The 922,746-nt window shown below is 45.5% G+C and carries 829 protein-coding genes, 3 tRNA genes, 1 other RNA gene, 10 pseudogenes, 3 riboswitches and 3 other annotated features (1 of these 849 cut by a window edge); of the genes and pseudogenes, 151 read left to right on the forward strand and 692 right to left on the reverse strand.

The genetic code is table 11. From position 1 onward, the window contains the following. From AOU00_RS00285 to AOU00_RS25520, 4 genes are all read left to right on the forward strand, one after another. Positions 1-36, forward strand: the final stretch of a protein-coding gene (locus AOU00_RS00285; protein ID WP_069289623.1) for a HAMP domain-containing sensor histidine kinase. The gene continues 1,353 nt to the left of window position 1, outside the view; 36 of the gene's 1,389 nt are visible here — the last part of the coding sequence; its start codon lies off the left edge, out of view; it ends in the stop codon at positions 34-36. Positions 37-680: 644 nt separating this feature from the next. Further along, complete coding sequence (locus AOU00_RS00290; protein WP_069289624.1) at positions 681-1,076, forward strand: MerR family transcriptional regulator; 396 nt, start codon at positions 681-683, stop codon at positions 1,074-1,076. A 120-nt stretch (positions 1,077-1,196) separates the two neighbouring features. Further along, entirely contained in the window at positions 1,197-1,376 is a 180-nt protein-coding gene (locus AOU00_RS26150; RefSeq protein ID WP_069289625.1) for a hypothetical protein, read from the forward strand. Continuing rightward, positions 1,333-1,542: an aldo/keto reductase gene (locus AOU00_RS25520; RefSeq protein ID WP_081330657.1), complete on the forward strand. Its 210-nt coding sequence runs from the start codon at positions 1,333-1,335 to the stop codon at positions 1,540-1,542. The genes AOU00_RS26150 and AOU00_RS25520 overlap by 44 nt, the downstream gene beginning before the upstream one ends. Positions 1,543-1,596: 54 nt before the next feature. On the opposite strand, the gene AOU00_RS00300 is transcribed toward AOU00_RS25520, so the two are convergent. Further along, positions 1,597-3,651 (reverse strand): fibronectin type III domain-containing protein, encoded by a 2,055-nt coding sequence (locus AOU00_RS00300; RefSeq protein ID WP_069289626.1) that lies wholly within the window; start codon positions 3,649-3,651, stop codon positions 1,597-1,599. A 506-nt stretch (positions 3,652-4,157) separates the two neighbouring features. Here AOU00_RS00300 and AOU00_RS00305 point away from each other — a divergent pair. Beyond that, the gene (locus AOU00_RS00305) at positions 4,158-4,487 is read left to right on the forward strand and encodes a DUF3817 domain-containing protein (RefSeq protein ID WP_061828314.1); all 330 of its coding nucleotides are present in this window, start codon (positions 4,158-4,160) and stop codon (positions 4,485-4,487) included. A gap of 206 nt (positions 4,488-4,693) precedes the next feature. Here AOU00_RS00305 and AOU00_RS00310 read toward each other — a convergent pair whose 3' ends face one another. After that, positions 4,694-4,945, reverse strand: a complete 252-nt coding sequence (locus tag AOU00_RS00310; protein WP_061828313.1) for a YolD-like family protein — start codon at positions 4,943-4,945, stop codon at positions 4,694-4,696. A gap of 201 nt (positions 4,946-5,146) precedes the next feature. After that, on the reverse strand, positions 5,147-5,716 hold the full coding sequence (locus AOU00_RS00315) for a TetR/AcrR family transcriptional regulator (RefSeq protein ID WP_069289627.1): 570 nt from the start codon (positions 5,714-5,716) through the stop codon (positions 5,147-5,149). A 136-nt stretch (positions 5,717-5,852) separates the two neighbouring features. On the opposite strand from AOU00_RS00315, the gene AOU00_RS00320 reads away from it, so the two are divergent. The 7 genes from AOU00_RS00320 (at position 5,853) to AOU00_RS00350 (ending at position 13,815) form a co-directional block, all read left to right on the forward strand. Then, positions 5,853-7,316, forward strand: a complete 1,464-nt coding sequence (locus AOU00_RS00320; RefSeq protein WP_069291982.1) for a DHA2 family efflux MFS transporter permease subunit — start codon at positions 5,853-5,855, stop codon at positions 7,314-7,316. A gap of 210 nt (positions 7,317-7,526) precedes the next feature. After that, positions 7,527-9,062 (forward strand): nickel ABC transporter substrate-binding protein, encoded by a 1,536-nt coding sequence (gene nikA, locus AOU00_RS00325; RefSeq protein WP_081330658.1) that lies wholly within the window; start codon positions 7,527-7,529, stop codon positions 9,060-9,062. Between the two features lies 1 nt (position 9,063). Beyond that, a complete protein-coding gene (gene nikB, locus AOU00_RS00330; protein ID WP_061828310.1) occupies positions 9,064-10,008 on the forward strand; it encodes a nickel ABC transporter permease in 945 nt (314 codons plus the stop codon). After that, positions 10,005-10,859: a nickel transporter permease gene (gene nikC, locus AOU00_RS00335; RefSeq protein WP_069289628.1), complete on the forward strand. Its 855-nt coding sequence runs from the start codon at positions 10,005-10,007 to the stop codon at positions 10,857-10,859. The genes nikB and nikC overlap by 4 nt, the downstream gene beginning before the upstream one ends. Positions 10,860-10,866: 7 nt before the next feature. Continuing rightward, entirely contained in the window at positions 10,867-11,703 is an 837-nt protein-coding gene (locus AOU00_RS00340) for an ATP-binding cassette domain-containing protein (RefSeq protein ID WP_081330659.1), read from the forward strand. Further along, positions 11,696-12,538 (forward strand): ABC transporter ATP-binding protein, encoded by an 843-nt coding sequence (locus AOU00_RS00345; protein ID WP_069289629.1) that lies wholly within the window; start codon positions 11,696-11,698, stop codon positions 12,536-12,538. Before AOU00_RS00340 ends, AOU00_RS00345 begins: the two co-directional genes overlap by 8 nt. Then, the gene (locus AOU00_RS00350; RefSeq protein WP_069289630.1) at positions 12,505-13,815 is read left to right on the forward strand and encodes an MATE family efflux transporter; all 1,311 of its coding nucleotides are present in this window, start codon (positions 12,505-12,507) and stop codon (positions 13,813-13,815) included. The genes AOU00_RS00345 and AOU00_RS00350 overlap by 34 nt, the downstream gene beginning before the upstream one ends. Positions 13,816-13,939: 124 nt before the next feature. Here AOU00_RS00350 and katA read toward each other — a convergent pair whose 3' ends face one another. The 5 genes from katA to AOU00_RS00375 form a co-directional block, all read right to left on the reverse strand. Next, positions 13,940-15,397: a catalase KatA gene (gene katA, locus AOU00_RS00355; RefSeq protein ID WP_069289631.1), complete on the reverse strand. Its 1,458-nt coding sequence runs from the start codon at positions 15,395-15,397 to the stop codon at positions 13,940-13,942. A gap of 290 nt (positions 15,398-15,687) precedes the next feature. Further along, entirely contained in the window at positions 15,688-16,290 is a 603-nt protein-coding gene (gene cysC, locus AOU00_RS00360) for an adenylyl-sulfate kinase (RefSeq protein WP_069289632.1), read from the reverse strand. A 61-nt stretch (positions 16,291-16,351) separates the two neighbouring features. Next, the gene (locus tag AOU00_RS00365; protein WP_069289633.1) at positions 16,352-17,251 is read right to left on the reverse strand and encodes a TIGR02452 family protein; all 900 of its coding nucleotides are present in this window, start codon (positions 17,249-17,251) and stop codon (positions 16,352-16,354) included. Positions 17,252-17,256: 5 nt separating this feature from the next. After that, entirely contained in the window at positions 17,257-17,739 is a 483-nt protein-coding gene (locus AOU00_RS00370; RefSeq protein ID WP_069289634.1) for a riboflavin biosynthesis intermediates N-glycosidase, read from the reverse strand. 28 nt (positions 17,740-17,767) lie between these two features. After that, positions 17,768-18,673, reverse strand: a complete 906-nt coding sequence (locus AOU00_RS00375) for an NUDIX hydrolase (RefSeq protein ID WP_061828302.1) — start codon at positions 18,671-18,673, stop codon at positions 17,768-17,770. 292 nt (positions 18,674-18,965) lie between these two features. On the opposite strand from AOU00_RS00375, the gene AOU00_RS00380 reads away from it, so the two are divergent. Next, the gene (locus tag AOU00_RS00380; RefSeq protein WP_069289635.1) at positions 18,966-19,268 is read left to right on the forward strand and encodes a hypothetical protein; all 303 of its coding nucleotides are present in this window, start codon (positions 18,966-18,968) and stop codon (positions 19,266-19,268) included. A 214-nt stretch (positions 19,269-19,482) separates the two neighbouring features. On the opposite strand, the gene AOU00_RS00385 is transcribed toward AOU00_RS00380, so the two are convergent. From AOU00_RS00385 to AOU00_RS00395, 3 genes are read right to left on the reverse strand one after another with little or no spacing between them, the layout of a single operon-like run. After that, positions 19,483-20,364, reverse strand: coding sequence for a glycosyltransferase family 17 protein (locus tag AOU00_RS00385; protein WP_069289636.1), 882 nt, complete (start codon positions 20,362-20,364; stop codon positions 19,483-19,485). Further along, positions 20,361-28,946, reverse strand: a complete 8,586-nt coding sequence (locus AOU00_RS00390) for a non-ribosomal peptide synthetase (protein WP_155765270.1) — start codon at positions 28,944-28,946, stop codon at positions 20,361-20,363. Before AOU00_RS00390 ends, AOU00_RS00385 begins: the two co-directional genes overlap by 4 nt. 6 nt (positions 28,947-28,952) lie before the next feature. Beyond that, on the reverse strand, positions 28,953-32,393 hold the full coding sequence (locus tag AOU00_RS00395; protein WP_237166250.1) for an amino acid adenylation domain-containing protein: 3,441 nt from the start codon (positions 32,391-32,393) through the stop codon (positions 28,953-28,955). Between the two features lie 296 nt (positions 32,394-32,689). Here AOU00_RS00395 and glsA point away from each other — a divergent pair, with 296 nt between their 5' ends. Further along, entirely contained in the window at positions 32,690-33,628 is a 939-nt protein-coding gene (gene glsA / locus AOU00_RS00400) for a glutaminase A (RefSeq protein WP_069289638.1), read from the forward strand. Between the two features lie 74 nt (positions 33,629-33,702). Here glsA and AOU00_RS00405 read toward each other — a convergent pair whose 3' ends face one another. Continuing rightward, a complete protein-coding gene (locus AOU00_RS00405) occupies positions 33,703-34,569 on the reverse strand; it encodes a VOC family protein (protein WP_069289639.1) in 867 nt (288 codons plus the stop codon). Positions 34,570-34,617: 48 nt separating this feature from the next. Then, entirely contained in the window at positions 34,618-35,031 is a 414-nt protein-coding gene (locus tag AOU00_RS00410; RefSeq protein ID WP_069289640.1) for a DoxX family protein, read from the reverse strand. A gap of 269 nt (positions 35,032-35,300) precedes the next feature. On the opposite strand from AOU00_RS00410, the gene AOU00_RS00415 reads away from it, so the two are divergent. Further along, positions 35,301-35,840, forward strand: coding sequence for a helix-turn-helix domain-containing protein (locus AOU00_RS00415; RefSeq protein WP_061828296.1), 540 nt, complete (start codon positions 35,301-35,303; stop codon positions 35,838-35,840). Between the two features lie 220 nt (positions 35,841-36,060). Here AOU00_RS00415 and AOU00_RS00420 read toward each other — a convergent pair whose 3' ends face one another. The 8 genes from AOU00_RS00420 to AOU00_RS00455 form a co-directional block, all read right to left on the reverse strand. Then, entirely contained in the window at positions 36,061-37,182 is a 1,122-nt protein-coding gene (locus tag AOU00_RS00420) for a phosphodiester glycosidase family protein (RefSeq protein ID WP_069289641.1), read from the reverse strand. 222 nt (positions 37,183-37,404) lie between these two features. Continuing rightward, positions 37,405-38,871 carry a potassium/proton antiporter gene (locus AOU00_RS00425; RefSeq protein WP_069289642.1) on the reverse strand — a complete coding sequence of 489 codons (1,467 nt, stop codon included), beginning with the start codon at positions 38,869-38,871 and terminating at the stop codon, positions 37,405-37,407. 200 nt (positions 38,872-39,071) lie between these two features. Then, positions 39,072-40,460 (reverse strand): class II fumarate hydratase, encoded by a 1,389-nt coding sequence (gene fumC, locus AOU00_RS00430; RefSeq protein WP_025722755.1) that lies wholly within the window; start codon positions 40,458-40,460, stop codon positions 39,072-39,074. A gap of 163 nt (positions 40,461-40,623) precedes the next feature. Further along, on the reverse strand, positions 40,624-42,168 hold the full coding sequence (locus tag AOU00_RS00435; protein ID WP_069289643.1) for a 2-isopropylmalate synthase: 1,545 nt from the start codon (positions 42,166-42,168) through the stop codon (positions 40,624-40,626). Between the two features lie 98 nt (positions 42,169-42,266). Further along, the gene (locus tag AOU00_RS00440) at positions 42,267-42,977 is read right to left on the reverse strand and encodes a FadR/GntR family transcriptional regulator (RefSeq protein ID WP_069289644.1); all 711 of its coding nucleotides are present in this window, start codon (positions 42,975-42,977) and stop codon (positions 42,267-42,269) included. Between the two features lie 154 nt (positions 42,978-43,131). Further along, complete coding sequence (locus tag AOU00_RS00445; protein ID WP_013310435.1) at positions 43,132-44,151, reverse strand: aldose 1-epimerase; 1,020 nt, start codon at positions 44,149-44,151, stop codon at positions 43,132-43,134. A gap of 137 nt (positions 44,152-44,288) precedes the next feature. Further along, positions 44,289-45,092, reverse strand: a complete 804-nt coding sequence (locus tag AOU00_RS00450) for an MBL fold metallo-hydrolase (RefSeq protein ID WP_069289645.1) — start codon at positions 45,090-45,092, stop codon at positions 44,289-44,291. A 126-nt stretch (positions 45,093-45,218) separates the two neighbouring features. After that, positions 45,219-45,515, reverse strand: a complete 297-nt coding sequence (locus AOU00_RS00455; protein WP_061828288.1) for a hypothetical protein — start codon at positions 45,513-45,515, stop codon at positions 45,219-45,221. A gap of 162 nt (positions 45,516-45,677) precedes the next feature. Here AOU00_RS00455 and AOU00_RS00460 point away from each other — a divergent pair, with 162 nt between their 5' ends. Next, on the forward strand, positions 45,678-46,910 hold the full coding sequence (locus AOU00_RS00460) for an aminopeptidase (RefSeq protein WP_069289646.1): 1,233 nt from the start codon (positions 45,678-45,680) through the stop codon (positions 46,908-46,910). 439 nt (positions 46,911-47,349) lie between these two features. On the opposite strand, the gene AOU00_RS00465 is transcribed toward AOU00_RS00460, so the two are convergent. The 10 genes from AOU00_RS00465 to AOU00_RS00510 all read right to left on the reverse strand — a co-directional run bounded on the left by AOU00_RS00465 (position 47,350) and on the right by AOU00_RS00510 (position 57,082). Further along, positions 47,350-48,468 carry a glycerol dehydrogenase gene (locus tag AOU00_RS00465; RefSeq protein WP_069289647.1) on the reverse strand — a complete coding sequence of 373 codons (1,119 nt, stop codon included), beginning with the start codon at positions 48,466-48,468 and terminating at the stop codon, positions 47,350-47,352. A gap of 36 nt (positions 48,469-48,504) precedes the next feature. Next, positions 48,505-49,512 (reverse strand): biotin synthase BioB, encoded by a 1,008-nt coding sequence (bioB, locus tag AOU00_RS00470; protein WP_061828285.1) that lies wholly within the window; start codon positions 49,510-49,512, stop codon positions 48,505-48,507. Between the two features lie 211 nt (positions 49,513-49,723). Beyond that, positions 49,724-51,058, reverse strand: a complete 1,335-nt coding sequence (locus tag AOU00_RS00475; RefSeq protein WP_081112386.1) for a hemolysin family protein — start codon at positions 51,056-51,058, stop codon at positions 49,724-49,726. 355 nt (positions 51,059-51,413) lie between these two features. Further along, positions 51,414-51,869 carry a spore coat protein GerQ gene (gene gerQ / locus AOU00_RS00480; protein ID WP_061828284.1) on the reverse strand — a complete coding sequence of 152 codons (456 nt, stop codon included), beginning with the start codon at positions 51,867-51,869 and terminating at the stop codon, positions 51,414-51,416. A gap of 56 nt (positions 51,870-51,925) precedes the next feature. Further along, positions 51,926-52,348: a cell wall hydrolase gene (locus tag AOU00_RS00485; RefSeq protein WP_061828283.1), complete on the reverse strand. Its 423-nt coding sequence runs from the start codon at positions 52,346-52,348 to the stop codon at positions 51,926-51,928. 120 nt (positions 52,349-52,468) lie between these two features. After that, entirely contained in the window at positions 52,469-53,218 is a 750-nt protein-coding gene (locus AOU00_RS00490) for an SDR family NAD(P)-dependent oxidoreductase (RefSeq protein WP_061828282.1), read from the reverse strand. Positions 53,219-53,354: 136 nt separating this feature from the next. After that, positions 53,355-53,750 (reverse strand): DUF2500 domain-containing protein, encoded by a 396-nt coding sequence (locus AOU00_RS00495; protein ID WP_069289648.1) that lies wholly within the window; start codon positions 53,748-53,750, stop codon positions 53,355-53,357. 189 nt (positions 53,751-53,939) lie between these two features. After that, a complete protein-coding gene (locus AOU00_RS00500; RefSeq protein ID WP_061828281.1) occupies positions 53,940-54,122 on the reverse strand; it encodes a hypothetical protein in 183 nt (60 codons plus the stop codon). Positions 54,123-54,275: 153 nt separating this feature from the next. After that, entirely contained in the window at positions 54,276-55,526 is a 1,251-nt protein-coding gene (locus AOU00_RS00505; protein WP_069289649.1) for a WD40/YVTN/BNR-like repeat-containing protein, read from the reverse strand. A 164-nt stretch (positions 55,527-55,690) separates the two neighbouring features. Then, entirely contained in the window at positions 55,691-57,082 is a 1,392-nt protein-coding gene (locus AOU00_RS00510; RefSeq protein ID WP_061828279.1) for a branched-chain amino acid transporter BcaP, read from the reverse strand. A 232-nt stretch (positions 57,083-57,314) separates the two neighbouring features. Here AOU00_RS00510 and AOU00_RS00515 point away from each other — a divergent pair, with 232 nt between their 5' ends. After that, positions 57,315-58,244: an L-lactate dehydrogenase gene (locus AOU00_RS00515; protein ID WP_029517496.1), complete on the forward strand. Its 930-nt coding sequence runs from the start codon at positions 57,315-57,317 to the stop codon at positions 58,242-58,244. A 118-nt stretch (positions 58,245-58,362) separates the two neighbouring features. On the opposite strand, the gene AOU00_RS00520 is transcribed toward AOU00_RS00515, so the two are convergent. Then, positions 58,363-59,460 (reverse strand): DUF3900 domain-containing protein, encoded by a 1,098-nt coding sequence (locus tag AOU00_RS00520; protein ID WP_069289650.1) that lies wholly within the window; start codon positions 59,458-59,460, stop codon positions 58,363-58,365. A 387-nt stretch (positions 59,461-59,847) separates the two neighbouring features. Here AOU00_RS00520 and AOU00_RS00525 point away from each other — a divergent pair, with 387 nt between their 5' ends. Next, positions 59,848-61,065: an MFS transporter gene (locus tag AOU00_RS00525; protein WP_069291985.1), complete on the forward strand. Its 1,218-nt coding sequence runs from the start codon at positions 59,848-59,850 to the stop codon at positions 61,063-61,065. Between the two features lie 732 nt (positions 61,066-61,797). Next, positions 61,798-63,759: an endonuclease MutS2 gene (locus tag AOU00_RS00530; protein WP_061828277.1), complete on the forward strand. Its 1,962-nt coding sequence runs from the start codon at positions 61,798-61,800 to the stop codon at positions 63,757-63,759. A 197-nt stretch (positions 63,760-63,956) separates the two neighbouring features. On the opposite strand, the gene AOU00_RS00535 is transcribed toward AOU00_RS00530, so the two are convergent. From AOU00_RS00535 to AOU00_RS00545, 5 genes and pseudogenes are all read right to left on the reverse strand, one after another. Then, on the reverse strand, positions 63,957-64,859 hold the full coding sequence (locus AOU00_RS00535) for an ROK family protein (protein WP_061828276.1): 903 nt from the start codon (positions 64,857-64,859) through the stop codon (positions 63,957-63,959). Between the two features lie 78 nt (positions 64,860-64,937). Continuing rightward, positions 64,938-65,102 carry an HAD family hydrolase gene (locus tag AOU00_RS25530; protein ID WP_237166251.1) on the reverse strand — a complete coding sequence of 55 codons (165 nt, stop codon included), beginning with the start codon at positions 65,100-65,102 and terminating at the stop codon, positions 64,938-64,940. A 109-nt stretch (positions 65,103-65,211) separates the two neighbouring features. Continuing rightward, positions 65,212-65,379, reverse strand: coding sequence for a hypothetical protein (locus tag AOU00_RS26460; RefSeq protein ID WP_172828244.1), 168 nt, complete (start codon positions 65,377-65,379; stop codon positions 65,212-65,214). 361 nt (positions 65,380-65,740) lie between these two features. Then, positions 65,741-66,017 (reverse strand): annotated as a pseudogene (locus AOU00_RS00540) (MFS transporter); the annotation flags it as partial. Positions 66,018-66,058: 41 nt separating this feature from the next. Further along, positions 66,059-67,060 carry an ROK family protein gene (locus tag AOU00_RS00545; RefSeq protein WP_061828274.1) on the reverse strand — a complete coding sequence of 334 codons (1,002 nt, stop codon included), beginning with the start codon at positions 67,058-67,060 and terminating at the stop codon, positions 66,059-66,061. Positions 67,061-67,261: 201 nt separating this feature from the next. Between AOU00_RS00545 and AOU00_RS00550 the strand changes: the two genes are divergently transcribed. Beyond that, positions 67,262-67,717, forward strand: coding sequence for a DinB family protein (locus tag AOU00_RS00550; RefSeq protein WP_061828273.1), 456 nt, complete (start codon positions 67,262-67,264; stop codon positions 67,715-67,717). A gap of 150 nt (positions 67,718-67,867) precedes the next feature. On the opposite strand, the gene AOU00_RS00555 is transcribed toward AOU00_RS00550, so the two are convergent. Both AOU00_RS00555 and AOU00_RS00560 read right to left on the reverse strand, forming a co-directional pair. Further along, complete coding sequence (locus AOU00_RS00555) at positions 67,868-68,824, reverse strand: tyrosine-type recombinase/integrase (protein WP_061828272.1); 957 nt, start codon at positions 68,822-68,824, stop codon at positions 67,868-67,870. Between the two features lie 392 nt (positions 68,825-69,216). Further along, complete coding sequence (locus AOU00_RS00560) at positions 69,217-69,549, reverse strand: hypothetical protein (protein ID WP_069289652.1); 333 nt, start codon at positions 69,547-69,549, stop codon at positions 69,217-69,219. A 169-nt stretch (positions 69,550-69,718) separates the two neighbouring features. Here AOU00_RS00560 and aiiA point away from each other — a divergent pair, with 169 nt between their 5' ends. Both aiiA and AOU00_RS26465 read left to right on the forward strand, forming a co-directional pair. Beyond that, positions 69,719-70,474, forward strand: coding sequence for a quorum-quenching N-acyl homoserine lactonase AiiA (gene aiiA, locus AOU00_RS00565; protein ID WP_069289653.1), 756 nt, complete (start codon positions 69,719-69,721; stop codon positions 70,472-70,474). Between the two features lie 831 nt (positions 70,475-71,305). Next, positions 71,306-71,473: a hypothetical protein gene (locus tag AOU00_RS26465; protein ID WP_007432475.1), complete on the forward strand. Its 168-nt coding sequence runs from the start codon at positions 71,306-71,308 to the stop codon at positions 71,471-71,473. Between the two features lie 116 nt (positions 71,474-71,589). Here the strand turns inward: AOU00_RS26465 and AOU00_RS00570 are convergent, their stop codons facing one another. The 11 genes from AOU00_RS00570 to AOU00_RS00620 all read right to left on the reverse strand — a co-directional run bounded on the left by AOU00_RS00570 (position 71,590) and on the right by AOU00_RS00620 (position 83,701). Beyond that, the gene (locus AOU00_RS00570) at positions 71,590-72,636 is read right to left on the reverse strand and encodes a FecCD family ABC transporter permease (protein WP_061828269.1); all 1,047 of its coding nucleotides are present in this window, start codon (positions 72,634-72,636) and stop codon (positions 71,590-71,592) included. Position 72,637: 1 nt separating this feature from the next. Next, positions 72,638-73,702, reverse strand: a complete 1,065-nt coding sequence (locus AOU00_RS00575; protein WP_061828268.1) for a FecCD family ABC transporter permease — start codon at positions 73,700-73,702, stop codon at positions 72,638-72,640. A 224-nt stretch (positions 73,703-73,926) separates the two neighbouring features. Further along, a complete protein-coding gene (locus tag AOU00_RS00580) occupies positions 73,927-74,889 on the reverse strand; it encodes an ABC transporter substrate-binding protein (protein WP_061828433.1) in 963 nt (320 codons plus the stop codon). A gap of 56 nt (positions 74,890-74,945) precedes the next feature. Beyond that, complete coding sequence (locus tag AOU00_RS00585) at positions 74,946-76,661, reverse strand: ABC transporter ATP-binding protein (RefSeq protein ID WP_025720642.1); 1,716 nt, start codon at positions 76,659-76,661, stop codon at positions 74,946-74,948. A 37-nt stretch (positions 76,662-76,698) separates the two neighbouring features. Further along, positions 76,699-77,706, reverse strand: a complete 1,008-nt coding sequence (locus AOU00_RS00590; protein ID WP_069289655.1) for an ABC transporter substrate-binding protein — start codon at positions 77,704-77,706, stop codon at positions 76,699-76,701. Between the two features lie 222 nt (positions 77,707-77,928). Beyond that, positions 77,929-78,849, reverse strand: a complete 921-nt coding sequence (gene rbsB, locus AOU00_RS00595) for a ribose ABC transporter substrate-binding protein RbsB (RefSeq protein ID WP_025720638.1) — start codon at positions 78,847-78,849, stop codon at positions 77,929-77,931. Positions 78,850-78,883: 34 nt separating this feature from the next. Next, entirely contained in the window at positions 78,884-79,852 is a 969-nt protein-coding gene (locus AOU00_RS00600; RefSeq protein WP_013310465.1) for an ABC transporter permease subunit, read from the reverse strand. A gap of 1 nt (position 79,853) precedes the next feature. Continuing rightward, positions 79,854-81,335 carry a sugar ABC transporter ATP-binding protein gene (locus tag AOU00_RS00605; RefSeq protein ID WP_029517485.1) on the reverse strand — a complete coding sequence of 494 codons (1,482 nt, stop codon included), beginning with the start codon at positions 81,333-81,335 and terminating at the stop codon, positions 79,854-79,856. A 30-nt stretch (positions 81,336-81,365) separates the two neighbouring features. Further along, positions 81,366-81,800, reverse strand: a complete 435-nt coding sequence (gene rbsD, locus AOU00_RS00610) for a D-ribose pyranase (RefSeq protein WP_069289656.1) — start codon at positions 81,798-81,800, stop codon at positions 81,366-81,368. Between the two features lies 1 nt (position 81,801). After that, positions 81,802-82,680 (reverse strand): ribokinase, encoded by an 879-nt coding sequence (gene rbsK, locus AOU00_RS00615; protein WP_061828264.1) that lies wholly within the window; start codon positions 82,678-82,680, stop codon positions 81,802-81,804. Next, a complete protein-coding gene (locus AOU00_RS00620) occupies positions 82,673-83,701 on the reverse strand; it encodes a LacI family DNA-binding transcriptional regulator (protein WP_069289657.1) in 1,029 nt (342 codons plus the stop codon). Before AOU00_RS00620 ends, rbsK begins: the two co-directional genes overlap by 8 nt. 212 nt (positions 83,702-83,913) lie before the next feature. Here AOU00_RS00620 and AOU00_RS00625 point away from each other — a divergent pair, with 212 nt between their 5' ends. Continuing rightward, positions 83,914-84,639 carry a DsbA family oxidoreductase gene (locus AOU00_RS00625; protein ID WP_039273213.1) on the forward strand — a complete coding sequence of 242 codons (726 nt, stop codon included), beginning with the start codon at positions 83,914-83,916 and terminating at the stop codon, positions 84,637-84,639. A 78-nt stretch (positions 84,640-84,717) separates the two neighbouring features. On the opposite strand, the gene AOU00_RS00630 is transcribed toward AOU00_RS00625, so the two are convergent. Continuing rightward, positions 84,718-85,506: an SDR family oxidoreductase gene (locus tag AOU00_RS00630; RefSeq protein ID WP_069289658.1), complete on the reverse strand. Its 789-nt coding sequence runs from the start codon at positions 85,504-85,506 to the stop codon at positions 84,718-84,720. 207 nt (positions 85,507-85,713) lie between these two features. Beyond that, complete coding sequence (locus AOU00_RS00635; protein ID WP_069289659.1) at positions 85,714-86,718, reverse strand: copper amine oxidase N-terminal domain-containing protein; 1,005 nt, start codon at positions 86,716-86,718, stop codon at positions 85,714-85,716. 253 nt (positions 86,719-86,971) lie between these two features. On the opposite strand from AOU00_RS00635, the gene AOU00_RS00640 reads away from it, so the two are divergent. Beyond that, complete coding sequence (locus tag AOU00_RS00640; protein ID WP_069289660.1) at positions 86,972-87,889, forward strand: AEC family transporter; 918 nt, start codon at positions 86,972-86,974, stop codon at positions 87,887-87,889. 340 nt (positions 87,890-88,229) lie between these two features. On the opposite strand, the gene AOU00_RS00645 is transcribed toward AOU00_RS00640, so the two are convergent. The 5 genes from AOU00_RS00645 to AOU00_RS00660 all read right to left on the reverse strand — a co-directional run bounded on the left by AOU00_RS00645 (position 88,230) and on the right by AOU00_RS00660 (position 94,457). Beyond that, positions 88,230-91,301, reverse strand: a complete 3,072-nt coding sequence (locus AOU00_RS00645) for a X2-like carbohydrate binding domain-containing protein (protein ID WP_069289661.1) — start codon at positions 91,299-91,301, stop codon at positions 88,230-88,232. Positions 91,302-91,782: 481 nt separating this feature from the next. Continuing rightward, entirely contained in the window at positions 91,783-92,955 is a 1,173-nt protein-coding gene (locus AOU00_RS00650; RefSeq protein ID WP_061828259.1) for a M20 metallopeptidase family protein, read from the reverse strand. A gap of 114 nt (positions 92,956-93,069) precedes the next feature. Then, positions 93,070-93,351: an oligopeptide/dipeptide ABC transporter ATP-binding protein gene (locus AOU00_RS25535; protein ID WP_231109357.1), complete on the reverse strand. Its 282-nt coding sequence runs from the start codon at positions 93,349-93,351 to the stop codon at positions 93,070-93,072. A gap of 95 nt (positions 93,352-93,446) precedes the next feature. Continuing rightward, positions 93,447-93,761 (reverse strand): ATP-binding cassette domain-containing protein, encoded by a 315-nt coding sequence (locus AOU00_RS00655; protein WP_061828258.1) that lies wholly within the window; start codon positions 93,759-93,761, stop codon positions 93,447-93,449. A gap of 186 nt (positions 93,762-93,947) precedes the next feature. Then, positions 93,948-94,457: a GNAT family N-acetyltransferase gene (locus tag AOU00_RS00660; protein ID WP_023988942.1), complete on the reverse strand. Its 510-nt coding sequence runs from the start codon at positions 94,455-94,457 to the stop codon at positions 93,948-93,950. Positions 94,458-94,573: 116 nt separating this feature from the next. Between AOU00_RS00660 and xerS the strand changes: the two genes are divergently transcribed. Continuing rightward, positions 94,574-95,674, forward strand: coding sequence for a tyrosine recombinase XerS (gene xerS, locus AOU00_RS00665; protein ID WP_069289662.1), 1,101 nt, complete (start codon positions 94,574-94,576; stop codon positions 95,672-95,674). A gap of 4 nt (positions 95,675-95,678) precedes the next feature. On the opposite strand, the gene mobB is transcribed toward xerS, so the two are convergent. From mobB to AOU00_RS00710, 11 genes are all read right to left on the reverse strand, one after another. Continuing rightward, positions 95,679-96,227 carry a molybdopterin-guanine dinucleotide biosynthesis protein B gene (gene mobB, locus AOU00_RS00670; RefSeq protein WP_069289663.1) on the reverse strand — a complete coding sequence of 183 codons (549 nt, stop codon included), beginning with the start codon at positions 96,225-96,227 and terminating at the stop codon, positions 95,679-95,681. Further along, entirely contained in the window at positions 96,224-97,501 is a 1,278-nt protein-coding gene (gene glp / locus AOU00_RS00675) for a molybdopterin molybdotransferase MoeA (RefSeq protein WP_069289664.1), read from the reverse strand. Before glp ends, mobB begins: the two co-directional genes overlap by 4 nt. Positions 97,502-97,823: 322 nt before the next feature. After that, positions 97,824-97,955 carry a hypothetical protein gene (locus AOU00_RS27415; protein ID WP_257785361.1) on the reverse strand — a complete coding sequence of 44 codons (132 nt, stop codon included), beginning with the start codon at positions 97,953-97,955 and terminating at the stop codon, positions 97,824-97,826. Further along, positions 97,928-98,476, reverse strand: coding sequence for an accessory gene regulator ArgB-like protein (locus AOU00_RS25540; protein ID WP_172828245.1), 549 nt, complete (start codon positions 98,474-98,476; stop codon positions 97,928-97,930). The genes AOU00_RS27415 and AOU00_RS25540 overlap by 28 nt, the downstream gene beginning before the upstream one ends. Beyond that, positions 98,427-99,140 carry a hypothetical protein gene (locus AOU00_RS00680; protein WP_069289665.1) on the reverse strand — a complete coding sequence of 238 codons (714 nt, stop codon included), beginning with the start codon at positions 99,138-99,140 and terminating at the stop codon, positions 98,427-98,429. The genes AOU00_RS25540 and AOU00_RS00680 overlap by 50 nt, the downstream gene beginning before the upstream one ends. A 191-nt stretch (positions 99,141-99,331) precedes the next feature. Beyond that, entirely contained in the window at positions 99,332-99,784 is a 453-nt protein-coding gene (locus tag AOU00_RS00685; RefSeq protein WP_069289666.1) for an SRPBCC family protein, read from the reverse strand. Between the two features lie 222 nt (positions 99,785-100,006). Then, positions 100,007-100,762: a DUF4247 domain-containing protein gene (locus AOU00_RS00690; RefSeq protein ID WP_069289667.1), complete on the reverse strand. Its 756-nt coding sequence runs from the start codon at positions 100,760-100,762 to the stop codon at positions 100,007-100,009. A gap of 13 nt (positions 100,763-100,775) precedes the next feature. Further along, complete coding sequence (locus AOU00_RS00695; RefSeq protein ID WP_061828250.1) at positions 100,776-101,282, reverse strand: DUF4178 domain-containing protein; 507 nt, start codon at positions 101,280-101,282, stop codon at positions 100,776-100,778. A 24-nt stretch (positions 101,283-101,306) separates the two neighbouring features. Beyond that, on the reverse strand, positions 101,307-101,714 hold the full coding sequence (locus AOU00_RS00700; RefSeq protein ID WP_013310484.1) for a DUF350 domain-containing protein: 408 nt from the start codon (positions 101,712-101,714) through the stop codon (positions 101,307-101,309). A 131-nt stretch (positions 101,715-101,845) separates the two neighbouring features. Then, positions 101,846-102,514 (reverse strand): PspA/IM30 family protein, encoded by a 669-nt coding sequence (locus tag AOU00_RS00705; protein ID WP_013310486.1) that lies wholly within the window; start codon positions 102,512-102,514, stop codon positions 101,846-101,848. Positions 102,515-102,601: 87 nt separating this feature from the next. After that, positions 102,602-103,624, reverse strand: a complete 1,023-nt coding sequence (locus AOU00_RS00710; RefSeq protein WP_081330763.1) for an NADH:flavin oxidoreductase/NADH oxidase — start codon at positions 103,622-103,624, stop codon at positions 102,602-102,604. Positions 103,625-103,930: 306 nt separating this feature from the next. On the opposite strand from AOU00_RS00710, the gene AOU00_RS00715 reads away from it, so the two are divergent. After that, positions 103,931-104,737 carry a polysaccharide deacetylase family protein gene (locus AOU00_RS00715; protein ID WP_069289669.1) on the forward strand — a complete coding sequence of 269 codons (807 nt, stop codon included), beginning with the start codon at positions 103,931-103,933 and terminating at the stop codon, positions 104,735-104,737. Positions 104,738-104,936: 199 nt separating this feature from the next. Here the strand turns inward: AOU00_RS00715 and AOU00_RS00720 are convergent, their stop codons facing one another. From AOU00_RS00720 to AOU00_RS00730, 3 genes are all read right to left on the reverse strand, one after another. Next, complete coding sequence (locus AOU00_RS00720; RefSeq protein WP_061828247.1) at positions 104,937-105,605, reverse strand: 3D domain-containing protein; 669 nt, start codon at positions 105,603-105,605, stop codon at positions 104,937-104,939. 6 nt (positions 105,606-105,611) lie between these two features. Next, a riboswitch (cyclic di-AMP (ydaO/yuaA leader) is annotated at positions 105,612-105,780 on the reverse strand. 234 nt (positions 105,781-106,014) lie between these two features. Then, complete coding sequence (locus AOU00_RS00725) at positions 106,015-106,737, reverse strand: amino acid ABC transporter ATP-binding protein (protein ID WP_061828246.1); 723 nt, start codon at positions 106,735-106,737, stop codon at positions 106,015-106,017. Then, on the reverse strand, positions 106,724-108,187 hold the full coding sequence (locus AOU00_RS00730; RefSeq protein WP_061828245.1) for an ABC transporter substrate-binding protein/permease: 1,464 nt from the start codon (positions 108,185-108,187) through the stop codon (positions 106,724-106,726). The genes AOU00_RS00725 and AOU00_RS00730 overlap by 14 nt, the downstream gene beginning before the upstream one ends. A 148-nt stretch (positions 108,188-108,335) precedes the next feature. On the opposite strand from AOU00_RS00730, the gene AOU00_RS00735 reads away from it, so the two are divergent. Then, a complete protein-coding gene (locus tag AOU00_RS00735; RefSeq protein ID WP_061828244.1) occupies positions 108,336-109,514 on the forward strand; it encodes a M20 family metallopeptidase in 1,179 nt (392 codons plus the stop codon). A 51-nt stretch (positions 109,515-109,565) separates the two neighbouring features. Beyond that, positions 109,566-110,627, forward strand: a complete 1,062-nt coding sequence (locus tag AOU00_RS00740) for a glycine-rich domain-containing protein (RefSeq protein WP_237166252.1) — start codon at positions 109,566-109,568, stop codon at positions 110,625-110,627. A gap of 86 nt (positions 110,628-110,713) precedes the next feature. Here the strand turns inward: AOU00_RS00740 and glgA are convergent, their stop codons facing one another. Continuing rightward, the gene (gene glgA, locus AOU00_RS00745) at positions 110,714-112,156 is read right to left on the reverse strand and encodes a glycogen synthase GlgA (protein WP_061828242.1); all 1,443 of its coding nucleotides are present in this window, start codon (positions 112,154-112,156) and stop codon (positions 110,714-110,716) included. 21 nt (positions 112,157-112,177) lie between these two features. Then, complete coding sequence (gene glgB / locus AOU00_RS00750; RefSeq protein ID WP_061828241.1) at positions 112,178-114,100, reverse strand: 1,4-alpha-glucan branching protein GlgB; 1,923 nt, start codon at positions 114,098-114,100, stop codon at positions 112,178-112,180. 236 nt (positions 114,101-114,336) lie between these two features. Here glgB and AOU00_RS00755 point away from each other — a divergent pair, with 236 nt between their 5' ends. Then, positions 114,337-115,563: a glucose-1-phosphate adenylyltransferase gene (locus tag AOU00_RS00755; RefSeq protein ID WP_061828240.1), complete on the forward strand. Its 1,227-nt coding sequence runs from the start codon at positions 114,337-114,339 to the stop codon at positions 115,561-115,563. 80 nt (positions 115,564-115,643) lie between these two features. On the opposite strand, the gene AOU00_RS00760 is transcribed toward AOU00_RS00755, so the two are convergent. The 5 genes from AOU00_RS00760 to AOU00_RS00780 all read right to left on the reverse strand — a co-directional run bounded on the left by AOU00_RS00760 (position 115,644) and on the right by AOU00_RS00780 (position 121,067). Continuing rightward, positions 115,644-117,074 (reverse strand): sensor histidine kinase, encoded by a 1,431-nt coding sequence (locus AOU00_RS00760; protein ID WP_061828239.1) that lies wholly within the window; start codon positions 117,072-117,074, stop codon positions 115,644-115,646. After that, entirely contained in the window at positions 117,071-117,769 is a 699-nt protein-coding gene (locus AOU00_RS00765; protein WP_023988960.1) for a response regulator transcription factor, read from the reverse strand. The genes AOU00_RS00760 and AOU00_RS00765 overlap by 4 nt, the downstream gene beginning before the upstream one ends. A 1-nt stretch (position 117,770) precedes the next feature. Then, positions 117,771-119,105, reverse strand: a complete 1,335-nt coding sequence (locus AOU00_RS00770) for a hypothetical protein (RefSeq protein WP_061828238.1) — start codon at positions 119,103-119,105, stop codon at positions 117,771-117,773. Then, positions 119,102-119,827 carry a phosphonate ABC transporter ATP-binding protein gene (locus AOU00_RS00775; protein ID WP_061828237.1) on the reverse strand — a complete coding sequence of 242 codons (726 nt, stop codon included), beginning with the start codon at positions 119,825-119,827 and terminating at the stop codon, positions 119,102-119,104. Before AOU00_RS00775 ends, AOU00_RS00770 begins: the two co-directional genes overlap by 4 nt. An 82-nt stretch (positions 119,828-119,909) precedes the next feature. Continuing rightward, entirely contained in the window at positions 119,910-121,067 is a 1,158-nt protein-coding gene (locus AOU00_RS00780) for an MFS transporter (RefSeq protein ID WP_061828236.1), read from the reverse strand. A 439-nt stretch (positions 121,068-121,506) separates the two neighbouring features. On the opposite strand from AOU00_RS00780, the gene AOU00_RS00785 reads away from it, so the two are divergent. Both AOU00_RS00785 and AOU00_RS00790 read left to right on the forward strand, forming a co-directional pair. Then, a complete protein-coding gene (locus AOU00_RS00785; protein WP_061828235.1) occupies positions 121,507-122,424 on the forward strand; it encodes a hypothetical protein in 918 nt (305 codons plus the stop codon). Positions 122,425-122,490: 66 nt separating this feature from the next. After that, entirely contained in the window at positions 122,491-123,255 is a 765-nt protein-coding gene (locus tag AOU00_RS00790; RefSeq protein WP_029517450.1) for an HAD family hydrolase, read from the forward strand. 69 nt (positions 123,256-123,324) lie between these two features. Here AOU00_RS00790 and AOU00_RS00795 read toward each other — a convergent pair whose 3' ends face one another. From AOU00_RS00795 to pdhA, 8 genes are all read right to left on the reverse strand, one after another. Beyond that, positions 123,325-125,682: a type IA DNA topoisomerase gene (locus tag AOU00_RS00795; protein WP_069289671.1), complete on the reverse strand. Its 2,358-nt coding sequence runs from the start codon at positions 125,680-125,682 to the stop codon at positions 123,325-123,327. 528 nt (positions 125,683-126,210) lie between these two features. Next, positions 126,211-127,698, reverse strand: a complete 1,488-nt coding sequence (locus AOU00_RS00800; protein WP_061831490.1) for a glutamate synthase subunit beta — start codon at positions 127,696-127,698, stop codon at positions 126,211-126,213. A 236-nt stretch (positions 127,699-127,934) separates the two neighbouring features. Next, positions 127,935-128,423 carry a dihydrofolate reductase gene (locus AOU00_RS00805; protein WP_061831491.1) on the reverse strand — a complete coding sequence of 163 codons (489 nt, stop codon included), beginning with the start codon at positions 128,421-128,423 and terminating at the stop codon, positions 127,935-127,937. A 17-nt stretch (positions 128,424-128,440) separates the two neighbouring features. After that, positions 128,441-129,235, reverse strand: coding sequence for a thymidylate synthase (gene thyA, locus AOU00_RS00810; RefSeq protein ID WP_013310507.1), 795 nt, complete (start codon positions 129,233-129,235; stop codon positions 128,441-128,443). 254 nt (positions 129,236-129,489) lie between these two features. Further along, positions 129,490-130,911: a dihydrolipoyl dehydrogenase gene (gene lpdA, locus AOU00_RS00815; protein ID WP_061831492.1), complete on the reverse strand. Its 1,422-nt coding sequence runs from the start codon at positions 130,909-130,911 to the stop codon at positions 129,490-129,492. A gap of 3 nt (positions 130,912-130,914) precedes the next feature. Further along, positions 130,915-132,528 (reverse strand): 2-oxo acid dehydrogenase subunit E2, encoded by a 1,614-nt coding sequence (locus tag AOU00_RS00820; protein ID WP_061831493.1) that lies wholly within the window; start codon positions 132,526-132,528, stop codon positions 130,915-130,917. A 34-nt stretch (positions 132,529-132,562) separates the two neighbouring features. Then, complete coding sequence (locus AOU00_RS00825; RefSeq protein ID WP_039271308.1) at positions 132,563-133,543, reverse strand: alpha-ketoacid dehydrogenase subunit beta; 981 nt, start codon at positions 133,541-133,543, stop codon at positions 132,563-132,565. Positions 133,544-133,643: 100 nt separating this feature from the next. Then, positions 133,644-134,711, reverse strand: a complete 1,068-nt coding sequence (gene pdhA / locus AOU00_RS00830; protein ID WP_013310511.1) for a pyruvate dehydrogenase (acetyl-transferring) E1 component subunit alpha — start codon at positions 134,709-134,711, stop codon at positions 133,644-133,646. 255 nt (positions 134,712-134,966) lie between these two features. On the opposite strand from pdhA, the gene AOU00_RS00835 reads away from it, so the two are divergent. Next, entirely contained in the window at positions 134,967-135,701 is a 735-nt protein-coding gene (locus AOU00_RS00835) for an alpha/beta hydrolase (RefSeq protein WP_061831494.1), read from the forward strand. A 139-nt stretch (positions 135,702-135,840) separates the two neighbouring features. On the opposite strand, the gene AOU00_RS00840 is transcribed toward AOU00_RS00835, so the two are convergent. Then, the gene (locus tag AOU00_RS00840) at positions 135,841-136,305 is read right to left on the reverse strand and encodes a low molecular weight protein-tyrosine-phosphatase (RefSeq protein ID WP_061831495.1); all 465 of its coding nucleotides are present in this window, start codon (positions 136,303-136,305) and stop codon (positions 135,841-135,843) included. Positions 136,306-136,454: 149 nt separating this feature from the next. On the opposite strand from AOU00_RS00840, the gene AOU00_RS00845 reads away from it, so the two are divergent. Both AOU00_RS00845 and AOU00_RS00850 read left to right on the forward strand, forming a co-directional pair. Next, positions 136,455-137,096, forward strand: coding sequence for a thiamine diphosphokinase (locus tag AOU00_RS00845; protein ID WP_061831527.1), 642 nt, complete (start codon positions 136,455-136,457; stop codon positions 137,094-137,096). Positions 137,097-137,376: 280 nt separating this feature from the next. Beyond that, a complete protein-coding gene (locus tag AOU00_RS00850; RefSeq protein ID WP_025724146.1) occupies positions 137,377-137,874 on the forward strand; it encodes a C40 family peptidase in 498 nt (165 codons plus the stop codon). Positions 137,875-137,940: 66 nt separating this feature from the next. On the opposite strand, the gene AOU00_RS00855 is transcribed toward AOU00_RS00850, so the two are convergent. From AOU00_RS00855 to metH, 26 genes and pseudogenes are all read right to left on the reverse strand, one after another. Beyond that, positions 137,941-138,633, reverse strand: a complete 693-nt coding sequence (locus tag AOU00_RS00855; RefSeq protein WP_069289672.1) for a response regulator transcription factor — start codon at positions 138,631-138,633, stop codon at positions 137,941-137,943. A gap of 141 nt (positions 138,634-138,774) precedes the next feature. Beyond that, positions 138,775-139,836 carry a ThiF family adenylyltransferase gene (locus AOU00_RS00860; RefSeq protein ID WP_061831497.1) on the reverse strand — a complete coding sequence of 354 codons (1,062 nt, stop codon included), beginning with the start codon at positions 139,834-139,836 and terminating at the stop codon, positions 138,775-138,777. Continuing rightward, positions 139,833-140,600, reverse strand: coding sequence for a thiazole synthase (locus tag AOU00_RS00865; protein WP_061831498.1), 768 nt, complete (start codon positions 140,598-140,600; stop codon positions 139,833-139,835). The genes AOU00_RS00860 and AOU00_RS00865 overlap by 4 nt, the downstream gene beginning before the upstream one ends. A gap of 2 nt (positions 140,601-140,602) precedes the next feature. Beyond that, positions 140,603-140,806 (reverse strand): sulfur carrier protein ThiS, encoded by a 204-nt coding sequence (gene thiS, locus AOU00_RS00870; RefSeq protein WP_061831499.1) that lies wholly within the window; start codon positions 140,804-140,806, stop codon positions 140,603-140,605. After that, entirely contained in the window at positions 140,803-141,951 is a 1,149-nt protein-coding gene (gene thiO / locus AOU00_RS00875) for a glycine oxidase ThiO (RefSeq protein WP_061831500.1), read from the reverse strand. The genes thiS and thiO overlap by 4 nt, the downstream gene beginning before the upstream one ends. Positions 141,952-142,015: 64 nt before the next feature. Then, the gene (locus AOU00_RS00880) at positions 142,016-142,609 is read right to left on the reverse strand and encodes a thiamine phosphate synthase (RefSeq protein WP_061831501.1); all 594 of its coding nucleotides are present in this window, start codon (positions 142,607-142,609) and stop codon (positions 142,016-142,018) included. Positions 142,610-142,874: 265 nt separating this feature from the next. Then, positions 142,875-142,983, reverse strand: a riboswitch (TPP riboswitch). Positions 142,984-143,075: 92 nt separating this feature from the next. Beyond that, the gene (locus AOU00_RS00885; RefSeq protein ID WP_023988981.1) at positions 143,076-144,629 is read right to left on the reverse strand and encodes an ABC-F family ATP-binding cassette domain-containing protein; all 1,554 of its coding nucleotides are present in this window, start codon (positions 144,627-144,629) and stop codon (positions 143,076-143,078) included. 184 nt (positions 144,630-144,813) lie between these two features. Beyond that, positions 144,814-145,803, reverse strand: a complete 990-nt coding sequence (locus AOU00_RS00890) for a hypothetical protein (protein ID WP_061831502.1) — start codon at positions 145,801-145,803, stop codon at positions 144,814-144,816. Beyond that, positions 145,790-146,344, reverse strand: coding sequence for a hypothetical protein (locus AOU00_RS00895; RefSeq protein WP_061831503.1), 555 nt, complete (start codon positions 146,342-146,344; stop codon positions 145,790-145,792). Before AOU00_RS00895 ends, AOU00_RS00890 begins: the two co-directional genes overlap by 14 nt. Before the next feature lies 1 nt (position 146,345). Beyond that, complete coding sequence (locus AOU00_RS00900; RefSeq protein WP_061831504.1) at positions 146,346-146,741, reverse strand: hypothetical protein; 396 nt, start codon at positions 146,739-146,741, stop codon at positions 146,346-146,348. Positions 146,742-146,780: 39 nt separating this feature from the next. Next, the gene (locus tag AOU00_RS00905) at positions 146,781-147,260 is read right to left on the reverse strand and encodes a hypothetical protein (RefSeq protein WP_023988985.1); all 480 of its coding nucleotides are present in this window, start codon (positions 147,258-147,260) and stop codon (positions 146,781-146,783) included. Between the two features lie 50 nt (positions 147,261-147,310). Further along, positions 147,311-149,395, reverse strand: a complete 2,085-nt coding sequence (locus AOU00_RS00910) for a hypothetical protein (protein WP_061831505.1) — start codon at positions 149,393-149,395, stop codon at positions 147,311-147,313. Continuing rightward, positions 149,385-151,221: pseudogene (locus AOU00_RS00915) on the reverse strand (ATPase, T2SS/T4P/T4SS family). Before AOU00_RS00915 ends, AOU00_RS00910 begins: the two are co-directional and overlap by 11 nt. Continuing rightward, complete coding sequence (locus tag AOU00_RS00920) at positions 151,222-152,079, reverse strand: hypothetical protein (protein WP_061831507.1); 858 nt, start codon at positions 152,077-152,079, stop codon at positions 151,222-151,224. Next, positions 152,076-152,789, reverse strand: a complete 714-nt coding sequence (locus AOU00_RS00925) for a hypothetical protein (RefSeq protein ID WP_061831508.1) — start codon at positions 152,787-152,789, stop codon at positions 152,076-152,078. Before AOU00_RS00925 ends, AOU00_RS00920 begins: the two co-directional genes overlap by 4 nt. Before the next feature lie 22 nt (positions 152,790-152,811). Next, entirely contained in the window at positions 152,812-153,798 is a 987-nt protein-coding gene (locus AOU00_RS00930) for an SAF domain-containing protein (RefSeq protein ID WP_061831509.1), read from the reverse strand. 41 nt (positions 153,799-153,839) lie between these two features. Then, positions 153,840-155,333 (reverse strand): serine/threonine-protein kinase, encoded by a 1,494-nt coding sequence (locus AOU00_RS00935; RefSeq protein WP_081330662.1) that lies wholly within the window; start codon positions 155,331-155,333, stop codon positions 153,840-153,842. Positions 155,334-155,513: 180 nt separating this feature from the next. Next, entirely contained in the window at positions 155,514-156,572 is a 1,059-nt protein-coding gene (locus tag AOU00_RS00940) for a 23S rRNA (cytidine(2498)-2'-O)-methyltransferase RlmM (RefSeq protein ID WP_061831511.1), read from the reverse strand. Between the two features lie 22 nt (positions 156,573-156,594). Further along, positions 156,595-157,368 (reverse strand): ABC transporter ATP-binding protein, encoded by a 774-nt coding sequence (locus tag AOU00_RS00945; protein WP_061831512.1) that lies wholly within the window; start codon positions 157,366-157,368, stop codon positions 156,595-156,597. After that, positions 157,365-157,679, reverse strand: coding sequence for a thioredoxin family protein (locus AOU00_RS00950; RefSeq protein WP_061831513.1), 315 nt, complete (start codon positions 157,677-157,679; stop codon positions 157,365-157,367). Before AOU00_RS00950 ends, AOU00_RS00945 begins: the two co-directional genes overlap by 4 nt. After that, positions 157,676-158,014 carry a cyclic-phosphate processing receiver domain-containing protein gene (locus tag AOU00_RS00955; RefSeq protein WP_061831514.1) on the reverse strand — a complete coding sequence of 113 codons (339 nt, stop codon included), beginning with the start codon at positions 158,012-158,014 and terminating at the stop codon, positions 157,676-157,678. The genes AOU00_RS00950 and AOU00_RS00955 overlap by 4 nt, the downstream gene beginning before the upstream one ends. A 71-nt stretch (positions 158,015-158,085) precedes the next feature. Continuing rightward, positions 158,086-158,934: a deoxyribonuclease IV gene (locus AOU00_RS00960; protein WP_172828323.1), complete on the reverse strand. Its 849-nt coding sequence runs from the start codon at positions 158,932-158,934 to the stop codon at positions 158,086-158,088. Next, positions 158,924-159,742, reverse strand: coding sequence for an Fpg/Nei family DNA glycosylase (locus AOU00_RS00965; RefSeq protein WP_061831515.1), 819 nt, complete (start codon positions 159,740-159,742; stop codon positions 158,924-158,926). The genes AOU00_RS00960 and AOU00_RS00965 overlap by 11 nt, the downstream gene beginning before the upstream one ends. A 69-nt stretch (positions 159,743-159,811) precedes the next feature. Then, positions 159,812-160,633 carry a TIGR01457 family HAD-type hydrolase gene (locus tag AOU00_RS00970; protein ID WP_081112503.1) on the reverse strand — a complete coding sequence of 274 codons (822 nt, stop codon included), beginning with the start codon at positions 160,631-160,633 and terminating at the stop codon, positions 159,812-159,814. Between the two features lie 491 nt (positions 160,634-161,124). Beyond that, positions 161,125-162,054, reverse strand: a complete 930-nt coding sequence (gene rnz, locus AOU00_RS00980; protein ID WP_069289675.1) for a ribonuclease Z — start codon at positions 162,052-162,054, stop codon at positions 161,125-161,127. A gap of 79 nt (positions 162,055-162,133) precedes the next feature. Next, on the reverse strand, positions 162,134-165,574 hold the full coding sequence (metH, locus tag AOU00_RS00985) for a methionine synthase (protein WP_069289676.1): 3,441 nt from the start codon (positions 165,572-165,574) through the stop codon (positions 162,134-162,136). Positions 165,575-165,855: 281 nt separating this feature from the next. On the opposite strand from metH, the gene AOU00_RS00990 reads away from it, so the two are divergent. Further along, the gene (locus tag AOU00_RS00990; protein ID WP_069289677.1) at positions 165,856-166,398 is read left to right on the forward strand and encodes a 1,2-dihydroxy-3-keto-5-methylthiopentene dioxygenase; all 543 of its coding nucleotides are present in this window, start codon (positions 165,856-165,858) and stop codon (positions 166,396-166,398) included. 101 nt (positions 166,399-166,499) lie between these two features. Here AOU00_RS00990 and AOU00_RS00995 read toward each other — a convergent pair whose 3' ends face one another. The 4 genes from AOU00_RS00995 to AOU00_RS01010 all read right to left on the reverse strand — a co-directional run bounded on the left by AOU00_RS00995 (position 166,500) and on the right by AOU00_RS01010 (position 168,763). Then, positions 166,500-167,294: an HAD family hydrolase gene (locus AOU00_RS00995; RefSeq protein ID WP_172828324.1), complete on the reverse strand. Its 795-nt coding sequence runs from the start codon at positions 167,292-167,294 to the stop codon at positions 166,500-166,502. 155 nt (positions 167,295-167,449) lie between these two features. Continuing rightward, positions 167,450-167,959, reverse strand: coding sequence for a hypothetical protein (locus tag AOU00_RS01000; protein WP_061831521.1), 510 nt, complete (start codon positions 167,957-167,959; stop codon positions 167,450-167,452). 120 nt (positions 167,960-168,079) lie between these two features. Then, the gene (locus AOU00_RS01005) at positions 168,080-168,286 is read right to left on the reverse strand and encodes a DUF896 domain-containing protein (RefSeq protein ID WP_069289679.1); all 207 of its coding nucleotides are present in this window, start codon (positions 168,284-168,286) and stop codon (positions 168,080-168,082) included. Between the two features lie 108 nt (positions 168,287-168,394). Next, on the reverse strand, positions 168,395-168,763 hold the full coding sequence (locus AOU00_RS01010; protein ID WP_069291986.1) for a LysM peptidoglycan-binding domain-containing protein: 369 nt from the start codon (positions 168,761-168,763) through the stop codon (positions 168,395-168,397). 188 nt (positions 168,764-168,951) lie between these two features. Between AOU00_RS01010 and lexA the strand changes: the two genes are divergently transcribed. The 5 genes from lexA to AOU00_RS01025 all read left to right on the forward strand — a co-directional run bounded on the left by lexA (position 168,952) and on the right by AOU00_RS01025 (position 171,506). Then, positions 168,952-169,578, forward strand: a complete 627-nt coding sequence (gene lexA, locus AOU00_RS01015) for a transcriptional repressor LexA (protein ID WP_013310545.1) — start codon at positions 168,952-168,954, stop codon at positions 169,576-169,578. 275 nt (positions 169,579-169,853) lie between these two features. Next, positions 169,854-170,156: a hypothetical protein gene (locus tag AOU00_RS01020; protein WP_069289680.1), complete on the forward strand. Its 303-nt coding sequence runs from the start codon at positions 169,854-169,856 to the stop codon at positions 170,154-170,156. Between the two features lie 232 nt (positions 170,157-170,388). Then, positions 170,389-170,553: a hypothetical protein gene (locus AOU00_RS26470; protein WP_016821950.1), complete on the forward strand. Its 165-nt coding sequence runs from the start codon at positions 170,389-170,391 to the stop codon at positions 170,551-170,553. 41 nt (positions 170,554-170,594) lie between these two features. Continuing rightward, positions 170,595-170,735, forward strand: coding sequence for a hypothetical protein (locus AOU00_RS26475; protein WP_165177052.1), 141 nt, complete (start codon positions 170,595-170,597; stop codon positions 170,733-170,735). A gap of 231 nt (positions 170,736-170,966) precedes the next feature. Then, a complete protein-coding gene (locus tag AOU00_RS01025; RefSeq protein WP_069289681.1) occupies positions 170,967-171,506 on the forward strand; it encodes a GNAT family N-acetyltransferase in 540 nt (179 codons plus the stop codon). 138 nt (positions 171,507-171,644) lie between these two features. Here the strand turns inward: AOU00_RS01025 and AOU00_RS01030 are convergent. Next, a pseudogene (locus AOU00_RS01030) lies at positions 171,645-171,917 on the reverse strand (tetracycline resistance MFS efflux pump); the annotation flags it as partial. A gap of 458 nt (positions 171,918-172,375) precedes the next feature. Between AOU00_RS01030 and AOU00_RS27425 the strand changes: the two are divergent. Both AOU00_RS27425 and AOU00_RS01035 read left to right on the forward strand, forming a co-directional pair. Then, the gene (locus AOU00_RS27425; protein WP_257785362.1) at positions 172,376-172,498 is read left to right on the forward strand and encodes a hypothetical protein; all 123 of its coding nucleotides are present in this window, start codon (positions 172,376-172,378) and stop codon (positions 172,496-172,498) included. 353 nt (positions 172,499-172,851) lie between these two features. Next, complete coding sequence (locus tag AOU00_RS01035) at positions 172,852-173,184, forward strand: hypothetical protein (protein WP_069289682.1); 333 nt, start codon at positions 172,852-172,854, stop codon at positions 173,182-173,184. 354 nt (positions 173,185-173,538) lie between these two features. On the opposite strand, the gene AOU00_RS26875 is transcribed toward AOU00_RS01035, so the two are convergent. Together AOU00_RS26875 and AOU00_RS01045 are read right to left on the reverse strand one after the other, a co-directional pair. After that, positions 173,539-173,688: a hypothetical protein gene (locus tag AOU00_RS26875; RefSeq protein ID WP_237166253.1), complete on the reverse strand. Its 150-nt coding sequence runs from the start codon at positions 173,686-173,688 to the stop codon at positions 173,539-173,541. Between the two features lie 1,276 nt (positions 173,689-174,964). Further along, a complete protein-coding gene (locus tag AOU00_RS01045) occupies positions 174,965-175,651 on the reverse strand; it encodes a BclA C-terminal domain-containing protein (protein ID WP_420488435.1) in 687 nt (228 codons plus the stop codon). Between the two features lie 316 nt (positions 175,652-175,967). Between AOU00_RS01045 and AOU00_RS01050 the strand changes: the two genes are divergently transcribed. The 3 genes from AOU00_RS01050 to AOU00_RS01065 all read left to right on the forward strand — a co-directional run bounded on the left by AOU00_RS01050 (position 175,968) and on the right by AOU00_RS01065 (position 178,157). Next, the gene (locus AOU00_RS01050) at positions 175,968-176,402 is read left to right on the forward strand and encodes a hypothetical protein (RefSeq protein ID WP_061832033.1); all 435 of its coding nucleotides are present in this window, start codon (positions 175,968-175,970) and stop codon (positions 176,400-176,402) included. Between the two features lie 118 nt (positions 176,403-176,520). Beyond that, positions 176,521-176,742, forward strand: coding sequence for a DUF6199 family natural product biosynthesis protein (locus AOU00_RS01055; protein WP_043882525.1), 222 nt, complete (start codon positions 176,521-176,523; stop codon positions 176,740-176,742). Positions 176,743-177,944: 1,202 nt separating this feature from the next. Further along, a complete protein-coding gene (locus AOU00_RS01065; protein ID WP_069289685.1) occupies positions 177,945-178,157 on the forward strand; it encodes a helix-turn-helix domain-containing protein in 213 nt (70 codons plus the stop codon). A 240-nt stretch (positions 178,158-178,397) separates the two neighbouring features. On the opposite strand, the gene AOU00_RS01070 is transcribed toward AOU00_RS01065, so the two are convergent. The 5 genes from AOU00_RS01070 to AOU00_RS01085 form a co-directional block, all read right to left on the reverse strand. Beyond that, positions 178,398-178,793 (reverse strand): LytTR family transcriptional regulator DNA-binding domain-containing protein, encoded by a 396-nt coding sequence (locus tag AOU00_RS01070; RefSeq protein WP_069289686.1) that lies wholly within the window; start codon positions 178,791-178,793, stop codon positions 178,398-178,400. A gap of 14 nt (positions 178,794-178,807) precedes the next feature. Further along, a complete protein-coding gene (locus tag AOU00_RS25555; protein WP_075154285.1) occupies positions 178,808-178,954 on the reverse strand; it encodes a cyclic lactone autoinducer peptide in 147 nt (48 codons plus the stop codon). Continuing rightward, complete coding sequence (locus AOU00_RS01075) at positions 178,932-179,486, reverse strand: accessory gene regulator ArgB-like protein (RefSeq protein WP_069289687.1); 555 nt, start codon at positions 179,484-179,486, stop codon at positions 178,932-178,934. Before AOU00_RS01075 ends, AOU00_RS25555 begins: the two co-directional genes overlap by 23 nt. Next, positions 179,464-180,096: a hypothetical protein gene (locus AOU00_RS01080; RefSeq protein ID WP_069289688.1), complete on the reverse strand. Its 633-nt coding sequence runs from the start codon at positions 180,094-180,096 to the stop codon at positions 179,464-179,466. Before AOU00_RS01080 ends, AOU00_RS01075 begins: the two co-directional genes overlap by 23 nt. A gap of 124 nt (positions 180,097-180,220) precedes the next feature. Continuing rightward, on the reverse strand, positions 180,221-180,553 hold the full coding sequence (locus AOU00_RS01085) for a YolD-like family protein (protein WP_069289689.1): 333 nt from the start codon (positions 180,551-180,553) through the stop codon (positions 180,221-180,223). A 161-nt stretch (positions 180,554-180,714) separates the two neighbouring features. Here AOU00_RS01085 and AOU00_RS26885 point away from each other — a divergent pair, with 161 nt between their 5' ends. Continuing rightward, positions 180,715-181,605: a hypothetical protein gene (locus tag AOU00_RS26885; protein ID WP_237166254.1), complete on the forward strand. Its 891-nt coding sequence runs from the start codon at positions 180,715-180,717 to the stop codon at positions 181,603-181,605. A 215-nt stretch (positions 181,606-181,820) separates the two neighbouring features. On the opposite strand, the gene AOU00_RS27655 is transcribed toward AOU00_RS26885, so the two are convergent. The 6 genes from AOU00_RS27655 to AOU00_RS01120 all read right to left on the reverse strand — a co-directional run bounded on the left by AOU00_RS27655 (position 181,821) and on the right by AOU00_RS01120 (position 186,257). Further along, positions 181,821-181,904 (reverse strand): putative holin-like toxin, encoded by an 84-nt coding sequence (locus AOU00_RS27655; protein WP_223822117.1) that lies wholly within the window; start codon positions 181,902-181,904, stop codon positions 181,821-181,823. Positions 181,905-182,046: 142 nt separating this feature from the next. After that, positions 182,047-182,316, reverse strand: a complete 270-nt coding sequence (locus AOU00_RS01095) for a CPCC family cysteine-rich protein (RefSeq protein ID WP_069289690.1) — start codon at positions 182,314-182,316, stop codon at positions 182,047-182,049. 497 nt (positions 182,317-182,813) lie between these two features. Beyond that, the gene (locus AOU00_RS26480; RefSeq protein ID WP_069291988.1) at positions 182,814-183,197 is read right to left on the reverse strand and encodes a hypothetical protein; all 384 of its coding nucleotides are present in this window, start codon (positions 183,195-183,197) and stop codon (positions 182,814-182,816) included. Positions 183,198-183,211: 14 nt separating this feature from the next. Further along, positions 183,212-184,354: a hypothetical protein gene (locus tag AOU00_RS01110; protein ID WP_069289692.1), complete on the reverse strand. Its 1,143-nt coding sequence runs from the start codon at positions 184,352-184,354 to the stop codon at positions 183,212-183,214. Between the two features lie 253 nt (positions 184,355-184,607). After that, entirely contained in the window at positions 184,608-185,654 is a 1,047-nt protein-coding gene (locus tag AOU00_RS01115) for a fibronectin type III domain-containing protein (protein ID WP_069289693.1), read from the reverse strand. A 174-nt stretch (positions 185,655-185,828) separates the two neighbouring features. After that, complete coding sequence (locus AOU00_RS01120) at positions 185,829-186,257, reverse strand: NucA/NucB deoxyribonuclease domain-containing protein (RefSeq protein WP_069289694.1); 429 nt, start codon at positions 186,255-186,257, stop codon at positions 185,829-185,831. A gap of 236 nt (positions 186,258-186,493) precedes the next feature. Here AOU00_RS01120 and AOU00_RS26890 point away from each other — a divergent pair, with 236 nt between their 5' ends. Then, positions 186,494-187,282 carry a hypothetical protein gene (locus AOU00_RS26890; RefSeq protein WP_069289695.1) on the forward strand — a complete coding sequence of 263 codons (789 nt, stop codon included), beginning with the start codon at positions 186,494-186,496 and terminating at the stop codon, positions 187,280-187,282. Positions 187,283-187,306: 24 nt separating this feature from the next. Here AOU00_RS26890 and AOU00_RS01130 read toward each other — a convergent pair whose 3' ends face one another. Beyond that, entirely contained in the window at positions 187,307-187,540 is a 234-nt protein-coding gene (locus AOU00_RS01130; protein ID WP_069289696.1) for a hypothetical protein, read from the reverse strand. A 188-nt stretch (positions 187,541-187,728) separates the two neighbouring features. After that, complete coding sequence (locus tag AOU00_RS01135) at positions 187,729-189,144, reverse strand: helix-turn-helix transcriptional regulator (RefSeq protein ID WP_069289697.1); 1,416 nt, start codon at positions 189,142-189,144, stop codon at positions 187,729-187,731. A gap of 243 nt (positions 189,145-189,387) precedes the next feature. Between AOU00_RS01135 and AOU00_RS01140 the strand changes: the two genes are divergently transcribed. Continuing rightward, positions 189,388-189,846: a hypothetical protein gene (locus AOU00_RS01140; protein ID WP_069289698.1), complete on the forward strand. Its 459-nt coding sequence runs from the start codon at positions 189,388-189,390 to the stop codon at positions 189,844-189,846. Positions 189,847-189,871: 25 nt separating this feature from the next. After that, positions 189,872-190,108: a hypothetical protein gene (locus tag AOU00_RS01145; RefSeq protein WP_069289699.1), complete on the forward strand. Its 237-nt coding sequence runs from the start codon at positions 189,872-189,874 to the stop codon at positions 190,106-190,108. A gap of 459 nt (positions 190,109-190,567) precedes the next feature. Here AOU00_RS01145 and AOU00_RS01150 read toward each other — a convergent pair whose 3' ends face one another. The 5 genes from AOU00_RS01150 to AOU00_RS25565 all read right to left on the reverse strand — a co-directional run bounded on the left by AOU00_RS01150 (position 190,568) and on the right by AOU00_RS25565 (position 193,173). Further along, positions 190,568-190,909, reverse strand: coding sequence for a phage holin (locus AOU00_RS01150; RefSeq protein WP_069289700.1), 342 nt, complete (start codon positions 190,907-190,909; stop codon positions 190,568-190,570). 2 nt (positions 190,910-190,911) lie between these two features. Continuing rightward, the gene (locus tag AOU00_RS01155; RefSeq protein WP_081330664.1) at positions 190,912-191,742 is read right to left on the reverse strand and encodes a glycoside hydrolase family 25 protein; all 831 of its coding nucleotides are present in this window, start codon (positions 191,740-191,742) and stop codon (positions 190,912-190,914) included. Then, positions 191,720-192,223: a phage holin family protein gene (locus tag AOU00_RS01160; RefSeq protein WP_069289701.1), complete on the reverse strand. Its 504-nt coding sequence runs from the start codon at positions 192,221-192,223 to the stop codon at positions 191,720-191,722. Before AOU00_RS01160 ends, AOU00_RS01155 begins: the two co-directional genes overlap by 23 nt. Continuing rightward, positions 192,198-192,398: a hypothetical protein gene (locus AOU00_RS01165; RefSeq protein ID WP_237166255.1), complete on the reverse strand. Its 201-nt coding sequence runs from the start codon at positions 192,396-192,398 to the stop codon at positions 192,198-192,200. Before AOU00_RS01165 ends, AOU00_RS01160 begins: the two co-directional genes overlap by 26 nt. 61 nt (positions 192,399-192,459) lie before the next feature. Further along, complete coding sequence (locus tag AOU00_RS25565) at positions 192,460-193,173, reverse strand: BRO family protein (protein WP_081330665.1); 714 nt, start codon at positions 193,171-193,173, stop codon at positions 192,460-192,462. Positions 193,174-193,620: 447 nt separating this feature from the next. Between AOU00_RS25565 and AOU00_RS01175 the strand changes: the two genes are divergently transcribed. Continuing rightward, positions 193,621-194,712: a tyrosinase family protein gene (locus AOU00_RS01175; protein ID WP_172828246.1), complete on the forward strand. Its 1,092-nt coding sequence runs from the start codon at positions 193,621-193,623 to the stop codon at positions 194,710-194,712. Positions 194,713-195,472: 760 nt separating this feature from the next. Here the strand turns inward: AOU00_RS01175 and AOU00_RS01180 are convergent. Next, positions 195,473-196,117, reverse strand: coding sequence for a BRO-N domain-containing protein (locus AOU00_RS01180; protein ID WP_069289703.1), 645 nt, complete (start codon positions 196,115-196,117; stop codon positions 195,473-195,475). Between the two features lie 198 nt (positions 196,118-196,315). Then, complete coding sequence (locus AOU00_RS01185) at positions 196,316-196,522, reverse strand: helix-turn-helix transcriptional regulator (RefSeq protein WP_069289704.1); 207 nt, start codon at positions 196,520-196,522, stop codon at positions 196,316-196,318. Positions 196,523-196,620: 98 nt separating this feature from the next. Here AOU00_RS01185 and AOU00_RS01190 point away from each other — a divergent pair, with 98 nt between their 5' ends. Then, on the forward strand, positions 196,621-197,187 hold the full coding sequence (locus AOU00_RS01190) for a helix-turn-helix domain-containing protein (RefSeq protein WP_069289705.1): 567 nt from the start codon (positions 196,621-196,623) through the stop codon (positions 197,185-197,187). A 216-nt stretch (positions 197,188-197,403) separates the two neighbouring features. On the opposite strand, the gene AOU00_RS01195 is transcribed toward AOU00_RS01190, so the two are convergent. The 28 genes from AOU00_RS01195 to AOU00_RS27530 all read right to left on the reverse strand — a co-directional run bounded on the left by AOU00_RS01195 (position 197,404) and on the right by AOU00_RS27530 (position 225,925). Then, entirely contained in the window at positions 197,404-198,000 is a 597-nt protein-coding gene (locus tag AOU00_RS01195; protein WP_069289706.1) for a stalk domain-containing protein, read from the reverse strand. A gap of 64 nt (positions 198,001-198,064) precedes the next feature. Next, positions 198,065-200,215 (reverse strand): phage tail protein, encoded by a 2,151-nt coding sequence (locus tag AOU00_RS01200; protein ID WP_069289707.1) that lies wholly within the window; start codon positions 200,213-200,215, stop codon positions 198,065-198,067. A gap of 8 nt (positions 200,216-200,223) precedes the next feature. Then, on the reverse strand, positions 200,224-200,862 hold the full coding sequence (locus AOU00_RS01205) for a phage distal tail protein (RefSeq protein WP_069289708.1): 639 nt from the start codon (positions 200,860-200,862) through the stop codon (positions 200,224-200,226). A gap of 16 nt (positions 200,863-200,878) precedes the next feature. After that, positions 200,879-202,246 (reverse strand): right-handed parallel beta-helix repeat-containing protein, encoded by a 1,368-nt coding sequence (locus tag AOU00_RS01210; protein WP_069289709.1) that lies wholly within the window; start codon positions 202,244-202,246, stop codon positions 200,879-200,881. Between the two features lie 9 nt (positions 202,247-202,255). Next, positions 202,256-202,666 (reverse strand): phage tail fiber protein, encoded by a 411-nt coding sequence (locus AOU00_RS01215; RefSeq protein ID WP_069289710.1) that lies wholly within the window; start codon positions 202,664-202,666, stop codon positions 202,256-202,258. 11 nt (positions 202,667-202,677) lie between these two features. Then, complete coding sequence (locus AOU00_RS01220; RefSeq protein ID WP_069289711.1) at positions 202,678-203,232, reverse strand: phage tail domain-containing protein; 555 nt, start codon at positions 203,230-203,232, stop codon at positions 202,678-202,680. Beyond that, positions 203,232-208,700, reverse strand: a complete 5,469-nt coding sequence (locus AOU00_RS01225; RefSeq protein WP_069289712.1) for a phage tail tape measure protein — start codon at positions 208,698-208,700, stop codon at positions 203,232-203,234. Before AOU00_RS01225 ends, AOU00_RS01220 begins: the two co-directional genes overlap by 1 nt. A 27-nt stretch (positions 208,701-208,727) precedes the next feature. Then, positions 208,728-208,871, reverse strand: a complete 144-nt coding sequence (locus tag AOU00_RS26485; RefSeq protein ID WP_172828247.1) for a hypothetical protein — start codon at positions 208,869-208,871, stop codon at positions 208,728-208,730. 130 nt (positions 208,872-209,001) lie between these two features. Then, entirely contained in the window at positions 209,002-209,343 is a 342-nt protein-coding gene (locus AOU00_RS01230; protein ID WP_014599920.1) for a hypothetical protein, read from the reverse strand. 59 nt (positions 209,344-209,402) lie between these two features. After that, positions 209,403-210,188 (reverse strand): hypothetical protein, encoded by a 786-nt coding sequence (locus AOU00_RS01235; RefSeq protein ID WP_061829308.1) that lies wholly within the window; start codon positions 210,186-210,188, stop codon positions 209,403-209,405. 46 nt (positions 210,189-210,234) lie between these two features. Then, positions 210,235-210,681: a hypothetical protein gene (locus tag AOU00_RS01240; RefSeq protein WP_069289713.1), complete on the reverse strand. Its 447-nt coding sequence runs from the start codon at positions 210,679-210,681 to the stop codon at positions 210,235-210,237. A 10-nt stretch (positions 210,682-210,691) separates the two neighbouring features. After that, positions 210,692-211,126: a hypothetical protein gene (locus tag AOU00_RS01245; RefSeq protein WP_069289714.1), complete on the reverse strand. Its 435-nt coding sequence runs from the start codon at positions 211,124-211,126 to the stop codon at positions 210,692-210,694. Further along, entirely contained in the window at positions 211,123-211,701 is a 579-nt protein-coding gene (locus AOU00_RS01250; RefSeq protein WP_069289715.1) for a hypothetical protein, read from the reverse strand. Before AOU00_RS01250 ends, AOU00_RS01245 begins: the two co-directional genes overlap by 4 nt. After that, positions 211,698-212,273 (reverse strand): hypothetical protein, encoded by a 576-nt coding sequence (locus AOU00_RS01255; RefSeq protein ID WP_069289716.1) that lies wholly within the window; start codon positions 212,271-212,273, stop codon positions 211,698-211,700. Before AOU00_RS01255 ends, AOU00_RS01250 begins: the two co-directional genes overlap by 4 nt. Then, positions 212,273-212,707 (reverse strand): hypothetical protein, encoded by a 435-nt coding sequence (locus AOU00_RS01260; RefSeq protein ID WP_069289717.1) that lies wholly within the window; start codon positions 212,705-212,707, stop codon positions 212,273-212,275. The genes AOU00_RS01255 and AOU00_RS01260 overlap by 1 nt, the downstream gene beginning before the upstream one ends. After that, complete coding sequence (locus AOU00_RS01265; RefSeq protein WP_069289718.1) at positions 212,697-213,086, reverse strand: hypothetical protein; 390 nt, start codon at positions 213,084-213,086, stop codon at positions 212,697-212,699. The genes AOU00_RS01260 and AOU00_RS01265 overlap by 11 nt, the downstream gene beginning before the upstream one ends. A 17-nt stretch (positions 213,087-213,103) precedes the next feature. Next, entirely contained in the window at positions 213,104-214,117 is a 1,014-nt protein-coding gene (locus tag AOU00_RS01270; protein WP_069289719.1) for a major capsid protein, read from the reverse strand. Positions 214,118-214,132: 15 nt separating this feature from the next. After that, entirely contained in the window at positions 214,133-214,513 is a 381-nt protein-coding gene (locus AOU00_RS01275; protein WP_025724057.1) for a head decoration protein, read from the reverse strand. 2 nt (positions 214,514-214,515) lie between these two features. After that, positions 214,516-215,826, reverse strand: a complete 1,311-nt coding sequence (locus AOU00_RS01280) for a hypothetical protein (RefSeq protein WP_069289720.1) — start codon at positions 215,824-215,826, stop codon at positions 214,516-214,518. Positions 215,827-215,832: 6 nt separating this feature from the next. Then, complete coding sequence (locus AOU00_RS01285) at positions 215,833-217,311, reverse strand: hypothetical protein (RefSeq protein ID WP_069289721.1); 1,479 nt, start codon at positions 217,309-217,311, stop codon at positions 215,833-215,835. 191 nt (positions 217,312-217,502) lie between these two features. Beyond that, positions 217,503-219,929, reverse strand: coding sequence for an S-layer homology domain-containing protein (locus tag AOU00_RS01290; RefSeq protein WP_069289722.1), 2,427 nt, complete (start codon positions 219,927-219,929; stop codon positions 217,503-217,505). Between the two features lie 305 nt (positions 219,930-220,234). Beyond that, positions 220,235-220,438, reverse strand: coding sequence for a hypothetical protein (locus AOU00_RS01295; RefSeq protein WP_025724053.1), 204 nt, complete (start codon positions 220,436-220,438; stop codon positions 220,235-220,237). Between the two features lie 62 nt (positions 220,439-220,500). Next, positions 220,501-221,091 carry a restriction endonuclease gene (locus AOU00_RS01300; RefSeq protein WP_025724052.1) on the reverse strand — a complete coding sequence of 197 codons (591 nt, stop codon included), beginning with the start codon at positions 221,089-221,091 and terminating at the stop codon, positions 220,501-220,503. 202 nt (positions 221,092-221,293) lie between these two features. Continuing rightward, entirely contained in the window at positions 221,294-221,578 is a 285-nt protein-coding gene (locus AOU00_RS01305; RefSeq protein ID WP_069289723.1) for a hypothetical protein, read from the reverse strand. Positions 221,579-221,801: 223 nt separating this feature from the next. Next, on the reverse strand, positions 221,802-222,626 hold the full coding sequence (locus AOU00_RS01310) for an ATP-grasp domain-containing protein (RefSeq protein ID WP_025724050.1): 825 nt from the start codon (positions 222,624-222,626) through the stop codon (positions 221,802-221,804). A 239-nt stretch (positions 222,627-222,865) separates the two neighbouring features. Next, the gene (locus AOU00_RS01315) at positions 222,866-223,213 is read right to left on the reverse strand and encodes an ArpU family phage packaging/lysis transcriptional regulator (RefSeq protein WP_081330667.1); all 348 of its coding nucleotides are present in this window, start codon (positions 223,211-223,213) and stop codon (positions 222,866-222,868) included. Between the two features lie 29 nt (positions 223,214-223,242). Continuing rightward, positions 223,243-224,700 carry a DEAD/DEAH box helicase family protein gene (locus AOU00_RS01320; protein WP_069289724.1) on the reverse strand — a complete coding sequence of 486 codons (1,458 nt, stop codon included), beginning with the start codon at positions 224,698-224,700 and terminating at the stop codon, positions 223,243-223,245. Next, positions 224,636-225,925, reverse strand: a complete 1,290-nt coding sequence (locus AOU00_RS27530) for a terminase small subunit (protein WP_069289725.1) — start codon at positions 225,923-225,925, stop codon at positions 224,636-224,638. The genes AOU00_RS01320 and AOU00_RS27530 overlap by 65 nt, the downstream gene beginning before the upstream one ends. Positions 225,926-226,198: 273 nt before the next feature. On the opposite strand from AOU00_RS27530, the gene AOU00_RS01330 reads away from it, so the two are divergent. Next, the gene (locus AOU00_RS01330; RefSeq protein WP_155765221.1) at positions 226,199-227,794 is read left to right on the forward strand and encodes a hypothetical protein; all 1,596 of its coding nucleotides are present in this window, start codon (positions 226,199-226,201) and stop codon (positions 227,792-227,794) included. 514 nt (positions 227,795-228,308) lie between these two features. Here the strand turns inward: AOU00_RS01330 and AOU00_RS01335 are convergent. The 6 genes from AOU00_RS01335 to AOU00_RS01360 all read right to left on the reverse strand — a co-directional run bounded on the left by AOU00_RS01335 (position 228,309) and on the right by AOU00_RS01360 (position 231,852). Beyond that, on the reverse strand, positions 228,309-228,563 hold the full coding sequence (locus tag AOU00_RS01335) for a hypothetical protein (RefSeq protein ID WP_069289727.1): 255 nt from the start codon (positions 228,561-228,563) through the stop codon (positions 228,309-228,311). 284 nt (positions 228,564-228,847) lie between these two features. Continuing rightward, entirely contained in the window at positions 228,848-229,756 is a 909-nt protein-coding gene (locus tag AOU00_RS01340) for an AAA family ATPase (RefSeq protein ID WP_029515791.1), read from the reverse strand. Positions 229,757-230,061: 305 nt separating this feature from the next. After that, on the reverse strand, positions 230,062-230,700 hold the full coding sequence (locus tag AOU00_RS01345) for a hypothetical protein (protein WP_069289728.1): 639 nt from the start codon (positions 230,698-230,700) through the stop codon (positions 230,062-230,064). A 124-nt stretch (positions 230,701-230,824) separates the two neighbouring features. Then, positions 230,825-231,181 carry a hypothetical protein gene (locus tag AOU00_RS01350; RefSeq protein WP_069289729.1) on the reverse strand — a complete coding sequence of 119 codons (357 nt, stop codon included), beginning with the start codon at positions 231,179-231,181 and terminating at the stop codon, positions 230,825-230,827. After that, complete coding sequence (locus AOU00_RS01355; protein WP_172828248.1) at positions 231,178-231,393, reverse strand: hypothetical protein; 216 nt, start codon at positions 231,391-231,393, stop codon at positions 231,178-231,180. Before AOU00_RS01355 ends, AOU00_RS01350 begins: the two co-directional genes overlap by 4 nt. Before the next feature lie 168 nt (positions 231,394-231,561). Next, on the reverse strand, positions 231,562-231,852 hold the full coding sequence (locus AOU00_RS01360; protein ID WP_069289731.1) for a hypothetical protein: 291 nt from the start codon (positions 231,850-231,852) through the stop codon (positions 231,562-231,564). Between the two features lie 172 nt (positions 231,853-232,024). On the opposite strand from AOU00_RS01360, the gene AOU00_RS01365 reads away from it, so the two are divergent. Then, positions 232,025-232,225, forward strand: a complete 201-nt coding sequence (locus tag AOU00_RS01365) for a hypothetical protein (protein WP_069289732.1) — start codon at positions 232,025-232,027, stop codon at positions 232,223-232,225. 86 nt (positions 232,226-232,311) lie between these two features. Here AOU00_RS01365 and AOU00_RS01370 read toward each other — a convergent pair whose 3' ends face one another. The 7 genes from AOU00_RS01370 to AOU00_RS01395 all read right to left on the reverse strand — a co-directional run bounded on the left by AOU00_RS01370 (position 232,312) and on the right by AOU00_RS01395 (position 234,841). Then, entirely contained in the window at positions 232,312-232,497 is a 186-nt protein-coding gene (locus tag AOU00_RS01370) for a hypothetical protein (protein ID WP_069289733.1), read from the reverse strand. A gap of 29 nt (positions 232,498-232,526) precedes the next feature. Next, the gene (locus tag AOU00_RS01375; RefSeq protein WP_069289734.1) at positions 232,527-232,742 is read right to left on the reverse strand and encodes a hypothetical protein; all 216 of its coding nucleotides are present in this window, start codon (positions 232,740-232,742) and stop codon (positions 232,527-232,529) included. Positions 232,743-232,771: 29 nt separating this feature from the next. Beyond that, complete coding sequence (locus AOU00_RS01380; protein WP_069291991.1) at positions 232,772-233,512, reverse strand: DNA-methyltransferase; 741 nt, start codon at positions 233,510-233,512, stop codon at positions 232,772-232,774. A gap of 4 nt (positions 233,513-233,516) precedes the next feature. Continuing rightward, on the reverse strand, positions 233,517-233,687 hold the full coding sequence (locus AOU00_RS26490) for a hypothetical protein (protein WP_172828249.1): 171 nt from the start codon (positions 233,685-233,687) through the stop codon (positions 233,517-233,519). 42 nt (positions 233,688-233,729) lie between these two features. Then, positions 233,730-234,401 carry an HNH endonuclease gene (locus AOU00_RS01385; protein ID WP_069289735.1) on the reverse strand — a complete coding sequence of 224 codons (672 nt, stop codon included), beginning with the start codon at positions 234,399-234,401 and terminating at the stop codon, positions 233,730-233,732. Between the two features lie 72 nt (positions 234,402-234,473). Further along, positions 234,474-234,656, reverse strand: a complete 183-nt coding sequence (locus tag AOU00_RS01390) for a hypothetical protein (protein ID WP_061829345.1) — start codon at positions 234,654-234,656, stop codon at positions 234,474-234,476. Continuing rightward, positions 234,653-234,841: a hypothetical protein gene (locus tag AOU00_RS01395; RefSeq protein WP_069289736.1), complete on the reverse strand. Its 189-nt coding sequence runs from the start codon at positions 234,839-234,841 to the stop codon at positions 234,653-234,655. Before AOU00_RS01395 ends, AOU00_RS01390 begins: the two co-directional genes overlap by 4 nt. A gap of 270 nt (positions 234,842-235,111) precedes the next feature. On the opposite strand from AOU00_RS01395, the gene AOU00_RS01400 reads away from it, so the two are divergent. Further along, on the forward strand, positions 235,112-235,321 hold the full coding sequence (locus AOU00_RS01400; RefSeq protein WP_061829347.1) for a helix-turn-helix domain-containing protein: 210 nt from the start codon (positions 235,112-235,114) through the stop codon (positions 235,319-235,321). Positions 235,322-235,403: 82 nt separating this feature from the next. Here the strand turns inward: AOU00_RS01400 and AOU00_RS26495 are convergent, their stop codons facing one another. The 14 genes from AOU00_RS26495 to AOU00_RS01465 form a co-directional block, all read right to left on the reverse strand. Further along, on the reverse strand, positions 235,404-235,580 hold the full coding sequence (locus AOU00_RS26495; RefSeq protein ID WP_172828250.1) for a hypothetical protein: 177 nt from the start codon (positions 235,578-235,580) through the stop codon (positions 235,404-235,406). Beyond that, on the reverse strand, positions 235,577-235,891 hold the full coding sequence (locus AOU00_RS01405; RefSeq protein ID WP_172828251.1) for a hypothetical protein: 315 nt from the start codon (positions 235,889-235,891) through the stop codon (positions 235,577-235,579). Before AOU00_RS01405 ends, AOU00_RS26495 begins: the two co-directional genes overlap by 4 nt. After that, positions 235,842-236,360 (reverse strand): DUF1064 domain-containing protein, encoded by a 519-nt coding sequence (locus AOU00_RS01410; RefSeq protein WP_069289737.1) that lies wholly within the window; start codon positions 236,358-236,360, stop codon positions 235,842-235,844. The genes AOU00_RS01405 and AOU00_RS01410 overlap by 50 nt, the downstream gene beginning before the upstream one ends. After that, positions 236,361-237,479 (reverse strand): DNA polymerase III subunit beta, encoded by a 1,119-nt coding sequence (gene dnaN / locus AOU00_RS01415; protein ID WP_069289738.1) that lies wholly within the window; start codon positions 237,477-237,479, stop codon positions 236,361-236,363. A 116-nt stretch (positions 237,480-237,595) separates the two neighbouring features. Beyond that, the gene (gene dnaI, locus AOU00_RS01420) at positions 237,596-238,552 is read right to left on the reverse strand and encodes a primosomal protein DnaI (RefSeq protein ID WP_069289739.1); all 957 of its coding nucleotides are present in this window, start codon (positions 238,550-238,552) and stop codon (positions 237,596-237,598) included. Between the two features lie 4 nt (positions 238,553-238,556). Further along, on the reverse strand, positions 238,557-239,612 hold the full coding sequence (locus AOU00_RS01425; RefSeq protein WP_069289740.1) for a replication protein: 1,056 nt from the start codon (positions 239,610-239,612) through the stop codon (positions 238,557-238,559). 27 nt (positions 239,613-239,639) lie between these two features. Next, positions 239,640-240,047, reverse strand: a complete 408-nt coding sequence (locus AOU00_RS01430; protein WP_420488436.1) for a hypothetical protein — start codon at positions 240,045-240,047, stop codon at positions 239,640-239,642. Between the two features lie 14 nt (positions 240,048-240,061). Further along, the gene (locus AOU00_RS01435; RefSeq protein WP_069289742.1) at positions 240,062-240,760 is read right to left on the reverse strand and encodes a hypothetical protein; all 699 of its coding nucleotides are present in this window, start codon (positions 240,758-240,760) and stop codon (positions 240,062-240,064) included. 60 nt (positions 240,761-240,820) lie between these two features. Then, positions 240,821-241,180, reverse strand: a complete 360-nt coding sequence (locus tag AOU00_RS01440) for a hypothetical protein (RefSeq protein WP_237166257.1) — start codon at positions 241,178-241,180, stop codon at positions 240,821-240,823. A 29-nt stretch (positions 241,181-241,209) separates the two neighbouring features. Further along, a complete protein-coding gene (locus AOU00_RS01445) occupies positions 241,210-241,569 on the reverse strand; it encodes a hypothetical protein (RefSeq protein ID WP_069289744.1) in 360 nt (119 codons plus the stop codon). 105 nt (positions 241,570-241,674) lie between these two features. Further along, complete coding sequence (locus AOU00_RS01450) at positions 241,675-242,106, reverse strand: ORF6C domain-containing protein (RefSeq protein WP_069289745.1); 432 nt, start codon at positions 242,104-242,106, stop codon at positions 241,675-241,677. Further along, positions 242,103-243,224 (reverse strand): ParB N-terminal domain-containing protein, encoded by a 1,122-nt coding sequence (locus AOU00_RS01455; protein ID WP_069289746.1) that lies wholly within the window; start codon positions 243,222-243,224, stop codon positions 242,103-242,105. Before AOU00_RS01455 ends, AOU00_RS01450 begins: the two co-directional genes overlap by 4 nt. Before the next feature lie 251 nt (positions 243,225-243,475). Further along, positions 243,476-243,742: a group-specific protein gene (locus AOU00_RS01460; RefSeq protein WP_069289747.1), complete on the reverse strand. Its 267-nt coding sequence runs from the start codon at positions 243,740-243,742 to the stop codon at positions 243,476-243,478. A 12-nt stretch (positions 243,743-243,754) separates the two neighbouring features. Then, complete coding sequence (locus AOU00_RS01465) at positions 243,755-243,967, reverse strand: helix-turn-helix domain-containing protein (protein WP_069289748.1); 213 nt, start codon at positions 243,965-243,967, stop codon at positions 243,755-243,757. Between the two features lie 230 nt (positions 243,968-244,197). Here AOU00_RS01465 and AOU00_RS01470 point away from each other — a divergent pair, with 230 nt between their 5' ends. Together AOU00_RS01470 and AOU00_RS01475 are read left to right on the forward strand one after the other, a co-directional pair. Then, a complete protein-coding gene (locus AOU00_RS01470) occupies positions 244,198-244,581 on the forward strand; it encodes a helix-turn-helix domain-containing protein (protein ID WP_069289749.1) in 384 nt (127 codons plus the stop codon). Positions 244,582-244,691: 110 nt separating this feature from the next. Next, positions 244,692-245,879 carry a site-specific integrase gene (locus AOU00_RS01475; RefSeq protein WP_069289750.1) on the forward strand — a complete coding sequence of 396 codons (1,188 nt, stop codon included), beginning with the start codon at positions 244,692-244,694 and terminating at the stop codon, positions 245,877-245,879. Positions 245,880-245,946: 67 nt separating this feature from the next. Here the strand turns inward: AOU00_RS01475 and glnA are convergent, their stop codons facing one another. The 16 genes from glnA to AOU00_RS01555 all read right to left on the reverse strand — a co-directional run bounded on the left by glnA (position 245,947) and on the right by AOU00_RS01555 (position 266,217). Further along, a complete protein-coding gene (glnA, locus tag AOU00_RS01480; RefSeq protein WP_013310575.1) occupies positions 245,947-247,275 on the reverse strand; it encodes a type I glutamate--ammonia ligase in 1,329 nt (442 codons plus the stop codon). Between the two features lie 117 nt (positions 247,276-247,392). Next, positions 247,393-247,806: a MerR family transcriptional regulator gene (locus tag AOU00_RS01485; RefSeq protein WP_007430683.1), complete on the reverse strand. Its 414-nt coding sequence runs from the start codon at positions 247,804-247,806 to the stop codon at positions 247,393-247,395. An 83-nt stretch (positions 247,807-247,889) separates the two neighbouring features. Next, complete coding sequence (locus AOU00_RS01490) at positions 247,890-249,143, reverse strand: methionine gamma-lyase family protein (protein ID WP_069289751.1); 1,254 nt, start codon at positions 249,141-249,143, stop codon at positions 247,890-247,892. Between the two features lie 111 nt (positions 249,144-249,254). After that, the gene (hflX, locus tag AOU00_RS01495) at positions 249,255-250,541 is read right to left on the reverse strand and encodes a GTPase HflX (RefSeq protein WP_013310577.1); all 1,287 of its coding nucleotides are present in this window, start codon (positions 250,539-250,541) and stop codon (positions 249,255-249,257) included. A 113-nt stretch (positions 250,542-250,654) separates the two neighbouring features. Beyond that, positions 250,655-251,638 (reverse strand): AAA family ATPase, encoded by a 984-nt coding sequence (locus AOU00_RS01500; RefSeq protein ID WP_025718768.1) that lies wholly within the window; start codon positions 251,636-251,638, stop codon positions 250,655-250,657. Positions 251,639-251,753: 115 nt separating this feature from the next. Further along, positions 251,754-252,449, reverse strand: a complete 696-nt coding sequence (locus tag AOU00_RS01505) for a YdcF family protein (protein WP_069289752.1) — start codon at positions 252,447-252,449, stop codon at positions 251,754-251,756. Continuing rightward, the gene (locus AOU00_RS01510) at positions 252,446-253,003 is read right to left on the reverse strand and encodes a ribonuclease FAU-1 family protein (protein WP_069289753.1); all 558 of its coding nucleotides are present in this window, start codon (positions 253,001-253,003) and stop codon (positions 252,446-252,448) included. The genes AOU00_RS01505 and AOU00_RS01510 overlap by 4 nt, the downstream gene beginning before the upstream one ends. Positions 253,004-253,168: 165 nt before the next feature. After that, the gene (locus tag AOU00_RS01515) at positions 253,169-255,829 is read right to left on the reverse strand and encodes a PBP1A family penicillin-binding protein (protein ID WP_069289754.1); all 2,661 of its coding nucleotides are present in this window, start codon (positions 255,827-255,829) and stop codon (positions 253,169-253,171) included. Between the two features lie 190 nt (positions 255,830-256,019). Beyond that, positions 256,020-256,265 (reverse strand): RNA chaperone Hfq, encoded by a 246-nt coding sequence (gene hfq, locus AOU00_RS01520; RefSeq protein WP_023989043.1) that lies wholly within the window; start codon positions 256,263-256,265, stop codon positions 256,020-256,022. A 20-nt stretch (positions 256,266-256,285) separates the two neighbouring features. Next, positions 256,286-257,266: a tRNA (adenosine(37)-N6)-dimethylallyltransferase MiaA gene (miaA, locus tag AOU00_RS01525; RefSeq protein WP_069289755.1), complete on the reverse strand. Its 981-nt coding sequence runs from the start codon at positions 257,264-257,266 to the stop codon at positions 256,286-256,288. Continuing rightward, a complete protein-coding gene (locus AOU00_RS01530) occupies positions 257,250-258,098 on the reverse strand; it encodes a class I SAM-dependent methyltransferase (protein WP_069289756.1) in 849 nt (282 codons plus the stop codon). Before AOU00_RS01530 ends, miaA begins: the two co-directional genes overlap by 17 nt. Positions 258,099-258,110: 12 nt before the next feature. Then, positions 258,111-260,285, reverse strand: a complete 2,175-nt coding sequence (mutL, locus tag AOU00_RS01535) for a DNA mismatch repair endonuclease MutL (RefSeq protein ID WP_069289757.1) — start codon at positions 260,283-260,285, stop codon at positions 258,111-258,113. 64 nt (positions 260,286-260,349) lie between these two features. Further along, positions 260,350-263,169 carry a DNA mismatch repair protein MutS gene (gene mutS, locus AOU00_RS01540; protein WP_061832025.1) on the reverse strand — a complete coding sequence of 940 codons (2,820 nt, stop codon included), beginning with the start codon at positions 263,167-263,169 and terminating at the stop codon, positions 260,350-260,352. A 110-nt stretch (positions 263,170-263,279) separates the two neighbouring features. After that, positions 263,280-264,512 carry a putative amidoligase domain-containing protein gene (locus tag AOU00_RS01545; RefSeq protein WP_069289758.1) on the reverse strand — a complete coding sequence of 411 codons (1,233 nt, stop codon included), beginning with the start codon at positions 264,510-264,512 and terminating at the stop codon, positions 263,280-263,282. 124 nt (positions 264,513-264,636) lie between these two features. Next, positions 264,637-265,194 (reverse strand): outer spore coat protein CotE, encoded by a 558-nt coding sequence (locus tag AOU00_RS01550; RefSeq protein ID WP_061831597.1) that lies wholly within the window; start codon positions 265,192-265,194, stop codon positions 264,637-264,639. Positions 265,195-265,320: 126 nt separating this feature from the next. Continuing rightward, positions 265,321-266,217 carry a LysR family transcriptional regulator gene (locus AOU00_RS01555; protein ID WP_069291993.1) on the reverse strand — a complete coding sequence of 299 codons (897 nt, stop codon included), beginning with the start codon at positions 266,215-266,217 and terminating at the stop codon, positions 265,321-265,323. A gap of 115 nt (positions 266,218-266,332) precedes the next feature. Here AOU00_RS01555 and AOU00_RS01560 point away from each other — a divergent pair, with 115 nt between their 5' ends. Further along, positions 266,333-267,649, forward strand: a complete 1,317-nt coding sequence (locus tag AOU00_RS01560; protein ID WP_069289759.1) for an amino acid permease — start codon at positions 266,333-266,335, stop codon at positions 267,647-267,649. A 21-nt stretch (positions 267,650-267,670) separates the two neighbouring features. On the opposite strand, the gene AOU00_RS01565 is transcribed toward AOU00_RS01560, so the two are convergent. From AOU00_RS01565 to AOU00_RS01585, 5 genes are all read right to left on the reverse strand, one after another. Beyond that, the gene (locus tag AOU00_RS01565; protein WP_023989050.1) at positions 267,671-268,627 is read right to left on the reverse strand and encodes an aromatic acid exporter family protein; all 957 of its coding nucleotides are present in this window, start codon (positions 268,625-268,627) and stop codon (positions 267,671-267,673) included. Positions 268,628-268,780: 153 nt separating this feature from the next. Continuing rightward, positions 268,781-269,614 carry an ABC transporter permease gene (locus tag AOU00_RS01570; protein WP_069289760.1) on the reverse strand — a complete coding sequence of 278 codons (834 nt, stop codon included), beginning with the start codon at positions 269,612-269,614 and terminating at the stop codon, positions 268,781-268,783. 8 nt (positions 269,615-269,622) lie between these two features. After that, positions 269,623-270,435, reverse strand: coding sequence for an ABC transporter ATP-binding protein (locus AOU00_RS01575; protein WP_069289761.1), 813 nt, complete (start codon positions 270,433-270,435; stop codon positions 269,623-269,625). Then, positions 270,432-271,523, reverse strand: coding sequence for an ABC transporter substrate-binding protein (locus AOU00_RS01580; protein WP_069289762.1), 1,092 nt, complete (start codon positions 271,521-271,523; stop codon positions 270,432-270,434). The genes AOU00_RS01575 and AOU00_RS01580 overlap by 4 nt, the downstream gene beginning before the upstream one ends. 127 nt (positions 271,524-271,650) lie before the next feature. Then, entirely contained in the window at positions 271,651-273,168 is a 1,518-nt protein-coding gene (locus AOU00_RS01585; protein WP_069289763.1) for a carboxypeptidase M32, read from the reverse strand. 173 nt (positions 273,169-273,341) lie between these two features. Between AOU00_RS01585 and AOU00_RS01590 the strand changes: the two genes are divergently transcribed. The 4 genes from AOU00_RS01590 (at position 273,342) to AOU00_RS01605 (ending at position 275,619) form a co-directional block, all read left to right on the forward strand. Continuing rightward, entirely contained in the window at positions 273,342-273,905 is a 564-nt protein-coding gene (locus AOU00_RS01590; protein WP_061831592.1) for a beta-class carbonic anhydrase, read from the forward strand. 251 nt (positions 273,906-274,156) lie between these two features. After that, a complete protein-coding gene (locus tag AOU00_RS01595; protein ID WP_061831591.1) occupies positions 274,157-274,729 on the forward strand; it encodes a PadR family transcriptional regulator in 573 nt (190 codons plus the stop codon). A 152-nt stretch (positions 274,730-274,881) separates the two neighbouring features. Continuing rightward, entirely contained in the window at positions 274,882-275,337 is a 456-nt protein-coding gene (locus AOU00_RS01600) for a hypothetical protein (protein ID WP_061831590.1), read from the forward strand. Positions 275,338-275,340: 3 nt separating this feature from the next. Then, positions 275,341-275,619 carry a YxcD family protein gene (locus tag AOU00_RS01605; RefSeq protein WP_013310599.1) on the forward strand — a complete coding sequence of 93 codons (279 nt, stop codon included), beginning with the start codon at positions 275,341-275,343 and terminating at the stop codon, positions 275,617-275,619. Between the two features lie 118 nt (positions 275,620-275,737). Here AOU00_RS01605 and AOU00_RS01610 read toward each other — a convergent pair whose 3' ends face one another. The 10 genes from AOU00_RS01610 to AOU00_RS01655 form a co-directional block, all read right to left on the reverse strand. Then, positions 275,738-276,652 (reverse strand): STM4011 family radical SAM protein, encoded by a 915-nt coding sequence (locus AOU00_RS01610; protein ID WP_069289764.1) that lies wholly within the window; start codon positions 276,650-276,652, stop codon positions 275,738-275,740. Beyond that, positions 276,649-278,067 (reverse strand): STM4012 family radical SAM protein, encoded by a 1,419-nt coding sequence (locus AOU00_RS01615; protein WP_069289765.1) that lies wholly within the window; start codon positions 278,065-278,067, stop codon positions 276,649-276,651. Before AOU00_RS01615 ends, AOU00_RS01610 begins: the two co-directional genes overlap by 4 nt. Positions 278,068-278,136: 69 nt before the next feature. Next, entirely contained in the window at positions 278,137-278,919 is a 783-nt protein-coding gene (locus AOU00_RS01620) for an STM4013/SEN3800 family hydrolase (protein WP_069289766.1), read from the reverse strand. Continuing rightward, a complete protein-coding gene (locus AOU00_RS01625; RefSeq protein ID WP_069289767.1) occupies positions 278,912-280,252 on the reverse strand; it encodes an STM4014 family protein in 1,341 nt (446 codons plus the stop codon). The genes AOU00_RS01620 and AOU00_RS01625 overlap by 8 nt, the downstream gene beginning before the upstream one ends. A 65-nt stretch (positions 280,253-280,317) precedes the next feature. Continuing rightward, positions 280,318-281,160 (reverse strand): STM4015 family protein, encoded by an 843-nt coding sequence (locus AOU00_RS01630; RefSeq protein WP_069289768.1) that lies wholly within the window; start codon positions 281,158-281,160, stop codon positions 280,318-280,320. A 235-nt stretch (positions 281,161-281,395) separates the two neighbouring features. Further along, positions 281,396-282,862 (reverse strand): efflux RND transporter periplasmic adaptor subunit, encoded by a 1,467-nt coding sequence (locus AOU00_RS01635; protein WP_069289769.1) that lies wholly within the window; start codon positions 282,860-282,862, stop codon positions 281,396-281,398. Between the two features lie 69 nt (positions 282,863-282,931). Then, positions 282,932-284,449: a DHA2 family efflux MFS transporter permease subunit gene (locus AOU00_RS01640; RefSeq protein ID WP_061831583.1), complete on the reverse strand. Its 1,518-nt coding sequence runs from the start codon at positions 284,447-284,449 to the stop codon at positions 282,932-282,934. Between the two features lie 15 nt (positions 284,450-284,464). Further along, positions 284,465-285,118: an HlyD family secretion protein gene (locus tag AOU00_RS01645; protein ID WP_061831582.1), complete on the reverse strand. Its 654-nt coding sequence runs from the start codon at positions 285,116-285,118 to the stop codon at positions 284,465-284,467. 355 nt (positions 285,119-285,473) lie between these two features. Then, entirely contained in the window at positions 285,474-286,286 is an 813-nt protein-coding gene (locus tag AOU00_RS01650; RefSeq protein ID WP_069289770.1) for a hypothetical protein, read from the reverse strand. A gap of 20 nt (positions 286,287-286,306) precedes the next feature. Then, positions 286,307-286,765, reverse strand: a complete 459-nt coding sequence (locus tag AOU00_RS01655) for a flavodoxin (protein WP_069289771.1) — start codon at positions 286,763-286,765, stop codon at positions 286,307-286,309. A 499-nt stretch (positions 286,766-287,264) separates the two neighbouring features. Here AOU00_RS01655 and AOU00_RS01660 point away from each other — a divergent pair, with 499 nt between their 5' ends. Together AOU00_RS01660 and AOU00_RS01665 are read left to right on the forward strand one after the other, a co-directional pair. Next, positions 287,265-288,128, forward strand: coding sequence for a class I SAM-dependent methyltransferase (locus tag AOU00_RS01660; protein ID WP_028540694.1), 864 nt, complete (start codon positions 287,265-287,267; stop codon positions 288,126-288,128). A 9-nt stretch (positions 288,129-288,137) separates the two neighbouring features. Then, positions 288,138-288,884, forward strand: a complete 747-nt coding sequence (locus AOU00_RS01665; RefSeq protein ID WP_061831579.1) for an RluA family pseudouridine synthase — start codon at positions 288,138-288,140, stop codon at positions 288,882-288,884. Positions 288,885-289,019: 135 nt separating this feature from the next. On the opposite strand, the gene AOU00_RS01670 is transcribed toward AOU00_RS01665, so the two are convergent. The 22 genes from AOU00_RS01670 to leuC all read right to left on the reverse strand — a co-directional run bounded on the left by AOU00_RS01670 (position 289,020) and on the right by leuC (position 318,954). Beyond that, complete coding sequence (locus tag AOU00_RS01670) at positions 289,020-290,522, reverse strand: DHA2 family efflux MFS transporter permease subunit (protein WP_061831578.1); 1,503 nt, start codon at positions 290,520-290,522, stop codon at positions 289,020-289,022. Then, positions 290,506-290,991, reverse strand: coding sequence for a MarR family winged helix-turn-helix transcriptional regulator (locus AOU00_RS01675; protein WP_069289772.1), 486 nt, complete (start codon positions 290,989-290,991; stop codon positions 290,506-290,508). Before AOU00_RS01675 ends, AOU00_RS01670 begins: the two co-directional genes overlap by 17 nt. A 265-nt stretch (positions 290,992-291,256) precedes the next feature. Then, positions 291,257-291,727 carry a MarR family winged helix-turn-helix transcriptional regulator gene (locus AOU00_RS01680; protein ID WP_061831576.1) on the reverse strand — a complete coding sequence of 157 codons (471 nt, stop codon included), beginning with the start codon at positions 291,725-291,727 and terminating at the stop codon, positions 291,257-291,259. A gap of 275 nt (positions 291,728-292,002) precedes the next feature. Continuing rightward, positions 292,003-294,465: a DNA gyrase subunit A gene (gyrA, locus tag AOU00_RS01685; protein ID WP_069289773.1), complete on the reverse strand. Its 2,463-nt coding sequence runs from the start codon at positions 294,463-294,465 to the stop codon at positions 292,003-292,005. Between the two features lie 22 nt (positions 294,466-294,487). Beyond that, positions 294,488-296,467, reverse strand: a complete 1,980-nt coding sequence (gene parE / locus AOU00_RS01690; protein WP_028540692.1) for a DNA topoisomerase IV subunit B — start codon at positions 296,465-296,467, stop codon at positions 294,488-294,490. A 98-nt stretch (positions 296,468-296,565) separates the two neighbouring features. Then, on the reverse strand, positions 296,566-297,555 hold the full coding sequence (locus tag AOU00_RS01695) for an ABC transporter permease (RefSeq protein WP_013310618.1): 990 nt from the start codon (positions 297,553-297,555) through the stop codon (positions 296,566-296,568). Beyond that, positions 297,548-298,624 carry an ABC transporter ATP-binding protein gene (locus AOU00_RS01700; protein WP_069289774.1) on the reverse strand — a complete coding sequence of 359 codons (1,077 nt, stop codon included), beginning with the start codon at positions 298,622-298,624 and terminating at the stop codon, positions 297,548-297,550. The genes AOU00_RS01695 and AOU00_RS01700 overlap by 8 nt, the downstream gene beginning before the upstream one ends. Further along, positions 298,621-299,571, reverse strand: a complete 951-nt coding sequence (locus AOU00_RS01705; RefSeq protein ID WP_069289775.1) for a GDSL-type esterase/lipase family protein — start codon at positions 299,569-299,571, stop codon at positions 298,621-298,623. Before AOU00_RS01705 ends, AOU00_RS01700 begins: the two co-directional genes overlap by 4 nt. A 175-nt stretch (positions 299,572-299,746) precedes the next feature. Further along, positions 299,747-300,427, reverse strand: coding sequence for a TIGR00266 family protein (locus tag AOU00_RS01710; protein ID WP_069289776.1), 681 nt, complete (start codon positions 300,425-300,427; stop codon positions 299,747-299,749). Positions 300,428-300,653: 226 nt separating this feature from the next. Next, positions 300,654-301,394: a CAP domain-containing protein gene (locus AOU00_RS01715; protein WP_069289777.1), complete on the reverse strand. Its 741-nt coding sequence runs from the start codon at positions 301,392-301,394 to the stop codon at positions 300,654-300,656. Between the two features lie 208 nt (positions 301,395-301,602). Further along, positions 301,603-302,064, reverse strand: coding sequence for a GNAT family N-acetyltransferase (locus AOU00_RS01720; RefSeq protein ID WP_061831569.1), 462 nt, complete (start codon positions 302,062-302,064; stop codon positions 301,603-301,605). Beyond that, positions 302,057-303,241 carry a formate-dependent phosphoribosylglycinamide formyltransferase gene (gene purT / locus AOU00_RS01725; protein ID WP_069289778.1) on the reverse strand — a complete coding sequence of 395 codons (1,185 nt, stop codon included), beginning with the start codon at positions 303,239-303,241 and terminating at the stop codon, positions 302,057-302,059. The genes AOU00_RS01720 and purT overlap by 8 nt, the downstream gene beginning before the upstream one ends. Positions 303,242-303,370: 129 nt before the next feature. Beyond that, a complete protein-coding gene (locus AOU00_RS01730) occupies positions 303,371-305,209 on the reverse strand; it encodes an ABC transporter ATP-binding protein (RefSeq protein WP_069289779.1) in 1,839 nt (612 codons plus the stop codon). Next, entirely contained in the window at positions 305,206-306,981 is a 1,776-nt protein-coding gene (locus AOU00_RS01735) for an ABC transporter ATP-binding protein (protein WP_029518158.1), read from the reverse strand. The genes AOU00_RS01730 and AOU00_RS01735 overlap by 4 nt, the downstream gene beginning before the upstream one ends. 263 nt (positions 306,982-307,244) lie before the next feature. Next, complete coding sequence (locus AOU00_RS01740) at positions 307,245-310,907, reverse strand: dynamin family protein (RefSeq protein ID WP_069289780.1); 3,663 nt, start codon at positions 310,905-310,907, stop codon at positions 307,245-307,247. A 484-nt stretch (positions 310,908-311,391) separates the two neighbouring features. Next, positions 311,392-311,664, reverse strand: a complete 273-nt coding sequence (locus AOU00_RS01745) for a hypothetical protein (protein WP_013310628.1) — start codon at positions 311,662-311,664, stop codon at positions 311,392-311,394. Between the two features lie 57 nt (positions 311,665-311,721). After that, a complete protein-coding gene (nth, locus tag AOU00_RS01750; protein ID WP_023989081.1) occupies positions 311,722-312,396 on the reverse strand; it encodes an endonuclease III in 675 nt (224 codons plus the stop codon). 213 nt (positions 312,397-312,609) lie between these two features. After that, entirely contained in the window at positions 312,610-313,260 is a 651-nt protein-coding gene (locus AOU00_RS01755) for a GerMN domain-containing protein (protein WP_069289781.1), read from the reverse strand. Between the two features lie 45 nt (positions 313,261-313,305). Continuing rightward, positions 313,306-314,805 (reverse strand): N-acetylmuramoyl-L-alanine amidase family protein, encoded by a 1,500-nt coding sequence (locus tag AOU00_RS01760; RefSeq protein ID WP_069289782.1) that lies wholly within the window; start codon positions 314,803-314,805, stop codon positions 313,306-313,308. Positions 314,806-315,099: 294 nt separating this feature from the next. Next, positions 315,100-316,674, reverse strand: a complete 1,575-nt coding sequence (locus AOU00_RS01765; RefSeq protein WP_069289783.1) for an N-acetylmuramoyl-L-alanine amidase — start codon at positions 316,672-316,674, stop codon at positions 315,100-315,102. Positions 316,675-316,906: 232 nt separating this feature from the next. After that, positions 316,907-317,509, reverse strand: coding sequence for a 3-isopropylmalate dehydratase small subunit (gene leuD / locus AOU00_RS01770; RefSeq protein ID WP_061831765.1), 603 nt, complete (start codon positions 317,507-317,509; stop codon positions 316,907-316,909). Between the two features lie 20 nt (positions 317,510-317,529). Next, complete coding sequence (leuC, locus tag AOU00_RS01775; RefSeq protein WP_069289784.1) at positions 317,530-318,954, reverse strand: 3-isopropylmalate dehydratase large subunit; 1,425 nt, start codon at positions 318,952-318,954, stop codon at positions 317,530-317,532. A 715-nt stretch (positions 318,955-319,669) separates the two neighbouring features. On the opposite strand from leuC, the gene AOU00_RS01780 reads away from it, so the two are divergent. After that, the gene (locus AOU00_RS01780) at positions 319,670-321,145 is read left to right on the forward strand and encodes an FAD-binding protein (RefSeq protein ID WP_069289785.1); all 1,476 of its coding nucleotides are present in this window, start codon (positions 319,670-319,672) and stop codon (positions 321,143-321,145) included. A gap of 299 nt (positions 321,146-321,444) precedes the next feature. Here the strand turns inward: AOU00_RS01780 and AOU00_RS26765 are convergent, their stop codons facing one another. From AOU00_RS26765 to AOU00_RS01800, 6 genes and pseudogenes are all read right to left on the reverse strand, one after another. After that, a complete protein-coding gene (locus AOU00_RS26765; RefSeq protein ID WP_196233322.1) occupies positions 321,445-321,552 on the reverse strand; it encodes a sporulation protein YjcZ in 108 nt (35 codons plus the stop codon). 133 nt (positions 321,553-321,685) lie between these two features. Beyond that, the gene (locus tag AOU00_RS01790; RefSeq protein ID WP_069289787.1) at positions 321,686-322,510 is read right to left on the reverse strand and encodes a discoidin domain-containing protein; all 825 of its coding nucleotides are present in this window, start codon (positions 322,508-322,510) and stop codon (positions 321,686-321,688) included. 169 nt (positions 322,511-322,679) lie between these two features. Beyond that, a pseudogene (locus AOU00_RS26910) lies at positions 322,680-322,999 on the reverse strand (sporulation protein); the annotation flags it as partial. Positions 323,000-323,033: 34 nt separating this feature from the next. After that, complete coding sequence (locus AOU00_RS26165) at positions 323,034-323,339, reverse strand: hypothetical protein (RefSeq protein WP_155765222.1); 306 nt, start codon at positions 323,337-323,339, stop codon at positions 323,034-323,036. A 437-nt stretch (positions 323,340-323,776) separates the two neighbouring features. After that, positions 323,777-323,911 carry a hypothetical protein gene (locus AOU00_RS27430; RefSeq protein WP_257785363.1) on the reverse strand — a complete coding sequence of 45 codons (135 nt, stop codon included), beginning with the start codon at positions 323,909-323,911 and terminating at the stop codon, positions 323,777-323,779. A 251-nt stretch (positions 323,912-324,162) separates the two neighbouring features. Continuing rightward, positions 324,163-325,581: a helix-turn-helix transcriptional regulator gene (locus AOU00_RS01800; RefSeq protein ID WP_069289789.1), complete on the reverse strand. Its 1,419-nt coding sequence runs from the start codon at positions 325,579-325,581 to the stop codon at positions 324,163-324,165. Between the two features lie 492 nt (positions 325,582-326,073). Between AOU00_RS01800 and AOU00_RS01805 the strand changes: the two genes are divergently transcribed. The 8 genes from AOU00_RS01805 (at position 326,074) to hydF (ending at position 335,353) form a co-directional block, all read left to right on the forward strand. Continuing rightward, positions 326,074-326,499 carry a MaoC/PaaZ C-terminal domain-containing protein gene (locus tag AOU00_RS01805; protein ID WP_069289790.1) on the forward strand — a complete coding sequence of 142 codons (426 nt, stop codon included), beginning with the start codon at positions 326,074-326,076 and terminating at the stop codon, positions 326,497-326,499. Positions 326,500-327,054: 555 nt separating this feature from the next. After that, positions 327,055-327,537 (forward strand): DUF2294 domain-containing protein, encoded by a 483-nt coding sequence (locus tag AOU00_RS01810; protein ID WP_235309619.1) that lies wholly within the window; start codon positions 327,055-327,057, stop codon positions 327,535-327,537. A gap of 127 nt (positions 327,538-327,664) precedes the next feature. Next, a complete protein-coding gene (gene fdhF / locus AOU00_RS01815) occupies positions 327,665-329,827 on the forward strand; it encodes a formate dehydrogenase subunit alpha (RefSeq protein ID WP_061831771.1) in 2,163 nt (720 codons plus the stop codon). Beyond that, a complete protein-coding gene (locus tag AOU00_RS27535; RefSeq protein WP_069289791.1) occupies positions 329,824-330,474 on the forward strand; it encodes a 4Fe-4S dicluster domain-containing protein in 651 nt (216 codons plus the stop codon). Before fdhF ends, AOU00_RS27535 begins: the two co-directional genes overlap by 4 nt. Before the next feature lie 71 nt (positions 330,475-330,545). Next, positions 330,546-332,012, forward strand: a complete 1,467-nt coding sequence (locus AOU00_RS01825) for a [FeFe] hydrogenase, group A (protein WP_081330764.1) — start codon at positions 330,546-330,548, stop codon at positions 332,010-332,012. 65 nt (positions 332,013-332,077) lie between these two features. Continuing rightward, positions 332,078-332,668 carry a 4Fe-4S dicluster domain-containing protein gene (locus AOU00_RS01830; RefSeq protein WP_013310648.1) on the forward strand — a complete coding sequence of 197 codons (591 nt, stop codon included), beginning with the start codon at positions 332,078-332,080 and terminating at the stop codon, positions 332,666-332,668. Next, positions 332,665-334,113 (forward strand): aspartate ammonia-lyase, encoded by a 1,449-nt coding sequence (locus AOU00_RS01835; RefSeq protein ID WP_081330668.1) that lies wholly within the window; start codon positions 332,665-332,667, stop codon positions 334,111-334,113. Before AOU00_RS01830 ends, AOU00_RS01835 begins: the two co-directional genes overlap by 4 nt. Beyond that, on the forward strand, positions 334,100-335,353 hold the full coding sequence (gene hydF / locus AOU00_RS01840) for a [FeFe] hydrogenase H-cluster maturation GTPase HydF (protein ID WP_069289793.1): 1,254 nt from the start codon (positions 334,100-334,102) through the stop codon (positions 335,351-335,353). The genes AOU00_RS01835 and hydF overlap by 14 nt, the downstream gene beginning before the upstream one ends. A gap of 147 nt (positions 335,354-335,500) precedes the next feature. Here hydF and hydG read toward each other — a convergent pair whose 3' ends face one another. The 3 genes from hydG to AOU00_RS01855 form a co-directional block, all read right to left on the reverse strand. Beyond that, positions 335,501-336,913, reverse strand: a complete 1,413-nt coding sequence (gene hydG / locus AOU00_RS01845) for a [FeFe] hydrogenase H-cluster radical SAM maturase HydG (RefSeq protein ID WP_013310651.1) — start codon at positions 336,911-336,913, stop codon at positions 335,501-335,503. 49 nt (positions 336,914-336,962) lie between these two features. Next, entirely contained in the window at positions 336,963-338,021 is a 1,059-nt protein-coding gene (gene hydE / locus AOU00_RS01850) for a [FeFe] hydrogenase H-cluster radical SAM maturase HydE (RefSeq protein WP_223822128.1), read from the reverse strand. Between the two features lie 250 nt (positions 338,022-338,271). After that, complete coding sequence (locus tag AOU00_RS01855; RefSeq protein WP_069289795.1) at positions 338,272-339,888, reverse strand: alkaline phosphatase; 1,617 nt, start codon at positions 339,886-339,888, stop codon at positions 338,272-338,274. 239 nt (positions 339,889-340,127) lie between these two features. On the opposite strand from AOU00_RS01855, the gene AOU00_RS01860 reads away from it, so the two are divergent. After that, entirely contained in the window at positions 340,128-341,045 is a 918-nt protein-coding gene (locus tag AOU00_RS01860) for a LysR family transcriptional regulator (protein WP_069289796.1), read from the forward strand. Positions 341,046-341,384: 339 nt separating this feature from the next. Here AOU00_RS01860 and AOU00_RS26500 read toward each other — a convergent pair whose 3' ends face one another. From AOU00_RS26500 to AOU00_RS01875, 4 genes are all read right to left on the reverse strand, one after another. Beyond that, positions 341,385-341,525 (reverse strand): hypothetical protein, encoded by a 141-nt coding sequence (locus AOU00_RS26500; RefSeq protein WP_023989112.1) that lies wholly within the window; start codon positions 341,523-341,525, stop codon positions 341,385-341,387. An 82-nt stretch (positions 341,526-341,607) separates the two neighbouring features. After that, the gene (locus AOU00_RS26505) at positions 341,608-341,931 is read right to left on the reverse strand and encodes a DUF3592 domain-containing protein (RefSeq protein ID WP_172828235.1); all 324 of its coding nucleotides are present in this window, start codon (positions 341,929-341,931) and stop codon (positions 341,608-341,610) included. 3 nt (positions 341,932-341,934) lie between these two features. Further along, positions 341,935-342,945 (reverse strand): XRE family transcriptional regulator, encoded by a 1,011-nt coding sequence (locus AOU00_RS01870; protein ID WP_237166258.1) that lies wholly within the window; start codon positions 342,943-342,945, stop codon positions 341,935-341,937. A 64-nt stretch (positions 342,946-343,009) separates the two neighbouring features. Further along, a complete protein-coding gene (locus tag AOU00_RS01875) occupies positions 343,010-343,828 on the reverse strand; it encodes a carbon-nitrogen family hydrolase (protein WP_069289797.1) in 819 nt (272 codons plus the stop codon). Between the two features lie 176 nt (positions 343,829-344,004). Here AOU00_RS01875 and AOU00_RS01880 point away from each other — a divergent pair, with 176 nt between their 5' ends. From AOU00_RS01880 to AOU00_RS01910, 7 genes are all read left to right on the forward strand, one after another. After that, on the forward strand, positions 344,005-345,186 hold the full coding sequence (locus tag AOU00_RS01880) for a pyridoxal phosphate-dependent aminotransferase (RefSeq protein WP_069289798.1): 1,182 nt from the start codon (positions 344,005-344,007) through the stop codon (positions 345,184-345,186). A 241-nt stretch (positions 345,187-345,427) separates the two neighbouring features. After that, positions 345,428-346,633 (forward strand): glutamate 5-kinase, encoded by a 1,206-nt coding sequence (proB, locus tag AOU00_RS01885; protein WP_069289799.1) that lies wholly within the window; start codon positions 345,428-345,430, stop codon positions 346,631-346,633. 12 nt (positions 346,634-346,645) lie between these two features. Beyond that, positions 346,646-347,938 carry a glutamate-5-semialdehyde dehydrogenase gene (locus AOU00_RS01890; protein ID WP_069289800.1) on the forward strand — a complete coding sequence of 431 codons (1,293 nt, stop codon included), beginning with the start codon at positions 346,646-346,648 and terminating at the stop codon, positions 347,936-347,938. A gap of 39 nt (positions 347,939-347,977) precedes the next feature. Next, positions 347,978-348,844, forward strand: a complete 867-nt coding sequence (gene proC / locus AOU00_RS01895; protein ID WP_028540660.1) for a pyrroline-5-carboxylate reductase — start codon at positions 347,978-347,980, stop codon at positions 348,842-348,844. After that, entirely contained in the window at positions 348,841-350,052 is a 1,212-nt protein-coding gene (locus AOU00_RS01900) for a 2,3-diketo-5-methylthiopentyl-1-phosphate enolase (RefSeq protein WP_069289801.1), read from the forward strand. The genes proC and AOU00_RS01900 overlap by 4 nt, the downstream gene beginning before the upstream one ends. Then, on the forward strand, positions 350,049-350,726 hold the full coding sequence (locus AOU00_RS01905; protein WP_069289802.1) for a 2-hydroxy-3-keto-5-methylthiopentenyl-1-phosphate phosphatase: 678 nt from the start codon (positions 350,049-350,051) through the stop codon (positions 350,724-350,726). Before AOU00_RS01900 ends, AOU00_RS01905 begins: the two co-directional genes overlap by 4 nt. Then, a complete protein-coding gene (locus tag AOU00_RS01910) occupies positions 350,727-351,395 on the forward strand; it encodes a methylthioribulose 1-phosphate dehydratase (protein WP_069289803.1) in 669 nt (222 codons plus the stop codon). Between the two features lie 154 nt (positions 351,396-351,549). Here the strand turns inward: AOU00_RS01910 and AOU00_RS01915 are convergent, their stop codons facing one another. The 27 genes from AOU00_RS01915 to AOU00_RS02045 form a co-directional block, all read right to left on the reverse strand. After that, on the reverse strand, positions 351,550-352,161 hold the full coding sequence (locus tag AOU00_RS01915) for a flavin reductase family protein (RefSeq protein ID WP_069289804.1): 612 nt from the start codon (positions 352,159-352,161) through the stop codon (positions 351,550-351,552). A 164-nt stretch (positions 352,162-352,325) separates the two neighbouring features. Next, entirely contained in the window at positions 352,326-353,108 is a 783-nt protein-coding gene (locus AOU00_RS01920; RefSeq protein ID WP_069289805.1) for a hypothetical protein, read from the reverse strand. 1 nt (position 353,109) lies between these two features. Continuing rightward, positions 353,110-354,378 (reverse strand): multi-tm2 domain protein, encoded by a 1,269-nt coding sequence (locus AOU00_RS01925; protein WP_069289806.1) that lies wholly within the window; start codon positions 354,376-354,378, stop codon positions 353,110-353,112. 97 nt (positions 354,379-354,475) lie between these two features. Beyond that, complete coding sequence (locus AOU00_RS01930) at positions 354,476-354,946, reverse strand: hypothetical protein (protein WP_061829178.1); 471 nt, start codon at positions 354,944-354,946, stop codon at positions 354,476-354,478. Continuing rightward, positions 354,943-355,578: an RNA polymerase sigma factor gene (locus AOU00_RS01935; RefSeq protein WP_069289807.1), complete on the reverse strand. Its 636-nt coding sequence runs from the start codon at positions 355,576-355,578 to the stop codon at positions 354,943-354,945. Before AOU00_RS01935 ends, AOU00_RS01930 begins: the two co-directional genes overlap by 4 nt. Positions 355,579-355,632: 54 nt before the next feature. Next, positions 355,633-356,361 (reverse strand): DnaD domain-containing protein, encoded by a 729-nt coding sequence (locus tag AOU00_RS01940; protein ID WP_069289808.1) that lies wholly within the window; start codon positions 356,359-356,361, stop codon positions 355,633-355,635. Between the two features lie 3 nt (positions 356,362-356,364). Further along, on the reverse strand, positions 356,365-357,660 hold the full coding sequence (gene asnS, locus AOU00_RS01945; protein WP_013310674.1) for an asparagine--tRNA ligase: 1,296 nt from the start codon (positions 357,658-357,660) through the stop codon (positions 356,365-356,367). A gap of 132 nt (positions 357,661-357,792) precedes the next feature. Beyond that, positions 357,793-358,989: an acetate/propionate family kinase gene (locus tag AOU00_RS01950; protein WP_013310675.1), complete on the reverse strand. Its 1,197-nt coding sequence runs from the start codon at positions 358,987-358,989 to the stop codon at positions 357,793-357,795. Then, complete coding sequence (locus tag AOU00_RS01955) at positions 358,986-359,858, reverse strand: 3-hydroxyacyl-CoA dehydrogenase family protein (protein ID WP_069289809.1); 873 nt, start codon at positions 359,856-359,858, stop codon at positions 358,986-358,988. Before AOU00_RS01955 ends, AOU00_RS01950 begins: the two co-directional genes overlap by 4 nt. 136 nt (positions 359,859-359,994) lie before the next feature. Continuing rightward, positions 359,995-361,497, reverse strand: coding sequence for an AAA family ATPase (locus tag AOU00_RS01960; RefSeq protein ID WP_069289810.1), 1,503 nt, complete (start codon positions 361,495-361,497; stop codon positions 359,995-359,997). Beyond that, positions 361,490-362,023 carry a hypothetical protein gene (locus AOU00_RS01965; protein ID WP_061829183.1) on the reverse strand — a complete coding sequence of 178 codons (534 nt, stop codon included), beginning with the start codon at positions 362,021-362,023 and terminating at the stop codon, positions 361,490-361,492. Before AOU00_RS01965 ends, AOU00_RS01960 begins: the two co-directional genes overlap by 8 nt. Positions 362,024-362,562: 539 nt before the next feature. After that, positions 362,563-363,087, reverse strand: a complete 525-nt coding sequence (locus AOU00_RS01970; protein ID WP_069289811.1) for a cell wall elongation regulator TseB-like domain-containing protein — start codon at positions 363,085-363,087, stop codon at positions 362,563-362,565. A 37-nt stretch (positions 363,088-363,124) separates the two neighbouring features. After that, the gene (locus tag AOU00_RS01975; protein WP_069289812.1) at positions 363,125-364,426 is read right to left on the reverse strand and encodes an amidohydrolase; all 1,302 of its coding nucleotides are present in this window, start codon (positions 364,424-364,426) and stop codon (positions 363,125-363,127) included. Then, a complete protein-coding gene (locus AOU00_RS01980) occupies positions 364,413-365,066 on the reverse strand; it encodes a redox-sensing transcriptional repressor Rex (RefSeq protein ID WP_023989135.1) in 654 nt (217 codons plus the stop codon). The genes AOU00_RS01975 and AOU00_RS01980 overlap by 14 nt, the downstream gene beginning before the upstream one ends. Before the next feature lie 44 nt (positions 365,067-365,110). Next, a complete protein-coding gene (gene dinG, locus AOU00_RS01985) occupies positions 365,111-367,978 on the reverse strand; it encodes an ATP-dependent DNA helicase DinG (RefSeq protein ID WP_061829187.1) in 2,868 nt (955 codons plus the stop codon). Positions 367,979-368,133: 155 nt separating this feature from the next. Then, positions 368,134-368,766 (reverse strand): tetratricopeptide repeat protein, encoded by a 633-nt coding sequence (locus AOU00_RS01990; protein WP_061829188.1) that lies wholly within the window; start codon positions 368,764-368,766, stop codon positions 368,134-368,136. 82 nt (positions 368,767-368,848) lie between these two features. Next, complete coding sequence (gene panD, locus AOU00_RS01995; RefSeq protein WP_013371641.1) at positions 368,849-369,232, reverse strand: aspartate 1-decarboxylase; 384 nt, start codon at positions 369,230-369,232, stop codon at positions 368,849-368,851. After that, on the reverse strand, positions 369,225-370,160 hold the full coding sequence (gene panC, locus AOU00_RS02000; RefSeq protein WP_069289813.1) for a pantoate--beta-alanine ligase: 936 nt from the start codon (positions 370,158-370,160) through the stop codon (positions 369,225-369,227). Before panC ends, panD begins: the two co-directional genes overlap by 8 nt. After that, a complete protein-coding gene (gene panB, locus AOU00_RS02005; RefSeq protein WP_023989139.1) occupies positions 370,157-371,056 on the reverse strand; it encodes a 3-methyl-2-oxobutanoate hydroxymethyltransferase in 900 nt (299 codons plus the stop codon). Before panB ends, panC begins: the two co-directional genes overlap by 4 nt. A gap of 345 nt (positions 371,057-371,401) precedes the next feature. After that, a complete protein-coding gene (locus tag AOU00_RS02010) occupies positions 371,402-372,376 on the reverse strand; it encodes a biotin--[acetyl-CoA-carboxylase] ligase (RefSeq protein WP_069289814.1) in 975 nt (324 codons plus the stop codon). Beyond that, positions 372,369-373,691, reverse strand: coding sequence for a CCA tRNA nucleotidyltransferase (locus tag AOU00_RS02015; protein WP_069289815.1), 1,323 nt, complete (start codon positions 373,689-373,691; stop codon positions 372,369-372,371). The genes AOU00_RS02010 and AOU00_RS02015 overlap by 8 nt, the downstream gene beginning before the upstream one ends. 55 nt (positions 373,692-373,746) lie before the next feature. Next, a complete protein-coding gene (gene bshA / locus AOU00_RS02020; RefSeq protein WP_061829193.1) occupies positions 373,747-374,910 on the reverse strand; it encodes an N-acetyl-alpha-D-glucosaminyl L-malate synthase BshA in 1,164 nt (387 codons plus the stop codon). Positions 374,911-374,995: 85 nt separating this feature from the next. Beyond that, on the reverse strand, positions 374,996-375,688 hold the full coding sequence (gene bshB1, locus AOU00_RS02025) for a bacillithiol biosynthesis deacetylase BshB1 (RefSeq protein ID WP_061829194.1): 693 nt from the start codon (positions 375,686-375,688) through the stop codon (positions 374,996-374,998). Then, positions 375,685-376,122: a methylglyoxal synthase gene (mgsA, locus tag AOU00_RS02030; RefSeq protein WP_013310694.1), complete on the reverse strand. Its 438-nt coding sequence runs from the start codon at positions 376,120-376,122 to the stop codon at positions 375,685-375,687. The genes bshB1 and mgsA overlap by 4 nt, the downstream gene beginning before the upstream one ends. Before the next feature lie 56 nt (positions 376,123-376,178). Further along, positions 376,179-376,982 carry a 4-hydroxy-tetrahydrodipicolinate reductase gene (gene dapB / locus AOU00_RS02035; protein WP_069289816.1) on the reverse strand — a complete coding sequence of 268 codons (804 nt, stop codon included), beginning with the start codon at positions 376,980-376,982 and terminating at the stop codon, positions 376,179-376,181. 31 nt (positions 376,983-377,013) lie between these two features. Continuing rightward, on the reverse strand, positions 377,014-377,532 hold the full coding sequence (locus tag AOU00_RS02040) for a tetratricopeptide repeat protein (RefSeq protein ID WP_013310696.1): 519 nt from the start codon (positions 377,530-377,532) through the stop codon (positions 377,014-377,016). 50 nt (positions 377,533-377,582) lie between these two features. After that, positions 377,583-377,912, reverse strand: a complete 330-nt coding sequence (locus AOU00_RS02045; RefSeq protein ID WP_013310697.1) for a nucleotide pyrophosphohydrolase — start codon at positions 377,910-377,912, stop codon at positions 377,583-377,585. Between the two features lie 214 nt (positions 377,913-378,126). On the opposite strand from AOU00_RS02045, the gene AOU00_RS02050 reads away from it, so the two are divergent. Then, a complete protein-coding gene (locus AOU00_RS02050; RefSeq protein ID WP_069289817.1) occupies positions 378,127-378,996 on the forward strand; it encodes a YitT family protein in 870 nt (289 codons plus the stop codon). A 77-nt stretch (positions 378,997-379,073) separates the two neighbouring features. Here AOU00_RS02050 and AOU00_RS02055 read toward each other — a convergent pair whose 3' ends face one another. The 29 genes from AOU00_RS02055 to mtrB all read right to left on the reverse strand — a co-directional run bounded on the left by AOU00_RS02055 (position 379,074) and on the right by mtrB (position 405,007). Then, a complete protein-coding gene (locus AOU00_RS02055; protein WP_069289818.1) occupies positions 379,074-379,919 on the reverse strand; it encodes a sporulation protein YpjB in 846 nt (281 codons plus the stop codon). Between the two features lie 566 nt (positions 379,920-380,485). Then, positions 380,486-381,130, reverse strand: coding sequence for a DUF1405 domain-containing protein (locus tag AOU00_RS02065; protein ID WP_069289820.1), 645 nt, complete (start codon positions 381,128-381,130; stop codon positions 380,486-380,488). A gap of 173 nt (positions 381,131-381,303) precedes the next feature. After that, positions 381,304-381,483: an IDEAL domain-containing protein gene (locus AOU00_RS02070; RefSeq protein WP_013371655.1), complete on the reverse strand. Its 180-nt coding sequence runs from the start codon at positions 381,481-381,483 to the stop codon at positions 381,304-381,306. A 22-nt stretch (positions 381,484-381,505) separates the two neighbouring features. Further along, the gene (locus AOU00_RS02075) at positions 381,506-382,012 is read right to left on the reverse strand and encodes a gamma carbonic anhydrase family protein (protein ID WP_023989153.1); all 507 of its coding nucleotides are present in this window, start codon (positions 382,010-382,012) and stop codon (positions 381,506-381,508) included. A 52-nt stretch (positions 382,013-382,064) separates the two neighbouring features. Further along, positions 382,065-383,174, reverse strand: coding sequence for a hypothetical protein (locus AOU00_RS02080; protein ID WP_069289821.1), 1,110 nt, complete (start codon positions 383,172-383,174; stop codon positions 382,065-382,067). 165 nt (positions 383,175-383,339) lie between these two features. Further along, positions 383,340-383,942 (reverse strand): histidine phosphatase family protein, encoded by a 603-nt coding sequence (locus AOU00_RS02085; protein WP_068941607.1) that lies wholly within the window; start codon positions 383,940-383,942, stop codon positions 383,340-383,342. 70 nt (positions 383,943-384,012) lie between these two features. Next, on the reverse strand, positions 384,013-384,639 hold the full coding sequence (locus AOU00_RS02090) for a hypothetical protein (RefSeq protein ID WP_061829202.1): 627 nt from the start codon (positions 384,637-384,639) through the stop codon (positions 384,013-384,015). Then, positions 384,636-385,232 (reverse strand): RNA polymerase sigma factor, encoded by a 597-nt coding sequence (locus tag AOU00_RS02095; protein WP_172828252.1) that lies wholly within the window; start codon positions 385,230-385,232, stop codon positions 384,636-384,638. The genes AOU00_RS02090 and AOU00_RS02095 overlap by 4 nt, the downstream gene beginning before the upstream one ends. An 857-nt stretch (positions 385,233-386,089) precedes the next feature. After that, positions 386,090-387,178, reverse strand: a complete 1,089-nt coding sequence (locus AOU00_RS02100; RefSeq protein ID WP_069289822.1) for a prephenate dehydrogenase — start codon at positions 387,176-387,178, stop codon at positions 386,090-386,092. Between the two features lie 26 nt (positions 387,179-387,204). Next, a complete protein-coding gene (hisC, locus tag AOU00_RS02105) occupies positions 387,205-388,308 on the reverse strand; it encodes a histidinol-phosphate transaminase (RefSeq protein ID WP_069289823.1) in 1,104 nt (367 codons plus the stop codon). A gap of 54 nt (positions 388,309-388,362) precedes the next feature. Beyond that, positions 388,363-389,169: a tryptophan synthase subunit alpha gene (gene trpA, locus AOU00_RS02110; RefSeq protein ID WP_069289824.1), complete on the reverse strand. Its 807-nt coding sequence runs from the start codon at positions 389,167-389,169 to the stop codon at positions 388,363-388,365. Next, entirely contained in the window at positions 389,166-390,362 is a 1,197-nt protein-coding gene (trpB, locus tag AOU00_RS02115) for a tryptophan synthase subunit beta (RefSeq protein WP_069289825.1), read from the reverse strand. Before trpB ends, trpA begins: the two co-directional genes overlap by 4 nt. Next, positions 390,359-391,030 (reverse strand): phosphoribosylanthranilate isomerase, encoded by a 672-nt coding sequence (locus AOU00_RS02120; protein ID WP_069289826.1) that lies wholly within the window; start codon positions 391,028-391,030, stop codon positions 390,359-390,361. Before AOU00_RS02120 ends, trpB begins: the two co-directional genes overlap by 4 nt. Then, positions 391,027-391,821, reverse strand: a complete 795-nt coding sequence (trpC, locus tag AOU00_RS02125) for an indole-3-glycerol phosphate synthase TrpC (RefSeq protein WP_069289827.1) — start codon at positions 391,819-391,821, stop codon at positions 391,027-391,029. Before trpC ends, AOU00_RS02120 begins: the two co-directional genes overlap by 4 nt. Further along, on the reverse strand, positions 391,811-392,857 hold the full coding sequence (gene trpD / locus AOU00_RS02130; RefSeq protein WP_069289828.1) for an anthranilate phosphoribosyltransferase: 1,047 nt from the start codon (positions 392,855-392,857) through the stop codon (positions 391,811-391,813). Before trpD ends, trpC begins: the two co-directional genes overlap by 11 nt. A gap of 34 nt (positions 392,858-392,891) precedes the next feature. Continuing rightward, positions 392,892-394,442, reverse strand: coding sequence for an anthranilate synthase component I (gene trpE, locus AOU00_RS02135; protein WP_061829209.1), 1,551 nt, complete (start codon positions 394,440-394,442; stop codon positions 392,892-392,894). Positions 394,443-394,827: 385 nt separating this feature from the next. Then, a complete protein-coding gene (gene aroH, locus AOU00_RS02140) occupies positions 394,828-395,202 on the reverse strand; it encodes a chorismate mutase (RefSeq protein WP_013310718.1) in 375 nt (124 codons plus the stop codon). Positions 395,203-395,204: 2 nt separating this feature from the next. Further along, entirely contained in the window at positions 395,205-396,299 is a 1,095-nt protein-coding gene (gene aroB, locus AOU00_RS02145; protein WP_061829210.1) for a 3-dehydroquinate synthase, read from the reverse strand. Between the two features lies 1 nt (position 396,300). Next, a complete protein-coding gene (gene aroC / locus AOU00_RS02150) occupies positions 396,301-397,470 on the reverse strand; it encodes a chorismate synthase (RefSeq protein WP_013310720.1) in 1,170 nt (389 codons plus the stop codon). A 229-nt stretch (positions 397,471-397,699) separates the two neighbouring features. Beyond that, on the reverse strand, positions 397,700-398,500 hold the full coding sequence (locus tag AOU00_RS02155) for a CheR family methyltransferase (protein WP_023989169.1): 801 nt from the start codon (positions 398,498-398,500) through the stop codon (positions 397,700-397,702). Between the two features lie 30 nt (positions 398,501-398,530). Further along, positions 398,531-398,974 carry a nucleoside-diphosphate kinase gene (ndk, locus tag AOU00_RS02160; protein WP_061829211.1) on the reverse strand — a complete coding sequence of 148 codons (444 nt, stop codon included), beginning with the start codon at positions 398,972-398,974 and terminating at the stop codon, positions 398,531-398,533. A 110-nt stretch (positions 398,975-399,084) separates the two neighbouring features. After that, positions 399,085-400,059 carry a polyprenyl synthetase family protein gene (locus tag AOU00_RS02165; RefSeq protein WP_061829212.1) on the reverse strand — a complete coding sequence of 325 codons (975 nt, stop codon included), beginning with the start codon at positions 400,057-400,059 and terminating at the stop codon, positions 399,085-399,087. Further along, a complete protein-coding gene (locus tag AOU00_RS02170; RefSeq protein ID WP_061829213.1) occupies positions 400,056-400,922 on the reverse strand; it encodes a menaquinone biosynthetic enzyme MqnA/MqnD family protein in 867 nt (288 codons plus the stop codon). Before AOU00_RS02170 ends, AOU00_RS02165 begins: the two co-directional genes overlap by 4 nt. Next, positions 400,879-401,538, reverse strand: coding sequence for a UbiX family flavin prenyltransferase (locus AOU00_RS02175; protein ID WP_061829214.1), 660 nt, complete (start codon positions 401,536-401,538; stop codon positions 400,879-400,881). The genes AOU00_RS02170 and AOU00_RS02175 overlap by 44 nt, the downstream gene beginning before the upstream one ends. Continuing rightward, positions 401,538-402,410, reverse strand: a complete 873-nt coding sequence (locus AOU00_RS02180) for a UbiA-like polyprenyltransferase (protein WP_061829215.1) — start codon at positions 402,408-402,410, stop codon at positions 401,538-401,540. The genes AOU00_RS02175 and AOU00_RS02180 overlap by 1 nt, the downstream gene beginning before the upstream one ends. Next, entirely contained in the window at positions 402,403-403,131 is a 729-nt protein-coding gene (locus AOU00_RS02185; protein ID WP_061829257.1) for a demethylmenaquinone methyltransferase, read from the reverse strand. Before AOU00_RS02185 ends, AOU00_RS02180 begins: the two co-directional genes overlap by 8 nt. 9 nt (positions 403,132-403,140) lie before the next feature. Then, the gene (locus tag AOU00_RS02190) at positions 403,141-404,010 is read right to left on the reverse strand and encodes a heptaprenyl diphosphate synthase component 1 (protein ID WP_061829216.1); all 870 of its coding nucleotides are present in this window, start codon (positions 404,008-404,010) and stop codon (positions 403,141-403,143) included. Between the two features lie 116 nt (positions 404,011-404,126). Continuing rightward, positions 404,127-404,678, reverse strand: coding sequence for a hypothetical protein (locus AOU00_RS02195; protein WP_061829217.1), 552 nt, complete (start codon positions 404,676-404,678; stop codon positions 404,127-404,129). Positions 404,679-404,776: 98 nt separating this feature from the next. After that, positions 404,777-405,007, reverse strand: a complete 231-nt coding sequence (gene mtrB, locus AOU00_RS02200; protein ID WP_013310730.1) for a trp RNA-binding attenuation protein MtrB — start codon at positions 405,005-405,007, stop codon at positions 404,777-404,779. A gap of 37 nt (positions 405,008-405,044) precedes the next feature. Between mtrB and AOU00_RS02205 the strand changes: the two genes are divergently transcribed. Continuing rightward, entirely contained in the window at positions 405,045-405,338 is a 294-nt protein-coding gene (locus AOU00_RS02205; RefSeq protein WP_061829218.1) for a hypothetical protein, read from the forward strand. Between the two features lie 71 nt (positions 405,339-405,409). Here AOU00_RS02205 and AOU00_RS02210 read toward each other — a convergent pair whose 3' ends face one another. The 5 genes from AOU00_RS02210 to AOU00_RS02230 form a co-directional block, all read right to left on the reverse strand. Beyond that, positions 405,410-405,682, reverse strand: coding sequence for an HU family DNA-binding protein (locus AOU00_RS02210; protein ID WP_013310732.1), 273 nt, complete (start codon positions 405,680-405,682; stop codon positions 405,410-405,412). Positions 405,683-405,929: 247 nt separating this feature from the next. Further along, positions 405,930-406,916, reverse strand: coding sequence for an ABC transporter permease (locus tag AOU00_RS02215; RefSeq protein ID WP_061829219.1), 987 nt, complete (start codon positions 406,914-406,916; stop codon positions 405,930-405,932). Further along, positions 406,913-408,430 (reverse strand): sugar ABC transporter ATP-binding protein, encoded by a 1,518-nt coding sequence (locus AOU00_RS02220; RefSeq protein WP_061829220.1) that lies wholly within the window; start codon positions 408,428-408,430, stop codon positions 406,913-406,915. The genes AOU00_RS02215 and AOU00_RS02220 overlap by 4 nt, the downstream gene beginning before the upstream one ends. Positions 408,431-408,497: 67 nt before the next feature. Beyond that, positions 408,498-409,613, reverse strand: a complete 1,116-nt coding sequence (locus AOU00_RS02225; protein WP_061829221.1) for a sugar ABC transporter substrate-binding protein — start codon at positions 409,611-409,613, stop codon at positions 408,498-408,500. A 251-nt stretch (positions 409,614-409,864) separates the two neighbouring features. Then, the gene (locus tag AOU00_RS02230; protein ID WP_069289829.1) at positions 409,865-410,797 is read right to left on the reverse strand and encodes a zinc-binding dehydrogenase; all 933 of its coding nucleotides are present in this window, start codon (positions 410,795-410,797) and stop codon (positions 409,865-409,867) included. A gap of 131 nt (positions 410,798-410,928) precedes the next feature. Here AOU00_RS02230 and AOU00_RS02235 point away from each other — a divergent pair, with 131 nt between their 5' ends. Continuing rightward, positions 410,929-411,840, forward strand: a complete 912-nt coding sequence (locus AOU00_RS02235; protein WP_061829223.1) for an MmyB family transcriptional regulator — start codon at positions 410,929-410,931, stop codon at positions 411,838-411,840. Between the two features lie 180 nt (positions 411,841-412,020). On the opposite strand, the gene spoIVA is transcribed toward AOU00_RS02235, so the two are convergent. From spoIVA to AOU00_RS02310, 16 genes are all read right to left on the reverse strand, one after another. Beyond that, a complete protein-coding gene (gene spoIVA / locus AOU00_RS02240; protein ID WP_023989182.1) occupies positions 412,021-413,499 on the reverse strand; it encodes a stage IV sporulation protein A in 1,479 nt (492 codons plus the stop codon). Positions 413,500-413,537: 38 nt separating this feature from the next. Further along, a complete protein-coding gene (locus AOU00_RS26170; protein ID WP_013371690.1) occupies positions 413,538-413,675 on the reverse strand; it encodes a hypothetical protein in 138 nt (45 codons plus the stop codon). Positions 413,676-413,920: 245 nt separating this feature from the next. After that, positions 413,921-414,271, reverse strand: coding sequence for a 2Fe-2S iron-sulfur cluster-binding protein (locus AOU00_RS02245; RefSeq protein WP_039271045.1), 351 nt, complete (start codon positions 414,269-414,271; stop codon positions 413,921-413,923). A gap of 39 nt (positions 414,272-414,310) precedes the next feature. Then, positions 414,311-414,961: a hypothetical protein gene (locus AOU00_RS02250; protein WP_061829224.1), complete on the reverse strand. Its 651-nt coding sequence runs from the start codon at positions 414,959-414,961 to the stop codon at positions 414,311-414,313. Between the two features lie 178 nt (positions 414,962-415,139). Next, a complete protein-coding gene (locus AOU00_RS02255) occupies positions 415,140-415,415 on the reverse strand; it encodes a stage VI sporulation protein F (RefSeq protein WP_013310741.1) in 276 nt (91 codons plus the stop codon). A 166-nt stretch (positions 415,416-415,581) separates the two neighbouring features. After that, the gene (locus tag AOU00_RS02260) at positions 415,582-416,622 is read right to left on the reverse strand and encodes an NAD(P)H-dependent glycerol-3-phosphate dehydrogenase (RefSeq protein ID WP_039271042.1); all 1,041 of its coding nucleotides are present in this window, start codon (positions 416,620-416,622) and stop codon (positions 415,582-415,584) included. Further along, positions 416,615-417,223, reverse strand: coding sequence for a glycerol-3-phosphate 1-O-acyltransferase PlsY (gene plsY / locus AOU00_RS02265; protein ID WP_039271041.1), 609 nt, complete (start codon positions 417,221-417,223; stop codon positions 416,615-416,617). The genes AOU00_RS02260 and plsY overlap by 8 nt, the downstream gene beginning before the upstream one ends. Before the next feature lie 11 nt (positions 417,224-417,234). Then, the gene (gene der, locus AOU00_RS02270) at positions 417,235-418,557 is read right to left on the reverse strand and encodes a ribosome biogenesis GTPase Der (protein ID WP_013310744.1); all 1,323 of its coding nucleotides are present in this window, start codon (positions 418,555-418,557) and stop codon (positions 417,235-417,237) included. A 147-nt stretch (positions 418,558-418,704) separates the two neighbouring features. Next, a complete protein-coding gene (gene rpsA / locus AOU00_RS02275; protein ID WP_013371699.1) occupies positions 418,705-419,931 on the reverse strand; it encodes a 30S ribosomal protein S1 in 1,227 nt (408 codons plus the stop codon). Between the two features lie 120 nt (positions 419,932-420,051). Further along, positions 420,052-420,645 carry a lysophospholipid acyltransferase family protein gene (locus AOU00_RS02280; RefSeq protein WP_013310746.1) on the reverse strand — a complete coding sequence of 198 codons (594 nt, stop codon included), beginning with the start codon at positions 420,643-420,645 and terminating at the stop codon, positions 420,052-420,054. Beyond that, positions 420,642-421,349, reverse strand: coding sequence for a (d)CMP kinase (cmk, locus tag AOU00_RS02285; protein WP_039271040.1), 708 nt, complete (start codon positions 421,347-421,349; stop codon positions 420,642-420,644). Before cmk ends, AOU00_RS02280 begins: the two co-directional genes overlap by 4 nt. A 129-nt stretch (positions 421,350-421,478) precedes the next feature. After that, positions 421,479-422,138, reverse strand: coding sequence for a flagellar brake protein (locus AOU00_RS02290; protein ID WP_069289830.1), 660 nt, complete (start codon positions 422,136-422,138; stop codon positions 421,479-421,481). A 165-nt stretch (positions 422,139-422,303) separates the two neighbouring features. After that, positions 422,304-423,689, reverse strand: a complete 1,386-nt coding sequence (ypeB, locus tag AOU00_RS02295; protein ID WP_061829227.1) for a germination protein YpeB — start codon at positions 423,687-423,689, stop codon at positions 422,304-422,306. A 265-nt stretch (positions 423,690-423,954) separates the two neighbouring features. Continuing rightward, positions 423,955-424,650, reverse strand: coding sequence for a glutamic-type intramembrane protease PrsW (prsW, locus tag AOU00_RS02300; RefSeq protein ID WP_069289831.1), 696 nt, complete (start codon positions 424,648-424,650; stop codon positions 423,955-423,957). Between the two features lie 86 nt (positions 424,651-424,736). After that, positions 424,737-425,351 (reverse strand): genetic competence negative regulator, encoded by a 615-nt coding sequence (locus AOU00_RS02305; RefSeq protein WP_013310751.1) that lies wholly within the window; start codon positions 425,349-425,351, stop codon positions 424,737-424,739. 197 nt (positions 425,352-425,548) lie between these two features. Continuing rightward, positions 425,549-425,926: a hypothetical protein gene (locus AOU00_RS02310; protein WP_039271033.1), complete on the reverse strand. Its 378-nt coding sequence runs from the start codon at positions 425,924-425,926 to the stop codon at positions 425,549-425,551. A gap of 94 nt (positions 425,927-426,020) precedes the next feature. Between AOU00_RS02310 and AOU00_RS02315 the strand changes: the two genes are divergently transcribed. After that, positions 426,021-426,947, forward strand: coding sequence for a polysaccharide deacetylase family protein (locus AOU00_RS02315; protein WP_069289832.1), 927 nt, complete (start codon positions 426,021-426,023; stop codon positions 426,945-426,947). A 105-nt stretch (positions 426,948-427,052) separates the two neighbouring features. On the opposite strand, the gene AOU00_RS02320 is transcribed toward AOU00_RS02315, so the two are convergent. Next, on the reverse strand, positions 427,053-427,394 hold the full coding sequence (locus AOU00_RS02320; protein ID WP_039271029.1) for a hypothetical protein: 342 nt from the start codon (positions 427,392-427,394) through the stop codon (positions 427,053-427,055). Then, complete coding sequence (locus AOU00_RS02325; protein WP_061829230.1) at positions 427,391-427,978, reverse strand: type II CAAX endopeptidase family protein; 588 nt, start codon at positions 427,976-427,978, stop codon at positions 427,391-427,393. Before AOU00_RS02325 ends, AOU00_RS02320 begins: the two co-directional genes overlap by 4 nt. Before the next feature lie 185 nt (positions 427,979-428,163). Then, positions 428,164-428,413, forward strand: a binding site (T-box leader). A gap of 261 nt (positions 428,414-428,674) precedes the next feature. Between AOU00_RS02325 and serA the strand changes: the two genes are divergently transcribed. Further along, on the forward strand, positions 428,675-430,267 hold the full coding sequence (gene serA, locus AOU00_RS02330) for a phosphoglycerate dehydrogenase (RefSeq protein ID WP_039271025.1): 1,593 nt from the start codon (positions 428,675-428,677) through the stop codon (positions 430,265-430,267). A 222-nt stretch (positions 430,268-430,489) separates the two neighbouring features. On the opposite strand, the gene AOU00_RS02335 is transcribed toward serA, so the two are convergent. The 6 genes from AOU00_RS02335 to AOU00_RS02360 form a co-directional block, all read right to left on the reverse strand. Further along, a complete protein-coding gene (locus AOU00_RS02335) occupies positions 430,490-431,932 on the reverse strand; it encodes an ATP-binding protein (protein ID WP_061829231.1) in 1,443 nt (480 codons plus the stop codon). 1 nt (position 431,933) lies between these two features. Next, positions 431,934-432,650 carry a response regulator transcription factor gene (locus tag AOU00_RS02340; RefSeq protein WP_039271023.1) on the reverse strand — a complete coding sequence of 239 codons (717 nt, stop codon included), beginning with the start codon at positions 432,648-432,650 and terminating at the stop codon, positions 431,934-431,936. A 109-nt stretch (positions 432,651-432,759) separates the two neighbouring features. Continuing rightward, positions 432,760-433,518, reverse strand: a complete 759-nt coding sequence (locus tag AOU00_RS02345) for a pseudouridine synthase (RefSeq protein ID WP_023989197.1) — start codon at positions 433,516-433,518, stop codon at positions 432,760-432,762. Positions 433,519-433,596: 78 nt separating this feature from the next. Beyond that, the gene (locus tag AOU00_RS02350) at positions 433,597-434,127 is read right to left on the reverse strand and encodes a spore maturation protein (RefSeq protein WP_013310760.1); all 531 of its coding nucleotides are present in this window, start codon (positions 434,125-434,127) and stop codon (positions 433,597-433,599) included. 7 nt (positions 434,128-434,134) lie between these two features. Beyond that, the gene (locus AOU00_RS02355; protein WP_061829232.1) at positions 434,135-434,878 is read right to left on the reverse strand and encodes a nucleoside recognition domain-containing protein; all 744 of its coding nucleotides are present in this window, start codon (positions 434,876-434,878) and stop codon (positions 434,135-434,137) included. 59 nt (positions 434,879-434,937) lie between these two features. Further along, complete coding sequence (locus AOU00_RS02360) at positions 434,938-436,200, reverse strand: D-alanyl-D-alanine carboxypeptidase family protein (RefSeq protein ID WP_061829258.1); 1,263 nt, start codon at positions 436,198-436,200, stop codon at positions 434,938-434,940. A gap of 217 nt (positions 436,201-436,417) precedes the next feature. Between AOU00_RS02360 and AOU00_RS02365 the strand changes: the two genes are divergently transcribed. Further along, a complete protein-coding gene (locus AOU00_RS02365) occupies positions 436,418-437,140 on the forward strand; it encodes a hypothetical protein (protein WP_061829233.1) in 723 nt (240 codons plus the stop codon). A gap of 92 nt (positions 437,141-437,232) precedes the next feature. Here AOU00_RS02365 and ytfJ read toward each other — a convergent pair whose 3' ends face one another. The 20 genes from ytfJ to AOU00_RS02465 all read right to left on the reverse strand — a co-directional run bounded on the left by ytfJ (position 437,233) and on the right by AOU00_RS02465 (position 456,842). After that, positions 437,233-437,724, reverse strand: a complete 492-nt coding sequence (gene ytfJ / locus AOU00_RS02370) for a GerW family sporulation protein (RefSeq protein WP_061829234.1) — start codon at positions 437,722-437,724, stop codon at positions 437,233-437,235. A gap of 166 nt (positions 437,725-437,890) precedes the next feature. Then, entirely contained in the window at positions 437,891-438,604 is a 714-nt protein-coding gene (locus AOU00_RS02375) for a DUF2953 domain-containing protein (RefSeq protein WP_061829235.1), read from the reverse strand. A gap of 167 nt (positions 438,605-438,771) precedes the next feature. Further along, positions 438,772-439,383: an SMC-Scp complex subunit ScpB gene (scpB, locus tag AOU00_RS02380; RefSeq protein WP_061829236.1), complete on the reverse strand. Its 612-nt coding sequence runs from the start codon at positions 439,381-439,383 to the stop codon at positions 438,772-438,774. Further along, positions 439,352-440,146: a segregation and condensation protein A gene (locus AOU00_RS02385; protein ID WP_029517304.1), complete on the reverse strand. Its 795-nt coding sequence runs from the start codon at positions 440,144-440,146 to the stop codon at positions 439,352-439,354. The genes scpB and AOU00_RS02385 overlap by 32 nt, the downstream gene beginning before the upstream one ends. Before the next feature lie 173 nt (positions 440,147-440,319). Further along, complete coding sequence (gene ribE, locus AOU00_RS02390; protein WP_061829237.1) at positions 440,320-440,784, reverse strand: 6,7-dimethyl-8-ribityllumazine synthase; 465 nt, start codon at positions 440,782-440,784, stop codon at positions 440,320-440,322. A 79-nt stretch (positions 440,785-440,863) separates the two neighbouring features. Beyond that, a complete protein-coding gene (gene ribB / locus AOU00_RS02395) occupies positions 440,864-441,547 on the reverse strand; it encodes a 3,4-dihydroxy-2-butanone-4-phosphate synthase (RefSeq protein ID WP_081112430.1) in 684 nt (227 codons plus the stop codon). A gap of 60 nt (positions 441,548-441,607) precedes the next feature. After that, positions 441,608-442,273, reverse strand: coding sequence for a riboflavin synthase (ribE, locus tag AOU00_RS02400; protein WP_039271010.1), 666 nt, complete (start codon positions 442,271-442,273; stop codon positions 441,608-441,610). Positions 442,274-442,603: 330 nt separating this feature from the next. Further along, positions 442,604-442,777: riboswitch (FMN riboswitch) on the reverse strand. 68 nt (positions 442,778-442,845) lie between these two features. Further along, positions 442,846-443,313, reverse strand: a complete 468-nt coding sequence (locus AOU00_RS02405; RefSeq protein WP_039271008.1) for an IDEAL domain-containing protein — start codon at positions 443,311-443,313, stop codon at positions 442,846-442,848. Between the two features lie 219 nt (positions 443,314-443,532). After that, complete coding sequence (locus AOU00_RS02410; protein ID WP_061829238.1) at positions 443,533-445,821, reverse strand: thiamine pyrophosphate-dependent enzyme; 2,289 nt, start codon at positions 445,819-445,821, stop codon at positions 443,533-443,535. Then, positions 445,821-446,834 carry a 2-oxoacid:acceptor oxidoreductase family protein gene (locus AOU00_RS02415; protein ID WP_069289833.1) on the reverse strand — a complete coding sequence of 338 codons (1,014 nt, stop codon included), beginning with the start codon at positions 446,832-446,834 and terminating at the stop codon, positions 445,821-445,823. The genes AOU00_RS02410 and AOU00_RS02415 overlap by 1 nt, the downstream gene beginning before the upstream one ends. Before the next feature lie 251 nt (positions 446,835-447,085). Beyond that, a complete protein-coding gene (locus AOU00_RS02420) occupies positions 447,086-447,520 on the reverse strand; it encodes a peptidylprolyl isomerase (RefSeq protein WP_013310775.1) in 435 nt (144 codons plus the stop codon). Positions 447,521-447,684: 164 nt separating this feature from the next. Then, on the reverse strand, positions 447,685-449,052 hold the full coding sequence (gene lysA, locus AOU00_RS02425; protein ID WP_061829240.1) for a diaminopimelate decarboxylase: 1,368 nt from the start codon (positions 449,050-449,052) through the stop codon (positions 447,685-447,687). A 110-nt stretch (positions 449,053-449,162) separates the two neighbouring features. Continuing rightward, the gene (locus tag AOU00_RS02430) at positions 449,163-450,848 is read right to left on the reverse strand and encodes a spore germination protein (protein ID WP_069289834.1); all 1,686 of its coding nucleotides are present in this window, start codon (positions 450,846-450,848) and stop codon (positions 449,163-449,165) included. Positions 450,849-450,873: 25 nt separating this feature from the next. Beyond that, complete coding sequence (locus tag AOU00_RS02435; RefSeq protein ID WP_039271000.1) at positions 450,874-451,296, reverse strand: stage V sporulation protein AB; 423 nt, start codon at positions 451,294-451,296, stop codon at positions 450,874-450,876. Further along, positions 451,293-451,946: a stage V sporulation protein AA gene (locus AOU00_RS02440; RefSeq protein WP_039270998.1), complete on the reverse strand. Its 654-nt coding sequence runs from the start codon at positions 451,944-451,946 to the stop codon at positions 451,293-451,295. Before AOU00_RS02440 ends, AOU00_RS02435 begins: the two co-directional genes overlap by 4 nt. A 176-nt stretch (positions 451,947-452,122) precedes the next feature. After that, positions 452,123-452,878 carry an RNA polymerase sporulation sigma factor SigF gene (gene sigF / locus AOU00_RS02445; RefSeq protein WP_023989213.1) on the reverse strand — a complete coding sequence of 252 codons (756 nt, stop codon included), beginning with the start codon at positions 452,876-452,878 and terminating at the stop codon, positions 452,123-452,125. An 11-nt stretch (positions 452,879-452,889) separates the two neighbouring features. After that, positions 452,890-453,345, reverse strand: a complete 456-nt coding sequence (gene spoIIAB / locus AOU00_RS02450) for an anti-sigma F factor (protein ID WP_013310781.1) — start codon at positions 453,343-453,345, stop codon at positions 452,890-452,892. Continuing rightward, positions 453,342-453,695 (reverse strand): anti-sigma F factor antagonist, encoded by a 354-nt coding sequence (gene spoIIAA, locus AOU00_RS02455; RefSeq protein WP_013310782.1) that lies wholly within the window; start codon positions 453,693-453,695, stop codon positions 453,342-453,344. The genes spoIIAB and spoIIAA overlap by 4 nt, the downstream gene beginning before the upstream one ends. 96 nt (positions 453,696-453,791) lie before the next feature. Continuing rightward, positions 453,792-454,985, reverse strand: a complete 1,194-nt coding sequence (locus tag AOU00_RS02460; protein WP_061829243.1) for a D-alanyl-D-alanine carboxypeptidase family protein — start codon at positions 454,983-454,985, stop codon at positions 453,792-453,794. 213 nt (positions 454,986-455,198) lie between these two features. Then, on the reverse strand, positions 455,199-456,842 hold the full coding sequence (locus AOU00_RS02465; protein WP_069289835.1) for a glycosyl hydrolase family 28-related protein: 1,644 nt from the start codon (positions 456,840-456,842) through the stop codon (positions 455,199-455,201). A gap of 204 nt (positions 456,843-457,046) precedes the next feature. Between AOU00_RS02465 and AOU00_RS02470 the strand changes: the two genes are divergently transcribed. Then, positions 457,047-458,258 (forward strand): O-antigen ligase family protein, encoded by a 1,212-nt coding sequence (locus AOU00_RS02470; protein ID WP_039270991.1) that lies wholly within the window; start codon positions 457,047-457,049, stop codon positions 458,256-458,258. A gap of 124 nt (positions 458,259-458,382) precedes the next feature. On the opposite strand, the gene AOU00_RS02475 is transcribed toward AOU00_RS02470, so the two are convergent. From AOU00_RS02475 to AOU00_RS02505, 7 genes are all read right to left on the reverse strand, one after another. Further along, complete coding sequence (locus tag AOU00_RS02475) at positions 458,383-459,207, reverse strand: purine-nucleoside phosphorylase (RefSeq protein ID WP_069289836.1); 825 nt, start codon at positions 459,205-459,207, stop codon at positions 458,383-458,385. 72 nt (positions 459,208-459,279) lie between these two features. Then, positions 459,280-460,224 (reverse strand): site-specific tyrosine recombinase XerD, encoded by a 945-nt coding sequence (gene xerD / locus AOU00_RS02480; protein WP_069289837.1) that lies wholly within the window; start codon positions 460,222-460,224, stop codon positions 459,280-459,282. A gap of 105 nt (positions 460,225-460,329) precedes the next feature. Further along, positions 460,330-460,572 (reverse strand): YqzK family protein, encoded by a 243-nt coding sequence (locus tag AOU00_RS02485; protein ID WP_069289838.1) that lies wholly within the window; start codon positions 460,570-460,572, stop codon positions 460,330-460,332. Positions 460,573-460,738: 166 nt separating this feature from the next. Continuing rightward, positions 460,739-461,236 (reverse strand): ferric iron uptake transcriptional regulator, encoded by a 498-nt coding sequence (locus AOU00_RS02490; protein ID WP_039270985.1) that lies wholly within the window; start codon positions 461,234-461,236, stop codon positions 460,739-460,741. 99 nt (positions 461,237-461,335) lie between these two features. Then, positions 461,336-461,989, reverse strand: a complete 654-nt coding sequence (spoIIM, locus tag AOU00_RS02495) for a stage II sporulation protein M (protein WP_023989222.1) — start codon at positions 461,987-461,989, stop codon at positions 461,336-461,338. Positions 461,990-462,177: 188 nt separating this feature from the next. Then, positions 462,178-463,374 carry an endonuclease Q family protein gene (locus tag AOU00_RS02500; RefSeq protein ID WP_069289839.1) on the reverse strand — a complete coding sequence of 399 codons (1,197 nt, stop codon included), beginning with the start codon at positions 463,372-463,374 and terminating at the stop codon, positions 462,178-462,180. A gap of 4 nt (positions 463,375-463,378) precedes the next feature. Beyond that, positions 463,379-463,990 (reverse strand): NUDIX domain-containing protein, encoded by a 612-nt coding sequence (locus tag AOU00_RS02505; protein ID WP_069289840.1) that lies wholly within the window; start codon positions 463,988-463,990, stop codon positions 463,379-463,381. Positions 463,991-464,115: 125 nt separating this feature from the next. Here AOU00_RS02505 and mciZ point away from each other — a divergent pair, with 125 nt between their 5' ends. Next, on the forward strand, positions 464,116-464,259 hold the full coding sequence (gene mciZ / locus AOU00_RS25580) for a Z-ring formation inhibitor MciZ (RefSeq protein ID WP_076159536.1): 144 nt from the start codon (positions 464,116-464,118) through the stop codon (positions 464,257-464,259). Positions 464,260-464,330: 71 nt separating this feature from the next. Here mciZ and AOU00_RS02510 read toward each other — a convergent pair whose 3' ends face one another. Then, positions 464,331-465,464, reverse strand: a complete 1,134-nt coding sequence (locus tag AOU00_RS02510; protein ID WP_039270980.1) for a tripeptidase T — start codon at positions 465,462-465,464, stop codon at positions 464,331-464,333. Between the two features lie 85 nt (positions 465,465-465,549). Between AOU00_RS02510 and prli42 the strand changes: the two genes are divergently transcribed. Next, positions 465,550-465,654 carry a stressosome-associated protein Prli42 gene (gene prli42 / locus AOU00_RS26175; RefSeq protein ID WP_023989226.1) on the forward strand — a complete coding sequence of 35 codons (105 nt, stop codon included), beginning with the start codon at positions 465,550-465,552 and terminating at the stop codon, positions 465,652-465,654. Between the two features lie 119 nt (positions 465,655-465,773). Here prli42 and lipB read toward each other — a convergent pair whose 3' ends face one another. The 6 genes from lipB to AOU00_RS02540 all read right to left on the reverse strand — a co-directional run bounded on the left by lipB (position 465,774) and on the right by AOU00_RS02540 (position 471,934). Continuing rightward, positions 465,774-466,472, reverse strand: a complete 699-nt coding sequence (gene lipB, locus AOU00_RS02515) for a lipoyl(octanoyl) transferase LipB (RefSeq protein WP_069289841.1) — start codon at positions 466,470-466,472, stop codon at positions 465,774-465,776. Positions 466,473-466,517: 45 nt separating this feature from the next. After that, positions 466,518-467,906: a dihydrolipoamide acetyltransferase family protein gene (locus AOU00_RS02520; protein ID WP_069289842.1), complete on the reverse strand. Its 1,389-nt coding sequence runs from the start codon at positions 467,904-467,906 to the stop codon at positions 466,518-466,520. Positions 467,907-467,994: 88 nt separating this feature from the next. After that, positions 467,995-468,981 carry an alpha-ketoacid dehydrogenase subunit beta gene (locus tag AOU00_RS02525; RefSeq protein ID WP_039270974.1) on the reverse strand — a complete coding sequence of 329 codons (987 nt, stop codon included), beginning with the start codon at positions 468,979-468,981 and terminating at the stop codon, positions 467,995-467,997. 2 nt (positions 468,982-468,983) lie between these two features. After that, positions 468,984-470,012: a thiamine pyrophosphate-dependent dehydrogenase E1 component subunit alpha gene (locus tag AOU00_RS02530; RefSeq protein ID WP_025723034.1), complete on the reverse strand. Its 1,029-nt coding sequence runs from the start codon at positions 470,010-470,012 to the stop codon at positions 468,984-468,986. Between the two features lie 140 nt (positions 470,013-470,152). Further along, positions 470,153-471,574 (reverse strand): dihydrolipoyl dehydrogenase, encoded by a 1,422-nt coding sequence (gene lpdA, locus AOU00_RS02535; RefSeq protein ID WP_069289843.1) that lies wholly within the window; start codon positions 471,572-471,574, stop codon positions 470,153-470,155. A 126-nt stretch (positions 471,575-471,700) separates the two neighbouring features. Continuing rightward, a complete protein-coding gene (locus AOU00_RS02540; protein WP_069289844.1) occupies positions 471,701-471,934 on the reverse strand; it encodes a hypothetical protein in 234 nt (77 codons plus the stop codon). 208 nt (positions 471,935-472,142) lie between these two features. Here AOU00_RS02540 and AOU00_RS02545 point away from each other — a divergent pair, with 208 nt between their 5' ends. Further along, positions 472,143-472,739, forward strand: coding sequence for a thymidine kinase (locus tag AOU00_RS02545; protein WP_023989232.1), 597 nt, complete (start codon positions 472,143-472,145; stop codon positions 472,737-472,739). 171 nt (positions 472,740-472,910) lie between these two features. After that, on the forward strand, positions 472,911-473,687 hold the full coding sequence (locus AOU00_RS02550) for a sporulation protein (RefSeq protein WP_039270969.1): 777 nt from the start codon (positions 472,911-472,913) through the stop codon (positions 473,685-473,687). Between the two features lie 107 nt (positions 473,688-473,794). On the opposite strand, the gene AOU00_RS02555 is transcribed toward AOU00_RS02550, so the two are convergent. From AOU00_RS02555 to AOU00_RS02715, 33 genes are all read right to left on the reverse strand, one after another. Continuing rightward, positions 473,795-474,199, reverse strand: a complete 405-nt coding sequence (locus AOU00_RS02555; protein WP_069289845.1) for a hypothetical protein — start codon at positions 474,197-474,199, stop codon at positions 473,795-473,797. 341 nt (positions 474,200-474,540) lie between these two features. Further along, positions 474,541-475,062: a hypothetical protein gene (locus AOU00_RS02560; RefSeq protein ID WP_237166259.1), complete on the reverse strand. Its 522-nt coding sequence runs from the start codon at positions 475,060-475,062 to the stop codon at positions 474,541-474,543. Positions 475,063-475,210: 148 nt separating this feature from the next. Continuing rightward, a complete protein-coding gene (locus tag AOU00_RS02565; protein ID WP_069289847.1) occupies positions 475,211-476,911 on the reverse strand; it encodes a methyl-accepting chemotaxis protein in 1,701 nt (566 codons plus the stop codon). Positions 476,912-477,201: 290 nt separating this feature from the next. Then, the gene (locus AOU00_RS02570) at positions 477,202-477,951 is read right to left on the reverse strand and encodes a class I SAM-dependent methyltransferase (protein WP_069289848.1); all 750 of its coding nucleotides are present in this window, start codon (positions 477,949-477,951) and stop codon (positions 477,202-477,204) included. A gap of 528 nt (positions 477,952-478,479) precedes the next feature. Next, positions 478,480-479,283, reverse strand: a complete 804-nt coding sequence (gene spo0A / locus AOU00_RS02575; protein ID WP_023989239.1) for a sporulation transcription factor Spo0A — start codon at positions 479,281-479,283, stop codon at positions 478,480-478,482. 216 nt (positions 479,284-479,499) lie between these two features. Then, on the reverse strand, positions 479,500-480,660 hold the full coding sequence (gene spoIVB, locus AOU00_RS02580) for a SpoIVB peptidase (protein ID WP_039270958.1): 1,161 nt from the start codon (positions 480,658-480,660) through the stop codon (positions 479,500-479,502). Between the two features lie 123 nt (positions 480,661-480,783). Continuing rightward, entirely contained in the window at positions 480,784-482,502 is a 1,719-nt protein-coding gene (recN, locus tag AOU00_RS02585; RefSeq protein ID WP_028540598.1) for a DNA repair protein RecN, read from the reverse strand. Between the two features lie 58 nt (positions 482,503-482,560). Continuing rightward, complete coding sequence (gene ahrC, locus AOU00_RS02590) at positions 482,561-483,010, reverse strand: transcriptional regulator AhrC/ArgR (RefSeq protein ID WP_013310809.1); 450 nt, start codon at positions 483,008-483,010, stop codon at positions 482,561-482,563. Positions 483,011-483,022: 12 nt separating this feature from the next. Continuing rightward, a complete protein-coding gene (locus AOU00_RS02595) occupies positions 483,023-483,499 on the reverse strand; it encodes a hypothetical protein (RefSeq protein ID WP_039270956.1) in 477 nt (158 codons plus the stop codon). Between the two features lie 155 nt (positions 483,500-483,654). Further along, positions 483,655-484,506: a TlyA family RNA methyltransferase gene (locus AOU00_RS02600; RefSeq protein ID WP_023989243.1), complete on the reverse strand. Its 852-nt coding sequence runs from the start codon at positions 484,504-484,506 to the stop codon at positions 483,655-483,657. A gap of 76 nt (positions 484,507-484,582) precedes the next feature. Beyond that, positions 484,583-486,481 (reverse strand): 1-deoxy-D-xylulose-5-phosphate synthase, encoded by a 1,899-nt coding sequence (gene dxs / locus AOU00_RS02605; RefSeq protein WP_039270954.1) that lies wholly within the window; start codon positions 486,479-486,481, stop codon positions 484,583-484,585. Between the two features lie 107 nt (positions 486,482-486,588). Beyond that, complete coding sequence (locus tag AOU00_RS02610) at positions 486,589-487,512, reverse strand: polyprenyl synthetase family protein (protein ID WP_039270952.1); 924 nt, start codon at positions 487,510-487,512, stop codon at positions 486,589-486,591. Beyond that, positions 487,484-487,744, reverse strand: coding sequence for an exodeoxyribonuclease VII small subunit (gene xseB, locus AOU00_RS02615; RefSeq protein WP_013310814.1), 261 nt, complete (start codon positions 487,742-487,744; stop codon positions 487,484-487,486). The genes AOU00_RS02610 and xseB overlap by 29 nt, the downstream gene beginning before the upstream one ends. After that, the gene (gene xseA, locus AOU00_RS02620) at positions 487,734-489,098 is read right to left on the reverse strand and encodes an exodeoxyribonuclease VII large subunit (protein WP_069289849.1); all 1,365 of its coding nucleotides are present in this window, start codon (positions 489,096-489,098) and stop codon (positions 487,734-487,736) included. The genes xseB and xseA overlap by 11 nt, the downstream gene beginning before the upstream one ends. 12 nt (positions 489,099-489,110) lie before the next feature. Further along, on the reverse strand, positions 489,111-489,968 hold the full coding sequence (folD, locus tag AOU00_RS02625; RefSeq protein WP_069289850.1) for a bifunctional methylenetetrahydrofolate dehydrogenase/methenyltetrahydrofolate cyclohydrolase FolD: 858 nt from the start codon (positions 489,966-489,968) through the stop codon (positions 489,111-489,113). 37 nt (positions 489,969-490,005) lie between these two features. Continuing rightward, on the reverse strand, positions 490,006-490,455 hold the full coding sequence (nusB, locus tag AOU00_RS02630; RefSeq protein ID WP_039270947.1) for a transcription antitermination factor NusB: 450 nt from the start codon (positions 490,453-490,455) through the stop codon (positions 490,006-490,008). Between the two features lie 135 nt (positions 490,456-490,590). Continuing rightward, the gene (locus AOU00_RS02635; protein WP_023989248.1) at positions 490,591-490,824 is read right to left on the reverse strand and encodes a DUF2273 domain-containing protein; all 234 of its coding nucleotides are present in this window, start codon (positions 490,822-490,824) and stop codon (positions 490,591-490,593) included. A gap of 15 nt (positions 490,825-490,839) precedes the next feature. Continuing rightward, on the reverse strand, positions 490,840-491,379 hold the full coding sequence (gene amaP, locus AOU00_RS02640) for an alkaline shock response membrane anchor protein AmaP (protein ID WP_013310819.1): 540 nt from the start codon (positions 491,377-491,379) through the stop codon (positions 490,840-490,842). A 73-nt stretch (positions 491,380-491,452) separates the two neighbouring features. After that, positions 491,453-491,866, reverse strand: coding sequence for an Asp23/Gls24 family envelope stress response protein (locus tag AOU00_RS02645; protein ID WP_013310820.1), 414 nt, complete (start codon positions 491,864-491,866; stop codon positions 491,453-491,455). 125 nt (positions 491,867-491,991) lie between these two features. Then, entirely contained in the window at positions 491,992-493,335 is a 1,344-nt protein-coding gene (gene accC, locus AOU00_RS02650; protein WP_039270945.1) for an acetyl-CoA carboxylase biotin carboxylase subunit, read from the reverse strand. Between the two features lie 60 nt (positions 493,336-493,395). Next, positions 493,396-493,887 (reverse strand): acetyl-CoA carboxylase biotin carboxyl carrier protein, encoded by a 492-nt coding sequence (accB, locus tag AOU00_RS02655; RefSeq protein WP_039270944.1) that lies wholly within the window; start codon positions 493,885-493,887, stop codon positions 493,396-493,398. A 138-nt stretch (positions 493,888-494,025) separates the two neighbouring features. Beyond that, positions 494,026-494,850 (reverse strand): SpoIIIAH-like family protein, encoded by an 825-nt coding sequence (locus AOU00_RS02660; protein ID WP_039270942.1) that lies wholly within the window; start codon positions 494,848-494,850, stop codon positions 494,026-494,028. A 62-nt stretch (positions 494,851-494,912) separates the two neighbouring features. Beyond that, entirely contained in the window at positions 494,913-495,554 is a 642-nt protein-coding gene (gene spoIIIAG / locus AOU00_RS02665; RefSeq protein ID WP_029517255.1) for a stage III sporulation protein AG, read from the reverse strand. 16 nt (positions 495,555-495,570) lie between these two features. After that, on the reverse strand, positions 495,571-496,341 hold the full coding sequence (locus AOU00_RS02670; protein WP_069289851.1) for a stage III sporulation protein AF: 771 nt from the start codon (positions 496,339-496,341) through the stop codon (positions 495,571-495,573). Between the two features lie 39 nt (positions 496,342-496,380). Next, entirely contained in the window at positions 496,381-497,571 is a 1,191-nt protein-coding gene (gene spoIIIAE / locus AOU00_RS02675) for a stage III sporulation protein AE (protein WP_069289852.1), read from the reverse strand. A 12-nt stretch (positions 497,572-497,583) separates the two neighbouring features. Beyond that, positions 497,584-497,973, reverse strand: coding sequence for a stage III sporulation protein AD (spoIIIAD, locus tag AOU00_RS02680; RefSeq protein ID WP_013310826.1), 390 nt, complete (start codon positions 497,971-497,973; stop codon positions 497,584-497,586). Between the two features lie 8 nt (positions 497,974-497,981). Next, a complete protein-coding gene (gene spoIIIAC, locus AOU00_RS02685) occupies positions 497,982-498,185 on the reverse strand; it encodes a stage III sporulation protein AC (RefSeq protein ID WP_010345636.1) in 204 nt (67 codons plus the stop codon). A 12-nt stretch (positions 498,186-498,197) separates the two neighbouring features. After that, positions 498,198-498,716: a stage III sporulation protein SpoIIIAB gene (spoIIIAB, locus tag AOU00_RS02690; protein ID WP_029517252.1), complete on the reverse strand. Its 519-nt coding sequence runs from the start codon at positions 498,714-498,716 to the stop codon at positions 498,198-498,200. Further along, positions 498,709-499,704: a stage III sporulation protein AA gene (gene spoIIIAA / locus AOU00_RS02695; RefSeq protein ID WP_013310828.1), complete on the reverse strand. Its 996-nt coding sequence runs from the start codon at positions 499,702-499,704 to the stop codon at positions 498,709-498,711. The genes spoIIIAB and spoIIIAA overlap by 8 nt, the downstream gene beginning before the upstream one ends. 411 nt (positions 499,705-500,115) lie before the next feature. Then, positions 500,116-501,369 (reverse strand): aspartate kinase, encoded by a 1,254-nt coding sequence (locus AOU00_RS02700; protein ID WP_028540593.1) that lies wholly within the window; start codon positions 501,367-501,369, stop codon positions 500,116-500,118. 196 nt (positions 501,370-501,565) lie between these two features. Next, positions 501,566-502,123 (reverse strand): elongation factor P, encoded by a 558-nt coding sequence (efp, locus tag AOU00_RS02705; protein ID WP_029517249.1) that lies wholly within the window; start codon positions 502,121-502,123, stop codon positions 501,566-501,568. Positions 502,124-502,156: 33 nt separating this feature from the next. Beyond that, positions 502,157-503,230 carry a M24 family metallopeptidase gene (locus tag AOU00_RS02710; RefSeq protein ID WP_061829060.1) on the reverse strand — a complete coding sequence of 358 codons (1,074 nt, stop codon included), beginning with the start codon at positions 503,228-503,230 and terminating at the stop codon, positions 502,157-502,159. Positions 503,231-503,311: 81 nt separating this feature from the next. Continuing rightward, on the reverse strand, positions 503,312-503,893 hold the full coding sequence (locus AOU00_RS02715; RefSeq protein ID WP_039270930.1) for a YqhR family membrane protein: 582 nt from the start codon (positions 503,891-503,893) through the stop codon (positions 503,312-503,314). 286 nt (positions 503,894-504,179) lie between these two features. On the opposite strand from AOU00_RS02715, the pseudogene AOU00_RS02720 reads away from it, so the two are divergent. The 3 genes and pseudogenes from AOU00_RS02720 (at position 504,180) to AOU00_RS02730 (ending at position 506,677) form a co-directional block, all read left to right on the forward strand. After that, positions 504,180-505,181: pseudogene (locus AOU00_RS02720) on the forward strand (ABC transporter substrate-binding protein). A gap of 175 nt (positions 505,182-505,356) precedes the next feature. Further along, positions 505,357-506,349, forward strand: coding sequence for a DUF1385 domain-containing protein (locus AOU00_RS02725; RefSeq protein ID WP_039270928.1), 993 nt, complete (start codon positions 505,357-505,359; stop codon positions 506,347-506,349). Between the two features lie 7 nt (positions 506,350-506,356). Further along, entirely contained in the window at positions 506,357-506,677 is a 321-nt protein-coding gene (locus tag AOU00_RS02730) for a hypothetical protein (protein WP_039270926.1), read from the forward strand. Between the two features lie 117 nt (positions 506,678-506,794). Here the strand turns inward: AOU00_RS02730 and AOU00_RS02735 are convergent, their stop codons facing one another. The 3 genes from AOU00_RS02735 to mntR all read right to left on the reverse strand — a co-directional run bounded on the left by AOU00_RS02735 (position 506,795) and on the right by mntR (position 510,184). Then, positions 506,795-507,784 (reverse strand): patatin-like phospholipase family protein, encoded by a 990-nt coding sequence (locus tag AOU00_RS02735; RefSeq protein WP_069289853.1) that lies wholly within the window; start codon positions 507,782-507,784, stop codon positions 506,795-506,797. 95 nt (positions 507,785-507,879) lie between these two features. Beyond that, the gene (locus AOU00_RS02740; RefSeq protein WP_069289854.1) at positions 507,880-509,622 is read right to left on the reverse strand and encodes a family 10 glycosylhydrolase; all 1,743 of its coding nucleotides are present in this window, start codon (positions 509,620-509,622) and stop codon (positions 507,880-507,882) included. A gap of 136 nt (positions 509,623-509,758) precedes the next feature. Then, positions 509,759-510,184: a transcriptional regulator MntR gene (gene mntR / locus AOU00_RS02745; RefSeq protein ID WP_007430946.1), complete on the reverse strand. Its 426-nt coding sequence runs from the start codon at positions 510,182-510,184 to the stop codon at positions 509,759-509,761. Between the two features lie 251 nt (positions 510,185-510,435). On the opposite strand from mntR, the gene splB reads away from it, so the two are divergent. After that, on the forward strand, positions 510,436-511,500 hold the full coding sequence (gene splB, locus AOU00_RS02750; RefSeq protein ID WP_039270921.1) for a spore photoproduct lyase: 1,065 nt from the start codon (positions 510,436-510,438) through the stop codon (positions 511,498-511,500). Here splB and AOU00_RS02755 read toward each other — a convergent pair. The 8 genes from AOU00_RS02755 to adhE all read right to left on the reverse strand — a co-directional run bounded on the left by AOU00_RS02755 (position 511,493) and on the right by adhE (position 524,299). Beyond that, positions 511,493-512,209: a cytochrome c biogenesis CcdA family protein gene (locus tag AOU00_RS02755; RefSeq protein WP_069289855.1), complete on the reverse strand. Its 717-nt coding sequence runs from the start codon at positions 512,207-512,209 to the stop codon at positions 511,493-511,495. The genes splB and AOU00_RS02755 overlap by 8 nt on opposite strands. A gap of 165 nt (positions 512,210-512,374) precedes the next feature. Next, positions 512,375-514,393, reverse strand: coding sequence for a methionine--tRNA ligase (gene metG / locus AOU00_RS02760; protein WP_069289856.1), 2,019 nt, complete (start codon positions 514,391-514,393; stop codon positions 512,375-512,377). 414 nt (positions 514,394-514,807) lie between these two features. Then, positions 514,808-515,098: a membrane protein insertion efficiency factor YidD gene (yidD, locus tag AOU00_RS02765; RefSeq protein WP_061829057.1), complete on the reverse strand. Its 291-nt coding sequence runs from the start codon at positions 515,096-515,098 to the stop codon at positions 514,808-514,810. Position 515,099: 1 nt separating this feature from the next. Continuing rightward, the gene (locus tag AOU00_RS02770; protein ID WP_013310843.1) at positions 515,100-515,591 is read right to left on the reverse strand and encodes a Fur family transcriptional regulator; all 492 of its coding nucleotides are present in this window, start codon (positions 515,589-515,591) and stop codon (positions 515,100-515,102) included. Positions 515,592-515,844: 253 nt separating this feature from the next. After that, positions 515,845-518,067: a copper amine oxidase N-terminal domain-containing protein gene (locus AOU00_RS02775; RefSeq protein ID WP_069289857.1), complete on the reverse strand. Its 2,223-nt coding sequence runs from the start codon at positions 518,065-518,067 to the stop codon at positions 515,845-515,847. A 219-nt stretch (positions 518,068-518,286) separates the two neighbouring features. Next, entirely contained in the window at positions 518,287-519,045 is a 759-nt protein-coding gene (gene pflA / locus AOU00_RS02780) for a pyruvate formate-lyase-activating protein (RefSeq protein ID WP_013310845.1), read from the reverse strand. A 51-nt stretch (positions 519,046-519,096) separates the two neighbouring features. After that, on the reverse strand, positions 519,097-521,358 hold the full coding sequence (pflB, locus tag AOU00_RS02785; protein ID WP_061829055.1) for a formate C-acetyltransferase: 2,262 nt from the start codon (positions 521,356-521,358) through the stop codon (positions 519,097-519,099). Between the two features lie 328 nt (positions 521,359-521,686). Further along, complete coding sequence (gene adhE / locus AOU00_RS02790; RefSeq protein WP_061829054.1) at positions 521,687-524,299, reverse strand: bifunctional acetaldehyde-CoA/alcohol dehydrogenase; 2,613 nt, start codon at positions 524,297-524,299, stop codon at positions 521,687-521,689. A gap of 258 nt (positions 524,300-524,557) precedes the next feature. Here adhE and AOU00_RS02795 point away from each other — a divergent pair, with 258 nt between their 5' ends. Then, the gene (locus AOU00_RS02795; protein WP_013310849.1) at positions 524,558-525,274 is read left to right on the forward strand and encodes a Crp/Fnr family transcriptional regulator; all 717 of its coding nucleotides are present in this window, start codon (positions 524,558-524,560) and stop codon (positions 525,272-525,274) included. Positions 525,275-525,413: 139 nt separating this feature from the next. Here the strand turns inward: AOU00_RS02795 and AOU00_RS02800 are convergent, their stop codons facing one another. The 8 genes and pseudogenes from AOU00_RS02800 to AOU00_RS27660 all read right to left on the reverse strand — a co-directional run. Continuing rightward, entirely contained in the window at positions 525,414-526,181 is a 768-nt protein-coding gene (locus AOU00_RS02800; protein ID WP_061829053.1) for a DODA-type extradiol aromatic ring-opening family dioxygenase, read from the reverse strand. A gap of 741 nt (positions 526,182-526,922) precedes the next feature. Then, positions 526,923-527,267, reverse strand: a complete 345-nt coding sequence (locus AOU00_RS02805) for a winged helix-turn-helix transcriptional regulator (RefSeq protein WP_034095058.1) — start codon at positions 527,265-527,267, stop codon at positions 526,923-526,925. A gap of 246 nt (positions 527,268-527,513) precedes the next feature. Then, complete coding sequence (locus AOU00_RS02810) at positions 527,514-528,245, reverse strand: ThuA domain-containing protein (RefSeq protein WP_061829052.1); 732 nt, start codon at positions 528,243-528,245, stop codon at positions 527,514-527,516. Between the two features lie 20 nt (positions 528,246-528,265). After that, a complete protein-coding gene (locus AOU00_RS02815) occupies positions 528,266-529,234 on the reverse strand; it encodes a sugar phosphate isomerase/epimerase family protein (RefSeq protein WP_061829051.1) in 969 nt (322 codons plus the stop codon). A gap of 77 nt (positions 529,235-529,311) precedes the next feature. After that, positions 529,312-530,394 (reverse strand): Gfo/Idh/MocA family protein, encoded by a 1,083-nt coding sequence (locus tag AOU00_RS02820; RefSeq protein WP_061829050.1) that lies wholly within the window; start codon positions 530,392-530,394, stop codon positions 529,312-529,314. Further along, positions 530,387-531,154: a sugar phosphate isomerase/epimerase family protein gene (locus tag AOU00_RS02825; protein WP_061829049.1), complete on the reverse strand. Its 768-nt coding sequence runs from the start codon at positions 531,152-531,154 to the stop codon at positions 530,387-530,389. The genes AOU00_RS02820 and AOU00_RS02825 overlap by 8 nt, the downstream gene beginning before the upstream one ends. A gap of 18 nt (positions 531,155-531,172) precedes the next feature. After that, the gene (locus tag AOU00_RS26925; RefSeq protein WP_231109404.1) at positions 531,173-531,343 is read right to left on the reverse strand and encodes a hypothetical protein; all 171 of its coding nucleotides are present in this window, start codon (positions 531,341-531,343) and stop codon (positions 531,173-531,175) included. Positions 531,344-531,345: 2 nt separating this feature from the next. After that, positions 531,346-531,639 (reverse strand): annotated as a pseudogene (locus AOU00_RS27660) (Gfo/Idh/MocA family protein); the annotation flags it as partial. Between the two features lie 166 nt (positions 531,640-531,805). Between AOU00_RS27660 and AOU00_RS02835 the strand changes: the two are divergent. Continuing rightward, positions 531,806-532,624, forward strand: coding sequence for an AraC family transcriptional regulator (locus tag AOU00_RS02835; RefSeq protein ID WP_061829048.1), 819 nt, complete (start codon positions 531,806-531,808; stop codon positions 532,622-532,624). 82 nt (positions 532,625-532,706) lie between these two features. On the opposite strand, the gene AOU00_RS02840 is transcribed toward AOU00_RS02835, so the two are convergent. The 5 genes from AOU00_RS02840 to AOU00_RS02860 form a co-directional block, all read right to left on the reverse strand. After that, on the reverse strand, positions 532,707-534,191 hold the full coding sequence (locus AOU00_RS02840) for an alpha-N-arabinofuranosidase (RefSeq protein WP_069289858.1): 1,485 nt from the start codon (positions 534,189-534,191) through the stop codon (positions 532,707-532,709). A gap of 319 nt (positions 534,192-534,510) precedes the next feature. Then, positions 534,511-534,789: a DUF6171 family protein gene (locus AOU00_RS02845; protein WP_029517224.1), complete on the reverse strand. Its 279-nt coding sequence runs from the start codon at positions 534,787-534,789 to the stop codon at positions 534,511-534,513. A gap of 97 nt (positions 534,790-534,886) precedes the next feature. Then, positions 534,887-535,207, reverse strand: coding sequence for a hypothetical protein (locus AOU00_RS02850; protein ID WP_061829046.1), 321 nt, complete (start codon positions 535,205-535,207; stop codon positions 534,887-534,889). Between the two features lie 72 nt (positions 535,208-535,279). Then, the gene (locus AOU00_RS02855) at positions 535,280-536,224 is read right to left on the reverse strand and encodes a Gfo/Idh/MocA family protein (RefSeq protein WP_069289859.1); all 945 of its coding nucleotides are present in this window, start codon (positions 536,222-536,224) and stop codon (positions 535,280-535,282) included. Positions 536,225-536,391: 167 nt separating this feature from the next. Beyond that, complete coding sequence (locus AOU00_RS02860) at positions 536,392-537,081, reverse strand: TerC family protein (protein ID WP_025722249.1); 690 nt, start codon at positions 537,079-537,081, stop codon at positions 536,392-536,394. Positions 537,082-537,433: 352 nt separating this feature from the next. Between AOU00_RS02860 and AOU00_RS02865 the strand changes: the two genes are divergently transcribed. Together AOU00_RS02865 and msrA are read left to right on the forward strand one after the other, a co-directional pair. Beyond that, positions 537,434-538,051, forward strand: a complete 618-nt coding sequence (locus AOU00_RS02865; RefSeq protein WP_069289860.1) for a TVP38/TMEM64 family protein — start codon at positions 537,434-537,436, stop codon at positions 538,049-538,051. A gap of 179 nt (positions 538,052-538,230) precedes the next feature. Next, the gene (msrA, locus tag AOU00_RS02870; RefSeq protein ID WP_069289861.1) at positions 538,231-539,202 is read left to right on the forward strand and encodes a peptide-methionine (S)-S-oxide reductase MsrA; all 972 of its coding nucleotides are present in this window, start codon (positions 538,231-538,233) and stop codon (positions 539,200-539,202) included. Positions 539,203-539,306: 104 nt separating this feature from the next. On the opposite strand, the gene AOU00_RS02875 is transcribed toward msrA, so the two are convergent. Then, positions 539,307-540,110 (reverse strand): lipid II flippase Amj family protein, encoded by an 804-nt coding sequence (locus AOU00_RS02875; protein WP_069289862.1) that lies wholly within the window; start codon positions 540,108-540,110, stop codon positions 539,307-539,309. A gap of 151 nt (positions 540,111-540,261) precedes the next feature. Here AOU00_RS02875 and AOU00_RS02880 point away from each other — a divergent pair, with 151 nt between their 5' ends. Further along, a complete protein-coding gene (locus AOU00_RS02880; protein ID WP_069289863.1) occupies positions 540,262-540,711 on the forward strand; it encodes a DUF2188 domain-containing protein in 450 nt (149 codons plus the stop codon). Between the two features lie 66 nt (positions 540,712-540,777). On the opposite strand, the gene AOU00_RS02885 is transcribed toward AOU00_RS02880, so the two are convergent. Both AOU00_RS02885 and AOU00_RS02890 read right to left on the reverse strand, forming a co-directional pair. Further along, complete coding sequence (locus AOU00_RS02885; RefSeq protein WP_013310869.1) at positions 540,778-541,482, reverse strand: YitT family protein; 705 nt, start codon at positions 541,480-541,482, stop codon at positions 540,778-540,780. Between the two features lie 460 nt (positions 541,483-541,942). Next, positions 541,943-542,833, reverse strand: a complete 891-nt coding sequence (locus AOU00_RS02890) for a DMT family transporter (protein WP_061829040.1) — start codon at positions 542,831-542,833, stop codon at positions 541,943-541,945. Positions 542,834-543,135: 302 nt separating this feature from the next. Here AOU00_RS02890 and AOU00_RS02895 point away from each other — a divergent pair, with 302 nt between their 5' ends. The 4 genes from AOU00_RS02895 (at position 543,136) to AOU00_RS02910 (ending at position 547,420) form a co-directional block, all read left to right on the forward strand. Next, positions 543,136-543,537, forward strand: a complete 402-nt coding sequence (locus AOU00_RS02895; protein WP_069289864.1) for a YhjD family protein — start codon at positions 543,136-543,138, stop codon at positions 543,535-543,537. A 217-nt stretch (positions 543,538-543,754) separates the two neighbouring features. Further along, entirely contained in the window at positions 543,755-545,218 is a 1,464-nt protein-coding gene (locus AOU00_RS02900; RefSeq protein ID WP_069289865.1) for a spore germination protein, read from the forward strand. Next, positions 545,211-546,302: a GerAB/ArcD/ProY family transporter gene (locus tag AOU00_RS02905; RefSeq protein WP_069289866.1), complete on the forward strand. Its 1,092-nt coding sequence runs from the start codon at positions 545,211-545,213 to the stop codon at positions 546,300-546,302. Before AOU00_RS02900 ends, AOU00_RS02905 begins: the two co-directional genes overlap by 8 nt. Beyond that, positions 546,299-547,420: a Ger(x)C family spore germination protein gene (locus AOU00_RS02910; protein WP_069289867.1), complete on the forward strand. Its 1,122-nt coding sequence runs from the start codon at positions 546,299-546,301 to the stop codon at positions 547,418-547,420. The genes AOU00_RS02905 and AOU00_RS02910 overlap by 4 nt, the downstream gene beginning before the upstream one ends. A 14-nt stretch (positions 547,421-547,434) precedes the next feature. On the opposite strand, the gene AOU00_RS02915 is transcribed toward AOU00_RS02910, so the two are convergent. Continuing rightward, a complete protein-coding gene (locus tag AOU00_RS02915; protein WP_069289868.1) occupies positions 547,435-549,960 on the reverse strand; it encodes a transglycosylase domain-containing protein in 2,526 nt (841 codons plus the stop codon). A gap of 216 nt (positions 549,961-550,176) precedes the next feature. Between AOU00_RS02915 and AOU00_RS02920 the strand changes: the two genes are divergently transcribed. Then, positions 550,177-551,445: a DNA polymerase IV gene (locus AOU00_RS02920; protein ID WP_069289869.1), complete on the forward strand. Its 1,269-nt coding sequence runs from the start codon at positions 550,177-550,179 to the stop codon at positions 551,443-551,445. A 152-nt stretch (positions 551,446-551,597) separates the two neighbouring features. Here the strand turns inward: AOU00_RS02920 and AOU00_RS02925 are convergent, their stop codons facing one another. The 4 genes from AOU00_RS02925 to AOU00_RS02940 all read right to left on the reverse strand — a co-directional run bounded on the left by AOU00_RS02925 (position 551,598) and on the right by AOU00_RS02940 (position 556,750). After that, a complete protein-coding gene (locus tag AOU00_RS02925) occupies positions 551,598-551,885 on the reverse strand; it encodes a stage VI sporulation protein F (protein ID WP_061829033.1) in 288 nt (95 codons plus the stop codon). A 111-nt stretch (positions 551,886-551,996) separates the two neighbouring features. Next, the gene (recG, locus tag AOU00_RS02930) at positions 551,997-554,045 is read right to left on the reverse strand and encodes an ATP-dependent DNA helicase RecG (RefSeq protein WP_069289870.1); all 2,049 of its coding nucleotides are present in this window, start codon (positions 554,043-554,045) and stop codon (positions 551,997-551,999) included. A 1-nt stretch (position 554,046) separates the two neighbouring features. Beyond that, a complete protein-coding gene (locus AOU00_RS02935; protein ID WP_069289871.1) occupies positions 554,047-554,916 on the reverse strand; it encodes a DegV family protein in 870 nt (289 codons plus the stop codon). Positions 554,917-554,965: 49 nt separating this feature from the next. Further along, positions 554,966-556,750 (reverse strand): DAK2 domain-containing protein, encoded by a 1,785-nt coding sequence (locus tag AOU00_RS02940; protein WP_069289872.1) that lies wholly within the window; start codon positions 556,748-556,750, stop codon positions 554,966-554,968. Between the two features lie 508 nt (positions 556,751-557,258). Here AOU00_RS02940 and rpmB point away from each other — a divergent pair. After that, positions 557,259-557,447: a 50S ribosomal protein L28 gene (gene rpmB, locus AOU00_RS02945; protein WP_013310881.1), complete on the forward strand. Its 189-nt coding sequence runs from the start codon at positions 557,259-557,261 to the stop codon at positions 557,445-557,447. A 222-nt stretch (positions 557,448-557,669) separates the two neighbouring features. Here rpmB and spoVM read toward each other — a convergent pair whose 3' ends face one another. From spoVM to AOU00_RS03040, 19 genes and pseudogenes are all read right to left on the reverse strand, one after another. Then, the gene (spoVM, locus tag AOU00_RS02950; protein WP_010345573.1) at positions 557,670-557,750 is read right to left on the reverse strand and encodes a stage V sporulation protein SpoVM; all 81 of its coding nucleotides are present in this window, start codon (positions 557,748-557,750) and stop codon (positions 557,670-557,672) included. A gap of 390 nt (positions 557,751-558,140) precedes the next feature. After that, positions 558,141-558,809, reverse strand: a complete 669-nt coding sequence (gene rpe / locus AOU00_RS02955) for a ribulose-phosphate 3-epimerase (RefSeq protein ID WP_061829029.1) — start codon at positions 558,807-558,809, stop codon at positions 558,141-558,143. Between the two features lie 4 nt (positions 558,810-558,813). Continuing rightward, positions 558,814-559,731 carry a ribosome small subunit-dependent GTPase A gene (rsgA, locus tag AOU00_RS02960; protein WP_069289873.1) on the reverse strand — a complete coding sequence of 306 codons (918 nt, stop codon included), beginning with the start codon at positions 559,729-559,731 and terminating at the stop codon, positions 558,814-558,816. A 90-nt stretch (positions 559,732-559,821) separates the two neighbouring features. Beyond that, positions 559,822-562,083, reverse strand: coding sequence for a Stk1 family PASTA domain-containing Ser/Thr kinase (pknB, locus tag AOU00_RS02965; RefSeq protein ID WP_069289874.1), 2,262 nt, complete (start codon positions 562,081-562,083; stop codon positions 559,822-559,824). Further along, entirely contained in the window at positions 562,080-562,856 is a 777-nt protein-coding gene (locus AOU00_RS02970; RefSeq protein ID WP_069289875.1) for a Stp1/IreP family PP2C-type Ser/Thr phosphatase, read from the reverse strand. The genes pknB and AOU00_RS02970 overlap by 4 nt, the downstream gene beginning before the upstream one ends. Before the next feature lie 6 nt (positions 562,857-562,862). Next, positions 562,863-563,903, reverse strand: a complete 1,041-nt coding sequence (rlmN, locus tag AOU00_RS02975; RefSeq protein WP_013310887.1) for a dual-specificity RNA methyltransferase RlmN — start codon at positions 563,901-563,903, stop codon at positions 562,863-562,865. A 187-nt stretch (positions 563,904-564,090) separates the two neighbouring features. After that, positions 564,091-565,506, reverse strand: a complete 1,416-nt coding sequence (rsmB, locus tag AOU00_RS02980) for a 16S rRNA (cytosine(967)-C(5))-methyltransferase RsmB (RefSeq protein WP_061829025.1) — start codon at positions 565,504-565,506, stop codon at positions 564,091-564,093. After that, entirely contained in the window at positions 565,503-566,462 is a 960-nt protein-coding gene (gene fmt, locus AOU00_RS02985) for a methionyl-tRNA formyltransferase (protein WP_069289876.1), read from the reverse strand. The genes rsmB and fmt overlap by 4 nt, the downstream gene beginning before the upstream one ends. 6 nt (positions 566,463-566,468) lie before the next feature. Beyond that, complete coding sequence (gene def, locus AOU00_RS02990; protein ID WP_061829023.1) at positions 566,469-566,966, reverse strand: peptide deformylase; 498 nt, start codon at positions 566,964-566,966, stop codon at positions 566,469-566,471. A gap of 132 nt (positions 566,967-567,098) precedes the next feature. Continuing rightward, positions 567,099-569,675, reverse strand: coding sequence for a primosomal protein N' (priA, locus tag AOU00_RS02995; RefSeq protein WP_069289877.1), 2,577 nt, complete (start codon positions 569,673-569,675; stop codon positions 567,099-567,101). Next, the gene (coaBC, locus tag AOU00_RS03000) at positions 569,675-570,979 is read right to left on the reverse strand and encodes a bifunctional phosphopantothenoylcysteine decarboxylase/phosphopantothenate--cysteine ligase CoaBC (protein WP_069289878.1); all 1,305 of its coding nucleotides are present in this window, start codon (positions 570,977-570,979) and stop codon (positions 569,675-569,677) included. Before coaBC ends, priA begins: the two co-directional genes overlap by 1 nt. A gap of 90 nt (positions 570,980-571,069) precedes the next feature. Further along, complete coding sequence (gene rpoZ, locus AOU00_RS03005) at positions 571,070-571,273, reverse strand: DNA-directed RNA polymerase subunit omega (RefSeq protein WP_013310893.1); 204 nt, start codon at positions 571,271-571,273, stop codon at positions 571,070-571,072. A gap of 122 nt (positions 571,274-571,395) precedes the next feature. Then, on the reverse strand, positions 571,396-571,968 hold the full coding sequence (gmk, locus tag AOU00_RS03010; RefSeq protein ID WP_061829021.1) for a guanylate kinase: 573 nt from the start codon (positions 571,966-571,968) through the stop codon (positions 571,396-571,398). 14 nt (positions 571,969-571,982) lie between these two features. Continuing rightward, positions 571,983-572,243, reverse strand: a complete 261-nt coding sequence (gene remA, locus AOU00_RS03015) for an extracellular matrix/biofilm regulator RemA (protein WP_005548256.1) — start codon at positions 572,241-572,243, stop codon at positions 571,983-571,985. Between the two features lie 56 nt (positions 572,244-572,299). Further along, entirely contained in the window at positions 572,300-573,187 is an 888-nt protein-coding gene (locus AOU00_RS03020) for a YicC/YloC family endoribonuclease (protein ID WP_069289879.1), read from the reverse strand. Positions 573,188-573,222: 35 nt separating this feature from the next. Then, positions 573,223-575,109: a bifunctional homocysteine S-methyltransferase/methylenetetrahydrofolate reductase gene (locus tag AOU00_RS03025; RefSeq protein ID WP_069289880.1), complete on the reverse strand. Its 1,887-nt coding sequence runs from the start codon at positions 575,107-575,109 to the stop codon at positions 573,223-573,225. Between the two features lie 147 nt (positions 575,110-575,256). Continuing rightward, positions 575,257-576,279, reverse strand: a complete 1,023-nt coding sequence (locus AOU00_RS03030; RefSeq protein WP_069289881.1) for a hypothetical protein — start codon at positions 576,277-576,279, stop codon at positions 575,257-575,259. Between the two features lie 206 nt (positions 576,280-576,485). After that, entirely contained in the window at positions 576,486-577,319 is an 834-nt protein-coding gene (gene dapF, locus AOU00_RS03035) for a diaminopimelate epimerase (protein ID WP_069289882.1), read from the reverse strand. Positions 577,320-577,428: 109 nt separating this feature from the next. Continuing rightward, positions 577,429-580,229, reverse strand: a pseudogene (locus AOU00_RS03040) (calcium-translocating P-type ATPase, SERCA-type). A 229-nt stretch (positions 580,230-580,458) separates the two neighbouring features. Here AOU00_RS03040 and AOU00_RS03045 point away from each other — a divergent pair. Beyond that, on the forward strand, positions 580,459-582,204 hold the full coding sequence (locus AOU00_RS03045) for an Rqc2 family fibronectin-binding protein (RefSeq protein ID WP_069289883.1): 1,746 nt from the start codon (positions 580,459-580,461) through the stop codon (positions 582,202-582,204). A gap of 93 nt (positions 582,205-582,297) precedes the next feature. Here the strand turns inward: AOU00_RS03045 and AOU00_RS03050 are convergent, their stop codons facing one another. The 9 genes from AOU00_RS03050 to AOU00_RS03090 form a co-directional block, all read right to left on the reverse strand. Continuing rightward, positions 582,298-583,167, reverse strand: a complete 870-nt coding sequence (locus AOU00_RS03050) for a PHP domain-containing protein (RefSeq protein ID WP_069289884.1) — start codon at positions 583,165-583,167, stop codon at positions 582,298-582,300. Continuing rightward, positions 583,167-584,123, reverse strand: coding sequence for a selenium metabolism-associated LysR family transcriptional regulator (locus AOU00_RS03055; protein ID WP_069289885.1), 957 nt, complete (start codon positions 584,121-584,123; stop codon positions 583,167-583,169). Before AOU00_RS03055 ends, AOU00_RS03050 begins: the two co-directional genes overlap by 1 nt. Positions 584,124-584,331: 208 nt before the next feature. Further along, entirely contained in the window at positions 584,332-584,769 is a 438-nt protein-coding gene (locus AOU00_RS03060) for a hypothetical protein (RefSeq protein ID WP_023989315.1), read from the reverse strand. 230 nt (positions 584,770-584,999) lie between these two features. After that, positions 585,000-585,260 carry a YlbG family protein gene (locus AOU00_RS03065; protein WP_069289886.1) on the reverse strand — a complete coding sequence of 87 codons (261 nt, stop codon included), beginning with the start codon at positions 585,258-585,260 and terminating at the stop codon, positions 585,000-585,002. 39 nt (positions 585,261-585,299) lie between these two features. Beyond that, positions 585,300-585,740, reverse strand: coding sequence for a YlbF/YmcA family competence regulator (locus AOU00_RS03070; protein WP_061829012.1), 441 nt, complete (start codon positions 585,738-585,740; stop codon positions 585,300-585,302). A 108-nt stretch (positions 585,741-585,848) separates the two neighbouring features. Beyond that, on the reverse strand, positions 585,849-587,873 hold the full coding sequence (locus AOU00_RS03075; protein WP_069289887.1) for a helicase-associated domain-containing protein: 2,025 nt from the start codon (positions 587,871-587,873) through the stop codon (positions 585,849-585,851). A gap of 6 nt (positions 587,874-587,879) precedes the next feature. Continuing rightward, positions 587,880-589,703 carry a DNA repair helicase XPB gene (locus AOU00_RS03080; protein ID WP_069289888.1) on the reverse strand — a complete coding sequence of 608 codons (1,824 nt, stop codon included), beginning with the start codon at positions 589,701-589,703 and terminating at the stop codon, positions 587,880-587,882. Between the two features lie 176 nt (positions 589,704-589,879). Beyond that, positions 589,880-590,308 carry a CBS domain-containing protein gene (locus AOU00_RS03085; RefSeq protein WP_023989320.1) on the reverse strand — a complete coding sequence of 143 codons (429 nt, stop codon included), beginning with the start codon at positions 590,306-590,308 and terminating at the stop codon, positions 589,880-589,882. An 84-nt stretch (positions 590,309-590,392) separates the two neighbouring features. Further along, positions 590,393-591,598: a M20 metallopeptidase family protein gene (locus AOU00_RS03090; RefSeq protein ID WP_069289889.1), complete on the reverse strand. Its 1,206-nt coding sequence runs from the start codon at positions 591,596-591,598 to the stop codon at positions 590,393-590,395. Positions 591,599-591,847: 249 nt separating this feature from the next. Here AOU00_RS03090 and ftsW point away from each other — a divergent pair, with 249 nt between their 5' ends. Beyond that, positions 591,848-593,107 carry a putative lipid II flippase FtsW gene (ftsW, locus tag AOU00_RS03095; RefSeq protein ID WP_061829008.1) on the forward strand — a complete coding sequence of 420 codons (1,260 nt, stop codon included), beginning with the start codon at positions 591,848-591,850 and terminating at the stop codon, positions 593,105-593,107. A 225-nt stretch (positions 593,108-593,332) separates the two neighbouring features. Here the strand turns inward: ftsW and AOU00_RS03100 are convergent, their stop codons facing one another. Next, positions 593,333-593,698, reverse strand: a complete 366-nt coding sequence (locus tag AOU00_RS03100; protein ID WP_013310912.1) for an Asp23/Gls24 family envelope stress response protein — start codon at positions 593,696-593,698, stop codon at positions 593,333-593,335. A gap of 195 nt (positions 593,699-593,893) precedes the next feature. Here AOU00_RS03100 and cax point away from each other — a divergent pair, with 195 nt between their 5' ends. Further along, positions 593,894-594,964 carry a calcium/proton exchanger gene (gene cax / locus AOU00_RS03105; protein ID WP_069289890.1) on the forward strand — a complete coding sequence of 357 codons (1,071 nt, stop codon included), beginning with the start codon at positions 593,894-593,896 and terminating at the stop codon, positions 594,962-594,964. A gap of 141 nt (positions 594,965-595,105) precedes the next feature. Here cax and AOU00_RS03110 read toward each other — a convergent pair whose 3' ends face one another. The 5 genes from AOU00_RS03110 to AOU00_RS03130 all read right to left on the reverse strand — a co-directional run bounded on the left by AOU00_RS03110 (position 595,106) and on the right by AOU00_RS03130 (position 600,090). Beyond that, positions 595,106-595,396, reverse strand: coding sequence for an Fpa/YlaN family protein (locus tag AOU00_RS03110; protein ID WP_007431028.1), 291 nt, complete (start codon positions 595,394-595,396; stop codon positions 595,106-595,108). Between the two features lie 141 nt (positions 595,397-595,537). Then, a complete protein-coding gene (locus tag AOU00_RS03115) occupies positions 595,538-595,780 on the reverse strand; it encodes an HPr family phosphocarrier protein (protein WP_013310915.1) in 243 nt (80 codons plus the stop codon). Between the two features lie 89 nt (positions 595,781-595,869). After that, entirely contained in the window at positions 595,870-596,985 is a 1,116-nt protein-coding gene (locus tag AOU00_RS03120; protein ID WP_069289891.1) for an aminopeptidase, read from the reverse strand. A 76-nt stretch (positions 596,986-597,061) separates the two neighbouring features. After that, positions 597,062-597,886, reverse strand: a complete 825-nt coding sequence (locus AOU00_RS03125; RefSeq protein ID WP_069289892.1) for a hypothetical protein — start codon at positions 597,884-597,886, stop codon at positions 597,062-597,064. Between the two features lie 218 nt (positions 597,887-598,104). Continuing rightward, complete coding sequence (locus AOU00_RS03130) at positions 598,105-600,090, reverse strand: sensor domain-containing diguanylate cyclase (RefSeq protein WP_069289893.1); 1,986 nt, start codon at positions 600,088-600,090, stop codon at positions 598,105-598,107. 436 nt (positions 600,091-600,526) lie between these two features. On the opposite strand from AOU00_RS03130, the gene rpsD reads away from it, so the two are divergent. Next, a complete protein-coding gene (gene rpsD, locus AOU00_RS03135; protein WP_013310919.1) occupies positions 600,527-601,126 on the forward strand; it encodes a 30S ribosomal protein S4 in 600 nt (199 codons plus the stop codon). 78 nt (positions 601,127-601,204) lie between these two features. On the opposite strand, the gene AOU00_RS03140 is transcribed toward rpsD, so the two are convergent. Then, positions 601,205-602,074 (reverse strand): AraC family transcriptional regulator, encoded by an 870-nt coding sequence (locus AOU00_RS03140; RefSeq protein WP_069289894.1) that lies wholly within the window; start codon positions 602,072-602,074, stop codon positions 601,205-601,207. A 201-nt stretch (positions 602,075-602,275) separates the two neighbouring features. Next, the gene (gene tyrS, locus AOU00_RS03145; RefSeq protein WP_069289895.1) at positions 602,276-603,529 is read right to left on the reverse strand and encodes a tyrosine--tRNA ligase; all 1,254 of its coding nucleotides are present in this window, start codon (positions 603,527-603,529) and stop codon (positions 602,276-602,278) included. Positions 603,530-603,595: 66 nt separating this feature from the next. Beyond that, positions 603,596-603,862 (reverse strand) — a binding site (T-box leader). 135 nt (positions 603,863-603,997) lie between these two features. Between tyrS and AOU00_RS03150 the strand changes: the two genes are divergently transcribed. Continuing rightward, positions 603,998-607,021: a transglycosylase domain-containing protein gene (locus AOU00_RS03150; protein WP_069289896.1), complete on the forward strand. Its 3,024-nt coding sequence runs from the start codon at positions 603,998-604,000 to the stop codon at positions 607,019-607,021. A 123-nt stretch (positions 607,022-607,144) separates the two neighbouring features. On the opposite strand, the gene acsA is transcribed toward AOU00_RS03150, so the two are convergent. After that, a complete protein-coding gene (gene acsA, locus AOU00_RS03155; protein WP_061828999.1) occupies positions 607,145-608,860 on the reverse strand; it encodes an acetate--CoA ligase in 1,716 nt (571 codons plus the stop codon). A gap of 239 nt (positions 608,861-609,099) precedes the next feature. Between acsA and AOU00_RS03160 the strand changes: the two genes are divergently transcribed. After that, positions 609,100-609,732: a GNAT family N-acetyltransferase gene (locus AOU00_RS03160; RefSeq protein ID WP_061828998.1), complete on the forward strand. Its 633-nt coding sequence runs from the start codon at positions 609,100-609,102 to the stop codon at positions 609,730-609,732. A 12-nt stretch (positions 609,733-609,744) separates the two neighbouring features. On the opposite strand, the gene AOU00_RS03165 is transcribed toward AOU00_RS03160, so the two are convergent. The 4 genes from AOU00_RS03165 to AOU00_RS03180 all read right to left on the reverse strand — a co-directional run bounded on the left by AOU00_RS03165 (position 609,745) and on the right by AOU00_RS03180 (position 612,562). Continuing rightward, a complete protein-coding gene (locus AOU00_RS03165; RefSeq protein WP_061828997.1) occupies positions 609,745-610,443 on the reverse strand; it encodes a 5'-methylthioadenosine/adenosylhomocysteine nucleosidase in 699 nt (232 codons plus the stop codon). A gap of 114 nt (positions 610,444-610,557) precedes the next feature. Further along, complete coding sequence (gene ccpA, locus AOU00_RS03170) at positions 610,558-611,565, reverse strand: catabolite control protein A (protein WP_061828996.1); 1,008 nt, start codon at positions 611,563-611,565, stop codon at positions 610,558-610,560. Between the two features lie 107 nt (positions 611,566-611,672). Continuing rightward, complete coding sequence (gene ytxJ, locus AOU00_RS03175) at positions 611,673-612,014, reverse strand: bacillithiol system redox-active protein YtxJ (protein WP_061828995.1); 342 nt, start codon at positions 612,012-612,014, stop codon at positions 611,673-611,675. A 101-nt stretch (positions 612,015-612,115) separates the two neighbouring features. After that, a complete protein-coding gene (locus AOU00_RS03180) occupies positions 612,116-612,562 on the reverse strand; it encodes a hypothetical protein (protein ID WP_061828994.1) in 447 nt (148 codons plus the stop codon). Between the two features lie 339 nt (positions 612,563-612,901). Here AOU00_RS03180 and AOU00_RS03185 point away from each other — a divergent pair, with 339 nt between their 5' ends. Then, positions 612,902-613,438, forward strand: a complete 537-nt coding sequence (locus tag AOU00_RS03185; protein WP_023989335.1) for a type 1 glutamine amidotransferase domain-containing protein — start codon at positions 612,902-612,904, stop codon at positions 613,436-613,438. 250 nt (positions 613,439-613,688) lie between these two features. Here the strand turns inward: AOU00_RS03185 and ptsP are convergent, their stop codons facing one another. The 4 genes from ptsP to aroA form a co-directional block, all read right to left on the reverse strand. Beyond that, complete coding sequence (gene ptsP / locus AOU00_RS03190) at positions 613,689-615,434, reverse strand: phosphoenolpyruvate--protein phosphotransferase (protein WP_061828993.1); 1,746 nt, start codon at positions 615,432-615,434, stop codon at positions 613,689-613,691. Then, positions 615,431-617,314, reverse strand: coding sequence for a glucose PTS transporter subunit IIA (locus tag AOU00_RS03195; RefSeq protein WP_061828992.1), 1,884 nt, complete (start codon positions 617,312-617,314; stop codon positions 615,431-615,433). The genes ptsP and AOU00_RS03195 overlap by 4 nt, the downstream gene beginning before the upstream one ends. A 304-nt stretch (positions 617,315-617,618) precedes the next feature. Then, the gene (locus AOU00_RS03200) at positions 617,619-618,053 is read right to left on the reverse strand and encodes a CoA-binding protein (protein WP_061828991.1); all 435 of its coding nucleotides are present in this window, start codon (positions 618,051-618,053) and stop codon (positions 617,619-617,621) included. A gap of 33 nt (positions 618,054-618,086) precedes the next feature. After that, the gene (aroA, locus tag AOU00_RS03205) at positions 618,087-619,379 is read right to left on the reverse strand and encodes a 3-phosphoshikimate 1-carboxyvinyltransferase (protein WP_061828990.1); all 1,293 of its coding nucleotides are present in this window, start codon (positions 619,377-619,379) and stop codon (positions 618,087-618,089) included. 270 nt (positions 619,380-619,649) lie between these two features. Between aroA and AOU00_RS03210 the strand changes: the two genes are divergently transcribed. Then, positions 619,650-619,955, forward strand: coding sequence for a rhodanese-like domain-containing protein (locus AOU00_RS03210; RefSeq protein ID WP_010345522.1), 306 nt, complete (start codon positions 619,650-619,652; stop codon positions 619,953-619,955). Between the two features lie 248 nt (positions 619,956-620,203). Here the strand turns inward: AOU00_RS03210 and gndA are convergent, their stop codons facing one another. Together gndA and AOU00_RS03220 are read right to left on the reverse strand one after the other, a co-directional pair. Further along, positions 620,204-621,610, reverse strand: coding sequence for an NADP-dependent phosphogluconate dehydrogenase (gndA, locus tag AOU00_RS03215; RefSeq protein WP_013310934.1), 1,407 nt, complete (start codon positions 621,608-621,610; stop codon positions 620,204-620,206). Positions 621,611-621,783: 173 nt separating this feature from the next. After that, positions 621,784-622,383, reverse strand: coding sequence for a hypothetical protein (locus AOU00_RS03220; protein WP_061828989.1), 600 nt, complete (start codon positions 622,381-622,383; stop codon positions 621,784-621,786). Between the two features lie 279 nt (positions 622,384-622,662). On the opposite strand from AOU00_RS03220, the gene AOU00_RS03230 reads away from it, so the two are divergent. Further along, positions 622,663-623,295, forward strand: a complete 633-nt coding sequence (locus tag AOU00_RS03230; RefSeq protein WP_061828987.1) for a YktB family protein — start codon at positions 622,663-622,665, stop codon at positions 623,293-623,295. A gap of 25 nt (positions 623,296-623,320) precedes the next feature. On the opposite strand, the gene AOU00_RS03235 is transcribed toward AOU00_RS03230, so the two are convergent. Further along, a complete protein-coding gene (locus AOU00_RS03235; protein WP_061828986.1) occupies positions 623,321-624,604 on the reverse strand; it encodes an MFS transporter in 1,284 nt (427 codons plus the stop codon). Between the two features lie 187 nt (positions 624,605-624,791). Between AOU00_RS03235 and AOU00_RS03240 the strand changes: the two genes are divergently transcribed. After that, positions 624,792-626,267 carry an aminotransferase class I/II-fold pyridoxal phosphate-dependent enzyme gene (locus tag AOU00_RS03240; RefSeq protein WP_061828985.1) on the forward strand — a complete coding sequence of 492 codons (1,476 nt, stop codon included), beginning with the start codon at positions 624,792-624,794 and terminating at the stop codon, positions 626,265-626,267. Positions 626,268-626,373: 106 nt separating this feature from the next. Here AOU00_RS03240 and AOU00_RS03245 read toward each other — a convergent pair whose 3' ends face one another. Both AOU00_RS03245 and AOU00_RS03250 read right to left on the reverse strand, forming a co-directional pair. After that, positions 626,374-626,679 (reverse strand): DUF1292 domain-containing protein, encoded by a 306-nt coding sequence (locus AOU00_RS03245; RefSeq protein ID WP_061828984.1) that lies wholly within the window; start codon positions 626,677-626,679, stop codon positions 626,374-626,376. Between the two features lie 79 nt (positions 626,680-626,758). Next, on the reverse strand, positions 626,759-627,316 hold the full coding sequence (locus tag AOU00_RS03250) for a hypothetical protein (RefSeq protein ID WP_013310940.1): 558 nt from the start codon (positions 627,314-627,316) through the stop codon (positions 626,759-626,761). A gap of 200 nt (positions 627,317-627,516) precedes the next feature. On the opposite strand from AOU00_RS03250, the gene AOU00_RS03255 reads away from it, so the two are divergent. Next, entirely contained in the window at positions 627,517-628,275 is a 759-nt protein-coding gene (locus AOU00_RS03255) for an MBL fold metallo-hydrolase (RefSeq protein WP_069289897.1), read from the forward strand. 121 nt (positions 628,276-628,396) lie between these two features. Here the strand turns inward: AOU00_RS03255 and AOU00_RS03260 are convergent, their stop codons facing one another. Both AOU00_RS03260 and AOU00_RS03265 read right to left on the reverse strand, forming a co-directional pair. After that, positions 628,397-628,633, reverse strand: a complete 237-nt coding sequence (locus AOU00_RS03260) for a DUF3892 domain-containing protein (protein WP_013371899.1) — start codon at positions 628,631-628,633, stop codon at positions 628,397-628,399. A gap of 86 nt (positions 628,634-628,719) precedes the next feature. Further along, positions 628,720-629,163, reverse strand: coding sequence for a GNAT family N-acetyltransferase (locus AOU00_RS03265; RefSeq protein ID WP_069289898.1), 444 nt, complete (start codon positions 629,161-629,163; stop codon positions 628,720-628,722). Positions 629,164-629,304: 141 nt separating this feature from the next. On the opposite strand from AOU00_RS03265, the gene AOU00_RS03270 reads away from it, so the two are divergent. Further along, positions 629,305-629,376: transfer RNA gene (locus AOU00_RS03270), tRNA-Val, on the forward strand. A 215-nt stretch (positions 629,377-629,591) separates the two neighbouring features. Here the strand turns inward: AOU00_RS03270 and nirD are convergent. Further along, positions 629,592-629,921: a nitrite reductase small subunit NirD gene (nirD, locus tag AOU00_RS03275; RefSeq protein ID WP_069289899.1), complete on the reverse strand. Its 330-nt coding sequence runs from the start codon at positions 629,919-629,921 to the stop codon at positions 629,592-629,594. 12 nt (positions 629,922-629,933) lie between these two features. Beyond that, complete coding sequence (gene nirB / locus AOU00_RS03280) at positions 629,934-632,366, reverse strand: nitrite reductase large subunit NirB (RefSeq protein ID WP_069289900.1); 2,433 nt, start codon at positions 632,364-632,366, stop codon at positions 629,934-629,936. Between the two features lie 445 nt (positions 632,367-632,811). On the opposite strand from nirB (AOU00_RS03280), the gene AOU00_RS03285 reads away from it, so the two are divergent. Beyond that, on the forward strand, positions 632,812-633,414 hold the full coding sequence (locus AOU00_RS03285; protein ID WP_069289901.1) for an ANTAR domain-containing response regulator: 603 nt from the start codon (positions 632,812-632,814) through the stop codon (positions 633,412-633,414). 19 nt (positions 633,415-633,433) lie between these two features. Continuing rightward, positions 633,434-634,507 (forward strand): anthranilate phosphoribosyltransferase, encoded by a 1,074-nt coding sequence (locus AOU00_RS03290; protein WP_069289902.1) that lies wholly within the window; start codon positions 633,434-633,436, stop codon positions 634,505-634,507. A 124-nt stretch (positions 634,508-634,631) separates the two neighbouring features. Here the strand turns inward: AOU00_RS03290 and nasC are convergent, their stop codons facing one another. Together nasC and nirB (AOU00_RS03300) are read right to left on the reverse strand one after the other, a co-directional pair. Beyond that, positions 634,632-636,812, reverse strand: a complete 2,181-nt coding sequence (nasC, locus tag AOU00_RS03295; RefSeq protein ID WP_069289903.1) for an assimilatory nitrate reductase catalytic subunit NasC — start codon at positions 636,810-636,812, stop codon at positions 634,632-634,634. Positions 636,813-636,895: 83 nt separating this feature from the next. Next, complete coding sequence (nirB, locus tag AOU00_RS03300; RefSeq protein ID WP_069289904.1) at positions 636,896-639,070, reverse strand: nitrite reductase large subunit NirB; 2,175 nt, start codon at positions 639,068-639,070, stop codon at positions 636,896-636,898. Between the two features lie 418 nt (positions 639,071-639,488). On the opposite strand from nirB (AOU00_RS03300), the gene AOU00_RS03305 reads away from it, so the two are divergent. The 4 genes from AOU00_RS03305 (at position 639,489) to AOU00_RS03320 (ending at position 645,976) form a co-directional block, all read left to right on the forward strand. Beyond that, positions 639,489-640,730, forward strand: coding sequence for a nitrate/nitrite transporter (locus AOU00_RS03305; protein WP_069289905.1), 1,242 nt, complete (start codon positions 639,489-639,491; stop codon positions 640,728-640,730). A 379-nt stretch (positions 640,731-641,109) separates the two neighbouring features. Continuing rightward, positions 641,110-642,828 (forward strand): NAD-dependent malic enzyme, encoded by a 1,719-nt coding sequence (locus AOU00_RS03310; RefSeq protein ID WP_023989354.1) that lies wholly within the window; start codon positions 641,110-641,112, stop codon positions 642,826-642,828. A 99-nt stretch (positions 642,829-642,927) separates the two neighbouring features. After that, entirely contained in the window at positions 642,928-643,887 is a 960-nt protein-coding gene (locus AOU00_RS03315; protein WP_025718424.1) for an AEC family transporter, read from the forward strand. A 325-nt stretch (positions 643,888-644,212) separates the two neighbouring features. Further along, entirely contained in the window at positions 644,213-645,976 is a 1,764-nt protein-coding gene (locus tag AOU00_RS03320; protein WP_061828450.1) for a methyl-accepting chemotaxis protein, read from the forward strand. Positions 645,977-646,071: 95 nt separating this feature from the next. Here AOU00_RS03320 and AOU00_RS03325 read toward each other — a convergent pair whose 3' ends face one another. From AOU00_RS03325 to AOU00_RS03355, 7 genes are all read right to left on the reverse strand, one after another. Further along, positions 646,072-647,124: a glycoside hydrolase family 53 protein gene (locus AOU00_RS03325; RefSeq protein ID WP_069291995.1), complete on the reverse strand. Its 1,053-nt coding sequence runs from the start codon at positions 647,122-647,124 to the stop codon at positions 646,072-646,074. Between the two features lie 103 nt (positions 647,125-647,227). Next, on the reverse strand, positions 647,228-649,315 hold the full coding sequence (locus AOU00_RS03330) for a beta-galactosidase (protein WP_069289906.1): 2,088 nt from the start codon (positions 649,313-649,315) through the stop codon (positions 647,228-647,230). Positions 649,316-649,343: 28 nt separating this feature from the next. Then, positions 649,344-650,222: a carbohydrate ABC transporter permease gene (locus tag AOU00_RS03335; protein WP_069289907.1), complete on the reverse strand. Its 879-nt coding sequence runs from the start codon at positions 650,220-650,222 to the stop codon at positions 649,344-649,346. Positions 650,223-650,249: 27 nt separating this feature from the next. Then, entirely contained in the window at positions 650,250-651,140 is an 891-nt protein-coding gene (locus AOU00_RS03340; protein WP_069289908.1) for an ABC transporter permease, read from the reverse strand. A gap of 246 nt (positions 651,141-651,386) precedes the next feature. Then, positions 651,387-653,069, reverse strand: a complete 1,683-nt coding sequence (locus tag AOU00_RS03345; protein WP_069289909.1) for a type 2 periplasmic-binding domain-containing protein — start codon at positions 653,067-653,069, stop codon at positions 651,387-651,389. Positions 653,070-653,205: 136 nt separating this feature from the next. Further along, complete coding sequence (locus AOU00_RS03350; protein ID WP_069289910.1) at positions 653,206-654,831, reverse strand: response regulator transcription factor; 1,626 nt, start codon at positions 654,829-654,831, stop codon at positions 653,206-653,208. Then, positions 654,806-656,626, reverse strand: coding sequence for a sensor histidine kinase (locus AOU00_RS03355; protein WP_069289911.1), 1,821 nt, complete (start codon positions 656,624-656,626; stop codon positions 654,806-654,808). The genes AOU00_RS03350 and AOU00_RS03355 overlap by 26 nt, the downstream gene beginning before the upstream one ends. A gap of 114 nt (positions 656,627-656,740) precedes the next feature. Between AOU00_RS03355 and AOU00_RS26510 the strand changes: the two genes are divergently transcribed. Next, complete coding sequence (locus AOU00_RS26510; RefSeq protein WP_172828254.1) at positions 656,741-656,893, forward strand: hypothetical protein; 153 nt, start codon at positions 656,741-656,743, stop codon at positions 656,891-656,893. A 5-nt stretch (positions 656,894-656,898) separates the two neighbouring features. On the opposite strand, the gene AOU00_RS03360 is transcribed toward AOU00_RS26510, so the two are convergent. Next, positions 656,899-657,336, reverse strand: coding sequence for a NucA/NucB deoxyribonuclease domain-containing protein (locus AOU00_RS03360; protein WP_069289912.1), 438 nt, complete (start codon positions 657,334-657,336; stop codon positions 656,899-656,901). Positions 657,337-657,905: 569 nt separating this feature from the next. Here AOU00_RS03360 and AOU00_RS03365 point away from each other — a divergent pair. Then, a complete protein-coding gene (locus AOU00_RS03365) occupies positions 657,906-658,208 on the forward strand; it encodes a hypothetical protein (protein WP_069289913.1) in 303 nt (100 codons plus the stop codon). Positions 658,209-658,277: 69 nt separating this feature from the next. On the opposite strand, the gene AOU00_RS03370 is transcribed toward AOU00_RS03365, so the two are convergent. The 5 genes from AOU00_RS03370 to AOU00_RS03390 form a co-directional block, all read right to left on the reverse strand. Further along, entirely contained in the window at positions 658,278-660,164 is a 1,887-nt protein-coding gene (locus AOU00_RS03370) for an Ig-like domain-containing protein (protein ID WP_069289914.1), read from the reverse strand. A 119-nt stretch (positions 660,165-660,283) separates the two neighbouring features. After that, complete coding sequence (locus tag AOU00_RS03375; RefSeq protein WP_069289915.1) at positions 660,284-660,706, reverse strand: hypothetical protein; 423 nt, start codon at positions 660,704-660,706, stop codon at positions 660,284-660,286. Positions 660,707-660,722: 16 nt separating this feature from the next. Further along, positions 660,723-661,391 (reverse strand): uracil-DNA glycosylase, encoded by a 669-nt coding sequence (locus tag AOU00_RS03380; RefSeq protein WP_013310967.1) that lies wholly within the window; start codon positions 661,389-661,391, stop codon positions 660,723-660,725. A 259-nt stretch (positions 661,392-661,650) separates the two neighbouring features. Then, a complete protein-coding gene (locus AOU00_RS03385; RefSeq protein ID WP_069289916.1) occupies positions 661,651-662,313 on the reverse strand; it encodes an S-layer homology domain-containing protein in 663 nt (220 codons plus the stop codon). 89 nt (positions 662,314-662,402) lie between these two features. After that, entirely contained in the window at positions 662,403-663,293 is an 891-nt protein-coding gene (locus AOU00_RS03390) for a LysR family transcriptional regulator (protein ID WP_069289917.1), read from the reverse strand. 140 nt (positions 663,294-663,433) lie between these two features. Between AOU00_RS03390 and AOU00_RS03395 the strand changes: the two genes are divergently transcribed. After that, positions 663,434-664,639: an MFS transporter gene (locus AOU00_RS03395; RefSeq protein WP_069289918.1), complete on the forward strand. Its 1,206-nt coding sequence runs from the start codon at positions 663,434-663,436 to the stop codon at positions 664,637-664,639. A 218-nt stretch (positions 664,640-664,857) separates the two neighbouring features. Then, positions 664,858-666,009 (forward strand): annotated as a pseudogene (locus AOU00_RS03405) (IS3 family transposase). Positions 666,010-666,106: 97 nt separating this feature from the next. Here AOU00_RS03405 and AOU00_RS03410 read toward each other — a convergent pair. Then, the gene (locus AOU00_RS03410; protein ID WP_081330670.1) at positions 666,107-668,167 is read right to left on the reverse strand and encodes a glycosyl hydrolase 115 family protein; all 2,061 of its coding nucleotides are present in this window, start codon (positions 668,165-668,167) and stop codon (positions 666,107-666,109) included. A gap of 256 nt (positions 668,168-668,423) precedes the next feature. Between AOU00_RS03410 and AOU00_RS03415 the strand changes: the two genes are divergently transcribed. Continuing rightward, positions 668,424-670,367, forward strand: a complete 1,944-nt coding sequence (locus AOU00_RS03415; protein ID WP_069289920.1) for a serine hydrolase domain-containing protein — start codon at positions 668,424-668,426, stop codon at positions 670,365-670,367. 136 nt (positions 670,368-670,503) lie between these two features. Here AOU00_RS03415 and AOU00_RS27665 read toward each other — a convergent pair whose 3' ends face one another. From AOU00_RS27665 to AOU00_RS03605, 39 genes and pseudogenes are all read right to left on the reverse strand, one after another. Further along, a complete protein-coding gene (locus AOU00_RS27665) occupies positions 670,504-670,761 on the reverse strand; it encodes an integrase core domain-containing protein (protein WP_155765223.1) in 258 nt (85 codons plus the stop codon). Beyond that, positions 670,691-671,389: an IS3 family transposase gene (locus AOU00_RS26190; RefSeq protein WP_155765224.1), complete on the reverse strand. Its 699-nt coding sequence runs from the start codon at positions 671,387-671,389 to the stop codon at positions 670,691-670,693. Before AOU00_RS26190 ends, AOU00_RS27665 begins: the two co-directional genes overlap by 71 nt. Further along, positions 671,344-671,658 carry a helix-turn-helix domain-containing protein gene (locus AOU00_RS03425; RefSeq protein WP_069289921.1) on the reverse strand — a complete coding sequence of 105 codons (315 nt, stop codon included), beginning with the start codon at positions 671,656-671,658 and terminating at the stop codon, positions 671,344-671,346. The genes AOU00_RS26190 and AOU00_RS03425 overlap by 46 nt, the downstream gene beginning before the upstream one ends. 164 nt (positions 671,659-671,822) lie before the next feature. Beyond that, the gene (gene aspS, locus AOU00_RS03430; protein WP_069289922.1) at positions 671,823-673,592 is read right to left on the reverse strand and encodes an aspartate--tRNA ligase; all 1,770 of its coding nucleotides are present in this window, start codon (positions 673,590-673,592) and stop codon (positions 671,823-671,825) included. A 65-nt stretch (positions 673,593-673,657) separates the two neighbouring features. Then, positions 673,658-675,931, reverse strand: a complete 2,274-nt coding sequence (fabD, locus tag AOU00_RS03435) for an ACP S-malonyltransferase (RefSeq protein ID WP_069289923.1) — start codon at positions 675,929-675,931, stop codon at positions 673,658-673,660. Between the two features lie 31 nt (positions 675,932-675,962). After that, positions 675,963-676,916 carry an acyltransferase domain-containing protein gene (locus AOU00_RS03440; RefSeq protein WP_069289924.1) on the reverse strand — a complete coding sequence of 318 codons (954 nt, stop codon included), beginning with the start codon at positions 676,914-676,916 and terminating at the stop codon, positions 675,963-675,965. Positions 676,917-676,977: 61 nt separating this feature from the next. Beyond that, complete coding sequence (locus tag AOU00_RS03445; protein ID WP_061828465.1) at positions 676,978-677,853, reverse strand: SDR family NAD(P)-dependent oxidoreductase; 876 nt, start codon at positions 677,851-677,853, stop codon at positions 676,978-676,980. 60 nt (positions 677,854-677,913) lie between these two features. Beyond that, a complete protein-coding gene (locus AOU00_RS03450; RefSeq protein WP_069289925.1) occupies positions 677,914-686,790 on the reverse strand; it encodes a hybrid non-ribosomal peptide synthetase/type I polyketide synthase in 8,877 nt (2,958 codons plus the stop codon). Between the two features lie 31 nt (positions 686,791-686,821). Next, a complete protein-coding gene (locus tag AOU00_RS03455; protein WP_069289926.1) occupies positions 686,822-700,222 on the reverse strand; it encodes an SDR family NAD(P)-dependent oxidoreductase in 13,401 nt (4,466 codons plus the stop codon). 50 nt (positions 700,223-700,272) lie between these two features. After that, positions 700,273-719,970, reverse strand: a complete 19,698-nt coding sequence (locus AOU00_RS03460) for an SDR family NAD(P)-dependent oxidoreductase (RefSeq protein WP_069289927.1) — start codon at positions 719,968-719,970, stop codon at positions 700,273-700,275. Then, complete coding sequence (locus AOU00_RS03465) at positions 719,954-731,095, reverse strand: hybrid non-ribosomal peptide synthetase/type I polyketide synthase (RefSeq protein ID WP_069289928.1); 11,142 nt, start codon at positions 731,093-731,095, stop codon at positions 719,954-719,956. Before AOU00_RS03465 ends, AOU00_RS03460 begins: the two co-directional genes overlap by 17 nt. Positions 731,096-731,319: 224 nt before the next feature. Beyond that, the gene (locus AOU00_RS03470; RefSeq protein ID WP_013310979.1) at positions 731,320-732,069 is read right to left on the reverse strand and encodes a polyketide synthase; all 750 of its coding nucleotides are present in this window, start codon (positions 732,067-732,069) and stop codon (positions 731,320-731,322) included. A 45-nt stretch (positions 732,070-732,114) separates the two neighbouring features. Further along, positions 732,115-732,876 carry an enoyl-CoA hydratase/isomerase gene (locus tag AOU00_RS03475; RefSeq protein ID WP_069289929.1) on the reverse strand — a complete coding sequence of 254 codons (762 nt, stop codon included), beginning with the start codon at positions 732,874-732,876 and terminating at the stop codon, positions 732,115-732,117. Further along, positions 732,873-734,135: a hydroxymethylglutaryl-CoA synthase family protein gene (locus tag AOU00_RS03480; RefSeq protein ID WP_069289930.1), complete on the reverse strand. Its 1,263-nt coding sequence runs from the start codon at positions 734,133-734,135 to the stop codon at positions 732,873-732,875. Before AOU00_RS03480 ends, AOU00_RS03475 begins: the two co-directional genes overlap by 4 nt. 15 nt (positions 734,136-734,150) lie before the next feature. Beyond that, positions 734,151-735,389 (reverse strand): beta-ketoacyl synthase N-terminal-like domain-containing protein, encoded by a 1,239-nt coding sequence (locus AOU00_RS03485; RefSeq protein WP_061828472.1) that lies wholly within the window; start codon positions 735,387-735,389, stop codon positions 734,151-734,153. Further along, a complete protein-coding gene (locus AOU00_RS03490; RefSeq protein WP_061828473.1) occupies positions 735,386-735,625 on the reverse strand; it encodes an acyl carrier protein in 240 nt (79 codons plus the stop codon). Before AOU00_RS03490 ends, AOU00_RS03485 begins: the two co-directional genes overlap by 4 nt. A gap of 47 nt (positions 735,626-735,672) precedes the next feature. Next, entirely contained in the window at positions 735,673-736,422 is a 750-nt protein-coding gene (locus AOU00_RS03495) for a 4'-phosphopantetheinyl transferase family protein (protein ID WP_237166263.1), read from the reverse strand. 144 nt (positions 736,423-736,566) lie between these two features. After that, positions 736,567-737,088 carry an antiterminator LoaP gene (gene loaP, locus AOU00_RS03500; RefSeq protein ID WP_061828474.1) on the reverse strand — a complete coding sequence of 174 codons (522 nt, stop codon included), beginning with the start codon at positions 737,086-737,088 and terminating at the stop codon, positions 736,567-736,569. A gap of 493 nt (positions 737,089-737,581) precedes the next feature. Continuing rightward, complete coding sequence (locus AOU00_RS03505; protein WP_061828475.1) at positions 737,582-738,259, reverse strand: MBL fold metallo-hydrolase; 678 nt, start codon at positions 738,257-738,259, stop codon at positions 737,582-737,584. Positions 738,260-739,612: 1,353 nt separating this feature from the next. Then, positions 739,613-739,915: a phBC6A51 family helix-turn-helix protein gene (locus AOU00_RS03510; protein WP_069289931.1), complete on the reverse strand. Its 303-nt coding sequence runs from the start codon at positions 739,913-739,915 to the stop codon at positions 739,613-739,615. 94 nt (positions 739,916-740,009) lie between these two features. Beyond that, positions 740,010-740,279, reverse strand: a complete 270-nt coding sequence (locus AOU00_RS03515) for a hypothetical protein (RefSeq protein ID WP_069289932.1) — start codon at positions 740,277-740,279, stop codon at positions 740,010-740,012. 862 nt (positions 740,280-741,141) lie between these two features. Further along, a pseudogene (locus AOU00_RS27670) lies at positions 741,142-741,267 on the reverse strand (tail fiber protein); the annotation flags it as partial. Positions 741,268-741,472: 205 nt separating this feature from the next. Next, on the reverse strand, positions 741,473-741,928 hold the full coding sequence (locus AOU00_RS03525) for a DUF2577 domain-containing protein (protein WP_069289934.1): 456 nt from the start codon (positions 741,926-741,928) through the stop codon (positions 741,473-741,475). An 18-nt stretch (positions 741,929-741,946) separates the two neighbouring features. Next, a complete protein-coding gene (locus tag AOU00_RS03530) occupies positions 741,947-743,278 on the reverse strand; it encodes a phage tail tape measure protein (protein ID WP_069289935.1) in 1,332 nt (443 codons plus the stop codon). Beyond that, positions 743,275-743,775, reverse strand: a pseudogene (locus AOU00_RS03535) (phage tail tape measure protein); the annotation flags it as partial. The gene AOU00_RS03530 and the pseudogene AOU00_RS03535, both read right to left, overlap by 4 nt. 15 nt (positions 743,776-743,790) lie before the next feature. Beyond that, the gene (locus AOU00_RS03540) at positions 743,791-743,982 is read right to left on the reverse strand and encodes a hypothetical protein (RefSeq protein WP_172828256.1); all 192 of its coding nucleotides are present in this window, start codon (positions 743,980-743,982) and stop codon (positions 743,791-743,793) included. Between the two features lie 42 nt (positions 743,983-744,024). Then, complete coding sequence (locus AOU00_RS03545) at positions 744,025-744,369, reverse strand: hypothetical protein (RefSeq protein ID WP_069289938.1); 345 nt, start codon at positions 744,367-744,369, stop codon at positions 744,025-744,027. Positions 744,370-744,426: 57 nt separating this feature from the next. Next, complete coding sequence (locus AOU00_RS03550) at positions 744,427-745,002, reverse strand: hypothetical protein (RefSeq protein ID WP_155765225.1); 576 nt, start codon at positions 745,000-745,002, stop codon at positions 744,427-744,429. Between the two features lie 100 nt (positions 745,003-745,102). Continuing rightward, positions 745,103-745,804, reverse strand: coding sequence for a hypothetical protein (locus tag AOU00_RS03555; RefSeq protein WP_069289940.1), 702 nt, complete (start codon positions 745,802-745,804; stop codon positions 745,103-745,105). 86 nt (positions 745,805-745,890) lie between these two features. Next, complete coding sequence (locus AOU00_RS03560; protein ID WP_069289941.1) at positions 745,891-746,172, reverse strand: hypothetical protein; 282 nt, start codon at positions 746,170-746,172, stop codon at positions 745,891-745,893. Beyond that, positions 746,169-746,330, reverse strand: a complete 162-nt coding sequence (locus AOU00_RS26515) for a hypothetical protein (RefSeq protein WP_172828257.1) — start codon at positions 746,328-746,330, stop codon at positions 746,169-746,171. The genes AOU00_RS03560 and AOU00_RS26515 overlap by 4 nt, the downstream gene beginning before the upstream one ends. Before the next feature lie 323 nt (positions 746,331-746,653). Continuing rightward, the gene (locus AOU00_RS03565) at positions 746,654-746,866 is read right to left on the reverse strand and encodes a hypothetical protein (protein ID WP_069289942.1); all 213 of its coding nucleotides are present in this window, start codon (positions 746,864-746,866) and stop codon (positions 746,654-746,656) included. Between the two features lie 71 nt (positions 746,867-746,937). Continuing rightward, entirely contained in the window at positions 746,938-747,435 is a 498-nt protein-coding gene (locus AOU00_RS03570) for a MarR family transcriptional regulator (protein ID WP_069289943.1), read from the reverse strand. A gap of 397 nt (positions 747,436-747,832) precedes the next feature. After that, positions 747,833-748,099 (reverse strand): helix-turn-helix domain-containing protein, encoded by a 267-nt coding sequence (locus tag AOU00_RS03580; protein WP_069289945.1) that lies wholly within the window; start codon positions 748,097-748,099, stop codon positions 747,833-747,835. Between the two features lie 187 nt (positions 748,100-748,286). After that, a complete protein-coding gene (locus tag AOU00_RS03585; protein WP_081330674.1) occupies positions 748,287-748,748 on the reverse strand; it encodes a hypothetical protein in 462 nt (153 codons plus the stop codon). A 67-nt stretch (positions 748,749-748,815) separates the two neighbouring features. Continuing rightward, positions 748,816-749,115, reverse strand: a complete 300-nt coding sequence (locus AOU00_RS03590; protein WP_069289947.1) for a hypothetical protein — start codon at positions 749,113-749,115, stop codon at positions 748,816-748,818. A 666-nt stretch (positions 749,116-749,781) separates the two neighbouring features. Continuing rightward, positions 749,782-750,333 (reverse strand): hypothetical protein, encoded by a 552-nt coding sequence (locus tag AOU00_RS03595; RefSeq protein ID WP_069289948.1) that lies wholly within the window; start codon positions 750,331-750,333, stop codon positions 749,782-749,784. Between the two features lie 2 nt (positions 750,334-750,335). After that, positions 750,336-750,536 (reverse strand): hypothetical protein, encoded by a 201-nt coding sequence (locus AOU00_RS03600; protein WP_069289949.1) that lies wholly within the window; start codon positions 750,534-750,536, stop codon positions 750,336-750,338. A gap of 93 nt (positions 750,537-750,629) precedes the next feature. After that, the gene (locus AOU00_RS03605; protein WP_069289950.1) at positions 750,630-751,118 is read right to left on the reverse strand and encodes a hypothetical protein; all 489 of its coding nucleotides are present in this window, start codon (positions 751,116-751,118) and stop codon (positions 750,630-750,632) included. A 193-nt stretch (positions 751,119-751,311) separates the two neighbouring features. Here AOU00_RS03605 and AOU00_RS03610 point away from each other — a divergent pair, with 193 nt between their 5' ends. Further along, complete coding sequence (locus AOU00_RS03610; protein ID WP_069289951.1) at positions 751,312-751,551, forward strand: helix-turn-helix domain-containing protein; 240 nt, start codon at positions 751,312-751,314, stop codon at positions 751,549-751,551. Between the two features lie 33 nt (positions 751,552-751,584). Further along, positions 751,585-752,424: a hypothetical protein gene (locus AOU00_RS03615; protein ID WP_069289952.1), complete on the forward strand. Its 840-nt coding sequence runs from the start codon at positions 751,585-751,587 to the stop codon at positions 752,422-752,424. A 363-nt stretch (positions 752,425-752,787) separates the two neighbouring features. Here AOU00_RS03615 and AOU00_RS03620 read toward each other — a convergent pair whose 3' ends face one another. From AOU00_RS03620 to AOU00_RS03640, 6 genes are all read right to left on the reverse strand, one after another. After that, on the reverse strand, positions 752,788-753,060 hold the full coding sequence (locus tag AOU00_RS03620) for a hypothetical protein (protein WP_172828258.1): 273 nt from the start codon (positions 753,058-753,060) through the stop codon (positions 752,788-752,790). A 517-nt stretch (positions 753,061-753,577) separates the two neighbouring features. Further along, complete coding sequence (locus AOU00_RS03625; RefSeq protein ID WP_069289954.1) at positions 753,578-753,850, reverse strand: type II toxin-antitoxin system HicB family antitoxin; 273 nt, start codon at positions 753,848-753,850, stop codon at positions 753,578-753,580. 15 nt (positions 753,851-753,865) lie between these two features. After that, positions 753,866-754,816, reverse strand: coding sequence for a tyrosine-type recombinase/integrase (locus tag AOU00_RS03630; protein WP_069289955.1), 951 nt, complete (start codon positions 754,814-754,816; stop codon positions 753,866-753,868). A gap of 101 nt (positions 754,817-754,917) precedes the next feature. Next, a complete protein-coding gene (locus AOU00_RS03635; protein WP_237166264.1) occupies positions 754,918-755,667 on the reverse strand; it encodes a tyrosine-type recombinase/integrase in 750 nt (249 codons plus the stop codon). An 11-nt stretch (positions 755,668-755,678) separates the two neighbouring features. Further along, a complete protein-coding gene (locus AOU00_RS26940) occupies positions 755,679-755,867 on the reverse strand; it encodes a hypothetical protein (protein ID WP_237166265.1) in 189 nt (62 codons plus the stop codon). Between the two features lie 142 nt (positions 755,868-756,009). Next, a tRNA-Leu gene (locus tag AOU00_RS03640) sits at positions 756,010-756,095 on the reverse strand. 247 nt (positions 756,096-756,342) lie between these two features. Here AOU00_RS03640 and AOU00_RS03645 point away from each other — a divergent pair. Next, complete coding sequence (locus AOU00_RS03645) at positions 756,343-756,501, forward strand: hypothetical protein (protein WP_013311032.1); 159 nt, start codon at positions 756,343-756,345, stop codon at positions 756,499-756,501. Between the two features lie 130 nt (positions 756,502-756,631). After that, complete coding sequence (locus AOU00_RS03650) at positions 756,632-756,820, forward strand: hypothetical protein (protein WP_023989396.1); 189 nt, start codon at positions 756,632-756,634, stop codon at positions 756,818-756,820. Between the two features lie 77 nt (positions 756,821-756,897). Here the strand turns inward: AOU00_RS03650 and AOU00_RS26520 are convergent, their stop codons facing one another. The 3 genes from AOU00_RS26520 to AOU00_RS03660 form a co-directional block, all read right to left on the reverse strand. Further along, the gene (locus AOU00_RS26520; RefSeq protein WP_172828259.1) at positions 756,898-757,050 is read right to left on the reverse strand and encodes a hypothetical protein; all 153 of its coding nucleotides are present in this window, start codon (positions 757,048-757,050) and stop codon (positions 756,898-756,900) included. Positions 757,051-757,145: 95 nt separating this feature from the next. After that, positions 757,146-757,472 carry a YnfA family protein gene (locus AOU00_RS03655; protein WP_069291997.1) on the reverse strand — a complete coding sequence of 109 codons (327 nt, stop codon included), beginning with the start codon at positions 757,470-757,472 and terminating at the stop codon, positions 757,146-757,148. Positions 757,473-757,524: 52 nt separating this feature from the next. Further along, complete coding sequence (locus AOU00_RS03660) at positions 757,525-757,707, reverse strand: hypothetical protein (protein ID WP_013311035.1); 183 nt, start codon at positions 757,705-757,707, stop codon at positions 757,525-757,527. A gap of 353 nt (positions 757,708-758,060) precedes the next feature. On the opposite strand from AOU00_RS03660, the gene AOU00_RS03665 reads away from it, so the two are divergent. Both AOU00_RS03665 and AOU00_RS03670 read left to right on the forward strand, forming a co-directional pair. After that, complete coding sequence (locus tag AOU00_RS03665; protein WP_069289956.1) at positions 758,061-758,339, forward strand: hypothetical protein; 279 nt, start codon at positions 758,061-758,063, stop codon at positions 758,337-758,339. A 31-nt stretch (positions 758,340-758,370) separates the two neighbouring features. Continuing rightward, positions 758,371-759,402 (forward strand): glycosyl hydrolase, encoded by a 1,032-nt coding sequence (locus AOU00_RS03670; RefSeq protein WP_039272214.1) that lies wholly within the window; start codon positions 758,371-758,373, stop codon positions 759,400-759,402. Positions 759,403-759,473: 71 nt separating this feature from the next. Here the strand turns inward: AOU00_RS03670 and AOU00_RS03675 are convergent, their stop codons facing one another. The 6 genes from AOU00_RS03675 to AOU00_RS03700 all read right to left on the reverse strand — a co-directional run bounded on the left by AOU00_RS03675 (position 759,474) and on the right by AOU00_RS03700 (position 764,074). After that, on the reverse strand, positions 759,474-759,689 hold the full coding sequence (locus AOU00_RS03675) for a hypothetical protein (RefSeq protein ID WP_069289957.1): 216 nt from the start codon (positions 759,687-759,689) through the stop codon (positions 759,474-759,476). A gap of 187 nt (positions 759,690-759,876) precedes the next feature. Beyond that, on the reverse strand, positions 759,877-760,980 hold the full coding sequence (locus AOU00_RS03680; protein ID WP_023989402.1) for a glycerol dehydrogenase: 1,104 nt from the start codon (positions 760,978-760,980) through the stop codon (positions 759,877-759,879). A 133-nt stretch (positions 760,981-761,113) separates the two neighbouring features. Beyond that, a complete protein-coding gene (locus AOU00_RS03685; protein ID WP_069289958.1) occupies positions 761,114-761,647 on the reverse strand; it encodes a GNAT family N-acetyltransferase in 534 nt (177 codons plus the stop codon). A gap of 215 nt (positions 761,648-761,862) precedes the next feature. Beyond that, positions 761,863-762,849, reverse strand: a complete 987-nt coding sequence (locus AOU00_RS03690; RefSeq protein ID WP_069289959.1) for a ketoacyl-ACP synthase III — start codon at positions 762,847-762,849, stop codon at positions 761,863-761,865. A gap of 31 nt (positions 762,850-762,880) precedes the next feature. Beyond that, the gene (locus AOU00_RS03695) at positions 762,881-763,231 is read right to left on the reverse strand and encodes a hypothetical protein (RefSeq protein WP_029517714.1); all 351 of its coding nucleotides are present in this window, start codon (positions 763,229-763,231) and stop codon (positions 762,881-762,883) included. Between the two features lie 183 nt (positions 763,232-763,414). Next, a complete protein-coding gene (locus tag AOU00_RS03700) occupies positions 763,415-764,074 on the reverse strand; it encodes a cell wall hydrolase (protein ID WP_069289960.1) in 660 nt (219 codons plus the stop codon). Positions 764,075-764,531: 457 nt separating this feature from the next. On the opposite strand from AOU00_RS03700, the gene AOU00_RS03705 reads away from it, so the two are divergent. Together AOU00_RS03705 and AOU00_RS03710 are read left to right on the forward strand one after the other, a co-directional pair. After that, a complete protein-coding gene (locus AOU00_RS03705) occupies positions 764,532-765,197 on the forward strand; it encodes a cupin domain-containing protein (RefSeq protein WP_069289961.1) in 666 nt (221 codons plus the stop codon). A gap of 112 nt (positions 765,198-765,309) precedes the next feature. After that, entirely contained in the window at positions 765,310-765,540 is a 231-nt protein-coding gene (locus AOU00_RS03710) for an LSm family protein (RefSeq protein WP_025719727.1), read from the forward strand. 187 nt (positions 765,541-765,727) lie between these two features. On the opposite strand, the gene AOU00_RS27435 is transcribed toward AOU00_RS03710, so the two are convergent. Continuing rightward, positions 765,728-765,856 carry a hypothetical protein gene (locus tag AOU00_RS27435; RefSeq protein ID WP_013371969.1) on the reverse strand — a complete coding sequence of 43 codons (129 nt, stop codon included), beginning with the start codon at positions 765,854-765,856 and terminating at the stop codon, positions 765,728-765,730. A gap of 168 nt (positions 765,857-766,024) precedes the next feature. Here AOU00_RS27435 and AOU00_RS03715 point away from each other — a divergent pair, with 168 nt between their 5' ends. Next, the gene (locus AOU00_RS03715; RefSeq protein ID WP_025719729.1) at positions 766,025-766,291 is read left to right on the forward strand and encodes a DUF2642 domain-containing protein; all 267 of its coding nucleotides are present in this window, start codon (positions 766,025-766,027) and stop codon (positions 766,289-766,291) included. A gap of 72 nt (positions 766,292-766,363) precedes the next feature. Here the strand turns inward: AOU00_RS03715 and AOU00_RS03720 are convergent, their stop codons facing one another. Both AOU00_RS03720 and AOU00_RS03725 read right to left on the reverse strand, forming a co-directional pair. Continuing rightward, positions 766,364-767,908, reverse strand: a complete 1,545-nt coding sequence (locus AOU00_RS03720) for a GH25 family lysozyme (protein ID WP_069289962.1) — start codon at positions 767,906-767,908, stop codon at positions 766,364-766,366. 240 nt (positions 767,909-768,148) lie between these two features. Further along, positions 768,149-769,174, reverse strand: a complete 1,026-nt coding sequence (locus AOU00_RS03725) for a YeiH family protein (protein WP_069289963.1) — start codon at positions 769,172-769,174, stop codon at positions 768,149-768,151. Positions 769,175-769,292: 118 nt separating this feature from the next. Here AOU00_RS03725 and AOU00_RS03730 point away from each other — a divergent pair, with 118 nt between their 5' ends. Then, entirely contained in the window at positions 769,293-770,180 is an 888-nt protein-coding gene (locus AOU00_RS03730; protein WP_069289964.1) for a LysR family transcriptional regulator, read from the forward strand. 64 nt (positions 770,181-770,244) lie between these two features. On the opposite strand, the gene AOU00_RS03735 is transcribed toward AOU00_RS03730, so the two are convergent. From AOU00_RS03735 to AOU00_RS03765, 7 genes are all read right to left on the reverse strand, one after another. Then, positions 770,245-771,822 (reverse strand): glycoside hydrolase family 43 protein, encoded by a 1,578-nt coding sequence (locus AOU00_RS03735; protein WP_069289965.1) that lies wholly within the window; start codon positions 771,820-771,822, stop codon positions 770,245-770,247. 16 nt (positions 771,823-771,838) lie between these two features. After that, on the reverse strand, positions 771,839-772,795 hold the full coding sequence (locus tag AOU00_RS03740; RefSeq protein ID WP_069289966.1) for a pectinesterase family protein: 957 nt from the start codon (positions 772,793-772,795) through the stop codon (positions 771,839-771,841). 25 nt (positions 772,796-772,820) lie between these two features. Then, positions 772,821-773,705, reverse strand: a complete 885-nt coding sequence (locus AOU00_RS03745; RefSeq protein WP_069289967.1) for a dienelactone hydrolase family protein — start codon at positions 773,703-773,705, stop codon at positions 772,821-772,823. A gap of 23 nt (positions 773,706-773,728) precedes the next feature. Beyond that, positions 773,729-775,090 (reverse strand): glycoside hydrolase family 28 protein, encoded by a 1,362-nt coding sequence (locus tag AOU00_RS03750; RefSeq protein ID WP_069289968.1) that lies wholly within the window; start codon positions 775,088-775,090, stop codon positions 773,729-773,731. A 131-nt stretch (positions 775,091-775,221) separates the two neighbouring features. Then, positions 775,222-776,742, reverse strand: a complete 1,521-nt coding sequence (locus AOU00_RS03755) for an extracellular solute-binding protein (protein ID WP_028540499.1) — start codon at positions 776,740-776,742, stop codon at positions 775,222-775,224. Between the two features lie 28 nt (positions 776,743-776,770). Further along, positions 776,771-777,394, reverse strand: a complete 624-nt coding sequence (locus tag AOU00_RS03760) for a YesL family protein (RefSeq protein ID WP_069289969.1) — start codon at positions 777,392-777,394, stop codon at positions 776,771-776,773. 21 nt (positions 777,395-777,415) lie between these two features. Continuing rightward, positions 777,416-778,375: an ABC transporter permease gene (locus AOU00_RS03765; RefSeq protein ID WP_069289970.1), complete on the reverse strand. Its 960-nt coding sequence runs from the start codon at positions 778,373-778,375 to the stop codon at positions 777,416-777,418. A gap of 269 nt (positions 778,376-778,644) precedes the next feature. Between AOU00_RS03765 and AOU00_RS03770 the strand changes: the two genes are divergently transcribed. Next, entirely contained in the window at positions 778,645-779,544 is a 900-nt protein-coding gene (locus AOU00_RS03770) for a carbohydrate ABC transporter permease (RefSeq protein WP_013311057.1), read from the forward strand. Here the strand turns inward: AOU00_RS03770 and AOU00_RS03775 are convergent. Further along, complete coding sequence (locus AOU00_RS03775; RefSeq protein ID WP_069289971.1) at positions 779,541-781,802, reverse strand: helix-turn-helix domain-containing protein; 2,262 nt, start codon at positions 781,800-781,802, stop codon at positions 779,541-779,543. The genes AOU00_RS03770 and AOU00_RS03775 overlap by 4 nt on opposite strands. Before the next feature lie 168 nt (positions 781,803-781,970). Between AOU00_RS03775 and AOU00_RS03780 the strand changes: the two genes are divergently transcribed. From AOU00_RS03780 to AOU00_RS03785, 3 genes are all read left to right on the forward strand, one after another. Then, on the forward strand, positions 781,971-783,467 hold the full coding sequence (locus AOU00_RS03780; RefSeq protein ID WP_069289972.1) for a GDSL-type esterase/lipase family protein: 1,497 nt from the start codon (positions 781,971-781,973) through the stop codon (positions 783,465-783,467). 284 nt (positions 783,468-783,751) lie between these two features. Then, positions 783,752-783,880, forward strand: coding sequence for a hypothetical protein (locus AOU00_RS27440; RefSeq protein ID WP_257785365.1), 129 nt, complete (start codon positions 783,752-783,754; stop codon positions 783,878-783,880). A 420-nt stretch (positions 783,881-784,300) separates the two neighbouring features. Then, positions 784,301-785,104, forward strand: coding sequence for a DUF4352 domain-containing protein (locus tag AOU00_RS03785; protein ID WP_069289973.1), 804 nt, complete (start codon positions 784,301-784,303; stop codon positions 785,102-785,104). Between the two features lie 263 nt (positions 785,105-785,367). On the opposite strand, the gene AOU00_RS03790 is transcribed toward AOU00_RS03785, so the two are convergent. From AOU00_RS03790 to lspA, 11 genes are all read right to left on the reverse strand, one after another. Further along, a tRNA-Ile gene (locus tag AOU00_RS03790) sits at positions 785,368-785,441 on the reverse strand. Positions 785,442-785,565: 124 nt separating this feature from the next. Beyond that, positions 785,566-785,730 carry a hypothetical protein gene (locus AOU00_RS26525; protein WP_014282411.1) on the reverse strand — a complete coding sequence of 55 codons (165 nt, stop codon included), beginning with the start codon at positions 785,728-785,730 and terminating at the stop codon, positions 785,566-785,568. Between the two features lie 146 nt (positions 785,731-785,876). Further along, positions 785,877-786,518: an orotate phosphoribosyltransferase gene (gene pyrE, locus AOU00_RS03795; protein ID WP_061828494.1), complete on the reverse strand. Its 642-nt coding sequence runs from the start codon at positions 786,516-786,518 to the stop codon at positions 785,877-785,879. Further along, positions 786,515-787,309 carry an orotidine-5'-phosphate decarboxylase gene (pyrF, locus tag AOU00_RS03800; RefSeq protein ID WP_081112405.1) on the reverse strand — a complete coding sequence of 265 codons (795 nt, stop codon included), beginning with the start codon at positions 787,307-787,309 and terminating at the stop codon, positions 786,515-786,517. The genes pyrE and pyrF overlap by 4 nt, the downstream gene beginning before the upstream one ends. Before the next feature lie 67 nt (positions 787,310-787,376). Further along, positions 787,377-790,592: a carbamoyl-phosphate synthase large subunit gene (gene carB, locus AOU00_RS03805; protein ID WP_061828496.1), complete on the reverse strand. Its 3,216-nt coding sequence runs from the start codon at positions 790,590-790,592 to the stop codon at positions 787,377-787,379. Position 790,593: 1 nt separating this feature from the next. Further along, positions 790,594-791,730 carry a glutamine-hydrolyzing carbamoyl-phosphate synthase small subunit gene (gene carA, locus AOU00_RS03810; protein WP_025718621.1) on the reverse strand — a complete coding sequence of 379 codons (1,137 nt, stop codon included), beginning with the start codon at positions 791,728-791,730 and terminating at the stop codon, positions 790,594-790,596. 62 nt (positions 791,731-791,792) lie between these two features. Further along, positions 791,793-793,115: a dihydroorotase gene (locus AOU00_RS03815; protein WP_069289974.1), complete on the reverse strand. Its 1,323-nt coding sequence runs from the start codon at positions 793,113-793,115 to the stop codon at positions 791,793-791,795. 58 nt (positions 793,116-793,173) lie between these two features. Continuing rightward, positions 793,174-794,088 (reverse strand): aspartate carbamoyltransferase catalytic subunit, encoded by a 915-nt coding sequence (locus AOU00_RS03820; protein WP_069289975.1) that lies wholly within the window; start codon positions 794,086-794,088, stop codon positions 793,174-793,176. After that, on the reverse strand, positions 794,085-794,651 hold the full coding sequence (pyrR, locus tag AOU00_RS03825) for a bifunctional pyr operon transcriptional regulator/uracil phosphoribosyltransferase PyrR (protein ID WP_023989428.1): 567 nt from the start codon (positions 794,649-794,651) through the stop codon (positions 794,085-794,087). The genes AOU00_RS03820 and pyrR overlap by 4 nt, the downstream gene beginning before the upstream one ends. 504 nt (positions 794,652-795,155) lie before the next feature. Further along, entirely contained in the window at positions 795,156-796,127 is a 972-nt protein-coding gene (locus AOU00_RS03830) for an RluA family pseudouridine synthase (protein ID WP_069289976.1), read from the reverse strand. Position 796,128: 1 nt separating this feature from the next. Further along, entirely contained in the window at positions 796,129-796,620 is a 492-nt protein-coding gene (gene lspA / locus AOU00_RS03835) for a signal peptidase II (RefSeq protein ID WP_023989430.1), read from the reverse strand. 235 nt (positions 796,621-796,855) lie between these two features. Here lspA and AOU00_RS03840 point away from each other — a divergent pair, with 235 nt between their 5' ends. Then, positions 796,856-797,590 carry a TraR/DksA C4-type zinc finger protein gene (locus AOU00_RS03840; protein WP_069289977.1) on the forward strand — a complete coding sequence of 245 codons (735 nt, stop codon included), beginning with the start codon at positions 796,856-796,858 and terminating at the stop codon, positions 797,588-797,590. A 22-nt stretch (positions 797,591-797,612) separates the two neighbouring features. On the opposite strand, the gene AOU00_RS03845 is transcribed toward AOU00_RS03840, so the two are convergent. From AOU00_RS03845 to AOU00_RS04025, 37 genes are all read right to left on the reverse strand, one after another. Further along, positions 797,613-797,960, reverse strand: a complete 348-nt coding sequence (locus AOU00_RS03845; protein ID WP_069289978.1) for a DUF5665 domain-containing protein — start codon at positions 797,958-797,960, stop codon at positions 797,613-797,615. Positions 797,961-798,144: 184 nt separating this feature from the next. Next, on the reverse strand, positions 798,145-801,234 hold the full coding sequence (gene ileS, locus AOU00_RS03850) for an isoleucine--tRNA ligase (RefSeq protein WP_069289979.1): 3,090 nt from the start codon (positions 801,232-801,234) through the stop codon (positions 798,145-798,147). A gap of 79 nt (positions 801,235-801,313) precedes the next feature. Next, positions 801,314-801,593 (reverse strand) — a binding site (T-box leader). Positions 801,594-801,755: 162 nt separating this feature from the next. Next, positions 801,756-802,265, reverse strand: a complete 510-nt coding sequence (locus tag AOU00_RS03855) for a DivIVA domain-containing protein (RefSeq protein WP_023989434.1) — start codon at positions 802,263-802,265, stop codon at positions 801,756-801,758. 172 nt (positions 802,266-802,437) lie between these two features. Beyond that, positions 802,438-803,220, reverse strand: a complete 783-nt coding sequence (locus tag AOU00_RS03860; RefSeq protein WP_069289980.1) for a YlmH family RNA-binding protein — start codon at positions 803,218-803,220, stop codon at positions 802,438-802,440. Positions 803,221-803,228: 8 nt separating this feature from the next. Then, complete coding sequence (locus tag AOU00_RS03865; RefSeq protein ID WP_023989436.1) at positions 803,229-803,486, reverse strand: YggT family protein; 258 nt, start codon at positions 803,484-803,486, stop codon at positions 803,229-803,231. A 7-nt stretch (positions 803,487-803,493) separates the two neighbouring features. Continuing rightward, positions 803,494-803,946 carry a cell division protein SepF gene (locus AOU00_RS03870; RefSeq protein WP_013311078.1) on the reverse strand — a complete coding sequence of 151 codons (453 nt, stop codon included), beginning with the start codon at positions 803,944-803,946 and terminating at the stop codon, positions 803,494-803,496. Further along, positions 803,937-804,638, reverse strand: a complete 702-nt coding sequence (locus AOU00_RS03875) for a YggS family pyridoxal phosphate-dependent enzyme (protein ID WP_069289981.1) — start codon at positions 804,636-804,638, stop codon at positions 803,937-803,939. Before AOU00_RS03875 ends, AOU00_RS03870 begins: the two co-directional genes overlap by 10 nt. A gap of 8 nt (positions 804,639-804,646) precedes the next feature. Next, entirely contained in the window at positions 804,647-805,531 is an 885-nt protein-coding gene (gene pgeF / locus AOU00_RS03880) for a peptidoglycan editing factor PgeF (protein WP_069289982.1), read from the reverse strand. Positions 805,532-805,613: 82 nt separating this feature from the next. Next, positions 805,614-805,958: a YlmC/YmxH family sporulation protein gene (locus tag AOU00_RS03885; protein WP_172828260.1), complete on the reverse strand. Its 345-nt coding sequence runs from the start codon at positions 805,956-805,958 to the stop codon at positions 805,614-805,616. A 112-nt stretch (positions 805,959-806,070) separates the two neighbouring features. Beyond that, positions 806,071-806,853, reverse strand: a complete 783-nt coding sequence (sigG, locus tag AOU00_RS03890) for an RNA polymerase sporulation sigma factor SigG (RefSeq protein ID WP_007431182.1) — start codon at positions 806,851-806,853, stop codon at positions 806,071-806,073. 96 nt (positions 806,854-806,949) lie between these two features. Beyond that, the gene (gene sigE, locus AOU00_RS03895; RefSeq protein WP_013311082.1) at positions 806,950-807,690 is read right to left on the reverse strand and encodes an RNA polymerase sporulation sigma factor SigE; all 741 of its coding nucleotides are present in this window, start codon (positions 807,688-807,690) and stop codon (positions 806,950-806,952) included. Positions 807,691-807,796: 106 nt separating this feature from the next. Continuing rightward, the gene (gene spoIIGA / locus AOU00_RS03900; protein ID WP_069289984.1) at positions 807,797-808,783 is read right to left on the reverse strand and encodes a sigma-E processing peptidase SpoIIGA; all 987 of its coding nucleotides are present in this window, start codon (positions 808,781-808,783) and stop codon (positions 807,797-807,799) included. A gap of 188 nt (positions 808,784-808,971) precedes the next feature. Then, a complete protein-coding gene (gene ftsZ / locus AOU00_RS03905; RefSeq protein WP_013311084.1) occupies positions 808,972-810,096 on the reverse strand; it encodes a cell division protein FtsZ in 1,125 nt (374 codons plus the stop codon). 67 nt (positions 810,097-810,163) lie between these two features. Continuing rightward, positions 810,164-811,438 carry a cell division protein FtsA gene (gene ftsA, locus AOU00_RS03910; RefSeq protein WP_061828509.1) on the reverse strand — a complete coding sequence of 425 codons (1,275 nt, stop codon included), beginning with the start codon at positions 811,436-811,438 and terminating at the stop codon, positions 810,164-810,166. A 199-nt stretch (positions 811,439-811,637) separates the two neighbouring features. Further along, positions 811,638-812,402 carry a cell division protein FtsQ/DivIB gene (locus AOU00_RS03915; RefSeq protein WP_061828510.1) on the reverse strand — a complete coding sequence of 255 codons (765 nt, stop codon included), beginning with the start codon at positions 812,400-812,402 and terminating at the stop codon, positions 811,638-811,640. 56 nt (positions 812,403-812,458) lie between these two features. After that, positions 812,459-813,769 (reverse strand): UDP-N-acetylglucosamine 1-carboxyvinyltransferase, encoded by a 1,311-nt coding sequence (gene murA, locus AOU00_RS03920; RefSeq protein WP_172828261.1) that lies wholly within the window; start codon positions 813,767-813,769, stop codon positions 812,459-812,461. Further along, positions 813,759-814,664, reverse strand: coding sequence for a UDP-N-acetylmuramate dehydrogenase (murB, locus tag AOU00_RS03925; protein ID WP_069289985.1), 906 nt, complete (start codon positions 814,662-814,664; stop codon positions 813,759-813,761). Before murB ends, murA begins: the two co-directional genes overlap by 11 nt. A 146-nt stretch (positions 814,665-814,810) precedes the next feature. Beyond that, positions 814,811-815,920, reverse strand: coding sequence for an undecaprenyldiphospho-muramoylpentapeptide beta-N-acetylglucosaminyltransferase (murG, locus tag AOU00_RS03930; RefSeq protein ID WP_061828512.1), 1,110 nt, complete (start codon positions 815,918-815,920; stop codon positions 814,811-814,813). A gap of 6 nt (positions 815,921-815,926) precedes the next feature. Beyond that, complete coding sequence (gene spoVE / locus AOU00_RS03935; protein WP_061828513.1) at positions 815,927-817,024, reverse strand: stage V sporulation protein E; 1,098 nt, start codon at positions 817,022-817,024, stop codon at positions 815,927-815,929. Between the two features lie 49 nt (positions 817,025-817,073). After that, positions 817,074-818,495 carry a UDP-N-acetylmuramoyl-L-alanine--D-glutamate ligase gene (gene murD / locus AOU00_RS03940; protein WP_069289986.1) on the reverse strand — a complete coding sequence of 474 codons (1,422 nt, stop codon included), beginning with the start codon at positions 818,493-818,495 and terminating at the stop codon, positions 817,074-817,076. 4 nt (positions 818,496-818,499) lie between these two features. Then, entirely contained in the window at positions 818,500-819,468 is a 969-nt protein-coding gene (mraY, locus tag AOU00_RS03945; RefSeq protein WP_069289987.1) for a phospho-N-acetylmuramoyl-pentapeptide-transferase, read from the reverse strand. 16 nt (positions 819,469-819,484) lie between these two features. Then, positions 819,485-820,894, reverse strand: a complete 1,410-nt coding sequence (locus tag AOU00_RS03950) for a UDP-N-acetylmuramoyl-tripeptide--D-alanyl-D-alanine ligase (protein WP_069289988.1) — start codon at positions 820,892-820,894, stop codon at positions 819,485-819,487. After that, on the reverse strand, positions 820,894-822,381 hold the full coding sequence (locus AOU00_RS03955; RefSeq protein ID WP_069289989.1) for a UDP-N-acetylmuramoyl-L-alanyl-D-glutamate--2,6-diaminopimelate ligase: 1,488 nt from the start codon (positions 822,379-822,381) through the stop codon (positions 820,894-820,896). The genes AOU00_RS03950 and AOU00_RS03955 overlap by 1 nt, the downstream gene beginning before the upstream one ends. A 55-nt stretch (positions 822,382-822,436) precedes the next feature. Continuing rightward, complete coding sequence (locus AOU00_RS03960; protein WP_069289990.1) at positions 822,437-824,353, reverse strand: stage V sporulation protein D; 1,917 nt, start codon at positions 824,351-824,353, stop codon at positions 822,437-822,439. Positions 824,354-824,434: 81 nt separating this feature from the next. Next, entirely contained in the window at positions 824,435-826,789 is a 2,355-nt protein-coding gene (locus AOU00_RS03965; RefSeq protein ID WP_069289991.1) for a penicillin-binding transpeptidase domain-containing protein, read from the reverse strand. 60 nt (positions 826,790-826,849) lie between these two features. Then, on the reverse strand, positions 826,850-827,230 hold the full coding sequence (locus AOU00_RS03970; RefSeq protein WP_025721604.1) for a hypothetical protein: 381 nt from the start codon (positions 827,228-827,230) through the stop codon (positions 826,850-826,852). A gap of 24 nt (positions 827,231-827,254) precedes the next feature. Next, complete coding sequence (rsmH, locus tag AOU00_RS03975; protein WP_061828520.1) at positions 827,255-828,205, reverse strand: 16S rRNA (cytosine(1402)-N(4))-methyltransferase RsmH; 951 nt, start codon at positions 828,203-828,205, stop codon at positions 827,255-827,257. Between the two features lie 17 nt (positions 828,206-828,222). Further along, entirely contained in the window at positions 828,223-828,660 is a 438-nt protein-coding gene (gene mraZ / locus AOU00_RS03980) for a division/cell wall cluster transcriptional repressor MraZ (RefSeq protein ID WP_013311099.1), read from the reverse strand. Positions 828,661-828,990: 330 nt separating this feature from the next. Continuing rightward, positions 828,991-830,256, reverse strand: a complete 1,266-nt coding sequence (locus tag AOU00_RS03985) for an adenosylhomocysteinase (RefSeq protein ID WP_013311100.1) — start codon at positions 830,254-830,256, stop codon at positions 828,991-828,993. A 63-nt stretch (positions 830,257-830,319) separates the two neighbouring features. After that, positions 830,320-831,951 (reverse strand): bacillithiol biosynthesis cysteine-adding enzyme BshC, encoded by a 1,632-nt coding sequence (gene bshC / locus AOU00_RS03990; RefSeq protein ID WP_061828521.1) that lies wholly within the window; start codon positions 831,949-831,951, stop codon positions 830,320-830,322. A gap of 122 nt (positions 831,952-832,073) precedes the next feature. After that, positions 832,074-833,012, reverse strand: a complete 939-nt coding sequence (locus tag AOU00_RS03995) for an ABC transporter ATP-binding protein (protein WP_061828522.1) — start codon at positions 833,010-833,012, stop codon at positions 832,074-832,076. A gap of 11 nt (positions 833,013-833,023) precedes the next feature. Continuing rightward, positions 833,024-833,974, reverse strand: coding sequence for an ABC transporter permease (locus AOU00_RS04000; protein WP_013311103.1), 951 nt, complete (start codon positions 833,972-833,974; stop codon positions 833,024-833,026). Positions 833,975-833,978: 4 nt separating this feature from the next. After that, on the reverse strand, positions 833,979-834,911 hold the full coding sequence (locus AOU00_RS04005) for an ABC transporter permease (RefSeq protein ID WP_023989458.1): 933 nt from the start codon (positions 834,909-834,911) through the stop codon (positions 833,979-833,981). A 197-nt stretch (positions 834,912-835,108) separates the two neighbouring features. Beyond that, entirely contained in the window at positions 835,109-836,809 is a 1,701-nt protein-coding gene (locus AOU00_RS04010; RefSeq protein WP_061828523.1) for a peptide ABC transporter substrate-binding protein, read from the reverse strand. 153 nt (positions 836,810-836,962) lie between these two features. Next, positions 836,963-837,352 carry a DUF3397 domain-containing protein gene (locus AOU00_RS04015; RefSeq protein WP_061828524.1) on the reverse strand — a complete coding sequence of 130 codons (390 nt, stop codon included), beginning with the start codon at positions 837,350-837,352 and terminating at the stop codon, positions 836,963-836,965. Between the two features lie 4 nt (positions 837,353-837,356). Continuing rightward, a complete protein-coding gene (locus AOU00_RS04020) occupies positions 837,357-838,316 on the reverse strand; it encodes a ketopantoate reductase family protein (protein WP_061828525.1) in 960 nt (319 codons plus the stop codon). 126 nt (positions 838,317-838,442) lie between these two features. Further along, complete coding sequence (locus tag AOU00_RS04025) at positions 838,443-839,093, reverse strand: RsfA family transcriptional regulator (protein WP_061828526.1); 651 nt, start codon at positions 839,091-839,093, stop codon at positions 838,443-838,445. Positions 839,094-839,389: 296 nt separating this feature from the next. On the opposite strand from AOU00_RS04025, the gene AOU00_RS04030 reads away from it, so the two are divergent. Continuing rightward, positions 839,390-840,475, forward strand: coding sequence for a coiled-coil domain-containing protein (locus AOU00_RS04030; RefSeq protein ID WP_061828527.1), 1,086 nt, complete (start codon positions 839,390-839,392; stop codon positions 840,473-840,475). A 99-nt stretch (positions 840,476-840,574) separates the two neighbouring features. Here the strand turns inward: AOU00_RS04030 and AOU00_RS04035 are convergent, their stop codons facing one another. The 5 genes from AOU00_RS04035 to AOU00_RS04055 all read right to left on the reverse strand — a co-directional run bounded on the left by AOU00_RS04035 (position 840,575) and on the right by AOU00_RS04055 (position 846,841). Beyond that, a complete protein-coding gene (locus AOU00_RS04035; protein ID WP_023989462.1) occupies positions 840,575-841,906 on the reverse strand; it encodes a PhoH family protein in 1,332 nt (443 codons plus the stop codon). 302 nt (positions 841,907-842,208) lie between these two features. Further along, positions 842,209-843,270, reverse strand: coding sequence for an LCP family protein (locus tag AOU00_RS04040; protein ID WP_061828528.1), 1,062 nt, complete (start codon positions 843,268-843,270; stop codon positions 842,209-842,211). Between the two features lie 125 nt (positions 843,271-843,395). Further along, a complete protein-coding gene (typA, locus tag AOU00_RS04045) occupies positions 843,396-845,237 on the reverse strand; it encodes a translational GTPase TypA (protein ID WP_061828529.1) in 1,842 nt (613 codons plus the stop codon). Positions 845,238-845,529: 292 nt separating this feature from the next. Next, positions 845,530-846,021: a hypothetical protein gene (locus AOU00_RS04050; RefSeq protein ID WP_061828530.1), complete on the reverse strand. Its 492-nt coding sequence runs from the start codon at positions 846,019-846,021 to the stop codon at positions 845,530-845,532. Positions 846,022-846,181: 160 nt separating this feature from the next. Then, positions 846,182-846,841 carry a TerC family protein gene (locus AOU00_RS04055; protein ID WP_013311114.1) on the reverse strand — a complete coding sequence of 220 codons (660 nt, stop codon included), beginning with the start codon at positions 846,839-846,841 and terminating at the stop codon, positions 846,182-846,184. 217 nt (positions 846,842-847,058) lie between these two features. Here AOU00_RS04055 and AOU00_RS04060 point away from each other — a divergent pair, with 217 nt between their 5' ends. Beyond that, positions 847,059-847,754, forward strand: a complete 696-nt coding sequence (locus AOU00_RS04060) for a TerC family protein (RefSeq protein ID WP_069289992.1) — start codon at positions 847,059-847,061, stop codon at positions 847,752-847,754. A 71-nt stretch (positions 847,755-847,825) separates the two neighbouring features. On the opposite strand, the gene thiI is transcribed toward AOU00_RS04060, so the two are convergent. From thiI to AOU00_RS04090, 6 genes are all read right to left on the reverse strand, one after another. Continuing rightward, a complete protein-coding gene (gene thiI / locus AOU00_RS04065; protein ID WP_069289993.1) occupies positions 847,826-849,052 on the reverse strand; it encodes a tRNA uracil 4-sulfurtransferase ThiI in 1,227 nt (408 codons plus the stop codon). A gap of 1 nt (position 849,053) precedes the next feature. Continuing rightward, entirely contained in the window at positions 849,054-850,202 is a 1,149-nt protein-coding gene (locus AOU00_RS04070; RefSeq protein ID WP_069289994.1) for a cysteine desulfurase family protein, read from the reverse strand. 157 nt (positions 850,203-850,359) lie between these two features. Further along, on the reverse strand, positions 850,360-851,052 hold the full coding sequence (locus AOU00_RS04075) for a lytic transglycosylase domain-containing protein (protein ID WP_069289995.1): 693 nt from the start codon (positions 851,050-851,052) through the stop codon (positions 850,360-850,362). 221 nt (positions 851,053-851,273) lie between these two features. Next, a complete protein-coding gene (locus AOU00_RS04080; protein WP_061828535.1) occupies positions 851,274-851,666 on the reverse strand; it encodes a hypothetical protein in 393 nt (130 codons plus the stop codon). A 44-nt stretch (positions 851,667-851,710) separates the two neighbouring features. Continuing rightward, positions 851,711-851,938, reverse strand: coding sequence for a DUF1540 domain-containing protein (locus AOU00_RS04085; RefSeq protein WP_061828536.1), 228 nt, complete (start codon positions 851,936-851,938; stop codon positions 851,711-851,713). Between the two features lie 187 nt (positions 851,939-852,125). Then, positions 852,126-852,632, reverse strand: coding sequence for a YpuI family protein (locus AOU00_RS04090; RefSeq protein ID WP_061828537.1), 507 nt, complete (start codon positions 852,630-852,632; stop codon positions 852,126-852,128). Positions 852,633-852,817: 185 nt separating this feature from the next. Between AOU00_RS04090 and AOU00_RS04095 the strand changes: the two genes are divergently transcribed. Then, positions 852,818-854,698 (forward strand): S8 family peptidase, encoded by a 1,881-nt coding sequence (locus AOU00_RS04095; RefSeq protein ID WP_069289996.1) that lies wholly within the window; start codon positions 852,818-852,820, stop codon positions 854,696-854,698. A 57-nt stretch (positions 854,699-854,755) separates the two neighbouring features. On the opposite strand, the gene AOU00_RS25620 is transcribed toward AOU00_RS04095, so the two are convergent. Together AOU00_RS25620 and AOU00_RS04105 are read right to left on the reverse strand one after the other, a co-directional pair. Next, positions 854,756-854,986, reverse strand: a complete 231-nt coding sequence (locus AOU00_RS25620) for a hypothetical protein (protein WP_081112406.1) — start codon at positions 854,984-854,986, stop codon at positions 854,756-854,758. Positions 854,987-855,074: 88 nt separating this feature from the next. Further along, on the reverse strand, positions 855,075-856,550 hold the full coding sequence (locus tag AOU00_RS04105; RefSeq protein WP_069289998.1) for a MocR-like pyridoxine biosynthesis transcription factor PdxR: 1,476 nt from the start codon (positions 856,548-856,550) through the stop codon (positions 855,075-855,077). A gap of 116 nt (positions 856,551-856,666) precedes the next feature. Between AOU00_RS04105 and AOU00_RS04110 the strand changes: the two genes are divergently transcribed. After that, the gene (locus AOU00_RS04110) at positions 856,667-857,887 is read left to right on the forward strand and encodes an aminotransferase-like domain-containing protein (protein ID WP_061828541.1); all 1,221 of its coding nucleotides are present in this window, start codon (positions 856,667-856,669) and stop codon (positions 857,885-857,887) included. A 410-nt stretch (positions 857,888-858,297) separates the two neighbouring features. Here the strand turns inward: AOU00_RS04110 and rnpB are convergent. From rnpB to AOU00_RS04265, 32 genes are all read right to left on the reverse strand, one after another. Next, an RNA gene (gene rnpB, locus AOU00_RS04115) (RNase P RNA component class A) lies at positions 858,298-858,696 on the reverse strand. Positions 858,697-858,798: 102 nt separating this feature from the next. Beyond that, a complete protein-coding gene (locus AOU00_RS04120) occupies positions 858,799-859,914 on the reverse strand; it encodes a Nif3-like dinuclear metal center hexameric protein (RefSeq protein WP_069289999.1) in 1,116 nt (371 codons plus the stop codon). Next, positions 859,890-860,651 (reverse strand): tRNA (adenine(22)-N(1))-methyltransferase, encoded by a 762-nt coding sequence (locus AOU00_RS04125; RefSeq protein WP_069290000.1) that lies wholly within the window; start codon positions 860,649-860,651, stop codon positions 859,890-859,892. The genes AOU00_RS04120 and AOU00_RS04125 overlap by 25 nt, the downstream gene beginning before the upstream one ends. Continuing rightward, positions 860,648-861,487, reverse strand: a complete 840-nt coding sequence (locus tag AOU00_RS04130; protein ID WP_069290001.1) for a hypothetical protein — start codon at positions 861,485-861,487, stop codon at positions 860,648-860,650. The genes AOU00_RS04125 and AOU00_RS04130 overlap by 4 nt, the downstream gene beginning before the upstream one ends. Before the next feature lie 87 nt (positions 861,488-861,574). Then, a complete protein-coding gene (rpoD, locus tag AOU00_RS04135) occupies positions 861,575-862,708 on the reverse strand; it encodes an RNA polymerase sigma factor RpoD (protein WP_007431230.1) in 1,134 nt (377 codons plus the stop codon). A gap of 43 nt (positions 862,709-862,751) precedes the next feature. Continuing rightward, complete coding sequence (dnaG, locus tag AOU00_RS04140; RefSeq protein WP_172828262.1) at positions 862,752-864,626, reverse strand: DNA primase; 1,875 nt, start codon at positions 864,624-864,626, stop codon at positions 862,752-862,754. Further along, positions 864,619-865,095 carry a YaiI/YqxD family protein gene (locus tag AOU00_RS04145; RefSeq protein WP_025722119.1) on the reverse strand — a complete coding sequence of 159 codons (477 nt, stop codon included), beginning with the start codon at positions 865,093-865,095 and terminating at the stop codon, positions 864,619-864,621. The genes dnaG and AOU00_RS04145 overlap by 8 nt, the downstream gene beginning before the upstream one ends. A gap of 121 nt (positions 865,096-865,216) precedes the next feature. Continuing rightward, positions 865,217-867,292, reverse strand: coding sequence for a glycine--tRNA ligase subunit beta (gene glyS, locus AOU00_RS04150; RefSeq protein WP_069290002.1), 2,076 nt, complete (start codon positions 867,290-867,292; stop codon positions 865,217-865,219). Beyond that, positions 867,285-868,172 (reverse strand): glycine--tRNA ligase subunit alpha, encoded by an 888-nt coding sequence (gene glyQ / locus AOU00_RS04155; RefSeq protein WP_023989480.1) that lies wholly within the window; start codon positions 868,170-868,172, stop codon positions 867,285-867,287. The genes glyS and glyQ overlap by 8 nt, the downstream gene beginning before the upstream one ends. A 403-nt stretch (positions 868,173-868,575) precedes the next feature. Beyond that, positions 868,576-869,328 (reverse strand): DNA repair protein RecO, encoded by a 753-nt coding sequence (gene recO / locus AOU00_RS04160; protein WP_069290003.1) that lies wholly within the window; start codon positions 869,326-869,328, stop codon positions 868,576-868,578. A gap of 42 nt (positions 869,329-869,370) precedes the next feature. Then, on the reverse strand, positions 869,371-869,508 hold the full coding sequence (locus tag AOU00_RS25625) for a YqzL family protein (protein ID WP_013372137.1): 138 nt from the start codon (positions 869,506-869,508) through the stop codon (positions 869,371-869,373). Positions 869,509-869,833: 325 nt separating this feature from the next. Then, complete coding sequence (era, locus tag AOU00_RS04165; protein WP_039272276.1) at positions 869,834-870,736, reverse strand: GTPase Era; 903 nt, start codon at positions 870,734-870,736, stop codon at positions 869,834-869,836. Between the two features lie 49 nt (positions 870,737-870,785). After that, entirely contained in the window at positions 870,786-871,160 is a 375-nt protein-coding gene (locus tag AOU00_RS04170) for a diacylglycerol kinase family protein (protein WP_025722122.1), read from the reverse strand. Next, positions 871,160-871,657, reverse strand: coding sequence for an rRNA maturation RNase YbeY (gene ybeY, locus AOU00_RS04175; RefSeq protein WP_025722123.1), 498 nt, complete (start codon positions 871,655-871,657; stop codon positions 871,160-871,162). Before ybeY ends, AOU00_RS04170 begins: the two co-directional genes overlap by 1 nt. A 55-nt stretch (positions 871,658-871,712) precedes the next feature. Continuing rightward, the gene (locus tag AOU00_RS04180) at positions 871,713-873,959 is read right to left on the reverse strand and encodes an HD family phosphohydrolase (protein ID WP_069290004.1); all 2,247 of its coding nucleotides are present in this window, start codon (positions 873,957-873,959) and stop codon (positions 871,713-871,715) included. A 96-nt stretch (positions 873,960-874,055) separates the two neighbouring features. Next, positions 874,056-875,027 (reverse strand): PhoH family protein, encoded by a 972-nt coding sequence (locus tag AOU00_RS04185; protein WP_069290005.1) that lies wholly within the window; start codon positions 875,025-875,027, stop codon positions 874,056-874,058. A 6-nt stretch (positions 875,028-875,033) separates the two neighbouring features. Next, entirely contained in the window at positions 875,034-876,227 is a 1,194-nt protein-coding gene (gene yqfD, locus AOU00_RS04190; RefSeq protein WP_069290006.1) for a sporulation protein YqfD, read from the reverse strand. Next, positions 876,224-876,517: a sporulation protein YqfC gene (gene yqfC / locus AOU00_RS04195; RefSeq protein ID WP_029517796.1), complete on the reverse strand. Its 294-nt coding sequence runs from the start codon at positions 876,515-876,517 to the stop codon at positions 876,224-876,226. Before yqfC ends, yqfD begins: the two co-directional genes overlap by 4 nt. A 379-nt stretch (positions 876,518-876,896) precedes the next feature. After that, positions 876,897-878,306 carry a branched-chain amino acid transporter BcaP gene (locus tag AOU00_RS04200; protein ID WP_069290007.1) on the reverse strand — a complete coding sequence of 470 codons (1,410 nt, stop codon included), beginning with the start codon at positions 878,304-878,306 and terminating at the stop codon, positions 876,897-876,899. A gap of 420 nt (positions 878,307-878,726) precedes the next feature. Beyond that, on the reverse strand, positions 878,727-879,305 hold the full coding sequence (locus tag AOU00_RS04205) for a hypothetical protein (protein ID WP_069290008.1): 579 nt from the start codon (positions 879,303-879,305) through the stop codon (positions 878,727-878,729). A 44-nt stretch (positions 879,306-879,349) separates the two neighbouring features. Continuing rightward, positions 879,350-880,351, reverse strand: a complete 1,002-nt coding sequence (floA, locus tag AOU00_RS04210; protein WP_039272282.1) for a flotillin-like protein FloA — start codon at positions 880,349-880,351, stop codon at positions 879,350-879,352. Positions 880,352-880,394: 43 nt separating this feature from the next. Beyond that, on the reverse strand, positions 880,395-881,762 hold the full coding sequence (locus tag AOU00_RS04215) for an NfeD family protein (RefSeq protein ID WP_039272283.1): 1,368 nt from the start codon (positions 881,760-881,762) through the stop codon (positions 880,395-880,397). A 279-nt stretch (positions 881,763-882,041) separates the two neighbouring features. Then, on the reverse strand, positions 882,042-882,485 hold the full coding sequence (locus tag AOU00_RS04220) for a GatB/YqeY domain-containing protein (RefSeq protein WP_013311146.1): 444 nt from the start codon (positions 882,483-882,485) through the stop codon (positions 882,042-882,044). Between the two features lie 16 nt (positions 882,486-882,501). Further along, positions 882,502-882,675 carry a 30S ribosomal protein S21 gene (rpsU, locus tag AOU00_RS04225; RefSeq protein ID WP_005547957.1) on the reverse strand — a complete coding sequence of 58 codons (174 nt, stop codon included), beginning with the start codon at positions 882,673-882,675 and terminating at the stop codon, positions 882,502-882,504. A gap of 171 nt (positions 882,676-882,846) precedes the next feature. Next, positions 882,847-883,206 carry a histidine triad nucleotide-binding protein gene (locus AOU00_RS04230; protein WP_025722131.1) on the reverse strand — a complete coding sequence of 120 codons (360 nt, stop codon included), beginning with the start codon at positions 883,204-883,206 and terminating at the stop codon, positions 882,847-882,849. A 162-nt stretch (positions 883,207-883,368) separates the two neighbouring features. Further along, positions 883,369-884,712 (reverse strand): aminotransferase-like domain-containing protein, encoded by a 1,344-nt coding sequence (locus tag AOU00_RS04235; RefSeq protein ID WP_069290009.1) that lies wholly within the window; start codon positions 884,710-884,712, stop codon positions 883,369-883,371. Between the two features lie 329 nt (positions 884,713-885,041). After that, on the reverse strand, positions 885,042-885,452 hold the full coding sequence (locus tag AOU00_RS04240; RefSeq protein ID WP_069290010.1) for a hypothetical protein: 411 nt from the start codon (positions 885,450-885,452) through the stop codon (positions 885,042-885,044). A 263-nt stretch (positions 885,453-885,715) separates the two neighbouring features. After that, positions 885,716-889,111, reverse strand: a complete 3,396-nt coding sequence (locus AOU00_RS04245; protein WP_069290011.1) for an AAA family ATPase — start codon at positions 889,109-889,111, stop codon at positions 885,716-885,718. After that, positions 889,108-890,292, reverse strand: a complete 1,185-nt coding sequence (locus tag AOU00_RS04250) for an exonuclease SbcCD subunit D (protein WP_069290012.1) — start codon at positions 890,290-890,292, stop codon at positions 889,108-889,110. The genes AOU00_RS04245 and AOU00_RS04250 overlap by 4 nt, the downstream gene beginning before the upstream one ends. Before the next feature lie 28 nt (positions 890,293-890,320). After that, positions 890,321-894,331, reverse strand: coding sequence for a helicase-exonuclease AddAB subunit AddA (addA, locus tag AOU00_RS04255; protein WP_069290013.1), 4,011 nt, complete (start codon positions 894,329-894,331; stop codon positions 890,321-890,323). Further along, entirely contained in the window at positions 894,328-897,894 is a 3,567-nt protein-coding gene (addB, locus tag AOU00_RS04260) for a helicase-exonuclease AddAB subunit AddB (RefSeq protein WP_069290014.1), read from the reverse strand. Before addB ends, addA begins: the two co-directional genes overlap by 4 nt. Positions 897,895-898,136: 242 nt before the next feature. Further along, complete coding sequence (locus AOU00_RS04265) at positions 898,137-899,516, reverse strand: class I SAM-dependent rRNA methyltransferase (protein WP_069290015.1); 1,380 nt, start codon at positions 899,514-899,516, stop codon at positions 898,137-898,139. A gap of 357 nt (positions 899,517-899,873) precedes the next feature. On the opposite strand from AOU00_RS04265, the gene AOU00_RS04270 reads away from it, so the two are divergent. Next, a complete protein-coding gene (locus tag AOU00_RS04270; protein WP_069290016.1) occupies positions 899,874-900,896 on the forward strand; it encodes a Na/Pi cotransporter family protein in 1,023 nt (340 codons plus the stop codon). On the opposite strand, the gene AOU00_RS04275 is transcribed toward AOU00_RS04270, so the two are convergent. From AOU00_RS04275 to prmA, 5 genes are all read right to left on the reverse strand, one after another. Beyond that, positions 900,886-901,320: an NUDIX hydrolase gene (locus AOU00_RS04275; protein ID WP_013311157.1), complete on the reverse strand. Its 435-nt coding sequence runs from the start codon at positions 901,318-901,320 to the stop codon at positions 900,886-900,888. The two genes, AOU00_RS04270 and AOU00_RS04275, sit on opposite strands and share 11 nt — an antisense overlap. Positions 901,321-901,424: 104 nt before the next feature. Next, positions 901,425-902,768 carry a tRNA (N(6)-L-threonylcarbamoyladenosine(37)-C(2))-methylthiotransferase MtaB gene (mtaB, locus tag AOU00_RS04280; protein ID WP_069290017.1) on the reverse strand — a complete coding sequence of 448 codons (1,344 nt, stop codon included), beginning with the start codon at positions 902,766-902,768 and terminating at the stop codon, positions 901,425-901,427. Position 902,769: 1 nt separating this feature from the next. Further along, a complete protein-coding gene (locus AOU00_RS04285) occupies positions 902,770-903,534 on the reverse strand; it encodes a 16S rRNA (uracil(1498)-N(3))-methyltransferase (protein ID WP_069290018.1) in 765 nt (254 codons plus the stop codon). A gap of 188 nt (positions 903,535-903,722) precedes the next feature. Continuing rightward, the gene (locus AOU00_RS04290) at positions 903,723-904,415 is read right to left on the reverse strand and encodes a site-2 protease family protein (RefSeq protein WP_023989504.1); all 693 of its coding nucleotides are present in this window, start codon (positions 904,413-904,415) and stop codon (positions 903,723-903,725) included. A gap of 2 nt (positions 904,416-904,417) precedes the next feature. Continuing rightward, complete coding sequence (prmA, locus tag AOU00_RS04295) at positions 904,418-905,383, reverse strand: 50S ribosomal protein L11 methyltransferase (protein WP_069290019.1); 966 nt, start codon at positions 905,381-905,383, stop codon at positions 904,418-904,420. A 195-nt stretch (positions 905,384-905,578) separates the two neighbouring features. Here prmA and AOU00_RS04300 point away from each other — a divergent pair, with 195 nt between their 5' ends. Then, positions 905,579-905,998, forward strand: coding sequence for a hypothetical protein (locus tag AOU00_RS04300; protein WP_039272296.1), 420 nt, complete (start codon positions 905,579-905,581; stop codon positions 905,996-905,998). 84 nt (positions 905,999-906,082) lie between these two features. On the opposite strand, the gene AOU00_RS04305 is transcribed toward AOU00_RS04300, so the two are convergent. The 10 genes from AOU00_RS04305 to hrcA all read right to left on the reverse strand — a co-directional run bounded on the left by AOU00_RS04305 (position 906,083) and on the right by hrcA (position 917,120). Continuing rightward, positions 906,083-906,268 carry a YfhD family protein gene (locus AOU00_RS04305; RefSeq protein WP_069290020.1) on the reverse strand — a complete coding sequence of 62 codons (186 nt, stop codon included), beginning with the start codon at positions 906,266-906,268 and terminating at the stop codon, positions 906,083-906,085. A 24-nt stretch (positions 906,269-906,292) separates the two neighbouring features. Next, on the reverse strand, positions 906,293-906,667 hold the full coding sequence (locus AOU00_RS04310) for a hypothetical protein (protein ID WP_013311164.1): 375 nt from the start codon (positions 906,665-906,667) through the stop codon (positions 906,293-906,295). Between the two features lie 180 nt (positions 906,668-906,847). Beyond that, the gene (locus AOU00_RS04315; RefSeq protein ID WP_069290021.1) at positions 906,848-908,044 is read right to left on the reverse strand and encodes an NAD(P)-dependent malic enzyme; all 1,197 of its coding nucleotides are present in this window, start codon (positions 908,042-908,044) and stop codon (positions 906,848-906,850) included. A gap of 63 nt (positions 908,045-908,107) precedes the next feature. Further along, positions 908,108-909,454: a 2-hydroxycarboxylate transporter family protein gene (locus AOU00_RS04320; RefSeq protein WP_069290022.1), complete on the reverse strand. Its 1,347-nt coding sequence runs from the start codon at positions 909,452-909,454 to the stop codon at positions 908,108-908,110. A 121-nt stretch (positions 909,455-909,575) separates the two neighbouring features. After that, positions 909,576-910,283: a two-component system response regulator DcuR gene (gene dcuR, locus AOU00_RS04325; RefSeq protein WP_069290023.1), complete on the reverse strand. Its 708-nt coding sequence runs from the start codon at positions 910,281-910,283 to the stop codon at positions 909,576-909,578. Continuing rightward, entirely contained in the window at positions 910,276-911,931 is a 1,656-nt protein-coding gene (gene dcuS / locus AOU00_RS04330) for a DcuS/MalK family sensor histidine kinase (protein ID WP_081330676.1), read from the reverse strand. The genes dcuR and dcuS overlap by 8 nt, the downstream gene beginning before the upstream one ends. Positions 911,932-912,086: 155 nt before the next feature. After that, positions 912,087-913,217: a molecular chaperone DnaJ gene (dnaJ, locus tag AOU00_RS04335; protein WP_069290025.1), complete on the reverse strand. Its 1,131-nt coding sequence runs from the start codon at positions 913,215-913,217 to the stop codon at positions 912,087-912,089. Between the two features lie 245 nt (positions 913,218-913,462). Beyond that, positions 913,463-915,307, reverse strand: a complete 1,845-nt coding sequence (dnaK, locus tag AOU00_RS04340; RefSeq protein WP_013311171.1) for a molecular chaperone DnaK — start codon at positions 915,305-915,307, stop codon at positions 913,463-913,465. An 87-nt stretch (positions 915,308-915,394) separates the two neighbouring features. Then, a complete protein-coding gene (gene grpE / locus AOU00_RS04345) occupies positions 915,395-915,967 on the reverse strand; it encodes a nucleotide exchange factor GrpE (protein ID WP_013311172.1) in 573 nt (190 codons plus the stop codon). A gap of 121 nt (positions 915,968-916,088) precedes the next feature. Beyond that, complete coding sequence (hrcA, locus tag AOU00_RS04350) at positions 916,089-917,120, reverse strand: heat-inducible transcriptional repressor HrcA (RefSeq protein WP_013372178.1); 1,032 nt, start codon at positions 917,118-917,120, stop codon at positions 916,089-916,091. 327 nt (positions 917,121-917,447) lie between these two features. On the opposite strand from hrcA, the gene AOU00_RS04355 reads away from it, so the two are divergent. Then, positions 917,448-918,014 (forward strand): hypothetical protein, encoded by a 567-nt coding sequence (locus AOU00_RS04355; protein WP_237166270.1) that lies wholly within the window; start codon positions 917,448-917,450, stop codon positions 918,012-918,014. Between the two features lie 82 nt (positions 918,015-918,096). On the opposite strand, the gene AOU00_RS04360 is transcribed toward AOU00_RS04355, so the two are convergent. The 4 genes from AOU00_RS04360 to AOU00_RS04375 all read right to left on the reverse strand — a co-directional run bounded on the left by AOU00_RS04360 (position 918,097) and on the right by AOU00_RS04375 (position 922,722). Continuing rightward, positions 918,097-918,573: an N-acetyltransferase gene (locus tag AOU00_RS04360; RefSeq protein ID WP_013311174.1), complete on the reverse strand. Its 477-nt coding sequence runs from the start codon at positions 918,571-918,573 to the stop codon at positions 918,097-918,099. A gap of 157 nt (positions 918,574-918,730) precedes the next feature. Continuing rightward, positions 918,731-919,918: a radical SAM family heme chaperone HemW gene (gene hemW / locus AOU00_RS04365; protein WP_039272303.1), complete on the reverse strand. Its 1,188-nt coding sequence runs from the start codon at positions 919,916-919,918 to the stop codon at positions 918,731-918,733. A 405-nt stretch (positions 919,919-920,323) separates the two neighbouring features. Next, positions 920,324-922,138 carry a translation elongation factor 4 gene (lepA, locus tag AOU00_RS04370; RefSeq protein WP_069290026.1) on the reverse strand — a complete coding sequence of 605 codons (1,815 nt, stop codon included), beginning with the start codon at positions 922,136-922,138 and terminating at the stop codon, positions 920,324-920,326. Between the two features lie 71 nt (positions 922,139-922,209). Beyond that, on the reverse strand, positions 922,210-922,722 hold the full coding sequence (locus AOU00_RS04375) for a hypothetical protein (protein WP_069290027.1): 513 nt from the start codon (positions 922,720-922,722) through the stop codon (positions 922,210-922,212). Positions 922,723-922,746 lie beyond the last annotated feature (24 nt).

Below are 922,746 nucleotides of genomic sequence, written 5' to 3' on the forward strand. Positions count from 1 at the left end.
GGACAGGTAAGCATTGAGATTCCGTCAGTTCATTAGCGACATAATGAGAAAATTACCGAAATAAATAATTTGCTCTTAAGCTTGGTTCGATTCATAAGGCACACACCTCTTCCTCGTTTGTTATTGAAACAATTTAAAACGCTACTGACATATGAAGGTCAGTAGCGTTTTATCATTTTGCCATCGGAATGAAAACACTCCTGGCACAGACTCGCGATTATTATAAGGAACATGGGTTATTGGATTACTATATGTGCTGCTGAACGGATGATGCTATAATTTTGCTTTGTACTCCTTGATCAAATACGGAACCAAGAATAGACGTTCCGATAGCCCCCGCCATAAAGCTTCCCATCATATAGATACCCATACAACTCCGGTTTGGTTGCCACTTAATGTTCGAGAAATGGTGTTTGCCATTGTAATCTGAGCAAAGGTTAATCCAGTATTCGCTAGAATTAAGATAATCGCAATCACGGCAGGATCCGCGTCCATAAAAATACCTAATATAAGGTATGCCATGACTTGGAACAGGAATGCCAACGAGAATACAAAGCGATTGTCTAGCAGAATGACCTATACAAAAACGCTACAGGATATTCGTATTCACGAGAGTTGTAGCTTACTATTAGATACTAGTTGGCGCGTTCAAACGATCGCACTTGAAGTCGTGACGAGAGATGACAACAAATTTTAAAATGAAAGAACTTATGGATCAATTCCAAATCAGTGAGGATACCTTACGGTATTATGAGAAAATGGGTCTTCTTCCTCCCGTGGCCCGCAAAAATAATGGGCACAGGATATATAACAATTCACACAAAGAGGCACTTCTAATGATCAAGTGTTTAAAAAAAGCCGGAATGTCGCTGAAGGAGTTAAAACCTATTATCCAGCTTCAATTAGATGAGAGCAACATATCAAATAATGAATGGTATGATAGGCTTTACAATTACCAAAAGAAGATAGATCAGCAGCTGCAAGAACTTCAGGAAATTAAGGATATGATTGAATTGAAATTGCAAACCGGGCAAAAATTTGGCCATAAGTTTTTGCCGCTTGAGACCCATACTTAATCGCTTAATCTTTTTTTAAAACTGAATTGCTCTGCTTGACCTAGTGTTTACACCAGGTTGTAAGATGTGCATTAGATTCCCTCCAAGGATTCCACATCATACAAAAGGGAGCTTATAAACATGAACAATACAATAGCAATAGAAAAAACAGTATTAAAAGCATTTAAACTTGGTTTTGGAGCAGGTGTGGTAGGTAATTCAATGATGTATCCAAAAGTCGATGATACTCTAAGCCGACAATTAATTAGAACTACCCTTGCAAAAGGCGCTAGCTTGGCTATTAACGCGTCCAGCCGTTGATCTAATTATTCCAGGTGCAACCAAGCCTGATCAAATCGAGTCCAATCTTCAAACTCTGGGTGTTCGACTAACAAGTGACGAGCTTAAGCAACTCGATATTCTTTTCAATCAAAATAACTTGTTTACCAGAGTAACAGATTGTTATTGTTCTACATACACTTCCTAATAGACAGAAAGGGTTCTAAAGTGAAAACTTTAGAACCCTTTTTTGCAGAAGTATTTATTTTGTAATCGTAATTTGTTTGGATGCAGTATTATAGTTCACCTGATACCCCGAAAGCTCGCTAATCACTCGTAATGGAACCAGCGTGTAGCCGTTAACAATAACCGGAGCTGTGATGTTCGTCGAATAACTCCGGGAGTTGTTCAACTCATACACGGCAAGGGTAGAATTCTTGACCTGAAGTACTACTTGTTTGCCGTCTGTAGGTCGAGTCAGAATGATCTTTTTGGTCGCTTTTTCATAATTTACCTCGTAACCTATCCGTTCACTGATAAAGCGTAGCGGGACCATCGTTGCCCCATTTATGATTCGCGGAGCCTGAGCCATCGTCGTAGCACGACCATCGACATAAGCTGATTTAGCTCCTGGTGTCAGGGTGAACGAAGTTGAATATGAGGAAACCGCATTGTTAGGGTATGAGGACGTTGTACCAGAAGTTGTTGTTGTAGTAGAACTCGTCCCGGATGATGAACTACTGGTCCCAATTGCTCTATTGCGAATAGCTTCTAACCGATCCAGCAAATCGCTTTTACGGGTTCCGCTCGGCAGATCACTGATTGCATCTCTGGCAGAACGCCAGTCGGAGGCATTCAGACTGTTTTCTGCAATTCGCATCAAATCTCTCGCTTTCTCATAGTTCGATGAACTAGATGACGAAGAAGAGTAGTAACCATCCGAATCCGTGCGTTCTGATATCTTAACGCCACTAGATTCTCTTCCATTACTATTGACAGTCACGACCTTAATCTCATACCAGCGTCCTTCTCGCAAATCCGTTATTTTATAGGACTCAGAGCTTGTAGTTCCCTCATAATCACCATCAACATATATCTTTACCTTGTCGGCTTTACTCGGCATATCGTAGGTGATTTTGATCCAGGTGTCGCTCTTACTATCTACTTCAAGATTGGACACTTCTGACGAATTGGAGGACGTACTGTCCGTTGTGGCAGTCAGTCTCACACCAGAGGACAATGCACCTGTGCTTCGCTTGGACCTAATCGTGAACGTGTAGGTCTGGCTTGCCGAAAGATTGTTGAATGTATAGGATGATCCTGTTGAATCAGTTACCAGTTGCCCATCCTTATACAGACTGACCGTATTAATTCCGCTAGGTCTTGTCCAGGAAACAGTGACGCTATAGTTATTAACTGATGTCACTGAAGCTCCTGTCACTTCGGGCACTGTATCAACGGTGAGTGCTGAGGTCGTAACCGGAATACTGATTCCTCCAGATATGTTGCCGGATTTGTCAATAGTCTTGACCAGTACTGTATAGTTTGTGGAAGCAATCAATCCACTGAATGAATAGGACGTCCCTGTAGTTCGCTGCACTTCCTTACCATTTAAATAGATGATCGCTTGGCTCAGGTCAGCATCCTTAGGCAATATGTAATTTACGGTAAAAGCGTTATATCCTACATTCGTAGCTGTCAGTCCGCTTACCTCTCCTGGAGGTGTCTTATCTACAGGGACATCAATGGAAGCCGTTTTGGCCTGTATTGGCGCACCTAGAGATTCATCTCCACTCTTATTCACCGTTTTCACGCGAAAAGTATATGTCGTGTTCGGCTGTAAACCGCTCATCATATAAGAGTTACTTCGAATGTTATCTACATATACATCGTTAGTGACATTTACCACTTTTATGTGGTCAAAATTAATGTCCGACGGATTGGTCCAGGACAAATTTACTTTTGTTGTTTCTGTAGGAACCGCTGTCAGATTGCTTACCTCTGCCAGCGCGATATTCGCAGTAACCATTTGACTCGACATTACTTTTAGCATTTGGTTAAGATAGGTGTTTTGACCGTAGCCTTTTGTTAACGTAGTCACTTTCGTGCCCGAAGTAACAGGCACATGACGGCCTTGAGCGGTTGCTAATTTGGTATGTAACTGTGCTGTATTCAGGCCTGTCGGATTTGAGTTATGCCTTTCAGTCGACAACGCGCTAGCCACTGCATCGGGTGCCAAAATGCCATATCCCGTATTCAAAATCAGTGTAGCCGTTGCGAACGGTGCCATCCATTGACGCAAACGTTTTTTATTCATAATCTATGCTCCTTGATACCAGTATGGAAATTTTATTTGTCAAAACTAATAAGTCAAGCTTACAAACCCTTCTGCTGCAATCCAGCTTTTAAAATTCACACTAAAATGTACAGACATTCATTTAACTGTTATCGGAATTTCCATACAAAATGTTTAGGCTTCACACTAGCATTTTTACAGATAGGGGTCGCGCAAACAATATATGCTAAGCCTTCAAACTACACCAGCTTAGTGTTTTCTCTTACTCCAAGCCATCTTTCTAAGCCCCCTTGTTTGTTTCAATAATTTAAACGAAATTACGATTATCGTTTCCGGGCACGCTAAGCTGTGGGACGTTGGAAGCAACAAAATGAAGCATTGGTGGGAGATACTTCAATCATGTGAAAGCTCTGACATAACCTTTGGATTCAGCTATAAATATTCGATATATCGTAACTTTCTACCGTTTAATAACATTGCATTATAGGATATATTAAATTTTAAGCAATAGGAGAAGGAGGTGTATTATGTTCAAAAATGCCTTTAAGATGTTTGGTGTTATTGGCAATATTGAAGCGATTTCATATCTGCTGCTTGTGTGTATCGCTATGCCACTTAAATACGCAGCTGGAATGCCACAAATGGTAAGCTGGGTGGGTATGATCCATGGGGTACTGTTCGTGGCCTATGTTGTAGCCACTGTGGTCATGCTGATTCTGCGAAAAATAACGCTATTGCAAAGTCTTGCAGCCTTGATTGCATCGCTGTTGCCGTTTGGTCCTTTCATTTTTGATCGTAAGGTGCTTAAGAAAGCCGAAGCACGGGCCAGTCATACCAGCCCGATAAAAGCTACATAAGCATGTACAAGGGAAAGTGCCAACACAATAACGTTGCTTTCTCTTCCCACTCATGCAGCAGTATACAAAAACAACCGATGGCTCTAAACCACTCGGTTGTTTTTGTATACGCGAATTGTAAATTGTTACTTTCCCACGCAGTAAGGGAGACTCTAACTTTGTCATTCTTTTCTTCCCTATCTGCTATATTTATGTAATCACAACAACTAATCTCTCGGGTAATTTACACTCATAATATCCATAAAAGGAACTTTATCCGTTTCTCCATTACTCTCTACATGAACCTTTCCTGTTCTCGGGTCCATTTTAACAATTTGTCCACGGGTTGTTTCTTCGCGTCCCCATACGGTCAATACAACTTCGGATTGCTCTCGTTGTGCTTCTACAAGCTGATTCCCGATTTCCTCCAGTACAAATTCATCCCGAGTAGGCCGTTTGGGTACCTTCGCTTTTGCCACTTGCTACCACCCTTCCTTCGTGCAAAATCAAAATCAAATTCATTCTATTTTACCATACTTTTCATCATTTGGTGCTGGTAATGTGAGTAAAATTACGTCTCAGAACCACAAAAAAGCCGAGTTCTCAAAACCGAAAACATCGGCTTTTTAAAGTTGCTTGTTGGAGCTCATTAGGAGCGATTGAAAATCGAAGAGACAGGATTATTTGACCAACTGTGGAATGTAATCCACGATATTATAAATAGGAGCACTGCTCTGTTGCGTAACGGCCAAAATCAATGCACCTTCGAGCATCGAAATAATAAGTACCGCCAGACTGTGTGCCTTTTCCTCTTCCCAGCCCGAATCCTGAAGGCGCTCCATATAGATGTGCTGCCAATCTGTAAACGTATTCACACAAGCATGACGTAGCGATTCACTAATACAGGAAGTTTCCGCAGCAGCCCAGAAGCCAATCGGCATGAAATCGTTAAAGCCGGTACGGTCTGCCTCCTCAGCTGTATTACGGATAAAATCCTGAATGGCTAGTACTGGATTATCATTCCCGTTCAGTGTCTGTTTTAATTTTTGCTTTATAAACTCATTCCCTCTTCTTATGCACTCCAAAGCCAATTCTTCTTTACCACGCGGAAAATAATAATAAAGTGACCCTTTCGGTGATCCACTCTCCGCAAGAATCTGATTCAGTCCGGTCGCGTGATACCCCTGATGAAAGAAGAGCTTCGATGCGGTTTGTACGATATTCTCGTATGATTCGGGTTTACCAGCCATATACAGCATCCTTCATTATATAGTAGTTATAACTTATACTTTGACAAAAAAATAACAACATGTTTATTATATATAGACCGATCGTTATAATTCAACACCATTAATTTATTGGAGGAACAAAAACAACATGAATACAATGAGTCAATCGAGTTCACCCTCTGAACCCAAAACGTTCAAGGTGCTACCTATTATGATTGCCCTGCTCCTTAGCGGCTTTATTGGGATGTTCAGTGAAACGGCACTTAACATTGCACTGAATGATTTGATGCAGATTTTGCATATTACAACTGCAACAGCCCAATGGTTGACTACCGCTTATCTGCTTACACTCGGTATTTTAGTACCTGTATCGGGATTGCTGATTCAAACCTTTACGACAAGACAGCTGTTTGTGACATCGTTGCTGTTTTCAATAGCTGGTTGTCTCGTTGCTGCACTTGCACCTACTTTTTCAGTGCTATTGATCGCACGTATTCTTCAGGCCATTGGTACAGCGTTGTTATTGCCGTTGATGTTTAACACCATCTTGATCATTTTCCCGGCTGAAAAGAGAGGCGCGGCTATGGGGATCATCGGATTGGTAATTATGTTTGCACCTGCCGTTGGACCTACCATTGCAGGACTGGTACTGCAAAATCTGTCTTGGCACTGGATCTTCTGGATTTCCCTTCCGTTCTTGGTTCTCTCGCTGATTTGCGGTATTTTATTTATGCAAAACGTTTCAGAAACGACCAAGCCTAAAATTGATCTTTTATCTATCCTCCTGTCTTCCATTGGCTTCGGCGGTGTTGTGTTTGGTTTCAGTAAATCCGGAGAAGGTGGCGAAGGTTGGGCTAGCCTGATGGTTCTGCTTCCTGTGATTGTCGGTCTGGTATCGTTGATACTGTTCTCTGTACGTCAGTTGAAGATGAAGCAGCCTATGTTGAACTTGCGTGTGTTTAAGTATCCTATGTTCGTGATCGGCGTTATTATGGTGTTCTTATGTATGATGACGATTCTTTCTACGATGCTGATTCTTCCACTCTTTTTGCAAAAAGGGCTGGCTTTGTCTGCTCTAACAGCAGGTTTGGTACTTCTGCCTGGTGGGATTATCAACGGTCTCTTGTCTCCCATTATGGGCTCCCTATTCGATAAATTCGGTCCCAAATGGCTTGTCATTCCAGGGCTAGTGATCGTGGCCGCTGTTTTATTTTTCCTGTCTGGCATTACAACAACTTCAACTCTCGTACTCATTATTGTGCTTCATAGTTGCTTGATGATCGGCATTTCCATGATTATGATGCCAGCTCAGACAAACGGACTTAACCAGCTCCCTATGGATCTATACCCAGACGGAACGGCCATTATGAGCACGCTCCAACAAGTTGCTGGTGCTATTGGTACAGCCGTAGCGGTAAGTATTCTCTCGAAAGGCATGGACAGCTATTTGAGCCAATCCAGTATGCCTGAATCCGTAAATGAAATGGCCAATGCCATGGCAATCGGATCACAAAATTCATTTTTCTTTGCGATGATCATCAGTGTGATCGGGTTGATCCTTGCGTTTTTCATCCGCAGAGTTCATGTTGAACATGGCACTGCCAAAGCACCCATGCATTAATTCATAAATTTTTAGCCATTCCAAATTAAACATATCTAAATATACTTAAAGGCTGCTAACCATCTCACTATTGGTTATGCAGCCTTTTTTTCATATGAATTTACATACACATTCATCAATTACATATTTACAAAGCTCCTTCATTTGGTTACGATATGGTTTATAAATTAAAGCGTAAAAATTACGATTACTATTAAGGAGGACTCCCTGTTGTTTAAGCTTTCGTATTTTAAACTATTTATACCTACGGTAATGGCGGTGATGATGGCAGCCTGCGCTTCATCTCCGTCAGCTTCACCCTCTCCATCTGCTGCACCACAAGATAAAAGTGTCACCTTATTGTTTAACGTGCAAAGCCCTTCTATAGACCCTCATTCAGATGTAAATTACACAGCTGTTCGTGCTGGAGTAAGTGAAACACTGATCAAAGTGAACAAGGATCTCAAGCTGGAAGCTTGGCTTGCAGAAAAATGGGATAGCAAGGACGGACAGCACTGGACTTTCAACATCCGACCAGGTGTAAACTTCCACAGCGGTAAAGCCGTCAATGCTGCTGCTGTCAAAGCCTCTTTGGAAAGAGCGTTAAAGCTCAATCCATCGGTCAAAAATGCGCTGCATATCCGTGATATTCATGCGGATGGACAGATTTTGACCATTACGACAGACAAGCCTTTCCCGGAATTTGTGTCTGAGCTGGTTCATCCGAATACGGCTATTATAGACACCACAACTACAGGTGACCTCCCATCAGGGACGGGACCGTTCAAGATTGCCAGCTTCCGTGCTGGAAGTGAACTGAATTTAGATCGCAATGAACAATATTGGAACGGTAAAGTAAAGTTGAAACATGCCAAATTCATGTTTAACGAAGACGCCAATGCGCGTCAGCTTGCTTTTCAAGCCAAAACAGCTGATATTGTGTATCGCCCGCCAATTGAAAGCTTGGAGCTATTGAAAGCTGATTCTACTGTTAAGGTTGACTCGCTTCCTAGTTTGCGAACGCATCAGCTGATTTACAATATGAACAATAACGATCTGAAAAAGACGGCTGTGCGTAAAGCATTCGATAACCTGATCAATCGGGATGAGATTGCCAGTGGTATCATGTCTGGTCAGGGAACCCCTGCTCAAGGCCCGTTCTTGTCCGACTTTCCTTTTTCACCAAAATATATTACGAAACAGTTTGATTTGAATGCTGCACGAGAAGGCTTCAAGCAAGCTGGATATACAGTGCAGAACGGAAAAGTTGCGAACCCCGACGGCAAGCCGCTTCATCTTACACTGCTAACTTACCAGTCGAGAGCGGAGCTTCCACTCATTTCCCAGCTGATTCAGGCTAACGCTAAAGAACTTGGCATTACGATTGATATCCGTCAGGTTGATAATATTGACGAATATCTCGCCGCACATCAGGATTGGGATTTAGCGACTTATAGTAGCATTACAGTCCCGCGCGGCGATGCAAGCTATTTTCTGAATGCGGCTTACATGCCTGAAGGAGCACTGAATTATGGGCGTGTGCATGTACCAGAACTCACGGGTATGATTTCACAGCTGAACACAACCGTGAATGAGGAAGAACGCAACAAGCTGGCGCTGAAGGCTGTCACACTGATTGACCAAGAAAATCTGCAATCCTTTCTGGTCCATCCTAACAACGTAGTGGCCTATCGCGATTACGTACATAACTGGGTAACTAGCCAAAGTGAATACTACTTGCTGACCCAGGACCTGGATGTGAATTAGCATGTTCAAATCCATCGCCAAAAAGTTTCTTGAACTGGTTTTGTTCTTTCTTATTCTTTCCTTTGTGAGCTTCTGTCTGCTTAAGCTTGTTCCAGGCGATCCCGTCCGGAGCATTCTCCGAGTCGATGATGTAGCTGTGTCCAATCAGCAAATTATGGATATGCGCAGCCAACTGGGGCTGGATCAATCATTGCCTGTGCAATATGGTAAGTGGTTGATTCAGTTACTTCAGTTTGATTTTGGACAATCTTATTTAACCCATCGTCCGGTATTCACAGAGTTTATGGAAAAACTGCCTTATACACTTCTGCTGACCGGAGGCTCCCTGTTCATTATGCTGCTGATAGCTCTCCCGCTCGGAACGATGGCAGCGCTCTACCGTAACCGTTGGATTGACAGAGCCAGTCGTGTGTTTGCCTTAATCGGCTCCTCGATTCCCAGCTTTTGGCTGGGGCTTTTGTTTATCGAATGGTTTGCAGTTAAATTGCGCATTTTGCCGTCTATGGGTGAAGGAACCGCTTTTCATTTGGTACTCCCTTCTCTTACCTTGGGATTGGCAATGGCGGCCGTTTATGTACGAATGATCCGCGCAAGTCTGATTGAAAGCTCGGGGCAAGACTTTATCAAAGCGGCGCAAGCGCGTGGAATCAGCCCCATCCGCATTTTTTTCAGACACATGCTTCGTCACAGTCTAGTTCCGCTTATTACGGTATTCAGTGAGAGTATAGGCAGCCTACTGGGAGGTACAGTCGTAATTGAAGTGCTATTCGCCTATCCGGGGCTGGGCAAATGGATTGTGGATGCCATCGCTGCAAGGGATTACCCCATAATTCAGGGCTATACCGTATTTATGGCTGCATTCATTGTATGTATCAATATTTTGGTAGAGCTGTCCTACCGTTGGGTCAATCCTGAAATCGCTTTGAAGGAGAAACGTTTATCATGATAAAATCCGTACATGCGGAAAACGGGCAGCTCACTAGAACACGATTGTCCAAAACATGGATCGTGTCGCTCTCCATCCTGCTCATTCTTGCAGCAATTACAGTCGTTCCGTTTCTTGCACCGCAAGATCCGTATCGCATCCAGATGGGGAATCGACTACAATCGATCAGCGCTACGCACTGGCTGGGAACGGATCATTTGGGCAGAGATGTACTATCGAGAGTCATAGCTGGACTTCGGACGACTGTCGGAACCAGTTTGTTGATTTTGGCCGTTTCGCTGGTTGTCGGGGTCCCTCTTGGTCTGCTTTCAGGATTTATTGGAGGCTGGATGGATCGTGTATTCAAGCGGGTGGTCGATGCCTTCATGACATTACCTGATTATATTTTTGCCATTGTACTGAGCGGTTTGCTCGGACCAGGCTTAGTAAATCTTATTTTCGCGGTGACTGCGGTAAAATGGGTTGGTTATGCACGTCTGGTGCGTAGTACCGTTCTGGCAGAAAAGCAAAAGGATTACATTTCGTTATCCATACTGGCGGGTACCTCCTCCCTGCGGATTGTCATGCGGCATATTCTCCCCCATGCAATTGGGAATGTTCTTGTGTTGGCTACGCTGGATATCGGCAAAATCATTTTAATGATTGCCTCCCTATCTTTTTTGGGCTTAGGTCCACAGCCGCCAATTCCCGAATGGGGTACTATGTTGAATGAAGGACGAGCGTATTTTCAAATGGCTCCCCACCTGATGCTGGTTCCAGGGATAGCTGTCGTGCTAACAGTGCTACTGGCGAACGTATTGGGAGACAAACTGCGCGACCGTTATGATGTTAAAACCCGGACAGAGGAGTGAGCTGTACATGCTGACTATTGAAGGCTTAACGATTCGGACAAATGTAAAAACGATTGTAGAGCAACTGGAGCTTGCCATTCGTCCGGGGGAATGGTGTGCTCTAGCCGGCGAAAGCGGTAGCGGCAAAAGCATGACGGCGTTCGCTATCGGCGGCCTTCTCCCCTCTTCTGTTACAGCGGAAGGAATCATTGCGTGGAAGGACAATAATTTGCTAGCCCTATCCGCTAAACAACGACGTTCTTTGCTGGGTAGTGAAATATCTTACATTTTTCAAGACTACCACGGGGCTTTCACCCCCTTTCTGCGTGTAGGCATCCAACTGGACGAGCTGATGCGCGCCCATGGCAAACAAGATCGCAAGGCGCGCAAACAGCACTGTATCGAGGTGCTGGAGCGCGTACAGCTTCCCGCCGAGCGTGTGTACCGCAGCTATCCGTTCCAGCTCAGCGGCGGTCAATTGCAACGGGCAGCTATTGCGGCTGCACTGCTTCTGGAGCCGAAGTTGCTTATTGCCGACGAGCCTACAACAGCGCTGGATACGCTCACAGCTCATCGGGTGCTCCAACTCATTGACCAAATCCGAACGGAAACGGGTATTTCCGTCTTGTGGATCACTCACGACCTGCGTCATGTACGCAAGTATGCAGATCGAATCGCAGTGATGCGCGAAGGTTCACTGGTTGAAATAGGTGACACGCAAGCGGTGCTGAACCATCCGGACCACCCGTATACTCGTCGTCTACTGGCGGCTATTCCGCCGCTGTCTCCGGGCGCTCCAGCACGTTTACCTTACAACAGCACTGAAGAACAAAACGCAATGGAAAGGAGCGCTTTACATGGATAACCAAGCCACCTGCGCTCAGCGGCAAGACACGTCTAATCCTGTCGTGACCGTCTCCGGTTTGACGAAGGCTTACGCTGGAGGCAAAACGGTGCTGCAAGATGTTGCTCTGACGATCTCCCCCCGAGAATGTCTGGGCATCGTCGGGGAAAGCGGCAGTGGGAAAAGTACACTCGCTCGCTGTATTTTGACATTGGACCCCTTTGATCAAGGTGAGCTTAGACTGGATGGACAGTCTATCCGAGGGCTAAAGCGGAGCGAATTAAAACGGATTCGCAGCAGGCTGGGTGCAGTATTTCAACATCCATCTGCGGCTTTGAACCCCAGACTAACCATCCTGCACTCCCTGCTGGAGCCACTGGACCAGCTTCAGTACTATGTTCCTTCCTTTATGGCGGGTATGTCCTCAGAACGTCGGGATATAGCAGAACATTTGCTTGATATGGTAAAGCTTCCAGCCAGCTATCTGGACAAGTTTCCACATCAGCTCAGCGGTGGGGAAAAGCAGCGTGTAACCATCGCACGTGCCATCAGCACAGAGCCGGATTTTATCGTATTGGACGAGCCAACGGCTAGTTTGGATGTGACTACACAAGCCACCGTTTTAAATCTGCTCAAGGATTTGCAGGATGAGCTAGGACTGGCTTACCTGTTTATCTCACATGATCTGGCGGCTGTGCACTTTATGAGTGATCGAATCATGGTCATGAAAGAAGGCAGTGTGGTTGAGCATTTTCCCAAAGAAGCATTATTTCATTCGGATCGCCATCCTTATACACAATCATTACTGGAGGTTTTTTCAACATGTTGCCTTCCCACCGAGCCTATCTTGCTTTAGCTATCCCTTTAATTATTTCGACGATTACAACCCCGCTGCTCGGTGCGGTGGATACAGCTGTAATCGGTCATTTGAGCCATTCCGCGTATTTAGGCGGTGTAGCGGTGGGCACTCTTATTTTCAATACTTTATATTGGCTGTTTGGCTTCCTGCGAGTCAGCACATCGGCTTTCACGGCACAAGCCGCGGGGGCACAAAATAACGACCAGAGCATAGCTGCTCTCATGCGCCCACTGGCCATTGCTCTACTCATTGGTGCGGTATTCATTGTGTTACAAAAGCCAATTCTGCTAGCTTCTCTTCAGCTAATCCATCCGGCTCAGGATGTAGCGGCGCAGGCAGCAATTTATTTTAGCATTCGTATTTGGGGAGCCCCTCTTACATTGGTGAACTATGTGCTGCTCGGCTGGCTGATGGGATTATCCCGTGTGAAGGCTACATTATTTTTGCAAATTACAATGAACGTAATCAATATGGTATTAGCTATTGTATTTACACAGATGATGCATTGGAATGTCACTGGTGTAGCAAGCGCTACTCTGATTGCGGAGGTTCTTGCATGTATATTGGGTCTAGTTCTGGTGTTCCGCTCATCGATTTGGAGAGAATGGAAGCAAAGCGGACAGATGAATTGGCGAGGTTGGTTTGGAGCCTCAGAGTTGAAAAGTGTCATGGCAACAAACCTTGATCTTATGATTCGTACAGCCTGTCTGCTGACGATGTTTAATCTGTTTACGGCGCGCAGTGCGAGCTTTGGGACCGATCAGTTGGCGGCGAACGCTATTTTGCTACAGATCCACTATATTATGGCTTACTTTTTTGATGGGTTCGCCAACGCCAGTAGCATTATGACGGGTCAGGCTCAGGGTGCCGGGGATCGTAAAATGCTGCAAAGGGTTATTCACTTGTCCTGGTTCTGGACACTGATGACCAGCGTAGTGACGGGAGGATTGTATTTCGCACTGAAAGAGCCGCTTATCTCGCTATTTACGGATAATGCTACAGTGATTAGCCTTACAGGCCCTTATAATGGATGGCTTGTGGTCTTTCCGCTGGCAGCCGGGCTGGGACTGGTGTTCTATGGTGTGTTTACAGGAATGACAGTAACGTATCCGATTCGTAATTCGATGCTGATCTCATTGCTCTGCTTTTTGATCGCTCTCTTCTGGTGCGTTCCCCATTATGGGAATCACGGACTTTGGCTGTCCTTTATCGTGTTTGCACTAGGACGGTCACTGTTTCTTGTAATCTATTTACCTCGCTTGCAGAGGATATAGCAGCACCTGATTTATATCGCTCTCAAAAACAAAGGATGTCCCATCCACCATGTACGTGGTGTTGGGACATCCTTTTATTATTTATTCATACGGGTTTATCAGATTAGAAGTTTGCAAAATCCTTTTACTCGCCTTGTGGAACGGTCAAGCCCAGACCATCCGCTACACGACGTCCATATTCAGGATCAGCTTTGTAGAAATGTCCGATCTGACGCAGTTTGATTTCATCACTTTCTACCGGCTTCATCGCATTTACGATGTTTCGGACCAGACGTACACGCTCTTCTTCACTGAGCAAACGGTACAGGTCGCCCGGCTGTGTGTAGTGATCATGATGATCGTAGGCTACACTTTGCGCTTCGCCAGACACTTCAAAAGGAGCAATTTTGTGCGCAGGTGATTCTTTGGGTCCACCGAGACTATTAGGCTCGTAATAAACAGATCCTCCGCCATTGCTGTCACTGCGTAATGCACCATCGCGTTGGTAGTTGTGTACTTCTGCATGCGGACGGTTGATCGGCAACGAATTATGATTTGCACCTACACGGTAGCGATGTGCGTCGCCGTAGGCAAACAGGCGTCCTTGCAGCATTTTATCCGGGGATGCTTCAATTCCAGGAACAAATGAACCCGGAGAGAATGTCGCCTGCTCTACCTCAGCAAAGTAGTTCTCAGGATTACGATTCAGCACCATGCGCCCAACCTCAATCAGCGGATAATCCTTTTGAGACCATACTTTTGTCACATCAAATGGATCAAAGCGATACGTATCTGCATCTTCTACGGGCATAATCTGCACATGAAGTTTCCATGCCGGAAAATCACCTTTTTTGATGGCATTAAACAAATCTTCTGTATGATAATCCGGATTTTCACCGGCAATTTTCGCAGCCAAATCCACATCAAGATTTTGCACACCTTGCTCTGTTTTAAAATGATATTTCACCCATACTGCCTGTCCTTCGGAATTTACCCACTTGAACGTGTGACTACCGAAACCATGCATATGTCTAAGTGTAGCTGGAATACCGCGGTCAGACATAAGGATACTTACCTGATGCAGCGATTCAGGAGATAAGGACCAGAAATCCCAGACCGCATTCGGGTTTTTCAGATGGGATTGGGGATGACGTTTTTGCGTATGAATAAAGTCAGGAAATTTAATGGCATCCCGAATAAAAAACACAGGTGTATTATTGCCCACGAGATCATAGTTGCCTTCTTCTGTATAAAACTTCACCGCAAAACCACGTGGGTCGCGTACAGTATCGGACGAGCCCAGCTCACCCGCCACAGTAGAAAAACGGATAAACATCGGTGTACGCTTGCCCACTTCAGACAAGAAGCTTGCTTTTGTATATGCAGACAAATCATTAGTGACTTCAAAATATCCGTGCGCCCCTGCACCTTTTGCATGAACGACACGTTCCGGCACACGCTCCCGGTTAAAATGCGCCAATTTCTCCAGCAGATGCACATCCTGAATTAGTGTGGGACCCCGTGAGCCTGCTGTGATCGAATTTTGATTATCTCCAACAGGAGCGCCCCAGCTTGTAGTCAGGTTCGTTGGTTGGTTACTCATGATTGAAATCACCTCTTGAATGAATTGGTTAACTATGTGCCTTTCACTATAAATTGTGCACAAACAAAAATCAATACTTTTTTATAATTATTATAATCTAGGATTTAGAATTAGTTTAAAATCATAAATAAAAAAGCAAGCCCCATAAGGCTTGCCGTATATGCAGTAATGTATTTATTTACCAATAGATATGTTTCAATTTTCACGTTCTGTGATGATTACTTTAATCACTTCTCGAAGTTTTGCCATTGAGGCTTTCAGACAATATTCATGTAGAATTCATCATAAAATCATAATAGTAGCTGCTCCCTGTCGAGAAAATCCAAGATATCCTGAACCGACTGGATTACCTCTCGACCTTCAGTAGATACGATTAGATCAGGTTCCAGCGGTGCTTCATAGGGAGCATCAATCCCCGTAAAATGATGAATTTCTCCGGCACGCGCTTTCTTGTACATTCCTTTTGGATCGCGTCGCTCACATTCCTCCAAGCTGCACTGTATATAAATCTCATAGCAACCTTCCTGCTGTAAAATCTCCTTTACCATTTCACGATCTTCACGATAAGGGGAAATGGTGGCGCAAATCGTTAGAACACCCGCATGTGCCATTAGCTTTGCAACTTCGGCAATACGGCGGATATTTTCTTTACGGTCAGCGGGCAGGAAACCTAGATTCTGATTTAAACCGTGCCGAACATTATCTCCATCCAAAATAAACGTGTGTATGCCTCGTGCGTATAACGCTTTTTCAAGTGTGCAGGATACCGTTGATTTTCCCGAACCAGACAGCCCTGTAAACCAAAGTACCGGACTTTTATGGCCATTCAAAAGCTGACGCGCTTGCTTATCAATATCGGACACATGCCAGGTTATATTCGAAGATGGATTCATTCAGCACCTTCCTTTTTCATGGAATATTATAGTAAAACAGTTTTTATGCACTGCCTTCACTTCAAGAAAGAACATTTTTAAAGCTATTTAAAGTATGTTGGTCTGCTTTGTGATCCAACACTGCAAAAACAATCCGGTCAAACAGCAAACCATATCCTTCATCTACAAGCACTTGCTTGAACCAGAGGGCAACCTCTTCTGGCTTATTGCGAAATACTCCGCAACCATAGGCTCCCAGCACAAGATGTTCTACGCCGTTTTGCTTAGCCATTCCAAGAACGTAACGGATCCGCTCCAGCATCACTTCCCCAATCCGATTCACCTGCTCTGGCTCCCGTTCTCGCACAACTCCAGCATTTACAGCAGTTGCGGTCAGGAAGTCGACTTGATATGGCTTCTCCAACAATGTTCCCTGATCATCCTGAAATACCGGAACTTCAGGCGAATAAATCATATAATCTGAATAAAAACAGCTCCGCAGCTTCCGATTATGTCCATACATCTCTTCCATTTGTGAAATGCAAGGATATAACGCTGACGAACGAGCCAAGCTTTCTTCTTGAGCCTGGCTGCCTCCGAGAAATCCACCTCCCGGGTTTTTAGCTGATGCAAAATTCAAACACGCCACGTGGGTCAGCTTCTCCTCTACCTGGAGTCTGTATGCCGCCTGTAACGTGCTTTCTCCCGTAATTTCCAATTTTGCAATAATCGTCTGTTCTTCTATGCGGGAAGAAGGCCCCCATATACTTTTTATTCTTTGCTCTGTTTCTTGCTTTACAGCTACCAGTTGAGAAGGTGTATATAACTTCGATCCTGTGACCGCATTTCCTATCTCTTTTGTCATATTTACTTGAACCTGTTTGATATTCATGTAATATCCATTCTCCAAAATGGATAGTGTCTCCTGCGCCATATGTGATCGTGCATCCCGGTTACTCCGGGAATTCATTGTATTTTTCATGGTGACTATTTCTCCTTTTGCAATACATCCTCACGTAAATTCGTCAATATTTCCCCAAGCCAGTTCGTACCACGCCATAGCTTGCGGTTCCGTATACGAGCATCGCTCTCAGCTAAGCCGACACCCCAAATGGTGTCGGTCGGACTAGCCTCAACCAGAGTGGTTCCTTTCGTTTTAAGCAGGTGCTTGAGCAAATTCGGATTTTGTGTAAACTTGGCGTAATTACCGTCATATACAAATTGCCGGCAATTGGCCTCCCACAAGGATTGGTCAAATCCGCGCACACTGCGGCCCCGGGCTTTTTGCTCCCTTGGGGTAGGTGCTTGCATAATTTTCAAGGCTGCCTCTTCATCCCCAAAAAGCTGTGCTTTTTTCAACATCATATATTGCTCGGCACAGTTAAACTCCAATCCATCCACGACAAAATCAGAAGGATACCATTGCGAAAATGGCGAATGACTGCGATAAAAAAATGTAAACTTTTCCATGAAGATTCCTCATTTCATATTCCTTATGCTACATAAAACGCGACCGAGGCTTAAATCGGTATAACTTGGACGGACGATGTCCAGCCGCCTTTCTATACTCATTGGTTTCTTCCACGAGATCAGCTATTTTGCGACGAAAAGCTGCGGCCAACAGCTCCTTACCTAGAATAATTTCATACACCTGCTGAAGCTCACTCAGTGTAAATAGAGCTGGCATCAGGTGAAACGCGATATCTGTGTATTCTATTTTGCTGCGCAGACGCTCTATACCGTACGCAATAATTTTGGCATGATCAAAAGCAATTCCTTGTGACTCCAGCACCTCTCGCTTGATTTCAATGGTTCTTCCCTTAAGAATTTCAGTTATTTTTACTTTGGCTGATAGATGGATGTCCCCATGCTTCAATGTGATATCAATGTCTTGTTCCCATGTGTAACCTTCCGGCTGCTTCGTCCGCGTTTCCTGAGCTACGCTGTAATCCAGCTCAAACCACTGGGCATCATCGGCATCATCCCCCGCCTGTACCTCCAAGGAATCGTGATCCACCAATGCCATGTAAGCGCAGCTGATTACCCGCATACGAGGATCACGTGCCACATCTCCCCAAGTATATAGCTGCTCCATATAAATCTGATCCACATTCGTTTCCGTTTTAAGCTCACGTCGCGCAGCCTCTTCCAGACTTTCATCTATACCTACAAACCCCCCCGGCAACGCCCATTGCCCTATATAAGGGTGCTCTCCTCTTTGGATCAAAAGAAGCTGGAGGGTCTTCTCAGGCAGCTTCCGATAATTTTGTTGGAGCTGATCCATTACCGTAAATAGCAGCATATCTACCGTTACGGATGGGCGCTCATATTCATTCGCATCATACAGGGCTAAGAACTCCTCTTCCGTCAAGCCACTGTGATTATGTTTCGATCCATCTGTCACTTGCCTCACCTACCTGTTCATATATGGGTCATTTGTCGCTTTTAATTCAAAAGTGATGAATGCTCTATGTAACTTTTAATTTGAATCAATTGATAAAAACAAAATGTTAATATCAATACAGTAATATATAAAAACTGCTTCGTCAATAGGGTGTATAGTCCTATTTTTAATCATTTGGTAGTACTATTAGACTGTTTACTGAATTTCACTTGTTGCTTATTGTCATATCATGTATGATGTTTTGGTCAATATAGGAAACACAACATACTAATCACGTAGGGAGAAGATCTAATTGTCTAACCAGTTTAATCCGCAATTCAATCAGCAAGGAGCACCATCCAGACCAGCCCCTGTTTACCCGCCTCCTGTATCATTCAAGGAGTGGATGATCAGTTTACTTCTGATGGCTATACCGGTAGTTGGACTTATTATGCTGTTTGTGTGGGCATTTAGCGGCTCGACTAATCCGAGCAAAGCTAACTATGCTAAAGCAGGCCTTCTTTGGGCCGCTATTGTAATTGTGATCTATATCATTATGGCTGTTGCTCTGTTGCCTGCTATCATAAGTTCATTGAATTCAAACAGCTACTATTGATTCTGATTACATAGCAAAATAACCTTCCGATGAATAACCTGATCATCAGAAGATCCTTAAACTAAACTGCCGATCTCGTCGGCAGTTTTATTTGATTTCTTTTCGCTTTACTCCTCCCAATTGGCGTAGCTCCCCCTTATAGCTTGAAAAAAAGCAAAAGAGAAACCCTGATCTTGTGTGAACCGGGTTTCTCAGGCAGCTAATCTAACTTCCTTTACTTATACCAAAGATCATCTGTTTCAAGTTCCTGTAGACTGCTCAAAAACGATTTTGAGTTATCAACATAAAGTTCGGTATCGATATAGTACAGCTTTTTATCATGTAAGCATTGATCAATATACTCTGCATTTAATATACTTTTATCTTCTACATTGGCAGCAAAAGCTTGCAGTTTGGGAAGCGCGGTTTTCTGATATTCAAGCCATGAATGGTGGAATCCAGCTGGCTCCTCCAGACAATAAATGTCATGATATAACGCTTCAGCAATTCCCTTCTTCCTGAGATAGTCGGGTGAGAAAGGCATACTTTTGAAGTACCGGCCGGTCATGGCGAACACGCGGTAGCTCCAATGAGGAGCACCGTGATTAGATTGGCAAAAAAGATTCAGGAAGAATACAGAATAGTGCATTTTAATTGTAATAACTTGATGTTTCTTCACTTCCGAAACAATACGATCCGCCATCCGACTGTCAATGATCTCATCAAAATCAGCCAAAATGATCACATCATCGTCTTTAACTTTATCCTGTAAGATAGAGGTACTTCTGTTTCTTTGGCAAGCCTCATTATGAAACGCACTGTTATAGCTGAGCAGACGCCAGTACCAGCGGTCAAAGTTATCTGCGCCGCAGCTATCCACATCGAAGTACAATGAGTGCTTCTCAGGTTCACGAAACAGTTGATCCGCGTGAAATGGATGATGAATCACCTTGGGACCAACATAATCTGGATTAAAGTTGCAGGGCTTATCCAAATAACTGAACGTCTTGTTGGCTTCGATCACGTGCAGCTCGTCAATCCAGCCGGCATTTTCTTTTATTTTAATATCTGCAATGCGATTTTCATTGAAAAATGGGCAAAATTCATATACTTTCATAATCTGAAGCTCCCCTCCCCTATCATGGTATATGGGCGAACACCGATGCTTTCGCACAGATGTTCGCTTATGAAGCGTATTAGTTCAGCGATCGTCTGATCCTTATAATGTAGTGAACTATAATAGCAGGTTAAACTTAATCTATCGCGTCTAAGACCTGCTGTTATATTTAGCTTGTAAGCAGAGGGATTGTCTGCGGCGTTCGTATTTCCGTAAGAAATGGATAAAGGCTCGTACAACTCATCGGCTATCCCATTCATTTCCTCTGATTGGTAATGGAAAAGCATGTGTGTTTCGTCCTTTAGTGGTTCCGTATTTGGATAAATATTCTGTATCAAATGGCGTAAAATAAAGTAATCCATGCCTTCAGATGGAATATGCCGCAACGTGTGTACGACATGTCCCAGTGCCATTTCCCAATTGTCGGACAGTTCTCCTTCCGAGATCTGAATTCGAAGGGGATATGCTCCGGCGAAAAAACCAATTGTACGATCAATCACGATACCCGGCAAAAAGGACTCACGTTGATAAGACATCACATGCAGCAGCAAATCTGATTGCTTTTTCAATTGGAAACAAGCCTGTGACAATGCCGTCAGTAAGATGCTCAGTGGCGTAGTATGGTGCTTTACAGCCAATGCTTTTAGAAGAAGAATATGCTCCTCTCCTTCAAGTAAATCATACGTTATAGTTCTCATGTGGCGATGAAGTGGCTGTATCTCCGATTCCGTGTCAACCTGTAAAGATTGGCCGCCTTCCACAACCTTACTCCAGAAAGTAGATGCTTTAGGAAAAAAGTCTTTCGCCGCATATTGGGTCAACGCCATGCACCAATCCCGATAACTGCTTCCCTCCTCCTTCGCATGTAACGCCAGATCATTCCCTTTTCCCGGCAGGAGAAGATGTCTTAACTCTTCTAAAAAAATGTTTATGGAAATCCCGTCAAAAATTAAATGATGGAACAGAAGTAATATCACCTGTTGTCTCTCTTCGCAATAATGGTCAAACAACACAACTTTCCATAAGGGTCCTTCTTTGATATCGAATTCACGCTGCACTTTCGAGCAGTATTCCGAAATGTAGGCGTCATGTGATCCCGAGACCATGTGCAAATCCACGTAAGAGACTACCTGTTCTACACTTATTTTCTGCTCAAACTGATACCATTCATCATCTTCCAGTTGAGCAAAGGATAGTCGCAAAGCCGCATGTTTGTTCAATAGTGACTCAAGCGACGTGTTCAGCAATTCTGTAGGGATGCAATTTTTGAGCCGGGCCAGGTAAGGTACATTAAACATGTTACGATTCACGAGATCTCTTTGAAAAAAACGTTTTTGTACAGCAGATAGCGGAAATCCGTCATCCGGATATGCTTTTCTTATAGACTGAATATATGGGATATCCATATTTGTACTAAGGACAGTTGTTGTATCCGTCATTGCATTGCTCAATGAGACGGCCAAACGTTCGATCGTCTGTTCGCGAAATATTTGGTTAACCGTAACCGGATATCCGCTTTTTTGCAGCAGACTGGCTATGCGTAGCGCATGGAGCGAATGTCCTCCCAACGTATGAAAGTCTTCATTTTTGCCAATGTAATCTAGCTTCAGAACCATGCCCCAAACTTCTTCTATTGTTTGTTCCAATTCAGTCTTCGATCCAGCATTTACTTCTCTATCACTACTATGGATTTCAGGTAAAGGAAGCTTTTTGCGATCGATTTTTCCGTTAGCCGTTAATGGGAACGATTTCAGCCAAACGTAACGAAACGGTATCATATAAGATGGAAGACCTTCAGCCATAAAATTATGAAGCAGCTCCACTCGTTGCTCCTCTTCCGCTGTATAGTAAGCGATCATCCGCAAATCGCCATGAACCTCCCGGACAAAGGCCAGACATTCTTTCACTACAGGATAGCTGCTAAGACGGAACTCGACTTCTCCAAGTTCGATTCGATAGCCACGTAGTTTCACCTGATCGTCAGCCCGTCCAATATACTCGATATTCCCGTCTGGTAGCCATCTCGCCCGATCTCCCGTACGGTATAGAATTAAATTTGTACCTCTTTCACCATCTTTGGCAGAGTGATATGGATTCGGTGCAAACGCTTGCTGTGTCAATTGGTTTTGCCGCCAATACCCCCTTGCAACCCCGTCTCCCCCCACGCATAATTCCCCGATTGCTCCGACAGGCTGAACACGACCCCACTTGTCCAGAATATAACAAGTTGAGTTACTAATGGGCTTGCCAATAGGAATATTCTGCTCAAAAGACTTTTCGATCCGGTAGCTCGTCGAAAAGGTGGTGTTCTCCGTAGGACCGTATACATTGAGAATCGAAAGTTCCGGATAGGCAAGCCGGATACGATTTATATGCTTAACTGACAAAATTTCCCCACCTATGAGCAGCCATTGGAGTCCAGCAAATATCTTTTCATTTTCTTCAATCCAGTGATTACACAGTGCGGAACTTAGCCATAGTGTATTAATTCTCCACTCCTTTATCCGCTGCTCCAGCACATGGATATTTAGAAGATCATCTTTTGAAACTACAAACAGCTGTCCTCCATTCAGCAATGTCCCCCAAATTTCAAACGTAGAAGCGTCAAAAACAGGCGAACCCGTATAAAGCAATCTGATATCAGAGGAAAACGGGAAATAAGAGGTGTTTTTGACCAAGCGAATGACACTGCGATGTTCCACCATAACGCCTTTCGGTTTTCCTGTCGATCCTGATGTATACATTAGATAAGCAAGGTCATTGGGAGCAATCATGTTCTCCTTCTCTTCTTGTTTCACCACTCCATTTTGGTCAAAATGCTCTGTATCAATTAATATTAAATGGATTCCCCTACTGGCTTCCGAGATACGTTCCGCTCCTTCCTGTGAAGTGAGGATGGTGTCCAGTCCAGCGTCCTTGATTAATTCATGGGTTCTTGCTGCCGGAAAATCGGGGTCAATGGGAACATAGGCATATCCCGCTTTCATGATCGCCAGGATGGAGACAATGAATTCAAGAGAGCGCGGCAAGTAAACTCCGATAAACTTTTCATGATTGTTGTCATCAGCATCATCCGTTAACATCTTGGCAATGTGCTGGGACATGAGGTTAAGGCTGTGGTAGGGCATAACCTGATTGTGCGCAATTACTGCCGGCTGCATAGGCCGTAGTTTCGCTTGCTCCTGGAATAAATCAACAATTGAACGTTCTCTGGGATATGCTGTATACGTATTGTTCCAGTCATAGACGATTCGATCATATTCATCCTTGTTCATAAAGCAAACGTCTCCGACGGTGTGATTCGGATATTCCAACACATATTGCACCGTATTTAGCAGATGCTCTGCCAGTCGGCAAACCGTTTCTTGTTTCAGTCGATCTGCATCATACATAAACTTGATGGTGATCTGTTCCCCGTCATTGGCAACGGTGATCGTCATTGGATAATTCGTTTTCTCTCGTTCCTCCATAGCTGACATCTTCAATTCATTTTCAGGCTGCCGATAGTTGTTCAAATAATTTTCGAATGCTACGATGCTGTAAAACATGACATGTCCTTGAATACCAGACCAGCTATTCAGTTCGTTCAGGCTCACATAGCTGTAGTCGTTTAGTTTCTGAATGGTTTGGTGCAGCTTTTGTACATATTCAGTGATGGTTTGCTCCACATTCCAGTGCATGACCAAAGGTAACGTATTAATCAGCATACCCGTGATCCGATCCGATTGTGCAAGATCCGATCCCCTCCCGGACACGACCATGCCAAATACGGTTGTATCCGCATCTTGATAGACTTGTAGCACTTTGCCCCATGCGAACTGCACCAACGTATTTAGCGAAACTTGTGCTGTCTGTACAAAATCAGTGATCCGCTTGGTTCGTCTCGAATCGATACAAAAAGTCTCGATCTGCTGGTTCTCAATCGGTTGATGTACATCGGGAAGTATGCCCTTCTCTATCGGCAGATGGGTCGGCTCCGTTACGTCAGCCAAATATGCCTTCCAGAATGACTCGGCCTCCGTGCGATCCTTATTGTTTAACCAACGAATATAAGTTTCAAAAGAACGGGTCAAGCTGCGCTGTGGCATCCGGTTTTGCAGGCTACAAGCATAGAGTTCATGAACCCGACTCAGTAGTAGCGGCAGGCTCCAACCGTCCAGCAAAATATGATGGTAACTCCAGATCATCGTCCATTCATTCGAAGCGGTCTGAATCAGTGTTATGCGGAACGCAGGTTGACTCAGATCAAAACGGCGATTACGATCCATAGTCATCCAGCGTTCGATACACTCCTGTTGCTGCTCTGGTTGCTCTGCTTCAAAATCCAAAAATCTCCAATCCCATTCTACATTTCGGACAATACATTGTATGGGTTTGTCCAACGCCTCCCAAATGTAGCAAGTCCGCAAGCTATCATTTTCAGAAATGATGCTGTTCCAGGCTTCCCGGTAACGATCTACCTCTAGCCTGCCATGATATTTCCAACTAACCTGCACAAAGTATTGATCGGAACTAGGATGATCTAAATAATGGAACAGCAGTCCTTCTTGTAAGGGACTTAGGTACATCATTTTATCCAAACCAAATTGCCGATGATATGTCTTTACGATCTGGTCGAGCGAATGCTGTTCCAGTGACACTGATGGAAAATCACTAGGTGTGAACTCTTGGTGTTCAGTCCGGCTGCAATGTTCGATAATAGCAAGCAAACGTGTTATAAAAGTATCTAACAACTGAGTAATGGTGGCTTCTTCATAGTGACGTTTGCTATATTTCATAAACAAATGCAGCTTGCCATGAACAATGGAACAGTTGAGTTCCAATAGGCTTGTTCCATGATTAAGCGGCGAGCTATAATCCTGTGCTGCGTCACTTGTAAACCCTAACCACTGGTTTAATTCGCTCGCATTCCCCTGATCAAACTGGCCCAAGTAATTGAAAAGAGCCTGAGGTTCAGAAGCTGATAACTCGGAACGGACTTCTGTATTCGGATGGCAGTATCTCAAAGCGCCATATGACATGCCGCGGTGAGGAATACAACGCAACTGCTCTTTGACAGATTTAATCGTCGCTCCCAAGGGGGAATTGTCCGTAATCTGAATGCATACCGGAAACATGGAGGTAAACCAACCGATGGTTCTTGTCAGATCTATATCGGATACAAAGTGCTCACGTCCATGACCTTCTAAGCGAAACGCAATCGTCTTCTGCCCAGACCAAGCGGAGAGCGCCAGGGACCAGGCTGTAAGTAGCAGGTCGTTAATCTCGGTATGGTAAGCTTGGGAGCAATGGTGCAAAAGCAGTTCCGTATCGTCTGGAGTAAGCATCGTAACCCATTCCGAAGATTCACTGCTCTTTTTACGAGCCGGGGAATGGTTCACTGGCAGCACAAATGCTGCGGTTTGATGCTGCACCTTTTTCCAATATTCAATATGGCGTAAAGTATCTTTATGTTTAGAATAACTCATCAATACAGAATGCCATTTTTTGTATGGATTTAAAACAGTAGGCAGCGCTATACCCTGATACAATTGATACAATTCCTGGACCAATATTCTCCAAGACACTCCATCAATGACTAGATGATGTATAGTCATAAACAGACGGGTTTTTCCATCAGGGTGACCTTGAATTACTCCTGCATACATCATGGCGCCCGTCTCATAATTCAATTGTCTGTTCCACGTATCACATATGCTTGAAATTTCGGATTCGGGATAATCGATTTGTTGAAGGGTGTAGCTAGCCAGTTGAATGGAAGCATCCTTTCGGTAGCGCTGCGAATACACATGTTCCTTGACTACGATCTCCATTGAAAGCTCTGGATGTAATCGAATCAATTGATTAATGGCAGTTTCCAGCTTCACAGCATCACAATCCCTGAGTACAAAAAGCTGTGATTGGTTGAAATAATGCGGCTCTACAAACTGTTGCTCGAAAAACCAGTGCTGGATCGGTGTCAAACCAAATTCGCCTGTCAAGTCAACGCTGAGATCTTCCTTTTGATCATTGTCTGTCCAAGTAACCACAGCAGCTAATTTCTGAATGGTTGGATACTCCGCAACTTGTCTTGGAGTAAGCATGATACCATGATCCCTGGCCATAGATACGACCTGAATGGCAAGAATTGAGTCTCCCCCAACCGCGTAAAAATGGTCGTTAACCCCGATATCTCCTCTTTTTAAAATCTGCCGCCAAATCCAAAGCAAGCGCTTTTCGAAACCGTCCTCGTCTGCTTCCACTACTTCATCAGCTTGAATAAATAAGTTGCCCCTCGGATCGGGGAGAGCTCCACGTTCGACTTTTCCGTTTGTATTTACTGGAAATGACTCCAGATAACAAAAATATGAAGGAACCATATAAGCTGGTAATACAGAGTTTAAGTGCTGTGTCAGATCGGCCTCTTTCAGTTCTTCTACGGCAGTATAATAGGCCACCAGTTTATGGTAGGACCCGTCTTTCCAGGCTTGAACGATACATTGACCGATGTCGGGATGTTGGCAGAGCTGATGTTCTATTTCACCCAGTTCGATACGATACCCTCTGATTTTAATTTGTTCATCACTACGGCCGATAAATACCAATTCACCACCCGGCGTCCATTTCACAATGTCCCCGGTTTTATATAACCGCTCACTGTGTGGTGGATTTTCACTGCTGATTACAACCTCTTTGTGAACGAACCGTTCCTGAGTCAGTTCTTCACGATTCAAATATCCTCTGGCAAGCCCTATACCGCCCACCCATAGTTCGCCGGGAACGCCGACAGGCACAGGACTGCCGAATGGATTCAAAACGAATAAACGTTTGTTATAGACGGGTTTGCCGATCGTAATTTCTTTCCCTGGTCTGCAGACAGAAGTAGAACAAATAATCGTCACTTCGGTCGGCCCGTAAGCGTTCACGAATCGTCTTCCTCTTCCCCAATAGTCTACAATATCAGACGTACAGGGTTCTCCAGCAGATACAATTGTCCGTAACCTTGGCAGTTCCCTATGTTTCATCGTTCGCAGCACAGATGGCGTTAGCATGGCAATGTGGATATTTTTCTCTTCAAGAATATCTGAAATGTCTGCATAAGGAGGCAGTTCCTCGTCTGACAGAACAACCACTGTTCCGCCTACTGATAGCGTGCCGATCCATTCGTAGACCGAAGCGTCGAAACTAATGGAGGCGAATTGCATGACTCTTGAATCTGAGGTGATACCAAACTTTTCAACAAGATAAGGGATCAACGTAACCAGACCAGCGTGTTCAATAAGCGTTCCCTTTGGTCTTCCAGTAGAACCGGATGTGTAGATGACATAAGCCAGATCATTATGTTTAACCTTGATCTTCAAGTTTTCGTAGGGATAGTAGCCCTGCCGTACCAAGCATTTATCCACACAAATCAGCGAATGTGCTCCCATATCCATTTGAGAAATATATGGATTCAGCCTACTTACTAATTGGCTGTGCGTTATAATCATTTGTGCCTGTGCATCTTCTAAAATAAATCGCAGCCGTTCCCCAGGATATTGGGGATCGATCGGAAGATAAGCAGCGCCCGCTTTCATAACTCCAAGCATCGACGGGATCACATCTGCGCTTCTATCCAAGACGATGGCAATCAGCGTGCCGGTCGGCAGAACGCCATGTCCCTGTATCGAATACGACTCTAAAATCATGCGGCTGATTTGATTTGCCTGGTGATTTAACTCATAGTAGGTCAGCTTCTGCTCTCCAAACTCTAAAGCGATTGCATCGGGTGTTCGGCCAGCCTGCTCCTCGATCAAATGAACCACAGTTTTATCCAAAGGATAGGACTGTTCCGTATCATTCCATTGTTGCATCTGTCTGCGTTCTCTTGTGGTCAGCATGGGGTGAAATAGTACCGTCTTCTCCGGAAGAAGGAGTGCATTTGCCAGCAGTGTTTTGAAATGGCCTGCGAATCTAGCGATTTGCCTTTTTCCCAAACGGCTGCCATCATACTGTATTGCGCACTCCAATACATCCGGGCCATAACGGTAGCAGAGCGCGATTTCTGGCTGATCTATACCATAAAGGGGAGGGGACTTTTCCGCATTTAAACTTGGAGAAGGAAAGTCATCATAAATTTCTGAGATACCCACATTGAAGAAATCCTTAATCCCCCCTAATAGAGGATCGACTTTAGTTTGCTGCGAAAAATCCTCTCTCCACTCGTCGCTACTAAGTTGTTTGTTCCATTCCATTTGTATCCTTTGTATCAAAGAGAGAAGATGATCTTCCTTCTGTATATGAATGAGTAGTGGATAATCCAGACGACATCCTTTCCCTTCTTTGTCTGATACCACGGAATATAAAACAGGCAGAGCATATTGATTGGCGTAATGGGATAACAGTACGGACCATATGGCTGTTATAAAAGAAGGCATACCCAGCTGATGATGCTGTACAAAACCCATAATCGTTTTGACCTGTCTTGTCCCCAAACGAATCTTGTAAAGCGCTTGATCATGGCCTTCGGGCTGTCCGGCATTTCCACTATGGTGAGAAAATAAAGGCAAGTAACGTCGCGGCCTATCAGAACAACTCTGATTAGATGTATTGGCTGATTCCATCACTTATTAAACCTCCCCTATCCGGGATGCCATACCTGCAGCTTGATAAAAAGCAGCCCTGACTTCCTTAACCTCTATCTCGTAACTGCATCGTATAGAAAAAATAAGGCCGTCCGTGTAGGAAGAAGCAATGCAATTGAACAGTGAATAGATCGGCAGCGGATTTGGTTGCTTTATGACAGTATCATCATAATAATTGCTGTATTTTGAGCCTGCTTTGGCACTGTTTCCTAAATAGTTAAACATGAATAAGTCTAGTTGCTCGTACTGCTTCCCAAACTGTGCAAGTGTTCTGGCACGTTTCCACTTGTCTTTGTAATCAGGACTCGTAAAAAGATGCATAAAATTAATCGTGTGGTGCTTTAATAAGTCTAGTCTGCTTCTGACAGACTGCATCATTTCATCTGGATTCTGCTTCAGTTCCATCAGCATAGGCACAAAATCGATAAATTCACCGGCCGTGTTATAATAAGCCGCCTCGTCGTACCTTCTTCCATCATATAAAAATAACAATGGTAGCTTATCCATACCTAAATAAGTTTGCAAGCCCTTTGTATAGACAGAAAGCGCAAACTCCAAAGAAGGATTTTCAGCAGGGATACTTACGTTAAACAGGTAGGCTTCTGTGCTCGTTCGAAGCTTCGGAGCTTGGAAGACGTTTTGCTTGCTTTTTTGGAACGCTTCCAGATTAAAGGCTGATATCAATTCTTGTTCCGTGATTCCTTTCGGTCCACTTTGGATTTGTTTAACATACTCCACATAGGGCTTCACTTCATCCTTAGGAAGGGGTCGATTTTGAAGCAGACTCCTGTAGTAAGCAATCAACTGTCGTTCGGCTACTTCCGAGGTCACCCGATCGCATATCGCATGATGATAAATAGTAATGACATAATGTTCACGCAAGTTTCGTTTCAGCACAAACATGTGGAACAAAGTATGTTCTCCGGCGAATCGGGTGTTCGTTACATAATCATTTATCATGCCCGTAATAGGACCACATGGATTGTAATCCGACACGTCAATGATGTTGAGCTTTGGCAAACCATCGCTACAAAGTACGTATTCCCTCCAATAAGTCCATCCATGTCTTTGGACCGGGACGCTTCTCAGTAATCCTTGACTTTGTATAAAAAGAGCGTAAGCCTGATCCAAAAAATCGTAATTCACACACTCATCTAGCCTAAATATACCTAAGCTTGGAGGTGTATGAAACGAAATTTGCATTTGTTGAATTCCACTTAGCGGATATTCTTGTGCCACTTGCCCTGTTTTAATCCACTGATCTTTTCTCAAATAATCGTCTTCCAGCCGCTTGCGTAAACTTGCCGCCTGATCCAGATCCATGCTTTTTAAGCCCAGACGCTGGAAAAACTCCTCTTCATCCATGGTCCAGTATGGATCAGCCATTTTAGCTTTTTGATGCAGTGGTACAATGTAGTGAGGCAGTAGCTCTTGAGCTATTTTCCCATCCATGATCCGCATGATATGGTTTACGTCGGCCGCCGTGTCGCAGTAAAGCACCTGAATATCTCTAACTTCGTGAATAAAATCTCTTACTTGGTATTTCACCAGCTCGTAAACACCATCTGTTTCTTGGTGAAGCCAAGACATCAACTCTTGTGTTGTTTCTATGATGCCCTGCTGCTTTTGGGACCCTATAACACTATTCTGAGTTGAACGAAGATAATCAGCGAGTGCCTGAATCGTTTTATAGTGGTAAATGTCTGTTAAAGTGGCGTGATATCCTGCACGCTCCATTCTCGACATTAATGTAAGCGCATGAATAGAATGCCCACCGAGGTCGAAGAAGCTATCTAAAACACTGAACTGCTGCACACCCAATACATCCTGCCAGATGTCCATCAGCTTCGTTTCCAGTCCCGGCTTCGGAGACACATATTCTGCACCACCATGTATATTCTCTTCAAGGGCCAACAGTGCCTTGCGGTCCAGCTTACCATTCAGTGTCAATGGCATTTGCTCTAGTTGTATATAAAAAGATGGAATCATGTAATTCGGCAGCTTTATAGAGAGAGCGGTTTTAATTTCATCTGCTGTCAGTTTTTTGGTCGCCGTAAAGTATGCTTCCAGCTGCTTTTGACCGGCCTCCTTTTCACGGGCAATAACTGCCGCTTCTTGTATATCATCTACTTTTAATAAATGCGACTCTATTTCCCCAGGCTCAATTCGAAAACCCCGTATTTTCACTTGATCGTCGATCCGGCTGATATATTCGATGTTTCCGTCCGCTTGCTCTTGCACCCAATCTCCAGTTCGATACAACCTGCCTCCAGGTACCCATGAAGACTGAATAAACCTCTCTTCTGTCAGCTCTGGACGATTCAAATAACCTTTAACTAATCCATCGCCAGCGATGTACAGTTCACCTGCAACTCCCTGCGGCAGAGGATGCTGCTCTTGATCCAAGATGTAAACCTTCGTGCTGCTGATTGGTTTGCCGATCGGTACGGTATTTGCATTTTCGTCCAAATGATCAATCGGGTAATAAGTAGCAAATACCGTGCTCTCTGTCGGTCCATAGACATGAATTAAACGGCCCGGACCTAGACGGGCAAACGCTTTACGCACATGGCTGACTGAAACCTTCTCACCACCGAATAGCAAGGTTTCAATAGTTGCAAAGCAATCGGGATCCACATCCACCAATGCATTAAAAAGTGCTGTCGTGACGAAGCATTTCGTGATCTGTTGTGTCCGTAGGACGCTTGATAGCTCACGTGCATTCATGGTTTGATCTTGTGAGTTCAATACGAGAGTGCCTCCGTTAAGCAAAGCCCCATAAATACCAAATGTAGAACCATCGAACGAAAAACTGGCCACTTGTAATATCCTATCTTTAGTCGAGAATTGGATGTAATTTGTCTTTTTAACAACACGTATAATATTGTAGTGCATCGTCAGGGCGCCCTTAGGTTCGCCGGTAGAGCCAGACGTATACATAATGCAAGCAAGAGTATCGGAACCTTGATTAGATGTGAGGTTCCCTGTTTCTTTCCCATAGTTCCGCTTGTCCAACAAATCCAGTACAACACTGGCGAGCTCTGTTTGTTGGTGGATTGGAAGCTGGGTCAGCAGGAGATTTGCACCAGAATCCGTCAGCATATAGCGTATACGTTCCTTCGGGTATTCAGGATCAATCGGCACATAGGCTCCCCCAGCTTTTAAAATCCCGAAAATTCCGATGATCATTTCCAATGAACATTCGACCATAATTCCGACAGCCTCGTCATTATCTAAACCTTTAGCCCGCAAAACATGTGCTAGTTGATTAGCCTGTTTGTTCAGATCAGCATACGTCAAGTGCTTGTCCCCAAATACAACCGCTATGTGATCCGGTGTGCGCTCAACCTGCTCTTCAAACAATTGATGAATCGTTTTCTCCCGCGGGTAATCCGCTAACGTACCGTGTAACATGTTCCACTTCATCTCCTTCTCCTATTAACTTTTTTTTAAAAATGGGAATCTTTCTTATGAGCCAACGCTAAAAAAGAGTATGGTGGCACTTAGAAGTGATTTCGGATAGGCAGTTGGATGAAGTGAATGAAGACTACAGAGGATAAACCATAATACCGATATTACATTAGGTTGGGTATTTAACTGGAGAAAAAGAAATGACATCAGAGCTTGTTTTTCAACTGAAAATTTCTTTAAAATAAGTATATAGCTACTTTTTGCTCTACAATAAAATACCACAGATTGGTTACTCGACTGGAGGAAAAGAAATGACATCGGAGTGGCAGAGATTACAGACCAAACTGCCGGAATGGGTAGAACAAAGCCGTCATGAGTATATTCATGGCAAGGTAGCAGCATATATTCCCGAACTGTCCAAAGCACCAGCCGACGCGCTGGGTATTGTAGTAATGAACGGTGCGGGTGAAACTGTGGTAGCCGGAGATACGGAAATCCAATTTACGATGCAAAGTATCTCAAAGGTATTTACGCTCATTCTGGCCTTGATGGATAATGGAGAGGACGTTGTCTTCTCTAAGGTGGGTATGGAGCCTACCGGAGACCGTTTTAATTCCATGCTAAAGCTAGAACTAGTTGAGCCGGGCATTCCGTTTAACCCACTGATTAACGCCGGAGCAATCGCAGTCTCCTCTCTGATTCGCGGGAACAGTCCAGAAGAGAGATTTGCCCGTGTTCTCCAATTTTTCCGCCTGCTTACCCACAATGACACATTGGAATATGATCAGGACGTCTACGATTCAGAATCAGCTACAGGCCATTTGAACCGTTCCCTTGCTTATTTTCTAATGGAAAAAGGAATTTTAAGAGGTCATGTGGAGGATGTGCTTGAAGTTTATTTCAGACATTGTGCTGTCAAATTGAACTGTACTGATTTAGCTCGTATGGGACTTGTATTAGCTTACAATGGTCGAGATCCAGTGACAGGTATACCGCTGATTCCCCGCCGCTATGTACAGATCGCCAAAACATTTATGACGACATGTGGCATGTATGACGCCTCAGGAGAATTCGCCATTCAAGTCGGACTACCTGCCAAAAGCGGCGTATCAGGCAGTATTATGACGATGGTACCCGGACGATATGGCATTGGACTGGTTGGACCTTCTCTGAACCGTATGGGCAACAGTACAGCTGGTGTACACTTGCTGGAGAAGATGTCTCGGGATTTGGACTGGAGCTTGTTCTAAGTATACGAAAAAAAGGGTATTCCCAGCCTTTACGGCTTAATAGGAATACCCTTTTTTGTTACGTGCCTTCTTTGTTACGAGATTTGACCGTTAATCAGTTTAATTTGAATGCGGAACGGATCAGCTACATACTTGGCGCCCTCGCGTTCTTGCACTCCATAGCCTGCTGCCTCTAAACGAGCGACAATGGCATCCAATTCCTTCTGATCTGGTACGATCAATTCAAAATAATCCAATCCGGCAGCGTGCTCAGGAGCTGGTGGGGCTCCTTCACCTGCCCATATATTCAAGCCCATATGGTGGTGGTAACCACCTGCGGAAACGAACAAGGCTGAAGAGCCATACCGACACGTAATGTCAAAGCCAAGCACATCGCAATAAAATTGCTGTGCTTTGAGCAAATTAGACACATGGAAGTGGACGTGCCCGATTACCGTTCCCTGAGGTAGTCCCTGCCAAGGTAGATTTTCGGAAATCGCAACCAAGTCTTCTGCATCCACAGGATCTGTTCCCATCATGTAAAATCCATTAGCATCCTTTTTCCATTGATCACGGGGACGATCTGCATAGATTTCAATTCCGTTATTATCGGGATCATGGATATAGAGGGCTTCACTTACATCATGATCTCCCTGTCCGATTTCAATCTCATAAGCCAGCAGATTACGTAAGGACAGGCCCAGAGCTACACGGTTTGGTAAAAGAATAGCAAAATGATATAACCCGGCAGCAGATTGACGCGGCAGAATAACTGCATTTTCAATATAGTTAAGGATCAGTAGCGCATGCTTCCCATCGACAGTCAATTCGGCGGTATTCGCCGTTTGACGCAGTAGCTGAAAACCAACCACCTCTGTATAAAATTGAATAGAACGCTCCAAGTTACTAACTTTTAATGAAACCTGCCCAATTTTGGTGTTGTCATGTATATGTGCTGTCATGAGATTTCCCTCTTTCTACATGGATTGGAGGACTAAAGCAATCAAAAATTACTTTTCTGTTGACTCACGACGCCCGAACAAAGAGTCCAGAGACAAGCGAGTCGTTGGTGCAAATACCAGATGAAGAGCTACCAGAATAAAAGCAATATCCAGCTCATAGCCAGCGCCTTGACCATTCCCCATCAACCCGCCGGTCAGTTTTGCTGTAAAAATGGCGCCGATCAAAACAATAACCAAAAGCCCAGATACATAACGAGTTAGCAATCCAAGAATCAATGCAATCCCGCCGACCAACTCAATCACCGCAACGACATAACCTAGAAATCCTGGAACGCCAATGCTGGCAAACCAGCCTGCTACATTACCCAACCCCATTTGGAATTTAGCAATTCCGTGTGCCAAAAACAAAATTCCCAGTGCCACCCGCATAATTGTAGAAATGTTTCTGCTTGCTGAACTCATGTTTATCTCTCCATTCTGTTTGTTTATTACACTCATACAAGTGAATATGAATAATTAATTTATATTACTAATAATTTGGTTAAAAAAATAATCCTGTCTGAATCTATGCCGCAACACATTAGTGTGAATCAAACTCGAATTATTAGTAATAGAAATAATTATTTTGTAATGTGAATTTATCATAAGAAACTGTAGTCTGTCAACAAATTATTTGGTATGATAAATATTAAATTAGTATACATTATATTTCCTTAAAGGAGGAACGTTCTATGAGTATAGGATGCAACATACGCGCTGCTCGTAAACGTAAAAATTTATCCATCCAGCAAATATGCGAACGAACCGGACTATCGCAAGGGTTTATGAGTCAAGTAGAAAATAATAAAACCTCCCCTTCCATCGCTACATTGGACAGTATCGCTAATGCGCTTAAGGTCCCTCTCGCTTTTCTGCTTCTTAAAGATGAGGAACGGATGCAAGTAATTCGCAAGGACGAGCGCCGTAAAACCTTATATGGTAAAAACAACCTCCAGGTTGATCATTTGGGAGGACAAGGAAACGTTAAAATGATGCTGGTGGACATGCCGCCAGGCTCGTCTACAGAAGAGGAGCATGCTCATGGGGGAGATGAGATTCATTTTATCTTGGAGGGCACGGTATACGTGGAGCAAGGCGAGGATTCAGCTACCCTGGAAGCAGGAGATTCCTTTAGCTGGAGAGCAGCTATCCCCCACTATGCCAAAAACGTAGGAGATAACAACGCCCGAATTCTGATCTCCGTGTTTCTCGAAGCAGATAATGACGCTTAATCGATATTTACGCAAGCACGAAGCAACAAAAGTACAAATTCCATTAAAAAAAGCGCGTACCGGAAGTATCTTTACTTCAGCGATCCGCGCTTTTATATTTTAACTTGCTTATTACTGCTCTTAACTTATTCCATCGCCTGCTGGGCATCTGTACGCGATTCCCACGGTAGCTTGAAGGTTTTCATAATTTGTTTGGTATCGGTCGTGAATCATTCCTGATCTATCTTTTTTTGGCTGCGTCAATGTCTCCAGGATTCAGACCTTCCCATATGTTCGGGATACTAACAGTCTCTGGATGCTCAAATACGAGAAACGCAGTCGGCAAATACCGCTCTCCGTATTCAGAAGAAGGCTTGTTTACAATGGCATTATCCTTGACGAGCACCGTTGAAGAACCTCCATCCAAATTAGCACCGATAACCGCTCCATGTTTAAGCAAAATATTTTGCATATCATACAAGTTAGCACCAATGCTGTACCCAGGCTGACGACCGTCGATGGTCACGAATATAATGGCCCCGTCTGCTCTTTGCCCCATTGCGGTACGGGGAGCAATTCCCCACCCCTCGCTTGCATTGCGAATCAGACCTTTCCCATTCACGATTAGGCGTGGTTGAAAAGTAACCGCTTCTTGCACATTCATTTTGGACAACTCGGACAACGAATAGTGACCGGCTATCATTTTTCCCTGTTGATCAATACCTACGATTTGAACAGAGGCATTTTTGCCCATATCATTGTAGTATATCTCGCCCTGGGAAATGACAACGCCAATCGGTTTAAAACCATTCCCATTCCAGTTGGGATCGGCAAAGCCACCACCATTTACGCCAGCAACAGCCCCTAAACGCTCGACCATACTAGATACCCGTTCTCCCCGGCCGACCTTGGCAGGAACCCCGAGCCGGATTTTAGTGGGGTCATGTACCGTCATAACATAGCCATGATAGTTACGGCCCGATACCTCTTCCACTTCAACCAGCGGCGTTTGTTGTACTTTGGTCGGTATCAGATCAGGCAGATTGATTGTATGTCTGTCCTTCTCCTCACCCATCGCTTCAAAACGGGCGGAATATTCAGCCACACGTTTTTTCGCCTCTGCTTCACCGATAAAGTACTTTGCCCAGTGACGATGTTGGGTCGTGATCAGCGTATCCGCAGCCAAATAGCGCATGTCCTTGCCAGATGACGTTAAGAACAACCACGCACCGCCCCCTATTCCTGCTACCAGGAATACAATAAACAGTCGCAGTATAAAACGACCGAATTTTCCTTTTCGTTTCTTTTTTCTATTTTTCTGCCTGCGAGCTACTGCACGCTTTGGCAAGACTTCCGGTTTCATTCATCATCTCTCCTGTTTATTGGTGACTTCTATCTTATTCATCACTATGGCCCATCAAATGATCCGTAACGATAGGCAGCGACATCTAACGACAATATCATAAACTAATTTTGTAGAATGATAGTGTCAATTTTTTAACAGATTCATCCACTCTGAAAAAAACACAGGAAAAAGTCCTCCACATGAATGTGAAGGACTGTAACTAAGGCTACTCTACGCTTTTTACGGAGCAGCCTCTGGTTCGAGCAGCATGAACAGTTCTTTCATCTGCTGTCGCTTGAGTTTGGGACTAAGCACATACAATGTATCGCCCGGTTCAATCACCGTCGTGCCTCTCGGGGCAATAATTTGGTCGTTCCGAATTATGGCTGTGAATAAAATATCTTCAGGCAACTGTATATCCTGAATCGCTTTGCCCGCAATAGACATCCCTTTTTGTACCTGAATGTGGTTGATTTCCGAAGTGGTTTTTCCCAGAGAAACTAATTCCAGCAGTGAAGGAGATGACGTCTCGTTAGGGTCCATCAAGCCAAGCTTCACCGCTAGCCACGAAATAGTGGTACCTTGAATAATCGCAGAAGTGAGCACGACGAAAAATACAACGTTAAAAAACAAGGGTCCTACATCCATCTCATCCAGTAAAGGATAGGTTGCTAGTACAATAGGTACCGCCCCCCGCAGTCCTGCCCAGGATAACAGTGTCTTCTCGCGCACAGAGTACCTGGAAAAAAGTAAGCTTAGGAATACGCCTATCGGACGAGCCACGAGCATGAGGATGAAGGAGAGCGCCAAGCTTTGCCACGCAATGCCCAGCAATTGATCGGGAAAGACCAATAGCCCGAGCAGGACAAACATCATAATCTGTACCATCCAGGCGAAACCATTGTTAAAATGGATAATGGATCGCTTGTAGGTCAAGTCGGAATTTCCCAAGACAATGGCCATGACATAAACCGCCAGCAATCCGCTTGCCTCCAGTAACGATGCCGCCGCATACGTCAAGACCGCAAATGCCAGCGCCATCACAGGATACAAACCGGATGAATCAAAATTCATTTTATTAATCGCATATACACCTATGCGTCCGAGTACAAAACCAACGACTAAACCGAAACCCATTTCCCATAAAAATAACAAGATATGTATCCAAATGGATTGCTCAGGGTGATGTATCAGCTCAATCAATGTTATCGTGAGAAATACAGCCATCGGGTCATTACTGCCGGATTCCGCTTCGAGCGTTGAGGTAATTCGTTTTTTGATGTTTTTACCTCCTAGAACGGAAAACACGGCTGCCGCATCGGTCGATCCGACAATAGCGCCAAACAGCATGGATTCCATCCAGCTTACGCCTAAAATAAACTTGGCACATACGCCAATAACTACGGTCGTAATGATGACCCCTAACGTTGATAATGATAACGCAGGTCGAATAACTGGTTTAACGTCTGCAAACTTTGTCTGCATCCCGCCTTCAAACAAGATTACAATGAGCGCGAGAATGCCAACTAGCTGTGTGATAAAGGCATTATCAAAATAAATAAACTGACTGAGCACCATACCTACGGCAATAAACAAAACGAGCGCAGGCATACCGAAACGGCTGGAAAATTTGGTAGTCAGCACGCCGACCAGCAGCAAGCCGGACAGCAAAAGTACAATCAAATTAATAACGGTTGTCTGTTCCATACGGCTTCTCCTATCTTGAAAATAGATGTTCAATTTTTCGCCTTCTATCTATATACCCTCAAATCACACAGAATACTAATCCTAAATAAAAAATTATATAATAAAATCAAAAAATCCAGCTCATGGTTTGTGCTAAATCGCACTCCATGAGCTGGTTTGTATATTTTTTATAAGGCTTAAGCAGAGACTATCGTCGTGCTTTAGGCTTTAGGATGAATCATATGCGCAGGTACAACATATTGATCGAACTGTTCTTCAGTCAACAGTCCGCTGCGGAGTGCCGCTTCTTTTAGGGACAGCCCTTCTGCATGAGCAAGTTTGGCGATTTTAGCGGCATTTTCATATCCGATATGTGGATTCAATGCCGTCACCAGCATCAGCGAATTATTCAAATTGTGCTCAATTTTAGCGAGATCAGGTTCGATGCCAATCGCACAGTTGTCGTTAAAAGCAATCATGGAATCGGCCAGCAAATGAACAGATTGCAAAAAATTGTAGATGATTACTGGCTTAAACACGTTCAGTTCAAAATTACCCTGACTCGCAGCAAAGCCGATAGCTGCATCATTACCCATTACTTGCGTAACGACCATCGTCAGTGCTTCACTTTGAGTCGGATTCACCTTACCTGGCATGATGGAGCTACCTGGCTCGTTAGCAGGAATCGTGATTTCGCCCAAGCCGCTACGCGGACCACTTGCCAGCCAGCGAACATCATTGGCGATTTTCATCAAATCAGCCGCGAGCGCTTTGACTGCTCCATGTACGGCCACCACTTCATCGTGGCTGGTCAGTGCATGAAATTTATTGGGTGCGGAAGTGAACGTTTTGCCAGTGAAACTAGAAATTTCCGCAGAGGTTCGGGAGCCGAACTCTGGATGAGCGTTAATTCCTGTCCCCACCGCGGTTCCGCCAATCGCCAGCTCCTTCATGTATTGCACCGTGTCAATGATAATTCGCTTGCTCTTGTCCAGCATGGCATACCAGCCGCTTATTTCCTGCCCCAGCGTCAGCGGTGTCGCATCTTGTAAATGGGTTCGTCCAATTTTTATAATATCCTTGAATTGCTCTGACTTCTGTTGAAAAGTCTCTTTCAGCTTATCAATGGCAGGCAACAAACGGTCCTCAACTGCAATGACACCCGCTACATGAAGCGCCGTAGGAAACGTATCATTTGAGCTTTGCGACATGTTTACATCATCATTGGGATGCAGCTTCGTATCTTTTCCCTGCTCTTGTAACCATTGGCTTCCCAGATGAGCAATCACTTCATTTACATTCATATTGGACTGCGTACCGCTTCCTGTCTGCCATACAACCAACGGGAAATGGTCATCAACCCGCCCTGCGAGAATTTCGTCCGCTGCATAAATAATGGCGTCCTGCTTCTCCTGTGATAGCTTACCCAGCTTATAGTTACTGATCGCCGCGCTTTTTTTAAGCACCGCGAACGCCTGTATGACCTCTAATGGCATTTTCTCAGAGCCAATCGGAAAATTTTCCTTGCTGCGCTGTGTTTGCGCTCCCCACAGACGGTCTGCCGGTACCTTGATTTCACCCAACGTATCCTTTTCGATGCGGTAGTTCAACTCATTTCCTCCTCTTGGCCTATGTAATTCAGACAAAATATGGTGCTCTCTCTTGCCTATTATACATTAAATTTCAAATGTTATCATTTATTTTGCAAGCGCTTTTTTACGATAAGGCCAGAGGAGGCGAAAGGAAATTTCATTTACAAGCTGGCTATTAGGTTCAACTAATGGTGATATTGCTTTTGCCATGAACTTCTTTTCTGCCCAGTAGCTTGTTCAGTGCATCGATGTAAGCTTTGGCGCTAGCTTCCAAAATATCAGTACTTGTGCCTCTTCCCAGAGCTGTGTACTCACCTTGCCTCAAACTAGCGTGTACTTCCCCCAACGCATCTTTGCCATATGTTACAGATTGGATCGAATAATCCTCCAACTCCACCTCTTCACCACTGGCCTTGTCTATAGCATGGAAAATCGCATCTACAGAACCGTTACCCATTGCTACTTCATCAATTGCTGTCCCATCTTGTTTACTCAACCGAATGGATGCGACTGGAACCGACTGATTGCCATAAGACACCTGAATGGAATCCAGTGTGTACATTTGAGGTAAGGCATTGCGGCTTTCGTCCATCAGGACGTGCAAATCTTCATCTAGCACCTGTTTTTTCTTATCCGTCAAGGCCTTGAATTTGCGGAACGCCTCTTGCAGCTGTTCCTCCGTCAAAGCATCAAACCCCATGTCCGCCAGTTTTTCTTTAAATGCATGTCGACCCGAGTGCTTGCCCAACACAAGTTTACTCGTCTTCAGCCCAATACGCTCAGGGGACACGATCTCATACGTTGTACGCTCTTTAAGCATTCCGTCCTGGTGTATACCGGACTCGTGAGCAAACGCATTGGCTCCAACAATGGCCTTGTTTCCCGGTACCGACATCCCCGTACGTTTGCTCACCAGTCGACTGGTGGCATACAGCTCCTCCAAAACCAGACTCGTTTGTGCACCATAAAGCTCAGTTCTGGTATCAAGGGCCAGTGCAACTTCCTCGATAGGTGTATTTCCGGCTCGCTCACCGATTCCATTGATGGTACCTTCAAATTGATCTACACCATTACGGATGGCCGCCAGCGTGTTAGCTGTTGCCATGCCAAGATCATCATGACAATGTGTGCTGAGTTGTATTTTTTCGATACCGGGCACTTGTTGCTTTACAATTCTAAACATTTCACCGAACTGATCCGGCGAGGCATATCCCACCGTATCCGGTAAATTGACGACCGTCGCTCCAGCACGAATCGCCATATCCACGACTTCACAAATAAAGTCCAGCTCGGTACGACTGGCGTCCTCTGCTGAAAATTCTACCTTGCTGAAATACTTGCGTCCATAACGAATGGCAGCAGCAGCGGTCTCTAATACTTTCGCTTTATCCATTCGCAGCTTATGTTGGCGGTGAATGGGTGAGGTAGCCAGGAACAAATGAAGACAGGTATCCTCAGCTCCTCGTAGCGCCTCTCTGACTGCATCAATATCCTGTTCTTTCGAGCGTGCAAAACCAACCAGTGTTGCTTGGGTAACCTGTTTGGCAATCTCCTGCATGCTGATAATCTCACCAGGCGAGGTTGCTGGAAAGCCGGTCTCAATCCGATCTACGCCTAATTTTTGCAGCTGAAGAGCAATTTCCACCTTTTCTGTGCTGGTTAAGCTAACTCCTGGTGATTGCTCTCCATCTCTTAACGTTGTGTCCAACACCCATATTTTGCGCATACAGATACCACCTTTGGTTTGATTTTAGGAGATGCTCAAGTAAAAGGCTCAAAGATCATCATATTCATCTGATCATCTGATGTTTAAGGATAAAAAAATTATGAACTTCCCATATGCTTTTGCAGCTCCAGCTTGGTGCCGTCCAAATGTTGAATGCTATAAAGTTCGGCAGCCTTGCCATCCTGATCCCGGATTGCTTCATATATTTTTTCATGCTGCAGAGTAAAATGATTTTGCATCGCTGGATCGGTAATGAGATTGTTCAATGCCTTGCGAATGGCCTCTACAAAGCTGCCATATACGTCTGTAAGCACCTTATTGCGTGTAGCTCCGGCAACAGCCAAGTGAAAAGTGATATCCGCATCTAGGTACCCAGTCAAATCTCCAGCGGCCAAAGTTGCAGCACGACGGTCCAACGCCGCACGCATTAAGCGTAAATCCTCGTCATTACGACGTAATGCAGCCAATCTGGCAATCTCTAGTTCCAACACACTCCGCACTTCATAAACCTCAATAATTTCAGCACGGCTTAGACGGTAATCCAATGGCTCTTGAGAAGTCGTCGGTTGGCAGACAAAAGTTCCGTGTCCTTGCTTTTTCTCTAATAGACCGGCATGCACCAGAACGCTAACCGCTTCACGTACTGTAGATCGCCCGACTCCGAATAGCTTCATGAGCTCAGGCTCGGTTGGAATCTTAGTGCCCACATTCCATTCACCAGCAGCAATTTTTCGTTGCAGCTGTTCAGCCACTTCATCGGCGATTTGCTTGCGTTTGACGGCTTGAAAAGGCACCATTTCATAATTCATCTGATCATCTCCTGTTTCGTATCATACTACGAATGCTTGTCATTCTGCAACCTTTTTCGTCCTCCTTCCCCATTGGTCCTTACCTATGCTTATATACCCAAATAAAGCCTGCACCGTTGGACACGATACAGGCCTATAAGGATAAATTTAAATGTTAGGATTTCGATTTATTAGGTGTAATACAATACAAACGGCTGGTTGCTTCAAAAATATGGCCTGGAGCCAGTGCAATCAATCCGATCTCCTCTGCTGGCAGGTCCGGACGATTCGGTGCATTGATCATGTTCATTTGCGGCTCAGGACAGATGAATTCCTTGTTCGCTTTGTTATTCCAGATCATCCAATGCTTATAAGCTGTGCCTACATCGTATACGAGGGTAGCACCTGTCTTACTGTGTGTCAGTTCCATGTAGTTGCGTCCATTTTGCGGAGCTGCCGTGTAATGATTATCCATAGAGGCAAAATAAGGACTAACTCCCGTCGTCTTCAGCAGTTCCTCTTCCGGAGATAAAGGCTGGAACTGACCTGTGGCCAACAACCGTTCCGTCAGCTCACGACGCTCACCGATTGTGACCTTAATCTTGTAATCCTCAGGCGAGCTATCGGGTACGAACGGAACTCGAATCGCTGTGTGAAAGGCAAATAAGTTGGGGATCGGTTGATCGCCCTCGTTATGGATCACATAACGCTGATGCAGGCCAAATTCGTCCAGGCTGTACGTTAACTTCATGGTAAAGGTGAAGGGTAAATAGCGGAACATGGGATGTCCTTCCCTTACATGCTGATTCATTACCACATAGCTACCTTGCTCCCCAGAACCGTAGTCCTCAACCTCCCACCGAACAGTGTGTAAAAAGCCGTGCAGATGGTTGTGGGTCGCCTCTTCATTTATCGGCAGCTCATATGTAACGCCATTCCACAGGAATTTTCCATCCTCATACCGATTCGGAGGGAACAGGAAAGGAATTCCGTAAACGGACGGGCTTTGCTTAAAAGCCTCTATGCTCTCAGCATCTGGCTCACGCAGAAAAGAATATCCCGTTTCATTGTCACGAAAAGAAATCAGATTTGCACCGTTTCCCGGCAGGGCAACTGCTTCATATCGTCCAAATTTAAGACGAATCGCCGGTATTCCATAATAAAGATCACCAATTGCAGCATGTTGTTGTGTCATCAAAAAATCCTCCTTGATGAAATGACGATGTTTAATGAAAGCGTTTAGCTTTTGGCTTGACTATACCATGCTGAGCAAAAAAATTCCACGTCCACACAAAAAACGATGCCCCGCAAGGCATCGTCCTTCACACATTACTACACATAACGGCCCTGTTTGGGTACAGCCATGTGCTCAAAATCTCCCGCCAGTCGCTCCAGCTGATCTGTCAGCTCAGCACCATGCATGTAATGACCATGTCCTGTGACTGCAATCTCAGGCTTTAACTTGGCCAGCATTTCCACCGAACGCTGCGCAGCTTGCCAATCTGTCGTAAAATACGCAGGAGGCCCATGTATTTCTTTTTCCTGTAAAATAACGGCCAGTGCCGATTCCTGTTTCACCGTAATAAAAGCGTCACCGGCCACCATTAACCTTCTTCGCTCATGAAAAAGCGATACATGACCAGGTGTATGTCCTGGCGTATGCAGCCACTTCCAACCAGGGGCACCGGGGACACTGCCATCTAGGGGCAGTGATGTGATGCGATCATCGAGATCTATAGCATCATTAGGGTATAAGAAGGAAATGCTCGACATTAAACCTCCCCCTACACTAGGGTCAGGTTTTTGATAATCCTTCATTCCCGTCAAATAAGGTAATTCCAAAGGATGTGCATAAACAGGTGTACCCCAATGCTGTACCAACTCAATAACCGAACCTACATGATCAAAATGACCATGTGTAAGCACAATAGCGATCGGAGGGCCAGTGAACCGTTCCTCTGCCAGGCGTATAATCGAGTCTGTAAATCCTGTCATCCCCGTATCCACCAGCACCCAGGAACGGCTTCCCGGCTCCCCAATAAAACACATATTTACAAACAGCGTCCGTAAGCTCAGGAGATCGGGAGCAGCCTCTTCATTTGCCGTCATTCCTTCGGTGAACAGATGATTTGCCAAAGCTTCACCCTCCTATTCACATGGAATTTCCTGTTAACATCGACCTTTAGGCTTCCCCCATGTCAGCAGATTATGCGGACACTGCTAAATATAATCCGCTTGTCACGAAAATAGACCATGTTTACATTACTCGGGTAATTTGCTCCATGCCGTATCTAGCAAATAGTCGAACAAATCATCGTTCTCTTCAATCCAGCTATCCATTTGCAGCATCTCTTCCTCCACCCGTGGCTCTCCCGCAAAATGGAGACTGTAATCCCATTCCTTTCCCCTTTTGCTGTGGAATGTGATTTCATATACAGAACTCTGTCCCTCTACTTTAAATACCACTTGGCCCAGATAAGCACCATTCTCATCTTTTGTCATTTGTGCCTGTTGAATATGTACTTCTTTCACTTCCTGAGGTGAATTTTGCTCTGTCATTCATCTATCCGCCCTTTCATTTTCACTAAATAGTACCAAAACTGATTTGTGAACCTTTTCGTTACATTGTACAATATATAAGCTATGTGTGGAATTTGCAAAAAAACTGTGCAAGTTACCCAAGCCTTGTTTAAGGCTTTTCGTGAAATGGAGGAAAGTTACATGTCAGATTTTCAACAAAAATTGCAAAAATATGCCGAGTTAGCCGTTCGGGTCGGCGCCAATGTCCATCCTGGGCAGACACTCATCGTTCATGCACCAATTTTGTCCGCCGAACTCGTGAGACTTATCGTCAAATCAGCGTATACTGCTGGGGCCAAGCTAGTTACAGTAAAATGGAGTGATGAGACTATTACTCGATTACAGTATGAACTAGCTCCTGATGAAACTTTTAATATTGCTCCCAAATGGTACGCAGCCGAAATGACTGAAGAGGTCGAAAATGGCGCAGCAGTACTGCATGTCATTGCAGAAAATCCGGATTTGCTTCAGGGAATTCCGTCCAGCCGAATTACTGCTGCCCAGCGTGTGCGGTCACATGAATTACGTCAATATCGTGAGTATCAAATGGCCGACAAATTCAGTTGGTCTCTGATTGCTTATCCTTCAGCAGAGTGGGCTGCCAAAGTATTCCCTGATCTGCCAGCTTCAGAGCAAATGGATAAACTGTGGGATGCCATTTTCAGCACCGTGCGTGTGGATCTGGATAACCCTGTGGAGGCGTGGAAAGAGCATTTGAAAACCCTTTCCAGCAAAGCTGATATTTTAAATGCCAAACGCTATAAAAAGCTGCATTATCTGGCTCCAGGCACAGACCTCACCATCGAATTGGCAAAAGATCATCTGTGGGTAGCAGCCGAAAGCGTCAACCAACAGGGACATACTTTTGTAGCCAATATGCCTACCGAGGAAGTGTTTACAGCTCCGCTCAAAACGGGAGTGAACGGTAAGGTCAGCAGCACCAAGCCACTTAGCTACAGCGGAAATATCATCGACAACTTTTCATTGACTTTTGAAAATGGACGTATTGTCGATGTACAGGCAGAAACCGGTTTGGAAACTCTTCAGCATCTAGTAGAAATGGATGAAGGTTCACACTATCTGGGGGAGGTTGCTCTCGTACCTCACAAGTCACCTATCTCTGATAAAAATATTTTATTTTATAATACGTTGTTTGATGAAAATGCCTCTAACCACTTGGCCATCGGTAATGCTTATGCATTTAACCTTAAAGGCGGCAAGGATATGACTCAAGAGCAGTTGGCTGCCAACGGCCTGAATTCCAGCCTGACTCACGTCGACTTTATGATCGGTTCAGCTGAAATGGACATTAACGGCGTTACCGAGGACGGTACTGAGGAACCTATCTTCCGTAAAGGAAATTGGGCGATCTAACACGGCAAAAAAGGCTCCCACCGCTTTATGCGTGAGAGCCTTCTTGCTTCTTCCTATAGGCTATGTTAGATCTATTTTACAACGTGTTAATCCAAGAATTCGCTGCAATTCCAAAAACAATTTGTATCACGCTGATGATGAAAAAGACAATAAGGCAATTTACAACTCTTCGATTGGTGGTTTGATGCATGGATAAAGATGATTTCACGTAAAACATGCTGCCCAATATTCCTATACACACACCGAAAATCCCCGAAAATAGCAATCCTATAACCAAGCTGACCACGACAAAAGCCCAACTCCAGCCCGGAACTTTACTCACAGGAACATAAGGTTGATCGGACCCAAGATATACACCTTATAACATAAGTTTCAAGTTAAAAAATGGAAAAAAGGTCGCTGATCAGCGACCTTTGAATCTACTTTATTTCGTATGAAGTTAGCTTTTATGTCCAATTTTTGCCTTGTAGGCAAGTGAATATTGGTCAGCCGCTAAAATCGCATCAAGCACATCATCCGCTGTGACAGCAAATGGTAGATTGTGAGCAGTTTCGCCTTCTTTGGTAGCAGCCTGGGCTACCCTGTACAAATCCTCTCGGGAAGCTTCCTGTAGCTTAATGTCTTCGAGCGTGACAGGCAGATCGAGTTTTAGATAAAAGTCAATATACCGCTCCACCTCGGACAAAGGTCTTTTTTCCAAGGCAAGCTGGACTAAGGTGCCAAAAGCTACCTTCTGACCATGTGTCAGGTGATGAATATCCCCTTCCAGAACGGTAAAACCATTGTGAATCGCATGTGCGCCTGCCAAACCGCCGCTTTCAAAGCCCAAACCACTTAGCAACGTATTGGCTTCGACTACCGCTTCAAGCGCAGGTGTGACGACTTTGCGTTTCACGGATTCATAAGCCTGCAGACCGTAATCGAAAAGAACTTCCTCACACTTGGACGCAATGGCTTCTGCCGCCAAGGTTGGCAAACCACCAGCCATTGTCGTTGCGCGAGCTTCAATGACCGCACGGACCTCAATCCACGTTGCCATGGCATCTGCAATGCCTGAGGAGAGGAACAAGGGCGGCGCTTGAGAAATGACTTTCGTGTCCACCAGGATCAGGCTTGGATTTTTACTGAAAAAGGTATACGCATCAAATGCACCCTCATCGGTGTACAAAACAGATAGTGCACTAGTAGGGGCATCTGTAGAAGCAGTCGTTGGAATAATCACAACTGAGGAACCGAGTAGTTCATTAACGGCTTTGGCCGTATCCAGCGTTTTACCACCACCTACACCAATGACAATATCGACCTGGGCGCTTCGTCCCTGATCCGCAATACGGTTGACTTCATTTTTCGATGCTTCCCCTTGAAACTCAATTTTAACCGCCGTAATATCAGCCTGTTCCAGACTTTTTACTACGCGGTCGGCTGCAATCTCCCAAACCAGCTTGTCCGCAATAACCAAGGCAGTATGACCTAATGGCTTAACATACTCACCTGTTTTATCAATCACATTTTTCCCTTGCACATATTTACCTGGACTAATAAATACTTTTTCGCTCATCATTTAACTCTCCCTTCCAAGTTTGTACAATTTCTATTATACGGTTGAAAGGGCACACATCTCAATTTCGAAACCAAGATCTTCAATCATTTGATGATCAAATGTGACCTCCTGGCCTTCTGTCGTTAAATAATCTCCTACAAAAATTGAATTCGCTGCATACAGGCATAGCGGTTGTAACGAGCGTAAATTCAACTCTCGTCCACCTGCAACGCGTATTTCTTTGGATGGACAGATGAAGCGGAACAGTGCCAGCACCTTCAAAGCTTGGATAGGTGATATTCGCTTTGCTCCTTCCAACGGGGTTCCAGGGACTGGATTCAAAAAGTTAACCGGAATAGAGTCAGCATCTAACTCCCGTAAGGCATAAGCCATTTGTACGATTTCCTCATTCGTTTCCCCCATCCCGATAATAACGCCAGAGCATGGAGACATTCCGTGAGATTGAGCCATTTTCACAGTTTCGACGCGTTGATCGTATGTATGTGTGGTTGTAATCGAAGGATAGTTGGCCTTACTTGTATTTAAATTATGATTGTATCGATGTACCCCAGCCTCTGCCAACCGCCGTGCCTGATCTCCCTTGAGAATCCCTAAGCAGGCGCAAATTTTGAGCGGCATCGTGCGATTAATTTCTTGTACTGCCTCAATCACCTGATCCAGCTCTCGATCTGTTGGACCTTTGCCGGAAGCTACGATGCAATACGTCCCTGCTCTCCGCGCTACTGCTTCCCTAGCTCCAGCCAACAGTGATTCCTTGTCCAGCATACTGTACTTGCTCACAGGCGCCGTGGATACGATAGATTGTGAGCAATAACCGCAATCCTCCGGGCACAGGCCACTTTTGGCATTGATGATCATGTTGAGCTTTACTTTTTTTTCATAAAAGTGATGCCGCACCTGAAATGCAGCTTGCATAATCGGTAATAATTCCTCATCGTCGGCTTCCAGTACCTCCATACCTTCTTCCAGCGATATACGGCTGCCTTGGATCGCTTTTTCAGCCAACAAGCCCCAATCTATAACCTCGTTTAGTAAATTCATACTTCTTGCCTCCCAAAATTTAATGATCATGTAAATGGATAAGATTTTCAACGTAGAGGAAGTTCCTTTTTTATTGTCAACCCAATCGATTATGTTTAGGTTGACAATAACACGAACATCATATCAATTCATGTCCTTTCTGTAAAGGAGGCAAATTAAAAAGCGACCCCACATCGTTCAAGGTCGCTCTCAAGATTTATTCCGTATTCCGTTATGAGACTCCTGCTTCTTCCACGATAATAGGCTGTTTTATCAGCCGAATACGTGAAATCCGCTTGTTTTCAACTTCTTCTACCGTGAACATACATCCCTCAAACAATACAGTCTGGCCAGGCTGTGGAGGAATAACCTCGACATGTGAGTATAGCCAGCCCCCTACCGTATCATAATCCTCATGATCCAGATCCAGTCCAAAGCGATCGTTCACTTCATCAATTAATAACATGCCGTCAATGGAAAATTCCTCGTCATTAATCTGCTCACAACTCGGACGTTCCTGATCGAACTCATCCTGAATTTCACCAACGATTTCTTCCATAATATCTTCCAGTGTTACCATACCCGATGTCCCGCCATATTCATCAATCAAAATGGCGATTTGCGTCTTGCTGCGCTGCATGCGTTTGAGCAGATCACTAATTTGCGTAGATTCCGGGACAGCAAGAATCGGTCGAATCATCGTACGGGTATCCAGTGTGTTCGCCCGTAGAAGGTCCTTAATATGGATAAAGCCGATAATATGGTCCTTATCTTCGGCGCAGATTGGATAACGGGTTCTCATGCTTTCCGTCGCAATCGCGAGATTTTCTTCTGTGGACTCATTACTGTATAAGCAGATCATCTCAGTTCGCGGAATCATGATTTCCCTGGCGGTCGTGTCGGTAAAATCAAATATATTATCAACAAGCGCCAATTCCGTATTATCAATTAGTCCGCTCTTATTGCTTTCTTTCATCAGAATGCGTATTTCATCTCCGGTATGCGCGGAATCGTCATTTTCAGATACCGGCTCCAGACGGAATAAACGCAGCAGGCTGTTCGCCATTCCATTTAACGCCCATATGAATGGATACATCAACTTGTAAAACCAAGTCATCAGCATGGCTGAATACAGCGTAATGGTCTCAGATTTACGAATAGCTATCGTTTTGGGCGCCAATTCACCCAACACAATATGCAGAATCGTAATAACAATAAATGCAATAACCACGGCAGTACCGTGCACATATACCGCTCCTAATCCAGCGGCTGTAAATACAGGTTCGATCAAATGTGCGATGGCCGGCTCTCCGATCCATCCTAGTCCCAACGATGCTAGTGTAATACCCAACTGGCAGGCAGACAAATAAGCGTCCAAGTTGTGTAACATATTGGCGGCGTACACGGCCTTTTTATTGCCCGCTTCCACCAATGTTTCAATACGGCTGCCTCTGACCTTCACCATGGCAAATTCCGCAGATACAAAAAAACCATTCAATAGTACTAATGCAAAAACAATAAATAAGTTAAACATACTCGGTAAAGGGTCACTCAATATGCTCCCCATCAGCCGTCATTACGGCAGACAGGCGCACCTCCTTCGGATAGTTTCATCATAGACAGAACGATAACACATCATAAGCAGCGTCAACTTCCCAACACATTCACTCCTTCCGGCTTCTAAAGCCATATTCCGCATAAATGATTAGATCATTCATCAGCTTATATTTAATTATATAACTATACTCTATACAGTCAAACCACAAGCAATGTCAGAAAAAACAGCTCCCCTATCATTTAGGTCATAAAGCTCTCGTTTTCGCCGCTTACCACTAAGAAAGCTACTATATTTGAGAAAGATTATAAACAAAATACATCCCCTGCCGTCTGGCAGAGGATGTAGACTCATATATATGAAGGCATCAGCGAACCGGGGATGCACCCGGATTCCCGATGACGCCGGGATATTGGTACAACAATGGCTCATCAAACGTTGCATAGTCCAGGTTTAGCATCAGCAGAATGGTCCGTTTGCCTGTCGCCGGATCACTAATAATAATGTGATCCCGACCTGCTGCTTCCAGAATGCCTTTGAATATTTTCGCATTCCATTCCCGGTTATTTTCATAGGTCATATAAAAGGTTCCCGTTTTGCCTAAGTTCAAGCGTAAAATATTTTCGATGTATGATTGCTCGTATTGCGGAGTCTGAACCTGCACTACGGTACCCGTTGGTGTCATAGGGCTGCCACTACTTACTTGAGGTGGAAAGCCAGTCATAGGCTGCATGGTTCCCATTGGAGCCATCCCTCTTGGCCATTCGGGATATCCGTTGCCGGAAGCATAAGATACGGGACGGTAAGCTTGCTGTGAAATCATGTAAATTCCTCCTAAAATGGTTTTAATTTAATTCTTCAAGCCATTCTGTAAAGTGTCTAATATACATTAGGACAATCCTGTACAGACGGGCTAAAAAAGCAGTGGGCTTTAAAACGCCCGGTATTGGTCTGGTCATACCAAGTGCCCGGACAGTTTCCTGCTGGTCTGAAAAACCATAATGCATTGGATGCCGGATGTAGCTTTTCTCCATTGATTACACGCTGGGCAAGTCGAATGTCCCGATCACGGGCTTTCTGATAAAAATACCCCTTCTGAGTGGCTTCAAAACCTCCGGGGCTTTGAAACACCATGTCATTCATAAGGCGTATCCCCCGGAAATCTAGGCAATTGGATAAAATTCGGTTCACACCGACATTGCCAACCATGAGCATACCCATCTCTCCTTCACCTTCAGCCTCAGCCCGCATCAGCCGGGCGAGGGTCCTTACATCTTCTGAGTTGGTCTTGATTACAGCCACCGCGTCCCCTCCTCGCTTCTCCATCACATACCCTATCGTATGGTACAAATGCCCAATGGGTGACAGTCCAGAAAAATAAAAAAATAGCCCCAAGACTGGGACTACTCATTCAGGCTTTTATTATGGCTCATAAATCATTTTACGCGTCATGCCACCATCTACTACCAGATTCGTGCCTGTTACAAAATCATTGCCAGGTTGTGTCAAATACAGACAGGCCCGTGCGATGTCCTTAGGGGTTCCTACTCGCCCAGACGGATGCTGTTGATGGTCTTCTGCACGCAGTTTCTCATAATCGCCGGCTTCAATCCACCCTGGACTGATGCAATTGACCTGAATCCCGTCCTTTCCTAGCGATATGGCCATCGCGTGTGTAAGGGCCGCAATCGCTCCTTTGGATGCCGCGTAGGCTTCTGTATCCGGCTCTGACATGAAAGCTCGTGTAGAGGTCATATTGACCACAGAGCCACCTTCTGCGTTTCGTTTCATCACCTTAGCTGCTTCCCTAGTGGCAATAAAACAGCTGCGTACGTTTGTATTCAGAATGTCATCCCATTCTGCTATCGTTAACTCATAAGGAGATTTCCATTTGGACACGCCAGCGTTGTTAATTAGCGTATGAATCGTACCGTATTCTTCTTCCGTGGCACGGATTAGCGCTACAATATCTTCTTCCTTCCGCACATCACAAGGAATAAAAATGGCCTGATAGCCCTCGTTCCGGGCCGCTGCAGCGGCTGCTGCACCCTCCTCCTCATTGTGGTCGGCAAATACAACATGGGCACCCTGAGCAGCGTAGGCAAAAGCGACTTCTTTCCCGATGCCATGCGCCGCTCCTGTTACAATAACAACTTGTCCCTCAAATGACACAAATCATTCCTCCTCTGAACTACTCTGTTCTAGTATATATGTACCAAATTGGGCTGTACAAGAAACATCTACAGCCCCCTACCCTGGCATCTCGCAGAAGGCTGTAAATGAATCCAAAAAATAATTAGACTGAATTCTACATTTTAACCTGTTCCAAGCTATAGCGATTAAGTCGCTGAAACCCGATATACCTTGTACCCTGAAAAGTAAGCCGTCCCTCATCCCCTTCAGCGCATTGACCATATTCTTCCCCAGATACCTTAAACTCCATCCGATCGCCACTTTCCACCTCGAAGGTTACGTAATAGAAAGTATGGGTACGAGTCCCTTGTTCCTCCTGTCGCCTCTGTTGGAGATGTGTCCTTCTGGCTGTAATTCGGGAACCGACCGTCAATACAGGCTGCCTTTTATTCCGACTCCATTCCATGACTTCCCTGCCTGCAGACAACACGACAATACCCAACACGACAACGAAAAATACGGGCAGTACCGTGCCCAGCCAATCGAACATCCATAATGACTCAAAACCCATGCACCGCACTCCTCTCCGCCAGGCATTTCACAGGGAAACTACCGGGCATCCTGACCTGACCTAAGCTTTCTATAACAGTATATGTATGTTCCTGCCCAAATTTGATAGCAACCCTTAAGAACGCCAAGAGCCCCCACGGAATTATCCGGGAGGGCTCAAGATATGGCGATATCAGAATGATGCATCGATTTACACATGTACAAGCTGGAGATAACGTTGTGTTTCATCCAGAACTTCATGATTTTCGTCTTCAGCGTAACGCTCTGCACACTGCTTGCAGTCCTCTTCAGTCGTGCAACCATAGGCATCCTGGCAAGTATAACAAAATTGAAGGTAGTATTGGGTTAACATATGATCCTGATTCGCTCTCATGATTATCACTCCTATCGTTGTTTACAGGTTTAGTATAACAGCGGCTTATTCGTTAGTTTGTGATTTTTTTCACATACAGTCGTATAAAATTTAAATTTTTTAAAAATAAAATGCCCTGGGAAAAACACCCCAGGGCAATCACCTTTATAGCGATTATAAAATTCTCCAGTTCGCACCGCCGTCCGTCGTTTTCAGCAGCAGTGACTTCTTGTCATCAAGGCGTTCCAAAAGAAGCCAACCCACCGAAGAAGAAGCGAAACGGAGCTTAACCGATCGTGGGTAGTCTTTTAACTTCAAAGGTAGCACTTTGTTGCCTGTGAGACTTGTCCACGTCTTCCCCCCATCCATTGTACCGCTCATTCCGGTCTCGGTTATGATCCACCCTTCCTTTTCATTTAGAAACGTACGGCCAGGGATAATAGAATTAATGTTGCTACTCAGACCCAAAGACACACCGTTCCATTGTGTCCCTGTATCGTTTGTAAACAGTCCGTTATATTTTATGGCCTTATCCCCATAGCAAAGAACCGGAATCCAGTACGAGGCACTGCTCCCTTTCAGAGACTGCTGGGCTTCTGCTTTGGCCTGAGGGCAGCCCTGTATTCTGTTAGCTACGGGAGTCCAGGTTTTCCCTTGATTCAAAGTCTTGTACAACTTAACACTGTTATCCAGATTGATCGCTACAAACCCCTGATTGTTGGAAGAAAAGCTCATCCCCGCCAGGCTGCCCCGATCGGGTAAACCTGAGCCTGATTTGTTAGATGTCATACTCGAACTTTGCGCAACTTTATTCCATGTGGCTCCCCCGTCAGTGGTGTGATACAACAGTTTTTGTTGATCCTGCTCATTCAGATTTACATATGCCATGATCCAGCCAGTAGTTGGATTTACATATTGAATCGAGCTCACATGGTCCCCGCTTGGAAGCGCTGAAACATCCCAGCTCTGTCCTCCATCTGCTGTTCTCAGAATGACGGTTGCTGTTTTGTCCAAATTTTGACGGACAACCCAACCGTGACGAGAATCAGTGAAACTGATGTCCTTTCCATATTCAAGCTTGTCTTGAAATTGGACGTTTTCGGAGGGGGAAATATTATTCCATGTCTTTCCGCCATCATGAGTATCATAAAGCCGAAGCTCATTATGGGTAACTCCCCAAACTAACCCTTTATTGTTATCAATTAAATGAAAATCCGCTATTCGCGTCTGTACTACATATTTGGCGTTGGGATCGCCCACCTTTGGAGTCACTGGTGGATTAATAGTAATCGTCTGACCCTGGTCATCAGGTTCCTCAATCGGAGGTTTAGTTAACGTATCTGGGGCTTCAGCAGAACAGGCAGTCAGTAGAATGCCCGTCAGCAACAGTACTCCCCCCAAGAGCGCACGCCAGCGCAGTTTCATATAAAAATCCTCCCTCGATGGCATGCTGTAATCACGTGCCAAAAGCTTATCTGAAACAGAATTATACCATAAACGCCTCTATGTGACACTTTTCGCGTAATGTCAAAAAAAACCGGACCCTTCACAAAAGTGCAGGATGCCGGCTTTTTTTATACTAGAATTTATTAAGATTTACGGTTCAACAAACTTTTGTGGTATCCATAGAAGAAATAGATCAACAATCCAAGCAGGAGCCACACAATGAATCCAATCCAGGTGCTAATATGAAGCTGAAGCATCAGACCGATGCAAACCAACGCACTTAAAAGTGGGAGCAACGGAACCCACGGCACGGTAAAACCTCTTTTCAAATCAGGGCGTTTCTTGCGCAGAACGATAACCCCTACTGATACCACAGCAAAAGCAAACAGGGTTCCAATACTCGTCAGATTGGTCAGTGCATGTAACGGGAACAATCCACTAGCCAATGCGATAATGCTGCCCACCAGCCAAGTGCTTCGAATTGGCGTTTGAGTTTTGGCATTTATTTTAGATAAAAAAACGGGTAAAAGGCCATCACGTGACATGGAGAAAATTAACCGCGTTTGGCCATACAAGAGCACCAATAAAACGGTCGTCATCCCCGCAATCGCACCGACTGAAATCAATCCGGCTACGAAATCCTGATGAATAAAGCGGAGAGCAAACGCAACAGGATCACTTACCCCCAACTGCGTATAAGGTACCATTCCCGTTAGTACAACTGAAACCGCAATATACAGTACTGTGCAGATCGCTAGAGAAGAAATAATGCCGATGGGCATATTCCGTTGCGGATTGCGAACCTCTTCGGCTGCAGTTGAGATGGCATCGAAACCCAGATAAGCAAAAAATACGATTGCCGCAGCACTCAAAACACCAGAAAATCCATAAGGCAAAAATGGTGTCCAGTTGTCAGGCTTAACATAAAAGGTACCGATCCCAATAAATAGCAATACAACTCCGACTTTAACACAAACCATTATTAAATTGAATCGGACCGTCTCCTTGGCTCCGAGACTCAGTAACAATGTGATGAGCATAATGATACACACGGCTGGTAGATCAATAATGGTCCCCTTGGTCGAATCGAAGGCTGCGGTTAAAGCCAGCGGTAAATGTACATCAAATCCAGCCAGCAAGCCTTGAAAGTAAGCAGACCATCCACTACTCACAGAGGCGGCCGCCACTCCATATTCCAGAATTAGGTCCCACCCCAGTACCCAGGCCAAAATTTCTCCAAATACAATATAACTATACGCATAAGCGCTCCCAGCTGCGGGAACTGTAGATGATAGCTCCGCATAACATAAGGCTGCTAGTACGCAGGCAATACCTGCAATAACAAAGGAGAGCATCAATCCAGGACCTGCATTTTCTGCTGCTGCCTTGCCAGTAATAACAAAAATCCCGGTACCGATAATACATCCTACACCTAGCATGGTGAGATCAAAGGCACCCATTGTTCTCTTTAAGTGACCTGTAGATCCGCTTTCCTCATGCGGGAGCAGTCCTGTTTTTTTTCGAAATAAGTCCATATGCCGAATCCTCTTTCCATAATTTCATGCGTCAATATCGGTGCTGCAACGCTTTAGTGCGTGTTCTTATCATTCGATTAATTATTAGCGAGCTCGCCTTTGAAGTCAAGGAAAAATGTCATATTTCTTTGCGGTGGGTTAGTATATAGGGTACACTAAGTTGGAAAGATAAATTTTTAAGTAATATCCCAAAATGAAAAGGTATACAACCCGAGAAGGAGATGAGGATTTTATGAGCTTAAAACCTTACAAACGAAGTAGAGTGGCTATTGTCGGCATGGGAGCGGTTGGCACAACAACCGGCTACACCCTGCTGCTGCGCCAACGCATGCAAGAACTTGTCTTTATTGATGTCAACGTCAAAAAGGCGAAGGGGGAAATGCTCGATATGAATCATGGGCTTCCTTTTCTCGGCGGTGTCAAAGTATGGGCGGGTGATTATGAAGACTGCCGTAATGCAGATATCATCATTGTTGCAGCGGGAGCTTCACAAAAGCCGGGAGAAACACGTATTGATCTTCTCAAGCGTAATGCCGAAATTTTTGAAAGTATTATTGATAATATCGTCAAGGTCAATACACATGGCATTTTGCTGATCGCAACCAATCCAGTGGACATTCTCTCCTACATCTCTTGGAAACGCAGTGGTTGGCCTTCAAGCAGAGTCATTGGATCAGGAACGTTGCTGGACAGCGCACGCTTCCGCTATTTGATTGGGAAGCAAAAGGGCATCGATCCACGAAGCATCCACGCCCACATTATTGGAGAACACGGTGACTCCGAGTTACCTGTATGGAGCACAGCCAACGTAGCTGGAACTCCGCTGGAACTGGGTGAAGAAACGAAAAATGAAATTTTTGAAAATACCAAGAATGCTGCCTATGAAATTATAGATGCTAAAGGCGCAACTTCTTATGCTATAGGGCTGGCTCTCGACCGAATCGTAGCCGCCATTCTCGGTGACGAGGGGTCGGTACTTAATGTGTCCACCTTGCTGGAAGATTATAACGGAGTATCTGACGTATATTTAGGTGTTCCAAGTATCGTAGATCACAATGGGGTACGTGAAATTTTGGATCTACCGCTCAATGACGAGGAACGTGCCAGGTTGCTTCAATCTGCGGACAAGCTGAAAGATCAAATTAGCAAAGTTCATATGTAGATCAGGAACATAAAAGCTAAACAAAACTGGCCTCCACAGCGGTAATATCCGTTGAGAGGCCAGTTTTTTAGTCATTATAATGTAAAAGTTCAATTGGTCGTTTTGCTTTGCATTCGAATTACCAAGGTGGCGTATCGCCATCCTCATTTTCATGCTGGCGTTTCTCTTTTAGCCGCTCAGCCACCGTTTCAAACGATTCAGGTTGGAGCAGCTCAATCGGTGAAAATCCCTTTTCAAACGTAAATGCATCGCCTTCAATAATAAGTGCATATCTATCATGAAGTTTCGTGATGTGCAGCTTGGCGCCAAAGTCGGACAGTAGCCCACGCACGGCCGTATCATCTAGTTTAAAACGAACTTCAATTTCTGGTTTCAGCTCGACAATATGCTGTGCAGCCTCTACGACCTGAAGAGGTTCCCATTTCCCTTGCAAATCCCGTTTTTCGCTAGCCGCCCACAATTCCAGATCACGCTCTTCCTGCTGTCTTTCCTCATTAGATGCATCCGGCCATTTGGTTTCTACATAGTTCTGAACGAAGCCCATGACATGCTCATTGACAATTTCGGGCATGGATTGCTCATAGGTCACGAATTTCAAAAAATCTTCAAAATACCGGGCATGCGAAGACTGGTGAATTTTAAGCTCCCACTCATCGTTCATCCCCTCCTCAAGCATGTAAGGATACATGATGGATTTCATATTACGGGCAGAAATAGCCATTTCGACCTCACTCACCAGACTGCTTTCAGTAATTCTGGCAATTTTAGGTTCAAAATCACATTTAAGCACAAAAATAAACGGATCATCCGAGTGTGTATTCAAGGTAGCCTGTACAATGATCAGCGCTCCGCCGCGTACTGCGCTCGTATCCAGATACATCCGCACCAGATCGTCACAAGCATTTTTAAAATCTTCCTTATCCTCTGCTGCCCGCAGTCGGGCGAACATATTGAAATTCGGATTACTGCTCAATTCATGCTCCGGTTCGACGATAAAGCGGCCGATTTTGGTCGGTGCCTGCTCTGTGCTGGGATTTTTTTCAACCTTCCGCTTGCTAATACGAGTAAATTCCCCGTCCAGAAATTTTTTAACATCGCTTTCGTCATAATCGTAGTCGTCCATTGTAGCGTAATGCTTATAGGACTTACCACCCTGTCCTTCTTTTCCATCTACCTGAATTACAAAAAAAGATAAAAAATCCACTTGAAAGTTCATTTATGTTCCATTCGCTCCTTTTCAGGCATGTACGCGTAATTATATCACTATGATTTTAAAAGGTACATCGGATTCAGAGCCCTATTATTAGACAAGCAATTTAGTTAACATAATATATATTATGTTAACTTTTTTTGATTAGATATTATTACCAACTCACAAGTTTAAAGTGAGTACTTTTATCACTATTCTAATTCACGTCCTTAAGGATCATTGACCTCTTTATTTCCATGCTCTACTTTCTTCTTGGTTTCAAAAAAACATTTGACTAAACAATAGTTAATTTATTATATTATCTATTATTATATAGACAAAAATAATTTTTGTTTATATAAAACGATATTACAAGGGGTTCGCGCCTTGAAAACAGGAAAGGAGAGTTTGTTGTTGTTTAAAAATCCATATATAAGGACCATTATCGCCTCCAATGCGCTGTTAAATTTGGGCATTTGGGTGCGCAACTTTGCCATACTGTTGTATGTAACAGATTTGACTCATAATGATCCCGTCTACGTATCGCTCATTTCGGTTGCTGAATTCATCCCTATTTTTCTGTTCGCTATCATTGGAGGAACATTTGCGGACCGTTGGCGGCCCAAACGGACTATGATTAGTTGCGATTTGCTATCCGCGGCCTCTATTTTTATTGTCTTGTTGGCATTATGGTACGGGTCATGGCAGATGCTTTTGCTGTCTACTTTCTTTTCGGCCATTCTATCTCAATTTTCTCAGCCGTCTGCAATGAAGATATTTAAGCAGCATGTAGCACCAGACCAGCTTCAGGGAGTGATGGCCCTTTTTCAATCTCTCATGGCATTATTTATGGTTATCGGTCCTGTTATCGGTACATTTATTTATCAACACTTTGGAATTTTCATTTCAATGTCTATAACCGGAATATTGTTTCTCGTTTCGGCACTTGTCTTGACTCGTATTCCCCAAGATGAACAAGCACTTGAGATAGATGATCAACCCACTCATTTCATTCAAGAGCTTAAAGAAGGAATACGTTATGTATGGAATAACCGCACACTTCGCACGCTTGGGGGAACATTTACTGTAATTGGACTGGCGGTTGGACTTATTCAACCATTAATGATTTTTGTTGCCATCGAGAGCCTTGGACAAAACAAGGAATTCCTGCAATGGCCATTAATGGCGAACGGAGCGGCTATGCTGGTGGGAGGCGGGCTGATTATGGGGGTTGCCAAAAAAGTACAGCCGCAATTGCTGCTGGTGGCCGGACTCTTGGTCAGCACACTGACAACCTGTGGTGTCGGATGGTCGCACAATATTGGGTTGACTATGGCACTACAAGTTTTCAGCGGCCTATTTTATCCTTGCATTCATATCGGTATCAACACGATGATGATGAAAAATGCCGAAGCTGCTTTTATCGGCCGCGTCGGTGGTGCCCTCTCTCCCCTATTCTCCGGGATGATGGTCGTCGGTATGAGTATCGGCGGAACACTCAAACACGAATCCTCCCTGAACACTGTATATACCGTGAGCGCCGGTTTGTTTTTGGTCGGAGCGATGCTGTTGTTACCATTGCTTCGTGACAGACAGCCTGTACAAGCTGTCATAGCCGATGATTCTGAATAACAGCACAAGAAACCGCCCCTGGAGAGATGATATGGCATCCTCCGGGGCGGTTTCTTAATGTTTGTATCATGATTTCATACGGATTATGACTCTCTTTCTTCATGCTCTTGATTACAATTATAAGGATCATCATTCTCATTTAAAAAACATTGATACTGGGTATACATAATATACATTATGTTAATCTTATGATCCTCATTGTATCGAATTAAAGAAGTCGGCCTTGACTTCAACGCCTGTCCAATCGTATAGTATGGTTATATCTTCAATTAAGGGAGAGATTTTGATGTCGGTGAACGTTCTTAACTAAGCAATTGCATATTCAGGGAGTAACACCAGGCGCTTGCACCCTTCGGGGACAGGTTTGTTTCTTGCTGTGTTGTTATCCTGATATTAGTTAAGAACATGCGGATATCATAAATCGCCTTCGGGATTATCTTCATCCAGGCCTTATTCCGTGCTGTGTTCAGCACGGTTTTTTGTTTTCAGATTTTGTAACTTCCCTTTTAACGTTTCCATTCGATCCAAATAGCTTAGCAAAGAGCTGTTGCGTGAATGAATTGGAAACACGGAACTCGGAACTACAAAAGCTGTATTACAGGCTTATTTGTTGATAAATTCCCTCTTTCCTTAAGGGCGGAGAATGAACGTTTTGTTCATTCTCCGCCCTTTTTTATTTTAATAGCAAGTTTTCCAAAATCCTGACTACACAACTAAAGGAGAGATTTATTCATGAACGAAACTACAATGCTGCGATTGGAATATGATCAAATTAAAACAAGAGTTTCCGAATGTGCTTTTTCTTACCTAGGTAAGCATCACGCTGCTTCTATGTGCCCAATTACTGATATCCGTACCATTAAGATTCGTCTTGACGAAACCAACGAAGCGTTACAGATCATTCGCCACGGAGCAAGCGTCCCTGTTCCTTCGTTGGAAGGAATGGAGCACATTCTTCAACTGCTCGGAACCGGGTATATGTTCAGCGAGCGTGATTTTTCTCATATGGCTCAATTCATTCGAAGCTGCATTCAACTCATAAAATATATGCATTCCAAGGCGGACGCTGCTCCAACCGTCAGCGCTTATGCATCTTCCATGTATAGCATGGAGCCACTTCTATCCGAAATCGAAAGATGTATTCATTCGGGACGTGTGACGGATATCGCCAGTAAAGAACTAGCTAAAATTCGCAAAAAAATTGCGGTTACTGAAGAACGCATCAAGAGAAAACTTGACTCTCTCACAAGCCGTCACCGATCCATTATGCAGGAAAATATGATTAGTCAGCGCAATGGCCGTTACGTGCTTCCTATCAAAAAAGAATTCCGTAAACAAGTGAAAGGCAATGTACTGGATGAATCGGGAAGTGGTCAGACGGTTTACGTTGAACCTGCCGAAATCACGAATCTGCAATTCGATCAGAGCGCAAACATGGCAGAAGAATCTAAAGAAGAAATGAAAGTGCTGGGAGACCTGACGGCAATGGCCGAGTCATACAACCGGGAACTAAGCATCAATACAGAGACTGTAGGTGTACTGGATTTTTTATTGGCAAAAGCCAAATACGCCATGACTCTGGATGCTGTCCCTGTCGAACTTAACCTTGACGGGATTATAGACATCCAAGGTGCACGTCACCCATTGATGTCCAATACCATGGTGCCGCTTGATTTCTCAATTGGTGAAGGATATTCCTCACTCATCATCACTGGACCGAACACAGGCGGAAAAACGATGGCCCTTAAAAGCGTCGGTCTATTAACACTAATGGTGCAATCTGGGCTACTGGTACCTGTTTTGCATGGTAGCCGAATGGCTGTATTCGAGGAAATTGTGGTAGATATCGGGGATGGACAAAGCATTGAACATGCTTTGAGCACCTTTTCTGCACACATCCGCAACATGATTAGCATTTTAGAAACAACAGGAAACTCTACTCTGATTCTGATTGATGAAATGGCATCCGGCACCGATCCAGGAGAAGGAGTAGGCCTCTCTATCGCGTTGCTAGAAGAATTCCATCGCCGCCGAGCGACAGTAGTGGCTACAACGCACTTTAGCGAAATCAAGCATTTTGCTGAAAACACACCGGGATTTCAGAATGCTCGTATGGAGTTTGATACCGAAACGCTACAACCTTTGTACCGACTTCGCATTGGAGAGGCCGGAGAAAGCTATGCATATGCAATTGCCTTGAAGCTGGGCATGTGGACACGTATTATCGAGCGTTCTGAGGCCATTTCTGCAGGCAGAGCGTCTCGGAATACACAGGAATCGTTTGTTATTCCCCCTTCTGTAGATGATGAAAAGTCTGATGATGCAAATAAGCCTTTCCCTAAAAAAGAGGCTTTAGACCAGACAATCACAAAAGGGGGTAAACAAGAAATCCCTCTCAAAACCAAGCCTTTTGCCCTTGGCGATAGTGTTTATGTAGGCTATCTGGATCGAACTGGAATTGTATACAAAACCGAGGATGAACGGGGTAATGTCGGGATTTTGATCCAAGGACAGAAGCTAACCATGAACAAAAAGAGGCTCGTCCTTCACATCGCTGCTACTGAATTGTATCCTGACGACTATGATCTGGATATTGTTTTAGAAACCAAGGAAAACCGCAAAAAACGAAAACTGCTGGGACGTAAGCATGTCGAAGGACTGATGATTGAATCTCCCCCGGAAAATGAAATATAGACGCATGCGTATATTCTCAACTGAAAAATAAGCTATTTTATATTGTCAGTGAAACTTGAATCTGCAAGTGGACACTTGATAAGAGTGATTCACTTGCAGATTTCACCACACTAAAAACATAATATATATTATGTAAACTATATGCTTCCTTATAGACAGGACAAGATAAATCAGACATCGAAATATAACTTTTGTTATCAATCAAGATGATAGGTTTGTTTGTAGTTATATATAGCACCTAGCAAATTCGCTTCATTGCCTAATTTACTTTGCTCAATATCTGCACGCACAAAATTTAAGATCGAATCTAGATAAAGTTTCTCTAGTTCTTCTTTAATAGTAATAACCAGTAAAGGATTTGCAGATATGCCTCCCCCAATTACAAACTTTTCAGGGTCAAGAATCGTTTGCAAATTAATAATTTGTGTTGCGATGTTCCTACAGTATTCTTGAAAAATCGCTTGGACCGTGTGATCACCTTCTTCAATGAGCTTGAATACTTTTTCACCTGTCATAGAATCTGCAGGAAGCCCTTTAGCTTTGGCAACAGTTTTAGATAATACAGAACTACTCCCTTGCATACCAAGCAAATAATCAACATTGTCTGCATACTCATTGTTAGTTCTGATGAAGGAGAATTCCCCAGCCGATAAATGATGGCCTTTCAGCAATTTACCTTGAGAGATGATTCCACCGCCCATTCCGGTTCCAACGACCAGAACAACACCATCAGCGATTCCCTGTAATGAACCACACCATGCTTCTCCCAGAGCAGCGCATTTTCCATCATTTTCAATTGCTACGGGTAAATGAAACGCTTTCTTAAAAACTTCGATCATATTTATATCATTTATATATCTTAATGAACCGCCATGCACCATGTGACCGCTTTCCGAATCCACAATACCTGGCATGCTGACAGCTATACCTTCACATTCATCTATAAACTGATTATGAATTTGCTTCAAAGCTACAAGTAGATTCTCAAGTGAGTCCAATGGAGTTTTAACTTTCCCCTTACACATAAACTCACCTTGAAAATACAAACTAAATTTAATAAAAGAGCCACCAATATCAAAAACCAGTATTTTATTTTTCATGCTACGTATAGTCCTTTCATGATGCAATTTGGGGTCTTATCAATAACGATAATTAACATTATTGCTTTTGTAAATCCATCATTTTTTTATCGTTAATAAGTCACCGTTTTCTTCGTTGGATTTAGTGATAAAACTGGCTGCATTTTTAATGTTCTCACATGCGTTTTTCATAGCAAAACTATATTTTGCTATACTCATAAGTTCCACATCATTTTTACCATCTCCAAAAGACATGGTCGACATCGAAAGTGCCACTATTATTCAGAAAAGTACCATCCAGATCACTTACCACCAGTTTAAACATATATAAATCCTCCCTTAATATATAAGCTCTTTATTAGCCAAGTTTAATTTACGGCTTTTCATTTTCTTTCCATGGATCAACATCAAAATCTCTATTAAAATCTTCAAACATTCGTGCTGCAAGCTTTTGAACATGAGGAGAATGAGCCAAACTACTGATCATGAAGTACATAATAATTAAAATTATGATACATGAGATACCTTCTATCGCCCACACAGTCGCACCTCCTTATTCCGTAAATCCAACTTAGTGCCAGAACTTGATCCATTTAATAGGTGCATTGCATATTCTGCATTCTGCACACTTATTAAATTATTTAATTAAACATGTTAATAAAGCGAGTAAAAAAAGCTTCTTTATTAAGTGGACATAGAAAGTTATTCAAAAAAATCATCGATGGAGCGGTAAGGTTTTACTTCCCTAGGCTGCCCGGATAATACTAAGCACCAATAAGTACCAACCCATATAACTGAGCAAAGTAAAATCAGTGAGATCATAAAGAGCCCTCGCTTTCTCTTTTAGGTTACACGTTTACTTTAGCTGATGAAACGCGTTTCAGGTCAAGTGATAATTTCTATTAACCCTTCAAAATTCTCTTTTTCAATGTACGATTCACTTGCTTGAAACTGAACAGCATAAAAAGAAGGAAACAATGACGGTAATCGGGGAAAATGTATGCTTGCCTGAGAAGTTATAACCCCAAAAACGGGAGGGAGTAATGTTGTTCCTGCATAAGCAACTGCCATTTGATATCCCATGAGTTTGGAAGAACTCTCTTTACCAAACCGAGTTGGCGTTTCATGAAGAAGTCCAGGGTAAATCGGTGCAAGTCCTAACCCAATAAGAATAAACCCATTTCTCTCCTCCTCTCCTCTCTTCACTACACATATATACATTATTTAAAGACAATGATCGGACGTTCCAATTCTTTTAGAGTTAACTCTCTCAACCCTGTTTTAAAATCTTCATAAAATAAATCTGAGAGTATAACGTCAGGATACAAAGGCATCTTATGCTTAGATTTGTAGGATTCTAAAAAATGAAAGAAAGACACTTCTTCTATATTCTCTCTATAGATCACAATTCGGTCAGGATCAAATACAGATTGTAATATTTGAATAATTTCACATATACTATTGAAGAAAACCTCCGTTCCCTTGCTTTCATCCCAAACTATCGACGGAAGGAATTTGATTTCACCAGCCAATCCATGTTTGCCTTTTAAAATCCCCTTTCGCAAATAAATCCCCATCCCTGGGGGAGAATTATCAGGAAAATAAATAGCCAGCACACATTGATCTTCATCTATTTGTTCTCTATAGACGTATCCACATACAGCGGCATTTACGTCATTCTCCACAATAACCGGCAAACCAAATTTGCTTTGCACATCCTCTGCCAACAGAATTCCATTTAACCTTTCATGACTGCTGACTGTAATTTCTCCATTTACAGATTGTCCCGGGATTCCTATACCAATAACTTTGATGGAGGGATAGTGAGAAATGATGTCTTGAATCGTGGAATAAAATTGTGTAGGATTAAAAATTTGAAAGGGATGCTCTTCTTTCATTAGAACGTCCTCATTTAAATTAACTACCGTGGTATTGACAACATCCGTCCCTTGTTTTTCATTAATATGTATGATCAGTGCTAGACTATACTCATAATTAAAACGATAGGTTAACGCATGCCTGCCTCCGTTTGAAGGGACAATTTCATCTTCAAATATTTCTCCATTATTAAGCAATTCCTGCATAAGCGTATTGATAGTTACCACACTTAAATCAGTTAATGCGGCTAGTTGGGGTTTTGTTGTCTTATTGATCTGTTTCAATACTTTTCGAACCAGGTTCAGATTTATTTCTTTAATTAAATTTGTATTAGCTTTTTCCATACATAGCACCTTCTTTCTATAAAATCATGAAAGCACTTCATAAACCATGTTTATAAAGCACTTTTACTAATTTTGTAGCAAAATATTACCTTAGTCAAGGCAATATCGTACTAGCCTTTATTTCACCATTGCTTTCCAGCTTATTCTGAATTATTCTAATGCTAATCATAAGACGATCGCTAAAATAAGGAGGCTAATCAATTGAAGAATGCTGTTGAAGAACTGGCAAGGATCATCGAGGATTATGAAAAAGAATTTTTTTCGATCACAGAACATGAATTTAATGCCAAACCGTTCTCGGAGAAATGGTCCAAAAAAGAAATACTGGGACATCTGTGCGACTCCGCTTCTAATAATCATCGAAGATTTATCATGATTAAGCATTCAACATCCCCTATCAAAATTGATTCGTATGCGCAAAATGATTGGGTGGCAGCTAATCAGTATCAGGAAGTGTTCTCTTACGTGGATGTCATACATCTATGGAAACTATTGAATAAGCAAATCATAAATGTATTAAACTCATGTACATCATTCGATTCTAAGAAAAGATTTCAAAAAGATGACCACTCCACCGAAACATTACAGTGGCTAGTTGACGATTATATTCAGCATTTGCGGCATCATTTGGAGCAAATCATTCAAAAACAAGACTAACGCTATGAAAAAGAATACTACGTTCATGATCGTAATGACCCAAAGCCGTCGATGTGATTTTCAAGTCAGGATGTAATTTCTGCCCAATGAGTTTACATAATAATTATTATGTAAACTAATTTTTATTTAATCTCAACTTTCATGCTATACTCACAATCCTGATATTGGTATCTGAATATCCAACTTATCCATTGCTTTTTCTTTTTCCCGATCAGTGACATGTGTATATACTGTGGTTGTCTGAATGGATGAATGCCCCAGTAGCTCCTGCACGGTACGCAGATCTGCTCCCTTACGTAATAGCATTGTCGCAAATGTATGTCTCAGCTTATGGCTGGAATATGCCTCCCGGCGTTCCATACTCTTATCTTGCTGGAATCGTTCGAACGTTTCTGTAGCGATCTGTTGAATGGTGCGCACTGCCAGACGGCGGCCTTTTTGGGATACGAACATCGCATCCTCTTTACCTCTCCACGGCGTCAATCTTTCCTCCAACGCATGCTCTACAAAATCACACACGGCTTCTGGTACCGGGAGAGTACGCCACTTACGTCCTTTACCGAACACATCTAAGGTACGTCTTTCTCGGCTGTAATCCGAGACATTCAATGAATGAACCTCCCCCACCCGCAATCCCATGTAGACCATCAGCAGAAAAATAGCCATATTACGATTTGCATATTTCCCCTCCACCGCGAGCAAAAACGGATGAATATCCTTTTCATCCAGATAGACGGGCATACGATTCTTTTCAGTCTTTGCTTTTTTAATTCCCGCTGCCGGATTTGTGCTGCATAACTCAAATTCCTGTAGCGCTTTAAAAAAACTATTCACCGCTGCATGCTTCCGGTTCCGCGTACTATCTCCGGCGCCTCCCTCCCGCGCTTTAGACAAATACGACATAACATGAATCTTCTTCACCTGATCGAGTGGTTTTTCACGCAACGTCCGTAAAAACTGCTTCACATCCCCCATATAATTTTTTTGCGTATGTATCGTATATCCCGCATCCTTCATCCAGATCAAAAAAGCTTCCAGCTCCTCAGTATATATTTCATCAATTTCTTCAGTTGTATCGAGCTCCACATGTCGCATCTCTTTTTTCATCTCGCTCGCCTCCAATTCAGTTCATATTCCGAAATATACTGTAAAACGATCATTTTCGTCTGATTTTTATCGACAATCCAATCGACATCTTATGCAGGAGGGATTCTAAAAGTCGTTTTAAACCTAAACAGCGTATAATTTATATTATACGCTGTTTTTTTAGTGCTTTTCAAGGGCAAATAGAGCGTTTTTCCTCTTGTCCAGCCTAGTATCGCCTTCAAGCAGACATTTCAAATCACTTAACGGCGTGACATAGGGTCAGAGGGGGGCGATCCCACAATGTAGACAAATTAAAACACGCTCAAGAAAAGTTCACCTAATGTAATTCATTCATATCCAAAACAAAACTAAATAGCCAATAGTCTTGCATGCGGCACCACTTCTCTACTTCATCAGCAAGCTGGGGGGCGCTGCTCTCGATCGGTAGCAGTCAAAATCGCCATAGTGGCCAAAACATGAATATCATGTGCAGCTTCCAACTCGCTATCCGGATCACCTTCCGGCGTGTGCACCATCTCCATATGATAGCCTGCTAGCTGATTGTAATTTTCACCCACTAGCAGCAGTGGATCACCAAGAATTTCACCGATTTCGAGATGATGACCGTGTGATCCAGCTTCTGGGCAAATTTCGAGCAGAGCGTAGAAACAGTCTTGTTCACAGGAAAAGCATGAACTGGCCTGCCTGACGGCAAATTTCTGCTGGACGCCTACATGCCTTTTCATTTAAACTATTAAAAAATTAATTTTCTAAAGAGTGAGATTACAACGACAGCACGAGGCTCCAGCACCCGGATCTTACAAACGAAAATACAAACATCACTTTCCGTCAGCCAAACCCTGATTAATAACTACATAATAATTATTATGTAAACTACGATTGGAGGATGATTGTATGATTAACAGATTGTACTGGTTACCGATCGGTCAGCTTGATATTGATCGTTCCTCACTCAACCATCATGCACAGCCCGGTGAACTGGTGCGCCTGCAAATCTGGTCGTATCTGCTGGAGACAGATCACGGTCCGATTCTCATTGATACCGGTATGCCGGATTCGTTTATCGACAATCCAAATTATTTTAAAAGTACACCGTTTGAAGGGCGCTTCATTCCCCATATGTCAGCCGATGATAGTATCGTGGCTGTACTGGATCGGATCGGCTATCAACCGGACGATATCCATGCCATCGTAATCTCTCATATGCATATGGATCATGCCGGAGGCAATCCGCATTTTCCAAATACACCGATTTATGTGCAGCAGACCGAAGCAGACGCTGCGATCGGTAATCTGGAGTATGCGCCACCGGAATGCGTGCAGGCGGACTTGAATTATCGACTGCTTCAAGGGGATCATGAGCTGGTTCCAGGTTTGCAACTGTTCTATACTCCGGGTCATTCGCCGGGTCATCAGTCCGCGCTGGTCACAACAAAGGAATCAGGTCCGGTCATGCTGACGATTGATGTTGCCTACACGCAGGAGAATTACGCAAACGACGTGCCGTTTGACAGCTTTAACCGTGAACAGGCACGCCAGTCAATCGCCCGCATTCAGCAGATTGTGCAGGAGGTTAAGCCGAATCTGTTGTTCTTCGGTCATGATCCTGAGCAGGTAGTCGTTCAGCCGGTATATCCACAATACAAATAATGTTGATAAAGCAGCTATTTCTCCACCATTCCGGATCTTTTCGGTCCGGGGTATGATGAAAATGGTATTATGAATGCACACAAAATAGACGTATCCGGAGCCGTACTTCATTCGGATCATGGCTTCCAGTATACGTCTATGGCCGTACAACACAGGACTTGAAAAGTTCGGCCTCAAAGGCAAGCGGTGCAGACTGGCAGAATAGTCGTAATTCGGCTAGCTCCCCTCATGATCTCAATTTCTTCATCCGATTTTTAAATAATCATTATTGTATCTCCTCTGCAGTTCTAGTTGCTCCCCTCCATAGCTTTTAGCAAACTGATAAGTGATTCCATATACATTCGCTTTAACTGGTCGGGTTCATCTATAAATTCTGTATGTAAAATGCTGATCTTCAGAAACCTAGCTAACTTTTAAGCGCACAAGTTGATTTTCTGCAAATACACAATGTGATCCTTTGTATTAACTCGCTATTAAGCCCCTGCTTGTTCAGAACAGCCTGAGATATCCAATACGCTCCTTACGGACAAATATTTCAAATGGATTAATACACTTAATCCGTTTATATCAAAAAAACAATTATATACATGAAGTTAATTACGCCTAATCCCCTGTTATCGCTAGCATCAGGAAGTATATCTAAGAACTCATGGGGTGAGTCGCTGTCGACACGGCATGGATGATGAGAAAAAGCAATTTGCTGTCTCGCTCCGTTTTCCCTTGATCATCCAGCACGATATACTTAAAGAAGTCGAAAGGCAAACTTAAATTCAGCCTATGCTCATTTCAAAAATGTAGGTTTATTCATGACAAAGGGAGTGTTCATTATTTATGAGTACCGAAATGCTGGAACGTCGAAGTGAAATTCTAAAACGAAACATCCATCAGTTGCTGGTTCAGGAAAATCAACACGGCGTGACACGTCAGGAAAATTACACGTTGCATAAAATGATCAGAGAGCTGCATCAAACCTCTCATGCCTTGAATACTTCCCGTTGAGATGAAAGGCTGCTAAATTAAATGAAACAAATAACCTTCAGCCCCACTTCCTTAGTGGTGTTGAAGGTTATTTGTTTGCGTAGCCTTTAATTGACAGGTGGTACTCTTTCGTGACGTTACCCTTTGGAGCGACTCAACAGGTATAAGAAGTATGGCGCACCAATGATGGCTACAATTAAACCTGTCGGGATTTCTTTCTGTAAAGGTAAGGATCGTGTGATCGTATCCGCTACAAGTACCAGGAGTGCTCCGACTAAAGCACAGGTTACCAGCAGCATTTTATGCTTCGGCCCCACCAGCTTTCTCGCCAAATGTGGAGCCACCAAACCGACAAAGCCGATACCGCCACTAACCGAAACACTAGAACTGGCCAATCCAACCGCAGCAGCGAGAAGGAGAATACGTTCCTTTTCGATAGCTGTACCCAACCCCGATGCCGTCTGATCTCCCAGATTAAGCACATTCATCACATTTGCTTTGTAGTATGCGAAAGGAAGCAATACAATCAGCCAAGGCAACAGAGCCATCACGAATTTCCAGTTTGAGCCCCAGATGCTTCCTGCTAACCAATTAGCTACAAACGTGTAACTTTCGGGTGTCAGCTTAAGAGTCATAATGATCATCGCAGCACTGATACCCGCCGCTACGCCAATTCCGCTCAGCAGTAGCCTTGTCGGAGAAATTCCTTCACCTTTCTTGTAAGAAAGCGCGTAGATGAGAATAGCAGCTGCTCCTGATCCAATCAGTGCAAGAGCGGGAAGTAAAAACAATGAATTCGTAGTTTGCATAGATGGAAAAAGCAATACAAACAGCATGACCATCAACCCGGCGCCTGCATTAATGCCTAGAATACCAGGGTCCGCTAGGCCGTTACGCGAAACCCCCTGCATGATGCAGCCAGAAACAGCGAGACCTGCACCGATAAGAAGGGAAATAACCATTCGTGGCAATCGGAATTCAAATAGGATTAATTCCTGCTGTGGAGTCCCTTGTCCAAACAAGGTTCTAAATAGCTCCATTGGCGAAAGCCGGATGGTTCCCGTATTCGCACTTATGGTGAACGCAGCAATGAGCAATACGAGCAGAATGACTACAACCATCCAATCATGGATTTTTTTACGATGACTAGCTTTGGCAATAGCCCCATTCGTAACGTTATTCATCTTACAGTGCCCTCCTTTCTTTACGTGCCAGATAAAGGAAGAACGGAACCCCAATTAAGGCAATAAGTACGCCCACCGGTGTTTCCTCAGGTGCGTTAATCATACGGGCTGCCAGATCGGCAAACACAATGAGTAAAGCTCCCATAATGGCCGAGCATGGAATAATCCAGCGATAATCGACGCCAACCAGCTTGCGGGTTATATGGGGAATAATCAATCCCACGAAACCTATAGAACCCACCAACGACACCGCTGCACCCGCCAAAATCAGAACAAGAATCATTCCGACTACCTTTACTACCCCAGTTCGCTGACCAAGGCTCAACGCAATTTCGTCTCCCAAACTGAGCAGCGTAATGGAGCGCGACAACATGAGAGCACCGATAAAAGCTGCCACAACCCAAGGCAAAACTATACCGAGCTGAACCCACTTGATTCCACTAAGCCCTCCGGCATACCAAAAGGCCAAATCCTGTCCAACATCAAAGTACAAACTGATCGCATCTCCTAAGGCAGACAGCAATGCCGTGACAGCTGCACCCGCCAATACAAGACGAACTGGCGTAAGACCTGATTTGGATATGGAGCTTGTACCATATACCATCACAACAGCCAGAGCTGCACCAACAAAGGAATACAACATTAACTGTAAAAAGGAAGAGCCAGGAAAAAGGGCAAAGCAAATCGCCATCGCCAAGCTGGCTCCCGAGTTCAGTCCAAGCAAGCCCGAGTCAGCAAGCGGATTTCGGGTCATTCCTTGCATAATTGCACCTGCAACAGCAAAGCAAATTCCGATTAAAACCCCACCCAGAATCCGAGGTAGACGGATTTCCCAAATAATCTGATGGTTTTGCAACTCGGGTTTAAAATGAAAAACGGCGTTCCATACCTCTTCCAGCCTAATTGAGGCTGCACCAAAAGATAGAGATAGCGCGATACCGAACGCTAAAAGTCCAAGCCCAACTGTCAGGATAAGCGAAGCCGCCCATGGTCGCGAGTGGAATTGAGTCGGCGACTGGTTATGATTACTTTGAGCGGGGCTATCCGATGATTCTGATAATTTCATAACTATTGTTCACCCTTACTGTTGAATAGTATGTAGCTATCACGAACTGTGTTGAAGATGATGTTGATAATGAGAATTATTATCATGCAATCTTTACTATTGTAAATTAATGTGGCAACGGCATCAATAGCAAATTTCGAGGAATGCCTAATACTCTGCCCTATTGTGAACAAATAAAGCCCTTTGGCATAAATACCAAAGGGCTGCCAACAACACCGAAGCGACTACTTCTGTGTGGCGTTCTCTTTATTCCGCTGGACGATCAAATCTGCGATTTCTTCAGCTTGCCCTACAATGGCAATGGGATCGAAGTACCAATATCGATCCTCCTGGAGCTCAAAAACCTTACCTTGCCGGACTGCATTCAGTGATTTCCATATGCTGTCTCCTTCGTAACCGCTCAAATCCTTGTTAACCGTCAGAAAGATATAAGAGCCCGCATATTGATTAATGACTTCTTTTGACACCGATTTCCATTGAGTCTCACCAAATAATTCTTTTTGGACAAGCGGCGGAGGTGTCAAATTCAGTCCTTTGTATACCGCCTGTCCTCCTCTGCCAAAATTATCGCCATATACATAGTATTCTTTTTCCGAAGCTTCCATTACGGTGAAAGTATCTCCAGGCTGAACAATTCCCTTTAGCTTGTCACGTGCAGCCTGCATCCGCTGATCGTATTGGGCAAGCCATGTTTTGGCTTCCTGTTCTTTTCCAAGCAGCTCACCAAAAGCTGTCAGTTCCTCATGAACATTCTTGTACGTTCCATAAGGAATGACGATGGTCGGAGCAATTTTACTATATTTTTCATATTCATGAGCATCTTTGGAACCAATCAGAATCAAGTCAGGCTCCAGAGCCAATACTTTTTCAATGGATACGCTGCCGCGGTCTCCAATGCTTGCAATGCCCTGCACAAGCTCCTTCGAAAACGGATTATCCAGATAATATTTAACACTTCCCACAGGTTTAATTCCTAGTGCTAATAAATCATTCTGGTACATATCTACTACAATCCGCTGAGGGTGAACCGGTATTTTAATATCTCCATGAATCGTTTTGACTGTTTTCATTTCCTCTGACTTTTGTTCGCTAGATATTTGATTCTGCTTTTCATCCGCTTGCTTTACATTTCCACCACAGGCGGTAAGAGCTAAAATGACTGACAGAAGCATCATTACAATCCACATTTTCTTTGTCAAACCTGTTCATTCCTCTCTCTATTTACGGTGTCATATTGGCCTATTTACGTTCCATATTGAGCTTGGTGCAGGCGGCTATATGCCCCTTTTACTGCCAATAACTCTTCATGTCTGCCTTGCTCGGCAATCCCTTGATCTGCAACTACGATAATGCGGTCAGCATTTTTGATCGTTGCCAGACGATGCGCGATAACGAGTGTCGTACGGCCTTGGGATAGCTCTGTCAGCGCTTGCTGAATCGCGGCTTCTGTCTCTGTATCCAATGCTGATGTTGCTTCATCTAAAATGAGAATTGGCGGATTTTTAAGGAACATCCGTGCAATAGACAAACGTTGCTTTTGACCACCAGAGAGCTTCACACCTCGCTCACCGATCATTGTATCCAGACCATCAGGATATGAGCGAACAAGGTCTTCAATCTGAGCTCGACGAGCAGCATCCCAGATTTCTTCTTCCGAAGCATCCAGCTTACCGTAAGCAATATTTTCACGAATCGTTCCATCAAAGAGGAATACATCCTGCTGAACAATTCCAATCATGGATCGCAGCGATTCCAGCTTCATTTCACGGATATCCATTCCATCAATAGTAATGCTACCTTCCTCGACATCGTAGAAGCGAGGCAACAAACTGCAAAGTGTCGTTTTACCTGCTCCTGAAGGACCCACAAGTGCTACGGTTTCACCCGCATGGATAGATAGGTCCACTTTGCGTAATACCTTATCTTTGTTTTCGTAACCAAACGTTACACCTGCAAATTGAATATCTCCATTAAGATGGCTAACCGCCTTGGCCCCAGGCAGATCTTCTACATCCGATTCACTTTCCAGCAAATCCAGGTACCGTCGGAAGCCAGCAATCCCTTTCGGATACGTTTCGATGACAGAATTAATTTGTTTAATCGGCCCCAGGAATACATTAGACAGCATCACAAATGCGATAAATTCCCCGTAGGTCATCTGTCCTTCGATAACAAACCATGTTCCACATACTAGCACAAACAATGAAACCAGCTTCATTAGTATAAAACTAATCGAGGAATTCCAGGCCATAATCCGGTACGCGATCAGCTTCGTTTTACGGAAACGCCCATTATTTTCAGCAAAACGTTCCATTTCATGTGCTTCGTTGGAGAACGCTTGAACAACGCGAATCCCGCTTACATTATTTTCAATACGAGCGTTATAATCCGCAATATCAGAAAACATACGATGGAATGCAGCAGACATTTTACGGCTGAAATAAAGAGACAAGTAAATCATGAGGGGTACAATGATGAAAGTCAGTACAGCCAGCTTCCAGTTAATACCGAGCATGATACCAAAGGCTCCCCCCAGTGTCATCAACGCGATGAACAAATCTTCGGGTCCGTGGTGGGCAATTTCCCCAATATCCATTAGATCGTTGGTCATACGTGAAACGAGATGCCCTGTTTTGTTATTGTCAAAAAAACGAAACGATTGCTTTTGTACCCGATCAAACAGCTTTTTACGCATGTCCGATTCGATGTTAATGCCCAGCTTGTGTCCCCAATAGGTGACCACGTAATTCAGTGCAGCACTTATGACATAAATACCGAGTAGAGCCAGACAGGCATATAAAATCCATTTCCAGTTCCCGCTGGGCAGCAAATCATCGACCACCCGGTTGACTGCAAGCGGAAAAGCCAACTCCAGCAGTGCAGCCAGCAAGGCACAAGAGAAATCAATGATGAACAAAGTCCGGTAAGGACGATAGTATTCAAAAAATCGTCTAAGCATGATTATGACTTCTCCTCTCTTATTTCAATTGAACTGATCACTTCGGATCAACGGAAAACATTTTAACAGCCTCATCGAGTGATTGGTCAACGGCTAGCGGTGAGTAGGTAAACCACGGATCGGCTTTGATGAAATACACTTTGTGGTTTTTGACAGCCGGGAGATTTCTCCACAATGCACTTTGCTCAATTTGCTTAAGCATTCCGTCCTTGCTCGCTTCATCATAAACCAGCATAATAATTCGGTCTCCGGATAGTTCAGGTAACTTTTCCATTGAAATAACATCATAGACATAATTAAATCTCGGGTCCTTCGCCAGCTTCTGACGTATGTACTCAGGAGGATTCAATTCTAGTGAACGGTAAATAACATGTCCTACATTCCGCGCTCCGTATACCCTTAACACATTCTTATCGTAGGCCATATAAATCGTAACCGTTTCATCTTTTTTGAATTTTCCAACCAGCTTCTTTCGGCCTTCCTCAGCCTTTTTGTTGAAACTAGCGATCCACTGCTCGGCTTCCTTGTCCTTACCCAGCACGGCTGCGACATTCCGCAGTTGCTCAAATACATCGCCTTCTCCAAACGAAACGACTACGGTTGGAGCAATTTTCTCTAGCTGCTCCTTCACTTCGGGCGTGGTATATTCTGTTGTGATGATCAGGTCCGGTTGTAACTCCAGCACCTTTTCTACATTTGTCGGGTTCCCAATATCCGCAACTCCGTCAATCTTGCCTTTTAAATAGTCGCCTTCCAACAAATGGGAAGCAGCGCCTGCAGGCTTAACTCCCAAGGCCAGCATAGCATCCAAATATTGTGTCGTGACAACTCGCTGTGGATTTGCAGGGATACTGATCTTATTGCCAGTGGCATCAGTATATTCGCGCATGACAACCGTCTTGGATTGCCCGGAAGGATCATTAGTGCTGGTCTTGTCGTTTGTCTGGTTGTTGCTAGCTGCGTTTCCACATGCACTCAATACAACCATCAAAAGAACCACAAGACAAAGCGTGGATTCCCATTTTAATCTGTACCTTTGTTGCACAATATACGTCCTCCTTAGATATATACAATTCATAATATGATAGTGATTCTCATTATCATACAATTGTTATTCTATCTTTTACTGTCTCTTCTTACAATACAAAAATAAAAAACTTCCATTTATGTGTATGTATCGTCATCGTAGAATAGCCAAAAAAAAAAGGACTGATGCGCATTACAGCATCAGTCCGAATAGCTTAATATGTTGGGCCAAGCGCCCTTTTTATTTCGATTGATCCACTAACTCCAGCTTAGCGGGAATTGATGTTTTCACGGTTTTACCTTGAAGTACATCCTTGGCTGCCTGCACCGCCAATTGACCAATAAGCTCGGGTTGCTGAGCTACGGTGGCTGTCAGTTTCCCTTCCTTAATTGATTTAAGCGCATCCTCGTTACCGTCAAAACCGATGACTGGAATGTTCTTACCTGAGCTTTGGATTGCTTCGATCGCACCCAACGCCATTTCATCATTGTGGGCAAATACTGCCTGAACGTCCGGGTTGCCTTGCAGCAGATTTTCCATCACGTTCAAACCTTTGGTCCGATCAAAATCGGCCGATTGTTTGGCTATGACTTTCAGATCCTTATCTGCTACTTCATGAAATCCTTTTCCGCGTTCACGGGTAGCGGATGCTCCTGGAACACCTTCCAGCTCAATCACCTTGGCACCTTTTCCAACTTGATCAATCACATATCTGGCAGCCATTCGTCCTCCCTCTACGTTGTCTGAAGCGACGAGTGCTTTTACATCGCCTTTGTCAGCAGAACGATCCAGTGTAATAACCGGGATGTTCAATGCATTCGCTGATTGTACCACAGTGGAGATGGCCGACGAATCTGTCGGATTAATGAGCAACGCGTTCACTCCCTGTTGAATCAGATCATCTACGTCATTACTTTGTTTCGCCGAATCATTTTGTGCATCCACAACAATGACCTGCATTCCTTGTTTTTTGGCCTCTGCCACAACTCCGTCTTTGAGAGATACGAAGAATGGATTATTCAGTGTTGAGATCGACAAGCCGATTTTGATGTCCTTCAGGTTCGCGGCCGCTTTAGGCTTCGCCCATTCGGGCGGTTCCAAGGAACACCCTGTCATGAGCAGGAGCAGCAATGCAGTCATTATTAATGTAAGCTTTTTCATATTTTTGTGTCTCCTTCTACGCAGATTAGGTGTATTATGCGGATTTTTTACGGTCAATCAATACTGCAATAGCGATGACTATCCCTTTTACTACCATTTGATAAAATGAGTTAACCCCCAGCAAGTTCAAGCCATTGTTTAGTGTACCGATGATAAGCACACCAATTAACGTACCTACGATTCGTCCGCGTCCTCCTGAGAGACTTGTTCCACCTAATACGACAGCCGCAATGGCGTCCAATTCATAAGAAGTACCTGCTGTCGGTTGCGCCGAGTTCAAACGTGAAGTCAAGATAGCTCCCGCCAATGCGGAGAGCATTCCAGCCAGAGAGTAAATCCAAATTTTTACACGCGGTACTTTAATACCAGATACAATCGAAGCCTTCTCGTTACCACCAATGGCATACGTTTTACGTCCGAATGGTGTTTTATGCAAAATGATCCATAGGACAGCAAAGGTAATAAGCATCGTAATCGCTGGAACCGGAATACCGAACTGATAGCCACGACCGAACAATTGAAATACCAGACTGTCCCCGAGTCCTGTAATAGGGTTACCATTGGTATAAACGAGTGTCAATCCTCTGAAAATGGTCATGGTTGCTAGTGTAGCGATGAACGGAGCCATTTTACCCTTCGTAATCATCAAGCCGTTGACCATCCCCATCACGCCACCCAATGCACAGCCGATGATAATCGCCAAAATAGGATCGAACCCGGCCAGCATCATATTTGCGACAAACGCACTGGATAGTGCTAATATGGAGCCGACTGACAAATCTATTCCGCCTGTGAGAATAACGAAGGTCATACCGAACGCAATCAACGCATTAATGGATACCTGGCGCAATAAATTCAAAATATTAAGCGGTTCCAAAAAGCTGGGATTTAAGACCGATACGATAATCACCAAAATAATGAGTCCCAACAACGGGCCAAGCTTCTGTGTGATTTGTGACATTTGAAAGCCTTTGCTGCTTTTTGATTCATTCATAGTTGTCATATTACTGTCCTCCTGTAGCTAGCGTCATAATATTTTCTTGTGTGGCTTCTTCCCTGCTCAGCTCTCCGCTGATCTTTCCCTCGTGCACCACGACAATACGATCGCTCATGCCGAGTACCTCAGGGAGTTCCGAGGATACCATGATAATCGCGACTCCACGTTCGGTCAGCTCGTTCATCAACTGGTAGATTTCCCGCTTGGCTCCTACATCCACACCTCTCGTCGGTTCGTCAAGAATGAGTACATTTGGACCAATACCTACCCATTTGGCAATAACCACCTTTTGCTGATTACCACCTGACAAACTGCGAACCGTTGTTTCACCCGATTGGGTTTTAATTTGTAAGCGCTTAATTAAAGTGTTAACAAAATCCAACTCTTTTTTACCTGAAATAAATCCTTTTGAGGTAAAGCTGAAGAGATTTGGCAGCACCATATTTTCCCGAATGGAAAAATCCAGAACCAAGCCCTCATCTTTTCGGTCTTCTGTAATAAAGCCAATCCCTAGTTTCACCGCGTCATCCGGCTTGCGAATAGTCACCTTTTTTCCACGTACATGGATCTCACCACGATCCAAAGCATCCAGTCCAAATAACGCCCTCATGATCTCGGTTCGTCCCGAGCCCATCAAGCCTGAAAAACCTACAATTTCACCAGACCGCACAGTAAAATTCACATTTTCAAACAAGCCTTTATGCGTGGCATTTTTGACCTCCAGCACCACTTCTCCCAAAGCGGGCGTTCTTACCGGATAGCGTTCAGTCAGCTCTCTACCTACCATTTTCCGTACAACTTCATCAAAATTCGTATCGGGAATCGCCTGAGTATCCACCGTTTTTCCGTCACGCATGATGGTAATCCGATCACAGATCGCGAATATCTCCTCCATCCGATGTGAAATATACACGATCGAAACACCATCTTTTTTCAAAGAAGTAATAACCTCGAACAGCTTCTGAATTTCACGTTCGGTTAAGGCGGCTGTCGGCTCATCCATCACGATAACTTTAGCATCCGTCATGAGTGCTTTGGCTATTTCAATCATCTGCTGTTGACCCACTGAACACTCGCCTGCTTCACCGTTCAATGGAAGGTTTACCGAAAGCTTGCTGAATTGCTCATTTGCTAACGCTTTCATTTTAGAGCTGTCTAGTAAGCCCCACTTGGATGTCATTTCCTTGCCGATAAACAGATTTTCCAGCACGGTCATCTCCGGCCACACATTCAGTTCCTGGTGAATAAAAGCAATTCCTTTTTGCTCCGCTTCTTTGGGGTCGGCAAAATAGGTTTCCTGGCCGTCAATGATGATCGTTCCCTCATCTCGCCGATGCAGTCCGATTAAAATATTCATCAGCGTTGATTTTCCTGCACCATTTTCACCCATGAGGGCATGTACTTCTCCTTCACGAAGATCAAAGTCAACACCACTCAGTACCTGATTGGTTCCAAAGGCTTTGTGAATTCCTTTCATTTGAATCTGCATGCTGTACCCTCCTTTTTATTCAACATTGATTTATCCAAAATGAACTCCTGCCTGCAAAATACAATTGGCAAATGGCTTAGCCTCTCCTGTACGAATGACCGCCTTCGCATAACGGGTCAGCTCCTTGAATTGTTCATGAGAGCAAAACTCAATGACGGCAGTCTGCTTATTAATCTGTGGATGTTCTAATTGCTCCCCTGCAAAGTTGCGCATAATATACTGCAATGCTTGTTCATTTTCTTGTTTGATTTCTTCGGCCAGCGTTACTTTTTCGATCACCATATCTGCTGCAATGACATCAACAACGTCCTGAAAGGATGGAACACCCAGTTTAAGGGCCAAATCAATTTTGGTAACGCCTTCAGGAACAGGTAAGCCGGCATCAGCCACGACAATATAGTCTGTGTGGCCGAGATCCGCCAGTATTTTGGATATATGACTGTTGAGGATTCCATGTTTCTTCATATTATATTTGCTCCTCCACTTCACGACGGGTTGGCATTCCACCTTGGGCTCCAAATTTGGTTACGGACAATGACGCAGCACGATTAGCAAATTTCACACTGTCGGCCAGCGATTTTCCTTCGGCCAGTGCCACTGCAAAAGCAGCGTTAAACGTATCTCCTGCACCTGTTGTATCAACGGCCTCTACTTTATAAGTAGGAACCACGACTTCCTGTTCTCCGTCGAAGAATCGTACACCGTTGCTGCCCTCAGTCACAAACAGCTTGTTGGGATATTTACGCAACGCTTCTTGCAGGCTCATATCCTTAAACATAATGGCAGCTTCATGCTCGTTTGGCGTAATGTAGGTCGCATTCGCAATTACGCTTTCTTCCACTTCACGAGCCGGGGCTGGATTCAGCAACAAGGGTATCTGGTATTTCGCACAAATCTCGCTTACGTAAACAACCGTTTCTGTTGGTATTTCCTGTTGAATTAGCACAATATCCGAACTTCGGATGACGTCAAGCGCTTCTTCCACATAGGCGGGTGTCACTTCATTATTTGCTGCTTTTACCACGACAATACTGTTATCACCTTCAGCTAGTACAATATGCGCTGTACCGCTTTCCATATGTGTAACCGGTTTCACATAGCCAGTATGAACATGATTTTCTTCAAAATTTCGTAAAATCTGTTCTCCAAAATGGTCATCCCCTACACGTCCAATCATCGTAACGTCTGCTCCGAGTCGTGCTGCGGCTACTGCCTGATTGGCTCCTTTACCTCCAGGTACGGTTGTAAAGCTTTCACCCAATACCGTTTCACCAGCACCGGGACGTTTGGACGAAGTAACTACAAGATCCATAGAACTGCTTCCGATAATCGAAATTTTAGCCATCATAATCCACCTTTCTCGTCGTTTCCCGTTCTATAAATTTGACGGGCAATTGTATGCTTGAATAGGTAAGTACTTTCGAATGAAGATTAGGTACGCTTGACTTCGTTACTTGTGACTGCTCAATCAACTGAATGAGTAGTCCTGCTGCTTCCCAGCCCATTTCATAAGCAGGTTGTCGGATCGTTGACAAAGGCGGGAATAACAAACTGCTTAATGGTATATCATCAAACCCGATAATTTGAACATCATCTGGGATTTTCTTTCCTAATCTATGTGCCTCATGCATCACCGCTGTAGCCACGATATCGTTACTTGCGATAACTCCGTCCGTATCCGGGTACTTGCTAAACAGCTCTTTGGCCCACGACTCGGCCTCCTTGAACGAAAAGGAAGTTGTCTCGACCACATGGTAAGCAATTCCGGATTGCTGAAGCTCTTCAACCGCCCCGCGAAAACGGTCTTGTGCTGGACGAATATGTGCAGGGCCCTGCATGACTGTAATTTGTTTGCTGCCGCGGGCAACCATTTCTTGAGCAGCCAAGCAACCGCCATGGGCTCCATCCGCATATACGGAGAGACTGTCACTGGAAGTTCGATCGAGAAAAACGACCGGGATCTTCAGTTTGGCGTAACAGTCGGCATCGGGATCATTGGTAGAAGAAATAACACCAACGACATTATTTTGAGCAAAAGTATCCATGTAATCCAATTCTTTTTGGCGATCTTCATCACTATTACCGAAAATAATCCGAAAATCATTTTCCTGCATTCGATCCTCCACCCCACGAGCTAACAAGGGAAAGTAAGGGTTCGTAATATCCGGCAGCAGCAGGCCGATTAATCTGGATTTCTTTTTATACAGAGAACGTGCAACTTCATTGGGCTTGTAATTTAACTTCTTCACAGCAGCCTCAACCTTTCGCCGTGTATCCTCATGTACATATCCAGTTTCATTAATAACTCTGGATACGGTCGCTACGGAAACACCTGCAAAGCTGGCGACTTCTTTAATTGTTGTCATAGTGTAGGTTCAACTCCAATGTGTAACCGGTTACACATATAAAATATCATAGCATTAATTTTTTGACAAGCATTAATTATTTGCACGTTGAATGCTTTAGCTTTATAATTCTTATTGTAACTAATGAAGTTCCACCTTTATGCACATTCTAAAGTGGGGAGCACCTCTCCCGGTTACTCAATAAAATACGTATACATGGAGGCTTTTTCCTGATGAATATTGAAGTATGGTCTGATTATATGTGCCCATTCTGTTATATTGGCAAACGCCGTTTGGAGCAAGTATTACAGCAATTTCCACATCGCAATGAGGTGCAATTGACATTCAAGAGTTTCGAATTGAACCCGGATGCTGTGAGAGATAGCGGTAAAACGATCAATGAAGAACTATCCGCTAAATATGGGGTCAGTCTGCAAGAGGCTCAGGCTATGAATGATCGAATGAACGAAAACGCACGCTCTGCGGGTCTTGATTATAATATTCATGCCATGGTGCCGACGAACTCTCTTGATGCTCACCGCTTAACACTTTGGGCTCAAACACAAGGCAAAATGCTGGAGCTGAGCGAGCGTTTATTCCAGGCTGTATTCATCGAAGGCAAGCATACAGGGGATCATGAAGTGCTGGTAGCGCTGGCTACTGAGGTTGGTTTGGATCAAAAGGAAGCGGCTGCTATATTAGCCAGTGATCGTTTTACCGACGAAGTTAGAGCTGATGAATCCGAAGGCGCTGAGTTAGGTGTTCAGGGTGTACCATTCTTTGTATTTGATCGAAAATTTGCTGTTTCTGGTGCCCAGCCGGAGGAAGTATTCCATGATGCGCTTCAAAAAGCATGGGATGAACGCTCACCTTTCACCATGATAAGCGGCAGCTCGTCCAAACAAGATGCAGGTGGTATATGTACCGATGAGGGTTGTGAGCTTCCAGGTCGTGAATGAAGATTATCTATTCCCTAGATAAATTTTAAAAAGCGTGCCAGCACCCAATTAAACCTGAGGCTGGCACGCATCTTTATTTTATAACGATTTAATCATTCCGCCATCCACAAGGATGGTGCTCCCTGTCAAATAGGATGAAGCTGAAGACGCCAGAAAAGCAACAACTTTACCGAACTCTTCAGGCTCTCCATACCGCCCCAATGGAATGCCCTCTTTTGCTTGTTTACGAACCTGATCCGTCGTTTGCTGGGTTTTCTCAGCTCGATGCTCGTCCAAGCTACGCACGCGATCGGTTGCAATTCTCCCCGGTGCTACAGTATGTACCAGAATATTATGAGGAGCTAATTCCAGAGACAATGTTTTCGCTAATCCAGCGACTCCCGTACGTAGCGTATTTGAAATGATTAACCCCGGAATTGGCTGTTTAACTGAGGAAGAAGCAATATTTAAAATCCTACCGTTTTGTTGTTTTTTCATATAAGGTAACACCTCACGGATCAACCTGATATGACTAAGTAAATTTTGTTCAAAGGCCTGTATCCACACTTCATCTGTAAAATCATCAAAGGTACCGGCAGGAGGCCCACCCGCATTGTTAACCAAAATATCAACAGTGCCAAACAAATCAGCTGTACGGCGGATGGCCTGGGAGATATGTTCTGGTTTTGTTACATCGCAAACTACATATTCAACGCGGCCACTCGCTGTTTCCAGTAATTCCGCCTGCGTCCGCTGAAGCTCTGCTTCGTTCCGTCCTGAAATGACGACATTCGCACCCTCGCGTGCCAGCTCCCGTGCGCTTGCCTTGCCGAGTCCTTTACTGGAACCTGCAACAAAGGCTATTTTTCCAGTTAATCCTAAATCCATCTATGACACTCCCTTTTCTCAGTGTTCTCTATTTAATTGTACACATGACCAGCACATAATGCGAATAGCTTGGTAGTATCATGAAGGCTATCTATCTTCTCACCATTAAAAAGAATACGAAATCATTAATTGCAAGGGTAAAACAAAAAGGCCTGACATTTAGTCAGGGGCCCTTTTTGCTTCAAAATTTTGTTTGTTTACAACACGTTATGATGTTGATGTAGTAGTTGTTGTTGGCTGCTCGTATACAACAACGGACTGGCTCTCAGGCTCCCATTTAACATTTGTCCCCAAGGCCTCTCCGATTACCCTTACAGGTACCATTGTCGTCCCATCCACTATGGATGCTGGCTGCTCGATAGAATACGGCTGACCGTTAATATATGCTTTCGGACTGTTAACAAATAATTTGACGGACACGCCGTTACGGGTGACAATAACAGCCTTTTCTTTCGGATCCCAGGAAACCTTTGCATCCAAAGCTTCGGAAGCTGTTCTAAACGGAACAAGTGTGGTCCCCTTGCGGTTAATCGGTTTGGCATCGTACTCTTCACCATTCACGAACAGCTTCATACCCGACGGCCGTCCAGCTTTCTTCGAGAATTCACCGAGCTTTTTGTAGCTGTCCAGGTCGGACACATTAGCCAGTACCGCCTCCTCCTGCATGTATACGGCATCTGTCACATTTCCGTTTTCAGCCAGTAGCTCAGCTGCTTCAGTCAGTGCTTTACCAGAATTCCGAATCAATTCAAGTTCAGCAACCTGCTCTGGAGTCAAACGGTCCGGGTATTTCGTAAGCAGCAGATTCGCAATAACAGCTCCTGCCGGCTTATCCTTTGTATTTTCTACCGCGTGAAGCAGACCCTTGTAACCGTTGCGTCCCTTGTGACCATTATGGTCTTTGGACTCCTCGTACGTATCATCCGTTACTGCAACAGGTTCGGTTTTTCTGATTTCTGCGTGTTTTTCTTTTTTACTGTTTTCATCCTTTTTACCGGATGCTTTGTCCTTTTGTTTTTTGGACTGATCATTGTCTGAGTCATGGGGATTGATTAGCTCTTCCCCGCTCTTTTCATTCCCGTCTTTAACAGACGTCTTTGCTTCCTGTTTGTTCTCCTGATCATTTCCGCGTCCCTGCTTGGCTTCAGCGGTTCCCGCTGCCAATCCCAAGACCAGTATACACGCTAGTAAAGCTGTCCAAGTGTTTCTCATGATGCGATTCCTCCTTATAGTAAAGACCGGGCTCAAATGTCCCTAGATGTATTAACGGCTTCTCTAAGCTGATTTTTTATCTTTTCTTTAACTAATGTGTGAGACACCAATATAGCCGCAGTCCAGATTGCCAAAAACCACTATAAAATTTTATTATACGCCTAACCTATTTACACAGTATAATGAGAATTACACATGCATTTTTTAAGTATCAGCCTTTACATTCGCATAATAGAAAGAAGATGAAACAGACATGTTCGGCACCATTCTTTTGGACGTTGTTTTACCTATTTTTGTACTTATCGGTTTTGGTTGTATCATGCAATATTATTTTCGACTGGATTTGTATACCTTAGCTAAAATCAATTTTTACTATATCACCCCCGCAGTTGTGTTTACGGGTCTTTATAATTCGGAAATTTCTTTAATGCTCATGGGTGAGGTTTCACTTTTTTATGCCTTGTACATAGCTATTCTGTACGTAATCAGCACTACCGTCGCCAGATCTCTGAAATACAGTCCCGGAATGCGTGGAGCTTTTACAAATAGTGTAATGCTAGATAATTCAGGAAATTATGGTCTGCCAATCAATCAGTTGGTGTTCAAAGGTGACCCTTTGGCCATTTCCGTTCAAGCTCTGATTATGACCTTTCAAAGCTTTGTCACATTTACATACGGCACTTTTGTTGTGCAAAACGGCAAGGCCAATACTCGAAAAATATTAATTAATTTTTTAAAAATGCCTGTTCCCTATGCGCTTGCGCTAGGTTTGCTCCTAAATCTGCTGCATAGTCCATTGCCTAATTTACTGGCTGAACCTTTGAATTATATTAGTCAGTCGATGGTTGCCGTGGCTCTGCTTACTTTGGGAGCACAAATTGTGCAATATCCCTTTCGTTTGCGCCGGACAGCCGTGTACATCAGTATGGTACTACGCCTGATTGCTGGTCCAATAGTCGGTTTTATGCTCGTCTTGCTGCTGGGTCTTAAGGGGATTCCCGCTCAAGCCTTGCTCATTGCATCGGGTATGCCTACCGGTGTTAATACAAGTATTTTGGCGGAAGAATATAAAAATGAACCCGATTTTGCCGCACAAACAGTATTACTTTCCACGATTGTGAATGTCATTACGATGACCCTGTTAATTTCAGCATCCCGTCATCTTGTTTGAGGTGTATGATCAATATAAAAAATGGATTAGAGACGCTTTTTGTCTAAGGACACGAGCGTTTCCTTTTCAAGATAAAAGAACATATGTTCCCATTTAGTATTTCCTTTTTCTACTTACAGTGGTGTGTTTGTTTTGTGGATATCGTATGCGAGAAAGAGTTTTTTTCTATTATGAATTTTTCATATAGTGAAATAATTATGCTCTTTGAATCTCTATTATCTGCCTGTTTTCAATTTGTCGTTGCTTTTTCCCCAAAAAAGAATGCGGGACAACAAGGTCATCAAAAATAAAGCCAGCTCACTCATTAGAGTGGCTGACTTAGGATTATCCTTATTAAGGTTTAGGGCTCAATTCCCCATTGCTTGCTTCCAGACAGGTAAGCGGTTATTTTAGCAGAATCTTGTAAACTGTTTGCTGTGGGATTAAATGAATAATCATCGGTTTGTGTGTAACTGCTCCAGTCCTCTTTGGATATCCGGGTTTGCAACTCCACACTTTGACCAGGCTCTAAAGAACCCGCAGCCGATTTAAACCCGATTTCTGCATAAGAATCTGCCCCTTGCTTCGCATTGAATAATGTTTTGAAGCTAGCAATCACATTCCCTGTACCGACGCTCGACCAATCCGTGAAGAAATTTTGTGCTTTCTCCCCGTTAATGGTGTAATAATAACGCAATGTCACATCTGCTAGGGAAATTGATGAGGTTCCCGTATTGGTTATTTTAAATTTGGAACTGATTGTATTGCTTGTGGCGGATACATTCCCATTGAAGGCTTGCACCTTCAGGACGCCCTCGCCTGTTCCCGGCTCACTTGGCGTATCCCCTTTCACCGTAATCGTGAACAACGCATCAGTGCCTGTACTAAAATGGAAGTTGAGCGTGGTCTCTCCTTTAGGAAGTTTCGATAAATACTTGTTAGTAAGAACGACCGTTTCTTCACTAACCGTATAATCTTCACCCTTGTTCAGCACCACGCTCCCCTGCTTGATCGCTTCTAGCGTATTACCGTTAAGTGTAAGCTTGACAGTAATATCGGTATTGTTGTTATCTACTCCATAGGTTGCAGTCGTTGGTGTAATACTTACTTGCCCGGTAGATGGCTGATCACCACCCACACGATCTGCCACCAGAATGCCGCGGCCATTCGTTCCCAGATAAGCACGTCCGTAAACCCGAGGGTCCCCAATAATTTTGGTCACTCGAGCATATTGATGCTTGTCATCATTAATGCGCGCCCAGTTTGCGCCAGCATCGTCCGAACGATAAAATCCACGTGTACCATCAATTTTACCAACGATAAATACCGCTGCATTCGTACGGTTCGGCGCTGCCTTACCAAAGCCTACAAAATCCGCTTCCTGCACATTAGAGAGCTTGGTGAACGTAGCGCCAGAATCCTTGGAATGCCATAAGCCATATGGCCCTCCATCCTCGGAGCCTCCGGCGAACCATACATCTCCTTCTGTTCCTCGTACAGCATCAATATCAGCATTGCCTGCTGTCGGTAAGCCAGTTACCGCTGATGGCGTAAAGGATACGCCTCCATTGGCGCTCACATATATTTTCCCGGAGGCAAATGCGTAATATTTATTAGGATTCACTCGATCAGAGACGATCTTTGCATTCGCTGGAATCCCTGTGCTTGCTGTCCATGCGTTGCCGCCAGTTTTGGAGTAGAACACACCTTTGTCCGATGTACTCCAGAGCAAGCCATTCCCATCTGCCGCTACGGCGATGCTGCCTCCTCCTGCTGTACCGGAAGGCTCGCTATTTGCCTTATACCAGTTGGCTCCGCCATCATTGGAAAAACCGATGGATTTGGCATTTGGATCTTTTTTATAATCCGCTTTACCTACCCGGGCCATAAAAGAAGGATTCAGCTCAGCATAATCGATGCTTTCGCTGCTTGTAAAGGTCGGATTATCCAGCATTTTAGCTGGAGCCTCGAATAGATCGTCATGCCTGAAACCAGAGACATCACCTACTGCGCTCACCAAAGGCGCGCCAACTGGAGGGCTCACCAAATCCAAAATCGCTGTTTCCTCTACCCCTTTAGCGGCTACCGAAATATCCAGCTTTCCACCTTTATCCCAATTGGTCAGATTTTTAGAGCCATAAATCGTAGCTCCCGTGCCGTACAGCATATGGTCTGAATTAAACGGATCTATCTCCAGATCTCCGATCATCCACCCTAGCTTGGGCGATACTTCCGGTGGAGCAGGATTGGCATTGAAAGTCAGCCAAGGCGCACCGCTTATATCCAGATTGTATTTCAGCTTGCGAGACGGATAACCATCGAATTCCCAAATAGGACTCCAGGTTGCCCCACTATCCGTGCTGCGGTAAATCGTTTCATCCGGCCACCAGGCATTCAAGGTAGCAACCATAAGTGTACCTGGCTTCTGGGCATCCACCGTCAGTCCACCATATCCAAAATGATTGTCCGCGCTGCTGCTACCAATAGGGCTAATGTTAGTCCACTGCCCGCTTGCTGTATTCAATTTCCACAGTTCACCCTTTGTTCCGTCATATGGACCAGCTCCATCGCTATAAGAAATATACAAGTTGCCGTCCGCTGATAAAACGCCGTGATGTGGCAAATAGCCCGTAGGCTGCCCCGCTATAGCAGACCAGGTTGTCCCGCCATCTGTACTGCGATAGACACTTTGCTTTTTATCTGCAACACCTACATAGATCGTCTGCGTTGCTTTACTGGAAGAGCCTGTTTTTTTGTCAAAGGTAATCCAGGCCAAACCGACAATGTCGCTGGTATATTCATTGGAAGGGTCCTGTACATACGTCCCTGGATTCGGGAAACTGCTCACCTTGCTCCAAGTTGCTCCGAAGTCAGAGCTTTTCCATAGTCCATTACCACTTCGAGCTCCAAAGAACAAAATATTATTCTTATTTGGATCAATCGTCAGACGTTCACCCATTGAACGCCCCGGCATATTGCCCCCCACCTTAAAAGGAAGCTTGGTTGTCTGCCACGTATTGCCCCTGTCGGTGGAACGCATAATCTGCCCGTTTTCTTTATCCCATGAATTAGTATACGTACCTGTAGCTATATATACACGATTCGGATCAATAGGATCGGTCGCCAGTGCATCGACACCATTTTTGTTCCAATCCTCCCAGCCCACAGAATCCGTCAGCGGAATCCAGCTCTCATTGGCAGCATTCCAGCGGTAAGCTCCTCCAATATCTGTACGGGCATAGATTAGGTCTTTTTCCGTTTCATTAAAAATAATGCCAGGTACAAAACCACCACCTCCACCCGTAACGACACTTTTCCAACTGTAATCGTCACTTGGAGCAGCATGAGCCGGTGCTATCATTCCTGTCCAGGAAGCACCCGCTACCACAAGCGCCAAACAAGCAATTCTCAACCTGTTTTTTGCCTTAGTCAATGAATTCAACCTCCTTCTTCATTATCATTTGAATATGCGAGTCATTTTGAGATCAAAGTAATCAGCCGATTCTGAATACGTTCCTATCGTTATCGTTGCTTCTCACAAATCTGACAAATGTTTTCTCAGGCTCACCCCCATTCAACCAATATATACGGTGTAATACTCGTTTTGTTAGCGCTTACATAGATGTCTTGCTCAATAGATTCGTCATCTTTTTTTCATTTCCTTGTGTGAAAAATCAAGATAATGCAATATTATCTCCTGCTCCTCAGCTTATAATATGAGGTTTGGACTTCCTTCAGAGTTAACACCTTTTATTTAATTCTATTATGAATTTTTCATATAATGAATTAATTACTTCATTTTCATTCTTTATGGATGTCAAAATACTTTGATTTACAACAAAAAACCGCGCATAGCGCGGTTCCAGCTTACATTGCTTCCGTTAATACTGTCGTCAGTCATAAACATATGCATATTATTGCAAGTATTCAAGCGCCAAAGCTAAAAATATATGTCCTGAGACGAGCAATGCTCGCTCATCAAAATCAAAGTGAGGATGGTGATGAGCAAAATGCGTTCGTTCGTCCTCATTGCGTGCACCCACATGAATGAATGCTCCCGGTCGCTGCTCCAAATAATAAGCAAAATCCTCTGCTCCCATGACCGGCTTCAAATTCAAAAAAGCGTCTGCTCCATACAGTCTGCCAATGAGCTCGCGTACACGTTCCGTTTCGGCTTCGGCATTCACCAAAGAAGGATAGCCATTCAAATAGTCAATTTCGTATCCGGCATGATAAGCCTCAGTCAACCCCTTGACGATACTGCGAATTTCATTCTCGACTTCCTTACGCACTTCCTTATTGAACGTACGTACAGTCCCTTCAATTTTGGCCTTATCTGCAATCACATTAAAGGCAGTTCCAGCTTGAAATACCCCAATCGTTAACACTGCTGATTCAATAGGGTCCACCCTGCGACTAACCACCTGCTGCAACCCGTTCACAATTTGACTGCCGATAACAATAGAGTCCACCGTCTGATGCGGTCGTGCGCCATGCCCGCCTTTACCGTTGATCTGGATCGTAAACGCGTCGACAGCCGCCATCGCAGGCCCACTCTTTAATCCAATTTTACCAAGCGGAATTTCAGAGGCGAGGTGAATACCGTATACCGCCTCTACCCCATCCAGACAGCCATCCTCAATCATAAACTTGGCTCCACCAGGCGGTTTTTCTTCTGCATGTTGAAAAATAAACACAAGCTTTCCCTTCAAGGCCTCACGGTTATGGCTCAATACGCGTGCCACTCCAAGTAACGCAGCCGTGTGACCATCATGTCCGCAGGCATGCATAACACCCGAAACGGTCGATTTATAAGGCACATCCTTTTCATCCTGAATGGGAAGCGCATCAAAATCAGCACGAAATGCAATCGTTCTACCTGGCTGACCGCCTTCTAAAAACCCGAGCACACCGTTTCCACCCACATTCGTTCTTACCTCAATGCCAAAAGAGCGCAATTGATCGGCGATAAATGCAGACGTATTCGTTTCTTCAAAAGAAAGCTCGGGATGCTGATGTAGATGTCTTCTCCACGCAATCAGCTCTTGTTCACCATCTTTTAATTCCTGAACCCATTTTTCTAGCATAATACCCTCTTTTCCTATTGAATTTATATGCTTCTATCCTTATCTTACCATGAACGGCCTGTAGAATGTAGTTCTTTTATCATGCTGATAGTAGATCAAAGGGGTGTCTTGAACCTAGGATGGGTAATGACAAGCGGCATAATGTCCTGTGCTAACCGCTGTCAGTCCTGGAACTTCTTCCTCACGGCAACGCGAGGTCGCTAGTGGACAGCGGGTATGAAAACGACAGCCGGATGGAGGCTTCGCAGGCGAAGGAATCTCACCTTGTATCGTAATTAGCTCCCGGCGGTTTTTCGGATTTGGATTAGGTATCGAGGCAACAAGCCCTCGGGTATACGGATAGGCAGGATGCCTGAAACAACTCGTCACTTGGAGCAATTCTACAAGTTCCCCCAAGTACATAACCCCTATACAGAGCAATGGCACGGGCTATCCCGATTCGTTGGCGCGTCCTCCCGAAAACTCATGCGGAAACCGCGAACCATAGCAGATCAGGACCACATCACCGGATCAAACGCCGACATCGGCTCCTGAAATACCATCGCCATCTTTTTGCCGCGAAGTGAGCTTAATTCCTGCTGCGACAAAACGGTCAAATCTATGTACTGCAACCGTATTTCTCCTTGGGCAATTCGTCCGTTTTCATAATCGGTTAGCCGCATAATCGACTTGGGGGTAATCGTTTTTCCGCTGCCGGATTCACCGTTGGGGCAGACCATTTCTCCCGTCCTGATCGTTAGTGATACGTTGTCGAGTGCTTGCAGTAAACCTTTTTTAGTGTGAAATTCGACCGTATAAATGTTCAATCTACAGCAATGATGACAAACGGACTCCCTCCTTCTATAGCATTTAAGAATAGGCTTTTTGATGCTAATTTGCATTTCTTTTCAGGTCCAACTGGTCTCTTAGAAGACTTGAATTGACAACAAAAAAGAGCCGACAGGATACTCTCCCCGACTCTTTTTCATTACTGACTTTCTATTTCGAATTTTTCAGGTATTGAAAAACTGACTTATATTCCCTCTTACCGGATGTGTCTGTTCCCTGTACTCGCCTTTCGTATAACTTCCAATCACCTTTCGCCAAAAGGATTGTGCCGGCCTATTGGTGCTCATTTGGGTCACCTTCCAACGTCCGTTAAAACGTCCAAACAGCTCATGAGCCGCCCAAGTCCCAACCCCATTATGCCGATAAGGACGAAGTACAAAGAACTCAGCCATGTAGTAGTCAGCTTCTCGATTGCTGGACATTCGATCAACGAGTGCAAAGCCCACAGGAATATCCTGTCTCCAAATCAGAAAAGGTAGCTTCTGTTCACCGCTCGTCCAATATTGATACAAGTCTGGATAAGCCGGGAATGTCCCCTTCTCAGTGACATCAATTCGAAGATAGGCTGTAAAATCGTATAAATAAAATTGCATGAGCTGTACAATAATGTCCTTTTGCGACTCCGGTACACTCTTAATAGACAGCTTCAGTTCCGATTTGATATTATACCCCATACATTCACCTCTCTTGGCGGTTCAATCTGTTCTTTAACTTCGAATTACATCCCATCCAGTGCTGTTCAAAATATGCTAAAATACATATATATTATGACCGGACGAGGTGGAACCCAATGAATATACAAAAGATCATCGACCGGCGCAAACTAGATGAAAAAATGCCGGGATTACCATGGTACGTGCAACAATTTATGGATTACAAGCTGCCCGACCTGTCCCCTTCCACGTTACTAGAATATGTGCGGGATTACGAAGCTTTCTTTTCATGGCTTCGCTCGGAAGGCTTGTCTACTGGAGAAACAAATGCCCAAGTTACACTGGAAGAATTGGAGACACTTCATATGGACAGTATTACAGGCTTTCGATTATTCCTGTCTACGAAGCGCGAAGGCTCCAACTCCCGTATTACCATTTCACGTAAGCTGTCGTCCCTGCGTTCGCTTTTTCATTATTTGAGTCAGATCGCTGAGGATGAAAATTTTTATCCATTGCTCAAACGCAACATTATGGCCAAGGTCGAAATCAAGCGCATACATAAACCCAAGGATACGGCGGCCAAGCTTAAAGGTAAAATACTGGAAGAGGAAGAACTGCTTGAATTCATCGGTTATATTTATGAAGGCTATGGTCAGGATTTGGCCGATAACAAGCAGGCGTTATACTCCTATGAACTAAATAAGGAACGGGATGCCTGCATCGCCAGCCTCATTTTGAACTCAGGCCTGCGCGTATCTGAAATCGTCAATCTGAATCTAGATGATTTAGACATAAACAATAAATTATTATATGTGTACCGCAAAGGCAATAACGACGAAACCTTTAAAACGCCGGTGTATTTCCGCGAGCAATCCAAAGATGATCTCATACTTTATTTGTCCCTGAGACATACCCGTTACCGCGCCCCAAAAAAAGAAAAAGCTCTCTTTGTCGCACGTCCTAACGGCAGTACAGAAGGCAAACGGATGACCAAAAGAGCGATTCAGGCAATGATCATCAAGTACGCCAAGCGTTTCGGCAAGCCTTACCTTACCGTGCATAAGCTTCGTCATTCCTTTGCTACTGATTATTATTTACAAAATGATATTTACAAAACAAAGGAACAACTGGGGCACGCTTCGACAGAAACAACAGAAGTGTATGCCCACCTGACTGACAAAACCATGTCCCAGGCGATCGAACGGCGGGTAGAGACTCTAACCGACTCAGCCGATTGATGTCTCACCCCTGCTTATTCCTCATTCCTTCTATCTGCTTTTGAATCTGTTCGAGTAGCCAGCGGCCTGCGGGTCCGTTGGCCTCGGCAGGAAATATCTGTATCATTTCATCTGAGTAGTGACCTTGAGCCCAATCCATTTGATGCTCCCAAACCGCTATCCCCTGCACATTTGTCAGCTTATCGGTAAGCTGAGCATCCGATTGTTCCCGCACCATGACCAGCTTTGGATAATCCTCCTGCTTGAAGCCTTCCAGCAACACACAATCATAGGCCTGAAAATGCCAGATCAGACTGGTGACAGGCTGACTATGCTCCTCTAAAATGGCTGTTCTTCCAGCCGAAACAATAGCTACGCCTTCAGCACCCGCCTGTCGGTGCTTGTACGTATCTGTACCCTCATGATCCATTTCAAATTCATGTCCATCATGCTTGATCACTGCTACGCGTAGACCTGACTTCTGCACATAACGAATCAACCCTCCGAGAAAGGTCGTTTTCCCCGTATTTTTGAATCCGACGATTTGACATACAAATGGATGTTTCGTATTCACGTTACCTGTCCACCTTGTAATACCAGTACTCGCACCTCTTCACCTTTGCGTAATCCTTCTGTTGTAGGAGGAATCACGATCAGACAGTCGCTGTCCTTAATGGTCACCATGACACTAGATTCATCTGCTCTCGCAGGAATCGCGTATACTTGCCCACCACGTATCTCCAGAGAGCTGCGTACAAAGCGTGTATAGTTGTTTACCTTCGTATAATCTGCGCCTAACTTCGCCGTCCAGGTTTGTAAATATGGATGTGCCGAAGATAACATCATTTGGATCGTCGGCCGTACAAACAGCTCACAGCCTACAAAGCACGCACCGGGGTTGCCTGAAAGCGCAAATAACAGCTTGCCGTCAATCACTGCGGCTGTGGTCACACTTCCTGGACGCATCGTAACCTTGTTGAACAGCATATTCACATCTTCCTGTCGTACCAGGTCACCCATAATATCAAAATCCCCCACCGATACTCCTCCACTCGTGACCACGATATCATAGGCAGCTATCGCTTCACGTACAGAGGTACGGGCAAGGCTCAAATCATCATGAATGGCTTGTAAAATGAACGGCTCTCCTCCTGCCTCTCTAATTTGAGAAGCCAGCATATATGTATTACTGTTTCGAATTTTCCCTGGTTGTAACGGCTCATCCACTGCAAGTAATTCCGATCCTGTAGAAAAAACGGCCACCCTTGGCTTTCTGTAAACAGGTACCTGATGTACTCCAAAAGTAGCCAGTACCGAGATGTGCCCTGCTCCCAGGCAGGTTCCCTTACTAAGCAAAAGCTGACCTTCCTGAATCTCATGACCAATCTGTGTTACATTTTTGCCAATCTCCATACGCTTCTTCAAGCCGACATATGTCTGTCCGTTTTCCTCACGCAGCTGTGTTGCTTCCAGCATGACAACTGTGTCCGCCCCTTCAGGTAATTGCGCTCCTGTCATGATACGGGCAGCCATTCCAGTCTCCACCCGCTTGTCCGATACGGTGCCACATGGAATTTCATCAATCACATGTAACCAGATTTCCTGACCGGACGAGCAGACTTCGGTGTCCGAGCCAAGGATCGCATAACCGTCCATACCTGAGCGACGAAAACGGGGATACGGGTGTGGTGCGGTCAAATCCATTGCCAAAGAACGTCCATGCGCCTGCTCCAGCTCTACGTCTTCCCTTTCACCCTGTTTAACATGACTAGCTATCCTGCTTTGCGCCTCTTCCACCTGAACTGCTTTACGCTGGAATTTTTCTGCGTTTAATGATGTATGATTCATAATTTCACTCCGTTCTTCTAAAATGCCCTCTTTCTGTTATAACGCTAAAACCGTTATCTGGCAAATCGGGGGGTGTCTAAGTATGTATGGCAATAAAAATAACCCGTGAATTCTACGGGTCATTTCTATAACTTTTTAAGTGCTTTAAGCTTATTATGAGACATAGAGCAAGTGAAGTCAGATTCTTCGAATCGTACCTCCAAATGCGTTAGACTCGATCTCACAAAACCAAGTCGTGATAGCTGAAAAGCTTCCTTGCAAGTCTGTGCGGTTAGCCCGATCGTATAAAAGCAATGCCCCAAATTGAAAACGCGGTACTTCATCAGTTCTTTTCTTTTTTCTTAAGCTCAGCCGGTATCGGTTTAGCACCAAATACTGTTTTTTCATTTTTGGTAGATTCGTTAGCGTATTTTCCCAGTCTTATATTTAAAGCTCTCGCCAATCTTTTATCCATTTTCGTTCACCTCCTTTCCATAAAGGAAGAATGCTGAATGCTTGAATAGCTAAAGCTAAACATATTATGTGGGACTGTATAAAAAAATTCACTGCGCATACCAAAACACATACAGTTTTATAATATTTGTGGTTATTGGTCTTATGAATATAAATAAAATGATTGGGTGCATAAACTAAAAACACTAATATTGAACAAGCATTAATAATCGAAATTGTTGATAAATTTAAAGAGACGAAGGGTATAGTTACACATATTGCCGTTGTAAAACAGACACAAAATGTAAGATTACTGAAGTGTGCCCCTCCTGAAAATTTTCTTACAAACATGATAGTTACTAGAGCTAATAACGCCCCCCAAAAATGCCCGGTCATCCAAGCGATAACCGCAACCATTAGTATCGACGATACTTCGGTAATTTTTATACCAAGCGCATACTCCATCACTTCTACACTTGTTGGGCCATCAGGATCAGCTTTTTTTATTTCCGTTGCGATGTACCTTGATAGCGCTTCTAGCACCCTCGTAATCTCCTCTCTCTGAAAAGAAATACGACAAACCGAAAGTAAGCAATGAAATGGATAGTAATCCTATGGTATTTGAGCTATAGAGCATATACAAAGTAATAAAAATGGTGGCAGCTGATATTAGAGCACCTAGAATCAACAGCTTATTTAGAGACGATAAGTAATTTTCAGCTCTTAAAAAATCATGTGGAGGCTGAATTATAAACGAGAATCCAAAGTTATATTTTCCCATCACAAAAGAAATAAAGTACGCAATAATAATAGAAGATAACTGAATAACGTAAATAGAAGAGCCAGAAGTATCATTAATAACACCTGGTTCTGCTACTCCGAAAAAATTTGCAAACAGAAATACAAAAAGTTGTAGGTTAATGTAGGCTGTTAGACCAGAACCAGCAGAAAAAGCTGCTAGATGGGTTTTGATCCCTAAACCGAATCTAAAAAAGATAACCATTAACAAATACTGAAGCGGCAAATCTAATTTAGGCAAGCCTATAACTTCCCTCATTAGAAAGGAAAACAAAGCTATGCCCATTGCATAGAATAATATTTTTGTGCGATATTCCCTCACGGGAAGCATATAAAGCTTTAAGACCAAAATAACAGCGGCCAAAGCATCGAATACACCAAGTAATATATATAAAAAAGCAGATAACACAGATACACCATCCTCTTATTTCGCCTGTTGTAATTGTATATTTTACTAATAGATGTGGCAATGAAATAATCTAGTAAACTGGTAATATTTGTTTTTATGTAAGGTAAATATTATTTTTGTCGTCAAAAAATATGAAAAGAACGATTTTAAAATCGTCCTCTTGTTGCAGTTTTAGCCTGTAACCTTCTGAATTATCTATCTGGCATCATCCTTTTGTCGAGCTGCTCAATTACAAGCGGCCAAGCCTGCTCATGTTGGTTCCTTGAATTCTCATCTGGAAAACCTGCATGCGTTAAGTAAAGATGCGTGCCATTACCGTGAGGTTTAAGCTCAACGGTGACCACTGTTTCAGCTCCCTTGGTGCCGCCTTCGCCAGTAACCCAAGTCAGCTCGATAAGTCTGTTTTGCTCAAGTCTTAGAAATCTTCCGTAATGTGGATGAGGCTTCCCTTCAAAATGCGTTTCGAAAAAGAAGGTCGTGTTCAATTCAGCCTCCATTAATACTGATCCTGGGGCTGCAAACCAACTGTCAAACTGCTTCGTCCACGCCTGATACAGGACATTCGGAGAACACTCCATTTTTCGTTCCACCATTAGATTAAATGGTCTTTGTGAAAGATCTGGCCAAGAAATAGATAGTACCATTTAATTTTCAATCCCTTCAATCAAACAGAGTTTTGATTATCTCTACATTATTATATCCATAAAGGTGTAGGTTGCGGCTGCTTTCCCTTATCAGTCCACTTCTACTTGATGGCTGTGCCGCTAGATGATCACCAACGTCATCTCTAAAAATAAAAAAAGGAACTGTGCATCAGTACCACAGTTCCGCGAATCTTTTGTTTTCAAATAAATTGACGATACCCGTCATCGTCGACTTCGTCGGCTGATTTTACCTGAACCGCTACGTGTTTTGGGCTTACTATAAGATCTACGCGGCGAATCAAATATGCTGGAACCACCGCTGTCGCTACGGTCACGTGAAATCGAGCCTCTGCTCGGTGAACTGCTGGACCCTCTGTCGAACAGACTTCCGCTTGATCCAACACTGGAATCCGAGTTCTTTCCTCTACGGGTAACCGAGCCTTTACGCTCCACCGTAATCGGCGGGATCGCTTTTTTCTCCTGCACCGTAGGGGCACGATATTGGCCCTGAGAAGGTCGGTATACATCTCTGCTGGAGTAGCCCCGATAGGAGCCTGAACCACGCAACGAATCAAACAGAGCATCCAGCACAGTTGCGGTTAAGTATCCTTTTAGAAAGCTTGAACTGTAATTTTGTTCGACATACTTTTTACTGTCAATTTCAATGAGTGTATCTTCCTTCTTAGCTGGATCTTGCTGCAAATGGTACCACTCATCGCTATATACCAGAAACATCCGCTCATTGCTCTGCGGTGACATTTGTTCCGGTGTACGCTGTTCTTTCAATTCCTCCGCTACTTCCGGGACTGTCTTACCAGCTGCCCGGTATACATACGAGGTCGAGTTTCCGCTGCCACTAACCGATTCCAGCGGATACGTATCTTTTACACTTGGCGCGCCGCAGCCGCTTAACACGGATACGAACAAGCTCAGCGCCACCATGATCTTTAATGCATACTGCCAGGTGCGTTTGCTCATGTGTAACCCTCTCCTAGCTTGCCCGAATAACCTTGACGTCTCCGGTAATCACTTCTTCTCCTTCATAAAGCATAAAGCGACCGTCCTGCCACTCTACCCGCAACAGATGATAATCATCAGACTGGTACTGCCAAACATGCTGCTCTCCACCCTGTCGGAAAGGAGCACGGCCCATGACGGTAACTTGCCCAGAATATTGCTCCTCCAAATGATACGTTGTATCATCCAGCTCTAAAATGGTCGGCACTTCCTCGGGGTTGTCAAGTCTGCCGTCGATGGCCTGATATAGTCCGAATTGCAGTGTTTCCCGTTCCTCAATATGAAGATAACTGACTTGATTACCATCCTGAAGCGTCAAAACAACGGCATTCCGGGCACGATTATGTACACGACCTACCACTTCATAGGTAACAAGCGACACTTCACAGATATCACCTGGATTTAAGTGAAGCATGCTTTTCTCTGCTTTTGGCGGCTCCGGCTTAGCAAATAGATTTGAAATTCGTTTCCACACACCCATGGTTATATTCCTGCCTTTCTTAGCCTAGAAGCATGCTGTAATGATCAAGGCGCCAACTAGATGCAGCGCTCCTGAAAACAGACCGAAACCAATTTTACCTTCCTGTGTACCTTTATCCAGGTCAAACTGAGCCCAGTACCGCAACAGCAGACGTACAATAACTTCCAAAACAAGCAGGATGACAAAGGCGATCACAGAATACACAAGCGCTTCGAGCAAATTATTAGCTGTAGCGATAGACCCCGACAAAATATAGCCTTGTGCAACCAGCTTCATAATCATTCGTACCGTTACGGCCATATTTCCAGCTTTCACTTCGGCAAAATCCTTATACTTCGTAAATAAAGAGTCGACATACATTAATGCGAAGATCAAAATAGCCCCCGCACCAGTCCATACAAGCATTGCTTTCATCGTTTCTAAAAAATGCATTTCATACCATCCTCCACATCTTCTTGACCTTCATATAATGTTTTGCGCCTCCAGGCAGGGAAAAGCGAAGGAGAAAACGTTTCTCCTTCGCTTCCTGAGCAATCACACTTGGTGGCATTGCTAAAATGTTCTTATTTATTTTCGTATTGCTTTAACAAAGCGGCAAGCTCATCGTCCACGGCGCTTTTCTTATCCAGCTCTTTGAACTCCTCATCCAACGATTTTTCCTTAGAGGACATTTCGTTGCTCGCTTCGGCACGTGCTTCTGCTTGCAGCATTTTTTCTTCCATACGCTTCAATCCGGCAGTTGCCGTATCAGAGCTAAAACCGTTCATAGCTTTGTTAATTTCGGTTTGCGCTTTAGCTGCATTATAACGGGCAACCAGTGTTTCGCGCTTGTTTTTCATTTCTGTCAGCTGTCTGCGCATTTCATCCAGCTTGCCACGTAGATTATCGGCTGCAGCTTTGTTCTGTTCGTAACCAGCTTTGAACTCGTTCATTTTTTGTTCAGCAGATTTCTTTTCTTCCAGCGCACGACGGGCCAGATCTACATTTTGTGCTTTTGCAGCGGTATGTGCCTGTTCTTCACGTTTCTTTACCAAAGCAGCCTGTTCTTCGTATTGCTGTTTGAACCTCTTTTCAATAGCAATTTGAGCGGCTACCGCTTTCTCTGCATCTTCCAGGTCCTCTTGCATATCACGAATGTATTGATCCGTCATTTTAATTGGATCTTCTGCCTTGTCGATAATGGCGTTAATGTTGGACATCGTAAGATCTCTTAATCGTTTGAAAATAGACATGTGAAGTTCCTCCTAGAGTTGAATGCTTAAATTTTAAGCTCTGTACACATGTTTACGCAAGCTTTGCAAAGAGGGTTTCAAAAATATCTAAAAACCGCGCAAGTAAGGCTCTGGGATGTCGGCCTGTACTTTTAGCTCCCGCGATGCATGCAGCGCCCAATAGGGATCACGCAGCATGGCACGCCCTATTGCTACCAGATCAGCTTCTTTCTGCTGAACAACCCGGCGGGCGTCCTCATAATCATCCAGTAAGCCAACAGCAATCACAGGTACATTCAGCTTTTCACGGATGGTATGAGCCAAATCCACCTGATAGCCGGCACGCGCAGACGGGCCTCCGCCAGAACCAATCGGACCCTCACCACCAGAAGAAATATGGAAAATATCCACACCTGCATCACGATATCGTTCCCCTACGCCTGTTATGTATTCCACATTATATCCATCCTCGACGTATTCTTTGGCAGATATCCGCATAAGCACAGGCATATCAGCAGGAAGAACCTCTTTAACAGCATGTATGACCTCAACACCGAACAGTGACAAATCCTGCCCATATTCATCTTCTCTGGTATTTGTTAAAGGCGAATGAAATTGATGGATCAGATAGCCGTGAGCGCCATGTATCTCAACCGTATCAAAACCGGCTTCCACCGCGCGGCGCGCGCCTTCTTTGTATGCCTGGACCAATTCCCTGACTTCAGCTGTCTTTAAGGCGTGCGGCTTTTTAAAGCGTTCGCTAAAAGGAATCGTGGACGGACCCACAGGTTGCTCAGCATCTTCAGCCTTGCGTCCAGCGTGGCCTAGTTGAATACCAATCTTGGCACCATACTTGTGGACTTCCTCTACAATCTTACGATATGCAGGAATATGTTCGTCACTCCAAATACCCAAATCACGATCCGTAATACGTCCATCTGGATGGACCGCTGTCATTTCCACAATAATAAGTCCAGTGCCTCCTACTGCCCGGCTCACATAATGGACATGATGCCAATCCGTTGGATTTCCGTCCTTGGCCTCCACGCTGTATTGGCACATCGGGGGCATGACAATCCGATTTTTTAAAGAAAGCCCCTTTAATTGATAAGGAGTAAACAAGTCGGTCACTTTTATCCATCCTTCCTTCAATTCCATGTCTGTATAATTATGAATTGCATCCCCATTATACACCAGCTGTCACAGTATACCGAATTCGTTGTAAGGCTAAAACTTGCGAAAATGCTCCTGTTTTCGGTCATGTTTAAGAGAATATGTACGTTTAGCTCCATCATCTTCATTGATAATCGTTTCATCGTGGGCTTCTTTCCAGTCGTTTATAAGCCGAACTTGGTTACCAGCATATTTTTAATAAGACAGGTACATAATAGTCGAGAGCACCACTAGGTACCACTGCACGGAAAGGGGGGGATACATATGCCGTACAGGGGAGTGTTGCCATGCTTGGCACTGTTACTAGCATTCTCAAGTTTACCCGTTCACGCGGATGCGCCTCCCAACACCGGAACGCCCCATCCCAAGGAAGCAGCTGTTGCTTCTTCTGTACATCAGAGCACAGATCGAGCAACTCCTACATTAGCAATGCTGCGTAAAAAACATGCGGACATTTTTAAAATGTGCGGCCCACACACCCGCCAAATTGCCCTAACCTTTGATGATGTGCCCGATTCTAGGTATACGCCGCAGGTTTTGGACGTATTACACGCTAATGGCATCAAAGCCACCTTTTTCATCGTCGGTCACCGTGCGGAAAAGCATCCGGGGATCATACGCCGTATTATCCGTGAAGGCCATGCTATAGGAAACCATTCCTATACTCATCCGGATTTTAGGAAGGCCACACCAGAACGCTTTCGCAACCAGATTACAAAAACAGAACGTATTTTACAAGCCAGCGCAGGTTTTCGCCCCAAGTTGATTCGTCCACCCTACGGTGAAATCACGGAGCCTCAAATCCAATGGGCACGTCGTCATGGCTATATGATTGTTAATTGGAATGTAGACTCTCTCGATTGGAAGGGATTAAGTAAAACACAAATTCAACGCAATGTGATCCCAGCTACCGGGCCTGGCTCTATTATTTTAATGCACGCAGGTGGAGGTCAAAGTTCCAACTTGCAAGGCACTGTCCAAGCTCTGCCGGGTCTAATTCACTCTCTAAAAGCTAAGGGATACAAATTTGTGACAGTCCCCCGGCTACTCCACACATCGGAACGGAAATAACCATATGTTTATGATTGAGCTACAAGCTAAAGCAACGTAAAAAGGCTGTCTTACCAGCAGAAGTTTTCTGCTCGTCAAGACAGCCTTTTTTTATGGATAAGACCTGATAAGAATCCGACCTAGTTATATGCGGTAGGATACAGGCATTAAGTTTACATAATATATATTATGTTTAATTAAACCGTATATACGTACAATGCTATTTATCAATAACGTACAGCTTCACATTTTGGAATCCAAAGTCGTTCACAAATGATTTGTTGCCAGGAATAAAGATATCAATCCGCTTTCCTGTAATGGCGCTGCCCTGATCGCGAGCGACAGCTACAAAAGAATGATCCGGCAAACCTGGGTGGGAATAGCCTGTAACCAGCACTTTCGTGCCCATCGGAATGACGTTCGGGTCTACCGCAATTGTACCTAGTTTAAGCGGATTGCCGTAGTAGTCCACTGCCCCCCATTTACCATTCTCGTCGGCTGCGGCAGAATACGCTGAAGCCTTAACATCAACTATTTTGCTATAGTTGAATGTTTTGCCCCACGCTTCAATCGTTGGCCCCTCATTCGCTGGTGCTTTCTCCGTAAGAAGCTGCGGCTTCGAATCCGAAGCTGCCTTCACTCTTTTTTCGCCAGGCACCTTAATTTGCAGACCTGCATATATATTGTTGGAGGCAATGTTTGGGTTCGCCTTCGTTAGCTCGTCTACCGATACCCCATAACGTTGAGCAAGCAAAAAGAAGGTATCGCCCTCTTTGGCAGTGTGAAGCGAAGCAGCATCCGCTACTCCAGCTGTCTGTGTCAGCCCTGCAATAGCTGCGGCAAGCACCGCAAATTTCATCGTTTTACCAATATGTTTTAGATGTTTCAAAGATATGTACCTCCTCTGTTATGCCTGCGAAGTTAGCTGTCGGATTCGGACTCAGGAGAAGCCCTATGCTTGTGCAATTCACCCCTAGGCATATTCCACATCGTCTTATGACGTATCGGAATGACTGCCGTTGTTACGTCCCCCGCACTTCCCATAGTTTGGGCCCAGCTTCAGCGGTTGTCATAACCACATGCTGTCCCGGTAAGTTTTGGCTTACTGCATAATATCACAATTTTGTAACCTTATCCGCATGAAAATGTTGGGAACCTCGAACATCATACTACACTCATTACAATTTTGTCATCAAGAAATCGATATTTGTTACGAAAGTATGGGGAAATGGTGACAAAAAGAAAAAAAGCCCTCCGTTAAACGGAGGGCTTTTTTTATAGATTATATCAGCACTTCCTTACAATACTTTGGCAAGAAAATCACGGGTGCGATCATGGCTTGGAGTACCAAATACCTGCTCTGGTGTACCTTGCTCTACAATTTGACCGTTATCCATAAAGATAATTCGATCGCCCACCTCGCGGGCAAAGCCCATTTCATGCGTCACGATTACCATTGTCATGCCGCCTTCGGCGAGCTTCTTCATTACATCCAGAACCTCTCCAACCATTTCAGGGTCCAATGCAGAAGTCGGCTCATCGAACAGCATTACATGCGGCTGCATGGCCAAAGCACGTGCAATCGCAATACGTTGCTTCTGTCCTCCGGATAGCTGGTTCGGATAGGTATTCTTCTTATCCTCAAGCCCTACGGTACGCAAGAGTTCTAGCGAAATTTTTTCCGCTTCCTTCCCTGACTGTCTTCTAACCTGTGTTGGGGCAAGTGTCAGGTTCTGCAACACTGTTTTATGCGGGAAAAGATTAAAATGCTGGAACACCATCCCCATCTTCTCCCGGGTTACATTAATATTATGGCCACGAGCTGTAATCGGCTCGCCCTCAAATAAAATCTCCCCGTCCGTAGGCTGTTCCAACAGATTCATACAACGCAAAAACGTACTCTTCCCCGAACCACTGGGGCCGATGATGACGACGACTTCACCTTTGGCGATATCTATATCAATGCCTTTTAAAATTTCATTCTTACCGAACGATTTACGCAGTTGTTTAACGGTGATCACTGGCTCTCAACTTCCTTTCCCATAAACCCAGCAGCTTAGACAAGCTGAATGTCATTACAAAATAAATAGCGGCTGCGATTATGAACGGACTTAATCCTTCGTAGGTAATGTTCTTAATGACCTGGGCCTGATACATAATATCCACCATCCCAATGGTCGAAATAATGGAGGATTCTTTAATGATCGTAATAAACTCATTACCGATAGCAGGTAAAATAGATTTAAACGCTTGCGGTAAAATGACGTGACGCATAGCTTTGCCTCTCCCCATCCCGAGCGAGCGGGCAGCTTCCATCTGTCCACGGTCCACTGCCTGGATACCTGCACGGAAAATTTCAGCCAGATACGCCGAGCTATTCAGAGACAATGTGATTATGCCAGACTGAAGTGGCGTAAAGTTGACACCCAGCGTCAAAGCAACCCCGTAATGAATGATCATAAGTTGCACCAGCATAGGTGTGCCACGCAGGATCTCTACATAAGTGGTACCTAACCATTCAATGATGCGTACTCCACTCATTCGCAGCAAGGATATGATTAGACCAATGATAAATCCGAACAATACTCCGAGCGCAGACAGCAACAGAGTGTAGCCGATACCCGTAGCGTATAAACTGCGGTATTTCCAAAAAATATCTACGATGTTATTAGAAGAAACCTGTCGATCTGCTGAGAGTGCACTTGCCTCCGTGGAAAACTTCTCAATCGACCCGTCCGCTTTTAGGCGAGCCAACGTTTTATTTACAGAGGCAAGCAATTCTGCGTTCCCCTTGCGTATACCTACAGCTGTTTCTGCTCCGGCATCCTCAGGCACCGCCTTGGCAAGTGTTACGGTACCATCTAACGTGTATCCTTTAGCAACCGTATCTTCGATCACAACAGCGTTGATACGCTGGGTCCGCAGTTGGAGTACCAGATCCGATATTTTATCCAATGACGTTACAGTGGCATTGGGCACTTTTTGAGCAATTTCTTCCTGAATACTCCCTTTTTGTGCGCCAATCTTCTCGCCTTTCAAAGCATCCATCGTAGGATATTTGTCTTTATCCTCTGGGCGTACCATAATGACTTGCTTGGAGCGATAATATACATCTGAAAAATCAATGCTCTTTCTCCGCTCATCCGTCGGTGTCATACCGGACAGTACCAAGTCTACACGACCACTTTGCAAAGCAGGCAGCAAAGAGTCAAAACTCATGTCCTCAGGGACCATCTCCGCATCCAAATCTTTGGCGATTTCCTTGGCGATATCCACATCGAACCCAACAATGGTATCCTTACCGTTAATGACTTTATGAAACTCATACGGCGGAAAATCGGCACTCATGCCCACTACAAGTTTTTTCTGTGGCTTTGCTTCCGTTCCGTATGCAGTGAGCATGGGAAGACCAGTCAACAGCAAGATAACCGCCGACAAAACCAGGGCGGTAAAACGATATGCCTTTTTCAATCTTTTTTTCTCTCCTTAAATTCTTTATAATAAATAAGATTGTGTCATTATAAATGAATATGCATGATTATGCAATGAATGTTATAGTACAATTTCAGCATACCTAACGCAGTACCTACATTACAGTTTATATAAAGGAGTTTTCAGCATGGATTTTAAGCAGACCATTCAAAAGACAATTGAGCAGCATGCCCCACGGTTTAAGGACATCTCGTTATATATTGGCGCAAATCCTGAACTTGGAAACGAGGAATTTCTGGCCGCTGCCCGTTTAAAAGAAGAACTGGTTTTTCACGGTTTTGAGGTCCAGGCACCCGTATTGGGCATAGAAACCGCCTTTATTGCAACTTACAAATCTGCAAAACCCGGACCGGTTGTCGCTTTTCTGGCAGAATATGACGCTCTGAAAGGTCTAGGACACGCCTGTGGGCACCATTTGATATGTATGATGAGTACAGGTGCTGCCGTCGGCCTCAAGTCGATCATCGACGAAACCGGTGGAGAAGTACGGGTATATGGCACACCTGCCGAAGAAACACGCGGTGCAAAGGTCCCGATGGCCGCTGCCGGGTTGTTTGATGATTGCGACATAGCACTTATGACGCATCCTTATGACCGTTACGAAAAATCAGGCAAATCGCTGGCGATTGATGCTGTACAATTCGAATTTTTTGGTCAATCCGCCCACGCGGCTGCCAGTCCGCACGAGGGCATTAACGCGCTGGACGCTGTGATTCAAACGTTCAATGGCATCAATGCGTTCCGTCAACAAGTAAAAAGTACAGTGCGTATCCATGGGATCATTAATCAGGGTGGGCAAGCAGCCAATATTATTCCTGATTACGCCTCAGCCCAATTTTATGTGAGGGCCGCTACACGTCAAGAACTGAACCCGCTGACTCGCCGTGTTATTCAAATTGCTGAAGGAGCTGCTTTACAGGCCGGGTGTCGTTTAGAGACCTCCAATTATGAGACATCTTATGATGAAATGGTCACAAACCGCGTACTTTCCGATGCCTTTACCGCAAATTTGGTGCAGGCTGGCATTTCGCAAGAAGATATAACGGAAGGTGAAGATCACGGCTCCATGGATATCGGAAATGTATCGCTTCATTGCCCTGCTATCCATCCGTACATTCAAGTTATTGACGAGAAGCATGCCTTGCATACACCAGAATTCCGCGATTTGGCGATGCAGGACCGGGCCATGGAAGGAATGCTGCTGGCTGCGAGAACCTTGGCATGGACTGCTTGCGATGTAATCACGAATCCTGAACTGCTAGCCCAAATAAAAAAAGAATTCTCTCTGCTGAATAACGAAAGCTAAATCTTAATTCCGTGTTCTTTCAGAAAGGAGCAGCCAGCCATCATGGATAGTATGAGCAGCTTTTGGACGTTGTTTATTGTGGTGGACCTCATCATTGTTTGGTTTATATTCCGTGCAATACGCAGGAACCGGGGAAACAGAAAAACACGGCGCCGGAATGCTTTTTTCCTCAGTTCCCCTTCTCCTTCGTCCCTTACACAGGAGCGTCATCCAGAGATTACAGAGCTGATGCAGCTACTGGAGCAATCCATTACCGCCTCCTATGCTCATTGCGTAAGGAGTCGTGTAATGGAAGCCCACCCAGAGCTGACGGACCAAGAATATGATTGGCGCTGGCATGAGCTAAAACGATATTTTATGCTATGCGCGATTATGAATAGAGTGCCTATGTTCAGTAGTGATGTGGATGAATTATGGCACAAAATGTTGATGTTTACCCGCGAATATCAGCAATTCTCGGAAGCTTTTTTTGGTCGTATGCTTCACCATGCGCCCCATTCCGGCGGCTCTAAGCCGATGCCTGAGGAGCGGGCGTGGTTTGACTGGTTGTATGTGGAATGCTTTGGCTGGAACCGCTATAGCGCTAGTTTGTGGGGTACTTTTTTTAATCATCCATTACCGAACGACGAGCTTTCGCGCTATTATAAACTCGCAACTTCGGCGCAGCCAGCAGGTGACCGCTGGAATACGCAGGAGAATACAGCCATTTCACAGCAGGCCCAACAAGCGGTTCATAAGATTGTACAACATCTGCGCGAGCGGGTGAATAAAGCGGTGGATGATCCTGAGGGTACGCAATTGCCTAAGGTCAACTATTTACAGGTCGACTATTTATTATTAGCTGTTGTGTGGTATTCATGGTATCAACCTGAACAATTTGCCGTACACATGCACCCGGATGCTACAGGTAATGCCGTATTAGCTAGCTCATCCGGCTGTAGCTCGGCAAGCGGTTGCTCGAACTGGGATACACATCACTCGCACCATCATTCCTCCCATGACAGTTCTCATCATGGAGGCTCTTCTCACCATGATTCAGGCGATTCTGGTAGTCATTCTTCGTGTAGCAGCGGCTCTTCATGTGGAAGCAGCTGTGGTGGCGGGGGCGACTGATCATAGCAAAAAGGGAATTCCTCAGCCAAACACTGGCTAAAGGGATTCCCTTTTTCATTAACATGACTATGGTGTTCCTACTCTGTTCAGTCCGTCTTTGTTAGCAAATGGTAAATATCCATATATGCTTTAGCTGAAATATCCCAACTATATTCTCCTGCAAAAGCCGTCTGTGTAAGTTTCGACCAATGCTCAGATTGGCGATAAAAATGAACAGCACGACGAATAGTGTTCAGCATATCATGTGCATTGTAGTTCGTGAAACTAAATCCGTTTCCTTCCCCTGTGGACTCATTGTAAGCCTGCACAGTATCGTTAAGACCCCCTGTTTCTCGCACAATAGGGATACTTCCATAACGAAGCGCCAGCAGTTGGCTGATCCCGCAAGGCTCAAACCTTGATGGCATAAGATACATATCACTTGCCGCATATATTTTTCGTGACAGAGGTTCGCTAAAAGCGAGCTGCGCCGACATTTTCAGTGGATAGCGTCCCGCTGCCTCACGAAACCAATGCTCAAAAGCCGGATCCCCTGTTCCCAGCACGACAAACTGGATATCATCATAATACAGGATTTCGTCAAGCACTCTCGTTACCAGATCTAGCCCCTTCATATCTACAAGCCGGGTTACCATGGCAATCATAGGTACGTCTGGCCGCACCGGCAGACCCAACTCTTTTTGCAGGCCAATTTTGTTTTCCTTTTTCTTTGTCAGACTCGTGCGGTACTTCGAATAAATACGATTGTCCGTGGCAGGATTGTAGCTTTTGGTGTCAATTCCGTTCACAATCCCTGTTAAGCGACCCTGATCTCCCAATTTACGAAGCAGACCCTCCAGCCCGTATCCGTAAAATTCAGTTTGAATCTCCTCTGCATAGGTTGGACTCACGGTCGTGACATGATCCGAGTACGTAAGCCCACCTTTCATAAAATTCAGTCTGCCATGATACTCCACACCCTCGGGGGTGAAATAGCTTCCATCCAGGTTGAGCAGCTCAGTTAAGACCTCATACGGAAAATCCCCTTGATACAGCAGATTATGTATCGTAAACACTGTGCGAATATCGCTGTAGAAGGGCAAATGTCGATAATCGGCATTCAGAAGCAGCGGAACCATTGCCGTATGCCAATCATGACAATGCAAAATATCCGGCCGAAAGTTCAGTTCAGGCAGCATTTCTAAAATCGCCCGGTTAAAAAAGGAAAAACGTTCGCCATCATCCATATAACCGTAAATACCGTCACGACCGAAGTAATACTCATTGTCTATAAAATAAACCTTGATTCCGTCTAATGTCAGTTCCTCTATTCCGCAATATTGATTACGCCAGCCTACGGCTACTTGCTTCACCGCTACCGGACGCAGAGACTTTTTATAAGTATCGGGAATCCCCGCATATTTAGGTAAAATGATTCGGACGTCGCACCCCGCCTGACGAAGTGCCTTCGGCAGTGCGCCAATGACATCAGCCAACCCGCCTGTTTTAATAAATGGATGTGCTTCTGCTGCCGCAAACAAAATGTTCATATGTGCTTCCTCCTTATGTGTTTAATCTGCTTTTTTAGGCCTCCGAGGCGCTTTCTTGAGTACAACGATGCTTAAGGGTGGTATGGTCACCTCCAAGCTGTGAAGCTGTCCGTGGCAAGGAATGGAGGCGGTCCGTATCACTCCGGTATTTAGCTGGCTATTTCCCCCAAAGTCCTTATGATCACTGTTCAGCAGTTCGATATAACTCCCGGCCTTTTCCAGCCCAATTCGATAGTTCTCTCTGGGCACGGGCTGAAAGTTAATTAGCACGACCAGTGTATCTCCCGGCTTTTTACCTTTACGTAAATACGTAATTACGCTCTGCCCACGGTCCTCCGCTTCAATCCACTGATATCCATCCCACGAATGATCCAGTTCCCATAACGCCTTTTCCTGAATATACAAATGATTCAGCGCTTTCGTATAAGCGTGCAGCGAACGGTGACTATCATAATCCAGCAGAAACCAGTCAAGCTGCTCTTCATCCTTCCATTCGATGAATTGGCCGAATTCCCCTCCCATAAATAAGAGCTTTTTGCCCGGTGAGGTGATTTGGTAACCGAGAAGCGCTCGAAGCCCGGCAAATTTTTGCTCATAGCTACCTGGCATTTTATCAAGCAGCGACTTCTTACCATGAACAACCTCATCGTGCGACAACGGCAGTGTAAAATTCTCGCTGTACGCATAAGCTATGGGGAATGTCAGCAAATTATGGCGCTCTGGCCTTTGATCGAAATCCGTTTCGATATAATCAAGCGTATCGTTCATCCAGCCCATATTCCACTTGTAATTAAAACCGAGTCCTCCATCGCTTACCGGGGAAGTCACCATCGGCCAGGCACTGGACTCCTCTGCCATCATCAGAGCATACGGATAATAGCGGAATACTGTTTCATTCAGTTGTTGAAGGAAGGCAATAGCCTCCTCATTTTCAATGCCTCCTTTAGAGTTAAAACGATATTGACCGTCCTGCTTTTCAAAATCCAGCCGTAGCATACTTGTCACAGCATCTACGCGCAGGCCGTCAATATGGTACACATCCATCCAGAATAGCGCATTAGAAATCAGGAAAGAACGCACCTCCGGCTTGCTGTAATCAAACGTCAGCGTTCCCCAGCCGGGCTTTTCCGCAATCAGCGGATCCGCGTATTCGAACAGGGGCGATCCGTCAAACAGCCTTAATCCATGAGCATCTTTTGCAAAATGGGCTGGCACCCAATCCATCAGCACTCCGATTCCCGCCTGATGGCAACGATCCACCAAATACATAAAATCATGCGGCTCTCCATAACGGCTTGTGAGTGCAAAATATCCGGTAAGCTGGTAGCCCCAGGAAAGATCATACGGATGTTCACTCAGCGGCATCAGCTCAATATGTGTATACCCCATATCGGTCACATAAGGCACAAGAAGCTCAGCTATTTCCCTGTATGTATAAAACGTACCATCTTCTTTTTGCTTCCAAGTGCCCAGATGAAGCTCGTATATGTGCAGAGGCTTTCCATAAGGTGCTCTACGTTTTCGGCGCCAAATCGCATCGTTCCAAGCATAACCATCTATAGAAGCTACCACAGAAGCCGTTGCCGGTCTCACTTCAGCACGTACCGCGTAAGGGTCTGCTTTCAGAAATCGTTCACCATTTGCACCCGTAATGTCGTATTTGTAAAAAATTCCTTGGGATATCCCCGGAAAAAAACGACTCCAAAAACCGGATTTGGGAACCCTATATAAGGAATCCTGTTCCCCATTCCAGTTGTTGCGATCTGTAGCAAGCCCGACATGGAGAGCATGAGGAGCCCAGACCGTAAAGCGGACGCCCTGTTCTCCGTTCTCCACAGTAAGGTGGGAACCCAAAGATCGGTAGCTGTGATAAAGCGTTCCTTCATGAAACAAATAAATATCTTCTGATGAAATAGCCTGTTGCGGAAGAGTTTGGTCTGTCATCACGTCACCACCCTTATATGTTTTGTAGGTAAAAATGTATGAATCGGTAATGCATTCGCTTTTGGGTCAAAGCTGACCTGAGTTATTACCCCATTCTAGCCACAATGAACAGAAAAATGACTAGGAAAAAAATAAACCTTAGTTTTGGGGGAATCTTATATACCTTTTGGTTTCAAGAGTACCCCATACCGTTTATGTATGTACTACACTGACAACTAAACCGGGAGGGAAACGAAATGTTTAATAAAGAATGCATTGCCATGCTGCTGGCAGGCGGAGAGGGACGCCGTCTTGCTCCCCTTACTTCAACGATTGCAAAACCCGCCGTACCTTTTGGCGGTCATTACCGGATCATCGATTTTCCTCTCAGTAACTGCGTAAATTCAGACATTGATACTGTAGGTGTCTTGACGCAATATGAGGCAGAATCCTTGCACGAACATATCGGAGATGGAACACCATGGGGTCTTACAAAAACAGATGATAAAGGAATTACCCTGCTTCCATCTTATAACACAGGTAACGCTGAATACTTAGGAACGGCAGATGCTATTCATAAGAATATCGAATATATTGACAGCCAAAATCCGGAGCATGTGCTTATTTTATCCGGTGATCATATTTACTATATGAATTATCGTGAAATGCTGAACCACCATAAGGAAAAAGGAGCTGCGGCTACCATTTCTGTCATGGAGGTACCTTGGGATGAAGCACACCGTTTTGGTGTTATGAGTGCCGATGAAGATCTGCGTGTCACAGAATTTGCAGAGAAACCGGATAAACCGGAAAGTAATTTGGCCTCTATGGGGATTTACCTTTTCAAATGGGATTACTTGAGAAATTACTTGTTAGAAGACGCACAGGATGCTCAATCCAGTCATGATTTTGGTAAAGATATCATCCCTAAAATGTTAGCGGACCAAGAATCCTTGTACGTTTATGAATTCCAGGGCTATTGGAAGGACGTAGGTACCGTTAAAAGCCTATGGGATTCACACATGGATTTGTTAGAGGATGATTGTGCTATCGACCTTCAACGCAAGGACTGGCCGATGTATACACGTGAACGCCGCACAAGGTTGAGCGCACAAAAGGTACCTAACCGTCAAACACAACCATTGGGCAGCTTGTTGCATGATTCCTGCCAAGTAGAGGGTCGAATAGAACGCTCCGTTGTATTTAGTGGTGTCGAGGTAGGTAAAGGTTCAGCCATTAAAGAAAGTATCGTTATGCCTGACACACGCATTGGACGTAACGTCCATATTGAACATGCGATTATTGGTGAAGGTGCTGTGATTCGCGATGGTGCTGTCATTAAAGGTAAACCGGGCGAAATTATGGTCATCGGACCCAATGAAACGGTATTTGGTAAAATGGCGGTACGACCGCAAACTACACGTATGCTGAAAGAAGCTTACGAGCGCAATACACGCTTACGTGCCGAAGGTTTTACTTCATAACGTTACCCCAAATTAAAAACAGCCAGCCCTCCCGATTTGAGAGGACTGGCTGTTTTTCTAATTACACCTATAAGTAGGCTTTAAATCTGTCCTTCAGTAAGTTGTGATGGTTCCACGGATTGCTCTGCTTGCAGAGCAGGTAATGAAACCGTAATGGTAGTTCCAGCCCCCAGTTCACTTCTGATGAGCATCTGACCATGATGGCGCTCGATAAACTGTTGCGAGATGGCCAATCCCAGTCCAGTACCACCGTTTTGGTGGTCTACCTGGAAAAAGCGATCTCTGACTCTGGCAAGGTTTTCAGCACTAATTCCAATCCCTGTATCTTGTACGGATATCTCGATATTGCCATCCATCCGTTGTAGAGACAGAAAAATAATCGAACTTTCATGCGAAAACTTGATAGCATTATCCACAATGTTCAAAAACACCTGTTTTAGACGGTTACCGTCTCCATGGACGAGATATGCCGTTTCCTCCGAATCCAGCTGAAGTTTTATCTGCTTCATTTCTGCTTTGGCCCATACGTTCAGCATAATTTCCTGTAAAAGCTCCCGTAGATCCACCGTTCCCATCACAAGCTTCATGGCATTTTGCTCCAGCTTGGAAAAATCGAGAATTTCCTCTACCAAGCCAATCAGCCGATCGGTCTCCTTAGAAATAATCTTCATCCCGATTTTCGTCTCTTCCGGGTCATATCCGCCAGAATTTAACGTTTCACTCCAACCCTTAATAGATGTAAGTGGAGTACGCAATTCATGAGATATGGATGAAATAAAATCATCCTTGATTTGATTTGTTCTGACAATTTCCTGTGCCATATAGTTCAGAGTCGAAGCCAGTTCACCCAACTCATAACGATAATCGCCTTCAATGCGTGCATCAAACCTCCCCTGAGCCATCTGAGCAGATACATCGCGGATATTATTAATCGGTCTAACAATAGAATTCGCGAGCCCTGTGCTGACTACAAATACAATAACCAGTACAGCTGCCATGATGCCAAGAGAAAACAGCGTAATCGTAAACAGCTTATCATTTACCAATTCCAGCGAAGTCGTATACCGAATAACATACACCTGGTCTCCGACGATATTGTCAAGTTTTTGAGATACCGCCATCACCTGCTGCCCCGTACTCGGTTGCTTTCCGATCCATTTGCCTGTATCTCCAGCTAATGCTTGTGTAACATCACTTGTTTGCACACTTAGATCTGCTGCAAAATTCGTCGAGTTATCAATTACATTTCCCTGTTCATCGAGCAATTGCAGTTCAGTGAAGGGTAGAGAAAATGTATTTAACAAATACGATTGCAAAGACTGTTCCGGCTCTTTGAATTTGGGTGCAAATTCACTTACCGATTCGATACGGCTTTCGATATGTTTGTAAATGGAGTCATAATAGTACGACCGGAGTGCAAACATAAAAATGACTTCTACTAACAGAAGCGCCAAGAACACTACGAAAAAATAGTGAAGCACAATCTGTCGGCGAATCCCCTTTTTGATCATTGAGACTGACCTTTCCATTTATATCCATGTCCCCAGACTGTTTGTAAAAAAGCTGGCTCGGATGGATTGTTTTCAATTTTCTGCCGCAGACGTCGGATGTTCACATCCACAATTTTCGGATCGCCCATATATTCCTTGCCCCATACGTGGTCAAGTAGAACATCTCGGCTGAGCGGCGTGTTTTCTTTTTCGAGAAAAAATTGAATCAGGGAAAACTCAGTCGGTGTCAACTCGATCAGCTGCCCGCTCTTCTTAAATTGCTTAGCAATCAAATCTAGCGTGAACGGTCCGGATTGGAAGGATACTTTGGCTGCTGTTTCACGATGTACATTCACCCGACGCAATAACGATTGAATACGTGCAATCAGCTCCGTCGGGCTAAAAGGCTTGCTCACATGATCATCGGCCCCTACAGACAAGGCATACACCTTATCCTGCTCCTGTACTTTCGCTGTGAGAAAAATAATGCCGATGCGCTCATTCGTTTCCCGGATTCTCCGACAGACCTCAAAACCATCCATACCGGGTACCATTACGTCGAGCAGTGCAATATCAATATCCCGCACCGTGTTCAAAATATTCAGAGCCTCATGCCCTTCCGACGCCTCCAACACCTCAAAACCGTTACGTTTCAAGTTAATGACGATAAAGCTGCGAATGGATTCCTCGTCTTCCATGATTAAAACTTTACTCACTCTACTCTACCTGCCTTTCCCCCATCTTGTTTTTAATGGTTTTACGCGGTTCCAGCTCACTGGATCGCTTAATGCCAATGACCTGCGCATTCGTTCTCCACAGTTGGCTATAACCTTCGTTGTTTCGCTCCCATTGTGACAACGAGAAAAATTTAATTTCCGCTATCGTTTTGTCTGTATCATCCAAAATGAAGCGCAAATAACTGTCCTTCTTCGAAACTTTCGGATCAATAGTCACCTTGCCATGCAGCTCTTTCGGTAATCTGAAGTAGACCTGTTCATTAGAATCACGATACTGCTGCTGCTTAAAAAGCGTCCCTTTCGCCCCGTCCCACTGATAGAACGACACAAAATATGGAACCTCATCCAGCGGCTTGTTACTCCAACCTTTAGGCTTCTCCAAATTACCAAATTCCAGAATGCCGTCACCATCCACATCACCACTGGCGATGGTCGCATCCTTGAAGGTGACATCCATAAGATTAAGCTTCCTGAGCTTGCCGTGATCCATCACAATAACATTGGAAACGGTAGTGGTCTGGGCAATTTTGGTGTCTATAATAACCCCCTGCCTACCCTCGGCTACCTTGCCAGCAACGACATTATAGACACTTAAGACCTGACTGTCCAAATCCAACGATCCGATTTCCTTAAAGGTTCCCCCACTGAATTGAAACGTTTTAACAGTAAAGAATTCATTACGTCGCAGCGTGATAATCGTCAAATCATTCAAATTATCCCCGTTCAAGTCCATCTTGTTATGGTTAAAATCATCTACGACGAAGTCCGTATAACCTGTAGCATATATTTTCTCCAGAGTTCCTCCGGTATAGGAATACACGATGAGTCCCTTCTGATCCCCGCCATCGCCACTATCTCCGCTGGAAAAACCCGCTACAATATCGAGTGTTCCATCATTCGTTAAATCCACGAGCTTAAATGACTCCAGCACAGTGCCTTCCCCATCAAACGTCAGCTTCTTTACCCACGTTCCGCCCTGATCTTCAAACAAGGCACCATGTATTTTTACGCTCTCATCTGGTGTTTCATAAAAGAGCACTGCTTCGTCTGTGCCATCATTGTTCAGATCACCCGTCCGAATTGGTGTCGGGTCATCTGGGTCATTCGGCCTTAAAGGCTGTACCGCCCCTAGCTGCGTATTCACTGCACCATTCAACTGCTGTTTCTCGTCAGACATCGTCGGTGTCTCCATCAGCGAAATGGGATCGCTAATAACATTACAGCCGCTTAAAAATCCAGCAAGGAGCAGCAAGGAACAGCAGCCAGCCACCATTCTTAACAGCATTATATTCACTTCTCTTGCCGTCCCCTTCACAATTTGTTCTTTTCTGCTTGTGTCAATCGTCTTCCCTGAATATCAAACACCAACTCACCATCATTCAACCCCCATATACGGGAAGCAAAGTGTTCAGCCATTTCCAGCGGCAATACAGTCATGATCGTCACCCGCTCGTCAGAACACAGCTTGCGAAAGGTCTCCAATACATGCGCTGCCGAAGCTGGATCAAGTCCATTTACAGGCTCATCAGCTAAAATAACTTTAGCTCCGTGCACGAGAGCACGCGCAGTCGCTACCCGCTGCCGCTCGCCACCGCTGAGCTTGTCACATTTATCATGCGCCTTATCCAGCAGACCCAGATCCTCCAGTACGTCCATCGCTCCCATATAATCGTCGGAACGCACCATACCCGTCACCATTCTCCACATTGGAGTTTGACCGGATCTGCCAATGAGCACATTTTTAAGAGCGGTTCGATTCATATTTAGATGCGGGTTTTGCTCCAGGTATGCCCATTCCCGCTTTATTTTCTTCTTGCCCGTCCACCCGGATTTCAGCACATCATTGCCACCTACAATTAAACTGCCTTCATCCCATGGCTCTTGTAAAGCAAGACAGCGAAGCAGCGTTGTTTTGCCGCTTCCACTTGGCCCCACTATGGCAATAAATTCGCCCTGATGAATTTCAGCATCAATTCCTCGAAGTAGCTGGGTCCGTTCAGGCCCCACTTGCTTGGTCAGCTTCCGAATTTTAATCATCTAAGTGATTCCCCTTTGCGCGCCATCAATACTGTTTATATTTTATAGTAAATGTGAAACAAATACCATGCAAACCGCAGTTTTAAACCGCCGTTACTCTTTTTCTGGAAACCAAACCTAACAATCCGAAAACAACGTAACTACCTCCAAGGACAAGAAACATACTGCCTTGGGTTCCAAAGTCCAGCAACCCTCCGCTAATATTAGGTCCGATCACACTTCCCAGATTAAAATGAAAGGATGCCAGTACATTCGCGGCTGCTAAAAATGATTTGGGCAGCAGATCAGCGGCATAGGCCAAACCGAGGGAGAAAAAGGAGCCTACTAAACCACCTGCTAGGGTCAGCAATATCAAAGTGAACATAAATTGATTGCCGCTCCAAGGTAGCAACATAAAGGTCATTCCCCCTGCTATACCTACGCTCATTAGCACCTTTTTACGTCCCCAACGGTCACTCAATATCCCTAGCGGTAGCTGCAGCACTAATCCTCCCAAACTGACGAACGGCAGCAAGGCGGCGATTTCATCGGTATGAAAGCCAATACGCAGGCCATAGACTGGAAAGTTACTGTTCAGGCTCGCTTCCATATAGCCGTATAGAAATGCAGGCAAAAGAGCGTACCATGCCCAGCTGTAGCTACGGCGAAATCTTTGAGTGGGACGCGCCTCGGACTCCAGCTTCTCCGGTCTGGAGTCCGGCAGCTTTATTAACACCAATAACAAAACAAGCAAACATAATAAGGCCAACGCAGCGAATGGAACCAGCATTCCATAATCGAGTAGCCATAATCCCAATGGTCCTAATGCAAAACCCAGACCGTATGACATACCATAAAAGGAAATGTTGCGGCCTCGCTTCTCTGCTGGAGTCACCAGCAATATCCATAGCTGCGCAGAGTAGTGCAATGCACTGTCACCAATACCTACTAGCAGACGCAGTATGAACCATACCCGAATATCAGGGATTAGCGGGAATAGCAGCAGCGTAACGAGCACTAGCACAAGCCCTCCGGCCATCAGCTTTTTGAACCCTAACCACCCCAATGTCCGTTCTGCCACCAACGTCATTGCGAATGAACCAATATACAGGGCAGCCGCATTCATTCCGTTTAGTGAAGATGAAACTCCCATTTGTTCCAATGAGATAGACAGAATAGGTAATAATAAACCTTGGCATAATCCGGCAACAATAATAACAGCAATTAAAATAAAATAATGAACCCGTAACGACGACGACATCCTAGCTCCTCCTGATCGGACAAATAAAATAATTAAAATCAATGTTAAGAAATGATTTGCATTTGATTCCATAATCAATAATAATTCTTATCACTATGTATTCCATGCCGTCCTGCAAAACCGGCAAATCACATATACAAATTCAGGTGTAATTAGTGTATTAAAGAATAGAAGAAAAAAATCGCCATCTGAGATGACGATTTTACGGAAAGAGCTTGTCTGGTATGTATCCGACTCCTTCGGTTAAGGAGCCTCGTATGTTCAATCCGAACCCATTCACGTCACAACGCACTATTTCATATTATAGTGGACAATCTCTGGCAGAACAAGCCATAATAAATAAGTGAGCAATTATTAAAATGCTCATGTTTTGCTTATGGACGGGCTTAATTACGTTCACCGCTCTGGGCTAGAAGACAGAATAGGAGGCATTGGTTCCATGAGTTATCAAATTAAAATAGACACTTCTCCAATTTATGAATTGCTCGGCAGCTTCATGGCCTATGTGACTAAAAAGTGGGTCCAAGATATGGACTTGGGACATGAATGGATCGACAAGGTAGATGCACGACTACAACATGAAGTTCGTACTGAGCTTGCTACAGCTCAGGATTGCCCTTTTAGCGATTATGACGCACTCTATGCCTGGGCGTTACTTCGACCGGAATCGGATGAAATATCTGATTATATCTCTTATTTGGACCACGGTCCGGATAAAGATATGTTTGAGCTGCTCGTTCCGCATATCCCTTTTTTAACCTTTGAAGAATCTTTACGCATTCGTAAGGTATACGCACCACTCCTTAGATTGTGGGATCGTGATTATTTTCGGGCCTTGGAAGGCGAACTACGTGTGTTGGCAGAAGAAGACGCTGCGGAAAAACGCATGCTGCTGAGTAAGATGGAACCGGAAGCACTGGTTGAATATGCGACAGCTGGACTAGTCGTGCCACACGTGGAAGACCTGGATACAGTAGTCCTATTTCCGGTTGTCCATAATCGCCCGATTAATTCATACTGTTTTTATACCCGCACACTTCTGATCCAGTATCCGGTAGATATCCCCGAGGAGAGCGAGGAAGAACCGCCTACGCTTCTGCTACGGCTCACTCGAGCTGTCAATGATCCGCAGCGACTGCGAATTCTACGTTATGTAGCTCAAGGTCCTAAGTCTCTCGAAGACATGCGCCACGATTTGAGCCGTTTGGAAGATACACTCATGTCTGATATGATGATTTTACGAGTGGCTGGTCTGCTCCGTATTCACATCGGACGTTATCATAAGGAAAAATTCAGCATCCGTCCCGATGGCGCGGCTGATTTACAGGTATTTTTGGAATCCTATATTGGATTGTAATTTGAATTGTACTTTTAGTTATAACCGAAGCAGCGTTAAAGCTTTGGCTTGGAAGGAGTATGCATCATGTCGTATCCGAAGCAGCACATTTTATTTGATCTTGATGACACCTTAGTCCACTGCAACAAGTATTTTGACCTTATCCTCAACCACTTTTTCGATTTGCTTCAGGAATGGTTTGCAACTCATAACCTAACGAAAAATACGATTCGTGAAAAACAAATCGAAATTGATGTGGCTGGAGTTCATCAGGTGGGCTTTGCCAGCGAGCATTTCCCACAATCTCTGATAGATACGTACCAATTTTTCTCGGAACAATTCGGACGCCGTCTCGATTCACGGGAAGAGCAGGAGCTTCGCTCTCTTGGCCGAAGTGTATACGAACAGGAAATCGAACCGTATCCAGGCATGGTCGAAACGCTGAACTCCCTCCAAAAAGCAGGGCATTCCCTTCATCTTTATACTGGTGGTGAGCAGATCATTCAAGAAAGAAAGATTGAACAAATGAAACTGGCTACCTACTTTGATGACCGCATCTACATTCGTCAGCATAAAAATGTTGAAGCACTGGAAGAAATCATCCAGATGAATCGCTTGGACCGAAGCATCACCTGGATGATCGGGAATTCTCTGCGCACTGATGTATCTCCAGCCCTTGCCGCAGGTATTCATGCTGTCTATCTCAAGCAGCCTAAGGAATGGATTTACAATATGGTTGAATTGCAAAAAAACGTGAACTCCGTGATGTATACGATACAGAAGCTGACGGAAGTACCACGGGTTATCCACGAAAGCATACAATTACATCAACAAAAAAGGACCCTCGGATAGGGTCCCTTTTTTGTATTTAAATTGTTATTCAACCTTTGTTTCAGCCAAAATAGTGGTCTAAACCCTGTCTCAGGATTCCTCTCGAACGCTAAGTTGTCCTGTACCTGGTTCATTCAGAATAATTCGCGCTTTGACGGTCGATTCATCTTTACGCTTAAAAGACAACAATTGCGTCTGTCCCTTTGTCAACAGAGACTTGAGCATCGTTTCGGTAATCTGCTTGCCAGCATATTCCTTCCAGACGACAAAACCACAGCCCTGCTTGTAGTGGCTGCACCCATACCCTTTACGCCCTTCAATAATGCTTCCGCCACAATTAGAGCATGGGCAGCTACCCAAAGCTTGCCTTTGGCTCACTGAAATGCCTGAGTGTCCGTCGGAAGAGCTGCGTGCAACGGAACCTGCTGTTCCTGCAGCACGACTTGCTGGTGGTGCTGCTTGCTCCAGCGTTGCGCTTCCAGCGTTACCACCGCGTCCTGATGTAGCACGCCCCACCCCCTTGGCGGCGGTGCGTCCACTCGCACGTGCACTACGTGCGCCTTCTTTTCCAGCCGCACGCTTCCCCCTTGCTTCCTCGCCAAAGGCATTGGCCGGAGCCGGTGGCTGCTGCCTCACCTTGTCAATGATGGACAACGTAAATCTTTTAACGTTATCCATAAATTTCTCCTGAGCCGCCTCACCCTTGGAAATTTGATGTAGACGACGTTCCCATTGACCTGTCATCTCCGGCGAGGCTAATAGATCAACCCCGGCATGACGGATCAGATCAATAGCCATCTTTCCCTTTTCCGTAATAAGAATCTTTTTGCCCTTCATTTCAATATAGCCAACCTTTTTCAATCGTTCAATTGTGGCAGCCCGTGTGGCAGGTGTGCCTAAGCCGGCATCCTTCATGACCTCACGTAATTCCTCATTCTCCATCTGTTTGCCCGCGCTTTCCATCGCCTTAAGCAATGTACCCTCCGTGTAGCTTTTGGGGGGCTGAGTTGCCTTTTCTTTCATCTCAGCGCGAACACACTCCACCGGACGCCCCGCATCAATCTCAAACTTCTTGTCCGTCCACTCGTCCGTTTCCTCTTCATCCTCTTTTTTCGATGATTTGCTCTTTTTACCTTTATCCTGGTCAACCTTACTTAAAACCACTTTCCATCCCAAGGAAAGAAGCTCTTTGATATTTGTTTTAAACAGATGCTTGTCCACCTGCGTCATTACGGTATGCATTTTATATTCAGCAGGCGGAAAAAAATGCGACAAAAACCTACGAATAACCAGGTCATATACATTTTGTTCCTCCTTGCTTAGCGTACCTGGTCTTTTTAACGTTGGCAGAATAGCATGGTGATCCTCAACACGAGATGGATTGCAGACCGATTTATTCTGTTTATGGACCAAGTTGGGGTTGGCTTGTTGTACCAGATCAGCATAAGGACCTGTCCCCAGCATCCGTAGCGCCTTGTGCATGCCGTCTATATTTTGCTCTGTTACATAGTTAGAATTAGTACGAGGGTAGGAAATGACCTTGTGACGCTCATAAAGCGCTTGTGCCACATCTAGTGTTTTTTTGGCCGAATAACCGTACTTGGCATTCGCCTCGCGTTGAAGCAACGTTAAATCGTACAATTTAAAAGGATACTCTTTTGTCTGCTTTGTGTCATATTTGGTGATTTTACCCGTTTTTCCGCGAACGGCCGCAGCGATCGCCTCAGCTTCCTCCGGCTTCGTCAGCCGATCCCCCTGCCACGCACCTTTGTACTTGATCTGATCTTGCTTGAATTCAGCCCACACATCATAGAAGGTTTGAGACTGAAATGCCTCAATTTCCTTTTCCCGGTCATGAATCAGTGCCAGCACGGGAGTCTGCACCCGTCCTACTGACAGCAGTGTATTATGACGTGTTGTGAACGCTCTGGAAGCATTCATTCCGATCAGCCAATCCGCTTCACTTCGTGCCCTTGCAGCTTGAGTCAGAAATTCAAATTCTGAAGCATCTCGCAATCGTTCAAAGCCTGTCGCAATACTCTCCGCTGTCAAATCTGAAATCCACAGTCGCTTAACTGGCTGATGCAACTTCAATTGCTGTTGAATCAACGCAAAAATATATTGCCCTTCCCGTCCAGCATCACAAGCATTTACGATGGCATTGCAGCGTTTAGCCAGTTCACCAATTATTTTCAGCTGATCCTTTGTTTTCGGATTCGGTACAATTTTGAACTGCTCAGGGATAATAGGAAGATCCTTAATATTCCATCGTTTGTACTTAGTATCGTATGCATCCGGCTCAGCCAAACCCAGCAAATGTCCGATCGCCCAGGTTACAATGTATTTCTCCCCTTCCAAATAGGTACGGTTATTTTTTGCCCGCGGCTCCATAACGGCGGCAATCGTCCGTCCCATATCTGGTTTCTCAGCAATAATCAACGTCTTCATTCATACTCCATTCCTTCCTGACGGCCTTCTGTTTCTCCTCCATGAATCATACATATACATGGAATGTTAATGAAAACACAGGTATCCCGGCCTCATGCAAAAGGAGCCTTCTCCCGACGAAAGCTCCTTTGTAAATTCATTTAGTCAAACGCTTCAACAATATACGTGTATTATACCATAGATACCATGGTTCTCTCAGGTCATGATTTTATAAAGTCAACAAAAGTTATGTAGATGTTAATTTATATTACATAAGAATCGGCTTTTATCTAATTTTCTTGTGAAATAATCCTTTTTTCTATAAAAAAATCTACACTAAACACCCCTTTTTATGTTATGATCAATTTAGATAAGAAATATATGGTGATACGATTAAATTTAAGTTATGTTATATAACATATATTTCACAATGTTTCACAGCTCAATAATCATTTATTCATTTTTCGCTTCTGGCAGACTCAGCTTGAAATACAATAAAGCCCCATCCGAAGATGGAGCTTTGACTGATCCCTAACATGAAATTTATAATTACACCAAAACGGTAGCGCCCATGAGGTATTTATCAACTTCTCGTGCAGCTTCTCGACCTTCATTAATAGCCCACACGACAAGACTTTGTCCGCGACGCATATCACCTGCAGCAAAAACCTTATCCACATTAGTAACATATTTTCCATAACGTGCTTTAACGTTGGAACGACGGTCCGTCTCCAAACCAATTTGCTCTACAATCGTTTGCTCAGGACCATCAAATCCAATGGCAATAAGAGCGATTTGTGCAGGGAATACGCGCTCCGTACCTGGAATCGGTTGATAGATTTTGCGCCCAGTTTCATCAACAATCCGTTGAATTTGAATGGTGTGTAGCTCTTTCAGATTACCGTTCTCATCACCTACAAATTTGGTCGTCATGATGGAGAACTCACGTGGATCTTCTCCGAACAACGCCTTAGCTTCTTCCTGTGCATAATCGAGAGAATACACGTTTGGAAATTGCGGCCAAGGATTGGCAATCGGGTCACGCTCCATAGGCGCTTTGGTGTGTGTGCCAAATTGAGTGACACTCCGACATCCATGACGCAAAGAAGTAGCTACACAGTCCGAACCCGTATCACCGCCACCGATTACAATAACGTCCTTACCTTGGGAAGACAAATAGTTGCCATCTTCCAGATTGGAGTCCAAGTAACTTTTGATGGTACCATTCAGATAATCCATCGCATAATGAACACCCTTTAAATCGCTACCTTCAATGTTGAATTCTCTTGGCTTCGTAGAACCACCGCATAGGACAACAGCATCATATTCAGCAATCAACTGATCGGTAGGGATATCTTTGCCAATTTCCGTATTTGTGATGAATTGAATACCTTCAGCCTCCAGCAAATCCACACGCCGCTGAACAACCTTCTTATCCAATTTCATGGACGGTATGCCATACATCAATAATCCACCCACACGATCTGCACGCTCATACACAGTCACGCTGTGCCCTGCTTTGTTAAGCTGTGCAGCCGCAGCCAAACCTGCCGGACCCGAACCGACAACAGCCACTCGTTTGCCTGTACGCTTTTCTGGCGGATTAGGGACAACCCAGCCTTCCTCAAAACCCTTTTCGATAATAGCTTCCTCAATGGTTTTAATTGTAACAGACTGTCCGATCAGGCCGACTGTACACGAACCTTCACATGGCGCAGGACAGACACGACCTGTAAATTCCGGGAAGTTATTTGTTTTGTGCAGCCGCTCTAGCGCTTCCTTCCACAAACCACGGTATACGAGATTGTTCCATTCCGGAATGAGATTATGAACCGGGCAGCCTAAAGTTGCTCCCATGATATCCATCCCCGTATGACAATAAGGAGTTCCGCAGTCCATACAACGCGCCCCTTGGGTACGCAGCTCTTCTTCAGACATATGCTTATGGAATTCTTCCCAATCCTTTATACGCTCTGCCGGGTCCCGGTCTGTAGGAAGCTGTCGTGTGTATTCCATAAATCCAGTTGGTGTAGACATGTTACGTTCCCCCATCTCTTCGCTTATGAACCCCGATCATCCATTCAGAATTTAAGTCAAATTCGAATTTGCCTGTTGTATTATGAAAGGGTCTGTTCTCGTTGAATTTGATTTATTGTATCACAATACAGCGTAAAAGTAATGAAAACTTATGCAACTTTTTGCATCAACACCAAAAGGATTTTTTATATGGTTTATTAATTTTTCAAATGAGTGGGGTCGGATACAGTCTATTCTTATTCTGTTTTCTCGTAAACAACAAAACGGTACTCATATGGATTTCTGTCATCCTTGATACCCGGAGTCTCACTAACTATATTCCAACCGTTCCAATCCAGCTCGGGGAACGTTGTATCACCTTCAAAAGTCTCCTCAATCCGAGTCACAATCAGCCGATCGGCATGTGGCCAAAACAGTGCATAAATTTCTGCTCCTCCAATGACCATTAGCTCCTCCTGTTTTGCTAATTGGAGCCCTTCTTCCAGTGAATGAATCACTTCCGCACCTTCCACCCGATAGCGCTGATCTCGAGTCAAGACGACGTTACGTCGGTTTGGCAGGCTTTTTCCTCCAAAGGATTCCCACGTCTTGCGCCCCATGAGTACCGTTTTATTAATCGTCTGCTCTTTGAAAAAGGCCATGTCTCTAGGGAGGCGCCAGGGAAGTTTGTTATCCCGGCCAATCACACCATTTTGTGCCATAGCCCATATCATTGAAATGCCCATTTTTCCACCTCCTCTAATCAGATGGCGACAGGCGCCTTAATCCCTGGATGATACTCGTAATTTTCAAAAGCAAAATCGTCATAGGTATAATCAAAAATCGAATCCGGTTTGCGCAGAATTTTTAACTGAGGCAACGGATAAGGATCACGTTCCAGCTGTGTATGCACTTGTTGCATATGATTTGAATAAATATGCACATCGCCACCTGACCAAATAAATTCGCCGGGCTCCAAACCACACTGCTGTGCAACCATATGCGTAAGCAATGCATAACTCGCGATATTGAACGGCAGCCCTAGAAAGGTATCCACAGAACGCATTGTTAGCATACAGGAAAGCTTTCCTCCAGCTACATAGAACTGAAATACAAAGTGACATGGCGGCAACTTCATGGATTCGATTTCTGCCACATTCCAAGCACTGACGATGTGTCGACGTGAGTCCGGATTGTTTTTAATAGCCTCTATGACATTCGCAATTTGATCAATATGTTGCCCGTCTGTTGTTTCCCACGAGCGCCATTGCGATCCATATACAGGCCCCAGATTCCCCTGCTCGTCCGCCCACTCATCCCAAATGGTAACTCCGTTCTCCTTGAGATAAGAAATGTTGGTATCTCCCCGCAAAAACCATAACAGCTCATGAATAACGGATTTCAAATGAACTCTTTTGGTGGTCACCAAGGGAAAGCCCTTGGCCAGATCAAAACGGAGTTGTCTTCCGAAAACAGATAGTGTCCCCGTTCCTGTACGATCCTCTTTTTTTACTCCATTCTCTAAAATATCCTCCAGCAGTTCCAAATAGTTGCGCACGTTATTCCTCTCCTTTGAGCATGAATAAAAACCTGGCATCGCCAGATTCTAATCTTTAAAATTCTTTTTCTGCACCAATATCTATATTTAGTTTATCATGTACGGTGCTTCGTTGACCATGTACTGTGTGAATTTTCATAGTAGTCCTGAAAATCCTAAAGTTTGAAAAAAAAGAGACAAAGAGCGCAGATATAGCGCTCCTTGCCTCTCTTTGTCATGTATGAAAACCAAAAACGAGATAATGAAAAATGGTATTAGCGACGTGGTGCCAATGCATGGATCGGATGACCCAGCACGACTTCCGCTGCTTCCATAACGATTTCGCCCAATGTAGGGTGAGCATGAATAGTCAAGGAGATATCTTCGAGTGTAGCACCCATTTCAATCGCCAGACCCAGCTCAGCAATAAGGTTGGAAGCTTCCAGACCTACGATTTGCGTACCCAGTACCAGACCTGTGTCAGCGTCAGCTACGATTTTCACAAAACCTTCAGCAGCGTTCAGGGAAACCGCACGACCGTTTGCTCCATAAGAGAACTTGCCAACTTTGACATTGTAGCCTTTTTCTTTGGCTTCTGTCTCTGTGTAGCCTACGCTGGAGCATTCTGGATCTGTGAAAACGACAGCTGGCATACATTTGTAATCTACTACAGACGGCTCGCCTGCGATTGCTTCAGCAGCCACTTTACCTTCGTAAGAAGCTTTGTGTGCCAGAGCAAGACCAGCTACGATATCGCCGATTGCAAAGATGTGAGGAATGCTAGTACGTCCTTGGTGATCAACTTTCACCATTCCGCGCTCATCCAGTTCTACGCCGATCAGATCCAGACCCAGTTCACCGTCTGTGTTTGGACGACGTCCAACAGTTACAAGCAGATAATCAGCAGTTACTTCTTTACTTTCGCCGTTAACGGAGAATTTCACCGTTACGTCTTTATCTGTTTGCTCTGCACTTTCCGCTTTAGCACCAGTGAAGATTTCGATACCAGTTTTCTTCATGCTTTTCGCAACGATCGAAGTCATATCTTTGTCGAAACCAGGAAGCACTGTATCCATACCTTCAATGATCGTTACTTTGGAACCGAATTTGGAGTACATTTGTCCAAGCTCTGCACCAATGTATCCACCACCGATTACGATCAGGCTTTTTGGAATTTCAGGCAGGTTCAATGCTTCTGTAGAAGACAGAATGCGTCCGCCAAATGGGAATGGTTTCAGTTCGATTGGACGGGAACCTGTTGCGATAATTGCATTTTTAAAACGGTAACGTGGTGATTCATGTTCGTTGAATACACGCGCTTCGTTTTCGTTGATGAACATGCACTCGCCATTGAAAACTTCAACTTTGTTGCCTTTGAGCAAGCCGCTTACGCCGCCTGTCATTTTTTTAACAACGCCGTTTTTGAATTCTTGTGTTTTAGCAAAGTCTACTTTTACATTTTCAGCTGTAATACCGAAGGACTCGCCATGTTTAGCTGCTTCGTATTGGTGAGCTGCAGAGATCAAAGCTTTGGATGGAATACATCCACGGTTCAGACAGACACCGCCCAGCTCAGATTTGTCTACGATCAATACGCTTTGTCCCAATTGTGCGGCACGGATGGCAGCTACATAGCCGCCAGGACCCGCACCGATAACCAATGTGTCAATATCCAGAGAAGCGTCTCCTACTACCATTGATTACACCTCCATAACAAGCAGCTCAGGGTTAGCGAGCAGCTGTTTGATATAGTTCATGAAGTTTTGAGCAGTTGCACCGTCAATAATACGGTGGTCAAAGCTCAAGGAAAGAGCCATTACTGGAGCGGCTACAATTTCACCGTTTTTCACGACTGCTTTTTCACTGATGCGGCCAGTACCCAAAATCGCAACTTCAGGGAAGTTAATGATTGGAGTAAAGAACATACCGCCTGCAGAACCGATGTTAGTGATGGAAATTGTACTTCCTCTCATTTCGTTCGCAGCCAATTTTCCATCACGACCGCGCACAGCTAGATCACGAATGGAATCAGCAATCATCCAGATACTCTTACGATCAGCATCTTTGATAACAGGAACGATCAAGCCGTTGTCTGTATCTGTAGCGATACCGATGTTGTAGTATTTTTTGTAGACAATTTCGTTTGCTTCTTCGTCGATTGTGGCATTCAGAGCCGGGAATTGACGAGAAGCAGCAACCAAAGCTTTTACGATGAATGGCAGGTATGTTACTTTTGTGCCTTTCTTCTCAGCAATTGGTTTGATACGAGTACGGAAAGCAACCAGTTCAGTTACATCTACTTCATCCATAATCGTAACGTGCGGAGCCGTATAAGCCGATTTAACCATAGCATTGGAAATAGCCTTGCGGATACCTTTAAATGGTACGCGCTCTTCCTCAGCACGTGGATCTGCTGCTGGTGCGGATGCTGCTGCAGCTTTCGCTTCTTTCTTAGCAGGCTCTTGTGCTTTTGCAGCTTCTTTCGCTACTGGTGTAGCCGCTTGGCCTCCACCATTTTTGAAAGCTTCTACATCTTCTTTGGTGATTTTACCATTTTTGCCGGAGCCACTCACTTGAGCGATGTTTACACCTTGCTCACGAGCAAATTTGCGGACGCTAGGTGTAGCTAATACATCTTTGTTAGAAGCAGCAGGAGTTGCAGCTGGTTTAGTGTTAGCTCCGCCTTGTGCAGCATCCTGTTCTTGTTTAGCAGCAGCTGGTGCTTCTTCTTGTTCAGGAAGTTCACCCTCTGCAGCGATTACAGCTACGACTTGACCTACGTTAAAGATGTCACCGTCTTTGGCAAATACTTCTTGTACTGTACCATTAACCGGACAAGGAACTTCAACTACAGCCTTATCGTTTTGTACTTCCATGATGATATCTTCATCTGTTACTTTGTCGCCGGGCTTGATGTGCATCTTGATGATTTCGCCTTCGTGAAGACCTTCACCCAGCTCTGGGAATTTATATTCAAATCTAGCTGTACCTGCAGCTCCGCTTTGTGCAGCAGCACTTGGCTCAGGGCTAGCAGCTGGTGCTTCTGGTGCTTCTTCTTGTTCAGGAAGTTCACCTTCTGCATCAATTACAGCTACGACTTGACCTACGTTAAAGATGTCACCGTCTTTGGCAAATACTTCTTGTACTGTACCATTAACCGGACAAGGAACTTCAACTACAGCCTTATCGTTTTGTACTTCCATGATGATATCTTCATCTGTTACTTTGTCGCCGGGCTTGATGTGCATCTTGATGATTTCGCCTTCGTGAAGACCTTCACCTAGCTCCGGGAATTTATATTCAAATTTAGCCACGTTTAAAACCTCCCAAATTTACGGTGTGCTTTAATTAAAATTCCAATACTTTATTAACCGCATCAATGATACGTGTTGGCGTTGGCAACCAAGTATCTTCAATTTGAGCAAAAGGATAAACGGTATCCGGGCCTGCTACACGCAGAACAGGTGCTTCCAGATGCAGGATTGCTTTTTCGTTAATTTGTGCAATAACTTCAGCAGCTACACCGGAGCTCTTTTGCGCTTCTTGAACCACGATAGCTCGGTTGGTCTTTTGAATAGAAGCAACAACGGTATCAATGTCAATCGGACTAATGGTACGCAAATCAATGATTTCCACTTTGATACCTTTTGTTTTTTCCAGCTCATCAGCAGCTTTAACCGAAGTGTGCACCATCATACCGTAAGTAATGATCGTCACATCGGAACCTTCACGAACTACGTTAGCTTTGCCCAGTTCAACTGTGTAATCATTCTCAGGAACTTCAGCGCGGAATGCATGATACAAGTTCAAATGCTCCATGAAAAATACTGGATCATTGTCGCGAATAGACGCGATCATAAGACCTTTTGCATCGTAAGGGTTGGAAGGAACAACAACCTTGATACCAGGTGTTTGAGCCAGAAGACCTTCCAAGGAATCTGTATGCAGCTCGGCTGCCTTAACACCGCCACCAAAAGGTGTACGGAATACGATTGGAGAATTGTAACGTCCACCGGAACGGTAGCGCATACGGGATGCTTGAATTGCCATTTGATCGAGTGCTTCAAAGATAAAGCCTACGAACTGGATTTCAGCTACAGGGCGGAAGCCTTGGATACCCAGACCCACAGCAAGACCTCCGATTGCGGATTCCGCCAGCGGAGTATCGAATACACGTTCTTCGCCAAATTCTTTTTGCAGACCTTCTGTAGCGCGGAATACGCCACCTACATGACCTACGTCTTCACCGAAAAGCAGGACGTTAGGGTCGCGTTTCAACTCTACGCGCAGTGCGTCACGAATCGCTTCTTTCATGTTCATTTGTGCCATTTGCTTCATTTCCTCCTTAAACATTGACAGATCAATTTCAGTTCAGGTCAATCGAAAAGCAGACCGGATCGGGTTACCGCCCGGTCTCTTTCAAGTTCAATTATTTAAAATCAGCTTTTTGTTCTTCCAAGTGCTTAGGCGTTGTTTCGAACATGCTATCGATCAGGCCAGGAATTGTCATTTTCTCTGTTTTCTCGGCTTTTTTGATCTCTTCGTTCACTTTTGCCTTAGCTTCTTCTTTTACGCGAGCTGTATCTTCTTCAGTCCAAAGGCCTTTTTTCTCAAGGTATTTCGCAAAGCGGGCAATTGGATCTTTCGCATTCCATTCGCCTTCTTCTTCTTTAGAACGATATTTTGTTGCATCATCAGAAAGGGAATGCGGACGGAAACGGTACGTTACGGCTTCAATCAAAGTAGCACCTTCACCATTACGTCCACGCTCTGCAGCTTCTTGAACGGCTTTAATAACTGCAAGCACGTCCATGCCATCAATTTTCACGCCTTTAATACCAGCAGCTACTGCTTTATGAGCAATCGAAAGAGCAGCCGTTTGTTTTGAAAATGGAGTCGTGATCGCGTAACCATTGTTTTGCACAAAGAAAATAACTGGCAACTTGTATACACCAGCATAGTTCAGGCCTTCGTAGAAATCACCTTCGGAAGAACCGCCGTCACCTGTATATGTAATGGCGACTTGTTTTTGCTTTTTCAGTTTGTAACCCATAGCAATACCCATAGCATGCAAAATTTGCGCGCCAATGATGATTTGCGGCATCAGTACATTAACACCGTCCGGCACTTGGCCGCCGTGTTGATGACCACGGGAATACAAGAAAGCTTGGTATAATGGCAGGCCATGCCAAACGATTTGCGGAATATCGCGGTAGCCTGGAGCAATAAAGTCTTCTTTTTGGAGCGCATATTCGCTACCAATCATGGTTGCTTCTTGTCCGGATACCGGAGCGTAGAAACCGAGACGTCCTTGACGACCTAAGTTAACGGCGCGGTCATCCCAAGTACGTGTAAATACCATTCGATACATAATTTCTTTCAATTGATCATCTGTAAGTTTAGGCAACATATCTTTATTGATAATTTCACCATCCGGAGAAAGTACGGACAGCGCCTCAACTTCCTCTGTGTAAACTTCATAAGGAACCTTGCTCATTTTCTTCACCTCAACAAAAAAATTTGAATATCAAGTTCCGCTGTTATAGGATTATTATACACCTGTTATATCGCTCGCGTCAAAGATTTAGTTATTTTTTTTGAGTTTACCACATTTTTGTGTGTGTAACAGGGTATGTTTTTTACTATAACAGCTTAGTACATGATTGAAATTTTAAACATCTATTGCAATCAGGGTAATCTTAACTTATTGTGATCCCGAATGCAAAATAATACCCAAGAAAGGTGACGAAAAATGACGGATTCTCGGTATTTAAAACGAACCATCCTTAAAGACGAAGTAAACAGCCGCTTTCTTAGCGAGACCAGAACTCTCCGGATATATTTGCCGCCCGGCTATAATGAAATATTGAGCTACCCGGTCGTATACTGTCAGGACGGAGAAGAATTTTTCAATTTTGGCCGCATTGCAACTCACGCCAACCGCCTCATTCTAGATGAGGGCGTCGAACCCTTCATTATTGTAGGTGTGGAAGTGAATACCAAAATCAGAACTCAGGAGTACGCTCCCTTTGGCAATCGTTTTGAGGCGTATACCACCTGTTTTGCAGAAGAGATTATTCCCTATGTGGAGCAAAAGTATCCTATAAGAAAAGATGCAGCGTCCCGCATTTTGGCGGGGGATTCACTGGGAGGCAGTGTGTCTCTGCATTTGGCTTTGATGTATCCTCAGCTGTTCAACCGCATTATCAGCCTCTCAGGTGCTTACTATGAAGCTTCGCAGGAAATCATCGCCCGTGAGAAAGATCTGTCTCATTTGCGGGTGTGGATGACGGTTGGCCTTCAGGAAGATGCATTTGAGAGTGATACTGGCATTTACAACTTTGTAGAACTTAACCGTCAATGTGCAGATTTGCTGCGCGAACGGAACGCTGAAGTTTCTTACCGTGAAAAGGATGGCAAACATTTGTGGGGCTTTTGGCAAAACGAGTTGCCTGACGCGCTAATGTATTTTTTGGATCGCGCCTGAGTAAAAATTCTTCTATAGGGAATGGAGCATTGACCTACTAGGTCATAAAGCTCCTTCCTCATTTTTCAATGCAATTTGGTTGCGCTTTCAAAAAAGTATAACGAAAAACGGCAATTATTGCCGTCATCTGTCGTTCACATTATAGCTTTTCTTCTACGATCTTGTCCAGCAAGGCGTCGCAGCCTGCGTCCATTAATCGATAGGTCTCTTCAAAATTCCCTGTAAAATATGGATCGGGTACTTCTCTTAATTTTTCTTGAGGAAGCAAATCCATAAATTTTAGAATATCAGCCTCCGCTCCACCTGCAATCTTTCGCATGTTTCGTTCATTAGAGTCATCCATGCACACAATATAATCAAACGCATCAAAATCACGGCCCGTTATTTGCCGCGCCTGTATGCCTTGTTCGCTGATTCCATGCAGTTTAAGTTGCTTTAATGTTCCCTCATGCGGGGGATTTCCGATGTGCCAGTCGCCTGTCCCGGCCGAGTCCACCCCGATTTCTTCGCCCAATCCCCGTTCCTGTGCTTTATGTCTCAGTATTGCCTCCCCCATCGGAGAGCGGCAAATATTGCCCAAACACACAAACAAAACGTTAATCATTTCGTTCTCCTTCCTATTACACGTTACACTTCCTTTTTTTCTGTTTCATTGTAGCCATGTCCTCCAAAATTGTGCAAGCCATATTTAACGCGGTATACTTAAAAACGATGGTATATATAGGATCGTATCAGGAAGAAAGGATGTTGATTATGACAAAAAAACGAGCGATTGTATTTTCAGGCGGTCGTCTTAATGAAGAAGATTTACATCAAATACAACCCGATGATTTTATTATAGGTGCAGATAAAGGTGCACTTTTCCTGATCGAGCACGGTATTACACCACATATCTCTGTAGGAGATTTTGATTCGATCACACCAGAGGAAAAAGAAAAGGTAGAATCAGCAAGCCAACGTATGATTGCGTGCGATCCAGTACTTAAAGACTTAACAGATACTGAGCTTGCTTTGGAAATCGCTATGGACGAACGGGCAGATCATGTACTGCTGCTTGGTGTGACTGGCACCCGGATGGACCACACATTGGCTAATGTTCAAATATTGGTACGTGCAATGCAGCATCATATTAGTTGCGCTATTATGGACGCACATAATTATATTGAGCTCACCGGATCAACGCTTGAGATCCAGCCTATGGGTTATACATATACATCGCTGCTTCCTATGACTGCCGAAGTAACAGGCATACAACTGGAAGGATTTATGTATCCGCTACATAATGCCACCCTCAAAATGGGACAATCACGTGCTGTCAGTAATAAGCTAACGGCTCCAAAAGGTACGATTTCCATCAAAAGTGGTCTACTACTCGTTATTCAAAGCAAGGATTAATTATGACATTGTTGTAACCATTGTTTAAATTGTTTTTTCACTCAAAACCCTTTATTCATAAGGGTTTTTCCGTTTGTAGAGATCTATGAATCGATATATTTTTAACAAATTGTAATTTTTAATCGTTTTTTAATAATCACTGTGTAAGTCTTGTCCCTCAAGCATTTGAGAGTTCTTTTCCAACTATTAGGCGGCTTCAAAACTGTTATACTCAACGCTGTCAGTTAGTTAGCAACTCAGCAAAATATTGCACAAATCAATTTCTGGAGGTATTTACAACATGAATATGCAGAAAATCATAAAAAAGGTAATTATCGCAGGAGTCGCAGCCACTATCGGCTTTGGTACTTTTGCAATTGAGGGAACAAATACGGCACAGGCTGCCACTACTACTTCTGTTGGCCAAAAAGTAATTAACTACGGTGAAAAATATATGGGCACTCCCTATAAGTTTGGAGCTTCCACAAGCACGACGCGCAATTTTGACTGTTCTTCTTTCATGAAGCACATATTCAAGAAATACGGAGTGAATTTGCCGCGTACTTCTGTTCAACAGTCCAAAGTTGGACATGCTGTATCCAAGTCCAATTTGAAAAAAGGGGACTTAGTGTTCTTTTCAAGCGGTAGCCGTGCCACGGGTCGCAACATTACCCACGTAGCAGTCTATATGGGCGGGGGTAAAATTCTACACACTTACGGCGGACCTGGCGTGACTATCTCCGATTTGAACTCTAGCAACTGGAAAAGAACATACATTAAAGCACGCCGCGTGCTGTAGTTTGAAACTTATTATGAAATATGCGAGCCGGGACGAAAAGTTCCGGCTTTTTTTATATGCCTTATGCTATTCTGATACGGTTGGTGTTCTGAGTGAATAGCCAATCCCTCGTTCCGTACGGATCATTTTAAACTTATATCCTTTATCTACTTTAACCCTCAAATGTCTGATATAGACGTCTACTACGTTCGTATCAACGATATAATCATGTTTCCAAACATCCTTCAGAATTTGCTGTCTGCTACAAACTTGGTTAAGATGTATCGCCAGATGAAGCAAAAGATCAAATTCTTTCGGAGTTAATTTCAGCTTTTGTTCCCCTCTGCTCACCATTCTGCTTGCATTGTCTATATGTAAATCACCCGCCTCGATTGCCCTTTTCACATCACGTTCAATACCAAAAATCCGCAATAAATTAGCCACTCTAGCCTGAAAAACTCTAGGATAAAAGGGCAGGACGATCACATCATGTGCTCCTTGTTCAAAGCAGGAAACAATATGGTCCTCCTCATCTGATGAAGTCATAACAAATAGCGGGACATGAGGATGGTATTGCTGCAATGTGCGAAGTAAGCCATGTGAATCCGTCGGTTCATCTTCTATATTGAGTAGTAACAAATCCACAGGATTATGGGCTACATAAGAGCTTGCATCTGTCGTATTGCAAACATGAACCACCTGATAACCTGCCTGCTCCAATGGATAAACAAATACGGGAGACGCTTCATTTACATTCACGAGTAGAATTAACGGGCTCATCTTTTCACCCACCTGGTTTGGACATAGCATTACATATTGGATACGAACAAGTTTGTGTTGTAAGCCATTAAGCATATCTATATTATTGTAACAAAAAAGCAGAAAATCATTCTTCAAAGAATGGTCTTCTGCTCTTATAGTTTAACCCAAATAGCGATGATACAGACTTCTTGCTTTTGCCACGTCCTTTGTCCCATGAATCAACGCTCTGCCATCTGCAAAAATAACCAAGCGATGCTCGCTTGTACTAAAGGAAACCAAAAACGGATTCCGCTCTACTTTTCCTTCTCCCAAAGAAGCAAATCTATCTGCTGTTTCTGCAAGATTCAGATGTGTCGGGTTTGCTGGTCTAATTTGAACGGTATCCCTACCGCACAAAACATCTGTCTTCTGCCGATGAGAGGCCGATAAATAGGGATATGTCGGTTGGCTGCCGCAAGAAGGACAGTTCTCCTTTTTAACGCTATCTACCGCTATTGCTACATACTCATTTTTCCACAAATCAAACGAAAGCAGCTTTCCTCTCAAATCTTCTGGATATCCACCAAGAAGTTTGAAAGCTTCCGTAGTTTGGTTAGCCGTGACCATCTGTACGGCCTGCGGAATAATCCCGGCGGTATCACAGGTTTCTCCACCAAACGGTACAGTTTCCAGCAGACAGTGAAGACAAGGCGTTTGACCCGGTAAGATGGTATAGGTTACACCATAGCTGCCCACACATCCCCCATAAATCCAAGGTATCCGATGCTTGAGTGCCATGTCGTTCATAAGAAGTCGGGTATCGAAATTATCAGTTGCATCCATCATGAGATCTACCCCCTGGATCAACTCTTCCAGCTCTTCCACCCCAACATCCAGTACATGTGCATGTATAACCGTTTCCGAATTAATATCCTTTAATCTTCGCTGAGCAGCTACTGCTTTGGGATATCTTTGCGCAGCATCACTTTCCTGAAAAAGCTGCTGGCGCTGCAAATTGCTCCATTCCACATAATCCCGGTCTACGAGGCTCACTGTACCTACGCCCCCGCGAACGAGCGTTTCCGCAATACCTGTACCTAACGCTCCGGCACCTATGATTAGTACGTGGGAAGAAGCAAGCCGGCGTTGTCCTGTCGGTCCAAAGGGCACGAATCTTTCCTGTCTGGAATAACGGTCACTTGGATGTGTTTCTCCTGCACCGGATTTGTCAGTTACCTTCATGCCTGAACCATACCTTCTGTCGGACTGCTTGCTGAAGCGTAACGTTTTACAGGAATCATCCCCGCCTCAAAACCATATCTTCCAGCACGAACAGCCAGTTTCATGGCCTCGGCCATTTTTACTGGGTCCTTCGCTCCTGATACGGCTGTGTTCAACAAAACAGCATCTGCCCCTAACTGCATCGCCATTGCCGCGTCACCGGGTGAGCGAATACCCGCATCGACAATAACCGGAACCTCCGCCTGTTCAATAATTAGCCCTAATGAAAACGGATTGAGCAAACCATGTCCTGTACCAATCGGTGAAGCTCCAGGCATAACGGCGTGTACTCCAAGCTCTTGTAGCCGCTTTGCTAGAATCACATCGTCCGATATGTAGGGCAGCACGATAAAGCCTTCTTCCAACAGCTTATCACTAGCTTTCAACGTTTCAAAAGGGTCAGGGAGCAGTGTCTTGCTATCCCCAATGACTTCCACCTTAATCATATCGCACAGGCCGGAGGCTTTTGCCAATTTGGCAATACGAATCGCCTCCACTGCTGTTGTAGCCCCTGCTGTGTTGGGAAGAAGTGTATACCGGCTCAAATCCAGCATATCGAGAAAATGCTGCTTATCCCGTTCCTCCAAGTTCAATCTCCGTACAGCAAACGTCAATATTTCCGTCTCAGCAGCCTCTACGGCTTGGGATTGGATATCCAGATCAGAGAATTTTCCTGTTCCCAACAACAACCTCGAGGTAAAAGATGCTTTTCCAATGGTTAACATAATCAACCGCCTCCCACAAAATGTACAATCTCTAGGCAATCTCCATCCTTCAGTACCGCTTCATCATGATCTTCACGGCTCAGTATATGCCGGTTCAGCTCCACCACTACGGTTTTCACCTTTACATCAAGCTCATGTAGCAATTGATTCACATGAGTGATTCGATTAGAAAAGGTCATGCTCTGGCCGTTAATCGTCAGCTTCATAAGCTTTTCTCCTTGAGGAGCTCAGAAGAAAAACTACTTATCCCAAGTTCTGCTGCACCAGCTCCATTAAGCATAGCTGCCATCGCACGCCCGGTAGCATCACTCAGCAGGACACCGTTGCGATAATGCCCGACCGCAGCATATACGCCCTCGACCCCAGGAACAGTACCTATAAAAGGATGACCTGATGCAGCCTGCGGCCGTAAGCCCGCCCAAGCGCGTATAAAAGAAGCTTCACGGACGCGCGGCAGCCAGGCAGAGGCACGTGCCAGCAACCCCTCCAAGCCTCCTACGGTCACTTCTTCGTCATATTGATGCGGAAGGCTCGTTGCCCCAATCCAAAGCTCGTTATTCTGTTTAGGCACGAGGTAAATATCATCAGCATAAATGGTGTATTCTAATGGGTGATCATTCAAGGAGACCGCTACCGCTTCGCCCTTGACCGGATAAAGTGGATATTCAAACCCAACCTGCGCCAGTAATTTCATGCTATCCAAGCCTCCAGCAATAATGACCTGATCGCAGGAAAAAAAGCCACTATCTGTTCGGACACCGCAAACTCGACCATCCTGTATGACCAGTTGCTCTGCCCGTGTACCAGACGATACCGTTGCTCCCAGCACCGCAGCAGCACCTGCATAAGCACGACAAAGCTGGACAGGAGCCACTTGTGTCTCCTTTGAACGATATATTGCTCCGATCGCTTGTTCATCCAAACCTGGAATTCGTCGGGCCAATTCCCTCGCATCCCACCAGATAGGACAATCATCCTCTCGCGTTTTAGCAGCTTTCCAGCGTTTTTGGCCTTCAGTTTCCGTACGGAAAGGGGTCACAAATCCTTCTGTACGGAATTCCACCGAAATACCCGACAAACGCTCCAGATCACAGACAAGCTCAGGGAATGCATCTCGACTTCTGCGAGCAAATCGTGCCAGCTCAGAGTCGGTGAACTCTTCACTTTCCGCTGCCAGCATTCCAACCGCTGCTCCTGAGGCTCCCTCACCCGGGATCAATCGTTCCAGCATGATCGTACTTCTTCCCTCCTTGGCCACATGATAAGCAATGGAACTGCCGATGACACCTCCACCTATGACCAAGCATTCAGCATGTCCTATCGCTCTTGCCTCTGTGTGTATCTTTAGCATTTGTTCCGTGTCTCCTCTCCATAAACCATTCTGCTTTCAGCTTGCCTCTACTCTCGTTTTCTCGCTACAAGCTATGAACTACAAGATCTGCCATTCGCCTATATTCCATCGCAGCTGCAACGGGCGACTCAGCCTCCCATATACCAGACATCACCGCAATTCCGCTTGCTCCGGCCATATAAAGCTCCGGGATATGGTGCGGTTGTATGCCGCCCAGCGCGATCACCGGAATGTTCGACAGCCTGCAAATATGTTCAAGCTGAGCTAAACCCCGCGGTACAATACCAGGCTTACAATGGGTCTCATATACATGACCATAAAGTACATAGTCTGCTCCTGCCTGCTCGGCAGTCTGCGCTTCCTCCAAGGAATGCACAGACACTCCACAGCGTGTACTCTTTGAAAGTAGACTTTTCACATCCACAACAGGTAACCCATTAGCTGGTAGCTGGACGGTTCCAACCAAAGTAAGTAAAGCTACATCCACACGATCATTTACTACAATTTGTTGCAAAGGAACTTCCTGCTCCACCATGCTGCGAGTCAAAGAAAGCAATGCAGAGGCACCATTCTGTTTTAAACGTGCGTGTACATAATGAACATACGGACAAATCATAGCAGCCACTCGGGCGGCTTGTGCAAAAGTGCCCTTTTCCATCGAAATTGCGTGTAATTCGATTTTGTCTTCACCTCACATTGGATTAAAGGATCTAAGCTTAGCCAGCCACGTCTACCAGCAGTAATGAAAGGGGATTGTATGTGAATCCGTCTACGGAAGCTCGAACAACTTAAAATGAACGAAACGCAAAAAAACCACTTCCCCAAGGAAGTGGTTTAACGAACGTCCAATAATCGAACGGACCATGATATCCGTATACGTGTATCGTCCCACGCACAAACAAAATAAAGATGGTGTTGCCTTGTTTGTACGGCGCTCACTTCCCTACGCTGGCATAACCCAGATCAGGTGCAAAGGGTCCGAAATCCATTTATTCCGTCTCAGCCGCATGGGCGGCTCCCCTAGTGTGACTATTTTATTGTATAAGCTAAAGATAGCTTAGCATATTTTCCTAATTCTGCAAACCCCACTTCGTGTGAAATAGCAGAACTGGATTTAACTGATTTTAGTTAACTTTACTTGACCACTCTTCCACATTCCACGTTTTGGTTACCCAATCCTCGTAAAAGTCCGGTTCGTGAGATACAAGCAATACGGTCCCTTTGTATTCCTTTAAGGCACGTTTCAGCTCATCCTTTGCTTTAACATCCAAGTGGTTGGTAGGCTCATCGAACAATACCCAGTTGCTTTCACGCATTAACAGTTTGCAAAGACGGACTTTAGCCTGTTCTCCACCACTAAGCGCAGATAGCGGACGTGTGATATGCTCATTTTTCAAACCGCAGCGCGCCAAATGCGCTCGTACTTCATGCTGGTTCAAATGCGGAAATTCATTCCACACATCGTCAATCGGTGTAATTTTCTCCGCCTTTACTTCCTGCTCAAAATAAGCGGGCTGCAAAAAATCACCTTGATAGGTTTTTCCACTGATTGGCGGAATTTTTCCCAATATGGTTTTGAGCAATGTCGATTTACCGACACCGTTGTAGCCAACAATTGCAATTTTTTCGCCACGTTCAATCGTCATGGACATTTTAGGCAAAAGGGCATGTGTATAACCAATCTCAAAATCAATACCCTCAAATACCGTCTTTCCGCTTGCACGTGCCTCTTTGAATTGAAAGGTTGGTTTTGCGGCTTCTTCAGGCTTATCAATACGTTCGATCCGATCAAGCTGCTTTTCACGGCTCTTTGCTCGGCCTGAGGTAGAAGCACGCGCTTTATTACGCTGAATAAAATCTTCCTGTTTCTTAATAAAGTCCTGTTGCTTCTCATAAGCATCAATATGCTGAGCTTTGTTCAGATCCGCCATTTCAAGAAACTTTTCATAGTTAGCTGAATAACGGGTCATCTTGGCAAATTCAAGATGGTAAATAACATTAACGACCTGGTTCATAAACTCAGTATCATGTGAAATAAGGATAAAAGCATAGGGATAATCCTTCAAATAGCGCGTAAGCCATTCAATATGCTCTACATCCAAGTAGTTGGTAGGCTCATCCAGCAGCAGGACATTCGGCTTTTCCAACAGCAATTTAGCAAGAAGCACCTTTGTCCGTTGCCCGCCGCTAAGTGCAGATACATCCCGATCCAGTCCTATGGCCGACAGACCTAGTCCATTCGCCATTTCTTCAACCTTCACATCAATGAGGTAAAAATCCCCCATATCCAGTTGCTCCTGAATTTCACCCATCTGTTCCAGCAACACTTCCAACTCTTCAGGAGAAGCATCCCCCATTTTGTCAGTAATCTGCATCATTTCCTTTTCCAATTCCAACAAAGGAAGAAAAGCGTCTTTTAATACATCACGTACCGTTTTGCCCGGTGTCAGCTTGGTGTGCTGATCCAGATAACCGTAACGTACACGTGGAGTCCATTCTACTTTACCCTCATCCTTAAGCAATTTTCCAGTGAGAATGTTCATGAGTGTCGATTTACCAACACCGTTAGCTCCTACCAAACCTACACGTTCCCCCGCAAGCAATCGAAAGGAAACATTTTTAAATAATGCGCGGTCCCCAAAGTTGTGGGATACATTTTCTACAGTCAATAAACTCATAAGCTGTTTTTGGCTCCTTATTGTCATCGGCGCTGCCGACTGTTCTTATTTCATATGCATTTCGTTTCTTTCAAAGCCTTATTGTAGCACATTCTACAACCATATCGGAATATTGAAAACAGTGAATTTTAAGGTTTTTTGGTATGGATCTGCCTAAAAAAACAAAAACCACCCATGAGGGTGATTATTTTAAGCCATTATAACAATTGTACTCAAAGTATCCCGCAGCTGCTGCAGATTTTTCATCCGTAAAACGTTCACTCGCTTTAAAGGGAGCTGGACATGAATCTCTATAAAAATATTTCATTCTAGTTTCTGGTTCTATGCCACCGATAATGTCTTGCTTTCTGACGACTCTCCCACCACCAAATCCATAGTTATTGTAATACCTGTCTCCGACCGGAATGCCTTGGATAAACGCGATCAGACCCACATCATCTATCGTGTTGTACCACTCCTCTTGCGGAATGATCGGTAGTGTGAATGTATAGGATATGCCGTTACGTGCAGCTTTTTCGTTATGGACATTAATCATTCGCGCCAGGTCCTCTTGAACGCTGCCAACAATAGTGGAACGACGTATTTGCTCAAAAGCTTCTGAATTATTCAGTAAAGATATAGGAGTCTGATCCTGAAGTTCCTTTTGAAAGCCCTCCACCCACCTGTGATTCCGCGCATCGTATGCGTGCACATAATTATCCAAGCTGAACCCCACACTGTTGCCTACTGAATCAACATAGGCATATGGCTTTTTTTCGCTCCATTTGTGGGCAATAGCAGCTTGTCCACGCTCGTCTGTATAGGCTTCTGAAGTGAACGCATAATAACCGTCATAATCCAGAATTACAATGGCTGGTATATAATCCAATAATGCACGTTGTGCTACTATATCCTCATCAATGCCTACATTAAGAAAAAGGGTATGCAGGAACGTGTTCAGCGCTGCTTCTTTATCTACACGAAAAAACTTATCCGATCCGTATCCGGCCTCGCGTTCCTGACGTTCATTCTGTGAGAGCACGACCCCTGCATCCTGAACTGCGGTACGGAGAGCCGACGTATATTTCATTTCTAGCTGCTGCACTTCACGCTGATTCTGCACCCGTAAGTCACTAACTACACCAAAGGGCAAAAACAAAAGTATAAATATGACTGCAAAATCAGTAATCTTCATTCAGAACCATGCCCCCGTAAGAAGCTGTAACTGCCGGCTTGCCGCTATCTGCCCCACCGAGAAGCCATGAATTGTACAAGTTCGCAGGAGTCCGATTCGTATTATGTAACCGGACCGTAAAATAATCCCCGGCCATCAAGGTATACCGACGTGTCTGATCTGATTTTGGCTGCTGATTGTGAGGAAACAGTACAGCCAAGATTTGCGGATTATAGTACCCATCATATACAGTTTCATAGTTGCCCAGAAAACTGTCTGGCTTCGCGGCATCTGCATAGTCCGGTACATACTTTTTGTGCATATGCTCCAAGTCAACTTCGTACGTATTGCCTGTCAATTCCAGATCACGCATAAAATCGTTATACATCGTCGGTGTAATGTAACCTTTGGTTCTTACCATATCAACAAAACGTACAGTTGAATGATATGTATTTAACCCGGATATATCATCCTGCCGGTCAGCAGCTTGAACTGCGGGTACGATGTACAAAAGCAATACAGCGAGCAGCGTCCCCAACAACTTGGATATTGTTTGAACCACTTCAGTCTTCCCCCAATTTCTCAAAACGTACAGATGTTATGTCCCCATTCCCATTACGCTGTGGATACATGGAATATAAAGAGGAAGTATCCAGGGCAGATACATCAGGCTCAAATGGTTCAGAATACACATCGTACTCTGTCCCGTCGACTTGAACCGAAATCCCCTCCTGTAAGTTCATGCGAATTGCCTGTATGACCTGTGTTCCTTTAATCCGTTCCGGCAATCCCACCCCAGCAGTACGGGCTATTCGCCCTTCAGAATGCTCCTCTTGCTGTGATCTTAATTCCAGTGCACCATCCAGCTGGCTGGACAAGTCTGCTGCCGTTACACATGCGGTTATGAACAGAATAACTGACACACCAAGCCTCAGCATACTTGAAGCGTGATCAGACATACTCCATCCCCCTTATGATTATTATCTTTGCTGTAGTGCTTAGGACTGGGTAAACAACAACCCACGGACAACGTTCGATTTGTCCTTTACGATTTCAGCCTTGAATTTGCCACTTGGATTTACGTATTCATTCTCTTTCTCATTAAGCGTATTCGTGATTTTCCCAGTCTTATCACTGCCACCATTCACTGCACCATACTGTTCACTGTCTGGGCTAATGTTCAGAGCATTACCGTACCACTGGCCTGCCATATTTTTACCGGTTTTAATCTGAATGCCGAATTGGTCCTTCCCCTGAAACTTCCGTAGCGCGTTGGTCACCTGGGAACCACTAATCGTTGTGCCGTCATATACCGTAAAAGAGGCTTGAGACAATTCGGTCTGGATATCAGCAAAATTGTTTTGTGCCGTTTTAGTCGCCTCCTGGGCTGAAATAAACAGTATAACTACAATCGTAATTAGAGCGATGGTCAAAAATATCCCAGCGGCTACCTTTAAAGCTGTTGATGCGTTATTCATATTTTTCTCTCCTCAGCTTGTTATTTTGTATTAGTCATATTAGAACTTTCTTACTGAATTTTTTGTATTTGCTCATAATAGTTATCCATTTGAACAAAACTCATGCCGATCAACGGAATCACCAAATATAAAAAGATAAGACCATACATCGGGGCAAAACCAATCATCCTTCCCCAGATAGCCTTGCTGTCTATTATTTTTTCATACTCCTGTCTTCTTTGTTCGAAATAGTAGGACATATGGGATTCCAAATCATCAAAGGCCTCACGAATCGTAATTTTACCCAAAGATAAATGGAGCTTGTCCACTAGACGCTGAAACTCCGGCAAAGGTGCCTCTTCTTTTAACAAGTCAAGAGCTGCCTCTGGCCCATGTTCATAATGAAGCAAACATTTTTGCAGAGGTCTTTTGAATATAACTGAAAATCTGTTCAGCCACTCCAATATTTCTTCGACAGACATTCGTTCCATAACCCGCAAAATGGAAATAACTGTTTGAAATTGATACACCTCGTGCCTCATATCCAACCGACGCATTTTTCGTTGCAAATATAATAAAAGCATAGGCATTTGATAGGCTACATACCCAACAATCAAACTAATCAGCACTTCCCACCACTTGATGTATTCATCATTCCAATCTTTCAGCTTTTGGAGAATACGCCGAGTATTTGTGGATAGCTGTTCAGGAGTAACAGTTCCATTGGCATTATGTTCTAAAGCAGCGTACGTTCGTTCGTATGTGCTGTCCGCTCTCATGTTCAGCAAATGCATGATTTTGCGATCAATCCCACTCTGCTTCAAAGCTTCTTTTTGCTCCATCGGACTTAAATGTCCAAACATTTGACCCGATTGTACCGGGGCGTGAAGGATATGCGTTTTCTCAGCTTCATGTAAAAAAAATATCGTACTAATACTGAGAACCAAACCTACGATAAAAAGAGCTATTCTGCGTATGTAGAGCCACTCCAGCTTTATCTCCGCACCACTTTCTTTTAATAGACGGGTTATCTGGAAATAAGAAGATATATGCTGACGCGGAATTAAAGAATCCACCACATTACGGATGATGGGAAAACGGTATAGCTTCTGTTCCCAAACCCTCCGTCCTCTACCCGCACGATATCCTGTTTCATCGGTCTGTTGAAGCTTCTGTAACAGAAAATAAGATACGATTATCACAATATAAACGGACAATTTCGTGATATAACCCAATTTTCCCTGATAAAACTCATCCATGGATGGAAAGCTGGATCTCGCCCATGTCTCGATTGGGGTGGTAAAGAAAACAGGTGCCAGTGCGATCACGTTTAGACTTTTTAATAGATAGTCCAGTTTATTTCTTCGCAGCAACTCCAACTGGATTTCGCGTGCGAGACTGCCGAGCCCCTTCAAATAAATGGAGCCCCCCTCCTCAATCCGATCACCAAACTCCATTACCATATACGAGATACCGGCAAATGCTTTTAAAAATCGATTAGGAGCCGACTCATAGTATCTTTCCAATGCTTCGTGCGGATCAACATCTGTTAGCGCCTCATGGATGAGTCGTGCGTGTCTCCCAGCCTCTGCCTCCGCCAAATCGGCCGCTTCGGATATGGCTTCCTCCACCATACCGTGCTGATGGTAATAATGACGTACATTGGCGAATAATTCGATCATCTGTGCAAGTAGCCTTTTTTCCATCCGGCTAATGGCCATATCCAAAATAAGACTGTTGATTACCACTCCGCATAAAACGGCCAATATAGCAAACTCTATTCCTGGCTTCATCATGACCAGTACAACGCCACTGCAAGCAAAAGCCCCCCAGATGAACAGTGTCATCTTCATAGTCTGTAGGCGAAGCTTGTACTCATCGTAGGCATGCTGACCAGCTAGTCGCTTACGTACACTCGTGATGTAGCCAGATAAGAAAGGGACCTTCATACATAGCGTGTACAACTTATGCAGTAAGGCTTGCAGCTCACGTTGCAGTACCGCTTTTCCCTTACGTCCTTCCTGCACAGAATAAATTCGTCCTCTGCGAACTGCATGACTACTACGCTTATGCAACCCCCACAAAACTATATATAGAAGCGCAAAGCTCCCACCTGATATAAGTAAAATCCATAATGAAATTTCTTTAAGACTCATAGTCTTCCTCCCAATAGCGGGTCAAAAAACTGCGGAAATCTCTGGCATCCTTTACATTCATCTGCTCACACATTTCTTTTGCACTTTTGGCTGTTAAGGGCTCCATCGGTATATAGCTTCCGTTCCGATATTCCATAACGTGGCGATAACTGTAGCTCAATGAAGCATTGGAGCCTGCATCCGTATGATCCGGGTCACACGGCACACATTCTGTGATCCGTTCGATGTAGCGTCGCCCCTCCGCATCACGTTTGAGATGCACATCAAAGTTAATGACATGAACTACCTGTTCCTCAGCGATGCCTTCATGCTGAAATACTCCTGTTTTGAGCAATGAATTACGAAGTGAAAACACGAGATCACGAAATGTTTTGGCATGATGAGTAAAAATGGTGAACAGACTGGCAACCTGCGACATTTGAATCATCCAAGCAGCTACTTCATCACTTGCTACTTCGCCTAGGATATTGACGGTTCCATCTGTTTTTTTCTGCAAGTCAAGCCCTTGTTTGTCCTGAAATATGGTCCGTTTCTCGAAAGGTAAGAATGTTACGGCGACTGTAAATGCTGCGCAGATGCAGTTCAAAGGCCATTTCCTGAACACGAAGCGTATACGAAGCATAAATATGCTTGACCATCGCCATTAACAACGTCGTCTTACCTGAACCCTGCGCGCCTGTAATAGCAGTAATCCGGCTGCCTTTCATTAAATAAGAAAGTAGTTGGATTGGAAAATCAGCATTCTGTCCCTTAATTAACTGTTCCAGCGATGCGCTTTGAATATCGAATTTACGAACAAAGAAAGCCCACGATTCTGAGAAAGGAGGGCGCACCACCACTACCCGTGACCCATCCTTCATTTCGTTGACCTTATAACCATTCGCTTCGGAAAGCTGGCCCGGGTAATTGTATTTGTAAATATTTTGGCACACCCTTTTAAGTTCACGCTCAGATCCGAAGGAAAGGAACGAAAGATGGATCGTTTTACCTTTATAAAAAATCCACACGCTCTCATAACCATTGGCAGTAGACGCAGATGTTTGTTCAAATGCATACCCATCCGAAGGCCAGTCTGATGATGCAGGAATCCCACCTTCCGGCATACCACTGACACCCCCACTTACACCGTCGATCCGCTGGTCACGAATATCATCAATGACGGAAAAGCCTTTGTAATGCTGATAAATGCGTTGGACAATAATATCCACTTTCTCCAAAAAGGAAAGAGGGCGGTACTCACAGTCATAGATATAACGAATATCCTCTGCGGTAACGAGATAACTTCCATCTTCTTCACCTTGCTGTGAATACCTCATTTCGGCCAAGTCATAAGTATCCAATAAACGTGATAGTGCATCAGCGCCAAACTTCTGCTGGTATTGGTAAAATATAATTTCGAATTGATCCTGTATGCTAAACAACTCAGGTCTGGAGAATGGCATAACAGTATCGACGATTTTCTCGTTCAAGCCGTAACCGTTAATCAGAAGCTCAGCCATCAGATTTTTAACAAAACGTTTATCTCCAATGCTGCCATTGGCACAGTCCTTTAACGCCCTGCGTAGTTCCGCCCTTTGATGGATACGCCGTCTATATTCCTCTTCATGCAATCCGGCATCCGCCATCTGGCTATGACTCAGTTCATGAAGTGCATTTTTGATATACTCTATTAATGTTTCGAATGTGGCATCTTCGTTCTTTTTTTCTACCCGAAGGGTTGAATGTCGCGAGTGAAGATTCCCTCGATATTTAACAATAATCAGTACGATGCACATCAGTACTATGCAGGTAAGAATCAATCCGTTGATCATTTGAGCGGACAGCATTTAAGCGCCCCTCTCCAAAGCCTTGAGTCGAAGATCGGACTCTGCCGCCTCCAGAATAGCTTTGCTGATATGTCGTATACTCTGCGCCCATCCTACGGGCATAAAAAGCTTGCGATGCTGCTCTTTTCCACTTCGTACCTCACGTTGCACATGGCCGATCACATCCCTGCGGTTCCATGCGTCCATAAATCCGGTGCTATAAGGGACTGTATACAAAGCACCTTTGTAGCCATATCTCCTGCGAATATTCGTTTCATTCACTTGAGAATGCACATCATATTTCCCAAGTACTATTAATAAGGGCAATGATGAGTAGGTAGATAACGGAGACACGGATTCAAAATAAGCATCTAATTCTCGCATATTCTGAGTGAGTGAAAGAACGGCCAGTTTGGCTCGTGCACATGCTTCATGCTGTACAGCCCCCCACCCTGCTCCACTTCCTGCATCAATCAGCGTTAAATCATAATATTGATTCGCTGTATCTATTACTGCCCGTACAAGCCCTGGAGATAGTAACGGCGGTGCAGCTCCAAAGGTGGAGGTTCCCTCAAGTACATCCAAAGTATGTTCGAGTACAGGTGTCGTATAATTACGAATATTTTCTTTAGACAGTGCCCCTCGCAGAACTAAACGTGCGGCAGCATCCCAGCCCCCTTCCTGAAGCTGTAGGGTTGGATCGTCCATACCATACTCTTGTATAGGTAATCCTGATTCAATACCGGTATATCTACGACCTAAATGTGTCAATAATAGTCTTCCTCTATATAGATTCCCTAAGGTAATTGCTATTGCTGCCGCCAAAGAGCTACTTCCACTAGCCCCCTTAATGGGGCTCCAAAACAAAATGGTACTCATGCCCTACTCCTTTCCGCACGCTTTAGCGCACGACGACTCACTTTTAATTCCCAACTCATCCATTCCCCAATACAACGGCATAATTCTTTCTTATACATTCTGGATAGCGGTTTTAGTAGTAGCTGTTTTTTATGCTCATTTTCCAGTTTCAGAGCAAGCAGCCCCTCATCCCATGGCAGAACATATGGCTCTTGCTGCCAAGAAGCCGGGAAATGGTTCATGTATTCCCACAGATACGGCTCCTCCACACCACAATCCACAGCCTGTAAAAATAGCTTGTGAAATACAAGATCTTTGGGGAATTCGGGTTGACTGAATAAATGCTCAAGCCAATTCTGTCCGTTGTGCATTAGCATACGGCTATAATCACTGACCCAAACTCGCAGTTCTGCCCCTTTCCAAACAGAAATTGGACAAAAATCAGGTAACTCTACATCCAAAATAACAATGTCATAAGCCTGCTCCGCCTTTTGATCAGTCATCATAACGGTATGCAGGTCTTCCCATGCTGTAAATCCAATTGCTACATCAAAACCACTAAACTGCGTAATGGGAAGTGGTTTGTCGAGCATCCCTATGCTATACCGATACTGTCCCCGCAGCGTAGCATCCACAAGCAGTACCTGTTGGCCGGAAGCTGCTAATATGCTGCTGATATATAACAAGGTATCGCTTTTGTCACAAAGCCCGGCAAATATCCATGTTTTCATACTTCCGTTCCTTTTCTCTCATTTATTTGGCATACGGAGCAGAGCTTTCGCCCTGCGTCAGAATCTTTGTTTGTTCTTGATGATCCTGCTCGTTCTCATATTCATTTCTTGTATCATCTATCCCGCTTGCTGGGTTTTCTATAGTAGCACCCGCATGCTGGGCTACAATTTCCTCACTCAAACTTCTTTCCACGGGTGTTGAAATCACATTGTTTGACGCATTAATTGCATTTTCAAGCGAATCCCGCAGCTGCTTGGACAGCTTTTGTTCAGCCACGCGTATCAAATTCGGATCACTATTCATTAACGCTAACACCTGCGCATTAGGCGGATAGGTCGGGATTGCCTTGGGCTGAAATTGGGGATCGACATATGTCAGGGCATAGATAGATGCTTTATGCAGATAAGCATCAACAATCGCACTCGAAAGCGATAATATTTCCTGCTCATTCAAAGTGACCCAGACAATTGGACCTTCCAGTCGAGAAATCTTCTTCTTAGATAATAGAATGTAATCCTGCCCTGTTGGAAATTGAATGCGGATATCCACTTCGTCACCCGACTTGAGGCTGTTGGGCAATACTACCACCTTTAGCTCACGGTTGCGTAAATCTTTAGGTGTGGGCTCATCAGCAGTAACCATGGCCGATGTAAGCACAGATCCCTTTTTTAGCTCAATTTTGGCTGTGGTACCAGAAACCTCACTTTTATCTGTCAGCAAATTTGATGGGGCCTGAGAACCGGGAACTTTAATTGCCTTCAAATCATTAGTTGCAATCTGTTCACCTGGAGAAATGTCACGGACAACCGCCCAACCTTTTTTCGCGGTTCGTTGCTCCTGTTCATACACTTTCCATTTCAGTTCTGCCTCTACCTCAGCCTGTTTCCTGACCTCATTCATCTGATGGATATTAACCATAAGGTAGCCAGCAAAGATAATGCCAACAATCCCTGCACCAATACATCCGGCGTATAGCTTTTGTTTACTACTTTTTCTTAGCTTGGACACACAACTTCTCCCCTGCCTCTTTTTGATATATACCGTTCTATTTAGCGCTGTCGTTTAAGGAATCCGAAACGTTTTTTTCGGGTATCTGGAATGACTCCGCGAAACAGCTCGTCCAGCACCTGATCCATCTCATCATCTTGTTCGAAGGGGTCTGAGTGGAACGGTAGAGCAAACACTTTATCGTGATCCAGCTCCTTACGAAGCCTGCGGACCGCTTCGGAGGGTGCCAATGGCAAGCAGTAATTCCATTTGTGCTGCGGGTGGCGCTGAAGAGATCGGGCTAGCCCTGCTATATCCTGAACTCTCCATTCGGCCCCTGAGCCAACGACAAGCGGATAATCGGCTCTCAAGAATTCTTCCAGTCGTTCATTGTCCTGCCCACTCCCCAGGTCCAATACTATAAATCTATAGGAACCACCCAACAAAGAAATGACATCCGCACGAGATGTTTGCCGCCAGTAGTGTACTCCATCAACTTCAAAACGCCGACTTGAACTCGATTGTCCAACGGATGTGCCTTCTACGACTTCTTGAAGTCGGGCAAATGCTTTGGCTGTGCTGTGCAGCTCAACCAAAGCTACGGAGCGGGTCCTTCGAGCCAGATAGTGGCTCACCGCAATTGCTGTATGAGTAGCACCGGAGCCGGCAGAGACACCCAATACAGCCACTACCCTTGTACCTGCATAATCCATTGAGGCATCATTAACGGATATTCCTTGTTGAGCAGGCTGAAAATCCGCACTGTGCCGCAGTTCTCCAATGACCTCCCCGGCAGATTGAAATCGTTCCTCAGGATGCTGACGCAGCAGTTTTCGAATCACCGGGATCAATTGGCGGGGCAATTCTCCGCGAATATACCCTTCTACTCCCGCAGTCCACTCGCTATATTTGCCTCCTGTACATAGATACAATAGCAGCGCTCCCAAACTGTATAAGTCTGAACGAGCATCCGTCTGACCTGCTCCATATTGCTCCGGGGCAGCGAAGCCCACTGTGCCCAGCTTTACCGTATCTTGATCCAGTTCAGCCTTATAGCTCCTCGCTATTCCAAAATCAATCAGTATAAATTCCATTTCCGGTGTCAGCATAATATTCGTCGGTTTCAGATCCCGGTAAATGACTGGCGGTTGACGGGTATGCAAATAATCCAACACATCCAGTACCTGCAAAGCGAATGGGACGATTTGCTCCTGTGGAATATAGCCTTCATAGCCCTTCATGTATGCTTCCAGCGTAATTCCTTCGATGTAATCCATGACCAGGTATACCGCACCAGATCGAGGATGCTCAAAAAAATCAACAATTCTCGGTAAACGTGGATGACTTAGCGAAATCAGCATCTCTGCCTCCGTACGTACAAGCTTCATCACTTGTGGCCCGGCAACCGACTCCTTCACCGCCCATTGCTTGCCTGGCAGTTTTAAATCCTCTGCCATGAACACGCGGCTCATTCCTCCCGAACCCAATGTGCGAACAATACGGTAACGCTCACCGACAATGGATCCGAATTCCAACTGTGATGGTTGCTTCATTATTCTCCTACCTCCTTTCTAAAGCAGACAACGCAAAAAAGGGAAAGCTGCCGCAAAATCAAATTTCCATGTCGCCATGAAAACCGTTTTCGCGGGATGCTTTCCCTTGATTTAAACATGATTATTATTTTTAAGGAACAATTTGGATTTATTATATAGCACACCTGTATCTATTGTAAAGTATTATTTTCCATACTTGATCATGTACAGGGTAATTTCATCTCGGTTATGGAATAGCTGCTTAGCTCGCTGAATCTGCATGCCGGACTCCTCAAATGAAGCAATTACATCATGAATGAGCGCCAAGGGCTTTTTATGCATTAGCTTGACCGTAACGATAGCAGTACCACCACTTCGCAAACTATATAGTAAATCAGTAACGAGCCTTGCCATTTGCTTAGGACTCCAGCTCATATCACAAACCAGCAGATCGAACGAATTCTCTTTAAATTTGACTTCACTTGCATTTTTACGCAAAAAAGTCAGATTGGCGTACTTCATCAGTGATGGCTCCATCTTTGCCGGATCAACCGCTGTAACTTTCAGTCCCCGCTCCAGTAAGAAGGAAGTCCATCCACCCGGTGCTGCCCCAATATCCAGTCCCTGACGGAAAGCGCCAAAATCTATGCCGAACGTTGCTTCTGCTTCCAATAGCTTGAATTTGGCACGAGAAATTTGTCCATCTTCTTTTTGAAAACGAACCGCGCCTCCGCTCCAATCCGATAGGTTATCCTCAGGACGTGATACACCTGCATACCACGTATCTGTATCTGCAAAAACGGACACAATAAGATCGGCACCTTGTACTGTCTGCTCCATAGGTAGATCACTTATTTGTTCACTCAAAGCCTGCTTGAGCGCACCTGCGCTTTCAGTCCAACTGCTATTAGATCCTTTGCGCACTTGTAAAGAAACACGTTGATCCATCAGTTCCTTGCGGTTACGGATGAATGCAACCAGCCGTTCCTGCACCTGAACCAGGTCCGTTCCTTCTTCCTGAAAATGAACAGGAAACAAGTGACGTAAAAACATCGGCGGCTGAGCTGTAATTGTCCTCACTGCCTCAATTTCTTCCGCAGGTAATGTAGCCAGAAAAATTTCACCAGGTAAAAGCATCGTGCTTTTTACAGAGCCAAATAATCTTCTAAGCTCCTCTTGAGCATAGGGTGCAAAACCATGATTGGCCGTACAAACAAATCTTGATGATGACAAAGTAGATTCACTTTGTTCATCTGTACTCATATATAGTTCCTCCAAAATAACATTACCCTCCAGTGCACACCCGAATCCATGGACGTTCTCCATCCCAATCCAGCTCAACCGGAACTTCATATGTGTGCATAATCAATTCTTTCGTTAAAACTTCTTTTTTCGGTCCAGCTGCTGCGACCTTACCATCACGAATCAATGCAACATGCGTAAAGAGGGGGACAATCTCCTCAATGTGGTGAGTCACATAAACCACTGATAAGTCTAGCTTGCGGAGCCGATCAATCTCGACCAGCATTTTTTCCCGCTCAAATAGATCCAACCCGGCACAAGGCTCATCCATAATTAGCAGACGAGGTTCTGCCATCAGTGAGCGGGCCAGCATCACCTTTTTACGTTCTCCTTGAGATAACGTCCCCAGTGGGTGATGAATCAAGTCGCCTAAATTCATACCCTCCAGCAAAGATATGGCCTTTTCTTTTGCCTCTGTCGGAATTTCCTGATAAAAGCGCAAAAAAGCATACGCACCTGTAGCGACAACTTCCCAAACGGGATCTTTTAGCGCCAGCTTTTCCAACAAGGTCTGGCTGATATATCCGATTTGTTTGCGAACTTCCCGCACATCACATTGACCATACATTTGCCCAAGCACTTCAACCGTTCCATGACTTGGAAACATATATCCTGTCATCATTTCCAGCAATGTTGTTTTACCGGAACCATTGCGACCCAGAATAGCCCAATGTTCACCTTCTCGTATGTCCAGGCTTACATCGTCCAAAATCCGTCTTTCTTCCCGCTGCAACGTAATGCTCTTCATGGATATCATTCCATCACGCTCCTTATTTTGCTCAGCAAGTGTTCTACAGATTCCATTTTGTAGATGATTTCAGGATTTTTGTTTTCACCATTATATATAAGAAGCGCGGGAACGCTGGATATCCGGTACTCCTGTACCAGTTCAGGAATATAGTTAATGTTGCTCTGCACCACTGCTTCTTCAGGGAGCAAATGCTCTGCTACCTCCAGCATTTTACGGGCAGCCGCGCATGTTCCGCACATGGGAGTGTACACAAACAAAGCCAGCTTGCATCCCTCCCATATGGCACGGCGCGCCTCTTTTTGTCCGATCTCTTTCATCGTTCAGACCCTTTTCTGATCTCTCGCATACGCTCTTCGGGTATGGGCCCGTTGTGTACGATGACTCCCTCTGGCTTATTCGCATAGAGTAGCTCATACATGACTCGCCGCCCCTCTGGACTGGACGAATGCAAGTAAATTTCACGTGGATATAACCGTTTCTCTGCGATAGCAGCAGCCACATCCTTTCCCGTAGGCTGACCTGGACCCAAATCATAATCTAGCGATAGTATCGAAATAGGGTATTCATGAAGCAGCAGCAGACACTCATCCGCATCTCTTGCCAACTTAAAACCCGGAGGACAAGGCCGATAATCGTCCATAAACAAATACATCAACTTCTCCTCCTTTTTCCATATATGCAAGCTCACAAGCCTCAAAGATAGTTATTATCAATCAGACCGATTTACTCCCAGCTTAGAATCATTTGAATATCCTCCTGATGTGTCCCATCAGGTCCCGTCTCACTCTCCAAAACGATAGGAATCCCTCTTACAGCCTCCTGATCTGTCATCCAATGCATGCCCTCAGTACCAATGTAGCCTTGTCCCACACGAGCATGTCTGTCTTTTTTAGAGCCATATGGGTATTTAGAATCGTTCAAATGAACTCCACACAGAGCTGACCAATAGCCGAGACGATTCCCTTTTTCGATCAAAGCCTCGTCCATTCCACCGTTCCACAATCCCGCTGCATATGCATGACAAGTGTCTAAGCAAAAGCCGATACTGTCAGGATACCGGCACAGCTGACGGATCTGCACCATTTCCTCAAGCGTGGTTCCCATGGGGCCATGATCTCCCGCCTGATTTTCGATCAATATTTTAGCATTTCCCAGCCAGCCTTCCAGCACATCATTAAAACAGTTAATGATATTACGGTAGCCCTCTAGAGGGTCTAACGAATGCATATGACCAAAATGAACGACAATCCCTTTTGACCCACAGGCTTCAGCAATATCCAGATCATTGCGTAATGAAGCAATCGTCAGCTCATAAAGTTCCTGACCACGCTCGGACCCATGAGCCGGATTAACGGGATATGGTGAATGAGCAATGGATTGAAGCTGGTGCTCTAAACAGTAAGCGTTGCAAGCAGCAGCATCAGTAGCACTCCATTCCTTCAGCCTAAGACTACGAGGATTTTTCGGGAAATATTGAAATGAACGTCCCCCCTGCTCTCGCGCACGCATAGCGGCTTTGGAAAAGCCACCACGCGTACTCACATGGGAGCCGATGAGCAATTTAGGCATCATGCTGCTGTACCGGGCAATAAAATGCTTTTTTCCCCGCCAGTTCAACCCTTACAATTTTCCCGCCACTTGGAGATTCTTCTCCTTCGCGGTCATATACTCGGCACTGATGATCAAATCCACCTGTTAGCGTGTCCCCCTCCATTAGAGGCATTTCCATGTACCCGCCTTCCGCTGTAGCTTCACGTAGTACGGATTGAGTGGCATGATATAGCTTTTCCACTTTTTCTGGCGACTGCACAATGTTCTGTACTTTGGAACCCGGTGTAAATCCGGCGATATAAGCAATTTCGTCTGAATAACAATTGCCAATACCCGAAAAAATCTGCTGATTCACCAGCGTTGTTTTCAAAATCCCCCGGCGTCCCTTCAGCCGTGCTGTAAACTTTTCCAACGTCATGCGACGGTCTAACGGATCAGGTCCCAGGTCTGACAAAGCTTCTTCTGTTTCTTTAGCCGTTAGCAGGTGCAGATAACCTAAGCGCAGTCCGATAAAATAAAGCTTTACTCCACTAAAATCTAATTCGATTTGAACTGTACGATCTGGACGCTGCTCCTCCGTTCCCAGATATAACAGTCCTCCGAGCATCAGATGAAGTACGAGCCGCCCGCCCGTGTTTAAATGAAAAATCAAATGCTTGCCTCGACGCTCTAAATATACAACGGTCGTTCCCAGCAATTGCTTCTCAAACGTTTCCACTTCAGTATTAATGGACTTTTCACGGCTAACCGTAACTCCAGTAATCGGAATGTCCAAAATTTGTTTTGATAATAAGATTCTGTAGTTTTCCATTTCAGGAAGTTCCGGCATAAAACATCTTTCCTTTCGTAGCTACATAGCTTTTAATTCTCGCAAGTTTTGTAAGACATATACTTTCTATTATTTCAGCTCTTCTTTCATCCAGTCCTGCAGTTCAGCGAGATTGTCAAACATCAGGTCAGGTTTCACTCCAACGGTACGCACATGCTCGTCCATATTAGCGCGGGTCGTCACGCCCGACAGGATCAGAGCTGTTTTACAACCTGCTGCTGCACCTGCCGCAATATCTGTAAGCATATTATCGCCCACAACCAGAGCTTCATCCGCCCTAATGTTTAAGCGGTTCAGCGCATAGTTCATCAATACGCTTGAAGGCTTGCCGATGACAATAGGCTTCACCTGTGAAGCCGCTTCAATTGCAGCTCCAATCGTACCTGCACCTGGCGTTAGCCCATCATGTGAAGGCAATTGGAGATCCGGGTTTGTCAAAATAAAAGTTGCTCCTTCCCGAATCCAGCGCATGGCAGCGGCCAGCGCATCATATGTAAATTGACGATCTATCCCCTGCACCACATAATCAGGATGGTTCTCAACAAGCTGCAAACCGGCTCCTGTGAGTGCATCGCGTAATCCTGTTTCACCAATACAAAATACACGAGCTCCAGGACTTTGCTGTGCAACATATTGTGCAGCTGCTAACGCCGAAGTATATACTTCATGGCTGGCCGCTTCAATTCCCATACCAACCAAATGCTCAGCCACCGAATCGGGTGTACGTGAAGCATTGTTTGTAACATAGGCATAAGGTATCTGGTCTGAACGCAATTGGGATATGAACAGATCCGCACCCTTGATCATCCGATTTCCATGATAAAGTGTTCCATCCAGATCAATTAGTAACGATTTTATCGCAATCCCCTCCCCTACTTCAAATCCATTCACATCATAGCATTAAAAATTATAATTCATCCCATGAACGATGTTCTCCTTCTTATTTAACCACCTTAATTATTCAGGTCATAAAATAATCGGCCGTCTCTATTCATCTCATCTATCTTAAGTCAAAAATGCTTATGAAGTCCATGAATTGCTGGTAAAACGTCCAAAATAGTGCCATTCCTCGCTAAAAGCCGTCGCTTTCCCATGACATAAGTTCACTTCTTCGTCGAAATCCATCGAAGGCGCTATTTCCTCAAAGGAAATCTCCTGTATTTCCTGGTCATGCTCAAGAAATATAATCCTTTAAATTCGATATATAGAAACTCGAATAGGACATGCCTCCATATGTGGTAGAACAAATTCATCCCCCACCACCCTGCACGGGTTCTCATCTCTTGTCGCATCCTGCGCTTTCCCGGAAAATAATTTCGGTGAAAAACAAAGGCACCGAGGCAAGCCCCGGCACCCATGCACATATCTTCTCCAATCGTTTATTAACCGATATCGGGTACCGGTAACAACACATGCTGCTCCGCAAGCAATGAATTAGGAAATATGCTTTGCGCTTCCTCCAGCAATGGCTGAAGCTGCTCCTGATCTTTATACCTAGAACTAAAATGCGTCATGATTAACTGACCCGCACCTGCGGCTTTTGCAGCTTCCGCTGCCTGAAGCGCTGTACTATGATGATACTCGTAAGCTGTATCTGCCAGTTCATGCAGAAAAGTGGCTTCATGAACGACGACAGTTGCATCTTGAGCCAGCACTACCGTATTCGGACAAGGTCTCGTATCCCCTAAAATCGTGATGATACGCCCTTTTTTCGGCGAACCCAGTACATCCTGCGGATGCAAAATAACTCCACCCTCTACCTCCACGCTTTCCCCACGCTTTAACTTACCGTACACCGGGCCAGGCTTAATACCATATCGCTCCAACAGCTCTTGGTTAAGCTTACCGGGCTTATCCATCTCTACAACTCGGTAGCCATAGCTGTCAATCCGATGAACCAGCAAAGCTGACTCTACCCGGAATTGTCCATCATCAAACAGAACCCCGCCCGTATGCTCCACAATATGTAGTTGGTAATTGATACGCGATTGGCTGATCCCTAAAGATAGCTCGATATATTGCTGGATTCCAGGTGGCCCATATACCGTCAGTGGTGTCGTTCCCCCTTGATACGCTCTGCTCGACAGCAGTCCCGGCAGTCCAAAAAGATGATCCCCATGCAAATGGGTGATAAATATTTTTTCAAGTCTGCTTAGTTTGAGCGGCGAACGCAATACCTCTTGTTGAGTGCCTTCGCCGCAGTCGAACAGCCACATGCTTCTTCGTTCTTCCAGCAAACGAAGAGCGATGGACGTTACATTTCGCTGAATCGTAGGCACCCCTGCATTTGTACCGAGAAAATAAAATTCCATAACTTTAACCTTCTTCCTGCTGACCAGCAAAAAACCTCCGAAGCTCGGAGGGTATTTGCTATCCCATCTGATAAAGGTGTTAAACCTTTTCGACGTTAAAATACTGCGCCTGAGGGTGGCTGAACACCATGGCTGATACTGAAGCCTCCGGTTCCATCATAAACCCTTCCGTCAGCTCAACGCCAATATCCTCAGGTTTTAACAACTGGAACAACGGCCCCTGATCCTCGAGATCTGGACATGCCGGATAGCCAAAGGATACCCGAATGCCTTGATATCTGGCACCGTGTCGCTGTTTCATTGTCATATCGGCAGGGTCCGGGAACCCCCAGCTATCCCTGATAATATGGTGAAGCCGTTCCGCTAACCCTTCTGCTACTTCGAGTGCTACCGCTTGAAGTGCATGCGAGCGCAGATAATCTCCTTTATCTTTCCACTGGGTAGATATCTGCTGAATCCCATGACCAGCTGTAACGACCATGAAACCTACATAGTCCATAACTCCGGATTCCACTGATTTCAAGAAATCAGCCAGACATAGATAAGGCTCTACCTGCTGGCGCGGGAATGTAAATGTGTGCAGTACCTTGCTCACATCCGAGGGATCATAGATCAGAACTTGATCTCCTTGGGACTGCGCTGGAAAGAAACGATACATAGCATGTGCCTGGATGATTCCGTCTGTCACAGCTTCAAACATGATGCTGTCCACGGTTTCCTTCAACTGAATCGCTTTCGGATCTTCCGAAGCCAGCAGCTGTTCAACATTGCCTTTTAAACCAAGATGATGCCCCATTAGCATCTGCATATTCACGTAAGGCAAAATATAATTCAGTGGATAGTTGCGTAGTACATGGCGATCCGTATCTGGTGGAATATAAACGGGCAAATCCTGAGCAATATTAGAGCGCACAGCTCGAGTGAGCTTAGGGAGCGGCTTGGCTTCCACGACGATTGCCGCTTCAGCCTCCCGCTCAGCCTCCATGTCCTCAGCCATTTTTTTGCGGGACTCAGGATTCATAAGCTTATTGGCAATATCCAGACCATCCATAGCATCCTTTGCATAGGCAACCAGACCATCATACTCAGGACGGATACGATTTTTAGTGAACTTACGTGTTAAAGCAGCTCCACCCACCATTATTGGAATATCAATATTTGCATTTTTTAAATCCTGTGCGGTCAGCACCATTTGTTGTGCCGATTTAACAAGCAGTCCGGATAAGCCAATCATATCGGCCTTTTCTTCACGGTAAGCTTCAATAATGCGTTCTGGTGGTACTTTTATACCCAGATTCACGATATGGTAACCATTGTTGGATAGAATAATCTCTACCAGATTCTTACCAATGTCATGCACATCACCTTTGACTGTAGCCAACAAAATCTTACCTTTTACTGAGGATTCATTCTTCTCCATGAACGGCTCCAAATAGGCCACGGACGCCTTCATCACTTCAGCGCTTTGCAGCACCTCTGCAACAATCAGTTCGTTATTGTTAAACAGTCGTCCTACTTCCTCCATCCCCTTCATCAGCGGGCCGTTAATAATCTCCAGCGAAGAATATTTCACGAGCGCTTGCTCCAGATCCGGAATGAGTCCCTCTTTACTTCCCTCGACTACATAGGAAGCCAGTCGTTCTTCGAGCGAAAGGTTTGATATCTTTTCTTTTTTCTCCACTTTCTTGTTACGGAAAGCTGCTACAAAAGCGGATAAAGTATCGTCATTTGTTTTATAGATCAAGTCTTCCGCAAGTTTCCGCTCATGCTCTGGAATGGATGCATAACGTTCAAGCTTCTCAGTGTTTACAATCGCATAGTCCAGACCTGCTTTGGTGCATTCATATAAATAGACGGAATTGAGCACTTCACGACCCGCTTCCGGCAAACCAAAAGATACGTTACTGATGCCCAGGATGGTATGTACCCCGGGAAGCGCTTCTTTAATAATGCGAATGCCCTCTATCGTTTCCTTAGCTGAACCGATATATTGCTCATCACCTGTTCCTACTGGAAATACGAGCGTATCAAAAATTAGATCCTCCGCTGCCAAACCGTAACGGTTCACCAACAGATCATAAGAACGTTTAGCTACCTCAAGCTTATCCTCACGTGAAATAGCCTGTCCGCGTTCATCAATGGTTCCAACAACAACAGCGGCGCCGTACTTATGAATAAGAGGAGCCATTTTCTCAAATTTCTCTTCACCATCCTCCAAATTAATGGAGTTAATAATCGCCTTACCTTGCGAATATTGAAGTGCTTTATCAATGACTTTAATATCCGTGGTATCAATCACCAAAGGTACTTTTACCTTGTTTACAACCAGTTTCAAAAACGCTTCCATATCCGTCATTTCATCGCGATCCGGGTCCTGCACACAAATATCAATGACATGCGCTCCGCTTTTTACCTGAGCGCGGGCAATTTCAGATGCCTCTTCATATTTGCCTTCCACGATCAAACGCTTGAATTTGCGGGAGCCTAGAACATTCGTTCGCTCACCAACCATATACGGACGATTGTCCTGTTCAATATATACAGGCTCAATGCCTGATACGGCAGGAGGATGATGACCTACCAGCGGACGTGGCTCAAACTGCGCCATACTTTCACTCATAACTCGAATATGCTCAGGCGTGGTACCACAACAACCCCCAGCAATATTCAGCCAGCCTTTTTCAGCGAAAGCAGCCATTTTACGTGCTAATGAATCAGGCGATTCATGGTATTGGCCATTTTCATCGGGCAAGCCCGCATTTGGATAACAGCTAATAGCTGCAGAGGACATTTCAGACAGAGAGCGAATATGATCACGCATAAACTCTGGACCTGTAGCACAATTCAATCCAATCGAAATTGGATGTAAGTGTTCAAGTGATATGCAAAAGGATTCGATATTTTGTCCGGCCAACGTCGTTCCCATAGGCTCAATCGTGCCTGAAATCATTAGCGGAAGCTCGATACCTGTCTGCTCAAAAGCCTGCCGAATTCCGATGCTTCCAGCCTTGACGTTAAGCGTATCCTGTGAGGTCTCCAAAAGGAGCACATCCACGCCGCCTTCAATAAGCGCCAAGGCCTGCTCTTGATAGCTGTCAATCAGCTCAGCAAATGTAACACCACCTGTGACAGACAAGGTTTTCGTGGTTGGACCCATAGCTCCTACTACAAAACGAGGCTTGTCCGCAGTGCTGTATTTATCCACCGCGTTACGCGCCAGTTTGGCTGCCACCAGATTAATTTCACGGGCACGTTCTGGTATATCGTAATCCGCCAAAACGACGGATGTTGCTCCAAATGTATTCGTTTCAATTAGGTCTGCCCCAGCCTTCAAGTAAGCTTCATGAATCCCTTGAATGACATCTGGTCTCGTTAAGACCAGCATTTCATTACAGCCCTCCAGCTCTTCCCCACCAAAATCATCGGGGGAAAGGTCTTCCTGTTGAATCATGGTGCCCATGGCCCCATCAAGAAGGAGTATTCTTCGTTGTAATGCATCCTGCAAGCTAACTTTATCCAAATTTCTTCACCCCCGCAAAACGTTAAATCCTAGTTTAGCAGAAACCGTATCATTTAGATAGATTGAAGTAAAAACATACGTTTTATACAGGTTGTTCTTTGTAAAAACGACTTCTCTAATCCATTTTTATAGTTTGTAGCATTACAGAACGTACTTAACCCCTGACCCTTTAGCTATAGTCATTTGCATTATAAAATGTTGAAATCCTGTATTGTACAACGTTTCAAGACATGGTATTCTTTATACAATATTAATCCAAGTGGAAAAGAGGGAATAAATATATGGCCGAAATCTTAATACGTAATACGAACGAACGAATTAGCGGTGAAGAACAAGTACGTGAATTTCTGGAGAGTCACGAGATATTGTATGAACATTGGGATACTTCCAAATTGTCCGGGGAGCTGCAAGAGAACTTTACCTTAACAGATGATCAAAAGGCCGCTGTTCTCCAAACATTTGAACCCGAAATCAAGGATTTAGCCGCACGTCGCGGATATAAAATATGGGACGTTATCACTTTATCTGAAGCAACGGCGAATTTGGACGAGCTACTGGCCAAGTTTGAGCAAATTCACACCCACACCGAGGATGAAATTCGTGCCATTGTCGCCGGTAAAGGCATCTTCATCATTAAAGGCCCTGAAGAGATCGGCTATTTTAACGTAGAGCTTTCACCGGGGGACGTTATCTCCGTACCTGAAAATATACCTCACTTCTTCACTTTAATGGAGAATCAAAAGATCGTCGCAATCCGATTGTTCATCGAAGAAAATGGCTGGATTGCCGAACCGTATGAAGACCCAACCTTCATTAAAGCATAATTACGAATTTATCCTTGTGTGAATAAAAAAACTCCCTCTGCTCTGTAACAATCGAGCGAAGGGAGTTTTTTTTATACTCGTTTCTAAAGACTCTGGATTTCTTACTTTAACGATTGAATAATTCCGCCCAATTCAGACAGATGCTTGATTTCGAACTTCGGCTTGATCTCTGTGGTATTGGTTTTAGCGTTCCGGTTCACCCACACCGAGTGTACACCTGCTGCCAACGCTCCTTGAATATCAGTCGTCAGCTTATCTCCTACCATTAAAGCATGTTCAGGCTCAATACCAAGAAGCCCCAAAGCATGCTGGAATATAGACGGATCAGGCTTGCCTCGACCAAATGAACCTGAAATGACAACATGATCAAAAAAAGGAGCTAATTGAGGAACTCCATCCAGTTTCTCCTGTTGTAGATCAGGGGAGCCATTTGTCAGCAATAACAGTTTGTAATGTCCCTTCAATTGTTCTAGAATCTCAAACGTTTCTTCATATACATGTGGACGCGCGCGTCTTTCCGAAGCAAATTGGGTAGCCAGCTTTTCCGCCAACTTCTCATTATCTATCCCTAGTTGCTGGAGTCCTCTGCGCCATGATTCCTTTCGATAAACAGGGGCCAACTGTTCCAATTGGCGGAATTCAGGTTGCTCACCTGCTGTAAAATTCGCCCACAATCCTTCAAACGGGTTAATGCCGATCATTTGAGTAAAACTAAAGGTTTCATAGGATTCATACAAAGCGCGTGCTTCCTTACGTACCGCTTCCTCCAGAGTTTTCGAATCAACGCCTGCTTCACGGGAGCCTGTTTGGCATGCTGCATCAAATGCCTCTTCTACACTACGTTCATCCCATAAAAGGGTATCATCAAGATCAAACATTACCGCCTGAATCGTCATCTGAATTATCCACTCTCTTTCCACAGTATATGTACACCTATTTGCTCGGTTAAGTATTTGAATCGTTATGTGTGCCCATATTAAGCAAGCGGCCGCAGCATGTTATATGAAATAACATCATACGGCCTTTGTTAAAGAGCTACAGGCTAAATCAGTTATTTCTTGTCCACCTGTATCTGATTGGATAGCGCAAACTTCTCAAGTCGCTCTGCAATGGCATCCGTGTCATAGCGACCTAATGATTTTGTGAAAATGAAATTACCGCCCTTACCTTTTCTTTCAACGGTTACGTAACCCTTTTCAATCTTGATGGCTTTCATGTCCCCAGCCGTCATTGGACGTTCTCTACCACCTTTCAGCATATAGAGAGTATCCTTTCCCACTTTCAGATAAGGACGACGGATGAAAAAGATAACAGCCAGCATCAAGTACAGGCCGAATACAAGCCAATCCATCCCTCGCATGCCAGTCTTAGTCAAAAAGTAACTCATAAGCATGTACAATACAGAAAGACCAGCCAGCATAATTGGCACAGTAATGTTACGGCCACGGAAAATATCCATTGCAGAACCTGCGCCGTTAATGGTTTGAATGCCTTGCTTTTTGCGCGATTTATTTAAATGCGCAGTGTTTTTGCGTACTTTTCTTTCAAATGATCGGGCCATCTCTCAATTCCTTCCCAGATATATTACAATAAAACAATTGCCTCAAAGCTGATCTATATAGATACCGAGAACGGTACCTAAAACAAAAGGCAAATTGCAGGCTTGGGCGCTTTAACAACATTAATGCTTCAGCCCGTCATTTCCCTTCGATGTATCATCGTCCACAAATTCAATTGTTTCAAGCTGCTGCCGAAAATTACGGCGAATGTTACCTAAATAAATTTCCCGAAGATTGGCGCGCTCTATGGCTTCCTCTTCCGTCAATCCCTCAGATTTTGCTTTACGCGCTAATTCATTGATGCGCTGTACTAAGCTGTCTATATCCAAATTATGTCCCCTCCATAAAAGCAAAGATATAATACACTTTGACATGTAGAAAAGAGCTTGTCAAGGCTCCCGCATTACGCTCCCTGACAAGCTCTAATTGTCTATAGATCAGAAGTGCGGAAGCTTGAGTATCTGACCTGCCTGCACTCCCCGGTCCTCCAAACCGTTAATCCGCACAATTCCTTCTATATATACCCGTGTATCCATTCGTTCCGGTTTATGATTTGCGGCAATCTCCCACAACGTATCTCCAGGTTGTACGGTCAGTTTAGTCACTTCTCCCTTGGAAACTGAGGGTGCCGCGAAAACCGTAAGTACACCTGCCCCTGCAATCCAAGCAACAATCACTAAAATAAGAAGCTTAAGTAAAAGACTATTAGTAATAATTTGCATAAAATGCGCTCTACCCTCTTTTCGGGTCTCCTGCAAATTTTCTGAATTCATCGGAAAAATACTTTGATAAGTGCTATATTTCATCATTGGCTGCGACCTCCAAACGTTTGTTCTTATGTTTTCACAATATAACACGAACATTTGTTTTGTTCAATAGAAAAGAGAACAAAAGTTCGCGATTATTTTTAGGGATTATTTAGAACTTATGTTTGTACGAACGGAGGTTCTATGCTATAATTTTCCCAAACGTTACTAAATGGGGTTGATACGGTATGTCTAAGATTTCGAGCCGCCAGCAGGCCATTCTTGAATTTATCCGCAATGAAGTGCGTCTAAAGGGATACCCCCCTTCTGTACGCGAAATAGGCGAGGCTGTCGGATTGGCCTCCAGTTCTACGGTTCACGGTCATTTGGATCGTTTAGAGAAAAAAGGACTCATTCGACGCGATCCTACAAAACCACGGGCTATTGAGTTACTCGGTCAAGACGAATCGGATAACAGCAACTTGATTAATTACTCCATTAGTCGTGTCCCCGTCGTCGGCAAAGTAACTGCTGGCCTTCCTATTACGGCGACAGAAAATATTGAAGATTACTTTCCTCTTCCCCAACACTTTGTTGGTGAGGATAAAATATTCATGTTATCTGTTGTAGGCGAAAGCATGATTGAGGCTGGGATTGCTAACGGAGACTATGTAATCGTACGTCAGCAGCAGACCGCTGATAATGGCGATATTGTTGTAGCTATGACAGATGAAGACGAAGCTACAGTTAAAACCTTCTACAAAGAAAAAGATCATATCCGGCTTCAACCTGAAAACCCAGCCTTTGAACCGCTTCGCCTGACACACGTCAGCATTTTGGGCAAGGTTGTAGGACTCTTCCGGGACTTCCACTGATTTCTCGTTCTTTCTTCCCCGTTATTCTAACCACTAATACAAAACCGGCTGCCTAGGGCAAGCCGGTTTTGTATTGTTATTATGTATCTCACAACTATTTTTTTCATTTCAGCAACCTATTCCTATTGTTTCTACTATAAAATCAGCCTCCTCATCTCAAATAATCACCGATTGATCTTGAGCAGCTATACTGTTATGGGCAAAACTAATAGATCTTTCTTTGTTTTAGATAAATATGGTATATTAATTACTCATAGCTCTGTAGGAGGAATTAAATGAAAAAAATTATAATTTCAGCGTTTGTTGTGATATTTATCGCCATAAGCTGTGTAGTACCAACAATAGATCATTTGTATGCAGAAGAGAAATCACACATAACAACCTACGATCGTATTCAGTACATACAAATACTTATCCATTTCAGGTATTTAGAAAAGCAACTCGAAGCTGTAATTTCCGAAAGAAACAATTACCCAGAAGACAGCCAAGAATATAAACTGCTCTCTGAACAACTGAATCATATTCTTGCTCAAGAGGCGTACTACGAGAAAAAACTTAACACTCTTAATAGTAAATAATTTTATACTAAACTGCATATTATTTATCTACACTATTAGACTCATGCCGAGCTGCCTGTAACATTCTCCTGCAACGTAAAGTTGAAATGGCGAAGACAGCTTCGCATGAGTTTTTTGTTAACCATTAGGAATATAGGTACCAGCTTCTTTTTGCTTTTAATAGATTTATGCTGATACATTACTATCACAATTGACATAGTATATAGCAGACCTAAGCAAAGGAGATATGCAGATGATCAGAAATAGAGTTAAAACGTATAAGCATCGCATCGGGAAAAACAGATATCTGGTCGTTAAAGTCTTTCAAGCCGCAGCTGCTAAAACAGGAAGCGGAAATGCACTAGCAACCAATGCCTTGAATATCAAAATTTCCAAGCGTAAGCATAAACACCACTAAGATTCATCCGTACCTTCATTTCCTTGAAGGGAGGTGATCATATGAGCAGAAGACATTGCAGACGTGATTTGAGAAGAAGAAGATCAAACATCCGTTCGAATCAAAGAGCCGTTGCGCGTGCAAGAGGTAACGCACTGGCTGTTAATCTGTTTAGCGTGAATGATAGACAACGCAGACGTTAATAATCGTTTTCAAGCAAAAGCAGGAAGGATTCTTCCTGCTTTTTTTTGTGTTAAACGGTACACCTAACTACTGCTATGAATCGTTGAAGCAAGCGGACGAGATCGTAGAATATCAGACATAGTTGAACAGTCGCTACAATTTTGCTCTTTTTATAAATCTAACAGACAGGAAATGGTGGCTCTCTTTTAGAATAGTGTACGTAGAGAAATTAAACCAGGAGGAGACAAGCCATGATAATTAAAATGTCACTTTCGAATATGGGAGATTTTAAGAAGTCAAATGAGAATAACGGCTTTATTGTGTCAGGGAGGATTATACCTAAATACGAGAACGATAATTGGACATATATAGAAGAAAGTTTCCCCGAACCATATTTTAAACAGTATGAGGATGATGACGTTGACATCAGTTATATTGATGAACAAGGAAAATCTATTTTTTTATATTATGATGAGAACGACTGTGTTGGGCAAATTAAACTTTGTACTAATTGGAATGGCTATGCTCTAATTGAGGATATTGCCGTCGCTAAAGACTGGAGACACAAGGGAATCGGAGCAGCCTTATTGAGTAAAGCAACCGAGTGGGCTAAGCAGAATAACCTTGTTGGTCTTATGCTTGAAACACAGGATGTGAATGTTTTAGCTTGTCGATTCTATGCTAAAAATAACTTTGTAATCGGCGGAGTTGATACTATGCTATATTCTAACTTTTCCACAGCCCATGAAAAAGCGATTTTTTGGTATTATAAGTTTAAGCATTCAAATTAGCCTAAAATCAAACTGATCAGCAAACAAAGCTCTGCCAACCAATTAAGGTTAGCAGAGCTTTTGATTTATTTAGAATATCCACTTACTTCAAACGTGAGGATGCGATCATTTTCAGCATGTAATCCTTTTCTGCTCTTATCAGGAATCTGAAACTGAACGTCTATATACAATAACAGTTAAAATCCCGCTAATTATAATGACCACTGTAAAAATCAATAACATATTGCTATATAAATAAGCAGATGGAAAATTAATGATTGGTATAAATTTTTGATGAATAAAACGTATTGATAATAAGCCTCCTACAACTGAAATCCCTGTTCCTTCTGATAAAAAGCTTATAAAATTAAGCAAGCTCATTCCTGCACCAGCTTCTTCTTGTCTTAAACTACTTGAAACAATAGTGGATATTTGTTTTAAATATAAGAAACAAACCACTCCAGAAATAAGATACATTCAAGACATGAGTGCAGCCTCCTGATATGTTATGCGCAAATTATATTCCGAGTACAAAAAATAAGCTCCATATCATTGGAGGTTTAATACAGCGCGTATTTCCATACGAGAAAATGTAATGATCTTTGGGGCACCATTCCAGCCCTCTATGATTACAATATAGAGCGTATATCGCTCTTGTTGTCCCCCTCTTCCAAAGCCAGCAGACGCGCCTTTATGTCCACTACACTGCTACCTGTTTTCAACTCCAGTTCCTTCATGTTGGGCCCACGTCATTGGTCAGTAGTATAACTGTAGAGTATTGGTAGTAGCGTTTTGATATCGGGTAACAAAGCGCTCAACTTCTTTGTTACCTGTCGTTTTCCGTATACTATACAGATCAGAACAATGAACGATAAAAGAGGATACAACTATTGCGCAACAATAGCGGATTAGACGGTTGCCAAAGCGACACTGAACTTTTGCAGAAGTTTACGATGGTGTACGTGAAGCCATGGAAAGAATATGGGGGCGATATTCCTGAGCCAGTAGGATAAGACAAGAACTAGCAGTAAACTTAATGTGTGTATTCATAAAAGCCTGTGTCGTCCAATGTCAAAAAGGGCTGCCGCAAATGTTTCCTTGAACCAGCATTGTCTTTAAAAACTTGAGCAAATGAGAAATTTACAATGAAATCCGGAGTTCACAACTCCGTTAACCCAGTCTAAACAGACGTATCTCAGCTAGTACCAGCCTCAAACAGCAGGTCATTCACCAGATTGATGCCAAGATGCCAAAGGCTGAGGATAGCTGCCACTTCCGTAAAACAGTTTCCAATTAAGCGTACAATCGCAGCACGTTAGATACATTTAAACTAATCAGGAAATTATCCAAGTAGGGGGAAATAACCATGGCATTTGAAGGTTATAGAGAAGACAAACGAGGACATTGGTTTGACTGGCCATTTCCCTTGTCGGTATCAATACTGTATGTAGATGCGGATGTAGACGTAGATGTAGATGAAACAGAAACGAAATGGTACCTCATTGTCGAAGAAGAAAAACATTTGATCCGAATTAGGGATGAAAAGCAAATTGAACTGCTTAATCACTGCATGTATGGAATCTTGTTAAATGACGAGAAGATCAACTGGATTATTGATAAAAATGGCGGTAGATTTACCTATCACGACAGTGTGCAAGATTTCATCAAATTCCAGAAAGAATACCTGGATATATTCTAAAAGCCGTGAACAGTTAAAAGCTCTGCAGACCAATTAAGGTAACAGAGCTTTTCGATTTATTTAAAGTATTCACTTACTTCAAACGTTAAGGATTTTTTAATATTTAATTATAGCTGATCCTGCTTTAGTCCACTCTTTTGATTCTAATTGAATCCATCCATATACTTTTGAATCGGAGTTGATCTTTTGTTTTATCAGAGAAAGGTTCTCATAACTACTGGAACCTTAAAGACTCCCTGTTTTTGGGGCAATTTTTACTGATAACGTATTTTCTATACTCGGTGTATTTTCGTCACTTGTCCAGACCAACCGATTATAATAATTAGCATTAAAAGGATTTTCCAAACCATTAATTTAAAATTTCACTCTTTTCACTGTAACAGATACATCTGTATATGTCGTGTCATCTTTAAATATTACTGATTGTGATAAAACTATTTCTTGATTTGAAAAATTTTTGTAAGTGTCAAGTGTTACAGTTGCTGCATCTGCAGAAGCTGACAACGGAGCAATAACTCCTCTCCTTCTTTTAATCTTCGTCAATAAACATACAGCTTAATGACTGTCAAAGTTAGGGGAGCTTTGTCTGACATGAAAAATACACATTTCATTATGTGTCCTTTTTCGTGTCTACTCTAAATCTAAACTAAAATAGCTTCCGTTTAACTTAATCGACTCAGGAGAAAACTTCTCCTGAGTACCACAATAGTCTATAACCGATATTAAATCCTCTTCCAATGGCTGAAATACATATACTCTTACCTGGCTTAACGCAGCTGCAAATAATTCGATATTCGACTTTAACATTTTATATGCGTGGTTCATGCTGATCACCTCGAATAAGCTAGGGCTATTCTGGCTAAATCGCAAAAAAATCCTTCTATAAATATTCATACCATTCCGTGATTCATTAAAAATAAGAATATTCGACACATAAATATGAAATACAACAAACAAAGACAAGGAAATAGCTGTTTACTTTGCAGGGGCACTTCATGTTTGCGGATGCTTCTTAATTTACTTTGCGAAGAAACCAAGATCAGATAGCGACTTGACCTTCTTCGGCTTTTTATTTTCCACCTTACCACCGTGGAGAATGATTTCGAATTCCCGGTTTCTGTTCTTGGCCTTCATGAGCGCTCTAATCTTTGGAATGGTCATATTAGTCCATTCTGAATCAGAAATACCATTACTCACGTATAGAGCCAAAGTTCTATCCAGTTTATTTTCCGATCATCCTCAGGAACCTCTTGGTCTTCTTCGTCGTAGGCTCATAAACTTCATCAGGTGGAAACAACTCCTTATAGAAATCGTTCTAAGAGGCCATCCAACTCCTTAATGCCCTCTTCGTCTACATTCTTGTATTCTTCCTCCGTCAGTCCTTCTACCAACACAAGGTTAAAGGCTTCCTTATGCAATGCTCAACTTTAGGCCAATCGACCTCGGCCCGTTCTTCTGTAGCTTCCATTTTTCGCGACTAATCAAAAAAGAAAATTTATATTGATTGCCGCTCATGAGTTTGTCGTACCTGACGGATCAAAGCAATAGTTCCGATTTGTCACAACAAAAAAGAAGGTGGGAGAAGTTTCCCGACCTTCTTAGCATTCATATTTCTATGTCTGAATAATATCATCTTTTTTACGTTCTCTTGCCATGCTACACAATCCCCTCATAAATGCGTCTGCTTACTATGAGTGTAATTAGACAAACTGACGATGGAAATCGTACAGTCTTTTCTAAGGCGGCTACATATAATGTTCTATATATCATTAAGAATGGCTTAAACAGTCAACTTTAATATAGTAAGAGTTGTATTGGTAAAGTTATGAAGTTGGGCTGGAGTTGCATTTGCATTTACCAATTGAATAGTTGTAGGAACGACCCCTACAGTAATAATGACTTCTGCCGAAATTGGTCCGCCACCGTTACCCGTGAAGGGAACAGGGGTAACAGGGATTCCATTTACGGTAAGGTTAAAGTTAGCATCACCTTGGTTATGAATTGTAAAATCTATTAGATAGCTCCCCGTTTCGTTGATTGTTATCGTTGTAGATGGAGGAGTGAAAGTAAATGCACCACCAACATTAGCTAAAACTCCTGTAAAGGTAATTGGTGAGTTACCCGGAACTGTGTCAGTTCCCGTACCAGGATCTGCTCGGAAAACACTTAAGAAGTCTGTTATCCCGGCGCCTGCAGGCCCTGCTACCCCCGTTGCTCCTGCTGGTCCTACCGCCCCCGCTGGACCTGCTGGACCTACCGCTCCTGCCGGTCCCACTGGTCCTGCTGGTCCTACTGCTCCTGCTGGTCCTGTTGGTCCGACAATTCCTTGAAAACCTTGTAGCCCTTGCTGGCCTTGAGCGCCTGGAACTCCCTGTGGACCCGGCAGTCCCTGCGGTCCCTGAGGTCCCTGAGGTCCTTGAGGTCCTTGAGGTCCTCGGATCCCTTTAACAATAACTTTCGGTAACACTTTGACTTTTTTAACTACACATCTTCTAAATTTTCTCCGATGCATATTCTTCTGCCAACAATAATGTCGAAACATAATTAATGGTCACCTCCAAAGTCTAGTCAAAGTAGCTTATTGTGCAATTAACCAAAAAGATTGGGCTATTGACTTCATTTCAGGAAAATAGGCATAGGTCTGACCCTATCGTGTTAGCATTATTACAGCTCATCCTTCTGAAGCTTAATACCCAGTTCAATCAACCGGTCCAAATCCTACACTGTCTGTATTTTTATATTTCCAGCTTGCAAATCCTTTACCCAAAAAGGGAGATGAGATAATGACTAGATTGTTAGATGCTCGAACATCTCAAAACGCAAGTTACGGTAATACAATCTCTATTCCCTTGCCAGCCAATACACCCGTTGCCATTGCTGAGCTTGGCTTAGATGTAACGGGCGCAGGGGAAAACATGCGTGTACAATTATCCGGGATAGCTGAGCTTGCATTTCCTACCCCTCCACCATTCGACTCCGTTATTTCTTTTTCCATTGTTAGAGGCAATTTCGATTCGCTTGTTGCTTACGCCCTTTACTCTGTAAGTGTCTCCGAAGCAAACCCAAACGCTGTACAGGTCGTCACCATAAATGCTTCCGATTACAACATCCCTCTACCACCTTCAAATGAATTGGTGTATACCTTATATCTATTTTGCACAGCAGATGCTACCCGAATAGGAATAGAAAGTTTTAATGCTGTTGCCTACTCAGATTAAAATTGAACCATCACATGGAGGGCAAAGCCCTCTTATTTTTCTTATATCTGTCCTTGAGAGACGATACTTTCCATCTGTCGTTCTTTTTTGGTATAGTTTACTTAAAGGGGCTGATCAAATGGGATTCATGCTTATTTTTATTGCGATTATTTTTTTCTCACTTGGTATTTTAAGTAAACGAAATCCCACTTGGGGATGGCGTGCAAACGAAGCCTGGAAGATCAAAGGGGACTCTGAACCAAGTGATGCTTACATTGATGACATGAAATTTAGAGGCTCTGTTTCGATACTCTTTGGGTTCTTCTTTTTAACATGTGGACTTTTAGTTATATTCCTGTAAATTCTACTATCTGTTTTCAATCCTCAAAATACCCTTATCCAAAAGACACTTGCTGTTTAGCTGAAGCTCCTAAAATATCATTTAGCATATTTTCAAAAACAGAAATCTGTCTCTTATCCATAGTTTCCAGCAATCGAACTTCCTTAATTTCAAAGACCGGCCTGCCGTTGTAATAAGTAGTAAAGATCATTTTCTCCCATTGTATTTACTCATCTAACCAGTCACCCTATAAGGAAGAACAATGCAGAAACTCGACTCGTCACTCTCGAGAGTGAATGGTTTAGAAGAGCCAGTATACCCGAGTGTAGTTACTTCGTTTTCTAAGACTTTCAAGACATCCAACACATATTTTGCAATCAACATTAGTTTAAAAATTTTCCCCTTGAAAGCGATTGGCGTTATGCTTTCTGTTCGAGCAAACGCATATATAACATCATGCGCTATTGCTACTTGAAGCTAGGGCTACAATGAAGTATGTACAGGAGAGACTTGGACATAGTAGCATCCAAATAACAGCCAACGTTTATGCACACATCTCCAAAAAAATAGAGATGAATAGCATGGAGAACTATGAGTCTGTTACTGAAAATTTATTCTGATAATAAAATTTTTGGGGGCAATTAGGGGGGCAATTATAAATAAACTTAATAAATTTTTTTACCTACCACAAACAAAAAAATCCCTCAACGCTTTGAGCGCCAAGGGATTTCCCATTTTAGTAAAGAGTCAGATATTGATCGCGTTCCCATTGATGAACCTGTGTTCTGTTTATGTACGAATTTATCGTTTCATCTTCTCCTATATTAGGATAACGATTTATAGAATATTTCATCAGAAGCGTTGTTCACAATCTATCATAACTTTTCATGAGTTGGGGGACATTTGGGGGATGCTTAGGGGGACGACTTTAAAAGCAATGTAAGGGGCAAATGGGTGTGAACCATTCTGCCCCGTTTTGCATACTACTTTACGAAAGTGAATTCATGAATCCACGAAGGGGCTTCCACTATTACAACGACCGGCAGGGTAATCCCAAATACTTGAAGCATGGATAAGGTATAAATTTCAGCATTCTCTTTTTTTATGTCCCATTTAATCTTTAATCTGTGTATTTGCATTGATGCACGTCCTTTGTCGTATTTACTGGAGTGCCTCTCAGTGATATAATTTGCACGAATAGACATCTACTGGAGGATCTCTGATTGAAAATCTCCCGTGGGAGATGCCGACTTAAGGAGTTACTCGAAGAACGTCGTATAAAACAAATCGATCTTGCTAGGCGCACAGGCTACAGCAGACATTTGATATCCAATTGGGCCAACAATCAGGATAAAATGTCGGCTGATGTTATGATTAACGTAGCCTATGCTCTCGATTGTAGAATAGAAGACTTATACGAACTGATCTTTGAGTGAGCCTGTTGGCTCTCCCTTGGATAAAAGTATGGATAAACCATACTTTTTATAAATAACTCTACTCCCCTTCCTTTTTTCTTTTCATTAGCAATTATGCCTATAATCGAACATATCTATTTTTGACATGCCTATACTACTATTAAATCCCAATATTAGGGTTTTGGCAACAAAAATTCGGGCGCTGAATGTCTCTTAACATTCGACATTATAAGACACTTATTTTCGACAAAAAAAGAGTCGCTATTTCGTAGCAACTCCTGTGAAGATTATTTTTGAATTTATGAAGCCCATTTCTTCAACAACCTCGTCAAATCGGTGGTAAGCGATTGGACACCTTTTTGATGTTTTTGTTATTTCATCTTCAAAGTAAGCATCTTTGAAAATACCATTAACGATTTTCACTTTTTCTACATTAAGAGTATTACTTCTGTCCACATTCAAAAAGCGAAATCCGTTACAATTCAAAAAGTTTTCCCAATGTCTCAAGGTACCTACCATATAGTATGTTTTATCAAATGTGTGAACCAGTATCTGATCTCGCTTTCTCCCCTTAGAAATGAAAAGAACTTTGTCCACTTGAACATTTTCGCCTTTTTCTATTCCTCCGGGATCTGCTGATACGGTTAAACTTAGCATTTAACATTCCCCGCTTACTTTAACAATTCTTTTGGTGGTTCGGGACTGTGAATCCATGACAGACTTGCCGTACTCACTGATGCAACCGCAAGTGTTGTCAACATTGCAGCAACATTGTAATACATACTTGCCTTCACTTTACTTGGTTTGGTTTTCTTCATTTTTCACACCTCCTTCTATTAGTGTTAAACTCTGAACAAAAAAACTAGCAGCTACTACCGAATAACCCAACCACAGATTTAGAGCAACAATTGCAACTCCCGTAAACTTTAGCAACGGATAGTACTGCTTTGATATACGTGTCTTCCCCTCTATCCGCGATGGCGCGTAAACCAAGATAAGTACAATACTTATTATCGACGTAATAACGATCCAATTGTAATTAAAACTTGCGAAAGATAAAGCAGTAAGTAGAACTGTAGATACAACAATACACATTATATTGCTCTTTAAATGTATCCCTCCTACAATTTGACGCAACACTGAAAAAGATATCATCGCTAACAAAGTTTCCTGCATCCTGTCCGTAAAAAACGAGATACCGATAGTCAGTAAAATAATTGAAACTGTATTGATCGCAACGGATATCCCGTGTTTTAGAACATCTATAGATGAAGGATGATCAGGGACAACTGTTTTGATGTGAGTTGCAATATTAAGAGCGATAGTGTCAAGACTTTTTATAGTAATCACGCTCCGTTTTTAATGCATAATACAAAAACATGGCAGATGCTAAGGCTATAAATAGAATACTTAAAAAGAAATTATTGACGTAAAACATAAATGCACAAGCTGCCAATACTCCTATTATTAAAATAATAACGAGTACATACTCCCACTTAAAACGTAGATTCTCATAATCTGCTGTAAAGCCTATTTTAAATTTATACAGAAACCACGAAATAGCTAACACCCACGCACTGGTAACCGCTTGCGCTAACGATCCTTCTGCAGAGGTCTGCATTTCTGTTGTTAAGGTACCAAAAAGCATTAATATAATCGCTGCTTGGAATAATGTATACAAAAATGTGCCTGTAATGGATATGATGGCTGCCCAAATAATCGGCATCCTAACAACAGTGGTTATCAATAACGTGAACAATATAATGTTTATGGTTGGAGCAAAGAAAGCTAAAGAAGTTTCTTCCCTTAAAATGAAACTTTGCAAATTCATTATCAATCCAATAAACAATGCAGGCCATACATAGTCTAAAGCCCTAACTCTGAAAATAGTTAACATTAAAACGAACGCTGCAAATGTTTCTACAATTGAGAAAAGCAAGAACCTAATAGGCTCCCACATAACACATAACCCCTTCACATAATTGGTAACAAATATGCTTTAATTCTATATTTGTTACTTGTTAGAGGCAATCCAATTACCATGTTAAATGGAAGTATTTATGTATTATGTGAGGTAATTATTTTCAGCCTGCCGATATAATATCCTCCAGCTTAATCCAGCTATAATCATCTTCCCCTCGGAACAGCTTTACTTCCCTACGCGCAGTGTTAATTGATGTAACTACACCAGTCATTTCCGTATCATCGAACGGGCTAAATACTGTCACTGTCACGGTCGTACGTGTATTGTAAGACTCTATTAAAGCCTGCTCAATCAACTGTACCTCTTGATCGTCCAGCTCGGGTTTACCGCGCCGCTGACGGTCTTTCATTAAACGTAAGTATCCTTCTTTATGCTCTGGCAAGATAATCCGCGAACTCTCCCATAAACCATTACCCTCAAGTTTCTTTCCCATGTATGTAGCCTCCTGATGTAATATGTTCAAATTATATCCCGAACATTTGTTCCTTACAAGGGCTTTTGTTTTCTACTTCTAAGACTTTTGTGCTAGAAAATTATTCCTAGGTCATATATACTAATTTCACTATAATATTACCAATAGATAGGGGTTATGTAATGACTGCAATTGCTGTGATTGCTTTGCTGGCTTTTTTTGTGTTTTTTGTTTTGTGGGCTATAGCTTTAATAAGAAAGAACGGCAAGGCTAAGAAAATGTTTCTCTTTGGTTTAGCTGCTCTCTTAGTATTTATTATTGGAATATCAGTCGCTGACACTCAGAAACCAACCGAAACTAATTCAAAATCTGTAGCTACTACGCCTGTTAAAGAGAAAGAAGTTACTACTGAATCAGTACACAAGGAACAGACTGACGCTAAAAAACCATTGATTGACACATCGCTTCCTTTTGATAAGTTTTCATCTGCACTCTTTGCATTGCCAGTATCCAAGCAAGGGGAAACATTCGACAGTGTAAGAAATCAAGTTGTTTCATGGTCAGGTGTTGTTATTGAAGCTGGATCAAGCAGCCTCTATGTCTATGGTAAACCAGCAGATTACAACGGTGAACTATGGTCAGATATTAGCGCTGAAAAGAAAAAACTCGGGGATGTTATTGTTGTAAAAGTTTCAGATCGTTCAGAATTGAATGGTCTTAATCCGGGGGATATAGTTACCTTTAAGGGTGAACTTGGTTCCCGTGGTGTTAAGGGAGAAGCCAATTGGAAACTATATAACGGAAAAATAGAGGGTCGGACAGTAGCAGAATCGCCAAACCTCGGAACCATTACCAAAGCTAAATATAACAAGATTAAAAATGGAATGACTTATGAGGAAATTGCGAAAATTATCGGTGGTCCCGGTGAGGCTCTTTCAGAGGTTGGTGAAAAAGGAGACGAATTTTATACTGTAATGTATTCGTATAAAGGTGAAGTCGGACCTGGTGCAAATGCCGTTTTCACATTCCAAGGCAACAAACTACAAGCAAAAGCACAATTTGGTCTCGAATAAAACAGCCCCGGAGCAATCCGGGGTTTTAATATTTCTATAACCATTATGACTATTGTCAACAGAGGTAATTCCATTGCCTGTATAAAATGAATATGATAACATAAGAATAGAAAAAGGGAACGGCTACCACCGCTCCCTTGTACGACTTACCGCTATAAGAGCGGTCAGCAATTGAGGTTTGATCCAGAAATAGACCGTATCCTCGCCAGGGCGGTCTATTTCCGTTTATGGAAAGAAAGTATCAGAATCACCAACGTTGCGAATTGAATCATCAACATCAGCGTGTCTTTAACTTCCATGGCGTCACCTCCCTTCCGGGAGATTAGCCGACCGCCCTTTATAGCCGTTTTGTCGCACAATCCAGATTATACCACAACCAAGCCCCAGGTAGGTCCCGAGCTTGTTTAATTAATAGAATTCAATTTTGAACTAGCGTTCTAGTTAGTTATAGGGTTCCCAGTTCGGGTCGCGTATATCTTTATCTAAGGCTTTTCTCACAAACTCTATGCATTTTTCTTCGCAAGCGCCAAATACTTTATAATTTTGCTGGCCCTGTCTTAAAGATACTATGTTTGCCCCTCCATCATAATCCGGATCTGCAAACTGAATACCATCATCTTCCCAAAAACAAATTTTACAAATATCATAGGTTCCAGGCGGTTCATCGTCTAAGGTTTTGTAACCACAGCAAGGACAAGTATATTTTCCCACCGCTATAAGACCTCTCCTTATTATGTATCTATTTTTTTGTTCCGTTAGCTAGTTATGTGATTCCTTCATTACTTGTAATTAAAGGAGATAGGAAGATATCTTTTGGATAAACCGCTTTAAACATCAATATATCGGTCTGTATATCCTGTCCGTATCTGTATCAATCACGAAACCAACCTCTGTGTCATCTTCAAAACGTAATCGATCAAAATTATGAAGTCGACAAAATATATCAGGTAAATCTCTAATATTAAGACTCAGCATTTTTGCTTGTATATACTTTTGATATAGTTCTTCTTGTGTACATAGGGGACCAGTAATCAAATTCTGAAAAAAGTAACCTTCAATTTTAATAATCATAATATCACCACTGGTGGTAACCATTCTTTATAAATTTAGAATACTTACATAACAATAGCTCAACTAAAGCGCATGTTAAGTTAACCTTTGTGAACAAGTTAAATCTCCCTTGCTACCACATTTGTTTATGATAGCTTCTATTTTTCCGTTAATTTATTAAATATCTCTCTATCATTGGAAGTGAAGTCGGAAATCCGTTTCTTTTTCACGTATGTGTTGGTACTTGAATCCAATTTAATGAAGCTATTTTCACCAACCACATATACGATATTTTTTTTTATCTTATATGACACAATATTATCAACAGCTTTTTCCAGTGGATCAGCAAGATGATTATAAAGTATTAAAGGGTCTTGCGGCCCCCCTCTCAAAATTTGAAAAGTCCCGTCACCAAAATATTCTACGGTATCTTTGCCTGATGGGTATTTATACTTCGTATTATCTCCAAAATTCACCAGGAAAATTAGAGTAGTAGTTGTAACTAGTATAGCAATCAAGATAATGATGTATCTACGCTTCATCTGCAATTCATACCTCACTTCCAAGCTTTTCTTATATCAGTTACTGTAACATACGATGTATACTCATTGAGCGTTCCCCATGATTCCATTAAATTTGTTAGATTGGCCGCAGCCCAACCAAGTTTGTTATCCCCAGTAAACATTTGTTTAAAATTATATTCGAAATTATATACATCATAATATATTGCAGTAATTTTCCATTGCCCGTGAACGTAATCTCCATTTATTTTATAATACATGTTGTGAAAAGCATTATATAAATCTCTATTACTTTCTAGCCCCTCAGATCCATTATATGAAAAACTTTTAACTTTATTAGCTTTAGCTTTTTTGACTGCGGCATTAACTATGGCGATGTGCTCTTTAGATTTTTTAACTTGCTGCGCCTCGTATGACCATTCGTTAAAGTTTAAATTTCCTGGTTTGTAATCAAGTGAATGTTTAAGTAAATTGGCTGTGATGTCCCCGTACTTTTTTCGAGCTATAGGAACAGCTACTAATGTAAATGCTTTACGATCAGGATAATGTATTACAGTGTCTGTCGAATCTTTTACCTTCTCTACGCCTCGTACCCAAGTCTTTTCTAGTTCTACCATAGGATTTTCAAACGGAAAAGTAATATTTCCTGCATATACTAACATATTCTTACTATATGCACCTTCCAGTACTTTTTGCGAGACATCAGACTGATCCTTTTCTCTTGTTTCCTTAGGTTCTAACTGAGGACTGTATTGAATTTTTCCCAATTGATCTTCTTTTTGTTTTAGAACAAGTTCAAACTCAAGGATCTCTTTACTGGTATCAATCTGTTCTTGATACTTAACTACATAAGCGTGTGTAAACGTAATATCTCGGATTGTGTTTTCATTTCTAACGATTTGGATATTACATTTGCGATAGTAATCCTCACTATCAGGTTTATATTCTGTGTTTGCCCATGTATACAGCATGTTGGAATTATCCGCATTGTCTATAACTGAAGGAAGCGAATGAAGCGGAATTTTGCTTCGAATATGTAGCGAATGAGCCAAGTTTGTAGACTTAGCTGAAAGGTTTATGGAACTATTATTCTTATAAGTAAAGCCAGTGATTTCACCTTTTACAAACTCAATTGGCTCACCACCGGATTTGCGTTCTATTCTTAATGAAATACTCATTAAAATAATCTCCTTTGTTAATTTAATCTGGTTTTGTAGGAAAAATTTATGAAAACTAATTTCCAAATATTAATATATACGAAAAATATTAAATAGTAAACATATTTTCAACGTGGTAAAGGACGACAATTGAGTTTCGTAACCTCGGCAAATTATATGAAGAAGCTAAAACGAAATATAATCCAGCCTAACACAGGCCTGTTAAAAACGATAAAAGCTCTGCCGACCAATTAAGGTTAGCAGAGCTTTTAATTTATTTAGAGTATTCACTTACTTCAAATGTTAGGATACGATCAAACAGCATATAATCCTTACGGCTGCTGAATGGGCCTTTATTGTTATCGTGCTTGTTAATAGCATATGAAGCAGATCCTGAACCTGCCTGTTTGCCCTCATACCATGAAATGAAGTCATTGACCTCTTTCATGCTCAGGTCGAATTCTTTCTCCAAACCAGTTGTCATGGTGACTACCAGAATGGCACGGTTGCCTGAAGGTTGTTCAGGATCAGGTTGTTCGCCTCCACCTCCTTGTGGAGTGGCAGAAGCCTCATTTGAGTATTCAGAATCGACGCCATTCACTTTAGCACTGACCACAAAATAATATTTTGTTCCGTTGGTCAGGCCGGGGATAACGAAGTTGCCGTATACATCTTTAGTAGCTGTGGCGGTTTCAGTGTATTTGCCTGATTCTGTTCCGTACTTGACTGTATAGCTTTCTGCGTTCTCAATTTTATCCCATTTTAAAGTAACCTGACTGTCTCCAGCTGTTGCTTTGAGATTAGTGGCAGTATTAACATCCAACAATTTTCCATTTTTATCAATATCGATTGCATCCAAATCATAGACACCGGAAAACTGTGGAACAGTAATTGTTACATTATGCCTTCCTTCTGATAGTCCTGTTTTTTCAAATGTTAGATTTTGTCTTGAAAACGGTCCACTTTGAGAAAAAACTTCATTAACATTATCTATTGTAATCTGCACATTATTTGGCCTATCTGGATATCTTGTACCAATTAGTCTCAGTTTTGTTCCATAGAATGAGAACTTAATCTGCGCTCCTGATTGGCTCGTCCATTTTGAAGTGCTGTTGTATTCATCCCCAGAATAATCATCTACCCACGATCCAAGGTACTTAATACTCTTATTCCCATCATCATAACGTTCCCATCCTTCTTCTCGTTCAGCAAGCCTTTGTCCTACTGAAGCTGCGTAAGAACTTGAGTTAAAAAACGTGATCATTACAAACAAAAGAACTCCGAACAAAATACCAAATTTTTTTGTAAAACGAATACTCACAAATATTCCCCCTAAGTAATCTCTATAACAGATACTACGGTAATATATTCCTCGAATCATGTCTAAACATAAACTTGCTAATCTATAAATATGTTCTATATTCTTGCATATTTATTTTTTATTGGATATTAAAAATGACTCATGCCAGCTTCTATACTGGTTGAGTCCTTATCTTTATTTCACTATGAATCTTACCTTAGTTCCGTCTGCATATTTATCTAACTGATGACTTACCCATGATCCTGCTCCCCGGTTATCACTAGGCGTTATGTATCGGATATCAGCACCTGCACCGCCTTCTGCACACATTGCCATCGGCCATTCATCGCGGTCATATCCTTTTTTCGTCGGATAGCCCTTGAGCGACTCCTTCCTATTTTCCTCGGCTCCATCCCTGTCAATCGTGCATACTGCGGAATGTCCGGCTGCAATGGCATCTCTAATATGTCCCCCTGTTTCAGGGTAGCGTGAACTTGGAAACTCCAACGTATACCCAGCTACTGCTTGTTGACTGATTACTGCCGGTTCAGCATAAACACCTTGAACAGAAAAAATAGCTGCCAACAAAAATACGATTAATCCTTTTGCGATTCCTTTTATCATATGACACCTCCATAGTATTTAATCTTCTCAATACTATATTGGGAGAAATGTCGAAGTATCGCGTATATTGTCACATAATAAAAAGAACTCATACCAGTTTTCGGGCAGAGCTCATTACTCCAGAAATTAAAAACCACATTTAAACTTATTTTTGTATATATAGACATTAATGTTTAGACATCCCTTTTTCAATTTTGTATGATTACTGAGCAAATAAACAAAAAGGGGACTTATACATGAAAAGAAAGCTCAATTTAATTTTATGCTTCACTTTACTTATTACTATTTTTCTCCCATTGTCATCAGTGAGTGCCTATACTGGAGGGTATGCCAACGGAAAAAATGTAGTTGCAATGGTACCTGATACTTATTTTATAGGAAGACCGCATGTAAGCAAAGCAAATACAACGCTTATAACAGATAACAATGAAGAAACAAGCTACTTACTTCCTAAAGATAAGATGATTATGATTGATTTAGGTACAGATAGAACTATTGATTCATATAAGCTTAAAAGTGATTATAAAAGTTTAAGAATTAGTTTCTACGACCGAGACACAGGCTATATAGACCAATTAGAAACCAACGTTGGTAATGGAGAACTGACGAAGCTTCCAAATGAAAAATTGTTAGAACGTGTTAGATTTGTCACTTTGTATACGCTTAGTGGCGAAGACATTAATATTAGCGAATTCGACTTCTTTTATAGTAAAGATCCAGGGTCAACTCCAGATCCTACACCTACACCCGACCCCACACCTACTCCGGGCCCAGAACAGCCAACCGGTGAACGCGCAATCTTAGTTGTCACTATGGATACTGGTCTTGAAAAAGAGTTTGACCTGAGTATGAAAGAAGTTAATGATTTTATTGCATGGTATGAGGCTAAACAAGCGGGTTCAGGCACAGCTTCTTATGCAATTAATAAACATAAAAATAACATAGGCCCTTTTAGCAGTCGCAATGATTACGTAATATTCAATAAAATCCTTACATTTGAAGTAAGCGAATACTCAACTAAATAAACAGTACGAAGGACTCCATTCTGGCTACATACCAGTGGAGTCCTTTTTCACATCTACTCTAAATTCAAATTGATTCCGTATGTAATACACCCCAGCAATCTTAACCGAATCAGGCGAAAACTTTTCTATAGTGCCACCATAGTCTATAACCGATATAAAATCCTCACCTAACGGCTGTACAACATATACTCTCACCTGGCTTAATGCAGCTGCAAATAGTTCGATATCCGACTTTAATACTTTATATGTATGGTTCATGCTATCACCTCAGTAATTCATTCGGCGCATGGTGGTAAATTCCTGCAAGTAAAAAATTCCCCGCCAAGCAATTAAGGTTAGCGGGGAATTTATTTGCTTACGCTTAAGCCCCTCCTTGTTGATCGAAAAGTACGATATTCTGATGGTGGCTATGAGTCTGAGCAGGTATAGTCACGATAAACAAAAAACTAGCTGCGACAATCAATAGCGCCATTTTTCTTAACATCAGCTATCCACACCCTTTCAATAAATTCTAAATATGCTGCCTTGGTTTCGGATACTGCATAAGCTCGATAACGCTCAAACAACACCATACATTTTATAAAATAAGTCTCATTATTTAGTGTATGATAACTTACCATTGAATACATCAAGTATTTGAAGCCATCGTCGTATGTACCTCGATATAAATGATAATAAGCTAATTCATAACTCAAACGTGCATACTGTTCTGGTATAACTTGTTTCGTATATATGTCATTAGATTGCGGAAATTGCAAAAGTGAATTAACATCCGTTTCAAAACGCTGAAGTATATCACTTACGTCTATCTGGTATCGGTTTGCCGTCATCATAATGTTCAACAGTTGGGCAACTTTATCTTGTTCAGATGTATCTGATGGTGCACCAATGTATTCAACATAATCATATAAGGCGTTTATATCTCCAGATAAAAGCTTATTTGCGACAGCGTTAGCTTGCGCCCAACCTTTGAATAAATTAATCCAATATAGTGTATCCTCGTCCATCTCTCTAACCCACTCTAAATCCGCATAGGCGTATGTATATTGTAGAGCTTGCTGATAATCGCCTTTGGCTTCACAGACACCTGCACACAGCAGGTCAGCATAAGAAATGTACACAAACAGAGGACGCGTTAGCTTGTTAGTAGATTCACATTCCCGACTCTTGTGTTCGTGTTTCAAATTATATTGAATTTCCGCTTTAGCTCTCATTAATTTAGCTATTTCGTCAACCTTGTCCCATTTACGCAAAGACCTGTACACATTAGCCAAATCCTTTAACGCATCAAGTTGTTCTAAATCATCTAGGCGCTCGACATAAGGCTCAAATAGTATAGCTGCCTTGTGATTGCGGCTTTGATCGTCTCCAACTTGAATCGTAAATATACGATATTGACAGACTGCCAATCGTTCTGAATGTTGATATTTCTCCGCTTCAGCTACCCCCTCATAGAGCAGCAATGCAGCCGCATGTCGTTCCTGCGACAACAATTCTTCTGCAATGTCAAATAGTTTGGGCGAATACAGTAGATTGTCCATGATAGCTCCCACCACTCGACGGATCGCATCCAACTTGTCCAAGTCCGCACAGCGAAACAAAAATGGCTCGATTCGCCTCATATTTGGAGGATGTTCGATGATGTAATTTTCCACGAACAAGTCGTAAAAATGGCCTTCTGGCAAACCCATAGCCTCAGTAATTCGATCCAGTTGTTTAATAGACAAAGGCTTATTTCCTGTTACAATAGCACTTACTGCTCCCCTATTCATATCCGCAATATGACCAAATTGTGTTAAACTCAATCCTTCTTGTTGTAGGTATCTGTCTAATTCTGCTCTAATCGTAGGTGTATGCTTCATATCATATCCACCTTCCACACAGAAATTCCAAAACTTTTTATTATTGCATTCTATTGTTGTCCATAATTTAGCAGTTGTCAATAAGTTTTGAAATATATGTCATGCAATACTTAAATGAAATATGTATTTTCGAATATTAATGGTTTGTTACCATTTTGTTAATAATAATGTACATTTTATTCCTTTTTCTGTGGTATGATTGGTTAGTAGTACAAATTATACCATTCGAGAGGACGGTTTTTGATGAACTTTAAAAACACAGCAATTATCCTTACAAGTGCTTTGGCTCTAATGGCAGTAGCTCCTGTAGCTGCTTCTGCCGCACCAGTTACGGGGGTTACATTCTCGAAGGATCACGGAGGTATAGTTATCCAAAAAACTGGTCCAGAGACACATGAGGTTCTTGGTGGGACAAGTCCGTTGATGGAATTTACTGTTGAAAAAGGTTATGGGCACGTAAGTATTAAAGTGAAGAATACAGGGACATCAACAATTACGTGGAGCTTGGTGCATAAAGATTCTGGGAGACAGTACATTACAAAGACCGTAGGCAAAAGAGACACATTACCATGGGATAGTCTCAATTCATTCCCAAATGGAATGCCTTCAGGAAAATACGAAGTTCAATTCAGAGCCAACGGAGACAGAGTTGAAGGCGAAGCTTGGGCTATTACTGGTCAGTACCCATCAGACATTAGCTAACCGTTACTACAAACAGGGGAGCGTCTTGGAATTAAATCCAAGGCGCTTTAATACATATGTACAAAAATCAAGTTACGTTGCTGGATTTTTATCACTTCTTTTTGCCCAAATTCCGGGTGGGCAAGGTCCTGCACTTGGGGCTGCAATTATTGGATCAGGAGCAGGAGTGCTTGCACAACTCCTTAAAGCCAAAGACAAGGGAAAAGGAATTACAGTTAACCTGATGTGGACTGGTTACTCCATTTCAACTAATTACAACTAATTATTGATTGTCTTTCTTAAACAGCCCCTTGGCGGCAAGGAAAGCTACATAATAGTAAAGGGAGCTGATATTATCTATAATTCATTTACCTCAATATTTTTTGTTGTATTGACCGCAATTTCCCTTATAACGCTTCCAAAATTGGAAGCGAGGGTAAGTAAAAGTACAATGTTAAAAGTGAGAGTTGCAATAACAGTAATAACCCTGCTTATAGGAGTCATTCTCTATATAATTGACCCTCAGTGGTGGATCATTGTTGCTTTTGCATTGTATTTCTGTATACTTCCGATAATTTTGAAATGGCGTAGAAAATCACGTCGACCTTAGTATATACCTACTATTTATTTATGAGTTGCCATACTCAGCGTCAAAACAAAGCCTTCCTTTAACGGAGGGCTTTTGTAATACATATCAACACAAAAAATACCCTACCAGCTAAATGCCAGTAGGGTATTTGCTTTATACAGATTTAATTTTATTTGGGTTAAATTCTTCCCATGCTTTTTGGACAGCCGCTTCGACCTCTTCCGGCTTGATAGATACGCCGATCTGATCCATCTTGACAGTCAGGTACTTAACAGCTTCGTGAAATTTTTCTGCACCAGCTCCAGCATAATTACGCTCTACCCATGAATAGGCGTCTTGGGCCAGTTGTCCAATTCTGTTGCGCTGCTCGATGCTGAAACGTGCTTCATAAATTGGCTTAACTTTGCGATACAAGGAGGCCGCCAGTATAAGCATACCAAGCGTACCAAGTCCAATCAGTGACAGCGTAATATTTGTGATATATTGTTCGATCATAGTTATTTATCCCCCTTGAGAATGTTTTGGCGTAGACGACTTAGAGCAGCAGCCGCTTCTTCTCGTGTGATTGGAGCGCCGGGACGCGTTCCATCAAAGTAACCATTCTTGGTCATTTCCTCCCATACATCTGCTGCCCACGGGCTAACCTTGTTAATGTCTCTCTGCTTTTCTGTCACTGTATTTTCCCCCTTCTTGTTGAACCGCGTCCGCAATTCGTCCGCCGTACCGTCAAACTCATTCAGATCCACATTTCCAGCGATGCCCTTAATCTTACCGCTATCGCTGTACTGCCAAATATCCCAACGTTTCCACGTCGCTGTGTCGCTCGGGACGCGAGTATCACTGTACCGGGCTATCCAAAGCTTGTACCCACCCAATGAGGCGTTAAAGTTAGCAGCAAAGGCATTACCTGTATAGATAATAGGCTTTCGTCCAGTGAGGCGTTCCAGCTCTAAGAGAAAGGCCAACGCTACCGCGCTAATGAGCGTTTTGGATAGATTGCCGGGATTGTTTTCATAATCCATCACTGCTGGAAGGTCCAGCGCTTTTGCGCCGCCAATCTGCTCCAGCACTTCAGCGAAATGCCTTGCTTCCGCTTTTGCAGCTTCAACGCTGGTTGCATCGACAAAATGGTATGCTCCCAGTAACACCCCGGCAGCCCTGGCCCCTTTTGCATTCGTAATAAATGTCGGATCGACATAACGTTGCCCCTGGCTGGCCTTAATGAAGGCAAATGAAATTCCGTCCGCTTTGACCACCTTCCAATCAATATTGCCCTGATAGCGAGAGACGTCTATCCCCTGCGCGTTACCTTTTTTCCTTGTCTGCATTTTCCCCGTCACCTTCCTTTTCTCCGCTTTTACTCTTTAAAACTTCCACAGCCTGCCGAATGATCGACGGGACTGGCGCACCAAGCCTGCCGCCATTTTCAACTATCGAAAGCAGCTCATTTGCCATATAAAAATAGGCAACCGCATCCCGGAATAGGTGCGAATCGCCTAAGACTCCATCAATTAGATGGGATACAGCAACCATTGCAAAAATAAAAACCTTTCGGGCAATACCGATCAGGCCGATCTTACTTTTCAAGCCGGGTCCGGTTCCCTTCTTACCCTCGGCTCCCGCCGCGAACAGCCCTGTCACATAATCAATAATGACCAGTGCAAGCAACACCCCCAATACTCCCGACCACCCACCGTAAAAATACGTCACAGCGCTGCTCCCTAAAGCAGTGCTGAACTTAAAAACCTCCCACTTATCCACCTTGCTTCCCCCGTCTCTTTGTTCAGGAAACTTTTCCTGAGCTATCATCGTCTGTTTTCTGATCCTTTTCCTCTTGGGCCTGTATCTCTGCTAATGCATTTCCTACTGCTATATCTAATCCCTCAAGTATTTCTTTACGTTTATGTGGTTGTGAAGCAATTACAGCAGAAATGACCTCAGTCAAATCCTCAACAGGTCTGGTTAGATCCAGTTGTATATCCAATGTAGATTTTATTTTTGCCACGGGTTTCATCACCTCCCTCAGACACAAAAAAAAGACACCTTTAGTTTGCAGATGCCTTTGATTGCTCCTTATTATAAATTTTCAAAAGCCATTCACGACCTAACTGTGTAAATCTACGGTGATATATCACTTTTCCGTTATCAAGAACTTCTTGTTTGATTTCAACATAGCCGCAATCCGCAAATCTGCTATACAACAACCATGTGTCATTCTGCCTGAATTGAATCTTTCGATTGCCTAAATCATGGTTAAGAGCAATTGCTGACTTAAATCCGAGTTCTTTGGCAATCTCTGTGGCAGTATAGGTTTTGTTAACATGCATTAGGATTGCATTTGTTCTTTCCGCCTGTACTCTGGCAGCACGTTCTTCCTTGAGCTTAGTCAACAGTTCAATTCCAAAGTCAGGATTATTGAGGATATTGTCAATCACATTATCCGTAGCATATATTCCATGCTTCCTGATCGACGGCAATATTTCATCAGCTACCTTGGCCTGAAATGCTTCGGCTACTTCGTTTCTTGCCTTCATTGCCAGTCGATAAAAGATGTTTTCAGGAATAAAAGTATCTTTCGACACTTCTGTCGAAAACTTCAAATCCGATATATACTGCCTCACTCTATCCCATTTGACATACTCTGCACTTTTGGATTTGTCTGTAAATCCTAATCCGCGAGCCACATCCTCCAAATTCAATTGCGGCGTGCCGTTTCCATCAATAAATCCTCTTACTCCGTGAATTGTAAGTATATCCATTACGATCTCACCTTTCTTTGTACGCAAAATAAGCCCCTGAGTTATCAGAGGCTTTCATACTTGTATCTTAAATTGATTTTGTTACTATAACGCTGCGGATTTTAAAGAGAAATATTGTTCAGTGAATATAAAGTTGTAGACTGATATTGACGTCATTAAGTTAACGGGCAGAAATGTTCAATCATTTACGTTTTACATGTACCCGGATAAATGAACAAGTTGTCAGACAGCAAGAACACAGGCGAAATGTACCCGAGTAGAACGCGGATACATACCTATTAATTTGGAAGTGTTAAAGTTTTTTCTAACATGCATAAATTATCCAACCATGTCGCATAACAATCTCATACATTATTTTATTACAAAGAAGGGGGTTAATCTTCAATGCATACAAGAAAAGAGATAAGATCGCTATCACCGGAGGAACTCCTTGCGTTTCGAAGGGCTATGATTGAATTGCAGCGGCGTGATGGAACGAATAGTTACATCGATCTTGCAGGATACCATTGGATACCACGAGAATTTTGTCCGCATGGGGAATCTATTTTCCTTCCGTGGCATAGGGTCTATATCCGCTTATTTGAACAAGCACTACAATCAATCGACCCTTCTGTTTCTTTGCCTTTTTGGGATTGGACCTCAAGCGAATCGTTAGCTCAAGGCTTGGCTCCTGCACATGGCGATGAAATGTTCGATGACGGCGGAGTACCCCGACTGAATCCTCTCTTCTCCGGTCCAATAGAGGATCGGAGTCGTCAGACTCGCCGAAATCCTCCGCAAGCTCTCAGACGTTTAAGGGAACACGCCAGCGCAGCAATTGATGCAATGAGTGATTCAAATGATTTTATGAGTTTTACTGTTGCAATCGAGGGGCCACATGGGGACATACACGGTTGGGTTGGTGGGCCCGGTGGAGATATGTCAACAATTCTACGTTCTGCATACGACCCAATATTCTGGTCTCACCATGCTAACGTTGATCGACAGTGGGCTATTTGGCAAAAGTGTAACCCACAGGGAAATCCTCCACCTGAGATAATGTCATTATCATTGGAATCCCGCGGTTTTCCGGGGTGGTCTGTGGCTGATACGCTTGATCTCTCGTCACCACGACTTGATTATACGTATGAAGGACTAGATACAGTTACTTGTCCTATACGGACTTTACATGAATTATTTGGTAAACCTCGAATTAAAGTGGAAATTAAAAATATAGTTATTACCAGGGGTTCCTTTATTGTTGATATCTACCTCCGTAGGAAGAACTCTGCTCTGGAGGAGGGCGTTTTCAGTGGATCGTTTAGCATTTTCGGGCTCCCAAGCAACGAAGGGGGACATTTTCCCGGCCATCATCATCACCATACGCCCGTAAACAGGCTTATTGATGTTACGGAAGCTTTTTACGGCATGGAACTTGGCGAGGATCAATTGCATTATGTTGATATACAACTTCAGGCAGTTAATATGGATGGTGAATCCGTAGATCCTGCTGCTCTCCCGATTGAAGGGGTAGAACTAACAATCCCCGATAGGTCATGATAAGGGTTTAAATCGTTGGTATTTGAATACTAGCGTGCCTTGAAAAGAGAACTTTGTATTAGTAAGTGTTATTGCTAAGATTTCTAGTGGGTAATCGACGATATAGTTCAATAGAACCTCGGCAGTCTAGGATTTTATTTTCTCGGCCTTGGCTGCCGTTGTTTCTATTATTGAGTGCAGTCTAATACTATTTCACCTTGAAATTCACGATTTGCTAGAGTGCAACTTGACCGATACGGATTTTCCGTATTGCTAATAATCCACCATACGCAAATTGAGGATGGTTCAATATCTAACCGTCTTGATGTTCAAGATTAACTCGGCTGAAAATTCAGCCCAGTTCAACTCAATTTTGAGGCGATTAAAAGGACTCCTAAAATTTCAGGAGTCCTGATTTACTGACCCCAAAAATGGGGTGAGTGTGTTTACCTTAATTCGATAAGACCGTCTAGTGTAGTAATAAATTCCTTGAAGGATACATCATTTAGTTCAGCAAGTTTAACTCAAGATATTGATCAGGTGAAGAATTTAATATAAAGTCCATTATCTCTTCTTCTATTATGTTTGCCTCCAGAAAAATGGGGCATACACCTCTAACAGAATCTAGGCAACAAGATAAATAATTTTGACTATAAATTATACTATTGTATAATTGTCTATGATTAGGTTAGAGGGTATAACCCTTGAATAAGGTCACCTTACTCCGGCCAAGAAGACAGGTGACAACTTTGTTGGGAGTCGCTTTGTTAAGCGGCTCTTTTTAATTTGCATGTTTATTTCTCGGGTGATCACCTAGATACTTATCATAGATAGTTCTAGAGACTGCAATGTCTAACTTGAACTTGTCCGACATTGTCATCAGGTTAACAGCATCTTCTAAAACAGCTTGTCTTTCTACAAGCATCTCGGGTGTCATTTGGTCTTTCTTGATCATCTTGGGGTGACCATGCATAGAAGAAATTGCTTTGTTTGCAATGGTATTAGCTTTAATAAAGTCAACTCTTACTGGTTGTCTTAATCCACTGCAAAGTTTACCCATGGCTTCTTTTTGATGATCTTTATCTAACATACGAAAGATTTGGAAACCTTCAAGTCCAGTAGACTGGCGAAGCTGCTTGATTATGTCGAAAACCCAATCTTGGAAAGCCTCAGCTTCTTTACGGCGTGATCTCATAATCATTCGGTAGACTGCTTTTTCAGAGATAATCGCAACTTCTTGCTTTCCCCCGAGGGTGTCGGTTAAAGCTACATCCTTTTGAGTATCAGGCAAGCGACCTACCGCATCACGATTGTTTCTTATGCCGAGTACCCTAGTGACATCCACGGCTACTGCCCACCAATCACCTAGTGTCTTCTCTACAAAACGAATTTCGTGTCCCATCCAATTCTCAATACGAATATTCATATTATTCCTCCTTTTTGGTGATACTTAAAATAGTGTACTAGGCTATAGTTAAAGTTAGATTTTTTATTTTTACCGATAGGTTTAGATAACCTTTTATTATAATTATATCCGTTTATCTAAGATGCCTACATTGTTTTTCTTATTTCTTTCCTTCTTGTCTTTTAATCCCGATATGGATTAGTATTAGACTTATAAGGATTAAACTGCTTCGGAAAATAGATCATCTAAAGAGTTCACTTTAAAGATAACTTTCAGCTTCTTTGCCATGCCAACATTAATGTTCTCTGGATTTCTCTCTAGACGCCCATAGTACGCTTGAGATATCCCTAATTCCTTGGCAACATCTTCTTGAGACATGATGTTGGTTAATCTGTAGTATGCTAACTTGTTAATTGGCTTTCTCATTTTCCCACCCCTTTAGTACTTAATGGTCTAAATAAATTCCATTGCAGTCTTAATATATGCTTGTTATAGTCTAATGTCAATACTTGGAGGTATTCATTTTGGAAGTTTTTTCTGCGCGCCTCAAATGGCTAAGAGAATCAAAGGGTTTTAGCCAGCAAGAAATGGCTGATATGCTAGATCTCTCGCAGTCCTATTACGGAAGATTCGAAAGAAATAAAGGCGAACCCAATCTAGAAACACTCGCAAAGATTTCTTCTATTCTTAAAGAAAGTGTAGATTTCTTACTAGGACTTGAAGAATTGACAATAGAAGCTAAAGAGTTACTTGAGAGATCTTTAGAACTAGCAGAATCAATTAAATCCACTAATGACAGCGTGATAAGAATGTTTGAAAATAACATGTCGGCAGCCATTGAAAGTCTTGATCCAAGATTACAGAAAGCTCTTCTTAAGAATTACCAGAAGGACTTATCTCTTTACAAAGCAAAATATAAAAAGGCAGCAACTGAATTTGCATTAATGGTAGTTAAAATTCCTTTCTCTAAGTTTTATGGAGAAGGATTAATTGATGATGAAGGTAATATTCTTTATAATCCAGAAATAGATAAAGATAATATTCTTCATGAATCAGAAAAAATAGTAGATGAGTATCTAGAATTAGATTAACTAGTTTCTTGAACTACTTAATTAATTAGTTAGATAGAATAAGAACAAAAAGGACTCCTAAAACTTAGGGAGTCCTTTTTGTTCTTATTCTATTTGAGCGATTTCTAAACAACTACTTTTCTAGTTCAGCTTTTTGCTTTTCATTTCATTCCACGAACTCATGTGGAGTGCGACTTTTAATTTGAGCAATACTGTCTTATTCCTTTTTTTCATGAGTTATTTAAGTGAAGCTATAGCTTTATCTATTTCTTCTAGTTCAGTCTTATATTTAGCTATATTTGTTTCAGCTTCTTGTAATACTTCTTCCGTGCCTTTTGTCTTGGAGTCCAGAGTGTCCATCGCCTTTTTATTTCCTGCGTATTCTTCTCTAAATTTGCTGTATTTTTCAAGAGTTTTTTGCAAGTTTTCTTTATCTTTTTCTGTATCTATTACAAATTTCTCAAGCTCCAACTTTCTATCTTCCAGTTTAGAAACAGGCCATCCTTGGTATTTATTCGAAACAGACTGTATCACATCAGCAGTTTGTTTTGAAGAAAAATTATCTGGTGATTCAATTTGAATCGTTTTTCCATCCACTTTTAAATTCGCCCCCAAAGAGTCGGTGACAGCGCGAAGCGGAACATGCGCCTTTCCGTCAACAACAATTGCGTTTTCTGATAATGAGTTGCCATTGACCTTGACTGTATATTCCCCTGCTACTGTCCGCCCAATCATGGACTTAATTTGATCCGCAAAAGCGCTACCAGCTGTGGCAATAACCGTACCGATTAGCATCCCGCTAAGTAAAACCAACAAATAAGACCATTTTTTCATGTAACGTTCCTCCTACACAGTATATATGTCCTAATATTACCATCGGTAGGAGATGCAGTAAACATTATGTTGTCGAACTGCTAGAGCTTCCACCAGCAGGAATATTAACTGTAGCCACGGTTTTGCCTTGGCTGAACAATTTTAGATTCCTGGAACCAGGGTCGAATGTTGCATTAACGATCAAACCATTAAACAAATCTCCATGTATTTTGTCAATATCGTTACGTAAATCTCTAAGTTTATTTTCGAGACCATTAATGCTCCCTACCTCTAAAGCAAGTCCACTCACAAATGCTTCGGAAAAATCCACAGGACCTTTTAAATAAGTGGCATCGTCTACAGATCGAATAATAATAGGTCCCATGTTTCCCAAATGAAATCCTTCTCTATCTCCGTAGACGCTTCCTCTTGGCGAGCTATCATCCATAAACAATAAGCCGCCACCATCATTATACTGACCTAATGAAACAGCTTCTCCACCACGAGAGTTATAAGCAGTAAGGCCAATAGAGTTTATCTCTATGCGCCTACCCTCTTTGGCTGTTCGGAATAAGGCTCCTGTAATAATACCGCCCTCGATCTCATTACCGATTAACTTACTACCACGTATTGTACTTGCATTAACTGTACTAGCCCTAATATCTGAAGCGTTCATTTCTGAATTGTCAATTTGGCCTGTGAGCTTGATTGATCTAGCTACTACATTACCCTGCATATCTACCCTGAACGGTGCAATAGTATAGTCGTCATTTCCAGCACTTATTCCGTTGGTATTGATTTTGGTTACGTTATCACCGCTACCAATAACCAAAGATACAAAGTTACCCAGTTGCCCGACAATCTGCTCAGCTACCACCCCGCGCGCTGTAATAGCCGTTCTTGCTGTTTTACCTCCATCTGTGGTTAAGACAACACCATTTGAGGTCATAATGACCTGATTCTGTGCATTGGTCTTGTCCTGTAGGATTATACCGCGCTGATCGTACTTAATTTCCGTTTTTGAGTTGTCTATATCAATGACTGCCTGCTTTGCGAAGGATTCAAAAACTTCCGTCCGGATCTTACCATTAGAAAATAGATTATTGATAATATTTTTGTTCCGCTCCAGGTCAGAAATGATATCTGCATAATCGCGTAAATTGACATTGGATATGGTAGGCTCTGAATGTTTGTCGCGACTATACGGATACTCTGTAAGTTCTGTGATTCGAGCTTTGAGTTTGTTCATATCCATAGCCGGATCAATACACATTACCGTGTCACCTAAATGTGGTTCTGGCTCTGTATTGTCAATTTTAAATAGGTCTGCCGTTGATACCGTTACCTCCAGCGTTACATTCTCCTGTTCGGCAAGAGCCTTCCGCGTAGCCTTCAACAAATCCTCCGGTTCCTCAATATCCTGCTCTATAATCTCACCATCATAAAACGGCACGGAATCACTGGCCCAATATTGAGCGTATGGCGATATTAAGTAATTCACCGCCAGCTTTCCGTTTACAATAGTTCCCGATATACTGGAAAGCAAGCTCCGCTCCTCGTCGGTCAGTTTGGACGCATCCATGCCTATGAATGTCCGTCCATCCTTCATCTGAGCAAACATGCGCGTCACTAGAGACTCGCCTTTGTCTTTGAACGAACTGGATACGATATTCTTTTTAAGCCGGTACTGTAATCCGCTGTCGGTTCCGATCTTTTTTCTAAGGTTAATAGTGAAGTTGTCTGGTTCGACCTCGCACTCATACATCTGAATGATCTTATTTAGTGCTTCAAGACAAGTGCCACGTCCGAAGTCTTTTACATCATGCAAATCGAACGTGTCATGAATAACAAACTTAAACCGTCCACCTGTAGCAACTGTAATCAGGTCTGTAAGCTGGTTAATATGGATACCATAGGCTTCTGCAATGTATGAAGCATATGGAAACTTGTAATCATTAAGTCTGAACATGATGTGGTTGCAGTAGATGTTTGCAGTCAGCTTTCGGCCTTCGCGTGACCGGCTTCGGGATTGGATAACATAAAATTGACCACGCTCATCCCGAACGTGGCCCTTGATTGCTATCTTTTCACGATAATCCTCACTGGTCATTGGAACCATGAAGGTTAATTCATAATCACTATTGATCCTGCGCCGCCGCTGAATGTCATAAGAGTCCACTAGCGTTCCAACGCGACGCATGTTTTTATCAAACACTTGCATAGTTGGAGTAGGCATAAGTCACCTCAATATAAGTATTTATCCCGGTGTGTAATGCGGAACAAAACCGTCCGGCCTGTCTCTGGGTCCGTCCAGGTCAGGTTATTATTGCCGAGATTCAAATCGAAGAAATCACCATTGTAAAGATGCGAGACGTTCTGACCATTTCTCATAATTTTGAATTTTCCTGCATCTATAGTAATGACTTCACCAGGACGGAATACGTCCGTAAACTCAATATAATCTGTATGGAATCGGCTGGCCTCGGCAGGCTGCAATCGTCCCTCTCCCGACATCGGTAAAGCTTGTAGAATAATTTCACGAGTATACTGTGCATCTGTTACGTGTCCATCGCCGGACATTGGCATAGCTTCTAAGTCATAAGACCGAACAAAATCAGATTGCGCCCGGCCTTCGCCTGAAAGTTCCACGCCTGCGGTCATATCCAAGTTAAAATCTAAAATGTATTCAATTGATACGCTGGAGTCTGGAGTATTGAAAGACATTAGATTGAATGCATTGTCAGTTTCGGCCCCGCTAATCTCTTTACGCTGGGAATACATTTGTGACTGACCGGATAAATGAGCGGACAGATCTATTACATTCCCATCCGTTGAACTGCCCGAATTAAGAGCAAGGCCATTAAATCCACCTGTATTAAACATAGACCTCCCTCCTAAATTAAGTCCTTCTTTGCCCGATACATGTAAGCCTCATCTGTGTGTTATAAACATTGTGTTCTGCCGAATCACTTTGAAAGACTTTGAATGATATTACGTCTCCTGCTGCTAGATATTGTTGATCATCCATCGTTAAAAATGTGACCAGTCCCGTACCTAGCCCAGCTCCTTGGCGAGTGGTTAAGTTGCTCCCATTTTTGTACACTGTTATATCAGCGATTTTATTATTTGGAAGGCTTTCTATCGTGACCAGTGAATTAATGTGATACCATCCACTTTTATTAATGACCACCGTGTTTCCATCGCGCATAGAATTGCTGTCTTCCATCACCGTTGTTATTGGTACATCAGCTGGTACAGAATTAGCTGGCAACGTATATCCTCCGCTACGAAGATACACAAAAGGCGTATTCCCAAATATTTGGCCTGATAATGGCGATTTTTCATCCGTTGCACCTTTTGGAACTGTGCCAGTCACGACGATAATAGAACCCAGCTGCGATTGTATACCTGTAACGTTCCCGGACCCTGTGCAATTTTCGATATAGAACCAAGAACGGGCATCAGCAGCTATGCCAATATTGCGATTAGAAATTTTACAGTTTACGATTCGTGCATTAGCGTCATAGCTACTAATACCATGCTGGCCTGTTGAAGCACCTTCAATTACAACGTTTTCAATCAAAGTTCGGTTACAGTAGACCAGAGATATACCAACCTTTTCAGTTGTTGTGATTGTCATATTGTAGATGCCTGCACGGTTTGTAAAATTGTCTAATGTGACAGATTTAACCTTGTATAAGCTAGCATCTTCTGTTTCTCCCTTTAGTTCCAGCGTCTGAGCACGCAGCTTGTGCTTCATCTCAACATCTTCATCATACGTTCCTGGTAACAGCACAATGGAGAACCGGGACAGGCTTATAGGCTTCATGACGCTCACAGCTTTGGCAATGGTCTTGAATGCCTCGGCCTTAGTCAGACCATCATTAGAGTCTGAACCGTTAACAGCATCCACGTAATATATAAAGGCATCCGTTAGCTCCATGCCTTGTAATTTATCGTCAATGGCTCCAATGTTTTTTTGTACTGCTCGCAAGTCGGACGCGGTAAAATTACGTGCCACCACAGCCCCGGATGCCCAAGCACGCGCTACACCTTCAAACCCGCGCATACAGCCTTTAAGCGTGTTATCTTCTATGCTTGTATATGTGATCGTTTCCGCTACATCCCCATTACCTACAACCGCTATACCCTCACCTTGAAGCAATACAGCAGCGTTGGTTACCTTGATTTCGGTCTGAGTCGCGTTAATGATTTCAGCCAGTTCAGTCCGTGGTGAATTTGCTACTGGAGCGTACATTTTTTCCATAATTATTCCCTACCCCTCGTCAATCGAAATCTGACCAGACATAAAACGAAGTGTGTCATTAGTTTGGACTGTACGCGGCGTTTTCACGGCTCCGTGATACATTAGATTGCCCCCTGTTGCTGCCGTGCGAATACCAATATGGGTAACCAAGCCCCAATCAGCCGTTGCAATCGGGAAAGATACATCTGCCGAACTGGCTGCAACTGCCCTACGATCCGCAATGACTGGCGCACCAAACGTTACAGCACGCCGTACATAGCCGCCTCCCATCACTTCCTGTCCTGTATCTGCATCCGTTGGATTGCTTGTGTACAGAGCTATATATACAATCTGAGGGGCAGCAAAATTTGTACCCCGTAAAGCAGCGTTTATACAAGCCGTTTTCCACCAGTTTGATTTACTAAGTAATATATCTGCCATAAAAAGACCCCCTACTCAATTTGATATTCATTTGCAATTCGAAAATTGCGTATGTCGTTTTCACCAATGTTGGTCAGGACGATAACAGGGCTGGCCCTTTCGTCTCCAACTGAAGTAACTGAAACAGTCTGCGGCGATTGTGTGATGGTGACCTCTTCAATGTTCTCGTCACTCTCGGGAAACGGATGTTCACCCATTTTGATTGGTATAGTTAACTCTCCGTCCCAAAGTATTTTTTCGATATCCAATGTTCCGGCATAGCGTCCAATATATCGCCTTCCTGGTAAGTCCGAAAACGTGAATACGATATCCCCTTTTTTGGCATTAAAAAGAGCCGCCACTTGGGCGACTCTCCTATGGTAATCAAGGGTTGTATCATCTGCCATAACGACACATTCAAGGTTAATTGTCCTCGCTCCGTAAGTACTGCCAAAGTCTAATTCCCCATCCCTCTCGGCTATTTCAAGAGAATGGTCCTTTGTTGGCGGCAGCACAGGTATATTGTGAGTTTTAAGCCCTAATCCAATGGATTTAAAGGACTTTCCATCTGCCGTAGCGTCAATCATTAAGACTTACCTCCCCTTGTCTGCAACCTCCGTACAAAGTTGTCCCGTTCGCTCCAGAACACCTTTGCTGCGGATTCGTCTTCAATATAAGTATCGCCTGATTTTATTACGAACTGGTTGCTGATTTGCTGCGGATTTGAACCGCCCGAAGCCATTGGCATAGAAAAGTCTGGCATGGAGAAATTAAGTGCTGGCATTTTGAAATTGATAATTTTGAACAAGTTGCTCTGCTGTTGATCATTCAGGTACATTTCTCCTGCGCGAGCAATGACCGGAACTTCCGCGCCCCTATCCCCCCGAACGACACCGCCTGAATGGAATTTTTGAAGCTTTCCTGTGTCCTTTTTGATACCATACTTATTCCGCAGAGTGGCATTTTCCTCGTGCAGTTTGGCCTTCTCAGCAGCGCCTGCCGAATACCATTTATCAATATTAGAATTGTATCGCGCCAAATCGCTGTCCTTTTCTGATATTGAGGAACCTGTATCCAAGGATGCAGACAATGAGGTGGCATTGATTTCAGCCATTTTCATTTGATAGTCTAAGATGAATTGATCCAACTGACGCAATATTTCTGCGTTTTTCTCAGATTCCTTTGAAATCTGAGTATTTTTCAAATCTTCAGCTTTAGATTCAACTCCATCTGAATACTCATCATATTTCTCGGATAGCTGATCATAATGTTGTTTGGCTGCTTCAATCTGGTCATTGTAGTCCTTTTCCCGTTCAGTCTTCTCGTCTTGGAGCTTCTTCTTCTGATCCTCCAATCCACGCTTAGCAAGCGTCCGGTTATGTTCCCGCTGCAAATCTTCAATATCTTTTTCAGTCTGTTTCCGTTCAGCAATACCTTCGGGACCGACAGCAGATTGTAGCAGGGCAAGGCGTGCTTGTTTTTCCGCCATTGCACGTTCATAATCCTCGTCTTCGTTAGCTGTCTGCATCTTAGCAAGCAAGTCGTCTATGGCCTTAATTTTAGCATCCTGAGCCTCAATAAAAGCATCCCGTTCCGCCTCAATACGCTTTACTTCCTCATCCCGAGTCTTTTCAAGCCCTTCCTTTTCCTTCTTGGCAGCTTCAGAAGCAGCCTTCTTCTGATCCTCCAAAAGTTGCTTCTTTAAGTCATGGACCTGTACATCAATTTCTATCCGTTGTTCTGATCCTTCTTTATAAAGAGCCTGCATTTTTGTCCATAAATTGAGTTGATCGGAAACAGATATGGCTTCCATACTCTTCTGGTAATTGATTCTTTTTTGGAAGTCTGACAAAAACTCATCTTCCAGAGCTTTACGTTTCTCGTAAATCTTCTGCTGCAACTCAAAACTCTGTTCGGCGGTACGTTCCTTTGCCTTACTCATACGCATATAAGCGTCATATTCCATTTTGAGGATAGCAATTTGGGTTTGCCCCGCCATTTCCATTTTGGAAGTTTCTTTATCAATCCATTTTTCCGAGTTTTGGTATCGAAGCTCGTTATACTTCACGGACAGATCATAAATTTGCTTTTGGATTTCACGCCTATTTGCTGGTAGCAAGTAAGATTTAGATTGTTCCTTCTTGTAAAAATCCAAGCTGGTTTTTACCATCTCAATTTCTTGTTTGTTGGCCTGCCGCATACGCTCGGTTCTTCGCTCAAGATTCTCCACGTCTTCCTGAAATCTTGAATCATTCAGTTTCTGAACATCGCGGCTCCATTGCTTCATTGCATCCTTATCTTCCAAAAGGTACTGCTTATGTCGTTGAGCCAGTTGTTTGTACCAAGCTATTTTCTGGTCTATAGACCATTCATTACGTTCTGCGATGTATTTGAAGTTGTCCATATCATCGCTGTAGGAATCCTTACGAGCATCCGCAGCTTCTTTAGCAGCTTTTTCAGCCGATTTTTCTGCATCACTCTTTCCTTTTCTTCCTTTTTTCTCTTTGCTTGATGAATCGCTAACTCCAAATTTAGGGTCTTTGTATAGCTTCGATAAAGCGTTAATCCGAGTATCAAAGGATTTTGCTTGATTTTCATATTCAGTGTATATTTCATCAAGCTTTTTTTTGTTATCCAGTTTTTTCTTATCAACATCAAGTTGATTCTTAAAAGGAGCGTTTAAAACTGATCTAATGCCAGTCATGCTATTAAGTTCAGTTTGTCTTTTCGCAACCTCCAACGAACTCTGAGCCATTACACCATTGAGAGCAGCTTTTAATTGAGCTAAATTTCTAATAGCTTCTGCTTCAATGCTATAAGCTTTTAAACGTTCATCAGTAGACACTTTTGTGTTGAATGCTGAAGCTTTCTCGGATTTCAAATCGTCGATTGCTTTCTGAATTTTTGCTTTTCGGAGAACTTCCACAGCGTCTTTTTCAAATTTCCATCCATCACTTGTCTTATATATTTCTGCTGCCAGTTGAGGATATTTTAGTATTAGGTCCGTGGCAGCAGCGGCGTTGAGAGACTGTCCTTTTGAAAGGTCGCTCAAGAGATTATTCATCTCAGATACAGCAGTGCCATTTCCTTGAATTTGCTCCCTTAAATCTGCTAATGCTTCCGCTTGAGCTTTGGCACTTTCAGCTGCTGTACCCGACTTACCTGCGAATTGATCAACCGCATCAACTGCAACTTGGCCAAGCTGCACTGCGACTTCAGCGGCAGAGGCGGAAAGTTTATGGTTCTCCTTCTCTAAGCCATTTACTTCGTCTTGGAGAAGCTGAACGGAGTTAGAAGCTTCGTCCAAACTCTTTCCGGTAAAAACGTTTTTAAAGAACTCTCCCATTTGTGAAGCTAAGCTGTCTTTAACTTTAAGGAGTTTCTCTTTTGTTTGCTCCAGCTCTTCGGTATTCTTTTTCAGCTGATTGTTAATCTCGCTTTGTTGATCAGTAAGCATATTCTTTCGTGCTTCATTTTGCTTTGCAATCAGTGTATTCAAAGCATCAACCTGTATTTGTACAGCCTTTTCACTAAAGTTTGCGGATTCAAGCTGTTTAGCCCCATCCTTACCTACTGTTATAATTAAGGCTTTTGTGACCTCTTCCAGTTGTTTCTTTATCTGAGTTTGTCTCTCAATTGAGGTACCGCTAATTTTTAGTGAATCAGAAAGCGATTTATGAGCATTAACGAGTTTGGGAAGTAAGTCGATTTGTCGCTGATACTGACTTATCATTTGTTGAGCAGCCGAATCAGCATCTTTCAAGTTTTGTGCTCTTTCACGCGCTGCTTTTTCTTCTTTTCCACTTTCCCAAATGACAAGAGCAATTGCCCCAGCCAGCAAAGTCAAACCCGCTGTTGCAGCAGCCATCATTACTGTGGATAACGCTTGCGCCCTAGTCATAGCTGTAGTTGCAATTGTTGCCTCTGCTGTTGCAGCAGTAGAGGCCTGAGTTGCTGCGCTACGTTGGACGGTAGACAATGTCGCTCCTTGAGAAGAGACAATATTCACTTCGTTGGCTGTAGTGTTTGCAGCAACAGCCACCGTTTCTGCAACCTTAGCTGTTGTAAGTACTTTCACAGCAGCTACTACATTCATAATTGGCCCGCTGAGGGCTTTATAAGCTAGAAGTAAACCTCCAATAGCTGCCGTACCCTCAAACACTCCCGACGGTACTTTGGTAAGGCCAATAAGCAGTTGGTCAATCGCGTCCAAGACGTTCTTAATCGTTCTTCTTAGCCCGTCGTCGCCTGCATTGTTAAATATTTCAAGCAAAGAGGCTTTGGTTTGAGCAGCTTTACGCTGAATGGTATCCATTTGAACCTTCAGGTATTCCATTGTCGATCCGGTTGAGCCTATAGAGGCCGCTGTACCAAGCAAAATATCCCCGGCATTAAGGGAAGCTGCCAATTTGGCATACTGATACACACCGCGTGAGATATCAGCATAAGACTTTGTAAGGTCATAGTTTTTGTCGATTACTTTGGTAGAAAGATCCAACAAAATATCTTCTGCTTTTCTCCATTGCTCTGAGCCATTAACAACTTCTTTGGTTGCAACGCCCAAACGTTCAATTTCTCCCACAGCCTTGTCGGTACGAATCGTACCCAAAACTGTCTTCCACATGTTGCCGAGATTTTCACCAGAGAGCGCTGTGTTACGTACACCGGCTGAAATAAGACCGTTCATGAAATCAAAACTTACGCCTGTTTCAGCAGCAATCTTACCTGTACGCTCGAAGGCTGCTCCCAAGTCTTTAGCTGGTGCCATCGTATCATGGGCAACTTTGGACCAAGAGTCCAGAACGCGCCCACCCAACACCATAGCGTCATTGCTGTTCTTGATTTGCACGCCATACTGAGCAAATGTAGACTCCATTGATTTTGTCGCATCTTCCAAGGATACAAGGTCAACGGTACTGAGCATTGTTGACTTACGTACCATCTCCTGAACAACACCTGCATCCTTATACATCCGGCCCCAAAGACGTGCTGATTCGGTAACGTCCATAATTTCTGAGCCAAGGTCATGAGCCGTCCGGATAAATTTGGTCGTTTGGTCATGAAGCTTTTCGGTGTTCATAACCATCTCTTTCGTGCCAGCGTTGTATTCCAAAAAATAATGCTCATTGGTCTGGATATAACCCGCCATGTTGGACTCAATGCCGACTAATCCCTCTTTGAGTGCTTCCTGTGTTTTATGCATGGCTGCATATGCCGTGTTGAATACAAGCGCATGAGTAGCCATATCACCTACTCTGCTAATCCAGTTAGGAGTTGTATTAAAAGTCTGCTTCATTTGCGCTTCGGTTTGGCTTAAAGAGCGCCGGATCTTCTGTTCTTCCTGAAGTACTTTCTCACGGACTTGTGCCTCTTTTTGCTCCCTGGCACGTAATGCATTCACCCAAAACTTTTCGTAGTCTTGTGCGTTCTTACGTGCCTGCTGTGCTTCTTTCTCTGCCAGTTGAGATATCTTCATCCGTATGGACTGTTCTTCCATTAAGACACGTTCGCGCGTCCTGTCGTCAGTACCAGCCCCTGAGGCCTTTGCCGATCTCTGACCCGCCAATGAAGCTTTATTCTGCAAAGCTTCCATACGCTTCAGGTGTTCGCGTTCCTGTTGTTCTATTGCGTCTTCACGCTTTTTTACAATGGCCTGCTGTGCTCTAAGCTTCTCGTCGGTTATCTTATTGGCCTGCTCCAATTGATTCTTCCGAGCAGTATTTAATTCTGCTTGTGCAGTGCGTTGCTTAACAAGAGCTTCGGATTCAGCGAGGATCTTCTTCCGTCTGTCTTCTGCACTCAAAGCAAACTTATCTGCACTACTGGCTAAGGATTTAAAATTCTTCTCACTTAGCCCCAGTTCAGAATTTAAAACTTTAAAGGATTCAGCATTCGCCCTTGCTCCGTTGTCTATTACTTTGAAAGCTGGTAGTATCTTGGTGGTATCCAAGCTTATACGCGCACCTACTACATCTTTACTTAAATCCGCCACTTTGCTCACCTCTTCATAGGGTTCAGGAAACTTTTCCTGCCCTGAATACAGAAAAAGAGGCATCCTGCATGATTGCGGATGCCTCTTAATTTACTTGGTGAAGAAACCAAGATCAGATAATGTCTTAACCTTCTTCGGCTTTTTGTTTTCAACATTGCCACCGTGAAGAATGATTTCAAATTCCCGGTTTCTGTTCTTAGCCTTCATGAGCGCTCTAATTTTTGGAATAGTCATATTAGGCCACTCCGAATCAGAAATACCATTGCTCACACATAAAGCCCAAAGTTCTAACCAGTCCGTTTCATGCTCATCCTCGACAGGGTTAGACTCCTCCTGTTCTGACTCTTCATCTGGAGGAAACGACTCAGAATAGAAATCGGTCTAACAAATCATCCAGTACTGCAATACCGTCCTGGTCAATCAGTTCGTACTCTTTTTCCGTTATTTCCTCAACCAGCACGAGATTAAACACCTTTTTGTACATTTCCTCCACTTTAGGCCAGTCAACTGCTTCCCGGTCTTCGGTAGCCTCCCATTTTTTCCGGCCTATCGAAAAGGAAAACTTGTGTACTACACCATCCATTTCTTCACGAACCTGACGGATCAATGCAATAGTCCCGATCTTCACATGCTTTTTGATGCCCTCTGCCAACCGAATTTCTGAACCTATATTAAGAGTTTTATCCAACTGTTTGTCTGTACTCATTAAATTTCCTCCTCAATGTATGTAACCCCCTACCTGAACGATAGGGGGTTTAGTATTGATTAGATACCGAAAATGATTTCTACTGCATATCCATTAGGATTCTCTGGCGTGATATCCGGCTCCATAATCTCCAGCGCCAATGTATTGGTGGTTGGCTTTTTGCGCTCTTGGGACACGTCCAAAGTCCCGCCCCCGAGAGCCTTCCAAATAGTGAGCTGGCAAGGGACTTCTTTACCGTTCCGATCATCGGTTAAGGAAAAGCGGTGTACCAGTTTAAATGGTTTCGGACGGCGTTTACCACTTAAGCTACTTCTTGTAGCATTCTCTTTTGACCATTTGAACGTAACGGTTATTAACTTCCCTTCGTTTGCAACATCAGATGTAATTTTACCCTCGGTAATTACATACTGTTCTGCTGTTGGAGCAGATGCTACACGAGTCAGTTCAGTGAGTTCTCCTGAGGCAGTATCTTTTAAATACACACGGTCACTCTTAGCGACAAAAGTTCCGCTATACTTTGAAGGCGCTTTTAGCTGATAACCATCCGTAGCAGTCAAGAATCCTTGCTCCACTTCGTCAAATTGAACCGTACCTTTTTCTGATTCGGCCCCTTGAGACAACTCAGCGAGGATGTCTGAATAACGAGGAACCTCCATAGAGGCTTTATCCCCTAAATCCTTAGCAGTATAGTGGAATGCATATCCACTATCGCCGCCCATTACTTTGTCCCAATCAAACTGTAATTGTAAAGTTACTTTAGTGATTTTGTCGTCTAGAAACTTGAGCCTTCCGCCTTCTTCATAAACCTGCGCTGACCCCACGCCATCAAATACTAAAGGTTGCATATAGTTTCATCCTCCTTATGTGTGAATACAAAAAGAACCGATCAGATTATTTGACCAGTTCCCATAAACGCTTATCAATCTCCGCAATTCGTCCGTACTCTTTAGTGAGCTTGTAGCCCTCTTTCGGATTCCAAACACCCATAATACCCAATCCTTTAGCAAGCGTGATTTTTTCAGCAATCAGCGTATCCCACTCGGTAGGTTCTGGTTTAGGAGGATTAGGTTGAGTCCAATTCAATTCGGCTTCATAAGTTGTACCAGCAAGAGTGACAACATTAAATTTGTACTTCTTGGTTGCATTTGCTTCGCTAAACCATAGAGTTTCCTGATCATCCGGTTCAATTTTAACCCCATCTTTTTCAATACTGGATATGTTGGTTTTAGCCAAAGAAACTCGCTTTTGTGTTGAATCCAGCAGCTCATATTCAACGTGGTTAATTCCATTATGATCACCGGATCTCCCGGTTGCTTTCCATACAGCTGCTTCTGCCATTCTGCTCACCTCAATTCATTCTCAAGTAATCAACATCGAAAATTGCTTTGTACCCCTTGGCCCCTTGGATGCCAGTAGCAAAATCTGAGTCATAGGATAGCACACAAAGATAGGACATAAACCCCTGTGCAAACAACCTTTTTTCGTGCAATGTTTTGAATGCTCTTTCAAATAGAAGCTTTGCTTCATATGCTGTCTTACCGTAAAAGTCGATACAGAACTTACCTTCGAACACCAGTGGATTAGTGGCATATCGTCCCGGCATGACATATTGGCAGATATGTGGAACTGTATCCTTAGTAACCGTTATCTCAGGCTCCATGCCTTTCGTAAATCGCTTTACGACATCAGCAGAGGGTGATGAAGGAGTAAGCTTCAGCATGCTCATAAGTTCCGAATCTGCTTTCAAAGCATTCTGAACAGCATCAATAAGTTGTAGGCTCACTCCCTCACCTCCTTGAAGTATCTGTGATACGGAAACTCAGTTATTACACGGCTAATGCCATCCAGAATACGTTTCCGGTTAGACTGAATTGCAATACGCAAAAAGTAGGTTGGCGGTGTGGCCCTGAATGAAGGATCGATGTCACCGCGCTCCGCAAGTTCCTCCAAGTCCACCCCAGCATAGCCCCCACCTGATTCCTTCATGGTTCCGTCAATCGCCCGGTACTTCCCTCTTGAGCGACCAACAATGATACGATCACCTTTGGATCTCAGTCGGTTCCATGCTTCGCTGTTCATGTAGGTTATTAAGCCGGGATTTTGGCTACTGTCTGCCATCTTGGAGCCTTTACCGAATTGCTCAAGCCATACTTGCCAGTAATGCGCTGTAATGTCGCCTGAAATCATCTGATTCGCTAGCACAAACATGTGCATTTCCAAGTGGTCCCGAACTGCCGGATAATACCGTATGCCGCTTTTAGCCGTAAGCATGACCAACTTTGTTAATCCGGTAATCTCAACAGCCAATTTATTCTCCAGATCCTTTGCGGCCCGCGCTGCATCATAGCCCGTAATCATCGACGGTCCTCCGAAAGCTGAACGTATAGCAGATTAGGGTACTTGATCTTATCTACCACATCTACCTGGTATGTCTTCCCGCCCATTACAATCCGGTCAGGCGCGGATAGACTTGAGTCTTGAGGGTCTCTTACATCGACTGTCGTCTGTAACTGCAAGATAAACACGGTACTCGGCAGCAAGCCCGGCTCCTGTTGCCGCAATTGTGCTGTGACATACTGTGCAAAGCACACAATATCAGCAGCAACAGATACAAAGTCAGGACCACCTATAGGGTTATCGTTGGCATCATAAGCTTGCTGGTATCTTTGCACCTCGATTAAAGCATTCGTTTTAATCAGAGAGCAGTACTTGTCCTTCTCAGTTGTTGTACGTAGAGTCTGTACCAAATAAGACGATTCGTTCTGAACTATATCTCCCGGCTTTACAGATGATTTCGAAGAAAACAAACCATTGTACATATACTCTTTTCCGATAACCGTTGTGGCTTTCGTTTCCCTAGACAATATAACGACATCGGGCTCACCATTGACAGTACAAGGTGAATGCCTATGAGCGAAGTCTTTAAACATTAGTGACGCCGCCTTTCTCTCGCCCGGGTCGGCCCAGCTACACCGAATACCGGAACATCTGTCCCATGCTGTACTGTTGATATGGACTCGATAAACTCATAGGCTTCATCAACAAGCTGAACAGCGTACTTTTTCCAATCAACAACCTGATTTTCAAAAGAGAAGTCAAAGTCCTTTTTAGACTTCTTGATTCTCGCTGTCATGGAAGGGGCCAGTATGGCAGCAACCATACAAACGGCTGCTGCATACACATAAGTTTGATCATCACCAGTTAACTCAGCATAATCAGGAACGGCTTTTACAATCCTCGATTCTCCAATGGGCAAAACAGAAAGAGCGTCTATGTCAGCATCGGATATTACATCCTCACCAACGCCTAGACGCCCTCTAATTTCTTCATGATATGTTTCTGTAATGAGTATCTTATTTGCCATCTGCTGCACCGCCAGCAGCACTGATAGCCTGTTTCAATTCTTCAATACTCATTTTGGTGTATCCGGGTATTTTTAATTCCTTAGCTGAGGCTTTCAATTCTTTCAACTCACCATCAGACTGAAGAATATCAATTTGCTCAAGTAATTCCGCTTCTCGCGCTTTAGACTGTTCTAATTCGGCCTGAAGTTGCAACTCCCGTTCTGAAGGAGAACCATCAACAGCCCCGTTACCATCTACAATTTCCGCAAGCAATTGTCCGGTTGCCGCATTACGAATTTCTTTCTTTGCGATATCTACAAGACCGTCAGGGGCATCTGTTACGATGTCCCCGGCATTGTATTGTCCAACAGCATCAACCAATACTTTTACAGTTGTCATAAATTGAGTTCTCCCCCTTACGCCACTGTAGCGAAGATATGCCAGTTGACGTATTTCAGCCGCGGCAGCACAGTCGCACCATTGATGACTTGCCATTGATCAGGGTCACCTTGAATCAGTTTGGTGAGAGCAAATTTCCCAGTATGGCCTGTAAAAATATCCTCATAGTTATTTGGACTTGTAACAAGATCCATAATGGAGCCTGTCATGCCTTGACCGATGATAATTACGGCATTGTCAGGAATAAACGGGTAGAACGTCCCGGTATCATCAATGTAGCCACCATCGTAAACTTCATACTGAAGCCCGCTCAAATTTTGGCTGACAATTTCAGAAAGTGAGCCATCAGTTACAACATCCTTGCCATATGTGTATCTAATCAATTCGCGAATTTTCTCATTTTGCTTCATGTAGCTGTCTACCTTTTTATTGGCCAGAATCTTAACTCCTCTTGCACCACTTCCCCGGAATAGAAGGAGCCACTCATCCAAGTTTTTCAGCGGATCAGCGGTTGCCGTATTGCTCCAGAGCACATCTGCCGTTGGCTTGTTAGTGGCAGGGACGCCGTAATCAATCGTTCTGGCAGGTTTGTTTGCTGTTGCTGGAACGATAAGGTTGCCGGTCAGGGACTGCCAACGCATCCACTCAAAACGTGTCTCAAGCCGCATATTCAAGTTGACCAGTTGATCTACCATATACTCCTCTGCCCACTGTTGCTGCAAGTTATTACCTGGCTTTCTCAAAGTGGCAATCTTTTCACGATCAATAATGGACTTTTCTCTCCATTCCTGGTTCGTGAAGTTCATATGTTTCACCACAGGAGACGTATGAATTGGTGAAGGATCATTCAGCCCAGTAGCAGGTGTCATCCCCGTGTCGTCATAAGTAACGTCATATTCGATGGTGAGTCCAAGTTCAGGTTTGAAGTCAACGCCATTTGTCAGTAGTTGAGCCCCGCGAAAACTGTTAATATCCGTCCGAATGTTCTGGACGACTTCCGTAAGGAAATATGGATCAAGTACGTTTGCCATGTATGTTTATCCCCCTTATACAAAGTAGCAAAGCTTCAGCGCTGTTTTAGCTGCTGCATCTAAGCCAGTCAATTTGGATGAATCAAAAACACCTGCAATCCACGCAGATGCGCCGATATCAGAAAGTGTTGTGTCATGATCATTATCAAGGATGCACAAAGCCACTTCGGAGCCGTTGGTTGCTGCGGAACTATAAGCTACCGCTTTATCCTTATCCGCTCCTGCTGCTGTTATCTTGCCGATAACCGTACCTTTTTTCAGTATTCCTTGCCCTTGTTTTAGCAAAATCCCTCCTGGTAGTTTAGCTTGAAGGTCGGTAGATGCTAGAACCTCCGTAAACTCTTGAGTAATAACCTGACCGGGACCAGGAGCACCATTATACTGAGATTGCATCATAATTATTTATCCTCCTTCAGCAGATTACCTCTGCCTGTATTCTTAAGTGCCGCCCGAGCTTCTTCACGAGCCAATGCTTTAAGTTGTTCTGGCGTTTTCTCGCCACCATCATTATTTTGTGAGTTAGTTGGTGGTGTTCCATTCAGCGCTCCCTCAGGAAGGTTTACATCGTCACCTTGTGTATGGCGACCACCACCGCCCAAAGCAGCTTGTGCCTGTGCTTCATACGTTGCTCCAATCTTTTCAATTTCAGATACCGGCAAATGAGAAAATGCCGTTTTCATAGCTTCTACATTAAAGGCTTCACCAAGAGCGCGGATACCAGCTCCACATGCTTGTTCAGTGACCTTCACCTTATATGTTGCTCCATCAGCGGCCTGGGCGCTCAACGATGTCAGTCTGCTCAAAATTTCAGTATCATTCTCCACACTTAGCGCCGCCCGGATTTGTCCGAGTACATTATTAGCCGCTGCCAATGCAGTAGCTTGTGTTTGTTGTGCTGCCAAAGCAGCAGCTTTTTGTTCGTCTGTCACAGTGTCATCTCCTTGGGCCAGTGTCTCGGCCTGTTCTTTTGTTTGATGCTGCTTAGATACAAAAGCATTCATACCGCCTTTGTTGCTGAAAAAATAAAAGACGCGTTCATCGCCATCAAGCGATTTCGCATCTAAAGGTAATGGTTCGTATTCAGTTTGTCGCTGCTGCTCAGCTTCAGCATGTTGTTTCACCGACAGAGATTCACGTGTTATTCCAGCACCTTCATATCCTCCATCAAATACAATGGAGTTTTCCATGATATATCCATCATCCGCGAGAACAAGACATTCTTTGTCATCGTACGTTTGCCCACGAATGTGTGAACATGCTGAGGAACCATAATAATCACTGCCACAAATGCTACACGTATGCTTCGTAGTAACAAACCCTGCCGAGGTATCAAAGATAGTTCCTGAATCAATACCGGTAGCCAGTTGATCCGTTGAGATCCCATTAGCTTCTAGCCCTTTTGCCATGTAATGATCACCGTAAAGTTCCAGTTCCCCTCCCTCTTCGATAATTCGGCTGTCAAAAGTTCTGCCATACGGGAAAGATAAGGCTTCCCACTTCTGCCACGGATGGTCAACCAGCAAGGCTACTCCCTCTTTAACTTGATCAGCCATTTTACGTAGGAAGTTTGGGGTAATCTTCATTTTGTACTTATCAATACGCTTGGTTCCAATGATTCTCGCTTGAAACACATGAGTTTGTTCATCGGTCAATGGGACTAATGCTTTTTGATTGATCTTTGCCAGTTGTTCCTGTGTAGGTTTTGCCATAATGTTTTATTCACCTCCTTCTGGTGGAGTCTGTACTTTATTTGAATCAGATTCAAGCTTTTTCATAAGCAGCGGGAGTAACTCAGCCGGAACTTTGGCATTAATACCAAGAGTCCAACGTATTTCCTCAGCAGCTTCCAACGGTGTGATGTAGAAATTCTTCTCCGCTGTGATGTAGTTATCGATCTTTGAACGTCGGTCACGTTCAATCTCATTTTCAGAGCGTAGATCAATGGGGAGGTAGTCAGCTTCAACTTTTGTTTGAGTCCCTTTTACTCTTGCGGACAACGAAAAAGCCCGCTGCCAGAAACGTTTGGTTACGCTCCGCGCGGACTCTACATTTTTGATATATATTTGAGTGTCAATTGAACTGTATGTTTCGGTTGATCCTTGATGCCTGGAAAGGATGGTGAGCAGCGTCTTGAGTGAAGTCGCCATTTGGGTATCAATAATATCGATGAGCTTTTTAATATCAATCATCGGCCCTGAATTACCGCCTTTGAGATATTCGACTTTTACAGTATCCCAGTGGACAAGGGCATCGTCTGGATTGAGTGAGTTGAAATGGTTTATCATCTCTTCCATTCGCTCTTTGAGCCATTTCTGTTGACCATCGGGATTACTTTTCAAGTTGTTCGGCATATTCTTCAGCATGATTTCTTCCAACATGGAGATATCAAGCCGTGGATATCCTTGGTTGTGCACTACTGCTTTTAGATCAGCCAGCACTTGGAGGTGGAAGAAAACTACTTGCAGCACTGGAAGCATGGGCGTTCGTCCATAAGGATCATCAGCCATCGGATCAAACTCTTCATATATGAATGTTGGTGTATCGATCTTTTTGTAATTGCCAAACCACTCTTCATTCGCGTTCCTTCGTGGGTTCTTGACATATTGCCACGGCGTGAGCCGGTTGGTATCCGGTTGCCTTCGGAACCAAATTAGAGCCGGATCAACCGGGACGATATCAATTACATCGTTACATCGCTCATTCAGTACTACTTCCCCAGCACAAGCTCCGCGAACCATGATCATCATCCGCTGGATCGTGTCTAGTTTACCTAATGACCTTCCATGCTGGTATCCCGGCGAAGGTAGCGGTGTATTAAGCATAGCTTTGAGTTCATCCAGTACCCGTTGTCCGCCCTTATCTGCATTTCCGTTTGGCTTCTTAGCTGTAAATGTTAATTCGGTATCTCCCATACGTAAGTATGTGTATAGAGCATAGGATACGTCTGGATGAACAGATATTAGAAGTTCAAGTAACTCCTCTGCCGTGTAGCTCTGCAACTTAGTAAGGTCAATATTATGAGCGTGCTGATGTTTTTTAGGCAGCCAGTTAAATATACCCCACGGGTTAGCGTTATTAGGTACTGATGCTCTGCCCACACCCATCATCTGACGCTTTACCGCTGTTGGAAGAACAGCATTAGCAAATGAATATACAGCTCTATGATACCATTTCAAGATTTCACCGCCTTTCATTGCAAACTTCTATGAATAAAGGATAACATCCTTTTTATTCGGATTTACTACTGATTTTCGAGAGGATAGGCATTATGCTTACATATATCTTTTTTTAATGCGGAATATTGGAACAAAAAAGTGGTCAGGAAAAGTTTCCTGACCACTTATAATATCGTAATGCTTAGTCCACGTACCTACGGCATTACGTTTTATTCTACAATTTCCAGATCCAAGTATTGTCCATCCCAAACATCAAGTTTATACTTTCCGGGCGGCAACTCGCCTGTAGAAATAATAACTGGTTTATTTACTTCATCATCCGTAACAATTATCTTTTTACCCCAGTTTTCTGCGACCAAATCGTCGTAGTTACCTTGGCCTCCCCAAACAAATGTATTTAGCAGATACACTTCTGAAACATCTGAAAGAGAGAATGTAATATCGCCTCCTTTTTTAACCTTTAATATATCCCCGATAGGTTGAATCATTGTAATTCTGACCGTTCTTCTATTTCCCCAGGTCTGAAATTCTTTATTGAATTCACCATTGGATGTAACCACAGCGTCTGTGACTAAACGGAAATTATAAACCAACCGATCCTCCAAATGTTTAGGCAATATAAAGACTTTATTGTCCTCAACTCTTACAGTCCCATTTTCCTTTGTGAAAGGCGTAAAAGGACTGTCACCAACAGACCACTGAACGATATCTTCTGTTGTCTTCCCGTCCGCAAGCTGTAATAAGCGATTATAATCAAAAGAGAATTGATCAAGTCTATCCTTTCTTTCAGGATATTGTACAAATATCGGTGACTGATCCAGAGGCTCGTTCTCATCCAAAACCGTTATTTCCTTGCTATGAAAGTTACTATTTTTGTCATAAACCGTCAGATCAAACTCATAGTTTTTGGGATAATTCCAATGATTAATATCATATGTCGCGAAACTGACGGTTTTATTAGCCGGAACCTCCATTTTCAAAACCTCGCCGCTTTCGACACCCAACTCAAGGGATTGGAGATTACGGTAATCTATGAATTCACTTGAAAAGTAAGCAGTGCCATCATAAGAGCTAGTAAAATAAACGGACTCTCCGACTGTTACTATTTTTTTAGGAACAGAAATGTTAGCGCCCCCATTATGCTCTGGTGCTTGAGGTGTATCATCTTTCTTGTCGTCACTTTTTTTATGATCATCTTTTTTGGAATTATCGAATTCATTAGAGTTACTAGAAGAACCCCCACCGCCACCTGATGTTGTTGGCCCCTGTAATCCCAAAGTTTTTGACGAATCGCCTATTGTGACTTTAACATCACTACTTACCTTGTCGCCATTTGTCAGAGATTTAGGTTTTGTTTGAAAAGAAACATTTTCAGCATTAACTACGGCTTTATCAACAGAACCTAATCCTATTACTTTGGCAGCAGCATTAAGAACTAACGAGAGAATAGAAGACTCTTTTGCTGTATCTATGGTTGTACCCGTAGCGTTATCAGCTACGTTTAATGCATCAATCTGTCCATTTGGGATATTTACATTAATAGCGAATGCTTCTACATTCACAGTGTGAAAATAACCTGTAAGGCTCACATTAGATTTTGCGGGGAGCTCATTTGTTAGAGTAACTCGATCAACACTTGCTCCTTGTGAGACATCGAGGGCTGCGCCCGTCTTGATTTTTACTTCGCTAATGGACGTTGCTCCTTCTGCCACCAAACGAACAGTTCCATCCACTTTGTTTACAATGATGCTAACCAGCATAGAATTGTTCAGATGAACGCTATGCTCTCCACCGCCGTAAACGTAGGTTTGACCGTGAATTTTAACATTTTTCAAGAATACGTCGCCGTTCCCGACGGCTTTCCCGATAATTAAATCACCCGCGATTTCCGTATTTTGAAGCGTTACACCCGTTGTGTTGATGATAACATTGCCTGCCTGCTTGTCGAGTCCAGTCGAAGGCCCATATGTTCCTGATTCTCCATACCAAGCACCAAAATGATTAACAGCACGATCAAGAATCGTAACCGCCTCAGCACGAGTCAACGATTTTTGTGGCTGAAATGTACCATTCTGGTAACCCTCAATAATACCGGCTGCAACTACAGCATTAACGGCCTTTTGGGACCAATTGTGCAGTGATGTGCTATCTTTAAAGGTTTTATTGGTATCAGAAGAAGAGATCTGAAGTAATTGGTTTACAGTAACAGCCGCTTCTTCTCTACTCAATACTTGCGTAGGACGAAAGCTACCATCTTCAAATCCTTTCATATATCCAGCATAAACTGCATCAGTAACGGTTGAAGCAAACCAATCATCTTTATTCACATCGGTAAAAGATGCTGCTTGTCCTGGCTGAATTTGAAATGCACGATTTAGTAAAGCAGCCCATTCACTTCTCGTAATCGGACGATTCGGTTCAAAACGAGCGTTTTCTACACCTGAAACCACACCTCGGTGGCTCCATTTTGTAACGTTATCCGTTGCCCAATGGTTCACCATATCCCCATAAGGTTGAGATACAGTAGAACTTTCTTCCTTTGTTACTTGGTGTGAACTATCGGCTGCGAATATGGGGCTAGCCCATACAGAGGTCGCTAAAATTCCAGCCGTGAAAACATTAACCCACTTCTTCATCTTTTTTGTCCTCTCATTTATGTAGTGTTAAACCAAGACTATGTACCTAATATTTTAGGTATATAGAATCACTTACCTATTATTACAAGATTAATCGATGATGTCACTACTTTTTAATTCATAAGAGGATTTTTCTTGAATAAATATCAAAAGGAAGACGTATATTCGTATACCAGTCAACATGATCACGAAACGCGTACATGCCTTCCCTGAACTCCTTACACATTTCGTTCATAAACAGAAGTAAAGCTTAAGACATACATTCAATCCTACAAAATCAAAAAAAGAGCCCCCGAAGGTTGCTCCTAATTGAGAAACAGCTTAGCCCAATAATATAAAATAACCAGAACACCTACACTTGCTAGGATTCCAGTTAATCTTTTTCCAAGTATTTTTTTAATGGGAATGCATACTACACACCAAAAGACTGAGGCTAAAATAAATATTAATAGCTTGTTTCCTCCTACAGCACCCCACATATCTACATTTGCACCTTCAAAAACATTCAAAAAGATTCCTCCCTAGTTTTTGTCTAATTCCAAAATTATATATCCACTCCCTTTCTCGCTTTTTATCCTGCTTTCCTGGTTACAGAATTCTTTTGTTTAACCTGCATAATCATTTCAATAAGCTGCTCTCGGTTAATCAAGCGAACGTTATTGGATCTTGCTAGTCTGTATGCTTGCTCAGTGTAATCGCTATTTGTCACGACCCATGCTGAAGATGCACGGTAATGTGCTACCGCACCGTAAACCTCCTGAACCGCTTTAAGCCCAACATTTTTACTGTACCGTTTCGCCTGAACTACGATACGCTGACCGTTTTTTGTAAGAACCAGATCGGCACCGTAATCTCCAGAAGCTTGTGTAACCTCAGCTTTGTATCCTTGAGCTCTGAACAGATGTCCTAAATATTTTTCGAATTGATGACCATCCATTTTATCAATTTCAGCAATTCCAGAATTACGTAGCCTTGTTGCAGCAGCCATTTGACGATAAAAGATAAATGCTATGACCATTGCTACTGCTACAAAAGATGCAAAAACAGAGGCACCGATTGAACCCGTAACTGAGTAGATAAAGAAAAACGGGGCTATTAGCGCAATCCCTGCAATAGCCTCTTCAATAGAATTTTTCTGCTTTCTTCTCCGTCTTCTAGCCATTAATAATTCCCCCTTATTCTGTATATATCGTCAATAAAGTGATTGGAATTAATAGGTAGAAGGAAAGCACGCTGCGGAATTGAACCGCGCAAGGGTTCTGACCAGGCTGTTTCATGTTTCCGCTGGTTAACTGGTTCCTTGCCGCCTGCGCGTGCCGTAAAGCCCCGGAATGATCCGGGGAGCAATGTGGGGTCATGCTTAATTACTTGAGCGCCAGAGCTGCTGCCTTAACGTGAGCTGGAATGGTGTATCCGTCCTTTTCCGTCAGGCTGCCATCAGCATGCACGGTTACTGCGAGCTGCTCGTACTCGTCGCCACTTGCTGGGATAACTGGATGATCGTATGCGTGTTGGCCTTCAAATTTAATGGCGGTACTGTACTCGCTCTTAGACTCTGCTGCTTCCTGTGTACTTTCAATGTGCAAGATTCTAAACCGATCCAAATATGCGTACCCACCGTTTCTTACTGCGCTTGCTTCTGTAGACATATTCATTTCCTCCTAATATGGTTTTATAGAGAAATCAAAAAAGGCCGGCACATTGGCCGACCTGATCACCGAGGCTCAAAAGCTAAGGTGTGTTCCTTATTTGATTTTCCATGCTATAAATTTACCACATGAAAAGTCCAGTAGCAGTTCATAAAACGGTCAATTTCCAATCAAATAGCAGTCAACAAAAAAGGAACCCATTATCAGGCTCCTTATCAAAACATTAAACTTTTAAGGCTTTTCTTAATGAATCTTTCATGTTACTAACAAAATTATCGCGTGTCTCAGGAGATAACTCCAAAAGAGAAAGATAAGGATTTAAATCCTCCAATTCAACTAATAATAGTTCTCCCGAAGGTGTACGACATGCATCAACACGTTGAATACCACAATCAAGGTTATTCCAATCAATGAATTTTTGAGCAAAGGACAAGTCTTGTTCAGTTGGTGCATATTCTTTCAATTCCCAGCGTTTATCTTTATCAGGCGCATTCATTGCATATTGAAAGTTCTTGTCAATGAAGTAAAATGATACTTCGTATTCAAAAGGAATAAACGGCTGGACCAGGATACTATGGTTCTCATTATCTATTTCATTAGTTACTTCCGCTTGAGAAATACGCTTCATGCCAATGGAATCGGCACCATCTTTTGGTTTAACAATGAAGTCTTCAACATTGGGTAGATGTTTAATATTTTCAATGGAATCTATTGTAGGTATGACAGGGAAATTCGCGTTTGTTAACTCAAGCAAATACTCTTTTCCATTCATATCTGCCTTGCCATTAAATGAATTGTAAGTATTTAATCCCTTGCCCACTATTCTTTTTCGAAAAGCTTCATACTTTTCTTTAAAGTTCGCAACAGGGCCTGCATTTCGAAAGACGATTAAATCGATAACATCCTCGAAGCTCTCTATATCCTCCGGATGGCAAATTACCAAATCAAACTCTTCTCTAAGTTGGGAAGTGAGGTAGAGGTCTTCTTCATAATAGTTCCTACCTTTAGCTGGATAGTAAAGGTCTGTTACAAATAACAACTTCTTCACGTAGGAGCACCTAACTTTCGTATTAATTTTATTAACTCATTCTTAACATATTATACGATGCTAATCTCCTATTCAAAGAAAACAAAGAAAAGGCAAAAGAGGAACGCCCGGTCATGTGCCGCCTTTTGCGGCCGTGCGCTTCATTCTCGCCCGATTTCCACAGTACAAATATATCACGTAAAAAGTCTAACGAACGGCAACAAAACGGCAAGATTCTGGCAAAAAACCGGAACCCCTTTTTACACGACTGAGCTGGCTGGAACTGAGTTTTCAACAAGGACGGTTAAGCGGAGCATTCCGGCAAGTGTGTCCAGTGCTGCCTGTTTAATCTCTCTTAACCTGCGATCACTCATGTGCAGTTCCCCCGCAATGATATAGTCAAACTCTCCCTCATTGTCCAGGTAACTCCGCTGGATAACCTCACGTTGAATGCTGGAAAGTTTACTCATCGCCAGTTCCAGTAGCTCATCCTTTGCTTGAAACTTTGCTTCCTTGTCCACATTGAATATGGCGATTTCCTCCGTCTGCTTGCTGATCGTATTGGTGGGTTGATGCTCTCTATATGAATACTCCTGTGCAACCGCTATCTTTTATCTTATAAAACCGCTCTACCACATTATCTTTTTACTGCCACACTACCTATTGAAGGAAGCATAATATGTGTATCTGGTTCCATTAAATATTCTCCGAATGTCAAAACAAAAGCGTCAGCTCTGTCTGGAGACTTAAGCCCACGCCTTTTCATATCTTTCTTACTTTCAAGCAGTATTTTCCCTTTACTGGTCATGTTCCATTTACGTGCTGTAAGTTGGGTTATAAGAACATCATCATCAGGCAATTGCAGAACGCTCACATCTCCATTTATAAAATTGCTCATATTCTGTTCTAATTGTTCCTTTATGGATGCCCACATTTCAGTAACCAGGTTCCCATAGTGCTCATCTAAAGAAGAAGAGCCATTGTTAATTGGAATGATCTCATATGGTAGCCCTTCTTCAGCTACGATTTCATTTAGTCGATCCGTTACTCCTCCACCTACACCGCTATCATCTACTCTTATTCTGATTCGATTTAAATATGGATGAGCTTTATGTAGCTCTTTAGCCAGGCTGATTACCCAACCAGCAGTAACCATTGTGTCTTTCTTGAAATGATGGTGTTCTCCTACAACTCTTGGCCCTATACCAGCAAACATTGAGGTTTCATCATCACCAAATCGTGCAACGTCAACGCCTATGGTTAGCGTATCTCCGCTGGGGTCCAGCTTCACTTCTTTAGCTGCAAATTCAGCCACTTCCAACGAAATAAATGTATCCGATTCTCCACGGGGGAATTCACCTTCAACCCGGACTCTCCATACATCACTGCCTTCACCATACTTACGCTTGAGCATAGCGATATTATCCTTGCTTGTTCTTGGACTGTCCAAGCATGAAACCTTGCGTGTCTTATAATCCGCTCTGTCCTTATTGTGCGAATCATAAAAAACACCCGACGTTTTTGTCGGGTTGCCGCACATCAATATTTTATTGAACTCACCCGACAGAGTACCTAAAATGGCTTCCATGATTGGATCAGCAACACCCGATGCCTCATCCACAATAAATAGCATGTAGTCCTCGTGAAAGCCTTGCATATTCTCAGGCTTGGTAGCTGTACGAGCTGTAGCGAACCAGCGTTCCTCGTAGTTCTTCATGTAGATTTTGGTTTTAGTCCATTTAAGGATTCTTTTCAGCACTGGGCTTTTGGACTGCCATTTATTTATCTCAGCCCATAACACGTCATGTAGCTGCTGTCTTGTAGGAGCTGTACAAATCACTTTTGGATAAGGGAAGCAGGACAGAAACCAAAGGGCTGTTGCAGCTTCCAGCCCAGTTTTTCCTACGCCTTGACCTGAACGTACTGAAACGCGCGGATTATTAGCTAAATCCATTAGAGTGCTTGCCTGCCAATCATCAGGATAGAACTTAAGCATCTCTTGGCAGAACAATGTGGGATTCTTGCGATACTCAGGAATCCGTTTCTTGAATGCTTGAAGCCTCCGTTTCGTCTCCGGTGAATCCTTCTGTTTCATCACCTACCACCGCCTCTACCCAATCGTCAATTAGATCATCCTCTGTATTGCCTTCTCCCGTAACCTTGGCCCTTTCGAGTTCAAGTTTCTCACGCTGAATCTTAAGTTTTTCGTCCTCAAGCATCCGTTTATGTTTGTCTGGGAGCAGATCCATGTATTTAGTCAGTACGTCCAAAGCCTTAGTTTTATCGTGTAGTTTAACACTTACACCATCCTTGCCCTGCTTCACCTCTGAAACCAGAGTCCCATCAATTTCATCACTATTTTTGAAAGCTACAAAATTATATCTGTACTTCTTAGTGTCTCCAGTGTCTGGATCAAAGACTGGCTCACCTTCCAGTCCTAGAATATCTTCTTCCTTTTGACCAAACTCTACGTAATCAGTAATGTCTGCAAAAGCGATCTTCATATATTCCATCAGCACACGTTGTGCATTCAACCCCACCTCGTGGATCATGGATTCCTTATGCTGTCGAATAATGTTTTGAATTTCAACTTTCTTCAACAGAGCGAAACCAATTTGATAGGCGGTTTTCTTACTGTATCCCGCCGCAATCGCTGACCTGGTAGCATTGAAGTCTCGAAGGTATTCATAAGTGAATATCCTTTGCTTAGGCGTTAATCCGTCCTCATCGGGAATTTCCGGTTCAGGTTCTTCAACAGTCGCTGGAACGCTCTGTACTTTTTTGGAACGTTCCATATTACCGGAGCGTTCCGGTATTTTTTTCGGAACGTTCCGTATTTCTGGAGCAGCGTCTTTTAGCTCTTTAGAGAGCGCATCAACTGTTAGCAGGGTAGCATATACCTCTCTTGGCTTATCACCTTGATATGTACCAACGAATTTACGCCGCTCCATTTCATCAATCAGTCGGGCCGCGCTGCTATAACCTATCCTCATTCTTCTCTGCAATAAAGAAACCGAGGCTTGTTTGGCCTCGGCTATAATTTGGACAGCTTTTAGAAAAAGCTCATCCGAATATGATGTTGGTTCTTCATCTTTATTTGGAGGTTCCTTTTTTTGATTAGTTTCATTTTCATTAGAACGTTCCGTATGTTTTCCTTCCCCAACAATCAAACTCTCCCACTTATCTTTAGCCTTCCATCCTCTTACCGTACCTTCAGATACACTAAGTTGAGAGGCTATTTCTGTGAGACGTATTTTGCCGGAACTGGCTTTGTATAAATCAAATGCTTCGTCCCGTTTCGGATCTCTCTTTCGTCCCATATCTTATTATTCACCCCTTTTGATAATGTATCTGAAGCTAAGGAAAAGTTTCCTGAACGAAGAAAAAACGCCTTATTAGACGCTGTTGTAGATGAATTTACTATATGTATAATGTATCATCTTCTCGGTTCACGTTTACTACGTATTTAGTGTTTTTTAATTTATAAAAGTGATAGAATTTACTTGGGAATTATTTCAAAGTAGTGGTGAAAAACCCACAGAGATTCATCTAAATAAAAGGCGGTGGCTAAATTGATAAACACATCTAATTACGTGAAAACCTATACCACTTTAAGTGACTTAACAGGCGGGGAAAAAAATAGTAAGGAAGAAATTATTAAAAAAATTAGTAAAGTTCCACTTGGCGGCGTATTTATAATACTGTCACAAATGAATTCTTATGGGGGAGAAAACCTTGAAATAAGAAAGATATTTCTCGATTATCTTAAAAGCATAGGAAGCAAAGATCTATCTCAAGTTTTAGGTGATAGTTCATTATATTCAGAGCAAGGACTTTTAACATTATGGAAATGGTTTTTCGTTTATGGAAATTACAACTCAATCAACGAAAGCGTAGATCCAATTATTGGAGTAAACCAGATCATTCATCTTTGTATTGCTGTTTCTGATTACCTGTGTGATGAGATATCGGAGGAGAAAGCAAATAATTATTTTTTCTCAAATTCTGTGTTTAACAATAAGTCAAATCTAGGTTCCGATTTAGCGAGGTCTTCTCTAATTTTTGGAGAAATAGCCCAAAATGAAAATAATTTTGTATCTAAGGACTTTATAGATATTAACAAGATGTTTTCTGATAAATATGGTTACTCAATACAGGATTATCTAGCTATAATTTATGGTCTTATTGCTGGTTTTCTAAATAAAGGAACTAGCAATGCCGCTATAAGATCTGATTGGAATAAATCTATTAATTATTTTGATAAAACTCATAATCCAGATTTAGGAAAGAAAATAATTGATGAAATTTCTACTTCATTTCTAGACGCAAAAATATGGGCTCAAACATCCATAAACAATCCATGGGATTATACTTTGTTTCGTCAGAAACCATTACTAAAATTAGAAAACGGAAATTTTTATCCTATAAATCTATCGCTGTTATTTGATAAAGTTTTAAGTGATTTATATTTTAAAATCAGAGAAACCTCCCCTAAAAACAGTACACAAATAATAAGTTTTTTCGGAAAATGTTTCGAAAAATACGTGGAGATAATAACCAAAGAAACACTTGGGAGCCGAAAGAACAATATTCCATATGAGTTTATTCCTGAATTTAGTTATGGAAATAAAAGATCTAATAAATCCCCTGATGCACTTATAAGAGTTAAAGACACTTTGTTAGCAGTAGAAGCAAAGGTTTATCGTTTAAAGATGGACTCACTTTTTGGAGTTAAACCTGCTATTGAGTCGGATACAAAGAGGTTTGCTATAGACCCTATAAATCAAATGCAAAACCGATTAAGCGAATTGAAGACACGATCTCATCAAATTATGAATGGTATTTCCAAAATATATCTAATATCACTTACATTCGGGTACTATCCTACGCTTAAACCTTTTGAAGAGATGATTGATCAGATGATTGATGCGTCTGATTTACCGATCAAGGGAATTATTCACATGGATATAGAAGAGTATGAATTCTTTTTAGAGTTAATTTCTAGAAAAGCCTCGTCACCTGCATCTCATTATCTTGAGAACAAAAAACAACTTGCTCCTTATACTTCTTTTAAAAATTTCTTATTTTCTAGCTCTTTGTATCCTAAAAGACCTCAATACATTAAAGATAAGATACTGGAACACAGTAATAATATGAGGGAGACATTGTTTCAAACTGCACTGCGCTAATATTACTTTGAAGGCAAATAACAAAAGCCGATGGTTCTCAGGTTCTAACACGCTCATCGAGTGTGTAACCGATCAATCCATCAGCTGCTTTTTGATGTGCTTATAACTTTGAGTACAGGCAGCATGTTATTAAGCGGTAATTTGTAACATGCTGCTACCGCTAATCCGCCATGCCTGCAATGGACCTTCAGTGGACATCCTTCTTGATCCAGGTTTATATTACCCTCTGAGTCCTGTCTCCGATTTAGTTTTAAATACGCCCTAACCCTCCGTCATGCGCTTGCCACTGCCGCCCCCATATACATGCGGTATGGTTCCCAACGGGAATTATTTCACAGCGATTACCGTCAATCGCTATAGTCCGCATTACGTGCGGAACAATCTGCCGCCCTTATTGATGGGGTGTTATTACCCTCTTTACGGCTGTCTCCAATTAGTTGTAGTTAGTTTCGATGTGGGCGAGGCGTGTATCGGGCCTTGCGTCTATTCCGCCACCACATTTAAATCTTAACGATTACAGAAGTTGACCGGCTAGTGCTTTAAGGCCACTTGGTATAGCAATTTGTTTGCCATTATCCTCATTTCCGTTTACATAAGCTGTGTCTTTGTCTGCATAATAGATTACACCTTCGCCGCCGATAACCGGAAAACCGCTTTCGTCGTAATCCAGATTTGTACCCACATACTTGCCATGCTTAACTGCTTCATCTACCAATGGATGGAGATGGAGAATTTTTTCCTTGTCCAAGTAAGCGTAACTATGTGCCATGTTTATTGCCTCCTAAAATAGTTTTAATTTGTTCCTGAATAAAGTGTAAATCCTTTCTACTCCGTACCTACTACGGATTTGCTAGTTCCTACTATCAGCAGAAAATAAAGTGGTAGACTGAGCCTAGAAATTGAAAACAGCGACAACCAAGGACGAAAAAAAGTCCTAGACTGTCGCTGTTCCATTGAACTAACGTTTCCCGTTAGCGTAATCAGCGATAAATAAATAAGCTCAAATTTTTTTAATATACGCGGCGGATATATTTTTGTTCAAATCTTGTTTCTCTACTTATTGTGTAGAAACAGCCCTTTATGCTTATTGAAAAAATCAAAGTACACTTTTGGGTTTTCTAATTCCCACCATTGCTTTATGTCGACTGGATTAGCTTCTAAATCATATATTTTTGTAAACTCCATCGCCAGTAAAAACGGTGAGTGCGTTGCAATGATAAATTGACATCCGCAATAGTGAGCCATTTCCTCTATCATTTTGACAAGTTCAAGCTGCATTTTAGGAGATAGACTGTTCTCCGGTTCATCCAAACAATATAATGTGTCATTTTTAAATTTGGAATTAAAATAACTCAGGGCTGTCTCCCCATTGCTGTTCAGTTTAATTTCGGTGCCGGCGACTCTGCGAATAAACTCCCTGCGTGAAATTGATTTTTTTCTTGAGAGCACCTGTAACCTCAATGCTTCATAATCATCCATGCTATTCATTTTCACTGTATTGCCGAATTTCAGATTTCCCCATTCCGATCTTATATCTTCTGTGCTATCCACGATTTCATCGTTGTTTGTGCGGACTGTAAGCATATAATCAAAAATATCGTCACTTGTGATTATCCTGCTTCCATTTGGAATTCGATGTTTAAATCCCTCGTCGTCAAGTCCAAGTTCAAATTTACAATGTTCAACATATGAACTGAACAATTCACTTGAATTGAATGGTGCAATACGATTTAGTTCCAATTTATTCGCTATGAGATTTAGAAGTGTGCTTTTCCCCGAGCCGTTTCCTCCATATAAAATTGTGATTTTTGAAAAGCTCAATTCGGAAAACCGATTTTTTGAGAAAATGCCACATGGGTAAGTTTCGTCGACATATCCAAACCTACCGCCATTGTATGCCATTCTTTGTTCTATCAATGAGGATTCTTCATCTATAGGCAATATGAATTTATCTAAATACATTTTCATTCCTCCGTAATTCATCTAACCTGCTCTTATGTTTTCTCTTCCGTTTCAATTTGAAGTTTTCAACTAGTAAACCTCCCTCAATAATGTGGGAGCTTCCTCTTTTAAAAGCATTGATTGCTCAATCCCCTTCCATTCATAGTCGATGTAGGTATTATAGCAGACGAAATCTACTTATCTTATCTTGGTTGTGCTAATCTGCCCGTTAGCTTAATGAAGCACCCTCAAGACTATTACTTTATTTTCAGTCTAGAACTTTAGACACCTAAAGTTAAGACCGCAAAGGCTTAAGCCCTTACGGTCTAATTTACTTCTGGCATCCTCAGTCCGATTTCACCTTCCCGGTTACGCCCTCTCCCGTAGTCTATAACCACAAGATCCAAAGTGCGATTTATTTTCAGACTGTTTGCTATATTGGCAATGGCTCTGCGCCGCTTGTCCGCAAAAGTAGTTTCTGAAATACTTGGAATATCACTGCGATAACCGTTTTTCATGTACTGTTGTGCTTTGAGATATTTCATGCCATCTAGAAACAACAGTTTGGCTATCAATCCCTCGTGCTTGTCGCGCATATTGTTTACTGCAAATTTAACGTTATTTGTGATGAATTTATAAAATTTATAGTTCACGTGACGCTGATCCTTGAGGATAACCGTATTAGCTGTCACATCTGCCGTTAATTCTTGCCCAGTTACCCGTTTAGCAACCGATCCTTCAGCCGCGAGTATATCATAGGCCGACATTCCATTTTCAATCTGTTGGAGGGAATATTCATAATTTTTTATCACATCGACTAGATCAGCGTATTTGCCCAGCAACCATTTCGTTTTTCGAATATCATCTTGTTCAAGATCATCGAAAAAATTTACCTGGATTATCTTCTGAGTATCGGCAGAATCATCTTCTTTGCTACGTATAATTACAGACTGTTCGTTATCCATATTTGTTCACTCCTTGCAAAACTAAATGTATCCGGTATAATCTGCTCAATCAACATATACCTATCTATACTGACTACACCCACATATAACAGTAATGCGCATAATATAGAGGTATAGGCTCTTATCATGGGGTGTCTCCTGTAGGATGAAGGAGAGCTCTTATCCTGGCTATCTCTGCATTAGCTTCAGTTAACTCTTTTTCAAGCCGGACACATTCTTCTGCGAGAGCATAGGTGTCTTTATCTGCTTTTTCTCGAATTTTACGAATTAATTCAAATCGTTTGGATTGCTTCAGCTCGGCTATCAGGGATTCAGATTCCTTTTGAGTATCGACGAGTACCTTTATATTATTTTTCAATATTTTATTTTCGGTTTCCAAAAAATACAGTCGTTTTGCTGCACCATCTGCCCGATTCTTTTCTTTTTCGGCTTCCAGTATCCAGTAATCCATGCGTTTTTCCCAGTCTGGTTTATCTGTCATTGTTGTTCCTCCCCAGGTTCATATTTACCGAAAGCAACATCAGCAAGAAATTTATTTGGCCTACGGTCGTGCTTTTCCTGAATCAATTTGTACAACTGCACACAAGAAGGGCAAAATTCAAATCCCGTGTAATTCGTAGCGCATTCCTTGCACATTCCGTTGTTACAAGTCTGATGCTGCCCTCCGATCATGCGACCTCTTTCATCTTTCATGCTGGTCCAACTGTACCCAATGACGAAATCGCATAGCTGGGTAGACTCTCTTTTTTTACAGAATGAACATGGATACTTTGGCATTTTAAATACTTCCGGCATACCATTCATCCTCCCTTAGTGGGTACCCAAACCATAAGGCATGAGTACCCATGTATGATGTTTTGGTTACATTCCCGATGTGAATGCCAACAGCGGTTCCCCTAGCCAACGATTATTAACGATCTCTCGGACTGTTATCATCCCAACCTTGTCTTCATCCTCATAAACCTGAAGATTCATACTGACAATTTCTACTTCTTCATCTGGGTAAAGGTCGCTGTCCTCCAGCCCGGTTAAACTCTTGTACCACTCTTTGGCTTCCTCCAACGAATAGGCGGCTACAGCGTCGCATTCGCATATCTGGTACACACGAACATCCACAAGACCCTTTGTTTCCGCTATCTGCAATTCATTCATTCTCATTCATCCTCCCTTAGTGGGTGTAGGTCCTACACCCTGTATTGGTTTAATCATCATAAGTGTTGAGTTAAAACTTCGGATCTCATATTGTCTACTACAACTTCATTTAACATATTGTTCACCTCAATTAAATCTGGTAAAATTAAATTCAAAAAATTAGGAGAAAAATATGAACCTTTTAACAGTACTTCTTATGTGTATTCCGCTTTATGCTGCATTCAGAGCTTTTATAATCACTCGTGATCCAGAAGCAAAAAAAAGAATTCCAAAAACGACACTAAAAGCTCTAACTTTTTTTGCTTATTTTATATTTATCGTTTTGGGATTTTTTATAATTACAGAAGGTATAGAATACCTCTCTCAGTTATAATTGAATTGGTAGTTGCAAGTAGTTTTATAAATCTGAAGGGATTTAGAGTACGGGGTAAAGGCTGTTATGCCTCAACCCTCTTTGATTTATCTAATATCTATGTCAATCAGCTCTAATCCCCCTAATTCCTCTATTTCTTGTGGGCTTAGGCTCATTTTGGGCTTTTCAGACCGAATCTGCGCTCCAATCTCACGTATGCTATTCCCTTCGTATTCTCCTAGATATACCAACTGTCTCACCGCTACTGTTCCATACGCTTTGTATTTCCTCATTGTTTATCTCTCCTTTATAGGTAGTAGGCTTAGGTCTCTTCCTCGTAATCATCTTCATAAGACTCAATATGCTGCACATCATCACCTTCTGAGGTTCCCATAAATTCGCCATTGATATAGTAGGTATAGGCTGTATATGGTTGCGTCTGAACGCAATCAGTGCAGTATACTTTGCCGTCAACGACGAAATGCTCTGTATCTGGCTGGATTTCATTAGGGCAGTTACTACAGACCCGCTTACTCACGTTATCTCTCCTTTGATATAGGGGATGCCCTAAAATAGTGTTAATTGCATATTCTCAATGCGCTGTATACCAGCTTCAGCAAAATCTTTGTCTCGTTCGATAACAATGTATTTACGGTTGGTACGGATAGCTGCTGCAGCCGTGACGCAGCTCCCACCGCAATTGTCCAGCACCGTTTCACCTTCATTCGTGTAGGTGCGTATAAGGTATTCACACAGCTCCACGGGCTTCTGATTGGGGTGTATTCGCTCCGGGTCGTCATTGTTAACGACTGGGAAATACAGCACGCTCCGGGGCAATCTGTCAGTCTGACCAGCTTCATTTGTCCAAGGTGTTCCGGAACCATACACAGTTGATTTATGGTTATTTGTCGCCTTGTTCATCGGCTTGTGGCCTTGTGTCATTTGCGGGTTATAAGTAGGAGGCCGCTTATAAAACACCAAGATATTTTCATGAGCCTGCAGCGGCATGCTTGCCGAGTTCAAATGCCCGGTCGCCTTATTTTTCTCCCAGATCCACTCATATCTGAATAGCTTGAGATTGCTGGCTGCCAACGTCTTATCAAATGGTGCCTTGGCGAACAGGACAATCGCTCCGTTATCCTTTATGATCCGTTCGTAATGCCGCCATAGAGGGGCAAACGGCAGGACTGCATCCCACGGGCTTTTTGTTGTGCCGAACGGTAGATCACACAGGATCATGTTCACGCTACCTGAAGGTATGCTTGGGAATACATCGAAGCAGTTGGCGTTTATTATTTGATTTAACATTGGTTCAGACATCCTCGGCTTCCCAATGTTCAACATAATCAAACGATTCCTCCGTTTCATACCGCCCTTGGTAATCCCACGTGAAGGTTCCCTTATTAAAATCAATTGATGTTACCTGTACTGGCTCCGACTGGTTGATAAGTTTTGCCTTTAGCGATTCGATATTTATTTTCATTGTGCTGTTCCCTCCTTCTTATCCCCTATGGGGCTATACTGTTTAATCCTCGAAACGTTCTCCATAACCATAAGATGGAGCCGGCTTACTAAAATTGTTCAAGGCATCAGATATCATATTTGTAAAAACAAGCATTTCTTTATCATCCATCGCTTCCAACAAACGCACTTCCCTAGCTTTCAAAGTTCGTCCTGCCGCTGAAGTAATCAGTTCAATGACTGGCTTTATGCTCTCCAAGCGTTCATTTTTATCGAATTCCACACGCTGCCGCGCCGCCAGTTTACGGTTGTGCTCTTCCCAATCCTGTTCATCGAACCAAAAGTAATCGCCGTATTTATCACGGAATGCCGATATCCAAAATTGAAGGAGTTCTTCATTTATTTGTATCCGATCATGGCAAGGCCAGCAGAGTCGTAGTCCGTTCGTCTTTACGCCACGTCCTTTCCTGCCGCGTGGGTAAACGTGATGAGTAGTTGTAGCTTCGGCAGCTTTACAGCATTCGCAGATTCCGTTTGAATCAGCAATCAGTTCCGCTATTACATCCTTCGGGAATTCTCCACGCTCCTTGGTATTAGGCCGTGACTGGTGGTGAGAGAGAATATCTTTCTTCCATTCAGGAACAGGTTTTTTATCCTTTTTCCGTTGTCCAAGGCTGCTGTAAGCCTTCTTTTGCTTGGGCTTTTTCTCCGGCTTCCAAAATGTTTGATGGGACATTCCCCTCGCCACCTTTCCGACAATTTAAATTCGTTTTTCCTTTGCTTATGCTTATATTTTGAGCCTAAACCACTACGGCTCCACTACGGATTTTAGAGGTTTGAGCAACCCCACTTCCTCTAAAACGGAATAATGTTTATACCTTTCTTCCGTTGTTACACGCACTTTATTTATCGTATGTGATGCGTAGAAAGCTACAGCCTGCTGGACCTCAACAGGCTCATCTTCGAGCTTGTTTAAATCGAGCTTTTTCACAAGCATCCCTCCCTTATGCGCCGATTATATTTTTCTTGAAAATCACCCTTTATTTTAGGCGGTAAGGTATCAATTACCTCATTCCATATGTTTAATAATTCGCTGTTAAGCGAAGCGAACTTTTGTATATTCACGTAACGTTCCACCAATGCTGTAGTGAACTCATCCATTTCTTGTTCTGTCATACACCATGCCTCCATTACGTTTTTTGGTTCCAGTACAATGTTGCTCGTTCGGATACAATGTAGAGCGTAGGAAAAGTTTCCTGAGTTGATCATTTGGCTTGTATCAATCTCGCCTGAGAATCTCGCAATGCTGTGGACTTGATACGTTATTCTGTATCGTATATCGAATTGTAGTTCTTGACCTAATAATATACGATATCGAATATAGAGTCAATGCATGTTGCTAATAAATATTCGGTATCGTATAATTCGACTGAGAGGTGAATTGCATTGCTTAAAGTGAAACCGAATTTGACGCCTTTGTTAAAAAAGAAAGGTATCATTCAAATGGAATTGTCTGAAATGACTGGAATTCCACAAGGTTCAATTAGTAGATTTGATAAAAATAGTCGCCATGAAGCCTGGCATTTATTTGCTATCGCTAAAGCGCTAGATGTTACCATTGAAGATTTGTTTATTACTGAGGAGCAAGAGGATTAATTAAGAACCCTCTATGCTCCTTTTGTTTTGCCTAAATCGGATTAAGAAGTCTTTCAAGCCGTATAACCTCTTTCTGAAGGTACTAAATTAAATCAGCTGCCTCCTCCAGCGCCATGAGCTTCCAGTCATAGGACATATCTGGTACCTGGTCTATGGTGGTTCCATACTTCTTGAGGCCTTTCTCATTTTGTTTGTCCAGCAATTCTATGATCCGTCGTGTTACTTCTGGACGTTCAATTTCATTTTGAGAGTGCTTCATTTAATCGCCTCCTCCGTCTCCGGTAGAATAAGCATATCTCCGTCATACTTCAACTCCGCCTGATTAGGGTCAATCACTGGTCCCCAATGGTTATTAGCCTGCATGATGTGGACTATATCAGCCGCATATGTTTCGTCGATGTTAACTACCAGATAGGTATTTAAAGCTGGCTTTCCATTCAGATGTCGCAACTCTTGGATCTTCCAAAGAATGCGGGACAACTCACTTTTATCCCGATCATCAAGGTATTTCTCAGCATCCTCATTTTTGATTACGGTGAATCTGACTTTTATTCCGGCCAGTTCTGACATTTTTAATCTCTCCTTCGGCTCGTTTTACTAATTTATTGATTGCTCGCTTTCGATCTGCCCGTTCTTTCTTGGCCTGCTGTGTAGGGATAAATTCGCCACGCCGCTTTACAAGTATTTCAATTGGTAAAGTCGGGTATTTTAGTAGGAAAAGCTTCAGCTTCACTCTAAAGGTAGCCGTTTCAACTCCCTTTATGTCAATTACTCGCTGGCTTCCGTCAAGATCAGTAACAAGGAAATCTGCAATGTAGGTCACCTTCGGGCTTTCCTGTAAGACGTATTTGGGCTGACAGACAAAATCCTTTATTTCCCCCAGCTGCTTCTGCAAGAGCAATTCCTGATAGTACTCACCTTCCATTTTGCTGTCGAAGCGAATACCAGTTACATCAAGGTTATATTTCTTTACCAACCATTCCTCGAATAGTGTTCCATCGGCTGTAACAATCACTTTTTTGGCATTGTATTTACTCATCTATCCAGCCACCCTATAAGGGAGTACAATGTAGAAACTAGACTCGTCACTCCGAAGAGTGAGAGGTTTTAAAGAACCAGTGTACCCGAGTGTAATTACATCGTTTTCTAAGACCTTCAATGCATCCAACACATATTTTGCATTCAACGTCAGGTTGAAATTTTCTCCGTTGAAACTGATTGGTGTTATGCTTTCTGTTGCCTTGCCCGTTTCCTTCCCCTTACCTCGAATGTTAATTTCTTTTTCTGAAACAGAGAATGTGACAGCGTTATTTTTTTCCTCTTTCGCCAGAGTGAAAATAAGCTCCAATGATTCGATCAGTTCTTTTCGGTTAACAGTTATTTCGGTAACTAATTTAATAGCCATAGCATGGGTTGTATCAGGATAAATACCTTCTAGGACACGAGAATAAAATATAAATCTTTCTGTTCGTGCGAACGCATATATCACTTCTCCGCTAGTAGACTTGGAAAAACCGAATTCTACCTCATCGTTGTCATTTACGATCTTCTGTAACTCAATTATTCCTCTAGCTTCAATAACAGCCGTGCCGATATTTCCAATATCAAATTCTCTCTCAGCATGGGCCAGTCGGTGTCGGTTCGTTGCCACCATCTGAATTTTCCCGGTCTGAAGAATAACGTTTACCCCTGTAATGATAGGCAATGATTTTCCGTCTATATCTGCCGCGAAAACTGTCTTTTTGATTAGATTTTTTAAGTCTTTTCCCTTAATCTCAACAAACTCATTTTCATTTATCTCTGGAGGAGCAGGATATTCTTCTGGAGGCATTCCAGTAATCTCAATCTCCTTATTCCGTGACTTTATGGTGACTTGATCCCCATTTTTAACTTGCAGTTCTATTTTCCCATTGATCTTCTGGAGAATATCCAATAGAACTTTGGGCAGTGCCGCGGAACCAGTCTCTTTGATGTCTATGTTTTCCTCGACAAATGATTGGATAGTTGCTCGGTCATCGGTACCAGTAACGGTTACCCTGTCCTCCGTTGCTTCGATCAAAAAGCAACTCAATATGGGGATTATTACTTTTGTTGAAATTGCCTTGCTGGCATCTTCTAAAGCCTCAGCTAATAGAGAACTGTCCACTACTATATTCATAAGGTTTGATCTCCTTTTTCGCATTAGGATTGCACTCTGGGCAAGGTCCCAGCATTACGATGGAGCCTTTGAACTGATAAGCCACCTTACTGCCGCTGCAAGTGCTACACATACCCTTAATCCCTCCGTCTATTTCTACCACCCACCGGCAGTATCTTTACAAATGGTTCTATTCGCTCAAAGATCCGGGCCGCTTTTTTGTCATTCTGTTTCTGTTCGCTCGGCTTGCTGTCTTTCACATTCGCCAAGTGCTGTTTTAACTCAATCATAGTTAGGTTTGACGTATAGATCGTCGGTAACCTCTCCATGCGCCGCTGGAGTATAGGCCCCAACACTTCATCCCTCGTCCATGTGGTAAGCGTTTCAGCTCCAATGTCGTCAAGTATGAGTACAGGCGCCGTTCTGAGAGCATCCAGTTTGCTCTCCACCGTTTCCGTCTTGGAACCGATAGCGTCCTTGACCTCTAGCAAAAAGTCGGGCACATAGACCATGAGTACATCTACATCACATTTTGCAAGCTCTTGAACAATTGCTCCGGCAATCCTGCTCTTGCCCACACCCATTTGCCCATAAAGATATAATCCTTCAACCGTTTCACCTGGAACGAACGTGCTACAGAATATTACTGCTGCCGTGATCGCAGCCAGCCTCTGCGGATCTGGCTCTATGTCATCAAAGGTAGCCTCCAGTATGTGTGATGGTATATAGTGGCTCTTGATCCTCTGTCCGATTCCCTGCTGCTTCTCATACTGCTTCAGCAAATCGCATTTCCGAAACCGGAATACCAGCTCGTCCGATTGGGTTGGACTCGGTTCCTCAACGCTCATGTGCCCCTTCTGTTCGTTTTGACATGCTTTTAAGCCGGGGCAAGCGTCGCATGCATCGCAGTATGAAAGATGCTGTGATACATCCCTGTAGTGCCTTGGACTTGTTAAATCTGCTGTCCGATCAGGGTATTTCTGTTTTAGTCGTTGGATCTCAGGGTGGTTCTCTATGTGCTGAATGGCAGCAGCTTGGCGTTCGTGAAATCGTGAAGGTACTAAAGCCTTTAATTCTTCTTGGAAGCTTCCCACATTATCAGCCTCCCTGCTTTGCTCTTAACTTAGCCAGCATTTTTTGTAAATCATCCGTGTTGTATTGCTCGTCCGATTGAAGCACAGAATCACTTTCCTGTTCACACTCAACTGTGACAGCGCTTTGATCAGCAGTTTGATGAAATGCATGCAGTGAATAAATGACCGTAGCACAGTAGCTTACACTTCTAATCTCGTCGCGCTTATGCTTGGGTTTGAAATTGTCAAATGCCTGGTCAATGCCATCTAAAACAGTTTGAAGTGGTACACCTTCTTTGATTAGCTCGTCGATCGTTTGATCATCAGCAATCGTTATTTCTAGGCCCTTCCCACGACGACGAAGATATTTATCAGCTACAGCCTGCCGATAATCAATATCCGAAGATGATATTTCATTCTGTTCAGAGTCAGTATCTGTTTCAGAAGTGGCAGGAACGGTACCTTGCCGGGAAGACGGTATCCCCTCATCTTTGGAATTGATTTCATTATCAGACGTTAAACAACAACTACTGTCTTTAATATTGTCTTTAAACATGTCTTTAGGAGTGCCTTCGTCCTTACTCCCACAAGGGTTTTCATCCTCTTTGACTTCCACTTTTCGTAAGTCGCCACTTACACTTTTCGTAACTCCTGACTTACACTTTTCGTAACTTTTCACTTCATCACCCGCCTGTTTACTTACACTTTTCGTAACTTTATATACAGCAAGATTTATTGAAATAAGTTCTTTGAATTTTTCCTCGTTCCATTCTTTAACGAGACTTACACGCCATTCATCATAATTTTTATTTAAAGAATAAATTTGCTTGCCATCCCACTCTATTACTTTGCACTGCTTCAGATAGGTAATTTCCTTCTTAGCATCCTGTATACGTACACCACACAGCTCAAAATTAGTTAGTAGAGGGATTGTTGCACTTTTCTTCTGGCATCCGTAGGAAAGCCGCAAAATGAGTTTTAATATCTTTTGCTGCCTCTCAGTAAACTTCCGGCTTATGATCTCATCCCAAATGCTGTTGGCTATTCCTATGAACCCGTCTTTTAATTGGGGACTTACCACTCACCTCACCCCGGTACTTTCTGATTACTATCTAGTTCCGCTGGCGTTGTTTCCAAACTCCGCTAGCAGAACCTTGAGGCTATATTTTAAAGAGTTTATTACCTGGTCATTACTTTCTACAGCATTACTCCAGCGGACCTTATCAGCTTCAGCATCTGCTTCTTGGTTGCGAAGTTTGATTACCGCCAACTCCGCTCGCTGCTCCCTAAGATTCTCTGCCGCAATATACGCTTCTGCATAAACACGCTTTCTCTCAGCATAGATCCGCTTATACTCTCTTACGGCATCAGCAGCCTTACGCCCCAAGATAACCTGGACTTCTGTCAACAATTCAATCTTACGAGCCAGGGTAGCAGGGTAATCATGGCTGCATTGATCCGCAAGACTATAAAGCTCTCCGAGCGTATATTGTTTTTGTAGAGACAATGCAGCCACTCCTTAACCCTCTATTAATATTCTTCGCCGTAATAAGTATCAACTTCGTCTTCATCCACGATAACCTTGGCTCCAGTCGCAAAAATTTGGAACATCAATTTTTCAAAATGGTAGAACGATGTCATAATATCTTTGTTATTGGAAAGGTTTTGACCATCAATTTTAGAGTCATAGACGTGTCCTTCTTTGTCCAAGTGGAGTTGATATTTGTATCTGTACTTTGATTTTTCAGAACCCCACGAATCTCTACTTTCGCTTTCTGGATCAAAATAGATGTGACGATACCCATCCTCCTCGCCTTCCAAAATGAAAGATATTTTTTCACCATCTCGTTCGTGGTCATCATTCTCATCTTTCTTCATTGCTTCAATCAATTCAGACAACTTGTATTCAGGTTTAATACCGACAAGCATTTGTTCCATGTTTTCTTTAATTTTTTGCACACCTTGAATATGGAGAGCCGCATTCAGCTGAGATTTAACTTCATTCAAAACCATGAGGTTATATCCGCTTATACCCAGTTTTCTCATATCGATTTGCAATTGCTCTTTTACATGATTTTCTAACTCTTTACGGAAATCTCCGTAACTGCCAAAGTAATCTTCTATCACTTTTTTGATAGTAGTCTCAAGTTGCTTTTTAATGACCTCCTCAACAAAACCGTCTTTTTGAATTGTTTGCATCGCATCATTTACTAAATTATTTAAGTTCATATTATTACGCTCCTATTTTCAATTTTTAAATTACGTGATATACTGCCGTTGAAATGTTTATTAAATGATCGTGTTGGTAGCACGATTGTTTGTCTGGGCTTCTCTGTCTTTTCTTTTGCGGTATAACTTACGGCAATAGTAATTACAGAAAAGTCCTTCTTCATTTGGAATGGGGTGTTTCTGACCTTCGAATATCTCTTTACCACAATGATCGCAGCAACCTATTCCTTTACCGGATATCTTGTATCCTGATTTCTTAGGAGCCTCTAGCCCTTCATATTCTTCATTTTTAAATTCCTCAAGTTCACTTAATTCAGCAGTAAGCAAATCTATTTGAGCATGAATTTCGTCAGTCGATAATCCGAATTTGATAGCGTCAATGCTGTCTTCATATAACTCACGTAATTGCGCTGTAAGCACTCTAGATCGTTTATGATCGTCCAACTCTCTCAGCTCCATATCTCCGCCTCAAGTTCGGATATTTTAGCCTTCAATTGCCTTTCTTGTTCCTTCAAAGGTTTCATCTTCTGAATACATACGTGATTAGGCCATGGACTATCTGTAATAGCATATTGAGTTTTATAAATGGCCTGAAGCTTTTGTTCAGTAAGTTCTTTTTCCTTTTGAAGAGAAAGCTTTTCCTTATCCTGCTCTGTTAGCTCTAGCATCTCAATATCTACTGAATGTTGACAATTCAACCAGCGATTCATGAGTAATACAGCGGCTATAAGTGAGTCTGCTGGTTGATCTAATGTAAACTTGATGCCTTCATCATCCACGATTGGAATAGAGTAAATCTTGCTGCTCATTTTGACTTGTCCTTACGCCGGATGTTACGAACGATAATGGCATGCTGTAATTCATTTTCGAACCAGATACGAGCCAGTTCCGGTAGAGTCATAATCCTTCACCTCTTAGATATAGTCTTCTGGACGAAAGTCTTTAACGAAGTAAATGGAATCATCAAAATCAATACGCCGGATGTGACTGTACTTCGCAACTGAGAACAAAACTTTCAACTTACTCCAAATCATGCGGCGATATTTTCCGACCGTTTCGTTAAATTTTTCATCTGTCTCCTTGTAACGATCTTTTGTGAGAGTAATGGACCTGATTCTTACTGCATCCTGTAACTGATAGCATTCAGCATCTGTAAGCGTCACGCTATCCCGAACCTCTTGAACCATCATCTGAACTTCTTCCACTTTTTCAGTAACATCCAAATGCATTTGCTTAATACCGTCCACAAGACCACGAATCGCCATGCCTTGAGCCTCAGTTAGTTGCATTTGCTTTTCAACTACAGACAAGAAATCTGGCTGTTGATTAGGATTAATTAGCGTCATTTTTCTACCACCTTTCTGCTGTTTACAGCTGGACGAATCTGTTCGATAAAGGCTTCCAACATGTCCAAACTTTCAGACAACCGTTTCTTTTCAGAGCTACTTGCACTGCCTATTGCACCCAACATGAATGAAGTAATTCCAACCTTTTGCAGAAACTGTTTCACATGGATACTCACTTGGATCGTATTACTGTCCGCTTCAAAGCGAAGCTTCTTCATTTGAGCAGCAGCCTCCTGTTCGTTGAAGTCGTCTGGCTGCTGGAGTTTGATAGTCTCAAGTTCTTCTTTAGCTCTTTGGTAGCCACTCTTCAATTGTTCAACCTTTAAACGTTCTTTTTCCAAATCATCATTGAGCTTGTTTTTCCAATATTCATCGCGTTGCTTGAGCTGCGCCTCTGCCTCTTTTTCTTTTTGACGAATGAAAATGCCTGTTTCTTCCTCATGACGCTCTACAGCCGCAGATACGGCATCCTCAAGTTGATCCGCAGGAATGGCATCCTTGTACTGTCTTTGCAGCTCAAGCTTGTCAAGTTCTGCTTGCTCCGCTCTCTCTTCGGCTTCACGGACAGCGGCCTCCAATCGGTTTTTTGTCTCCACGAACGCTTTATGAGTGCTAATCAATCCTTCATCAAGCTGCTGGATAATCTCCGGTGTGGCATTCTCAGCGATGAACTTCGCCTTATCGTACTGTCTACCAGAGCCGAACCCTGCTTGATCCGCTACAATGTCTCGTACTTGCCCGGTAGGTTGGTCAGGAAAATTTTCCGTACCTCCAGCCATGCGCTCTTTGGCTTTCAAACGTTCGGCCTCTTCAAGTCGCCGCGCCCATTCTACTCGTTCAGAAAAAGTGAACTCTTTACGATGTTCATTTTCAGAAATCTCAAGCTGAAGCTGATGTTCAAAGTCTTTGATTTCCATAATTCTTACTGTCACTTCTGAGCGTCCAAGGAACTGATGCGCTCTCAAACGCCGCTCTCCGGCAATAAGCTGATAATCCGGTGTTACTACAATAGGGTTAATGAGTCCGTTTTGTTCTATATCTCGGGCCAGTTCTTCAATTCCACCAAAATCTTTGCGGATACGATCACTGACCTTGATTTTGTTAATGTCAACTTGCAAGTTGATTCTCCTTTCTTTACATCCCCTCTGTGATAAAATGTAAGTTGTTGTAGCTTATCAAATCATCAAAGGAAAGAGGTGCTATTTTGTATAGATATTCTCGCTAGTTGTTGATGGAGTAGAACGTGCTTACATTCTTTATATCATTCAGTCGGTTATCCAGTTGTCATATATTGGGTATAGTCATACTATTTCTTCTTTCTTGAGTGTTTTGATTCAACTAAGTAATCGAGAGTCGGCAGCGGTAGTCGTCATTTAGGCTGATCTAGCAGCCATTGCTCCAAAAACTTCCGAGTCTCCCTCGCAGGGAAGTACCATTTGCTGCTCACTTTTCGCTTTGGAAAATCGGGATGAAAAAAAAATTGCTCTTGTATGAAATTCCAACTCATACATGTGCGACGCTTTAATTCAGCCGCATCCCAAAATACGTACTCTACATCAGCTTCTTTTAAGACCTCCGCTATCTTCGATTTGACCAGTTGAAAGGCTTCTTTTTCGTCAATGCTGACTGACAACATGTTCATCCCTCCTTAACTGTTGCTTTCTGTTAATTTTTTGGGAACCAGCTTGATCTCCAGCCCCAAAGCATCGCAAGCTTTTCTAAGCGTGGTTTCGTTCCACCGACGACTTCCATTTAGCAAATTGTGCATGTACTGCGGGGAACATCCAACTAAATGAGCTAAATCAGAAGGATTTAATCCTTTTTCATTTATAAGTGGCCTCATTTGTTCAGAAACCTTCATTTCATCACCTCCGTTGAATCAATATTAATCTATTTGATTAATTAAATCAAACGAAAAATTAATCAAATAGATTCAAATTGAAGCATTTTAGATTATTAATCATATAGATTAATATAAATGCTCTTTTTTTCGCCTATTTGCTTCTTTTTAATCTATTTGCTGTTTGTATTTTAATCTATTTGTTGATATCATTAATTCATCAATTAGTTTAAAAGGAGCGGTCACAGGACATGTCTAGTTATCCTAACCGGATAAGAGAGATTAGAAAATCAAAAAAGAAATCAGGAGTACAAGTAGCGGAATTTTTAGGAATTACCCCTCAATTTCTATACAACATTGAAAAAGGAAGCCGAACCTTAAATACTGAGGTGGCTTCAAAATTAGCCGAGTATTTTGATGTAACTGTAGATTACCTCCTTGGCCGTACAGAAGCCGATGATCTCCAGTACCCAGAGTGGGCCACATCAAAGGACATTCGAGATTTTAAAACAATACTTGAAGAAGATGTGCCGGTAATGTTCGACGGCGTACTAATCTCAGAAGATGACAAAGAAAAAATTAAACGGGTCATGGAAGCTATGTTCTGGGATGCTAAAAAGAACAAAAAAGATTAGTTGTATTTGAATAAAATAGCTTCTTTAAATATTCACTTTGCGCTTTCACCGCTGCGAGGCGGTTTAACATACACAAAAAACGGAACGCATGTTCCATTGGAGGAATAAATATGGCAAACTTTAAAAGATTAAAGAGTGGATGGCGGTATCGGTTAAAGTACACCGATCCGTTTACACAGCAGCAAAAGGAGAAATCAGAACGGGGGTTCCGTACAAAACCGGAAGCAGAGTTAGCTGCAGCAGAATTTTTAAAGAAAATAAAACAAGGCTACGAACAGATTGATATGCCTCTCGTTGATTATATAGAAAGTTGGATCATTAACTATAAAAAAGGAGATGTTAGAAAAAACACACTTAAACAACATATGAATAATCTAAAAACACACATCAAGCCTTATTTTAAACAATTAATGATAAAAGATTTAAAACCAGATATGTACCAAAAATTTTTAGATGCTTGTTTAGAAAAAAACTTAAGCCGAAGAACAGTCGAAATAATTAACTCAACAGTTTACAGTGCTTTAGAACTCGCAGTAATTCAAGGAAAGTTAGAACGTAATCCATGCATAGGATCAATTATTAAGGGAGAGAGGAAACAAAAAACTATTGATTTCATTGATTCTGAGGATATTCCTCGTTTTCTTTATACAGCAAGAGGATATGGTTATATCTACTGGATATTTTTCAAGTTACTGTTGGAGACTGGCATGCGTAAGGGTGAAGCCGCTGCTTTAAAGTGGTCTGATATTAATTTTAAGGAGAAAAAAATTCACATTAATGAAACTTTGGATTTTCAACCTGATAACGAGGACGAGCTATTCGGGGAAACAAAAACCTTTAGATCAAAACGAACAATCAGTGTAAGTACATCTCTAATCAACGATTTGAAATATCATGCTAGTTGGCAGAATCAGAATAAAATTAATCTTGGAGAAACAATGTACCGACATGATTTAAATCTCGTTCTATGCCGGAATGACGGGCGTCCTATGCCGAAGTCAACACTATTTAACGCATTTAAGCGTATCTTGAAACGTGCTAGTCTCGATGAGGTTTTACGTATCCATTCTCTTCGTCACACCTACGCAGTGCTCATGCTTGAAGCTGGAGCCGATATAAAGTTTGTCCAGGAACAGCTTGGTCATGGTAGTGTGCAGATTACATCTGATGTATACGCACACATTTCTAAAAAGTTAGAGAAACGTAACATAGATAGATATGAGGAATATACAAGCAAAATTCTCGGCTCAAACAATTTGAAGTTGGGGGACGTTTGGGGGACACCCCAGAAGAATTGATAACCTCCTCTGAAATGTCCCCCATTACAATTCCCCAAAAAACCGCATACTTACAGGATTCTATCTATTAATACAGCGTCAGATATTGATCGCGTTCCCATTGATGTACTTGGGTTCTGTACATATCCCATTCAATTTCCTTAAGCTCATAGAAGTAGGCCAGAGCATGGTCGCCCAGTGCGTCAGAGATAACTTCGCTCCGAATAAGCTCAGACAAAGCTTCTTTCAAGTCTGCTGGCAAACTTGGAATGCCTTCTTCAATCCGCTCTTCCTCAGACATTACGTAAATGTTACGATCAATCGGAGCTGGCAGAGCCAACTGACGTTTGATACCATCCAAACCTGCTCTCAGCATCACTGCCAAGGCCAAATAAGGATTCGCTGCCGGGTCAGGGTTACGAACTTCGACGCGAGTGCTCAGACCACGGGACGCGGGAATCCGAATCATTGGACTGCGATTGCTTGCAGACCAAGCCACATAACAAGGCGCTTCATAACCTGGTACGAGACGTTTGTAGGAATTTACCGTTGGATTCGTGATCGCTGCCATTGCACGTGCATGTTTAAGAATACCAGCCATATAGTGGCGGGCCGTCTGGCTTAATCCGAGTTCGTCCGTTTCATCATAAAATACGTTTTCATTGTCCTTAAACAACGATTGATTGCAGTGCATACCGGAGCCATTTACACCAAACAAAGGTTTTGGCATAAAGGTAGCATGCAACCCATGCTGACGAGCAATCGTCTTAACAACGAGCTTGAACGTTTGAATCTGGTCGGCAGCTTTAATCGCATCTGCATATTTAAAGTCAATTTCATGCTGACCAGGTGCAACTTCATGATGAGATGCTTCAATTTCGAAGCCCATCTCTTCAAGCTTAAGTACAATTTCACGACGGCAGTTTTCACCCAGATCCATCGGAGCCAGGTCAAAATACCCGCCTTGGTCATTCAGTTCTGTAGTTGGCTCGCCTTTTTCATCCGTTTTGAACAAGAAGAATTCAGGCTCTGGTCCGACATTCATCGAAGTGTATCCCAACTCTTCTGCTTCCTTAAGTACACGTTTCAAGATGCCCCGCGGGTCACCTGCAAACGGAACTCCATCCGGCTTGTAAATATCGCAGATCAAACGAGCTACACGATCCGAGGTTACCCAAGGGAATACCACCCAAGTGTCCAAATCCGGATATAAATACATATCAGATTCTTCAATACGCACATAACCTTCTATGGAAGAACCGTCAAACATCATTTTATTATCCAATGCCTTTTCCAGTTGACTAACCGGAATTTCAACGTTCTTAATAGTGCCCAGCAAATCTGTAAATTGCAAACGAATAAAACGAACATTTTCCTCTTTCGCAATCCGAAGGATATCTTCTCTGCTATAACTCACTCTAACCTCTCCCTTTCTGTAACGACTATATACGAATCTGTTGTTCTATAAATTACTTAAATGATGAGACCTGGTTTTAAAGTAAGGCGACCTTATACCAAGAGGTAAGTCAAAGCATTATCTCTTATTGAAGAACCGTGATAATTCGCCTTGGATTAGGGACACCTGTCCTGGTCTTTTGCCTGCAACAAGTTGTTGTTTCAGTAAGCGGTGAAGCTGAGTATCGGACATTTCACGGCGTTTGACTTCCGTATCTGCAGTAATAACCGTAGCTTCCTCCGATTCCTTGGTAACCGGATTCATGACTTGTTTAATTCCCGCAATGTTAACACCCTTCTCGATCAACGCCTTAATTTCAAGCAGACGCTCTACGTCATTAAAAGAAAAAAGACGTTGGTTTCCCGATGTACGGGCAGGAACTATCAAGTTATGCTGTTCATAATAACGAATCTGACGTGCTGACAAGTCCGTTAGCTTCATGACAATACCTATTGGAAATAAGGCCATATTTCTGCGAATTTCGTCGCCCATTTGTCATCAACCTTCCAGTGATCTATTATTCACCTTATTGTACATTTAGCTGATGCAAAGTGTCAATGACATGTTAGAAAAACTCACAATAATTTACGTTCTTTCATCGTTTGCAGAGCCATAAGCACTCCAAATTTAACATGAGAGTAGGTTAAGCCCCCTTGCATGTAACCAATATAAGGCTCACGAATCGGAGCATCTGCGGATAGTTCCAAACTTCCCCCTTGTATGAACGTACCTGCTGCCATGATAACTGGATGCTCATAACCAGGCATATCCCACGGCTCCGGCACCACATGGCTATCCACGGCAGCCGCACGCTGAATTCCCTGTACAAAAGCAATTAGATGTTCTGGTCCGCTAAAAGAAATAGCCTGAATCAAATCCGTACGCTCTTCATGCCAGGCAGGTTTGGTCTCAAATCCCATCTCCTCAAAGACCGCAGCTGCGAATACACTCCCTTTAACCGCTTGCCCAACCAGTGTTGGGGCAAGGAATAGTCCCTGAAATATGCCTCGTGTAGTACCTAACATGGCACCTACTTCTCCACCGATTCCAGGTGCAGTTAATCGGTAGGATGCCAGCTCTACATACTTTTGTTTGCCGCAGATATATCCACCCGTTTCAGCAATGCCACCACCGGGATTTTTAATCAACGAACCTGCCATCAAATCGACACCGACCTGAGTAGGTTCCAGCTTCTCGGTAAATTCACCGTAGCAATTGTCAACAAAGACAATGACGTCAGGTTTTATTTCCTTCACACGTGCTGTCATTTCTTCAATATCTGCTACACTAAACGAAGCTCTCCAATCATAACCGCGTGAACGCTGAATAGCGATCACTTTGGTATTGGCATGGATAGCAGCCTCCACCGCTTCCCAGTCCACTTTACCTTCCGCTGTCAGTGCGGTTTCTCCATAAGTAACGCCAAAATCTTGCAATGATCCTGTTCCGTCGCCGGGCTTACCAATCACTTTGTGCAGGGTATCATAAGGCCTCCCGGTAATGTATAACAGTTCATCCCCTGGACGCAGCACACCAAATAAAGCAGTGGCAATTGTATGAGTACCCGAAGCAAAATGCGGACGCACCAACGCTGCCTCCGCACCGAACACATCCGCATAGACTTCTTCCAGCACCTCACGTCCCCGGTCATTGTAAGCATATCCCGTAGAACCCGCAAAATGAAAATCGCTCACTTGCTTCCGCTGGAATGCCTGAATTACCTTCCACTGATTTGAATCTACAATATGATCTATGTGCTGTATACGTTCTTGTATTTTATGTTCTGCCGTTTCCTGAATTTGCTGAATTTCTGGACTAAAAACTACCATTTACCTTCTTGACCCTCTCTCTTACGCAGCCTTAGGCTATTCATGTTATATTATTGTTCACTTTGAACGATGAGCATTATCATTTTATTGACCCAAAAACATCATTACATGTTAACCTTCTGTGAACTCGCTGAGTGCATGACCATACTTTTCGTACTCGCCTCTTTGAATTTCAACCTCATAAATGACATCATTTCCATCATACTCTGTCAGCAGTACATCTCCTATTCGATAAAGCACCGAGGTTAAATCCCCACGTTCCGCAGGAATGCGGAATCTCAGCGTATCACCGCTCAAATGCTCTTGAATCAGTTCACGAATGCGCAGCAAATCGCCTTCATCAAAAGCGCTAATTTTCAAATAGCCCTCCCCAGAAGGAAGCATTTCCAGTTGCTCAGGGGTACAGGCATCTTTTTTGTTAAATAATACGATCTGAGGCTTGTCCGCAGCCCCTAGCTGCTGCAAGATCGTCTCTACAACTTTCATCTGTTCGTCTCGCATATCCGAGGAAGCATCCACGACATGCAAAATGAGATGAGCCTCATTCGCCTCCTCCAAAGTAGCCCGGAAGGAAGCAACCAAATCATGAGGAAGATTTTGGATAAAACCCACCGTATCCGTAAGAATAACTTCTTTTCCACTCGGTAGCTCCATTGTTCTGGAGGTAGGATCCAGCGTCGCAAACAGTTGATTCTCAATATATACATCGGCTGCTGTCAGTTGCTTCAACAGCGTCGATTTGCCCGCATTGGTATAGCCAACAAGTGCCACCTGTACAATGCCGCTCTTTTGCCTGCGCTCCCTGTGCAAATACCGGTGGCGGGTCACTTCCTCCAGTTGGCGTTTCAGATCACTGATTCGATCACGAATATGACGGCGGTCTGTCTCCAGCTTGCTTTCACCAGGACCACGTGTTCCGATTCCACCACCGAGACGCGAGAGATTTTTGCCATGTCCAGACAAACGTGGAAGTAAATATGACAACTGCGCCAGTTCAACCTGAATAATACCTTCCCGTGTTTTTGCACGTTGTGCAAAAATGTCCAGAATCAATTGTGTCCGGTCAATAATTTTGAGATCCAGACTTTCTTCCAGATTCCGTACTTGGGCCCCCGAGAGCTCCTGATCAAAAATAGCTGTATTCGCTCCCAATTCTTCAGCAACTGCGCGCAATTCCTCTACTTTTCCTTTGCCAATAAACCATTTTGAATCCTTAGCTTCCTTATTCTGTGTCAGGACGCTCAATACTTCAACTCCCGCTGTCTCAGCCAGTTTCACCAGCTCATCCAACGAGTATTCCGTATTGATGCCAGATCGTTTGACTTCATCCGTAATTAGACTGACCAGTACCGCCTTGTCCTGCATTTCGGTTTGTGTATCATGAGTGGAGTTCGCCATATTGTTTGCTCCTTTATATTCATGTCAACTCTCGAACAGAGACCGACCTGATGTTCAGGCCGGCCCCCGCTCGATGTCATACCATTCGATGTGATTCAGATTCCTATTATCGCCTATCTTTTGTCCATTTTCAAATCCTCTGGACGCAGCGTCATCAATTCCTGTTTGCCAGGTTGCCCGCTCCGGTACTGATTGAGCAACCTGACAGCTTGGTGCCGAATCGCTTTTTCAATCACGTTACGAACATATCGTGCATTACTAAATGCATGAAGACTGTCATTACGCTCGTTTAGCAAATGCTCCTTCATTTTAATTATGGACTGAGGCATGAGAATATAATCCCGCTCCTTGGCCATCATCTCGGAAATTTGGATAAGCTGATCCACAGTATAATCAGGAAAATCCAACTGGATTGGAAAGCGAGAAGGAAGACCAGGATTTGTTCGTAGAAAAAAGTCCATTTCCCCCGAGTATCCAGCGAGAATCAAAATAAATTGATTTTTTTGGTCTTCCATGGACTTTACCAAGGTATCAATCGCTTCTTTTCCAAAATCCTTTTCCCCTCCGCGTGCCAAACTGTAAGCCTCATCAATGAACAACACGCCGCCAAGAGATTTCTTTACCAGATCTCGCGTTTTTTGTGCCGTATGGCCAATATACTCACCGACCAGATCAGCCCTCTCTACCTCAATCAGATGACCTTTGCTCAGTACACCCATTTTTTGCAGCATTTTAGCGATAATGCGGGCTACTGTCGTTTTGCCTGTACCTGGATTTCCTTTGAAAATCATGTGATATACGTGTGCATTGCTCAATAATCCCGCATCCGTGCGCATATGGGCGATTTGCAAAAAGGCATATACCTCAAATACCAGGTCTTTGATGTTATCCAAGCCGACGAGATGATCGAGTTCTTTCTGAATTTCCTGATAAAGACTGAGATACTGCGGTAGCGCCTGTGACTTGGTTGAAGCCACTGCTTCCGTCTCGTCCACAGTCACCGAAGCTATCGGCTCCGGGCTACGCAGCACGACATTAATTTGTCTGGAAGGTCTCTCCTCCGACCGCTTGCCCGCGGCGATTCCCCGTCCGTTCATGCATCCATCACCTCAACATTTCTTCAGGCACAGCTTACCCTACTAATGTATTCGGTCTGGCATGTCCTTATTAGCATAAAAGCAACGGGAACGTGCACAAAGCCTTTTCTTTAATTCAGGCAACCCAAGTTTGAGCGCTGATCCACCACCGTTGCAGCGTCCATTTAGCGTATGCCAATACTTCTCTTGATTGATGAATTGGCATATTCAGCACTTTGGATTCCGTCAGAGCCATCTGAGGATGATCAAATTTCAAGAATTGAGCAATCTCCATCGCCCGAGGGCCATGATAGCTATGTGTGATGATCACGGTGGAGGTCCATCCATATTCATTCATGATGCGCTGGCTATAGAGCAGATTTTCGTAAGTACTGGTCGCATGGTTTTCCAACACAATATGCTGTACAGGGACCCCCCTATCTACCAAATAGCGTTGCATGCCCTCAGCCTCCGTATACGGAAAATCTGGTTTATCCAGTCCCCCACTTACAATTAGACGCTGTACCGTCCCGTTGCGGTATAAGCGCAAGGCTTCTTCCAGCCTTTCCTTCAATCCAGGACTGGGCACAGCCCCCCACATAGAAGCACCTAGTACGATTCCAATTTGCACTTGCTTGAGCGGAGTGGTAGAGGCGGCTGTATTCATGTCCCACACTCGGATACCTGCCCATACCAATCCGACCAAAATGAAAATCATCAAACAAAGTACAAGACGCTTGGATACCATAGATATCTTCTTAAGGCGACTCTGCCCGCTTTTCAACTCAGGGCGTTTGGGCCTAGTGTCTTTAATCCACTGCAAAACTTTCACCGTTCTCTCTTGAAATCACCGTTGTGAAACCATTCTGCCCGGTGTTTCAGCGACATTTTAAAATAGGGGAACACGTGGGCATCTATCTGATGTAACACATCAGCCGCTGTACGGTTAGCCAATTCTGCCTCTTGCGTTGAGATATGCCCCCGTTGTAACGCCTCCTCCAATTCATCCTCATCCACTAGGAAGATTTCACCGTTTTTAAGCACCACAACATCCAAATACAAATCGTCAAACCATGGGACTCCTTGATCGGTCACACCCTGATTTCGGCAGGTATCAATGTACCATTCAACGATTTGCTCTCGGTTGTCAAACATAGCAGTCACCACATAGTACTCACCTTTTGGATAATATTGTAGCCAGGAATATCCTTTATCGGCTATGCAAAACGTATGACCACCGTAACTTTTCCATAACGGCTCCTTGAGACTCAAAATTGTATACAGGGTCACATATCCTGTAAACGCGTCACTTTCTACATACCGGCAAGCAAACTTGCGATTGGTGATTCTGCGCCAGTTGGCCCGGTCTCCGAATTTGCGCTTCATAAATGATGTTCCTCTCCAACATTGGTAAAACCAGCTTACCATATTTAAACTGTACACTCAAAAAGAACCCCTTTACTAAAGCAAAAAAAGGTATTCTCAGACCGTGAAACGGTCCGAAAATACCTTTGATTTGAAGCAAATTCAACTTACATAAAGCAATACTTGCTAATCCCGATTGTGACGTCCACGATTGGAGTTCGAATGACCGTTAGAATTGCCTTCTTGAGTTCCATCCGTTGTGACTTCAGTCGTAGATGCATCCGTATTTTCTGGATTTACCATAGTATCTTCATCAGAAATACCTGCATCCGGTGTAGTAGTCTGACCATTTCCCTGATTTGTATCGTTTCCATTGCCGGAATTGCTATTATTGTTACCTGTGCCTCCAGCACCATTCCCACTAGTATCTCCAGGAGATGCCGGAACCTGACCTGAGCCATTATTGTTGTCGATACCGCCAGGAGCTGTATTTCCCTGATCTGTACCGTTTTGTCCGTCTGTAGCCCCGCCATTATCCGGTAAGGTTCCATTCTCGTTTGGATCAGTCCCTTGTTGTGGATCAACCGGAGTAGTCTCTGCCGGAATTTCCACACGGATCGTATTAGAAGCCTCGGATTCTTTACCATCCGCTCCATAAGCCACTACATAATATTCATACGTGTTTCCAGCTATAGGAGACGTATCTTCACCACTCGTGCCCTTCATGGCCTCCATGATTGTTGCAAAGCCTGCATCAGAAGTCCCTTTGCGATACACACGGTATTGTACATTATCCCCCGTCGCCGCAGTCCAGGACAACGATACAATTTGGGTGTCCTGACTATAAGACCCGCTCAGCCCGCTTGGAGCGGTAGCCTGAACCGGCTCTTCTGGCTTCTGCTCAACTGGTGGTTCATATCCCTTCGGCTCGCTGAATTGCGTAACCGGATGCCCCTTGAGAGCTTCACCCATGACCCTTCCGAAAAAGGCTGCCGACTGCCCACTGTAGTTTCTGAGCATATGTTTGCTGTCCGGCTTATCATAACCCATCCATACTGCTCCGGTATATTCTGGCGTATAGCCGACAAACCAGATGTCCCGGTTACCACTGTTACCGCTAATTCCACTTTGGGTCGTACCCGTTTTACCAGCTACAGGCCAGTCAATACGTGCTTTGCGACCTGTGCCGCTATTGACTACATTTTGCATCATTTGTGTCATTTCATAAGCCGTTTTTTCACTCATTACAGATTTAGATTCCTCTTCATGAGTATAAACTACCTGATCATCACTATTATTAATTTGTTTAATGGAATAAGCCTTTTGGAATTGTCCTTTATTGGCAAAAGCGCTGTAGGCCTGCGCCATTTCAAGGGTATTCGTTCCTTTGCTTAATCCACCCAATGCGATAGCAAGTGAGTGATCATTTTTGTCCATCGGAATGCCTACGCTCTCGGCAAATTGAACCCCTTTTTCCACACCGATTTGGTTCAGCAACCATACAGGCGGAATATTTTCAGACTTCGTAATGGCATCGAGCATGCTGATGGTCGACGAGTAACCATGCAAGTTTTTCGGACTGTATCCGTTAAAACTCTGGCGTTCGTTACTCAAAGGGGTATCCATCGTAAATTTACCGGATTCAAGAGCTGGCGCATAGGCTACAATCGGCTTGAAAGCCGATCCTGGCTGTCTGCGGCTCTGTGTCGCACGATTGAAGGTTCCCTTTTTATAATCTCGTCCGGGTGCCATCGCGGCAATTCCACCTGTTTGGTTGTTAATAATGACCATCGAGGCTTGAACAGGCTGATCGTCAGGACTTTTTTCGAACATGTCATCATCTGCCATCGCCTGATCCAGCGCATTTTGGGCCTGGGCATCCATTGTCGTATGAATCTTATAACCACCAATAATCAAATCATTGCCGCTAACTCCTGGCAGTGCATCCTCTGCCTCATCCATGACGTATTCCATAAAATTTTGATACTTTTGAACTTTTTCTGGTTGTTTGTAATTGTAATTTACAGCCTTGGCCTCTTCCATCTCTTGCTTTCCAATCATCCCTTGCTCAAACATCAGCTGGAGAACCACCGCACGTCGTGCCTTCGAGTTCTCCGGGTTACTGATCGGATTATACTTGGATGGCCCTTTCGGAATAGCTGCCAGTGTAGCAACCTGCCACAATTTTAATTTGTTTAAGTCTGATACACCAAAATAGCCTTCCGACGCTGCCTTAATTCCAGAATACGAGCGTCCAAACCAAATCCGGTTCAGATATAGTGTAATGATGTCTTCTTTAGTCAAATTCCGCTCCAGCGCCATTGCGATGGATACCTCGGTCGCTTTACGGAAAAAGGTTTTGTCACGTGTCAAAAACAAGTTTTTGGCTAGCTGCTGAGTTAGTGTGCTGCCGCCCTCCACTGCCGAACGAGCCACGATATCCTTTACGGCCGCCCGACCGATAGACCAAATATCAACACCTTGATGCTCATAAAACCGTTTATCCTCTGTCGCCACAAAAGCTTTTTTCAGTAGGTCTGGTATTTCTTCACTTTTAACAGGATCGCTTTTTTGCACAGACAACTCACCCATGAGCACACCGTTGCGGTCATAAACCTTCGATGTCTCGTTCACTGTAATTTTGTCTTTGTTGGCTTTGTAAATTTTTTCGCCATTAACCATGACAAATAAATATCCACCAAGTGCACAGAATATGGCTAAGGCCGCTGTAATAAATAGCGTCCACCCCACTCGCTTACCTGTTATTTTCTTTTTCTTGCCCTTCGGCTTCTCTTTAGATGTGTTTCTATTGCGATTGCCGGATCTGGACAATGAATCGTTTGGCATTCCCCTGACTCCCTTTCGCGAATAATCATATGATACCTAACATAAGCCTAAAGCTTGCTGTTGGCAGCATGAAAGTAAACGGAATGAAAAGAACAACCCTGATCAGGTTGCTCCCGGTCACATTCCTATACAGTTAGACGAGACGGACGCCTGAAAAGTTTCATGAACCCGGGCGACCGTCAAGCCGTAATCAGTTATCGCTAGCGTTATCCTGTTGCTGTACAAGCGATACATTGCGTTGCGGTGTAAAGGTGGAGATGGCATGCTTGTAAATCAGCTGTTGCTTTCCATCCGAGTCGATAACAATCGTAAAATTGTCAAATGCTTTAATCGTCCCTCGCACTTGAAATCCATTGATGAGGTATACCGTTACAGGTATAGAATCCTTGCGCAATTGATTCAGAAACGTATCTTGGATATTAATGGACTTGTTCATTTTAGCCGTACCCCCAATAATCATTTGGATTGTTTTGAAGTATATTCAAGGTCTGTCCGGAACTTTCCTGCTATAATTTCGTGTATTCGGGCTGCATGAGCAGAAAAATTTCCGAAATCAGTGACATCTACCCACTGGATATCCTTCATATGGCGAAACCACGAGAGCTGTCGCTTCGCAAAATGACGCGTATCCCGTTTTAGCCAAGTCACCGCCTCTTCCAAAGACACCTCTCCCCGCAGGTAGGAGGATATCTCTTTATAGCCTAGACCTTGCATGGAGATGGCATCGCTTCGCACTCCCCGTTCCATTAAGGAGGTTACCTCAGCAACAAGCCCTTGATCGAGCATCCCGTCAATTCGGTCTTCAATACGTTTATATAGCATTTGCCTATCCATTGTCAAACCTACGATGCAGAGTTGGTAGGGAGATTCCTTTTTTTGACTGGCAAGTTGAGAGCTAAGTGTCGTTCCGCTAACATGGTAAATTTCCAGTGCCCGAACGACACGACGACGATCATTAGGATGCAGACGAAGTGCACTTTCGGGATCAACCGCCTGTAGTCGCGCATGAAGCGCGTCAGCTCCAAACTGTTCGGCATAGTCAAGCTGTTCCTGACGAAAAGCTTCGTCAGCCCCCACCTCGGAAAACTGGTATTCATAGCAGACTGATTCTACATATAAACCTGTTCCGCCTACGATAAACGGTAGCTTTCCTCTAGATTGAATATCAGGTATGAGACGACGACAGTCTTCCTGAAATTGGGCTACTGAATATGGGTATTCAGGCTCATGAATATCAATTAAATGGTGCTTGATTCCTTCCATTTCCTGTTCGGAAATTTTGGCAGTTCCAACGTCCATATGACGGTATACCTGCATGGAATCCCCGGAAATAATTTCCGCGTCAAATTGTCGAGCCATCTCGATGCTTAGTTTCGTCTTGCCAACCGCAGTCGGGCCAACAAGAACAAGTAGTTTAGGCTTAGGTGCCACTGTCAATATCAATCACTCCGTACACTGTTTTCGTTGTGCCCCGCTGCTCTACACGGAAGCCGAGGCGGGCAAATTCCCCGCTACCCCGTTTTTCTTTTAATACAATTGTTTTTCGTGCAATCCGTTTCGCATGAACAATACTTTCCTCATTCAACGCCTCTGGATTAGCCAACCCTCTCAATGGACCGATTGCGCTGGAATCGAGCAACGGATCACGAAACATAGGGTCAAAATAAATAATATCTATACTGCGATCCGGCAAACTGCGCAAATAGTCCAAATGATGACCAAAACGAACGTCAATGTTGGAAAAAGCCTGATCTACTTCAGCGTTGCCGGAACGGTAATGCCTCATTCCATCCTTGATTAAAGCATAGACGGGGAAAGAACTCTCCACAGCCGTGACTTGTCCAGAGCTTCCCGTTCCAATTGAAAATAGAAGAGAATCCGTACCAAGTCCTGCGGTGCAATCCAGTACAGTATCACCCGGGACGAGCCGGGCAGCCGTCAACATCGGGTCAGGTTCACCCTTTAATACCCGTTTGGCGCGAATGAAGCCCATACTCGGATGAAAAACCATCGGTGATTGTTCTGGGCTGATCAGTCTCACTCCGCCCTGCACCAGAACCAATGCTTGGCGGACTCTGTGAACCGCGATTAGCTTAGCTACCGATATGCCACGACGAGGGGCATACAACACCCCTAACTCGGCTGCAAGCAGCTTCGCTCGCTCCACAACCTCAGCCGAGGGGGAATCTCCTGTCGTGACCAGTAATTCGACTTTCTTCTCCCGTAGCCTCGACCGCTCTTCTTCATGGTTTTCCCGATCCTGCAACATATATATACTCCCTTACATTACTCTTTTAAACAGCTTCTCTAAATCATATGTGGAAAAGGAAACCACAATAGGTCGCCCATGAGGGCAAGTATATGGTTGTTTGCATGCTGCCAAACGCTCTAGCAGCACGCTAGCCTGTCGGTCAGTCAGCTTCTGGTTTGCCTTAATCGAAGCCCGGCAGGAGCACATGATTGAGGCTGCTTCCCGCAGCTTTGCAAGATCAATGGCTCTTTCCTCGAGCACCCATCCGGCCATTTCCTCAATAACATCCGCTTCTTCCCCTTGGGGAAGCCAGTACGGGTAAGAGCTGACACGGAAAGTTTGACCGCCAAAATGCTCCAAATACACCCCCGCCTGCTCAAACCAGTGCAGCCTTGTTTTCAACTTTTCTGTCTCGGAAGGCGTAAAATCCAGTGTAATTGGCAGTAGCAATTCCTGCGATACTGACTCGGGATTACCGAATTTTTCATAATAAAATTCATAATTGACTCGTTCATGTGCGGCATGTTGATCAATTAAATACAAGCCCTGGTCGTTCTGTGCAATCAGATATGTCCCGTGGTGCTGACCGATTAAATTCAGTTCAGGAAAAGTGGGCAACTCTGGAACTTCTCCCGACACCGCTGCCAATTGCTCTGCATTCAGACGTTGCTGGCGAGGCTTCTGATCCGCGAAATGACGGGAATCCGTAGCGTGTCCTTCAATCGGCGGCACAGAAGATGGGTAAGCAGCAGAAGCAGCCGTTTCCTTTATCCCTCCACTGTATAAAGAAGATGTGCCTATTGCAGCATTATCTCCTTCGGACGACTGTACAGTCGCTCCATCAGGGAGCGGCACGTCCCCTCTAACTTCACTCCCGTTGTTTTCTTCCACAAAATCTGCATCCAGTTCATCATCACTAATACTTTTACCTGAAAGGTTGTTTGCCCGTCCAATGGCTGAGAGGCTATCCCTGCTCGGACGTTGCTCACGCTCCTGGCTACCTCTATTATTCTCTTCGTTTCTGTTCAAGTAATTGGATTGGCCCGGTACCTGGTTCTCCGGCGAGGTCACGGAAAGTGGCAGTGCTCCCCCCCGGTCTTTGCCGGAAGGAGCATCCCCTTCCGCACCATTTCCCTTCAAGAAGTGAAACTGCTCCTGCACAAACGAGCCACTGTCCTTGCCACCGATCTCGCGCTTGACTGCCTTCGGAATCAGCACTTGCTGCCCTAAAACAGCTTTTACCGAATCCTCGACCAACTGAAACAGTTCAGCTTCTTTGCTGAACCTTACCTCCAGCTTGGCAGGATGAACGTTAACATCCACCAAAGAAGGATGCATTTCCAGTTGGATCACAGCCAGCGGAAAACGATTGATCGGCAATAAGGTATGATACGCCTTGAGCAACGCCTGATTAAGCCCGTAGCTACGCACAAAACGTCCATTCACTACCGTCGATATCGCATTCCGATTCGATCTGGTCCACTCTGGGCGGCTGATATAGCCGCTAATTCGGTAATCGAGGCTCTCTCCTTCCAGCAGCAGCATGGACTTCGCCGCAGAAGTTCCATAAATAGCGGCAATCACCTGGAGCAAATCACCATTACCCAGCGTTTGCAACAATGTATTGCCATTATGCCGCAATGTGAAGGCAACCTCAGGGTGCGAAAGCGCCATTCGGTACAATACATCCGAAATGTGTCCCAGCTCGGTCTGGATTGTTTTCATATATTTCAGCCGTGCAGGTGTATTATAGAACAGCTCCCGTACGGTAAAATCCGTCCCTTGCCTGCTAGCGGCATCCTCGTGAAGCACCAGCTTGCCGCCCTCAATCACCAATTTACGGGCACGCCCGTCATCTCCGGCTGCTGTAAGCAGCTCTACTTTCGATACAGCCGCTATACTTGGCAACGCCTCTCCCCGAAAGCCGAGACTTGTGATCTGAAACAGGTCGCGACCATGTCCAATTTTGCTTGTCGCGTGCCGATAGAATGCCGTCTCCACATCCTCAGGCTCAATGCCACTTCCATTATCCGTCACCCGGATACTTTGCAGACCGCCTTCTTCTACCCATACGTCCACCCGCGTACCGCCTGCATCAATCGCATTTTCCACCAGCTCCTTCACGACGGAGGCTGGACGTTCCACGACCTCACCGGCAGCAATCTGGTTCGCAATATGTTCATCCAGTACCCGAATTTTAGACATCCTTTTAACCTCCTCCTGACTTCAAAGTGTGATGAAAAATAGGAATAAATGTCACTTATTTTAACTACAGGCCATTGGCCTTGTTTTTAAGATCATTTAACAGCTGCATTGCCTGTAAAGGAGTCATATTCATGACATCAGCATTTTTCACCTTGCGCAAAATTTGGCGCACAATCGGATTAGTCTCTACTGTCTCTGCATGGGGCTTGGAGGCGGCAAGCTCCTGCTCTCCGAAAATGGACAGCTGTACCACTTCGGTTGCTCCTTGCTCCAACCTGCTGGAATCCTCCACAGTCTGTAGAGTATCTTCTTTTACCAGGGTGGCCTGCTGTGATAAAGACTGAGTTGATGATGCAGTTTCTCCGCTTTCTCGCAATGTCTGGCCTGAATTATATTCGGTCAAAGAAGAAATATCTTCCGTCTCTGAAACTGTACGAAGATCAGTCCCTTCCTTCCCTCCTACTACTATCTCGGTACCTGCCGTTACTTGAGCTGCTGCCTGTTCAAAACCATTCAGCAGTCCATTCGCTCGCTCAATAATGTTATTGGGCAAGCCTGCAAGCCGAGCACAATAAATGCCATAGCTACTGCTAGCCGCTCCCGGTATGAGCTTGCGTAGGAAATTCACCTTGTCGCCGCTTTCCTGCACGGCCATAGAGTAATTTCGCAGCGAAGACAGGCCTTGCTCCAAATGCGCCAGCTCATGGAAATGCGTGGATACCAGCGCCTTACAGCCGATCGTGTCATGGACAAATTCGATGACTGCCTGTGCAATTGCCATCCCTTCACTAGTGGACGTACCTCGTCCCAGTTCATCAATAATGATCAAGCTTCGCGGAGTTGCCTTGTCCGTCATTACTTGGATATCTGCCATTTCGACCATAAACGTACTCTGCCCACCGATGAGATCATCCGCCGCGCCGATCCGTGTAAAAATGCGATCCAGCATCGGCACCTTGGCACGTGCAGCTGGGACAAAGCAGCCAATTTGAGCCATAATTGCAATAAGCGCAACCTGACGCATATACGTACTTTTCCCAGCCATGTTCGGCCCGGTGATAAGTAGAATATGCGCATCGCCTTCCTCCAACACCGTGCTGTTGGCGATAAAACCGCCATCTTTCATTACGGCTTCCACCACGGGATGGCGTCCCTGCTCCACTACGAAATCATATCCTGTAGTCAGCTCAGGTTTCACGAATCCCCGTTCCGCACTAACCGATGCCAGCGACTGATACACATCAATTTCAGCCACTTGCTCTGCCAGCTTTTGCAAACGTGGAATTTCAGCGTTCAGTTTACTGCGAAGCTCGGAGAAAAGCGTGTACTCCAGATCAACCATTTTATCCTCGGCTTCCAGAATTAGAGATTCCTTTTCCTTCAACTCAGGTGTGATATACCGTTCCGCATTCGCCAACGTCTGTTTGCGTTCATATCGACCTTCTGGTAATGAAGCCAAATTGGATTTGGTCACCTCGATATAATAACCAAATACTTTGTTGTATCCAATTTTAAGTGACCGAATGCCGGTTGCTGCACGTTCCTTGGCCTCTAGCTCAGCGATCCAACGCTTACCGTTCACACTCGCCTCGCGCAGTTCGTCCAGACGCTGATGGTAGCCTTCCTTAATAAGACCTCCATCCCTTACGGAAATTGGCGGTTCATCCGCCACCGCTTCCTCAATCAACGCACACAGGTCTGTACAGCTATCCAGCGTTTGTGCAATCCGTCTCAGCGTCTTCGAAGGAGATCCAGCACACAGCTCGCGTAAAGAAGGAATTTGGGCCAGCGACAGCTTGAGGGCGATCAGATCACGTGCATTAGCACTACCAAAGGCGATCCGCCCAACTAGACGCTCCAGATCGTAAATCTCTTTAAGCTGAGCACGTACATCCTCTCGGAAAATAAACTGGTGGTATAGCTTGTCCACCGCCTCCAAGCGTTCCTCAATAAGACTGCTGCTCAACAGTGGCTTGTCAATCCAACGACGCAACAGACGGGCTCCCATGGAAGTCTCTGTGCGGTCCAACAGCCACAGCAGCGAGCCTTTCTTGGAGCGTTCCCGTACCGTCTCCACCAGTTCCAGATTCCTGCGGGTAAATGGATCCAGAATCATAAAATGGTTTGGCTCATATACCGAGATTTGGGTCAATTGGCCTAACGATCTTTTTTGCGTTTCATTCAAATAGGAAATCAAGCGCGATACGCACCGTCTGCGTTCCTCCGTAAGCCTTGCCCACGTGGCTTCCCCAAATTGATCCCGAACCAGATCATCCTTGGATTTGTCCCAGGCCGTATACACAACACGCCGTCCAACGGGGGACATACGGGATGTCACAAAATCCAGCAGATGACCATCTCCCAACATTTCGGAAGGCTCATAAATGTTAATTTCATCTAGTAGCCATTCTTTCGAATCAGGCACAGAGGTCACATACAATTCACCTGTTGACAAGTCACACGCCGCAAGCGCCAGCATCCCGTCCGTCTCTGTGACACATACCATGTAGTTGTTGGATTTGTCACCCAGCACCTTGCCTTCCATTACCGTTCCCGGGGTCACAACGCGGACAATATCCCGCCGCACCATCCCCTTCGTAGCTGAGGCTTCCTCCATTTGCTCACAGATGGCCACCTTATAACCCTTCTCAATGAGACGCTGTATGTAATTTTCAGCTGAATGATAAGGCACGCCGCACATCGGAATTTTTTCCGTGGCGCCACCCTCACGACCCGTAAGTGTAATTTCCAGCTCCTTGGATGCAAGAATTGCATCATCGAAAAACATCTCGTAAAAATCTCCCAGACGGAAAAACAAAAATGCATCTTTAGCCTGCTCTTTTATGGATAAATACTGCTCAATCATCGGTGTATATTTGGACATACCGTTCACTAACCCCCACACTTTGTTCCGTTTAAACTTATAATTATCTCTCATTATATCAAAAATGACAGTCGATAACATGAAACCGTTCCTGGTGTCGACACTTGATTTTACGTAAGCTTCCAATATGGGCGCAAATCCCTTGATTCATCCCACTGTTTCCCCTTGCGGAGGCTGTCCAGCAATGGCGCTACATAAGCTTCATATTGCGAGTATATTTCCAGTGAAACCATATCCAAAATAAGAGGTTCCATATACTCCTTAAGCACAGATTGATTTCCTTCATAAAAGGCTCTGTGAGCCTCCTCCTGACCCAGCGGCCTACGTTGCAAACGCGGATATTGAGAAGCAATGAGAAACGCCATTCCAATCACACCTTTCGCCAGCTGTGGCGAAATAAGAAAACTGGGCAGTGTACGATATTCAAAGCCTCCATACGACTGACGGCGAAAATCACCCAAATTGCCATAATGCGGTCTGCGCCGGGCCGCACGCTTGTCTTCCAGTAGCGCCAAAGGCAGTGCCAAATAGTTATCCAGTGCCCGGAGCAAGGCACCGTTTAGCGAAACCCCGCTGAAGTGCAGGTGTCCGCCCAGCGGAAAACCCGGTTGCGGCATCCCCCCCGCCTGCCAGATGAGTGTGCGGTCAGCAATGCGCCGGGCTGCGGTTGCAAAAGCTTGACGCAGATGCTTAAGCAGATGGGCCGGATCTCCACTTGGCGCAGGACGAAGCTCAGCGACTGGATACAGTGTTCGTCCCCGGCGGGTAACAGCATCGCAGCCGGCTATGCCGAGACGACCCAAATATCTTGATGCCGGAACGACCCGTCCCTCTGGCATACGAACCAGCACAAATTCAGGGTCCATTCCGATGAGTAGTCGATCTCTCCCTCGTTCCGCTGAAAGATTCTCACCCTCAATATCCCCTTCGCGCGCAGCAATTTCATATAGCGTGGCCAAACGTCTATCGTTCAGCCATGGCTGTGCCGAGACTTCGCGCACCTGGCAGCTGCGCTCCCCCAGCGGCGTCAGTACCACCTCACCACTGTCCAAACCCAGTGTGTACAACGCACGTACAGCCAGCCGCTCCATCCGGACATAGAGCGGTGAATGTTGATCCAGCTCAGATAGATCGTGTGCGCGGACTTTGGAAGGTCCCTCGATGGCACGTCTACGAATTTCCAACACTCGCAGTTGATGGATTTGCACCGCGTAGCCTATCGCAAAATCTGCAAGGCTGCTATCCATCCACTGCACCGCTATGCCTGAACGCTCCAGTCTACGTTTTTTTTCATCATTGGACATCTGTCTGAAGCGTATGAGCGCCTGTCCCGGCTGCTGCATCGTATTCCCCCCTACGGACTACGTACGGATTTCAACCCACAACAACAAAAAAGGAGGGCCTTTGCCCCCTGCGCAGAATCAGCCGGCGCAAAGAGTAAAGCGGCCCTCTTTTTGGTTACTTCTGTCAGAGCTCGTCGTCAATGAGGTCGGGGTCGAGCTCCTCATAGTCCCCCTCTTCCGCTCCAAAATCAAAGTCTTTTTCAAAATCATCGCTGCTACCATTCGGGAATACTTCTACAACAATCTTCGTTTCCGCCACCAGCTCCACCGCAAATTCCCGCTCGACCCGGATCATTACGCTGCCACCTCCAGAAGACACACTGGCCTCGACACAACTCGGCTCCTGTGTAGCTTCGGCGGATACTTCCACTGTAGACGCCCGGTGCTTCGGATCAAGATACGAGAGCGGCACATTTTCTACGTACGACACCGTTTCCTTGGCCACATCGGTCTGCGAGTTTTTATCGTATGAGTACCAAATATTGATATCATACGTCCCGACGACCTCAATGCCGTCCCCCGCCGCCACAGCTTCATACTGGTGGTTAATAATCCATGCCCCTAAAATGCTCGTTGGATTATTCGGCGGAGTTACGGTATGGGTTACGGTAGAGAATCTGCGACCTTTACCACAGATCGCTTTGGTAATAATCTCTCTACGATTTTTATGACTTAATGCCATTCTTGAACCTCCTCCATACAATCAATCATTCCATACATATGTATGCAGGTTGTGGGCGAATGTTGAGTGAATAGGCGAAAAGGAAAAAATATTATTTGTATAAGCATATGCCGCGATGGCTTGAACTCATGCACGCCAATGTGTTACATGCTGCTCAACGATCTGTAAAAATTCGCTAAGAGCCGGAGATTTCCACTTTTTCGTGTGATAAGCGACCTGAGTAGCCACCTGCTGTTCACTGTCATCCCAGGCTAAACGCGCCATTTTACCTTCTCGCAGCTCATTTTGTACCGTTACCAGCGGAAGCAGCGCTATACCCAATCCAGCCATGACACACTGCTTGATGGCTTCAATACTCCAAAATTCTAGGCTAGGGTCTGAAAAAATTCCGTGTTTATTCAAATACTGCTCAAAAAGGATACGGTACGTACATCCTGCCTCCGTATGCAAAATGGTTTCGTCCTTCAAGTCGGCAGGCTCTACCCGGCTATAGGTAACCAGCGAATGCATAAGTGGCGCTACCAAGGCCATCGGCTCGTGAATAAGCGTGGTGACATTCAATTCTCTATCCTCCGTCTCAGGCTGAAGCAAAAAAGCCAAATCCAGCTCACCAGAACGGATCAAATCGCGTAATTCCCAGCATTCGCCGGGTTTAAGGACAATTTTAACCTTCGGATACCGTTCCCTGTATTCACGGATTAGACTCGGTAGACGAAAAGCGGCCAGAGACTCTGGTGCTCCTATTTTCAGCGTGCCCGCCAATTCTGTTTCTGAACGAAGTGCATCCTTAGCCATAGCATGCATCTTGGAAATTTCCTGCGCATAGGGCAGCAGACGTCGTCCGGCATCCGTCAGCATGATTTTTTTGCCAATGCGATCAAAAAGCGGCGTACCCAACTCTGTCTCTAGCGCTTGAATTTGAGCAGTGATACTCGACTGTGCATAATCCAGTATACGCGCTGCTCGCGTAAAACTGCCTGCCTCAACTACATTTAAAAAGGTAAACAAATGCCGCGATTCCATAATCCGCTCCTTCAATCGGTTTTTCCGATGCAAGCAATCGTTATATTCCGTTTTTCCGATAGATTGATTATCTGATAAGCTGGAGAAAATAACAAGAGAAAGAAGGCTTTTCTGCATGACAAATGAAAGTAAACTTCAATCCACCATTGGTCTTCCACAGGCCATTGCTCTCTATATCGGAGCTGTACTGGGTTCGGGGATATTGATTGTGCCTGGTCTTGCTGCCCAAATGGCGGGGCCGGCATCGCTGCTGGCATGGGGTTTTATGACCCTGCTCATCCTGCCAATGGCACTTTCCATGGGGCTTCTATCTGCCAAATTCCCGAATGCGGGAGGGGTATCGCACTTTGTCACGTTGGCCTTTTCCCCACGTGCCGGTGCTTATATCGGGTGGTTTTTTCTCATGTCGGTTCCGATCGGAGCACCTGTTGCCGCACTCACTGGAGCCGGCTATATGACCGCAGCCATGGGCTGGGGAGAGGAAAGCCGCATAATGTTAGCCGCTGCTATGCTGGCGGTGGGCCTGATCATCAACTGGATCGGCATGAAGGTCGCGGGACGTATTCAGATCGCAGTCGTCATAGCTATCGTTGCCGTCCTTATATTCGCCATTGCCGCAGCACTTCCTCAGATGAAAACAGTCCACTTCACCCCGTTTGTTCCACATGGCTGGCTCTCCATCGGTCAAGCGGCTGCGATTCTGTTTTGGTGCTTTATCGGCTGGGAGGCCGTGTCCCATATGTCAGAGGAATTCACCAATCCCCAGCGGGCGGCCGTTAGAGGTGTGACCATTGCAGCCGTCATTGTCGGTTTGCTTTATTTCTTAACTGCGCTGGCTACTGTGGGCACACAAAGTTACCTTGCGGGGGATTCGGATGCTTCACTCGTATGGGTGATTAGTCGAGCTATAGGGCCGTGGGGCGCGATAATTGCTGGCTTGACGGGTATCTTTATTTGTACCGCTACTATTATTGCTTATGTTGGTGCCGCTTCACGTGTCGCTTATGCTTTATCGCGGCAAGGACAGGCCTTTCGCTGGATGGGCAGGTTATCGCAACGTTTCCATACCCCTATCGGAGGCATTGCTTTTCTTAGCGTGTGCTTTGTGATCATTATGGTGTTGTACGGTAGTGGTGCTGTTTCACTCACTAACCTGATTCAATTCCCGAACGCCACCTTTATTCTGACCTATCTCGGCGGATGTGCAGCAGGAATTAAGCTTCTACGTGGTAGTCGCTGGGGCGTAGCCATTAGCTGGATATCGTTCATTTCTACGGCGATCGTTTTCCCCTTTGTCGGATGGGCTATGCTGTACCCTTGCCTGATCACCGCTGTCTTATGGATCACAGACCGAATTCGGCACAAACGGACTTTGAATCTTCCGACTTCTACCATTACTGAACAGGAAAAGGCTACTGTCCGTCATGGATAGTAGCCGCTCAAGGCCTTTACTCTAGTTTTTCACTGGAGTAGGGGCCTTGTCCTTTTTCGCAATTTTCAAATACTGATGAAGCTCATGTGTGAGCTGCAATAATGCCGAGCGAATCTCAAATTCCTCCCGGGTTGCGGGAAGCTCCATGGCTTTAAATTCTTCACGAACCTGCTCTAGCAGCTTCTCGGTCTGTCCCGTATAATGTCCAGCCAAAACGTCATTGCTAAGCTGGTCGAACAGCTCGGCCAGAAGCTTGGCCTGCGGCATATGCTGATACATTTGTGCGATCAACTGCATCATGTTTTGGATCGAATCCAGCTGTTCTTTTCGCATATAAAAATACACATTCCAGCCCTCTTGGGGACGAAGCATCTGATTTTCCAAGGAACGCCCCGCCTCAGTAACCCCTTTGGCTATCACGCTGTTCGCTTCAATAACTTCCTTGCCATCCCATATGTATGCTGGACTACGCAGCGTATTGGCCATATTTCTGAATATAACAGAAAATGTCCGATCCACCTCCTGCCGAATTTGCTGCATTGTATTATCAGAACCCGGCATATAGGCTAAATTGACAATCATCGCGGAACCCAGTCCAATCACTAGCAGAGCTAGCTGGGTCAGCAGTACCTCCATATCAATCACGCCGCCGCTGAATACGCGAAAAACAACGACCGAACCGGTGACGATCCCTTCTTTAAACCCCACCCGTACAATGACTGGAAACGCCGTTAAAATATATAATGCCAGTACCCAATCATGGAATCCGAATACCACAAACAAAACACAAGCAAAAAGAAGCCCCACGACGGATGCAAAAAATCTCGCCGAAATGGTACGGAGACTTCTCTTGCGTGTGACATCCACCCCCAAAATCGCTAAAAGCCCTGCTGAGGTGGCTCCATGAATGCCAAAACCCTCCGCAATAAGTACGGCCATTAATGCGGCAATAGCCGTTTTAATCGTACGAAAGCCCATGAAAAAATTCTGTCCTCTCTAGATGAAATCTGTTTCAGCATTTTGCACAATTCGAAATTTATGCATAATGCTTATTTTCATAAATTTTAAGTATTTTCATTTTTCATGGTACTTTATTTTCACGTTTTACACAAATGTTCAGAAATTTTATTATTACCGATGAGGACGATCCGAAAGCAGGCGATGCTCCACATACACGACCGCCTGATACATCAGTGTAGCTACGACAGCAATGATCAACAAACTGGACATAACCAGCGTGAAATTGAATACCTGAAAACCATAGATAATCAAATAGCCTAAGCCGTTTTTAGCCACCAGAAATTCACCAACAATCACACCAACCCATGCCATACCGACATTCACTTTCAGCGTAGAGACGATTGCAGGAAAGGATGCAGGTAAAATCACCTTTTGAAACGTATCACGGCGTGATCCGCCAAACGTGCGAACCACTTTGATCAGATTCGAATCGACTTCCTGAAAGCTGTTGTATACGACTAGTGTCGTAATGATGACCGTAATGGAGAGGGTTGTCATTAGGATAGCAGTAAATCCCGCCCCAAACATGACGATAAAAATTGGACCTAGCGCCACCTTAGGCATACTGTTGAACACGACCATATAGGGATCAAGCACCCTCGACAAAAACGGTGACCACCAAATAAGTACAGCCAGCAACGTACCTAACAGTGTACCGAGTAAAAAACCCGCCATCGTCTCTCCCACGGTGACACCTACATGTCCCCATAATTCACCACTGACCGCATCCTTGCCGATCTGGGTAAAAATTTTGCTCGGATAGCTGAATAGTAGTACATCAATCCACTTCAAACGGCCTGCAATTTCCCATAGCACAAACAAAAGCAGTAAAATAGCTGTCTGCACACCTGTCACTAACCATCGTTGCGAACGCCTGCTGCGTAAATACGCCTGATGTAGTCCTTGAATCCAACGTTGCTCAAGCTGATCCGCTTCGTCCTTCATACGTTAACTCACTCCTTTGCTCCCGAAGCCTCCAGTTCACCCCATATTTCATGAAAAAGCTCATTAAAACCCGGCTGCTCGCGTGCATAAAAAGGCTGAGCTTCTCGGATGCAATCCGGAATCTCGAAGGTACGTCGGATATGACCCGGATTTCGACCCATCACTATAATCCGGTCACTGACCGCAATGGCCTCGGCCAAATCATGTGTGACTAAAATAGCCGTCTTCCTCCGCTCGCGCAAGGTTTCCGCAATCAGATCTTCCAGCTGTAGCTTGGTTTGATAATCCAGCGCGGAGAACGGTTCATCCAGCAGCAGCAGTCCCGGATTGGTCGCCAGCGTCCGTACCAGCGCCACGCGCTGGCGCATTCCCCCAGACAACTGGGATGGATGCAAATGCTCCTTCCCTTCCAGACCCATGCCTTCCAGTAACAGCCGTGTCCGCTCACGCGCAGCTTCATCTACTCTGTTGCCTAGTTCCAGACCCAACAATGCGTTATCCATTATCGTCCGCCACGGGAACAGATAATCCTGCTGCAACATGTAACCGACCGCTGGACTCGGACCACTTACCGGCTGACCTTGCAACATAACTTGGCCTGCCGCTGGACGCAGTAGCCCCGCGATCATGGACAGAATCGTCGTTTTGCCGCAGCCGCTTGGACCAACCAAGCTGACAAACTCCCCTGTCTCTACGGAAAAATCAATATTCTCAACCGCCAGCGAAGCTTCACGATCCGTTACATAGACATGCGTCACTTGCTTCAGTCTCACCATCGGGATGGTCGCGTCCAAAGTTAGGCCACTCCGTTCCTCCATCATGACGAACCTCCGGCACCGACGCCTGCATGCGTAGATTCAGTTGTGCTCTTTTTCACAGGCGGTTCAGTATTCCCGGTAGAGCTTGACGAAATCGCTTGTTGTGCAAAGCTTGGGTTCACTAGCTTATCTAGTGCAACCGGACTTTTAAGCTCCCCTGCCGAGGTCATGACATCCTGTAAGTTCTTCCATTCCTTTTCTTCAATCATCGGGTTCAAAGCATAGGTACTCTGTTCCTTATATCGCTTGATACTACTCGTTAAAACAGCTAAATCTGTATCTTTAAAATAGGGCGTGATTGCTTCGGCAATCTGTTCAGGTGAATGCGTAGCAATCCACTGTTGTGCCCGATATACAGCATTTGTAAATTTCTGTGCAGCCTCGCTATTTGTGTTCAGGTAGCTTTGCTTAGCCATATATACCGTATACGGCAACTCGCCGCTCTCCACACCGATAGAGGCAACAACCCGCCCACGACCTTCCTTTTCAAAAATAGATGCCTGCGGCTCAAACAGCTGCACATAATCCCCTGTACCGGAGCCGAAAGCAGAGGCAACATTAGCAAAATCAATATTTTGAATCAGCTTCAGATCCTTGTGAGAATCAATGCCGTGTTTGCGAAGCGTAAATTCAAGTGACATTTGTGGCATTCCGCCCTTGCGTTGTCCCAAAAAATTTTGCCCTTTCAGCTTTTCCCAGTCAAAGCTATCCTGCGTTTGCCGAGCAAACAAAAAGGTTCCGTCCTTCTGTGTCAGCTGAGCAAAATTAATGATAGGGTCCTCTGCTCCTTGCTGATACACATAAATAGATGTTTCCGCGCCGATCAGCGCGATATCCGCCTGATTGGACAACAACGCCGTCATTGCCTTGTCACCCCCGGGAATCGTTGCCAGCTGGACATCCAGTCCCTCCTGAGCAAACATTCCCTGGCTCAAGGCTACATACTGCGGCGCATAAAAGACCGTACGGGCTACCTCGCCTAATCTGATCTCAATCGTCTGCTCCCCTCCTTTGGGGGTGCACCCACTGAGCAACAGTAATCCGAGTAGTGCCGCAGCCACCACAGCTTTGAAACGAGCGCCGTTTTTCATCCTTATTCCCTCCCCACCTTTTTACATCGGTTGACTTCATATATTGTTATGCCATTGTCGATATATTGGTTAATTGCAAAAAAAAAACCCACGTTCGCCCGGGAACGCGGGGTAGATGCTATATGATTTACAGCTTGTATATGGAGGTATATTTCTCTTCCAGATAGTCGGCGAGATAATCCGGGTTCAGATCCTCACCTGTAATGGCTACAATCAACTCGGACGGCGTCCGACTCTTGCCGTAACGGTAAATACGTTCGGTCAGCCATTGCTTGATCGGCTCAAGCTCTCCAGCAGCAATTAATTCATCCAGATTTGGCAACTCTTTGCGTAATGTCGCCAAAATTTGCGCTGCATACATATTGCCAAGCGAGTAGGAAGCAAAATAACCAAAATCACCGCCGGACCAGTGAACGTCTTGAAGTACGCCCAGTCCGTCATTCGGTGGAACAAGTCCCAAGTATTCCTTATATTTCGCATTCCACACCTCGGGGAGACGCTTCACATCCAGCTTTTCATTAAACAGCATTTTTTCAATTTCATAACGGATAATGATATGTAAATTATATGTTAGCTCATCCGCTTCAATACGAATCAGTGAATTTTCCACACGGTTGACTGCCCGGTAGAATTGCTCTGCCGTAACCTTTGCCAAACGATCAGGAAAATGCTTTTGCAAATCATCGTAATACCGATCCCAGAAAGCACGACTGCGTCCGATTTTATTCTCCCACAAGCGGGACTGGGATTCATGAATCCCCATAGAGGTTCCTCCAGACAGTAGTGATCCTGCCAGCTCTGGAGCAATATTTTGTTCGTACAGCGCATGACCTCCTTCATGCAACGAACTGAAAATAGCACTGGTTACATCATCTTGCAGATAATGAGTTGTTATACGCACATCACCTGGATTTAATCCTGTTGCGAAAGGATGTACACTCTCATCCAAACGACCTGCGTCAAAGTCATACCCCATTTGTCCTAAAATGAATAGGCTGAACTTCTCCTGCTGCTTCACATCAAACACACCATCTAAAAAGCTCTTATCCGGCTGGTTCGATGAAGCCTGAATTTTAGACAATAGGGGCACAAGGCGCTTCTTGAGACGATCAAACACAGCATCCAGCTTTTCAACCGTCATCCCCGGCTCATATTGATCCAAAAGTGTGTCATACTCTGTATCCTTAACACCCCAGTAGCCGATAAACTCACGCTTCATGTCTACGATTTTAGACAAGTACGGTTCAAATCCGGCAAAATCGCTATGTTCCTTTGCGTCCTCCCACTTGCTCTCTGCCTGTGCTGCAAGAATGCTATAATCGCGGTATCGGTCTGCCGGAACCGAACGATTCAGTTCATAATTTTTACGGCATTCCTCCACCAATCTGCGATCATTGTCCTCCAGTTGCTTCAGCTTGTCTTCTACGGCAAAAAATTGCAGCAATTGTCCCATTTCATCCGAGATCATCAGCTTGAACATTTCAGTGGACAGCATACCCAACGTCTCCGACCGAATATCAACGCCCTTGCGCGGAGCGCCAGTCCGTAAATCCCAGTGCAGCAGACCTACTGCTTCGCCATAACTACTAATTTTGTGTGCAAGCTCCTTTAAAGCCGTCAATTGATCCAACGTCTGTTGCGTCATATTTGAGGTCACCTCTTTAACTTAAAATGGTTAAAACTTTACAATACCTATACTTGATGATACTTATATTAAAAAGTATAATCAACACACAACATGTACGACCAGCTCCTAAGACCTAAAACAAACGTTGGACTGTACATATCAAACTTTTTTAGAATCTGGAGGGAACAATCGTGGATCACATCAAAGAAATTTTAGAGTACAATCGTGTTTTCGTAGAAAACAAAGAATACGAGGCCTATAGAACGGGCAAGTTCCCCAATAAAAAAATGGTCATTATCACCTGTATGGATACACGGCTAACGGAATTACTCCCAAAAGCTATGAACCTGCGCAACGGTGATGTGAAAATCATCAAAAATGCGGGTGCGATTATTTCACAGCCCTTTGGAAGCGTAATGCGCAGTGTGCTAGTCGCCTTGTATGAGCTGGGAGCAGACGAAGTCGTCGTCGTAGGCCATTATGAATGCGGTATGGCTGCATTAAATGCAGACCACATGGTCAATGAAATGCTCGATCGCGGAATTTCTCAGGAAGTGCTGAACACATTGGAAAATTCAGGCATTAAGCTAAATAAATGGTTAAAAGGTTTTGATAACATTGAAGAAGGGGTAAGAACTACCGTGAAGCTTATTAAGAATCACCCGCTTCTCCCCCCTAATGCCCCCGTTCACGGCATGGTTATTCATCCAGATACAGGAGCGTTAACGCTTGTCGTTGACGGGAATGAACAGTAAACAGGATACGCTTCGGCAGAAAGTTACCAGGGTAGTTTAAGCTCGTACATATGAGCCTAAACTACCCTTTTTTATGAAAAAAAGCGCATATACGTGGAGAATGACAGGAGCCAATTTTGGCTAACCTGTGAACGACCTGTCTGAAAGTTGTCAAACCATACAGTTTCAGTGTACACTTTTCATGAAGCAGCAGAATACCTGCCGCAGTGCTGTTACAACCGTTACTATGATGGATGAAGGAGATAAGATCTATGAATTTACTATCGTATGGTCTGTTGGGGCTTCTCGCAAGAGAGGAATCCTCCGGCTATGATCTGATGTTGCGTATTCAGCCTTTTTGGCAGGCTAAGCACAGTCAGATCTATCCGCTACTGGCCCGTATGGAGAGCAAGGAACTGCTAGCCTCTCGTTGGATCCAGCAGTCCGACAAGCCTGATAAGAAAATGTATACCATTACCGACAAGGGAATCCATATGCTTCAGCAATGGTCCCAAGAAGCGTTAGCTGCTCCGGTTACACGGGATGAATTAAGTCTTCGACTGTTCTGTCTTTGGTTGACGGACAAAAGTAGTGCCAATCGTATGCTGGAGGAACGCAAACGTCATTTTATTCAGAAAATCCAGCATCTTGAGGATATTCTGAACGACATTCCCGCAGAGAATTTACATTTTGGCAGTAAGAACTTTGGTGACTATATTTTAGTACAAAAAGGACTTTTGAATGCTAAAGCAGGTCTGGAATGGTGCCAAATGGTTCTGCGTATGCTGCTTGCCGGTGATGTCAGTACGGATACTAACCCGTTTTTACTTAAGCCGCAAAGCTGAATGCTTTTACCAATCCATGCATAGGATTTATGGGACGTTATTATTTAATTTTTAAAAATTAAAATTCTTTGAAACCCTTTTCCATGCCATTCGTATTACTGGTTAGCGGTTGTTTGACCTATAAAAAAATTTACTAAGGGGGATATATTTACATGAAAAAAACATTTACTTTGAAAAATATGATGATGCTGATGATGGCTTTTACCCTACTCATTGCTATGATCGCACCATCTACAGCTGATGCAAGGCGAGGCGGCGGGTTTAAATCCGGGCCTAAATCATACCAATCTACACCAAGCAAGGCAAATGACAGCAGTGGCGTCAATAAGTCAGATAGCGGAACCAAGTCAGGAGCAACTGCTGGGAATACAAACAGAACTGGTGGATTCCTTGGCGGTGGCGGCGGATTCCTGAAAGGTATGATGCTGGGCGGTTTGGCAGGTATGCTCTTCGGCGGATTGTTCGGCAACATGGGCGCATTGGGTAGCTTGCTTGGTCTGGCCGTTAACGTTCTCGCCATTTACGTCCTGATCATGGCCGGAGTAGGTATCTACCGTGCTATTAAAAATCGTCGCAGACCCGATGATTCCCGCGGAGGACGTTACTAAGCTATGATTTTGAGTATGGATGAAATTGTCAACGCTATTTGCTTGCATATGGCTGAACGCAAAGGTGTACAGCCCACCGATGTGACAGTAGAATTAAGCTGGGAAGAGGATACAGGTTATTCCGCAGAAGTCCATGTACAGGGTCGTAGTCAATATCTGGTGGAAGCCAACATGATTGAAGCAATTCTGAGATATCTGTATTCCGAATACAATATTCGTGCCTATCGCGAACAAATCAGATTGGATCTGGATGAAGAAATTACTGCTATTGTCCAAACTTGATTATTTCGCATAAGAAGAACCGACCTTTGCTTGAGGGCAAGGGTCGGTTTTTTTGCTCGTTTTTCTAATAGATCATTAAGGTTACTATAGCATTACATTTAGACGCGGACGTACCTTGTTATATGGATTCATTTGCTCTATGAGTAGCCTGTCTGCTAAAGGATGGAGCCGGAGATAGCTGTACCTGCGGCACCCTTTCGAGTAAGCCACTACCGTACATTTCCCGAAACGGCTGCTCCTCCATATGAATATAGCCGATATAGCAGCCGCATTCTTTCATCCGGCACGGACGTTTGCCACTTAGACCCTCAAGACCATTCCTGTATAAGTGTCCTAGCACCCGTCGATCCTGATAGCAGTGTTTTACTCTTCCGTCACCCTGGACATAAAATACATCTTCACCAGCGCGACATGCCCGCCCCTGACTGCTATAATCCTTTAAATTCCATTGAAAATAGGGGTCTATCGCAGTTAATTCAGCAACCTCAGCATCTGTATAATAATGTGGACGATCCTTGTAGGCGTTGATCCACAAATAAACATCTCTTGGAAGTTTCGATCGCAAGGAATGAATAGCCGGAAATGCCTGTCTTAACCCGACGGTACCGACACTATAGGAAATGCCAAGTTCATATAGCTTCATAGCCTGCGATATAAAAACTTGCTCTTTTGTCTCTCCAGGGTGATATGTAGCCCACAGCGCAGCAGTCTCCGGGTTCAGTTCTTGCGTCCAATCCAGCTTAGTCGATAGATTCGTCTGTACCGCCACTTTTTCCACATGCGCCATGTGGGAAAACTCAATCATGGTCTTGCGATACCAGGAATGAATCAAGGCTTCTCCATACGGATTTAAAAAAATAGAGAGACGATGCCCCAGAGCGCCCTGTTCTCGTACCCAATCGGCAAAACGTTCCAACTGGGCCCGATCCTTGTTCAACGTTTCCCGACTATCAACGTTTTTACTGAACGGACAGTATGGGCAGGCATAGTTGCACGAGGTCAACGAACCACGATAATATAAGGTCGCTCTCATGCGCCTACATATCCTTCCATGCGCTCACGTACTGATGTGGAGATCATCCAGTCCCCAATCGCATCGGAATAGGCCATTCCTTCCTCTGTAAGTCGCAGCCTACCCTCCTCGACGACAGCCATACCGGATTCCAGCAGCAATGACATTCCCGTAAAATCGTCCGACAGGGATACATCGAAGCGCTCTGCATAGGCCGATAGCTCCAAACCTTCCCGATGAAGAAGCGCCTTTAAGATAAAGCGTCGCTTACTCTCATCCACATTTAAAATATAGCCGTAGTCAGCCAGATCATGACGTTCCGCAGCAACATAATCTGCGATAATACTACGCGTAGCTGCTGCACTAACACCGTACCGGCTGGCATAGTGAACATTACGTGTATAGGATCGCGCACCACATCCCAGACCAGCCATACCTTCCTCCTGACAACTGTAGGGCAAAAGCTCTTTGCTGGATAAACCATCATTTTTTGCAAAACGGCGCATGGAATATTGTACATATCCTGCCTGTTTGAGCCGTTCGCGCGCCACTTCATACAAGCTAAGACGAATATCATGTTCCAGCCCGGTATAGCCTGGCTTTAAAATCGTATTTTCTCGAATATATAGCGGATAAAGAAAAATTTCTCCTGGCGAGTAAGACAGTGCTTCCTCTAAAGAATACAGCCATGTTTCCACCGTTTGACCAGGCAGGCCATAGATCAGATCCACGTTCAGCAATGGAAAGTTGTATTCCACCAGCCGCTCAAGTGCTTCTCTAACAAGTTTGGGCTTCTGAGGTCGGTAAATGGCGGCACTTTCTGATTCCACAAAGCTCTGAATTCCCATGCTGACACGATCTGTCCCGCGGCGCTTGAGCACCTCCAACCTATCCTCAGTCACAGTATCGGGAGAGGTTTCCACCGAAATAGAAGCTCGTTTAGGGTCCAGTCCCATTATATTTTCCGCTATGTCAAACAAACGCTCCACCAAAGGAGCCTCCAGTAAGGTTGGTGTACCGCCGCCGATCGCAAAACGCGAAAAAGGCCGACGGCCCATACTGGGTGCCCATTGCTTGGCTTGTCTTTCTAGCGCATCCACATACTCCTTATGTACATCCAGACGCTTGTCCGGCAAAGTGAAGAGGTTACAAAATCCACAGCGAGCCGCGCAAAACGGAATATGCATATACAAAAAATAGCTTTCTAACTCCTCCTTCTCCCACAGCTCCTGCAATGAGAGCGGTGTATCAAACGAACGATAGGCCGTTTTATGCGGGTAAGAGTACAGATAGGAGCGGTAGGGAGCTTCACGGATCGTGCGTGCCCATTCAGCAGGAGTTTCAGGCCACTGAAACCTAGACGGTGCTAAGTTTGTGTCTATCTCCGGGGCTACCGCACCCGTTGGATGTGAGTGATTCAGATTCATGGCTTTCATTTCTGCTCCTTCCTCGCGCTGGATTGATTTCTTAATATTTTACTAGTGCAATCTATATTTCTATTTGCTTTATAATATAAATTCGCGGTAAGGCACATTCCAGACTACCTCATGTGCCAGACGATGTCCTTCATAGCCGTCTTCCCCATAAGCTGTACCATGATCGGAAAAAACCATGCAAAACGTCTTGCCCCGATTTCGTAAAGCATCAAACAAACGTCCAAGTTCACCATCCACATACCGCAAGGCTGCTCGTTGAGACTCCACTGAATCTTTAGCTGAGCCCTTCACAAAATAATGATTAGGCCCATGGATCGCTGATACATTCAGAAACAAAAACAAGCGCTGTGACGGGTCTGTATTCCCCAACAGTTTCAGAGCATGATTCACCTGATGCTCCGTCGAACGGGGGTTGGTAACGCCAAAGTTCATACGCCAGTAGCTTTCTTGGAAATACCCTGGCAGCACTTTGGCAAGCTTATTTTTCTTCGTGAAAAAAATAACGCCGCCGATACAGATGGTCCGATAACCTTCACCCTCTAGCCCGGACACAATATCCGGGGCATCGAACAGCCAGGTATGTGGATGCGTACGCAGTCCCGTATCCTTTGTGTGAAACAGACGGATATGTGAAGTCTTATCTGTATCCGCTGGAGTCGGCAAAAATCCGCCAAAAAAAGCATGATGTGCAGCATAGGTAAAGCTACCCGGTGTATGACGCTTTTCCCATGACCCGGAGCCGCACAAATTCGGACAGTTCTCTTCCTCCAGCTTTGCTACATCATAACGCAGAGTATCAAGCGTAATCATGACAATATCATGAGAGCCGACAATTTGGTTCATATCAATCATATCTGTCTTTCCTTTCCGTACCCACGCTCCTATTAGCGAGGTGCTGCATTTCCCATTCATACGGATTCCAACCCTGATGCTCAACCCGATACAGCAAATCACCGAACGGATTAACATCCAATACAAAGGGACGACCGCCATGAGCCGGAACCAGCACATCCAGTCCAGCAACCATGGAGGCTGGAAAAACACTCATAGCGGCTTTGGCCGTAAGCTGGATCGATTCCACCGTATTCTGTGGTAATCCGGCTTCCTTCAGCGAGAGCCGCTCATTACGCAAATGCAAATTCGTAATGGGGCTGTGGCTCAAACGTAAAACCGCATGGCAAGCTTCTGATCCGCACACGAGTTGGCGGACATCATAAACACGCCCGTTCAGGGTCGCTTTGGGAATCCAGCGCTCTACATGTACCCCTTCCAGGCATAGCCAGTTAAGGATTGCATGAATGTCCTGCTTATCCGTATAACGACGCAGTCGTCCGGCATTATAATACACGCGCTGTCCGCGTATGATTTCCGTTCCAATCGTGGTCACCGCCAGTTCCGCGTGTGTATGGGGATGTACCTGATAGGCCATGACACCAGAAGCACCAGACCCACAAAATATTTTCACAAATACGCGGTGAAACCCGCTCTCCTTTATTGCCGCGTGCAGATCGACGACATCATGAAATGCACCACCTGAAGATGCAAGCACTGGCGGGACTCTTATATCTGCCTTGCCTAAATCGGCGCTACAACGCCGTTTGTCGAACATCACGGCCACTTCCGCCGGATCGTTCATCCAGTATGACGAGGGCCAGAGCAGAGCCACTTCATCCCGCAGCCAGGCCAGCAGACGGCAATAGCCCCGGAACCATTGTGCCGGGTGCCAAATACGACCGTGCTGCTCCTGCAGACGTCGCGCTTCTGCCGCCGATATACTTGTGCCTTGTGTCCATTCGGGCCATGGTAACAGAGAATCGTCTCCCTCACCATCCGAGGCGCCCAGAGCAATCAACTCACGCTCTACCTCAAAGCTTTCGCCCGGTGCATCCAGACGAAGCAGCGGACCACTGTTCATCTGCCCCGCCAGTAACTGATCAATGCTCGCTTGCAGAAAGGAACTGCCATTCACGCTATCATGCGTAGCTCGCGCAGCTATTCGCGCCATCAGCTCGCTCAGACCTTGTTTCTGCCGAATAGCTTCCAGCACATTCTTATAGGAAACCTCCAGAGCGGGTGGAAGCATTAATCTGCTTCGCGCCTCCTGTAATTCGGTAGTCCGACGATTACCCGGATTACCGAACAAGATAAACGGCTCGCTGACATTACAGTCTGACATTCTAACCATAGAGCCGCCTCACTTTAGATCATTTTAATTTTGAAAACAGTCCGTTTTAAGTCCATTTGTACAAATTACTCAGTCAGTGATGGATAACGCCAATCATCTTCCTCATCCGCGTCTTGTTGATCTTCCACGTTCACAGATAGACCCGAGCTTTTCCAACGTTGCATCATTTCACTAGACATATAATGATAGCTCAAATCCAGATGCTTCAGCCCTTTTATACTTTCACTAGCCAGCAGCGCTTCTGCACCTTTATCAGACAACGTACCTTGTGAGAGATCCAGCACTTCCAGTTGTCCAATCACAGGGGCATTAGCTGCTGCAATCGCAATTTCATCCTGTATTTCACTATCTTTCAGTCCCAAGTATGTAAGTTTGGGGAAAGGATTGCTATTCAAAAACGGCAAAACATCTTTCAGGTTACCGTCAAAACCATAGTTATCGACACCCAAATACAGTTCCAGCTTGCGCAGTTCAGGCAGTTCTGCATTGTGTATTTGCTGAAGAACGCTCACAGGCAGGCCGCCACAAATAATAACCAATTCCTGAAGGTTGTTATGACGAAGTGGTTCCAGACTCAGGTCCTGGCTTCCTTTGATATGAAAGGACTCCAACGCTGGAAACGCTTCTAATAACGGGGATAGATTCGTCTGGTTAATCCATGAAACCTCACACTCATCATATTCCATATCACCAATAAACAGCTTGCGTAACTTAGGGAAATGATCTTTAAGCTTCACTAACACTGGGATGAAATCATCTGGTGAGCTCTCATAGGCTCCACCCCAATCTCCAATGATCAGATCCGTAACTTCCGCGCTCTCCGGCTTGGCTGCCAGTTCCTCAAGCAATTTAGCCATCGTTTGGCCATTCTCATAAGCTTCAAAATCCACTACCAATTTTACTTCCATCTTACAATTCCTCCGATCATTTATCTGAGAATGTAATAAAGCTTGAAAACTATCTATTTCCAATTTAGTCTATCCTATTCTACCAATGTTCGTCAAAAATAGTCCTAAATCGACATCAGTCCTATGTAAAATGTGCTCAATGAAATCAAAACAAGACAGCCCACTAAGCAGGCTGTCTTGCGCATATGTCTATAATAAACTTCTACTATTATATAGTAGTAATTCTAGAACCAAATTATTGGCTAATTGTAATCGGTGAGTTATCGGACAGCAATGCCAGATTATTCACGATCACATTCTCCTCATTGCTCAAGCCACTGGTAACGAGTGTTTGTGAACCTGCCGTCTGAACAGTCTTCACTTCCTTACGTTTCGCATGGTCTCCGTTTACAACATATACATATTCTTTACCTTGATCCTTTTGAACTGCCGCAGTAGGAACCACAATGCCTTCTTGTGCATTGGCAGCGACAAAGCTGATATCAGCCAACATGCCGGATTTCAATTTTGTGTCTGGATTCGCAACTGAGATTTTTACAGGATAGCCTTTTCCACTTGCATCCAACGGGCTTACATTTTTAACTGTACCTGTTGTTACAATATTGGACGCTGCAACACGAACCTGTACCTTGTCACCTACTTTTACATTATTGATCTGTTCCGCTGGAACATAGATTAATGTATTGACCGTACTCAGATTCGCAATGACCAGCGCAGGAGATTGAGCGGATACCATTTCGCCCACTTCTGCATTTTTCGTACCCACAATACCATTAATCGGTGAAGTAACAACGGTGTCATCCAATGCATCCTGAGCAATGTTTACATTCAGCTGAGCCTGCTTAAGAGATTGTTGGCTGGACTCGATGACCGCAGTATTTTGAGATACTTTGAGTTGGTTTTGCGCATTGCTGTAGCCACTATTGGCATTACTGTAGCTATTTTTTGCTGAATCATAGCTGTTGCGAGCTGTAGTCAAGGCCTTCTGCGCAGCTACCAACTGATCTTGTGCGTTAGCCTGCGCATTTTGTGCATTATTGTAAGCCGCTTCCGCATTCACAACTGCTGTTTTGGCTTGTTCTAATTGTGCTTGAGTGCTCGCACCTGCATCAAATAGACTTTGTGTACGTGTTACATTCTTCTGTGCATCTGCCAAAGCTTGCTGCGTTTGTTTCACCGTATTGGCTGCCGAGGAGACACCATGTGTTGCTTGTTCTACGGCTGTAGTGGCTTGATTAATAGCCCCCTGTGCCTGATTGATTGCGCTTTGGGATTGAATCACGCCGCTCTTGGACTGCACTAAGCCCGAGTTTGCTTGAACCATCGTAGATTCGTGGGATGCTTGAGCGGTACTTACTCCGGCTGCTGCCGCAGCTGCTGCGGCGCGAGCTTTCGCAACATTATTCCGCATGTCTTTATCATCAAGCTTGAACAGTACTTGACCCTTTTTAACCTCGGAGCCAATATCCACAGGCAGCTCAACCACTTTACCGCCCACTTTAGGCACAATGTTCACCGTCTCCGAAGGTGTTACCGTTCCTGTATAAATATTACCCTGTCCGATGATACCTTGCTGTGCTTGGCTGATTTTAACCGGAACGACCATGTCCTGAGCCGCCCCGCTATTACTGGAGCAGCCTGCCAGCACTGCGCCGCCGAGCACTAAAGCCGCTAATGTACTTTCTACTCTCAATATTTTCATGATAATTCCCTTTCTTTCTGTCCGTGGAAATAATGTAAGTCATCCAGTCGATATTTTGTACTTCACTTATTAAGCTTCCGGCTGTGTCTTTGCTTTCTTCCTCTGAATAAACAAAAAGATGAGTGGAATTGTGCAAAACAGCGGTATGGATGAAATGAGGAACGTATCCCCAATTCCTCTTGATGTAGCATCCAGTGTGATTAAACTACTTATGGATGACATCCATGAGCTGCCCAATGTCGCTTGTAGCGTATGAGCCGAGTCTGGTGTAATGGACTCCGAGATTTGCTGGGCATGAGCAGCCGAACGGCTTTGCATAATGGCGGTTAGCACCGCAATCGCCATAGATGCAGCCACAGTACGTACCAGATTGGACGCTGTAGACGCATTGGCTACCTTGCTAGGATGAACGGCATTCATGCCGACCGTGGATAATGGCATCATGCAAATACCAATTCCCAGACCCCGTAATGCCATTACGGTTTCCAACCAGGCATGCGAAGTATCTGGCGTAAGCTGGTGAAGATGATAGGTCATAAAGCTGGTTAGCGTCAGGCCCACAAGTCCCAAAGGCACAATGCCGAACTTATCGAACAGCTTCCCGGCAATAGGCATCATAGCCGCCATGGCAATGGCCTGTGGAATGAGGATAATACCAGTATCAATCGGTGACACACGCTGGATATTTTGCAAAAACAACGGTGTTAGGAACGTTCCTCCGTACATCCCCATCATGACCAGACTAGAGGCAATAACACTAATCGTATACTTTGAATTCTTGAATAATGAGATTTCAATTACAGCATTATCCTTGCCGCTTTCTACATAGATCAGAAAAACAAGTGCCCAGAAAGCAATAAACAGCAGGGATACAATTCCAAAAGAAGTCCAGCCATCACGCTGGCCGTTTGTCAATGCGTACAAGAGTGTTCCGGCACAAGTTGCGGCCAGCAAAAATCCCGGTAGATCAAACGGCTTCGGCTCTACTTTAGGCGGTTCTTTGATTAGAAGAATAACCATTAAAATTGCAAATAAAGCAACTGGCACACTGACAATAAACAAGAATCGCCAGTTAAACCACTCAATTAAATATCCGCTGAGCGTAGGCCCTACAGCCGGCGCTGCCATTGCAGCGATCCCCCATATACCAAGGGACATACCGATTTGTTCACGCGGCATAATTTTGTAAATAATCGTCATACTCAGCGGCATAATAACACCACCGCCCAGACCAGCCAGCACCCGTGCTGCGATCAGGGAAGAATCACTCCATGCAAAAATACATATTCCCGTTCCCAGCGAAAATACGCTGAGCGCAAGAATCAAAAACTTTTTGTATCCGAGGCGCTGCTCCATATACCCGGTAATCGGTACGATTACACCAGATGCAAGCGTGTAACCTGTAATAACCCACTGAATACGTGTCGTCGTAGATCCTAAATCTGTCGTCAATCTAGGAATGGCGACATTGATCAGACTGTTGTTCAGAATGGCGACAAAGGCGCCTAAAACGATAGCGAAAAAGGCAAGCCAGCGTTCTTTGGAAGAATCTGTCGAAGGAGCAGCAGCAATATCATTGGCAGCCACATGGACCCCTCCTTTTTAAGGTGTATGAATTTTTACTTCCACGTTCGTTCCAGGAATAAGCTTCAGATCCTTCGGCTTGTTCACAGCAATCTCTACAGGCACACGCTGAGTAACCTTGTTAAAGTTACCACTTGTGTTCACTGCAGGAACGAGTGAGAACACGGCGTTGGAGGCTTCGCCCACTTTACGAACTTTACCCTGAATCACCTGATCACCTGCTGCATCAAGCGTAATATCAACAAGCTGTCCTGGTTTAATACGGTTAATATCAGTTTCTTCAATATTCGTAGATACGTACAAGCTGTTCATATCCACCATAGTTGCAACAGCACTACCCGGCGATCCGATTTCATGCTCTTTCGAATAAATCTTAATGACGGTTCCGTTGATCGGCGCGCGCAGTACGGACTTGCTGATCATGCTCGCATCCAACCCCGATACATCCTGCTCGGCAATCGGTTCATTACGCTGAACAACATCTCCTTCTTCCACATCAATGTGACTAATTTCTCCAGAGATTTGCGGCATTACCTTATATTGATCGGCTTGAATGCGCGCATCGTCACTTTTAACAAAGTGTGTTGCTTGATACCAATAATAGTAGCCAATAGCTCCACCGCTCAGAATGAGCAGTACAATGAGGATTGGCAATACAGTTTTCTTACTCACTTCTTCCACCCCTGTTGTCCAAAAAATTTTTATTATTCAACGCTAATATTTTAAAATTGAAATATTAGGCCATTAAACCAAATAGAGAACGTAAATAAACACATGGCAACATTCCATGCAAAAGACAGGACTATCTTATGTACATAGGACAATCTGATCATGGTCCACAAACCGTCTTTTATATTTAAATATTTTCATATAACTATTGTACATTGAAATATTATAGATATATTTATCTATTCAGGCAACATAAATTTTCAGTTTTTTCATAATTTTTTTTCATAAAAAAGAACCTTGTTTCCAAGGCTCTTTCACGAAAAGGGATAGTTTACAATTAAAGGGTTACACAGTAACGTTAAGAGAAAGGCGCTGGTACAGCTGACCGTTGTTTGCAGTTTTTCGCCTCCTGCCCTTCCTTCGTGTTCTTATTCATTCTGTTTCCCTGAGAAACTTGCTCCCCTATGCACCCCCCGCAACGGCAGCGTTCTGCCGTCCCATGTACATCCTCTTTGGAATCCCGTAATAGCCGTACGTAATCCAGAGATTGCTGTAAAGAAGCAGGTCCCGGAATGAAGCGAACCTTTTTGCCTTCCAGCAGACAGTATACCTCAATAAGCTGAGGAAGAGCTCCAAATGCATAATAACAAAATACATTTGTCATATGTTGGAATGTACTGACAACGTTAGGATTATAGTCAACGATGTACTTTTGAATGAGCAGGGAATCTGCTTCTGCTGATAGTTGCCAAGCAGCCTGAACAATAAGCGAAATATTGACCTCTAACTCAGGCACAGACGTACAAAATTGTTCATACAGCATCATAGGCACCATCAAGTCATTATTTAAGCCACAAATTTTTGACAACTCACCTGACACTTTATTTTTGACATCCCAATAATGGAACAAAGATTCAAAGTTGTCTGACTGCTTGGGCCACCATTTCTCCAGCACATACTGGACAGGGACTTCCCGCCGTACCTTTACTTCCATTCCAAAGTATTCGTTGAGCGCATGCCCTACTGCATATTGAACCCGTTGCCGCCAATTCCAGCCCTCACGCCCTCTTTTCCTCTGTGATTGACGGATTGGCTGTGGAGTTCTCCACATCTCCTCTAGCTGATAGTCGTGCAGAAGAGGAAAGCCGCTTAAGCTATCGCTATTGCGCATACCTATCCCTCACTCTCTTCTCAGGACACTTCAATACCAGCCTGTGCAAATTGTCTTCCGTAAGCTCGGCAATTCTCCTTGTCATCATCCAATGGATTGAACTCAATCTTCAGACTCTCTTGAATGACCGATGCACCGCGTTCTTTGACTTTTTCCTCTACCAAGTCCACTGCGCCACAGAATTGCGTATAAGATGTATCTCCACTGCCAAATACTGCGGTCTTTTTACCAGACAAATCAAGTTCGTCTAGTTCCTCGTAAAAATCCAAAAATTCATCAGGAAGCTCACCATCTCCCCATGTATATACACCCAGTAGGAACCCGTCATATGCGAGCAGTTCTTGCGCGCTGCAATCATACGAAGCCTTCAACTCCGCCTCATGCCCTGCCTGACGAACGCCCTCGGCGATCAATTCCGCAATTTCCTCTGTATTACCGGTCAAACTGGCATAAGCAATCATGATTTTACCCAAGTTCATCCCTCACCTTTATTTGAAATATGGGATGCTTTCACTCCCTGTTACTCAAATAATATTTGATAATGATTCTCATTGTCAAATATTAATTTCAAAACTAGCTTTAATCTTGGGGAGATATACGCAAAACAGCCGCATTACATGCGACTGTTGGCTGATAAACTCTATGGATAAGCACATTAAATTAGAGCCTTGTTTAATTAAGTAGAATTTCAGCTGTGTTGATAAAAAATATTATGTACGTACAATTCAATCCATTTTTCATTATTTTAATAAAAAAACGGATTGTTGTACGTACAAGTGGGATTGATTCCATTTTAATATGGAAGCGCTATAATTACAAGTACATCCGAGAAAAAATATTTTAGACCATTTGACTACTTACTTATTTATGTAATCATTCGATTGTTGCTGAGGTTTGTTGTACAATAGACTCCATATGGGGATTTCTGTGTAGCTTGCTGCCTGAATCCTGAATTGACTGCTGAAGGATGGATTGTACATGTATGTAGCACAAGAGTGGAAAGACTATGAAGTAATGGATACAGGCGGTGGTGAAAAACTGGAACGTTGGGGTGATATTGTCCTGCGTCGTCCCGATCCGCAAATCATATGGCCTTTGGCCCAGGAAACAGCCGAATGGCGTAATGTTCATGGGCATTATCACCGCAGTTCCTCCGGTGGCGGCAACTGGGATATGAAAAAACCTATCCCCGAGCGCTGGACAATTAGCTATGGACCGCTTAAATTCCACATTAAACCGACCAGTTTCAAGCATACCGGTCTTTTTCCGGAGCAAGCAGCGAACTGGAGCTGGATGATGGATAAAATCAAAGGCGCAGGCAGACCGATATCCGTACTGAACCTGTTTGCATACACGGGTGGAGCCACTACTGCTGCTGCGTATGCTGGAGCCAGTGTAGTTCACGTGGATGCCGCCAAAGGCATGGTACAGTGGGCAAAGGAAAACGTTCAATTGTCCGGTCTGGCTGACCGTCCGGTACGCTTCATTACGGATGACGTATTCAAGTTCGTGCAACGGGAACAACGTCGGGGCAACCGTTATGATGCCATTATCATGGACCCCCCTTCTTACGGACGCGGACCGAACGGAGAAACTTGGAAGCTTGAAGAAAGCTTATACCCGTTTCTCGAATCCTGCATGAGCATCATTTCGGATCAACCGCTGTTCATGCTGATTAACTCCTATACTACAGGTATTTCGCCTACTGTATTGCGCAATATGCTGAGCATGACCATGCAACAAAAGTACGGCGGACAAATTAGCGCTGGTGAGATCGGATTGCCGATCACACGCTCGGGATTGAATTTGCCTTGTGGTATTCTCGGACGCTGGGAGGCTTAAATTCCTCTTATGACTCAAAATGAACTTACCCGGCATGAGCATGCACTGCCCAACATTCCTGTCCTATATGAGGACAATCATGTTTTGGCAGTTGTAAAGCCTGTCAATGTTCCAACGCAAGAGGATGCCAGTGGTGATCCTGATCTGTTGTCTTTACTCAAGGAAGATCTAAAAATCAGACACAATAAGCCTGGTAACGTTTTTTTGGGCTTAGTTCACAGACTGGATCGGCCTGTAGGTGGGGCCATGATTTTTGCTAAGACGTCCAAAGCTGCTTCTCGCCTGTCAGAGTCGGTACGAAGTCGTCATTTTCACAAACTGTATACCGCAGTTCTGAATGGCGTTCCGACGGACCCACAGGGCCGTCTAACCCATTACTTGCTAAAGGATAGCCGAACCAACACGGTTCAAGCGGTTCGACCTGGCACAGCTGGTGCGAAAGAAGCCATTTTGGAGTACTGCGTGATCGGACAAGCAGATGGACTCAGTCTCGTGCGGATTAAGTTGCACACCGGACGCTCACACCAAATTCGTGTGCAAATGCAGGCGATCGGCTGTCCCCTCTACGGTGACCAAAAATATGGCGGTCATCTGAGCCGACCCGGTCAACAGCTGGCGCTCTGGTCTTTACTGGCTGGAGCACCGCATCCGGTTAGCAAAGAAGATATGAGATTTCACTCGTTACCTCCAGTCCAATTTCCATGGAATGAATGGCCCAGGTCGCTTTATGAGAATATGATTACGTCTGAAATTTGAATCGGAAAGTCCTGCTCTATCTGAATATCGATCTTCAACCCCATTTGCACAAAGAACCTGCAACGCATGTGAACAACCATGCATTGCAGGTTCTTTTTTTTGCAGAAAATTAAATTAATGCGTCATCTCATCCTTTTATGACGAGGAAGCCACGGACTGCCCCTTCTTGCTGTTTACCAGCTGTTGACGGGGATGGGCGTTTTGTGCATTCGTATTTTTGATGAAAAATGCTAAAATCAGAGCGGCCACACTCAACGCTGTTGCAATGATAAAAGCCGAGTTAATCCCATAAATCGTAGCTTGATTACCTGCAGCCAGCATCCCCGCTTTATCCGTCACGCTTAGTCCCTCAGATGTAACAATCGATGTCAAGCGGTTGCTGCTTTGTGTGGACATCACTGTCACCAGAATTGCCGTCCCAATCGAGCCGGAAATCATACGCAGCGTATTACTCATCGCCGTACCATGTGCATTCAATCGTTGCGGAAGCTGATTCAACCCGGCCGTTTGGATCGGCATCATCAGCAACGACATCCCGAACATCCGCACCGTATAATTAATTAACAGTGTCATATAGGTGGTTGTTTCGGTCAACCTTGTAAATTCCCAAGTCGTTATAACCATGATCAGCAAGCCAATTACAGACAACCAGCGTGCTCCGATTCGGTCAAAAATAGCCCCCGTTACAGGAGACATGAGCCCCATCAGAATCGCTCCCGGTAACATCAGCATACCAGACTGGAGCGGTGTAAAACCCCGAATATTTTGCAAATAAATCGGAAGCAATATCATACCGGCGTACAAAGCCATCGTCACAATCACATTAATGATTGTCGTCAAGCTGTATACATCGTATTTAAAGATACGGAACTCCAGCATAGGCTCATCTGCCTTCAGTTGGCGAACAATAAACAAAATAAGCGCAATTGTCCCAACGATAAGCGTAGACAGGACTGGAATACTTCCCCAACCTGATGTTCCTGCATCACTAAAGCCGTATAACAGTCCACCGAAACCGAGCGTAGACAAAATGATGCCGGGAATGTCCAGCTTTGGCTTGGACTGCTCCGTTACATTTTTCAGAAAAATAAATCCGATCACAATTGAAATTACTGATATCGGCAGGATGATCCAGAACAATACCCGCCAGTCATAATGCTGTACTATATAACCGGATAAGGTTGGCCCAATGGCTGGAGCAAAACCCATTGCAATCCCCAGGGTCCCCATCGCCCGGCCACGACGCTCTATTGGGTAGATGTTCAAGATAACGACCATCATTAAGGGCATCATGATACCTGCCCCCGCGGCCTGAATAAGCCGACCGATCAGCAATATGCTGAAGCTTGGCGCTATAGCACATAACAGCGTCCCGATTGAAAAAATAGTCATCGCGCTAATAAACAATTTACGAGTGGAGAAACGAGCAATCAAGAACGCGGTCACCGGGATCAATACCCCATTCACGAGCATAAAGCCCGTGCTGAGCCACTGAGCTATATTGGCATCTATATTCAGATCACTCATCATTTTCGGTAAAGCCACACTGATCAACGTCTGATTTAATATCGCTACAATCGCGCCAATCAACAGAGCGGCCACAATGGGTGCTCTGCGTACATTACCTGGTAGTGTCATTTGAGGACTGCTCAAGTTGATTCATTCCCTTCGGTGTTAATTTCATGATCATTTGTTTATGGATATCCAGGACCATCTCTAGCTGCTCCCTTGGGATGTCCAGAATGGGCAAGACGCGCTCCATCCACATGGCGTCTACTTTTTGCATGATATCTTTCCCTTCCGGCGTAAGCGTCAACACTAAGGATCTACGGTCATGCTCATGCCGTCCGCGAGCAATATATCCCGCCTTGGTCAAGCGGTCAACCACCCCACTCATAGAGCTGCTTCCCACATGCGCTATGTCTGCCAACTCGGATAACCCGATGTTGGGGCGTTTATTCAGAATTGCCAAAGCCATATGCTGAATGGCCGTCAGATCCAAATGCTGCTCCTCATTCCAGAAGGCATAAAATATCGTTTTGTTAACCTCCCTTACCGATTGAATAATCCGGTACACCTCAAGTCTGTCTTCCTCTCTGTCACTCACTGAAACCATCCTTCTTTCTAATACCCAATTCACAATCCATATAACATAAACAAGCAACTATTTGTATACGAATTATTATTTATTTATAACTATTATTTTATCATCTCTTATGTAAATGTCAACATTCACCCAAATATCATCTATACTTCAACACAAAAAAGCGCGGTATGAATACCACGATAGGTATTTACATCCGCGCACTCCTATTTGCCTTAAAATGATAATCTGCTGCGTACAGCTACTTTTCATGTAGCCACCATTCTAGTTATTCTGCTCGCTCTATTGGTTCCTTTACTCCCTCAGTCTCACTTGCCGATACTGAAGTCTTCGCCTTCGTTGTAATTTTCCCTAACAAATAAACCAGCAAATTTTGATTGTGCTGAGAAATTCGGTTTAGTGCAGAACCCAGAAAATCATCCCGTATTCGTAATCCACGCTCTACTTCTTCTCTTCCTTGATCCGAAATGACAATCCATACAATTCTACGGTCTTTTACGTCTCTGAAACGGGTGACCAGTCGATTCCGTTCCATCCGATCCAGCAGCATCGTAACCGCGGCTGGTGTGGTGGCGAGATATGGGATTAGTTGAGACGGTTTCATACGGCCGTATTCGTTCAAAACCTCCAGCACCGTAAGTTGAGCTTCGGTTAGTGATGGAGCCAGTTGCTGCTCCATATGAACCTTATAATCCTTAGCCATTCTGGACCAGATTTTCGCAAATTCGGTCGTTTGCATTTTGCCTCACTCCTTTAGATAACAGGGTCAGTAAAAGCATCAAAGTTACCGTATGGGCCACCGTCCGGATTGTATTTCATCACATTAAATTTTCGCCATTCAGCCCTGGTTTCCTGCCGTTTTTGGAGCACGAAATGAAAAGGGGAAGGAAGTCTCACCTCGGTTTTGAAGGCTGGTCAGGGTTCGACAGCATGACGGCAAAAAGGTCCTCATTCGTGCCGGAATGGCACGAGAGGACCTCTCTTTTTCGAGCTAATAAGCGCTTGACTTTCCTATTATTCTATGGACTGAGAAGTTTGCGGCTCACTACGCAACAGCACATTCACAATTTCGTCCTTCTTCTCCACTGGAGCCAGCAGCTTGCCTGTATCCTTTCGGTCGGTCAAAGGAGCCTTTTCCGAAAGGAAGGACATCGTTTGTCCTTCTGCTGTGATTGCAAATAATTGAACAGCTTCACGGCAATAGAAGGCAGCCACGATTCGAGTTCCATTCGAACGTACTCGTTTGCCTTCCTTGAACTCAAAGGTAGTGATACCTTTGCCGCCTCTTCCCTGTGTAGGATAGTCCAACAGAAGCGTACGCTTACCATAACCAGACTCGGTCAGCACCAACACTTCTCCTTCATCCTCTTCTACCCATAACGCCGCCATAATTTCATCGCCTTCCGCTAGCTGTATACCTTTGACACCAGCCGATACGCGACCCATCGCATTAACCTCTTGCTCCTTGAAGCGTATACTCATACCCGCGCGGGTAATCAGCATAATATCCCGGGCACCCTCGCTCAACGTTACCGATAACACCTCATCGTCCCCTGCTACTTTGCAGGCGGCTACGGCACTAGAACGTTTTGTAGCATATTCTTTTAATTCTGTACGCTTTACTTGGCCCTTCTTTGTTACAAATACTAGACTTTTGCCGATTTCCTCGATGTTTTTGAGCGGAATAACACTTACGATACGATCTTCCTTCGATAACGGAATGACGTTGACAATTGGTGTGCCCGGCTCTTTCCACTTATACTCTGGCACCTGATGTACAGGTAATAAAAAGTATTGTCCGCGCTGGGTGAAGACGAGCAATATGTCCAGCGTATTCACATCAAGCAATTGGGTAACGTAATCCCCTTCTTTAACACCGGAACTTGAACGTTCCCCGCCTGAACGAGTGAATGACAACATACTTGTACGTTTCACATAGCCATCTTTTGAGAGTGTCAGTAACACATCCTCTGCTCCCACCATGACTTCCAGGTTCACCTTAATCTCTTCTACCTCGCCCTGGATATCTGAACGACGGTCAATGCCGTACTTTTCACGAATTTCCAAAAGTTCCTTGCGAATCAGGCTGATCAGCTTGCGATCACTTTCCAGAATAGAACGATATTGCGCGATTTTTTTCTGGATGTCACCCAGTTCTTTTTCAAGAGTGGTGATTTCCAGATTGGTGAGACGGTACAACTGCAAGGTCAAAATAGAATCTGCCTGCCGTTCGCTAAAACCAAACATCCATTGCAAATTATTTTGCGCGTCCTGGCGATTTTTGGAAGCTTTAATGGCTGCGATGACCTCATCCAGAATGTTCAGTGCTTTGACCAAACCTTCCAGCACATGGGCACGATCCTCTGCCTTTTCCAGTTCATACTGGATACGGTGAGTGACAACTTCGCGTTGATGGGCGATATACGCTTCCAATATAGATTTCAGCCCAAGCTGATGTGGCGCCTTGTTCACAATGGCTACCATGTTGAAGTTATATGCCACCTGTAGGTCGGTTTTTTTCAGCAAATAAGCTAAAATCCCTTCCGCATCGGCTTCCTTCTTCAGTTCCACAACAATGCGCAAACCATTTCGTCCACTTTCGTCACGAACCTCGGCAATCCCTTCCACCTTTTTCTCCAGACGGATATTTTCCATGGCGGTTACGAGCCTTGATTTGACGATCTGGTATGGGATTTCGGTAATGACCAGCTGCTGCTTGCCTCCGCGCAAGGACTGAATTTCCGTTTTGGAACGAATATAAATGCGCCCTTTTCCCGTGCGGTAAGCGTCCTTGATGCCTTCGCCACCCATAATGAGTCCGCCCGTCGGGAAATCAGGACCTTTGATAAAGGTCATAATCTCTTCCAGCTCAATCTCGGGCTTTTCCATCACCGCAATGCTGGCATCAATAACTTCGCGTAAACTATGTGTAGGGATCTCTGTCGCAAATCCTGCCGAGATCCCACTGGAACCGTTCACCAACAAATTTGGATAACGAGACGGCAACACAACAGGTTCTTTGGCCGAGTTATCAAAATTGTCCTTGAACAAAACCGTACGCTTTTCAATATCGCGCAGCATTTCCATTGCGATCGGAGACAAGCGAGCCTCCGTATAACGCATAGCTGCCGCCGGATCATCATCTTGGGAGCCCCAGTTACCGTGACCATCCACCAGCACGTGACTCATTTTCCAAGGCTGCGCCATCCGTACCATGCCATCGTAAATCGACGAGTCACCGTGGGGGTGGTAATTACCCATAACGTCCCCAACGGTTTTGGCCGATTTACGATATGCTTTATCCGGCGTATTGCCCGAGTCGTACATTGCATACAGAATACGACGTTGTACGGGTTTTAATCCATCTCGTACATCGGGTATCGCCCGATCCTGAATAATATATTTGGAATATCGGCCAAAGCGGTCACCGACCACTTCCTCCAGAAAAGCTGGCAAAAACTGCTCCGATAAGCTCATGTATACACCTCTTTTGATAGCACTACTCTACGTATTCCGTAAAATCTACGTTTTCCACGATCCAGCGTTTGCGCGGATCCACCTTATCACCCATCAAAGTGGACACCCTCCGTTCAGCCTTGGCTGCATCCTCTATCTGAACGCGTAACAAGGTGCGTGAATCGGGATTCATCGTTGTTTCCCATAACTGATCAGGGTTCATTTCCCCAAGTCCTTTATAGCGCTGAAGCTCAAAATTTCGTCCAAATTCTTTTAGATAATTATCAAGCTGCTCGTCAGTCCAAGCATAACGCACCGTTTCGAGCTTACCCGACTTTCGAGTTATTTTATACAATGGCGGTTGAGCAATAAATATGCGTCCTGCATCAATAAGCTCTTTCATGTACCGATAAAAGAACGTCAACAACAGTACTTGAATGTGCGCACCATCTGTATCTGCATCGGTCATAATGATGATTTTGGAATAATTGCTGTCTTCCAGCGAAAACTCTGTTCCTACTCCCGCACCAATAGCTGCTGTAATAGCACGGTACTCATCATTCTTCATAATATCCGCCAGTTTGGATTTTTCCGGATTCATCGGCTTGCCCTTTAGCGGCAATATGGCCTGAATTTTGGAATCCCGTCCCTGCTTGGCTGATCCTCCAGCCGAATCGCCTTCCACAATAAACAACTCATTACGTGTAAAATCCTTGGACTGCGCAGGCGACAGTTTACCATTCAAATTGGAACTTTCACTGCGCTTTTTACCGGAACGCATCTCATCTCGAGCTTTACGTGCAGCTTCACGCGCTCTGGATGCTTGAACTGCCTTCTTGATCAAAGTTTGTGCTATCTGCGGATTTTCTTCCAAAAAACGCTGCATCTGCTCAGATACGATGGCATCCACTGTACTCCGTGCCGAAGCGCTACCCAGCTGATCCTTTGTCTGGCCGACAAATTCAACTTCAGCCATTTTGACACTGATTACAGCCATCATGCCCTCACGTAGATCGTTGCCCTCCAAGTTTTTATCCTTTTCTTTCAACATCACCGTTTTCCGGGCATAGTCGTTCATGACACGAGTGTAAGCGGTTTTGAATCCCGTTTCATGCGTACCTCCGCCACGTGTCGGAATGGAGTTAACGAACGAAGCAATCGTCTCTGTATAACCCGCATTGTACTGGATGGCAATCTCTACTTCAATGTCTTCTTTCTCGGCATTAAAGTGAATAACGTCATGCAGCACATCCTTGCCCTCATTCAGAAAAGCAACAAACTGACTTGCGCCACCCTCATAAAAATACTCATCTGACTTTCCGCTGCGTTCGTCTTTAAGTTGAATACGAAGGCCCGAATTTAGAAAAGCAATTTCCTGAAGGCGCTCAGCCAACGTATCGTAGTTAAAATGAATGCCTGCCTGAAAAACACGAATATCCGGTTTAAATGTAATTTTCGAGCCCGTCTTGTTAGTATTGCCCAGCACTTCAAGGCCTGTGGTCGGTTCTCCGACATGCTCCACGCCCTTCTTGTCCTGCCAATATTCAAACCGCTGACGGTGAATCTTGCCGTCCCGGTAAATTTCTACTTCAAGCCATTCCGAAAGAGCGTTCGTTACAGACGCACCTACACCGTGCAGACCCCCGGACTTTTTATATCCCGAACCGCCAAACTTACCTCCGGCGTGCAAAATGGTGAATACAACCTGAGGCGTAGGAATTCCCGTTTTGTGCATTCCTGTAGGAATACCGCGCCCGTTGTCTGATACTGTAACGGAACCGTCCTTATGCATTGTAATATCAATGCGAGAGCAAAACTTGGCGAGATGTTCATCCACCGCGTTGTCTACAATTTCCCATACCAAATGATGCAGTCCCGAAGAACTGGTGCTCCCGATGTACATGCCCGGCCGTTTGCGAACTGCCACAAGCCCTTCGAGCACTTGAATGTCGTCCGCGCCATATTCTGAAGCTCCGCTTTGTGTGCCGGATACTCCCGCAGACAAGTCGATTTTGTCGACCATTCATGCTCCCCCTTTGTCTAATCGTAACCGTGTTTTGCCTTATTCTTGATGATTTTCACCAAAAATGCAAACAGATGTTTTCTTTTACCTTGTCCATTTTAATTCAATATATCCCGTTTCGTAAAGACGGCGAATGAAACAATCAATGCCGCAGCCCCCCAAATGCCCAGCACAGCTAAAGAAAAGGGTAAGGTCATTCCCTCAATCGGGGCGGGGCTTCCAGATAAATAATCGGTTAATTCGAGGTTAACCATAAATAAATATTTAGCACTCTGCCAAGATGAAGCCATGTTTGTCAAAATAGTGCCCGAAATAAGCGCAGCCATCATGACCACGATACTTGCCGCCGTACTTCGTACCAGGACAGATACCATAAAGGCTAACGAAGCTACCACAAGACTGACAAACCAGATCAATCCGGCTTGCAGCATCAGATAATGCCATTGTGGAATCGCATGTACAGCAGACAAATCCACCGTCGATCCAACAATTTGAAATCCGGTAAATACCGGAACATTAAAACCGCGAAAACCAAAAAACAAGCCTGATATGAGATAGCTAATTATAAATACAGCCAAAATGATGAGCGAGACGAACATATACAATGTCAACAGCTTGCTCAGCAGTATTTTCCACCGCCTGACTGGGCGAGTCAGCAACATTTTTATCGTGCCTGTCGTCCGTTCTCCAGAAACCAAGTCGGAGGCAATGGCCATAATCAACAGCGGAACGAACAGATTTATGGAATTATCCATAAACTCTCTGGTAAAGGTGACGCCACTCGGCTCATTAGGATTCACATCATTCTCCAAATAATATTGCATCTGCTGCACAAAGACCCGACGATAGGTCTTCCATTCCTCGGGAACCCGGTCACTTCCCAGCGAGTTCTGGTTATCGGTAATGGCCTGACGTAGTTCGAGCCGCCAATCATTGCCGAATTTTTCGCGATTGTTTTCTGCCACTTTCATCTGAGCGTACGTAAAAATCGGCACAAGCACAAGTAAAACAAGTAAAATGACATAAAATCGTTTCTTCTTGATAATTTTGAGCGTTTCATTTTGTACGAGCGGTAAAATGTTATTCAAGTATCTCACCTTCCGTCATTTTCAGGAATAGCTGCTCCAGTGTAGGATTGATTTTGGTTACACCTTTAACGGAAATACCGGAAGCCGTCATTTGTGTCACCAGCTCCGCAATATGCTCTTCATCCATTTCTGTAAAAATTGCATCGGCTCCGCTGCCTGCAACAATGCTGTCATCAATTAATTCATCGGCATTCGTAATCATTTGCACATGCGGAGAATTTTGCAATATGGCCAGACCCTGATCACGAGGCTCCAGTTGCCAAACGGCCATGTGCGAGTGCGTCTCAACCAGTTCCCGTACTCCACCTACAGCTAGCACCTTTCCCCGACTTATAATTGCCACCCGATCACATAGCAGCTGGATTTCGCTGAGCAAATGGCTGGAAACAAATACAGCCATGCCTTCTGCCGCTAGCAAACGGATAAAAGCTCTCATTTCCTTGATCCCCTTGGGGTCTAACCCGTTCGTCGGTTCATCCAAAATGAGTAATTTCGGTCTACCTAGCAAGGCTTGGGCTATACCAAGGCGCTGGCGCATTCCGAGAGAATACGTACTTACTTTATCATGGATACGGCGATCGAGCCGAACCAGCTCAACGACTTCGCGGATACGCTGCTCGTCTACACCAGGCTGCATACGGGCAAAATGCTCTAAATTCTCCCACCCTGTCAGGTAGCTGTACACCTCTGGATTTTCCACAATAGAACCAATATGCCGTAAAGCTTGCTCAGGGTCACGATTTACATTATGACCACAGACGGTAATCGTCCCTTCCGTAGGCTTAATTAAATCGACCAGCATACGAATAGTCGTCGTTTTTCCAGCCCCATTAGGACCAAGAAATCCGAAAATTTCACCCGCACGAACGTCGAATGTGACATCATGAATGATCATTTTGCGTTTGATACGTTTCTTAATGTGCTGAACAGAGAGAACTGTTTCGGTATTGCTTCTGTCTCTGCCTCCGCTGCCAACCTGATTGGCGGAATGGAAACTGGACAATGCATCCCTTGATGTCGAATTTTCGGTTATTCCAGCCCCGGTTTTGTCAGCAGATTGGATGCTCATTGCTTGTTTCCTCCCTTTTTCACTTCAGCGGGTTGGCTACTTGTAGACTGTTGTTCATTATCCACTTTATCGGCATCCTTCGTGTTTGCAACTGCAAACCCTTGCGCGATACGTTCAGCGATTGCCTGATAGCCCTGTCCGTTTGGATGAAAATGATCGGATGATAAATAGACGGGCAAATTTTGCTGGAATAAATCGAAAGTTGGAACCAGAGTCATATTGCTGTTTTGGTTGGTAATTGCCACGGCAGCCAGATTCCATTCTGTTACTACAAGATTACCGGGAATTTTCATTTCCTGCAGATCACTGAATGGATTATATAATCCGACATAGATGATTTTAGCATTCGGATTGATTTTCCCTACCTTTGTCAGCACTTTTTGCAGACGTTTGGCGGCATCAGGCACAGCTTTACGCAAACCACTGAGTGTAGGCGGCTCTTTGCCAGTTTGGGCAGCCTGAGCTCCCTGAAATAAATCATTTCCGCCAATCGAGACAATAATGACGTTAGCCTTTTTCAACACATAAGAAACACCTGGCTCATCCAGCTTGGTCAATAGTCCTTGAGTCGTCAGTCCATTAATCCCCAGATTATTTATGAGCTGAGCCTTATGGCCTTCCTGATTATTCAACAAGCTCACCGACCGACGCACAAAACCACTTCCGGAGTCATCCCCTGTGCCTTTGGCTAGCGAATCTCCAATGGCAGCTACCCGAAACTCTCCCGTCTGATTAGTAGCGGATGGCGCAGTTTGTGTCTGCGATGAACCGGAATGTACAGGTTGAGTGCTAACCATTGGCTCTGGAGCCGTGATACTTTGTACTGCTGTAAAAAATCCGTACAATAATAGCAATGTGGCGGCAATGGAAACGGAACCGACAGACCGCCAAATCCATTTTGATGAATTCACTCGTGTTCCCTCCTGATAGCTTAGTGAAATAAACATAAAGCTTCTCATATCATTTTGCAAATAAACCGTTCGGAATAAAAGCGCAATAAATGCTTAGAGTCACATATAATTTCCCATGAACATGCAAAAAAAGGATGGCAAATGACCATCCTTATATTATACTTTCTTCTGCGAACGGTTTATCCTCTCATCTCTAATCAGACGAATCAAACTATTTGCTATCAGGGATAAAACTTTTGATCCATTGTCCAAAACTGCCCGGATTTCGACTTTGAATCAGTACCGTTCCTTCACCGCGAAAGCGGCATACAAGTGCTTCTCCACTCGTTACGCTGGACAACCAGCCTTTAGATGCTTTTTCAATTTTATAATCCATATAATCCGGCCATGCCACCAGATGAGCATTATCAATAATACGCTCCTCTCCTGAGGCGATATAAATGGGATGAATGGCTCCATAAGAGGACAGGAATACCGTACCTCGACCACTGATTTCTACGATAAAAAAACCTTCACCGGAAAATAAACCTTTCATCAGGTTTTGCATTTTGGTGCTAACCTCAATGCCTTCCGTACAAGCCAGAAAACCGTCCTTTTGGACGAACAGCCTATACGTGCCATCCAGTTCCACCGCTTGTACATCACCTATACTAGCAGGGGCTAACAACACCTCAGCCGGTCCCCGGGCTGCCCTCAGTTCTTGAAAAAAGAATTTTTCTCCGCTCAGCATTCTGCCTAAGCCACGTAACAATCCACCGTCTACCGTCCCCTTTATATCTACACTGGAAGACATGGAAACCATCGCTCCCATTTCTGCTTTAATCATTTCCCCGGGTTTCAACTGCACCTTGAGCATAGCAAAGGCACCTTCATGCACGATTTCGTAGCTCATTTGTTCACCTGGCTTTCCATAAGTAGTCTGATATCATTCAACTTGCTGCTATCATACTATAAATACGTCCCTTATGTCTTTTCTGGTATAAAGCAGTGGTTATGCCACTGGCGGATGAAGAGACACCAAAAGACCCGCTGAACCTGTCAGCGGGTCTCTAGATTAACGTTATGTCACTATCTTTTCGTAGCAGCGACATAACGTTGGGAACGTATTTACTATCATCTTAGTTACGTGTGAACTCTTGTACCCAATACCCATTGTAGTAAGCTACACCGATTTGTGTAAACTCTGCCTTCAAAATATTCTCACGATGTCCCTGACTGTTCATCCAGGCTTTCATCACTTCTTGTGGTGTTTGTTGTCCCATAGCAATATTCTCACCCGCATACGTATAAGTTACACCGAATTTTTTCATCATATCAAATGGTGAACCATAGGTCGGTGATGTATGGGAAAAGTAATTGTTCGTACTCATATCCTTCGCCTTGACTAAGGCTACTTCTGTAAGCTTCGCATTCGATGCGAGGGGCTTGAGACCTTTTTGGCTGCGCTCGTTATTTACAAGCTTTACAACCTCAGCTGCAAATTGGGACTTGCTGAGTTGTGCATTCGTACCTGCAGACTGACCCGCGCCTGAGTTTGTGTTTTGTTTTTGAGTCTGTTGCTTGGTACCAGACTGCGAAGCCTTTTGGCCACCCTGTTTGGTTGTTGTTTGTTTGCCAGATGAAGGATTTGCTGTTTTGTTTTTAGCCTTGTCCTTTTCAGAAACATCCTTAATTACGGTCTTTGTTATCGTAGTCGTCCCGTTGGACATATTGACGGTATATCCGTTATTTTGAAACCATTGTTGTAGTTGGGCAGTCAAATCGTCAGCTGGTGAAGCTGATGCCGGAACGATGAATCCTGCGGATAAAATGGCGCTAAGACTTCCCATCACCAGTGTTTTTTTCAACATATTCTTCATTTCGTCATCTCCTTGTTGTATAAATGCCTTGGTGTGAACGCGTCTGGTTACAACTTTGTAATCTTTACTCTAGCAGTATATCATGTTTTATAGCAGGATCAATGGTATAAAAGTTGGAAAAAAAATAGCCCCGCTCGGAATTGACCCATGCGGAACTAAGTTAAATATAGTGAGGCTTTAAGTATTAGATTGTCTTGTTATAGGCTGATTATCTAAGCTTTTTGCTGAAACGGTAGCCTTGCTTTTCAAAGCCGATTCGGTTGTAGAAAGCTCGGGCCTCTACTTGTTTGATGCGGTTATTCGCTCCGGTAATGAATAAATGATAGCATCCTTGCGCACGTCCCCACTCCTCACCACAAGCCACCAAGCGCTTGCCAATGCCCTCGCCGCGATACTCCCCGCTCACGACCAGCATGGTGATTTGTACGGCAGGATCAGGATAAGCCAAGCTTTGAGCCGTATGCATGCCGATTACTCCGACAACACGACCATCCATTTCTGCAACCATCATATTCGCTTGACTGTCCTCCCGCGCTGTTCCCATAACTTCTTTCATTACACCACAAGTCATCGGGTATCCGACTTCTCTTAGTAGTCCAGTTACGGCTTCGCAATCGCCAAGCTCTACGGAACGAATTGTCAGTACTGGAATCATCACATTGTTAGACATGATTTACCTCCACTTTCAGCATATTAGCAGCTTCTTTGGCCGTCTTCCGTGCTGTTTCCACATCTTCTGCAGCGCTAAGCGCTACAGCCATCCGGCGTCCCGGCTTGGTTTCAGGCTTCCCGAACACTCGCACCTGTGTCCGGGGTAGCAATAATGCATCATGCAGACCGCTTATTACGAAATCCCGCGTAGTCACTTCTGCCTTCAAAGTAGCTGAAGCTCCTGGTGTAAGCAGCGTGACGGATGGCACCGGGAATCCGAGAATGGCCCGTACGTGAAGCGCAAATTCCGACAAATCCTGCGTAATCATGGTCACCATTCCTGTATCATGCGGACGAGGGGATACTTCACTGAATATGACGCCATCAGCTGTTAAAAATAGCTCTACGCCAAACAATCCGTAACCACCCAGTTCATCCGTTATCCTACGGGCAATGTCTTCCGCTTCCGAAAGCTGCTTGTCCGTCATGCCATGAGGCTGCCAGGATTCGACATAATCCCCATCTTTCTGAATGTGGCCAATCGGTGGGCAAAAAGTCGTACCCAAAACCGATCTGACGGTCAATAAGGTAATTTCGTTCTCAAACGGGACAAAAGCTTCAACAATGACACGTGTTGTTTTGGCACGCGCGCCTTCCAGCGCCGTATTCCAGCAGGATTCTGCATCTTCGATTGCCCGGCATACAGACTGCCCTTTACCCGACGAACTCATCAAGGGCTTGACCACGCATGGCGTGCCCAGCTCATGAACCGCCGACCGCAACTGCTCAAAGTTATCTGCAAAACGATAGGCAGCAGTCGGAAGCTCTAATTTCTCGGCAGCCAGCCTGCGGATACCTTCCCGGTCCATCGTAAGACGGGCGGCACGGGCCGTTGGTACTACGTGAAATCCTTCTTGCTCTAATTCTTCCAAAGCACCCGTAGCAATAGCTTCGATTTCAGGTACAATTATGTCGGGCTTTTCCTTACGAATTAGTGCCTTCAACGCCTCAGCATCCTGCATATCCAGACAGTGAGAGCGATGGGCCACCTGCATTGCTGGAGCCAGTTCATAGCGATCTACAGCAATACATTCCACGCCAAGCCGCTGAGCTTCAATAATGACTTCTTTTCCCAATTCGCCGCTACCCAGCAGCAGCATCTTCTTAGCCTTGGCAGAAAAAGGAGCACCCCACATCTTGAACTCTTCCCCCTCTGACGAAATTGCTCTGATCTCTTTTCATCTTTATTTTCAGGGTTTAGCTCCAAGAATGCAATAGTGCTCGGCATTAAAATTTACAAAAAACGCGATTTTTTGATCTTTTTTTTACAAAAATCTGAACTGTGCTTCCACCAGCCCCCGATATATTCCATGTTTTTTCATCAATTGTTCATGATTACCACTTTCTTGGATTTCCCCATGGTCCAGTACAACGATATGATCAGCATTACGGATGGTGGACAAACGGTGAGCGACCATAAAAGAAGTTCTGCCTTCTAGTAAAACCTGAAGAGCCTCCTGAATTTTCAACTCCGTTTCTGTATCAATACTAGCTGTGGCCTCATCTAGGATAAGAATTCGCGGATTAGCCAGCAAGGCACGAGCAAAGGATAAGAGCTGTCGCTGGCCCATGGACAGCATTCCCCCCCGCTCCTCTACCTCTGTTTCATAGCCAGCTGGCAAGTGAACAATGAATTCATGAGCATTGACCGCCTTCGCAGCCGCTTCAATTTCCTCATCCGTTGCATCCAAACGGCCAAATCGAATATTATCACGGATCGTCCCCGAAAAAATAAATGTATCCTGAAGTACGATGCTAATCTGGCTTCGCAAGCTCTCCACCGTGACATCACGCACATCATGACCGTCAATCGTAAGCCGCCCTGACGTAATGTCATAAAAACGGCTTAGCAGATTAATAATTGTACTTTTACCTGATCCGGTATGACCCACAAGCGCTATAGATTGACCCGCCTCGACAGAAAGATTAATACCTTTAAGCGCCTGACGTCCCTTTTCATACTCAAAAATGACCTTTTCAAATTGGATGTCTCCCCGAATGGGCGGCAAGGCTATTGCTCCCGGTTTGTTTGCAATATTCGGCTGTTCATCCATAAACTCAAAAATTCGTTCTGACGAAGCCATCGCAACCAGTAACTGATTATACATTTGGCCCAGCCGATTAATCGGCTCCCAAAAGTTCCCAACATAGTTAGCAAACGCAACCAGTAGTCCCACCGTCAGTTGATCTGTCTGAATTAAATGCGCTCCAAACCAGAATAGCACAAGCGTACCAAATCCTCCGGTAATATCAATAAGTGGGCCAAAGACCTGATTCATGGCAGAAGCCTTATCCCACGATTTTTTGCTAGAGCTGTTCATGTCGTCGAAATAAGCCATGTTTTCCTGCTCCTGCGTATACGCTTGTGTCACACGAATCCCCTGAATAGACTCATTCAAATGAGAGTTGATACGCGAGTTCTTCATACGCACTTCTTGCCAAGCGCGGCGGATGCGTACGCGCAGCTTGGTCGAGATCAAAAACATGATCGGAACAGTGACAATTACCGCTAAACCGAGCTTCCAGTTAATAAGCAGCAAAATGACAATAATTCCGAGAAGCTGTACGCAGTCAATCAGGACATTCACTGCACCGTTCGTAAATAGATCCTGTAGCGAGTTAATGTCATTCGTCACGCGCACTAATACAGAACCTGCCGGTCTCTTATCAAAAAAGTTAAAAGATAGCTTTTGAATATGCTTGAACAAATCTTCACGCAAATCGTAAATAACCCGTTGACCGATAATATTGGTGAATTTAATGCGGTACGTGCTGGCTGCCCATTGAATTAAATATAACAAGAGCACGGCACCCGTGATGAGCAACAGCAACTTTACGCTGGGCAGTGCAGGCCATGCGGGAGCAATTGCTTTATCAATGGCCAGACTGATCAAATAAGGAACGGTCAGCTTGGTAATGGTGCCGAGAATCATCATGACGAGAAGGATCGGCAAAATCTGACGGGCATAAGGCTTCATGTATGCCAGCAAACGTTTGAATTCTGACCAGTTAAACGGTTTGTCAATGACATCATCATCTTGATAGACAAAGCGCTCATTCGTTGGTTTTTTTAACGGTTTGACTTTTTCTGCGGGTATATTCATGGTCTCACCTGCCCTTCGGATACACCGTCTGGAGCCTGAGCTATGTAATCGGCGTATTGAATATGATACACATCCTGATATGGACCTGGAGTAGCAATGAGCTGTTCATGTGTTCCACGCTGAACGATTCGTCCTTCCTCAAGCACCACAATTTCATTAGCATGACGAAGCGAAGAGATTCGATGAGCGATTATGAATGTTGTTCGACCACGCATAACCTCTTGAAAACCGGTCTGTATTTCATGCTCTGTTTCCATATCGACCGCACTGGTAGCATCATCCAGAACCAGAATCTTCGGATTTTTGAGTAGTGCGCGCGCGATGGCGATCCGTTGTTTCTGTCCTCCGGACAGTCCCAATCCACGTTCTCCGACGACAGTGTCATAACCCAGCGGTAGTTCAGTTATGAATTCATGCGCCTGAGCCAGTTTGGAAACGCGTATGATGTCATCCATACTGACATGGCTTAAACCATATGAAATATTGTTGCGAATAGAGGACGAAAACAAAAACGTCTCCTGAAACACGGAAGAAATTTGAGCACGCAAATCGCGAATCTTTAAGTGACGTATATCCTTGCCATCCAACTTGATACTTCCTGCATTCACATTATAAGCGCGCATGAGTAATTGAATAATGGTAGACTTTCCTGACCCCGTCCCTCCTAAAATTCCAATGACTGATCCTGGCGGTGCGTCTAAATTGATGTCAACAACAGCAGGAAGCTTATTTCCGTAAGCAAAGGTAACATGTTCAAACGTAACATGTCCTTCCACCTGATCGGCATCGAGTGTAAGTGCTCCGGCTTCATCGGTTACATCTATGGACTGATTTAGCAGTTCCAAGACCCTTTCACCAGAAGCTTTGGACTGCGTATAGTTATTGATATGAAAGCCAATGCTCCAGATGGGGCCGATAATATACCAAATTAAGCTAAAGAAAGCGACGAGCTGCCCCAAGGTCATTGACTTCTGAATAACCAGATACCCCCCCATGCCCAACAGAAGGACCACACTGACAGAAGCAATCAGTTCCATAGCAGGGAAAAACCGACTCCATAAGGAAGCAGCCTGAATTTGATTACTCTTGTATTGTTCATTACGTACTGAAAATTTCTCAACTTCATAGGATTCGCGGGCAAAAGATTTGACGGTTCGCACACCTGTTATATTTTCTTGAACCGCTGTCGTCAAGGCGCTAAGGGCAATCCGCATTTCCTGAAAGGTGGGATGAATCCGGGATTCAAACTTGAATGTGACGAAGAGCAGCAATGGCATGCTGATCATCGTAATGAGGGTGAGCTGCCAGTTAATATACAGCATCATCATAGAGCCGAATACGACCATCAGTAGCACATTGAGGAGTTGGGCAAAACCAAACCCAATAAAGTTACGAATTGCCTCCAAATCACCAGTCAGTCGGGACATGAGATCACCCGTTTTGGCAGTGTCATAATATCTGAAGGACAGAAATTGCAGCTTTTCGTAACAAGCATTGCGGAGTCGGTACGCCAGATAGTTACCTAGCCGTCCACCAAAAAAACCATGTAAAAATTGCATGAACCCTTTGATGATGACTACTCCCAGCACAGTCAGAGCCAGCGCCGGGACTTTCCCGAAGTCACCTGGTATGATAGCGTTATCAATGAGCCTTTGGAGCAGGTTCGGATACACCAGTCCCAGAGCCGTCGCTATCGCAAGGCATAAAATAGAAAGAAACAGATAGTGTCTCCTCTCGCGAAAAAAAACTTGCAGTTGCCTGAGCACTTCCATGTCAATGTCCCTCCATTAGTTGCACGACGTTGTTATATGGCTTAGTGAAGTTTACCACTCGCGTTCCAAGGCGGCAAAGAGGATAACGAGCCGTATTCAGGCAGGTTATCAAGTGGTGGGTGATTAGACAAATTAAATCGCTTTCTTATTATTGAATATGGCTATTTACTCAGTATTGCTTTCTTTTTGGAGCATGCATAAAACACCGGGTTGTCCCACAACCCGGTGTCCTGAACTTAAATAAATGGTGTACTTATTTATCTTTACTCCAAAGCCGCAATCTTGCCAGCAAGCTCTTCCCAAACCTGTGGCTGCTCACCGCCCATAAGGGCATGCTCCATGCCACGAATCGTCTCCAGCATTTGCTCTCGAAGCTGAGCTTTCTGCCACATTTGCTCCTCCTGCATCAGCGTAACGTAAAAAGAAGACATTCGTTCTCGTTGCTGATCCACAGCTTCCCCGATTCGCTCGCGTAATATCGGCTCCAGTTTGGTTTGTAGATTCGCTCGACCAATTCCTTCAAAGAATAGCTTTGGATTTTTAAAGCTATTCCAATAATCCTTCCAATGAATGGACTCCTGCAGGGAAATTTCATTCAGCTCGGGAACAGCCCATTTTCTGGATTCAGGAATTGTGCAATCTAGTCCTGGCAACTGATGGTTCATGTGTTCTACGCATTGTTGTATAGCCTTGTGCACCAAAATTTGTCCCGTTTTTTCCAGCCGGAGTGTGGTTGCCAGTAATTCCTGAGACAGCTCCAGTTCGATCAAGCGCATCAGCTCACGACCACAAGATGCAAAAGCCGAACGGAGATCACCTACTCCTTCACGCAGAACAGATGGATGAAACGCCTCTGCCATAAATTCTCCAGTCCGATAGGACAGCCTTTGACGGACATGATACAGCAGTTCATCGGTTTCGCCCGATAACACAGATGCACCGTTGCTGTCAGTCAGGTCTAGGAGCGTATGCTCCAATTCCCCACGGATGCGAGTTAATCGCTCGAATCGGATCTCACGTTCTTCTACGCTATACCGGGCATCGGCTGCATGTTGCTCTATGCGGTTCCGCAGCCGGCTCAGTTCCTGCATAGCAGAAGCAATGGACAGACCTGCCAGCTCTTCGGCTGCAAATGCCGAGAAATCATCTTCAAATGCATCAAAACGTGAAGCTGAACGCAATGAAGCCTCTCCCTGTTCGGCAGCTTCCAACGCCAGCATACTGGAAAGCGGATAAATGCGTGGCTTTCGGATTCCATTCGCCTGTAGTTGTTCCTGTACATGCCGGGTAACAGAATGAAGTTCTTCTTCAGAAGAAGCTAGATCTGATGCATTCACAATAAAAAACGTCTGATCGAGCGCCAAGGTCTCTTTAACTCGACCTAGTTGGTTCAGGAACTGTCGGTCGCCTTGCGTAAACGCATGGTTATAATAGGTGACAAATACAAGAGCGTCCGCATGCTTCATATAGTTGAAGGTCACGCCTGTGTGCCGTGCATTCACAGAATCCGCTCCAGGCGTATCCACTAGCACGATGCCCTGACGGGTCAGAGCGCAATCATAATAAAGGTCGATATGCTCCACAAAGCATGATTTGTGCTCAGACGCAACAAAATCCCGATACTGCTCTAAATCCACCTGAAGCTGTTGTCCCAGCAAGCTTTCAGCTTCTTCCCATCCCGCTGCGGCAGCCTTCAAAAAACTATAATGGGGCCTACCCGCAGGATGGATGCCTTCCGGAGATAAAGCATGAACGGCTTCTTGCCAGCCCGCTGCCGCTGGCTCCCCCAATCCTAATAGCCGAAATGAGTATTTAAGATCTTCCCGCAACGCGTCCACTGATTTCATATGGACGTCAGCCGTGGCATGGCGCTCAGCACTTGCAGGCGCCATTATGCGGTTAATCGCCGCTGTCGTCGGATGCGGTGATACGGGCAACACAGCTTCACCCAGCAAAGCGTTGGCGAAGCTAGATTTCCCAGCGCTGAACGCTCCGAACAGCGCCAGCGTAAACTGCCCACCCTCCAGCGCAGCGGCGCGGGCATGTAAATCCCGTACCGCCGTTTGCATGGCAGGGTATGGGCTTACCAGGGCAGCGGCGGCCTTCAATCGGGCCGCTACTGCATCCAGCCGCGTGCGGCGGCCTCCGGCGGCAGGCTGTGCTGCCGCCGTTCCTGCTAGCGGCTGCGCCGATGCGTTCCGCGAGCCAGCGATATCAGGACGCGCAACGCCCGTTGGCGCCGCAGCTGGCGAGGCAGCAGCGGAGATATCGGACGCAGGTGCAGGCGCGTCCGCACGGGGCAACCCGCTTGGCGCGGAAGCCTGCGGCAGCAAGCTGCGCAGCAGGCTGGCGTGCGAAGCCGAAGCTTGCACGCGGGTGCTGTAGCGGCTCGCCGCCTCCGTCTGCGCCAGCAGCGCAGTGCGCGCATCCGCGAGAGCCGCGCGGCGGGCTTCGGCTCGCACTGCAAGCTGGGCCAGCAGGCGGTCTACTAGCGTAAGCGCCTTGCGGCGGCAATCGGCGGTCACAGCAGCACGTAGATCCTTGCAATAGTTCAACGTATACTCCGGCGACAACGCATTTTCCTTCACCGTCTGCTCTACCAGTTGCCGATCCGTTACAGGGCGGATGTCATCCAGCTCCTGCTCCATCGCAGCGGACCATAAACCCTGACCGTCACCCCAAGACCTCAGTAGCTCCCGCACATGAGGAAGCAATTGTCCCTCCACCTGGTCAGTCAGCATTCCTGTCAGCCGTTCCAAACGGCTTTCCTTTTCTCGCTCAGTCTTTCCTCCTGCAAACCATAGTCCTGTTTTGAAGCCCGGCTTGCGGCTCTCTAAGTATTCGCTTGCCGCTTCACGTAGCTCCGCTGGCGTCAAATGTGCGTGTTCCAGTAGATGATCCAGCTCTTGACGCAGTCGTTTACGCTCCTGTTCCGGAAGCATCTTCCAGTGTTCATCTTCTTGCTGCAAGGTTTTCTGCTCTATATCCAGGCGCAAAATGGCTTCTTCTCCACCTGCTTCTTTTAGCAGTGTGTTCAGTTCCTCTTCTTCAGCTGCCTGCACAGTCTCCACATGTTGCTCTACCAAATGGTGCATAGAGGACACTAAACTGTATGCCAAAAGCTCTGTTTTTCGCTCCAGCAATTTCGGGATCAGGTGCGTCAACTGTTTCCACTGGTTCCATGGATGATTCTGCTCCTTCAAGGAAGTAAAGAGGATATCCGTATAATGAACCTGCCAGGCATGAAAGCTAGTCTCCACCTCTTTACGATAACGTGTAAATGAAAGCTCTCGCTCCCGGTGTTTATCGATTTGATTGATGATCAAATATAACGGCTTGCCCCAATCCGACAAACTTTTGGCAAAGGACAAATTATTTTCAGATTGGACATGGTTGTAATCCATCACATAAAAAACAATATCTGCCCAATGTAAAGCAGAATGTGTCGCCAGCGCATGTCCGTGGTCTGTGGAATCTACGCCTGGTGTATCCAGCAACACTCCTCCGCTAGATAATATGGGAACATCCTCCCACACTTGAACCGATTCATAGGCTCCACCATTTTTACAATACTCAGCAAGCTCGGACAGGGAGGCCTCCATGATTTCCGGCTCTGGATTTTCCGCTGATTTGACTGGATGAATGAGCGCTCTCGGATGCCCATAACGGATGGACACTACATTAGCGCTCGTAGGCACCGGTCCAGATGGCAGCACGGTTTTACCACATAGGCTGTTAATCAAGCTCGATTTACCCGCTGAAAAATGTCCACAAAAGGCAATGGTCAGCTCCTGCACATATGCTTTTTCCAGCAGATCACCTGTCGCCTTCGCTCCCGCTTCGTCCCCGGCTTTACGCAATGTATTCTGTATCTGTTCTATCGTATCCAACCACTTTCCCGCATCTCCTGTAATCGTTTGCATCATAAGCTACGGTTCCACTCCTTATCACTTGTCTGCACCAAATAGCTATATTGTAGCATTCCTAAGCCGTTGTGAGAATCATCACATCAAAAAAACTAAACAGCGCTCCCCGCCAGTACCTGGCTTTAGGGAACGCTGTTTTTGTACATGATAATAATAAGTTCATTTTATTCTGTCCAAAACGGATCATTAGGAATAAGTATTTTGGCAACCGAATGCATTTCATCAAAGCCCCTTTAAAGGACAACGACGAAGCAAGATATGTATACAACGGGTGAGCCTACTCATCACGTACATTCACCTTTTGGAACATGGGGGAACCCGATACCATAATTCAGGGTGCAAAATATATGCACACTTCATTGGAATAGGCTCTAGCCATATCAGGATGGTCTGCAAGGTTCATGTATAATGCGCCTTCGGGCTGGTTAAACCAGCCGAGCCGCCTACACCGGAACATGCAACGCATGTCGTCCGCTAATTGAACTTAATTGGCTGCAGTCTCAAGCACTGGCAGCAAAATTTCAAATACTTGACCATGCTGTAAAATCGTAATCCCACGGGATTTGTCCTTCATTACGACCACTTCTGGCTTTTGTGACATACGCTCCAGATAATGCTCAGGTACATCACCGGAATGACTAACCGTGATTCCCTCAAGCTCACGCTCTTCGTTTTCAGCAAATTCTGTTGTTACAATTTGCTCAAAAATATCAGAGAACGCTTCAAAATTGTCTGTATATACCGAAATGCACTTCATACTCTTCATCCTTTTCTACACATAAATGGTTAAACCCTTTGTTACCTCTGTGGGTCTTTAAGCTCTACGTTCCTTATCTTTTCTGATAAGAGACGTTTTCATACGTTTCTTGCCTTCCCTGCACACATCAAGCAACGGACATACCTGACATTGAGGATTTTGAGCTTTGCAATGGTAGCGTCCGAAAAAAATAAGCCTGTGGTGGGTCAAAGACCATTCATCCCTTGGTACCCTCTTCATCAGCTTTTTTTCCACCTCAAGCACTGAATCATCCCACCCTGCAAAACCGAGCCGTTTGGAAATACGCTCTACATGCGTATCTACCGCAATAGCTGGTACATTAAAAGCAGTAGATACTACGACGTTAGCCGTCTTGCGGCCGACACCGGGTAGCTTAACCAGTTGATCGTGCTCTGAAGGTATCTCTCCCCCGTACTGGTCTATTAAAATACGACAGAGGTTATGAATATGCTTGGCCTTGTTTCGGTACAAGCCGATTCTGCGAATATCCTGCTCCAGTTCCTCAAGAGGAACAGCCAAATAATCCTCAGGTGACTTGTATTTTTGAAACAGGTCTGCCGTTACTTTATTGACCATCTGATCGGAGCATTGAGCAGACAATAACACGGCGATCGTTAATTCAAAAGCATTGTCATGGTTCAACTCACAATGGGCATCCGGAAACATCGTACCGATGGTGTCCAATATATGACGTGCGGTTGCTGCATTCACGGAAATCCTACCTCCTACCAAAAAAAACGTCTTGATACGGGATAGCCCGCATCAAGACGGTCACTCTAAATAATCATCCGGAAAGAAACGAATACTATTTGTGCATGACTGCCTGCATAGGCGAGAAATACACTCCTATATTATCATTATCTGTCACAGATTGCACGTGAAAAGTGTGTAAATCCCCAAGAAATTTTCATACGGTATGATCGGTTAGCGGCTCATGGGATGATCCAAATCTACATGTCCCATTAAGGACTCCAGAGATTGCCCATCTACGAGCAAATCCAGCGTTTTGACTTCCTTGAATTGGAACATCGTTTTCTTCAAGGCATCAATAGCCAATTCCTCGCCGCCAGCTCCCAATCGAGCCTCGTCCGGCAGGGAAATATCAAAAGTCAATGCACCGTTATCCAATTTGATCTTATGCACGGAAATTTTCTCGGACCACAACGGGATTAGAGCAGAATCCCCACTCTTTTGCAGAGCTTCAAACGCTTTTTGCAATTTTTCCAGCTCGCTTGGATAGGTAATTTCCTTTTTCTGTTCTTTCAAGCCGTTCTCTTGTGTATCCGTATAGTACACCGTAATCTGCTGTGTTTGTCGATCTCCTGAATTTTCCGTGTCCGTCTTGGTCTTTGTAGGCTCTGTTGACGGAGATGCAGGTGTTTGACTCGCCCCGTTATTCTCAGCAGACTGAGCCGATGGATCAGGGGTCGTCTGTTCAGGTGTACTATTTTGTGCATTAGAAGTTTGTGTTTCCTGAGATGGAGTCGCAGGAGCCGATGTTTGCTTAGAGGCACACCCTGCACCTGCAATGGCGAACAATGCCAGCAGGCCTGCAATTACGATTTTCTTGTTCATATGTCCCCCTCCTTGCTTGACGTTGACAAGCGATTTGTTGAAGATTTATTTTACGTCGAGATACTCTGTGATTCCATCTGCAATCCCTTGAGCTACCCGATTTTGGAAATCTTCATCAAACAGTGTGGCTTCCTCTTTTGCATTACTCAGATATCCTACTTCAAGCAATACGGCTGGCATAGTCGTTTCCCGAATTACATGGAAATTGCCATAACGAATGCCTCGGTCTGTCAGACCCGTCGCAGGAGCAAAGTACTTATGCATAACGTTAGCGAACGCTTTGCTTGCACTACGCTGGTAATACGTCTCTGTACCGTTGGAAGCCGAGCTACCGCTGCTATTAGCATGAATGGACACGAACACGTTAGCATTAAGGTTTTCAGCTACTTTTACGCGCTGTTTAAGCTCCAAGAATGTATCATCACTGCGTGTCAGCACAACCTCAAGATTGGGGTTCTGCTTTAATATGCTTTCTACTTTCAGAGCCATAGCCAGGTTGAAGGTCTTTTCATAATTTTTTCTCGAAACACCAACTGCACCTGAATCTTTTGCTCCATGACCAGCATCAATAACAACGACCTTTTTACCATTGCTGTTAGTTGGTGATGTCTGCGTGTCATCCGGCTGTGAGCCATCTGGTAACGTTGCGTCTGGCGTGGTATTCACTGAATCCTTGGAAGCCAAATCGACGATAACACGATTCGATCCATCATTATATGCGGTATAATTCATGGCATGTTTTAAATCAATAACAACGCGCACCGTTGAAGGTTCCTTTTGAAACAAAGCATACCGGATACCGGACACATCCGCTTCATTCTCAATGTCCAACGAACCATTTAAGTTGCTATCCAGCTTTTGCTGGTCTCCAAAATTGTCAGCAAACGCAGTCGCCGGCAAGTCCAACACTACCCGATCAGGGCCTGTCATCGTAAACGCTTTCGGCTTGACGGCACTGGCTGTTGTGATGGTTAAACGGTTTTGGCTGAAACTGACTCCCTGCACCTGTGTAACACCTGAGTTCGCATTATTCGTTGGCGCAGTAACACTTCCAGTACCTGTACTGTTATTTCCAGACTTGGGAGGTGTAAATTCCCCGTTTCCAGACCCGCTACTGCGGGTATATAATTTTACGGACTTGGAGCTGCTGTCCCATTTTACGTCCAGTCCCATTTGCTCGCCGATAAAACGAAGCGGTACAAGGGCATAATTGGAACGCAGCAGAGGCGAAGCATCCAGACTAAGGTCGCTTCCATTGACAGTCGCCGTCTTACTTCCGATTATCATTCGGATCGAGGTACTGTCTTTCTCAATCGTTATGGTTCGCGCCTGCTGCTTCCATGTCACGTCATATCCCAAATTTTCAGAAATTACGCGTAGCGGGACCATTGTACTTCCGCCAATTACTTGTGCCTTAGCACCACTAGGGACACTTAACTGTTGATCGTCGAGATAGATTTGTGTTCCACTCGAAGCCGCATGTCCATAACCCGGAACCGCCCACATGAAGACAAATAATAACAATAAAAAACCAAATTTCTTCATTCGTCACCCTTCCATTCATAATTTTTTTGCCACATGCTCCGGTGCGGCGACCTGATATACGCGCTTATGTAATATCAGACAACCTTTTAGACGTTATCTCACACCAAAAGTTGCGAATATATTCCATCATAACAGAAATATACGTGCCAAAGAACTATTTTTGTCGAATTTTGACTAAAAATATAGATCATTCGTTTTCCGTCAAAAGTCACAGCTAAAAAAACTAAAAAAGCTACTTTTCACCCCCATGAATTTTCATTAAAAGGTGGAAAGTAGCTTTTATTGCTAACATCCTTAGTTAAGTGATTCAGTTGCTCCTGTGCCCGTTCCAAGATACTCCTTCAACCCATCGACAATACCTTCGGCAATCTTCTCCTGTGTTTCTTCTGAAAACATGGCTGCTTCATTGGACAGATTACTAAGGTAGCCACATTCCAGCAATACAGCAGGCATTTGTGATTTTCTCGTCACTGCATGGTTTGCCACCCTGATGCCATTATCCTTAAATCCGGTAGCCGCTACAAGATATTTATGCATCGTCTTTGCCAGTGCCAAACTGTCCTGACGTGCATAATAGGTTTCAGAGCCATTGGTTTTTCCTTTATCTGAAGCTTGCATACTATTACCATGAATAGATACAAACACGCTTGCCTGCTGACTATTAGCGAGTTGTGGTCGTTCATCCAACGTGGGATACGTATCTCCATTGCGAGTCAATACGATTTGAATGTCAGGATCATTTTGCAGAAGCTGCTCGACTTTTAACGCTACCGCCAATGTAAATTCCTTTTCATGTCGCCCAGTCACACTACCTGCTCCAGGGTCTTTGCCACCATGTCCGGGATCAATGACGACGATTCGCCGTCCTTCGACATTCGTTGGTGTTACCGCTACTGGATTCACACTATGCTCACGCAATTGAAGGGTGATATCGCCTAGGCCATTGGTTGATAGATCGTAATCACGTGCTTGATTTAAAGCAATGACAATGCGTACGCCCCCATTCGGTCCATCTGTCGGAGCAAATCTAATTTCCTGCACATCCTCACTGTTACTATTCGTCAGCGCCCGCGTACCATCCTTACGAATCGGGAAGGGCTGAAGAAAATCAGTCGCCAGTGAAGCTTCCGGTAAATCTACAACAATAAGGTCAGCCTCCGTCATTTGGGATACTTTAGGGGTAACATCTTTGTTCAAAGAAATCTTTAACGTTTCACCCTCAAAAGTAATATTTTGTACAAGCAACGCATTCGCTGCGGTCTGTTCTGTATTCTGCTGCTTGGATGGTGAAGATGTAGCTTCAGTATGCTTGTCTGCTTCAACTGGGGTTATTGTCGTCGCTGTTGCTGAAGACGTTTTATTGGTGCTAGTTGTACTCTGTGTTGACGTTTGCGACGATGGTTGGGATTGAGACTGTTTATTCGCTTGTTGAGTTGCAGCCTTTTGACTGAGATTTACGGATTTACTTTTATTATTCCAATCTACTTTCAGCCCCATTTGCTCCCCAACAAAACGCAATGGAACCATGGTCGAATTGCCCCGAAGTACAGGAGGCGCATCCAGACTTACTGTTTTTCCATTCACATCAGCCGATGTACGGCCTACATACATAGACATATCGGTACTGTTTTTTTGGATTGAGATTTTATAGGCTTGTGGTTCCCACTTGAATTGATACCCCAGCTGCTCCCCAACCACCCGGAGCGGTACCATGATTTTTCCATTGACCATTTCAGGTTTGGCATCCGCAGGCGCTTCCACTCTTTTGCCATCCAAAAACAAATCTGCTCCAGCCGCATTCACATGAGGGGAGGACGGCCATAACCAAATCAAGATAGCCGCTAGTATCACCCAACCATATTTCTTCATCCTCATTCCCCTAACTTATATATGTATTTTTTGGTATTTCTCACAGACACAGTCCTTCAACCAATTTACATTTACAATACCATGCTGAGTCGAACCGTCAACCCCTTATTTTCCAATTTATTGTTTGAGCATAATAAAAGCCCGCAGGCAAAAGAATTGCCAGTACGGGCTTTCTGTCTAACAAATGAGCAAGCTATATGGCTTCGTATTGATACTGAACTGGGAAATATGATTATGCGCCTTGTTTCGCAGCGCGTCTTTGTTCATACGCCAGAATTTCAGATTCATGCTGGAGTGTCAGGCCAATATCGTCCAAGCCTTGTAGCAGGAACTGACGGCGATGTTCATCCAGATCGAATTCAATTTTCAGACCATAGTCGTCAGTGATTGTTTTTTCATTCAGGTCTACGTTCAATTGGTAGTTAACATGCTGCGCCGTACGCTGAAACAATTCCTCTACTTGCTCTTCAGATAGCTTGATCGGCAATATACCGTTTTTGAAACAGTTATTATAGAAGATATCTGCATAAGACGGCGCAATTACGCAACGAAACCCATAGTCCATAATCGCCCAGGGCGCATGCTCACGTGAGGAGCCGCAGCCAAAGTTAGCGCGAGAGATCAGCACAGACGCTCCTGCATAACGAGGCTTGTTGGGCTCAAATTCAGGATTGACATTGCCGGCTTCATCAAACCGCCACTCGTAGAACAGAAACTGTCCAAAGCCCGTACGTTCAATTCGTTTCAAAAACTGCTTAGGTATGATAGCATCTGTGTCCACGTTTACCCGATCCACAGGGGCTACAATTCCTTTTAATGTTGTGAAAGCTTCCATCGTAATTCCTCCTCTGTATCCTAGCGGACTACTTCTTCCTGCTTGAATTTCCAATCCCGTACATCAACAAAATGTCCATGAATCGCCGCAGCGGCTGCCATTGCTGGAGATACCAGATGAGTCCGTCCTCCGCGTCCCTGACGACCTTCAAAGTTACGATTAGAAGTCGAAGCACAACGCTGTCCCGGTTGTAGTACGTCTGGATTCATCGCAAGACACATACTGCATCCCGCTTCACGCCACTCAAATCCTGCTTCTTTAAAAATGACGTCCAGTCCTTCTTCTTCAGCCTGAATTTTCACACGACCCGAACCTGGTACGACGATGGCCGTTACTTTGTCAGAAACCTTGTAACCTTTGGCAACCTCAGCGGCTGCACGCAAATCTTCAATTCGCCCGTTGGTGCAGGAGCCGATAAACACATAATCAATCGCAATATCCGTGATCGGAGTACCTGGCTTCAAATCCATATATTCAAGCGCTTTTTCAGCCGCTTTACGTTCGTTTTCGGTTGGCAGTTCTGCCGGAATCGGTACGGTTGAGGAAATATCTGTACCCATTCCCGGGCTAGTGCCCCAGGTTACTTGCGGAATCAAAGCATCTACATCAAACTCCAGCACGACATCAAACTCAGCACCTTCATCTGTGACAAGCTCTTTCCACTCAGCAACCGCTTGCTCAAAAGCAGCTCCTTGTGCTACATGTTGACGTCCACGCAAGTAGTTGAAGGTGGTTTCGTCCGGTGCAATCATTCCTGCTCTGGCTCCGCCTTCAATGGACATGTTACACACAGTCATGCGCTCTTCCATGCTCAATTCGCGGATAGATTCACCTGTGTACTCAATAACATAACCTGTAGCGAAATCTGTACCGTATTTGGCGATGACACCCAAAATCATGTCCTTTGCTGTCACACCAGGTTTGCGGCGGCCTACAAAGCGAACTTCCATCGTTTTGGCTTTGGCTTGCTGGAGACATTGTGTTGCCATTACGTGCTCTACCTCACTGGTTCCGATACCAAAAGCAAGCGCTCCGAACGCCCCATGTGTGGAGGTATGGCTATCACCACAAACAATCGTTTTGCCCGGATGAGTCAGACCAAGTTCAGGTCCCATAACGTGAACGACACCTTGATCAACCGTATCCAGATCATACAGTGTGACACCGAAATCACGGCAATTTTGAGTTAATGTATCGATCTGCTGCTTGGAAATCGGGTCCGTAATATTGTAACGGTCCTTAGTCGGTACGTTATGGTCCATCGTTGCAAACGTAAGCTCTGGACGACGCACCTGACGGCCGCTAAGACGTAATCCTTCAAACGCCTGTGGCGATGTTACCTCATGTACGAGGTGAAGATCAATGTACAAAATACTCGGCTTACCCGCTTCCTGATAGATGACATGGTTATCCCAAATTTTCTCGAACATGGTCTTTTTACTCATCATTATTCACCCCTGTGTTTTTCGAACCTAGTGGAGAGAAGCTAACGGCTCTCTCTTGAATGTCAACAATATACCACGGGATGTTTGATTGGTCTAAGATATGATATCTATAGAAGTGATAGGTTAAGGCTATAAGGCTGGAGAAGGTGAATATAGGCGGTTCATTGCACTGTTTCTCTATCAGCTCTTAATTAGTAAAAACATTCGACTAAAATTCGAAGGTTAAAAAAGGGTTATACAAATGGATGAATACGATGAACTCTGGGTCCTTTCTAAGGTACGCCAGTTATTACATTAAGAATTTGTGTGAATATTCATACTGTGAAAGCTGAATCAGTTATATATTTTCAGATATTGTTGACAAAATAAGGAATAAACTTGTACAATCAGGAAAATATTTTGTTTAGATTCCATTCCTCGTCGGTAACAAGAATATTGTAACTCGTAATAAGAATCATCTTAGCAATTGCTATAATGGTTCTTTTTTTCCTCTACTTTTGCAAAACTGTTTGTATTTGATTTTGTTAGCTCTTAATAACTATATAAAGTATAAAACGAAATATAGTTGTATAATTTGATATAAATAACAGGTAATTAACAAGAAAGCAAGAATTTTATAAATATCATCCTGATGCGTTTTGTTGCAAAAAAATAGAGAACCGACTACGAGATTCAGCCGAAGATAACATTCACATCCTAAAAAGGAGTTGGAATGATGAAACAAAATGGAATATCCGTTGAACACTACACTCCAATTTTGATTGTCGGTACGGGGATCTCAGGGCTTACTGCTGCTTATTATTTGTCAAAAAACAATATCAAGTACACGATTGTAACAAAAAAGAGTGCACCCAAACAAAGCAACTCCTTTCTTTCAGCAGCAAATACACGTGTTCCCTCAGAGAATGAAATTAATCATATTATTAATCTTACTATTGATAAATGTGGAGCAGATCGATCCGTAATTGAAGCGCTATATAGGAATTCCAACATAATTATAAATTTCTTCGAAGAATTGGGTATTTCTTATGAGAAAACATCCTTTGGTATCATGCCTGAATGTATGATTAAATCACATGGGGGAAAGAAATTAATCAATTGTTTATTACAACATATTGAACAACCGATGTGTAATAAAATTTTGATACATTTGGAAAAGTACGATCACGGAATTATCGCAATATTTTATGACACACAATCAGATCAATTTATCAGAATATATACTAATTATTTGGTATTAGCTACGGGGGGATATGCAGGACAATTCTGTTTCAATGATAATTCGCCCGGTTCAACTGGTGAAACGCTAATCTTAGCTAAGAAAATAGGTGCGAGATTAAAGGGGATGTCTACAGTAATGTGTCATCCTTGGTCTATATATAACGGAAGACAAATTTTATTAGGCGGGGTTGTATCTTTGAGTCAAGGGAAAATAATAGATGAGGAAGGAGTTCAATTATTAGAAGATGAGTATATTTGTGATGCAATTGCCCGAGATGATTACCACGAAATGATTGATGAGATTTTAAAATTCCAACTAGAATGCATCAAACAAAAAAAGGACATGTACTTGGATATGAGCCATGCTGATGAAAATGTATTAAATGAAAAATTCAAAACATATGGATTTAGTCCTAAGGTGGTTAAAAATAAAAGAATCAAAATTACACCAACGATGCACTATTCTTCAGGAGGAATCGAAATCAATGCTACTGCTGAGGCTATAAACTTGAATCGTGTTTTTGCTACTGGAGAAGCTCAATTTAATGGTGATCTTGGTATAGGAAGAATTCCTGGGCAAGCATTCGCATCAGGGATCGTTTTTGGTAAATTAATTGTTGACAAAATAGCTAATGAAGGTGTTTTCAATACTCAATATCAAACTTCATTTAAAGATCCACCTGAAACGATGCAGCTGTATTCGAAAGAAAATAATGACTTTCCGATTGAAGAGTTTCAGAAAAAGTTGTCAATTCTAATGATGGATTTGATCGCTTCCAATTCATCCGTTGTTTCTCTATCATTCCATAAAAAGAAAATACAAGAAAGTCAAAATATATTATTAAGTAGAGCAAGAGGATCAGGAAAACGATACGAGGATATTTTAACATTATTTTTCGGATATTTTGTTGCACTGGAAATTATAGAAGATATTGAAGCAAAGTCAGGCTTGTTGATTAACCAAAAATAGGATAAAAAGAGTCGCCTTTTCAGCTAATGGTAAGCACAAACCAACCATTCCAAAAAGAGGCGACCCTCATGAATCAGTCTACTTTATTTCAGCTGCTCCGACGTGGATCAGGCTTCGTTAAGGGGTATTACCCTACCTTCTCCGGAAAAGCCGCTGAGGTTCCTTTTGTGTGTCTAAAACGTTGTTTCACCAACTTCTTTAAGGTCGGGAATGGGCCAAACGGCGAACCTTATAGGTTCCTCAGGAACTAATGGGGCTATGCTTTAGAAATTAAATCCCTCGGTGGAGCTTAAGAATCTTTATAAATGAATTAATTTCAAGATGATTACCAGCAATATGAACAGTGCCAAGACAGCAGCTATCGATGTCCAAACTCTTCCGGTGATTCCCTCGTAGTCTCTTTTCATGTCCCCCACACGTAACGCCTCCTTTATTTTAGGGTACTCCTACTCCATAGGCTATGCGAGGTCTTGATTAAAGGAAGGGCTTCTTAACAAAAAAAGCTCAGTCGACCCATTAAGGTCAGCTGAGCTTTTTGATTTATTTAGAGTATTCACTTACTTCAAACGTAAGGATACGATCAAACAGCATGTAATCCTTGCGGCTGCTGAATGGGCCTTTATTGTTATCGTGCTTATTGATTGCGTATGAAGCTGATCCAGAACCTGCTTGCTTAGCCTCATACCATGCAATGAAGTCATTGACCTCTTGCATACTCAAATCAAATTCTTTCTCTAAGCCAGTCGTCATGGTGACTACCAGAATTGCACGATCTCCGTTTGGAGTTGGTTCCTCTGTGTTTGGAGTTGGTTCCTCTGTTCCTGGATTAGGAGTGGAGCTTGACACTTTAGACATCATCTCTAATTCGCTAAGAGCTAGATACTGACTTCCATTATTTCCTGTAATATTAATTCTATAATCCTTGTATGAATTAGAATTAGAAAAAGTGAATTTTTTCGGAGTGCTATTTACCCATCCAGTGATATTTGACTGGGTATCTAGCACGTTCCAAGTCATCCCATCATTTGAGCCTTCGAAAGTCCAATTTTTAGGGGCACGGTCAGTTGCCGTTGTCTGTGGATATATAACATATTGCTCAATAACTTCGGGTTTAGGAAAGTCATATCTTAGCCAAGCAGCAGTTGTACTTGATGTCCACGCACTAGCAATAGTAGCAAATTCCTTGTTAAACGCCTCATATGCGTATGAATATTCATTACTTGCGCTTGCTACTCCAGATGGCAAAATGTTAGTTGTCATATGTGGAACTAGATTTTCTGAATACTCTGCTTCGGCTGCAAAAACATTGGATAAGGGAAGAGATAAAAGAACTAAAAATAAAATTGTTATACATGCTTTCTTCATTAAATAATCCTCCAATAGGTTTAATAGAACTAAGAATAATTTAATTGAGGAATTGTGTCTAAACATAAACTTGCTAATCTATAAATATAATCTAAATATTTGCATATTTATTTTTTAATGGGTATAAAAAAAGACCCTATCGGCTGATAACCAGTAGCGTCTCTCATCCTTATTTCACAATAAATCTCACCTTTGTACCATCATTATACTTATTTAACTGATTACTTACCCAAGATCCTGTTCCCCTGTTGTCACTAAGGGTTATGTATCGGATATCAGCACCTGCGCCATCTTCAGCGCACATCGCCAACGGTCACTCGTCGCGGTCAAATCACTTTTTTGTAGGAACATCTTTTAAAGACTCTTGCGAGTTTCTTCAGCTCCGTCCCGGTCAATAGTACATACGTCAGAATGGCCGACTGCTATAGCATCTTTGATGTGTGCTCCCATTTCTGGATAGCACGAACTCGGAAACTCCAGTGTATACTCAGCTACTGCTTATTGGCTTGCTACCGATGATCTATTAATATGTGGAATAATTATAAGTTTGAATTTTGTAACGGGTGCATCCTGCTAATAATTCGCATGTGGAGTCGGTATAACTAATAGAGATAGAATCGAGCCTATACCCGTTTAGGAAGTTCAAGTCCTTATAACCTACTTCTGTAGCTGCATAGTCTTCCCAATCATTTGCCCAAGTTTTAAATTGATTGTTTCTTACATAATTAATGACATGCTCTGTGTAAGCTTGTGGAGTTACAACACCTTTTGGATTAGCTACGTCACTACTTGCATTTGCAAAGCCTGTTCCTGTGGAAAAAGAACCCACAAAATCAATCCAGCCGAGCCCATCTTTACATCTACTCTAAATTCAAACTGCTCGATAATAAAGAAATTCCCACAAACCAATTAAGAGACTAATTCCCTTGCTATCTTGAACGACGCATCATCCCCCCCAATAACGTCGTTTAACTAGGACAAGTTAGATGTCTCCAGGCTGTGAACCAGCTACCCCCCATGTTTCCCCATTAACTTTATAATCGCTGCCTCTCCACTGAAGTGTGTAGTATCCAGAACGCAAACCGTTGGTGATACCTTCATCAGTAGATTTCCAAGTAACTGTGTCGTGAGGAGTGATTACTAATGCATCAATATATAGTTTGTTTGAACCGTTGTGAATTAAACTCACCTTTACTGGATGATCAGAGTGATTCTTCATACGAAGTTTAACATGCCCCCATCCTTTAGGGACATTAAAGGATTCTCCTACAGTTGCGCTTCACCCGATCTTTGGGAAATTATGGTATTTTCGCTAGTTGTACTTGCTGAAGCTGAAGCAACCCCTATCGTAGTTGCTATAGCTAAAGATAAAATCGAGAAAATAAATATTCTTTTCTTCATAAATTCCCTTCCTATTTTTTTGATTTGGTCTACCTGAAAGAGACTTCCGACTACAATCTGGTAGTTCTTTTCATATCTACTCTAAATTCAAACTACATCGGTGAATTCTGTGGTAATTCCTGCACTGAAGAAAGCTCTGCTAACCTTATGGTCGGCAGAGCTTTCTTTAGCTTTAGAATCCCCCAATTTGTACAAGGGTCTGAATAAGCTGCTCATGATTGTCAGCGGGTACAGTTATAAAAAACAAAAAGCTACTCGCAACAATTAACAATGCCATTTTTTTCAACATTACTTAACCACACCTTTTCAATTAGATTGGAGAACTCTGTTTTGATTTCAGGAGTCGCATGGACTTGAAAACGCATAAACAGACCAATACAATTTATAAAGTTTGTTTCATTAGTTATTATATGTGACTTTGCCATTGCATACATCAAGTATTTAAAGCCATCACTGTATTTCACCCGATGTAAATAATAATGAGCCATTTCGTAAGCAAACCATGCGAAATAGTCTGGTATTACTTGTTGGGTATATATATCAGATGATGTTGGGAGTTGAGCAAATGAATTAATATTTGTTTCAAAACGTGAAAGGACATCATCCACATCTATTTCATATCGGTTAGCCGCTATCATAACGTTCAACAGCTTTGAGAGTTTCTCATTTTCATTAGCGGTTGATGTTGCCGCTATATATTCAACATAGTCTGGCAGCACGCTAACATCTCCAGACAGGAGTTTATTGACGTACGTGTTACCTTCTGCCCACTGACTGAACAAGTTTACCCAGTGTTGAGTATCTTCATCAGTCTCTTTGACCCAATCTAAATTCGTATAGGCGTATGTATATAGTAGAGCTTGTTGATAATCGCCTTGGGCTTCACAAACACTAGCACACAACAAATCGGCGTAAGCAATGTATCCAAATAACGGATTTCTGGTTTCCTTTTCATGCTCCCTGTTCTTTCGATTCTTCTGCTGATGCTTTATGGAATATTGTACTTCAGCTTTCCCTCTCATTTGCCTTGCCATTTCCTCAACCTTGTCCCACTTACGCAAAGACCTGTACACGTTCGCCAAATCCTTTAATGCGTCAAGTTGGTCCATTTCATCCAGACGTTCAATGTAAGGCTCGAACAACGTAGCTGCCTTGAGATTGCGGCTTTGATCGTCACCAACCTGAATCGTGAACATTCGATACTGACAGATCGCCAATCGTTCAGAATGTTGGTACTTCTCCGTTTCAGCTACACCCTCATAGAACAGCAACGCAGCATCATGTCGTCCCTGTGCTAATAGCACTTCTGCCATATCAAATAGTTTAGGCGAATAGAGTAGGTTGTCCATAATGGTTCCTACCACTCGACGGATCGCATCCAGCTTGCCCAATTCCGCACAACGATACAAAAATGGCTCTATTCGTCTCATATTCGGGGGGGTGTCGATGATGTAGTTTTCTATAAATAGGTCGTAAAAGTAGCCTTCTGGTAAACCCATAGCCTCGGTAATGCGATCTATCTGGTTAACAGACATAGATTTATTGCCTGACACTATGCTACTTACTATCCCCCTATTCATGCCCGCTATATGCCCAAACTCCATCATGCTCAAACCTTCTTGTTTTAGATATTGTTCCAATTCTGCTCTAATCGTGGGTGTAACTTTCATAGATAAACCACCCTCCATACAGAAGTACCAATATTTATATATTATTGCATTCTATTGTTGTCCATAATTTAACAGTTGTCAATAATTTTTATTTATTTGCATCGAATATCGAAGTATATAAAATAAGCAGTTCCAAAGAGTCATTTTACATTGCAGTCAAATAACCTTGCCACTGTTACCAGTGAGACTTATGGTAATAGAAATATAATCCTTCAAAAAACAGACACTTACATTGATCTGACTGTACAAAAGTACGGAGGGTTACTTGCTGAGTGGGACTACAAAAATCCGCTGAATTATCAGAGGCTTTTCATACTTGTATCTTAAATTAATTTGCTGCTATAACGCTACGAGTTTTAAAGGGAAATATTGTTCGGTGAATATAAAGTTGTAGACGGACAATACGTCATTAAGCTAACGGGCAGTTTAACTTGATTGGTGATATTATGCTACTCTATAAATAAGCAAATAATTTAATCAAGAGGTGTAATAATGCGGTTTCATAAATTTTATATCGGACAAGTATTTAAAACCAAGTCTTTAAAATTAACTAAAAAGGATATTACCAGATTTGCAAGGGAGTTTGACCCGCAATATATGCATTTAGATGAAGAGAAAGCATTACAAGGCAGATTTAATGGAATTATCGCTTCAGGAATTCAAACATTAGCTGTTTCTTTTAAGCTTTGGGTTGAAACAGGCAGTTACGGTGATGAGGTTATTGCTGGAACTGCTATGAATAATATTAAATTTATTAAACCAGTATATCCAGGCGACGAATTGTACACCATTGTTGAAGTGATTGGAGTAAAAGAGATGAGGAATGGAACAGGACTCGTTACTGTGTTGCTGTCGACTTTCAACAAGAAAGAGGAGCAAGTTTTTGAAGGCGATTTATCCGTTCTGGTTAAACAGTAAAGTTTCATAAAAATCAATTATTACAGGTTTGAAGAGGTCCATGCATTTTAGCACGGACCTCTTCTCTTTATTCTAACGTGGCTTGACTTGCGGCTTCATGTTCAGCCACACGTTGCAGTAATTCCTACTAAGCCTTCATTTGGCGACCTTGACGTTGCCCTTCTACAAACTGAATATCGCATAGATTCTACATCTTGTACTTTACCACCATCTTGGATAACATATCTATGCCTTCTGGAGTTATGTAATAATAATAAATTGATATTGCAAATCATATAAATGAATAATTCACTATAAATCTCTGAGATTTGCACTGAGCCATTTCAGTATAGAGGGCTTTGAGAATGCCATTTACTAATCTCAGCCCATAGTATGTCATTCCACTGCTTTTGTATTGGAACTGTACAAACAACACGACGGAATGAGAAGCATCATACAAACCATAGAGGTATAGCTACTTCAAGAGTGGTCTAATCTATGTAAATTTTTGGTTCAGTGTAATGAATTTCACATCTTTCCGGGTCAACCTGTTCTACCATAGAAGGGTGATACGCCGTGCTGGGCAGACCACTTGGGTCGGGACGGTTACATTTTGTTCTAAAACCAGCTACACAGGCTGTCTGGCATGCGCGGCAAGTACGCCTTTATTTTGATTCGAAGCGGAGTGTCCAGATGTTGAATACCGAATTGGAATACCGTGAGCGCATCAGGAAGTTGGCCGTATGTATTGTCAAGCACTACCGTGGAAAAGGACCGGACAACGTCAAGGTTTCACTGGATTCGCCGCTCCGGATTACGGTAGAAATTCGAGGTACATTGTCTAATTTGTCCGAAATTCTCGTTCATGAAGGGGCCGAGGACAAGGTCAGGGAATATTGGAACGTCCTTCGTCCCTATCTGGAAAAGGAGTTTATGAACGAAGCCGAAAAAACACTCGGCAGTCCCTTCACTTATACTTGGGAGGTCTGCCCCTCCGTCCATGGAGACGGACACATTATCATTTCTCTAGAACTACAACACATACACCGGTTGGATTAGCGGGAAGGAGCTTGTCTCCTCGCTCGCGGATAAGCCAGTACAGGATGCAGCGTAAAGCGGCATTTTTGTATTGGCTTTTTTTATGTTACGAGTTTCATCTATTTCATATAAAAGAGGTGCTGCACTTATGGCAGACAAGGTATTGACCGTATGTCCCTACTGCGGGAGCGGTTGTCAGCTTCATTTGCTGGTGGAAAAAGGACAGGTAATTGGCGCAGAGCCGGCTGGTGGTCGTACGAATGAAGGAACGTTGTGTCTGAAAGGACACTATGGATGGGATTTTTTGAATGACCCACAAATTCTGACTGCACGCTTGCGCAAGCCCATGATTCGCAAAAATGGAGTTATGGAGGAAGTGGAGTGGAAGGAAGCCATTCAATATACTGCCGAACGGCTGTCAGCAATTAAGGAAAAATACGGACCCGACTCCATTATGGGAACGGGCTCCGCACGCGGTCCGGGAAATGAAGCCAATTATGTCATGCAAAAGTTCATGCGGGCGGTCATTGGCACGAACAATATTGACCATTGCGCTCGTGTATGCCACGGCCCTTCTGTGGCAGGTTTGACTTACTCGCTCGGAGATGGAGCTATGTCCAACTCTATTCCTGAAATTGAACACTCTGATCTCATTTTCGTGTTTGGATATAATGCACCCGAAACACATCCGATCGTCGCAAGACGCATTGTAGCTGCCAAGCAAAGAGGCGCGAAGATTATTGTATGCGATCCGCGCATGACCGAAACAGCTCGTATTTCGAATATGTGGCTACCCCTAAAGGGCGGTTCAAACATGGCTTTGGTGAACGCTTTTGGTCATGTACTTGTGCATGAAGGACTGTACGACAAACGATATGTGGAAGCAAACACAGAAGGATTTGCCGAATACGTAGACAGCATTAAAAAATATACTCCCGAATATGCGGAAGGCATTACGGGGGTCAAGGCGGCCGATATCCGGGCGGCTATGAGGGAATATGCAAAGGCCCCTACCGCTACAATTTTGTACGGAATGGGCGTATGTCAATTTTCACAGGCCGTTGATGTGGTAAAGGGGCTCGCTTCCCTTGCACTGTTGACGGGAAATCTGGGCAAGCCGAATGTCGGTATCGGACCAGTACGGGGACAAAACAATGTACAGGGGTCCTGTGATATGGGCGCTTTGCCGAATGTGTACCCTGGCTATCAGGATGTAACAGACAACACAGCTCGCAAAAAGTTTGAAAAAGCATGGGGTGTTGAGCTGCCACGTAAAAAGGGCTATCCACTTACGGAGGTACCGCACCTCATCCTGAAGGAGAACAAGCTGAAAGCTTATTACATTTTCGGAGAGGACCCTGTACAAAGTGATCCGAACGCCGCCGAGTTGCGTGAAGCCCTAGACCAATTGGAATTTGTCGTGGTTCAGGATATTTTCATGAACAAAACAGCGCTGCACGCCGATGTCATCCTCCCTTCTACTGCTTGGGGCGAGCATGACGGTGTATATTCTTCGGCAGATCGGGGCTTTCAGCGCATCCGCAAAGCCGTTGAGCCACAGGGTGATGTTAAGCCAGACTGGGCTATTATTAGCGAGGTTGCTACCGCCATGGGCTACCCTATGTCCTATGCAAACACAGAGGAAATTTGGGATGAAATGCGCAGCCTCAGCCCATTATTCTCGGGTGCCAGCTACCAAAAGATGGAGCAGCAAGGCGGCGTTCAATGGCCTTGCCCTACCGAGGATCATCCAGGTACACCGTATTTGTATAAAGGAAATCAATTTTCGACACCTAGTGGCAAAGGCAGATTATTCGCCTGCGAATGGCGTCCGCCACAAGAACAACCGGATGCAAAATACCCGCTTGTCTTGTCCACAGTCCGTGAGGTAGGTCACTATTCCGTGCGTACCATGACTGGCAATTGCCGCGCGCTGCGCCAGTTGTCTGATGAGCCTGGCTTTATTCAGATTAGCCCAGAAGACGGAGCAGATCTGAATATTCTGGATGGTGAAATTGTTGCCATATCCTCCCGTCGTGGACGCATCATGGCACGGGCACAAATCAGTGACCGTGTGCAACAAGGTGCGACCTACATGACCTATCACTGGTGGGTTGGAGCATGTAACGAGCTGACCGCTGATTTTCTCGATCCGGTATCCAAAACCCCGGAATTAAAATACTGTGCCATCCGTCTGGAACGGATCGCCGACCAAGTGCAGGCCGAACGTGATGTACATGAATCGTACCAACGGATTCGCAGACAGATGAACGTCCAGGAAGCTGTTTTGGCTGATAAGGTGACGAGATGAGCGGCACAGGGAATATGATGCACCGTCCGACAGATAACCGGTCAGCTTCGACGAATAGAATGGGAGCAGCCAGTAGAACAAGCACTGTTGCTTCTTCTTTTGTAGTCGCAGACGCCGGGCAGTGCATCGGCTGCAAAGCCTGTGAACTGGCGTGCTTCGCCGTTCACAGTCAGGCTAACGGTATAGGAGCTTCGGTCGGAACCGTCAGCGTACCTGTTTTACCCAAGGTGTATGTTGTACGTACAGGGGAGATGTATGTGCCGGTGCAATGCCGGCATTGCGAAAATGCCCCCTGCGCACATGCCTGTCCGGTACAGGCCATTCGTCAGGAGGACGGCGTCGTCATGATAGATGAGGAACGATGTATCGGCTGTACCTTCTGTGTTTTGGCCTGCCCTTTCGGGGCGATTGAGGTGTCTCCGGTCTACCGGGCAGGACACGTTGTAACGCAGTCCGGCCTGACTCACCGTGCAAATCGAGTCGCCCTTCCCCGCACCGCGGCAAGCAAATGCGATCTGTGCGCGGAAACAGAGAACGGAAAGCCTGCATGTGTAGAGGCCTGCCCGAATCATGTCCTACGGCTGGCCAAAGGTATATCCGACTCACCTCCAGAGCCTCGGCGGGAAGTCTTTTTCCCACGCCTATAAGGTCAAAATCAGCCGCAGAAAGGTAGAAAAACATGTCAACCACAATAGACAAGATCTCTTCACCTCCTTGTATGAAGACGACTGATTGCACAGACCCTGTCATTCATATTGACCCTACGCTCTGCACGGGATGCAGACGTTGTGCTGAGGTTTGTCCAGTAGATGCCATAGAGGGACTGCCCGGAGAACCGCAAACCGTTAATGCAGACCGATGTGTTATTTGCGGTCAATGTGTACAAATATGCAGCGTATACGCATCTGACTGGGCAGGTTCATCTCCACAGGAAGGCGCCGCTAGACGGCTGGAACGTATCCAAGAACGCGATATGCCTGCCGACATCAGAGAGCCGCTATTCGCTGCCTATTATAGCTACAACTTGAATAAGGTAGCCGATATGATGACCAAACCTGGACAGTTTCGGATCGTCCAATGTGCTCCTGCCATTCGTGTTTCACTCGCGGAGGAATTCGGAATGCCGTTCGGCACCTTGACGCCTGGGAAAATGGCTGCTGCTTTGCGCCGCCTTGGCTTCGATCGAGTATACGACACCAACTTTGGAGCTGACGTGACCATCATGGAGGAAGGCACTGAATTGATTCGTCGCGTGACCGAAGGCGGTCCCTTACCTATGTTCACATCCTGCTGTCCAGCATGGGTCCGATTTGCAGAAATAGAATATCCCGATCTGCTAGACCATCTATCCAGCTGCAAATCTCCGATGCAAATGTTAGGAGCGCTAATCAAATCTTATGGCGCACAACTAGACGAGGTGGAACCTGCGAATATATACAGCGTTGCCATCATGCCATGTACCTGTAAACAATTTGAGTGCGATCGTCCCGAAATGGAATCTGACGGTTACCGTGATGTGGATGAGGTACTGACCACGCGTGAACTTGCATACTGGATCAAGCAGCGTGGAATTGATTTTGCGAACCTGCCTGATGAAGAATTCGATTCACCGTTAGGACAATATTCAGGTGCAGGCTCCATTTTTGGAGTCACCGGAGGAGTCATGGAAGCTGCCATCCGTACAGGTTACGAGCTGCTGACAAATGAAAAACTACCGAAGCTCCAACTCGATTTTGTTCGTGGTGAGGAAGGCATTCGAGTAGCTGAGGTTCAGGTAGGCAAGCTCCAGCTCAAGGTAGCGGTCGTCGCCGGGCTACAACATGCCTATCAGCTATTGGATCGTGTCCAGGCGGGCGAATGTGATTATCATTTTATTGAGGTGATGGGCTGCCCTGCTGGATGTATCAGCGGAGGGGGACAACCCAAGCTCATGTTAGAAAAGCATCGAATTGAAGCTTATCGGGCACGTAAATCCTCCATCTATGGACATGATGCTGCACACCAGGTACGAAAATCGCATGAGAACCCTCACATCATCAAACTTTATGATGAATTTCTAGGTGAGCCGCTGGGTCATGTATCGCATCATCTGCTGCACACGACCTTCCAACAACGGGGGCCCGGCAAGCAAAGCCGCAGTAGCACTATTTCCACCAAAGGGGATACGGGTTACTCCATTCATTAATACGTTAAGTTATTTTTATGCTGTATACATTATATTTGTCGTTAGTTAGAGAGGAGTCGAATTGTATGAACCGTTTTGTTTTAGCTGATCCCGATCAGTGTATCGGCTGTCGTACCTGTGAAATCGCATGTGTCATCGCACATTCAGCGGAGAACCCTTTTATCTCGCCGGATGATGAGTTTCATTTTCACCCTCGTCTGAAGGTTATCAAATCATTTGGAGTCACTGCACCCGTTCAGTGTCGTCACTGTGAGGATGCCCCATGCGCCAACGCTTGTCCGAACGGCTCCATTACGAATGCAGATGGCTGCATTCTCATTAATAGTGAAAGCTGCATTGGCTGTAAAACCTGCATGATCGCGTGCCCTTACGGCGCGATTACCATGGTACCCGAGTATCGAAACGGGCAGCCTGTAGTGCAGGACGGATTGTATACCAATATGTCAGGACGTTTGCAACCCAAAGAACGCATGATTGCTAGCAAATGTGATTTATGCGAAGGTGTCGACGGCGGCCCAGCCTGCATTGGTAAATGTCCAACACAAGCCCTCAAGCTGGTCGAGCCAGATCTGGTTCATGCCCGGGTAGAGGAAAAACGCGCTGCAAGTGCACGTCAGCTACTGCATATGACACGCATTCCGGCAACGGGTCTATGACCGAAGGTTTCCCTCTGCCTACAAATACGCGAACCGAGCGGGATGCGCTAGGAGAGATGGAAATTCCCGCAGATGCCTTTTACGGCATTCACACCGCACGCGCGATGAACAATTTTGCGGTCAGTGGCAGGCCTGTGAACAAAAACCTGATTCACGCTCTTGTGTTGGTAAAAAAAGTAGCCGCTCAAGTAAATGGTGAGCAGAAACGGCTTCCTGCCCAACGGGCCTCTGCCATTGTAAATGCCTGCGACGAAATACTCGCCGGGAGGCATCAACATATGTTTACCGTGGATGCCATGCAAGGCGGCGCAGGCACCAGTACCCATATGAATGTAAATGAGGTCATTGCTAATTTGGCCATCGTACAGCTGGGAGGCAGACCAGGGCAGTATGAGATTTTACATCCGCTGGATGATGTGAACTGCTGCCAGTCTACGAATGATGTCTATCCGACAGCGCTACGAATTGCAGCGATACGGCTGCTTCGGCCTTTATGTGACACGATGTCTTCGTTACAAGATGCTTTACAGCACAAAGAAACAGAATATGCCGACTTGCTTAAGCTAGGTCGCACTCAGCTAATGGATGCTCTGCCCATGATGGCCGGGCAGGGCTTTGGTGCCTACGCAAAGGCTATAGCGCGCGACCGCTGGCGTCTCTATAAAGCTGAAGAGCGGCTGCGGGAAATCCCTATTGGGGGCACGGCGATTGGCACAGGTATGAACGCGCCCCGCGCATACAGCTATCGGATGGTCGAAAAGCTGGCGGATGAGACTGGCTTTGGACTGAGTCGCAGTGACCACCCAATGGACCCGATTCAAAATATGGATGTCTTTGTGGAGGTGTCCGGTCTACTCAAATCAGCCGCCGTGAATCTGTACAAAATATCTGGCGATTTTCGCCTACTGGCCTCTGGTCCTTTCGGTGGTTTTGGCGAATACACGCTGCCTCCAGTTCAGGCGGGATCCTCTATTATGCCTGGCAAGGTCAATCCGGTAATAGCTGAAATGGCAGGACTCACAGCCATGCGTGTGATAGCCGAAGATGCGGCTATCACTATGGCCGCTGCCTCCGGTCAGTTGGAGCTAAACGCATTCCTGCCGCTGATTGCCGAATCGCTGCTGGAATCGCTACATATTCTGAACAGCGCGGTTCGACTATTCGAGGAGCGATGTGTGCGTGGCCTGATCGTGCGTGAGGAACGCTGTACTACAAATCTGCGTAACTCTGCCGTGATGGCTTCTGCGCTGGTCGCGGAGCTTGGCTATGATGAAGCTGCCTCTATTGCATCTGCAGCCATTGTGCAAGGTCGCGCACCAGAGGATATTGTAGAAGATCGCGGCCTACTGACCCGTTCGCGGATTGACCAATTATGCCATCCCTATACAGTAACCAAGCCCGGAATTCCGGGACAGGAAGAAGGAACTCACCATGGGAATGAATGATACCCCTCGTAGCAATCGACCACATATCGTCCTGCTCGGTCGCCGCAACGCAGGCAAATCCAGCATTCTGAACACCCTGACTGGTCAGCCCGTCGCTGTGGTATCTCCTGTAGGAGGAACGACCACGGACCCCGTTTTCAAACCAATGGAGCTGCTCCCAGCGGGTCCCATTGTTCTGGTGGATACCGCCGGACTGGACGATGAGGGTGAGATCGGGGAGCTGCGCCGCAACAAAACGCTCGAAATACTTAATAGTACAGACTTGGCCTTGCTCGTTATCGACGCCACCGTTGGTGTCGGACCATTCGAGCATGAGCTGCTCGAAAAGCTCCGCACCAAAAAGATTCCTGTTATTGGGGTATTGAATAAGATAGATACCCTTACTGAATCAGATAATACGGCTACAAAGCTGGCAACTGAACTGGATCTCACCCTGATTCCTTTCAGTGCATCTTTGCTTTGGGGAGACACGGAACTGAAAAAAGCTATTACTAATACGCTCCCTCAAAACGAGGATCGTTTCCGTATCGTCGGTGACCTGTTGTCACCCGGCGATGTTGTTGTGCTGGTCGTTCCCATCGACAAAGCTGCACCAAAAGGCCGATTGATCCTGCCACAGCAGCAAACAATCCGCGATACACTAGAGAGTGATGCCATCGCTGTAGTGACCAAAGAACATGAACTACGATTGACGCTGGAGAGATTGGGACGCAAGCCTCGCTTGGTCATTACCGATTCACAGGTTTTTATGAAAGTAGCGGCCGACACACCTAAGGATGTGCCTCTTACCTCTTTTTCCATTCTGTTTGCCCGTCATAAAGGCGATCTGGACGAACTGGTACGAGGTGCAAGAGCCATTGATCGCCTCAAGGATGGAGACCGTGTACTCATTGCCGAAGCCTGCACTCACCAATGCCAATCTGACGATATTGGTCGAGTGAAAATTCCCCGCTGGCTCCGCCAAACTATAGGCAAACGTCTCATCATCGAGCATGCATCCGGCTCCAGCTTCCCTGATGATCTGAGCGAATACGCACTGGTTATTCATTGCGGTGCATGCATGCTCAATCGGCGTACGATGCTTCATCGAATGTCGGAAACAAAAGCTGCCGGGGTGCCGATTGTGAACTATGGTATTTTCATCGCTTATGTACAGGGGGTCTTTCCCCGTGCTATTGAATGCTTCCCATCTGCTATGCTGGCATGGGAGCAAGCTGTAGAAGCCGGCAGTTATTCCTAAAAGACCTCATCTCATCATTAATATTTTTTTCCAGACACACAAAAGCAGTCGCGCTGATTCCAACGCGACTGCTTTTCATTTTCAAGTTCTATTATAAATCATGAGAATTTTCATAGCGTGAAATGATACTACGAATAATATAAATTGCTAAAAATACAAATCACGTTCGCCTGCTTCCAGTCGTTCCAGTCTGTCAAGCGTCAAACGGCGCGTCGATTCACGTGGTATACGCTCCAGATTCTCTCGCAGAGCGGCAGCTCCCAGTTCACGCGCCTCCTCATCCCCATAATCCAGCAGATATTCTTGGAAGGTCAGCAGCGAATTCGGCTGGCACACATTATGAATTTGTCCTGATTTGGCAAGCTCCATGAAACGATCCCCAGTTCGCCCCTCACGGTAGCAAGCTGTGCAATAGCTCGGCATATATCCGCCACGGCACAAACTTTTAATAATTTCCGATGGTGAGCGATGATCCCCCACCTCAAATTGAGGTTTATCATCAGTTTCCTGTTTTGCATATGCCCCTACACCTGTAGCTGAACCTGCACTAATCTGCGACACGCCTAGACCAATGACGCGGTCTCTATATTCCGGCTCCTCGCGAGTGGACAGGATCATACCAGCATAAGGGACAGCCAGTCGAAGAACGGATACAATTTTCATAAAATCCTCATCGTTGACCAGGTACGGATATCGCTCCAGATCTACATTTTCAGCCGGACGCAATCGTGGAACTGAAACCGTATGAGGACCGCAGCCAAAGGCTTCTTCCAAGTGCTCAGCATGTTTCAGCATCGCGACAGTCTCATAGCGGAAATCATACAAGCCGTACAACACACCGATCCCCACATCATCTATACCCGCACGCATGGCTCTGTCCATTGCGGTGGTGTGCCAATCAAAGTCCCGCTTCGGTCCCTGTAGGTGGAATTTACGATAGCTTTCCCGATGATACGTTTCCTGAAATAAAATATACGTACCAATGCCTACCTCTGCCAGCTTCCGATAGTCCTCCTCGGTTGTGGATGCAATATTCACATTGATCCGCCGTATGCTGCCGTTATCTACCTTGACCTCATAGATCTGACGCAGACAATCGACGATATAGTCAATGGGACAATGGACTGGGTCTTCCCCCGCTTCCAGCACGAGCCGCTTGTGTCCCAGTTCTTGAAGCACTCTAACCTCCTCCACCAATTCCTCCGGTGTCAGACGGCTACGAGTAAAGCTGTCATTGGTATGTTTATAACCACAATATTCACAGTTATTCACGCAGTGGTTGCTTACATATAAAGGGGCGAACAGCACAATCCGGTTGCCATAAATTTGTTCTTTGACTGCCCTCGAAGATTTGAACATCTCTTCCAATAATTCAGGATCATCCACATGCAAAAGAGCCGCCGCTTCACTCGCACTCAGTCCCCGGCAGGCTCTCCCCTTTTCTAAAATTTCTAAAATACGGTGTCGATCTGTTGCCTCTTGTTTCCCCTGCTCCACTGCCGCCATAATTTCTGCTTCATTAATAAAATCCGCCGACACTTTCTCTCGTACTCCACTCACGTATACCCATCTCCTTATTTATGGTTACTGCAATGTTTCCGTTATGGCCTCACAAAGTTTCCTGTCTCATAAGCTGTCGTTGCACCCTCAAACTATCGCCGCGCCCCATATCGACTTCAAATCCCGCTCCGCGAATCCGCAGTTCCAGGCAATGTCGACATTGGGCAGACTCATCGCCCAAACATATTTTATTCTCATAAATCGCGTACTTAGGTCTCACCGCCAGTGGTGACAAATTGGGCATCACCACATTTGCTCCCGCCTGAAGCGCCTTCTCCCTGCCTTGGGGATGAATCGTTCCCATTGCCGTAGACGCCGGAATAAGTGCATCTGGAACGACCAATCGGGATAACGAAATAATATCGAGTGCCTTTTCCATGCTCCCCTGACTGGCATCCCGAAGCGGCGTGTTGCTATGCGGTAAAAAGGGACCAATCCCGATCATATCTGGTGACAGGCTGTGTAGATAGACCAAATCGTCTGCTAATTCACTATTCGTTTGTCCTGGTAACCCCACCATACATCCGGCCCCGATCTGAAAACCGATTCGTTGCAAAGCCAGCAGACGGCTGCGCCTGCTTTCCATCGTCATCGTCGGATGCAGCTTGGCGTACAAATGGGGAGAAGCTGTCTCATGCCGCAGCAAAAAACGGTCCGCGCCAGCCTCGTATAATTGCTCATAAGTTTCATCATCCCGTTCACCGATGGACAGTGTAACCGCCACATCCGCAAAACGGCTTTTAATTTCCCGAATCAATTTCGTCAGCCGGGCTGCAGTAAACCAGTAATCTTCCCCACTTTGCAGCACAAAGGTCCGATAACCGAGTTCATACCCCTCCGCACAACAGGCCAGAATTTCTTCTGGCTGCAAACGGTAACGATCTGCCTGTTTATTCGAAGCGCGCAGCCCACAGTACATGCAGTCCTGACGACATATACTGGAGAATTCAATTAATCCCCGTAAAAAAACACCTTTGCCATAGCGCTCCAATTTGGTGCGAGCTGCCAGGTGTCTCAGTTGAGCCCGTAGCGTCGGCTCATCATCCAGACGTGTCAGCAGCTCCATCATTTCCGTATGCGTCCATTCCTTGCCGTCAGCTAGACGCAGTAATAATTCGTCCGTGACTCATCCCTTCTTCCCTCGTCCATCCGGACTTCACATCATCAGCGGCTTGTACCGTACATGTATTATTCTAGCAATATCGGAGAGGTTGTAACGTGATTAGTTTCACAAAAAATCCCATCTTATAAAAACCGCCTCCAACTTCTGCCCCAAAAAATACACATTTATATCAACACACAAAAAAGCTGTCTCTTCCTCTAAAGGAAGAAACAGCCCTTGTCGATGGTTCTGCCTACTACTGAATCAAATCAATCGCCTGCTGGGGTACAAAATAATCAACGCCGTTAAATACAACTACACCGTTGAGCTTGGTATTTTTGCCATTCAGCGTAGCTATATTTTTGTATACTGGAAGCTCCAGCTTGTTACTGCCTTTGGTCACTGTAATGACTTTCGTATCCGCAGTAAACTTGGCTCCTTTAGCTTCAAAAGCGGCTTTTGCAGGAACAAACAGCTGCTTGCTGACCGTATCCAAATCCAGTCCAAGCACACGTGTCATATATTTATTGACATCTGTATTGTCGATTACACCGGTTGGACGGTCTCCGTTCGGCGCATACGTGTACAACACGACATCGCCTCCTGTATGTCCGCCTGTAGTCCAGCCAATATTCGCACGTTTGCTAATGATCGGTCCGACAGCATAGTTCATGCTGCCTTCTTTGGCATCTTTAATGGTTTTTACTTCTTCGTCTGTCAAATCGGTGATGCCAAAATATGTGGAAAGCACCTCTTTAATATTGCTGCGATCTGCATTCAGCTTGGCTTCCAAGCCTTCACCCGTCAGCTTCGCTTTTTTCAGCGGGTCTATAAAAGAAGCTAAAGGTGTTTTATCATAATTGCTAGTTGTATCGCTGCTACCAATCGTCAATCCACCATTTCCGTGGTCTGTCACTGCTACGACGACTGTATTTTGGTTTTGTTTGGCGTAATCCACAGCAACTTTCACTGCATCGTCAAATGAAAGCACGTCACTGATAATTCCGGTTGGATCATTTGCATGGGCGGCCCAATCCACTTTACTGCCTTCTACCATTAAGAAGAAGCCTTTATCGTTTTTGGACAACACATCAATTGCTTTCGATGTCATTTCCGCCAGACTAGGTTCCTTGGATGCATCGCGATCCAGGTTATACGCAAGGGCTTCGGGAGAAAAGCTGCCCCAGAGCTTGCTGGAGGTCGATTTTTTCAACCCTTCAGGTGTCGTGACAAAGTCATAACCCTGGTCTTTAATTTGGGCTACCAAATCTTGGCCATCTTTACGCCCTGCTGCCTCCAAAAACTTGCCGCCTCCACCTAACACTACGTCAACCCCGTTGTAGGCTTGCTGCATGCTGAGTGCATCATAATTTTTACGATCAGGATAATGTGCGGTAAAATCAGCTGGTGTCGCATGCATAATCTCGGAAGTCGCAATAACTCCGGTCGATTTTCCTGCCAGCTTGGAAGCCTCAAGAATGGAAGCTACAGGCTTTTTGGCGTCACCCGCTGCAATGGGTTGTTGTCCAGGCATTGTCGCTTCATCAGGAAGGACACCTACATACCCAGTATGTGATTTATATCCTGTGGCAAAAGCAGTACCCGCTGGAGCAGAATCAGCAATTGGAGCATCCGCAGAATGCGTACGCACCATGCCGCTTGCCATACTGTCTAAAGTTAAGGAGGAGCCTTTGTACCATCTAGCCAGTGCAGTGGCGTCATTAGCCATACCGTCTGGAATCAAAATAATTACGTTTTTAATCGACGTGTCCTTTTCGACTGCCATCGCCGTCCCACCGCTTACTGCTAGCATCATAGTCGCTACGAGTGCAGCCACCGATTTTTTCGTATGTATCCCCCAACATTTTAGCATTCATTTTCCTCCCAGATACTTTTTTGTACAACCAGAACTAAGATTAATCACATTTTATCAGGAGAATGTTAAATGGATTGCTTATCTGTATTAAAAGACTCTATTTGTATAAAAACGCTTCATCTATATAAAACTTGTGACACATGAGATTCGTTAAGATTGGGAATTTCATTTTATTATTGTATAATCAGTCTATGATGTAATAGGTAAAACTTATAAGACAAGGGGCGCAAAATTCGATGGAATTCAGACAGCTTCAGTACACCCTGCAAATTGCAGCGGAAAAAAACTTCTCACGTGCAGCAGAAAAACTGCATATTGCTCAGCCCTCTTTGAGCCAACAATTATCCAAACTGGAAAAAGAACTTGGGGTACTTTTATTTCAACGCAACACCAGCACGGTGGAATTAACACATGCAGGAGCAAGCTTTGTAGAAAAGGCAAAAAAAATAGTCGATGCAGTCGAGCAGCTCCGGCAGGAAATGGACGACATTTCTCAACTGCGAAAAGGGAAGGTTGTGGTTGGCAGTATGCCTATCACAGGTTCTCATTTGCTGCCGCATGTGCTGCCTGTATTCAAGAAGGCTCATCCGGACATTGAAATCGTGTTAGTCGAGGATTCATCCATGAATCTGGAGAAAAAAACTGCCAGTGGGGATACAGATCTCAGCCTGCTATCTCTTCCATTAGTTGAACCTACACTTTCCTATGTGCCCATCGGTGAAGAGTGGATTGATCTTGCCGTTCCTCCAGGTCACCCCCTAGCCCTGCGTAAAAAAGGAGGCCATCCGCAGCCTGTGCATATGGAAGAACTGAAAGATGAGCCTTTTGTCGTGCTGAAAAAAGGGCAAGGCTTTCGCAAGCTGACGATGGATTTGTGTCATCAAGCGGGCTTTGAACCTAATGTGGTGTTTGAGAGCACTAATATGGAGACGCTCCAATCGCTCGTAGCGACAGGTATGGGAGTGACACTCGTCCCCCGTTTTATCGCCCGGGCCGCCAGCAGCGAGTTTGTTCCAGCATTATTGCCACTCGCCGAACCTACCCCTAGCCGTACCCTGGCCATTGCTTACCGAAACGGACGTTATTTGTCTAAAGCTGCCGAAGCCTTTATTGATACCTTCCGAGAAACGGTCGAGCAACTTTCTCAAAAGTAGCTTCGAATGTGAAAAGGACCGTCTTCCTCCCTAGCCAAAGCCAGAGAAGAAGGCGGTCCCGGGGCTTCACCCCTATACTTTCAATACTTCATTTACTTTACGGGTTCGATTACACTGTTGCGATGTTGCTTCCATCTGTCTTCAACGAACCACATTTCATGTTCATTTGAATTTCATGTCAGCCTCGCCTGATTACTTTACGCTTGCTCGGAAACTCCACTTTATCCATCCCGCATCACTTCTTTCCTTAAGGTCTCTAGCCTTGGTCTCCCAAGAGTGTCCTACCTCAGTTCCAATGTGCTGTGTGATCCCAAAGTGCCTGTCCTCGCCTTTTTGTGATCAGGGTCTCCCTAAATCTGGTGGACTTTTATCCTGATCATAGCCCATTTCATAATTGTTTCCGACAACCTGTCTATTTAAGCCTCTCGGCCGTGACAGGCCATCCCTATTCGCCAGTTCGGATCTACTTTGGTTATCCATCGTTATCAACCTCCTGGTGTCGGGATACTATTATAATACACCTATGGGCTGTATCTGAAACAGGTATCGAAAAACTTTTTTATTATCGAGAAGAACCAAATGCTTGCTGTACCTCGGCTTCACTCACTTGTGTTTTAAAGACTAATTTTGAAGGATCTTGAGGTGAATAAATGACCTCTATAATACTTCCCTGCTGCAGTTTGGATAGTTGGGAAGAAAAAACATCCTTTTGCGTGGTTACATTAAATGTATCGCCGTTGTTTTTCGTTACACTGAGCTTAAACTGAAGCTTAATTTTATTAGGTCCTGCTTCCCCCATGGGTGTGACATCCAGCACCTTCGCATATGCCTGCTCACCGGTTTTGGCAACTTCCAACAGTTCAGGCGATACGCCCTGCTTGACCATTTGCTAATCTATTGTCAGATTGGTTTGGCGAAGCTGATCCAAATGCTGTGACAACAGCCCCCAGTTTTTCCGGGTAAATACGATTTCACAGCGATATATCAGCGTAACAGGTAGCATCATCTGCTGCATTTCCTCCCGCTCCCGGCCCATCAGCGCTTCAAAACGTGCTACTTCCTCCAAAGCCTTATCCAGCTCGCCAATCGATGTTAGCATAATAATACGGTTGTTCAGGATGGTCGTGAGCATATCTGGTGCATTTTCCAAATACACCAAATTGGCCTCAGCCATAGACAACGTTAACAGTGCTTCCTGTACAGAACCCATGGCAAAACAATATCCGCTGTAAGCCACATACAGGCCCGTCAAACGGTGAAAAAGCCGATCATCATATACCCTGCGCATCGTCTGCTCGAATACCTGCTTCGCCTGATCAAATTGCTTGACCTGAATACAGGCCTCCATCATAATGTTTTGCGCATTCAGCCAGTTTTCCGTCCCCTCTTCCACCAGACGTTTTAGCTGCGTAACGTTATTCAGCACATCATAATAATGATTTTTAGAGCGGAAATACTGGATTTTATAAAATAAAATTGCTTTTTTTAGCGGTGCGGGCAGCTCCACCTCATCCGAACGGCCAAACTTCTCCAAATAAAAATTTAAATAGGTCTGATGTAAATATTCATAGGCCGTTGGGTCATTTAATTGCTGGTAATATACGGCCTTCATCAAATAAGTCGTCATTTCCACCACAAGCGAATCGTTGCGATCCTCCAGCTGATCCACATAGCTTTCCGTGGCAGGATTAGCCAGCTTGGACAGCTCTGTGAAAATCTTATCCGCTGTAGCCAGCGTCTCCTCATCCTCTGCCGCTTCACGCAAGAGGTAGGATGGGTTTACACCTAAACGCCCAGCAATTTGCTCGGCCAGATCCTCTGCCAACGGGTAACGGTCAGCCAGTATATTCGCAAAATGTGCGGGTGTCACCAGCCCGTCTACCAGCTCTTTACGGGACAAGTTTTTCTTTTTACACAAAAAATCAATGCGTTCCTTAAGCATGGAGTATTCCTTTCTGCACTGATTATCGGTCATACAGTGAGGGACGCCGATCTTCAAACACCGGAATACGACCACGCACGTCCTGCACCAAGACAGACTCAATTGTTCCTGTGAGAATCTCCTCCTGCTCTCCGCCCTCAGCAATGATTTCTCCCCATGGATCAATAATAAGCGAATGCCCGAAGAAATCAGTATCTCCGCTGCGACCTACCCGGTTACAAGCAATGACATACATTTGATTTTCTATAGCACGTGCGGTCAGCAAGGTACGCCAGTGATGAAGCCGGGGATGAGGCCATTCCGCGGGTACGATCAGCAAATTTGCGCCCGACAAGGCCAAACTTCGGGCTAGTTCAGGAAAACGGATATCATAGCAGATTGACGCACCTGCCTGAATACCGCCATCCAGTGCGAATAAAACCTTTTCTTCGCCAGGCTGCAAATATTTTTCTTCATCCATAAGTCGGAATAGATGAATTTTGGAATACGAAGCAACCTCTCTGCCTGTGCGGTCAAAAACGAGCATCGTATTATACACATGACCGTCGCTTTTTTTCTCTGCGATTGACCCAGCTACTACGTTCACTTGATGGGTAGCGGCGAATGCTGCTATCCATGCCCGAGTCTCCGTCCCTTCCTTGTCCGCCAGCTCATGAATGCGATCCAAGGCATAGCCCGTATTCCACATTTCCGGCAGGACAATCAGATCCGGCTTTAGTTCGGTTTTCATCGCTTGTTCCATTAAAGCTCGGATATGACTGCGGTTTTCCGGGGGATTTCCTATCTCTATATGAGCTTGTATGAGTGCAACACTGAACGGCTGAGCTTCCTGATACGTCAAAATCCTTCATCCTCCTTGTGAGCCGGAGCTTTCCGCGACCCATTATCCGGTATTTTCCCCCATCATAGCCCGATCAGTCTGGATTACGCAACTATGCAAGCTTAATTCCTCCTATACAACTCGGTAAAATCGTGATAGATTATTTCTTAAACTATTCCAAAAGGTCGTGTGTATTGATGACTCATTTTTCTATTCCCTCCGCTGACGTCATGAAACAGTTACCTACTCAATTTTTTGCCACACTTGTACAAAATGTAAACCGTGAAATTGCGGCGGGACATGATGTCATTAATCTCGGACAAGGGAACCCGGACACCCCCACTCCTTCTCATATTGTAAAAGCTTTGCAGGAATCAGCGGATAACCCGCTGTATCATAAATATTCGCCATTTCGCGGTTACAGCTTTCTCAAGGAAGCCGTTGCCCAGCGCTATCAGGAGGATTACGGTGTGACGCTCAACCCTGAAACCGAGGTCGCCATCCTGTTTGGCGGAAAAACGGGTTTGGTTCAGCTGCCGCAAGTCTTACTCAATCCCGGCGATGTGTGTCTCGTCCCTGATCCCGGCTACCCGGACTACTGGTCTGGCGTAGCCTTGGCTAAAGCGGAAATGTCTTTTCTCCCATTAAAGGAGGAGAACCGTTTTCTGCCCGATTATGAAGCCATTTCCGAGGAAGAACGCCGCCGCGCCAAGTTAATGTTCCTTAACTATCCGAATAATCCAACCTCGGCAACGGCCCCACTTTCTTTTTACGAGGATACGGTTGAATTCGCGCAACGTAACGGTATTGTGGTTGCCAGTGATTTCGCCTATGGCGCTATTGGATTTGATGGCGAACGTCCGGTGAGCTTCCTCCAGGCAGAGGGTGCTAAAGACGTGGGAATTGAGTTCTATACCTTGTCCAAAACGTACAATATGGCGGGCTGGCGTGTTGGTTTCGCGCTCGGTAATGCCGAAATCATCTCGATGATTAATCTGCTACAGGATCATATTTATGTAAGCTTGTTTGGCGGCATTCAGGCAGCAGCGGCGACAGCCCTGACGGCCTCGCAGAACTGCGTAGGCGAGCTGGTAGCCCGCTATGAATCACGCCGTAACGCTTTTTATGATGCACTTGGGCAAATAGGCTGGAAGGCGACGCGCCCAAGCGGCTCCTTTTTCAGTTGGCTGCCTGTGCCGCAGGGCTATACTTCGGCTTCTTTTGCCGATCTGCTGTTGCGGGAAGCCAAGGTGGCTGTCGCTCCAGGGATCGGCTTCGGAAGCGGCGGCGAAGGATATGTGCGAGCGGGGCTGCTGAGCTCAGAAGCTCGACTGACCGAGGCGGCTGATCGAATTGGCAAGCTAAACCTGTTTGGTTAAGCCGTATTTTCCAGCTACAACTTCTTTGCCAAACCTGGTCTTTTCGTGGTATTCTGTATCCAATATCATTTAGCGCGTTGAAGGGACTATTAAGAGAGACTCGGTCCTGTTCAGAGAGTAAATTCCGATAGGCTGCAAGAATTTACCTGGACTCTCTCCCAACTCCTATCCCCGAGCGCCCTGCGCAATCAGGCGGTCCCTGCCGTTAACAGGTTTCAAGTGGGATGATCATGAATCATCAATGAAGGTGGTACCGCGGAAGCACAAACTTTCGTCCTTTGCATACAAAGGATGGAAGTTTTTTTGCATTAAAAAGAGTAAAATTAAGGAAGTGGACGTCTTGTCAACACGAATCGTCATTAAAATCGGAAGCAGCTCTCTGACTGGAGTGGAAGGTGGTTTGAATCGGGAAGCCATCGCTTATTTTGCCCGGGAAATCAGCTTGCTTCGTGCAAAAGGTCATGAAGTGCTGCTGGTTACATCAGGCGCAGTAGCCGCCGGATTCAGGGAGATTGGGTACCCGTTTCGCCCTAAGCTATTGCATGAAAAGCAGGCGGCAGCGGCTGTTGGCCAAGCTCTTCTCATGCAGGCCTATGAGCAGGCTTTTAAAGATTTTGACCTAGTGATCGCGCAGGTTCTGCTAACCCGTAGTGACTTTTTGAGCCGCAAACGGATGAATAATGCCGGAATGACCGTAGAAGAATTGCTGCGCCAGCAGGTTATCCCGATCTTTAACGAAAATGATACTGTATCGATTGACGAATTGAAATTCGGCGATAACGATATGCTGTCCGCGCTGGTTGCCAATCTGGTCAAAGCTCAGCATCTGATTATCATTACGGACACCGATGGCGTATATACGGCAGATCCGCGCAAGCATCCGAATGCCGTACGTTTTGAACGTATCGAAGAAATTACAGAGGAGATTTATGCATTAGCTGGAGGTTCTGGATCGTCTGTAGGTACTGGCGGCATGCGATCCAAGATCGAAGCTGCCAAAGTCGCTACACGCGGCGGTGTACCTGTATATGTGGGACGCGTAAGCGCGAATGGTGATCTAGACGCAGCCGTCGAAGGACACGGACCGGGAACTTATTTTGACACCCACCTATCTTCACTTCCGATGAAAAAACAGTGGCTTGGATTTATGTCCACCCCTCTGGGCGCAGTTCATGTAGACGAAGGGGCTGAGGAAGCGTTGGTTCACGGAGGACACAGTCTACTTCCGGTTGGCGTACGACGTGTCGAGGGCAGCTTTCATGCCGGAGATGTCGTTGAGGTGCTCGGACCGGAAAATAAAGTGTTAGGACGCGGCATCGTCAATTATGACGATGAACAGCTCCGAAATGTACAAGGATTACCCAGCGGCGAGGTTGTGGGCAAAATTGGTCCCATTCACCGGCTTGAGGTGATCCACAGGGATGAATGGATTACATTATGTATGTAGGGAGGCCGTAACATGAGTGATTTAACGACTAACACAGCTGCAACCGAGGAGAATCAGTTTAGCGAAGTACGAACCAAAGCGAATCTTGCTAAAAAAAGTGCCGGGGTCATGAACCGCCTGACTACAGCACAGAAAAACGAAGCATTGCTTGCTATGGCTGAAGCTCTAGTAAATCATACTGAAGAGCTGATTGCAGCAAACCATAATGACCTGAAACGTGGACGGGAACAGGGAACATCGGAATCGCTGCTCGACCGCCTCAAGCTGACCGAGGACCGAATCGGAGCTATTGCCGAAGGATTACGCCAAATTGTGGCACTGCCTGACCCGGTCGGCGACACCCTTGAGCAAATTGAACGTCCAAACGGCCTGCGAATTGAGAAGATACGTGTACCGCTGGGTGTCATCGGCATCATATATGAAGCGCGTCCAAATGTAACCGTGGATGCCGCGGGCCTGTGCTTGAAAACAGGCAATCCGGTTGTGCTACGCGGTGGTTCGGCCGCCCTCTTCTCCAACCGCAAGATTATTGAAGTACTCCAGCAGGCACTAGACGCAACCGCTGTGCCACGCGAGGCGCTTCAACTTATTGAAGATTCAGACCGTGCCTCGGTCAACGAAATGCTCACCTTGAACGGCTTGCTGGATGTAATTATTCCACGCGGCGGACGTTCACTCATTCAAAATGTTGTTCAGAACGCTACCGTACCTGTCATCGAAACCGGAGCTGGTGTATGCCATACCTTTTTGGACGCTACAGCGGATACCGCAATGGCCGAAGCGATTACACTGAATGCCAAGGTGCAAAGACCGTCCGTGTGTAACTCAATGGAAACATTGCTCGTACACTCGGATTATGCAAAAGCACATTTAACAGAATTGGCAGAACGCTTTCGTGATGCGGGGGTTGAGCTACGCGGCTGTGCACGCACACGAGAATTGGCTCCTTGGGCTGTTCCTGCTACAGAAGAGGATTATGGCACCGAGTATAATGATTACATTATGAACGTAAAGGTCGTGGACAATCTGGACGAAGTACTGGAGCATATTGCCCGCTACGGTACGATGCATTCAGAGTGTATTGTCACCGAGGACAAAGCCCATGTCGAGCGTTTTCTGCAAGAAGTGGACGCGGCAGCCGTGTACCACAATGCATCCACTCGCTTCACGGATGGCTTCGAATTTGGGTTTGGTGCCGAGATCGGAATCAGCACACAAAAATTACATGCCCGCGGTCCAATGGGATTGCCTGCCTTGACTTCAACCAAATATCGCGTGTACGGTACTGGACAAATCAGGGAATAATAACTTAAATCAATCTGTATCCTTGGAGGTTATGAATCTATGTGTGAATCACAGACAAAGGTTTTAATTAATGAGCAAATTACATTTTTCGGGGCAGGATCAATGGCAGAGGCTATTATTCGCGGAATGACGGCTCGTTCTGTTGTCAAACCTAGTGGTATTACCGTCATCAACCGCAGTAATCAGGCTCGCCTTGAGGAACTTCAAAAGCAATATGGAGTCTTGTTCCAAACCGAGGATGCCGCCAAAACCGAGCTTCTGCGTCGTTCTCCGGTCATAGTGCTTGCCATGAAGCCCAAGGATGCTGCACAAGCACTTGGACAGCTCGGCCCACTTCTGTCTGATGAGCAGCTGATCATTTCGGTAATCGCCGGATTGTCTATTCGTACGATGCAAACGTTGCTAGGTCGCAAGCAGCCGATCGCACGGACGATGCCCAATACATCCAGCTCAATTGGGCTGGGAGCCACAGGTATTAGCTTTTCCAAGGAGATCAGCGAAAACCAACGTAAAAACGTGCTTACAATGTTCGAATCTGTAGGTACGGTAACGGTTATAGAAGAAGAGAAAATGGATGTTTTGACCGGGATATCTGGAAGCGGCCCTGCGTATGTCTACTACCTGATGGAAGCCATGATTGCCGGAGGAATCCGTGGTGGCTTGACCCCTGAGCAAGCGCACGAACTAACGGTGCAAACCGCACTTGGAGCGGCACGTATGGTGCAGCAAACCGGAGAGGAGCCTTCTGCCCTTCGCCATAAAATTATGTCGCCTAATGGCTCTACGGTAGCTGCATTGGAAATGCTGGACAAAGGTGACTTCTACGAAACGGTGATTGCGGCGGTGCAGCGGTGCGCTGAACGATCCCGCGAGATGGGAGCTGTACTCAAGGAGGGAATTGAATGAGCTATTGCTTGGCGACCTACCGGGTATACGATGACAAAGCCGATTTTAACCAAAAGGCCCAATCTATTGCCATCGGCATGACGGTGGGCAGCTGGACTGAGCTCCCACAAGCCAAACGGGACGCGATGCAAAAGCATCTTGGCTCGGTTCATTCTGTGGATATTCACGATGGAGGTCCCGGTGAACGGTACGCGGACCTGACCATCGCTTACCCGGATGTCAACTTCAGCCGAGACATTCCCGCTCTGCTGGTCACGGTCTTCGGCAAAATTTCGATGGACGGCCGAATTAAGCTAACGAAGCTGGGTTTCTCGGAAGCATTCCGCTCTGCTTTTCCAGGACCGAAATTCGGTATCAGCGGCTTGCGCGAGCAGCTTGGCGTGTATGATCGCCCCCTGCTCATGAGCATTTTCAAATCTGTAATTGGCCTCAATTTGGACGAACTTCGTGAACAGTTTACCCGGCAGGCTCTCGGTGGTGTTGATCTGATCAAGGACGACGAGATCTTATTTGAAAACGCGCTGACGCCGATTGAAAAACGTGTCGAAGCCTGCATCAAAGCCGCCGAAGCGGCTGAGCGTGAAACCGGTAAAAAGCTGCTGTATGCCGCTAATTTAACTGGACCGACCTCGCAGCTTAAGACACAAGCTCTCAAGGCCATTGATGCGGGTGCCAACGCGTTACTGTTTAACGTGTTGGCCTACGGTTACGATGTGCTGCATGAACTTAGCAGCGATCCCGCCGTCTCGGTGCCGATTGCAGCCCATCCTTCGTTAGCGGGTGCTGTTTATCCATCGCCACATTATGGTATATCGGCGTCCGTCCTGCTCGGTCAGCTTATGCGGCTGGCTGGCGCTGACCTCGTCCTCTTCCCTTCTCCCTATGGCTCAGTGACGATGCCGCGTGACGAAAACATGGCAATCCGCGATGAGCTGATCAACCCTGATCTACCGCTGAAGGCCAGCATGCCTGTCCCTTCCGCAGGGATTCACCCGGGCCTCGTGCCGCTCATTGTACGTGACTTTGGTACCGACGTCGTGGTCAACGCTGGGGGCGGGATTCACGGTCATCCGCTGGGTACAGAAGCTGGTGGGCGCGCCTTTGTGCAGGCGATTGAAGCGGTACAAAAGAATGTCCCGCTGGCAGAATACGCCCGTACTCACCCCGAGCTGCAATCTGCGCTCAACACATGGGGAGGCGAACAATGAACATAGCAAAGAAGCCCGTCATTTTTTGCGATTTTGACGGGACAATTACGAACAGCGACAATATTGTCGCCATTATGAAGCATTTTCAGCCTACAGGCTGTGAGCCCATCATGCATCAGATCGTAAATGGGCATACATCCATTCGTGAAGGCGTAGGTGCGATGTTTGCCCTGATGCCTTCGGAGCAAAAGGACGAAATTATCTCATATGTACTTGGACAAGCTGGTATACGCGAGGGCTTTGCACGCTTTTTGGACTATGTACGAGAGCAGCAGATTCAATTTTTCGTCACCAGTGGCGGCATTGATTTTTTTATTGATCCACTGCTAAAACCCTTTGACATTCCACACGAACACGTCTATTGCAACGGAGCGGATTTTTCCGGGGAGCGCATCCAGATTACGTGGCCGCATCCATGTGAGGAACCGTGTACAAATGATTGTGGCATGTGTAAAACGACTGTGATTCGTCAATATCCTTCCGAACAATACGAACGGATTTTGATCGGCGACAGCCTAACCGATTTTGAAGGAGCTAAAATTGCCGATCTTGTGTACTCCCGTTCGCATCTGACTTTAAAGTGTCAAGAGCTTGGCGTACCACATGTACCCTTTGAAACATTTGATGACATTATCGAGGATTTAAAGCAAAAACAGGAGCAAGGGGTGCTGTAAATGAGTTTTAACTTGGCAGACATTTCATTGGAAGAAAAACGCCGCGCACTGGAAGAACTCGCTGATGTCAAAGAACTATTCGCATCTCGCAACTGGTTCCCAGGCACGAGCGGCAATTTGTCGATCCGAATCGGTGACTTTCATCCCGAACAATTTTATTTTGCAGTCACCGCCAGCGGCAAGGATAAAACCAAGCGTACTCCGGAAGATTTTCTGTTCGTAGACCAGTACGGAAAAGCGGCAGAAGCGACAAACCTCAAGCCAAGCGCAGAGACGCTTATTCATTGCGAAATTTACCGCCTGACAGGCTGCGGAGCCGTTTTTCATGTGCATACCGTGTTTAATAATCTGATTTCCGAATATTACGGTGAGCAAGGCGCTGTACCTATCCAAGGTATTGAGCTGATCAAGGCTTTTAACATTTGGGACGAAAATGCTGCGATTGATATTCCTGTGCTGCCTAATTACGCAGATATTGCCTCGATTGCCAAGCTGGTGCCCGGTGTGCTGAATGTTCAGGTGCCTGGAATTTTATTGCGTAACCACGGCATTTATGCGTGGGGCCGTGATGTATTTGAGGCTAAAAAGCATTTGGAGGCGTTTGAATTTTTGTTTGAAACGACCTATCGCTCCCTGCTGCTGAAAACTTTGAAGTCAATAAACTCATAAATATCAAAGATGATTATCATTATTTGTAAAAGTGGCCATTGAATATCGAGAACGGAGCCTAAGCAATAGCACAGGAACGTTCTCTTTTTTATAATTAGGGTATTCTATTCTACTAGCCACATAAAATCTTAGGCATGCTGTAAAAAAACGCCCCCTATTGGGGACGCTCCAGCGTGAATTGCTCTCCTAGCTTCGCATAGTTGTTCCCAGCCAACCGACTTACTGGACGCAACTCCTTAGCAATCACATACGTATTTTGGTATGCTTCCTCGGACAAATGATACTGCACTACGCGTCCGATTAACAGATCACAGGCAGGTGAGTCCTCCTTGCCTCCCAACGGTATAACTTGTTCCAGAATACATTCCATGCGTATTTTCGCTTCTGCCACACCGGGAACTTCGATTTTTATACTTTTGACTGGGGTAAGGCCTGCCAGTGCAACCTCACTCTCCTGCGGCAACAGACGGGAAGCCGTCACATTCACCGCTCCTACATTGTCCTCGTCTGTGATATGTACGACAAATGCCTTATGCTCCATCGCATTACGTGCTGTATCTTTGGATACTCCATCGACACGTTGTACGGATACAGACAGCAGTGGCGGTTCAGAGGCTACGATGGAAAAATAACTGAACGGCGCACCATTCAGCACCCCTTCGCTGCTCAAAGTCGTTACAAAGGCTACCGGCCTTGGGATGATACTTCCGGTCAACAGCTTATAATTTTCACGCCCTGTAAGCGTATCAGGATTCAATGAAATCATTTTTCTCCCTCATTTCCGATCACAATCGCTATTCGACTGCACATCATCAAGTTTCGCCTGATAAGCAAATACACCATTAGCTAGCAACATTGATGACATCTCAGGCTTCCCTTTCAGTATCGCGTGAATGATACGAAATGTAAAGTTGGGGCCGGAAGATCTCCCTATTTTTCAATGATATTTCCTCGGCTATCGCGCACAGTAACCGTAATTCCCTCAGGTACAGCAATCGTAACATCAAGCTGCTGCTGAGTCTGCATAAAACGTGTCGGAATTTGACCCAGTAATACATACAATGTATCGCCGATTTGCTTGGTCTGGTATAAATCTTGTCCTTTTATTTCATCCTCTTTACCTGTGTATACATAACTTCCGAACACATGCACCTCCGGTGAGGTGGTTGCGTCAATTTTGACCGCATAAGGATCTTCTCCCTGTACAATCACCTTGGTCACTTCGGCAGGCAGTTTTTCATGCCAGTCTGGGAGAACCCTTGTTTCCTGAACCGAACTCATTATTTCTCTGACTTGCGGAGTGATCCCCAATGAACTGACCAAGGCAAATCCGATACAGCAAAAAACCAATACCGCCGTAATAAACATACTGAATAAATCATAACGAATGCGCTCACGCGTCCCTTTCCAAGCAGTATACATTAAAATTTCCAATCCCAGCAAAACAAAAACGACAGGCCACCAGGTTAACGCCTGGTCCAGAATGCCCGCTCCCCAAAACTTGGAGGCAAACGTTACGCCCCCCAGCAGGACAAGGAAAAGTCCCATTGACAGCCTTCCAACTTTCCACACCCCTGCCGGAGTGTTTGACGCTTTAGAGGAGCTATTTTTGTTAGATGATGTACCCAATATACCTGTGGCACCTCCTCCATCGCTATGAGGATGATGGACTCCCTTTAAGGGAGCCTCACTCTTTGAAAATTCAGTATCCATTCTATTGCTTCTCCTTTACTCGTTTAGATTTGGAATTCCCAATCATCATCCAAATACCACCGCCGATCAACAATAAGGATACGATAATCGTCCGTAGATACATGTCAACCAAATTATAAATCTCTCCGTTTGGAAATAGACGATCCAGAGTAGGAACTAGTACGTTGATTAAGATGTAATAGGCGCCCAGCAATAGTAACCCCAAGCCTACCCAGCGGTGATATTGTGCAAACATACCGATCACAGGTTTGTCGATCAGCGGCTCCCGTCCATAACGGCTTACTTGCTGCAATGCATCAAAAAAACTGTAAAACCAAACCACCGGAAGCAGGAACAAAAAGAGTGAAAGATGCAGCACATCCAGTACATAGATGCCTCCTAAAAACAAAAGCATGAGTTGGAGTCCACGCTTTTGCAAACCTATATACATATGTCCGGCACCGGGAAATACCGATAAAATGGTAGCCAGCATTTTACTTCGGCGTCCCTCGATTCTTCCATGCTCCAGTTCCTCAAACAAAGTCCGGTCCTGAAGAATTTCTCCAGCTTGTTTGCGATGTACATGCTGCACCGCATCAAACATGCAATACAGCCAAATGATCGGCAACACGCCCGCAAAGGCCAAAAATCCGGATTCGTTAGTAATGCTAGTAATAAAGATAAGAATCGCACCAAAGCCAAAAAAGGACAGTAAAAAAGATAATCCACGCTGCATCAGCCCCAAATGGAGGTGCCCCAATCCAGGAATGAACGACAGCAAAATCGTAAAAAAGCGCTCATTCTCCGATCCTCTTTGAAAAGCAGGTGATCCTGCCATACCATAGTGTCCTTGTTGATAATGGTTATTATAGCCCGGGCCATATCCCATTCCTGCTCCCGGTACATCCGTATCTGCGTGTGTTGCCCCCTCCGGTACCTCCCCTGTTAAACCAGCCTGTCCATAAGGTCCATTTTGCGAGTAAAAATCATATGGATTGGGCCCTGCATGAGGGGGGTATGGAGCAGCGACTGCACGAGGATCATAACGCAACAAGCTAATCATGATATGCAGCATGCTGAGTCCCCAAAAAAGGGCGGCAACAAACATACCGAATAATAAAGGCGATTCGTCTCTTACTACGAATGCAAGAAATAATCCTCCTGCCAAACATCCGAAAAACAAAATGGTGTATACAAACACATTGGCTTTTCGGGTCCAGTAATAGTGTCCCACACCGGGAATGATGTTCAATAGAAATGCCAAGAGCTTGCTTCTTTCCGTATAAGGCATCGCTACACTTCCTTTCTATTTATGGGATTTTGATAAAGTTCCCAATTGAAGGTTGCTATTTTTGAGTTTTTTCATCTCAGCCTTTATCCGATAAGATTTAGGGCTTTAATTTATCGAGCCAGGTTGTTGTAGCTCGCATGACCTCTTCACTGTAAGAAACGCGTTCTTTTGGAGGAATCGGCTTTCCGTCTGTTTGCGGCATCATTTTGTCAAAGGCTCCACTGGACAACAAGATCAACGTTAGGCTTGCGGCGACAACATAATGAAACACAGGTTTTTCAAACCAGCGGCGTTTTTTGAACATAACTTGACTCGGTTCAGCTTCTATCTCGGGAAGAACGGCCATTACCTGATCTGTGAAGCGCTCCGTATCCATCCAGGCAGAATAATCTTTTAAAGTTGACTCCAGTTGCTCCAGTGCAACAAGATATAACATCAGCGCCTGTTCGTCTTCCAGCAGTAGCTTTTCCAGCCGGGCAGATTCTTCTATCGTGCAAGTTCCTGCAATGTAAGCATGCCAGTCATTCGATTTCCCTTCAATCCACGGTTTATCTTGTTGGTCAGTCATTGCCATTCCTCCTCCTTCCAGTGATTTCGAATCCATAGCCGCGCCCGATAGAGTCTCGACTCTACTGTTTTTAAAGCTACCTGCGTCTCTTCTGCAATTTGATCGTAAGTTTTGCCCTGCATATAATAGGCTTGAATAATATCCCGATGTTGCTGGGGCAACTGGGCAATTTTTTGCGATAGTTCTACAGTTTGCTCCTCGCGGATGAGACGGGCCAGCACATCCTCATCCCGGGAAGGGAGCTGTACAAGGGATTGTGCCACGTCTATAAGCTCTGCGGGTCGTCTGTCCTGTTTGCGCTTAATATCCAGCGCTTTGTGGAGCGCAATTCGGCTCAGCCACGTTTTAAATCCTTCGTTCCGGTACTGGGGGAGAGACTTGTACACCTGAACGAACGCCTCCTGTGCGGCATCTTCGGCTTCCTTGCTGTCATGCAGTACCGAATAGGCGATATGAAATACATGCTTGCTGTACAGCTCTACGATCTCACGGAACGCCTGCCGGTCACCGGACCGTATTCGTTCAATGATTCTCTCTATATCAATGACGCTCTCCCCCTTCCCAATACTATAGACGCCAGGAAATTTCCTTCCCCTGCATATTTCGAAAAAAATATTTAAAAAAGGACACACCCTCCTGACGGAATGGTGTGTCCTCTATCATTAAAGCCTATTTAGACCGATATATCAATTGCGTCCGCCACCACGGAATCGCTGGGCGTATTCTTTGGCATCCTGTGCATTACGAACACGGTTTCGGCTCCACTCCAGCAAAATACGGTCTATATACCGGAAATGTACTTTCCCTGCAAATACCGCTTCCTTCAAAGCCAGCAAAATCAGCTCCTCGGGATACCGATCCTGATCCACCCAGCTGGTGATCGTCTCGTATTCCATCGGTGACAATGGGCGCCCGAATTCTTTCTCAAAAATCGTGAACAAATTCCGTTCTTCTGTAAGCGGGGATTCTGATATTCCATTCAGTAAATCCGGCTTTCCGGCAAACAAAATGTCATCTTCATCGTGCTGCTCATTACGCTCAGCGATCATACATTCTGCCAACTTACGGTACAGCCCCGTCAAATTGTAACGTTCGAATTGTACGGATGAGCTGCGGTCTTCTACGGAATCGATTCTCAAAAATCCTTCTTTCATGAGCTTACTGAAATAGAGTGCGATTTCGTTCGCAGTGCATCCGATACGTGACTGCAATTGTTCCCATGTCGGAAATTCATTACGTTCCGCTTGTTTAAAGGCAAGCAACTGCATCAGTAGCAGCATTTCACCATCCGTCAGCCGAAGTGTCCGATAATGCTTGAGCAGGGCGTAGGGAATCTGGACCATTCCGGCTTCCATAGCAAAGGCTACTCCCTCCGCCCATTCTGCCGCTGATGTCTTGTCGAATGATCCGGTCATCGGTTACGGATACAAACGATACAGCATACGTGGGAACGGAATCGTTTCACGTACATGATCGAGCCCACAAATCCATGCTACTGTGCGCTCCAGGCCCAGTCCAAAGCCGGAATGCGGAACGGTACCATAGGTGCGCAGATCCATATACCATTGGTAGGCTTCACGAGCCAAGTTATGCTCGTTAAAACGTTCTTCCATCAATGCTGGATCATCAATCCGTTGGGAACCCCCGATAATTTCGCCGTAGCCTTCAGGAGCGATCATATCGGCACACAAAACAACCTCTGGACGGGTCGGGTCGGGTTTCATATAGAATGCCTTAATGTGAGTCGGCCAATGTGTAATGAACACAGGCTTGTTATATCTTTCAGCAATCGCCGTTTCATGAGGAGCACCAAAGTCTTCTCCCCATGGGATATCGAAACCTTCACCTTGAAGGAAGGCAATCGCCTCATCATACGTAATACGTGGGAATTCGCCTTGAATTTGCTCCAGCTTCGAAACATCGCGTCCGATTGTTTCAAGCTCCTTCGCACAATTTTTCAGAACAGATTGCACGATATGACTTACAAACTGCTCCTGAACGCGCAAGGATTCTTCATGATCCACAAAAGCCATCTCAGGCTCGATCATCCAGAACTCAATCAGGTGACGACGTGTTTTGGACTTTTCCGCACGGAAAGTTGGACCAAAGGAATATACTTTGCCCAGTGCCATTGCCGCGGCTTCCATATACAACTGCCCGCTTTGTGTCAAATACGCATCTTCATCAAAATATTTAATGTGGAACAATTCTGTTGTGCCTTCTGCAGAGGAAGGAGTCAAAATGGGTGGGTCCACCTTCGTAAAGCCGTTGCCGTTAAAGAATTCCTGTACAGCACGGATAATTTCCGCCCGTACGATCAGAACAGCACGTTGCTTGGCGGAACGCAGCCACAAGTGACGATGATCCATCAGGAAATCTACACCATGCTCTTTGGGTGTAATCGGGTAGTTTTCGGTCAAATGAATAATTTCAATGCCTGTAACCGTTAATTCAAAGCCCGATTGGCTACGCGGTTCTTCACGCACCACTCCAGTAACGTAAAGGGAGCTCTCTTGAGTCAAGGATTTGGCGTCATTCCAAATATCCTCGGACACTTCGCTTTTCACGATAACCCCTTGAATATACCCGCTACCATCGCGCAGTTGCAGGAACTGAATTTTACCACTAGATCGTTTATTGTTTACCCAAGCGCCGATTGTAACCGTTTCCCCTACATGGCGACCCACTTGGGCAATCGTACTTTTATTCGTCATGACCGTCTCTCTCCTCTTAACCGAAAATCAAACAGCCCTTCCCCCTGGGTCAGGCTGTTTGCTCTCGCTGTTTGGTGCATGCGGAACTCAAACGTAAGTCCGCATGCATAAAGTTTATACTTTCGAACCGAACTACTGAACCAGACGGAACGTGTCACGGGCAATAACCAGTTCTTCGTTCGTTGGAATGATCAGTACTTCTACCTTTGAATTTGCAGTTGTAATCCGGCGAGGCTCGCCAGAACGAATAGCATTCAACGATTCATCCAGCTCGATACCGAGGAATGTCAATTGCTCCAACACTCTCTTACGCAGAACGATGGAATTCTCGCCTACACCTGCTGTAAATGCAATTACGTCTACCCCGTTCATTGCGGCAGCATACGATCCAATGTATTTGCGCAGACGGTATTCATACATTTCGAATGCCAATGTAGAATTAGCTTCGCCTTTTTCCATACCTTCTGTGATTTCACGCATGTCACTGCTGATACCGGAGATAGCTAAAAGTCCACTATGCTTGTTCAGCATGGAATTGACTTCATTGACAGTCAATTCTTCTTTGTTCATGACATAAGGTACGATTGCTGGGTCCAAATCACCACTACGAGTACCCATCATAAGACCTTCCAGTGGAGTCATACCCATGGAAGTATCAACAGACAAACCGCCTTGAACTGCTGTTACACTACCACCATTACCGATATGACAAGTGATAATCTTCAGGTCTTCCAAAGGACGACCAAGGAATTTGGCGGCTTCCTTACTTACAAAATCATGGGAAGTGCCGTGGGCACCGTAACGACGAACCTTATACTTATTGTACAACACTCTTGGAATGGCGTACATATAAGCTTTTTCAGGCATGGTTTGATGGAACGAGGTATCAAATACCACAACCTGCGGTACATCTGGCATATTCAATTCAGCCGCTTTAATCCCCATCATGGAAGCAGGGTTATGCAGTGGTGCCAGGTCAAACAAGCGGCGGATTTCACTCTTCGCTTCAGGCGTTACAACTGCTGACTGTTTGAAGATTTCGCCTCCATGAACCACACGGTGGCCAACAGCCTGTATTTCACTAGTACTGGAGATTACACCATGTTCAGCATCTGTGAGTGCGTTCAGCACTTTACGGATGGCTGTAGTATGTTCCAAAATTTCGCTAACTTCGGTGTATTCTTCTTTATTGGTTGGCTTATGCGTAAGAATGGAGGAATCCATACCGATGCGCTCTACCAATCCTTTTGCCAGAACGGACTCGTCTGTCATATCATACAATTGGTATTTCAGGGAAGAACTCCCTGCATTGATTACGAGAATTTTCATATCCGGTCACCATCCTTGTCGTACTTAAAGAAGCCTTCGCCCGATTTCACGCCCAGATTACCTGCACGCACCATTTTCTTCAGTACGATGGACGGACGATATTTCAATTCGCCGAATTCACGGAACATACGCTCCAGAGCAGCCAAAACGGAATCTAGACCAAAGCGGTCAGCCATTTCCAAAGGACCGCTTTGGAAGCTATAGCCGATTCGCATAGCGTCATCGATATCTTCAGCGGAAGCCACGCCCTCTTGAAGTACATGGGCCGCTTCGTTAATCAGCAGACAGATAATCCGGCTTGTTACGAATCCAGGAGATTCATAAATCATGACTCCTTTTTTCTCCACTATTTCTTCCACGAACATTTTAGTATGTTCAAATGTATCGTCCGAAGTTTTCAAACCACGAATAATTTCTACAAGATCAATACGAGATACTGGATAAATAAAGTGCATACCAATAACACGCTCAGGATACTTGGTCGAGCTAGCAAGCTCGGTCAGGCTCAGCGTGGATGTATTACTTGCAAGAATAATATTGCTTGGACACACATAGTCTAGCTCTTGGAACACTGCTTTCTTCTCGTCCAGATTCTCTGTAATAGTCTCAATGACCATATCGCAGCTGCCGAGCTCCGCCAAATGGATTACTTTTTGAATACGGGATAAGATCAATTTTTTCTCAGCTTGAGTAATTGCCCACTTTTCCAGTTGTTTGTCCAGACTCGTTTCAATCATATTGTAGGCGTAGTCTAGTTTCTCTGGTGTCTGCTCTACCAACAGCACATCGATTCCTTTGGACGCGAGCATTTCAGAAATCCCCTGTCCCATGGTGCCGCCGCCGATGACGCCGATTTTTTTAAATTGCATGATTCTTTACTCCACCCTTTCCTGGTCACTCTCATATATTGTATCCTTCTTTGTCGAAAAATACATGTTTATGTCCCAATAGATAATAATATCTTAGCACGGACTAAAAGTAAAAAAAAATAACCAGCATAAAAAATTATGCTGGTAATAAAGCATTTTCACTAAATTGACATCTAAATTGGTCTCCAGACAGAGTTTCTTCCTTCATCAGGATGTCAAGTGAGTTGTCGAACACAGGACGATGCTTTTCCAGCAACTCCAAAGTTCGGGTATGCAGGTCAGCCATAATCTCGCCATTTTCCCGCATAAGTTCTTCTTTGGTTACCATTTCCATGTTAATAATGCCAAGTGAAGTCAAACCGGAAGTCATCATCGTATGGACGATGTTCAGCGCCTGCTCAAAATCATTACTTGAGCCGGTACTGCGACCGCCATAGTACATTTCTTCCGCTGTAGCCCCTGCGAGCGAGATCATGATCTGCTCCTCCAGGAACTGCTTGGTGTATAAATAATGCTCTTGCTGTGGATTGTGGCGCACATAGCCAAGCGCTTTCCCACGTGGGCTAAGTGCTACCTGGCTTACGCTACCAGGACGAACAATTTCGGCCATAATAGCATGTCCCAGTTCATGAATCGCTACACGTTTTTTCTCTTCCAACGTCGATTCTCGATCTGTCTTTTCACCCATCATTACTTTGTCAATTGCCATCGACAGATGCTTCTGCGCAATCATTTTCTGATCCTGTCTCATCGCATAGATTGCCGCTTCATTCATCACGCTCTCCAGCTGTGCGCCGGAAAACCCGTAAGATTCCTCAGCAATTTTGTCCAGATTCGCATCTTCCTGAATCGGTTTGTTTTTGGCATGAATTTTAAGAATATGAAGACGGCCCTTCTTATCAGGCAAATCCACTTGAATATGACGGTCAAAACGCCCTGGACGCGTTAAGGCGCTGTCCAGCATTTCTTTACGGTTTGTTGCTGCAATGATCAAAATCCGCGGTGTATCTGCCGAATAAATGCCATCCATTTCTGTCAGCAACTGATTCAAAGTCTGATCATATTCTCGTTGCTGTCCACCCTCACGTTTACCACCAATTACGTCGATCTCGTCAATAAAAATAATCGCATTTTCCTTCTTTTCCTTGGCTGCACGAGTACGTGCCTCCCGAAACAACTCACGGACACGACCCGCGCCAACACCAACGTACATTTCAACAAATTCACTACCTGAGGCTGCAACAAATACAGAATTAGTATAGTGTGCGGCTGCTTTCGCCATCAGTGTTTTCCCTGTTCCCGGAGGACCTGTGAGCAGAACACCTTTTAATGGACGGATACCAAACTTGGAAATTTCATCATGTCGATTCAAAAAGTCCAGGGCCTCACGCAGCTCCTGCTTAGCGCTTTCCTGCCCACCGATTTCCTCAAACGTCAGTTTGTCCGGACCATTTTTTTTGCGTTTACGTTCTTGTCCAGCACCTACGGCCAAACCGCCACGCGCATGCATGAGCATTAACAAGCCGCTGAGCATCACGCCAGCTACTAGAAGAGGGATAATATTCACCCCAATAAAAACGAGAAATATAATAGTCACCGGCACTATGCCGATTAATGTTTCCTTGATCCATCTAGGCATTAGGCCATACCCCCATTTGCTGAGATTGACGTGGCAAAACGATAAACTTGGTCGCTTTCCCTTCGCTGAGTCGGATATAGACATTGTTCGAATCCATGTCGGTATCAGCTTTGATACCCGTCTTTTTCTTTTTCATCTGCTCAACTGTAGATGAAATTTGAGTATACTTTTTATTTTCCATCGCTTCGGCTACAGGAAACATAGCCTCAGACCACCATTGATTCAGTGCTGAATTGGAACGATCTTCAATATCCAGCTTAATGGTACGGCTGCCAATGATGGTTTGTCCTTTTTGCTTAACCACATCGACTAATCCGGCCACATCCGCCTGTGGTTTGAGATCTAGTTTCAATACAACCTGATCCTGTTTAATATCTATTTGAGCGCTTGTCACGCCTGGATATTGAGAAACCAGTTTTTCCAGAGGACTTTGCATTGTAACCTGACGGTAAATGAACCATCCCCCAAATAGCAGCAAAGCTGCCAAAACTGCCGCCACAACGATAGGAACTGCACGCAATTTCAAACAACATCCTCCTCTCAAAATGTAAAACACAGAAGAAACGGGACGAATGTCAACAAACAACCAAATTGCATGATCTTACAGCGATCAGCAATTCTTTTTTCTATCATTTTTGTCTATCACTTATAAAATATAGTATATCATAACGTATATCTAATATCGAAGGCAATGTGTGGAGGAGTTGTGATGAGGCAAAATCTTTGGTTAAGGTGGAGGCGAGACGCTGAGCGTAGGATTTGATCTTACGATCGCTGTTGCCACCCGATTTTTCTCGATTATATTCTTACGGAGAAAATCCGGCGGCAAGGCGAACGCTCCGCTTCTCCAGATTCAAATCCTCCACTCCGTACTGTCCGCCATAAAGATGAATTTGCCCTAGGAGAGAAGATGGATAGGTAAAGATGCTTCACTGGTTTTCAGCCCATTATACGGCATAGCAAGACTAAAAGACGTAAATACGAATTTCATCGCATTTACGTCTTTTTCTTAAGCTTTCAATTATTTACTAGTCATTCATTCCACATCTGCTAATCCTCAACCAGCTAGTTATTGGGCAAAGTATATTTTACACCCGTCGCTACCCCATCTGAGAAACGATAAAAGCTGTAGTAATGATGACTTCCATCATCGTAAAACAACTGCCACACATATTCGCCATTGAACACACTCGGCTGAAGCCTTACAATTTTTACACCTGGAAGCTGCTGCTGAATTATTGCCGTCATTTTTTGCTCATCGACTCCATTCTTCAGCAGTTCGGTGTGAACACCGCTATTATCTGCGGCAGGTACGTTAGGTTGTCCTTCCACTTTTTGAAAAGGAACCCACACCATTATATTTTCATTCTGTGCATTTTTCCCTTGAACCACCCAATATACCTGATCCCACACAGACTTCCATGTTTGAGTCGTGTTAACCAGACCACCTGATTGCTTGGCCTTAATGATAGCGGCATTTTTCTCAGCCACCTGGTCTTGAGTAACATAGGAATAATACCAGAAAATGCTGACCAGGATCAGTATTACGGCCAAAATGGCGACCGCTATCCACTTTTTCTTATTTTTCAAACCCGTGCTTCCTCTCTAAGGGGATGTGACACCTGAATTAGCGCGACAGCAGCCCTTCAAAGGCGGCTTGTGCCTCATGTTTGATGCGTTCCTCGTCCATAGTCAGGCATTCGCCGTTTTTCACAACCTGACGACCGTCTACCCATACGTGAACCACGTCTTTGGCGCTTGCTGAGTATACCGCATGGGAAATAAGATCTGTACGCGGCAAGAAATGTGCCTGATTCAGATCCAGCGCGATAAAGTCAGCCTTGTTGCCTGCTGCCAACGCTCCTACTTCTTTTAAACCAATTGACTTTGCACCGTATTCTGTTGCCAGACGCAGCGCTTCACTCGCAGGAACTGCCGTAGGGTCACCAGATACACCCTTGTGAATAAGTGCTGCCAGACGCATTTCCTCGAACATATCCAGGTTATTATTACTGGCAGGACCATCCGTTCCGAGAGAAACGGTAACCCCTGCACGCAGCAATTCAGGCACTCTTGCCACACCACTTGCCAGCTTCAAGTTGCTACCTGGGTTGTGCGAAACCGCTACACCACGTTCAGCCAGTAAAGCTATTTCTTCGTCATTCAAATGAACGCCATGGGCAACAAGCGAAGGACGGGAGAAAAAGCCAAGCTTATCCAAGTGTGCAACTGGACGCAAACCGTAGTCACGTACGTTTTGCTCCACTTCGGCGATCGTCTCAGACATGTGCGTATGCAGCGGCAAATCCAGATCATGCGCAGCTTGTACGAATTTTTCAATAAACGCAGGTGGACAGGTGTATGGCGCATGCGGTGACATCATCGTTGTAATACGCCCGTCTGCTTTACCATGCCAGTTACGCGCAAAAGTTACGGCCTCAGCCAGCTTGATTCGCTGTTCTTCCTCCGAACATAGTCCAATTGCTCCACGCATCAGACTTGCACGAATACCTGACTCTTCAGCCACACGAGCCACCTCATCCATATGATCGTACATGTCCAGGAAGGTCGTTGTTCCACCTTTCAGCATTTCCAGCACAGACAACGACGTACCCCAGTACACGTCCGTAGATGTAAACTTGGCTTCCATAGGCCACATTTTTTCCTGAAGCCATACTTGAAGTGCCAAGTCATCTCCATGCCCACGCAGCAGAGACATCGCCGCATGACCATGAGTATTAATCAGACCAGGTAAAAACAAAAGCCCCTTACCATCGATCGCTTCTGTCTCTTCCTCACCCGAAGGCAAAGTCTCGCCAATGTAAGTAATGCGGCTATCTTCCACAATCATAAAACCATGGATTACCCCAGCTTCTGGTCCATTTACGGCAAAAGAGCCGTTTTTAATCATCCATTTATTCACTGTCATATTGTGTTTCTTCCTTTCCGTCCTCCAAATAATAAGCGAGGCTAAGCAAATCAGTTGTAAAGTCTGTGGCATGAATCCGAATGTTGGCCGGTGCCTTGAGAGTAGTCGGTGCAAAGTTCAGGATCGCTCCAATTCCGCTCTCAATAAGCCTGTCAGCCACGTGCTGTGCTTCAAAATCAGGTACGGTAATAATCCCGATTCGAATGTTTTTTTCTCTCACAGTCGCTTCCAGTTCATCCATCGGTTGCACGACCAATGTATTGATCTTGGTCCCTACCTTATCCGGAAACGCATCAAATACCGCTACAATCTTCATATTGTCTTTTAAATAAGCGTTATAATTCGAAAGGGCTTGCCCCAGATTACCCGCTCCGACCAATACTACATTAATTTGCTGATCGATTTTCAGGATATGGCGTATTTTCTCAATTAGATAAGAAACATCATAACCGATACCCTTCCGACCAAAATCTCCAAAATAGGCGAGATCTTTACGGATTTGGGCCGGGTTCAAATCTAGCCTCTGTCCCAACTCTTGAGAAGAGACCGTAGCCACCTCCCGTTTGTGAAGTGCATTCAGATAACGTAAATATACGGGTAACCTCCGTACGACAGCCTCTGAAATTTTATCTGATTTCATACTTGCTCCCCCTAATTGTAACGAACATACTTAGTGTCCGTCCGTTATGCCTCGGTCTCCGGGGCGGATTGGAGCCATTCGGCGATGCGGGGCACCATTTGCTCCGATGGCATATGCTCCATTTTTGGTCCCGGTAACGAGTACAAAAAGTGCTTTCCGTAATAGGATTCGATCACACGCGTATCGTAAACGATAACGACCCCGTGGTCGCTCGCTGTACGAACCAACCGACCAAATCCCTGTTTGAAGCGAATGACCGCTTGTGGTACAGACAGCTTCATAAATGGATTCTTCTTCTGCTGCTGGAGCAGCTCGCTTTTTGCCTCCAGCAACGGGTGATTCGGCGGTTGAAACGGCAAGCGAACAATGGCCAGACAAGTCAGAGCTTTCCCCGGAATATCGACGCCTTCCCAGAAGCTGCTGGTTCCCAGCAATACAGAAGCTTTGGCTTCCTGAAAACGGCGGGTTAGCTTGCTGCGACTCCCACTGTCCACACCTTGTCCCAGCACAGTAATTTCGCTGGATGCTAAGGCCTCTTTCAGCGGCTCATACACTTGCCGGAGCATCCGATAGGAAGTAAACAGAACGAGCATTCTCCCCCGCGTCGCCTGAGCAGTCGCTCCTAGAGAGCTAACGAGCATATCTACAAAGTGTGCATCTCCTACACTGCCCTTCACGCTTGGGAAATCCCGTGGAATGACCAGCAACACCTGATCCCTGTAATTAAAGGGTGACGGGAGCTGCGAAGTCATCAGCCGCTCTTGATCTGCGGCCTCCTGCAAGCCGAGCTGATCGATCATGTACTGAAACGACTTATCTACCGATAAGGTAGCAGACGTCAGAATAATGCTTCTTTTTTTGTCAAAAAACATTTCTTTCAACTGGCGGCTCACATCGACGGGCACTGCATAAAATTGTAATGATTTACTGCGGAATTGCCCACTCGCTTCGAGCCAGTATACGGTTGTTTCATCATCGAGTCGCATAAAAAAGCGCAAATTTTCTCGAATCCCCGCCAGATCCTTGAGCAGACCCGTGATATCTGTAATAAGGCTATCCGCCGCATAATCGTCATGCTCTTCCTTGACGTCCAGCATCAGCTTGTCGCCCTTGCGCAAAATTTCACTCATCGTTACATATAGCTGATTTTCCAAAGCCCCCGCCTGATCCCACTTTGCAGGCTTGGCTGAAGGTTTGAGACGGGAAGAAAACTGTCCTGTTTCACCCGGTGTCGCATCGCTTCGCTCTGGCAACATGCCAAACAGCTTGTCGCTTAGCAGGTCCCAAGTTTCCTTAACCTCTAACACGAGCGGATACATCTGATCGATGGTTGAGGCCCAATCCGTCGACTTCTCGTGCCCCGATTTCGCCAACTGTTGACGAAGTGAAGGCAGTTGTCCATTCTTGCTGTCTTTGAACAGTCGCGTCAGTGTATGCACGAGTGTGAAATATTTCATATGCATACCTAGGTGCTTACCAGCTACTTCCTCCAGGTGATGGGCTTCATCAATCACCAGATGTTCATAGCTCGGCAACAACTGGTGACTAGCTTTGACGTCTGTAAACAACTTAGAGTGATTCGTAATAACAACATCCGCTATCCCTGCTTCATGGCGTGCACGATGATAATAGCATTTGCGGAACCATGGGCAAGAACGACCAAGACAGGACTCTGAATCACTCGCCACCGTTTCCCAGAAATCTCCACCACGGTTGCTCAGATTCAGTTCTTCATCATCACCGGTTTCTGTTAGCGTCAACCAGACGATCATCTGAGCAGCTGTAATTAAATCTTCCTTCGGTGTCGCGAAGTCTCTTCTGTTTATTTTATGTTCAAACTTACGCAGACACAAATAATGTCCCCGACCCTTGAAAATAGCAGCCCGGAACGGAAACGGAATCACCTTGGTCAGCATCGGAATGTCGCGCTCGCGTAATTGCTCCTGCAGGTTGATCGTATGTGTACTTACCATAACTCGCTGTCCTTTTTTCACACTGTGATACAGCGATGGGAGCAAATAGCCGAGGGACTTCCCTGTTCCTGTACCTGCTTCGATCAGTAGGTGCTTGTCTTCACTCAGTGCCTGATTTACACCCTCAATCATCTGTATCTGCGCCTCGCGCTCCTCATATTGGCTCAAGGATGAACGCAAATTGTCCCGCACATCATCCATGTACTCCTCAAAGGAAACACCTGACAGTGGATTCGGGTCATCTTCTCTACGCGGAGCAGCTAGCTCCGTCCAATCTTCCACTTTTAGCGCAAGCTGACGAAAAAACTGATGTCCCTCCAGATCCTGAATAGGATCAAGCTCTTTCTCTTCACGCACCCCATCAAGAAACCATCCAAGGTCACTGTCTTCCTCTGCAAACAAATCGCTAAGCCGCTGTATCGTTATCAAAGGTAATGCTTGAAGCTCACCCAGACACTTTAAAAACACCTCAGCCGTAGCCAACGCGTCGCTGTCTGCTTGGTGAGGGCGATCATGCGCCAGCCCAAACTCAGAAGACACAAAACCCAACTGATACGAAGATAGCGATGGAAACATAATTTTCAGAAAATCCATTGTATCCAAGATTCTTCCGCTAAACGGCAAATAACCGCACCGATCCAGAGCGTTTTGCAAAAAATTAAAATCAAACGCCACATTATGACCGACCAGTACAACATCGTCCAGCATAGGCACGAGCTCCATCATCATTTCTTCAAGTGCAGGAGCATCCTTGACGTCATCGTCTGTAATTCCGGTCAACCCGGTGATAAAAGGGGGAATAGATCTGCCAGGGTTTACATAAGAGCCGTAAACACGGGAAATGCTGTTATCATGATCTATAATTGCAAGTCCGACTTGAATGATGTCATCCGCGGACTGGGTGCCTGTCGTTTCAAAATCCAATACCGCAAATTTCATTCGGGCTAATCCTTTCTTATGACACTTACAAAAATAATAACTCTGTATATTAGCATAGCAGAAGATCGCCTGTTTGGAAATTAAGACAGCCAAAAAAGACGATGCACACGCCGCCTGAGAGGTGGGCATGCATCGTCTTGCTCGGTGTCTGACAACTACATCCAGGTCATCATGGAGCTGTCGTATCGAAGCTTTTCGGTACCGGACAGACAGGCTTCCATATTGTGCAGCGGCTCGGGTAACGCAGGATCGAACTGATGTGCGAGAGCAAAACATTTTTGCGCCTCCTCTACGTCAGCCTGCTTTGCCAACAGACAGCCTAGCGCATTATAGATGACCGCCTTCAGTCCTGCCTGCTCAGTCAGGTCCAGCACCTTCTGAAAATGGCATACAGCCTCTGCTGGATCATCTAGTTGAAAATAGGCCATTCCCATATACATGCGACTCTGCCAGCTGTTCGGAAAATGCTGTAGTACCTGCTCAAATTGTTGGATCGCCTCAGGGTACATGAGTAATCGATAATACCCTTGCCCCCGATTAAAAGCTGGCAGCTCTTTTTCAGGCAGCTCCGTGTCAGACATATCGGTCTCCGCGGAAAACCCGGCCGCACGCAGGCAAACCATTTTTTCCTCAAAGGCCAGCCACTCATCCATAATTCCGTCACTCATTCTCCGCAGCAGACTCCAGTGCTGTAGCAGCTCCTGCCTGCGGGAGCCCTGGGCTGATGGGTAATGCTTCACGATATCATCTAACATGCTGTTCATTTCTGCGAATACATGCTGGAACATGTGCATCCCGCCCTTATGAAAGATGGATTAATACACTCACATTTTTCGCTTAAAAGACGGGTTTCATCCGCACTCCCATTCATTACATGATCGTCGCGTGTACTTCTTTGTTCATCGTTTGGGCTGGTTTATTATGTTCATCAACAAATACCACTGTTGGTTTGTATGTTTTGGCCTCTTCATTCGACATGGAAGCATAGGAAATAATAATGACTGTATCACCAGGCTGCACCAAACGGGCTGCCGCACCATTGAGACAGATTACGCCGCTCCCACGCGGTCCGGGGATAACATAGGTTTCCAGTCGAGCTCCATTGTTATTGTTTACAATTTGAACCTTTTCATTCTCCAACAAATCCGATGTCTCCATGAGATCTTCATCTATAGTGATACTCCCCACATAGTTCAGGTTAGCTTCCGTAACCGTAGCGCGGTGAATTTTGGATTTCATCATGGTTCTAAACATGGGAAAGCACCTCCGCCTTCTGTATTCTTATATTGTCAATCAGTCTGGTATTGCCAAATTTCACAGCCAGCGCTACGATGACGTCTTCCTGAACATCACATAGCCGCTGCTCGGGAAGAAGGGGCTCCAGACCGGGAAAAGTTAATATTTCAATGTAATCAATGTCTGCTAAAGGAGAGGAAGTAATGGTGGACTCCACCATTTGATGTAGCTGACGAATCGTAATTGTGTTTGTTACTATATCTTCGCTCACTTCTTGCACCTTACGCAGTGACTGAGACAGCACCAACGCCTGCTCGCGCTGTTCTGCACTTAAATACACATTACGGGAGCTGAGGGCCAAACCATCCGCCTCTCTGACGATGGGACAAGGTACGATAATCACGTTCATATTGAGATCAGTCACCATCTGCTGGAGCACAGCAACCTGCTGCGCATCCTTCATTCCAAAGAAAGCCAAATCAGGACCTATCATGTTAAAAAGCTTGGCTACCACTGTAGTCACACCATCAAAATGGCCAGGACGGGAAGCACCGCACAAACGATCTGTCAAAGCGGATACACGAATTTTGGTTTGGGTTGGTTGTGGATACATTTCTGCTACAGTTGGTAAAAAAACAATATCCACACCTTCGCGCCGCGCTACCTCCAAATCATGAGCTTCATCGCGAGGATAGCTGTCTAGATCTTCATTCGGTCCAAATTGAATCGGATTTACGAAAATGCTAAGCACCACCGTATCCGCCATTTCACGCGCCTTGTGCATCAAGCTCGCATGCCCTTCATGCAGGTATCCCATTGTTGGTACAAAGCCGACTTTATGCTGTAAAGAGGTAGAACCGTGTACCTTTTTTGTTCCGCTTGTCCCAAGCTGCCGACGTTCAGCAATAATCTTACGCAGCTGAGCCACTTCCCTAACGATGATCATGATCGTGATTCCACCTTTTCCTTAGCTTGTTCCTGTGTCTGTCCTTTTGCCTTACCATACAGGGATTCCACAACGCGGTCATCCGCGCTGAACACATGCTCCGCGGCCGGAAATGCCCGCCCTTTTACATCACTCACATACTGCTCAATGCTGCTGCGGATCAAGCCGCCTACATCGGCATAGGTTTTAACAAAGCGTTTGCTGAAATAAGGCGATGCGTACTGAATCAGATCGTGATAAACGAGTACCTGACCGTCACATCCACGTCCAGCACCAATTCCAATGGTTGGAATGGAAAGCTCTTTAGAAATCGCTGTTGCCACTTCCTCAGTTACCAGTTCCAATACAACGCCAAAAGCACCCGCCTGCTCCAGCGCCTTGGCGTCCGCCATTAACCGGCGTGCGTCCGCTTCGTCCTTGCCTTGAATGCGATAGCCGCCAATTTGATTAACCGATTGCGGAGTAAGCCCGATATGTCCCAATACAGGCACACCTGCCTGAACAGTTGCTTTTACAACATCAGCAATTTCAGCTCCGCCCTCCAATTTAACAGCATGCACATGTCCTTCCTGCATCAGACGGCGGATGCCCTGAAGACTTTCTGAAACGCTGCTGTGATATGTCATAAAAGGCATGTCCGCTACGATAAATGTATGTTCCGCGCCTCTTGCGACTGCCCGGGAATGGTACACGATATCATCCAAGGTTACAGGGATGGTTGAATCGTAACCAAGAACTACGTTACCCAGCGAGTCACCCACGAGAATCATGTCAATTCCCGCCTCCTCAGCTATTTTAGCCGATGGATAATCATAGGCGGTCAGCATACTGAGCGGAATACCCTCTTGCTTCATTTTTTTCATTTTCACAATATTCAGTGCTTGTTTTCCTGCCATTGTAAATGGCTCCCTTCCATCTTTTTTTGGCACAAAAAATAACCTTTTATGAACGCCTGTACATCTGCGTCATCAAAAGGTCCGAACAGCCAAAAAAGACACTCATTTTGAGATCGTCCCTTCTGTCTCGGTCCTGTTCGGCTCAGAGCAGAATCCAACGTAACCTTCAAATGAAGTTATGATGGTCTTACAAACTTGCTAAAGTAGAGCATGTGCCCCTGGAGTGCAGCTCGGACCGTCCGATGCCGCCTCCTGCACAGTATAACAAAAAACATCTGCTTTTTCACGTGAAGTTTTGCACAGGGAATAGAACGATTTCGGTCGTTTTCATAGCTAGGGCTGCTTCTACAATTGTATATCCCCTGAAATGACCTGAATTCGCTCTCCCTGATCCGTTTCTACTACGAGTGCCCCGGAAGGGTCCAAGCCAACAGCTGTACCTTCTACAGTTATCCCTTGTCCGGTATGTGCCCGTATGCTACGGTTCATAGTCACGGACAAAGCCTCCCACAGCATGGCTATAGGCTGAAACCCCTGCTCGGCATACAACTTACTTAGCTGTTCCATCTCTTCCAGCACTGAGGCGATCAGCACAGTACGGTCAATTTCACGCCCTGCTTCTATTTTCAAGGACGTTCCCACCTGCGATAACTCTTCCGGGTAATCTTCTTTATTTAAATTCACATCAATGCCAATCCCTGCAATACAGTATCGAACCCGTTGATCCTCTGTTGCAGATTCCAGCAGAATACCGGATACTTTGCGACCATGAATCAGCACGTCGTTTGGCCATTTGATACCAGCCTCCACACCCGTCAGCCGACGAATGGCCCTACACACTGCTACACCTGTAAGTAGCGTTAGCTGGGGGGTAAAAGCCAAGGGCTGGGTAGGACGCAACACAATGCTCATCCAGACTCCTTTGCCACGAGGGGAATACCACTTCCGTCCCAAACGTCCCCGACCTGCCGTTTGTTCCTCTGCAAGCACTACTGTCCCCTCTGGCGCGCCCTCTTCTGCTAAACGCATGGCATCTTGCTGAGTGGAAACCGTCGAATCCAGTACAACGATACGCTGGCCAAACGATTGAGTATTTAACATATTGGCCAATTTGGAGACTTCCAGCCGATCCGGTCGGGATATCAACCGATAGCCCCGACGCGAGGAGGCATCAATGTTGTAGCCCAACTCACGCAGTTTGTTGATCTGCTTCCATACTGCTGTTCGGCTAACCGAGAGGCGTCGGCTGATTTCCTCCCCTGATACGTAATCGGATGTACCTTCCTCCAGTATGCCTAACAATCTTTCATGATTATTCACTACTCATCACCCGTTTCGCTTCCTGAAGCAATGTTTCTGTTTCATTCGGAATATCTCCGCAGGCAACAGCTTGTAAAAGCTGTTCCATCATCTGACCCAGCCAAGGTCCGCCTGGTCGATTTATCGCCTGAACCAGTTCATTTCCTGTAATATTTAAATCTTTGATACGAACGACTACAGCCTGCTTTGTCCACGAGCTTGCCAGTTCGGCTGTTTTCGCCACATGCTTTTCTACCCACGGCGGTAATCCGCGGAATGAAGCAGGCAGTGTCTTGTAAAGATCAAGCCAGTCTGAAGCTGTATCTTTTCCCAGTCTAATTAGCAGACGAATCCAGCTACGACGCAGCGCCTCATCGTTGACAATGCCAGACTCCCCCGGATCGGAATCGCCAGCTATGGCACCAGCACTGTAGATTAATTCGGTCTCCCATTCCAGCAGATGAACCAGCCGAAGTCGTACCGCGTTGGAAAAGGTCCAAGCTCTTAGTAGCTCGTCCGCTGCCTCTGAGGTAAGTCTACAAGACATTAAGAGCAGGCCCCACCGCAGTTCTTCTTGCAGTTGAACGATCCCCTTGAGCGCCCATGCTTCACATTGTTCCCAAGGAACCGGAACCTTCGTACAACCGAGCAACCCGCTACGGCTCAGCATCTCCAACCCACGTAAAGGGTCAGGGCCCGCTAGCATCTTTTCCAGCTCGACCCGCACACGTTCCATGGCTATGTAACGAAGTCCCTCTTTGCGCCGAATCATGCCTTTCCAGGTGTTGTAAGCAACACGGAACCGAAACACAGAGGCAAAACGGATGCAACGCAGCATTCGTAACCCGTCCTCTTCAAAACGTTCCTCGGCTCGGCCTACACAACGAACGAGAGCGGCTCGTAAATCGGCTTCTCCTCCAAATGGGTCCACCCGCTCTCCGTGTTCTGCCATCGCAATCGCATTCATAGTAAAATCCCGTCGCATCAGATCCTCACGGATATCCTTTACGAAGGCAACTTCCGTTGGACGGCGGTGATCGGCATATCCACTTTCCGTACGAAAAGTGGTTACCTCGAACGCATGGCCACCCTGCATGACCGTAACCGTCCCATGCTGAATTCCTGTCGGAATGACGTGAGGGAATAGCGCTATGACCTGTTCAGGCTCAGCCGAAGTAGTCAAATCCATATCATGAATGGCTCTTCCTAATAGCTCATCCCGCACACAGCCACCGACCCAGTAGGCTTCGTGGCCTGCTGCGGTTAGTGCATGTATGACCTCTCTGCCATGAAATGCCATCTCTTGGTCAGCATATTGCCAAGTATTTGTATTCATAGGGTTTCCCCCTTTGCAAGTATTCAATATAAAAAACGGACGCGAGTCCGCCCTCTTAAACGCTGATCGGTTTAAGATCCGGCACCTCGCGTCCCAACACACGGTAATATATCTCTTCATATTGACGGGTAATCAGCTCATCACAAAAAACGGTACGGGCGCGGGTCAGACACGCTTCACGGAAACGTTCCGCCATCGCTTCATCGGACAACAGCTCTACTGCATAATCAGCCATTGCCTCAGTATTACCGATTTCAGCAAGATACCCCGTACTTCCATGCACAACGAGTTCAGGTACTCCCCCTGCCTGAGAACCGATGGTCGGCACTCCACAGGCCATTGCTTCCAATGCAACCAGACCAAAACTTTCTTTTTCCGAGGGAAGCAGCAGCACATCCGCCATAGAAATCACTTCTGCGATCTGATCCTGCTTACCTAAAAAGAAGACCTTATCTTGCAGTCCTAAATTCTCGATTTTGCAACGGATTTTTGGAAGATCCGGTCCTTCTCCCACCAACAGCAGCTTCGCAGGTACTTTACGTTGCACCTTTTCAAATATATCCAGCACATCTCCCACCCTTTTGACAGGACGGAAATTGGAAATATGCATCATTATTTTTTCATGCGGTTGGGCAAAATCTCTTCTAAGCGCCGCGGCATCTCGTGGATAATATACCCGTTTATCTACAAAATTGTAGGTTAAATCAATAGGTCGTGTAATTTCCAACGCATCTATCGTCTCCCGAATCAAATCCTTGGAAACCGCTGTCACAGCGTCACTTTTGTTAATAGCCAGCCGAATCAGGTCCTTCAACGACTCATCCTGTGCCAACACTGTAATGTCCGTACCATGCAAGGTGGTTACCACCTTCAGATGATCACCCACCATTTCCTTCGCCAAGTAAGCGCATACTGCATGGGGTACCGCATAATGAACATGGAGTACGTCCAAATTCTTCATTTGTGCGACTTGGGCCATTTTGGTCGCCAGTGACAAATCATAGGGTGGATATCTAAACACGTAATAATCGTTAACTTCAACCTCATGATAAAAAATATTTTTCTGAAACGCCCCGCCTAATCTGAACGGAATGCTATTGGCAATGAAATGGACCTCATGCCCTTTTTCTGCCAGCAACTTACCCAACTCAGTAGCCACTACACCGGAGCCACCCAACGACGGATAACAGGTAATTCCAATTTTCAATTTGTCATTCAAGCTAAGCTGCCTCCTTCCGCTCATCAGTGATAACTTTCCTGCCGATTTATTTTAACATTCTGCAAAATGCTCAAGTATAGAATTCTTATGTGAATAGCTTAACCAGATATGGCGTTTTGGACGCAAAGCCTTCTGCATACGAAATCAGTTTGCGTTGACCCAACAACGAGTCGCGAGCTTTTACGCGTTCCACATATCCCTGATTTAAGGGTGTGGATACTGTATCCTTTCCAGGTGCTGCCTGAAATTGCGAAGCATAACTCAACAAAGACCGTTCTTTGGCTTCATAATGCTCGGTGATATCCACAATCAAATCCGTTCTGCCAATATCATTAATAAAATAAAAATATAATTGCTCTACCTGTACCGCAGGATTTTCTGGCATAAAACGTCGCAACTTGGCGTTAAATACCGCTTCCTCCACTAACTTACTGCACATGACATGGTCTGGATGCCGATCCTCCCAATAAGGAGCAAATACGACTTTCGGTGCATGGCGCCGTATTTCTGCTGTAACTGCAGCTACATGTTCTGGAGTTACATATAATCCACGATCCGGCAGACCTAGATTCGTCCGCACGGCAAGTCCGAGTACTTTTGCAGCGTGTTCTGCCTCTGCCATACGAGTATCCACATCACCATTAGATGACATTTCAGCCCGCGTCAAATCGCACACGCCCACCTTTAAACCAGCGGCTGTATGCTTGGCAATCGTGCCTCCCATTCCTATTTCTGCATCGTCGGCATGGGCTCCGAAAATCAAGATGTCCAGTGTCATTTTATATCACCTTGCTGGTCAATCCCCGGTTTATATTTATGTACCAGCTCACGCCAAGCAAAATCGCCACGGTCTAGCGCCTTAACCAGTATTTCAGCAGTTGCAACGTTGGTTGCCAGAGGAATCCCTTGTACATCACACAGACGTAACAGGGCGCTAATATCCGGCTCATGCGGCTGGGCCATAAGCGGATCACGCAAAAATATAATCAAGTCCATGTCATTTTGTGCAACCATAGCCCCGATTTGCTGATCTCCTCCAAGCGGCCCGGACATGAAACGGTGAATTTGAAGCTTGGTTTGCTCCATAATGCGCAGACCTGTTGTACCTGTTGAAAATAACTGGTGATCTGTAAAAACATGCTCATAGGCCGTTATGAAATTTACCATTTCATCCTTTTTTCGGTCATGCGCTATAAATGCAATCTTTAACATTCAAAGTTCCTCCTGCCTCATTCTATAATTTCGTTCGTCAAATCATTCGCGTATTCTTAATCGATGTAATGCTCAAATCCATATACAAGTCCTGGCTGCTCCATGACCTTCTGAATACCGATTTTAACACCCGGCATATAGCCCGCTCGTTCATAAGAATCCTGACGAATTTTCAGAGATTGTCCAAACCCTCCGAAGATTACTTCTTGCTGTGCGAAAACACCGGGAAGACGGACACTGTGAACACGGAACCCTTGATAGTACCCCCCCCGTGATCCTTCTAACGTTTCTTCCTCTTCCGGGTTACCCTGTCGTAGCTCTTCACGCTGTTCGGCGATCAGCTCTGCGGTCTTAATGGCTGTGCCCGATGGCGCGTCCAATTTTTGGTCACCGTGATATTCGATGATTTCCAGATGTGGGAAGTATTTCGCTGCCTGAGCCGCAAACCGCATCATCAAAATGACTCCAATCGAAAAGTTCGGCGCGATCAGACCACCAATTTGCTGCTCACGACACTGCTTGTCCAGTTCATTAATCTGTTCGGGGGTAAACCCTGTCGTTCCGATAACGGGACGTACTCCATACTTGATAGCAAGCGCTGTATGTGCGTACGCAAAACGCGGCCCCGTAAAATCGACCATGACATCCGCTCGACTATCCAGTAAAGCCTGCTCCACGTCCTCCACAATAGCGATACCCGCTTCCGGTAATCCGACGAGAAGGCCGGCATCACTGCCGGCATGTGTTCTGTTCACTGCGGCCACAAGCTGTAGTTCCTCATCCTGAAGAACCAATTTGACAACTTCACGGCCCATACGCCCTGCTGCTCCTACAACAGCCACTTTTATTGGTTCTGACATATCCCTACAACTCCTTATGCATCCATTTGTGTTAGATCTGTTCATTCATCTGCTGGCATAACTTCTTCATGAGGTTGGCAAGCTGCACATTGTGAGGAAACAGTGCAGCCGCCTCGCGAGCAGCCTGCACAGCTAGCTTATACTCATTCAATTCATCATAAATCAATGCGAGCAGCAAAAAAGCATCCCCACATAACGGATCGAGGGCTATTGCTCGTTCCAGTAGCAAAATCGCATCCTGACGCACCTGTGGCGTAGCTCTGTCGACATCCAGCATTTTTCTGGCCTTCTCCGTATGCTGCCTGGCTTCCTGCGCATGCAGATGGAGAACATATTCATCCTGCTGTGGAGCGAGACGAACCGCATGCTCTGCATATGCGAGAGCCTGCTCCAAACGACCACTACGAGCATAGGTAACCGAGCACCGGAAATAATGCTCCGCATGATCAGGCTGGGCTGAAATTGCTTTTTCAAACCATTCCACGGCCTGCTCAAAATCGTTCTGCAAAATGCACTGATAAGCTTTCTGAACGTATTCCTCCGCCTTCATGACACTGCACCTCCGGGTAACCGGTTTGGTACAGCATATGTACAAAACGCCTAATCGGTGTCCTTTTTGGTCCAGCGATTCGCGTCACGCGTGTTAAATTTTTGCATGACCTTATCATGAGCCTCGGTCAAATTTATACCTAGCGAGTTCGCAAAGCAAACTGTGATGAACAAAATGTCTCCCAGCTCCAGCTCAATCGAATTGTCCGCCTCATCCATTTTTTTCGGTTTCTCGCCAAAGGAGTGATTGACTTCCCTCGCGAGTTCCCCGACTTCCTCAGACATCCGAGCCAACATCGCCAAAGGGCTAAAATACCCTTCCTTAAATTGAGATATATACTGGTCTACCTCACGTTGAATTTCATCTAATGATTTTTCCATGAAACACGCAATCCCCCCATGTGCAGGTTTATTCATATGTTATCGTAAAGCACATTTTAAAACAAATTTTTTTTAATTGTGTACTTATGATCCCAACTTACAGTCATCAGTCTTTTAAAGATAGCGTAAAAAGGTATACTACATATAAGGAGCTGCGATTTAGCAAAATCAGCATGAAGTCGTTCTTCCTTAAACTGCTACTGCGAGGGATCATATGAAGATATCCAAGTCCATGGAACAGCTTAAACTGATTTTACCCATTGTGCTCGGGACCGCCATCTATGCATTCGGTCTGCTTTATTTTATAATACCCAGTAAACTGATGGAAGGTGGTATTACAGGGATCACCCTGCTGCTCAATTATGCTTTTTCGATTTCACCCTCTCTCTCCACATTGCTGCTGAACATTCCTTTATTTTTAATTGGGTGGAAAATGCTTGGGGGCAAGCAAATTCTATATACAGGGGTAGGTATCGGGTCGCTCACTTTTTTTCTGTGGTTGTATGAAAAAATGATTCATTTCGGATGGATGGGAACATTTCAAACTGAACACGATTTTATACTTTCTTCATTATATGCGGGGGTTACGCTTGGGGCCGGATTAGGTATTGTGTTCCGCTTTGGCGGCACCACGGGCGGCTCGGATATAATCGCTCGTATTCTAAACCGGAAGTTTGGCTGGAGTATGGGAAGGATTCTGCTGGTCATTGATATTGTCATTATCGGTGCTTCACTACTTTACATACCAAAAGAAAAAATTCTATATACATTAGTCGCCGTGTTCATCGCGTCCAAAATTATTGATTTTATACAAGAAGGGGCCTATTCTGCCAAAGCCTTTATGATTATCAGCGACCACACGATGGACATTGCGGATATTATTATTAGGGACATGGATCGTGGAGTTACTATTATTCCGGCTGTAGGTGCATTTTCCAAGCAGGCCAAGCATGTTGCCTATTGTGTCGTGCCTCGTCAGGAAATACGACGTTTGCACCAAATTGTTAAATCGGTTGATCCACGGGCGTTTATTATCATACAGGATGTGCATGATGTACATGGAGAGGGGTTCAAAGAGGAATAGCCCGGAAATCCGGGCGATGGGCTAACCTATATGGATGGCTCAGCAGCCAACGACACGAATATTCGAATTTTGCATCGTTATCCAGAGAAACCAGCTCGATATTTACGATAACCTGCATAGGCCAGCGCCAGCAGAACAATCATGCCGATTGCCAATTCTGCCCGGCGCTCACTTTCACGCGGGATAAATGGCGCCAGGGCAGTGGCGTCTTTTTCACGTCCAAACAAGGCATTAAACGTCGGATTTCCCTGATCCAACGCCCCTCTAATCGCTGAGGCATCTGCATTTTGCTGATCCCCCAATCCTTTGACGTAGGAAATCCATGAATCAGCCCGGACAACTTCACTTGTTCTGCCATGAATCAATGCTGCTGTACGGATCGTCTCATAGTGGTCCTCCAGCACCGCGGCTCCAGCTTTGAAACCCTTCATGTTGCCTTTAGCAAACTGGCTGTTCAAGCCACTAACATCTTCTTTTAAAATCTTATAATACTGCTGCCATAAGGGCTGACGCGGATGTGCAAGCGCATCTGTCGCAAGTCGTAAATTGGCCGCAGCCTTCACCCATTCATCCGGTGATGCTTGGACGGACTGTGTAGCTTGCTGCACCTCAAGGATGCTGCCGGACAAAGCATGAATGGCCTCTACAGATAACGCTGCCTGCACCTGTCCAGTGCCAAACCATCGACTCACTTCGGCTACATCCGCGCGCGCTTTTTCAATGTTCCCGTCCATCACATCTCGGTACAGTATCGCAGCTGCATGATCCAGTTCCTCAATCTCTTTTGTATTTCCTACGGGTTTTGACTGATCACGCGCTTCTACCACACCTGGAGGGACGCAGACGGACAGCAGCAGGACCATAGATAAAACAACACTCGAAACAATACGTATCATAATTGGAAACGCCTGACCCCTAATCATGGGACATCCCTCCTCACCTTACTGTATGGCAAGGTTACCGAGACTAGAACTTGCTTTAAGACAAATGGTATCCCCCTCAAAATCTGCAACCACAATCGTGTCATATTGAGGTATATACATAAAATTATCTTTAAAAAAAGAGATGCATAGAATAAGACCAGCCATTCACTATTTTCCGCAGCAAAAAGTGAATACGGATTTAATCTAGCACTTTTATTTTTCAGTAACTTTAAATCCGACTGCTCTTCCAGATTCAATTTCTCAACTTTAATGTCCAAGTGGTTTATGATTACTTTCCGGTTCAATTGATATTCTTGTGCTGAAACAAACCCGAATTTAGTGTAAAAATTCTTCACACTATCATTGCGAACAAATACATAGCATCACAGTTGCCCTGCCGTACGTAAGGGATATATTTATCATTCCAAAAGCCCAATTGATACCAAGCTTCAAAATCAAAACCAAAACTTTGTTTGGCTAAATGATTAAAGTTCTTTCTTATTTTATGATAATCACGGTTCCTTTTTTAAATATATATTCTTTTTGGTTTATAACAATGTTCATCTCTATTTCTCCACTTCCACTCCCACTCGATTGCGCGCAAACATGGCAAGCCATGCCGCTATAATACTGACAAGGGTCAGCATATAGGTAAAAGCACGCACTTGTGGTACATCATCCGTTAGCGTCTTTGGAAGATACGGATATATACCAAATGTATAATCCATCGTATCATTTAACAATGTCCAGAGTGCGGCTAGGCATAAAGCAGTCCATTTGCAGGTGAAAAAACGCACGAACAGCAGTGCTTCGACCGCCATTGCCGTGTGAGATGCCACCAGCATCCAATCCTGCCATATCATATGTCCCCCCTGCGCAACTCCCCAAAAAATAATAGCTGAAGCCCAGATGCCATATTTTACACTCGTGACAACAGCCAATGCCTCGATGATCTGGCGAATGACCTTCAAGCTATTGAGACGCGGAGAATAGAGCAAAAATGCTATAGAGATCGTAAAAAACAGACTCGCCGTCGGACTATCAGGCACAAATACAATCTGCCACATTGGGTGATAATTTAGTGTATATTCCAACTGCCCCCCATACCATATGTACCCATACACCGTTCCAACCAGATTACACCAGAACAGCAGCCACAAAAAAGGCCGGCTCGTCAAGAACGACCGGCTCCACAAATAAGATAACGACACGTCCTTCATCCTCCGTTCATACGACAGTTGCCTTGTACAGGTCCCATCCTACAAAGACTATATCATATCCAAGCGTATCAAAAAAACCTGACCGCCGCTACAGTCAGGTTTGATGATTATAATCTTGAACTAAAGATTCGTCTGAAATCCAACTCAGGATTCCTAAGATTGTTCTAACTCATTGCTTTCAGCTCATCCGTAAGATGACGAAAAGCTACTTCATCTCCGGAGGCTAGCGCCTCATCAATATCCTTGTAGAGTTTTTCACTCCGGTGTTTACGTAATGCCTCGTCCAAAACCATTTCAGCAGACAGGCCCAACATTACTTCATAAGTAACCTTCATTTTATCCATAGGATGCACCTCCAACATGAGTTTAAGAGATCCTATATTCTTTTCCTTTCGCCACATAGCTGAGTGCCGTTCGTGACATCCGCTGCAAATCTGCATCTGTCAATTCGCGCACCACTTTGGCAGGTGTACCGAGAGAAAGAGTATAGGGTGGTATTTTGGTATTTTCCGTAACGACCGACCCTGCTCCTATTAAAGCATATTCACCAAGCTCCGCTCCGTTGAGTACAATGGCCCCCATACCGATTAAAGTGCCTTTGCCTACCGTACAACCGTGGATTATTGCAGCATGACCTACCGAAATATCATCCGCCAGCAACAGGGGCTGATCCGTGTTCACATGTCCCACGACACCGTCCTGAATATTGCAGCGTTCACCGATGATGATAGGCGCCATATCTCCGCGCAGTACGGCATTAAACCATACAGAGGAATCTTGACCGATCGTTACTTTTCCGACAATTTTTGCTCCTTCTGCCATATAGACAGATGAATGGAGCTGTGGCATGTTTCCGTTATAGTGAATCAGCAACAACTTCACCCTCTCATTTTGGGTGAAATTCTATCAACATGTGTGCTGCTTGTCAATGGAGCCGTATACCCGAGTCGTTCCGACCAATGCGGCACTCTCCCGCCAACTTCAGCCCCCAGGCCGTCATCTGTACAGATGGTCCCGTCGAATGTTCACCCTGACGAAGCATACCCAAGTGAAGCATCATTCGTATAATCCTCTGATCAAAGACCGAACGGGGCGTATCATAGTAAAACGGTCGAATCAGTGGGCCAATATGTACAAAAAGCGACTCTGAGGACGTCCAGGGCCTGGCACATTCTCCAATCCAGTAGACTAGAGACAGCAAATTAGGAACGGCTCCTTTATACAATCTTAACCAAAACCTGAATAGCTGTATCATTTCTTCCTCAATTGTATGCTCCTGATGCGCTTCTCCCTTTGCCGTCAGCACAACTTGGTCCCCTTTCTCCTCAATGTACTTGGAGTGACGGGCATAATCATATAGTAGTGCCATTCGGTCTGGATAAAACTTAAAAGAGGAGCCATACCCGAAACGCCATCCTCCCTTACCCAAAAGCGGCTCCGCAATGTGCAAATGTTCCATCAGCTGCTGCTGATTGCGACGATACCAAGCTCCCTCGGGATTTAGCGGAACCTCATGCTGCCCCATGTATTGAAGGAAAAGCCGTAAATCCTCTGCCAGCAGATGCCCTTCATCCCGGTACGACGACGGTTCGCTTACCCGGGTCATTCCGTTTTGGAAGTCATATACCATAACACGTCGAAAGCGCTCCTTCATATCCAACGGAATTTGGAACAAATACCTCGTATTGTGCGTCGAACCGTTGAACAACCAGCCACTAGAACGCAGACGGGTCACAATATCCCTTGGCCGCTCACCAGGATTCTCGTCCTCCTCAACAGACTGTTTGGCTATTGCAATCAATTCCTCCATGCTGAAATACGGTCGGTCATCGAACAGCAACGCGTTCAAAAACCTTACCTCTGACAACCTCAGCTCCTTGACCTGCGTCTCAAAAAAACTACTGCTGCCGAGCTTCGTCAAAATCCCCTGGATCAACTCATGTTTGGAATTAGGTTTACAGTCACAATCGTAATACACCGCGATTCTGTTCAAATGCACAATATCCGCAAATGTCAGCATATCCGCCAGATTCATTGTTCCATCGCCTCGTCACTGGACTGTCATCCGGAATTGATTCTTACCTGTTGTACCCACAGCTTTGACGGATTGTTCAGACTCTAAACCTCTTTTTTTGCAAAGGTATAATTAAAAAACAAAAAGACCACGACTCCTACGATAAGTAGAAGCCTTGGTCTTTTACTAACTTTTTGAGTTACAGTCACTTTTCTCTTGCAAATGCTTCGTGCAATTATACAAAAGTGGTGCCCAATCCATATCCTCACGCTGGAGTACACTAAGTGACAAATTGCCGATTCGTTCCGTGAATTTTTCCTGATACAGAGCCTTATACAAATTAGCCAAAAAACCGCCGTGGGAAACGACCAGCAGATTCTTGTCCCGATTTTCCGTCCAAATGGCTTCCATAAAAGCTAGCCCGCGAAGCTGAAGATCCGCATCGCTTTCCTGCCCTAGATCCAGCAGATGCCAGTCGACTCCCCACTTCTCTTCACGCTCGGCCTGGGTCATGCCCTCGACCTGACCATAAGCACGTTCTCTTAGCCGATCATCAGGCTCTAACAACGGGAGATGCAGAGCAGAAGCAATAATCTCCCCAGTCTCTTTCGCTCTGGAGAGACTACTTGTAATAAGCCCGTCCCAATGATAAGGTTCTTCCTTTAATCGTTCTGCCAGCAAGCGTGCCTGCCGACGCCCTTCCTCATTCAAGGGAATATCACTGTGACCCTGGATTTTCCCTACCGCATTCCAATCCGTCAATCCATGTCTGATCAAGCCAATAAGCATCGTGTCGTTTCCTCCGCTGTTTTGTTATTCAGGCATTGTTATGAATTCATATTGGAGCCCAGCTGTCCTGCTAATTTCTGACCCTTCTCGCCCGATGGATCCAGCCCAGAGAAAATAAAGCAAGCGCAAGTGCCAATACAGACAACAACATCCAGTATTGCGGATAAGTAGGAACAATGCTAGCAACCAGCGGGTCCATAATGCCACTATTCACATCTTTAATGTGGTATTGATATTGTGGAGATGTACTTGTAGTTTTCAACAGGCCTGTCGGTAAAATACCTGTGTCCATGACAGGAGCTGCTTGAGGGGGATTTTCCTGAGAGGAGCTTCCGTTCCAGTTCAAAAACAAGAAGCTACATAAAAATACGGCCAAGAAGCCGGCGATCCATACAGACATATACTTACGGGCTGCTGGGTTCACACGCGCACGTCGATGCTCGCCCGGAACAAGCCACGGTGATTCTTCATAAATTCGATCCATGACTCTGCGATTCATTGCCTCTAGCTTTTCATCTGTTATTTCAAAGGAAATATCACGAATATCGGACCGATTTTCTTTTGACAAATTCCACTCTTTTTCTTCCGAACCATGCTCCCACCCAGCAGACGAGCTTTTGGCCCGTCTGCGCTCCGAGTCTTGTTTCGATACATTTTTGCCTGTAGCGAACAAATCCTCAGTGTCCCTGGATTTCATTGGCTGCTCATCCCTTCGTTTTCCTCATAGAGAGGCTCAAAAAAATAAGGCTCCAACTGCGTCTTCACACTGGATCTTGCCCGGAAAAGCAATGACTTCACCGCACTGACCGTCTGTCCTAAAATAGTCGCAATCTCCTGATAATCCAATTGCTCATATTCACGCAAAATCAGCGCAGATCGCTGCTTCTCAGGCAATCTATTGATCGCTTCACGAACCATCTCTACCTTCTCACCGCGAAGGACGGCCTGCTCCGGAATGACATCCGATGGAGCTACCGGTACATAACCGCTCTCCTCCAATGGAACCTGACCGCTACGGTGCTTGCGAAGCTCACTTAGCACCGTATTGCGTGCAATCGTATATAACCAAGTGGAAAACGATGCGTCTACCTCGCGAAAAGAGTGTAGGCTCCGATACGCTTTATAAAACGTTTCTGAGCACAAGTCCTCAGCAATCATTTCCAGGTTCGAACTTTTCAGCATATGATAAACAAAAGCTAAAATTTTACGTTGGTGCCGCCTCATTAATTCTGAATAAACCTCAACATTACCTTGTTTGATTTCCTGAATCATCTGGGAATCTGTCATCATCCGAGTGAGACCCTCCTCGCCCATACATGTGCTGTTTTCCCGTTCGATTCTGTCTATATATACCGAACAGGTCAAAAAAAGTTGCGCCCTCTGCGCAAATGGATGAAACAGCATCATGGAACATTTGTTATTTTCTTACCCTATGTAGTGCCAACATTAACGGTGCTATCCCCAACAATATTCAACATCCAAAATGGACTTACCCATTGTACCACAAAATGTCCGTCAGTAAAAAAGTCCAAAATCCCCACGATTTCTATCAATGCCTCCCTAACGCTGGCACCTGATTCATTTATACAGCTTTTCAGGGGATTTTAAATTTTTTCAAGATTAAATGACAACCCCATTGAAAATGTTCTATTCAAATACATCAATAAGGAAAAAAACACAAAAAGAAAACGCTTCAAAAAAATTATTGACAAAATGAAAACGTATACATATAATAAAAGTACAGTATGGTTTCTCTCCACTCCTATCCTACTCAGCTACTTCACTAAAAGTAGCTACCACCCGGGGCTTTACCCGGGTGGTCTTTTTTTGTTTTCTTTAATAATAATTAGTGAGAAGGATTGTCTCATTTGTTCTTCAAATAACAAAAAAGCGGGCGAAAGTTTCTTCACCCGCTTTAAAACTTTTCCTATTATTTCACTCCCAGAAAGCATAGTACTTTTAAGGCGATCCGTAGCGCAGCGATCCATTTGAATCTAGAGAAGCGTAGCGTTCGCCTTTGCAGGGGGGATTCTTACCTTTAGATAATTTAAAAAGTCCAGAGAATCCCCCTGCAACAGCGATCGTAAGATCAAATGGATCGCGGAGCGGTGTACCTCCTTAACGAACACTCATACTTTCTCCACCCTTCACACCACCACTTTATACCCCATCGAATCCAGCAGAGTCTTGGCACGCTCCCAATCCTGCTCTTGACGGAAGGAAAGCCGCATGATGCCTGGGACATCCTCCCGGCTTTCAATGATTTGCATATTGCTCAGATTAATGCTGTGATTCCCCAGTTCCATAGCAATTCGCCCGATAATCCCTGGGGTATCCGGTACATCAATATACAGATCAAACGTGGAGACGATGACTCCTTTGCGACGCTCTGGCAGTTCACTGCGGAAGTGCCCAGCTGTCAAAAACTCGTCAGCGATTCCCTCACCGTCTTGTATTCTCAGTAAATGGGTAAAACGCTCAATCTGTCCGTTCCATTCTTCCAACAGGCCTAGTAAAACTTCACGATTGCTCAGTAAGATGTCCCGCCACACAACCGGATCACTAGAGGCTATCCGTGTAATATCACGGAACCCGCCCGCAGCCAATGTACGGTACAACGGATTTTCATCATTGTGCTTTCGCACCTGATTCACCAGCGCCGCTGCAATAATGTGCGGAAGATGGCTAATCGCACCGACAATATCATCATGCATATCAGGTTGGACACGCACAACATGAGCACTAGTATATTTTAATAAACGTTCCAGTGAACTGTATGCTTCCTCAGGCACACCCTCTGCCGGGGAAAGCACATAATATGCGTTTTCAAATAACAATGCGGAAGCAGCCTTTACACCGGAACGCTCCGAACCGGCCATCGGATGACCACCGATAAAGTAAGCGTTGCGCAAAGAAATTTCTGATGCTTTTTTGGCAATTGCCGATTTCGTGCTGCCTACATCAGTAATAATACAACCCGTTTTAAGCGGTAGCTTGCTTAACAGTTCGAGATAATGTTCCAATAAGCCCACAGGTACGCATAAAAAAATAAAATCGGCATCCTCTGCCGCTTCTTCAACCGAAAGAGTCGCGGTGTCCACGACACCACGGCTTAACATCGGTTCCATCAGTTCAGGGAGATGGGCATGGCCGACAACAGTAATATCCGGCTTCCCTTTAAAACAAAGTGCGAGGGACCCACCAATCAGTCCCACGCCGAAAATGGCAATCTTCATCAATTATCAAATCCCATCTGCGGAAATTATAGGCGTACTTTCGCCGCTTCCGCCCCCAGGACCTGTTCCAGCACACGAATAAACAACTCATTTTGCGGCTGTGATCCAACCGACACCCTAATATATGTCGGATATTTATGATGACCTGCGCGAATAATCACACCTTTACGAAGCAACTCCTGGAATACCTCACCGGATGGACGACGTACATCCAGCATAATAAAATTACCATGTGCCGGGAAAGACTCCAGCCCCAGACGCTTGAGCTCATTTTGCAAATAAGCTCTGCCCTCTGCATTACGATCCCGGCATTCTTGAACAAATTCCTGATCTTCCAAGGCAGCAATGGCCGCAGCCTGCGCTACCCGTGATGTATTAAACGGTTCACGAACCTGATTTATCAAGCGAATGATTGACTCGGCTCCCATACCATAACCAATGCGCAGCGAAGCAAGCCCATAGATTTTGGAGAAGGTGCGTAGTACAACCAGGTTTTCGTACGCTGGCAACAAACGAATGCCGTCGGGATACGAACGATCCGTCACAAACTCGGCGTAGGCTTCATCCAGAACAACCATGATGTGCTTTGGTACTTGGTCCAAAAACGCAATTAGCTCTGCTTCAGGTACAATCGTGCCCGTCGGGTTATTTGGATTACAGATCCAAATAATTTTTGTACGGTCATTGATGTGAGACAGCATAGCATCCAAATCATGTACACCGTCACGCAAAGGCACCTCAACTGCAACCGCTCCCTCAATTTCCACATTACTTTTGTATACGGAAAATGTCTGATCGGCCATAATGCTTTCTTCCCCGGGAAGGAGGAAAGCACGCGTAATCAACGCAATTATTTCGTCAGATCCGCAGCCATAGATAAACTGTTCCTCTTTTAAACCCGTCCGTTTAGCTAGTGCCTGTGTCAAAGCTACCGCACTTCCGTCAGGATACACACTAATGTTAGCAAACTCCTGCTGAATGGCCTGCAACACTTTGGGAGAGCTACCATACGGATTCTCATTCGAAGCGAGCTTGATGACTTCATCGAGTCCCAGCTCACGTTTTACGTCTTCAATCGGTTTACCGGGCTGATATACTGGCAAATGTACAATATGCGGTTTAGGTTGCATGCCCCTACCTCCTCTATCCAATCAGAACATATTTATTACTTTCTATTTTGACAGTTACTGCTTTAATTGTGCCACAAAATTATGAATTTGCAAAAGACCTTCTTGCCTGCGCGCAGAATCATTCAGCAATGGAATGGCCTCCTCCACCTGACGTACAATTGCACTGCCGACCACAACTCCATCGCAAATGTTTGAAAACCGGGCTACCTGCTCTTGAGTAGAGATCCCGAAGCCAACCGCTACCGGAATATCTGTATGCCGTTTGACCTGCGCGATAAAGTCCTCTATACCTTCAAAAAAGGAAGCTCTTTCCCCAGTTACACCCAGCGAAGATACACAGTATACAAATCCACGGGCCTGACGGACAATTCGTTCGATCCGCTGTTCAGAAGTTGGAGCCACCAGAGGAATCAGATGCACACCCACCTCTGCGGCCCGTCCTCCCAGCTCCTCCGCTTCCTCAAGCGGAAGGTCCGGAATAATCAGACCGCTGATACCGTGCTCCTGCAAGCCTGCAAAGAAAGCATCCATACCCATCTGTAATACAGGGTTATAATACGTGAACAGAATAAAAGGCAGACTTGAACCTGCCGCTCTGGCCAGAGAAGCTGTCTCCATGCACGTGCGAATGGAAATTTGCCGTTTCAGTGCACGCTCAGACGCGCGCTGAATTACAGGACCGTCAGCCAGCGGGTCGGAATAGGGTACACCCAGTTCCAATATGTCAGCTCCGGCCGACTCTAACAGCCGAATGATCTCTATTGTAGTATCCACATCCGGGTCGCCTACCGTCAGAAAAGGAATTAATGCCGTTTTGCCTTCATTTTTAAGGCGACCAAACGCCTGATCAATTAAATTCATGACGGATTTCCTCCCAAATACTTGATAATGGAGTCCACATCTTTATCCCCGCGTCCAGACAAACAAATAACGATAATATCATCTGCCGTCAACGTAGGTGCCAGCTTGACGACCTGCGCAACTGCATGTGCCGACTCTAATGCAGGAAGTATTCCTTCGGTACGGCAGAGGAGCTGAAGTGCATCCAGCGCTTCCTGATCCGTGATCGGAACATATTTGGCCCGCTCAATATCTTTCAGGTATGAATGCTCCGGTCCAACACCTGGATAATCTAATCCAGCCGAGATGGAATGCGCAGGTTGCACTTGTCCATACTCATCCTGAAGCAGATAACTCATAGAGCCTTGGAAGACCCCTTGTGTTCCCTTGGTCATCGTAGCTGCATGGAATTCCGTTTCGACACCTTTTCCAGCGGCCTCCACGCCAATCAATGCGACACCCTGATCCTCAATAAAAGGATAAAACATGCCGATGGCATTGCTTCCGCCACCGATCGCTGCCACGATGACATCCGGAAGTCTGCCTTCCTTCTCTAGGATCTGGCGACGTGTTTCATCACCAATCACACGTTGGAAGTCCCGCACCATCATCGGATACGGGTGCGGGCCGACAGCTGAACCCAAAATATAGAACGTATCATGGACATGGCTGACCCAGTAACGCAAAGCTTCATTCCCGGCATCCTTAAGTGTACGTGTACCTGATGTCACCGGAATGACCTCTGCACCCAAAAGCTGCATCCGAAAGACGTTCAGCTGCTGGCGCACAGTATCCTCTTCGCCCATAAACACCTTGCATTCCAATCCGAGCAACGCAGCCACAGTCGCTGTCGCGACACCATGCTGTCCTGCGCCTGTTTCAGCAATGACCTTCTGTTTCCCCATACGCTTCGCCAGCAATCCCTGAGCTAATGCATTATTGATTTTGTGGGCACCGGTATGATTTAAATCTTCGCGCTTCAAGTAAATTTTAGCTCCGCCCAAATGCTGACTCAGACGCTCCGCATAATAAAGCGGCGTTTCCCGACCAGAATAGTCCTTAAGGAGCCCGTTCAACTCTGCTTTAAACTCGGGATCATCCGCGTACTTACGGTAGGATTCCTCCAATTCAATCAGTGCGTTCATCAACGTTTCCGGTACAAAACGTCCTCCAAATGTTCCAAAACGTCCGTTGTTATCAGGTAATTGTGTCATGCCTGCTTCACCCTTTCTACGAATGCTGTGATTTTTGCAATGTCCTTGACTCCGTTCGTCTCTACACCGCTGGATACATCCAGCCCATGGGGATGATACTCATGAACCAGCTTTTCCGCATTATCGGCAGTCAACCCGCCGGCTACAAACAAAGGAATTCCATGTTGATGGGTCCAAGCCTGATAGGCAGGAATTCGATCCCACGCAAACGTTTTTCCGGAGCCGCCGCCATACAGGGGATCGTATGTATCCAGCAATAAAGCGTCAATTGTCCCGACATAGGCATCCAATTCGTCCGCCGAGCGTTCTGTTTGTCCTTGACTGTCCACAGACCATGCCTTGAATACCTGTATACCAAAATGCTCCCTAATTTCCCGACAGCGCCGCGGACTCTCCTGTCCATGCAGCTGTATGACATCCAAGGGTGCTTTCTCCATCACATCATTTAACAGTGCATCACCAGGGTTCACAAATACACCCACGCTGCGCGGTCTGCTGCCTGAGGTCCATTCATCTAATACGCGAAGCAGCTTTCCAGCCTGTACGCCGTCAATCCGGCGCTTACTGTCAGCAAACACAAAACCTATATAATCGACCGGTAAGTTTACCATAGATTTTAGCACTTCAACGCTTTGAAGTCCACAAATTTTTACGCCCGTTTTGTTCATGCTTTAACCCCGTCCATCAATTCGGCTACAGCCTGTCCTACATCTTCCTTGCGCATCAGATGCTCCCCCACCAAGATACCGTGTGCACCTACCGAATGCAGATAATTAACATCTTCCGGTCCCGCAATTCCGCTCTCACTGATGAACGTAACCCCTTTAGGAATTAGTGAGATCAGCTCCTCTGTCGTCTGGAGACGAGTCTCGAATGTCCGCAGATTTCGGTTATTTACGCCAATTAAGGTTGCTGTCCCCAGCTCCAGCACTGCTTTAAGCTCCTCACTGTCATGCACCTCTACCAACGCGTCCAGCCCGAGGTCCTTGGCAATCTGTAAAAAAGACCCTAATACACGGGGTTCCAGGATAGCGGCAATCAATAGCACCGCATCCGCTCCCAGCAGACGAGCTTCATATATTTGCCGTTCATCAATGATAAAATCCTTTCGCAGCAGCGGAATCTTCACCTGATCGCGAATTTGCTGTAAATATTCAGGGCTCCCCTGAAAATACGTCACATCTGTCAGTACAGAAATGCAATCCGCTCCTGCTCCCTCATATGCACGTGCAATGTCCACCGGATGGAAATCCGGTCGAATCAACCCTTTGGATGGGGAAGCCTTCTTCACCTCAGCAATCAGTCCGAGCGGACGATTGCGTCTGCTCGCGATCGCATTTTCGAATCCTCTCGTCGCAGGTAAATCAGCAATTAATCGTTCAGCTTTACTTATTTGAAAATGCTCCTTAAGCTGCTCCACTTCTTGTCGCTTCGTCACCACAATTTTGTCAAGATACATATTGATATTCCCCCGTTGCCTGTATTAATTGATCCAGCTTGGAAATTGCCAGTCCTGAGTCAATGGCTTCTGCCGCTCGTGCTACTCCGTCCGTCAAGGTAGTCGCTGCACCTGATACATAAATGCACGCTCCTGCATTCGCTAACACAACATCCCGATAAGCCCCATGCTCTCCGTTTAAAATTCGTCGTATGATATCTGCGTTAACCTGTGCGTCGCCGCCCAGCACTTGATCAAGAGAATGCGTCTGCAAGCCCAGATCCGACGGATGAAGCTCGAACGTGTGAACCTTGCCGTCCTTCAGTTCGGATACTCGTGTCGCAGCTGAAATACTAATTTCATCTAGCCCATCCAGACTACTGACAACCATGGCCCGTTTGGAGCCGAGCTGGTTCAATACCTCGGCAATGACTTCCGTTTTGTTGGCGTCATAAATGCCCAAAAGCTGCCGATCCGCACCAGCCGGATTCGTCAAAGGACCTAGCATATTGAATACCGTCCGCACACCCAGCTCGCGGCGCGGCGCGGCGGCATGCTTCATAGACGGATGATACAGCTGTGCGAATAAAAAGCAGATGCCGATTCGGTCCAGACATGACCTAGCCTGATCACTCGTCAAATGAATGTTGACTCCCAATGCCTCCAGGACATCAGCGCTCCCGGCACGGCCACTTGCAGAACGATTGCCATGCTTTGCTACCCGTACAGACACCGAAGCTGCGATGATCGCGGATATCGTGGAAATATTAAACTTGTGAATCCCCGAACCTCCGGTTCCACATGTGTCCAGCAGACGACCGCTGCCTTCTTCAGCTTGCACTGGACTAGCGTAGCTACGCATAGCCTCGGCAAAACCAGTGATTTCATCTACCGTTTCCCCTTTGAGGCGAAGAGCCGTCAGCAGCCCGCCAATTTGCGCCTGTGTAGCACTTCCACTCATAATCTGTTCCATTACGCTACGGGCCTCCGTACGCGAAAGGTGCTGTCCCTCAATGATCCGGCTTAACCCCACTTGCATCATGTCATGTCGTTCCATTGTCGTCTCCTCCTCAAAATCAGATTTTTGTGTGTTACGGAGTGTACAAATAATCCTGGTTGATGACGCTGTTATAGGGCTGTGTCGTTGCCGGGAACATCACTTCTGCCGTACGGATTGCCTTCAGCAATGCCTTCGCTTTGTTCACCGTCTCCTGATACTCGCTTTCCGGAACCGAGTCCCACACAATTCCAGCGCCTGCCTGGACATAGGCCCGGTTCTTTTTAAACACAATCGTGCGAATCGTAATGCAAGCGTCCATATTGCCTGAGAAGCCTAAATATCCAATCGCCCCTGCATAGGGTCCGCGTGCTTCCCGCTCCAACTCAGCAATAATCTCCATGGCTCGTAGCTTCGGAGCCCCCGATACGGTGCCGGCTGGCAGACAAGACAGGAAAGCATCGAAGAAATCTTTGTCCTCCCGTAGCTCACCTGACACATTGGATACAATGTGCATGACATGGGAATAGCGTTCAATCTCCATGAACGTATCGCATTTGACTGTGCCAAACTGTGATACACGGCCCAAATCATTTCTTCCCAAATCGACCAGCATCAGATGTTCTGCACGTTCTTTTTCATCGTTTAACAGTTCTTCAGCAAGTGCCACATCTTCTGTCTCCGTTACCCCACGCGGTCTCGTTCCTGCAATAGGACGGGTTTCTACCCGGCCGTTTTCCACCTTGACGAGTGCCTCAGGCGAAGTGCCTACGATGATCTCGTCATCCATTTTCAAATAATACATATATGGCGACGGGTTCATCGTGCGCAGCACGCGGTATACCTGTAAAGGTGAAGCCTCTGTATCAATGTGAAAACGCTGGGATAGTACAACCTGAAAAATATCACCGGAGCGGATATACTCCTTCGCCTGCTCTACATTTGATATAAACTGTTCCTTCGTCACATTGGATTGGATCTCACCCAGTTCCACATCATCAGGAATGGAGGCTGATCCTAATCGCTCAGGCAGAGACTGCTTGCGCAAATACTGTGCCGTTTCCTCCAACTTGCGTTCCACGTCAGCATAAGCAGCACGAATGTCCTCATCGCGGAACCCTTCGCCTACATGAACATTGCCGACCAGCAAAATTTGCTGCTTCACATGATCAAAAACAATGACTTGATCGCAGAACATAAAACGAATATCATCCATATTCAAATCATCTACCAAATGCTCTGGTAGCTTTTCATAATATTGAAGCAGGTCATATCCAAAAAATCCGATAGCCCCGCCTGTAAATGGAGGCATTTCTTTCAGTTTCGGACTACGGTATTTACGAAGCAATGCTTTGAGCGCTTCAATCGGCTTGTCGTTTAATATTTGCCGTTTACCGTGTTGTTCCAATATCAAACGTCCTTTTTTACCCGAGACCATTAGAAACGGATCTGTACCGATGAATGAATGTCGCGCCCACTGTTCGCCTCCCTCTACACTCTCTAGCAGAAAGGCACGGTCCCGCTCGGCATACCGACGGAAAATCCGAATCGGCGTCTCCATATCAGCCAGCACTTTTTTGTACACAGGAATCAGGTTAAATTCATTCGCCATCGTTATCACTTGCTCCACATGCGGCGTTAACATGAGATCACTTCCTTTCCAAATTGGCGCAGAACCATAGGAGAGAATATAAAAAAGCCTCTACCGGTAAGGTAGAGGCTGTCAGTTATTGAAATTATAAGAATGCTCCATATGTAAATGACTACAGCAAATAGATAAGTATACACTCATCCCTTTTGTATAAACACGCAGGTTGCTTCAAATAAGCTTCTCTGTAGAAGAATATCTCTTCATAGACAAAAGCTTACCTGCTACCGCCGGTCTCTGTAATCTCATATGGAATTGGCTAAGGCTGCACTCTTCTCATCTCAACTCTGTCTCTGGCTAACTCTACTCTACTTAACTCTGCTACACACACTATATCTCATGGAATGTTACTTTGGCAACCATCAACTTTAAAAACGGGCACTTATTTCCCTTGGGAAGCCAGATCCGGTCTTAACGCCTGTGCTCCGTTCAAATATACATGTTTAATTTCCCGCTGGGATTTATCGGTGTTCACCTGTACCATCAAACGGATGCACTTGGGTAAACTGCCTGCCACAGGAATTTCTAATGCACACATGAGCGGAACCATATCCCAGCCATCAAGCTGACGAATGGCCTTGGCTGGAAAGGCAGTATCCAGGTCATGGGTCACCGTAATCCATACGTTACTAATATCCTCCGGCTGAATTTCATTGTAGGATACAATTTCCTCCAATAGTTGGCATGTTGCTTCCAAAATTTCGTTTTCTTCATTATTCACTACGGTCGTCGCGCCACGAATTCCCCGATTGTACATCGTTACGCCCCCTCTTTTAACTGTTCAATAACTTGTCGGATGTAAGAGACGGAAATATCCTTCACAACCTCCACGTGCCCGATGCTACGTGGGACGACAAAAGTAATGCTGCCTTCTTTGAACTTTTTGTCATGCATCATCGCGTCCAGCAGTCGATCTGTATCGAGATGTGACGGAAGGGAGGTCGGTAGCCGTAGCGAAGACAACATCTCCTTCGTTTCATCTACCAAAGAAGGATCTGCCCCCAGCTTCACGCCCAAAAGTGCGGAGCCGACCATACCAATAGAAATGGCTTCCCCGTGTAAAAACTCACCGTATCCCGCAATGGCTTCAATCGCATGACCAATCGTATGACCTAGGTTTAGAATAGCGCGCAAATCATTTTCTCGTTCATCGCGCGACACCACTTCGGCTTTTACGGAACATCCCTTTTCCAGACCGTACTCCAGAGCTGTCGCATCCAGCGCAAGTAAATCAGTCGCATGGTCACGGCACCACTGGGCGAAATCAGCATCCCAGATCAAGCCATGCTTGATCATTTCAGCAAGCCCCGCAGATACCTCACGAGGAGGTAGTGTTGACAACGTATCTACGTCATACAACACAAGTTCCGGTTGATGGAAGGCTCCTATCATATTTTTCGCCAAAGGATGATTGATGCCAACCTTACCGCCCACGCTACTGTCATGGGCAAGGATCGTAGTGGGGATCTGTACAAACTTGACACCTCTCATATAAGAAGCCGCCACAAATCCAGCCAAATCGCCCACCACACCACCACCAAGTGCAATAACGGCTGAATTGCGATCCAAGCCGCCCTCAGTGGCTGCTGTTATGACCTGCTCAAATACAGCAAGCGACTTGGAGGTTTCACCTGGCTTAACGACAAAGGACACTGTCTTGTAGCCAGATGCCTGAAGATTGCTCTCCAATGTTGCCAAGTAGAATCCCGCTACATTTTCGTCAGAAACAATCAACAACGGGCTTTTTTGCGCAATTCCTCGTTCCTTCAACAACTCTCCGGCTCGATGTAAAAGCCCTCGTCCGATATGAATAGGATAAGAACGTTCCCCAAGCTGTACCGTCAGCGTACTCATCTTAGTACCGCCCCAGTTGTTCTTCGTAGGATGCAATATTCGCACGAATCTCTTCAATCGAATCCCCGCCGAATTTTTCTAGCAAAGCTTTCGCAATCTCCCAAGCTACCACATGCTCCATAACTACGCTAGCCGCGGGTACTGCACATGCATCCGAACGCTCAACCTGTGCAGTGAACGCTTCCTTTGTATCAATGTCGACGCTTTGCAGAGGCTTGTAGAGTGTAGGAATCGGCTTCATTACGCCACGAACCACAACTGGCATTCCATTCGTCATACCACCCTCAAAACCACCCAAACGATTGGTACGACGGTGATACCCACGTTCCTCATCATATAGGATCTCGTCATGCACCTGTGAACCGCGCAATTCTCCTGCTTCAAAGCCAATGCCGATTTCCACGCCTTTAAATGCATTAATCGACATGACGCCTTGTGCGATACGTGCATCCAGCTTCCGATCATACTGTACATGACTGCCCAGACCAATCGGAACACCTTCTACAATACATTCCACTACCCCACCGACTGAATCACCTTCTTGCTTGATCAGATCAATATATGCTTCCATTTTCTTTTCGGTTTCTGGATCGGTTACTCTCACCGAGGAGGCTTCTGTCACGGCAATCAGCTCATCAATCGGCAGATCACGGTAAGGAGCTTCGATTTCCCCAATGCGGATGACCTGACCTGCCACCTTGATTCCGAACTCAGCCAGCAATTGACGGGCCAAACCGCCGCATGCCACACGAATTGCTGTTTCGCGTGCACTGGAGCGCTCCAGCACGTTACGAAGATCCTTCAGGTTGTATTTCATTCCGCCATTCAAATCCGCATGACCCGGACGTGGTCGGTGAACCCGACGTTTTTCTTCATCACTGCCTTCAATAGGCTCAATATTCATAATGTTCTGCCAGTGCTTCCAATCGTTATTTTCCACAACCAGCGCAATCGGTGCACCCGTGGTATAGCCGTGACGTACGCCTCCGGCAATTTTCGCCGTATCTTTTTCAATCTGCATACGCCGACCCCGTCCATATCCTTTCTGACGACGGTGCAGCTGAAAATTCAATTCCTCAAAATCCAATTTTAAATTGCTCGGCATACCCTCTACAATGGCAGTTAGCTGGGGACCATGCGTTTCCCCCGCGGTTAAATAACGTAAACTCATGACGCGTTCCCCCTTTAAACTGTTAAACTGTGCATCGCTAAAATCTTTAACTGTGCTTCATTATAGTATACGCACCTTTCTTTGACAAGAAAAGCCACGTGTATGCAGATAAACAAAAACACGCCTCTTAGCCAAAGGAGCTAAAGGACGTGCTTTGCTGATAAGCCAACCATTAATTACTCAAAGATATAAATAAGTTCCTACAAAACTTTGGATGATATATGCAGGCTTATGCTTTTTTGCGATAAAAAAAGGTTTCCGTCGATTCCAGACCATATTGGTTAGGAGAAAAGATTTGCTCTGTGCTACCGACAAATAACACACCGCCGGGACGAAGACTGGCTGCAAACTTTTGATACAACGTATGTTTGGCCTCTTCTGTAAAATAAATCATTACATTTCGACAGATAATGAGATCATAGCCATCCTCAAACCGATCCAGCAGCAAGTTTTGCTTTTGAAATTTCACGGCTTGTTTCAAACGGTCATCAATTCGATACATCGCACCATCCGGCTTGAAATATTTGCTAGCTACCTGCTCAGGTACATCCTTGAGCGAACGCTCCAAATATTTACCTTCCTTGGCTTTTGCCAATGCACCATCATCAATGTCGGAAGCTGTAATGGAGCAATTTCCTAAAATCCCTTTACCGTCGAGAACCATAGCCAGGCTATAAGGCTCTTCACCAGTCGAGCAGGCCGCACTCCACAGCTTAAGCTTCTGCTTTCCTACAAGCAGTTGTGGCAAGATTGTATCCCGCAGCACTTCCCACCGATTGGGATTTCGCCAAAATTCCGAAACATTGATCGTCATCCGATCCAGAAATTCATAGAATAGAGGTTTTTCCTTCATCATGGCATCATAAAAAGAAACAAAACTGGGAAACCCGTTTTTGTTGCGAAGCGTAGTTAACCGCCTTTTCATCTGTGCTTCTTTGTATTGTGCAAGATCAATACCTGTGCTGTCCTTGATTTTGCGGATAAACGCTGTGTAATCGGGGTCCGTCTGACCCAGTTCCATATCCGTCATGCTACCATCCTTCTTCATACGTAATTAAACTTATACCCAGGTCGCCACACTTTTTTCATACCGAACGGATTCTTCCGGCAGGAAAAAATTTGCAATCTCGCGCTCTGCGCTCTCCGGTGAATCTGAACCATGAATGAGGTTAAACGGTGTATGTGCTGCAAAGTCTCCACGAATTGTGCCCGGAAGAGCTTCGGTTACTTGTGTTTTACCAATCAACAAGCGGGAGAGCGTAACGATGTTATCCCCTTCCCATACCATAGCAAACACAGGGCCTGATGTGATAAAGCCTACAAGCTCTTCAAAAAAAGGCTTGCCCACATGCTCTGCATAATGCCGTTCTGCCTGTTCTCTTGATACTTGCACAAGCTTGCCAGCTGCCATTTTGAAGCCTTTGTCTTCCAGACGACTGATGATACGTCCAATCAGTCCACGTTGTACACCATCCGGTTTAACCATCAAAAAAGTACGATCCATCGGCTCACTCCCAATCCAATCTAATGTATTTATACAGTACTAAACTGTATTGTAACAGAAAGCTTGGAAACGGTTAAAGTATTTTGTCACAGCAAACCCAAAACACAACTTTAGTAGGAGCGGCGTGTTACAAAATGAGCAATATCGCGTAGCGTCTTTTTTGTTTTGACATCCGGTAGTAAGTCCAGCGCGTTTAGCGCTTTATTAATATATCGGTCGGCGAGAATTTCAGCTTTAGCGATTCCTTCACTTTTTTTGATCATATCCACCGCTTTGCGTGCATCTCCTTGCCCATCCCCATCCTGAATGCGGCGGATTTCAGCCAGTAGATCTGCACGCAGCTCAGGCTGTTCGAGCGCATAAATCACTGGAAGCGTAATATTCCCCTGTCTCATATCGCTGCCCGGCGGCTTGCCAATCTTTTTTTCCGTGCCACACAGATCGAGCAGATCATCCTGAATTTGAAAAGCCATACCTACGTTATAGCCATAGCTGTACAGCAGGGAATTGATACTTTCCCGTGCCCCTGCAGCCATAGCTCCCAACTGGCAGCTAACCGCAATCAACAATGCTGTTTTGCGCCGTATGCGAAGCAAATAATTACGCACACTCTGATCCACATTAAAAAAATCACGAATCTGTTCCATTTCACCAATGGACATCTGCACCAGCGCTTTAGACAGTACCCGGTGAATGTCGGGATTCGGCAGTCCAGCAGCAATAGACAGCGCACGTGCATATATGTAGTCTCCGGTGTACATAGCCACCCGATTGTCCCATTTGGACTTCACGGTGGGTTGACCGCGTCTCATTTCCGCATCGTCAATCACATCGTCGTGAACGAGAGAGGCAGAATGAATCAGTTCTAGAGGTACCGCTATACGCTTGAGCTTGTCCAGATCATATTCTCCAAACTTGCCTCCCAGCAATACAAATACGGGACGCAAACGCTTGCCCCCTGCTTTAAGCAGATGAAGCGACGTATCATTAATCAACGGCTCCGTACTGTCGATACTGCGGTACAACTCTTCTTCTATAAAGTTCATATCCTTCTTTAATAAACCAAACAAATCCAATCGTTTCATTCTTTCACCCGTGTCAGCGTATTGTCACTCCAGAGAAGCGGCTTCACTCGTCGGTCAAGCAGCCCCAGTTCATGCGCATACTGAAAATAAAGCTCTAAACCTTGTTGTTGCTTCTCTCCAAAATCATAACACAGATTAGTAAAGTAGCGCTCCCAATAATCTCGCAGACCTCCAATTTCCTCGCATGCTTCAGAAATAACAGGCGTCAGGTCCGACAGACTACGCTGCTTGCTTGCGCGGAACGCACTCGCAATTTCAGCCACTGCGGCAGGATTCTGAGCAGCAACAGCACGTCGTACTGCCCATACAGCAAAAGTCATACTGTAGCCCGTCCAGCGCTTCCACTCTTCTCCGAGGTCCGTAACATACAGATCTTCACTTCGCCAAGATGCCTTAATTGCGTGATCTCCAATCAATAGCCCTGCATCTGCCTGTTCCAGCATCAAGTCAAGATCCGGTTCACAGTCAAAATAGGAAGGTTGACCTTCCCATGCCTTTTGCATCAAAATTTTCAACAAATTCACGGATGTAGCAGACGTATTCGTAAGTGCAATGGTTCCGTTTTTGATTTCGTCCAGCGGCTTGCGTGAAAATAGTAAAATGGATTGCACAGGACCATCTGCACTGACGGATAAATCTGGCAACAATAGCATTTCCTCAGCACCCGATGCATACGCAAAGGAGGACATCGCACTAATATCCAAACTCCCATTCAGCATACCTTGATTCAATTCAGCCGGAACTTTAGAAACCATCTCCGCCGAATGGAGAAGCTCAGAAGGATTAAAAAAATGAAAAATAGGCCAAGCGTTTGTATATTTAATTTTTCCGATTGTGATTGTCTTGGTGTCCGGTGTCGGCATCGGAATCCCCCCATCTCGTAAACAGTTGATGTTCTATACGCAAGCTGTCCAATACTTTGCCTACGAGGAACAGCACAATATCATCCAGCGTCTTCGGATGAAAGTAAAAAGCCGGCATAGCCGGAATCATTTTGACGCCGAGTCTCGCAAGCTTAAGCATGTTTTCCAAATGAATGGCATGTAGAGGTGTCTCACGAGGCACAAGGATCAGCGGACGACCTTCCTTCATCATCACGTCCGCTGCCCTCGCCATGAGATTATCGGACGAACCGTGTGCTACTGCTGACAACGTCCCCATCGAGCATGGCATGATAATCATCGCATCCACCAAATAAGAGCCGCTCGCAATCGAAGCTCCAATATCTGTGAACGGATGGTATACAAGAGAACCGGGACGGCCTCCGAATTGTTCATTCAAAGCCCCTTCCCGGTCAGTCACATTCCAGCCCAACTCCTCTTTCAACACCCGCCAGCCAGCATTGGAAACGATCAGGTGAACTGTGTATTGCAAGTCCAGCAGAGTCTCTACCAGTCGCACACCATAAATGCTTCCGCTCGCGCCTGTAATGCCAATAACGATTCGTTTGCCTTGATGTCCGCTCACCTGATTATTCATTAGTATTGACGCACCACCAAATCAATCAGTGTAAAGGCAAATACGACAGTGCTAAGTACACCGTTCATAGTAAAGAATGCCGTCTGCAATCGACTCAAATCTTTTGGAGATACGATATAGTGTTCATAAAATAAAATAATGTACGAAATAATCATGCCCGCCAGATACCACCAGCTTAAATCTGCAATAAAGAACAATACAATAAATCCGATCGCCGTAATGACGTGGAATGCCCGAGCGATGTTCAGCGCACCTGCTACACCAAAACGGGCAGGAATAGAATAAACTCCTTCGTTTTGGTCAAAATCTATATCCTGACAAGCATAAATTACATCAAATCCCGCCGTCCAAAATGCAATCGTGAGATATAGTACGATAGCGGTCAGATCTATCTGTCCCGTTACTGCAACCCACGCGCCTAGTGGCGCCAAACCAATGGTCAGACCAAGTACAATATGGCAAAGCCAAGTGAAACGCTTGGTGTAAGAATAAAAAACGAGCATAAAAAAGGCCAGCGGAAACAGCTTGAACGCCAGCGGACTTAACTTGAATGATGCCCAGAATAACAACACCAAACTGACGATAATGAAAATCACCACTTCGCTCGATTTGAGCAATCCCGCCGGGATAGCGCGTCCTGCTGTGCGCGGATTTTTCCCGTCAATCACCCGGTCAATCATACGATTGAAGCCAAAAGCCGCGCTACGTGCGCCTACCATAGCTAGCAGGATCCAGCCGATCTGCGGCCAGGAGGGAAGGTTGCCTGTCACGACAACAGACCCCAATACAGCCCCCATGAATGCAAATGGGAGCGCAAATAACGTATGTTCAATTTTAATCATTTCCAAAAAAATAGCAATTTTCTTAAACATGCTGACTCTCCTTGATTCCAATGTGCAATGCCGCAATGCCTCCGGTGAGAGAATGAGCCTGGACATCCTTCAATCCGACTTCACGGAAGATGCCAGCCAACTCATCCCTTCCTGGAAAAAGCGCCAACGAATCAGGGAGCCATTTATACTGCTCATAACGTTTGGCGAACAATTTGCCGAGCATGGGCAAGATGTGTTGAAAATATGTGTAGTAAATCCCCTTGAACGGCTGCCAAGTAGGTTTGGACAATTCCAGACATACGACCTGCCCGCCAGGTTTGACGACTCGTTGCATCTCCTGTAACACTTGGCGCAGGTCAGGCACGTTGCGCAGACCGAAACCAATTGTCGCATAATCAAATGAATTATCTTCAAAAGGTAGTTCCATCGCGTTGCCCTGAACAAGCTTAATTTGCTTTTCACGGGATTCTGATGTAATCTTACGCTCGCCAACATTGAGCATGTTCTGACTAAAATCCAGTCCTACGATGTGACCACTTTCACTTGCACGCGCCATCGCAAGCGTCCAGTCACATGTGCCACAGCAGAGATCGATTGCCGTATCGCCGCGATGCATGTTCATTTTTTTCATCGTAAATTTCCGCCAAGCCTTATGTCTGCGAAAGCTCAGTATATCGTTCATCAAATCGTATTTACCTGCTATACTTTCAAACACGCCATGAACGAATTGTTCTTTCGGCTTGGTGTCGCTTGATCCCATCACGTTCACCTAACCTTCCCTCACAACTGGGTGCGGACTATTTAGCAGCTTCAGGAAAGGCTCAAGCATGCGTTCAAATTCCTCGATCCCCGTATTTTGATCATCTGACAGGATCTGTCGGATGTGTGTAACTGCCGTGCGAAGCTTGTCCAGTATCGCATCCTCGGCTTTGTATTTCAGAACCAGCTTACGCCATGCTTCAGTGTCAGTACCACTATCTGAAAGCAATGCCTGCTCGTTCCGGTCCCCGTTACCATAAATATGCCAGAACATATATCCGAAACGGGACTTGTCCGGTTCTGTCCGCTTCCCCCATTCCTCCATCAAGGTATCACAGAGGGCAAATTTGTTGAGAAGCTGCTTCCAAATTTCCTGATCCTGTTCTGCTACAAGTGAAGTGAATGATAAAAAAAGCTCCTTTTTGAAACGAACCATCTGAGTTAAATACTGAGTTGCATCCAATCGGAATTGCTTCATTCCCCAGTACAGACTCATTTTCCCTGCGTTCACTTCACATACAGCATCACTCAGCTTCGAAATGGCCGTGATGCGGCCTGCCAGTGCAAGCAGCTGATAAAAACGACTGCTAAAATAGTCCCCTGCTAACACTTTCAGCTGCCTGGAACGCATCTCCTCCGGGCTCCGTATACCGGATAAAGTATCAATCATATCATGCGTATCCAGCCCCATCTGCACAAGTGAGGTTACCAATGCGTACAGTTCGTCCTCACTGGCATGCAGCTCCTGCGCATTCCGGTTCAAAAACACAAACATCAAACGGGTACGGCTGTCAGGAAAAGCCGGCATTTCCGTATGTTGTTGAATCATGTCGTATTCCACATATTTCCTTGCTAATTGGGGTACGCGATACGGTTTCATCCTAAGCCTCCGAGACATGACTTTCTGCTATACTCAAATAATTGCAATGCCTTATATTATATCACAATTTAAAATGATTCGCGACTAAAGTACTGTAGGTCCACCGGCAGAAATATCTAATCTGTATATACACCGTTAAACCTGTTTTGCCACATGGGCGTTACTGTAATGCGGAAACGGGATTTCAATTCCTCTGGCAATTCCGCGCCTTCCCGGCTTCTCAGCTGTTCCAATGCCTCGTTCGTCCACTCGTTCCGGCGTATATCTGATGCAAGCAGCAAATGCCGTTCTCCTGACCATTCGTCCTGCGTCACCACCCGAAGCAGCAATTGCCGTACATTCGTCGTTCCATAAAAGCTAAAAGCGGCAAGCTCCGCCATGTTTTGATAAATCTCTAGTGGGGCAGTTTCTTCCTTGGACAGCTTGACATCCAGGGTCAGGACTGAATGTTCCCAGCTTGCGCTTGCAATCGGTGTGGTCAACGGCAGCTCGTTCAGCGTATCCACCAGATTGTCATCCGACAGCAACACCCGTTGCTGAGGCGAAATCGTCGCCTGTGTCTCACGAACTGCTGCGGTTCCTGAGTCCAGCACCTGTAAGGACGGCAGCAACACAGCTGCAGCGATGGTTATGAGAATGGAGCCACCGAATACAATCCAAGGTTTCATCAGAGCCTCCCCTGACCTCTACCTCATAATGTGGGTTTGCTACGGTAAAGGTCCTCACTCTCATTCTACAACAAAAAAAAGCAGGCTATGCCTGCATTTTAATCCTCCGTATCTACTACCCCGTGCTTGGTCATCACAACGGCTTTGCCGCGAATTTTAATAGCAGAAGTATGATCCGTAAATTGGACGATCAGTACCTCGCCCTTGTCCAATTTTTCTGAATGATGCAAGCGTGTATCCTGACCTCTAGTCAGACCAAAAACCTGACATCCGTTGCTTTTCGCTTTAATTACGACGTACTCACTGCTACCCGTCACGTTATCTTCCATGTCCTTTTCCTCCCTGAGAGCCGAAGCTATACTTTTTATGATGGAGAATCAAGCTAGTTTTGTCAACTACATGCTTCCCGAGCTACCTGCAACAATTAGCGTGTCCCGAGCCATACTATCCGTGCAGTCCCATCCATTAAAGAAAGGAACGGATCTGATGAAAAACTATCTTCCCGCCAATCTCAGCCCTGCCCAAATCGAACGGCTTCAACAGCTAGAGCATGAATTTGCTGAGCTAACGGGTAAACCCCTGGTGCTGATCGCTTATGCCTCGCGAAACGCCAGAACAGCTTCCTCTTCTTCAGACCATAGCACATCTACCACGAAGTAAACAGGGCAAAAAGAAAAGGCCGTGAATCAAATTCACGGTCTTTTCAGCGCATTGGGAATATGTAAGAAATCTTATTTAATTCCGTCTTTGAGCGCTTTACCCGGTTTAAATGCCGGAATTTTGCTCGCAGGGATTTCGATTTCTTCTCCTGTTTGCGGGTTACGTCCTTTACGTGCGGAACGTTCACGAACCTCAAAGTTCCCAAAACCTACCAGTTGTACTTTATCTCCGCTTTGCAGCGCTCCAGAGATCGCCTCAAATACTGCATCGATTGCTTTGGTTACGTCCTTTTTGGACAATTCAGTGCTTTCAGAAACCTGATTGATCAAATCCGTTTTATTCATAATATTCACCTCCCAATTCAAGTGTAGTCCAGCATTAAGGTTATCGGTGTTAATGACCGATATGAGGTCGCCTGTATAAAATAACCCGGGCGGCGTACTGCCTTCCATAATGTTATCATCTGTTTCCGTTTCGTCGTTAAATATACATAGAATATACCTAACCTCCGCAATATAGGCCGAAACTGGCGTTTTATGGCACCCTTCTTGCGTGGAACAAGGTTTATAGTAATACAGTCCACAGACAATTTCAAGTACGACGACGGTTTAACACGTAAAAAGTAACGGCCAGCGCAAGTACCAGCACTACTCCTTTGACAATATCATGGGCAAAATATTGCACATTCATCATCGTTAGTCCATTAACCAACACACCGATCAATACCGCACCAATAAATGTACCAATGACATTGGGTTTACCAGCACCAAAGACCGAAAAACCGACGAATACTGCAGCTACCGCCTCCATGAGCAAAGGGGAACCTGCGTCAATTTGGCCTGAGCCTACTCGCGAGGCATACAAAATTCCGGCAATCGCCGCAAATACGCCTGAAGCAACATAGGCCAGAGTACGGACTTTTTTTACCCGTATGCCCGACAGACGAGCAGCTTCCTCATTTCCACCCGTTACATACATTTGACGCCCATGCTTTGTATAGGTCAAGAAAACATGCACCGCCGCCACAGCCAGTAACAGTAAAATAACCGAAATCGGGATACCCAACCATTTACCTTGCCCCAGCAAAAGAAATGCAGGAGATATCTCCCCCGGCGCCTTGCTGCCATCGGGAAACTGCATATGATTGTATATGGTATAGCCCTGAGCGTACGTTTTGTGAATCCCGCTTACAATATACATGATTGCAAGGGTTGCAAGCAAATCAGGAATACGCAATTTAATGATCAATAATGAATTTAACAGTCCTACCAAAGCGCCGACAATCAGAGACACAATAATGACCACCGCAACAGGCTGCTCATACCAGACCATCAAAGAAGCTGAAACGACCGTTGTCAAAGATACTGTAGCTCCCACCGACAGGTCAAAACCGTCCACGATAAGGGACAACGTCACACCAATGGCAACGAAAGTCACAATGGCAATAGATCCTATAATATCCATTAAATTATCATAAGTCCAGAAATAAGGTAATGTAGATGAAAAAAACGCCAATACACCTATAATGACAACTACGGCACCGTAACGAAATGAGACGTTTAACCATTTTTCCTTCATGAATGCACCTCTTCACCGCCGCTGGCATACAACAGAAGCTGTTCCTGTTCCACTTCGCCCCGCGCAAATTCCTTTATAATTTTGCCATCATACATCACTGCAATCCGATCACCAATGCCAATCCCTTCAGCAAATTCACAGGTTAGATAGATGATTGCTTTTCCTTGCTCCGCCAACTGGCCAATGATACGGAAAATATCACTTTTTGCCCCTATATCCACACCCTTGGTTGGCTCGTCAAAAACAAATACATCCGCTCCCGAATGCAGCCATTTCCCAATCGCAACTTTTTGCTGATTCCCGCCACTCAAATATTTAACATTCTGACGGAGCGATGGCGTCTTAATACCGAGAGAGGCAACAATCCCATTACCGTTATTTCGTTCTTTACGCCGACTGATGAAACCAAGGACACTCAGCTTCCCCAATAGCGGAAGGCTGAGGTTTCTTTCTACACTCTCCTCAATTAGCACCCCCTGCTTACGCCGCTCCTCGGGTATGGACACAATTCCTTGAGCTACCGCGTCCGCTGGCTCTCTCAATCGAATGGAGCGACCCTTAAAGGTCAGCTCTCCCTTATCCGGCTTGTCTGCTCCTGTAAGAAGTCGTGACAGCTCCGTCTTGCCTGCACCAACCAGACCCACAATAGAGAGAATTTCACCACGTCGGGCCTGTAAATCAACGCCGTGCACTCGTAATCCTTTGTGAAGCCCTTTTGCTTCCAATATCGTCTCACCAATCGGTACCTCTGTTTTTGGGAATTCCTCTTCAAATGTTTTCCCAAGCATATGCGTAACGATGTCGCCTACACTTAAATCAGAGGCAGGTCCCGTGAACACGCGCTCGCCATCACGCATCACCGTAACACGGTCACTGTGTTCGATAACCTCCGGCAATCGGTGTGTGATGAGAATACATGCAACTCCCTCATCCTTGAGTGTATGGATTGTACGGAACAAACGTCGCGTTTCTTCCTCGCTGAGCGGCGCCGTAGGCTCATCAAAAATGATGGTATTGGCTTGCTGTGTCAGAATACGTGCGATAAGTACAAGTTGTTTTTCTGCCAATGTCAGTTCAGACACATATCGTCGAACGTCAATATCTACCTCTAGACGTGCTAATGCCTCACGCGCTCGTCTGCGCATAGCCCCCGGCGCAGCCCACCATCGACCATCAGGTGCAGACAAATCGTCCATTACAATGTTTTCAGCGACGGTTAACTGAGGCACAAGCGCTGAATCAACCTCCTGATACACACAGTGGATTCCCGCCCTTTTGGCCTCCCACGGTGAACTAATGTTTAGTTCCTTGCCACCAACTACGATAACTCCTTGATCGGAACGATACGCACCGGACAAAATCTTCATCAATGTGCTTTTCCCTGCCCCGTTGGCGCCCAGCAGAGCGTGAATTTCGCCACCCTGCACCGTAAAATCCACGGCTCGCAACGCATCTACACCAGCAAACTGTTTGCTGATTTTCTTCATCTCCAATGTATATACTTGTGAACTCATGGTGCCCCCTCACGCCTGCTTATGATAAAAGCGCGCCGAAGCGCGCCTTTTGCATGATGCAAACATTTTATTTGGACGTTTCATATTCCTTCATCCAATCCTTATATCCCTGCTCACTTTGACCCCATCCCTCCACATATTGGGACAGCTCGGATGTGGAAATTTGCTTATCTGGCAGCACTTCGCGTTGCACATATACAGCCTTCAATACGACTTTCTCCTCCGGATTATCCCCATGCAGCTTCTGATATGCATAGCGCACTTGTACGCGCCCGATATCTGTTGGATCAACGGCTGCCGAGGCCACCCAAGGATTTTTCGGGTCCTGGATCATTTGCAAGTCCTCGTCGCTCATGTCAATGCCGTAGACCTTAATTTCCGTACGTCCCGCTTGTTGGATCGCACGGGCTGCGCCTTTGGCAAATTCATCCCAAGCCGCCCAGACGGCTGTAATTTCGCCCTTAGGATATTGCTTTAATACAGCTTCCATTTTGGCTTGCGTATCTAATGCAGGATTCTGAGCCGAACCAAAAGTCGCGATTTCTTTAATATCCGGATTGGATTTCAAAAATGCATCATAAGCAACCTGACGACGTTCCATCGGTGCAAATCCAGCAACCCATACTTTCACAATGTTACCTTTGCCGCCGATATCCTTTTTCATTTGCTCCAGCGTCAACTCAGCCATGCTTTGGTCATCCTGTGAGAGCACTAGGGCACCCGGAACATTGACGGCAGCATCGAACACGATAACCGGAATATTGCGGGAAATTGCTTTTTTCAGCCCTGTCTCCAGCAATGCATCACCGTGATCAGTCAAAATGACATCAAACTGCTGGTTAATCGCACTATCAAGCAGAGAAGCCATTTTAGCCTTATCGTTATCTGCCACAAACTTAGTCAGCGTACCGCCAAATTTCTTAACTTCCTCTTCCACGCCTTGAACATACTGTTGCGAAAATGTGCCCGTGTTAAACTCCATGATCAACGCAACCCGTTTACCCTTTAGATTTAAATTGTCCGTTTTTCCGTTTGTTGTATTCGATCCCGCAGTGCTTGTCCCTTGAGTGCCGCTCTCTGTTTTCGGCACGCCGCATGCAGTGACCAGCAAAACCAGCACCAGTAGCATGATAGCCCCTAGCCCTAGCTTTTTGTTTCTTTGGAGCTCTTTTTGGATATTCATGATTTCATTTCCCCCTCGTTCAATCCACAAAATGATTCAAATTTGATACTTAATATATCGCTTTAAACCAAGTATGTAAATAGGTTTTATGAAATATAGAAAAATTTCCGGTTTTAAAGCCAAAACACAACAAACAACCGCCCCCCGATTGAATACCGGAAAACGGTTGCTGCTTAAATTTGAAATCAAGGCGGATCCTAGTCCGAAGATACAATTCTGTTTGTTTATTTTAAATATGAGAAAGCTCACATCTAATTTATTTGGAGCACTGCTTTACCGGAGAACCTCCGATCTATCAGTTGTTGGGCAATAGTTCCAATTTCCTTCCAGGATGTCTCCACTTCGATCCTTGGTACTAACTGGCCTTTGGAAACAAATTCACCTAATAATTTCAGATCTTCCGCCGGCGAATAGCGATTTATCTCCTCTCCTAAAAAGAAGCTATACAAGGTTCTACCACCTAAGCCCCTGATATTAATCGTTGCGTAAGGTGAGGACGAATGTCCCATGGATACACATATTCCGTCTGGCACAAGCTGAGTCAGTAAGGCAGCTAGCGTATCACCACCTACTGAATCTATAATTAGATGATAAGGTCCAAATGCATCAACCGATGGAATCGCGGTATCTCCAACAATAACCTCATTAGCACCAGCCTCTTGAACAAGTAAGGCTTTTTCCGTTGTTCTGGCAACACCTACTGTAAAAGCTCCAGATTGCGCGGCTAGCTGATGTGCAAAAATTCCAACTCCGCCAGTCGAGCCAGTAATCAACATTCGCTTACCGAGCAGCATTCCTCCTTTTCTAAGCGTATAGAGCGCTGACAGACCAGCTACTGGTAAAGTAGCCGCCTGGGCAAAGGTAATATCATCGGGAAATTCAGCCAGTAATGAAGTAGGAGCAGCAACCTGTTCGGCCCATGCTCCCATCAAGAGAAGGCCTACGACACGGCTTCCCTGTTTCGGACCCGTGCCATCTTTAGCCTGCTCAACGACGATCCCAGAAAAATCCCAGCCTGGTCTGATCTGTCCTCCATTATTTCTTGCATCTACAACTTCACCCCGATTAAGAGAGAAGGCTTGTACTTGAACGATCGCTTCCCAAGGCTGGGCCTGTGGGGCGGCAACTTCCTTTATCGCAAAATATCCTGAAGCAAACGGATCTGTTACAATTGCACGAACCATATGATCTCCTCCATGTTTGTCATTGAGAACCCTTTGTAAATAGCTCCCCTTTTTCACAATGTAGTATACTGTAGGGAATCATGTGTACCAAGTGTAGAACTACACCTCATTATGAAAAGGATTGAAAAGAGATGACCATGCACAAGGATGAGGACTTCCAGCACAAAACATTAAAAATCGTATTGGGAGAGATTGAAGCTGTTCGTATGAAACGCCAGCGGGAATATACCGAGCAATCTCACCCGTTATTGAAACGATTTACTCAGCAGGAGCTTAATGATGAGGCCTGTCCTACATATAAAAATCTATTGGTTGGACGGTCTCGTCGAATACCGGATCGGCAAACGATGATCCATATTGCTGAGTATCTGGAGTGCACTTCAGATGAGCGCAACGATCTTCTCCTCGCCGCCGATTATCTTCCGATCCATTACGAATTGGAAGGACGGTCTCTGGAGCTGGCGCTGGAGCAAGCGCAGCAGATCATGAGTAATCTGCCTTTTCCGGCAATGATCGTCACTCATACCTTAGATATTAAGGGGTTAAATGAGCCGTTTCGCCAGTTATTTGATATCCCCTATGATTCTTTTATGAATGGCAAGCTGAATAAAGTTGATTTTCATTTTAACTCCGATTTTTCCATTCGGCCCCGTTCCACCTTCGATACTGAGTCGTTCGAACAATGGGAGTCTCATGCTATTTATGGGATACAAGCTTTTAGAAGGAATAACATGTTTTCCCGATACGACCATGGGTATAAAAAGTTAATTGACAGATTTCGAAAATACGACGACCTCAATAAATATTGGAATATGCAGCCAAAGGACTCAGCAAATGAAGTTGAGCAATCCAAAATCATTTTGGCCAGAATGGGAACCATGGCCGATTTTGTCCCTATTCGTTACAAGCAAATTCATCTTTCTGTAAGCAGCCACATGTATCCTGGAATTGAAGTGTACTTACCAATAGACGAACCTGCACGCAGAGTATTTGAATATTTGGGGTGTCCTGCAGAATGTCAGAACTTCGCGTTTAATGAATAGCCAGTCAATGAGAAACGAAAGCTCAATAAAAATAGAGGTAGTCTAGGACTTTATTTTCTCGTCCATGGCTACCCCTGTCTGGTTTTGGAGGTCAGTCTAATATTTTGTTTTCTGCGAACCGTAGAGAGCAAATTGCTCTCCACGGTATTTCTCTTAAAGATTTTTTGGTGTGGCTTAGCCTTAAAGAATAATAGCAATGAGACCGCCGGAGCCTTCATTAATGATACGACCCAGCGTTTCCTGCAGCTTATAGCGTGCATTGTCCGGCATCATGGCGATTTTACCCTGAATGCCTTCCCGTACAATAGAATGCAGCGAACGTCCGAAAATGTCTGACTCCCAAATTTTGATTGGGTCATTCTCAAAATCCTGCATCAGATAGCGCATAAGCTCCTCACTTTGCTTCTCTGTTCCGATAATCGGAGCAAATTCCGATTCCACATCGACACGAATCATGTGTATGGAAGGTGCTGTTGCCTTGAGCCGCACACCAAACCTTGTACCCTGACGAATCAACTGTGGATCGTCTAGTGCCATCTCGGACAACGACGGCGCGGCAATACCATATCCCGTTGTCTTGACCATTTCCAGCGCCTCAGCGAAGCGGTCGTACTCCCGTTTGGCATGGGCAAAATCCTGCATCATTTGTAGCAAATGATCCTTGCCGCGAATCTCTACCCCGACGACTTCGACCAAAATCTGGTCGTACAGCTCATCGGGAGCATACAGATCAATTTCAGCTACGCCCTGCCCCATATTCATCCCGCTCAACCCGGCCCTGTCGATGAATTCATATTCCATAAACTGGCCAACCACTCGATCTACATCACGTAGGCGTCGAATATCTTTAACCGTATCGCGAACGGAATTTTCATAATTGCTACGCAGCCAGTGCTCTTCGTTCAGTACCATGACCCAGCTCGGCAGGTTTACATTCACCTCATGCACCGGAAATTCATACAATACTTCACGAAGTACGCCTGTAACATCATCTTCCGTCATAGTCGCCGCGCTGAGTGTCATGACGGGTATATCATACTTGGCAGCCAGCTCACTGCGAAGCTGGAGTGTTTCATCACTGCGCGGATGCGTGGAGTTGATAACCAAAACAAATGGTTTGCCAACTTCCTTCAACTCCTCAATGACGCGTTCCTCCGACTCTACATAAGAGCTGCGCGGGATTTCCGCAATCGTGCCGTCTGTAGTGACTACCACACCGAGCGTCGAATGCTCCTGAATAACCTTGCGTGTACCAATTTCTGCCGCTTCCTGAAAAGGAATAGGTTCTTCGAACCATGGTGTGGAGATCATCCTCGGACCATTTTCATCCTCGTAACCTTTTGCTCCTTCTACTGCATATCCTACACAGTCAACCAGACGTACATTCACATCCAGTCCTTCCGTTACTTTGATCTGGACGGCATTATTCGGTACGAATTTAGGCTCCGTCGTCATGATCGTCTTGCCTGCCGCACTTTGCGGCAACTCGTCTACGGCGCGGGCACGGTCCGCCTCACTTGTAATGTTTGGCAGAACAATCGTCTCCATAAACCGCTTGATAAACGTTGATTTTCCTGTTCGGACTGCGCCAACGACCCCAAGATAAATGTCTCCTCCGGTGCGTTCGGCAATGTCTTTAAAAATGTCCACTTTCTCCAATGAAATCCCCTCCTCAAAAGTCTCCGAAGGAAAAATGCTTAAAGAGCATCCGCTTCGTGTTCAACCAACTGCTTGATCCCAGATGCGGCAGAACAGCCTTTAAAATGCCCGGAAGTCGTCCGCCGCCGAGATTCAGGAGACTGATGGAATCGGCGAAACGGCGTAAACTCGTACATGCATTTGGACTGATACCATCATATGTATCCCCTCCGTAAAATATGTTTAGTTTTTTGAAAAATAGATTACGACAGAGCGATCATTGCAGAAACGATATTTTACGTTTGGGTCCACTCACCTAATATATGCGGGGCAAGGCTCTCCCATGACTTTGTCGCTAGACTAAATAAAAAAAGGATGTTTCTCCTGACTGTTTAGAGTCGTCGGAAACCATCCTTTTTTTATTCTCCTGACATAATCGGCATTACCACAGTTCATCATCCATCGCCTGACGCTCCAGTTGCCGCCTGATAGCCGCCTTGAGCTTATCCTCCGGTATGGTTACCTCCATATCGCCTTGGACACGGGCCTGGCAGGATAAGCGTATTCCTTCATCCAGTAAAGGTCCCAGCTTCCGCTGCTCTGCATCGCTGGGTTGACCTGCGAATTCAGCCCATTCTGGAGATATTTGTACCTTACACATCAGACAGGCTGCTTTTCCGTCACAACGAGTGGGAATATATACACCCGCTTTACGAGCAGCCTGAAGCAATGACGTACCCTGACCGACCTGTACGCGCCTGCCTGACGGCTTGAACGTAATCTGCACATTCATGGATGGTCCTCCCGTCGTCTTTCTCCTAATACACACAGCTTATACTTCATTGCCCTTCTGGATGACAGAGTGCAACTCTGGCCAAGGCAGAAGTTCTGCAAGCTTGTCCAATTGCTCCTCATTCCAAATATTACTGACTAGTAACTGCTTCAGTACAATTATATGACGTCGCGGGTCGCGCTTCATGACATCGGCAATCGCTTTGTACCGGTCGGGTCGATTTCGCAATATATTGAATAAAAGTTCATGACTGAGCGGCATCAGACGCAGTGAAGCACTCCCCAGCTCAAGCTGAACACCAGTCGACCAAAGTAGTCGCTCGATCTCTAAGCGGTATAACGCTCCGCCACATAATACCTCAAATCCTCCCACCAACTCGACTGGAAATCCCTCCAGATCATAGTGGCTCAGCAATGAAACGTAAGAGCCGCTACGGTCAACCTGCTGTCGATCTATACTCATACCCAGGGGGTGTGAATGAAGCTGCTTTGCGGCATGAATATCCGCATAAATATCAATGTCCCGAGGCAGGCGATCCAGTTCAACTTCTTGCACAAGTAGTGAACAGCTCCCGCCCAGCATCCACGGAACCGACACTGTTGACCAGCTCTCAGCCAAACTACTCAGCGCAACTGCCAGATTGTGAGGAAGCCTGTCTACTAACACTGATGATATTGCCTCCTTCAACATTATTGCCTCCTTTTCCGTCTTTCCTTCCGTTTCCTGATGGGCATCATTATAACATGTTCGACAGGGCAGTTCGATATTTTGTGTACTGAAAAAGAGGTTACCTACTCCAAAATACAAAAAAAACCGCGAACCTTCCCGGTTCACGGTGAATAATACTAACTGGCGTGCGGCCAGCGGTCTATTTTTTCATCATCATTTTCATCAACGCTTCCATATTGGAAGGATTCATTCCGCTCTTTTTGACGGCACCAACAATATCCCTTACTGTATCTTCCGACACCGGAATGTTGGCCATCGCAGACACCTGCTTGATAAGCTGACGCAGTTGCGCTTCGCTTTGAAGCGTGTCCGCCTTTACCGTGCCTGCCAGCTTTTTCACTGCATTTTCGGATATGTTTTTGCCGCCTTTTTTGTTAATGGCCTTCAATGCATCTTTCGGAAAGTTTTTATTCACAATCTCCCCTCCTCCGCCATTGCTCAACTCAGTCTATGAGTGGCGGAGACAAAAGGTGATTAAGCGTACATAAGACATGCCAAACGCCTAACTAAAAAAGGCTATCTCATTATAGAAAAAATCTACCATGAGACAGCCTTTATATTATTAAAGCTCATCCGAGCCCTTAAGAATGCCATTGCTCCCAAGTTTGAAGTGGCATGACTTCCATCTCAGTCTTAGGATCGCGACCCATCAGCGCCTCAACGGCCTTACGGACGTCACGTCCTTCAAACAGTACTCCATACAGCACCTCTGTAATAGGCATCTGAACACCTAATTTTTGAGAGATGGCGTATGCCGCTTTTGTCGTTCGAATACCTTCTACGACCATGCCCATAGATTCCAGCACAGCATCAAGCTGTTGGCCCTGTCCCAACAGTGACCCTGCACGCCAGTTGCGACTGTGACGACTCGTTGCAGTGACCACTAGATCACCAATACCAGCCAGGCCGGCAAAGGTTAGTGGGTTAGCGCCCATCTCAACTCCGGCACGGGTAATTTCAGCCAATCCACGGGTCAATAAAGCCGCTTTGGCATTATCACCGAAACCAAGTCCATCTGACATTCCCGCACCCAATGCGATAATGTTTTTTAGCGCCCCGGACAGTTCCACGCCGAGCAAATCACGGTTTGTATAGACGCGGAAATAGGAGTTCATGAACAGCCCCTGTGCGGCTTGCGCAGCCTTCTCATTGGAGGAAGCTACAACGACCGTTGTAGGACATTTCCTCACCACTTCTTCCGCATGACTCGGACCAGACAGCACAGCAATATCACCCTCAGCGACTTCCAGTTCTTCCGAGATCACCGTGGACATACGTTTAAGCGTTTCAGTTTCAAAACCTTTAATGGCATGCACTACCAGCATATCCTTGCTAAAATGAGCTTTCAGACTACGTGCTACCTGACGAGCAGCAGCCGAAGGAGATACGATAATCACTGCTTTAGCACCAGATACCGCAGTCTGCATATCAGTTGTAGCTGAAATGCGGTCAGACAAAATGGAGCCTGGTAAATAATGCTCATTCGTATGCTTCTCATTGATTTCAGCTGCTTGCTGCTCGTTTCTCGTCCAGACAGAGACATCGTTGTTATTGGCCGCAAGAACGGAAGCCAGGGCTGTCCCCCAACTCCCCGCGACCAGCACAGCTATTTTCTCAGACAAGACGATCTCCTCCTTTGGAGCCAAGCTTGTTCTCATTCCCACGTACCAGCTTGACTATGTTGGTACGGTGTCTCCACACAGCGAACAGACAAATGATTAGAGCCGTCCAGAATAACGGCCATGCATAACCAAGAACGAGTAATATCCAGGGAGTCAAAATGACAAATATGAGCGATCCCAAGGATACGTAACGCGTCATTACGATTGCAAGTATCGCAATGATTCCGGCATATAGTGCGGGCAGTAAGGCAAGCGATGCCAATACACCAATAGCAGTCGCAATACCTTTTCCTCCACGGAAGTGAAAATATATCGGCCAGTTATGGCCCGCAATCGCTGCAATGCCGCACAAACCCGATACCCAGGATGATTCTCCACCTAACCAGTGCCCTATTAGCACTGCAATAACCCCTTTAAGTACGTCCAGCAGCAGTACCAGAATAGCTGGGCCTTTTCCAAGCACACGCAGCGTATTCGTCGCACCGGCATTGCCGCTTCCATGCTGGCGAATGTCGATTCCTTTTAATTTTCCATACAGCAAACTAAAGCTGACAGAGCCAAGCAAGTAACTGAGTACGATGGCAACGATTTGTAAAATCAACCTATTCGCTCCTAACTTTCGTCAGACTTGCGCCGTGTAAAGATACGAATTGGAGTTCCTTCAAAATTGAAGGCGGCGCGAATTTTGTTCTCCAGATAACGCTCATACGAGAAGTGCATTATTTCTGGATCGTTTACGAATACAACCATCGTAGGCGGCTTAACAGCAACCTGGGTCACATAGTTAATACGCAGACGACGTCCCTTGTCTGTTGGTGGAGGATTGATGGCAACCGCGTCGGAAATTACATCATTCAGCAAATGTGTCTGAATACGCAATACATGCTGCTGTGCCACATGCTGTACAACAGGAAGCAGCTTTTGCAGGCGTTGCTTCGTTTTTGCAGACAAGAACACAATCGGAGCATATGTCATAAACAGAAAGTGATCGCGAATTTTCGTTTCAAACTGGTGCATCGTTTTATCGTCCTTGTCCACGACATCCCATTTGTTAACGACAAACAGCGACGCTTTACCCGCTTCATAAGCATAGCCAGCAATGTGCTTATCCTGCTCAATAATGCCTTCCTCGCCGTTAATAACGACCAGTACAACATCTGCACGCTCAATGGCACGCATGGCACGCATTACACTATATTTTTCGGTCGTTTCATATACTTTGCCACGTTTACGCATACCTGCCGTATCAATCAGCACATACTTTTGACCGTCTTTTTCAAAAGGTGTATCAATTGCATCACGCGTCGTGCCCGCAATGTCACTAACGATAACCCGTTCTTCTCCCAGAATGGCGTTAACCAGTGAAGATTTACCTACATTTGGGCGGCCGATCAAGGCAACACGAATAACGTCTTCATCATAGTGATCTTCTTCCAGCTCAGGCAAATTGGACGTAATGGCATCTAGCAGGTCGCCTATCCCTGTGCCATGACTACCAGAAACAGCAATTGGATCACCAAATCCATAAGAATAAAACTCATAAATCAGATCGGCGCGACTGAGGTTGTCCACCTTGTTGACAGCTACGATGATCGGTTTACCCGAACGATATAACATTTGAGCTACCTCTTCATCTGACTGTGTAATTCCTGCTTTCGCATCACTCATGAATACAATTACATCTGCTTCTTCTATTGCAAGTTCGGCCTGCATACGGATGGATTTTAAAATGACATCCTCACCATCAATCTCAATGCCGCCGGTGTCAATAATACTGAAGGATTTACCATTCCACTCCGATATACCGTATATACGGTCACGAGTGATTCCGGGTTTATCTTCCACGATGGACAAACGATCCCCGATAATCCGATTAAAAATAGTGGACTTACCCACATTCGGACGACCAACGATAGCCACAACGGGTCTTGCCATAAATTCACTCCTCCTGTCAATTCTTCCGCTATCATCATAGCAAAAAACATACCTATTGGCGATATGGTCACGTAACAACAATCGGCGAACCCTCTGGGTCCGCCGATGGTGTACGTTATGCTTATTATAAAATGTATTGATTTAAACTCATTTGAATTTGTTCAGCTTATCGCCAAAACGCTCGCCGAGCGTAATGCTCAGACCGGAATTATTGAGGGAAACGTTAGGATTATTCAGTTCCTCACGAGGTGCACGAGATGCACGTGGTGCTCTTTCTGCTTTAGGAGCAGCTTCAGGAGCTTCCTCAGTTTCTTTAATGCTCAGGCTAACACGTTTTTCGGAAGGATTCATCTCAAGAATTTTAACTTTCACTTCTTGTCCTTCTTCCAGAACTTCTTGTGGAGTTCCAATGTGTTTGTGGGAAATTTGGGAAATATGAACCAAACCTTCCACGCCAGGAGCGATTTCAACGAATGCACCGAAGTTAACCAGACGTTTTACAACACCTGTTACGATGTCATTGTTGTTGAATTGTCCAGCAGCCGATTCCCAAGGACCAGGCTGTGCAGCTTTCATGCTCAGGCTGATTTTCCCTTTTTCAGGATCTACTTTCAAGACTTTCACTTTCACTTGATCTCCTTCAGAAACTGCATCAGAAGGCTTATCGACATGAGTCCAAGCAATTTCAGATACGTGAACCAGACCGTCCACGCCGCCAACATCTACGAAAGCACCGAACTGAGTAAGACGTTGAACCGTACCTACGATTTCTTGGCCTTCTTTCAGCTCAGCCATTACTTTAAGCTTGTTGGCTTCGAATTCTGCTTCCAGAACGTCTTTTTGAGAAAGGATCACTTTGTTATTTTCACGATCCAGTTCTTTTACAACAACACGCAATGTGCGGCCTTTGTAATCACTGAAATCTTCAACGAAGTGGCGTTCTACCATGGATGCAGGGATGAATCCGCGCAGACCCACGTCTACTACGATGCCGCCTTTAACGACATCATTCACAACAACTTCAAATACTTCTTTGCTTTCGAACAGTTGCTCCAACTTTTCCCAAGCATTTTCACTGTCGATTGCACGTTTGGACAGAACAAGTTTTTCCTTGCCATCGTCAATGCTGATAATTCTAGCTTCAACCTCTTGGCCTACTTGTACTGCTTCTTCTGCGTTATCCAAACCAGAAGACAACTCGCGAATTGGAATAACTCCATCGTATTTATATCCAATGCTTACTACCGCTTGGTTATCTTCCAATTTCACGATTGTACCCTTAACGGTGTCACCTTTTTTCAGGGAGACGATTTGATCGAGCTCGTCTTGATTTGCCGCTTCAGCAGCTTCTTGATTTTTAATTTCTTCCGACATGTCAATACCCTCCTCAATTCAAAAAAAACCATTTATTTAAACCTGCGCATGGCAGAGTTCAAAACATAAATAAACTTTTGTTCTAGTTTTCCGAGCTTAGACACAATTCATGCAAGCCTTTCAGTTATTCGTAGGCTTACCCGTTTCCTTCATCGTGCGAATACGAGACATAATTGCTTCTGTTGCAAGTTCAAGCGGATCTCCTTCGATATCGGCACCCTTTTGGTAAGCGTCCAAATTGACAGGTTTACCGTATAACACTTTCGTTTTACGGAAAAGCTTGTAATCACCAATAATGGCGACCGGAACGGCAGCCGCTCCACTGCGTAGCGCAAAGCTTGCAGCACCTTTTTTACCGATTCCCCCAGCTCCTCTGGAGCCTTCGGGAAAGATCCCCATAACCTTACCATCACGCAAAATGTTCAATGCCAGCTTAATGGATTCCTTACTTACACCACCGCGTTTGACTGGAAAAGCTCCCAGTTTCCCAATTAGTGGACCCAGTACAGGAACATTAAACAGCTCGGCTTTTGCCATAAAGTGAACCTTTCGCTTCAGCAAAATACCGACTGTAGGAGGGTCAAGATTACTAATATGATTAGAACACAACAGCACTCCACCCTCAGCAGGAACATTTTCCCTGCCTACCGCCTCAAGTCTAAACAGAACGCGGTAAATGAGACGCAAAATACTGGCGCATACAGTATATATCATTGGCTGATCTCTCCATCCTTCTCCGTTAAGCAATAAGATACGATCGTATCAACGACATCCTGAATGCCCATTTGAGTCGTATCGAGCACGATGGCGTCCTCACTGCAACGAAGCGGGGATACCTCCCTCTCCTCGTCAAGCTTGTCACGTGCCGCAATGTCACGTTCTAGCTGCTCCAGAGTGATATCATCAGTTTCGCTCAGTTCTTTAAAACGGCGAGAGGCACGTTCCTGAACACTTGCGGTCATGAACACCTTGACTTCCGCATCGGGAAGTACAGTTGTTCCAATATCACGACCATCCATAACGACACCCTTGCGCGCAGCCATTTCACGCTGGTTTTCAGTCAAACGTGTACGTAAACCGGCAATACTTGAATACTGTGACACGTTGCTAGTCACTTCCATCGAACGGATCACAGTGGTTACATCTTCCCCGTTACAATAAACCTTTTGGCCTGTGGGGTCCGGTACTAATTCAATCACCAGCTCAGGTACATGTTGAAGCACTTTTTGTACATTTTCTGCAGGAATTTCCTTACGCATCATGTACCACGTTGCTGCTCGGTACATGGCTCCGGTATCTACATATACATAAGAAAGTGCTTTCGCCACCAGGCGGGCCACTGTACTTTTCCCTGCACCAGCAGGTCCATCAATGGCTACATTTATTTTGTTACTTGAAGATACATGTTGCCTTGCCAACAGGGAATTCCTCCTAACCTAACCTCAAGAAAAAAGCAGGCATTGCCTGCGACGTGAAAATTATACCACACATTTATAGGCGATGCAAAATAAGCGACAGGTTTACTAAAAAAGAAAAATTTCGGATGATTAAGATTTTCCCCGGAATTCCAGCTGTCTTTCAAAGCAATATTTAATCAGTTTTTGGCGCTCCTGATCAGCGATTTCCTCATATTTCAGCATAATGAGTTTGCGACCGTTTTCCATCTGCTGAATGCGCACAATTTCAGATTGGAACGGAACATGCTCCTGAGTACCGTTTTTATATGGAACTAAAATCCAGCAAGACAATGATTCTCCTTCTTCAAGATGATGAGTTCCCTGGGTGTGAAAAGAAACACCCCCGCCTCCTACATCATGTGTCTCTGCTACAAATCTGGACTCGTTCGCACCATGCTTTACTGCAATTTCCAAGTTGGCCTTAACCCGAAGAAAGTTGCGGCGCTGAATTTTGCTGATGCTGTCTGGAGCAGGTTTGTGGATACGAACCATCCGGAGGATATCCTCTTTAAAACCCGTAACGTGGGTATTAAAATAATTTTTAATCCCACCCTCGCTCATAAAAAATATAGACAGTTCTTCCCCTAGAAACAATTTTTTCAAATGCCCACTTGTTTGTGACATAGGAATTTCAATTAAAAAGTTCTGTGGCTCCTCTTCTGCAATACGAGACTTAAATTCAAAAATCTCGTCCTTATGGTCAGTACCAGCCACTTGTATGTATAACACATCATTAATTTTGGGAAACAAATGATCCACCATCCTTGTCCATTAAAAGCTCTAATTAAGGTATATAATACCACGACTTTGTGCCTATATTAAGCATTATATTTGTTCGATCTATGACTAAAGCACAAAAAACCTCCTTCATGAAGGAGGTTTAGAGTGACTATTGATTCATTTTCATGTAATCAACTACGCATTACTTGCAGTAACCTGAGGTTCATCTGAATCTTTAACCTCTTCAATCGTTTCTTCCATCCCCGTATTGGCGTTAATATATATCCGGTAAACGGAACCATTGATTTTACCACCAAATTCATAACACAGAACTTCATTCGAAAGTTCATTTTCAATTAAAGCTTTACGGTGGTAAGTTTCACGAAACTCAGGATTCAATTTTGCTCGTGCTGCATTCAAATTCAATTTCGCTTGCGGAATGCGGCGGAGATGACTATGCTCATACACATAATCACTGGATTGAAAACCGATCACTTGTCCGTTATCAAGGCCTGATCTGACTGTGATTTTTTCTGGATAGATAATCACGTCCCCTTGTTGGCTCGCAAATGTAATATTAGCTAAATTCCCGCTCTCATCATACGCAACTGGCTTCATTCCTTTGTAACCTTTTTGTTCAAGGTATTCACTAGCATAGCGAATCGCTTCATTACGTGTTGCTTTTTTAGGACCTACAGCTCTCATGTCATGATAAGAAATAAGCTTGCCGCCTTTTTTCGTAAAATCCATACTGGCCACGGGTTGCTTCTTATTTAGCAGGGTAGCTGTATAAGATGCCCATTCCGTTCCTTTACCGTTTTCGTTCACACGGATCTGACTTTCCGGTTTTCCTGTAAATTCAGCGGCATTTCGTTTAATTTGTTCTGCATTCACTGCCGGGAGACTCAATTTTTTCACAGAGCGTTTATCATAGATGCTGGCTACAGACGGTCCCCAATCCAGCTCCTTGTAGTTTTCCACCTTTTTGTCCACGGTTTTAAAGCCATCAATAATGGTGTTGTCCTTCGGACCAGTTTGCGAACCTGCCGCCATATCTACATCCATCCATCGCAAATTTTTGCTAAGGACCTTTTGCTGCACTTCCTGCATGTTTTTCGAAATTTCTTTGGAATTGTTATATAACGTTTTCAGGTTCGAAATTTCTTTCTCGTTTAATGGTTCGTGGTCCAGATCACGGACAGCGGTCTGATACGAAAACGCGGATAGATGTGACAGTAAATCCTTGGCATGATTAAAAGGCATTACATTCAGAGGCAACTGATTAACCTCATTTTGGGCCTCACTTGCAATCCTCCACACGTTCATCAAACATTTGCGGTGCATCGCGTGTGAAGTATTATGGACAGCAACCGCGTTCCCGAGTTGAGAATGCAGCTGATCCATATGAAACGACAAATCGTGAAACGCACGCTGGTATTGATTTTCCGCTTTTATCGACATGCTATTTGCCTGAAGAGACACCTCTTTTCTCATCTGGCTTTGCTGATAACCCCACACAAATGCTCCTATCATCATCAGGGTAACCACCGGGAACAATACGGCACTAAGTCGCTTATACATATTGGGAGTCTCCTTTCTTCAAGTACACTACCGATAGTGTGACAAGAAGAATGCTCTCTTATGCATGGTTTTCCATGACTTCAACAATAAACTCACAGTTATCGCAAATGCAGCGTTTAAAGCCGGTCTGAATCTGTCCTTGCTCTATACGTCCTCTCAGCACAAAACGTTCCCCACATCTTTTACAATGAATTCTTACTTTTATACGCAAAAAAAAGACACCTCTTTCTCTAACAGGTTTGTCAGATCAGTGTGCCCCATTTTGTTACATGTTAACCTTTTCTTCCCGTTTTAACAAACGAAAAGGAGAACGGTTATTAGCTCGACTGATCTTCGCCATTCCTCCATACCATAGAAATGCCATAAGTGGAATGATAAACCAGATCCAGTCATGCGAAAATTTCGTTAAAATCAAATCGTATACTCCGTGCCAGAACCATGGAAGCACCAATGACAGCAGCAACATGTATTTGCTCCTCAAGCCCTCTAAAAACTTGGCCTTCCCCATGTAGTAGCCCATCATTACACCAAACATCGCATGACCTGATACCGGTAGCAATGATCTCATCAGCATCATGCTAATCGAAGCATGGCCCGCCCACGCATATAACAGATTTTCAACTGTTGCAAATCCGAGTGAGACTGCGGCCGCATACAAAATACCGTCATAAGGCTCGTCGAACTCGGTATGATTATAGATGATGTGATACAACAGAAACCATTTAAAAAACTCTTCCACTCCCGCTGAAATGCCGAACACCTGGATTAACGTGTGATCCCCTAGCCAAAGCAGCAGCCCGCGTTGAAAAATCATGACAGGAAGAACCACCAAAAAGCCGAGCAAAAACACTTTAATAACCATGTGCAGTGGCTCCGAATCATACCTGTCCTTCAAGTAAAAATACATCAATAAGGCGAGACCCGGCGCTGTGGCTGCCGCTAAAACCGAAAACAGAAGCACCGATCATCCCTCCATAAAAATGAGTCGGCCCTGCTTTTAGCGCAGAGCCGACAAATTCACTTCGATATCACTTTCGATAAAACGAATCAAGAACGGCTGTCAAAATGAGTGCAGATGACAGCAACTGCCTGCTCAGGAATGACCAGCTTGCCGTACTCTTCCAACATAGCTGGTGTAACGGATGAGCCTTCTCCAAATTCAGCAAGAACCGCAATTAAAGCCGCAAGCTTGGACTCCTCTACTTCTTCTGGTTCCAAGTGCAGAATCCATTTTCCTCTATAATGATACAGCTTACCTGCTTCCGTAGTGTTACTACGAAGCATATGAGCCGCTTCTATGAGTACTTCGAAATCGCTAAACGCGTAAACGATGGAATCGCTATGCTCCAGCGTGACTTCCATTTCGTAGACTTCCTCTGGAAGCTCCTCATCGGGACCCGAACCATACTGTTGATGGTCGTATTTTCCCCGGGTGACGATAACAACCATTCCTTGAGCAGGAAGCGCAAAGACTTCGACAGCTAACGGTCCCGTGGCGTCGAAGCCCAGTTCGCTGTATGCCTGATCCATCATTTCGGTAAACAGCTCATGAACTCTTGGAATTTCTTGCCACATATCGTCTTTTTGAATACCGCGTTCGCTCAAATCGTCAAAGGTAAGGAAAATCCGTATCTTGTCCTGACTTAATCTTTCTATTTTCATACTGGACCCTCCTCCTGGCAGCCGAGTGTTATTAACAGATTATGATGCAATTATGATGCCTGTGATGAAAATGGTTCTATGTAATCATGTTATCATTTTATAATCGTAAATGCACGCAATAAAAAGATAAAAAAAAGAATCATTTGAACGGCTTTTACAAAAAAGCCGCAAAATGATTCGGAATAAAGGTTTCTGGGTTACAATCCCGGTACGGCTGTATGAGTTTCTTTCAAAATTTGCTCGACCTCACGCTTAACATCGGGACTTGTTCTGATGAAGTCTTTAATCAACTTCATATTCTCTTCTTTGTTCTTGGCAGTATGGGCGTTATGAGCGGTTTTATCTGTTGGTGAATGATGGTCTTGATCCTTATGGGTGTCTTCTTTATTTAGCGTTATCTCGCCCATTCCGGGGAATGCCGCGTCCATCATTTTAGTACGGGCTTTCTGCACTAAATTGCCGCTTTTTTTTCCACCCATGTCCATGGATAAGCCCAACATGTCGCGGTTGCGGGAGATCAAAGAGCTTGCTACAGCGCCCAAGACGATTCCCAGGAAAAATGAAGATGTTTTCACAATTAGAACCTCCCTTTGTGGTAGAATCAAGCATAGTGTTCGTCAGTAGTGACAAACTCATACGGTATAAAATACAGGAAGGTGAGATGAAATAATGGGTACAAAAACAGCAGCCATTTTGTTCACCGCATGTCTGCTGCTTAGTGCTTGCACTGCAACCAAGCCGGAATCTGCGGCAACAAGCAAACAGCAGGATTCGGTAGCGTCTGACTCAAGTAACAGCGCCAAAGATCAGAGCAGCGTCTCTTCCCCAAAAAGCAGCAGTAAGCAAGCAGGCAGTGATGATCATAACTCAGCGGGTAAAACCAATGCACAAAATGATAAAACCAGCGAAAGCAACGAAACAGGAGCTGCGACATCTGCAACTACCAATAACAAAATGTATCACTTGAACAAAGCCTACAATGTAATTCCTAACCAACAAGGCACCGAAAAAAAAGTCGTGTTACTGACCTTTGATGATGGTCCTAAGGAAGCAGCCATGATCAACAAAATCATAGATGTACTCGATAAACACAAAGCGAAAGCGATTTTCTTCGTAAACGGTTACCGTGTAAAAGAGCATCCTGAGTTGCTTAAGCTTATCCATGACCGTGGACAGCCCATCGGCAACCATAGCTGGGATCACATCGTGCTGAAGAATAAATCTGAGCCTGAGGTCAAAAAACAGATTGAATCGGTACAAAAAGTTGTTAAGGACATTACAGGACAAGCCCCCGTATTCTTCCGTCCCCCTCATGGTGCCGGCGGAGACGTAGGTCGCAAGGTCGCTAAGGAAAACGGTCTCCTATACATGACATGGTCCGTCGGTTCTCTGGACTGGACAATGAAAAAGAATCAGCCTAATAAAACGGAGGCACTTCTCAAAAACGTAACGGAACAACTTCATCCAGGCAGCAATATTTTGATGCATGAACTGCCATGGACAGCTGAGGCTCTGGACAGTCTATTGACACGCCTCGAGCAAAAGGGTTACCAATTTGTTGATCCTCAAAGCATTGAGGTTCCTGCTAGCAAATAGACACTTGCGTATACTCAGTCTTAACTGTAGATGATGCAATAAAGGCCTCCACTCTCCGCTATTCATGCGGAGACGGAGGCCTTTTTACCGTATCATTTTGCGCCTTTACCAAAGCATTTCACTGATGGGTGGTGCACCCTTGATGCCCCACCACAGTAACGCTGCAGTAATCAGCACAAAAAGGGTACTCAAAAAATTTAAAAACCACTTACTTACCCGAATACGGCGGGACGGAAACATTTCCGCCCGCGTTCGGTACTCACTGGCAGGAGTGTCATCCTCCATCGTCACAGCAACTTCTGGTACAGCGGCAACGTGAGCCAATTCTGGCACGGGCCGTGAAGCACGGGAGCGAACTGGTTTAGATTTTGACCTGTCCTCCTCCTTGCCTTTGCGACCATTTCGACGGCTACCATAGGTCTGCACTCTGCTAAGTTCCTGATTCATTCTTCATACCTCCGAAAACGTAACGCTAAGCCAGATATAAGGTCAATCACAAAATGACAAATGATCGGTGCCCACAGACTACCGGTCTGCACATATATGTAGCCCAATCCATAACTGCTAAGAAAAACCCAGCCAGTGGGAATCCAATGCCGTAAATATCGGATATGAATCACCGCAAACAAAATGCTTGTCCAATAAGGACCAAAGCTGTACTGAATCGCACCTCTGAACAAGAGTTCCTCACAGATAGAGACGATAGCTGCTATACAAATAATATGCCACACCGGACGATTTTGAAACAGCATTTGGTTAATACCACCGTCATCCATAGCATCCTCAGGCATAATCCGGGATAGCAACAGATCCACAAGTAACATAGCGGCGGCCAATCCCAATCCCCACCATAAGACGTGCAGAGTGTTCGGCAATGCAAATAGTTCTAACACATTTCTTTTCTGAAAAAATATCCAGATTGCGCCAATCAGCAGGGTCAGCCCCTGAGTTAGATACAAATTGTAAAGCAGCAAGCGGTCGTTTAATTCATGAATTTGCGCTCTTTTCCATTTCACTTTAAGCTTTTTCATAGTTAGTTAGTCCTCTGCATAGTCTTCTTTAGCATCATAGCCAAAAAGTCGGGCGGATTCAAGAAGACTTAAATCTTAATTTTCCGAATTCTGTAGCTATATATCTAGACGGCTATCCACACATGTCGCATGTCCTATTGACATGCCCATGTAAGCCATGATACATTATGAAAAAATTATTATCGACAACAACAATGATGGAGAAAAGGTATTGATTTCGTCCTCAGAGAACCGGTGCTTGGGTGGAAGCCGGTGACGAAGTAACTACTTTCAGCGCTCCTGAGTTATTGCACCGAGGTCTGTGGAATACTTCCCGGCATTAGATGCAATCGGCAGAAAACCGTTATCCTTTCGGTCATTTTATGACCGCTGAAGGCAGTCCATTGCGAAATGGCTGCGAATTAGGGTGGTACCACGATAACTCTCGTCCCTTACTATGGAGATAGTATGTGATTCGGGGGTTTTTTTGATGCCCGAAAACCGCAAAGCGCCTCCGCGTAAGACTTTTGATCGTCAGTTTGGTGCATAATACTATTTTATCCCTTTTCTGCGTCAATGCGTTATCACACTAGTATTTTACACCGCTCACCTGTACTTTTAGAAGCATTTCAAGTTTTTTCATGTTCTTTATGGAATGTATTTCAGTTTGAAGTACATCCTGTCCATAAAAGAAGTTAACTTTGAGGAGGAAACCAAATGTTTAAAGTGTTAGTATCCGATCCGATCAGTGACCTGGGCATCCAGCAGCTGATGGATGCAGACGATGTCACGGTGGACAAGAACACAGGTCTCAGCGAGGATGAATTGGTTCAAATTATTGGTGACTATGACGCATTACTCGTTCGAAGCCAAACTCGGGTTACCGAACGCATCATGACGGCAGGTAAGAACCTCAAGGTTGTAGGGCGAGCTGGGGTCGGAGTGGACAACATCGACCTCGAAGCAGCAACACAACGCGGGATTATCGTTATTAACGCTCCTGACGGCAACACGATTACGACTTGTGAGCACACTTTTGCGATGATGATGGCTCTAGCACGTCATATTCCACAGGCATATGCCAAAACCATTGGCGGTACATGGGATCGTAAAACATTCCTCGGTGTCGAACTGCGTAACAAAACACTTGGAGTCCTCGGCATGGGACGTATCGGCAGTGAGGTGGCTAAACGTGCTAAAGCATTTGGCATGAGCATCCTCGGCTATGATCCATTTCTAACGGAAGAACGCGCTGAGAAGCTGGGCATTAAGCTGGCGAGCGTGGACGAAATTATCCGCAACGCAGATTTTATGACCGTACACACACCATTAACACCGGAAACGAAACATATGATTGCTCGTCCACAGTTTGAAGTGATGAAAAAAGGAATGCGCATCATCAACTGTGCCCGGGGTGGAGTTATCGATGAAATGGCTCTTGTTGAAGCCATTGATGAAGGTATCGTTGCCGGTGCAGCCTTTGACGTATTCGAGTCAGAGCCGCCAGCACAGGATCACCCATTCCTGAGTCATCCGAAAATTATCGTCACACCACATCTGGGTGCCTCGACTGTCGAAGCTCAGGAAAATGTAGCTATCGATGTGTCCGAGCAAGTGCTGCATATTTTGCGTGATGAGCCTTTTAAAAATGCGGTCAACATGCCTCCAGTACCATCCAACGTCATGACGCAATTGCAGCCATATTTCTCGCTTGGAGAAAAGCTGGGCAGCTTTGCCGCTCAGATCACGAATCAGGCTGTACGTGAAATTCAGGTAGATTACGCTGGCGATTTGTCCTCTGTGGATACACAGCCGCTGACACGGTATATTTTGAAAGGTGTTCTTAGCCGTCATCTGGGCAGCGATGTGAACATTGTAAACTCTGTACATCTGGCCAAAACACGTGACATCCATCTTGTCGTATCTCAGGCGCCCGCCACCAAGGGTTTTACCAACCTGATTACCGTTACACTCAAGACGCAGAGCGGCGAAGAGCAACGTGTATCTGGCACCCTGCTGGCAGGCTATGGCGAACGTATTGTTCGGTTGAACCAGTTCCCGGTAGATGTGGCACCGGAAGCTCATTTCCTGCTCATCTCCCACAATGATAAACCAGGCATTATCGGTCGTGTCGGCACCTTGCTTGGCGAGAACGGCGTCAATATCGCTTCCATGCAAGTAGGGCGTAAAATTGTCGGCGGTGAAGCCATCATGATCCTGACCGTTGATAAAGCTGTACCAAAAGACGTGCTGATTCAACTCGTTGGTTTGCCAGAACTAAATACTGCCCAAGAAGTAGTGTTAAATTAGTTCCAGACAATATTGAGAAGTCCATGGTTTTATAATAAAGAGAGGCGCCTGGCTACCCAGGCGTCTTTTTCTCTTATACCGTTATCTGTCATGAGAGCAATCATCATGCATGAAACAGGATGTTCCACGTTGAACAAGATAAATGTTGATTTTTCAACAAAAAGCACCCTCTTCCGAGGATGCCTGCAAACCGGGGTATATCAGCTGGGGCTTATAATTCTGTTACAGACCCAGCTTTGTTTTGTTGGAGATCGGCAGCAAAATAGTAAATTCCGTCCCTTCCCCCAATACGCTTGTAGCAGAGACAGAGCCTCCGTGAGCCTCTACAATGTTCTTTACAATAGCAAGCCCCAAACCAGTCCCTTTATCCTCACCACGTACTCTGGCCTTATCTGCCTTGTAGAAGCGGTCGAAAATATAAGGTAGATCCTCGCTGGCAATGCCTACACCTTCATCCTTAATCCGAATACGGATTAACTCATGCCGTTCTCCCAAAATTCGATCCGCCGCAATAGTAACCTTTTTCCCGCCGGGTGTATGTCTGAATGCATTATCCAGCAAGTTGGTCAATACCTGCTCCAGTCGGTCTTCATCTGCCTCAGGCAGCAGTAAACGTTGGCCTTGCTCATGGTAATCGAGTGTCATTCCCTGTTCCTTTGAACGTACCGTAAATTTACGGTGAACACGCTCGATCAGCTCATTCACATCCACTTCCTGTCGGTGCATGTCTGTATGACCAGCCTCCATTCGGGCCAGATCAAGCAGATCCTTGACTAACCTTCCCATGCGTAATGATTCATCATGGATGACCTGTACCAGCTCCTCGGATTCTTCAGGGGAACCCGCCATACCATCCAGCAACGCCTCACTGTAGCCCTGCATCATAGATAAAGGTGTACGGATTTCATGAGATACGTTGGCCACAAAATCGCTCCGCATCTTCTCCAGCTTCACTTCTTCCGTAATATCTCTAAGCACAGCTACTGCACCGCGGATTGCATTATCCGTATACAGAGGAGCCATCTGCACCGACCAGGAGCCCTTCTTGACATGGATATAGTCTCCGACATCCTCTCCCCTGTCCATAACAGTATGGAACAGAGACTGCAAAGGCTCAGGTACAGAAGCTCCAAACTCCTCCAGATCACGCTCCTGCCACTCCAGCTTTTTCCAGATATCCAACAGACTTTGTGCCGGCGGATTCGTCAAGATGATTTGTCCGCTTCTGTCGAAGGTGATTACGGCATCAGACATGCTTCGCAGTACGCTGGATAAATGGTTTTTTTCCTCATTCAGACTGCGGATCGTTGCTTCCAGTTCCGTAGACATATGATTAAAAGTTTTCGCCAGTTCTCCAATTTCGTCACTGGTCACCAGCGAAAGCCGAGTATCATACCTTCCCTCACGAATCGCATTCGCCGCCTGAATCAACAGCTGCATAGGCTGTGTGATTTTAGTAAAAAGGAATAAGGCAAAAAAGGTCGTCAATAAAAATCCGACAATGCATGTATAGGTGAACAAATGCTTGATTTCCGTCGATTCATACGCCGCAAAATTTCTGTTGATGTACGGCAATAAAAAAAGCCCTAGAAAAATAAGCACAGAGCCTACAAGACAAATGATGGTGATCCACAGCTTGCCTACCAGCGATCTCCAGAAGTTCACGTTATTTTGGAACCTCCAGCTTATAACCTACGCCCCACACGGTCGTAATCATAGCCGCTGCCTCTGGCGATACCTTATTCAGCTTTTCACGAAGCCGTTTCACATGCGTATCCACAGTGCGCAGATCACCAAAAAATTCGTAATTCCAAACGTCTTTCAGCAGTTCCTCACGCGAGAAGACTTTATCTGGCGACACCGCCAAATAGTGCAACAGCTCGTACTCTTTAGGCGTGAGACTGATTTCAATCCCGCCCGCAGTTACCCGGTGCGCATCATGCTCAATGATAAGATTCGGAAAAACAATACTATTGCTTGGTACCGCCTCTTTCGTTAAAAAGGCAGTTTCCGACGAACGGCGTAAAATCGCCTTCACCCGGTAAATGACTTCTCGCGGGCTAAAGGGCTTAACCACATAATCATCGGCTCCGACTTCAAAGCCTTGTACACGGTTCACTTCCTCACCTTTGGCAGTGAGCATAATTACAGGTGTAGACTTAGTCTGACGCAGCCGTGTACACACCTCAATCCCATCCATCCCCGGAAGCATTACATCCAGTAAAATAATGCTGTAATCGCTTGCAGTCGCTTTTTGGAGGGCAATCTCACCATCCTCAGCTTCGTCAATTGCATATCCTTCTTTTTCCAGATACATCCGCAGAAGGCGGCGAATGCGTTCTTCATCATCTACAATTAATATGCGGTTGCTTTGTTCTGACATATTCCCAGCCCCTTCGCTAAAAAAACCATTCTCTCTATTTTACTATTTTCCCGTGCTTGGTCAAACTTTACTCTCATCCAATAGTCTCTTTACACCAAAAAGGCCGGGGTTATGACCCCCGTCCTGTCCGTTTCTTTTTCGTGTTGTCTGATTTGGCAAGTTGAATGAGACGGTTGATTTCGTCCTTGGTTAAGGGTCTGGTCAGACCGCGCTTCAAGTTTTGTAGCAAAAGATCACCGAAGGCAATCCGCTTGAGTCTGATGACCGGGTGTGAAATGGCCTCAAACATCCGTCTTACCTGGCGATTTCTACCTTCATAAATGGTAATCTGGATCACAGACTCCTTACCATTCGGATCTACATCTTTATATTCTACCTCGGCTGGTGCAGTAATGCCATCTTCCAGCACGATTCCTTTTTTCAGCTTGTCCAGCTCAGTACCATGCGGAACGCCTTTGACAGTTGCCACATATGTCTTGGGCACATGATGCTTGGGATGGGTGAGCAGATTGGCGAACTCGCCATCATTGGTAAGCAACAGCAGTCCTTCGGTGTCGTAATCGAGACGTCCTACCGGATATACGCGTTCCTTAACGCCTTTCAGATAGTCTGACACGATTTTACGGCCTTCCGGATCGGAAGCACTCGTAATGACTCCTTTAGGTTTGTTCATCATCAGATAGATTTTTTTCTCGGTTTTGATCGGGCGTCCCTTTACCGTAATCATATCTTGATCAGGGTCTGCCTTCGTTCCCAGTTCAGTTACGACAACCCCGTTCACTTCCACGCTGCCCGCCTGAATAAGCTCCTCACATTTACGTCTGGAAGCTACACCAGCTTGGGCCAATATTTTCTGCAATCTTTCCATGTTCGCTAATTCACCTCATGCTAATGATACCCATCCATGAGCAAAATCACAACCCCCGTTCAAAAAACGATGCAGAAATTAAAATACAAGCAGGCAAATGGCAATGGCTGCCACAAAACCAACCACATCTGAAAATAGTCCTACCTTCAAAGCATACCGTCCATTGCGGATACCTACCGCACCAAAATATACAGTTAGCACATATAGCGTCGTGTCTGTGCTGCCCTGAATCGTTGAGGCGATCCGACCGATCATGGAATCCGGGCCATAAGTGCGAATTAGATCCGTCGTGAACGCAAGTGAACCGGTGCCCGTCAATGGACGAAGCAAGCCTAAAGGCAGTACCTCACCGGGTACACCCCAGTGTTTAATCCATGGGGTTACCCAGGAGATCAAATAGTCTAAAGCGCCGGATGCTCGAAAAATGCTAATCGCCACCATCATGCCTACGAGATGAGGAATAATGCTGATGGCGGTAGAAAAGCCGTCTTTGGCTCCATCCACAAAAGAATCGTAGACAGGTACCTTTTTAGCATATGCATATAAAGGAATAAAAGCGAGAATAACCGGAATGGCCCAAGTCGATACGAGGTTTATAAAATTAAGCATGCCTCCCTCATCCTTTCCAAGTGGTGTCCCTGCCCTTGGCAGCCGTGATTCCCGTTCGCGGAACGGCAGGTGAAGATACGGGCAGCGTCGTTGAAGAGGCAGCAGATGTTGGTGCTGATGAGATGAGTGGTGCCAAGGATGTCTGGGACGGCGGAATCGCTGGAGGACGGCGGCGCAATTCTCGACTACGGTACCAACGGTCCGCCGCAATTGCGGCAAAGGTGGCTATTGCGGTCGCTACCAGTGTCGTACCGACGATTTCTGCCGGATGTGCGGAATGAAAATTAAGCCGTATCGCGATCAACGTCGTAGGAATAAGCGTAATACTGGCCGTATTCAGGGCGAGCAGCGTACACATGGCTGGTGTGGCGGTTTGCTTATCTGGATTGAGCGTCTGCAACTCTTGCATAGCCTTGATTCCCATCGGTGTGGCTGCATTCCCCAGACCCAGCAAATTGGCGCTCATATTGGACAAAATGTAACCCATAGCGGGATGATTACGCGGAACATCAGGGAAGAGAAAGGCAACCAAAGGAGAAAGCAGCTTGGATATTTTCTGTAAGAGCCCACCATCTTCAGCCAGCCTCATCATGCCCATCCAAAACACCAGCACACTTATCAGTCCAAAGCACACTGTAACCCCCGTAGTTGCCCCGTCAAAAGCTGCTTTCGTCACCACCTCAATATTTCCCTGCGCGGCGGCAAATATAAATCCAATACAAATCAAAGCCACCCATATGAGATGAATCATGGCTGATTCCTCCTTTTCCCAATGATGTGACACGTCCCAGCTCTAATTTCCTGCTGGCCCTAGGCTCCAAACAAATTTTTTAGGATTTCGTTCCATCTGCTCGTCCAACCTTGTTGCTGAGTATTGTTCGCAGGATCTTGTGCAGTTGGAGCCTCTTGCTGTGGATGTACGGTACTTTGAGCAGGCAGCTTACTACCTTTTTCATACACAGGAACAGAACCGATAAGTTTACCTTCCAATAGGAATTCGACCCGCCCTCGTAAGCCAAAAGATACGTCCGCTCTGTCTGCAGAAGCAGAATTTTTATACAACACCAGTCTTTTGTGCAACTGGGTCTTCTCACCATCATGTAAAGGATAGGCAAAGCTTGTACCTGTTAATAGTGGGTAACCATCGATAGGTTGCTGCTTGTCCGTAATCGGGATGAGCGGATAATATCGGAATCCGTAATCAAGCATACGTGCATGATCGTTCCAATCGTCCCCGTCATTCAAGGTAACGGCAGCGAGCTGGCGACCGTCCCGTGTGGCAGAGCTGACCAGACAGCGAAACGCTTTTTTGGTAAAGCCTGTTTTCACACCGTCAGCTCCCTCATACAGCCGCAGCATTTTGTTTTTGTTGTGCCATGAGTAGTCCCAAGAATCGTTGGGATTCGGTGCTTTTTTCAGTTCTGTTTTTACGATACGGGCAAAAGTTGGATTATGCAGCGCATAAGCAGTTAGCCGGGCCATATCATTGGCTGAGGAATAATGTCCCTCGGCATCCAGCCCGTGAGGATTAGCAAAATGTGTATGGCTTAGCCCAAGCTGAACCGCCTTGTCATTCATCAAATGGACAAATCCCTCTTCCGTCCCCCCCACATGCTCAGCAATGGCAGAAGCGGCATCATTACCAGAACGGAGCATTAAGCCGTACAGCATATTTTCCAGCGACATTTGTTCACCCATTTGCAGAAAAAGCGAGGACCCTTCTTTGGCATACGCGGTTGGACTCACCTTTACCCGGTCCTGCAAGCGTCCATGTTCAATGGCCACGATTGCAGTCATAATCTTGGTCAGGCTGGCAATACGTAGCTCCCGGTCACCCTCGGTAGAATAAATGATTCTTCCTGATGTGACATCAATTAAAGAAGCAGCCTGTGCATGGGTTCCTATTGCGGGCGGCGCTGCTTCTGTTTTTATCGCTCCCCGAACGGGCTGTGGACTCAGCAACGTAAGCGGCAATGAAAAAATAAGCAGAAGCACCAGCGGCAAAACAAATGCGCGTGCCTTATTCAAGAAATGGCTGTGGTCCGCGTGAATGTGTTGCTTTTTTTTAAACATTTGGATTCCTCCGGTTTTGAGCAAGTCTTGTACCATTCTATGTCCAAGCTGTTCAAAGTATGTCCACCTTTATAACAGAAAATTCCTTTACGGGACAGCCATTAGCCGCTCTCTTTTTGCTCTCTTTTTGCTTTCTTTCTGCATAAACCAAGCAACTTGCCCTCCCGAGTACATATATATTAGTTACCAAAGTTAAATATGGATCGGGGGTTACATCATGCTGCGTCTCCAGTTTGAAATGATTTTAAGATCGCGGATTGTAGAGTCCGCAGAAGCATTGCATCGAAGCGGTGTATCCTTTGCCACTTTTGCTACCGCACGTTGCAACCAGCAATTTTGGGATTTAACGGAAAAGGGTGGTTTTCAGATTAAAACAGGTGTCACTCCGGGAGAGGGGATCAGAGACATTTTTTTAAACGGTCATCAATACGCTTTTGAATGTGCAACAGCTATGGTTATTGTGCTGTACAAAGGAGTGCTGGATTCCATTCTGGAAAGTGAGTTTAATCGGATTTTTGCAGGTATGCTGCTGTATGACTGGCATTATGACAGTGACCTCAGGCTCATACAGCAGCAAGGGAGTCATAAAGCAGCTCCTGGCGATATTCTGTATTTCAACAATCCAGATGTGTCATCTGAAACATTGGAATGGAAAGGAGAAAATGTAGTTAAGTTGAAGGAAGACTTGTTTTATGGACATGGGATTGGCATCTTGCCGGCGAAGGGTATTATCGATTCCCTGAATCAACATCGTCGGCCGGAAGCCACGGTATCTGCTTATTTGACGAATGAAGTGGTCTATCCGGACTTCATCTACTTATCGCAGTTCGCTACCGAAGGAAATCGAAAAAATGAATTGTCGCTGCATACTTTGTATCACCAGGAATACAGTCACCGTATACATGCTGTCATTGGGGGAAGGCAGTATATTCTGGGATAGGGCCAAGTGTAAGCAGAAAAGAAGGTATTCCTTAGCCTATACTCGGCTTTGGGATACCTTCCGGAGAGAACGCTTTTCATTTCCAATGACTTTTACAAGTAAGCCGGTCCAGAATTACTTTGATCAATATTAATATCTACAGGTACCTGTGGGGGTGGAGTCTGCACGTTGTCGCCTGCATTCCGGAAGATAGACTGAACCTTATCAATCAGGTATGGGGTGGAGTCAATGAGTTTCTCAATCAGATGCGTTTGGTTGTCCAATGGAACGATTTGTGCCCCCTGTTTGCCAACAACCAGAAAAGCAATGGGATGAATAGATACACCACCACCGCTACCGCCACCAAAAGGATGAACTTCCTTCCCGCTATGATTACCGGAAGCCGAGGAAGTATGAAGTGCCTCTTCGTCTACGTTAAAATCACTTCCCCCGGCAGCGAAACCAAATCCTACTTTACTGATTGGCAAAATAACGGAACCATCGGGTGTTTCCACCGCGTCTCCCACAATCGTATTCACGTCTACCATGGCTTTGATGTTTTCCATTGCGGTTTGCATGAGCCCTTGAATCGGGTGATCTGACATGATTAATTCCTCCTCTGCTTATCTCAAGCGTAGATTGCCTTTTCTTTCGCTATTGTGCGCAAGGGTTCAAGGAAATATGTATGTCATCCGATTCGGTTATGTCTTAATCTGGAGGACACTGAAATCCCAAAGTTCAGAAAGATTAAGTTTCACCACACTTCATTGTTTATCTTTCATTGTTAGCTTGAAGATCTTCATTTTTTTTGAAAAAAACCCGCTTCCATGCCTCGGGTCCACCCGGAACGCGCCATATGCGGTAAGCTAAGATGAGCATGGAGAAAATTAAATAGCCGAGCGATACGTTTGCTTCACAGTTCAAAGTGGTGGTAAAACGCAAGCGATCCACCCAATACGGTACAACATACAGCTTAGGGGTACAATCCATGCGCACAAAGCTGGAAGCAAAACCGATCAAGGTCGTTTTTAATCCCCACAAAATACCGGTTGAGGTAGCTGTATAAGCCGCGTCAGCAAGACTAATGTTGGTGGACCACTCCATTTTGGACATCGTCACATGTGCCAATGTATGTCGCAACCATCGATTGAAGGATTTCGTTCCCTTGAGCAAAACCCGTATATCATATATAAATTGCTTGATTTTTTCTGTATCAATATTACCGCTATCCACGGAAGCATCCGTTTTATGTATGTTTTTGTTGCGATCAAGCCGATAGAGAAGCCCTTTTTTCAAACCTGTTATGAGAATGGCCGGAACATCGTAATTTATTTTAATCATCCCGTATAGAAATCTGATCTCTAGATGCGCCCGATCATCATTGTCATGTTTGGCAATATCCAGCTTCAATCGAATACGAGAGAGCAGAATAGCCAGCACAAGTAATATAACGACGATGATGGCGATACTGATCCATTTCCACACTGGCGAGTCCTCCCTACCTTTTTGCTATAAATATCATGGCAAAAATAGTATGACCGTTCGCCGGAAAATCATGCATCTTAAAATACCAACAGCCAGCCCCTAACTACTTGAGGACTGGCTGTCTATTTGAAATTTTACATAAGTGAGCCGCAAGATCCGGATGAACTTTATGGGGATTCAAGATCCAGATCGTTGGCTGCAGGCTGGCTGCTCTCCAGACGCTCGAACAATAATTGAGTCTCTTCCTCCAAATTGTCCGAATCTTCGAACAACTCCGGTTGTGGTAGATCTGCCAAAGAGCCCAGACCGAAATAATCTAAAAATGATTTCGTCGTTCCGTACAATATTGGCCGTCCGATGGCTTCAGCTCGACCTTTCTCTTCAATGAGCTCCTTGTTGACCAGTGTATGTATGGCCCGCTCGGATTTGACACCCCGAATCTCTTCGATTTCAACTCTTGTAATGGGCTGGCGGTAGGCCACAATGGCCAGCGTCTCCAAAGCAGCTTGAGACAGTGAGGCACGTGCCGGAGAGTATGCGAGCTTTTCAAAGTAAGGTGCATGTTCGGATAAAGTTGCAAGCTGATAATGACCGGCAATACGGACAAGTTGCAGGCCTCTTCCTCCCTGCTCCATGTCCTGCTTCATATCTTCCAGGCACTGTTCAACCAGCTCTTGCTGCTGCTCTACAATGTCGGCGATCTGCTTGGTGGACAACCCTTCCTCTCCTGCTAGAAACAGCAGTCCCTCAATAATTGATTTCAGCTTCAGATAATCCATTAACCCGTAAATCCCCTCTCCACTCCATTACAATATCATCGAAAAGCTTCTCCTGATAACAGAAAATTTGTTTCATTTTCATCAGTTCAAGGATAGCCAAAAAGGTCACAACCACTTCATGCCGATACATATCCTCATGCATCAGCTTGGAGAACAGCAGCCGTCCTCCATTCCCCACCATCTCTAAAGCTCCGATAACTTGCCGGATACGGTCCTTGACTGAAATTTCGTCCCGATGAACACGAGTTACCGTCGTACGTCGTTCTGCTTTGCGCAAAGCACGCTGAAAGGCCGCGACCAAATCGCTTGCATGCAGCCCATGCACCGGATTTACGGGTTCAGTAGGCAGGAATGCGCTTAGATCTTCTGGCTCCTTGCCATAAATTAGACTCCGCTCCCACTCACGTTCACTTAGATGGCGAGCAATCCCTTTATATTTACGATACTCCACCAGCTTGCGGACCAGTTCCTCACGTGGATCATAATCCTCTTCCTCATAAAAATCCAAATCGTCATATTCCATCACAGGTGGCTTGGGAAGCAACAATTTACTCTTAATAGATAAGAGCGTCGCCGCCATCACCAGAAACTCGCTCGTAATGTCCAGTTCCAGCTCCTGCATACTGTGCAAAAAAGCCATATACTGATCAGTAATATCGCTAATCGGGATATCCTGAATGTCGATCTCGGCTTTATCAATCAGATGCAACAGTAGATCCAGCGGACCCTCGAATGTTTCCAGCTTGTAATTTACGACTGTCAATGTGCTTCCCCCTGCCTTACTCCAATCATCATTCAACAATACCTTTCCCTATAGCACTTATGCTCTACGTTATCAATCCCTCTTTCTGTAGTATATACGTCATCGCCTTGCTTAACAATCCAATCCCTTTTTCACCTTGCAGTTTATAGCGTTCTATTCAGCTATTCCTATCATTAAAATTGCTTGCCGAGATTGGCCATTTCAATCGCAGCCAATGCAGAATCCCAACCTTTATTACCAGCCTTCGTGCCTGCTCGTTCAATAGCCTGTTCAATGTTTTCTGTAGTCACTACACCAAAAATAACGGGCACTCCCGTTTTCAGGCTGCTCGTTGCCACACCCTTGGCCACTTCATTGCAGACGATATCATAATGTGAAGTAGAACCACGGATGACCGTACCTAGCGTAATTACGGCATCATATTTGCCGCTTGCAGCCATTTTTTGTGCAATCAGTGAAATTTCAAATGCACCCGGAACCCAGGCTACATCAATTTCATCTTCCTGTGCACCATGTCGTTGAAGTGCGTCAATTGCGCCGCTTAACAGCTTGCTCGTAATAAACTCATTAAATCTGCCTACCACAATACCATATTTTAAACCGTTCGATACGAGATTACCTTCTAGAAAACGTGCCATGTTTAATCAACCTCTCTTAGTTTAATTATTTAGGGACTTCGGACAATACTTCAGATTTACTTGGAACCAAGATGTATTTTTACAATGACAAACGACGACGGTAGTCCACCAAATGCTGAATACTGATCAGCTTTAATTGATGTCGCTTGGCGACCACTGCCAGATCAGGCAGGCGGGCCATTGAGCCATCTTCCTTTATAATTTCGCAAATGACCCCAGCAGGCTTGAAGCCACTGAGTCGGGCCAGATCAACAGCCGCTTCAGTGTGACCAGCACGCTGCAAGACACCACCATCGCGAGCAATCAGCGGGAACATGTGACCAGGCTTGCGGAAATCACTGCCTGTGACTGCTTCGTCTGCCAAGGCGCGTACAGTCAAGGAGCGCTCGGCCGCTGAAATACCCGTTGTTGTCTCCATATGATCTACCGATACCGTAAAGGCAGTACCGTGGAAATCTGTATTTTGCTCTACCATAGGATGCAATTCCAAGGCCTCGGCTCTTTGTCGTGTGATGGGCACACAGACCAACCCGCGACCTTCTATAATCATGAAATTAATGACCTCAGGCGACGCTTTTTCAGCCAAAGCGATAAAATCGCCTTCATTTTCGCGCTGTTCATCATCCACTACAATAACGACTTTACCGTTTTTTAAGTCCTCCAACGCTGCTTCAATGGAATCCAAACGAATCTCTTCGTCATGTTCCAACTCGCCATGCTCTATGACGTTTGCCATTGCACTTGTTTGGCTACCTCTATCCATAACACTTTCCTCCTTATGTCTTGTGCCACGAATGCTCCTAAACAGGCTTACCCTTCAATATCAGGCAAAGCCGTGTTTCGCCAAATAGTCCAAACTGAGAGGAGCTTCTTCTACTATCTCCGCCTCCGCTGCACCTCTGTAATTTAAAAGCTGTTCTACATATTTGCCCAAAATATCGCATTCGATATTGACGGTATCTCCCTCACGTTTGGCTTGTAAGGCCGTTTCGGATAAGGTGTGGGGAATAATGGATACGGCAAAGGTATCTCCCGTACGCTGTGCGACTGTGAGGCTGATACCATCAATTGTGATTGACCCTTTGAGAAGAATATATTTAAATAATGTTTGATTTTTAGGCTCAATTTCGAACACAACTGCATTCTGATCTGATGTTACCCCGCGAATCGTTCCCGTCCCGTCCACATGTCCTTGCACGATATGTCCTCCGAACCTTCCGCTCGCCGCCATCGCTCGCTCCAGGTTGACTCGGCTGCCTGATCTCAACTCTTTCAGATTACTGCTGCGAAAGGTTTCCGGCATCACATCAACCTTAAAGTCTTTCGTACCGATCTGTATCGCCGTCAGGCAAACGCCATTCACTGAGACACTGTCTCCTATTTTCAAATCGCCCAACACCACGGAACCCGAAATCCCAAGCACCATCGCTTCACCGCTTTTGGAAATAGTTTGAATGCGACCCACTTCCTCGACCAATCCGGTAAACATGCCTTCACTCCTTTCCACTACATTTCAGTTTATCCCTAATTCATCAGCTATAAGCGCAAAAAACCCCCAGTTCGGATTCAATCCGTCATGGGGGTGATGAGAGTCACATTTGTAGTATACAAGCGCAGTTCATATGCATCTTAAGACGACATGAAATCATAGGTTTGCCAATAGAAAGCATGACTGAGGATACAACCAAATACGCTCTGAACACCATCAAAAAGAAAGCTTAAGCAAGCTATCGCCCGATGCTGTCCTACAACGAAATAAGCTGTACGCACAATTGGGTATGCTAAAAATCGGCACATGTCACGTCATGCACATGCGCTTCGTATCCTTCTCCCATCCAGACTATACTGTCGGTCCCGGATTTGCACCAGGTCCACCTTCTGCCGATCATTCAGCATCCGGGTCACGGACTAAGCCATGCTGTTTCTCACAAAAACGATCCACAAACATGTCATCACCGCCGGTCGGGAATTTCGCCCCGCCCCGAAGGATCTTGCTCTTATTTAATTAAATTAACTTTAAACTTGTTACGTATATTAGCACCGACTTCTAAAAAAAGCAAGTTATCTAATAGAAGCTCCTGCTTTGGTTTTGACATATTGGCTGGAGAGTTCTTCAAACCAGGTTTTATCATTCATATGAAGCGCCAAGTCAATCAGATCGGCCAGTTCCTCGACTCCCAACTCTGTTGCATGATCAAAGGTAATTACGGCTGAAGCAACCGGTCCCCGTCCTTCCTCAGAACTTGCTTCATAATCCAGTCGCACATCAACATGTCCGTCAATAAACTCGCATTTCAGAAAATAAATAATTTCGCACATTAAAATGGGGCGTACCTGTGTTTCTAACACGCAATCCATCACCTTGGCAGAATAATGCTGGTTCGTCAGCGTGAATTTGTGTTCTGTCGCTGCCAACGATGCCCGTCCAAAATCATCCGTAAACTTTAGCTCCACTGGCTGGATGTTCATAACCTTAGGGATCTGCTTCTTTATAATTTCGATTATTTCAACTGTATTCAGCTTAATCATTACCTGCACCTCATTGCATCTTAAAATTCAGAAGAAAACTTTTTAACGTGCCTCTTATAGGCCTCCACTCCTATATCGGAAATCATTACCTGTTTTTTTATGCTTCAACCCATAAACGACAAAAAAGATTCTTTGCGCAATAAACGCAAAGAATCTTGATTGAACCACTACAGTAACAGCGGCTAACAATGTTAATCGATGATTATGCAAAAAACGTAATTATAGCTCTGAAATTTCATGTTTCTTTTTCAGGATAGTCCAGCGACGCTCAATCTCCTGCTCAAAGGTAGCCAGCGTAGCCTCCTCCTTGAGAAGATGCTTCGTTTTACCCATTAATTTCAACCATTCAGCAGCTGGAATCCGTTTTCCCTTGTCTTCCGGATTGTACGTAATTGTCGTACTGCCTTGCTCTATTTCGTACAAAGGAAAGAAACAAGACTCGACTGCAGCGCCCACAATGCTGGTGCCCAGTCTGTCATCAGATTTCCAATTCAGCGGGCAGGCGCACAGGATCTTACCATAGGCCGTACCCACGTTGTTCGCATACCATTGAGCCTTGGCTGCTTTGCGCAGCATATCCTGCGGATGACTTTCAGCTGCTGTAAAAGCATACGGAATGTTACAAGCAGCCATGATTTGTACGGTATCCTTGTGATGTCCTTGCTTTCCTTTTTGCATTTTCCCTACACCCGACGTACTGGTCATGTGACCAACCGGAGTGGAGTATGATTGCTGTGAACCTGTATTCATGTACCCTTCGTTATCATATTCCAGCATGATCAGCTTATGATTACGCAGAGCCGCACCAATCGCAGAACCCATACCTATATCCATCCCACCGTCACCACTGATCATGATAAAGGTCGGATCGTCCGACATTTCAATTTCATTACGGCGCTTCATTTCCATATAAGCTTCCAGCGCTCCTGAAAGTGTAGCGGCCCCGTTTTGAAAAAGATTGTGGATCATCGGTTGTTTGTGTGATGTATATGGATACCCTGTCGTCGTCACATAAACGCAGCCTGTCTGGAACAACACGACAATATCCCCTTCAATACCTTTGAAAAACAGTTCCAGCGCAGACAATGCCCCACATCCTGGGCAAGCCCCGTGACCTGGTGTAAGACGGCGTGGTTTGGTTGTCAACGACCGCAGGGGTGGCACCTTGACTTTGAGCTTCCCGGTCGCCTCGTCCGGCGTAACCTGAATCAGGCCCGTACGGTATGCATTGCCACGTGGCGGCTGCATAACTTGCGGCATCACCTTGTCCGGTGAACCCGGATTAATACCGTAATAATCAAAGGGCTTCTCCGCTCGTCCGGCCTCTGCCGCCTCAATCGCAAGCTGGAAGAACGCCTCTGCATCTTCCGCATAAAAATCCTTGCCGCCCAAGCCAAAGATACGGCTCAACACGAGTGTCCGATTCAGTGGGTCCTCCTGCAAGGCCGCCTTAATTTCATGCGTTAAATTCCCGCCGTCTGCCCCATACGAGTCTGCACGTTCACCTACCAGCAGCGCCTTGACATCACGTAAGGCTTCCCGCAGTTGTGCGGCTGGGAACGGTCGGATGATATTCGGACGTATCACACCAGCTTTAATTCCGCGCGCACGGAGTTGATCCGCCACATCCTTAGCCGATTCAGCCGCCGAATTCAACAAGAATACCGCGACCTCAGCATCCTCCATTTGATACAGATCTAAAATCGGGTATTCCCGACCGGATAAAGCGGCATATTCTGCTGCTACCTGCTCATATACTCCTTCTGACAGCTTCAGTGCTTCGGACAGCTGAACATGATTATTCGTCAGGTCATCACCATTCATATGCGCACCTACGGTAACAGGATGATCAAAATCAGTAATATTCGGATAATTTAAGTTCGGGTTAGGACCTACAAAACCGCGCACGGTCTCAGCATCTGCAAAATATTGCACTTTACGTTTTTGATGGGACGTATAAAAACCGTCATATGCAACCATTACAGGTAGCCGAACATCGCTATGCTCTGCGATTTTTAGTGCCATGATGTTCATATCATACACAGCCTGTGGTGTACTTGCCGTCAAAATGACCCAGCCTGTATTCAAACCATAGTACAGATCCGAATGATCCCCGCGAATATCCAGGGGACCACTGACAGCTCGTGTCACCAGATTCATAACCATTGGAAAACGGGTACCTGACTGAACAGGTAACTGCTCCAGCATGTACAGGAAACCTTGCGAACTAGTGGCGTTCACAACCCTCGCTCCCGCTGCGGCAGCTCCATAACAAATCCCTGCCGATCCGTGTTCTCCGTCTGCTGCAACCAGCTTAATATTATGCTGACCTCTCGTTCTCATCTGATCCAAATACTGCGCTACCTCAGTAGATGGAGTAATCGGGAAATATCCCATCATATGATAATTAATCTGCGCAGCCGCCGTAGCTGCCATTTCATTACCGGATTCGAACGTTGTCACTTGCGCGGCGCCTGTCTGTTTGAGTTCTTCCTCCAGTTTTGCCATTACGCACGCCCTCCTTCATATACCGGAAATTGGTGGGCAACTCGATTCTGTTCCGCCCATCCCCATTGCTCACGACGCGAGCTTAATGCCCCCGATGGGCAAATATCTACACATTTCAGACATCCTTTGCAATACTGGTAATCAATCCCTTGCAAAAATGGCATCATTCTTCCGCGTTTGTCAGCTTGCTCTTCCCATACAAAACAGTAATCCGGGCAAATCGAATCACACTTGGCACAATGGGTACATTTATCAGCTTCATATTCAGGCACATACCCCTGACGTGAACCACTAACATCTCTCGTCATGCTGTTTCCCTGAGTTGCAATAACGCCCCCCAGTAGTTGCGTTTCGTATCCCATCAATGGCTGCGGACGTTCAAAAACCCGATCCTCTGCGTCATCAGTAACTGGATATACGTGCAGTTCCATCTCCTCATAACCACGGTTAAACGTACGGAGATTAGGTTCCACTAACAGCGGATTTTTCTTTTCAAAGGTACTGCGTATAACCGATCTCATCGCTTCCGGGTCCAGGAAATCACAGACACGGAACAAGGCACCGAGCATGGACGTATTTAGTTTGGTTCGCTCTTCCAGTGCGATGCCCATCGCATCCACCACCGCTAGTGTACCGGATACCAGTCCCAAATCAGCCCGTATTTCTTCTGCTGGACGCGTGGAATTAACCACTACAATCCCATCCGCTGGCAGTCCGCTGATTACATTTACCGTTTTGTATAACGTTTCATGGAAAATGCCTACCACATGCGGTTGCTCAATCGGACTGTGATCCCGAATATCGACCTCCGGCTCACAGAAGCGGACGAAGCTTTTAACCGGAGTTCCCTTTTTTTCCGAACCGTAGGACGAAAAATTTGAAGCATTCAGCCCCAGACCAAGCACCCCGGTTTCGGCCAACATTTTGCCAGCCAGATTAGCGCCGAGTCCACCAATGGATTCCAGCCGGATTTCAAAAAATCCGAGTCGATTTGTGCGCGTTAAAATAGACAATGTGATAAGCCCCCTTCTTTTCCAATCCTTACTGAGTTTGAATACTCATATAAAATAAATGGAAAATGCATTCTTATCGAAAGGCTATCACAACACTTACTTTTCGAATGTGATCTAACGCACTGTAATGCCTACGTGATTGCGAAAATCAATAAACCGTCAAACAAAAGACAACAAAAGCCGCCCTGTCTAAAGACAGAACGGCTTAGGTGCAACGCTATTTGAAAAAGATCATGTAATTAACGGTAAAATTACACGTCAAATACTTTAACCTCTTTCATTTTGTCGCCTTGTTTTACAGCATCAATGAATTCCATACCTTTGGTTACTTTACCAAATACAGTATGTACTCCATCTAAATGTGGTTGTGGAGCGTAGCAGATAAAGAATTGGCTGCCACCTGTGTTGCGACCTGCATGAGCCATGGACAGAACGCCTTTGGCATGCTTTGTTGTATTCGTAGCTGTTTCACAGTCAATCGTGTAACCAGGACCGCCTGTACCGTTACCGATTGGACAACCACCTTGAGCAACAAAGCCCGGAATGACACGGTGGAAGCTCAAACCGTTGTAGTAACCGCTGTTTGCCAGCTTTTCAAAGTTAGCAACGGTGTTTGGAGCTTCTTCTGGGAAAAAGTCAATTTCAACGATACCGCCGTTTTCAAGATCTATTCTACCTTTTTTCATTGTTTGTATCTCCTTTTCAACCTGTTTTGAGAACTAAATAACATCAAGTTCCAGTTTACTATGAATTACCGCGCTTAGCAAAGTCTTGTCCAAAAAAAAAAGAGCCATTGTCCCCGGTGTATTATTACCGACTCAATGGCCTGCTTGATCTTACAATTCTAAAATCAGGACGAAACGGTAATCTTGGCGTTGGGCTGAACCACTGGACTAGCTTGATCACGAATCAAGCGCTGTGGCACAACATCGTTGCGTACGATATCTTCGTAGGTTTCCCGACGCACTACCAACTCGGCCTCACCGTTGTTGACAAATACAACTGCTGGCCGACGTATTCGGTTATAATTACTCGCCATGGAGTAATTGTAGGCTCCGGTTGAGGCAACAGCGAGCAAATCGCCGCTATTTATACGAGGCAGCTCTACATCCCAAATCAGCATATCGCCGCTTTCACAGCATTTGCCCGCAATGGACACCGTCTCTTCGTTCGTATCCTGCGCTCGGTTAGCCAGCATCGCTTCATACTTGGCCTGATACAGTGCAGGGCGTGGATTATCTGTCATCCCGCCATCTACCGAGACATATTTACGTACCTGCGGAATATCCTTGATGCTTCCTACCGTATATAAGGTCGTGCCTGAATCGCCTACAATACTGCGTCCCGGCTCAATCCAAATTTCTGGAAGTTCATCGTAAAGTCCTGAAAAATAAGTTTTCACCGCTTCGCCGATAGCCTGTACATAGGTTGATACTTTCAGTGGTGTGTCCTCTTCTGTGTAGCGAATGCCAAATCCCCCACCCAGATTAATCACTTTGAAAGAAAACTGAAGCTGTTCCTTAATTTCTCTGGAAAAAGCTGCAACCCGTTCAGCAGCCATTTGGAAGCCATTCACTTCGAATATTTGCGAACCGATATGAGAATGTACCCCCAGCAGGTTAAGATGGTCTAGCTTGATAGCCTGTTCCACTGCTTGGCGTGCTGTACCGTTTCCAATGTCAAAGCCAAATTTCGAATCTTCTTGACCTGTGGCCATATATTCATGCGTATGCGCCTCAACCCCTGGTGTAACCCGCAGTAAGATATTCACCTGCTGTTCTTTCTCGGAGGCAAGGGCCTGCAACAAATGCAACTCCATTTCGCTATCGACGACGAAGCAGCCAATTTGCGCATCTAACGCCATTTCAATTTCTTCCGGTGTTTTGTTATTGCCGTGGAAATGGATTCGCTCCGCCGGGAACCCTGCTTGTAGCGCAGTAAACAATTCTCCACTGGAAACTACGTCAAGCGACATCCCTTCTTCAGCAGCTAAAGCGCACATCGCCATAACACAAAACGCTTTGCTTGCATAAGCGACTTGAAACTTCAATCCGGTTTCACGAAAAGCTTCTATATACTCCCGGCAGCGCCGGCGGACTAACTGTTCGTCAACAATATATAGCGGTGTGCCAAAACGCTCTTTCAAAAGTGTTGTATCACAACCGCCGATTTCCAAATGTCCATTGCTGTTAATTTTACTGCTTCCATGCAAATACATGTTCTGGCGCCTCTCTTTCTGGAACAAGCTAGTCATATTCCATCGAATGTTTACACCAGTATAGCAAAAAAAACATCAAGAACAATGGATTTTTATGCAGATCATTTATATTAATGCTCCTGTCCATTGCCTGAGTTCGAATCTGTGTCGGCATCCGTATGGGGCATACGCGTATTGTCCCTCGTTTTGTTAGATGACGGGCGGTTAGGTGCATCTAGTACAGGCATGCGGAACAAGATGGAAGCTAACGCTTTGGCATTAAAAGGAATGAACGGCCACAAATACGAAGAATTATATGACCGATGCAGCGTCAGCATCAAAATGATCAGTGTCGTACCCACGACAAAGCCCGGTACGTGAAAAATTGCAACAGCAACCAGCAGGAATAGTCGAATCAGTCTATTCGCCAGCCCTAGCTCGTAGCTCGGTGTTGCGAACATTCCTATGGCAGCGACAGCCATATACAGCACGACCTCATTCACGAAAAGTCCCGTCTGAACCGCTATGTCACCGACCAGAATGGCTGCGATCAAGCCCATAGCGGAAGCCAGTGGTGTCGGAGTATGCACAGCCGCCATTCGCATGAGATCGACCCCTAGTTCCACGATGATAAACTGTGCAATCAGCGGAAGATGTGCTTCCTTTTGAGGACCGATAAAATCGAGAAACGCCGGTTTTAATTCGGGATTGATGACCATTAGCAGCCACATGGGAAGCAGAAACATCGAGGCAAATATGCCTAAAAAACGTACCCAGCGCAAATAACTTCCCATAAAAGCAGTTTGCCGATTCTCTTCTGCATGCTGACACAAGTCAAAAAAAGTGGTAGGCAAGATCATCACGCTGGGTGAGGTATCGACGAAAATAACGAGCCTTCCTTCCATAATATGCGAAGCCACGACATCTGGTCGCTCCGAATATCGTACTAATGGATATGGATTCCAACCTTTATTGATAATCGTCTCCTCTAATTGCTTATCGGCCAGAGGAATACCATCCAAATTAACATTTTTAATTTTGTCTCGTACAGTATCCACCATCACCTTATCCACAATATCGTCAATGTAGCCCAAACATACGTCTGTTCGGGTTCGACGTCCGACCTGCATTGCCTCAAATTTAAGTCCTGGATCCCGCAAACGTCGGCGCACCAAACCTACATTTGTAAGCATTGTTTCAGTAAACCCGTCGCGGGCACCGCGCACAACCCGCTCCAAAGAAGGTTCCTCCGGACTACGCACCGGATAATTACGAGTATCCAGAATAAGGGAAAATCGTTCGCCTTCCATGAAAAAGGCACTCATCCCTGTCAGCACCTTGTTAATGACGACAGACATCTTATCTGTCTTCTCCACCTGAATATGTGGAATAAAATTTTCGAAATACGCTTGTAGTCCATCCGAAGAGAGATTATCCGGCGTCAGATAGGTGAGACGCTTTAGCACTTCAAGCATGATCTGATCTTTCGCAAAGGTATTTAGGAACAGATATCCGGTATGACGCCCACCCAGTGTCATTTCCCTGAATACCACATCAAAGGTCTCCCCCAAACCTAATACTGTTTCAAGTGTATTCTTATTATCCTTCATCCTCGGCGATATATCATCTTCGTCCTGCCAGTAGCGAACGGACTCCTCTACGTTATCAGACCGCTCACTCTCTTTTTTGTGTTTAAAACGTGCGGATTCCTGCGCCTGCTTTTCCTTCCATGGACTCAACTCTTCTCCGTCAGTATGATATTCCTTTCCGATTCCCCCGTCTTCTTGATGTTGCTCTTGATCCGCTCTGTGATCCATATTCCTTGCCCCCTCGCTTTCGTTGTTAACGGTTGTATACAAACCAGTCAAATAAGGAACCCGTCACCTTGCCGAGCACCATTGCCATTAATAGGCCGAACATATACACGGTCATGTGGAGTCGCTTGGCGAGTATAGGCAGGAGATTCAATACCTCCGTTAAAGCCGCGGCGAGCAAACCAATAAACACTCCGCAAAATAACCCAGGTATCCATGTAAATATGCCCGGTAGTGGCAAGCAGATGTTCCAAAAATCGACCACAGTCCCCAGCACTGAACCTATAATCATTGCCTTTTCGTATGCACGTGATTTTTTATACGTACGGGTGAGTTGTGCTAATCGCGGCATGATATCCAGCACAATAAAAAAAGCAATTACACCGCTACCCACCGCAAGGCCCCCAGCAATACCTAAAATAATCTGAAGTGCAGCCTGTACAAATATCATGGTTTCTTATCCTTTGTGTGCAAACGGGCCATCTTTTCATACTCCTCTGCCACAACATACTGATCCACATTTTCCTGGTAAAGATACATTTCCACCTCCAGCGGCGTCGGCTCCTCGTTCCAATTTTTCTTGAACAAGTGATTAAAAAAAACGATCATGCCAAAGCCGATGCCGATCGAGTAAGCAATTTGAAACAGGTACGGATGTTCATCTTTATGTCCCGTAATCATCTCCACAATCCGAACCTGTACCTCCATCATGCTAACGTCGGCATGAAAATTCATAATTGTCAGCGCAGAGCCAAAAAACAGAAGCACCCATACCAAAACAAACAGTATTTTGGACGGCTTACGGGGTTTCTCCACGAGTTCCACAAGTACATGTGGCTTCCCGAGAGATTCAACTACGACCCCCGGAATATGATCTCTAATTTTTGCTATGATCTGCAGCATGTCTATCAGTATCAGATTACCGTCCTGGTGCTGCGGCCGCTTGAGAACAAGCTCAAGCAGATCCTTTTCCCATTCAGGATTAGTCAGCAGATGGGCTACATCACCCAAATGTAAATCCTGCCCTTGTATCATGCGAACACGGCTGCGGAGCCGCAAGTAGACAATAGGAGCTACTGTAGGAGCCGGACTATGAGTCATCCGATCCCCTCCTTATCCTCGTAATTATCGATTAGTATGGAACGAAGCGAGGAAACCTATTCTGTGTATTGTCTTTTATCCCACGCAAAAAAGAGTACCCCTGGCCATTAAAATGGCTTTGGAATACCCTTTTTTAATACGTAAGCATAAGGATTTCACTAAGATCCTGACTGTTATTATTGGGCAATCTGATCGCGGATCAGTTGTAAAATCTTTTTTTCCAGCCGTGATACCTGCACCTGAGAAATACCAAGCCGACTTGCAACCTCTGATTGAGTCTGATCCCGGTAATAGCGCAGGTACACAATCAACCGCTCCCGCTCAGATAGTCCGCCAATGGCTTCATTGAGTGCCAGCTTGTCGAACCACCTTTCCTGTGATTCGTCAGCAATCTGATCCATAAGTGTAATCGGATCACCGTCATTTTCGAACACCGTTTCGTGAATGGAGGTAGGCGGCTTATTGGCCTCCTGCGCAAAAACAACATCCTCCGGTGTCACTCCCAGCTCATCAGCAACTTCCTTGACTGTAGGCAGACGGTTGAGCCGTTTGGATAGCTCGTCTTTCATTTTGCGGACCTTATTGGCCGTTTCCTTCAGGGAACGGCTAACTTTGAGTGTACCGTCATCACGCAGGAACCGTTGAATCTCACCGATAATCATCGGTACTGCATATGTTGAAAATTTGACTTCGTAGCTGAGATCGAATTTATCCACCGATTTTAACAAGCCGATGCAACCAATTTGAAAAAGATCGTCAGGTTCATACCCCCGGTTCATAAAGCGCTGCACGACAGACCAGACGAGCCGGATATTACTATTGACCAGTGTCTCACGAGCCTCATTATCACCGGATTGACTCAGTGCAATAAGCCGCTTGACTTCCGCATCCTCCAAATAGCTGTGCGAAGTTTTTTTTCCTCCTGCTTCCATAGGATCAACTCCTAATTATATAAAGCTTTCTTGGATTCAATCCTTTTCTTCATCCGGACCGACGTGCCTCCGCCCGGCTCACTGACTGCTTCAAACTCATCCATGAAATTTTCCATAATCGTAAAGCCCATGCCGGAGCGTTCCAATTCAGGTTTGGACGTATATAGAGGTTGCTTGGCAAGTTCCAGATCCTCAATTCCTCGGCCTGCGTCCTCAACAACCAACGTAATCACGTCCGCTTCAATCCCGACTTTGATCGTTACGACACCTGACGGGTCGCTGTCATAACCGTGAATAATGCTGTTTGTCACCGCTTCAGACACCACGGTTTTCAAATCACTTAGCTCATCCATTGTGGGATCAAGCCTGGAAATAAATGCCGCGACAGCCACACGAGCAAATGCCTCATTCTCCGATTTGGCAGCAAACTGCAAGCTCATGAAATTGTTACCCGTGCCTTCTCTCATGACACTACCTCCAGTTCCGTGAGCGCATTTCCCTCGTTGTCATATATGGGCATGATTTTGAACAGCCCTGACATATCCAGCAGTCGGTGTACTGGCGGATTGACATCACAGACTGCCATTTTCCCGCCCTTTTGCTTGATCAGTTTGTACCGTCCCAAGATAACGCCAAGGCCGGAGCTATCCATAAACTGAAGGTTTTTCAGGCTGAGTACAATATGCTCGCATTGCCGACGCTGAATCGCCTCATCCATTTGCATACGGACCATGTCCGACGTATGGTGATCAAGCTCACCAGACAGCCTTACAATCAGTACCCCCCGGTGATGCTCCATTTCAATTTGCAGGTTCATGCTTACTCACTCTCCTCCCGGTCTTGGACAAGGATTTCTACGTAGCCGCAGACGATTCCTGCCCTCCGACAAAACTAGAAGAAAACCCCGTAAAATCTACAAAGAAAATAGGTTCGACATGGTACGTTTAAACAATTTCCACCATCCGGCCTTTTCAATAGCCACAGGCGAAGTGATATTAAACTCCTTAAGACGTTGTCCATCCTGATAGACGACCAGCTTACCGATTGGGTCACCAGCCCGGACAGGAGCTTTGAGGCTTGGGGCCAGTTGTAATTCATGACGCAACGTTTGTTTGTTGCCACCTTTTTTCACCAACACGCTGTAAGAACGCTCAGCCTGAATTTTCAGCTCTGGCAATACGCCTTTTTCAACTTTTACACTACCCAGCAATTCACCCGGCTTGTATATGGATTTCATTGTATATTGAGAAAACGCATAGTCGAACATGGAAGATACTTCATTGTTGCGTATCTTCGTATTCGGCTCCCCAAGCACGACAGCTACGACACGCAAGCCATCACGCTTCGCAGTAGCGGAAAGACAGAACTTTGCTTCTCCCGTATAGCCTGTTTTCAGCCCGTCTGCTCCAGTATAGAAACGGACAAGCTTATTCGTATTCACCAGCCAAAAGGGTTTTACCGAGGATTTGCGCAAATAGTCCTGATAGGCTCCCGTATATTTCGTAATTTGCGGGTATTTCAACAACTCCCGGCTCATAACCGCAATATCATGCGCAGAAGAATAGTGATTCTCGACAGGCAAACCGTTGCAATTGGCAAAATGGGTATCCTTAAGCCCGAGCTGCTGCACCTTGGCGTTCATCATGTCGACAAAAGCCTGCTCAGACCCTGCAATTTTCTCAGCCATCGCCACAGAAGCGTCGTTGCCGGAAGCCATCGCGATTCCCTTCAGCATCTCATCGACCGTCATTTCTTCTCCCGGCTCCAAGAAAATTTGCGAGCCCCCCATTGAAGATGCATATTCGCTGGCACGAACTTTATCGGTCAGCTTAAGCTTGCCATCCTGAATGGCCTCCATGGTCAGCAACATCGTCATAATCTTGGTGATGCTCGCTGGAGGAAGCTTTTCACGACTGTTTTTTTCATAGATGACTGTGCCCGTATCTGCATCCATCAGGATCGCCGAGAGAGCCTGGGGAGCTAGCTCAGCCGCTGATCCCTCTTTGGTTTTGCTTTCAGGTATGCTTTCTTCGGCCCAACCGCCGACAGGGACGGCAGTCAAGGCTACCAGGCAAGCCAGGATGAACGCCACCACTTTTTTCTTCACAATCGGTTCCCTCCTCAACATATTGGCGTAAAGCACCGGAGCCCATTTACTTAACCCTCCGGCCTATTCGCGTGCTGCTAACCATTGTCGTCAGAATGAAAGAAAAATATTCCATATGGACAAAAACATCAAATAGCACCAAGCTGAGTCAGCATGGTGCGCATTTTCCAATATATAAAACGACAGAACATCTATCGTCTGTGAAATAATGGTTTAAATTCGGCTTACGGTGAGATATGTGATACCGCCACCCGGTAAAATATCCATTGTATTTTGACTAAACACCCGTATATCAATAAAAGAATTCGCTTCCAGTCTAAGTTCCATTGCTCCACTCAATGCACTATAGTTCAGTCCGCCGATAACCCTATCATCGAGATAGGCATAGGCGGAGCTCCCGGCAAGCTGCTCATCATTCAGGTGAAGTGCCAGCCGTGTGCGATTACCATCCACTTGAGGATCGGTCGAAATGTAGACTTGTATTCTGTATTTCCCAGCTCGCTTGGCTCGCCATCGGCTATTCGCCGCGTCGAATTCAATCAGCTCATCATGGTTGATTTGATTGAACTTTACCTTCTGCCAGCTACCTGCGGGGAGATTTTGCCTTGCTCCCAGGTAGGCTTTAACAAAGGTTTCGTCCAAATGCTCAATTCCGTTGTTCGAGTATTTCTCGACCAGCAGCAAAGCCTGCCCTGTCCCATTGTTCTCGTCATAACGATTATTGCTATAGCTAAAATCCAAATGTGAGCGAAGTGTCACCTGCTGTGTGGAAGAGCTGCCAGAGAAAGAAATAAGCTGCTTTAGATTACGGGGATACCCTCCCACCTCGTCCACCAAAACTTTTTTGCCAATGACCACATCCACAAAATAGTTACATACGGATTGGGTGCCATCGAATTTGTCCGCTATCGCTAAAATGGAGTCACGCAAGGCCACATTTTTCGTTTCTTTGGTAGCACCAATTTGAATAAAAGAAGGCACTGTCATCTTATGCTCTCTGCTTAGTCCCTCAAACCAGCAACCTATAAATTCAGCGTTCATAAAATCATTAATTAGAATGGGAATATCATTGGAACTCCCATCCTTAATGTGCTGGCTAGCCAAAAATCTGGCTCCGTTGGAGCTGTTCAGATCCAATGCCGTATCGTTCCCCAATGTAAAAAGCGCTATGCTAGTAAACTGTGAACTTCTATTCTGTAAGTGAATCCCTGTTTTATTGTAATTAATCTCCGTGCATTTAAATAAATTCACATCACTTTCGTAGCCCCAAAAAGCCGTTTCAAAATGCTCAATTAGGACGTTATCTAGGGCAACTCCGCCCCCCTTCCAATCCTGAATACCTAAAGTACCTTTCCCATAATATCCACGCTTCACGGACTGCGAAAACGGATTATTTAATGTGGATCTGTCAGCCCCCTCGTACCGGATCGATAAGTCATGAAACTGCACATTTTGATATCCGCTAAACGAAGGTAGACTTTCATCTCCAATTTGAAAACAAGGACCCGTACCATAATATTCAATCGACGTAACACCTTTGCCTTGTCGGTATCTGCCCTTATGAATGCCAAAAATGCGTACACCCTGCTTGCGAATCTGTAGGGTAGAGGTTATTTTGTATCGTCCACTGGGGATGTGAAGAATGGAATAATCGGGGGTCTTATTAATCAACTCCTGCAAAGCTGCCGTGTCATCCTGAATACCATCACCAGCAGCTCCAAACCAACTTACGTTTACACTGCGTTCAATGAATTCTTTTTCAATGGTTTTAAAATTTTCATTTAATTGCTGCGGCGTTAAGTCTTTGCCTGTACCACTCAAATTCAACTTCAAACGGTCTGTAAAATGATCCTCCACCCGAACACCCCCATGTTTAAAAACGTAATAAGTTCCTTTTTAACCAAGCCGAAGAATTCTTCATTTTCTTAGCATGGACTGAGTATATGCACAACAGGGCTTGCTCTAGGCTTGAGAAAAATGAAAATAAATATTTTATTATTATTGTACAAGAAGATACGTTTTGTATATTATAGATACATAATGTATCTAGGTGGTGAAATCGTGAAACATGTACTTACAGTAGCTGGTTTACTGGCTTTTTCGATTCCTTATGCTTGTCAGGGTTTGTCCCCCAGAGTTATCACGATTTCCCTGCTTATCCTGTTGTTCAGCTATACCATGCTACTACCTTCACTCAAGTCATTGATCGCAACCTTAGTCGACAATCCGTTGCTGACTTTACTCATGCTGTACATCGCTGCCTCCTGTTTATGGGCTGAACAAGAGCAGACCTCTTCCTTGCTGATGGTTCTCAAATTTCTTGCCTTCTCTACCTTTGGACTCTATTTGGTCACCCATTATACAACACAAGGCTGCATTCGTCTCTTAGTCGTTACGTTAAGTATTTTGAGCATACTCAATCTACTCGCCGTTTTGCTCGTTCCCTCCTTTGCTATTCATGGTGGCGTAGAACATACTGGGCTATGGAAGGGCATCTCTGGTCATAAAAATACACTTGGAACTCTCTCTCTGTTAAGTTTTGTTTCACATGTTATTTACTTTTTCAGGGGTAAACATAAAGTTTTGCATATTGGCTTCATCTTACTCAATGCCTTATTGCTCATCGAGTGCCAATCTACCACCTCTTTGGTGCTGACATCTTCGCTCTTCGTATTTATATTGTTTATATTGCTATTCAAGAGAATCCGAAGCATTGCATTACGCGGTTTCTTCATTAGCTGTTCCTGCTTGTTCGTTCTTTTGGGTTTGGTATTCATCTTTACTTATGGAGATGCGATTGCGTCGGAATTTGGAAAAACAACGACCTTAACTGGAAGAACGGAAATCTGGCAGGGGATTGGTGGTGCTATTCAGAGCCATTACTGGTTCGGACATGGTTACGGCTCCTACTGGGCAGCCCGGCCCAGTATCTATGCGAATGGAATTCGATTTGATCTGACAAGCAGCCATAGCGGTTTCCGAGATCTGTGGATCGATGTGGGCCTTACAGGACTACTGGCAACCATTACACTCGCCATAACCACTTTATTTAAATTCAGAATTGGTAAAGCAGATATGTATACATGGCTGACAGCAGCAGTTTTTTTCCTTTTTATCGTATTGAACAATATAACGGACAGCCGTTTCCTGAACTCGCTATCTATTTACTGGATTATTTTTATGGTTATTGTGATCAAGGTGCAAGAACGACATAAACTGGCTGTAGCAGAAAAAGCGAATTCAACTGCATTGAGCACACAGCCTCTTCATTAGGAGATCATACTCAGCTCAACCGCTGTATGTGAAAAAGAACCCCGTACCCACGCCAACAAAAGGCGTTCGGATACGGGGTTCTTGGGATATATGTCCACCGCTTCGGTTGAACATGATCCCCAATCTACATTTGTGGAATAATCGCTAGCACAAGTTTTAAAAATTGCTCACGTACCTTCTCTGCCGTCTCCATCACTTCACCATGGGACAAAGGTTGATCCAGAATGCCTGCAGCCATATTCGTGATACAGGAGAAGCCCAGTACCTCAATACCTGCATGACGGGCTACAATAACCTCAGATACGGTCGACATACCCACCGCATCTGCGCCCAGTGTACGCAGCATAACGATTTCAGCAGGCGTTTCATAGTTAGGGCCCAGCAATCCAGCATATACACCTTCTTGCAGGCTGAAGCCCTGTTGGTTAGCCGTTTGCTTGGCAATTTCACGCAAGCGGCGGCTGTACGCCTCCGACATGTCTGGAAAACGAACGCCCAGACCGGCATCGTTCGGTCCGATCAGCGGATTTTGTCCTGTCAGATTAAGATGATCCGAGATGACCATCAGATCGCCTGCTTCGTAGGAAGTATTTACACCACCTGCTGCATTCGTCACCAGCAGACTTTGAATCCCCAATTGCTTCATCACCCGAACTGGGAAAGCCGTCAGTTGTGGGCCATAGCCCTCATACATATGGAAGCGCCCTTTCATCATGACGACAGCGCGACCTTCAATCGTGCCTAACAGTAATTCTCCCTCATGACCTTCTACCGTCGATACAGGAAAATGGGGAATATCCTGATAAGGAATACTAACTCCATCCTGAATTAAATCGGCCAGAATACCGAGACCCGATCCCAGAATAAGACCAATCTCTGGACGTATTCCGCTTTTGGCACGGATATATTCTGCTGCTTCCTGAATTGTAGCTTGGTTGGCTGTTGACATTAATATCTCTCCTGACTTGTACAATCGTAAAGTTATAGTCATAAACACATTTTCTATGAAAGTAAAGTATCGTTACGTTCGATCTTTGCTTTCATGAGAAGTGCGGTTGCCGCCGTGCGGGTGATGCTTTTCATATACTTCCTTCATATTCCGTCTTGCCGTCTGCGCATATACCTGCGTCGTTGACAGATCAGCATGACCCAGCATTTCCTGTACAGAGCGTAAGTCCGCTCCGCCCTCCAGCATATGTACCGCAAAGGAATGCCGCAGCGTGTGGGGCTTGATATCCTCGCTTATGCCTGCTTCCTGGCCGTACTTCTTAATCATTTTCCAGAAGCCCTGTCTACTGAGACGCTGTCCAGATACGTTCAGGAACATGGCTTCCTGCTCTACCTGAGCTTCTTCACCCTGCCCGGATCTCAGCAATAATAGACGCTGCTCATCCATGTAGGCTTGTGCCCACTGTGATGCCTCACGGCTGATCGGTACAACACGCTCCTTGCCTGCCTCGCCGCCACAGTGCACAAAGCGCAGATCGGTGCGCACATCACGCACGTTAAGGGCAATCAGCTCCGATACGCGAATGCCCGTCGCATATAACAACTCCAGCATCGCCTTGTCTCGCACCCCTTGCGGGACAGTCACATCTGGCGCGGCCAGCAAACGCTCTACCTCATCCTGCGTTAGCACCGAGGGCTTCTTTTTAGTCGCTTTAGGCAACTCCAGCAGAACGGACGGATCATGGATCGTAATTCCCTCCCGAATAAGAAAATGAAAAAAGGAGCGAATGGAGGCGACGCTACGTGATATCGTCGCCGCAGCTTTTCCCTGTTCCTTCAAATGGCCCAAATACAGTACCAGATGTGACCGTTGGACATTATCCGGCTGCTCAATACCACAGCTTTCTGCGAACTCGACAAACTGCTGTACGTCTCGTTGATACGCTTCCAAAGTGCTGCGCGACAAACCCTTTTCCTCTTCCATATATTGAGCGAAAGGTTGAATGTACATTTTCATGAGTTCCAAAAGTCTCCTTGTTCTGCATACAGCGGTTCAGTCTCAGCGTCTGCTTCTTCGTGTGCTGCCTTCATTTCATAAGCTCATCAAGACCGATTACTTAGACTATTCACCATACCAGTAAAAGAAACGTAAACGTTCCAACACTGCTATTCGATGCTCGGACCCTTCATTTACTTTTTGTCCGCCAAATACCTTAACTGCATGTCCTTCCGGTATTCGGTAATGATCTACAGGTGTTATCCAATCTGTAAAGAGCCTGAGGCTAAAAAAGAGCATACATGCCAGCACCCCGAACAAGATTACCAAACGCAGCCATTTTAGTCCTCTCCGCAACGATAGTACCATGTGAATCAGCCGCCTTTTCCCCAGAATATGGCCCTAATTAGGACTCTCTATGGAAGGGTATGACAAGCTATTCCTTTTTATACCGCTTAATCCCGAACAACAGATCCCGAACCAAAAAAGCTCTCCCGAACGCATCTTCGTCGGTGAGAGCTTGGGTAGTCAGCTTTTAGTCCTGAGATTTGTTTTTTTTGGATTTGCCCAAAGATTTCTGAGCGGTCGTATCGTTCTTCGCCTTACAACGATAACAAATACCGTGGAAGTCCAAACGATGATCCACTACGGTAAAATTATATTCCCGTTCCAGGCGCTCCTCCAATGGTCCAAGCCAATCTTCCAGTATTTCATCTACACTGCCACACTGCACACATATCAAATGGTGATGGTGATGTTTGGTTGTATCGCCGCGCAAATCATAACGCGCAACGCCATCACCAAAATTAATTTTCTCCACGACATGCAGTTCACTTAGCAGTTCTAGGGTACGGTATACGGTTGCCAGACCGATTTCGGGAGCTTTCTCTTTGACGAGCATAAATACATCTTCCGCACTCAGATGATCATCTTCGTTCTCAAGTAAAACTCTGACGGTGGCTTCCCGCTGAGGCGTTAGTTTGTAGCCCTGGGATTGTAGTTGCTGCTTAATTTTTTCGATCCGTGCTTCCATGTGTCTCCCTCCCCCTGCAAAGCTACTGCCTACTGCACTTTTTTCACTCCTATTATTATAGGGGGTCTATACAAATAAAGTCAAACATTTTGAAACGGATTAAGATGACACGGAAGCTGTCAGCATAGGAGTGACCCATTGCATCATAACCGGGGTGATCCAAGTTTCAAAGGACGCGCTACCAATAAGAAGCACCATCATCACAGCAGTCAATCCTGCGTAAGACAGCAACGGACGCAGCATTCCGTCTGACGGCCGGGTAGCGAGTATTTTGGTTTTGATCATATGGATGGAAAAAGTCATCGCAGCCACGCTGCAGACGAGCAGTACCGGAATCACGAGCAGGTTATGGGGAGCAACTGAAACCAAAGAAAATAGCAGTCCTTTCCACGAATATTGCCCCACCATGTAACCTACTGAAAATCCGATTAGCACACCCTTGAGGAAATTCAATACAAGAATGCCCGGTAGACCAATAACCGAAAGGCCACACACCCAAATTAGGCCGACCCATTTCAGATGTAAAGATACGCTATCCCAAAAGGTCGAGGCCGCCTGCGAATCAGCGAAGCCCTGTTCGTTTTGATTGACCGTTACAAAAAAATCCTTCAGGTAACGGGACAAATCCTGTAACTGCTCCAGCGAGAGCGCGTTTACCATAAGTGCGCCAAAGACGACTCCCACCAGAAACAGCACAGCCAAGAAAACATAATACGGCGTCTGATCCTTTAACGTATGACGAAACCATTGCATCGACGTCCTGCCCCTTTCATCTGCTTGTTTGTCCAAAAAACAACCGTAATCCGACGGCTGATGGCTAGAAATGGGGTAGCTTTCGCTGCAGATCAAACATCACGAATGATGTGCCAAGCCAGCGGCATAGATAATTTATGGTTATGAACAAGCGGACGCTGATATGCCTTTAGAGGGACAAGACTTTATTAGGACTTAGCTATTTTGCCATATGTTCCACCACCACCGGATACAAGCGACAGTCGCCCCTCGCGTGAAAGCACAATTTGCTCTGCCAGCACTTTTCCGACTACTGCTGCTAACTCCTCCTGTGTAACCTCATGTAAAATATTCATTTCTGTTCCAAATGCAGCCAATAGCTGGTTCAGCTTGGCTTTGCCCAGACCTGGAATAAACTCCAGTGGAATCTGGTAAATGTACGGCGGACGATGGGACGGAATCATGGGTTGCTCACGGTCGGCAATGCTCCATATTCGATCCAACACACCTCGCACAAGCTTGGTATGACCACAGTCAGGACAACGTTCATCCGCCATCTGTTGCTCGTCAATAATCGTACCGCAACTTTGACAGTAAGAACGATGGTATTTGCCCAGTTTCGGATTTAATCCGTAATTTGCACGCACCCGTCGTCCTTCCCGCCGCTCCAAAGCCATTCTGAATTCATCAAAACACGGCTTTGCCAGTGATAATTTATTGTATTCTCGTCCGATTTTCCCAAGTGAATGGGCATCTGAATTCGTGAGAAAGCTGAAGCGATCCAGTTCCGAAATCAAACCGGCCATAGATGAATCTGCGCTCAGCCCCAGCTCCACCCCACTAATGAGCTCCATATCCAGCAGTTCCTCCATACGAGCCGCTGAACTGCCGTATATGCCCTTATGAGGAGTAAAGACGTGCGCAGGCACCATAATGCCTCCACGTCCGTAAATTTGCTGCTGCAACTCGCGTGGCGGTGCATAGATTCGTTGTGAGCTGAGATTAACATTTTTCATATGCCGAGCCAGCCATTGGGTAAAATCCTCCATCGCCGCCAGATCTGGAAAATAGGCCAGTACGTGCGCCTCAGGACGACCTTCAGCACGTATTTCCAGCTCCGTGCCAAGGAGAATGACCGTATCCCGGTATGCGATACCTCCGCCGCTGATTTCCTTCATTTCACCCGTATGTAAATAGGTACGAATATCCTCCTGTACATTAGGTGCATGGCAGTCAATGATACCGATCAGCCCAATTCCTTTGCGACCGGAGGCTTCCTTAGCTATGTTGGCAAAGGTCAGATCGCGGCTGCCACTAATTTTGACCGGATTTCCCTTCTCTGTCCTGCCAATATGAATATGCAAGTCTGCAAAGTAGTCGTTAAGTTCTACTATATTTTCATCCATACGCTTAGAAGCTCCCTGTAAGTTGGCGGAGTTGCCATGCATAGACAGCCAGAATCGTTTTAGCATCACTTATCCGTCCTTCACGAATGAGCGTCTGTGCTTCTTCCAGCGTCACCTCAAACAGCTCCAGAAATTCATCCTCATCCGGTTCCATCTCACCTAACTCCAGTTCTTCGGCCACATACAGATGAATGATTTCATCCGCAAAGCCAGGAGAGGTATAAAAGGAGTGCAGCAGCTTCAACGACTTAGCAGTATAACCGGTCTCTTCTCTCAGCTCACGCCCCGCTGCTTCCATCGGGTTTTCACCCCGCTCTAGCTTACCTGCAGGAATTTCTACCTCACAGCGCCCCATCGCCTGTCTGTACTGGTCCACGACCAGCATTTTCCCTTCATGTAGAGCCAAAACAGCCACCGCACCTGGATGCTTTACGATCTCTCGCTTGCCAGTGGAGCCGTCGGGAAGCTCTACCGTGTCTACCTGTAATGTAATGACCTTTCCCTCAAAGATAGGCTGTGTGGACACGGTCTTTTCCTCCAGCGCAGGATTGGAATAAGGCTTGCGATGTGCATCGTTTGTTGGATTGTTCAATTGTCCGTTCGTTTGCTCGTTCATCGGTAAGTTTCCTCCTTCATATCTATCTTTCTTTATTAATTATCACCAAAGTTAGTCTAACTTGTCCACTTTGTACATATGCTGGTGGTAGAATAACAAACTTCCTGTCCTGAGGAGATGCAGAAATGAAAAGCTACCGTACTGAAAGCACCCTCCATATCGTTGGTAAAGCCTGGCAGATTCAAGCACTCTTGCGTCAATGGCAAAAGGAACATGGACCTACAGCCACCATCGCTTCGCTAGCTGTTCCAAAAAAGGTTCAGGTCTAAAGACGAAGGAACGCTGTTCCTGTCTTTAACCTGAACCTTTTTTCAGTATGTTGCAAGTGTATAATACAAATTTATTTTGTGGTTTCTTGAATCAGAGCTACGACAACTTCAGCAACCTTCACCAGGTCATCAGCCTTAATCTTTTCCTCTGTTGTATGGATGTTCTGGTAGCCCACAGCCAAATTCACCGTTGGAATTCCAAGCCCGTTGAATACATTAGCATCTGAGCCACCACCGGAATGGAAGGTTGGCGTTGCCAGTCCCAGTCTTTGAATCGCACGCTGAGCAACCTGTACAACTTCATCATGCTCCGTAAAGCTGAATGCCGGATAGATGACTTCACTGCGGAACTCTCCCTGTGCACCAAATTCACGTGTGGTGGTTTCCAGTGCTTCACGCATATGCTGGATTTGATGATTAACCTTTTCTTGCACAATACTACGTGCCTCTGCACGGATCAATACAAAATCGCAGACCACATTTGTCGCACCGCCGCCCTCGAAACTGCCAATGTTAGCGGTCGTTTCCTTATCAATCCGTCCTAGTTTCATTTTAGAAATTGCTTTAGAAGCGACCTGAATGGCACTAATGCCATCTTCGGGATTTACCCCCGCATGAGCGGACTTCCCAGTTATCTTCATTTCAATACGTGCCTGCGTTGGGGCAGCTATACAAATAGAGCCGACCTCACCATTTGAATCCAAAGCATATCCGAAATCAGAATCTAGCACTTCCGGCTTCATCGCCCGTGCACCCATTAATCCAGATTCCTCACCAGCCGTAATCACGAACTGGATTTGACCATGGGGAATATTCTGCTCGCGCACGACACGAATCGCCTCGAACAAAGCAGCAATTCCCGCCTTGTCGTCAGACCCCAGAATCGTTGAACCGTCACTACGAATCCAGCCATCCTCACCCAACTGCGGCTTAATGCCTTTACCCGGAGTAACGGTATCCATATGGCAGGTAAAAAACAATTTGGGTGCTTGCTCCACACCTTCCGCTTTCCAGGTGACGATCAGATTGCCTGAGCCATGTCCAGTTCTTTCACGAGAATCGTCTTCCATTACTTCCAGCCCGAGTGCATTAAACTTTTCTTTTAGAACACGTGATATTTCCTGCTCATTTTTCGTTTCGCTATCCACCTGTACGAGTTCCATAAATTCCTGTACGATTCGGTCTTTTACTACTTTTACTGTCATTAAACTTCCCTCTCTTTCCCGATTACGCTACAATACGGATAGATGTTCTTATTTATGACTTAAACCTATCCTAAAGGAGTTACACATGTCGAACAAAAAATGGGTTCGTTTTTTCGTCTACATTATGCTCGCAGCTATGATTGGTTCTACGCTGTTCATGGTAATTGAGCCGTTTATTATGCCACTATAATAAATTACCGCTCAAGGTATCCGGCTGCTCTAAGGCACTATTGAGGCCTCGAGTGGACGAGCTGTTACGCAAAGCAAACAGGCGGGCTTCCGTGTAGATACACAATAGCCCGCCTTACTTTATTGGAAAGAATGCGTTTGCCATTGCGCAACAAATGAAAATTGCTGTTCAAAGTACTGTACAATTTCCTTCGCAATCTGCTCCACCGATATAGGCTTCTGTATGCAGTCCTCCAATGATGTCACACCGTATTCCTGAATTCCGCACGGGACAATGCCCTCAAAGCCCTCGTGCTGTATCCCTGATTTGATGTTAAAGGCAAAGCCATGGCTGGTTACGAAGCCCCGACGGTGCTTACACTTGTTGAATTTGACGCCAATGGCCGCAATTTTAAGATTCCCGATCCATACCCCCGTATATTCAGGCTTACGGCTTCCTTCAACTCCATAAGATGCCAACAACCGGATGATCACTTCTTCCAGACTTCGAAGGTATCCGTGCAGATTCAACGCCTCCCGGTTGCCGAGCATAAGAAGAGGGTATCCGACAAGCTGTCCCGGCCCATGATATGTAATGTCTCCCCCACGGTCAATCTGAAAGACGCTGATTCCCTGCTCCTTCAGTTGCTCTGGTGTGAGGAGCAAATGTTCAGGATGCCGCTGAGAACCAATCGTATAGGTCGGCGGATGCTGGAGAAGCATAAGCGTTTCTCTTGCCTCTCCTGCATCCAGCTTTCCCACGATCTCCTTCTGGACATCCCATGCATGGGCATATTCCATCCTATTCGTATAGGTTACATCAAGCGGTCGTCTGTTCACGGCCTGTCACTTCCTCTCCGTACATTTCCCCCACTGTTCGGATGATTAGTACAGCTTCGTATCTAAAGTGTAGCCTTCTAGATTTTCTTTAACCCGTTGCAAGAATCGTCCGCAAATCACTCCGTCTAAAATGCGATGATCCAGCGACAAGCACAAATTAGCCATCGAGCGGACCGCAATCATATCATCAATAACCACGGGTCTTTTGACAATGGATTCAAAGGTAAGAATTGCAGCCTGCGGATAATTAATCACCGGATAAGATAAAATTGAACCAAAGGAGCCTGTGTTGTTTACAGTGAACGTTCCGCCTTGCATGTCATCCAGTTTGAGCGTTCCTTCCCGGGTTTTACGTGCCAAATCGTCAATTTCACGAGCTAATCCAGCAATATTTTTCTGATCCGCTTTTTTAATAACAGGGGTAAGAACGGAGTCCTCCGTACCTACGGCTAGCGAAATATTGATGTCTCTTTTGACGATAATTTTGTCCACTGCCCAGACCGAATTCATAATCGGATATTCCTTGATTGCATTCACGACTGCTTTCATGAGGAAAGCCAGATACGTAATATTAATTCCTTCTTTTTGCTTAAATTCGTTTTTGATCTTGTTGCGGAGCATCACCAGGTTGGTCACATCCACCTCAATCGTCGTCCAAGCATGTGGAATTTCGGAAACGCTTTGTCGCATATTGCGAGCAATTGCACTGCGAATGGGTGTAACATCAATAAAATATTCGGATCTGTTGTTGCCACCTTCAACTTCGATCACAGGAGCTTTTGGAGCCTCCGTCAAATGAATCCCACTGTTACGAACCGGAATAGCAGGGTCCATATTTTGAAGCGGTGTACCTTGCTGAGTGGCAGACTGCTGTCTTCCTGCAAAAGGAGAGCCTTGTCCAGATGTCGTCGCAGTCGGCTGTCCAGATACTCCAGTAGGAGCAGAACCGCCCTGCTGCACATAATTCAGCACGTCTTTGCGGGTAATTCTTCCCCCCATGCCCGTGCCTGGTACTTGGCTTAAGTCCACATTATGCTCAGCAGCCAGGGTTTGCACCGCTGGGGAAAAACGTCCTCTCATGGACTGATCCGATCCAGCACCTTGCTGAGATTGTGTTTGTACGGTGCTTTGAGATGCTGGTGCAACAGGTGTCGCCCCTGATGCCGCCGCAGGTGCAGCCGACTTCGTCTGGATACGGCAAATCAACTCTCCTACCGCTACTGTCTGACCTTCCTCTGCCAACAGATCACCCATAATGCCGTCCAACGTGGATGGGATTTCTGCATTCACTTTATCTGTAATAACCTCGCAAATCGGCTCGAATTGCTCTACCGTTTCACCAGGTTGTTTGAGCCATTTGGCAATTGTCGCCGATACGAGCGATTCTGCCAATTGTGGCATGGTCACGTCGTTCCATTGTGTTTGGTCTGACATTTTTTCAACTCCTTAACATCATAGGAGGGCGCGTTTTACCGCTACCCCCGCTATACTTTTGGAATGCTTTCGTCCAATCTGCCCTATATTAATACATTGCAAGACGGCGCATGGCTTCCTTAACTTTATCTTTGTTTAACATATAAAACTTCTCCATCGGTGGACTGATCGGCATGGCTGGTACATCAGGAGCACATAGACGCTCAATCGGCGCATCAAGCTCGAATAGACATTCCTCATTAATAATAGCCGATACCTCGGCACCGATGCCGCCCGTTTTGTTGTCCTCATGCACGATTAATACCTTACCTGTATGTCGTGCAGCCTCAACAATGGCTTCGCGGTCCAGCGGTTGGAGTGTGCGCAAATCCACAACATGTGCGGTAATGCCTTCTTCCTTCTCCAATTCCTCAGCAGCCTGCATGACAAAATGCAAAGGCTGGCTATAACCGATGACCGTAATATCGTCACCCTCACGTAATAGATTAGCCTTGCCAATCGGAACGATATAATCATCCTCAGGCACTTCACCCTTGATCAGCTTGTAGGATTTTTTATTTTCAAAAAACAGCACCGGATCAGGGTCACGAATGGCTGCCTTCAGCAATCCTTTTGCGTCATAAGGGGTAAATGGAGCAACAATTTTCAAACCCGGCGTACCAAAAAAGATCGATTCTGGACACTGAGAGTGATATAAACCACCAAAGATCCCACCACCGATTGGCGCGCGGATTACCACAGGACAGTTCCAATCGTTGTTAGAGCGGTAGCGGATTTTAGCCGCTTCACTAATAATCTGATTCGTCGCCGGAAGCATGAAGTCCGAATATTGCATTTCGGCAATCGGCTTCATTCCGTACATGGCTGCACCAATCGCAACCCCGGCAATAGCCGACTCAGCCAATGGCGTATCCATGACACGTTGCTCACCGAATTGGTCCATAAGCCCCTTTGTCGTTGTAAAGACGCCTCCCTTCACCCCGACATCCTCACCTAATACAAAAACCGTTTCATCCTGCTCCATCTCTTCTTTCATGGCAAGACGAATCGCATCAATATATTCCATAATCGCCATCGTTAGCGGCCCTCCCCATCGCTATCTGCATACACATGCAGCAGCGTATCTTCAGGCTTTGGAAAAGGCGCTTTATCTGCATATTCAATCGCTTCCTTGACTTCGAGCAGCAGCTCAGCCGACAGATCCGCATCCTTGGCCTCATCCCAAATGCCGCATTCGATCAAGTAGCTTTTCATACGGGCTACGCCATCCTTGGCCCAGTTCTCATCCACTTCCTCCTTGGTCCGGTAAGCCAGATCATTATCCGAGGTGGAGTGAGGAGACAGACGGTACATCATGGCTTCGATCAGCGTAGGACCTTCACCGCGGACAGCACGTTCGCGTGCTTCCTTCACCGCCGCATATACCGCCAATGCATCATTACCATCGACTCGAATCCCTGGAAATCCATATCCCAAAGCACGGTCGCTTACCTTGCCTGCCAACTGTTTATGAATCGGAACCGATATCGCATATTGATTGTTTTCGCACATAATAATGACTGGCAGCTTTTGTACACCAGCAAAGTTACAGCCTTCGTGAAAATCTCCCTGATTGCTGGAGCCTTCTCCAAACGTAACAAACGATACAAAATCCTTTTTCTGCATTTTGGCAGCCAAAGCTACACCTACTGCATGCGGAACCTGTGTCGTTACTGGGCTGGAGCCTGTCACAATACGCAGCCGTTTACTACCAAAATGACCTGGCATCTGGCGACCACCGCTATTGGGATCATCTGCCTTAGCAAATGCCGACAGCATCAGTTCGCGCGGCGTCATTCCTACCGCAAGCACGAATCCATAATCCCGATAATAGGGAAGAAAATAGTCCTTTTCCCGGTCAAGACCGAAAGCTGCACCTACTTGTGCCGCCTCCTGTCCAATGCCAGAAACGTGGAAATTAATTTTCCCTGCCCGTTGCAGGAGCATGTTGCGCTCGTCAAATCTTCTTGCGAGCAACATATATCTGTACATATCAATAACTTGTCCGTGAGTAAGTCCCAGCTGTTCATGTCTGAAGCCAGCGTCTACAGCGCCTTTAGAACTCATTGAGGCACCTCCTTAAGTGTCAAACATCCTACTTCCAGTACCTAGTACCATCTTGTCTTAAAACCTGGTACTAAACTCTGACTAACCCCATTATAATCCTTTTCTCCCCAAAAAGAAAAGCACCGATTTATTTGAAACGTTTATATGCCAATCGCCTGTCCATCAACGGCCAGCATCGCTTCTCCCAAAATCTCCGACAACGTCGGATGCGGATGAATAAGCTGTCCGACTTCCCACGGCGTAGCATCCAGCAGTTGCGCAAGAGCCGCCTCGCTGATCAGGTCCGTCACATGCGTACCGATCATATGTACACCGAGAATATCATTGGTCTTCTCGTCGGCCACTACTTTGACGAAGCCGTCCCGACTGCCGTATACTAGCGATTTTCCGATAGCTTGAAAAGGGAACTTCCCTGTCTTCACCTGATGTCCACGCTCGCGAGCTTCTTGCTCCGTTAAGCCGACGCTTGCGGCTTCAGGACGTGTATAAATACACCGCGGAATCAGATGGTTAGGTACACTGTGAAAATCTTCGCCCGCCAGATGATGAACCGCCTGCAAACCTTCATGGCTCGCTGCATGCGCCAGTTGTAAGCCGCCGATGCAATCCCCAATGGCGTAAATATGTGGTTCATTCGTCTGCAAATGTTCATTAACTGAGATAAAGCCACGCTCTACGCGGATATCCGTATTTTCCAGCCCGATATTTTCCACATTTGCCTGACGCCCTACAGAAATGAGCAGTTTGGAAGCGCTGAGGGTTTCGGTTTCTTCCCCTTTTTGCACGTCAATCTGCACACCTTCCTCATCTTTGCCGTATGTTTTAGCCAGCACTTGTGAACCCGTCAGCACCTTGACACCACGCTTGGTTAACAAACGCTGCATTTCACGCGAAACGTCTTCGTCTTCCGTGGGAATAAGTCGATTCGCAGCTTCAACCACCGTAACCCCCACGCCAAAATCATTTAGCATGGAAGCCCACTCCACGCCAATAACACCACCGCCCACGATAATCAAGGATGCTGGCAGCTCCTCCATCGTTAACGCTTCGTCACTGCTCAGAATAAATTCGCCATCTGGCTCTAGTCCGGACAGCACACGCGGGCGTGATCCTGTTGCAATAATGAGATGTGCAGGAACAATCGTTTCCATCTCACCATCTTCTAGTTCCACGGCAACTGCCCCGCTTTTTGGAGAAAATATAGACGGACCAATCACGCGTCCCTTACCGCTCAGTACCGTAATTTTATTTTTACGCATCAAAAATTGAACGCCCTGATGCAGCTGTTCCACAACGGCTTCCTTACGTTCCTGAACCTTGGGAAATACAAGCTGTGCTCCCGATGTCTCGATACCGTATTGTGCACTTTCTTTAATCGTGGCATATACTTCCGCACTGCGTAGCAAGGCCTTACTCGGAATGCAACCACGGTGCAGACAGGTTCCGCCAAGCTTGTCCTTTTCGATGATAACCACTTCTTTGCCTAGCTGGGCGGCACGAATGGCTGCTACATACCCCCCGGTTCCTCCACCCAAAATAGCGACATCACAATGTATAGTCATGTTTCTCCTCCATTAACAATTGATTATATATAGCTTATTGTACTCTCTTTATTTCACTGTACAAAATATAGCGTTTAGGCATAGGCTACAAAAAAGCTAACCCTTTAATCCAGATATCTTTCCATATCATTCATACAGCGCATCTCGTAATTTGGTAGACATCCTTGAACTTTGTGCTGATTTGGCTCGCAGCGCCTTGCGAAATGATTCATTTTGCTTGCGCAGAAAGTTCAGCTCTGTCTCCAGCTCCGTGATGAGTTCTAGAGCTTGCGGGCTGATCAGCCCTTGCTCCAGTAATGCTCCTTTTTTGGCACTATAATCCGTATTTTTTTCGTCCATGCCTTTCACTCTTCCCTTCATTCCACTACGCTTCACCATATCATGCCCGCGGCGGCAGAGCAATGACGACCACATTTACGTTTTGGGAATGAACATACAAAAACATGTCGAAAATCAATATATTTTCTCTAGTCTGTATACGGCTGGTTATGGTAATCTATAATGGCGTTTTCTTTCGGAGAAGAAGATTTACAGTGTTATGTACATGTTACAGAGAGGGGAATTCGCTTTGCCTACAGGACGAATTACGATTATTACAGGCCCCATGTTCAGTGAAAAATCCGGCGAATTGATTCGCCGCTGTCAAAAACTAATCCAATACGGGCATCGTAAAGTGGTCGCTTACAAACCCGCTGAAGATAACCGCTATGCCGAGGACGAAATAGTAAGCCGGATCGGATATCGGCTACCCGCTATCTCTATCCCAAGAAAACTTACAGATGAGCTCGTTCAGCGTATTTTGCAAGAAACAAAAGATGCCGACGTGGTTGCCTTTGACGAAGTCCAGTTTTTCAGTCGTCATATTATGTCGCTTGTACAAGAGCTAGCTTATTGCGGCAAGCATGTAATTGCCGATGGGCTGAATCTGGATTATCGAGGCAAGGAGTTCGGCTATGTCGGTGGTCTGCTCGCCATGGCGGATGACATCGAGAAGCTGACTTCCTTTTGCGCTGTATGCGGTAGCTCGGAAGCAGTATTTACGCAACGTATGGTAAATGGTAAACCTTCCACTGTGGGACCTATTGTGATGATCGGCGACTCTGAGGCTTATGAGCCTCGTTGTCGAAATTGCTTTATACCTCCTCATAAAGTGAACTGCGATTAGTGGACAGATAGATCGACAAGCTGCAATATGCCTACGTGAGTACCAGTAACTTTTTTCTTGCATTTTTTTGGAACGAATCGAACCATTGCCCCGTATATCCGGTTAAGCTGTACAAGTTTTTAGTTTTCGTTTGTATATCATGACCATGAGATTATCTGGGGGGACGGAATAATGAGTTTTTTTAACAAAATCTTAGCAAGCGCAGGAATCGGTTCAGCTAAAGTCGATACGTTGGTGGATCAAGCTGTATATGTGCCTGGGGAAGAACTTAGTGGCATCATGCGCATCAAAGGCGGCAAAATTGATCAGGAAATCGGCAAAATTGACATCGAGCTCAAGACAGAATATATCGTGGAGCACGATGATAAAAAAACTATCAGCACCTGCTGCATTGCACGGATTAAGGTATCTGACGGCTTTCATCTAGAGCAAGGACAGGAGCTTGAAATTCCTTTTTCCTTCAGATTGCCGTTGGAAACTCCTGTTACTCACGCCAAACAGCCCGTCTGGCTGGAAACAGCATTAGATATTGGCATGGCTTTGGACCCGACCGATCGTGATTCACTCAAAATCGAGCCACATCCCTATATGAATACAGTGTTTGAGGCGGTTCACCTGTTGGGCTTCCGATTCCGCTCCTCCACCTGCGAACGTCATCCTAAGCTGGGACGCGGCGTTCCGTACGTACAGGAATTTGAATTTACGCCCGGATCAGAATATGCACGTGATATCGAGGAGCTGGAGCTGGTTATGCAGTTGGAACCCGAGGGTGTGCATGTGCTTGTAGAAGTAGACCGCAGGGGCAGAGGGTTATCTGGTTGGCTTGAGACTGCATTTGATATGGATGAGCGTCATGCCTGGTTGAGTTTAAGCCGGGAAGAGCTCTCCTATGGACCCGATCACATAGCGGATGCACTCGAGGAACTAATTGACAGGCAAATTAGATAACAATGTAAAATACAAACAAAAAACTCCTAACCAATTTACTACATCGGTTGGGAGTTTTTATTAATTAAAAGAATTCTTTAATGATGGTCCTCAATCGTCTGTATAGACTAAAGTGGCAACATATCCTGTCTTTCCGCCTTATGCTTACACTCTTTGCATACCCCATACAGCGATCCATTGTCATCCGCATAGAAGGTTAATTTGTCTTCTTTTTTACAAAAGGAGCATTTTTGCTTGCCTGTGCCCTGGATAGAGTCAGACAGTCCAAATCCAGTTTGGGCCTGAATACCTGCTGATTTTGTATTTGCGCGTGGACCGAAAGACACTTTAGACTTAGATTCATTACCGGTACGGGATTGTCGAGCGGACTTACGAGGACGAAATTCAACGACATTACTGCCCCGCTGTTCATTCAATTGTTTGTTGCTGCTGCGACTACGCCTTACTTTAACAATCCAACCCAATGCCACCAACAACACGCCGAAGAACACCCAAGTCAGACTATTCCACATGCTCTCATTCCCGCCTTTGCTTTAGAATTAATTGGGTTAATACCACTAGCCCGTTCATTGCGATGACTTAGCCTATAGCTTTATCCATTGAAATATACCCGTGTATACAGCCTCTGTGCTGTTCATCCGATTGTCTCCATATAAAAATCGTACCCTCCCGTGCAACATCCGACTCGCCTCTAACTGAGCATATTAGGTAAATCATCTTTTCCTGAGGAGTACATTGACCCGTTTTACAAATTGTACATCATCCTTTTGAAAAACGATAATATCCCCTCTATGAAGATCGTTCTCCTTATCATAGCCCAATGGTGAGAATAAAAATGGCCCAGATGGCTACATTACTCCCCTTGATAATAAAAATCAATGAATCTTTTCGTCAACGGATTAAACTTATCAAAGCGTTTGCGGTGCGGTAAAAAGCCTGACTTATGTACTTGTTCTGCTAGTGTTTCTACATGTTCAAATCGCTTGAAAAAGGGCAACGCGAAAGTGTAAATATCTTCAATAATCTCTTGGATCACCCGTTCTCTTTCAGCTTCTGTGGACACAAGGTAATCCCTGTTTTCCGTATATTTCTTGGTAAGAGCAATCAACTCACTGTGAAAACAAGCGTCAGTATTATACTTCTTTTTTATTCTTTTGGATTCTACGATAATATAAACTTTTAATGCACCATATTTAGTCGCACCAAAACTAATTTCAAATATAAATTCCTTGGTTACTTTTTTCAAAACTTTTCTGCCTTTCAGATATTTAAAATCATTCAAAAATGGTGTAGCTATGATTTTGTCTATCGCTAACTGACGTAGTTCACTTGCTTTAAGTTCAGTCTTATTATCCATCATGTCACTCCAACCCAAAGAATTTCACACCATTATATCATATCGTTCCAATTACAGGCTCCTCATATCTCCACTCTTTAATCATAATATATTAATAAAAAATAGAAAAAAAGCCGCTCACAATAGAGCAGCTAGTTCCTCTGAAACATAAAAAGCAGTATACGAATTATACTTTGAATTTACCAATTTGCCCTTGCAGGTCTTCCGCCATTTTGGACAGATTTCTTGCAGAAGAGGCAATTTCCTCCATGGATGCCAGCTGTTCCTGAGTTGCGGCAGATACGTGTTGTGTCCCTGCTGCGGCTTCCTCAGCAATCGCTGAAATTTGTCTGACAAAACCAACAATCTCATCCGTACTTGCAGACATTTGTTCTGATCCGGCAGAAACCTCTTCAATTTCACTGGCCACTTTATTTACAGTTTCCTGAATTAATTCAAAGGATGCGCCTGCATTTTGTACAACTTCACGACCTGTCATGACATCCTTCCCGTTGGACGCTACCGCCTCAATAGCATGGGTAGTATCCTTTTGAATCAATCCCACAAGCTCCGTAATTTGTTGAGCAGAATGAGCCGATTGTTCAGCCAACTTGCGAACTTCGCCTGCAACTACAGCAAATCCGCGACCATGTTCCCCTGCGCGGGCCGCTTCAATCGCAGCGTTCAAGGCAAGAAGGTTGGTCTGACTAGAAATATTGGTGATAACATCAATGATCTTGCCAATTTCGTCTGAGCGCTCTCCCAATCCAGCCATGAGATCTGCCAATCCATTCATCGAATCATTCACGGCATTCATCTGCGTAACTGCCTGTTGAATCATCTGGTTACCTTCAGCCGATTTATGGGCCGCATCTTGCGCAGATGCGAATACATTTTGCGCGCGGATGGCGATTTGCTCAACACCGATAGACATTTCCTCAATAGCTTGGGACGATTTCGTCACCATATCTACCTGGTCTCCTGTTCCAGTAGCTACTTCTTGCACCGTTTCGGTTATTTGTGCAGAAGCTTGGCTATTTTGCTCTGCGCTGGCCGTCAATTCTTCTGAGGAAGTGGTTACCAGCTCAGTCGTCTTACTCACAGATTGAATCAGTTCACGAAGGTTCTCAACCATGACATTAAAGGAATGTGCCAACGTACTGATCTCATCCTTGCCCTTCACAATGATAGCTTCACTTGTAAGATCACCCGATGCGATACTTTCAGCAGCACGACTGATTCGCAAGATAGGTTTAGATATAATTTGGGCTATGATGATTGCCATGATCAATGCTAATATAACGGCTGCTATACTCAAAACGATGACCAGTTGTCTACCTGAAATAAAGTTGTCAACAGCTTCTTTCGTAGTCTGTTTAGATCCATCTGCATTCAATTTAATGAGCTGACTGATCATATCGTTTGAACTATACCATAACTTATAGGACTCTTGATGAAGGATGCTTGATTGAGTGTAATCATTAGCTTTCCCCGCTTCAATCATTTCTGGCAACTTAGCCAAATACTCCGTATAATTTTTGGAGAATTCTTCATACATTTCACGTTCTTTAGGGGTAGCAATTAATTTTTCGTATATTTTTCGATCGTCCTCAACCTTTTTTAAAACCTTATCATATTCGGCCTGAACCTTCTCCATTTCTTCTGGGTCACGTTCTACAATAATGTTTAATGAGATCCGCTCTACATCAGATATATCACCATTTAGTGTTCCCAGGATAGTCACACTTGGCATCCAATGGCTATCTATTTCCATCGAAGTGTCGCCTAAATTTTTCATTTTTGAGATAGATGTTGTACTAATGACAATCAATAATATTATTACTGCAAGAAAACCCAATATCAATTTTGTTCGAATGTTAAATTTCATATATTCGCTCCTCAGTTCTCTTTATATTAGATACTATATCGACAACAAACGACACATTGTTTATATCAAATTTAAAGAGAATTTCAGAACTGTTTACAAAAGGGAAATTTTTCTTCGTGATGGTTGGTGCAACTGATTCAGGTTTATTTTATAACCTCGTGGAGAGCATTATGTTTTATAATCCCCAACAATTGTACCGTCATATAGGGAGGGAGATGCTGAAAATCTTTATTCACTTATTCCATCAAACTTAAAAAAAGGATACCCAAAAACGGGTATCCCTTTATGTTTTACTTCCTAGCATTCACCATAAATCGTTCTGAATTTGTCCTTATTCCTAATTCGGTTTGATTGTCCAAAATAAATTGTTGGAGTATTTGAAAATCAATTTCTTCTTCTCCGAAGTTGGGAATAATTGGTGTGTGTTTCAAGAGAAATATTAAGTCTGCAGGAGTCTGATAATATTCGGTTGCATTGAATTCAAATGACTGTATGTTCTTAAAGCCCGCGTCACTTAATTCGGTAATATATTGAGCTTTTAACGAGTCTTTCTTAGCACCCCATGCCTGTCCTCTTCCAAACGCTTCTTTAATATTTAATTTGTCGTTTTCGCTTACTTGCTGTGTCAGGAACATACCATCCTTTACTAACACCTTTGCTATTTCTTTTGCATAAAAACATGAATGTCGAGAAGAGATTACATTAAAGAAATTCTCAGGAAAATTTATATTTTCAGCATCCATCTGGAGAAAACGAACATTTGCTATGTCTGATTCAGCAGAATTCTTGGTTGCTGTTTCAATCATTCCAGTGGAATGGTCAATCCCAACTAGAAGTAATGCAGAATCTGCTATTGATAAAATTGCTTCCCCGCCGCCAGTACCGATGTCAAGCAATATATCCGACTTCTTGCATGTCTTCGCTACTTCATTGTAGAAGTCCCATTTTACTCCTTCGGAGATACATTTTACATGGCTGAAATTCCAGCCGTTGATTTTTCCAATCTTATTATAAAACTCTTTATACTCTATTGAATTCATTTTCTTTCCACCTTCCAATTAAGGATAAATACTACGGGATAACAGACCGATATCATTCAGTATTTTAGTTTTGTAGTCAAAAGGATAGACTTTCCCCTTGGCGGCTGGTACGCGTTTTTTCCAGCCCGGAAACTAAATACCTCGAACAATACGGAAAGACATCCGATTCACCTCATTTGAAAGATTGTTTTAATTATATTTCTAATAGAGCTTGTCGATCAAGCAATAGTTCAATAATATTTCTTTACAACTTTCTACCTTAATAGAACGACTACTGAAAGTAATGAAAATGATGATAATTGAAGAAAACTTTAAATTGTCCAATTGAAATTCAAAATCGTTTATAAAAAATACCGCCTATTTACTGGTTCTTGGAAGAACCAATAAATAGGCGGTATTAGTTGTCTACTATTCAGAAGTTTATCGGATCGGGTCGGCTGTTTTGGAAATTAATAGCCATCCCTGCAATTATCATTGATAAACGTAAAACCACAAAAATCCCTTGCTTCATCAATCATTCTGACCCTTTCAGGACACCTTGTTCTCAATTCTCAGCTTATCTGCTACCATCGCTATGAACTCTGAATTGGTTGGTTTGGACTTACTGATATTAATGGTGTACCCGAACAGGTGTGAAATGCTGTCGATATTTCCACGGGTCCATGCTACCTCGATAGCATGACGAATGGCGCGTTCTACGCGAGATGCCGTCGTTTTGAACTTTTCGGCGATTGCCGGATATAATGTTTTGGTGATGGCTCCCAAAATTTCGATATTATTGTACACCATCGTAATGGCTTCGCGTAAATATTGATAGCCCTTGATGTGAGCTGGTACACCAATTTCATGTATGATGGCCGTGATACTGGCATCCAGGTTTTTCGTCTTACCCATAGGTACAACGTTGGACCGCATGGATGAAATGGTCACCGGACTGCTGCTAACTAACTGCGGCCCCACTAATTGGCGAACACGGTTAGCCAGCACTTCCATGTCAAACGGCTTCAAAATATAATAAGATGCCCCGAGCTGTACGGCCCTCTGTGTAATATTTTCTTGACCGAATGCAGTCAGCATAATGATTTTCGGCTGTGGAGTCAGGTTCATTTCTCTTAAACGCTCCAATACACCGAGACCATCCAGATGAGGCATAATAATATCTAAAATAAGTACATCAGGTATGTTGCGGGATTCTGCGATGCGTTGGAGCACTTCTTCGCCGTTATAGGCGATTCCTGTAACTTCCATATCCTCCTGATCGGAAATATATTCAGCAAGCAAATTCGTAAATTCCCGGTTGTCATCAGCCAACAATACCTCAATTTTTTGCAATGTACTTCCTCCTCATTGAGTGATATTCCATTGTGATATCTGTTTACAGTATATAAATATTTCTTGTCGGAGTATATGATTTCGACATCGAATTATGAATTCCTTCTGTCGAAAATTATTTTTATTTATTTTTTTTATATTTTCTATTATAATTGATTCTTTATCTTGCAAATATGAGTTATTCCCCTGCTTTTCGACAAAAAAATCTTAAGGCCACTAGCTCGCCTTAAGATTAGAAGATGATTTCAAGCTTACGTTATTCTGCATGATTCCTGCATCGCGCAGCATCCATTCGATAAAACAACCGTAACCTGATTTAGGATCATTCACAAATACATGTGTCACAGCCCCGATAAGCTTACCATTTTGAATAATCGGACTACCGCTCATTCCTTGCACGATTCCCCCGGTCTTATCCAACAGCTTTGGATCTACAATGCGAATCACAAGTCCTTTGGTTGCTGGTTTGTCCTGCTGAGAAATGTGTACAATTTCCGCCTGAAACCGCTGAATTTGTTGACCTTCCAGTACAGTCAAAATTTCTGCAGGTCCTTCCTTTACTTCATTCGCAAGAGCCACCGGAATAGGAGTTGAATACAATCCATATTGCGGCTCATCTGACATTTTCCCAAAAATTCCGAAATTCGTATTTCGTTCAATATTTCCTAATACCCGATGATCTTTGAGAAAATGAGCGCGTTTTTCTCCTGGTTCCCCACTTTGGCTTTTCGCAATTGACGTCACATTGGACTGCACAATCTCTCCGCTCCCCACGACAATAGGGGTTTGGGTATTCATATCGGTAATTACGTGACCTAATGCCCCGTATACACCCTGGTCCGGTGCGTAAAACGTTAATGTACCTACACCTGCAGCCGAGTCTCTAATATACAACCCAAGCCGCCACGCTTTATCATCTTGATCATATGCTGGTGTTAACTTCGTGGAAATCGTCTGCTCTCCTCGACAAAGTGTAATGTCGAGTGGCTTTTTATTCTTACCTGCTTCGTCTACTGCCTCAGCAACCCTTGCCAGGCTATTGAGTGGTTTGCCGTTCATGTGTGTAATCCGATCCCCTAGGCGAATCCCCGCTGTTTCACCAGGTGACACCTTACGATCATTACTTTCCTGAATGATATGGTGACCGACGACAAGCACTCCTGAAGATTTTACTTTGACCCCAATCGTCTGCCCCCCCGGGTATACTTTTAAATCGGGAACTACACTTTCTTGGGTTGTCCTCATGCTTTTAGAGCCGAACAAATCCAAAGAAGCTTGTGGAGGCAGCGCAGCTTGCACATGCTGAGCGTTACCGATAGAACACATAAGAAAAACAAGCAAAAGACCGAGCAATTTGATCCTGGAGTAAAAATTCAATGGCTGTCACGCTCCCTTTGCTTCTTTCGCTTGACGAGTAAAGGTGGTCGCCAATTGCGTACCTATAAGGTAACCTTGCCCCCAGGCTTTTATAACTGTTAAACATTACGCCAGCCGCTCTTTTCAGGCTTTCTTTCCTTCCGCCAAATTCAGCATTTCCTGTGCGTGATGCAAAGTTTTTTCGGTAATTTCCACGCCGCCCAGCATCCGTGCCAATTCCTTGACACGCCCGTCCTCCGTAAGTCCCTCAATTTGAGTCATGGTCCGTCCATCATGGACATTTTTCTCAATAAGGTACTGATGATCTGCCATACATGCCACCTGTGGCAAATGAGTAATGGAAAAGACCTGACAAACGGAAGATAAACGATATAGCTTCTCGGCAATGGATTGAGCTGCACGACCACTCACCCCGGTATCCACCTCGTCAAAAATGAGTACTGGAATTTGATCATGACGCGCAAAAATACTTTTCATCGCCAACATGATACGTGATAGCTCACCGCCTGAAGCGATCTTACCAAGTGGACGTAATGGCTCACCTGGATTGGGGGATATAAGAAATTCCGCATTATCAATGCCCTGCTTGGTAGGTCTTACCTTCAGACCTTTATACTCATATCCGCGTGGATCTTCAATTGGATCAATGCGCACCTTGAGTGACGTTCTTTCCATCTGCAGGTCTTTTAACTCCTGCTCCACTTGCTCTGCAAGCTCTTCAGCACAAATTTCGCGTGCTTCTGTAAGCTCTTCCGAAATCTCAAGCAAATCGGAAAGCAACTCGTCCCGTTTTGCAATGAGCTGCTCCAACCGCTCATCTTTATTTTCCAGCAGATCGGTTTCCTGCTCAATACGGCTATAGTATTCCAAAATCTGCTCTATACTATCACCATATTTTCGCTGTAACCCGGTAATTTGATTCAAACGTTGCTCCACTTCATGCAGCTTGCCTGGATTAAATTCAATATCCTCACGATAAGAACGTAATTGGAATGCTGCGTCCTCCAACTGGTAAAAAGCAGACTGAATCTGCTCCGCTATGGGCTGAAGGCTTTTGCTGTCATAGCTTTGGACATCGTTTAATCTGGACAACACGTTATTGATCGTATCCAGTCCACCTCTGCCGCTTAGCAGTTCGTATGCTCCTGATATCCCATCCATCATTTTCTCACTATGGGATAGCTTGACCCGTTCCTCTGCCAATAATTCATCTTCTCCCAATTTCAACTCCGCCGCAGCGATCTCTTCTAATTGAAATCGGTACATATCCAAAAGCTGATAAGCCTTTTGACTGGAACTTTGCAGTTCTCTTACTTCTTTTTCCGCTTTGACAAAAGCATTGTAACGCTCCCGATAAAGCGTTTTGACCGGACCGATGACCGAATCACCGAACGTATCCAGCAGCGCCAGATGGCGATCTGCACGTAGCAGACTTTGATGCTCATGTTGCCCGTGGATATTGACGAGTTGCTCACCCACCTCACGCAGCATCGTTAAATTAACCATCTGGCCGTTAATTCGAGAAGAGCTTTTTCCTTGAACCGTAAGTTCGCGACGAATCAGCAAATGCTCCTCTGCATTAGCCTTAATCCCTTGTTCCTCAAGTGTATTCCAAACTGGATGTTTTACCGGCAGTTCAAATAAGGCTTCCATCTCTGCTTTATCACAACCGTAACGCACTAAATCAGCAGAGCCCCTACCGCCTGCAATCAGCCCAAGCGCATCGATAATAATGGATTTACCAGCACCTGTTTCCCCGCTCAACACATGAAACCCTTTATAAAAATGAACATCGACGGCCTCTACAACCGCCAAATTCCGTATAGACAAAGTGACCAGCATCGTTCTTTCACCTCTATGATGTACAAATTAAAACGCCTAATATGCGTAGCCATTATAATTAGGAAATGTAGCCCATAAGACGATTCACGATAGCTTCGCTGTTTTCTTCCGATCGGCAAATAATCAAAATGGTATCGTCCCCGCTAATCGTCCCCATGATCTCGGACCATTCAATATTGTCCAATAAAGCAGCAATCGAGTTGGCTGTTCCCGGCAGGCATTTCATCACAATCAGATTGGTTGTGTAGTCAATATGCAAAAAGTTATCGACCAACGTACGTTTCAGTTTTTGGGCCGGATTGTAACGTTGATCTGAAGGCATCGAATATTTATATCTGCCATCGTCCATTGGAACCTTGATGAGCAGCAACTCCTTGATATCACGCGATACGGTCGCCTGCGTGACCTGAAAACCAGCCTTACGCAATGCTTCAACCAGATCATCCTGCGTCTCAATCTCATGTTGTGAAATAATTTCCCTAATTTTAATATGTCGTTGACCCTTCATATAATCCTCCGATTAACCTTCATATTCCTCTTCTTCGAGGTCTTCCACTAATGTAATAAGGCGAATACTTCGCTCGTCCGTATCAACATACAATACACCCGCGCAACCCGGATAGAGCAATAAATACGGCATGAGCCTGTCCCTTAAATCAGGACCACTCCACTCCATTGGTTTCTTGCGGCGTGACGTTTTGACCATATATGTCGAACCGTTTCGTACAGCCACGTAGTCTATAAACAAACGGCTATACACGGTATGTCCATTCACTTTAAAAGCAAGCGGTATTTTCATCTTCCCGCCCACTACTTCATAGCCTGCTTCTTCGAGTAGGCCTGTGGCAGGTCCTTCGTCCAAGTCCTCGTTAATCGGTATCGTCTTTAGCACAAGCGGCTCTGGCTCCTTCAACCAGGCACGTAGGCTATACAAAGCCCATATCCCTAATATCACCCCGATCACAGCGATGATAACCGTATCATATCTTGTGTCCATGGACCGATCACCTCATGGACATATTCTAGGACAAGATGTAAAATCCCTTTTCCTTTGTACATCTCATTATAGGCGAACGTGAGTTCTATAATCAATCCCTCACACCAAAAAGAGGTTCCCTTAAGTTCACAGAACTCATGGAGAACCCCTGAATGTTACTTACGCGATGGACCATTATTAAAAGTCTGACCTGCTTCCTGAACGGTACGTTCAATCAGTGGTCTGAAATCCATCTTCTCCAGCTGCGATTCTGCAGCAGGAAGCCCATCCAAACGCCAATGCGCTAAAAATTCAATATTGCCTTCTCCACCTGTAATAGGCGAATAAGCCAAACCTTGCAGCGTAAGTCCAAGCTCATGTGCAAACATCAGAATGGTCTGCAACACTTCTTTATGCGTAGCAGGATCACGGACCACACCGGATTTTCCGACCTTTTCGCGTCCAGCTTCGAATTGCGGCTTGATTAGAGCTACAATATCAGCAGGTTGATGCAACAAGGCAAGCAACGGGGGCAAAATAATACGTAATGAAATAAAGGAAACGTCAATACTAGCGAAATTCGGCACGGAACCATTCAAATCCGCGGGTGTCATATATCTGAAATTCGTTTTCTCCATTACGCATACTCGTTCATCATTACGAAGGGACCAATCCAGCTGGTTATAACCCACATCAATGGCGTATACGTATTCAGCTCCATGCTGAAGCGCACAATCCGTAAAACCTCCAGTGGACGAGCCAATATCCAGCATTGTCCTGCCCTTCATATCCAGCTCAAATTGACGGATGGCCTTCTCCAGCTTCAATCCTCCACGGCTTACATACGGATGCACCGAACCCTTAACTTTAAGCTCGCTGGCGCGTGGTACCTTCATCCCCGCCTTCTCGATCCGTTCGCTGTCCGCCAGCACTAGCCCAGCCATAATCGCAGCTTTAGCTTTTTCACGGCTTTCAAAAAAGCCTTGTTCTACAAGTAATACATCAATGCGTTCCTTCGGAACAGACATGTTAATCTCCCTTTAGGCAGCCAGGCTGCTCTTGTCATACTTTTTATAAACGTCATGGTCTTCACTTCAAGTTACCCTATACGGATTGTCCCATGCCATATGCTGGTTCAGCAGCCCATTTACGCAGCTTTAAGCATACATCCTCAATGGTAAGACCTACTTCAGCACGCTGCTCTTTGATGGAGCCATGCTCCACGAACAGATCGGGAATCCCCATTAGGCGCACCTGTGCCTCTTGTATTTCGGCTTTAGCGTAGAATTCCAGTACAGCGCTACCCAAGCTTCCTGCTTCAGAAGCTTCTTCCAATACGATCAGCTTCGTATGCTGACGAGCCAGCTCACGCAACATATCCTCGTCCAAAGGCTTCAGGAAACGGGCATTCACGACGCCCACTTGCAAACCTTCCCGTTTCATCGCCTCCGCAGCCTCTGTCGCCACCTGGAGCATCGGTCCTGATGCGATTACAGCAAAGCCCTCGCCTTTACGCAGGAGCTCCCAACTGCCGATGGGAATAGCCTGTAATTCTTTATCCATCGGCACGCCAACCACATTAACACGCGGGTAACGATAAGCAATTGGACCATCTTCATAGTCGAGCGCTGTTTTCATCATATGGCGTAGCTCGTTCTCATCCTTTGGCATCATAAGCACAAGATTGGGGATATGACGCAAGAATGCCACATCAAACACGCCATGATGAGTTTCCCCGTCAGCCCCAACAAAACCTGCACGGTCAATCGCGAACATTACGTTCGCATTATGACGACAGATATCATGCACAATCTGGTCATAAGCACGCTGCATAAAAGTGGAATACACCGCAAACACCGGCTTCATCCCTTCCATTGCCAACGCAGCACACATGGTAGCTGCATGCTGTTCAGCAATGCCGACGTCAATCATACGGCTAGGAAACTCTTTACTAAACGGTACCAATCCTGATCCGCCAGGCATAGCGGGTGTGACCGCAACGATGCGCTCATCCTGCTCAGCCAGCTCAATCAACGTTCGACCGAAAATTTCGGTATACATCGGATTACCTACAGCTTTGAGTACCTGACCCGATTCAATTTTGTAGGGACTGATTCCATGCCATTTGTGTGAATCTGCTTCCGCAGGTTTATAGCCCTTGCCCTTGGTGGTTACGACATGCACCAATACAGGGCCAGTGACATTATCAGCCTGCTGGAAGGTTTCGATTAGCTTCGGCAAATCATGTCCGTCCACTGGACCGAGATACGTAAGTCCCAGTTCCTCAAACAGTACACCAGGCACCATCATATATTTAAGACTGTCCTTGACACGGCCAGCCGATTTAGCAAGTTTACCGCCGATCGCGGGTATTTTTTTCAGCAAAACTTCCAGCTCATCTTTTGCTCGCAAATAATGACGGTCCGAGCGGATTTTACTCAAATAATTATGCATGGCCCCTACATTAGGTGCTATGGACATTTCGTTGTCATTCAGAATGACCATTAAATTTTTGCGCTCATGACCGATATGATTCAACGCTTCGAAGGCCATCCCCCCAGTCAACGCTCCGTCTCCGATCATTGCAATGACTTTATTGTCCTCGCCCTTCAAATCTCGAGCCAAGGCCATTCCCATTGCCGCCGACAGAGAAGTGCTGCTATGACCGGCTTCCCAAACATCATGCTCGCTCTCACTTCTTTTTACAAAACCACAAAGTCCATCACGCTGACGAAGTGTATCAAAACGGTCCATTCGCCCTGTCAATATTTTGTGTACGTAGGCTTGGTGCCCAACGTCATAAATCATCTTGTCCTTTGGACTGTTATAGCAATAATGCAGGGCGATCGTGAGCTCAACCACTCCCAGATTCGATGCCAGATGCCCCCCAGTCACGGACAGCTTCTCAATCAAAAAGCTCCTGATTTCCTCGGCTAGAGAAGCCAACTCCTCAACCGACAGTGATTTCAGATCGCCTGGTTGCTTTATGTGTGGAAGCAGCACGCATATCTCCCCGCTTTCCTTCAAGTTTGTGTGTAAAGTTAACAAGTATTATATCACACTTTTTAACTGTGCTTAAACGCAGACAAGTCAAAACAGCTCTAACGCAACTAATGATCACGCTTCATCAGGTAATCCGCTATCTCCAGCAAACGAGAAGAATCGGGAATACCGCTCTCTGTTATCACTTTTTTAGCAGATGCGGTGAGTTCCTCCACCTGCCGCAAAGATGCGTCCATACCAATGAAATACGGATAGGTAACCTTCTCCTGCTCAACATCACTTTGCGTTTTCTTACCCATTTTGCTCTCATCGCCTATGAGGTCCAGTATATCGTCCTGTATCTGAAAAGCCAGCCCCAAGTCTCGTCCAAAGCGGCGAAGCGCCTCTAATTGATTCTTGTCCGCCCCACCAATCCGTCCACCTGCCAAGAGCGAGAAAATAATCAAATCAGCAGTTTTATGAAGATGGATATATTCCAGTTCCTCGATCCCCGTCATTCCTTGCTCGCCTGACATATCGGCGACCTGTCCGCCTACCATGCCCCGTGCGCCACTCATTTCGGACAAATCCTCAACAATGGACAACAGCGAATCGGATGAAACACCGTGACGTCGTCCTGCTTGCACAATGCTGTAAAAGGCATGGGTCAACAAAGCATCACCCGCAAGGACGGCAACCGCCTCGCCGTATACCTTATGATTCGTCAGCTTACCTCGCCGATAATCATCATCATCCATGGCTGGCAAGTCGTCATGAATGAGAGAGTACGTATGTACCATTTCTACCGCACATGCCACTGGCAACGCAGCTTCCCTGCTTCCACCGAATGCTTCAGCAGCAGCGATCACAAGCAGAGGCCGCAGCCGTTTTCCGCCTGCGGTGAGTGAATAATTCATAGATTCTCGAAGAACATCGGGAATGTTCCAATCGGTCGGGAACTGCTCGGTCAGTGCAGACGAAACCGCATCCGCCGTCCCGGTCAAATATTCCTTGAACGACGGTCTATTCAAGCCCTTCACCGCCGTTTTCATCTAATCCGCCGCCAAAAGGCTTCTTGCGCAAATCTCCATCCTCTTCCACGATCATTTCAATTTTACGTTCAACCTGCTCCAGCTTTTGACTGCAAAGCTGAGACAGCTTCATCCCCCGCTGGAACAAATCAATGGCTTGCTCCAGAGGAACGTCTCCATGCTCCAGTTGTCCGACAATTTCTTCAAGAGCGGCCATAGCCGCTTCAAAATTCAATTCCGTTTCATTCGCCACCGTGCTTCGCGTCCTCCTTCATTCCCCATACTTGGCAGTCCAACTGCCCATCACTCACTTTAATCTTGATGGAATCTCCCGGCTGTACGTCTTTGAGCGACTTAATCAGCCGTTTCTCCTGCTCATCGTATACCAAGCTATAGCCTCGGGCCATGACTTTGAGTGGGCTCAGCGCATCCAACTGACGGATTCCCGTGTGCAACTGCTGCCGTCCCGTTTTCGTAATAGCACGCATCGCAGACTCCAGCTGACGTTGCGCCATATCCGTCTGCTTGCGTGCAGAACGAATTTGTTCACGCGGATTAAACCGCTCTAGCACCTGACGCATACGTGCATTCTTTTCTGCGTTTAAGCGTGAACGGTTACCCACTGCGCGGATTAGCCGCTGATGCAGCATGTCCATTCGCTCTGCATGCTGTAGCATATAGCGGCGTGGGTGCAGCAGGACTGGTGAACGCTGAAGCCTCACCAAGCGTTCACGGCTGGTTTCCAGCCGCTGCCGGAGGCCGTTGCGCAGGCGTTGCTCACGCTGGAGCAGCTGATCCCGTAGCTCTGCCTGATTAGGCACAGCCAACTCAGCTGCTGCGGTTGGCGTTGCTGCACGCAAGTCAGCCACAAAATCGGCAATGGTAAAATCCGTTTCGTGTCCAACTGCCGAAATAACCGGAATGACCGATGCGTAAATGGCCCGCGCAACCGCTTCCTCATTAAACGCCCACAGTTCTTCCAACGAGCCACCTCCCCGTCCGACGATCATCACCTGAACCTCTTGCATACGATTCATAGCTTCAATTGCCTTGACGATCGAGGGTGCGGCTCCTTTTCCTTGTACAAGCACAGGATACAACACAATTCCAGCCTGCGGGTATCGCCGTTGAAGTGTCGTAATAATATCACGCACAGCCGCTCCGGTCGGTGACGTAATCACGCCAATGGTTGCCGGATGGGCAGGGAGATTACGCTTACGAGCAGTATCAAACAGTCCCTCTGCATCCAGCTTTTGCTTGAGCTGTTCATAAGCTAAATAAAGGCTTCCTATACCATCAGGCTGCATTTGAGTCGCATAAAACTGATATTGTCCATCTCGTTCGTACACGGATACGTTTCCCCGGGCAATAACACGCGTACCTTCTTTCGGTACGAAGGGAAGCCGCTGATTATGGGTTGCAAACATAATCGAACGTATGCGGCTCCCCTCATCCTTGAGCGTAAAGTACATGTGACCACTCGAATGATGCGTAAAATTAGAAATTTCCCCGCGTATCCATACATCAGACAGCACCTGATCCGATTCCAGTTTCATCCGGATATAACGATTCAGGTCCTTTATAGAGTAAATACGTTGTTCAGCCATAGGCAGCTGCCCTTATGCCAAACCGTGCGACCGCTTGGCCGCTACAAGCGTATTTTGCATCAGCATCGTAATCGTCATCGGGCCTACTCCGCCGGGAACAGGCGTAATCGGACCAGACACTTGCTTCACGCTCTCAAAATCAACGTCCCCCGCCAGCTTTCCGTTCTCCAGACGGTTCATCCCCACATCTATCACAACCGCTCCGGGCTTCACGAACGAAGCATCAATAAAGTTGGCCTTGCCGATCGCAACGACTAAGATATCCGCTTGTCGACTTAGATCCCCGATATTCGCTGTACGGGAGTGGCACATCGTAACCGTAGCATTTTCACGTTGCAACAATAAAGACACTGGCTTGCCTACGATATTACTGCGACCAATAACTACCGCATGTTTACCAGCAATCTCCACTCCAGCACGCTTGATTAACTCAATGACTCCAGCAGGAGTACAAGGCAATAGACTATCGTCACCGATGACCAAATTCCCTACGTTCACCGGATGGAATCCATCCACATCCTTCTCCACTGCAATCGCGTCAATGACAGCTTTTTCATGAATATGCTTTGGCAACGGCAGTTGAACCAAAATCCCATGGATAGTACTTTGATGGTTCAGCTTGTCCACTAGTTTCAGTAATGCTTCCTGAGAAGTATCTGCTGACAACCGGTGAACCTCTGAGTAATAGCCGAGATCATGGCACGCCTTTTCCTTGTTTTTAACATACACCTGCGAAGCGGGATCTTCGCCTACCAATACAACAGCCAGTCCCGGTTGAAAGCGGTGCTCTTTCAGACGAATGACCTCTTGCTGAATGCTTGCGCGAATATCCTGAGAGATTTGTTTACCATCAATGATCGGTGCTGACATGTTTAACCACTCTCCAACCTGATTCAGTAGTCTCTACTTAAAAACGTGCTTTCAATTGCTCCAGTTCTTGAATCACTCGTCCCAGTACACCATTAACAAATTTACCGGACTCCTCGGTACCAAAGTGCTTCGACAACTCAATCGCTTCATTAACAGCTACCTTGGCTGGAACATCCTCACGGAAAATCATCTCATATGCCGCAAGTCTCAAAATTTGACGATCTACACGTGAAAGTCTGCTGATCTGCCAGCCTTTAAGATAATCCACCAACAGCCCATCAATGGCTTCCTTGTGCTCCCACGTACCCCGCACATGCTCTAAAACATACGCTCTTAACACTGCCGCGTCTTTAACGACAACTTCCGCTTCGTTTTCCTCAGCGGCTTCCTGAAGCAACATGTCCACGGCTGCTGCCGCATCCACTTCATTCATTTCCATATGGTACATACTCTGTACCGCTAATTCCCTCGCCAGACGTCTTTTCATGCCCTGCCTCCTACGCTTGCCTATATCTATTTTTCATTCTAACCAATTTCCACAAAAAAACCTGTGAACGCATCCTCCAAAACGTTGGGCGCAAAGAAGCTACAGCTCTATTTTGGAGAACACGTATCACAGGGTTCATTTAAAAGGACGCCAACGCTGCGACAACCAATCGCCCCATTCCTTCCAAGGGAGAAATGAACCAAGCGCTGAATCGCTACGTCTTCCTAGCGTATATCCGATGAACACCATCAATGCAAAGAACAACATATTCCAAAAGCCTGCCCACAAATAAATAAAACCGAAAAAAATACCAGCCGTGATCCCCATGATCCGGCCCTTGTAACTTCCCCATATTTCTTTCCAGGGCATCAGGGAAAATCACCTCTATTCCACACGACTCTTAAAGCTGGGTGACTGAGAAACATTAGCGATGTACACCGACACATTGGACACAGGAATTCCTGTAATTTCTTCCACATGATCGTGTACCCCCTTTTGTACCTCGGAGGTTAACACCGGAATGGAGCTTTCCCCGTCTACAACCGCCCGAATCGTAATATCAAGTCCCGATTCCAACACGCGAACGCGTGCTTTCAAATCCTGCATCCCGCGAAATCGGGAAGCTGCTTTGAGGCACAGATTTTCAATGGTGTCCACTGAAATCTGAATGTCACCATATTCCGTTCGTTGATCAATAGAATGCTGTACGGTTTGGTTCCGTCGAATAGAGATATAAAAAAAACGAAGACTCAATAACAACAGAACCCCTGCAATAATCAGGCTGGTAAACCACACCACTCGCTCATCCTCAATACTTAAAACATACGGAATGGCCCCGCTCAGGAGGAGGATGGCGAGAATGGAAATAATTCCGATACTTAAGCTGTACAAGAACAGCAGAAGTCTGTCCATAACTTTAGCCACGAAACGCACAGCCTCCTTAAATTAGAGTAAACCCTCGACCCATAAGGGTCGGGGGTTTGTACAAAGTATCGCTCTATTTAACCCGTCCGGCGCCCAGCACTTCCGGCTCTTCTACTTTTTCAGCATTTTTAAATTGAACATCATGAATTTGCACGTTCACTTCAACAACGTTAAGACCTGTCATGTTCTCAATCGAACGCTTAACATTATGCTGAATAGCAGCAGCCACCTCAGGCAGACGGTTACCGTACTCAATAATGACGGAGACGTCTACAGCAGCTTCACGCTGTCCGACTTCCACTTTTACACCTTTAGATAAATTTTTGCGGCCTAGCAGTTCGGCAAACCCACCAGCAAATCCGCCACTCATTCCCGCTACGCCTGGTACCTCAACGGTAGCCAGTCCGGCAATGACTTCAATAACTTCTGGGGCGATTTGAATCTCCCCAATTTCTGTACGTTCGAATTCGGTTGGCACTGTGCTCATACCTTCAACACCTTTCGGTCAAAATAAGTTTCATTCCAGCTTTGGATTTCAAAGCAGACATGCTCACTTATTATCCATACTATATCATTTGGCGTTCATTATGACAAACTGAGGAAATATACCGATTAAACTTCGTTTTCCTCCAAAAATTTAATATCAAAATCGCCTCTAATAAAGGTCGGATGCTCTAGCAAGCGCTGATGAAAAGAAATCGTTGTGGGTATGCCCTCAATAGCAAACTCAGACAAAGCCCGCTTCATTTTGGCAATTGCATCTTGCCGTGTAGGTGCCCACACAATCAGCTTGGCGATCATAGAGTCATAATAAGGAGGAATGCTATAACCTGGATATGCTGCGCTGTCTACCCGTACTCCAGGACCGCCTGGAGGCAGATAAAATCCGATTTTACCCGGTGCAGGCATAAAATTGCGATCCGGGTCCTCAGCGTTAATACGGCATTCTATCGCCCAACCATTGATGGTGACTTCTTCCTGCGTAAAGGAAAGCGGATGTCCTTCAGCGACAGAAATCATTTCCTTAATCAGGTCTACACCGGTAATCATTTCTGTTACGGGATGTTCTACCTGAATACGTGTATTCATTTCCATGAAATAGAAATTATTGTCCGGGCCGAGCAAAAATTCGAGAGTACCTGCACCAGAGTATTGAACGGCCAAAGCTGCACGAACAGCTGCCTGACCCATTTCTTCACGAACATCCTGCGATATTACAGGACATGGTGCTTCCTCCAACAACTTCTGACGACGACGCTGCACAGAGCAGTCCCGTTCGCCCAAATGGGCAACATTACCATGCTTGTCCGCTATGATCTGTATTTCCACATGTTTCATACCGGTCAAATATTTTTCTAGGTACACACCCGCGTTGCCAAATGCTTTTTGCGCCTCCTGCTGAGCGGTAGTGATTTGCTGAATAAGGTTATCCTCATCTTCGGCGATACGAATACCTTTACCTCCGCCACCTGCTGTGGCCTTGATAATTACCGGATATCCGATATCACGTGCGATGCTGATCGCATCCTGCAAATCCTCAACCAGCCCGTCTGAACCCGGAATAACCGGAACTCCGGCATCCTTCATGGTCTGCTTGGCTACGGCCTTATCTCCCATTTTGTTAATGGCTTCAGGAGAAGGACCAATAAACGTAATATTACACGATTCGCAAATTTCAGCGAAGTCTGCGTTTTCCGCCAAAAATCCGTAACCTGGATGAATGGCATCACATTCAGTCAATGTAGCAACGCTCATCAGGTTCGTAAAATTAAGGTAGCTGTCCTTAGATAGCGTCGGTCCGATACAGTAAGCCTCATCTGCGAGACGCACATGTAACGAATCCTTATCAGCTTCCGAATATACGGCAACTGTCGAAATATTCATCTCGCGGCAAGCGCGAATGATACGAACCGCAATTTCTCCACGATTTGCAATCAATACTTTTTGAAATGTCATGACTTTACCTCCCTGGGAGCAGTCTTGCCGAACCCTCAAAAGAGGGTTCAAACAAGCTTTTTACTCCGGTTTCACAAGGAACAATGGCTGGCCATACTCGACCAACTGTCCGTTTTCGGCCAAAATTTCCACAATTTCGCCCTTCACTTCAGCTTCCAGCTCATTCATCAGCTTCATCGCTTCAATGATACATACCGTTGTTTTTTCGCCCACTTTGCTGCCAATACTTACATACGGAGCCGTATCCGGGGATGAAGAACTATAGAAAGTGCCTACCATCGGAGATACGATTTTATGTAGATTGCTTGCATATTCCCTCGGTTCCCCAGCAGTTGCAGGTCCAACATCGGACTGTACTTGTGGATTTGGAATAACAGCTTGTGGTGCCACCGCATAAGTAGGTGTTGCCACAGGAGCCTGTACCGTAACGATCTCGCTTTTGCCAGGTTTTCGGATCAACAGGCGAGTTCCTTCATTTTCAATTTCAAGCTCATGCACAGACGTTTCATCCACCAGCTTGATCAATTCCTTAATCTCGCTTAATTTAAACATCTCTATTAATCACTCCTTCAGCATTTTGCCGGTTGCTGATTACATTGTTGAAACAGCTTTATGTATTATATCACAATCATTAAAAATAGAAAGAGCCCGGAATAATGCAGAAATCCGGGCTTTTTCGCGTTTTTTGTCTTATTGTGTAACATACTGGACACTGATCTTATCCTGCGTTACGTTCAGTTCCTTCATGACTTTATCAACAATTGTTACCGCTTGCTTAGCATCCAATTTTTCACTCAGAACCACTACTTTGTATTTATCAGCATCTTCCTCACGGACGACCGCATTGGCGAACTGCTGCTGAAGCTCTTCTTCAATTCCAGTAATTTTAGCCTGCTTATCTTCAAGTACATGTAATTCCTTTTGAGCCTCTGCGGCTTTCTTTGGTGTGCTGTCGTTCATTGCGGTTGTCAGTTCATCATTTTTCTTCTGATTTTCCACGTCCCGTTCCAGCAAATAGTTGTCAATCACAGCTGCTGCTGTAGGTTGGGCAGCTTGATCGGTTGCCACTTGATCCAGTACCTGCTGGTCGGTTTTGGCTGTAGAGGCTGCTTTGTCGTCACTTTGTGCTGTCGCATCCGTTTTAGTCGCAGTTGTGTTTTGATCGGATGTCGCTGGTTCAGTAGTAGGGGTAACTGCCGTATCTTTATCGCCTTTTGAGTTTTCTGTTGCTGGGTCAGTTGTGGAAGCCGTATCCGATTTTGTGGAAGTTGCTGATGCTCCATCAGTTACTTCTCCATTCGTCACTACTTCATTTACCTTCAGTTCGTTCAATTGTTCCTCTGCCTTCGTCGTTGCTTCCTGTGCGGCATCCTGCTTAACCTTGCTCACTTGCTCACTATCGGCTACTGGTGGATTTGCAGGGCTTGAGTCCTCCGTAAACAAATAATACGCAGACAGCACGACCATTAAACTCAGCATGGACACCAGCCAAACGGTTTGTCTTTTATTATTCATGTTCCGTCCTCCATATTCATTAATGGTTTAAAATATAAACTTCTTTGTTCCTAAATCCCAAATTATCCCTGCTTGCGCGGTACGACTGAAATTTTGTAGGAAGGTACATTTAGTCCCTTCTGTACAGCATCGACAATTAGCTGCTTCACTGTAGGGTTTTCTGCCCCCATAGCCACAACAAGCACTCCCCTCACCTGCGGTTTTACTTTTTTTGTCACAATCGGGGTGTGCTGGCCACCTGATGACTCATAGGTGACAATCTCGCCATCACGTGTATATTGAGTAGTGTGTCGTTGTCCGCCATTGGCGTCCGTCTCGTTGTTCTCTTCCTGCATGTCCTTTACATTGCGTTGAACGATAACTTCTTCGGTGGAATCTACCGTAACCATGACATCGACGGTTCCTACGCCAACAATCTGCTCCAGCATCTGTTTCATATTGTCCTCAAAAACCTTCTCGATCCCGGCAAAGGAACTTTCTTCACCTGTTGTTGTCTCTAACGTAGGCTCATTTTTCATCACCCCAGGCGGCTCACGGCCTACGTTTTCTGGATCAACCTTTTTCACATTAACGAATGAATTAAAAAGCATGATCGCTACACCGATAAGGCCGAGTATAAGCAGCCAACGAAATGAGTTGAATCTTTTCGCCCCATCCGCCCCTCCACCCAGCCATTGCTCCAGCTTTTTCAGCCATTTGCTCATTTCTGCTCACCTCCTGTTACCATTCATGTGTCCCATCCTGCGAAGAAACCACCTGAACATTTTTGCTGTCTATCCCCCATTTTTCACGTAGAAGTCCTGTAATTAAGCCAAAAGCTTTCGTATCCGTTGGCTTTCCGTCCTCAGCAGTTTTATCAGGATTACGATCTTCTTCTCGCGTTCCTTCATTAAGTTCTGAATTTTTTGTATGTGTCGGTTCCACACGAATATTCACTGTCTTTTCGGCTACAGGCTCCACCATTATCGGCTTGGCATCTGCACCAGGCGAGACGTCTGTGTTATTCTTTTCTTTTTCTGGCTGCTCCTCTGCCAATTTGACCACTACCGACTGGACACCCGTTCCTGCCTCCAGCTCCGATTCCTTCTGTTGAATCTTTGCAAGGGTAACCTGGACCGACTGAATTGCTAACCCAGTATATTGTTCCAACTGTCCTTTCATTTCCTTAGCTACCTCTTTGCCGGCCCATTGCATGGAGCTTTGTTCTTGCTGTTGCTTCAACTGGCTGCCTTTTGCTAAAATCTCCTCCAATGTCAGTTCCCTCTTGCCTGTCTCAGCCTGACGTTGAAGATCCAATGCTCGCCCTAGAACCTCGGAGGGGCTGCTACTCAGTAAGCGCACGACCGGAGACAGCAACGTCAGCAAAATAAGCAGGCTGAGAACGAGTTTGACATACCTTTCCATAGATCGGCTCGGTAAGATCATATCGACAAAAGAAGCCAGCAACACAATTAGCACCAGTTCCTTAAGCCAGCCTCCCAGCCAGGTCACTTCACTCCCCTCCCCCCTTGTTGGTTTACATGCATTGGTTCACCTCATCATGACCGTCATATTGCCTGCTGCGAGCATGACTGTAATCGCAAGGAAAGACATTAATCCCACTGCCGCCAGCGCCGCGAAAACATAAATCATGCTCTTGCCGATTGCATCCAGACATTCCACGATAGGCGTATCACCCAAAGGCTGCATGATCGCTGCTGTCACTTTATAAATGAGAGCCAGTGTCAGAATCTTGAGGGCGGGAAAGGCGCACAGGAACAATATAATAATGACTCCTACCAGACCAATGGCATTTTTAACGAGCAGCGAAGCCGAAATGACTGTATCTGTCGCATCTGCCAACGCCTTGCCGACCACCGGAACAAAGCTACCCGTAATATATTTGGCTGTGCGGATCGTTAATCCGTCAGTAACTGACGAAGTCAAGCCTTGTACCGAAATGACTCCCAGAAATATGGTCAGCAGCACTCCCAGCACTGCTACTCCAGCGTTCCGCATCAGATCGGCTAGCTGGGTCAGTTTGTATTTGCCCGTCAGCGAGTTGACCAAGTACAGCACAGCCGAGAAGAACAGTAGCGGGAAAACCAGCGTATGAATGACTGTTCCGACTGTGTTGATCATAAATACAATCAGCGGGTGGGTCACCGAAACTGTTACGACGTTCCCCATCGAGGCTAACATGGTAAACAACAAGGGCAACATTGCCATCATGAAGTGAATCATGCTATCAATCGCTTCTTTGGCATAACCAATCGCTACACTAAAGCTATTAATCGCCAGAATGATAATGACCATGTATACGATAGCGTAGGCCACTTTGCTGACCTGTTTGCTTTCAAAAGCGCTTTGCAGCGTTTCCAGCACCATACTCATAATGCTGAGCATGACGATGGTGACGAGCAACTTGGCATTTACTCGAATTTCATGGATGAAAAAATCAGCTATAGCGTTCAATACACCCTTTATGCTGAATCCTTCACCGCCTGGAAGCAGCATGTCCATGAAGGAAGGCGTTTTCTGATCCGGGAAAAATCCGCCGTATTCCTGCATGAGCCCGTCCCAATAATGTTCTACTTCATCTTTGGGCATTTGCTCCGCCTGCTGTCTGATCCATTCGTTAGTCGGTGTATCTGCAAAGAGGACCGCAGCTGAGGCACACCAAAGACATAGCAACAACATCGCAATTACTTTGAGATTCGGCATGCCCCCTAGCCTTTTCATGGCATCACCCCCTCAGGCGGGCATCAGCTTCAGAATGGTATCAATAATAATGCTGATAATCGGGATTGCAAGCACCATAATGAGTACCTTTCCGGTAAGCTCAATTTTGGAAGCAATCCCGTCTTGTCCTGCATCCCGAACGATTTGCGCTCCAAATTCAGCAATATAAGCGATACCGATTATTTTCAATACGGTTTTAAAATAGATCATATCCATGCCTGAAGACCGAGCCAGTCGCTCCAGTACAGCAACCACAGATCCGATCTTGCCAATCAGCAGCAAAAAAATGACGATTCCCGCAGCTGTTGCAATCAAAAAGGCAAACATCGGCTTCTGTTCCTTAATGACTAAAATGAGGACTGTGGCAATGAGGGCGAAGCCCACCACCTGAATGATTTCCATGTGTCCACCTACTGAAAAAGAAAGATAGATTTGATCTCTTGCAGAAGGTTATCCAGCATTCGCACCACCATGAACAGGACCACGACGAAACCGATGACCGTTACCCAGTGGGCCATGTCTTCTTTGCCCATTTGCTTTAATACGGTATGAATCATAGCGATAATAATGCCAATTCCGGCAATCTGGAAAATCGCGTTCACTTCTAAATTCATTCGAGCACCCCGCTAATAGATCAAAATGACGATCAATGCTCCGATCAGCAGTCCCAGGCTCCTGCTCATACGCTCGTACCTCACCTGATCTGCCTGCGCCTGCGCTTCCTCATGGGATAACTGCTGGATGGTCAGCGCAATGTGCTTGATCTGGTCTTCACGGTCGCTGGTTCCAAGACTGTAAGCAAGCTGCCGCATCGCTTCCTTCTCGGCTTGCTTCATAGAGGAACGGCTCCACGAGTCTTCAATGGCTTTATGCAAGCTTTCTCTGGCAGTCAGGCCAAAAGAGGGGTGCATCCACCGTGAGGCTTGCTGAAACAGAGTGCGCAGCGGCTCTCGCAAGGGCTCTCCTGTCTTGGCGAAAGCATCTGGTAGCGGAGACACCCCGTAGGAAACCTCGGTGGTCAGTCTTTGCAGCGCAAGAATCAACTCCCTGATTTGCCGCGGCCTCATCGCAAACTGCCTTGCCCGCTGCCAGCCTGCCAGCGTAGCGGCCAGTATAACCAGGGCGGCACCCAGCAACTTAAGCATAGGAGATGCCCCCATTCTGCCCTTCTCCAGGCAGTGTAATCCTGCGTTGCTTGGCATCTGCCAGCCGGAATGAGACGCCCCGGCTCGTCCGCTCCAGCATGACGTAGAGTTGAAACAGCTCTTGCCCTGTAGTTAATCCAGCAAAAGCAGGCCGGGTCGCCATTTCAGCCACATCGCGACCATGTGCGGAAGCAATGACTGCAATGCCTGCATGAAGCGCTTCGCGCACCGCCTCCGCATCTTCCGGTCGTCCGATTTCATCAACAATGAGGACATCCGGTGACATCGAGCGGATCATCATCATCATGCCTTCTGCTTTCGGACATCCGTCCAATACATCGGTGCGAGGCCCGACATCAAAACCGGGGATGCCTTTGTGACTACCAGCGATCTCAGAGCGTTCGTCTATAATGCCTACCTTGAGTCCATTCCGTCGCCCCCCATTGCTTTCCATCCCTCCGTAACTGAGTTGCCGAGCCAAGTCCCTAAGCAGTGTCGTTTTGCCATGCTGAGGAGGGGACAAAATGAGGGTGTGCCGGATTTTCCCGGACATTCGATCTGCTACATAAGGCAATATCCGATCAGCTATGCCGGGAATTGCACGAGCAATTCTTACATTAAAGCTGCTTATATCCCTCAAATGTTCCACTCGTCCTCGGTTGAGCACGGTTCTCCCTGCCAAGCCAATACGATGACCGCCAGGGATCGTAATAAACCCTTTACGAAGCTCCTCTTCCATGGTATACAGGGAATGATTGCTGATAAAATCCAGCAGTCGGTGGGCATCCTCACGGTCAGGCTTATAGGCTTCTACATGGTTCAAAGTCAGCCGACCCGCAGACGTTACAAAATGATGATCACCATTTGCATTAATTTCCAACGGCCTTCCTTCCCTAACCCGGATTTCTTCCAGTTGCTTAAATACCGTTTCCGGAAGCCTTCCGAGTATACCGTGCAACGGTTCAGGAAATAACTCCAGCCATTCCATACCGATGCCGCCCCCTCACAGTTGTCCTTTTTCTTTAAGACAAGTCTATGGTTGACTCTCGCTTTTTATGCCGAAAATATATTGAAAGCCTAGGCAAACTTTTGCTAACTCCTATCAACGCTCAACAGACCTTTCCCCCGCTTGTTAAAGCACCATTCTCTAATTCGCACAAATAAAAAAGGGCCTCTCAAAGCCTTGTCGGCTAAGGGATACCCTTGGGTAGAAAAGATAGATTCAGCAAAAAAGAGGCTGCCCCTCAGTCTAACTCTCACTGATGGAACAACCTCTTAACCTACTGCTGTATTCTATGATTTATCAAACTATAAATAGAGGACTTATAATGTGTCAACCTTTACCTGTCATAGCATCGTTCACATTAGACATATTCATGTCTAGATCACGTTGCAGTTATTAACGACGGTCTTGCGGTCCACCCACAAACGCTTGCTCCTCGGTGTCCAGGTTATAAGCTGTATGCAACGCCTGAATAACCTCATGAAGCTTACCCGCTTCAATTACACACGATACTTTGATTTCAGATGTGCTTACCATTTTAATGCTAACGCCTTGCTCTGCCAGTACGGCAAACATTTGCGCAGCAACACCTGGATGGCTAACCATTCCTGCACCTACAATGGATACCTTCACCAGATTTTCCTCAGACGTTACTTCACGGTATGGAAGCTCTCCGCGAATACCTTCCAGCGTCTTCAGTGCTGCTTCACGATCCGTCAGAGCTACTGTAAAGGAGAAATCCGCTTTACCAGCTTCGACCCCGCTCTGTACAATAATGTCAACATCAATTTTAGCTGCCGCCAGTGTTCCGAATACTTTCGCCAGTACACCGGGGATATCGGCGACGCCCAAAATACTGATTCTTGCTACATTTTTATCATATGCAATCCCACTGACTACAACGCCCTGTTCCATTACTGCATCCTCCTTTACGACCGTTCCTTCATTATGGTTAAAACTGGACCGCACAATCAACGGTACCCGGTTATGTTTGGCATATTCTACCGCACGAGGATGCAATACAGCTGCACCCAGATTGGCTAATTCCAGCATTTCATCATAAGAAATTTCTTTTAGCTTACGAGCCACTTTTACGATCCGTGGATCTGTTGAATATATACCGTCCACATCCGTGTAAATTTCGCAAGCATCCGCTTGAATCGCCGCCGCCAGCGCAACGGCCGTCGTATCAGAGCCACCACGTCCCAGCGTCGTAATGTCTCCCTCTGCAGACATCCCTTGGAAACCAGCTACAACAACGATCTTGTTGCTGCTCAGTGCATCCAGCACACGCTGAGGTTGAATGTCCGTAATCCGTGCTCGACCAAAGTCAGATTCAGTACGGAAACCAGCCTGCCATCCCGTAAACGATACCGCTTCATGACCCAACTGCTGAATAGCCATCGACAATAAGGCGATTGAAATTTGCTCACCTGTCGTCATCAACATATCCAACTCACGTGCAGGCAACTGCTCATTCAACAATTTGGCCTGGTCAATCAGTTCGTCTGTCGTGTCTCCCATTGCGGAAACAACCACTACACATTGATGCCCTTCACTCTGTTTCTCAACAACGCGTTTTGCCACGCGCTTCATGCGCTCCGTGTCACCGACGGAACTGCCTCCGAATTTCATGACATACAAAGACAACGATATTCACTCCCTCAGACTCAACAGTATGTAACCTTGAGATGGCACCAAACGACTGAACGTGACATCCTGCGGCATAACTTTAGTTCAGTATAATACGAAAGTGCTGTGTGGAGCCAATGTTTTTTAATATTAGTGCTTATAAAAATATCCCCTGCCCTTAAAAAGGACAGAGGAAATCTAAAAGTTGCAAATTTTATGCGCGAGACATGTATTTGCCGTCACGTGTATCAATCAACAATACGTCATCTTGGTTAATGAACAAAGGAACTTGAACATTCAAACCCGTTTCCAGTTTGGCATTTTTGGTAGCACCTGTAGCCGTATTACCTTTAATGCCTGGCTCTGTTTCGATTACTTTCAGTTCCACGCTTGTAGGCAGGTTAATACCCAGAATTTCGCCGTTATAGCTGACGATATTTACATTCATGTTTTCTTTCAGGAAGTTAAGCTCCCATTTCAGTTGATCGCTGGACAATGTGAATTGATCATATGTTTCATTATCCATGAATGTATGGTCGTCTGCACTAGCGTACAGATAAGATACACCACGATTTTCGATTTGTGCCCGACCGATCGTTTCACCCGCACGGAATGTACGTTCAACGGTGTTACCGTTACGCAAGTTTTTCAACTTGGAGCGTACGAATGCTGCACCTTTACCCGGTTTTACGTGTTGGAAATCCAGCACCGTAAAAATATCTCCGTCTACCTCGACGGTCAAACCTGTTTTAAAATCATTAACGTTAATCACTAAAATACCCCTCCTACAGGACTGTTATCGTTATTAAACGACTGTAAATTCTTTGCTCGAATGTGTTAATACTTTGATGCCGCTATCTGTAATAACGATATCATCCTCGATCCGTACACCGCCCAATCCAGGGACATAGATACCTGGCTCGACCGTTACCACCATACCCGGCTCCAGAATATCATCACTCGCCTTCGACAGACGTGTAGATTCATGTACTTCAAGACCCAGACCATGACCTGTACTGTGCCCGAAATTGTCTCCATAGCCATGGCTCGCAATAATATCCCGGGTCAGTGCATCCGCTTCACGGCCTGTCATGCCCGGCTTAATATGTTCGAGTGCGTGAAGCTGCGCCTTAAGTACAATATCGTAGATTTCGCGCAACTGGGGCGCCAAATCCCCTTGTGTAGCCACTGTACGTGTCAAATCAGAGCAGTAGCCATCCAGCAACGCACCAAAATCAAACGTAATCAGCTCGCCTGCTTGTACTAACTTAGCACTGGCTACGCCATGGGGCAATGCCGAACGAACCCCGGAAGCCACAATTGTGTCAAATGAAGAGGATGTAGCTCCCTGCTTGCGCATGAAGAATTCCATTTCCAGATCCAGCTCACGCTCGCTGACACCTGGCTTGATGTAAGGTAAAATGTGCGCAAATGTAGCATCTGCCAAATCCGCTGCCCGCTGCATCACTTCCAGCTCTTCTGCATCCTTGTACACTCTTAACTTCTCCACAATGCCCGACACCGGAACCAGTGAAATAGGTGACAAATCTTCGCTATAAGCTTTATGCGTCGCAACAGTTACCGCATCTTGCTCGAAGCCTGTTTCGCTGATCTGATGGGAAGACAGCAATTCTTTCACCGTTTCCATGACCTGTGCAGCGTGCTGCACCACCGTGAAGCCTTCGGCTTGTTCGGTCGCTTGCGTCATATAGCGAAAGTCAGTCAGCAAATAGCTATGGGATTCCGTAATCAGCACATAACCCGCCGAACCTGTGAAGCCTGTCAAATATCGACGATTGACAGGGCTAGTAATTAGCATAGCCCGCAGATTATGCTCGCCCAGCGCCTGCCGCAGCTTTAACACCCGGTCATTCTTCATCTTTCATTCCGCTCCCCTCTGTCAAATAACCAAATGCTATTTTAACACAGGGAATAGGCGCTTGAGAAGTTTTTGTTACGTTCAGCCCTCAGCTTTCTCAGGCTCGCGCTTTCTTTCATCCGTATACTCGACAGCAACCGTATATCCGATAAATAGTCCCCACAGCATAAACACACAAATTTCCGTATATAAGGAATTCCATGTTAACCGATTAGGAGGATTCATCATCCCTAGCTTAGGACCTGTTAATACAAATAAAACAACCCACCAAATCAGGCCATATACAATTCCGGGTAAAGGACCCTTAAATCTGCGCAGCAACAGAGTGTACACCAGTGAAGCTACGACGGATAATGCAATAAAAAACAGTAGCCCTACCAGGTGCCCCGCCATGGTGTTCATAAACGAATGCTTGAAAAAAGGCTCTGCGAGAAAGCCAGGCGCTACTACCGTAAAGTGCAACTTATAAAACAGCCAGCGCAGCAATCCCCAGAGCACACCCGCAAAAAAACCCAACTCAAGTGCAAAAGGAATGAGAGGCGTATGTATTTTGCCTGACTGCTGTCTGCCTCCACCACTGTCGTTATGATTACGTTGATCCTGAGATTCGCGAGACTGCTCCTGTTCATGGCCTATCTTGGGTATAGAGTAGGTTTCACTCATGTTGTTTAATCCCCTTTCAAGATGCAAACTTTTTTCATGGTAAAGACTATTGCAATCGAAGATGCATGTACTTCCATGGGATTCTGCATTCCCATTTTGCTAGGTAGTATGCTCAAAAGGAGGATATTTTAACAATGAACCGGAATGCAGAATAATATCAGCTTACCAGTTAAGCGTTCGGACCCGTTTTTTGCATTGACAAAATTTCAATCCTCTATCATAATATAATGATGAAAATGATAATCATTATCATTTTCTAAAAACATATATACGGGAGAATGCTTCTATGAAAAAGGGACTCATTGGCATTTTATTATTAATGGTTTTTACGCTCACTTTGGCAGGTTGCGGAGCAGCCGACAAAGCATCGGATAAAGATCAGGCACCCACGTCGGGTAGCAAACCGACTGACACAGCGACCGGTCCTGTGACGGTAAAGCATAATCGTGGTGAGATCACGCTCAACAAGCCCGCACAGCGTGTCGTAGTACTGGAATGGACATTTACAGAGGATTTGATTGCATTGGGCGTTCAGCCGGTTGGTAATGCTGACAATGCCAACTACAAGGTGTATGTGACACCGTAGGCGGCTCTGGACAGCAGCGTGGTCGATGTCGGTACGCGTAACGAGCCGAACCTGGAGGCGATTGCTGCATTGAAGCCGGATCTGATCATTTCCAATGTTGATGGGAATGAAGCTATCTATGATCAACTCAAGGCCATCGCTCCGACGATCGAATATAATCTGAACGATGGTAACGGCTACGATCATGATAAAATGATAGAAATTTTTAATAGCATCGCAGTCGCTCTTGGAAAAGAAGAAAAAGCTAAGCAGGTGCTTGCCGAACTGGACCAGCATTATGCTGAAGCCAAAGAAAAGCTCGCCGCTGCTGGCAAGTCGGATTATCATTATATACTGACACAGGCTTTCACTTCGCAAAATGCGGCCAGCCTCCGTATGTTTTCGGATAATTCAGTCGTCGTGGCAACACTGGCGAAGATCGGTATGATTAATGATTGGAAACCGAGCAAAGTTGAACAGTATGGCTTTTCAACTGTAGGCATTGAAGCTCTGTCTGCCGTTCAGGACAGCAACTTTATCTATATTGTGCAGCCGGACGATAATGTTTTCGGCGCACCTATGAAAAATAATTCAGTCTGGAACGGTCTAAATTTCGTTAAAGAAAAACGTACCTATTCACTGAGCGGTACGACATGGACGTTTGGCGGCCCTCTCTCTTCAAAAGGGCTGGTTGACCAGGTTGTCGGGGCGATTACGCAATAGGTTGTTTCCAAATATTCATTCGGTTTTATAATGATTAGCATTTATGTGAGCAGTCTGACGCTCCATAAATGCTTTTTTTATAAGCCTGTGGTTACACCAGTTTCATCTAACTAGATATTCCCTTCCAAATTCGATACAATATACAAAAAAGCATGTATTAAGAGAGGTGAGACGGTTGTCACAAGCATCCAAGCCTGTGAGCTATGGTGGTCAGGCAGTCATTGAAGGTGTCATGTTCGGCGGCAAGCGTGTCAATGTCACGGCAGTTCGCCGCAAAACTGGCGAAATCACATATTTGGAAGTACCACGCAAGGAGCAATCCTGGGTATCCAAATTCCGCAGAATTCCTTTATTGCGGGGGATTGTAAGCATCATCGACTCCAGCGCCAAAGGTACCAAGCATTTAAACTATTCAGCCGATGCGTATGCTGATGATGAAGTAGATCCGGAAGAACGCGCTGAGCAAAAGAAAAAAGAAGAATCTCGCTGGAGTCTGAGTATGATGATCGGTGTGGCGGCGGTCGGTATTTTGTCATTCCTGTTTGGCAAAATTGTATTGACTCTCGTTCCGGTTATTGTAGAGAATTTCCTGTTCGGTAGCTTGTTTCACAGCCAAATTTTGCATAACCTCGCAGAAGGAGCTATTAAGCTGATTCTGTTACTGGCTTATTTGTGGGGTATTTCCCAAACTCCGTTAATTAAACGATTGTTTCAATATCATGGTGCAGAGCATAAAGTAATTACTGCATTCGAAGCTGGGGAAGAACTAACTCCGGCCAATGTACAGAAATACAGTCGTCTACATTACCGCTGTGGTAGTAGCTTTATTATGCTGACTGTGATCATCGGGGTGCTTGTCTATTCCTTATTTACCTACGATAGTCTGTGGGAACGTATGGGGCAACGGCTTTTACTACTTCCGATCGTACTGGGGCTTTCTTTTGAATTCCTCAAGCTAACCAATGCCCTTCGTGAAATTCCGGTACTTCGTTATTTAGGTTACCCCGGTCTGTGGTTGCAACTCCTTACCACCAAAGAACCGACTGATGATCAAGTGGAGGTATCTATTGCCTCATTTAAGCGTATGCTTGAATTGGATGCTGAGTTGGAAAATGTACCTGTAAAGGAGACCTTCAACAGTCCGGTCCTTGATCCTGTGAAAGGATGAGTGAATAATGAACAGACATGCCGTTATTTTCTGGCTTACCCTTGCTTTGGGTGCATATGGAATTGTGGATATGCTATGGAGAGGAAGCTGGGGCTTTCTCATAAGTTTACTAATTCCCGTTCTTGTTTTTGCAGTTATATTTCTGCTATACAAATACCTGCCAGGACAACGTAGCCGTACTCCCAAAATCAAACCCTCTGTGCGCACCATGGCCAAAACAGCCAACGCACGTAAGCAGCAAACTACAGGCAAGCGCAAAGCGTATCCTTTTCATGTGATTGAGGGTTCCAAGGGAAAAAATGAAGAAGAACAACCTAAATATCATTAATGATAATCATCCTTTAAAATGTAGCACAAAGGAGCCATCACCCGCGTATTCAAATATGACCGGGAAGAGGCTCCTTTTTTACACCCTTTTAAATTAACTTTAACTGCAAGTAAGTGTTTATTTCATAGCGTACATGGTATCCTTCATCAATTGATACTTGCTATACTGCTGCTGGTAAGAAGTGATGCTCCATTTGTGGAAAAAAGCATCCCCTGCCTGCACACCGGAAGCATACAACAAATCACTTTGCTCTGTAGAAATGTTAAATTGTGCAGTGCGGATACCCAATGTTGGAATCTTAATCGTCCGATACCGATTCTCCTGCTCAATAAATCGCTCATCGTGTGCTGATAGCATGGTATCAAAAATAGCCTGCAGCATGGTCAATGGACCCCGTATATAAGAAACTTTGGTCTCCGTACCCGTTTTGCCCACCATTTGAAACCCTACCGTTGGAATTGTTTTGGCCTCACGTTCATTTACAGGCTCATCAAAAAGCCACAAAGGCAAATTGCTTAGTAAAGCCCCATCAACTACAAATACAAATTGCTGAGAAAAAGTCTTTCCCTTGGCAAGTGCAGAATCAAGCCTTAACATAACAGGATCAAAAAAATAAGGGATACTTGTGCTCATCCGAATGGCTTTAGCTACCTCCAGTGAAGAGGGATTGATACCAAAACGTTTGATATCCTCAGGAAGCACCAGAATGCGTCCATTCGTAATATCTGATGCAATAATGCGCAATTTGCCAGGAGGTAAATCCGCGAACGTACGCACTCCCTTAGCTCGTAACAGCTCACGTACCCAGTGCTCCAGTGCCTCCCCTGAGTAGAGCCCTTTTTTAAGAAAGATACGAGCTGCTGGTCCAACCCACTTAATATTGAACACTGGAGAACGTCGTAACAACTTGACCAAGGGGGTTTTCTCAATTACGGCTTTCATTTCATCCGCAGAGTATCCCGCCGCCAATAAAGCAGCTACAATAGAACCTGATGATGTACCTGCCAAACGATTGAATACAATTCCATGCTCCTCCGCAGCCTTAACTGCACCCGCCAGCGAAATTCCCTTAACCCCTCCACCCTGGAACACAGCATTGATCAGCATAGATCAAAAAACCTCCGTTCTCTTGGGAGTAAGCAGTTCTACTGCTTATGTATGAGAACGGAGGCCCAAATAGAACCTATATGATCCAATTTATATCACATTTGATAATAATTTTGAAGAAGCTGAATGAGTCCGTATGGATTTTTACGCAAATGCTGTGCACTAAAGTAAATATCGCCTCTGACCTGTTTATAATCTTCGTTCAGTTCAAGCTGCTTAATTAGCTCTTGAGCCGTTTGCCAGCCCTTTTCAGGGGTGCCGATCTTATACGGAGAATGACCGATATACAGCTTAACATCTGTGTTTTTGACCTCATTGGACCACCATGCGACAAGCTTGTCATATCCCGCCGCCGGGAAACCGATACTCCAGTAAATTTGTGGAGCTACATAATCAATCCATTCTTTGTTAATCCAGGTTCTTACATCCGCAAACGTCGTATCATACGCTGTAACGCCTGCCTTCGTGTCTGAACCCGTTAAATCCTGAGATTTGTTACGCCATACTCCAAAAGGGCTAATTCCAAATTGAGCTTTAGACTTGCTGCCATGAATACTTTTGCCCAAATCGCGGACAAAACTGTTCACATTGTCTCTCCGCCAGTCGCCCTTGTTAGAGATTTTGTTGGCATTATATGCTTTGAAGGTCGCATCATCATCAAAAGTCCCGCTGTAAGGATAAAAATAATCGTCCAAATGGACGCCGTCAATATCATATCCGTTCACGACCTCCATAATCGCCGCAATAACATGCTGACGTGCAGCCGGAATTCCTGGATTGATGTACAATTGGCTACCATTCTTAACAATCCAGTCCGGGTGTTGATTAGCCACATGGTTTGCAGCCAAACCGCTGGTTGTTCCTGTGGAATTCGCACGGAATGGATTAAACCAAGCATGAAATTCCATCCCTCGCTTATGCGATTCGCTAATCATAAATTTCAAGGGATCATAGCCTGGATTTTTACCTTGGGTGTTGGTCAAATACTTGCTCCATGGTACGAGACTCGACGGATAGAGCGCATCACCGCTGGCACGAACCTGAACAAATACCGCATTGATGCCCATCCCCTGCAAATCATCGAGCATTTTAGTAAACTCCTGCTTTTGCTTCTCGGAGCTGCTTCGGGCAGCGGAAGAAGGCCAATCTCCATTAATGGTAGAAATCCATGCTCCACGCATGGAAGTTGAAGCCTTTACCTGAACAACAGTTGCCTGTGAAGAACTTGAACCGTTCTCACTAGTAGACGTTGACGGTGAAGTGACAACCGCCTGCTCATCATCGATAGCTCCCTGATCTGTACTTACACTGTTCTTATTGCTAGATGCAGACGTATCTGATATGGAGCCGCTGCTTCCCGCAGAAGTGTCCCCGCCAGTAGAGACACCTTCCTTACCACTGCTTAACGTAATGACTCGCTCTGAAGCTTGCCAATCTACTTTTAATCCCAACTCTTCCCCAACAAAACGCAGTGGCACCATGACTCTCCCGCTTGTCATACGGGCAGATGCATCCAGTCGAACTGACTTGCCATTCACTGTAGCGCTTTGTGCACCGTTCTCCATAGATATATTTTTGTTCTGTGCTGTAATCGTTACCGTACCGGACGATTCCGACCAGTTGACCTGAGCGCCCAATCCCTCACTTATCACTCGCAAAGGAACCATCGTAACATTGGCTCCCTGTACAATATACGGTGACGCGTCACTTTGCAGGGACTGTCCGTCCAATATAATTTCAATATCACCAGTTGGAGCTGCTTGAACTCCAGGAACGATGGCAGTCTGCACTGCTAAGAGTAGACCTGCAGCCAACGCCACTATTTTCTTTCGATTCATATTATTACAATCCTCCGCTAACCCTGTTAATTTTAACCCCTATCTTGTCCTGCTATATAATGGATAGACGCTAATAACCGGATATTTGTTGCGGTCGGGACAAATAAAAAAGCATCGTCCGTAAGGACAGATGCTTTTAGGAATCTCCACTCAATTCCTTGTGTATGTCATGAAGCTGGCGCAAGCGATCTTCATCCCGGCGAAAATATTCGACCAATGTTTCGATACGGGTGATGGAATCCCAGCTCAGATGATGCTCAATACCTTCCACATCTTTATATATCAGGTCCTTGTCAACCCCAATCATATCCAGAAATTGCTCTAATAACTGATGGCGATCAACCAACCGTTTGCCGACCTTTTTCCCTTTCGGTGTCAAAATCAGTCCCCGATACTTCTCATATACAAGATAATCGTCCTTATCCAACTTCTGAATCATTTTGGTGACAGACGAAGGATGCACCTCTAACCCCTCTGCGATATCCGAGACACGAGCATAGCCCTTCTCATCAATCAGTTGGTAAATGCGTTCCAAATAATCTTCCATGCTTGGCGTTGGCACTTGTTTCCCTCTTTTCTGTTATTGAACGGGCGCTTACCGCCTTCATTTCCTGCGTTAAACCTACTATGTAATGATACATGTTATCATTGCCCATTGGCAAGTCTCATCCCTTCACTCACAGCTATTGCCACGATTTGTTCAATTTAAGCCGGGCACACTAATATCGTCGTCCTGTATCGTTTATTTCTGCGGCAAAATGTTAAAGTTGGACACCAGAGCACTGTGGATTTATTTCGAAAGGAGCGTTAGCCATGTCTACGCTTGAGCGTACTCCTGTCCAAACCAGAGGAACCAAGCCATTTTTGCCTGACCTGGTGTTTTTTGAGCCAGACGCACTGAATTATCCCAAGGGCCAGCGTATTATGGATTGGGTTAAAGCCAAGGATATTCCGTATCGGATGACTACCTCTCACAACCGAATTACCAATTTACCAGGTGAAACTGAAGTTGAAAAGTACCGAATGGCAAAAAAAACTTTGGTAGTCGGTATCCGTAAAACGTTGACTTTTGACCAATCCAAGCCCTCTGCCGAATACGCTATCCCCATTTCGACTGGCTGCATGGGGCACTGTCACTACTGTTATTTACAAACAACCTTGGGAGCAAAACCGTATATTCGTGTATATGTCAACACTGACGATATCTTATCAGCAGCTAAAGCTTATATCGAGGAGCGTGCGCCTGAAATTACCCGTTTTGAAGCAGCTTGTACCTCCGATCCGGTTGGTTTGGAGCATATCACCGGAACGCTTGGAGACTTGATTCGTTTCATGGCAGATGAGGAATTTGGTCGTCTGCGTTTTGTTACTAAATATCATCATGTTGATCCATTGCTGGATATTAAACATAATGGTCATACTCGCATCCGCTTTAGCATTAATTCCGATTATGTAATTAAACAGTTTGAACCTGCAACTTCACGCTTCGAGGAACGTATTGAAGCCGCGGGCAAAATCGCACGAGCCGGTTATCCACTGGGGTTCATCATTGCACCCATCATCTGGTATGACGGCTGGGAAGAAGGCTACGGCGAGTTGCTGCGCAAATTGGGAGAAACCTTACCCGAGCATGCTACAAAAGATTTGACGTTCGAATTAATTCAGCATCGCTTCACCAAAACATCCAAAGCTGTCATCGAGAAACGTTATCCGAAAACCAAGCTGGAGATGGACATAGAGAAACGCAAGAAAAAATGGGGCCGCTGGGGACAAAACAAATATGTTTATCCCGATGAACAGCAAAATGCACTACGAGAGTTTATCACAGAGCGCATTTTTGAACATTTCCCTTTAAGTCGTATTGAATATTTCACATAACTAGCATCCAATCTGGGGTAATCCGTTGTAAAAATAGCGTTACATCAGTCATATGATCCGTTACCAGTAAAATGCCAGTGATAACAAGTAGTATGCCACCTGTTTTGATTAGAATGGAGGTATAGCGAGAGGATAGTCGAATAGAGCCTGCCAGCAAAGCTAATATAAAAAATGGAATCGCAAAGCCAAGCGCATAGCCTGTAATCAGCTTGAACCAAATGTGATGCTCTACTGCCGCCAAAGCGATAATAGCTGTTAGCATGGGACCGATACAGGGCGACCAGCCTGCCGCAAATCCAATTCCGATCACAAAGGAACCGGCATACCCGGCAGGCTTCCATGTCCAGCGAAGCTTATGCTCCCTCATTAGAATCAAAGGACGCACCACACCAAGAGATACCAGACCCATTAGTAAAATAAGTAACCCTGCTACCACTCTTAGCGTATCCCCATAATTAGCAAACCATTCTCCAAGCAACCCGACACTTGCACCCAGTGAATAGAAAACGACCGAAAAGCCCAATACAAAAGCAAGTGTATGTCCCATCGTACGATAACGAACCTCTGCCTTGTGCCGTCCTTCAGCCAGTTCGCGCGCAGACATCCCTGTCATATACGATAAATAAGATGGATACAGCGGTAAACAACACGGTGAAAAAAAAGAAACCAGTCCGGCTACGATCGCCAACCCGGCGTTGATATTTGTCATCATATTCCCTCCCACCTGTCTTAAGTGAACACGAACAAACAAGCCCTGCCTACTAAAACATACGTGTAGCGGGAGCAAAATATGATGCAAGCCAAAAAGCGCATGCCCAGGAAGAATGATTCCCGGACATACGCTCATTACGTTCTTTTATTTTTACATAGCGTACTACTTTACAACTGCACCATTCGGCATACCTTCCGGTACGGTGGCCAGCGTAAGCTGATCTCCATGTGATGCTGCCAAAATCATACCTTGCGACAGCTCTCCCCGAAGTTTTACTGGCTTAAGATTGGTCACACAGATCACCTTGCGTCCAATGATATCTTCCGGCGTATAAAACTTCGCAATCCCTGATACTACTTGCCGCTGCTCATAACCAAGATCAAGTTGGAGCTTCAACAGTTTATCGGCCTTCTTCACAGGCTCGCAGGCGACGACCTGAGCAACGCGCAGTTCTACCTTGGCAAAATCCTCAATGCCAATCTCTTCTTTTGCCTCCGGCGCTTCCTGGCTCGCCTCAGATGCATTCTGCGGTTGAATTTGTGCTGTAGCTTCTTCCGGTTTCTTCCCCCCAGTCATTGCTTCCACGATAAAAGCAACCTCTTGCTCTGAATCCAGACGCGGGAAGATCGGATTACCTTTGACCAGCTGCGTTCCTTCCGGAATACGACCGAACTGTTTGCCGCTATCCCATGTAGTCAACTCACCTTGGCTAATACCGAGCTGTTCCCAAATTTTATGAGGAGCACGGGTTAAGAATGGCTGGAGTAAGATGGAAGCGATGCGCAAGCTTTCTACCAAATGCAACATAACAGATGACAATTCGCGACGTTTTCCCTCATCCTTAGCCAAGTTCCATGGTTGCGTCTCGTCAATATACTTGTTGCTGCGGCTAATAAATTGGCTAATCGCCGTTAATGCCACGGAAAACTCCATGTTTTCCATGGCTTCTTCTACTTTGCTATAAGTCAATGTTGCCATGTCTTCCAAAGCTCCGTCGAATGCTGTTACATTCGCTTCATAAGCCGGAACCTTGCCATCAAGATATTTATCTACCATCGCCACGGTACGATTCAATAAGTTGCCCAGATCATTTGCCAAATCCGAATTAACTCGATCTACAAAACTTTCTGGTGTAAATGTTCCGTCTGCCCCAAAAGGCACCTCGCGCAGTAAGTAGTAACGAAGTTGGTCCAGACCATAACGGTCAATCAACGTCACCGGGTCTACAACATTGCCTTTAGATTTCGACATTTTACCGTCTTTCATGAGCAGCCAACCATGTGCAAATACTTTTTTAGGCAATGGAAGATCCAGCGCCATCAGCATGATCGGCCAATATATCGTGTGGAACCTTACAATCTCTTTACCTACGATATGCACATTTGCAGGCCAAAATTTATCATACAACTCGGTATTGGAAGAGCCATAACCCAAGGCTGTGATGTAGTTGGAAAGTGCATCAATCCAAACATACACGACATGCTTCGGATCCCCCTTCACCTTAATGCCCCAATCGAAGGTAGTACGTGATACAGCCAAATCCTCCAGACCCGGCTTGATGAAGTTATTGATCATCTCTTTTTTACGTGATTCCGGCTGGATAAACTGTGGGTTCTCTTCATAAAATTGCAGCAACCGATCAGCATACTTGCTCATACGGAAAAAGTAACACTCTTCCTTGACCAGTTCTACAGGGTGTCCACTATCCGGGCTTTTTCCTCCAGCCACATTGCCTTCGGCGTCCTTCACCACGTCAACCAGCTGAGTTTCTGTGTAGTACGTTTCGTCAGGGATGCTGTACCAGCCTTCGTATTCTCCCTTGTAAATATCGCCTTGCTTCAGCAAACGATCAAAAATTTCCTGTACGACAGCCTTATGACGTTCCTCCGTAGTACGGATAAAATCGTCATTGGAAATGTCGAGCTTCCGCCACAGTTCTTGAATACCTGCCACAATATCATCTACGAAACGTTGCGGCGTTTTGCCTGCTGCACTCGCTTTCTGCTCAATCTTCTGACCATGCTCATCCGTTCCTGTCAAATAGCGCACTTCATATCCACGTAGCCGCTTATAACGGGCCATTGCATCTCCCGCAACCGTCGTGTAAGCATGACCTATATGTAGCTTGTCGCTCGGATAATAGATCGGTGTCGTAATGTAAAATGTGTTCTCATTGGACATGTGTGTTGCCTCCTGTTTTGTTCACGTCAGCTCGATAAGATCTGCTGACATGATGGTACTCCAATTCATGAATTTGGCACAAATTGGGCACAAAAAAGACCCCCGCCCCTATGGGACGAGAGTCACCTCACGCGTTACCACCCAATTTTCCTGTATCCTCGCAGACTACAGGCTTCACCGGTCACATCTGACCGCCCATTAACGCTGGAACACGCCTCCCCCTTACGCTTGCCTCCCAAGCACTAATAACTGTGGCAAAAACGCTCGAAAAAGGTTCCTCCAGGACCATGTTCAGGCTTCGCTCCAGACCGGTTTGCAGCTAACCCCGGCTCTCTGTACTGGGCGGTTTACCCTACTCATCCCTTCGCAGGAAAACAATATTAACCAAAATATAACCAAATCCGCATAGCGCTGTCAAGTCAGACCCTTCTTGGAGTGGGTAGCCAAACGATCTTCGCTAGACCTATCTGTTCCCTTTTTTGCAGGAGGAACCAAATCTACGCCACCCGGATGAAAGGGATGGCACTTGGCTATACGCTTAGCAGCAAGCCATGAACCTTTGAGCGCACCATGCACCTCTACCGCCTCCAACGCGTACGCCGAACACGTTGGATAGAACCGGCAGGTAGCCGGCTTTAACGGTGAAATATAGGAACGATAAAACTTAATCGGAGCCTGTACCACTCTGCGTGTGGTGATTTTCATTTCAGTAGCCCCCGTGGCTGTGAGTGTGACTGCTCGTCTGTCTGAATCCCCCATCCGAATTACTATCAGTATGCCCATTCTTCTGTTGACAATCTTTGCAATAACCAAAAATTTCAAACTTGTGCTCGACGATTTGGAATTGATCCGTTGTATCTGTCATTTGCATTGGGCAAAAAGAAATCGGTAATGTTTTCTGACAGCTCAAGCAAATCATATGGTGATGGTGATGATGCTCATTACAGCTCACCTTAAACTTCATTCCATCCTCAAAAGATACCTGTTCCAACACACCCAATTCCTGCATTACACGCAGATTACGATAAACCGTATCAAAGCTAAGTCCACTGTACTTCTTACCCATATATTCATAAACGTCTTTGGGGGACAGATACCCTTCATTCTCGGAAAATAACGTGGCCAACGTCTTGCGCTGATCTGTAATACGCAACCCCTGAGCGGACATTGTTGCAATAATCTCATCCTTTGTCAGCATGCGTTTCACCCTCCCCTGTCTGTAGTTTCAGGTTTTCTGATGCAGGCTTAGGCTTGCATCTATTTATTATACCACGATTAAAGTCAATATTATAAGAGATATTCGTATCTATACATAAGAAAAAGACGCTCTCCGGCGCTACGATTAAATTCGCAGCAGGAGAACGCCTATATTCTGCAAGTGACATCGACTTTTAAACGGTGAATGACGAGACCCAAGGTCTAAGCCGGTATACAGCACCGGTTATTTCATATTAATTTTTAATAGCTGGCAAAGGCATAACTACTACGGAAACCGGCAAGTTACTTCCTGCAGCAGCAGTGAAATACATCTCTACACTTTCCTCGATATGCCCTGTGCGATACAGCACACTCATCTCATTTGGAGCCCATACTGCGCCGTTCGTCGGGATACCCACAACCTGATTGTTTACCATCGCATAGCCGGAATATTCGCCTCCACGCGGGTTGAACGTAATCAGTGAATACGGCGCTACACGATCCAATTTAACTTTATATACAACACCAAAATTACCGGCATTGGAAGCAGAAGAGCCGTCCAGACCGTCCGTACCAATCAGGTTCGGATCTACCTTATTATCACCAAGAACGATACGTTGAGCTGTTTTACCAACCTCTTCGGTATAATTGAGCGTGATATCCGAATTAGCATACGTTCCACGGTTATGAATACCGTCCTTAGGCAGTTTTGCCAGAGTAGGCAACACAGTTAACGGATCTACATTTGCATCTAACACAATTACCGTGTATTGAATAGGTTGATCCGTATACAAATCGGATAACAAAGATATGACCTGTTTTTGCTTGATTTTTTGTGCATTCAAATCCTCTAAAATAATGCGGCTTTCGCCAGGATTTAGAACTGTGCTAGAACGCTTGCTTCCATCCTGCATGGATTGAAAATATCGTTGAATTGAGACTTTACCCGCAGCCGTGGCAAATTCAGATGGTCCAGCAAAACCAGAATTTTCGACATTCATGTTGGCAGGAGTAATATTGTTGTTGGTCGCAATCACGTACATTTTCACATCTCGACCCGTTTCATTCACATGATGGACGAGTATGCGCGTGCTGCCTGATCCGGTTTCCTGATACACAATTCCGTCCTGAAATACACGTTCCGGGCTGTTAGCACGGATCAAAAGACGCGGAGAAGATGTACTAGTCAAAGGAATGGTAGCCATGGTAGGCACCTGACTGCCGTCTACTGTATATTTATCACCATATGGTGTGAAGATTTTATTGAAATCATCTTCGTTGTACAGCAATTCATTCGTAATTTTAATTGTTTCACTTTTGGTACCTGTTACGCCGTGCTTATCAGTCACGGTGAGTGTGATTGTTACATCACCTGGTTGGAAGAAGGCAAGTTTCTTATTCTCCCAATCACGCTTAGTGATAGCATTCTCATCATCTGTACTCAGGTCGGTAATGGTGATTTTCTCACCCATTTTGTACTCTTTTTTATCAGTTGTAAACAGAGCCACTGGCGGCTGATTTGGTGGTCTTACTGTAATTGTAACTGAGTAAGGATCACTCCAGTTCCCAGCAGAGTCAAGAACAGAATAGGTAACTACATATGTACCCGGCTCCTGAAATACGTCCTGCTTACCTTCCCAACGTTGGTTCACAATCGGAAGACCTGTAGGAGAAGATTCCTTCGTCAAATACGTAACTTGGGTTTCGCCCGCATAGATATCTTTTTGTTGAACCGTGAAGGAAGCTTTAGGTTTCTGATTCAAATCCATGATAACTTGTTTAGTCGTATTATTCACAGTATAAGGAATATTTAAGGCCTGTGTAATCGAGGTCAATGGCACCATAAATACGTTCTTTTGCTGAAAAGCCGGTCCCTTCATTTGTCTGGCTTCACCGTTAACCGTATAAACCTTGCTGTCTGTTTTGAAGCGCATGACATTTGTTCCTTGTGTGATTACGGTTTCTTTGGTGGCAGTGTCATAACTAAACTGCAATCCGACACGGCTGACAAGTGAACGGATAGCTACATAGGAAACTCCGTCCTTCACGGTCATCGGCTGAGTTGCTGTGTACACCTGTCCGTTTTGTTCCATTTTCGCGCTGTTTAAGTACAAAATCAATTGATTAGCACCCATGGATGTTGGAGCTCCACCAGGATTGGTGATCGTTCCGTCTCCACCGTATACATCATTGGATACGTTCGATCCGTTGGTTGTATCCGTAGGTAGGCCAGTCAATGGATCATTGGATACGCCTGTGTTATTAGGTGTCACCGTGTCATTTTGTGTGCTAGTTCCATCTTGATCTCCGATGCTATTCTGAACGCCTGAATCAGCAGCATTGGCCTGAGCCTGCTGTGCGCTAACCGAATCGGTGGATTGAACGGTTGTTGATGCTGCTTCTGCTCCTACAGGGGCTACTGCGGCCACCTGAGCTACCGCAAGGGCAGTGAGCATGGTCCATTTCTTGAAATTCATTGTCTGTCTCCTTCTATCACCAAATTATTATCATTCCCGTAAAAAGTCATACTATTAGACGCGTCAGTTGTTAAAAAGTTTCTGGAAATTTTGCTGATCATGAAAAAAAGGGAACTTTCTCCTGTGACTGCAAAAAATTCAACAACAAAAAACCGCCGCCCATCTGACCTGATGTGGCGGCGGCTTCATTACTAGGAAATAGCTTTTGAGCCATTTACATTATGATGGACGACAGACAGCATTCTTTCCTGCAGTCTCCAGACGACCCTCTTCAATGAGTCGGTATGCACGTTGAACTTCTTCATCTGTAGGAGATGGAACTCCCTCCAACGGATACTCCTTACCAAGCATTTCCCATTTGTAAACACCCATTTGATGGTAAGGTAAAATTTCGAATTTCTCGACTCCGTTCAACGTTCCGATAAACCGTCCCAAATTCAATAAATCTTGCTCGTCATCATGAATACCCGGTACAAATACGTGTCTAATCCACATTTTGCGCCCTTGCTCAGACAACCAGCGAGCCGTACTTAGCATACGGTCGTTAGACTTGCCTGTAAGCTTAATATGCTTGTCATTGTCAATATGCTTAATATCCAGTAGCACCAAGTCTGTTACGTCCAGCAGTTCATGGATACGGCCCGCGTCATTAAATCCGTTACTGTCCAGTGTCGTGTGCAAATTCCACCGACGTTTTACTTCTTTGAACAGCTCTGCGACAAAATGAGCTTGCAGCGTCGGTTCTCCACCGGATACGGTCAATCCGCCTCCGGAAGAACGGTAATAGGCTAAATACGGCTCAATCTCAGCCAATACCTCCTCCAACGTCATCGGATTACCTTCATTCAAGGCCCAAGTGTCCGGGTTATGGCAATATTGACATTTCAACAAGCATCCTTGCATAAAGAGCACGAAGCGGATGCCGGGACCATCGACGGTCCCGAAGGTTTCCAATGAGTGTATGTGACCTTTCAACATGTTGCATCATCCTTCCCGCATCCGCTATGCGTGCGTCATTGTAATACTTATTTACATTGTACCGTGGAAAGTACGGTTAATAACATCCAATTGTTGTTCACGAGTCAGCTTGATAAAGTTAACGGCATAGCCGGAAACACGAATCGTAAGCTGTGGATAGTTTTCTGGGTGCTCCATTGCATCCAACAGTTGTTCGCGAGCAAACACATTGACATTCAGATGATGTGCGTGGCTTCCAAAGTAGCCATCCATCATCGAAACAAGGTTTGTTTTACGTGTTTCTTCTTCTTTACCCAGTGCTTTAGGCACGATAGAGAAGGTGTTCGAGATACCATCCAGACTGTGTTCATAAGGCAATTTGGCTACGGAACTCAGAGATGCCAAAGCACCTTTTTTATCACGGCCGTGCATTGGGTTTGCCCCTGGTGCAAACGGTTCGCCTGCTTTACGTCCATCCGGTGTTGTACCTGTTTTCTTACCGTACACCACGTTGGAAGTAATAGTCAGTACAGATTGAGTAGGAACCGCATTACGATAAGCTTTATGCTTGCGAATCATGCTCATGAAGCTTTCTACCAGTTCCACAGCGATGTTATCTACACGGTCATCGTTGTTACCGTAGCAAGGGTATTCGCCTTCAATTTCAAAGTCAACAGCAATCCCTTTTTCGTTACGGATTGGTTTAACTTTTGCAAATTTAATGGCACTCAAGGAGTCGGTAGCAACTGACAGACCCGCAATACCACAAGCCATGGTACGGAGAATATCACGATCATGCAACGCCATTTCAATGCGTTCGTAGCTATATTTATCATGCATGTAGTGAATAACATTCAAAGTGTTCATGTACAGTTTTGCCAACCATTCCATCATAGGTTTGAAGCGGCTCAACACTTCTTCATAATCCAGAACTTCACCTGTAATGGCTGGGAATTCAGGCCCTACTTGAACGCCAGATTTTTCATCTTTACCACCGTTAATTGCATACAGCAGAGCTTTAGCCAAGTTGGCACGAGCACCAAAGAATTGCATTTGCTTACCGATTTTCATTGCCGATACACAACAAGCAATACCATAATCGTCTCCATAAATTGGACGCATCAGATCGTCATTTTCGTACTGAATGGAGCTAGTTTCAATAGAAACTTTCGCACAATACTTTTTGAAGCCTTCAGGCAATTTTTCCGACCACAGTACAGTCAGGTTCGGCTCCGGTGCAGGTCCCAGATTGTAGAGGGTGTGCAGGAAACGGAAGCTGTTTTTAGTTACCCGAGTTTCTCCAGTTACGGACATACCACCAATGGACTCAGTAACCCAAGTTGGATCTCCACTGAACAGTTCATTATAGTCAGGTGTGCGCAAGAACTTAACAATACGCAATTTCATAACAAAATGATCGACCAGTTCTTGAGCTTGTTCTTCTGTCATTGTACCCTCTTCCATATCACGTTGAGAGTAAATATCAAGGAAGGAAGATACACGTCCTAAGGACATTGCTGCACCATTTTGTTCTTTGATTGCTGCAAGATATCCAAAATATACCCATTGGAAAGCTTCTTTCGCATTGTTAGCAGGTTTGGAAATATCAAAACCGTGCTCAGCAGCCATTTGTTTCAGTTCATTCAAAGCACGAATTTGTTCGGAAATTTCCTCACGAAGACGAATTACGTCTTCTTCCATGGAATCAACTTCAAGGCTTTTCAGTTGCAGCTTTTTATCTTGGATCAAGAAGGCTACACCATACAAAGCTACACGACGATAGTCACCGATAATACGACCACGACCGTATGCATCTGGCAGACCAGTAATGATACCAGCTTTACGGGCTGCTCTCATTTCATCTGTATAAGCGTCAAATACACCTTGGTTGTGAGTTTTACGAATATGAGTGAAGATATCAATAATACTTTCTGGCACTTCAAAACCATAGGCTTTACAAGCGTCGATCATCATCCGAATTCCACCAAACGGCTGCAAAGAGCGTTTGAATGGAGCATCTGTTTGTACACCGACAATTTGCTCTTTATCCCGGTCTAGATAACCCGGTTTATGTGAAATAATAGTGGATGGCGTATTCACGTCTACATCAAGCACGCCGCCGTTTGCCAACTCTTTTTTAGTAAGATCGGATACAATATCCCACAATGCAGTTGTGTTGGCGGTAGGACCAACCAAAAATTCTTCATTGCCAACATAAGGTAAGATATTAGTTTCAATAAAATCGTTGACGTTGACTTCTTTAGTCCATTTGCCTTTTTTAAAACCTCTCCAGCCAGATTGTTGCTCTTGTAATTCTCTCTCAATCACCGACATGTAAATCCCTCCAAATTGTTTGGTCTTCCGGACTTGTGATTTTTTTCACGATAAAGCTATTTCTTGAGCCCGGCCTTTTCACCGATGCCTTACGCTCAGTGTCGGGACCTTTCTTACACCCTTATTGTAGAATAATGATAGAGTGTAGTATGTGACAAAAATCACAATATGAGTGATTTTTGTCACTTTATTTTCCCTAGCTTCACGCCTATATCCTTAGCCTTGCCGTTCACCTCCCTTCCCAAACCAACAGGCCCTCTATATAGAGAGCCTGCATCGGTATTGAACGAGAAAATGCTTTTTCACAAGCCTCTTCGTACCTATTATATTATTGGTCAAAACGTCCGTAGAAGGCATTGCGATAGACATCAGCCAACTCAGTAACCAGCGGCAACTTCGGATTCGCAGTTGTACATTGATCTTCAAATGCGCGGTCAGCCAGATAGTCTACACGTGATTCGAAATCCTTTGCATCGAAACCGATTTGTTGGAACGATTCCTCGATACCAAGTGTTTTGTTCATTTTACGGATCGCTTCGATCAAGCTGTTAACCCCTTCTTCGGTGGTGCGTGCAGGCAGTCCCAGTATGCGCGCGATTTCTGCATAACGCTCATCCGCAACAAAGTGCGAATATTTAGGGAACGAAGCAAATTTTGTCGGTTTTTTCGCATTATAGCGAATGACGTGCGGCAATAAAATGGCATTCGTGCGGCCATGCGCTGTATGGTATTGTCCACCCCATTTATGTGCAAGACTGTGGTTAATGCCCAAGAATGCATTAGCAAATGCCATACCAGCAAGTGTAGAAGCATTATGCATTTTTTCACGAGCCAGCTTATCACCAGTCAGAGCCGATTGTTCTAGGTATTGGAATACCAATTGAATGGCTTTAATTGCCAGACCATCTGTGTAGTCATTAGCCATTACGGACACGTAAGCCTCGATAGCATGTGTCAGAACATCCATACCTGTGTCCGCTACAGCTGTTTTAGGTAGCGAATATACAAACACTGGGTCAATAATTGCCACATCAGGAGTCAACTCATAGTCAGCCAGTGGGTACTTCGTGTCGCCCAGGTTTTTGTCCGTAATTACTGCGAACGATGTAACTTCGGAACCTGTACCCGAGGTTGTAGGGATAGCTACAAATTGTGCTTTTTGGCCCAGACGTGGGTACTTGTAAATCCGTTTACGGATATCCATGAATTTTTGTTTTAAATTATTGAAATCAGTATCTGGATATTCATAGAACATCCACATGCCTTTAGCAGCATCCATTGGGGAACCGCCGCCCAGTGCGATGATGCAATCCGGTTGGAAACGTCTCATCATTTCAGTACCACGTTCTACCGTAACTGTCGATGGATCTGGCTCTACTTCAGAGAACACTTCGATAGCTACTGGTGTTTGGCGTTGATGCAGATAATGAATAACACGATCTACATATCCCAGTTGTACCATCATAGGGTCTGTGATAATGGCTACACGTGTGATATCAGGCATTTTAGCAAGATACTGTGTCGAGTTTTTCTCAAAATAGATTTTGGAAGGTACTTTGAACCATTGCATATTCACCGTCCGTTTCGCCACCCTTTTCACATTAATCAAATTGACTGCCGATACGTTCGACGAAGTCGAGTTACGACCATACGAACCGCAACCGAGTGTCAACGAAGGAAGGTTGGTGTTGTAAATGTCGCCAATCGCACCATGTGTGGAAGGTGCATTTACAATGATACGTCCTGTTTGCAGACGGTTTGCGAAGCGAGCGATAACGTCCTCATCGTTCGAATGAATAGCGGACGAGTGGCCCATGCCCCCGAATTCCACGACTTCAGCAGCACGTTGAATACCTTGTTCCGCATTTTTTACTTTATAGCAAGCCAATACAGGACTCAATTTTTCCGCAGACAATGGGAATTTTGTTCCTACCCCTTCAATCTCAGCGACCAAAATTTTAGTTCCTGCTGGTACTGTAATACCACTCATTTCAGCAATTTTCACAGCAGACTGCCCGACGATAGCTGGGTTCACTGCACATTTCTCGACATTCATAGCTCCTTGAGTGAGCTTAGCTGCTTCTTCTTTATTTACAAAATAGCAGCCGTTAGCAATCATCAATTTTTTCACTTGTTCGAAGATTGGCTCTTCGATAATAACCGCTTGCTCGGAAGCACAAATCATACCGTTGTCGAAAGATTTAGAGAGGATGAGATCGTTCACAGCCTGCTTGATGTCTGCTGTTTTTTCAATAAAGCAAGGCACGTTACCTGGGCCTACACCCAGAGCAGGTTTACCGCAGCTATATGCCGCCTTAACCATGCCTGATCCACCAGTTGCCAGAATCAGCGCCACATCAGGGTGGTTCATCAGTACATTGGTCTTATCCATCGAAGGTGCTTCAATCCATTGAATACAATCAGCTGGAGCACCATGTTTAACAGCTGCTTCGAGCAAGACGCGGGCTGCTTCCGCACTACACGATTGAGCAGATGGATGGAAACCGAAAATGATTGGGTTACGTGTTTTAATGGCAATCAGCGCTTTGAACATCGTAGTCGAAGTCGGGTTTGTCACTGGAGTGATCCCCATGATAATGCCGACTGGCTCTGCTATCTTTTGAAAACTGTCAAAATCATTGTCCTCAATGACACCGACGGTTTTTTCATTTTTGATACTATGATAGACATATTCTGTTGCAAACATGTTTTTGGTGATTTTGTCCTCGTACACACCGCGTCCTGTTTCTTCAACAGCCATCTTCGCCAGGTACATGTGTTTATCCATCCCTGCGAGTGCCATAGCTTGTACGATTTCGTCAATCTGTTCCTGATTCATACTCATGAAAGCTTGCTGTGCCCGGTTCCCCCGGTCAATCAGCGTTTGAATATACTGCTCTGCGCTTTGCTCTTTTTGGATAACCTCGTTTTTAACAGCCATTTCCCTCATCCTCCTGTTATCTCGTGTACTATCTCTTGTTCACGCACTGATCGTAACACAGCTTTTCAAGATATATTGTGATTTTTTTCACAATCTATTTAAAATTTTATTTTATGAAGTGAATTAAATCACAAAGTTTGGAATTCTGCCACTTTTACCCCCTCTTCTTGCCCCAAAAACGCATTGCGCAGGTATATAATGAATTTGAATTGATCAAGTTGCAGATAAAAAACATAGGATACAAAGGGGAAATGGACGATGAGAAACCCTACAAATGTAATGGAAGCCCGCGGCAACACCTGTTGCTTCTCGGAGGCCAGCTTCAACCGGTTGCAAGTGATGATGAAAGATCGAGTTATGCCTGAAAGCTCGCATCTGTTCTGGGAAGGAGATACAGCGGATAAGCTGTTTTATATTAAGCGCGGACGCGTGAAAGTAACCAAAACAACGGATGAAGGTAAGGAACTTATTCTATATATGTATCAAAGCGGCGATCTTGTTGGTCAAGCTGATCCATTTTTCGGTACTAAGCATTCCTTTTCTGCTGAGGTTCTGGAAGACAGTGATATTGGCGTAATCGATCATACAGATTTGGAACTGCTTATTTGCCAGCATTGTGATTTTGCGATTGACTTTATGAAATGGATGGGTTCGCATCACCGTATTACTCAGACTAAGTTCCGCGATTTGATGATGTACGGCAAGCCAGGTGCTTTATGTTCAACACTCATCCGTTTATGCAATACCTATGGTGAGCCTCACGGCGAACATATTCTGATTCATAAGAAAATTACTCATACTGACTTATCTAATATGATCGGTGCGACTCGGGAAAGCGTAAACCGGATGCTTAGTGATCTACGTAAGAAAAATGCAGTAGAATACGATAACGGCATGATTGTTGTCAAGGATTTGGAAATGCTGCAAGGCGTATGTCATTGTGAATTGTGCCCTCGTGAGATTTGCCGGATATAATAAATCGTTATTTATGTAAAAGGGAGTGTTATAAGCCATTATAGCTTATAACACTCCCTAATTTATTTCCACTTCCCTACTTATACAGGAGCAGTAGCGAAGCATTTTAACAATAGTCCTTCTTCTGGCAACACACTTTTTAAAACTGTAAGCATAGATAACTTAAATTCCCCATCTCATAGCTTCTATGGATGACCTTGGCTTTGTTTGCAGGATTTCCACTCCCCATCGCAATAAACAACGGTACAAAGTGCTCTGCTCTTGGTACGGCCTGACGAGCATACGGTGCTTCACTTTCATAGTGATCCAAAGCCTCTATATCTCTACTTTGCACTTTTTCAATAATCCAATTATCAAAATCTATAGCCCAAGGTTCTGTTTTCGTTTCCCCCCATTTGACGATACGCAGATTATGAACAGTCACGCCACTGCCAATGACCAGAATATCCTGTTCTCCCAGTCCACGTAGCACTTCACCAATGACATATTGTGCTTTGGGCGAGAGATATGGATTTACAGAGATCTGAACTACCGGAATGTCTGCCTCAGGATACATACGATGCAACAATGTCCAGGATCCATGATCCAGTCCCCTCACCCGATCACTTTGTACGTCAATACCCTTTTGTTCATATAATTTTCTCAGCTTATTTGCCAGTTCGACAGAGCCATGTGCTGGATATTTCACCGCGTACAGTTCCGGTGGGAAACCACCAAAATCATAAATGGTATCGTACACGTCATCCATCGAACTGATCGTCAACGTTTGCGCTTCCCAATGAGCAGTAAAGATAACAACCGCTTTAGGACGAATGCTTTTTCCCAGTTGCTCTAAAAATGAAGTATAGTCCGTCTGTTCAATAGCAAGCATCGGTGAGCCGTGGGCCAAAAATAAAGATGGCATCATATAAATATCCCCTTGTCATCAATAATTTATTTTATTCATTAAGTAACTTTATGTAAGTAATAGTACATAAGTAACAGAGTTATGTCAACACAGACTCCAACATACACTTAGATCAGTGATTCCATAAATAAAGATTGATATAGGTATAAGGTCATAGTAATATGTAACTAATAAATTTTAAAATTTCACTACACTTCGATACAAAGGACTGGTTTCTATGGAGATACATACTTCTAATTGCCCAAAATGTGGTTCCGTTTTTCGTCAGAACCTTAGAAACCTGTGTAGTACTTGTATTCAGGAAGAAAATATATTCTTAGACCGCTGTTCTAACTATCTATGGAAGCATCCTTCTACTCATACCCGCCAGCTCAGTGATGTAACCGGCACACCTATAGAATTACTCATAGACTGGGTAAGAGCAGGCAAGTTTCCCTCCACATACAGTCAGCTTGATTATCCTTGTGAGTCCTGCCGTTCCCCTATTTATGCAGGAAGACTTTGCCATTCCTGTCTGGGTACATTCCGTTCGGCCGCGCTGGATATTCAAACCCGTGTGCCCCGCCGTGCAACAGCAGCATTATTCTCAGTTGCAGGGCGCGTCAAAGGCTATTAAACCGTGCTACCTATGCACATCATTTCTGTGATATGGATAAGTAGTCCTATACACAAAATAAAAAAACAGCCTTTTTCCTAGGAAAAGGCTGTTTTGCTATGAGAAACGCTTATTTAGTTTGGTGCTCATCTAATCCATTCCTCAGCCCAAAATTGAATCTGTTCCATAACTGGCTGAAGTGCACGGCCTTTGGTTGTTAGCTCGTATTCAATGCGGACAGGAGTTTCCGGATATACATGACGTGTAAGAATTCCTTCATTTTCCAAATCTTTCATCCGCTCTGATAACATTTTGTCACTCATTGTGGGAATCAGATTGGAAATATCCTTAAACCGCTTAGGACCGCTCATCATGGATTGAATAATTAATCCATTCCAACGCTTGCCCAAACATGAAAAGGCGGTTTCAAAACGCGGACACATTTTTGTACATTGCGGTTGACTTTCCAAATTTTTCACCTTCTTTTGCATTTCGGTTTGATAAAGCTTTCCTTTTGTTAGTATATATCATTTTAGCATACTTTATCCCGAAAGAAAACACTTTCTTCTTAAATTAAATACCTACGCTGATAAAGTTGCCATGACCAAAACTGATTATACAACAAACCAACACAGCAGGTATATGTCTAAATCGTTAAATACAAAAAGGCGGAATCCCAAGAGGTTCCGCCTATCAATCTGTTCATTATACAACTCATCCATATGTGATGATTGTCATTATACCAACACTCCACCGAGAGGCCTTAGAGGTTCACTTCTACCATATATTGGTTTGTTAATACTTGTCGGAGAAGTCCAACGAATGCTGTTGGCGATAACTTTCAAAATATCAGGCTGGTAATAAGTCGGATAGGTCTCATGACCTGGGCGGAAATAGAATATCTTGCCGCTACCTCGGCGGAAGGTACATCCGGTTCTAAATACTTCGCCGCCTTCAAAGTTACTAACAAATACCAGTTCATCCGGCGTAGGAATATCAAAGAACTCGCCATACATCTCTTCCTGCTTCAACAAAATTTTGGCATCTATGCCTTCTGCAATGGGATGTGACGGATTCACCGACCAAATAATCTCCTGTTCACCTGCCACCCTCCATTTCAGGTCACAGCTAGTGCCCATTAGGGCTTTGAATGGCTTGGAAAAATGGCCTGAGTGCAGCACGATCAACCCCATACCTTCCTGCACTCGCTTGACAACACGCGCCGTAACTTCATCGCTCACCTGATCGTGGGCTTTATGCCCCCACCACAGCAGCACATCTGTGGAATTCAGAATATCTTCTCCCAAACCATGCTCGGCATCATCACGCAGAGTAGCTGTTCGAATGGCAAATCCCTCTCCTGCCAGGCCGTCAGCCAACGCTTTGTGTATCCCGTCAGGATATATCTGTTTGGCTTCATCATTCAACTTTTCGTTCAAAAATTCATTCCAAATGGTGACGTTAATCATCAACATTTCCCCCTATTAGGTTAGACCCACCACATCTCGCTCAGCGGTTCTTCAATCAGTACCTGGCGAAGATTGTGGACGGCCTTAGTAAAGCCTTCCTCCACGGACATCAGACCATCTTCATGCTCAATACTCACTACATAATCGTATCCCACCAGACGCAGAGCACTGATAATATCTGCCCAGGTTTTTACATCATGCCCATAGCCCACAGTTCGGAACTGCCAAGCACGATCTAGCATTTTCGTATATTCCTGCATATCGGTAAGTCCATATTTATTTACATTGATCGGATCAATCGTCGTATCCTTGGCATGAAAATGGTGAATGGCTCCCTCTCGGCCCAAAATTTGAACCGCCTGCACTGGGTCAATTCCCTGCCACCACATATGGCTCGGATCCAGATTAGCACCAATGACCTCTCCCGCAGCTTCACGCAAACGAAGCAAGGTCGCTGGTGTATGAACGGAGAAGCCCCCGTGTAGCTCCAGCCCAATTTTAACATGATGATCTGCTGCAAATTTCCCCGTCTCGGTCCAGTAAGGAATAATTTTATTCTCCCATTGCCACTTCAACACTTCCTGAAAATCATTAGGCCACGGAGCTACAGGCCAGTTTGGATATTTCGCATCCTCATGATCACCCGGACAGCCAGAGAAAGTGTTCACAACTGGAACTTCCAGCTTTTCTGCCAATCGAACGGTTTTAAGAAACGTATCATGATCAGCCTGGGCCAAATGCTTTTGCGGATGGAGAGGATTGCCGTGACAGCTAAGCGCACTAATCGTTAGTCCGCGGGACTCTACTGCCTTTTTGAAATTTTTGAGCGCTGTATCGTTTTCCAGCAACTCATCCGGCTTACAATGCTTATCCCCAGGGTTGCCGCCTGTACCGATTTCTACAGCATCCAATCCTTGAGAAGCCACATAATCCAGCGCCTCCTCAAGCGAACGTCCGCCAAACAACACCATAAATACTCCAAGTTTCAAAAGAAATCCCTCCCTGTATCATATGTGAAAAAAGCTGCTTTCATTATAATGATGGTCTATTCGGGATAATTACGGGCTTAGTCAAAATAGACAGCTTTCCCCGTACGAGCCGATTCATAGATAGCTTCCAAAATTTCAGTAACAACCAGTGCCTGTTCCGGCTTCACAAGAGGTTCTTTGTCGTCCAGAATAGATTCGATCCACAGACGGGCTTCGCGGTCTGCTTCATTTTCCGTTTCTCCAGAGTAAAAGGCAACACCGCCTGCATCCAGATCTATTTTCGTATCAAACAAGCGGCTGTTCTTTTCCCCGTTAATGCGCAATCCATCCTGCATATCGGCTCCGCCTTCGGTACCGCATAACAGCGTCTTCGCTTCGCCAAACTCTACAACGTTCAATGCCCAGCTGGACTCTAGTACAATCGTAGCTCCATTTTGCATCGTAATAAAACCAAAAGCTGAGTCCTCTACCTTAAATTCCTCAGGATTCCAAGGTCCAAAGGCATTTGCTGCATCTTTACGATCCCCTAGCTTATGGAAGGTTGAACCTAGTACGCTTTTAGGCTTGTAATTATCCATCAGCCAGAGTGTCAGGTCGAGTGCATGCGTGCCAATATCAATAAGGGGGCCACCGCCCTGCTTCTCTTCATCCAAGAATACTCCCCAGGTCGGAACTGCGCGACGGCGTAGAGCAATGGCTTTGCCCAGATAAATGTCTCCAAGCTCTCCTTGTTCGACCAATTGCTTCAGATACAAACTATCATCACGATAACGGTTTTGATACGCAATAGACAGCTTCTTACCTGTACGGTTGGCCGCATCGAGCATTTCCCGTGCCTGCTCTGCAGTTTTAGCCATCGGTTTTTCACACAGCACATGCTTACCTGCCTCAAGCGCCGCTACGGTAATTTCCGAGTGCGAGTCGTTGGGTGTACATACATGTACGACTTCAATGTCTTTATTTTCTAACAGCTTACGGTAATCGCTATAAACTTGCGAGCCTTCAACTCCAAACTTTTCTGCTGCCTCTTCAGCGCGCTCCTGAATGATGTCACAGAATGCAACGATTTCTGCACGCTTCTGCTTGGCAAGACTCGGCAAGTGTTTGCCGTTTGCAATCCCTCCACAACCAATAATCCCGATTTTGAGTGTTTTAGACATGAATATTTCCTCCCTGAGCTGCGTATTGTTGGAGCCATTTAATACTGGTTTCAATGCTTTCGATTGGAGGGTTTGAGCAGAAATCCTGTTCTACGACGATCCAATCCACACCTGCCTGAATAGCGGCGTCTGTAATGGCCTGAAGCTGCACTTCGCCTTTGCCAAGCTCTACAGTTACTGCTTTTTGTTGCTCGTCACGTGCCATATCCTTTAAGTGAATGATAGGCAGGCGTCCATTATAACGTCCGATGTATTCCACTGGATCATAGCCCCCATAGTATACCCAACAAGTATCCATTTCGACCTGTAACAAATCATCGGAAACCGCATCATATAAAGCATCGAATACCGGGCGATCATTGATTTTTTCTGTCAATTCAAACTCATGATTATGATAAGCCAGTATCAAGCCCTGTTCTTTCACTTTTTCACCAATACGATCCAAATTAGCAAAAAGTTCATCCCACTGTCGCTGTTCTTCGGTTAAATAAGGAACGATTAGGTATTTATTTCCCAATTCTTTGTGGTATGCAATCTCCTCATCCAAATGATCCAGCAAACGAGAATATTGTATATGAGTTCCGACAACTTCCAGATTCAGCTCATCCAGAAGCGCTCTGACATCCTTGGCATTACGTTTGAAAAAGGTATGAAATTCTACCCCTTTATAGCCAAGCTCAGCTACCTTGCGCAACGTACCTTCAAAATCCTGTTCAAGCTCTTCCCTTACTGTGTACAATTGCAATCCTACTTTAGCCATTCCCCTTCACCTCTTTAATTAAGATGAATTTTCCATTATATCTGTTCCATAATACAAATCCTCGTCCGGTTTGAACGTGCTTTCCACCGTAATGTGATTGCCTTCCAATGATGAGCGCTGAAAAGCATGCATGGCTTCTAGCACATGGTAGGCCAGTTCAGCATTGGCACGATGGTCCGTGAATTTCAATGCGCCAAAGGCTTTTCACTGTACACATGCTTGCCTGCCTTTAGTATCGCCACATCTGACCGTGCATGGCTGCCAGGCACGGTCAGATTAAATACAAGCTCAATCTCAGGCTGACGAAGCAATTCATCCACTTTGTATACGTTTTCAATGTTGAATTCATCGGCCCTCTCCTTGGCCCTCTTATCCAGTCAATCAGCGACGGCCACCACTTCAATAAGTGGGCTCTTTTGGAGATTTTCAAGATATACCGAGCTAATAGTACCGCATCCGATAATTCCGGCCTTCATTCGTTCCACGTCGTCACACTCCTTGGCCTCCAACATGTACTTTCTCATCTAACATGTAAGCTTTACAGTTCACATAGTATTCTATTTCTGTTTCGTTTAAAATGAATAATATGATTAAAACATGAACAATCTGGTCAATATTTGAAACAGCCATATGCCCAAAGGAGTCATCATCATGTCTATCGTCGAGCCTTGTCAGGTTCTTACCGCAGGCTATTCCTTCCATCGAAAGCCCTTTTATTCGAACCAGCCTGATGGGATCAAAAATTATTTATTCCGTTTGCAAACAGATGGACGCTGCCAGGCCCGCATTAACGGGGAAATGACACGGATTGAGGCGGGTGACCTACTGCTATTCAATCCTACCGAGCCTTATGAACTGGATATTCATAGTGAGTTGAACCCCATGGGAGAGCAGGTCGTGGAAAGTGGAGATTATCACATTTTTTTCGGTGGTTCCTGGGTAGATGAGTGGTGGAACCATCACAAACGACCCAACAGAATTAAGGTTCAGCTCACAGAAGCCCTGCTTGGCCTATTTCGTCAGCTTGTGATGGAGCAACGACGTATTTCTAATCCTTACCCGGAAATATCAAGTTATTACATACGCATTTTATGTTTGGAGTTTGACCGTATGCTATCCGATCATCCTATCGCTACTCATCATAACTATCTTGCGTATCAGATTAAAAATTATATTGAAGAAAACGCATCCTCTAACTTCAAACTGGATGACGTGTCTTCACACGTCGGTATCAGCGTATCCCGAGCAGTACATCTGTTTAAGGAAACATTCGATACGAGCATTATGCAGTACACGCTAGACATCAGGCTTAACATGGCGAGAGAACGAATCATTTTCAGTCCCATGTCACTGGAACAAGCCGCCGAATCGTCAGGATTTGCAAATTACACGTATTTTCACCGTGTATTTCGTTCCCGCTTCGGTATGTCGCCCAAAGAATTCAGGGTGATTCACCGTGAGCAATTGTAGGACAAAGAGAGCGTTCACCTGAACGCTCTCTTTGTTCATAACCAATAATAGTGAATACTGCTTACATACCACGACCGTTTTTTTACGGAGTAATTGTCAGCATCACTACCGACATTGGTGGCAGTGTAACATCCAAATGCTGACCTTGCAGCTGATAGGATGTGAAAGCTTCCTTTTTCACACGCTCTGGCTGATCAAACGTATTATGTGCCTGCATATCGTCGCTGGCAAGGACAACACCGCTGATCTTTTTAATTTCTTCCAGTCCTCTTAGCTCCAAATTCAAGTTTCCCGACTCGCCCGGATGGACGTTGCAAAAGCTAATATGAATATTGTCGTCCTGCGCCTTGGAGGCGGACACGCTAACTTGTGGGATGGAATCTCCGTCATATTCATAATCGCCTACCTTTACATGAACAGCCAGTGCTTGCGCATCCTGATGCACCTTAAACATTTCAAATACATGGTATGTCGGCGTCAACAGCATAGCAGGGCCTTCAGTCAGAACCATGGCTTGCAATACATTAACCATTTGAGCAATATTCGTCATCTGTATTCGGTCATGGTGATTATGGAAAATGTGTAGGTGCAGCCCAGCTACCAGTGCATCGCGCATCGTATTTTGCTGATACAGGAAGCCTGGATTGGTTCCCGGTTCAGTCAGGAACCAGGTTCCCCATTCATCGACGATCAGTCCGACCCTTTTGTCAGGATCATATTGGTCCATAATGGCTGAATGACGAGTAATCAATTCATCCATATGCAATGATTTTTTCATCGTCTCGAACCATTCCGCTTCATCAAAACCGACTGCTTGCCGTTTCCCTTCCCAGTTTCCCGGGATCGTATAGTTATGCAGGCTCAAACCGTCCATAAGATGCCCAGCTTCACGCATCAACACTTCGGTCCAACGATAATCATCCACATTCGCCCCACCTGCAATCCGATAAATGCGGTTCTCGCCATAGTTACGGACATATGTCTGATATCGGCGATACAGGTCGGCATAATATTCTGGGCGCATGTTACCGCCACAACCCCAGTTTTCGTTACCCACTCCAAAATATTTGAGCTTCCATGGTTTCTCACGACCGTTTTCCTGACGCCATGCAGCCATAGGGGACTCTCCATCGAAGGTCATGTACTCTACCCACTCCGACATTTCCTGAACTGTACCACTGCCGACATTTCCACAAATATAAGGCTCTGCATCTAACAGTTCGCACAATTGAAAAAACTCATGTGTGCCAAAATGATTATTTTCAACCACACCGCCCCAATGCGTATTTACCATTCTCTTACGGTTTTCTTTTGGCCCGATACCATCTTTCCAATGATATTCATCAGCAAAACAGCCTCCCGGCCAGCGCAGCACAGGAATATTCAGCTTTTTCAGGGCTTCCACCACATCATTACGAATTCCGTTTGTGTTCGGAATCGGTGAGTCCTCTCCAACCCATATGCCTTCATAAATGCAACGTCCAAGATGCTCAGCAAATTGTCCATAAATGTTTTTATTAATAATGCCTTGTTTCCAATCGGTATTAACAACAATAGAACCCTTCACAACAAACCCTCCCCAAAAATATTAAAATTGTTGGAACACCCATACAAATGTTTGCGCTTTCATTTTGGCCTAAATATCACTCATAACAAGATTTTCTTTCGATCATAATTTTTACGCATCATTACTTTTAGTAAACATTAATATAAATATTAATAATTAAACAAAAACATTTCACGTGTTTAATATATTTTATTGTCTACTTTTTGTCAATCGTTAAGATAATGTCCAATCAAACCAAAAAGCCTGCCATTAAGGCAGACCAAGGTATGACTATTTTAACCCGTAATCCAGGTTCAGCCGAGCCTGAGCATTGTAGCTTTTAGGCTGTACCTATCCAGCGTGAACCATGGTAACTGGGACAATTTTGAGCTGCCGCCAAAGCACGTACACGAACAATACTTCCGCTGATACCACATGTATGCCCGGACATTAACTCTTCACATTGTGAGCAGGCCAGCAGTCTGGCTTCGTACACTTCATCATTTACACATTCCATTTTGGGTCTCATGTTGGTTAGAATTCTGGTAATTTGCTCTTCCGATATCGAGATATCTCTTTCACAGCCTTTACAGGTACTTGGCACAGGTATATCTTCCATCGTAAGCTTACCCTCCCCATCAACAATGTCTTAAGTAAATATAGTTGAGTCCATGATGCCATAAATGATAACAGTATATTCTTTATTCTGGCTAGTCTTATTTCCGTTCCGACGGAAGGCTCGCAGCCGCCTCAGATACGACCATTGCCAAGTCCTCATTTCCGAACATGGACAGTACCCCTAATACCGTATCCAGCGGAATATCACCCGCTTCTTCACGCGATACAGTCAACTTGCGTACTCGTAGCAGACGCTCGTTGCTATCCTGATGCGGATATGCTTCACTATATAGTTCCTCTGGCTCCAACCCATGATTGATACACCATTGCGCAAACACAAGGATCATCATATCTTCTTCTTGCTTATAGTTTTCAATGATGGCTTCTTCTAGCTGCTTACCACGGTTATCTTCTTCCATTCATTCATTTCTCCTTCAACCTAATTCTTGATGTCTGTCTGGACTGTTAAGATCACGTTCGGACGTTCCATATTAATTACTCAAACGGCTGATCAGCTCGTCAGCCAGCATATGGCTATCCAATACTTTTCCAGCCCGTACAGCACACTCCTCTGGACGATGAATATGCTCCAGAAAATGATTTACGACTCCGGTGAATCCCCGTCTTTCCAAAATCGTATCCCAGCTTCCAAAAGCTTGCGTTAGTGGTGAATGATTTTTTTGCATAAAAACAGCCTGTTCCATATTTGTTACTTCAACAGACCGTCCTGCCCCGTGAAGCTCCAGCTTCTCTATGTCAGCTCCTGCCTGTCTACTCATACTGTAGCTTCCGGTAGCATTCCCCAAACGTACGGTCCCGAACGCAGCATCCATATATCCTTCACTCGTCGTATTCAGACTACTATGCAGCAGCTCATAATCATCGCCACCCAGCCATAAAAGCAAATCAAGCATGTGAATTAAATCATCATAAACCGTCTGTGCCGCCGGTCTTCGATCATATCCAGTACGGTGTTTAATGGCCGCACATTGACTGAATCCACCTGCTTCCTCTAACCATGCTTTAGCAGCTACATAATGCGGGGCAAAACGTCGATTAAAGCCCACCGCCAGCAGCACGGCCTGCGCTTCCGCAAAAGCGGTCATTTCCAGATTCTGACGAACATCATAGGACAACGGTTTATCGACATACACGGCAATCCCTTTTTCAATACACGCCATAACCAGATCAAAATGAGCTTCGGTCGCGGCATGTATAAATACAGCTTCCGGTTCCCATGCTAGCAGCTCCTTCACATCTGTCGTTCCTCTTGGCAACCTATATTGCTCCATAATGAAACTCACCGGCTCCTGTGAACGGTTCATGACACCTACAATATCTACACCTTGGTGTGCTGCCAGTAACGGTAAGTATACTTTTCGAGCAATACCACCCAGTCCTGCAATAGCTACTCTTGTCTTCGTTTGCTTGTCCATATCGTTCCCACCTCTAATCACTCATTCATCTGTTGTCTAGTTTACATGGAAGTCTGCTGACAAGCAAAGAAAAGAGACTGCTCCCGGTCCAGTTGGAGGACCTAACGGAACAGCCTCTATGGCATGAACGTTCAGCTTCAGCTAAGTTTACTTCAGTGTAAGTTAGCTTAGGCGTGCTGCGCTTGCTTTCTTGTTTTTTCACTTTTAATTTTTTTAACACGCATCCCAATGGCTACAACCAGAACCACAACCAGAACCTCAAAGCCGTATTTAACGACCCCGTTCATAAACCAGTGCGCAATCAGCGGTTCCGCCACCACCATTTTGGCAGCAGTATAAGCCAGTACAGCAGCACCAATCGTAATAACTACTGGGTAACGTTCAGTCAGCTTCAAGATAATCGTACTTCCCCACACCATGATTGGAACGGAGATTGCCAGACCCAGTATAACAAGCAGCATGTTTCCATGAGCTGCTCCCGCAACAGCAAGTACATTGTCGAGGCCCATCATCGTATCCGCGATAATAATCGTGCGGATCGCTGCCCACATTTGATTCGTAGCTGAAATTTCATGTTTTTTCTCTTCGACCAGCAACTTATAGGCAATATAGATAAGTGCGAGTCCCCCAATCAAACGCAATCCGTAAATTTGCAATAAATACGTGACCAGCACTGTAGCAATCACACGAATGATGACCGCTCCGACCGTCCCCCAAATAATGACCTTCTTTTGATTGGCCTTATCAACATTGCGAGCCGCCAAACCGATTACGATCGCATTGTCACCAGCTAGCACCAGATCAATGATAATGATGGATACTAATGCGGTTAAAAACTCAATTGACAAAAAATCCATACGTTTCTCCCACCTTTTTTTATTTATTTGTTATACTGTACATAGTTCAGCGCTTTATACTAAAAAAGCGCCATTTCACGGAATCCGGAAACGGCGCTTGACCCAAATTTGGCATCAAAAAAAGACCATTTACCCGGATTCCTAAAATCCTGGCAAAGGTCTCGCTTACAACATTACGTTGCCAATAAAGCCGGGGATTAAAAATCCCGTAATGACGACTTTACTCGTTGAGCTACTCCCCTTTGGGAACTATTCTGTTAGTGGCAGTATAGCACACATTATTGGGAATGTGAACCCTATTTTTTTCTGTATAAGCGATAAGCCGAACAGGGATATTGAAAGAGGTATGTAAATGAAAAAATGGCTACTCGTCACGGCTTATGTTTCGCTGCTTTGCATCGCGTTTATCTACAGATATGATTGGCTCGCCTGGGCGGACAAGCAGACCTCCTTTCCAGTTCTGCTACTACTCGCATTTTTATTCGCGCTAATTCCGTTTGTGCCTTACAAGCTGATTATCGCCTCCATTGCTTATGCCGCAGGCCCCTGGCAAGGTGCTCTGATCTGCTGGCTTGGCACTACATTGGCTGCGTTGGTCGTTTTCACTGCAGTACGTACCCTGTTCCGTGACAAAGGACGTGCCTATTTGAAGCGGGTTCCCGCATTGGAGCGCTTCAATCGAGTCATGGAGAGGGAACCTTTTGCTGCTGTTCTGCTGGCTCGCCTGATTCCAGTCATCCCCCAAGCAGCGGTAAATGTATACGCTGGAGTAGCAGGGTTTCCGTTCTGGAGCTTTATCCTAGGTACAGCTATTGGCAAGCTTCCCGCAATTGCGGTGTATGCTTATGCTGGCGGCACCTTTGCAGAACACCCAATCACCGGTTTGCTCATTTTGGTGCTATATACTGCACTGGTGGGCGGCGCCTTTATACTCTACCGAAAAAGGCTTCAACGCGCCAACAGAACATAATGCGATGAGTTTGCCACCGTCTCTGTAGGAAGTTTCATTGCGATTTTTAGGACATAGCCATTTACACTACGGATTGGTTTCTGACCTTTCGTTGGATTTTGCAAAAATCTCGTATATAATTTAATTATAAGCTATTTAAATAACAACTAATTAAACATTCTCAGATTGGAGTGACAAATATGAGCACCAACAATCCACACACGGTAGAAAAAGCAACTTTTGCAGGTGGCTGCTTCTGGTGCATGGTTTCCCCTTTTGAGGAATTACCCGGTATTTTGAAGGTTAGATCTGGATACACAGGGGGACATACCGAAAATCCTACCTATGAAGAGGTGTGTTCTGAAACAACGGGACATGTGGAAGCCGTACAGATTACATTTGATCCACAAGTATTCCCGTATGAAAAACTGTTGGAGCTCTTCTGGCAGCAGATTGATCCGACGGATGAAGGTGGACAGTTTCACGATAGAGGTTCATCCTACCAAACGGCTATTTTCTATGATAATGAAGAGCAGCGAATCAAGGCAGAAGCTTCTAAAGAAGTTTTGACTCAAAGTGGCCGCTTCGACAAGCCGATTGCTACACCGATTCTGCCTGCGGCCACTTTTTATGAAGCAGAAGAATATCATCAGGACTATCATAAGAAGAACCCCGCTCATTACAAACGCTACCGCAAAGGTTCGGGACGTGAAGATTTTATCGAGCAAAATTGGTCCGGCAAGATTGATAAATCCGATCTTAAAGATCGGCTGACGCCTATTCAATACGAAGTAACACAAAAAAACGCGACCGAGCGCCCTTTTCAAAATGAGTTTTGGGATCATGAGGGTGAAGGCATTTACGTGGATATCGTATCAGGAGAGCCCTTGTTCAGTTCATTGGACAAATATGATGCAGGTTGCGGTTGGCCCAGCTTTACCCGTCCGCTGCGCAGCTACAATGTCAAAGAAAAAACCGATCTCAGCCATTTTATGATCCGTACCGAGGTGCGAAGTCGTGAAGCTGACTCTCATTTAGGGCATGTATTCGATGATGGTCCAGGTCCAGATGGTTTGCGTTATTGCATCAATTCTGCCGCGCTCCGCTTTGTGCCTCAAGAAGATTTGGAGCGTGAAGGATACGGAGCATATAAGTCATTATTTGAAAAGTAAGTAGCCATAGAATCATTGGGGCTGTCCCGCGATCTATCTTTAATAGATGATCACAGGCCAGCCTTTTTGGGATATGGCCGCATATCATTACGTAGGCTAGCAATTTAACTCATTACCCATCCAAGCCAAATGGCTAGCGGTACTAACAATAGCTGAGCTAATAAAGTACCTGCCAAACGCGAGATGATCATCCAACCGTACATGCTGTTCATCCGAGTTAAGGGTAGCTCCCCTCGTAGCGTTTTCTCCGACAGAACCGCCAATCTTGGATCAATTAACAAGGTCAGTAATACCGTTGCGACGCCATTGATTAGACCTGACGACATTGACATGGCTGTACCTTGAGCAGGCCACAGGAATGATGCATATAAAGCAGATACTACTCCAGTTGTATAAATGGCAGTAACAGCTATATTCAGAATAATTAGACGCTTGGGTATCGCTCCGCCAATCAGTGAGGTTAGCATGGACCAGGTAGGGCGCTTTATGTAGTAGCCTGCATGCTTCCAGCGACTTCGCAGCATTAAATGACGCACCAAAGCCGGAATAGATCCGGTATGCTCCAAATGCACAATCCATCTGGCTGACATGCGTACCACTGTTGGATACAGTAAAATAGCAAGCATGGTTCCAACGGTTGCTGCCAGCAGTACCGCATGCATATATAGTTCCAGTCTAATATCCGTTACGCCCACTTGTGCTGCAGCTTTAGCCTGATCGACCATCCCTCCGAGTAAAGGCCCCTGCGCCATGTTAGAGGTGCGTGAAACCAACAGCAGCATTCCCGCAACGGTTAACGCCAATCCAATCCGACGCGCTCGCAAACCACCAAGCCGGAGAGCATAGGACAAGCTATCTGTAGTATGAATGATGATAGTCAGCAAAAAAACAAAACCCCAGGCAAGCAAATGCTTCACTCCTTTTCCTCGTATTCTGCACACCATTATACGCTTTTTTTCAAGATACATTTTACAATATATTCATTTCTTTGATTTCCGTTTGTTTAAGCTGACAACGGGTAATACATAATACATCATCTGCTATAAGGAGTGTGCAACTATGCCTTGGAACAAACATGATTACCCTCCATCCATGAAAAACCTGGAACCTCGGGTGCGAGAAAAAGCCGTTGATATTGCTAACGCTCTACTCCGTGACGGCTATGAAGAAGGACGCTCGATTGCGATTGCCACTTCCCAAGCCGAGGAATGGAACGATAATCATCCTGCCGAGCAAGATGAGAAACCTAAAAAACATGAAAAACAGCATTCAAGCGAAAATGTACACGACCATCCTTCCGCTTCTTCCGATGAGAAGGAACCCATTCATGTGGTGCCGTACGAGGATCGCTGGGCAATCAAAGAAGAGGGATACAACCAGCCCATTTCAACCTTTAAACACAAAAACGAGGCGATTGATGAGGCTCAAAGTTTTGTAGAACGCCAACAGATTTCTGCAATTATTCATGACCGGGATGGACGCATCCATTCTACTTTAAAGCCTTCCTGATAGAAGCTGAATACAGCGAAAGGGTGTTACGAAAGAAGATTTCTCTCCTGACGTAACACCCTTTCCTTATTGACGAAGGCTGTGGACGACCGGCACTGTTTTGGCAACTACCTTTTTAGCAGGAATAGCCGCTGGCAGTACCTTTTTCACAGGTCGGTGCAGTTGGAACGTGGTCGTCCATGTAATTATTTTTCCGGCAAGCCACACAGCCAGTATTGTAAACATTGTTTCCTTCATAGGCAGATACAACAGTGATAATCCTAATACGATGATGTCACTGACAATAAACACGTTGCCGATTTTCCACCCGCGCCACTCACTGATCAGCAGAGATAAGATATCATCGCCCCCGGTTGCTCCACCGAAACGCAATACGATTCCGGCTCCCAAACCTGTAAGCACCCCACAAAGTAGAGCAGCTATCAGCAGATTTCCATGTAGATCTATAACCAGAGTCGAATACTTCTCAAATCCTGCATAAAACAGTGAAAAAGCGACGGCTCCGATTAACGCAAGCAGCATAAATCTTCTGCCCTTCAGTACCCATGCCAGCAATATGACGGGAATATCAAGCAGCAACATACTCCATGCTGGAGATATGCCAAACGCGTAATGTCCCAGCAGGGCCAAGCCTGCAAATCCGCCTTCTGACAAATGATTTTGAGCATTAATGTGATAGTACGTAAAAGCTAAAATGCATGTTCCGAGCAACATGACAGCAATCTGTCTCAATGCTCCATTGTTCACGATAGATTCGTAAGTTTTCCTCATACAGGCTCCCTCGGTTTCTCGTAAGTTTGATGTGGATGAACCCACTCTTACGGAAGCTACCGGATAAGATGTGCCTGGAGGACTTGGTCCTTCGCATGTACAATCCCCTCTTCCGCAGAGTTGGCTTTCGCAACTTGACGTTACTCCGCGGAAAAGCTAAGTATAAGACAGATCAAATCGTTTCCAAATCGTCCTTTGGGGAAGTATCCTTCGGGGACACATGGTATCCTGATCCTTTCTTTTGTGGAATAAAACTCCGACATTTCTGTGGTGCATATAATTCTATAATTTATTATACCACACCTTGTCACCTGCTAAACAGCTTGCTTTTTTGCTGCACCATATTTTATTTTATGTGTGAGCATGCTTTATTGTATGTGCGAATTAACGTATTATACCGAAGGTTTGGCGAATGTACATTTAATATAGCCCAAAGCGTATTTTATTTCTGTTTAGATTATTATCCACTTAATTTGGCGGTTCTACGCTGGTTGGCCATAAACACCCCTCCAAGTATAAGGACCAGCCCGGTCAGAACGTTCCAGCCAATATGTTCATTCAGGAGCAAAAAGCCCCATACGATGGCACTTACTGGTACAAAATACGTCACCGAAGAAGCAAATTCCGCACTCCCCCGCAAAATCATGTAGTTGAACAAAATATATGCTACTCCTGATCCTAAAACTCCCAGCCCTATAAGGGAACCCAATACACCTGGATCAGAAACAATCGACAAATCAGGTCTCTCCACAATTGCCATCATAATACCACCCCCTACCGCCGCACCAAACAGTGTCGCAAAGGTAGCCTGATACATGGAAAGATTGGAGAGAAAACGTTTGGAGAGCTGTGTTCCAAATCCATAGCAGAGAGTCGCAAGCAGCATACACCCAAAACCCACAGGATCAACAGAAATAATAGATGCAGGATTAATACCCAATAAAATAATAATTCCTACAAAAGCGAGCCCCATTCCTAACCACTGCATCCGATGAAAAATAGCCCCGAAAAAAACAAGCCCCACCAACATGGTCCATATTGGCGTGGTGGCATTCAATACAGAAGCCATACTGCTAGCTATTTTGGTCTCGCTAAAACCGATCAATGTCCATGGCAAAACCATGTTGACCAAAGCTACCAGAGTAACCGATTTCCACGGAATGCTTTTAATTTTAAACGGCCTGCGCATAAGTAGCATTAATAAGACGATAAAAATAAGTCCAAAGCTGGATCTAAGAAATACAATAGTCCACGGTCCTACTTGATGTAGCAACAACACCTTGATAAACATAAACGAACCGCCCCAAATGAGGCTCAACAATAATAAAGCTGCATATAACGAACGTGACAATATGTATACCTTCTTTCTCCACTTTCTTAAGTTAAATAGTAGAGGCTGACCGCAGTCAGAACGATCTCCTCTTTTATGTAAGTTTTTATCCATTAGCTTAACATAAACTCTGTTTGACTGTCATTGGCGATAAACTCAAGAATTCTTTACACAATGGTACATGGGTATCGCTCTCTACCACTTTTCCAATAATTGAGGATTGCTTTTGCCTTGGAAAAATCCCTATGATGAGGTATAAACAGAACATACGTTCTATATAATGATTATATATTGTATTCTTACTCGGAGTAAAGGAGATTTTTATGCCAAGCCAAAAGACACTGAACCACAAGAATAAAGCTCCTTTGCCTTCTGAAGAAGACGCAGGGCTAGTCAAGATCTGTGTACTTCTAACTCTTGTGCTGGATGTGCTGGAACGAGACATTCGTATTATACATACCTCCCCTCTAAAAATGCCTGATTTGTATGTTCGTAGCCTGACTGGAGTACAACAGCGTGTAGCTGTTCAATTAGCAGAGACAAAGGCGCGAATGAAAACACTAGGGGTTAAAATATACAGCGAAATCCGAAATCATGAAGGCGTAGAGGTTTTGTATATATGCCGCGGCTATCAAAGACGATTTTTCATGCTTTCATCCTTTGCCCGCAGCGAGGTCCGGCGGAAACTGGGACACTATCTAGGAATTGATCCGACGCAAGATTAAGCCCCCTTGTAATCTAGTCTCTAGTTCTTGCACGATTAAATTTCATTCCTTGCAAAATAACCAACCCATTTCCCATTTTCAACCTAAATTCTAGTATAAAACTATTGCATTACGCGAAGTGAAGGTGATTCAAGAATGGATAAGTCACCAGATCATGGATAAATTCAATCCATATGGCACACATTATGCCTATCTCATCCAAAAAAGGAGGGCTCTCTTGGCTGGACATGACGCAGCTTCCGTTGAATTAAACAGAAATGTTTCCTTTATTGAGCAAGCCCTTTTTTATACGGATGATTTAAAAAAACAGGCAATTTCCGTTGACGGCAAAGACGGTATGCTGCTCTATATTGATTCGCTCGTAGATCAGGAGATGATTCAAACTCATATCCTGAGTGCCTTATATGAGAAAATCGATGCAGTCTCTCATCAAATGTTCACCACCTTAAGCAGTCAAAAAGACACCGACCTTCAAAATGCTGCTGACTCACTTATTCAGGGATATTGCATTTTTATGATAAATGGGGCGGAAGAATTTTTTATCCTTTCTTCCGAAAAGACATATACTCGCAGTACGGACGAACCAGAAAACGAAGGGGTTATTCGCGGACCGCACAATGGATTCATTGAGCAGTTATCCATCAATCTGAATCTGATTCGCAAACAAATTGTCACACCGTCGCTGGTTGTACGCTACTTCTATGTGGGATCTAAAACCCGGACTAAAATCGCTATTGTCTATGTTCAAGACTTGGCTAATCCTGAGCTAGTGGAAGCAGTGAAAACGAGAATTAAAGCGATCTCCTCCGATATGGTGCTCCCCCCCGGTTTTATTCAAGAGTTTATTGAGGACAACCCTTTTTCCCTCTTCCCTCAACAGCTCAGCACGGAACGACCGGATCGTGTGACCGCCAATCTAATGGAGGGACGGATAGCGATTTTGGCTGAAGGTAGCCCTACTGCTCTAATAGCTCCCGTCTCTTTTTTTGCATTTTACCAAAGTCCAGATGATTATCACGGCCGTTGGATTATTAGTTCATTTCTAAGAACGATTCGAATGATGAGCTTTTTGATCGCTTTTACGCTGCCTGCTATTTACATTGCGACAATTGCTTTTCATCCAGCTATTTTGCCACTAGAGTTGGCGCATACCATTAAAAAATCACTGGAAAATGTTCCATTCCCAGCGATTGTGGAGGCTATGCTGCTTGAATTGATCTTTGAGGTGCTACGAGAAGCCGGGGTCCGTCTACCCAGTCGGGTTGGCCAAACTATTGGAATCGTTGGTGGTCTCGTCATCGGAGATGCTATCGTTCGGGCTGGTCTCGTGTCGTATACGATGATCATCGTCGTCTCGTTAACAGCCATTTCTTCTTTTTTAGTGCCTTCTCATGAAATGAGCTCAGCGGTTCGTATCCTTCGTTTTCCGATGATGATTGCTGCAGCCTTGTTTGGATACATTGGCATTGCTTTCGGTTTGCTTTTTCTTACTATCCACCTTTGCAAGCTGGAGACCTTTGGTACGCCCTACTTTGCTCCTCTTGCACCATTCCGGCTCGGTGATATGAAAGATGTTTTTATCCGCTTTCCAATTTGGACATTTCATCAGCGACCATATGATTCTCAAGCCCAAAAATTGAAGCAGCAGAACGACTCTAGGAGCTGGAAACGACGTGAATAAAGAAAGTACCATTGCATCGGGTCAACTTTTTTTTCTCATCATTAAGTTTGAGATTGGCGTAGACATTTTGTCACTTCCCTATCAGATGCACCTTTCAGCTAAAGGAGGGGGTTGGATATCTGTCATTATTGGCGGCCTTTTGATTCAACTCATTATTTTGATGTGCTGGCTTCTGCTAAGACGTTTTCCCTCCTCTTCGATTTATCAAATATTAACCCAAATTACTGGTTGCTGGATTGGAAAAGCATTGACTGTGGCTTACATCGCTTACTATCTGCTTATGGGTACCTCCGTTCTTGTGAACGCATACGACGTCATCAATCGCTGGATGCTGCAATATACTCCCCGTTGGGCTATACTTGCACTGTTTTTGTTCAGTAGCATATATCTGGTTCGCGAAAATTTAAGAACAATTGCTCGAGTGCTTGTTTTAATTTCATTTCTGATTTTTCCCATGATGCTGTTAATTAGCTATGGTATAAAGCAGTCCAACCCGCTTTATCTGCTACCTCTGACTGAGGCGGGATGGCCCCGTATTATTGTCGGTTCAAAAGAAACGCTCCTAGCGATGTTTGGTTTTGAGTTCATTCTTGTCGTCTTTCCCATGGTTGAGGGCAAAAGTATAGGCAAGCTCAAGTCAATTTTGGCAGCTAACGCGATCGTGGTACTATTGTATTGTTTTACTGTATTTACCTGTACAACCGCATTCAGCCCCCAACAGCTTGAATTAATGCCGGAGCCAGTCATTTATTTGCTCAGATCCATTCCACTGGGAACGATGGATCGGGTCGATTTTATTTTTCTGCCGATTTGGCTCATTTCGATCTTTGGTGCTATAAGTGGTTATTATTATGCGGCGTCTTACGGAATAAGCTATCTATTCAAGCAAAAGAGTCACAAAAAGGCGGTTCCCTTTGTTGTGCTCGCCTCATGTTGTATTGCCTATTTGCCTCAACGAAGAGAAGATTTCGAGCTTATTGGTTCCATAGCTAATAACTCTGCTTATCTTTTCCTAATTGTGTTCCCTTTTCTGCTGCTGATCCTATCGTATCTCTTCAAAAAAAAGGAGGGACCTGAAACATGAAAAAAAAGAGCAGAGCGCTTGGAATGCTAACTCTACTCATTTTTATAACAGGCTGCTGGGATCAGGACAATTTGAAGGATGCCCGATTGGCAAATGCATCGGCTTATGATCTCACTCCTGAAGGCATGTTGCTGCAAACGCTAGAGGTTGTAGACGATTCTCAAAGCAATCAAGGTAAAAGCACCAATGAAATTCACTCAGGCACCGGTCATTCCGTTCGGCAAAGCACAGACAAAATCCGGGCTAAAGTAACCGGGGATATCCGCTTTTTCAAATACGGAGTTATTCTGTATGGTACAAGCTTGGCCCGAAAAGATCTATATCCCTATCTGGATGTGCTGTATCGTGAGCCTGACCATCCGACTTCCCATGTCAAGGTAGCTATTGTAGATGGATTAGCTGGAGAAATAATAGATCAAAAAGGCATAGGTAACCTCTTAATTGGCGAATTTATAACCAAAAAAATCAGAAGCCTTGAGGAAATGTGTATGTTCCCGGAAATGACACTGGAGACATTGCTCCCCCCAATGCTTGATCCGGGTCAAGATTTTGTGCTTCCCTATCTTTCCAAAGAAGGAGAAGATATTGCAGCACGTGGAATTGCCTTATTTCACGGACAAAAATTCACAGGAAGCCTAAGTAATGAGCAAGGTGTTTTATATGTCCTGATGACTGGAAAGTGGAAAAATACAGCTCGCTTTGTAAAAAGGATACATCCAGGATCTGTCGGTGATGTGCAAAACTTTATTACGTATCAGGCTAACATTCAGAATGTCAAACGTAGCCTTAAAGTGAAAGTTCAGCGCGATGGACAAATTGATGTGGAGCTTAACCTGAAATTGCCTGTCGATATTGTTGAATATGCACGTAATCATCTTCAAGATAAAGCTAACGTACGGCGTCTAAACCGTCAACTTTCCGAAATCATGACCCAGGATGCGGAACAAATTATCCGTACACTTCAGGAAAATGGATGTGATGCCTTTGGCGTAGGCAGACAGTTGATCGCTCATCATCCAGCAGTATGGAAAAGTGTAGATTGGAATAAAGAATATCCCAATGTCCGTTTTCATCCGCAGGTCACTGTAGACATTGTCGGGAACGGCATTTTAAACTAAGCCGTTCCTGTCGTTTAGTTTTTGGGTTGATCAGATATTATTTCTGGATAAATAACTTCATCAGATTGGGTTTTGGGAGTCTCACTCTGGCTTTCCGATTCAGAAGGAGTCCCCTGTTCGTTTTCAACAAAAGGTTGCGAAGTATCTGTTGATGGCACATCGTTATTCTCATCAGGCATTTCTATCTCTGTGTCTGCGTCAGGAACAGCAGAATCCGTTTCCTCTGGTGGAATTTTCTCTTGATCTATTGCAGGTACCTCAACCTCTGGGACTTCTTTTTCCTTGATATCTGGTTTGGACGGGACCACTGGTCTAGCAGAACGCGGAAGCCGTTCTCTTCCAACTTCAGTAGGCACATACTTTTGATTAAACCAGTCAGTCACAAGTTGACCCGATTGACGGGAATAACGCCCTGGCAGCTTACCTGTAAGGCTAGAAACCGTAACTCTTACAACACCTTCCGGCCGTATAAAGTGCTTATTCTTAAAAAGTTCAGGCTGGTCCTTGACCGCCTCATTCATGATCAGTGCCCACACTGACTGTGCTCTGGAATGGCCTTCTTGAGATAATGTATTAACCTGTTGGCGGTAACCAGCCCAGACGCCTAGTGTAACGTCAGGTGTGTACCCCATAAACCACACATCACCAAAGTTTTGTGTTGTACCGGTTTTACCGGCGATATCAATGGCACCGTAGCTTTTAAAAGCATTTTGCAGGCGTTTACCAGTTCCCCTCGGATCTGATATAACAGTTTTAAGCATATCCGTCATCAAAAATGCGGTTTGCTGCGAATATACACGCTTCGTCTGCGGTTTAAATTCATATATGATCTTCCCGTTAGCATCCGTAATTTTGCTAATCAGATGAGGTGCATTATATACACCCATATTGGGAATCGTTCCATATGCTGCGGTCAGTTCCTCGACGGATACCCCTTTGCTTAGTCCACCTAGAACCCCTGTCTGAGCATGTTCATCCTGCGGCTGAATCGTCGTAATTCCAAGAGAACGCACAAAATTCCAAGCGTTTGGAATTTTAACTTCATATAAGAACAGCCTCAGTGCAGGGATATTGATTGACCGATTGAGTGCCTCACGGGCTGTCATAAGCCCCTCGTACCGTCTGTTATAATTTTTAGGAATATGATAACCTTTACGCCCGTCTTTCAATATGATTTGTGAATCATCAATAAGACCGGCTGGCTGAGTGTAGCCCTTTTCCAAAGCAGGTAAATAAGCAGCAATAGGCTTCATGGCAGAACCGGGCTGACGTGTCATTTGAGTTGCATAGTTCATTTGCTCGGTATTAAAATCCCTGCCCTCGATCATACCGAGTATAGCCCCTGTCTTATGATCAATCATGATTGCTGCAATCTGCTCTAATCCCTTCTTCTTACTGTATGGAGAAAAGTTTTGTGGATTGGCTGCAATCTGCCGCATATTGTTATAAATTTTCTTATTTATCGTTGTATAAATTCGATATCCGGACCGTTGCAACTCTTCTCGCGTATTTTGAAGAAGCTCGGCATGCTCAGGCTTGGAAATCTCGGCTGCTGTGATATCGGGATTTTGTTGGAGCGCTAACAATTGGGCGGCTTCCCGCTCTGTCTCCAGCATCAAATAAGGGAATGTGTTATAGCTTTTTTCGCGATGTGGCGCAAGAGTGGCTTTCACATCAAATTGAAGCGCCTCGTTATATTCGGATAGCGTAAGTTTACCTGTTGCCAGCATTCTTCCCAACACGACACGCTGGCGCTCCATCGCTTTATTGAAGCCTTCTTCATCAAAGTTCCCTTTACCATCAAAAGCGGAATAAACAGATGGCAGTTGGGGAAGACCTGCCAAATAAGCCGCCTGAGCAATATGAAGCTTATGTAGATCACTTACATTGAAAATCCCTAAAGAAGCAGACTTGATTCCATATAAATTGTAACCAGCGGAACCATTACCAAAGGGCATTTTGTTTAAGTAAGCCGTTAATATTTTATCCTTACCCATAAAACGCTCCATACGCAGTGCCAGCAGCATTTCCTTCACCTTGCGGCTGTCCGTCTTATCCAGACTGAGAAAAACCCTTCGCGCTACCTGCTGCGTCAGTGTGCTGCCGCCTGTTTGGCGGTTTTCATTCAAAAGCTTCTGCTTAACAGCACGAGCTGTTCCCTTTAAATCCACACCACGATGCTCATAAAATTGGCTGTCTTCCGTTGAAATGAGGGCGTCCACAATAGACTGAGGGACATCCTTCAGATCAACGAGCTGTCGATCCTCCTCCATGCGCATTCTTCCAACCGGAGTTACCTGATCATTAAAAAATACAAAGCTGGTCAGAGCGTTCTCATTTACCTTTTCATATATCAACTGACGTGATCGTACAGGTTCATCATGAACCAGTGCCGCTACATAACCGGATATAAGACCTCCAGCAAATAGCACTCCAAGTACACCCGCAAACGAGAACCACTTGATATTAATCAGCAAAACTCTGCCAAAAATACGCCACCTACTGCGTTTTTGAGATGATGGTCGACGTTTTGGGTTCATAAAAATGGTTTTCTCCCCTCAATATTCATTCATTTCCACTTGTTTTTGCTCAAGATATTATGATACGCCATGTTAGGTTTTCCGTAAACTGTAACGTTCCAAAAAATACATTTGCACTAGGAACATTTGTTCTGTATATAATACTACTATAAGAGTATACATTCAAGAATATTTTGGAAGGATAATCCACACATTTCAGGAGAGGAGGTCGGATTTTTGAAGGAACACAGAAATAGAACCATATTCTTATCGGACTGCCAAAGTTTTTATACTAGCATCGAAAAAGCAGATGATCCCAAATACCAACATAAGCCACTCGTTGTGGCCGGTGACCCTGCACTTCGTTCAGGCATTATTTTAGCTGCGTGTCCGCTGGCCAAAAAATACGGTATATCTACAGCAGAACGTCTGGGAGAAGCGGTGAAAAAATGTCCTGACCTTATCATTGTACGTCCGCGTATGCAGCATTATATCGATGTCTCATTAAAAATAACAGAAATTTATAATGAATATACGGATTTGGTTGAGGTTTTCAGCATTGATGAACAGTTTCTGGATATGAGCGGAAGCCTCTCCCTGTTCGGGGATCCGGTGAGTATTGCAAGTGAAATTCAGCAAAAGGTACTGGCACAAACAGGAGTATGGATTCGAATTGGTATCGGCTCCAACAAAATGCTCGCTAAAACCGCAACAGATATATGGGCTAAAAAAAATGACAGTGGCATTTTCTTGTTGTCTACATCCGATATTGCAGCGTTGCTATGGCCTCAGCCAGTACGTCTTATGTTCGGCATCGGTTCACGAATGGAACGGCATTTGGAGAAGCTTGGACTACACACCATTGGAGATATCGCACGTACTCCCTTACCTCGGCTACAGGACAAATTCCGGTCTCATTTCGGTAAGCAGTCCGATATTCAGGCAGAGGTAATATGGCGAACTGCTAACGGGATCGATCACAGCCCGGTCAAGCCGGAAACATTTAATACACCTCCCAAATCCATCGGTCATATGATGACTCTTCCTCGAGACTATCTCCAGCCTGCGGAAGTGGAAACCATCCTGCTTGAACTAACAGAGGAGGTGTGTCGGGACGCCCGCCGCAAAGGATATATGGGCTCGGTTGTGACTGTTCATTGTATATGCAGTCCCTACGAGGCACCAACCGGATTCTCCCGACAAATGAAGATACCCGATCCTACAAACCATACCCAAAAGGTATATGAAACCGTTAAAAAAATCTTTTATACTTTTTGGAATCATATGCCTGTGAAGCGCGCAGGAGTTACTTTAAGCGGATTGGTGGATGATCAACTGTATCAACTGGATTTTTTTGAGGATCAGGAGCGATCCCGTGCTTTGGAAAAGGTGACGGACACTTTAAAGGATCGGTACGGTCAGTCCATCATCATGCGCGCGTCGTCGTTAACAGATGCCGGGCAGGCCATGGAACGGTCTATCAAAATTGGCGGTCATTACAAATAAAAAATCTCATGATAAGCTCACATTAGCTATTGCCCGGGGAATGAACTAATTAAAACAAACCAAAAAGGATCGCCTGATATAGGCAATCCTTTTTTTATCTGTGCTTCACAAAAAACATGGAGAGCGCTTCGAAGCACCTCTTCAAATAGCAATCAACGGAACATTCCCCACAGCTTGATTAGATGGAATGTATTGGACGGATCAATTTTTTGTGCCAATACGAAGGCGGTCAATTGCTCCTCCTGCGCAGCCGTCAAACGCTCGTTTAAAATAGCAGAAGTGGTCTTCACAAGATGACGCACCTTAGCTTTATTTTGCAGGTCCGCTTTAGTCACACCTTCGATCTGCTGCTTAACCCGATCCTTGAGCGCACGATTTTTCATTTTCAACTTAATCCGCTCCACCAGTTGCGGACTGATTCCATATTGCTGATAGCTCAATGTTGCCACACCTCCCATATCATTCGGTCATTCCCAAATATATGACGGTCAGCCTGTCCATTGTGCCTATCTGTTTAAAACGTTTAGAACAACCTCCTGATTCATGGTGGATTAGTCGATGAGATCACCTTGGAAAATCTGCTCTTTTTGCAAATAACCGCGCAGTGCTTCATACTGCGGAGATGTCCAAAAGGACGCATCCTTGATCAGATCAGTTGCATCCTCACGCGCCTTTTCCAGCACCTCAAAATCCGCTACCATATCTGCTAAACGAAACTCGGGTAGCCCACTCTGCTTGGTGCCAAAAAAGTCACCTGGCCCTCTCAAATCCAGATCGCGTCTAGCCACCTCAAAACCATCGTCCGTATCGGTCATAACCTTCATCCGCTCCTGACCAACCTCCGACTTAGGATCAGCGATCAGTACACAATACGAGGCATGGGCTCCCCGTCCGACACGTCCACGTAATTGATGTAACTGGGACAGCCCAAAACGATCCGCATCCATAATGATCATTAGCGTCGCATTGGGGACGTCTACCCCCACCTCCACAACCGTCGTTGAAACGAGTAACTGAACCTCATTCGCATAGAAAGAACGCATAACTTCTTCCTTTTCTGCGGGAGTCATCCGTCCATGTAATAGCCCAACGCGGTAATGTGGAAAAGCCTGTTGCATTTGAATATGCAAATCAATGGCATTCTGTACGTCCAGCTTCTCTGACTCTTCAATCAACGGGCAAATCAGATAAGCCTGTCGTCCCTGATCTACCTCGCGGGAAATAAAACCAAGTACCCGATCCATCAGTTCGTGCTTCACCCAATAGGTGGAAATTGGAATACGCCCTTTCGGCCGCTCTGACAACGTAGAAACATCCATATCGCCAAACGCAGTGATGGCCAGCGTACGAGGGATCGGTGTGGCCGTCATCGTCAGCACATCGGGATTATAGCCTTTGCGACGCAGTACACTACGCTGGTTCACTCCGAATCTATGCTGCTCATCCGTTACAACAAGCCCAAGCTGGCGAAAATATACATCTTCCTGAATGAGAGCATGGGTGCCTACTACAATGTCCAGCAGACCCATTTGGAGAGCAGCTAGCAGCTCCTTACGCTTCTTCCCGGTTGTACTCCCAGTCAGTAGGCCCACACTGATTCCAAAGGGCTCAAACAGCTTGTGAAGCGACCGCATATGCTGCTCGGCCAATATTTCGGTTGGCACCATCAGCGCTCCCTGAAAACCCGAACGTACTGTGGCAAATAAACCGATGGCAGCAACAACTGTTTTACCTGACCCAACATCTCCCTGAAGCAAACGGTTCATACAATAAGGTGAGCGTAGATCGTGCAGTATTTCAAGCTCTACCTTCTTCTGTGCATCCGTTAATTCAAAAGGCAAAGCCCTTACAAATTCACGAATCGTGGCGTTATCCACCGTATGTACCACCCCGTCCGCTCGACCACGATTTAGCGCCCGGAATGCCTGCATTTTCAGTTGAAATAAAAATAGCTCCTCATACACCATCCGCCGACGAGCCTCTTGCCCCTCGCGGTTGTCCTGAGGCTGGTGTATACCCGCGATAGCCTGCTTGCGCGGCATCATACTATATTTGCGTACAAGCAACTCAGGCAATATTTCGGGGATCATTTCGCCAAACTGCTGGAGCGTCTGATTCATCGTTTTTCGCATCCAGCTTTGCGTAATCTTGCCGCCTATAGAGTACACCGGTTGAAGCGTCCCCGAGCGGGCTACTCCTTTATCAGGAAACTCAGAATCTGCAACAGTCATCTGCATACGTTTGAGATCCCATTTACCAGTCACCACAATTTCACGACCTGAGGTTAGCTGCTCCTTCATGAAATGCCGATTAAACCATGTCGCGGTAAACATCCAATCCTCGGCCATCAATTTACAAGTCAACCTTGATTTGCGCCCGTAACGCTGAAGCACCGGAATGCCCATAATTTTGGCCTGTACCGTAATCTTATCTCCGTCCTTCACTTCGCTTAGCGAGCGCAGTCGGTAATCTTCATACCGAAACGGATAATATTCCAGCATGTCCTGTATGTTAGAAATGCCAAAAGCGTGAAGCTCTCCCTCTTTGAGAGCACTCACGCCATGTATTTGTTTTAAAGGTATTTGATCCAATTGCAGCATATTACCTCTCATCTCCGGCCGGCCATACAAAAATGCCAATCGTTCCTGGCCCTACATGGGTCCCAATCACAGCGCCAAGTTCAGTATATATTCGATCCCCCAGCTCAAAATGCTCTGCCAGCTGAGCCACGAACGCTTCTGCCGCTGAGCGATCTGCCGTATGACCCACAGCAATATTAATTTTTTGGCCTTTTAAATCCCGCTCCAGTAGTTCAATAATTCGTGCTGTCGCTTTTTTATGCCCTCTCGCCTTATCAACCGAATAAATAATGCCTTCTTTGTCAATCGAAAGAATCGGCTTAATGTTAAGCAACGTACCAACCATTGCCGCTGCCTTGCCAATACGTCCGCCTTTTTTTAAGTATTCCAGGGTATCCACCAGGAAATATAAACAACGGCGCTCCCCACGACGTTCCACAGCCCGAACAATATCAGTCGGGGAGTGTCCGGCAGCCGCCAGCTCTGCCGCATAAACCACTAGCATGCCGTATCCGTATGAAGCTGATTTGGAATCCACCACAGTCACTCTATGTTCATGCTTCTCCAGCATGGATTTGCCCAGCAGAGCAGACTGATACGTTCCGCTCACACCCGAGGATAAATGGATAGAGATAACCTGGCTCTCGGGGTATTGCTCTAACAGCGTCGTGTATGTCTCCAAAAAACGGGCTGGTGAAGGCTGTGACGTCGTAGGCAGCTCATCAGCCCGTACTAGTTCGCTGTAAAACTGCGACGCTGACATCTCAATGCCGTCCAGGTAAGCTGTGCTGCCGAACATCACTGTCAAGGGTACAACAACTATACCGAGACGGTCTGCTAATTCTTGTGGAATATCAGCCGTGCTATCCGTCAAAATGATGGTACTGCTCATCAGTCAGACCTCCTTTTGTTGTGGACTTCCATGGGCGTGCTAAAGCACATCAGGTTTCCACTGAGAACAAATAAGGATAAATCGGCTGACCACCTTCATGAACTTCCACTTCAGCATCCGCATAATTTTCTTCAAGCCATGCAACAAGCTGATCTGTGTCCTCTTGATTTGCGTCTGAACCTGTGAGAATCGTAACAATTTCATCGCCATTCACCAGCATTTTCGCTAGCAAAAGACGGGACGTTGCCATTAAGTGTTCCTCGGTCGCTACAATTTTGGAATCCTGAATACCGATGTAGTGCCCGGCTGTAATATGCAGGTCATCAAGTGTCGTATCCCGTACCGCGTAGGTCACTTGCCCAGACTTCACCCGGGTGACTGCGTCACGCATATTGTCCTGATTTACCTCAAAAGCCTCTTCCTCCTGGAAGGAAAATGCTGCCGCAATGCCCTGAGGAATTGTTTTGCTCGGAATAACCGATACCATACGTTCCATCTCTAGCAGTTCACGCGCTTGTTCTGCCGCCAAAATAATATTGGAATTATTCGGAAGAATAAAAATATGTTGAGCCGCAATCGAGCGCGCCGCATTAACGAAGTCCTCTGTGCTTGGATTCATTGTCTGGCCGCCAGAAAGGACAACATCGACGCCTAAACTTCTGAAAATATCAGCAATTCCTTCACCGGAAGCCACAGCTATAAAACCAAAGGATGCCAGTTCATGAGCGGGGGGCTCAGACGGCTCTTCCTCACGTGCAGGCTCTGTTGGTATTTCAGCAAACCACTCAGGCTCAGGAGCAACATCCATACCCGCAGACAACAAATCACGATGCTGCTCGCGCATATTTAAAATACGAATCTGTGTAATTTCTCCGTAACGCAGTGCCAAATTCAGCACTTCACCAGGAGCCTTAGAATGCACGTGAACCTTGATGACATCATCGTCTGAAATTACGATAATAGAATCACCATCTACGGATAACGCTTTCCGGAAGGCTTCCTCATCAAAATCGGTACCTTGCGCATCGCCCAATTGTCGATTAATAAAAAACTCCATATCATACAAAAATTCAATATTATCCGTTTCGAGCTTCGCTTGCGCAGAAATCGGCGCATCTGGGGAAGGAACAACTGCAGTAGCAGTAGGTCTCTCCGATACGTGAGGAGCAAAAACCGGGCGTACATTATCACTTTTTGCAATTGGAGACGTCACCAAGCCGCTTCCAAGATGTTGCATAAAGCCTTCATAAATATACACAAGGCCTTGCCCACCCGAATCTACAACTCCTACTTGCTTCAGTACAGGGAGCATGTCCTGCGTCATGGCAAGCGTTTCCTTCGCTTTGGCAAGCACTTCTTCCATCAATTCCGTGATGTCGTTCGTCCGGCGCGAGAAAAATACAGCATGCTTGGCCGCTTCCTTCGCCACGGTAAGAATTGTACCCTCCACCGGCTTAACCACCGCCTTGTAGGCCGCATCCACCCCGCTCTGCAATGCCGATGCGAACTGAAGGGTATTCAATTCCTCGTATGGGGCAGCGTAACGGCTGAAGCCACGAAACAACTGAGACAGGATAACCCCTGAATTGCCGCGGGCTCCCATCAGCAAACCTTTGGATAATATGCCGGACATGACACCGATGGAGGAAGAATCCCCCCTCTTTAATTCCGTTACGCCCGCGCTCATCGTCAAATTCATGTTGGTTCCCGTATCACCGTCTGGCACCGGGAATACATTTAGTGAATTGACATGTTCCGCATGCTGCTGTAATTGTTCCGCCCCGGCTAAAACCATTGCGGTAAAATCTGTTCCATTCAAAGAACGATTACTCAAGAGAATTCCCCTTCCTAGCTTAATACACTTGTTTTACTATCAACCTTCACCACACCTTATCCAGCTGTGCCTACAGGTTCAATTAAATTATACTAAAGCCAGACGACGAATACGAATGTCACACTTTCATAAGCTCTTGTACTCACGTCTGGTCGCTCTTCTACAGGTCATATAAAATGAAAAACCAGTCAACTACCCAACATAAATCATCGGCTGGAATGATAACTATAGTCCCGCCTCTGAACCGCCGGCATGACTGGAATAAGAATTCACATTCCATTTAAATACAAAATAATCGCAGCAATAACTATCCCATATTGTACTATAATGCGAAAGAGAAATAAATAAAGTTTTTGAATCAGTTGACGGAGCTTTTTTGACTATGATATTATATTTAAGTATTGTTTTGTTCAGGTTAGTGACTTACAAAGTCCGGCTGACCCAGTCGGCCTGAAGAGAGACCCGTTCCATATGGAATTTGGTTATTTTCAGAATAGGAGGTGGAATCATGTCTCGTAAATGTTCTGTAACAGGCAAAAAGCCTGGCAGCGGTAACCACGTATCTCACGCTAACAACCGTAATCGCCGTACTTGGGGCGTCAACGTACAAAAAGTTCGCATTCTCGTTAACGGTAAACCGAAACGCGTTTATGTCAGCACTCGTGCATTGAAAGCCGGTAAAGTGACTCGCGTGTAGTCGTAAAAAATATCGTTATAAACAAAAGGCACCTCGTTTTAAACGGGTGCTTTTTTGGTTATTCGAAAAGTAATATCCATCTGGTTCAGGAAAACAAAATGTCAGGCACCTTCCCGTGCGTTCCAATCTTTTACTACCGAGCTACCTTCTGTTATGCCCGGGAAGCGTGCCCTGTGTACCTCTAGCTTTCATCCTACATCCTGTGTTTACATTACGTTGAATTCAGTTTTTCTGGAATGTATTCAAAATGGCTTTAACGAATCCACCCAGAAATTTTGGCAGCTTGATTGTGTAAAACTTCATGCCTCACCCTCCCCATCATCCTCCTGCATCCGTTCTCTGTAGTTTATGCAACCTATCAAGGGTTGTTGCCCCACAAAAAAAGGCTACATGAGAATCCCGCTCATGTAACCATATTTATGCACAACCATCCCAGGCTATACCATCAGACAAGTCCGCGAACATAGAGATATGCTGAGAGTATGAAAATAAACAGGATATAATAAAGTACGCTGCACACCACAAAACCTATTCGTAAACCACGCCGTTCATTTTTTCGAAAATAAAACAGGACAATTAGAACAGCCAAAAGTGAAAGAACGGCATTCCAAGGAGCCTTCACTAGCGAGAAACAGCTAAGGGTCAACCCCGTCGCCATGCTCGCTACAGTCATCCACAATGCTTCGGTCAGCTTCACTTGGACAAACGTGCTGCACTGTCCCGAATCGCAGCAATAGCCGCTGCGCGGTCTGCTCTGCCGAATACCGCACTACCAGCCACCAGCACGTCAGCCCCCGCTTCAAATACGGCTGGTGCCGTCTCCTCCGCAATACCTCCGTCTACCTCGATATGTACGTCTGGACGACCCAATTCGTTCAACCAAGCACGGATTTGTCTGATTTTATTTAACGTCTCTGGAATGAAGGACTGACCTCCAAAGCCAGGATTGACCGTCATTACCAGAATCATATCCACATTTGGCAGCACTTCCTTGATCGCATATGGTGAAGTACCTGGATTGAGAGCCACTCCAGCCAGAGCGCCTTGCTGCTTGATCAAGTGAAGGACACCATGCAAATGAACACAGGCCTCAGCATGAACAGTGATGATATCGGCTCCTGCTTTTACGAAATCGCCAATATAGCGTTCAGGATGCTCAATCATCAGATGAACATCCAAGGGAAGAGTCGTGTGCGGACGAATAGCCTGAACGATAGGTGGGCCCAGTGTAATATTGGATACAAAATGTCCATCCATTACGTCCACATGAATCCAGTCTGCCCCTCCTGCCTCAGCTTCCGCAACTTCACTGCCCAAGCGAGCAAAATCAGCGGATAAAATCGACGGTGCTATTTTTAACATATACTCAGTACCTCCGCTTTTTTTCTTTTAATTCCTGATAGAACTGCAAATAGCTATCATACCGTCCCTGTGAAATATGTCCTTCTTCCAGGGCCTCTCTTACTTTACAACCAGGCTCGTGAATATGGGTACAACCCCGAAATTTACATCCTTCCCCATACTGCTGGAATTCACGAAAACAGGGAGATAGCTCATCCACACCCAGCTCCAGAAAATCCAGCTGGCTAAACCCCGGTGTATCTGCTACAAATCCTCCGTTGTCTAGAGGAATCAGCTCCACATGACGAGTCGTATGTTTTCCTCGGCCCAGCTTATTGCTTATGGCGCTCGTCTCCAGCGTTAACCCAGGCTCTAGAGCATTAAGCATGGAAGACTTTCCTACACCTGACTGCCCGGAAAACACGCTGATTTGACCAGCCAATAGCTTCTTAAGCTCAGCCGTCCCTTCTCCAGTACGGGCACTGGTTACCAGCACCTCATAACCGATCTTCCGGTACATCTCCTGAACGGCCAGTACGGTGTCATCCTCTGAAGGGCTGCCTTCATACAAATCGCGCTTAGTCAGACAGATAATTGTATCCAACCCGGCGTGCTCAATATGGACTAAAAATTTGTCCAGTAAAGGCAAGTTTAAATCCGGCTCACGCAAGGAAAACAGCAGCACGGCAAGCGTGGTATTTGCTACCGGAGGACGTATTAGCTCCGTCGTACGCTTTCTAATCTCCTTGACCATACCTTCCCCGTTTTCAGTCAGTTCGTAAACGACCCTATCACCAACAAGAGGCGTAATCTCTTTTTTCTTAAAAATGCCGCGTGCTCTGCATTGTACCGTAGCTTCGCCAGATACCGGACGCCCATCCTGATCCAGGCTGGAGACATAATAATATCCGCTAAGCGCCTTGACGATCAGACCTTCAGGCATGTGTAAGATGTCCTCCTTCATAATGTTCAAGTTTCATTGCGTATAGCAGGTTGAGCATCTTCCTATTGCAAGTTTACTGATGCTGAACAGTCAATCACTTTTTCCTTCCTTTTTGTGGGAAGCGTGGCCTGGGTTGTTTTTATAACTAACCGCCAACTCACTGCGCGTCCCCCCCGTGGAATTCGTTCCAGGAACAAAGGCGGAAGGGTCACCATTACTTCCCGTGCCCTCCTGATTGTTCAAGTCTCCTCCACTATTACCACTATCATTAGAAGCTCCCCCGCTATCACCTTCCTCGCCGTTTCCACTTCCATTCTGCGAGGAAGTACCATCAGGTGTATCCGTTGGTGAAGTTCCGGCAGGCGGAGCAATTTGAGGCATTGTCACCGTGCCATTTTTCGCCTCAATATAAGAGACGGGATACGTATCAATAAAGTCACCATCTCTAAATACTGAGACAACACTGTCTTTGTTCGGAGCCATTAGCAGGTTGATAGTGAACACCTGTGTCGTATTAATCGTGCGGCTTCCCCATTCCTGATTTTCTCCACGCGCATCCGTATAAGTAATACGAATTTTGCTGTTTTTACCCTCTTCCTTGGGCGCAACAGGCACATTAAATGCCAGCGTAATCGCTTCTGGCGGGTAACCAGTACTTACATAAATCGTAATTTCCGTATTTGGTGGCAGCTCACTGCCTGCCTCTGACGGCCATTGTTTGGTTACTCTTCCTTTTTCCTGCTCATAGCTAAATTCTTCTTTAATCGAGCCAACCTTCAGTCCTGCCTTTTTGACCTCATTTTCCGCTTGACTCTGCGTCTTCCCTACGAGACTTGGCATTTTTACAGTGTCAGCTCCCTTGCTGACTGTAAGCACAACCTGGACTGAATCCTTATCAAATGGCTCATTTGCAGCGGGTGTCTGACTAAGGACGGTCCCTGCGGCCTGATCACTGAACTGCTCATTTTGCTGAATCTGCGTCTCCTTAATTTGCTGGGCGGTCAGCAGCTTAACAGCATTTTCGTAGCTTTGGCCTTTGACATCCGGCATCGGGGTGAGCGGCTTGGCAATCCCGACTTTCAGACTAATCTTAGTTCCTTCCTTGACTAAAGAATCTGCAGGATAGCTTTGATAAAATACAACTCCAGGCGCGATTCCTTCTTTGTATTCATGCTGGATTGGCTCCTCAATGAGTAGCCCCGCTTTACTGAGATTAACCTTCGCTTGGTCTTCTGTTTGTGTCAATACACCTGGTACTTTTACCTCAGGCACGACCAGTACACTTTGCACATAGTACACCACTCCGCCCATGCACAGAAGTAACACCAACACTAGTGTTACCCACAAAATCGCTTTTTTTCTATTTTTCTTGGACGATTGCTTGCTCGGAAGCTGTTCAGACTCACGCGGTTGAGCAGGTACATCATCCCCGTTAGAAGACATCCCTAATTGTTGAGGCTTAATAGCCGGAATAACCCGTGTTTGATCCTCATCATCCAAATGTGTAAATTCCAGCTTGGATTCATTACGCCGTCCCGGCAGCAAACAGGTTTCCAAATCTTTTAGCATTTCGTCTGCCGATTGATAACGCTCTTCTGGATTTTTGCGCATGGATTTTAGAATGACATTTTCCACACTTTGCGGAATCAACGGATTAATTTTACGCGGTTCCTCAAATTCCTCTTGCAAATGCTTGAGCGCTACACTAATTGGACTTTCTCCCAGGAAAGGGAGCTGCGCCGTCAGCATTTGATATAAGACAATACCTAAAGAATATAAGTCCGATTTTTCGCCGGTGACGACACCCTTTGCATGCTCAGGTGAAAAATAATGAACAGAACCCACAACAGAACCCGTCTGGGTAATGGTCGTTGACGTAACAGCTCTAGCAATCCCAAAATCGGTTACCTTAACCCGTCCATTACGTCCAATTAATATATTATGAGGCTTAATGTCTCGGTGAATGATCTGATTTTGGTGGGCATGCTCCAGCGCATCACAAATCTGGGAAGCAATCCGTACTGCTTCATCCACTTGCAATGGAGCACGTTCTTTAATAATCTCATTCAAATTTTTACCTTCGATGCACTCCATTACAATATAATGGATTTCATCCTCTTGGCCGACATCATAAATACTGACCACATTCGAATGCGAAAGCGAGGCCGCAGACTGCGCCTCACGCCGAAACCGGCGAATAAATTCCTCATCATGAACAAATTGCTGGCGCAACACTTTAACTGCAACATTGCGATTCAGCAAAATGTCTTGAGCCTTATACACCAGCGCCATACCGCCGCCACCGATGCGCTCAATAATTTCGTATCTTCCCCCTAGCAGGTGCCCGATCATGCGTCACACCCCTTTTCACTCAATGAAACCGTGTCATCGGGCAATTCAAACAAAGCCACAGTAATGTTATCGTCTCCTCCGGCAAGCAGCGCCAGATGTAGCAGACGATCCGCACGCTCCTCCAAAGGATTCTCTGCGGCACCTACTACTTTACTGATTTGTTCTTCCGTTACCAGATTGCTTAATCCGTCGCTACACAGTAACAGTACATCGCCTTTTTCCAGCGCAATGGAGTCAATATCCACTTTCACCTCAGAATCAGTACCCAGCGCCCGAGTCAGCACATTGCGACGGGGATGGTTCTCCCGTTCTTCCTTACTGATCTGACCGTTTTTGAACAGCTCATTAACCAAAGTATGGTCTTCTGTAAGCTGACGTACCGCTCCTTTGGATATGACATAGGCGCGACTATCACCGATATGTCCGATAATTCCGGATGCATCGTTTAGTAAAACCGCAACAACTGTCGTTCCCATATTATGATACTTGTCATCGCGTGCAGCCGTCTGGAAGATGACTTCATTGGCATGCAAAATAGCGTCGCTGAGCGCCGCCGTCAAAGAATGTGCGGATAATCCGCTCTCCAGCGTCGCCAAATCAGCGGCAAGTGTCTCTACCGCAAGGCGGCTGGCCGTATCACCGGCCAAATGCCCCCCCATACCATCGGCAACAATCCCAAGAATATAGCCTTGCTCCAAGTGCCTGATCCAGGCAGAATCCTCATTCACCGAACGTACACGTCCGACATGGCTGACATGAACTGTTTTGATCAAATGGTTTCACCCCAACTCCATATGCTTTGCACGCAACTGACCGCAAGCAGCGGCAATATCGTGACCCTGTTCACGCCGGATCGTCACATTGACGCCTTTTTCGGCAAGAATACGTTGGAAATTAAAAATATCGCTGCGTGATGTGCGCACATACTTGCGCTCAGGCACATGATTGACTGGAATCAAATTGACGTGACACAGCATGTCCTTTAACACATCCGCTAGCTCTTCAGCATGTTCTGCCTGATCGTTTACCCCGCCAATCAGGGCATATTCAAACGAAATTCTCCGCCCCGTCTTAGCAAGATAGTAACGTAGAGAATCCATAACATCTTTAAAGGGATAACGCCGATTTACAGGCATCAGCTTCGAACGAAGCGCATCATTAGGCGCATGAATGGATATTGCCAGATTAATCTGGGTATCCTCGTCGGCAAATTTATAAATATTCGGTACAATACCGCTAGTCGACACCGTGATATGACGTTGACCAATGTTCAGACCTTTTTCATGAACCATTGTACGCAAAAACGTCATGGTCGCTTCATAGTTTTCAAAAGGCTCGCCTGAGCCCATAATCACGATGCTGCTCACTCGTTCATTCGTTTTATCCAAAATTTTCTGAGCCTGTACTACCTGTGCAGTAATTTCACCAGCTGTCAGGTTCCGTTTGAGGCCTCCGAGCGTCGATGCGCAGAAAGTGCAACCAATCCGGCATCCCACTTGCGTCGTTACACAAATACTGTTTCCGTAATTGTGTCTCATAATGACCGTTTCAATGGCATGATCATCGTGCAAACCGAACAGGAATTTTACTGTACCGTCCTTTGATTCCAACTTTGTAATTTCACTAAGCGTCACAAAACTAAATTGCTCCTCAAGCTTCTCTCTCAGCGCCTTGGACAAATTCGTCATCTCGCTGAAATCATTGACCCGCTTCACATACAGCCAGTCAAAAATTTGTCCGCCACGAAAAGCAGGCTCGCCATTGTTCTTGGCCCAGTCCTGAAGCTCCTCCAGAGTTAAATCATATATAAAAGGTTTCATCAATGTTTGCACCCGTTCCTTCTTCATTAAGTTCTGTTTGATCGTAGATCGTATTTTTCATTCTTCCTATTTTAGCACAAATCCCTGGAGGGGTAAAAATTTTTCATCTTCATGCAAAAAACCGCCGGAAATGTTCCGGCGGAATGTGGAAATACTGGTGGGCAGCTGCCTGGAATTCTCTTCCGCGCTATTTCACCCGACGCAGGCGCGCGATATAAAACCCGTCGCTGTGAAAATGCTGCGGTAACAGCTGTACCGAGCCTCCCTGAATACTATCCTTTTCGTGGCTCACGTCCGGGAAGGAATGACCCTCTGCCAATTCATACTCTGGATGTTCGCTTAAAAACTGAGTCAATTGTCCTTCATTTTCGTCCGGTTCAATCGTGCATGTGCTATACACCAGAATACCACCTGGCTTCAACAATCCCGCCACACTATCCAGCAACTCATGCTGAAGCTGTGTAATGTCGCGAACATCCTGCGCAGTTTTGCTCCAACGCAGGTCCGGTTTACGACGAATTACTCCAAAGCCAGAGCATGGCGCATCCAGTAAAATACGGTCAAAAGAAGCTGGAGCATAGCGTTCTTTCAGTTCTAGCGCATCACCAGTGACTGTTTCCACAGCATCCAGGCCAAGTCGATTAGCCTGTTCACGGATTAATTGATGCTTATGGGCATGCAGATCATTCGCAACTATCCGGCCTTGATCCTTCATCAGCTCGGCCATATGAGCTGTTTTTCCACCTGGAGCGGCACAGCAATCCAGTACCAGCATGCCAGGCTCAGGAGCGACTGCTTCGGCAACGAGCATGGAGCTTTCATCCTGTACGGACAGCAAGCCGTCCGTATACCACGAGGTAAGCGCCATATTTCCACCGCTACGAACAACAATCCCATAGGGACTAACTGCGGAAGGAACGGCATCAAGCCCTTTTGAGCGCATCTCGTCCAGCAGCTGATCACGGCTGGTCATTGTCGTATTCACCCGTACGCTGACCGCAGGGGGCTCATTATTAGCCTGACAGATAGCCTCAGCAGTATCTGCACCGTATTGCTTAATCCAGCGCTTAACCAGCCACTGTGGATGGGAATGTTCTAATGAAATCCGTTCCTCTGGTGACAAATCGTCAGGAATACGCAGCTTGTCCGGCTCACGCAACATGCTGCGGAGCACGCCGTTGACCATACCGGAAATCCCCTGATGCCCACGACGCTTAGCAATGGTCACCGCTTCACTAACGACTGCATGATCTGGAACTCGATCCAGATAAACCACCTGATACACACTCATCCGCAGCAACGAACGTACCCAAGCCTGAAGCTTGGCCGTTCCTTTTTGAACAAATTTATTCAGGAAATAATCTAGTGTATTTCGGCGTGCGATTGTACCGTATACAAGTTCCGTCGCCAAACCAGCGTCACTTGCAGATAAACCTGCCTGCTGAAGCCGACGATTTAGCTCAAGATTGCTATATGCACCCTCTTGCTCCACACCGGTCAACACATCAAGTGCAACTTCCCGCGCCGTCTGATTGCGAGTCTTGCCGGATCTGGCACCCACTCCCTTGCCTTGGCCTCCCTGGCGGGAGTGACTCCCGCTCATCCGAGCACCGTGCCTGGCTTCATCTGTCCGCCGCGCGCAAAGGTTCCGGCATCCATAACCTTTTTGCCAGCCGGTTGAACCTGAGTCAGCCAAAGAGTTCCTTCGCCTGTCTGCACCTCAATGCCACGAGCAGTCAATTGAAGAACCGTTCCGGGTGCTGGAACATTTGAGCCACTCACTTCACTGTTTATGAAAGGCTGCTCAGCAGCCCAAATTTTAAAAACATTTTCCTCCCAAAGCGTAAACGCACCGGAAAAAGGAACCAGGCCGCGAATCCGGTTGTATATCTGCTGAGCATTGGCACTCCACGAAATACGCTCATCCTCGCGGTTCAGGTTCGGGGCATAAGTTGCCTCGTCCTCGTTTTGCTGCGTACGGTCTGATTGGCCTGCCAGCAACTTAGGCAGCTCGTCCTGCAAAAGCTTTGCTCCAGCTACGCTTAGCTTCTCAAAAATCGTACCAGAGGTATCCTCCGGCTCTATAGCAACCTCAACTCGCGATATCATATCGCCAGTGTCCAGTCCTTCCGCCATATACATCAGCGTCACACCCGTCACAGTTTCACCATTAATAATCGCACGCTGGATCGGTGCACCTCCCCGATAACGGGGAAGTAACGAACCATGCACATTCAGACAGCCGAACCGAGGCAGGTCTAGTACGGACTTAGGCAAAATTTGCCCATAGGCTGCGGTTACGATCAGATCAGGACGCAGCTCTGCCACCTGAGCCACCTCTTCTGGCTGACGCAGGCGGGTCGGTTGCAGTACAGGTAATCCTCGTTTTTCTGCCGCTTCCTTGACTGGTGTAGGCGTCAATATTTTTTTTCGTCCCTGTGGCTTATCAGGCTGTGTAATCACACCAACCACGTTATAACCGTTATCCAGTAACATGTTCAGCGATGGCACTGCAAACTCAGGCGTACCCATAAAGATAATACGAATGTCTTGACTCATCGAACCTCACTCTCCTATCTGACGGTTCGGTCCTGGCTGTTCCAGCGCAACCTCATATACTTTTTCTGCAATATCCGTAAACAAAATTCCATTTAAATGGTCAATTTCATGCTGAAAAGCACGAGAAAGCAACCCTGTCGCTGTAACGGTAATGGTTTTACCCTCGCGGTCCAGTCCCTTGACTGTAACCTTCTCGGCACGACGCACATCCCCGTTCAACCCTGGTATACTCAGGCAGCCTTCAGGACCCAATTCCTCCCCTTCTTCGGCCACGATCTCTGGATTAATCATTTTAATCAAACCATGCTCATCTCCAGCATCTACAACGATGAGACGCTTCAAAATACCTACTTGCGGAGCAGCAAGACCTACTCCCTCCGCTTCATACATCGTATCTGCCATATCGTCGAGCAGCTTTTGCACGTTAGGCGTAATTTTAGTGACTTCCTTTGCTACTTTGTGCAATACGTCATCCGGCTCCAACACTATAATTCTAATTGACATGACAACAGAACACCTTCCTCTTTATGCTTCATTTAGGCCTAACTGTATTCATCACAAACGCGACTGCTACATTATCCTATGTACGGACGGCTTGTCCGCATTAATTGTGCTAATAACTTTTGTGGCAACACTCTACATAAGCATTTGCGGATCAACATCCAGACTAATCAGCAACTTTTGTGCCTGTGCGGATTCGGCCATTTCATCAGCTACTTGCTGAGCCAAACTAATCGCATCGATATTTCCACGCCATTTTATCATACATTGAAATCGGTATCTATTCTTGATTCTCGAAATGGGTGAAGCTACTGGTCCCAAAATGTCGAGTACATCCGATGTAAGACGATCCATATTCCCGAACCATCCCCGTTGTCTGGCTCGTCCCTGTAGTGTTGCTGAATAATTCTCAGCCAGCCGGACCAGCACCGGGAGTTGTTCATGAGAAAAGGTCACCAAAATAAGACGACAATATGGTGGATAGTGCAAATTGCGGCGGTGTTTCAATTCTTCCCTCACAAAAGAAGCATAATCATGGCGACTTGCGTGAATCACCGAATAATGCTCTGGAGTATAGGATTGTACAAATACTTCCCCTGGCAATTGATGTCTCCCAGCACGTCCAGCTACTTGTGTTAACAGTTGAAAAGTCTTTTCCGCGGCCCGAAAATCCGGTAAATTGAGAGCCGAATCCGCAGTAATGACACCAACCAGTGTCACATCGGGAAAGTCCAGGCCTTTGGCAACCATTTGAGTACCGAGCAGCACGTCCGCTTTTTTATCACGAAATTGCTTGAGGAGCTTTTCGTGGGCATTTTTTTCTGTTGTTGTATCAACATCCATTCGAACAACACGTATACCGGGGAATAGCTTCGCCAGCTCTTCTTCCACTCGCTGGGTACCTGTACCGAAATAGCGAATATGCTCACTACCGCACTCAGGGCAAGTCTGAGGCACGGGCTCGGAATAGCCACAGTAATGGCAACGTAAATTGTTCGACCGCTGATGATACGTAAGCGAAATATCACAATGCGGACAACCCGCGACATAGCCACAGCTACGGCACATGACGAACGTGGAGTGCCCACGCCGATTCAACAGTAGTACCGTCTGCTCCTTACGCTCTAACCGCTCTGCAATTCCATTATGCAACGCACGGCTGAACATAGAGCGGTTGCCAGCACGCAGCTCCTCACGCATATCCATGATATGTACTTCAGGTAACGTGTTCCCCAATGCGCGAGTTGGCATTTCAAGCAGCAACGGCGCAAACTCGTCGTTGCTTTGTGAGCGAGCCGCATAATAGCTTTCCAGCGACGGTGTAGCCGAGCCGAGAATAACAACAGCCCCATGCTGATGGGCTCTGCGAATGGCGACATCACGCGCATGATATTTAGGTGTCTCTTCCTGCTTATAGGACGTTTCGTGCTCCTCATCCATAATAATAAGACCTAACTCACGAAAAGGCGCAAATACTGCCGAGCGAGCACCAATCGCCACTTTCACACGGCCTTCGCGTATTTTGCGCCACTCATCGTACCGTTCCCCCCCGGACAACCTACTGTGCATCACTGCTACCTGATCGCCAAACCGGCCTTTAAAACGCTCCACCATTTGTGGGGTTAACGATATTTCAGGTACCAGCACAATGGCCTGTCGATTCTGCTCGATACAACGCTGAATCGTCTGTAGATAGATTTCCGTCTTACCGCTCCCTGTGACTCCATGCAACAAATAAGCTCCTTGCTCACGCGTGTCCAGCTGGAGAATAATGCGTTCATAAACCGACTGCTGCTCTGCTGTGAGAGGGAGTGGCTCTGTAGGCTTGAAGTGTCTGCCCCGGTAGGGGTCGCGGAACACTTCGACATCCTCCAGCAACACATAGCCCTTATCTTCCAACGCCTTAACCGTTGCAGCCGAGACACTCAGTGAGGTCATGACTTCCTTCAGCGACAAAGGCAGAAACTCGCTACGTTCCAGCAAAAAAGCAAGTACCTCCCGCTGACGCTGTGCTTTGGCAGAAAATTGCTCCAGTGCCGTTGATGCCTCGTCTATGCCAATAGCCAGATCAACGGATTTCATGGTCTTTTTACCAAGTTTGTCTTTGATAACTTGACTTTCCTGAAGCACACCCCGGCGTAACAGGGATTTAATAACCTCTGCTTCCTCAGGGAAACGTCGACTGAGTTGCTGCAATGGGACTTGCTCCTTCTCCTGAATGAAGCTAACAATCCGACGCTCCGTCGGATCACTCATACCATCGTCGGTCAGAAGTGCCCATTCGAGTTCATCGCCCTGATTCGGTTGTATAGTACGTTGTGGATGCGTTAACTCATGCTGTTCCGCAATTGAGATATAACGTTCTGCTTTGCCCTTGAGCGCGGTAGGAATCATCACTTGCAGTGCCATAATTTGATTACAAGCATAACGTTCGCTCATCCATTTGCCCAGTTCGACTAGGTCGGCAGATAAGGGTGGTACCAAATCCAGCAGTTCCTGGATCGCTCTCATTTTGTATTTCGGTGGATCATCAGCTGGGACTACCGAGATGACAAAAGCCTGCACCGTCCGTTTGCCAAATGGCACAGCTACCCGACTACCCGGCTCAATCCAAGGTCTCATTGAGTCTGGTATCAGATAATCGAAGGTGCGGTCCGTATCCTTGGCAGGTACATCGACAATGACCTTGGCAACTAAATTGCCCGTCTCCATTAATGCAGCACCCCACCCATGCGTCCCGCGGCTATAGTAAGCAACTTACGCGCGACTTCTTCCTTTGACTGTACAGGAATACGCTCTACGATCCCGCTTCGGTCATAAATTTGAACAGCATTCGTATCGACGCCAAAACCAGCACCATTCACAGTTACATCGTTTGCCGCGATCAAATCACAATTTTTACGTTCTAATTTATCTATCGCATACGTCTCCAAATGTTCGGTTTCAGCTGCAAAGCCAATTAAAAATTGATGTTTCTTACTCCGTCCGAGTGATTCTAAAATATCGACGTTCTTCACTAGCTCTAGCGTAAATACACTATCTTTTTTCTTGATCTTGGTCTGTGCAATCTCACGTGGTCGATAATCTGCAACTGCAGCAGCCATAACGACCATATCGCTCGTTTCCCATTGTTTTAATACAGCGTCGTACATATCTTCAGCTGACTGGACTCTTTCAAGCATAATACCAGTAGGCGGTTCCGCGCTGGTATTGGCAGCAATCAAGTGCACCTCTGCACCCATCTCCTGAGCCACTTTTGCAATGGCAAAGCCCATTTTGCCAGATGAATCATTTGTGATATAACGTACTGGATCAATTCGCTCGATCGTGCCTCCAGCCGTTACAATGACTTTTTTGCCTGAAAGCACCGATTCATTCTCATTCACAAGTGACTCAGGCATTTGAGCCTCCATAGATTCGTCACCAAACCATCGTGGTTCAGACTTGATGGTGGTTTTTTGTTCCTGAGCTTGCTGATCAAAAAAATGCTCTATGGTTTGCACAATTGTGTCCGGTTCTTCCAAACGTCCTTTGCCAACGTAACCGCAAGCCAGTAATCCTTCACCAGGCTCAATCATCTTCACGCCACGTGATACAAGCGTCTCCATATTTTGCATGACTGCGGGATGAGTGTACATATGTACATTCATCGCAGGTGCCACCATAATAGGCGCTGTTGTAGCCAACAACGTTGTAGACAGCATATCATCAGCAAGACCATGCGCCATTTTCCCGATAATATTCGCAGTTGCAGGAGCAACAAGCACCAAATCAGCCGCATCCGCCAGATGAATATGGGATACGACTGATGGCTCTCTTTCATCAAATGTGTCACTGTACACCGGATTACGAGAGAGCGACTGCAGCGTAAGTTCGGTAATAAACTCCTTGGCAGAGGCCGTCATAATCACATGAACATCGGCGCCCTTTTGCGTCAACCTACTACACAGCGCTGCCCCTTTGTAAGCAGCAATTCCGCCAGTTATACCAAGAATAATAACTTTTCCCTTCAACATCGTTAACTCCCCCTGACCTAAAAAAATAACAACCTTGCGGTTGTCAAAGGAATTGGCATTGCGCCCGGTTATAATAGTTGTGTATAATTCTTACTCGTCTTCGCCGCTTTCAAGACGCAGATGGTCCGCGTAAATCTCTTCCAACGCCACTCCAACCTGTTTGTGGGATTTGGGATTCTTGAGAGTCGTCTTTTCACCCTCGCGCAACTGTCTGGCACGACGTGAAGCCGCTACAACCAACGAATACTTACTATCTGCCTTTTTCATCATTTCATCAATGGAAGGATACAGCACGAATAGACACCTCTTCATGTAGTTTTGGGACTGTATAAGCTGAACTCCAGTGTACACCTTCAAGCTCAGCTTATACAGTATTATTTCTCTTTAAGTACGCTTGGCATATGTAAAGCCCTCGTTTAAGGATGAACCTTACAATGTTCGGCGATAATAATGGATTCTATTCGTTTACAAGCGAAATCAATCTCATCATTGACGACCGCATAATCATAGTGACGCAACAAATTCATTTCATCCACAGCTACCGACATACGGTGGTCTATGGTCGCTTGAGTTTCTGTGCCCCGTCCCCGGATTCTATCCTTTAATTCGTCTAGCGAAGGCGGAAGCAGAAAAATGAATATGCCTTCTGGAAATTTTTCTTTAACCTTTAGCGCTCCCTGAACTTCAATCTCCAGAAAAATATCTTTTCCCTGCGCAAGGGTCTGATCTACAAAATCACGTGGAGTACCATAATAGTTCCCTACATACTCAGCATACTCCAGCATTTCATCTCGTTCAATCATACCCAAAAATTCTTCACGCGTTTTAAAAAAATAGGTCACTCCATCCTGTTCGCCTGAACGAGGTGTTCGAGTTGTAGCAGAAACGGAGTATGTTATCTCTGGTAGCTTCTCACGCAATGCGTTGCCTACCGTCCCTTTACCGACACCCGAAGGTCCGGATATTACAAATAATAATCCCTTAGCCATAGTACACTCCATTTTTATTCGTCATTGTCATCATCTTTAGTGGATAGGCGATGAGCGACCGTCTCCGGCTGCACCGCAGACAGGATTACATGATCACTGTCTGTAATAATAACAGCCCGCGTCCGGCGGCCATAGGTAGCATCAATTAGCATATGACGGTCCCTGGCTTCCTGTATAATCCGCTTGATCGGAGCAGACTCCGGACTGACGATGGAGATAATTCGGTTGGCCGACACGATATTGCCGAAACCAATATTGATCAATTTGATTGCCATATTCAGGTCTTTCCCCCTATACATGTGACTCTTGCAGCCGTGCCGCTACCAGGTAGCTACTCAATATTTGCAGCCTGCTCACGAATTTTCTCGAGCTCTGCTTTCATCTCAACGACCAAATTAACCAATGTGAGATGATTAGCCTTGGAGCCGATCGTGTTGACTTCCCTGTTCATTTCCTGGATTAAAAAATCTAATTTGCGACCGGCCGGCTCGTCTGACAGCAGCAATCCCTTGCACTGTCCAAAGTGACTTTGAAGCCGGGTAAGTTCCTCGTCAATATTGCTGCGATCCGCGAATAACGCAATCTCCATTCCGAACTTATGTTCATCAAGCGTAAATGAACCGTCCTGAAGCTCTTTAAGCCTGTGTTTCAGCCTGTTACGGTAGTCGCTCACAACATGAGGAGCCAGCACCGTCATTTCATGATGCAGAGATTCCAGACGTAAAATACGGGATTCCACATCTTGCGCCAAATGCCCGCCTTCTCGCCTTCTCATCTCCAGTAAACCTTGCAAAGCTTCATTCAAAGCCCGCTGTAGTTGCTCTTCCCAGTCCTCTTCATCTCCATGGAAAGCCTCTCCAGGCTCACCCAGAACGTCAGGCAAAGCAAGAATATCGCTTATCCCTAACGTTCCTTTCACTCCATAACGATCCGCCAGCTGCTCCGCTGCATGCAGGTAAGCCTGCACCACAGTGTCATTCAACCGCGCGGCGGGCATCTGTTCTTCATCACGTTCCCTGTGGATGAAGACATCGATACGACCGCGTTTAATCTGCTGTTGAACCGTTCTTCTCAAGCCATCTTCGTATCGAGTCCATTCGCGCGGAATTCTCATCATCACTTCGCAATAGCGGTGATTCACCGATTTCAATTCCAAGCGCACTTTATAGCCCTCATAATGAAGGATGGCTTGACCGTATCCGGTCATACTCAATGACATCGGCATCACATCCATTATACTATTGTAATTGATTATTATAGTCGAAACAAGGGGGCCTGTGCACGGCCTGATTTTTGCCATACGTAAGATGTCAGTTCAGCTGTCATTTCATAGAACATAAATGGAGTCATAAAATAGATTCCATTAAAATGTTCCATTGCCGTATCAAGTAACTCCTTGGCAATAGACACGCCCATTGCTCGTCCTTCCGGCCCCTCAAGACCAGACATACGTGCACGTACCTCATCGGATAACTGAATCCCTGGCACTTCATTGTGCAAGTATTCTGCATTGCGCCCACTAGCCAGCGGCATAATACCGATAAAAATCGGTACTTCCAAATGTCGTGTCGCTTCCGCGATGGCTGCAATCAACTCGTGATCGTATACGGGCTGAGTCATAACATAATCGGCTCCGGAGGCAATTTTCTTCTCCAACCGCTGTACGGCTTTACCCAAATGCTTGACATTAGGATTAAATGCGGCACCTACCACAAAATTAGCTTTCTGCTTCAGTGGCTTACCGGAAAATGCGACACCATCATTTAATTGCTTGATCATGCGTATGATTTCAAAAGAGGTCATATCATACACCGAACTGGCGCCTGGCAAATCACCGAACCGCGCCGGATCTCCAGTAACCGCCAGTACATGGTCAATACCGAGCGCGTCAAAACCCATCATGTGGGATTGAGTACCAATCAGATTGCGATCACGACATGCTATATGAATTAATGGGCGCAAGCCTGTTTCAATACTGACCAAATGTCCAAGCGCCATGTTGCTCATGCGAGTGACTGCAAGCGAATTGTCAGCTAGTGTAAGCGCGTCGGCCCCTGCTTTCTTCAATGCATGAGCACCTTGCATAAACCTTGTAATGTCCAGATCGCGCGGAGGATCCAGTTCTACAATGACCGTATGTCGTTCCTTAACCAGATCCACAATATTGGGCTCGCTGGTATGTCTGCCATTTCCTCGTTCCTCTTCATCTGCAATCCGCTCTGCCACTTGAAAGGACTCTTTCGACAAAGCTTCTTTTGAAGCCAGCGGAGGCGGTTGCAAACGGTTCAAGGCTTTGGAGATAGCTGCAATATGTTCCGGTGTAGTTCCGCAGCAACCACCGAGCAGCCTCGTCCCCAGGTCTACAAAGGACTTGGCACATTCTCCAAAATATTCAGGTGATGCACCGTATACATAGTGACCGTCCACATAATCTGCTAGTCCTGCATTCGGATATACGGACAGCGGTACAGACAAAGGGCCGTCCAGCTGCTCCATTACACTCATAATTCCCTGCGGACCCGAGTGACAGTTAAATCCAAGGATGTCTGCCCCCTCATTACGCAGCACCGAAAAAGCTTCCGCCACCAAAAAACCATCCTGGGTACGACCAACCTGATCAACTGCAAACTGACAAATTACCGGAATGTCACTGTATTTACGTACACTGTGAAGCGCAATGCGTATTTCATCCAGTGAATAAAACGTTTCGCACAAAATGCCGTCGACTCCTTCGGAGAGAAGGGCATCAATTTGCTGCTCATAGTTTCTTGCCAGCTCCAGTTTTGATATGTTAAGCCGTTTGCCCCCACATATGGAACCCACTGCACCTACCACATAATGTTCAGGTCCGGCCGCAGCTCTGGCAATTCTCACACCGGCACGATTGATCTCTTCTACCTTAGATTCCAAACCAAACCGGGCTAACTTATAATCATTTGCAGAAAATGTATTAGTCTCCAGCAATCGAGCTCCTGCACTTAAATATTGACCATGCACGTCTGATATAACGTCAGGCGAAGTGATGTTCAGTTCTTCGAAAGACGTATTTACTGGAAATCCTAGCTGGTATAAAAAAGTCCCCATTGCGCCGTCTCCGACAATAATTTCACGATTCAGCACAGTACGCAAATCCGGTTTCATGTCCTCTGCTCCACCCCGCTCTTTATTTTCATACTAATGTAACATAAAGAGACTACAAACATAAGCCAAAAACAAAAAAAGCCGCCCCACTCCCCGACAATATGATATCAGGAGTAAAGCGGCTTAATTTATCTTTTCTATTTTCTACTACATTTTCCCATCGGAAGAATGGAGAGAGTAAGCGTAAAAAGTCCCTTTTTTATTCACTTTAGCCACAATAGAATCCGTTCCCTTTTGCTGCTTGGAGAACGTATATTGATTCCCTTGAACGTTCACTTTATAGCCGGTCAAATTGATATTAAATAACATCTGAGCCTTGGGCTTGACTAGCTTCAAAGCTTCTGAGGCAGTATATTTCGGGCTTGCAAATGTTTTTTTGAAATCTGCGTCATCGTTCCAGTCTACCCCATAGGTGGATACGGCCAGCACTTTACCGGTTACCGCGCTAATTTTGACCTCACTCGCCTCGTTTGCATCCTCAAACGACCAGTATGAAAGTCCCTTCGTCTCGTCCTTGTACCGTGAAGCGTGCTGTACCTTGATTCGCTGTCCACTCACACGCTTAAATGTGTTCATTGCACGGTTCAGTAACACAGGGTCCACCCGCTTCAGGGCATAGTCCGCGTTGATGGTAATAGCGTTACCTCGATCCACATCCACATACAACGAGGAAGCTTGTTCTCCTGCACCCCAAAACACCCAGTAATTTGAAGGCTTGTTGGACTGATAAGGGGATTTGACCCGCCAAAATGCTTCAAACTGCAGAGGACGCTTGCTGTCAAAAGCTTTGGCGCTGTTTAGCACTTTCGTCTTGAGTGGCGCGTTCATCGCCTTTCCCAAGCTGCTTATTTTATATCGTATGGTTGTAGAATCCACTCTGTTTTTTTCTTTATTATATTCTGTCTGCAACGTAGCAGTTCCGTCTTCCAGTTCGCCCTCTACAATCCAGGTTTTCCCCATATCTGTCACATCGTCAAATTGAAATGCTGTCTTTGAACCAATGAGTTGTTGCACCGCTTTTTCTAAACGGCTTACCACTGTCGGAGTTAGCGAGCCAACCTGCTTGTCCGTCGTTTCCGCGGCAGCAGGAATGGTCGCCGCCTGAACCGGAAGCGCGGTGGCTACAAATATGAGGACTGCAACTGCTGAAATCCAACGAAATTTCCGCACTATGAACGGCCTCCTTATTGTTTTTTCATTTTCTATATTATACATCGTTCAGGCGCCAAAAAAAGACAGAATATTGCCTTCTTCATCGTATTCCTTGTATACAGGGGCATGTAAGTCCAAAAAAAGAAGACCTCTAAGGTCTTCTTTTCACTCACTTCTATACGATTCATAGGCCAGTTACACGCTATCTTTATAATTCACATGATTCAGAACAGACGACCTTCGTACACGATCTCAGCCGGGCCCGTCATATATATGTGATTATCTTCCTCGTTCCATTCGATATCCAGATCGCCGCCCTTCAGACTTACAATGGCGTGACGGTCGCTGTATCCGTTTAGTACAGAAGCAACAAGCGTAGCACAGGCTCCGGTTCCACAAGCTAGCGTTGGTCCGGCTCCCCTCTCCCATACTCTCATATCTATATGCTTCCGGCTACGTACCGTGGCGAACTCAACATTTGTTTTTTTAGGGAACAACGGATGGCATTCCAGCTTCGGCCCCCAGGCTTCCAGATCAAAGCTTGGCGCATCCTCCACATAAATGACACAGTGCGGATTCCCCATAGATACAGCCGTAAAGCGAAAACCACTTCCTCCAGCTTCAATAGGCTCGTTAATTACGCTAGTCCGCTCTAGTGTAGTTGGAATTTTCAAACCCTCAAGAATCGGCTCTCCCATATCTACCTTCACCATACGAACAAGTCCGTTCTCTACAGTTAGTTCCACCTGCTGCACACCTGCGCCCAGGGTCTCGATCGTGATCTGTTCACGGTTGATATGTTTACGGTCATATACGTATTTGGCAGCACAACGGATAGCATTACCACATTGCTCGGCCTCCGAGCCGTCCGAGTTAATGATGCGCATGCAGAAATCCGCTTTTTCTGACGGCAATATATATACCAACCCATCGGCGCCAACACCAAAATGTCGATCACATAGCCGAACAGCTAATTCCGAGGCGTCAGACGGCAAATCCTGATGCCCAAACCAAACGATAAAATCATTACCTAGACCGTTCATTTTTGTGAATTCCATAGCTTACCTCCGCCGTTGCTGCTGATATCATGTTCCTCATAAAGCTTTGATCCCATGATATCATACAGGGCAATAGTGGGAAAGCGATGCGGTATGCATGACCCGATTACTAGGCTGAAAACTTCGTACGTCCTGCTGAAAAGTGTGTATTTCCGCCGCGACGACGGTTGCGTCGACCGCCCCATACACTTCCCGCTCCCATAAGAAACGTAGGAATCCCGGCTGCCACAATGGATAGCGCCCACTCACGCAATCCAAGCGGTACCGTTTTGAAAATAGGTTGCAGCACAGGCACGTACATAACCACCAGCATTAGCACTACGGAGGAGAGCACGGCAAGCACGAGATAACTATTTTGAAACGGATTACGATGGAAAATAGAACGGGAACTGCGGCAATCAAACACATGAATTAACTGTGCCAAGACTAGCGTAGCAAAGGCAACGGACTGTGCTTTGATCAATTGTCCTGCGTCATCCGGTGCAATACGTAATGTCAGCCAGAAGGCCGCTAGCGTACATAAACCAATCAACAAGCCACGACTAATGATTTTCCAGCCCAATCGACGAGCAAAAATATTTTCCTTTGCGCCACGAGGTTTGTGCTCCATAAGATCCTTTTCTGGCTGGTCCACCCCCAGAGCCATCGCTGGTAGGCCATCTGTCACCAGATTCACCCATAAAATCTGGATTGGTAACAAAGGTAATGGCAACCCGGCCATCATGGCAAAAAACATCGTCAAAATCTCACCAACATTGGAGGCGAGTAGGTAACGGATAAATTTACGGATATTCTCGTAAATATTCCGTCCTTCCTCAATTGCGGCTACAATGGTTGAGAAATTATCATCACTCAGAACAAGCGCAGCCGCTTCTTTGGTCACGTCCGTCCCCGTAATGCCCATGGCAATACCGATGTCCGACGCCTTTATCGCTGGAGCGTCATTGACACCATCTCCGGTCATGGCTACGACATGTCCGCGTCTTTGCAGCGACTTAACGATCCGTAGCTTGTGCTCCGGCGAAACTCGTGCATACACAGAGACGGTATCAACGGCTTTGTCCAGCGCCGCATCATCCATCGCAGACAATTCCTGTCCTGTCAACACATGGGATCCGCGCTGAAGAATGCCAAGCTGCTGTGCAATGGCCTCTGCAGTTGTACCGTGATCTCCGGTAATCATCACAGTGCGAATGCCAGCACGACGGCACTTGCCAATGGCTTCGCGAACCTCACGACGTGGCGGATCAATCATGCCTGTCAGCCCAATAAAGATCAGCTGTGCTTCAGCCTCCTCAACCGTGGAGACACGCTCATGCGAGCGAATATCACGGTAAGCGACACCAAGTACACGTAGCGCCTCCGAGGCCATTCCTTCGTTAGCCGCCAGTACCTTTTGGCGCAGCGTACCCGTTAACGGAACGACATTTCCTTCCCCATAAAATATAGGAACACTGACCCAGCAGTACATCCGGGGCACCTTTGGCAAAGACAATGTGTCCTCCCTGGTGGCGTACGAGTACCGACATTCGCTTCCGATCCGAGTCAAAGGGAAATTCTCGCTCCCTTGTGTACAGCTCATATAGCCCTTGTCGCGTGACTCCGCCCTTGGCAGCTAACGTGATCAGCGCTCCTTCCGTCGGATCACCCTTCAGTTCCCAAACGGCGGACGGCGTCGGCTCTTTGGTTTTCTTTTTCGAACGTAGCTCCTCTGTATCGGCTTGAACAATTTCCGCATTGTTGCAAAGCACACTGGCTTGCAGCAGTCTACGCAGAGATTGTCCGTTTTTAAGATCGGCAGGAAGGTCTCTATCCATAATATGCCCGTGTGGGTCATAGCCCTCTCCCGTAACTCCCCCAGAAACGACCGTCCAGCCATAGCTTGGTGACTGTCATTTTATTTTGGGTCAGAGTCCCCGTTTTGTCGGAACAAATGACAGATGCACAGCCGAGCGTTTCAACAGAAGGCAGCTTACGCACAATCGCCTTTCGTTTAATCATACGCTGCACACCCAATGCGAGCGCAATCGTCACAATAGCTGGCAACCCTTCCGGTATAGCCGCCACAGCCAAGCTCACTCCAGCCAAGAACATGCTCATGGCTGGCTGTCCATGTAAAATACCTGCTACGACAACGAGCACCGTTAGCGCCAACGCTACGATAATCAAAATTTTGCCCAATTGCTCCAATCTGTGCTGCAACGGTGTCTCCTGCGACTCCGTATTTTCAATCAAGTCTGCGATCTTACCCATTTCGGTACTCATACCTGTACGTATAACCATTCCTTGTGCGGTTCCTCTGGTCATCATCGTGCCCATAAAACCGATGTTTTTTTGATCCCCGAGTGGTACTTCGGCGGCATGAATAGGGCGGCAATGCTTACTCACCGGAACTGATTCACCTGTCAGGGCAGACTCCTCTACATCACAGCCGTTCGTACTCAACCACCTTACATCTGCGGGAATGCGATCACCACTTTCCAGCAGCACAATATCACCCGGCACCAGTTCTCTGGCCTGAACTTGAATTCGTTTGCCGCCCCGCAACACTTTGGCGGTTGGGGCCGACAGTTGTCTCAAAGCTCGCAATGAACGCTCAGCTCTGAATTCTTGTACAAAGCCGAGAATTCCATTCAGTACAACAATAGCAATAATGGTAATCGCGTCCAAATATTCGCCAAGCAGTCCGGATATCAGGGTCGCTCCCATCAATACAAGCATCATAAAATCCTTGAACTGATTGAGCAGCAGCAAGATTGCCGAAACTCGCTTCCCCTCGCTCAGCTCATTCCATCCCGACCTTTCTCTTCGTTCCGCAAGCTGTTCCTCCGAAAGACCCTGCTTCGGGTCGACTTCCAGACTTGTTGAAAGCTGTTCATTGCTTAATTGGTGCCAGTGTGCTTGTTCCATTCTCCCCAATTCCCTCCCGGTCAGATAGTCCGTTTCCGTCGGTTGTGCGTAGGATGGCTGCCCGTTATTATATTTTTGTGCCGCGATTGCTGATAAGCTGGACAGACTTTCTAGATTCAATCTATTCGGACAGGACCTGAAATATCACAAAGCCGCTTAAGTTTTGTCCCAAAGTTATGTATCATAGAAGGAAGGCGAAAATACATTTGCTTCAAAGGAGAACATAATTATGGCATTGGACGGAATCGTAACCCGCGCTATCGTACACGAACTGCAAGGAATCCGGGGCGGGCGCATTAATAAAATACATCAGCCAAATGATCGAGATATCGTGCTGAATCTGCGGGCACAAGGCGGAAGCGTAAAGCTGCTGCTGTCGGCTAATCCGACCTTCCCGCGTGTACATTTTACAGAACAAAGCTTTCTTAATCCGACAGAAGCCCCTATGTTTTGTATGCTCCTTCGCAAGCATTGCGAAGGAGGCGTTATTGAGAAAATCACGCAGGTGGGCATGGAGCGTATTATTCACATGGATATACGTCAACGTGATGAACTGGGAGATATTTCACTCAAACGAATTATCATTGAACTGATGGGTAGACACAGCAACATTATTTTGCTTGACCCGGAAACAGGCGTGATGCTGGATGGCATTCATCATGTCACACCGTCTATCAGCAGCTATCGGGTCATTATGCCCGGCTTTCAATACACGGAGCCTCCTGCACAAAACAAGCTGAATCCATTAGAAACGGAAGAGGCAGCCTTCATATCCTCGTATCAAACTGCGATCGAGGCCGAAGAAGCTCCCAAACGCTGGATCGTGAACACTTTTACTGGACTCAGTCCCCTCGTTGCTGAAGAGATACTAACTCGAGTAACTAATGAAGTATCTGGTGATAGTGATCGTTCACTATGGAGTACATTCAGTCACATCATGGATGACGTGCGGAATCATCGTTTTCAGCCAGTATCTGGACTAAACGCACAAGATAAAGTGATATTCTCAGCCATTCCACTGACGTTGATCCAAGAAGAACGTAAGGAGTACGCTACTATCAGTGAGTGTATGGAGGACTTCTTCGGAGAAAAAGCAGAACGGGATACGGTTAAGCAAAAGGTCAGTGACCTACTGCGGTTTCTGCAAAACGAGCGGAGTAAAAACGTAAAAAAACTCGACTATCTCCATCAGGATTTGGCCGAGGCGGAAGATGCGGATCAATTTCGCATTTATGGAGAGCTGCTATTCGCTTCGCTGCATGAGGTGAAAAAAGGGGACAAAGAAGTGACGCTCACCAACTTTTATGATGAGGAACAGCGTCCAATGACCATCCCACTGGACCCGCTACTCACCCCATCGGATAATGCACAACGGTATTTTAAAAAATACAACAAATATAAAAACAGCTTGGCTGTCATTGACGAACAACTGGAGAAAACGCACGAAGAAATCCGTTATATGGACAATCTTCTTCAGCAGCTAGCCCACGCCTCTATGAATGACATTGAGGAAATACGTGAAGAACTGGTTCAGCAGGGCTACCTCAGAGATCGGGTCAAAAAAGGAAAGAAAAAGAAGAAAAACGACCGTCCAACCCTGCACGTCTATACATCATCCGAAGGTATCGAGTTACTGGTCGGCAAAAACAACTTGCAAAATGAATATGTGACAAATCGACTGGCCGGACCAAATGACACCTGGCTGCACACAAAGGATATTCCGGGGTCACACGTCGTTATTCGTGCTGAGCAATTCGGGGATACGACGCTGGAGGAAGCAGCTCAACTCGCTGCCTACTTTAGCCAGGCCAAGCAGTCCAGCAGTGTGCCTGTGGACGCCACCCTGATTCGGCATGTACGTAAGCCCAGCGGAGCCAAGCCCGGCTTTGTCATCTACGACCATCAGCGTACGCTCTTCATTACACCCGATGAGGAACTGGTCAAGAAGTTGCCGAATCGCATCAAAAACGGCTAAGTCTCACCAGCCTATTGAATCCACAAAAAGAGCCCTTTGTTCTTTGCACGATACACTTCTTGTGTTCCATGCATAAGGCAAGGGGCTTTTTATTTACTTTTGTCCAACAGCAGCCTTCCTCAATTCCTCGACAACCTGATCTTCCACACTACGGCTACCCAGATCACCGTGGAAAATAACACCTTGGCGTGTACCGTGAAAATCCGAGCCGCCAGTTGCAATGAGCCCATATTGTGCCGCCATCGCAGTATATCGGCTCTCAGCCTCAGCATCATGGTCCGAATGTCGCACCTCCAAGCCCACAGGCTTCGCCTCCTCTATAATAGAGCGAATCAGCTCATCATTTCCGTATAAGCCAGGGTGGGCCACCACAGGAACCCCTCCTGCTTCACGAATCCAGTTTATGGCCTCCGCAGGCTCTACACGGGGTACAGACACATATCCGGGTGCTCCTTCCGCCAAATAACGGTCAAACGCATCCCGCATATCCTTCGCATATCCCTTTTGAACCAGCGTATCTGCCATATGTGGACGTCCAATGCTTTCATCTGGTGCCAGCGGTCTGCCCATCGTAGCCACCACTTCATCCAGTGTGATTTCCACGCCCAGACTACGCAATTGACTCAAAATCAAATCATTACGGGTATCCCGCGCCTGGCGAAGCTTTTCCAACCGCTCCAAAAAAACTTTATTGCGGTAATCCATAAAATAACCGAGTATGTGAATATCCTTACCGCCAGCTCGAGTACTAATTTCCACTCCTGGCACCACAGTAATTCCTATGCGTTTTCCCTCCTTCAGAGCTTCCTCCAGACCAGCTACCGTATCATGATCTGTAATGGCTACACCTGCCAGTCCTTTTTCCTTGGCCCAGCGCACATTATCTGCGGGTGGCTGCATGCCGTCAGATGCTTGGGTGTGTGTATGTAAATCATATCGTTTTACGTTAATCTGCTCCTTCATTATACATCCTCCTTCTCTTTCCCCTTTGCCAGCTCGTCCTGCGAGTCCCTCAGCACGTCCGTTCCCTGATCATGACGACGCAAGTAAGACAGGAAGGTGACTACCGGAATCGGCAACAACGCCGACTTCAAATGAATTGCATAAAATTCTCGTTTGAACGCGATATCTGAAATGTTCACAATTTTCAACAAACCGAGCGCAACTTCATGCTTCACCGAAGAAGGTGATAGCATGGTAATACCCAGTCCAGCCTCCACCGCCGATTTAACCGCTCCAGTGCTCCCCATCTCCATTACAATACCAAGTCGAGAGGCATCCACACCACGACTTTTCAGTTCATCTTCTATCACTTGACGTGTACCAGATCCCTTTTCTCTGGCTACAAAGGGATGCTTAAACACATCTTCCAGAACCACTTTTTTAGCCTTGGCCAGCGCATGTCCTGAAGGCACAATCAGTTTCAGTTCGTCCTGCATTACAGGTTCTACCACAATATCCGGATGCTGGACTGGGGCCTCAATCAGTCCTAAATTCAACTGGTGTTTTAGTATATCATCCATAATTTGAGTCGTATTCATCACATTCATTGCCATGCGTATATGAGGGTATTCCTGGCCAAACGGCCCCAACATTCTTGGTACAATATACTCACCAATCGTTAGGCTGGCGCCAATATGCAATCTTCCCTCCAGCATGTGAGTAAAAGCAGACATCGCCTCGTCAGCTTCCCTAATCAGTTGCATGCTTTTTTTCGCAAAAGGTAGTAGTGTCGCTCCCGCCTCTGAAAGCTCGATTTTTTTAGTCGAACGTTGCAGCAGCTTCGTGCCGAAATAATCTTCCAAAGACTGAATTTGCATCGTCACCGCAGGTTGTGTCATATGCAGCGCTTGTGCCGCCGCCGAAAAGCTCCCACGCTCCGCTACGGTATAAAAAATGTGCAACTGATGAAAGTTCATACTGACAGCCCTCTCCCCTCTGATCTCTCTATTTTACCATAAGAAAAACATCTGTCGAAGCATTTCCAAGTAAACTTACTGAATTGGGGAGTTTTATTGCTGGAAATAAAAAAAGCATGCAGCTGATAACTGCATACTTTCTACTCAAATTGACGGTAATCATAAGTTCGGAGATTTTTTCATCTAGAGCCGAGCGCCCAATCACCGTCTATTTTTGCTTACGAGTGCTTTTCATCAGTGTCATGCGTCGCGAATGGCGTAGCCATGAATAGTATGACTTCAAATCCCTTAATTCAATGGTCTCCGACATTCGACCCAAAAAGGTAATGACAATCATCTTGTGAAGCGGATTCCCCGCAATATCCATCTCGCCGGGCAACTCTCCAAATTCGGCCACGACGACCAGATCACCATCAATTAAATATACATCCTCTTCGTTATGATAGTAGGACTCCATCCTGTTTTGCTTCAGGCATTCCCAAAGCCAGGCGGCGATATGATTCGTCTCGGACTGTTTCTGCTCTATCCGATCTAAGTAGCGAGTTTTCGCATGATTTGTAATCACGATATCGGCGACTTTTTTATCGCCCATCTCCACGTAGAACGGTTCGTATGTACTCCATCGCTGCATTGCTTTGTCACGCACGGGATCACTCTCCCCACCAGATAGGTCTTTATATCTACCAATATATTCATATGTTACCTCAACAGACCCGGGACTACAAGTTACAAAATTGAAGTTTATGGGCGGTTTTTAAAGATTTTTTAGGTCTAACAGCATTAAGACCATTATGCAAAAGTCCTGACTTTACAAAAAAAAGCCAGCCCGTAGGCTGACCTTTTAAGAATATTTTACAATTTATAGATATTAGAAACTTATATTTCATATTCTTTCATCTTTTCCTTATCGTCGTTGTACTCCGTCCTAACCTCATTTCGAAAAGAACGCTCGACCTTACGCACATAGGAAAGTCTGCGAATATTTTTAACGGTGTCTTCTGCCCGATCCGCATTCATATATATAACTACATAATGCATACGCTTTGAAATAAAGTGGACATTTCCGTATTTCTCCAGATTGCGGGCAGCCTTGATATCGCTTACCCAAATGATGTACCCTGTCCGCTCGGCAAACATTCGCTTCATCTCCCCTCCACTCGGTATCATTCCTATGACCTATCCACAGGAGCATTTCCCTCCGCTACCACATCCGCCCTTTTTCACATTCGGATCATTGCTCGGCACCTTAATGGTCTCGGACACGGAATATGCAATCGTTTCAGACATGGCATGAAGCATATCATCCAGCGCCTTTTCGGCTCGTTTGAACTCCTTAACCTCCACGAATTGTTCCAGTTCCAGCTCAACGACCTGCACTGCATCCTTCGCTTCATGATAGTTCGGATGAAAATGCCCAAAACGCTCCGTTTCCGCGAATAGCTCCTTTTTGGCATCCAGCTTGCGTACACACGCCTGAATAGACGGATTCAATTCCACACGCTGTTTCCAATATAAATAATCCGATACCTCAAAGGATCGGTTGACCATATCGCCCAATTCATAGGCGTTAATAAGCACTTCTGCCATATTGACCGTATTCAATTCGGCTACGCTCATGAATGTTCATCTCACTTTATATAAAGTTCTACCCTGTAAAAGTAGACTCATTTATCATACCACATCCTTCTTTTGAGAAGAAGGAGTTTCATGCACTTCCTGGCTCTACTATGTAAAAGGAACCAGCAACCGCATGTCTGACCATTCACTTGGCTGTAAGCTCGCTTGAGAAGGTGTTTCGTCATCCATTCCTGAGGCATACCAGCCTGTGACACTCCATGGTGCACCGGGAACCACCGCCTCCGGTATCCATTTAACCTCTTTCCCACCGATTCGCAGTCCCACAGCAGCCTGCCAACGGATCGCTTGCTCGATCAACTGCCGGGCAGTGGAAGTATGGTAACTCCTCCATTCTTTTGTCCATGAGGAGGGGACTGTAGATCTTTCCGGAAAATAGTCAGACGGATCAGGCAACATGTGCTCTTGTTCGTAAAAATGCAGCGTACGCCCTGTATAAACCAAACCTGCTCTTCCCTCTTGGGAAAAGATAGGACGGGCCTGAATCGGGTTGGACTCCATTTCACTGTTGGGACTGCCTGAACTTATGTTCTCTGTTTCCGAAATCAATGGATAATGATGAGTTGGCTCGTCCACACCTTCCGGTTCACGACGTGGGCCTAATCCAATTGCAGCAAGCGCTTTTCGTATTTTGACAGCAGAGATCGCCGGAATAATAAAGTCCCTATCGCCCAGCCGTTCCAGTAATCCTTCCAGCGCGGGATGGCGTGCAACTATGTCTGCATCCTCCCGTGTGCCACATCGCAAAAGTGTTACCTTTGCAAAAGCGGTCCGTCCGACATCACCTGCCCACTGTTCTACCGTCATACGCACATGATTAGGCACACCTGTTCGGCTGTATTTATCCAGAAGAGCAGGAATTGCTTTGGCTTCCATCCCTAACTCGATTGCCTCTGTAACACTTTCTCTGGTGAGCCGGTATACTACCATCCGATCTCCTGTCACACGTTCACAGCAGCATTCCAGTCGCCAGCGCACATCATATGCCACATCTGGTGGAACCAATATTTCAAAATCAGGTTGTACATAAAAAGCACCATGCTCTTGATGTGTATCCTCGTAATTATTGGGACGAAGCATTTCTATCACAGATACATTCCAGCGAAAACACAGTTCGCCCGATACAGTCTGGCCCCAATCGCCCATTCCAAAAGCAGTCAGAGCCTTCAGCCAACTCTTCAATTCCTCCATGAAAGGTTCATTGAAATTAAAATCAGAACCCGTTTCTCCCGCAAACCCTTCCGGATTTGAGATTATAGGAACAAGGTCTAAAAGGGCACCATTCTTGGAATCAGCTCTGCTCGTACTCTCATGCTGGATTAGGCCTACCTGAAGCATCCATTGCAGCAGAAACTTGATAGATATCCACCCTTCTGTTCCTACATACTGGGAGACGGCACACAGCATATAGCGAAAATGCTGCATAGACGCTTCGGCCTTGCCGTATCTTTCCATGAGTGTAGCAAAAATATGCTTGCGCATTTGCCAAGCAGACAAACGAATCCAAGTCGCGAGTTCCGTTTCCTGAATGCGAAAAGACACCGTTTCTTTCACTAACAGCCCCAAACTGAGTAGCAAATCCATCATTACCACCGTTTGCACTGGATACAGCTCTGCATGCGCATAATGCAACCCAAGACCCATCAGGTCATCTGGGCGAAAGGGGGTCAGTTCATTCAATTTTTGCAATGATCGCTTATGTATGGTTCCTTTGGCCGTCAAAGGGACACCTTGTACCGCAATACGTGACAACGCATGCAGTAATTCCGACTCCAGGCCTGTCATTGATTCATGTACCGTTATCGGATGATCCGAATGCATCATGTTCATTGGATTTTGCTCTAACAACATATCGTACAGATCCGGTAGCCGATGAACCGGAATATATAAAATTCGTTCGCCCCACGATTTGGTAACAGCCTCCAGCCAGCCCCGGGCACGTAATCCACGTAGTGCCAGTTTCGTTTCGACTCCGCTTAACACTCCCCGGGTAAGCTGTATAGGTTCTTCTTCCTTCATGGGCTGTCCCGCGTACCGGATAAAGCATCGTCTAAGTACTAGCCGCTCATCCGATGAAAGCTCATTCCAGCTGTCTTGCATGTTCGTTACGCCCATTCTTGATTAGGCCTCCTTTTTCTTCTCACGATCTTCAGACTTAGCATTCCGGCCTCCGATAGTCTCTGTCACACTAAATCTGCGAACCGCATATTCATAGCCTTGCTCGATCAGAAACAGCTGACGACGAGCTGCAAAATCCGTCTCCTTGCTATTCTCCGTCACTAGCGCATAAAAATAAGCTTTATTCTCGCCCGACTTTGGTCGCAGAATACGGCCCAGTCGCTGCGCTTCTTCCTGGCGAGAGCCAAAGCTACCCGATACCTCTATGGCTACTGCCGCATCTGGCAAATCCACCGCAAAGTTTGCAACCTTGGACACCAATAGGGTCCGAATTGTACCCTTGCGGAACGCATCGAACCAACGCACCCGCTCGGTCTGGCTCATTGAACCCGTAATCAGTGGGACGCCCAGCTCCTGAGCCAATATACGCAATTGGTCCAAATATTGACCAATAATAAGCGTGGGCAAACCGCTGTGCTGCTGCATCAGGCTACGCACCGCCTTCAGTTTGACCGGATTTTCGGCTGCAATTCGGTACTGCTGTCTGCCCTCCGCACGCATACTGCGCTCCAAGAGTTCAGCTGTCATTGGAAGCCGTAGCTCCACACAATCGACCTGAGCGATCCAGCCCTGTCGCTCCAGCTCCTTCCACGGCATATCGTATCGTTTGGGTCCAATTAAAGAGAACACATCCCGTTCACAACCATCCTCTCGAACCAGCGTGGCCGTTAACCCCAAACGACGGGTAGCCTGAATGTCAGCCGTCGCCCGGAATACTGGCGCGGGTAGCAAATGAACCTCATCATATATAATGAGTCCCCACTTCCGCTCACTCAGCAGTTTCATATGCTCAAAATCCCCATCTTTGGTACGACGGTGTGTCAAAATCTGGTAAGTTGCCACCGTAATCGGACGCACCTCTTTTTTCTGACCACTATACTCCCCGATGGAATCGGCAGGAATATCCGTCTTTTGCTTTAACTCTTCTACCCATTGCCGTACAGATGTAGTATTAGATGTTAGAATAAGCACCTCGCACTGAAACCGATTCATTACCGCCATACCTATCACTGTTTTTCCGGCTCCGCATGGAAGCACCAGTACACCACTACCCCCTAAGCCGTCCGCTCCTTCAAACGCATCAGCGGCCTTTACTTGATAATCACGAAGCTGCAACTTCGTTTGTCCCTTTCCCAAGGTAAAACTAAGCTGATTCCCTTCAAGATAGCCTGCCGTATCCACAACGGGATATCCCAAGCGCGTTAATTCCTGCTTGAGCAAGCCCCGATTTTCGGGCGGGACCGATGTGCTTACCTCGTCAACGCGAAGTAAACCAAGCTGTTTTAGCTCTTGCTTGGTCAGTAGCTCATCCAGTAAAGCGGGGGTCTCTGCTCCCAAGATCAAGCGATCACCTATTGTATAGCTGTTGGCTTTCCCTGTCTTTATACCTCCGTCTGGCTCATGTTCAGCACGGTATGCGCCAATCGTATCTGTGCTATAAGTTCGCTCTTCTTCCGTACCCTCCCTTGAAAGCGTCAACGTCCCATAACGAGAAACGAGCTGTTCAATATCCTTCAACAAATCACGTGGAATATCCCAACGGGACATGGAGTTCAAACTATTTTGAATGTCCTCAGCACTCCATCCGAGGGCAGCTGCGTTCCACAAAGACAGTGGGGTGAGGTGATATGTATGAAAAGCGGACGGGCTTTTAACCAGCTCCGCATAAATCTGCAACTGTGAACGAGCCCATTCTGAACCGGGCAAGCCCATTTCCAGCAGAACGGTAAAATCACGTTGTACAATACAAGGATGTTCTGGATTCATAACTACCTCCTGATAATCTAACCATACATCATTTTAAAGTTATATAATAAATAGCTTATCCGTTTATTCGCATATCAACCAGAACAGCAAGGAGTTCAACCCATATTCGGGTTGAACTCCTGATTAGAAGCTCGGGGTAAAGATCTCCCTAAACTAATGCTACCTTAATTATTCTTCTAGTGGACCTGCTCGGAAATATGGCTAAGCGCCTCTCCAGCGTTGTCTGCAAAAATATTACGAACAGCCAAATCCCCGATCGAGACAATCCCGATCAGACGGTCTCCTTCCGTCACGGGCAAACGACGGATTTGCTGCTCTGCCATCAGTTCAGCTGCTTGGTCCACCGACATGTCCGCACTAGCTGTACGAATACCTGTCGTCATAACTGTATCGACCGAACCCGAACCCGAATTTTTAGCCGCATAGCCGCGAACGACAAGATCACGGTCCGTTACTACACCGATCAACTTATCACTGCCTTCGCTTTCCACAACCGGAATAAAACCAGTATCATTGTCCTTCATTTTGACCGCAATTTCATAAATATTGTCCTGCGGGGTAACCGTTACGCATTTTTTAGTCATAACTTCCTGAACTTTTTTCATGGGTACTCCCTCCTTTTCAAGAGTAGGGTACCCCATTTCATTCAGCTCATACTCCAGATTGAACCGTTCCTAATTCAACTCATTTTAGCCCTTAATTGCCCCTGCTTTTCGTTCCGCAGCGTATCCCGTAGACATCGCAATAAACAAACGAACCGCGTTAATCATAGCATCCTCATCAAAATCAAATTTCGGATGATGGTGTGGATAAACTGCTCCTTTAACTGGGTTACCCGCTCCTACGAACATGAAGCAACCTGGCACACGTTCCAAATAATACGCAAAATCTTCAGCAGGCATCAGTTTCGACGCTTCCTGTACATTCTCCTCGCCAAAAACAGATTTTGCTTCATTAAAGAAACGAGATGCTTCATGTGCGTCATTGACAACTGGTGGGTATCCCATAATATAGCGAACCTGTGCTGTTGTACCGTATGTTGCGGCTGTAAGCTCTGTCACCTCATGCAGTCGCTCCTTCATTACCGTTCGTGTCTCCTCATCAAACGTACGAATCGTCCCACTCAAGCGACACGTTTCTGCGATCACATTTTGCGCAGAGCCCCCTTGGATGGTTCCCACCGTCAGCACGGCAGGTCGCAAAGGGTCGACTGAACGGCTTACGATACTTTGCAGTTGCATAACAAGAGCTGAACCCGCCACCACACTATCATTAGTGGACTGAGGCATGCCACCATGCCCACCCTTACCTGTGATTTCAATATAAAAATCGTCTGCCGCCGCCATCAGAGGCCCTGCGCAACTCGCGGCCGTCCCGACCGGAAAAGGTGTCCATAAATGGATGCCATAAATGACATCCACACCTTCCAATACACCATCCTTTATCACACTGACCGCTCCGCCAGGCAGCAATTCCTCCGCAGGTTGGAACAACAACCGAATTTCTCCTTGCAGCTCGTCCCGGTTCAGACTAAAATAGTAAGCCGTTCCAAGTAACGCGGATGTATGTCCGTCATGGCCGCAAGCATGCATGGCTCCGTCCACGCTGGAGCGATATTCACATTCCTTTTCATCTTGAATAGGAAGAGCATCCATATCGGCGCGCAGCATGACGACAGGCCCAGGTTTAGCACCACGAATGGTGCCTACAACACCGTGTCCCCCTACCTGACGGCGAATCTCGATTCCCCAACTCTCCAACTTATCCGCTACAAAAGCTGCGGTTTTGCTTTCTTGAAAGGAAATTTCGGGATTCTTATGTAAATGTCTACGCCATTCCACCATGTTTTCTTGCAAACGATCAAACCAGGTCTCGTCTATCACATGTTGTGTCATTCTGCTCCACCTCTCCTTTTAAAGCATCGGGCAAGTTCCCGATTAAACATGCAGCGTCACCACGTATGCACCGCTGCTCTCAAGTCTTCATTTTTATCCTATTGTAGCAGATATGGAATTGTTGCGATATCTGTTGCTCCAGGGAGCTTGCAGAAGCCCATCAAACATAATATGATAAAATGGATAAACGATAAAATGATAACCGTCTGCGAGGAATATACCTTGTGGCGAATACCGGGGGAAGCTGATATGAGAAATACGAAGCCGGAGACTCGAAGAAGAGGCACACCGGATTTCCAATTGCTGATCCTCACTTTGTTACTGGTTGGATTCGGTGTAATTATGGTATTTAGCTCCAGCTCCAGCGTAGCTCTGCTGAATAAAGAATACAATTTTGACTCTTTATATTTTGTGAAGCGCCAATCTGCTTTTGCTGTACTTGGACTTTTTATTATGTTGGTAGCTATGAATATTAAGATGGAAAAATATAAAAAGCTTTTTGTACCTTTGTTTTTTATAACTATATTACTGCTAATCATCGTTCTTTTTACAGGCTCACTTAACGGCGCAAAAAGCTGGCTCAGGTTTGGTAGTGTTGGCTTCCAGCCAACGGAGCTTGCGAAAATTTCCATCATTCTTTACTTATCCGCACTCATCGTCAAAAAAGGAGATCGCTTTAGAGATCTGCGGACTGGCTACATCCCTGTAACAGTCATTGTAGGCTGTGTTGCAGGACTCATCATGCTTCAACCTGATTTAGGCTCCTGCTTCATTTTGGTTGCCACCAGTGGTCTGATTATTTATGCCGGAGGAGCCAGTGTCAAGCATATTACAGCATCAATCGTCCTACTCGTGCTAGGTGCTTCCATCGTATTTGGTATTGGGTCGTTGTTTGGAGGAGATTCTGGAACCACAGATGGACAAGCTGCTGCCCAGCAAGATTATAAAATCGGGCGCTTTCAAGCCTTTCTTAATCCCGAGAAATATAGACAAGGAACGGGGTACAATCTGGTACAGTCCTTGCAAGCTATAGGTGAAGGCGGCTTAAACGGGTCAGGCTTTGGTAAAGGTATTATCAAGCTTCACTATCTTCCTAATTCATTTAATGATTTTATCTTTTCCGTAATCGGTGAAGAATTCGGATTTATCGGAACAGCCATATTCCTGATGCTATATTTGTATTTCATTTGGCGAGGCATGATCATTGCTCTTCGTTGCCATGATCCGTTCGGAACGTTGGTAGGCACCGGCATCATGGGTTTGATCGCCATTCAGGCCTTCATTAATATCGGCGGTGTAACCCAAACGATTCCAATCACTGGCGTAACGCTTCCATTTATCAGCTTTGGTGGCTCCTCCCTACTTGTCATGATGTTTTCCATGGGCATTATGCTCAGTATTTCTCGTGAGAACACCAAACAAGCGGTGCAGGAACGCACCACAGGGGTAGCTGTCCGTAATGAAGTACCCAATCGCTTTCAAACTCGTAGAACCAACCGTTTTCGCTAAAAAAAGAACTTCCAAGGACCACTTACAACGGTGGCTTTGGAAGTTCTTTTGGTTATGTATAAAATACGAGAGCCCTCTGCAAAAATGGCTATACTGTTGATTCCCAAAACGAAAACTGGCGATTCTATAACCACCAGTTTTCGTGTTTTATTCGGGTTATCCCACGGAATTCCCCGACGTGTATACAATTGGTTAAAAATATCAATTTGTCGGTTCCTGATTCTTTTACACTGCGTCGTCCTTGAACGCGACACCTTCCACTTTTACGTTCACTTCCACGACCCGCAAACCCGTCATACTTTCGACGGCTTCTCGCACATTTTGCTGAAGAATTCGGGACACCTCATGAATAGGTGTTTCGTAGAGCACGATAATACGTAGATCAATGGCAGCTTCCAGCTGTCCAACCTCCACTGATACGCCTTTTTGTACATTTTTACCACTCAGCCTTTTGGCCCAGCCTTCCGATAAACCGCCTGACATTGCAGCAATGCCCGGTGTCTCTAATGCGGCCATCCCGGCAATTTTACCTACGACATCGTTGGAAATCTTGATGTTTCCTGCTTCCAGTTGTTGAATTTGCTCTGCCATGACCTATGTCCCCCTTCATCATCCATCCTTTATTTGTATTGTAAAGCCTCAGCCACTCCAAATGCAAACCCTACGTATGAAAAACAACTTTCGTTTACAACCTATATCATTTTGGGTATATTAATTTAGAAAATCCATACAAGTGACAGCTTTCGCCAAACTTGTACACATCTATTGATATCGAGGTGCTCTTCATTGAAAAAATGGTTATCTCCCGCTTTGCTCATAGCGACATTTGCTCTTAGCGCAGTCGCTCATTACACCCATTGGAATGCTATAGCCCAATTTGTCATTTGTGCAATTTCTGTTGTATTCGTAGCCGGTTTTCTCGGCAGGGCGACCGAAAGTGTCGCGCATTATGCTGGCCAACGTCTAGGTGGGTTCTTAAATGCCACCTTTGGTAATGCAGCCGAACTGATCATCGCCATCTTTCTCGTTAAAGAAGGTCTTTACGATATGGTAAAGGCCAGTCTTACCGGTTCCATCATCGGTAATCTGCTGCTGGTGCTCGGAGCAAGTCTGTTCGCAGGCGGTTTGAAGTACAAAGTGCAAAATTTCAATATATCGCTGGCTGGATTAAGTGGTTCTCTGATGATTGTGGCTGTTATTGCCTTGTTCGTTCCAGCTGTCTTTCTGAACACACACGTTATCACGGATAACGAATCAGATACGCTCAGCCTGATTGTCGCAGGCACGCTCATTGTCGCGTATATTGCGTGGCTTATTTTCTCTATGATTACGCATAAGGACTATTTAGCTGACGTGACCGAACAAAAAGATGAAGAATTGCCACATGAGCATGCCCCTGTGTGGTCCAGAAACAAATCCATTGCCTATTTGGTACTCGCTACCGTCATGGTCGCTTTTGTCAGCGAATGGCTGGTAGGTACACTGGAGGTGTTTACGACCCAATTTGGGCTCAGCGAATTGTTTGTAGGTGCCTTCCTCGTCGCTATTATTGGTAATGCAGCCGAACATAGCGCTGCTATTTTACTGGCGATGAAAAACAAAATCGGTGCATCGGTCGAAATAGCTGTCGGCAGCAGTTTGCAAATTGCGCTATTTGTTGCCCCTGTGCTGATTTTTGTCAGTTACTTTATGGGAAACACGATGAATATTGTTTTCACCACTATTGAGCTGGTCGCCATTGCTGTCGCTGTATTTATCGCCAAATCCATCACCCAGGACGGCTCAACCAACTGGTATGAGGGACTCATGCTACTGGTAGTGTATGTATTGTTAGGTGTCTCCTTCTTCCTTGTGTAGCTTTTAAGGTTTTAAAATGTGCATTAGGATGGTGGAAGGGCGAGGCGCTTTTGCCATCCTAATGGAACATTTTTTTTAAAAAAGGCATCAAAAAAAGCATGCTCTCAAACTCCGCATGCTCTCATCAATTCAACCGTCTTCCTAATTGGCCTTATTATTCATGGCCTCATATAGAATAGCCAGATTGCGTTCCAGCTCACTGACCAGCTGTTTACCTACCATTTCCGGAAGAAGTCCAGCGCGAACCGCAAAATCCACTTCCTTGGAAAATCCGTACATCTGAGTATCCAGCACTTCCTCATAGAGAGGGCAATAACGGGTTGCCAGATTCTCCATCTGTACTTCAATAAGCTTCTTTATTTTATCTGCATCTTCCTGAAGCAGATTAATAGCCTTGATATTCAATTGTTCCTGCAAATCAGATGAAGTCATGGATTCTTCCCCCCTATGTCTCAATGTCGCACAAGACGTCCTATCCTTAATATTAGACCAAATTGCAGGCTAATACAAGAACCTGACAAAAAAAGCATCCCTACAGTTACAGGTAGGGATGCTTTTGCTTCAAGAATAAAGTTAGCTGGCTACTGAAATATGAAGTCCGTGCTTCTCGAATACCTCGATGATCGCTTTCTTAGCTTCCTCCGCATCTGGTCCATGAACGTGTAGTTCATAGCTATGGCTGCTGACTAGGGTCGTAAACAAGCCCAGTATACTTTTCACATCAATATACTTATTTTCGGAATGAAGGACGATGGAAGAGGTGAACTTGCTCGCCGTCTGTGCAATTTCAACAACCGCCGCGTTATTATTGGACATAGAGATCCCTCGCTTTACTGAATTGTCATGTATCGTTACTCCCCCATAATAATACATTGAAATCGCTTTCTCAGCAAGAACGGATATCGTTATTTTAAATTCTCAGGGTTTAATGGCTCCAGCTCAGGCAGTACAAAGATGCCGTCTTTACGAATCAAAACATCGTCAAAATAAATTTCACCACCGCCATATTCTGGACGCTGTATCAACACCAAATCCCAGTGGATCGATGAACGATTACCGTTATCCGCTGTTTCATAAGCTTGACCCGGTGTAAAATGCAAGCTGCCGGCGATTTTCTCGTCAAACAAAATATCCTTCATTGGATGTAAAATGTGCGGATTAAATCCGATGGCAAACTCGCCAATATAACGTGCTCCCTCGTCAGAATCGAGAATATCATTCAGCCGCTTCGTATCGTTACTCGTCGCTTCCACGATCTTACCATTTTCAAAACGGAATTTAACATTTTCAAAAGTAATACCATTATACAGGGTTTGTGCATTATAGCTGATAGTTCCGTTAACGGAATCACGTACAGGCGCGCTGTATACTTCGCCATCCGGGATATTGCATTGACCTGAACACTTGATAGCTCCGATTTGCTTAATAGAGAAATTCAAATCCGTACCCGGTCCGCTGATCCGTACCTTGTCCGTCCGATTCATCAGGTCTGCCAATGCATCTTGAGCTTTGTCCATTTTTGCATAATCCAGATTACACACATCGAAATAAAAATCTTCGAACGCTTCTGTGCTGATATTTGCCAATTGAGCCATGCTGTCATTCGGATAACGCAGCACTACCCATTTAGTGTGTTTCACCCGTTGTTCGCTATGTACCGCATGCTGATAAATGGAATTATACATTTTCATTTTATCTTCCGGCACATCTGACAGATCATTTACATTTTCACCTGCACGAATTCCGATGTAGCAGTGCATTTGCTTCATCCGGTTAAGGTCAATCTCAGCCCAGGTCTCCAGCATCTCCTTTGTCGCGTGACGAAGCATGGCGCTCTGTACCTTACGGTCTGTAAGTTGTACAAAAACATTTCCACCTTTTTTACCAACTTCATGAATGACGGCGTTAAGCAAGTCGCGCTCTGTACCAATCATTTCGATCAATACATTTTCTCCAGGCTGCACTTCAACAGAGTAACCGACCAGATTTTCTGCCAGCTTAAGTATTCTAGGATCTTTCATGTAGTGTCTCTCCTTCTCTATTTCATTCTTTTTGAACAATGGTTAATTCAAAATTCATTGTATCATGCCCGCCACGTTACTTGTAGTCCTTAAAAGTAACTCTGGTTATCAAAGCCTCTTGATGCAGTTCTTCATTCGCTCCTTGTCGGGAAATCCTGCATTCCGATGAAAGCTTTAAGGGTAAACCTGTTTGGCGATCTATGGTCAGATGATACACAGTACGCACAATGGATTGCTCCAGCTGGTTGCTCATATCCTCACAACTTTGTGCCCATATTTGGCTCAACTTCTTTTGCAGTTCTCGATTCGTTCCTGTATGCTGCGTTTTTAATATCCCGTTTTGAGGGTTTAAAGTATTCATTTCTTTTATTAAACGATCTTTCAACCAGCGCTTTGCCGAAGCAGATTCCGGTTCAATCCTCAACACCCAAGTTCCCCGGGCAGCTCCCGTTTCCATACGAATGCTCTTATTCAGTGTATTTAATTCCTCAAGCTCCTGAATCGGATTGAAGCGATTTAACATACCATTTCCAACCAGAGGGGGATAACCGGATGTCAGCGCAACCCATTTTCCACTCTGACGAAGAAAACGTTCTTGTGTAACATCATGCTCGGACTTACCTTGTTGCAGAGCTGCGTAGCCACCTTGCTTACGAAAAGCCACTGCAGAGCCCCAGTGCATGGTCAATTCATCGTGATTTCTTAGCCTACCGCGATATTCAAACTGCTTATTCGTCGGCAGACCACTGTCAGCTCTAATTGCAGTCCGTCCAGTAAACGTTACCATCTCTTTGCCGGCCATTCCTGCAACAGCTCTCTTAAAAATCTGCTCAGGAGTATATTGTCGATCCAGTGCACAACCACTTAACACACCTATTACAAGGAACACACAAACCTGCATCACCCATTGCTTTCTCCAATACATCCATCATCCGTCCTATCCTGAACATAACTGTACTCATGAGCAATAAGCCTGCTTCAAGGCAGTTATGCTACCTGGTTCACTTTATCGTGTTTTCCCTATAATTCAATCATACACACGATATAGCTACGTCTAGGATTACCTGTCTGCAATGGGTTATGCAAGACAAAAAGAGAACATTCCCTATGGAATATTCTCTACACATTGGCTACATGATCAACAACTATTCGATTGCGTCCTTCATTTTTCGCTTCGTACAAGGCCATATCAGCCCTATAAAATAAAGATTCAATACTGATCTGCTCATCCAGCCAGTTCCATTCAGCAATCCCGCAAGAAACAGTCACCTGAGGCTCGGTTTCATGCTGCACACGGTAACGTATTTTTTCTGCATATTCGAGCGCCTGCTGAACCCCCAGCTGTGGTAAATAAATGGCAAGCTCCTCGCCGCCCCATCTTGCACATACATCCTCATCGCGAGTCGCCGAACGAACGATATTGCTGACGCTTTTCAAAATTTCGTCACCCGTCTGATGCCCATGCGTATCATTCACTTGTTTGAATTGATCAATATCTACCAAAATAAGAGATCCACAGAAATCCTTTTCCTGATGTTGTTGAATGATTTGGTCCACATAGTGACGTACATACAGACCTGTTAACATATCCATATTAGCCAACCGCCGCACTTCAGCGTGCAGCATAGCATTGGTTACCGCCAATCCGATATGAGGGGCTAGCATTTGCAGCATTTTGTAATTATCGTAAGAGAAAGAGTGTGGAAGCTTGCTGGACAATAGTATAACCCCTTTAGGAGTACCGCTGGTCTTCATAGGTACAGCCATCAAAGACTGGGAGTCTGTCGCATCCATAAAATGAGAGGATATCTTTCCATCCTTTCTATAGTCCGACACAATCACTGGTTCTCCTGTTAAGCGTATCAGCCCAGCAAATCCATCTTCAAGAGGGTAACTTTCCAGTCTTAAGCTTTCCACATTACTCGACATGACTTTAAAACAGTTTCCATCCTGATCAAGCTGTACAATACAACAAAAGTCCGCCATGAACATTTTTAATAACTCCTGCACAGCAAATTCAAATATTTCATTTAACTTCAGGCTCTGATTCAAGCGCTGAACCAGTTCATTAATGAGACGCAATTCATGGATAAGTACATTCGATTGCTCAAGCAGCTTCGCATTTTCAAATGCAGTACCAGCCGTATCCGCCATCATGGCAATCAGCTCTACATCCACTTTTTTCATACTATCCGCACCCGATGGAAGAATCATATGGAAAACACCGTATACACCCTGCTTGCCACGTAATGGGATGGCGATTTCAGTTATTTCATCTTGTGTACCGACAGGCTCGTTCACAGCCATTTGCCCTTTCATAAATGCACGGACGCATACATCTTCATCCCGTTCATGCAGCAGCAAAGGTTTGACCTGCGGATTGCGACTGTGTCGATCCTGACTCATGTACAACGTGATATCTACATGGGGAAACAAATAGGCGATGCTCCCGAATACCTCATCCAGCACGCCTTCCACGTCAATTTTGTCATGCATCCGTTTTACAATCTGAAATAAAATAGAACGGCGTCTACCTTCACGATCGCTTCGATTCTGCATCCCAAGGATATCTTCCATAAATATGTACTCAAACTTCGAGTAAAAGCAGGATTTAAAATGTAAAGCAGCTACTAACAATGTGTCCTGATTTGAGACAGAATGTTGAGCAGGCCGTGTAAAACGAAGAGCGGCAAAGGGCTCCCTCTTATAATTACGACATAGTATGGGAACCATATACACAAACGCAAGGCTTCCATCACGAAGTTTGCGCTGGCTCACTTCCATCTCTCTAGATATGCAACAACGTTCGACCAAGTCCAAATCCTCGTCATCATCTTCTTCCCTACCAGCAACACGAACACCTATAAAATTAAAAACAGCAGTATACTCTTCGTTAATCCAGGATATACCATTGCTCTGCTGTAACCAACTCCGATATCCTTGGACAAGAAGCTGATTAATATAGGGGAAATCATAGGGTGTCATATCCATGTTCTGGAGCCAGGCAAAAGACGTGTATCCTTTATCATCAAACAGCGGAGCACCGCTAGCCTGGACTGTTTTACTGTCAAGCATTTGCTGATCCGTTGTTGAAAATTCCGACATATTAAGGCGCTCCTTCACAGCAAAGTTAGCTGTACCAAGACAGCGGCTATACACCACTATAGCTCATAATATGATCTATTTTACTCTCAACTTTAGAAATTTGCATCCATTTTCCAGAAATTCGTCCCACTTTTTTAGTTCTAAAGCCCTATCGACAAATTTTGACGTTTTCATTCTTTTTCTCTTCTTGACATTGACCTACTCTTACATATAGTATATATTATTGAAAAAGACTGTACGGCAGAACTATCTACTGTGCGGATCTTAAATTTTGGGCGTAACAGTTTGTGTCACCCTCATCTTTTTTGTTGCTGACAGGACAGCGGCTGAACTTTTCTGTCAGTAGTGCGTCTTACCTTAATAGGTAGCGCCGAACAAATTGGAGCGCAAAGAGAGCCCCAACTCAAATTTTAATTATGAAGGAGTTAACTCTATAATGGCACGTTACACTGGTCCTAAATTTAAATTGAGCCGTCGTCTCGGTATTTCCCTGAGCGGCACAGGTAAAGAATTGAAACGCCCTTTCCCTCCGGGACAACATGGTGCAAACCAACGGAGAAAAATCAGCAACTACGGTATGCAACTTCAAGAGAAACAAAAGCTGCGTCACATGTACGGCTTGGGTGAAAAACAATTCCGTACCCTGTTCAATAAAGCTCAACACATGCACGGTATCGCTGGTGAAAACTTTATGTTCTTGCTGGAAAGCCGTCTGGACAACCTTGTATTCCGTCTTGGCTTTGCTAATTCCCGTGCAGGCGCACGTCAATTGGTAGCTCACGGTCACGTTACTGTGAACGGTAAAAAAGTTGACATCGCTTCTTACCAAGTAAGCCCTGGCGACGTGATCGGTCTTCGTGAAAGAAGTCGTTCCCTGTCTTCCATCAAAGAAGCTTTGGAAAACCGCAACCACTTGGTAGCTTACCTGGAGTACAATGACGCAGCTCTGGAAGGTAAATTCATTCGTTTGCCTGAGCGTGGCGAATTGTCCCAAGATATCGATGAAAAACAAATCGTCGAATTCTACAACCGCTAATCCTTGCATTAGCACCAAAAAGCACCCGAATTTATTCGGGTGCTTTTTTATCTTCTCTGTGCATCGAGCCTGAGGGTTTTATTCAATGGGGATGTATACCTTCATACTCAAATGATCTGGATAGGAGGAATTCATCACGTCCGTAATTTCAAAATCAGGCCCCTCCCTCCGTTCAAAATTAGAATTAGGAAGCCATGTGCCATAGATAAAGTCTCGTATATTCTGAACCCGTCCATCTGAACCCGAAGCGTCAAACTCAGCATACTTCCCTGCTGGAATCTCCATATATATGAAACCCTCTGCCAGTTCTTTTGACTCTTTTTCAACTGCCTCGCCCACCACAAATGAAAATGCACCGTTGTCTTCAAATCGACAGGCAACCCCATATGACATTCCCGGTGCAATTTTGCTCGGGATACACATAAAATATTCATTTGCTCCAAAGTGTCCATAAAATCCTGGGATTTCTTTATAGTGCTGCTCATTATTCAGGTTTGTTTTATATTCATATCCTACAATTTTGACCGTTTCGAGCTGCAATATCACCGGCTTATTCACATCCAAATCCCCCATCGTATTTTTTTGGTAATCCAGAAAATTGATTTTACTTTGCCCAGGAAGCTCAATATCACCGTTACGATACTTCCCAGGGGTGATCCCAAAATTCTTTTCAAAAGCGCGGGTAAAAGCCTCTTGTGAGTTGTACTGATACTCAATAGCAACGTCCAACACTTTTTGATTGGATTGTTTTAGCTGTTCAGCCGCCTCGGACAATCTTCTCCTTCTTATATATTGTTGAACCGTAAAACCCGAAATGGCCTGAAAAACCCGCTGGAAATGAAAAGCTGAAAAGCATGCCTGTGAAGCAATATCGGCAATTTTTAGATCCTCCCGGAGATTCAATTCAATAAACTCAATCGCACACTGAATTCGTTTAAAGTAGTCCATATAATCCTTCCCCGCACTTGTAATTGTTTTGGTTATCGATCCTACACCGAAATTGTGCAACCCACGTTTTCATTATGTATAACTCTTTACCTACATGTTTGATTATTTGTGCTAAGTTTACCATGACTTTTCACTTTGCAGAAATAAAAAAGCAACGCTGAGATCGATACAATCTCAACGCTGCTTTTGAATATATTTTCATTATCCAAGCTTGATTTTAGCAAATTTCCGTTTACCTACCTGCACAATGTCGCCTTCCTTCGGCATGTATGCTTCGTTCACATCGGTCCATTTCTCTTCGTTAATTTTGACCGAACCCTGCTGAATACTGCGCTTGGCTTCACCGTTAGATGCTGCAAAGCCCAGATGAGTCAGCAACTGGATCACACGAATGCCACCTTCTTCTAACTGATCAGCCGTCAAGGTGAACTCTTCAATATCGTCAGGCAGCGCACGTTGCTGGAATACGGTCACAAAATGCTGCTTCGCTGCTTCCTCTGCTTCTTCACCATGGTACATGCGCACTAACGTTCCAGCCAGCTTCATTTTGGCATCACGTGGATGCACTGAGCCGTCCTTAACACCTTTCGCCAGCTCTGCCAGCTCCTCGTTGTTGATATCCGTTGCAAGCTCAAAATATTTCAGCATCAGCTCGTCAGGAACGGACATGGACTTACCGTATATTTCGTTCGGCTCCTCATCAACACCAATGTAGTTCCCCAAACTTTTGCTCATCTTCTGGACGCCATCCAGCCCTTCAAGCAATGGTAATGTAATCGTAGCCTGCGGCTCAACTCCGTATTCTTTTTGCAGGGTTCTGCCCATTAGCAGATTAAACTTCTGATCCGTCCCCCCCAATTCAATATCGCTTTGGAGAGCCACGGAATCCATGCCCTGCATCAGCGGGTAAAAGAACTCATGGATGCTGATCGGCAATCCGTTTTGGTACCTTTTTGTAAAATCATCCCGTTCCAACATACGGGCAACCGTTACTTTGGCCGACAGGGTTACTACATCAGCAAAAGACATTGGCCCTAACCATTCGGAATTGTAGAATACCTTTGTTTTTTCAGGATCGAGAATTTTAAAAATTTGTTCCTTGTACGTTTGTGCATTACGCTGTACATCTTCCTCAGTCAGTTGCTTACGAGTTTCCGATTTACCTGTCGGATCACCAATTCTGCCTGTAAAATCTCCGATAATCAGTTGCACTTGATGGCCTAATTCCTGGAACTGGCGCAGTTTGTGCATAACAACCGTATGTCCGATGTGAATGTCGGGCGCAGACGGATCTAGACCCAGCTTAATTTTGAGTGGCTCGCCGCTAACGACCGATTTAATAACCTTACGCTTCAGCTCATCCTCAGGTACAATTTCCGCTACTCCACGACGTATCACCTCTAGCTGTCGCTCGACCTCTACCTGTTGCTCCGGCTTCAATTCTTCCCACTTCATCCTGTATACCTCCTATTTTTCATCCAAAATATAACATATTAAACAAACCGAAAAGCCCCTTTCATCCCAAGGGACGAGAAGGAGCTGCTCGCGTTACCACCCTAATTAAAGAAACGCATGTCAAAGACAGACATTTCTTTCACTTCATTCCTATAACGGGCCTACACCCGGTACTGGATTACTATGGCAGCTTCGCAAATCTGCAAATGCTTTCCATTCATCCAGACAGCTCCAGACGGTAATTCAAAGGAGGGACGCTACCGATTCACACCACCCATCGGCTCTCTGTACAACGTGAATCCGCCTTCTACTGAAGTCTTTCTCTGCTTTTCACGATATTTACTTTGACCTATTTATAACACACTGCTTTTATGTAGTCAACGACACCAAAAGACAGGCTTTTTAGCATATGGGTTCATTTTGTAATTTTATGCTATAATAATGGCTGTTATAAAGGAGGAAGACTTAATGGTTGAAGAAAAAAACAATGTATCAGAGCCAAAGCCTTCCCGCTTGCGGACAACCATGCGAAGGCTCGGCCGTGTCATAAAGTGGGTCGTCATCATCGGTTTTATGGGGGCACTATTTGCAGGAGGAGCCGCCGCCGGCTATGTTGCTTCTATTGTAAAAAGCGAACCCGTGCGTTCCAGATCCATGATCCTACAGGAAGTAGATAAGAATGCAATCACAGGCTTCGCTTATTTCAATGATGGCTCTCCCATCGGACAACTTCGGACAGAAGAAGATCGAAGACCTGTCACGTTTAAGGAGATTCCACAACTCGTCATTGACGCAGTCATTGCCATTGAAGATAATCATTTTTACGAGCATAAAGGTGTCGATCTGTCGGGAACGCTGCGTGCTGTGAAGCAAAAGGCGCTGCATGAATCCGTACAAACCGGGGGTAGTACCCTCACCCAGCAGCTTGCGCGTCGTGTCTTTCTAAATCTCGATCGCACGGATGACCGCAAGGTCAAAGAAATTTTGCTGTCGCTGCGCCTTGAGCGCTTCCTAAGCAAGCAACAAATTATTACGGCCTATCTCAATAAAGTACCTTTTGGTAACGGTTCAAGCGGTTACAACGTCTTTGGCATTAAAGCAGCGGCCAAAGGTATCTTTAATGAGAATGATCTGAACGAGCTTAATATAGCCCAGGCTGCCTATCTAGCAGGTTTGCCACAGCTTCCTTCTTCTTATTCTGCTTTCAACGGTAAGGGTGAGTTTAATGAAGCTGGCTTTAAAAGAGCCCTCAACCGCCAGCACCTGGTACTCAGTCGAATGCTGGAGGAAAACAAAATCAATAAAGCACAGTATGATGAAGCGATGGCTTTTGATATCAAAAACTCTCTCGCACCACGCACTGTTAAAGCTTATAACACCTATCCATATCTTATGATGGAAACAGAACGACAAGCTGCGCAGGCACTCATGTCTGTCACCAATCCGGGTCAAGCAGCTAATGCCAGTGCAGATACCAAGACCAAGGATGATAACGATTTACTCAAAGAAGCCGAACAGCAGCTTCGCACAGGCGGTTATATGGTGTACACCACCATTGATAAGAGCGTATACAAATCTATGCGTCAAATTGCAGAAAATAAAAACAACTTCTCTGCCACTAGTAAAACCAAGGGTGACGAACAAGCAGCGGCAATTCTGATTCAGCATAAAACAGGCGCCATTCTTGGAATGATGGAAGGTCGGGACTTCCAAAAGGAGCAGATGAATTATGCCACCCAGATGGTACGTCAGCCGGGTTCGGCAATGAAACCGATTGCTGCCTATCTCCCTGCATTGGACAGCGGTCTTGTGCAGCCTGGTAGTATCGTGGATGATGCCCCTATTATTTTGAAAGATGGCAGTAATGGATATCACATTCCGAAAAATTCTAACAACCGCTATCAAGGATTGGTCACGGCGCGTTATGCACTGAATCAATCGCTTAATACGATAGCACTCAAGCTGTTTAACGAAAAAGTAGGGATTAGCAATGCTTGGGCTTTTGCTAAAAAACTGGGTATCACCACCTTGGAATCTAGTGATAACAACGCCCAAACGGGTGTACTTGGCGGCTTAGCCCACGGGGTGACCGTCGAGGAACTCACGAATGCATATGGAGCCATTCCAAATGGCGGTGTGTTTAATGATGCCTATATGATCGAAAAGATTGTGGATTCGCAAGGCAATATTGTATATAAGCATCAGCCTAATCCTGTGCAGGCCTTCTCACCGCAAACCGCCTACCTGATGACAGATATGTTGCGTACAGCCGTGTCGGAAGGCACAGGCAGACTGGTGAAGCGGAACTTTGATCAATCCGGTAAGATTCCGATTGCCGGCAAGACAGGCACTACGCAATCCTACACTGATGTTTGGTTCGAGGGCTTTACGCCTGACGTCACACTGGGTGTATGGGTTGGTTACAAGCAACCTGTCAATAAGCTTGAAACGAAAGTCCAAAAAGAGCGGGCTCGCCGCTTATGGGCTCTAATCATGAATGAAGTAACAGCTAAAGATGCTCAGCTGTTCCAAACGGACAGCTTCAAGAGACCTGACGGCATTGTAAGCCGTACAGCATCCGCGTATGGTTCGGACATTTATAACAGTAAGTATCCACCTAAAAACAGTGAAAATGGTGTGAGCCGTGCGAAATATATTACCTACCAAGGTGTGAATTATATTCCACGCGATGGTACACCGGATGATATGTTATATGAACGGACCGTTAGGAAACGGGAAAAGTCAATCTCAGAATTGATTAAAGAGCTTCAGCAAGCCTTTAAGGTGATGAGACGACATAATTCGTTGTCCTACTATCTACCTCAGGATGCAGATAAGGAAGCTCCTACTCAGATTGATCCACGCAAGGACGATGGAGCAGCTCCTAACGCTCCATCTAGCGTCAACGTAAGCTATAGTGACGGTAAAGCCATAATCAGCTTTAGCCCAAGCGGAAACAGCGACGTCGTAGGATACCGTCTGTATCGTTCTACAGATGGGGGTAGCTTCCAACGGCTTGGCAAGGTCGTTATGGCTGACAGCTCCAAGGTGTTCTCTGACAGCCCTGGAGGCAGCAGCTCCAGCTACTACGTGACTGCCGTTGATGTGGGCGGTCATGAGTCCGGGCCAAGCACGAAAGCAAGCGCAGCACCTGTGGTGCCACCTGCAGATTCTGAGTCTCCAAACGTTCCGGGCGAGGGAGATGGAACAGGTGCGCAGCCTACAGAGGTTCCTACTGCCCCTGGACAGCCTCAAGCTAAAGCCGCTGGCTCATCCGTAGCGCTCCAATGGAGCGCAGGTAAATCTGCGGACGCTATTACAGGCTATAACGTGTATTACAGCGAAAACGGTGCGGAGCCTTTTACAAACATAGGCTCTACCGCATCTACCAGCTTTGAATATAAGTCAGGGAAAAAGCTAAAAGGTTGGTTTCGTGTCACTTCCATGAATGCCATGGGGGAATCGGCTCCTTCCGGAGCCGTCCGTCCATAACTGAAGACAAAAGCAGAAAGTGATAGGTTGGGTGAAGATGAGATTCGCCCTAACAAAAAGGGAGTCCCCTTAGCCATTAAGGCTTTGGAGACTCCCTTTTTTAATTCTAATATGCAGAGCACTTCAATCCTCTATGGTGGATAAGTCACCTGTAGGAAGGTTAAGCTCCCAGGCTTTCAACACGCGTCTCATAATTTTACCGGAACGGGTTTTGGGTAACTTTTCCTTAAACTCAATTTCGCGTGGAGCAGCATGAGCAGACAGCCCTTCCTTAACGAAGCGATAGATGTCCTGCTTTAAAGCTTCAGACGGTGCATAGCCTTCACGCAGTGCAACAAAAGCTTTGATAATCTCTCCCCGCACGGTATCTGGTTTTCCAATAACTCCGGCTTCCGCTACAGCAGGATGCTCCAGAAGCTTGCTCTCCACCTCAAAAGGGCCGATGCGCTCCCCGGAGGAGTTAATGACATCATCAATCCTACCCTGAAACCAGAAATATCCGTCCTCATCCATGTAAGCTGAATCACCCGATACATACCAACCGGGAAAGCGGAAATATTCCTGAAACTTGTTCGGATTGTTCCATATACGATTCATTATGGATGGCCATGGTGTACGGATCGCCAAGTGGCCCATCCGGTTAGGAGGCAACACCTGCCCTCTGTCGTCCAAAATAGCAGCTTGGATACCTGGGAGTGGCTTTCCCATCGAACCCGGCTTAATCGGCAGCTCAGGGTAATTACAGATCAACTGTGCTCCTGTTTCCGTCATCCACCAAGTATCATGAATGCGCTGTGTATACACTTGCCATCCCCATCGCACCACTTCTGGATTCAGCGGTTCCCCAACGGATAAAACATGCCGCAGACTGCTAAGATCATATTTGGAAACAACCTGCTCCCCTGCACTCATCAGCATCCGAAACGCTGTAGGAGCACTATACCATATGGTCACTTCGTGACGCTCAATCGTGCGGTACCAGTCTTCCGGGCTGAAACGCCCCCCACGAATGACATTCGTCGCTCCATTTAGCCATGGAGCAAAAATACCGTATGATGTTCCCGTGACCCAGCCAGGATCAGCAGTACACCAATACACATCATCTTCCCGCAAATCCAGCACCATTTTCCCAGTATAGTAATGCTGAATCATTGCACTTTGCACATGATACACGCCTTTGGGCTTGCCTGTTGAGCCTGATGTATAGTGAATAATTAATCCATCTTCACGATTCAACCATTCTGGCTCAAGTTCCTCTGAGGATGTGAGCATTTCTGTCTCAAAATCGATAATTCCCTGCTCGCGTTCATCCATATCACCAACCACAAAAATATGTCGCAGCTCAGGAAGCTCCTCACGTTTTACCCGTGACAGAAGCGCAGGTGTGGTCACTAATGCTACTGCCCCACTATCCTCCAATCGATCCTTAACCGCAGTTTCCATAAACGCCTCAAACAATGGACCGACAACAGCCCCTACCTTTAGAACACCAAGTAAACTAATAACCAGCTCGGGTGAACGCGGCATGAAAATAAACACCCGCTCCCCTTTACCAATACCGTATTTGCGAAGCACATTTCCGAACCTGTTAGAGCTAGCACGAAGCTGAGAGAAGCTGTAGGTTTCATGACGGTTTGCGTCACAATACAATAGTGCCGCTTTCTCCCCTCGTCCTTCCTGTACATGTCGATCAATGGCTTCATGTGCCATATTTACCTTGCCTGTTTCATACCACGTAAAATGACGCTCTGCATCTTCCCACTGAAAGTTGTTGTAAGCTTGTTCATACGGGCCCATGTTGGATGTGGGAACTACAGTCTGGAGTTTTTCAAACTTCATACGTTCAGCCTCCTCACAATAGATTAATGAGAATCACACAGAACAAGATAACGCTTACAAAATCAATAAAGCAGATGAAGTCCTTTGGTTTACTGATTGATTTAAATTGTGAACATTTTATGTCTAAAACAGTATATCATAGGTCAGGATGTGACGACCATCCTTTTCATTTAATTGTTTTTTTGCTATAAGTAGGGGGTATGAGGAACGAGCTTATGGCGAACAAGGAGGGCGTACGCATGCAGCATTTAAAACTGTACCACTTGGATACGTTGGATCATAACGGACAAACAATCTATGTAGAAGGCCCCGTATCCGCGGATCAACTGCGTTCATTTCAAATGCACAAGCAATTAGATGCCTTTCGCAAACCAAAGGAACAGTTCGATGCATTAGTGGATATTTCGGAACTGCCAGAAGGCAGAATTATCATTGCCCACAACGGGGAAACTCTCCTGGGATATGTTACTTTTCATTACCCAGATGAGATGGAGCGCTGGTCGGAAGCTGGCATGAAAGATTTACTGGAACTTGGAGCTGTTGAGGTAGCCGATGACTATCGTGGTCTGGGCCTGGGTAGCCGAATGATTCGGATTGCCTTTGAGGACGGCCAGCTTGAATCCTATATTATTTTTACGACCGAATACTATTGGCATTGGGATTTAAAAGGCAGCGGCCTCTCCGTATGGGAATACCGCCGCATGATGGAACGTTTGATGAAAACTGTAGATATGGTCTGGTACGCCACGGATGATCCTGAAATATGTTCACATCCTGCTAACTGTCTGATGGTACGAATGGGAAAGGATGTGCCCCTTGCATCACAGGAGCAGTTTGACCATATCCGGTTTGTCCGAAGATTCATGTATTAAAAAATTATACCATTAGCCCAAATGCTTGAGCATGAACTCCACAATACGATGCGAACGATGTGAAGCTTCTACCGTAAATTCAGCATAATTAACGTGAGCCGATCCATCAGCCTTATCCGACATAGACCGTAGGACAACATAAGGCACAGCGTTCATATGAGCTGTCTGAGCCACAGCTGCACCTTCCATTTCGGTACAAGCACCGTCCATTTCCTGATGCAATGCAGTCACTAACTCACGACTTGCAACAAATTGATCGCCAGAAAGTACCTTGCCGACAATATAACGATCGCCAAATGATTTGCAGGCTTGCTCAGCTAGACTTACAAGCTCGGGATCAGCCACAAACTCTGAAGTGTCCTGATAAGGAATAACCCCTCTGGCATAACCCAAAGGCGTTACATCCATATCATGCTGCATACATGTTGATGAGATGACAATATCCCCAATGTTTAAATCGGGATGAACTGCCCCTGCCACTCCCGTAAATATAATCTGTTCTACACCAAAATGATCAATCAGGATTTGTGTTGTTACCGCAGCATTAACCTTGCCTACACCGGATTTGCAGACAACGACTCTTTGCCCGTGAATGATTCCTGTAGTGTACGTGATTCCAGCCTTGACCGTCTTGCTTGCTTCCGTCATCGCTGCCAGCAGCAATTCAATTTCTTCATCCATAGCACCCATTAATCCGTAAAGTCGGCTCATTACGCATCCCTCTATTCTTGGTTTGATGATGATGTCCATAAGAAGCTTTATATCCGCGAAAAAAGCTCCATCAAAGGAGCTTTCAACGAAGGTATATCCTATTCAGCACTGCGTCTAGTCTAAATAATTAACTGACAACCGCAAAATAGTTTCATGCGGCAAAATAACGCGAGGGTTCTCCACGTTTTCCTTTTTCATCAGCTTGGTCAGCAAACGCATCGCTACCGCACCCAAATCGTACATCGGTTGCGCGACGGTTGTCAGCTGAGGACGAACCATAGAGGCCATACGTATATTGTCGACACTGATTACCGAAAAATCATCAGGAACTTTCAATCCCTCATCCTGAATACTGTGGATCGCACCAATTGCCATTTCATCCGTAGCAGCAAAAATCGCACTTGGCTTCTTCTTTAGGCCGAGAAAATATTTCATTGCTTCGACACCGGATTCATAACGGTAGTTCCCGATTCGCACGAGATCCTCCTGATAATCAATTCCGGCTGTTTCCAGTGCTCTCTTGTAACCTTGGAAACGTGCATAGCCGTTTGCAGGGTCTTGAAGCGTACCACTGATCATTGCGATTTGACGGTGTCCATGGCGGATCAACGTGTTTACTGCATCATAAGCAGCGGCTTCATGGTCGATATCGACCGAAGGATAGCTTCCTTTTTCATCACTCGTTGCACATAGAACAATAGGGACCGCAGCTGTATGGAACGCCTGAATATGCTCGTCCGTTACTGTACCACCCATGAACAGAAGACCATCCACTTGCTTTTCAAGCAATGTGTTGATGACACGAATCTCTTTTTCTTTTCGCTTGTCGGCATTACACAAAATAATATTATAGTGATACATATTCGCTATATCCTCAATACCGCGCGCAATTTCTGCAAAAATTGAGTTCGATATATCCGGTATAACCACGCCGACGGTCGTTGTCTTCTTGCTGGCCAGACCTCTAGCGACCGCATTTGGACGATATCCCAATTGTTCAATCGCTTCGTACACTTTCTTGCGGGTCTGAGGTTTCACATTAGGATTATTGTTAACTACGCGGGACACTGTGGCCATTGAGACACCAGCTTCGCGAGCTACATCATAGATCGTTACCGTCACATTCCTTCTCTCCATTGCCAATAAATTTTCAACCGAATCCTAGATCAACTAATTAGAACCATGATACGACAAAATACTACTTTATGCAACGACAGCACACATTCTATCTATGTGAGATGATCGTGGAGTGCACGGGCTGTAATATTCGAATGGGATGTATGCCAAACAGCCTCTCCGTCCTTGATTAAAATGGCCTGCGGGGATTCATGCTTCACCTGAAGCCTGTCCGCGGTTTCATTGGACACCGGCCGATCTTCTACTACATAAATGATACCGTATTCAATATTTTCGTTGGGAGCGCCATGCAAATAGGACTCCACTTCCTGATATGCGCCTGCACTTATCGGACAACGTGTGCTATGTTTAAAGAGAAGCAACGGCTTGTCTGATGACGCTTCCAGAGCCGTATTTAATTGTTGAACAGTAGTCATTTTTGTCATCGTCGCCATTGGATATACATTCCTTTCTGTGTCTTGTCGTATGGCCTATTCTCATCGTAACAAAAAGAACATGTAAAATCCAATGGTGACCATGAAAATTTTCATATTTTTTAGTTTTTTGTATTCGTAAATACCGATTTGCTGGTAAAACCGGATAATTGAACCAATTTTTTCTCTACATCATTCATCCAATCTTCGTCTCCCAGACTTCTCGCATAGCGATAAAGATCCAATAAGAGATTAATTCGAAGCTCCATCCGCTCCTCCAAAGCAGATTGCCAATCCACATTGGGATTGTCCGCTTCCTCCAGTACAAGCTTGCGAATGATTTCTGCCAGTTCATTATTGCGAGCAAAAGATATTCTCCGTGCCGTAGGTTTGCTCCCTAGACTTTGTAATAGTGCCTTAATGTCTTTCGTCACATGCTGCAAAACCTCACTGGAAAAGCATGACGAGCATGAGAATACAGGGACGTGCAAAATTTCAACCTTGCCCGCATAGATTACCTTTCGCAGTTCCAGTCCCATCGGTTTGCCACATTGGCATTGCTTATGCATTTAACCACCTCATTACGTAGGATCAAACTATACGAGGATCTCGTCAGAATCCAAAATATATCTATCTACTAGTCTAATAAATATTTGTTAACTCCATTAAATCTATCATACCTTGTTTTATTTCGACTTTGGGACCTCAAATCCTTCCACAGATTGCAGCTATGAACAAATTACCAAAGCTTTGGCGGGTCAGAAAATGACGACAATTGCTGTTAAAAAGCAGACTACTAACATAAGAATCTGCGAAGGAATGGACTTCGGGCGTTCTTTTTCTTAAGATGTAAAAGTACAGATTACAAAACAGAGGTGTCATCATGTGACGCACGAAAGGATGGTTGGATGTCAAGACTTGCTGGAAAAAAGGTTATCGCCCTAGTGGATGAGGAATTCGAGGATCTGGAGCTGTGGTATCCGATTTACCGTGTTCGTGAAGAAGGCGCAGAAGTGCATTTAGCCGGTGCGGAAAAGGGTAAAAAATATATTGGAAAATATGGCGTACCTGCTGAAGCGGAATATGCCTTTGAGGAACTGAATAGCAGCGATTATGACGGGATTCTCGTCCCTGGCGGTTGGGCACCTGATAAACTGCGCCGCTATCCCAAAGTAATTCAACTCGTTCAGGAGTTTCATGCTGCTCATAAGCCGATTGGACAAATCTGCCATGCAGGCTGGGTACTGATCTCTGCTAAAATTTTGGATGGTGTTACGGTAACCTCCACACCAGGTATTCGTGATGATATGGAGAATGCAGGAGCTATTTGGAAGGATGAGGCAGTTGTAACGGATGGACATATTGTATCTGCTCGTCGGCCGCCTGATCTTCCACCTTACGGAAAAGCGTTCTGCGATTTGTTAGCAGATAACACCCGGAAATAAGAGAATAAGTCCTGACACTCAGGGCTTGAATAACCCAATCTAATGGAATCAGGATAATTGCTAATTATGAATTTTCCATAATCACAAGAGGTTGTCAACAAGATGAAAAAAAGAACCTTCAGAACCATGAATAAAGTGGTTTTGAAGGTTCTTTTTCGTCTAAACCATGCTACGCCATTAAGGTTTGCTACGACAAACCTAACAGTACGGAGTTCTGGCTCTTCCTGAAGATGTATGCGGAGATTACATATTACTGCCGTCCAGGCCCGGCCGGAGTGCAGCTGACATTAGCTGCAGTGAGCTTGTCTTCGATCGCTGCACCAGTGGACATGCCAAAGCAAACCTGAGCGACTGTCGTTGCCTCAGATGCAGTCGTATTCAGCACACGATGCTTGACCCGCAATAAAGATTGGGGAGACATGCTGAGTTGATGTATCCCCAATTCCAGCCAAAGAGGAACGGACCGTTCATCTCCAGCCATCTCACCACATACACTCACATCAATTCCTGCTTGATGTGCCGCTTGTGCAGTCATGCGCAGCATTCGAAGGACAGCTGGATGGTATGGATGGTACATATGTGCAATCTGCTCATTCATACGGTCTACAGCCAGCACATACTGAACCAGATCATTCGTTCCGATACTAAAAAAATCTGTTTCAGCTGCCAATAGATCAGCGATCATCGCCGCAGCCGGTACCTCAATCATAATTCCTCGCTGAATGTTCGGATTATAGGCAAGCCCTCTTGCATCCAAATCCGCCATAGCCTCCTTCAAAAGAGCATCTGCCTGGCAGACCTCCTCCACGGATGAAATCATCGGATACATTACCTTGATATTTCCCATTGCACTGGCTCGCAAAATTGCAGTCAACTGGGTTTTAAACAATTCCTTCCAATCCAGACTGATCCGTATAGCACGGTAACCTAGAAAAGGATTTTCTTCCTCTGGTAATTGAAGATAGTCCAACGGCTTATCTCCACCGATATCCAATGTACGGATGACTACGGAGTGGTTTCCTGCCTTTTCCGCTATCAGCCGATATACTTCATACTGTTCCTCTTCATCTGGAGCAGATTTGCGATCCATGTATAAAAATTCCGTGCGGAACAGTCCTACACCTTGAGCGCCATGCTTCAAAGCCGCCTCCAGCTCTTTAATCGAACTAATATTAGCCGCCAGCCTCAGGGTGGTTCCATCCTTGGTCACGGCATCTACAGAAGCAAGTACCTGAAGCTGCTCTTTTCTGCGTCGCTGCTCGTCGCGCAAAATTTTATAATGATCAGTTACCGTTTTTTCCGGATTCACATAAACTTTGCCCAGGTCTCCGTCCACAACCATCATGTCTCCTGTTTGAACGGGCAAATTCAGATTGCTCTCTAGTCCTGAAACAAGTGGAATACCAAGTGCACGGGCCATGATCGCAGAATGCGAAGTTTTACCACCATTCATAGTTACAATCCCTAAAACATAGCTAGGATTCAAGTGTGCCGATTGGGAGGGTGAAAGCTCCTTGGCTACCAGAATATAGGGCTGTGTGTCCTTGGGAAGAGTCACCTCCGGTGCACCCAGCAAATGCTTGAGCAGCCGGTTCCCCACATCTTTGATATCAATTGCCCGCTCCTTCATATATTCATCGTCCAGTAAATCAAACATGGTCACAAAATGATCAATGGCTTCCTTCACGGCCACCTCGGCCGCCTTGTACTGACGCTCAATAATTCCACGAATTTCATTCATGAATTCCGGATCTTCCAATATCGCAAGATGAGCATCAAAGATGCTGGATTCTTCTGGCCCCACCATCTCTCGAAACTCATCCTTAATAAACTGGATTTCACTTTTGGATGTGCGTATCCCTTCATACAAACGTTCAAATTCCTTTGCAAGATCTACCGCATCCATTTTTTGATCAGGTAAATCCCACTCCCAGCTCGGCAGGACAAATGCCTTCCCGATTGCCACACCTGCTGCGGCGCCGATGCCTTCTATCATGTTTCTACCCCTCCAACATTCCTGTCATGCAGCACAACGGACATTACCGAGGCCTGACCTTTTTTCACTGTTTTAAACGGAGCAAAGCTCCACGACTTGACGCGATCCGGATTCGTGATGACCATAGGAGTCACCAGCGATGGAGCTTGCTCTCGCAGCGCCTGCAAATCAAATTTGATCAGCAATTGCCCCGGTTCCACCGTATCGCCTGCTTCTACCATAGCAGTAAAATTCCCTTTTAGCTGTGAAGTATCAATCCCTATGTGAAGCAGAACCTCAAGTCCCTCTCGTGTGGAGATGCCTAAAGCGTGCATAGTCGGATACAAGTGCATCACAGTACCATACACTGGAGACACAAGTTCACCACGTTCAGGAACAAAAGCAACACCGTCCCCAACCAGCTTCGTCGCAAAAATTTTGTCAGGCACTTCATGAATCGGTAGCATTTTTCCATGTACAGGAGCATTGAACAAAATTTGAGGGAGATCACGCTCCATCAGCTTCGCGATTTCCTCACGAATCAGTTCTGAATACGTTCCGAATACAACCTGCAAATTCCCCCCACCCAGATTGATAAGCCCGGCCGATCCCAAAGCCTTCATCGCTCCGGTATCAATCAGCCTGTCATTGTGGACGGTCAGCCGCAAACGTGTGATGCAGGCCTCTACCTGCACAATATTTTCCTTCCCGCCAAGTGCTTCCAAAATAAGCGGAGCACTATAAGGAATATTGCCGGCCCAATCCTCCAGAACCGAACCCTCTTCGCGCCCAGGAGTTGGAATACGGAACCGCCGGATAGCCCATCGAAACAGTACGTAATACACAAGCCCGTACGCCACCCCCACTGGAATTAACAACCAGGCGTTATGTGAGAGATGAAAATTAAGGACATAATCTATAAAACCCGCCGAATAGGAAAATCCGTGATGAATATCCAGCTCAAAGGTAAGCCACATGGCCAGCCCAGACATAACTGCATGAACGAGGAACAAATAAGGTGCCGCAAACAAAAAGGCAAACTCGATCTGTTCCGACACTCCAGTAAAAAAGCAAACAAGCGCAGCTGTCAAAAATGTTTTTTGCACCTTTGGCTTCAAATCTTCACGCGCTTCCTGAATGATCGCTAGCGCAATGGCAGGGATGGCAAACATCATAATGGGGAACAACCCGGACATGAAATAGCCCGCTGTCGGATCGCCAGCAAAAAACCGGGGTAAATCGCCCTGCACAACGTTGCCAGACGGCGTTTTATATGTACCCAGTTGAAACCAAAAAATATTATTAAGCAGATGGTGCAGACCAAAGGCCGCCAACAACCGGTATAGAATACCGTAGATAAACAGTCCAAAGCCGCCCAAGCTTGATTCCAGACCTACTATAAATTGCAGCCCTCTCTGTATGAGTGGGGCAATAATTAGCATGAGTCCTGCAAACACAGCCGAGAAGAGGCCAATAAGCAGCAGAACAAATCGGGTACCTCCAAAAAATTGAAACACCTCGGGCAATTTGATGCTTTTGAAGCGATTATAGGCCACCCCTGAAATGACCCCCAAAATGATACCAATGAGCGTCGCCGGTTGAATGAGTCCGTTTCCAAATCTCAATGTGACCTGATCGTATATAGCCATACCAGCCAATGCTGCCAGTCCCGCCTGACCTGCCTGATTCGACATACCCAGAGCAACACCAACCGCAAATAAATATGGCAAAAAATAAAAAATCCCGTGTCCAGCCGCATTTGCCATATCAGACACCATAGGGAATCCCCATGTGGACCAAGGAAGGCTGCCGAGACTTAGCAATATTGCAGCGGCTGGTAGCACCATCGTCGGGAGCATGACAGCACGACCGAGCTGTTGTAAGGATCCGAGCCAATTCATGGCATTCCTCTCCTTTCTATCCCTGATGGTAAGCCGAATAAATACTTTTGTCAAAGCAATGATTCCATCTGCAAAAATATTTATTTACGCTACTACAGGTCAAAAACTTTATCATCACAACAGATAACACTATGAATCCGTTTAGAGCAATTTCATCATCAAGACATACATACATTATATGGATTCCTGAAAGTATAATATACTGTACCATATTCCTCGTTTCGCACCAAAAACCTTCAACCCTGTGAAGCAAGGGAAGAAGGTTTTTATTCATCTGCGTATAGCACAGATCACTGATCCATGTTTATCCTTTACGTACAGCTTGGGTCACTGAGTCCTCCACCTTAATGCAACGATCCATAATAACCGTCATTCCATGCTCCTGCGCAATGTCAGCGGCTTCCTGGCTTATAATTCCCTGTTGAAGCCACAAAATCTTAGCTCCAATAGCAGCTGCTTCACGCGCAACCTCTGCACAGTATTCACTGCGGCGGAATACATTGACCAACTCCACAGGCTCAGGTACTTCAGCAAGGCTGGCATAACAAGTCTCCCCAAGAATCGTTTGCCCTGCCGCCGCAGGGTTAACCGGAATAATCCGGTATCCCCGCTTCTGCATGGCATAAGAAACCATGTATGAAGTACGGTCTGATTTATCAGACAAACCAACAACCGCAATATTGCCTACTTGTTCCAAAATGCTTTTAATCTCTTCTCTCGACGGATTTTCAAAAGCCATTCTGTTCCCTCCTATTCGCATCTTCGTTTGTTTTTATTTTACCCATTCTACAGAAGCACCAAGCGTCGTTAGATGGTCAAAATACTGCGGATACGATTTGGCGACATGATGTGCGTCCTTAATCACTAACGGCTTCTGTGCGCGCAAACCAACAATCGTCAAGGCCATAATAACACGGTGATCAAAGTGCGCGTTAATTTCCACGCCACCTTCGACACCCTCCGGTCTGCCATGTACGATAATTTCCGCTTGACGTTCTTCTACCCGAGCTCCAGCCTTGGTCAGCTCATTCAAATAATCGGTAATGCGGTCACATTCCTTATACCGTAAATTCTCCACGTTATAAAAACGGGACGTGCCTTCAGCAAATACAGCCGCAGCCACCATTGCAAGCACAGCGTCTGTTGCAGCATCACCGTCAAACTCAACAGCTTTCAATCGGCCATTGCCCTTCACAACGACGGTATCGTTCTCATGTGTCAGTGGCACTTCCATCATACGCAGCACATCTACGATAGCGCGTTCTCCCTGTTTGCTCTGCTCTTTAAGACGATGGATGGTAACATCGGAATTCGTTACTGCAGCCGCCGCCAGCACCGCTGCACTCCCTGGATAGTCTCCCTGTACCGTATACGTACGTGGCTGGTAGGATTGCCGCCCCGGGACACGGAAAGACATGTAATCATCGCTTGCATGAATGATAATACCAGCCTCTTGCAATACCTCCAGAGTCTGCCCAATGACCACCTTAGATTTCAAATCATGCAGCACTTCGATTTCACTGTCTTCCTCCAGTAAAGGCGTAAGGAATAGCAGGGCGCTCAAATATTGTGAGCTAACCGAGCCGGACACCTGAATTTTACCGCCCTTCGCCTGACCACCCTGAATACGAATTGGCAACTTACCTTCACGATGATCTACTTTCACGCCCAGTTGCCCCAGTGCATCGATTAAATCATCATGTGGTCTCTTGCCCAATGAGTCGGGATATGTATTAACAAATGTAACATCCGGACAAAGAGATGCAATACCCATCAAAAAACGGAGCACCGCTCCTGCGTTTCCCACATTCAATTCCTTCACAGCTTGAGGATGGCTACCAAAACCTGTAATCACTATTTTTTCATCATCCTCTTCCAGTACTGCACCCAGATCGGCGATACAACGACGCATAGCATCACTGTCTTCACTATGGGCTGGATAATAAATGGTACTTTGTCCTTCAGCAAGTGCCGCAGTGAGCAGATAACGAGTAGTGTAGTTTTTGGAGGACAGGGCCCCAATCTCTCCTTGCAAGGAAGGGGTAGGTCTAACGATAACATCCATAATGTACATGCTCCTTTTCGGTTCAAACCATCCTATTTTACGTTAATTATACAAGTTGTAGCATTCATTTCTCCACCCAAAAAATAAGAAATATTAATCTAAGTCCCCCAAGTTGAATTCCGTCGGTTAATTAATCTTTATCTGCCTTTAGGATTAAGCAGATTGACAGCCTAGAGATAGCTTAGCTATCATACATAGAGTGTGTGTGACATTTTGCACACGTCAAAAACATACGTAGCACCCAATATATATCAGAAAAGAGGTCCGGCCATGACGCAAATCGCCCTGATTGAACCTTCTGAGTTGCGCGCACGTCTGCAAGCAGGAGAGCAATTGCAATTAATCGACGTCCGCGAAGCGGAAGAAGTAGCGGAAGGCATGATTGAAGGTGCCAAGCACATTCCGCTCGGACAGCTTCCGGGTCGTCTTGAAGAAATTGAACGCACCGGTGAAATTATCTTTATTTGCCGGAGCGGTTACCGCAGTGAACGAGCCTGCGAATATCTACAGCAGCTAGGTTATGAAGGCTGTACTAACATGACTGGCGGCATGCTGCAATGGTCACAGGAGCAATAGAAAACCTACTTAACAAAAGAGACGGGAACCTTCTCGTCTTTTTTGTTTTGACTCAAAGCTTAGACGCGGTAATGCATTAAAATATTTTGTCCCTATCATACCATAGCGCCAAAAGATTACACAATCCTCTACTGCCATCATAATCGTGTCCATAATTATAAATTAAAAAACGGAAGCTTCTTCTACCCATAGGGCAAAAAAGCTTCCGTTGTATTACATAATGCTATTCATGCATATCCGTCCGTTCATTAGAACCATTGATGATGGAATACGCCTTCTTTGTCCACACGTTTGAACGTATGGGCACCGAAGTAGTCACGTTGTGCTTGCAGCAGATTTGCTGGCAAACGCTCAGTGCGGTAGCTGTCATAGTATGCAAGCGCGCTGGAGAAGCCAGGCACTGGAATACCTTGGGATACAGCAACGGAAATCACTTGACGCCATGCATCTTGATACGTTTCAACTACATTTTTGAAGTAAGAATCCAGCAACAGGTTTTTCAAGGCAGGATCGCGGTCATATGCATCCTTGATGTTTTGCAGGAATTGCGAGCGGATAATGCAACCGCCGCGGAAGATCATAGCGATTTTTCCGTATTTCAAATCCCAATCATATTCATCGGAAGCTGCACGCATTTGAGCGAAACCTTGAGCATAGGACACGATTTTACTTGCAAACAGTGCTTTACGTACACTTTCGATAAATTCTTTTTTGTCGCCGCTGAAGGACTCAGCATTAGGACCGCTCAGCACTTTACTTGCCGCAATGCGCTCGTCTTTCATAGCAGACAAGAAGCGTGAGAATACGGATTCGGTAATCATGGACAATGGCACACCCAGATCCAGCGCGCTTTGGCTTGTCCATTTACCTGTACCTTTTTGACCAGCAGCATCCAAGATAACGTCTACCATTGGCTTGCCTGTTTCAGCATCGTACTGGGAGAAAATGTCAGCTGTAATTTCGATTAGGTAGCTGTCCAGTTCCCCTTTATTCCATTCCGTGAAGATTTCATGAAGCTCTTCCGCATTCACATTCAGGACTGATTTCAACAAGTGATACGCTTCACCGATCAATTGCATGTCGCCGTACTCGATACCGTTATGCACCATTTTTACATAGTGACCAGCACCGTCAGGACCGATATATGTACAGCAAGGGTCGCCTTCCACTTTAGCAGAGATTGCCGTTAGAATCGGCTCTACCAGTTTATAGGCACTTTCTTGTCCACCCGGCATGATAGCAGGACCATTCAAGGCACCTTCTTCACCACCGGATACGCCTGTACCAATAAAGCGAAGTCCTTTTTCCTCCAGCTCCTTGCTGCGGCGCTGTGTATCAGGGAAGTAGGCATTGCCTCCGTCTATAATAATGTCGCCCTTGTCCAGATGAGGCACAAGCTGTTCAATCGTGGCATCTGTTGCTTTACCAGCTTGAACCATGATCAGGATTTTACGGGGGGATTCCAATGAGTTCACAAATTCTTCAATAGAGAAAGTACCCGTCAGTTTTTTACCTTCTGCTTCTTTGATAAGATCGTGCGTTTTTTCTGGAGAGCGGTTAAAAACCGAGACGGTGAAGCCTCTGCTCTCAATGTTAAGGGCTAAATTCTTACCCATTACCGCCAGGCCGATCACACCAATTTGCTGTTTTGCCATCTGGTTCCTCATCCTTTGCAACATATTTTGTCTTCTATATCGCCGCTTTACCGCATTACACTTTATGTGAATCGGAACACGTGCACTTCTATTTTAACGTTTTTGATGTAAGAAGTGAACCCCTGTCTATTCACAGATCAAAACACCCCATTTACATGAGGTGTTCAGATGTACTACGCTTCCATCATCAGCAGTTGGTGGGATAGCGTTTGCAGGCGTTCATGGCAATTCCCGATTTTAGCCGTATCTCCGTCTGTCATCGCTATGAAGAGCTTCTCCAATTCATCGTCCACTTCCATTTTAAGCAGCAGCAGTCGGGTTTCTCCTTCATTGGAAGCGTACATATCCTCCATTTCCTGTGCGGACAGCACCGGTCCCTTCTGATAAATGACACGCTGCTTAAAGCCTGTAACCTCGACCAGACGAATGACCTCACCAAACAAAATATTTTCTACCAAAATATGATGATCCTTGACTCTTTTGACAATGGCATGACCTCGGGTGCTTCCAATCAGCTTCTCCAACCACTCAGCCAGCTTGGCATCGCGGATTACATAATCTCCAGCCAACTTGTAGTGTCCTGTGCGCAGCTGTTGAAAACGGAGCTTCACCAGCTTGCGCCCGGTTCTCACCGACAAAACCAGGTACGACTCATCCTCGCTCCAGTACAGCGAATACCCTTCCGATATCAAATCCTTGATCAGATTATGGATATGCCGACGGCTAAACCGGAGCTCTAGATTGCAATATTCTACCTCACAGCCCTTGTTCACGGCATTCCCTCCTTTTTCAAGTCCGATTCAAGAAGTCCGGCTACAGCAAGCCTGCGGCTTTCCCGCTTGATCTTCCCTTGCTCTATTTTATACTTCATTTTATGTAAGGGTACTTGGTTATTTGACCTATTTTTATGAGTAACAGCGAACAATCGTACTTTTGCCTTATATGCTTGTTTCAAACCTAGTCTAAAGTCGGCCAAGCCCGGCGGCATTATGCTATAATTGGACATATTACGCCACACGTTATGGCTTAACCCAGTTACAGGAGGAAAAGGAATGACATTTAGTGGATTTACTGCAAAGGACTTCGATGTTTTTGAAATACCGGGATTGGAGCCTCGTATGGAAGTGCTGATTCAGCAGGTTCGGCCCAAGCTGGAGGCAATTGGCGAGGAATTAGCCCCATTTCTGACGGACTTATGTGGAGAGCCTATGCACGTTCACGTCGCCAAGCATGCACGACGCAAAGTCAATCCCCCCAAAGATACTTGGGTAGCCTGGGCGGCAAATAAGCGCGGGTACAAGGCGCTGCCGCATTTTGAGGTAGGTATGTTCGCTTCCCACCTATTCGTTATTTTTGCAATTATTTATGAAAGTCCTAACAAAGCTACATTTGCCCAGGCACTCGAAGCCAATCTGAGCGATGTGCGCTCTAACCTGCCTGATCATTTTTACTGGTCCATGGATCATATGGCTCCAGAAGGCACAGAACAACAACACATGGATAATGAAGATTTTCAAACGATCATCCATAAGCTGCAACAGGTAAAAAAAGCGGAGGTCATGTGTGGAATCCGTATTGACCGAGAAGATCCACTTGCCAGTGACGGAGCTGCGTTACTGCAAGCAGTGCGTTCCACCTTTGAGCGTTTGCTGCCGCTGTACCGAATGGCTTTCCCGAAAGAGTAGCTCTTGTCGCTTTTCAGGGCGATACTCAGGCCTCCACAGTCTTCCTGCGTGGATTGCGCGCCAGAGCCAGGTGGCAGCCAAACATGAGCAGCATCACGACCCCACTGATGATAAATGGAGCTGTGTGTCCGGCACGGTCCCATAGCACTCCTGAAACGAGCGGGCCTATAACCATGCCGGAGCCTTGAAGTGTTAAAAAAAAGCCCCACACCGTTGCTCGCTCGCTTTCCGGAATCAATCGGGCAAGAAAGGTGTTCCATGCAGGCAAAATGAGCGCATATCCCAAACCAATAAGCGCCACGGATACAAACACCAGCGGAATAGATCGAACGATTGAGAAGAAAAACAGCGTAATTCCGGCTAGCAAAAAGCCAACATGTAGAAAATACTCCGTTCCAAGTCTGTCGACCAACTTGCCACAAGGGATCAGTGCCAGCACAGTCACTCCACCGCCTGCAATCAGAAGCACGCTGTACAGGTTTGGTGAAATCCCGAGGTCCGTCCGAGCGTACAGCGTCAGTACGGGGCTGATCAAACCGATAACAAAAGACTGCAAAAATAGCGCCGGGTAAATTAACGGATTGACGTTAAGCTTTGTTTTGAGCACACCGATCGTCTCCTGGATTCCTTTCAGAATTTGCTGTTTCTGCTTTGTGTACCCATCAGACGACACTAGAGCGCTCTGTTCGAGGTCACCTTTATCAGGAGACCTTTTCGGTCCTGGCAGCATAAGAGCAACCAACAACAATACAATACTGCATCCTATCAAAATCATGAACACCATGCCGTAAGAATGCCCATAGTGGGATATGGCAAAGTTCATAATGAGCGGACCCAATCCCGTTCCACCCATAGACGCAATTTCCAGTGTGCCCATCGCCGCGCCATTGCTGTTATTAGGCCCGGACATTTCGGTCGTTCCGGTCATAACACAAGGCCAGAGCGGAGAAGTACCCAGACCGAGCAGCAGACACGCAACGACGAGCCACACGGGCTCTGTCAATACGCTCAGCATAATAATCGCTACAAGCGTAAACAACAGTGCGGTCGACATCGTTCCACGGTAGCCGAGCCGTTCAGCCATCCAGCCCGCCGGTGCCCGGAACGCATTGTCTCCAAAATACTGAAGTGAAAAGGCCAAACCAATAATCCCGGCCGACAAACCAAGCGTTTCTCCCATATATACCGGCAGGATGGATACCAGAAGAGATCCTTTCATAAATTCGACCAGAAATACCAAAATCCACAATTTGGTAAAAAAAGGAGTCCACCACCGCTGCGAAGCTTTTTTTCTTCCTATTTGCCTCATTTAATCCACTTCCTCCACCTTCGTTTTTTGGCTGTATAGACCGGGTTCTCAGCCTACTCCACTCTTTCGCAAATAAATGCGCCCTCAATCGCTTGCATTCCTACTTCAAACTGCTATACTCAATTTTGTTCTATTATCACTTGCACAGGATTGTCGAAATCCTGCACGAAAGGTTGTGACAACACTAATGAATCAAAGCAACACCCCGCTTTTTACTGCTTTGAAAAAGCATGCTCAGAGCAACCCGGTTCAATTTCACATCCCAGGCCATAAAAAGGGAGTGGGAGCTGATTCGGAATTTCGCGAATTTATGGGGGATAATGCCTTTTCCATAGATATGATCAACATCGCTCCATTGGACGATCTGCATCAGCCATCAGGCGTCATCGAAGAAGCTCAAAAGCTTGCAGCAGAGGCCTTCGGAGCTGATTATACGTATTACAGTGTACAGGGGACAAGCGGAGCCATCATCACCATGATTATGTCGATTTGCATACCTGGTGATAAAATTATTGTACCCCGAAACATACACAAATCTATAATGTCTGCCATTATCTTTGCTGGTGCAAAGCCGGTATTTATTTCTCCAGTCAGTGATGAGAATCTCGGTATTCACCACGGGGTTACAACCAAGTCCGTACGCCGGGCATTGGAACGCCACCCTGACGCCAAGGGCGTCCTTGTTATCAACCCGACATATTACGGTGTGTGCGCCGATTTGAAGGAAATTGTAGATCTCGCTCACAGCTATAATGTGCCGGTCCTGGTCGATGAGGCTCATGGAGTACTGATTCATTTTCACTCTGATCTACCGATGTCCGCCATGGAGGCGGGAGCAGACATGTCAGCTACAAGCGTTCACAAGCTGGGTGGTTCCTTGACTCAAAGCTCAATTCTGAATGTAAATACGAAAAACGGATACGTTAACCCACAGCGTGTACAAACGATTTTCAGTATGCTGACAACAACGTCGACTTCGTATATTCTGCTGGCTTCGTTGGACACATCCCGACGTAATCTGGCCCTTAACGGTCATGAAATAGCACAACGCGCTCTGGAATTGGCTGAATATTGTCGTTCAGAGGTCAACAAGATTGAAGGGCTATATTGCTTTGGCAGCGAAATTCTTGGCACGGAAGCTACCTATGATTATGATCCAACCAAAATTACGGTTCATATCCGCCATTTGGGCCTTACCGGATACGATGTGGAGAATTGGCTGAGAGATCACTACAATATCGAGGTTGAGCTTAGCGATATGTACAATATTCTCTGTTTGGTGACCCCTGGTGATACCAAAGAGGAAATTGAAATTTTGTTGAAAGCTCTGCGTGAGCTGGCTTCTCTGCACTATTCCACAGGTCAGGAGCATGAGCTAGTAGTAAAGATACCGGATATCCCTCAGCTCTCCCTCATTCCAAGAGACGCTTTTTATGGAGATACGGAAATCGTGCCTTTCAAAGAATCTGCAGGTCGTATTATTGCAGAATTCATCTATGTGTATCCACCTGGTATTCCAATCTTATTGCCAGGAGAAGTTATTTCGCAGGACAATATTGATTATATTGTTGATCATGTAGAAGTAGGCCTGCCTGTTAAAGGACCTGAGGACCGAACAGTACATCAGGTGAAGGTTATCGTCGAAACTGACGCTATTTCATAATATTGAACTGTCAACACATGCTTAAAAAACATGTTGATAGTCAAGAAAAAAAGCCCCCATTCGGGGGCTTTTTTCTTAAAGAGCTATACAGCTGCTACATCCAATTCTATTCGTATTGGGCAACAAGCTCGCTATATGCGGCTTCTACACGTTTCCACTCATCTTCGTCCTCAATATTGTAAAGCACCATTTCTTCGTTTTCTTCTTCCATACGAAGAATAATGCCATCCGCTTCAGGATTGCCTCGCTCAAGCAGAAGAGCATAAATGTGATCTTCTACGTCAAAGGTCTCTACCAGCACCATTTCTACATCTTTACCATTTTCATCAGTTAGCGTAAGAACCATTTCTTCATGTTCGTGGTCATGATCGTGGTTGCAGGCTTCACCGTGTTCATGTTTGTGATCACTCATGGAAATACCTACCTTCAAATTGTTTTATTTTCCCCCGTATCGTAACATGATCAAGGGTGCAGGTCAATTTGTGGTATGCCTAATTTATCGCTGTAATGACTTTTTCGGACACCAAGGTATAGCTGCCGTCTTTGCTCTCTTTAATATAGAAACCAACCCGGTAATTCCCTGCTGTTTTGAAATCATACGTAAAGTCGTTCGTACGGAACCAGAAGTTATCCTTTTGCGCTCCTTTGATATCTTGAGACTGAATATCCTTCACGTTGCCCGAAGGGTCGGTGATCGCTACCTTCACTCCGGAGATATCTGTTTTCAAGGTATCAATTTGACTAAATACATTAAATTTCACTTTATTGCCTTTATTCACGTTACCAAACACAGTATCTCCCTTGAACAGGAACATATGCACGTTCGGCTGATCGAAAACAACTTTTCCACCGGATGGATCAAAATTGACAAGTCCGTTAAAATCACGGATGGGCACATAGGTTTTCCCATCAATGACAACTGCACCATCTTTTGACACTTCTCCATTAATAATCAACTGCACTTGGTCCTTGGCGGATTCCGCCGAAATGGCGGTCCCTCCCATTATTGAAAAGGCCATCATCAGGGCCATCACTCTTCTCCATTTCATAACTACTAATCCCTCCATCGTCATCTGTTTAAAACCTTCTGTCGTACATTTATACCTAGCTCAGCCGCACAAGTTGCGCTGTGTTTCACAAATTGTCCAAAGTTTTTACATAAGGAGCCAAATCTTTAGTTCCGGTAGCATAGGTGATAAAATACGACTGTAGAAGTCCTAGTACACAAAGTCTGGAGGATAAATCCATAATGAGCCTAACGATACAAATGCTTGGCACAGGAAGTGCCTTTGCCAAGCATTATTACAACAACAACGCGCTGCTGGACAGCGGAGAAGGCAAACTGCTGATCGATTGCGGTACAACCGCTTCTTTAGCATTACACCAAATGGACGTCCCTTTGCCTGATATTGACGCAATTTTAATCACACATATTCACGCAGATCATGTCGGAGGTTTGGAGGAATTCGGTTTTCAAATGAACATTCTCCATCGTCGCAAGCCTCTACTTTATATTGCCGAACCACTAATCTACCCTTTATGGGAGCATACACTCAAGGGCGGAATGTCACAGCAGGGTATGATTGACAAGCTTGAAGATGTATTCGAGGTAAACGTAATAACACCTGGTGTACCCACTACATTAGTATCCGGTATTCAGGTGGAGCTAATCCCTACAAGGCATATTCCTGGTAAAAACAGTTATTCCCTATTCATCAATGACCGCCTTTTTTATAGTGCAGATATGGTTTTTGACCCTGATTTGCTTCATCATCTGGTGCATGAACGAGGATGTCGGAGTATTCTCCATGAGGTTCAATTACAAGGCGCTGGAGAAGTCCATACGACATTGGACGAGCTGCTAAGCTTGGCGCCATCTCTTCAAGAACGGATTCATCTAATGCACTATAGTGATGATATGGAACAGTTCAGGGAGAAGGCAGGGGTCATGTCCTTTCTGGAGCAGCAACGAGTATATCAACTTACAGAGTTGGAACGTGCAGAGTAGCATGCTAAATACAGCTTGAACAATTAACAAAAGCCGCCTGGCTTTCCTACAAAGGATAGCCAAGCGGCTTGCTGTTCTTGAATATAATGATGAACTTGCATTCTAATGTTGCGAGTTAAGATCAGAACAATGGCAGTTGATCCAGGTTATTAGAAGGATCTCCATCGGCATCTCCCCGAATTCGTTTGCTTCCATCCTTGGCCTTGAACACGTTAACGCCTGCGATTGAGCCTGCCTCAATCTCATTCAATGCTTGGCTATAATCTAAAATCCGACCGGTAGATGTCTGAAAAGATGTAAGGTCGCCATCCCCGTTTTTACGTACTGCTGTAATTTGCTCCCGTTCTGTATTAGCCATGCTGTATCGCTCCTTATCCATAGTATAGTGGAGGAACTTTTACTAGCATGCACATTGTACAGATTTGTATGCACTTACGCTGTCGACTACAACTTTTTACGCATACGTACATGCGGTATTCCCGCATCGTCAAAAGGTTCATCGGAGATCGTCTCATAACCGAGCTTTTCGTAAAACTTCTCGGCTTGACATTGGGCATCTAGTAGCGAGTATCTTAGCCCCAATTCACGTGCACGTTCCTCCAGTGCTAGCAGTAATACACGCCCATAGCCTGCGGCACGATGCTCCTTGAGGACGGCAATACGTTGCATTTTAGCTGTATCTTCCTCATAGTATGTCAACCGACCAGTGGCCACCATTTCACCATGTTCACAAATTAGCAAATGATGGGCCGTATCTCCCAGCTTGTCATAATGATCAACTTCTAAATCGAGAGGCACTTTTTGCTCTTCGACAAACACTTTGGTACGGATCGATATTGCCTCCTGTAGCTGCTCCTCTGTTGTTACACTTATAATTTCTGCGGCCATCATCTGTTCCCCCTATCATTAATTCCAGATTGCAAACTCACTAAATTCGAATTATATATATAAATGCTCATGAAGTACAGACTGACTTCTATTTTTCCACTTTACATATATGGTTAATACATGATATTATCTAGTAACCGCAGGACGGTAGCTCAGCGGGAGAGCATTATCTTGACAGGGTAAGGGTCATGGGTTCGATCCCCATCCGTCCTATTCGTCAAAAGCCTTGATACTCAAGGCTTTTTTGTTTGTCTCGAGATAAATCCAGTTATCCTGTGAAAAGAAAATAGGTTATTGACTAAGATTTAGTCAATAACCTATTTTTCAATCAAAATGATGCCTACTTCTTCAACAAAGCCTTTCACATTGATCCTTCTATTATATAGAAGAAAAAAAGCAGAACCTCCAGCACAATACGCATAGAACTCTTAGATTACGATATAAACCTCCCCGCTCTCACTGTCAATCTCCGTGGGGTAAGCAGTCACACATCCAGTATCCGGCTCTTGCACCTGGCCAGTGGAAAGGTCAACTTTCCAGTCATGGAGCGGACAATGGATCGCTGAGCCACATATCATTCCTTCAGATAACCGTCCCCCTTTGTGCGGACAACGATTCTCAAGCGCATGCACGCTGCCATCGCTCAGACGGAATACAGCTATCTCTATATTATGAATGCGAACTGTCCTTGCTCCACGTCGGTCTATTTCGTTCAGATCAGCTATTCTGATTCTGTTGGTTGTCGTATTAGTCTCCATTTTGTCAGCCCCCTATTCCAGTACTGGCTTAAGTTCCGGCAGTTGCACAAAATTTTTGCGCAGCTCTTCGTTGTGAATAATTTCGTGCCACGGATCAGTCGTCGTGCTTAACGTCTCCTCAATTCTGGTCACCAGTTGCTTCCTCGTCTCTGCATTCGCCAGTGCCTGTTTGATGGATTCCACTCCGACCCGTTCCACCCAATGGGCTGTGCGTTCGTTCCAATTGGCCTGCTCGCGATAATACTGCAGATAGGCACCGGTCCATTCCATCACTTCATCCTCAGTTTTAACGGTACAAAGCAGTTCAGCTGCCCGAACCTTAATACCGCCGTTACCTCCAACGTAGATCCCCCATCCACCGTCAATAGCAACGACGCCCAAATCCTTGATCGTCGCTTCAGCGCAGTTACGCGGGCAACCAGATACAGCCAGTTTGACTTTGGATGGCGCATTCAGACGTTCAAATGCCTTTTCCAACCGGATACCCATACCCATAGCATCCTGAGTGCCAAAGCGACAAAAGGTGTTACCTACGCACGTCTTAACCGTTCGCAGCGTCTTTCCATAGGCATATCCAGACGGCATATCCAACTCGGCCCAGATCCCCGGCAAATCCTCCTTCTTCACACCAAGCAAGTCAAGACGTTGGCCACCCGTAAATTTCACCAGAGGCACATTGTATTTCTCTGCGACAGCAGCAATTTTCTTCAAGTCGGCAGGTGAAGTAACTCCTCCATAAATGCGGGGCACGACAGAATAGGTGCCATCTTTCTGTATATTGGCATGGTATCGTTCATTCGTGAATCTGGATTCCTTCTCATCCTCATAATCCAGCGGCCATAGCATACCTAGATAATAATTGAGGGCCGGCCGGCATTTGGTACATCCTTCTGGCTCGTTCCAGCCCAGCACATTCATCACTTCTTTGACGCTCTTCAATCCCATCTCCCGAATGCCATCAATGATCGCTTCCCGGTCAAGCGTCGTACAACTACAAATTCCCTCTTTCATCGTTTCTCCGGCTTCTGCGCCTGCGTATAACTGTAAGAGTCCCTCCACTAATGGCTTGCAGCCGCCACATGATGCCGATGCCTTTGTGCATGCCTTAATCTCCCCGACACTCCGGCAGCCAGCCGCAACCGCCTCTCCAATGTCACCCTTGGATACACCATTACATCCGCATACAATTTCGTCATCAGGCATCTGCTCTAGCATCATGGCGCCACTAGCTTCAGGTTGACCGGGATTAAAGCCAAGTAATAACTCTTTCTCTCGGCCAACCACCGACTCGCCACTTTTGATCAAAGAAAACAGCATGGCTCCGTCAGACGTATCCCCAAACAGAACAGCTCCGATCAGTTTTTCTTCCTTGATCACGATTTTTTTGTAGACGCCGCCAATATCATCCTGATACCGAAGGGAACGTGTTCCCGGTTCATCCTTGTAATCCCCTGCTGAAAACACGTCGACACCCGATACCTTCAACCTTGTCGAGGTAACAGAACCACTGTAGCCGGGAGTCTCCATTCCCGCGAGCCGCTGAGCCAGTACACCACCTTGCTCATATAATGGAGCAACCAGCCCGTAAGTGATTCCCCGGTGTTCTGCGCATTCTCCAACGGCGTAGATTCCGGGGATATTCGTTTCCATGTAATCATTTACGATGATGCCGCGGTTTACAGGGATTCCCGCCGACAGCGCCAGTTCAATGTCTGGTTTGATGCCTACCGCCATAACGATCAGATCTGCTTCCAGCTCGCTGCCATCGGCAAATTTCAACCCTTCCACGCGGCGACGCCCCGTAATAGCCGCCGTCCGCTTATTGACCAGAAAAGTCATTCCCTGCTCCTCCAGCTCGCGCCGTAGCATAAGGGAAGCAGCCTCATCCAGCTGCCGATCCATAATATATCCGTTAATATGAATAACCGTGACGTCCATCCCCAAGTTAAGCAGCCCCCTAGCTGCCTCCAGCCCAAGCAATCCGCCGCCGATGACGGCTGCTTTTTTGTGCGTCTTTGCGGTCTCCATCATCGTTTCACAGTCACGAATATCCCGGAAACCGATAACACCTTCCTTGTCGGCTCCTGGAAGCGGCAGAATAAAGGCTTTAGAACCTGTTGCCAACAACAACAAATCATAAGAGATGCATACGCCGGAGCGCGACGTCACCTGCTGCTTTTCCGTATCGATAGCTGTGACAGGATCATCGGTATACAATCGAATATTGTTGTCTTCATACCAACTCCAGTCGTTGATGACAATATCCTGCAAACCAGCCCCTCCCGCCAGAACGGAGGACAGCATGATCCGGTTATAGTTTGGATGGGGCTCGGCCCCGAATACCGTAATTTCATAGCTACCTGGTGCAAGCTTCAGCAAATGTTCGAGAGTGCGTATTCCCGCCATTCCGTTGCCGATCAACACTAACTTTTGGATATTGTTCATCAGGTCACTCCCCTTCCATTTGTATCCTTAAAACATAAAAAGCCTGCTTCACATATGAGGATTCAAAATATCCCTCACATGAGAAAACAGGCTCCATTGCCGTTTCATCGAATACGCCGTTGTATCCATCAGAGTATGGAATTAAAAAGTACTGTAGCTAATATATAATGGTTCAAATGATATGTCAACATTCCTTACGCAATATCTTATAAAAAATTATATTTTATCACCATGTAACATATCTATGACGTATAAAATATCACTCTCCTACAAAATTAGGATTGATTTTCAGACCAAAACACGCCAAAATGGTTTAAAAGTCCGTTTTAATTTGATGATGGTGAAAAAAATAAGCAAACGGATAAAATTTCATGTCATATTTGTTATCAATGAATACCATCCCCATCCCTAACTACCCTTCATGTTACAGAGAGGAGGAGCCCGCTTGCGTTCCTTGTTGGTAATTCACTTACATTCTGACCATGTATCTGAGCAGACACACGCCGTTTCCTCATGGCAGGCAGGACCTGAGTACCTTTTAGAGTCCAACGGATACCTAACTCTGCCCTGCCGCAATGAATCCGAAATCAAACAGCTAATCCTTAATGCAGATGCGGCGGTACTAAACATACCTGTCGGCACTATCAGCATATGGAGTGACAGGCTGGAGCAAGCCAAAGCGGTCCCATTGCTCTGGTGGTGCAGCGCAGAATCAGCGCTATCATCGACAGAGGCTTGTGAAGCTGATGTCACTGTCGATGGCATTCTAACCCCTTCAATGGCAGCCCATGAACTGAATTGGGCTCTTCATTTTAGTGCCAAACGCTTTTTTGAACGCCAGCATTGGCAAAGTGAACGCAAGCAACTGACCGCTCGGCTGGAAGAACGCAAATGGATTGATATGGCCAAAGGAATACTAGGGGAAGTAAACGGCATCCCGGAAGCGGAAGCATACGATGTGCTACGCAAAAAAGCAATGAACGAACGCCAACGTATCGTTGATGTGGCCATCTCCATCGTCAAAGCACAGCAAATGCTAAAAGCATAAATCTGAAAGGGGCCTGAACATGAATATCATTGAAATATTAAAAGAAGTGGGTCGCGGCAAAAGAGGCGCCCGAGATCTGAATTATGCCGAAGCCGAAGCTGCTGCCGAGCTTATTATGACCCAGTCGGCAACCCCTGCTCAAATCGGAGCTTTCTTTGCCGCGGAGCGCATTAAAATGGAGAGCGTTGCCGAGCTGGAAGCATTCGTAAACGTCTGCCGTAAATATACCCATCGCTTCCCGATGCAGGAAGGTATTGATTTTGCCGGTCCGTACGATGGCAGGAAGTCATCGTTTATCGCCACCTTCGCAACAGCCTTCGTACTCGCCTCATACGGAATACCTGTAACGATGCATGGCAGCGCACCTCTCCCTCCCAAATGGGGGGTTACGCTACCGCTTTTACTGCAGGAAATGGGGGTTACGTCCGGGAACATGACACGCGAAACCGCCATTCATGCCGCGAAGCTGACTGGTGTACTATTCATAGCCTCCGAACAGTGGTGCGCGCCCCTGCGAGATCTGCGGTCCATTCGCGAAGAGCTGGGGCTTCGCACGGTGCTGAATACTGCCGAGAAACTGGTTGATTACGGTTCTTCCCCCTATATTGTATTCGGCGTTTTCCACAATACTGTGTTCGAGAAGACGGCGAAACTCATGCAAAATCTCAATTACCGCAGGGCTCTGATCGTCCAGGGGAGCGAAGGATCGGAGGACCTGTTCATCGATCGGCCGACCCGGACTTTCCTGCTTGCTAACGGCGAGGTGTCACTACAGGTTATTGATCCAGAAATGTACGGGCTGGATTCGGTGGTACCAGAGCATAACTGGACACCCGCTGAACAACTGCGCATTACGGAGGAAGTGCTACAAGGTACAGCTTCTATAGCCTTTTCGAATCAAGTGTTACTCAACAGTGCGGTCCGACTGTTCGTTGCAGGACGAGTCGACTCCATAGAGGAAGGTTTGTATACCTGCAAACCGCTGCTAGAAAACGGGGACGCCTGGAATTTGTATAAACAATGGCGGGAAGCTATGCTCAGAACAGAAATAAAAACGGGAGCAAACATATCCGAAACCCGATTGCAATTATAATATCGGCCTCACGCAGTCTAGTGATTGCAGGCCATTAACTGTCCAACCCAAAAAGACCAGCCCTCATTCATACAATGAGGGCTGGTCTTTTATGCAATGAAAAAGTCACTTACTCCGTCCTGCTCTAGAACTCAGACCATTCCCCATTATCTGCACTTGTTGCAACTGCAGCCAGATGAAGGGGACGAATACGTACAGCTGCCGTTTTGAAGCCAGGCATCCGGCAGAACGGATCAAGATCGGGTCGGGTCGCCCGATTTACATTTTGTATCCCGCCCCAATGCATGGGTACGAAGAGCGTGTCTTCGCGGATATGTGGTTTGATTCGGCTGCGGACAGTGAAGTTGCCGCGCTGTGATGCTATTTCTACCCACTCCCCGTCCCTGATATGCCAGCGTCGCGCTGTCCGCGGATGAATTTCCACATAATTTTCAATCTCTCGCGCGGCCAGCGACGGACTTCTGCGCGTTTGTGCACCGGTCAAATAATGAGCCAGTACACGGCCGTTCGTCAAAATAAGCGGGTACTCCTCTGATATCTCCTCTCCTGCTCCACAGCTTTCAACCACCGTAAAAACAGCCTTTTGATCAGAATGGGCAAAGGTTTCCCGAAACATCATATCCATACCGGCTCTGTCCGTAGACGGGCATGGCCAATATACTCCTTCTTCACGACGCAGCCTGTCATATGTGATCCCATAATAATCGGCAGGACCGCCCCGGCTGGCGAGCCGCAGTTCTTCAAAGATATGCTCAGCATCCCTGTAAGAGAAATAGCTGCCCTTGTTTAGCTTTGCAGCCAACTGACACAAAATGTTCCAGTCATCTCTAGCCTCGCCCGGTGCAGGCCTCGCCGCTTCCCGCAGCAGAACGCGGCCCTCCAGATTGGTCATCGTCCCCGTATTCTCCAAATAAGACGTCACAGGTAAAACAACGTCGGCCATCCGTGCGGTTTCAGTGAGAAACATATCCGCCACAACCAGCAGATTCAGCTTTTTGAGGGCTTCCTCCACCAGCCGGACATTCGGGTTAGATACAACAGGATTAGAGCCCATCACGAACAGAGCTTGGATTTCTCGCTGATGAACAAGCTCCATCATTTCATATGCGGACACCCCTTTTCCCGGCAAACTGCTTGGTTCAACTCCCCACACGGACGCCACATAGAATCGATCTTCTTCATTCTCAATCGATCTGTAGCCAGGAAGCTGGTCAGCCTTTTGGCCGTGCTCTCTCCCCCCTTGCCCGTTTCCTTGTCCTGTGATAGCCCCATAACCGCATCCTTCCCTTCCTATCTTGCCAGTGGCCAGCACCAGATTAAGAAATGCACGCACCGCCATATGTCCATCTGTCTGCTGTTCGACACCTCTGGCCGTAAAAACGATGCCAGTCTCCACACTGCCAAAGGCACGTGCTGCCTGCCGGATCATTTCTACCTCAATTCCGCACAACGCAGCCGATTCGCTCAGATCCACACCCTTCAAATGAGTCAACAGCTGGTCATAGGCGTTGGTCCGCTTGCGGATAAACTCTTCATTCGCAAATCCTTCATCCACGATGACCTTTAGCATGGCATTGGCCAGCACAGCATCCGTACCCGGCTTGATTTGTAGGTGCAAATCGGCGGCCGCCGCCGTTGGTGTCGCGCGCGGGTCAATCACGATGATAAACGCGCCGTTTTCCTTCGCCTCGTGAAAATAAGGCATTAACGTCGGCTGGCATTCAGCGATATTTGTACCTGCGAGTACAATACAACGAGCTAATGGAATATCAGCCAATCTGCAGGTCAGTCCGCGATCAACGCCAAACACTTTACTACCAGCGGATGCCGCTGCCGACATGCAGAAGCGCCCGTTATAATCGATATATCGCGTACCTACAGCCACTCTTGCAAATTTACCGAGTAAATAGGCCGTTTCATTGGAGAGTGAACCTCCACCGTAAATTCCGATTGCATCGGCACCCTGTGTGGACAGTAGCGTAGAGAAACTGCTAGCTATAGTATCCAATGCCTCCTCCCACTTGACGGGAACAAGTTTGCCCTCTTTGCGTATGAGAGGCTGTACCAGCCTTTCCGCATGAGTCGCATGCTGATGCGCATTCATTCCCTTGATGCACAGCCTACCCTGCGAGGCTGCATTAGGCTTCCCTTCCGCGTTATACACTGTACGGATGATACCTGCGAGTGTCTCTGTACCCGTGCTAACGGTCATCTTACATTGCACGCTGCAAAACGGGCACTGCGTATCCATTACTGACGATACATGTAGCCCAGCTTCCGGTTTGCTTTCTCCTGACTGACACATCAAAGTCACCTCCCCTTCGCCATTTTTCGTAATTTTATTGTCTGCACACGCTAGATATATCGCCACAACTCCAACTCAACCCGTCATCCTGTCAGCATTGTGGTCCGTAGGCTGCCCGCCAGTTCACTTCGAAGAGCAGCATCAAGCACACTTTCCCGTAGCGCCATAACGCCAGTCCTTTCAATCCACTCCCACATTTTCTCCCCGTACCGGGCACTATGTCGGTATATTCGCAAGCAAACTGCAGCCAGCAGGACCGCTTCTGTCGGGTCCTCCTCCAATCCAAGCAGCTGCCCCTGGCGAACCGGATGCTCAGCATGACCACCGGCATAAACCTCCCAGCCTGCTGGAGATCGGGATATTCCAATATCGTGGACAAGTACACCTCCGGGATACTCCGATCCAGGACAAACAGAAACTGTAACCAACGAGGGCAATGCGAGACTTCCCCATAAAGTTGCCAACCGCTCCCTTAGCCAGGCTACTTCTACAAATGCCTGATCCATCAGGTCCGACTCAACAAAAGCCTGATTCTCGGCATTTAGGTTCGTAAAGCGCAGACCCGCAGAGGGCGCTTCTCCTCCGCACTGCGCGGCGACCTGAACCGCAACACCAGAACTTAATGGATTTGTCGCAGATCTGTCGCGCAACCCGAGAGATTCCAAATAATAAAGTACAGCTGGACGACATAATTCACACCCCTGCTGTCTGGTCCAACCGAGACGGGACACTACTTCCTTTGGTGTCTGACAGGCTGCGTCCACCATAGCTGTCTTAAGCGAATCATGATCGTAGTGCGTACATCCACACACAGGGACCACTTCTTGGGCGGTCGGAGTAACTACAGGCCCAGAAACTGTCGATCGGGACAAACTATTTTTGACCAGTGCAGCCACCAGCGGCCGACAGCCCCCACAGGAACCGGATGCTTTGGTCCGGCTTTTCACTTCTTCCACCGTCTTCAGCTTATCCGTAGCAATCGCTCGCAAAATAGCCCCCTTACTTACGCCGTTGCATGCACATACCATCTCCTCTTCCGGCAGTGCGGCTACCGCATCCTCTGCTCTGCTCTCGCTGTTATCCTGGGATGCAAGCTCTGTAGCCGACGCGCCGCGCCGTACCATACCGAGCAGGGAGTTACTTTCCGCCGTATCTCCGAATAAAATGGCACCCGTGACAGCACCGGCATGCATCATCACTTTTTTGTAAACCTCCTGCATCCCGTTATACTCCATGACCGCTATTTCGCTTCCCTCTTCGCGAATGTCCCCTACGGAAAACAGATGAATCCCCGCTACCTTGAGCTGCGCATACGGAACCGTCCCTTCATAGGGAGCCGTTTCGCGACCACAAATAACTTTTGCCAGCACTTTGCCCTGCTCATATAGCGGCGCCACTAGCCCGTATGAAATCCCGCGATGCTCAGCACATTCGCCGACGGCATAAATACCGGGAATACTCGTGCGCATATAATCATCCACGACAATGGCACGGTTTACGGTCAGACCGCTGTCCTGAGCTAATTCGATATTCGGTCGGATACCAACCGCCAGCACAACCAAATCCGTTTCCAACCTGTTCCCGTCCGCAAATATCAATCCTTGCGCCCTGTTTCGGCCTATGATGTTGACCGTTTCCTTCGCCAAATGAAACCTCATGCCCTGTTGTTCCAGCTTTCGCTGCAGAAGCACAGCCGCCGTCCGATCGAGCTGACGGTTCATAAGATACTGCGCATTATGAACAACCTCAGTTTCCATCCCTAGATTCAGCAGGCCTTGAGCGGCTTCAAGTCCTAACAGCCCCCCTCCGATAACTGTGGCCTTACGGTATGTTTTGGCATATCTTGCCATGGTTTCACAATCATTCACATCACGAAAAGCGATTACCCCCTGTTTTCGAGCTCCGGGAATGGGCGGCATGAAAGGCAATGAGCCCGTTGCCAATATGAGCATGTCATAAGGTTCTTTCATGCCGGATTCCGTTTCCACCATCCCGGCTGCAACATCAATACCACAGACGCGTTCACCCGCGTACAGCTTTACCCCGTTCTCTTCATACCAGTCCCAGTCATGGGTAACGATGTGCTTAAATGAGCTCTCCTCCTGAAGCATTTTGGACAGGAGCACTCGGTTGTACCCGGGACGGGGCTCTGCACCAAATATCGTGATTTGGAACCGCTCTGGCTCCAGATCAAGTATTTCCTCCACACATTTAATGCCTGCCATACCGTTGCCGACGACGACCAGTTTTTTCATCATATTAAACCAGCCCCATTCTCCGAATAAAATAAGACAGAAAAAGCCCTTCTCCATTCCATGGAAAAGGGCACCGTTGCCATAAATGCCGGCACATCGTTGTGCCGATATGTATATAAGATTACTGAATTGTGAATGTCATGTCAATATTCAATACATTAAAGTTATATTTTCACCTTATATTTAATTTTTTTACGATTTTGTGTTATGTATATTGACATAAAACAGATCCTTTTTTATAATTTGATTAAAATCACTCCAACGTGATCATACCAAGTCGACTCACAATGAGGTGTGTCAACCACGGCAATGAGGCCGCAAACCGTTTCCTAGATACCATGTAGGGGCGATTTGCGGCTTTTTCATGTTCAAATTACATTTTGCAGACAAAGAACAACAATTAGAACAGGAGAGATGGAGAATGAACAAAAAAAGTTTCTGGAAAAGCGGACACAAGCCCACCCTATTTGGCTCCTTTCTGTATTTTGATATCAGTTTTATGATATGGGGAATGATCGGACCATTGGCCGTTGTAATTGCTAATGATTATCCAATGGACCCTGTACAAAAAGCCAATCTTGTCGCCCTACCTATACTTGGTGGTTCCCTGCTGCGGCTCGTGCTCGGATTCATGTCGGATTATATCGGTCCGAAGCTCACGGGACAGATTGGTATGCTTGTCACGATAATCCCTCTCTTGCTCGGCTGGCTGTGGGTTGATTCGCTAGAGCACATGTACGTTGTTGCCCTGCTCCTGGGCGTAGCTGGAGCATCATTTGCAGCTGCGCTGCCGTTGGCCAGTCAATGGTACCCCAAAGAGCATCAAGGCTTGGCTATGGGAATTGCCGGTGCCGGGAATAGCGGTACCGTCCTTGCGACATTGTTCGCCAACCGCATTGCTCAACATTTTGGCAGTTGGGAAGCCGTTTTCGGATTGGCCATCCTCCCCATCTTAACCGTCTTCGTTCTGTTCAGTATTTTTGCCCGCAATAGCCCTCACCGCCCAGCACCAAAAAGTCTGTCGCAATATGCTTCGGTGCTCAAACAGAGGGATGCCTGGGTATTCTGTGCCTTTTACTGCGTGACGTTTGGCGGATTCGTTGGCCTTTCTAATTATTTGACTATTTTCTTTAATACCCAATATGGCCTCTCCGCGGTACATGCCGCCGATTTTGCGACCATTTGTGTGATTGCCGGAAGCTTCTTTCGTCCTGTAGGTGGCTTTTTGTCCGACCGGATTGGTGGTTCACGCATGTTAATGTACTTGTATGCAGGAGCCGGGATTATGCTCGCAGGCATTGCGTTTTTACCGCCACTTGCCGTGGTAGTCGTGCTGCTGTTCGTAGGCATGATGTGCCTTGGCGCTGGCAACGGCTCCGTATTCCAGCTCGTTCCGCAGCGGTTCGGCAATGAAATCGGGCTCATGACCGGTATCGTCGGCGCTGCTGGTGGCATAGGCGGGTACTTTCTTCCCCTTATACTGGGTCATCTGTACAAATTAACGGGTTCCTATATGCCAGGCTTCATCTCTCTGAGCCTAATCACGTTCTGTGCCTTTACCCTCGTCATCATCATGCAATTGAAATGGCGTAACAGCTGGATGCGACGCTCTGCTACAGTTACTGATGAAGCCGTCAAGCGCATCGGAGAATTAAATGCCTGATGTTCATTAAACATAGAGCTGCGAAGCATTGAATTGTCCCTCAACCATCCCTATAGCCAAAAAAATAGCTTAACTTCGTTTATATAAAATGAAGTTAAGCTATTTTTCATGCGCATTCAATCGAATCACACCTATAAAAACTATGATAATTATCACATTAAATCAATATTTTCCGAAAATATTATGAAAATTAAATGAAATTTTCATTCAAAAAACATTGAAAATCGCTTTCATTTTCATAATTTTTCTTATGTAAACACTTATATAACCATTTTTCACACAACATACTTGTTCACTTGGTTTAAAATAAGGCGTATACTTGTTCACGAATTGTTCAAGGATTAACAAAATGTAATTTTTTAGAAAGAAGGAATTGAAAATGCGTGCTTTTCATTTTACGGAAGACGGATCTATCGAAACTAAATTAACCGGAAAAGATCTACTTGCCAACCCCCTGCTAAATAAAGGAGTGGCTTTTACCCTGGAAGAACGGAAACAGCTTGGACTTGATGGTCTCCTTCCTCCTACGATATTAACTATTGAGGAGCAGGTTCAGCGGGTTTACGAGCAATTTCAGAGCCAACCGGATAATTTGCGTAAAAATGTTGCGTTAAATGATCTTTTTAATCGGAATACCGTTCTTTATTATCGTTTGCTCTCTGAGCACCTAAGCGAAATGCTCCCGATTGTTTATACACCAACAGTAGGCCAGGCTATACAGGAATACAGTCATGAATATCACAAGCCTGGTGGTATGTATTTATCTATCGATAATCTTGCGGGTATTGGAGAGGCTTTTAAGAATTTGAACCTAGACCCTGATGATATCGACCTGATCGTAGCCACAGATTCCGAGAGTATTTTGGGAATCGGGGACTGGGGAGTCGGAGGTATTAATATCTCTATTGGTAAGCTTGCTGTGTATACAGCTGCTGCTGGTATAGATCCTAGCCGGGTGCTGGCAGTTGTTCTTGATGCAGGTACAAACAACGAGAAGCTATTGGAAGATCCTTTATACATGGGGAATCGCCATAAACGTGTACGTGGAGAACAATATGACCAATTTATTGACACTTATGTTCAAGCTGCACTTTCCTTTTTCCCGAATGCCCTGCTGCACTGGGAAGATCTGGGCAATGTCAACGCACGGAACATTATCAATAAATACGGAAATAGTATTCTGACTTTCAATGACGATATTCAAGGTACTGGAGCGGTTACGCTCGCAGGTGTGATGTCTGGTGTTCAATTGTCCGGAATCCCACTGAGCAAGCATCGGGTGCTAGTCTTTGGTCCAGGAGCTGCCGGAATCGGCAATGCAGACCAAATTAGCGCTGCCATGATGCTGGAAGGACTGTCAGAAGCAGAAGCAAGACGTAACTTCTGGGCTTATGATTACCGCGGCCTGCTCACCAACGAAACAGAAGGACTTTTTCCATTCCAGGTCCCTTATGTGCGTGATGTTGCAGAATGCCGTGACTGGGAACATGCTGAGGATGGCAAAATCCCTTTGCTTGAAGTCATTCGCCGCGTGAAACCGACGATTATGATCGGTACTTCCGGTGTTACTGGGGCATTCAGTGAGGAAATCGTTAAAGAAATGGCCAAGCATACAGAACGTCCTATTATTATGCCTATGTCCAACCCGACTCCACTGGCAGAAGCAACTCCGCAAGATTTGATCCACTGGACCGAAGGAAAAGCCCTCATTGCAACAGGAAGTCCTTTCGAGCCAGTGATCTATAACAATATTAAGTTTGAAATTGGGCAATCCAACAATGCTTTCGTATTCCCGGGTCTGGGTCTCGGCGCAATCGTGGTAAAATCCAAAATTATAACAGATAGCATGTTTGCAGCAGCTGCCCATGCAGTAGCTCAAATGGTTGATTTGTCGCAGCCTGGTGCTTCCCTGCTACCAAAAATCAACGAGCTACGAGAAGTATCTGAAGCGGTAGCCGTGGCTGTAGCTAAGGCAGCAGTTCAGGATGGAGTAGCGCGTCATCAACCGGACGATATCGCACAAGCGGTTCGAGATGCGATGTGGGACTGCAAATATAAACCCATCAAACAATATGGTCAGGAAGCGGTCCTGGTTTAAAAAATAGCGAACAACATCAAATTTGTACTTGCATATGCAAAGTGATTATTTAACTGATGTCCGCCATTTTTGGCGGACATCTTCATTGGAGGCGACATCATGGCTACAGGTCATATTTTTATTATCTTAATTCCTATTTTCTTTGTCATTTTAATTGGTTATTTCGCAGGATTGTTTAAGGCTTTTAACCCTGCTTCTTCTAAGGGATTAAATACACTCGTGACGAAGTTTGCTCTACCTGCACACTTGTTTATTGGTATCACGACGACACCCAGAGAGACGTTGATTCAAAAGTGGCCCTTTCTTGTGGCTTTGCTACTTGGTGTAATCGGCTTTTATATTGTATTGCTCATTGTTTATCGCTTAATTGCCAAAAAAGGCCTGACTGAATCCTCCATGTTCGCATTGAATTCGACACAGCCTTCTTTTGCATTCATGGGAATTCCGGTTCTCGGCAGCTTGTTCGGAAGTGCGGCAGTCGCCATCCCGATTGCGATTACTGGGATCGTCGTTAATGCCATTCTTGATCCGCTTGCAAGTATTTTGGGAACGGTCGGTCAGCGCAAAACAACAGAATCCGACGGCACTAAAGGCAACTTATTTAAAGTCACTATGAAATCAGTCCTTCATGGACTCAGCGAGCCGCTTGCCTGCGTACCCTTGTTTGGTGTCGTATTGACTCTATGTGGATTCCACGCTCCGAAACTTTTGCAATCCATGTTTGATCAAATCGGCAATATTACTGCTGGTACAGCCTTATTTGCCATCGGGGTAACCATTGGTATCAAAAAGATTACGTTCAGTCCAAAAGCACTTAGCATCGCTGTGCTGAAAGCCATCGTGATGCCTATTGTTATGCTCGGTATTGCTGTTCTAATAGGACTATCCCATGAAGATGTAACCAAAGCCGTACTGCTTGTCGCTTTTCCCGGCTCGGCTGTGGCCGCTATGATTGCTACCCGTTATGAAACACTGGAAACGGAAGCTGCATCTGCATTTGTTATTAGCTCAGTCTTATCGCTCATTTCACTACCCTTACTCATTTCACTTCTTTTATAGGGACAGAAACTTAAGAACCCTCAATGCAATCCAGGTATTTATAGGTATAAAGCATACCCGTTTGCTCTCATTTATCTTATTTTTTAAATATTGTTTGAACAATAAAGTGATTTAGTAAGAATTGAGTTGGAAAAACAACATAAAATCCAGTTTTGCCGACAAGCGGCGGTCCCATCGTTTCATTCACTAGGGGCCGCCGTTCTTTTTGAATAACCTTCTACTCTCCCTTTTAATAAATACCTAACATTTAGAAAGCAAATTGTCGAAATATATATGGGGTAGGTTGTATATGAAACTAAATTGCTAATTCAAAGGAGAAGAAAACGTGAAAAACTTGAAGTGGAGAACTATGTCCTTTTTTGGTAAAAATCTATTAATCTCTTTTCTTAACATCGTATTAATAGGTGCTATTCTCATCACATCCAGCTATATACTTCAAAAGAACATTCTCACCACGCAGCTGCAAGACCAAGTTAAAGTATTGACTAAAAAATGGGCAGAAGATGTTGACAAAACAAAAGTACAACAAGCATTAAGCGAAAAAGATTATAACGGTTCTGCTCAACAGGATTTACGCAAATTCCTAGATTCTATCCACACATTTTATCCTAATGTTGCCCAAGCTTACATATTTGGCACAGAACTAACAGAAGGAAATCAAACCTCCATTATTGGCGTTCCTACAAATTTAGTCCAAGCTTTCCAAGACTCGAAGATGAATATTGGGGATATGTACACTCTTCCAGACGAAAATGTACAAGGTGTAAATAAAATGCTTCAATCTAAAGACTCAGCGTTTAGCAGCTTTTATACTGACGATTTTGGTACATGGACGACCATTGTTTACCCAATTACAGATGAAAGCGGTAAAATCACAAGTGCGATATACTTTGACGTAGACGCGAGCTCTGTACCTAACGGACTTCATAAATTGCTTGTATATGGTGTTTCATTGCTCATTCTGTTCCTTGCGATCTTCTTAACGGTCCAATATTTACTGGTAAAACGTACCCTCTCCCCGATTCGTAGCCTGATGAAGGGCATTGAAGAAGTCAGCGAGGGGAATCTGAATGTAAAAATCAAGACAGGCGAGGACGACCTTGGCATTATCAATCAAAAATTTAATTCTATGATCAAACGCCTTAACGATACCATGGTGAAAGTACAGGATACGACGCAAGAAGTTACGGGATCTGCCCAGGAATTGTTAAGCATTAGCGAGAAAAACAGTACGAATACGAACGTCATTAACAGCAATATTCAGGAAATAACCCAGGGGCTTGAAGCTCAGGATCACGCAGCACTTGAAAGCTCCAGAGCTATGAATGAAATGTCGACAGTTATCCAAACGATTGCCGAAAGCTCCTCTTCCGTAGCCGATCAAGCTTATTCTATGGAAAAACGCTCCGTTGAAGGCAATCAGGTAGCCCAAAAGCTTTCCGCTCAAATGGACTCCATCTCCACTACAATGGAAAGTACAGCTGATTCCGTTAATGCGCTGCAGAACCGTTCTAACGAAATCAGCAATATCGTCAGCATCATTACAGGCATTGCCAGTCAAACGAATCTGCTGGCACTGAACGCTTCTATTGAAGCTGCCAGAGTCGGTGAAGAGGGCAAAGGTTTTGCAGTAGTAGCGGGAGAGGTGCGTAATTTGGCTGAACAGTCTCAAGAGTCTGCCAAACAAATTGCAGAGCTTATTGAAGAAATCCAAAAAGAAATTGAGCAGACTGTAAAAGGCATCAGCCTTGGTACAAAAGAAGTTCACATTGGGCTAGAAGTTACGAAGCAAACAGGCGAAATGTTCTCTGAAATTTTAGATGCGTCTAATAAAGTGTCGTCACAAATTCAAGAGGTATCCAGCGCAACGGAGCAGATCTCGGCCAGCACGCAGGAAATGTCAGCTACCTCTGACGAGCTGTCTTCGACAGTTAGCAAAACAGTCGACAGCAGCAAACAAATCGAGCATACCATTGGAGAACAGGCTGAGTCTATGGCTTCTATTGTCCAAGCTTCTGACAAACTCACATTGATGTCTGGGGAGCTGGAAGAGCTCATTTCGTTCTTCAAGGTGAACCGGGAAGCCTAATTTTATAACTCCAAGTAACTCAAGATAACAATAAAGAACCTCTAGTCTGCATAGAATGCGAACTAGAGGTTCTTTGATCTACTCTTACATACTTCTTAATTTATAAATCCTTCCAAAGCTGAGGTTGGTTTACCGTCAGCCTGCCAAGCACCTTTGTTACAACCTTGATTGTAACCTGGAGTTGCAGCCGGCTCCCAATAAAATACCCCTGTACCCTTGCCGCCTCCAATGTTACGAACCTTTGTTTTGATTGCAGAAATAAATGCCTTGGAAGCAGCAGGTTCGTTATATTCCATTCCGATTTCACTGATGACAATGCCTTTGCCGTATTTGGCAATGAGGTTATTGGCATTGGCAATCGTCTGGTCCACCTTACCCTGCCAGTCAGAAGGAGACGGATACAGAGACAGCCCGATGAGATCAAACTGAGCTCCATTATCAATCAGCCCACCGATATTCCAGTTCAACACGGAACCGTTATCCCCGTTGGCTAAATGTACGATCGTTTTAGTACTGCTGCTAACCGATTTTACAGCATTATTACCTGTATTGACGAGCCAGGCATAGTTTTTCATGTTCACCGAAGCTTTGCCGTCTTCCCAGAGCATTCCATTGTTCGTCTCATTACCGATCTGCACCCAGTCCGGTGTTACCCCCTTGCTTTTCATCGTGTTCATAACATAGACCGTATGAGACCAGACTGCATCCATAAGTTGTGTAAATGTGAAATTGCGCCACGCATAAGGTTTGTTCTGTTGCCCTGGATCTGCCCAGGAATCACTATAATGTAGAGTCAGCATCACGCTCATGCCCAATTTTTTAGCTCGCTGTGCCAGCTCTGCTGCCTTTTCGGCATTCATGTATCCGCTTGCATAATCTTTCATGTCAGGGTTTACCCACACACGGATACGTACCGAGTTGATCTGATAGTCATCTCGCAAAATTTGCAGTATATCTCGACGAACACCCTTTTTATCCTTCCAAGTCATACCTTGCGCTTCCATTCCTGCTACCCAGCTTATATCTGCTCCTTTGGCGAAAGCAGGGGCGGCCGAAGCCGCACCTAACCCCACAGAGCCCAACGGATACAATAAGCTGGATAACAAGATCAACATCGCAAATACCATAATGCGGTTACCTGTTTTCATAAGTACATCCTCCATTCAAATTGTATACTCCTCATTGCCTCTGACCAATCTACCAGCTCCCTCACTCGGGAAAACGATAGAGATCACACTTTAATATCATGTTCTATTTATTGCGCTCTGTCTTTAAAACCTTAACAGCGTAGGCATCCAATTGAACGCTACCGTCTTCTATCGCATGATTTTCAAGCATATCCGCATAAGTTCGTCCATCCAACGTAATCTTTTGCGACTCATGCGTGAAATTCAGTATAAAAATATAATCATGAACCCCATCGGTACGAATCGCCGTATTCACTCCATGAGGCAACTTCACATTGAGCGCTTTACTGATTCTTGCATCATCAATTAAACTTCTGTAAAAATGACTGTGGAATAGTCCGATGTTGCGTGATGCGATGTAATAAGCCTTTCCCTGTCCCAAACGGTTCACCGTCAAAGCCGGACGGCCTGCATAAAAGTCTGAGCCGTACACAGCCAGTACCTCCGCACCCTCCGTATGAATGAGATCACACAATTCTACAGCTTCATACTCCCCTTGCAGATCCAGCTCATTGCCTTCAACCGGCAAAATGTGATTACGATCATGATCATGCAATCCGTCAATCTCTTCCGACCAGATCCCCAGCGTCTTACGAAGCGGGCCCGGAAAGCCTCCAAGGAAGCACAAATCATGTTCATCTACGATACCAGACCAATAGGTTGCTACGAAAACGCCGCCATTTTCAACAAATTTCTGTATACGCTCCCCCACACCACTGCGGACCATATACAACATCGGAGCTACCAAAAGTTTGTATTTGGAGAAATCTGCATCCATATGAATGACATCTACAGGCACACCCTGCTCCCAAAGTGCCAAATAATGCGCTTCAGCTGTCTCCTCATATTTCACACCTTTGTTCCGCGGTCCCTGTGAATCGTTGATTCCCCAACGGTTCTCCCAGTCAAAAATGACTGCGGCCTCCGCCGGTACAGTTGTACCGATAACCTCCTCCAGTTTTTCCAGCGCATTACCGACATGAGTCACATCCCCGAATACCCGAGTGTGCTCATGTCCGACATGATCGACGACCGCACCGTGCAGCTTTTCACTCGAACCCCGACTTTTCCGCCACTGAAAATATTGAACGGTGTCTGACCCGTGTGCCACAGCCTGTAAAGACGATAGCAGATGCATTCCCGGCCGCTTCAGCTTGCTAACGTCTTGCCAGTTCGTCAAACTCGGCGTACTCTCCATGAGCATCCAAGGCTTGCCTCCCTTGATTGAACGAATAATATCGTGCATCATGGCCACTTTCGCAGCTTGACGGCTATCATCTCCCTCACGGTCATGCCACGTCGGGTAACTATCCCAGGATATAACATCGAGCAGATCAGCAAACTTCCAGTAGTTCAATCCTTCAAAAAACTCCATCAAATTGGTTGTGACTGGAATGGCTGGATTGGCAGCCTTGAGCGGCACAATCTCATGTTTGATAAAATCTGCGGTCTGATCGGTCACAAACCGTCTCCAGTCCAAATTCATAGCATGGACCTGTGTCTCACCATGAGGTGCCGGAGATTCAATTTGGCTCCAATCTGTAACTGTATGACTCCAAAAGGTCGTCCACCATGCGTGATTGAGTTTGTCCAGCGTACCGTATTTATCCTGGACCCAAGCGCGAAATGCCTCCTGACAATAATCACAGTGACAATCTCCACCAAATTCATTTGAAATATGCCAGCCAATAACAGCAGGATGGTTAGCATAACGCTCGGCTAGCTTCGTATTCATGATACGTACTTTTTCCCGATAAACAGGCGACGTAGCACAGTGATTATGGCGAAACCCATGCAGATTACGGACACGGTTAGCCTCCACACGCAGCACCTCAGGATATTTTTGTGACATCCAGGCTGGTCTTGCTCCACTCGGAGTGGCCAAAAACGCATAAATTCCGTTCTCAGCAAACGAATCCAGAATACGGTCCAGCCACTCAAATGTAAATACACCTTCCTCAGGCTCCAATGAAACCCATGAGAAAATACCGACAGACATCACGTTACATTTGGCAAGTTTCATTAGACGGATATCCTCCGCTAACACCTCAGGGTAATGCTGCCATTGCTCCGGGTTATAGTCCGCTCCATGCAGCATACGTGGAACTCGCTCACTAATGGGAGGGTACTTGATTATGTTTTGATTCGTCACTACAAATCATCTCCTTTTATGAAATCTATTACTCTTTGACGGAACCTAGCGTCATACCTTTAACAAAATACTTTTGTAAAAATGGATATACAATGAGAATAGGCGCTGCACCAATGAAAATTTGCGCTGCATTAACCGTCGTTTGAGAAAGTAATTCCATCTCTTTGGGACTCATGCTCATGGAACTCATGTCCTTCTGAATAATTACAGTTTGCAGGAACGTCGCCAGCGGATAATCCTTTGCATTGCTCAAATAGAGCAGACCGTCAAACCAGGAGTTCCAATGAAATACCATACTAAACAGCGCAATCGTAGCAATGGAAGGCATGGATATCGGTAAAAAGATACTAAACAATGTCCGAAAATGTCCTGCTCCGTCGATCAATGCGGCCTCTTCCATCTCTTTGGGAATTCCTCTAAAAAAGTTCAACATAAGGATGACCAGAAATGTGTTGACCGCTCCTGGCAAAACAAGTACCCAGAAGCTGTCCATGAGGTGGATCTTTTGAATAACCATATAGAATGGAACCAGACCACCGTTAAAAATCATGCTGAATACGAACAACCATGAATATACGTTTCGGCTACGGAACACAGATGTTTCCTTTGAAAGTGGATAAGCAGCTAAAAAGGTAATAAGCAGTGTCAAGCCGGTTCCCAATACAGTCCGACAGACAGAAATCCAGATGGAGTGCAGAAAAATCGGGTTATTCATCGTCTTCTTATAGGCTTCTAATGAAAATTGCACCGGCCACAGTCCAACCAGATTGGCATCTGCTGCTGATTTAGCACTAAATGATACCGCCAACACATGAATCAGCGGAACGATACACATGATGGACAAAATCACAAGCAAGCAAATATTAAACACATTGAAGATGCGGTATGGCGCTGTTTTATGATACATGACTCTCCCTCTTTCAGCCTTGTGGAATCAAAATATGCGGTAACCTGCCCATTTGTAAGCAAGTCGATAAGATATCAGAATGAGAATCATACTAATAACGGATTTGAACAACCCGATAGCAGTGGCAAAGCCCATTTCCCCATTGATTAACGCTGTCCGGTAGACGAATGTATCAATAATATCGCCTTTTTGGTAAACCAGCGGATTATAAAGGTTGAAAATCTGGTCAAAACCGGCGTTCAGTACATTGCCAAGTGCAAGCGTTCCAACAACGACTACCATCGGAATTAACGAAGGTACAGTGATGTGTAGCGTCTGTCTCCAGCGGCTTGCTCCATCCATTTCAGAAGCCTCATACAACGAAGGATTAATACCCGCCAGTGCAGCGAGAAATACAATGGTGTTGTAGCCGAACTCCTTCCATATATCCGATACAATGACAGTAAACCGAAACCAGTTGTTATCTCCCAGAAAAAAGATAGGCTGTATCCCGATACTACCGAGAATACGGTTCATAAATCCATCTGTAGCCAATAGGTCAATCAGAATTCCGCCCAAGATGACCCACGACAGAAAGTGTGGCAGATAAACCAGTGTTTGAATGGATCGCTGAAGTCCAACCTTGCGAATTTCATTCAGCAGTATAGCAAAAACAAACGGAACCACCAGATTGAAAAACATCTTTAACACAGCAATAATTAGCGTATTCCAGACGACTTGAAGACTGTCCTCCCGTTGAAACAAAAAGCGGAAGTTATCCAGTCCAACCCACTCGGAACCCGTTATGCCTAGCCAAGGTTTGTAATTTTGAAAGGCCATCACGATGCCGCCCATCGGAATGTAGCTGAATACAATTAAGAAAATGATGGCTGGCAGCAGCATGATATGAAATGGCCACGTACGTTGCAGACTTCTCATTGCAGTTCCTCCTGTAACTCTCATGGTATACTTCAATTATAAAAGCGTTTTCGCTGTCCCAACAGTTCAAAAAACCAACATACATGGCACAAAAGCAATCATTTTTTTAGCTCGCCAAACGAATAAAACTTTTTTTCAAATACACCATGATAGCGCATTCATTTCCACTCGATACGGATGAAGCTGTAGTAAAAAGGCTGTCCACCTCGGGACAGCCTTCCTACTCTGTTACAACATCATTGGTTTTTACTTTTCTACGCTTTTATACCATTCGTTTACTTCATTTGTAATTTGTTCGCCACCAGCTGTTTTCCACGTCTGCACAAAGGTATCAAAAGCAGAGATCGGCTGCTTGCCATAAATAATTTCATTGAAGGTCTGACTTTCAATCTTATCCAGATAGTCCTTTTTAGCCTTCATAGTTGGCGTAGTAGGGCCCGTGAACTGATCTTTCATGGAGATATCCTTCTGTTCCATAAGCACTTTGGCAGCTGCTGGAGTATCTTTCCCGTAGTTCACCATTACATCTTTCTCCAGACGGGTCTTCGGTTCTGCGCCGTTAGCCAAACTTAACAAAGCCTTCATTTGGGCATCAGGTATACGCGCACCATCACGAACCAGCAAATAACGAATAGAGTTTACATAACCGCCTGGTATTTTATCGATAGACATTAGCTTTCCGCCCGCATCCAAATCATAATCGTAGCCTTTAAACAGCCCATTCGACAAATCGCCGTCTGGTTTGGCATTAGCATAATGGTCAAACAAATAATTTTGATAAGTGAAAAAAGCTTCAGGATGCTGCATTTGTTTGTTGATTAATACGACACCATTGGTGTATTGCGTTCCGTGACGCATGGCTTTGTTGTCAGGACCCGCTGGAATCTTGATCGGCTTCCACACGGCACCCGGCGCATTTTTGACTGTATCCTGAAGCGGCCAGCCGCTCATCCAATATGGTCCAGGAATCATACCGGCTGTTCCTGCGACTGTAGGTTCTGCCGTTTTATTTTCATCCCACAATGCTGCTTCCTGAGGAATATATCCCTTTTTGAGCCACTCGCTCAGCTTTTGTAAACCCGGCTTCATGCCAGGCTGCACGGAGCCATATTCCAAACTGCCATTCGTGCCTTTGTTCCACTGCTGAGGTAGAGTGCCGTATGCCCCGAAAATCCAGGATGGGTCACCCATCCAAGTGTTCATGGATGTTTTAAAACCGATGCTGAGCGGAATCACTTTGTTCGGAGCCAGTCCGTCCGGATTTTTATTTTTAAAGGCATCCATCACTTTTTCCAGATCATCCATCGTCTCTGGAGCCTTCATACCCAGCTTATCCAACCAATCTTGTCGTACCCACAATACATAATCATGGTTATAGGCGAAATCAAGCACAGGAATACCCATTTTTTTGCCATCTCGGCTATACTGATTCCATACGTTTGTATCCTGATTCATCGCCTGCTTCCAGGAATCCGAAGCGTACTTGTCAAACAACGGACCCACCTCTGCAAACATACCAGAATCGATCATGTCTTGTGCCAGTTGCTCATTCTCCGTCCCCAGTACAACAACGTCCGGCATCTCCTGACCGGAGGACATAGCCAAACGCAGCTTTGTAGCAAATGCGCCATTCGTATCCGTGACGGACCAGAGTGATTTGATATTAATACCGAATTTCTCTTTAGCCCATTTGGTCGCAATGTTATTTTCGATAGATTCACCATTTTTAAATTTTAAGGCGGGATCTACACCCCATACCGTGGAAATTGTGACTTCTGGATTGTATTTTTCTTTGTATACGTTTTCAGTTTTAGCTGTGCTGTCCGCATTTCCATCATTCCCCGTACCTGAGCAGCCCACAAGGCCCACTCCTAATACCATAGTTGCGGCGAGCAACGACAACAGCTTTTTCTTCGAATGAACTCGCATATTGTTCCCCCTCTAAAAATCATTTTCTACTCTTTTATTATAAGAGGGCTTTTCTTCACAGCCTATGTCACAAAATAAATATTTCTGCACCTTTCCCAACTGATCTTTGCTGGTTTCGTCCTTACTGGTCCCATCTTTACTGGTCCCGAAATTCATGCGGAGTCATTCCGTAATGCTTTTTGAACATCTTACTGAAATATTGGGGATTCTGGTAGCCTAGTTCCGTCGTAATTTCGTATATTTTTTTGTTGGAATATTTGAGCAAATAAAGAGCCCGCTCCATTCTCATTCGGATAATATAGTCACCCAGACCTTCTCCGGTTTCAGCTTTATAAATTTTAGACAGATAGACTGGATGAAGATAAACCTGATCAGCAATCGTCTTAACAGACAGCTCCTGGCCTTTATCCTGGGAGATGAGCTCCTGAACCTGCTTGACCACATAGCTTTTAGCGCTTTGCTCGCTTGCGGACCATTCAGATTTAAGTTTGTTCATCATGGAAAATATCCACTCTTTGAGGTGGGGGAACGAATGAACCATTTTCTGCGCATGTAACGGATCGAAGCCTACTTGATCCATCTGCGTAATGAAACGTCCTTGTTTGTGCGCTGTATACATAAAGGCGCTCGTCACCGAAATAAACAGCTCATATAAATGCTCGCGTGTATATCCCACCTCTTCCATTTTTCCAAATACACGGCTCACTTTCGCTTCGGCCTCGTCCCATTGCCTGGATTCAAGCAGATGAGTAAGCGTTGGGTGCATATAAAGCCCCTCCAGTGACTTAACTGAGCTGTGTGGCTGTTCTGTCTGTTCTTCTATGAATAGCAGTGTATCTGTCTCCTCCTGATGGTTCCAGTATAAGGATCTAATCGCTTTCTGATATAGCTTAGGTAGCTCCTCTGGAAACTTAAACCATCCGGTTAATGCAACGTAAATTCCCCCTTTCAAGTAATTGCTCACATTTTTTCGAAAGGTCTCAATCGCCGCACTCAAAAAACGATTCTGCTCATCCGCGCTCCGTTCAGGGAATGAATTCCAATTCCCTTCTATTAATACAATTAAGCAGTCATGCGGCGCTTTGCAATGCCAAACATGAAAATCAGGTGCGAACACTTCTTCGGCAATATTTCCAATCGCATACTCAATTAAGGAAACTGAATGATAATCCATATCAGAAAAATGCTTTCCTAGCTGAATAAGCAGCATACTGGCAGGATGTCCCGTGCGTAGCTTGATTTCGTACTCGGACATTTTGCTCTCTATTTTGGGTACTGGTAAATCACGCCCGAGTAGCAAATCATGCATCAAATGGGTCCGCAGTACACCAAAATCGTTTCTGCGGCTATATTGTAATTGATGAACCTTGTCAAATGCTTCCCATTCTTCCTTTAGCGAATCCATGGCGGCTGACACACATTTGATAAACTCATCATCATCTACCGGCTTTAAAATGTAATCAAAAGCCTTAAGCTGGAGCGCTTTTTTAGCATATTCAAAATCGGCATAGCCTGTCAGTAACAAACTCCGGATATGTGGCCATCGCTCGGTTACTTCAACAATCAACTCCAGTCCCGTCATACCAGGCATACGAATATCCGTAACCAGAATATCAATATCGTACGCTTCCAGCACATCCACTGCTGTTAATGCGGAAGCCGCTTGATGAACCCTCTCGATGCCTAGCGTCTCCCACGGAATGGTAGCTGCCAGACTTTCTGTTACATAACTCTCATCATCTACTAGTAATATCTGAACCATCTGTTCCCTCCGTTTTAACTATATTCGAATTTGGCGAAGGCCCAATTAAACCATTCGCATGCTCTCCTTCTGTTGAGAGCGACCATTTTAAAACTGCACGCAATCCTCCCAATGGAGACAAAGAGAATTCCAGTCCTGCATCTTCTCCAAAATGTAATCGCATACGTTGATGCACATTCCATAGACCATATCCATGATCCTCTTCCACAGGCTTGTCAAGCGTTGATGTCAGGGCAGTTATAGCCTCTCTACTCAAACCGAGTCCGTTATCATCCACAATCAGGTACATATACGAGCCAACACGCTCGGTTAAAATATGAATTACACCATCCTCCGCTTGAGGCTCTATCCCATGCAGCACCGCATTTTCCACCAGTGGCTGCACTACAAGCGGCGGAATCAGCAGACTGCTAACCTGTGAAGAAACATGAATTAAGAACGTTAGCCTTGGCATACGCATCTGCTGTATGTTCAAATAATATTGAACAAATTCGACTTCCTCTGACAATGGAACCAAATCCCGCTCCTGTCTGGTTGTATATCGATAATACCTGGATAAATTATGAGCCATGGCCACGACCGCCTCATGATTGCGCAGCTTCGCCATACTTGTAATAAACGAAAAACAATTATAAAAAAAATGCGGATTGATTTGTGACTGTAGCTGCTTTAGTCGCGCTTCCTTGACATGCAGCTGCTCAACATACACCTTCTCAAACAGCTCCTGAATCTGTTCGACCATCAGATTAAATTGACTAGACAGGAAAGCAAACTCGTGACTCCCCCTTAGACTTAATCGAACAGCATAGTCTCCATCCTTTAGTCTCCGAAATGCCCGCACAAGCTGAAGAATCGGCACTTGTACCTGTGAATGAAGCAAGTAAGCGCCAATCAAGCCTACCAGCAGCGAGCCAACAACAGTTATATAAAACAGTCGATTCGATGAGTAAATCGGAGACATCATATCGGACAAAGGCATGTAATCAATCAAATACCACCCCGTCGTTTGCGAAAGAACGGCATGAACCAGGTAGCTTTCTTCTCCAATTTTCACAGTCAGATTATCAACTTCATGGAGCCCCATTTTTTCTAATTTTGAAATCAGCTGTCCAGACAGCTCTTCATTGGCAGTACGATTATAGATCGCTCCTACGCCTTTTTTATAATAAAAAGGCTCCTTTCGACCATCACCTTTGAAGCGGTCAAGCATATCCTGAATATTACTGCTGTCAAATTCAACTTTAATAATCGTGTTAGCGGTTTCTGGATTACCAAGCGAAGAAAACGGGGATAATGTATACAATGAAAATATAAATTGGTCTTTCCCGTATGATTTTTTTTTGGATACCTGCCAGCCGTCTTTTATCAGCTGATTTAGTTTTTTCTGGTCATATAAACCTGCTCCACTCTCCGATACAACCCGTCCAAGCGAAGGAGAATAGATACTCAGCCCGGTTCTCCAATTAGAAGAGCTTTCCTGAAGCCCAAGCTTGGTTTGAATCCGTTTGACCAGGTTAATTCCATCCAGATTGAGAACCTTGTCCTTCAAAAAAATCGCTTGAAAACTGGCTACATCGGGATCATGAATCAGCAGATGCGGCCAGGAGGAAATCATTTCAATATTCGTATTCACCTGGTTTTGAAAAAAAGTCAGCTGATTATAATTAGATTGATTCAGCTCCTCACGTAATACACCTGTCGTTGTCTGATTAGAATAGACATACAGGATCAGCACAGGTATGAGCAATACGATAACGATGGAGACGATTTTAGTATAAAAATTAAATTTAAACATGAATTCTACACATCCTCTGCACAAAAAACAGGCATACTTAAATGGTATGCCAGAGCCCTGACCTTCGTTGCCGTCAGTACATACTATACATTATCAATGGTTGGCGGTGATAATATGTTTGATGCTAAGCAAATGGAATGGTTTGACCAACTATCCGCTGAAGACTTGGCCATTTTAGGTGCCGGCTTCAATACACTAGGTGATTTTTTTGATTTTCTGGCGTTGATTAAGGCCAGACAGGAAACAGCCCAAGGTAATAAAAAGTAACAGCACTATTTCACAACAAATTTCACACGAGTTCCATCCTCATACTCATCCAATTGGTGACTGACCCATGATCCTGCCCCACGATTATCCTTAGGGGCTATGTATTTGATATTTGCACCTTTGCCACCTTCTGAGCACATAGCCATCGGCCATTCGTCACGATCGTATCCTTTACGAGTGGGAACATCTGCAAGCGAATGCTTGCGATTTTGCTCGGCTCCTTCACGGTCAATTGTGCATACCGGTGATTTTCCCGCCTGAATGGCTTCCTTAATATGCTGCGCTGTTTCAGGGTAACGACCTGACGGGAATTGCAGCGTAACCTGAGCCGATGAAGGCGGGTTTTCTCCTGTCATTTTCGTAAGAAGATTGCCTCCTTCAAACCAGTACGCGCCCGCAGCTAGCAGCACTAAAGCTATAAAACTTAGCAATTTTTTCTTCAATTTCCCTCTTCCCTTCAAGCTATTCCAGTAGATACCTTCAACTAAGGTAATCCCCGGATTTTATTTTTTGTAACCCCTTACTGACTATAAAAAAAGGTTGAATATTCGACGACAAATAGTATAGAGAGGAGGTTGTACGAATGAACGATGAGATGGATACGGTCGCAAGAGTTATTGTATAAGATACAGGGAGCGACTTAATGAGACATCCAGTGGACAAGCCCGAACAAAGCACACCACAGGAGAAGACTGATCAGAATCCCCCAAAATAAACCTTTAAAAAGCTTCATACCTTACTGACAACCTTTCCGACTGGGCTTTTTCCCCATTATAACATGTCAGAAAGACAGCTGTCGCAGCTTGCTCTTATATCATCTTCGTATCATATATATTAAATTTTAAAATCACGACACAAAGGAAAGAACGAAATAATTCCGAAAATTATGCCTGATCACCAGTGAAAATGCAATCATGACATAATAAAAGTCACATTTTAATCAAAATTTAATGAAAGTTTTCCGAAAATGATGTATAATTATTGACATAACAAAACGCACGAGGTGATCATCATGGCATTATTAAACAAAGTTCATGAATTAAAATTGCAACTGCCTAACGAGCATCATAGCATTTCCCAATACGTGGAGCATGCATTGCATTCGATTGACAGTTTTGTGGAGCAACATCGTCAATTTGTAGCCGCTCAGGCTCTATATGGTGAAAAAATCAATGGTACAGAAGAAAGACTGTTCCGAGACACAATTTCTGAGATTAAAGCCCAACTGGTAGCTACTTTGGAAAAGACAGTTGAAGACTTCGCACACAAAGGCGATAAGCACTGGAAAAATCATTATCAGGACGGCGTAGAATAAGCTGAAAATAACCCCCGGTCTTTGGACCGGGGGTTATTTTGTATAAGTGGATGTGGCAATATGCGTAGACTATTTTAACACTCTAGCCGATGTCGCTACAGTCTTACCACCATAAACTACTTTGATACTGGAACTTCCGGTATCAATCGCCTTCACCTGACCGCCAGTAACCTGTACGATCGACGGTTTGGAAGATGTCCATACCGCTGAGCTTGTCACATTGGTAGTTGCACCTGAATCATAAACTGCATTCACACTAAGCACTTGAGAGGAACCTTTAGGCAGCTTCAGGTTTTTATTGCTCAATACCAGTTTGAGCAGCTTAGGTGTGACCTTGATCTCAACGTTAAACGACTTATCCTGATATGTGCCCGTAATCGTTGCGTTTCCAATTCCAACGGCTTTAATGGAAGAGCCTTTTACGATCGCTACGGAAGCATTCGATGTTGTCCATTTCACTTTACTGCTCAGCGTAGCTTTTTTACCTTCCGTATATATGCCGATGACTTTGATGGACTTACTTCCTTTCAAATTCATATCAGCACTCGAAAAGCTTGGTGTCAATGTAGAAATGGCTCCTTCCACAATGACAGGTACTTTCACATATTTGTTCATATACATAGCCTTGATTCCAGAGTTACCGCCATTCACCGCTTTTACTTTACCATTTGCTACTGTAACTGCGGCTGTTGTACCTACCCAGCTTACCTGATTGGTAACATCAAGGATTCCGCCACCAGCCATGTGTGCTTTTACTGTCGGAATACTTGCTTCTTGGCCTGCAACCAATACATATTTTTTCTCAGAAGCGGTCAGCTTGAGCACTTTGTATTGCACAGTCACTGGAATATCCAGTTTGAGCGCACCTACCGTTGCTGTCAATGTTGCACTGCCTGGGTTCACTGCAACTAGCTTACCATTTGCTATTTTAACTGCACTTTCACTGCTTAAACTCCATTTTACATCGGATTGAACTGCTTTTTTTGCTCCATTGACCAAATAAGCAGATATACTCGGGAGAGAAGTTTTGCCTCCTGTTTCGAGGGTCAGACTGGCTTTGCTCGAAACCAGTTTTTCAACCGTTGGAAGTACATTAATCTTCAGCGTCTTGCTCAAACCGTGATAGGACGCTGTAATCGTCGAATTGCCTGCATCCATTGGTGTGATTTTACCTTGCTCGACTGTGGCAACCAGCGGATTGGAGGAAGTCCATTCTGCCGTGTTGGTTACATCTGTTTTGCCGCCAGTCAGGTTGACATCGGTTGCACTAACCTGAATTGGGGAGCTACCCAGAAAGACCGATTTGGCCCCAGTTGCACTCAATACTAACGCCTGAGAAGAAGAACGCACATACACAATCGTTTGTGCTTTAAGTTCATCTTTGCTTGCTTTAATGTAAGTCACGCCTTTGGCAAGTGGACGAACAAGACCATCTTCAACGGTAGCAACAGCCGCATTCGAAGAAGTCCATTCGACACCGGATACATTTTCCATCCCACCTCCAGTAAGTACACCTTGAGCAGTCAATTGCTTTGATTCTCCGCCAATCGTCAAATTAATGGGACTAGACGGATTTAATTGCAGCTTGCTGTAAGGCGATTTTACTGTAATCGTTGTACTTACCGTTTGCTGCTCATATGTGGCAACAACCTTAATCTGCCCTTTTGACACAGGAGTAATGAGCCCCTTATCAACCTTTAAAATGCTTGAATCCCCAGAGATCCATTCTGCCTTTTGGGTAACATCTTCTTTGCCCTTTTCAGTCAATGACCACACTTTTAATTGAGCGGGGCTTCCACCCAGATTCAATGTAGTCGGATTTTGACTGTCCCACTGTACCGTGGAGGTCGTGCTCTCCTCAGCCCGGATCAAACCCGCTGGCCATGCTGCAAATACAAACATCAGCAAAGCAAGTAAGAAGGTACTCCGTTTGCTCATACGTTTCATACGCTCCATTCGTTTCTCTCCCTTAGTTTCATCTCTAAAAATAGGATATAATTAACAATCCCATTACTTTTATCGGTTAGCAGCTTACTAAATTGAACCCTTCATCAAAAAAAGGTGAATAATTACAGTTAAAGTTCTCCACGCAGTGACCTTACCACAAACAAATGCTCTTCTTTAGATAAGGTTTGTCCATCTTCAAGGATTACATTGTGTGCCGAGTGACTAACCAACTTTACATTATAAGCAATCAGCTGATCTTCTCTCCAAATCGTCACCGCCGACTGAAAATGAATGGCATTATCAAACTGTAACGGAACACTCATTACATAACCGAAAGCGTTGAGCTTCGCCGGATGGCGGCTTCTACGCTCACGCCCCGGAGGAAGCATGGTAATATACGTAATATTTTCAAAAGGAATAGCCAGCATTTTCGGGCCTAAAATAACGCACTTTCGTATATCATCCCATTTTTCAAGCGTGCCGCGCACCTTCTGGGTATGATCGTTGTTGCCGTGATATAAAATGACCTGACGTCCCTTCCATTGACGCATGTCCTCACCTCCAGTGCTAGCGGTTAGGAATCTCCCACCGAATCGGCTCCATTCCATGCTCCTGCAAAAATGCATTGGTACGCGAAAAAGGCTTGCTGCCAAAAAAGCCTCTGTGAGCCGCCAATGGACTCGGATGAACGGATTTCAGCACCAAATGCTTGCTGGTGTTCACGAAGCTTGCTTTTTTCTGAGCATGGCTCCCCCACAAAATAAACACTGCTGGCTGCTCGCGCTCATTAATCGCTTCAATGACAGCATCCGTGAAACGTTCCCAACCTATTCCCTGGTGAGATTGCGGTTGTCCTTCACGCACGGTTAATACGTTGTTTAGCAGCAGCACTCCTTGCTCAGCCCAAGGAACGAGGTATCCCTGATTCGGAATGGGAGTACCGATATCATCGCGAAGCTCCTTATATATATTTAGTAGAGATGGCGGTGTTCGCACACCAGGTCTAACAGAAAAGCTCAAACCGTGAGCTTGTCCCTCTCCATGATATGGATCCTGTCCCAATATAACCGCTTTGGTCAGATGAAATGGCGTTAATTTAAGTGCGGAAAACAAGTCTTCTTTTGGAGGATATACCTTATGTAACTTGTACTCTCGGGCTAACGTATACCTTAATTCATTAAAGTATGGCTTTTCGACCTCTTCTCGTAGTACATCATCCCAGTCATTCCCAAACATACCCCTGTCTCCTCTCAATATGTAGATCTGTGAAAACGGTAAGCTTTTTGATCCAAAAAAATAAGCTGAACTCCTCATCCGGAGCCAGCTTATTTATTCGTTACCTGTGTTATATGCCGAAGGACCAGGAAAATATCCTTACGGTAATCAGCTACCGCAGGTCTAAATTCGATTTCCTTATTATAACATTAACGATAATGATGTCAAGTAACTGAAAGCTTAATTCCCTCAGAAGAAAAGCTCTTTATTGCTGTATTTATTACGATTTTGTATGAGCATTCAGGTATTCCAATGCATTATATAACATAACAGCAGCTTCGGCACGTGTAATCTCTTTTTTTGGATGAAACTTTTCATTTGCATCCAAGGTATTGACCTTGTAGACTAGCGAGCGTTGAATGCTACCTTGGTAAGAAGGCTCCAGTTCGCTGTCATCAGCAATATTCGCAGGTGCAATTTTAATCATGGGAAGAACGCCTGCTTTTTCCATGCCCTGAATCAGCATGTGGGTGAACTCTTCCTTGGTCAGCGCTTTGGCAGGATCGATATCTTTTGGAATGTCTACGCCATTATAATGCGCGTTGATAAAAGCTTCAGCGTACCATGCGGTATCCCTAACATGGGTGAACAGTCCACTAGCCTGTGGCGCTTTATTAAAATCAATCGCGGCCAAACTGAGCTGGAGTCCGCCGGAGATCAACTGAATGCCTTGGGCAGCGGTGATTTTAGATGACGGGAGAAACTGCGTGTCAGAGGCACCTTTGAGTAAACCCTGATCTTTAAGGGATATAATTTTTTCTTTACCGCTTACGTTATCCAAATCCTTAAATTGACTGTCTGCCGCAGACAATTGACTTCCAAAGGAGAAGGACAAAATGGCTACGGTTGTAATGGCTGCGTATGCACTTTTTCTCATACTCATGTTAAGTTCCACCTTGTAGTTGAATTAGGCCGCTTGGCCATTAACAACTTCATTGACGTAGTATAAGCTGGAAAGGTTGCAGGCCAAATTCACTCGGTCCCTCTATCCCTTTTGGTATTCAATGAACTCAATACTTTCACAAACTCAAGCGCTGCTGGAGTCACTTCATCAAAAGAATGCGATATAATGCCGATTTCTCTTGTAATCCTGGGGTTAATTTCTTTGGTCGTGAGTGAATGGGACACGGACGAAAGTGTAAACCGGGATATAATGCCAACCCCCAAGTTTTTTTGAACCATGTGGACTAATGTTTCAGCCGTTTGAACTGTGAAACTCTCCTGAAAAGGAATTTGCTGTTCATGTAAGGTATTCAGTACAGCAGATTCATGCCCTCCTTTACAGAAGATAAGTTCATCCTTGTGCTGTTCCAGAGAAACCTCGCGTTCAGCTTTCAAAGGATGATTCTCCGGTATGATGGCAACCATGGAATCATGCTCCAGAATGTGAACGTCATAATGTTCGAAAGGGGATGCTACGATTCCAATTTCGACGGTTCGATCCTCCACCCACTGTTTAATTTGATTGGAGTTCCCTTCCATCAGTTCAATAGTGACTTGCGGATATTGGGAGCGGAAGGAACAGATCGCTGCTGGAAGCAAGTTCGTAGAGGCAGCCGGAAAAGAGCCTATCTTCACCTTACCGCGCAGAAGCTTGTTCTCCTGACACGCAAGCTGAACCATTTTATGTTCAATCTCTTTCATTTGTCTGGCTAGGATCAGCATTTCCTTGCCCACATCGGTCAGTAAAAGTCCATTCTGCTTGTCGCGAATAAACAGTTTTACCTGCAAGGTGTTCTCAAATTGTATCAAAGCCTTACTAACAGCAGGCTGGGAAATAAACAGCGCTTTGGCAGCCTCCGTCATATTCATTTTCTCCGCGACCTTTGTAAACACTTCGAGATGATTCATATTCACAGACATCCACCTATTATAACCATATGGTTATTCCTTCTATGAAATATAAGTATTTCAGTTATATCAAAACATACCTTATGATTAAAAACAACTCCAGCTCCTGAATAGCCATGTTTGTGAACTTATCATTAGAAGGGGATTAGAATATGCATTCAACTCAGAATTTTACCAATCAATCTACCAGAGTATCATCTGATACACTTCCATGGGGTGGGTTGCTGGCGCTTGCCATGACCGGATTTATTGGTATCCTCACTGAAACTCTGCCCGCTGGTTTGTTGCCACAAATCAGCAAGGGACTCGGAATTTCGGAAGCTTTGGCTGGCCAGTTAGTCACTTTGTATGCTCTCGGCTCACTCGTCGCTGCCATCCCTTTGACTGCTGCAACAAGGGGCTGGCGAAGACGTCCTTTATTATTGCTCTGCATCGTTGGTTTTCTTATATTTAACACCATTACGGCGGTGTCTACCTACTATTTTCTGACGCTGGGTGCCCGTTTTCTTGCAGGCGTATCTGCTGGTGTATTATGGGGAATGCTTGCTGGCTATGCTCGCCGAATGGTGCCGGATGCGTTAAAAGGACGCGCCATGGCCGTCGCTATGTCAGGTACCCCGCTGGCACTTGCCCTTGGCGTTCCATTAGGAACTTTCCTCGGTTCGTTTGTGGGCTGGAGAATGGTATTTGGTACCATGTCCTTTCTGGCGGTAGTCTTAGTCGTATGGGTACTATGGAAACTTCCCGATTTTCCCGGGCAGGCCACCCACCAGCGACTCCCGTTGAGTAAGGTTTTCACAATTACCGGTGTACGCCCCATTCTAACTGTCGTTTTAATTTGGGTACTGGCGCATAATATTCTTTACACCTATATCGCTCCCTATCTAAATCAAGCTGGACTGGCCTCCCAAACGGATGTGATGCTGCTTATTTTTGGAATAACTTCGGTTGCCGGAATCGGGTTGATCGGTATGCTCATTGACCGCTGGCTGCGTTTACTGGTACTCGTGAGTACCTTCGGCTTTGCTATCGCTTCTTTGGCGCTGGGAATCGGAAGTCACCAACCTGCTGTCGTCTATTTAAGTGTTGCCTTGTGGGGACTGACCTTTGGCGGAGCCGCTACCTTACTACAGACCGCATTGGCGGAAGCGGCAGGTGAGAGTGCAGATGTGGCTCAGTCTATGCTTGTAACCGCTTGGAATTTGGCTATTGGTGGAGGCGGTTTGCTTGGCGGGATTCTTCTGGAGACACTTGGAATCAGCTCTTTCCCGTGGACGTTGCTGATTCTTATGCTGCTTGCCTTCATTGTTTCGTGGGGTGCTAAGAATCACGGGTTCCCCCCCAAGAAACATGGGTAGACCTATTACCCTATAAAAAACATCGTCGTTTAGATGGCTGAGAATCAAATCCACACTTGGCAAGAAGCTCAACGAATATATAGATCAGGTCATAAAGAACCTTCCTGTCCATCTAACTTCATGGGAACTGACCCCATAACGTGAGACAAATCAAAACACCTTCAAGAGAATCAAGCCATGTCGTAAGATATGGAGATAACCTTGGAGGTGTTTTTACGTTGGCAACGAGAGTTGGCTATCCAGTAGAAGTGAAGATGAAAGCTATTGAAATGAGATTGGCAAGAGTTCCGGTAAGAGAGGTTATGGAGCAGTTGGGAATACGGAATAAGACGCAACTAAAAACATGGATGAGGTGGTATCGAAAAGGCGAAGTACATCGTCTGGAGCAACCTGTGGGTAAACAATACAGCTACGGAAAAGGTCCAGAGCACTCTTCGGAGCTTGAAAAAGTAAAGGCGGAGAACCGATTCCTGAAGCAGCAATTGGACCTACTAAAAAAGTGCAAGGAACTGGAAAGGAGGTGGAACCAGAAAGTTGCCGTTGCCTGAGTCGAATCCATTCGAGACGAAGTGACGGTGTCTGAGGCTTGTACATGGCTCGGGATCGCAAGAGCGACCTACTACCGCTGGAAAGCAGCCGTGAAGACAGAGCACACAGATGCTACGGTGGAGAAAATCCGTGGGCTTTGCATCCATCATAAATTTCGGTATGGTTACCGGAAAATCACCGCACTCCTTCGGGCAGAGCAAAGAATGAATCACAAACGGGTTCAGCGGATTATGCAGCGTGAGGGGCTACAGTGCCGCGTGAGGATGAAAAAACGAAAGATCACTGGGCAGCCCGCTTATCCGGCAGAAAATCTGCTGAAGCGGCAATTCCATGCAGAGGCGCCCCTGCAAAAGCTCGTCACGGACATCACCTATTTACCGTTTGGCGGAAAAATGTTGTACTTCTCTAGCATTCTAGATCTGTACAATGGGGAGATTGTGGCTTACAGTATAGCGGACAAGCAAACACGTCCTTGGTTTTGGATACGCTGAATCAACTTCCAAAACGGACAAGCAATGCTGCTCCATAGCGACCAGGGAAGCGTATATACGTCACAGGCTTATCAAGCTGCAGTAAAGGGAAAAGGCATGACCATGACCATGAGCATGTCCCGAAAAGGAACGCCCGCTGATAATGCCCCCATCGAATCGTTTCATTCCACACTAAAGTCTGAAACGTTCTACCTCGAAGATCTCATCTGTACAACGACTGCAATCGTTGTACAGACCGTTCGAGACTACGTCACCTACTATAACTCAATTCGGATTCAAACGAAACTAAATAACCAGTCGCCGGTAGATTACAGGCGACTGGCTGCTTAAACTTGAAAGGTGTTTTGATCCCTGTCTCACAAACGGGGATCAGTCCCATGGATTGGAAGGTTCTTTTATCAAAAGTTATAAAAGTTCTAAGATTCTTTTAATATAATACCTTCTCCAGACTGCGTGCCAACTCATCATCGGGAAGGGGCTTGCGATGCGTATTCTCTAGGTAGATATATTTCTCTGTTTCTGGCATTAAATATTGTTTGGACCACAGGAACATATCCGGACTGTCTCCCTGAAGACGAAGAAATCTCCGCACAGTGTCCGCATGAGAGATAGTGTTATCTAGATTGGTTAACCAATCTGCCCGGTAGAAATGCTCCCATCTTCCAGTTCCTGCGAGCGATAAAGCTTCTTTACCCATTCGGTAGCTCCAAACGGTATGAGAAGCTTGTATAAATGCTCGTGGATAATCTTTTTCAAGGAACAGCCCATAAGCGCTACATAAGCTTGCCAGTCCACGTGAGCCACTTAGATGCAGTTCAATCTGCACAAGCAGTTGATTATACAGCCTTCGACATTCATCTTCTGACAACTGCTTCATGATTCGTAGACACCGCTCTCGCAGTTCAACCCAGTCCGGGATTACCGACTCAGCTTTTTCCTTGAACCAGCGAACCTGTTCAGAAAAAGGCCTTTCTCCAGTAGCCCAGTACAGCCGTTCATCACTGCTTTCTTTGCCTTGTAGCCAATCCCCCATAATTTGCCGAGCTGGATGGTGATAGAATTCCTCCCCTGCTCGATCATCCTTGTGCGGGCCATAAACGATAGTGCAGCGGGAATAATCCCGGTATAATTGGGAAATCTCTTGAAGCTGACTACTGTACAGCCGCCCGATAAAATCAGTAAGCTGATCTTCAGCATCCACTTCACCCTTCGTCCATAAATTTGCTACTAAATCCAGCGTATATACATGTGGCAAAATATTACCTGAATTGACCAGCAGGTACTCGTCCGCCCCTGAAGTAAACGCTGCTGTTAATTCCTCTACAATCAAGCTGGCTGAGGAGGGAAATTGGGTAAGATGGTTCGACGCTTGCAAGTCGTGGAAGGTCACATGGTAATATACTCCATTCTTGCCCCCATCCTGCGCCTCAGGCAATGCTGGTACACGATAATTAAGATTCCCATGGCGCCGAGATACCATTTTACCGTAACCATTGTCCGCCCATATTTTGATCACCCCTTCGGGTACTTCAATATGCCCCTGCTTGTATAACTCGGCAATCTCACCATACATCGCCATGCAGCACACGGGATGCTCCACAAATTCACAGATCATATTGTACTGCTTGCGAACCACATATGAGATTAATTGTCCACGTTTGTCCGGCGTATTAAAGGAAGGATCATCTTCCCAAAAAGGCTTGTCACCCTGCCCGCGAAAAGATAATACCCATACAATCTTCTCTTCCTTTTGCCGTTCAATCGCTTCCTGCCACAGCTGTTCAAACAACTCGGGATGCTCTCTGTAGCTAGCTTGTTTACCCGGAAAGGCGCGCAAAAACATCTCCGCCCCCAACGGTTCAGCATGATGATGTGTGATCCATAAGCCCATGTCTGCTGCAAGCTTATGATGGATACCTGTGCGTGGTAAATCGGTTCCGGGAATCACCATATTTCCACCACAGCGCAGTAACGCTTCAAAAACGGGCTGCCACACCTGCTCCGTCGGTGGATAATCATCCTTCCAGCCAATCAAGCATACCTCATCATTGACAAACCACCCCCGATACCGGATCTTGGACGGTATACTGTCAACATTCTGACTCGGCATTACTATGGTATCCCGCTTAGGCGGTAGAATCTCCGCCCAGAACCAGAACGGCTCCACACCCAGAGCGAAACGGCTGTAATGAAGCAGTCCATAAATAATTCCTAATTCATCACGGCCAATAATATGGAGTACCGTTCCCTTGCTACCAGCAACAAAACGCAGACAATAGCCCTCTGGCCAATGCGGACAGCTATCTCCTTCCTGCGCATAACGGATAATGATCGAGGGCTCTACTTCTGTTAGCAATGGCTCGCGGCCAAACACTTGCTTATGATCTCGCGCAATCATGTTCCAAGCGTGGGCAATGGGCACACTTTCATCAGTTTGAAGATTGTATCCGCTTTCAGATGAAATAGTCAGAGGTTCACAGGCTTTCATTTATAGTCATCTCCTATTTTTTTCAACTATGAGGATTCTTCATGTCTTTATTTTATAGGTTGTCAACATACATATAAAGCTGTACCAACGTAAATATAGCTTTTTTCGGTAAATCATTTGAGAGTTGAAGCTTCATTTGAGAAAGAAAAAAGTAAGGAACAGGAGAGAAATAAGAAAGACTTGACTGCTACACTAAAAATGTTCCAAAAAATAGACTGCTCTTAAAGATTAAAGCGCAGCAAAAAGGAGACTTGATATGAAATTGAAAAAACGATTTGCCTCTTTGTTCCTGTTGGCATTGATGGCATTTATCCCGGTTCAGGCATATGCTTCTGGGTCCGTTCCAACCACTCCCTCTGGAATTCCGATTTCCGAAATCGAAAACAGAACAGATCAAATTACGAAAAAATATATAGGAACAGCGATTCCTGGTGCTGCGGTTTCCATAGTAAAGGACGGAAAAATTGTTTTTTCAAAAGGTTACGGATACGCAAACATCGAGAAACAAACACCCATGAGTACGGAAACAACCTATATGGAGGCCGGTTCCGTATCGAAATTGTTCACCTGGACGGCAGTAATGCAACTGGTTGAGCAAGGAAAGCTGGATTTGAATACGGACATCCGCACATACTTGCCTGACGGCTTTCTCAAGCCTTCTTTTGATAAGCCTATTACCCTGAAATCACTGATGAGCCACACGGCAGGTTTTGAGGAGCGCCTGGAAAAACTTCTGGTTCATGATGCTGCTGATCTTAGGCCTCTCAAGGAGCATATCGCACCCGGAAATCAGCCTCAACAGATTTATGAGCCCGGAACAGTGATTGCTTATTCCAACTATGGGACCAACCTGGCCGGTTATATTATAGAACGTGTATCCGGAATGCCTTTTGAAACCTATATTCAGAAACATATATTTGAGCCTCTAGACATGAAACATTCTTACTTTACACAACGGTATGATCTTATCCCAGAGGTTATCGAACATAAAGCAACAGGCTACTCCAAGAAGGATGGAAACTGGGTGGCAAAGCCGAATGTTTTCTTTAATGATGTGCCGGCTGGTGCGTTAAACATTACTTCGGAGGACATGGCTCATTTTATACTTGCTCATCTGAACATGGACCATTCCTTAAAATATTCGCTGTTCAACAAGAATGAAACCTTGCGAGAAATGCATGAGGCTTCGTATACCCACTATCCCGAGCTTCCGGGGAATGCCCATGGCTTTTGGGAACGGTTCGCGGGGGATTATCGTGTTATCGAGCACGGTGGAAATACAGATTCATTCTCCTCTCTGGTCTCTATCGTGCCGGATCAAAACTTTGGGATCAGTATTCTAACTAATGTGGAAAATGAAATGTCCGGGGCGAGAAGCGAACTCATTGACCTGTTTGTCGGAGGTTCCGACGCTACTCCGCAAGCGGACAGCACGTTGAAGCATAGCGGGGATGTGGCGGGAAAATACCGTTCTGCTCGCGCAGTATCATCTGGTATATTGAAGCTTATACCCGTATTATCCAATGCGGAAGAAGTGGTCACAGCCAACGGCAATGGCGGAATCACTCTGAGTATTCCATCCATGAATATTAATGTTGATTATGTAGAAACCAAACCCTATTTTTTTGAACGTGTGACTCCCGAGAGCACTCCTTATGATCATGCGGGCCTAAATATCAGCCGTCTTTTTTTCTTAACCAATGCTGATGGTAAAGTGACGCAGTTGTCATATGGAGTGATCGATGACCAATTGCCGATATCCTTCCTGCAAACATCCATTTTCAGTTATATTCTGGTCGGGGGATGTGGTATTTGGTTTGCGCTTGGGTCTATTTTCGGTATTATTGGATGGCTGCGGAAGCTCAAGGACGCAAGAAAGCAGAAGAGTACTTCGCAGCTTCCCTTGCCTGACAGTGTAACCGTAATCCCCTTGCTGGGTCTGCTTGTGATCGTCAATCTCATTGCTTCAAGCATCCAATTGATAGGCGACCCCTATCAGCCTATGTCCAATTTCAATTTGAATATTATCTTTTTCTGGGTACTGGGGCTTGCCTTTGTATCGGCCGCCTATCTTGCTGTAAGAAGATGCAGTGTTACCCAAACTACATTGTTAAGAAAGGCATACACCGCGACGCTGATTCTTTCGTTTCTAGCTATTTCGATTTTCCTGTATTCCTATAATTTCTACTTTTTGGTATAGCTCCACTCGATAAGCCTGCATACCTTCCAGTGTACCGATAAAGATTGTCATCGTGAACAACCCTAATCTGAGCTAAATAAAAAAACTCTCCTCTGCATTGGTCAAGACCCCATTTTATAGACACTGAAAAAAGACCCTAGGCTATAAGCTGCTTCCGATACTCTTTCGGAGGCAGCTTATTTAACTTTCGTTGTGGTCGACACTGGTTGTAAAATTGGATATATTCTTTTATTCTCCTTTGTGCCTCGTCCATATTTCGGATATCATATGGGTAGAGCCCTTCCGTTTTGAGATGCGAGAAGAAGCTCTCCATCGAGGCATTATCATAACAATTGCCTCGGCGAGACATGCTGATTCGGGTAGCCAACCTTTGGCAGCATGTCGTGGTACGCATGGGACGTGTACTGGAATCCCTGGTCGCTGTGAACGATGAGGCCAGTCACGTCTTTTTGCTGTTTCCAGGCTTGTCGAAACGTCTGTAAAACCAGTTCGTTATCATTTCTATGGCTCATCTGGTACGCGATAATTTCGTTATTGAACAAGTCTTTAATCGCAGACAGATATAGCCAGCAATCCCCCACACGATATTGCGTGATATCTGTGACCCATTTTTGGTTAGGTTTGGCCGCCTTGAAATCCTGTTTTAGCAGATTTTTCGCCACACGACCTTCTGTAGAAGAAGCATAGTTACAGCGATGCTTCCGGCGAATTTGTGAGCGGATCCCCAAGACCTGCATGAGCCGGAGTACCTTTTTATGGTTCATCCAGACTCCATGATCGTGCTGCAAAAATAGTTGAATTTGGCGATAGCCGTAGACTCCGTTATACTGCTCATACACTTTCTTCACAAGAGCTTTCGCGTCCTGATCCCGATCAGTTCCTCTCCGTTTTAAGAAGGCGTAATATCCACTTCTGGAGACTTTGAAAAGCGTACACAGTTTGCTAATAGGGTAGTCTTTCGCAGCTTTCTCAATGGTTACGTATTTGTGTGCTTCATCTCCTGTATCCAGATTTCCAAACACTTTTTTAGCATGTCGTTTTCTCGTTTTAGCTTCTGTATATACCTATCCTGGTCGATATACTCCTTACGCCGTCCTCGCTGGTCCATCAGTCCGAATTCACCGAGCTGCTTGTATTTGCGCATCCATTCTTTTAATCGATGTCGATCTGCGATCCCAAACTTCTCCATGAGCCTACGATATGTCCAACCTTCTTTGGTATGGAGCCGTATGGCCTCTACCTTGGTTTCAAACGTATATTCGTTAAACTTTGTTCCTTTTTTCGCTGGCATAAAAAATGCACCCCCTAGATATCATCGGATAAACCAGGGGTTTATTCCAATGTCCATTCTAAGGGGTGCACTTCACATCTAGCAGGGAGAGTTTTTAACACACTCAATGAGATTTAAATACGTGCCGGATTGAGCCTTTGCTTTCAGTATGTTGTTGAATCTGTTTATTCTATTTCTGGCTGAGTATTTACTAGTTTTATATGAACATCTCTCAATTGTTTTTCAGTAACCTCCGAAGGTGCTCCCATTAATATATCCTGCGCTTTGCTATTCATTGGAAAAGCAATAACCTCGCGGATATTCGATTCATTTGCAATGATCATAACAATCCTATCAATTCCAGGTGCTATACCTGCATGAGGCGGCGGCCCAAATTGAAAAGCATTAAAGAGTGCAGGAAATTTACTCTTGATGTCTCCATATGTATAACCTGCAATCTCAAAGGCTTTTACCATAATCTCCGTATCATGATTCCGGACAGCACCCGAGGACAGTTCAATCCCATTACATACAATATCATATTGGTACGCAAGGATATCAAGAGGATTCATATTCAGTAGCGCATCCATACCACCTTGTGGCATCGAAAAAGGATTATGGCTAAATCCAATTTTATGAGTATCAGGATCCAATTCAAACATAGGAAAATCAACTATCCAGCAAAATTTATATATATCCTTTTCCAGCAAATCCAGTCTTTTTCCTAATTGATTTCTGACAGCACCGGCTATTTTTTCTACATTTTTAAGTTGGTCAGCAGCAAAAAACAGAGCATATCCTGAACTAGCTTGCGTAACATGTATTATTTGGTTTTTCACCTCTTCAGAGATGAATTTTGCAATAGAGCCACTAAGAGACATATCATCATTGAACTTAATCCATGAGAGGCCTTTCGCTCCAGCCTCAACAGCAAAGTTTACTATATCGTCATAAAAGCTTCTTGGCTGTGCTCCACAACCAGGAACAGCAATAACTCTTATCGTTTTATTTTCAAATACTTTAAAATCAGTCTCTGTAAACAGCTCTGTAACATCATGGATAATTAATGGATTCCTTAAATCAGGTTTATCGCTCCCGTATTTGAGCATGGCTTCTTGATATGGAATCCTGCTAAAAGGCTTTGAGATTTTAAAATTTGTAAATTCGGAGAAAACTTCATATAGCATATTTTCAACTACATTAAAGACATCTTCCTGTGTTGCGAAAGCCATTTCCAAATCCAGCTGATAAAACTCGCCTGGTGATCTGTCTGCCCTTGCATCCTCATCTCTAAAGCAAGGAGCAATTTGAAAATATTTATCAAAGCCCGAAACCATTAATAATTGTTTAAATTGTTGAGGTGCTTGAGGCAAGGCATAAAATTTACCTGGATGCACTCTACTAGGAACTAAATAGTCTCTGGCGCCTTCTGGAGATGAACTTGTCAGGATAGGTGTCTGAATCTCTAAAAAATTCAAATCGATCATCTTTCTTCTGATACTTTGAATTACTTTAGAACGAAGTATAATATTATTGTGTAGTTTTTCATTCCGCAGATCCAAGAAACGATACTTTAATCTTAAATCCTCCCGAGCTTCATTTGCTAAAGTTACTTCAAAAGGTAATGGATTCACTACCTTCCCTAAAACTTTTATCTCATTGGCAGCTAACTCAATATGCCCGGTTTTCATAGTGGGACTAATCGTATTTTCAGATCTGTTACATACAGTACCTGTAACAGAAATAGTTGACTCTCTGGTGATCTTTGATACAAAATCTTTCAATTCGTTATTATCAGAAACAACAATCTGCGTTACTCCATAATGATCCCTAAGGTCAATAAAAATAACCCCGCCATGGTCACGCATATTTTTTATCCATCCTGCAATTCTCACTACTTCGCCGACATGTTTTTGATCCAGTTCTCCACAGTTATGAGTCCTATAACTATGCATGAAAAACCTCACTTTCTTTTATCCCTTATTATCTTAATAATTTCTATTTTTCTCCACACTTATACTCACATTATCGTTAAAGCTTTATACCTTTCATTCAGGTATTCCGCAGTTTCAACCATTATTTTTTGTCCTATTTCATCAACATGCCTGTTCTTCCAATTCTCAAAGACTGTTCCCTTGACCCATTGGTTAAAAGCGCCAAGGGCTGGTCCGCAGTGTACTTGATAATCAACCTTACTGTGTTTGTCTCCATTCATTGCAAGTCGTGTAGAATAAGTAAAGTACCATCTAAATATCAACGCCATCTTACGTTTAGGAATCCTTTCAGCTTTTTCAATGATCTCAGCCGGGTAATAAGCTTTAATATCTTCATATACTTGTTCAATACTCTTCTTAAAATACTTTTCTTCAATATATTTTTTGGTTCCGCTATCAATTTCATCTATGGAGTTATAATTACGGTAAAGATCATATAATTTATTCGCCCTGGCCGGGAAAAAAACTCCTTTTTTCATAACCTGAATTTTCGCTCCTATTTCAAACATATCCCCTGCGGGAGCGTAGTCTGTATCCTGTATATTTAACTGCTGGAGCAAATCTTTTACATCATCACTTGTCCCTGCTTCAACCGTACATTGGTTGATTGATCCTGTCATGATAAAATCCGCACCCAGTATAAACGCTGCCGCAGCTGCTTGTGGAGTCCCTATCCCCCCGGCTGCCCCTACCCTTATACTTTTATTGTATTTATACTTAAGTAACGCTTCATCCCTCATTTTAAGCATTAACGGAACCAGTACATATGCAACCGCATGATCCGTATGCCCGCCTGAATCAGCCTCGACGCACAGATCGTCTACCATAGGAATTTCCATCGCCATCCGGGCCTCATCCCGGCTTATCCTATTTTCCTCTAGCAGTTTATTTACGATATTCTGAGGCGAAGGACTCAAGAATGCCTCCACAACCTCGGGTCTTGATACTTTCGCTATAATCCTGTTCTGCGGTGTTACGATCCCCTTTTCATCTCGTTTTAAACCTTTCAATCTGTACCTTACCAAAGAAGGCGTTATACTCATAAACGCAGAGGCTTCAATAGTTCTAACACCGTATTTTATGTATAAATCAACGATGTTATTTTCTATTTCCAGGTGATCGGGAACATGAATAAGATTCATTCCATAGGCTTCGCCTTGGTTCAATTCTTTCTGAATATACTTTATAGCTTCTTCAAGGGCCCCAATCTTGACTCCCCCTGCCCCAAAGAATCCCATCATTCCTGCCTTACCTGCCTTTACGACCATCTCTTTTGAAGATATTCCCTTATACATCGAACCCATAAGATACGCGTATTTAAGTCCATAATATTGTTTGAATTCGCTATGACCAAGAGACTCTGCCGTAAATCGTTGGCCGGATATACTATTCTTCGACTTTACTTCCTGTACCTGCTCGCTACGTTCTTCATCCTCCCTCACAATCAGCGGTTCTGCTTCTCGTTGTATTGCATTAACCAACCCTGTTATGACTTTTCCAGGTCCAACCTGGATGAATTGGGTTACATTTTTACCCATTAGATATCTTATACTTTCCGACCATTTGACCGGACTTACGATCTGGTTGATCAGCGTACTTCTTACATCTTGCTGCCTGTAGGGTCTGGCATAGATATTTGAAATGACTGGTATTTTTAATTTTGAGAATTCGAACTGTGACGCATAGGCCTCAAATCTCTGTCTGGCATCTTCCAAATACCTAGAGTGAAATGCTCCGCTTACATTTAAAATCACATAGTTTGTGGCTCCTGCATCCTCAAAAATTGGCTGCGCCCGTTCAATCATTTCCTTCGGTCCTGAGATGACAATCTGACTTGGCGAATTAAAATTGGCAACATCAATCTCCCTTAAATTATTTTTCTCGATAACTTCTCTAAATACTTCCTCCTTCAAGCCTATGACCGCTGCCATACCACCACCGGTAGCCTTGACCATCAGCTCTCCTCTTTTTTTAACCAGCTTCAAGCCCGTTTCAAAGTCAAATGCCTCTGCGGCAAATAAGGCATTGTATTCACCCAGGCTATGTCCTGCAACATAATCGGGTTTTCTTCCAGTCTCTTTTAATGTATTAAGATAACTCAAAGCGTTTACGACAAATAGCGCCGGTTGGGTAAAATCCGTTTGTCCTAGTTGATTGGCAGGATCTTCAAGACACAGTTTTTTAATAGAATAACCAAGAATAGCATCCGCTTTTGCAACCAATTCCTGAAATTCGTCAAATAGTTCTACTCCCATGCCTTTGGCTTGAGCCCCTTGTCCAGGGAACAGATATGCGATCATTTGTGTCCTCCTTTTTGCTAGTGAATGCATATTAGTCGAATATTTCAAATAGACGATCCAAATTTTTCATATCGTTTTGAAAAGGCGAAAGAATAGAACAAATACTTGCCATTTTCTTGCTACCAAAATTGTACTTCACAAAATTAGCAAGAGTGCCTGAGGGTCCAAGGTCAATATAGATAATCCCGTCCCCGTCTCCCAGACATTTTAAAGCGTTCCGAAAACGGATAGGTTTTCTAGCAACATCCCAAAGAAAACGGTTGTCAAGGGATGTTGCCTTGCCTCCGTACATAGATGAGACCAAATTTATGGTCGGATTCCTTAGAGTTTTAAGCTTTAAAAACGCTGTATATTCCAAGGCTATAGGGTCCATTAAGGAAGAGTGAAAAGCAAACTGGACCGGCAGTCTTTGACAAATAATCTCATTAGCTATCAAGTAGCGTTCAATTTTTTCCAGTTCCTCACATCTGCCCGAAATGACAAAATGCGAGTCATAATTGATTGATGCTAACTCTGAGTTGGCATTCAATACGGATATTTGGTCATACAGACTGAGGTCGCCAATTACGGCCAGCATGCCACCCTTTGGACAGTAGTTTTCTACCATTTGTGCTTGCTTGACAAGGCTTTGAAGAGTATCTTCATAACTCATACAGCCAGCCACAGCAACAGATGCAAACTCACCGAGGCTGGAACCCAAAACATAATCAGGATAAATCCCCTTTTCCAGTAATACCTGTGTGAGGGCATACTCCACCATGAAAATTGCAGGGTGAGTATATAAGAGGCTATCAAACACGTCCCCCCTCCCACGGTTGTCGTCGTACAGCATTTTTAATACGGACCTGCCTGTAATATCCGTATGAATCTCATCCAGCTTGGTCATCCATTTCCGAAAAACTGAATTTAACCTATATAATTCTCTTCCCATGCCGTAGTATTGTGAGCCTTGGCCTGAAAACATAAAAATCACAGATCTGTCCATTCTAACCTCCCACAACATACTCATTAATAAAATCCTAATAAAACCATTTAAAATAAATATTTCACAGTAAATTGCGAACTAATTGCATTTGGGAAGGTGTAGGATTGCTTTCGTTAAGAACATTCTCCATATGTTGTCTTATTGCAGGTTTGAATTTCGGCTCTGTTATGATATATAGCTGCCCTTTTTTGATTCCCTCAAACATCTGATTTGCTACATCCTCTGGAAGTATTCCATTCTGGACAGCCTTACGGGCCAATTGATTAATGACTTGTCTTTCCGGGGGAAGATTTCCTAGTCCGGTCTGCTTACTCAGCTCCGTCGGTCGGTTCCGTTCCGCATCCATAATTTGGGTACGTACGAACCCAGGGCAGACAACTGAAACTCCTACATTGGAACCTATCAATCTGAGTTCTTGGTGTAGCGTTTCAGACAAGCTTAAAACGGCATGTTTTGACGCGCTATATATTCCATTACCGGGGCCGGACAATAGTCCGGCGATGGATGCTGTATTCACAATATGACATGCGGTTTTCTGTTTCAGCATAATAGGAACAAAAACTTCAGTTGCAAAGAGAATCCCCCATATGTTTACGTTTATTACCCACTGCCAATCTGCCACCGTATTTTCCCACAATAAGCAGCCCGTGCCGGCGTCCACCCCTGCATTGTTGAACAAAAGATGCACAGCTCCAAATGTCTGAACCGTTTTTTGCGCTAATGCACGTATATCAGCTTCTTTGGAAATATCCGTCACAACGGATAACGTTTCTGCGCCCATGTCTTTCAATTGTTTTTCGGCCCTTAGAAGGGCCTCCTCCTCAATGTCCGCGAGGACGACCTTCATGCCCTCATTTACACATCGGTCCGCAATAGCGCGGCCAATCCCACTGGCAGCTCCTGTAACTACGGCTATCTTATCTTTAAATTCCCTCATGATTTACCTCCAGAATAATTTGTAATTTCTATCTGATAGTGATCGGTTTCCTGTTTATGTTTAAAACTGGGTTATCGGTAGGGGAATCCTGCGGACATCTTTATCCTCATGGAGTGCCTCCCATGAAATCCTGCCCCCCTGGGTCCAATACATCGCTATATTTTCCATGTTTTTCTCCTCTAGCAGCAATTGAGAAACGGTCTCTCCTATTTTCCCTGAGAGAAGCGCACTCGTGTTTGAGTCTTCTACGCTTTCTCCTATAAATAAAGGAATAGATTCCCCTTCGGGTCCGTTGCCGCTATCAGCTATTTCGAGAAGTTCCCTAAGACCCGTGAGTAGATCCTGCCGCGTACTCGCTACGATTGCCGCCCGGCATGTCATCGCTTCGCGACCTGTCTGAAGTGTAAAGGCAATATCTTGTAAGGCATCATCGCTCTGCTGCTCCAGATATCCCAGTAATTGATTGGCAAGCGCCATCAGTCTCTCCCGGTTTATGTCCGAGAGAATCACCACTTCGGGCTGATCTGCCACTCGTAAATGAATGTTGTCTTTTTCTGAAGGGATATATTCTTCCAGAATGAAATGCACATTAGAGCCTCCCGCTCCAAAGGAGCTTACGGTTGCCCGCAACGGGAATTCCCGTTTTTCTCCCTGCATCTCAATTACAGGCCGCTCCCATTCCTGAACTTCCCGCTGCAAATAAAATGGAGTATTACTGAAATTAATATTAGGGTTAAGCTTCTCGGCCTTAATGGTAGGAACCAGTTTTCGATGCCATAATTGCAATATGACCTTGGTTAGCTGTGATATCCCCGAAGCCGCTTCTGCATGCCCAATATTGGATTTGACTGAGCCAATGGCACAAAATTGCTGCTCGGTCGTGAATTTCTGGAATGCTTTATTCAAAGCAGCAAGTTCAATAGGGTCTCCCAATGTAGACCCATTTGCGGCTGCCTCTACATAACTGATCGTCCGGGGGTCTATACCGGCTTTCAAAAAGTTTTCTTCGACTAGTTGCGCCTGCGCATTGGGGTTAGGGATTGTATATCCATTGCTATGTCCCCCATGATTGGTTGCCGTGGATTTAATAACCGCTAAAATGCAATCTCCATCCTGTACAGCCTTATGAAGCGGTTTTAAGAGTACCGCTCCAACTCCTTCCGCTGGAAGGTACCCATCCCCATCTGCAAAGCTTCTGCTATCTTCATGACTTCCAATCAACTGATTTTGACTGGATTCAATATATTTTTTGGGACTGGTTAATAGATTCCCCCCGCCAGCTACCGCTATTTGACACTCTCCCCTGATCAGGCTTTCACATGCCATATGGACAGCTACAGCTGAGGAAGAGCTCATCGTATCAATGGATATGCTCGGTCCCTGGAAATTGAAATAATGCGACATGGGGTTTGCGACTGCAACAGACCCAAATGATGTTACCCGTTGAGCAGAGTCCGGTTCGGTATCACAGGAGCAGTATTTGTGATACGTAGCGCCCACATAGACGCCAACCTTGTTCTGGTGTTTCTTCTGTAATGCCTCTCGCGTATATCCTGCACTTTCAAGCAAATTCCATATTATTCCCAGGAAGAGTTGCTCCATCGGGTCCATTAAACTGATCTCATAGGGGGTGAGATGAAAGAATGCTGGCTCTGACAGGCTCATTCGTTCCATGAAACCGCCCCACTTGCAGTAGGTTTTTCCCGGCTTGTTTCTCTCCTTGTCAAAATAAAGATCATGCTCCCAACGATCTTTTGGAACTTCGGTAATGCAGTCCTTGCTTTCTTGGAGATTGCTCCAGAACTCCTGAAGATTTTCCGCACCTGGATATTTCCCGGACACCCCAATTACAGCAATGTCCATCGCTCCTGTTTCTTGTTTCTTCTCCTCCGGAGGCTCTCCCTCAGTTGCAGAAAATTGGGGATGACGGAATATCGGAGAAGGGGCTTTTACCTGCTCCATACTAAACCATTCAATCAATTCGCCTCGATGCGATTCCAAGAAATATTCTATTAAACTCTGGATATTCGGATATTCAAAAAGTAAGGTCCTCGATAGCGGGCCGAAGTTTTTTTCCAGCTCATCGGTTAATTCCATTGACTTTATGGAGTCAACACCATAGTTTTCCAGATTTTTGTCCTCTTCAATGCGATGTTCCGGCAGTCCAGTGGACGAAGAGAGCAGGCGCTTTAGGTAACTTGTCATTTTTTCACGCAGTAGCTCTTCTTCCTGGCTGGACACTGCCTTATTTGTTATAGAAGTTGTGTCGGCTTTTGCACCCGCAGCTGCTGCCTGATCTATGCCAAACAAAGCGATCAATTGGTCTCGATAGGCTTCCACAAAATATTCCGTCAAACTCCGAATATCTGGATATTCAAAAAATAGAGTCCTCGACACCTGATCGAATGTTTTCTCCAGTTGGTCGGTCAACTCCATAGACTTTATAGAATCAACCCCATAATTTTCAAAAGGTGTATCCTCTTCGATTCGATATATTGGCAGTTCGATGGACGATGAAAGCAGGGTCTTCAAGTAATGGACCGTCTTTTCACGCAGCAGGTCCTCTACTCTGCCGGACACTTCCTCGTTTGCTGCAAAAGTTGTGTCAGCTTTCGCGCCTGCCACCGCTACCTGATCTATACCAAACAAAGCAATCAATGGGTCTCGATAGGCTTCCACAAAATATTCCGTTAAACTCCGGATATCCGGATATTCAAAAAATAGAGTCCTCGATACCTGATCGAATGTTTTCTCCAGCTGGTCGGTCAACTCCATAGACTTTATAGAATCAACCCCATAATTTTCAAAAGGTGTATCCTCTTCGATTCGATATACAGGCAGACCGATGGACGTTGAAAGCAGAGTCTTCAAGTAATGGACCGTCTTTTCACGCAACAGGTCTTCTTCTTGGCCGGACTCTGTCTTGTTTGCTGTGGAGGGAACGATGTTAGCTTCTGACCCGAGCGCCTGATCCCAAGATGCTTTACCGCTTTCTTCAAGCTGTCCCTCCATGACCATCATTTTGCTGATTAGATCTACGTCTCCTTCGATCACCATGACCTGATCCGAAATACAGGCTATGCTTTGGTACAGGGCGCTCATTCCTGTCTCTGTCCTCATCGCATACATACCCACCTTCTGCATGGCCTTCTCCGTCTCCTGGTCAGGCCGCATTCCGCCATCTTTCCATAACGGCCAATTGATGGACAGCGTTTTGCCTGTACGCTCCATGGAGGATACCAAGGTATTGCGGTACCAGGCATATGCGTCCATAAAAGCATTCGCGGCAGCATAGTCAGACTGACCTGCATTACCACCCACTCCCGAACCTGACGAAAAAAGGATAAAGAAGTCAAGAGCAATGTCCTTACTGGCTTGGTCCAGATTTACCAGTCCCGCAACCTTGGGCGCCAGCACTGCCCTGAATTCCAGGCTAGTCTTTTTAATAATGTAGTTATCCTGGATTATTCCAGCACTGTGTAGGATGCCGTTGATTCCGCCGTATGTCTGTTTGATATCTTCAATTAAGCCAACCACAGCTTCCTTCCGCGTGACATCCACCTGTCTGTATTCCACCCGGGCGCCCAATGCCTTCAATTCCTCCAATGAGGTCTGCTTGTCCTGGTCCAGTAGGGAACGTCCACTAAGAATCAAAGTCGTTTCCTTGGCCTGACGCGCAATCTCTTTAGCAAAAATAAGACCTAAACCCTTTGCTCCTCCAGTAATCAAATAAACCCCGCGGTCTTTCCATGGAATATCCGGTGTCTCTGACGGCATTTCTGCTTTACTCCAGACAGGAACCCAACGTTTGCCTTCTGCAAACCGGATGCGGCTATCCGCAGGGTGTCGGCTGCTCGTCTTTAGTATTTCGATGAGCCCTTCCATTTTTTCTGTACCCTCAACTTCAATTAACTGACCATGGATCTTTGGATTTTCCTTTTGCGCAGTTTTGAGTATGCCGCACAGCCCAGCGAAGAGCAGCTTTTCATGTTGAGGCATCGTTACAATCTGCACCAGCACCTTGCCTTTGGGTTTGTCATTCAGGATACTTTTTATTTTTTCAAAAACCTGGACAGCATACATTTCGAAGCGGCGATCGACCTCCTCCATACCGGTTTGCAGAGTGATACATTCCACTCCTGCCAAGGATGACTCGATATCTCCTGCAGCAATGGTATCTATTTCGCAAAGCATTACTACATGTCGTTCGTAAATGGGAACCATCGTGTCCTCCGCAACAACCGCCTGTTCTTTCCAGAAGGGTTGGAGCATCATTGCACCAGGTGTTTTCTCACATGCGCCCACTACCTTGTAGGAGCATCCTTTTATACGCACGCAGACCTGGCCTGCCTCATCACACAAATCAATGTCATACTTCTGCGTATTATGACCAGCCCCGCTTCCTCTGCTATACCGGATCAACGCCCACATTTCACAGGGACATTCCCGAAATATTTCGAGTCCCTCAATGGCAGTCGGCCGTATTTTCTGTAGAGGATCAATGCCTGAAGGCCACATGATATTTTCATCATTCGAAAACAAGTATGCCGGCGGCATTTGCAAAGCAGCGTTTATTATAAAGGGATGCAAAACAAATAAGCCCTCAGTATTCCTAATACCGGAAGGCAACGATAGCTTGGCCAGCACTAACCCCTGTCCTATATGCACTTGTTCATTGGTCTGATGTCCCAGACTGTCGTCGGCTCCCATGTCCCACACTGCTTCGTCGTCTATCCCAGGCGAAACATGCTGAAAGCATTCCATCTGCAAAGCTTGTATATCCCACGTTTCCGCTGCATTCAACATCTCCAATTCGGCATTACCCTGGCTGTGTAAGACAGGGTCCCCGGCTTCTGTTAATCTGCTATAGATTTTGAAGCCAATCGCTCCTTGATCTCCCGGAAAGAGCCCTATATGTATTTCTAACGGCTGATCTCCTATAGCGGGAGCATGTGTCCATACAATATCTTTAATAATGATGTTTGCCTGCCCCTTCTCCTGTACTGTTAACGACTGCTCAACCGCTGCCCGCACCATTTCAAGGCATGCCGCTTCTGACAGGACAAGCTTTCCGTCAATTACGGAGTTTTTCAGATAAAACTCCTGGCCGCTAAAGGTTGAACTAAATCTTTGCTCAGAAAGTACGGAGGTGTTTTGATGCAGTAATGGATGTAGATGTGCAACCGCATTGACGACAGGCTTTTCTTCATCTACATGTATCCAATAGCGTTCTCTGGCAAAAGGATAGGTGGGTAAAGGGATACGGCGGGGCTGGACATTACCGTAAAGTCTGCTCCAGTCCATATGGACACCCTTGACCCACAAGTCTGAGATTCTGCCGTACTTTTCCGCTAGAATCTGTAAATCAACCGTTTCATCGAGCGTTTTCTCCTCTGAGGCCATGTTCAAGCTCTCCTTGTCTCGCTTGGCCTGTCCCCGGTAAAGCTGTGCAATACTCTGTCTTCCTCCAATAAAGCCCCGCAACTTGCTTCTAAGTTCCTCCACTGACTCAACGACCACAGCGAGGCGCTCTTCCATCGCTTCGCGTCCTGTCTGCAAGGTATAAGCCACATTCACCAGATCGTGATCGGAAAACTCATTCCGATCCATTGCAGCAACCAATTGGTTTACCTGCTCCTTCAATGCTCCATCACTTTTTGCCGACAGAACTACGACGACCGGTCTTGGAGGAGTAAAGGCATTTTGAAAGTCATCCTGTTCCGCAGGGAGGTATTCCTCAAGGACGATATGGGCATTAGCCCCACCGGCTCCAAAGGAAGATATCCCGGCGATTCTCGGGTATTCCCGTTGCTCGCCGTCCTCCTCCACTATCGGACGCTCCCATTCAGAAAGCCCCTGTTGGACTACAAATGGCGTTTTGGAAAAGTTTATATTAGGGTTCAGTTTTTGGGAATGCAGGCTAGGGGCAATTTTCCGGTTTTTCATTTGCAAGATGATTTTAGCGATGCCTGCGATCCCTGCGGCCGCCTCTAAATGGCCTATGTTTGATTTTACCGAGCCAATAGCGCAAAACCCCGTGTCCTGCGTATCTTTCTTAAATGCCTGGGTAAGCCCGGTGATCTCAATAGGATCGCCGAGCTCCGTTCCAGTACCGTGGGCCTCAATATAACTGACTGCCCGGGCATTTACGCCTGCTTTATCAAAAGCCTCTCTAATCAGTTCACCCTGTGCTACCGGGTTAGGCACGGTATACCCGTTTGTTTTTCCTCCATGGTTGATACGGGTTCCCCGAATAACCGCATAGATATGGTCTTTGTCTGCAATGGCTCGTGATAAAGGTTTGAGCAGCACGACCCCTGCACCTTCGCCAGGGACAAATCCATTCCCGCCTTCCCCAAAGCTTTTACACCGTCCCTCAGGCGATAGCATTCTCATCGTACTGAGAAAGATATAGCTTGAAGGATGAAGATATAAGTTGACTCCTCCAGCAACAGCCATTTCACATTCACCGTTAAAGATATGCTCACAGGCCTCGTGGATTGCAGTTAATGAGGAAGAGCACATGGTATCAACCGGGATACTAGGCCCCTTTAAGTTCAAGAAATAGGATATTCTGTTGGCTACCGAGCTGAAGGAGGTTCGCGGAAAGACGGGTTGTCCTTGTTCCCACAGCTTTGGTCCATATAGATTGAACCCCGTTCCGGTAATTCCTGCAAAGACGCCAATCCGGCCATTATACTGTTCGGCGAGCTGTTCTCTGCTATATCCTGCATCCTCGAAAACCTTCCAGCATTCTTCCAGGAATATTCGCTCCTGAGGATCCATACTCATTGCTTCCCGGGGAGATATATTAAAGAAGAGAGGATCAAAATCTGCAAAATCCTCCACGAATCCTCCATATTTACTATAGCTTTTGCCCTTTTCAACCGCTTCTTTGATGTCGGAACAGTAGAAACCTTCCCTCTTCCAGCGTTCCGCAGGAATTTCTGTTATACAGTCTTTGCCCTGTTCCAGATTGCTCCAGTACTCTTCCATATTTTTGGCCTGCGGATATCGTCCGCTTATACCAATAATGGCTATTTGCTCGTGTTTCACACGGTCTCTGCTAGTAGCCGTGTTGCAGATACGATTGTTTTCTTCCTTTGGCAGGGGTGACAAAGAAAACTCGCTGGCAGCATGCAAGGTTGCGGAAATGGAGACGGATTTCTCTTCCGTCTTTATCGGGCTTCCGAGTCCTGTCCACCGTACGCATTCCTTGTGATAATCAACAATAAAATATTCGGCCACTGCTTCCAACGTCTGATATTCATAAAACAAGGTCATTGATATTTCTCCAAAAATCCCCTGCAGCTTTTGATTAAGCCTTGTAATCATGATGGAGTCTATGCCATAGCTCTCCAAAGGCTCGCTGACATCAATCTTGTCAATGCTCAGCTTGGTAACTTCTCCAAACAACAGTTTTAGCTGATGTAAGGTTTTTTCCAGAAGCAGTTCAAGATTCACCTCTGAATAAGCTGACTCTTCAACATATTCTTTCTCCTGCGGTTGGGACTCCAAGAAATACTTTTGCAATCTGGATTGCTCACCTTCTATGACCAATAACTGATTTAGACCAGCGGCCAGACCGTTATATAGAGCCTGGATACCGTTTGAAGCTTGCATAGCTACCATGCCAATACTTTGCCAAGCCCTCTCCGTGTCATTGTCCACATGCATCCCTCCGTCCTTCCAGAGAGGCCAATTGACAGATAGCGTCTGCCCTTTGCGCTCCTTTGAGGATACAAGGCTGTTTCGATACGCGGCATAGGCATCCATAAAGGCATTTGCGGCAGAATAGTCGGCTTGACCGGGGTTGCCCATAATCCCAGCTATTGAGGAGAAGAGAATAAAGAAATCAAGATGTAGCCCCTTGGTCGCCTGATCTAAGTTCACCAGTCCGGCAACCTTTGGTGCCATTACTCCCGCGAACTCTTCCTGTGATTTATTCATGATAAAATGATCCTGTATTACTCCAGCACTATGAAGAATACCATCAAGGCCTCCATACTCTTCCCTGATCTCAAGGATCAATTTGGCGACCTCTTCCTTCCGTGCTACATCTACCTGTCTGTACTCAACGCAGGCCCCCAGCGCCTTCAACTTCTCCAATACGGCCTGTTTGCCTTCGTCCGGATTTGAACGGCCTACAAGAACTAGCGTGGCTTCCCTGACTCGCTGGGCGATATCCTCCGCAAAAATAAGTCCTAAACCTCCTGCACCGCCTGTAATCAAATAAGTCCCCCGATCCTTCCAAGGCACTCTTCCCATTGTCTCGGTGGGTTTCATCTCGTTCCAGCCGAGGACCAGACGTTTGCCATCCTCATACCGTATCCTTTTATCCTTTGGATATTGACTGTTCTCTTTTAATTTCTCAATCACCTCTTCCAGACCTACAGATTCCAATTCTACGAACTGCCCTACGATTTTCGGGTTTTCTTTCTCAGCTGTCTGCAGTAATCCCAATAGTCCTGCGAAAGGTTGCTGCGCGCTGTGTGCGGAAACTGCAATCTGTATCAGTACGCTACCCTTGGATTCCTCTTTGAGAACCATTTGCACTTCCGTGAGCAGCTGGAGGGCATACGCCTGAAAGCGTTCATCCATGCTGCTTTGGCTGGCATGCAGCTTGATGCAACGGGTTCCTTTCATGAACGATTCAATGCTGCGCTCTGCGAAATGATCCAGTTCGCAAAGCACCACTAGATGCTGGCTAAAATCAGGGCGTGCCACTTTCTGAAGAGCAACAACTTGCTCTTTCCAGAAAGGCTCAAGCATAAGGACTCCCGTATCCGCCAAGGACCCCGCAGTCCTTGTTCCGCTTTGCGGGGCCTCATGGGAAGCCATTTGAGCCTGAAATTGGCGTATTTTTACAATGGCATCCTCTTTCTGTATCCGTCCGCTTTTTACCTCGCCTAGAATATATTGAAAAAAGTCCTTCATCTTCTATTGCCTCCCAGCACGTAGAAACTTCTCATTTACGTATACATATATTGAGGATTTCACTGGCAGCCTCATCAACAGACAGGGTATCGTTCATCATTTCATCCAAGAGTCTGCCGCACAATATATCATCAAAGTCTACATCGCTCTCACCTTGCGAAAATAATGCATAGGCTTTTACTTGATCCTTGCTTTCAGAAGTCCAGTAATGCTCTTTAGCAAAAGGGTAGGTAGGCAGGCTGATACGGTGAGGCATCTTCCCTGTGTAAAGTTTTTTCCAATCCAAATTTATCCCTTTGGCCCACAGCTCCAAAAGCTTGGTATATTTCTTTTTGGAAATCCAAAGATCGATCATTTGTTGCAAGTCTTCGTCCCCCGAAAAAATAGACAACGATTCTCTGTTGCGTTTAGCCTGTCCCCTATATAGGTTGAGCATGTTATGACGTCCATCCACAAAACTCTTTAATTTTTCCTCAAGCTCTGCGGTAGATTCCACAAGTACGGCTAAACGCTCCTCCATCGCCTCGCGCCCCACCTGAAGCGTGTAAGCAATATCCGATAGGCTTGCGGAGGATAGCTGACCCTGAAGAGCATTCAGCAGCTGCCGTCCCTTTTCCTTAAGCTGTTCCTCGCTCTTGGCTGACAATACGATCATAGCAGGTCCCTGAGAGTCGGATTCTGTTCCAGACTGTTCCTGATACTCGGGAGTATACTCTTCAATTACGATATGGGCGTTTGCCCCGCCTGCACCAAAAGACGATATTCCAGCCCGTCTTGGATATTCTTTTGTGATTCCATCGCTTGTAATTACCGGTCTCTTCCATTCCTCCAGGCTTTGCTGAACGATAAATGGAGTATTGTTGAAATTAATTTCAGGGTTCAACTTCCTGGAATGTAAGGATGGTACTAGCTGGCTGTGCTTAAGCTGCAACAATATTTTAGTCACTCCTGCAATGCCTGCTGCACTCTCACAATGGCCTATATTCGATTTGACCCCCCCTATGGCGCAGAACTGCTTATCCTTTGTGAATTTTTCGAAAGCCCTTGTCAATCCTGCAATTTCAATAGGATCTCCCAGAGCTGTACCGGTTCCGTGGGCTTCAATATAACTAACTGTCCTTGCATCGACATCCGCACGCTGGAGCGCTTCTTCAATCAACCAGGATTGAGCTTGAGGGCTAGGTACTGTATAACCGCTGGTTTTACCTGAAGCATTAAGCATGCTCCCTTTGATAACTCCATAAATATGGTCGCCATCTGCAATGGCCTTCTCCAGCGGCTTCAACACAATCGCGCCGACACCCTCTCCGTCGACAAATCCATCTGCCTGGTCTCCGAATGACTTACATTCACCTGTTTTAGAAAGCATCGTCATAGCCGACAGCTTGATATAGTGGATAGGATCTACAATTAAGTTGACTCCCCCGGCAATGGCACACTCACTTGTACCACTATACAGACTTTCCAAAGCCAAATGGATCGCCGTCAATGAGGAAGAGCAAGCGGTATCTAAGGACATACTCGGACCTTGGAAATCCAAATGATAGGAAACCCGGTTCGAGATGGAATTATATTGAGGTCCCAAACCGTAATTTCCGTTCATAACACCTGCAAATACACCGACTCTTCTACTCTCACAAAGATTGGCAGGGGTATACCCAGCATCCTCTATGCTTGCATATGCTGCTTCCAGGAACAGTCTTTCCTGCGGGTCCATTGTTTCGGCTTCTGCGGGAGAAATTTTGAAAAATAGCGGATCGAATAAATCAATGCCTTCGATAAAACCACCCGATTTCGTATAGATTGTGCCCCTTTTCCCTTTTTCTTGGTCAAAGTAGGTCTTCCAATCCCAACGGTCTTTCGGAATTTCAGTTATGCAATTTTTACCTTCTCTTAGATTGTTCCAATATTCCTCTATATTACGAGCTCCCGGATAGCGTCCTGACATCCCAACAATCGCAACATCCCTGATATTGGAGGATCGTATCGTTGGCTTTTCCATTGTGCTGTCAGAAGGCTTAAGGAAACGCCCTCCCCGGTCAAACCTCATCGGGACAGTAGCGAGTAATTGCGAAGCAGGGCCCTCTTCAACTCTGGAAGTCTCTTCGATCAACTCCTGTTCCTTCATTCCTACCAGCTTCTTCAACGAGTCCTTTTGCGTTTGAAGAAGGTATGCTACTAGATCATCTATGGTGTTGTACTCAAAAAACAGCGTGCTGGCAAAATCCTCGATGACTTCACGCAAAACATTTGTGATTTGCACTACCAATATCGAGTCAATTCCATACTCTTCCAGGGCAACCGTTGAGTCGATACTTCCCGGTTCCATTTTTAGCGTCTCACCAAGCAAATGTTTAAAGTACGCCGTACTTTTTTCACGCAGCACATGTTCTACCTCTGCTTGTGCTACCTCTATTTTGGGTTGAGTTCGTTGTTTCACTGATACCGTTTCTACGGTTCTTTTCTCTATCAATATTGATCTTCGTTTGTGCTGTCGCTTTTGCCGAACCAAGCCATCGCTTTGGGCTGCAACAATCTGCTGGCCCCAATCATGCGCCTCTTGCGCCGGGAAGAACGCTGCATGGAAACCTTCTTTGTCCAGTACGGTTTCCCATATTTGAGGGTGAAGCCCTGGGCATCCAGGAATACGCCATTCCGGATCCTCATACGCCCACCAGCCATCTAGCAATCCGAAGGTAAGGTGGGTAAACACGCTACTACCTGTGATTTCATTGAGCAGGAGCAAGCCGTTGCTTTTCAAAACCGCTTTTGCATTACGTAATGCCTGACGGATGTCTTTTGCGGTATGAAGCACATTAGCGGCAATGACAATATCATATTTCCCCATCTCAATACCTTGCCCGGCAATAGGTTCTTCAATGTTAAAAATCTGATAGCTGAGATACGGATTATGCGGCCCATACTCTTTTTCCGCGTGCATCAAAAAGGCCTTGGAAATATCGGTATAGCAATATTCCTGAATGTGTTTGCGATATGGGCGTAATTTCAGGAATAGCGTAGCACTGGTCCCTCCGGTGCCCGCGCCGATTTCCAGAATTCTGATTTCCGCAGCGGCGTCGGCCATAATCCTCTCCTGGATATAAGCGGCAGTAGTATCGGCAAGTACCTCATTAAAGTAGTCCACAACCAGATTGTTCTTATAAATTCCTTCCACTAGTTCCATTGAGGAATTGGGGAAGATGATTTCGGTCGCAGGCGATTTTCCGGTAAGCACTTCCGGTAAAGCTCGTAGCGTTGTCTCAACCAAATTGACCCTTGCTCTCATCTGCGGATATTGCAGCCAAGTACGCTTGCGCTCTTCCCATTCCTGCCAGACATCATCTCGATCCGTCAAGCTGGAATCTCTACCTGATAGGTCGTTATCCATCTGTGCCAAAATCTCCATGCTCTCTTTCAGCCATTTGCCATATAGCTCAGGAAGTCCGAGTTTATTTTTGAACTCGTCGACAGACTGACGATCTGTCCCTGATAACCCCATGGACAAGAGCTGCTCCCGCAACAACCTGTGTAGGAGATGTTCCATCTCCCTTTCCTGGAGGTCGCCCATATCGTCTGCGGCATAATTTTCGATAAAATGGCTTCTTGATTGTATTGCTGTAGCAATATTTTCCTGTATATCCCTGAGACCCGGAGCCGAATTAGGCGGGTAGAGATCAATCTCTTCCGTCGGATTAGTCCCTTCCATCTCCAGGTGTCTTGTTGTTTTCATAAGCCCCATTTGGTCGATCGGTGAGGCAAGAAGCGTCTCAAGCGCCTCCATCCCCTCCTGCGGGTCAATGAGCCCAACACCTATTTGCGCCAGTCTGGAGTAGTTTTCTACCTCCTGCCGTCCATTTTCGGAGGCATTGTTTTCGCCGCTCCCCCAGTATCCCCAGTTCATGACCTTCACCGGACAACGCCATTCCTGTGAAAGACGATGCGCAAACGCGTCTTTAAAGCTACTTCCGGCAGCATAGCTACTTTGTCCCGGATTCTTTACATAGGTAATCATGGAAGAGAAGAACAATACGAAATCCAACGGCTCATTTTGGAAGACCTGAGCCATGCGTACACTGACATCAACCTTTGCTGAAAGCCCTGACCGGAGCTCTTCCTCCGTCAAATCTTCCAAGCCCTTCTCCAAAAATGAAATGGCTGAGTGGACCACTCCGTTTATGGTGGAGTACCGCTGTTTTATTTCCTCATATGTCCGCTGCAGCTCCCTTTCGTCTGCTACATCCGCCGTGATATAGCATGGAACAGGTCCCAGGCCTTCAAATCCGTCCAGTTTGGCCTGGATAGAGGCATCCTTTTGCCTTCTGCCTAGCCACACCATCTGGGCCTGGTAGGTACAGGCCATATACTTGCTCCAAGCCTCTCCGATAGTGCCGGCGCCCCCGATGACCACATAGACGCCTCTGGCTTTGTATAGCGTCTGTCCTTTTAAACCTGAAGTCTGTTTGAATGGAATCAATTGCTGCCGATACCACTGCCCATTTCTGAAAACCCACATCCGTCCTTGCCGGTCTGAAGGTAGCGTAAATATATCGGATAGCGGCCAGTCATCATCGGATTGCAGGTCAAGGATACGGATTTTCCAGTTCGGATATTCTTTGGCCATGGTGCCTACCAGCCCATGAAGACTTGCGTGAGTCGGGTTGACTGTATCGTTCTGATCCATCGGCTGAGCTTGATTGGTTATCGTTGTCCAGCCTAGCTTTTTCGTCCCGTATCCCAATAAAAGCATCGCTTTGACCATTCTAAAGAAGAGTAGGACTCCCTGCTCCTGTTCCTTGATCAAGGATTCGGCAATCACCGATTCGACGGGAGCACAGGGTGCAATCCACAGAATATGGTCAACGGCTCCATATTCTTCTACCTTTGAGGCAACTGTTTCAATGGAATCGTGCGCTTGAAGCTCCAAGAAATGCGCCCTAGGATAATACTCCCGGATGGCCTGTCTGTCTTTGACAGTACCACCTGCAATGACCAATCGGTCTGTCGATGACGGGGAAACGACATCTTTTTTTATAGCAGCTGGGTCCCATTTCGGGATGAGCATTACAGATCCCACAAGCGGATCGGCGGCACTTTCTCCTGCCGCTGCGCCTTGTGCATTTTCAATGACGACTTCTCCGTCCAGCGCCCGAGTGGATAATCCTGTTATTCTGACGCAAATAGTTCCTTCCTCATCACACAAGTCAATATTAAGCTTCTGTACCTTGTCTTCTTTCTTGCTGCCCTCGCTGTATTGAATCAACGACCACATGGTCGGGGTGCATGCCCCATAAATCTCAATCTCTTGGAGGGCAAACGGCATATGAGGCGTAGCTGGTACAGCGCTACCCGGCAGCCCTTCTTTCTCTTGGCCCATGATTAGCCCGATGGATGCATGCAAGGCCGAATCCAGCAAGCTGGGGTGAAGAATCAAGCTGTCCGCCATATTAGAAATGAAGGAAGGCAATGCCAGCTCGGCTAGCACCCTGCCCGGATGTGTATATACCTTCTCCACACATCTGTATGCCGGGCCATAATCCATTCCCATTTCCTCGAAGATTTCGTAACATTGCGATCCGTTAAACCTGTGTTGACCAAAATCTTCCTGTAACGCCTTAAGGTTTAGTCTCGGTTTTTGCTCTACGCAAACCTGCACCGCATCACCTTGGCTATGCACGGTATGCCCTCTTTCGCTTCCTACTTGCCCGCTATACACTTCAAAGCTTATTTTTCCGGTGTCTTCCAGGGATAGCCTGGTGTGTACAGGAACTGGCTGGTTGTCCACCACAATGGGCCGAATCCAGTTTACATTTTTCAAACGGATTCCTGTTGTGCTGTTGTCCATATCGCCTGTGGAACGTTCTACAGCCGCCCGTACCATCTCAAGATAGGCTACGCCAGGCAGAACCTTTTGGCCTTTCACAACATGATCCTTGAGGAAAAATTCCTCGCCTGTAAACGTTGAACTGAACCGCTGCTCCAGAAAGTCTGAAGTGTTCTGATGCAGTAAAGGTGTCAAAAAGGAAGATTGGGACGAAGCGGCTTCTGTTATTGCGGCGCTCTTTCCCTCATGTACGGGTATCCAATAACTTTCTCTGGCAAAAGGATAGGTTGGCAGACTCATCCTGCGAGGCTTCACATCCTCATAAAGCTTGTTCCAATCTAAAATCAGTCCCGTAACCCAAAGTTCAGCGAGCTTTCCATACTTCCCTTTGTCCACCCATGCATCAATCATTTTAGCCATATCTTCATCGACTTCCTGAGTGACAAGCCCTCCTCTATTACGCTTTACCTGTCCTCTATACAGTTCTTCTACGCCTTCCTTTTTTTGCAGGAAGCCTTCCAATTTCCAATCAAGCTCTTGGATGGATTTTGCAATGATCGCCAAACGTTCGTCCATCGCTTCCCGCCCGATTTGCAGCGTATAGGCGATATCTGAGAGACTTGTATACGGGTCATTCAGTTCTCTGATTGCAGACAGCAATCTTTGCACCTGCTCCTCCAGCCTTTCCTTATTTTTGGCCGACAACACGACCATAACAGGATTCAGGGATGTAGGAGCAGCTTGCTGCTGACTAGCTTCTTCTGGAATATATTCTTCGATGACCACATGAGCGTTAGAGCCCCCAGCACCAAAAGCCGACACTCCTGCTGCCCTTGGGTATTCTCTGGTTTCACCGTTGATGGCAACTACAGGTCTTTTCCACTCTTCTAATCCCTGCTGAACTTTAAAGGGACTATCGCTGAAGTCGATATTGGGATTTAAGGTACTTGCATGTAGCGAAGGCACGATTTGTTTATATTTCAACTGCAAAAGCACCTTTGTCACCGCGGCGATACCAGCGGCGCTCTCACAATGCCCGATATTAGACTTCGCCGACCCGATTGAACAGAACTGCTTATCCCCGGTATATTTACGGAAGGCCTTCTGTAAGCCTGCAATTTCAATCGGGTCTCCCAGTGGAGTTCCTGTTCCATGGGCTTCTATATAGCTGATGGTTCTGGGGTTGATTCCTGCCTCCTTAATTGCCTGACCAATCACACGGGCCTGTGCGTTGGGGTTAGGTACGGTATAGCCATTGGTTTTCCCCCCGTGGTTCACTGCAGTTCCTTTGATAACTCCATATATCCGGTCTCCGTCTGCTATGGCTTTGGCTAATGGCTTGAGCAGCAAAGCCCCGACTCCTTCTCCCGGTACATATCCGTCTCCCTGTCCGAAGCTTTCACATCTCCCATTGCTTGATGCAAAACTTCCCTGTCCCAACAATAGGTATTTGTTAGGATGGATGGAGACGTTGACCCCTCCTGCTACTGCCAGTTCGCATTCTCCATGCTGTAGTCCATGACAGGCCATATGAATGGATGTCAGTGACGAGGAGCACATGGTATCTACAGCGATACTTGGCCCTTGAAAATTACAAAAATACGATACCCGGTTGGCAACCGCCGAGGCATTCCCGAGAAGTCCAATCATCCTTCCCTTGGCTTGTTCCTGGGCTCCATAGAGTTGATACTCATGGTACATCACTCCGACGTAAACCCCGACATTGCCTTCTATGCCGCCAAGCTCCCGCTCTGCACAAAGGGTTTCTCTCGTATAACCCGCATCCTCTATCGTTTCATAAACGCATTCCAGGAATAAGCGCTCCTGCGGGTCCATCGTTTCTGCTTCCCTTGGCGAAATATTGAAAAACAACGGGTCAAACCAGTCCACTCCATCGATGAACCCTCCCCACTTGCTGTAGGTTTTTCCGGGCTTGCCTCTGTTTTCATTAAAGTACAGACTGTGATCCCAGCGTTCCTTGGGAATCTCTGTAATGCAATCCTTTCCATCCCTTAGGTTTTCCCAGAACTCTCGGATACCCAATGCTCCCGGATATCTCCCCGACACGCCGATAATTGCAATGTCTAATGCCTTCTTCTCCTGATGTGGCTGTATACCTGTCGGTAGAAGCCATGGACGCCTACGATTAGCCGATATCGAGGCTAAAGGCTCTATGGTTGCTTTTATAGGTACTTTCGGGCCTGCATCAGGAGCCGTATTCTTCTCTGTCGCTTCTACAGCATCAATCAGCCGACCGCGATACGATTCAAGGAAATAACCCGTCAATGACCGGAGATTCTGGTATTCAAAAAATAATGTTTTCGGTAGTGAGCCGAAAGTCTTTTCCAATTCATTGGTAAGCTGCATAACCAGTATGGAGTCAATCCCATACCTGTCCATTGGTGCATTTACATCTATACTTTCAGCGGGCAGCTTGATCACGGTTGAAAGTACCGTTTTCAAATAACCCTCCGCTTTTTCCCTTAGCCATTCTTCTCCGATAAGCAGTGCTCCCCCGCTTTCCATTACAGATCGGCCTGAGACATCAGTTTCCGAGAGCTGGCCTAAAATTGCCGCTTTAATCCTTTGGGGATACCCTTCGATCACCATAACCTGACTTCTGCCGGAAGACAGGCTTTGATACAAAGCTTTGATTCCATTCTCCGTTTGCATGGCAATCATGCCTAGGCCTTGCATCGCCCTTTCCGTTTCCAGGTCGACATGCATGCCTCCATCCTTCCAGAGAGGCCAGTTTATCGACAGCGTTTGCCCCTGGCGCTGCTTTGCTGTCACCAAAGCATTTCGATAGGAGGCATAGGCATCCATAAAGCCATTAGCAGCGGAGTAGTCAACCTGTCCTACATTGCCAAGGCTTCCTGCGCCCGAAGAAAATAAGATAAAGAAATCCAGGGGCAGGTCTCTGCTGGCCTGGTCCAGATTCATCACCCCTGAGACCTTCGGAGTCAGCACTTCTCTAACCTCTTCTTTAGTCTTCTTGATGATGAAGTTGTCCCGAATCACTCCGGCTGTGTGCAAAATACCGTTAAGGCCGCCAAATTGCTCGACGATGCCATGAATTAGCCCGGTAACCGATTCGTTGTGGCCCACATCTGCCTGTTGGTACTCTATATGACCACCCAGCGCTCTCAGTTCGTTTAACAGAGCCTTTTGGTCCGCAGAAAGTGATGACCGACCCACCAATATGACGGTGGAGTTTTTCACATTGCGCACAATGTCTCTGGCAAAAATAAGCCCCAGACCGCCTAAGCCACCAGTAATGAGATAGATCCCACCATCTCTCCACGGCAGGTCTGCATCTTCACGTAAGGCTTCAATTTCTTGCCATATTAAAACCTGTCGTTTGTCCCCTTGGTACCGTATCCGTTCGTTATACCGGCCACTCCGGTTCCCTTGTAGTTTCTCAATGATTCTTTCGACATCATCCTCCACATCAAGCTCAAGCAACTGACCCATGACATTCGGATTTTCTTTTTGAGCGGTTTTCAGCATTGCAAAGAGCCCGGAATAAACCTGTTGGTCCTTCCGAGCGTGGGTTGCCAGCTGTATCAAAACTTTCTGTTTGGGTATGTCTAGCAGGATACTTTGCAATTCTTCAAATATCTGAATGGTATAATCTTCAAACCGACCGTCCATATCCGCGCTGGAAGACTGTAAAACAAGGCAGCGAGTACCATCCATGTGGGCTTCAATATCCTCCCCGGCGATACCATCCACTTCACACAGGATCACAACATACCGGATATCTTCGTTTGCGTTCACCCCTGCGGTGACAGGCATCTCCTGCCAGACAGGTTCAAGCATCAGTGTACCCATATCCTCAGTGATGCTGGCTTGTCCCACATCTCCTTCCAACGCTCTGGATAAAAGTCCTTTGAACTGCACGCAAATCTTTCCGGTCTCATCGCACAGATCAATATCCACCTTACTTAATCCATTCGACGTCTCTTCACTCCCATGTTGCGAGATCCGGGCCCACATCACTGGAGTGCATTTTTCGGATATCTTCAGTTCCTCCAAAGCAAAGGGTAACGCAGGCTTGCCTACAGGCAAATTTTCTTCCGAACCCATTACCAAGCCGATTGTGGCCTGCAAAGTTGAATCCATCAAAGACGGATGCAGAACAAATTCAGTTTGAGTATGGAGTACAGAGGATGGTAAGGACAGCTTGGCCAGCACGTAATCCTTTCCTCGGAAGATTGCCTCAATACCACGGTGTGCATGTCCATAGTCTATCCCCATGGCTCTGAAAGCTTCATAGCATTGGCTTGAAGAAAGTGGTGTACGGGTACATTCTGCCCGTAAGACATTCAGGTCCAGATACTGTAGCTCGCCCGCCCTCTCCAACACAGCGACTCCCTGACTGTGTATAATGCCCTCAGCATCGGCTCCTTCCATCCCGCTGCATATTTCAAACGCAATCTCTCCATTGTCCTGGGGATATAGACTGATGAGTACCCTCACCGGTCCGTCTGCTACAACCACAGGCCGGGCCCATACGATATTTTTTAGCCGAATATGGGTCTCGCCTTCTACTACAGCCCCCACTGCCTCTTCTACAGCTGCTCGCACCATTTCGAGGTAAGCCACCCCGGGTAATGTTTGTTGACCCTTGATTCTGTGGTCTGACAGGAAAAACTCCCGGCCCGTAAAAGTAGAGCTATAACGTTGTCCGGAGAGGTCGGAAATATTCTGATGCAACAAAGGATGAATTTGGGCAGTCATAGCTGGATTTACACTGCCTTGTCCAGTGTCTGTTTCGGATAACCAATAGCGTGCCCTTTCAAAAGGATAGGTCGGCAGACTGATTCGTCTGGGCTTGGTATCTCCATAAATTGCGTCCCATTCAATGCTTGCGCCATTGGCCCACAATTTGGCTACCTTATCAAGTCTTTTTTTCTCAGTCCAGGCCCGAACCAGGGTTCCGGTGTCTTCGTCCGAATCCAAGAGTTCGATTCCGCTACCTGCATAGTTCACACGGCCGATCAGCACTTTTTCCGACGAGCTTCCGTTAATAAAAAGTTCAAGTTCATCTATCAGATTTTCTCTTGAATCCGTCAAAAACGCGAGACGCCAGTCCATAGCCTCTCTTCCCACTTGCAAGGTATAGGTCAGGTCCGTCAGATTAACGCTTTCGTGCAACTTAACAAAATTCATCATATCTGCTGCATAGGTTTTCAAGGATTGTTCACTTTTAGCGGACAGCACAAATAGTCCCGGGTTGGCTTTACCCACTGGGGGTAGATTCACCGCAGAGACTACAGGAACATATTCTTCAATAACCATATGAGCGTTAGTGCCGCTAAATCCGAAGGAACTTACGCCCGCACGCCGCGGTACTCCCGGTTCGGGCTCCCAGCTTTGCAGACCGGTGTTAATGTAGAACGGGCTATTCTCCAGAGAAATATGCTCATTTAAGGATTCGAAATGGATGGTAGGCGGCAATTGGCGGTGCTTCATGGCCAGCAGCACTTTCATCACACTGGCCACCCCGGCCGCAGTCATCATATGACCCATATTGCTTTTCAGTGACCCCAATGCGCAATAGCCCTTCTTGCTTGTATAGGATCGGAATGATTCCGTAAGTCCCTCCACCTCGATAGGATCACCCAGCTTTGTTCCTGTCCCGTGAGCCTCGACCATGGAGATGGTTTCGGGATGAATGTTAAACCGTCGATATACGTCTTTTTCCAGCGAGATTTGTGAATTTACACTTGGGGCAGTTATTCCGTTGGTTTTTCCATCCTGGTTCATTCCCCATCCCCGAATAACTCCATATATGGAGTCCTTGTCTCTGACTGCATCAGAGAGCCGTTTTAATAAAATGACCCCAACTCCTTCTCCGGGGACAAACCCGTTTGCACGGGCATCAAAGGTAAAGCACCGTCCATCCTTGGACAGCATTCCTGCCTTGCTAGTCATAACATGCATTCCCGGACCAGCCATAATCATGACTCCGCCTGCCAAAGCAAGGTCACTTGTTTCTAAAAGGAGACTGTTGCAAGCTTCAGCAATGGCCACCAGAGAGGAAGAGCACGCGGTATCAATAGCCAAAGAAGGACCTTTCAAATTTAGCAGATACGAAATCCGAGCGGATAGAATTGAAGGAGACCCTCCCATGAGAACCTGCGCATTTAACCCCTGCCCACTCATGGACCTCCCATAATCACTGGCTGCACAACCTACAAAAACACCGCATCGGCTCTCCGACAGTGAGGCTGGATTTAATCCGGCATCTTCAATGCATTTCCAGCTGCTTTCAAGAAACAGGCGCTGTTGAGGGTCCATCATCTCTGCTTCAGCAGGGGATATATTAAAGAACAATGGGTCAAATTTATCTACATCCTCTAAAACACCCATCCATTTGCTATAGGTTTTTCCCTGAGCCTTGGGATCGGTATCGTAATATTCATCGATTGACCATCGCGTTGAAGGGATTTCCGATATACAATCCCTTCCCTGAGCCAGATTGTCCCAAAATTCAGCCAAAGTCCTGGATTCGGGGAATTGCCCTGCCATACCAATAATCGCGATAGACTCCTTATGTTCCTGACCGCGCGGCATATCTGGCATAGCTTTTTTAGAATCAATATGCTTGACCGTTTTGTGGGAATCATTGCTATTCGGCAGCTGTCCATAGGCAAATTGAATCCGTTCTTTAACCTCTTGCTGATTTACAAACGTTTTATCCTGCATTTTTATTTCTTTTTCAATGGTAGCCGCCAGCTTTTCTCTTATCGATTGAGCCATATGGTTTTTCAGCTCAATTAATGACTCCCTGGGAGACTCGGACAGTTTTCTTGCCAGCTGCATGGCGTACGGCACCACTTCATTCCTCGGCACAACAGGAAAAGGAACCCCTTTGGTTTCCAGTTCCGAACCGCTATATCTAGTACCTGTAAATAAAATTTCCTGTGCCATACTAACCCCGAATTTCTCAGGGAAAATCAGGGTTGAACCCGCTCCTGGGGTAAAGCCGTACTTCATAAAGTTAGTAGTATAGGTGCTTTCCCGACTCATCACGATAAAATCGCAAAACATCCCCATGCACCAGCCAGCACCAATCCCATGTCCCTGCATAGCAGCGATGACGGGCAGCTTGCAATCCAAAGCAATCTTGTAAACATTGGTATCGCTATATTTCGCCTTTCCCTCATGGATAGCCAGCAATCCCTCTTGGGTGCCTCCTGTGGCAAAGTAGGTGTCATATCCCGTCAGAATCACAACTTTATAATTCTCGTTAGCCTGCACTGTCTCAAACGCCTGATTCAGGCCAATAATCAGTTCATCGGAAAATGTATTTTTGTGCGCCGTGTCCTTCATTTTCAATAAGACAATCCCGTGCTCAAATTCCTGCAATTCAACCACAGACTGTACCTTTATTTTGGGGGGGCTTATCTCCTCCCCATCCTCCGGCGTGTGGAAGCTGTCCAATGGTTGCAACGTGAAAGCCATTCTTTCTGATAATTCCTGTGGACTGGCTTCCAATGATTCATCCGGGAGCTCGCCAATAAATTGAAGCAATTGTTTTTCAGCATCTTCATAATTTATTTCCCCTGCTTGCACCGCACGAAAAATATCTTTTGAATCCATAAACATGTCCTCCTAGCTGTATGAAATAGGACAAATATTGTGTTGGCTGTCTACGAGTGTAATTGGTTGAATAACTGGTCGGCCTGTTCAAAATCCAACTCACCCTGCAGTACTTTCTGTATCAAGGCTTGCATGGGCTGCTTAGGCTTCGGCTCTGTAGAAGCCTGATTTGTATCTCCCGCCGACTTGTTCAATTCTTTTGCCAAAAATTTGGAGAATTCTTTAATGTTAGGATAATCGTACACTCTGGTTGCTGGAATAGCTGTTCCAAAGCGTTTATTCACAGCCTGCACCCACTCTACACCTATAATAGAGTCCAGCCCCATATCAATAAATTGATCGTCCCGGCCAATATCCTTTTCATTCATACTCAAGGATTTCGCAAGACTTTCTACCAGTTCCTTCTCCAATGCTTCTATCCGTACAGCCGTTGGCGCATATGTCGACCGCTTTGCCTCATCCCTGGCAGCGGGCGGCGACGAAGAAGGCTTGGCCTCAGGTTGCCGCGGGGCAGGCTTGGATTCTGCCAGCGCAGCTGACTTCTCCGGCTTATCTGCTACCATCTGGATGTTGGAAACGGAGCTCAGCAAAATGCCCTGCGGTTTTTCAGGTACTTTCGCCAAAGTCTGTCTCTGCACATTATCGTTGCTATGGTTAACTGCAGGAGGGCTGGAAACGAGTTCTTGTACCGACACATCGGCTACAGGAGATTCCGCCTCGACGTCCCGGGATTCGCCCCCACGCGCGAAGATCCAATAGCTCTCCTTGGCAAATGGATAAGTTGGCAGACTAATCCGACGAGGGCTGGTATTCTCATAAAGTCTAGTCCAATCGAAGAGCAGCCCCTTAACCCAAAGCTCCGCCAGCTTTGTATACTTACCCTTGCTTATCCAACTATCCACCATTTTTGCCATGTCTTCGTCCGCCTCAAGAACAGCTAGGATGTCTTTATTCTTCTTTGCCTGACCCCAATATAGCCCGTCAATATTCTCATCCCCCGCTAAAAAGCTCTCCAGCTTTCCTGTAAGTTCACGGGTAGACTTAACTATAACTGCTAACCGTTCTTCCATGGCTTCCCGTCCCACCTGCAGAGTAAATGCTATATCTTCCAGGCTGATTTGCGAGTATTCCGGCTCTTTGAGTTCAGCAAGCAACCTTTGCACCTGTTCTTCCAGTCGCTCTTTATTCCTCGCCGACAGCACGATCATTACCGGATTTTGCAGTGAAGTGGCAGCCTGTCTAGTCTCCTGCTCCTCAGGGATATATTCCTCAATAAGCACATGTGCGTTGGAGCCTCCGGCGCCAAAGGAGGAAATACCTGCGATTCTTGGGTATTCAACCGTCTTCCCATTCATTGTGACGACGGGTCTTTTCCACTCTCCCAGCTCCTGTTGAACTATAAAAGGACTATCGCTAAAATCGATATTCGGGTTTAGTGTTTTTGAATGCAGCGAAGGCACGATTTGTCCGTATTTGAGCTGAAGGAGCACCTTTGTAACTCCGGCAATCCCTGCCGCGCTCTCACAATGCCCAATATTTGATTTTGCTGATCCGATTGCGCAAAATTGCTTATCCTCCGTATATTCCTGGAACACTTTTTGCAATCCGGCGATTTCAATGGGGTCACCTAAGGATGTCCCAGTGCCATGCGCTTCGATGTAACTGATGGTTCTGGGGTTAATTCCTGCTTTCTTAAATGCCCTTCCAATGACACGGGCCTGCGCATGGGGATTCGGAACTGAGAATCCGTTTGTCTTCCCTCCATGATTCACCGAGGTCCCCTTTACGACCCCATATATATGATCGCCATCTGCAATAGCTTTGGCCAGTGGTTTGAGCAGTACAGCTCCTACGCCTTCTCCCGGCACATATCCATCTCCGCCTTGTCCAAAGCTTTCGCACCGTCCTTTACTCGATACAAACCTGCCTTGCCCAAGCATCAGGTATTTGTTCGGATGAATGGATACATTGACGCCGCCAGCAATGGCAAGCTCACACTCGCCTTGTTGCAAGCTTTGGCAGGCCAGATGAATGGTCGTCAATGAAGAAGAGCACATGGTGTCCACAGCCATGCTCGGACCGTGGAAGTTACAGAAATAAGATACCCGGTTTGCAATGGAAGCCGGATTGCCAGGAACGGCAATCATTCTGCCCCTAGCTTGTTCCTGTGCTCCATAAAGTTGGTATTCTTCATACATGACCCCGACAAAAACACCTACATTCCTATCCTGCCCCAGGCCCCGCTCCAGTCCAAGCGCTTCCCGGGTATAGCCTGCATCCTCTATCGTTTCATAGACGCATTTTAGGAATAGGCGCTCCTGAGGATCGATGATCTGTGCTTCTCTAGGAGAGATATTGAAAAACATGGGGTCAAACTGATCCACACCTTTAATAAAGCCTCCCCACTTGCTGTAAGTTTTTCCGGACTGGTCCCTGTCCTCGTCAAAGTGCATACTGTGATCCCAGCGATCTTTGGGGATTTCCGTAATGCAATCCTTCCCATCGCGCAGATTGTTCCAGAATTCCCGGATATTTTCTGCATCGGGATACATGCCCGACAAACCGATAATGGCAATTTCCTCCGATCTGCCTGCTCTTTCCGGTTGGGGTTGGAAACTTGCCTGAACTGGCATGAAACGCGATTGCTTCCGACTATTAGAAAGTGACCTTACCGGGTCGTTTTCCACCGTAGAAGGCTTGAAATCTTTCGTAGCGTCCTCTGTCTCGATTCCAAGTAATTTAATCAGCTGCTTCTGGTGGACTTTGAGGAAATATTGGGTCAATTCCCGGATATTCTGGTATTCAAAAAATAAGGTTTTGGGCAGTGTTCCAAACGTTTTCTCCAACTCACGGGTTAGCTGTTTAATCATAATGGAATCAATGCCATACTTCTCCATAGGGGCATCAGTTTCAATCTGCCTTGCCGGTAGCCTGATGGATGTAGCGAGCAATTGCTTTAAATAATTTGCCGCTTTTTCGGCAAGCAGGTCTTGTCCGATGACCGAACCCATCTCGCTTTCCCTTATCATAGAGGAGGCATCTCCAGTCTGATTCAGGGACGGTTGCTGTAGGAGCGTTTCTCTTAGCTGACTGGCATGCCCTTCCAACACCATGACTTGATTCTTTTCGGAAGCCAGGCTCTGATACAAAGCCCGAATTCCTGCACCCGTCTCCATTGCAAACATCCCCATCCCTTCCATGATCTTTTCTGTTTCCCCATCAATACGCATTCCGCCTTCTTTCCAGAGCGGCCAATTGACTGAAATCGTCCGCCCCTGGCGTTGTGCTCGCTCTACCAGCGTACTGCGGTACTTGGCATAGGCGTCCATAAAGGCATTGGCAGCAGCATAGTCAGCCTGTCCTATATTCCCGAGGCTCCCTGCAACGGATGAAAAAAGGATGAAGAAGTCCAGCGGAATTTCCTTACAAGCCTGATCCAGATTCACCAAGCCCGTAACCTTTGGTGCCAAAACGTTTTGCAATTCCTCCCGTGTTTTTTTAATAATGAAATTATCGCTAACCATTCCTGCGCTGTGCACAATTCCGTCCAGTTTCCCAAACTCTTCTTGAATATCCCGAATCAAATCTTCAACCGCCCTTTTATTGGCGACATCGGCTTGCCGGAATACTACTCTTGCACCTAAAGCCTCTATCTCCTCAATCCTTGCTTTGGTGTCACCACGAAGCGGGGAGCGTCCGACAAGAATTAAAGCAATATCCCTGGCCTGTCGTGTAATTTCTTCGGCAAGAATCAAACCGAGACTTCCAGTTCCGCCGGTAATCAAAAATACTCCCCTGTCCTTCCACGGAATGCTGATCACTTCGCCGGAGGCTTTAATTTCCGTCCATACGGCAACATGCCGTCTACCCGATTGATAGCGGATATGTGGTTCTATAGAACCGCGACTGTTTTCTTGTAGGATATTTATCATACCTGCTGAATCCTGCTCCACATCCATTTCTATCAGCTGGCCAACCAGTACTGGATTCTCCAGGCATGCTGTTTTTAAGAGTCCGGAAAGTCCCGAGAATACATGTTGGTGTTCCTGCACCGGAACGACAAGCTGAACCAATGTTTTGCCTTTGGATTCCGTTTTAAGAATATGTTGAATTGCCTCAAACACCTGTGTCGCATAAGTCCTAAACCGTGCATCAATGCTCTTCTCTTCGGATTGGAGAATGAGGCACTGCACCCCGTTCATTTGCGATTCAATAATTTCCCCGGAAATATATCCCGGTTCGCATAAAATTACCAGATGCTGTTGATAGTCAGGTGCTGTTCCTTCCAGAGCAATCGCTTGTTCTTCCCACACAGGCTCAAACATCAAAGTCTCAGGTGCAGTCCATTCATCTGGGCCCCCTGTTCCTCCTTCAGCAACTCGTGATGAGAATCCCTTCATTCTCACACAAACATTCCCCTGCTCGTCACACAAATCGATATCTAACTTTTGCAGCGAGCCATTTTGCCTGCTGTCTTCACTATTACGGATCCAGGCCCACATCTCTGATGTACATTTGTTAAACACCACCAACTCTTCCAATGCAAATGGTAAAGCTGGCTTAATGGAAGCTTTGCGATCACCCGCACTCATAATCAAGCCTATCGTCGCCTGAAGAGCGGAATCCATCAAACTGGGGTGCATCACAAAATGTTCCATCGTATGGTAAACGGAAGAAGGCAAGGACAACTTGGCAAGCGCTTGACCCACCCCGATATATATTTTTTCAATTCCCTGGTGTCCCGGCCCATAGGATACCTGCATCGCTGCAAACGCCTCATAGCACTGACGGGATGAGAAGGAGCCCAGACTGCACTGCTCCAGCAAGGTTTCAATATCTATAGCGGGGATCTCTGCCACCGGAACAATTACTGCCCTGCCTTCACTATGCACCACCAGCTCCGTGTCCGTTGCTCCAGACTTGCTGTAAATTTCATAGGCGATCTCCCCGCCATCTTGAGGATAGAGCCCAACACTGACATCCACCGACTTCTCCCCAACCACAACAGGCCGGATCCAATCCACATCTTTTAACCAAATGGACGTCCACTTGTCTTCTGGAGATCCTGCAACCTGCTCTACTGCCGCCCGCGCCATTTCAAGGTAGGCCACTCCAGGCAAGAGCTTCTGCCCCCTTATCACATGGTCAGACAGGAAAAATTCCTTCCCCGTAAAAATGGAGCTGAACTGCAGTCCATAAATATTGGACGTATTGCGCTGAAGTAGGGGATGAATGCCGACTGCCGTCTCCCTTTCCAGCACAACACCGCTTGCTCCAGTCCGTTTATTGATATCGGTTATGCAATATCGTTCTTTGGCGAAGGGATAGGTTGGCAGACTGATACGGTTTGGTTTAGCCTCTCCGTACAACAGGGCCCAGTCAATAACGACTCCTTTTACCCAAAGGTCAGCGATTTTGCCATAGCTGCCTTCGCTAACTAACACATCAATCGCCGTGCCCGCACCCTCTCCGTCTTCACGAGCTCTATTTTCTTCTCTATGGCGTTTGGCGTGTCCCACGTGTAAGCCGTGGATACCATCCCGGCCTTCCACAAATCCTTTTAATTTCTCTTCTAGCTCCCGGAGAGAGCCTGCAACGAAAGCCAAACGTTCTTCCATCGCTTCGCGCCCCACCTGAAGGGTATACGCTATATCTACCAGACTGCTGTCTGTGAACGGATGCTCCCCGATTGCAGCTAGTAATAGCTGCGCCTGCTCTTGTAGTTGTCCTTCACTCTTGGCTGACAGCACCACAATAGCCGATTTTGGGGTGGTAAGGGTAATAGAATTCTGCTCCTGCTTTCCAGGAATATATTCTTCGATTACCAAATGGGCATTGGCACCCCCGAATCCAAAGGAGCTAACACCTGCTCTCCGAGGAATATTTTCCCCTCGAGTATCCCGCTGTGGCTTCCACTCCTGCGCCTCCTGAACGATATAGAACGGACTGCCTTCAAGTTTTATATAAGGATTAATTGCATCGCAATGAAGGCTTTTGACCAGCTTTTTATGCTTTAACTGGAGCAGCACTTTTATGACGCCCGCGATTCCAGAAGCCAGTTCCAGATGTCCGATATTGGTCTTCACCGAGCCCAATCCGCAATGGGATTCTGTAATCCCGGGCCCTTCTGTATTCTCATAAAGCTCTTTGAAAGCTGCTTTCAGTCCGTTAATTTCAATCGGATCGCCCAGCTCGGTGCCTGTCCCGTGGGCCTCAATGTAAGAGACAGTCCTTGGGTCGATTCCGGCCTTTGTATATGCATTTACCAACACATCCGCCTGAGCCCTCGGATTAGGAGCTGTCAGGGAATTGGCCCGGCCTCCGTGATTGACGGCAGTACCCCGAATCACACCATAAATATGGTCTCCATCCTTCTCTGCATCCTTCAGCTTTTTCAGGAAAAGCATGCCGGCCCCTTCACCACGCACGTAGCCATTGGCCTTATTGGAGAAGGTTTTGCATCGACCGTCCTCACACAGCATTCCTGCTTTGTTGAAGCTGATATGGAGTTCAGGTGTGATAATCACATTAACACCACCCGCAATCGCCATCTCGCAGCTTCCATCCTCTATGGCCCTAACGGCCCGGTGAATGGCCACCAGCGAACTGGAGCAAGCCGTTTCGACAGGCTCGCTCGGACCATGAATATTAAGGAAATAGCTCATTCGATTGGGCCCAACAGACGGTGCCATACCGCTGGAGGAATACGCCTCGACACCCACATTTCCCTGATAGATCATACCGCTGTAGCCACTGTTCGCGGTACCTACAAAGATTCCTGTGCGGGTTCCCGACAGACTCCCAGCCTGAATGCCTGCATCTTCAATCGCCTTCCAGATATAGGTCATCAACAGCCGCTGCTGCGGGTCCATGAGTGCGGCTTCCCGCGGTGAAATTCCAAAGAATAGCGGGTCAAACTCATAGATCCCGTCAATAAACCCGCCCCACTTGATGTTTGTTTTATTGGCCTCCTGCTCAGGGTCACCGTAATACGTCTTCCAATCCCAGCGATCTTCAGGGATTTCAGTGATACTGTCCCTGCCTTCCTCAAGATTTTTCCAAAACTCATCCACATCCCGGGCCATGGGAAATACACCGCTCATTCCCACGATGGCAATGGGTTCAGGAGCAGCCTGAGTCAGTTGCGGATTGGACAACACATTCCCGCCTGCAAACCGGAAACGCTGCCGTCTACCGCGGGTACTGTCTTCCCTACCATCCTCCACGGCCTGCACAGCAGGCTCAGTCCGGGCATGCACGGCAAACTGCTCGCCAAGCACGGCATCATATTCGTCCACCAAATATCTGGTGAAGTCATGAATCGTTGTGTATTCAAAAAATATATCCGGCGTCAGCTCAAGCTGGTATAAGTGATTGATGTTGTTGGTAAATTGTGTGAGCAGGATGGAATCGAAGCCATACTCACTCATTTCTACATGTGCATCAATATCTTCAAGTTTGACTTTCAGCAATTTTGACACAGCCTGTATCATCGCGGCCTGCACTTTGTCCAGCAGATCTGGTACGACATTGCTTTCAGAGGAAGCTTCTGAAATTCCTGTCACCTTTTCAGGCTGCCTAGTCTCTGGAGTCGTGATTAACCCCATGGTTTTCTTCATTTTTGCAAGATTGCCTTCCATCACCATAACCTGATCAACGCCTGCGATCATGCCACGGTACAAGGCCTGAATGCCGGAAGAGGTTGACATGCCGCTCATGCCTGTACGCTGCCTTACCAGCTTCTCCGTCTCCTCATCAATACGCATCCCACCCTCTTTCCATAGCGGCCAATTGATGGATAGCGTTTGACCCTGTCGCTGCTTAGATGCTATCAGAGTGTTCCGGTATCCGGCATAAGCATCCATAAACGCATTAGCTGCAGAATAGTCTGCCTGTCCCTGATTACCTAATCCTCCGGCTACAGACGAAAATAGAATAAAGAAGTCAAGCGGCAAGTTCTTGCTCGCCTGATCCAGATTCACTGTCCCTAATACTTTGGGAGCGAGAACCTCCAGCATCTCCTCGCTATTTTTTTGGAGTATGCGGTTGTCGCGAATGACACCTGCACTGTGAATGATGCCATTGATGTTTCCGAATTCCTCCTGAATTTCCTGGATTAAATCGGTCACCGCCTGCTCCTGAGTCACATCGACCTGTCTGTATATGATTCGTGCCCCTAATGCCTCCAATTTCTTTATCTCAGCCCGTTTGCTCTCATCCAGCGCGGAACGCCCCGTTAAAATCAAGACAGCTTTATGGACTTTATCCGTAATCTCTCTGGCAAAAATGAGTCCCAATCCACCGGCACCGCCGGTAATCAGGTACACTCCGCCATCCTTCCACGGGTTACCCGCCGCTTCCTGAGAGATGTGAACTTCGTTCCAGCTGGAAACCCACCGTGTGCCTTTCTCGTACCGAATCTGGATATCCTCGAGGCTACAGCTGTTTTCTTTTAAAATGTCTATGATTGCTCCCCAGTCCTCATCCTGTCCCAGTTCTATTAACTGACCTACCAGTTTTGAATGCTCAAGCCGGGCCGTTTTTAAAAGACCGGAAAGTCCCGAGAAAAGCTGCTGCTCCTCCTGTCCGCTTATGGCAATCTGGATCAGCACCTTACCATTGGGTTTTTCCCTGAAAATGCTTTGAATCTCTTCAACCACCTGGACGGCGTAACGCTGGAACTGTTCCGCGATTCCGTTTCGGTCGGGTTGCAGTACCATGCATTGCACGCCGTCCATCCGAGCTTCAACTTGTTCACGGGAAATCCCGGACGGCTTGCAGAGTAACACGACATGGCGATCATATGCAGGCATTTCGGCCTCTAGAGCAATCCCTTGCTCTTTCCATACGGGTTCAAGCATCAAGTTACTAGAATTAGACTGAACATCCGAGGAAATCGAGTCCCTATTCAGAATTCTTGATGAATATCCTTTTATCCTGACACAGATGGCTCCGGTTTCGTCGCTCAGGTCAATATCCAGCTTCTGTGCCTTTTCCTCAGCTATGCCGTCTGCATTATAACGAATCAACGCCCACATGATGGAGCTGCAATTTTTTATAATTTCAACTTCTTGAATGGCGTAAGGCAGAGAAGGTTTGATCTCGCCAGACCCCAGCGTCAAGCCTATGGTTGCCTGCAAGGCCGAATCTATCATAGTTGGATGCAGGACAAATTGGCTTTGGTTGTCAGAAACGGAAGACGGCAAGCATAACTTAGCCAGCACTTGACCCTCTCCCGCATACACCATCTCAATCCCTTGATGTCCAGGGCCATAATCCATTCCCATATCCCTGAAAACTCTATACAATTGTGTGGGATCGAAGTTCCGACTGCATACATTCTGCAAGTCTTTAATATTCAGTGCTGGGACCTCCGCAGCTGATCTTCGTGCAGCACTGCCGTAGCTATATATCACAATCCCTGCATCAGCTTCTTCGCTCTCCCCATATATTTCATAGGAAATCTCTTGATGATCATCCAGGAAAAGTCCGATGTGTAACTGTAGTGGCCCATGCTCTACGATAATAGGCCGTGCCCAAACCACGTTTTTAAGGCAAATTCCGGTTGGCCCGCCCTCATCAGATCCTGTTGCCTGATCCACGGCTGCCCGGACCATTTCAAGGCAAGCAGCCCCGGATAAAACTTTACGTCCATTCACCACATGATCCTTCAAGAAAAACTCCTGGCCTGTAAAAGTCGAACTGAACCGCTGTTCCGAGAAATCGGAGGTGTTTAGATGCAGTAAAGGATGGAGCGAAGCAGCAGTGACAGAAGTCATGCCTTTGCCTGCCTTGCTGTCAAGCTCAGGCGCCCAACAGCGTTCTCTCGCAAAAGGATAGGTCGGTAGGCTGATCCGGTAAGGTTTGATGTCCCCATACAGCTTGTTCCAGTCAATAGTTAGTCCCTTTACCCACAACTCCGCTATTTTTTTTAGTTTTCTCTTCTTGATCCAGGTTTCAAGCAACGATTTGGCATCTTCATCCGCCTCAAACATCACAATCCCGTCTTTGCTCTTTTTCACCTGAGCCGTTAGGACGCCAGCAAGCGGATCATGATTCACAAATCCTTCGAGCGTTTTTAGCATTGCCTCTTTTGAATCTGCCACAAAAGCCAGCCGGTAATCCATCGGCTCGCGGCTCACTTGCAGCGTATATCCCATATCCGAGAGGTTAAGATTTTCCTGGGATGCAATAAAGCTTCTCATTCTTTCGGCATACGTTTTTAGTTGCTTTTCACCTTTGGCAGACAAAACGAAGAGAACGGGATTATGGATATCGGCGGCTGTTGGTGATGTCGTAGATGTTCCCGTCCCGGGACGATATTCTTCAATAATAAGATGGGCGTTCGTACCGCTAAATCCGAAAGAGCTCACAGCGGCGCGCCTTTTATCCCCGTGGGAAGGTTCCCAGGCGTTCAATTCTGTATTGACATAAAAAGGAGAATTATCAAAATCAAAATGCTCATTCGGGTTCTTGAAATTCAGTGTCGGTACTAGTTTTCTATGCTTCATGCATAGCAACACCTTTTGCACGCTTGCTATGCCCGCTGCTGCAGAAGTATGCCCGATATTGCTTTTTACCGAACCTATGGCACAGTAGTTCTTCTGATCGGTTTTTTCTTTAAAAGCGGTTGATAAAGCTTCCAATTCAATAGGGTCGCCCAGCTTGGTTCCTGTCCCATGCATTTCAACATAGCTAATGCTTTCAGGCTCAATCTGATATTTGTTGTATATTTCCCGCTCCAGCTCAATTTGGCTGTTTGTGCTTGGCGCGGTAATCCCGTTGGTTTTCCCATCTTGATTGATTCCGGACCCGATAATAACTCCGTATATATGATCCCGATCAGCTTCAGCATCCTTCAGCCGCTTCAGAACCAGCGCCCCTACTCCTTCCCCTGGAACAAAGCCGTTGGCGCTATTGTCAAACGCTTTACACCGACCATCTGGCGACAACATTCCGGATGCAGACATGCCTACATACGATTCAGGAGTCAGATATAACGACACCCCGCCAACCAACGCCATTTCTATCTCTCCGTTAGATAACGCCTGGCATGCCAGATGGGTTGCCACCAGCGATGAGGAGCATGCCGTATCTACGGATATGGCTGGACCTTTCAGATTGAGGAAATAAGAGATGCGAGCCGCTGCAATAGCGTTACTGTTTCCGGTAGTATTGGTGAACTGCGCTTGATGCTTGTACCGCAGCATACTATATTCATTATTTAAAATTCCAAGGTAAACCCCACATTTTTTATTTCCCAACTGTGAGCCACTATAGCCTGCATCCTCAATTGCCTTATATGCTTCCTGCATAAAGATGCGCTGCTGAGGATCCATTCCTTCCGCCTCGGTAGGAGAAATATTGAAAAATAACGGATCAAAATATTCCATATCCTCTAAAACACCCAGCCACTTGCAATTGATTTTCCCCTCTTGCGCTGGACGAGGATCATAATATTGGCTTACATCCCAACGCTCCTTCGGGATTTCAATAATGGAATTTTTGCCTAGAGCGAGATTATCCCAGTATTGCTGCACATCTTCCGCACCAGGATATCTTCCCGAAATCCCGACAATTGCAATTACGTCTTTATTTTCCGAAGGCAAAGGCGATGAATCCTCTGCTACCTTTACCAGGTGGAATGGCTCGGGCTCCCCCTTAGGCGATAGCCTTGGAGAGCATTGCATCGTGTCAGGTCCCTTCGAATGGACTTTCGCAATAGGCTTGTCCGTGTCCGGGACTGTGCTCAAGAACTGTTGATTGAAGCTTCCTCCATGCTTATTGATTTCTTGTGCCAAAAATGTAGCGAATTGGCGAATAGTCGGATAGTCGTAGACCTTGGTCGCTGCTATGGATGTGCCATATCGTTTATTTATGTTTCGAACCCACTCTACACCTATAATGGAATCTAGTCCGGTATCTATAAAGTTTTTATCCGCCTCGATCTCGCTCCGTTCCATGTACAAAGCCTCTGCCAGACTTACCGTCAGTTCTTCCTGCAACAGCTCTGCAGAGGCGCTGCACTCAGCCATGCTGGCCTGCGCCTGCCTTTCAAACGAAATCGGCATCAAATTCACCTGAATGGAAGCCTCTGCCGATTTCTCCTGCTCTAATGCAACGGATGACGGTGAATACTCTGCTGGAGAATGATCCGAAATAGACTGGGCAGAGAATGACGCAATTGATTTGCTCAACAATTCCTTCTCTACAAATTTGCTAAAATCCCGGATGGTTGGATAATCGTAGACTTTTGTCGCTGCTATGGCTGTATTGTAATGCTTATTAATGCTACGAACCCACTCTACGCCTATAATGGAATCCAATCCAAGATCAACAAAGTTTCTATCCGAATCGATATCGCTCCGATCTATATATAAAGCCTGCGCCAGGCTTGTTGTCAGCTCCTCCTGCAATATTTCCGCTGATATTGCAGAAGGAATAGACGACAGCGCTTCCGTCTTCTTCTCATCCTCTAATGTGTGCGATGTCTCCTCCAGTGAAGTTAACATGATCGTTGTCCCCTCCTGGTTGGCAGACTTGCTTAGATGCGGCTGACGGTCCAACAAATTCGGTAAGGATATAGCGCTTGGTTTTTCAGAACTATTCAAAAAAACGGATTGCATTAGGGCTGTTGGCTGCATCGCATGAGTCTGGACGGGAATAGCCTTTTCCTGAGCTTCCGTAACGGCTCTTTCTACAGAAGAGACTCTTTCTACAGAGGGACTCATAATATCCGTGATCCAGTACCGCTCCCTCGCAAAAGGATAGGCCGGCAGGCTAATTCGCCGCGGCTTGGCATCCCCATAAAGCAGGTTCCAATCCATTGCCAGTCCCTTGACCCAGAGATCAACAACCTTCGAATATTTCCTTTTCCCTATCCAGGCAGCAATCATTCTCTCCATGTCTTCATCTTCTACCAGCGCCGTCAGCGCCTCCTTATTCCGTTTGACCTGGCCCCGGTACAACTCAGGGATTCCGTCTCGTCCTTCCAGGAATCCTTCCAGCTTATCCACCAGCTCCTGCATAGACCCTGCAATCACTGCCAAGCGCTCTTCCATGGCTTCGCGTCCCACCTGCAACGTGTAGGCCACATCGGCCAGACTGCTTTCGCTGAGCTGTCCTTCCCGCATAACGGCTAGCATTCTCTCGGCCTGTTTTTTCAGTCGTTCTTCATTTTTGGCTGACAATACGATGATTGCAGGCTTTTGAGCCGTAACGCTCATGGGCACCTTCTCTTCCGCAATGTACTCTTCGATGATGACATGTGCATTGGAGCCTCCCGCTCCAAACGATGAAATCCCGGCAATCCTCGGATATTCCCGCGTCTCTCCATCGATCTCAACCACCGGCCGTCTCCATTCCCCCAGCTCCTGCTGGACGACGAACGGCGTCTGACCGAAATGGATGTTCGGATTCAATTCTTGGGCATGCAGGCTGGGAACCAGCGTCCGGTTTTTCATCTGCAAAATGATTTTCCCCACCCCAGCGATGCCCGCTGCCGCCTCCAGATGTCCGATGTTGGACTTCACAGAGCCTATGGCGCAGAATCCCGTATCCGGCGTATCCTTCCTGAATGCCTGGGTCAGACCCGTCACTTCAATCGGGTCTCCCAGCTCCGTGCCTGTCCCGTGGGCTTCAATATAGCTGACCGTCCGCGCATGGACCCCCGCTCGCTCCAGGGCCGCCCGGATCAGTTCCCCTTGGGCTGTCGGGTTCGGCACCGTATAGCCGTTGGTCTTACCTCCATGGTTAATGCTTGTCCCCCGGATCACCGCATGGATGAGGTCCCCATCAGCGATCGCCTTGGACAGCGGCTTTAATAGGACGACCCCCGCGCCTTCTCCAGGGACAAACCCATTGCCTCCTTCGCCGAAGCTCTTGCACTGCCCGTCTGCTGACAGCATGTGGTTGGCGCAAAGTCCCACATAGCTGAGCGGATGGAGATACAGATTTACTCCGCCTGCAATAGCCATTTCGCATTCTCCGCGGTACAGATGCTCACAGGCTTCATGAATCGCGGTCAACGAGGACGAACACATCGTATCGATCGGCATGCTTGGCCCTTGCAAATTAAAGAGATACGAAATCCTGTTGGCCACTGAACTAAAGGATGTATGAGGGTATATTTGCGTTCCTTTTCTCCATAAATCCAGTCCGTATAGATCGAAACCCGTTTTGGTAATTCCGGCAAATACGCCTACCCGGCGGTTATGCCGCACCGCAAGCTGTTCTCGGGTGTAACCCGCGTCCTCCAGTGCTTCCCAGCAGGCTTCAATGAACAGCCTTTCCTGCGGGTCCATACCGAGTGCTTCTCGTGGCGCAATATTGAAAAAGCGCGGATCGAAATCCGCAAATTCTTCGATAAAGCCACCCCACTTGCTGTAGCTTTTTCCATTCGCCACCGCTTCCTGTGAATCAGGATGGAAGAACCCTTCCAGCGTCCAACGCTCACTTGGGATTTCGGTCACACAGTCCTTCCCTGCTTTTAGATTTTCCCAATATTCGTTCATGTCCCTGGACCAGGGATACTTTCCAGCCATTCCAATGATCGCTATCGGTTCACGCATTTCCCCAGGAGCAGACCCCGCCAAGCTTCGGACAGGCTTCGCTTCCGCCTTTGCCGCAGCCGGCACGGCTTCTTCCTCGGCGCACAACGGTGCCGCAAGTATTTCCTCTACAGGCTGCATGTCATGGCTTATTCCGGTCCACTGCATGCACTCCTGCGGGTATTCCGCCACAAAATATTCCGTCAAGGCGTGCAAGGTCTGGTACTCATAAAACAACGTCTGGGACAGCTCTCCAAAGAAGCCCGCCAGCTTGGCATTCAGCTGGGTAATCATGATCGAGTCGATTCCATACCTCTCCAGCGGCTCATGGGCTTCGATGCTACTGACGCTCAGCCGAGTCACCTCTCCCAAAAGCACCTTGAGTCGATATAAGGTTTTATCGTAGAGCTGGCCTGCATCCAGCTTAGGGGTTGCCTGATTAGAAATAGCTACTTGGATGGCATGGACGCCGGCTTGTGAGACGGCTTTCGCCAAGTAGGCCTCGATTTTCTCAGACTCCCCTTCCATGACCATCACCTGCTCCTTGCCGGAGGCCAAGCTTTGATACAACGCCCTCATTCCCGACCGGGTCTGCATGGTTGTAATACCCATGTTTTGCGTCATGATCTGTTCCGTGTCCGCATCGATCCGCATTCCGCCCTCTTTCCATAGTGGCCAGCGGATGGATAACGTCTGCCCCCGCCGTTGCTTGGCCCCTACCAGGGCATTCCGGTATTCGGCGTATGCGTCCATAAAGGCATTGGCCGTCGAATAGTCAGCCTGTCCAGGATTGCCTAGGCTGCCCGATATGGAAGAAAAGAGCACAAAGAAGTCTAGGTTCTGGCCGCTGCTTGCCTCATCCAGATGGACCAGTCCGCTCACCTTCGGTCCCAGCACCTCCAAAAATTCTTCACTAGTTTTTTTAATGATGAAATTATCTTGAATCACCCCTGCGCAGTGGATGATCCCATGGACACGTCCAAATTCCTGCTGAATGCTGTCCAATAAACCGATAACGGTGTTTCTATGGGTGATATCCGCTTGCCTGTACACCACGCTGGCGCCTGAAGACTCCAGCTCCTGCAGCTTCGTCTGCTTGTCTCGGTCCAGCGGCGACCGCCCCGTCAAAATGAAGGTCGCTGCTTGCGTCTGCCGGGCAATCTCTTCTGCAACCAGCAGTCCCAGACTGCCGGAGCCGCCGGTAATCAGATAGACCCCACCGTCTCTCCATGGAAGCCTCTCTTCTTGCCCAGATGTTTCAAGCCTGCTCCAGCAAGCGATTGTCCGTTGTCCGTTCTCATAGCGAATCCAGCCATCCATCGGGCTACGGCTGTTATCCTCCAGCTTCGCCAGGATGCCTTCCGCCTGTTCTCCCTGTTCCACTTCGATCAGCTGCCCGATGAATTTCGGGTTTTCCAGCCGGGCTGTCTTCAACAGTCCCGAAAGTCCCGCAAAGAGCCGTCCTTCCCCGGCGTTCCGCACCACAATTTGGACCAGCACCCTCCCCTCAGGCTTGTCTTTGAGTATGCTTTGAATGCTCTCAAAGGCCTGAATAGCATAGGCCTGGAACCGCTGATCAATCCGGTTCTTCCCGGATCGAAAGGCAAGCACCTGCACAGCTCCGTTCAAACTCGCTTCAAGTCGCTCGTGCAAAGCTTCGTCTGGTTCACAAAGCAAGACCATTCGCCGATCATAGGCAGTGACTTCGGCTTCCAGCGGTACATCCTGCTTTTTCCATGTAGGCTCAAATAGCAGTGTACGGCTACTCGTAACGGCAGACGCTTCCGCAGCTCTGGCGACACTAAATTTTGGTTCACCCTCTGCCGCTCTGCCGCCTGTAATTTTGTCCTCACTCCTAGGCGCCCAATACTGCTCTTTTGCAAAAGGATAAGTTGGCAACGGAATCCTAGAGTACTGTTCATTTGAAAACAAGCACTCAAAGTCTAACGAATATCCCTGAACATACAGATCTGCAATCGTAGTCAAAAGCTCCAAATACTCGCGGGTATCGCTTGCGTTTTGACAATTGTAAATACATTCATCCCCGTATCTTTTCAAAGATGTTTGTATGCGTTGATCCTTTTCGTGCAGTTCAGAATGATAAACTTGAGAAGCACTGCCTTTTTCCAGCCACTTTTTAAGGGACATGACAAGCTCGCCTTGATTACGAGCAACACATGCAAGCCGATGATTACAGTGCTTTCTCCCAAGCAATAATGTATAGCTCATATTACCGCAATCCGCCTTAGGCTCCTGTTCACAATAAGCAAGCAGTTGCTCTACCTGCTGGCGTAATTGTTTTGAAGTCCGTGCCGATAACGGAATGAAATAAGCTGGCTTTTCGGAATGTCTCCGTTCCGTCTGTGGAGCCTCTTCTATGACCATATGAGCATTCGTACCGCTGGCACCAAAGGAGCTGACCGCTGCACAGCGTCTGACTCCAGGCTCAACCTCCCAGTCCTGCAGATACGTATTGACATAAAAAGGACTATCCGCAAACTGAATGTTTGAATTGCCCGACCGGAAATGAAGTGTAGGAGGAATTTGCTTATTCTTTAATGACAATAATAGTTTGATCATTCCCGTAATTCCTGCCGCAATTTGCGTATGGCCAATATTCGTCTTAATGGACCCTATGGCGCAATATTCCTTCTTGTCGGTATACTTTCTAAAGGTTCGAGTCAGTGCCTGATATTCAATGGGATCTCCCAATTTGGTGCCAGTTCCATGTGCTTCCACCATCTGGATTTGCTCTGGGTGGATATGAAATGTATCGTATACATTTTGCTCGAGTCGCTCCTGAGATTTCTGACTTGGCGCAGTAAGTCCATTCGTGGTGCCGTCCTGGTTGATTGCTGAGCCTAAAATCACTCCATAGATGTGGTCTCCATCAGCAACAGCTTCATGAAGTCGCTTGAGTACAATCGCGCCCAGCGCTTCTCCCGGAACCATTCCATCTGCCCTATCATCAAAGGTATAGCAGCGTCCCGAGCGAGACAGCATTCCTGCCCGGTCACCATATAAATAGCAGCGAGGAGTCGTATGAATATAGACACCACCAGCTAAAGCCATATCCGTTTCTCCGGTCCATAAGCTTTGGCAGGCCAGATGAACTGCAACTAACGAACTGGAACAAGCTGTATCTACAGCTATTGCTGGTCCGTGAAGATTCAAGTAGTAGGAAATTCTAGCGGGTATCACGGAACCCATATGACCCCAAAGCGCTTGTGGAGGCAGGTCTTCACCCAACAATTGTTGGTAATCTCCCTCGGCACAGCCCACATACACTCCACAACGGCGACCCTCCATCCCTGTCCCCGCATAGCCAGCATCTTCCAGAGCATGCCACGCTTCCTCCAGGAACAATCGCTGCTGCGGATCCATATAGGTCGCTTCCAATCCTGAGATATTGAAAAAAAGTGGATCAAACTTATCAATATCCCCCAAAAAACTGCCGTGATTGCAGTAGCTTGCATGTTTTTCCTGGTACTTCGAAAGATCCCATCGGGTTACCTCTTCCACTAAATCGTCACCGTTCTTAAGGTGATTCCAAAGCTCATGTACATTATCAGATCCAGCAAACCGCCCGCTCATTCCAATAATCGCAATGGGCTCCCTTGGTGTTAAAGCTTTCTCTTTATCCTTCTTATTGGGTCTGTCCTGCTCAAAGGATATACTTGCCGTTTCAACGGGATGAAGAATATGATCCTTGTCTTTAGGTTTTTGGATGTCGCGACTTGCATCTTCCATGTTGTCTATTGGATTAGCGCTCTGGTCCAAGACTTGTGAAACTTTATCTCCATATTGGCTTAAAATGTATAGCGTCAGTTGTTTTACCGAACTGTAATCGAAGATGTCGGTAGTTTGCAAATGAATCCCCAGCCCCTGATTGACAGCCTGCACAAAGTTGACGCCAAGAATGGAGTCCAGCCCATAATCTGCGAATGACTCATGAATATCAATCATAGTAAAGTCCACATTCAAAGCCTCTACCAGCTTCCCTACGATAAGCTCCTTGACATACTCTTCAGCCATCTCGCTTGTTACATCAATATCTGATCGAATTCCTTCGTCACGCTGTTTCATTTGAGATTTGTCGTGTTCAGGCTCCTGTTTGTTCAGAATCATACCATCGCTTTCTGCCACAATAATTTGTTGACCTATATCATGCGCTTCCTGAGCAGGGAAGAAAACGGACCGGAAACCCTCCATCTCCAATACCTTTTGCCAACTTTCGGGATATAACCCGGGAGAGCCTGGAATGCGCAGCTCCGGGTCATTATAAAGCCACCATCCCTCTAAAAGGCCAAAGGATAGATGGTTTAACAGAGAGTTACCGCTGATTTCATTTATAAGAATCAGACCGTTTTCTCGCAGCGCCGCTTTGACATTGCGTAACGTTTGGCGAATGTTCCGTGTGGCGTGCAATACATTGGTGGCAATCGCAATATCATATCCACCTGTATCAATATCTTGTCCCTGAGCCGACTCTTCCACATTAAAAATCTGATAAGTCAGGTAAGGATTTTTCGGACCGTACTCTTTTTGTGCATGTAATAAAAATGCTCTGGATTTGTCGGTATAGCAATATTCTTGAATATGCTCCCGATAAGGTTCGAGCTTCTGGAAGACCAAAGCGCTAGTACCTCCAGTGCCTGCACCAATTTCAATGATTCGAATCGGTACCGACGGGTTATGCTTGATCCGCTCATTTAGATAGGAAACTACGATATCTCCCAGCACTTCATTAAAGTAATCCGCTGCAGGACTGTTCTTATATATACCTTCTACCAGTTTCATGGAGGAATTAGGAAAAATGATATCGGTGGCTGGTATCTTCCCGGTTAAAATTTCCGGCAGCTTGCGCAAGATCAATTCTACCAAAAATACCCAGGCTGAGAGATCCGGATTTTTCAGCCATGCCCCTTTCTTCCATTCCCACTCCTTCCATACAGCCTGCAAATCGACCGAAGCAGTACCCGCTACGCTATATGACTCTCCATTGCAGTACAAATACTGATTCCGTACCAAAATCTCTATGCTTTCTTCAAGCCAACGATCGTATAAATTCAGTAAGCCGTTTTTTGTTTTAAAATCCGCGATCATAGCTTTCTTTTCCATTTGCGCATATGGACATAATCCCATCAAGCGCAAATGGCTCCATAACAGCCTGCATAAGATATCATTCATTTCCTTCATCTGTAAGCCTCCATTCCCGTTCAGTCCCTCGTGTCGCTCCATCCTGTTCCGAGTAAGCTTTGCTGTCGACTGTAGTCGAGGACATTGTCTCGTATGCAGCCGCTAGATAAGAAAGATCTGGCATCTTCTTTATTTTTACACTGGCAGAAATATGACTCTGGATGTTTTGGATATACGAAGGAATAGCTTCGAGATTTGAAGCATCGATGTCTTCCTTATTCATTTCCGAAACATTTGCCGGTTTGGCAAGTGCCTTTTGGGCAATGAACGAATCTGTTGGCTTTACAGCATCTGCAGATTCAATGGAAGCCGATTTAGTTTTAATATCCGTGATCCAGTACCGCTCTCTCGCAAAAGGATAGGCCGGCAGGCTGATTCGCCGCGGCTTGGCATCCCCATAAAGCAGGTTCCAATCCATTGCCAGTCCCTTGACCCAGAGATCAACAACCTTCGAATATTTCCTTTTCCCTATCCAGGCAGCAATCATTCTCTCCATGTCTTCATCTTCTACCAGCGCCGTCAGCGCCTCCTTATTCCGTTTGACCTGGCCCCGGTACAACTCAGGGATTCCATCTCGTCCTTCCAGGAATCCTTCCAGCTTGTCCACCAGTTCCTGCATGGACCCTGCAATCACTGCCAAGCGCTCTTCCATGGCTTCGCGTCCCACCTGCAGCGTGTAGGCCACATCGGCCAGACTGCTTTCGCTAAGCTGTCCTTCCCGCATAACGGCTAGCATTCTCTCGGCCTGTTTTTTCAGTCGTTCTTCATTTTTGGCTGACAATACGATGATCGCAGGCTTTTGAGCCGTAACGTTCATGGGCACCTTCTCTTCCGCAATGTACTCTTCGATGATGACATGTGCATTGGAGCCTCCCGCTCCAAACGATGAAATCCCGGCAATCCTCGGATATTCCCGCGTCTCTCCATCGATCTCAACCACCGGCCGTCTCCATTCCCCCAGCTCCTGCTGGACGACGAACGGCGTCTGACCGAAATGGATGTTCGGATTCAATTCTTGGGCATGCAGGCTGGGAACCAGCGTCCGGTTTTTCATCTGCAAGATGATTTTTCCCACCCCGGCGATGCCCGCTGCTGCCTCCAGATGTCCGATGTTGGACTTCACAGAGCCTATGGCGCAGAATCCCGTATCCGGCGTATCCTTCCTGAATGCCTGGGTCAGACCCGTCACTTCAATCGGGTCTCCCAGCTCCGTGCCTGTCCCGTGGGCTTCAATATAGCTGACCGTCCGCGCATGTACCCCCGCTCGCTCTAGGGCCGCCCGGATCAGTTCCCCTTGGGCTGTCGGGTTCGGCACCGTATAGCCGTTGGTCTTACCTCCATGGTTAATGCTTGTCCCCCGGATCACCGCATGGATGAGGTCCCCATCAGCGATCGCCTTGGACAGCGGCTTTAATAGGACGACCCCCGCGCCTTCTCCAGGGACAAACCCATTGCCTCCTTTGCCGAAGCTCTTGCACTGCCCGTCTGCTGACAGCATGTGGTTAGCGCAAAGTCCGACATAGCTGAGCGGATGGAGATACAGATTTACTCCGCCTGCAATAGCCATTTCGCATTCTCCGCGGTACAGATGCTCACAAGCTTCATGAATCGCGGTCAACGAGGACGAACACATCGTATCGATCGGCATGCTTGGCCCTTGCAAATTAAAGAGGTACGAAATCCTATTCGCTACCGAACTAAAGGATATTTGGGGAAATATTTGCGCTCCCTTCTTCCATAATTCCGGCCCATAGAGTTCGTAGCCCGTCTTAGTAATTCCGGCAAATACGCCTACCCGGCGGTTATGCCGCATCGCAAGCTGTTCCCGGGTGTAGCCCGCGTCCTCCAGTGCTTCCCAGCAGGCTTCAATGAACAGCCTTTCCTGCGGGTCCATACCGAGTGCTTCCCGTGGCGAAATATTGAAAAACAGCGGATCGAATTCTGCAAATCCTTCGATAAAGCTCCCCCATTTGCTGTAGCTTTTTGCATTCACCACCGCTTCCTGTGGATCAGGATGGAAGAACCCTTCCAGCGTCCAACGCTCACGCGGGATTTCGGTGACACAGTCCTTCCCTGCTTTTAGATTTTCCCAATATTCGTTCATGTCACTGGACCAGGGATACTTTCCAGCCATTCCAATGATCGCTATCGGTTCACGCATTTCCGCAGGAGCAGACCCCGCCAAGCTCCGGACGGGCTTCGCTGCCGCCTTTGCCGCAGATGGCACGGCTTCTTCTTCGACATACAGCGTTGCCGCAACTGTTTCCTCCGCAGGCTGTATGTCATGGCTCATCCCGGCCCACTGCATACACTCCTGCGGATATTCCGCCACAAAATATTCCGTCAAGGCGTGCAGGGTCTGGTACTCATAAAACAACGTCTGGGACAGCTCTCCAAAGAAGCCCGCCAGCTTGGCATTCAGCTGGGTAATCATGATCGAGTCGATTCCATAGGTTTCCAGCGGTTCATTGGTTTCAATGCTGCCGACGCTCAGCCGGGTCACCTCTCCAAACAGTACCTTGAGACTATGCAAGGTTTTGTCGTAGAGCAAGCCTGCACCCAGCATAGGTACGCTTGCTTGGTTAGGTACTGCCTGAATGGCACGGACACCGGCTTGTGAAACGGCTTTCGCCAGGTAGGCCTCAATATTCTCAGGTTCCCCCTCCAAGACCATTACCTGCTCCTTGCCGGAGGCCAAGCTTTGGTACAGCGCCCTCATCCCCGACCGAGTCTGCATGGTTGTAATACCCATGTTTTGCGTCATGATCTGTTCCGTGTCCGCATCGATCCGCATCCCGCCCTCTTTCCATAGCGGCCAGCGGATGGATAACGTCTGCCCCCGCCGTTGCTTGGCCCCTACCAGGGCATTCCGGTATTCGGCGTATGCGTCCATAAAGGCATTGGCGGTCGCATAATCAGCCTGTCCCGGATTGCCCAGGCTGCCCGATATGGAAGAAAAGAGCACGAAGAAGTCCAGGTCCTGACCGCTGCTCGCCTCATCCAGATGGGCTAGTCCGCTTACCTTCGGTCCCAGCACCTCTATAAATTCTTCCCTTGTTTTCTTGATGATGAAGTTATCTTGAATCACCCCTGCACAGTGGATAATCCCATGGACACGTCCATATTCCTGCTCGATGCTGTCCAGTAAATCGATAACCGTCTTCCTGTCGGTGATATCGCCTTGCCTGTACACCACGCTGGCCCCTGAAGCTTCCAGCTCCTGCAGCTTCGTCTGCTTGTCTCGGTCCAGCGGCGACCGCCCCGTCAAAATGAAGGTCGCTGCTTGCGTCTGCCGCGTAATCTCTTCTGCAACCAGCAGCCCCAGACTGCCGGAGCCGCCGGTGATCAGATAGACCCCACTATCTCTCCATGGAAGCTCCTCTTTTTGCCCAGATGTTACAAGCCTGCTCCAGCAAGCGGTTTTCCGTTGACCTTCCTCATAGCGAATCCAGCCATCCATCGGGCTTCGACTGTTGTCCTCCAGCTTCGCCAGGATGCCTTCCGCCTGTTCTCCCTGATCCACTTCAATCAGCTGCCCGATGAATTTTGGATTTTCTAGCCGGGCTGTCTTTAACAGCCCCGAAAGCCCCGAAAAGAGCCGCCCTTCCCCAGAGTTCCGCACCACAATCTGGACCAGTACTCTTCCCTTCGGCTTGTCTTTGAGCATACTTTGGATGCTCTCAAAGGCCTGAACAGCATAGGCCTGGAACCGCTCATCGACCCGGCCTTTTCCGGATTGAAAGGCCAGCACCTGCGCAGCTCCATTCAAGCTCGCTTCGAGTTTCTCGTGCAAAACTTCTTCCGGCTCACAAAGCAAGACCATTCGCCGATCATAGGCAGGAGCTTCGGCTTCCAGCGGTATGTCCTGCTTCTTCCAGGCAGGCTCAAATAGCAGTGTACAGCTACTTGTAACCGCTGGCGCTTTCGCTGTTTCGGTTCTTACTGCTCTGGCCTCAACCTCTGGAGCCCAACAACGCTCCTGTGCAAAAGGATACGTAGGTAGACTTATTCTTTTCGGTATGACATTGGAATATAGCAATCGCCAATCTATATAGAAGCCTTTGGCCCACAACTCTGCCAGCTTGTTCATTTCACAATTTGCAATCCATTTGTTCATTAATTCCTTGAAAACTTCTTCCTGTTCAAATAGTTGCACTGAATCTTTTGACTGATTATTTTCTCCCCTCCAGCAGTTCTCGATATGTGCTTGTTCATTCGTGAACGATTGGAGCTTTTGTACCAGCTCGCTCGTATTCTTTACGATAAAAGCTACCCGGTTTTTCATTGCCATTCGTCCTGTCTGAAGCGTAAAGGATACATCCGACAAATTAATGTCTTCAGAAGCTATCAAAAAATCTGAAAGCTCTTGTGCATACACTTTAAGCCGATGATAATGCCTTGCAGATAATGGAATTAGATAGATAGTATCTTCGTTCACAGAATGATCTTTAAATCGTTCTGATTCAGCATTGGCTACAAATTGTTCAAATATGGCATGAGCGTTAGTTCCGCCTATTCCAAAGGAGCTTAACGCCGCCCGGTGAGGAGACGACACCTTCTCCCATTTTTGGAGACGATCAACAACATAAAAGGGTGAATCGGGCAAATGGATATCAGAGTTTGGTTTTTCGTAATTAAGCGAAGGAGGAATCTCATTATGGTATAGGCTTAAAGCAACTTTAATGCACCCCGCCAAACCTGCTGCAGTATCCAGATGCCCGATATTGGTTTTGACCGATCCAATACCGCAAAATTGTTTTTTGGTCGTATACTGCCTGTACGTTTCATTTAAGGCAGCAAATTCAACAGGATCGCCCAATTTTGTTCCGGTTCCATGCGTCTCGATATAACTGATAGATTCGGGATGAATTCGGGTTGATTCTATCGTCTTCTGAATAACTTCAGCCTGACCTTTGACACTTGGGGCATAAAACCCTAATTTGTCGGTTCCATCGTTGTTCACACCTACTCCCCGTAAAAGCGCATAAATATGGTCACCGTCTCTAACGGCATCTGGCGCTTTCTTCAGTAGAACAACCCCAGCCCCTTCTCCGCCAACCATTCCATCTGCCGACTCGTCAAAGGCTTTAATATGTCCATCACTGGAAAAATTCAAGCCGGGTTGATGCACATAGCCTAAACTGGTGAAAGGAAAGATCGTGGATGCTCCGACTAAAGCGTATTTGGCTTCACCAGATAGCAGACTCTGCGAAGCCAGACGCAATCCGACTAATGAGGAAGAGCAGTTCGAGTGCACAAACAGACTCGGACCTTTAAATCCCAATTTATGAGAGATCATGGTAGGAATTGTTCCACCCTGTGCTAAGATCCAGGTTACATATTCATCCGCGTTCTTCAGGACATTAGGCGATTGCGATGCTAAATTGGGAATAAATGCTTGATAGAAGCTGCTGCTTGCTGACATAAACACACTGGTATCAGGAATTTCTTTGCTAATATAGCCAGCATCCTCAACGGCTTTCCATGAATGCTGCAACAGCAATTTCATTTGAGGATCCATAAACTCGGCATTTTTCTGTGATAAACTGAAAAACTCAGGGTCGAAATACTCTTTTCCTTCAATCGTGCATCGTCCGGGAACATAGCCTCGATTCCCGACGATTTCTTTTTCCAGCCCTAATCCAACCAATTCTTCCTCGGAAAAGAAGCGAACACTCTCTACCCCTGCCCTCAAATTGCTCCAAAACTCGGCATGGTTTTTGGCCCCCGGAAAATGACATGAAATCCCTATAATTGCGAGACTATCCTCGAAATAATCTGGGTAGGGTGGCTTGAGGTCGTCTTCGCCTGAATCCATTTTCGGTAAGGCTGTATTCTCAGCAGTATCTGTTTGTTCCGGTGTATGTGATTGTTCCGTTTGAGAATCAACATTCTCACTTCTTGTTTCTGTAATATAGGCACTGAGTTCCTTAACTGTCGGATACTTGAACAATGCTGTCACCGAAATATCGCATTCCAACAATTCCTTGACCCTTCCGATCATCTCTGCTGCTGAAAAAGAATTCCCACCTACGTCAAAGAAAGCATCATCTGTACTTAGATCATCAACATTCAGAAGTTTTTTCCATACCGTTAGAACTTGCTGTTCAACATCCGATTGTGGTAAGTGGATCTTTCTTGTTGTTGCTAACTCGATCCTGCGATTCATTAATTCTTTTCGATCTATTTTTCCATTAGGGGTCAAAGGCAGCTTATCTAGCTCTATAAAAAATGCGGGTATCATATAATAGGGCAAGAAAGTTTTTAAATAGTTTCGCACTTCTTTCGGATCGAGAGGAGGCTTACCGGACTCGGAATTGTTCAGCAAACAGTAGGCAACAAGCTGCTTATTCCCCCCCTGTTCCTTGGCAATCACAACACAATCATCGATTCCTGGATATGTTCTGACCTGACCTTCAACTTCACTCAGCTCGATCCGAAACCCGCGAATTTTCACTTGATAATCCATCCGTCCCACATACTCAATAGAGCCGTCCGAAAGCCACCTGCATAAATCTCCAGTTCTGTAGAGCTTGGTTTCGGGATTGAATGGGTTGTCTATGAACTTTTCAGCCGTAAGCTCTGGCTGGTTCCAATAACCTCTGGCCAATCCGCTGCCCGAAATAAAAAGCTCTCCCGGAAGACCGACAGGCACAGGTCTAAGATGTTTGTCCAAAATGTAAATCTGGGTATTTGCGATAGGCTTACCGATCGAAATAGGCTTATCTGCGTTGATCTTTTGAATTGTAGACCAAATTGTGGTTTCGGTCGGACCGAACATATTCCATGCGTCACAGCTGTTATGAACAAAATAAGATTTCAACGTTTCCGAAAGGGCTTCCCCTCCGCAGAGAACTTTCATGTTCTCTTCGTTCTTCCAGCCGGCTTGAAAGAGCAGGGTCCAAGTCACAGGAGTGGCTTGCATAATTGTCGGTTTTATTCTTTGAATTTCCCGCTTAAGTCTTTCGGTATCCTTTATGTTTTTGGAGCTGCAAATATAGCATTGAGCCCCCTTAATCAAAGGCAGATATAATTCCAGTCCCGCTATATCAAAGCAATACGTTGTCACTGCAAGTAGTTTGTCCTGCTCTGTTAAACCGGGCTGCTCTCCCATAGAAATAAGAAAGTTGGTCAACGCTTTATGTGGAATCATGACCCCCTTGGGTTTTCCTGTACTTCCAGAGGTATATATCACATATGCCAAATGGTGAGGTTGCACTTCCCGTTTGATTGTCTTTCTACCCTTCACATCACTTTTCAGATGATCCCAATCTTTATCAAGGACAATACAGCTAACGTTGTTCCCTTCCAAACGTGACACTTTCTCCAACAACCCCGATTGCGTAATGACCAGTGAAACTTTGGAATCCTGAAGCATATACTCCAATCGGTCCTCCGGATATTCCGGATCGAGCGGCACGTAGGCTCCACCGGCCATCAGGATTCCCAACAGCCCAATCACCATATCTAAAGAACGTTCCATGCAAATCCCCACAAGAGTATCAGGAGTTACCCCATGTTTCTGCAAATATAAGGCCAGCAAAGTGCTCTTTTCTTTTAGTTCCCCATAGGTAAGCGATTCCTTTTCATATACAACTGCAATAGCCTCAGGTGTTTTTCTTGCCTGTTTTGCGAATAATTCAGGGAAGCACTTATCAGGATAACTTGTTCCGGTAGCATTCCAGTCATTAAGGATGATGTCCTTTTCCTCTGGTAAAAGTAACGAATGCTCCTCCAAGGGCCAAGTGGGATTCTCTATAAGTGCTTCCGCTAATTCTATATAACGCTCTGCCATCTGTATGATGGTTGAATGATCGAACAAATTGGAGCGATATTTGATATTTAATATCATTTCCTCTTCCTGCTCTTGCATTTCCAATACCAACTCGTATTCGCCTTCCTGGTGAATTTCTTCAACCAATTCGACGAAAAAGATATCTTTATATGGCTTGCAAAGTTGCCGAAAGCTTGAAGTTGGAAGGAAGTTTTGATAAGAAAAGGCTGCTTGGAAAACAGGTGAGCTCGTCTGTATCCGCGGCACATTCAATTCTCGGACCAGAGCCGGAAAAGGATACGAAGCATGATCCATTCCATCGACTACTGTCAGCTGCAATTTTTTCATGAAATCCAGGAATGTCTCTGTTTCCGATACCTGACTCCGGATTGGAAGCATATTGACAAAATAGCCGATTAAATTATCAAAACGCTGCTCCGGGCGCACCATAACTGGCATTCCAACAATGATATCTTCCTGTCCCGAATACTGGTTAAGCAATACCGCATACATACCTAACAAGACTGTAGATAAGCTCGTATATTGCGCCTGGGCAAAAGACTTTACCCGTTTGACCCATTTAAGCGGAAGCGGCTTGGAATATGTTTGTGCTTCCATGCTTTGAGCCGGAAAACCAGAGCGGTCATATGGCAGCTCCAGGGTCGGTAAAGCACCTGACAGCTGTTGTGTCCAGTAGGAACGATACTTCTCCCCTTCTGCACTCGCTAACATCGTTTGCTCCCATTCAACAAAATCGCCGTAGCTCGCTGCGGGTGGCAACACTGTCGATGTCTTTCCCTGTACCACGTTCTTATAGGCATCTAAAAAGCTTTGTATAAACATGCCGAAAGAACTTCCATCAAAAATAATATGGTGGATGACAACCAGTATGAAATGTTCCTGTTCAGATCTGGACATAACATAAATACGCATCAAAGGATCCTGTTCCAGCATGAATGGTTGCTTTACTTTATTCCTAATAAATGGAATAATCTCATCTGCTTCCAAGGCTGAAATATGCTCCACTTGCACATGAAGCGGCTGCGTGGGTTGCAGCTTTTGATAAGGTATCCCGTTTTCCTCTTCAATCACACTTTTTAAAATAGGATACTGTTCTAAAACGATGTGAAAAGCCCGTTTAATGCTTTCAATCTCAATCTTCGTATTAAACCGGAGGCATATTGGTATATTGTAAGCATTCATCTCAGGGGACATTTTATGTAATAGCCACAACCCTTTCTGAACTTCAGAAAGCGGATTCCTTCGGAAACTGAGCGAATTTTTCTCAGTATTGACCTGTACAGTGGATTTATCTTCTTCAACCTTTTGGGCTAAATATGCCGATAATAGTTGAATCGTCGGGTTCTCTAAAATTTCTCTTGCTTTAACCTTGATCGGATAGGACTTCTCAAGGCCGCGTATAAGCTTCATGACAAGAATAGAATCGATGCCATAACCATGAAGATTTGTATTCAAATTCATTTCCTCGTGCTTGAGATTCAGTTCCCAACACAAAAATTGCACTATATACTCCTGAATCTTCGACTGAACCAACGAAATGGCATTTTTGGTAGCGTCATGGTTTTCTGCAGCGGCTTCTTCCATATTCGAATGTGATGGTGAAAACCCACTCCGATATTGATAAAGTGCTTGAAGCTCTTGTTTGATATAAGCATTGTGGCAGATCTTTCTTTGGATTTTCCCACTTCCCGTTTTGGGTATACTTCCCTTAAGCAGCAAATAGATATCGTAAATTTCAAGTTGATGTGTATTGGATACGGCATTCAGTATGTTTTCGACCAACCGTTTATATTCCTGCTCATGAAGGGGCGCTTCAATTTCCTGTACGACGATTACTTTTTCCTGACCATTGATTTCAGAGGAAAATACAGCGATGGGCAAGGTCAACTCTGGCATATTCTTTTGGATGGTCCATTCAATATCGACGGGATGATGATTTTTGCCGCGAATAATGATGACTTCCTTCTCTCTGCCGATGACATAGATATGATTATCCGCAATGAAGCCAAGGTCCCCGGAACGAAAAAAGCCGCCTTCTTTTGTATCGGAAAGGGCTACTTCAAAAGTGCTATTCGTTTCTTCCTTCCTGTTTAAATATCCCTCTGCCATCCGTGCGGATTTAATCCAAATCTCGCCGACTTCCTCCGGTAAGCATTGTGTATGTCTTTCAGGATGAACAATTCGTATTTGCGTCGGATCTTCAATCTCCCCACAGCTCACTACGGACTTCGATTTGTTCTTCTCATCCGTGTATTGGACTCTTCGTTGCTCCAAGCTAGGGATATCCAAATTAAGGAATCTCATCGACTGACCTGGTTTTATACTGGCGACGGGGCACAGCTCCGATAAGCCAAGGAGGGGACAAAATATATCCTCTCGTAGCCCTAATGCCCGGAATTTATGGATGAAGTTCTCGTAAGTTTCCTTCCGAATGGGCTCACCTGCACATATAATCGCTTGGAGATGGCGAAGTGAATATTGCTTAATTGAAGCGATGTCCAGTGTGGAGCAGCAATAATCGAACGCAAAATTTGGCGCTGCCGTATGGGTAGCCTGATACTTGTCAATCATATGAATCCAATTTTCCGGATTTTTAGCGAAGCTTTCTGGCGGGAGAATAATGCTCGATGCCCCGTTTAAAAGTGGGACTAAAATATTGTTATGCAGTCCAAAAGCATGAAATTGCGGCGTCCAGGAAACAACACGACTATTCCGGTCAATTCTCCATTGCTCAGCCTTGGCCTGATTCATCAAGCAGCTGTGACTAAGGATTACACCTTTTGGTAAGGATGTTGAGCCCGATGTATACATCAAAAGAGCAGTATCCTGCGGCGCTGGCATTCTCATTTCTATGTCAACGTCAACGGCGTCTTCTTGAAAGATTTCATCAATATTCAGGATACGGATTGAATTAAACTCCTCCCGTGTTTGGAGAAATGCTTTGAAATCCGTATTAGTTATGATACATACGGCTTGGGAATCCCTATAAATAGGCATCATCTTCTCAAAGATTTTTTCATCCGGCTCCGAATCTGTAGTAGGTGTAGGTATGGCCACGATATTTGCATAAAAACATGCCAGCATGCTGCTGATATATTCCAGGCCCTGAGGAAATACAAGAAGTGCCCGTTCCTGCTCAGCCAGTTCTTTCAAAAGGATACTGCCCAAAGACTGTATTTGATGTAGAAGCGTATTTCCGGAAAGAATTTGAGGACTTTGGCCTTCTTTCTCAAACGTAAACAACTCTTTTTCAGGAAATTTCCGGCAAGTTTCAATAAAAGAAGCGATCGGAATATCAAGGTTCCATGTTTGGTCATGTTTTCGCATCATTCTCCACCAACTCCTCAAAACACAAAGTTTATATAACATGAGCTAAAGGCTTATCACCCTGTCCATTTTGAGCTATTATTCACGTTTGAAGCATTGCCTGGAGTTGCCTGCTAAAAAAATACATCAAAGAAAAAACGAGTGATGAGGAAGGCTATATGCTTCTTTCACACTCGTTGCTGGTTCGCATGAACAACCGCAAAGGCATTCAACAAATCTCTATTTGGTTATTTTCCAAACAAGTTGATAATTCGTTCTTTAACCTCCGCTTGATGAAAGGTCTTCTCATGCATGATAAGCTCTTGTTCTACGATTTTGGGAAGCTGTTCCCGGAGTGGAGCAACCAAATGATCCTTTAGCGTGATTAAAGAAAATCTGGGTTTCTCGGCTAGCTGCCGGGCAAGATCCATTACATAGCCCATCACTTCTTTGCGGGGCAGGGTCGGAAATGGAACTCCCCGTTTCTCCAGTTCAACGCCTCGATAATTGCCCCCATTTAACAATAGTTCTTCTCCCAAGCTGAACCCTAGTTTTTTAGGAATGATATACGTGGCACCCATTCCCGGTGTGAATCCGTATCTCATAAAATTAGTTGTGTACACACTTTCCTTGCTTAGGACTACAAAATCAGCAAATAGCCCCATTACAAAGCCACCGCCCACCGCATGTCCCTGCATGGCAGCTATCACTGGAACTTTACAGCCCAATGCAAGAGAGTATATATTTTCATCGGTAAACTTCGAGATTCCTTCATGTAAAGCCAACAGTCCCTCTTGCGTCCCACCCGTGGCAAAATAATTATCGTATCCTGTTAGAATTACGACTTTGCAGGTTGAATCTTCTTGGATCGTCTTGAACGCTTGTCTTAGTCCATGGGTCATTTCAAGCGTAAATGTATTTTTATGAACTCTATCTTGCATTTTCACTTGAATAATGCCTCGCTCGATTTCAAGTAATTCAACCACGGATTGTGACATTATGATCTTCTTCCCCCCTGCATCCCCATCTTGTGGCGCACGCCATCAGTCCATCCACGGAAATTGCCCCGTTTCAACGTACCGGAAAATCCCCTTAAGATTTTGAGAATCTGAAAACACCTCTTGATTGGACGCCAACGCTAGTGGTTTACATTGACGCAAATCGTTGAGTTCATCCATAAAGCGCTTGTAGCGTAAGATCCCCTTCTTGGTCAATCGTCTGAGGCGTAATAAATGTTTGCGTAGCACCATCTCGCTCTGAACATCGTACGCATCAACCAATCCCCATACATGGGCTTGTTGAACCGAAACGGGCTGCGTCATTAGTGTTAAATAATGCGCTTTTTGGAATCCAATCCTGCGGACTAAAAATGGTAGAACGCAAGCAGGGAAAAGTCCGAATAGCAATTCTGACAAGCTGAACTGTGCCGTCTCGTCAGCTATCACAATATCGCTGGCAGCAATAAATCCGACGCCACCAGCGTTTGCTTTTCCTCGCACATGAGAAATCGTAATATAAGGCCCAGTTGCTAGTTTTAACCACAGATCATACATAGGTTCTGGACTCATTGCATGTTCTTGTCCACTTTCCACTTTTTCACGCATTCCCTCAAAATCCGCCCCAAAACAGAACACCTCTGGCAGACCCTCCAAAACTACGATCGTAACCGACTCCTCACACAGCGCTAGCACATGCAAGCACTCCTCGATGAGGGTATTATTAATCGTATTATTTGCCTCCGGTCGGTAAAACCGAATATAACAAATCGATTCTTGAAACCGAACCTGAATCGTTTGATAACTCATGATTCCCACCTGTATTTACGGTGGAATTCATAGATTTCTTCCAAATACAACCGCTGTCTCCCTTTCCCGGAAGCTATCACCCCCGGAATCAATTGAAAATCCAGCTTGGCGTTGCGGGTTCCAAATCGTACGGCGCCACTGCCTTTTAGCAGGGATTCATATTCGTCCATAGATAACTGATAGCGATCATTCAAATTACGCTCGATTTCAAAACGCCGCAGATGTTCCTGGCTTTGCGGCATAACAACCCCGCTATAAAATTCAGAGCAGCAGCCTGACCCGTAGGAAAAACAGCCGATTCGCTTTGGAGCATCGAATGTACCCTGATCAATCGTACCTGCCAAGGAGAGGTACAAAGTCGCCCCCATAATATTACCGACTCGTTGGCAATATGCCAATCCGGGCTTAACACGTTGTAAATAATCTGCCTCAATCTCATTTGGTTTGGATTGAGTCAACCTTCGCATCATCGTGCGATGCGCCCCTTTTACCATTCCGCCAAAAGGAGTATGAAAGGCAAGATACTGAAAGGTATCTTTATAATCCACTCCTTTCACCCGTTTTTGATATTCCAAAAATGCTTGCTCGCAACAATCCAGATAGGACATTAAAGACAAATCTGCATCCCCAGCCTCGCTATCTGGAATCGGCCGGCAAGTATCCATCACCTCATAGCCATAATATCCATTAGCGCCTGCATCGATTTGAAAAACATGAGGATTTTCACTAATGAGCATTGCCACGGCCCCTGCGCCTCCACTGGGCTCAGCATAAGACCAATCCTCACTCAAGACATCCCCGCCTTCAGCAGCAATAAATCGTGAAATATCACTGGCAATTACAAGCGCTTTTGCTCCTGGCGAGACCTGAGAAAGAATAAAATTCACCGCCATTTGGAGTCCTGCAGTACCGGAATAGCAGGCTTGCTTGAGCTCGAATAATCTGCAATTCCGATTCAACCCCAAATAGTGGTGAATATATGTACTGATTGATTTCCCAAAATCAATACCTGATTCTGTACAGGTGATAAGCATTTCGATTCGGTTTTTTTCCGCTTCTGAAAGAGCGTCCACCAGCGGTTTTGCCGCATTTACTCCAAAGGTAACTGGATCTTCATAAGGCAGGGCAACCGCCTTTTCTTTCATTAATAAATTTTCGAACCTTGCAGGATCCAATTGCCTGTGTTGGGCTAATTGCATAACATCCAGATAGGCGGAGCCACCAAAAACGTTCATTGCCTCAATTCCCACGACAACCATAATCGTCCCCCTCTCTCAAATACGCGACTCACATTTTTGCATACAAATGGCCGTATTGATTCCACCAAATCCCATGCTCAGATTCATGGTATTGTGAATAATTGCTGGTACAGACTCATTCTTCACCCAATTGCAGTCCAAATGGATAGGCTCCTCCAAATTACGGGTAGGGTGAAGTCTCGACTCCGACATTTGTAAAAGAGTAGCCACAATTTCAACCGTTCCTGCCGCGCTCAAGCCATGACCGATAATGGATTTGGTTGCATTGATATAGGCATGTGACAATTTACAATCCTGTAGTGCCTTTATTTCTATCTCGTCTCCAACAACCGAGCCTGTCCCATGGGGATTAATATAATCAATCTCTTTCGGTAGTAGCTTTGCTTTCTCCAAAGCTCTTCTAATCACTCGGGCTTCGCCTTCGTAAGAGGGATTGGGATTCCGGTTTCGATCCATTCCCATATCCCATCCTGCAAGTTTGGCATAAGGTTTCTCCCGACGCCTCACGGCAGAATCGGCCCGTTCTATGACTACAACCCCGCAAGATTCCCCATAGATGAACCCGTCCCGCGACTGATCAAATGGTCGACACGCCATTGCAGGTTCATCGGCATATCGGTCGCTTCCCATCGCTCCCAAGGACCGCAATGCCTGGCATTCCATATACGAAATATCCATCAATGCCCCCATTGCAATACAAACATCAACACGATCTGCTTGAATGGCCTCAATTGCTTGAATGATTGCGACTTGTCCACTCGCGGATGCACCACCGACGGTATAAGCTAACCCCTGAATGCCGAACTGTTCGGTACATAGTCCGCACAAATCAGTATCCATAAAGGAAACCCCATAGGTCGGCGGTACAAAGCACATTTTTTCCCGATAGGCCTCATAGGTCTGAAATAGCTCCCGTTGCTGAAAATTGGAGCCTCCAACCACCAGTCCAATACGGCTAGGATCAACGTTATCCAATTGGGCATCATCCCAGGCTTCTTGAAGGGTTACCATGGCTACCTGCCCCGAAAATGATGCTGTACGTAACATTCGTTTGGATAATGCCTTCGGATAAGACAAGGGTGGCAGCTCCGCACCTATAAATGAAGCTTCGCCTCTTCTGCCAGGGCGCTGCATGACGCCAAATGCATGCTGCCCTTTGAACAACGCCGAGGCAAAAGCAGCCTTCCCCTGCCCAATCGCCGAAGTCACGCCAATCCCCGTAACGACTAATTCAGACTTTTCATAATTTTTCATAATTTCGCATAAAGTGCATCTGTCAATTCCCCTATATTTTTCACGCCAGACAATTCGACACGCGGAATATGAAGAGATAATGTTTCCATCGTCTTGTTTACAATTTCGGCCCGATCTACTGAATCTGCACCCAAATCCACCAATCGATCGCCATACTCGAACGTGTGATCTTGTAATTCAGGAAGCACTTCACGAATACAACGTTTAACAATATCGAATACTTCTTCCTTATGCATAGGTATCCTCCTAAAAATAAATGTTTTAAAACTCAACAACCCGGTATTCAATAAGCATGACCTACAAACGGATTTCGATGAAAAATTGTATTGAATTTCTCATAAATCCGAGAAGTATTCATACTCCATTCCGTCTTCCTTGGTGCTACAATCGTGCAGATATAGTCACCTAACCGGTAAGACTGGGCAGCATATTGTGGAAAATGTGAAAATGTACTTTGGAAGTATCCATCCACCAATCTGGTCTCATTCATTTCAAGTACATGCAGCGATGTTGTAAAACCTGTGCGCAATATTTTCGACAGGGCCTCCTTCACTGTCCAAAAAACCGTCAATAAAGCTGAGTACTCCCCTACTCCTCGCACGACAGAGATTCTTTCCTTTTCTTCCGTCGTCAGTTGGCTTTCAATTGTCTTATTTCGCTTAGAATCAATCCTCTCAATATCAATGCCCATGGGATGCGCTTCGGGAAAAACAACAGCCGCTCCGATATAGTCGCAATGGGCAATGCTCACCTGGTAACTGTGGACACCATTGATTCGAAGCATGGGCTGGCCAAAGACACCTGTCTCCACACTTACGTTGCGCAGGTTTGGCTCGCTTAACAGCACCGAAACCGCTTGTTTCGCACTTAGCCTGCCAAGCACAAAGTTGGTTTTCCGCCGATGGAATACCAAACTCTCGAAGTAATTACACTCATCCGAATGAAAAACTTCCCGATCAAGGGGAGCGTCTGCGTTATAATCTGCATGGACAAAACTGACGGCCGCCTTCATCACGGCATCTTCCCGCTTCAATATTAGTTGTTCTGCATACGAGGCTACGCATATCCCCCCTAGTAAACTACTAACTTAGCAGTCCAAATCAAAAAAGGCCTTCAAATCCCTTAAGGGTTCTGAAAGCTTCCTCATAAAGTATGAACTCGTCATAAGTTCTCCACTTTAAACCTTACTTATAATTTCCAACGCTACCCTCACTAACCTAATATCACCCATAAATTCCAACTGAATGACCGCTTGTCGTTTATGTCTATCTATTTTCTTGACTATACTCCCCCTTCCTTTAAGTGGGCCATCTAGAATACGTATATTGTCTCCTTCAATAATTCCAGTTGATGATTCTATACAATAGCTATCATTGCATAGACTCTCTAACATTTGTTTCTCTGAATCTCTCATTGAAGCTTCAAACTTCGAGTATCTCAATAAACGAATGATATCACTAGAAGTGCAAATCATTGAATTTGTACTGGTTACGAACTGCAAGTCAGGTAAATTCGACTCAATAAATACATAGCTTGGGAACAAAGGAGCCCATTCTTTCTTTACTATTCCTGCTACTTTAAAAAGTCTCTCTTGGAGAGGTATAAAGGGTTTGTAGACTTCAGAATCCAACCACTCATTAATAAGCTGCTTGACCTGTTCTTCCCTACCCGTTCGCACAAAAAACACGTACCAGCTCACTTAACTCATCTCCTATAAAAACGTACTGCCAAATCATCTTCTATAATGTCTACTACCCATATACATAGCTTCGCCCTTTCACTTATCCTACTTGATAAGCTACAATCTCTCACGATATATCCCTCATTAATGGTTAACGTGACCCGCCAGCGATTAACCACAGACAAGTTCCTTTATTTTTCATATAATCATATAATTGGAATAATGTTTTTCCATTATAATCCTCTACTCAAACCCTGTCAATTCACAGTTGATTGGGAACGGCCAAGTTCATCATTGGATTCACAGACCTTTCTGAAAATGCTCAATTTGAAGTCATTATTATCTTTCGAGTACAGCTTTTATGTTTCTGGCGGCTCATAAAAGAACTGATCCGTGTGTTTTATACTAGTGAACTTGAGCACCTGGGGCATATACAAGCGATAAATCATTATGTACTATTTTATATATTCAATATTTTCTTTCACCATTAGCACTGGGCCACATTACAGACTCATTTGAAATCGAACAGGCCCTTTTGGTTCGGACGCATTCTAAATTTAATAAAAGATTCCTTACTCGTAAATTGAAAATAAATATTTTCATCCATGAGGTGATTGAGTGTAAAACCAGGCGCTTTACCAAATGAATGAGCAGGATAAATTTGAATAGAGTCATCAATTTCTCGCTTTATTTTTTGAACGCTATTATATAATTCTACCGGATCTCCTCCATTTGGGTCACAAAAACCACAACCTTCAATGAATATTGTATCCCCAGTAAATAAGCGATCTGACAACAGATAGCATACACTTCCCACGGTATGTCCGGGGGTCAAAAGACTTTTGATTTCCGTTTCACCAACCTTGATTGAATCCTTGTCTTTAATTGAATATAAATTTCTACATCTAAAATTATAAAAATCGATTTCGTTTGTTGACATGAATACTTGCGGGTTATATTTTTCTAGGAGTGGATTTACCAAATTAATATGATCCCAATGTGAGTGAGTTAATAGTATCGCTTTGAGATCGCCATTCAATTGTTGAAGATAGGATTCTACTTTCAATAAATCCCATGATGGGTCAACAATAGCTATGTCTCTTGTTTTCTCATCCATTACAAAATATACATAGTTAATGAAATTCATAAAACAAACTCTTAACTGTTCCATATGATAAGTCAGATTCATATCAGCTTCACTGAACCACCTTCCCAATGATTAATTAAAAACAACAAAATTCTGTTTGAAGGATTTATACCTCTTCATTTTTGGAGATAATTTACACTCAATTATAAAGCCCCCATTTCGTGGTACCTATGATTATAACCATTGATGCAATAGAAAGGCTCCGACTCTCTGTTACAAGATCGCTTAATCTTGCCAAAATAAAAAACGCCTCTCCGTATGTTAACGGTGAGACGTTTTTTGTTGATCCTGCGTACCTGCTGAATGCTCCACTGCAGCTACAAGATCTCTCATTATTTTCGTTCATTTAACTTTGATGTGTCCATGGTAATTCAAGAATGCCGAGGACCGGGATCGAACCGGTACGGTAGTCACCTACCGCAGGATTTTAAGTCACTTACGATTAGTAAGCTCGTGAAAATCGCGCTATATCAACGTTTTAGACCGATTATATACGTTAAATTGACGACAAGTACCCGAGGACCTCACCGTTCATTTATGCGTGATGTGATTTCGTAGGCTCCCGCTCCTGTGCGGTTGCTACCATTATATTATACGGTAAATATTTCCGGTATACAAGCGTCGTAAACGAAGAAAAAGCGCCCGCCACGGATCATAACCGTAGACGAGCGCTTTATAATTTTCGGAAGTTTATTTTGATACGCCGATTTCTCACGCACCAGATTCCGGGCCGTCGCGCAGGGGCCTTGGGGGTACAGCCCTCGCAATCTCCACGCAAAAATACGCTTATTCTTTCGCTTTTAATAGCGTAAATAAGCGTTATTTTCGATCGAACACGCGCAGCCATGCTGACCACCCGGCCGCTTTTTATGCAGCGGATATTCACTGACATGTGCACAAAATCCATATTATGCGAATATGTCTGCGCCCGGAACCCGCGTCGTTATGCGGTTGATACTGCGCTGCATAAACGCACCCTATGCACTGCATATACATTACCAGCGTATAATCCGTATAAATCCCGTAGCTACGCAGCTTTGCGCCCTATCCGGCTGTCTACCCGCTGGTAACGTATGCAGTGAAATACACTGGTTCTCTCGTCCGTTATACACTACGTATGCAGCCGAAACGTATGGCGGATTTACGCTATACCCGAAAGTTTCCGTAGCTATAAAACTGCAAGACTCCGCGCCCCAACTGGCCCTTCAGCTATTAGAATGCTTTCGTATCCAAAAAATTCCGAAGGGGTCACGCGTCAGGAAGCTCGTGTAGGAAAATTCGCTAGAAAGTACACTTTTGGGACACGATAAATAGCCGCTAAAGCCTTATATACCGCTGATATAACGCCATTTCATCCGATTTCGCATTGGTTACGAATCCGAACCGACTCGCAGCTTAAATAAGGCCGAGCATTCGGCATCTCTCCGTGATTTCATCCGCTGAAAGCACCGACCAATCTACCGCACTCTTATGTCGTCGACGTATTGCGGATATGAACCCTCGGTGTACCCTCTCGTATTCTTTATTAAAATCCTCACGCTGCCTCCAACGGTACAATGTCCGCCTATCAACTCCGCATAGAGACGCGATTTCATCCATCGTGTCATGCACGCCCTTGCGCGCTAGCATTTCGATTGCAAGCCTATGACGCTCGTTAAGCGGTGGTCGTGCCCGTCTTTTGCACTTCTTATTCGTCATTGTAACGCAACTCCTTCCGTATGTAAAAAGAGCACAATAAAAAGGACGGCAAGATACCGTCCTTGAGTGCTGCATTTAACGTTTGTTCTTTCAATTATTCGTCCTCTTCTTGATGCTTAAATTCGAGCGTCTGTGTTGTCGGATTAACCCAATAGGATACCGCTTGCTCGAACTCTTGTTTATGCTGCTGATATTCGAGTTGAATAACGCCTATTTTATCATTATCATAATCACACAACTGCGGATAAAAAGCCACATCATCTTCGACACTTGTTTCCGCTACGTTGCCAGCCGATTCCGGTGTTACAAAAACTACTTTGCCTGATACCTTGTCCCAAAATACTCTCGATCCAATTTCAACCATCTTTACCCCTCCATATTTATTCATATGCGAACCATTCGAAAGCTTCAATTACCGCTGTAGAGGTCGATCCGGCATAGTCATTAATCCGGCTACTTCCAACCAAACACGTAAACCCTCCAGACTGTTGCGTGAGAATACTTAGGGTAAGACGGTTGTTAAATCTGCCATACATAGATATATCCCCTGTTTGCGGAATAGAGGCAGTAGCAAACCCTTCTATATACAGGACATTGCTAGTGTCTTTCAACCTCACGCGGATAAACACTCTTGTTGGAGAAAAGGACATGTTGTTCACTCCTAAGGTCATTGCAGCCCCACTACTAAAGTTAGGAGCTGTTACCGATTGACCGTTAAACGTGCCTTGTGCCCATCTTTTTACGGGTAGGTTAGTGATTGCTGTAGCTAACTCTGCGTGTGTGTTGCTGGCTGAGACATTACCACCTTTTCCGTTAATAGCGCCAGCAACGACACCTTTTCCATCAACGGATAATTGCTTTAAATTATTAAAATCGGACAATCCGAGAAGCCTTTGCCACGGTTGCCAAGAAGCAAACCCAGATCCGCTATTGTAAGCTGATCGTACCCATACCTCCATTTGACCGTGTGACCTATATGTCTGGCTCAACGCGCCACTCCCGGCTGTCATAACCTCCAGTACACCGTAAGTATATGCGCTCCCTTGGTCCACGTTTTTAGGGTAATTAATAAACGCTGACCAATCTGTAGCGTTGACCAAGTAAATACCGTTTGTAGTTGCGCTATTAAAATCGGCTGGAACCGCTCCCCGAACGACTACTCCGCTATTCCACAAAGCTCGTTCCGCGGCTGTGGTGTGTTTGACGGAATCCGCAGCATGCGTAGTAAGCGCCTTGGCTGTCGGCGCCAGCGTTTCGGACGTACTGTTCGTTGCATTCGTAAGCTGCACGATCCCCTTCTGCGTCGTACTCGCATCAGCCGGGTCCTTGACGTTAAGCTGATCTGCAGGCACCTTTCCGTCCGCGTCTAGTACGGCGAGCCCACCTGCTACGCCTACTTTCGTGTCTATAGCACGCCAATTTTCGTCTAGGTATTTCTCTAAATCAAAATACGTCGTTGTCGGCGATGTACGATCAATTAGATTTAATCCGAGATTTGGTGTCTTCATATGTTTTCTCCCTCCGTAAGTAAAAGAGCGAGCCGCAGCCCGCCCGTTATTAAATCCGATCCAAAACGATATAACGTTGTCCCGCACCAAACGACGCAACGGCCACGCGGTCGCCCGCCTTCAGCGTATCGTGGAACGTAATCTCGAACTCGCCGGATGTGAAGCCTCCGAAGTTGAACACGTCGCTGAACGCTTTCGAATTAACAGGCGCAGACGATTCCGTTTCCTTTGTTACGCGTGTATATCGGTTGAGTTCGAGCGTAGTCGGTGACAGCGACCCCGCGGAGCTTTTAACGGACACCTTTCGCGTATGTTCACGCAAATGCTCTGGAACAATTACGTCGTCTCCGTCGAGTTCGATCTTCATGTTATCGACTTGCACGCGGAGAGCCGGCGGAGGTGCGATGATCGTTGCGTACTCGATATCAACTTCTACGTTGTGTCCGAGCTGTTTAATAACGTCGCGAAATTGTGATACGCCGCCTCCGTCAATTCGTTCGATCATAAATGAGTCATCCTTTCGTTACGTAGCTAGTCTACGCGCCAACATACCGGCAAAGCGCTCAACATCCATATCGTTGCTAATCGTCACGTTTTGGATGACAATTGACGGAGCATTACCACCATTACCGCGTTGTTGGTCACGCCATTCGGATGCTTCATGCTTTGTGAGAATAGCCTCATCCTTGTGGGCAAGTGTAAGATAACCGTTATAGGGCACAGTATCCAATCCGCCTGCGTGCTTATTGCCGAGCTTATTTCGACGTTCAGCGTTATGTGCCGCCAACTGATCGTCTGGTACACCGCCCATCCACGTAGGTAAGTGTTTATTCGTCCAGTCAAAGAACCCGTTCACAGCGTCGCTCGATCCGAGAGACTTCGCCCCCCGGTCAATATAGACGTTAGATGCACCGCCGCCTGCACCTATTGCAGCCCCTGCGAGCGCACCGCCAGGACCAAATACACCACCAACTATCGCACCACCACCGCCATTAAGTACTGCACTAGCGATAGGGTCATTAGCGATCGCCTTTTGTATCCCGTCAATTAATCCAGAACCAAGTTTTAACCCGACACTCACAAACGTTGGTACGGCTGCTTCGAGAGACGATGCCATGAACTGAACGACCTGTGCCGTTAAGTTCTCTACAGCTACCCGTCCTCCACCATTCCACCAATTTGCGAATGCCTTTTCTATCTTTTCGAAGGCGAACGCCACTTTACTCTTAATATCCGGAAGCTTGGTAAACTCCGGATTATTAATAAAGTTATCCTTGAGGAACGTCTTAGCGGTTGTTACTGCGCGCTGCATAGCGGCAGTAATTCGCGGCGTATACTTAACGACAAACTCCGAAGCTGCTTGTGCTAGTCGTTTTAAGATCGGCATCGTAGGAAGCAACGCGGATATTTGCAACGTTTCAATCGCGCCCTGGAACTGCTCGACCGCACCCGCTGCGCTATCCATTTTCTTAGTCGCAACTTGGAGCGCGGTTACGTTCGCCATCTCTTGCTGAAACTTCTTAACGCCAGCCGCGCCTTCTTTAAAGAGGATGTTACCGGCACGAATAGCGTCGGACCCGAATATCTGATGCAAGTAGTATTGACGTTGCTCGTTCGTAAGCTTGCCGAAACGGTTCTTCAGCAAATCCGCTACCTGCGCCAGGTCCTTAATCTCGCCTTTATTATCGTAAAATGACGAATGAATGAGATTACTCGCAGTCAGGAACTTCTTCGTTTCCTTCGCGGCCTTAGACGTTCCGACCTTGAGCCCCGTCTGCGCTGCGACGTACTTCTCGATGTCCTTCGTAACTGCTTGTACCGATGTGCCCGTTGATTTAATGCCCTTCTTACTCATGAACGCGAGGGCATCCGTCGTGTTAACGGTGAGCAAATTGAAGTCTTCGAACATGCCGTACGCCTTTCCGTTGCTGGAACCAAGTTGGACAGGAACGTCTTCAGCGACGTACCTGCGTCCGCACCCTTTAATCCGTTATTCGCGAATAGACCTAGCGCTGTATTCGCATCCTTAAACGACATCCCTACGCCATCCGCAACGGAACCAACCACAGCCAATGAATAACGCAAATCGTGTACGTCCGTAGCCGACGCGTTCGCAGTCCCGGCGAGAGTATCAGCCGCTTGAGCTGCGGTTAAACCGTCTTTTTTGAACGAATTGAGCGCCGTAGACATGACTTCCGCAGCCTCCGCGAGACCGAGTCCGCCCGCTGTTGCGAGGTTGAGCGCTGCGTTCAGACCGCCCGCTTGGACCTGCGCGGTGGACATGCCCGCTTTCAAAAGCTCCTCGATCCCTTGTGCGGCCTCGAGCGCGCTATATTTTGTTAACGCCCCCTGCTCGAGCGCGAGTTGTTACATGGCTTTCGTTTGCGCGTCCGTTGCGCCTGTCAACGCCTGAATCGTGGACATTTGCGACTCGAAATCCATCGCTTTCTTGACGGAGTCTGCCGCGAATCCTACGCCCGTTACCGCTACGCCGAGACCTGTCGCCGCTACACCGAACTTCGTTATGCTGCTAAAAGCCTTGCGCATGGGACGGCTCATATCGTCGACTAGGCGTAAGTGTCCAATCAGATCGAATGAAATTTAGATCGCCGTCCTTTCGATCGCACGCACCAGGAGTCCCAACGCCTTGTAAACCGTCATGGCCGGTCCTACTACGCCTTTTCCAGTCCGGATGGCTTCGTCTACGTCGTCGATCGCGGGAAGTAGTTTCTTCATGCGGTAGCCCATCGCTTGTACACGCGCCATGTCTGAAGCTTCAAATTTTGCGGCCACTTCGTTCCATATCGCTGCCTGCTCAGGAAAGCTATCTGCGAAATCATACGAACCGGGACGCTTGTGCGTTAAGACCGATTCAACCAGTCGGATAACGGGCGTCACGCGATCCATATCGGCGAGGACGCTGTCCGGTAGTTTAGACTTGCTCATACGTGTTCCTCCTTTTGGTATAACAAAAAGAGACCCCGAAGGGCCTCCGTGTTATCGCTATTCGATTTCTCTGCCAGGCGCTACGCTTGTCGGAAGTATCTTACCGTACTTGTATGCCCTCGTGATCTCCATATCGGAAATCCCCCACACCTGGCGTCCGCCTCCGCGCCAGTGCAACGCCGTTTCCGGAAAGCAGGGCCGGTTTTCCCATTTCTCTCGACCGGGCTCTGTCGCCTCTACGGCATTCCTGTAGATATCAGATGCATCTTTTTTCAGAGTATGCAAATCTAAGACCGCCCTCAAATACACATGCTTGGCATCCTCAATTGCCCTCAATTTATCGTCATAATGCCGTTGGAAATAGTCTAGCGCCTCAGCCCGTCCAGTACGCATTGCCACTTCCGCAAGTGCGCTCCTCTCATCGGATGAACGTACGGACGCCTTAGACGCTCGTGCCTTGGCCGCCGCGAGATCGCTGGTGAGTTCGGCAACCTTACGTTGCAACTCGGCCTCATGATGTACATTTTTGGGTGTCGGATCGTCTAGCGTTGCGTCTCCCGCTTCCCGAAGTTCTGCGTTAGTTTTTTCGAGTTCTGCAGACAGCTCGGCGACATGGGAACAATGAGCCTCCACTACCTTATCTATTTGTGACTTGACTTCGTGATACGCTTTAATTGCGTCTTGTACTTTCTGCGGTAATTTAACCATTTAAACCATCCTCTCTATTGTCTAGTTACTCTCCATATACTTGTAAAAACGATTCGTGATCTCGCAACACCTTGTCCGTGAGTTCTTCGCCCAACGTAGGGGCGGCTCCTAATCGGACCATTGAGTTAACAGGCTGCGCATCCCTAAGTCGAGCAATCTCGTCAAGATTCTGTCTTGCCTGTGTCTTCGCGTCTGTCTCTGCCGTAGCCTTTATTTGCTCGTATGAAGTCCGCAATCGTAACGGGTCAGTTATGTGTCTGTTCAGATCGACGCCAGTATTGGCAAAGTCGTCTACGATGATCTTGGCAATGTATGGATCGCGGATGTCCTCCATAAATTCTAGGAGCTGTTGAGCAGCACGGTTGTTGTTGAATACGAGCAATTCCGTTTTTAAAGAGCTGTACTTGTCGGTGAACTCCCGCAATTGCTCTGCGGACGGTTGGGGATTCGGAGCACTAATCACAGCACGGACACTCTTTTCCGCTACGTCCAACTCAGCATCGATGGCGGCTTTATTGGCGCGGATAATCCTTGCCAGTTCGACGGCCCCTTTTTCACGTATTCCGCGTGCCTTTTGTGCGATGCCTAAGCCCGATAAAGTCGGGTCTTCTTGCGCTTCTTTAACCTCTTTTTTTACACGAGTGAAGATATCACGAGAGGCTATGATGGAACCATCTCCATAAATCAAATCTTTTACTTTTTGGATAGTATCATTGTAAGTTGTCATTGTTCATTTCCCCTTTTGGCTTAGTTTGCTTGGACGTCCGCTACCGCAGGCTTGCCGCCTCTACCCTCCATCAGTACGTACGTAACTCACACTGATTCCTCAGTTGTGTTAATTATTTGTAGTGCTCGATCGGCTGCGCCCAGCACGTTTGAATGAAGCCGAATACTCTCGCCGACGAACAATCCCTGCGCAGCCACTTCGTCAAAAGCGGAAACTATCGCGCCAGCCCCAGCCTCGATTGGATCGTCGCTATCCTCAGAAATAGGCTTACTACCCTGTAGAATCGGCCACCCAACGGATGAGTCAACGTAGACAAAATCGCGGCCGAAGTTCCGCTCATGCTCGATCGTTGGCAATCCCTTACTCATTTCCGTCTCTCCTTTCGTCTGCGTCTCCGCTCATCCTCGGCGATACGGTCCGCATTGAGCCGTATGTAACGCCGGGACACCGAATCACCAAACGTAATCGTAATGCCGTCCGCGTACGATATCACCGTATGGTACTGGTTAACTCCGTTGCTCAACATGGCTATTACCTCCTCGCTACTTGTGTACTCAAATACCGACATTGTGCGGAATCATCACCACGCCAGGCTTTACACCGCTTATCCGCTTTTGACATCGCGTGAAGCAATACGCAGCTTGAATCCGGCTTATAGTACGGACAATATGTAGCCGCATCCTCTCGATCCCTCACTAGCTCACCTCCCGTTTAAAGCGTGCATAACCGGTGCTCATTTCCGTGTTTTCGCTTGATTTCAGACGCGCAAAAATAAGCCGAGGGTCATAGTTCCTCCGCTTGTCTAATACGCTAATACCACGCTAATTCAACGTATAGTGTACTGCGCTGTCATGCGCTGATTTGGCAATTTAACAGCCGCTTGATTGACCGTTTCCGCGCTTCCGGTACACGATACTGAATTGCAATTAACTTGCCGAATCGGAAATACTCGGCCATGATATGAAAACCCGAATAGCTACGCTTGATCTTCGCCATAACGGTAGCATCCTCTGTATAAGCTGCGAGGTTGCTCGAATCAATCCGCCATATCTTGTTACCCACGTAAGGTCCTCCTTTTGGGTACGGCAAATAACCGACCGACTTTCCGTCGCTCGGAGTAATGGAACATTTTGTTAAAAGTCGATAGCCGTTTCTACGTATATTCCATCGACATAACCGCCTGCCTTCGGTACGGCACTCGTCTTTGTAACAGACGTAGTACGCTTACGCTTTTTAGGTCTACTAGCACGGGCATCCGCTCGTTCTCTACGTTCCTGTTTGTTACGTAAAGCTTCAGGAAACACGCGGTAAAATTCCATTTCATCTTCGATCGGACGCTTTACGTTATACGTGTTATTATCCCCTTTCGGGTTTGATACAATTTCGATTAATCCCCATTCCACGAGTTCACGGATTACTTTCGTAACTGTTGTCTCGCTGATTCCAGCTTCCATCTGTATATCGACTGAAGTCGGCCAAGCGTAGCCCTCTGCGGCATTCCAGTAGTGATATAGAATGTCATAAACAGCAATGTGGTCATTCTTGAATCCGTCTATATTAATATACAGTGTTCGAAATACACGCGCCGATGGAACAAAGATTTTAGACTGGAATGGCTTTTGACTGGACATAAGAACCTCCTATGGATTGGACTTTTTCGATTGTTGACTTTCGAGAAATTGGCGTAGTCTAACTGAATCTTCAAACACGAAAACGTTGAATTTTGGATTTCTACGATTAGACTCCATCCTCAACAGTTTTGCGCCTCTAATCATTAACTCGCCTGCAATTCGCTGCGTGAATATAGGAAACTCTGACATGTAGCTCCTCCTTTGAATGACCACCATATATTCTGTGGTGGTGGATAACTTATCTCTCTTTATTTGTTGTTTTTTCACGCGAAAATATATATGTTGATTCCCATACGTCCGTAATGTAATAGTGACCTTCTATTACGTTGCGGAAATATAATTCTTAATAGGTAACTCTTAATAGATAAGTCTTAATACACCACAAGTTATATGGTGGTTACCCCCGCCGTTTATGGTGGTTATCTCGTAATTTATGGTGGTCAACCTCGGTCTCATCGTAAAGGGAAAGCAACCGATTCAGTTTTTCCGGGCTCAATTCTAGTTCGTTAATGCATCGTTGCCTCATTCCATCGTTCATTACGCGTTCTCCCTTCTCCACGCGGCAAAGATGCGATTCAGAAACGCCGAGCAACGCGGCCATATCCGCAAGAGACAAACGGTATATTGAACGCAACCTACCGACAACGGTATAGTCTATCACCATGCGTTATCCTCCTTATTAGCGCAAGATTTCTTGCTTTATTGGTAAATAAAAAGAGGAATACGTAGGGCGTGCGGAGTGTACCCGCATCATTCTACTTCCTCATAACGTATAGCCGCAAAACACCGTAAAAAACAACCAAACAACGGAAGATTACGAGGCTCTCTCATATATAGGAGAATGTCGCCACCTAATATTCAGCCTTCCGCACGGGTTTCCGCCGCCCGCCCATCATCTCATATCGTTGTTTGGCCGCAGCTATAGTCAACAACTTGTCCGGATCGTGTGGACGCTCGTAGCTACCGACGTGACTCAACATCCAACTTTCAGACGTCCAATACGGATACTCCAGCCACCACAGATAACGTACCGGCTTAGCCGCCTTAATTGTGATATTTCGCCTTGGTTTAACCTGTCGTTGCTTCCGCCGTTGCGCAGTTTTTTGCATCGTCTTACACGTCGGCCCGCAAACCTTTGCGTTCCCCGGTCTTGTGACGTCTCTAAACGGATATCCGCAGACAACACACCATTTAACACGTGGGTCCTCAAACGGTCCGATCATTACGGTATGTATAATAGAAGCGGCCTCCTTTCGTGTCAGCCCTTCCGTTAATGACTTTGCGTACTCGACTGCACCTTCTCCCGGTTCCATGGCGTACCGCCCTCCTGTAAAATAATTGAGCGGCAGCCCACAACGGAGCCGCCGCATTTAATGTTATTCATCTTTCCGAAACAAGGTAGAGACCGCTTTCCCTTAGCCGTTGGTCTTCCGCCTCATACGCTGCGTATACCGCCTCCTCATAGTCACCGTACTTCCGGAGGAGTTCAGTAACCAAACGTATTCCTTCAGGCGTGTTACGAATATCGATCGCGATTTTGCCGGAACGTAGCGGGCGTATCGACACACCTGCATTTCTGCTTTGGGATAAGATATCAGACAGGACGGTATCGCTTGCGTAGCCTGTATAGATATACACCGTTGTTTTTCCGTCTTTGCGTTGTTTGATGTTCATAAACATAATAAAATCGCTCCCTTTTCGTTTGGTTTATATGCAATGCGGTCTCCCGCGGTCTACCTAGTTAACCGAATGTGCGGCGCCGTTATGCACACTTACACTACGTTTGTTTCCGGCGGAATGAGTTTCACACAGTTGAGCGTAATGTTTTTCCGTCTTATACTTATACCGACGACGCTTTTCGCGTTTTCGCACACTTTACGAAAATTCTCCGCCGTCACTTACTTCAACGCCGTCAAACAGCTCGTGACACACTTTTGCGGAAATTTATTTTCAGACTCACTTACTACAACGTATATCGAGTACCGTTTCGCACACCCGATACTGTATTGTCTACAGCGAACTTTGACTCCGGCACAGATTCTCGTGAAATTTTTTCCTCGTAATATATAAGGACACGAAATCACCAGAGTTGGACCGATCGCACACGCAAGTTGTGTCTAAATCGTGAATAAATAACTTTTTCCGCAACAAAATGGAACCTATGTTCTTATCCTTCGTATTACTGGATATAACAAGCAGACGACCGGTGCCTGAACCGGATTTACCGGCCGATCGTCCGAGGATGAAAAATTTATGTGAACTACGCCTGCCTGACGGATATTGCCGTATCCGGACGTAGGAATTATTGAAGCTGGCCGGTAGTTGGGACGTTGGCGCGTCCTTTCGCTACCGACCGAAGTTTACCGAGCAATTGGCGTTACTCAGCGATTGTTCCCTCCGATTGGCGTCGGAAAGTACAGATTTGAAACGTTTAGCCGCCAATGTTGGCGCAAGGGCAGCCCGGATAATAGGTAATACACGCGCGTCTCCTCCCCATTGAATGCCCGAAATGATTGGCGTCATTTCGAACAAACGCAGGTTCATCGGAGAACCTGAAATGGAAACTCTCCGACCATATGATGTGAGAACGTCTTGCGTCAACCATTCGATGACATCACGGCCTTGCAGTTTGGTAACGATCTCCGGTATGACTACAGCCGGATCTCGTGTGACGCTGGTTGCGAGTCTAACGCTAGACGTGTTTCGGTTTTCGATATAAAACCGATTGACGCCCGTCTGGTATATCCGCTCAACCTTCGATAGATAGACGGTTCCCTCCAGTACAAAAGCGGCGTATCCCGGTTTGACGAGGAAGCCCTCGCTCATGTCGTAATCGAGGTCATCGTCTTCCCATACGTGCAAAATAATGATCTTTTCGAGAACAGCGATACCATTCATACTCAAACGTCTCCATTCGGAAATACGTTGTTAAACGCTGTATCTAGTTCTTTTAACGTCTCAATTCGTTCGGAATCGGTGAAGTGCGGACTCCCTAATACGTTGCCGACCGCGAGAACATAGAACCGAAACGCGATCATTAACGCCTCGCCCGTAGTTTCGGAACCCAGCCGATAATCCGTGAAAATTTCCAAGTAAGACATTACGTCAACACCTCTCGCGCTATCAACACGACAGCGTAAATAAACCTAAGAATTGCGACAATACGTTTGCGATTCTTACGCGATAGTACGGTGTTACGCGTAGTTAATAAATTGCTTACTGCGTTCAATCTGGACGCCTCCCTTCCCGACAATGAATCCGAGTTCCTTCATAACGTCCATTGACAGCGTTAAGCTACCGAGCGGCGACCGCCGACTGACTCCCGTTAATTTCCAAAAAGCTCGCGGCTGTATTACGAGTTCCTCACGTGTACCGACGTACCGAACTATGTAGTTGCCCGTGATCGGATCGAGTACGTAGCGAACTTGAGCAGGAGTAACTAGTGGGCGTACAACACGGAAGACTTCGCGCTTCATTTCTGCGTCCAATTCAAAGCCGAGTTCGACGAGTTGTGCCGGAGTTGTTTCGACTGTATCACCGTAGAGAAACGGATTAGCTTGCGGTATAATAGAAAAGAATAATTCCGATGTAACGCGGAGTTCTTGACGAGTGCGGCCACTTCCGACCGTGATGATGACGTTACTATCGCGACGATTACGGATGAAACCTAACGTTATTGCCATATGATTCGCCTCCAAGCGGGATTATAGGATGAATTGCGGGCGTAGCTTCGGAACAGTACGATGTTGCTCGGGAGAAGGATGAAACTTTATATTAACTCAATACGTTAATAACCTGATACGATAATAACCCGTAGAGTTAATATAGTCAACCCCTTTTATAATAAAATAAAATTAATAACAAGGAGGGTCGCGAATGATTCGTTTTACACTTGAAGAGATGCTCAAGAAAAGAGAAATGAGTATGTATGCACTGTCTAAAAGCTCAGGCATCCGTCCAAATACCATAAGCCAGTGGGTAACAAACGAGGGCGTTGACGTAAAGTCTGTAACTATCGAGACTCTTGATAGAGTTTGCTCCGTATTAGACTGTCAACCGGGGGATTTGATTAAATACATACCTCAGAATGGCGAAGAATTTACTAATCAAAATTAAATTTTCTTATAAACTTATGAAAGAAGGTAACACATGCCCTGTGATTTCATTCAGTATTATGTATTTGCTTCGAACATTAAGTTACACGAAGAAACAGCAGTTTCTGTGCCAAACTCAGTTGTCAAAGAAATTAGGTTAGCTCCCCGTAACGACGAAAATTCAAACAACGAAGCTACTACCACTATCCTAATACGTTGTCTTTTTAATTCCATTTCAGATAGGTTAGTCGCTGAAGTTGAAGCAAAGAAAGTTATTGCAATTTTACTTGGTAAATTATCATACACTCACACTAATGCAATTTTTAGCGACCCTTTCTTCTCATACATGTATTCTAACGGCCAGGTAACTACAACCTCAGAACTTCAATCATCATTGACAGTAAGGGGAAGATTGGACATTACAAAAATTAAAAATATTGCACTTGAGGAAGATCATATTTTCCTTTTTAGGTCAGCTCATTCAATAAATAACGATTCATTAAGACTGACAATGTTGTATGGCCTATTTGAAAAGATTGTCGATACAAAGTTATCAACCCCCGGAAATAAACATGCACAACACACAGTTGATCTAATCATTTATTTCTGGCAAAAACAAAGAGGGGTTTCAACTTTATGGAAAAAGTCTTCTAAACCAAATGCCAAGCATCCCGAAACTATATACACTTGGTTAAGAAACCAGATTGGGCATTCGCAAGCAGATGGTTACAAGTATAATATCCATCCACAAATAAGTGATCACATTACGGAATTTGTTGATCTTGTTAAAAAATCAATGGCTGATTACGAATTAATAAATGAAGCATTTTATGAAGAAGTGGCTGCTTTGTATCAACAAGAAAAATCACAGATAATCGCCTCACTCCAAATTTAAATAACTTATCGCAGCTCAGACGCAGCCTACCGAAGCGCCTTTTTTTACGCCTCTCCCCCGCCAAATCAAGCACGTAGATAATAGGCGGGGGGTGTTCGATAGGTTGTCGAGTAAAGACGCTAATTAAACATTAAATTTACGGAGAAAGAGAGCAATAAGATGGAACAACTAGCGGAGGCATGTACGGAGAAAGCGCTATGTTAAACATAGAATCAATACTTTAAAAGCCTGCAATTCTCTACGTTTAGGACACGGGCTTTTAACGTTAAATTAGGCGTTTATAGCGCTATCCTTGCGTGAGTATTCAGAGCGGAGTTACGGCGCTTATTTGCGGTGAAAATACGCTATATGTACTGTCTTTTATCAATGCATAGGTGCAATAAATCCCATCAATGTTCCTATTAAACCGCAAGCGACCGATAGCGCCATGATTACGACGCCCTGAACGTCCTTGCCAGACTTTTTCGTCAGATATCCGAACACAACGCCAGCGGCTCCGATAAGCAACGGGAAGAACACCAGCGATACCACAACGCAAATCCATCCGAAGATAGGATAGGCGCTTGGTTGCGTTTTCTTTCGTTCAAACCGCGCCTCGAACTTATCGCTTTCCACCGTATCCCTCCGCCATCTCACATTTACCTAAATAATACCATCGGACTAGGCCACTGTCACTACAGTTACACGAAAAATAACAACAAACCCCCTGTTACATAAATTTTTCCGTATTATATAGACAAAATAATATTATTATTGTTTACAGTCAATGCTTAGTGTATAATGAAATAAAAATGTAACGCATTACAAAAAAGAAAAGGCCGCTAATATCGCAAGACATAGCGCGGCCCTATTTAGGTATTACTTATAGAAAATAGCCGACCATCCGTCCAAAGATAACGGCTATTTTCCGCGTCTTATTACAATGACGGGAGCAGCAAACATTATCATCAAAGACAATGATTCATATACAGTCATAGCGGTCACCTCCTGGGTAGCCGCTTTTTGCTATGCCTTGCTGGCTTAATTATACAACCCTCCCCTCTTTTATACAATCGTAATTTGCTACCCGCTACATCCAAGAGTAGTAGTACGTTGTCACTAAAAGAAAAACGGACCCACCTACGCAACATAAATGAGTCCGTTGTTCTCTCTGCTACTTCGGCATCCATACGTCAATCAACACGACGGACTGGTTCGCCTCTGTTACGACGCTTACCAAGCGTGAGGCTTCCGGAATATCGTCGCCATCCGCTTCCATTCCGTAGAGATGCAGCGCAAGGCAGTCCTTCGCCATATATAGCGCTTCTTCGTCTGTGTCGCCGCAAGTGTAGGCGCCAGGTAAGTCCGGGAAGCTGACCGAAATGCCATCGTCTGATCCTTCGCCTGGGTAATCGAATATAGCGGGGTATACGTATCGGTTTTTCATAAGTGACGCCTCCTACTAATCGCTAAGAATCGAATTTACCGGTGAATATTTCGTATGCTGTACGGAGATATCCGGCTGGTACATCTCTGCGTAGAGTTTCACCATCTCCAACGTCTTATGGCCCATGATCGACATAAGCGAAACAATATCACCGCCGTTCATTAAGTAATTGCGCGCAAACGTATACCGCAGCGAATGGCAGGATACGCGAACTCCCTTGATATTCGCCAGTTTGCCGTAATCGCTTATCTGCTCCTGTACATAGCGTCGTCTAAGCGGCTGACCCTCCGCATTCACGAAGAAAATATCGTGTTCCTGCTCTCCACGCATCTCCTGATATTCACGTAATCGAAGCGCTAACGTCTCGCTGAATGGCACAACGCGTTCCGTGCGGCCCTTCCCGTAAATTTGAATCACTTGCTCCTGCCAGTAAACGTCATGGACACGAAAGGTCAACGCCTCCTCCAAGCGTACCCCAGTATCCAAGAGAACGAGTAGGAAGACGTAGGTGCGAAAGCCGGCTATCGTACCTCTATCAGGCGCGTCCAATAACGCAACAACCTGTTCGCGACTTAGCGTGCGATTAATGCGCTTTTCTTCAACGAGCTTATCAATCGGTTCCATTGGGTTTTCATTTAAGTAGCCCGAGCTATGCAAGTGATTAAAGAACGCGCGCAGACCTCTAATATATTTGTTGACTGTAGACGCTTTATTACCTATGTCTAATCTTCGTTGTATAAATTCGTATACGTCCTCTGTAATTACGTCTATAGGACGCGATACGTCATTTTCGGCTAGGAACTCTTTGAACTTACTCAAGGTCTGAAAGTAAAAATCATGCGTATTCTCAGTCAAATTCTTCAGTTTTCTTGATTGAAGGAATCCAGTTATAGCTTCATCCATCTCCAATAGTTCCTTGTTCTGCTTTTGTTCAATGATTTTCTTTCTCTTCTCTTTGTAGTCCATGTCCAAACTCCTCTCCTATTATTAAGAGAAAGTTTAAACCATAAACTCAGCGGATACAAAAACGCCCATCTCCGAAGAGATGAGCGTTACGCACATATGTTTTATATTTTCGTATTCCGTTTTGCCTTCGTACTCTTAAAAAGCCGATCAACCGGACTCGCCTTCGCGTGCTCCGTTTTCAAATCATCGTTTACAAGCGCTACATAACGCCGTGTCATTTCCATCGTAGAGTGGCCGAGAGCCCGCTGTGCCGCGAAAGCATTCGCTCCGTTACGCAGGAACTCCAACGCGAATACATGCCTTAAGTCATATGGTCGAATATGCGTTCCGATCTTTTTGCAGTATATCTCCATACGGTCGCCCCACGTATGGCGGTTAAGTGACCGCCCTTCATACGAACAAAATATCGGAATGTCATCGCTCCACTCAGGCGCACGCACCGATATCAGTTTCCGCAGCGCCTTCGTTGTAGTCTCCGATATAGGAAGCGTCCGGGCAACGCGACCCTTCGCCACCTTTGCCGGTACGTAAATTTCCCGCAAAGATGCGTTAAAATCCTGCGGTATTAGCTTCGTACCCTCCGACGGGCGGATGCCTGTATCTAGCGTTAAAAGGATGAGCGTATAGTCGCGTAGGCCGACGAAAGTGTTTTGGTTAGGCGCGGCCAACAACGCATTAAGCACGTCTACCTCGACCGCAACGGCTCGGTTTTCTGTCTTGCGTTTCTTTACACTTGCGAGCGGATTCGTGGATAGCTCGCCCTCTCTCATACAGTAGTTAAAGAATGTGCGTAAGTAAACGAGTCGATTGTTAAACGTTGGCGGCGCGATGTCCTCCGCTAGATGCTCCATTACCGCGTCCCTTAGCGCTTCTCCGAGTCCCACGCATTGGGAAAACGCTTGATTAGCAACTTAACGGTCCGATCGTAGTCATGTAACGTATGATCGCCAACTCCGTCCTCTAGCTTCTTATGCGCCAGGAATTCCGTGAGAAGCTGACACCAGCCCGTCCGGTTGCCCGCCGTAGGTTTTATACTTCGTAATCTTGCCAAAATAAAAACGCCTCCTCCGCATATTAACGGTGAGGCGCTTCGTTGGTCCTGTGTACCTAAAACGGAACATTCCGCAGGTACACAGGACCTCGCGTTATTTTCGTCCATTTAACGCTGATGTGACCGAGGTAAAACGTTGTGATGCCGAGGACCGGGATCGAACCGGTACGGTAGTCACCTACCGCAGGATTTTAAGTCCTGTGCGTCTGCCAATTCCGCCACCCCGGCATAAATTTAGGAACGTTAATCTTTACATTTACTTGTCTTACAAGTATCTGAGAAACATGCATCTGATTAAGAAGTGTTCTCGTTATGTAAATGTCGTTCAATTGGGCACCAACATATAATACGATAATTTTATCGAATTGTAAAGTATTTTTTTAAAAAAATAATAAATTTCTCTTTTTGTATAACTTGTGCACATTTGAATCACACTAATAAACGTCTTTCCAAACTACCAGAAGGGGTGTTACGAATGCGTGAAGGTATGATTCCAGCTGTTCTTGGAACGGTAGTATCGGCTTCAGGCGCTGTGTTGCTGAGCAGTAAGTACAAACTTGCAGCTACAGGCATTCTCGGTTTCGGACTGGCTCATGTTGTTCTGGGAGCGATTGATCTGATTGAGCATCGCTAGTTGTTTGGGAAGTGCCGGGTGGGATTTAGTCCCTCCCGGTTTTATTTTTATCAACGTTTAGTCTGGAGCACAAGCGTTTATGTAAAGTATAGAAGCTGAATGTACCTAATAAAAGGAGCTGTGATGTGCTATGAGAGATAATAACTCTGAAAAAAATCGTACTGACGATCAAATCGAACATAAACAATCCCTCGACAAGCGCGAGCCAGGATTTAATCGCATTCCTGACACCGATGCAGATACACCTGCTGCTACCGATATGATTGATGAAGCCATAGGTCGCGGGATAGATAAGTTACGTAACGATTTCACAAAATAAAGCATGGGTAATAGGACACAGGTTTGTGAGCAGCCCTTAATTTTATTTGTTTTGATATGTACAGTGATTTCGTAAAATCACTTAAAGATCAGCATAATCCAGCCAATGATCGATATCCACAGCACGATGCTGATTAAGAGTCCAAACATGATACCAAAAGAGAAATTACCTTCATTCTTCGGCACAGTACTGCCAAATTTCAATCTAAGCTTCATTTGATTCCAGTTCATAGAACCCCCTCCTTAAGTTCTATTTCGGAATATGAAGCTTATTTTTTTAGACCTATAGTCATGTTTTCGAAAATAAAAAAGGGTTTTTCGTCCTATCACCCTGATCGCGGAAACAGGATTACAGTTATACCGACCAAACAAATCAATCCACCAATGAAATCGTACAAGTCGGGTGTCTTTTTATCAATCCACCAGCCCCATACGATGGAAAGAACAATAAAGACACCTCCGTATGCTGCATACACACGCCCAAAGGAGGAAAAAACCTGAAAGGTAGCGATGATTCCATACACAGCCAAAATTACTCCGCCGCAAAGTCCGACATACCATGTCTTCCCTTCACGCAGCCACTGCCAAATCAAATATCCTCCTCCAATTTCAGCGATGCCAGCTAATATAAAAAGTAAAGCTGCTTTTAACACCATTTCACATCCCTAATTCTTCAAATTCTTTTCGTTTTTTTGGATATCTCAATTAGAGCACTCGAGCTAAAATGATAATCAATGCAATCACGCCAACTAGAATCAGCAGGTTGCTGACCTGACGCCATAAGCTAGGCACTCCCTCGGAGTGAAGCTTCCGCTGATTGGCATCAAAGTTCGCTTTGGCTCCTTCAGCATCTGCTGATCTAGAGAATGGTCTGTTTTCTTCATTCATAAGAGTACCTCCTTTTCAATCCACTTTAATCTTACCAAACTTTTCCGTCGATTTCGCGGTGCTTTTATGCATATACTTACCACATATTTCTGATTGCATCTTCATATATGTGAAGTACATATCCATATGTCAATATTTCGCTGAATATAAAGTATGATGTCGAATCAAGGTAGAGTGGGTATTTAGACGTCTTTCATTGCAGGACGGTAGTTATGGTATAATTTAGTCAACTTGTTCAAGATCGTAACCAGCGCTCAATTGTTTACTGCAATTGTAATTAAATTCACATCCAAGAATCCACATCCCGGTTACAACCTGCATATTCTGTTTGTAAACCCAGGAGGAGGATACCGATGTCCCCAATCTTTATAGCAAGTTTAATGATAATGGGCATATTTTTATTTCAGGCAGCCATCGTTTTCGGCATCATACATTGGATTTCAAAACGCACCCAACGTCCAGCACAAACCAAAATGTATCTTGCAATGGGTTTGCTCGTTGTAATTTTAGGCTTCCTTGTATGGGACAACTGGATACACTCACAGGAATTCAATGGATGGGCCACGATTAGTCTGCTGGTGATTATTATTAGCGCCTATATACAGCTTAGAAAGCAAAAAGAAAAATACTAATCCCATTACCATGCATCAAAGGAGGAGCGCCATGAAATCTCACTCAACACGCTTTTGGTTACAGAGGGTGCTACTGCTAATGCTTGTTTTACTCTTCAGCGGCTCTCAGCAATCATTCATTGTTGCCGATGCCGCCCCGCCAATTAATGTTCAGGCCTCTGCCAAAGCTAAGCAATTACTCACCTACCTATCTAATGTACCGGATGATATGCTAATTTCCGGGCAGCATGATTACTTAGAGGCACCGGATGAACAAAATAACAAGCTACAACAAATCAGCGGACAATACGCAGGACTTCACGGCTATGAGTTTGGAGGATTAGCTAATCAGTCTCGTACGGCCCTACAAGAGCAACGTCAGCATGTTGTGAATAGTGCTATCCAATGGAGTCAGGACGGCGGAATCGTAGCTATTACCTTCCATCAGGCGCTACCGGGCACACCCAAAACGTGGAAAAATGTACAAGCAAAAATAACTCAAGCTGAATTTAATCGTTACATCACGCCGGGTACCCCGCAATATAAACAACTGATCGCCGATCTGGATGAGGTGGCTCTGTCCCTTAAGACTTTACGAGACGCGGATGTACCTGTTTTATGGAGACCCTATCATGAGATGAACGGCAACTGGTTTTGGTGGGGGAACAAGCAAAATTACGCTAAGTTGTGGAATCTAATGTATGATCGGTTCACTCATGTCCATCATCTGGATAACCTGTTGTGGGTGTGGAGTCCCAATGCCCCAAACGCATATAGCACTCCCTATAATCTATCCTTCCCAGGTATTAACCGGGTAGATATTCTTGCAGCTGATATCTATAATAATGATTATAAATCCTCCTATTACACTGAATTGCTAAAGCTTGCGCAGGGCAAGCCTATGGGAATCGGAGAAAGTGATATTCTGCCGAGTGCGAAGGTGCTGCAAAACCAGCCAGCCTGGGCCTATGCCATGACATGGGGAAAGGAGCTGTCTGCAACCAATTCACAAGCAGCAATCAGACATTTTATGAACCAAAATAATATCATCACACGAGACCTTCTTCATGAGTCCCTCCGCTGAAAAAAAAAGCTTCCACTTCGCTCTAAGAGCAAAGTGGAAGCTTTTTTTATACTAAATCCAAATAAAGCTCTCTAACTATTTCTGATAACCTCTTCTAGATCAATATTGGCATACGCCTCTTCACCAAGATGTACGGATACAATGGTGTAAATCCGCTTGGACAGTCTAGACATCAGCCGATCACCCGGTGCTACAGAATATTCTTCCCGATAATCTCCAATTTTGTGAAAACCGCTGGACATATGGATGTACAAGTTACCCCTACGTGTTCTACCATGCACCAACATCAAATCTCCTCCTGCTGTGTAACCAACCTAATTTCCCTGTTACATGTATATCGGTCAGAACAAGATAGGATATAAGTCCCTGGTACCCTTCTTTCGTTTCACATGTTAGTGCACGTAAACGAAACGGGTCTGCCAGTGATGTGACAGACCCGTTTTTGTAAACCCATTTTCGTGATTTAGGAAGAAACTATTCTTGATAGGATTCTGCTATTGCATTCGCTGCAATGATTGCATTGTACACGTCAGCAGGACTAACCGGGAACGGCATGTTGACCATTGTATCATTCGATGCACAAGCAGCTTCAGCCACTTGGCGCCATTCAGCCTCAACAAATTCCTCTACACCCAAGTCACGAAGCGTCAACGGAAGGCCTACATCCTTCACCAGTTTAATCACGGTTTCCAGTTCCTCTTTCGGTGCATTTTCCAGCACTAGCTGGGTTAACAAACCGAATGTAACTTTCTCACCATGCTGTGCTTTATGGAGCGAAGGAACAGCCGTCATGCCATTATGAATGGCATGTGCTGCTGCCAATCCACCTGATTCTGCACCAACACCGCTCAGATAAATAGTAGCTTCAATCGTATCCTCAACCGCACGAGTATATACTTTACGATCCACAGCACGTTTGGCCTTCACAGCATTTTCCAGCAACGTATCATAACAAAGACGAGCAAGTCCCAGCCCTGTAGTGGAAGGCTTGTTCAGAACCAGGTTATCTCCATTGGCCTGATAGCAGGCACGAGCTTCAAAATAAGTGGCCAGTGCATCACCGATTCCAGCTGCAAAGAAACGTGCAGGCGCTGCTGCCAGGATGCCTGTATCCGCCAGTACAACGTCTGGATTAGTAGGCAGGAACAGATATTCATCAAAAGAGCCATCTTTTTTGTATATAACCGCAAGCGCAGTACAAGGAGCATCTGTAGAAGCAATGGTTGGGAAAATAACAACAGGCAGCTTTTCATAATAAGCCGTTGCCTTGGCGGTATCCAATGTTTTTCCCCCGCCAATCCCTATGATAATGTTCGAACCATGTTTACGCACCAATTCGCGGTTACGATCAATCTCTTCTTTTGTACATTCATATTGAAATTTCTCGAAGACCACCTGGTTACCAGCTGCTTCAATCGAAGCACCTGCCTCCTTTTGGGCCCTTTCAAGTATGAACTCATCACAAATGACAAAGGCTTTATCGCCATAATCCTTAATATAGTCATTTAACGACGAGAGTAGATTTTGTCCAGAAATAAATTTCTTGGGTGAAGTAACGGACCTTACGACGTTTGCCATGTAAATTCCTCCTCAGCTTTGACTCATACTCAAATTAATAATGATTTGGGCATGTGACCCTTTAACTATAAACCTCTTTTCACATTATTAAAAGGCTTATTATGGAATATTTTATGAACAAATTGTGTATCTATTATATTTGAACAGTCGAGCTCCATTCAGAATACAGGATACCCATCATGATACGATCATAACTGTTACCATCACGAAGAACAGCGGAACGAACTCTACCCTCAAGCTGGAACCCCGCCTTCTCATAAGTTCGGATCGCTTGTGTATTGTACTCAATCACATCCAAGCCGACCCGATTCAAATTGAGCTCATAAAACGCATAACGAAGAATGAGCCGTACCGCTTCTGCCCCAAAGCTCTTGCCGCGGTAGTCCGTATTACCTATACCTATTGCCAGCTGTCCGCTGCGATTATTCCACTCAATCCCGTGGATAGCAACAAATCCGATCAAGACATCATCTGCCAATGTTCTTAATCGAAAATAGACCTCGTTAGAGCGGGGAGATCCTTCTGACTCCATCTGTTTCAACGTGTAGGGGAGCGCCAAATCCGTATCTACATTTCGCAGATACTTCGCATCCTCACCCCATTTGAACATCACTTCGGCATCTTCTTCCCTGACTGCGGCCAATTTTATTCGTTCCCCATAAAACAAATTTTCGATCTTAATGACTCTTCAGCTCCCATTATGAATTGTGTGCCATGTTTTCCGTCATAATTGTCATGCTATCCGATGTCCGCAATATAAGCTCTCCCTTTTAATTCAATGTTTAAATTTTACAAAATAATCAAACATAGCACAACCAAATCATTACAATTATCATTGTGTGACACACAAAAAGACCTTACAGTTGCAAGGTCTTCGTATAACTAATATTTAAACAACATAGCAACCAGCTGATATCCAGCTCCAATCGTCCAGAACAGCACATAATCACCGCGCCGGATACGACCCGATTCAATACCTTCATATAGCGCAATGAACGGGCTACTGGTACCTGTGTAACCATATCGATCACCCACATAAATCATTTGGGCATCCTCTAGCTCCAAGTGATCCTGAATCTTCAATACATTTGCTAACGAGAACTGAGACAGACAATAAGCCCGTACATCCTGAGGCGTCAGCCCATTCTTTTTTAAAATGCGTTCAAGCAGATCAAATGTAGGAGGCAAGGCCATATTGGCATCGAACGGAAGCCACTGAATATATTTTCCGGGGGCGTTCCTTTGGAGTGTTGCCGCTAACCCCTGAGCCGGGTACAAAATTTTATCTATATTGACTGGGTCCGTAAAATACATTGAATCTATAAAACCGGTGTCTTCTTCTGTACGCTCCAAAATAGCCGCACATGCAGCATCTCCATAGTTCGCATAAGTAATCTCATCCTCCGGATCGGAAATGAGTGAATTATAATCTGAACCGATAATAAGCGCTGTCCGCACGTCAGGATTAGATAGCATCGACCGACTGGCTTGATCGACAGCGACTGTCATCCCTGCACAATTCGCGTTGGAATCCATCACGGCCACATCATGTCTCGCCCCAATCGCCTGGTGAACAAACAAAGCATTCATCGGAAACAGTGACTCAGGAACTTGAGTGGAGAACACGATCATATCCACATCACGGCCTGTCATACCGGCCTGTTCCAGAGCTTTTTGCGCAGCTGCAATTCCCATGGTTAGGCCGTTTTCGTTCGGATCATCAATGATATAACGCTGTTTTCTACCCATATGCTCCATGAAGCGTCGAATATCTTTGCCCCGCTCGTCAAAATGGCGAACATAGTATTCGTTATCCAACGAATGGGGCGGATGGTACACACCCAGTGCTTTTATTTTGATATGGCTCATCAGGTTTCCCCCTTACACATACGTCAGCGCATTATTGTACGACAATATCTACGTTGTTTAATCCTGCTTCACGTGCTACTCGACCAAGCTGCATTTTAATAATGGTTTGTTGTAGACTGATACCAAAGATTACTTTGGCAAATCCAGTTTCTTTATAACGTACAAATGAGCCCTTCAATTTTTCCACTTCTCCCGGACCCAAAAGTGCCATCTGGGTACAATCTACCTTGAGTGTAAAGCTGGACGCCTGAATGGATGAAGTTTTGGCTACATAATCTTTTACAAAGCTATCATACTCCTCCTGGCTAAAAACTCCATTCACCGCCATATGTACCGTTTTCATGGCTTGATCTACTTCGATAGTGTAAGGATGTTGACTCATTTAGAAAGACTCCTTTGATTTCATTTTTTTGTCTATTAAGAGTATCGGAATAATAGGTAGAATTTTTAATATTAAATCAGATAAATCACCACTAAAATATTACAAATTTGTGAATATAAAAAACCGTCACTGCTCCTAGAAGAAGCAACTGACGGCTGGAAATTTGCGTATTCTCATGTGCAATTAATTCGTAAACGTATGGCGACCGAGTGAGATGACAGCCGGACGACTTTTACTCCATTTGGCTGTGGCAATGGCCGGGTTGTAATAAAACAAGGACCCATTAGTCGGATCAGCACCGTTAAGTGCCTGCCTGGCTGCACGGTATGCCGTCTTGTTTGGTTTCAGGCGGTATTGACCATCCTGTACAGCGGTGAATTGGCCAGGCTGCAAAATAACGTCCGGGATCGAGCTTGGAAACTCGCCGGACTGCACACGGTTTAATACGACAGCGCCAACAGCCACTTGACCTTCGAACGATTCTCCGCGCGCCTCAGAATAAATGATACGAGCCAGTTGATCCAGCGCGGTTACGCGTACCTTTCCGAAGGATTTCAGCTTGGCTTGTGTTGCCGCTCCGGCTACTCCATCAGGTGTCAGACCGTTATCTCGTTGAAAACGAGCCACCGCTTTACTGGTCAGAGAACCATAGTACCCAGTAAACCCAGCCTTGAAATAACCGAGCGAATGAAGCTGCTGTTGAAGCTCCAGCACCCGTTCGCTTTGAATCCCTTTTTTCAAAGCTGACGTTTGTGTTTGTGCTTGTGCTTGTCCTGGTGCGACTGACAATACAGTACCTAGCATACATGCGCAGGACAGGATTAAAATAGATAATTTTTTCATATTCCAGACAACCTCCTCTTTCATGTTCTGTCCGGTGCAACCATTCCGGCCTGTACAACTCAGGGACGTTTATCCGATGATGTTTCTTATGACATAACTTATGCCTAGCTGCAGAAGTGACGCGTGGCTACATACGGAATGGGACAATCATGCTTTCACACGTCCGTTGCAGTATACCACAAGCCGCATTTACGTATCATCCGGCTCTGGTCCTAAGACTACCCAAGCAAATAAAACGCCATCCCTAAAGGGATGACATGTATTAAAAGCAATGGATCATGTTCTGACCACACTTGAATACGTGACTTTTTTCGCTATTTTTCGCTTCAACTTGCCCGGGATCGGAGCCTGATTTCTACTAATTCAAATCACATTTGCGCGCACACATATATGGGCGTATGCATAGAGTAGCGTACGATCATCAAATCTTGATTAACAGAAAGGCTGGAAACGACGCGTGAATTCATATATGGATTACACCTCTCCTACTGTACAATTCACCTATGATTTAAGCGACAATGTTTTGTTTCAGAAGGATGCTCAAAATTCGATCAACGAGCTGTCGATCCAGCAGCTGAATACATTGGCAAATGTATCGCTGCTGGATATTCGCCTCAGCACTGCTAATGTTGTGGAGCCTCACTATCACCAAAATGCCACAGAACTGGTCTACTGCATCTCTGGAGCAGTAACCGTGTCACTGATTAACCCATTTACCCGTGAGTTACGACATTTTCCGATCACACCTGGCCAAGTGGCTAACGTCCCTCAAGGATGGTGGCATTATCTGGTCGCCACGATGGATAACACTCATTTGTTGACGATGTTTGATGCCCCGACCCCTGAATTCATACTGGGATCTGACATTTTGCGCCTAACGCCAAATAACATTCTGGCTCATACTTACTGCCTGGATGAGAATAAGGTTCAGGAAGCGCTCGCCCCTATTAAAAAACCTGTCATCATCGGTCCTCCCAATGACTGCAAGCAGCAGCCCCCCCGAAAACCAGGGATACATGTAAGGCTTGCTGATGCTTCATCACACCATCAAGCCGTCCCCCAAAGAGATTACGCCTATACTAACGGATATCCTGGCTTCTCTTTTAATCCCTATCAAGAATAGGCTAACTCTAGTCAGGTCTTAAGTTGGAGAGAATACCTTTTCCCTGTATGTTCGCCGTTACCATAAGACCGTCCCTCTCATAAAATGCCAATGTATAAGAGGGGGTGATGGAATGGACGCTTACTACAACTGTTTGAACTGCATGAATAAAAAGGTGCGTATTCTCACCATTGACGGAAAACAGTACGAAGGAACTATTATGGATGTGGATCGTAATAATGTGTACTTAAAAACAGAACGGAACGGACGTGTACAAACGTCTGCCTTTTATCCTGGCTACGGGTATGGGAATCAAATCTTAACTTTGAGCCTATTCACCCTGCTGGCGATTGCGTTAATTTAATCCTGATCCATTGTCCGTTCCTGTCTATAGATGCCAGTGTAACTCAAATGACAGCTGCCCAGCCCAGCACAGTTTGTGTAGGGCTTGTACGCTGTTATTTGAGGTGTTTTACATACGTTCCATCCTCTAAAACACTTAACCCCCCATCGGTTATATACCAATGAGGGGTTAAGCTACTCAGTTCATTTTAAACCCATAAAGACTTCGTAATGATAACGAGCAGAATGAACAGTACCAGAATAGCTCCTGTCGATGTCCATACTCCTGGGTAGCCCCCTACTGAACCGCCACCACAACCTCTTTCACATTCACTCATGGTCATTGCCTCCTTCAATTCAAGGTACAACATAGCTTATGTATTGAGCTTTCCCACGGACCGGGCTTTTCGGCAATGTTATGAATGTTTTTGCTGATGGGCATTAGCCTACACCTTTCCTAGGCAGGAGCATAGGATAACACAACTAATCTTGAAGGAGTGAAGCAATTGAATTCAAATCAAATGCTCAATTACAACGTTAATCAACCTTTCCCCCACCATCCTACCTCTCACCACGTCGTGGTGCACCCTGTAGATCCGTACGTCGTAGAAACATTAAAATCGGTGATCGGCAAGTACGTTGTACTTGAGACAACACGTGGCAGAATTGATGGATGTGTAGTGGACTGTAAGCCTGATCATGTCATTTTAGATGTATACGGAAAAAAATTCTTTGTTCGAATCAGCGAAATCGTATGGATTATGCCCAACTAAACAAATTAGACATTAAAAATCCTCGCAGATCCTATTCCGGATTCGCGAGGATTGATTATAACGTTGATTATGCTAATCACGCTCTCCTGCCAGTGAAGCCCGGAGTTCATCTATCGTTCCGTTGTATTCATCCAAATCGACTTGGCCTTGAATACCCGGAACACTGCCTGTGCTACTGTACTGCCAAGCCCACCAGCTATTCCAAGCTGGGACTGCGGTCGGCTTTTGCGTAGTGCTGTATCGGGCTACCCACAGCTTATACATAGAAAATGTAGGATCAAACTTGGAAGCAAAGACATTGCCCGTGTATACGATCGGCTGACGCCCGGTAAGCCTCTCCATTTCATCCAAAAAAGCATGCGCCACTTCACTAATCTGTGCAGGAGTAAGACCTTTGGGGTTATTTTCATAGTCCATCACAGGGGGGAGATCCAGCCTGCCTCCTGCTGAATCTATAGCCCTGGCAAAATTAGCTGCTTCCTGACGAGCTCCCTCCGCAGTAGTAGCGTTCAAAAAGTGGTAAGCGCCAACCAGGATGTTAGCATCTCTGGCACCCTGCACATTTACTAAAAATTGATTATCTTGATATTTTGTGCCCTCTGTAGCTTTAATAAAAGCAAATGTCTTGCCTGCCGCCGCCACTTGCTGCCAATCAATATTGCCATTATAGTGTGAGACGTCAATCCCTTGCGCGTGTCCATCAGAAGAAATCTCAGGTACAACAGGTATGGTAGGTATAACGTTCTCGGTAGTTGATGGCTCCTCTGTTTCCTGATCCAACGCTATAACCACCTTACCATCATCCGCATTGAGTACATGAAAGGATGTACTCTGATTAAGATCGACCACGATGCGTACCGAGGCTGGGTTTGTACTAGCCATGGAGTATCTTACTTGAGAAACATCTGGATCTTCTGTGACTGGAAAACTTCCTTGTCCACCATTGTTAAATGATTGCGATGCTGGAAATTCCTCAGCAAACTTTGTATCCGGTATGTCTACAACAATACGGTCTGCATGAGTCAACGTGGTTACTTTTGGGGTTACTTTTCCATTAACAGTTATAGTTAATTGGTGATTATCGAAGCTAATTTGGTTTATAGCCGTGCGCGCACTCTCTTTAGGATTACTTACAGCTGGAGTAGCAGGATGATCATGATTGGACTCGCTATTGCCGCTTGAAGTAGGAGGAGTCGTCAGGAACACGGTTTTAAGCTCGTTGTTCCAGGTCACATTCATTCCTGTCTGTTCCGATACAAAGCGAAGCGGAACATAAGTCGTCCCCTCTTTAAGCAAAGGAGCTACAGCCAATCCCATTTGATGATCATTGACAGAGGCTATGGGATTGTTGACCTGAAGACTGAGGTTAAGATTTTGCTTATGTATAGTTATGGTCCCTGTCTTGGACTCCCAATTCACGCTATAACCCAATTCCTCTACAATGAGACGGAGTGGAACCAGTACATTCCCCTTTACTTCTTGAATCTGAACACCTTTGCCAACACTTATATCTTTACCATCCAACTGAAGATGTGAACTCGAAGATGCAGCATGACTTTCTCTTGGAAATGCTAGTAGAAACAGAAACAAAAAAGCAAATAAACAATTTTTTTTCATTATGTACCCTACCAATCTCTATATTTTCGCTTATGAAATTCTTGCACTCTATGATTCTCAGGACCTCTATTTTGATAGACGCGAATCATATGGTAAAAGTTACGATTGATTCAGTACATATTTCAGTCTTATCATACAAAAGTACTAAAAAACTCTGCCAGCTATACAGCGAGCAGAGCTTTTTTCAGTTTTATTAACCTAGTTTACTAGCAATCTTATCACCAAACGAATACTTCATGTTCACACTGTTAAAAATGTTAACCCTATAAGAATGATCGAGGTAACAGATAGTACCAGTAAGGGAAGCATTGCTTTCTCCCGCAAAGCCTTAAAGCTCACATTCAGCCCCATGCCTACCATAGCCATTGTTAACATAAAGGTGGTAACTTGAGAAATTCCGTTCGTCAGACTAGATGGAACTACAATATATTTCCCAAAAACATAGCTGCCCACAATACTTGTAGCCATAAAGCCGATGAGGAACCAGGGAAACTCCACTTTAGCGTCTGTACGAATTTTTCCAGTTCGTTTCATCCAAACCATTAAAACAAAGCTGAGCGGTATGAGTAAGAAAACACGCCCCAGTTTAGCTAATAAGCCCATTGCAAGAGCATCCTGTCCGGCAGGCGCTGCAGCTAAGGCCACATGTGCAATTTCATGTAAACTGATGCCCGACCAGATTCCATATTGCATATCCGTCAAAGGAAGCCAGGGCCGAAGCACAGTAAACAAAATGGCAAATACCGTTCCAACCAAGGCAATGAGTCCTACTCCTATGGCTGTATCCTCATCTTTGGATTTTAACAAGGGAGAAACCGCTGCAATCGCTGCTGCACCGCAAACTCCTGTTCCAATACCAAGAAGAAGCGAAAGCGAAGCATCTGCCTTGAAACGTTTTGCCAGCCAAACCGTAAAAAAGATGGAAAATACAACGGTGCCCACATCACGCAAAAGTAAACCCAACCCATGATGAATGACAACATCCATGTTCAGCTTCAGCCCAAATAACACAATCGCTCCACGTAGTATTTTCTTTGCTGAAAACTCAACCCCCGAGCGCACAGCTTCAGGGTATCCCCACAACTGTCGGTACAGAATAGCGAGAAACATAGCACAGGCCAATGGACCTACATAATGAAAACCTGGCAATTCGTTCAGGCCGTAGCCTGTCAAAGCAAATAACATCGTGAGGATAATGCCAAATATACGCTGGAATAATCGCCCTCTGTTCGAAAATAATTTGGTGTATTGTGTATGACTGTTCATGGTGAACCCCTCCAATTCTACATGTATCCAGCTTAATATGTTTTTTGTCATAAGAAAAATAAATCATTATAATAATGATAATAAGTAAATAGATATGATGAATTTGGAGGAATGGGCTTTGGACCAATCTTTAATCGTATTTGTTAGGGTCGCGGAGAAACAAAACTTCACACGAGCTGCCGAGGAGTTACACATGACCCAACCTGCGGTAAGTCAATATATTCAAACGCTGGAACGTAGCGTAGGGACCCGCCTCCTGGAGCGTAGTAATAAATATGTGCGCTTAACCAAAGCAGGTGAAATTGTGTATCATCATGCTCAGGAGGTTATCCGTCTCCATACACGGATGCAATATTTGGTGGACGAGCTGATACATACGGCAAAAGGAAACCTGTCGATTGGCGCAAGCTACACATATGGCGAATATGTGTTGCCGCATGTGATTGCGCAAATGAGAATCCAGTATCCACTCATTCAGCCCTCGATTACCATCGGTAACACTCAGGAAATTGAAAAACTCATGATCCATAATCAACTGGATGTAGGCATTATCGAAGGAGAATTTCAGCATGACCATTTACACATTGAATCATTTGCTGATGATCGAATGTATATCGTCGTTCCGCAAAATCATCGTTTGGCTGGTAAATCTCAAGTGGATTTAAGTGAGCTGCAAGAGGACATCTGGATTCTGAGGGAAGAAGGTTCTGGAACCCGGGAAGCGGCTGAAAATATGTTTGCACGGTTCCGGTTTTCCCCTTCTCATATGATGAATTTTGGCAGTACACAGATCATCAAAGAGTCTGTAGAAGCAGGCTTGGGGATTTCTTTGCTGTCCCAATGGGTCATTCAGAAGGAACTTGCTCTGGGCACATTAAAAGTACTGGATATTCATAATCTTCCAGTCATTCGAAAATTCTCCTTCCTAACTCCTTCATCGACATTTGAAATGAAAGCAAGCACCGCTTTTTTGGAGATTTTGCGAAGTTATAATTTGAAAAGATAAAGTGCAGAAACAACGAAAAAAAGCACCCATTAAGGTGCTTTCAACATATTCATTATCATGTTTTTTATGAGGAAAGATGATCCTTACCCTGATATAAGAAATGAGAAAAATCAGCGTAGCTTCCTTGGAATTGTTGCATATCATGAGCAGCAATACCTACAAAATTCCCTGTAAAACCACCGGATAAAAAGCTGATATCCTGCATTTCAAAAAGCCGCTTCCAAGCAGGTTTGTCTCCGACCCCATAATAAAATTGCCCGTGGGATGCATGGACTTCCACAGCTAAATGTATAGGAAGATCGTCCTGAAGTGTAATCGCTTGGGGAACTAAGGTAAATGTGTTGGCTTCACATCGCATCATGCGCAGCACCTTCCCTTGTCCCTCCTCATAGCTAATATAGGCGTACAAATAATCTTCTTCATTAAGGTACAGTAGAAGCCCCGCCATTTGCAAATAGCTTGTTGGCTGATACTCCAATGCTGTTTCCACCCGGAAATGATGATCCGTTTGCCGAATGGCAAGCACATGATGCTGGAACAGACTTTGAATGGATTCTCCAGCTAGAATCCGAAGATAACCGGGGCGCTGGCTTAATGAACACCAGCTATCATCCGCCAGGATACGCAATGTGTTCCACGTTTTATCTAATGTGGTTCCCTCGAAAAAATCCTCGAAAATATAACCCTGCTGCTCTTGCTTAACCGAGAACTTCCCTCGAGGTGCGGGCACCTCCAATTGAGGTGTATGGCCCCCGGCGGTTAATCGCAGCCAGCCTTCATCATTCCAGTACACTTGCTGCAAGGCTGTTTCCCGTCCTAAAATGGCATATTTCCCCTCTACTGGACGTGTGCATAAATGAGCCATGTACCATTCGCCGTCCGGAGTTTGTACAAGACTGCCATGTCCTGCGCATTGTAACGGGAAATCCAGTCGATCACGTGACGTAAGCATGGGGTTGTGCGGGTCTACTTCATATGGCCCGGATATCTGCTTCGACCGTGCTACGGTAACGGCATGCCCCGTACCCGTTCCGCCTTCCGCTGTAACAAGATAGTAATAACCGTTTTGCTTGTAGATGTGAGGCGCTTCTGTTTTCTTCAAAGGAGTGCAATCAAAGATTTTGACAGGCTCGCCAATGAGTTGTTGTTGCTTGCTGTCATACTCCTGCATGACGATACCGGAAGATTTATTGCTTTCCAACATGCGGTAATCCCACAATGCGTTCAACAGCCATTTGCGTCCGTCCTCATCGTGAAATAAAGACGGATCAAATCCGCTACTGTTAAGATAGACGGGTTCCGACCAAGGTCCTTGGATCGTAGGCGCCGTCATTACAAAATTATGGACGTCCTTGAACGGACGCTTGGTGCTTTTCACATCCGTATAGAGCAGATAAAAAAGGTCATCCGCATAGCTAAGCTGCGGTGCCCAAATGCTGCAATTTTTCGGGTTTCCTCTTAAATCAACCTGATCGGTCAAAATATCTGTGCAATGCTCCCAGTTGGCCAAATCTTTGGACTGGTACACCCGTACTCCAGGCAACCACTCAAACGATGACACCACAATATAGTAAGTATCCTCGACTCGTGTAATACACGGATCGGGATTAAAGCCTTTTAATATGGGATTTTGAATCATCATGAGACCTCACTTCTCCTTACTTCCAAAATGTGACTTCATCAAAAACCTGTTCCTTGCTCCATACTTCTGTTCCCGTTTCAAAACAATCCGCCCACGGAACACGCTGCTTACGTAACGTAGCAACTTCATCGGGTCCGTTATATTCCTGATAACAGACCGTTTTCTCGTTCGCGACATTGTTCCAATTGTCCCAGCCACGTGGGTCAATATGATCGCCCACTTTACAATTGACAAATACGGTCTTGGCATACTCCCGCCACGGACGCCCCAAAAAAACCGGGGTAATATCAGCTTCTGCGGTTAAGTAGCAATGGTTGAATACATAACCATACGCTTGTCCTTGCGGCGTAGAGGCGGCTGTGACGTAGCTCGTTTGGTTGTCATGATGGCGTAAACTGCGAATCTCGCAATCTTCAAAATACGCGGTAGCCCCACCAAAAATAAAGTCCACCGTCCCCTCTATATAACAATGCTGGTAGAGCTGCCGATAGTGCCTATGATGCTCCTTCAAATGAATTCCACCAAACTGGAGTCGTTCTTTCGGTGCAGGAGGTAGAGGGCCTGTAAATAAAGTATCCTGGTGCCCTTTAAAGGTACAGTTTCTAAAGACCGTTTCATCACAATGAGCGTATACCGCAACGGCCTGCCCAATGGCTTCTCCCTGTCCTGCCGTGTTGGAAATCGTGAGATTTTCCAAGATCAGATGGCTACCGCCTAAAAATAAAGTAGGTGTCGCAAAGGTCCCTATTTCCTCACCCGCTTCATCCCGCTCCTTGGCATACCGATCCATTCGAATCTCTACCTGTCCGACGCCTATAATATGAAGATATGAACGGTAAATTCGTACCTCTTCCTCATAAGTACCTGACAAAATAGTTAGCGTTTCCATTTCGTTGGAATCCGACTGCTCCAATACAGCAATCGCCTCCTGAATCGTATGGAAATCGCAAAAGGATTCTTTTCCAACTAGCATGGTTACCCCGATCCTTTCATTTGATTTACAGGTGTTCAGCTAAAAATAACTGCCACGCCATTCGCATTTCCAACGTCTCCATATGTCCACCGCCCGCAATCACAGGCTGCCAATGCTCAGGGTGACCTGCTTCCTGGTAAGCTTCCAGCAGACCTTTTGCCAAATGCTCGACTCCTTCAATAGGACACATCCGATCATTTTGACCTGTTATACTCATCCGTGGACGAGGTACGATCCGCTTTTGAATATCCAAGGTGGTAAAATGCTTCAACAAGCCAGGGACATAGGAATAGAAACCATGATGATCCAACCCCCTTTTGGCGATTAGCGTATGGGCATCTACCTGTCCACAAATATCAACCGTCACCTGTATCCGTTCATCTAACGCAGCCATCCACCATGCCATGAGTCCGCCCATCGACATACCGATTGTTGCGATACGGGAAGCATCAATATCTTCACGCTGGCACATATAATCCACCAAGCGACGGTTATCATACAGCATCATGCCCCACAGCACTTGGCCCTGCCAGAGCATTTCCTTTACCAGCTCGCTCTCGGTTTTGCCCCCACGTTCATTGAAACCCCACATGTCAATGCAGCATACACAGTACCCCATGTCTGTCAGGGTAGTAGCAAACGAGGGCTGCTGCAAGTAAGAGCTGCTATGGATCAGTTCCTTGCGCCCGTTCGTATAATTGCCTCCATGCGAATGGTTAAAAACGACCAAAGGAAACGGACCGTTCCCTTGTAAGGGTGTAGCTACATAAGCGGGTACAGACTCGATCCCGTTCAAGTCGAGCAGGAGACTCTCCAGTCGGTATCCCTCGCGCTCTTCTTGATTCAGCAGAGTTGCCGTTACAGGGCGATCTGCCGGAAGGTCGCCCAACAATGCTTGCAACTTATCCACGTTGTACCTCCTTTTATGCCCTTCTAATTCATCCTATTTTGTTCAGAAGGTTGTATCGTTACTTGTTCTATCAGCTTTTCGGGCTGAGCTGTATTCTTCGAATGGCAACGATTGATTTCAACGTCTTCCCCATTTTCAATATAAAAGGCAGGACCTTCATGATTCTCAATCGTCACATGTTGAAAACGAATATCCTTCACATTACCTAGATAAAAACCACGGTTGTTCATATCTTCAATCCCTGTCATCATGGCCGGACGACCGGGAATTGCATTTTTAGCCATAGAAATATCAATATTGGAAAATGTAATTTCAGCAATATATTGCTCTGCAAGTCCGTATAAGAATCCAGCAGCCGCATGAACCTGTCGTGCCGTAATATCGGAAAAATGGATTCGTCTAAAGCACGGGGTTTCATTGGTAACCGGATAGGGATTTTTATCCCACACATATTTGTCTTTGCCCCGAGGGCCGCAGAAATAATAAAGGTTCAGAATAAATGGACAAATTACATCTTCCATCACAATGTTGCTGACGCGAATATCCTCGATGGTTCCGCCACGTCCTCGTCTGGATTTCAGACGTATACCCCGATCCGTTTGCTTGAACACGCAATTACTGATCGTAACATTACGAATATCACCACTCATTTCGCTTCCCAGTACGACTGCGCCATGTCCATGCACCATCGTACAGTTGGTAATCGTAATATTTTCACATGGAATTCGCTCTTGTGTATCTTCGGTTCCTGCTTTGATCGCAATACAATCATCGCCCACATCTATATTGCAGTTGCTAATACGAACATTGGAACAGGATTCAGGATTAATGCCATCCGTATTGGGGGAGTCCGCGGGGTTAAGAATGGACAAATTATCAATCGTAACGTTATAGCAAGCGATGGGGTTTACAGTCCAACTGGGGGAATTTTTTAACATAGCATCTTTAATGGTAACCCGCTGACAACGGTCAAAGCTGATTAATTTGGGTCTCGGATATTGTAACTCCTCTGGATGATTCCGGTGCTTTTCCCACCACGGTTGGCCATTTCCGTCCAGCGTTCCGTTACCTGTAACTGAAATATTCTCAAGGTTCTGTCCATAAATGCATGACGCATGCACTTCCCGCTGAACGCCTTCCCATCTGGATTCTACTACAGGGTAATCAGCCAGTTCCGTACTGAAGGACAGAGTTGCGCCAGGGCTTACATGCAGCTCAATGTTACTTTTCAGAAAGATAGCTCCTGTCAGATACGTCCCAGACGGAACATAAACGGTTCCTCCTCCATCATTGCTGGCCGCTTCAATGGCAGCCGCAATCGCTTCCGTAGCCAACGTCGTACCATCCTGAACTGCTCCATAATCTACAATGTTATACAATTGCATTTCGTTCTCTCCTGTCTTTATATTTTGTGGATGTTAGATCCATTTTGTATTGGGGAAGCATAAGCTGCCCCCGGGTTTCAACATCCAAGAAATCATTCAAGGAGTCTGGGGGCAACAGCCATGCACAGCTATTATTTTTTCGTTTTTTTATACGCTTCCTCATACTCAGCAGTAATCCGTGATCCACCGGAGTTTTTCCAGTTTTCTACGGCTGCTTTAAATCCGGCTTCGTCAAGCTCGCCCATAATAAATTTGAAGGAGGCGTCGGTAATGATTTTCTCCAGTTCTGTTCCTTGCTCATTAGCGGTGACTGAATCCAGTGGCACGGTCGGGTCCAGAACAGCAAATTCATTATTTTCACGGACTAATTCATTAGCCAGTTCCTTTTCTGGATTGGCATCTTTTAAGTTATAGGTCACTTCACTTGGTCTGGAGCTTGAAAACGGCTGAACATCTGCTTGCCACAAATCTGTATTCGTAATTTTGAAGGCTCCATCTTTTTCGATTTTATAATGAGTGCCTTCAATACCACCGGTCATATACATATATACATCTTTGTCAATTAAATCATCTACAAATTGCAGCAGTCTCTTCAACTCAGCTTCTGTTTTTACTTCGGATTTTGGAAATGCCAGCAAACCTCCTACCCCGCTTCCTTCAGACCATACGTGGTATTTGCCATCTCCATTCGAAATCTTGTTAACCGGTACCAGCTTCAGTCCCTTTTGTAGGCCTTGGGATAAGGTTCTGAGGTTAGAGATATCGATCATACCCGTATAAATACCTGCTTTACCTTGTGCAAATTGTTGCTGCTGATCCGTTTTAGCGGTTACAGCAAAGTCTTTAGAGAGATATCCATTTTTGTATAATTTATTGGAATACTTTAAGGTCTCCAAATATTGAGGAGTATCAAATTCTGGCGTAAACTTTCCGCTTTCATCTACTTTCCAGCCATTAGGTGTGCCAAAGTAGGAACTTAAAGTTTTGAAGCTGCTGTAGCGTAGATCCGATCTGTCAACAAACCCAGTCGTATCATTTTTTCCATTTCCATCCGGATCATCTTCTGTAAACGCTCTCGCAACTTCATACAACTCATCCAGTGTCGTCGGCACCTTCAGTCCTAAGCGATCCAGCCAATCCTGACGAATGACCAGACCCGCCCGAGCCAGATTCTTCTGGAACGGAACGCCATACAGTACCCCTTCAATGGATGCGGCTTCCCGAACTTCAGGCGGGATCTTCTTCAAATTTTCATAATCATCCAAATACTTTCCTACATCCCAGAATAGCCCTGATTTCAAAGAGCTTCGTACTGAAGAATTTGTCATCATCGTCAGTGTCACCATATCGGCCAATTCGCCGGACGCAAGCGCGGTAGTGATTCTCTCTTCTTTGGAAGCGTCAGGCACCCAATTGAACGTGATTTTAGAATTGGTGTATTCTTCAATTTTGCTTTTGATCGTTTCTGTAGGCGGAGAAGCTGTATGCAATACGTTTAACCAGGTAAATTCCAGTTTGGACTTTGGATCATAGGTTTGGCCGCTTTGATCCTCAGCTCCCTTGTCACCGCAAGCAGCTAAAAAAACACTCATGACCATTAGTACAGCAAGAAGACCTGATACTCCCTTTTTCGTCGTGATTCCCTTTTTCATTGTGTTTGCTCCTCTTCTGTTTATATATTTATGCCATATCTTCCTCTTTCACCAGAACCTCTCGTTCTATTTTGCTGAACACCTGATGCGTCATCCACATCACGAGATAACCCATAATACTTGCTCCGGCAAAAGTTAGAATTCCTGGGTACAAGCCTAGAATCAATGCAAAAAGCACGACAATGGCTACAAAAAGAACAAGCGTATATTGTAAATACGAAAATCCAATCACTATCGACATTTTGACCTTCAGTCTGATACCTTTCCAATCATAGTGAGCCAGTAGCGGGAAAATGTAGGCCAAAGAGATGAGATACAAAAAGGCTCCAATAAGCGTCACCACACGAACATACCAGGACGAGACATTGACTATATCCACGTAGAGTACGTAACCCACAAGGCTGTAAAGCCCGCCAATGATTGCTGCTTCTTTAAAGCTTTCTCTAAAGTAACGTACAAACGTCGAGAAAATGGCGACTTCCTCATTGCCCCGAATCCACTGCCTTAAAATACTAAGCATAGCGACGGTTGCAGGCCCAACACCTATAAAACCCAAGCCCAGAATCGTCGCAATCGTCCAAAGTAAGTTAAGGTAGACCAGACGCAACAAGCGCATGCACCATTTGTTCATGTTTTCTACAAACCGTACCATTATGCATCCTTCCCGTCGTCATTAGTAAACGCCGTCTTCACCAAATTTCTTGGCCAGTCGATTGGAGCCCATAATCAGGATTAAACCTACCACACCTTTAAAAAGTCCTACCGTCGTACTGAAACTTAATTGTCCATTCTTTAAGCCCGCAGTATAAATGTAGGTGTCAAAGATTTCGGCAACCTCGCGATTTAATGAGTTCAATAACAGATACATATGCTCAAAGCCCAAATCCAACGTGCTACCGATTTTCAAAATTAACAATGTAATAATGACTGGGCGGATCGCAGGCAAGGTAACGTGCCATGTCTTTCTCAGGCGTCCAGCTCCGTCCATCTCTGCTGCCTCATACAATTGCGTATCTACCACTGTAATCGCAGATAAATAAATGATGGTAGACCAGCCGAGTTCCTTCCAAATCACTTGCCCGATGTAGACGGTTCGCAGCCATTGGGGAGAAGTTAAGAAGCTGATCTTCTCACCGCCTAGCGCGGCAATCATTTCATTCAGCACCCCACCATCTACGGTTAGGAATACATAAGAAATCGAAACAATGATAACCCATGACATAAAGTGCGGGATGTAGATAATGGTTTGAATAATGTTTTTAAAAAACATCTTCCTAACCTCGTTCAGCATGAGTGCCAAAATGATGGGCAATGGAAAAAAGATTACAATGTTCAGCGCAAACAAAAACAGCGTATTGCGAAGCAGCATAAAAAACGTGGGCTCGGTAAATAAACGAATAAAATGCTTCATTCCTACCCATGGACTACCTGTGATTCCCTGAAAAGCTTGATAATCCTGAAATGCAATCACCAATCCTCCCATAGGAAAGTACTTAAAAATAATGAAGTACACCAGTCCGGGTAAAACCATTAAATAGAGCAACTTGTGTTTCTGCATTCGTAAAAGGCTTTCCGTCGTTCTTTTGTTCTTTTTCATTTTCATGTTTGGTGCGGGGACACTTGAAACTTTCATTAGTTCGACCTCCTTCAAACGTTCCTGTATACGTTTTCAAGAGTATGCGATTTTCGGCATTCCGCATATAATCATCAAATGATAGCGTTTACAAAACTGAGTGTGCAGCCTACTTTTCAACCTTATCACCTTAGCTAATGATTACAACACAACCTAATGAGCATCCGCTTATTTCCATGATTAGAGAACACCTCAAGATTTGATTATATACGGAATTCTTTCCTCTTGATAAAGTTGACATGTAAACGATTACGAGGAGGTCAACCACATTGACACAGCCATTACGAAAACAAAAATTACGAAAAAAAGAATCGCTAGGCAGCCGTATTTTCAACATTGTAAACAGTACACTATTGATTCTCATTGCCCTCACTTGTCTCTTACCTTTTTTGAATATCATCGCCAGCTCTTTTGCCTCAACCGAAGAAGTGATAGCCAAGAAGTTCATTTTATTCCCAGTTACTTTTTCCTTAGATGCCTACCGCTATATTCTGTCGACTCCCACCATTTTTAGAGGCCTTGGGGTTTCGGTCGGAGTAACGATCGTCGGTACAGTTGTAAGTATGATATTTACTGCTTTTATGGCTTATGGATTATCCCGAAGATATCTACTAGGCCGCAATACGATTAACTTCATTGTCGTGTTTTCTATGTTGTTTAGTGGGGGGATGATTCCGACATTCCTGGTTGTAAAAAGCATGGGGCTTATCAATTCGTACTGGTCCTTGATTCTTCCCGTGGCCATTAATGCGTTTAACCTGATTATCATGCGTAACTTTTTTCAAGCGCTGCCGGATGATCTGGAGGAATCAGCCAAGATGGACGGGTGCAACGATTTTGGTATCTTCTTTAAAATTATGTTGCCATTAGCCCTGCCTTCTATTGCAACCATCTCTCTATTCTACGCTGTTGCCTACTGGAATACGTATATGCACGCCATTCTCTATATCAATGATTCTGCCAAATGGCCGATTCAAGTCTTGCTACGACAAATTGTAATCGTTTCCAGTGGTATGCAGGCAGAAGGAACTGCTGTAGATGTCATCCCGCCTGCGCAGACGATTAAGATGGCGGTCATTGTCATTGCGACCGTTCCGATGTTAATCGTGTATCCATTTGTGCAAAAGCACTTTGTCAAAGGAGCTTTGTTAGGCGCGGTTAAAGGCTAATTGGCTTGCTTCATCTTTCGGTAAGCTCCCGGTGTAACCTGTTCCTTTTTCCGAAAAGAGCGGATAAAGTTTTGTGAATTATGATATTGCAGTCGCTCGGCGATTTCTTTAATCGTCATATCTGTCTCAACGAGCCACTTTTTGCCCATTTGTAAACGGTAGCCCATTAGATATTCACTAAACGTCGTTCCGTATTCTTTTTTGAAAATACTGCTTAAATAATTCGGATTGTAATGGAGTCGGTCTCCAATGAGTTCTAATGATAATTCCTGGTCATATTCAGCACGGATAATAGCAGCAATTTTCTCCGAGAGACAGCGGAATTGCTGGTTGGTCTTCTCCTTCATGCTTTTAACCATGGGGAAAATAACTTGCTCTATTAGCATACGTTCTATCTCTTCCGGGTTACGGATGTCCAGCAAACGATGATACAAGGCATGATTGTCTTGCGTCAGCAGCACTTCAATCCCTAATAGCTGCTCCAATTGGATGAGGTTATTCACAAACCGTACCAACAGCACTTCAAAGTTCATGGAATGATTATTTTTTATCATCATTTCCTCCAATAAAGAGTGCACGGTATGATATACCTGCTCTTCGTCCCCTATTCGGATGGCATCAAACAGTTTCGATTCCAATTCCGTAGGATAATGAAGCAGCACCGGACCTGAAATGACCATGGAAATATCTTCATAAAAAATAATCGACTCTTTGCCTAAATTTAAACGGTGATGCAAAGCTTGCTTGCTCATCTCACAGGCTTCTTTACTTTCTAATAAGTTATCATACACCGTACTAATGCCGATGCTGATGGATACATTCAAATACTCTTTTACGTTTCGAACTAAAAGGGTCGCATCATCTAGGACTTGCTTTCTCATTTCCTGTTCGCTCTTACCTGTCAAAATTAATATGGTGGCCTGAGTGTTATCGTTCAAAATGATGGGAAGCATTCGCTGCTGCTCTGGAATCGTTTCTTCTACGATTTTGTTAATAGCCAGCAGCAAAACGTCTTTATCCGAGGGATCTCGATCTCCCAGATTATCCAATTGGACTAACAAGGTAATATACATTTGATTCTCGATCTGCGGATAACCCAAGCGTGGCATTTTTCGTGCCAATTCCTCTGCAGAAATACGTTTGCGGAACAGGTTGAGAATCAATTGGGTTTCCAACTGTGGCATTTCGGACTGAATGAGACTTTCCAAGCTTTCCTTCTCGGTTACAATGTTGTCGATGGAATTAATAATCCATTCAATTTCATTTTTAGAAGGTTCATTTTTGAAAGCGAAATTAGGGTTTTTAGGCAAGCTTCGTTTTATTTGCTGAAATGGCTTGGTAAAGTAAATGGCAATGAAGTACGCCACCACCACCATTAAGAGCGTTAATACAAGTCCCATCATAATGATCCCAAATTTGGTCGTTTGAAAGGCATCCGCAATTTCTTTCTTATCCAATACCGTTAAGTAAGTCCAATTGTTATAGGCAGATTTGGCGTAAATGACTTGTCGTGCAGGCTGCTGATCCGTTTTCTCCAAAGTTAACATACCTGTGTTGTTCGGCTTCACTGTAGCTTCTGAAATGTGCTGAAGTTGCTGGGTGGACAATAATTGTTCAGCAGGCTGGGTTTCATACATTAAATCGCCTTGTTTATTCAAAATAAAAACAGCCATATGATCCTCGGTTTGAATCGTATGATTTAACGTTTGCAGCGAAATATCCGACAAAGCAATGGCTTGCTTCTTCTTAGAGAATACAGGCAAGGTATTCACAAAACGAATTCCTTTATCTGTTTTAACCCAGAATAGCCCCTTCTCTTGGTGGTCGATATAGGTACTAATCAGCTTTTCTCGTTCCGTTTTCGTCAAATAGGACAGGCTACCATTGGAGATTCTCCAATTCTGATCCAGACTGATTAGTGAATATTCCGTTCCTTCTAATCCCATCGTAGCAATATAATTGAGCTGAGTATTCACATTCCGATACGCTATAAAATCTTTTTCTGTAATGGGATTTTTCACAACATCATTAAAGGAACTGGTCGTGCTATACGTATTAAAAGCATATTCAATCGTTTGAATTTTCTGCTCCAGGCTATTTCTGATCTGTGCCATGTAGCTTTGCTTGGTATTGGAAACTCTCTCCACAACGGAGCTAATTGTTGTAAAATAGATGTAGCTGCCAAAACTGGCCACCAATCCTACTCCCAAAACCAGAATCGTAATAAAAATAGTGTAGAACATTCTTCCTTTTTTCATTGCGCTCCCCCTCTGGCTCTTTGCATCACAACAAAATTATAGCGCTTTCATAACAAGGTTTAAATCATTTTTTTCACGTGTGCATTATTTTTTACATCCGTATCATTCCAATTTAAGTCGATTTTGTTTGGTTTGCGGCAGTTAAAAAGAATTTTGGAGGAGTTACTTATGTTACATGTTGTTAGTCCTAAAGAACCGATTATAAAAGAAGAATTTCCGTCAGACACTTCTTTTCTCTTCCTATATCCCGTAGCAGTTCGTGAAGCTCGTCCTTTTATATTGGTATTACCTGGCGGTGGCTACGAGCATTTGGCCTCACATGAAGGAGAGCCTATAGCCCGGTGGTTGAATGATCTAGGTATTCATGCGGGTGTGCTGGAGTATCAAGTCGGCGATTTCGAGATTACTTCTTTGTTGGAGGATGTAGAACATGCTCTGCAATGGATTCGCCAAACACCGCATGACTGGCTAGTCATTCCTGATCAAGTGGGACTCATCGGTTTTTCAGCAGGCGGTCACTTGGCCTCCATAGTCTCCACTATAGGGGCAGTAAAGCCAGATCTTCTGTTGTTGGGATACCCTGTAATTTCATTTCATGAGCCTTATACACATATCGGAAGCCGCACACATTTTTTAGGGGAAGAGCCGACGCTGGAGCAGGTTCAAGCCTTTTCATCCGATCAGCAAGTAACTTCACAGACACCTCAAACTTTGATGTGGACTACAGCTAATGATGGCGCTGTACCAGTAGAAAATAGTCTGTTGTTCGCTTTTTCATTATCCAGAGAACATATTCCGTTTGAACTGCATGTATTTGAGGAAGGGCGACACGGCTTGGGACTGTCAGAGGACAATCATGAATGTCATCAATGGCTTGATCTGGCGGAAACCTGGCTTCAAAAACATGGATATGCTCAGGCAAGGCAACAGATGACAACTCGACTGTTTATCGCCGGGGACTCCACTGCAGCTCAAAAAGGGGCTACCGAAAAACCGATGACAGGCTGGGGTGAACACTTGCAAAGCTACTTGGCACCGTCTGTTCATGTGGACAATCGTGCTGTCAATGGACGAAGCACCAAATCTTTTATAGCAGAAGGCCGGTTAGCTGATATTGAAAAAGATATTCAAGCTGGAGATTATCTGTTTATTCAATTTGGACACAACGATGAGAAACAAGAAGACCCCACTCGCTATACCGATCCTGATGGAGAGTATCGTCAAAACTTAATTCAATACATTCAGTCCGCTCGGGAGCGTGGTGGAATTCCAGTGCTATTGACCTCTGTAAGCCGCCGCAGGTTCACCGCAGACGGTGAACCTGATCCGTTGGCTGTAGGAGCCTATCCTGCTGCCATGAGAAAAGTAGCCGCGGAAACCAAGACACCCCTGCTCGATATTTTTGAAGCTTCTCAGCAGCTTTATCGTTCAATGGGTGAAAAAGAGTCACAGCAGCTATTTATGCATTTGCCTGAAAAAGCGCATCCTAATTACCCCGCTGGTGTAACAGATAATACCCATTTTTCTGACGAAGGAGCCAAACAGGTCGCCCAGCTTGTAGCGGAAGCAATTCGTCATTGTGCGGAACTGTCTGCATTAAAACAGCGTATCGTAGAAAGGAATCTAGACAGCGATGAGAAGCTTGCACACCAACTTGTAAACTGATATCAAGAACTAAATAGATACAAACACAAAACGGACTTGGAGCTAATCACTCTGACGTCCGTTTTTTATTCCGTGTGGATCAAAGACTATACAGATAGGAGAATAGTTCAAAAGTACAGTAAAGACTTATTGGGAGTATTATCGTCCCTAGCGCGTCCGCATCTGTAGGCCCTTCTCCGGTAATTACGCCTGTCGTAGAAGTTAACGGAGTATACTACAGAACGGCTACGTTGCCACGTAATTATTCCTATGCGTTGTCAAATTACCCAGGGGATACTTATAAAGTGGCGAGCGGAAATGTCACCGTCTCCGCTTCCGGGGTGGTAACCACCACTACTGCAACGAATGCAAGAGTTGAGATTTACGGCGGCAACGGTAAATTGAGAATGGTATACACTGTTAAGGTATCTTAAGATAAAAACGGTAAAAATAGCACTGTCCGTTTATTGGGGCAGTGCTATTTTTATGGACGGGCTGATGTCAACCCATTCTCATAGCTATTCAATGTCCTGTTCTTTGAACTCTAAAGATCATGTTTAAACCGAATCCAATTAAAACGAAGCCCGTAGCTTTATCAATAACATTTTGTACTCTCGGAGACATTAACCATTTCCTTACATAACTCAACAATAATACGATTGTGGCAAACCAAACAATGGAAACTGCTGCACAAAGTAAAAAATGAAGGCTTGATTGTAGCCAGGCATAATAAATTTCGGTAAAAACGTGAGAAAAAATAGTGAAATTAGTTATTTGTAAATATTTATAGAAAAATAGATCTAGTTCTGATAGACTATTGCTACTATATTTTTATGCTGGAGGATATTGGGTTCATGAAAAATAAAGCTTTTTTCTCTCTTTTGTGTGCTTTTATTATTTTTATAATGGGATTAACAGCATGTGGAGTATCATCAAGTAAAGATCATTCATTATTATCTAAAGAAGAATTTGAACAAATGTACGTCAATGCTGATCAGTTTGAAGACCGCTCTATTGATTTTTATGGACAAATCACTAATGGTCCTAAGGAGGATAGAGATGGGATTTATGTTCAAGTAAATGCTGATCCGAAAAATAATGAAAAAAACACTTTTGTCTACGGCAATAGTTTTTCCAGCTTCTCTAATGCAAAAGAGAATGATTTTATCCACGTAACCGGTACTGTCATTGATAAATATCGCTATAGAACGACCTACGGCACCTACACCTCAGCTCCTGCCATCTCGGCAAATAAAATAGAAAAATCTATGTTTATTGATCCTACATTGAGCACTATAGAAGTAAATAAGTCAATAAAACAAAAGGGCTATATCATGACTCTTCAAAAAGTCGAGTTTGCTGAAGAGGAAACACGGATTTATATGGCAATCGAAAACAAATCTAAAAACACGATAAATTATTATGACTTTTATACTAAATTGGTTCAAGGAAACAAACAATACGAACCAACGACTGATAGTGTAAGTTATACTTATCCTGCGTTACAGTCTGAAATACTACCTGGTATGAAGACAGAAGGAATTCTGACATTCTCAAAAGTTGACTCTTCTACGGACTTAACCTTAATTGCAAAGGGGTCTGCGGAGGATTTTTCCATTGAATATAATCCGTTCAAGTTTAAAATCTCAAAAAAATAGCCTTTTGGGAGCTTCTCCTAGCCTATAGATTGCATCCCCTAGAATAGATATTGATCAACACTGGGTAGTTTAATATATTCTAAGGGGGCATTCTTCATGGCAATGAAAGATTAAAAAAATTAAATCACATTTAGAAAAAGTGAAGAAAGAGAAGGTTCGCTGCAAATTATAATCGCTCCCTAATAAAGGGGCTATTCCCCTCCATTTTCTCACCCTCTATAAACAACAAAAAAACCCTTGCTACGCAAGGGTTTTTGAGGAAATGGGCCCTGAGGGACTCGAACCCCCGACCAATCGGTTATGAGCCGACCGCTCTAACCAACTGAGCTAAGGGCCCTCAAAAAAATTTGTATATTCACGTTACATATTCATAACAGCAACGTTAATTAATATACAACATTTTCTTGTGTTTCGTCAATAGTCTTTCGAAAATTTTCTTTTATAAAATTATTTTTATGGACTTACGGAATAAATCGGACACCATAACGACCTTTGCGCGAGCGGTACACCTCCACTGCGCGGGGATCATTGTAGCCATACATCCAGCCGTCGTGCTCCAACCTTTTTGCCAGACATCCTGCCTGAAATTTAGTCGTGTACAGTCTGCCATAGTAAATCCAATACATCCGAGCTCCCTCTTTTCACATGATGGTAGGAGTAGTGTAACCGGATCGAATTCGATTTACACGGCCCGAGCCATAACAATCTACAATAGTTAACAACGAGTACGAATCGTTCTAATCATTAGCTCTGTTGTCCCCTATAGCTCATCTTATTTGCCAAAGGAAGCCGGGTCCTGACGCCAAGAACGCAGCAGTTCCATCTCTTCTTCCTGAATGGTTCCTTCACGCAAGGCAACATTCATCAGAGCTGTATAATTGGACAAGCTTTGCAGCTCCACACCTGCTTCTTCAAAAGCTTGAGTCGCTTTGTCTAGCTGGTAGCTGAAAATGGCTAGTACCGCTAACGGCTGAGCGCCTGCTTGTGCTACAGCCTGTGCTGCTTTAATGGAGCTGCCTCCTGTAGAAATGAGATCCTCGATGACCATAACCTTTTGTCCTGGGCTGATGCGGCCTTCAATTTGGTTCTCTTTCCCATGTCCTTTAGCTTTGTCCCTTACATAGGCCATTGGCAGATTTAGCTTTTGCGCCACCCAGGCCGCATGAGGAATCCCTGCTGTAGCTGTCCCTGCAATGACTTCGGTTTCGGGATATTGCTCACGAATGAGGGCAGCAAATGAGTCTGCGATCAGCTCGCGTACCTCCGGGTAGGACATGGTCAGGCGATTGTCGCAGTAAATTGGCGATTTAATGCCCGATGTCCATGTAAAAGGCTGCTGCGGGCGCAATGCCACCGCCTGAATACGTAACAGATGGGATGCAATTTGCTCGGGTATACTATTCAATGTAGTCATACTTGTATCATCTCCTCAATAATGTGTTCCGCTGCGGCGCGTGGGTCTGCTGCTGCGGTGATAGGACGTCCAACGACAATGTAGCTGCTGCCTTGGTCAATGGCTTGTCCAGGAGTAAGCACACGTGATTGATCGCCTGTAGCACTACCTGCCGGGCGTATGCCAGGGGTTATCGTCTTAAATTCTGCTCCACACACAGCACGAATGGCAGGCACTTCCAAAGGGGATGCTACCACACCATCCAGTCCCGCCTCACGGGTCAGTTGTGCGTAACGAACCACTGCATCCTGTACCGTACCAGGAATACCTAACTCCTTATTCATGGTCATCTGATCCGTGCTGGTCAGCTGTGTGACTGCAATAATGAGCGGCATGGAAAGCGAGCTGTCTGCCGAAATAGCTGCTTCTGCACCAGCTTTAGCGGCTGACATCATATTAACGCCCCCAGCAGCATGTACGTTGAACATATCCACACCTAGGCGTGTAATGCTCTCTGCCCCTCCCCGCACCGTGTTAGGGATATCATGCATTTTCAAATCCAGAAATACGGAGTATCCTCTGGACTTTAGCTGTTCTACAAAAGCTGGCCCTGCACTATAAAACAGTTGCATACCTACTTTTATATAACAAGGAATCCCCTCTAGCTGCCGAATTAACTGCTCAGCCTGTTGTGCATTGGGATAATCTAACGCAACCATCAGCCGTCCTGCCATCTGCTGAAATGCTCCATTCACCGTTCTACATCCCCTTTTCACGTCAATTCGGGTACATTTGCCCGTGATAAAGGACATCCGTCAGCCGAAGCTGATGAATGTCCTTCCCTGTGCTACTTATTTCCTCACATCTATTCGTAACGCATTATTTGCTCAGGACTGGCATGGATTCGGATGTGAAATTGATTGTTTCCAGCATTCTTAGCAAAGCGCGTACTGTATCCAATGAGGTCATGCAGACGATGCCATTCTCAACTGCTTCACGGCGGATACGGAATCCATCACGCTCTGGCGTTTTGCCTTTGGTCAGCGTATTGAAGACAAAGTTGGCTTCACCCGTACGGATCATATCCAGGATGTTCGGGTTCCCTTCGCTCAGCTTATTGATCGTGTTCACTGGAATGTTGGCTTGCTCCATAGCAGCCGCTGTTCCACCTGTTGCAATAATTTTATAGCCCAGTCTGTAAAAGCCCTGCATCAACTCGACAGCTTCTTCCTTGTCCTTATCCGCCACTGTAATGATGATCGCCCCAGTGGATGGAATTTTCATACCAGCCCCCACAAGTCCTTTGTACAGGGCTTTGGCATACTGAATGTCGCGTCCCATAACTTCACCTGTGGATTTCATTTCCGGGCCCAGCGTCGGCTCTACACGGCGTAGTTTGGCAAAGGAGAATACCGGAACCTTAACCGAGACATAATTACTTTCAGGCCATAGACCTTCTGAATAACCTGCATCTTTAAGCTTACCGCCCAAAATAGCCTGTGTAGCCAGATTCGCCATTGGGATATTTGTTACTTTACTCAAGAAAGGAACTGTCCGCGAGGAGCGAGGATTAACCTCGATCACGTACACCTCGTCTTGATGAATAACAAACTGGATATTTACCAGACCGATCGTTTTCAATTCCTTAGCGATGCTGATTGTAATTTCCACAATTTTTTGTTTCAACTCGGCAGACAAGTGCTGTGGTGGATACACCGCGATAGAGTCACCTGAGTGAACCCCGGCCCGTTCTACATGCTCCATAATGCCTGGTACCAATACTGTCTCGCCGTCGCAGATGGCGTCGACCTCAACTTCTTTACCCAGCATATAACGGTCGATGAGCACCGGATGCTCTGGATTGATTTTAACCGCTTCTTCCATGTACCGCAGCAATTCCGTATCTGAGTACACGATTTCCATAGCGCGCCCGCCCAAAACGTAGGATGGTCGTACCAGGACCGGATAGCCTAGCGCCTGTGCGGTTCCTACTGCTTCATCTACCGATGTGACCGTGTTGCCTTTAGGCTGTGCGATAGCCAGACGAGACAAAAGTTGCTCGAACTTTTTCCGGTCTTCCGCTTCATCAATACTTTCCAGACTCGTACCCAAAATATTCACGCCTGCCGCACTCAGCGGAGCTGCGAGATTAATGGCCGTTTGACCACCGAACTGGACGATAACCCCAATCGGTTTTTCCTGCTCGATGACATTCATGACATCTTCGAAGAAGAGCGGTTCAAAGTAGAGGCGGTCGGATGTGTTAAAGTCCGTAGATACCGTCTCCGGGTTGTTATTGATAATCACTGCTTCGTAGCCCGCTTTTTGAATAGCCCATACCGCATGTACGGTGGAGTAATCAAATTCAATCCCTTGCCCGATCCGAATCGGTCCAGAGCCGAGTACGATAACTTTCTCTTTGCTAGATGGAATTACTTCATTTTCCACCTCGTAAGAGGAGTAGTAGTACGGAGTTGTGGCTTCAAACTCGGCTGCGCACGTATCTACCATTTTGTAGACCGGACGCAGGTTTTGAGCTAGACGGAATTCACGTACCTCACGCTCGGTTATCATACTGTCGTTTTGGCCCATACTGCGAATCTCGGCGATCGAGCGGTCAGTAAAACCTTTACGTTTGGCCTGATAGAGTGTTTCGGAGGTCAGCTCAGACTCTCCAGCGATGATGGCTTCGAACTTGACGATTCCCTCTACCTTATCGAGGAACCACCAGTCAATTTTCGTCAAATCTTGAATCTCCTGCTGCTGCCAGCCGCGACGGAACGCCTCGGCTACCAAGAACAACCGCTCATCATCTGCTTTAATCAGGCGATCCTGGAGTACGTCATCAGACAGCTGTTCGGCTCCCTTAAGATGCAGACGGTGTACACCGATTTCCAACGACCGTACCGCTTTATGGATGGATTCCTCGAATGTGCGTCCGATGGCCATGACTTCACCCGTTGCTTTCATTTGCGTGCCCAGCTTGCGGTTGGCAGAAATGAATTTGTCAAATGGCCAGCGTGGTATTTTGCTCACGATGTAATCCAGTGTTGGCTCAAAGCAAGCATACGTTTGTCCCGTTACCGGATTCACAATTTCATCCAACGTGTAGCCCAGTGCGATTTTGGCAGCCATTTTAGCAATCGGATATCCGGTTGCCTTGGAAGCCAGTGCCGAGGAGCGACTTACGCGCGGGTTTACTTCAATTACATAGTATTGATAGCTGTGCGGATCAAGCGCAAACTGTACATTACAGCCGCCTTCGATATTGAGGGCGCGGATAATTTTCAGAGAAGCGGAGCGCAGCATCTGGTATTCGCGATCTGACAGCGTCTGACTCGGAGCTACGACGATACTGTCGCCAGTATGCACGCCGACTGGATCAAAGTTCTCCATATTACAGACAACGATGCAGTTATCATTGCCGTCACGCATGACCTCATATTCGACTTCCTTCATACCTGCGATACTCTTTTCCACCAAACATTGTCCGATTGGACTGTATCTTAAGCCAGAGCTGACGGTTTCACGCAGTTCTTCTTCTGTGGAACAGATACCACCGCCTGTTCCCCCTAGCGTATAAGCCGGGCGAACGATAATTGGATAACCGATTTCGTTGGCAAATTCTAACGATTCTTCCAAGGTTGTTACAATTACACTCTCCGGTACAGGTTGTTCCAACTCGCGCATCAAATCACGGAACAGATCACGATCTTCGGCTTTTTCTATCGAATTCAGTTGAGTTCCCAGTAGCTTGACGTTTTCACGCTCCAGCACTCCGGCGCGAGCCAGTTCCACTGCCATATTCAGACCTGTCTGTCCTCCCAGCGTAGGAAGCAGCCCATCTGGACGCTCTTGACGGATAATCTGTGTTACAAAATCAAGTGTAATCGGCTCGATGTATACTTTGTCTGCCATGTTGGTGTCTGTCATGATGGTTGCCGGATTACTGTTGATCAGTACTACCTCGACGCCTTCTTCTTTGAGCGCTTGACAAGCTTGTGTACCAGCGTAATCAAATTCTGCTGCCTGACCAATGACGATAGGACCGGAACCGATCACAAGTATTTTTTTAAGTTCTGTATTTTTCGGCATATTAGCGCTCTCCTCTCACTGCGGCGGCGATAGCAGCCTGACGCGGTTGCTTTGGATGATTTCTTTTGTGCTCACGGATCATGTCCAGAAAGCGGTCAAACAGGTAGCCATTATCGTAAGGTCCTGGTGCAGCCTCTGGATGATATTGCACCGAAAACGCGGGATACTTGGTATGTTTAAGACCTTCAATCGTTTTATCGTTGTTATTAATATGTGTCACTTCAAGCTCAGTACCTTGGATCGAATCCTCATTCACCGTGTAGCCGTGATTTTGTGATGTGATAAAGCAGCGTCCGCTCTCCAGTTCTTTCACCGGATGGTTACCACCGCGATGTCCGAATTTCAGCTTTTCCGTATCCGCTCCCGAAGCTAAAGCGAACAACTGGTGTCCCAAGCAAATTCCGAAAATCGGATATTCCCCTAACAGTTCAGCTACCGTACGAACGGCATGGGGTACGTCTTTTGGATCTCCAGGGCCGTTAGACAGCTGGATACCGTCCGGGTCCAAGCGACGAATTTCCTCAGCCGTCGTATCATGTGGAACGACAACTACATCGCAGTCCCGTTTGTTCAGTTCGCGCAAAATGCCGCTTTTGGCACCGTAGTCAATCAATACGATCCGCTCTCCGTTGCCAGGACTGCTGTACGGATGAGGTGTGGAAGTCATAGGAACCTGATTGCGCAGTTCTTCAATGGTCAAGTCAGACATCATTTCTTTCAGTTCTTCCAGCGGCTGGGAACCAGTCGTCAAAATGCCCTTCATCGTGCCGTGATGGCGAATAATCCGGGTAAGCATGCGGGTGTCGATGTCGCTAATGCCAATGATGCCATATTCCTTCAGCAAATCGCCCACGCTGTATTGAGCACGCCAGTTACTTGGCGCTGGCTCGTAATGTCTAACAGCAAAGCCATGGACATAAGGCCGTACCGATTCAAAGTCATCACGAGTAATTCCATAGTTGCCAATCAGCGGGTAAGTCATCGTTACGATTTGTCCGCAGTAAGAGGGATCAGTAAGCACCTCTTGATAGCCTGTAATCCCTGTGTTGAAAACGACCTCGCCTGTTTTATCACCTTCCGCACCAAATGATGTGCCTGTAAACAGCGTGCCGTCCTGAAGTAACAATCTTGCCTGCATCCCGTCTCACTCCTCTATATTGTTTCCTGCTATAAGGTTCTATTTTTTTTAGTGGTTTCTATTTATTTTGCTTCGTCAGCAGACCATACCAGTTTGCCATCTACCCAAGTTTTTACAGGCCAGCCTTTGAGCTTCCAGCCTGTAAAAGGAGTGTTGCGTCCTTTGCTGGCAAACGTTTGCGGATCAACTGCCTGCTCCTGCTCCAGATCAATCATGGTCAGGTCGGCTGGAGCTCCTTCTTCCAGGCGTCCCGTATCCAGGCGGAAGACACGCGCTGGATCAGCAGTCATACGACGCACCAGAAAGTCCAGCGTCCACTGTCCGGTAGCTACGAATTTCGTGTACAACAGCGGGAAGGCCGTCTCAAATCCAACGATCCCGAATGGCGCCAGCTCCATCCCTCTTGCCTTCTCTTCCTCACTGTGCGCTGCATGGTCGGTTACGACGATGTCAATCGTACCGTCTTCCAGTCCCTCGATGCATGCCTGCACATCACGTGGGGAGCGGAGCGGAGGATTCATTTTCCAATTCGGCTCCAGCCCAGGGATGTCCTCATCTGACAATACCAAGTGGTGTGGGCATACCTCAGCCGTTACCTTGATACCAAAAGATTTCGCGTGGCGGATTAACCGCACTGACTGCTCTGTGCTGACATGGCATACATGATAGTGTGCCCCGGTTGCCTCGGATAACAAAATGTCTCGTCCGACGTGAATGGCTTCGGATTCGTTCGGAATGCCTTTAAGTCCGTGGCGCTTGGCAAATTCGCCGTCCGTCACAGCCGCTCCTTCAACAAGCGTGTTATCTTCACAGTGTGCAATAACCGGCATATCCAGTGCTTTGGCCCGCGCCATGGCGTCCTTCATCATTTGCGCGCTTTGCACCCCGACACCATCGTCAGTAAAGCCGATTGCACCTGCTGCTTTGAGCGCTTCAAAATCTGTCAGCTCACGACCCAGTTCGTTTTTCGTAATGGCTGCGTAAGGAAGAACCTTGGCAAACCCGGCTTCCTGTCCCTTTTTCAATACCAGCTGGACTGTGTCAACATTGTCCGTCACTGGACGTGTGTTTGGCATGCAGGCAATCGTCGTAAATCCGCCTTTCACCGCCGCACGGCTGCCCGTTTCAATTGTTTCTTTATATTCAAAGCCAGGTTCTCTCAGATGCACATGCATGTCGATTAAACCGGGGATGACCAGCTTGCCCTGGGCGTCGATTTTTTCGACTTCGCGCTCCTGTCCAGATGCCCCTTCTTCTACAAGTAGGCTAACTCCAGCATCCGCATTTGCGATAGCCAAAATCTTTCCGTCGGCGATTAGGATGGATTTCAATTCAGCCTCGCCCTGCTCGTTCAATACGCTTGCATTCATAATTAATTGTTTCATCTGAAATATTCCTCCGCTCAGTTTTCTGCAACTTTTCCTACGATCCTACTGACAGTTTCTACAGCTTCATTGCCCGTTCCATAACCGCCATGCGGATCGGAACCCCGTTTGCCATTTGTGGAAAAATTCGTGATTGTTCGCTTTCCACAACCGCACTATCAATTTCCACGTTCCGATTCACTGGAGCTGGATGCATGATAATTGTTCCGGGCTTCAGGTTCGCTGCTCTTTTCTCTGTCAAACCGTACTGCTCTCGGTACTCATCCGCTGAGCGCAACATCCCTTCGGCATGCCGTTCCAGCTGTACCCGAAGCATCATGACCACGTCCGCCTGTAGTGCCTCTTGCATCGGAACATAAGGCGCGTACGCCGCAAGATCAGGTGCTTGCATATTATCAGGAGCGCAGAAGCTAACCTTGGCTCCGAATTTTTGCAAGGCCCACAGATTCGAGCGAGCGACACGGCTGTGCAGAATGTCTCCTATGATGGATACTCTCAAGCCTTTAAGCTCACCGAAAGTTTTGCGCATGGTGTACAGGTCCAGCAGAGCCTGTGTCGGATGCTCATTGTTGCCGTCCCCTGCATTAACCAGTGGAACACTGACCTTCTCAGCAAGCTCTTGCAGCACCCCGGCTGGCTTTAACCGGATGACTCCTGCATCAATGCCCATGGATTCGAGCGTACGTACTGTATCGTAAATGGACTCCCCTTTTTCCACACTGGAAGCCGCAGCGGAAAAGTTCAAAACCTGAGCGCCCAGCCGCTTCTCTGCCATCTCAAAAGAAAAGCGGGTGCGAGTGCTGTTTTCAAAAAACATGTTGGCCGCAAAGCGTGATTGCAGTACTGGAACCAGTTTTTCTGGTTGATATTCCCAATAATGAGCACGATCCAGAATGGACTCGATTTCATTTCGGCTAAGTTCCTTTAACCCGAGCAGGCTACGTTCTTTAAGTTGACTGGCTGTTGTGATCATAGCTGTTCCCCCCGGTTCTGAATGATTGTCACTTCGTCCTTACCGTCCGTCTCTTGAAGGGCTACTACGATTTCCTCAGATTTGGAGGTCGGGATGTTCTTGCCGATGTAATCCGGACGAATCGGAAGCTCACGGTGTCCGCGATCTGCTAGCACTGCCAGCTGAATCATTTGCGGTCGTCCGCAGTGCATCAATGCATCCATCGCCGCGCGGATGGTGCGGCCTGTGTACAGCACATCGTCAAAGAGAATGACTTTCTTATCATGAACCGATACGTCAGCAGGATTCATCAAAAGCTCTTTTCCATTTCCTTTAGCTTCAGCTACGCTGCTCCGGTCATCCCGGTAGGCTGTGACATCCAGCTCTCCCCATGGAATTGGTGCGCCTTCAATCTCAGCAATTTTTTCAGCCAGGCGTTGCGCCAGATGAACTCCGCGTGTTCGAATACCTACTAGCACACAATCGTCAATACCTTTGTTTTTCTCCAAAATTTCATGTGCAATCCGTGTCAATGCCCGACGAATCGCAATTTCATCCATCAGTACATGTGTTTCATGACTCATGCTTCCAGCCTCCTCAGGTGATGTTCCCTTCAGACCTGGTCCCGTGTTCGGATACAAAAAAGACTCCTTGCCCAAGTTTGGCAAGGAGTCTCGTGTGAACAGTCTTCTACTGTTCTCCGATCTCTCGGACACACTGAAGACATACCGCCGCAGCGGATGCACTGATCAGTGATCCATTCACGTTACCTTGCCAGCCTCACGGGACTGATTTAAAGGTGCTATTCAGGATTTCCTTTGTCCTGCTTCTCATAGTGTGAGATGGTTAGCCATCTCTTGGACAAAGTTCATCGCAACTACAAGAAGTATGACAGATTGAAAATCGTGTGTCAACACCCGTTCAACCGGAACCACCGGAAGCACTCTAATAATTATACAACTTCATTGTATAATTATCCATAGTTGTTTTTACCCATACCTTATCCCACAATAAAAAAACCGCCATTTAGGCGGTTTAACTTAATAATTTATTCAGGTTTGTGAATAGGAATGCAAATTGTCATTGTTTTAGCGACTACGCAGGGACGCTAACACATCCTCCATATCAGGAGGGATCGGTCTGTTGAATTCCATGTACTCTCCAGTGGATGGATGCTTAAAGCCCAGTACCGCCGCATGCAGCGCCTGACCATCCATACGAACCCCTTTGCTGCGCCCATACATAGGGTCGCCAACCAATGGGTGTCCAATAAATTTCATGTGAACACGAATTTGGTGTGTGCGTCCTGTTTCCAATTGAAGTTCAAGCAGGGTATAATCCCCCAACCGTTCAATGACGAGAAAATGGGTGACTGCATGCTTGCTGTTACGTTCCGTCACTGTGAACAATTTACGATCACCGGAATCGCGGCCAATCGGAGCATCTACCGTTCCCTGATCGTGGCTCAAATGACCGTGAACTAAGGCGATATATTTCCGAGTCACACTATGGTCCTTAAGCTGTGCTGCAAGTGATGCGTGAGCCTGATCATTTTTAGCCGCCATCAGCAGTCCTGATGTATCCTTATCAATACGGTGAACAATACCAGGACGTAATTCCCCGTTGATGCCGGAAAGATCGTGACAGTGGTACATCAGTGCGTTAACCAATGTTCCCGAAGAGTGTCCCGGTGCAGGATGCACGACCAGACCACGTTGCTTGTTAATAACAATAACGTCCGAGTCCTCGTAAACGACATCCAACGGAATATTTTCCGGTACAATATCTACACTTTCTGGCTCCGGTACCGATAATACAATACGATCTCCTTCAGCCAGCTTGTAGTTCGCCTTGATCGCCGTACCGTTCACCAGCACGCGACCGTTTCCGATCCACAGCTGTATCTGAGAACGAGACACTTCCTTCATTTCTTCGGCGATATATTTGTCTATACGCGTTTTGGCATCCCCGGAATCGGCCGTCCATTCCAGAGATTCACCCTCCAGTTCGTCCTCATAAGACAGACCTGCGGCTTCGCCGTTTTCATTCACTTCGCTCATGCTATGACTTCCCTTCAATGCTATCATTGCCATTTCCTTTTTCCCGACGCGATTCCAGCAATGTATCCAAAATAATCAGTGCTACACCGATGACAATTGCCGAATCTGCCACATTAAAAATGGGGAACGTATAGCTTCCAAAATTAAATTGTGCAAAATCAACTACTTCCCCTGAAATAGCTCGATCCAAAAAGTTACCGACTGCTCCCCCCAGCACCAAACTTAGCGCAACAGGAAGTAGCTTCTGTCCAGCCTTGACTGTTTTTCGCAGGTACCAGACGATACCAATCACCACTACAATTGTAATCACGATAAAAAGCCAACGTTGACCTTCCAAAATCCCAAAAGCGGCTCCACGATTTCGATGGGAGGTGATTAAAAAGAAATTGCCGATGACTGGTATTTGTTCGTACAATTCCATCCGCGTAGCCACCAAATATTTGACTCCCTGATCAATCAAAAAAATAATTAGCGCAATACCAAAATAAATCACAGTCCTTCGTCACTCCGATCCGCTTATATCCGTTGTTGAACCCATTTATTGTAGCATAAGCATTCTCAGATCGTCCACGAATCCCGCAAGCTTCAAGTACAGATCATTCATAAAATGAACTCCTTCGCATTTGATTAGAATTTCCTATGTAAAAGAGGTCTTCCCGGTGCAAACTACATGGAGCATACTCGACACAACGCATGCGCATGTAAACCTAGAACAAGGAGAGGATTCCATGTCCCCATTGACGGAGCAACAATTGCAGGGCTTGCGTAACGAACTGCTGGAACGCAAAAAAGAAATTGAGCATCGTTTGCAAAACAACGACCATTACGGACTCGGCGATTCCCAACGCGACCAAACCGGCGAGCTTTCTCCTATTGATAACCACCCAGGAGACCTGGCTACCGAAACCTACGAGCGAGCCAAGGATATTTCCTTACTAGAACACGACGAATTCCAATTAGAACGCATCGAATCAGCTCTGATGGCCATGGAAAAGGGCACGTATGGCATTTGTGCCGCCAGCGGTAAACCCATTCCCTATGAGCGCCTACTGGCTGTTCCCTATACCATTTACTGTAAAGAGTACAGTCCCGAAACAGAAGTGTCTAACCGCCGCCCAGTAGAGGAAGAATTTCTCGCTCCCTCGTTCGGCAGAACGAGTCTGGATGAGCGTGATGATCAAAACGGCTTCGACGGTGAAGATGCTTGGCAGATCGTCGAAAATTGGGGTACCTCTAACACACCAGCCATGGCCGAAAGTGGAGAAATCCACAGTTATGATGATATGGAAATTGAAGCAGGCGATGATAATATGGGCTTCGTAGAGCCATACGAAAGCTTTATTGCTACTGACATTTATGGACAAAATGTATCTGTTATTCGCAGCTCCATTTATCAGCGTTATATCGAAGATGGCGAGGGCGAAGGTCTACTGGAGCCGGATACGCACGAAGACGAATCGTGAACTTCAAAGTGGAGATCGCTGCCTAATAGGTGGTAAGCTCCAATTGTCGCTGTACGATCCGTACAATATCAGCGATATAATCACCGATAATCGGCAAATTCAACGCTCCGAGCACTTGCAGCACATAAATAATGGTAGCAGCAAAAAAAGTAAAACCTAGCGCGATGCCGATTCCCCGGGAAACGCCTGATATTAGATTTAGCCAGAGTAATCGCCAAGGCTTGTTCAGCAGCAAAGCGTAATCTGCAATACGTGTCCGTTCCATCTGCTCTGACACAGCACGTATCAGCTTTTCAACACGACTTAATCGTTCAGCCTGATTACCTGTTTTGCTTTTATCTGCGGCTATGGCAGCCCCTTCTCCGTTCATCCCTCGGAGACTCCTCCCCTGTCTACGCCTTGATCGTGCCGTCATATGCACAATCCCCCTTTTCCATGGCTGCCCTGAACGCAGCAAACGAGCCGAAGCACGTAACGGAGAAAACCCGTTTCCGATGCTTAGGCTCGTTTTTATATGCTGCCTGTTATTGTATTATGGGACAGGGGGCTTGTAATTATTCCCCAATATGAACGCCGATGGTTTTACCGTTCACTTCCACATGTTCTGCCGGTTCGGCTTGACCAAATGTCACAGTAGTAACCAATACGTTCTCACGCAACACAGAGTCGAAGCTTTCGATGGCCAGACGCAGCTCATTATCTACATCCAACGTCAACGCCACATACTTTTCAATCGGCAGATCCAGTTTTTTACGATAATCCTGTACCGCACGAACCACTTCACGTACCCAGCCCTCTTGCTCCAGCTCCGGTGTAATGTCTGTGTTCAACGCTACCGTTAAGCCATAACCGGAAGCAGAAGCGAAGCCTTCTTTCGCTTTTTTCTCCACCAGCAATTCTTCGGCCGTAACTTGCAGTTCTTCACCTTCTGGAGAAGCGACGTTTAACACTCCTTTTTCTACAACAGAACGGGTATCCTCAGCAGACATTCCTTTGAAAAAGTTTTGTAGGAAACCGACATTTTTGCCGTATTTCTTGCCTGCTACTTTCAAATTCAGTTTCAGTGTAAAATCTACAAAGCCGCTATCGTCCGTCTCCACATGAATATGCTTCACGTTAATCTCATCTTTGATGATTTCCTCATAGCCACTCAGTTCAAAATCCTGATCCATGGACAGAATCAACTCGGACAACGGTTGACGCGTTTTCAAACCCGTTTCGTTGCGGACGTTACGCGCCAATTCGACGACACGGCGTGCCGTTTCCATATCTCGTTCCAGTTCCGGATCGATCAAGGATTCATTGGCAGTCGGATAATCATCCAGATGAACACTTTCCCCGTTGCTTAGGTTGAGGTAAATATCCTCTGCAAGCAGTGGTGTAAACGGCGCAAGCAGTTTGGCAGTCGTTAACAGCACTTCGGTCAGTGTACGGTATGCATCCAGCTTATCTTCTGTAAGACCATTGCCCCAGAATCGGTCGCGTGAACGACGGATATACCAGTTGCTCAGCTCATCCACAAACGATTCAATTGCTTTAGATGAGTTCAGGAAGTCATTTACAGCCAGCGCTTTGTCCACTACCAAAATGAGGCTGTTCAGACGGGACAAAATCCAACGATCCAACTTATGAGCCGATGGTTTGAACGGATGCTGTGCCGGATCAAATCCGTCGATATCCGCATACAAGGTCAGAAAAGCGTGTGTATTGACAAGCGTATCGACCAGCTTCGATTTAGCCTCGCCTACAATGCCTTTGGAGAAACGTTTGCTATTCCATGGTGCACTATCGGACAGCAATGCCCAACGGAAAGCATCTGTACCGTACTCGTCAATCACTTCCCACGGATCAATAACATTGCCCTTGGATTTAGACATTTTCTGCCCTTGCTCATCCAGTACATGGCCTGTCGCCATGACAGCTTTATAAGGAGCTTTGCCAGTCAGCATAGTCGAAACCGCAAGCAAGCTATAGAACCAGCCACGAGTCTGGTCAATTCCTTCACAGATCATATCTGCCGGAAATTGCTGCTCGAACGTTTCATTATTTTCAAAAGGATAATGATGCTGCGCAAACGGCATGGAGCCGCTATCGAACCATACGTCGATTACTTCCGGTGTACGAGTCATTTCGTATTTACCGCATTGGCTACGAACCTTGATATCATCTACATATGGTTTGTGCAGCTCGATATCCGCTGGTACGTCGCCGATCGCACGTTCCCTCAACTCAGCAATACTATGCGGAGCGAACTGTTCTCCAGTTTCTTCACAAACCCAGATGTTTAGCGGTGTACCCCAATAGCGATCGCGACTGATGTTCCAATCCACCAGTTCTTCCAAGAACTTGCCGAAACGTCCTTCACGTATATGACCCGGGTACCATTCGACTTCGCTGTTGTTAGCAATCAGTTGATCCTTAATCGCAGTTGTTTTGATAAACCAGCTGTCCATAGCATAGTACAATAATGGAGTATCGCAGCGCCAGCAGAACGGATAGCTATGCTCGTATTTTTCCTTGCTGTACAGCAAACCTTTTTCGGACAGCATTTTAACAATATCCACATCACAGTCTTTCACAAAACGGCCTGCAAAATCAGTGATTTCCTCTACATAGTTACCTTGAAGATCCACTACGTTGATGAATTCAACACCATTTTCACGGCATACCCGGTAATCATCCTCACCATGCGCTGGAGCCATATGAACGATACCTGTACCGCTGGAGTCTGTTACGAACTTCGCACCCAGAATCTGATTACCCTTCTCAACCTGAAAATACGTAAATGGCGGGGTATACGTTTGGCCAACCAGTTCTGAACCGGATAGCGTGCCAATCACTTCATGATCGCCTTTAATTACGTCCTCAACCAGATTTTTAGCAACGATGTATACACCGTCTTCCTGCTTCACACGTGCATATTCCAGTTCAGGGTTGACGGCGAGCGCCACGTGACTCGGCAAGGTCCAAGGCGTTGTCGTCCAAGCCAGTACATATTCACCACTGCTATGCAGCTTGAATTTGGCCGTGGCGCTCAGATCCTTCACATCTTTGTAGCCCTGCGCTACTTCATGAGAACTTAGCGTCGTTTGACAATCCGGGCAATATGGACTCACACGATGACCACGATACAGCAGATCTTTTTCATGAATCGTCGCCAAAATGTTCCATACACTCTCGATATAGTTATTATCCAATGTAATGTACGGGTTATCGAGGTCTGTCCAATATCCGATCGCTTCGGTTAAATCACGCCATTGTTGCTCATACTCAAACACGCTCGCCTTACATTTTTTAATAAACTTTTCAACACCGTATTCTTCAATTTCAGGTTTGTGGGAGATTCCCAGCTGCTTTTGTACACCCAATTCTACCGGCAAGCCATGCGTGTCCCAGCCTGCCTTACGTACGACGCGGTATCCCTTCATTGTCTGATAGCGACCGACGAAATCCTTAATTACACGGCCCAGCACGTGACCGATATGCGGTTTACCGTTAGCTGTTGGTGGGCCTTCATAAAACACAAAATTTGGCTTTCCTTCACGATTTGTGATGGATTTACGGAATGTGTCCTCCTGCTTCCATTTGCTCAGGATGCGTAGGTCACGAGACCGTGCTTTTTCTTTAACATCCACTCTGTTCATACTGTCATACTCCCTCTCTGCTCATCATTGATTTCTCTAGCATTTCCTAAAAAAAGCAACAAAAAAAGCCCCATCCCTGTAAAGGGACGAGACTGTGCTCGCGTTACCACCCTGATTCCGTAAAAACAGACCATTAAAAATACAGTCTCATCACGGCTCTCTGAGCCCCACTCAACTACAGCAGGGCGCCATTATAACGCATGGCAAACGGTGATTGCTTACACACGCCATAAATCTTAAGCGCTTCAGCTCACTTCTCCGGGAGGATCTTCGGTCATGTTCTGAACGTTGGCTTGCACCGGAAGGCCAACTCTCTGAGGGACAAATCATGACGTACTCGTTCCCATCAACGAATTAAACATGTTAAATTCATCGAAATCAGCAACATCGTTGCCTTGAATAACAATCATCAGCCTACAGACGGATAATCATTGAATTCAGTATAGTATTTACAGTTATAGCCTGTTTAAAGATAAAAGTCAACCCTAACAAAGCCTAATAAAAGCTTGTCAGAAATGAAATTAGTAAATTTCTTTCATCTCACGCTCGCGCTCCAGTACTTCGCGTTCCCGGTTTTCAAGTGCTTCCCAGCCGTCTTGGCTTAACAAGTCAAGCTGTGCTTCCACCAGTGTACGAAACCGTGCTCGGTAAATCGATGCCTGCTTCTTCAGTTCTTCAACCTCCAACGCGATCTTGCGGGATTTGGACAATGCTTCGTTCACAATACGGTCCGCATTTTTTTCCGCTTCCTTCACGATCAGTTGGGATTCTTTCTTGGCGTTGTTACGAACTTCATCAGCCGCTTCCTGCGCTACGATAATCGTCTTACTCAGCGTATCCTCAATCGTCGCGAAATGATCGAGCTTCTCCTGTACGTTCAACAACTCGGTGCTCAGTTCTTTATTTTCACGAATAACGCCCTCGTAATCTTTGATCACCTGATCCAAAAATTCATTAACCTGATCCTCATCATAACCGCGAAGCCGGCGGGCAAATTCCTTGTTATGTATATCCAATGGCGTTAATGGCATGCCGTCCACCTCCTATAAGATTGACAAAAAATACATTTTCCGCGTCACGACGCTCACTATCATCTATCGGTCATCATACCCCGTTTTGTGAATACTGTACAGAGCAAAATCGTTCCAGTTCTTCGCTATAGCTTAATTCTTTCGACAGAAAGCTCGTGATTCCTGCCTACAGCTATACAAACTTACCAATTTTGACACGGAATCTTCCCTTTTTTGTCATCCCGTCTGTTTCAAGCACTTTGAAACGCCCAAAACCCTGCATGGAAATAACGTCCCCCGCTTTAAGTGGAGTGGATGGATTCTCCTCCACCTTCCAATTTACCCGGCACCGCCCCGCCCGAATCGGTGTTAATATTTTACTTCGGCTTAGCTTGTACACGTCGCTGGCAATACCGTCCAGGCGCAAGGAAGCGACCGTCAGATCTAGCGCATCTAATGCAACTTCCTTCGTTCGCAGACTCGCTACAGGCAACAGTTCTGTCCATACATGAACACGATGTACCTGCTGTAAATGCATCGTCATAAAATCACCAATCTCTGAAGCTACCAATACATGGCACCCATCATCCAGTACATGAATGTCCCCGATTTTCCCACGTTTGATTCCAAGCCCCAGTAGGGCACCTAGATAATCACCGTGCTCAAGGGTACCTATTTTATGATCGTCAGATGTGATGGAAAGGACCTGAATCCCCATCTCCTCACCGTCCAAATACGAATAATCGGGCGCAATAAGCGCCCGCTTTCGTTCCGAAGCCATGTATCCGCCATCTACCCTAATCGTGACCTTGTCTTCCTTCGAAGCAAGTGTCTCCAATATGTACTGTTGGCGCGGGTCCAAAAAATCAGTCAGCTTCTGCTCATGATAAGCTCCCGCATGACTGATCCATTCGGAAGCGCGATCCACATAGTCCCGTTCATCCGGGTGAAAATGCTCATAAATCTCAGTTCGCATAACTCCTCCTAGACGAAATTACCAATTAAAGAAATCAAACCGTACGACGCAAAACGCAGAGCAATCAGCGCAACGATGGGTGAAATATCAATCATCCCGAAGATTGGCGGTATAAACCTGCGAAAAGGAGACAAATACGGCTCCACAAACTTGGCAAGTAAATCACCAATTACACTCTCTCTGGCATTAGGAAGCCATGACAGCAGAACATATGCAATGATCATGTACGAATAAATCTGAAATAGCCAGTAAATTACCTCGATCAAGAAAAGTTCACCTCATTCTGTTAAGTTCTTGTTCAGTGTCAGCCAGTATTTCTGTAATAGAGCCTTGAATCTCAACCGTATCTGGTGTACACAGAAAAATATTATTCCCGACCTTGGAAATACCACCACCCAGTGCATACACAGTACCACTCAAAAAATCAATAATGCGCAGCGCCTGATCCTTGCGAATTCGTTGCAAATTAACTACGACGGTGCGATGGGAACGGATATGGTCGGCAATTTCCTGTGCTTCATCATAAGAACGCGGCTCATACAGGACAACTTTCACATTTTTCTGTGAATGGATGCTGACAACATTAGTGCCCTTCTGGTTCTTACGTTTATCAAAGCTTGGGGTTTCAATTTCTTGATCTTCCGGCGTATTCATAACCTCTCGCTCTATAACTTCCTCTTCTTCCTGAAGCCCCAGAAAGTTCATGAACTTATTCATTACGCCCAATGGAAATCCTCCTCTCGTCCGACCAGTACGGAACCAAGCCGCAGCCAGGTCGCTCCCTCTTCAACTGCCACTTCAAAATCATTAGACATCCCCATTGACAAGTGAACGATGGGTTCTCTGGTCAAGGCTTGTCCATTTAACGTATCCCGTAATTCACGCAATCCCCGAAACACAGGCCGAGTTTTTTCCGGGTCTTCTTCATGAGGAGCCATCGTCATCAAGCCAATCACGTCCACATGCTCCAACTCGCGAATTTGTTCCAAGAAGGGGGCAACCGCCTCAGAGGACAAGCCATATTTGGACATTTCTCCAGAAATATTGACTTGCACAAAAGCTTTAACTCGCAATCCCAGAGCGGCTGCTTTCTTGTCCAATTCCTGAGCGAGCGATAAGCGGTCAAGCGAATGTATAAATTTAAATTTTCCAATCACATCTTTAACCTTATTCGTTTGGAGATGGCCAATAAAATGCCACGTTCCCCGGTCACCCAACTTGCTCCATTTATCAGCAGCATCCTGCCAGCGATTTTCGCCCACATGCTCCAAGTTGCTATCCAATACAGATGTCATTGCCACTGCCGAAACATATTTCGTGACAGCGATCACATTAACTTCATCACGCGAACGCCCGCTTCGGGCACATGCCGCTTCTACACGGGCATTCACTTCTTTAATTCGTTCCTCCAAAGACACGGGAGGACTCACCTCTCTTCCAGACCAATCCAACTCGCCATTCTTCCTGTGACGCCGCCTTCTTTGCGATATGAAAAAAACAAATCGCTACGGCTACTCGTGCATAAGGTAGTACATTCGATATGGCTCGGCAATATTCCTGCTTTCATCATAATGTGTCGATTGCATTGTTTCAAGTCAAGTAGTGTTTTTCCGTCGGTTAAGGGGAAGTAAACAGAACCTTCCCATTTATCATTACCCGGGCAATCATGCTCCAAAACCTGAATTTGGCTCATCACGTACTCATCCACCTCATAGGATTCAGAACCAATAGAAGGACCGATAGCTGCTAGTATATCAGACGGCTGAGATCCATATTCGTTCTGCATGGTCTGTACCATTTTCAATGCAATTTCCGCAACGGTTCCCTTCCAGCCTGCATGCGCCAACCCAATCACACGGCGCACTGGATCACAAAAATATAATGGTACACAGTCTGCATAAAAGGACGTCAGCAAAATGCCAGGTACATTCGTCACAAGTCCATCTGTGTCCTGAAAAGCGGATGCACGATCCATAAAGCCCCGCCCGCGATCAGCAGCCTTGACGACAGCAACATGATGACCATGAACCTGCTCACCGCACGTCCATGCTTCAGCAGCAAAACCAAGTTGCTCAGCAATGAGCTGCCGATTACGAATGACTTTCTCGGGGTCATCCCCTACATGAAACGCACAGTTCAGACTAGCGTAGGGCACCTCACTGACACCGCCATGACGACCTGTAAAACCCGCTGTTAATCCCTGAACCTGTCGCTCCCAAGATTGAATATATAGCAACTCCGGTACGGGACGTCCACCATCTTGCATTGGCTTTGCCCCCGTAGCCTCGGTATTCACTACAAATGGCTCCATTCATTCTCACCTCTACTGCCCAGTGTACCAAAAAGCCGCCGCCGTGTCTTCACAACACACCAAAATACGTAGATCTGCAAGTTCAGAAGCCCCTTCGGTCACTCCGCTCTTGACGTTCGATATACAACTTTTCTTCTCCTTCACCCGGCGGCTCTTGCAATCCTTCCAGTCGTACAAGCACAACATCCGAACCAATTTTCACAATGTTGCGCCACGGAATGACCAACTCGCTTCCGCCTCCAAACCAGCCCATAAAACGACTGCTGCCTGGAACCACAATGGCTTCAATTTTCCCCTGCCGCACGTCAATCTCCAAATCACTGATTTGTCCGAGGCGTCGTCCATCTACAATGTTAATGACATCCTTGGTTTGAAACTCGGAAATTTTCATTGCTCTTACTGACGTTTCCGGTGCACTCACACGCATCACATCCTTTATTTCACTATATGAGCGGAAGAGCCCAAAAAATGTCCTGTAAACGCAAAAACGATCCGAGTAGGATCGTTTTTATCGCTGGATCATTCATGCATTCATTTCATTAGGACTTTACATGTTTTTGCATTTGCTGTATAGCCGACTTCTCTAATCTTGAAACCTGGGCTTGAGAGATACCGATTTCGTCGGCAACCTCCATTTGCGTCTTTCCTTCATAAAAACGCATAGACAATATCATCTTTTCACGCTGGCCCAGGCGATGCATCGCTTCCCGCAGAGCGATTTCCTCAATCCATGAGACGTCTTTATTTCTGTCATCACTGATCTGATCCATCACATAGATTGGGTCGCCCCCGTCGTGATATATCGGCTCGAACAGCGAAACCGGATCCTGAATCGCATCCAACGCGAACACAACGTCTTCTTTAGGCACATTCAGTGCCTCTGAAATTTCAAAAATCGTTGGTTCCCGCGAGTTCAGATTCGTCAGACTGTCCCGCACCTGAAGCGCCTTATATGCAATATCCCGTAACGAACGAGACACACGGATCGGATTGTTATCCCGCAAATAACGGCGGATCTCTCCGATAATCATCGGCACCGCATAAGTGGAGAACTTTACGTTTTGCGAAAGGTCAAAATTATCAATCGCCTTCATTAGGCCGATACATCCTACCTGAAACAAATCGTCCACAAACTCTCCCCGATTGTTAAATCGTTGAATCACACTCAGGACGAGCCGGAGATTGCCGTTGACCAATTTTTCTCTGGCTGATCGTTCATTATTTTGCTGAAGTGATGTGAACAACTCGCGCATTTCTGCATTGGTTAATACCGGCAGTTTGGCGGTATCCACACCGCAAATTTCCACTTTGTTTCGGGTCATCGTGTCTTACCTCCCAAGGAGCAACATTAATGTACATTATCTCCTGAGGGCATTTTTTTATTCGCCGTTTCCATCGCTTCCGGATATACCCATGCACTATACCATTTTATTAAATTCTTTTCGTAAGCGCTTTATAATCCGCTTTTCCAGACGCGAAATATACGATTGCGAGATACCCAACAGGTCAGCAACATCCTTCTGTGTCTTCTCCTCTCCGTCTTGTAAGCCGAAGCGCAACTCCATAATCAAACGCTCTCGATCCGTCAATTTATCCAGTGCCTTATGCAATAATTTACGGTCCACCTGCTCCTCAATATTACGGTAAATGGTATCATTTTCCGTGCCCATCACATCAGAAAGCAACAACTCATTACCATCCCAATCTATATTCAGAGGCTCATCAAAAGAAACTTCCGTTCTTGTTTTACTATTGCGACGCAAATACATCAGAATCTCATTCTCAATGCATCGAGAGGCGTATGTGGCAAGTTTGATTTTCTTCTCCGGATCAAAAGTGTTAACCGCTTTGATTAGTCCAATAGCACCGATGGATACGAGATCCTCAATGTTGATGCCCGTATTCTCAAATTTACGGGCAATATATACGACTAACCGCAAATTTCTTTCGATTAGCATCGACCGTACTGCTGCATCTCCAGAAGAAAGTTTTCCCAGCAAATATTCTTCTTCGTCTCTCGTCAGCGGTGGGGGGAGCGCCTCGCTGCCGCCAATATAATAAATTTCTTCACTTTTCAGCCCAAATAAAAATAAAATACGATAATATTGCAATTGCAATGCTAACCTAATTTTCATCTTCAATTTCATCTGTTCCCGCATATCATTCTCCCCCTTTTAAAAATAGTGCTATTGCAGCTGTGCTCCGCCCATTTCACCATTGGATATTTCTCGTCGCCTTCAAACATCATTTTGTGTTTATGCTCCGTCATCCTGATTCTGTAAAATGCTCACCAATATGTGCATCTTGTTTCTGGTTGGTATCAGCACTGCCCTCTTCTTGTGCCGTCACATCCGGGTGGATGATGGCGCGATACTTACCCTCTGCCGACAATGTCCCCCCGTCCAAGCCAATCAACACTCGATGATGTACAAAATGAACCCCATTCATCACCACCTCTACCCGGTCTGGTTTAAGGGCCAGCATGAAGGAATGATTGCGGTTAATTCCACGATAGGGGACGAGGCGAACACGATCCTGCCAGCTAAACGATTCGTCCCCCAGTTCCATCACCAGTTGGTCAGCATTACCCTCAGAACATTTTCGGAGCCAGGAGGCGGGCAAATGCGATTCCCACAAGGCCGCCTCCATGACCATCACGGGGGTTCGGGTCAAAGGATCATAGAGCTGATTACCTGTATCCAACAAGCCTGTACACTCAATATGATCCTGCCCAATCCATACCTGCACTTGTCCCAAAAACCCACTCATCCTTTCTGTGCGCTGCTTTGAGGACTGCACAATACGAAAGAAAAGCATCACTCCGCCAAATGCGCATAAAATAAACCAGAATGCGATTTTGAGTTCAAAGGACATTCCACCCGAAGCGGTGTACCAGATGCCGTTAAACAATTCCCCCGTATTTTGGAGAAAATAATGCATCCCCAAAATGCCACCTGCAGCTACAAAATTGATCATGTAAAAAGCACCCATTGTACGAAGATACTTTTGCATGCTGCCAAATCCAAAAGCCACCAGCAGCATTATGACCGATAATGCCAGTTTGATCAGGAACGTAAATAAAAAGGACAATTCCGGCACAAACATCATGACGACATACATTGCGCCGATTCCAGCTGAAGTCATCAACCTCCACCACACTGGACGGATTTTTCTCATCCAAGCGGTGACCATCAGCAACACAGCATCAATGAACAAATTGGCCAAAAAAATCAAGTCGATATAAACAACCAAGGCTTCACCCGCCCAGCGTTTGCAGGATAGGATTAAGTATAGTAGTCATGCTGTTCAAAGTCTGTCTAACGGTGGGGACGGTGACCGACTAATTTTGTCGGAAAGAGGAGAAGCGCCTGAACTGCAGGACACGGAAAACAGAAAGAAGCCCGCATCTCCAGGGAGAATGCGGGCAATCCGAATTGAAACTAGTTATCGTTATTATTATTGCGCGAACGGTTACGTAAGAATGTAGGAATGTCTAATTGGTCACTGCTTTGAGTGTTACCAAATGGACGCAAGTTAGGAGAGCCTTTTTCCGCCGATTCGGAAGTAGCCGGGTTGGCTGCCGGTTTACGTCCCGGTGCTGGTTGACTTGGCTTGCCTTCAAAGCCAGTGGCAATGACGGTAACCTTGATCTCTTCTTTCAACTCTTCGTCAATGATAGCACCGAAAATCATGTTTACTTCTGGATCGGAAGCCGATGTTACAATTTCAGCAGCCTCATTAACCTCATACAGAGACAGATTGTTGCCGCCAGTGATGTTCATAATCACACCACGAGCACCTTCAATGGATGTTTCCAACAACGGGCTCATGATAGCCTTGCGTGCTGCTTCAGCCGCACGATTTTCACCAGTTGCTTCGCCAATCCCCATCAAAGCGGAGCCACGCTCCGTCATGATCGTCTTAACGTCAGCAAAGTCGAGGTTGATTAGACCCGGTACAGCGATCAAATCTGAAATACCTTGAACCGCCTGACGCAGAACATTGTCTGCTTCACGGAATGCTTCCAACATTGGGGTTTTCTTGTCCACAATTTCAAGCAAACGGTCATTCGGGATTACAATCAAAGTGTCTACTTTTTCTTTTAATCCTTCAATACCAAGTTCAGCTTGATTTGAACGCTTACGCCCTTCAAACGTGAATGGTCGGGTTACCACGCCTACAGTCAGCGCGCCGCATTCCTTGGCAATTTCAGCAATGACAGGAGCCGCTCCGGTTCCAGTACCGCCACCCATTCCCGCCGTTACGAATACCATATCCGCACCTTTGAGCGTATTCATAATGAGCTCACGCGACTCTTCAGCCGCTTTTTTACCCACATCGGGGTTAGCGCCGGCACCCAGACCGCGGGTCAGCTTATCCCCAATTTGAAGCTTATGCTCAGACTTTGCTAAATGAAGTGCCTGGGCATCTGTATTGACTGTAATGAACTCCACACCCTGAACACCATTTTCGATCATTCGGTTAACCGCATTGCTGCCGCCGCCTCCGACGCCGATCACTTTAATTTGAGCCAAGCTCTCCATTTCAAAATCAAATTCCAACATACTATTCCATCTCCCCCTCAATGTGCATGGATGGCCCGTCCATGATTGGCATAATTAGCAATGAACGTTATATAAATTCACTGAACATATTTTTTAAGCGTTCAATCAACCCCTGCTTTTGCTCGCCTTCCGCAGCGGGACTACTGCTACTTTTGGTTCGGTTAGTCGGCTTCTTGGTACTTCCGCCACTGTTGCTAACGCTAGTCGATCTTCCGCGATAGTAACGAATAGCATTATGCAAGATTCCAACTCCGCTCGTGTAGCCCGGATCCCTTACACCGATAAAATCAGGTACGGCGATCCTTACGGAAGCGGCCAGTTCGCTTTGTGCCACCTGAAGTACACCAGGCATGGAGACGGTGCCTCCGGTAAGTATATAACCTCCCGGAAGCTCTGTGTAACCCAAGCGCTTAACTTCCGCCTGAATGAGTTGAAAAATTTCCTGCACTCTCGGCTCAATAATAGCAGCCAAATCCTGCTGGTTGAATTCCTTATCCACATTACTGCCGATACGCGTCACTTTAAAGACGACATCGGCTGCCGCATCATCATACCATGCGCAGCCGTATTTAAGCTTTACTTTTTCGGCTTGATCGGTAAGGGTTCTCAGTCCGTAGGCAATATCATTGGTTACAAATTCTCCACCAATCGGAAGTGTTGATGTGGCAACAATCGTTCCTTCCTGGAAAATGGCAACATTCGTAGATCCTGCACCAATATCCACCAGCACTGAACCCATCACCTTTTCATCCTTCGAAAGAGACAATTGTCCGGCTCCAAGAGGCAGCAAGACCAGATCTTTAATCCTCAAGCCGGCTTTCTCAACGCAGCGCAACAGATTATGTATCGGGGTCTTGCCTCCAGTAACAATCGTAGCCTCTACTTCGAGACGAACTCCAATCATACCGCGAGGGTCCTGAATGCCTTCAAGGCCATCCACGACATACTGCTTGGCTACCACGTCGATAATTTCTCTCTCCGGTGGTACGGCAATAACCTCAGCTGCCTTCAGTACACGCTCAATGTCCTCCTCACCGATTTCACGGTCCTCGTTGGACACGGCTACTACGCCATGACTATTTTGCAGGCCAATATGATTGCCTGAAATCCCCACATACACTTCTGTTATTTGAATACCAACCATGCGTTCTGCGTGATCCACGGCGTTACGGATTGATTGCACGGTTTGATCAATGTCTACAATTGCACCTTTGCGAATCCCTTCCGAGTCGGCAGATCCAACTCCAATAATATTAAAGGTTCCATTATTCATTTCCCCAATAATAGCCCGAACTTTGGATGTACCGATGTCCAAACTAACAATGATGTCATTGTTGCTCAAGTCTGTGGCACCTCCTGACTCCAAAATGAATTTCGTTCTTTAAACACACTCTGTACATATTCAACAAACTCCATGCTTTCCCTCTTTTTTCTACAAATTTTTTAGAAGCCAATTTATGGTTGCAGTCACATAAAAATTTGAAGAAAAAAGAAGGAGGCAAGTCTATTACCCATAAAATCAATTCTAGCATTTTTTCACATCACTGAGTAGTATCTTTTTCTTGACCCTCTTCACTCGTATCCGGTTTGAACGGAACGTAGGAATCCGCCTCCAACATGGTGATCAAACCTGGATCTTCTGTTTCTAGCACCTGGTTCAAATAGCTGATTTTAGAATTCAGTAGAGAAACAGTTGTAATAACCTCAAACTGGGAACGTGTGTACATTTTGATGCGATCCGGAAAAGAAGGAATCGGTGCGGGAATGATTTCCGAAATATCGGCTGTCCATTCCCCCGGAATGCGCGATAAAGCATCACACAGCTTCGCTTTGTACGGATCATCAGATTTCCATTTAGTCAAAATAGGCTTCTCAACAGCTATTCCGCTACTTCCCACGCTCACGCTTGTCCCATTCGCTAGAATAGCACGAAGGCTCCCATCACTCTGCAACTCGTAAGCGACCGTAGCAAACTCTTTAATGTGAATAGCAATAATACCCGGAAACTGCTTGTCCACTGTGACTTGCTGTATCGATTGAATTTCCCGCAGCTTCTCAGAGATGTCGGATGAACTGACTCCGAAATACTGGTCTCCAACAGCCAGACCGCTTCGATTAAGAAGCTGATCTCGGGTCGAAAATACATTACCATCAAAACGAATTTCAGAAACCCGACTCAACGAAGAACGGAAAAAGAGAACAGCGAGCAGTACGATAAACAACAAAATGAGAAGAATAGCAATCTTCCGGCTTGTTCTTTTTTTCGTTCTGTTCTTTTTAAGAACAGGTATTTGAGCATTTGGCATAGCTTCTCTCCACAAAAGCCTTTTGTCCCCCCGTTAACGGAGGGACATTACAGGCATTAATTTACGAAATCCAGGTGCTCCGGCACCGGAGACTGACGGCTCATTCGGGCACCCAGTCCCTGGAAAAGACGTTCGATCCGGTCATACCCTCTGTCAATATGATGAACCTGCTCGACAATAGTACGTCCTTGAGCCGCTAGACCCGCTATGACCAGCGCTGCCCCTGCCCGCAGATCGGTAGCCTCTACCGTAGCCCCGTACAGACGAGAAACTCCTCTTATAAAAGCAGCATTTGCATCAACCGTAATATCAGCACCCATTACATTTAGTTCATCCACATGTTTGAATCGGCTTTCGAAGACGGTCTCTTTCATGACACTAAATCCGTCCGCCAAAGAAAGCAGAACCATGACCTGAGATTGCAAATCTGTCGGAAAAGACGGGTAAGGGGAGGTAACGATCCTCTCCACTGCTTTGGGACGACTCATACAACTTACGGTCATTATATCATTCAAGATGCCGATTTGAACACCAGCCCGCCTGAGGACGTGAATCAAAGCAGACAAGTGGGATGGATTGCAGTGGGTCAGCGACACACTTCCTCGTGTAGCTGCAGCTGCAATCATAACCGTTCCAGCTACTATGCGGTCAGGAATGACCTCATACGTACACGGATTGAGGCGGCTGACCCCCGTGATTGTAATCGTGTCGGTTCCAGCACCAATAATACGGGCTCCCATGGCATTCAAGAAGTTTTGCAGATCCTGAATCTCCGGTTCCCTCGCTGCATTGGTGATCGTTGTTCGTCCTTCAGCCAACGCGGCGGCCATCATAATATTTTCCGTTGCACCTACACTCGGGAAATCCATGTGGATGTCCGAGCCGATTAGCTTGTGGGCTCGAAACGTAATTTGCTCGTCTTTTTCCTCTATCTCTGCGCCAAGAGCTTTTAAGCCCTCTAGGTGAAGATCAATTTTGCGCTCGCCTATGGCGCAGCCTCCGGGCTGGTAAATGGAAACTTCTCCATATCTGGCGAGCAGCGGTCCCATCAGAAAGATAGATGAGCGCATTTGCTTCATCAAATCTTCCGGAATTTGGAACGTTCGGACGGACGACGTATCCACGTATACCGTTTCCTCTTCATGTCGGCATGTACAGCCGAGTCTTTCAAGGATGTGCAGCATGACCTTAATGTCTAAAAGATGGGGCACATTCCGAATTTCTACCTTACCTTGTGCAAGTAAGCTCGCTGCAAGAATAGGTAGTGCCGCATTTTTTGCCCCATGGATACGTATGGTGCCTGACAGGGGACGGCCTCCCTCAATCACCAATTTGTCCAATGTATCACCTCCGAGTTTACCGCTCACCCACTACGAAAACCTCCGGAACTAGCTTGATGCCGGTTTGAGATGATATTGTACTTTGAATATGCTTCATTAGGGTAAGCACGTCCTCTGCTGTCGCTTGACCGGTATTTACAATGAAATTGGCATGCTGTACAGATACCTCAGCGCCTCCCGCCTTCAAGCCCTTGAGACCTGCGCTCTCAATAAGACGAGCAGCATAGTCACCTGGAGGATTACGGAACACGCTTCCTGCACAAGCTAACTGTAGCGGCTGGGTCAGCCGACGGCGGTCTTTAAAAGCCGCAAGCGCTGATGAAATTTCCTCCCGATCGCCCCGCTTCATCCGAAACACTGCCTCTGTCACCATTCCACGTTGCTCATGCAACACGGAGTGACGATAGCTGAAATGCATATTGTCAGCATCGTACACAGCCAATTCCCCTGTATCCAGCACAATCTCAGCGGACTGGAATATTTGTGACACATCAGACCCATGGGCACCGGCGTTCATGTAGACAGCCCCACCGACTGATCCTGGGATACCACCAGCAAATTCAAGACCGGACAGGCCCTGCTTGCTGGCCATAACGCACAGTTTGACCAGTGAAACGCCTCCTCCAGCAACGATCTGTTCATTCTCAAAATGAACATAATCAAATCCTGGCCCCAGCTTGATCACAAGTCCCCGTATCCCTTTGTCAGAGACGAGCATGTTGGAGCCCCGCCCCAACTGCATCCAGGGAATTCCGTGCTCGCTAGCCAGCTTCAAAACTCTTGCCAGCTGCTCTTTGGTATCCGGGATGACAAGTGCATCCGCAGGGCCTCCAATCTTCCATGTCGTATATTTGGACAGCGGCTCATGCTCCAGCACTTTTCCGATATCATGCTCCGCTAATAATGGCATCCATTGCTGCATTGTACTGAAACCTCCTTGTTGCTTGCCCCGCATGGTTGTAAGGCTCTCACCTGACAACCGGCAGCCTGAGTGATGGTCACAATCTATAGGGTATCCTATGTAAATACCATCCGGTGTGTGACAACCGCCCAATTCTGCGCTGCAGACTACCTTTTATGGGCAAGACGTTCCATTTCTTTTACTAAAATATCTGCTGAGTCAGGCTTGCCGAGCGCAGACGCCGACTCTGCCATGCGACTTCGCCGTGCCTCATCCTTCATAATTCCCGCTATAGATTGAAACAGGGCCGGGCCACTCAGTTCCTTTTCTACAATCATGACGGATGCGCCTGCCTTTTCAAGTGTACGAGCATTAGCCTCCTGATGGTTATTCGTCACATTAGGTGATGGGATCAGAATAGACGGAATGCCCAAAGATGTGATCTCTGCCAAGAAGGACGCACCTGCGCGATTAACAATTAAAGAGGTACAAGCCAGCACCTCTGGCATATTGTGAATATAGGGAAGCACATGTAGATGATTGGGCAATGAGCCGATCTGATTCCGTATGCTATCCAGCGTTTGCTCATAATAAGATTCACCGGTTACATATACAAAATGGACGTCTTTCAGTTGCGAAAGTTGCGGAGCCATTGCAATCATGGCGTCATTAATGGCCTTCGCTCCCCTGCTGCCACCGACCACAAGGACGACCGAACTGTTCATCGGAACCCCAATTGTAGCAAATCCCCGATCCCGGTTAGCCAAACGAACTGTTGTAGCACGCGGGTTCCCAGTGTACAGTACATTTTTAGCTTTGGGGAAAGCTCCTTCTGAGCCTTCAAAGCTAACAGCCACTGTATCCACATAGCGACTCAGAAATGTATTAGTCAACCCTGGAATTGCATTTTGCTCATGAATAATGCTGGGAATTCCCAACTTGGAAGCTGCATAAACGACGGGGCCGCATACATATCCCCCAGTGCCAATAACGACATCTGGCTTAAATTTCTTTAATAATGCTTTGGATCTGCGAACCCCTTTGAAAAAGCGCATGATCGTTTTTATATTTTCCACAGACAAGCTGCGGCGAAATCCTGTGATATCAATAGCCTCAAATGGAATTTTTTCCTGAGGAACCAACTTACTTTCGAGTCCTCGTTGACCGCCAATATATAAAAATTCAGCGTCCGGATCAATCTCTTCGCACTGTCTGGCTACGGCTAGCGCCGGATAAATATGCCCTCCGGTGCCGCCGCCGCTCAACACGACGCGCATAAACGTTCACCTCGCATAACGTGATAAATTTAGTAAAATGCCCAGAGCTGTTAGCATTAAGGTCAGAGAAGAACCTCCATAGCTGATTAAGGGCAGTGTTATTCCTGTCACCGGCATTAAACCGATAACGACACCAATATTAATGACGACCTGTACGGCGACCATTGCGACAATACCCACCGCAAGCAAACTGCCATAGGTATCCGGAATAGTTATAGCGACACGCATTCCTCTCCATACGAGAACCAAAAAGAGCCCCAGCACCGTCATTCCACCGATAAAGCCAAGCTCCTCCGCCAAAATGGAAAAAATAAAATCAGTTTGCGGCTCAGGAACGTAACTATATTTTTGTCGACTCATGCCGAGTCCCAAGCCCGCCAGCCCGCCAGGACCAATCGCATACAGCGATTGAATAATTTGATAGCCTGCGCCAAGCGGATCGGACCAAGGGTCCAGAAAAGCGGTGATGCGCTGGAGTCGATAAGGCGCGGCTGCAATCAGTGCAGCAAACCCTGCTGCTCCCGACAGAGCCAGCAGACCGAGATGCTTCATACGCGCGCCTGCCGTAAATACGATGAGCATGGACGCTCCCATCATTACCGTGCCTGTGCCCAAATCGGGCTGGAGCATAATAAGCCCAAAAGCCAGTCCCATAAGTCCAAGCGGGGGCAACAGGCCGCGCGTAAAAGAGCTAATATCATAGTCAGGACGACTGAGCCAACGAGCGAGAAAAAGAATCATACCCAGCTTCATAAACTCGGAAGGCTGAATGCCGAAAGAGCTAATACCGAGCCAGCTTCGTGCCCCTCCTCTTACTACACCAATGCCGGGAATTAATACGGCAACCAGCAGCGCTAGACAGATCAACAACACGACCTTGGCATATTTCTGCCAGATCCGGTAGTCCGTTCTGGCAGTAAAGTACATCGCTACAAGGCCGAGCCCTGCAAACAGCAATTGCCGCTTTACAAAATAGTAGGAGTCCCCGTACTCGTGAAAAGCGAGGACGGCGCCCGCACTGTATACCATAACCATGCCGATGGCTAATAAGCTTACAATACAAACGAAAAGCCATAGATCCGGCGCTGGACGAGACTGCTTCATCAGGAGGCCACCCCTTGGATAAAAGTAGGGGCTTATCCAACCCCCCTACTTACAATTTATGCGCCGCCTCTTTAAAAATACGTCCACGCTCTTCATAGGATCGGAACATATCCCAGCTTGCACAGGCGGGTGAGAGTAATACTACATCTCCCGTCTCAGCAAATTCAGCAGCCTTGTTCACAGCCTCCACGAGCGTAGCGGCGGCATCCTCCCCATTATCGACGACCTTGACATGCTCTATTCCAGCCTGATGGGCCCGCTGAGCCAGCTTATGCCGTGTCTCACCCAAGAGCACAACGGCTTTCACACCTTCCTGCAAGGAAGGTACGAGCTCTGTATAATCAGAGCCGCGATCCAATCCTCCGGCAATGAGTACAATCGGTTGCTTAAAGGAAGATAAGGCCATCATTGTTGCTTTCGAATTGGTTGCTTTGGAGTTATTGTAATAAGCTACACCAGCGTGTTCTAAAACATATTCAAGCCGATGTTCGACGCCGCGAAAAATACTTAATGGTTCCGCCAAATTTGCTGGTTCTGCGCCTGCAGCAATGGCGATTGCGCAAGCAGCAAGAGCATTTTCTACGTTAAAACGACCCGGAAGTCCAATCTCAGCTACGCCTATAATGGGATGCAGCACACCATTTCCATCGCGGTATACGATGCTACGTTCAATATCATCCGTCACATCCGGTATGTATGGCGGGTCAGCGAACAACCCTTCCTGCAAACGTTCTGTCATAGAGAACGGAAGCAGCTTCGCTTTTATATAGGGTACGAGCTCCCGGCAGACGGGGTCATCCCAGTTCACCACCGCGGTATCCGCTGCCGTTTGATTGGCAAATAGACGCGCCTTTGATGCAACGTAGTCCTCCATGCCTCCGTGGTAGTCCAAATGGGTCTCAGCTACATTGAGCAGGCAGGCCACAGTGGGCTTGAAATCTTTTGTTCCTTTTAACTGAAAGCTGCTCAGCTCCACAACCATCCACTCGTCCGACTTGGCATCCACAGCCGCCTCACATACAGGGGTACCGATATTACCAGCCACGATTGGATTCATGCCGGATGCTTCCAACAGCTTGCCTACCCAAGTGGTCGTGGTCGTCTTTCCGTTGGAGCCAGTAATTCCGATGATCGGAGCTTTACATAGATGGTAGGCGACCTCAACCTCGGTCACGACCTCAATGCCGAGCTCGACAGCTTTCTGTACGGGAGGGGCCGTATAAGGAATCCCTGGATTTTTGACAACCAGCTTCACTCCAGGATGAATTAGCCCCTCTGGGTGACCCCCACATAAAACGGAAATTCCCAAAGCCTCTAATTCAGAAGCTTCGGGACATTGTTCCCTATCCTTTTTATCATTGACTGTCAGCTTGGCTCCAGCCTGGTGCAGCACCTTGGCAACTTGCACGCCGCTTTTAGCCAGACCGATAATGACGACTTCCTGATCTCTGTATGCGTCTGGATGGTTCATTTGTCTACAACCCCTTGTTGAGATAAAGTCCAAGTCCTGCCAACAGCAGTCCTACAGCCCAGAATGTAATAACTACGCGCCATTCGGACCAGCCGGACAGCTCGAAGTGATGATGAATTGGGCTCATTTTGAAAATACGCTTGCCACGTGTTTTAAAGGAAGCTACTTGCAAGACTACGGACAGCATTTCAATTACGAATACACCACCGATAATGAGAAACAAAATTTCGCTTTTCGTAACAATGGCAATGGCACCTATGGCGCCGCCAATTCCCAGCGAGCCTGTATCACCCATAAACACCTTGGCTGGATGAGCATTATATACGAGAAATCCGAGTACAGCGCCAATCATAGCCGCTGAGCATACTGCTGCCGGAAGCGAGGTTGCCTGAATCGCGACAATGGCATAAGCAGCAAAGGCAATGGCACTTGTACCGGACAGCAGCCCGTCCAGCCCATCCGTGAAATTGACAGCATTGCTAATCGCCAGCATCATGATAATGATGAACGGATAATAAAACCAGCCACCCCAATCAAATGACCATGACGTTCCAGGGATGCCGATCGCAGTACTATGATCATTGTTAAGCAGAAGCCAGCACATAATCGCGCCAAACAACAATTGCCCAAACAGCTTTTGACGCGCCGTCAGACCTAACGAGCGTTTGAATACAATTTTGATATAGTCGTCCAAAAAGCCGATCAGCCCAAAACCGAGCGTAGCAACCAACAGAACGTAAAAGTCCGTATTTTTGATAGCTGAAAACTTAAGAAAGGTCAGCGTAAAAGCCACCAGAATCACGATACCGCCCATTGTAGGCGTACCTATCTTTTTAAGATGGCTTTTTGGCCCGTCATCCCGGACCTGCTGGCCGAATTTCATTCGCCGCAGCAGCGGAATGAGCAGTGGAGCGGCAATGACCGCCAGTATAAACGATACGACGATCGTCAGCAGTAATAATTGAATATCCATGGGAGTCTCCCTCTCGTCAACATCGGTTCTGTAGCGGACCGTTTTTCAGCGTATCCACAATTTCTTCTAGCCGCATCCCTCTGGATGCCTTAACCAGCACGATATCATTGGCGTGGAGATGAACCTGCAAATGCTGGATCAGCTCTTGCTTATCTGTATAAGCGTGCACGTTAGCAGTTGGCATCAACCCTTGCGCACCCTGCGCAATCGAAGTGCCTAACGCACCGTAGGTATACAGTACCTCTACGTCGTGCTTTGCCGCAAAAATTCCAATCTCCTCATGGAATTGCTTTTCCTCAGGTCCCAGCTCCAGCATGTCACCAAGTACGGCGACTTTACGTCCGTCCGTTTTATATGCAGACAACGTCTGAATGGCAGCCTTCATTGAAGCCGGGCTGGCATTATAAGCGTCGTTTAGCACGGTAAGTCCATTAGGACAGTTCACGACCTCAATGCGCATGCCCGTCAGTTTTAAAGACGACAACCCTTTACGTATATGGTCTGCATCGACATTGAAATGACGCGCTACCGCCAGTGCTGCCAAACCATTTACAACATTGTGCTGTCCAAGCAAGGGAAGCCGGAAAGCCTCTTTGCCAGATTGGGCTGTTATGAATAAGCTACCTTCTCCATCCGAAGTGATTTCAGTCGGATAGTCATCGTTTCCTGTAGCTAGCCCGAACGTAAACAATTTTAAACCTTCAGGCTTGACCGTTTCAGACTCCGCCAACACTTGTGAAAGCAGTGGTTCATCCCCATTGTAGATCAGCAAACCACCAGGCTTAAGGCCACTTGTAATCTCCAACTTTGCACGAGCGATTTCCGTTCGAGAACCAAGCTGCAGCAAGTGCGATTCGCCTATGTTCGTTATGATAGCTACATCTGGTTGGGCGATATTAGCCAGCAGACGAATCTCTCCGCGCCCACTCATGCCCATCTCCAGAATGAGAATATCTGTATCCTGCGGCATGGAAAGTACAGTTAAAGGCAAACCGATATGATTGTTATAATTTCCTTCGGTTTTGTGTACTTTAAAAGTCGTGCCCAGCAGAGCGTTTACGATGTCTTTCGTTGTCGTCTTGCCGTTGCTTCCCGTGATCCCAACGACAGAAACGCCAATTTCGCGTAAGTATGCAGCTGCTAGATGCTGAAGGGCTTCTAGCGTATCCTCTACCTCAATAGCGTTCTCAGCCGGAGGTGCTCCATGATCCTTTTGCCATAAAAACGCAGCTGCACCTGCCTCACTTACGATCTGCTGCACATAATTATGTCCATCAAACCGTTCGCCCACGAGTGGAACAAACAGCCCTTGGCTCTGCGGCCTGCGAGAATCTGTAAAAACGCCTTCGACCATCTGTTCGGCGTCCGCTTCTCCGTGAAGTGTTCCTCCACACATAGATGCAATCTGACCGATTGTTCTTTTCATCACTTGGATAAACCCCTTATCGCTTCTTTGGCTACGATGCGGTCATCGAATTCATGCACCGTTTTTCCGATCAACTGGTAAGTCTCATGACCTTTTCCCGCAATCAATACTACATCGTCAGGGCTTGCCATTTCAACAGCTTTATGAATTGCAGTTCTGCGATCCACGATCAATTCGTATCGTTCTGCGGGTACACCTTCGTCAATCAGCCCTTGTTCGATGTCTTTCAAAATCACTTTCGGGTCCTCTGTTCGCGGATTATCGGAAGTAATAAACGAATGATCGCTGTAACGCGCAGCAATTTTCCCCATCAACGGACGTTTTGTACGATCCCGGTCACCGCCGCATCCAAATACACACCATACTTTACCGACCGCAAATTCCTTTACGGTGCGAAGGACATTTTCCAATCCGTCCGGTGTATGGGCATAATCTACAATAACAGCAAAGGGCTGACCCGCATCTACAGGCTCTACCCGCCCATCTACGCCTGCGATAGACTCTAGACTGCGCTTGATATCCACTAGCGAGATTCCTTCCAGTAAAGCAGCGGTAATGGCCGCCAGTGCGTTGTACACATTGAACTTGCCCACCATTCGAAGTTCAATATCGGTATCTCCTTTAAAAGTAGACACATGGAAGGAGGTTCCCTTGGAACCTATAGTGATACGAGATGCCTGCACATCAGACTCCTTTTCCACGCCGTATGTAATCACTTGGGCCGCAGTTTGAGCCTGCAAATAGGAAGAAGCCGGATCGTCTGCATTCAGAACAGCATATTTGCTATCTGATGCATCCCGCGAGAAAGCATTTCCCAACCTAGAGAACAAAAGTCCTTTTGCAGCACGGTACTCCTCCATTGTGTTGTGGTAGTCCAGGTGGTCCTGCGTCAGGTTTGTAAATATAGCGGTGCGAAAATCAGTTCCTTTGACGCGGCCTTGCTCCAACGCATGTGAGGATACTTCCATGACACAGCATTGAACCCCCTGCTCTGCCATATTTCCGAGATAACGTTGCAGTTCCACCGCTTCGGGCGTAGTGCCAGACATTGGGTAAGACTGACCTCCGTAACGCATTTGAATCGTACCAATCAGTCCGGTGTTCACCCCGGCATCCTTCATGATCTTTTCAATCAGATAAGTTATCGTTGTTTTACCGTTGGTTCCGGTTATGCCGATCATGCGCATACGTCGGCTCGGTGAATCAAACATATAATCCGCCAAAACCGCCATGGCATGTCGTGCATCCTTAACTACAAGCTGCGGAACAGGTACATCCAGTTCCCGTTCAACGACCAAAGCTGCCGCCCCGGACGCAATTGCCTGCTCAGCATAGTCATGTCCGTCCACTGTAAAACCTGGCAAACATAGAAATAAATCTCCCTGTTGCACTCGACGTGAATCCGCCCCGATTCCTCGGCAATCCACTGTACCGTCACCCACCACACGGGAGACGGCCAGCAGTGAAGCCAATTGTTGAAGCTGCATCTTTCATTCCTCCATTGCTCTCTCGTTATTCATAGTATGGTATAAAATGAACCTATCAATCCCCCATGTAAATACGGATCGTTGATCCCCGCTCCAATCTGGAGCCCGGCTTCGGCGCCTGACTCACGACCGTCTTGCCTGACCCAGATTTCACGAGCATAAAGTTCATATTCATATCTTCGTACAAATCAGCTGCAGTAGCACCTACCAGATCAGGTACCGTTTCGATCGGATTTTCTCCATACTTGTACTCTTTGGCAATTTGATTGGTGCGAGGCGGTATTTTCAAGGCAATCAGCGCGTCCTTTAAAATATTTTGCACGATTGGCGCAGCAACCACCCCGCCGAATTGAATGCCCTTCGGGTTATCGACAGCGGTATAAACGACGATTTGCGGATCATCCGCCGGTGCAAAACCAATAAAGGATACAATATGCTCCGAGGAAGAATAACGCCCGTTAATCACCTTTTGTGCTGTCCCCGTTTTACCTCCCACCCGGTAGCCTTCAATAAAAGCAGGACGACCTGTACCTTTAGCAACGACGCTTTCCAGCGCTTCCCTTACCTGTCGGGAGGTTTCCTCTGAAATAACCCTACGTACCAGTTCTGGCTCTACTTTTTCCAGCACTTTTCCGGTTCCCGGCTGAACCCAACCTTTTGTAATGTGAGGCTTATAAAGATTACCGCCATTGATTGCCGCTGATACAGCCGTAACCTGCTGGATCGGAGTAACAGACACCCCTTGACCAAAAGCGGTTGTCGCCAGCTCTACAGGACCGACCTGAGGTAGTTTGAACAAAATACCGTTGCCCTCACCAATCATGTCGATCCCCGTTTTGCTGCCGAAGCCAAAATTGCGAATGTATTTGAACAGTGTTTCTTTACCTAATCGCTGCCCCAATGTTACAAAACCGGGGTTGCAAGAATTCTCCACCACTTGAAGAAAAGTTTGGCTTCCATGTCCGCCTTTCTTCCAGCAACGCAGTCGTGCTCCACCGACTTCAATATATCCCGGATCAAAAAAACGGTCATTTTTGAGATTGACCTTCTTTTCTTCCAAGGCAGCCGCCAGTGTAATAATTTTGAAAGTAGACCCAGGTTCATATGTCATCCAGATAGGCAGATTTCGATTATAGATTTCAGGCGCATATTGCTTGTATTGCGCTGGCTCATAGCTTGGTCGTCCAGCCATGCCTAATATTTCACCCGTCTTAGGGTTCATAGCTATAGACAATGCGGACTTCGCCTGAAATTTGACCATGGCTTGGTCAAGTTCCCGTTCCATAATGGACTGCACAGACTTATCAATGGTTAATTGTAAATTCAGTCCATCCTTCGGTTCAATGTATTTTTCAGAAGAACCAGGCATTAGACGACCACCTGCATCCGATAAATACGCAATGCTTCCGTCGATTCCCCGAAGCTTACTGTTTTGCTGCTTCTCTACGCCTGTCAACCCTTGATTATCAATTCCTGTAAACCCAAGAATATGAGCCGCTAGATCACCATAAGGATAATAACGTTTGTTGTCTTCAGCAACAACGATACCCGGCAGCTTCAAATCACGAATTTGCTGCGCTTTCTCCATCGTAATTTTTCGTCCGCCGGGCTGAAGTTTTTGGCTTGCTGTTCGTTTGGTAATCAGCTTGAGCACTTTATCCTCACTCATATCCAGCAAGGGCGCCAGCCTGCGTGCCGTTTCTTCCGGCTTCTTAATTTGTACTGGTATCGCCATGACTGTCGGCGAACTGACATTATAGGTCAGCGCCGTACCCTGCCGATCTAAAATTTCGCCACGCTTGGCGGCAAATGGAATATTGCGGCGCCACGAATCCTCAGCCTTGGCCGAGAGCTCGCCTCCTTTACCCAATTGAACATAGGCGAGCCGGATCGACAAGGCCGCAAACAGTACAAATAATCCCATTAGCCCCCATACCAGCCTCCGCCGCATGGTCACGTTAGATTTTTTCAAACGCGCTCCCTCCGTTCCTCAAATACTCATGACATGTCTTACCTCATGAATATTCAAAAGAACGGACATTAGAACAAGCTATCAGTTATCCTCGCCTTTAATCGCAGCAGCACTTTCCTCATCTGCAACAGCAGATATTCCTCCCTTAGGATCTCCCGAGTCTGTTCCAGCATCAGCAGTAGTACCGGAATCGGTTTTAGTATCGACCTCCGTTTTTGTTGCGCTGCCGGTCTGGTTAGCTGCAACTCCATTGGTCGAGTCCTGTGCTTCCTCCGGTTTCACTCCGGTCACCGTTTCTTTGGCCGGCTGAAGCGTCACGCTGACGATCCGCTTTCCATTTACCATTTGCGCCTTTTGAGAGACAACATAACCTTCGCCGCTTACCTGCACACCAACCTTCATAAGGGTCAGAACTTGAAGTGTGTCACGCAACGAAACACCTGTAAAATCAGGAATAGTCATGTTGGCACTATCCTCAGTCAGCAAGTAAATGCGTTGTCCGGGTTTCATTTTGACGCCTGCTTCAGGATACTGGCGAACAATTTTGGAGCCTTTGCCTACCGTTTCATAGGCAATTCCCTGTTTGAGCAATGCATTTTGCGCATCCTTCTTCACCTGACCAGTTAATGTTGGTACCGTTGGCAAATTCACTGTTTTTACAACAGCGGCACCTGATTTATTCGTTTTAGTTCCCGTTTTTGGAACCCCCATATATTGCAACGATTGGGATACAATTTTTTTAAATACAGGTGCTGCTGCTGTACCGCCGCCTACCGATTTGTTAGGTTCGTCCATAACAACCAAAACAGCTATTTTCGGATCATTTACCGGTGCAAAACCTATAAAGGACACGACATCCTTCGAATGGTCATATACTTTTCCTACGACCTTCGTCGCCGTACCTGTTTTACCAGCTACACGATATCCGTCAATATAAGCAAGGCGTCCCGTACCAATTTCTTGGTCAGATACGACCTGCTCTAGATAGCTGCTTGTCTGGACTGCCGATTCCCGAGTAATCACTTGGCGTACTTCCTTCGGTTGAATCGTCTGAACTTCGCCTGTATCTGGGTTGATGATTTCCTTCACCAGATGAGGCTGCATCAGCTTCCCCCCGTTAGCAATTGCCGAGATGGCAGCTACCTGCTGGATTGGCGTCACCTGAACACGTCCGTGTCCATATGAAGCGGTTGCGACCTCGGATTTGTACTGGGTATGGAACGTAATAGCTCCGGTAGACTCACTTGGAAGATCAATGCCCGTTTTCACGCCGAATCCAAAGTTATTAATATATTTCTTCAGTCTCTCGCCACCCAACTTATCCAAACCCAGATGGACGAAACCAACGTTACTTGAGCGCTTGACTCCCTGAAGATAGGTTAACGTTCCCCAGTTGCGGCTTACATCACGAATATCCCAGCCTCCGACCCGAATCATACCAGATTGGTAAGATTCATTTGGATTGAACACCTTTTCTTGAACCGCAGCTGCCAAGGTTACAATCTTAAACGTGGAGCCAGGCTCGTAGATAGATTGAGTAGCATTATTACGGAAATATTCCAAGGGTGTACTCCCATATGTATTGGGATTAAAATTCGGATAAGTTGCCATACCAAGAACATCCATCGTCTGGGGATCAGCAGCTACTACAGTCATCGTTTTAGGGTTGTATTTTGCAATAGCTTCCTGCATGGCATCCTCTATATAATACTGAATTGTATCGTCAATCGTCAGCTTTAAATTTTTACCATTTTGTGCCGGCTCATAGACACTTTCCGATCCTTGAAGAGGAACTCCCTTCCGATCCCGCTGATACAGAAGCTTTCCAGCCGTCCCCGAGAGCTCTTTATTATAATAAGCTTCCAACCCCATACCTGCTGTGCCATCTTTTCTTTGATAGCCAAGAACATGGGAAGCCAGCTTATTTTCCGGATAATAGCGTTTGGATTCTTGAACGGTGTCCACAGCTCCAATTACTTCATACTTATCCTTCAAATACTCTTTGAACGTATCCACTTGTGCCTTGATCTCAGGGTCTACCTTCCAGCCCCCATTACGAATCTCGCGATTTTTTAAGTAGTTCCCCTTTTTATCCTTTGCGGAAAGATGTCCTCTCAGCTCATCCTCAGGCGTTTTGAGTAACTGGTGCAGCTTAGCTACAACCTCATTCTCCAAATCATACTCCTGAATGATGCTAGGATTGACAACTACCGTATAAGCCGGTGCATCCGTAGCCAATACGTTTCCTTTACGGTCCGTAATGGTTCCACGCTTGGGCTGAATCACCTGATCTCTTTCCACTTGATTAACTACCAGGTTATGCCAGTATTCCCCGCTCACAACTTGAATCCAAAATACTTTAAGTAGCAGAACAAGAAAAAAGAGGGTAATACATCCCCCTATTAGCAGTGTGCGAAGCTTTATTCTTTTGACCATAGCTCAAACCTCTCTGCAAAAAAATGTACGTCAGAGCATAGCTTGATGCTATGCCCTTAACTATTTGGCAGCCTGCTTTTCCACACGAATGGGCTCTCTTGTTGGTTCGATATATCCCTGTTGCTTTGCAGTCGGCACGATCTGATTTTCCAGACGCTCCTTTTGAATCTTCAGTTGGGCGATATTGGTCTGTAATTTGGAAATGTCCTTGCTTGCCGTATTAATCGAATAATTGATTTGATAAATGTGAGCGTACCTGCTAATCAACATACCAGCAATGACAATGCACGCTACAAGTGTCAATAGATACAGCAGCTTTTCTCGAATCGGCAGCTCTCTGCGGCGTGTAACGACTTTGGTGGTCTCACGATACCGTTGTTGCTGAACCTGTTCCTGACGGGCTCTTTCTTTTACAGCCAAATTACCGCGTGTATAAGCCATGTCGCCTCTCCTTCTCCATTAAATTTACAATTTCTCGGCAACTCTCAGCTTCGCTGACCGGGACCGTGGATTAAGCTCCAGTTCCTGCTCTGACGCCACAATCGGCTTACGGTTCACCAGCTTCAGATCGCCTTCCATTTTGTCCTCCAAAATAGGCAAATCAGATGGATAGATGCTTTTCGCCAAATACTCCTTGAAAATATGCTTGCATATCCGATCCTCCAGAGAATGGAATGTAATGACCGAAATTCTGCCTCCTGGAGCCAGACATCTTACTGCCTGATGCAAAGTATCTTCCAGTGCACCCAACTCATCATTCACAGCAATCCGCAAAGCCTGGAAACTGCGTTTAGCCGGATGTCCCCCGGTTCTGCGTGCCGCAGCCGGAATTCCTTCTTTGATAATATCGACAAGTTCCCCTGTTGTGTGAATAGGCTTGTTCAATCGACGTTCAATCATGATCTTTGCGATCCGCCGTGAAAACTTCTCTTCTCCGTAATGAAACAAAATACGCGCAATCTCTGCTTCCGACCATTCATTCACAATTTCGTAAGCCGTAAGCGAGCTACTCTGATCCATCCGCATATCAAGCGGCGCATCATGATTGTAGCTAAATCCCCGTTCCCCCTCATCGAACTGGGGCGAGGACACACCCAGATCGAACAAAATACCCTGGACCTGCGGGACGCCGTCTTTCTCGGGCAATCCCAATTCGGTCAGCTTGTCCTGCAAGTGGCGGAAGTTGGATTTCACTAATGAAATCTTGCCTTCATAGGCTGACAGCTTCTCTCGCGCATTGTTCAATGCCCAGTCGTCCTGATCAAAGGCAATGAGCCTTCCCTCAGGGCCAAGCTGTGATGCAATGACGGAACTGTGTCCTGCCCCTCCCAACGTGCAGTCCACATAAATCCCGTCCTGCCTGATGTTTAGTGCCTGTGTTGCTTCTTCTTTGAGTACGGTAATGTGGTGAAACAAACGGCTGACCTCCTAAATTACAATTCAAAGTTGAAATCAACCAATTTCTCAGCAATGTCGTTAAATGCTTCTTCTGATTGGTTGAAATATTGCTCCCAAGTGTGCTTGCTCCAAATCTCTACACGGGTGGACACTCCCAATACGACGCACTCTTTAGTGAGCTTGGCGTATTCGCACAAATTCCCCGGTAAATTTACCCTGCCCTGTTTGTCCAATTCGCATTCAGTCGCCCCCGAGAAAAAAAAACGGGTAAACGCCCGCGCATCGGCCTTCATCAGAGGCAGTGCTTTAAGTTTTTTCTCCATGACAGCCCACTCATCCATGGGATACACGAAGAGGCATTGGTCCAACCCGCGGGTAACCACGAACGAGGCACCGAGAAGTTCACGAAACTTGGCCGGTACAGTAAGCCGACCCTTCTCATCAATGCTATGTTGGAACTCCCCCATAAACATTGGTTTCGTCACCCCTTACCCCATTCTCCCACTTTGGCCCACTTTCCACCACCTAAGCATAATAGATTCGCTTTAAAAAATCAAAGACCTCTTTTTCATTACCAAAAAGTGATAGAAGCCGGATCCATACCATTATGTCTGTTATTGTAGCCCCGCGTCACAAGATGCAAAAAAGCCCCTTATCCCATGAAGCCGGCCCCCGACAATATGCATCAGGTTTCGAAACAACACGGAATAAAGGGCTTACTCTCTGTCCATTATGTCAACCTAAACAAATACTTGCATTAAAAACGCAACACTTTGCAGCGAAAATCGTGATGGAAAATCCGATTACGCGTTCCAGCTGTCCAAATAGATCTTTTGGTCTTCAGTTAACGTGTCAATTTGGATTCCCAGACTATCAAGCTTGAATCGAGCTACCTGCTCATCAATTTCATAAGGTACATTAATAACGGCTTTGCCTAGCTCATTGTAACGATCATTCACATATTTCAAGCCAAGCGCCTGAAGCGCAAATGTCGTATCCATAATTTCCGCAGGATGTCCATCAGCAGCAGCCAGATTCACGAGGCGTCCTTCTGCCAGCAAATACATTTTACGTCCATCTTTAAAGCGATATTCCTCGATATTGCGACGCACCGTACGAATGGATTCGGAACGTTTAGCAAGCTCAGGCTTACTAACCTCCACATCAAAATGCCCTGCGTTACACAGCACAGCTCCATCCTTCATCACATCAAAGTGTTCTCCTGTAATTACAGCCTTGTTTCCAGTTACTGTAATAAAGAAGTCGCCCAGTTTGGCAGCCTCTACCATCGGCAAGACATGGAAACCATCCATATGGGCTTCTACTGCCTTGATCGGATCAACTTCGGTTACAACAACGTTGGCTCCCAGCCCTTTCGCACGCATTGCAACTCCTTTGCCACACCAGCCATAACCTACCACAACCACTGTACTTCCTGCTACAACCAGATTAGTCGTACGAATAATGCCGTCGAAAGCTGACTGTCCTGTACCATAGCGGTTATCAAACAAATATTTGCAGTAAGCATCATTAACAGCCACCATCGGAAAGTGAAGTTGCCCTTCTTTTTCCAAAGCCTTCAAACGAATAATGCCAGTAGTTGTCTCCTCTGCTCCCCCACGGATCGTAGAAATCAGATCAGGCCGTTCGGATTGCAACAGAGTAACCAAGTCACCACCATCATCTATAATGAGATCCGGCTTTGTTTCCAGTGCCTTAATTTGCAAATTCTTGAATTCTTCTGGGTCTGGATTGTATTTAGCTAATACCGTAACGCCATCTTCAACTAATGCGGCACAAACATCATCTTGTGTAGACAATGGATTACTCCCCGTAATAGTTACCTGCGCTCCACCTGCTTGTACCACTTTAGCCAGGTAAGCCGTTTTGGCCTCCAAATGTAGACAGATGGTTACCTTCAGACCAGCAAAAGGCTGCTCTTGCTCGAATTGTTGACGTATACGGTTCAATACCGGCATATGGGCTTCTACCCAATCAATTTTCAAATGACCTTCAGGGGCCAATTTAAGATCGTGAACTATGCTATTTTGTAGAGAATGGGAAGTCATACTTTGTTTCCTCCTTCATATTGGTTGAATTTGCACCATGATAAATCCTATATAAAATAACAATCATACATAAATAACACGATGCGTACCTGTCAGATCCAATGGTACATTCATAATCGTATCAATCAAGCTGAGACCATGACGGTTTAGAAAATGATAGATCGTATACGCCCGCTCCTGCGGCTGTCCAAATGGAAAAAGCGACCATTCAATACGATCCCACTGGCGAAGTGCTGTTTCATTTTGCCGAAGCAACGCTTCCTGAACTTTTGCCTCCAGATAGGCGATCTGTGCCAGAATTTTCTCGCGGTTGGTTTCTCCGAGCTGTAGCAAACCTTTTTCAATCAAACCTGTCTGCTGCACAAGTGGTTCGTACATGCGGACAAAAGCTTCCTTAGCCCCGGAAAACTGATCCTGCATTCCAAGCTGATCTTGAGTGGCAATCCATTGCTTTTTCCGTTCCTCAAGTCCGTCTCTAACTTGACCAAAACTTAATTCATACTTAAGCATATGCTTCTCTACACCTGGCTCTACCAACGTAAAAGACATTCGTGGCAGCAGTATCGGCATCTGCATCTCCAACACCCCGAAAGCATCCCGTGTAATCGCCCAGTAAGCAATCTCTCCTAGACCCAGCACAGATGCCAGCACCGGAAACAGTGAATCCTGCATTAGAGGACGAGTTAGCACATTGTTACTAAAACGTTCGGGATGTCTATCTATCTCTTCGAGCAGTTCATCCACAGTAAACGCCACCAGACCGTGTCGATCCGTGAATAGTCCAGCTTTTTTGAAAAGCAACAGGCGTTCATCTTCATGGATATAAAAGAGATTCGCGCCACCTTCATGCACATCGGCTTGTAAATGATATCCATAATCTACGATCCGTGTGGCAGCCGTCCGATAAGCCTGCTCCAACTCATCATTGTGCTGAACCAGCCGCTTAAAAACGGATGCTTCCAGCTTGCGTAGCGAAGGATCTGCTGAATCCAAGAGTACTAATCCATAGGTGCCGAACAAAAGGCCCAGCAACTTGGCAAAGGCTTCACTCAGTCCATATGAATTCGTTATCCCGTTCTCAATCATGCGCATTATATCAGCCTTATGTTCTGAATCTGGCAAGCTTTGCTCTATATCCGCTATCGCTTGCTTCCATTCAAAAGCGTCAACTTTAATGGCACTAACCGAAGAACGGCGTTCAGGTTGCTTATTCAGCTTGATTTTGACGGCTTGTGGGTCATTTGCCATTACGTATGTATGATTGACCTCGTCCCAGTCATGATCTTCGCCAGCAATCCAGAAGATGGGAATAACCGGACGTCCAAGACGTTCCTCAGCTTCTCTCGCCGCCTTAATTAGGGTAGCAGCTTTGTAAATGACCAGCATCGGACCTGTTAACAGTCCGCTTTGCTGCCCGCCAGCTACTACTAAGGCATCTGGACTTTCCAGACGGTCCAATGAAGCACGAACCGCCTCATACGAATTGTATTTCTCATTGTATATACGAAGACATACTACGACATCCTTACGGTTTAATCGCAGATGCTCCGTCTTATCCAGCCACTTCGCCCGTTGGGCATAAGCATCGGCGTGCAGCACATTATATTCATACAAGTCGCTTGCGCGTCCTGTACCCTGTATATAATCTTCTGCCAAAGCCGACCCTCCGCGAAGCGTTTCCGGAATTATTTTCATGGGTCTGCCTCCTGTCTCCACCAAAACCTTACTGCTTGATTGTACCGAAAGCCTATGTCCACGTCAAAGCTTCCTACAAAAAAAACCGCCGAATAACTCGGCGGTTGGTGCATAAAACAAGATCAGGCGTAAGGCTCAGCTACAAAATGTCCTTTAGACACTTCGATGAGCGTGGCATTTTCCAGGTTATAAGCCCCTGTCTTACTGCCAGATGCATCATGAATCGGGCCTGCTTGGTCGCCTGACATAATAATCCGTTTTTTGTTGGCTTCTACTTCTGGATCAGGAAGTGGGATCGCCGACAAAAGCATTTTCGTATAAGGATGGATCGGATTTGCATATAACTCAGCACTTTCTGCAAGCTCAACCATTCTACCCATATACATTACAGCTACCCGATCACTGATGTGCTTGACCATCGACAGATCATGCGCAATGAATAGGTATGTCAGACCCAAACGTTCTTGAAGCTCTTTTAACAGGTTGACAACCTGAGCCTGAATAGATACGTCAAGAGCTGAAATCGGCTCATCACAAATGATGAATTTAGGATTAACAGCCAGTGCACGTGCAATACCGATCCGTTGACGTTGACCACCAGAAAACTCATGCGGATAGCGTGTTGCATGGTCAGGGTTCAAACCAACCAGATCAAGTAACTCTTCAATCCGTTTCTTGCGTTCTGCACGGCTACCCGCCATATTGTGAATATCCAGTGCCTCACCAATAATATCAGAAACGGTAAAACGCGGGTTCAATGATGCATACGGATCTTGAAAGATCATCTGCATATCACGGCGCATTGCTTTCATTTTACTTGGTGATAATTTGTAAATATCCGTACCGTTAAAACGAACGCTACCTGCTGTAGGTTCATACAAACGCAAAATCGTACGACCCGCTGTAGACTTACCACAGCCGGATTCGCCAACCATACCCAGCGTTTCACCCTCGCGAATATAGAAATTCAGGTTGTCCACCGCTTTGAGCACACGGTTTTTGCCAACATTAAAATACTTTTTAAGACCTTCAACCTCAATTAAATTGTTGCTACTCACCATGATCTCACCTCCTATTTCTTCAACTTCGGATCAAGCGCATCACGCAAGCCGTCGCCAAAAAGGTTGAACGCAAGCATAATCAAACTGATCAAACCTGCTGGGAAAAGCATCCGCCACGGGTAATACATCCACCCAGTCAGAGCTGATTCAATCATTGAACCCAGCGACGCCTGAGGAGCCTGTACCCCTAATCCAAGGAAACTCAGGAATGCCTCAGAGAAAATAGCACTTGGAACTGTCAAAGTCAGTGTGACAATGATCGGTCCTACCGCATTAGGCAACAAGTGACGGAACAGCAAACGACCAGCACCTGCACCCATTGAACGGGAAGCGAGTACGAATTCTCGGTTTTTAAGTTGTAACATCTCACCACGTACAATCCACGACATGTTAATCCACCCTGTTACACAGAGCGCAATAATAATTGTAGTGATACTTGGCTCCAGTACAACCAGCAACAGGATCGTAACAAGCAAGTAAGGAATGGAGTACAAGATTTCAGAAAATTTATTCATGATTTCATCAACGCGGCCACCAAAGTAACCCATAATTCCACCATAAATAACTCCAATCATCAAGTCAATCATTGCAGCAGCCAAACCAATAATCAAGGAAATCCGAGCGCCCATCCAAGTACGTACAAACATATCACGCCCCAGATCATCTGTTCCGAACCAATGTTCCGCCGAAGGAGGAAGATTGGTGCTCAACAAATCATTCGTGCGGTCATCGTATGGGGACAGCATCGGACCAACGATTGAAGCAAGCACAATGAGAACCAAAACACTCAAGCTTGTCATAGCCAGTTTGTTTTTACGAAGTCGCTCCCAAGCATCTCGCCAAGCGGATAAGCTTTCGCGCTGAATAACTTCAGACTGCTTTTCATCCGCCCCGACCTTCTGGAAATCTTCCGGTTTCACCTGAAGCTTATCCAAGTTCACAGCATTATCTTTAACAGACATAAAGTTATCCCTCCTTCCCGCCAGTAAGCTTAATCCGCGGATCAATAAATCCATATGCAATATCTGTAATAAAACGCGCCACCATCAGCAAAATACCGTAAAAAATAGTAACTCCCATAATCATGGTATAATCGCGGGTTGTAATACTATCTACGAATACCTTACCAATACCGCCAATCCCGAAGATACGTTCAATAACAACTGAACCCGTAATAATATTGGCCGTCATTGGTCCCACATAGGTAACAACCGGCAGAATAGCATTACGAACAACGTGTTTGAACATAATAGTAATGGATTTCAAGCCTTTAGCCTTGGCAGTCTTAATGTAATCTGCATGAAGCACTTCCAGCATACTAGAACGCGTTAGTCGAGCGATAAACGCAATAGGGGAAGCAGATAGAGCTGCAACAGGCAGAACGTAGTCCATCGGACCGTCAAAGCCCATAACATTAAACCAACCTAACTGTTGAGCGAAGAAAAATTGAATCAACGATGCCAGAACGAAGCTGGGAACCGCAATCCCCATGATAGCTAATACCATTGCAACGTTATCTATTAGCCTACGATGATACAAAGCTGCTAGCATACCTAGCAAGAGACCGACAATTATCGACACGATTATGGCAACAAAACCAAGTTTAAGGGAAACCGTAAACGTTTGTCCGATAATGTCAGTTACACTTTGATTCAGCTTTTTCATAGAAATACCAAAATCACCTGAAGCAATATCACCTAAGTATTTAAAATATTGGACATATACAGGCTTATCCAGCCCATATTGCTCCATTAACCGGGCTTGAATCTCAGGAGAAGTCGCTTTTTCACTCATGAAGGGGTTACCCGGAATTGCTTTCATGAGAAAAAACGTCGCAGAGATCAGAATGAACAAAGATAGCAGCATGTAGAAAAATTTACTGATCAAATAACGCGTCATTGCCCGTTTACACCCCCCATAAATTTTTTTCGACACCATTCGATTTTATCGAAATAGAATTGGACTGTCCAATCTACTTATTTGCATGGTTACATGATGATGGAAAAGACCATGACACACAAAAAAAACGGGATATATATGGTTCTATCCACATATATATCCCGAAGTAACTATGAAACTTCAGAATCGAGCTTTAGTTACTGTGTAATATACGCTCTTGTGAAATCAACTGCTCCACTAAAGTCAAGCCCAATGTCTTTTACATTCGGTTTTGTTAAAGAAACATTTGAGTAGTAGTAGATCGGAAGCATTACCATATCATCTTGAACCAGAATTTTCTCCGCTTTCGCAAAATCTTCCATGCGTTTTGCTGGATCAGTTTCTTTCTTAGCTGCTTCAATTAAAGCATCATATGCCGGGTTAGCATAACCTGCATTGTTGTTGCCATTGCCTGTTGTCCACATATCCAGGAATGTCATTGGATCATTATAGTCAGCAGACCATCCACCACGAGCGATTTGGAAATTCAGCTTGTTACGTGTTTGGATAAATACGCCCCACTCTTGGTTTTGGGTTTTGATGTCAACGCCAAGGTTTTTCTTCCACATATCAGCAACTGCCAAAGCAATCTTTTGGTGACTCTCACTGGAGTTATACAGCAATGTTACCGGAGGAAGTGTAGTTACGCCTTCTTCCTTCATACCTTCTTGAAGCAATTTTTTCGCTTCAGTGAAGTCTTCTTTGAAGTAATCATCTTTATTCTCAGTGCGGAATTCTTGAGATACTCCTTTGATACCTGGAGGTACAAAGCCGTATGCAGGAATTTGACCGCCCAATGTTACTCTTTCAACGATTGGTTGGCGTTGAATAGCCATTGCAAACGCTTTACGGATTTTAACATTGTTAAATGGTTTTTCAGTTACATTAAACAGATAGTAGTACGTACTTGCAATCCCTTTTGCCTTAAATTCGTTAGGCAGTTCTTTTTTCACAGCCGGAATTTGGTCGGTAGGAATTTCACCGTTTGGCATACCTGCGTAATCGAGTTGTCCACTTCTATAAGAAGCCAGCTCTGTTGCACCGCTATTTACAAGGGACATCGTAATTTTGTTCAGCTTGATATCATCTTTACCCCAATAGTTTTCACTCTTGGTTACTTCGATCTTTTGACCGCTGTCCCAAGTCGTTAATGTGAAAGGTCCGTTAGTGATCATGCTATCTTTCTTAACAGCCCACTTATCATTACCTTTAACAGAAGGATTTACAGGATAGAAAGTGTAGAAAGAAGTCAATCCCAAGAAGTAAGGAGTTGGGTGCTCCAACTCTACTTGCAATGTATGATCGTCAACAGCTTTAACACCTACATCTTTAAAGTCTGTAACTTTAGTGCCTTTAAAAGATTTCGAAGTGCTCAGGTTGTAACCCTCAGCATTTTTGATATAGTACAATTGGTAAGCATATGGAGGTGCAGGAGCCGTGGAAGGATCCAATACCCGTTGCCAAGCAAATACGAAGTCGCTTGCTTTGACTGGGTCGCCATTACTCCATTTTGCAGTATCACGAAGCTTGAACGTATAGGTTTTGCCGTCATCGGAAATTTTCCAAGATTCAGCTACGCCAGGGATTTCTTTGCCGTCAGGACCCATACGTACGAGACCTTCATACAAAGTTTTCAGAACCGTGTTAGTTTGACTATCCTGAGCTTGTGCCGGATCGAACGTTGGCGGCTCGGATGCAAGGTTAATGCGCAAAATTTGCTTGTCGGCCGCAGCCGGCGTAGTCGAGGTGTTTTCTTGTGCGCCCTTACCATTGGTATCGTTCTTGCCGCCGCAACCTGCGAGCAGTGCGCCAACTGCAAGAATGAGTGTCAAAAGGACTAAAAAGCTTTTCCTTTTCATCTAGCGTTTTCCCCCTAGTTCTAAAGTGGTATATGTTTATAGATTATACAACCAGCGGTCAAAAAAATCTACATTACATTTCTTCAAATTGAGCTTTTTTTTCAAAAAAACATGATTAATTCATATTTTTTTACCTTTTCATGTCACCTTATATCACATGGAGTTGAATATATTCTTAAATATACCAACTACAGTCAACAAAATATACGCCAATGTCATCGCCATAAAAGTTAATCTCCAGACCGCTCTACATAATCTTTTACCATCAACCTTCCCTTTTATTCGATTTTGAGCTCCTCCAATTAAACCCAAAGCCAGTAATAGGAGCAGTAGAATCAAATAAAAACCGAATCGAGATGTAAAAATGACGTTAAAGAGTGCTGCGACGGAAAATATCAGAAAAAACGTGGTAATATCCATAGAAGTAAGTAACGATTTCTTTTTTTCCATTTTAAGAATGTAGCGACAAACCGCAAACACGATCAAAAACGGAAAAAAGGGAAGAATACTGAAAGTGATAATAGTACCTTGTATAAGACTCAACTGATCACCCCTCTTTTAGCCGCATGCCTTCAATTAATTGCCACAATAACTCATGAGTTGGTGCAGTAACTCCAGCCCGATCTGCCATCTGCACCAGTTGTCCGTTAATCGAAGCAACTTCCGTCATGGACTGTGCAAGTACATCAGCTAGCATGGACGAGTGATTCTCTGCCGTTGCCCGGCATACATTCATAATTTGCTCCCACCATGCGTTTTCCCAGTGGATACCATGAGCTTCATACACTTGAATGCCTTCATCGTACAGCCTGCGCATCATATGTATTCGAATAGGGTCCGAAAGCAGCTCGCCATTACGAACTCGCCATAACGCCGTCAGCGGATTGATCACAGCATTGATCAACAACTTGCGATACATACCGTTCTCGATTTCTTTCGACAAGCAAGCGTCAAATCCTGCTGCAACCAGCCGATTTAGCACACATTGATTAAAATTATTGTTCTTCGGCTCCTCCTCTTCCTCCGAACATCCTATTTCAGTAACACCCGATCCTGCATGTATAATAGATGCTACTCCCTGCCTCTTGGCTCCTTCAGTCGTCACAGCAGGGTATATTACAGCTTTAGGCCAAGCCTTTCTAATGCGTTCTATATGGCCGATTCCATTCTGCAAGCAAACAATTCCTGTATCTCTATCCATTTGAGCTGCAGGCTGGATCTGTTTTAACACTTCCTCAATCGCCCCCTGTTTGGTCATAAGCATTATCCATCGTGCCGGAGCCTGTGAATTTAACCGTTGCCAATCTGCCAATGGCGCTACCTTCAATTTATTCCCGGACACATGTACTGCCGTCTGTCCCTCCTTATCAAACACAGTAATCCCTTCACGAGCAATGATGCGTGCCTGCTCAAGTGTACGCGTCCACAGCCTTACTTTTGTACCTGAGGCAGACAACCTCCCGGCAAACAACAATCCCAGCGAACCCGCTCCAATAATATCAATCACCTTTGTATCGTCTCGCTTCCATCTTTTTTTCTACTATATCATATGCACTCTAGAGAAATACAAAAAACGCCAACTACAGCAAAGCGCTAGTTGACGTTTTATTTCAATATTGCAGAAGTAATCTTGTTACTCAATGCGCTCCAGATTCCCATTGGCGTCCATTTTGAATCTGGATTTAAGCTCTTCCTCATCATCAGTGATTAAAGCCAAGCGCCGAGCCCGGTCCATAATCTGAATCAGAGCTTTATAATCATCATTCACAACACGATAGTCGGTTTGCACCTCATTCACTTCTTTGGACAGCCGGTCATTAATGGAGCGAAGTTGATTCAATTCTTCTTCCTTATCCCGTAAATCTTTCTCCAGCATCTTAATCTGCCGATTCGTTTCCTGGATGGATCCCTTCCATTGACGCAAGAAGCGAATTACTGCATCAATAGATAACGTATCCTCACTCGTACCATCCGTTCTGTACCCACCTTCGACTGTATCAAGTGAGGCAAAAGCCGCAACCTGTGATACACCTACCGGGTTCTGCTTACGGATATAACTGCGCTTCTGGCGCTGTGCTTTGGCAATGCTAATCGCTTCATCATAACGTTTGCGCACGCAGCTGTTCCAACGAAAGCCGCATGCTGCAGAGGTTCTTCCGATTTTTTGACCAACCTCCTCAAACGCAGCGAGCTGCGTCCCGCCTTCACGGATATGCCGCAATGTCACCTCCGCCAATATCAAGTCATCTTCCACACTCCATGCATCTTGTCTTATTGCAGTCATGCCTCTAGCCCTCCTAACAACATCCTGAAATAACCGTCTTCATGAACCGATCTTGCCGGTATTTGAATAGGGTATAAAAGCTGTTTATTCATTCCTATGCCTCTCGTAGAGTTCATAGAATCTATTTGATACTAAATTGTATTTCCATTTCTGCAAGAACTCATACGTGAACGTAAACAGTTTCGGGTTTCAAGCATGCTCAGACTGCTGTACAATAAAATGAATGGTTAAAGAAACAGAAAGGATCATATACATTACCATTAGTTTTTTCGGAAATACATAAAAGGGGAAACCAAATGAACAAACGAATAAAAATCACAATCAGCACCCTGCTGACCACTATCATGATGCTAACTTTCATATATGTACGTCCTACTCTGGCCGCTCCCTCTCATGAAGAAAATCAGATTTTACAAGATAGCCTGTCGATTGTAGAGATAGACCATGAAATTGAGCGAATCAGTCAAGAGCAGCAGACTCTTTTGCAGCGTCAGCGGGAATTGCGAAGTAATCTCACCGTTCAGCAAGAGCAAATGACCGTACAACGGAAGCGTGCAGGTTCTGTGCTGCGATCGTATTATATGGGAGAAAGGGACAAGCTGTTGAGTGTAGTGCTAGGGGCGAAAAGTATAAGGCAACTTCTCTCTCTGTACGATTACTACTTATTATTAATTAGTCACGATCAGGATGTGCTTCAAGAATACGAATCCAATTATCAATCTATGCGAAAAACAGAACAACAAGTCACCCAAGCCTCAATGGAATTAGAGACAGTCAAAACAAACTTACTGGCACAACGCAAACGCATTATCCTGCTTCAGTCGCGTGTAAATGACGGCGTTAACGCCAGTAATGACCCGGATACCCTACGCAAGCTTATTGGCGAAATGACAGCTTATTGGGAGAATGTAGGTGTCTACGAGGTAAATAAGCACTTTAAAGCATTAGCTCAAGCTATGCAGGATTTACCGCAATTCATTCAACAACAACAAGGTGCTATGGTTACAAATGGAAAAGTGATTACGATAAGCATTCGCGAAGAGGACTTTAACCGTTTTTTAAAGTCAGAAAATGAATTGTTTAATCACTTCAACTTTACATTTGCACAGGATCGAATTATGGTAGAAGGTCAGCAGGGAACGATGAAATTAAGAGTAGAAGGTCACTACACGGTAGAAAATGAACCGAAAAATGCAATTTTATTTCATGTAGATCGATTGGTATTTAATGGTCTGGAACTACCTGATACGACCCGCAACAAGCTGGAAAAAGATTTTGATCTAGGTTTCTACCCACAGCAGCTTATTTCCTATGTCAAAGCCACAGAAGTACGCACTTTAGCAGGAATGCTTAAAGTTAAGCTCGAATTAAACTTTAAATAAGCTTTTGCTCACTTTCATTGTTCTGAATTTTTACGTGTACAAAACAAGAGACCCCGGGATACTCCCGAGGTCTTTATTATTGTCATAACGATAGGGATTTTATAGCAGATCGGCTGCCAACTGCGCAAGCTTGGAGCGTTCTCCTTTTTCCAACATAATATGCCCGCTAATCCCTTCTTGCTTAAACCGCTCCACTACATAGGTTAAACCGTTGCTGGCTGCATCCAGATATGGGTGATCAATCTGCTCCGGGTCTCCCATCAAAATAATCTTGCTTCCCTCACCCACCCGGGACACAATCGTTTTGATCTCATGTCGGGATAAGTTTTGCGCCTCATCGACTATAATAAATTGCCCAGGTATCGAACGCCCGCGAATATAAGTAAGTGCCTCCACCTGAATACTGCCCAAGCCCATCAAAATTTTGTCGATATCACCTGATTTTTTGGCATCAAACAGATACTCTAGATTGTCGTAGATTGGTTGCATCCACGGGCGAAGTTTTTCATCCTTTTCTCCCGGTAAATAACCAATATCCTTACCCATAGGAACAACAGGCCGAGCAATCAGCAGTTTCTTGAAGCGATGTTCATCCTCTACCTTAAGCAAGCCTGCCGCCAGCGCCAGCAGCGTTTTGCCCGTACCCGCTTTTCCTGTAATGGTCACGAGAGGGATATCGTCATTAAGCAAAAGCTCCAATGCCATCCGCTGTTGAGCATTACGCGCGCTGATTCCCCATACCGATTCGTTACTTAAGTACAGCGGCTCTAATCGCTCTGCCTCCTGATTTACTTTCAGCAAAGCTGATTTTCCAGTTCCCATTTCATCTTTCAGAATGACAAATTCATGTGGATACAGCGTATAAGGTAGTTCCAGTGGCTTGATTGGTAAAAAACGGTTAGAGTAAAATTCATCTATGATGGACGGGTGCACCTGTATTGCCGAGTATCCGGGATATAGCTCACTTAGATCGCCTGTTCTATCGGATAGGTAGTCTTCGGTCAGCAGTCCCAATACATCTGCCTTGATCCTGACCAGCACATCTTTACTGACCAAAACGACCGAACGTGGTTCAGGCTGCTCTTGCTCTTCCAGATGATAATTCAAGGCAACCGCCAAAATCCGGTTATCGTTCGAAACCTCCCCGAACATCTCCTGAACTTTTAAAAAACTTCGGTGGTTTAACTCAACCTTAAGCCTTCCACCTTGGGGAAGTGGAACGCCACTATGCAGATGACCCACTTCTCTCAACCCGTCCAACAATCGCGATACATTGCGGGCATTCCGTCCAATCTCATCCGCGTTGCGTTTTTTGGAGTCGATTTCTTCCAGAACTACAGCTGGAATAACAACTTCATGTTCTTTGAAGGTAAATATGGCTTTCGGATCATGCAGCAGCACATTCGTATCCAGCACAAAAATTTTCTTCATTAAATCCCCTCCAAAGCGGCGTGGACAATCTCGTGTTTCATACCTATACCTATTCACCGGGTACCTAATACTTGCTGATTCCCTGAAAAAAGAACCCCAAAGCAGCATAAAACAACGAAAAGTTGTAAGTGAAGATAGCCTCTGAGCCTGTCCATTTTTGAAATTAGACACAAAAGGCCCAGTGATTGCTCACTGGACCTAGACTTGGTTCACTATAACTTTAGACATACCTCAACCCCCTTATGTTATATAAGAGCTTTACTCGCTGCGAGTATAACATAAGTGGGAAGAAAGATACATACTCAGGAATTGGAAGAAGCTGCGGTATTGTCGCTTGCTTTTTTAGCTAATTCCTCTTGTAGCGCTTGCTTGGCCAAATCGAGCTGTTGCTCATCAATGTACACATACGGGCTACGCCACGTTCCTGCTACCGGATTGTATTTCACATTTTGCTTGGAAATATTCCAATAGGTTTGTACGATATTTTTCATTTGCTGTGACTCGATATCTGTCATCATATTCTTATCAACCGATTTAATAATTGTACTAAACTTGGTCAAAGCGTTAAAGGATTGCATTTGGTCAATTAGGGAATGAAGCACCTGATTTTGTCGACGATTACGATCAAAATCGTCAGATTCAGCTGTTCTCGGACGGCAATTCGATTTGCGGTAGCGAACAAAATCAAGAGCCTGATCACCGTTCAAATGCTTGGCTCCAACTGTCAGGTTAATATCGGTACCATCTGCACGGTCACGATAACACATGTTTTTATCAACCGTCACATCTACGCCACCCAAATTATCTACTACATCTCTAAAGCCCTGGAAGTTAATAACCGTCACATAATCAATATCAATGTTTAAATATTTGCCAATCATCTTCTTCATTTGTTCTTCAGCAACTTCGCCAGATTCTTTCTCTCTAGCCTTAAACACCGGATAATACTCATTCAACTTGCGAGGTTTATATCCATCCATTTCTAGACGCGTATCGCGCGGTAAGGACACGATGGTAGACGATTTAGTATTGGGGTTCAATGTAGCTACCATAATAACGTCGGACAAATAAGTCGGATGATCAGGGCGGTAATCGGTTCCTAGCAATAAGATAGTCAAAGGCTTAGCTTCTGCCAATTGTGTTTTGGGTACTTCCTTGTTGATCCCCGTATCCAAAACTTCCTCTACCTGATTGTAAATATAGTAGGTATAACCACCTGCTGCCAAAATACCTATAATAAGCAGAAACAAGACAAACTTCATAAACGATCTGAAAAAGCTTTTTTTCTTTTTCGTTTTTTTCGGTTTGGCGGACTTTTTCCCGCTTTGTGTCCGGGGAGGCAATCCGTTCGAAAGATTACTCATGCTTCAACACCTTTTCCTGCGTTTTGAGAAATATAGCTTTCTCCAAGTTTACAATCCTAAAACACACACAGCGGCGCATCCCGTTCCCGGGCGTCGCCGCTGTGGCCAAAGACCAATCCAATCAATTACATATTTGCTTGTGCTGTTTTACGTTGTTTCTCCGCACGCTCGCGTTCACCTTTGTTCAAGATCTTTTTACGCAAACGGATAGCGTTAGGTGTAATTTCGCAATACTCATCATCATTCAGATATTCGAGCGCCTGCTCCAAAGAGAAAATAACAGGTGTTTTCAGTTTAACTGTATCGTCTTTTGTTGCTGAACGAACGTTTGTCAATTGTTTTTCTTTACAAATGTTAACGACAATGTCGTTATCACGTGTGTGCTCCCCAACGATCATACCCTCATAGATTTCAGTACCTGGCTCCAGGAACAAAATACCGCGATCTTCCACGCCCAGCATACCATAAAATGTAGAGCTGCCGTTTTCCGTTGACACGAGTACACCCTGATGACGTCCACCTACTTGACCGCCAACAAATGGTCCATAGCTGTCAAACGCATGGTTCATTACGCCATAACCACGAGTCAAAGTCAGGAAGTTTGTAGTGTAGCCGATCAGACCACGTGCAGGGATCAAGAATTCCAAGCGAACCTGTCCGGTGCCGTTATTAATCATGTTAACCATTTCGGCTTTACGGGAGCCCAAACTTTCCATAACCGCGCCCATGCTTTCTTCCGGAATATCAATAAGGAGACGTTCGATTGGCTCCATTTTCTTACCGTCAATTTCCTTGACGATAACTTCCGGTTTGGACACTTGCAGTTCGTAACCTTCACGACGCATGTTTTCAATCAGGATACCCAGATGCAACTCACCACGTCCGGATACAATAAAGGCGTCCGGGCTATCAGTTTCATCAACACGTAAGCTGACATCCGTTTCGAGTTCTTTCAGAAGACGCTCACGCAATTTACGGGATGTTACCCACTTACCATCGCGACCTGCGAATGGGCTGTTGTTAACCAGGAAGGTCATTTGCAGTGTTGGTTCATCAATCTTCAGTACAGGCAATGCTTCAGGATGATTTGGATCAGCAATGGTTTCACCGATGTTGATATCTTTAATTCCCGCAATCGCCACAATGTCACCAGCGCCCGCTTGGTCAGTTTCAATACGTTTCAGACCTTGGAAGCCAAACAGCTTCTCAATACGCGCTGATTTACTACTACCATCACGCTGCATAACTGTGACTGCTTGCCCCTGCTTGATGATACCGCGGTTTACACGACCTACTGCAATTCGGCCAAGGTATTCGTTATAGTCCATCAGTGTTACGAGGAATTGAAGAGGCTCATCTACTTTCTCAGTTGGAGCCGGAATGTGCTCTACAACTGTTTCGTACAATGCTTGCATGTTATCGTCTTGCTTTTCAGCATCCATGCTGGATGTTCCGTTCAGCGCCGAAGCGTACACAACAGGGAATTCCAATTGCTCGTCATTCGCACCCAACTCGATAAACAGATCCAGTACTTCGTCAATAACTTCTGCCGGACGAGCTGCCGGACGGTCAATTTTGTTTACTACAACGATTGGCGTCAGATTTTGCTCCAGCGCTTTACGCAGTACGAATTTCGTTTGCGGCATGCAACCTTCGTAAGCATCAACGACGAGCAAAACACCGTCAACCATTTTCATAATCCGTTCCACTTCGCCACCAAAGTCGGCGTGTCCCGGTGTATCTACAATGTTAATCAGATAGTCTTTGTAAGTGATAGCTGTATTTTTAGCCAAAATCGTAATACCGCGTTCACGCTCCAGATCGTTGGAGTCCATGGCGCGCTCCTGAACAGCCTCGTGTTCTCTAAATGTTCCGGACTGTTGAAGCAGCTTGTCGACAAGCGTCGTTTTTCCGTGGTCGACGTGGGCAATAATCGCAATATTGCGAATGTTTTCTCTAGCATGCATGGTTTGTATCCATATCCTTTCCGTATATCAAAATAGTGTCTCTATCCTGAAGCAGTGCTGATTCAAGGCTAACAATCGTTCTTTAGGCCCACTCCCTGCCAGCCTTCTATATGTTTCAGGCTTTGTACAGACAGCTTCTCTCTCCGATTCGCGTGAAAACCTTAAAATAAGCGTCAGAAATCATTCCGACGCTCTTATCATATCCATTATATTATAGTTGAAATATGTCATAAAGCAAGACATTATTGCCTGTTCCGTAATTTACCGCCATAAAATCTCACAGCTTGTCGTTTTACCTTTTGCGTTTGCCACGGTGTTTTAGGACCAACCAGATTCCAGCGCCAATCAGTAAAACTGCAATAACATATATGATACCCGTTCTTAGGGAGGTAATAACCAATAAAAGCACCGATACCAAGCCCAATATTACGCCCCCTGTATATACATTGCGAGAAAGCGAAATATCATTAATGGCGTACTCCCATAATCCAATCGCCACACCTAGAAGTAACAAAGGCCATAAATAGGCCATTAGATGCCAGCCCCAAATATTGCAGAGCAAAAATAAGAAGCCATAAACCGACAAAATCCCTGCCGGCAGCAACATAAAGGGTGAAACTTTACGCTTTATATACATTGCATGCAGTACGATTCCAGGTATTAAAAACAGCAAAGGCCAAAAGTTTCGTCCCAAAAAGGAGAACGCCCCCAGTTTCCCCAACAAAATAATCAGTCCTACGGCAACAATGCCCACTCCGATCATACGCTCTTTTCCGGAATTCATCGTGGTCTCCTTTGTTTGCTGAATTTGTTTTTAGGTCTCTTAATGTGATTGTTTTTAAGTATATTTTTGTGAATATAGAGTCTTTACAAAAACCGAGTAAACTTGGCATTCGCAAAAACTCTATGTCTATTTTAGCCGATGTTTTCCAAAAAAACTACGTTCAAATATGGCGAGCTCGTAACTGACGATATATACCTGCAACGACAACTGCTGTTGCCAAGAGTCCCGGTAACCATGCATGTATAAGCTCTCCCGTACCTGCTAACCATACACCCAATCGGGGATCACGCAGTAGCATTTCTCCTGCCGTAAAAGCCAGGATTGCAGATCCGAGCAAAACAAGTACAGGGAACCGGTGAAGCCAGATCGCAATCACGTTGCTGCCCCAGACGACAATCGGAATACTAATCGCAATCCCAATGACAATAATGGCGATATCCCCATCTGCTAGGGCTGCAATAGCTAACACGTTATCTAGACTCATCACAAAGTCCGCTACCAGAATCACCTGTATAGCCTTCCATATGGTTGTTTCTGCTCTTACTCCCACATGATCCTCATTCTCATAAAGCAGCTTAAACGCAATCCATAACAGAAGTAGACCGCCTGCCGCCTGAATAAAGGGTATGCCCAGCAAAATGACAGCTACAAAAGTCAAAACACAGCGCAGGAGGACTGCACCGACTGCCCCCCACCATATAGCTTGACTCCGCTGCCTTGCAGGCAAGTTTTTGCTTGCCATGGCTATAACAACCGCATTATCACCGCTTAACACCAAATTAATCATTAATATTTTCAACAGCAAAATGATATGCTCCATGTGTACAAACACCCCCATCCTACTTGTATGCGAAATAGGACGAGGCTATGCTTATAAGCCTTGTCAAATAAGTCATCATTTATTAAAAATTGATGTCAAATTTGTTGAGCAAAGACCTTGAAATCAATAACAAACAGCAATATAATGAATCGTATTTCCGAAAAACGGGTATTAAAATAAACAACATACAATGATTTTAGGATGTTTAATCAGGGAGATGAGAACGATTGATATGTCTGGACTTCAGTTCTTTTGGCTACTGCTTAATGTGATATTTATTGACCTTCTGCTCGCAGGAGATAATGCGATTGTAATTGGACTTGCCGCCAGAAAGCTGCCTCCTGCAACGCAAAAAAAAGCGATACTGTACGGTACCGGTGGTGCCCTGCTCATTCGCATAGCAGCCACCATTGTGGTACTCTGGTTGCTTCAAGTACCATGGTTGTTACTCATCGGAGGTGTCATGTTAGTCTGGATCGCGTATAAGTTGCTCGTAGACCAGGAGGATCATACCGAAGTCAAAGCGGGAACAACGTTATGGGGTGCTATCCGCACGATTGTTGTAGCCGATACGGCTATGGGTCTGGACAACGTGATTGCTGTTGCTGGCGCGGCCCAGCAGCATTTGCTCCTTGTAGTGCTGGGACTATTAATCAGCGTACCGATCGTTGTATGGGGAAGCACTCTTTTTATCAAGTTGATCAATAAATTCCCTTGGATTATCTATTTAGGATCGGCTGTGCTTGGTTATACAGCCTCTAATATGATTACTGAAGAACGTAAGCTGGAACCCTACTTTACTGAGCACCCTGCGCTGCGTATCTTGTTTATTGCCGCAGTCATGGCAGGTATTTTGCTCACAGGATATCTTCAAAATCGCAGAGCAGTGTCCAGTCGAGAAAAAGCCGTCTAAAATGATTCAAAAACTGTTTTAATTAAAATAAAAAGGCAGACCCAAAATAGCTGGCGGGTCTGCCTTTTTGTTTAAAACCAATCTTCCTGTATAACTTCCTCTTTGCGCCCCTCTATAGCTCCGCCGGCCTCCAGGACAAGCGTCTCTGTTGTAGCCACAGCCTGTTCAATCAACACATTTAAATCCCGAATAGAGGCTTCAATCTTTTGAACAACCCACAAATTTGGATTGGTCGTTGGGGATTTAGGAACAAACAATGTGCAGCAATCCTCATAGGGGAGGATCGATAGATCGTAGGTGCCAATCTGCTTTGCGATTTCCGTGATCTCCTGTTTATCCATCATTACGAGAGGTCGCAGCAATGGTAATTCTGTCGAACGGCCAATCACATTCATGCTGGATAACGTTTGACTAGCGACTTGCCCCAGACTGTCGCCTGTCACGAGTGCCAGTGCTCCTTCACGCTCAGCCAGCATCGTGGCAATTCGCAGCATAGACCGTCTCATTAGCGTAATAATCAGATTATCCTGTCCAGTGCGCGTAAAGGCCGTCTGCACCTCTGTAAACGGTACAAGGTGGATTTTGATCCGACCCGCATAGCCTGCTAATACCCTTGCCAAATCAATAACCTTTTCTTTCGCACGTTCACTTGTAAATGGATAGCTATAAAAATGTACACATTCGATTTCCAATCCTCTACGCATGGAAGACCATCCTGCTACCGGGCTGTCAATTCCACCAGACAGCAGCAGCATAGCTTTACCGTTCGTTCCTAACGGAAAGCCCCCTACAGCCATAATAACATCGCTGAATATATAGGCCGCCTGCTCTCTAACCTCCACACGTAACTCAATATCTGGCTGATGTACATCGACCCTCAACGCTTGAAACTCTCGTAATATAGGAGAACCAATTAAATGATTCATCTCTTGTGAGGAATGAGCAAACTCCTTCCATACTCTGCGGGCATTTACCTTGAACGTCGTTCCCTCGGTCACATTCAGCTCACGCATCAAAGCTACAGCGGTCTCAATGATAGCACCCAGCTCGACAGGAGCCATTTTGACAGGACTTATTGTCGTGATGCCAAACACTTTTTGTAACACCTGAATGATCTGTTCATAAGGCTCTCCTCCAAGAACCACATAAATCCGTCCAAATTCCTTCCGCAAAGAAGCACCGGGAAAGGGTTTGAGCAGCAGCTTCACGTGATTCAGTACTGCCTTTTCAAAACGAGTCCGATTCTTCCCTTTTAATGTAAATTCACCAAAGCGAAGTAACAGCATATCATAGTGCATTTTAACGTTTCCACCTTTCAAGGGATTCCAGCTTGGCTACAGCCTTTCGCAGTGCAAGTATAAGCTCATCGATATCCTGTTCCGTATGTTCATCACCGAAGCTGATACGAATGCCGCCAGACGCTTCTGCCTCATTGCATCCCATCGCCAGCAGCACCCGACTGGGTTCAGCCAATTTCGAAGAGCAAGCCGATTTGGTGGATACTACCACACCTAATTGCTCCAGCGTATGCAGCATTACCTCGGCTTTCATGCCCGGATACGAAAAGTGGACAATATGCGGCGCTTCTTCCCCGCTATTCAGCCGCAGTTGAGGGAGTGTCTTCACTTCTGCGACCACCCGTTCTCTCCACTCGGTCATACGGCGTGCTGTCTCTACTTGCCGTTCGCCCGCCAACCGTATCGCCTTAGACATACCGACAAGCACCGGTACATTTTCCGTACCTGCACGAAAACCCTGCTCCTGAGAGCCGCCACTATGCAGTGGGAAAAGCTCTACACCTTCCCGAACGAATAGTAGTCCAGCACCTTTGGGTCCACGCAACTTATGCGCAGAGAGGCTGTACAGATCAGCCTGCCATCCCCGGATATCAACCGGTAGCTTTCCAAACCCCTGTACACCGTCAATATGAAATAGTACACGGGGGAACTGTTTCTTCAGCGCAACTCCGATATCATGCAACGGTTGCACCCTTCCCGTCTCATTATTGACATGCATGATACTGACTAAAATCGTATCTTTACGGACAGCGGCACAAACCTGTTCGGCGCTCACATGCCCTTCTGCATCGACAGGTAAAAATGTAACCTCAAATCCCAGATTTGTCAGTTGTCTGCAAGCTTCATACACCGACGGGTGCTCTGTCGATACAGTAACAATATGCTTGCCTCTGGTCTGATACTGCAAAGCTGCTCCCTTGATAGCAAGATTGTTGCTTTCCGTTGCCCCAGATGTGAAGACAATCTCTGATGGATACACTTCCAAAGCCGCAGCACATACTTCGCGCGAACGCTTAAGTAACTTATCCGCATCCTCTCCATATCGATGCATCGAGGATGGATTCCCGTAGTGGCGTCTCATGATCTCGGCAACTGTTGTAATCACCTCTTCAAAAGGCGGAGTTGTCGCGGCATAATCAAAATATTTCATTGCACTCCCCTTTTCCGCTCTATAACTGCTGCAACAAAAAAAGACCAAAACAGGGAAAGGCCGCTACATTATAGCGACACCCTTTCCCCATATTGATCCTGTCTGCGGACCTAATCTAATTGAAATTACGCACTTTTTTCGTTGTAAGCTATAGGGCTTAGATCGTATATTTTTCACGTGCATTTTGAATTTTGGTAATATATCTTTGCGTTTCCACCGGAAGCTTGTCCAGTACAGCCATTAACTGTTCATCACTATTTACACCAAGCCGCTGCACCCGTCCGGGACCTGCATTATATGCAGCCAGCGCCATATTTTCTTGTCCGTTAAACCGTTTAATCTGGTAAGACAAATAACGAACACCGGCATCAATATTTTGAACAGGATCATATGGGTCGCTGACTCCAAGGCCTTGAGCCGTAGCATCCATAAGCTGCATAAGCCCTTTGGCTCCGGCCGAAGAAGTGACCGACGGATTAAATGAAGATTCCGTATCAATAACCGCTTTAATTAACGCTACTGGAACGCCGTATTTCTGGCTAGCCTCGTTAATCAAATCATCATATGCTGTAGGTGTTGTGGGTCCGTCTGTTGCTGTGCTGGAAGGAGCGGGGTACAATGACGAAGCCGTTCCCCTCGAAGGTCCCAATTGAAGCCATAGCAAACCGTTTTCGTCTCTGGTAACATCACTTGAATTTTCTCGTGTCACAGCACCATCAGTTTCCAACTGACCTACTTGTTCCAGTAATCCGGAAAAAGCGTCCGTTGTACCCGTCTGGGTTGTAGCACTCATATTATTTAACAGCTGCATGTCTAACATGGACTTGGACACGCGCGGATCAATTTGCATGTGGTGTTCCCAACTTTCTATAGTTGTTATATCCCAAATAGCTTGTCATTACTGCTATGATACAACTTTTTACTATGTACTTCCATACCTTTTAATGAAAAAAAGCTCCGTTTCTGTCGAAAAGACAGTGGAGCTTTATAAATCAGCTTTAATGTAATTATATCACTAAGATGATTTTTCTCGGATATACAAAAGAAAACTGAGCTTGTTCTCCAGTAGGGTCAACGAACAAACGGGATAAAAGCAAAATAACTCAATGTCGCCAGCGCCCCAAGACCAATCGACCAAATGCCGGTCGTTTTGCTGCCATTCACATAAGCAAAAAAACCTAAAACTGCAGCAATAGGTCCCAGCACAATTGACCACATAAACAATGAGGCAATTCCTGCAGCCAGACCAATATAGCCAGAAATACGGCCACTATTGTTTATAACCTGCTCTTCACCCTTAACCTCATGTCGAGTCACAGCTGAGCCGGGAGCAACCTCTGCTGCATATTCCTCACGATCATTACGGCGCTTGGCAGATCGTTCATGAATGTGACGGGGGTAATCTACACGTTCGCGGCTAACATGCTCTTTACTCTGATGCTTGTCATTTTCATGATCTTCCATAATAAACTGCACCTCCAAATGCGAAATGAATCGCGCAATAAAATTTACACGGACTTCGGCTTAAAAGTGTGGCAACAGGTTGCGGCTGACGTGGCAGCCTTATCACGTTCTTCTGAACTGAAGCTTTCTCCCGCATATTCTTCTTTAAATTTCTTACCGGCATGACCATCAACTTCAATCATGATTAAATCTGCCTTGCAAAAGTTGTTTTCTCCCCAATAATGGCAATTGGCTACGCTACACTTAACGATTGGCTTGGCCTCTTGGCTCATGATTATCACCTCGGATTCATTGTCCCCCCGCTACCCTGCACCTATGCGTTCATGGTATATGGCAGTTGGTGACATACGAAAAAAGCCGCTTCCTTCACCTCCTCCAAAATGGCAGGAAGCAAGTAGAAAACGGCTTGCTTGTCTTGTTTTAGTTTTTGATTAGAATTGATCTTCCCCATTGAATGCTTTAGGCATGAGTACGTCGAGTCTGCATCCGGCGCTGAGTCAAATAGTCACTTTCATAATAAGTCAGATCATCACGCAATTCTTCAAAATTTTTCGTAATGTCCATGATCACTTCGCGAGCGGCTGGCACTGGCGTTTTACGGAAGCGAATAGCATCTTGTCCCGTATACGCATAGCGTCCATCCTCTGCGTAAGATTCATTTTTGGGATAAAAAAAGCTGTTCACGCAGTCATGGTAAACGTTATACAATGCCTTCTCCGCAAAATCGACGTCAAAATTGGCACGGCGTAAAGCCACACCCAGCTTTTCATAAGATACTTCGGAAAAAACAAGGACATGACGGAGATCCGACAAAAGGCCTTTGTAAAAAAGTACGGACTCCTCATTGCCATCTGCAGCAAGTTGCGGCAGAGCATGCTCATTGAGGAATGTTTCCACCCGTTTCACGGCAGTTTTCAGTCTCTCCTGCGCCGACTCACATAATTTTTGTACGTTGACTGCTGACATCAAGGCAGCTCCCCCTTATTTGTTGCTTGTTCATCAATTGGTTACCCGAAAATAGTCCCTTCTAACCGAAAGAGCTGTAATTTTCAGTATTTATCCTACCACAAATGAGCATTGAAAGGTATAAAAACATGCCAACCTCCTCACGCTAAACCATAAATTTATGAATACTCAAGGAGGACGGTCCCATGTCTCGGCGAAAATGGTTAAAACCCCTGCTCGGAGCAGCTGCCGGGGTGCTTCTCATCACACTGATGCTGCCTTCCCGTGATCACCGCCATACACCGCAGCCCGAATATACGGCCAAGATGGTGCCACAGCAAGAGAAGCAGCTCAAAAAAGGAATGTTGGCTTTGGACCTGTCCGCTACGGATACCCTCACACGCATGGATGCAAGGCAGGATATTCAATACGTGATGCGGGAGCTTGATGGTAAAACTGCTGATCAGAAAAGGCAGTTTACCCGCACGCTCCAGCAATCGCACAGTCATCTTCATACGTTACTGTGGATTCACACACGCGACGGGAACACGAGCACCTATACGGGCGGTAAATCACAAACTCGTCTGCTGAGTCATCCTCAAATTAAAAGCAGTTTGGCCGCGGCTCGCCGTTCCGTCATGCAAAATAAATCCTACGAATCTGCTGCATTTCAGGCTGAAGGCGGTAAATATTTTGTCATGGCAGAACCATCTGCTGACGGAACATGTGGCGTTGCTGCCCTGGTCAGTCAGCAAGTATTGCGAGACGTGGAGAAGCATCAGCGTAAGAATTTGCGGTTGATTCCCTATCCAAAAGAAGGCAGCTACAAAATCGAATCCGTACATCCCGACACATTGCACGATATTACTGTCAAGACGGGCCACGACAACGAAAATGCAAGTCATTATTTTGAAAACGAAATTGTCGTTCGCTTCCGTCACAATCCTGATTCACGACAACTGCAGGAAATTGCAGCAGATTTACACTGTGCGCCAGGCCGCAAGCTTGGTTATACCTATGTATTTCATTCAGATAAGATGAACTTCAAGGAGCTAAAGCAATATTTTTCAAGAAAGTGGAACCCGCTTTATATTGAGCCTCACTATATGTATCTAACCAATGAGAAAACACCTATCCAAGCGGACAGCTCTATCCCCAATGATTTGCTCTTTTCCCGCTATCAATGGAATCTGCCGGCTACGGAAACCAACCGGGGTTGGAAATTAAGCAAAGGCAGCAAGGATGTAATTGTCGCTGTCGTAGATACGGGAGTAGATTTGGATCACCCCGACCTAAAAGGTCAAATCCTTTCAGGGCATAACGTGGTAAACCCGTCTGAAAAACCTTATGATGACGTCGGTCACGGAACGCACGTCGCCGGCATCATTTCTGCCCTCGTGAATAATGCTGAGGGGGTCGCTGGCATGACATGGTACAACAAAGTCATGCCGATTAAGGTACTTGACCAATCTGGCTCCGGTACGACTTACTCGGTTGCAGAAGGTATTATATGGGCAGCTGATCATGGGGCCAAGGTCATCAATTTGAGTCTGGGCAATTACGCACAAGCTGAATTTTTGCATGATGCGATCAAATACGCCTATGATAAAGATGTCGTATTAGTTGCAGCCACAGGTAATGACAATACGGAACGACCTGGCTATCCAGCAGCGTATCCAGAAGTATTTGCCGTTTCCGCTACAGATTCTTCTATGCACCGTGCATCCTTTTCTAACTATGGAGATTATGTAGACGTCATGGCTCCAGGTGCAAGTATCGCCAGTACGTACCCAGGGAATCAATATGCTGCACTGTCAGGCACTTCCATGGCCAGTCCCCATGTATCAGCGCTTGCTGCACTGATTCGATCCATTAACCCCGATCTGACCAACAAAGAGGTAATGGAATTAATGAGAAGCAGCGTAATTGACTTGGGCACACCAGGGCATGACAAATATTTCGGGTATGGTCAAATTGACGTGTATAAAGCGTTGAAAGCAGCACAACGTCCATATGTTCCTTTGCAATTCTATCCACAGCATTTAAGTGACAAGTTAAAATCAATATTAAAGAAACTGGAAACGTAAGATTCCTTATTGGAAAAAAGCAGCCATGTTGCTCCATGGCTGCTTTTTTGGGCTTTATTAACGCTTGGAACTGCTGCGAACAGAACGCTTGCCATGGCTGCGAGTATGACAGCAAGGTTCTCCAGGATCCTTTATACTCACCGGAAATACGTGATGAGGCACAGGTACAATGTGCGTCTGATTTACAATTTCAATCGGATGAACCACAGGCACGACTTGTGGGAAAAATTGATGATTTACAAATTGGATCGGTGGGCACACGATCGGGTCGTAAGGGCAATGACTCATAATGTGCAACTCCTTTCGGTGAATTAGTACAGCATATTAAGAAGGCAGGTGCTGTGCTTGGATGTTTACCCCCTAATACAAATATCCCTTATAAAATAGGCTTCCGTTCAACAATGACCGAACGATCAAGCAGTTCACCCAACAAACGGCACAGTTTGTGAAGACCTGTTTTAAGTGTTTCCTTGTCCGCATACGAAAAAGAAATACGGATATGATTACTGTCCATACCACCTGCATAGCAAACTGCCCCAGGTAAAAAGGAAACGCCTTCTCGGTCAGCCAGCCGCTCCAATTCTGGAATATCAACATTAGGAGGAAGCTTAATCCACACATTTAGGCCGCCTTCGGGAGCATACCAGCTGACCTCTGGCGGAGCATAGCGCTGGAGCGTGTGCAATGCGACTGTCAACCGATCCCGCATTTGTTCCCGCAACCAAACAAGATGCTGATCAAGTCGGTTCTTGATAAAGGGCAGTAGCGCTTTTTGTGTTAATAGAGGGCTCCCCAAATCCGTTGTAGACTTGGCAGCCACCAAACGATCCATTACACTGCCCGTGGCCGCTACACAAGCTATACGGCAGCCGGGAGCAACGGTTTTGCTAAAGCTTTTGATATATATCACATGTCCTGACTGATCATGCGCCTTTATAGAGAGTGGCGGCTTTGTTTTATAATAAAGGTCGGAAAATGGATCATCTTCAACAATGAGACAATGATAACTTTGAGCTAGATCCAGTAATTGTGTGCGTCTGGCCATCGTTAAAGTTACTCCGGTAGGATTATGAAAAGTGGGTATCGTGTAGATCAGTTTTGGGGGATGAGTGTCGCAAAGACGTGTGAGGATATCGATCCGCATGCCCTGCTCATCCATCGGAATCATAATTACTTTGGCACCACGACTGGTAAACACATCAATGGCCCCCGTATATGTAGGAGCCTCCATGTAGACAACATCTCCAGAACCAACAAAAGTACGTGCCACCAAGTCAATCCCTTGTTGGGCACCACTGGTCACGAGTAGCTGTTCTGCCACTGTGCATATACCGCGTTCGTTCAAGTGATCTACAAACACTTCCCTCAGCGCTAAATCACCTTCAAAAGTCCCATATGCCGCCATTGCATCGGGATTTCCAGAGGATAGACGTTGAGTATCAGCAATGATTTCGCGTGTAGGAAGAAGCTCCGGTTGAATTGCTGCTATATGAAAAGAATAGGGAACCTGTCTGCTATGGTTAAAGTTTCTCCATAGCTGTGCGCGCGGCAAATAATCGATCAGCGACATTTGCCATGACAAATCCTGCGCTCCCTCACCTTGAACAGCTACCGAAGGCTCCGCTACATAGCAACCTTTTCCCTGTGTACAAGTAACCAAATGAATAGACTCCAGCTCAGCATACGCCTTGCTTACAGTTACGGGACTTACCGCAAGCAAGCTGGACAGATGACGGACAGACGGAAGCTTTGTGCCCTGAGGCAGCAATCCAGACTGGATGCGATCTGCTAATGTTTTGGCAATCTGTAAATATAATTTGACACTGCTATTGCGGCTGAGATCAATATGCATCGGAACTGTCCCCTCCAAAAATCAACTGTTACATTTAGACGTTTACTGTTATACTTCATTATCGATATAATACAACAAATTTCATAGTACAGTATAGAACACAGGAGATGATTGGATTGGAACACAAATTTTCGGGTATGGCTCGTACTCAGGGATCGTCCATGGTAAGGGACATTTTAAAGCTGACACAGGGAACAGATGTGTTATCTCTGGCAGGCGGCCTTCCTGCCGATGCCTTTTTCCCCATCGAAGCTGTTGCTAAAGCCTATGAGCGGGTATTTCGTCTCGGCGGTACTACCGCTCTTCAATACGGCCTAACCGAGGGCTACATTCCTCTACGGGAACGTCTTGCAGCAATCATGTCATCCCAAGGCATCTCCGTCAACAGAGATAATATCATTATGACGACGGGTTCACAGCAGACCATTGATCTGGTTTCGCGTGTGTTGCTCGATCCGCAGGATACTGTATTGGTGGAGTCCCCTACTTATTTGGCCGCTCTTCAGGTATTTAATTCCTATGGTGCCAACATTGTAAGTGTAGATACAGACTCTAACGGTATGCAATTAGAAGATCTTGAAGCCAAGATCAAAAAACATCAGCCTAAATTCGTGTATGTCATCCCCACCTTCTCCAACCCGGCAGGAAGTGTTTGGAGTATGGAACGCAGAACAGGCGTTGTTGAACTATGCCGTAAATACGGCACTTTGATTTTTGAAGATGATCCTTACGGACGTCTTAAATTTGACGAAAACCTTAACTTTCCATCCCTTTTCTCAATTGATCAACAGTTAGGTGGAGACAGTCATGTAATGTACACTTCTACATTCTCTAAAACTGTCGCTCCAGGTGTTCGCTCTGGATGGTTGGTAGCCGATCAAGCTATCGTCGTTAAAGTCGCGAATGCCAAACAATCTGCCGATCTGCACTCCAGCAGTATTGATCAACGTGCTTTGAATGAGTTATTGGACTTTTTTGACTTGGACGGACATATTCGTACCGTGTCCGCTGAGTACCATTCTCGTATGCTACGTCTCACGTCGCTAATGAAAGAACGCCAATGGGAAGGAATTACCTGGAATGATGCACTTGGCGGTATGTTTATGTGGGTTACCCTACCTGAGGGCTTCCGTTCTGACCGGTTGCTGCAACTCGCAATTCAGGAAGGAGTCGCATTTGTGCCTGGACAAGTCTTCTATGCTGACCTGAGCGGCAGCAACCATATGCGAATCAACTTCACGCATACCGATCCTTCCCTGCTTCCAAAAGCAGTTGACCGATTGGATCGAGCACTGAAGATGTACACAGAGGAAAGTGTGGTAAAAAGCGTACGCTGATGGAGTTGGCAGAACACGTACGTGAGGCCCGCTTCACGTTGTTTTTACGATCGCTGTTATCCCTGATTCGTTTGGATTTTGAATAGTGGTGGAATCTGGGACAAAAGCCGCACGCCTCGCTTCTATAGATTCAAATGCGTTGCTACGCTGACTACGTGCCTCTTCCTCGCACGTTTTTACGATAGAGGGAGTAAAAATTAAAATGAAAGCCTCCAGTAATTATGCTTGGGGGCTTCATTCTAAAAATGCACTATTTCTGCGCAAATACGGTATGTTAAAAAGGGTGTGTCATGATTCCCACAGGAATATGACACACCCTTTTTAATTCAATAAATACATTTGGATTAAAAGCTTTCATGCAAACAGGTCATTTACAAAAGTTAAATTCATACATTTTAAGGTGTTGCAGTGGGGAAAGTTTTCCGTAAGCCGGGTTCTGTGCTATTCGTGGTACAGACGGGAACTACCCTCCCACTACAAGCGACAATCATCTATCTAGGCCGAACATTGCTATCCAGCTCCAGCGACCAACCTAGACACGCCTCGGGCTAAGGCTGCTTCGCGAAGAAGCTGTGTCCCATTAGGTCTTGCTCCAGATGGGGTTTACCAGGAACGAAGTCACCAGCGTTCCTCGGGGTCTCTTACACCTCGGTTCCATCCTTGCCTGTGCCGCAAGCGGCCATCGGCGGTCCATTTCTGTGGCACTATCCTTCAACTCGCGCTGACTGGACGTTATCCAGCATCCTGCCCTATGGAGCCCGGACTTTCCTCTCGCGGCTTACGCCGCCAGCGATTGTCTGTCAAACTTTCCGAACAACATTACATAGTATACAGGGAACGCGCGCACGTTACAACCCTGAAAATATTGTAAAAAGTAGAAAGTACCTTTATTTTCTCATAGACGTTGAGGTTTACAAAAATTGAAAAGGTTCGGTTTCCACCTGAGATACATGTACTTCCGTTGAGTATCGACCTTCTGCCAAGCGTTTACGCATCCACTCTGCAGTTTTAGGCTTCATAATCTTTTCAGCGTTATGTCCAGGGTCAATAATAGCAATCCCCGCCATAAGGGCATCCTGAGCCGTGTGATAGTCAATATCCCCCGTGACTAAAACATCAGCCCCCTTAAAAAGCGACTTGTTCACATAACGGCTGCCAGAGCCCCCAAGCACGGCTGCCTTTTTGATCGTACGATCTAAGTCGCCCACCACACGTACATGCTCGACGTTGAGACCTTTTTTCACAACATCGACAAACTCCCGTAACGTGCGGGCTTCCTTGAGCTTGCCCACCCGCCCCAAACCAAAGCTACGGCCTTGCAAACCCATATGGTACAGGTCATAAGCCACCTCTTCATAAGGATGAGCCTTCAGCATCGCTTGAACAACTTTATTGCGTACACCCTGCGGTACAATGGTCTCAATACGAACCTCTTCACTACGTTCCATTTTACCCGGCTCACCCAAAAACGGCTGTGTGCCTTCACCCGGCACAAAAGTTCCGTAGCCATCAATGTTAAAGCTGCAATGGCTGTAGTTGCCAATATGTCCAGCTCCCGCCCCCAGTACGGCATCCAGTACCCGTTGATGATGTGTTTTGGGTACGAAAACAACAAGCTTGAACAATTGCTCGGTGTGAACATCCTCCAACGTACCTTCACTTTGAATACCCAGTGCTTCCGCCATCCAGTCATTCATGCCGTCCTCAGCCGTATCCAGATTCGTATGACTGATGTAGACAGCAATATCATTCTTGATCAGCTTTTCATACAATCTGCCCGCAGGCTGATCCGTGTTCAAAGCTTTAAGTGGGCGGAATATAATCGCATGATGCGCAATAATAAGGTCTGCTTTTATGCGGATTGCCTCTTCGACAACCTCATCATTAACATCCAGGGCTACTAATATGCTTTTGATTTCCTTTTGCAGACTACCCAGCTGAAGCCCGATTCTATCGTCTGGAACTGCCAAGTATTTTGGAGCCAGCTGCTCCATGTAGCTAATTACTGTCTGTCCTTTGGCAAACATGCAAGTACCTCCTCTAGCTGTTCAATTTGCTTGCGCAATTGTTCCCGCTTATGCTGTGCGGATTCCTGATCTGACCGTGCCACTTGTGCCAGCACATCCTCAAGCTTGCGAATCTCCAATTTCCATTTATAAAAAAAGATTTCATTCGGTGCTTTAACCAATAGCGGCCCGAGTTGCATTAACAAATCCTGTGTCAGTACCAGCGAACTATCGGGAAGTTTCCATGGTTGATACAGCTCATCCTGTTTCAGTGGGCTTACCGAATCAGGTACTGCCGTCAGAATCTCATATATTTTTCCGTCTTCTTCCATAATATGTTCACTTGTTAGTACCCATTGATGTTCAATGAGCCATCGGCGTAAAATATCCTCGCCTACGTTAGGCTGTAGAACAAGTTGTTTTACTGAAACAAGCTTGTCTTTCCCTTGCTCTAGAATGGAAGCGATCAAGGCACCACCCATGCCGGCTATTGTAATAACATCAACCTCATTGGCCTTAATTACAGCCAAGCCATCTCCCTTTCTAACCGCAATGCGATTAGTAAGACCTGCTTCGGCCACCTGCTTTTGAGCCGCACGCAACGGCCCATCGTTGACTTCACCCGCCACGGCTTGCGGTACTCTGCCACTACGCACTGCAGCCACAGGGAGCAGTCCATGATCCGAGCCAATATCCGCAAGTCTGCTCCCGGCAGGAATTTGTTCCATAATATATTGTAATCGTTGAGAAAGTTTCATGACGTCACCCACGTAATCCATTTTTTTCGAGTCCAAAATAAAATCCCTACAACAAATGCCAACTTCAGTATGCTGTAAAACACCACATCTCCCGCTGCTTGATGGCGCAGGATAATCATGTCTGCTTCAGCCATAAATGCTAGTGTCATGCCTATAGCGAAATAAACCAAAGCGAGACGCGGAAAGCGGCGATGTACCCACCAGCTTAACCAGATCAACAATACTGCGTGCAAAATCCAAAATGCCTCAAGCATCACTAAAGTTGCTGTAGGCCAGTAGCGGCCTATAAGGACCGCGTACACTAAAAGCAGCCCAGCAAGACCACAGTAATGAAGTAAGCTGATCCGCAAAGTTAATCCCACAAGACACCATACTACACCGCATAGGCCTACGAGAAAAAGAAACCAAACCTTAGCTTCACCTTGATGGAGCTGAATGATCCACACACCCGAACCCAGCATAATCGCACTGCCTAAAGTGCTCAACATCGCACTCATACTCTTTTCGGAAGACCGCCAAAATGCGGCCACTCCATAGCAAATCGTAGTAACTGCACTTGCCGAGAATATTTGCATTGCCAATGGAAAAGCGGTAAAATAAAAACCGATCAAACAAATGAAGGAAATAATGACAAAACCAAGAAGCCAGGCGATCCCATGCCCGTGTCTAAGATATGTAAGCAGCCCGGTGTTGTTACGGTTCTGACTCTGCGACGGTTCTTCGTCCTCCCGATACAGGTTAGACAAAAAATCGCAATATTGCTCAGGGAGCAGCCGACTTCGCCGCCAATGCTCAATTTCATGTAACAGTATTGCCCGTTTTTTCTCCTGGTCCAAGCTTCTTCCCCTCCACCAAGGCTGCCATGAGATAAAAAAAGACCCCCTGCGCGCTTCAAGCCGCAGAAGGTCCGCAATGTTACGCTTCTATTCGAGGAAATCCTTCAGTCGCTTACTGCGGCTTGGATGGCGCAACTTACGCAGCGCTTTGGCCTCAATCTGACGAATACGTTCACGTGTAACACCGAACACTTTACCCACTTCTTCAAGAGTTCTGGTTCTTCCGTCGTCCAAACCAAAGCGGAGACGCAAAACATTCTCTTCCCGTTCGGTCAACGTATCCAGTACATCCTCAAGTTGTTCCTTCAGAAGTTCATAGGCAGCCGCATCTGCAGGCGCCAATGCTTCCTGATCCTCAATGAAATCCCCCAGATGTGAGTCATCCTCTTCACCAATTGGTGTTTCCAATGAAACCGGTTCTTGGGCAATTTTCATAATCTCCCGTACTTTTTCCACGCTCAGCTCCATCTCGGCAGCCACTTCTTCCGGCGTAGGTTCGCGCCCCAGCTCTTGCAACAGTTGACGCGATACGCGAATCAGCTTGTTGATCGTTTCCACCATATGCACCGGAATACGGATCGTTCTCGCCTGATCGGCTATTGCGCGCGTAATGGCCTGACGAATCCACCAGGTTGCATACGTACTGAATTTAAAGCCTTTTTCGTAATCAAATTTTTCTACTGCTTTAATCAAACCCATATTACCTTCCTGAATCAGATCCAGGAAAAGCATTCCGCGACCAACATAACGTTTGGCAATACTTACAACCAGACGCAAGTTCGCTTCTGCCAACCGACGCTTAGCTTCTTCATCGCCGTTATTGATCCGTTTGGCAAGCTCCACCTCATCATCAGCAGAAAGCAACGGTACACGACCGATTTCCTTCAAGTACATCCGGACCGGGTCATTAATTTTAATACCGGGAGGCAGGCTCAGATCGTCATCGAAATTAAAATCATCCCCATCATTGTTTTCCGGGTCGTCATTTTGACGCAATCTGGTAACTTCTTCGTCGTTGTCATTCACAACCTCAATCCCCAAGTCACCCAGCTGCTCATAAAACTCATCCATTTGCTCGGGGTCCTGATCAAACGGCGACAGTTTTTCCATGATATCTTTGTAGTTCAGAGAGGAACTTTTTTTACCCAACTCAATCAGTTGATCTTTAACCTGATCCAGTGTTAGTTCCGTCTCCAGTTCAGTATGCTGATCATTCGCCATCTTTCGACTCCCTCCTCCCTAGAAACATCCGACCTCTGTGTGTTCATTGTCTCTCTAGGGCTATAATCTCACTTGCAATTTGTGCTGCGCGCAAAAAGTCACCTAAGCGCTCAGCGGCTCTCATTTCTTCCCTTTTCAAATCCAGTTGCTCCTGCAATGGAAATTTTCGCACTTGATGAATATAATCATCCAAAATGTGCGGTGCCCATACGCCTGGAGCATCCATCATCATGATCGAACTTACGTTCTTCTCCAGTCGGTCGTCTTGCAAAGATGAAATAAAACGGCTTGTATCCGGTAACTTCCCTTGCGCGTAATAGGCATATAGATAAGCAGCAATTGCTGCATGATCCTCAATATTAAAGGCGTCGCCCAGATGCTTTTCTACATACTCTGCAGCTTCTAAATCCTGCATCATCCAGTGAAGCAGCCTGCGTTCAGCCACATGGTAAGCTGGCAACAGATTAGGTGTGGACACCTGCCCTTTTTTATGCCTACCATTATTCCACCCATTTTCGTTATTATCCCCAAAGTTCTGTTTTTTTTGCAGGGATTGACGGAGTAAATTGCATTCTTGCTTCAAGGTTTCAAAATCCACCTTGACTTCGGATGATACTTCGCGCAGATACACTTCCCGCTCGGTCGGGGATGACAGAGGTGCAATGACATTTAATGCTTCGCGGGAATACGCGATTCTTCCTTCTTCCTCTTGCAGTATATGGTTTTTTTTCAGATATATAAGCTTAAATTTCACCGTTGAAACAGCACTTTCGATAATTTGGCGCTGGAATCGTTCGCCGCCGTATTGCCGGATAAAATCATCCGGGTCCATACCGTCAGTGACCAGTGCTACTTTCACGTGAAGCCCCGCATTTTCCAACAGCGGAAAATTTTTAAGCGCAGCAGCTTGTCCTGCCCGGTCACCATCATAACAAATAATAACCTCGTCGCACAGTCCTTTTAACATCGTAGCATGGTGCTCCGTTAGAGCAGTGCCCATGGCGGCCACCCCATTTTGTACGCCAGCTTCCCACGCCGAGATAACATCACCATAGCCCTCAAAAAGAACACTTTGGCGTAGCTTGCGAATTGAGGTTTTAGCATGATGGAGATTGTACAGCGTTCGGCTCTTGTTGAATAGCTTGGTCTCCGGTGAATTCAAATACTTCGGCTGTCCCTCACCAAGTATACGGCCTGCAAAGGCAATAACTTTTCCGTTGCGATTCCAAATGGGAAACATGATACGATCTCTGAATCGATCCACATATCCATCACCCTCATGCCGGGGAGAAATAAGCCCTCCCTTTTCCATCTCCACGGGATCAAAAGAACGCTTCTCCAGAAACTGAACGATCGTATCCCATCGGTTGGGTGCATAGCCAATTTGAAATTGATCAATGATCTTGTCACTGAATCCCCGTGAGCGCAAGTATTCCATGGCTGGTTTGCCGTGCTCCGTATTTTTAAGCAAAAAATGGTACATCTTAGAAGTTAACTCATACGCTTGCAACAGCCTGTCCAACTCAGGATGCTGATGCGATGAATCACGTCCCTGCCATTCGCCGAGCGGGATATGACTTTCTTCTGCCATTGTCCTGACAGCTTCGGGAAAGGATAGTCCTTCGATTTCCATCATAAATTTGATGGCATTGCCTCCCGCGCCGCAGCCGTAGCAGTAAAAAATCTGACGATCCGGTGTCACGGTGAATGAAGGGGTTTTTTCGGAATGAAAAGGACAGAGGCCTTTCATATATTTCCCCTGCTTGGTCAAATGCACGTACTTGCTTACCGTATCTACAATATCATGATGTTGTAAAACCGACTCAATGATATCGTCCGGTATGTTGCCTTGTCCGGCACTCATATTAACCACCTTCATCTCTTTAGCACGTAAATATAATTCGATACCGTTACTCATTCTCCTGCAAGCGAAGTAAAAGTTTTGTCAGTTTATGTTGAAAAACTTCACGATCCTCTAATGTAAACGGTTTAGGACCTTTTCCATAACGTCCTTTTTTCCGTTCTTTGGCAGAAGTATGACGTCGGTCAAGCATGAAATCTATCGAATCGTTTCGATACATAGCTCCGCGAAAAGACATCACTTCACAACCTTTTGCCAAGGCAAGTGCAGCAAGACCATAATCATTGGTGGTTACAATATCTCCGCGGCGGATATGATTGGCAATATAGAGATCGGCACTTTGGTCGCTTCGGTCTACTTTAACGACGCTTACGCCTTTGCTGCCCTGAATGAGATGATCATATGAAGATACCATAATAACCTCAATATGAAAACGGGAAGCTATCTCCGCAATTTCACTTTTAACAGGACAAGCGTCCCCGTCAACAACGATCCGCACATCCAGTAAAGTTCCGGTTCCCTCCATGAGCATCCCCCATCTCCATCCGCATTCGAGTAAAATACGGAACGGCTGCAAGATTACTCTTACACCGTTCCGTATATTTATACCCATTTTTTCAAGTTGTTCATACTACCACAACTGACGTTTAAACTACAAGCTTGGAAAAATCGGCAAAACGCTTCAGTTCTGAGTCAATAGCAGCCAGCAATGCCAAACGATTATTACGAACAGCATCATCCTCCGCCATAACCATAACAGAATCAAAGAATGCCGTCACCGCAGGGGTAATGGATGAAGCAAGCGCTAACGCTCGTGTCGCATCACCTTCCTGTAAAGCTACGCTATAAGATTCATAAGCGCTAGACCATGCTTCGTAAAGCGTTTTTTCGCCTTGCTCCGTAAACTCACTCGTATTAACTAACTTATGCACTGCTTTAGCAGCCAGATTGCCTACACGATTAAAAGATTCAACTGTTGCTTTGAATACCTCACCTGTTTGTACGGCAGTCATTAATGCAGTTCCGCGGTTAACAACGGAAGCAACATCGTCATATCCAGCTGCAAGCACAGCATCCACAACGTCATAGCGAAGTGTCTCAGACAATAGTTTCTTCACCCGTAATCCGAAAAACTCATGTAATTCTTTACGTATTTCATCCGCGGAACGTTTCATATTTCCAAGGTTGCCGTGCACATCGAGCGCGATATTGAACACATCAGACAACGTAGCCGAAAGCTTACGATCCAACAAGATTTGCACAATACCTGCTGCCTGACGACGAAGCGCGTAAGGGTCCTGTGAACCTGTTGGAATAATACCGATGGAGAAGCATCCTGTAATGGTATCTATCTTGTCTGCGATACTTACAATCGCTCCAGCATTCGTTGAAGGAACCGTTTCTCCTGCATAACGCGGTTGGTAATGCTCAAACACCGCTCTCGCCACTTCTTCCTTCTCTCCAGCCTTACGAGCATAATCCTCACCCATCACACCTTGCAGTTCAGGGAACTCATATACCATTTGTGTTACCAGGTCAAATTTACAAATATCCGCTGCTCGACTAACCGATTCCTGTGTATCTGAGGAAACGTGAAGTTTCTCTGCCAAAGCATCAGCAATACGGCGAATCCGGCGCACTTTGTCTCCAACCGTTCCCAGCTCTTCGTGGAAAACGATACTTTCCAGTTTGGAGAGTGCATCTTTAATTTCCAGCTTCTGATCTTCTTCATAAAAGAATTTGGCATCAGACAGCCGCGCACGCAATACTTTTTCATTCCCTTTAGCAATGACTTCCAGCGATTGACTTCCTCCGTTACGTACCGTAACAAAGTATGGCAGTAGCTCTCCTGTGCGATCCAGCACTGGGAAATAGCGTTGATGTTCACGCATGGAAGTAATGAGTACATCCTTCGGAATGTTCAGGAACGCAGGATCAAAACCTCCGAACAGTACTGTTGGGGTTTCCACCAAATACAGCACTTCTTCCAGCAGATCATCCTTGACCGCAATCGTCCAATCTTTTTCGGCAGCCAGCGCTTCAATTTGCTTTACAATAAGCGTTTGACGTTCCTCAATGTCCACAATGACATGCTGCTTGCGAAGTACTTCAACATAGTCAGCTGGACTTGCTACAACGGCATCCTGTCCCAGGAAACGATGCCCTCTTGTCACATTTCCTGACTGCACGCCGGCAATCTCCAAATTAACAATATCGTTACCAAACAAGGCAATCAACCAGCGGATCGGACGAACAAATTTAAAGTCATAACTTGCCCAGCGCATGAATTTAGGGAATGTCATGGCATGTAAAATGTGCAATAAACCTTCGGACAGTACATCCGCTGTTGGTACACCTATGCTGCTCTTAGTGGCGTAAATATATTCCACGCCTCCAAGCTCCTTGAATGTGAACTGTTCAGGATCAACACCTTGGCTACGAGCAAAGCCTAGTGCAGCCTTGCTCCAGTTACCAGCTTCGTCGAGTGCGATTTTGCGGGAAGGACCTTTAACTTCTTCGTTAATATCTTCTTGCTTCTCCGCTACTTCCTTGACAAGTACCGCCAAACGGCGAGGTGTAGCATAAGCCTCTACAGCACCATAAGCAATACGCGAGCTGTCAAGCCACGCCGTCATACGCTGCTTCAACTGCTGAATCGCATTCGGGATAAAACGTGCAGGGACTTCTTCCAACCCGATCTCAAACAATAAATCCTTAGACATTTGCCGCACCTCCTTTCTTCAACAGCGGGAAGCCCAGCTTCTCGCGCTCCTCCAGATAGGTCGCAGCCACCTGACGCGCCAAATTACGTACTCGTATAATAAACCCAGTCCGTTCCGTCACGCTGATCGCTCCGCGAGCGTCCAGCAAGTTGAACGCATGAGAACATTTCAGCACATAATCATAGGCTGGAAATACAAGATGCTGCGCCATCGCTTTATTTGCCTCTTCTTCATACATATTAAAAAGAGTAAAGAGCATTTTGACGTCAGATACTTCGAACGTATACTTGGAATGCTCAAATTCAGGCTGGTGGAAAACATCACCGTACGTGATTCCATTGACCCACTCCAAATCGAACACATTCTCCTTGTCCTGGATGTAGGAAGCAAGACGCTCCATACCATACGTGATTTCTACGGCAACCGGACTGGCATCAATACCGCCCACTTGCTGGAAATACGTGAATTGAGTAATTTCCATACCGTCCAGCCATACTTCCCAACCTAAGCCCCACGCTCCCAACGTCGGTGCTTCCCAGTTGTCTTCAACGAAACGAATATCATGCTCCAGAGGGTTAATGCCCAAACGGCTCAAACTCTCCAAATACAATTCCTGAATGTTATCCGGTGAAGGCTTCAAAACTACTTGGAACTGATGATGCTGATACAGGCGATTCGGGTTCTCACCATAACGTCCGTCTGACGGACGACGAGAAGGCTCAACATAAGCTACATTCCACGGCTCAGGTCCGATCGAACGTAAATACGTCATTGGGTTCATCGTGCCTGCCCCTTTTTCCGTGTCATACGGCTGTACAATAATACAGTTGTGTTCAGCCCAAAATTGTTGCAGCGTTAAAATCATCTGCTGAAAATTCATTGGTACACGCTCCCTTTCTACTTCCCTCAAATGTTGGTGATTTCTTCTCATTAAGCTCGTATGTACAGGGCTATTTTATCCCAAAAGCCTTGCTAGAGACAGCAAAAAGCCCCCGCCTCTACGCCTGTACAGACGTAGGGACGAGAGCTGACTCCCGCGGTTCCACCCTACTTGATTGCGATCCTACATCACCAATCAGATCGTAATCCTCTTTTCCGTGTCCATTCAGATGCTCCCGAGTGCCTTGTTCACGAAGAATTCCCGCTGGGCTTACACCGTCCCCAACTCGCTAATTACAGAGAATACATCCCGCTACTTTCTCGTTCAATGCATCTGCTCCCGAAGGAGATATATAGTAGGATATTACACGTTTTCAGCAATACAGTCAAGAGAATAGGGCGTTTCACATATCGTACTTGTCGAGCTGATCCAAGAAGTTGCGGGATTTCAGCTTGACCTCCAACTGCATATCCATGAACTGACGCATGACATGTTTGATCTCCAGCTTAGTGGAGTCCTTCACGTCAATGTTGCCGAGCCGATTCAAATCCATTCTGGCGAACAAGCGCAGCAACTTCAATGTACGTGGAGTCACGCTCAATGCAGCTGGATCAAAATGCTTGTAGCTCCGACACAAAACTCCGCCTAGCCTCGGACTGACAAACATATCTTCATCAGCACATTGTTGACCACTTGAAATACATGCATCAAGCTGAGGAGCATATCCGGCCGCCTGCAATATTTTAAATTCATAAATACTCATGACGATCAGCGGATCTTTGCCACTCTCCAGCGCCTCCAAACATGCTTTTAGCTGCTTAAACCAGAACGCACCTGTTTCCTCATCCTGTAACACCCGATCGAGTAATTCACAAGCATAAGAAGCGTAAGCAGCCTTAGTAATATCCTCGCGTAATGTATGGTGGGATTGGATGATTTCACCGGCATTCAACGTGCCTAAGCCTGTGTTTCGAAAAAAAACGAATTCACCGTACGTAAACGGCTGCGTTAAAGCAGCGTGACGGCTTTTGGACTTTTTTGCACCTCTGACCAGCATGCCTGCTTTGCCTCCGCTTTCGGTGCAAAGCGTAATAATTTTGTTCCCCTCACCGTAATCCATGCTGCGGATGACGATTCCTTCCACCCTGTAAAGCATGCCTCTTCCCCCAAACATTCGCGAAGAAGCCAGTGGCTTGTACTATTCACGGGCTTCTTCATGCTCGTCCGACTCTCCCTCATCCGTGTCTTGCTCCCTTGTCACGGCGCTCTCCCGATATAACAGATACGCACCGACATCTCCAGTCATCGCAAAATACTTCCACGAAAAATCTCGCAATTGTATTCATCCTTTCTTCGGAAATGACGTTTGCATCTCAAAAATAGGATGATGCGAAGAGGGGAGAAGTATGCGATGAAATAAATGGATTGCGTTAAAAATGCTCCTTATTTCATCACTGGACGAAAAGGGTAAAAAAGAGCAAGAGTTAAGCGCCGCATATGCGCGGCGCTTTGAATGACCAGAAGACTGTTACTTATCTCAGTCATAGAGATCGGACGGCTTTTTTATGATGCTTACAACAACTATACATATTTATTTAATATCCATTTTTTTAGCCTCAATAAACCCTTGAACTAAAGTAACGTAGAATCGAATTCTGTTTTTAAGCGTCGCGATGAAAGCCAAGGTCACGAAGGACGCGGTCCTGGTTGCGCCAGTCTTTTTTTACCTTAACCCAAAGTTCCAGGAAAATCTTGGAGCCTAGCAGGTTTTGGATATCCTGGCGGGCCTGTTTGCCCACCTCTTTGAGCATGGCTCCCTGTTTGCCGATAATGATCCCCTTCTGGGAGTCACGCTCTACAAAAATAACAGCCATAATATGCACTACACCATTATCCTGCACTTTCATGTCTTCAATCATAACGGCAATAGAATGGGGTACTTCCTCACGTGTCATATGCAGAATTTTTTCCCGAACCAGCTCGGCAATAACAAACTGTTCTGGATGATCGGTAATTTGATCATCCGGATAATATTGCGGACCTTCTGGCAAGTATTTTTGCACCTGCTCCAGCAGGGTGTTTACATTGTTGCCCATTTTGGCCGAGATCGGTACGATTTCTGCAAAGTCATACAACTTGCGATACTGCTCAATCAGGGGCAACAACGCTTCCGGCTCAATGCGATCAATTTTATTCAGCACCAAGATAACTGGCGTTTTTACTTGTTTAAGCTGTTCCGCAATAAAACGGTCGCCACCGCCCAGGCCTTCAGCAGCGTCAATAAGAAAAAGTACCGCTTCTACTTCACCCAACGTATTAAAAGCAGTCTGATTCATGTAATCGCCTAATTTTGACTGGCGCTTATGAATCCCGGGTGTATCCAAAAATACAATTTGCGTGTCCTCCGTAGTAAATACGCCGTGAATTTTGTTGCGTGTAGTTTGCGGCTTGTCTGACATAATGGCGATCTTCTGCCCAATGACGTGGTTCATCAGTGTTGATTTTCCGACATTGGGTCTGCCAACAATTGCGACAAAGCCTGATTTAAAGTGTTTCTTAGCCATTTCATTTCCTCCAGCGCGATTAAGCACCTATTTTATTTTGGTTTTTCCATTAAAACAGCGAACTAATTAACGTCAACATAGGCCTATAAAACACAAATATACCAATAATTACAGCAAAAACCGCTGCCAGGAGCACGGCTCCGGCGGCGGTGTCTTTAGCCGCTTTGGCCAGCGGATGAATATCAGGTGAGATGAGATCCACCGCTGCTTCAACAGCGGTGTTGAACAGTTCGGCTACAATGACTATAGCGATAGCCACGCAGACGAATAACCAGTCGAGCCGGGAGATGTGCAGAGTTAAGCCTGCTACAATGACAAGGAGCGCCACGGCCACATGTATCCGCATATTTACTTGCGTACGCAGAGCATACATCACGCCTTCTGCCGCATAGCGAAAGGTCATTCTCCAAGGCTGACGTCTCATTACCTTGTCAACCCCGCTTGAGCCAGTACAGCTTCCTGTTTGCCCATCATTTCAGCTTCACTCACATCATCCTGATGATCATAGCCTAACAGATGCAGAAAGCCGTGAACAAACAAAAAACCGATTTCACGCTCAATGGAATGTCCGTATTCTTCGCTCTGAGCTTGCGCTGTCTGTACAGAGATTATAATATCCCCCAGAACATCCGGTACATCATTCAATGAATTTTCTTCATTCGGTTCGTAAATAATTTCAAGCTCTTCATCCAGTGTCTCCTTCATAGCAAAAGACAACACATCGGTGGGACGATCAATTCCCCGATAGTCCCTGTTCAACTCATGAATTTGCTCATCATTAACGAAGGTAAGGGCTACCTCACCGTCTGTGACTCCTTCCACTCTGCCTGCCTCCTCTAATAAGGTGTTCAGCAGCGTAATTAAAGATTCGTTAATTACCATATCGTTTTGTTCATTATTCCAAGCTAATTGAAGGCCCATGCCAACCGCTCCTTTTAATTCTAGTGCTCTACCCGTGCTTCATGCACAAGTTATATTAAGCTTTTCCGTTTTCAGACTTGGGCCTTTCCTCTGGATACTCAATACGGGAATGGAAAATCCCCATTACTGTTTCCTTGAGGGTTTGAGCCACGATATCAAGCTCCCGCATGGTCAGCTCGCAGTCGTTAAATTGGTGATCATCAAGACGGCTCTTAATAATTTTCTCAATCATGGATTCAACCTGTTCCACCGTCGGCTTCCGTAAGGAACGAACTGCTGCCTCCACACTATCAGCAATTCCCACCACAGCAGACTCTTTAGACTGAGCCTTCGGTCCCGGATAACGGAAATCATCCTCCGTGAAGTCAGGCTCCACCCCCCGCTCTTCAGCCTCACGCAACGCCTTGTGATAAAAATAGTGTAAGAATGTCGTTCCGTGGTGCTGCTCGGCAATATCGCGAATTGGCTTGGGTAGCTTGTAATCCAATTGCATTTCCACGCCGTCACGAGCATGGGCGATAATGATGGATTTGCTAAGCTTGGGCTCTATTGAATCATGTGGATTTTCCAACCCATTTTGATTTTCAATGAAGTACGAAGGCCTCTTGGTTTTACCAATATCATGATAATACGAACCAACCCGGCACAACAAGCCGTTTGCTCCTATAGCCTCCGCTGCGGCCTCTGACAGATTACCCACCATTACACTATGATGATACGTTCCCGGTGTCTCCGTAAGCAGCTTGCGGAGCAATGGATGGTTGGGATTCGACAGCTCAACAAGCTTCAGTGCCGACAAGATACCAAAAGTAGACTCAAAAAATGGCATTAGCCCAATAACAAGTATTGCTGTTATCAGACCGCCTGCAAAAGCAAAAGCTACCCCATAGAGCGTCGTCGTTTGAGTCCAATTCCCTTGGTCAATCAGTGCCAGAGAAAAAACAGACAGGGCACCGAACAGGCATACCATAATCGCCCCTTTGAACAGTGTTGAACGCTGGCTGGCTCGATGGGTAGAGAAAATCGCTGCCAGACAGACCACAATAGCAAAAAAACCAAAATTAAAGTCAAAAATTTGTCCCTGACGGACATTCAAAATAACACTTGCCAATATACTGAATATAACGGCACATACAAAAGCCAACGACATATCAAGCAACAGCGTTACGAGCATAGCTCCAAGCGCGATAGGCGCCAGATAGCCAAGATAGGAACGTTCACTGTTCTGCAGTATGGAAATTAACATCATTGCTCCTACTGTAATCACAAAGATTAATACTAGCATAAGCAACTGCGCATTATTATACTTGAAGTTTCGTGTTCGTGATTGAAATTGACGAATATACATAAACAGGCCCAACGCCAGCATCATAGACAACATCAGCAGCCCAAATTGTGGCCAATAATTGATTTTATCCTTGAGCAATTCATTTTCATCAAGCAGTGTATAGATTTCCTGGGTAATAATCTCACCCTTCTTGACGAGTACTTCACCCTGTTTAATGTAAACTGTCGGTGTATCTTCACGAGCCTGTACCTTGGCGTCCTTCGTAGCTGTATCATCATAGAACTTGTTGGCGGTAATCACAAGCCTTGCAAGTTCCTGAACAACCTCCCGTGAAGTACGCTTAGTAAGCGAGCTTGTACTAACCCGCTCAGCTACTTTCGCTCGGGCTGTCTGAGCATCCGTAATTTGATCATTCATCAACCCTGTCACAATCTCACGGGCAACAGGCCGCATTTCAGCAATATCCTCAGATGTAAGGCGCGGAATTTTAATGAATGTCTCCTCTGGAATCCGGTACGTTTGCTCTTTCGTTTTTTCCAGCACTTCATCCAGCAGCTTATCTGGGTAGGCATCCGCATTACGGCTGTTATTCACAAAATTTTGCACAAATTCCCGTGCACGTTGCGGAATCTCATCCTTATAAATCGAAATCTTATCTGCTCTGGAAACCTGATCATCCTGATTGAGCCGTTCAATTCGATCCAAAATACCAGTAATCAGGTTATCGTTGCGAACGGGCACAATGGTATACATGGGCTGCACACGTTCAGCTGATTCCTCTTGAGCCTTCAAAGTCGCCTTACTGTTAGGAAGCTGCATCGGGGCGACAATTTCCTTTTCACTCGGTTGATTTACCCGAATATCATAACGCTCGGGAAGCAGCTTGGACGCAAAGCCTACATAAAAAAGAACCACCAAAAATAAAAACAGAAGATAGCGTGTCGCCACGCTATACTTCCATCCATTCATTCTATGCTGGAACGTTTTCCCTTTAGATAATTCCTTCGAGATCATCTAAAACAATCCCTCTCCATCATCTTTTTCAAGGCAGCTACACTGCTCATTTTATACTTTTTTCTGTTCGTACACACCATACTTGTACTTGAATGGCTATCCTTGATTCTCGGCAACACGGTCATAAGCAACAATGATTTTTTGAACGAGGGAATGACGGACCACATCCTCTTCTGCAAACTGGACAAAGCCTATTTCCTCAATCCCTTGTAAAATCGCATTCGCTTCAATCAGACCGGATTTTTTGCCGCGAGGCAAATCAATTTGCGTGACATCGCCGGTAATTACCATTTTGGAGCCGAAGCCAAGTCGAGTCAAAAACATTTTCATTTGCTCGGGTGTGGTGTTTTGCGCTTCGTCCAAAATAATAAATGAATCATCCAGCGTACGTCCCCGCATATAAGCCAAAGGAGCAATTTCTATTAACCCGCGCTCCAGTGCCTTTGCAGTCTGCTCTGGGCCCATCACATCGTATAGGGCATCATACAATGGGCGTAAATACGGATCAACCTTTTCCTGTAAATCCCCTGGTAAAAAACCTAAATTTTCACCTGCTTCCACCGCAGGGCGAGTCAGTACAATGCGCTTGACTGAACCTTCCTTCAGGGCAGCTACGGCCAGCACTACAGCCAGATAGGTTTTACCAGTACCCGCCGGGCCAATTCCAAATACAATATCGCGTTTCTTAATCGTGGTTACATAGTGCTTTTGTCCAATCGTTTTGACGCGAATCGGTTTACCCCGAAACGTCGTCGTAATTTCACCCTTGAACAAATCGAGCAGCTGATCAGCGCGCAAATCTTTGGCCAATTCAATCGCATAATGGACATCCCTTTCGGTCAGTATATACCCATTGCGAATTAACTGGAGTAATACATCGAACAATTGTTCGAGCACTTCCACCTCGTTTGCATTACCAAAAACATTAACTTCTGCCTCACGAGATGCTATTTTTGCTGGAATAGCGGCTTCGATTAATTTTAAAAAGGAATCCTGCGGGCCAAATAACGCCTGTCCTTCTCCCGCATTGTTCAATGCAATTTGTATGCTGCGTTGTTGTTCTGCCAAATAGCCTCATTCTCCTTGGTTATGAACTAACGGAAGTTCTTCCGCAATATCCTGCTCCACTTCAAAAAGCACTTTCATATAAACTTTACCATTCTCTCTCTTCTCATGCAAAATTTTTTGGCTTATTATTTTCGTTCCTTTGCCGTATTTAGCTAAAATATCAGCTCGCGCGCCTTCTATTCCTGACATTTTCGCTTCTGCTTCCGTAAGCTTCTGCTCTTGTATCTTTGTCTCCCTCACACTTTCGGTCATCCAACCCATCGGAAGTTTGTAGGAACGCCATGTTAGCGGATCATGTTCAACTGTTGTTTTATGTGTAGAATAAGGTATTTTCCCATATCCCCACAATTGTATTGCACGGTTGCCTAACACCAGATACAAGCGGTCGTGACTGGTACCTGTATACGTGCTGCTGCGTTGCACCGTGGGACTGCTAATTTCGTATTCATGCCATACAAGACCCTTAACCTCTCCTTTGGCTACGACCTGCTGCTGATTCTCCTCATCTCCAAGCGTTCCCGAGATGAGGATGGCTCCTTTTTTGACACGCGTATTTTTATGCACGACAGGACGACCCTGCTCGGCAAAAATTTCAGTGACTACCGCGTCTGCCTTACTGATGATATGACGTGGGCTGTAGAGCGGCGCAGGGGTAGGCTGTGAAGCTTCAACAACCTGAATCGTCACCAAAGTACCCTGTTTTTCCACACCGATCCAGGATGCCTCTGGAAGCTTCTGCATGAGCGCACGGGAAAGCTTGTCTTGACTGGAAAGACGAAAGCTCCATTGAAACGGATACAGCCCCTCCTGTCGGGCGGCTTTGAGAACGGATTCCGTCGAGAGCTTATCATTCCCCTTCACTTCAATGTCCCAGATAAGCGAAGACATCAGCAGGAGACCTACCCAGAACAAAGCCAATCCAGCCAGAAAAAATTTACGTTTGGCAAGTCGTATAACAATAAAGGGAAGCCCTTGCCGCTTCAGAACATGCATTTTACAGCCTGTCCTTCTCAAAAGCGGGCGTAGGAGGAAGACGTGCGGCAGCAGAAGGTTCATTTCTGCATGTCTAGTACCCATCGGCCGCACGTTCCAAACAGGTATATGTTGATCGGTGAGTAAATTAATGAAATCTTCCACACTTTCGCCCTTGACAGCAAGGGTAACCGTGCCATGCAGCTTTGCTAAAGCAGGATGTTTCACGAGCCTTCCTCCGTTCCTTCCATTTGGATATCCGTTATATGTCCCTCCACACTTACCTGCTCTGGCAGAATAGACGTAATGACTAGATCATGGCCGGACACCCTCAGCCTGCCTTGCGCAAGTGCAAGTACGAGCTGATCCGGCGTGAAATCCACCACGCCCCGGTGATTCTCCACATAAAGCTGGCGGCTGCCGATGAGGGTTAACCGCGGCAAGTCAAATAGAATGTCCTGCGGAAGCTCCAGCGTCTCGCTGGCCCACTTTCGCAGTTTGCGGCTCATCCTGCTCATACGGCGAAATCTCCTTTCCCGTCATCAAAACATCTGTTATCCAATGGCTCATAGTTGTTTTGATGACAGCACGCTGCTATTTTTCCATCTTCTGTTATTGCCATTCGGACCCATAGATGTTTCATGGCAGCTACGCTGCTGGCTTTTCATCGTATATTCTTATTATCAGTGAACACCATTACACCAGCGCCACAGATATCTGTTCTGTACATTTTATGATCCAGTCCCCGCATTTATGAGGCTAAACTTACAATTCGTAGCTGCTACTATATTGCAGAGGCAAAAGATGGGTTCTTTCAAAATTCACAACCAAAAAAGCCAACCTCGTTTTCATATGGAAAACAAGGTTGGCTTTTTTGATTTTCATTATATGACACGGTTATTTCTCGGTATCTCGATTCAAAAGAGAGTTTTTTCTAGAGTATAAGAAGTAAACAGCCATACCAATGACAAGCCAAATCATAAAGCGAATAAATGTCTGACCATTCAAATTAAGAATGAGCACCCCACATGAAACGATAGCCAGGATTGGAATATACGGAACTCCAGGACATCGGAAGGCCCTTGGCAAATCAGGTTGTGTTTTTCTCATAACGATGACGGCGATCGAAATCAGAATAAATGCTGACAGGGTTCCAATGTTCACCAAACTAGCTAACTCATCTAGCGGGATCAGCCCACCCATTAATGCAGATAAAGTACCGAAAAACAACGTGTTAATGTAGGGCGTTTTATATTTGGAATGAACCTTGGATAATACTTTGGGGACTAAGCCGTCACGTGACATAGCAAACATAATGCGAGTTTGACCATAGAGCATAACCAGCATGACCGTTGTCATTCCTAAGATAGCTCCTATATCTATAATACCTGCAACCCAGTTCTGACCCGCAACCTGCAATACCAATGACACAGGGTGAGAGATACCTTCAAATTGCATAAACGGTACTATACCAGTCATAATCGCGCTAACTACGACATACAAAAATGTACAAACAACAAGTGAGAAAATAATGCCTCTCGGTAAATCACGAGCGGGATTTTTGGTTTCTTCAGCTGCTGATGAAACAGCATCAAAACCAATAAAAGCAAAAAACACAAGAGCTGCGGCTCCAAACACACCATTGAACCCAAACGGTATAAACGGTGTCCAGTTATCTGGCTTCACATATTTAAAAGCAACGATGATAAACAATAAAATAACAACAATTTTTATGATTACCATGATGTTGTTTATCCGTTTTGATTCTTTTATCCCAAAATAAAGCAAGAACGTGATACCCATCAAAATTAAAAAAGCTGGGAGATTAAAATAAGTCATTTGGTCTTTTAAAGCCCCAGGTGCAGCAGTGAATTCAAGCGGAATGTGAAGGCCAATTCCATTCAAAAATGATACAAAGTAACCCGACCAACCTGCGGAAACGGCGCTGGCTGCCAGCATGTATTCCAAAATTAAATCCCATCCAATAATAAAGGCCAATAGTTCCCCCATCGTTGCATATGTAAAAGTGTAAACAGAACCGGATACTGGAACGGTGGATGCAAACTCCGCATAAGCCAATGCTGCGAATAAACAGGCGAGTCCCGCAATCACAAAAGAAAGAACCAAGCCTGGACCAGCTGTAACTGCTCCCGTACCTGTCAACACAAAAATCCCCGTCCCAATAATGGCTCCGATTCCAAGCATCGTTAAATCAAACGCACCCAGTTCCCTTTTGAGTGCTTTTTCCCCCCGCGTAGCAGCAATCAACTGATCAATGTTCTTCTTTCTGAACAAGCTATTCCCCATCCATTCCATCCTCCTAAAAATTAATTTTTCATTTTTATAATCTTGTTTATCACCTCAATTTAAATCAAATTTTAGCTAAATATGGAGTAAATTTTCATAAGTATCTATCATTGAGAACATTATATATAAAAAAGAAAAAATGAAAACTGCTTTCGGAAAGCCTCATTCATATTGTTACATTTGATCATTTTTCACGAATATATTTTCATAAATGAGGCCCTAAATTAGACAAAATGCCACCATTTTAGATGACAGCAAATGTTAGAAACCTAGGGCACACAAGAGATTATCACATCCGTTGTCAGGTAATTAGAGATTTGTCGTTAATTCACTTTTTATTCTGAGCATGCTTATGTATTCCTAAAGCATCACAAAAAAAAGACCCGCCACAGCCAAAGCCGTGACGGATCCACTATCATTTTAACGTCTTCCTCCACCCATGTAGCGCTTGGAACGCGGAGGACCTAATATTTCTGCCCAAATCACACCTCTGCGCAGATCAGCCGTATCCACCGTATTACGGTCTTGCGAAGCTATCTCTGGCGCATCTGTAATTTCCCCTGACTCCCTCGCGTTGGATATACGATCGAGACGGGCTAAAACCAATCTGCGTTCTTCTTCCATAGCACGGATCCGATCCTCTAGAGTCGAACCGTTATCCAATGAATCCCGGTCCATCCGTTCTTCCGTTTCCGACCGATCGCCCACTTCTTCTATACGACGAGCTTCCATAACCGCCCGTCGTTCATTAGGAAATTGACGTTGCAACTCACCAGCAACATCCTGCTGGCGCTGCTCTTGCCCATGTTCCGTTGTGAAGGGTCTGGATGACGTCGAGGGCCCGCGAGAACCATGATCACCCCCAAAGGTAGGCATACCTTTTCGCGGCGGTGATTTCCGCCCTGTACCTTGGATGCTTTTCCCCAAGAAGGACACCAAAGCAAAGCCAATCACGATCAGGATATACAAATGTTCAAAGATCCAGCTGATAAAGTTCATTACTCACCACCTAGCTGCCGTAATTCATCGGCTATGTCCCGTTATTAATCCCGGTTCTTGTTGTCATTCCCCGAGTTCTCATTCGGTTTGCCTAAGGAGCTACGCATTTGCGTATCTGCCTCAATATTTTTCAAATTCATATAGTCCATGACGCCAAGCTTCCCGCCACGCAGCGCTTCAGCCATTGCCAGCGGCACTTCGGACTCGGATTCCACCACGCGTGCTCTCATTTCTACAACACGTGCCTTCATTTCCTGCTCCTGCGCTACAGCCATCGCACGCCGCTCTTCCGCTTTTGCCTGCGCAATACGTTTGTCCGCTTCCGCCTGCTCTGTTTGTAGAAAAGCACCGATATTTTTACCTACATCAACGTCCGCAATATCAATGGACAAGATTTCAAATGCTGTCCCGGCATCCAAACCTTTGGACAATACAGTTCTTGAAATTGAATCTGGATTCTCCAATACGTCCTTATGCGAGTTACTGGAACCTACGGTTGTAACAATACCTTCACCGACCCGTGCAATAATCGTTTCTTCTCCGGCACCCCCAACAAGTCGATCAATGTTGGCACGCACCGTAACACGAGCTTTAACCTTTACTTCGATACCATCCTTGGCGACCGCAGCCACAATAGGTGTCTCAATAACACGCGGATTAACGCTCATTTGGACCGCTTGCAGAACATCCCGTCCCGCAAGGTCAATCGCTGCCGCACGTTCAAACTCAAGCGGAATGTTAGCTCGCTGCGCAGCAATCAACGCATTGATCACTCGGTCTACATTCCCTCCTGCGAGAAAATGGCTTTCCAGCTGGTTGATGTTTAAGCCCAGACCCGCCTTGGTTGCCTTAATGAGCGGATTGACAATTCGGCTTGGCGTGACGCGCCGTAACCGCATAGCTACCAGCGTAATGATGCCAATACGCACACCCGAAGCCAATGCTGAAATCCACAGCATCACCGGGAAGAAACTGAAAAATACGCTTAATACAATAATCACTACAACGGCAATCAGCAAAACGCTGACAATACCCGATTCGAACACTCGCATCATCCTCCATTAATCTAATTCTTTGTTGTTTACTTATTTAGACGCTAGTGTCTGCCTTGACCACAATACGCCCACCTTCTACTTTGGATACTATAATCGGCATATCTGTAGCAATAAACTCGCCGTTCGTTACAACATCGACTCGCTCATCAGCGATCAGCACCGTTCCGGCTGGACGAAGTGGTGTCAGACTGACACCCCGTTGACCTAATAGCATTTCCCGGTTCACAACTGAAGAAAAACCTTGGTCAGCCGTTAAACTTTCTTTAAGTATAAAACGGTTCCATATCCCTCGGTCCTTGAATACAACCGCAATGATCGCCACCACGGCAACCGCAGCTGCAAAGGCAATGCCCAAAGATATAAACGCGTGCTGCATGTTGTATGCTGCGCGAACAACTCCGGCGACAAGACTGACTGAACCCAAAATGCCCAAAACACCAAAGCTTGGGATGAACATTTCAAGGATAAGCAGAGCCAGACCGATAATAAACAACAACCACGTCTCCGAACCTGCAAAACCAGCGATATAATTGCCGAAAAAATACAACCCAAATCCGAGTATGCCCAAAATTCCCGGTACACCAAAACCAGGTACGAGCAGCTCAATAACGATACCCGCGATACCGATAAATAAAAGCAACGTCTGCACAATTGGGTTGGTCAATATCTCGGCTGCTTTTTCAGCCCATGTTCGCTCCACATGAATTACATCATCCATGCTGTAACCCATCCACTGGATAACTTCTTGTTCGGAAGACGCGATGTGATCCGCATAACCCAACTTCAGCGCTTCCTCACTGGTTAAAGAAATGATCTGACCATTTTCCTTATTAAAGTTCATCTCTGGAATAGATATGGTCGTTTTAGAGTCAACCATACCTCTGGCAATATCCGGATTACGTCCGCCAGCTTCTGCGGCAGATGCCATGCTACTCTTCCACCAGGCTATCGTTTTTGGATCTGTGATAGCCTGCCCCCTGCCGTCTACTAACGCTGCTGCTCCGATAATACTCCCCGGTTTCATAACAATCTTGTTTGCGCTCAACGCAATATAGCTACCCGCTGAGGCCGCTTCGCCCCTTATATAGGCTACGGTCGGAATTGGACTGTCTTTAATCAGTTTGCCCAGCTTCTCCGCTGTATCTACCCGTCCACCGGGAGTGTTAATATCCAGTAAAATCAGACCTGCTTTGAAATCTGCTGCTTCTGCAAATCCACGTTCCATAAATTTGCCCAGACCTTGCTCAATCTCCTGATCAACTGGTATAACAAACACAGCTCCACCTTTAGTTTGGGCCGCCGCTGATTCAGAATGAACTAAGGGTAACAGCAAAACGGATACCATAATCCACAACGTTAAAAAGATCAATTTGCGACTGGAGTGGTGATGTTCTCTATGCATTTCTCTCCCCCCTTTCGATCTTTCTATGTTACAGCATACCAAACTTTGTTAGACAAACTATACAGTTTTCAGGATTTAATGTGAAATTATTGGGTATATTGCTAATCCTGACGGCTGTCAGATACTTTACGCACCCAATGGACATCACGTTTCACACAATTAACAATAACGCTTACATATAAGAATCTTTCATCATTACATTCTATGGTAGGCATCGCTTATATAGAAATAACACCCTCTGTAAACAGAGGGTGTTGTGTTTTCCTGTTTGTCGCAGGTTTATTGCAGAAATTGCTGAACCGCTTGGTTCACGAGCTTACCGTCAGCGCGGCCTTTTACCTTAGGCATCAAGGCCGTCATTACTTTCCCCATCTCGGCTTTCGAAGAAGCACCGGTTTCCTGGATGGTCTGCTGTACAATAACTTTAATTTCTTCCTCAGAAAGTTGTTCGGGAAGGTACTGAGCGATGATCTCTATTTCTGCTTTAGTGCTTGTCGCAAGTTCATCACGACCGGCTTTTTCAAATTCATGGAGGGCATCTTTTCGCTGTTTGATCTCACGACTCAGAATATCAAGCACTTCGTTGTCGTCCAAATCCCGTTTCAAATCTATTTCAAGATTTTTAATCGTAGAACGAACCATTCGAATGGTGGAGAGTTTGAACTTGTCCTTACTCTTCATTGCTTGCTTCATATCTTCGTTCAATCGTTCGCTCAAATTCATGATTGCTTAGATCCTCCTAGAACTTTCTCTTACGAGCAGCCTCGGACTTTTTCTTGCGCTTTACGCTTGGCTTTTCATAATGCTTGCGTTTCTTCACCTCAGCCAATACGCCATCCTTAGCAATGGAACGTTTAAAGCGACGAAGTGCAGCATCAATTGTCTCGTTTTTGCGAACTTTAGTTTCAGACACCAGTTTTCCCTCCCTCCGACCAGACCGTCCAAGAGCAATAACACGGTTCATCAAATTTTATTATAGGTGAAACGGAAACCAGGTGTCAACCTATAAGAAAAAATGAATACATAAAGGGCCATTTTTCTCCATTCACTTCCGTATTACTGAAAAGACAAGCTCTGTCATTTTTTAAGAATGTGAGTCCGAAATACCTGTCAAGGCACCCAATTTGGCGCCGCCCAGTAAGTGATAATGCAGATGCCCCACCGCTTGTCCACTATCCGGGCCACAGTTGTTAATCAACCGATAGCCAGACTCAGCGATTCCTAACTTTTTCGCAACCTCAACCGCAACACGATGAATCTCCGCGATAAGAGGAAGATCCTCCTCCGTCACAGCGTTCATCGAAGGAATATATTTTTTGGGAATAATGAGCACGTGTACTGGCGCCGCAGGCTGGATGTCATGAAATGCGAGCACATTGTCGGTTTCCAACACCTTTTTGCTGGGGATGGTTCCATCCACAATTTTCAAAAACAGATCGTCCATTCAAAACCCTCCTTTGGCAGTGAGCCGATCATAAGTAAATAGGCATAAACAGCCCTTGCTCTCGGCATTCAAAGTTATGTATTTCCCACACTGAATAGAAACATATACAGCCATGTTTGGTTATACTTATGTTTCTATATGTATCATAACGGAAAAAGGGTCTTAATACCAGTTTCCCTTACTAACTTCCTCTATAATAGCTTTCACCCCTGCATCAATTTGATCCAACTGCGCGCGCGAAATACTTATGCGCAAAAACTTCTCTTGTTCCCTATAGCCTGATAAATAAAAGCCTTTGCCAGCTACAACCTGGATGTTCCTCGCGGAAAGACACTGTACCAAACGTTCCAAATTCACCGTCCGAGGCAGTTTAAACTGCATATAAACTCCTGAGGTTACAGCTGAAGTCTGAACGTATCCGGCCTGATTGTATCGTTCCACAGCCTTGTTAAGAGCACGAACGCGCTCCGAATACAGTTTGCATATCGTGTGCTTATGGCGTTCATACATTCCATTTTTAATATAAATATCAAGCGCCGCCTGAGACAAAATAGATGTGTCGACATATCTTTTATAGGTATTAAACGTCTTCAATAGGACTTCTGGCAATACAGCAACTCCTAATCGCAAGCCGGGGAAAATGATTTTCGAGAAGCTTTTCAAATAAATAACATGGTCCGTCTGGTCGTATGCATAAATGGGATCAAAAAGATGATCGGCCCCCAAATCTGCCATATAGTCATCTTCTACAATGTACACATCATATTTGGCGGCTAAGGCAGCTATCGCTTTTCGCTCCTCTGTGTTGTAAGAGACTCCTAATGGATTATGATATCTTGACATGGTATAAAAAAACTTGATGCTCTCGTTCTTAAATTGATTCTCCAATTCGTGAAAATCCATACCTTCCGCTGTCCGGACGATGGTACTGACGGGTATGTTCTCTTCCTCCAGAAAACGCAAATATATATCGTAACTTGGCTGCTCGACCAAAACCTTTTCTTTGCCATTGGGAAACGGCATTTTAGCGAGTATCTCCAATGCCTGCTGAACACCCGAAGTAACGATAATCCGATCCATTTTTGCAAACACCTGAGTATCAGCCAAATGGGAAACCAACGTATGACGCAGTGTTTCCAGTCCTTGCGAATCGCCATAAGTGAACAGATGATATTTGTAGGTGTCAATAGCCTGATTCAAACAATGTTGGAAATCCAGATAAGGGAATACATTTAAATCTGGGGAGGCCGAAGCAAAATCAACGAAGTCTTGCATATGGCTATGGTGTAAATCGCCCGAATTTTCCACTACATAGTATCCACTTTGCGGTATGGAATAGATGGCGTGTTTCTTTTCAAGTTCAGCGTATGCCCGCAAAATCGTGCTTTTGCTGCACCTGTATAATTCAGAAGCCTCACGGACCGACGGCAGCTTGTAACCTGATTTATATTGTCCCTCGCGAATTTTAAGTTCTATATCCAATAAAATTGAAACGTATTTTTTCACAATATCCTCCCACCTGCTCTTTACATACTCATTACATGCTCATTTCATTACATGCTTATTCCGTCTTATGTTTCTTTACACGCTAGATGTTACCATGGTTTATGGATAAACAAGATACCTCATTTCATTGAACTGTACTGATACAGTTTTAATTATTGGATCATATTTGGGATGGTTTACGTGAAAAAGAGGCTGTTTCTTCATAATGGAAGAAACAGCCTTGCATGGTGATGATGTATGGATGCGCCTTAAAGTCACTTGTACTGTACAAGAACTGTAGGCGGGAGAGAGCAGAGAATTCACTATATCTGGCGACTAAGGAATTAGGATTAGTAATAAGGCAGCAAGCTAATCGCTGTCAACGCTGCAAGTGGCAGAATCAAACGATTAAAGCGACGGCGTCCGTATGGGAACCCATATGCATAAGCGGGTACTGGATACGGGTACGGGTACGGATACGGATACGGAGGATAAGACGCATAGCCACCATAAGCACGGGAGCCGCAGCCACAATTGTTAGGTGGATATGGGAGATTAACATTGACTTTCTCCATCTCGTCTCCACCCATAGGAACGGCTAAGTATATCTTTTCATCATCCACATGCTCTACAATGCCATCATACATTGTCCCGTCCTTCACCCATACGCATACATAACGATGCATATGCTTTTGACATAGTGTTTTAGCATCCGTCTGTTCCGGTGCTGTAACTTTTTCGGTTGTCATGCTTTTTTCCATGGTTGTTTCCTCCTAGGCTCTTGCATGTATACCGTATGTTATTCAAAAACGGGCTATTTGCTACATCAAATTGGGCGAATTCCGGCTTGCAAAAAAAAAAGAAGCACCCCGGGAGCTCTTGGCAGAGCCCCTCTGAACGGACGTATGACGGGAAGATTTCTTCCGCAGCATACGTCCGCCGGGGTGCTGTATGATTAACTTGTCGGCTTGGCTGTATTATAACAATAGTTTGAAACTGTATCTGTGACCTGTATCACATTACTTCAAAAAGTTTCCATAACCACACGTGAGCCGCCTCCAGCCTGCTCTGCCGGAAGAACAACTAGCTTGCGGGGCAGACGGGCCCGTAGTTCAGGCACATGACTAATCACACCAACAGACAATTGATCGTGGTGCAGCTTTTCCAGTGAAGTGATCACTGTGTCAAGCAGCTCAGGGTCCAACGTTCCAAAGCCTTCATCCAGAAAGAAAAATTGCAGAGGGTATTGGCCCCGCAATTGAATTTGAGCCGACAGCGCAAGCGCAAGCGACAAGGAGGTCAGGAACGTTTCACCACCGGACAAAGTCGATACTGGACGTTTGACCCCACCGTTGGCATCGTCACTAATGACAAAACCACCACTGGAATCTACCTCTAGCGCGTAACGTTGCTTGGTCAGAAAACGCAGGCGGCGTGAAGCCGACTGGCTGACCTGCATGAGCTGCTCCTCGGCAATATATTCAACAAAGGCATTGCCACGAAAAACAGACTGGAGCTTGGACATTTTTTCCGCTTCGCTACGCAAATGTATACGATTGGACTCCAGCTTCATCCAGCGGACGTGTCGATGCTGCAAGTCCTCTAAATCACGCTCAGCCTTGGCGCGATTCTGAAGCGCCTCTTCGTCGCGTGCACGGCAATCACGTAGCTGTGCAGTGGCCGTTTCCCACTGTTCCTCTGTTACCGTTGCTCCATTCAGCTGCTCTTCGACATGTTTTAAGCGGGAAGACAGCTCTTTTTCCCGTTCTCGATGCAAACTCGCTTCACGCTCATAGCGTGCGGCTTCTTCCGGTCCCAGGCAGCATTCCATGACTTCTGCTTCCGTAGCGAAGGAGGAGGCTTCCAGACGGTTGCCCCAACGGGACTCTGCCATCTGACGTCTTTCTTCTGTCGAGTCGGAGGCCTGCCGGGCAATCAGTGAAGCATGAACGGCTTGCTGCTTGCGTTCTTCCGCTTCGATACGGCGGCGTGCCGCGGCTTCGGCTCCGTTTTTCAGCCCCAACAGTCGCGAGGTCGCTTCTTCCAGCAATGAAGCCGCTTGGCCATCTCCAACCCATTTTCGGAGCTGTGCTAGCTTTTCACGAAGCGAATCATCTTTGCTTTGGAGCCCTGTACGACGGGCAATAATGATTTTGTCCTCCTCGATGATACTCTGCTGTATCTGTTGAACACGCGCCGCCTTTCCTTCGAGGAAGGTCACACTCGTCTCCAGCCGGGAACGCAGCTCTTCCGCACGCCCATCGCGCTCCTGCATGGCACGGTAACGCTCCGCAGCTTCGCTCGGAGCGACATCCGGCAGCTGCGCCGCCCATTCGGCGCGCAGCCCCTCGCTGCGCGTGGTGCATGCCTCGCGCTTGCTGCGTGCCTGCGTCAGCGCTGCAGCTGCTGCCTCCTGCTCGGCGGCAGCACGGATACGCCGCTGCTGTCCGGCGGCGTCTGCCTCGCGCAGCGCCTGTGCCTCGGCAGGCAGCGCATGCGCACGTGCGGCTAGTTCTGCCGCAGCACGCTCCAGCGCCGTGCAGCGCTCCGCCCAAGCGGCGGCACCGCGCGGCTCTGCTGGCGCTGCCGCAGGCGTGAAAGGCTCGCCCGTGGCGGCAGCGCCGCTGTCTGCGGTGGCGGGCTGCGCCAGCAAGCTGCGCTGCTCGTGCAACTGCTGGCGCAGTGTGAGGCGCAGCTCCTGCAAACCAAGCCGCAGGCGGTGCAGCTCATCTGGCGCAGCGGCATCCGCGCTATGCGCCGCGACGACGGCAGGCGCGGGGTGATGCAGCGAGCCGCACACTGCGCACGGCTCGCCTTCGCGCAACTCGGCAGCGAGATGCTGTGCGAGACGCCCCAGCTCCTCCGCACGGAGCTCGTGGCGCAGTTGTTCTTCCTCGGAGGCCAGTGACGACATATCGGCGGTGATCTCTGCCTTCAACGTCAGCAATGCCTCAATGCCATCAGCTGCCTGTGCAGCAAGGGCAGAACGCCGTGCCTCTGTCTCCTGTGTCTCCTGGTCCGTCAGCTTTAAACGTTCGTCAGCTTGCGCAAGCCGTTTCTCCTGAGCGGTGTACTCCAGTTCAGCTTCACGCAATTGCTCATTCGCGATTTCCAGCTGTTGCAACCGTTGCACAGCCTCTTGCAGCATACGCCGCTCATCTGCCCGCACTTCATTTTGCTTTAGCTCTTGTTGAAGCTCCTGCTGTCGCTTCAAGCCTCGCGTCTGTAGCTCTTGTTCCTTTGCGAGTCCTTCTGCATGTTCAGCAAGGGTTTGTTCGCTTTGCACAAGCTCGGCCGCCAGACGTTCCCGTTCGGTCCGCAACGCTTCCGTATCATGCTCCAGTTGAAGCGCCTGCTCTAGTTGGTCGATCCGAAGCAATAGCTTCGGTTCTTCGGCACTGAGTGCTTGCCGGGCCTGCTCATCTGCTTGCGCAGACACAAGCGCAGCCTCCTGCGCGGTAGTGGCCAAGACTTCCATTTCTTCGGCAGTCTTTTGCCGTTTTTCCGCTTCAGCAATGGCTTCCTTCCAATCCGTCAGCGCAGGCAGCAATGCCTCGGCTGCAGATGCTTGGCGAAGCTTGCGCTCCAGCAAAGCAATGCCCGGCTCCTGTGCTGCCAACTGCTCCAGCTCGTTCGATCTTTGGCTGAGCTCGACGACCAGCTCACGGGTTTTGTTTAGCGCCTCCCATTCACGTGAGACACGCTCTAGCTCACGACGCGAAGCTTCTGCATTGGCAATCGCCTCTTTGAGACGCAACTCTACATGTTCAAGCGCTTCAGCACTGGCATCCCCCAGCCCTTGCTGCTCCGCCTCTAACGCTTTCAGTGCGGTATCGTTATCTTTCACACGACGGCTTAGCTTCTGCGCAAGTTGGTCTCCGTACTTCTCCAGATGGAACAAACGCTGAAGCATCTGTCTGCGTTCACTGCCTTTTAAGGACAAGAATTCCGCAAACTTTCCCTGCGGCAATACGACAGCTCGTGTAAAATCGTCCATTTTCAGACCGATATACTCCTCCACACAGCGCGTCACATCCTGCACCTTATCGGCAAGCACTTCCTCGCCATCCTCTGTTAACGCAATAAAACGGCTAAGCGTATTATTAACCGATACGCCTCCAGCACGTTTGAAACGTCGTTCTACACGGTAACGACGAGGACCTTGAGCTGACATTAATTCAAACGTAAATGCAACAGACAATGTATCCTCAGCATGATTCATAATGCCTTGTGTACCATTCACTGCCCGCTCCACTTTACCGTACATAGCCAACGTAATGGCATCCAGCAGCGTTGATTTTCCACTACCTGTTGGGCCAAAAATTCCGAAGAGCCCAGTTTCGGTCAAATCGTCAAAGCGAATTTCCTGCGACTCCCGGTAGCTTTGCAACCCTGCCAGTTTTAGAAGGATTGGTTTCATGCGTCATCCTCCTCAGCGTGGTCTCTTGCATCATCCTGTTCCACCAGTTCCAGAAACAACTGTACTAATCCGTCATCTGGCTGTGCTCCACCTGTCTGCCGCTGATAGAATGCCCGGAACAACTCATGCACTGGCAGTTCTGATCGTTGGTGCTCCAGCTGTGCGGCAGCCATTTCTGGATACATGGGGCGAATATGAATGATGCCTTCACGGCTTTTGCGCAGCCGCTGAATATCTCCCATCGACATCGCTTCATCCAGCGTAATTTCCAGATCAATAAAGGCATCGGCATCCAATCCTTCGTCCAGCCAGCGATATACTTCCTCCAGACCTCCCCGTGCGCGCCACCTCACTAATGGGCGGCCACTGGTGATATACAGTTCCTCGACCTGAGCAGGCTTGCCAGCAACCACGTCAATTAACGTAACCGATTTGGCTTGTCCGGCTTCGGAAAAGCTATAAGCCAGCGGCGAGCCACTGTAACGCATCAGCCCGTCTCCCTTCACATACTGGGGACGATGCAAATGTCCTAGAGCTGTATACTGTGCCCCAATGCTCAAAGCAGACGGATCTACGGTATACGCCCCCCCGACCTGAATCGGACGTTCCGAATCCGACTCCAGCCCGCCGAGCACATAAATATGGCTCATCGACAAATTAACGGTGTCAGGCCGAAATGCTGTGCCCAGTTGTGACATCAGCAAGCCCACACGGCGACTGTATGCCTCGCGCAAGACTGTTTCATCTCCGTCTTCAGACAATAGCTCGTTCAGACGAGACTCGGACGGATATGGCAAGGCTGCAATGCATGCCATTTCACCCGTTCGCGGTGTACGAACGCGTACCGCTTCCCCATGGGGCAGTCCCAGCAACGTAATTCCACGCCCGCTCACCAGCGGTGAGACCGAGGATACCCTTTCCGGCTGATCATGATTGCCCGCAATGACGACTAGTGGTCTTCCTCCAGCCGTAAGACGGGCAGACGTTTCATAAAACAATTGCTCGGCTGCGGCCGAAGGATTGACTGAGTCGTATACGTCTCCAGCCATCATAATCAAATCGGCCTGCTGATCGTCAGCCATTTTCGCCAACTCTTCCAAAAACGCCTCCTGCTCCTTCAAACGGCTGCGTCCTTCCAACGTGCGGCCCAAATGCCAATCACCTGTATGCAAAATCCGCATGCTATTCCTCCTCTCCCTATCTATATAACTACAGCCGTACACTCTCTCCAGCTTCTAAAAAATACAGCCACTTCTCAGCAATCTTTTTGCTTGTAATCTCTTCGATCACACGGGCATACAGCTCCAATTGAAAACGATATTGGTCTGTTAAATGGGACAGTGTACGATATTCAGATATCCGATCTGTTTTATAATCCACCAGCACGAGTCCTTCGGGAGTTTCAAATAGACAGTCAATAATCCCGTTCATCAGCACTTTATCTCCGTCCTGTCCACCTTCCGAATCTATTTCTTGTCCTGGTGACATTGATGGTATGGTGTGGTTCCAGTAATCGGTTGCCCGCATGGTATAAGTAAACGGAAGCTCTCTTTGCACATGGGATGCCCCCAGCATTCTGCTACCCAGCTCACTAGTGAAAAAGCGTAATATTTTATCCGTATCTAGCGCCTTTGCATGAACATCCAGTAACATACGCTGATTGAGCAAACGAGCCTTGGTTTCCTCAATAACTTCGGCGCTCATCCCCCCATCTAATGGCAAATGCAGCATCAACGTATGATAGACTGTTCCTCGTTCCGTTGGAGTCAGTCGCTGATTCCCCATAAACTTAGGTCTGCGCAAGTGTAATTGACTTCCCCCAGTGTGAGAATCCTCCGGTGACTCTGCTAGTAGGGAGGTAGATAGATTCAGCCAATCGTCCGAACCCATCTCCTGCATTTCCAGCCATCTTTTCATCTCAGTAACCGATGTATTGGCTGCCGTCTTGCCAGCCCGTTCATACGGATAGATCCAGGAAAGAGCAGCTTCAATATCCGTTTCACTCTCTTCGTTCAAGTCGATTAGCTCCGCATTTCTCAGTGCTTCTGTCTTATTTTGGCGCTCTTCGCCCGACACCTCTTCCTCATGATCTGAGTTCACACGAGAGCCGGAAAGTGTTTCCGAGGCGACGATTTTAAATAACCAGTCTGTTCCCGGCATATGTTCCAGCCTGTGATAGTACCCATCCTGATCACCTGCCGCTTCCCTCAACAAAGTAGCAGAAGGATGCCGAATCAAAGCAGGACCTACCCAGTCCAGATAGCTGCGGCCTGCCGCCAGCATATAGTCTGGTAATACCGTTTCCGTATGTTCTTTGGCACGTGCCCAACCCGCTGCGCGCGAAGCGAGATCCTTCACGGTTCCGGTCATAATCAGCTTTTCACGCGGACGCGTAAGCGCCACGTATAACACCCGCATTTCCTCAGCCAATAGCTCCAGCTGTGAGCGTCGGCGGATCGCTAAATTAGGCAACGTAGGGTAGCTGACACGATTTTGTTCCTCCACATATTTAGGACCAAACCCCAACTCCTTGTGCATAAGAAACGGCGCATTGAGATCCTGTTGATTGAACATTTTTGCTGTCCCGGCAATAAACACGATAGGGAATTCAAGTCCTTTACTTTTATGAATGGTCATAATACGGACAGCCTGATCGGGTTCAGTCCCCCCGCTAATGGATCCTAAATCACCGCCTCGCTCCCGTAGACGGGAAATGAAGGTCAGAAATCGAAACAATCCTCGGTTGGACGTAGAAGTCTCATACTGTCTCGCTCGGTCATATAGCGCCCGCAAATTGCTTTGACGCTGTGAGCCGCCAGGCAGTCCACCGACCCAATCCAGATATCCTGTTTCCTCCAGCACATTCCAAATCAATGCACTTAAGCTTCCTTGTCGGGCTTCCTGGCGCCAGGCTTTCAAATTACGCAAAAATGAACGTAGTCGGGCAGATAACGTATTCCCGTCATTTCTATTACCAAAGTCAGGTGAAGATAAAGAGTCCTTAGGGAAAAGATCCAACTCCATGATGTCAGCTGAGATCCCTTTTTCACTTTCTTCCAGTGGGTCAGCTTCTGCCGCCGCCAGCAATGCGTCATAAAATAATCCATCCGGCTTCTCCAACCGAATTTGTGCAAGTTCATCTTCGGTCAAGCCAATAATCGGCGAACGAAGCACGGATGCAAGCGGGATGTCCTGCTGCGGATTATCAATAATGTGCAGCAGAGACAACATCACCTCAACTTCCGTTGCTTTAAAAAAGCCTGTCGTCTGCTCCCCTGAAGCCGGAATGCCCTCAAGCCGCAGTTCCTCTACAATTAGTGGGGCCCACACGCTTGCGGAACGAAGCAAAATGACGATATCGCCGTAGACTGCCGGGCGCATCGCTTTTAATCCTCTGTCGTAAATCAACAGTGGTTGTCCAGTGTCTCCGGTCAGTTCTTTAATCCGTTGCGCGATCGCACGAGCCTCTAACTGTGCCGTTTCTAGCTCCGCAAGCTCAGCCAGCTCACTTTCCTGTAGAGCAGATTCGTCCCCCGTTTCGGACAGCTCTGAAGCCTCGGAAAGACCCTGTCCACCCTTATCAACTAAGAGCAGCTCAGGTGCGTATACAGATGCGGTGTCTTGTTCCGAGGGGTCGGGATAGGATGCGCCGTGTACCAGCCAGGCTCGTTCATCGTACTCAATTTCCGCCACATCCACACTCATAATCTGGCGGAACACCAAATTGACCGCATCGACAACTTCCTGCCGACTGCGGAAATTACGCGCCAGATCAACTAAAAAGCCATCTTCCTGCTCCTGCATGCCGTACCGTTGATACTTATTCAAAAACAGACCCGGCTCCGCCAGCCGAAACCGATAAATACTCTGTTTCACGTCGCCCACCATAAAACGGTTACCCGGTTCCTCCCGTGATACCAGCCTAACGATATCTTCCTGTACGGTATTCGTATCCTGATACTCATCCAACAGCACCTCGTCAAATTGCGCCTTGTATTCGAGTGCAGCGTCGGAAGGTAGTAGCTTGTACGGAGTAGAATCGGGATGTCGTAATATTTTCAGACAATAATGTTCCAAATCCCCGAAATCCACCAACCCTTTTGACTGCTTGTGCTGTTGAAATCGTTCCCCGAATACAATCACGGTTTCTACCAATTCGTCCATCAGCGGAGCCGCGGCGTGTAGCTCCTCCCAATAGGCTTCTGCTCTCCTGCCAAACAGGGAAGCCTTCATATCTGTAATCATTTTTTTGGCTGCTTCGCGCAGCGTCTTAACCCGTTCCTGCAATGCAGGCTCAGTCTGATCTTTTTTGACTGGCTTGAGCTTACCGAAGGCAGCTGCCTGAAAATGATCATATAGAGATGCCCACGGCTGTGTCTCCAGCTCTTGCAGCAATCCCTTCACCATCGTCGCATCCTCTTGCAGCGTCACGGCATAAGGTGCAGGACCGCCGGGCTGCATAGCTGTTTCATGCGCCTGTTCCAGCAAGCTCGCTGCTCCGTGCAAAGAAAGTACGGCATCCGCCAAAATGCTGCGAACCCAGGGAGTCTCTCCCAAAGCGGCTACATCCTGTACACGAAATGCTGCCGCTGTCTCCCGCAGCCAATGTTCTGGCCAAGGATGACTTTGAGAAAAATCATACAACCGCTGAACAAGCACGTACATTGCATCATCGGTGCGTTCTCCACTAAACCAGTCGACCAGTCTGCGGAATGTACTTCCTTCATCATGAGCCTCATATTTCTCCTCAAACAGTTCTTCTAGAAGCTCCTGACGCAACAATTCTGTCTCATGCTCATTCATAATCCGAAAACCAGGATCAAGAGGAATGGCCTGATAATGCCTGCGGATGACCTCCATACAAAATGAGTGAAGCGTTGTAATCGAGGCCCGATTCAGCAACGACAGCTGGCGGCGTACATGCTCACTTTCCGGTTCCTGTTCCAACACACGTTCCAACGCTTCGCGTATCCGTTGACGCATTTCGGCGGCTGCAGCCTTCGTAAAGGTTGCTACCAGCAACCGATCCACGCTGAAGCCAAGCTGGGGATCGACAATTTTACGAATAATACGCTCTACGAGCACCGCTGTTTTACCAGACCCTGCCGCTGCCGCGACCAGCATGTTGTTACCCGATTCCGAAATGGCACGCCACTGGTCATCGCTCCACATACTGCCTTCCGGCTTCGGCATGTCTTTAGTGTTTGACGTGCCTATCATTGGTCCATTCCTCCTTTCCCTTCCTGTGTATGACCCAACAGATTCCAGATTTGATCCTTACCGGGTTTACCCCATTGATTGTAGCCACTGCCCTCCAGACTGTCGTCAAATTGACAAACAGGCTTAAAAGAACAGAAGGTACAAGCCGTCTCTTGCTGGATTCGATAAGGTTCAATGGCCACATCGCCCTCTGTCATCCGTGTGCCAATCGTCCGAATATTATTACGCACCGAGGCTAACAAGCTGTCCCACTGTTCCGGCGAAGCAACCGAAGCACTGCTATAAAAACTGCCATCTGCTTTCACCGCAACAGGTAAAATAGAGGAATATCCTTTGTCCAATGCTGTATCCATTTGTCCAACTACATCCCGATCTGCAAGCAATAATCCTTTCATCTTAAAACGTTTCAAAAGCTCCTGACGGGCCTGTTCTGCGCTAAGACCGTTAGGCGACTGCAACATCGGATTGTGGACGTGAAAATACAGGGTACCCGCTGGATAAGCTGTCTCGCCCAACCATTCCTCCGCCGCATTCAGCAGCACATCCAGGTAGGTGAGCATTTGCAAGGACAGGCCATAGTACACTTCATGCAGCTTGAGATCCTTTTGGCTAGATTTGTAATCGATGACACGCAAAAGTAACCCCTTTTCTCCCTCTGCCACATCTACACGGTCAATCCGTCCAACAATTTCCATCGCAACGCCGTTATCTAACCGGAAGCTTAACGGAGGAAGCTGCTGACCCGGTCCAAAGTCCAACTCCAGCCCAATCGGCTCAAAACTACCTCTTCGCGCATGTTCACCTAAAATCAACGAAGCACGGCTCACGATGTCTTTCAATTTGCGCAAAATGTAGCCATACCGCTTGGAGCTCATTAAAATCTCGCCTTGCAGACGAGGAGCCAAACGCTCTACTGTACTTTCCGCCTCTTGTCGGCATTCCTCGGTGCTGAGACTGCCCCAGCTGACATTGCGTTTACGCAGATTGATCGCCATCTCTCCAAGCGCTGCATGGAATAATTGTCCGATATCCGGGGCCTTCAGGCGATACATTTGACGTTCCTTCAAACGAAGACCGTGAGAGGCAAAGTGCGAAAATGGACATGCAACAAAACGTTCCATACGAGATACGCTGGTACGCAGCTTGCTACCGTACAGACGGCGGCTTGTTTCCTTCTGCATTTCGGCATGGTTCTCATAAAAAAGTGAGGTCAACAGCTGACGCAGCTTGTCCTTCTCACGCCCTTGCTGGCTTGCATACCAGTTATATACCTCCCACCAAGGAGATAAAATGTCACCGCCACGTCGCCAATGCCGTAATTGCGCAATGAGCTGCGGCAAAGCCTCGGACGGATGAGAAGCATACTCCCATTGCGTCGTCCAAGCATCCCCAGGCAAAGGGTATCCAGCCAACGGACGTTCGTCCAGACTAGGAAACAGGTGCCGCACATGTCGTACTAACTCAGACGGCAACAATGACTTGCCTTCTTCATCAGTAACTGCATAGCTCATCCACAGGCTTTTACCGGCTGAGGTAAGGGCCGTATAAGCGAGAAAACGTTCGTCCAACAGACGTCTTGTCATATCCGGCGCCAGCTCTACGCCTCGTTCGTTTAATGCCGTACGCTCCTGCTCATTCAGCACACCGTCCTCATGGAACACAGCCGGCATCACACCTTCGTTCATACCTAGCACAAAGGCATGTTGAATACCGGATACACGCGTACGGTCCGTGTTTCCGACCAGAACCTGATCCAGAGCCGGCGGAACAAGTCCCATACGGAACTCGGCCAATCCCGTTTCCAGCACGCCCGCAAACAAAGAGGTATCCAGTCTCTCATCACCCATCATTTCGACGATCTGATCCAGTAGTTCAAGCACTGCATCCCATACCTGACGATGCTCCTTCGCCTGCTCAGGTTTTCCTGCTTCCTCTGCCTGATGAATGAAGACGTCCAGCTTGTGGCCGATTTCTGCATCTTGCAGTAACAGATATACCGCTTCACACTTCTCAAGTGCAGTTCGTGCCTTGCCCACACGTTTCTCAAACGCACGTAAAGGCGTCACGATCACATCCCGGCATAGCTCCATCAAATCCAACGTTTCATCCCGCCTACGGTTCCGTTCCTGCTCCTCCAGCTCCAATGACAAGCTGGGCACAGCCTGCCACGGCCGACCATCTGTCCAACGGCTGCCTTGTATTCCGCAGGCCAGAACATAGTTTTCCAAACGGTCCATCTCCTCGCGGCTCACCCGACCGTCCAGCGGCAGTAGAAGGTCTGTTTTGACCGCACGGAATACATCCTCATATCGCCAACGCCGCTGCACGATATCCAGCGAAGCCCGAATCAATTCCACCAAAGGATGATGTAATACACTTCTTCGCTGATCCAGAAATACTGGAACCTCATACTGTTTGAATATCGGTTCCACCCATGGCTCATAATCTTCAATATGACGTACAAACAGAGCCATCTCCCGGTAACGCGCGCCTTCATCTCGGGCCAGACGGCGCATTTCGCGTACAGCCCCTTCCAGCTCTGCACGGCGATTAGCCGCAGTGTACAGTTTTATGCCCTCCGGCTGTTCTTCTGTCCACTGCTCTCGTAGCTGCTGCAGCCGCATCCGTTGTTCCTGATTCCGTAACCCTGTACGATGTTCAAAGTTAGCCTCCAAATACGCCAATGCCGGACGCTCCTTAAATCTCGGCAGCGGATCAGGGCGCAGTAATTGTGTCTGCGTCTCTATCATCAGCTCGTCTGCCATTCCTTTGAGCTTTACATACGTAGCCGCCGAAGGATGAAACAAATCCAGCTCATGCGGAAGCTGTCCGCTCTCGTAGCTGCGGTTGCAAGTCAGCGCCACCGTCAACGAAGAGGCATGCAGCATAAGTTGCTCCACCACCTTGTATTCATGTGGTGTAAATCTGCGGTAGCCATCCATCCAAATGTCTGCTCCACGCACAAGGGAAGACTCCGCAATCTGTTCTGCCAGCATACGCAACGTATCTTCACCGTCTATATATTTAAGCGTCAGCTCTCGTTCAAAATCCTCATAGATTAGACTGATATCTTTGAGCTTGCCGCGCAAAATCGGAGTTGACTCTCCAACAGCGTTCATTCGCTCCAGTTGCTCGGGTACAGACCGAGTATCACTTCCATACTGCTTTAGCTCCGTAAACAATGTATTCAACCGATCTACAAAGCCGAGCTGGTCTCCCGAATCCTTAAACAAGCTCAGTTCATCCTTGCGACGACGAATAATTTTATATAAAAGCATCTTCTTGCCTTCTTCCGTTACAGGCACCAGTGCTGAACCCCCGGTTTCCTGCATAACTAAATAGGCAAGACGATGAAATCCCATCACTTGGGCGCGCACCGACCCCTGAATACCGTTTCCGGCTTCTGTAAGTAACGCATGCTCAGAAGCAAATGACGATTGCTCCGGTACAAGTAACAGCATAGGCTTACCTAGCGGCTCCTCGCGTAACATAGACGTCATTTCATTGCGGATTAACGTACTTTTACCACTACCAGAGCGGCCAATCAACAAGCGGACCGACATGATGCGGCCTCCTTTCCAACGAACAACATTCTATTAAACAGTATAGCATATCAGGCAAGGGAGAAAAGAACGTACGTTTGCCATGTTGTAGCAATTCATCCTCCCCCTAAAAAACAAATCAGTCCCGCAGGTTGGCTTGGTGCATGCCTTCTCTACAGGACTGATTTATACCTAAAATGAGTGTATTTTACCTATTTAATCACCAAAAGGCGATTGACTTTGACTTTGACTTTGTATTAAACCTAAAGCTGTGTCCGGCTGCGCACCTCAAAGATGGCGAATTTCAAGTAATGGCCTTCCTCCACACCCAAAATTTGAGGATGGTCCTTACCAGCCGCTCTCCAGTCTACCAGACGAAGGATTTTGCCGGCATCTGCCGCCGCTTCCTTAATAGTGTCCAAAAACAGCTCTGGCCGCATATGGAACGAACAGCTCGCTGTCACCAGATAGCCGCCCTCATTGACAAGCTTCATCCCATGCAGGTTGATATCTTTATACCCACGTGTAGCTCCTTTGACAGCGTTCTTTGTTTTGGCAAAGGCTGGCGGATCGAGAATGACCACATCAAAGGTGCGTCCGCCACCTGCTGTCAGCGGCTTGGATGTATCTCCTTTGCCCCCGGCTCGTGCATTGCGTTCCTCTACACCTTTCACTTGATTGCGCAAATATTGAAAAGCATCGTCGACGACAAACTCGACGCGTTCCTCAAAACCGTTCAGCTTGACATTATCCCGCGCACTTTCAATCGCATGCTCAGAAATATCAAGACAAGTTACTTTTTTAGCACCATGTTTACATGCATTGAGCGTAAAGCTTCCCGTATGTGAAAAACATTCCAATACGGTTGCGCCATCCCAGAATGGGAATTCAACAACCTTACCACTTTTATTCACTGGCTTCAAGACCGTCGTGCCCGCATCTCCTGAGTCTGCAGCTACTTCTTGTAGCGTAATTCCACTACGTACTCCCCAACCTGTCATCAACGGTGCTATGGCCGCACGATTTTCACGCTGGTCAAAGAAATAACCCGTCTTCTGGCCCTCTACGATATCAACCTTGATTTGCAGCCCATTTTCCGTCACCACCACATGACGCGGGCAATCACCGTACAAAGGACCCTTTGTTTGTTCCAATCCTTCCAGCTCACGGATGGATACATCACTGCGCTCATATATACCAACAGGACCCACTACTTCAACGAGCGCATCCCTGATTTCTTCCCTGCGCCGATCCATGCCAAGCGTTAACAACTGCACGACCAACACATCACCAAATCGATCTACAATCAGTCCAGGCAAAAAATCAGCCTCGCCGTACACCAACCGATAAGCGTCTCCCCCGGTCACAAAACGTTCGCGGTGCTCCAGACATTTGCGAAAGCGTTGGGCAAAAAAGTTTTGATCCATTGCTTCCAGCGGCTCATAGGACATCACACGTACTGTAATTTGTGAAGCCGGATTATAGTAACCTGTCGCCAAATAACGTCCCTGATGGTTAACGATGCTGACCAAATCGCCTGCCTCTGGGTCACCCTCAATCTTGGCTATTTCGTTTTTAAACACCCAAGGGTGTGCGTGCTCCAGCCTTTTTTTACGGCTGCGTTCTAATATTACTGAAGGCAAAATCCTTCACTCCCATTCTTGAATTACTCAAAGTGTTAAAACGTTGTTCGATAGGGGCGCGGCTCCGCGGATCATTTGATCTTACGATCGCTGTTGCAACGGGATTCTTGGAATTAGGTAACACATTTAAAGGTAAGAATCCCGTTGCAAAGGCGAACGCTGGCGTTTCTCCAGATTCAAATGAACCGCTTCGCTACTGCCCGCCTGTATATCGACGTCACGCTTTTAAAGCTTGTGAAGATACTACAAAAATTATCGTTCTATAAAAAAACAGCCCGGCCATGCTTGTCATGGCTGTCCTCGGTAGATCATAGGCTGTTACATAAGTATTTTCACCTAGAAGAGGGGGCTATGCCCGTGTTTATACATGTTATACTCCCGTTGTGCGGTGGGCTGTTTATTTTTTTGGGCGGGATGAAGCTGATGGAAGCAGCCCTCCGGCATTTGGCCGGCCCCTTCCTCACCCGCTGGTTGAACCACGCCACAGTTTCCCCTTGGCGGGGCATGCTGTTCAGCTCAGGCATTACCGCCCTGCTGCAAAGCAGCACCGCCGTAACGGTGCTGACGATCGGACTGGTCAACGCCGGGCTATTGACCTACGGCCGCACGCTCGGCATCATTCTCGGCACCAATATCGGCACCTGCCTGACCACCGAGCTGATGGGGCTCCAGCTCGGCAAGCTGGCTGTTCCGCTGCTCTGCGGCTCACTGCTCTGCTGGAGCACTGCCGTCCTGTGGAGTGAAGCTGTCCCCAGCCGCCAGTATGCGTCTGCCGGAGCTTCATCCGGCTCCAATGGGCTCAGCCGTCCGCAGGCTGTACAATATATCAGCCTCGTCTTTGCTGGATTTTCGCTGATTCTGGCGGGTATTCGCGTGATGCAGTCGGTCGGACCCTGGATTGAGCAGGCCGGACTATTCCGTTGGTTTCTTGATCACGCTGCAGCCAACATGTGGTGGGCCTTCGCTGCTGGAGCCTGCCTGACCGCGCTGGTTCACAGTAGCGCAGCCGTCATTGGCATGGCGATTAGCCTTGCCGCTGCGGGAGCCTTGCCAGCCGATGTGGGGATCGCCATCGTCATCGGCTCCAATGTAGGTACCTGCGTAACCGCCCTGATTGCCGCTGTTGGCGGCAGCGTGTCCGGCAAATTTGTAGCCTGGTCCCACGTGCTGCTGAACGTCGGCGGAGCCTTGCTCTTTATGCCGTTGATCCCTGGTCTGGAGATGGCCGCTGCCTGGATATCTACCGAGCCCGGAGCCAAGGTAGCCCATGCCCAAACTCTGTTTAACGTTATTAGCTCTCTGCTGGTCTTGCCTCTCTGCTATCTACCTGTGTGGACGCGTTTAGAGGATCGTATATCTCCCCACAGAATCAAACGTTAATTCCTAGCATGGACAGCGCCTTGCTTAAAATGACATCATTATTGTCATATCCACCCTGGCGCTGGAGACGCCATGCTTCCTCAGGCGTATGCCACGCAACTCCTTTAATTTCTTCGATCTGTGCCTGTAAATCCCCATCCAGTGCCTCTACGAGATAATAATGTACTTCTTTATCTACTTCCCCAAATTCTGGATGCTGATACGTATAAGCAATCATATCTACATGCTGGATAATCCGCCCGTTCAACCCTGTTTCCTCGCGAATTTCACGTAAAGCCGTCTGTTCGATTGTTTCTCCCAACTCCATTTTCCCTTTAGCCAAGGATACCTTGCCATATCGGTCAGTAATGAGCTGAATTTCAAGCTGCTCCCCCTGTTTGCGAAACACAACGCCGCCTGCGGAAATTTCCTTTTTTGCTGCCATCCTGTAATCTCCCTTCCTTGCGCAACAAGGATTCCGTCCTCTCTGTAAGGAAAGGCGAAATCCTTGTTTGCCATCTCTATTGCCTGTTCAGGCTTTTTTTGTTCTTACAGAGCTGTTTGCAGCCCATTCTCTAGTACGCGGACCAATTGGCCTTCACTTTCATTAATGCCTGCCTTCGTCAGCTTCACGCGGCATACCTTGCCAACCAGATCCTCAGTACCTTCAAACGCCAGTTGAATATAATTGTCACTATATCCATGGAGTATGCCGCTATCTTCGGTCCCTTTCGGCGCAACTTCCGGAATGACCTCCAGCACCTGACCTACAAACTTCTCAGCATACGCCAGTTGCATTTGCTCTGACAGCTGTATCAGCTCATGCACTCGTGCATTTTTCACGTCTTCGTCCACCTGATCCTCCATACGCGCCGCAGGGGTTCCACTGCGCTTGGAGTAAGGGAACACGTGCATTTCCGAAAAACCGATTTTTTTCATCAGCTCATAGCCATTGCGGAACATTTCATCCGTCTCCCCAGGGAAGCCGACAATCACGTCCGTTGTAATCGCTACATCTGGCATTGCTTTGCGAATCATAAGCATTTTGTTATAAAACTCTTCTGTCGTGTACTTGCGACGCATCCGTTTCAATACAGTGTCATCCCCCGCCTGAAGCGGTATGTGAAAATGACGAACCAGCTTGGTGGAACGATTCAGCACATCAAGCATTTTTTCATCAATCTGGCTGGCTTCAATCGAACTGATACGGATACGCTCCAGCCCTTCCACCTTCTCCAGATCCCACAGCAGATCAGACAGGTCATAGTTTTCCATGTCGTCACCATAACCGCCAGTGTGGATACCTGTGAGCACAATTTCCTTGTAGCCCGCGTGTACCAATTGACGCGCCTGTGCAATAATGCTGGCGGCGTCACGACTGCGGGATAGACCCCGCGACCACGGAATGATGCAGAAGGTACAGAAGTTATTGCAACCATCCTGAATTTTCAAAAATGCCCGAGTATGATTAGCAAAATCAGGCACATCCATTTCCTCAAATACACGCGTTTTCATAATATTGCGCACGGCGTTCACCGGTTGACGCGTCCCTTGAATTTCCTGCACGAACGGAATGATTTTGTCCCGATCCTGAGTCCCGATAACGAGATCAACGCCAGGAATATCCATAATTTCGGCAGGAGAAGTTTGGGCGTAACAGCCCGTCACTGCCACAATGGCATCTGGATTCCGGCGAATCGCGCGGCGAATAATCTGACGACTCTTTTTATCACCGGTATTCGTAACGGTACATGTATTAATAAGATAGACATCAGCAGTCTGCTCATCAAAGTCCACCTGTTCATAACCTTCATTTTTAAACAGCTGCCAGATCGCTTCTGTATCATAAAAGTTTACCTTACAGCCCAATGTGTAAAATGCCACTGACGGCATATTAAACCCCTCCCATTTCTCCTGTCTCATATAAAATGCATGCCAATGCAGCCATTCCTGCGGTCTCAGCACGTAAAATACGTCTTCCCAGTCCTGTAGACTGGGCTCCAGCCTGTTCGGCCTCCAGACTTTCCGCTTCAGTAAAGCCGCCTTCCGGGCCTACCACCAGCAGAACACGCGGCATGTCCGTCGACGCCCATTGTCCTGCCAAAGGCTGGATTACATCCCGTAGCTGTTTACCCTGCTCTTTTTCATAACAATAACATATCAAATCATACCCAGCAAAAGAAGCCAGAAGTTCTTTCCACGTCATGGGCGCGCTAATTTCTGGAATCCGGTTACGGTGGCTTTGTTCAGCCGCCTCCTTCACAATCTTGCGCCAACGCTCCAGTCGCTTGCCTTCTTTTTTAGCATCATACTGCACGACCGTACGCTCGGACAAAAACGGTACAAACCCGGTTGCTCCGATTTCTGTACATTTTTGCATCACCGTCTCCATCTTGTCTCCTTTAGGAAGACTCTGAGCGATGGTGACCTGCACATGTGGTTCAGAGGTCATCTTCAGCGGCTCAATAATCCTCGCCGTAACATGATCCTGCTCAATCGTATCCAAAGCAACCAGCGCTTCTTTAGATACCCCGTCACTAACTATAATTTTGTCACCACTACGGCCCCGCATGACTTTAGCGATATGCCGCGCGTCCTCACCCGCGACAATCACGTGATCTTCTAGAAATTGCTCTGCCGGAATAAAATAACGCTGCATTCTCTCTCACACCTATTCCTGGATTTTGCAAAATCCTCATTCTAAAAATAACTGTTATCTACTAACGTTCCGTACAAAATCCGAATAAATCACCAAGCAACATCATATCATCTTTTGCGCCTGTATGACCAGTCTGTTCCCTCTTCTATTCAGGTTATACCTACCTATTCTCGTAAAAAAAGGAGCCCTTAGGCTCCAAACAATCCAGTGATATAAAAAGAGAACTGCAAAAACTGTATATAAATCATCTGGGCCAGCGTGTAAAGAGGTTCAATTGTTACAGCTCGAACCTGCGGAATGACCAGGATAAGCAGAAAAATAAAGATCGACCACTGTTCAAATTGCTGAAGTTTACGGCGTACAGGAGTGGGGGCCACATCTTCCACAATCCGGTATCCATCCAGTGGAGGCAGTGGGATCAAATTAAAGATAAACAAAAATAGATTTAAATTGATCAGAGCATTGATAAACAAATAGATTGCTTGAGCTACCCGTTGGTTCTCCATCCCCGGCAATACTTGAAAATGAAGGAGCACGGCATAGATCAAAGTAGTAACAAATGCAAGCAGCAGATTGCTCAGCGGACCCGCAGCCGATACGATAATGCCCATGAGGCGCGGACGGCTAAAATTGTCACGATTAACCGGAACTGGCTTGGCCCAGCCAAAGCCTCCGATCAACAGCAGCAGCGTACCCAGCAGGTCAATATGCACTGCCGGATTTAAAGTCACGCGCCCAAGTAGCTTGGCCGTAGGGTCACCAAATTTATTGGCATAATACGCATGTGCAAACTCATGAACCGTGAACGATATGATCACAGCCAGTAAATAAAAGGGAAGAACATTTAAATTTACACGAAAAATATTTTGTAGAAAATCCATACTTACCTCTTTCTCGCCACAAACGCCAGCCAATCTTCATCCCGGCTTATTTCGGCAATCTCAAAGCCAGCTGCTTTCAAAGCAGTTTCGACAACCTCTTCTTTGTTCTTCCAAATCCCTGAAGCAATATAAATACCACCTGGTTCCAGGGCTTTATATACATCATCAATGAACAGCAGAATAATCTCTGCCAATATATTAGCTACCACCAGCTTGACCGGTAACTGGATACCCAGCGTTGGATCGCTTGCATTAAGCACAGATAGCAAATCACTTTCTTTAATGGTGATGCGTTCCTCCAGTCCGTTCAAACGCGTATTTTCCCGCGCACTGGATACTGCCACCGGGTCCAAATCCAAGGCAAGTACATGCTTCGCTCCCAGCTTTACAGCTCCAATGGCCAAAATACCGGAACCCGTGCCGACATCAATAACTTCTTCTCCACCCTTAATCACAGACTCCAGCGTTCTCAGACAAAGGGATGTCGTAGGATGCGTTCCGGTCCCAAAGGCCATACCAGGGTCCAGCTCAATGATTTTTTCCTCTTCACTCGCAGGCTCATATTCCTCCCAAGTGGGTTTAATCGTCAGACGGTCCGATACACGCAAAGGCTTGAAATATTGCTTCCAAGCATTTGCCCAGTCATCCTCATCAACTGTTTTCAGCTCATACTGAACCTCACCAGGATCAATATCGAAAGTTCTCAATTCTTCGACGCGCGGCTCAATCTGCGAACGAATACTATCCATGTCCACTTCTTCGGCAAAATAGCCTTTGATGATCGCTTGTCCTTCAGGTATGTCGTTCAAAGGCCGATCATACCACTGTCCATAGGACGTATCCCGTGGCTTGTTGAGCGAACCAGATTCTTCAATGGAAACCCCTCCTGCACCTGCTTCGTGCAGAAAATTCGAAATCATTTCGATGGCTTCTTCGGTTGTATGTATTGTAATTTCATTCCACAACATGGTTTTCATTTCCTCCTCATTTCACATGCATACATTACATTGTACTATATACATGCACAGGAGTTCAAAAAAGCTAATATTATCGGTGCTCAAAATATTTTTTGTAGAGCTTGTATTTGTTGCCCTCTCTTTTAGTCCAAGCACCCTTAACTCTAGTACATACAATACAATATACTAGAAAAGGAGTGATTTAGTATGGCAAAGACGGTGTTAGATTATAATGCCAGTGTTATTACACCTATCACTAATGGTATAAATCTTCCTGTTCCGATTTCTCCAGCCGGACTTGGAATTGCTACGACGTCTGTATTTATTGATCCTGCTATTCCTGGAGCTGTCAACAACCGAGTAGAGTTAAAAGCCTCGATTGGACTACGTTTTGTCGGTGCCGGTAACATTAGAGTACTTGTACGGATTTGGAGAGCTGGCAAAGAAATTTATTACGGACTGGAATCCAATGTCTTCGATAACAATATTATTCTTAATGTCGAAACGGTAGACGTTGCACCTCTGGGCGTGCAAAACTACCAACTGATTATTGAAAATCAGACGCCTGCGACGACTGCATTTGTCTCCGGTCCTCTTGTTTTTAGTGCAACAGCATATAGCGGATAATGAATAGGAAGAGGAAAGAACACAAATAAGACGGGTTATCCCAAAATCATCATTGTTGATGGGGATAACCCGTTTTATTAAATTCTACTCATTGTCGTTTATGATACGCTGCTGACGACGGTCAGCTACTTCGCTACGCCGGATCGCTTCTAGATCCTCAGCATCTGCCTGATCTGCCGAGAACTCAACATCTTCATTTTTAGCAGATTGCATGCGTTTGATTTTTTCGGTTTTGGTCAGCACTTTATCAAACCGTTTGTTTTTGGACATCGGTCACTGCTCCTTCCAAACTTTTCACAGCATTCCACCCGCCTGTTCCACGATGGACATCGCCTGATGATGTATGGATTCATCCACCACAGCGGTCAACAAAATATCGCGGCCTGTCGGTCCGCCCTGTCCTCCATCACTCATGCCACTGGCGGACGGATCAGCCGCAGCCAGTATTGCTGGAGTTGCATCTGTAAAGTCCACGCCCTGTGTCAGTGAGGACAAGCTGCTAATCTGTCCTGAAAATACAGGCAATCCGGCGTTGCCAGTAGACTGCCGCGGATACCGGCTAAATCGGTCTATCGACACATCGGCTACCCGGAGTGCTTCCAGTTTTCTAGCGGCTCCCTGTGCTTCCTCAGGACTTTTGAAATACGCCAAAATATTTTTTTCGCCCATCTCAAAATCTCCCTGTGTAGTATTGAGCGTAACTGCTCTTCAAAAGCATAGAGCGTTACGCTTTGTTATATCCTGCTCATTGGCACGATTTTATATTCCCTACGAAGACTAGACGGATGCAGACGATAATGGAAACAGTGGGCCTAGACAGTGAACTATAGTTTGTGAAGAATATAACTTTTACGGGTGTAAAGTAGCTGCCGGAGCTTCACCTGACTTGGCTACTCCTGTCTCCCATGCAGCACGAATAACAGCATCCCGTACCTTTTGAACCACCTTCGGATTAAAAACATTCGGTATGATATAAGTTTCACTTAGCTCTTCAGGACAGATCGCATCAGCGATGGCAAGTCCGGCAGCTAGCTTCATTTCCTCATTAATCGTCGTAGCATGGCAATCTAGAGCACCCCGAAAAATTCCCGGGAAGCACAGCACATTGTTAATCTGATTTGGAAAATCGGAGCGACCGGTAGCAAGTACACGTACATGAGGTGCGGCTACAGCTGGATCAATTTCCGGATTCGGATTCGCCATGGCGAACACAATAGGATCAGTTGCCATGCTCTGTATATCCTCTACAGTCAGTATATTCGGGCCTGACACACCAATGAATACATCAGCTCCCACAATCACATCGGATAAACTTCCACTTAAATTGTGCGGATTAGTCATGTTCGCATACTCTGTCCAATGCGGGTTACTGTACTCCACGTCACGATGAATAGCTCCCTGTCGATCAACGCCAATCAGATTGCGCACACCTGCCTTAAGCAGCATATGAGAGCAGGCCATACCCGCCGCACCAATCCCTGCAAATACAACTTTGACATCCTCCATTTTTTTGCCACATACCTTTAATGCATTGACCAGACCCGCTAATACAACAACTGCCGTACCATGCTGATCATCATGAAATACTGGAATGTCTAGTTCCTGCTTCAACCGTCTCTCGATTTCAAAACAGCGTGGCGAAGATATATCTTCCAAATTAATGCCGCCAAAGGCAGGAGCAATCATTTTGACAATTTGAACAATTTCATCAGCGTCCTTCGTGTTGAGACAGATTGGGAAGGCGTCGACACCTGCAAATTGTTTGAACAACACTGCTTTACCCTCCATTACAGGCATAGCGGCCTCCGGTCCGATATCTCCTAATCCAAGTACTGCTGTTCCGTCTGAAACGACTGCTACTGTATTCTTTTTGATCGTTAATTGATACGCTTTGGCTGGGTCATTGGCGATTTCCATACAAATTTCAGCTACACCCGGCGTATACACTTTGGATAACCCCTCCATCGTTTCAATTCGCTTCTTTGGTAAGGTCTCCATTTTGCCACCTGCATGTAATTCTCTAATTTCGTCTATTAAACTGCTCATATTTTTCTCCGTCCTTTCATGTCTCTATTTGGATATGAAACTCAGTCCTGTGTATAAAACTCATCAGCTCCAAAATTGGAGTAACAAAGTTGCTAAAATGACCGTGCCTGCCCCGCCAATACGTGTTGCAATTTGTGCAAAAGGCATCAGTTCCATCCGATTGGACGCAGACAGAATGGCTACATCTCCCGTGCCCCCTAATCCACCGCGACAGCTAGTCACCAAAGCAGCTTCTACGGGATACATATGAATCCATTTTCCTGTGAAGTATCCGGTAACAATCAATGCAACTACAACAGATGCGCAGGTAATGGCATAAGGAACCGTTAAAATCCCAACTACACTATCCAAAGGTACATACAAAATACCCAATCCCACCATCAAGGGCCACGTCAGACTTGCCGTTATACATTTGTACAAGTGAAAAGCTCCCTGCTCCAATGTGTTCGGCATGATCTGAATACACTTAATTAATGCCGCCGCTAGAATCATGAGGATCGGACCTGGAATATGGAGATACGGCTCCAGCAGCTTACCCACAATAAAGAAAGTACAGGCCAACAGCAGACCTCCTCCCATCAATGGAAAAGAAATCGATTGTTCCAGACTTGCCGGGGCTAACTTGTCTGCATCTTTATCTAGTTTTAGTAACCTCCCGTTACCCGAAGTTTTTGGATTCTTCTCTGCTAATCTCTTCAGAACACCCGCACCTATGATTGCAACAATGTTCCCGATAATTGCAGCCGGGATAAACTGGGATACGAATACTGCCGAATCCTTGCCCAGCACCAACCCATACGAAATGGACAACGGTAAAATGCCTTCCCCAATCCCACCGGAGATAATTGGAATGATGATGAAAAAAAATGTATGATAGGCGCTATAGCCAAAAGCCATACCCACCACCATCCCCACGCCAACAGCTGCAATAGATCCTATAATAATGGGGGCAAAAATTTTAACAATTCCGTTCATCAGCATTTTGCGATCCATGCCAAGAATACTTCCCGTTACTAGACATGCGATGTAGAAGTAAAGAAAATTCGAGGTTTTCATAAGCGTGTGTACCGCACCCATCGCAGATGGACTAAACATATTCCAAAATACCATTAACGATGGAACCATAAGTGATAAAATGGCCGGCCCGCCAATATGCTTAAGCAACGGAAGTTTGGCCCCTAGATCACTGAGCAGTATACCTAAAATCATGATGACGGCAAACCCGCCCAACAGATCGTTTGGAAGTCTTTCAGTAACTGCAGCTGCATAAACAATCAGCGCGATCACGGCATAGAGTGGAAGAGGAATAACCCCCAACTTTACCCTACCCAGCATTCTGATGCCATCTACAAAATTTTTACTCCATCTTTGCCCCTTTTGAATGACAGGCTGATTCGTAGCATTTTCCATAAATCTCCCTCCATAAAGTGAAGAATGATGATCATGTTTCCATTCTACACCTTGGAAAACGCTTTATTTGGTTTTATAACTAATCATTCACTTTTGTAATTAAAGTAATCAGAAAGAAGATTTAAATAAAACTGTTCATGATGCCTTCTGCCTGTGGCAATATTCGGTATTGGTAAACAGGGCGTCCTATGGTACCGTATATGGTTTCCATGGAAAGAGCCTCAATCTCTGTCATAAAAGCCAGGTACTTGCGCATAGACACCCTGGATATCCCTGCGCTCTCCGCAATATCCTCGGTGGAAAATAGCACCTTATTATGCCGCTGGATACAATTCCATATCATAGCCAGCGTGGATTTAGTTATGCCTTTGGGCAACCGTGCCAAGTCTTTAGTCAAGCTTTTATGATAAATCAGTCGGTCCAGTTCCTCCTGAGAAAGTAGACTGTGCTCACGCACGATGCTAATGTGCTCTCGGTACCCCGTGAGGGCCTCCAAAAAACGGTTAAAGTGAAACGGCTTAATCAAGTAATCCACCGCGCCGAAGTTCATCGCTTTTTTGACACTGTTCATGTCACTTGCAGCCGAGATGACAATGACATCTATATTTACACCTGTCTCCCGTATGAATGACAGTAAATCGAGGCCATTGCTTTCCTGCATATACACATCTAGCAGTATCAGATCAATGGCCTGTTCAGCTATATATTTCTTCGCCTCTTCTACAGAAGAAGCCCAGCCCCCACATCGAAAACCTTCCACCTGCTCCATATATTTGCGGTTAAATTCCGCAACCATCGGATCATCTTCTACAATCAGGACATTAATCATGTTCATCATTCCCCGCTATAATGTATGGAATCGTAATCTGAAAACAGCACCCTTGCTCGGCTGGGATCAACTTTATACTTCCCTGTAATCTCTTCACGCTTTGCGTCACCAGATAAAGGCCCATTCCTCGTGACTCTCCCTTGGTCGAAAAACCTTTTTCAAATATAGCCTTTACAAGCCCTTCCGGTATACCCGGACCATTATCGCACATGATACAGGTCAGATAACCGTTCTTCTGACTTTCCTCATAATAAAGTGAAAGGGTAATCCGCTTGTGCTCCAAAGATTCCATCGCCTCCACCGCATTATCAAACAGATTGCCAAGAATAGTAATCAGTTCATGCGTCGTTTGAGTTTGACTGGATTCGGGCAAGTAACTACCTGGAGTCAGTTCAAAATTCGCCCCTACTTCTCTGGCCCGGCTTAATTTCCCCAACACAAACCCTGCCATAACTGGGTCCCTGATCTGCCGGGTGATGGAGCCAATCTCCACTTGATGATGCTCGACGGCATCCATAATGTAATGCTCCAGTTTATCATACATTCGTAAGTGTACCATCCCCATAATGACATGCAGCTTGTTCATAAATTCATGAGCCTGCGCACGTAGTGCTTCTGTGTACAGGGACACTCCTGTCAAACGTTCCGCAAGCTGGTTCATCTCCGTTTTATCCCGAAAGGTTACAATTGCCCCCACAATTTCCCCCTTGACCCGTATCGGAACACTGGTGGTCAGCAAAGTTATTCCACCCAGCTCCATTTCCTCATCCATTTGTGGAGTACTCGCTTCCAAGACCTCTTGCAATCGAAAAGCGGATAGATAAACGGTAATCTCCTGTCCGGAGAATGAGAAATCTTCAATCCCCGCTTGTCTAAGCAGACGTATCGCTTCTGCATTCATCAGCATGACGCAACCGAATTCATCTACCGCAATAACTCCTTCCTTGATAGATTGCAACATAGCGCTGCGTTCCTCCAGCAAGCGTGCGATTTCCGGCGGTTCGAGACCGACTAGCATATTTTTGATTTTACGAGCCAGCACAACCGCACCTCCAGTGCCAATCAACATTCCAGTGCCAATGGCTATCGCAATAAGTCGGTTGTTGCCTTCCTGAGCCATCTGTACATCTTGCATGGATATACCAACAACAATCGCCCCTACCTGCTTCCCCGTTAAACTGAACACGGGGGAAAAGGCTCGCATGGACAAGCCCAATGTTCCCTTCGCAACGGACACGCTCTCATGGCCATGAAGTGCAGTAGACTCGTCTCCGCCTACAAAAGCTTTGCCGATCATCCTAGCATCCGGGTGCGTTTTACGAATTCCCTTCATATCCATTGCCACGATAAACTGGATGTGATTTGCTGCTGAAACCCTCTTCACATACTCCTGCATGGAAGGAGACGAACCTGTCCCTTGCAATTGCTCGACAATAAGCGGCGTATGGGCGAGTGTACGCGCGATGGACATTGCCTTTTCTTCCAGTCCCTTCTCAGTTTCATGTTCCACTCTCTCAGCAAATAACAGGGTTACAGGCAGAAGCACAAGTGCCATAACTAGACATACTAGCAGTGTAATTAGGCCTCTGAGCTTTAATAGCGGTTTACCCCGACGCAGCTTGAGCTGTACATTTCCGATGGAACTCACCCCTTTCTACTTGATATTAAGTCTTCAACAGTTCAACATGCCTATACAAAAATGGTTATGTATGTGTTTACGTGAATATAAAAAAAGGAACTATCCCGCAATTGCGGAATAGTTCCTTTGATTCATGGTTGAAGCTCCGCGATTCCTAATTGGGCTTAGTCGCCTCGGAAGGCGCGCTTCACACGGTCAAAAAAAGACTGCTCATTCTCATGTGTCTGCTCTCCGCTAAGCGAAGAGAACTGACGCAGCAAATCCTTTTGTTCCTCACTCAGTTTACTAGGCGTTACCACAACGACCTTAATATGCTGGTCACCCTGACCTACGCCGCGCAGTTTTGGCACACCTTTTCCTTTAAGACGGAAGTAAGTACCTGTTTGTGTACCTGCTGGAACTTTCAGCTTCACTTTCTCGGTCAACGTTGGGATCTCGACTTCATCTCCCAATGCTGCCTGTGAGAACGTCAGCGGAATTTCACAGTAGATATCGTCTCCCTCACGCTCAAAGAAGTCGTGCGATTTCACGCGGAACACGACGTACAAGTCACCTGCCGGTCCTCCGTTGACACCGCCTTCGCCTTCACCGTTAATACGCATTTGTGCGCCGTCATCCACACCCGCTGGAATACGGATATGAATTTTACGTTGCTTGCGTACCCGACCCGAACCGCTACAAGTCGTACATTTTTCTTTAATGATTTTACCGGAACCGCTGCAATTGGAGCAGGCGCGTCGATTAACCATACGACCAAACGGTGTATTCTGCACCACTTCTTCCTGTCCGCTACCGTGGCAGACGGAGCAGGTTTGTGGTTGAGTACCCGCTTTGGCTCCCGTACCGTGACACGTATCACATGTTTCCGTACGTTCAATATGAATGTCGGTTTCTTTACCGAACACCGCTTCCTTGAATTCAATCGTCATCGTATATTGAAGATCGTTCCCACGCTGCGGTGCATTCGGATCGCGTCGACCGTTGCCGCCGCCACCAAAGAACATATCAAAAATATCGCCAAACCCGCCACCGAAGTCGGCACCACCACCAAAGCCGCCTCCCATGCCCTGGTTCGGGTCTACATGACCATACTGGTCGTATCTTGCCCGCTTCTGACCATCGCTGAGAACATCGTAAGCTTCTTTCACTTCTTTAAATTTAGTTTCCGCGTCCGCAGCCTTGTTCACGTCCGGATGATACTGACGCGCAAGCTTACGGTAAGCCTTTTTGACTTCTTCATCCGAAGCGCCCTTCGCGACGCCCAGCACCTCATAATAATCACGCTTATCAGCCAATGTTCCACCCCCATGCCTACACGTGTCTGCACTACATATAAAAGGAAAGCCAAAGGCACGGGATGACCCGGCTTTGACCTTCCCATCATTTCAAGGCAGTACAACCCGTAATATGCTTATTTATCTTGGAAATAACTGTTACCCTTCGGCTAATTGTTATTTATCAAGGCAGCTACGCTGCAATTACTATTCAGTATATCATAACGCATCGGTGTACCGTAAAGTACCACTACCCGATCCGTAGCTTAGTCTTTCTTCTGGTCTTCGTCAACAACTTCATAGTCCGCGTCAACCACATTGTCGCGGCCTTTGCTGTCTGCTGCGCCATCTTGAGCTTGTTGAGCCTGTGCTTCTTGAGCAGCTTGCTCATACAGCTTCACAGACAATTGCTGAACGATTTCAGTCAGTTCTTCAGTAGCTTTTTTAATGTCTTCCAGGTTGTCGGTTTCCAGCGTTTTTTGCAGATTTTCTTTAGCTGCATTTGCTTTTTCGACTTCGCCTGCATCCGCTTTTTCGCCCAGATCTTTAATCGTTTTGTCTACGGAGTAGATCAGTTGATCCGCTGCGTTTTTCGCTTCTACCAAATCTTTGCGTTTTTTATCTTCTTCCGCATGCAACTCGGCATCCTTCATCATACGTTCTACTTCTTCGTCACTCAAGCCGCTCGAAGATGTGATTGTAATTTTTTGGCTTTTACCTGTGCCTTTATCTGTAGCGGATACGTTCACGATACCGTTCGCATCCAGATCAAAGGTAACTTCGATTTGTGGTACACCACGTGGTGCTGGTGGGATATCTCCCAATTGGAAACGACCCAACGTTTTGTTGCCTGCTGCCATTTCACGTTCACCTTGCAACACGTGAATTTCTACGCTAGGCTGATTGTCGGCATACGTCGAGAACACCTGCGATTTGCTCGTAGGGATCGTCGTGTTACGATCAATCATTTTAGTAAATACGCCACCTGCGGTTTCAATACCGAGGGACAGTGGAGTTACGTCAAGGAGAACGACGTCTTTCACATCACCAGTCAGTACGCCCGCTTGAACTGCCGCGCCCAAAGCTACCACTTCATCAGGGTTTACGCCTTTGTGAGGCTCTTTACCTGTCAGCTTTTTGATTGCTTCTTGAACAGCCGGAATACGTGTGGAACCGCCGACCAGAACGATTTTGTCGATGTCGCTGGCACTCATGCCTGCATCTTTCATCGCTTGACGAGTAGGTCCCAAAGTACGTTCTACCAGACCTTCAGACAATTCTTCAAATTTCGCACGAGTCAGGTTCAACTCCAAATGCTGTGGAACGCCATCAGCTACTGTGATAAACGGCAAAGAAATTGTCGTTGTCAGTACGCCAGACAGTTCTTTTTTCGCTTTTTCCGCTGCATCTTTCAGACGTTGTACAGCAGCTTTATCTTTGCTCAGGTCAATGCCTTGATCTTTTTTGAACTCATTTACGAGGTAATCAATAATCACTTGGTCAAAGTCATCGCCACCCAGCTTGTTATCGCCGCTTGTTGCTTTAACTTCGAAGAAACCGTCGCCCAGTTCCAGAATGGATACGTCGAATGTACCACCACCCAGGTCATACACGAGGATCGTTTGGTCTTCGGATTTTTCCATACCGTATGCCAATGCAGCTGCTGTTGGCTCATTGACAATCCGCAGAACTTCCAGACCGGCAATTTTACCTGCATCCTTGGTTGCTTGACGTTGACCGTCATTGAAGTAAGCTGGAACAGTGATAACAGCTTGAGAAACCGTTTGTCCCAGGTAAGCTTCAGCATCGGATTTCAGCTTTTGCAAAATCATAGCGGAAATTTCCTGTGCGGAATATTCCTTGCCGTCAATGCTTTCTTTATGATTTGTACCCATGTGACGCTTGATGGACATGATTGTACGATCTGGGTTCGTAATTGCTTGGCGTTTTGCCGTTTCCCCTACAGTACGTTCTCCATCTTTTTTGAAACCAACAACGGAAGGGGTTGTGCGTGCGCCTTCCGGATTTGGAATAACGACCGCTTCGCCGCCCTCCATAACAGCCACACAAGAGTTGGTTGTACCTAAGTCAATACCGATTACTTTGCTCATCGGACAATTCCTCCTTCTGTATATACGAGGCCCGCAGGCCAGAATGGTTGAATCAAATTGATGTATTTCTAATGTATATTGAAAAAGCTACATGCTCACTTTTACCATCGCTGGACGAAGCACCTTGTCCTTCAGCATGTATCCTTTTTGTACCTCTTCAACGACGATGCCTTCCTCATGCTCTTCGCTCTCTACCTGCATAATAGCCTGATGGAAATCAGGATTAAACGGTTGTCCCACTGAATTCATGGCCGTTACTCCCTCTGCCTGAAGCACACTCTCAAACTGGCGGAAAATCATTTCCACGCCTTTGCTGAATGACTCAGACTCCGCTCCTTGCGGTGCTGTTGCCAGCGCACGCTCGAAGTTATCCAAAACAGGCACCAACTCGGTAACCAGCTTCATAGATGCATATTTGGCAAGGTCTTCTTTTTCTTTCAGCGTACGACGGCGAAAATTATCAAAATCCGCCTGAGCGCGTAAAAACCGTTGCTGATGCTCTTCCGCCTGAGCGCGAAGCTTAGTCAGCTCTGTTTCGCTTTCTTGGTCTTCCAGTGCTGCCGCTTCATTAACTGGCTCTTCCTGCTGGCTCGTTTCGGCGGCTTCCTCTGTGCTTACATTTTGTTGTTTTTCTTCTTGGAACGCTTGTTCTTCCTTCAAAATGTTTCACCTCCTTCAAGTCATAACTACCTTTACAAAAACACGCGACAATGCACCCGCGCAGGATACAAACCGTATCCCGGCGCGGAACATGTAGTACCGCAACCTATGCGGTCTTGTTCTATTTAAACCGCTGCGTTAGCATTGCGGTCAAATCCTTAGACAGGATACCCAAAATATTAATAACTCTCGCATATTCCATCCGTGTTGGACCCAGTATGCCTATAGTGCCCAACGCTTCTCCGTCTACTGCATACGTGGCAGTAATTAGGCTACAATTGGCAAACGCCTCATGATCATTTTCAGTGCCGATGCGGACTTGAATTTCAGGTGCTCCGGCAACAGGTGTCATTAGTTTAAGTAGCGTTGGTGTTTCCTCCAGCAGATCGAGAATATGTTTAACCTTTTCTACATCTTTAAATTCAGGTTGATTGAGCATGTTCGTCGCACCGCTCAAATACAAGCGCTGATCCGATTCATTATCCAGTGCTTTATCCAGCACCTTCATAGCGTCCTCAAAATGAGACACATGCTTCTCCATCTCCTGACCAAGTGCGGTGTATAGGCGTGATTTAAGCTGATAAATCGGCACACCGACCAGCTTGCTGTTCAGTAAATTCACAACCTTCTCCATCTCGGAAATTGAAATTCCCGGTGGAATATCTACCGTTTTATTCTCCACCTGACCGGTATTGGTCACGATTATCGCCACAGCCGTCGTTTCGTTGAGCGGCAGCAACTGAAAATGACGCAATGAAGTATGAAAAACCTCCGGCCCAAGCAGGATGGAAGTATAATTGGTCATATGGGACAAAATGCCTGACGCATGCTGGATCACTTGCTCCATTACATTCAGCTTTTCGGCGTAAAAGGCTTTCAGTTCCCGCATTTCCATAGGCTTCAGTGTATTCAGTGGCACCAGATGGTCCACATAATAACGGTAGCCTTTATGAGACGGGATGCGTCCCGCAGAAGTATGGGGTTGCTCCAGATAGCCCTGTTCCTCCAAATCCGACATTTCATTACGGATCGTGGCCGGGCTGAATCCGACATCCTGCCTTTTGGATATGCTGCGGGAACCCACTGGCTCAGCCGAACGAATGTAGTCATCAATAATCGCATTCAGAATGAGTCTCTGACGTTCGGTTAACAAGCGAATCCCCCCTTGTTGTTTATCCATAATAGCATGATTGTTAAATGGAATCATTAGCACTCGTTCGCGATGAGTGCTAACCGATAATACAAAAATACCAAACCGACCTGATCATTGTCAAGTCAGATCAGTATTTTCAATAAACAAGATTTATCACAACAGTTTAGTTTACTGGAATGAATCCAGAACGTTTACGATTTTTCACGAAAAATCTCAATATACAGCGTATAAAAACCGTAATTGTGTATAGTGACACAGAAAATAGAAAAATTCGAGACTATGTCTCCATACCATTATAGCTTCTTTGTCCTTGAGGAGGAATTAAATTTGAGAACTAATCGCCGCAATCTTTTATACGCATCGATCGCACTTTTACCTACAATTTGTATGTTTCAAATTTTAATCGAGTTGTTTCCGTATACAGGACTAGGAAGAATAGTTGCTTTGCCATTGGTATTCATCCTGAATGCAGCCCTTATTATTTCAGTCATCCATTTAATTCGTAAATTAAGCCCCCTGTGTTGTGCCTTAATCTTGGTTCCTACGATACTTTTAAGCATATGGAATACCATTTTGTTTTACCCTCAAGAATTCAGCCCAAGTATTCCCAAGCAAATAAAATACAGTATATCGGCAATACAACATTACGATGATTTAACACTAGCCGATTGGGAAGGATATACATATAGTCCAAGCAGAAGCGGAGAGTCCGAAAGATATGTTGTCGCCTTGTATAAATATAAACACCGAGTTCCATTAGACGGCACTGCATACTTTTATAATGATACTGATTATCATAAGGACCATCCCATAAGAAGCCTGAATGGAATACCTTCCGAACTGGAGCCTCATCATCAATTCATTTGGTGGTTGCTCAAAACATATGAGAAATGAATCAGGATTAAACAATGTAGGCTGTATAATATAAGCATGATTAGGTCCTGAGGAAAAAAGAACTGACCTCATTATTGACAGGTCAGTTCAGTACTTTCAACACTGCGATTTCATCACAATTGTTTTGTTTACTACAGTGTATGCAGTCGGTCCATACCTTTTCAGGGAAAATCTCTTTGCTTACTACATCAAAACCGTTTTTTATAAAAAAGGAGACCTCGTAGGTCAATGCCATAATTTTAGGAATACGTTGCCGCCGTGCTTCTATAATAAGGCCCTCCACGAGCTTAGAGCCAATCCCCATACCTTTGTGTCCCTCAGAGATGCCAAGGGAGCGAATCTCTACCAGATCAGCGCCCAATTTGCATAAAGAACCACAACCAACAACTTCGCCGTCCACCTCTGCAACAATAAACAGCTCCAGTTGGCGCGTAAGCACTTCCCTCGAACGTGGCAGCATAATCCCCCGCTCTGCATAGCCGCTAATCATTTGATATAAAGGCTCCACATCCTCAGGAACCGCACTTCTGCACAATACATCTTTACACACTGAAGCCATCTTGCTCTCCTCCTGCCGCTTGCCGCATATAATGAATAAATATACAACATAACGCATAGAATCGCAATACTCCATTTACCCTGCTGTGACAGAATGGTGTTATAAAATGATCGTCCCAGCTTATAAAGTTGAAACGTACTGTACTGAAGCCTACGACTTATGAATTTACCGTGATAGAACCGATGAACTCTGCAAATACATCATTTCCGAATAAAATGCCGCGTTCACTCAAACGATAACCGTCCTCAATGGATTCGATTAACCCGGCATTGAGCATTTTTCCGAGAGGAGCAGTAAATGTATCCTCCAACGCCTGACCGAATTGAGCTTCAAAGCGGGACTTAGAAACGCCCTCTAGCATTCTCAAACCGACCATAAGAAAATCCTCCATAGCTTCCGCCGCTGGCACCTCAAAGCTATCCAGACGTGGCAAACCATTACGACTAGCCTCCACATAAGGGTTAATACCCTTAATGTTCATATGACGCTCTCTGCCAACATATCCATGTGCCCCTGCGCCGAGACCGTAATAGTCTTCATTTCGCCAATAGGTCATGTTGTGCTTGCTCCCCAAACCTGGTTTTGCGAAATTGCTAATCTCATACTGCTCATAACCCGCTTCTTTCATGCGACGCATGAGAAGTAAATACATTTCCAGTTCATCATCCTCGTGTGGAAGCGGTAGCTGATTTTTCTGATACAGCGTGTGGAAGAGCGTGTTTTCTTCAACCTTCAAGCTGTAGATAGAGTAATGAGGAAGCTCCAGCTCTAGTGCTCTACTCACGCTTTCATGCAGCATGTCCACCGTTTGATTCGGCAAACCAAACATCAGGTCAATCGACAGGTTGTCCAAGCCGACCTTACGGGCGTTTTCCAAACTACGATATACGTCATCTGTACTGTGAATACGACCTATGCCTGTGAGTAGCTCATTCTGAAAAGCCTGTACACCAAAGCTCAGTCGATTGACGCCGCCTTCTTTCATCACAGAGAGTTTTTCAAAATCAGTGGTGCCTGGATTGGCTTCCATGGAAAACTCAATATCTTCCGCCCAATGTGGGAAATAGGTTCGGACACTCTTCAGAAAATATTCCATTTCCTTCGGGTTTAGGGTTGTTGGTGTTCCACCCCCGACAAAAATGGTTTTAATCTCTCCTGGCGGGTGAAGCTTGACTGTATGTTCCATTTCTCGTTCCAGTGCATACAGATATTCCATAACAGGTTGATCTTTGAGCACATAAGAGTTGAAATCACAGTAAAAGCATTTATTCGTGCAAAAAGGTATATGCAGGTAAACCGCTTGAGGGGCGGATGAATGTTCATGTTTTTGTATGGATGCGGTCATACCGATCCTCCTTGTCAATTCAGGTTGTAGTGATTGAAAAAAATGGCGAAGAGGGGCGAGAACGCTCCGTGGATGGATCATTCTTTCGATCGCTGTTACCCCCGGATTTTTTCTTTGTAAATAAACTTAATAGGGTAAAATCCGGGGATAAAGGCGAACGCTAACGCTTCTTCAGAACGATTCCATCCACTCTGCTGCTGCCCACCACCATCGGTCATTTTTTGTGATGTAGGTGTTGCAGTAAGAGTAAAGCATCTTTAGAAATACGCTAAAGATGCTTTATACTATTTTTGCAACTGAGATAACAAACACTCCATCTCTGGATAGCTTGCTCAAATAAATAACGTCCATTCTCCATGCACGGCAAATGCCCCATGAAAGAATGGACGAATACTTCAAGCAGCTTTACTCATCTATTTTCAGTACCGCCATAAATGCTTCCTGTGGTACTTCTACGTTACCGACCTGCTTCATACGCTTCTTGCCCTCTTTTTGCTTTTCGAGCAACTTCCGTTTACGAGAAATATCGCCGCCGTAGCATTTGGCCAAGACGTTTTTACGCATCGCCTTAACGGTTTCACGCGCCACAACCTTTGTTCCCACAGATGCCTGGATCGGCACCTCGAACATTTGACGCGGGATGAGCTCGCGCAGCTTCTCACAGATAATACGTCCGCGATGATAAGCCCGATCTCTATGCACGATGAACGACAGCGCATCGACCTGCTCGCCATTCAACAAAATATCCATTTTCACCAGGTTGGACTGGCGATAGCCTGAAATCTCATAATCAAAGGAAGCATAGCCTTTGGTACTTGATTTAAGCTGATCGAAGAAATCATATACGATTTCAGACAGCGGAATTTGATACGTAATGGTTACCCGTGTCGTATCCAGGTATTCCATATTTACGTATTCCCCACGCTTGGTTTGACAAAGCTCCATCACCGTACCTACGTAATCATTAGGGACGATAATACCTGCTTTAACATAAGGCTCTTCCACATGTTCAATCCGTCCGATTTCCGGATAATTCGATGGGTTGTCGATCTGGATCGTTTCCCCATTCGTCAACTTTATGCGGTAAATAACGCTTGGTGCTGTTGTAATCAGCGGAATGTTAAATTCACGTTCAATCCGCTCCTGGATAACGTCCATATGAAGCAGACCAAGGAATCCGCAACGGAAGCCAAAGCCCAACGCGCTTGATGTTTCCGGCTCAAAACTGAGCGAAGCATCGTTCAACTGTAGCTTTTCAAGCGCCTCACGCAGATCGTTATACTCCGATGTTTCGATTGGATACAGACCGCAATAAACCATCGGATTTATTTTGCGATAACCTGGCATCGGTTCTAATGTTGGATTTTTTGCATCTGTCACGGTATCCCCGACACGCGTATCGCCTACATGCTTAATTCCGGCAACGATAAAGCCAACATCACCGATATTCAGCTCGTCCACGATGTTCATACGCGGCATAAAAGCACCAACTTCAATAACATCAAACGTTTTGTCAGTCGCCATCATTTTAATTTTCGAACCGGCTCGGATACTACCATCCACGACGCGAACATATACGATAACGCCTTTATAAGGATCATAGTGCGAATCGAAAATGAGTGCCTTGAGCGGATTATCCGGATTACCTTGCGGAGCAGGTACACTTCTGACCACCTGCTCCAAAATTTCCTTGATACCGATTCCAGCTTTGGCTGAAGCATGTACGGTCTCGCTTGTATCCAAGCCGATAACATCCTCGATTTCCTGTTTTACCCGCTCAGGATCAGCACTTGGCAAATCAATCTTGTTAAGCACCGGCAAAATCTCCAGATTGTTATCCAACGCCAAATATACGTTAGCCAACGTCTGTGCCTCGATTCCCTGCGCGGCGTCTACTACCAGCAAAGCACCTTCACAGGCTGCCAAACTACGGGATACCTCATACGTAAAATCGACGTGTCCCGGTGTATCAATCAAATTCAAAATGTACTCTTCGCCGTCATCGGCCTTATAAGTGAGTCTCACTGCCTGGAGCTTGATCGTAATTCCGCGCTCCCGTTCCAACTCCATCTGGTCAAGCACTTGTTCCTGCATTTCACGAGAAGTGAGTGCACCGGTATATTCTAAAATCCGGTCAGCCAGCGTTGATTTACCATGGTCTATATGTGCAATGATACTAAAGTTCCGAATTTTACGTTGTCTTGCCAAAATGTCAGTCATGCCTTACCCCCACACAATGCCTAGTGTCAATCAGCTTATTATAGCAGTTGTAAGGGGGGTCAGCAATATTTCTATTCTGTTACTCCATCAAATACAGATACGACCCATCGAATGCCCTGTCTCGACAGGTTTTGAAGCAACCCAGCTGTTTTGTCTGCCATCGTATCCACCGAGGCTTGCTGTTCCTTGACGGCCAGCAGTTCACGCGGTGTCTCCAGGCCCTGAGTATTGACATGCTGCGCAGTCGTCGAATACCACCTGTATGTCCCGTGCTCCGTCTGTTCCTCATTTTCTTCCCTTCCACTAGCTTCGTTTATACCCACTCCCAGTGTCGGCTCAACCTTAACATTTCCACTTGTGCTATACGTACCGCTATATGCACGAGCGTTAACTGCGGGTGTATCCTCAATAACCGTCTGTTCATATCCGACTTTCTGTTGATTTACCGATTGAATCGTATCCCCGTTCCATTCCGGTCCATACACTGAACGCAGGCCAGATCCTGCCAGTTGCATACCGAGTAGAATGCCTGCCCCCATGAGCAGTACAAATCCAAGTGCTTTCTTACGAAAATGTCCAGACATTACCCTTCCCCCTTACCGCTACCT

The sequence above is a fragment of the Paenibacillus polymyxa genome, assembly GCF_001719045.1.
Taxonomy (GTDB): domain Bacteria; phylum Bacillota; class Bacilli; order Paenibacillales; family Paenibacillaceae; genus Paenibacillus; species Paenibacillus polymyxa_B.

Excerpts from the sequence above, each read along its gene's own strand:
- AOU00_RS00290 (WP_069289624.1), top strand. The coding sequence starts at position 681 with ATGACAACAAATTTTAAAATGAAAGAACTTATGGATCAATTCCAAATC.
- AOU00_RS26150 (WP_069289625.1), top strand. The coding sequence starts at position 1,197 with ATGAACAATACAATAGCAATAGAAAAAACAGTATTAAAAGCATTTAAA.
- AOU00_RS00300 (WP_069289626.1), bottom strand. The coding sequence starts at position 3,651 with ATGAATAAAAAACGTTTGCGTCAATGGATGGCACCGTTCGCAACGGCT.
- AOU00_RS00305 (WP_061828314.1), top strand. The coding sequence starts at position 4,158 with ATGTTCAAAAATGCCTTTAAGATGTTTGGTGTTATTGGCAATATTGAA.
- AOU00_RS00315 (WP_069289627.1), bottom strand. The coding sequence starts at position 5,716 with ATGGCTGGTAAACCCGAATCATACGAGAATATCGTACAAACCGCATCG.
- AOU00_RS00320 (WP_069291982.1), top strand. The coding sequence starts at position 5,853 with ATGAGTCAATCGAGTTCACCCTCTGAACCCAAAACGTTCAAGGTGCTA.
- nikB (WP_061828310.1), top strand. The coding sequence starts at position 9,064 with ATGTTCAAATCCATCGCCAAAAAGTTTCTTGAACTGGTTTTGTTCTTT.
- nikC (WP_069289628.1), top strand. The coding sequence starts at position 10,005 with ATGATAAAATCCGTACATGCGGAAAACGGGCAGCTCACTAGAACACGA.
- AOU00_RS00340 (WP_081330659.1), top strand. The coding sequence starts at position 10,867 with ATGCTGACTATTGAAGGCTTAACGATTCGGACAAATGTAAAAACGATT.
- AOU00_RS00345 (WP_069289629.1), top strand. The coding sequence starts at position 11,696 with ATGGATAACCAAGCCACCTGCGCTCAGCGGCAAGACACGTCTAATCCT.
- AOU00_RS00350 (WP_069289630.1), top strand. The coding sequence starts at position 12,505 with ATGTTGCCTTCCCACCGAGCCTATCTTGCTTTAGCTATCCCTTTAATT.
- katA (WP_069289631.1), bottom strand. The coding sequence starts at position 15,397 with ATGAGTAACCAACCAACGAACCTGACTACAAGCTGGGGCGCTCCTGTT.
- cysC (WP_069289632.1), bottom strand. The coding sequence starts at position 16,290 with ATGAATCCATCTTCGAATATAACCTGGCATGTGTCCGATATTGATAAG.
- AOU00_RS00365 (WP_069289633.1), bottom strand. The coding sequence starts at position 17,251 with ATGAAAAATACAATGAATTCCCGGAGTAACCGGGATGCACGATCACAT.
- AOU00_RS00370 (WP_069289634.1), bottom strand. The coding sequence starts at position 17,739 with ATGGAAAAGTTTACATTTTTTTATCGCAGTCATTCGCCATTTTCGCAA.
- AOU00_RS00385 (WP_069289636.1), bottom strand. The coding sequence starts at position 20,364 with ATGAAAGTATATGAATTTTGCCCATTTTTCAATGAAAATCGCATTGCA.
- AOU00_RS00390 (WP_155765270.1), bottom strand. The coding sequence starts at position 28,946 with ATGGAATCAGCCAATACATCTAATCAGAGTTGTTCTGATAGGCCGCGA.
- AOU00_RS00395 (WP_237166250.1), bottom strand. The coding sequence starts at position 32,393 with ATGAAGTGGAACATGTTACACGGTACGTTAGCGGATTACCCGCGGGAG.
- glsA (WP_069289638.1), top strand. The coding sequence starts at position 32,690 with ATGACATCGGAGTGGCAGAGATTACAGACCAAACTGCCGGAATGGGTA.
- AOU00_RS00405 (WP_069289639.1), bottom strand. The coding sequence starts at position 34,569 with ATGACAGCACATATACATGACAACACCAAAATTGGGCAGGTTTCATTA.
- AOU00_RS00410 (WP_069289640.1), bottom strand. The coding sequence starts at position 35,031 with ATGAGTTCAGCAAGCAGAAACATTTCTACAATTATGCGGGTGGCACTG.
- AOU00_RS00415 (WP_061828296.1), top strand. The coding sequence starts at position 35,301 with ATGAGTATAGGATGCAACATACGCGCTGCTCGTAAACGTAAAAATTTA.
- AOU00_RS00420 (WP_069289641.1), bottom strand. The coding sequence starts at position 37,182 with ATGAAACCGGAAGTCTTGCCAAAGCGTGCAGTAGCTCGCAGGCAGAAA.
- AOU00_RS00425 (WP_069289642.1), bottom strand. The coding sequence starts at position 38,871 with ATGGAACAGACAACCGTTATTAATTTGATTGTACTTTTGCTGTCCGGC.
- AOU00_RS00435 (WP_069289643.1), bottom strand. The coding sequence starts at position 42,168 with ATGCGCAAAATATGGGTGTTGGACACAACGTTAAGAGATGGAGAGCAA.
- AOU00_RS00440 (WP_069289644.1), bottom strand. The coding sequence starts at position 42,977 with ATGAATTATGAAATGGTGCCTTTTCAAGCCGTCAAACGCAAGCAAATC.
- AOU00_RS00445 (WP_013310435.1), bottom strand. The coding sequence starts at position 44,151 with ATGACACAACAACATGCTGCAATTGGTGATCTTTATTATGGAATACCG.
- AOU00_RS00455 (WP_061828288.1), bottom strand. The coding sequence starts at position 45,515 with ATGACAGAGCAAAATTCACCTCAGGAAGTGAAAGAAGTACATATTCAA.
- AOU00_RS00460 (WP_069289646.1), top strand. The coding sequence starts at position 45,678 with ATGTCAGATTTTCAACAAAAATTGCAAAAATATGCCGAGTTAGCCGTT.
- AOU00_RS00465 (WP_069289647.1), bottom strand. The coding sequence starts at position 48,468 with ATGAGCGAAAAAGTATTTATTAGTCCAGGTAAATATGTGCAAGGGAAA.
- bioB (WP_061828285.1), bottom strand. The coding sequence starts at position 49,512 with ATGAATTTACTAAACGAGGTTATAGATTGGGGCTTGTTGGCTGAAAAA.
- AOU00_RS00475 (WP_081112386.1), bottom strand. The coding sequence starts at position 51,058 with ATGGGGAGCATATTGAGTGACCCTTTACCGAGTATGTTTAACTTATTT.
- gerQ (WP_061828284.1), bottom strand. The coding sequence starts at position 51,869 with ATGATTTCACAGCAAGCTTACCGTCCCGTATCTTATGCTTCCGGCAAC.
- AOU00_RS00495 (WP_069289648.1), bottom strand. The coding sequence starts at position 53,750 with ATGGGTTTTGAGTCATTATGGATGTTCGATTGGCTGGGCACGGTACTG.
- AOU00_RS00500 (WP_061828281.1), bottom strand. The coding sequence starts at position 54,122 with ATGAGAGCGAATCAGGATCATATGTTAACCCAATACTACCTTCAATTT.
- AOU00_RS00505 (WP_069289649.1), bottom strand. The coding sequence starts at position 55,526 with ATGAAACTGCGCTGGCGTGCGCTCTTGGGGGGAGTACTGTTGCTGACG.
- AOU00_RS00510 (WP_061828279.1), bottom strand. The coding sequence starts at position 57,082 with ATGGACTTATTTCGAAAAAAAACAGGACTGCTCCCGCATGAGGAAAGC.
- AOU00_RS00515 (WP_029517496.1), top strand. The coding sequence starts at position 57,315 with ATGAGCTTAAAACCTTACAAACGAAGTAGAGTGGCTATTGTCGGCATG.
- AOU00_RS00520 (WP_069289650.1), bottom strand. The coding sequence starts at position 59,460 with ATGAACTTTCAAGTGGATTTTTTATCTTTTTTTGTAATTCAGGTAGAT.
- AOU00_RS00530 (WP_061828277.1), top strand. The coding sequence starts at position 61,798 with ATGAACGAAACTACAATGCTGCGATTGGAATATGATCAAATTAAAACA.
- AOU00_RS00535 (WP_061828276.1), bottom strand. The coding sequence starts at position 64,859 with ATGAAAAATAAAATACTGGTTTTTGATATTGGTGGCTCTTTTATTAAA.
- AOU00_RS25530 (WP_237166251.1), bottom strand. The coding sequence starts at position 65,102 with ATGTCGACCATGTCTTTTGGAGATGGTAAAAATGATGTGGAACTTATG.
- AOU00_RS00545 (WP_061828274.1), bottom strand. The coding sequence starts at position 67,060 with ATGGAAAAAGCTAATACAAATTTAATTAAAGAAATAAATCTGAACCTG.
- AOU00_RS00555 (WP_061828272.1), bottom strand. The coding sequence starts at position 68,824 with ATGAAAAAAGAGATGCGACATGTGGAGCTCGATACAACTGAAGAAATT.
- AOU00_RS00560 (WP_069289652.1), bottom strand. The coding sequence starts at position 69,549 with ATGAAAAGGCATGTAGGCGTCCAGCAGAAATTTGCCGTCAGGCAGGCC.
- aiiA (WP_069289653.1), top strand. The coding sequence starts at position 69,719 with ATGATTAACAGATTGTACTGGTTACCGATCGGTCAGCTTGATATTGAT.
- AOU00_RS26465 (WP_007432475.1), top strand. The coding sequence starts at position 71,306 with ATGAGTACCGAAATGCTGGAACGTCGAAGTGAAATTCTAAAACGAAAC.
- AOU00_RS00570 (WP_061828269.1), bottom strand. The coding sequence starts at position 72,636 with ATGAATAACGTTACGAATGGGGCTATTGCCAAAGCTAGTCATCGTAAA.
- AOU00_RS00575 (WP_061828268.1), bottom strand. The coding sequence starts at position 73,702 with ATGAAATTATCAGAATCATCGGATAGCCCCGCTCAAAGTAATCATAAC.
- AOU00_RS00580 (WP_061828433.1), bottom strand. The coding sequence starts at position 74,889 with ATGTGGATTGTAATGATGCTTCTGTCAGTCATTTTAGCTCTTACCGCC.
- AOU00_RS00585 (WP_025720642.1), bottom strand. The coding sequence starts at position 76,661 with ATGCTTAGACGATTTTTTGAATACTATCGTCCTTACCGGACTTTGTTC.
- rbsB (WP_025720638.1), bottom strand. The coding sequence starts at position 78,849 with ATGAAAAAGCTTACATTAATAATGACTGCATTGCTGCTCCTGCTCATG.
- AOU00_RS00600 (WP_013310465.1), bottom strand. The coding sequence starts at position 79,852 with ATGACAACTATGAATGAATCAAAAAGCAGCAAAGGCTTTCAAATGTCA.
- AOU00_RS00605 (WP_029517485.1), bottom strand. The coding sequence starts at position 81,335 with ATGCAGATTCAAATGAAAGGAATTCACAAAGCCTTTGGAACCAATCAG.
- rbsD (WP_069289656.1), bottom strand. The coding sequence starts at position 81,800 with ATGAAGAAACATGGAATCCTCAACAGTCATATATCCAAAATACTGGCG.
- rbsK (WP_061828264.1), bottom strand. The coding sequence starts at position 82,680 with ATGGCTAAAATTTCGATTATCGGAAGCAGTTCTATGGATCTTGTAGTT.
- AOU00_RS00620 (WP_069289657.1), bottom strand. The coding sequence starts at position 83,701 with ATGACAACAATTAAAGAAGTCGCCAGCTTTGCAGGTGTTTCCGTAGCG.
- AOU00_RS00625 (WP_039273213.1), top strand. The coding sequence starts at position 83,914 with ATGAATATTGAAGTATGGTCTGATTATATGTGCCCATTCTGTTATATT.
- AOU00_RS00630 (WP_069289658.1), bottom strand. The coding sequence starts at position 85,506 with ATGGATTTAGGATTAACTGGAAAAATAGCCTTTGTTGCAGGTTCCAGT.
- AOU00_RS00635 (WP_069289659.1), bottom strand. The coding sequence starts at position 86,718 with ATGAGAAACACTTGGACAGCTTTACTAGCGTGTATACTGGTCTTGGGA.
- AOU00_RS00640 (WP_069289660.1), top strand. The coding sequence starts at position 86,972 with ATGTTCGGCACCATTCTTTTGGACGTTGTTTTACCTATTTTTGTACTT.
- AOU00_RS00650 (WP_061828259.1), bottom strand. The coding sequence starts at position 92,955 with ATGCTAGAAAAATGGGTTCAGGAATTAAAAGATGGTGAACAAGAGCTG.
- AOU00_RS00660 (WP_023988942.1), bottom strand. The coding sequence starts at position 94,457 with ATGGGGTATAATATCAAATCGGAACTGAAGCTGTCTATTAAGAGTGTA.
- xerS (WP_069289662.1), top strand. The coding sequence starts at position 94,574 with ATGAATATACAAAAGATCATCGACCGGCGCAAACTAGATGAAAAAATG.
- glp (WP_069289664.1), bottom strand. The coding sequence starts at position 97,501 with ATGAATCATACATCATTAAACGCAGAAAAATTCCAGCGTAAAGCAGTT.
- AOU00_RS27415 (WP_257785361.1), bottom strand. The coding sequence starts at position 97,955 with ATGGATAAAAGATTGGCGAGAGCTTTAAATATAAGACTGGGAAAATAC.
- AOU00_RS00685 (WP_069289666.1), bottom strand. The coding sequence starts at position 99,784 with ATGGTACTATCTATTTCTTGGCCAGATCTTTCACAAAGACCATTTAAT.
- AOU00_RS00690 (WP_069289667.1), bottom strand. The coding sequence starts at position 100,762 with ATGAGCAAACGCACCTGGCAGTATGCATTAAAGATCATGGTGGCGCTG.
- AOU00_RS00695 (WP_061828250.1), bottom strand. The coding sequence starts at position 101,282 with ATGGGTGTGTGGAAACGAATTTCAAATCTATTTGCTAAGCCGGAGCCG.
- AOU00_RS00700 (WP_013310484.1), bottom strand. The coding sequence starts at position 101,714 with ATGCATTTTTTAGAAACGATGAAAGCAATGCTTGTATGGACTGGTGCG.
- AOU00_RS00705 (WP_013310486.1), bottom strand. The coding sequence starts at position 102,514 with ATGTCTATTTTCAAACGATTAAGAGATCTTACGATGTCCAACATTAAC.
- AOU00_RS00715 (WP_069289669.1), top strand. The coding sequence starts at position 103,931 with ATGCCGTACAGGGGAGTGTTGCCATGCTTGGCACTGTTACTAGCATTC.
- AOU00_RS00735 (WP_061828244.1), top strand. The coding sequence starts at position 108,336 with ATGGATTTTAAGCAGACCATTCAAAAGACAATTGAGCAGCATGCCCCA.
- AOU00_RS00740 (WP_237166252.1), top strand. The coding sequence starts at position 109,566 with ATGAGCAGCTTTTGGACGTTGTTTATTGTGGTGGACCTCATCATTGTT.
- glgA (WP_061828242.1), bottom strand. The coding sequence starts at position 112,156 with ATGAACATTTTGTTTGCGGCAGCAGAAGCACATCCATTTATTAAAACA.
- glgB (WP_061828241.1), bottom strand. The coding sequence starts at position 114,100 with ATGACAGACCAAACTCTTCCGCAACAGGCTATTTCATCAGAAGATATT.
- AOU00_RS00755 (WP_061828240.1), top strand. The coding sequence starts at position 114,337 with ATGTTTAATAAAGAATGCATTGCCATGCTGCTGGCAGGCGGAGAGGGA.
- AOU00_RS00760 (WP_061828239.1), bottom strand. The coding sequence starts at position 117,074 with ATGATCAAAAAGGGGATTCGCCGACAGATTGTGCTTCACTATTTTTTC.
- AOU00_RS00775 (WP_061828237.1), bottom strand. The coding sequence starts at position 119,827 with ATGATTAAAATTCGGAAGCTGACCAAGCAAGTGGGGCCTGAACGGACC.
- AOU00_RS00780 (WP_061828236.1), bottom strand. The coding sequence starts at position 121,067 with ATGTCGTCGTCGTTACGGGTTCATTATTTTATTTTAATTGCTGTTATT.
- AOU00_RS00785 (WP_061828235.1), top strand. The coding sequence starts at position 121,507 with ATGAGTTATCAAATTAAAATAGACACTTCTCCAATTTATGAATTGCTC.
- AOU00_RS00790 (WP_029517450.1), top strand. The coding sequence starts at position 122,491 with ATGTCGTATCCGAAGCAGCACATTTTATTTGATCTTGATGACACCTTA.
- AOU00_RS00795 (WP_069289671.1), bottom strand. The coding sequence starts at position 125,682 with ATGAAGACGTTGATTATTGCTGAGAAACCAGATATGGGACGGACGATT.
- AOU00_RS00800 (WP_061831490.1), bottom strand. The coding sequence starts at position 127,698 with ATGTCTACACCAACTGGATTTATGGAATACACACGACAGCTTCCTACA.
- AOU00_RS00805 (WP_061831491.1), bottom strand. The coding sequence starts at position 128,423 with ATGGGCATTTCAATGATATGGGCTATGGCACAAAATGGTGTGATTGGC.
- lpdA (WP_061831492.1), bottom strand. The coding sequence starts at position 130,911 with ATGGTAGTAGGAGACGCTTCTCTGGATATTGACACATTGGTTATCGGT.
- AOU00_RS00825 (WP_039271308.1), bottom strand. The coding sequence starts at position 133,543 with ATGGCACAAATGAACATGAAAGAAGCGATTCGTGACGCACTGCGCGTA.
- pdhA (WP_013310511.1), bottom strand. The coding sequence starts at position 134,711 with ATGAGCAAGGTTCCTTATGAAGTTTACACAGAGGAAGTTGAGGCGCTG.
- AOU00_RS00835 (WP_061831494.1), top strand. The coding sequence starts at position 134,967 with ATGACGGATTCTCGGTATTTAAAACGAACCATCCTTAAAGACGAAGTA.
- AOU00_RS00840 (WP_061831495.1), bottom strand. The coding sequence starts at position 136,305 with ATGATTAACGTTTTGTTTGTGTGTTTGGGCAATATTTGCCGCTCTCCG.
- AOU00_RS00845 (WP_061831527.1), top strand. The coding sequence starts at position 136,455 with ATGACAAAAAAACGAGCGATTGTATTTTCAGGCGGTCGTCTTAATGAA.
- AOU00_RS00850 (WP_025724146.1), top strand. The coding sequence starts at position 137,377 with ATGAATATGCAGAAAATCATAAAAAAGGTAATTATCGCAGGAGTCGCA.
- AOU00_RS00855 (WP_069289672.1), bottom strand. The coding sequence starts at position 138,633 with ATGAGCCCGTTAATTCTACTCGTGAATGTAAATGAAGCGTCTCCCGTA.
- AOU00_RS00860 (WP_061831497.1), bottom strand. The coding sequence starts at position 139,836 with ATGAAGGTAACTGACAAATCCGGTGCAGGAGAAACACATCCAAGTGAC.
- AOU00_RS00865 (WP_061831498.1), bottom strand. The coding sequence starts at position 140,600 with ATGTTAACCATTGGAAAAGCATCTTTTACCTCGAGGTTGTTGTTGGGA.
- thiS (WP_061831499.1), bottom strand. The coding sequence starts at position 140,806 with ATGAAGCTGACGATTAACGGCCAGAGCATGACCTTTTCTAATCGAATC.
- thiO (WP_061831500.1), bottom strand. The coding sequence starts at position 141,951 with ATGCTAAAGATACACACAGAGGCAAGAGCGATAGGACATGCTGAATGC.
- AOU00_RS00880 (WP_061831501.1), bottom strand. The coding sequence starts at position 142,609 with ATGGAAAAGGGCACTTTTGCACAAGCCGCCCGAGTGGCTGCTATGATT.
- AOU00_RS00885 (WP_023988981.1), bottom strand. The coding sequence starts at position 144,629 with ATGAGTTTATTGACTGTAGAAAATGTATCCCACAACTTTGGGGACCGC.
- AOU00_RS00890 (WP_061831502.1), bottom strand. The coding sequence starts at position 145,803 with ATGAAGATTACTGATTTTGCAGTCATATTTATACTTTTGTTTTTGCCC.
- AOU00_RS00900 (WP_061831504.1), bottom strand. The coding sequence starts at position 146,741 with ATGTCTGATCACGCTTCAAGTATGCTGAGGCTTGGTGTGTCAGTTATT.
- AOU00_RS00905 (WP_023988985.1), bottom strand. The coding sequence starts at position 147,260 with ATGAATAACGCATCAACAGCTTTAAAGGTAGCCGCTGGGATATTTTTG.
- AOU00_RS00910 (WP_061831505.1), bottom strand. The coding sequence starts at position 149,395 with ATGAGTCTTAAAGAAATTTCATTATGGATTTTACTTATATCAGGTGGG.
- AOU00_RS00920 (WP_061831507.1), bottom strand. The coding sequence starts at position 152,079 with ATGAGTACCATTTTGTTTTGGAGCCCCATTAAGGGGGCTAGTGGAAGT.
- AOU00_RS00925 (WP_061831508.1), bottom strand. The coding sequence starts at position 152,789 with ATGAAAACATGGATATTTGCCGGGCTTTGTGACAAAAGCGATACCTTG.
- AOU00_RS00940 (WP_061831511.1), bottom strand. The coding sequence starts at position 156,572 with ATGAGTACAGATGAACAAAGTGAATCTACTTTGTCATCATCAAGATTT.
- AOU00_RS00945 (WP_061831512.1), bottom strand. The coding sequence starts at position 157,368 with ATGATATCCATGAAGAGCATTACGTTGCAGCGGGAAGAAAGACGGATT.
- AOU00_RS00950 (WP_061831513.1), bottom strand. The coding sequence starts at position 157,679 with ATGAAAGAGATCGGACAAAAAGAGGCGCGCCGTGCCATATGGGAGGGA.
- AOU00_RS00955 (WP_061831514.1), bottom strand. The coding sequence starts at position 158,014 with ATGTATTTGTTTATGGACGATTATCGGCCTTGTCCTCCGGGTTTTAAG.
- AOU00_RS00960 (WP_172828323.1), bottom strand. The coding sequence starts at position 158,934 with ATGATGCCTAAATTGCTCATCGGCTCCCATGTGAGTACGCGTGGTGGC.
- AOU00_RS00965 (WP_061831515.1), bottom strand. The coding sequence starts at position 159,742 with ATGCCGGAACTTCCTGAAATGGAAAACTACAGAATCTTATTATCAAAA.
- rnz (WP_069289675.1), bottom strand. The coding sequence starts at position 162,054 with ATGGAATTTTATTTTCTCGGTACAAATGCAGGGGTGCCTACGATTCAG.
- AOU00_RS00990 (WP_069289677.1), top strand. The coding sequence starts at position 165,856 with ATGGCCGAAATCTTAATACGTAATACGAACGAACGAATTAGCGGTGAA.
- AOU00_RS00995 (WP_172828324.1), bottom strand. The coding sequence starts at position 167,294 with ATGACGATTCAGGCGGTAATGTTTGATCTTGATGATACCCTTTTATGG.
- AOU00_RS01000 (WP_061831521.1), bottom strand. The coding sequence starts at position 167,959 with ATGGCCCGATCATTTGAAAGAAAAGTACGCAAAAACACTGCGCATTTA.
- AOU00_RS01010 (WP_069291986.1), bottom strand. The coding sequence starts at position 168,763 with ATGAAATATAGCACTTATCAAAGTATTTTTCCGATGAATTCAGAAAAT.
- lexA (WP_013310545.1), top strand. The coding sequence starts at position 168,952 with ATGTCTAAGATTTCGAGCCGCCAGCAGGCCATTCTTGAATTTATCCGC.
- AOU00_RS01020 (WP_069289680.1), top strand. The coding sequence starts at position 169,854 with ATGAAAAAAATTATAATTTCAGCGTTTGTTGTGATATTTATCGCCATA.
- AOU00_RS26470 (WP_016821950.1), top strand. The coding sequence starts at position 170,389 with ATGATCAGAAATAGAGTTAAAACGTATAAGCATCGCATCGGGAAAAAC.
- AOU00_RS26475 (WP_165177052.1), top strand. The coding sequence starts at position 170,595 with ATGAGCAGAAGACATTGCAGACGTGATTTGAGAAGAAGAAGATCAAAC.
- AOU00_RS01025 (WP_069289681.1), top strand. The coding sequence starts at position 170,967 with ATGATAATTAAAATGTCACTTTCGAATATGGGAGATTTTAAGAAGTCA.
- AOU00_RS01035 (WP_069289682.1), top strand. The coding sequence starts at position 172,852 with ATGGCATTTGAAGGTTATAGAGAAGACAAACGAGGACATTGGTTTGAC.
- AOU00_RS01050 (WP_061832033.1), top strand. The coding sequence starts at position 175,968 with ATGACTAGATTGTTAGATGCTCGAACATCTCAAAACGCAAGTTACGGT.
- AOU00_RS01055 (WP_043882525.1), top strand. The coding sequence starts at position 176,521 with ATGGGATTCATGCTTATTTTTATTGCGATTATTTTTTTCTCACTTGGT.
- AOU00_RS01070 (WP_069289686.1), bottom strand. The coding sequence starts at position 178,793 with ATGCTAAGTTTAACCGTATCAGCAGATCCCGGAGGAATAGAAAAAGGC.
- AOU00_RS25555 (WP_075154285.1), bottom strand. The coding sequence starts at position 178,954 with ATGAAGAAAACCAAACCAAGTAAAGTGAAGGCAAGTATGTATTACAAT.
- AOU00_RS01080 (WP_069289688.1), bottom strand. The coding sequence starts at position 180,096 with ATGTGGGAGCCTATTAGGTTCTTGCTTTTCTCAATTGTAGAAACATTT.
- AOU00_RS01085 (WP_069289689.1), bottom strand. The coding sequence starts at position 180,553 with ATGGGAAAGAAACTTGAGGGTAATGGTTTATGGGAGAGTTCGCGGATT.
- AOU00_RS26885 (WP_237166254.1), top strand. The coding sequence starts at position 180,715 with ATGACTGCAATTGCTGTGATTGCTTTGCTGGCTTTTTTTGTGTTTTTT.
- AOU00_RS27655 (WP_223822117.1), bottom strand. The coding sequence starts at position 181,904 with ATGGAAGTTAAAGACACGCTGATGTTGATGATTCAATTCGCAACGTTG.
- AOU00_RS26480 (WP_069291988.1), bottom strand. The coding sequence starts at position 183,197 with ATGAAGCGTAGATACATCATTATCTTGATTGCTATACTAGTTACAACT.
- AOU00_RS01110 (WP_069289692.1), bottom strand. The coding sequence starts at position 184,354 with ATGAGTATTTCATTAAGAATAGAACGCAAATCCGGTGGTGAGCCAATT.
- AOU00_RS01120 (WP_069289694.1), bottom strand. The coding sequence starts at position 186,257 with ATGATAAAAGGAATCGCAAAAGGATTAATCGTATTTTTGTTGGCAGCT.
- AOU00_RS26890 (WP_069289695.1), top strand. The coding sequence starts at position 186,494 with ATGAAAAGAAAGCTCAATTTAATTTTATGCTTCACTTTACTTATTACT.
- AOU00_RS01130 (WP_069289696.1), bottom strand. The coding sequence starts at position 187,540 with ATGAACCATACATATAAAGTATTAAAGTCGGATATCGAACTATTTGCA.
- AOU00_RS01135 (WP_069289697.1), bottom strand. The coding sequence starts at position 189,144 with ATGAAGCATACACCTACGATTAGAGCAGAATTAGACAGATACCTACAA.
- AOU00_RS01140 (WP_069289698.1), top strand. The coding sequence starts at position 189,388 with ATGAACTTTAAAAACACAGCAATTATCCTTACAAGTGCTTTGGCTCTA.
- AOU00_RS01150 (WP_069289700.1), bottom strand. The coding sequence starts at position 190,909 with ATGATCGAACAATATATCACAAATATTACGCTGTCACTGATTGGACTT.
- AOU00_RS01155 (WP_081330664.1), bottom strand. The coding sequence starts at position 191,742 with ATGCAGACAAGGAAAAAAGGTAACGCGCAGGGGATAGACGTCTCTCGC.
- AOU00_RS01160 (WP_069289701.1), bottom strand. The coding sequence starts at position 192,223 with ATGATAGCTCAGGAAAAGTTTCCTGAACAAAGAGACGGGGGAAGCAAG.
- AOU00_RS25565 (WP_081330665.1), bottom strand. The coding sequence starts at position 193,173 with ATGGATATACTTACAATTCACGGAGTAAGAGGATTTATTGATGGAAAC.
- AOU00_RS01175 (WP_172828246.1), top strand. The coding sequence starts at position 193,621 with ATGATTGAATTGCAGCGGCGTGATGGAACGAATAGTTACATCGATCTT.
- AOU00_RS01180 (WP_069289703.1), bottom strand. The coding sequence starts at position 196,117 with ATGAATATTCGTATTGAGAATTGGATGGGACACGAAATTCGTTTTGTA.
- AOU00_RS01185 (WP_069289704.1), bottom strand. The coding sequence starts at position 196,522 with ATGAGAAAGCCAATTAACAAGTTAGCATACTACAGATTAACCAACATC.
- AOU00_RS01195 (WP_069289706.1), bottom strand. The coding sequence starts at position 198,000 with ATGAAAAAATGGTCTTATTTGTTGGTTTTACTTAGCGGGATGCTAATC.
- AOU00_RS01200 (WP_069289707.1), bottom strand. The coding sequence starts at position 200,215 with ATGCCTACTCCAACTATGCAAGTGTTTGATAAAAACATGCGTCGCGTT.
- AOU00_RS01205 (WP_069289708.1), bottom strand. The coding sequence starts at position 200,862 with ATGTTTAATACAGGTGGATTTAATGGCCTTGCTCTTAATTCGGGCAGT.
- AOU00_RS01210 (WP_069289709.1), bottom strand. The coding sequence starts at position 202,246 with ATGGAAAAAATGTACGCTCCAGTAGCAAATTCACCACGGACTGAACTG.
- AOU00_RS01215 (WP_069289710.1), bottom strand. The coding sequence starts at position 202,666 with ATGGCAGATATATTACTTAGTAAATCAAACTGGTGGAAAACGGCTTGT.
- AOU00_RS01220 (WP_069289711.1), bottom strand. The coding sequence starts at position 203,232 with ATGATTGACGCTACGGCAGATGGAAAGTCCTTTAAATCCATTGGATTA.
- AOU00_RS01225 (WP_069289712.1), bottom strand. The coding sequence starts at position 208,700 with ATGCCTCTTTTTCTGTATTCAGGGCAGGAAAAGTTTCCTGAACCCTAT.
- AOU00_RS26485 (WP_172828247.1), bottom strand. The coding sequence starts at position 208,871 with ATGACTATTCCAAAAATTAGAGCGCTCATGAAGGCTAAGAACAGAAAC.
- AOU00_RS01230 (WP_014599920.1), bottom strand. The coding sequence starts at position 209,343 with ATGAGTACAGACAAACAGTTGGATAAAACTCTTAATATAGGTTCAGAA.
- AOU00_RS01235 (WP_061829308.1), bottom strand. The coding sequence starts at position 210,188 with ATGCAACCTTTAGTATTTGATGGCGTGGGGTCAGCGCAGGTTTATGAA.
- AOU00_RS01240 (WP_069289713.1), bottom strand. The coding sequence starts at position 210,681 with ATGGCAGAAGCAGCTGTATGGAAAGCAACCGGGAGATCCGGTGATCAT.
- AOU00_RS01250 (WP_069289715.1), bottom strand. The coding sequence starts at position 211,701 with ATGATTACGGGCTATGATGCAGCGCGGGCCGCAAAGGATCTGGAGAAT.
- AOU00_RS01255 (WP_069289716.1), bottom strand. The coding sequence starts at position 212,273 with ATGTTTAAAGACTTCGCTCATAGGCATTCACCTTGTACTGTCAATGGT.
- AOU00_RS01260 (WP_069289717.1), bottom strand. The coding sequence starts at position 212,707 with ATGGCAAATAAGATACTCATTACAGAAACATATCATGAAGAAATTAGA.
- AOU00_RS01265 (WP_069289718.1), bottom strand. The coding sequence starts at position 213,086 with ATGACAACTGTAAAAGTATTGGTTGATGCTGTTGGACAATACAATGCC.
- AOU00_RS01270 (WP_069289719.1), bottom strand. The coding sequence starts at position 214,117 with ATGGCAAACGTACTTGATCCATATTTCCTTACGGAAGTCGTCCAGAAC.
- AOU00_RS01275 (WP_025724057.1), bottom strand. The coding sequence starts at position 214,513 with ATGATGCAATCTCAGTATAATGGTGCTCCTGGTCCCGGTCAGGTTATT.
- AOU00_RS01280 (WP_069289720.1), bottom strand. The coding sequence starts at position 215,826 with ATGGCAAAACCTACACAGGAACAACTGGCAAAGATCAATCAAAAAGCA.
- AOU00_RS01285 (WP_069289721.1), bottom strand. The coding sequence starts at position 217,311 with ATGAAAGGCGGTGAAATCTTGAAATGGTATCATAGAGCTGTATATTCA.
- AOU00_RS01290 (WP_069289722.1), bottom strand. The coding sequence starts at position 219,929 with ATGAAGAAGTGGGTTAATGTTTTCACGGCTGGAATTTTAGCGACCTCT.
- AOU00_RS01300 (WP_025724052.1), bottom strand. The coding sequence starts at position 221,091 with ATGGCTAGAAGACGGAGAAGAAAGCAGAAAAATTCTATTGAAGAGGCT.
- AOU00_RS01305 (WP_069289723.1), bottom strand. The coding sequence starts at position 221,578 with ATGTCTACAGAAGCAAGCGCAGTAAGAAACGGTGGGTACGCATATTTG.
- AOU00_RS01320 (WP_069289724.1), bottom strand. The coding sequence starts at position 224,700 with ATGAAACAGAAGGATTCACCGGAGACGAAACGGAGGCTTCAAGCATTC.
- AOU00_RS27530 (WP_069289725.1), bottom strand. The coding sequence starts at position 225,925 with ATGGGACGAAAGAGAGATCCGAAACGGGACGAAGCATTTGATTTATAC.
- AOU00_RS01335 (WP_069289727.1), bottom strand. The coding sequence starts at position 228,563 with ATGGCACATAGTTACGCTTACTTGGACAAGGAAAAAATTCTCCATCTC.
- AOU00_RS01340 (WP_029515791.1), bottom strand. The coding sequence starts at position 229,756 with ATGTATTTAGATAAATTCATATTGCCTATAGATGAAGAATCCTCATTG.
- AOU00_RS01345 (WP_069289728.1), bottom strand. The coding sequence starts at position 230,700 with ATGGATAACGAACAGTCTGTAATTATACGTAGCAAAGAAGATGATTCT.
- AOU00_RS01350 (WP_069289729.1), bottom strand. The coding sequence starts at position 231,181 with ATGACAGATAAACCAGACTGGGAAAAACGCATGGATTACTGGATACTG.
- AOU00_RS01355 (WP_172828248.1), bottom strand. The coding sequence starts at position 231,393 with ATGAAAGATGAAAGAGGTCGCATGATCGGAGGGCAGCATCAGACTTGT.
- AOU00_RS01360 (WP_069289731.1), bottom strand. The coding sequence starts at position 231,852 with ATGAATGAATTGCAGATAGCGGAAACAAAGGGTCTTGTGGATGTTCGT.
- AOU00_RS01365 (WP_069289732.1), top strand. The coding sequence starts at position 232,025 with ATGAACCTTTTAACAGTACTTCTTATGTGTATTCCGCTTTATGCTGCA.
- AOU00_RS01370 (WP_069289733.1), bottom strand. The coding sequence starts at position 232,497 with ATGAGGAAATACAAAGCGTATGGAACAGTAGCGGTGAGACAGTTGGTA.
- AOU00_RS01380 (WP_069291991.1), bottom strand. The coding sequence starts at position 233,512 with ATGTTAAATCAAATAATAAACGCCAACTGCTTCGATGTATTCCCAAGC.
- AOU00_RS26490 (WP_172828249.1), bottom strand. The coding sequence starts at position 233,687 with ATGAAAATAAATATCGAATCGCTAAAGGCAAAACTTATCAACCAGTCG.
- AOU00_RS01385 (WP_069289735.1), bottom strand. The coding sequence starts at position 234,401 with ATGTCCCATCAAACATTTTGGAAGCCGGAGAAAAAGCCCAAGCAAAAG.
- AOU00_RS01395 (WP_069289736.1), bottom strand. The coding sequence starts at position 234,841 with ATGACAGAACAAGAAATGGATGAGTTCACTACAGCATTGGTGGAACGT.
- AOU00_RS26495 (WP_172828250.1), bottom strand. The coding sequence starts at position 235,580 with ATGAAGCACTCTCAAAATGAAATTGAACGTCCAGAAGTAACACGACGG.
- AOU00_RS01405 (WP_172828251.1), bottom strand. The coding sequence starts at position 235,891 with ATGTCAGAACTGGCCGGAATAAAAGTCAGATTCACCGTAATCAAAAAT.
- AOU00_RS01410 (WP_069289737.1), bottom strand. The coding sequence starts at position 236,360 with ATGAGTAAATACAATGCCAAAAAAGTGATTGTTACAGCCGATGGAACA.
- dnaN (WP_069289738.1), bottom strand. The coding sequence starts at position 237,479 with ATGAATATAGTAGTGGACAGTTCTCTATTAGCTGAGGCTTTAGAAGAT.
- AOU00_RS01435 (WP_069289742.1), bottom strand. The coding sequence starts at position 240,760 with ATGAACTTAAATAATTTAGTAAATGATGCGATGCAAACAATTCAAAAA.
- AOU00_RS01445 (WP_069289744.1), bottom strand. The coding sequence starts at position 241,569 with ATGAGCAGCAAGATTTACTCTATTCCAATCGTGGATGATGAAGGCATC.
- AOU00_RS01450 (WP_069289745.1), bottom strand. The coding sequence starts at position 242,106 with ATGACGCTAATTAATCCTAATCAACAGCCAGATTTCTTGTCTGTAGTT.
- AOU00_RS01460 (WP_069289747.1), bottom strand. The coding sequence starts at position 243,742 with ATGTTGTCAGTCAGCATTGACGAAAAAGAAGCCTTTCAACTGGTCAAA.
- AOU00_RS01465 (WP_069289748.1), bottom strand. The coding sequence starts at position 243,967 with ATGAAGGTTTCTGAACAAATGAGGCCACTTATAAATGAAAAAGGATTA.
- AOU00_RS01470 (WP_069289749.1), top strand. The coding sequence starts at position 244,198 with ATGTCTAGTTATCCTAACCGGATAAGAGAGATTAGAAAATCAAAAAAG.
- AOU00_RS01475 (WP_069289750.1), top strand. The coding sequence starts at position 244,692 with ATGGCAAACTTTAAAAGATTAAAGAGTGGATGGCGGTATCGGTTAAAG.
- AOU00_RS01485 (WP_007430683.1), bottom strand. The coding sequence starts at position 247,806 with ATGGGCGACGAAATTCGCAGAAATATGGCCTTATTTCCAATAGGTATT.
- AOU00_RS01490 (WP_069289751.1), bottom strand. The coding sequence starts at position 249,143 with ATGGTAGTTTTTAGTCCAGAAATTCAGCAAATTCAGGAAACGGCAGAA.
- hflX (WP_013310577.1), bottom strand. The coding sequence starts at position 250,541 with ATGGCGAACTCCACTCATGATACACAAACCGAAATGCAGGACAAGGCG.
- AOU00_RS01500 (WP_025718768.1), bottom strand. The coding sequence starts at position 251,638 with ATGAACGGACGGGGAATCGCCGCGGGCAAGCGGTCGGAGGAGAGACCT.
- AOU00_RS01510 (WP_069289753.1), bottom strand. The coding sequence starts at position 253,003 with ATGAAGCGCAAATTCGGAGACCGGGCCAACTGGCGCAGAATCACCAAT.
- AOU00_RS01515 (WP_069289754.1), bottom strand. The coding sequence starts at position 255,829 with ATGCCAAACGATTCATTGTCCAGATCCGGCAATCGCAATAGAAACACA.
- hfq (WP_023989043.1), bottom strand. The coding sequence starts at position 256,265 with ATGAACAAGTCCATTAATATCCAAGATACGTTTCTGAATCAATTGCGC.
- AOU00_RS01530 (WP_069289756.1), bottom strand. The coding sequence starts at position 258,098 with ATGTTGCAGGATCGGGAAAACCATGAAGAAGAGCGGTCGAGGCTACGG.
- mutL (WP_069289757.1), bottom strand. The coding sequence starts at position 260,285 with ATGTCTAAAATTCGGGTACTGGATGAACATATTGCGAACCAGATTGCT.
- mutS (WP_061832025.1), bottom strand. The coding sequence starts at position 263,169 with ATGTCCAAATATACACCGATGATTGAGCAGTATTTATCCATAAAAGAG.
- AOU00_RS01545 (WP_069289758.1), bottom strand. The coding sequence starts at position 264,512 with ATGCAGCAGCCGGGACAGGCGCTCATACGCTTCAGACAGATGTCCAAT.
- AOU00_RS01550 (WP_061831597.1), bottom strand. The coding sequence starts at position 265,194 with ATGGCATTAAGTCATAAAAATCGTAGAGAGATTATTACCAAAGCGATC.
- AOU00_RS01555 (WP_069291993.1), bottom strand. The coding sequence starts at position 266,217 with ATGGAATCGCGGCATTTGTTTACCTTTTTAAATGTAGTTGAGGCAGGC.
- AOU00_RS01560 (WP_069289759.1), top strand. The coding sequence starts at position 266,333 with ATGACAAATGAAAGTAAACTTCAATCCACCATTGGTCTTCCACAGGCC.
- AOU00_RS01565 (WP_023989050.1), bottom strand. The coding sequence starts at position 268,627 with ATGGGCTTTCGTACGATTAAAACGGCTATTGCCGCATTAATGGCCGTA.
- AOU00_RS01570 (WP_069289760.1), bottom strand. The coding sequence starts at position 269,614 with ATGAAGGACGAAGCGGATCAGCTTGAGCAACGTTGGATTCAAGGACTA.
- AOU00_RS01575 (WP_069289761.1), bottom strand. The coding sequence starts at position 270,435 with ATGATGGAGGAACGGAGTGGCCTAACTTTGGACGCGACCATCCCGATG.
- AOU00_RS01580 (WP_069289762.1), bottom strand. The coding sequence starts at position 271,523 with ATGAAAAACGGCGCTCGTTTCAAAGCTGTGGTGGCTGCGGCACTACTC.
- AOU00_RS01585 (WP_069289763.1), bottom strand. The coding sequence starts at position 273,168 with ATGACGCAACAGACGTTGGATCAATTGACGGCTTTAAAGGAGCTTGCA.
- AOU00_RS01595 (WP_061831591.1), top strand. The coding sequence starts at position 274,157 with ATGAATTTACTATCGTATGGTCTGTTGGGGCTTCTCGCAAGAGAGGAA.
- AOU00_RS01600 (WP_061831590.1), top strand. The coding sequence starts at position 274,882 with ATGAAAAAAACATTTACTTTGAAAAATATGATGATGCTGATGATGGCT.
- AOU00_RS01605 (WP_013310599.1), top strand. The coding sequence starts at position 275,341 with ATGATTTTGAGTATGGATGAAATTGTCAACGCTATTTGCTTGCATATG.
- AOU00_RS01610 (WP_069289764.1), bottom strand. The coding sequence starts at position 276,652 with ATGAGAGCGACCTTATATTATCGTGGTTCGTTGACCTCGTGCAACTAT.
- AOU00_RS01615 (WP_069289765.1), bottom strand. The coding sequence starts at position 278,067 with ATGAAAGCCATGAATCTGAATCACTCACATCCAACGGGTGCGGTAGCC.
- AOU00_RS01620 (WP_069289766.1), bottom strand. The coding sequence starts at position 278,919 with ATGATTGATATGAACCAAATTGTCGGCTCTCATGATATTGTCATGATT.
- AOU00_RS01625 (WP_069289767.1), bottom strand. The coding sequence starts at position 280,252 with ATGGTTAGAATGTCAGACTGTAATGTCAGCGAGCCGTTTATCTTGTTC.
- AOU00_RS01630 (WP_069289768.1), bottom strand. The coding sequence starts at position 281,160 with ATGGAAGTAAAATTGGTAGTGGATTTTGAAGCTTATGAGAATGGCCAA.
- AOU00_RS01635 (WP_069289769.1), bottom strand. The coding sequence starts at position 282,862 with ATGAAAATATTGAGAGTAGAAAGTACATTAGCGGCTTTAGTGCTCGGC.
- AOU00_RS01650 (WP_069289770.1), bottom strand. The coding sequence starts at position 286,286 with ATGCGCAATAGCGATAGCTTAAGCGGCTTTCCTCTTCTGCACGACTAT.
- AOU00_RS01655 (WP_069289771.1), bottom strand. The coding sequence starts at position 286,765 with ATGAACTTGGGTAAAATCATGATTGCTTATGCCAGTTTGACCGGTAAT.
- AOU00_RS01660 (WP_028540694.1), top strand. The coding sequence starts at position 287,265 with ATGTATGTAGCACAAGAGTGGAAAGACTATGAAGTAATGGATACAGGC.
- AOU00_RS01665 (WP_061831579.1), top strand. The coding sequence starts at position 288,138 with ATGACTCAAAATGAACTTACCCGGCATGAGCATGCACTGCCCAACATT.
- AOU00_RS01670 (WP_061831578.1), bottom strand. The coding sequence starts at position 290,522 with ATGACACTACCAGGTAATGTACGCAGAGCACCCATTGTGGCCGCTCTG.
- AOU00_RS01680 (WP_061831576.1), bottom strand. The coding sequence starts at position 291,727 with ATGCAAACGACCGAATTTGCGAAAATCTGGTCCAGAATGGCTAAGGAT.
- gyrA (WP_069289773.1), bottom strand. The coding sequence starts at position 294,465 with ATGAGCTTATCGGAGCAGTTTTTGCCAGCTTTTCTGGAGGAAGTGGTC.
- parE (WP_028540692.1), bottom strand. The coding sequence starts at position 296,467 with ATGGTCGACAAAATCGACTTGTCTGCGGGAGTATCCGGCACACAAAGC.
- AOU00_RS01700 (WP_069289774.1), bottom strand. The coding sequence starts at position 298,624 with ATGAGCATCCAATCTGCTGACAAAACCGGGGCTGGAATAACCGAAAAT.
- AOU00_RS01705 (WP_069289775.1), bottom strand. The coding sequence starts at position 299,571 with ATGTTTATTTCACTAAGCTATCAGGAGGGAACACGAGTGAATTCATCA.
- AOU00_RS01710 (WP_069289776.1), bottom strand. The coding sequence starts at position 300,427 with ATGAGCTACGAAATCGTGCATGAAGGTGCCTTTGCTATGCTCAAGGTG.
- AOU00_RS01715 (WP_069289777.1), bottom strand. The coding sequence starts at position 301,394 with ATGAAGAATATGTTGAAAAAAACACTGGTGATGGGAAGTCTTAGCGCC.
- AOU00_RS01720 (WP_061831569.1), bottom strand. The coding sequence starts at position 302,064 with ATGTCTAACAATGTGATGATTCCAGTACTGACAATTCGTTCCGTAGAG.
- purT (WP_069289778.1), bottom strand. The coding sequence starts at position 303,241 with ATGTGGGGTGCTCCTTTTTCTGCCAAGGCTAAGAAGATGCTGCTGCTG.
- AOU00_RS01730 (WP_069289779.1), bottom strand. The coding sequence starts at position 305,209 with ATGAATATACCCGCAGAAAAAGTCAAACCGTTAAAAAAACCAACGAAT.
- AOU00_RS01735 (WP_029518158.1), bottom strand. The coding sequence starts at position 306,981 with ATGGAAGTGCTCAGGCAACTGCAAGTTTTTTTTCGCGAGAGGAGACAC.
- AOU00_RS01740 (WP_069289780.1), bottom strand. The coding sequence starts at position 310,907 with ATGATGCAAACGATTACAGGAGATGCGGGAAAGTGGTTGGATACGATA.
- AOU00_RS01745 (WP_013310628.1), bottom strand. The coding sequence starts at position 311,664 with ATGAAGTGCATTTCGGTATATACAGACAATTTTGAAGCGTTCTCTGAT.
- AOU00_RS01755 (WP_069289781.1), bottom strand. The coding sequence starts at position 313,260 with ATGAACAAGAAAATCGTAATTGCAGGCCTGCTGGCATTGTTCGCCATT.
- AOU00_RS01760 (WP_069289782.1), bottom strand. The coding sequence starts at position 314,805 with ATGAAGAAATTTGGTTTTTTATTGTTATTATTTGTCTTCATGTGGGCG.
- AOU00_RS01765 (WP_069289783.1), bottom strand. The coding sequence starts at position 316,674 with ATGAAGAAATATGGTTGGGTGATACTAGCGGCTATCTTGATTTGGTTA.
- leuD (WP_061831765.1), bottom strand. The coding sequence starts at position 317,509 with ATGGAAGCTTTCACAACATTAAAAGGAATTGTAGCCCCTGTGGATCGG.
- leuC (WP_069289784.1), bottom strand. The coding sequence starts at position 318,954 with ATGAGTAAAAAGACCATGTTCGAGAAAATTTGGGATAACCATGTCATC.
- AOU00_RS01780 (WP_069289785.1), top strand. The coding sequence starts at position 319,670 with ATGAAACAAAATGGAATATCCGTTGAACACTACACTCCAATTTTGATT.
- AOU00_RS26765 (WP_196233322.1), bottom strand. The coding sequence starts at position 321,552 with ATGAAAAGAGACTACGAGGGAATCACCGGAAGAGTTTGGACATCGATA.
- AOU00_RS01790 (WP_069289787.1), bottom strand. The coding sequence starts at position 322,510 with ATGAAGAAAGCATGTATAACAATTTTATTTTTAGTTCTTTTATCTCTT.
- AOU00_RS27430 (WP_257785363.1), bottom strand. The coding sequence starts at position 323,911 with ATGAAGAAAAGAATATTTATTTTCTCGATTTTATCTTTAGCTATAGCA.
- AOU00_RS01800 (WP_069289789.1), bottom strand. The coding sequence starts at position 325,581 with ATGAAAGTTACACCCACGATTAGAGCAGAATTGGAACAATATCTAAAA.
- AOU00_RS01805 (WP_069289790.1), top strand. The coding sequence starts at position 326,074 with ATGCGGTTTCATAAATTTTATATCGGACAAGTATTTAAAACCAAGTCT.
- fdhF (WP_061831771.1), top strand. The coding sequence starts at position 327,665 with ATGGCAGACAAGGTATTGACCGTATGTCCCTACTGCGGGAGCGGTTGT.
- AOU00_RS27535 (WP_069289791.1), top strand. The coding sequence starts at position 329,824 with ATGAGCGGCACAGGGAATATGATGCACCGTCCGACAGATAACCGGTCA.
- AOU00_RS01825 (WP_081330764.1), top strand. The coding sequence starts at position 330,546 with ATGAAGACGACTGATTGCACAGACCCTGTCATTCATATTGACCCTACG.
- AOU00_RS01830 (WP_013310648.1), top strand. The coding sequence starts at position 332,078 with ATGAACCGTTTTGTTTTAGCTGATCCCGATCAGTGTATCGGCTGTCGT.
- AOU00_RS01835 (WP_081330668.1), top strand. The coding sequence starts at position 332,665 with ATGACCGAAGGTTTCCCTCTGCCTACAAATACGCGAACCGAGCGGGAT.
- hydF (WP_069289793.1), top strand. The coding sequence starts at position 334,100 with ATGGGAATGAATGATACCCCTCGTAGCAATCGACCACATATCGTCCTG.
- AOU00_RS01855 (WP_069289795.1), bottom strand. The coding sequence starts at position 339,888 with ATGCTAAAATGTTGGGGGATACATACGAAAAAATCGGTGGCTGCACTC.
- AOU00_RS01860 (WP_069289796.1), top strand. The coding sequence starts at position 340,128 with ATGGAATTCAGACAGCTTCAGTACACCCTGCAAATTGCAGCGGAAAAA.
- AOU00_RS26500 (WP_023989112.1), bottom strand. The coding sequence starts at position 341,525 with ATGGATAACCAAAGTAGATCCGAACTGGCGAATAGGGATGGCCTGTCA.
- AOU00_RS26505 (WP_172828235.1), bottom strand. The coding sequence starts at position 341,931 with ATGGTCAAGCAGGGCGTATCGCCTGAACTGTTGGAAGTTGCCAAAACC.
- AOU00_RS01880 (WP_069289798.1), top strand. The coding sequence starts at position 344,005 with ATGACTCATTTTTCTATTCCCTCCGCTGACGTCATGAAACAGTTACCT.
- proB (WP_069289799.1), top strand. The coding sequence starts at position 345,428 with ATGAAGGTGGTACCGCGGAAGCACAAACTTTCGTCCTTTGCATACAAA.
- AOU00_RS01890 (WP_069289800.1), top strand. The coding sequence starts at position 346,646 with ATGAGTGATTTAACGACTAACACAGCTGCAACCGAGGAGAATCAGTTT.
- proC (WP_028540660.1), top strand. The coding sequence starts at position 347,978 with ATGTGTGAATCACAGACAAAGGTTTTAATTAATGAGCAAATTACATTT.
- AOU00_RS01900 (WP_069289801.1), top strand. The coding sequence starts at position 348,841 with ATGAGCTATTGCTTGGCGACCTACCGGGTATACGATGACAAAGCCGAT.
- AOU00_RS01905 (WP_069289802.1), top strand. The coding sequence starts at position 350,049 with ATGAACATAGCAAAGAAGCCCGTCATTTTTTGCGATTTTGACGGGACA.
- AOU00_RS01910 (WP_069289803.1), top strand. The coding sequence starts at position 350,727 with ATGAGTTTTAACTTGGCAGACATTTCATTGGAAGAAAAACGCCGCGCA.
- AOU00_RS01915 (WP_069289804.1), bottom strand. The coding sequence starts at position 352,161 with ATGATTTCATTGAATCCTGATACGCTTACAGGGCGTGAAAATTATAAG.
- AOU00_RS01920 (WP_069289805.1), bottom strand. The coding sequence starts at position 353,108 with ATGGATACTGAATTTTCAAAGAGTGAGGCTCCCTTAAAGGGAGTCCAT.
- AOU00_RS01925 (WP_069289806.1), bottom strand. The coding sequence starts at position 354,378 with ATGCCTTATACGGAAAGAAGCAAGCTCTTGGCATTTCTATTGAACATC.
- AOU00_RS01930 (WP_061829178.1), bottom strand. The coding sequence starts at position 354,946 with ATGACTGACCAACAAGATAAACCGTGGATTGAAGGGAAATCGAATGAC.
- AOU00_RS01940 (WP_069289808.1), bottom strand. The coding sequence starts at position 356,361 with ATGACCGGATCATTCGACAAGACATCAGCGGCAGAATGGGCGGAGGGA.
- asnS (WP_013310674.1), bottom strand. The coding sequence starts at position 357,660 with ATGACGAATAAAAGTACGATTGCCCAAGTGGGTCGCCATGTAGGGGAA.
- AOU00_RS01950 (WP_013310675.1), bottom strand. The coding sequence starts at position 358,989 with ATGAAAATTCTCGTAATCAATGCAGGGAGTTCTTCCCTGAAATACCAA.
- AOU00_RS01955 (WP_069289809.1), bottom strand. The coding sequence starts at position 359,858 with ATGCAATTTAAAAAAATCGGCGTCATCGGCGGCGGCACCATGGGACAG.
- AOU00_RS01960 (WP_069289810.1), bottom strand. The coding sequence starts at position 361,497 with ATGCCTAGATGGATCAAGGAAACATTAATCGGCATAGTGCCGGTGACT.
- AOU00_RS01975 (WP_069289812.1), bottom strand. The coding sequence starts at position 364,426 with ATGACAGTGAATAAATGGATGATTAAAAACGGCTCTTTTGCCGTAAAT.
- AOU00_RS01980 (WP_023989135.1), bottom strand. The coding sequence starts at position 365,066 with ATGAAATCAGATAAAATTTCAGAGGCTGTCGTACGGAGGTTACCCGTA.
- dinG (WP_061829187.1), bottom strand. The coding sequence starts at position 367,978 with ATGAAATTTGCGGTATTGGATTTTGAAACGACAGGCACCCAGTCCGCG.
- AOU00_RS01990 (WP_061829188.1), bottom strand. The coding sequence starts at position 368,766 with ATGTTCCAGCATGTATTCGCAGAAATGAACAGCATGTTAGATGATATC.
- panD (WP_013371641.1), bottom strand. The coding sequence starts at position 369,232 with ATGTTTAGAACCATGATGAAATCCAAAATTCACCGCGCTACGGTTACG.
- panC (WP_069289813.1), bottom strand. The coding sequence starts at position 370,160 with ATGATCATCGTTAGGGAAGTGGCTCAGCTGCGTAAGATTATTGCTGAA.
- panB (WP_023989139.1), bottom strand. The coding sequence starts at position 371,056 with ATGGCAGGAAAACAAGCACTGAATATTGTGAAAATGAAAAAAATGAAG.
- AOU00_RS02015 (WP_069289815.1), bottom strand. The coding sequence starts at position 373,691 with ATGAATACAAATACTTGGCAATATGCTGACCAAGAGATGGCATTTCAT.
- bshB1 (WP_061829194.1), bottom strand. The coding sequence starts at position 375,688 with ATGACACTGGACATCTTGATTTTCGGAGCCCATGCCGACGATGCAGAA.
- mgsA (WP_013310694.1), bottom strand. The coding sequence starts at position 376,122 with ATGTTAAAGATTGCATTTATAGCGCATGACCGAAAAAAGGATGAAATG.
- dapB (WP_069289816.1), bottom strand. The coding sequence starts at position 376,982 with ATGTCAGAACCAATAAAAGTGGCTGTTGTAGGAGCAGCAGGGCGTATG.
- AOU00_RS02040 (WP_013310696.1), bottom strand. The coding sequence starts at position 377,532 with ATGAAGGCGGAGGAATACGTTCAGAAAGCTTATCAGTGCATTTTGCAG.
- AOU00_RS02045 (WP_013310697.1), bottom strand. The coding sequence starts at position 377,912 with ATGGAAAAATCATTAGATGAAATTCAACGTGAGGTAGACCAGTATATA.
- AOU00_RS02050 (WP_069289817.1), top strand. The coding sequence starts at position 378,127 with ATGAAGATATCCAAGTCCATGGAACAGCTTAAACTGATTTTACCCATT.
- AOU00_RS02055 (WP_069289818.1), bottom strand. The coding sequence starts at position 379,919 with ATGATTAGGGGTCAGGCGTTTCCAATTATGATACGTATTGTTTCGAGT.
- AOU00_RS02070 (WP_013371655.1), bottom strand. The coding sequence starts at position 381,483 with ATGGATAAAATGAAGGTTACTTATGAAGTAATGTTGGGCCTGTCTGCT.
- AOU00_RS02080 (WP_069289821.1), bottom strand. The coding sequence starts at position 383,174 with ATGAATCTGGCGGATATGCTGACATTTGCGGATATTGTGCATTTGAAC.
- AOU00_RS02085 (WP_068941607.1), bottom strand. The coding sequence starts at position 383,942 with ATGCTTATTGGCTTGATCAGACATGGATTGACGGATTGGAATGCGGTA.
- AOU00_RS02090 (WP_061829202.1), bottom strand. The coding sequence starts at position 384,639 with ATGAAATCCAGGGACACTGAGGATTTGTTCGCTACAGGCAAAAATGTA.
- AOU00_RS02095 (WP_172828252.1), bottom strand. The coding sequence starts at position 385,232 with ATGATGACAGATTCCCAGATGATTCAGGAAATCAAACAAGGTAATGTT.
- AOU00_RS02100 (WP_069289822.1), bottom strand. The coding sequence starts at position 387,178 with ATGAAGATTGCCATTTTCGGCGTGGGACTGATTGGTGGGTCCCTCGCA.
- hisC (WP_069289823.1), bottom strand. The coding sequence starts at position 388,308 with ATGCAACCTAAACCGCATATTGTACATTTGCCAGTATATCAGCCCGGT.
- trpA (WP_069289824.1), bottom strand. The coding sequence starts at position 389,169 with ATGAATTTAATTGATCAGGCGTTTGGTCGCCTTAAAAATGAAGGCAAA.
- trpB (WP_069289825.1), bottom strand. The coding sequence starts at position 390,362 with ATGACACAATTACCTGATAACAACGGACGTTTTGGAACATTTGGAGGA.
- AOU00_RS02120 (WP_069289826.1), bottom strand. The coding sequence starts at position 391,030 with ATGAACAAAACGGGCGTAAAAATTTGTGGACTTCAAAGCGTTGAAGTG.
- trpC (WP_069289827.1), bottom strand. The coding sequence starts at position 391,821 with ATGTATCTTGACAAAATTGTGGTGACGAAGCGACAAGAAGTGGAGCAG.
- trpD (WP_069289828.1), bottom strand. The coding sequence starts at position 392,857 with ATGGAACGACATGACATGATGCAAGTGGGGTTAAGCCGGATCATTGAG.
- trpE (WP_061829209.1), bottom strand. The coding sequence starts at position 394,442 with ATGTTAACGCCGCATGTGGAGCAAGTGATAACGATGGCGAATGAATTT.
- aroH (WP_013310718.1), bottom strand. The coding sequence starts at position 395,202 with ATGTACAATCGGGGAATTCGTGGCGCGACGACCGTAGTGAATAATGAA.
- aroB (WP_061829210.1), bottom strand. The coding sequence starts at position 396,299 with ATGAGTACGCTGACGGTACAGCTTGGGGAACGTTCTTATCCTATTCAT.
- aroC (WP_013310720.1), bottom strand. The coding sequence starts at position 397,470 with ATGAGTTTACGTTATTTAACCGCGGGGGAAACGCATGGTCCCCAGCTA.
- AOU00_RS02155 (WP_023989169.1), bottom strand. The coding sequence starts at position 398,500 with ATGACGGATATGGAACTGGGTCAGACGGACCCCGATTACACAGCGTTT.
- ndk (WP_061829211.1), bottom strand. The coding sequence starts at position 398,974 with ATGGATCGTACTTTTTTGATGGTTAAACCGGATGGTGTACAACGTGGA.
- AOU00_RS02165 (WP_061829212.1), bottom strand. The coding sequence starts at position 400,059 with ATGAAACGATTGGATTTGTTTGGTTTATTAAAGAAGGATATGAACTTT.
- AOU00_RS02170 (WP_061829213.1), bottom strand. The coding sequence starts at position 400,922 with ATGCCGACACCGGACACCAAGACAATCACAATCGGAAAAATTAAATAT.
- AOU00_RS02175 (WP_061829214.1), bottom strand. The coding sequence starts at position 401,538 with ATGAATAATCAGGTGAGCGGACATCAAGGCAAACGAATCGTTATTGGC.
- AOU00_RS02180 (WP_061829215.1), bottom strand. The coding sequence starts at position 402,410 with ATGTTTAAGAAAATTGCTATTTTTTTGGAAATGATTAAAATTGAACAT.
- AOU00_RS02185 (WP_061829257.1), bottom strand. The coding sequence starts at position 403,131 with ATGGGATCAAGCGACACCAAGCCGAAAGAACAATTCGTTCATGGCGTG.
- AOU00_RS02190 (WP_061829216.1), bottom strand. The coding sequence starts at position 404,010 with ATGAAACCGTATCGCGTACCCCAATTAGCAAGGAAATATGTGGAATAC.
- AOU00_RS02195 (WP_061829217.1), bottom strand. The coding sequence starts at position 404,678 with ATGAAACCTTGGATTGTATTCGGTGGCTCCATTCTCATAACCATCGCT.
- mtrB (WP_013310730.1), bottom strand. The coding sequence starts at position 405,007 with ATGGAAGATAACGTGACGGGTAGCAGTGAGTACGTCGTAATTAAAGCG.
- AOU00_RS02205 (WP_061829218.1), top strand. The coding sequence starts at position 405,045 with ATGATGGAGAATCAAGCTAGTTTTGTCAACTACATGCTTCCCGAGCTA.
- AOU00_RS02210 (WP_013310732.1), bottom strand. The coding sequence starts at position 405,682 with ATGAATAAAACGGATTTGATCAATCAGGTTTCTGAAAGCACTGAATTG.
- AOU00_RS02215 (WP_061829219.1), bottom strand. The coding sequence starts at position 406,916 with ATGAAGGAAAAATGGTTAAACGTCTCATTTCGTTACGGTGCCGTAGTT.
- AOU00_RS02220 (WP_061829220.1), bottom strand. The coding sequence starts at position 408,430 with ATGAGTTCACAAGTATATACATTGGAGATGAAGAAAATCAGCAAACAG.
- AOU00_RS02225 (WP_061829221.1), bottom strand. The coding sequence starts at position 409,613 with ATGAATATCCAAAAAGAGCTCCAAAGAAACAAAAAGCTAGGGCTAGGG.
- AOU00_RS02230 (WP_069289829.1), bottom strand. The coding sequence starts at position 410,797 with ATGGTTCGTGCAATTGTAACAGATCCGTTTGCTTCAGGATATTTTGCG.
- AOU00_RS02235 (WP_061829223.1), top strand. The coding sequence starts at position 410,929 with ATGACCATGCACAAGGATGAGGACTTCCAGCACAAAACATTAAAAATC.
- AOU00_RS26170 (WP_013371690.1), bottom strand. The coding sequence starts at position 413,675 with ATGTACGAGTTTACGCCGTTTCGCCGATTCCATCAGTCTCCTGAATCT.
- AOU00_RS02245 (WP_039271045.1), bottom strand. The coding sequence starts at position 414,271 with ATGAATGTGCAGATTACGTTCAAGCCGTCAGGCAGGCGCGTACAGGTC.
- AOU00_RS02250 (WP_061829224.1), bottom strand. The coding sequence starts at position 414,961 with ATGTTGAAGGAGGCAATATCATCAGTGTTAGTAGACAGGCTTCCTCAC.
- der (WP_013310744.1), bottom strand. The coding sequence starts at position 418,557 with ATGGCAAGACCCGTTGTGGCTATCGTTGGTCGTCCGAATGTGGGTAAG.
- rpsA (WP_013371699.1), bottom strand. The coding sequence starts at position 419,931 with ATGTCGGAAGAAATTAAAAATCAAGAAGCTGCTGAAGCGGCAAATCAA.
- AOU00_RS02280 (WP_013310746.1), bottom strand. The coding sequence starts at position 420,645 with ATGATATATACTGTATGCGCCAGTATTTTGCGTCTCATTTACCGCGTT.
- ypeB (WP_061829227.1), bottom strand. The coding sequence starts at position 423,689 with ATGTATAAGCGACTTAGTGCCGTATTGTTCCCGGTGGTTACCCTGATG.
- AOU00_RS02305 (WP_013310751.1), bottom strand. The coding sequence starts at position 425,351 with ATGAAAATAGAAAGATTAAGTCAGGACAAGATACGGATTTTCCTTACC.
- AOU00_RS02315 (WP_069289832.1), top strand. The coding sequence starts at position 426,021 with ATGGGTACAAAAACAGCAGCCATTTTGTTCACCGCATGTCTGCTGCTT.
- AOU00_RS02320 (WP_039271029.1), bottom strand. The coding sequence starts at position 427,394 with ATGAATCAGGAACTTAGCAGAGTGCAGACCTATGGTAGCCGTCGAAAT.
- AOU00_RS02325 (WP_061829230.1), bottom strand. The coding sequence starts at position 427,978 with ATGAAAAAGCTTAAAGTGAAATGGAAAAGAGCGCAAATTCATGAATTA.
- serA (WP_039271025.1), top strand. The coding sequence starts at position 428,675 with ATGTTTAAAGTGTTAGTATCCGATCCGATCAGTGACCTGGGCATCCAG.
- AOU00_RS02340 (WP_039271023.1), bottom strand. The coding sequence starts at position 432,650 with ATGTCAGAACAAAGCAACCGCATATTAATTGTAGATGATGAAGAACGC.
- AOU00_RS02345 (WP_023989197.1), bottom strand. The coding sequence starts at position 433,518 with ATGGAAAGATTGCAGAAAATATTGGCCCAAGCTGGTGTAGCTTCCAGA.
- AOU00_RS02350 (WP_013310760.1), bottom strand. The coding sequence starts at position 434,127 with ATGCTTAATTTTATAAACCTCGTATCGACTTGGGCCATTCCGGTTATT.
- AOU00_RS02355 (WP_061829232.1), bottom strand. The coding sequence starts at position 434,878 with ATGATTCATCTCATATGGGTGGCTTTGATTTGTATTGGATTTATATTT.
- AOU00_RS02360 (WP_061829258.1), bottom strand. The coding sequence starts at position 436,200 with ATGTTTAAAAAAAAGCAACACATTCACGCGGACCACAGCCATTTCTTG.
- AOU00_RS02365 (WP_061829233.1), top strand. The coding sequence starts at position 436,418 with ATGCTGCGTCTCCAGTTTGAAATGATTTTAAGATCGCGGATTGTAGAG.
- ytfJ (WP_061829234.1), bottom strand. The coding sequence starts at position 437,724 with ATGTCAGATCACCCGATTCAAGGGCTCATGCAAACCGCAATGGAAAAC.
- scpB (WP_061829236.1), bottom strand. The coding sequence starts at position 439,383 with ATGGATTATCTGAAGCTGAAATCAATTATTGAGGGACTGCTGTTTCTA.
- ribE (WP_061829237.1), bottom strand. The coding sequence starts at position 440,784 with ATGGCACGTTTTCTAGAAGGTAATCTCGTATCGAACGGTTTAAAATAT.
- ribB (WP_081112430.1), bottom strand. The coding sequence starts at position 441,547 with ATGGATAGAGGTAGCCAAACAAGTGCAATGGCAAACGTCATAGAGCAT.
- ribE (WP_039271010.1), bottom strand. The coding sequence starts at position 442,273 with ATGTTTACCGGATTGGTCGAGGAAGTGGGTCGCATTCAAACTATTTCC.
- AOU00_RS02405 (WP_039271008.1), bottom strand. The coding sequence starts at position 443,313 with ATGATTAAGCTGAATACAGTTGAAATAATCGAAATTATAAAGAAGCAG.
- AOU00_RS02410 (WP_061829238.1), bottom strand. The coding sequence starts at position 445,821 with ATGGCAAAACTGGAGGAAGAACTCAAACAGACAGGCGCCGCGCAAGTG.
- AOU00_RS02420 (WP_013310775.1), bottom strand. The coding sequence starts at position 447,520 with ATGAAAAAAGGTAGAATAGATCTTGAAAACGGCGGTATCGTTGAAATT.
- lysA (WP_061829240.1), bottom strand. The coding sequence starts at position 449,052 with ATGTATTTGCATGGAAGCAGTAAAATTAACAGCAATGGACATTTGGAA.
- AOU00_RS02430 (WP_069289834.1), bottom strand. The coding sequence starts at position 450,848 with ATGGATCACAGAGCGGATCAAGAGCAACATCAAGAAGACGGGGGAATC.
- AOU00_RS02435 (WP_039271000.1), bottom strand. The coding sequence starts at position 451,296 with ATGATATTTGTACAGGCTGCACTTCAGATTATTTTAGGTATTGCTGGG.
- AOU00_RS02440 (WP_039270998.1), bottom strand. The coding sequence starts at position 451,946 with ATGACTCATAGTCCGGCTCCTACAGTAGCTCCTATTGTCTACTTGCGG.
- sigF (WP_023989213.1), bottom strand. The coding sequence starts at position 452,878 with ATGGAAGCAGGAGGAAAAAAAACTTCGCACAGCTATTTGGAGGATGCG.
- spoIIAB (WP_013310781.1), bottom strand. The coding sequence starts at position 453,345 with ATGAGAGAAGGCACGGGTAACAATTTCATGAGCTTGCAGTTTGCTGCC.
- spoIIAA (WP_013310782.1), bottom strand. The coding sequence starts at position 453,695 with ATGAACCTGCAAATTGAAATGGAGCATCACCGGGGGGTACTGATTGTA.
- AOU00_RS02475 (WP_069289836.1), bottom strand. The coding sequence starts at position 459,207 with ATGTCAACAGCCAACCAAGCTACAATTCAGGAAGCAGCAGAATATATC.
- xerD (WP_069289837.1), bottom strand. The coding sequence starts at position 460,224 with ATGAAAATGTACATTCAACCTTTCGCTCAATATATGGAAGAGGAAAAG.
- AOU00_RS02485 (WP_069289838.1), bottom strand. The coding sequence starts at position 460,572 with ATGGTACTATCGTTGCGGAGAGGACTAAAATGGCTGCGTTTGGTAATC.
- AOU00_RS02490 (WP_039270985.1), bottom strand. The coding sequence starts at position 461,236 with ATGGAAGCACGGATCGAAAAAATTAAGCAGCAACTACAATCCCAGGGC.
- spoIIM (WP_023989222.1), bottom strand. The coding sequence starts at position 461,989 with ATGCAATGGTTTCGTCATACGTTAAAGGATCAGACGCCGTATTATGTT.
- AOU00_RS02500 (WP_069289839.1), bottom strand. The coding sequence starts at position 463,374 with ATGGATGAAAATATAGTAGAACTTAACGACTACTTTGCAGACTTGCAT.
- AOU00_RS02505 (WP_069289840.1), bottom strand. The coding sequence starts at position 463,990 with ATGAACGAGCAAACGAACGGACAATTGAACAATCCAACAAACGATGCA.
- mciZ (WP_076159536.1), top strand. The coding sequence starts at position 464,116 with ATGAAAAGCTACCGTACTGAAAGCACCCTCCATATCGTTGGTAAAGCC.
- AOU00_RS02510 (WP_039270980.1), bottom strand. The coding sequence starts at position 465,464 with ATGACAGTAAAAGTAGTAAAAGACCGAATCGTACAGGAATTTATGGAA.
- prli42 (WP_023989226.1), top strand. The coding sequence starts at position 465,550 with ATGTCGAACAAAAAATGGGTTCGTTTTTTCGTCTACATTATGCTCGCA.
- AOU00_RS02520 (WP_069289842.1), bottom strand. The coding sequence starts at position 467,906 with ATGTCAGACCAAACACAATGGAACGACGTGACCATGCCACAATTGGCA.
- AOU00_RS02525 (WP_039270974.1), bottom strand. The coding sequence starts at position 468,981 with ATGGCGATTATGGAATATATTGATGCGATTCGTCTTGCCATGAAAGAA.
- AOU00_RS02530 (WP_025723034.1), bottom strand. The coding sequence starts at position 470,012 with ATGAGTTCTAAAGGCGCTGTAGACGCTGGCTTCAGACATGAACAGCTG.
- lpdA (WP_069289843.1), bottom strand. The coding sequence starts at position 471,574 with ATGACTATACATTGTGATGTCGCTATTTTGGGTGGAGGAACCGGGGGG.
- AOU00_RS02540 (WP_069289844.1), bottom strand. The coding sequence starts at position 471,934 with ATGAAGGGAAGAGTGAAAGGCATGGACGAAAAAAATACGGATTATAGT.
- AOU00_RS02550 (WP_039270969.1), top strand. The coding sequence starts at position 472,911 with ATGAGTTTTTTTAACAAAATCTTAGCAAGCGCAGGAATCGGTTCAGCT.
- AOU00_RS02555 (WP_069289845.1), bottom strand. The coding sequence starts at position 474,199 with ATGTGGAATAGTCTGACTTGGGTGTTCTTCGGCGTGTTGTTGGTGGCA.
- AOU00_RS02565 (WP_069289847.1), bottom strand. The coding sequence starts at position 476,911 with ATGAAATTTAACATTCGAACAAAATTGATATTGGGTTTTCTTGCAGTA.
- AOU00_RS02570 (WP_069289848.1), bottom strand. The coding sequence starts at position 477,951 with ATGAATTCAATAGAGTATAAAGAGTTTTATAATAAGATTGGAAAAATC.
- recN (WP_028540598.1), bottom strand. The coding sequence starts at position 482,502 with ATGCTGGTCACTTTGTCTATACGGAATTTGGCGGTTGTAGAGGCCGTC.
- ahrC (WP_013310809.1), bottom strand. The coding sequence starts at position 483,010 with ATGAAGGGTCAACGACATATTAAAATTAGGGAAATTATTTCACAACAT.
- AOU00_RS02595 (WP_039270956.1), bottom strand. The coding sequence starts at position 483,499 with ATGGACACAAGATATGATACGGTTATCATCGCTGTGATCGGGGTGATA.
- AOU00_RS02600 (WP_023989243.1), bottom strand. The coding sequence starts at position 484,506 with ATGTCTGTTCCGAAGGAACGCATTGATGTATTACTTGTAGAACAAGGC.
- AOU00_RS02610 (WP_039270952.1), bottom strand. The coding sequence starts at position 487,512 with ATGAAAACGGCGGTGAAGGGCTTGAATAGACCGTCGTTCAAGGAATAT.
- xseA (WP_069289849.1), bottom strand. The coding sequence starts at position 489,098 with ATGGCTGAACAACGTATTTACTCTATAAAGGACCTGAATCGTTATATC.
- folD (WP_069289850.1), bottom strand. The coding sequence starts at position 489,968 with ATGTCAGCACCGATCATTGATGGTAAACAAATCTCTCAGGATATTCGC.
- nusB (WP_039270947.1), bottom strand. The coding sequence starts at position 490,455 with ATGAAAAGACGTCTGGCGAGGGAATTAGCGGTACAGAGTATGTACCAT.
- AOU00_RS02635 (WP_023989248.1), bottom strand. The coding sequence starts at position 490,824 with ATGCCCTGGAAAGAAATATGGGGAAGTTACAAGGGCCGGATCATGGGG.
- AOU00_RS02645 (WP_013310820.1), bottom strand. The coding sequence starts at position 491,866 with ATGAGCACAGTGCCAACCGAATTCGAACGTACAGAAATTGGGGAGATT.
- accC (WP_039270945.1), bottom strand. The coding sequence starts at position 493,335 with ATGACATTTCAAAAAGTATTGATTGCAAATCGTGGAGAAATTGCGGTT.
- accB (WP_039270944.1), bottom strand. The coding sequence starts at position 493,887 with ATGTTTAAATTAAGCGAGATTAAGGAATTGATCAAGCTGGTGGATGAA.
- AOU00_RS02660 (WP_039270942.1), bottom strand. The coding sequence starts at position 494,850 with ATGAATAATAAAAGACAAACCGTTTGGCTGGTGTCCATGCTGAGTTTA.
- spoIIIAG (WP_029517255.1), bottom strand. The coding sequence starts at position 495,554 with ATGAGCAAATGGCTGAAAAAGCTGGAGCAATGGCTGGGTGGAGGGGCG.
- spoIIIAE (WP_069289852.1), bottom strand. The coding sequence starts at position 497,571 with ATGAAAAGGCTAGGGGGCATGCCGAATCTCAAAGTAATTGCGATGTTG.
- spoIIIAD (WP_013310826.1), bottom strand. The coding sequence starts at position 497,973 with ATGGAAATCATTCAGGTGGTGGGCTTCGCCCTCATTGCCACAGTCCTC.
- spoIIIAC (WP_010345636.1), bottom strand. The coding sequence starts at position 498,185 with ATGAATTTAGAAGTGAACGCGATTTTCCAGATTGCCGGAATTGGCATT.
- spoIIIAB (WP_029517252.1), bottom strand. The coding sequence starts at position 498,716 with ATGCTTAAGTTGCTGGGTGCCGCCCTGGTTATACTGGCCGCTACGCTG.
- spoIIIAA (WP_013310828.1), bottom strand. The coding sequence starts at position 499,704 with ATGGAATGGCTGGAGTTATTTCCTGAACCGTTGCACGGTATACTCGGA.
- AOU00_RS02710 (WP_061829060.1), bottom strand. The coding sequence starts at position 503,230 with ATGAAGAATGACCGGGTGTTAAAGCTGCGGCAGGCGCTGGGCGAGCAT.
- AOU00_RS02715 (WP_039270930.1), bottom strand. The coding sequence starts at position 503,893 with ATGAGTGAAACCTACTCTATACCCAAGATAGGCCATGAACAGGAGCAG.
- AOU00_RS02730 (WP_039270926.1), top strand. The coding sequence starts at position 506,357 with ATGAACAGACATGCCGTTATTTTCTGGCTTACCCTTGCTTTGGGTGCA.
- AOU00_RS02735 (WP_069289853.1), bottom strand. The coding sequence starts at position 507,784 with ATGCTGATCAATGCTGTGTTCCAGGGTGGAGGGGTTAAGGGAATTTCG.
- AOU00_RS02740 (WP_069289854.1), bottom strand. The coding sequence starts at position 509,622 with ATGAATCGAAAGAAAATAGTGGCGTTGGCTGCAGGTCTACTCTTAGCA.
- splB (WP_039270921.1), top strand. The coding sequence starts at position 510,436 with ATGTCTACGCTTGAGCGTACTCCTGTCCAAACCAGAGGAACCAAGCCA.
- AOU00_RS02755 (WP_069289855.1), bottom strand. The coding sequence starts at position 512,209 with ATGACAAATATCAACGCCGGGTTGGCGATCGTAGCCGGACTGGTTTCT.
- metG (WP_069289856.1), bottom strand. The coding sequence starts at position 514,393 with ATGTCCAATGAGAACACATTTTACATTACGACACCGATCTATTATCCG.
- yidD (WP_061829057.1), bottom strand. The coding sequence starts at position 515,098 with ATGAAAATCACCACACGCAGAGTGGTACAGGCTCCGATTAAGTTTTAT.
- AOU00_RS02770 (WP_013310843.1), bottom strand. The coding sequence starts at position 515,591 with ATGCTGACAAAGGATGAGATTATTGCAACAATGTCCGCTCAGGGGTTG.
- AOU00_RS02775 (WP_069289857.1), bottom strand. The coding sequence starts at position 518,067 with ATGAATTTCAAGAAATGGACCATGCTCACTGCCCTTGCGGTAGCTCAG.
- pflA (WP_013310845.1), bottom strand. The coding sequence starts at position 519,045 with ATGTTGAAAGGTCACATACACTCATTGGAAACCTTCGGGACCGTCGAT.
- pflB (WP_061829055.1), bottom strand. The coding sequence starts at position 521,358 with ATGTCGGTGATTGAGAGAGAATTACAAGAGCAACAATCTGGCTGGAGA.
- adhE (WP_061829054.1), bottom strand. The coding sequence starts at position 524,299 with ATGGCTGTTAAAAACGAGGTTATCCAAAAAGAGCAAAGCGCAGAGCAG.
- AOU00_RS02795 (WP_013310849.1), top strand. The coding sequence starts at position 524,558 with ATGAGAAACCCTACAAATGTAATGGAAGCCCGCGGCAACACCTGTTGC.
- AOU00_RS02800 (WP_061829053.1), bottom strand. The coding sequence starts at position 526,181 with ATGATGCCATCTTTATTTTTGGCCCACGGCTCACCGATGCTTGCTATT.
- AOU00_RS02805 (WP_034095058.1), bottom strand. The coding sequence starts at position 527,267 with ATGCAAAAGAAGGTGAAAAATTTGGAAAGTCAACCGCAATGTACAAAA.
- AOU00_RS02810 (WP_061829052.1), bottom strand. The coding sequence starts at position 528,245 with ATGATTAACGTCACCATTTGGAATGAATTTTTGAACGAAAAGTTGAAT.
- AOU00_RS02820 (WP_061829050.1), bottom strand. The coding sequence starts at position 530,394 with ATGTCTAAAACACTCAAAATCGGGATTATTGGTTGTGGAGGGATTGCA.
- AOU00_RS02825 (WP_061829049.1), bottom strand. The coding sequence starts at position 531,154 with ATGGCTAAAGTAGGATTGCAATTGTACACAGTAAGGGAAGAGCTTGAA.
- AOU00_RS02835 (WP_061829048.1), top strand. The coding sequence starts at position 531,806 with ATGTCTATCGTCGAGCCTTGTCAGGTTCTTACCGCAGGCTATTCCTTC.
- AOU00_RS02845 (WP_029517224.1), bottom strand. The coding sequence starts at position 534,789 with ATGGAAGATATACCTGTGCCAAGTACCTGTAAAGGCTGTGAAAGAGAT.
- AOU00_RS02850 (WP_061829046.1), bottom strand. The coding sequence starts at position 535,207 with ATGGAAGAAGATAACCGTGGTAAGCAGCTAGAAGAAGCCATCATTGAA.
- AOU00_RS02855 (WP_069289859.1), bottom strand. The coding sequence starts at position 536,224 with ATGGACAAGCAAACGAAGACAAGAGTAGCTATTGCAGGACTGGGTGGT.
- AOU00_RS02860 (WP_025722249.1), bottom strand. The coding sequence starts at position 537,081 with ATGGATTTTTTGTCAATTGAGTTTTTAACCGCATTAGTATCCATCATT.
- AOU00_RS02865 (WP_069289860.1), top strand. The coding sequence starts at position 537,434 with ATGAAAAAATGGCTACTCGTCACGGCTTATGTTTCGCTGCTTTGCATC.
- msrA (WP_069289861.1), top strand. The coding sequence starts at position 538,231 with ATGAGCACCAACAATCCACACACGGTAGAAAAAGCAACTTTTGCAGGT.
- AOU00_RS02880 (WP_069289863.1), top strand. The coding sequence starts at position 540,262 with ATGCCTTGGAACAAACATGATTACCCTCCATCCATGAAAAACCTGGAA.
- AOU00_RS02885 (WP_013310869.1), bottom strand. The coding sequence starts at position 541,482 with ATGAGGAAAACTTACGAATCTATCGTGAACAATGGAGCATTGAGACAG.
- AOU00_RS02895 (WP_069289864.1), top strand. The coding sequence starts at position 543,136 with ATGCCAAGCCAAAAGACACTGAACCACAAGAATAAAGCTCCTTTGCCT.
- AOU00_RS02910 (WP_069289867.1), top strand. The coding sequence starts at position 546,299 with ATGAAAAAAAAGAGCAGAGCGCTTGGAATGCTAACTCTACTCATTTTT.
- AOU00_RS02915 (WP_069289868.1), bottom strand. The coding sequence starts at position 549,960 with ATGAACCCAAAACGTCGACCATCATCTCAAAAACGCAGTAGGTGGCGT.
- recG (WP_069289870.1), bottom strand. The coding sequence starts at position 554,045 with ATGCTGCAATTGGATCAAATACCTTTAAAACAAATACATGGCGTGAGT.
- AOU00_RS02935 (WP_069289871.1), bottom strand. The coding sequence starts at position 554,916 with ATGAGCAGTACCATCATTTTGACGGATAGCACGGCTGATATTCCACAA.
- rpmB (WP_013310881.1), top strand. The coding sequence starts at position 557,259 with ATGTCTCGTAAATGTTCTGTAACAGGCAAAAAGCCTGGCAGCGGTAAC.
- spoVM (WP_010345573.1), bottom strand. The coding sequence starts at position 557,750 with ATGAAGTTTTACACAATCAAGCTGCCAAAATTTCTGGGTGGATTCGTT.
- rpe (WP_061829029.1), bottom strand. The coding sequence starts at position 558,809 with ATGTTAAAAATAGCACCGTCGATTTTATCCGCTGATTTTGCTCGCTTG.
- rsgA (WP_069289873.1), bottom strand. The coding sequence starts at position 559,731 with ATGCCTGAAGGTCTGATCGTCAAGGCGCTTAGCGGATATTATTATGTC.
- pknB (WP_069289874.1), bottom strand. The coding sequence starts at position 562,083 with ATGATCGGGCACCTGCTAGGGGGAAGATACGAAATTATTGAGCGCATC.
- rlmN (WP_013310887.1), bottom strand. The coding sequence starts at position 563,903 with ATGAAACCTTTTATATATGATTTAACTCTGGAGGAGCTTCAGGACTGG.
- rsmB (WP_061829025.1), bottom strand. The coding sequence starts at position 565,506 with ATGAGCGGGAGTCACTCCCGCCAGGGAGGCCAAGGCAAGGGAGTGGGT.
- fmt (WP_069289876.1), bottom strand. The coding sequence starts at position 566,462 with ATGAGTCAAGACATTCGTATTATCTTTATGGGTACGCCTGAGTTTGCA.
- def (WP_061829023.1), bottom strand. The coding sequence starts at position 566,966 with ATGTCAATTAGAATTATAGTGTTGGAGCCGGATGACGTATTGCACAAA.
- priA (WP_069289877.1), bottom strand. The coding sequence starts at position 569,675 with ATGGAGACGGGCAATTTAGTTGCCAAGGTCATTGTCGATGTACCTGCC.
- coaBC (WP_069289878.1), bottom strand. The coding sequence starts at position 570,979 with ATGTTGAAGGGAAAAGTTATTATTCTTGGTATAACTGGCGGAATTGCT.
- gmk (WP_061829021.1), bottom strand. The coding sequence starts at position 571,968 with ATGGCTAAGGGATTATTATTTGTAATATCCGGACCTTCGGGTGTCGGT.
- remA (WP_005548256.1), bottom strand. The coding sequence starts at position 572,243 with ATGGCAATCAAATTGATCAATATTGGTTTCGGCAATATCGTGTCGGCC.
- AOU00_RS03020 (WP_069289879.1), bottom strand. The coding sequence starts at position 573,187 with ATGTCATTGAGTATGACCGGATACGGTCAAGCCATCCTTCATTATGAG.
- AOU00_RS03025 (WP_069289880.1), bottom strand. The coding sequence starts at position 575,109 with ATGAAACCGGATTTGCGTACTGTGCTGAATCGTGAAATTATTGTCGGA.
- dapF (WP_069289882.1), bottom strand. The coding sequence starts at position 577,319 with ATGGAATTCACAAAAATGAACGGTCTAGGTAATGATTTTATCGTTTGG.
- AOU00_RS03045 (WP_069289883.1), top strand. The coding sequence starts at position 580,459 with ATGGCATTGGACGGAATCGTAACCCGCGCTATCGTACACGAACTGCAA.
- AOU00_RS03050 (WP_069289884.1), bottom strand. The coding sequence starts at position 583,167 with ATGAAGGAGCAGATTAACGTAAAACGATATGATTTACATACACACACC.
- AOU00_RS03055 (WP_069289885.1), bottom strand. The coding sequence starts at position 584,123 with ATGAACTTTCATCAGTTGCACATTTTTTATACCGTAGCGGAGCGTGGG.
- AOU00_RS03065 (WP_069289886.1), bottom strand. The coding sequence starts at position 585,260 with ATGTTTGCCGAGCGGACAGGGTACATCATTTGGGTAAGCGATATCAAG.
- AOU00_RS03070 (WP_061829012.1), bottom strand. The coding sequence starts at position 585,740 with ATGAGCGTAGCCGAATTGAATACGGTCAATATGGCAGAAGTGCTTATT.
- AOU00_RS03075 (WP_069289887.1), bottom strand. The coding sequence starts at position 587,873 with ATGGGCGTAACGAACATGCAAGACAGCTGGAATGAGCTTTCATCGGAT.
- AOU00_RS03080 (WP_069289888.1), bottom strand. The coding sequence starts at position 589,703 with ATGAATCCAGAACATCCTTGTATTGTACAACGTGATTTTACCGTTCTG.
- AOU00_RS03085 (WP_023989320.1), bottom strand. The coding sequence starts at position 590,308 with ATGAAAAAAGTTCAGGAAGTTATGACTAAAAAATGCGTAACGGTTACC.
- AOU00_RS03090 (WP_069289889.1), bottom strand. The coding sequence starts at position 591,598 with ATGACACAACATGTGATAGACGAGACCTGGTTTGATCGTTTGCAAGAA.
- ftsW (WP_061829008.1), top strand. The coding sequence starts at position 591,848 with ATGAGAAATACGAAGCCGGAGACTCGAAGAAGAGGCACACCGGATTTC.
- AOU00_RS03100 (WP_013310912.1), bottom strand. The coding sequence starts at position 593,698 with ATGGCAGAGCAAATTCAACAACTGGAAGCAGGAAACATCAAGATTTCC.
- AOU00_RS03110 (WP_007431028.1), bottom strand. The coding sequence starts at position 595,396 with ATGACTTCATCTGATTTGCAGGAACAATTGAATATCAAGGCTATTAAT.
- AOU00_RS03115 (WP_013310915.1), bottom strand. The coding sequence starts at position 595,780 with ATGTCCAATAATAACGCGGCGGTTGTTGAAATTGCACAGACGGCGAGC.
- AOU00_RS03120 (WP_069289891.1), bottom strand. The coding sequence starts at position 596,985 with ATGAAAGATCCTAGAATACTTAAGCTGGCAGAAAATCTGGTCGGTTAC.
- AOU00_RS03125 (WP_069289892.1), bottom strand. The coding sequence starts at position 597,886 with ATGCAGGTTTGTGTGTTCCTTGTAATAGGTGTGTTAAGTGGTTGTGCA.
- AOU00_RS03130 (WP_069289893.1), bottom strand. The coding sequence starts at position 600,090 with ATGTCGGAATTTTCAACAACGGATCAGCAAATGCTTGACAGTAAAACA.
- rpsD (WP_013310919.1), top strand. The coding sequence starts at position 600,527 with ATGGCACGTTACACTGGTCCTAAATTTAAATTGAGCCGTCGTCTCGGT.
- AOU00_RS03140 (WP_069289894.1), bottom strand. The coding sequence starts at position 602,074 with ATGGACTACTTTAAACGAATTCAGTGTGCGATTGAGTTTATTGAATTG.
- tyrS (WP_069289895.1), bottom strand. The coding sequence starts at position 603,529 with ATGAAGTGGGAAGAATTGAAGCCGGAGCAACAGGTAGAGGTCGAGCGA.
- AOU00_RS03150 (WP_069289896.1), top strand. The coding sequence starts at position 603,998 with ATGGTTGAAGAAAAAAACAATGTATCAGAGCCAAAGCCTTCCCGCTTG.
- acsA (WP_061828999.1), bottom strand. The coding sequence starts at position 608,860 with ATGAAGTTTGAAAAACTCCAGACTGTAGTTCCCACATCCAACATGGGC.
- AOU00_RS03160 (WP_061828998.1), top strand. The coding sequence starts at position 609,100 with ATGCAGCATTTAAAACTGTACCACTTGGATACGTTGGATCATAACGGA.
- AOU00_RS03165 (WP_061828997.1), bottom strand. The coding sequence starts at position 610,443 with ATGAGCCGACTTTACGGATTAATGGGTGCTATGGATGAAGAAATTGAA.
- ytxJ (WP_061828995.1), bottom strand. The coding sequence starts at position 612,014 with ATGGCGACGATGACAAAAATGACTACTGTTCAACAATTAAATACGGCT.
- AOU00_RS03180 (WP_061828994.1), bottom strand. The coding sequence starts at position 612,562 with ATGCATAAGCAATGCCAATGTGGCAAACCGATGGGACTGGAACTGCGA.
- AOU00_RS03185 (WP_023989335.1), top strand. The coding sequence starts at position 612,902 with ATGTCAAGACTTGCTGGAAAAAAGGTTATCGCCCTAGTGGATGAGGAA.
- ptsP (WP_061828993.1), bottom strand. The coding sequence starts at position 615,434 with ATGATAGAAGGCATCGGCGCCGCAGCAGGTGTGGCAATCGGGAAGGCA.
- AOU00_RS03195 (WP_061828992.1), bottom strand. The coding sequence starts at position 617,314 with ATGAATTGGCTCGGATCCTTACAACAGCTCGGTCGTGCTGTCATGCTC.
- AOU00_RS03200 (WP_061828991.1), bottom strand. The coding sequence starts at position 618,053 with ATGGCTTTTGAAAATCCGTCGAGAGAAGAGATTAAAAGCATTTTGGAA.
- aroA (WP_061828990.1), bottom strand. The coding sequence starts at position 619,379 with ATGGATGTTATCGTTAGACCTACCCCTTCCTTGCAAGGAGAGATTGGG.
- AOU00_RS03210 (WP_010345522.1), top strand. The coding sequence starts at position 619,650 with ATGACGCAAATCGCCCTGATTGAACCTTCTGAGTTGCGCGCACGTCTG.
- gndA (WP_013310934.1), bottom strand. The coding sequence starts at position 621,610 with ATGGCAAAACAGCAAATTGGTGTGATCGGCCTGGCGGTAATGGGTAAG.
- AOU00_RS03230 (WP_061828987.1), top strand. The coding sequence starts at position 622,663 with ATGACATTTAGTGGATTTACTGCAAAGGACTTCGATGTTTTTGAAATA.
- AOU00_RS03235 (WP_061828986.1), bottom strand. The coding sequence starts at position 624,604 with ATGAGGCAAATAGGAAGAAAAAAAGCTTCGCAGCGGTGGTGGACTCCT.
- AOU00_RS03240 (WP_061828985.1), top strand. The coding sequence starts at position 624,792 with ATGAATCAAAGCAACACCCCGCTTTTTACTGCTTTGAAAAAGCATGCT.
- AOU00_RS03245 (WP_061828984.1), bottom strand. The coding sequence starts at position 626,679 with ATGAGTGATCACAAACATGAACACGGTGAAGCCTGCAACCACGATCAT.
- AOU00_RS03250 (WP_013310940.1), bottom strand. The coding sequence starts at position 627,316 with ATGAAATGGAGAAGAGTGATGGCCCTGATGATGGCCTTTTCAATAATG.
- AOU00_RS03255 (WP_069289897.1), top strand. The coding sequence starts at position 627,517 with ATGAGCCTAACGATACAAATGCTTGGCACAGGAAGTGCCTTTGCCAAG.
- AOU00_RS03260 (WP_013371899.1), bottom strand. The coding sequence starts at position 628,633 with ATGGCTAATACAGAACGGGAGCAAATTACAGCAGTACGTAAAAACGGG.
- AOU00_RS03265 (WP_069289898.1), bottom strand. The coding sequence starts at position 629,163 with ATGGCCGCAGAAATTATAAGTGTAACAACAGAGGAGCAGCTACAGGAG.
- nirD (WP_069289899.1), bottom strand. The coding sequence starts at position 629,921 with ATGGAGACTAATACGACAACCAACAGAATCAGAATAGCTGATCTGAAC.
- nirB (WP_069289900.1), bottom strand. The coding sequence starts at position 632,366 with ATGAACAATATCCAAAAGTTAGTGTTGATCGGCAACGGAATGGCGGGA.
- AOU00_RS03290 (WP_069289902.1), top strand. The coding sequence starts at position 633,434 with ATGAATATCATTGAAATATTAAAAGAAGTGGGTCGCGGCAAAAGAGGC.
- nasC (WP_069289903.1), bottom strand. The coding sequence starts at position 636,812 with ATGTGTCAGTCAGGAGAAAGCAAACCGGAAGCTGGGCTACATGTATCG.
- nirB (WP_069289904.1), bottom strand. The coding sequence starts at position 639,070 with ATGATGAAAAAACTGGTCGTCGTCGGCAACGGTATGGCAGGCATTAAA.
- AOU00_RS03305 (WP_069289905.1), top strand. The coding sequence starts at position 639,489 with ATGAACAAAAAAAGTTTCTGGAAAAGCGGACACAAGCCCACCCTATTT.
- AOU00_RS03310 (WP_023989354.1), top strand. The coding sequence starts at position 641,110 with ATGCGTGCTTTTCATTTTACGGAAGACGGATCTATCGAAACTAAATTA.
- AOU00_RS03315 (WP_025718424.1), top strand. The coding sequence starts at position 642,928 with ATGGCTACAGGTCATATTTTTATTATCTTAATTCCTATTTTCTTTGTC.
- AOU00_RS03325 (WP_069291995.1), bottom strand. The coding sequence starts at position 647,124 with ATGAAAACAGGTAACCGCATTATGGTATTTGCGATGTTGATCTTGTTA.
- AOU00_RS03335 (WP_069289907.1), bottom strand. The coding sequence starts at position 650,222 with ATGTATCATAAAACAGCGCCATACCGCATCTTCAATGTGTTTAATATT.
- AOU00_RS03340 (WP_069289908.1), bottom strand. The coding sequence starts at position 651,140 with ATGAGAAGTCTGCAACGTACGTGGCCATTTCATATCATGCTGCTGCCA.
- AOU00_RS03345 (WP_069289909.1), bottom strand. The coding sequence starts at position 653,069 with ATGCGAGTTCATTCGAAGAAAAAGCTGTTGTCGTTGCTCGCCGCAACT.
- AOU00_RS03350 (WP_069289910.1), bottom strand. The coding sequence starts at position 654,831 with ATGGTTCAGATATTACTAGTAGATGATGAGAGTTATGTAACAGAAAGT.
- AOU00_RS03355 (WP_069289911.1), bottom strand. The coding sequence starts at position 656,626 with ATGTTTAAATTTAATTTTTATACTAAAATCGTCTCCATCGTTATCGTA.
- AOU00_RS26510 (WP_172828254.1), top strand. The coding sequence starts at position 656,741 with ATGTTTGATGCTAAGCAAATGGAATGGTTTGACCAACTATCCGCTGAA.
- AOU00_RS03365 (WP_069289913.1), top strand. The coding sequence starts at position 657,906 with ATGGCATTATTAAACAAAGTTCATGAATTAAAATTGCAACTGCCTAAC.
- AOU00_RS03370 (WP_069289914.1), bottom strand. The coding sequence starts at position 660,164 with ATGGAGCGTATGAAACGTATGAGCAAACGGAGTACCTTCTTACTTGCT.
- AOU00_RS03375 (WP_069289915.1), bottom strand. The coding sequence starts at position 660,706 with ATGCGTCAATGGAAGGGACGTCAGGTCATTTTATATCACGGCAACAAC.
- AOU00_RS03380 (WP_013310967.1), bottom strand. The coding sequence starts at position 661,391 with ATGTTTGGGAATGACTGGGATGATGTACTACGAGAAGAGGTCGAAAAG.
- AOU00_RS03385 (WP_069289916.1), bottom strand. The coding sequence starts at position 662,313 with ATGAGTATGAGAAAAAGTGCATACGCAGCCATTACAACCGTAGCCATT.
- AOU00_RS03390 (WP_069289917.1), bottom strand. The coding sequence starts at position 663,293 with ATGTCTGTGAATATGAATCATCTCGAAGTGTTTACAAAGGTCGCGGAG.
- AOU00_RS03395 (WP_069289918.1), top strand. The coding sequence starts at position 663,434 with ATGCATTCAACTCAGAATTTTACCAATCAATCTACCAGAGTATCATCT.
- AOU00_RS03410 (WP_081330670.1), bottom strand. The coding sequence starts at position 668,167 with ATGAAAGCCTGTGAACCTCTGACTATTTCATCTGAAAGCGGATACAAT.
- AOU00_RS03415 (WP_069289920.1), top strand. The coding sequence starts at position 668,424 with ATGAAATTGAAAAAACGATTTGCCTCTTTGTTCCTGTTGGCATTGATG.
- AOU00_RS27665 (WP_155765223.1), bottom strand. The coding sequence starts at position 670,761 with ATGCGTACCACGACATGCTGCCAAAGGTTGGCTACCCGAATCAGCATG.
- AOU00_RS03425 (WP_069289921.1), bottom strand. The coding sequence starts at position 671,658 with ATGCCAGCGAAAAAAGGAACAAAGTTTAACGAATATACGTTTGAAACC.
- aspS (WP_069289922.1), bottom strand. The coding sequence starts at position 673,592 with ATGCATAGTTATAGGACTCATAACTGTGGAGAACTGGATCAAAAACAT.
- fabD (WP_069289923.1), bottom strand. The coding sequence starts at position 675,931 with ATGATCGCATATCTGTTCCCTGGACAAGGGGCTCAAGCCAAAGGCATG.
- AOU00_RS03440 (WP_069289924.1), bottom strand. The coding sequence starts at position 676,916 with ATGGACAGATCTGTGATTTTTATGTTTTCAGGCCAAGGCTCACAATAC.
- AOU00_RS03445 (WP_061828465.1), bottom strand. The coding sequence starts at position 677,853 with ATGAGGGAATTTAAAGATAAGATAGCCGTAGTTACAGGAGCTGCCAGT.
- AOU00_RS03450 (WP_069289925.1), bottom strand. The coding sequence starts at position 686,790 with ATGAAGGACTTTTTTCAATATATTCTAGGCGAGGTAAAAAGCGGACGG.
- AOU00_RS03455 (WP_069289926.1), bottom strand. The coding sequence starts at position 700,222 with ATGGATTCAAAAGATATTTTTCGTGCGGTGCAAGCAGGGGAAATAAAT.
- AOU00_RS03460 (WP_069289927.1), bottom strand. The coding sequence starts at position 719,970 with ATGAAGGAAATGAATGATATCTTATGCAGGCTGTTATGGAGCCATTTG.
- AOU00_RS03465 (WP_069289928.1), bottom strand. The coding sequence starts at position 731,095 with ATGATGCGAAAACATGACCAAACATGGAACCTTGATATTCCGATCGCT.
- AOU00_RS03470 (WP_013310979.1), bottom strand. The coding sequence starts at position 732,069 with ATGTCACAATCCGTGGTTGAATTACTTGAAATCGAGCGAGGCATTATT.
- AOU00_RS03475 (WP_069289929.1), bottom strand. The coding sequence starts at position 732,876 with ATGAGTTATCAAACGATTCAGGTTCGGTTTCAAGAATCGATTTGTTAT.
- AOU00_RS03480 (WP_069289930.1), bottom strand. The coding sequence starts at position 734,135 with ATGGTTGTCGTGGGAATTGAGGCAATGAACGTTTTTGGTGGCTCCGCC.
- AOU00_RS03485 (WP_061828472.1), bottom strand. The coding sequence starts at position 735,389 with ATGAAAAATTATGAAAAGTCTGAATTAGTCGTTACGGGGATTGGCGTG.
- AOU00_RS03490 (WP_061828473.1), bottom strand. The coding sequence starts at position 735,625 with ATGCATAAGGAAGAAGTATTCGATATTGTTAAACGTTGTATTCGTGAA.
- AOU00_RS03505 (WP_061828475.1), bottom strand. The coding sequence starts at position 738,259 with ATGAATCTGACTTATCATATGGAACAGTTAAGAGTTTGTTTTATGAAT.
- AOU00_RS03510 (WP_069289931.1), bottom strand. The coding sequence starts at position 739,915 with ATGACGAATAAGAAGTGCAAAAGACGGGCACGACCACCGCTTAACGAG.
- AOU00_RS03515 (WP_069289932.1), bottom strand. The coding sequence starts at position 740,279 with ATGGTTGAAATTGGATCGAGAGTATTTTGGGACAAGGTATCAGGCAAA.
- AOU00_RS03525 (WP_069289934.1), bottom strand. The coding sequence starts at position 741,928 with ATGATCGAACGAATTGACGGAGGCGGCGTATCACAATTTCGCGACGTT.
- AOU00_RS03530 (WP_069289935.1), bottom strand. The coding sequence starts at position 743,278 with ATGAGTAAGAAGGGCATTAAATCAACGGGCACATCGGTACAAGCAGTT.
- AOU00_RS03540 (WP_172828256.1), bottom strand. The coding sequence starts at position 743,982 with ATGAGCCGTCCCATGCGCAAGGCTTTTAGCAGCATAACGAAGTTCGGT.
- AOU00_RS03545 (WP_069289938.1), bottom strand. The coding sequence starts at position 744,369 with ATGAGCAAGTCTAAACTACCGGACAGCGTCCTCGCCGATATGGATCGC.
- AOU00_RS03555 (WP_069289940.1), bottom strand. The coding sequence starts at position 745,804 with ATGACAACTTACAATGATACTATCCAAAAAGTAAAAGATTTGATTTAT.
- AOU00_RS03560 (WP_069289941.1), bottom strand. The coding sequence starts at position 746,172 with ATGAGTAAGGGATTGCCAACGATCGAGCATGAGCGGAACTTCGGCCGC.
- AOU00_RS26515 (WP_172828257.1), bottom strand. The coding sequence starts at position 746,330 with ATGTTGAGCAACGGAGTTAACCAGTACCATACGGTGATATCGTACGCG.
- AOU00_RS03570 (WP_069289943.1), bottom strand. The coding sequence starts at position 747,435 with ATGTCCAGTCAAAAGCCATTCCAGTCTAAAATCTTTGTTCCATCGGCG.
- AOU00_RS03580 (WP_069289945.1), bottom strand. The coding sequence starts at position 748,099 with ATGGTGATAGACTATACCGTTGTCGGTAGGTTGCGTTCAATATACCGT.
- AOU00_RS03585 (WP_081330674.1), bottom strand. The coding sequence starts at position 748,748 with ATGGAACCGGGAGAAGGTGCAGTCGAGTACGCAAAGTCATTAACGGAA.
- AOU00_RS03590 (WP_069289947.1), bottom strand. The coding sequence starts at position 749,115 with ATGTTTATGAACATCAAACAACGCAAAGACGGAAAAACAACGGTGTAT.
- AOU00_RS03595 (WP_069289948.1), bottom strand. The coding sequence starts at position 750,333 with ATGAATGGTATCGCTGTTCTCGAAAAGATCATTATTTTGCACGTATGG.
- AOU00_RS03600 (WP_069289949.1), bottom strand. The coding sequence starts at position 750,536 with ATGTCTTACTTGGAAATTTTCACGGATTATCGGCTGGGTTCCGAAACT.
- AOU00_RS03605 (WP_069289950.1), bottom strand. The coding sequence starts at position 751,118 with ATGGCAATAACGTTAGGTTTCATCCGTAATCGTCGCGATAGTAACGTC.
- AOU00_RS03610 (WP_069289951.1), top strand. The coding sequence starts at position 751,312 with ATGATTCGTTTTACACTTGAAGAGATGCTCAAGAAAAGAGAAATGAGT.
- AOU00_RS03615 (WP_069289952.1), top strand. The coding sequence starts at position 751,585 with ATGCCCTGTGATTTCATTCAGTATTATGTATTTGCTTCGAACATTAAG.
- AOU00_RS03625 (WP_069289954.1), bottom strand. The coding sequence starts at position 753,850 with ATGAAAAACCGATACGTATACCCCGCTATATTCGATTACCCAGGCGAA.
- AOU00_RS03630 (WP_069289955.1), bottom strand. The coding sequence starts at position 754,816 with ATGGACTACAAAGAGAAGAGAAAGAAAATCATTGAACAAAAGCAGAAC.
- AOU00_RS03635 (WP_237166264.1), bottom strand. The coding sequence starts at position 755,667 with ATGGAGCATCTAGCGGAGGACATCGCGCCGCCAACGTTTAACAATCGA.
- AOU00_RS03645 (WP_013311032.1), top strand. The coding sequence starts at position 756,343 with ATGCGTGAAGGTATGATTCCAGCTGTTCTTGGAACGGTAGTATCGGCT.
- AOU00_RS03650 (WP_023989396.1), top strand. The coding sequence starts at position 756,632 with ATGAGAGATAATAACTCTGAAAAAAATCGTACTGACGATCAAATCGAA.
- AOU00_RS26520 (WP_172828259.1), bottom strand. The coding sequence starts at position 757,050 with ATGAACTGGAATCAAATGAAGCTTAGATTGAAATTTGGCAGTACTGTG.
- AOU00_RS03660 (WP_013311035.1), bottom strand. The coding sequence starts at position 757,707 with ATGAATGAAGAAAACAGACCATTCTCTAGATCAGCAGATGCTGAAGGA.
- AOU00_RS03665 (WP_069289956.1), top strand. The coding sequence starts at position 758,061 with ATGTCCCCAATCTTTATAGCAAGTTTAATGATAATGGGCATATTTTTA.
- AOU00_RS03670 (WP_039272214.1), top strand. The coding sequence starts at position 758,371 with ATGAAATCTCACTCAACACGCTTTTGGTTACAGAGGGTGCTACTGCTA.
- AOU00_RS03675 (WP_069289957.1), bottom strand. The coding sequence starts at position 759,689 with ATGTTGGTGCATGGTAGAACACGTAGGGGTAACTTGTACATCCATATG.
- AOU00_RS03680 (WP_023989402.1), bottom strand. The coding sequence starts at position 760,980 with ATGGCAAACGTCGTAAGGTCCGTTACTTCACCCAAGAAATTTATTTCT.
- AOU00_RS03690 (WP_069289959.1), bottom strand. The coding sequence starts at position 762,849 with ATGAGCCATATCAAAATAAAAGCACTGGGTGTGTACCATCCGCCCCAT.
- AOU00_RS03695 (WP_029517714.1), bottom strand. The coding sequence starts at position 763,231 with ATGAGTCAACATCCTTACACTATCGAAGTAGATCAAGCCATGAAAACG.
- AOU00_RS03700 (WP_069289960.1), bottom strand. The coding sequence starts at position 764,074 with ATGAAAAAATTATCTATTTTAATCCTGTCCTGCGCATGTATGCTAGGT.
- AOU00_RS03710 (WP_025719727.1), top strand. The coding sequence starts at position 765,310 with ATGGACGCTTACTACAACTGTTTGAACTGCATGAATAAAAAGGTGCGT.
- AOU00_RS27435 (WP_013371969.1), bottom strand. The coding sequence starts at position 765,856 with ATGAGTGAATGTGAAAGAGGTTGTGGTGGCGGTTCAGTAGGGGGCTAC.
- AOU00_RS03720 (WP_069289962.1), bottom strand. The coding sequence starts at position 767,908 with ATGAAAAAAAATTGTTTATTTGCTTTTTTGTTTCTGTTTCTACTAGCA.
- AOU00_RS03725 (WP_069289963.1), bottom strand. The coding sequence starts at position 769,174 with ATGAACAGTCATACACAATACACCAAATTATTTTCGAACAGAGGGCGA.
- AOU00_RS03735 (WP_069289965.1), bottom strand. The coding sequence starts at position 771,822 with ATGATGATTCAAAATCCCATATTAAAAGGCTTTAATCCCGATCCGTGT.
- AOU00_RS03740 (WP_069289966.1), bottom strand. The coding sequence starts at position 772,795 with ATGCTAGTTGGAAAAGAATCCTTTTGCGATTTCCATACGATTCAGGAG.
- AOU00_RS03750 (WP_069289968.1), bottom strand. The coding sequence starts at position 775,090 with ATGCAATTGTATAACATTGTAGATTATGGAGCAGTTCAGGATGGTACG.
- AOU00_RS03755 (WP_028540499.1), bottom strand. The coding sequence starts at position 776,742 with ATGAAAAAGGGAATCACGACGAAAAAGGGAGTATCAGGTCTTCTTGCT.
- AOU00_RS03760 (WP_069289969.1), bottom strand. The coding sequence starts at position 777,394 with ATGGTACGGTTTGTAGAAAACATGAACAAATGGTGCATGCGCTTGTTG.
- AOU00_RS03765 (WP_069289970.1), bottom strand. The coding sequence starts at position 778,375 with ATGAAAGTTTCAAGTGTCCCCGCACCAAACATGAAAATGAAAAAGAAC.
- AOU00_RS03775 (WP_069289971.1), bottom strand. The coding sequence starts at position 781,802 with ATGAAAAAAGGAAGAATGTTCTACACTATTTTTATTACGATTCTGGTT.
- AOU00_RS03780 (WP_069289972.1), top strand. The coding sequence starts at position 781,971 with ATGTTACATGTTGTTAGTCCTAAAGAACCGATTATAAAAGAAGAATTT.
- AOU00_RS03785 (WP_069289973.1), top strand. The coding sequence starts at position 784,301 with ATGAAAAATAAAGCTTTTTTCTCTCTTTTGTGTGCTTTTATTATTTTT.
- AOU00_RS26525 (WP_014282411.1), bottom strand. The coding sequence starts at position 785,730 with ATGTATTGGATTTACTATGGCAGACTGTACACGACTAAATTTCAGGCA.
- pyrE (WP_061828494.1), bottom strand. The coding sequence starts at position 786,518 with ATGACTACATTGAATAGTATACCCGAGCAAATTGCATCCCATCTGTTA.
- pyrF (WP_081112405.1), bottom strand. The coding sequence starts at position 787,309 with ATGTCCTTTATCACGGGCAAATGTACCCGAATTGACGTGAAAAGGGGA.
- carB (WP_061828496.1), bottom strand. The coding sequence starts at position 790,592 with ATGCCGAAAAATACAGAACTTAAAAAAATACTTGTGATCGGTTCCGGT.
- carA (WP_025718621.1), bottom strand. The coding sequence starts at position 791,730 with ATGCAGGCAAGATTGTTACTTCAGGACGGCACGCTGTTTACAGGCACA.
- AOU00_RS03815 (WP_069289974.1), bottom strand. The coding sequence starts at position 793,115 with ATGAAACAATTAATTATGAATGCAAGCGTATTGAACGAGCAGGGCGAG.
- AOU00_RS03820 (WP_069289975.1), bottom strand. The coding sequence starts at position 794,088 with ATGATCACAACAGCCAGTCAACTTAAAGAACGTAGCCTGCTCGGGTTA.
- pyrR (WP_023989428.1), bottom strand. The coding sequence starts at position 794,651 with ATGAGTCATGAAACACATGTACTGATGGATGAAATTGCGATTCGTCGG.
- AOU00_RS03830 (WP_069289976.1), bottom strand. The coding sequence starts at position 796,127 with ATGAGCGAAGTGAATGAAAACGGCGAAGCCGCAGGTCTGTCTTATGAG.
- AOU00_RS03840 (WP_069289977.1), top strand. The coding sequence starts at position 796,856 with ATGTCCCCATTGACGGAGCAACAATTGCAGGGCTTGCGTAACGAACTG.
- AOU00_RS03845 (WP_069289978.1), bottom strand. The coding sequence starts at position 797,960 with ATGAACGGAGAAGGGGCTGCCATAGCCGCAGATAAAAGCAAAACAGGT.
- ileS (WP_069289979.1), bottom strand. The coding sequence starts at position 801,234 with ATGAACAGAGTGGATGTTAAAGAAAAAGCACGGTCTCGTGACCTACGC.
- AOU00_RS03855 (WP_023989434.1), bottom strand. The coding sequence starts at position 802,265 with ATGCCATTAACGCCATTGGATATACATAACAAGGAATTTGCCCGCCGG.
- AOU00_RS03860 (WP_069289980.1), bottom strand. The coding sequence starts at position 803,220 with ATGCGAACTGAGATTTATGAGCATTTTCACCCGGATGAACGGGACTAT.
- pgeF (WP_069289982.1), bottom strand. The coding sequence starts at position 805,531 with ATGGAGCCATTTGTAGTGAATACCGAGGCTACGGGGGCAAAGCCAATG.
- AOU00_RS03885 (WP_172828260.1), bottom strand. The coding sequence starts at position 805,958 with ATGCGTGTGAGTGCACCGGAAACGTCAGTAAGAGCAATGAAAATTTCC.
- sigG (WP_007431182.1), bottom strand. The coding sequence starts at position 806,853 with ATGACCCGAAACAAAGTGGAAATTTGCGGTGTGGATACCGCCAAACTG.
- sigE (WP_013311082.1), bottom strand. The coding sequence starts at position 807,690 with ATGCGGGAACAGATGAAATTGAAGATGAAAATTAGGTTAGCATTGCAA.
- ftsZ (WP_013311084.1), bottom strand. The coding sequence starts at position 810,096 with ATGTTGGAATTTGATTTTGAAATGGAGAGCTTGGCTCAAATTAAAGTG.
- AOU00_RS03915 (WP_061828510.1), bottom strand. The coding sequence starts at position 812,402 with ATGCCAAATGCTCAAATACCTGTTCTTAAAAAGAACAGAACGAAAAAA.
- murB (WP_069289985.1), bottom strand. The coding sequence starts at position 814,664 with ATGCAGCAATGGATGCCATTATTAGCGGAGCATGATATCGGAAAAGTG.
- murG (WP_061828512.1), bottom strand. The coding sequence starts at position 815,920 with ATGCGCGTCGTGTTGAGCGGCGGCGGCACCGGAGGGCATATTTATCCG.
- spoVE (WP_061828513.1), bottom strand. The coding sequence starts at position 817,024 with ATGAAGCAGTCTCGTCCAGCGCCGGATCTATGGCTTTTCGTTTGTATT.
- murD (WP_069289986.1), bottom strand. The coding sequence starts at position 818,495 with ATGAACCATCCAGACGCATACAGAGATCAGGAAGTCGTCATTATCGGT.
- mraY (WP_069289987.1), bottom strand. The coding sequence starts at position 819,468 with ATGGATATTCAATTATTACTGCTGACGATCGTCGTATCGTTTATACTG.
- AOU00_RS03950 (WP_069289988.1), bottom strand. The coding sequence starts at position 820,894 with ATGAAAAGAACAATCGGTCAGATTGCATCTATGTGTGGAGGAACACTT.
- AOU00_RS03955 (WP_069289989.1), bottom strand. The coding sequence starts at position 822,381 with ATGCAGCTTCAACAATTGGCTTCACTGCTGGCCGTCTCCCGTGTGGTG.
- AOU00_RS03965 (WP_069289991.1), bottom strand. The coding sequence starts at position 826,789 with ATGGTCAAAAGAATAAAGCTTCGCACACTGCTAATAGGGGGATGTATT.
- AOU00_RS03970 (WP_025721604.1), bottom strand. The coding sequence starts at position 827,230 with ATGGCTTATACACGCGGTAATTTGGCTGTAAAAGAAAGAGCCCGTCAG.
- mraZ (WP_013311099.1), bottom strand. The coding sequence starts at position 828,660 with ATGTTTATGGGGGAGTTCCAACATAGCATTGATGAGAAGGGTCGGCTT.
- AOU00_RS03985 (WP_013311100.1), bottom strand. The coding sequence starts at position 830,256 with ATGACTTCCCATTCTCTACAAAATAGCATAGTTCACGATCTTAAATTG.
- bshC (WP_061828521.1), bottom strand. The coding sequence starts at position 831,951 with ATGAAAATAATTCCGGAAACGCTTCGCGGAGGGTCGGCTTTGGCAGAA.
- AOU00_RS03995 (WP_061828522.1), bottom strand. The coding sequence starts at position 833,012 with ATGGTGAGTAGCAACAATTTAATTGAGGTTGAAGGTCTTAAAAAGTAT.
- AOU00_RS04000 (WP_013311103.1), bottom strand. The coding sequence starts at position 833,974 with ATGTCTGTTAAAGATAATGCTGTGAACTTGGATAAGCTTCAGGTGAAA.
- AOU00_RS04005 (WP_023989458.1), bottom strand. The coding sequence starts at position 834,911 with ATGACGCGTTATTTGATCAGTAAATTTTTCTACATGCTGCTATCTTTG.
- AOU00_RS04010 (WP_061828523.1), bottom strand. The coding sequence starts at position 836,809 with ATGAAAAGGAAAAGCTTTTTAGTCCTTTTGACACTCATTCTTGCAGTT.
- AOU00_RS04025 (WP_061828526.1), bottom strand. The coding sequence starts at position 839,093 with ATGACTGCAATAAGACAAGATGCATGGAGTGTGGAAGATGACTTGATA.
- AOU00_RS04030 (WP_061828527.1), top strand. The coding sequence starts at position 839,390 with ATGAACAAACGAATAAAAATCACAATCAGCACCCTGCTGACCACTATC.
- AOU00_RS04035 (WP_023989462.1), bottom strand. The coding sequence starts at position 841,906 with ATGAAGAAAATTTTTGTGCTGGATACGAATGTGCTGCTGCATGATCCG.
- AOU00_RS04040 (WP_061828528.1), bottom strand. The coding sequence starts at position 843,270 with ATGAGTAATCTTTCGAACGGATTGCCTCCCCGGACACAAAGCGGGAAA.
- typA (WP_061828529.1), bottom strand. The coding sequence starts at position 845,237 with ATGCATGCTAGAGAAAACATTCGCAATATTGCGATTATTGCCCACGTC.
- AOU00_RS04050 (WP_061828530.1), bottom strand. The coding sequence starts at position 846,021 with ATGAATTCCGGAAAAGAGCGTATGATCGGAGTGGGCATTGTTGCCGTA.
- AOU00_RS04055 (WP_013311114.1), bottom strand. The coding sequence starts at position 846,841 with ATGGAGCATATCATTTTGCTGTTGAAAATATTAATGATTAATTTGGTG.
- AOU00_RS04060 (WP_069289992.1), top strand. The coding sequence starts at position 847,059 with ATGAGAACGATTGATATGTCTGGACTTCAGTTCTTTTGGCTACTGCTT.
- thiI (WP_069289993.1), bottom strand. The coding sequence starts at position 849,052 with ATGCACTATGATATGCTGTTACTTCGCTTTGGTGAATTTACATTAAAA.
- AOU00_RS04070 (WP_069289994.1), bottom strand. The coding sequence starts at position 850,202 with ATGAAATATTTTGATTATGCCGCGACAACTCCGCCTTTTGAAGAGGTG.
- AOU00_RS04075 (WP_069289995.1), bottom strand. The coding sequence starts at position 851,052 with ATGCAAATTGATCCGCGCGTGTCCAAGTCCATGTTAGACATGCAGCTG.
- AOU00_RS04080 (WP_061828535.1), bottom strand. The coding sequence starts at position 851,666 with ATGGAAGATCATGAAAATGACAAGCATCAGAGTAAAGAGCATGTTAGC.
- AOU00_RS04085 (WP_061828536.1), bottom strand. The coding sequence starts at position 851,938 with ATGAGCCAAGAGGCCAAGCCAATCGTTAAGTGTAGCGTAGCCAATTGC.
- AOU00_RS04090 (WP_061828537.1), bottom strand. The coding sequence starts at position 852,632 with ATGTCAGCAGTCAACGTACAAAAATTATGTGAGTCGGCGCAGGAGAGA.
- AOU00_RS04095 (WP_069289996.1), top strand. The coding sequence starts at position 852,818 with ATGTCTCGGCGAAAATGGTTAAAACCCCTGCTCGGAGCAGCTGCCGGG.
- AOU00_RS25620 (WP_081112406.1), bottom strand. The coding sequence starts at position 854,986 with ATGAGTCATTGCCCTTACGACCCGATCGTGTGCCCACCGATCCAATTT.
- AOU00_RS04105 (WP_069289998.1), bottom strand. The coding sequence starts at position 856,550 with ATGCATATTGATCTCAGCCGCAATAGCAGTGTCAAATTATATTTACAG.
- AOU00_RS04120 (WP_069289999.1), bottom strand. The coding sequence starts at position 859,914 with ATGTTTGCCAAAGGACAGACAGTAATTAGCTACATGGAGCAGCTGGCT.
- AOU00_RS04125 (WP_069290000.1), bottom strand. The coding sequence starts at position 860,651 with ATGAAACTTTCTCAACGATTACAATATATTATGGAACAAATTCCTGCC.
- rpoD (WP_007431230.1), bottom strand. The coding sequence starts at position 862,708 with ATGGCGAATGATCAGCATACTGAACTGGAGACGGAACTAACACTGGAT.
- dnaG (WP_172828262.1), bottom strand. The coding sequence starts at position 864,626 with ATGAGTAACGGTATCGAATTATATTTACGTGCTAAAGAGATGAAGGTG.
- AOU00_RS04145 (WP_025722119.1), bottom strand. The coding sequence starts at position 865,095 with ATGGAGGGAACCGGAACTTTACTGGATGTGCGGATCGTTGTTGACGGG.
- glyS (WP_069290002.1), bottom strand. The coding sequence starts at position 867,292 with ATGTCTAAGGATTTATTGTTTGAGATCGGGTTGGAAGAAGTCCCTGCA.
- glyQ (WP_023989480.1), bottom strand. The coding sequence starts at position 868,172 with ATGAATTTTCAGCAGATGATTTTAACGCTGCAACAATTTTGGGCTGAA.
- recO (WP_069290003.1), bottom strand. The coding sequence starts at position 869,328 with ATGCTTTACAGGGTGGAAGGAATCGTCATCCGCAGCATGGATTACGGT.
- era (WP_039272276.1), bottom strand. The coding sequence starts at position 870,736 with ATGGCTAAGAAACACTTTAAATCAGGCTTTGTCGCAATTGTTGGCAGA.
- AOU00_RS04170 (WP_025722122.1), bottom strand. The coding sequence starts at position 871,160 with ATGAGACGTCAGCCTTGGAGAATGACCTTTCGCTATGCGGCAGAAGGC.
- ybeY (WP_025722123.1), bottom strand. The coding sequence starts at position 871,657 with ATGGGCCTTCAATTAGCTTGGAATAATGAACAAAACGATATGGTAATT.
- AOU00_RS04180 (WP_069290004.1), bottom strand. The coding sequence starts at position 873,959 with ATGATCTCGAAGGAATTATCTAAAGGGAAAACGTTCCAGCATAGAATG.
- yqfC (WP_029517796.1), bottom strand. The coding sequence starts at position 876,517 with ATGAGCAGGATGAGCCGCAAACTGCGAAAGTGGGCCAGCGAGACGCTG.
- AOU00_RS04200 (WP_069290007.1), bottom strand. The coding sequence starts at position 878,306 with ATGGGGAATAGCTTGTTCAGAAAGAAGAACATTGATCAGTTGATTGCT.
- AOU00_RS04205 (WP_069290008.1), bottom strand. The coding sequence starts at position 879,305 with ATGAACTTTATCAGCTGGATCTTTGAACATTTGTATATCCTGATCGTG.
- AOU00_RS04215 (WP_039272283.1), bottom strand. The coding sequence starts at position 881,762 with ATGCATAGAGAACATCACCACTCCAGTCGCAAATTGATCTTTTTAACG.
- AOU00_RS04220 (WP_013311146.1), bottom strand. The coding sequence starts at position 882,485 with ATGAATTTGAGCGAACGATTGAACGAAGATATGAAGCAAGCAATGAAG.
- AOU00_RS04230 (WP_025722131.1), bottom strand. The coding sequence starts at position 883,206 with ATGGACGATCTGTTTTTGAAAATTGTGGATGGAACCATCCCCAGCAAA.
- AOU00_RS04240 (WP_069290010.1), bottom strand. The coding sequence starts at position 885,452 with ATGGAAAAAAGCATGACAACCGAAAAAGTTACAGCACCGGAACAGACG.
- AOU00_RS04245 (WP_069290011.1), bottom strand. The coding sequence starts at position 889,111 with ATGAAACCAATCCTTCTAAAACTGGCAGGGTTGCAAAGCTACCGGGAG.
- AOU00_RS04250 (WP_069290012.1), bottom strand. The coding sequence starts at position 890,292 with ATGCGGATTTTGCATACAGGTGATTGGCATTTGGGCCGCACGTTGGAA.
- addA (WP_069290013.1), bottom strand. The coding sequence starts at position 894,331 with ATGATAGGCACGTCAAACACTAAAGACATGCCGAAGCCGGAAGGCAGT.
- addB (WP_069290014.1), bottom strand. The coding sequence starts at position 897,894 with ATGTCGGTCCGCTTGTTGATTGGCCGCTCTGGTAGTGGTAAAAGTACG.
- AOU00_RS04275 (WP_013311157.1), bottom strand. The coding sequence starts at position 901,320 with ATGGCAGCAAAAAAGGAAATTTCCGCAGGCGGCGTTGTGTTTCGCAAA.
- mtaB (WP_069290017.1), bottom strand. The coding sequence starts at position 902,768 with ATGCCGTCAGTGGCATTTTACACATTGGGCTGTAAGGTAAACTTTTAT.
- AOU00_RS04285 (WP_069290018.1), bottom strand. The coding sequence starts at position 903,534 with ATGCAGCGTTATTTTATTCCGGCAGAGCAATTTCTAGAAGATCACGTG.
- AOU00_RS04290 (WP_023989504.1), bottom strand. The coding sequence starts at position 904,415 with ATGGATTTTCTACAAAATATTTTTCGTGTAAATTTAAATGTTCTTCCC.
- prmA (WP_069290019.1), bottom strand. The coding sequence starts at position 905,383 with ATGTTGTGGAATGAAATTACAATACATACAACCGAAGAAGCCATCGAA.
- AOU00_RS04300 (WP_039272296.1), top strand. The coding sequence starts at position 905,579 with ATGGCAAAGACGGTGTTAGATTATAATGCCAGTGTTATTACACCTATC.
- AOU00_RS04305 (WP_069290020.1), bottom strand. The coding sequence starts at position 906,268 with ATGTCCAAAAACAAACGGTTTGATAAAGTGCTGACCAAAACCGAAAAA.
- AOU00_RS04310 (WP_013311164.1), bottom strand. The coding sequence starts at position 906,667 with ATGGGCGAAAAAAATATTTTGGCGTATTTCAAAAGTCCTGAGGAAGCA.
- AOU00_RS04315 (WP_069290021.1), bottom strand. The coding sequence starts at position 908,044 with ATGAGCAGTTTAATAGACGAAATTAGAGAATTACATGCAGGTGGCAAA.
- AOU00_RS04320 (WP_069290022.1), bottom strand. The coding sequence starts at position 909,454 with ATGGAAAATGCTACGAATCAGCCTGTCATTCAAAAGGGGCAAAGATGG.
- dcuR (WP_069290023.1), bottom strand. The coding sequence starts at position 910,283 with ATGATTAATGTCCTGATTGTAGAAGATGATCCGATGGTTGCGGAATTT.
- dnaK (WP_013311171.1), bottom strand. The coding sequence starts at position 915,307 with ATGAGCAAAGTAATCGGTATTGACTTAGGTACAACCAACTCTTGTGTG.
- AOU00_RS04360 (WP_013311174.1), bottom strand. The coding sequence starts at position 918,573 with ATGGCTTCAGTGTGTAAAGATGTATTGTGCAGAAGTGCGGTTCCTGAG.
- hemW (WP_039272303.1), bottom strand. The coding sequence starts at position 919,918 with ATGACCGCATCCATACAAAAACATGAACATTCATCCGCCCCTCAAGCG.
- lepA (WP_069290026.1), bottom strand. The coding sequence starts at position 922,138 with ATGACTGACATTTTGGCAAGACAACGTAAAATTCGGAACTTTAGTATC.
- AOU00_RS04375 (WP_069290027.1), bottom strand. The coding sequence starts at position 922,722 with ATGTCTGGACATTTTCGTAAGAAAGCACTTGGATTTGTACTGCTCATG.